Annotated in this window: 707 protein-coding genes, 9 tRNA genes, 1 other RNA gene, 10 pseudogenes, 5 CRISPR repeat arrays and 5 riboswitches (2 of these 737 only partly in view); of the genes and pseudogenes, 357 read left to right on the top strand and 370 right to left on the bottom strand. The window is 73.7% G+C overall.

What is annotated here, in order from left to right:
- Positions 1-515 carry the 5' portion of a TetR/AcrR family transcriptional regulator gene (locus LC193_RS09595; RefSeq protein WP_404819381.1) on the bottom strand. 157 nt of this gene lie to the left of the window's left edge, so the window shows 515 of its 672 coding nt (coding positions 1-515); it begins with the start codon at positions 513-515; its stop codon lies beyond the left edge, outside the window.
- A gap of 301 nt (positions 516-816) precedes the next feature.
- On the opposite strand from LC193_RS09595, the gene LC193_RS09590 reads away from it, so the two are divergent.
- The 4 genes from LC193_RS09590 (at position 817) to LC193_RS09575 (ending at position 8,105) form a co-directional block, all read left to right on the top strand.
- Positions 817-2,193, top strand: coding sequence for an MFS transporter (locus LC193_RS09590; RefSeq protein ID WP_404819525.1), 1,377 nt, complete (start codon positions 817-819; stop codon positions 2,191-2,193).
- 190 nt (positions 2,194-2,383) lie between these two features.
- Positions 2,384-5,257 carry an AfsR/SARP family transcriptional regulator gene (locus tag LC193_RS09585; RefSeq protein WP_226073316.1) on the top strand — a complete coding sequence of 958 codons (2,874 nt, stop codon included), beginning with the start codon at positions 2,384-2,386 and terminating at the stop codon, positions 5,255-5,257.
- A gap of 545 nt (positions 5,258-5,802) precedes the next feature.
- Positions 5,803-7,152 carry an outer membrane protein assembly factor BamB family protein gene (locus tag LC193_RS09580; protein WP_226073315.1) on the top strand — a complete coding sequence of 450 codons (1,350 nt, stop codon included), beginning with the start codon at positions 5,803-5,805 and terminating at the stop codon, positions 7,150-7,152.
- A gap of 140 nt (positions 7,153-7,292) precedes the next feature.
- Positions 7,293-8,105, top strand: coding sequence for an ArsR/SmtB family transcription factor (locus tag LC193_RS09575; RefSeq protein WP_226073314.1), 813 nt, complete (start codon positions 7,293-7,295; stop codon positions 8,103-8,105).
- A gap of 80 nt (positions 8,106-8,185) precedes the next feature.
- Here the strand turns inward: LC193_RS09575 and LC193_RS09570 are convergent, their stop codons facing one another.
- The 3 genes from LC193_RS09570 to LC193_RS09560 all read right to left on the bottom strand — a co-directional run bounded on the left by LC193_RS09570 (position 8,186) and on the right by LC193_RS09560 (position 11,577).
- The gene (locus tag LC193_RS09570) at positions 8,186-9,490 is read right to left on the bottom strand and encodes an amidase family protein (protein ID WP_226073313.1); all 1,305 of its coding nucleotides are present in this window, start codon (positions 9,488-9,490) and stop codon (positions 8,186-8,188) included.
- 174 nt (positions 9,491-9,664) lie between these two features.
- Positions 9,665-10,399 carry an aspartate/glutamate racemase family protein gene (locus tag LC193_RS09565; RefSeq protein WP_226073312.1) on the bottom strand — a complete coding sequence of 245 codons (735 nt, stop codon included), beginning with the start codon at positions 10,397-10,399 and terminating at the stop codon, positions 9,665-9,667.
- A 20-nt stretch (positions 10,400-10,419) separates the two neighbouring features.
- Positions 10,420-11,577, bottom strand: coding sequence for a DUF6282 family protein (locus LC193_RS09560; protein ID WP_226073311.1), 1,158 nt, complete (start codon positions 11,575-11,577; stop codon positions 10,420-10,422).
- 344 nt (positions 11,578-11,921) lie between these two features.
- Here LC193_RS09560 and LC193_RS09555 point away from each other — a divergent pair, with 344 nt between their 5' ends.
- The 3 genes from LC193_RS09555 to LC193_RS09545 are packed head-to-tail and all read left to right on the top strand — an operon-like array spanning position 11,922 to position 15,116.
- Entirely contained in the window at positions 11,922-13,334 is a 1,413-nt protein-coding gene (locus tag LC193_RS09555) for an ABC transporter substrate-binding protein (RefSeq protein WP_226073310.1), read from the top strand.
- Positions 13,324-14,223, top strand: coding sequence for a carbohydrate ABC transporter permease (locus LC193_RS09550; RefSeq protein WP_226073308.1), 900 nt, complete (start codon positions 13,324-13,326; stop codon positions 14,221-14,223). Before LC193_RS09555 ends, LC193_RS09550 begins: the two co-directional genes overlap by 11 nt.
- On the top strand, positions 14,220-15,116 hold the full coding sequence (locus LC193_RS09545; protein WP_226073306.1) for a carbohydrate ABC transporter permease: 897 nt from the start codon (positions 14,220-14,222) through the stop codon (positions 15,114-15,116). The genes LC193_RS09550 and LC193_RS09545 overlap by 4 nt, the downstream gene beginning before the upstream one ends.
- Before the next feature lie 39 nt (positions 15,117-15,155).
- Here the strand turns inward: LC193_RS09545 and LC193_RS09540 are convergent, their stop codons facing one another.
- Positions 15,156-15,836 carry a GntR family transcriptional regulator gene (locus LC193_RS09540; protein WP_226073304.1) on the bottom strand — a complete coding sequence of 227 codons (681 nt, stop codon included), beginning with the start codon at positions 15,834-15,836 and terminating at the stop codon, positions 15,156-15,158.
- A 170-nt stretch (positions 15,837-16,006) separates the two neighbouring features.
- On the bottom strand, positions 16,007-16,936 hold the full coding sequence (locus tag LC193_RS09535) for a LysR family transcriptional regulator (protein ID WP_226073302.1): 930 nt from the start codon (positions 16,934-16,936) through the stop codon (positions 16,007-16,009).
- A gap of 114 nt (positions 16,937-17,050) precedes the next feature.
- On the opposite strand from LC193_RS09535, the gene LC193_RS09530 reads away from it, so the two are divergent.
- Positions 17,051-17,578: a sugar O-acetyltransferase gene (locus LC193_RS09530; RefSeq protein WP_226078530.1), complete on the top strand. Its 528-nt coding sequence runs from the start codon at positions 17,051-17,053 to the stop codon at positions 17,576-17,578.
- Positions 17,579-17,689: 111 nt separating this feature from the next.
- On the opposite strand, the gene LC193_RS09525 is transcribed toward LC193_RS09530, so the two are convergent.
- The 8 genes from LC193_RS09525 to LC193_RS09490 form a co-directional block, all read right to left on the bottom strand.
- Positions 17,690-18,385, bottom strand: a complete 696-nt coding sequence (locus LC193_RS09525; protein ID WP_226073300.1) for an EthD domain-containing protein — start codon at positions 18,383-18,385, stop codon at positions 17,690-17,692.
- Between the two features lie 78 nt (positions 18,386-18,463).
- Positions 18,464-18,772: a muconolactone Delta-isomerase gene (locus tag LC193_RS09520; RefSeq protein ID WP_086160433.1), complete on the bottom strand. Its 309-nt coding sequence runs from the start codon at positions 18,770-18,772 to the stop codon at positions 18,464-18,466.
- 62 nt (positions 18,773-18,834) lie between these two features.
- Positions 18,835-20,283, bottom strand: a complete 1,449-nt coding sequence (locus LC193_RS09515) for an ankyrin repeat domain-containing protein (protein ID WP_226073299.1) — start codon at positions 20,281-20,283, stop codon at positions 18,835-18,837.
- Positions 20,284-20,607: 324 nt separating this feature from the next.
- On the bottom strand, positions 20,608-21,684 hold the full coding sequence (locus LC193_RS09510) for an aldo/keto reductase (RefSeq protein WP_086160435.1): 1,077 nt from the start codon (positions 21,682-21,684) through the stop codon (positions 20,608-20,610).
- 51 nt (positions 21,685-21,735) lie between these two features.
- Positions 21,736-22,215 carry a VOC family protein gene (locus LC193_RS09505; protein ID WP_226073298.1) on the bottom strand — a complete coding sequence of 160 codons (480 nt, stop codon included), beginning with the start codon at positions 22,213-22,215 and terminating at the stop codon, positions 21,736-21,738.
- A 128-nt stretch (positions 22,216-22,343) separates the two neighbouring features.
- Positions 22,344-23,873, bottom strand: a complete 1,530-nt coding sequence (locus LC193_RS09500) for an FAD-dependent monooxygenase (RefSeq protein WP_226073297.1) — start codon at positions 23,871-23,873, stop codon at positions 22,344-22,346.
- A gap of 5 nt (positions 23,874-23,878) precedes the next feature.
- The gene (locus LC193_RS09495; RefSeq protein ID WP_226073296.1) at positions 23,879-24,358 is read right to left on the bottom strand and encodes a nuclear transport factor 2 family protein; all 480 of its coding nucleotides are present in this window, start codon (positions 24,356-24,358) and stop codon (positions 23,879-23,881) included.
- Between the two features lie 204 nt (positions 24,359-24,562).
- A complete protein-coding gene (locus LC193_RS09490) occupies positions 24,563-26,011 on the bottom strand; it encodes an MFS transporter (protein ID WP_226073295.1) in 1,449 nt (482 codons plus the stop codon).
- 222 nt (positions 26,012-26,233) lie between these two features.
- Between LC193_RS09490 and LC193_RS09485 the strand changes: the two genes are divergently transcribed.
- Positions 26,234-27,130, top strand: coding sequence for a helix-turn-helix transcriptional regulator (locus LC193_RS09485; protein ID WP_226073293.1), 897 nt, complete (start codon positions 26,234-26,236; stop codon positions 27,128-27,130).
- A gap of 90 nt (positions 27,131-27,220) precedes the next feature.
- On the opposite strand, the gene LC193_RS09480 is transcribed toward LC193_RS09485, so the two are convergent.
- From LC193_RS09480 to LC193_RS09440, 9 genes are all read right to left on the bottom strand, one after another.
- The gene (locus LC193_RS09480; protein WP_226073292.1) at positions 27,221-28,132 is read right to left on the bottom strand and encodes an aldo/keto reductase; all 912 of its coding nucleotides are present in this window, start codon (positions 28,130-28,132) and stop codon (positions 27,221-27,223) included.
- 138 nt (positions 28,133-28,270) lie between these two features.
- Entirely contained in the window at positions 28,271-29,431 is a 1,161-nt protein-coding gene (locus LC193_RS09475; protein WP_226073291.1) for an IS701 family transposase, read from the bottom strand.
- A 94-nt stretch (positions 29,432-29,525) separates the two neighbouring features.
- Positions 29,526-29,855: an STAS domain-containing protein gene (locus LC193_RS09470; protein ID WP_226073290.1), complete on the bottom strand. Its 330-nt coding sequence runs from the start codon at positions 29,853-29,855 to the stop codon at positions 29,526-29,528.
- Between the two features lie 60 nt (positions 29,856-29,915).
- On the bottom strand, positions 29,916-32,039 hold the full coding sequence (locus tag LC193_RS09465) for a glycogen debranching protein (RefSeq protein WP_226073289.1): 2,124 nt from the start codon (positions 32,037-32,039) through the stop codon (positions 29,916-29,918).
- A complete protein-coding gene (locus tag LC193_RS09460; protein ID WP_226073288.1) occupies positions 32,036-33,892 on the bottom strand; it encodes an AGE family epimerase/isomerase in 1,857 nt (618 codons plus the stop codon). The genes LC193_RS09465 and LC193_RS09460 overlap by 4 nt, the downstream gene beginning before the upstream one ends.
- A 3-nt stretch (positions 33,893-33,895) precedes the next feature.
- Positions 33,896-34,534 carry a DJ-1/PfpI family protein gene (locus tag LC193_RS09455; RefSeq protein ID WP_226073287.1) on the bottom strand — a complete coding sequence of 213 codons (639 nt, stop codon included), beginning with the start codon at positions 34,532-34,534 and terminating at the stop codon, positions 33,896-33,898.
- 21 nt (positions 34,535-34,555) lie between these two features.
- Positions 34,556-35,041 (bottom strand): hypothetical protein, encoded by a 486-nt coding sequence (locus LC193_RS09450; RefSeq protein WP_226073286.1) that lies wholly within the window; start codon positions 35,039-35,041, stop codon positions 34,556-34,558.
- Between the two features lie 118 nt (positions 35,042-35,159).
- Positions 35,160-36,782, bottom strand: coding sequence for a thiamine pyrophosphate-binding protein (locus LC193_RS09445; protein WP_226073284.1), 1,623 nt, complete (start codon positions 36,780-36,782; stop codon positions 35,160-35,162).
- A gap of 95 nt (positions 36,783-36,877) precedes the next feature.
- Positions 36,878-37,705 carry a type 1 glutamine amidotransferase domain-containing protein gene (locus LC193_RS09440; RefSeq protein ID WP_086160448.1) on the bottom strand — a complete coding sequence of 276 codons (828 nt, stop codon included), beginning with the start codon at positions 37,703-37,705 and terminating at the stop codon, positions 36,878-36,880.
- A gap of 275 nt (positions 37,706-37,980) precedes the next feature.
- Between LC193_RS09440 and LC193_RS09435 the strand changes: the two genes are divergently transcribed.
- The 6 genes from LC193_RS09435 to LC193_RS09410 all read left to right on the top strand — a co-directional run bounded on the left by LC193_RS09435 (position 37,981) and on the right by LC193_RS09410 (position 45,401).
- On the top strand, positions 37,981-39,963 hold the full coding sequence (locus LC193_RS09435) for an alpha-1,4-glucan--maltose-1-phosphate maltosyltransferase (protein WP_226073282.1): 1,983 nt from the start codon (positions 37,981-37,983) through the stop codon (positions 39,961-39,963).
- Positions 39,960-41,759, top strand: coding sequence for a maltose alpha-D-glucosyltransferase (treS, locus tag LC193_RS09430; protein WP_226073280.1), 1,800 nt, complete (start codon positions 39,960-39,962; stop codon positions 41,757-41,759). The genes LC193_RS09435 and treS overlap by 4 nt, the downstream gene beginning before the upstream one ends.
- Positions 41,756-43,276, top strand: coding sequence for a maltokinase N-terminal cap-like domain-containing protein (locus LC193_RS09425; protein WP_226073278.1), 1,521 nt, complete (start codon positions 41,756-41,758; stop codon positions 43,274-43,276). Before treS ends, LC193_RS09425 begins: the two co-directional genes overlap by 4 nt.
- A 230-nt stretch (positions 43,277-43,506) precedes the next feature.
- A complete protein-coding gene (locus tag LC193_RS09420; RefSeq protein ID WP_226073276.1) occupies positions 43,507-43,959 on the top strand; it encodes a nuclear transport factor 2 family protein in 453 nt (150 codons plus the stop codon).
- A 1-nt stretch (position 43,960) separates the two neighbouring features.
- A complete protein-coding gene (locus tag LC193_RS09415; RefSeq protein WP_226073274.1) occupies positions 43,961-44,413 on the top strand; it encodes a nuclear transport factor 2 family protein in 453 nt (150 codons plus the stop codon).
- 1 nt (position 44,414) lies between these two features.
- Complete coding sequence (locus LC193_RS09410; RefSeq protein WP_226073272.1) at positions 44,415-45,401, top strand: NADP-dependent oxidoreductase; 987 nt, start codon at positions 44,415-44,417, stop codon at positions 45,399-45,401.
- 190 nt (positions 45,402-45,591) lie between these two features.
- Here LC193_RS09410 and LC193_RS09405 read toward each other — a convergent pair whose 3' ends face one another.
- Positions 45,592-46,767, bottom strand: coding sequence for a Dyp-type peroxidase (locus LC193_RS09405; RefSeq protein ID WP_226073270.1), 1,176 nt, complete (start codon positions 46,765-46,767; stop codon positions 45,592-45,594).
- A 103-nt stretch (positions 46,768-46,870) separates the two neighbouring features.
- On the opposite strand from LC193_RS09405, the gene LC193_RS09400 reads away from it, so the two are divergent.
- Positions 46,871-48,214: a right-handed parallel beta-helix repeat-containing protein gene (locus LC193_RS09400; RefSeq protein WP_226073268.1), complete on the top strand. Its 1,344-nt coding sequence runs from the start codon at positions 46,871-46,873 to the stop codon at positions 48,212-48,214.
- 7 nt (positions 48,215-48,221) lie between these two features.
- On the opposite strand, the gene LC193_RS09395 is transcribed toward LC193_RS09400, so the two are convergent.
- On the bottom strand, positions 48,222-49,070 hold the full coding sequence (locus tag LC193_RS09395) for a hypothetical protein (protein WP_226078529.1): 849 nt from the start codon (positions 49,068-49,070) through the stop codon (positions 48,222-48,224).
- Between the two features lie 141 nt (positions 49,071-49,211).
- Between LC193_RS09395 and LC193_RS09390 the strand changes: the two genes are divergently transcribed.
- Positions 49,212-51,725 carry an SdrD B-like domain-containing protein gene (locus LC193_RS09390; protein ID WP_226073265.1) on the top strand — a complete coding sequence of 838 codons (2,514 nt, stop codon included), beginning with the start codon at positions 49,212-49,214 and terminating at the stop codon, positions 51,723-51,725.
- A gap of 157 nt (positions 51,726-51,882) precedes the next feature.
- Here LC193_RS09390 and LC193_RS09385 read toward each other — a convergent pair.
- Positions 51,883-52,083 (bottom strand): annotated as a pseudogene (locus tag LC193_RS09385) (carboxylesterase family protein); the annotation flags it as partial.
- Between the two features lie 149 nt (positions 52,084-52,232).
- Positions 52,233-52,850, bottom strand: coding sequence for a TetR family transcriptional regulator (locus LC193_RS09380; protein WP_226073263.1), 618 nt, complete (start codon positions 52,848-52,850; stop codon positions 52,233-52,235).
- Between the two features lie 151 nt (positions 52,851-53,001).
- Between LC193_RS09380 and LC193_RS09375 the strand changes: the two genes are divergently transcribed.
- The gene (locus LC193_RS09375) at positions 53,002-53,862 is read left to right on the top strand and encodes an enoyl-CoA hydratase/isomerase family protein (RefSeq protein WP_226073261.1); all 861 of its coding nucleotides are present in this window, start codon (positions 53,002-53,004) and stop codon (positions 53,860-53,862) included.
- A gap of 213 nt (positions 53,863-54,075) precedes the next feature.
- Here the strand turns inward: LC193_RS09375 and LC193_RS09370 are convergent, their stop codons facing one another.
- On the bottom strand, positions 54,076-54,918 hold the full coding sequence (locus tag LC193_RS09370; RefSeq protein WP_226073259.1) for an NAD(P)H-binding protein: 843 nt from the start codon (positions 54,916-54,918) through the stop codon (positions 54,076-54,078).
- A gap of 128 nt (positions 54,919-55,046) precedes the next feature.
- On the opposite strand from LC193_RS09370, the gene LC193_RS09365 reads away from it, so the two are divergent.
- On the top strand, positions 55,047-55,406 hold the full coding sequence (locus LC193_RS09365) for an MmyB family transcriptional regulator (RefSeq protein WP_318842138.1): 360 nt from the start codon (positions 55,047-55,049) through the stop codon (positions 55,404-55,406).
- 557 nt (positions 55,407-55,963) lie between these two features.
- Here LC193_RS09365 and LC193_RS09360 read toward each other — a convergent pair.
- On the bottom strand, positions 55,964-56,698 hold the full coding sequence (locus LC193_RS09360; RefSeq protein WP_226078528.1) for an SDR family oxidoreductase: 735 nt from the start codon (positions 56,696-56,698) through the stop codon (positions 55,964-55,966).
- A gap of 114 nt (positions 56,699-56,812) precedes the next feature.
- Between LC193_RS09360 and LC193_RS09355 the strand changes: the two genes are divergently transcribed.
- Positions 56,813-57,469 carry a TetR/AcrR family transcriptional regulator gene (locus tag LC193_RS09355; RefSeq protein WP_226073255.1) on the top strand — a complete coding sequence of 219 codons (657 nt, stop codon included), beginning with the start codon at positions 56,813-56,815 and terminating at the stop codon, positions 57,467-57,469.
- A 151-nt stretch (positions 57,470-57,620) separates the two neighbouring features.
- Here the strand turns inward: LC193_RS09355 and LC193_RS09350 are convergent, their stop codons facing one another.
- Positions 57,621-60,473 carry an AfsR/SARP family transcriptional regulator gene (locus LC193_RS09350; RefSeq protein WP_226073253.1) on the bottom strand — a complete coding sequence of 951 codons (2,853 nt, stop codon included), beginning with the start codon at positions 60,471-60,473 and terminating at the stop codon, positions 57,621-57,623.
- Between the two features lie 259 nt (positions 60,474-60,732).
- Between LC193_RS09350 and LC193_RS09345 the strand changes: the two genes are divergently transcribed.
- Positions 60,733-61,470, top strand: a complete 738-nt coding sequence (locus LC193_RS09345; RefSeq protein ID WP_226073252.1) for an AfsR/SARP family transcriptional regulator — start codon at positions 60,733-60,735, stop codon at positions 61,468-61,470.
- Positions 61,471-61,514: 44 nt separating this feature from the next.
- Here LC193_RS09345 and LC193_RS09340 read toward each other — a convergent pair whose 3' ends face one another.
- The 7 genes from LC193_RS09340 to lanL form a co-directional block, all read right to left on the bottom strand.
- Positions 61,515-63,242 (bottom strand): ABC transporter ATP-binding protein, encoded by a 1,728-nt coding sequence (locus LC193_RS09340; protein ID WP_226073251.1) that lies wholly within the window; start codon positions 63,240-63,242, stop codon positions 61,515-61,517.
- Positions 63,239-65,002, bottom strand: a complete 1,764-nt coding sequence (locus LC193_RS09335) for an ABC transporter ATP-binding protein (protein WP_226073250.1) — start codon at positions 65,000-65,002, stop codon at positions 63,239-63,241. The genes LC193_RS09340 and LC193_RS09335 overlap by 4 nt, the downstream gene beginning before the upstream one ends.
- A 91-nt stretch (positions 65,003-65,093) precedes the next feature.
- Positions 65,094-65,219: a hypothetical protein gene (locus LC193_RS28955; RefSeq protein ID WP_264086262.1), complete on the bottom strand. Its 126-nt coding sequence runs from the start codon at positions 65,217-65,219 to the stop codon at positions 65,094-65,096.
- A gap of 53 nt (positions 65,220-65,272) precedes the next feature.
- Positions 65,273-65,428, bottom strand: a complete 156-nt coding sequence (locus LC193_RS09330) for a hypothetical protein (protein WP_226073249.1) — start codon at positions 65,426-65,428, stop codon at positions 65,273-65,275.
- A 55-nt stretch (positions 65,429-65,483) separates the two neighbouring features.
- Positions 65,484-65,624: a hypothetical protein gene (locus tag LC193_RS09325; protein ID WP_226073248.1), complete on the bottom strand. Its 141-nt coding sequence runs from the start codon at positions 65,622-65,624 to the stop codon at positions 65,484-65,486.
- Between the two features lie 60 nt (positions 65,625-65,684).
- Entirely contained in the window at positions 65,685-67,604 is a 1,920-nt protein-coding gene (locus LC193_RS09320) for an alpha/beta hydrolase family protein (RefSeq protein ID WP_226073247.1), read from the bottom strand.
- Positions 67,601-70,393 carry a class IV lanthionine synthetase LanL gene (gene lanL, locus LC193_RS09315; RefSeq protein WP_226073245.1) on the bottom strand — a complete coding sequence of 931 codons (2,793 nt, stop codon included), beginning with the start codon at positions 70,391-70,393 and terminating at the stop codon, positions 67,601-67,603. The genes LC193_RS09320 and lanL overlap by 4 nt, the downstream gene beginning before the upstream one ends.
- 459 nt (positions 70,394-70,852) lie before the next feature.
- Between lanL and LC193_RS09310 the strand changes: the two genes are divergently transcribed.
- On the top strand, positions 70,853-72,532 hold the full coding sequence (locus LC193_RS09310; RefSeq protein WP_226073243.1) for an AfsR/SARP family transcriptional regulator: 1,680 nt from the start codon (positions 70,853-70,855) through the stop codon (positions 72,530-72,532).
- Positions 72,533-72,576: 44 nt separating this feature from the next.
- On the opposite strand, the gene LC193_RS09305 is transcribed toward LC193_RS09310, so the two are convergent.
- The gene (locus LC193_RS09305) at positions 72,577-73,458 is read right to left on the bottom strand and encodes an SDR family NAD(P)-dependent oxidoreductase (protein ID WP_226073241.1); all 882 of its coding nucleotides are present in this window, start codon (positions 73,456-73,458) and stop codon (positions 72,577-72,579) included.
- 733 nt (positions 73,459-74,191) lie between these two features.
- Positions 74,192-74,264 (bottom strand) — tRNA-Arg (locus LC193_RS09300).
- Between the two features lie 309 nt (positions 74,265-74,573).
- On the opposite strand from LC193_RS09300, the gene LC193_RS09295 reads away from it, so the two are divergent.
- The 6 genes from LC193_RS09295 (at position 74,574) to LC193_RS09270 (ending at position 82,464) form a co-directional block, all read left to right on the top strand.
- Positions 74,574-76,142 carry a dynamin family protein gene (locus LC193_RS09295; protein ID WP_226078527.1) on the top strand — a complete coding sequence of 523 codons (1,569 nt, stop codon included), beginning with the start codon at positions 74,574-74,576 and terminating at the stop codon, positions 76,140-76,142.
- Positions 76,143-76,177: 35 nt separating this feature from the next.
- The gene (locus LC193_RS09290) at positions 76,178-77,836 is read left to right on the top strand and encodes a GTPase (RefSeq protein WP_226073239.1); all 1,659 of its coding nucleotides are present in this window, start codon (positions 76,178-76,180) and stop codon (positions 77,834-77,836) included.
- A 189-nt stretch (positions 77,837-78,025) separates the two neighbouring features.
- Positions 78,026-79,462, top strand: coding sequence for a Cys-Gln thioester bond-forming surface protein (locus tag LC193_RS09285; protein WP_226073237.1), 1,437 nt, complete (start codon positions 78,026-78,028; stop codon positions 79,460-79,462).
- 233 nt (positions 79,463-79,695) lie between these two features.
- Positions 79,696-81,360, top strand: coding sequence for an energy-dependent translational throttle protein EttA (ettA, locus tag LC193_RS09280; protein WP_226073236.1), 1,665 nt, complete (start codon positions 79,696-79,698; stop codon positions 81,358-81,360).
- Between the two features lie 4 nt (positions 81,361-81,364).
- The gene (locus LC193_RS09275; protein ID WP_226073235.1) at positions 81,365-81,793 is read left to right on the top strand and encodes an acyl-CoA thioesterase; all 429 of its coding nucleotides are present in this window, start codon (positions 81,365-81,367) and stop codon (positions 81,791-81,793) included.
- Entirely contained in the window at positions 81,790-82,464 is a 675-nt protein-coding gene (locus LC193_RS09270; RefSeq protein ID WP_226073233.1) for a hypothetical protein, read from the top strand. The genes LC193_RS09275 and LC193_RS09270 overlap by 4 nt, the downstream gene beginning before the upstream one ends.
- Before the next feature lie 75 nt (positions 82,465-82,539).
- Here the strand turns inward: LC193_RS09270 and LC193_RS09265 are convergent, their stop codons facing one another.
- Positions 82,540-83,931 carry a sialidase family protein gene (locus LC193_RS09265; RefSeq protein ID WP_226073231.1) on the bottom strand — a complete coding sequence of 464 codons (1,392 nt, stop codon included), beginning with the start codon at positions 83,929-83,931 and terminating at the stop codon, positions 82,540-82,542.
- A 195-nt stretch (positions 83,932-84,126) separates the two neighbouring features.
- Here LC193_RS09265 and LC193_RS09260 point away from each other — a divergent pair, with 195 nt between their 5' ends.
- The 3 genes from LC193_RS09260 (at position 84,127) to LC193_RS09250 (ending at position 85,485) form a co-directional block, all read left to right on the top strand.
- On the top strand, positions 84,127-84,510 hold the full coding sequence (locus LC193_RS09260; RefSeq protein WP_226073229.1) for a globin: 384 nt from the start codon (positions 84,127-84,129) through the stop codon (positions 84,508-84,510).
- A gap of 89 nt (positions 84,511-84,599) precedes the next feature.
- Entirely contained in the window at positions 84,600-85,088 is a 489-nt protein-coding gene (locus LC193_RS09255) for a GNAT family N-acetyltransferase (RefSeq protein ID WP_226073227.1), read from the top strand.
- Between the two features lie 64 nt (positions 85,089-85,152).
- Positions 85,153-85,485, top strand: coding sequence for a glyoxalase superfamily protein (locus LC193_RS09250; protein WP_226073224.1), 333 nt, complete (start codon positions 85,153-85,155; stop codon positions 85,483-85,485).
- 58 nt (positions 85,486-85,543) lie between these two features.
- Here LC193_RS09250 and LC193_RS09245 read toward each other — a convergent pair whose 3' ends face one another.
- Positions 85,544-86,194: a hypothetical protein gene (locus LC193_RS09245; protein ID WP_226073222.1), complete on the bottom strand. Its 651-nt coding sequence runs from the start codon at positions 86,192-86,194 to the stop codon at positions 85,544-85,546.
- Between the two features lie 106 nt (positions 86,195-86,300).
- Positions 86,301-86,882 carry a helix-turn-helix domain-containing protein gene (locus LC193_RS09240; RefSeq protein WP_226073220.1) on the bottom strand — a complete coding sequence of 194 codons (582 nt, stop codon included), beginning with the start codon at positions 86,880-86,882 and terminating at the stop codon, positions 86,301-86,303.
- Between the two features lie 71 nt (positions 86,883-86,953).
- On the opposite strand from LC193_RS09240, the gene LC193_RS09235 reads away from it, so the two are divergent.
- The gene (locus LC193_RS09235; RefSeq protein ID WP_226073219.1) at positions 86,954-88,114 is read left to right on the top strand and encodes a pyridoxal phosphate-dependent aminotransferase; all 1,161 of its coding nucleotides are present in this window, start codon (positions 86,954-86,956) and stop codon (positions 88,112-88,114) included.
- Between the two features lie 48 nt (positions 88,115-88,162).
- Here LC193_RS09235 and LC193_RS09230 read toward each other — a convergent pair whose 3' ends face one another.
- From LC193_RS09230 to LC193_RS09180, 11 genes are all read right to left on the bottom strand, one after another.
- A complete protein-coding gene (locus LC193_RS09230; protein ID WP_226073217.1) occupies positions 88,163-89,227 on the bottom strand; it encodes an ABC transporter permease in 1,065 nt (354 codons plus the stop codon).
- The gene (locus LC193_RS09225; RefSeq protein WP_226073215.1) at positions 89,224-89,958 is read right to left on the bottom strand and encodes an ABC transporter ATP-binding protein; all 735 of its coding nucleotides are present in this window, start codon (positions 89,956-89,958) and stop codon (positions 89,224-89,226) included. Before LC193_RS09225 ends, LC193_RS09230 begins: the two co-directional genes overlap by 4 nt.
- Positions 89,959-90,097: 139 nt before the next feature.
- Positions 90,098-91,357, bottom strand: coding sequence for an FHA domain-containing protein (locus LC193_RS09220; protein WP_226073213.1), 1,260 nt, complete (start codon positions 91,355-91,357; stop codon positions 90,098-90,100).
- 20 nt (positions 91,358-91,377) lie between these two features.
- Positions 91,378-92,742: a vWA domain-containing protein gene (locus LC193_RS09215; RefSeq protein ID WP_226073211.1), complete on the bottom strand. Its 1,365-nt coding sequence runs from the start codon at positions 92,740-92,742 to the stop codon at positions 91,378-91,380.
- A gap of 82 nt (positions 92,743-92,824) precedes the next feature.
- Positions 92,825-94,192, bottom strand: a complete 1,368-nt coding sequence (locus LC193_RS09210; protein ID WP_226078526.1) for a PP2C family serine/threonine-protein phosphatase — start codon at positions 94,190-94,192, stop codon at positions 92,825-92,827.
- 2 nt (positions 94,193-94,194) lie between these two features.
- On the bottom strand, positions 94,195-96,810 hold the full coding sequence (locus LC193_RS09205; protein ID WP_226073209.1) for a serine/threonine-protein kinase: 2,616 nt from the start codon (positions 96,808-96,810) through the stop codon (positions 94,195-94,197).
- Positions 96,807-98,075, bottom strand: coding sequence for a coiled-coil domain-containing protein (locus LC193_RS09200; protein ID WP_226073207.1), 1,269 nt, complete (start codon positions 98,073-98,075; stop codon positions 96,807-96,809). Before LC193_RS09200 ends, LC193_RS09205 begins: the two co-directional genes overlap by 4 nt.
- Before the next feature lie 97 nt (positions 98,076-98,172).
- Positions 98,173-99,267 (bottom strand): glutamate ABC transporter substrate-binding protein, encoded by a 1,095-nt coding sequence (locus tag LC193_RS09195; protein WP_226073206.1) that lies wholly within the window; start codon positions 99,265-99,267, stop codon positions 98,173-98,175.
- Between the two features lie 73 nt (positions 99,268-99,340).
- Entirely contained in the window at positions 99,341-100,732 is a 1,392-nt protein-coding gene (locus tag LC193_RS09190; RefSeq protein ID WP_226073204.1) for a hypothetical protein, read from the bottom strand.
- 255 nt (positions 100,733-100,987) lie between these two features.
- The gene (locus LC193_RS09185; RefSeq protein WP_226073202.1) at positions 100,988-101,614 is read right to left on the bottom strand and encodes a GNAT family N-acetyltransferase; all 627 of its coding nucleotides are present in this window, start codon (positions 101,612-101,614) and stop codon (positions 100,988-100,990) included.
- A gap of 58 nt (positions 101,615-101,672) precedes the next feature.
- Complete coding sequence (locus LC193_RS09180; protein WP_404819380.1) at positions 101,673-102,557, bottom strand: mechanosensitive ion channel family protein; 885 nt, start codon at positions 102,555-102,557, stop codon at positions 101,673-101,675.
- Positions 102,558-102,794: 237 nt separating this feature from the next.
- Between LC193_RS09180 and LC193_RS09175 the strand changes: the two genes are divergently transcribed.
- The 4 genes from LC193_RS09175 (at position 102,795) to LC193_RS09160 (ending at position 106,141) form a co-directional block, all read left to right on the top strand.
- A complete protein-coding gene (locus LC193_RS09175; protein ID WP_086160487.1) occupies positions 102,795-103,331 on the top strand; it encodes an HNH endonuclease in 537 nt (178 codons plus the stop codon).
- Between the two features lie 169 nt (positions 103,332-103,500).
- Complete coding sequence (locus LC193_RS09170; RefSeq protein WP_226073200.1) at positions 103,501-103,710, top strand: hypothetical protein; 210 nt, start codon at positions 103,501-103,503, stop codon at positions 103,708-103,710.
- Between the two features lie 113 nt (positions 103,711-103,823).
- Positions 103,824-105,872 (top strand): 4-alpha-glucanotransferase, encoded by a 2,049-nt coding sequence (gene malQ / locus LC193_RS09165; protein ID WP_226073198.1) that lies wholly within the window; start codon positions 103,824-103,826, stop codon positions 105,870-105,872.
- Positions 105,873-105,907: 35 nt separating this feature from the next.
- Positions 105,908-106,141, top strand: coding sequence for a hypothetical protein (locus LC193_RS09160; protein WP_404819379.1), 234 nt, complete (start codon positions 105,908-105,910; stop codon positions 106,139-106,141).
- A 66-nt stretch (positions 106,142-106,207) separates the two neighbouring features.
- On the opposite strand, the gene LC193_RS09155 is transcribed toward LC193_RS09160, so the two are convergent.
- Positions 106,208-106,666, bottom strand: coding sequence for a hypothetical protein (locus LC193_RS09155; RefSeq protein ID WP_226073196.1), 459 nt, complete (start codon positions 106,664-106,666; stop codon positions 106,208-106,210).
- The gene (locus LC193_RS09150) at positions 106,663-109,032 is read right to left on the bottom strand and encodes a molybdopterin oxidoreductase family protein (protein WP_226073194.1); all 2,370 of its coding nucleotides are present in this window, start codon (positions 109,030-109,032) and stop codon (positions 106,663-106,665) included. Before LC193_RS09150 ends, LC193_RS09155 begins: the two co-directional genes overlap by 4 nt.
- Positions 109,033-109,357: 325 nt before the next feature.
- On the opposite strand from LC193_RS09150, the gene LC193_RS09145 reads away from it, so the two are divergent.
- From LC193_RS09145 to LC193_RS09135, 3 genes are all read left to right on the top strand, one after another.
- Positions 109,358-110,182, top strand: a complete 825-nt coding sequence (locus LC193_RS09145; RefSeq protein WP_226073193.1) for an SAM-dependent methyltransferase — start codon at positions 109,358-109,360, stop codon at positions 110,180-110,182.
- 234 nt (positions 110,183-110,416) lie between these two features.
- On the top strand, positions 110,417-110,926 hold the full coding sequence (locus LC193_RS09140; RefSeq protein ID WP_226073191.1) for an NUDIX hydrolase: 510 nt from the start codon (positions 110,417-110,419) through the stop codon (positions 110,924-110,926).
- A 227-nt stretch (positions 110,927-111,153) separates the two neighbouring features.
- Positions 111,154-112,293 (top strand): hypothetical protein, encoded by a 1,140-nt coding sequence (locus LC193_RS09135; protein ID WP_226073189.1) that lies wholly within the window; start codon positions 111,154-111,156, stop codon positions 112,291-112,293.
- 40 nt (positions 112,294-112,333) lie between these two features.
- Here the strand turns inward: LC193_RS09135 and LC193_RS09130 are convergent, their stop codons facing one another.
- The 10 genes from LC193_RS09130 to LC193_RS09085 form a co-directional block, all read right to left on the bottom strand.
- Positions 112,334-113,242 (bottom strand): alpha/beta fold hydrolase, encoded by a 909-nt coding sequence (locus LC193_RS09130; RefSeq protein WP_226073187.1) that lies wholly within the window; start codon positions 113,240-113,242, stop codon positions 112,334-112,336.
- 202 nt (positions 113,243-113,444) lie between these two features.
- Positions 113,445-114,134: a haloacid dehalogenase type II gene (locus LC193_RS09125; protein ID WP_226073185.1), complete on the bottom strand. Its 690-nt coding sequence runs from the start codon at positions 114,132-114,134 to the stop codon at positions 113,445-113,447.
- 769 nt (positions 114,135-114,903) lie between these two features.
- Positions 114,904-115,041 (bottom strand): FxLD family lanthipeptide, encoded by a 138-nt coding sequence (locus LC193_RS09120; protein WP_226073183.1) that lies wholly within the window; start codon positions 115,039-115,041, stop codon positions 114,904-114,906.
- Positions 115,042-115,133: 92 nt separating this feature from the next.
- Entirely contained in the window at positions 115,134-116,339 is a 1,206-nt protein-coding gene (fxlM, locus tag LC193_RS09115; RefSeq protein WP_226073181.1) for a methyltransferase, FxLD system, read from the bottom strand.
- Positions 116,340-116,653: 314 nt separating this feature from the next.
- Entirely contained in the window at positions 116,654-116,881 is a 228-nt protein-coding gene (locus tag LC193_RS09110; protein WP_226073179.1) for a hypothetical protein, read from the bottom strand.
- Positions 116,878-117,048 carry a hypothetical protein gene (locus tag LC193_RS09105; protein ID WP_226073177.1) on the bottom strand — a complete coding sequence of 57 codons (171 nt, stop codon included), beginning with the start codon at positions 117,046-117,048 and terminating at the stop codon, positions 116,878-116,880. The genes LC193_RS09110 and LC193_RS09105 overlap by 4 nt, the downstream gene beginning before the upstream one ends.
- Positions 117,049-117,216: 168 nt before the next feature.
- On the bottom strand, positions 117,217-117,597 hold the full coding sequence (locus LC193_RS09100) for a hypothetical protein (RefSeq protein ID WP_226073175.1): 381 nt from the start codon (positions 117,595-117,597) through the stop codon (positions 117,217-117,219).
- A gap of 293 nt (positions 117,598-117,890) precedes the next feature.
- Positions 117,891-119,132, bottom strand: a complete 1,242-nt coding sequence (locus tag LC193_RS09095; protein ID WP_226073173.1) for a helix-turn-helix domain-containing protein — start codon at positions 119,130-119,132, stop codon at positions 117,891-117,893.
- A 194-nt stretch (positions 119,133-119,326) separates the two neighbouring features.
- On the bottom strand, positions 119,327-120,097 hold the full coding sequence (locus tag LC193_RS09090) for a transposase (RefSeq protein WP_226073171.1): 771 nt from the start codon (positions 120,095-120,097) through the stop codon (positions 119,327-119,329).
- 29 nt (positions 120,098-120,126) lie between these two features.
- Entirely contained in the window at positions 120,127-120,702 is a 576-nt protein-coding gene (locus tag LC193_RS09085; RefSeq protein ID WP_226073169.1) for a helix-turn-helix domain-containing protein, read from the bottom strand.
- A gap of 246 nt (positions 120,703-120,948) precedes the next feature.
- On the opposite strand from LC193_RS09085, the gene LC193_RS09080 reads away from it, so the two are divergent.
- Positions 120,949-121,482 (top strand): DUF6879 family protein, encoded by a 534-nt coding sequence (locus LC193_RS09080; RefSeq protein ID WP_226073168.1) that lies wholly within the window; start codon positions 120,949-120,951, stop codon positions 121,480-121,482.
- 172 nt (positions 121,483-121,654) lie between these two features.
- Here the strand turns inward: LC193_RS09080 and pepN (LC193_RS09075) are convergent, their stop codons facing one another.
- The 3 genes from pepN (LC193_RS09075) to LC193_RS09065 form a co-directional block, all read right to left on the bottom strand.
- A complete protein-coding gene (gene pepN, locus LC193_RS09075; RefSeq protein ID WP_226073167.1) occupies positions 121,655-124,219 on the bottom strand; it encodes an aminopeptidase N in 2,565 nt (854 codons plus the stop codon).
- Positions 124,220-124,327: 108 nt separating this feature from the next.
- Positions 124,328-127,645, bottom strand: a complete 3,318-nt coding sequence (locus LC193_RS09070) for a S8 family serine peptidase (RefSeq protein ID WP_226073166.1) — start codon at positions 127,643-127,645, stop codon at positions 124,328-124,330.
- Between the two features lie 122 nt (positions 127,646-127,767).
- The gene (locus LC193_RS09065; RefSeq protein ID WP_226073165.1) at positions 127,768-128,757 is read right to left on the bottom strand and encodes a hypothetical protein; all 990 of its coding nucleotides are present in this window, start codon (positions 128,755-128,757) and stop codon (positions 127,768-127,770) included.
- Positions 128,758-128,990: 233 nt separating this feature from the next.
- Here LC193_RS09065 and LC193_RS09060 point away from each other — a divergent pair, with 233 nt between their 5' ends.
- Entirely contained in the window at positions 128,991-129,611 is a 621-nt protein-coding gene (locus tag LC193_RS09060; protein ID WP_226073164.1) for a dihydrofolate reductase family protein, read from the top strand.
- A gap of 59 nt (positions 129,612-129,670) precedes the next feature.
- Here the strand turns inward: LC193_RS09060 and pepN (LC193_RS09055) are convergent, their stop codons facing one another.
- Positions 129,671-132,274 carry an aminopeptidase N gene (pepN, locus tag LC193_RS09055; protein ID WP_226073163.1) on the bottom strand — a complete coding sequence of 868 codons (2,604 nt, stop codon included), beginning with the start codon at positions 132,272-132,274 and terminating at the stop codon, positions 129,671-129,673.
- A gap of 201 nt (positions 132,275-132,475) precedes the next feature.
- On the opposite strand from pepN (LC193_RS09055), the gene LC193_RS09050 reads away from it, so the two are divergent.
- The 3 genes from LC193_RS09050 to LC193_RS09040 all read left to right on the top strand — a co-directional run bounded on the left by LC193_RS09050 (position 132,476) and on the right by LC193_RS09040 (position 134,720).
- Positions 132,476-133,105, top strand: coding sequence for a mycothiol-dependent nitroreductase Rv2466c family protein (locus tag LC193_RS09050; RefSeq protein WP_226073162.1), 630 nt, complete (start codon positions 132,476-132,478; stop codon positions 133,103-133,105).
- A gap of 311 nt (positions 133,106-133,416) precedes the next feature.
- Positions 133,417-134,364, top strand: coding sequence for a CU044_5270 family protein (locus tag LC193_RS09045; RefSeq protein WP_226073160.1), 948 nt, complete (start codon positions 133,417-133,419; stop codon positions 134,362-134,364).
- A gap of 89 nt (positions 134,365-134,453) precedes the next feature.
- Positions 134,454-134,720, top strand: a complete 267-nt coding sequence (locus LC193_RS09040; RefSeq protein WP_226073158.1) for a hypothetical protein — start codon at positions 134,454-134,456, stop codon at positions 134,718-134,720.
- Here LC193_RS09040 and LC193_RS09035 read toward each other — a convergent pair.
- Positions 134,677-135,594, bottom strand: a complete 918-nt coding sequence (locus tag LC193_RS09035) for a helix-turn-helix transcriptional regulator (protein WP_226073156.1) — start codon at positions 135,592-135,594, stop codon at positions 134,677-134,679. The two genes, LC193_RS09040 and LC193_RS09035, sit on opposite strands and share 44 nt — an antisense overlap.
- Positions 135,595-135,849: 255 nt before the next feature.
- Between LC193_RS09035 and LC193_RS09030 the strand changes: the two genes are divergently transcribed.
- Complete coding sequence (locus tag LC193_RS09030; RefSeq protein WP_226073154.1) at positions 135,850-136,311, top strand: YybH family protein; 462 nt, start codon at positions 135,850-135,852, stop codon at positions 136,309-136,311.
- Between the two features lie 158 nt (positions 136,312-136,469).
- Here LC193_RS09030 and LC193_RS09025 read toward each other — a convergent pair whose 3' ends face one another.
- Entirely contained in the window at positions 136,470-137,111 is a 642-nt protein-coding gene (locus LC193_RS09025; RefSeq protein WP_226073152.1) for a superoxide dismutase, read from the bottom strand.
- Between the two features lie 186 nt (positions 137,112-137,297).
- On the opposite strand from LC193_RS09025, the gene LC193_RS09020 reads away from it, so the two are divergent.
- The 3 genes from LC193_RS09020 (at position 137,298) to LC193_RS09010 (ending at position 139,312) form a co-directional block, all read left to right on the top strand.
- Entirely contained in the window at positions 137,298-137,885 is a 588-nt protein-coding gene (locus tag LC193_RS09020) for a biotin transporter BioY (protein WP_226073150.1), read from the top strand.
- A gap of 79 nt (positions 137,886-137,964) precedes the next feature.
- Entirely contained in the window at positions 137,965-138,441 is a 477-nt protein-coding gene (locus tag LC193_RS09015) for a ribose-5-phosphate isomerase (protein WP_086160514.1), read from the top strand.
- 10 nt (positions 138,442-138,451) lie between these two features.
- Positions 138,452-139,312, top strand: coding sequence for an Fpg/Nei family DNA glycosylase (locus tag LC193_RS09010; protein WP_226073148.1), 861 nt, complete (start codon positions 138,452-138,454; stop codon positions 139,310-139,312).
- 97 nt (positions 139,313-139,409) lie between these two features.
- Here the strand turns inward: LC193_RS09010 and LC193_RS09005 are convergent, their stop codons facing one another.
- On the bottom strand, positions 139,410-140,639 hold the full coding sequence (locus tag LC193_RS09005) for a GNAT family N-acetyltransferase (protein WP_226078525.1): 1,230 nt from the start codon (positions 140,637-140,639) through the stop codon (positions 139,410-139,412).
- Between the two features lie 127 nt (positions 140,640-140,766).
- On the opposite strand from LC193_RS09005, the gene LC193_RS09000 reads away from it, so the two are divergent.
- Entirely contained in the window at positions 140,767-141,921 is a 1,155-nt protein-coding gene (locus LC193_RS09000; RefSeq protein WP_226073146.1) for a PP2C family protein-serine/threonine phosphatase, read from the top strand.
- Positions 141,922-142,114: 193 nt separating this feature from the next.
- On the top strand, positions 142,115-142,894 hold the full coding sequence (locus LC193_RS08995; protein WP_226073144.1) for a M23 family metallopeptidase: 780 nt from the start codon (positions 142,115-142,117) through the stop codon (positions 142,892-142,894).
- 6 nt (positions 142,895-142,900) lie between these two features.
- On the opposite strand, the gene LC193_RS08990 is transcribed toward LC193_RS08995, so the two are convergent.
- Positions 142,901-144,037: an acyltransferase family protein gene (locus LC193_RS08990; RefSeq protein ID WP_404819378.1), complete on the bottom strand. Its 1,137-nt coding sequence runs from the start codon at positions 144,035-144,037 to the stop codon at positions 142,901-142,903.
- A 515-nt stretch (positions 144,038-144,552) separates the two neighbouring features.
- On the opposite strand from LC193_RS08990, the gene LC193_RS08985 reads away from it, so the two are divergent.
- On the top strand, positions 144,553-144,759 hold the full coding sequence (locus LC193_RS08985; RefSeq protein WP_086160519.1) for a hypothetical protein: 207 nt from the start codon (positions 144,553-144,555) through the stop codon (positions 144,757-144,759).
- Between the two features lie 55 nt (positions 144,760-144,814).
- Here LC193_RS08985 and LC193_RS08980 read toward each other — a convergent pair.
- Positions 144,815-144,885, bottom strand: a tRNA-Gly gene (locus tag LC193_RS08980).
- 149 nt (positions 144,886-145,034) lie between these two features.
- On the opposite strand from LC193_RS08980, the gene LC193_RS08975 reads away from it, so the two are divergent.
- The 5 genes from LC193_RS08975 to clpX all read left to right on the top strand — a co-directional run bounded on the left by LC193_RS08975 (position 145,035) and on the right by clpX (position 149,563).
- A tRNA-Pro gene (locus LC193_RS08975) sits at positions 145,035-145,111 on the top strand.
- Positions 145,112-145,210: 99 nt separating this feature from the next.
- Positions 145,211-146,611, top strand: coding sequence for a trigger factor (tig, locus tag LC193_RS08970; RefSeq protein ID WP_226073142.1), 1,401 nt, complete (start codon positions 145,211-145,213; stop codon positions 146,609-146,611).
- A gap of 135 nt (positions 146,612-146,746) precedes the next feature.
- Positions 146,747-147,361: an ATP-dependent Clp protease proteolytic subunit gene (locus LC193_RS08965; protein WP_404819377.1), complete on the top strand. Its 615-nt coding sequence runs from the start codon at positions 146,747-146,749 to the stop codon at positions 147,359-147,361.
- A gap of 62 nt (positions 147,362-147,423) precedes the next feature.
- Positions 147,424-148,074 carry an ATP-dependent Clp protease proteolytic subunit gene (locus LC193_RS08960; RefSeq protein WP_086160521.1) on the top strand — a complete coding sequence of 217 codons (651 nt, stop codon included), beginning with the start codon at positions 147,424-147,426 and terminating at the stop codon, positions 148,072-148,074.
- A gap of 190 nt (positions 148,075-148,264) precedes the next feature.
- Positions 148,265-149,563, top strand: a complete 1,299-nt coding sequence (gene clpX / locus LC193_RS08955) for an ATP-dependent Clp protease ATP-binding subunit ClpX (RefSeq protein WP_086160522.1) — start codon at positions 148,265-148,267, stop codon at positions 149,561-149,563.
- 27 nt (positions 149,564-149,590) lie between these two features.
- Here clpX and LC193_RS08950 read toward each other — a convergent pair whose 3' ends face one another.
- Positions 149,591-150,592, bottom strand: coding sequence for a hypothetical protein (locus LC193_RS08950; protein ID WP_226073141.1), 1,002 nt, complete (start codon positions 150,590-150,592; stop codon positions 149,591-149,593).
- Positions 150,593-150,832: 240 nt separating this feature from the next.
- Between LC193_RS08950 and LC193_RS08945 the strand changes: the two genes are divergently transcribed.
- The 11 genes from LC193_RS08945 (at position 150,833) to LC193_RS08895 (ending at position 166,422) form a co-directional block, all read left to right on the top strand.
- The gene (locus LC193_RS08945; RefSeq protein WP_086160524.1) at positions 150,833-153,460 is read left to right on the top strand and encodes a valine--tRNA ligase; all 2,628 of its coding nucleotides are present in this window, start codon (positions 150,833-150,835) and stop codon (positions 153,458-153,460) included.
- 29 nt (positions 153,461-153,489) lie between these two features.
- Complete coding sequence (folC, locus tag LC193_RS08940) at positions 153,490-155,022, top strand: bifunctional tetrahydrofolate synthase/dihydrofolate synthase (protein WP_226073140.1); 1,533 nt, start codon at positions 153,490-153,492, stop codon at positions 155,020-155,022.
- Entirely contained in the window at positions 155,022-155,351 is a 330-nt protein-coding gene (locus LC193_RS08935) for a DUF4233 domain-containing protein (protein ID WP_226073139.1), read from the top strand. The genes folC and LC193_RS08935 overlap by 1 nt, the downstream gene beginning before the upstream one ends.
- A gap of 149 nt (positions 155,352-155,500) precedes the next feature.
- Positions 155,501-155,914: a nucleoside-diphosphate kinase gene (ndk, locus tag LC193_RS08930; RefSeq protein ID WP_086160527.1), complete on the top strand. Its 414-nt coding sequence runs from the start codon at positions 155,501-155,503 to the stop codon at positions 155,912-155,914.
- 335 nt (positions 155,915-156,249) lie between these two features.
- Entirely contained in the window at positions 156,250-157,269 is a 1,020-nt protein-coding gene (locus tag LC193_RS08925) for a rod shape-determining protein (RefSeq protein WP_086160528.1), read from the top strand.
- A 126-nt stretch (positions 157,270-157,395) separates the two neighbouring features.
- Complete coding sequence (gene mreC / locus LC193_RS08920) at positions 157,396-158,496, top strand: rod shape-determining protein MreC (RefSeq protein WP_226073138.1); 1,101 nt, start codon at positions 157,396-157,398, stop codon at positions 158,494-158,496.
- 3 nt (positions 158,497-158,499) lie between these two features.
- Complete coding sequence (gene mreD / locus LC193_RS08915) at positions 158,500-159,213, top strand: rod shape-determining protein MreD (RefSeq protein ID WP_226073137.1); 714 nt, start codon at positions 158,500-158,502, stop codon at positions 159,211-159,213.
- Between the two features lie 40 nt (positions 159,214-159,253).
- Positions 159,254-161,635 carry a penicillin-binding protein 2 gene (gene mrdA, locus LC193_RS08910; protein ID WP_226073135.1) on the top strand — a complete coding sequence of 794 codons (2,382 nt, stop codon included), beginning with the start codon at positions 159,254-159,256 and terminating at the stop codon, positions 161,633-161,635.
- Positions 161,636-161,696: 61 nt separating this feature from the next.
- A complete protein-coding gene (locus LC193_RS08905; protein WP_226078524.1) occupies positions 161,697-162,890 on the top strand; it encodes an FtsW/RodA/SpoVE family cell cycle protein in 1,194 nt (397 codons plus the stop codon).
- Between the two features lie 72 nt (positions 162,891-162,962).
- The gene (locus LC193_RS08900; RefSeq protein WP_226073133.1) at positions 162,963-164,441 is read left to right on the top strand and encodes a CYTH and CHAD domain-containing protein; all 1,479 of its coding nucleotides are present in this window, start codon (positions 162,963-162,965) and stop codon (positions 164,439-164,441) included.
- 49 nt (positions 164,442-164,490) lie between these two features.
- On the top strand, positions 164,491-166,422 hold the full coding sequence (locus LC193_RS08895) for a TIGR03960 family B12-binding radical SAM protein (RefSeq protein WP_226073132.1): 1,932 nt from the start codon (positions 164,491-164,493) through the stop codon (positions 166,420-166,422).
- 232 nt (positions 166,423-166,654) lie between these two features.
- On the opposite strand, the gene LC193_RS08890 is transcribed toward LC193_RS08895, so the two are convergent.
- Positions 166,655-168,229, bottom strand: coding sequence for a recombinase family protein (locus LC193_RS08890; protein WP_226073131.1), 1,575 nt, complete (start codon positions 168,227-168,229; stop codon positions 166,655-166,657).
- A gap of 257 nt (positions 168,230-168,486) precedes the next feature.
- Between LC193_RS08890 and LC193_RS08885 the strand changes: the two genes are divergently transcribed.
- Together LC193_RS08885 and LC193_RS08880 are read left to right on the top strand one after the other, a co-directional pair.
- Entirely contained in the window at positions 168,487-168,702 is a 216-nt protein-coding gene (locus LC193_RS08885; RefSeq protein ID WP_226073130.1) for a hypothetical protein, read from the top strand.
- Entirely contained in the window at positions 168,689-169,198 is a 510-nt protein-coding gene (locus tag LC193_RS08880) for a DUF6879 family protein (RefSeq protein ID WP_226073129.1), read from the top strand. Before LC193_RS08885 ends, LC193_RS08880 begins: the two co-directional genes overlap by 14 nt.
- Positions 169,199-169,287: 89 nt before the next feature.
- On the opposite strand, the gene LC193_RS08875 is transcribed toward LC193_RS08880, so the two are convergent.
- Positions 169,288-171,261, bottom strand: coding sequence for a heavy metal translocating P-type ATPase (locus tag LC193_RS08875; RefSeq protein WP_226073128.1), 1,974 nt, complete (start codon positions 171,259-171,261; stop codon positions 169,288-169,290).
- Between the two features lie 97 nt (positions 171,262-171,358).
- Here LC193_RS08875 and LC193_RS08870 point away from each other — a divergent pair, with 97 nt between their 5' ends.
- A complete protein-coding gene (locus LC193_RS08870) occupies positions 171,359-171,760 on the top strand; it encodes an ArsR/SmtB family transcription factor (RefSeq protein ID WP_226073127.1) in 402 nt (133 codons plus the stop codon).
- 23 nt (positions 171,761-171,783) lie between these two features.
- On the opposite strand, the gene LC193_RS08865 is transcribed toward LC193_RS08870, so the two are convergent.
- Complete coding sequence (locus tag LC193_RS08865; protein WP_226073126.1) at positions 171,784-172,143, bottom strand: ArsR/SmtB family transcription factor; 360 nt, start codon at positions 172,141-172,143, stop codon at positions 171,784-171,786.
- A 103-nt stretch (positions 172,144-172,246) separates the two neighbouring features.
- On the opposite strand from LC193_RS08865, the gene LC193_RS08860 reads away from it, so the two are divergent.
- Positions 172,247-173,623 (top strand): MFS transporter, encoded by a 1,377-nt coding sequence (locus LC193_RS08860; protein WP_226073125.1) that lies wholly within the window; start codon positions 172,247-172,249, stop codon positions 173,621-173,623.
- Positions 173,624-173,742: 119 nt separating this feature from the next.
- Here LC193_RS08860 and LC193_RS08855 read toward each other — a convergent pair whose 3' ends face one another.
- Both LC193_RS08855 and LC193_RS08850 read right to left on the bottom strand, forming a co-directional pair.
- Positions 173,743-174,657, bottom strand: a complete 915-nt coding sequence (locus tag LC193_RS08855) for a hypothetical protein (RefSeq protein WP_226073123.1) — start codon at positions 174,655-174,657, stop codon at positions 173,743-173,745.
- Positions 174,654-176,567, bottom strand: a complete 1,914-nt coding sequence (locus LC193_RS08850; protein ID WP_226073121.1) for a hypothetical protein — start codon at positions 176,565-176,567, stop codon at positions 174,654-174,656. Before LC193_RS08850 ends, LC193_RS08855 begins: the two co-directional genes overlap by 4 nt.
- Positions 176,568-177,028: 461 nt before the next feature.
- Here LC193_RS08850 and LC193_RS08845 point away from each other — a divergent pair, with 461 nt between their 5' ends.
- The 10 genes from LC193_RS08845 to LC193_RS08800 all read left to right on the top strand — a co-directional run bounded on the left by LC193_RS08845 (position 177,029) and on the right by LC193_RS08800 (position 193,272).
- Positions 177,029-177,574, top strand: coding sequence for a GNAT family N-acetyltransferase (locus tag LC193_RS08845; protein WP_176582954.1), 546 nt, complete (start codon positions 177,029-177,031; stop codon positions 177,572-177,574).
- 104 nt (positions 177,575-177,678) lie between these two features.
- Positions 177,679-178,494 (top strand): TIGR03936 family radical SAM-associated protein, encoded by an 816-nt coding sequence (locus LC193_RS08840; protein WP_226073120.1) that lies wholly within the window; start codon positions 177,679-177,681, stop codon positions 178,492-178,494.
- 201 nt (positions 178,495-178,695) lie between these two features.
- Positions 178,696-182,829 carry an Rne/Rng family ribonuclease gene (locus LC193_RS08835; protein WP_226073119.1) on the top strand — a complete coding sequence of 1,378 codons (4,134 nt, stop codon included), beginning with the start codon at positions 178,696-178,698 and terminating at the stop codon, positions 182,827-182,829.
- A 227-nt stretch (positions 182,830-183,056) separates the two neighbouring features.
- Complete coding sequence (rplU, locus tag LC193_RS08830) at positions 183,057-183,380, top strand: 50S ribosomal protein L21 (RefSeq protein ID WP_086160542.1); 324 nt, start codon at positions 183,057-183,059, stop codon at positions 183,378-183,380.
- Positions 183,381-183,394: 14 nt separating this feature from the next.
- Positions 183,395-183,652 (top strand): 50S ribosomal protein L27, encoded by a 258-nt coding sequence (gene rpmA / locus LC193_RS08825; protein WP_086160543.1) that lies wholly within the window; start codon positions 183,395-183,397, stop codon positions 183,650-183,652.
- 203 nt (positions 183,653-183,855) lie between these two features.
- On the top strand, positions 183,856-185,298 hold the full coding sequence (gene obgE, locus LC193_RS08820) for a GTPase ObgE (RefSeq protein WP_086160544.1): 1,443 nt from the start codon (positions 183,856-183,858) through the stop codon (positions 185,296-185,298).
- Between the two features lie 396 nt (positions 185,299-185,694).
- A complete protein-coding gene (locus LC193_RS08815; protein ID WP_226078523.1) occupies positions 185,695-187,212 on the top strand; it encodes a bifunctional cytidylyltransferase/SDR family oxidoreductase in 1,518 nt (505 codons plus the stop codon).
- On the top strand, positions 187,209-189,287 hold the full coding sequence (locus tag LC193_RS08810) for a hypothetical protein (protein WP_226073118.1): 2,079 nt from the start codon (positions 187,209-187,211) through the stop codon (positions 189,285-189,287). The genes LC193_RS08815 and LC193_RS08810 overlap by 4 nt, the downstream gene beginning before the upstream one ends.
- A gap of 41 nt (positions 189,288-189,328) precedes the next feature.
- Positions 189,329-192,067 (top strand): CDP-glycerol glycerophosphotransferase family protein, encoded by a 2,739-nt coding sequence (locus tag LC193_RS08805; protein WP_226073117.1) that lies wholly within the window; start codon positions 189,329-189,331, stop codon positions 192,065-192,067.
- Positions 192,068-192,201: 134 nt separating this feature from the next.
- On the top strand, positions 192,202-193,272 hold the full coding sequence (locus LC193_RS08800; RefSeq protein ID WP_226073116.1) for an acyltransferase family protein: 1,071 nt from the start codon (positions 192,202-192,204) through the stop codon (positions 193,270-193,272).
- Between the two features lie 102 nt (positions 193,273-193,374).
- Here LC193_RS08800 and LC193_RS08795 read toward each other — a convergent pair whose 3' ends face one another.
- Positions 193,375-194,502, bottom strand: coding sequence for an acyltransferase family protein (locus LC193_RS08795; RefSeq protein WP_226073115.1), 1,128 nt, complete (start codon positions 194,500-194,502; stop codon positions 193,375-193,377).
- 78 nt (positions 194,503-194,580) lie between these two features.
- Between LC193_RS08795 and LC193_RS08790 the strand changes: the two genes are divergently transcribed.
- The 3 genes from LC193_RS08790 to LC193_RS08780 all read left to right on the top strand — a co-directional run bounded on the left by LC193_RS08790 (position 194,581) and on the right by LC193_RS08780 (position 197,475).
- Positions 194,581-195,228, top strand: a complete 648-nt coding sequence (locus tag LC193_RS08790; RefSeq protein ID WP_226073114.1) for an alpha/beta hydrolase family protein — start codon at positions 194,581-194,583, stop codon at positions 195,226-195,228.
- An 82-nt stretch (positions 195,229-195,310) separates the two neighbouring features.
- A complete protein-coding gene (locus LC193_RS08785; RefSeq protein WP_226073112.1) occupies positions 195,311-196,846 on the top strand; it encodes an MFS transporter in 1,536 nt (511 codons plus the stop codon).
- Positions 196,847-196,869: 23 nt separating this feature from the next.
- Positions 196,870-197,475 carry a TetR/AcrR family transcriptional regulator gene (locus LC193_RS08780; protein WP_226073110.1) on the top strand — a complete coding sequence of 202 codons (606 nt, stop codon included), beginning with the start codon at positions 196,870-196,872 and terminating at the stop codon, positions 197,473-197,475.
- 91 nt (positions 197,476-197,566) lie between these two features.
- Here LC193_RS08780 and LC193_RS08775 read toward each other — a convergent pair whose 3' ends face one another.
- Positions 197,567-199,624, bottom strand: a complete 2,058-nt coding sequence (locus LC193_RS08775; RefSeq protein ID WP_226073108.1) for a hypothetical protein — start codon at positions 199,622-199,624, stop codon at positions 197,567-197,569.
- A gap of 361 nt (positions 199,625-199,985) precedes the next feature.
- On the opposite strand from LC193_RS08775, the gene proB reads away from it, so the two are divergent.
- The 5 genes from proB (at position 199,986) to LC193_RS08750 (ending at position 205,093) form a co-directional block, all read left to right on the top strand.
- Positions 199,986-201,083 (top strand): glutamate 5-kinase, encoded by a 1,098-nt coding sequence (gene proB, locus LC193_RS08770; protein WP_226078522.1) that lies wholly within the window; start codon positions 199,986-199,988, stop codon positions 201,081-201,083.
- 192 nt (positions 201,084-201,275) lie between these two features.
- Positions 201,276-201,680 (top strand): hypothetical protein, encoded by a 405-nt coding sequence (locus LC193_RS08765; RefSeq protein WP_404819524.1) that lies wholly within the window; start codon positions 201,276-201,278, stop codon positions 201,678-201,680.
- 132 nt (positions 201,681-201,812) lie between these two features.
- Complete coding sequence (locus LC193_RS08760; RefSeq protein ID WP_086160552.1) at positions 201,813-203,099, top strand: glutamate-5-semialdehyde dehydrogenase; 1,287 nt, start codon at positions 201,813-201,815, stop codon at positions 203,097-203,099.
- A 49-nt stretch (positions 203,100-203,148) separates the two neighbouring features.
- Positions 203,149-203,787, top strand: coding sequence for an SCO2584 family spore wall biosynthesis protein (locus tag LC193_RS08755; protein WP_226073106.1), 639 nt, complete (start codon positions 203,149-203,151; stop codon positions 203,785-203,787).
- Between the two features lie 217 nt (positions 203,788-204,004).
- Positions 204,005-205,093, top strand: coding sequence for an SCO2583 family membrane protein (locus LC193_RS08750; RefSeq protein ID WP_226073104.1), 1,089 nt, complete (start codon positions 204,005-204,007; stop codon positions 205,091-205,093).
- On the opposite strand, the gene LC193_RS08745 is transcribed toward LC193_RS08750, so the two are convergent.
- Positions 205,059-206,207: a M48 family metallopeptidase gene (locus tag LC193_RS08745; RefSeq protein ID WP_226073102.1), complete on the bottom strand. Its 1,149-nt coding sequence runs from the start codon at positions 206,205-206,207 to the stop codon at positions 205,059-205,061. The two genes, LC193_RS08750 and LC193_RS08745, sit on opposite strands and share 35 nt — an antisense overlap.
- A 134-nt stretch (positions 206,208-206,341) precedes the next feature.
- On the opposite strand from LC193_RS08745, the gene LC193_RS08740 reads away from it, so the two are divergent.
- The 7 genes from LC193_RS08740 (at position 206,342) to LC193_RS08710 (ending at position 210,678) form a co-directional block, all read left to right on the top strand.
- Positions 206,342-206,500 (top strand): hypothetical protein, encoded by a 159-nt coding sequence (locus LC193_RS08740; RefSeq protein WP_226073100.1) that lies wholly within the window; start codon positions 206,342-206,344, stop codon positions 206,498-206,500.
- An 11-nt stretch (positions 206,501-206,511) separates the two neighbouring features.
- On the top strand, positions 206,512-207,135 hold the full coding sequence (nadD, locus tag LC193_RS08735; protein ID WP_226073098.1) for a nicotinate-nucleotide adenylyltransferase: 624 nt from the start codon (positions 206,512-206,514) through the stop codon (positions 207,133-207,135).
- A gap of 21 nt (positions 207,136-207,156) precedes the next feature.
- Positions 207,157-208,893, top strand: a complete 1,737-nt coding sequence (locus tag LC193_RS08730) for an LCP family protein (RefSeq protein ID WP_226073095.1) — start codon at positions 207,157-207,159, stop codon at positions 208,891-208,893.
- 75 nt (positions 208,894-208,968) lie between these two features.
- Entirely contained in the window at positions 208,969-209,400 is a 432-nt protein-coding gene (gene rsfS / locus LC193_RS08725) for a ribosome silencing factor (RefSeq protein ID WP_086162346.1), read from the top strand.
- Between the two features lie 23 nt (positions 209,401-209,423).
- A complete protein-coding gene (locus LC193_RS08720) occupies positions 209,424-210,041 on the top strand; it encodes a histidine phosphatase family protein (protein ID WP_264086261.1) in 618 nt (205 codons plus the stop codon).
- A gap of 235 nt (positions 210,042-210,276) precedes the next feature.
- Positions 210,277-210,510 (top strand): hypothetical protein, encoded by a 234-nt coding sequence (locus LC193_RS08715; RefSeq protein ID WP_226073093.1) that lies wholly within the window; start codon positions 210,277-210,279, stop codon positions 210,508-210,510.
- Between the two features lie 95 nt (positions 210,511-210,605).
- Positions 210,606-210,678, top strand: a tRNA-Ala gene (locus LC193_RS08710).
- 188 nt (positions 210,679-210,866) lie between these two features.
- Here LC193_RS08710 and LC193_RS08705 read toward each other — a convergent pair.
- The 4 genes from LC193_RS08705 to LC193_RS08690 all read right to left on the bottom strand — a co-directional run bounded on the left by LC193_RS08705 (position 210,867) and on the right by LC193_RS08690 (position 214,080).
- Positions 210,867-212,021 (bottom strand): site-specific integrase, encoded by a 1,155-nt coding sequence (locus LC193_RS08705; protein WP_226073091.1) that lies wholly within the window; start codon positions 212,019-212,021, stop codon positions 210,867-210,869.
- Positions 212,022-212,244: 223 nt separating this feature from the next.
- Positions 212,245-212,436, bottom strand: a complete 192-nt coding sequence (locus LC193_RS08700; protein WP_226073089.1) for a hypothetical protein — start codon at positions 212,434-212,436, stop codon at positions 212,245-212,247.
- Positions 212,437-212,710: 274 nt separating this feature from the next.
- Positions 212,711-213,745: a hypothetical protein gene (locus tag LC193_RS08695; RefSeq protein WP_226073087.1), complete on the bottom strand. Its 1,035-nt coding sequence runs from the start codon at positions 213,743-213,745 to the stop codon at positions 212,711-212,713.
- The gene (locus LC193_RS08690) at positions 213,745-214,080 is read right to left on the bottom strand and encodes a hypothetical protein (protein WP_226073085.1); all 336 of its coding nucleotides are present in this window, start codon (positions 214,078-214,080) and stop codon (positions 213,745-213,747) included. The genes LC193_RS08695 and LC193_RS08690 overlap by 1 nt, the downstream gene beginning before the upstream one ends.
- 233 nt (positions 214,081-214,313) lie before the next feature.
- Here LC193_RS08690 and LC193_RS08685 point away from each other — a divergent pair, with 233 nt between their 5' ends.
- The 3 genes from LC193_RS08685 to LC193_RS08675 all read left to right on the top strand — a co-directional run bounded on the left by LC193_RS08685 (position 214,314) and on the right by LC193_RS08675 (position 217,922).
- Positions 214,314-214,589, top strand: coding sequence for a restriction endonuclease subunit S domain-containing protein (locus tag LC193_RS08685; RefSeq protein ID WP_226073083.1), 276 nt, complete (start codon positions 214,314-214,316; stop codon positions 214,587-214,589).
- A gap of 1,171 nt (positions 214,590-215,760) precedes the next feature.
- Complete coding sequence (locus tag LC193_RS08680; RefSeq protein ID WP_226073081.1) at positions 215,761-216,276, top strand: DUF6573 family protein; 516 nt, start codon at positions 215,761-215,763, stop codon at positions 216,274-216,276.
- Between the two features lie 158 nt (positions 216,277-216,434).
- Positions 216,435-217,922 (top strand): ParB/RepB/Spo0J family partition protein, encoded by a 1,488-nt coding sequence (locus LC193_RS08675; protein WP_226073079.1) that lies wholly within the window; start codon positions 216,435-216,437, stop codon positions 217,920-217,922.
- 297 nt (positions 217,923-218,219) lie between these two features.
- Here the strand turns inward: LC193_RS08675 and LC193_RS08670 are convergent, their stop codons facing one another.
- On the bottom strand, positions 218,220-218,564 hold the full coding sequence (locus tag LC193_RS08670) for a hypothetical protein (protein WP_226073077.1): 345 nt from the start codon (positions 218,562-218,564) through the stop codon (positions 218,220-218,222).
- 312 nt (positions 218,565-218,876) lie between these two features.
- Here LC193_RS08670 and mobF point away from each other — a divergent pair, with 312 nt between their 5' ends.
- The 4 genes from mobF (at position 218,877) to LC193_RS08650 (ending at position 225,788) form a co-directional block, all read left to right on the top strand.
- Complete coding sequence (gene mobF, locus LC193_RS08665) at positions 218,877-223,088, top strand: MobF family relaxase (protein ID WP_226073074.1); 4,212 nt, start codon at positions 218,877-218,879, stop codon at positions 223,086-223,088.
- 112 nt (positions 223,089-223,200) lie between these two features.
- Positions 223,201-223,608, top strand: a complete 408-nt coding sequence (locus LC193_RS08660) for a hypothetical protein (RefSeq protein WP_226073071.1) — start codon at positions 223,201-223,203, stop codon at positions 223,606-223,608.
- Between the two features lie 107 nt (positions 223,609-223,715).
- Positions 223,716-225,311 carry a hypothetical protein gene (locus tag LC193_RS08655; RefSeq protein ID WP_226073070.1) on the top strand — a complete coding sequence of 532 codons (1,596 nt, stop codon included), beginning with the start codon at positions 223,716-223,718 and terminating at the stop codon, positions 225,309-225,311.
- Between the two features lie 183 nt (positions 225,312-225,494).
- Positions 225,495-225,788, top strand: coding sequence for a hypothetical protein (locus tag LC193_RS08650; RefSeq protein WP_226073068.1), 294 nt, complete (start codon positions 225,495-225,497; stop codon positions 225,786-225,788).
- A 1,576-nt stretch (positions 225,789-227,364) separates the two neighbouring features.
- Here the strand turns inward: LC193_RS08650 and LC193_RS08635 are convergent.
- Genes LC193_RS08635 through LC193_RS08625 form a run of 3 tightly spaced genes read right to left on the bottom strand, consistent with a single transcriptional unit; the run spans position 227,365 to position 229,645 of the window.
- Positions 227,365-227,817 carry a gamma-glutamylcyclotransferase family protein gene (locus tag LC193_RS08635; protein WP_226073066.1) on the bottom strand — a complete coding sequence of 151 codons (453 nt, stop codon included), beginning with the start codon at positions 227,815-227,817 and terminating at the stop codon, positions 227,365-227,367.
- Between the two features lie 9 nt (positions 227,818-227,826).
- Complete coding sequence (locus LC193_RS08630; protein ID WP_226073064.1) at positions 227,827-228,366, bottom strand: GNAT family N-acetyltransferase; 540 nt, start codon at positions 228,364-228,366, stop codon at positions 227,827-227,829.
- On the bottom strand, positions 228,341-229,645 hold the full coding sequence (locus tag LC193_RS08625) for a hypothetical protein (RefSeq protein ID WP_226073062.1): 1,305 nt from the start codon (positions 229,643-229,645) through the stop codon (positions 228,341-228,343). The genes LC193_RS08630 and LC193_RS08625 overlap by 26 nt, the downstream gene beginning before the upstream one ends.
- Before the next feature lie 217 nt (positions 229,646-229,862).
- Between LC193_RS08625 and LC193_RS08620 the strand changes: the two genes are divergently transcribed.
- The 7 genes from LC193_RS08620 to LC193_RS08590 all read left to right on the top strand — a co-directional run bounded on the left by LC193_RS08620 (position 229,863) and on the right by LC193_RS08590 (position 234,144).
- Positions 229,863-230,384, top strand: coding sequence for a hypothetical protein (locus tag LC193_RS08620; RefSeq protein WP_226073061.1), 522 nt, complete (start codon positions 229,863-229,865; stop codon positions 230,382-230,384).
- Entirely contained in the window at positions 230,381-230,620 is a 240-nt protein-coding gene (locus tag LC193_RS08615) for a hypothetical protein (RefSeq protein WP_226073059.1), read from the top strand. Before LC193_RS08620 ends, LC193_RS08615 begins: the two co-directional genes overlap by 4 nt.
- Positions 230,617-230,868, top strand: coding sequence for a hypothetical protein (locus tag LC193_RS08610; protein ID WP_226073058.1), 252 nt, complete (start codon positions 230,617-230,619; stop codon positions 230,866-230,868). The genes LC193_RS08615 and LC193_RS08610 overlap by 4 nt, the downstream gene beginning before the upstream one ends.
- A 10-nt stretch (positions 230,869-230,878) precedes the next feature.
- Positions 230,879-231,421 (top strand): NUDIX domain-containing protein, encoded by a 543-nt coding sequence (locus tag LC193_RS08605; RefSeq protein ID WP_226073057.1) that lies wholly within the window; start codon positions 230,879-230,881, stop codon positions 231,419-231,421.
- Between the two features lie 43 nt (positions 231,422-231,464).
- The gene (locus tag LC193_RS08600; protein WP_226073056.1) at positions 231,465-231,680 is read left to right on the top strand and encodes a hypothetical protein; all 216 of its coding nucleotides are present in this window, start codon (positions 231,465-231,467) and stop codon (positions 231,678-231,680) included.
- 449 nt (positions 231,681-232,129) lie between these two features.
- Positions 232,130-233,773, top strand: a complete 1,644-nt coding sequence (locus LC193_RS08595; RefSeq protein ID WP_226073055.1) for a hypothetical protein — start codon at positions 232,130-232,132, stop codon at positions 233,771-233,773.
- On the top strand, positions 233,770-234,144 hold the full coding sequence (locus LC193_RS08590) for a hypothetical protein (RefSeq protein WP_226073054.1): 375 nt from the start codon (positions 233,770-233,772) through the stop codon (positions 234,142-234,144). The genes LC193_RS08595 and LC193_RS08590 overlap by 4 nt, the downstream gene beginning before the upstream one ends.
- An 80-nt stretch (positions 234,145-234,224) precedes the next feature.
- Here LC193_RS08590 and LC193_RS08585 read toward each other — a convergent pair whose 3' ends face one another.
- Complete coding sequence (locus LC193_RS08585; RefSeq protein ID WP_226073053.1) at positions 234,225-234,719, bottom strand: hypothetical protein; 495 nt, start codon at positions 234,717-234,719, stop codon at positions 234,225-234,227.
- Positions 234,720-235,801: 1,082 nt separating this feature from the next.
- Here LC193_RS08585 and LC193_RS29075 point away from each other — a divergent pair.
- The gene (locus LC193_RS29075; RefSeq protein ID WP_318842136.1) at positions 235,802-238,816 is read left to right on the top strand and encodes a DNRLRE domain-containing protein; all 3,015 of its coding nucleotides are present in this window, start codon (positions 235,802-235,804) and stop codon (positions 238,814-238,816) included.
- A 41-nt stretch (positions 238,817-238,857) separates the two neighbouring features.
- A complete protein-coding gene (locus LC193_RS08565; RefSeq protein ID WP_226073051.1) occupies positions 238,858-239,340 on the top strand; it encodes a hypothetical protein in 483 nt (160 codons plus the stop codon).
- A 586-nt stretch (positions 239,341-239,926) separates the two neighbouring features.
- On the opposite strand, the gene alaS is transcribed toward LC193_RS08565, so the two are convergent.
- The 6 genes from alaS to LC193_RS08535 all read right to left on the bottom strand — a co-directional run bounded on the left by alaS (position 239,927) and on the right by LC193_RS08535 (position 246,674).
- On the bottom strand, positions 239,927-242,584 hold the full coding sequence (alaS, locus tag LC193_RS08560) for an alanine--tRNA ligase (RefSeq protein WP_226073049.1): 2,658 nt from the start codon (positions 242,582-242,584) through the stop codon (positions 239,927-239,929).
- Between the two features lie 392 nt (positions 242,585-242,976).
- Positions 242,977-243,723, bottom strand: coding sequence for an HAD family hydrolase (locus LC193_RS08555; RefSeq protein WP_226073048.1), 747 nt, complete (start codon positions 243,721-243,723; stop codon positions 242,977-242,979).
- Positions 243,720-244,265: an orotate phosphoribosyltransferase gene (locus LC193_RS08550; RefSeq protein ID WP_226073047.1), complete on the bottom strand. Its 546-nt coding sequence runs from the start codon at positions 244,263-244,265 to the stop codon at positions 243,720-243,722. The genes LC193_RS08555 and LC193_RS08550 overlap by 4 nt, the downstream gene beginning before the upstream one ends.
- Positions 244,262-244,885 (bottom strand): SLOG cluster 4 domain-containing protein, encoded by a 624-nt coding sequence (locus LC193_RS08545; protein ID WP_226073046.1) that lies wholly within the window; start codon positions 244,883-244,885, stop codon positions 244,262-244,264. Before LC193_RS08545 ends, LC193_RS08550 begins: the two co-directional genes overlap by 4 nt.
- On the bottom strand, positions 244,882-245,778 hold the full coding sequence (locus tag LC193_RS08540; protein ID WP_226073045.1) for a hypothetical protein: 897 nt from the start codon (positions 245,776-245,778) through the stop codon (positions 244,882-244,884). Before LC193_RS08540 ends, LC193_RS08545 begins: the two co-directional genes overlap by 4 nt.
- Positions 245,779-245,837: 59 nt before the next feature.
- A complete protein-coding gene (locus LC193_RS08535; protein ID WP_226073044.1) occupies positions 245,838-246,674 on the bottom strand; it encodes an aspartyl/asparaginyl beta-hydroxylase domain-containing protein in 837 nt (278 codons plus the stop codon).
- Positions 246,675-247,018: 344 nt separating this feature from the next.
- On the opposite strand from LC193_RS08535, the gene LC193_RS08530 reads away from it, so the two are divergent.
- A complete protein-coding gene (locus LC193_RS08530) occupies positions 247,019-248,593 on the top strand; it encodes a tetratricopeptide repeat protein (protein WP_226073043.1) in 1,575 nt (524 codons plus the stop codon).
- A gap of 12 nt (positions 248,594-248,605) precedes the next feature.
- On the top strand, positions 248,606-248,965 hold the full coding sequence (locus tag LC193_RS08525; RefSeq protein ID WP_226073041.1) for an ASCH domain-containing protein: 360 nt from the start codon (positions 248,606-248,608) through the stop codon (positions 248,963-248,965).
- Between the two features lie 244 nt (positions 248,966-249,209).
- On the opposite strand, the gene LC193_RS08520 is transcribed toward LC193_RS08525, so the two are convergent.
- The 9 genes from LC193_RS08520 to LC193_RS08480 are packed head-to-tail and all read right to left on the bottom strand — an operon-like array spanning position 249,210 to position 257,940.
- Positions 249,210-249,686 (bottom strand): hypothetical protein, encoded by a 477-nt coding sequence (locus tag LC193_RS08520; protein ID WP_226073039.1) that lies wholly within the window; start codon positions 249,684-249,686, stop codon positions 249,210-249,212.
- Positions 249,683-251,155 carry a type IV secretory system conjugative DNA transfer family protein gene (locus tag LC193_RS08515; RefSeq protein ID WP_226073037.1) on the bottom strand — a complete coding sequence of 491 codons (1,473 nt, stop codon included), beginning with the start codon at positions 251,153-251,155 and terminating at the stop codon, positions 249,683-249,685. Before LC193_RS08515 ends, LC193_RS08520 begins: the two co-directional genes overlap by 4 nt.
- Positions 251,152-251,409: a hypothetical protein gene (locus LC193_RS08510; RefSeq protein ID WP_226073035.1), complete on the bottom strand. Its 258-nt coding sequence runs from the start codon at positions 251,407-251,409 to the stop codon at positions 251,152-251,154. The genes LC193_RS08515 and LC193_RS08510 overlap by 4 nt, the downstream gene beginning before the upstream one ends.
- Positions 251,406-252,788, bottom strand: a complete 1,383-nt coding sequence (locus tag LC193_RS08505) for a type IV secretory system conjugative DNA transfer family protein (RefSeq protein WP_226073033.1) — start codon at positions 252,786-252,788, stop codon at positions 251,406-251,408. The genes LC193_RS08510 and LC193_RS08505 overlap by 4 nt, the downstream gene beginning before the upstream one ends.
- Positions 252,785-254,275 carry a hypothetical protein gene (locus LC193_RS08500; protein WP_226073031.1) on the bottom strand — a complete coding sequence of 497 codons (1,491 nt, stop codon included), beginning with the start codon at positions 254,273-254,275 and terminating at the stop codon, positions 252,785-252,787. Before LC193_RS08500 ends, LC193_RS08505 begins: the two co-directional genes overlap by 4 nt.
- Positions 254,272-255,708 carry a hypothetical protein gene (locus tag LC193_RS08495; RefSeq protein WP_226073029.1) on the bottom strand — a complete coding sequence of 479 codons (1,437 nt, stop codon included), beginning with the start codon at positions 255,706-255,708 and terminating at the stop codon, positions 254,272-254,274. Before LC193_RS08495 ends, LC193_RS08500 begins: the two co-directional genes overlap by 4 nt.
- Positions 255,705-256,517 (bottom strand): hypothetical protein, encoded by an 813-nt coding sequence (locus LC193_RS08490; protein ID WP_226073028.1) that lies wholly within the window; start codon positions 256,515-256,517, stop codon positions 255,705-255,707. The genes LC193_RS08495 and LC193_RS08490 overlap by 4 nt, the downstream gene beginning before the upstream one ends.
- 15 nt (positions 256,518-256,532) lie before the next feature.
- Complete coding sequence (locus LC193_RS08485) at positions 256,533-256,823, bottom strand: hypothetical protein (RefSeq protein WP_226073027.1); 291 nt, start codon at positions 256,821-256,823, stop codon at positions 256,533-256,535.
- Entirely contained in the window at positions 256,810-257,940 is a 1,131-nt protein-coding gene (locus LC193_RS08480; protein ID WP_226073026.1) for a MinD/ParA family ATP-binding protein, read from the bottom strand. Before LC193_RS08480 ends, LC193_RS08485 begins: the two co-directional genes overlap by 14 nt.
- 291 nt (positions 257,941-258,231) lie before the next feature.
- Between LC193_RS08480 and LC193_RS08475 the strand changes: the two genes are divergently transcribed.
- From LC193_RS08475 to LC193_RS08465, 3 genes are all read left to right on the top strand, one after another.
- A complete protein-coding gene (locus LC193_RS08475; RefSeq protein WP_226073025.1) occupies positions 258,232-259,236 on the top strand; it encodes a lytic transglycosylase domain-containing protein in 1,005 nt (334 codons plus the stop codon).
- Positions 259,237-259,330: 94 nt separating this feature from the next.
- The gene (locus tag LC193_RS08470; protein WP_226073024.1) at positions 259,331-260,095 is read left to right on the top strand and encodes a hypothetical protein; all 765 of its coding nucleotides are present in this window, start codon (positions 259,331-259,333) and stop codon (positions 260,093-260,095) included.
- A 58-nt stretch (positions 260,096-260,153) separates the two neighbouring features.
- Positions 260,154-260,369 (top strand): EthD domain-containing protein, encoded by a 216-nt coding sequence (locus LC193_RS08465; RefSeq protein ID WP_226073023.1) that lies wholly within the window; start codon positions 260,154-260,156, stop codon positions 260,367-260,369.
- Positions 260,370-260,441: 72 nt separating this feature from the next.
- Here LC193_RS08465 and LC193_RS08460 read toward each other — a convergent pair whose 3' ends face one another.
- The 4 genes from LC193_RS08460 to LC193_RS08445 form a co-directional block, all read right to left on the bottom strand.
- Positions 260,442-261,185 (bottom strand): SDR family NAD(P)-dependent oxidoreductase, encoded by a 744-nt coding sequence (locus LC193_RS08460; RefSeq protein ID WP_226073022.1) that lies wholly within the window; start codon positions 261,183-261,185, stop codon positions 260,442-260,444.
- A 32-nt stretch (positions 261,186-261,217) separates the two neighbouring features.
- Positions 261,218-262,363, bottom strand: coding sequence for an MAB_1171c family putative transporter (locus LC193_RS08455; protein ID WP_226073021.1), 1,146 nt, complete (start codon positions 262,361-262,363; stop codon positions 261,218-261,220).
- The gene (locus tag LC193_RS08450; protein WP_226073020.1) at positions 262,350-262,763 is read right to left on the bottom strand and encodes a regulator component; all 414 of its coding nucleotides are present in this window, start codon (positions 262,761-262,763) and stop codon (positions 262,350-262,352) included. The genes LC193_RS08455 and LC193_RS08450 overlap by 14 nt, the downstream gene beginning before the upstream one ends.
- 227 nt (positions 262,764-262,990) lie before the next feature.
- The gene (locus LC193_RS08445) at positions 262,991-263,485 is read right to left on the bottom strand and encodes a hypothetical protein (RefSeq protein WP_226073018.1); all 495 of its coding nucleotides are present in this window, start codon (positions 263,483-263,485) and stop codon (positions 262,991-262,993) included.
- 380 nt (positions 263,486-263,865) lie between these two features.
- On the opposite strand from LC193_RS08445, the gene LC193_RS08440 reads away from it, so the two are divergent.
- The gene (locus LC193_RS08440; protein WP_226073016.1) at positions 263,866-264,264 is read left to right on the top strand and encodes a hypothetical protein; all 399 of its coding nucleotides are present in this window, start codon (positions 263,866-263,868) and stop codon (positions 264,262-264,264) included.
- Between the two features lie 196 nt (positions 264,265-264,460).
- Here the strand turns inward: LC193_RS08440 and LC193_RS08435 are convergent, their stop codons facing one another.
- The 10 genes from LC193_RS08435 to cas6 all read right to left on the bottom strand — a co-directional run bounded on the left by LC193_RS08435 (position 264,461) and on the right by cas6 (position 276,432).
- Positions 264,461-264,715 (bottom strand): hypothetical protein, encoded by a 255-nt coding sequence (locus tag LC193_RS08435; protein WP_226073014.1) that lies wholly within the window; start codon positions 264,713-264,715, stop codon positions 264,461-264,463.
- On the bottom strand, positions 264,712-265,029 hold the full coding sequence (locus LC193_RS08430) for a hypothetical protein (RefSeq protein WP_226073012.1): 318 nt from the start codon (positions 265,027-265,029) through the stop codon (positions 264,712-264,714). Before LC193_RS08430 ends, LC193_RS08435 begins: the two co-directional genes overlap by 4 nt.
- 310 nt (positions 265,030-265,339) lie before the next feature.
- Positions 265,340-268,221: a CRISPR direct-repeat array (repeat unit 30 nt; unit sequence GTTGGGACCCCTCGGAGGGGCGATGAGGAC).
- Positions 268,222-268,330: 109 nt separating this feature from the next.
- On the bottom strand, positions 268,331-268,594 hold the full coding sequence (cas2, locus tag LC193_RS08425) for a CRISPR-associated endonuclease Cas2 (protein ID WP_226073011.1): 264 nt from the start codon (positions 268,592-268,594) through the stop codon (positions 268,331-268,333).
- A gap of 6 nt (positions 268,595-268,600) precedes the next feature.
- On the bottom strand, positions 268,601-269,581 hold the full coding sequence (gene cas1b, locus LC193_RS08420; RefSeq protein WP_226073010.1) for a type I-B CRISPR-associated endonuclease Cas1b: 981 nt from the start codon (positions 269,579-269,581) through the stop codon (positions 268,601-268,603).
- Between the two features lies 1 nt (position 269,582).
- Positions 269,583-270,080 (bottom strand): CRISPR-associated protein Cas4, encoded by a 498-nt coding sequence (locus LC193_RS08415; protein WP_226073009.1) that lies wholly within the window; start codon positions 270,078-270,080, stop codon positions 269,583-269,585.
- Positions 270,077-272,512, bottom strand: coding sequence for a CRISPR-associated helicase Cas3' (gene cas3, locus LC193_RS08410; protein WP_226073008.1), 2,436 nt, complete (start codon positions 272,510-272,512; stop codon positions 270,077-270,079). Before cas3 ends, LC193_RS08415 begins: the two co-directional genes overlap by 4 nt.
- A complete protein-coding gene (gene cas5, locus LC193_RS08405; protein ID WP_226073007.1) occupies positions 272,509-273,201 on the bottom strand; it encodes a CRISPR-associated protein Cas5 in 693 nt (230 codons plus the stop codon). The genes cas3 and cas5 overlap by 4 nt, the downstream gene beginning before the upstream one ends.
- Positions 273,198-274,223, bottom strand: coding sequence for a type I-B CRISPR-associated protein Cas7/Cst2/DevR (cas7i, locus tag LC193_RS08400; RefSeq protein ID WP_226073006.1), 1,026 nt, complete (start codon positions 274,221-274,223; stop codon positions 273,198-273,200). The genes cas5 and cas7i overlap by 4 nt, the downstream gene beginning before the upstream one ends.
- Positions 274,220-275,686 (bottom strand): hypothetical protein, encoded by a 1,467-nt coding sequence (locus LC193_RS08395; RefSeq protein ID WP_226073005.1) that lies wholly within the window; start codon positions 275,684-275,686, stop codon positions 274,220-274,222. The genes cas7i and LC193_RS08395 overlap by 4 nt, the downstream gene beginning before the upstream one ends.
- Positions 275,683-276,432, bottom strand: a complete 750-nt coding sequence (gene cas6 / locus LC193_RS08390; protein WP_226073003.1) for a CRISPR-associated endoribonuclease Cas6 — start codon at positions 276,430-276,432, stop codon at positions 275,683-275,685. Before cas6 ends, LC193_RS08395 begins: the two co-directional genes overlap by 4 nt.
- Before the next feature lie 1,643 nt (positions 276,433-278,075).
- Positions 278,076-279,246: direct repeats of the CRISPR family, unit length 30 nt; unit sequence GTTGGAACCCCTCGCAGGGGCGATGAGGAC.
- A 274-nt stretch (positions 279,247-279,520) separates the two neighbouring features.
- Between cas6 and LC193_RS08385 the strand changes: the two genes are divergently transcribed.
- Positions 279,521-279,590, top strand: a tRNA-Ala gene (locus LC193_RS08385).
- Between the two features lie 164 nt (positions 279,591-279,754).
- Here LC193_RS08385 and LC193_RS08380 read toward each other — a convergent pair.
- Positions 279,755-280,243 (bottom strand): annotated as a pseudogene (locus LC193_RS08380) (tyrosine-type recombinase/integrase); the annotation flags it as partial.
- 268 nt (positions 280,244-280,511) lie between these two features.
- On the opposite strand from LC193_RS08380, the gene LC193_RS08375 reads away from it, so the two are divergent.
- On the top strand, positions 280,512-281,771 hold the full coding sequence (locus LC193_RS08375) for a glycosyltransferase (RefSeq protein ID WP_226073001.1): 1,260 nt from the start codon (positions 280,512-280,514) through the stop codon (positions 281,769-281,771).
- A 195-nt stretch (positions 281,772-281,966) separates the two neighbouring features.
- On the top strand, positions 281,967-282,251 hold the full coding sequence (locus LC193_RS08370; protein WP_226072998.1) for a hypothetical protein: 285 nt from the start codon (positions 281,967-281,969) through the stop codon (positions 282,249-282,251).
- A 281-nt stretch (positions 282,252-282,532) separates the two neighbouring features.
- On the opposite strand, the gene LC193_RS08365 is transcribed toward LC193_RS08370, so the two are convergent.
- Positions 282,533-282,907 carry a MerR family transcriptional regulator gene (locus LC193_RS08365; protein ID WP_226072996.1) on the bottom strand — a complete coding sequence of 125 codons (375 nt, stop codon included), beginning with the start codon at positions 282,905-282,907 and terminating at the stop codon, positions 282,533-282,535.
- Between the two features lie 70 nt (positions 282,908-282,977).
- Between LC193_RS08365 and LC193_RS08360 the strand changes: the two genes are divergently transcribed.
- Positions 282,978-283,313: an EthD domain-containing protein gene (locus LC193_RS08360; RefSeq protein WP_226072994.1), complete on the top strand. Its 336-nt coding sequence runs from the start codon at positions 282,978-282,980 to the stop codon at positions 283,311-283,313.
- A 517-nt stretch (positions 283,314-283,830) separates the two neighbouring features.
- Here the strand turns inward: LC193_RS08360 and LC193_RS08355 are convergent.
- Positions 283,831-284,607 carry an SDR family NAD(P)-dependent oxidoreductase gene (locus LC193_RS08355; RefSeq protein WP_226072992.1) on the bottom strand — a complete coding sequence of 259 codons (777 nt, stop codon included), beginning with the start codon at positions 284,605-284,607 and terminating at the stop codon, positions 283,831-283,833.
- A gap of 146 nt (positions 284,608-284,753) precedes the next feature.
- On the opposite strand from LC193_RS08355, the gene LC193_RS08350 reads away from it, so the two are divergent.
- From LC193_RS08350 to LC193_RS08335, 4 genes and pseudogenes are all read left to right on the top strand, one after another.
- Complete coding sequence (locus LC193_RS08350; protein WP_226072991.1) at positions 284,754-285,383, top strand: TetR/AcrR family transcriptional regulator; 630 nt, start codon at positions 284,754-284,756, stop codon at positions 285,381-285,383.
- A 71-nt stretch (positions 285,384-285,454) separates the two neighbouring features.
- Positions 285,455-286,003, top strand: a complete 549-nt coding sequence (locus LC193_RS08345; protein ID WP_226072990.1) for a hypothetical protein — start codon at positions 285,455-285,457, stop codon at positions 286,001-286,003.
- Positions 285,945-286,835, top strand: a pseudogene (locus LC193_RS29070) (cellulose-binding domain-containing protein); the annotation flags it as partial. The gene LC193_RS08345 and the pseudogene LC193_RS29070, both read left to right, overlap by 59 nt.
- A gap of 240 nt (positions 286,836-287,075) precedes the next feature.
- Positions 287,076-288,932, top strand: a complete 1,857-nt coding sequence (locus LC193_RS08335; RefSeq protein WP_450264592.1) for a rhamnogalacturonan lyase — start codon at positions 287,076-287,078, stop codon at positions 288,930-288,932.
- Positions 288,933-289,022: 90 nt separating this feature from the next.
- On the opposite strand, the gene LC193_RS08330 is transcribed toward LC193_RS08335, so the two are convergent.
- Together LC193_RS08330 and LC193_RS08325 are read right to left on the bottom strand one after the other, a co-directional pair.
- On the bottom strand, positions 289,023-289,691 hold the full coding sequence (locus tag LC193_RS08330; protein ID WP_226072989.1) for a histidine phosphatase family protein: 669 nt from the start codon (positions 289,689-289,691) through the stop codon (positions 289,023-289,025).
- Positions 289,692-289,821: 130 nt separating this feature from the next.
- Positions 289,822-290,454 (bottom strand): FMN-dependent NADH-azoreductase, encoded by a 633-nt coding sequence (locus tag LC193_RS08325; protein ID WP_226072988.1) that lies wholly within the window; start codon positions 290,452-290,454, stop codon positions 289,822-289,824.
- Between the two features lie 134 nt (positions 290,455-290,588).
- On the opposite strand from LC193_RS08325, the gene LC193_RS08320 reads away from it, so the two are divergent.
- From LC193_RS08320 to LC193_RS08305, 4 genes are all read left to right on the top strand, one after another.
- Entirely contained in the window at positions 290,589-291,200 is a 612-nt protein-coding gene (locus tag LC193_RS08320; protein WP_226072987.1) for a TetR/AcrR family transcriptional regulator, read from the top strand.
- Positions 291,201-291,498: 298 nt separating this feature from the next.
- Positions 291,499-293,973 (top strand): LamG domain-containing protein, encoded by a 2,475-nt coding sequence (locus tag LC193_RS08315; RefSeq protein WP_226072986.1) that lies wholly within the window; start codon positions 291,499-291,501, stop codon positions 293,971-293,973.
- A gap of 211 nt (positions 293,974-294,184) precedes the next feature.
- Positions 294,185-295,285, top strand: a complete 1,101-nt coding sequence (locus tag LC193_RS08310) for a hypothetical protein (protein ID WP_226072985.1) — start codon at positions 294,185-294,187, stop codon at positions 295,283-295,285.
- Between the two features lie 194 nt (positions 295,286-295,479).
- Positions 295,480-298,050 carry an alpha-L-arabinofuranosidase C-terminal domain-containing protein gene (locus LC193_RS08305; RefSeq protein ID WP_226072983.1) on the top strand — a complete coding sequence of 857 codons (2,571 nt, stop codon included), beginning with the start codon at positions 295,480-295,482 and terminating at the stop codon, positions 298,048-298,050.
- 16 nt (positions 298,051-298,066) lie between these two features.
- Here LC193_RS08305 and LC193_RS08300 read toward each other — a convergent pair whose 3' ends face one another.
- Positions 298,067-299,110, bottom strand: coding sequence for a hypothetical protein (locus tag LC193_RS08300; protein ID WP_226072981.1), 1,044 nt, complete (start codon positions 299,108-299,110; stop codon positions 298,067-298,069).
- A gap of 286 nt (positions 299,111-299,396) precedes the next feature.
- Here LC193_RS08300 and LC193_RS08295 point away from each other — a divergent pair, with 286 nt between their 5' ends.
- The 5 genes from LC193_RS08295 to LC193_RS08275 all read left to right on the top strand — a co-directional run bounded on the left by LC193_RS08295 (position 299,397) and on the right by LC193_RS08275 (position 305,301).
- Positions 299,397-299,990, top strand: a complete 594-nt coding sequence (locus LC193_RS08295; RefSeq protein WP_226072979.1) for a 3'-5' exonuclease — start codon at positions 299,397-299,399, stop codon at positions 299,988-299,990.
- A gap of 431 nt (positions 299,991-300,421) precedes the next feature.
- Positions 300,422-302,647: an RNA polymerase recycling motor ATPase HelR gene (helR, locus tag LC193_RS08290; protein WP_404819522.1), complete on the top strand. Its 2,226-nt coding sequence runs from the start codon at positions 300,422-300,424 to the stop codon at positions 302,645-302,647.
- Between the two features lie 63 nt (positions 302,648-302,710).
- Positions 302,711-302,998: a hypothetical protein gene (locus LC193_RS08285; RefSeq protein WP_226072975.1), complete on the top strand. Its 288-nt coding sequence runs from the start codon at positions 302,711-302,713 to the stop codon at positions 302,996-302,998.
- A 38-nt stretch (positions 302,999-303,036) separates the two neighbouring features.
- Positions 303,037-304,398 carry a DUF6271 family protein gene (locus LC193_RS08280; RefSeq protein ID WP_226072973.1) on the top strand — a complete coding sequence of 454 codons (1,362 nt, stop codon included), beginning with the start codon at positions 303,037-303,039 and terminating at the stop codon, positions 304,396-304,398.
- Between the two features lie 147 nt (positions 304,399-304,545).
- On the top strand, positions 304,546-305,301 hold the full coding sequence (locus LC193_RS08275; protein WP_226072971.1) for an FkbM family methyltransferase: 756 nt from the start codon (positions 304,546-304,548) through the stop codon (positions 305,299-305,301).
- 79 nt (positions 305,302-305,380) lie between these two features.
- On the opposite strand, the gene LC193_RS08270 is transcribed toward LC193_RS08275, so the two are convergent.
- The 3 genes from LC193_RS08270 to LC193_RS08260 form a co-directional block, all read right to left on the bottom strand.
- Positions 305,381-306,574: an RtcB family protein gene (locus LC193_RS08270; RefSeq protein WP_226078517.1), complete on the bottom strand. Its 1,194-nt coding sequence runs from the start codon at positions 306,572-306,574 to the stop codon at positions 305,381-305,383.
- Between the two features lie 82 nt (positions 306,575-306,656).
- Positions 306,657-307,526 (bottom strand): ABC transporter permease subunit, encoded by an 870-nt coding sequence (locus LC193_RS08265; protein WP_226072969.1) that lies wholly within the window; start codon positions 307,524-307,526, stop codon positions 306,657-306,659.
- Positions 307,523-308,431: an ABC transporter ATP-binding protein gene (locus tag LC193_RS08260; protein WP_226072967.1), complete on the bottom strand. Its 909-nt coding sequence runs from the start codon at positions 308,429-308,431 to the stop codon at positions 307,523-307,525. Before LC193_RS08260 ends, LC193_RS08265 begins: the two co-directional genes overlap by 4 nt.
- 133 nt (positions 308,432-308,564) lie before the next feature.
- Here LC193_RS08260 and LC193_RS08255 point away from each other — a divergent pair, with 133 nt between their 5' ends.
- Together LC193_RS08255 and LC193_RS08250 are read left to right on the top strand one after the other, a co-directional pair.
- A complete protein-coding gene (locus LC193_RS08255; protein WP_226072966.1) occupies positions 308,565-309,830 on the top strand; it encodes a sensor histidine kinase in 1,266 nt (421 codons plus the stop codon).
- An 82-nt stretch (positions 309,831-309,912) separates the two neighbouring features.
- Positions 309,913-310,605, top strand: a complete 693-nt coding sequence (locus tag LC193_RS08250; protein ID WP_226072964.1) for a response regulator — start codon at positions 309,913-309,915, stop codon at positions 310,603-310,605.
- Between the two features lie 56 nt (positions 310,606-310,661).
- Here the strand turns inward: LC193_RS08250 and LC193_RS08245 are convergent, their stop codons facing one another.
- The 5 genes from LC193_RS08245 to LC193_RS08225 all read right to left on the bottom strand — a co-directional run bounded on the left by LC193_RS08245 (position 310,662) and on the right by LC193_RS08225 (position 335,239).
- Positions 310,662-311,102, bottom strand: coding sequence for a hypothetical protein (locus tag LC193_RS08245; RefSeq protein ID WP_226072961.1), 441 nt, complete (start codon positions 311,100-311,102; stop codon positions 310,662-310,664).
- A 105-nt stretch (positions 311,103-311,207) separates the two neighbouring features.
- Positions 311,208-314,408: a type I polyketide synthase gene (locus tag LC193_RS08240; RefSeq protein ID WP_450264591.1), complete on the bottom strand. Its 3,201-nt coding sequence runs from the start codon at positions 314,406-314,408 to the stop codon at positions 311,208-311,210.
- Positions 314,405-328,252 (bottom strand): type I polyketide synthase, encoded by a 13,848-nt coding sequence (locus LC193_RS08235; RefSeq protein WP_226072957.1) that lies wholly within the window; start codon positions 328,250-328,252, stop codon positions 314,405-314,407. The genes LC193_RS08240 and LC193_RS08235 overlap by 4 nt, the downstream gene beginning before the upstream one ends.
- 560 nt (positions 328,253-328,812) lie before the next feature.
- Positions 328,813-331,707 carry a helix-turn-helix transcriptional regulator gene (locus LC193_RS08230; RefSeq protein WP_226072954.1) on the bottom strand — a complete coding sequence of 965 codons (2,895 nt, stop codon included), beginning with the start codon at positions 331,705-331,707 and terminating at the stop codon, positions 328,813-328,815.
- 724 nt (positions 331,708-332,431) lie between these two features.
- Complete coding sequence (locus LC193_RS08225) at positions 332,432-335,239, bottom strand: helix-turn-helix transcriptional regulator (RefSeq protein ID WP_226072953.1); 2,808 nt, start codon at positions 335,237-335,239, stop codon at positions 332,432-332,434.
- Between the two features lie 558 nt (positions 335,240-335,797).
- Between LC193_RS08225 and LC193_RS08220 the strand changes: the two are divergent.
- The 6 genes and pseudogenes from LC193_RS08220 to LC193_RS08195 form a co-directional block, all read left to right on the top strand.
- Positions 335,798-340,699 (top strand): annotated as a pseudogene (locus tag LC193_RS08220) (SDR family NAD(P)-dependent oxidoreductase); the annotation flags it as partial.
- 38 nt (positions 340,700-340,737) lie between these two features.
- Positions 340,738-350,901: an SDR family NAD(P)-dependent oxidoreductase gene (locus LC193_RS08215; protein WP_450263920.1), complete on the top strand. Its 10,164-nt coding sequence runs from the start codon at positions 340,738-340,740 to the stop codon at positions 350,899-350,901.
- Between the two features lie 31 nt (positions 350,902-350,932).
- A complete protein-coding gene (locus LC193_RS08210) occupies positions 350,933-356,899 on the top strand; it encodes a type I polyketide synthase (RefSeq protein ID WP_450264590.1) in 5,967 nt (1,988 codons plus the stop codon).
- A 120-nt stretch (positions 356,900-357,019) separates the two neighbouring features.
- On the top strand, positions 357,020-357,955 hold the full coding sequence (locus LC193_RS08205) for a proline iminopeptidase-family hydrolase (protein ID WP_226072947.1): 936 nt from the start codon (positions 357,020-357,022) through the stop codon (positions 357,953-357,955).
- A gap of 7 nt (positions 357,956-357,962) precedes the next feature.
- Positions 357,963-368,084 carry a type I polyketide synthase gene (locus tag LC193_RS29065; RefSeq protein WP_226072945.1) on the top strand — a complete coding sequence of 3,374 codons (10,122 nt, stop codon included), beginning with the start codon at positions 357,963-357,965 and terminating at the stop codon, positions 368,082-368,084.
- A gap of 92 nt (positions 368,085-368,176) precedes the next feature.
- Positions 368,177-369,424, top strand: coding sequence for a cytochrome P450 (locus tag LC193_RS08195; RefSeq protein WP_226072943.1), 1,248 nt, complete (start codon positions 368,177-368,179; stop codon positions 369,422-369,424).
- A gap of 72 nt (positions 369,425-369,496) precedes the next feature.
- On the opposite strand, the gene LC193_RS08190 is transcribed toward LC193_RS08195, so the two are convergent.
- Positions 369,497-371,065 (bottom strand): MFS transporter, encoded by a 1,569-nt coding sequence (locus tag LC193_RS08190; RefSeq protein WP_226072942.1) that lies wholly within the window; start codon positions 371,063-371,065, stop codon positions 369,497-369,499.
- A gap of 101 nt (positions 371,066-371,166) precedes the next feature.
- Here LC193_RS08190 and LC193_RS08185 point away from each other — a divergent pair, with 101 nt between their 5' ends.
- Positions 371,167-371,763, top strand: a complete 597-nt coding sequence (locus tag LC193_RS08185) for a TetR/AcrR family transcriptional regulator (RefSeq protein WP_226072941.1) — start codon at positions 371,167-371,169, stop codon at positions 371,761-371,763.
- On the opposite strand, the gene LC193_RS08180 is transcribed toward LC193_RS08185, so the two are convergent.
- On the bottom strand, positions 371,746-373,260 hold the full coding sequence (locus LC193_RS08180; RefSeq protein WP_226072940.1) for an AMP-binding protein: 1,515 nt from the start codon (positions 373,258-373,260) through the stop codon (positions 371,746-371,748). The two genes, LC193_RS08185 and LC193_RS08180, sit on opposite strands and share 18 nt — an antisense overlap.
- Before the next feature lie 118 nt (positions 373,261-373,378).
- Here LC193_RS08180 and LC193_RS08175 point away from each other — a divergent pair, with 118 nt between their 5' ends.
- Positions 373,379-373,615, top strand: coding sequence for an acyl carrier protein (locus LC193_RS08175; RefSeq protein WP_086160617.1), 237 nt, complete (start codon positions 373,379-373,381; stop codon positions 373,613-373,615).
- A gap of 14 nt (positions 373,616-373,629) precedes the next feature.
- Here LC193_RS08175 and LC193_RS08170 read toward each other — a convergent pair whose 3' ends face one another.
- Positions 373,630-374,571, bottom strand: coding sequence for an ACP S-malonyltransferase (locus LC193_RS08170; RefSeq protein ID WP_226072939.1), 942 nt, complete (start codon positions 374,569-374,571; stop codon positions 373,630-373,632).
- Between the two features lie 357 nt (positions 374,572-374,928).
- Here LC193_RS08170 and LC193_RS08165 point away from each other — a divergent pair, with 357 nt between their 5' ends.
- The 5 genes from LC193_RS08165 to thiO all read left to right on the top strand — a co-directional run bounded on the left by LC193_RS08165 (position 374,929) and on the right by thiO (position 391,069).
- Positions 374,929-376,527 (top strand): AMP-binding protein, encoded by a 1,599-nt coding sequence (locus tag LC193_RS08165; protein WP_226072938.1) that lies wholly within the window; start codon positions 374,929-374,931, stop codon positions 376,525-376,527.
- Between the two features lie 99 nt (positions 376,528-376,626).
- The gene (locus tag LC193_RS08160) at positions 376,627-387,285 is read left to right on the top strand and encodes a type I polyketide synthase (protein ID WP_226072937.1); all 10,659 of its coding nucleotides are present in this window, start codon (positions 376,627-376,629) and stop codon (positions 387,283-387,285) included.
- The gene (locus LC193_RS08155) at positions 387,282-387,845 is read left to right on the top strand and encodes an FcoT family thioesterase (RefSeq protein WP_086160621.1); all 564 of its coding nucleotides are present in this window, start codon (positions 387,282-387,284) and stop codon (positions 387,843-387,845) included. The genes LC193_RS08160 and LC193_RS08155 overlap by 4 nt, the downstream gene beginning before the upstream one ends.
- Positions 387,846-387,875: 30 nt before the next feature.
- Entirely contained in the window at positions 387,876-389,960 is a 2,085-nt protein-coding gene (locus tag LC193_RS08150; protein WP_226072935.1) for a type I polyketide synthase, read from the top strand.
- Positions 389,957-391,069, top strand: coding sequence for a glycine oxidase ThiO (gene thiO, locus LC193_RS08145; RefSeq protein ID WP_226072933.1), 1,113 nt, complete (start codon positions 389,957-389,959; stop codon positions 391,067-391,069). Before LC193_RS08150 ends, thiO begins: the two co-directional genes overlap by 4 nt.
- Positions 391,070-391,425: 356 nt before the next feature.
- Here thiO and LC193_RS08140 read toward each other — a convergent pair whose 3' ends face one another.
- A complete protein-coding gene (locus LC193_RS08140) occupies positions 391,426-391,968 on the bottom strand; it encodes a winged helix-turn-helix transcriptional regulator (protein WP_226072931.1) in 543 nt (180 codons plus the stop codon).
- An 88-nt stretch (positions 391,969-392,056) separates the two neighbouring features.
- Here LC193_RS08140 and LC193_RS08135 point away from each other — a divergent pair, with 88 nt between their 5' ends.
- The 10 genes from LC193_RS08135 (at position 392,057) to LC193_RS08090 (ending at position 409,058) form a co-directional block, all read left to right on the top strand.
- Positions 392,057-392,827, top strand: coding sequence for a class I SAM-dependent methyltransferase (locus LC193_RS08135; protein ID WP_226072929.1), 771 nt, complete (start codon positions 392,057-392,059; stop codon positions 392,825-392,827).
- A gap of 152 nt (positions 392,828-392,979) precedes the next feature.
- Complete coding sequence (locus tag LC193_RS08130) at positions 392,980-393,282, top strand: response regulator transcription factor (protein ID WP_226072927.1); 303 nt, start codon at positions 392,980-392,982, stop codon at positions 393,280-393,282.
- A gap of 326 nt (positions 393,283-393,608) precedes the next feature.
- Positions 393,609-394,994, top strand: coding sequence for an NAD(P)/FAD-dependent oxidoreductase (locus tag LC193_RS08125; protein ID WP_226072925.1), 1,386 nt, complete (start codon positions 393,609-393,611; stop codon positions 394,992-394,994).
- Positions 394,995-395,140: 146 nt separating this feature from the next.
- Positions 395,141-396,685 carry an acyltransferase domain-containing protein gene (locus tag LC193_RS08120; protein ID WP_226072923.1) on the top strand — a complete coding sequence of 515 codons (1,545 nt, stop codon included), beginning with the start codon at positions 395,141-395,143 and terminating at the stop codon, positions 396,683-396,685.
- Between the two features lie 37 nt (positions 396,686-396,722).
- Complete coding sequence (locus tag LC193_RS08115) at positions 396,723-402,863, top strand: SDR family oxidoreductase (RefSeq protein WP_226072921.1); 6,141 nt, start codon at positions 396,723-396,725, stop codon at positions 402,861-402,863.
- The gene (locus LC193_RS08110) at positions 402,860-405,250 is read left to right on the top strand and encodes an SDR family NAD(P)-dependent oxidoreductase (RefSeq protein ID WP_226072919.1); all 2,391 of its coding nucleotides are present in this window, start codon (positions 402,860-402,862) and stop codon (positions 405,248-405,250) included. The genes LC193_RS08115 and LC193_RS08110 overlap by 4 nt, the downstream gene beginning before the upstream one ends.
- Positions 405,251-405,356: 106 nt before the next feature.
- The gene (locus LC193_RS08105; protein ID WP_226072918.1) at positions 405,357-405,797 is read left to right on the top strand and encodes an ester cyclase; all 441 of its coding nucleotides are present in this window, start codon (positions 405,357-405,359) and stop codon (positions 405,795-405,797) included.
- Positions 405,794-406,741, top strand: a complete 948-nt coding sequence (locus LC193_RS08100; protein ID WP_226072917.1) for an SDR family oxidoreductase — start codon at positions 405,794-405,796, stop codon at positions 406,739-406,741. Before LC193_RS08105 ends, LC193_RS08100 begins: the two co-directional genes overlap by 4 nt.
- Positions 406,738-408,171 (top strand): cytochrome P450, encoded by a 1,434-nt coding sequence (locus LC193_RS08095; RefSeq protein WP_226072916.1) that lies wholly within the window; start codon positions 406,738-406,740, stop codon positions 408,169-408,171. Before LC193_RS08100 ends, LC193_RS08095 begins: the two co-directional genes overlap by 4 nt.
- A gap of 38 nt (positions 408,172-408,209) precedes the next feature.
- Positions 408,210-409,058 carry a class I SAM-dependent methyltransferase gene (locus LC193_RS08090; RefSeq protein WP_226072915.1) on the top strand — a complete coding sequence of 283 codons (849 nt, stop codon included), beginning with the start codon at positions 408,210-408,212 and terminating at the stop codon, positions 409,056-409,058.
- Positions 409,059-409,068: 10 nt separating this feature from the next.
- Here LC193_RS08090 and LC193_RS08085 read toward each other — a convergent pair whose 3' ends face one another.
- The 10 genes from LC193_RS08085 to LC193_RS08030 form a co-directional block, all read right to left on the bottom strand.
- Positions 409,069-409,563 (bottom strand): hypothetical protein, encoded by a 495-nt coding sequence (locus tag LC193_RS08085; protein WP_226072914.1) that lies wholly within the window; start codon positions 409,561-409,563, stop codon positions 409,069-409,071.
- Between the two features lie 65 nt (positions 409,564-409,628).
- The gene (locus tag LC193_RS28935; protein WP_264086260.1) at positions 409,629-412,421 is read right to left on the bottom strand and encodes an AfsR/SARP family transcriptional regulator; all 2,793 of its coding nucleotides are present in this window, start codon (positions 412,419-412,421) and stop codon (positions 409,629-409,631) included.
- Between the two features lie 158 nt (positions 412,422-412,579).
- The gene (locus LC193_RS08065; protein ID WP_226072913.1) at positions 412,580-412,846 is read right to left on the bottom strand and encodes a hypothetical protein; all 267 of its coding nucleotides are present in this window, start codon (positions 412,844-412,846) and stop codon (positions 412,580-412,582) included.
- Between the two features lie 251 nt (positions 412,847-413,097).
- A complete protein-coding gene (locus LC193_RS08060) occupies positions 413,098-414,345 on the bottom strand; it encodes a serine hydrolase domain-containing protein (protein ID WP_226072912.1) in 1,248 nt (415 codons plus the stop codon).
- Positions 414,346-414,429: 84 nt separating this feature from the next.
- The gene (locus LC193_RS08055; RefSeq protein WP_226072911.1) at positions 414,430-416,301 is read right to left on the bottom strand and encodes a pentapeptide repeat-containing protein; all 1,872 of its coding nucleotides are present in this window, start codon (positions 416,299-416,301) and stop codon (positions 414,430-414,432) included.
- A 246-nt stretch (positions 416,302-416,547) separates the two neighbouring features.
- A CRISPR array of direct repeats spans positions 416,548-417,187; the repeat unit is 29 nt; unit sequence CTGCTCCCCGCCCACGCGGGGGTGACCCC.
- A gap of 80 nt (positions 417,188-417,267) precedes the next feature.
- Complete coding sequence (locus LC193_RS08050) at positions 417,268-417,492, bottom strand: hypothetical protein (RefSeq protein ID WP_226072909.1); 225 nt, start codon at positions 417,490-417,492, stop codon at positions 417,268-417,270.
- Positions 417,489-417,746: a hypothetical protein gene (locus LC193_RS08045; RefSeq protein WP_226072908.1), complete on the bottom strand. Its 258-nt coding sequence runs from the start codon at positions 417,744-417,746 to the stop codon at positions 417,489-417,491. The genes LC193_RS08050 and LC193_RS08045 overlap by 4 nt, the downstream gene beginning before the upstream one ends.
- 13 nt (positions 417,747-417,759) lie before the next feature.
- Complete coding sequence (locus LC193_RS08040; protein ID WP_226072907.1) at positions 417,760-418,089, bottom strand: hypothetical protein; 330 nt, start codon at positions 418,087-418,089, stop codon at positions 417,760-417,762.
- 339 nt (positions 418,090-418,428) lie between these two features.
- Positions 418,429-419,652, bottom strand: coding sequence for a helix-turn-helix domain-containing protein (locus LC193_RS08035; RefSeq protein ID WP_226072906.1), 1,224 nt, complete (start codon positions 419,650-419,652; stop codon positions 418,429-418,431).
- A 107-nt stretch (positions 419,653-419,759) separates the two neighbouring features.
- Positions 419,760-420,956 (bottom strand): helix-turn-helix domain-containing protein, encoded by a 1,197-nt coding sequence (locus tag LC193_RS08030; protein ID WP_226072905.1) that lies wholly within the window; start codon positions 420,954-420,956, stop codon positions 419,760-419,762.
- A gap of 216 nt (positions 420,957-421,172) precedes the next feature.
- Between LC193_RS08030 and LC193_RS08025 the strand changes: the two genes are divergently transcribed.
- Positions 421,173-421,847: a CatB-related O-acetyltransferase gene (locus LC193_RS08025; RefSeq protein WP_226072904.1), complete on the top strand. Its 675-nt coding sequence runs from the start codon at positions 421,173-421,175 to the stop codon at positions 421,845-421,847.
- A 41-nt stretch (positions 421,848-421,888) separates the two neighbouring features.
- Here LC193_RS08025 and LC193_RS08020 read toward each other — a convergent pair whose 3' ends face one another.
- The 4 genes from LC193_RS08020 to LC193_RS08005 all read right to left on the bottom strand — a co-directional run bounded on the left by LC193_RS08020 (position 421,889) and on the right by LC193_RS08005 (position 427,558).
- Entirely contained in the window at positions 421,889-422,245 is a 357-nt protein-coding gene (locus tag LC193_RS08020; RefSeq protein ID WP_226072903.1) for a hypothetical protein, read from the bottom strand.
- A gap of 150 nt (positions 422,246-422,395) precedes the next feature.
- Positions 422,396-425,959, bottom strand: coding sequence for an NACHT domain-containing protein (locus LC193_RS08015; protein ID WP_226072901.1), 3,564 nt, complete (start codon positions 425,957-425,959; stop codon positions 422,396-422,398).
- Between the two features lie 59 nt (positions 425,960-426,018).
- The gene (locus tag LC193_RS08010) at positions 426,019-426,882 is read right to left on the bottom strand and encodes a (2Fe-2S)-binding protein (RefSeq protein ID WP_226072899.1); all 864 of its coding nucleotides are present in this window, start codon (positions 426,880-426,882) and stop codon (positions 426,019-426,021) included.
- Between the two features lie 82 nt (positions 426,883-426,964).
- A complete protein-coding gene (locus tag LC193_RS08005) occupies positions 426,965-427,558 on the bottom strand; it encodes a TetR/AcrR family transcriptional regulator (protein ID WP_226072897.1) in 594 nt (197 codons plus the stop codon).
- A gap of 81 nt (positions 427,559-427,639) precedes the next feature.
- On the opposite strand from LC193_RS08005, the gene LC193_RS08000 reads away from it, so the two are divergent.
- Complete coding sequence (locus tag LC193_RS08000; protein WP_226072894.1) at positions 427,640-428,056, top strand: VOC family protein; 417 nt, start codon at positions 427,640-427,642, stop codon at positions 428,054-428,056.
- Here the strand turns inward: LC193_RS08000 and LC193_RS07995 are convergent.
- Together LC193_RS07995 and LC193_RS07990 are read right to left on the bottom strand one after the other, a co-directional pair.
- Entirely contained in the window at positions 428,004-428,873 is an 870-nt protein-coding gene (locus LC193_RS07995; RefSeq protein WP_226072892.1) for a DedA family protein, read from the bottom strand. The two genes, LC193_RS08000 and LC193_RS07995, sit on opposite strands and share 53 nt — an antisense overlap.
- A complete protein-coding gene (locus tag LC193_RS07990; RefSeq protein ID WP_404819372.1) occupies positions 428,870-429,616 on the bottom strand; it encodes a class I SAM-dependent methyltransferase in 747 nt (248 codons plus the stop codon). Before LC193_RS07990 ends, LC193_RS07995 begins: the two co-directional genes overlap by 4 nt.
- A gap of 130 nt (positions 429,617-429,746) precedes the next feature.
- On the opposite strand from LC193_RS07990, the gene LC193_RS07985 reads away from it, so the two are divergent.
- The 5 genes from LC193_RS07985 to LC193_RS07965 all read left to right on the top strand — a co-directional run bounded on the left by LC193_RS07985 (position 429,747) and on the right by LC193_RS07965 (position 436,124).
- The gene (locus LC193_RS07985) at positions 429,747-430,889 is read left to right on the top strand and encodes a sensor histidine kinase (RefSeq protein WP_226072888.1); all 1,143 of its coding nucleotides are present in this window, start codon (positions 429,747-429,749) and stop codon (positions 430,887-430,889) included.
- Positions 430,886-431,536: a response regulator gene (locus tag LC193_RS07980; protein WP_226072886.1), complete on the top strand. Its 651-nt coding sequence runs from the start codon at positions 430,886-430,888 to the stop codon at positions 431,534-431,536. Before LC193_RS07985 ends, LC193_RS07980 begins: the two co-directional genes overlap by 4 nt.
- A 333-nt stretch (positions 431,537-431,869) precedes the next feature.
- Positions 431,870-433,876 carry a rhamnogalacturonan lyase gene (locus tag LC193_RS07975; protein ID WP_318842134.1) on the top strand — a complete coding sequence of 669 codons (2,007 nt, stop codon included), beginning with the start codon at positions 431,870-431,872 and terminating at the stop codon, positions 433,874-433,876.
- 301 nt (positions 433,877-434,177) lie between these two features.
- Entirely contained in the window at positions 434,178-435,167 is a 990-nt protein-coding gene (locus tag LC193_RS07970; RefSeq protein WP_226072885.1) for a helix-turn-helix domain-containing protein, read from the top strand.
- Between the two features lie 153 nt (positions 435,168-435,320).
- On the top strand, positions 435,321-436,124 hold the full coding sequence (locus LC193_RS07965) for a hypothetical protein (RefSeq protein WP_226072883.1): 804 nt from the start codon (positions 435,321-435,323) through the stop codon (positions 436,122-436,124).
- Positions 436,125-436,171: 47 nt separating this feature from the next.
- Here LC193_RS07965 and LC193_RS07960 read toward each other — a convergent pair whose 3' ends face one another.
- Positions 436,172-436,585: a response regulator transcription factor gene (locus LC193_RS07960; RefSeq protein ID WP_226072880.1), complete on the bottom strand. Its 414-nt coding sequence runs from the start codon at positions 436,583-436,585 to the stop codon at positions 436,172-436,174.
- Between the two features lie 123 nt (positions 436,586-436,708).
- On the opposite strand from LC193_RS07960, the gene LC193_RS07955 reads away from it, so the two are divergent.
- The 4 genes from LC193_RS07955 (at position 436,709) to LC193_RS07940 (ending at position 439,247) form a co-directional block, all read left to right on the top strand.
- Positions 436,709-437,095: a YunG family protein gene (locus LC193_RS07955; RefSeq protein WP_226072878.1), complete on the top strand. Its 387-nt coding sequence runs from the start codon at positions 436,709-436,711 to the stop codon at positions 437,093-437,095.
- 177 nt (positions 437,096-437,272) lie between these two features.
- Positions 437,273-437,428: a hypothetical protein gene (locus tag LC193_RS07950; RefSeq protein ID WP_226072876.1), complete on the top strand. Its 156-nt coding sequence runs from the start codon at positions 437,273-437,275 to the stop codon at positions 437,426-437,428.
- A 112-nt stretch (positions 437,429-437,540) separates the two neighbouring features.
- Positions 437,541-438,608: a glucose 1-dehydrogenase gene (locus LC193_RS07945; protein WP_226072874.1), complete on the top strand. Its 1,068-nt coding sequence runs from the start codon at positions 437,541-437,543 to the stop codon at positions 438,606-438,608.
- A 105-nt stretch (positions 438,609-438,713) separates the two neighbouring features.
- Positions 438,714-439,247 (top strand): VOC family protein, encoded by a 534-nt coding sequence (locus LC193_RS07940; RefSeq protein WP_226072872.1) that lies wholly within the window; start codon positions 438,714-438,716, stop codon positions 439,245-439,247.
- A gap of 62 nt (positions 439,248-439,309) precedes the next feature.
- On the opposite strand, the gene LC193_RS07935 is transcribed toward LC193_RS07940, so the two are convergent.
- A complete protein-coding gene (locus LC193_RS07935; RefSeq protein ID WP_226072871.1) occupies positions 439,310-440,596 on the bottom strand; it encodes an extracellular catalytic domain type 1 short-chain-length polyhydroxyalkanoate depolymerase in 1,287 nt (428 codons plus the stop codon).
- A 39-nt stretch (positions 440,597-440,635) separates the two neighbouring features.
- Between LC193_RS07935 and LC193_RS07930 the strand changes: the two genes are divergently transcribed.
- Positions 440,636-441,718 carry a helix-turn-helix domain-containing protein gene (locus LC193_RS07930; protein ID WP_226072868.1) on the top strand — a complete coding sequence of 361 codons (1,083 nt, stop codon included), beginning with the start codon at positions 440,636-440,638 and terminating at the stop codon, positions 441,716-441,718.
- Here LC193_RS07930 and LC193_RS07925 read toward each other — a convergent pair.
- The gene (locus LC193_RS07925) at positions 441,708-442,640 is read right to left on the bottom strand and encodes an alpha/beta hydrolase (RefSeq protein WP_226072867.1); all 933 of its coding nucleotides are present in this window, start codon (positions 442,638-442,640) and stop codon (positions 441,708-441,710) included. The two genes, LC193_RS07930 and LC193_RS07925, sit on opposite strands and share 11 nt — an antisense overlap.
- A gap of 319 nt (positions 442,641-442,959) precedes the next feature.
- Between LC193_RS07925 and LC193_RS07920 the strand changes: the two genes are divergently transcribed.
- Positions 442,960-444,255 (top strand): SGNH/GDSL hydrolase family protein, encoded by a 1,296-nt coding sequence (locus tag LC193_RS07920; RefSeq protein WP_404819371.1) that lies wholly within the window; start codon positions 442,960-442,962, stop codon positions 444,253-444,255.
- Positions 444,256-444,398: 143 nt separating this feature from the next.
- Here LC193_RS07920 and LC193_RS07915 read toward each other — a convergent pair whose 3' ends face one another.
- From LC193_RS07915 to LC193_RS07905, 3 genes are all read right to left on the bottom strand, one after another.
- Entirely contained in the window at positions 444,399-446,276 is a 1,878-nt protein-coding gene (locus LC193_RS07915) for an acyltransferase (protein WP_226072866.1), read from the bottom strand.
- 47 nt (positions 446,277-446,323) lie between these two features.
- Positions 446,324-447,964, bottom strand: a complete 1,641-nt coding sequence (locus LC193_RS07910) for an ABC-F family ATP-binding cassette domain-containing protein (RefSeq protein WP_226072864.1) — start codon at positions 447,962-447,964, stop codon at positions 446,324-446,326.
- 161 nt (positions 447,965-448,125) lie between these two features.
- Positions 448,126-449,775 carry an ABC-F family ATP-binding cassette domain-containing protein gene (locus LC193_RS07905; protein ID WP_226072862.1) on the bottom strand — a complete coding sequence of 550 codons (1,650 nt, stop codon included), beginning with the start codon at positions 449,773-449,775 and terminating at the stop codon, positions 448,126-448,128.
- A gap of 676 nt (positions 449,776-450,451) precedes the next feature.
- Between LC193_RS07905 and LC193_RS07900 the strand changes: the two genes are divergently transcribed.
- The 8 genes from LC193_RS07900 to LC193_RS07865 all read left to right on the top strand — a co-directional run bounded on the left by LC193_RS07900 (position 450,452) and on the right by LC193_RS07865 (position 461,917).
- The gene (locus LC193_RS07900) at positions 450,452-451,357 is read left to right on the top strand and encodes a lysozyme (protein ID WP_226072860.1); all 906 of its coding nucleotides are present in this window, start codon (positions 450,452-450,454) and stop codon (positions 451,355-451,357) included.
- A gap of 157 nt (positions 451,358-451,514) precedes the next feature.
- Positions 451,515-452,183, top strand: a complete 669-nt coding sequence (locus LC193_RS07895; protein ID WP_226072858.1) for a peptidoglycan recognition protein family protein — start codon at positions 451,515-451,517, stop codon at positions 452,181-452,183.
- Positions 452,184-452,396: 213 nt separating this feature from the next.
- Positions 452,397-455,258, top strand: coding sequence for a leucine--tRNA ligase (gene leuS, locus LC193_RS07890; protein ID WP_226072856.1), 2,862 nt, complete (start codon positions 452,397-452,399; stop codon positions 455,256-455,258).
- A gap of 128 nt (positions 455,259-455,386) precedes the next feature.
- Positions 455,387-456,181, top strand: coding sequence for a hypothetical protein (locus LC193_RS07885; RefSeq protein WP_226072854.1), 795 nt, complete (start codon positions 455,387-455,389; stop codon positions 456,179-456,181).
- A gap of 134 nt (positions 456,182-456,315) precedes the next feature.
- Positions 456,316-457,161, top strand: coding sequence for a DegV family protein (locus LC193_RS07880; protein ID WP_226072852.1), 846 nt, complete (start codon positions 456,316-456,318; stop codon positions 457,159-457,161).
- An 859-nt stretch (positions 457,162-458,020) separates the two neighbouring features.
- Entirely contained in the window at positions 458,021-458,746 is a 726-nt protein-coding gene (locus LC193_RS07875; protein ID WP_226072850.1) for a ComEA family DNA-binding protein, read from the top strand.
- Positions 458,733-461,240, top strand: a complete 2,508-nt coding sequence (locus LC193_RS07870) for a ComEC/Rec2 family competence protein (protein WP_404819370.1) — start codon at positions 458,733-458,735, stop codon at positions 461,238-461,240. Before LC193_RS07875 ends, LC193_RS07870 begins: the two co-directional genes overlap by 14 nt.
- A 134-nt stretch (positions 461,241-461,374) precedes the next feature.
- Entirely contained in the window at positions 461,375-461,917 is a 543-nt protein-coding gene (locus LC193_RS07865) for a class I SAM-dependent DNA methyltransferase (protein WP_226072848.1), read from the top strand.
- A gap of 61 nt (positions 461,918-461,978) precedes the next feature.
- On the opposite strand, the gene LC193_RS07860 is transcribed toward LC193_RS07865, so the two are convergent.
- The 5 genes from LC193_RS07860 to LC193_RS07840 all read right to left on the bottom strand — a co-directional run bounded on the left by LC193_RS07860 (position 461,979) and on the right by LC193_RS07840 (position 472,476).
- Positions 461,979-462,719 carry a thioesterase II family protein gene (locus LC193_RS07860; protein ID WP_226072847.1) on the bottom strand — a complete coding sequence of 247 codons (741 nt, stop codon included), beginning with the start codon at positions 462,717-462,719 and terminating at the stop codon, positions 461,979-461,981.
- Positions 462,716-468,847 carry a condensation domain-containing protein gene (locus tag LC193_RS07855; RefSeq protein WP_226072846.1) on the bottom strand — a complete coding sequence of 2,044 codons (6,132 nt, stop codon included), beginning with the start codon at positions 468,845-468,847 and terminating at the stop codon, positions 462,716-462,718. The genes LC193_RS07860 and LC193_RS07855 overlap by 4 nt, the downstream gene beginning before the upstream one ends.
- On the bottom strand, positions 468,844-470,550 hold the full coding sequence (locus tag LC193_RS07850; protein WP_226072845.1) for a non-ribosomal peptide synthetase: 1,707 nt from the start codon (positions 470,548-470,550) through the stop codon (positions 468,844-468,846). The genes LC193_RS07855 and LC193_RS07850 overlap by 4 nt, the downstream gene beginning before the upstream one ends.
- A gap of 2 nt (positions 470,551-470,552) precedes the next feature.
- Entirely contained in the window at positions 470,553-471,167 is a 615-nt protein-coding gene (locus LC193_RS07845; protein ID WP_226072844.1) for a cysteine dioxygenase, read from the bottom strand.
- A 451-nt stretch (positions 471,168-471,618) separates the two neighbouring features.
- Entirely contained in the window at positions 471,619-472,476 is an 858-nt protein-coding gene (locus LC193_RS07840) for an SCO6745 family protein (RefSeq protein ID WP_404819369.1), read from the bottom strand.
- Positions 472,477-472,654: 178 nt separating this feature from the next.
- Between LC193_RS07840 and LC193_RS07835 the strand changes: the two genes are divergently transcribed.
- Positions 472,655-473,953 (top strand): FAD-dependent oxidoreductase, encoded by a 1,299-nt coding sequence (locus LC193_RS07835; protein WP_318842133.1) that lies wholly within the window; start codon positions 472,655-472,657, stop codon positions 473,951-473,953.
- Between the two features lie 56 nt (positions 473,954-474,009).
- Here the strand turns inward: LC193_RS07835 and LC193_RS07830 are convergent, their stop codons facing one another.
- The 5 genes from LC193_RS07830 to LC193_RS07810 all read right to left on the bottom strand — a co-directional run bounded on the left by LC193_RS07830 (position 474,010) and on the right by LC193_RS07810 (position 480,833).
- Entirely contained in the window at positions 474,010-474,792 is a 783-nt protein-coding gene (locus LC193_RS07830; protein ID WP_226072839.1) for an SDR family NAD(P)-dependent oxidoreductase, read from the bottom strand.
- Between the two features lie 89 nt (positions 474,793-474,881).
- Positions 474,882-476,483: an ABC-F family ATP-binding cassette domain-containing protein gene (locus tag LC193_RS07825; protein WP_226072837.1), complete on the bottom strand. Its 1,602-nt coding sequence runs from the start codon at positions 476,481-476,483 to the stop codon at positions 474,882-474,884.
- Positions 476,484-476,634: 151 nt separating this feature from the next.
- Positions 476,635-478,011 carry an MFS transporter gene (locus LC193_RS07820; RefSeq protein ID WP_226072836.1) on the bottom strand — a complete coding sequence of 459 codons (1,377 nt, stop codon included), beginning with the start codon at positions 478,009-478,011 and terminating at the stop codon, positions 476,635-476,637.
- A 90-nt stretch (positions 478,012-478,101) separates the two neighbouring features.
- Entirely contained in the window at positions 478,102-479,532 is a 1,431-nt protein-coding gene (locus tag LC193_RS07815; RefSeq protein ID WP_226072835.1) for an aldehyde dehydrogenase family protein, read from the bottom strand.
- 50 nt (positions 479,533-479,582) lie between these two features.
- Positions 479,583-480,833, bottom strand: a complete 1,251-nt coding sequence (locus LC193_RS07810; protein ID WP_226072834.1) for a cytochrome P450 — start codon at positions 480,831-480,833, stop codon at positions 479,583-479,585.
- A 593-nt stretch (positions 480,834-481,426) separates the two neighbouring features.
- On the opposite strand from LC193_RS07810, the gene LC193_RS07805 reads away from it, so the two are divergent.
- The 7 genes from LC193_RS07805 to mdlC are packed head-to-tail and all read left to right on the top strand — an operon-like array spanning position 481,427 to position 488,871.
- Complete coding sequence (locus LC193_RS07805; protein WP_226072833.1) at positions 481,427-482,773, top strand: aromatic ring-hydroxylating oxygenase subunit alpha; 1,347 nt, start codon at positions 481,427-481,429, stop codon at positions 482,771-482,773.
- Complete coding sequence (locus tag LC193_RS07800; protein ID WP_226072832.1) at positions 482,770-483,357, top strand: aromatic-ring-hydroxylating dioxygenase subunit beta; 588 nt, start codon at positions 482,770-482,772, stop codon at positions 483,355-483,357. The genes LC193_RS07805 and LC193_RS07800 overlap by 4 nt, the downstream gene beginning before the upstream one ends.
- Positions 483,332-483,586, top strand: a complete 255-nt coding sequence (locus tag LC193_RS07795) for a hypothetical protein (protein WP_226072831.1) — start codon at positions 483,332-483,334, stop codon at positions 483,584-483,586. The genes LC193_RS07800 and LC193_RS07795 overlap by 26 nt, the downstream gene beginning before the upstream one ends.
- Positions 483,583-484,449 carry an FAD binding domain-containing protein gene (locus tag LC193_RS07790; RefSeq protein ID WP_226072830.1) on the top strand — a complete coding sequence of 289 codons (867 nt, stop codon included), beginning with the start codon at positions 483,583-483,585 and terminating at the stop codon, positions 484,447-484,449. Before LC193_RS07795 ends, LC193_RS07790 begins: the two co-directional genes overlap by 4 nt.
- On the top strand, positions 484,446-484,910 hold the full coding sequence (locus LC193_RS07785) for a (2Fe-2S)-binding protein (RefSeq protein ID WP_226072828.1): 465 nt from the start codon (positions 484,446-484,448) through the stop codon (positions 484,908-484,910). Before LC193_RS07790 ends, LC193_RS07785 begins: the two co-directional genes overlap by 4 nt.
- Positions 484,907-487,291, top strand: coding sequence for a xanthine dehydrogenase family protein molybdopterin-binding subunit (locus LC193_RS07780; RefSeq protein ID WP_226072826.1), 2,385 nt, complete (start codon positions 484,907-484,909; stop codon positions 487,289-487,291). Before LC193_RS07785 ends, LC193_RS07780 begins: the two co-directional genes overlap by 4 nt.
- A complete protein-coding gene (gene mdlC, locus LC193_RS07775) occupies positions 487,288-488,871 on the top strand; it encodes a benzoylformate decarboxylase (RefSeq protein WP_226072824.1) in 1,584 nt (527 codons plus the stop codon). The genes LC193_RS07780 and mdlC overlap by 4 nt, the downstream gene beginning before the upstream one ends.
- A gap of 38 nt (positions 488,872-488,909) precedes the next feature.
- Here mdlC and LC193_RS07770 read toward each other — a convergent pair whose 3' ends face one another.
- Positions 488,910-489,698 (bottom strand): SDR family oxidoreductase, encoded by a 789-nt coding sequence (locus tag LC193_RS07770; protein WP_226072822.1) that lies wholly within the window; start codon positions 489,696-489,698, stop codon positions 488,910-488,912.
- Positions 489,699-489,744: 46 nt separating this feature from the next.
- Positions 489,745-490,659: a VOC family protein gene (locus tag LC193_RS07765; RefSeq protein WP_226072821.1), complete on the bottom strand. Its 915-nt coding sequence runs from the start codon at positions 490,657-490,659 to the stop codon at positions 489,745-489,747.
- Between the two features lie 245 nt (positions 490,660-490,904).
- Here LC193_RS07765 and LC193_RS07760 point away from each other — a divergent pair, with 245 nt between their 5' ends.
- The 3 genes from LC193_RS07760 (at position 490,905) to LC193_RS07750 (ending at position 492,385) form a co-directional block, all read left to right on the top strand.
- Positions 490,905-491,282: an MFS transporter gene (locus tag LC193_RS07760; RefSeq protein ID WP_226072820.1), complete on the top strand. Its 378-nt coding sequence runs from the start codon at positions 490,905-490,907 to the stop codon at positions 491,280-491,282.
- Between the two features lie 84 nt (positions 491,283-491,366).
- Positions 491,367-492,194 carry a helix-turn-helix domain-containing protein gene (locus LC193_RS07755; protein ID WP_226072819.1) on the top strand — a complete coding sequence of 276 codons (828 nt, stop codon included), beginning with the start codon at positions 491,367-491,369 and terminating at the stop codon, positions 492,192-492,194.
- A complete protein-coding gene (locus tag LC193_RS07750) occupies positions 492,191-492,385 on the top strand; it encodes a DUF397 domain-containing protein (protein WP_226072818.1) in 195 nt (64 codons plus the stop codon). The genes LC193_RS07755 and LC193_RS07750 overlap by 4 nt, the downstream gene beginning before the upstream one ends.
- On the opposite strand, the gene LC193_RS07745 is transcribed toward LC193_RS07750, so the two are convergent.
- On the bottom strand, positions 492,386-492,844 hold the full coding sequence (locus LC193_RS07745; protein WP_226072817.1) for a pyridoxamine 5'-phosphate oxidase family protein: 459 nt from the start codon (positions 492,842-492,844) through the stop codon (positions 492,386-492,388).
- Positions 492,845-493,133: 289 nt separating this feature from the next.
- Positions 493,134-494,345: direct repeats of the CRISPR family, unit length 37 nt; unit sequence GTGGCGGCCGTCCCCCGGGACGGCCGAGGATCGCAAC.
- Positions 494,346-494,581: 236 nt separating this feature from the next.
- On the bottom strand, positions 494,582-494,932 hold the full coding sequence (locus tag LC193_RS07740) for a hypothetical protein (RefSeq protein WP_226072816.1): 351 nt from the start codon (positions 494,930-494,932) through the stop codon (positions 494,582-494,584).
- Between the two features lie 94 nt (positions 494,933-495,026).
- On the opposite strand from LC193_RS07740, the gene LC193_RS07735 reads away from it, so the two are divergent.
- Positions 495,027-495,818, top strand: a complete 792-nt coding sequence (locus tag LC193_RS07735) for an arylamine N-acetyltransferase family protein (RefSeq protein WP_226072814.1) — start codon at positions 495,027-495,029, stop codon at positions 495,816-495,818.
- A 4-nt stretch (positions 495,819-495,822) separates the two neighbouring features.
- Here LC193_RS07735 and LC193_RS07730 read toward each other — a convergent pair whose 3' ends face one another.
- On the bottom strand, positions 495,823-496,065 hold the full coding sequence (locus tag LC193_RS07730; RefSeq protein ID WP_226072812.1) for a hypothetical protein: 243 nt from the start codon (positions 496,063-496,065) through the stop codon (positions 495,823-495,825).
- Between the two features lie 46 nt (positions 496,066-496,111).
- On the opposite strand from LC193_RS07730, the gene holA reads away from it, so the two are divergent.
- Positions 496,112-497,101 carry a DNA polymerase III subunit delta gene (gene holA / locus LC193_RS07725; protein ID WP_226072810.1) on the top strand — a complete coding sequence of 330 codons (990 nt, stop codon included), beginning with the start codon at positions 496,112-496,114 and terminating at the stop codon, positions 497,099-497,101.
- Between the two features lie 75 nt (positions 497,102-497,176).
- Here the strand turns inward: holA and LC193_RS07720 are convergent, their stop codons facing one another.
- On the bottom strand, positions 497,177-498,100 hold the full coding sequence (locus LC193_RS07720) for a hypothetical protein (protein WP_226072808.1): 924 nt from the start codon (positions 498,098-498,100) through the stop codon (positions 497,177-497,179).
- Positions 498,101-498,338: 238 nt separating this feature from the next.
- The gene (rpsT, locus tag LC193_RS07715; RefSeq protein ID WP_226072806.1) at positions 498,339-498,605 is read right to left on the bottom strand and encodes a 30S ribosomal protein S20; all 267 of its coding nucleotides are present in this window, start codon (positions 498,603-498,605) and stop codon (positions 498,339-498,341) included.
- A gap of 165 nt (positions 498,606-498,770) precedes the next feature.
- On the opposite strand from rpsT, the gene lepA reads away from it, so the two are divergent.
- Entirely contained in the window at positions 498,771-500,630 is a 1,860-nt protein-coding gene (gene lepA, locus LC193_RS07710) for a translation elongation factor 4 (protein WP_086160690.1), read from the top strand.
- A gap of 118 nt (positions 500,631-500,748) precedes the next feature.
- Entirely contained in the window at positions 500,749-502,656 is a 1,908-nt protein-coding gene (locus LC193_RS07705; protein WP_404819368.1) for an AMP-dependent synthetase/ligase, read from the top strand.
- A 22-nt stretch (positions 502,657-502,678) separates the two neighbouring features.
- Here LC193_RS07705 and hemW read toward each other — a convergent pair whose 3' ends face one another.
- From hemW to LC193_RS07690, 3 genes are all read right to left on the bottom strand, one after another.
- Positions 502,679-503,911 (bottom strand): radical SAM family heme chaperone HemW, encoded by a 1,233-nt coding sequence (gene hemW, locus LC193_RS07700; protein WP_226072804.1) that lies wholly within the window; start codon positions 503,909-503,911, stop codon positions 502,679-502,681.
- 74 nt (positions 503,912-503,985) lie between these two features.
- Positions 503,986-504,825 carry a DUF3097 domain-containing protein gene (locus LC193_RS07695; RefSeq protein WP_226072803.1) on the bottom strand — a complete coding sequence of 280 codons (840 nt, stop codon included), beginning with the start codon at positions 504,823-504,825 and terminating at the stop codon, positions 503,986-503,988.
- 69 nt (positions 504,826-504,894) lie between these two features.
- Complete coding sequence (locus LC193_RS07690; RefSeq protein WP_226072801.1) at positions 504,895-505,635, bottom strand: MBL fold metallo-hydrolase; 741 nt, start codon at positions 505,633-505,635, stop codon at positions 504,895-504,897.
- Between the two features lie 189 nt (positions 505,636-505,824).
- On the opposite strand from LC193_RS07690, the gene hrcA reads away from it, so the two are divergent.
- From hrcA to LC193_RS07660, 6 genes are all read left to right on the top strand, one after another.
- A complete protein-coding gene (gene hrcA, locus LC193_RS07685; protein ID WP_226072800.1) occupies positions 505,825-506,841 on the top strand; it encodes a heat-inducible transcriptional repressor HrcA in 1,017 nt (338 codons plus the stop codon).
- Positions 506,842-507,975, top strand: a complete 1,134-nt coding sequence (gene dnaJ, locus LC193_RS07680; protein WP_086160695.1) for a molecular chaperone DnaJ — start codon at positions 506,842-506,844, stop codon at positions 507,973-507,975.
- 70 nt (positions 507,976-508,045) lie between these two features.
- Entirely contained in the window at positions 508,046-508,792 is a 747-nt protein-coding gene (locus tag LC193_RS07675) for a 16S rRNA (uracil(1498)-N(3))-methyltransferase (protein WP_226072799.1), read from the top strand.
- A 236-nt stretch (positions 508,793-509,028) separates the two neighbouring features.
- Positions 509,029-510,324, top strand: coding sequence for a hypothetical protein (locus tag LC193_RS07670; RefSeq protein ID WP_226072798.1), 1,296 nt, complete (start codon positions 509,029-509,031; stop codon positions 510,322-510,324).
- On the top strand, positions 510,321-510,833 hold the full coding sequence (locus LC193_RS07665) for a hypothetical protein (protein ID WP_226072797.1): 513 nt from the start codon (positions 510,321-510,323) through the stop codon (positions 510,831-510,833). Before LC193_RS07670 ends, LC193_RS07665 begins: the two co-directional genes overlap by 4 nt.
- Positions 510,830-512,929, top strand: a complete 2,100-nt coding sequence (locus LC193_RS07660) for a hypothetical protein (protein WP_226072796.1) — start codon at positions 510,830-510,832, stop codon at positions 512,927-512,929. The genes LC193_RS07665 and LC193_RS07660 overlap by 4 nt, the downstream gene beginning before the upstream one ends.
- Before the next feature lie 88 nt (positions 512,930-513,017).
- Here LC193_RS07660 and LC193_RS07655 read toward each other — a convergent pair whose 3' ends face one another.
- The 8 genes from LC193_RS07655 to LC193_RS07620 all read right to left on the bottom strand — a co-directional run bounded on the left by LC193_RS07655 (position 513,018) and on the right by LC193_RS07620 (position 521,124).
- Positions 513,018-514,028, bottom strand: coding sequence for a MerR family transcriptional regulator (locus tag LC193_RS07655; protein ID WP_226072795.1), 1,011 nt, complete (start codon positions 514,026-514,028; stop codon positions 513,018-513,020).
- A 3-nt stretch (positions 514,029-514,031) separates the two neighbouring features.
- A complete protein-coding gene (locus tag LC193_RS07650; protein ID WP_226072794.1) occupies positions 514,032-514,697 on the bottom strand; it encodes a HEAT repeat domain-containing protein in 666 nt (221 codons plus the stop codon).
- Positions 514,698-514,773: 76 nt separating this feature from the next.
- Complete coding sequence (locus LC193_RS07645; RefSeq protein ID WP_226072792.1) at positions 514,774-516,135, bottom strand: protein kinase domain-containing protein; 1,362 nt, start codon at positions 516,133-516,135, stop codon at positions 514,774-514,776.
- Complete coding sequence (locus LC193_RS07640; protein ID WP_226072789.1) at positions 516,132-517,016, bottom strand: PP2C family serine/threonine-protein phosphatase; 885 nt, start codon at positions 517,014-517,016, stop codon at positions 516,132-516,134. The genes LC193_RS07645 and LC193_RS07640 overlap by 4 nt, the downstream gene beginning before the upstream one ends.
- The gene (locus LC193_RS07635; protein ID WP_226072787.1) at positions 517,013-517,687 is read right to left on the bottom strand and encodes a vWA domain-containing protein; all 675 of its coding nucleotides are present in this window, start codon (positions 517,685-517,687) and stop codon (positions 517,013-517,015) included. The genes LC193_RS07640 and LC193_RS07635 overlap by 4 nt, the downstream gene beginning before the upstream one ends.
- 47 nt (positions 517,688-517,734) lie before the next feature.
- Positions 517,735-519,333, bottom strand: a complete 1,599-nt coding sequence (locus LC193_RS07630) for a GTPase-associated protein 1-related protein (RefSeq protein ID WP_264086259.1) — start codon at positions 519,331-519,333, stop codon at positions 517,735-517,737.
- Positions 519,334-519,466: 133 nt separating this feature from the next.
- A complete protein-coding gene (locus tag LC193_RS07625; RefSeq protein WP_226072783.1) occupies positions 519,467-519,583 on the bottom strand; it encodes a methionine/alanine import family NSS transporter small subunit in 117 nt (38 codons plus the stop codon).
- A complete protein-coding gene (locus tag LC193_RS07620; protein WP_226072781.1) occupies positions 519,583-521,124 on the bottom strand; it encodes a sodium-dependent transporter in 1,542 nt (513 codons plus the stop codon). The genes LC193_RS07625 and LC193_RS07620 overlap by 1 nt, the downstream gene beginning before the upstream one ends.
- A 237-nt stretch (positions 521,125-521,361) precedes the next feature.
- On the opposite strand from LC193_RS07620, the gene LC193_RS07615 reads away from it, so the two are divergent.
- Together LC193_RS07615 and LC193_RS07610 are read left to right on the top strand one after the other, a co-directional pair.
- The gene (locus tag LC193_RS07615; protein WP_086160705.1) at positions 521,362-521,721 is read left to right on the top strand and encodes a histidine triad nucleotide-binding protein; all 360 of its coding nucleotides are present in this window, start codon (positions 521,362-521,364) and stop codon (positions 521,719-521,721) included.
- Between the two features lie 4 nt (positions 521,722-521,725).
- Positions 521,726-522,634, top strand: coding sequence for a ribonuclease Z (locus LC193_RS07610; protein ID WP_226072779.1), 909 nt, complete (start codon positions 521,726-521,728; stop codon positions 522,632-522,634).
- Positions 522,635-522,659: 25 nt separating this feature from the next.
- Here the strand turns inward: LC193_RS07610 and LC193_RS07605 are convergent, their stop codons facing one another.
- Both LC193_RS07605 and LC193_RS07600 read right to left on the bottom strand, forming a co-directional pair.
- Complete coding sequence (locus tag LC193_RS07605; protein ID WP_226072777.1) at positions 522,660-523,265, bottom strand: DinB family protein; 606 nt, start codon at positions 523,263-523,265, stop codon at positions 522,660-522,662.
- 40 nt (positions 523,266-523,305) lie between these two features.
- Entirely contained in the window at positions 523,306-524,643 is a 1,338-nt protein-coding gene (locus LC193_RS07600) for a family 4 glycosyl hydrolase (protein WP_226072775.1), read from the bottom strand.
- 233 nt (positions 524,644-524,876) lie between these two features.
- On the opposite strand from LC193_RS07600, the gene LC193_RS07595 reads away from it, so the two are divergent.
- The 9 genes from LC193_RS07595 (at position 524,877) to LC193_RS07555 (ending at position 532,787) form a co-directional block, all read left to right on the top strand.
- Positions 524,877-526,064 (top strand): PfkB family carbohydrate kinase, encoded by a 1,188-nt coding sequence (locus LC193_RS07595; RefSeq protein WP_226072773.1) that lies wholly within the window; start codon positions 524,877-524,879, stop codon positions 526,062-526,064.
- A 155-nt stretch (positions 526,065-526,219) separates the two neighbouring features.
- Entirely contained in the window at positions 526,220-527,236 is a 1,017-nt protein-coding gene (locus tag LC193_RS07590; RefSeq protein ID WP_086160710.1) for a PhoH family protein, read from the top strand.
- An 11-nt stretch (positions 527,237-527,247) separates the two neighbouring features.
- On the top strand, positions 527,248-527,745 hold the full coding sequence (gene ybeY / locus LC193_RS07585) for an rRNA maturation RNase YbeY (RefSeq protein WP_086160711.1): 498 nt from the start codon (positions 527,248-527,250) through the stop codon (positions 527,743-527,745).
- Positions 527,742-529,064, top strand: coding sequence for a hemolysin family protein (locus LC193_RS07580; protein WP_226072771.1), 1,323 nt, complete (start codon positions 527,742-527,744; stop codon positions 529,062-529,064). The genes ybeY and LC193_RS07580 overlap by 4 nt, the downstream gene beginning before the upstream one ends.
- Positions 529,065-529,170: 106 nt before the next feature.
- Positions 529,171-529,890 (top strand): hypothetical protein, encoded by a 720-nt coding sequence (locus LC193_RS07575; protein ID WP_226072769.1) that lies wholly within the window; start codon positions 529,171-529,173, stop codon positions 529,888-529,890.
- Between the two features lie 28 nt (positions 529,891-529,918).
- Positions 529,919-530,266 (top strand): cytidine deaminase, encoded by a 348-nt coding sequence (locus tag LC193_RS07570; RefSeq protein ID WP_226072767.1) that lies wholly within the window; start codon positions 529,919-529,921, stop codon positions 530,264-530,266.
- Positions 530,263-531,192 (top strand): GTPase Era, encoded by a 930-nt coding sequence (era, locus tag LC193_RS07565; RefSeq protein WP_226072765.1) that lies wholly within the window; start codon positions 530,263-530,265, stop codon positions 531,190-531,192. Before LC193_RS07570 ends, era begins: the two co-directional genes overlap by 4 nt.
- A gap of 105 nt (positions 531,193-531,297) precedes the next feature.
- Positions 531,298-532,053 carry an ABC transporter ATP-binding protein gene (locus LC193_RS07560; RefSeq protein WP_226072763.1) on the top strand — a complete coding sequence of 252 codons (756 nt, stop codon included), beginning with the start codon at positions 531,298-531,300 and terminating at the stop codon, positions 532,051-532,053.
- Positions 532,050-532,787 (top strand): ABC transporter permease, encoded by a 738-nt coding sequence (locus tag LC193_RS07555; protein WP_226072762.1) that lies wholly within the window; start codon positions 532,050-532,052, stop codon positions 532,785-532,787. The genes LC193_RS07560 and LC193_RS07555 overlap by 4 nt, the downstream gene beginning before the upstream one ends.
- Before the next feature lie 14 nt (positions 532,788-532,801).
- Here the strand turns inward: LC193_RS07555 and LC193_RS07550 are convergent, their stop codons facing one another.
- The 3 genes from LC193_RS07550 to LC193_RS07540 all read right to left on the bottom strand — a co-directional run bounded on the left by LC193_RS07550 (position 532,802) and on the right by LC193_RS07540 (position 536,678).
- Positions 532,802-533,446 carry a TerB family tellurite resistance protein gene (locus LC193_RS07550; RefSeq protein ID WP_226072761.1) on the bottom strand — a complete coding sequence of 215 codons (645 nt, stop codon included), beginning with the start codon at positions 533,444-533,446 and terminating at the stop codon, positions 532,802-532,804.
- A 106-nt stretch (positions 533,447-533,552) separates the two neighbouring features.
- Positions 533,553-535,286: a 2-isopropylmalate synthase gene (gene leuA, locus LC193_RS07545; protein WP_226072760.1), complete on the bottom strand. Its 1,734-nt coding sequence runs from the start codon at positions 535,284-535,286 to the stop codon at positions 533,553-533,555.
- 225 nt (positions 535,287-535,511) lie between these two features.
- On the bottom strand, positions 535,512-536,678 hold the full coding sequence (locus LC193_RS07540) for a PP2C family protein-serine/threonine phosphatase (protein WP_226072759.1): 1,167 nt from the start codon (positions 536,676-536,678) through the stop codon (positions 535,512-535,514).
- A gap of 77 nt (positions 536,679-536,755) precedes the next feature.
- Between LC193_RS07540 and recO the strand changes: the two genes are divergently transcribed.
- Together recO and LC193_RS07530 are read left to right on the top strand one after the other, a co-directional pair.
- A complete protein-coding gene (gene recO / locus LC193_RS07535; RefSeq protein WP_226072758.1) occupies positions 536,756-537,505 on the top strand; it encodes a DNA repair protein RecO in 750 nt (249 codons plus the stop codon).
- Between the two features lie 50 nt (positions 537,506-537,555).
- Positions 537,556-538,383 (top strand): isoprenyl transferase, encoded by an 828-nt coding sequence (locus tag LC193_RS07530; RefSeq protein ID WP_226072757.1) that lies wholly within the window; start codon positions 537,556-537,558, stop codon positions 538,381-538,383.
- A 49-nt stretch (positions 538,384-538,432) separates the two neighbouring features.
- Here LC193_RS07530 and LC193_RS07525 read toward each other — a convergent pair whose 3' ends face one another.
- From LC193_RS07525 to LC193_RS07490, 8 genes are all read right to left on the bottom strand, one after another.
- Positions 538,433-539,551 carry a hypothetical protein gene (locus tag LC193_RS07525; protein ID WP_226072755.1) on the bottom strand — a complete coding sequence of 373 codons (1,119 nt, stop codon included), beginning with the start codon at positions 539,549-539,551 and terminating at the stop codon, positions 538,433-538,435.
- A complete protein-coding gene (locus LC193_RS07520; protein ID WP_226072754.1) occupies positions 539,548-541,530 on the bottom strand; it encodes a hypothetical protein in 1,983 nt (660 codons plus the stop codon). The genes LC193_RS07525 and LC193_RS07520 overlap by 4 nt, the downstream gene beginning before the upstream one ends.
- Complete coding sequence (locus LC193_RS07515) at positions 541,527-542,318, bottom strand: toll/interleukin-1 receptor domain-containing protein (protein WP_226072753.1); 792 nt, start codon at positions 542,316-542,318, stop codon at positions 541,527-541,529. The genes LC193_RS07520 and LC193_RS07515 overlap by 4 nt, the downstream gene beginning before the upstream one ends.
- A gap of 90 nt (positions 542,319-542,408) precedes the next feature.
- Positions 542,409-543,659: a helix-turn-helix domain-containing protein gene (locus LC193_RS07510; protein ID WP_226072752.1), complete on the bottom strand. Its 1,251-nt coding sequence runs from the start codon at positions 543,657-543,659 to the stop codon at positions 542,409-542,411.
- 213 nt (positions 543,660-543,872) lie between these two features.
- Positions 543,873-544,280 (bottom strand): Fur family transcriptional regulator, encoded by a 408-nt coding sequence (locus LC193_RS07505; protein WP_086160723.1) that lies wholly within the window; start codon positions 544,278-544,280, stop codon positions 543,873-543,875.
- A gap of 68 nt (positions 544,281-544,348) precedes the next feature.
- A complete protein-coding gene (locus LC193_RS07500; RefSeq protein WP_226072751.1) occupies positions 544,349-545,224 on the bottom strand; it encodes a metal ABC transporter permease in 876 nt (291 codons plus the stop codon).
- A complete protein-coding gene (locus LC193_RS07495) occupies positions 545,224-545,982 on the bottom strand; it encodes a metal ABC transporter ATP-binding protein (protein WP_226072750.1) in 759 nt (252 codons plus the stop codon). Before LC193_RS07495 ends, LC193_RS07500 begins: the two co-directional genes overlap by 1 nt.
- 23 nt (positions 545,983-546,005) lie before the next feature.
- Positions 546,006-547,082 (bottom strand): metal ABC transporter substrate-binding protein, encoded by a 1,077-nt coding sequence (locus LC193_RS07490; RefSeq protein WP_226072749.1) that lies wholly within the window; start codon positions 547,080-547,082, stop codon positions 546,006-546,008.
- A gap of 173 nt (positions 547,083-547,255) precedes the next feature.
- Between LC193_RS07490 and LC193_RS07485 the strand changes: the two genes are divergently transcribed.
- Positions 547,256-548,638 carry a glycine--tRNA ligase gene (locus tag LC193_RS07485; protein WP_226072748.1) on the top strand — a complete coding sequence of 461 codons (1,383 nt, stop codon included), beginning with the start codon at positions 547,256-547,258 and terminating at the stop codon, positions 548,636-548,638.
- 84 nt (positions 548,639-548,722) lie between these two features.
- On the opposite strand, the gene LC193_RS07480 is transcribed toward LC193_RS07485, so the two are convergent.
- On the bottom strand, positions 548,723-549,307 hold the full coding sequence (locus tag LC193_RS07480) for a TetR/AcrR family transcriptional regulator (RefSeq protein WP_226072746.1): 585 nt from the start codon (positions 549,305-549,307) through the stop codon (positions 548,723-548,725).
- Positions 549,308-549,314: 7 nt separating this feature from the next.
- Positions 549,315-550,355 (bottom strand): aldo/keto reductase, encoded by a 1,041-nt coding sequence (locus LC193_RS07475; protein ID WP_226072744.1) that lies wholly within the window; start codon positions 550,353-550,355, stop codon positions 549,315-549,317.
- Positions 550,356-550,478: 123 nt separating this feature from the next.
- On the opposite strand from LC193_RS07475, the gene dusB reads away from it, so the two are divergent.
- A complete protein-coding gene (gene dusB / locus LC193_RS07470) occupies positions 550,479-551,624 on the top strand; it encodes a tRNA dihydrouridine synthase DusB (protein ID WP_226072742.1) in 1,146 nt (381 codons plus the stop codon).
- Positions 551,625-551,835: 211 nt separating this feature from the next.
- Here dusB and LC193_RS07465 read toward each other — a convergent pair whose 3' ends face one another.
- A complete protein-coding gene (locus LC193_RS07465; protein ID WP_226072740.1) occupies positions 551,836-553,752 on the bottom strand; it encodes an amylo-alpha-1,6-glucosidase in 1,917 nt (638 codons plus the stop codon).
- Positions 553,749-555,080, bottom strand: a complete 1,332-nt coding sequence (locus LC193_RS07460; protein WP_226072738.1) for an MGH1-like glycoside hydrolase domain-containing protein — start codon at positions 555,078-555,080, stop codon at positions 553,749-553,751. The genes LC193_RS07465 and LC193_RS07460 overlap by 4 nt, the downstream gene beginning before the upstream one ends.
- A 167-nt stretch (positions 555,081-555,247) precedes the next feature.
- Between LC193_RS07460 and LC193_RS07455 the strand changes: the two genes are divergently transcribed.
- The 4 genes from LC193_RS07455 (at position 555,248) to LC193_RS07440 (ending at position 560,546) form a co-directional block, all read left to right on the top strand.
- On the top strand, positions 555,248-556,453 hold the full coding sequence (locus tag LC193_RS07455; protein WP_226072736.1) for an ROK family transcriptional regulator: 1,206 nt from the start codon (positions 555,248-555,250) through the stop codon (positions 556,451-556,453).
- Positions 556,454-556,695: 242 nt separating this feature from the next.
- Complete coding sequence (ppdK, locus tag LC193_RS07450; RefSeq protein WP_226078510.1) at positions 556,696-559,392, top strand: pyruvate, phosphate dikinase; 2,697 nt, start codon at positions 556,696-556,698, stop codon at positions 559,390-559,392.
- 251 nt (positions 559,393-559,643) lie between these two features.
- Positions 559,644-560,027 carry a hypothetical protein gene (locus tag LC193_RS07445; protein ID WP_226072734.1) on the top strand — a complete coding sequence of 128 codons (384 nt, stop codon included), beginning with the start codon at positions 559,644-559,646 and terminating at the stop codon, positions 560,025-560,027.
- A 42-nt stretch (positions 560,028-560,069) separates the two neighbouring features.
- Positions 560,070-560,546 (top strand): hypothetical protein, encoded by a 477-nt coding sequence (locus LC193_RS07440; RefSeq protein WP_226072732.1) that lies wholly within the window; start codon positions 560,070-560,072, stop codon positions 560,544-560,546.
- 83 nt (positions 560,547-560,629) lie between these two features.
- On the opposite strand, the gene LC193_RS07435 is transcribed toward LC193_RS07440, so the two are convergent.
- Positions 560,630-561,853, bottom strand: coding sequence for a helix-turn-helix domain-containing protein (locus tag LC193_RS07435; RefSeq protein WP_226072730.1), 1,224 nt, complete (start codon positions 561,851-561,853; stop codon positions 560,630-560,632).
- Positions 561,854-561,925: 72 nt separating this feature from the next.
- On the bottom strand, positions 561,926-562,942 hold the full coding sequence (locus LC193_RS07430) for an NAD-dependent epimerase/dehydratase family protein (RefSeq protein ID WP_226072728.1): 1,017 nt from the start codon (positions 562,940-562,942) through the stop codon (positions 561,926-561,928).
- Between the two features lie 219 nt (positions 562,943-563,161).
- On the opposite strand from LC193_RS07430, the gene LC193_RS07425 reads away from it, so the two are divergent.
- On the top strand, positions 563,162-564,373 hold the full coding sequence (locus LC193_RS07425; protein WP_226072726.1) for a serine hydrolase domain-containing protein: 1,212 nt from the start codon (positions 563,162-563,164) through the stop codon (positions 564,371-564,373).
- A gap of 48 nt (positions 564,374-564,421) precedes the next feature.
- Here the strand turns inward: LC193_RS07425 and LC193_RS07420 are convergent, their stop codons facing one another.
- From LC193_RS07420 to LC193_RS07370, 11 genes are all read right to left on the bottom strand, one after another.
- Positions 564,422-565,972 (bottom strand): polyamine aminopropyltransferase, encoded by a 1,551-nt coding sequence (locus LC193_RS07420; protein WP_318842132.1) that lies wholly within the window; start codon positions 565,970-565,972, stop codon positions 564,422-564,424.
- Positions 565,969-566,409, bottom strand: coding sequence for a DUF350 domain-containing protein (locus LC193_RS07415; protein ID WP_226072724.1), 441 nt, complete (start codon positions 566,407-566,409; stop codon positions 565,969-565,971). Before LC193_RS07415 ends, LC193_RS07420 begins: the two co-directional genes overlap by 4 nt.
- A gap of 57 nt (positions 566,410-566,466) precedes the next feature.
- Positions 566,467-566,889: a DUF4247 domain-containing protein gene (locus LC193_RS07410; protein WP_226072722.1), complete on the bottom strand. Its 423-nt coding sequence runs from the start codon at positions 566,887-566,889 to the stop codon at positions 566,467-566,469.
- Positions 566,886-567,386 (bottom strand): DUF2617 family protein, encoded by a 501-nt coding sequence (locus tag LC193_RS07405; protein WP_226072720.1) that lies wholly within the window; start codon positions 567,384-567,386, stop codon positions 566,886-566,888. The genes LC193_RS07410 and LC193_RS07405 overlap by 4 nt, the downstream gene beginning before the upstream one ends.
- Positions 567,383-568,012 carry a DUF4178 domain-containing protein gene (locus LC193_RS07400; RefSeq protein ID WP_226072718.1) on the bottom strand — a complete coding sequence of 210 codons (630 nt, stop codon included), beginning with the start codon at positions 568,010-568,012 and terminating at the stop codon, positions 567,383-567,385. Before LC193_RS07400 ends, LC193_RS07405 begins: the two co-directional genes overlap by 4 nt.
- A gap of 249 nt (positions 568,013-568,261) precedes the next feature.
- A complete protein-coding gene (locus tag LC193_RS07395) occupies positions 568,262-569,185 on the bottom strand; it encodes an oxidoreductase (protein ID WP_226072716.1) in 924 nt (307 codons plus the stop codon).
- Between the two features lie 51 nt (positions 569,186-569,236).
- On the bottom strand, positions 569,237-571,525 hold the full coding sequence (locus LC193_RS07390; RefSeq protein WP_226072714.1) for a beta-xylosidase/alpha-l-arabinosidase: 2,289 nt from the start codon (positions 571,523-571,525) through the stop codon (positions 569,237-569,239).
- Positions 571,526-571,553: 28 nt separating this feature from the next.
- On the bottom strand, positions 571,554-572,453 hold the full coding sequence (locus LC193_RS07385) for a carbohydrate ABC transporter permease (protein WP_404819367.1): 900 nt from the start codon (positions 572,451-572,453) through the stop codon (positions 571,554-571,556).
- On the bottom strand, positions 572,450-573,355 hold the full coding sequence (locus LC193_RS07380) for a carbohydrate ABC transporter permease (protein ID WP_086160744.1): 906 nt from the start codon (positions 573,353-573,355) through the stop codon (positions 572,450-572,452). Before LC193_RS07380 ends, LC193_RS07385 begins: the two co-directional genes overlap by 4 nt.
- A gap of 6 nt (positions 573,356-573,361) precedes the next feature.
- The gene (locus LC193_RS07375; protein WP_226072713.1) at positions 573,362-574,675 is read right to left on the bottom strand and encodes an extracellular solute-binding protein; all 1,314 of its coding nucleotides are present in this window, start codon (positions 574,673-574,675) and stop codon (positions 573,362-573,364) included.
- 134 nt (positions 574,676-574,809) lie between these two features.
- Positions 574,810-575,829, bottom strand: a complete 1,020-nt coding sequence (locus tag LC193_RS07370; protein ID WP_226072712.1) for a LacI family DNA-binding transcriptional regulator — start codon at positions 575,827-575,829, stop codon at positions 574,810-574,812.
- Between the two features lie 132 nt (positions 575,830-575,961).
- Between LC193_RS07370 and LC193_RS07365 the strand changes: the two genes are divergently transcribed.
- Entirely contained in the window at positions 575,962-577,362 is a 1,401-nt protein-coding gene (locus LC193_RS07365; protein WP_226072711.1) for an endo-1,4-beta-xylanase, read from the top strand.
- A 93-nt stretch (positions 577,363-577,455) separates the two neighbouring features.
- Here LC193_RS07365 and LC193_RS07360 read toward each other — a convergent pair whose 3' ends face one another.
- On the bottom strand, positions 577,456-578,160 hold the full coding sequence (locus tag LC193_RS07360) for a TetR/AcrR family transcriptional regulator (RefSeq protein WP_226072710.1): 705 nt from the start codon (positions 578,158-578,160) through the stop codon (positions 577,456-577,458).
- A 262-nt stretch (positions 578,161-578,422) separates the two neighbouring features.
- Between LC193_RS07360 and LC193_RS07355 the strand changes: the two are divergent.
- Positions 578,423-578,880, top strand: a pseudogene (locus tag LC193_RS07355) (nitroreductase/quinone reductase family protein).
- A gap of 152 nt (positions 578,881-579,032) precedes the next feature.
- On the opposite strand, the gene LC193_RS07350 reads toward LC193_RS07355, so the two are convergent.
- Both LC193_RS07350 and LC193_RS07345 read right to left on the bottom strand, forming a co-directional pair.
- Positions 579,033-581,747, bottom strand: a complete 2,715-nt coding sequence (locus LC193_RS07350; RefSeq protein WP_226072709.1) for an RHS repeat-associated core domain-containing protein — start codon at positions 581,745-581,747, stop codon at positions 579,033-579,035.
- 137 nt (positions 581,748-581,884) lie between these two features.
- Positions 581,885-582,586: a GNAT family N-acetyltransferase gene (locus LC193_RS07345; RefSeq protein WP_226072708.1), complete on the bottom strand. Its 702-nt coding sequence runs from the start codon at positions 582,584-582,586 to the stop codon at positions 581,885-581,887.
- Between the two features lie 467 nt (positions 582,587-583,053).
- On the opposite strand from LC193_RS07345, the gene LC193_RS07340 reads away from it, so the two are divergent.
- Positions 583,054-583,788 carry a helix-turn-helix domain-containing protein gene (locus LC193_RS07340; protein WP_226072706.1) on the top strand — a complete coding sequence of 245 codons (735 nt, stop codon included), beginning with the start codon at positions 583,054-583,056 and terminating at the stop codon, positions 583,786-583,788.
- Here the strand turns inward: LC193_RS07340 and LC193_RS07335 are convergent.
- Positions 583,785-584,708: a MerR family transcriptional regulator gene (locus tag LC193_RS07335; protein WP_226072704.1), complete on the bottom strand. Its 924-nt coding sequence runs from the start codon at positions 584,706-584,708 to the stop codon at positions 583,785-583,787. The two genes, LC193_RS07340 and LC193_RS07335, sit on opposite strands and share 4 nt — an antisense overlap.
- A gap of 182 nt (positions 584,709-584,890) precedes the next feature.
- Positions 584,891-585,316 carry a MarR family winged helix-turn-helix transcriptional regulator gene (locus tag LC193_RS07330; protein ID WP_086160751.1) on the bottom strand — a complete coding sequence of 142 codons (426 nt, stop codon included), beginning with the start codon at positions 585,314-585,316 and terminating at the stop codon, positions 584,891-584,893.
- A gap of 160 nt (positions 585,317-585,476) precedes the next feature.
- On the opposite strand from LC193_RS07330, the gene eno reads away from it, so the two are divergent.
- Positions 585,477-586,784, top strand: coding sequence for a phosphopyruvate hydratase (gene eno, locus LC193_RS07325; RefSeq protein WP_226072702.1), 1,308 nt, complete (start codon positions 585,477-585,479; stop codon positions 586,782-586,784).
- Between the two features lie 86 nt (positions 586,785-586,870).
- Here the strand turns inward: eno and LC193_RS07320 are convergent, their stop codons facing one another.
- Complete coding sequence (locus tag LC193_RS07320; RefSeq protein ID WP_226072700.1) at positions 586,871-587,800, bottom strand: alpha/beta fold hydrolase; 930 nt, start codon at positions 587,798-587,800, stop codon at positions 586,871-586,873.
- Positions 587,801-587,942: 142 nt separating this feature from the next.
- Here LC193_RS07320 and LC193_RS07315 point away from each other — a divergent pair, with 142 nt between their 5' ends.
- Positions 587,943-588,701, top strand: a complete 759-nt coding sequence (locus LC193_RS07315; protein ID WP_226072698.1) for an HAD family hydrolase — start codon at positions 587,943-587,945, stop codon at positions 588,699-588,701.
- A complete protein-coding gene (locus LC193_RS07310) occupies positions 588,698-591,232 on the top strand; it encodes a glycoside hydrolase family 65 protein (protein ID WP_226072697.1) in 2,535 nt (844 codons plus the stop codon). Before LC193_RS07315 ends, LC193_RS07310 begins: the two co-directional genes overlap by 4 nt.
- A gap of 66 nt (positions 591,233-591,298) precedes the next feature.
- Here LC193_RS07310 and LC193_RS07305 read toward each other — a convergent pair whose 3' ends face one another.
- From LC193_RS07305 to LC193_RS07285, 5 genes are all read right to left on the bottom strand, one after another.
- Entirely contained in the window at positions 591,299-592,582 is a 1,284-nt protein-coding gene (locus LC193_RS07305; protein WP_226072694.1) for an oxidoreductase, read from the bottom strand.
- Positions 592,583-592,833: 251 nt separating this feature from the next.
- Positions 592,834-593,817, bottom strand: a complete 984-nt coding sequence (locus LC193_RS07300; RefSeq protein ID WP_226072692.1) for a universal stress protein — start codon at positions 593,815-593,817, stop codon at positions 592,834-592,836.
- Positions 593,818-593,957: 140 nt separating this feature from the next.
- A complete protein-coding gene (locus LC193_RS07295; protein WP_404819366.1) occupies positions 593,958-594,296 on the bottom strand; it encodes a nitrite reductase (NAD(P)H) small subunit in 339 nt (112 codons plus the stop codon).
- The gene (gene nirB / locus LC193_RS07290) at positions 594,293-596,926 is read right to left on the bottom strand and encodes a nitrite reductase large subunit NirB (RefSeq protein WP_226072690.1); all 2,634 of its coding nucleotides are present in this window, start codon (positions 596,924-596,926) and stop codon (positions 594,293-594,295) included. The genes LC193_RS07295 and nirB overlap by 4 nt, the downstream gene beginning before the upstream one ends.
- A gap of 4 nt (positions 596,927-596,930) precedes the next feature.
- Complete coding sequence (locus LC193_RS07285; protein WP_226072688.1) at positions 596,931-598,214, bottom strand: NAD(P)/FAD-dependent oxidoreductase; 1,284 nt, start codon at positions 598,212-598,214, stop codon at positions 596,931-596,933.
- 259 nt (positions 598,215-598,473) lie between these two features.
- Here LC193_RS07285 and LC193_RS07280 point away from each other — a divergent pair, with 259 nt between their 5' ends.
- The gene (locus LC193_RS07280) at positions 598,474-599,016 is read left to right on the top strand and encodes a GNAT family N-acetyltransferase (protein ID WP_404819365.1); all 543 of its coding nucleotides are present in this window, start codon (positions 598,474-598,476) and stop codon (positions 599,014-599,016) included.
- Positions 599,017-599,062: 46 nt separating this feature from the next.
- Here the strand turns inward: LC193_RS07280 and LC193_RS07275 are convergent, their stop codons facing one another.
- Complete coding sequence (locus tag LC193_RS07275) at positions 599,063-599,881, bottom strand: NmrA family NAD(P)-binding protein (protein WP_226072685.1); 819 nt, start codon at positions 599,879-599,881, stop codon at positions 599,063-599,065.
- Positions 599,882-600,006: 125 nt separating this feature from the next.
- Between LC193_RS07275 and LC193_RS07270 the strand changes: the two genes are divergently transcribed.
- On the top strand, positions 600,007-601,005 hold the full coding sequence (locus LC193_RS07270; RefSeq protein ID WP_226072684.1) for an AraC family transcriptional regulator: 999 nt from the start codon (positions 600,007-600,009) through the stop codon (positions 601,003-601,005).
- Here LC193_RS07270 and LC193_RS07265 read toward each other — a convergent pair.
- From LC193_RS07265 to LC193_RS07255, 3 genes are all read right to left on the bottom strand, one after another.
- Positions 600,917-602,449: a bifunctional phosphatase PAP2/diacylglycerol kinase family protein gene (locus LC193_RS07265; protein ID WP_226072683.1), complete on the bottom strand. Its 1,533-nt coding sequence runs from the start codon at positions 602,447-602,449 to the stop codon at positions 600,917-600,919. The genes LC193_RS07270 and LC193_RS07265 overlap by 89 nt on opposite strands.
- Before the next feature lie 158 nt (positions 602,450-602,607).
- Positions 602,608-602,976, bottom strand: a complete 369-nt coding sequence (locus LC193_RS07260; protein WP_226072682.1) for a cupin domain-containing protein — start codon at positions 602,974-602,976, stop codon at positions 602,608-602,610.
- 83 nt (positions 602,977-603,059) lie between these two features.
- Complete coding sequence (locus LC193_RS07255) at positions 603,060-605,207, bottom strand: molybdopterin oxidoreductase family protein (RefSeq protein ID WP_226072681.1); 2,148 nt, start codon at positions 605,205-605,207, stop codon at positions 603,060-603,062.
- Between the two features lie 161 nt (positions 605,208-605,368).
- Here LC193_RS07255 and LC193_RS07250 point away from each other — a divergent pair, with 161 nt between their 5' ends.
- Positions 605,369-606,112 (top strand): sirohydrochlorin chelatase, encoded by a 744-nt coding sequence (locus LC193_RS07250; protein ID WP_226072680.1) that lies wholly within the window; start codon positions 605,369-605,371, stop codon positions 606,110-606,112.
- A 364-nt stretch (positions 606,113-606,476) separates the two neighbouring features.
- On the opposite strand, the gene LC193_RS07245 is transcribed toward LC193_RS07250, so the two are convergent.
- A complete protein-coding gene (locus tag LC193_RS07245) occupies positions 606,477-607,103 on the bottom strand; it encodes a TetR/AcrR family transcriptional regulator (protein ID WP_226072679.1) in 627 nt (208 codons plus the stop codon).
- A gap of 97 nt (positions 607,104-607,200) precedes the next feature.
- Between LC193_RS07245 and LC193_RS07240 the strand changes: the two genes are divergently transcribed.
- The 4 genes from LC193_RS07240 to LC193_RS07225 all read left to right on the top strand — a co-directional run bounded on the left by LC193_RS07240 (position 607,201) and on the right by LC193_RS07225 (position 612,005).
- Positions 607,201-607,854: a CatB-related O-acetyltransferase gene (locus LC193_RS07240; RefSeq protein ID WP_226072678.1), complete on the top strand. Its 654-nt coding sequence runs from the start codon at positions 607,201-607,203 to the stop codon at positions 607,852-607,854.
- 58 nt (positions 607,855-607,912) lie between these two features.
- On the top strand, positions 607,913-609,109 hold the full coding sequence (locus LC193_RS07235; RefSeq protein WP_226072677.1) for a macrolide family glycosyltransferase: 1,197 nt from the start codon (positions 607,913-607,915) through the stop codon (positions 609,107-609,109).
- A 272-nt stretch (positions 609,110-609,381) separates the two neighbouring features.
- On the top strand, positions 609,382-610,656 hold the full coding sequence (locus tag LC193_RS07230) for a deoxyguanosinetriphosphate triphosphohydrolase (protein ID WP_226072675.1): 1,275 nt from the start codon (positions 609,382-609,384) through the stop codon (positions 610,654-610,656).
- Positions 610,657-610,751: 95 nt separating this feature from the next.
- Positions 610,752-612,005, top strand: coding sequence for an NAD(P)/FAD-dependent oxidoreductase (locus LC193_RS07225; RefSeq protein ID WP_226072673.1), 1,254 nt, complete (start codon positions 610,752-610,754; stop codon positions 612,003-612,005).
- 67 nt (positions 612,006-612,072) lie between these two features.
- On the opposite strand, the gene LC193_RS07220 is transcribed toward LC193_RS07225, so the two are convergent.
- Positions 612,073-612,366, bottom strand: a complete 294-nt coding sequence (locus LC193_RS07220) for a putative quinol monooxygenase (protein WP_226072671.1) — start codon at positions 612,364-612,366, stop codon at positions 612,073-612,075.
- An 89-nt stretch (positions 612,367-612,455) separates the two neighbouring features.
- On the opposite strand from LC193_RS07220, the gene LC193_RS07215 reads away from it, so the two are divergent.
- The 3 genes from LC193_RS07215 (at position 612,456) to LC193_RS07205 (ending at position 616,325) form a co-directional block, all read left to right on the top strand.
- Positions 612,456-613,073: a GNAT family N-acetyltransferase gene (locus LC193_RS07215; protein WP_226072669.1), complete on the top strand. Its 618-nt coding sequence runs from the start codon at positions 612,456-612,458 to the stop codon at positions 613,071-613,073.
- Between the two features lie 71 nt (positions 613,074-613,144).
- On the top strand, positions 613,145-615,109 hold the full coding sequence (gene dnaG, locus LC193_RS07210; RefSeq protein WP_226072667.1) for a DNA primase: 1,965 nt from the start codon (positions 613,145-613,147) through the stop codon (positions 615,107-615,109).
- Positions 615,075-616,325 (top strand): RNA polymerase sigma factor, encoded by a 1,251-nt coding sequence (locus LC193_RS07205; protein ID WP_404819364.1) that lies wholly within the window; start codon positions 615,075-615,077, stop codon positions 616,323-616,325. Before dnaG ends, LC193_RS07205 begins: the two co-directional genes overlap by 35 nt.
- Before the next feature lie 35 nt (positions 616,326-616,360).
- Here LC193_RS07205 and LC193_RS07200 read toward each other — a convergent pair whose 3' ends face one another.
- The 3 genes from LC193_RS07200 to LC193_RS07190 form a co-directional block, all read right to left on the bottom strand.
- On the bottom strand, positions 616,361-617,809 hold the full coding sequence (locus tag LC193_RS07200) for an FGGY family carbohydrate kinase (RefSeq protein WP_226072665.1): 1,449 nt from the start codon (positions 617,807-617,809) through the stop codon (positions 616,361-616,363).
- 180 nt (positions 617,810-617,989) lie between these two features.
- On the bottom strand, positions 617,990-619,204 hold the full coding sequence (locus LC193_RS07195; protein WP_226072663.1) for a cation:proton antiporter: 1,215 nt from the start codon (positions 619,202-619,204) through the stop codon (positions 617,990-617,992).
- Between the two features lie 91 nt (positions 619,205-619,295).
- Positions 619,296-619,775 (bottom strand): cation:proton antiporter regulatory subunit, encoded by a 480-nt coding sequence (locus LC193_RS07190; protein ID WP_226072651.1) that lies wholly within the window; start codon positions 619,773-619,775, stop codon positions 619,296-619,298.
- Between the two features lie 418 nt (positions 619,776-620,193).
- Between LC193_RS07190 and LC193_RS07185 the strand changes: the two genes are divergently transcribed.
- Positions 620,194-621,552, top strand: a complete 1,359-nt coding sequence (locus LC193_RS07185) for a sensor histidine kinase (protein ID WP_226072650.1) — start codon at positions 620,194-620,196, stop codon at positions 621,550-621,552.
- Positions 621,553-621,813: 261 nt separating this feature from the next.
- Complete coding sequence (locus LC193_RS07180) at positions 621,814-622,710, top strand: alpha/beta fold hydrolase (protein ID WP_226072649.1); 897 nt, start codon at positions 621,814-621,816, stop codon at positions 622,708-622,710.
- Between the two features lie 86 nt (positions 622,711-622,796).
- Here LC193_RS07180 and LC193_RS07175 read toward each other — a convergent pair whose 3' ends face one another.
- The 14 genes and pseudogenes from LC193_RS07175 to LC193_RS07110 all read right to left on the bottom strand — a co-directional run bounded on the left by LC193_RS07175 (position 622,797) and on the right by LC193_RS07110 (position 638,911).
- Positions 622,797-623,414 carry an imine reductase family protein gene (locus LC193_RS07175; protein ID WP_226072648.1) on the bottom strand — a complete coding sequence of 206 codons (618 nt, stop codon included), beginning with the start codon at positions 623,412-623,414 and terminating at the stop codon, positions 622,797-622,799.
- A gap of 565 nt (positions 623,415-623,979) precedes the next feature.
- Entirely contained in the window at positions 623,980-624,876 is an 897-nt protein-coding gene (locus LC193_RS07170; protein WP_226072647.1) for an HpcH/HpaI aldolase/citrate lyase family protein, read from the bottom strand.
- Positions 624,873-626,066: a CaiB/BaiF CoA transferase family protein gene (locus LC193_RS07165; RefSeq protein ID WP_226072646.1), complete on the bottom strand. Its 1,194-nt coding sequence runs from the start codon at positions 626,064-626,066 to the stop codon at positions 624,873-624,875. The genes LC193_RS07170 and LC193_RS07165 overlap by 4 nt, the downstream gene beginning before the upstream one ends.
- 182 nt (positions 626,067-626,248) lie before the next feature.
- Positions 626,249-627,139, bottom strand: a pseudogene (locus tag LC193_RS07160) (ribokinase); the annotation flags it as partial.
- The gene (locus LC193_RS07155) at positions 627,136-628,533 is read right to left on the bottom strand and encodes an ADP-ribosylglycohydrolase family protein (RefSeq protein ID WP_226072645.1); all 1,398 of its coding nucleotides are present in this window, start codon (positions 628,531-628,533) and stop codon (positions 627,136-627,138) included. The pseudogene LC193_RS07160 and the gene LC193_RS07155, both read right to left, overlap by 4 nt.
- Positions 628,533-629,705, bottom strand: a complete 1,173-nt coding sequence (locus LC193_RS07150; protein WP_226072644.1) for an ADP-ribosylglycohydrolase family protein — start codon at positions 629,703-629,705, stop codon at positions 628,533-628,535. The genes LC193_RS07155 and LC193_RS07150 overlap by 1 nt, the downstream gene beginning before the upstream one ends.
- Positions 629,702-631,015, bottom strand: a complete 1,314-nt coding sequence (locus LC193_RS07145; RefSeq protein ID WP_404819363.1) for an ADP-ribosylglycohydrolase family protein — start codon at positions 631,013-631,015, stop codon at positions 629,702-629,704. Before LC193_RS07145 ends, LC193_RS07150 begins: the two co-directional genes overlap by 4 nt.
- Entirely contained in the window at positions 631,012-632,115 is a 1,104-nt protein-coding gene (locus tag LC193_RS07140) for an ADP-ribosylglycohydrolase family protein (RefSeq protein WP_226072643.1), read from the bottom strand. The genes LC193_RS07145 and LC193_RS07140 overlap by 4 nt, the downstream gene beginning before the upstream one ends.
- Before the next feature lie 154 nt (positions 632,116-632,269).
- Positions 632,270-633,589, bottom strand: a complete 1,320-nt coding sequence (locus LC193_RS07135) for an ABC transporter substrate-binding protein (RefSeq protein ID WP_226072642.1) — start codon at positions 633,587-633,589, stop codon at positions 632,270-632,272.
- A complete protein-coding gene (locus LC193_RS07130) occupies positions 633,589-634,464 on the bottom strand; it encodes a carbohydrate ABC transporter permease (protein ID WP_226072641.1) in 876 nt (291 codons plus the stop codon). The genes LC193_RS07135 and LC193_RS07130 overlap by 1 nt, the downstream gene beginning before the upstream one ends.
- Positions 634,461-635,420: a carbohydrate ABC transporter permease gene (locus tag LC193_RS07125; RefSeq protein ID WP_226072640.1), complete on the bottom strand. Its 960-nt coding sequence runs from the start codon at positions 635,418-635,420 to the stop codon at positions 634,461-634,463. The genes LC193_RS07130 and LC193_RS07125 overlap by 4 nt, the downstream gene beginning before the upstream one ends.
- The gene (locus tag LC193_RS07120; protein ID WP_226072639.1) at positions 635,417-636,472 is read right to left on the bottom strand and encodes a LacI family DNA-binding transcriptional regulator; all 1,056 of its coding nucleotides are present in this window, start codon (positions 636,470-636,472) and stop codon (positions 635,417-635,419) included. The genes LC193_RS07125 and LC193_RS07120 overlap by 4 nt, the downstream gene beginning before the upstream one ends.
- A gap of 203 nt (positions 636,473-636,675) precedes the next feature.
- On the bottom strand, positions 636,676-637,314 hold the full coding sequence (locus LC193_RS07115; protein WP_226072637.1) for a hypothetical protein: 639 nt from the start codon (positions 637,312-637,314) through the stop codon (positions 636,676-636,678).
- Between the two features lie 181 nt (positions 637,315-637,495).
- A complete protein-coding gene (locus LC193_RS07110; RefSeq protein ID WP_226072635.1) occupies positions 637,496-638,911 on the bottom strand; it encodes an amidase in 1,416 nt (471 codons plus the stop codon).
- A 115-nt stretch (positions 638,912-639,026) separates the two neighbouring features.
- Here LC193_RS07110 and LC193_RS07105 point away from each other — a divergent pair, with 115 nt between their 5' ends.
- Positions 639,027-639,617, top strand: coding sequence for a TetR/AcrR family transcriptional regulator (locus LC193_RS07105; protein WP_226072633.1), 591 nt, complete (start codon positions 639,027-639,029; stop codon positions 639,615-639,617).
- Positions 639,618-639,668: 51 nt separating this feature from the next.
- Here the strand turns inward: LC193_RS07105 and LC193_RS07100 are convergent, their stop codons facing one another.
- The 8 genes from LC193_RS07100 to LC193_RS07065 all read right to left on the bottom strand — a co-directional run bounded on the left by LC193_RS07100 (position 639,669) and on the right by LC193_RS07065 (position 647,282).
- Positions 639,669-640,130, bottom strand: a complete 462-nt coding sequence (locus LC193_RS07100; RefSeq protein WP_226072631.1) for a PPC domain-containing DNA-binding protein — start codon at positions 640,128-640,130, stop codon at positions 639,669-639,671.
- A 6-nt stretch (positions 640,131-640,136) separates the two neighbouring features.
- The gene (locus LC193_RS07095) at positions 640,137-640,670 is read right to left on the bottom strand and encodes a ferritin-like domain-containing protein (protein WP_226072629.1); all 534 of its coding nucleotides are present in this window, start codon (positions 640,668-640,670) and stop codon (positions 640,137-640,139) included.
- A gap of 214 nt (positions 640,671-640,884) precedes the next feature.
- Positions 640,885-641,892, bottom strand: coding sequence for an ABC transporter ATP-binding protein (locus tag LC193_RS07090; RefSeq protein ID WP_226072627.1), 1,008 nt, complete (start codon positions 641,890-641,892; stop codon positions 640,885-640,887).
- Positions 641,885-642,886, bottom strand: a complete 1,002-nt coding sequence (locus tag LC193_RS07085; RefSeq protein WP_226072625.1) for an ABC transporter ATP-binding protein — start codon at positions 642,884-642,886, stop codon at positions 641,885-641,887. Before LC193_RS07085 ends, LC193_RS07090 begins: the two co-directional genes overlap by 8 nt.
- Complete coding sequence (locus tag LC193_RS07080) at positions 642,883-643,818, bottom strand: ABC transporter permease (RefSeq protein ID WP_226072624.1); 936 nt, start codon at positions 643,816-643,818, stop codon at positions 642,883-642,885. Before LC193_RS07080 ends, LC193_RS07085 begins: the two co-directional genes overlap by 4 nt.
- Entirely contained in the window at positions 643,815-644,741 is a 927-nt protein-coding gene (locus LC193_RS07075) for an ABC transporter permease (protein WP_226072623.1), read from the bottom strand. Before LC193_RS07075 ends, LC193_RS07080 begins: the two co-directional genes overlap by 4 nt.
- Positions 644,742-644,746: 5 nt before the next feature.
- Complete coding sequence (locus LC193_RS07070) at positions 644,747-646,315, bottom strand: ABC transporter substrate-binding protein (RefSeq protein ID WP_226072622.1); 1,569 nt, start codon at positions 646,313-646,315, stop codon at positions 644,747-644,749.
- A 34-nt stretch (positions 646,316-646,349) separates the two neighbouring features.
- A complete protein-coding gene (locus tag LC193_RS07065) occupies positions 646,350-647,282 on the bottom strand; it encodes a 5-dehydro-4-deoxyglucarate dehydratase (RefSeq protein ID WP_226072621.1) in 933 nt (310 codons plus the stop codon).
- 111 nt (positions 647,283-647,393) lie between these two features.
- Between LC193_RS07065 and LC193_RS07060 the strand changes: the two genes are divergently transcribed.
- A complete protein-coding gene (locus tag LC193_RS07060; protein WP_226072620.1) occupies positions 647,394-648,164 on the top strand; it encodes an IclR family transcriptional regulator in 771 nt (256 codons plus the stop codon).
- 35 nt (positions 648,165-648,199) lie between these two features.
- Here LC193_RS07060 and LC193_RS07055 read toward each other — a convergent pair whose 3' ends face one another.
- Positions 648,200-649,195, bottom strand: a complete 996-nt coding sequence (locus tag LC193_RS07055) for a helix-turn-helix domain-containing protein (protein WP_226072619.1) — start codon at positions 649,193-649,195, stop codon at positions 648,200-648,202.
- Positions 649,196-649,344: 149 nt separating this feature from the next.
- On the opposite strand from LC193_RS07055, the gene LC193_RS07050 reads away from it, so the two are divergent.
- A complete protein-coding gene (locus LC193_RS07050; RefSeq protein WP_226072618.1) occupies positions 649,345-653,100 on the top strand; it encodes a S8 family serine peptidase in 3,756 nt (1,251 codons plus the stop codon).
- 68 nt (positions 653,101-653,168) lie between these two features.
- Here LC193_RS07050 and griH read toward each other — a convergent pair whose 3' ends face one another.
- The 14 genes from griH to LC193_RS06980 all read right to left on the bottom strand — a co-directional run bounded on the left by griH (position 653,169) and on the right by LC193_RS06980 (position 668,529).
- Positions 653,169-654,275 carry a 3-amino-4-hydroxybenzoic acid synthase gene (gene griH / locus LC193_RS07045; RefSeq protein WP_226072617.1) on the bottom strand — a complete coding sequence of 369 codons (1,107 nt, stop codon included), beginning with the start codon at positions 654,273-654,275 and terminating at the stop codon, positions 653,169-653,171.
- 110 nt (positions 654,276-654,385) lie between these two features.
- Positions 654,386-655,216, bottom strand: coding sequence for a 2-amino-4,5-dihydroxy-6-oxo-7-(phosphonooxy)heptanoate synthase (griI, locus tag LC193_RS07040; protein ID WP_226072615.1), 831 nt, complete (start codon positions 655,214-655,216; stop codon positions 654,386-654,388).
- Positions 655,217-655,230: 14 nt separating this feature from the next.
- Entirely contained in the window at positions 655,231-656,514 is a 1,284-nt protein-coding gene (locus tag LC193_RS07035; RefSeq protein WP_226072613.1) for an aspartate kinase, read from the bottom strand.
- Between the two features lie 334 nt (positions 656,515-656,848).
- Positions 656,849-657,679 (bottom strand): creatininase family protein, encoded by an 831-nt coding sequence (locus tag LC193_RS07030; protein ID WP_226072612.1) that lies wholly within the window; start codon positions 657,677-657,679, stop codon positions 656,849-656,851.
- Positions 657,676-658,518: an ABC transporter ATP-binding protein gene (locus LC193_RS07025; RefSeq protein ID WP_226072611.1), complete on the bottom strand. Its 843-nt coding sequence runs from the start codon at positions 658,516-658,518 to the stop codon at positions 657,676-657,678. The genes LC193_RS07030 and LC193_RS07025 overlap by 4 nt, the downstream gene beginning before the upstream one ends.
- A gap of 1 nt (position 658,519) precedes the next feature.
- Positions 658,520-659,473 carry an ABC transporter permease gene (locus LC193_RS07020; protein WP_226072610.1) on the bottom strand — a complete coding sequence of 318 codons (954 nt, stop codon included), beginning with the start codon at positions 659,471-659,473 and terminating at the stop codon, positions 658,520-658,522.
- Positions 659,470-660,270 (bottom strand): ABC transporter permease, encoded by an 801-nt coding sequence (locus LC193_RS07015; protein ID WP_226072609.1) that lies wholly within the window; start codon positions 660,268-660,270, stop codon positions 659,470-659,472. Before LC193_RS07015 ends, LC193_RS07020 begins: the two co-directional genes overlap by 4 nt.
- 43 nt (positions 660,271-660,313) lie before the next feature.
- Positions 660,314-661,288, bottom strand: coding sequence for an ABC transporter substrate-binding protein (locus LC193_RS07010; RefSeq protein ID WP_226072608.1), 975 nt, complete (start codon positions 661,286-661,288; stop codon positions 660,314-660,316).
- Between the two features lie 135 nt (positions 661,289-661,423).
- Positions 661,424-662,344 (bottom strand): grixazone synthase, encoded by a 921-nt coding sequence (gene griF, locus LC193_RS07005; RefSeq protein WP_226072607.1) that lies wholly within the window; start codon positions 662,342-662,344, stop codon positions 661,424-661,426.
- A 60-nt stretch (positions 662,345-662,404) separates the two neighbouring features.
- Positions 662,405-662,812, bottom strand: a complete 408-nt coding sequence (locus LC193_RS07000) for a tyrosinase cofactor (RefSeq protein WP_226072606.1) — start codon at positions 662,810-662,812, stop codon at positions 662,405-662,407.
- A 502-nt stretch (positions 662,813-663,314) separates the two neighbouring features.
- Positions 663,315-663,524 (bottom strand): hypothetical protein, encoded by a 210-nt coding sequence (locus LC193_RS06995; RefSeq protein WP_226072604.1) that lies wholly within the window; start codon positions 663,522-663,524, stop codon positions 663,315-663,317.
- Positions 663,525-663,813: 289 nt separating this feature from the next.
- Complete coding sequence (locus tag LC193_RS06990; RefSeq protein WP_226072602.1) at positions 663,814-665,184, bottom strand: MFS transporter; 1,371 nt, start codon at positions 665,182-665,184, stop codon at positions 663,814-663,816.
- A 70-nt stretch (positions 665,185-665,254) separates the two neighbouring features.
- Complete coding sequence (locus tag LC193_RS06985; RefSeq protein WP_226072600.1) at positions 665,255-667,786, bottom strand: BTAD domain-containing putative transcriptional regulator; 2,532 nt, start codon at positions 667,784-667,786, stop codon at positions 665,255-665,257.
- A gap of 122 nt (positions 667,787-667,908) precedes the next feature.
- Positions 667,909-668,529, bottom strand: a complete 621-nt coding sequence (locus tag LC193_RS06980) for an NADPH-dependent F420 reductase (RefSeq protein ID WP_226072598.1) — start codon at positions 668,527-668,529, stop codon at positions 667,909-667,911.
- A gap of 227 nt (positions 668,530-668,756) precedes the next feature.
- On the opposite strand from LC193_RS06980, the gene LC193_RS06975 reads away from it, so the two are divergent.
- Positions 668,757-669,890 carry a helix-turn-helix domain-containing protein gene (locus LC193_RS06975; RefSeq protein WP_226072597.1) on the top strand — a complete coding sequence of 378 codons (1,134 nt, stop codon included), beginning with the start codon at positions 668,757-668,759 and terminating at the stop codon, positions 669,888-669,890.
- Positions 669,891-669,931: 41 nt separating this feature from the next.
- On the opposite strand, the gene LC193_RS06970 is transcribed toward LC193_RS06975, so the two are convergent.
- Positions 669,932-670,990 carry a LacI family DNA-binding transcriptional regulator gene (locus tag LC193_RS06970; protein WP_226072596.1) on the bottom strand — a complete coding sequence of 353 codons (1,059 nt, stop codon included), beginning with the start codon at positions 670,988-670,990 and terminating at the stop codon, positions 669,932-669,934.
- Positions 670,991-671,137: 147 nt separating this feature from the next.
- Here LC193_RS06970 and LC193_RS06965 point away from each other — a divergent pair, with 147 nt between their 5' ends.
- The 9 genes from LC193_RS06965 (at position 671,138) to tyrS (ending at position 679,609) form a co-directional block, all read left to right on the top strand.
- Entirely contained in the window at positions 671,138-672,358 is a 1,221-nt protein-coding gene (locus tag LC193_RS06965; RefSeq protein ID WP_226072595.1) for an amino acid ABC transporter substrate-binding protein, read from the top strand.
- A gap of 7 nt (positions 672,359-672,365) precedes the next feature.
- Positions 672,366-673,250: a branched-chain amino acid ABC transporter permease gene (locus LC193_RS06960; protein ID WP_226072594.1), complete on the top strand. Its 885-nt coding sequence runs from the start codon at positions 672,366-672,368 to the stop codon at positions 673,248-673,250.
- Positions 673,234-674,379, top strand: a complete 1,146-nt coding sequence (locus tag LC193_RS06955) for a branched-chain amino acid ABC transporter permease (RefSeq protein ID WP_226072593.1) — start codon at positions 673,234-673,236, stop codon at positions 674,377-674,379. The genes LC193_RS06960 and LC193_RS06955 overlap by 17 nt, the downstream gene beginning before the upstream one ends.
- Positions 674,376-675,119 (top strand): ABC transporter ATP-binding protein, encoded by a 744-nt coding sequence (locus tag LC193_RS06950; RefSeq protein WP_226072592.1) that lies wholly within the window; start codon positions 674,376-674,378, stop codon positions 675,117-675,119. Before LC193_RS06955 ends, LC193_RS06950 begins: the two co-directional genes overlap by 4 nt.
- Positions 675,109-675,894, top strand: a complete 786-nt coding sequence (locus tag LC193_RS06945) for an ABC transporter ATP-binding protein (RefSeq protein WP_226072591.1) — start codon at positions 675,109-675,111, stop codon at positions 675,892-675,894. Before LC193_RS06950 ends, LC193_RS06945 begins: the two co-directional genes overlap by 11 nt.
- Positions 675,895-676,123: 229 nt before the next feature.
- Positions 676,124-677,317: a helix-turn-helix domain-containing protein gene (locus LC193_RS06940; RefSeq protein WP_226072590.1), complete on the top strand. Its 1,194-nt coding sequence runs from the start codon at positions 676,124-676,126 to the stop codon at positions 677,315-677,317.
- Between the two features lie 390 nt (positions 677,318-677,707).
- A complete protein-coding gene (locus tag LC193_RS06935) occupies positions 677,708-677,935 on the top strand; it encodes a hypothetical protein (RefSeq protein ID WP_226072588.1) in 228 nt (75 codons plus the stop codon).
- A 100-nt stretch (positions 677,936-678,035) separates the two neighbouring features.
- On the top strand, positions 678,036-678,236 hold the full coding sequence (locus LC193_RS06930) for a hypothetical protein (RefSeq protein WP_226072586.1): 201 nt from the start codon (positions 678,036-678,038) through the stop codon (positions 678,234-678,236).
- A 104-nt stretch (positions 678,237-678,340) separates the two neighbouring features.
- A complete protein-coding gene (tyrS, locus tag LC193_RS06925; protein WP_226072584.1) occupies positions 678,341-679,609 on the top strand; it encodes a tyrosine--tRNA ligase in 1,269 nt (422 codons plus the stop codon).
- A gap of 128 nt (positions 679,610-679,737) precedes the next feature.
- Here the strand turns inward: tyrS and LC193_RS06920 are convergent, their stop codons facing one another.
- From LC193_RS06920 to LC193_RS06900, 5 genes are all read right to left on the bottom strand, one after another.
- Complete coding sequence (locus LC193_RS06920) at positions 679,738-680,295, bottom strand: NUDIX hydrolase (RefSeq protein ID WP_226072582.1); 558 nt, start codon at positions 680,293-680,295, stop codon at positions 679,738-679,740.
- Positions 680,296-680,548: 253 nt separating this feature from the next.
- Positions 680,549-681,430 (bottom strand): alpha/beta fold hydrolase, encoded by an 882-nt coding sequence (locus LC193_RS06915; protein WP_226072580.1) that lies wholly within the window; start codon positions 681,428-681,430, stop codon positions 680,549-680,551.
- Positions 681,431-681,564: 134 nt separating this feature from the next.
- Positions 681,565-682,143 (bottom strand): TetR/AcrR family transcriptional regulator, encoded by a 579-nt coding sequence (locus LC193_RS06910; protein ID WP_226072576.1) that lies wholly within the window; start codon positions 682,141-682,143, stop codon positions 681,565-681,567.
- Positions 682,144-682,489: 346 nt separating this feature from the next.
- Positions 682,490-682,566: transfer RNA gene (locus LC193_RS06905), tRNA-Ile, on the bottom strand.
- A gap of 200 nt (positions 682,567-682,766) precedes the next feature.
- Positions 682,767-682,839, bottom strand: a tRNA-Asn gene (locus tag LC193_RS06900).
- Between the two features lie 171 nt (positions 682,840-683,010).
- Here LC193_RS06900 and LC193_RS06895 point away from each other — a divergent pair.
- The 11 genes from LC193_RS06895 to LC193_RS06845 all read left to right on the top strand — a co-directional run bounded on the left by LC193_RS06895 (position 683,011) and on the right by LC193_RS06845 (position 694,038).
- On the top strand, positions 683,011-683,304 hold the full coding sequence (locus LC193_RS06895) for a hypothetical protein (RefSeq protein WP_226072574.1): 294 nt from the start codon (positions 683,011-683,013) through the stop codon (positions 683,302-683,304).
- Positions 683,305-683,429: 125 nt separating this feature from the next.
- A complete protein-coding gene (locus LC193_RS06890) occupies positions 683,430-684,200 on the top strand; it encodes an IclR family transcriptional regulator (protein ID WP_226072573.1) in 771 nt (256 codons plus the stop codon).
- A 70-nt stretch (positions 684,201-684,270) separates the two neighbouring features.
- On the top strand, positions 684,271-685,125 hold the full coding sequence (locus LC193_RS06885; RefSeq protein ID WP_226072571.1) for an SMP-30/gluconolactonase/LRE family protein: 855 nt from the start codon (positions 684,271-684,273) through the stop codon (positions 685,123-685,125).
- A gap of 129 nt (positions 685,126-685,254) precedes the next feature.
- Positions 685,255-686,271: an NADP-dependent oxidoreductase gene (locus LC193_RS06880; protein ID WP_404819361.1), complete on the top strand. Its 1,017-nt coding sequence runs from the start codon at positions 685,255-685,257 to the stop codon at positions 686,269-686,271.
- 191 nt (positions 686,272-686,462) lie between these two features.
- A complete protein-coding gene (locus tag LC193_RS06875) occupies positions 686,463-687,809 on the top strand; it encodes an extracellular solute-binding protein (protein WP_226072569.1) in 1,347 nt (448 codons plus the stop codon).
- On the top strand, positions 687,806-688,744 hold the full coding sequence (locus tag LC193_RS06870; RefSeq protein ID WP_226072567.1) for a carbohydrate ABC transporter permease: 939 nt from the start codon (positions 687,806-687,808) through the stop codon (positions 688,742-688,744). The genes LC193_RS06875 and LC193_RS06870 overlap by 4 nt, the downstream gene beginning before the upstream one ends.
- Complete coding sequence (locus LC193_RS06865) at positions 688,741-689,592, top strand: carbohydrate ABC transporter permease (RefSeq protein ID WP_226072565.1); 852 nt, start codon at positions 688,741-688,743, stop codon at positions 689,590-689,592. Before LC193_RS06870 ends, LC193_RS06865 begins: the two co-directional genes overlap by 4 nt.
- A 114-nt stretch (positions 689,593-689,706) precedes the next feature.
- Complete coding sequence (gene arfA / locus LC193_RS06860) at positions 689,707-691,233, top strand: arabinosylfuranosidase ArfA (RefSeq protein WP_226072564.1); 1,527 nt, start codon at positions 689,707-689,709, stop codon at positions 691,231-691,233.
- Positions 691,234-691,420: 187 nt separating this feature from the next.
- Positions 691,421-693,148 carry a PHP domain-containing protein gene (locus tag LC193_RS06855; RefSeq protein ID WP_226072563.1) on the top strand — a complete coding sequence of 576 codons (1,728 nt, stop codon included), beginning with the start codon at positions 691,421-691,423 and terminating at the stop codon, positions 693,146-693,148.
- Complete coding sequence (locus LC193_RS06850; protein WP_226072562.1) at positions 693,145-693,720, top strand: hypothetical protein; 576 nt, start codon at positions 693,145-693,147, stop codon at positions 693,718-693,720. Before LC193_RS06855 ends, LC193_RS06850 begins: the two co-directional genes overlap by 4 nt.
- Before the next feature lie 39 nt (positions 693,721-693,759).
- Entirely contained in the window at positions 693,760-694,038 is a 279-nt protein-coding gene (locus LC193_RS06845) for a hypothetical protein (protein ID WP_226072561.1), read from the top strand.
- 105 nt (positions 694,039-694,143) lie between these two features.
- Here LC193_RS06845 and LC193_RS06840 read toward each other — a convergent pair whose 3' ends face one another.
- From LC193_RS06840 to LC193_RS06805, 8 genes are all read right to left on the bottom strand, one after another.
- Positions 694,144-695,298: an aldose epimerase family protein gene (locus LC193_RS06840; protein WP_226072560.1), complete on the bottom strand. Its 1,155-nt coding sequence runs from the start codon at positions 695,296-695,298 to the stop codon at positions 694,144-694,146.
- A gap of 25 nt (positions 695,299-695,323) precedes the next feature.
- Positions 695,324-696,577 (bottom strand): multiple monosaccharide ABC transporter permease, encoded by a 1,254-nt coding sequence (mmsB, locus tag LC193_RS06835; RefSeq protein WP_404819360.1) that lies wholly within the window; start codon positions 696,575-696,577, stop codon positions 695,324-695,326.
- A complete protein-coding gene (locus tag LC193_RS06830; protein WP_226072558.1) occupies positions 696,552-698,162 on the bottom strand; it encodes an ATP-binding cassette domain-containing protein in 1,611 nt (536 codons plus the stop codon). The genes mmsB and LC193_RS06830 overlap by 26 nt, the downstream gene beginning before the upstream one ends.
- Positions 698,163-698,195: 33 nt before the next feature.
- Entirely contained in the window at positions 698,196-699,305 is a 1,110-nt protein-coding gene (chvE, locus tag LC193_RS06825) for a multiple monosaccharide ABC transporter substrate-binding protein (protein ID WP_226072556.1), read from the bottom strand.
- A 6-nt stretch (positions 699,306-699,311) separates the two neighbouring features.
- Entirely contained in the window at positions 699,312-700,322 is a 1,011-nt protein-coding gene (locus LC193_RS06820; protein ID WP_226072554.1) for a hypothetical protein, read from the bottom strand.
- 67 nt (positions 700,323-700,389) lie between these two features.
- Positions 700,390-701,409, bottom strand: a complete 1,020-nt coding sequence (locus LC193_RS06815) for a zinc-dependent alcohol dehydrogenase (RefSeq protein ID WP_226072552.1) — start codon at positions 701,407-701,409, stop codon at positions 700,390-700,392.
- Entirely contained in the window at positions 701,406-702,572 is a 1,167-nt protein-coding gene (locus tag LC193_RS06810; protein WP_226072550.1) for a mandelate racemase/muconate lactonizing enzyme family protein, read from the bottom strand. Before LC193_RS06810 ends, LC193_RS06815 begins: the two co-directional genes overlap by 4 nt.
- Positions 702,573-702,705: 133 nt before the next feature.
- Positions 702,706-703,593 (bottom strand): GDSL-type esterase/lipase family protein, encoded by an 888-nt coding sequence (locus LC193_RS06805; RefSeq protein ID WP_226072547.1) that lies wholly within the window; start codon positions 703,591-703,593, stop codon positions 702,706-702,708.
- 259 nt (positions 703,594-703,852) lie between these two features.
- Between LC193_RS06805 and LC193_RS06800 the strand changes: the two genes are divergently transcribed.
- Complete coding sequence (locus LC193_RS06800; protein WP_086160824.1) at positions 703,853-704,347, top strand: DUF3145 domain-containing protein; 495 nt, start codon at positions 703,853-703,855, stop codon at positions 704,345-704,347.
- A 79-nt stretch (positions 704,348-704,426) separates the two neighbouring features.
- Positions 704,427-705,299, top strand: a complete 873-nt coding sequence (locus LC193_RS06795; protein WP_226072545.1) for an NAD(P)-dependent oxidoreductase — start codon at positions 704,427-704,429, stop codon at positions 705,297-705,299.
- On the opposite strand, the gene LC193_RS06790 is transcribed toward LC193_RS06795, so the two are convergent.
- A complete protein-coding gene (locus LC193_RS06790) occupies positions 705,263-705,901 on the bottom strand; it encodes a TetR/AcrR family transcriptional regulator (RefSeq protein WP_226072543.1) in 639 nt (212 codons plus the stop codon). The genes LC193_RS06795 and LC193_RS06790 overlap by 37 nt on opposite strands.
- Positions 705,902-705,946: 45 nt before the next feature.
- Between LC193_RS06790 and LC193_RS06785 the strand changes: the two genes are divergently transcribed.
- The gene (locus LC193_RS06785; RefSeq protein ID WP_226072542.1) at positions 705,947-706,882 is read left to right on the top strand and encodes a beta-ketoacyl-ACP synthase III; all 936 of its coding nucleotides are present in this window, start codon (positions 705,947-705,949) and stop codon (positions 706,880-706,882) included.
- Between the two features lie 119 nt (positions 706,883-707,001).
- On the opposite strand, the gene fabF is transcribed toward LC193_RS06785, so the two are convergent.
- The 5 genes from fabF to LC193_RS06760 form a co-directional block, all read right to left on the bottom strand.
- Positions 707,002-708,264, bottom strand: a complete 1,263-nt coding sequence (gene fabF, locus LC193_RS06780; protein ID WP_226072541.1) for a beta-ketoacyl-ACP synthase II — start codon at positions 708,262-708,264, stop codon at positions 707,002-707,004.
- A 93-nt stretch (positions 708,265-708,357) separates the two neighbouring features.
- Positions 708,358-708,606 carry an acyl carrier protein gene (locus LC193_RS06775; RefSeq protein WP_086160829.1) on the bottom strand — a complete coding sequence of 83 codons (249 nt, stop codon included), beginning with the start codon at positions 708,604-708,606 and terminating at the stop codon, positions 708,358-708,360.
- Between the two features lie 60 nt (positions 708,607-708,666).
- Complete coding sequence (locus LC193_RS06770; protein ID WP_226072540.1) at positions 708,667-709,665, bottom strand: ketoacyl-ACP synthase III; 999 nt, start codon at positions 709,663-709,665, stop codon at positions 708,667-708,669.
- A complete protein-coding gene (locus LC193_RS06765; protein ID WP_226072539.1) occupies positions 709,662-710,624 on the bottom strand; it encodes an ACP S-malonyltransferase in 963 nt (320 codons plus the stop codon). The genes LC193_RS06770 and LC193_RS06765 overlap by 4 nt, the downstream gene beginning before the upstream one ends.
- Before the next feature lie 88 nt (positions 710,625-710,712).
- Positions 710,713-711,894 (bottom strand): PucR family transcriptional regulator, encoded by a 1,182-nt coding sequence (locus LC193_RS06760; protein WP_226072538.1) that lies wholly within the window; start codon positions 711,892-711,894, stop codon positions 710,713-710,715.
- Between the two features lie 73 nt (positions 711,895-711,967).
- On the opposite strand from LC193_RS06760, the gene LC193_RS06755 reads away from it, so the two are divergent.
- Positions 711,968-712,636, top strand: a complete 669-nt coding sequence (locus tag LC193_RS06755) for a pirin family protein (RefSeq protein ID WP_226072537.1) — start codon at positions 711,968-711,970, stop codon at positions 712,634-712,636.
- Between the two features lie 45 nt (positions 712,637-712,681).
- Here LC193_RS06755 and LC193_RS06750 read toward each other — a convergent pair whose 3' ends face one another.
- Positions 712,682-713,497: a serine hydrolase domain-containing protein gene (locus tag LC193_RS06750; protein ID WP_226072536.1), complete on the bottom strand. Its 816-nt coding sequence runs from the start codon at positions 713,495-713,497 to the stop codon at positions 712,682-712,684.
- A gap of 104 nt (positions 713,498-713,601) precedes the next feature.
- Between LC193_RS06750 and LC193_RS06745 the strand changes: the two genes are divergently transcribed.
- Positions 713,602-714,069, top strand: a complete 468-nt coding sequence (locus tag LC193_RS06745) for a MerR family transcriptional regulator (protein WP_226072535.1) — start codon at positions 713,602-713,604, stop codon at positions 714,067-714,069.
- A gap of 10 nt (positions 714,070-714,079) precedes the next feature.
- On the opposite strand, the gene LC193_RS06740 is transcribed toward LC193_RS06745, so the two are convergent.
- Together LC193_RS06740 and aceE are read right to left on the bottom strand one after the other, a co-directional pair.
- Positions 714,080-714,955 carry a DUF4429 domain-containing protein gene (locus LC193_RS06740; RefSeq protein ID WP_226072533.1) on the bottom strand — a complete coding sequence of 292 codons (876 nt, stop codon included), beginning with the start codon at positions 714,953-714,955 and terminating at the stop codon, positions 714,080-714,082.
- Between the two features lie 272 nt (positions 714,956-715,227).
- Positions 715,228-717,960 (bottom strand): pyruvate dehydrogenase (acetyl-transferring), homodimeric type, encoded by a 2,733-nt coding sequence (gene aceE / locus LC193_RS06735; protein ID WP_226072531.1) that lies wholly within the window; start codon positions 717,958-717,960, stop codon positions 715,228-715,230.
- Between the two features lie 556 nt (positions 717,961-718,516).
- Between aceE and LC193_RS06730 the strand changes: the two genes are divergently transcribed.
- The 4 genes from LC193_RS06730 (at position 718,517) to LC193_RS06715 (ending at position 721,870) form a co-directional block, all read left to right on the top strand.
- A complete protein-coding gene (locus LC193_RS06730; RefSeq protein ID WP_226072530.1) occupies positions 718,517-718,951 on the top strand; it encodes a DUF3052 domain-containing protein in 435 nt (144 codons plus the stop codon).
- A gap of 118 nt (positions 718,952-719,069) precedes the next feature.
- On the top strand, positions 719,070-719,528 hold the full coding sequence (locus LC193_RS06725; RefSeq protein ID WP_226072529.1) for a peroxiredoxin: 459 nt from the start codon (positions 719,070-719,072) through the stop codon (positions 719,526-719,528).
- A 332-nt stretch (positions 719,529-719,860) separates the two neighbouring features.
- Positions 719,861-721,012 carry a DUF475 domain-containing protein gene (locus tag LC193_RS06720; RefSeq protein WP_226072528.1) on the top strand — a complete coding sequence of 384 codons (1,152 nt, stop codon included), beginning with the start codon at positions 719,861-719,863 and terminating at the stop codon, positions 721,010-721,012.
- Between the two features lie 108 nt (positions 721,013-721,120).
- Positions 721,121-721,870 (top strand): Tellurium resistance, encoded by a 750-nt coding sequence (locus LC193_RS06715; RefSeq protein WP_226072527.1) that lies wholly within the window; start codon positions 721,121-721,123, stop codon positions 721,868-721,870.
- A gap of 21 nt (positions 721,871-721,891) precedes the next feature.
- On the opposite strand, the gene LC193_RS06710 is transcribed toward LC193_RS06715, so the two are convergent.
- Positions 721,892-722,557 carry a TerD family protein gene (locus tag LC193_RS06710; protein WP_226072526.1) on the bottom strand — a complete coding sequence of 222 codons (666 nt, stop codon included), beginning with the start codon at positions 722,555-722,557 and terminating at the stop codon, positions 721,892-721,894.
- 117 nt (positions 722,558-722,674) lie between these two features.
- Between LC193_RS06710 and LC193_RS06705 the strand changes: the two genes are divergently transcribed.
- From LC193_RS06705 to LC193_RS06690, 4 genes are all read left to right on the top strand, one after another.
- On the top strand, positions 722,675-723,841 hold the full coding sequence (locus LC193_RS06705) for an HpcH/HpaI aldolase/citrate lyase family protein (protein WP_226072525.1): 1,167 nt from the start codon (positions 722,675-722,677) through the stop codon (positions 723,839-723,841).
- The gene (locus LC193_RS06700) at positions 723,838-726,219 is read left to right on the top strand and encodes a phosphoribosyltransferase (RefSeq protein WP_226072523.1); all 2,382 of its coding nucleotides are present in this window, start codon (positions 723,838-723,840) and stop codon (positions 726,217-726,219) included. The genes LC193_RS06705 and LC193_RS06700 overlap by 4 nt, the downstream gene beginning before the upstream one ends.
- Positions 726,216-727,073, top strand: a complete 858-nt coding sequence (locus LC193_RS06695) for an HAD family hydrolase (RefSeq protein WP_226072521.1) — start codon at positions 726,216-726,218, stop codon at positions 727,071-727,073. Before LC193_RS06700 ends, LC193_RS06695 begins: the two co-directional genes overlap by 4 nt.
- Before the next feature lie 589 nt (positions 727,074-727,662).
- Entirely contained in the window at positions 727,663-728,409 is a 747-nt protein-coding gene (locus tag LC193_RS06690) for a methyltransferase domain-containing protein (RefSeq protein WP_226072520.1), read from the top strand.
- Positions 728,410-728,498: 89 nt separating this feature from the next.
- On the opposite strand, the gene LC193_RS06685 is transcribed toward LC193_RS06690, so the two are convergent.
- Together LC193_RS06685 and LC193_RS06680 are read right to left on the bottom strand one after the other, a co-directional pair.
- Positions 728,499-729,161, bottom strand: coding sequence for a DUF4383 domain-containing protein (locus LC193_RS06685; protein WP_226072519.1), 663 nt, complete (start codon positions 729,159-729,161; stop codon positions 728,499-728,501).
- A gap of 45 nt (positions 729,162-729,206) precedes the next feature.
- On the bottom strand, positions 729,207-729,419 hold the full coding sequence (locus tag LC193_RS06680) for a hypothetical protein (protein ID WP_226072518.1): 213 nt from the start codon (positions 729,417-729,419) through the stop codon (positions 729,207-729,209).
- Positions 729,420-729,502: 83 nt separating this feature from the next.
- Between LC193_RS06680 and LC193_RS06675 the strand changes: the two genes are divergently transcribed.
- The gene (locus LC193_RS06675) at positions 729,503-730,075 is read left to right on the top strand and encodes a TetR/AcrR family transcriptional regulator (RefSeq protein WP_226072517.1); all 573 of its coding nucleotides are present in this window, start codon (positions 729,503-729,505) and stop codon (positions 730,073-730,075) included.
- Here LC193_RS06675 and LC193_RS06670 read toward each other — a convergent pair.
- Positions 730,072-731,439: a hypothetical protein gene (locus LC193_RS06670; protein WP_404819521.1), complete on the bottom strand. Its 1,368-nt coding sequence runs from the start codon at positions 731,437-731,439 to the stop codon at positions 730,072-730,074. The two genes, LC193_RS06675 and LC193_RS06670, sit on opposite strands and share 4 nt — an antisense overlap.
- A 133-nt stretch (positions 731,440-731,572) precedes the next feature.
- Here LC193_RS06670 and LC193_RS06665 point away from each other — a divergent pair.
- Positions 731,573-731,644, top strand: a tRNA-Val gene (locus LC193_RS06665).
- 178 nt (positions 731,645-731,822) lie between these two features.
- Here LC193_RS06665 and LC193_RS06660 read toward each other — a convergent pair.
- From LC193_RS06660 to LC193_RS06650, 3 genes are all read right to left on the bottom strand, one after another.
- Positions 731,823-732,269 carry a hypothetical protein gene (locus LC193_RS06660; RefSeq protein WP_226072515.1) on the bottom strand — a complete coding sequence of 149 codons (447 nt, stop codon included), beginning with the start codon at positions 732,267-732,269 and terminating at the stop codon, positions 731,823-731,825.
- Positions 732,266-732,532, bottom strand: coding sequence for a hypothetical protein (locus tag LC193_RS06655; protein WP_226072514.1), 267 nt, complete (start codon positions 732,530-732,532; stop codon positions 732,266-732,268). The genes LC193_RS06660 and LC193_RS06655 overlap by 4 nt, the downstream gene beginning before the upstream one ends.
- 281 nt (positions 732,533-732,813) lie before the next feature.
- Entirely contained in the window at positions 732,814-733,350 is a 537-nt protein-coding gene (locus LC193_RS06650; protein ID WP_226072512.1) for a GNAT family N-acetyltransferase, read from the bottom strand.
- 177 nt (positions 733,351-733,527) lie between these two features.
- On the opposite strand from LC193_RS06650, the gene LC193_RS06645 reads away from it, so the two are divergent.
- From LC193_RS06645 to LC193_RS06620, 6 genes are all read left to right on the top strand, one after another.
- A tRNA-Met gene (locus tag LC193_RS06645) sits at positions 733,528-733,601 on the top strand.
- Between the two features lie 349 nt (positions 733,602-733,950).
- Entirely contained in the window at positions 733,951-734,751 is an 801-nt protein-coding gene (locus LC193_RS06640) for an SAM-dependent methyltransferase (protein ID WP_226072510.1), read from the top strand.
- 100 nt (positions 734,752-734,851) lie between these two features.
- Entirely contained in the window at positions 734,852-737,503 is a 2,652-nt protein-coding gene (gene lanKC, locus LC193_RS06635) for a class III lanthionine synthetase LanKC (RefSeq protein WP_226072508.1), read from the top strand.
- Between the two features lie 72 nt (positions 737,504-737,575).
- Positions 737,576-737,707 (top strand): SapB/AmfS family lanthipeptide, encoded by a 132-nt coding sequence (locus tag LC193_RS06630; protein ID WP_226072506.1) that lies wholly within the window; start codon positions 737,576-737,578, stop codon positions 737,705-737,707.
- Positions 737,708-737,797: 90 nt separating this feature from the next.
- Positions 737,798-739,567, top strand: a complete 1,770-nt coding sequence (locus LC193_RS06625) for an ABC transporter transmembrane domain-containing protein (RefSeq protein WP_226072504.1) — start codon at positions 737,798-737,800, stop codon at positions 739,565-739,567.
- Positions 739,560-741,485, top strand: coding sequence for an ATP-binding cassette domain-containing protein (locus LC193_RS06620; protein ID WP_226072502.1), 1,926 nt, complete (start codon positions 739,560-739,562; stop codon positions 741,483-741,485). Before LC193_RS06625 ends, LC193_RS06620 begins: the two co-directional genes overlap by 8 nt.
- On the opposite strand, the gene LC193_RS06615 is transcribed toward LC193_RS06620, so the two are convergent.
- Positions 741,372-741,974, bottom strand: a complete 603-nt coding sequence (locus tag LC193_RS06615) for a response regulator transcription factor (protein WP_226072500.1) — start codon at positions 741,972-741,974, stop codon at positions 741,372-741,374. The two genes, LC193_RS06620 and LC193_RS06615, sit on opposite strands and share 114 nt — an antisense overlap.
- A gap of 386 nt (positions 741,975-742,360) precedes the next feature.
- Positions 742,361-743,020, bottom strand: coding sequence for a DedA family protein (locus tag LC193_RS06610; RefSeq protein WP_226072497.1), 660 nt, complete (start codon positions 743,018-743,020; stop codon positions 742,361-742,363).
- A 200-nt stretch (positions 743,021-743,220) separates the two neighbouring features.
- On the opposite strand from LC193_RS06610, the gene LC193_RS06605 reads away from it, so the two are divergent.
- Complete coding sequence (locus tag LC193_RS06605) at positions 743,221-743,790, top strand: superoxide dismutase family protein (RefSeq protein ID WP_226072494.1); 570 nt, start codon at positions 743,221-743,223, stop codon at positions 743,788-743,790.
- Between the two features lie 132 nt (positions 743,791-743,922).
- On the opposite strand, the gene LC193_RS06600 is transcribed toward LC193_RS06605, so the two are convergent.
- Positions 743,923-744,612 carry an HAD-IA family hydrolase gene (locus LC193_RS06600; RefSeq protein WP_226072492.1) on the bottom strand — a complete coding sequence of 230 codons (690 nt, stop codon included), beginning with the start codon at positions 744,610-744,612 and terminating at the stop codon, positions 743,923-743,925.
- 526 nt (positions 744,613-745,138) lie between these two features.
- Between LC193_RS06600 and LC193_RS06595 the strand changes: the two genes are divergently transcribed.
- A complete protein-coding gene (locus LC193_RS06595; RefSeq protein WP_226072488.1) occupies positions 745,139-746,095 on the top strand; it encodes a peptidoglycan-binding domain-containing protein in 957 nt (318 codons plus the stop codon).
- 10 nt (positions 746,096-746,105) lie between these two features.
- On the opposite strand, the gene LC193_RS06590 is transcribed toward LC193_RS06595, so the two are convergent.
- The 7 genes from LC193_RS06590 to LC193_RS06560 form a co-directional block, all read right to left on the bottom strand.
- A complete protein-coding gene (locus LC193_RS06590; protein ID WP_404819359.1) occupies positions 746,106-747,098 on the bottom strand; it encodes an ECF transporter S component in 993 nt (330 codons plus the stop codon).
- Complete coding sequence (locus LC193_RS06585) at positions 747,095-748,777, bottom strand: ABC transporter ATP-binding protein (protein ID WP_226072483.1); 1,683 nt, start codon at positions 748,775-748,777, stop codon at positions 747,095-747,097. The genes LC193_RS06590 and LC193_RS06585 overlap by 4 nt, the downstream gene beginning before the upstream one ends.
- Positions 748,774-749,940 (bottom strand): CbiQ family ECF transporter T component, encoded by a 1,167-nt coding sequence (locus LC193_RS06580; protein WP_226072480.1) that lies wholly within the window; start codon positions 749,938-749,940, stop codon positions 748,774-748,776. The genes LC193_RS06585 and LC193_RS06580 overlap by 4 nt, the downstream gene beginning before the upstream one ends.
- Positions 749,941-749,957: 17 nt before the next feature.
- On the bottom strand, positions 749,958-750,710 hold the full coding sequence (locus tag LC193_RS06575) for an SCO2322 family protein (protein ID WP_226072478.1): 753 nt from the start codon (positions 750,708-750,710) through the stop codon (positions 749,958-749,960).
- Positions 750,707-752,152, bottom strand: coding sequence for a prenyltransferase/squalene oxidase repeat-containing protein (locus LC193_RS06570; RefSeq protein ID WP_226072476.1), 1,446 nt, complete (start codon positions 752,150-752,152; stop codon positions 750,707-750,709). The genes LC193_RS06575 and LC193_RS06570 overlap by 4 nt, the downstream gene beginning before the upstream one ends.
- A 126-nt stretch (positions 752,153-752,278) precedes the next feature.
- A riboswitch (cobalamin riboswitch) is annotated at positions 752,279-752,419 on the bottom strand.
- Positions 752,420-752,859: 440 nt separating this feature from the next.
- Positions 752,860-755,082 carry a trypsin-like serine protease gene (locus LC193_RS06565; RefSeq protein WP_226072474.1) on the bottom strand — a complete coding sequence of 741 codons (2,223 nt, stop codon included), beginning with the start codon at positions 755,080-755,082 and terminating at the stop codon, positions 752,860-752,862.
- 32 nt (positions 755,083-755,114) lie between these two features.
- A complete protein-coding gene (locus LC193_RS06560) occupies positions 755,115-755,630 on the bottom strand; it encodes a hypothetical protein (RefSeq protein ID WP_226072472.1) in 516 nt (171 codons plus the stop codon).
- A gap of 483 nt (positions 755,631-756,113) precedes the next feature.
- On the opposite strand from LC193_RS06560, the gene LC193_RS28930 reads away from it, so the two are divergent.
- Positions 756,114-759,473: an ALF repeat-containing protein gene (locus LC193_RS28930; protein WP_264086258.1), complete on the top strand. Its 3,360-nt coding sequence runs from the start codon at positions 756,114-756,116 to the stop codon at positions 759,471-759,473.
- Between the two features lie 72 nt (positions 759,474-759,545).
- Here LC193_RS28930 and LC193_RS06545 read toward each other — a convergent pair whose 3' ends face one another.
- Positions 759,546-759,980 carry a VOC family protein gene (locus tag LC193_RS06545; protein WP_226072470.1) on the bottom strand — a complete coding sequence of 145 codons (435 nt, stop codon included), beginning with the start codon at positions 759,978-759,980 and terminating at the stop codon, positions 759,546-759,548.
- 208 nt (positions 759,981-760,188) lie between these two features.
- Entirely contained in the window at positions 760,189-760,800 is a 612-nt protein-coding gene (locus tag LC193_RS06540; protein WP_226072467.1) for a TetR family transcriptional regulator, read from the bottom strand.
- A 147-nt stretch (positions 760,801-760,947) separates the two neighbouring features.
- Here LC193_RS06540 and LC193_RS06535 point away from each other — a divergent pair, with 147 nt between their 5' ends.
- From LC193_RS06535 to LC193_RS06525, 3 genes are all read left to right on the top strand, one after another.
- Positions 760,948-762,219, top strand: a complete 1,272-nt coding sequence (locus LC193_RS06535; RefSeq protein WP_226072464.1) for a glycosyltransferase family 4 protein — start codon at positions 760,948-760,950, stop codon at positions 762,217-762,219.
- A 105-nt stretch (positions 762,220-762,324) separates the two neighbouring features.
- Positions 762,325-763,050, top strand: coding sequence for a class I SAM-dependent methyltransferase (locus tag LC193_RS06530; RefSeq protein WP_086160868.1), 726 nt, complete (start codon positions 762,325-762,327; stop codon positions 763,048-763,050).
- Positions 763,047-764,126: a prenyltransferase/squalene oxidase repeat-containing protein gene (locus LC193_RS06525; RefSeq protein WP_226072461.1), complete on the top strand. Its 1,080-nt coding sequence runs from the start codon at positions 763,047-763,049 to the stop codon at positions 764,124-764,126. Before LC193_RS06530 ends, LC193_RS06525 begins: the two co-directional genes overlap by 4 nt.
- Before the next feature lie 88 nt (positions 764,127-764,214).
- Here the strand turns inward: LC193_RS06525 and LC193_RS06520 are convergent, their stop codons facing one another.
- From LC193_RS06520 to LC193_RS06510, 3 genes are all read right to left on the bottom strand, one after another.
- On the bottom strand, positions 764,215-765,063 hold the full coding sequence (locus LC193_RS06520; protein WP_226072458.1) for a DUF5336 domain-containing protein: 849 nt from the start codon (positions 765,061-765,063) through the stop codon (positions 764,215-764,217).
- Positions 765,064-765,213: 150 nt separating this feature from the next.
- Positions 765,214-765,822, bottom strand: a complete 609-nt coding sequence (locus LC193_RS06515; protein ID WP_226078503.1) for a class I SAM-dependent methyltransferase — start codon at positions 765,820-765,822, stop codon at positions 765,214-765,216.
- A gap of 133 nt (positions 765,823-765,955) precedes the next feature.
- Positions 765,956-767,119 (bottom strand): hypothetical protein, encoded by a 1,164-nt coding sequence (locus LC193_RS06510; RefSeq protein WP_226072455.1) that lies wholly within the window; start codon positions 767,117-767,119, stop codon positions 765,956-765,958.
- A 225-nt stretch (positions 767,120-767,344) separates the two neighbouring features.
- On the opposite strand from LC193_RS06510, the gene LC193_RS06505 reads away from it, so the two are divergent.
- From LC193_RS06505 to LC193_RS06495, 3 genes are read left to right on the top strand one after another with little or no spacing between them, the layout of a single operon-like run.
- The gene (locus LC193_RS06505) at positions 767,345-768,196 is read left to right on the top strand and encodes a Nif3-like dinuclear metal center hexameric protein (RefSeq protein ID WP_226072453.1); all 852 of its coding nucleotides are present in this window, start codon (positions 767,345-767,347) and stop codon (positions 768,194-768,196) included.
- On the top strand, positions 768,193-768,936 hold the full coding sequence (locus tag LC193_RS06500; protein WP_226078502.1) for a zinc ribbon domain-containing protein: 744 nt from the start codon (positions 768,193-768,195) through the stop codon (positions 768,934-768,936). The genes LC193_RS06505 and LC193_RS06500 overlap by 4 nt, the downstream gene beginning before the upstream one ends.
- A gap of 11 nt (positions 768,937-768,947) precedes the next feature.
- A complete protein-coding gene (locus LC193_RS06495; RefSeq protein ID WP_226072451.1) occupies positions 768,948-770,111 on the top strand; it encodes a bifunctional RNase H/acid phosphatase in 1,164 nt (387 codons plus the stop codon).
- On the opposite strand, the gene yaaA is transcribed toward LC193_RS06495, so the two are convergent.
- A complete protein-coding gene (gene yaaA, locus LC193_RS06490) occupies positions 770,098-770,877 on the bottom strand; it encodes a peroxide stress protein YaaA (RefSeq protein ID WP_226072448.1) in 780 nt (259 codons plus the stop codon). The two genes, LC193_RS06495 and yaaA, sit on opposite strands and share 14 nt — an antisense overlap.
- A gap of 75 nt (positions 770,878-770,952) precedes the next feature.
- Here yaaA and rnpB point away from each other — a divergent pair.
- Positions 770,953-771,352: RNase P RNA component class A (rnpB, locus tag LC193_RS06485), an RNA gene on the top strand.
- A 289-nt stretch (positions 771,353-771,641) separates the two neighbouring features.
- Here the strand turns inward: rnpB and LC193_RS06480 are convergent.
- Genes LC193_RS06480 through LC193_RS06470 form a run of 3 tightly spaced genes read right to left on the bottom strand, consistent with a single transcriptional unit; the run spans position 771,642 to position 773,502 of the window.
- Positions 771,642-772,364: a hypothetical protein gene (locus tag LC193_RS06480; RefSeq protein WP_226072446.1), complete on the bottom strand. Its 723-nt coding sequence runs from the start codon at positions 772,362-772,364 to the stop codon at positions 771,642-771,644.
- Positions 772,330-772,899, bottom strand: a complete 570-nt coding sequence (locus LC193_RS06475) for a SigE family RNA polymerase sigma factor (protein WP_226072443.1) — start codon at positions 772,897-772,899, stop codon at positions 772,330-772,332. Before LC193_RS06475 ends, LC193_RS06480 begins: the two co-directional genes overlap by 35 nt.
- A gap of 57 nt (positions 772,900-772,956) precedes the next feature.
- A complete protein-coding gene (locus tag LC193_RS06470; RefSeq protein WP_226072441.1) occupies positions 772,957-773,502 on the bottom strand; it encodes a hypothetical protein in 546 nt (181 codons plus the stop codon).
- A 372-nt stretch (positions 773,503-773,874) separates the two neighbouring features.
- On the opposite strand from LC193_RS06470, the gene LC193_RS06465 reads away from it, so the two are divergent.
- Complete coding sequence (locus tag LC193_RS06465) at positions 773,875-775,917, top strand: ATP-binding protein (protein ID WP_226072439.1); 2,043 nt, start codon at positions 773,875-773,877, stop codon at positions 775,915-775,917.
- 66 nt (positions 775,918-775,983) lie between these two features.
- On the opposite strand, the gene LC193_RS06460 is transcribed toward LC193_RS06465, so the two are convergent.
- Complete coding sequence (locus LC193_RS06460) at positions 775,984-776,520, bottom strand: NUDIX hydrolase (protein ID WP_226072437.1); 537 nt, start codon at positions 776,518-776,520, stop codon at positions 775,984-775,986.
- A gap of 189 nt (positions 776,521-776,709) precedes the next feature.
- Positions 776,710-776,895, top strand: a riboswitch (cobalamin riboswitch).
- Between the two features lie 57 nt (positions 776,896-776,952).
- On the opposite strand from LC193_RS06460, the gene LC193_RS06455 reads away from it, so the two are divergent.
- From LC193_RS06455 to LC193_RS06425, 7 genes and pseudogenes are all read left to right on the top strand, one after another.
- Positions 776,953-777,825 (top strand): hypothetical protein, encoded by an 873-nt coding sequence (locus LC193_RS06455; RefSeq protein ID WP_226072435.1) that lies wholly within the window; start codon positions 776,953-776,955, stop codon positions 777,823-777,825.
- Entirely contained in the window at positions 777,822-778,487 is a 666-nt protein-coding gene (locus LC193_RS06450; protein WP_226072433.1) for a precorrin-8X methylmutase, read from the top strand. The genes LC193_RS06455 and LC193_RS06450 overlap by 4 nt, the downstream gene beginning before the upstream one ends.
- On the top strand, positions 778,484-780,025 hold the full coding sequence (locus LC193_RS06445; protein WP_226072431.1) for a precorrin-2 C(20)-methyltransferase: 1,542 nt from the start codon (positions 778,484-778,486) through the stop codon (positions 780,023-780,025). Before LC193_RS06450 ends, LC193_RS06445 begins: the two co-directional genes overlap by 4 nt.
- Positions 780,022-780,798 (top strand): cobalt-precorrin-4/precorrin-4 C(11)-methyltransferase, encoded by a 777-nt coding sequence (locus LC193_RS06440; protein WP_226072429.1) that lies wholly within the window; start codon positions 780,022-780,024, stop codon positions 780,796-780,798. Before LC193_RS06445 ends, LC193_RS06440 begins: the two co-directional genes overlap by 4 nt.
- 121 nt (positions 780,799-780,919) lie before the next feature.
- Positions 780,920-781,485: pseudogene (locus tag LC193_RS29170) on the top strand (Tn3 family transposase).
- 140 nt (positions 781,486-781,625) lie between these two features.
- Positions 781,626-782,831, top strand: a complete 1,206-nt coding sequence (locus LC193_RS06430; protein WP_226072426.1) for an NAD(P)/FAD-dependent oxidoreductase — start codon at positions 781,626-781,628, stop codon at positions 782,829-782,831.
- Positions 782,828-783,760: an RNA polymerase sigma-70 factor gene (locus LC193_RS06425; RefSeq protein ID WP_226072424.1), complete on the top strand. Its 933-nt coding sequence runs from the start codon at positions 782,828-782,830 to the stop codon at positions 783,758-783,760. Before LC193_RS06430 ends, LC193_RS06425 begins: the two co-directional genes overlap by 4 nt.
- Before the next feature lie 253 nt (positions 783,761-784,013).
- On the opposite strand, the gene cbiE is transcribed toward LC193_RS06425, so the two are convergent.
- Positions 784,014-785,261 (bottom strand): precorrin-6y C5,15-methyltransferase (decarboxylating) subunit CbiE, encoded by a 1,248-nt coding sequence (gene cbiE, locus LC193_RS06420; protein WP_226072421.1) that lies wholly within the window; start codon positions 785,259-785,261, stop codon positions 784,014-784,016.
- 52 nt (positions 785,262-785,313) lie between these two features.
- Positions 785,314-785,460, top strand: a riboswitch (cobalamin riboswitch).
- 27 nt (positions 785,461-785,487) lie between these two features.
- On the opposite strand from cbiE, the gene LC193_RS06415 reads away from it, so the two are divergent.
- Genes LC193_RS06415 through LC193_RS06395 form a run of 4 tightly spaced genes read left to right on the top strand, consistent with a single transcriptional unit; the run spans position 785,488 to position 791,729 of the window.
- Positions 785,488-787,581, top strand: coding sequence for a VWA domain-containing protein (locus tag LC193_RS06415; protein ID WP_226072419.1), 2,094 nt, complete (start codon positions 785,488-785,490; stop codon positions 787,579-787,581).
- Complete coding sequence (cobO, locus tag LC193_RS06410; RefSeq protein WP_226072416.1) at positions 787,581-788,195, top strand: cob(I)yrinic acid a,c-diamide adenosyltransferase; 615 nt, start codon at positions 787,581-787,583, stop codon at positions 788,193-788,195. Before LC193_RS06415 ends, cobO begins: the two co-directional genes overlap by 1 nt.
- Positions 788,185-790,671, top strand: a complete 2,487-nt coding sequence (locus LC193_RS29060) for a cobyrinate a,c-diamide synthase (protein WP_318842131.1) — start codon at positions 788,185-788,187, stop codon at positions 790,669-790,671. The genes cobO and LC193_RS29060 overlap by 11 nt, the downstream gene beginning before the upstream one ends.
- Positions 790,668-791,729, top strand: a complete 1,062-nt coding sequence (locus LC193_RS06395; protein ID WP_226072413.1) for a cobalamin biosynthesis protein — start codon at positions 790,668-790,670, stop codon at positions 791,727-791,729. The genes LC193_RS29060 and LC193_RS06395 overlap by 4 nt, the downstream gene beginning before the upstream one ends.
- Here LC193_RS06395 and LC193_RS06390 read toward each other — a convergent pair.
- The 8 genes from LC193_RS06390 to LC193_RS06355 form a co-directional block, all read right to left on the bottom strand.
- A complete protein-coding gene (locus LC193_RS06390; protein WP_226072411.1) occupies positions 791,659-792,186 on the bottom strand; it encodes a bifunctional adenosylcobinamide kinase/adenosylcobinamide-phosphate guanylyltransferase in 528 nt (175 codons plus the stop codon). The two genes, LC193_RS06395 and LC193_RS06390, sit on opposite strands and share 71 nt — an antisense overlap.
- Positions 792,183-792,902: a cobalt-precorrin-6A reductase gene (locus LC193_RS06385; protein ID WP_226072408.1), complete on the bottom strand. Its 720-nt coding sequence runs from the start codon at positions 792,900-792,902 to the stop codon at positions 792,183-792,185. The genes LC193_RS06390 and LC193_RS06385 overlap by 4 nt, the downstream gene beginning before the upstream one ends.
- The gene (locus LC193_RS06380) at positions 792,899-794,380 is read right to left on the bottom strand and encodes a cobyric acid synthase (RefSeq protein WP_226072405.1); all 1,482 of its coding nucleotides are present in this window, start codon (positions 794,378-794,380) and stop codon (positions 792,899-792,901) included. Before LC193_RS06380 ends, LC193_RS06385 begins: the two co-directional genes overlap by 4 nt.
- Entirely contained in the window at positions 794,380-795,099 is a 720-nt protein-coding gene (cobF, locus tag LC193_RS06375; protein ID WP_226072403.1) for a precorrin-6A synthase (deacetylating), read from the bottom strand. The genes LC193_RS06380 and cobF overlap by 1 nt, the downstream gene beginning before the upstream one ends.
- Positions 795,096-798,704, bottom strand: coding sequence for a cobaltochelatase subunit CobN (gene cobN / locus LC193_RS06370; RefSeq protein WP_226072401.1), 3,609 nt, complete (start codon positions 798,702-798,704; stop codon positions 795,096-795,098). The genes cobF and cobN overlap by 4 nt, the downstream gene beginning before the upstream one ends.
- 49 nt (positions 798,705-798,753) lie before the next feature.
- Positions 798,754-798,846, bottom strand: a riboswitch (cobalamin riboswitch).
- A gap of 45 nt (positions 798,847-798,891) precedes the next feature.
- Complete coding sequence (locus LC193_RS06365) at positions 798,892-799,668, bottom strand: ABC transporter ATP-binding protein (protein WP_226072400.1); 777 nt, start codon at positions 799,666-799,668, stop codon at positions 798,892-798,894.
- Positions 799,665-800,708 carry a FecCD family ABC transporter permease gene (locus LC193_RS06360; RefSeq protein ID WP_404819358.1) on the bottom strand — a complete coding sequence of 348 codons (1,044 nt, stop codon included), beginning with the start codon at positions 800,706-800,708 and terminating at the stop codon, positions 799,665-799,667. The genes LC193_RS06365 and LC193_RS06360 overlap by 4 nt, the downstream gene beginning before the upstream one ends.
- Positions 800,705-801,745 (bottom strand): ABC transporter substrate-binding protein, encoded by a 1,041-nt coding sequence (locus LC193_RS06355; RefSeq protein ID WP_226072399.1) that lies wholly within the window; start codon positions 801,743-801,745, stop codon positions 800,705-800,707. The genes LC193_RS06360 and LC193_RS06355 overlap by 4 nt, the downstream gene beginning before the upstream one ends.
- Positions 801,746-801,828: 83 nt before the next feature.
- Positions 801,829-801,985: riboswitch (cobalamin riboswitch) on the bottom strand.
- Between the two features lie 242 nt (positions 801,986-802,227).
- Here LC193_RS06355 and LC193_RS06350 point away from each other — a divergent pair.
- On the top strand, positions 802,228-802,830 hold the full coding sequence (locus LC193_RS06350; protein ID WP_226072398.1) for a hypothetical protein: 603 nt from the start codon (positions 802,228-802,230) through the stop codon (positions 802,828-802,830).
- Here the strand turns inward: LC193_RS06350 and LC193_RS06345 are convergent.
- The gene (locus LC193_RS06345) at positions 802,827-803,618 is read right to left on the bottom strand and encodes a hypothetical protein (RefSeq protein ID WP_226072397.1); all 792 of its coding nucleotides are present in this window, start codon (positions 803,616-803,618) and stop codon (positions 802,827-802,829) included. The genes LC193_RS06350 and LC193_RS06345 overlap by 4 nt on opposite strands.
- A 156-nt stretch (positions 803,619-803,774) precedes the next feature.
- On the bottom strand, positions 803,775-804,449 hold the full coding sequence (locus tag LC193_RS06340; RefSeq protein ID WP_404819357.1) for a lytic polysaccharide monooxygenase auxiliary activity family 9 protein: 675 nt from the start codon (positions 804,447-804,449) through the stop codon (positions 803,775-803,777).
- Positions 804,450-804,720: 271 nt separating this feature from the next.
- Between LC193_RS06340 and LC193_RS06335 the strand changes: the two genes are divergently transcribed.
- Positions 804,721-804,945 carry a hypothetical protein gene (locus tag LC193_RS06335; RefSeq protein ID WP_226072396.1) on the top strand — a complete coding sequence of 75 codons (225 nt, stop codon included), beginning with the start codon at positions 804,721-804,723 and terminating at the stop codon, positions 804,943-804,945.
- 129 nt (positions 804,946-805,074) lie between these two features.
- Positions 805,075-806,835, top strand: a complete 1,761-nt coding sequence (argS, locus tag LC193_RS06330; RefSeq protein WP_404819520.1) for an arginine--tRNA ligase — start codon at positions 805,075-805,077, stop codon at positions 806,833-806,835.
- Positions 806,836-807,150: 315 nt separating this feature from the next.
- On the opposite strand, the gene LC193_RS06325 is transcribed toward argS, so the two are convergent.
- The 3 genes from LC193_RS06325 to LC193_RS06315 all read right to left on the bottom strand — a co-directional run bounded on the left by LC193_RS06325 (position 807,151) and on the right by LC193_RS06315 (position 809,171).
- Positions 807,151-807,540 (bottom strand): nuclear transport factor 2 family protein, encoded by a 390-nt coding sequence (locus LC193_RS06325; protein ID WP_226072393.1) that lies wholly within the window; start codon positions 807,538-807,540, stop codon positions 807,151-807,153.
- 132 nt (positions 807,541-807,672) lie between these two features.
- The gene (locus LC193_RS06320) at positions 807,673-808,164 is read right to left on the bottom strand and encodes a pyridoxamine 5'-phosphate oxidase family protein (RefSeq protein ID WP_226072391.1); all 492 of its coding nucleotides are present in this window, start codon (positions 808,162-808,164) and stop codon (positions 807,673-807,675) included.
- Positions 808,165-808,694: 530 nt separating this feature from the next.
- Positions 808,695-809,171, bottom strand: a complete 477-nt coding sequence (locus LC193_RS06315) for a flavin reductase family protein (protein WP_226078498.1) — start codon at positions 809,169-809,171, stop codon at positions 808,695-808,697.
- A gap of 284 nt (positions 809,172-809,455) precedes the next feature.
- Here LC193_RS06315 and LC193_RS06310 point away from each other — a divergent pair, with 284 nt between their 5' ends.
- The 3 genes from LC193_RS06310 (at position 809,456) to LC193_RS06300 (ending at position 814,346) form a co-directional block, all read left to right on the top strand.
- Positions 809,456-811,021 (top strand): aspartate aminotransferase family protein, encoded by a 1,566-nt coding sequence (locus LC193_RS06310; RefSeq protein WP_226072388.1) that lies wholly within the window; start codon positions 809,456-809,458, stop codon positions 811,019-811,021.
- A 271-nt stretch (positions 811,022-811,292) separates the two neighbouring features.
- Positions 811,293-813,488 (top strand): BTAD domain-containing putative transcriptional regulator, encoded by a 2,196-nt coding sequence (locus LC193_RS06305; protein ID WP_226072385.1) that lies wholly within the window; start codon positions 811,293-811,295, stop codon positions 813,486-813,488.
- Between the two features lie 180 nt (positions 813,489-813,668).
- Positions 813,669-814,346 (top strand): response regulator transcription factor, encoded by a 678-nt coding sequence (locus tag LC193_RS06300; protein WP_226072383.1) that lies wholly within the window; start codon positions 813,669-813,671, stop codon positions 814,344-814,346.
- A gap of 28 nt (positions 814,347-814,374) precedes the next feature.
- Here LC193_RS06300 and LC193_RS06295 read toward each other — a convergent pair whose 3' ends face one another.
- From LC193_RS06295 to LC193_RS06270, 6 genes and pseudogenes are all read right to left on the bottom strand, one after another.
- Entirely contained in the window at positions 814,375-821,037 is a 6,663-nt protein-coding gene (locus LC193_RS06295; protein ID WP_226072380.1) for a type I polyketide synthase, read from the bottom strand.
- Positions 821,038-821,094: 57 nt separating this feature from the next.
- Positions 821,095-826,638: pseudogene (locus LC193_RS06290) on the bottom strand (SDR family NAD(P)-dependent oxidoreductase); the annotation flags it as partial.
- 439 nt (positions 826,639-827,077) lie between these two features.
- Positions 827,078-828,949, bottom strand: a pseudogene (locus LC193_RS29160) (type I polyketide synthase); the annotation flags it as partial.
- A 309-nt stretch (positions 828,950-829,258) separates the two neighbouring features.
- Positions 829,259-831,817: pseudogene (locus LC193_RS29155) on the bottom strand (type I polyketide synthase); the annotation flags it as partial.
- A 93-nt stretch (positions 831,818-831,910) separates the two neighbouring features.
- Positions 831,911-833,857, bottom strand: coding sequence for a type I polyketide synthase (locus LC193_RS06275; protein WP_226072375.1), 1,947 nt, complete (start codon positions 833,855-833,857; stop codon positions 831,911-831,913).
- Positions 833,802-845,993 (bottom strand): type I polyketide synthase, encoded by a 12,192-nt coding sequence (locus LC193_RS06270; RefSeq protein ID WP_404819356.1) that lies wholly within the window; start codon positions 845,991-845,993, stop codon positions 833,802-833,804. Before LC193_RS06270 ends, LC193_RS06275 begins: the two co-directional genes overlap by 56 nt.
- A gap of 246 nt (positions 845,994-846,239) precedes the next feature.
- Here LC193_RS06270 and LC193_RS06265 point away from each other — a divergent pair, with 246 nt between their 5' ends.
- Positions 846,240-846,629 (top strand): YybH family protein, encoded by a 390-nt coding sequence (locus tag LC193_RS06265; protein WP_226072373.1) that lies wholly within the window; start codon positions 846,240-846,242, stop codon positions 846,627-846,629.
- 135 nt (positions 846,630-846,764) lie between these two features.
- On the opposite strand, the gene LC193_RS06260 is transcribed toward LC193_RS06265, so the two are convergent.
- On the bottom strand, positions 846,765-848,072 hold the full coding sequence (locus LC193_RS06260; RefSeq protein ID WP_226072369.1) for a flavin monoamine oxidase family protein: 1,308 nt from the start codon (positions 848,070-848,072) through the stop codon (positions 846,765-846,767).
- A 213-nt stretch (positions 848,073-848,285) separates the two neighbouring features.
- Between LC193_RS06260 and LC193_RS06255 the strand changes: the two genes are divergently transcribed.
- The 3 genes from LC193_RS06255 to LC193_RS06245 all read left to right on the top strand — a co-directional run bounded on the left by LC193_RS06255 (position 848,286) and on the right by LC193_RS06245 (position 851,188).
- Positions 848,286-849,674 carry an FAD-dependent oxidoreductase gene (locus LC193_RS06255; RefSeq protein WP_226072366.1) on the top strand — a complete coding sequence of 463 codons (1,389 nt, stop codon included), beginning with the start codon at positions 848,286-848,288 and terminating at the stop codon, positions 849,672-849,674.
- A gap of 181 nt (positions 849,675-849,855) precedes the next feature.
- A complete protein-coding gene (locus LC193_RS06250) occupies positions 849,856-850,299 on the top strand; it encodes a nitroreductase/quinone reductase family protein (RefSeq protein ID WP_226072363.1) in 444 nt (147 codons plus the stop codon).
- Positions 850,300-850,423: 124 nt separating this feature from the next.
- A complete protein-coding gene (locus LC193_RS06245; RefSeq protein WP_226072360.1) occupies positions 850,424-851,188 on the top strand; it encodes an SDR family oxidoreductase in 765 nt (254 codons plus the stop codon).
- A gap of 105 nt (positions 851,189-851,293) precedes the next feature.
- Here the strand turns inward: LC193_RS06245 and LC193_RS06240 are convergent, their stop codons facing one another.
- A complete protein-coding gene (locus LC193_RS06240; RefSeq protein ID WP_226072357.1) occupies positions 851,294-854,557 on the bottom strand; it encodes a BTAD domain-containing putative transcriptional regulator in 3,264 nt (1,087 codons plus the stop codon).
- A 128-nt stretch (positions 854,558-854,685) separates the two neighbouring features.
- Here LC193_RS06240 and LC193_RS06235 point away from each other — a divergent pair, with 128 nt between their 5' ends.
- From LC193_RS06235 to LC193_RS06210, 6 genes are all read left to right on the top strand, one after another.
- The gene (locus LC193_RS06235) at positions 854,686-855,441 is read left to right on the top strand and encodes an SDR family oxidoreductase (protein WP_226072355.1); all 756 of its coding nucleotides are present in this window, start codon (positions 854,686-854,688) and stop codon (positions 855,439-855,441) included.
- Between the two features lie 669 nt (positions 855,442-856,110).
- Positions 856,111-857,544 carry a flavin monoamine oxidase family protein gene (locus LC193_RS06230; protein ID WP_226072351.1) on the top strand — a complete coding sequence of 478 codons (1,434 nt, stop codon included), beginning with the start codon at positions 856,111-856,113 and terminating at the stop codon, positions 857,542-857,544.
- A gap of 223 nt (positions 857,545-857,767) precedes the next feature.
- Entirely contained in the window at positions 857,768-858,187 is a 420-nt protein-coding gene (locus tag LC193_RS06225; RefSeq protein WP_226072349.1) for a YybH family protein, read from the top strand.
- 177 nt (positions 858,188-858,364) lie between these two features.
- Positions 858,365-859,537: an acyl-CoA dehydrogenase family protein gene (locus LC193_RS06220; RefSeq protein ID WP_226072347.1), complete on the top strand. Its 1,173-nt coding sequence runs from the start codon at positions 858,365-858,367 to the stop codon at positions 859,535-859,537.
- Between the two features lie 272 nt (positions 859,538-859,809).
- Positions 859,810-862,008: a BTAD domain-containing putative transcriptional regulator gene (locus tag LC193_RS06215; protein ID WP_226072345.1), complete on the top strand. Its 2,199-nt coding sequence runs from the start codon at positions 859,810-859,812 to the stop codon at positions 862,006-862,008.
- A gap of 216 nt (positions 862,009-862,224) precedes the next feature.
- On the top strand, positions 862,225-863,172 hold the full coding sequence (locus tag LC193_RS06210; protein ID WP_226072344.1) for a phosphotransferase family protein: 948 nt from the start codon (positions 862,225-862,227) through the stop codon (positions 863,170-863,172).
- Positions 863,173-863,190: 18 nt separating this feature from the next.
- On the opposite strand, the gene LC193_RS06205 is transcribed toward LC193_RS06210, so the two are convergent.
- Entirely contained in the window at positions 863,191-864,897 is a 1,707-nt protein-coding gene (locus LC193_RS06205) for a SpoIIE family protein phosphatase (protein WP_226072343.1), read from the bottom strand.
- A 357-nt stretch (positions 864,898-865,254) separates the two neighbouring features.
- Here LC193_RS06205 and LC193_RS06200 point away from each other — a divergent pair, with 357 nt between their 5' ends.
- From LC193_RS06200 to LC193_RS06190, 3 genes are all read left to right on the top strand, one after another.
- The gene (locus tag LC193_RS06200) at positions 865,255-865,965 is read left to right on the top strand and encodes a ScbR family autoregulator-binding transcription factor (RefSeq protein ID WP_226072341.1); all 711 of its coding nucleotides are present in this window, start codon (positions 865,255-865,257) and stop codon (positions 865,963-865,965) included.
- A gap of 348 nt (positions 865,966-866,313) precedes the next feature.
- The gene (locus LC193_RS06195) at positions 866,314-867,084 is read left to right on the top strand and encodes a glucose 1-dehydrogenase (protein ID WP_226072339.1); all 771 of its coding nucleotides are present in this window, start codon (positions 866,314-866,316) and stop codon (positions 867,082-867,084) included.
- A 133-nt stretch (positions 867,085-867,217) separates the two neighbouring features.
- The gene (locus tag LC193_RS06190) at positions 867,218-867,859 is read left to right on the top strand and encodes a ScbR family autoregulator-binding transcription factor (RefSeq protein ID WP_226072337.1); all 642 of its coding nucleotides are present in this window, start codon (positions 867,218-867,220) and stop codon (positions 867,857-867,859) included.
- Positions 867,860-867,878: 19 nt separating this feature from the next.
- Here the strand turns inward: LC193_RS06190 and LC193_RS06185 are convergent, their stop codons facing one another.
- Entirely contained in the window at positions 867,879-868,853 is a 975-nt protein-coding gene (locus tag LC193_RS06185) for a YihY/virulence factor BrkB family protein (protein ID WP_226072335.1), read from the bottom strand.
- A 135-nt stretch (positions 868,854-868,988) separates the two neighbouring features.
- A complete protein-coding gene (locus LC193_RS06180; protein WP_226072333.1) occupies positions 868,989-869,534 on the bottom strand; it encodes an Asp23/Gls24 family envelope stress response protein in 546 nt (181 codons plus the stop codon).
- A 193-nt stretch (positions 869,535-869,727) separates the two neighbouring features.
- Between LC193_RS06180 and LC193_RS06175 the strand changes: the two genes are divergently transcribed.
- The 8 genes from LC193_RS06175 (at position 869,728) to LC193_RS06140 (ending at position 877,304) form a co-directional block, all read left to right on the top strand.
- Positions 869,728-870,306 carry an RNA polymerase sigma factor gene (locus LC193_RS06175; RefSeq protein WP_226072330.1) on the top strand — a complete coding sequence of 193 codons (579 nt, stop codon included), beginning with the start codon at positions 869,728-869,730 and terminating at the stop codon, positions 870,304-870,306.
- Positions 870,297-871,007 carry an Asp23/Gls24 family envelope stress response protein gene (locus tag LC193_RS06170; RefSeq protein ID WP_226072328.1) on the top strand — a complete coding sequence of 237 codons (711 nt, stop codon included), beginning with the start codon at positions 870,297-870,299 and terminating at the stop codon, positions 871,005-871,007. The genes LC193_RS06175 and LC193_RS06170 overlap by 10 nt, the downstream gene beginning before the upstream one ends.
- Entirely contained in the window at positions 871,004-871,357 is a 354-nt protein-coding gene (locus LC193_RS06165) for an Asp23/Gls24 family envelope stress response protein (protein WP_226072325.1), read from the top strand. Before LC193_RS06170 ends, LC193_RS06165 begins: the two co-directional genes overlap by 4 nt.
- 243 nt (positions 871,358-871,600) lie before the next feature.
- Positions 871,601-872,863: a nucleotide sugar dehydrogenase gene (locus LC193_RS06160; RefSeq protein WP_226072322.1), complete on the top strand. Its 1,263-nt coding sequence runs from the start codon at positions 871,601-871,603 to the stop codon at positions 872,861-872,863.
- The gene (locus LC193_RS06155) at positions 872,860-874,290 is read left to right on the top strand and encodes a glycosyltransferase family 2 protein (RefSeq protein ID WP_226072320.1); all 1,431 of its coding nucleotides are present in this window, start codon (positions 872,860-872,862) and stop codon (positions 874,288-874,290) included. Before LC193_RS06160 ends, LC193_RS06155 begins: the two co-directional genes overlap by 4 nt.
- Positions 874,291-874,808: 518 nt before the next feature.
- Positions 874,809-875,801 (top strand): polysaccharide deacetylase family protein, encoded by a 993-nt coding sequence (locus LC193_RS06150; protein ID WP_226072317.1) that lies wholly within the window; start codon positions 874,809-874,811, stop codon positions 875,799-875,801.
- 98 nt (positions 875,802-875,899) lie between these two features.
- Positions 875,900-876,169, top strand: coding sequence for a DUF1876 domain-containing protein (locus LC193_RS06145; protein ID WP_226072314.1), 270 nt, complete (start codon positions 875,900-875,902; stop codon positions 876,167-876,169).
- Between the two features lie 79 nt (positions 876,170-876,248).
- Positions 876,249-877,304 carry a zinc-binding dehydrogenase gene (locus LC193_RS06140; RefSeq protein WP_226078497.1) on the top strand — a complete coding sequence of 352 codons (1,056 nt, stop codon included), beginning with the start codon at positions 876,249-876,251 and terminating at the stop codon, positions 877,302-877,304.
- Between the two features lie 22 nt (positions 877,305-877,326).
- Here LC193_RS06140 and LC193_RS06135 read toward each other — a convergent pair whose 3' ends face one another.
- On the bottom strand, positions 877,327-878,217 hold the full coding sequence (locus LC193_RS06135; protein ID WP_226072311.1) for a PhzF family phenazine biosynthesis protein: 891 nt from the start codon (positions 878,215-878,217) through the stop codon (positions 877,327-877,329).
- 471 nt (positions 878,218-878,688) lie between these two features.
- Between LC193_RS06135 and LC193_RS06130 the strand changes: the two genes are divergently transcribed.
- Genes LC193_RS06130 through LC193_RS06120 form a run of 3 tightly spaced genes read left to right on the top strand, consistent with a single transcriptional unit; the run spans position 878,689 to position 881,941 of the window.
- Complete coding sequence (locus LC193_RS06130; protein WP_226072308.1) at positions 878,689-880,053, top strand: Bcr/CflA family multidrug efflux MFS transporter; 1,365 nt, start codon at positions 878,689-878,691, stop codon at positions 880,051-880,053.
- Positions 880,050-881,111 carry a small ribosomal subunit Rsm22 family protein gene (locus LC193_RS06125; RefSeq protein ID WP_226072306.1) on the top strand — a complete coding sequence of 354 codons (1,062 nt, stop codon included), beginning with the start codon at positions 880,050-880,052 and terminating at the stop codon, positions 881,109-881,111. Before LC193_RS06130 ends, LC193_RS06125 begins: the two co-directional genes overlap by 4 nt.
- A gap of 59 nt (positions 881,112-881,170) precedes the next feature.
- On the top strand, positions 881,171-881,941 hold the full coding sequence (locus LC193_RS06120; RefSeq protein WP_226072304.1) for a bifunctional DNA primase/polymerase: 771 nt from the start codon (positions 881,171-881,173) through the stop codon (positions 881,939-881,941).
- Positions 881,942-881,969: 28 nt separating this feature from the next.
- Here LC193_RS06120 and LC193_RS06115 read toward each other — a convergent pair whose 3' ends face one another.
- Entirely contained in the window at positions 881,970-882,971 is a 1,002-nt protein-coding gene (locus LC193_RS06115) for a hypothetical protein (RefSeq protein ID WP_226072302.1), read from the bottom strand.
- A 253-nt stretch (positions 882,972-883,224) separates the two neighbouring features.
- Here LC193_RS06115 and LC193_RS06110 point away from each other — a divergent pair, with 253 nt between their 5' ends.
- The gene (locus tag LC193_RS06110) at positions 883,225-883,980 is read left to right on the top strand and encodes a CDP-alcohol phosphatidyltransferase family protein (protein WP_226072300.1); all 756 of its coding nucleotides are present in this window, start codon (positions 883,225-883,227) and stop codon (positions 883,978-883,980) included.
- Here the strand turns inward: LC193_RS06110 and LC193_RS06105 are convergent.
- The gene (locus LC193_RS06105) at positions 883,896-884,366 is read right to left on the bottom strand and encodes an adenylyltransferase/cytidyltransferase family protein (protein WP_226072299.1); all 471 of its coding nucleotides are present in this window, start codon (positions 884,364-884,366) and stop codon (positions 883,896-883,898) included. The genes LC193_RS06110 and LC193_RS06105 overlap by 85 nt on opposite strands.
- A 155-nt stretch (positions 884,367-884,521) precedes the next feature.
- On the opposite strand from LC193_RS06105, the gene LC193_RS06100 reads away from it, so the two are divergent.
- The 4 genes from LC193_RS06100 to LC193_RS06085 all read left to right on the top strand — a co-directional run bounded on the left by LC193_RS06100 (position 884,522) and on the right by LC193_RS06085 (position 889,520).
- Positions 884,522-885,799: a glycosyltransferase family 4 protein gene (locus LC193_RS06100; protein ID WP_226072298.1), complete on the top strand. Its 1,278-nt coding sequence runs from the start codon at positions 884,522-884,524 to the stop codon at positions 885,797-885,799.
- A complete protein-coding gene (locus LC193_RS06095) occupies positions 885,796-887,568 on the top strand; it encodes a lipopolysaccharide biosynthesis protein (protein ID WP_226072297.1) in 1,773 nt (590 codons plus the stop codon). The genes LC193_RS06100 and LC193_RS06095 overlap by 4 nt, the downstream gene beginning before the upstream one ends.
- Positions 887,565-888,854 (top strand): MATE family efflux transporter, encoded by a 1,290-nt coding sequence (locus tag LC193_RS06090; RefSeq protein ID WP_226072296.1) that lies wholly within the window; start codon positions 887,565-887,567, stop codon positions 888,852-888,854. The genes LC193_RS06095 and LC193_RS06090 overlap by 4 nt, the downstream gene beginning before the upstream one ends.
- A gap of 93 nt (positions 888,855-888,947) precedes the next feature.
- Positions 888,948-889,520, top strand: coding sequence for a dihydrofolate reductase family protein (locus LC193_RS06085; RefSeq protein ID WP_226072295.1), 573 nt, complete (start codon positions 888,948-888,950; stop codon positions 889,518-889,520).
- A 69-nt stretch (positions 889,521-889,589) separates the two neighbouring features.
- Here the strand turns inward: LC193_RS06085 and LC193_RS06080 are convergent, their stop codons facing one another.
- Positions 889,590-891,032: a hypothetical protein gene (locus tag LC193_RS06080; protein WP_226072294.1), complete on the bottom strand. Its 1,443-nt coding sequence runs from the start codon at positions 891,030-891,032 to the stop codon at positions 889,590-889,592.
- A 144-nt stretch (positions 891,033-891,176) separates the two neighbouring features.
- On the opposite strand from LC193_RS06080, the gene LC193_RS06075 reads away from it, so the two are divergent.
- Positions 891,177-891,608 (top strand): GNAT family N-acetyltransferase, encoded by a 432-nt coding sequence (locus LC193_RS06075; RefSeq protein WP_226072292.1) that lies wholly within the window; start codon positions 891,177-891,179, stop codon positions 891,606-891,608.
- A gap of 43 nt (positions 891,609-891,651) precedes the next feature.
- Positions 891,652-891,804 (top strand): hypothetical protein, encoded by a 153-nt coding sequence (locus LC193_RS06070; RefSeq protein WP_226072290.1) that lies wholly within the window; start codon positions 891,652-891,654, stop codon positions 891,802-891,804.
- Positions 891,805-891,841: 37 nt separating this feature from the next.
- Here LC193_RS06070 and LC193_RS06065 read toward each other — a convergent pair whose 3' ends face one another.
- Positions 891,842-892,330, bottom strand: a complete 489-nt coding sequence (locus LC193_RS06065) for a hypothetical protein (protein WP_226072286.1) — start codon at positions 892,328-892,330, stop codon at positions 891,842-891,844.
- A 185-nt stretch (positions 892,331-892,515) separates the two neighbouring features.
- Between LC193_RS06065 and LC193_RS06060 the strand changes: the two genes are divergently transcribed.
- The 7 genes from LC193_RS06060 (at position 892,516) to LC193_RS06030 (ending at position 899,119) form a co-directional block, all read left to right on the top strand.
- Entirely contained in the window at positions 892,516-893,670 is a 1,155-nt protein-coding gene (locus LC193_RS06060; protein WP_226072283.1) for a glycosyltransferase, read from the top strand.
- 152 nt (positions 893,671-893,822) lie between these two features.
- Positions 893,823-895,136: an AAA family ATPase gene (locus tag LC193_RS06055; protein ID WP_226072280.1), complete on the top strand. Its 1,314-nt coding sequence runs from the start codon at positions 893,823-893,825 to the stop codon at positions 895,134-895,136.
- A gap of 55 nt (positions 895,137-895,191) precedes the next feature.
- Positions 895,192-895,755, top strand: a complete 564-nt coding sequence (locus LC193_RS06050) for an RloB family protein (RefSeq protein ID WP_226072277.1) — start codon at positions 895,192-895,194, stop codon at positions 895,753-895,755.
- Positions 895,756-895,867: 112 nt separating this feature from the next.
- Entirely contained in the window at positions 895,868-897,049 is a 1,182-nt protein-coding gene (locus LC193_RS06045; protein WP_226072274.1) for a helix-turn-helix domain-containing protein, read from the top strand.
- 365 nt (positions 897,050-897,414) lie between these two features.
- Positions 897,415-897,588, top strand: a complete 174-nt coding sequence (locus tag LC193_RS06040) for a hypothetical protein (RefSeq protein ID WP_226072272.1) — start codon at positions 897,415-897,417, stop codon at positions 897,586-897,588.
- Positions 897,585-897,812, top strand: coding sequence for a hypothetical protein (locus LC193_RS06035; RefSeq protein WP_086160946.1), 228 nt, complete (start codon positions 897,585-897,587; stop codon positions 897,810-897,812). Before LC193_RS06040 ends, LC193_RS06035 begins: the two co-directional genes overlap by 4 nt.
- A gap of 122 nt (positions 897,813-897,934) precedes the next feature.
- Positions 897,935-899,119 (top strand): helix-turn-helix domain-containing protein, encoded by a 1,185-nt coding sequence (locus LC193_RS06030; RefSeq protein ID WP_226072271.1) that lies wholly within the window; start codon positions 897,935-897,937, stop codon positions 899,117-899,119.
- Positions 899,120-899,835: 716 nt separating this feature from the next.
- On the opposite strand, the gene LC193_RS06025 is transcribed toward LC193_RS06030, so the two are convergent.
- The 5 genes from LC193_RS06025 to gmd form a co-directional block, all read right to left on the bottom strand.
- Positions 899,836-900,249: a hypothetical protein gene (locus tag LC193_RS06025; protein ID WP_226072269.1), complete on the bottom strand. Its 414-nt coding sequence runs from the start codon at positions 900,247-900,249 to the stop codon at positions 899,836-899,838.
- Positions 900,250-900,401: 152 nt separating this feature from the next.
- Positions 900,402-901,241 carry a glycosyltransferase family 2 protein gene (locus tag LC193_RS06020; RefSeq protein ID WP_226072268.1) on the bottom strand — a complete coding sequence of 280 codons (840 nt, stop codon included), beginning with the start codon at positions 901,239-901,241 and terminating at the stop codon, positions 900,402-900,404.
- Positions 901,238-901,762 (bottom strand): hypothetical protein, encoded by a 525-nt coding sequence (locus tag LC193_RS06015; protein ID WP_226072265.1) that lies wholly within the window; start codon positions 901,760-901,762, stop codon positions 901,238-901,240. Before LC193_RS06015 ends, LC193_RS06020 begins: the two co-directional genes overlap by 4 nt.
- Positions 901,762-904,521 (bottom strand): LamG-like jellyroll fold domain-containing protein, encoded by a 2,760-nt coding sequence (locus tag LC193_RS06010; protein WP_226072263.1) that lies wholly within the window; start codon positions 904,519-904,521, stop codon positions 901,762-901,764. The genes LC193_RS06015 and LC193_RS06010 overlap by 1 nt, the downstream gene beginning before the upstream one ends.
- An 88-nt stretch (positions 904,522-904,609) precedes the next feature.
- Positions 904,610-905,623 carry a GDP-mannose 4,6-dehydratase gene (gene gmd, locus LC193_RS06005; protein ID WP_226072260.1) on the bottom strand — a complete coding sequence of 338 codons (1,014 nt, stop codon included), beginning with the start codon at positions 905,621-905,623 and terminating at the stop codon, positions 904,610-904,612.
- A gap of 188 nt (positions 905,624-905,811) precedes the next feature.
- Here gmd and LC193_RS06000 point away from each other — a divergent pair, with 188 nt between their 5' ends.
- A complete protein-coding gene (locus LC193_RS06000; protein ID WP_226072257.1) occupies positions 905,812-906,798 on the top strand; it encodes a GDP-L-fucose synthase family protein in 987 nt (328 codons plus the stop codon).
- Here the strand turns inward: LC193_RS06000 and LC193_RS05995 are convergent.
- The 4 genes from LC193_RS05995 to LC193_RS05980 form a co-directional block, all read right to left on the bottom strand.
- Positions 906,792-908,297 carry a sugar transferase gene (locus LC193_RS05995; protein WP_226072255.1) on the bottom strand — a complete coding sequence of 502 codons (1,506 nt, stop codon included), beginning with the start codon at positions 908,295-908,297 and terminating at the stop codon, positions 906,792-906,794. The genes LC193_RS06000 and LC193_RS05995 overlap by 7 nt on opposite strands.
- A gap of 170 nt (positions 908,298-908,467) precedes the next feature.
- Positions 908,468-909,391, bottom strand: coding sequence for a heme ABC transporter ATP-binding protein (locus LC193_RS05990; protein ID WP_226072253.1), 924 nt, complete (start codon positions 909,389-909,391; stop codon positions 908,468-908,470).
- Positions 909,388-910,512 (bottom strand): FecCD family ABC transporter permease, encoded by a 1,125-nt coding sequence (locus LC193_RS05985; RefSeq protein WP_404819518.1) that lies wholly within the window; start codon positions 910,510-910,512, stop codon positions 909,388-909,390. Before LC193_RS05985 ends, LC193_RS05990 begins: the two co-directional genes overlap by 4 nt.
- Positions 910,513-910,523: 11 nt before the next feature.
- Positions 910,524-911,498 (bottom strand): heme/hemin ABC transporter substrate-binding protein, encoded by a 975-nt coding sequence (locus LC193_RS05980; RefSeq protein ID WP_226078496.1) that lies wholly within the window; start codon positions 911,496-911,498, stop codon positions 910,524-910,526.
- A gap of 141 nt (positions 911,499-911,639) precedes the next feature.
- On the opposite strand from LC193_RS05980, the gene LC193_RS05975 reads away from it, so the two are divergent.
- Together LC193_RS05975 and LC193_RS05970 are read left to right on the top strand one after the other, a co-directional pair.
- Positions 911,640-913,094 (top strand): HtaA domain-containing protein, encoded by a 1,455-nt coding sequence (locus LC193_RS05975; protein WP_226072248.1) that lies wholly within the window; start codon positions 911,640-911,642, stop codon positions 913,092-913,094.
- Entirely contained in the window at positions 913,091-914,725 is a 1,635-nt protein-coding gene (locus LC193_RS05970) for an HtaA domain-containing protein (RefSeq protein ID WP_226072245.1), read from the top strand. Before LC193_RS05975 ends, LC193_RS05970 begins: the two co-directional genes overlap by 4 nt.
- Before the next feature lie 81 nt (positions 914,726-914,806).
- Here LC193_RS05970 and LC193_RS05965 read toward each other — a convergent pair whose 3' ends face one another.
- Positions 914,807-915,706 (bottom strand): LysR family transcriptional regulator, encoded by a 900-nt coding sequence (locus LC193_RS05965; RefSeq protein ID WP_226072243.1) that lies wholly within the window; start codon positions 915,704-915,706, stop codon positions 914,807-914,809.
- An 83-nt stretch (positions 915,707-915,789) separates the two neighbouring features.
- Between LC193_RS05965 and LC193_RS05960 the strand changes: the two genes are divergently transcribed.
- Complete coding sequence (locus tag LC193_RS05960; protein WP_226072241.1) at positions 915,790-916,797, top strand: threonine ammonia-lyase; 1,008 nt, start codon at positions 915,790-915,792, stop codon at positions 916,795-916,797.
- 12 nt (positions 916,798-916,809) lie between these two features.
- On the opposite strand, the gene LC193_RS05955 is transcribed toward LC193_RS05960, so the two are convergent.
- Positions 916,810-917,943, bottom strand: coding sequence for a DUF5685 family protein (locus LC193_RS05955; protein WP_226072239.1), 1,134 nt, complete (start codon positions 917,941-917,943; stop codon positions 916,810-916,812).
- A gap of 922 nt (positions 917,944-918,865) precedes the next feature.
- Here LC193_RS05955 and LC193_RS05945 point away from each other — a divergent pair.
- Both LC193_RS05945 and LC193_RS05940 read left to right on the top strand, forming a co-directional pair.
- Positions 918,866-920,071: a helix-turn-helix domain-containing protein gene (locus LC193_RS05945; protein WP_226072238.1), complete on the top strand. Its 1,206-nt coding sequence runs from the start codon at positions 918,866-918,868 to the stop codon at positions 920,069-920,071.
- A gap of 379 nt (positions 920,072-920,450) precedes the next feature.
- Positions 920,451-920,984 (top strand): GNAT family N-acetyltransferase, encoded by a 534-nt coding sequence (locus LC193_RS05940; protein ID WP_226072237.1) that lies wholly within the window; start codon positions 920,451-920,453, stop codon positions 920,982-920,984.
- A gap of 7 nt (positions 920,985-920,991) precedes the next feature.
- Positions 920,992-921,264: a CRISPR direct-repeat array (repeat unit 29 nt; unit sequence GGGAACACCCCCGCGTGTGCGGGGACGAG).
- A gap of 305 nt (positions 921,265-921,569) precedes the next feature.
- On the opposite strand, the gene LC193_RS05935 is transcribed toward LC193_RS05940, so the two are convergent.
- The 3 genes in view from LC193_RS05935 to LC193_RS05925 are tightly spaced (at most 17 nt apart) and all read right to left on the bottom strand, a layout consistent with a single transcriptional unit that may run on beyond the window.
- Entirely contained in the window at positions 921,570-921,737 is a 168-nt protein-coding gene (locus LC193_RS05935; protein ID WP_226072235.1) for a hypothetical protein, read from the bottom strand.
- Between the two features lie 17 nt (positions 921,738-921,754).
- The gene (gene hemC / locus LC193_RS05930) at positions 921,755-922,723 is read right to left on the bottom strand and encodes a hydroxymethylbilane synthase (protein ID WP_226072232.1); all 969 of its coding nucleotides are present in this window, start codon (positions 922,721-922,723) and stop codon (positions 921,755-921,757) included.
- A protein-coding gene (locus LC193_RS05925; RefSeq protein ID WP_226072230.1) for an NUDIX domain-containing protein crosses the window boundary here: on the bottom strand, positions 922,720-922,746 show its 3' portion. Its footprint extends 417 nt past the window's final position; 27 of the gene's 444 nt are visible here — the last part of the coding sequence; its start codon lies off the right edge, out of view; its stop codon occupies positions 922,720-922,722. Before LC193_RS05925 ends, hemC begins: the two co-directional genes overlap by 4 nt.

Raw genomic sequence — 922,746 nt, 5'->3', positions numbered from 1 at the left:
AGGTGCCGTGCCATGTCGCCGCGTTCGAGGCGGACGGGGAGCGGCAGGTCGGGCAGGCAGCGGTTCAGCCCGTCGACGGTGCGCGTGAGGGACGGGCCGAACGCCTCGTCGATCATCATCTCCCGCAGCACGGGGTCCGCCATCAGCTGGGCGGCGAAGCGCGCGTACCAGGTGGGGCCGCCCTGTTCCGCCAGGTGCCGTGTCCCCGGCCGGACCAGGCAGGCCACCCAGTCCCGCACGAGCCGCGAGTCCCCGATCTCCGCGAGCATCCGCAGCCGCACCTCGTTCATGGGGTCGGCGTGCCTGCGGACGATGGCCCGCAGCAGGTCGTTCTTGGTGCCGAAGTGGTAGCCGACCGCGGCGTTGTTGCCCTGCCCCGCGGCCTCGCTGATCTGCCGGTTGGACACGGCGAAGACGCCGTGCTCGGCGAACAGCCGCTCGGCCGCGGCGAGGATCAGGTGTCGTGTGCTCTCGGACCTGTCGGCCCGTGCGGTTCGGTCTGCCATGGTCACCATCCCACCGGATGGCCGGCCGGAATCCCAGCGAGGGCCCTCGCGGGGCGCTCGCGGGTGCCTCCCGCCGGCGGTGTCGATGCGACGAGTCAAGAAGGCTTGCTAATGTAAGTCAAGCGACTGACTTAAAAATCTGACGGGCGTCGCCGTCCGTACGCATGTGACAACGAAAGCGGAGGTGGCCGTGCCCGAGGGCGCAGCGGTGCGGAACGAGGGCGGCCCGGGGCGGGGCGCCGGGGACACGGCGGCCCCGGGCGGCGGGCTGGTCGCGACACTCGCGTTCGGCGGCATCGTCGTCGCGCTCATGCAGACGATCGTGATCCCGCTCGTGCCGGACCTGCCCCGGCTCCTCGACGCCCCGCCGGCCGACACCTCGTGGGTGATCACCGCCACGCTCCTCGCGGGCGCCGTCGCCACACCGGTGATGGGGCGGCTCGGCGACATGTACGGCAAACGGCGCATGCTGCTGCTGAGCCTCGGCCTCCTGATCTGCGGCTCCGTCGTCGGCGCGCTCAGCGACAGCCTGGTGCCCATGCTCGCCGGGCGCACGCTCCAGGGTCTTGCCGCCGGCGTGATCCCGCTCGGCATCAGCATCATGCGCGACGAACTGCCCGCGCACCGGCTCGGCTCGGCCACCGCGCTGATGAGCGCCTCGCTCGGCATCGGCGGCGCGCTCGGCCTGCCCGCGGCGGCCTTCCTCGCCGAACGCGTCGACTGGCACGTCCTGTTCTGGGGCGCCGCGGGCGCCGGAGTCGTCGCCGCCGTGCTCGTGCTGCTCCTGGTGCCGCAGTCGCGGATGCGCAGCGGCGGGCGGTTCGACGTGCCGGGCGCCCTCGGCCTGTCCACGGCGCTGGTGTGCCTGCTGCTCGCGATCTCCAAGGGCGCCGACTGGGGCTGGACCAGCGCCACGACCCTCGGCCTGTTCGCGGCGGCGGCCGTCGTCCTGGTGCTGTGGGGCGCATGGGAGCGGCGCACGCCGCGGCCGTTGGTCGACCTGCGCACCCTCGCGCGCCGCCAGGTGCTGCTGACCAACCTGGCGTCCGCCGTGTTCGGCTTCGCGATGTTCGCCATGTCGCTGGTGATGCCGCAGATCCTCCAACTGCCCGAGGCCACCGGCTACGGCCTCGGTGCCTCGATGCTCACCGTCGGCCTCGTCATGGGCCCTTCCGGGCTGGTGATGATGGCCGTGGCGCCGGTCTCCGCGCACATCTCCCGCACCAAGGGCCCCAAGGCCACGCTGATGGCCGGAGCCCTCGTGGTCGCCGCGGGCTACGGCCTCGGCACCGTCCTGATGTCGGCGATCTGGCACCTGGTGCTGGTCTCGGCGGTGATCGGGGCCGGCATCGGCCTCGCCTACGGGGCGATGCCCGCCCTGATCATGGCCGCCGTGCCCGTCTCCGAGACGGCCGCGGCCAACAGCCTGAACACCCTGATGCGTTCCATCGGCACCTCGGTCTCCAGCGCCGTGGCCGGTGTGGTCCTCGCGCAGATGACGACGACGATCGGCGGAACGGCGTTCCCCGCGGAGAACGGTTTCCGCGTCGTCATGGCCATCGGCGCCTGCGCGGCGCTGGCCGCCCTCGCCCTCGCCGCCTTCCTGCCCGGCAGGACGGCCGCCGCGCCCCCGGCGCGCGACGACGCGGACAGAACGGCCCCCGCCGCCACGCCCGCCGCCGGCTGACCCGCCCGCCCGCGCACCGGCTCAGCGCCTGCCGGCCGGCCGCGCGGGTGGACGCCGGCCCGCGGGCCGAGTACGCGGCGGCGCAGGGCCGTTGAGCGCCCGGCGCCGTGCGCCCGGCCCCGCGCGGCGTCCGGCCTGGCCCCCGCCCATGTGAGTACGCTCGCAAAGGGCTTGAGGAGGGGGACACGTCATGACGCTGCCCAACGACGCGCCGAGGTTCACGATCCTCGGACCCGTGGGCGCCCGCGTGGGCGAGCGCCCGGTGCCGCTGCCGGGGCCGGGAGCCCGCTGCGTCCTGGGGGTGCTGCTCGCGGAGTCGGGGCGCGAGGTGCCCACCGAGAGCCTGATCGCGGCCTGCTGGGACGGCGACCCGCCGGCGTCGGCCCGCGGCGCCGTCCACGTGCGCGTCTCCCACCTGCGGCGCTGCCTGCCCGGCGTCATCGAGACCGGCGTGCGCGGCTACCGGGCGGTGCTGCGTGCCGAACAGGTCGACCTGCACCGGTTCCGCGCGCTGGCGAACGCCGCCACGTCCGCGGCCGGTCCTGAGGAGCGGGCGCGCGCGTGGGAGGCCGCGCTGGCGTGCTGGCACGGCGAGCCGCTGGCCGGACTCGGCTCCGGCTGGGTGGCCGACATGATCCGCGGGCCGCTGCTCGAAGAACGCTGGTCGGCCGCCGAGGCGCACGCCGGCGTGCTGGTGGATCTTGGCCGGTACGGGGACGCGGTCACCGGGCTGCGGGCGCTGCTGCGGGCCCAGCCGTTCCGCGAGGGTGCGCACACGTTGCTCATGCGGGCGCTGCACGCCGACGGCCGGCGCGCGGAGGCCCTGCGGGCGTTCCGCGAGGCCCGCGACGCCATGGTCGAGGAACTCGGCATCGAACCGGGCCCAGAACTGACCGGCCTGCACGCGCGCATCCTGCGCGAGGAGCCCGCCGGGCCCCGGCGGAACGGGCCGCCCGGCCCCGGCGCCCAAGGCCCGCGAGCGGCCCGGCCCGCCGCTCCCGTGCCGAGGCAGCTGCCGGGCGTCTCCGGAACGTTCATCGGCCGGGACGACCTCATCGCCGACCTCGACGCCGTCCACGCCGACTGCCGCGGGCCGGGGGCGGGCACGGGGCTCGCGCTGCTGTGCGGCCTGGCCGGGATCGGCAAGACCCGGCTCGCCCTGCACTGGGCGCAGCACAGGGCCGACGCGTTCCCCGACGGCCAGCTGTTCGTCAACCTCCACGGGGACGACCCGGCGCAACGGGCCGATCCGACGGCCGTGCTGCACGGGTTCCTGCGCGCGCTCGACGTGGACTCCGCGCGGCTGCCGTCCGATGTCGACGCGCTGGCCGGGCTGTTCCGCTCCGCGGTCGCGGGCCGCCGGGTCCTCGTGGTGCTGGACAACGCGCACGACGACGCGCAGGTGCGGCCGTTGCTGCCGGGCGCCGGCTGCATGGCCGTCGTCACCAGCCGCCACCGCCTGGCCGGGCTCGTCGCCCGCGAGGCGGGGCGGCGCATCGCGGTGCCCGCGCTGGCCGCGCGCGAGGCGCTGCGGCTGCTCGGCGACGTGCTCGGCGAGGAGCGGGTCGCCCGCGAGCCACGGGCGGCGGCCGAACTGACCGAGCTGTGTGCGGGCCTGCCGCTGGTGCTGCGCATGGTCGCCGACCGCATCGCCTCGGTGCCGGGCGCCGGCCTGCGGCACGTCGTGCGCGAACTGCGCGCCGAACGCCTCGACCCGGGCGGGTCCGACGCCGCCGACGGCCCCGGTGCCGGGCTGCGCGCCGTCTTCTCGTCCTCCTACCGGGCCCTGCCGCACGACGCGGCCCGCGCGTTCCGGCTCCTGGGCCTGCTGCCCGCGGTCCCGGTGACGGTGAGCGCGGTGGCGGCCCTCACCGGCACGGACCGGGCGCGGGCGCGGCGGGCGCTCGACCAGTCGCACGCCCGGCACCTGGTGGAGCAGCCGGGCTGGGCCGTGTACGAACTCCACGACCTGCTGCGGGTGTACGCCCGTGAGGAGGCGCTGCGGCAGGACAGCGAGGAGGACCGGCACCAGGCCGTGCTCCGCGTCGTGGACTGGTACACCACGAGCGCGTACGAGGCGATGGGCCTGGTCGTCGCGCGGGCCCGGCCGCTCGCGCCGCCGCGCTGGACGGACGCCGTGCCGCCCGCGTTCCCCGACCGCCAGGCCGCGCTGGCCTGGTGCGACGCGAACAGGCCCCTGCTCCTCGCCCTCCCTGGCCTGGCGCGTGAGCACGGCCTGTACCAGCACGCGTGGTACCTGCCGTGGGTGCTGTTCGGCTACTTCTCCGTGCGGCGGCTGTTCGACGCGTGGGTCGGCGCGGGCGAGACCGCGCTCGAAGCGGCCAGGGCCACCGGGGACGCCGGGGCGGAGGGCCGCGCGCTCAACATGCTCGGTCCCGCCTACGCCGAGACCGGGCGCACGGCGGAGGCGGAGGCGGCGCTGCGCGGGGCGGCGGAGCTGTTCCGGCGCGCGGGGGACCGTTACAGCGAGGCGGCGGCGACCTGCAACCTCGGGGAGCTGTGCGCGTGTGCCGGGGAGTACGCGGAAGCGCTCATCCACTTCGTCCGCGCCCGCGTGCTGTACCGCGCGGAGGAGATCGCCCACAAGGAGGCGGTGGCCCTGGCCGGCATGGGCCGGGCGCAGGTGGCGCTGGGGGACCGCGCCGCCGGCATCCGCCACATGCTGCTGGCCGTCGAGGGGCTGCCCCACTCGCCCCAGACACGGGCGGAGACGCTTGACCACCTCGCCGCCGCCCTCCTGGCGGAGGGGCGGAGGGACCGGGCCATCGGCGCGCTCGGGCAGGCCGCCGAGTTGTACGCGCACTGCGAGGACTGGGCGTTGGAGCGCGAGGCCAGGCAGCGGCTCGGTGAGCTGCACCGTGCGGCGGGGGACGACGAGGCCGCCCGGCGCTCGTTCGGCCGCGCTCTCGAACTGGCCGTCGCTCAGGACCGCCCGGAGGAGGAACGGGCCGACCTGGAGGCCGCGTTGACGGCCGTCCCCGCCGCGCCCGCGCGTTCGGGGCCGGGGGGAGCGGGGGCGGCGGGGCGGGCCGTAAGCGGTTGATAAGGCCGGGGTAAGCCGGCTCGCCTAACGTCGTCGTGCGTGCTCGTCGGCCGCGGGTCGCGGCTCCTGCGGAGGCGGACTCAGGGGGAACGCCGTGCGAACGGTACGGGAGGCCGTCACCGCCAGGGGCCTCGCGGTCGGCGGGCGCGCCCGGAGGGGGCGTGTGGATCGCGGCACCGGGGGCCGCCGCGACGGCCGGTGGTGCGGCGGCGCCGCGCTCCGGCCGCACGCCGACTCGAAGGACATCATCCGTGGGCATTCCGAATCCACCGCAGTGGCGACCGCAGGAGCCGCCCGGTCCGCCGAACGGTCCGCCGCCGTACTCGGCCCAGCCGCCGCGGCACCACCGGCCGCCGCAGTATCCGCCGCCCGGTCCGCCGCCGTTGCCCCAGCCGCAGCAACAGCCGCCGTACCCGAACCAGTTCCATGTCCCGCAGCACCCGCAGCACCCGCGGTATCCCGACCCGGCGCCGCGACCGCCCCAGGGCCCGCCCGGGTCGGGCCCCGGCGGGCCGGGCCCCGGGCGCCGGCGGAAGGGCAAGCGGGTGTGGCCGTGGCTGGCGCCCGTCGTGGTGCTGGCCGTCGGCGCCGCCGTCGCCGTTCCCCTGCTCGGCGGGTCGGACGACGACCCGGGCACCGAGGCGTTCGGCCCGCCGGGGGAGGGCGGGGCCGACGCGGACGGTGGCGGCAGCTGGCTGGCCACCGCGGAGCGGCCGACGACGGACAAGGTCATCACGGCCTGGACGGCCGGCGACACCGTGGTGCGGGTGGCGGAGAGCGGCGTCACCGCGTTCTCGCAGGCCGACGGGCAGGTCGTGTGGCAGGCCGCGCCGCCGGACGGGCAGGCGTTCTGCGGCGCGGGCAGCCGGGGCGTGGACGGTCGGGCCGCCCTGGCCGTCGGTCCCGGCTCGGTGGGCAACCGGATCGAGTGCGACACCGCCACGGTCCTCGACCTCGCCTCGGGCGAGCTGGGGTGGCGGCAGCCGATCTCCGCGCCGCGGCAGGGCGATCACGCGCGGAACGGCGCGGTCCTCGAAATCGTCGGCGACACGGTGGTCATCGCGCAGGACCAAGGCCTGGTCGGCCTGAACCTCGCGGACGGGCAGCGCCGTTGGCAGCGCGAGGTGTCCTTCGAGGGGGAACCGGGCTGCGGGGCCGAGGACATGCTGGCCACCGACACGCGGGTGGTGCTCGCGCAGACCTGCGGGCGGCTCCGGGACCAGGTCCAGTTCGCGGTCGTGGACCCGGCCACGGGGGAGACGGCGCGGGAGCGCACCTTCGCCGGGACCGATCCGGAGAGCGGCCTGCTGACCCCGGCGCTGCTGTCGGCCGATCCCCTGGTCGGGTACGTGCGCGGGAACCACGCGGCCATCGGCCTGGTGCTGGACGAGGAGATGGAGGTCGTCGCGGAGGTTGAGCTGGGGGACGGGAGCGCACGGGGCGGTGTGGCGCAGGGCGACGGCGGGTTCGGCCGGGCCCTGAGCGAGACCGAGCACGTGCCACCGCCGTTGCGGGTGATCGAGAACGCGCTCTACGCGGTCACGCTGCCGGAGGGCGGCGCGCCGAACCAGCTCGTCGCCTTCGACCTCGCCACCGGCGAGCGGCGGTGGGCCGCCGCCCTGCCGGACGCCCACGCGACCCAGCCGGTGACGGTCGAGGACGGCGCCGTGGTGGTCGCCACCGGCCCGCGCTCGGGCACCGGCGAACTGGGCATCGCGCGCTTCGACGCCGCGACCGGCGAGGTCCTCGGCACCACGGGGGCGCCGGTGGTCAACGACAGCGGGCAGGTGCCCGCGGCCACCACGTACCGCTACTTCTACCAGGACGGCCGCATGCTCGCCGTGCGCGGCGCTCCCGGCCCGAACGACCCGGACGCCTTCGGCTACGGCGGCTGACCGCCGCCCCGCGCGCCTCCGCCCCGCCGCCACGGAACGCTGTGGCGGCGGGGCGGGGGCGTTCGGCCCGTTTGACGTGCAGCCGTCTGGCTGCCTATCGTTTTAGGCAGCCAAACGGCTGCCTATGGGGAGGGTCGGAGATGGACGAGGTCTTCAAGGCGCTGGCCGACGCCGGCCGGCGCCGGCTGCTCGACAGCCTGAACGCACGCAACGGGCAGACCCTGCGCGAGCTGTGCTCCCAACTGGACATGGCGCGGCAGTCGGTCAGCAAGCACCTCGCCCTGCTTGAGGCCGCGGGCCTGGTCACCAGCGTCAGGCGCGGCCGGGAGAAGCTGCACTACCTCGACGCCGGGCCCGTCAACGCCATCGCCGACCGCTGGCTCAGCCGTTACGACCGCGCGCGGGCGCAGGCGCTCGCGGACCTGAAGCACGCACTGGAGGAGCCACCCATGACCGACCCCGCGTTCGTCTACACCACGTACATCAGGACCACGCCGGAACGGCTGTGGCAGGCGCTGACCGATCCGGCGTTCACCCGCCGCTACTGGGGCCTTGAGTTCGCCACCGACTGGCGCGCCGGGTCCCCCATGACCTGGACCGGCCAGGGCCTCGCCGCCCCGGACCCCGAGCAGGTGGTGCTCGAATCCGAGCCCCACCGGCGACTCGCCTACACGTGGCACGGCCTCACGCCCGAGTGGGCCGAGGCGGCGGGCGTGGACGCGGAGACCTACGCCGCGCTCGCCGCCGAGCCCAGGTCGAAGGTGGCCTTCGAGATCGAACCCCTCGGCGGGACGGTCCGGCTGACCGTCGTCCACGACGGCTTCGTGCCGGGCAGCACCCTGCGCGGCATGGTCAAGCACGGCTGGCCCGCCATCGTCTCCGGCCTCAAGACCCTGCTGGAGACCGGCGACACGCTCCCGGAACCGGCGCCCGCGGCCGGGGACGGCGCCTGACCGGCCCGGCGGGCACGGCCTCCGGCCCGTTCACCGGAACGGCCCGCGCCGGTTCGGACGCGCCCCTCGGGCGCGCCCCCTCACAGGCACACCCCGGAGCGCGCGGCCCGCAGCGCCAGGTCGAGCAGGTGGCGGTCGCTGCCGCGCGGGCCCACCAGGCACATGCCGACGGGCGCGGTGCGGCTGCGCACGGGCACGCTCACGGCGCAGCGGCCGGTGATGCCCGCGATGCAGGTGAGCTGGAACGTCCTGGCCCTGGCCTCCTCGATGACCGGCCCGCCCAGCGACGCCTCGGCGCGCGTGGGGGCGATCGAGGACGCCGCGGGCAGGATCAGCACGCGGTGGCCGAGCAGCGCGTCCAGCCGCTGCCGCGCCTCGGCGAGCACGTCCTCGGCCGCCGCGAGGTCGCGCGCCGAGTAGGTCGACGCCTTCTCGAAGCGGGACCTCACGTCCGGGTTGAGCGTGTCCCAGTGCCGCGAGATCCACCGGCCCCAGTAACGCCACGCCTCCACGCCCTGCTTGGTCTGGAACGCGGCGACCCAGGCCGGCAGCACCGAGGTGTCGAAGCCGATCTCGCGGACGGCGGGCAGCCGCGCGTCGCGCCAGCGCTCGGCCGCGCGCCGCACCGAGGACGCCACGTCGGGCGAGGCCACGTCGAGGAGTTCGTGGGACAGCACGGCACCGGACGGCGGCCTGCGGCGGGCCGCGGGCAGCAGAACGCTCCCCGCCTCGCGCAGCGTCCGCGCGTCCCGGGTCAGCCAGCCGACCGTGTCGAAGGACTCGGCCAGCGGCAGCAGCCCCCGGGCCGACACCGCGCCGTGGCTGGGGCGGATGCCGTAGAGCCCCTGGTAGGAGGCCGGAATGCGCACCGAGCCCCCGGTGTCGGTACCGAGCCCGATGGTGGCGAGCCCGAGCGAGACCGCGCTCGCGGGGCCCGAGGTCGAGCCGCCCGATATCCGTTCCGGCGCACGCGGGTTGGGCGGCGTCCCGTAGTGGCCGTTGGTGCCCGCGAGGCTGTAGGCGAACTCGTCGGTCCGCGCGATGCCGGCCACCGAGGCGCCCGCGGCCAGCAGCGCGGCGACCGCGGGGGCCGTCCCGCGCTCCGGGCGGCTGCCCGCCAGCCAGGCGGGGTTGCCCGCGCCCACCCGGTGGCCCTCGATGGCGAAGAGGTCCTTGACGGCCACGGTGTGGCCGCGCAGCGGCCCCCCGCGCCGCCCCGGCACCAGCGGCTCGCCGAACTCCCGCCAGACCGTCGGGTCGAACGCCGCGCCGGGGCCCGGCCGCCGGGGGCTCGCGGCGGCGCCGTGTGCCCCCGGGCCCACCAGCGCCGCGGCGCCGACGGCCGACCCGATGCCGAGGAATGCCCGCCTGTTCCACGTGTGCATGTGTGTGTCCCTGTTCGTGCCTGGTGTACGGCTGCGGACGCTAAACGCCGGACATGTCGAACGCCTGCCCCCGCTCGTTTCCCGCGTGTTAAGGCCCCGGCCCGGGCGGCGCGGTCCTGGCGCCGGGCGCGGGCGCGCGGGAGGGCACGCGCCCGAGCCCAGGGGCGCGCGGCGTCAGCCGGCGCCGCCCCACACCCGCCGTTTGTCCCGGAGGGCCGCGTACGATCCGCTCCTGCTGGTACGCAGGCCCAGGCGGACGACGGACTCCGCGAGCTGGACGGCGGCGGCCACGCCGTCGACGACGGGCAGGCCGAGTTCCGCCGCGACGCGGTCGCGCAGTTCCCTCAGGCCGGTCATCCCCGCGCAGCCGAGCACCAGGACCTCGGCGCCCGCGTCGCGGGCCCGCCGGGCCGCGTCGAGGAACGCGGCCGTGGTCGCGGGTCCTTCGTCCAGTTCGAGTACCCCGAGGCCGGTGGCGACCACGGCCGCGCAGTTCGCCGCGACCCCGGCCGTGCGCAGGCTGTCCTCGATCAGCGGCCGGGACCGCTCCAGGGTGGTGACCACCCCGTAGCGGCGGCCGAGCAGGCAGGCCAGGTGGGCGGCGGCCTCGGTGATGTCCACGACGGGGACGTCGAGGAGTTCGCGCACCCCCTCCCTGCCGTGCTCGCCGAACCCGGCCATGACCACGGCGTGGTACGGCTCGGGGGCCGCCGCGTCGTGCACGCGCAGGGTGTCGAGCACGGCAGCCGCCGAGAGGTAGCTGTCGAGCCAGCCCTCGGCGGATTCCGGCCCCCAGGCGGGCGTGAGCGGGACGATGACCGTGCCCGCGCTCGCCGCGGCGCGGGCCCCGGCGGCGATCTCACGCGTCATGGCGACGGTGGTGTTGCAGTTGGTGACGAGGATGCGCATGCGCTCGGTGCGGTCCCGCGCTACCACACCGGCCCGGCGGCGCGGCCGCTCGCGCCGTCCGCGGGGCGCGCTCCTGCCTCCGGGTACAGGGCGTGGCGCGAGCGTTCCGGCTCCTCCGCCGCGGCCTTCAACTCCGCGAGCAGGGCGGTGTCGTCCAGGACCGGCAGGCCGATGAGGCGGGCCGGGTTGTGCGCGGTCATCAGCCGCACCTCCTCGACGCCGAAGCCGTAGTCGAGCAGCAGCGCGATCCAGGTGCGCATGCCCTGGACGGCCGTCGGCAGGTTCCGCACCCCGTAGTCGGTGCCGAGGACGATGTGCTCGGGGCCCACCTGCCGCAGGTCGTCGATGTAGTGGGCGACCGGCCTGCGGGTGTGCGGTATCTCGGCGCCGCGGTCGATGTACTCCTTCTCCGGGTAGTAGTGGGTCAGCGGAACGCTGGTGCAGTAGATGTCCACCAGGCAGCCTTCGAGGAACACGCCCTTGGCGGCGAGCTGCTTCTGCTCCGCCACGCTCAGCTGCCCGCGCGCCGGGTGGGAGACCAGGACCTTGCCGATGCCGTACTGCTCGGCCAGCTCCACGATGCGGAACACCTCGTCGTGCGAGACGTGGCCGGTGTTCAGGTACACCTCGGGGTGCTCGGCGACCAGTTCGAGGATCTCGGCCAGTTCGTCGGGCACGGGGCCCTCGGTGGGGATGCGCACGGCGCGGGACAACTCCTCGCGGGCGAACTTGGGGAACGCCTCGTGCAGCGGCACCCGCTCGCCGTCGACGACGGTGGACTCCCGCGACGCCTGGAAGTGGGTGCAGTGGGAGCCGAAGCTGATCATCCGGCAGCCGCCCTCCATGTGCAGGGCGGTGCGGACGGCGCGCGGATTGAGGCCGCCGTGCGAGGAGTTCATCAGGTAGGCGCCGAACGACTGGATACCGGGCACGTGCCGGTTGACCAGCCACGCCGTGCCGGAGGCCCAGCCGAACACGTCGTAGTAGACGACGCCGCGCATGCCCGCGGCACGCGCCTCAAGAGCGATCTCGATGGGGTCCGCGTGGCCCGGGTTGGAGTTCAGCACAGGACCCGCGTGCACGTGGGTGTCGATGGCGCCGGCGAGCAGCCGGTCCGGCAGCGCCATCGAGCGGCGGTAGAAGTCCTCGGGTCCGAACGGGGAGTGAGACGCGCTCACGGAGCCTCCTGGAGGGATACCGAGCCGCCCGATCAGCAGCTCGCGTATACACACTCCGGCCGATCGCCCGACGCGGTCAAGGGTCGTGCCGCTCCCGGCTCCGGCGCCGAACGGTGAACTCTCCGAACGAGGAGGAGTAATGCCAGCTCAGAATGCGTGTGCTGGCCGCTTTCCGGGAGTGCGGGCCGGACCGGGCGAGGAAGTCGAAATCGGAAGTTAACTTCGACGGCTTGACTTGATTGGCTCCGCGTATACAAACTCCCGGGCTACCGGCGTTTCCCGGCCATCTCTCCATCACGTCCGCCCCCACTCCCCTTCCCGGCTGGTCACGAGGGAGAAGCACGTTGAGCGACACCGTACGCACCGATGCCCCAGGGCGTCGTCCACCCGTCCGGCGCGGGCGCCGGACGCCCGCGGGACCCTTTCCCTTCACGCGTTTTCCCACGTCCCCCCGGTTCTCCCGGCGCGCGTTCCTCGGCGGAGCGCTGGCCGCCGCCTCGACCCCCCTGCTCGCCGCGTGCGGCTCGACCGGAGCCGTCCCGGCAGGCAAGCGGGAGGTCACCGTCTGGGGCGGCTTCGAATCGACCAACGCCGAGCTGGTCGCGCACTTCAACGACACCCACCGGGACATCCACATCACCTGGGTCGACAACGGGTGGGGAGCGGGCGAGTTCTACCCCAAGCTCCAGACCACGCTGCACGCCGAGGCGGGGCCGCCCGACGTGTTCCTGATCGACCGCACGCTCATCCCCAACCTCGTGGTCCGCGGCTACCTCCTCGACCTCGCCCCCTTCGGCGCGGCCGGGGACGCGGCGCACTACGCGGAGCCGGCCTGGGAACGGTGCGGCGCGGGCGAGGAGGTCTACGGCATCCCCGTCGACTCCGGCCCCCTGGTCCTGTTCCACCGCGAGGACCTGTTCGCCGGGCACGGCATCGAGGTGCCCGCCACCTGGGACGACTACGCCGCCGCGGCCGAACGCGTCAAGGCGGCCGACCGCTCGGCGTTCATCGGCACGCTCGGCCCGTCGGAACTGCTGACCACCCTCGTGTCCCAGGCGGGCGGGCGCTTCTTCCGGTACGACATGAGCGAGCCCACCCGGCTCGGACTGTCCTTCGACACCCCGGAGGCCAGGCGCGTCATCGACTTCTGGGGCGGACTGGTGCGGGCCGGACTCGTGGACACCACCCCGTACTTCTCCACCGAGATGGACGTCAACCTCCGGCGCGGCGTGTACTGGGCCTGCCTCGCGCCGAGCTGGTACAGCTGGCAGATCGAGTCCAAGCTCGTCGACCAGGCGGGGCGCTGGCGCGTGCGCGGCGCCCCGCAGTGGGACCCGGGGCGGCCCGCGTCGGGCAACTGGGGCGGCTCCGCGTACGTCGCGACCCGCTTCGCCCGGGACCCCGAGGCCGCCGCCGTCGTCTGCCGGGAGATCTTCGGCGCGGACCAGACCGCGTGGGACATGGCCCTGTGGACGGCCCGCCTGTTCCCCGACCGGCTCGAACAGGCGCGCTCCGACGCGTTCGCCGGCCGGCCCGCCGACTTCTTCGGCGGGCAGCGGGTCAACGAGGTGTACATCGAGTCGAGCGAGCAGGTGCTCGCCTCCGACCACTCGCCGTTCGAGCGGTTCGTGACCGACACCTTCGACGTGGCGCTGCACGACGCGGTGGCCGGCCGGGTGCCCTGGCCCGACCTGCTGGCCGTGGTCGGGGAGCGGGTCGCCGCCTACGCCAGGGAGCAGGCGTTCGATGTCCAGTGACCGCGCGGTGCGCCCACCGTCGCCCCCGGCCGCCCGGCGGCCCGGGATCAGGCCCACGACGCTGACCGCCTGGCTGTTCGTGGCGCCGTTCCTGCTGCTCGTGGTGGTGCTCATCGCGGTGCCCACCGTCTCCGCGTTCCGGATGAGCCTGTACACCGACACCCTCGCGCAGGGCCCGAGGTTCACCGGCCTCGACAACTTCTGGCAGGTGCTGCGGGACGAGCAGTTCACCGGCGGGGTGCGGCGCATCCTGCTGCTCGGCGTCGTGCAGGTGCCGTTGATGCTGGGCGTCGCGCTGCTCGCGGCGCTGCTGCTCGACCACTTCTCCGGCCGGTACCCGACGCTGTTCCGGCTGTCGGTGTTCCTGCCGTACGCCGTGCCGGGCGTGGTCGCCGCCCTCATGTGGGGCTACCTCTACAGCCCCACCTTCGGGCCGCTCGGGACCGACCTGCTCACCGACCGGCTGGCGCTGCCGGCCATCGGCAACATCATCACCTGGAGCAACACCGGCTACAACATGATCATCATGTACGCCGCGTTGCAGGCCATCCCCAAGGAACTGCACGAGGCGGCGCGGCTCGACGGGGCGGGCCCGGTGCGCACCGCGCTGTGGATCAAGGTGCCGATGATCGCGCCCGCCCTCGTGCTGTCCGTGCTGCTCTCCATCATCGGCACGATGCAGCTGTTCACCGAGCCGCAGGTGCTCAGACCGCAGGCGCCCGAGGTGTTCGACGCCGCGTGGACCCCCAACATGTACGCGCAGAACCTGGCGTTCTCCTACTCGCAGTTCAGCTACTCCGCGGCGGTCGCGTTCCTCATCAGCACGATCGTGTTCGTCGCCTCCTACGTCCTGCTCGCGGTGAACCGCCGAAGGAGTGGCCTGAGATGAGCACCGTCCTCCCGCGGCGCCGCCGCCCCGGCCGCGTGGCGGCCAAGGCCGCCACCGGCCGCACCCTGAGCTACGCCGTGATGGCCCTGATGCTCGCCTACTACCTGCTGCCGATCTGGTGGCTGGTGGCCAACTCGACCAAGAGCAACCTGGACCTCTACGACTCCCCGGCGCTCTGGTTCGGCGGCGAGAACGCGTTCTTCGGGAATATCGCGGACGTTTTCACCGAGGACGGCGGCGCTTTCGGTTTCTGGCTGCTGAATACCGTGTTCTACACCGTCGCGAGCGGATTCGGATCGCTGATCGTCTCGACGGTGGCAGGATACGCGTTCGCCAAGTACGACTTCCCGGGAAAACGACTCGCGTTCGCCGCGCTGCTCGGCGTTCTCATGGTGCCCGCGACGGCGCTCGTCATTCCGCAATTCCTCGTGATGACCGAACTGCACCTGATCAACACGCCCTGGGCCGTGATCATCCCGGGGCTGCTCAACCCGTTCGGCGTGTACCTGATCCGCATCTACGCCCAGGACGCCGTCTCCGACGAGCTGCTTGAGGCCAGCCGGCTCGACGGGGCGGGCGAGATCCGGGCGTTCCGCTCCGTCGTCCTGCCGCTGCTGCGGCCCGCGATGGCCACCGTCCTGATCTTCTCGCTGGTCGGGGCCTGGAACAACTACTTCCTCCCGCTGCTGATGCTGTCCGACTCCCGGCTGTTCCCGATCACGGTGGGCCTCGGCGACTGGTACGCGCGCGCCGAGGCGACGGCCGGCGCCTCGACCCCGCTGTACAACCTGGTGATCACCGGCTCGCTGATCGCCATCGTGCCGCTGGTCGTCTCGTTCGTCGTGCTGCAACGGCACTGGACCGGCGGGCTCGCCATGGGCAGCCTCAAGTAGCCCGCGTGGCCCGGCCGGCGGCCGGGGGCGCGGTGCCCGTCACGGACGCGGCCCGGCCCCCGGCCGCTCCCGCGGCTGCGCCAGCATCGCCAGCACCATCCTGCGCGCCGACCTGACGTGCCGCAGCGCCAGCGCCGCGGCCAGCTCGTCGTCCCCGTCCTGCACCGCGTCGAGGATGTCGCGGTGCTCGTGCCAGACGCGCTCGGGCTCCGAGTTCTGCCGGAACAGCCAGTGCAACTGCCCCTGGAGGGGCATCCACACGTCGTGCAGCCGCCGGTTGTCCGCGATCCTGATCAGGTCCTCGTGGAAGTCGCTGTTGGTCCTGTCCACCTCGGCCAGATCGCCCCTGACCAGCGCGAGCCTGCCCGCCTCCGTCAACTGCCGCAGCCGGTCCAGGTCCTCGGCGCCGCGGCGCCGCGCGGCCAGCCGCGCGGCCAGCACCTCCATGGCCTCCCGCACGTCGAACAGGTCCTCCACGTCCCGCGGGTCGAACCGCCGCACCAGCACCCCGCGGCGCGGCTCGACGACCACGAGGCCCTCGCTCTCCAGCATCCGGATCGCCTCCCGGACCGGATTGCGCGAAACCCCCAACTCGGACGCCACCAGGTGTTCGTAGATCCGTTCGCCCGGCTTGATCACGCCCTCGTTGATACGCGAACGCAGTTCCTCCCGCACCTGTTCGCGCAGCGGTGACCTGCCACCTCGCTGTTCTTCCGGCACGGGACTCCCCACTTCCGATTCCGGGAAATCATACGTTCCTTTCCTGCGGCGGCGGGAACGGCAAGTCGCCACCGGAATGGGAACACCGGCGGCGCTCGGGGAACCCGATCAGGGTGCCGATGCGACCGGGCTCCGCATGCCGGGGCGTGTTCCGCGGATTCGGTCGCCCGTCAGCCGTTCACCCAGTCCGGTGCCCACGCGTCGTGCACGGCTCCCGGGCCGGCGGTGCGCAGATGGTCGCGCAGCGCGGTCAGCACGGGGTGCCGGTCTCCGCTGCGGAACAGCAGCAGGTGCGGGTAGACCGGGGTCGGGTCGTGCAACGGGATGCGCCGCAGGTCGTGGGCCCGTGGCCACAGGTACCGGTCCCCGCCGCCGACGAGGGTGGCCAGCGAGGCCGAGTCGGCCAGCGCGTCCATCAGGGCCTCGTCACCGAAGTTGGGGCCGAGCGCGTCGATACTCAGGCCGAAGGCCTGGGACAGTGCCTGGTAGAACGCGGCCCACTCCGTGCCCGGCCTGATCCCGGGGATCCACACGCGGTGGCCGGCCAGGTCGGTGGGTCTGACCCGGGGCGCCTTCGCCAAGGGGTGGCCGGGTCCGACCAGGAGTTCCAAGGGCGCGTCCAGGAGCCGTTCGGTGCTGATCCCGGCCGGGACCTGGTCTGCCGGCAGGGCGCGGAAGGACGCGTCGATGGTCCCTTCGAGCACCGCCTGAGCGGCCTGAACCGCGTTCTCCTGGCTCAGCGTGACCGCGTCCAGATCCGTCCCGGGGCGGGAGCGGTAGAACCGGTAGACGGCCTGGGCCGGGGAGATGCGCCGATTGAGGACGTCGACGCGCAGGGGACGGCTGCCGGGGCGCACGGCGCGCTTGGCCTGCTCGACGGCCGCCAGGACCTTCCTGGCGTGCGGCAGGAAGATCTGCCCGTCCAGGTTCAGCCGGGAGCCTCGGGAGGTCCGCACCAGCAGCACGACCCCGACATGCCTCTCCAGGGCCGCGATCCGCTTCGAGACCGCCTGCTGGCTGATCCCCAGCTCGTCGGCCGCGGCCTGGAACTGGCCCGTCTCGGCGACCGAAACGAACGTCCGCAGCGCTTCGACATCCACGTCACCATCGTACGGCCACAACCACCGGTGGTATCCGGTGCGGTGCGGGGTTGTTTGATCGAAGGTCCCGCGCGGTGGTGGGATCGGCGCATGTCCACCCGCACAGAGCAGGTCATGTATGTCGAGACGCCCGAGTTCGCGCGTCATGCCGAGCGGATCGCGGAGGTGACCGAGGCGACGTCCCGGCTGAACACGCTCCCGTTCAGCGACAGTGAAGGCCGCGCCGAACTACTTTCCGTTGTGTTCGGTGGCCCGCTGCCGGAATCGGTGACGATCTACCCGCCGTTCTACACCGAGTTCGGGCTGAACACGACGTTCGGGGACAACGTCTTCGTCAACCAGGGATGCACCTTCATGGACAGGGGAGGCATCCGCATCGGGACCGGCGTCATGATCGCCCCGAAGGTCAGCCTCATCACCGGAGGCCATCCACTGCCCCCGGCCGAGCGCCGCGAATACCTCTCCTTCGCCCCGATCGTCATCGAGGACGACGTCTGGATCGGGACGGCTGCCGTGGTCACCCAGGGGGTGACCATCGGTGCCGGTGCGGTGGTCGCCGCAGGTGCGGTGGTGACTCGTGACGTCCCTGCCGGGACCGTGGCCGCGGGAGTGCCCGCCCGGGTGATCAAGAACGTCGACTGAGTCCGGCCGGCGGTCGCGGTCCCGGCGCGCGGCGCCGCCGCCGGCGGCGCACGACGCGCGGGGTGTCCCACCGGGCGGCGGGGCACCTCGCGCGTCGGGGCGCGGGGGGCGTCAGCGGCTGCGGGGGCCGATCACCCAGTTCTGCCGGAACAGCAGCGCGTGCCGGTAGCGGGGGTTGATGAAGTTGTCGTAGTCGGCGAGCACCCGCGCGTGCTGCGCGCTCTCCTCCATCGCGTCCACCGCGCCCGGGTTGTCGAACCACAGGTGGTAGGCGGCGTCGAACGGCGGCTCGCTCACCTCGTACCAGGAGTCCTGCGTGTAGGACTGGTCGTAACGCCGGATACCGGGCAGCGCGGTGACCAGGGGGGCGTGCAGGTCGCGGCTGTAGCGGCGGAACTCCTCCACCGTCATGCCCTCGCGGCGCTTGGCCAGCACGACCAGCTTCACCCCGGGCTGGACCTGGTCGTCGGGCACCCCGGGAAGGACCGTCTCGGTCGCGGTGTCGAGCACCACGCTGCGCCAGAACGCCGCCCAGCGGGGCTCGTCGAGTCGCGCCCCCTCAAGGAACTCGGGCGATTGCAGCGAGGCGACCTGCTCCTCGCCGTTGGCCAGCCAGATCTCGGCCATGCCGCTCCACAGCGGCTCCGCCGTCTCCCCCCGGCGGGGCACGCGGGCGTCGACGGAGTAGCGGCGGATCTGCGGGATCTTGCTGGCGTAGCGCACGGCGTGCTCTTCGAGCCAGTACTGCTGGAACGCCTCCTCACTCATGCCCGGGCGCGGGAAGGCGAAGATGAGCTGGTGAATCATGGCATCTCCTCGGCGGGTGGCGGAGGCCGGCGCGGCGGACGCGGGCGGGTTCGCTTCCCGCGCCGGCTCTCCTGCTCTTCAAACGCGGTAGCGGGCCTTGACGTCCTCGGCGAACCCCAGGTAGTCGCGGAGCGGCCAGACCTCCTCGAACTCCAGGTACTCCCGCATCGGGAGGCGGCCGAGCGCGGTGCGGTCCAGCTCCTCGGCGTCGGGGGAGTCGATGATGGCGATGACCCGCTTCTGCGCGGCCACCTTCCAGATGCCGACGCAGAACCCCGAGTCCAGGGTCTCCTGGGCGTGCTCGGCCTCCTCGCGCTCGATCTCCCACAGCTCGTCGAGCGTGATGCGCCCTTCGTGCTTCCACTTCATCTGGACGTAGAACAACATGGCCGTGCTCCGTTTCTCTCCGTGTGCTGGGCACCGGCCGGCGTCCGCCGGCCGGTGAGGGGTCAGGCGCTCTGCCCGGCGATCTGCCGCACCAGCGCGTGCGCGTCGCCGAAGGTCTCCCTGGCGATGTCGAGCGCGGTCTTGTCGTCGTGGCCGCGCAGGTCGGTGCGGGCCCCCGCGCTCAACAGGACCCGGGCGCAGTCCTCGTAGCCGTGCCAGAGCGCGTCGTGCAGCGCGGTGTAGCCGTTCGTCGCGCCCTGGTAGTCGAGGTCGATGCCGGGCGCGTCGACCAGCAGCCGGGTGATGTCGGCGTGGCCGTTGTAGACGGCCTTGTGCAGCGGGGAGGCGCCGAACGTCGGCTCCGTCGCGTTGACGTCCGCCCCCGCGGCCACCAGGGCCTGGACGATCTGGGTGTGCCCGTCCCTGCTGGCGACGAGCAGCGGGGTGTGCCGGTCGTTGAAGCCGTTGACCACCGGGAAACGGGCCTCCAGATCGGCTCCCGAGGCGATCAGACTGCGCACCCTGGCGGTGTCGCCGCTGACCACGGCGGCCATCACGCGCTGCTCCGCGATCAGCCGCTCGTCCTCGCGCCTGCGCTCCTTGAGCAGTTCCTCGGCCCGCAGCAGCCGGTCCTTGCCGAGCACGTTGACGTTCAGCTCGTAGTCGAAGTGCTCCTGGAGCGAGAAGCCGTAGTGGGTGTGCAGGCCGAGCCCGGCGCCCTGGTCAAGCAGGTAGCCGACGATCTCCGGCCACTTGAACCACAGGGCGTCCATCAGCGGCGTGTGCCCCGTGGTGGGCGCCACGGCGTCGACGAACGCCCCCGCCTCCACGAGCACCCGCACGGTCTCCAGGTCGCCGCGCTGAACGGCCTTGTGCAGGGCGGTGGTTCCGGCCCGGCTGTCGGTGCCGTACACGTCGCCGCCCGCCGCGATCAGCAGGCGCAGCGTCTCGGCGTCCCCGCGGCCCGCGGCGGTCTGAAGGATCGTCAGACCCGTGGCGGGGTCGCGGTGGTCGGGGTGGCCGCCCTCCCGCAGCATCGCGGTCACCTCCCGCCGGTCGCCGGCCGACACGGCGGCCAGCAGGCGGGCGTCCACGTCGGAGCGGAACATGGCGACCTCGCCCGAGGCGTCGAAGAACGCCTTCCAGTGGTGGACGAGTTCGTCGTCACCGACGGTGAGGATCATCGAGAACTCGAATTCGACCTCGAAACCCGTGACCCGGTGGTGGATCTTCTGGTAGTTGATGACGAAAGCGCGATTGCCCTCGACCACCATGTCCCGCTGCTCGAACTCGGTGACCTCGCTGCGTTCGCTCCTGAGCCGGAACGCCTCGATGACGCCTTCCTTGCCCAGCCAGCGGCCGGTGTTGGGAACGGCCAGGTTGTGAGCGGTGCGCGGGAGATCGAAGACGATGTTGGGGGCGAGGGCGGCGAGCACTCCCTCGACGTTGCCCGAGGCGACATCGGCGAACAGCTTGCCGACGATCTCCCGGGTGCGTGCCGCGTCCACCATGCGTTACTCCTAGGAATGTGGGAAAGGGGGATCGGTGAAGAGTCAACTCCCCGCGCACCGCCAGGAAAAAGGAAAAGCCACCGGTCCGTTCCCACTCGGCGGACTGCACGAAGTGCGTTTCCTGCGGGTGCGGGAAAAGTGGGCGCGGGTCCGGGAAGATCCGGAAAAGGACCGGGCGAAGATCCGGGAAGGGGCCGGGAAAGGCCCGGGGAAGGCTTGGAACCGGGCGCGGAAGGGCGGGAAGCGGGGCGCGGAGGGCGGGATGCGGGCGGAACGGGCGCGGCCTTGGTCCGGCCGGGCGGCGGCCCGGCCGGGCCCGTCCCGTCAGTCGCGCGGCACCGGGTGGAAGGCGTCGTCTGCGACTCCGCGGCGCACCGTCGTGCGGCGGTCCTCGATGTCCTGCCAGCCGGGGCCGTACATGTCGTGCAGGGTGATCGGGTCCCGCAGCAGGTCGTGCGGGTAGCCGAGGGTGATCGACGAGACGGCGTCGAGCCGTTCCAGCTGGTCGGCCGCCAGCCGCACCTCGGCCGCGCCCAACGTCTCCTGGAGCTGGTACTCCTTGGTGGCCCCAAGCAGCGGGATCACGGTGCCGGGGCGGGACATGAGCCAGGCGAGAGCCACCTGGGCGGCGGTCCAGCCGCCCTCGGCCGCGATGGCGACCACCTCGCGGACCAGGGCGTCGCTGCCCTGCGAGCTGTGGTTCCTCGGCTGCACGGTCAGCCGCCCCGTACCGCCCTCCAGGTACTTTCCGGTGAGCCGTCCCTCCGCCAGCGCGCCCCAGCAGAACACGGGCAGGTCGAACTGCCGCGCCATGGGCAGCAGGTCGCGCTCGGGCCCGCGCTCCAGCAGGTTGTAGCGGATCTGCATGCCGACGAACGGGGACCAGTCGCGCAGCTCCGCCATGGTGTTGGCCTGGGCGACCTCCCACGCCGGCCAGTTCGAGACGCCGACGTAGCGGATCTTCCCGGCGCGCACCTGGTCGTCCAGGGCCCGCATCAGCTCGGGCACCGGGGTCAGGGTGTCGTGGGCGTGCACCCACAGCAGGTCCAGGTAGTCGGTGCGCAGCCGGCGCAGGCTCGCCTCGATCGAGGAGACCATGTTCTTGCGGTGGTTGCCCGCGGAGTTGACGTCCGCCAGGTCGGTCTGGAGGGTGAACTTGGTGGAGAGGACGAAACGGTCCCGGCGGGCGCCGAGCAGCTCCCCGAGCATCGTCTCCGAGGTGCCGCCCGTGTAGTGGTCGGCGGTGTCGATGAAGTTGCCGCCCGCGTCGGCGTAGGCGTCGAGGATGCGGGCGCTGGTCTCCCTGGGCGCCCCCCATCCCCAGTCCTCGCCGAAGGTGACGGTGCCGAGGGCGAGTTCGGAGACCCGGACCCCGGTCTTGCCGAGCACGGTGTAGCGCATGATTCTCCCGGTGTGAGTGGTGTCGGTGCGGTGCGGTGCGGTGGCGCCGGGTCAGCGGGCGACGATCGGGCTGTGCTGCTCGTACAGTTCGATCAGCTCGCCGGCCGGGCCCCGGACGAACGCCACCCGCACGTCCACCTCGGGGGAGCCGTTGAGGGTCAGCGACATCGGCTCGCCCGTCCAGTCGCCCAGGCCGTGCGGCAGGCCGCCGGCGCGCAGGCTGGAGCGGTACGCCTCGTCGACGTCCGGCACGATCAGGGCGATGTGGGCCAGCGGCCCGTCCTCGGAGGTGACGCCGGGCCGCCCGCCGGGGAACAGCTCGACGTAGGCGTGGCCTTCCAGCTCGACGTAGATGCCGCGGCCCCGGTAGACGACCTGGCCCTCCCTGGTGGCGCTCTCGGTGAACTCGTAGCGGCGGGTGAAGCCGAGGCCCTCCTGGTAGAAGCGCAGGGAGGCGTCGATGTCGGGGCACATGACGGCGACGTGCATCAGCGTGGTGGCGCCCGGCGGGCGGGTGAAGGTCAGGGCCATGGGGGACTCCCGTGGAGAGTGCGGGCACGCGGAACGTGGGCCGTGGCGGCCGTGGGCGCGCCCGGGACGAGACGGACGGTGGTGGCGGTGGCGCGGTGCCGGCGGCGGGGCGAGGGCCGCGCGGCGGCTCAGGTGCTCGCCGGCCAGGGCCGGTTCAGCCAGGCGCGCAGGGCGCCGGGCAGCGTGGCGGCCTCCGGCCCCGGCGCGGTCAGCGCGACGTGGCCGTCGGGCCGTACCAGCACGGCGTGCGGCAGGTCGTCGACCGTGGCCACCGCGAGCGGGGTCGGGCTCGTGGCGGCGGCCTCGTCGACGGCCAGAACGGTGTCGGCGCCGAGCCCGGGCGGCAGCAGCAGCGACCAGCCGATGCCCTCGGCCATGCCGGGGCGCGGCGGCATCCGCTCGCCGACGCGCGGGTGGGGCGTGCCCGGCTCGGCGCCCGGGTAGGCCGTGGCGATCTGCGCGAGCCGCCGGGCCAGCCAGGTCTGGAACTCGGGGATGCGGCTGGCCGCGGCGAGCACCTCGTTGCGCAGGTGGATGCTCTGCGGGTCGCTGAGCGTGGAGGCGTCGTGCAGCTGCGCGGTGAACCCGAGCACGCCCTGGGCGATGGCGCGCCGCTCGGCGTTGTACGTGTTCAGCAGCGCCGGGGACGCGGTGCCGTCGAGCACGGCACCGAGCTTCCAGGCGAGGTTGAACGCGTCCTGGATGCCGGTGTTCATGCCCTGCGCGCCGACCGGGCTGTGCACGTGGGCCGCGTCGCCGACGAGGAACACGTTGCCCTTCGAGAACGCGTCGGCGAGCCGGTGGGTGACCCGCCAGGTCGAGGCCATCTCCAGGCGCCTGACGCGCGCGCCCGCGGCGGTGGGCCCGCGCGTGTCCAGCATGTGCTGGATGTCCTCAAGGCTCGGCGTCCCGGCGTCGTCGTCGACCAGCGCGACGATCCGGTACAGGTCGCCCGGCAGGTGGGAGACGGCCAGCAGGCCGGCGGGGGAGAAGAAGAAGGTGATCTCGCCCTCGGGGCCCGACCACTCCATCTCGAACTCGATCAGCGCGAAGTTGTGCGGCCGGTCGTGGCCGACGAACGGGATGCCGGCGCGCTGCCGCACGGTGCTGTGGATGCCGTCGCAGCCCACCACGTAGCGGGCCTGCACCGACGTCACCTCGCCGGTCTCGTCGTCGACGATCAGGGCGTTCATCCCCGGGTACAGCTCGGTGAGGTCCAGCAGCGTGTGCCGGCGGTGCACGGTGCCGCCCAGCTCTTCGAGCCGGGCCTGGAGCACCTCCTCGGTCGTCTGCTGGGGGATGGCGAGCACGAACGGGTAGGGCGTGTCCAGCTCGTCGAACGGCGTGGAGACGACCTGGCGCTCCCCGTCCCGCGCGACGAAGGCGCGTCCCGCGCGCCCCCGCGCGACGAGCGGCTCGGCGGCGCCGATGGTCGCCAGCGACTCCAGGGTGCGGGCGTGCGCGGCGGCGGCCCTTGAGTGGACGGCGGGCGCGGCGGCCCGGTCGATCAGCAGGTGGTCCACGCCCATCGTGCGCAGCGCGGAGGCCAGGGCGAGGCCGGTCGGTCCCGCACCGACGATGAGCACGTCGGTGGAGCTCGGCAGCCTGCGGTCGGCGCGCCCCCCGGGCGCCTCGGCGGGAGACGGTGTCGTGGGCACGCGGCTCACCTCCCGTCGACGGCCGGGTCGGGGCGGCCCGTCAGGCCGAGGGGGTTGAAGAACTCGGTGAAGCGGCGGATGCGTCCGTAGGCGTCGAACTCGAATATGCCGATGTTCTCGTTCTGGTATTGCGTGCCGTCGGTGAGTTCACCGCGCGGGTACCAGTGGACGACGACGCGGTCCGGGTCCTGCGTCGGCATGATGTCGGTGCCGGGAAAGCTCAACCGCGCGTAGCCGTCGGCCTCTTCCCGGTAGAAGGCGTAGACGTCGGCCCGGCCGCTGAGCAATTGCGGTATGCGGCCGTCCGCATAGGGCGCGACGACGGTGCAGTCGTCCGCCCACAGTTCGATCCAGGATTCGATGTCCCGTTCCTGGAGGAGGCGGAAGTAGGAACGCAGCGAGACGACGTTCCGCTCCCGGCGCGCGGATGCGGACAGCGTGGTGCTCTCCGCGCCGAGGAATGGTAAGGACAATTCATCTGTCACCGTGGTGCTCCGTTCGCTGGAATGCCTCCATTGAACGGGCGGGTGGCGACGGCCATCAACGATTCCGAGTGAGCGCGCGCGCATTACCGACAGTTGACGCAGTAGGCCGCTGCCGGGGGCGGCAGCGGCCTGGGGGGAGTGGACGCGTGGAGGCGAACAGCACGGCGGCCCACCCCCGGGGGAAAGGGTGAGCCGCCGTGGTTCTCAGCGAGCCGCGACCTCCGCGGGGCCTGAGCCCCGGGCGCCCAGTGAGGGCTCGGTCGCGTCCGCCGAGGACTCCCCGTCCGGTGGGGTGGCCGGACGGCGCAGGAACAGTACGGTGATGAGCACGCCGGCGAGGCAGACCAGGCCGCCGGCGAGCATGCCCGCGTGCAGGCCGCCGAGGTGGGCGTCGACGGCGGAGCGGGTGGACTCCAGGGCCGCGGTGCGGCTGCTGGCGATGGCGGCGAGCGCCGCGGTGCCGATGGCGCCGACGAACTGCGGCATCTGCGCCAGGCCGCCGACCACGCCCTGCTCGTCGTCGCGCAGCCCCGAGGTCATCGCGTTGATGAAGGCGACCACGGCGAGCACGTGCCCGAAGCCCATCGCGCCCGAGGTGAGCAGCAGCAGGGGCAGGTTCGTCTCGTTGGGCAGGACCACCATCGCGGCGGTGCCCGCGGCCTGGATGCCGAGGCCGGCCACCAGCGTCCTGGGGCCGCCCCAGGCGCCGATCAGGCGGGAGACGATGAGGCCGGAGACCAGGGCGCCCAGGCCCTCGGCGAGGAAGCCGAGGCCGGTCTCAAGCGCGCTCCAGCCGAGGATCTCCTGCATGTAGAGGCTGAGCAGCACGGTGGTTCCGCCGCACATGCCGAAGGTGATCAGGCCGACGATCCAACCCCACTTGATCGAGGGCCGGTTGAGCAGCGACAGCGGCACGAGCGGCGACGGGTGCCGGCGCTCGACCAGCAGGAACGCGCCGAGCAGCAGCACCGCGAGCACCAGGGCGGCCATGGTCGGCCCGCTGCCCCAGCCGTTGTCGGCGCCGGTGCTCACCCAGTAGACCAGGGCGAAGAGACCACCGCTGACCAGCACGGCCCCCGGCACGTCCAAAGCCCGCCGCGTGCGCTCCCGGTCGGCCGACAGGACGGCCAGGCCGCTGATCAGCACGGCGGCGCCGACGATGGCCATGATGAGCATCGTCCACCGCCAGTTGAAGGCGCTGGTGATCACGCCGCCGCCGATGGTGCCCACGACGAAGCCGAGCGACAGGAGGGCGCCGTTGACCCCCAACGCCTTGGTCCGCTGAGGCCCTTCGGGGAAGACCGTGGTCAGCAGCGCGAGCGCCGTGGGACTGATCATCGCCCCGGCGATGCCCTGGCCCGCGCGGGCGGCGACCAGGGTGCCCGGGTTGGCGGCCAGGCCGGCGATCAGGGAGGTGATGACGAGCAGGAGCAGGCCGAGCAGGAACAGGTTGCGCCGCCCCATCCGGTCGGACAGCCGACCGAAGAGCAGCAGCAGGCTCGCGGTGGGAAGCAGGCACGCGGTGACAACCCACTGGAGGTCGCCGGTGCCGGCGAAGCCCAGGGCGCTGCCGATCTCCGGCAGGGCGACGGCGACGATCGAGAAGTCGAGGCCGACCACGAACGTCGCGCTGCACAGAGTGACCAGGATCATCCAGCCGCGGGCACCCAGGCTCGTGTCGTCGGCAACCGGTTCGCTCGCTGGAGGGGACGGGTTGTTTGTCACGGCGCTGCCTTTCGAGGGGTCCTTGCCAGTCGATAAGGAAGCCTGCGCCTGTTCTTCGTGCTTACCCAGCCCTCTCCTCAGCCTACGCAGTCGGTGCGTACCATTCCCAGGGGTAGGCTTTCTGACTGCCAGTCAGGGACAATTGTGGTCATGCATCCACAGCGATCCGAGTTGGGCGAGTTCCTCCGGTCACGGCGGTCCCGACTGCTGCCGGAGGACGTCGGGTTGACGGACTACGGTACGCGGCGCCGCGTACCGGGGTTGCGTCGCGAGGAGCTGTCGCAGCTGGCCGGGGTCAGCGTCGCCTATTACACACGGCTGGAGCAGGGGCAGAGCGTCAACGCGTCGGACGCCGTACTCGACGCGCTCGCCCGGGTGCTGCGCCTCGACGAGCACGAGCGCGACCACCTGATCAGCCTCGCCCGCCAGCCGGGCCGCGGCGGGGGCGCCCGCCGCCAGCGCCCCGAGCGGCTGCGGGACGGCGTGCGCCTGCTCGTGCGGACCGCCACCAGCCCGATGCTGGCCATCGGGCGCAGCACCGACGTCCTGGCGTGGAACCGCTCGGCCCACGCGCTGCTGGCCGGGCACCTGGACTACGCCGCGCCCGACCGGGCGGCCAGCCGCCCGAACCTGGCCCGGCTGGTCTTCCTCGACGCGCACAGCCGGGAGTTGTACGCCGACTGGAAGGCCAAGGCGCGGGACGCCGTGGCCGACCTGCGGGTCGTCGCCGGGCGTTACCCGGACGACCAGGCGCTGACCGCGCTCATCGGCGAACTGAGCGTCAAGAGCCAGGAGTTCGCGTCCCTGTGGAGCACGCACCCGATCCGCGGCTGCTCCCACTTCGTGCGCCACTTCAGGCACCCGGTCGTGGGCTCGCTCTCCCTGACCAACGAGGTGGTGCAGCTGCCGGACGACGACGGGCAGCGCCTCGCGCTGTTCGCGGCCGAGCCGGGCTCGCCCTCGGAGGCCGCGCTGCGGCTGCTGACCGACCTGAGCGCCGAGGACGTCGCGGTGCCCGCCCGGCAGAGCGGGACCGGCGCGCTGTAGGAGCCGTCGGCCCGCCCGCGGGCGGGCCGACGGCGCGCGCTCGGCGGTGCGGGCGCGCCCGGCCCTGGCCGTGCGGGCGGGCCGGGGCCGTTACGCCGGCGCGTCCAGCTCGCGCAGCCGCGCGTCGTCGAGCCTGACGTCCCACGCCCCCATGTTCTCGGCGAGGTGCTGCTCGGACGAGGTGCCGGGGATGGGCAGGACGGTGGGGGAGCGGTACAGAAGCCAGGCCAGCGCCACCTGGGCCGGGGTGGCCCCGACCTCCGCGGCGAGCCGGCCGAGCCGGCCGCCCGGGCGGGCGTGGTCGCCCAGCGCCATGGGGAAGAACGGCAGGAACGCGATGCCGTGCCGCTCGCAGTGGTCGACGACGTCGTCGTGGCGGCGGTCGGCGAAGTTGTACTGGTTCTGCACGGCCGCGATGGGCGCGACGGCCGACGCCTCCTCGATCTCCCGCACGGAGACCTCGGAGAGCCCGATGTGCGCGACCTTCCCCTCCTCCTGGAGCTGCCGCAGCGCGCCCACCTGGTCGGCCAGCGGCACCTGGGGGTCGATGCGGTGCAGCTGGAGCAGGCCGAGCGTCTCCACGCGGAGCCTGCGCAGGCTGAGTTCGGCCTGCTGGCGCAGGTACTCGGGTCGGCCGAGCGGCGTCCACTCGCCGGGGGACGGCCGCGCGACACCGCACTTGGTGGCGATCAGCAGCCGTTCCGGGTAGGGGTGCAGCGCCTCGGCGACGAGTTCCTCGTTGCCGCCCAGGCTGTAGGCGTCGGCCGTGTCGACGAGTTCGACGCCCAGTTCGACGGCGCGGCGCAGCACGTTCAGGGCGTGCGCGCGGTGCGCCGGGGGGCGCCACACGGGCGAGGGGTGGGGCAGGGGCACCGGACCGTCGGCCAGCCGCATCGCGCCGAAGCCGAGGCGGCGCACCGGGGTTCGCCCGCCGATGGCGAACGTCGGCCGGGGCGCCTGTGCGCTCCGCGGTTCTGGGACGGAGGTGCGGGGTGCTGTCATGGCGGTGGGACCGTCCCTCGGGTCGGGTCGGGGTGGCACGCGGCCGGGGAGGGGGTCCTCCCCGGCCGCACAGTATGAACGCCGGGGCCTGGTCCCAGCCCGTCCCTGTCAGTGGTAGGAATCCCGAGCCTGGGACGTTCAGGGCAGGGCAGGAGCGGGCATCCGCAGGGCAGGATGGGCACTCAGCAACTCTTGACCGAAGGCCCAGGCAACCGAGACCATCGTCATGTGGTGGTGCCAGCCCCGAAAGGAGCGCCCCTCGAAATCATGCAGGCCGTAGTCGGCCTTCAGCTGGTGCAGCGTGTCCCTGCCGCGGTTGGCCAGGCCGGCGAGCCCCATCACCTCGTCCAGTGGGCGCTGGGTGAGGTTGGTGATCCAGGTACCGCCACTGGGGCAGTGGCTCGATCCGCGTTGCAGTACTAAACGCACGACGGTGCGCGACTGGTGGCCGGTGCGGGTGGGTAGGTGCACCTGGGCGGAGACGAACGAGAACGCGTTGGCGCGCGTCCTGAGATCCGCACCGTGCGCGTCGGCCGCCATGCGCGGGCGCCGCTGGCCGGGGCGCGCGGAGTTCTCGGCGGACGTCCCCGCCTCGGCGAGCAGCGGGTCGGGGGCCAGCGCGCGCAGGGAGTCGTCCGTGCGCAGCACGAAGTCGACGCCCCGGTCGGCCAGCGCGGCTGCCAGGGCGACGGCCCCGCGGGGATCGGCGGTGTCGGCGACCAGCGGGGCGGGAGGCACCCCCCAGCGCGAGGTCTCGTCGACCATGGACAGGATCTCGGCCCACTCGGGCAGGCCCCTGTTCTCGTCCGGCAGGTTCGCCTTCTGCCTGGCGTCCTCGTCGTCCGCCCACTTGCCGCTCAGCAGCAGGCGCCAGTCCACCGGCACGTCGCTGCGGTCGTCGGACAGCGAAAGCGCCAGTCCTACTTGGCAGTTGACGCGTCGGCCCGCCTCGGGAACGAACTGCTGCACGACCCCGACGGAGTGGCATCCGCGCTTGGGGATCGTCGCCCGGCTCACCACCCAGGCCCGTGAGGCGGAGGACGCCGCGCGGCGGCGGGCCAGCTGCGCCCTGATGGGCACCCAGTCCCAGGGGCTCTGGTTGATGAACTGCTGAAGGGACTGGTTGACGGGCAGGCAGAGCAGGTGCTCCGCCATTTTCCTGACCGTCTTCCTGCCCTCAAGGAAAAGCAGTCCCCGCAGATACACCTCGGCCCAACGACGCTGATCCACACGTGGCATGGAATCGAAGATCTGCTGGCAGAAAGCACTGACCTTGGCGTCCATCTCGGTCCCATACATGACCGGACTTATCTGAGCGGTATTCAAGTTCCCCCCTGGTGGTAGAAGATCCTGATACATGGGTGGTCGGCCCCGAGAGCGCTGCTTTTCTTGGTCAGTCCCCTCTTGCGACATGATCTTCCACAAGGGTGAGCGCGCTTTCCATTCCCGCTTGCGACAGCATCCGGCGCACCGGCTCCCGTGTGCCCTTGACCAGGATGCGCCCGGGCTCGGGCAGCCGTTGCTGTGCGAAGGCCAGACAGCGGGCCCCGCCCGCGACGATGGAGTGCAGCTGGTCCGTTTCCAGCACGATGCTTCGCGCGCCCCTGGCGAGGGCCTGGTCGATCAGCGACCGCAGTACCGGGACATCGGATTCCCCGAGGTCGCCCGATAGGTGCACGGCGGCGGAGTCGCCGGTGAAACCCAGATATGCTTCAAAGGACATGCTTACTCTCCTGAGTGTGGAGTCTGCGGTGACGGCCTCATCGCCGGAAAGAAGCGCCGGTCAGATTCCGGGAGGGGCGGGGGAATCGTCCTGCGCTGCGGGCACCGCGGTCAGTACGAGCGTCGAATGCGCCATGAGCCGTAATAACGGCTCGCCGCCCTCCGGTCCGGTTCCGGACCAGCGCGGTTCGTGTCCCGGCTCGTGCGCGAGCGGCCCCTCCTCGTCACCTGTGTCGACGAAGAGGTGCCAGCGCGTCCCGCTCGGGGCGGGGGGCGGAGCGACCAGGCGCGGTCGTTCGTCCGCGTTGACGGCGACCAGGACGGTGTCGCGCTCGCCCTCGGGCGGCTCCTGGTGGAACAGTCCGACCACCAGCCGGGACGACGGTGACCAGTCGGGTTCGCCGGGGCGTTCGCCGTGCCAGCTGACCGGCGGGTACTCCCAGCCTTCCGGTCGCTCCTCGGAAGGCGCACGGCTGCGGCGGACCGCGGGATGCCGGCGTCGGAAGGCCCACAGGCACCGGACGAACTCCAGCCGCTGGACGTGCCGTTCGGCAAGGGTCCAGTCGACCCAGCTGGTCTCGTTGTCTTGGCCATACGCATTGTTGTTGCCCAGCTGGGTGCGTCCGAACTCGTCTCCCGCGGTCACCATCGGGACACCGGTGCTGACCGCGAGCAACGTGAGGGCCCCGTGCACCAGCCGCGCGCGGCGGCGCAGGACGTCGGGGCGTTCCGTGGGGCCCTCCCAGCCGCAGTTCCAGCTGTGGTTCACCGCGATGCCGTCCGTGCCGCCCTCGCCGTTGGCCTCGTTGTGCGGCCGGTCGTACGAGGCCCAGTCCGCCAACGTGAAACCGTCGTGGCTGGTCACGTAGTTGACGGAGGCGCCGGCCCCGCGCGCGCCGTAGAGGTCGGGCGATCCGGCCAGGCGCAGCGCCAGTTCGCGGGCGCCGGCGTCCTGGCCGGTGAGGAACCGCCTGACGGCGTCCCGGTAGCGGTCGTTCCACTCCGACCACCGCCCCCGGTGGGAGGCGGTCGCGGAGGGGAACGCGCCGACCAGGTCGAGGCCGGTCGCGTCGTTGGCCTCGGCGATCAGCCGCCGGTCGGCCAGCTCGGGGTCCTCGGCGATCTCGCGCAGCAGCGGCGGGTCGGCCAGCGGCGTCCCGTCGCCGCCCCGGGTGAGGATGCCCGCCATGTCGAAGCGGAAGCCGTCCACGTCGTACTCCCTGACCCAGTGGCGCAGGGCGTCCAGGATCAGGGCCCTGGCGGCGGGGTGGTTGGCGTTGACGGTGTTGCCCGTGGCCGTCAGGTTGCGCGGCCTGCCGTCGGGGCCGAGCAGGTAGTAGCCCTCCTCGTCCAGGCCGCGCAGGGAGAGGGTGGGCCCGCGGTGGTCCCCCTCCGCCGTGTGGTTGAAGACCACGTCGAGGATCACCTCGATGCCCGCGGCGTGCAACGCGTCGACGAGGTCCCGGAGTTCGCGGACGGCGCCCGCGCGCTCCGGGCGGGCGGCGTAGGCGCTCTTCGGGGCCGCCCACGCCACCGGGTCGTAGCCCCAGAAGTTGGCGAGCGGCCGGCCGGTGCCCGGCTCCCGGTAGGTGTTGTCGGTCTCGTCGAACTCGGCGATCGGCAGCAGCTCCACGCAGTTGACCCCGAGCCGCAGCAGGTGGCCGATCTTCTCGCGCAGGCCGGCGAACGTTCCCGGGTGCGCGGTGCCCGACGAGGGGTGGCGGGTGAAGCCGCGCACGTGCAGCTCGTAGACGACCAGGTCCTCGACCGGGAGCGCCGGACGCGGCGGGCGGCGGCGGCGCGGCCGTCCTGCGGTGACCACGCACCGCCAGCGCGGCCGGACGCCCCACTCCTCCCCGCCCGCCAGGGCCCTGGCGCGGGGGTCGAGCAGCAGGTCGCCCTCGGGGCCCACGAGCAGGTAGTCCGCGTCCCCGGGGGCGAGTCCAGGGACCGTGAGGTCCCAGCGTCCTCCCGGGCGGTCGGGGACGGGGAACGGCAGCTCCGCCAGCGGTTCGCCGTGTTCCGGGTCGAGCAGCAGCAGCGAGAGCCGTTCCGCGTGCGGGGCGTGGACGGCGAAGTGCACGCCCTCGGGGACCACCGTCGCCCCCAGCGGGCGGGCGGCGGCGCCGGGGGGCCGGGACGCCGGGGCGGCGTCCCGGCCGGGAAGTCCGGGGCTCGCGGTCATCCCCGTTCCCCCGGGGGAAGGGGGCGCAGCGTCGCCCGCACGCTGAGCCGGTGCTCGCTGCGGGGCAGCCGCACCGTCATGGCCTGCGCGTCGAAGTCGTCCCAGACCGCGCCGTCCACGCGGACCTCGGCCAACTCCACGCGCCCGCGCGGCAGGACGTCGGGCGCGACCCGGAGCAGGCCCCCGGGGTAGGAGGCGTCGGGTCCGGGCGCGAACCAGAGGGTGAGCGGCTGCCCGTGGATCAGCAGCCGGCCGTACACCTCGGCCAGGTAGCACAGTTCGGCCTTGTGGTACATCGCCATGGCGTGGCTGCCCTTGAGCCGCTCGTTGCCCATCAGGAACGGAATGCCCTGGGCGAGCACGGTGAAGTGGACCGCGCCCTCGTCGTGGTCGGGGAAGAAGGCGTTGTAGAAGGCGAACGCCTCCCTCGCGTGCCGCAGGTGGGAGCCTTCCGGCCCGGCGTCCCTGGCGGGGCCGGCCCCGGCGGTCTGCCCCGCCAGCACCAGGTACGCCAGGATCGCCTGCTCCTGCTGCCACCACGCCTTGCGGTCGTGCCACACGAAGTCGTGCCGCCCCTCGGGGCCCGGCATGCGCTGCACCAGGTCGTACCAGCCGCCGCGCTGCGGGTCCCGGCCGAGGTCCGGCATGGTGCGCGCGATCCGCTCGGCCAGCGCGGCGTACTCCGGCTTGGGGAGCACGGCGGCCATGCGCGTCAGGTTCCACGCGATCTTGAGGTTGTGGCCGACGACCGCGCGGTCCTGCTGCCAGCCCCACGCGCGGTCGGGGGTCCAGTCGCCGTGGAACCGCTCGTCGACGAACGGGCTGCCCCCGGGCGAGCGGTCGGGGAGCCGCGTCACGATCATGTCGAACGCGTGCTCCAGCATCCGCAGGTGGCTCTCCTCCCCGGTCGCCAGGTAGAGGTTGAAGAGGTAGGCGGGCGCGTGGTCCCCGATGGAGTTCCAGTTCTTCCTCGACCGGTTGATGCCGAGCGCCTGGTCGTGCGGGCTGAGGCTCACCGGGTGGATGTGCGAGTACCAGCCGCCGAGTCCGCGGTCCGCGAAGTACCGCTCGAACAGGCGGAGGGTGCCGCGGATGTCGGCCAGCAGCGCCGGGTCGCCCGTGACCCGGTAGGTCTGGGTGAGACCCACGAGCGCGTAGATCTGCTCGTAGGCGGGGATGGCCTGGTAGTCGTCACCGAACTCCGAGGCGAACAGCTTGCGTTCGCCGTCCGCCCGGCGTTCGAGGCCGTGGTACCAGTAGACGACGTCCTCGTCGGTGAACCGCATGTGGTCGTGGAGGTAGCGCGAGCCGCGGTCGGCGACGTCGAGGAAGTCCTCGTCCCCGGTCAGGAGGTAGGCGCTGGCCATGCCGTAGACCATCCGGGAGATGGTGTCGGTCTCCTGGACCTCGTCCGGCTTGCCCCCGCCCGCGCTCAGCACCGTGCGGTACCGGGCGAAGTCGACCGGGCCCCGGCCGAACTGCGCGGTGCGGTAGAACGCGGCCAGCTCCCTGAGCTGGTCCACCCACCAGCCCGAGGTCTCGTAGCGGCGCAGGTCGTCCGCGTCCCCGACGAAGACCAGGCGGTCCGCCTGGAAGCGCAGGCCGCCGCTGTCCGGGTACACGGGACCGTAGGAGAAGACCAGGACGCCGGGCCGCAGCAGCTCACGCAGCCGGCCGGTCTCGTCGCGGTACGGCTCCCCGAGGTTGCGCAGCCACTGGGCCGTGGTGGTGTCCGTGAGCCGCACCGTGCGCCGGCTCCCGCCGAACGTCCTGAGGACGAAGACGTCGCCGCGGGCGGATTCCACGTAGCCGCCGACCAGGTCGGAGAAGGTGAAGTCGATCTCAGCCGGCACGGGTCACCCCTCCGCGCGCACGCCGGGCGCCGCGGGCGGCGGGGCCAGGGTGTCGATCACGGTGCGGGCCAGCAGGTGGCAGTGGCCGACGGTCCGCCCGGTGATGAGGTCGCCGTCCACCACGATGTCCTGGTTCACGTAGAGGGCGCCCATGTTGCGGACGTCGCCGACGAGGTTGTTGTGGCAGGTCACCGCGCGGTTGCGGACCAGCTCGGGGGCGGCTGCCACCAGCATCAGGCCGTGGCAGGAGAACGCCTTCACCAGCTTGGGCAGCCGGAAGGCGCGCCGCATCAGGTCGAGGGCCGGCGCCGGCCGTTCGATGTCCTCGCTGTAGCGGAGCCGGTCGGCGACCATGCCCGAGGGGGTCACCAGCGCGGACAGGTGGTTGAGCTGGTCGTAGGTGAAGGTCTCAAGGTCGCCGTCGACCGTGACCTGGGCCCGGTACTCCTGCCCGGTGAACGTGAGGGACTGCTGCCCCCAGAGCCGGCTGAGCAGGACGACCTCCGCCCCTTCCTCGGCGAAGCGCTGCTGGTAGTAGGAGATCTCGTGCTCGACGAAGTCGCTCTCCATGAGGATGGCGACGCGGTGCCCCGCGAGGCGGGGTGGGGTGACGGTCGGTGCACCCGAGCCGATGGCGCTCATGGCCACTCCTGTGTGCGGTTCTCAGACGGACGGATGGGTGGTGGGCTTCCCGCCCGCCTCTGGCACGGCGTCGTCGGCGAGGCGGGGCGGGGGAACGGGGAGGACGGCGCAGGTCCTGATCACGGGCCCGCTCCCGGTCACGACGGTGGACAGCTCGACCCGGGCGGCGCGGGTCGCCGTGGGCGCCCCGCCGTCGCGCGGGGTGACGGTCCAGCCGATGTCGCAGGCGGCGTCGGCGTGCAGCGGGGAGGTGAGCCTGATCTCCGGCTCGCCGACGGCTCCGCAGCGCAACTCCCGGGTGCGCACGAACTCGTGCGCCCAGGCGCGGACCGCCTCAGGGCCGCGCAGGTCGCGGCAGGGGAGGTGCAGGACCAGGCCGCGGGGCGACAGCAGGCGCAGCAGCGCGTCGGGTTCGTTCCACGGCCCGAGCGCGGCCAGCGCCCGGTGGATCAGCTCCCGCACCGTCTCCCGGGTGAGGGCGCCGGGGCGGTGGGCGTCGGTGTTCACGGTGGCTCCTTCCGCGTTCGCCCCCACCCGGCGCGGGCGGCCTGGCGGTGCGGCGCCGGGTGGGGCGGGGACGGTGGGTGGGGGCGCGCCCGGGTGAGGGGCGGCCCGGGGGCCGGGGTCAGGCGATGACCAGGTCGACGAGGAACGGCCCGCGCGCGCCGAGCATCGCCGTCACCGCGTCGTCCACGTCCGCGACGTCGGTGACCCGCACCGCCGGCACGCCGAGCGAGGCGGCCAGGTCGTGGAAGCGGATGTCGGGGTGGGAGAGGTCGAACGCCGAGGGGTGCGCGTGCGGCGCGATCCCAAGGCCCCGCCAGTACTGCTCGATGTTGTCGTCGAGCAGCTGGTAGCGGCGGTTGTTGCAGATGACGAACGCGGCCCCGATGTCGTACCTGGCGGCGGTCCACAGGGCCTGGATCGTGTACATGCTGCCGCCGTCCCCGGTGAACGCCACCACGGGCAGCTCGGGATGGGCGATCTTGATGCCCAGGGCGCCGGGGATGCCGACGCCGAGGGAGCCGCCGCGCGTCTGGAAGAACCGCCCTGGCGTGGTCGGCGGCAGGTGCCGGTTGAGCGCGGGCGACGCGGTGAGCGCCTCGTCGAACACGACCAGGTCCGCGGGGGCCCGCGCGGCGAGGCGCTGCGCGAAGCGTTCGAGCACGGTGCCGGCCGGCTCGGTGCCCACCGGGGCGCGCACCGGCTCGGCGCCCCGGGGGTGGGCGCCGCCGGCCCCGTTGGGGCGCAGCCTTCTGACCTCGGCGGACAGGGCGGCGAGCGTCAGCCGCGGATCGGCCACGAGCCCGTGGTCCACGGGGAAGTTCTTGGCGATCTCGTAGGCGTCCAGGTCGATCTGGACGATGCCGGCCTCCGGGTGGAACGGGTCGGTCAGCGCGGGGAACACCTCGGGGAAGACGCTGGTGCCGACGACGAGGACGGCGTCCGCGTCGCGCACCACGCGCGCGCTGTTCTCGCCGAACATGTGCCCGACCTGGCCGCCGTACAGCGGGTGGGTGGTGTCCAGGTTGACCTCGGAGTCGTTGACGCCCCACACGGGGGCGTTCAACAGCTCGGCCAGCTCCGCCAGTTCGCGCTGGGCTCCGCTGACGGACACGCCGTCGCCCATCAGGATCAGCCGGCGCCGCCCGGCGAGCAGCGTCCGGGCGGCCCGCGCCACCTCGTCGGCGGTCGGCACCACGCGGGTGGACGGCAGCGGGGCGGGGACGGCCGGCTCGGCGGTGAGCTGGTCGAGGACGTCGGCGGGCAGCACCACCACGACGGGGCCGCGCGGCGGGGTCATGGCCATCTTGACCGCCCGGCGCAGCACCCGGAGCGTGGAGGCGGGGTCCACAACGCGCGTAGCGTACTTGGCGACCGGCTCGGCCATCGCGACGAGGTCGACCGCCATCTGGCCGTCCATCGCGTCGTAGCGGACGCCGGCCTCGCCGACGAGCACCACCAGGGGCGAGCCGCCCCGCTTGGCCTGGTAGAGCATCCCGATCCCGTTGCCGAGCCCCACGCCGCTGTGCAGCTGGACGAGCCCGGGGCGCTGGGTGGCGCGGGCGTAGCCGTCGGCCATGCCCACCGCCACTCCCTCGTGGAGGGTCAGCAGATAGGAGAGGTCGCTGCGTTCTGCCTCGTCGAGGAATCCCTGCTCGACGGTTCCGGGATTGCCGAACATGTGGGTGATGCCATCGGCGGCGAATTGTTCGTATATAGCGGACTTACCGGGGCGGGCATGCATGGGGTCTCCTGGTGGGGCGTGTCTTCAAAGGGGGCGGGGCAGGGCGGACTCTTCGAAGACACGCCCTGATTCACCCGGCGGGCGGTGGCGTGCGCCTACCAGCCGTACCTCCGGAGCCCTTCCTCCAGGACGCGCACGAGGAGTTCGGCGGACAGCGTGGCGTCGGGGGTGGAACGGGCGGTGATGAACGGGTAGTCCACGAGGGCCGACAACTCCCGGCCCACATTGCCGATGAAGGCGCCGTCGGGCCCGGTGGCGTCCCGGAGGATGTATTCCAGCGGGTACGGCGGCGGCCCCATGTTGAAGTCGACGCCGACGAAACCGGTCCCGTCTTTGTAGTCGTACTCCTTGGGGTGGCCGGTGACCCGCTTGCCCCACAGGATCGACTCGCGGGTCTCCAGGTTCCGGGCGAAGGCGAGCACCGCGACGCCGTAGCACTCGGCCAGGATCGGCTTGTCGGCCGCGGCGAAGGCGAGCACCACCTCGTGCAGGCGCTCGTTGTTGGCCAGGTCGACGATGGGGCCGCTGCCGCCGACGAGGACGAGCGCGTCGAAGCTCGCCACCAGGTCCTCCGTGGCGCTGGCCAGCCGCCGGTGGTACTCCTCCAGCTCCCGCAGGTGGTTCAGGGAGCTGTAGTAGGGGCGTTCCGGGATCAGGTCCGAGAGGCTGAGCGGGTTGTCCAGCCGGCTGGAGGAGTCGATGTCCGCCGCCCTGCGCGCCATGTCACGCGTGGTGACCGACCTGCCGAGCGGAGGGTCGATGTAGTCGGGGTCGAGGCTCGGGGGCAGGGCCACAGGGCGCCTGCCGTTCGGGGTCATATAGGTCAGCCGGTAGCCCTGGGCCTCAAGCACTTCGACGGGGCCGACCAGTTCCTCCCCCCAGTATCCGAATTCGGACAGCACAATAAGAACGCTGCGTGACATGGAGTCTCCGTCCATTTCTCCGGCCCCGCCACGGCGGCGGCGGCGCGGTGGCACGTGAGAAATTCAACCCAGGCCGCCCGGTGGGCACAAGCTTTCGACTCGCGCGGGCGACAACTCCTGTGACTTGACGATATGGCAGCTTTCACCCGAGCAAAGGGCAACGTACTTCAGTTAGTTGACGCAGCAGTCGGCAATGGTCGCCGCTCTTTCCCGTGTGGGCCCCAGCCTGCCGCATCCTGTGATCGGCGGGGCATCCCACTACCTGAGGATTGAGGATGGGAAAGAGATTGACAATCGAAGCACTTTCCCCCGTTAATGGCGGGGGTGAGTATCCGGCGAAGGGGGTTGTGGGAGAACATCTTCCGCTTTCCGCGGTCATCTGGCGCGAGGGGCACGAGGCTCTCGCGGCGCACGTCACCTTCACCGGTCCGCTCGGCCCTGGCACCGAACGCCGCGAGGTGACCGTACCGCTCGCCCTGACCGACCCGGGCGAGGACCGGTGGGAGGCCACCGTGGTCCCCGACCGGCCGGGCCTGTGGACGTTCCGCGTCACCGCCTGGAGCGCGCCCTGGGAGACCTGGCGGCACGGTCTTCGCGCGAAGCTCGACGACGGCCGGCCGGCGGACCGGCTCGCCAACGAACTGGAGTCCGGCGCGCGGCTGCTTGAGCGCATGGCCGAGGGCGCGGGGAGCCCGGAACGGGCCGGCATCCTGCTGCGCGCCGCCCGGGCCCTGCGGGAGACGGCGCTCCCGCTGGCCGACCGGGTCGCCCCCGCGCTGTCCCCCGAGGTCACGGAGCTGTCCCGGCTGCACCCCGTGCGCGACCTGGAGACCCGCGGCGACGCCTACCCCATCTGGGTCGACCGCCCGCGCGCCCTCACCGGCGCCTGGTACGAGTTCTTCCCCCGCTCCACCGGGGGCCGCGACGCGGCGGGCCGCCCGGTGCACGGCACCTTCGCCACGGCCGCGGCCGACCTGCCGCGCATCGCCGGCATGGGGTTCGACGTCGTCTACCTGCCGCCCGTCCACCCCATCGGCGAGATCCACCGCAAGGGCGCCAACAACGCGCTGACGGCGGGCCCCGACGACGTCGGCTCGCCCTGGGCGGTGGGCAGCGCCGACGGCGGCCACGACGCCGTCCACCCCGCGCTCGGCACCCTGGAGGACTTCGACGCCTTCGTCGACACCGCGCGCGGTCTCGGCCTTGAGGTCGCGCTCGACCTCGCCCTCCAGTGCGCCCCCGACCACCCCTGGGTCCACGAGCACCCGGAGTGGTTCACCCACAGGCCCGACGGGAGCATCGCGTACGCGGAGAACCCCCCGAAGCGCTACCAGGACATCTACCCGCTCGACTTCGACACCGACCCCGCGGGTCTTGGCGCCGAGGTGCTGCGGATCGTCCGCTTCTGGGCCGACCACGGGGTGCGCGTCTTCCGCGTCGACAACCCGCACACCAAGCCGGCCGCGTTCTGGCACTGGCTGCTGTGGCGGGTCAAGAGCACCCACCCGGACGTCCTGTTCCTCGCCGAGGCGTTCACGCGCCCCGCCGTCCTGAAGGGGCTCGCGCGGCTCGGCTTCACCCAGTCCTACACCTACTTCACCTGGCGCACCGGGCGCGACGAACTCGCCGCCTACGCCAAGGAACTCGCGGACTCGGCGGACTTCCTGCGGCCCAACCTCTTCGTCAACACCCCCGACATCCTCCACGCCGGGCTCCACCACGCGGGACCCGCGATGTTCGCCATCCGCGCCGCGCTGGCCGCGACCATGTCCCCCACGTGGGGTGTCTACTCCGGTTTCGAACTCTTCGAGAACGAGCCGCTGCGGCCCGGTTCCGAGGAGTACCTCGACTCCGAAAAGTACGAGCTGCGCCCCCGCGACCACGCGGCGGCGCTGGCCGCCGGGCGGTCGCTCGCCCCGTGGATCACGCGGCTGAACGAGATCCGCAGGGCACGGCCCGCGCTGCGCCAGCAGCGCCACCTCGTGGTGCACCCGTGCGACCACGACGAGGTGCTCGCCTACACCAAGACCGACCCCGCCACCGGTGAGCGCACCCTGTGCGTGATCACGCTCGACCCGGCCGCCCCCGTCGACGTCACCGTCGCCCTCAGCCCCGAGAGCACCGGCAGGGCCACCGGCGCGCCCTTCACCGCCCACGACGACATCACGGGCGAGGACGTGACGCTTTCGGCCGCGACCCGGCTGCGGATCGACCCGCGCACGGCGGTGGCCCGCGTCATCTCCTGGGGGGCGCGATGAGCACCCCGCGCCTCGTGCCGGGGAACGCGCCCGCCCCGCGCCGCGGTACGGGTCCGGCCAAGACCGCCGGGCCCGCCGCCGAGACCGGCTGGTACAAGCGCGCCGTGTTCTACGAGGTCCTGGTCCGGGCGTTCCACGACAGCGACGGCGACGGCTCGGGCGACCTCAAGGGGCTGCGGGACAAGCTCGACTACCTCAAGTGGCTCGGCGTCGACTGCCTGTGGCTGCCCCCGTTCTTCGACTCGCCGCTGCGGGACGGCGGTTACGACGTCCGCGACTACCGCGCCGTGCTCTCCGACTTCGGCACCATCGACGACTTCGTCGACCTCGTCGACGCCGCGCACGCCCGGGGCATACGCGTCATCACCGACATGGTGATGAACCACACCAGCGACAGCCACCGGTGGTTCCAGGAGTCGCGCCGCGACCCAGAAGGGCCCTACGGCGACTTCTACATGTGGGCCGACGACGACAAGGGCTACGCGGATGCCCGGATCATCTTCGTCGACACGGAGACCTCCAACTGGGCCTACGACCCGGTGCGCCGGCAGTACTACTTCCACCGCTTCTTCTCCCACCAGCCGGACCTCAACTACGAGAACCCGCGCGTCCACGACGCGATGCTCGACAACCTCCGCTTCTGGCTCGACCTGGGCATCGACGGCTTCCGCCTGGACGCCGTCCCCTACCTCTACGCCGCCGAGGGCACCAACTCCGAGAACCTGCCGGCCACCCACGCCTTCCTCAAGAAGGCCAGGCGGATGGTCGACGCGGAGTACGCGGGCCGGGTGCTGCTGGCCGAGGCCAACCAGTGGCCCGAGGACGCCGTCGCCTACTTCGGCGACCCGGAGACCGGCGGCGACGAGTGCCACATGGCGTTCCACTTCCCGCTGATGCCCCGCATCTTCATGGCGGTGCGCCGCGAGTCCCGGTTCCCCATCTCCGAGATCCTGGCCACCACGCCGAAGATCCCCTCCGGCGCCCAGTGGGGGATCTTCCTGCGCAACCACGACGAGCTGACCCTGGAGATGGTCACCGACGAGGAACGCGACTACATGTACGCGGAGTACGCCAAGGACCCGCGCATGCGCGCCAACGTCGGCATCCGGCGGCGGCTCGCCCCGCTGCTCGACAACGACAGGGGCCAGCTCGAACTCTTCACGGCGCTGCTGCTCTCGCTGCCGGGCTCGCCGATCCTGTACTACGGCGACGAGATCGGCATGGGCGACAACATCTGGCTCGGCGACCGCGACGCGGTCCGCACCCCGATGCAGTGGACACCCGACCGCAACGCCGGCTTCTCCACCGCCGACCCGGGCAAGCTCTACCTCGCGCCGGTCATGGACACCATCTACGGCTACCAGTCCACCAACGTCGAGGCGCAACTCGCCACCCCGACCTCGCTGCTGCACTGGACGCGGCGGATGCTGCACATCCGGGCGGAGCACCCGGCGTTCGGGCTCGGGGACTTCCGCGAACTGCACGTCTCCAACCCCGCGGTCCTCGCGTTCACGCGCCACCACATCCGCCCCGACGGCACCGACGACCTGGTGGTCTGCGTCAACAACCTCTCCCGCTTCCCCCAGCCCGTCGACCTGGAGCTGGCGCTCCACGGCGGCACGTCCCCCGTCGAACTGACCGGGCGCGTGCCGTTTCCCCCCGTCGGTGAAGGACCCTACGCGCTCACCCTGCCGGGACACGGCTTCTACTGGTTCTCCCTGGAGAGCCCCGAGGACGCCGAGCCGGCCCTCACCCCCCTCGTTCCCGGGACGCCGGAGGAGGACACCACTCCATGAGCCCACCACAGGACGGCGCCGACCGGGACGGGCGGCGGCCGGTGACCGAGGAAGCCCCCGGCGCCGCACCGCCCCCGCGCGAGGCCGCACCGCTGCCCGCGCGCCTGCCCCTGGTGCTCGCCGCGTGGCTGCCCAGGCAGCGCTGGTTCGCCGCCAAGGGGCGCGTCATCGACGAGGTCGCCGTCGAGCAGCAGATCCCCCTGGACGACCGGCTCGCGGAGGGCGGCTGCCTCGGCCTGCTGCTGACGCTGCGCGTCGAGTTCGCCGACGGCGGCCCGGCGGAGCTGTACCAGGTGCCGATCGGGCTGCGCTCCGCGCTGCCGCCCGCGCTCGAACCCGCCGTCATCGCCGCGCTCGACGGCCTGGTCTGCTACGACGCCCTGGCCGACCCCGAGATCACAGCCGCGGTGCTGCACGGCATCGCGACCGGGCGCACCCTGGGCGACCTCCGCCTGCGGGCCGAACCCGGGGCCGGCCGGCTGCCCGCCTCCGGCACCCGGGTCTCCCGGCCGCTCGGCGTGGAGCAGAGCAACAGCTCCGTGGTGCTGGACGAGCGCTACCTGCTCAAGTTCTTCCGGCGCCTCCAGCCCGGCGTCAACCAGGAGCTGGAACTCCCGCGCGCCCTGCTTGAGGTGGGCGGCGCGGGGCACGTGCCCGCGATCCTCGGCTCGGCCGAGGGCACGCTCGACGGCCGCCCGGTCACCTACGCGGTGGTCCAGCACTACGTGGCCAACGCCGCCGACGGCTGGTCCATGGCCCTCGGCAGCGTCCGCGACCTGCTCGCCGGCGGGCAGGTGCCCGACCAGGCGGGCGGGGACTTCGCCTCCGAGGCCCGCCGCCTCGGCCACACCGTCGCCGAGGTCCACGACGGCCTCGCCCGCGCCCGGGGCACCCGGGTCCTGGGGCGGGACGGGATCGTCGCCGTGGTCGCCGAGATGCGGGCCCGCCTTGAGCGGGCCAGAAGGCACATATCCGCGCTCGACCGCCACGCCGGCTCCCTCGACGTGCTGTTCACGGCCGTCGAGTCCGCGGTCGACGAGGTCACCATCCAACGCGTGCACGGGGACCTGCACTTGGGCCAGGTCCTGCGCACCCCGACCGACTGGCTCCTCGTCGACTTCGAGGGGGAACCCGCCGCCACCCAGGACGAGCGCCTGCGGATGCGCTCACCGCTGCGCGACGTCGCGGGAATGCTCCGCTCCTTCGACTACGCGGCCCACCACCAGTTCATCGAGCCCGGCCACCCGGCCGTGCCCGACCCCGCGGCGCTCCGGCTCGCCGACGAGTGGTCGAGGCGCAGCCAGGCCGCCTTCTGCGAGGGCTACGCGGAACGCTCAGGCACCGACCCCCGCGACCAGCCCCTGCTGCTGCGGGCCCTGCTCGCGGACAAGGCCGTCTACGAGGCCGTCTACGAGTCGCGTTGGCGCCCCCACTGGGCGTCCCTGCCGGTCGCGGCCGTCAGGCGCTACGCGCGCGAGATCGCCTCGGGCTCCCCCCGGGCGCACGATTTCTTCTAGCCCCAGCTACGCCGTTCCGGAACGCCGGTGACGCGCGCGCCGGGGACCTGGACGGGTGAGGCAATTCCGGGGGCGGCATTCCCGTCCGCCCCCGGAAGGCCCGCCCCGGCCGCCCACTCCGTTAACTGGCCCGAGTGCGCGCGCGTTTCCCCCGCACGCTGTCACCCGCCGACGGGCGGCTGTTGAATGAACACGCCAGCAAGAATGCCGAGAAAAAGGAGGTGTTTTTCGTGGAATCCACTGAGCGGCGCTCACCGGAGCAGGTGCGCGAGCGCAACATCGCGACACTGCGCCACTACTTCGACCTGTTGCAGCGGAAGAGGACGGAGAACTGGATCGACCTGTGGGCGGAGCGGTGCGTCGCCCGCACGCCCTACGCGCCCGGCGGCCTCCCCAGGCTGCTCACCGGCCGCGCGGACGTCCACGCGTTCTACCGGGACCAGGTCGCCGCGTACCGGCGGGTGACGTTCGGCGAGGTGACCATGCTGCCCATGGACGACCCGGGCCGCGTGGCCGCGCGCTGGTTCCCCAAAGGCGAACTGCTCTCCGGCGACGACTACGCGAACGAGCACTTCGCGGTCTTCGAGTTCGACGCGGCCGGCCGGATCACGGCGCTGACCGAGTACTTCGACCCGGCCGCGCTGACCGCGCTCGCCCCACCCACGAGCACTGGAGCTGTCTGACATGGCGACCCCCCACACGGCGGAGCTCCCGGCGGCCGCCCGGCAGGCGCGCAACATCGACTCACTCCGCCGCTACTTCCGGCTGCTCGAAGAGGGCGACATCGACAGCTGGGCCAGGCTGTGGGCCGCCGACGGCACCCAGCTGGTCCCCTACGCCACCGGCGCCCTGCCCAGGGAGGTCAACGGGCGGGACGACATCCGCACCCTTTACCGGAACATCGCGTCGGGCTTCGAGCGGCTGCGCTACCTGCTGCTCGAATTCGAGTTGCTGGCCGACCCCGACATGATGCTGGCCCGGTGGCGCCCGCGCTGCGAACTCGTCGGCGGCGGCATCTACACCAACGAAAGCGTCGGCCTTTTCCGCTTCAATTCCCACGGGGAGATCGTCCACTTCATCGAGTACTTCAACCCGGCGGGATTCGTCGAGAACTACGACAGTTTCTCGGAGGGCTGACATGCGCGCGATCGTGGCGGACGGCTACGGGGGTTCCGACGTGCTCGGCCTGCGGGAGGTGCCACTGCCGTCCTTCGGCCCCGACGACGTCCTGGTGCGGGTCGTGGCCGCCGGCACCAATCCGGCGGACTGGGAGTGCCGCAGCGGCCTGGCGGCCGACTGGTTCGACGACGGCCCTTACGTGTGGGGCTGGGACGTGTCGGGGGTCGTGGAGGCGGTCGGTGACCACGTGACCTCCCTCGCGCCGGGCGACGAGGTCTACGGGATGCCCCGGTTCCCCGAACTCGCCCAAGGCTACGCTGAGTTCGTCGCCGCCCCGGCCGACGAACTGGCGCCCAAGCCGCGCGGCCTGCCGCACCAGCTGAGCGCGGCGCTGCCGTTGAGCGGCCTGACCGCGTTGCAGACCCTGGACCGGGCCGGGGCCGCGGCCGGGCAGCGCGTCCTGGTCCACGGGGCCGCGGGCGGCGTCGGCCACCTCGTGGTGCAGCTCGCCAGGGCCCGCGGCTGCCACGTGATCGCGGTGGCGCGGCCCCTCGCGCACGCCGCCCTGCGCGATCTCGGGGCCCGCGAGGTCATGGACGCCGACCGCCTCCGCGCGGAGGGGCCGGGCCGGGAGGTCGACGTGGCGGTGGACTGCGTCGGGGACGACGCGCTGCTCGACGTCGTGCGGCCCGGGGGCGTGTTCGCCCGGGTGCCGGGCGCGGCGGCGGGCCCGGGCGCGCTCGCGCGGCCCGCCGCGGCGCGCGGGGTCCGCCTGGTGCACCACGTGGTGCACCCGGACGGCGCGGGCCTGGTCCGGCTGGCGGAGATGGTCGAGGCCGGAACGCTGATGCCGCGGGTCTCGCTGGTGCTGCCGCTCGCCCAGGCCGCCCTCGCCCACGACGTGATGGAACGGGGCCAGGGGCTGGCGAAGATCGTGCTGAGCGTCGCGCCGGAGCCCACGGGCGACCCCGGGGCCCCCTCGGGGCGCCTGGTCGGCTCCGCCTGAGGAACCGCGCCCCCGCCCCGGCCGCGCGGGGCCCCTCGCGGGGGGCCGGCAGCCCACCGGCCGCCCGCCCGCCGGCCGGCCCGCGGTGGGCGGTGGACGCACCGCCCACCGCCCACCGCCAGGCCGGTCGCGCCCTGCCGCGCCGTTCGCGAAGACCCGTCGGACGGGCCTCGCGCGCGGTGTCGGCGGGTCAGCCGAACAGGGTGGAGCCGAGCGGCCGTCGCGGGCCGTAGCCGGGGAGGATCAGGAACGTCGCGCTCGCGGTCGTGGTGGTGAAGGTCAGCAGCGCGTCGGAGGCGTCCATGCGCGCGAGCGTGGCCGTGAAGGTCCGCAGGTCGTTCTGGAAGCTGATGAAGAGCAGACCGGGGACGGGGGCGTCGATGCTGTAGGAGCGGCGGAGCATGTGGCCGACGCCGACCGCGGTGGGGTGCGCCCTGCGCACGTGGGCGTCCACGGGGACGAGGTAGCGCCCGTCGGGCGTCTTGGCGCCGAGCCCGGGGGCCGAGTCGGCGCTGCCGCCCGACAGGGGCACGCCGCTGTCCCGGCGCCGCCCGAAGACCGCCTCCTGCTCGGCGACGGACAGTCCGGCGAACCGCGCCAGGTCGATCTCCATGCGCCGCAGCACGGCCAGGGTGCCGCCGGCGACCTCGGGCGGGCCGGCCAGCCACAGGTCGCGTTCCTGCTCGGCGGTGGTGTGCGGGCCCACGATGCCGTCGATGAAACCGAGCAGGTTGCGCGGCGCCGAGCGGCCCTCCGCCACGGGCACCTCCGCACCGCGGCGGCCGAACTGCCGCCAGCGCTCCTGGACGCGGTCGCCCGCCCGGCCCAGCAGCGCGGCGGCGGCCAGGGGCAGCAGCAGCGGGTCGCCGGCGCAGATCTGGATCAGCAGATCACCGCCGCGTTCGCGCGGGGCGACGCACTCGCGGGAGAACGCCGGGAGGTCGGCCGCGCCCGGCAGTTCGGCACCGGCCGTCCGTACCAGCCGCGGGCCCACGCCGACGGTCACGGTCACATCGCCCGGGGGCAGGCCGAGCAGGCGCGGGTCGGAGCCGGCGGTGAGGGCCTGGACGGTCTCGCCGAGTTCGGCCAGCAGCGGTCCCGGCGCCACCTCGGCGCCGAGGTCGGCCACCAGGGCGAGCAGGTGGGGCTGGGCCGTCAGGGGAAGCGTCACGCCCGCCTGGTACCGGCCCGTCGCCGCGACCGGCGCGGGCCCGGCCGGTGCGGGCGTCACGGGAGGCGCGGGGTCGCCGGACCGGTCGGACCGTGCGGAGTCCCCCGAGCAGCCGGCGAGGAGACCGGTGGCCACCGTGGCACCCGTGACGTCGAGGAACGCGCGGCGTGACGGTAAGCGGTCGGCGCGGTGCATGCTGCGTACGATGCCACACCAGGGCCGAGCCCGCCGTCCAACCGGCATATCGCGACGGGGAGTTCGACGCAACGGCGGACTGACGCCGTGTCAGACTGCCCTCATGTCTCGATTGGCTCTTCGCGTGATGGCGGCTGCCCTGGGAGCGGCGGCGCTGGTGACCGGTTGCGGCGGCGGTGGCGGCGACGGATCGGACGACGAGGGGCGGCGCCCTGACGGCGCGGAGGTGACGATCCGGGTGCCCGCCGACGCGCCGACCATCTCGGACGCGGTGTCCCTGGCCCGGCCTGGCGACCTGGTCCTGGTGGCGCCCGGCGTGTACCACGAGTCGGTGCGGATCGACACCGAGCGCGTCACCCTGCGGGGCGAGTCCCGGGCGGGGGTGGTCATCGACGGGCAGGTGCGGCGGCCGAACGGCGTGGTCGTCACGGCGCCCGGGGTGGCCGTGGAGAACCTGACCGTGCGGAACAACACGCACAACGGGGTGCTGGTCACCGGTTCCGCGGCGGCGGTCGACGCACTGCCGGGGAGCGGCGGGTACGACACGGGCGACGAACCCGTCAGCCTCCTGGAGTCGTTCCTGGTGTCGCACGTGACCGCGACCCGCAACGGCCTGTACGGCATCTACGCGTTCTCCGCGCAGAACGGTGTCATCGAGCACTCCTACACCTCGGGCGGTGCGGACTCGGGCATCTACGTCGGCCAGTGCAGGCCGTGCCGGATCGTGGTGCGGGACAACGTCTCGGAACTCAACGCGGTCGGCTACGAGGGCACCAACGCCAGTGGCGACCTGTACGTGGTCGGCAACCGCCTCGTCGGCAACCGCGTCGGACTGACCACCAACTCCGACCACCAGGAGAAGCTGCTCCCGCAGCGCGACGCCGTCTTCGCGGGCAACCTGATCGCGGACAACCAGCAGCAGCGGACGCCCGAACAGGCCGACGGCGGCTGGGGCATCGGCATCGGCGTCGACGGCGGCAGCGACAACCGGTTCATCCGCAACCTGGTCGCCGGCCACGCCAACGCCGGGCTCGTGATCACCGCGACCGCCGACCTGACGGCGGACGGCAACCGGATCACGGAGAACACCTTCACCGGCAACGGCGTCGACGTCGGCTTGACGTTCCCCACCGCCACCCGGGGGCAGGGCAACTGCCTGGAGGGGAACGAGCTGCGGACGACCGTGCCCGCGGACCTCGCGACCACCGCGTCCTGCCCCGTCCCCGCCACATCCCCCACGCCGCACGGCAGTTGGCGCGGCCCGGCGGCGCCCGCGGGCATTCCGTTCACCGACGTGGCCGCGCCGGGCCCGCAGCCGGAACTCCCGGAGGCCGCGACGGCCGGCGTCACCGCCGTGCCGGGCGTTCCGGAGCTCCCGGCCGTCGAGGACATCGCGCTACCGCCGCCGTCGCTGCTCGCCGACGGCGCGCGGGTGCGGACCTCGTGAGCGGGGGCTACGGCGCCGGGGCGGCTTCCGGCAGCGGCGGGACGGGGGCGTACGCCTGGGTGTCGAAGTCGAAGAGCACCGGCTCGGGCGCGGAGGCGATACCGGCCTCGACCCGGTGCATGGTGCCGTCCGAGCCGATCCAGTAACGCACCGACCGCGACGTACCGGTGCCGGTGCCGCCGTCGGGTCCTTCGGTACCGGACTCGGCGCCTGCCTCCGCGTCGGCCTGGGCGCGCGGCCCGTTCATGATGTCGGTCCGGTGGCCGCGCACCTCCTCCCGCCCGACCCAGGCGGCGCCGTTCTGCGGCAGCAGCGCGGCGTTGTCCGGCCGGTCGCTGCCGAGGTCCAGCACGATGGCCAGCGCGCTGTCAAGCGTCATCCCGGATGTCACCAGTGGACGGCTGTGCCAACCGGACGCGGGCGGCGACGCCGGGGCGACCTCAGGGGGGTCCGCCATGGGATGGACGAGGACGGTGCTGCCCGTCCACCGGATCAGCCCGTCGCTGGACGCGTCGCGCCCTGACCCCCGCACCACCCCGTAACCGGTGTGGGTGCGGTAGTCGACCGACGCGGTGATGACCAGCCCGCCGCCGACGTTCGGCACCTCGATCGTCACCGCCCGGCCGCCGGCCTGGTAGTTCAGGAATCGCGTGACGGCCAGCCGGTCCACCTCGTCCGAGGTCAACGCCCGCGGGGCGGCGCGTTCTTCACCGTCGCGGAGCAGGATGAAGGCGCCGGTCGCGGCGGCGGCGACGCAGACGACGGCTGCCGCGGCCCACCGTAATCGCGCCCACCGGCGTCGCCGCCCGGTGTCGGTGCTCCGCGCCTCGGCGCCCCGCGCCCTGCCACTCCGCATGCTCCGCACGCGGCGCGAGCATAACAGTTCTCGCCCAGGCGCCCTCGAACTCCGCGATCGACAAAAAATGACGGTCCATCAACTGTAGTCTCACCTGCGGAAGTTGCTGGGCTCATGTCAGTCCAGGACGAAGGGAGCGCTATGCGATTAGGTGCACTGCTGCGGACGGGGCTGTCCGGCGTGCTCCTGGTGGGGGGCGGCGTGGGCACGACCCTGGCCGGCGCAGGACAGGCCGAGGCCGCGACCTCCGACGGCACCCTGACCGTCGAGGTACTGCGGGACTTCTTCGGCACCGGCGTGATCAACGCGACCATGGATGTGCCCCAGCGCGGGATGCGGGTCGATGTCACCGACCCGGAGGGCAACCGCGTCACCGGCGTCACGGACGTCACGGGAAGAGTCGTCGTACCGCCGTCGGACGAGCTGACCGGCGGCCGGTACCGGGTCGACGTCACGGTCCCGGAACCGTACCAGGACTACCTGCGGGCGGCGCCCGCCTCGACCGCGCCGAATCACTTCGACAGCTTCACCTCGTTCGTGGACGTCTCGGACGGCAAGGACGACTCGGTCACCACCGGCGTCTGGAACCCGGCCGACTACGCACTGCCCGAGTCCCGCTACTTCGTGCCGATCCAGAGCGGCGCGGGCGGAGCGGACACCCGGGCACTGGTGGCGTTCGGGACGGACGCCCGGGGCATCTGCCCCGATCAGGAGGCGTGCCCCGAGGTCCTCAACACCCAGGACCAGGTGGGCACGACCTACGGACTGGCCTACGACCGGTACCGAGACCAGCTGTTCCAGGCGGCGTTCGCCCGGCGGTACACCGAGTACGGGCCCGAGGGCGGCGGCGCGATCTACGTCCAGCCGGCCGACGGCGGTGATCCGGCGCTGTTCGCGACGGTGCCGGACGCCGCGGAGACCCCGCACGACACCGGCAACCTGATCAAGGACGCCGGGTTCACCGACGCGCCGGGCAAGGAGAGCATCGGCGGCCTGGCCCTGTCGGAGGACGGCTCGACCCTGTACGCCGTGAACCTCCTCACCCGCAGCCTGGTCAGCTTCGACGCGACCGGGCCCACGGCATCGGAGCCCGAGGACACCGTGCCGATCCCCGACCCCGGCTGCGCGTCGGCGGGGGACTGGCGCCCGTTCAGCGTGGCCGCCCACGACGGCAGCCTGTACGTCGGGGGCGTGTGCAGCGCCGAGAGCACGCAGGACCGCGCGGACCTGAGGGCCGTCGTCGCGACCTATGACGGCGAGGAGTTCACCACCGTGCTGTCCCAGCCGCTGGACTTCGAACGCGGCCAGGTGCACGCCAACAACTCCGGCCTTGAGCAGAACAACCACTGGAACCCGTGGAACACCGACCTGGCGGACTGGGACTCCTTCCAGGTGGGCGGCGCGATGATCAACCCGCAGCCCTCGCTGGCCAGCATGGCCTTCACCCGCGACGGCTCGCTGATCCTCGGCTTCCGCGACCGGTTCATGGACATCGTGAGCTGGGGCGGCCTCGACCCGAGGCCGGGCAACGACACCCCGCAGAACGGGATGTCGGGCGGCGACATCAACATGGCCTGCGCCCGGCCCGACGGCGGATACGACTGGGAAGGCACCGGCATCTGCCCCGACCACGCCACGGACCCGACCCTCGACGGGGCCCAGTCCGGCAGCGTGGTCGAGTACTTCCCCGGCGACTTCTTCCCGAACGGCGGCTCCGCGACCCAGCCGGGGCCGCACCAGGAGTCCGCCCTGGGGTCCGTCGCCTACATCCCGCAGCAGCAGTGGGTCGTCAGCACCCAGATGGACGCCGCCGGCCGGGTCATCACCAGTGGAACCGGCTACTACGACGTCGCCACGGGCCTCGGCCCCGGCAACGACCCGGTCGAGAACGCGTACGAGTTCGTCGGCCCGAACCAGAACGGGTTCGGCAAGGCCGGCGGCCTCGGCGACATCGCGTACGCCGCGGCGAACGCGCCGATCCAGATCGGCAACGTGGTCTGGTACGACGGCGACCGCAACGGCCTCCAGGACCCGGGGCACATCCTGCTGCCGGGCGCGACGATCAACCTCCTGGACGCCGATGGCGAACAGGTCGCCACGACCACGACCGATGCCGCCGGCGAGTACTACTTCGGCGGGGTCGGCGCGGAGTACGAGCTGACACCCGGCGCCGACTACACCGTGCAGTTCGACGTCTGCACGGCGGACACCAGCGAGGTACCGGGCCAACCGGCCGCCGCAGACCTGCGGTTCACCCTGCCGCGCGCCGGTGGCGACACGGTCCACGACTCCAACGTGACCCCGCCGACCTCAGGCCGGCTCTGCAACGGCTACGCCCCGGTCACCGCGCCGGCCACCCCGGGAGGCGTCGACCACACGATCGACGCCGGCGTGCACATCCCGGAGCCGGAGGCCCCGACACCGCCCCCGGCGGATCCGACGGACCCGGCGCCGAACCCACCGGCGCCCAACCCGCCCGCCGCCAACCCCCCGGCGCCCGACCCGCCGGCGCCGATCGACAGGGGACCGGGCGGCGGCCTGGCCCAGACCGGTACGTCCGGCCTCGGCACCGCCGTCGCCCTCACCGCGGTGCTGCTCGGCACGGGCACCGCGGCGGTCCTCATCGCCCGTCAGCGGCGCGTACGACTCCACTGACGCGGGGACCCCACCGACGGGCCGGTGCACCGCACCGGCCCGTCGGCACGACCGGCGCCAGCGGCTCAGGATCCGCCTCCGTCTCCCGAACCTGTACGAGCACGCTCTCGGCGCCGTCATCGGTAATCGGTAACTCGACCGCACGCATGAGAGATTCCCCGCTGCCGCTCTGCACGATCGCCCGGCGGAACAGCCCGGTGGCCTCCGGGGTGGCGAGAACGCCGCCGACGACGGTCGCTCCGGCCGACTGGCCGCAGAGGGTGACGTTGCGCGGGTCGCCGCCGAAGGCGGAGGCGTTCTCCCACACCCAGCGCAGCGCCGCGACGATGTCGAGCAGACCGCGGTTGGCGGCCGCCCCAGACGGCCGGCCCCGGGTACGCGCTGGTCTCACGGATGACGGCGAATCGTCACCGCGAAGCGTTCGACTTGCTCCCTCGGCAGTCACCGACGAACGCACGCGGCGTCCCCGGGCAGTCGGTCGGCCCCATCGTGATCAGCGGTCGGTACCTAGAGCGGAGCGCCCCTCCGAGGGCGCGCCGGGGTGGAGAAGGCGGCGAACGCGGCGTCCAGCAGGTCGCCGAGGTCTTCTCGGCCGCCGTTCGCGCTCCACTGTCCGAGGACGATCCACAGGCATTCGAGCGCTGCCGCGGCGCGCACGTTGGCGACGACCGGTGATTCGTCGGCCGGGGAGGCCGTCTCCCGCAGCCGGGCGACGATCTTGGGCCGCCATTCGGTCTGCTTTTCGCGGAGCCGTGCGCACAGGGCCGGGGTCTGGTCGACGAGGCTGAGAATCGTCACGAGGTGCTGGACATCGCGTACGAGGAAGGTCACGGCTGATTCCAGGGCGTTGCGCAGCCTGCTCCAGTCGTCCTCGTCGGCTCGGTCGGCGTCGAGCGCGTCGGCGATGACGTCACCGACGGGGTCGAAGACGAACAGGACCACGTCCTCCTTGGTGCCGAAGTAGCGCAGGAAGGTGCTCCGCGACACTCCGGCGGCCTCGGCGAGGTCGGAGAAGGTGACCTGGTCGAAGCCGGTGAGGCAGAACCGGTTGAACGCCACGCGGGCCAGCTCCGCCCGTACCGCGTGGCGGCCGATCTCACGGGTACCGACGGGTGCTGCACTCATGGAACCAAGTGTACTGCGCCGCACCTGTTTGCTTACATGCACCTCAGAACCTAACCTGATACTGAGTGTCAGTCGCGACGCTGGGAGTCGTGGCGCTCATCCAGTCGGCGCCGCAGTCACGCGCCGGCCTTCTGCGAAGTGGAGCCACCTCATGAGCTATGACGACCTGTCCGCCCTGACGATCGACGTCTCGGGCGGGGTCGCGACGGTGACGATCGATCACCCGCCGCTCAATCTGATGGACGCGGTCCTGCTGCCGTCCCTGCGGGCGTTCGTGGCGCGGGTGCGTGACGACGCCGACGTCCGCGTCATCGTCTTCGAGAGCGCCGACCCGGAGTTCTTCATCGCGCACGGTGACATGGCGTACCTCACCGACCCGGACGCGCTGCCCGCGGCCACCCGCGCCGCGATCGCGGCCGCACCGGACGCGGCCATTCCCGAGGGGCTGAACATCCTCCAGGCGCTGAGCGAGGAGGTCCGCTCGCTGCCGCAGGTCACCATCGGCAAGCTCGCGGGTTTCGCGCGTGGCGCGGGCAACGAGTTCTTCATGTACCTGGACATGCGATTCGCGGCGATCGGCACGTCAGGGCAGGGGCAGCCTGAGTCCTTGATGGGCATCCTCCCCGGAGGCGGCGGCACGGTGAACATGACGCGCCTGGCGGGCCGGGCCCGCGCGCTGGAGCTCATCCTCGGCGCCGAACTCGTGGGCGCGGAACTCGCGGAACGCTACGGCCTGATCAACCGTGCGCTGCCCGCCGGGGAACTCGACGCATTCGTCGGCACCCTGGCCCGACGGATCGCCGGCCTGCGGCCGGAGGTCGTCTCCATCACCAAGGCCGCGGTCGACGCGATCGCTCCTCCCATCCCTCACAGGGCATATGTCGTGGAGAACGAGGGCCTGTACGCGGCGTTCGGCGACGACGTCAAAGAACTCGCCCATAAGCTGCTCGCTGCCGGTATCCAGACCCGCGAGGGCGAACGGGACCACGAGCGCATCGCCAACAGCATCTGAACGCCTACTGGGGGGTGAACCCGTGGAGGCGTGGGGCCTGACGGCTCGTCGCCTGTGCGGCACCACCGGGGCATGCGGTATCCACAAGTGAGCGGGCTGACCGTCGAACGGCAGCAGCTCCGTCCTTCAACCCGGTGCGGCGTCGCATCATATGATGCAGCACTGTGCTCTTCACGGGATGTCCACCCGAGTGCGAGTTCTGCTGCTCAAGCACTATCGCGTCCACTCGTACGCGTGATCGGAGACGAATTCGGCAAAGGCGCGCGGCGGGCGGCCGGTCAGTTCGAGCACCGCAGTGCTGACCTGTTCTTCGCGTCCCTCTTTGATTCCACGCTCAACGGCTGCAAGGGCGTCAGCGAACTCCTTCGGCATCCCGGAAGCACGGTAGGCGGCAGCCTGTTCCTTCTCCGTTATGCGCTCCACTCGAACCTGTCGGCCGGTCTGCGCTGTGATGATGTGCGCCGCCCGCGGGTAACTCATAGCGTGCGGCCCGGTGATCAGGTAGTCGCTTCGAGCGTCCCTCTCCAGGTCGGCCAACAGCGCGGCCGCACTGGCCGCGACGTCCCGCGCATCGACCCAGCCCAACTCGCCGTCACCGGCTGCGGTGCGGATCTCACCGGATCGATGGATGCGCTCGGCCAGTGGGTGGGGGCGCAGGAAGTTCTGCATGAAGCCCGATGCGCGGAGTACGAGCCCTCCGGGCTGAGCCTGAACCCGAGCGGCCAACTCAACAGCGCTGCGCGCGTTCGGCAGCACTATGGCCGAGCCGAGCATCACGAGGCGTTGGATTCCGGCCCGCTGCGTTTCGCGCAGGAACGGCTCGACCAGCGGCAGCGGGTCCACGCTTTCCACTGGTGCGAGCAGGAATGCCCCATCCATTCCATCGAGCGCAGGTCCGAACGTCGTGGGGTCGTCCCAGTCGAAACGGATAGCGTCAGGATCGGCTGCGGCCGTCCTCCGACTGGCGACCCGGGCCCGCACGCCGACGTTGCGAAGCAATCGCACCAGCGTCCTGCCGGTCTTTCCGGTCCCTCCGGTCACGAGTATGCGGGGCATCAGTGCTCCTTCCTTTCGAGTGCGTCGATCAGCCCGGCGAGACCGCCGGCAGCGACGGCCGCCGACAGGGGGCTCCAGGTGTGCTGGACACTGCTTCTCCTCGTAGTCAACGGGCCGACCGGACCAGCATGCACATCAATTCGGGGGCGCGGGACGGACAGCCAAGCCCCGGACCGGCAGTGCGAGGCTCGACTGGCCCTGCCTGTGGCAGCATGGACGGAGTGAGCAGTTGGGAGCTCGCGGACTTTCTCCGCCACCGCCGCGAGGACCTGCGACCGGAAGATGTGCTGACCGAAGCGTCGCGTCCACCAGGCCACCGCGCCCCTGTGCGCCACATTCCTGGCGTACGAAAGAGCATGCATCACCCCACACTGGGTGAGCTGGCAATCGATCGGCACACCCTCGACCTGCCAGGATCAGGTTGCTCCCTGGTGATGTACACAGCGGAGGCCGGCAGTCCCAGCGCCGCTTCGCTGAAGAGCCTTTGACCGCCACCACCGCGCGGAGCCGCGGGGGGACGGTCGGCTGAGAGGTGTCCGGCGTATTCGGCGGCAGTGTTTCGGGGGCGATCCCCTCGACAGCGACCTGCCTGACCGTCGCCTCGGGCCGCGTCTGGTACGGCGTGACCATGTTCGGCCGCATGTGTGCCTGGTCCGCCGGAGTCCTGGGCTGTACGAATGGCTCAGTCGCGGACCTTGTCGAGGCGCTTCCAGGGCAGGCGTCACTCCCCATCCGCAGCAGCGGTCGGGTCCGATTCCAGGGCGGCTGGGAATTCCGGCGCAGGCGGGGGCGCGGTGACGAGGCAGGGCCCTTCGTCGTCGGCGTGGTGTTTCCACCAGCACACCGACGACCGAAGGGGCCCGTTGGTTCCGCCTCCTGCCACGCTCGACGCTCCGCACACGCTCGTCGAGTGTCCCCACCGACCGAGCCCGCGCCGATCAGCCGTACCACTCGCAGTAGCACAGGAAGCACGGCGAACGTGCAGGTCATCGCACGCCCGGACGGCGCACCTGACGCTGAATGGCGGCGGTGGGCCGAGGCGGTGTCAGACCTGGCCGATGCCTCCGTCGACCGGGAGGTCGATTCCGCTGACGAAGCTTGAGTCCGCGGACGCGAGGAAGAGCGCTGCGGTGGCGATCTCCTGTTCGGCACCGAGGCGGCCGAGAGGCACCAGTGAGGCGATCCGATCCCTGAATCCCGTCGGGAGGTTCGCGAACGCCGGGGTGTCGATCGCGGAGGGACTGAGGACGTTGACGCGGATTCCCCGCTCCTTCAGGTCGGTGGTCCAGGTCCGCGAGAACGACCGCAGAGCAGCCTTGCTCGCCGCGTAGATCGTGGTTCCCGGCTCACCTTTCTCCGCGGCGCCCGACCCGATGAGCACGATCGAGGCGCCATCGGACAGCAATGGCAGGAGTTTCTGCACAGTGAAGAACGTCCCGCGCACGTTCACACCGAACACGGCGTCGAACGACTCCTCGGTCACGTCGCCGATGGGCTCGTTCCATGTCCAGGCCCCGGCACTCGCTACGAGGACGTCGATCCGGCCCAGTTCGGCTGCTACGACATCGGCCAAGCGGACCACATCGGCGACCTCACCGACGTCACCGACCACACCGGTCACATCGTGGCCGATCGCGGCCACTGCGGCGTCCAACTGGTCCTGTCGTCGGCCGGTGATGACCACGTGCGCGCCCTCCGCGACGAACAACTCAGCGGTCGCGAGTGCCAGTCCCGAGGTCGCGCCGGTGATCACCGCGACCTTCCCGCTGAGCTTTGCCATGTCGGATCGCCTCCTCAAAATGAGCATGCTCTCAGTTTCGATGCTTGATGACGGTAGCAAAGATGAGACATGGCTCAAAGTTGAGGTGCGTCACACCTTTGCTACGGTGATCTCATGCCTCCCCGAGAGAACCCGCCGCCCGCGCGCAGGGATGCCCACCGCAACCGCCAGCGGCTTCTCGAGTGCGCCAGACGCGCGTTCGCTGAACGAGGCGCGACAGCCCCTCTCGACGGCATCGCCCGGGAGGCGGGCCTGGTGGTCGGCACCCTCTACCGGCACTTCCCCACGCGCCTGGACCTTCTCCACGCCGTGCTCGAACCGAAGTTGCGCCGTGTCATCGACGAGGTGGCGGCCTCGTTCGACTTGGAGGACCCGTGGGAGGCGTTTCGCGACCTGTTGGAGGTTCTCTGTTCGGCCCAGGCCGGAGACCGGGCATTCGCTGACTTCCTGGCGTGGAGGTTCCCCGGCGACGACCGCACCAAGGCTGCACACGACGAGATCTGTGCACACGCACAACAGGTTCTGCTGCGCGCACAGGGTGCGGGCGTCGTGCGCCCCGACGTCACCGGCGCCGACTTGCTCGTGGTGGTGTGGGCGAGTGGCCGTGTCTCCGGGACCGTGCAGTACGTCGCACCGTCGATGTGGCGCCGGCACTTGCACCTGGCGATGGATGGATTCCGGGCGTCGAACCGGCTCGACCTGCGGGAGCCTGCGTGGGACCTGGACGTTTTGAACCGGGCGATGAGTGCCCCGGAGGCACAGGGACACTGACTTCAGCCCTTGTGGGTGGTCTTCGGTGAAGTCCCTGGTGTGGATGAGGTGTCGTCCGTACTGTTCCGGGGAGCCGAACGCCGTCATCCGGCGGCGGGGATGAGAAGTCGCCGCGGGAGAGCCCCGGGCGTGGCCTTCCGACGCGTTTCGGCTAGGCCGGTCCCGGGTCCGGGATGCGCAGGTGCAGGTTTTCCCGGGCGTTCAGCTCGTCCACGAGACGCAGAGCGACGGCGCTTTCCGCCCGCGCGGCCCGTTCGTCCCCCGACACTCTGAGCGCGCTGGCCAGCAGGCTGTGCAACTCCGCCCGCGACAGCGGGTCGACCGGGTGCCTTTCCACGAGCGCGAGGCCGGTCCGCGCCCAGCGCGCCGCCTCCGCGTGGTCCCCGGCCGCGAGTTCGCACGCCGCCAGGCTGGCCAGCGTGGAGGAAAGCACCGCGGTCGGCTCCGGCGCCGCACTGCACACCTCGATCAGTACCCGCCGGGCGCTCACCAGGTCGCCCGCCAGGTAGTGCGCGTGCCCCATATTGGTCCCGATGGTGATTCTGGCCTCCACCAGATCGGCCGACTCCGCCGCGGCCAGGGCCCGCCTACCGGCGCGTATCGCCTCCTCCGGCCTCCTGGCCTGCCCCAGGCAGCCCACCAGGTTGGAGGCGGACGCGATCGCCTCGCGCACCTCGCCCATCCTGGTGAGCACGTCCCAGGACTCGGAGAGCAACGGCAGCCCGCCCTCCACGTCGCCGCTCTGGCCGAGTACCTTTCCGAGCTGACCGAGCGCGAAGCCGCGGGCGAACGCGTCGCCGTCCCGTTCGGCGGTGCGCAGCACCAGCGTGGCCAGCCGCCGCTGGTCGCGCAGGTTCATCCGCAACGCGAAGTAGCCGGTCAGGGCACGTGCGGCCGAGAGGCCGAAGGTGCTCAGCGGGCGGCCGGCCAGCTCGGTCCCATCCCGGTACTCCGGTGCCGCGCACTGCTCCGCGAGCGTCAGCGCCTGGGGCACCGCCGTGTCGGCCCAGGCCAGCGCCGACTCGGAGTCGGGGAAGTCGTCGCCGTCGGGGAACCGGGCGATGCCCTGACGCACCCGGGACCTGAGCCAGCCGGCCGAACTCAGCCGCGTGCCCGCCCGGTGAAGGGTGCCAAGGTACCAGCGGGCCAGCGCGCCGAGCCGCTCCCTGGCGTGCTCGGGCGGCAGGCGGTCAGCCTGCCACCTGGCCGCCGCACGCAGCAGATCGTGGAGTACGTAGACCCCGCTGCGCGGGCTGTCCGCGATCCGCGCGTCGGTCAGGCGTTCAAGTGAGTCCTCGGCCTCGGCGGGGGTGCAGCCGGCCAGCGCCGCGGCCGAGGCGGGCCGGTAGGTGTGCAGCGCCGGGACGCCGAGCAGCGGGAAGAGGGCCGCCGCCTGCCGGTCGGCCGGGTCCTCGCTCCCGGCGAGGCGGTCGATGCCGACCATCAGACCGGCCCGCAGGTCCAGGTCGGCGGTGCGCAACTGGTCCATGCGCCCGCGTTCGTCGCGCAGCAGCGCGATCCACTCGGCCACCTCCCAACCCGGCCTGGCCGCCATCCGGGCGGCGACGATCCGCAGCGCGAGCGGCAGGTCTCCGCACAGTCCTGCCAGTTCGGCCCATTGCGCCGGAGTGGCGCACACCGTGCGCGGTCCCGCGATGGTCCGCAGCAGCCTGACCGAGTCCGCGCGGTCGAGCAGCCCGAGGTGGAGGTGGCGTCCGCCGGCGAGGCCGGTCAGCGCCATCCTGCTGGTGACCAGCACGACGGCGGGCGCGTCGTCCGGCAGCAGCGGGCGCACCTGGGCGGCGTCCCTGGCATTGTCGAGGAGCACGAGGCAACGGCGCCCGCGCAGGCGCACGCGGAAGCGGGCGGCGGCCTCTTCCGCCTCCTGGGGAACTTCCCGCATCGGCACGCCCAGTTGCGAGAGCAGCAGCTGTGCGGCGACAGCGACGTCGAGCGGTGCGTCGTCCGGGTCGGCCCCACGCAGGTCCACGTGGAGCAACCCGTCGGGAAACCGCGCCGCCGACTTCCGCGCGGCCAGGACCGCCAGGGCCGACTTGCCCACCCCGCCGGGCCCGTCCAGCAGGCAGACCCCGGGCGCCGTCGCCGCCGGGTCCAGCCACTCACCCAGCAGTGCCAACTCCCCCGCACGGGCCACGAACGTGCCGACGGCCGCGGGGAACGCCGGGGCGATGGCCCCCGGGAGCGCCGGGGCGGCGGCCTTGGAACGCGGGCCCGCGGCCAGGTTCGGCGGTGCGCCGGGACCAGGGAGCAGCAGCGCCGGGTCCGCGCGAAGGATCGCCTGCTCAACCGCCCGCAGCTCGTGCCCCGGCTCGATGCCGAGATCCTCGACCAGTCGCCGGCGCAGCGATCGGTAGGCGTCCAGCGCCTCCGATGTGCGGCCGGAGCGGTGCAGGGCCAGCATGAGGTGGCGCGTCAGCCCTTCCCTGAGGTGGTGCGCCCGGGCCTCGGCGGCCAGCTCGTCCAGGATCTCCGCGTGCCGGCCGAGCCTCAGGTGAACGGCGAAGCGCTCCTCCTGGGCGTCGAGCCGCAGCGCAGCGAGACGGGGAGCCTCGGCGGCGGCGAACGGGCCGTCACCGAGCCCCGCCAGCGGCTCCCCGCGCCACAGCAGGCACGCGGCCTCGTAGGCGCGCAACGCCTCGTCGGGCCGTGTCTCGGCGAGGCCGCGCGCAAGGGCGAGTCGCGTCCGGAAGCGGCCGAGGTCGGTCTCCTCCGGGGCCGCGTCCAGCACGTAGCCGCCCGAGGGGACCCTCCGCAGGCGGCCGTCGGGCAGCAGCCTCCGCAGGCGCATCACGTACGTCCGCAACGTGGCACGCGAGGAAGGCGGTGTCGTGCCCCACAGCTGGTCGCACAGGCTCGCGGCGCTGCGCAGCTGCCCGGGCCGCACGGCGAACACGGCCAGCAGCGTGCGCAGCATCGGTGCCCCGACGACGACCGGCCGGTCCTCCCGGTGCAGTTCCACCGGGCCGAGCAATCGGATGTCCACGTCAACAGCCTCCGAGCACAGGAAGCCGGCGTGGCTGCGCCGGCCGCGCGTCACGATAACTCCGGCCCGGAAGTCGGCTCAAAGACTCGTTCGCCATCAACTGGCGCGGAGCGAGGGCGGAATGACCGGCCTCTCGGTCCGCACGGCGCGGACGACCCCTCGGGCGCGGTGGTCCACGCAGGCGCTACGCGGCTGCTACGCGCCGGGGCGCACAGTGTCCGACGAACGATCATCGCCGCGACGGGAGGGACCGGCACCCATGCGTTTTCAGATCCTCGGTCCGCTTCGGGTCCGATGCGGCCAGCGGTGGCAGCCGGTCAGCGCGGCCAAGCAGCGGCACCTGCTGGCCGTTCTGGTCGTCCGGCGCGACACCGCGCTCCCCGTCACCGAGCTCGTCGGGGAACTGTGGCCGAACCAGCCGCCCGAGACAGCGCCCGCCCTGATCCGCAACTACGTGATGCGGCTGCGCCGCCTCCTCGGTGACGAGGACGGGCCGGTGATCGAGCGCCAGTCGTGCGGCTACCGCCTGATCGCCCCACCGGGCGCCGCCGACACCGACGCGGATGCCTTCGGCGCGGCGCTGGAGCGCGCGGGGGAGAGACTGGAGCACGGCGAGCAGAACGCGGCGCGCGCACAGCTGCGCGGCGCGCTGGCGCTGTGGCGCGGAGAGGTGCTGGCCGACGTGCCCGCCACGGGGATGCTGGCGCCGGTCCGCGCCTCCTTGACGGAGGCCAGGGAGGTCGCCCGCGACCGGCTCATCGAGTCCGAGCTGGCCAGGGACGCGGCGGCCGTTGTGCCCGAGCTGCGCTCCCTGGTAGGCGACGGCTGCCTGCGCGAGCACCGCTGGGCGCAGCTCATGCGCGCCCTGTGGCTCACCGGCCGCCGGGCCGAGGCGTTGAGCTGCTATCGGCAGATCAGATCGGTGCTGCGCGAGCAGCACGGTATCGAGCCGGGCCCCGAGCTGTCCGATCTGCACGTGCGGCTCCTGCGCGCCTGACCGGGCCTCGGCGCACGTTCCGCCGCGGGGGGTGGCGCGCGCCGTCACCGCATCAGGTCGTCGAGGAGCGGCGAGACGCCGGCCAGGGCCCCGCGCGCCCCGACGACCGCCGTCCCCGATTCGAGCACCAGGACACGCTTGGCCCTGCGGGCGGAACTGGTGCGGTGGGCGATGACCACGAGGGTCGTCCCGGGGCGGGCCATGAACGCCTCCTCGGCCCGCGCCTCACGCACCGGATCGAGGTGACAGGTCGCCTCGTCGAGGACGACGGTCCCCGCGGGCGCGAGGTAGGCCCGGGCCAGCACGATGAGCTGACGCTCGCCCTCGGAGAGCGCACCTGGCTCGTCGATCACCGCGTCGGGGCCGCCGAGCCGTTCAACTGCGGCCCGCAGGGCGAACAGGTCGATCGCCTCGTTGAGCGGTCCGTCGTCGGGTTCGGTCGGGCACAGGTAGCCGAGGTTCTCGCGGACCGTTCCGGTGAAGACGTAGGACTCCTGCGGGACCAGCACGACGGCCTCGCGCAGTCGGCGCGGGTCGATGCCGGACAGCGGCCGGCCCCCGAGGCGCACCTCTCCCGCGTCCGGCGGCAGCAGCCCGCACAGCAGCGAGGAGAAGGTGGACTTGCCCGCACCGCTCGGGCCGACCACCGCCAGGTGGTCGCCGACCGGTATGCGGAGGTCGAGGTTGTCGAGAACGGGCGCCGAGTGCGGCCCGTAGGCGAACGTAACGCCGTGCAGCGTGAGTTCGGCCGGACCTGCGGGCGGGGCGGCCGAGGCCGTCGCCGGGGACGCGGGGAGCGCGGTCCGCTCGGCCAGCCGCCGCAGGACGACCCCGAGGTGGAGCCCGAGCCCCGCGAGGTTCTGCACGATGGTGCGCACCGCCGGTTCGAGCCCTGTGACCAGGTAGGTGGCCACCCCCACGACCTCCCCCGGCGTGAGGTGGCCCGAGCTGATCAGCCCGGGGGCCAGCAGCAGCGTCCCGACGAGCGGCAAACGGGCGCCGGTCACGATCACCCCGATGCGTCCCGCCTCCGCCCACGCGGTCGCCATCGAGGCGGCGGCCTGCGCCTCGACGGCCCGCCCGGTCTCCCCGGCGGCCCGGCGCGGGGCGCCGCACGCGGCCACGTCGCGCAGCCCGTCAAGCAGGCGTCCCGCGTTCTCGGCCAGTTCCTCCTCGGCCGTCAAGGACACCACGAGCCGGCGCCGCAGCACCCGGGAGACCAGCACGAGCAGCGCGCAGGACACGGCCAGTGAGGCCAGCGTCAGCGCGGCGATCACGGGGGCGATGGTGAACAGGCCCACGACCACGGCGGGGACGGAGAACGCGACCCCGCGGGCGCTCATCAGCAGCCCGGCCATCAGGCCGCGCACCGACTCCGTCTGCCGCGTGGTGCGGGCCACCGTGCCCGCGTCCGGCGTCGTGCCGTGGCGCACGGCACTGAGCAGCGCGGACTCGACCACGGTACCGACCAGCCGGTCGCGCACGGCCTCCACGATCCGGGCGAGCGGGCCCATCACCTGGCGGGTGCTCACGGCCGCCGCCAGCATCGCCACGCCGTACACCGCGAGCAGTACCAGCGCGGCGGTCACCTCCCCCGCGAGGAAGTCGTCCACCGCGCGCCCGATGATCCAGCCGGACAGCAGTGTCGGGGCGGCCTCGACGACCGACCACAGCGCCAGCGCGGCGATCGAACGGCGTTCGGCGCGCAGCGCGGGGCGGATCAGCGCCAGCCCGGCGCGCGTGCCCGCCCTGCGGGTCGTCCGTTCGCTCATGGCCGCGCCCCCGTGGTCTCCCGCGCCTGGCCCGCGGAGCCCACGGCCTCGCCGAACAGGGCCGCGTAGCCGGGCAGGGCGAGCAGTTCGCTGTGCGGCCCGACGGCGGCGACCGAGCCCTCGTGGAGCCACAGGACCAGGTCGGCGCGGGCGGCGGTGGAGACGCGGTGCGTCACCACGAGCCGGGTGGCCGGGTGGTTCCGCAGCGCGCGGGCGATGCGCCGTTCCGTGATGACGTCGACGCTCGACGTGGCGTCGTCGAGCACGAGCAGCCTGGCGTTCCGGCAGAACGCGCGGGCCAGGCCCAGGCGTTGGTACTCGCCTCCCGAGGCGCGCAGGTCGCCGAGCGGGGTGTCGAGCTGCCGGGGGAGCTTGCTGACGAACTCCCGCGCGCCGCTGTCCCGCAGGCCCCGGGCGAGTGCGGTGCCGTCCACGGGCTCGTCGCCGTAGCCGATGGCGTCGCGGACGGTGGCGCCGAGCAGCACGGGACGTTCGAAGGCGCAGGCGATCTCCCGGCGCAGCGCGGCCGGGTCGGCCGCCGCGAGGTCGACGCCGTCCAGGGTGACGGTCCCGGCGTCGGGGTGGAGCAGCCCGCCCGCGAGGGCGGCGAGGGTCGACTTGCCCGTGCCGGACTCGCCGACCACGGCCACCTCGCTGCCCGCTGGCAGTTCGGCGTCCACGCCGTCGAGGAGGGGCTTCCCGTCCGCCAGGACCCGGACGCCGGACAGCCGCAGGGCGCCGCCGCCCGGCGGGAACGCGCGGCTCCCCGAGGGGGCGGGGGGCGCGGCCAGCACCTCCCTGATCCGGTTGGCCGAGCCGCGGACCTGGCCGAGGCTCGCGATCACGCCGATCTGGGCGAAGACGCCGAACGCCTGGCCGAGGTAGCCGGTGACGGCGAGCAGGTCGCCGGGGGCGAGGCGACCGGAGGCCACCCCGTGTCCCGCGGTGGCCAGGACACCGATCTGGAGCACGGGCACGACCAGGGAGATGCGCCAGCCCGCGTCGCGCTGGGCCAGCCAGAAGCGTTCACCGTGCAGGCGCAGCCGGGGGAGGGGTTCGAGCACCCGCTCGGTCTCCCGGTCGGCGGTGCCGGCCGCCCTGATGGTGCGGATGCCGCGGACGGCTTCGAGGAAACGCCCGGCGAGTTCGCCGTGGGCGCGCTGGTAGCCCTCGGTGAGCGCGGTGGTCCGGTGGAAGAAGCCCTTCGCGACCAGCCAGACGACGGGCGCCCCGAGCAGGAAGATCAGGCCGGAGCCGGGGTCGATGAGGAACAGCGCCGCGATGGCGCCGACGGACACCAGGCCCGACATCAGCCCGCCGACGACGGTGGGCACCAGGTTCGCGGTCTGCGAGGTGCTCTGGAGCAGCCTGCTCAGCACGTCACCGGCGGGGAAACGGCGTTGCCCGCGCAGGTCGAGGCGGACCATGTGGCGCAGCAGGTCGTGCCGCAGCCAGGCGGCGCCCCGGGTCGAGGTCCTCACCTGCGCCAGCTCGGCGGCGACCTCGGCCAGCGCGGCGATCGCGAGCAGCAGGACCGTGAGGACCACGGGGGTGGTGGCCGAGGTCCGCCCGACGGCGGCGTTGACGGCGGCGGCCAGGGCGGCGGGCAGCAGCAGCGCGGTGGCGGCCGAGGCGGCGGCGGCGACCAGGTACAGGGCGGTCAGGGCACGGGTGCCGCGCAGGAGCCGGGCCAGCAGCCGGTCTCCTGACGGCGCGGCCCGCGTGGGCGGCGCGGGCTGCGCCGGGGAAGCGGTCGGCACGGGCACTACTCCTCGCGTCGGGGCGCCGGGTGCGGGCCGCCCCGCCCGGATGCGAGCCGGACGGGGCGGCGGCAGGAGGGCGGACTGCCGCCTACCAGTCGAAGGTGCGGGTGGGGCAGGTCAGGAGCGTTCCCAGCCCGCAACATCCCTGCACCTCGTCGAAGGCCGGGTTCTCGGTGGCCTCGAGTTCCTGAAGGTCGAGAATCAGCGTGGTCATTTCACCTCCTCGGAGGCACGCGCTTCGGCTTCCAAGCCGTGCGACCCGGAGGGTCAGTTCGAGTTGGTGCAGCCGTGGCAGGTCGACAGGATGGCAAAGCTCTGCCACTGGCAGCCGTTGATGATCGAGTTCCAGCAGCAGTTGTTCGCGGCCAGGGCCGCCTCCTCCGTGGCCTCCAGTTCCTGGAGCTCCTCGATGGCGAGGGACATGCGGTTCACCTCCTTCCCTACGTCGTCGTGGTGTGACGTGGCGCGCCGCGCCCCGTCAGCTTCCGAACGTGTTGCCGAAGCAGGTGAAGGCCGTGGGCACGGGCAGCCACGCTCCGCAGCACGAGCCGATGGGGCAGTCGGCCAGGCCGCTCTCGGTCTCCTCCAGCTCCTGGAGGGCCTCGATGGCGATCGTCATGTGGTTCACCTCCTCTCCTCCCACTGGTGCGGACTCCGGGCGCGAGCGTCGCCGGAGCGGTCAGGTGGTGGCCGGCCCCGTCCACACGCCTTCGGCGAGGAACAGGGCCGCCGTGTGGTGCAGCTCGGCCGAGCCGTCGAGCGGGCTGTGGCCGGCTCCCGGCACCTCCACGTGGTGGAAGTCGGTGCCGGGCCGGCGGCCGAGACGTCTGAGTTCCGCCACGAGCCGGCGGGACTGACCCGGCGGGATGGTCGGGTCGTCCGCGCCGTGGATCACGGCGAGCGGGGCGGTGATGCGCGAGAGGCGGGCCAGCGGGTCGCGCGGGCCGAGGTGATCGTCGACGACGGCGTGCCCGTCGAGCCGGTCGATGAGGGCGCGTACCGACGCGTCGGCCTCCGGGTGCAGGCGCCGGCCGCCGAGCATGGGGGCGACGGCGAGCGTTCTGGACCACAACTCCGGCTCGGTGGCCGCCGCCAGCAGGGCGAGGAACGCGCCGTAGCTCGCGCCGTACAGGGCCAGGCCCTCCGGCGTCCGGCGTTCGGCCCTGAGGTGCCGGGCGATGGCGAGCACGTCGTCGAGGTCGGGGCCGCCCCACGCGCCCACGACCGTCCGGTGGAACGCGTCGCCGTAACCCGTGCTGCCGCGCGGATTGGGCGCGATCACGGTCAGGCCCAGGTCGGCGAGGAACTGGAACAGCAGGGAGAACTTCAGCGCCCAGTGGTCGGCCGGCCCGCCGTGCAGGCAGAGCACCACCCCGCGGGCGGTGCGCCAGTCCTGGTGACCGCAGACGACGGCCTCGATGTCGCCGGCCGCTCCCGGCAGTCGCTCCAGGTGCCCGGGCGCGTAGGCGTCGTGGTCGCCCGCCTCGGTGCCGTCCGTGACGTGGGTCCAGCCCTCGGCTCCCGGTGCCGTGCCCGCCACGCGGGCGGGGCGCCCCGCGTCGGCCACGAACGCCAGGAGCCCGGGCGTTCCCGAGCCGGTCTCGGTCCACGTGGCGTGGGCGTACAGGGTGTCGCCCCGCTCCGGCAGGTCGAGAAGCGCGTCCCGCACGGTGTCGAGAACGGTCAGGCGGTCGCGCTGCCCGACGCGTTCATGGAGGGCGAGCAGGGTGCCGGAGGCGTCGAGGGCGAGCGGGGTCACCGAACCCGTCAGCGCGTCCGCGGCGGTCAGCCGCCGGGTGCCGCCGGGACCCGAGAGCCGCAGCGCGTGGGCGGAGCCGTCGGTGCCGACCAGCAGGGACTCGCCGGTGCGCGGGACGGTGTGCCAGACCATGTCGTGCTCGCTCGGGTCCCCGACGGGCAGTGGTTCGAGCCGGCCCTCGGGGACCGTGAGGACCGCGGGGGCCGTGGGCCCGGGACCGGCGGGGGAGGGGGCGTTGAGCGCGAAACGGGTCGCCCCCTCGTCCAGCCAGCCCCCGCCCCTGGGCAGCGTGAGCGGCGGCACGCCGCCGACCCGCCGCGCCCCGGCGGCGGACGGGTCCCACCACCAGGCGGACCAGGCGCCCGCGTCGTCGCGCCCCAGGAACAGCGCGCCCGGCCGCCCGCCGGGCGCGGGGGCGGTCACGACCGGCCTGAACGGCAGCCGCCCGGCGGCGGTCCGCGCACCGGCCGCGGTGACCAGTTCGAGTCCCGTCCTGGCGACGACGAGGACCGAGCCGTCGTCGAAGGGCAGCGCGTCGCTCGGCAGCGAGGCCGGGTCGTCCTCCGCGCGCGCCGGTCTGCTGAAGCCGGGGACAACGCGGCAGGTCGGCGCCGTTCCCGCCTCGTCCGCCAGGTCCCAGAACTCGCAGAACAGGACTCCGCGCCCGTCCGCCACCAGCGCGGCGGCGGCGCGTCCCGTGGTGGAGAACCGGAAGGAGAACCGGGAGCGCAGCGAGGTGAGCAGCGGCCACAGCCGGGGCATGGCGGCCCCGGGCGCGGCTCCGGGCACGGCGCCCGTGCCGGGCGCGCTCGTTGCCGCGGCGGCGGTCACGGCCGTCACCGGGACTCCCCCTCGGGCTCCAGGGTGAAGTCGTCCACCATCCACCAGCGTTCACCGCCGTGGCGGTGGCGGTGCAGGAAGCCGATCGCCCCCGCCATGCCCACCCCGTAGCTGTAGGTCAGGGCCGAGTTGGTCTCGTCCAGGACCACGAGACGGCCCTCGTGCAGGGCGCTCAGCCGGTACAGCGAGGCCGCGTGCTCGGCGGCCCAGTCCCGGTAGCGCCGTTCACCCGTGGCCGCCGCCATGTCGAGCAGGAACTCGCCGTTGCCCGCGACACCGTGGCAGTGCGAGGCGAGCAGGAGCCACCTCTCCCTGCGGGTGGCGACCGCGGCGCCGTGCGCGGCTTCGAGGAAACGGTCCTCCCCGGTGGCCCGCCACAGCCGGATCAGGAACGTCCCGATGCCGGGAGCCCCGCTGCACCACCAGCAGACACCGTCGAACTTCTCGGCGTCCTCCGGCTCGTGCTGGGCGGTGGGCCAGGCCAGCGACTCGCCCTGCCGCCTGGCCAGCGACAGCAGGAGGTCGCCGCTGGACGTCGCGATGTCGAGCAGGTCGGGCCGCCCGAGTTCGCGCGCGGCGACCACGAGGAACGCGCCGACGCCGGCCACCCCGTGGGCGAAGCCGTAGTGCGTGAGCCCGGAGACCTGGCCCATCGCGGCGGGCACAGGCCACGTGGTGCCGTCCTCGGAACGGGCCCCGAGCACCGCCTCCACGCACAGCTCGGCGCGAACGCGGAACTCCTCGTCCCCGGTGCGCCGCCACAGCCGCAGCTGCGCGAGCCCGTTGCCCGCCATGCCGTGGGTCATGTCCGGGTTGGTCCAGTTCACGGACAGGCGCTTGGCGCGGTCGACGCTGCGCCGCCCGATCTCCTCCTCGCCGAGTGCGGCGGCGGCCTCGTACATGGCCCAGTAGGTGCCCGCACGGCCGAAGTAGAGGCCGGGGAGCTGGCGGCGTTCGTCGTCGGCGTGCCGGTCGAGCCACGTCAGCGCGGTGCGCAGCGCCTCGGTCAGCTCGCCGCCGGCGAGGCGCTCCCCGCCCTCGGCGCCCTCGGCGCGGAGCGCGGCGCGCCGCAGGACCTCCAGGGTCCCGCCGCTGCCGGCCTGGACGGCGAGCGTGTCGAACTGGCGGCCCTCCATGGGCGGCGCCGGCCACAGGCTCCGGCGGGATTCCGGCGTCATGGCGGCGACGAGCTGCGCCGTTCCGTCGGCGAGCAGGCGGTCGCGGTCGGCCGCGGACAGGCGGTGCGGCGCGGCGGCGGGCACGGGGACCCGGGGCGTGTCGAGAAGGTCGAGGACCTGGACGAGACCGGTGCGCCGGGTGGGGTCCTCCCGCATCAGGCCGAGCACCGCCGGGGCGAGCGCCGCGAGCGACGGAACGTCCGCGGCGACCCCGGCCACCATGCGCTCGACCCGCTCGTCGTGGGGGCGCACCGGCGGCTTCCGGCCCGGTTCCGCCGCGAAGCCGTCGTTGGCGACGACCGGGTTGACCCCCGTGCACAGGTAGAACAGGGTCGCGCCGACGCTGTAGAGGTCCGCCTCGTGGGAAGGCGCGGGATAGCGGGTCGGGCCGCCGATCTCCTCGGGCGCCGTGTAGGACGGGGTCTGGATGCGGGTGGTCGTCTCACCCGGAATCGCGGCGAACTCGGTGTCGATCAGCACCAGTTCACCGCCAGGGGTGACCATGATGTTGTTGGGCGTGAAGTCGCGCAGGACGAGCCCCTTGTCGTGCGCCGCTCCGGCGAGCGCGACGACCCGCCGGGCCACGGGCAGCACCGCGTCGAGCGGGAGCGCCCGCGACGGCTCGTTCCTGATGCGTTCGGCCACCCAGTCGCGCAGCGGAACGCCCGGCACCTCCTCCTCCGCCATGAAGGAGTGCCCCTGGTACTCGAAGAGGTCGACCGGCTTGACCGCGATGCCGAGCGGTTCGAGCAGGCTCAGCGTGCGGTACTCGTTGCGCAGGTAGTCCCTGGCGTCCGTGCCGCAGGTCTCGGCGGCGACGAACGGCCTGGCCTCCTTGATGATCACCCGCCGGTCGCCGTCGTGCCGGTCGAGCGCGCGGTAGACGCCGCCGCGGTTGGAGTGGCGGATCGCCTCGAAGACCACGAACCGGTCGTTGAGCAGCACCTGACCCTTGCTCCGCTGCCGCCTCACCGGCCCGGGCTGCTCCACCCCCTCGGGCAGCCGGGGGGCGGAGGCCCACGGTGGCGGGGAGAACCAGGCGGTGCGCTCGTCCTTGCTCCACGAGCCGTCCGGTGCGACCAGCATCGGGACGTAGGCCCCGTCCACGTCGAGCACCTGCTGACCCGCGCTGAAGCCGCCGTACCGGTAGTGCACCAGGCTGTCGGGGAGGTACCGGCGATCGGAGAGGATGGCCGGCCCCTCAAGTCCCTCGGTCGCCCGGTGCAGGGCCTGGAGCAGGTCGGTGAACTGCTCGTCGGATGAGGGGTAGACGGTGATGAACTTGCCGCCGGCGCCCCGGTCCATCCGGATCGACAGCAGCATCCGCAGCCGGCTCAGGCTCTTGGCGAACTTGAAGGCGGCCTTGTGCTCCAGCAGCACGCGGGACGCGGCCCGGAGCACGGGCACCGCGGAGCGCGGCGTGGCCGAGACGTGGATCTTCCAGCCCTGCGCGCGGAACTCCGAGTCCGGCGGGGTGACGTAGCACCACATCTCCTCCGGCAGGTGCCGCCAGCCGCGCAGGGGGGCCACGGCGTCGCGGACCGCGAGGAAGTCGTCCACGTAATCGTGCTCGTCGCCGTGCCCGGCCGCTTCGTGATGGTGACTGGTCATGGAGCCTCCCGGCCGCGTCGGTCGGTGCTTGGTCGATGGCCGGGCGGAGGCCGCCCGGGCTGGCGAGTCGGTGCGGCGGGGCGTCCCGGCCCTGAACACCGATTCGCTCAGGGAGCCTAGAAACGCGGTGTTGGCGCCGTGTTGGCGACGTGTTGGGCGGCCGGCCTGGCAGGGCGGTCGCCGCAACACCGCCCGCGCCGCGCGGTGGCGTTTCACGGCGATACGGGCCGCGGTGTCCGGCTGGAGCGGTCCGGCGCGCGATCACCTCGTCACGCCAGGTGACGTGATTTGTTGGCGCGCGGCCGGGTCCGGGACGTTCGGTAAACGCGCACTCAACGCACCGGTCGGCGCGTCGGGGTAGTCAACCGGCCAGGGGGGTGGCAACAGCGGTCTACGCGGGTGGACACGGGTGGAGAGGTGGCGGTCGGAGTGAGTGCGAGCGGACGTTCCGGAGGCGCGGTGGCCTTCCGTGTCCTCGGTCCCGTCGAACTGCTCAGCAGCGAGGGCATGGAGCTGCCGCTCAGCGGCCGACTGCGGGACACCGCGGCCCTGCTGACGGTGCGGCCCAACACGTTCGTCGCCACCGAGACCCTGGCCGACGGCCTGTGGGGCGGCAGCCCGCCCCGCGGGGCCGCGACCACGGTCCGCACCTACATCCACGGCCTGCGGAAGACGTTCGACCGCTACGCCCCCGGGCAGGTCATCGAGACCCGCGCGGGCGGCTACCTCCTTCCCGTCACGCCGGAGGCGCTGGACGCGAGCCGGCTGCGCGACCTGCTCCGCCGAGGGCTGCGGGCTCGCGGAGACGGCCGGCTGCGGATGGCGGAGTCGCTGCTCGACGAGGCCGTCTCACTGTGGCGGGGACGGCCCTACACCGGCGTGGCCCCCGACGTTCTGCTGCACGAGACGACGGCCGAGCTGGAGTGCCACTACCGCGCGGCGGTCCTGGCGCGCGCCGCGATCCGGCTCGCCTCGGGCAGGGCCGCCGACGCCGTGACGGACCTGCGCGGTCTCGCGGTCTCGTTCCCCACCGACGAGCAGGTCGCCGAGGAGCTGATCCGTGCCCTGCGCAGCGACGGGCGTGATCCGGAGGCGGCCGAGGCGTACCGGACCTTCGCCGCGCGTCTGGCCGCCGAGCACGGCGCGGTGCCGGCGCGGGGCCTGCGGAGCGCGGCACTCGACGGCGCGCACTTCTCGGCGCCCACATCCTCGGCCGCGCCCCCACCGGTGACTCCGCTCATCGGGCGGGACGGGGCACTCCGGCGGGTGCTGGACAGCACGTCGGCGCGGGCGGAGGGGCGGGAGCACCGGGTGACGGTCATCTGCGGGCCCCCCGGTATCGGCAAGTCGGCGCTGGCCCTGCACGCCGCCCATCGCCGGGGCGCTTGGTCGGGAGCGAACGGCGGCACCGTCGCCTACGTCGACCTGCACCAGTGCACGTCACCCGGTGAGGCGTGGCAGCGGGTCGACGGGCTGGGGGAACGTCCCGACCTGCTCCTGCTCGACGGGGTGCGGGACCCGGAGGTCGGCCGTGCGGCCCTGGCCGCCGGGTCCGCCCGCACGGTCCTGGTCACGTCCAGGCGCCCGCTCGCCGCCCTGCGGGCCCACTCCCTGGTCAGATTGAGCGGCCTCGGCCGGTCGTCCGCGATCCGGTTCCTCCGGGACTGCGTGGGCGCCGAACGCGTCGACGCGGAACCGGAGGCGGCCGAGGCGATCGCCGTGGCCTGCGACGGTCATCCGCTGGCCCTGCACATCGCCGCCGTCAAACTCGCGCTGTGCCCCACCCGGCCGCTGTCCCGGCTGGCCGGTCGGCTCGCCGACCCCAGGCACCTGCTGAACGAACTCCAGGTGGACGGCCTCGCGATGCGCCCCTTGGCCGAGGCCGCCATCGCCAGGTGCACGAAAAGCCAGCGGCTGTGGCTGCGGCGCCTGGCCCGGCACGGCCGCCACCGGCTGACCGCGGCGGACGCGGCGGGCCTGGCCGCGGTCACGGTCGCGGAGGCGGAGGCGGCTCTCGACGGCCTGACGGAACACGGGCTGCTGTGCGCGGACCCCGGGGGCGGAGGCGGTTACCGCGTCTCGTCCCTGGTCCGCGCCGCCCTCACCGAACCGCGGCGCGGCCCGCAGCCCGCGAAGTGACACGCGTGCCTTGCCGTTCGTGGGACAGCCGCGCCGCCCGGTCGCTAGAGGGCGGCGAGTTGGCCGCCGTCGACCGGTATCGAGGTGCCGGTCTGGAAGGAGAAGGCGTCGGAGGCCAGGGCGAGCGCGGCGGCGGCGATCTCCTCGGGCTCGGCCATCCGCTTCATCGCGTCGACGCCCTGTTCGGCGAAGGCGGCCTTCGTGGCCCGCCATTCCTCGTCCGAGATGCCTGCGGGGCGGTGGGCGTCGAGCATCTCGGTGTCGGTCATGCCGGGGGAGATGGCGACGACCCGGATGCCGTGGGCGGCGTTCTCCAGGGCGGCGGCCTGGACGAGTCCGGTCACGCCGTTCTTGGCCGCCGTGTAGGAGGCGAGGCCGGTCCTGGTGGCGAACTGGTTGGAGGAGCCGGTGACGAGGATGACCCCGCCGCCCGCCTCCCTCATGAACGGGATCTGGTACTTCATGGCGAGGAACACGCCGCGGATGTTGGTGCTCGCGACCTCGTCCCACTCCGCGACCGACACCTCGTGCAGGTCGGTGAACGGCAGCTGTATCCCGGCGTTGTTGAGGGCGATGTCCGGGCCGCCGTAGGTGCGGACCGCCCGTGTCACGAATGACCGAACGTCCTCCGCGCGCCGCACGTCGGCCCTGAAGTAGGTGGCTTCGCCGCCGTTCTGGCGGATCTCACGCTCCACCGCGCGCCCGGCCCGCTCGCGGCGTCCGCAGAAGGCGACCTTGGCGCCCTCGCGGGCGAAGGCGACGGCGGCGGCCCTGCCGATGCCTGAGGTCGCCCCGGTGATGAGGACCGACTGGCCGCGGAACCGGTCCCCGCCGCGGTCCCGGCCGGCCGCGTGAGCGGTGCCGGTCGTGGCGGCGGCGCCGAAGGCGAGTCCCGCCGCCGCGCCCACCGCTGCGCGTCGACTCATCCGACCGTCGGTCTGCTCGCTTGGTCCCATCGCGATCTTCACCTCGTGTTCGGCTGGAAAGGTTCACCAGCAGGGTGCGCGTCGCCGCTGACCACCTGCTGGAAGCCCACCTGGAACGGCGACGGGCCCTCGGCCCGCACGGACCGGCCCGGTGTCAGCAGCGGCCTGGTTCGGTACCGGTGGGGGAACGGCGGGGGAACGGCACTCACCCTCAGCGGAGCCGACCGGTTGAAGAAGGACCCGCGCAGGCACGCACCGCCCGTTCCCCGTCGCGCGGAGGCCGGCATCAGCGCACGCCCGCCCGCCGGGCGGCGCACACCCGCACGCTGCACTCACACGTTCTCTGCATGCTGCGCGCCGCATGTTCGGCAGCACCCCGAAGGGCGGATCTCCCATGCCCACCACCACGCCGCCGACTGGCACGGCGCTCACCCGAGGCGGTGTGGATCGGTGCGCCGCGTGCTGGAGGCCGCGCACGGTGTCTTCGAAGAGCACATCCTCGGCCCCGAACGGCAGGAACCGCGGACAGCCCAGCTCACCACTCGGCTGCCCGGTCCGCCTCCAGCGCGAGATCTACGGCGCCTTCCGGCTCCGGGCCCGCTACGACAGCCGGGACCGGAGCCTTCACCTACAGGTGACGATCAGTGAAGCCCTGGCCGCCGATGTGGCGGACATCACCGCCGCAGCGCACCCCTCGGCCGCTCCCCGGGCCGTTGACCAGCCCTCTTCGGTGCGCCCCCGGCAGGACTCGAACCTGCGGCCAAGTGCTTAGAAGGCACCTGCTCTATCCACTGAGCTACGGGGGCCGGTCTTGGTCATGGCGTGGGACGGTGGCCCCTGAAGTGACCTCGCCGCGCACAGGATAGAGCTTCGAGGGGTTCGTCCCGGTTGCTTCACGGCGGCCCCCTCGTGTGGAGATCCGGTGAAGCAGCCCCGATAATCGCAGGCGAGTGCGACAAGCGCAGCGATTTTGGTGGCGTCCGCGTGCGGTGTTGCGCACTCGTTATGCCAGAGCCGCGGCCGGGGCGGGCCGCCGGCTGCCCGGTTTGGGGCGCGTTCGGCGGAATATGCTTTTGAAACCGCTCGAAATTAGGCATTCTGCGCATGTGGCGATCTTGGACGCACGGCCCGAGCTGCTCGACGCGCTGACCGTACTGCGGGAGCGCCTCGCGGCTGTGCGCTTCCCGCTCGATCTGCCGGGGGCGGAACGGGCCCGGCGTTCCGCCGCCGAACTGCTCGCCCAGCTCGACGGGTACCTGCTGCCCCGGCTGCGCCAGCCGGAGGCGCCGCTGCTCGCCGTGGTCGGCGGGTCGACCGGGGCGGGCAAGTCCACGCTCGTCAATTCGCTCGTCGGGCGCCGCGTCACCGAGGCCGGGGTGCTGCGCCCCACGACCAGGACGCCCGTGCTCGTGTGCCACCCCGACGACGAGCGCTGGTTCACCGGCCGCCGCGTGCTGCCGCAGCTCGGGCGGGTCTGCGGGCCCCGCCAGGAGAGCGACCGCCCGGACGCGCTCGCCGTCGTCACCACCCGCGCCCTGCCCGCGGGGCTCGCCCTGCTCGACGCCCCCGACATCGACTCCATCGTCGCGGGCAACCGCGACCTGGCCGCCGACCTGATCTGCGCCGCCGACATCTGGGTGCTGGTCACCACGGCGGCCCGTTACGCCGACGCCGTTCCCTGGCACCTGCTGCGCAGCGCCAAGGAGTACGACGTGACCCTCGCGACCGTGCTCGACCGGGTGCCGCACCAGATCGCCGCCGAGGTCTCCCGGCACTACGGCGCCCTGCTCGAACGCGCCGGGCTCGGCGAGGTGCCCCGGTTCACCGTTCCCGAACTCCCCGAGTCCGCGGCCAACTCGGGGCTGCTGCCCGCGACCGCCGTCGCCGGGCTGCGGGAATGGCTCGGCCGCCGCGCGCAGGACCCCCAGGCGCGCTCGCTCGCCGCGACGCGCACGGCGGCCGGAGCGCTGGCCGCGCTGCGCGCCCGGGTCGCCGACCTCGCCGGGGCCTGCGCGGCGCAGTACGCCACCGCCGTGCGGCTCGACCAGCGGCTCGCGGACGCCTACGCAGAGGCGGACCGCAGGGTGCGCGCGTGCCTCGCCGGCGGCGGCCTGCTGACCGGGCAGGCGGGCGCGCACTGGCTCGCGTTCCCCGAGGACGCCGGCGCGGACGAGCTGTCCGACGCGCTCGCCCAGGCGCTCGCCGGGCTGCTGGTCGAGGCCGTTTCCGCGGCCGACGAGCACACCGACGCGGCCTGGCAGCGCGAACCCGGCGCGCCCGAGGGCGGCGCGGACGGCCAGGACGCCGTGGCCGAACGCGTCGGCGTGCTGGTCAGGCGGCTGCGGCGCTGCCTCGACGAGCTGGCAGAGGAGGCGGCGCAGGCGGCCGGCGGAACGCGCGGCGAGCCGGGCGACGAGGGCGAGACCGCCGCGCTGCTCGCCGCCTCCCTGCTCGGCGGCAAGGCGGGCGGCGTCGCGCAGCAGGCGCTGGCCGGCATCCTCGGCTCCCGCAACGCCTCCCGGCTGCGCGACCGGGGCGCGGCCGAGCTGCGGCGCTGCGTCGAACGGGCGCTGACGGCGGAACGGCTGCGCCGCGGCGCCCCGCTGCACCGGCTGAACATCACCGCGGAGCCGCAGGTCGAGCTGGTGGCCGCGCTGTCGTCCGTGCGCGCGCACCAGGGCTGAGCGGCACCCGCACACCACCGTGGAGAGGACAGGACATGACGGAGACGCCGACCGGGGACGACGGCACCCTCCGGGTCAGGCTCGGCGCGCTGCGCGAGCTGGTGGGGCTCTCCCGCACCCGGCTCGACGGCGAGGTGCTGGCCGAGGCGGGATGCGTGCTCGACGAGGCCGCGGCCAGGGAGCGGCTGCCCACGGCGTACACGGCGGTGGCCATCGCGGGCGCCACGGGAAGCGGCAAGTCGACGCTGTTCAACGCGCTGGCCGGGGCGCAGCTGTCCGAGGCGGGCGTGCGCCGGCCGACCACGGCGACCGCCGTGTCCTGCACGTGGGACGCGGGCCGGGAGCAGGGCCCCGACGGGCTGCTCGAACGCCTCGGCATCCCCGCGCGGGCGCGCCGCAGGGCGCACGTCGTCGACACCACGCTGCGCGGCCTGATCCTGCTCGACCTGCCCGACCACGACTCGGTGGACACCGCGCACCGCGACCAGGTGGACCGGCTGCTGTCCCTGGTGGACGCCGTGATCTGGGTGGTGGACCCGGAGAAGTACGCGGACGCGGTGCTGCACGAACGCTACCTGCGCGCGTTCGCCGGGCACGCGGAGGTGTCGCTGATCGTGCTCAACCAGGCCGACCGGCTGCCGGGCGAGGCCGTCGAGGCCGTGCTCGACGACCTGCGGCGGCTGCTGGACGAACGCGGCCTCGCGCTCGGCGAGCACGGCGAGCCGGGCGCCGGGGTGCTCGCCGTCTCCGCGCTCACCGGGGACGGCGTCGCGGAGCTGCGCCGCCAGGTGGGCGAGCTGGTCGCCGCGCGGACGGCGGCCGGGCGCCGCCTCGCGGCCGACGTGGACGGCGTGGCCCGCCGCCTCGGGCCCGTGTACATCGCCGACGGCGCCGACGCGCCGGCCGGGCTGACCGCGCGGGCCAGGGAGGAGTTCGAGGACGGCCTGGCCGCGGCGGTCGGCGCGCCGGCCGGCGGGCAGGCCGCGGAACGCGCCTGGCTGCGCCGCGCCGACCGCGCCTGCGGCACGCCGTGGGCGCAGGTCGCGCGGCGGCTCGCCGCGCACCAGGCCGAGCGCCGCGGCGAGCCGCCCGCGCTGGCCGCCAAGCGGCTGCGCGCGGCCGGGCCGCCTGTGGTGGCCAGGGCCGCGGTGGACCAGGCGGTGCGGCAGGTGGCGGCCGACGCGGCCGACGGGCTGCCGCGGCCGTGGGCCAGGGCGGTGCGGGACGCGGCGCGGCGCGGCGGTGAGGGGCTGCCGCGGGCCCTGGAGACCGCGCTGGAACGCAATCCCGCCGCCCCGCCGCCCCGCCCCCGCTGGTGGTCGGTGGCGGGGGCGGGGCAGGCGGTGCTGCTCGCCGCGCAGTTCCTCGGCCTGTGCTGGCTGGTCACGGCGTTCGTCGGGCAGCCCGTCGTGGGCCGCTGGCTGCCGCTCGCGCTGCTGGTGGGCGGCTCGGTGGGCGGTCCGCTGCTCGCCTGGGGCTGCCGCGCCGCGGCCCGCGGCCCGGCGCGCGCGTGGGGCCAGCAGGAGGAGTGGCGGCTGCGGCGGCTGGCGGCCGACCGCGGCCACACCCAGGTCCTCGAACCGGTGGCCGCGGAACTCATGCGCTACCGCGAGGTCAGGGAACGCTACGTGATCGCCGCGTCGGCGGACGGCGGGCAGGACGGGGGAGCCGGAGTGTCGGTACCCATCAGATGAAATCCGGCCATAATCGGCGCAGTTCGGCGCCGCAAGGTAACGATTCGCCCTCGGAATGTGTAAGTCCACGCCCCGGTGGAGAAATTGACACCTTGCCTCTCTACGATCCCCCACGCACGGGGATGTTGTTGAGCGTGCGGTCGTGTTCACGACCGCTGCGCCCTGTGATTCCGTGGAGGGGACTTACACATGATTTCTGCGCGCAGGCGGGTCGCCCCCCGCCTTGCGGCCACCGCTGTCGCCACGGGTCTGTTCGCCGCCGGCGCGGCGGCGACCACCGGCACGGCCGTCGCGGAGGAGAACCCGCGCAGCGGTGGCGCCACCGCGACGCTCGACGGCCTTGAGGTCAGCGACCGGGTCGACGTCACGCACAACGGCGAGACGGACACCTACGGCGCCGGCCTGTTCCACCTGACCGGCGACGACGGCAGCCGGCTGATGACCTACTGCATCGACTTCGCCACCAGGGCCGAGAACGGCGCCAGGTACAAGGAGGCGGGCTGGGAGTCCTCCACCCTGCACGGCAACCCTGACGCCGGCAAGATCCACTGGATACTCCAGAACTCCTACCCGGTCGTCGAGGACCTCGGCGCGCTGGCCGGCCAGGCCGGCGCCGAGTCGCTCACGGCCGAGCAGGCGGCGGCCGGTACCCAGGCCGCGATCTGGGAGTTCTCCGACGGCGTGGACGCCGTTCCGCAGAACGAGAACGCCCGCGTCCTGGCCGAGTGGCTGCTGGAGAGCGCCTCCGACGTGGCCGAGCCGGGCGCCTCGCTCGAACTCAACCCGCCGCAGGTCTCCGGCCAGCCCGGTCAGATCATCGGCCCGGTGACCGTCAGCACGACCGCCGACGCCGTCACCGTCGCCCCGGACGACGCGGCGGCCCAGCAGGGCGTGACGATCGTGGACGCCAACGGCGCCGCGATCAACGGGCCCGTCACCGACGGCACCGAGCTGTACTTCTCCGTGCCCGAGGGCGCCGAGGACGGCGTGGCCGGCCTCACCGCCACCGCCACCTCCCAGGTGCCGGTCGGACGTGCCTTCACCGGCATCGACGTCCGCACCCAGACCATGATCCTGACCGGCTCGGACGAGGCGTCCGTCAGCGCCTCCGCCTCGGTCAACTGGGCCGCTCCCGGCCAGCCGTCCGTCGCGGTGAACGCGGTCGAGAAGTGCGTCGACGGCGGCGTCGAGGTCACCGCGACCAACACCGGCGACGTCCCGTTCACCTTCGAGCTCGAAGGCCAGCAGTACGAGGTGGCCCCGGGCGAGTCGACCCCGGTCGTCGTCCCGGTCGAGAACGGCCAGCAGTACGAGATCACGATCGCCAACCCGATCGAGGGCGAGGAGCCCTGGGTGTTCACCGGTGTCCTCGACTGCGAGACCGGTGAGGGCGAGGGCCAGACGCCGATCGACGAGGGCGGCGAGGGCAACGAGGAGAACGAGCCCGCCCCGGCCAGCACCGGTGGCGGCGACGCCGCGGACGACGGCCCTGACCTGGCCGAGACCGGCAGCAGCACCAACCCGGGCATGATCGCGGGCATCGCGATCGGCCTCCTGCTCATCGGCGGCGCGGCGATCTTCTTCATGCGCCGCAGGTCCGCGACCCCTTCCGGCGCGAAGGACTGAGCGACACCACCGTGCGCACCCCCGTGAGCGGGGCGTGACGCCGGACACCGGGGGCGGGCCCGCACGGGCCCGCCCCCTTCGTGTGCCGTCCCGCCGCGGGCCCGTTCCGCACCGGGACCGCCCCGCGGGCCCGCGGGCCCCGCGCGCACCGCCGGTTTCCGCCGCGGCCCGGGCATGCGGCAGGATGGAGGCACACCTGCCTGATGCCACACTGATCTGCCGGACGGTTTCTCTTGGCTGAGTACATCTACACCATGCGCAAGGCGCGGAAGGCGCACGGCGACAAGGTGATCCTCGACGACGTCACCCTGAGCTTCCTGCCCGGGGCGAAGATCGGTGTCGTCGGCCCGAACGGCGCCGGCAAGTCGACGGTGCTGAAGATCATGGCGGGCCTCGAACAGCCGTCGAACGGCGACGCCTTCCTGACGCCGGGCCACACCGTCGGCATCCTGCTCCAGGAGCCGCCGCTCGACGAGTCGAAGACGGTCCTGGAGAACGTGCAGCAGGGCGTGGCCGAGACCAAGGCCAAGCTCGACCGGTTCAACGAGATCGCCGAGCAGATGGCGACCGAGTACACCGACGCGCTGATGGAGGAGATGGGCGCGCTCCAGGAGCAGCTCGACCACGCCGGGGCGTGGGACCTGGACGCCCAGCTCGAACAGGCCATGGACGCCCTGGGCTGCCCGCCCGGCGACTGGCCCGTCACCAACCTGTCCGGCGGCGAGAAGCGCCGCGTCGCGCTGTGCAAGCTGCTGCTCGAACAGCCGGACCTGCTGCTGCTCGACGAGCCGACCAACCACCTCGACGCCGAGTCCGTGCAGTGGCTTGAGCAGCACCTGGCCAAGTACCCGGGCACCGTCGTGGCCATCACCCACGACCGGTACTTCCTGGACAACGTCGCCGAGTGGATCCTCGAACTCGACCGGGGCCGCGCCTACGTGTACGAGGGGAACTACTCCAAGTACCTGGAGACCAAGCGCACCCGCCTGAAGGTCGAGGGCCAGAAGGACGCCAAGCGCGCCAAGCGGCTCAAGGAGGAGTTGGAGTGGGTCCGCTCCAACGCCAAGGGGCGGCAGGCCAAGTCCCGGGCGCGCCTGGCGCGTTACGAGGAGATGGCGGCGGAGGCCGAGAAGACCAGGAAGCTGGACTTCGAGGAGATCCAGATCCCGCCGGGCCCGCGCCTGGGCAACGTCGTGGTCGAGGTCGACGCGCTGCGGAAGTCGTTCGGCGAGAAGGTGCTGGTCGACGGCCTGTCGTTCACGCTGCCTCGCAACGGCATCGTCGGCGTCATCGGCCCGAACGGGGCGGGCAAGACCACCCTGTTCAAGATGATCCTCGGCATGGAGGAGACCGACTCGGGCACCATCCGCGTCGGTGACACGGTGCAGGTCTCCTACGTGGACCAGTCCCGGGCCAACATCGACCCGAAGAAGACGCTGTGGGAGGTCGTCTCTGACGGGCTCGACCACATCCACGTCGGCCAGGTCGAGATGCCCTCGCGCGCTTACGTCAGCGCGTTCGGCTTCAAGGGCCCCGACCAGCAGAAGCCGGCCGGCGTGCTGTCCGGCGGCGAGCGGAACCGGCTGAACCTGGCCCTCACGCTCAAGCAGGGCGGCAACCTGCTGCTGCTCGACGAGCCGACGAACGACCTCGACGTCGAGACCCTGTCCTCGCTGGAGAACGCGCTGCTCGAATTCCCCGGCTGCGCCGTCGTCGTCTCCCACGACCGCTGGTTCCTCGACCGCGTCGCCACCCACATCCTGGCGTACGAGGGCGACTCCCAGTGGTTCTGGTTCGAGGGCAACTTCGAGTCCTACGAGAAGAACAAGATCGAGCGCCTCGGCCCCGAGGCGGCCAGGCCGCACCGCGCCTCCTACAAGAAGCTGACGCGGGGCTGAGGCCGTGCGGCACGTGTTCCAGTGCCATCTGCGCTGGTCGGACATGGACTCCTTCGGGCACGTGAACAACGTGGTCTATCTGCGCTACCTGGAGGAGGCGCGGATCGACTTCATGTTCCGGCTGGCGCGGCGGGCCGACTCCGGCGCGTTCACCGGCGGTTCGGTCGTCGCGCGGCACGAGATCGACTACCTGCGCCCGCTGGTGCACCGGCACGAGCCGCTGACGGTCGAGACGTGGATCACCAAGATCGGCGGCGCCTCGGCCACCGTGGCCTACGAGATCAAGGACGAGGAGACGGTGTACGCGCGCGCCGTGACCGTCGTGGTGCCGTTCGACCTGGAACAGGGCCGGCCGCGTCGGCTCACCGCGCAGGAACGCGAGTTCCTCGGCGAGTACCTGGACGACGAGGCGGGGAGTGCCTCCTACGCATGACGGGTGACCACAGGACCGCCCCGGCGGCGCTGGTGTTCCACGAGCGGGACGAGGCGGAGGACCTGGCCGCGTTCCTCGGCCGCCAGCTGCGCTGGGACAAGGCCGCGGCGGCGCGGCTGAAGGCGGACGGCGAGGTCGTCGCCGTGTTCACCCGGCCCGCGCGGTTCGGGGTGCTCGCGGTGCGGCCGTGCCGGCTGCGCGAGGCCGCGGGCCTTGACGTGACGGTCTCGGTGGGCGCCCTGCTCAACGCGTTCGACGGCGAGCGGGGCGCGTTCACCGTGCCCGAGCCGGTGACAGGACCCTCGTGGGCCGGGGTGCTGCCGCCGCGCGGCGGCTGGTCGCCGGTGGCCGAGCTGCCGGCGGACGAGGTGCGCGGGGCGGCGGTGGCCGTGGTCGCCGAGTTCCGCGCCAGGAACGAGGGGCTGCCGCCGCGGGACCGCACCCGCTCGGCGCTCGACGCGATCGCCGAGGAGGTGTGGTCGAGGCCGCTGCCCGGCACGCGGCTGCCCCTGCGCGCGGTGCACGCCGCGCACGCGCTCGGGCTCCTGCGCGCGCCGGGACCGGTCACCCTGCTCGAACGCGGCTCCTGGCTGCGGATGCGCACCCCGCTCGGGTCGACGGCGACGCGCGGCGGCGGCGCGCTGCCCGGCCTCGGGGTCACCCCGCTGTGACCCGCCTCCCGGGTCCTGACCCGGCCGCGCGGGGCGTTGCGCCGGGGACCGTTCAGCGGCCGGGCGCTTGCTTCGTCAGCGGAACGGCCGCCTGGCCGGGAACCAGCGCGGCGGCGTCGAGGGCGTGCGCCGGTTGACGACGGCGGCGGCCTCGACCGCGCGCGGCCCGCGGTCGCTCGCCACCCACGACAGCCCGCCCGCGGGGTCGGGCACCCGGCAGATCTCCAGGTGCGCGATGCCGCCGTCGAGCGAGGCCGCGGTGAACGCGGTGAACCGGATCGTGCCGTGCGGGCTGTCCCTGCCCGTCTCGTAGAGCAGCCCGATCTCGCCGGTCAGCAGCTCGGCCAGGTCCGAGTAGCCGGCCCGCGCGGAGTTGATCGTCTTGGCCGTCACCTGCCAGGACAGCCCCTCGTCGTAGGAGGTGCGGATCGTCATGGCGCGGCGGCGGCTGGCCACGTCGGGCACGGGCTTGGCGGGCGCGGACAGCAGCAGCCGGTTGCGCGGGTCGCCGTCGTCGGTGGCGCGCAGGCGCAGCAGCGAGGCGGAGACGGGCGGCGCGGCCAGGCCGGGCACGGGCGTGAACGCGGGCCGGTCGAACGTCTCGCCGCCGTCGCTGCTCCGCGCGGCCAGCCGGTACTGCCCGGGGCCGGGCGTCGAGGGGCGGGCGTTGACGTACAGGGCGCCGGACACCAGCTCGACGACGGTGAGTTCGCCCGGGTGGGGGTCGCCCGCGGTGTCCCAGACCGCGCCGAGCCGCCAGGTCAGCCCGCCGTCGTCGCTGTAGTAGAGCTGCGCGCCCGACCGGCCGTCCTCGGTGTCGTGGTCGCCCGGCACGATCAGCCGCCCGGCGTGCGGCCCGCGGCGCAACTGGACGCCGTGCCCGGGCCCCACGGACACCCAGGTCCAGTGGGCGGGCTTCAGCGGGCCGAGCACGCCGCCCGCGGTCCACGTCGCGCCGTCGTCCTCGCTGTACATGGAGTGCAGGCTCCGGCCGCCCCTGGACCGGCCGCCGTCGTCCTTGGGGGCCCAGCCGTTGTGGGCGAACACCAGGGAGATGCGGCCGGTGACCTCGTCCACCACGGGCACGGGGTTGCCGAAGCCGCCCGAGGTGCCCCGGCCGCGCAGGACGGTGAGGTCGCTCCAGGTGTGCCCGCCGTCGACGGAACGCTTCATCACCAGGTCGATGTCGCCGATGTCGCTGCAATCGGTGACGCGGCCCTCGGCGAACGCGAGCAGCGTGCCGCGGGGCGTGGTGACCAGGGCCGGTATCCGGAAGCAGGCGTAGCCCTCCTCGTGGTGCGCGAAGGGCGTGGACAGCGCGGGGTCCGGCGGGGCGGGGGGCTGCGCCGGGCCGGCGGCGCCGGCGGACGGCGCGGTGCACAGGAGGGCCCAGGCAGCGGTGCAGACGACGGCCGTCCAGGACGGTGCGGACGCCCGCCGGCGGGCGCCTTTCCTGCGGGACGGCATGTCCCGCACCGTACGACTCCCGGGCTACGGGAGCGAGACCTGGGACCGACCTTCCGGTGTCCTGCGGGTGACGCCCCCGCCCGGCGGGGGCGCGCACGGCGGCGAACGGCGGTGGCCGGGGCGTGCGCGGGCGTGGGATCGGGCGGGGTGCGCCCGCCCCGCGAGCGTTCGCGGGCCGTCTGCGACCATGGAGGGGTGACCGAGGAACTGTCGTTCTATGAGCAGGTCGGGGGCGAGGAGACCTTCCGCAGGCTCGTCCGCCGCTTCTACGAGGGCGTCGCGCAGGACCCCGTGCTGCGGCCGATGTACCCGGAGGAGGATCTGGGCCCGGCGGAGGAGCGGCTGGTCCTGTTCCTCATGCAGTACTGGGGCGGCCCGCGCACCTACAGCGACAACCGCGGCCACCCGCGGCTGCGGATGCGCCACGCGCCGTACCCGGTCGACCGGGCGGCGCACGACGCGTGGCTCGCCCACATGCGGGACGCCGTGGACGAGCTGGGGCTCGCGCCCGAGCACGAGCGGCAGTTGTGGGACTACCTGGTGTACGCCGCGGCCTCCATGGTGAACACGCCGGGCTGAGGCAGCGGGGCGGAACAGCGGAGCGAGGGGCCGGGGGGACGCGGGAAAAGTTCTGGCCGTTTTCTGTGGATGTGCGGCATCCTGTCCGCATGATGATCAGACAGGCCACCGCTGAGGACTGGCCCGCCATCTGGCCGTTCCTCCGCGCGATCGTCGCGGCGGGCGACACCTTCACCTACCCGGCGGACCTCGACGAGGACCGGGCGCGCGAGCTGTGGCTCCTGCCGGAACCCGGCCGCACGGTCGTCGCGGTGGACGACGCGGGCACGGTCCTGGGGTCGGCCAGGATGAACCCCAACCACATGGGCAACGCCGCGCACATCGCCAACGCCAGTTACATGGTCGACCCGGCGCACGCCGGCCGGGGCGTGGGACGCGCGCTGTGCGAGGAGTCGATCGCGTGGGCGCGCACGGCCGGCTACCGCGCGATGCAGTTCAACGCGGTGGTGGAGACGAACGTGCACGCCGTGCGGCTCTACCGCGCGCTCGGCTTCGAGGTGCTCGGCACCGTGCCCGAGGGCTTCAGGCACCCGGAACACGGCTACGTCGGGCTGCACATCATGCACCTGGCCCTGTGAGAACGCCCCGCCGCCTTGCCGCCGCCGCGGCGGGTCCGCCTGGCGCTCTGGGATGATGGCGCGCGTGGACGAGGACGTCATCCCGATTCTGCGGGTCGAGGACGCCGCGCGTGCGGTCGCCTGGTACCGCCGGCTCGGCTTCACGCCGCGGTGGGAGCACCGGTTCGAGCCCGGATTTCCCCTGTTCGTCGAGATCGCCAGGGGCCGAGTGCGGCTGTTCCTCTCGGAGCACGAGGGCGACGCCGTTCCCGGCACTCTGGTCTACCTGCGGGTGCGTGACGTGGACGCCATCGCGGAGGCGTTCGGGGTGCCGGTCGAGGACGCGCCGTGGGCGCGGGAGACCGAACTGCGCGATCCCGACGGGAACCGCCTGCGGGTGGGCACGCCCGCGGAGTGAACGGCCGCCCGGTGGGTGCGGTGCGGCCGGCCCGCACCGCACCCACCGGGCGCCTGCCTCAGCCGAACGACAGGTTGATGTCCGTCACGTACCAGGCGCCGTCGATCTCGGTGGACTCGACCTCAAGGCCGATCTGCCCGGCCTCGATACCGGTGGAGTTGGACACGACGATGTCCTGGAGCGTCTGGCCGTCCACGGTGATCTGCTCCCCGTCGAACGTCGCCGTCCCGCTCGCCGCCGCGTCCCCCGCGACCTCGACGACGGGCGGCGCGCCCGTGCCCTCGGGGCTGAACGCCTCGCGGAACGCGGCCACCCCCTCCCCGCTCCCCGCGCCGCCCTCGGCGCACAGCTCGGCGGTGTTGGCCGTGGGCGTGCCGTCGGCGCCCGGCGTTCCCATGACGAGGCAGGCGTCCACGGGCTCGTTCTCGATGATCGCGGCGATCCACGTCGCCACCGCCTCGTCGGCCGTGGCCCCGCCGCCGCCCTCGCCCTCGGGCGCGCCGCCCGCCTCGTCGGCGGGCGCGTCCGACTGCTCCGACCCGCCGGATTCCTCCGTCGCGTCGGACTGCTGCGACTCGCCGGTGTCCTGGGAGTCGTCCGCCGAGTCCCCGGAGTCGTCCGAGCAGGCCGTCATCGTGAGTGCCGCCGCCGCGGCGAGCACGCATATGCCGCCGGCCCGGCGCGCGACCGTCGATTTCGCAATTCTCATGTGGTTCCTCAGTGTTGCCGAACGTCGTGTGGTGCAGCCGGTACGGTACAGCCAGCGGCGGACAGTGACGGCACCCGCACGCCCCCGCCCGGAGGGCGCGGCCAGGTCAGCGGGCGGAGGCCCCGCCGGAGCCGCCGTGGTGCGGGTAGCGGACGAACAGCAGGGCGTCCACATCCTCGTCCGGGGCCCCGTACACGTGCGGGACGTCGGCGGCCCAGGCCGTCTCCTCGCCAGGACCCACGAGGGAGGGCGCGGCCGAGGTGCCCACGCGGGCGGTGCCGCCGAGGACGACGAGGCGTTCCGTGGTGCCGGGCAGGTGGGCCGACGACTCCGAGGCCGTGCCCGCGCGGAGGCGTATGCGGAACGCCTCCGTGGTCGCCCGCTCGTCCCGGTACCGTTCGAGCAGCACCGCGCGTACCGCGCCGCCGGAGATCTCGGCGTGTTCGACGGCGGGCGCGAGCACGGCGGTCAGGTGCGTGCGCAGCGCGGTGGTCAGGGCGTACAGGGTGTCGAGCGTGGGATTGCGCCGCCCGCCCTCCAGTTCGGAGAGCGTGGCCTTGCCGAGCCCCGCCCGCCGGGCGAGTTCGGACAGGGAGAGGCCCTGCTCCTCGCGGAGCTCCCGCAGGCGTCGGCCCACGTGGCGGGCCAGGTCCGTGGTTTCCCTCGGCAGCGCACGATCGTTGGCCATGCCTTGACTGTACGTCGCCCGCTGCCTAGCGTTCCGTTTACGGAACGTTCGGCACGAGGAACGGAGGCCCCATGGCCGTCTCGCGGTTGCGCCACATTCCCGGTATCGGCGTGGACGAGATGGGCGACGCGGCGGATGCCGCACAGGACCCCGACCTGCTGCGGCTGGAGAACCTGGACACGGATCTGAGGCCGCCGCGCGTCGCGTTGGAGGCCACGCGCCGCGCGGTGGACGAGGACGCGGCCAACAGCTACCTGCCCTTCCGCGGGCAGCGCGCGCTGCGCGAGGCCGCCGCCGCCCACGTCGGCGCGCTCACCGGCGTGTCGTACGACCCGGACACGGAGTGCGTGGGCGTCGCCGGCGGCCTCAACGGCGTGCTCAACGTCCTGCTCGCCCTCGTCGAGCCGGGCCGCGAGGTCGTGCTCGCCGACCCGGTCTACGCCGGACTGGTCAACCGCGTGCGGCTCGCCGGCGGCATACCGCGCCACGTGCCGTCCACCCGCACGCGGGACGGCTGGGAGACCGACCCGGACGCGCTCGCCGCCGCCGTCGGCCCGGACACCGCGGCCGTTCTCGTGATGTCGCCCGCGATGCCCACGGGAGCCGTCCTCGACCGCCGCCACTGGGACGCGCTGGCCGGGGCCGTGGCCGGACGGGACTGCTGGGTGGTCCACGACGCCGCGATGGAGCGCATACGCTTCGACGGCCGGCGCCCGGAACCGCCGGCCGCGCACCCGGGGCTCGCCGGGCGCACCATCACCGTGGGCTCGGCGAGCAAGGAACTGCGCATGATCGGCTGGCGGGTCGGCTGGGTCGTGGGCCCCGCGCGCGTCATGGGCGACGTCGGCCTGGTGGGGCTGACGAACGTGGTCTGCCAGGTCGGCATCGCCCAGGAGGCGGTGGCCGCCGCGCTGACGGCCCCGGACGCCGAGGCCGACGTCGCCGCGGCGACCGGCGTCTGGCAGCGGCGCGCCGCCCTCGTGCTGCGCGAACTGGCCGACTACCCCTGCGTCCGCCCGCACGGGGGGTGGTCCCTGCTCGTCGACACCGAAGCCATGGGCCTCACCCCCGAGGCCGCCTCGCGACGGCTGTTCGAGCGCGGCAGGGTCGCCGCGACGCCCATGACCGGCTGGGGGCCGAGCGGCGCGGGCCACCTGCGCCTGGTGTTCGCGAACGAGCCGGAGGCGCGTCTGGAGGGCCTGCGCGAGCGCTTCCTGGCGGCGTTCGGCTGAGGCGCGGGCCCGGACGCCGCGGCCGTCGGCCGGGCCAGCGGCCCGGCCCTACGCGCTGTCCCAGCGGAACAGGCGCGCCGCGATGGCGGTGACCACCGCGGTGAACAGCAGCAGCCCGCCCATCGTGGGCAGCGCCTCGCCCCAGCCGCCGCCGCGCGAGAGCACGTCGGAGATGGCCGAGTTGAGGTGCGCGAGGGGCAGGAAGTCGGCGACCGCGCCGAGCCAGCCCGGCATGTCGTCGGTCGGGAAGAACGAGCCGGAGAGGAACGCCATCGGCAGGATGACCACTTGCAGCGCGCCGTTCGCCGCCTCGTCGGTCTTGGCCCAGGCGCCGATGAGCAGCCCGATCGACATGAACGCGAGCGTGCCGCACGCGACCAGCGGCAGCACCAGCCACCATGAGCCGGTCAGTTCGAGTCCGTAGAACGGGATGGTGGCCACGGCCAGGAAGATCGCCACCTGCGCGAAGGCGAACGCCAGGCTGACGCCGATGCGCGCGCTGATCACCGTGCCCGCGCCGACGGGCGCGAGCCACAGCCGGCGCAGGATGCGCCTGCGGCGCCACTGGACGAGCGTGAACGCGGACATGAACGACGCGCCCATGGCGACGGCCCAGCCGAGGAGCCCGGGCGTGAGGTACTGGATCGGCTTGACCGACTCGTCCTCGACCTGGCCCAGGGCGAGTTCGAAGGCGGGCGGCTGCCCGGTGGCGTCGAGGTTGGCGCCCTGCACGACGGACTGCATCAGGCCCTGCACGGTGCCGGCGCGGGCCGGGTCGGCCGCCGAGAACCGCAGTTCGACGCGTCCTTCCGCCTCCCACACGACGGCGTCGACCTCGCCGTCGCGCACGCGTTCCAGCGCCTCGTCTCGGTCGGCGGCGCGTTCGACGGTCAGCGCGTCGGACAGCGTCGCGAACCGCTCGTCCGGCATCTCGTCCAGCACCTCCACGTCGCCCACCTGCACGATGGTCGACCGGGGCGCCGAGTCGTTCTGGAACAGCGCGCCGAACAGCGCCAGGAACATCAGCGGGAAGACCAGCATGAAGAACACGGCGGTGCGGTCCCGCACCAGTCCCACGGTCATCGCCCACGACAGGCTGCGGAACGCGTTCACTCGCGGTACTCCCGACCGGTCAGCTGGAGGAAGACGTCCTCCAGGGTGTCCACGCCGAGTTCGCGGATGAGGTCGGCCGGCGGCCCGACCCGCAGGATGCGGCCGGCGTCCATGATCGCGACCCGGTCGCACAGCAGCTCGGCCTCGTCCATGTAATGCGTCGTCAGCACCACGGTGCGGCCTGCCGAGTTGAGGCCGCGCAGCAGGTCCCACAGGTTGCGCCTGGCCTGCGGGTCGAGGCCGGTGGTCGGCTCGTCGAGGAAGACCAGCTCGGGATCGTGGACCAGCGCGCACGCGATCGAAAGACGCTGCGCCTGGCCGCCGGACAGCATGTCGTCGCGGACATCGCGCTTGTCGGTGAGCCCGACCGACTCCAGCATGGCGTCGGCCCGTTCGCGCGGCACGTCGTAGAGGGCGGCGAAGGTGCGGATCTGCTCCCTGGCGGTCAGCTTCTCGAAGAACGCCGACGCCTGGAGCTGCACGCCGATGCGGCGCAGCAGGTCCTTGCGGCGCGGCCAGGCGGGCTCGCCCAGGAGGCGAGCGCTGCCCTCGTCGGGTTCGCGCAGCCCCTCGACGAGTTCGAGCGTGGTGGTCTTGCCCGCGCCGTTCGGCCCGAGGATGCCGTAGAACTCGCCCCTGGCGACCTCGAACGACACCCCGTCGACGGCCTGCACGTCCCCGTAGCGCTTGCGCAGGCCCTCGACGGCTATCGCGGCCGTGTTGTCGATCACTTGGCCGATAGTAGTGTCCGGTTCCGAAACGTTCCGGACCGGGACCGGTCACGATCCGGACCCGATCGTTCCGCGGCTCGATCGTTCCGCGACCCAGACCGTTCCGCGGCCCGGCCGTTCGACGGACCCGGCCGCGGACTCAGCCGCGGTAGAGGGTCAGCGTGGTCCAGGCGCCGATGTGGATGCGGTCGCCCTCCTGGAGGGGGACGGGCACGAACGGCCGGATCGGGTCCTCGGCCCCGTTCACCGTGGTGCCGTTCGTCGAGTCCTGGTCCACCACGGCCCAGGCGCCGTCCTGCTGCTGCACCAGGATCGCGTGCTGGTGCGAGACGCCCGGGTCCTCCGGCGGGTGCGACAGGTCGATGTCGGGTGCCTCGCCGGTGGACTGGCGGCGGCGGCCGATCGTGACCTGCGGCCCGTTCAGCGGCAGCCGCTGCTCCGGCGCGTACGCGGGCAGCGTGAGCTGCGCCGCCTCGGGCCCGGAACGCCGCATCATGGCCGCGAAGTAGTCGGGGTCGGGGCCGATGCCCACCAGCCAGCCGGCCGGCTGCTGCCCGCCCGGCGCCCCCGGGTACGGGGGCGCGCCGGGGCCGGGCGCCGGCTGGGCGGGCGGCGGCAGCATCCAGTCGCCGCTCGCCGGCGGGCCCGCGGGCGGCTGCTGCCCGTAGTCGGGCTGCCGCTGCCCCGGAACGGGCTGCGGCGGCCCGGGCGGCGCCGGGGGAGTGGGCGGTATGTAGGTGGTCGGCGAGTTCGTCAGGAAGTTGTACCGGCAGTTCTCGCAGAACGGCGCCTGGGCCTCGCGCGGCGTCCGGCACGCGGGGCACACGTCGGCCTGCGGGATGGGCGCGGTGGCGGGACCGCCGGGGAAGCCGGGCGGGCTGCTGCTCTCCTGGCCTGGGAACGGCGGCCGGGCGCCGGGTCCTGTGTCCTGGCCTGGGTACGGGGGTGGTTGGTGGGTGCCGTGCCCGGTGTCCTGTCCCGGGTAGGGCGGGGGTGTGGGGGGTCCGTCCTGTCCCGGGTAGGGCGGCGGCTGCGGGGGTCCGCCCTGCGGCCCCTGCGACTGGCCGGGGAACGGCGGCGGCTGCTGCGGGCCGGGCCCGCGCCCGCTGTCCTGGCCTGGGAACGGCGGCCGGGCGCCGGGTCCTGTGTCCTGTCCCGGGTACGGGGGTGGTTGGTGGGTGCCGTGCCCGGTGTCCTGTCCCGGGTAGGGCGGGGGTGTGGGGGGTCCGTCCTGTCCCGGGTAGGGCGGCGGCTGCGGGGGTCCGCCCTGCGGCCCCCGGGACTGGCCGGGGAACGGCGGCGGGGGAGGGGGCGACGCGGCGGGATCGGGCATGCGGTGGCCGCACACCTCGCACCAGTCCTCGGCCCCCGACTGGTGGCCGTTCGGGCAAGTCGGCACGTTACTGCCTCCCCCTCACGTCACGTGTGTCTCTCGTCCCGGTCCGGCTTCTTCACCCGGACCGTCTTGGTCGACCGCGTCTCCAGGGTCATCTCGTCGGCCTCGGCGACTGTTGCTTTCAGTCGAACAGTACCTGCCACGGCGTCCTCCACGTCCACCACCTTCGCGAGCAGTTTCGCCGTCTCCTCGTTCCCGGAACCGTGCGCGAGCGCCACCGCGCGGCCGAGCCTGGCCGTCGCGCCCGTCTCGTCGCCGCGCCTGCGCAGTGCGAGACCGTCCTTGATCGCGCGGGCCAGTTCCGCCTGCCCCGTGTAGTGGGCGACCTGCGGGCTGACGGCGGTCGCGGCCTCGATGTCATCCGTCCACACGGCTCTGACCAGGCCGTTTCCCAGTACCTGCGCGGGCGTTCCGGCCGGGTCCTCCGGGTCGGGCACGATCAGCGCGACCCGCGCCGCGAGCATCTCGTGGCCCACGGCCGCCGCCGGCACCTCGACGCAGACGTGGTAGTCGCGGGACTCGTCGCCCCACGAACCGGTCGGGTAGTCCCCCGAACGCGGCGGGGAGTCCGAGCGCCGCGCAGTGAGATCTTCCACGGTTGGCGCGACCTGCTTGACGAACCGGACGGACGCTCCCTGCGGAGTCCACAGCCGCAGCCCCACATCGCCGATGCCCTTGCCCATCGCCGACTCCATCAGCATTGTGAAGTCGGCCGCCAGGCCCCCGGGTTCCGCGACGATGTCCGCGCTGCCGAGCAGCGCCGACGCGATCGAGGTGACCTCGGCCACGTCCCAGTCGGTGCCGACCCCCCGCGCGTCGCACGTGAACCGGCCCGCCTGGGCGTCGAGCGCCGCCCGCAGCTCCTCGGGGGTCTCGTGCTCGTTGCGCCCGTCCGTCAGCAGGATGCCGTGCCTGATCCCGGCCGGCGTGGTCGCCAGCAGCTCCCCCGCGAGCCGCAGCCACGTCCCGATCGCGGTGCCGCCCGACGCCCTCAGGCCGCGCAGCGCCTCGCGCGCCGCGGCCTTGGCGGCCTGCGACGCGACGGCGAGCCGCCCGCCGCCCGGGTACACCTCGGCGGCCCTGTGGGTGCCCGCGACCACCGCGAACGCCACGCCGTCCCGCAGGGCGTCGATCGCCGCCGCGGTGGCCTGCCGCGCGCCGCGCATCTTCTCCTGCGGGTACTCCATCGAACCGGAGCAGTCCACCATGATCACCACGGCCGCCTCCGGGCCGTCGGCGGGCTCGCCCCCCGGCACCGGCCGGCCGCCGCTGCCGGTCGCGGTGACCGTCACGATCGCGTGCACCTCGCGCGCGCCCGCCGGCAGGTAGGCGTTCTGGTACACGTCGACGCCGAACCGCGGCGTACGGGACTTGACGAAGTCGGCCATGGCCTCGGCTCCTCGGCTGTTCGGTTCTTCGGTGTCCCGGCCGCCCGCCCCGCCCGCCGCGCGCGGCGGGCGGGACCCCGCGTCACGCCGTCGCGGCCCGGTCGTGCTCGGCGGGGAACGGGATGACCGCGACGGTCACGTTGTCGTGCCCACCGGAGTCGAGGGCGTGGCGGACCAGGTGCTGCGCGCTCGGCAGGGGTGCGGAACGCGCCTTGCCGGGAACGACGCGGGCCATCTGCTCGGCGGTTTCCGCGTAGTTCCACAGGCCGTCGGTGCACACGATGACGACGCCGGGCCGGTCCGGCTCGAACGCGCGGGTGTGCGGGTCGACTTCGTGGGCGTCCGCGCCGAGCCAGGCGGTGATGGCGTGTGCCCGGTGGTCGGCCATCGCCTCGGCCTCGTCGAGCAGCCCGGCGGCCACCATCTGCGCCGCCCACGAGTCGTCCTGGGTCAGCCGCGCGGGCGCGGCGCCCTCGTCCTCGGGCACCCAGTAGGCGCGGCTGTCGCCGACCCAGCCGATGACGAGCGTGCCGCCGGTGGTGACGGCCCCGACGATGGTGCAGGCCGGGGCGTTGCGGCCGGGCTCTGGCGCGTTGCCGTCCGCCGCGAGCGCGTTCACCGCCTCGGCGGCGGCGAGCAGCGCCTCGCGCATGGCCTGCTTCCCGTCGGCGCCGCGCGGCAGCCGGTCGAGCAGGTACTCCTGGGCCGCCTCGGCCGCCGCCGCGGACGCCTCGTCCGGGCGGCTTGAGGAGGAGACGCCGTCGCAGACGACCGCGATGACGGCGGGCGAGCCGTCGGGCAGGGCGGTGGCCGACACGGTGAACGCGTCCTCGTTGCGGTGGTGCCGCAGCCCCAGGTCGCTGACGGCGGCCACGCCGCCGAGCGCGCGTTCGACGTGGTCGCGTTCCCCCGGCTGCGCCCGGCCGCACTCGACGCAGTAGCCCTCCGCGTCCACCCAGCCGGTGGCGCACACGGCGCACGGGACCGGCGGCGGCTCCTCCCGCGCCGGCCGGTGGGCGGCCTCGGCCCTGGGGTCGGCGCCCAGCGGCGCCCTCGGGTCGGCGGCGGCGCCGGCCGGCGGCGGGGGCACGGCCCTGGGGTCGGCGGCCACCGGGCCGGGCGCGCGGGACGCGGGCGGCGGGGGAGCCGAGGAGGGCGCGGGGGGCGCCGCGGGGGGCGGCCCCGGAGGTGCCGGGGGCGCGGGCGGCGGCGGTGGCGCCTGGCGCAGCGGCGGCGGCAGCGTGAAGTCGGCCTCGGCCTCGGCTTCGGCTTCGGCTTCGGCTTCGGCCGGCGGCTCGGGCGCGGCCGTGCCGCCGGGGGCGCCCGGCGCGGCGGGCCCCCGGGCGGAAGCCGCACGCAGGTCGGTGCCGCAGACCCCGCAGAAGCGGTCGTCGTCCTCCAGCGGCTCACCGCAGCCGGGGCAGGCGGAGAGTTGGTCGAGCTGCGGCATCGTCACACCCATGTCCTGGGGCGGAAGCGGTTGGCCGCTTCCACCAGTTCGGTTCTTTCAGTGCTGGTTTGCGCCAGCCGGGCGAGTCGCCGGTAGGAGCGTTCGAGACCAAGTCTGATACCGGTCTCCTCCAGGGGGACACCCAGGACTCGCCTGTCCGGGTCGATTCGCGGTCGTGACTGCCCCTGCGGTGTGGCGAGCACCCAGTCGAGCGCGGAACCCAGCACTTCACAGGACAGTTGTTCACCGAGCCATGGTTCCAGCCCCGCGGCACGCAAACCCGCGACCTGGTCGCCGGCCGCGAGCAGATCGGGCAGCAGGTCCTCGGACGGCTCCCGCCGCCGCAGCCGCGCCCGCACCGCGGCGACCCGCGCCGCGGTGCAGTGCGCCGAGGTCTCGGGGACGGATTCGAGCGCGGCCACCGCGGCCCGCCGGTCGCCCGCGGCGAGCCGGACCCGCGCGAGGCCGAACGCCGCGCTCACGTGGCTCGGATCGGCCTTCCACACCAGCTCGTAGTAGTCGGCCGCGTTGTCGAGCTGGCCGAGCGCCTCGGCGCACACCGCGAGCGCGAGCTTGGGCGCCACCTCGCCGGGGAACGCGTCGTACATCGCGTCGAACGCCAGCGCCGCCGTCTCCAGGTCGCGCGTGGCCAGCGCGACGAGCCCGCCGTACCAGACCACCCGCCAGTCGTTCGCCTGCCGCGCGGCCAGCGCCGCGAGCGTCTGCCGCACGGCCAGGTCCGCGTCCTCCCCGCCCAGTTCGAGCCAGGCGCGCAGCTCTCGCACGCGCAGCTCGACGGACTCGGCCGGCGCCGAGCGCAGGGCCGCCACCAGGTCGGCGGGAGTCGCCGCCACGAGGCCGGCGAGGAAACCGGCGTTCGGATCGCCCGGGTCGACGCGCGGCTGCGGCAGCGCCAGCACCACCTGCCGCGGGTCGGGCGGCGCGGTCGGCGGCGCCCCCGGCACCCCCGGGGTTTCCGGTGCCCCGGGCCCGGCCGCCGCCGTGCGCTGCCCGGGCACGGCCGCGCGCCCCGCGGCCCGCCGGCCCCGCGCGCGCACCCCGAGCCGCGAGACCGAACCGTCCGGGCGCGGCAGCAGCTCGGTCCCGACCACCCGCAGTTCCGGGCCGAACAGCGACGAGAGCGCGGGCCTCGCCTGCCCGGTCCGCAGCGCGACGACCTCCCGCAGCACCCCGGTCAGCTGTTCCGCCATCTCCTGCGCCGAGGCGAACCGCGCGCGCGGGTCCGGATCGGTGGCCCGCACCAGGAGCCGGTAGAACGACTCGTACTCGCGGAACACCTCGATGTGCTCCGGCTCCGGCAGGCTGTCCGCGAACACGGTGGTGTAGCCCTGGAAGTCGAACGTGAGCACCGCCAGGGTCCTGGCCACCGTGTACAGGTCGGACGCGACCGAGGGGCCGATCTCGGCGACCTCCGGCGCCTGGTAGCCCACCGTTCCGTAGATCGCCGACTCGTGGTCGTCCATGCGGCGCACGGCCCCCATGTCGATCAGCTTGAGCTGGTCGTCCTGCTGGATGGCGTTGTCCACCTTGAAGTCGCAGTACAGCAGGTTGCGGCTGTGCAGGTAGCCGAGCGCGTCCAGCGCCTCGATGCCGTAGGCGCACGCCTGCGCGACGGGCAGCGGGTCGCGCCTGCCCCCGGCCGTGCGGCGGGAGTTGGCGATCTCCTTGAGCGACTTGCCGCCCACGTACTCCATGACGATGTAGCCGTCCATGGAGCCGGTGCGCGGGTCGAGGTGCTCGACGAAGTTGTAGATGCGGACGATGCTGGCGTGCTCGATCTCGGCGAGGAAGCGCCGTTCCGAGATCGCCGCGGCCATCGCGTCCTCGTCCCCCGTGTCGAGCAGGCCCTTGAGCACCACCCAGCGGTCGGACACGGCCCGGTCTATCGCCAGGTAGATCCAGCCGAGGCCGCCGTGCGCCAGGCACCCGGCGATCTCGTACTGGCCTCCGACGAGATCGCCGGGCTGGAGCTTGGGCAGGAACGAGTACGGGTGCCCGCACTTGGTGCAGAACCCCTCGGTGCGCCCCGGCCGTTCGCCCCGGGCGCGGCCCACCGGCGCGCCGCATTCGCTGTTGCCGCAGAACCGCTTGCGCTCGGGCACCTCGGGGTCCTCAAGCACGGCGGACAGCGGGTCGGGCCTGGGCACCTGCGGCATCGTCACCAGCCCGGCCCCCAGCCTGGCCCGCCCTGAGGTCGCCGTGCTGGGCCGCGAACTGCGCACCGAGATCGAACGGCCGGCGAGCGCGGTCGAACCCGAGCGCGTGAGCCGGCCGGACAGGGACCTGTGCGAGTACCGGGACCGCGACGAGGACGCCGTGCCACCGCTCCCGCTCCCGCTCGAACGGGTCGCGCCGTCCGAGGCCGCGGCCGTGCCGCCCGTTCCCGTGCCGCCCGTTCCCGAACCGGACGAGTCGCCCCGGCCGGGCCGCGCGCTGCCCGTCACGCCCGTGGGAACGCCGCCGATCATGCCCCGGGCCGAGACCACGGGCGCAAGACCGCACGTGTCGCAGTACAGCCGGCCGCCGCCCACCTCCTCGTACCGGCCCTGGCAGCCCGGGCGCTGGCAGGCGCGCCCCTCGGGGCCCGGCCCGCTCACGCGATCCCCCGCGGGTCCGCCGGCTCCGCGTCGGGAACCAGCGCCTCTGCGGTGGCCCGCTGGTAGCGCAGTACGGCGCGTTCCGCCGCGCGCAGGTCGCAGGGCGCGGTCCACAGCAGCCGGCGGGCCGCGTCGTAGCGCTCCACGAGCAGCGGCTCCTCCGCCTTGCCCAGGCGCGCCGCCTTCGCCTTGTAGGCGTCGAGCCGCCCGCGCAGCTCCGCGCGGACCGCCAGCGGCTCGGTGACGGCCGTGAGCGAGGCGCGGGCCCGTTCCAGCTCCTCGTCCGCCCGCCGCTCCAGCGCGTCGAGCAGCGGCGAGAGCCGGTGCCACTGGGCGCGCCTGCGGAACTCGGCCGCCGCGGCGAGCTGCTGGTGCAGCAGGCCCGAGGGGCCGCTGACCGCCGGCACCTCCGAGGCCGCGATCTTCGCCAGGACCTCCGTGCGCGCGGTGCGGGCCTCCGCGAGCGTGCGGTCGGCGCGCGAGAGGACGTCGCGCAGCCGCATCAGCCGCTCCTCGGCGTCCTTCCTGACCCCGATCACCGCGTCCACCTCGCGCCTGATCTCGTCGATGGCGCGCGCGGCCCGGTCGTAGCGTTCGGTGTCGGGCCGCCCGCCCCCCGGGGCGCTCGCGCCGCCGTCCGGCACCCAGAACGCCAGCGGGTCCGCGATCACCTCGGCCCGCAGGTCGCGCAGTTCGCCCGTGACCCGGTGCAGGTCGTCGCCCGCCGGGTGGCCGCCGGGGCGCACGCCGGCGGAGTGCGCCAGCTCCCGCAGCCGGTGCAGCTCGGCCGCCAGCAGGTCTATCCGGGCGGGCAGCGCCGACCACACCGCGTCCGCCGCGACCACCAGGTCGAGCACCTGCGCGTACCCGGCGTTCATGCGCTCGACCAGCTCGTCCCAGCTCACCTGCTCGGCCAGCCGGTCGCCGCCCGCGATCGTCAGGTCCGCCCCGTCGAGCAGCACGCTCAGGCGCAGCAGCTCCTCCCGGCCCGGGTTGCGGCGCCGCCCGCGCAGCTCCCGCGCGGCGGTCAGCGCCTCGGTGCAGGTGTCGAACCAGGACCACAGCCGGGTCACCGTCTCCTCGGCGCGCTCCCACCGCTCCCGGGTGACGCCGGTCAGCTCGGCCCCTTCGAGCAGTCTGCGGCCCGCGTGGTCCTGGAGCGCGAACAGGGAGGACTCGATCGCCTCGTGCTCGGCGCCGCGCCGGGCGAGCGCGCGGTCCACCTCCTCGCGGCTCAGCACGTTCCCGCCGTAATCCGGGGCCATCGCTCTCCCCTCTGTGGGCCCTGGTGGGCCGGATGGGTTGGGTTTGACCTGTGGGGTTCCCGGCCCGAATCCTTCCCCGCTGGCGGCCCGGTCACGATCAGTCCAGGTACCTGGGCCGCGGCGGCGCGGGCGGCGGCGCGTCCTCGGGGTACAGGTAGCCCTGGAGCCAGCGGTCGGCCGACTGCGCCCAGCGGCTGTCGGCGCCGCCCTCGCGGTAGTCCTCAAGCACGGCGTTGACCCAGCGGACCAGGTCGACGTCGGCCAGGTTCATCGCCACGCCGTAGGACTCCTGGGTCAGCGGTTCGCCGACCAGACGCATCGACGGGTCCTGGGCGACGTGCCCGGCGGCCAGGGCGCTGTCGGTCATGAGCGCGTCGGCCTCGCCGAGCTGCACGAGCACCAGGCAGTCGAGGTGGTTGGGCGCCGGGACCAGCTCGGCGCCGAAGTCCTCGCGTTCGAGCAGGCCGGCGGCCGTGGAACCGGCCGCGGAGCACACCCGCGCCCCCGTCAGGGAGGCGTCGTAGCCGGTGACCGGCGAGTTGCGCGGCACGAGCAGCTGCTGCCCGGTGTCGAAGTAGGCCGTGGAGAACGCCACCTGCTCCCAGCGGTCGCACGTGATGGACATGGCGCGCACGACCATGTCGACCTGCCCGTCGCGGATCGCGTCCTCCCGCTGGTCGGTCGGGATCGCCAGGTACGTCACCGCGTCCGGCGCGTCCGTGCCCAGCAGGTCCTCGGCGATGGCCCGCACCAGGTCGAGGTCGAACCCGACGATATCGCCCGTCTCCGGCGACCTGTAGCCCCACAGGTAGCTGTTCTGGTCGATGCCGACGATCAGTTGGCCGCCCTCGCCGCGCTCGCGGATGCGCCGCACGGCGTCGCCCGCCACGCGTTCGGCGCGGTAGCTCTCGGCCGGGTCGCGCCCGCCCGCGCAGCGCTCGCGCTCCGCGACCGGGCCGATCGTGTCCGCGGTGCCGTCGGCGGCGGGCGTGCCCGCGCCGCCGCCGGGCGCACCGGCCGCCGCGGGCGCGTCCTGCGCGCGCCCGCCGGCGGGGGCGACCGCGGCGGCGGCGCCCGCCAGGGCGAGCAGCGCGCCGGCGAGCAGCAGCGCCGGCCCGCGCCGGGCGCGCCACGGCCGCCGGGCGCCCCCTGGCGCACCCGCGCGCCCGGCGGCGGCCGGTCCTGTCCGCATCCCTGGGCCCGCTCGTTCCTCCCGATCCGGCACCGCCCGCTCCCTCCGCGTCCTCACCGGGACTTCGACGTCCTCACCGGTACTCCGACAGCCGGCGGCCGACGCCGGCCAGCGCGCCGAGGCCGCCGAGCAGCGCGAGCGCGAGCGCGCCGGCCGGCAGGCCGCCGAGCGCGCCGTGCCCCTCGTCCGCCGCGCGCGTGAACTGCCGCTGCTCGTGCTCCACCGCCTCGTGGAGCGCCGCGTCGACCCGGTCGAAGCTCAGGGCCGTGGAGCCGCGCGGCCCGATCACCCCGGCGAGCGCCGCCTCGTAACGGCCCGCCACCTCGTGCTCCCTGGCCTCGGCGTGGCGCTCGGACCACTCGGCGACCGCGTCGGCCGCGGCCTCCACGGGCGCGCGGCCCGCCGCGTCGTCGGCCAGGTCGAGGGCGGCGGTGAGCGCGCTGTCCTCGCCCTCGGCCAGCCGGCTCATGTGCCGCTCGTAGCTGTCGTGGAACGTGCTGGCCGCGCCCCGCATCACCAGCGTCATGCTCTCGTCGCCCCGCGCCTGGAGGGCCGCGATCCAGGCGTCGTTGAGCACGCTGAGCGAACGGGCCGCGTCGCGATCGGCGTCCGCGAGCGCTCCCCGCGCGAGGGTGTGCGCCCCGGCCAGCCACCCGAACAGCACCGCCGCCGCGGCCGTGGCCGCGACGAGGCCCGGGCTGAACACCCGGTTCGTGCGCAGGAAGTGGCGGCGCTGCGCCCAGCCGAGCGCGGCGAGCGCGGCCACGCCGGCGGCCGTCGCGAGCCACGGCCAGTCCCTGGCCTCGGCCAGGTCGCGCCGGAAGCGCTCGGTCTCCTCGGCGTACAGGTCGCTCGCCGCCCGCAGCAGCGTCTCCTGCATCAACTGGTCGGCGTGGCGCAGGTAGGCGCCGCCGAGCGGCAGGCCCTGCCGGTCGTTGGCGCGGGCGGTCTCCACCAGGCCGGTGTACTCGGGAAGACCCTCGCTGAGCACGCGGACGTACTCGGTCGCGTCCGGCGACCCGTGGGCGGCGGCCGAGGCCACCAGGCGCGCCGCGTTGTCGATGCGGCGCTCGTACCGCTCGCGCACCGCCGGGTCCTCGTCCGCGCCGGCCAGGAACCCCACGGCCGCCGTGGTGTTGGCGTCGGCGAGCGAACGGTAGATCTCCGCGGCGTCCGCGCTCAGCGGCTGGCTGCGGTCCCGCACGGTGTCCGCCGCGCCGGCCCGCGCCCCGGCCTCGTAGAACGCCAGCACACCGAACAGCAGCAGCAGGCCCGCGACGACCGAACCGATGATGCGCAGCCGCCCCGGCTCGGTCCGCGCCGCCGCCCGCAGCCGCGCGGCGGCCTCGGCCCAGGCGGCGCGGCGCGGCGGCTCGGGTAGCGGCGGCGCCGGGGCCGCGAGCGGCACCGGTGCCCGCGCCGGCGGCTGCGGCGGGGCGGGCGGTGCGCTCGGCGGGTGAGTCACGTTCCGGGCCCTCCCCCTCACATGTCGGCACGGGCCACGGCCAGCAGTATGCCGCTGGTGTCCGGTCGCCACACAGCCTTTGCCTGGATCTTGTCGGTTTCGCGATGTACGCCGCGCCGCGGCTGCCGCCCGGGCGCGGCGCCGCGGTGGGGAACACGCGCCGGGCCGCCGCGCGGTTCCCCGCCGTGGCCGCCGCACGGCCCGCGCGCCCGGCTCACCGCGCCCGCGGCCCCCGCACCGCCGCCCGCGCCCGGCTCACAGCCGCTGCGCGAAGTGGATGACGGACCCGTCGCCGCGCTGCGGCAGCCGCGTCATGCCGACGCGCTCGTAGAAGCGGCGCGCGCCGTCGTTGAGCGGGCTCATCCCCAGGTGGACGCCGGGCACGCCGCGCTCGCGCAGGGCGTCGAACAGGGTGGCGAGCAGACGCCGGCCGAGACCCCGCCGCTGCCCCTCGGGCAGCAGGTCTATGTGCAGGTGCGCGGGATACTCGGCGGCGACCTCGGCGTCGAGCATGTCCTCCGCGTGGTGCAGCAGGTACCTGACCTGCTCCTCCGGGCCCTCAAGCGGCCCGCTCGGCTCGGGGAAGCGCTCGGCGAACCGCGGCAGCCACCGCTCGCGGAACGCGGCGAAGAACGCGGCGCTGTCCGCCGTCCCCACCACGTACCCGATGGCGCGCTGCCCGTTGTCCGCGACGAACACCAGACCGGGGTCGAACGCGGCGTACGGCTCGGCGAACAGCGCGGGCAGCACCGCGGGGTCCCGGTAGTGCGGGGTGGCGTCCTGGCCGTAGAGGCCCGTCCGCACGCAGATGTCCCGCAGCGCGTCGAGGTCCCCCGGCTCGTAGGGGCGGATGGTGAGAGGAGGCGGTGAGGTGGCGGTCATACGCCATATGGTGACGCACGCCACGGACAACGCGCCGGGCCGCGCCCGTCGTCCCGGCTCAGCCCTCGGCCTGACCCGGCACCGTGCCGCCCGTGCCGCCCGTGCTGCCTGAGCCCGCGACCCCCGCCTCGTCCAGCGCCCGCTTGACGCGCCAGCGCAGCTCCCTGGCCACCCGCTCCGCGGCCCCGGGCTGGGTGCGGGCGGCCACCTTCACGACCATCTCCTCCGCGGTGACCGACTCAAGGCCGAGCACCTCCACGCCCTCGCCCCACAGCAGTTCGTCCCAGGGCGCCGAGGCGGCCAGCTCCGCGCCCGTCTCCGCGATGACCTCCCGCACGCGATCGAGACCGGCGTCCGCGGGCACCGTCACCTCGACCTCGGCCGTCGCCCAGCCCTGGCTGAGGTTGCCGACCCGGGCGATCTCGCCGTTGCGCACGTACCAGGTCGCGCCGTTCTCGCCGCGCAGCGTCGTCACGCGCAGCCCGATCTCCAGCACCGTCCCCGTGGCCTCGCCGACGTCGATGGTGTCGCCCACGCCGTACTGGTCCTCAAGCAGCATGAACATCCCTGCCAGCACGTCCGCGACCACGCTGCGCGCCCCGAAGCCGATCGCCACGCCCGCGATGCCCGCGCTCGCCATCAGCGGGCCGAGCTGCACGCCCAGCTCGGAGAGCACCATCAGCGCCGCCGTGCCGAGCACCACGACCGAGGCCGTGCTGCGCAGCACCGAGCCGATGGTCTCCGAACGCTGCCTGCGCCGTTCCGGGGTCGCGAGCAGCCCGCCGAAGGAGCCGGCGCGCCGCCGGCCCTTGTCCTCGCGGTTCAGCCGCGTTATCAGCCGGGTGATGGCCCGGCGCACCGCGAAGCGGATGACGAGCGCGACGACGGCGATCAACGCGATCCGCAGCCCCGAGGCGACCCAGGCTTCCCAGTTCTGTCCCATGCGGCCGGCCTCCGCGCTGCCCTTCGAAACCCCGGCGGACGTGCTCCGCCGGCCGTCCCACGGTAGTCGGTGCCCCTGACACGCCCGCGGTCGCGCGTGACGCGGGAGGCCGCTGTGGCCAACGACACAATCAGCGCATTTCGCGATCGTGGTGGCGCCGACGGCCCCGCGCGGGACACACTGAGGGAGATCGTCCCGGCGCGAGCCACGCGCCGCCGACGGAAACGGAGGGCGTCCGTGCCACACGTCTTGGTCCTCAACGCGTCGTACGAGCCGCTTGGTGTCGTACCGGTCCGCCGCGCACTGATCCTCCTGCTCAACGACAAGGCCGTGTGCCTGGAGGACTCCGGCGCCCTGATGCGCAGCGCCACCCACGCCATCCCCGCGCCGAGCGTCGTGCGGCTCAAGCGCTTCGTCCGCGTCCCGTACCGCACCGCGGTCCCGCTCACCCGCAGGGCGCTGTTCGCGCGCGACGGCGGGCGCTGCGCGTACTGCGGCGGCGTCGCGACGAGCGTGGACCACGTCGTGCCGCGCAGCAGGGGCGGGCAGCACGCGTGGGAGAACGTCGTCGCCGCGTGCCGCAGCTGCAACCACATCAAGGCCGACCGGCACGTCGCCGAGCTGGGCTGGCGGCTGCGGCACCCGCCGGGACCGCCGTCCGGGCTGGCCTGGCGCATCATCGGCACCGGGCACCGCGACCCGCGCTGGATGCCCTACCTGCGCCCCTACGGAGCCGACGACGCGCTGGCGCGGATCGAGGGCAGACCCGCCTGACCGGGAGGCATGGATTCCGCAATTCCTGGTACTCGCGGGGACGCGGACGCGAGATCTTCCGTCGAGGAGGGCGTGAAGTGGGTCGCTTTCCCGTCGCGGGGACGGATGTCGTGGCGTTCACTGGGTAGAGCAGTACCGAGCCCACCGCCGTCAGTGAACGGAGTGACCCGTGGCCCCAGCAGCCCGGATCGACGACAAACTGGACATCTCCGCGCTCATCCCCGCGCCAGGTCCGACCACGGCCCGCGAGATGCCCCTGACCAGTGAGCCGCCGCTCGGCGACCTGACGCCCCTCACCGCGGAGCAGCCGCTGGCCGTGGAACCGCCCCTGACCGCCGAGCCCAACGGGCACGGGGGCGCGGAGTCCGTCGAGGCCTGAGGCGCGGCGGACGTTCCGGCAGCACGACGAGCAGGACCGGCACGACAGGCACGGAGAGCACGACAAGCACCAAGCCGAAGATCAAGAACACACGAAAGAGACGTCGGAGCCTGATGGACACGGAGAGGCTGTCGCGCCTCGCCGCGGCGCACGGCGTCGCGACCTCGTACGCACCGTCCCCCGGCCGCCGTGTCGACGTTCCCCGGGACACCGTCGTGGCCGTCCTTGCCGCGCTCGGAGTGGACGCGGAACGGCCCAGGCCGCGCCAGGAGCGGCTGCTGCCGCCGACCGTCGTGCGGCGCCCGGGCCAGGCGCCGCCCGAGGTCCCGGCGGGCACCGTCCTGCGCGTGGTCACCGAGGACGGCACCGACCGCGACTGGGCCGGCGGCCCGCCCCTGGCGCCAGGACACCACGCGCTGTACGCGCGCACGCCCGACGGCCGCGCGGAACGGGCCGCGCTGATCGTTCCCCCGCCGCGCCTGCCGGGGCCGCCCGGCCGCACGCTCGGCCTGCTCGTCCAGCTGTACTCGGTGCTCTCCGCCCGCTCCTGGGGCATGGGCGACCTGGTGGACCTGGCCGACCTCGCCAGCTGGGCCGGGCACACGCTGGGCGCCGGCTTCATCCAGCTGAACCCGCTGCACGCCGCCGTTCCCGGCGCCCCCGGCGCGCCCACCGACCCCTCGCCCTACCGGCCGGGCACGCGCCGCTTCGCGGACCCGGTGCACCTGCGGATCGAGGACATCCCCGAGTACGCCTACCTCGGCGCCGAGGCCAGGCGCGAGGCCGACGGCCTCGTCGCGCGGGCCGCCGCGCTGCGGCAGGCCGTGCTGCGCGAGGACCGGCCCATCGACCGGGACGCGGTCTGGGCCCTGAAGCTCAGGGCCCTGGAGATCGTCCGCCAGGTGCCGCTCGGCCCCGGGCGGCACGCCGCCTACTGCGCGTTCCTCGCGAGCCAGGGCCAGGCGCTCGAAGACCACGCGACGTGGTGCGCGCTGGCCGAGCTGCACGGCCCCGACTGGCGCGCGTGGCCGGCCGGGCTGCGCGACCCGCGCTCGCCCGCGACCGCGCGCGCCCGCGGCGACCACCTGGCGCGGATCGACTTCCACAGCTGGCTGGCCTGGCTCACCGACACCCAGCTGGCCCGCGCCCAGCGCGTCGCGCAGGCCGCCGGCATGCCGATCGGGCTCGTGCACGACCTGGCGCTCGGCGTCCACCCGCACGGCTCGGACGCCTGGGCGCAGCAGGACGTGCTGGCCACCGGCATGTCGGCGGGCGCGCCGCCGGACGCGTTCAACGAGCGCGGCCAGGACTGGGGGCTGCCGCCCTGGCGGCCCGACGCGCTCGCGGAACGCGGCTACGCGCCCTACCGCGACCTGCTCGACGGCCTGCTGCGGCACGCGGGCGCGCTGCGCGTGGACCACGTGATGGGCCAGTTCCGGCTGTGGTGGATTCCCGAGGGCGCGCCGCCCGACCGGGGCACGTACGTGTCCTACGACGCCGACGCCATGCTCGGCGTCCTCTCGCTCGCCGCGCACCGGGCCGGGGCGGTGCTGGTGGGCGAGGACCTGGGAACGGTGGAGCCCGGGGTGCGCGAGGACCTGGCCGAGCGCGGCGTGGTCGGCACGTCCGTGCTGTGGTTCGAACGGCACTGGGAGCGCCGCGGCAAGCCGCCGCTGCGGCCCGCCGAGTGGCGTGCCGGCTGCCTGGCCACCGCCACCACGCACGACCTGCCCTCGACCGCCGCCCGCTTCGACGGCGACCACGTGCGGCTGCGGCAGCGCCTCGGCCTGCTGACGGAGGAGCAGGCGGCCGACGCGCTGCGCGCCGCGCTCGGGGAGAGCGCCGAGTGGCTGGAGGAGCTGGCGCGGCTCGGGCTGCTGCCGCGCGCGGCCGGCGAGGAGCAGCGGATCACCGCGGCCTACCGCTACCTGGCCCGCACCCCGGCCCGCATGGTCGGCATCTGGCTGCCCGACACCGTCGGCGACCGGCGCCCGCAGAACCTGCCGGGCACGTGGCAGGAGTACCCGAACTGGCGGCTGCCCGTCGCGGACGGCGCCGGCCGGCCGGTCACCCTTGAGGAGCTGGCGGGGTCGGCGCGCGTGGCGCGGCTGGTGCGGGCCGTCCGGGAGGAGATCGCGCGGCACCCCACGGCGGGGGCGTGAGCGGGCGGCGCGGGGGCGTTCGTTACTGTGGGGGCGTGGTCAACGTGAAGAACTCCAAGCGCGGCGCGCGTGCCGCGACCGTCTCGGTCGGCGCGCTGCTGCTGACGCTGATGGCATCCCCGGCGGCCCAGGCGCTCACGCGCGACGACGGCGACGACCCGGGCACCGGGCTGAGCGTCGCGGAGACGATCGGCTACTTCGTGGTGACCCCGATCGTGCTGTTCGCGGTGATCACCGGTCTGGTCATCCTCTCCGACCGCAAGCGCTGAGCCCGGCCGCGGGAGCCGAGCCCGGCCGGGTCCCGGCCGGGCCGCCCGGCGTGCTCGCGGGCGGCCTCAGCCCGCGACGATCAGCTGCGGCGACTGCGTCGTGAGCATGGTCCGCGCCCAGCCGGCCTGGCGCAGCACGCGCGGCAGGCACGTGTCCGCGAGGCCGAGCAGCCGCTCGTCCCGCGTCGCCCGCGCGGCCTGCCCCAGCATCTCCCAGTACACCGCGTTGCCCGAGGCCGCGAGGTGGAGGGCGCGCAGGTCAAGCAGCAGCGGCGGCACGTCGTCGCTGTCCTCCGCGCCCCGCCCGGCCGCCTCCTGCCCGCCTCCCGGCCCGGTCGCGCCGCCGTAGCGCGGCGCCGCGTCCGCGATCAGCTCGCCGTGCCGGCGCGACCAGCGGGCGAGGTCGGTGGCCACGTGGTGCACCTCGTGTTCCGCGCGGTGCCGGTCGGCCACGGCGAGCAGGTGCGCGGCGAGCGCGGTCTCGCCCCGGTGGAGCGCGTTCAGCAGGCCGGCGACGCCCTTCATCGCGTGCCCCCTTCCGTTCCCTCGCCGCGCGCGACGAGCGTGACGCGCGCGGCGGCCGTCTTGTACAGCGGCTGTTTGGAGACCGGGTCCCAGTCCGTGACCGTCGTCTCGTTCGCCGCGCGCCCCGGCTCGCCCTCGGGCGGCCGGTGGCCCGCGGGGGTGTCCCAGTAGCCGTAGTGGAACGGCATGAACACCGTCCCCCGCCGCATGTCCCCGATCCGCAGCACGCCGCGCGCGCTGCCGCGCGGCGTGGTCACCTCGACCAGGTTGCCCGCGGCCAGGCCGAGCCCCGCGGCGTCCGCCGCGCACAGTTCGACCCACATGTCGGGCGCGGCGGCGTTCAGTTCGGGGACGCGGCCGGTCTTCGTGCGGGTGTGGAAGTGGTAGATGGTGCGGCCCGTGGTGAGCCGGAACGGAAAGTCCTCCGACGGCTCCTCGTGCGGCGGCAGGTACTCGGCGGCCTTCAGCACGGCCTTGCCGTCGGGGTTCAGCGTGCGGTAGGTGCTCGGATCGACGGATGCGCCGGTGATCAGGTCGCGGCCGTAGGTCTCGCACACCTCGGCGGCGGCCCACGGGACGCCGTCGGTGAGCAGGCGTTCCGTGCCCTCCGGCGCCTGGGCCGTGCACGGCCACTGGATGCCGCCCCGCGCGCGCAGCAGGTCGTAGCTCAGGCCCGTGTAGTCGCACGGCCGCCCGGCGCTGCACCGCTGCCACGCGGCGAACGCCGAGGGCGGGTCGTGCCACGAGACCAGCGGCCCCCCGGACCGGTCGCGGAAGTCCATGCGGCGCGCGTAGTCGAGGAGGATGTCCAGGTCGGAGCGCGCCTCGCCGGGCGGGGCGACGGCCTGTTCCGACAGGTGGACGGTGCGGTCGGCGTTGGTGAACGTGCCGGTCTTCTCGCCCCACGTCGCCGCGGGCAGCACCACATCGGCCAACTGCGCGGTCTCGGTCAGGAACAGGTCCTGCACGACCACGAACAGCCGTTCCTGCGACAGCACCGACCGGATGCGCGCCAGCTCGGGCAGCGAGACCGCGGGGTTGGTCCCGCTGATCCACAGCATGTGGAGGGAGCCCTGCTCGGCGTACCGGAAGATCTGGAGCGCGGGCGTCGGCGGCGCCCAGTGCGGGATGGTCTCCGGGTCGACGTTCCAGACCCGGGCGAGGTCCGCGACGTGGTCGGGGTTCTGCCAGTTCCTGAACCCGGGCAGGTCGCCGTTGGCGCCGCACTCGCGGGTGTTCTGCGCGGTGGGCTGCCCGTTCATCTGGAGGATGCCGGCGCCCGGGCGGCCCACCATGCCGAGCAGCAGGTTCAGGTTGTTGACCTGCACCGAGGCCGCCGTCGCCTGGTGCGACTGGTAGAAGCCCTGGAGCACGGTGCTCAGCAGGCGCCGGGCGCCGCCGAGCAGCCGGGCCGCCGCGACGATGTCCTCGGCCGGGACGTCGCAGATCTCCGCCGCCCACGCGGGCGTGCACTCCGAGACGGCGGCGCGCAGCTCGTCGAAACCGACCGTGTGCTCCGCGACCCGGCGCTCATCCACGTGACCGGCTCTGATCACTTCGTGCAGCAGCGCGTTCATCAGCGCCAGGTTGGTGCCGGGGCGCGGCGCGAGGTGCACGTCGGCGCGCCGGGCCACCGGCGTCGCGCGCGGGTCCACGCACAGCAGACGCGGCGGGTCGGGGCCGTCGAGCCGGTCGAGGACGCGCATCCACAGCACGGGCTGCGTCTCGGCCGCGTTGTGCCCGAACAGCGCGATCGTGTCCGCGTGGTCGACGTCGGCGTAGGAGCCCGGCTGGCCGTCGCAGCCGAACGTCTCCTTCAGCGCCTCGGCCGCCGTCGCCGTGCACAGCCGCGTGTTGCCGTCGATGTGGTTGGTGCCGAGACCGGCCCGCGCGATGACGGCGAGGGTGTACGTCTCCTCAAGGAACAGCTGGCCCGAGGTGTAGAAGCCGAGCGAGGAGGGGCCGTGCTCGGCGAGCAGGGCGCGGCTCCGTTCGGCCACCAGGCCCATGGCCGTGTCCCAGTCCGTCTCGACCAGCCGGCCGCCGCGCCTGACCAGCGGGCGGGTGAGCCGGTCCCGGGAGGCGTTCGCCTGCCACCCGAAGAGGTCCTTGGGGCCGAGGCGCCCCCGGTTCACCCGGTCGTGGGCCCGCCCGCGCACCCCGACGATGCGGCCCCCGCGCACCGCGATGTCCATCGCGTCGCCGTTGGAGTGCAGCAACGAGGCCGCCGGCACCCAGCGTTCCACCGCGTCCCCCGCGACCCCGGGCGCCAGGTGGGTGTCCACCCGCACCGGCCAGGGTTCGCCCCGCCCGTACGGGGTGCGCTCACCCCACGGGTCGACGATCCGTCGCTCACGCGCCGCCATTCCGCACCTCCGCCGCCGTCGGCACGGCCCCGCACCGGGGCCCGGGGCCGGTTACCCCGCCGCCCCGCCATCGAAAACCGCGCGGCGCCGCCGCGCCGCGCGGACGCGGGGCGCGCCGTTCGACCTCACCCGGACGGCCCACGCCGGCGCGGGAACGCGGGGGCGGCCCAAGCGGGAGAAGTGGGAGGAATGCCCGCGGCGGCCCGCCTGTGTGCTGACGCACAGGCCAACGCGCGTTAACCTGCCCGAGGTTGACCGTGACGAGCCGGGTCAGGCCCGGGCCCGGCCCGGTGGCCCCTGGCGAGTTCGAAACGAGAGGTGTCCGATGAGTGCGGTGAGCGGCGTGAGTCCAGAGGAGCCGGTGGACCTGCGGACGGACCAGCCGCATTCCGCCCGGATGTACGACTACCTGCTGGGCGGCAAGGACCACTACGCGGCGGACGGCGACGCGGCGGAAAAGGCGCTCGTGTCGTTCCCGCTGCTGCGGACCGCGGCCAGGGAGAACCGCAAGTTCCTCGGCCGCGCGGTCAGTCACCTCGTGCGCGAGGCGGGGATACGGCAGTTCCTCGACCTCGGCTCCGGGCTGCCCACGGCCGAGAACGTCCACCAGGTGGCGCAGCGCGAGGCCGAGGACGCGCGCGTCGTGTACGTCGACAACGACCCGATCGTCCTCGTGTACGGCGGCGCGCTGCTGGCCAGGGACGCGAACACGGCCGTGATCCAGGGCGACATCCGCGACCCGCGGTCCGTTCTCGACCACCCGGAGACGCGGCGGCTCATCGACTTCGACCAGCCGGTCGGCATCCTGGCCGTCGCCGTGCTGCACTTCGTCGGCGACGACGAGGACCCGGCGGGCATCGTCCGCACGCTGTGCGACGCGGTGCCCGCGGGCAGCCACGTCATCCTGTCCCACGCCACGGCCGACATCGCGCCCGAGGCCGCGCTCGGCGTGCAGACCGCCTACCGTTCGCAGGGCGTGCCGCTGACGCTGCGCGACAAGGGGCAGTTCACCGCGTTCTTCGACGGGCTCGACATCGTCGAACCGGGCATCCAGGTCGTCTCCGACTGGCGCGCCACCGTGCCCGAGGCCGAGCGCCCCGCCCACGCCGACGTCTCGTGGTACGGAGGCATCGGCCGCATCACCGGCTGACCGCGCCGCGCCGCCCCCGGCGGCCCCGTGGCTTGGTCCAGGAGAATGAACAGCAGAAGTCCAGGGAGGCTCCTGCCGCCGGCTCTGTTCGTGTGGCTGACCCGGGGCGGCGGCGCTCTGCCCCGGGGGCCGCGATGGGTTCTCAGCCGCCTCTGCCTCGGCCCTGTCGGCGGCGCGAGCCGGCGTGAGAACCCACTGGCGCCGCCGCGAGCAGCCCCTGGCATCGTGTGGCCCATGGGTGAACTGGTTGAGCGCGTCGACGAGCAGGACCAGGTGCTGGGAGTCGTTGACCGGGCCGAAGCGATCCGTGAGGGCTGGTTGCATCGCATCGCCACGATCGTGTGCCGCGACGAAGACGGACGGTTCCTGGTTCATCGCCGCCCGGACGATTCATCCCGCTTCCCCGGTCAGTACAACTGGATGCTTGGCGGCGCCGCTGATGTCGGCGAATCGTACGAGCAGACGGCAGCCCGGGAACTGTCCGAGGAACTGGGCGTTCGTGCTGCCCCGCGCTTCGTGCTCAAATTTTTGTGCGCGGGGGCGATCAGTCCCTACTGGCTCGGACTGCACGAGGTCGTCGTTACGGCATCCGTCCGGCCGAGTGTCCAGGAAGTCGCCTGGCACGACTGGCTCACAGGGCCGGAGCTTGAGTCCCTCGTCCGGCAGCAGGAGTTGGTCCCGGACGCCCGCGAGGCATTCGATCGGTACCGCGACCTGAGCCGGGCAGACCGCCCCCTGTGGTGAGCCCGTCATGAGCTGACCGCACTCGGATCGTTGGGTTCAGCACGTCGGTGTCCGTGAACGCACGGACGTTCCGCCGCGAGGAGCGGTCCGTCCGAATCCCTGGCGCCTTCCGATGTGGTGAACATCTGCTCTCCGCCATCGTGGACCAAGCCGGCCCCGTGACCGCGCGGCCCGTGACCCCTCCCGGCCCGCGGGAGTAGAACTGCGCATCTGCTCCGGAGGTGGTCATGACGCACAGGCGAACGTTCGTGGTCGGCGTACTCGTGGCGGCACTCGCCGCCGCGTCGGCCGGGTGTTCCGGGGACGGGGACGCCCCCTCGGGCAGCGGGTCCCCGTCCCCGTCCCCCGCCCCGCCCCCGTCGGCGGGCGGCTACGCGTACGTGAAGGTCGAGTTCGGGCAGAGCTGGACGGACACGCGGAGCCAACTGATCGTCATGGACGGCGGCGAGGAGATCGGCCGCAGCGATCCCCTCTTCCTCGCCGGCCGCCCGCTGTTCACCAGCGACGGCCGGCACGCGTTCGTCCTGCCCTCCCTCCTCGACGAGATCGTCGTGATCTCGGCCGACACCGGCGAGACCAGGTCCGTGCCGTGCGAGGGCTGCGAGGCGCGCCAGACGGAATGCCACTGCCAGGTCGTCGCGCCCATCGGCGGCAGCCGGATCGCGTGGCTCGACGGCGAGAACCGGCTCGTGGTCACCGACCTCGCCGACGCCGCGCCGACACCCCGGCCCACGGACGTCACGCTGCCGGAACAGGACGGCTTCCTGGACGAACGGGTCGTCCCGAACCTCATCGCGGGCACCGAGGGCGCGGCCCTGGCCGCCTACCCGCACGGCTCGCTGCCGGGCGACGACCTGATGCCCGCGTTCCTGGTGACCCCGGACGACGAGCCGCGCCGGCTCGACCCGCGACGGCCGGACGCCATCGAGGAGGCGGCCTTCAGCCCGGACGGCACCCGCGTGGCGCTGACGGGCAGCCAGGAGTACGCGTGCACCACGGTGACCGTCGTCGACGTCGCGTCGGGCCGGGGCGAGACGGCGCCGGTGCTCGCGGCGCCCGGCACCGAGTGCGAGGGCGTCGACGCGTACATCGACAGCATGTGGTGGGACCCGGACGGCAGCCTGCACGTGAGCTACGAGATCGACGAGGGGGACACGTGGTCGCAGGAGAGCACCGCGCCCGAGCAGTACCAGCGGCGGCTGCACGAGGGGCGCTGGGTCGACGCCGACGTGGGCCGGGCCACCGAGCAGCGGCAACTGAGCGCCGGCACGGCGACGATCCGCGGTGACGGGACGCTGCTCGTCGGGAGCGGCGGCCGACAGACGGAGATCGACACCGACGTCCGCTACCTCATCGCCGCCCCGTAGCCCCCTGGCCGAGCGGCGGGTGGGGCGTTGCGCCCCGGCGTCAGGAGCGGACCAGCAGGTCCCCGCAGAACGACCGGATCGCCCGGTGCACGACCGTGGGCTTCTCCCACGGCATGAAGTGGCCCGCTCCTGGCACCCAGAACGGGCCCACGACCTGCGGGAAGGCGATCGCGCACCGCTCGGCTATGTGCTCGCCCAGCGTGACCTGGTCGGGGCCGATGAGCACCAGCACCGGCTGCTCGACCGGCCGGTCGATGAGCTCAGGACCTGACATCTCCCGGGCGCCCATGACCACCTCGTAGTCGGCGAAGGAGGCCCGCAGCCGCTCGGCGTCGGCGTACGGCTCGGTCAGCAGCGCGAGGTCGGCCTCGCTGAACGCGTTCGGCGGGCACCACATCCGGTGCCCGAAGAACTCGGCTATGTAGCGGCGCCGCCGATCCGGGGTGTCGAGTTCGGCGACGAGCTCGTCGGCGTGCAGGCCCTGCCGCCGCTGGTAGTCGTAGACGTGCGGCTTCCGGGTCCCGGCGGGGATGCCCGCCGCGGCGAACGCCTCCGGCAGGTCGGGCATCGAGTCGTCGAGCACCACGAGACGGTCGACGCGCTCCGCGTAGCGGTTGGCCATGTCGATCGCCACCATCGCGCCGAGGTCGTGGCCCGCCACCACGGCGCGCTCCCAGCCGAGGGCGTCGAACAAGCCCATCAGGTCGGCGTTGAACGCCGCGAAGTCGTAGAACCCGTCCGGGGCGAAGTCCGAGTCGCCGTAGCCGCGCAAGTCGGGGGCGACCACGTCGAAACCGGCCGCGGCCAGCGGCTCGATGGTGTGCGACCAGATCAGGCTGGTGCAGGGGAAGCCGTGCAGGAGCAGCAGCGGCACCCCGTCGCGGCGCGGACGCCGGACCGCCAGCCGGTGTCCGGGACCGACGGTGACGAACTGGGGTGAAGAACGCATGCGCTCATGCTTGCACGGGCCACTGACACCCCGGCCGCCCCGGAGGAACCGCGCCCCCGTGACGCATCCCCCAGCCACCCCACGGCTGACGACCACGCCGCGACGGGCCGCCGAACGGAACGGCGGCGTCCGCGCCTCCGGCCGCACCACGCGGATCTGGCTGGGCCTGCGTGCGCTCACCGTGGGGCCACCGGCTCCAGCGCTAGAAACGGTCGAGTCGGTCGGCCAGATCGGCCAGGCCGTCGGCGTGCAGGTCGAACCTGTCCGAGGAGGCGGGCGGGTCGCCGACGGGGCGGGCGACGTAGGCGGTGCGCAGGCCGAGTTCCTGTGCTCCGCGCAGGTCCCAGGCGTGGGCGGCGACCATGAGGAGCCGCTCGGGCGGTCCTCCTGAGACGGTGACGGCCAGCTGGTAGACCGCCGGGTCCGGCTTGTACGTCCGGGCGTCTTCGGCGGACAGGGCCTGGTGCCAGCGCAGTCCTGCGTGGGCGTTGAGACCCAGCAGCGCCGTCCGGCTCGCGTTGGAGAGTCCGATCAGCGGAAACCGTTCGGCGAGTCGGGCGAGCCCGGCCACGGTGTCCGGCCAGGGCGGGACCCTGCGACCCGAGAGGGCGAGCGCCGCCACGGCGGCCGGGTCGTCGACTCCGACGGCACCGGCGACGAGCCGGGCGGCCTCCAGATCGAGGACGTCGCTGGCGAGGTAGGGCCGGGCGCCATCGAGGACCCGACGTTGCTCACGCTCGATGTGCTGCTGCCACTGCGACAGAAGCTGCTCGACCCTGGACTCGTCGAGCGATGGGTCGAGTCCGCGAATGCCGGCGCGGATACCGGCGGGCTCGTCGACGAGCGTGCCGAGCACGTCGAAGACGATGGCATCGATCTTTGACTCCGGCATGAAGTGACCTCCTGAACGAGACGGGTTCGCCGGTATGGCTGTCGGCCCAACACGGCAGCAGATCCGCAGGATTCCCCACGGCGCGGCCACCTCCGAGCAAGCCCCGGGAGCGAACGGCCGTCGGCGGTGGCGTGAACTGTCCTCCACGCCCGCTGGGCCAACCCCGCCGACGTCGTGCGGGCGCGGGGGAGTCCTGGCGGGGCGCGGCTGCCCCCGGGGGCTCGGGGCGCGCCTGGCGCGGGCGCGGCTGGTGGTCCCTGGTCCCCGACGGCGACCGTGCGGGCGTCGATCTCCACGGCGACGAGCACCCCCTTCACCGGTTCGCCTCCTCGTCCGGGGCGGTCCCGGGCCCGGGCTCTGGCGGGGGCGGTTCCGGGAGGGGGCCGATGCATACCTTGGCCGCGTAGATCAGGGCGTCGCAGCTCGGGCAGTGCTTCCCGTCCCACCGCGACACCAGCTCACCGCCATGGAGACATGCGGATGTGGACACAACAACGCTCCTACGGGACGAGAACGAAGTAGGCGACCCACAGGAAGGCCAGAACAACGCAGCCCACATCTGCTGTGGCCACACTCGCCACGACATCGCGTTCGCGGCGCCGCTCACGAGGTCAGGCCAGCCGATCCGCTGGTCGCCGCGGATGGCAGCACCCCGGATCAGCGCTGCATCGGCGTAGCGATACATATGCCCTTCCTGTGGCCGTACGGCGTCCGGCCGCGTCCATTGCGCGGCTGCGACCGGACACCGCGAACTACGCGGTCGGTACTGCTACGGGCAGCTCACGCACGCGGTGGCGCACGTGGAGTTGCAGCCGTCGCCCGTCAAGCGGATGAGCTGGTCCGCGGCGGGGCCGCCCTCGACGATGCTCACGTCGAGCTCCCAGTCCGCCGGTTCACCGGACGACATCAGGACACCCGCCGAATGAGCGGATGCCGCGAGGCTTTCCGTTGGCATCGAGGAGTGGTGCACGGTTCCGGAACCCACCGGCTCCGGAGCTTTCAGGCCCAGGTCGCCGTGACGATGCCGTGTCGACGCGGCACGGCGGCCTCGGGCAGGGGGGGCGGGGCGGGCCCCGGCAGGTAGCGGAGCGTCGCGGCTCCCCGTCGGCGGTGGTTCTGCGCCCAGCGGCGGAGGAGGTCCGTGTACTGGTCGGCCAGCGCTTCGGCCTGCGAACCGTGGGCGATGACACCGCTCTCGAACCCGCCGGTCCCGGCGTTCTCACGGCGGGTGCGGTAGGCGATGCTGTCCCGGCCCACCAGGGCGGGTACGCCCCTGAGGGCGGAGGCTTCCACCAGCCCGCTGTCCACGATGCCCGGGGCGGCGTGCAGCCGGGCCGGGCTGGACAGGTTCAGCGTGAGGAACAGGTCCAGTTCGTCCGGCAGGTCGTAGGCGGCACCGGACCAGCGTTCCAGCCGAGACCCGTTCAGGGCCGCGTCGAGTGCCTGGGGCGCCAAGGGCACCCGCGCGTCGTCGGTCCGCAACACGACGCCCTCCCGGAGCATCACCTTGCGCTCGTCGGCGGCGCCCTCGCCCTGCATGGGAACGAAGTTCGCCAGGCGGTACGAGTGGCTGATGAGGCGATCCCCGTCGCGGTCGAACGCGATGCTGCGGGTCGTGCCGTGCACCGTGAGCGGGACGACGATCCTGCCCTTCTCCGTAAGTCCGCTGATCCACGACGGCGGGATGTCCCACGCCGCAGCGGTCACGATGATCCGGTGATACGGAGCGCCCTCGAGAACACCATGCTCACCGTCAGCAAGGACGGTCTTCACCTGGGTGTACCCGACGTCATCGAGGCACCGGCGGGCCCGGGCGAGGACATCACGGTCGATGTCGACGGTGGTGACCTCGCCCGCGGTACCGACCAGTTCCTGAAGGTAAGCGGCGTTGACCCCACCGGAACCGATCTCCAGCACGTGCATCCCGGGTTCGATCTCGGCCTGTTCCAGCATGACGGCCTGGAGGTGCGCGGTGGACATGACGCTGACGTCCGATCCGTGCTCGTCCTTTTTGACCGGCACGATGCTGTGCAGGCTGTAGGCCACCTCCGGCGACGCGTCCGGTGCGAACCTGTGCCGCGGTACGGTGCTGAACGCCGCGGCTACGGGCTCGGTCCTGACCCCGTCCTCCGCGCGGAGCGCGCGGACCATGTCCGCGCGGAGTGCGTCCGGGCTGCGGACGGTGGAGTCGTCAATCGCGGTCATCCGATTACCTGTTCCTTTGGTGGAGAGGCTGACGGCAGTCGTGCTTGGCGTCACTGAAACGCTACCCAGGGCGACTGCCCCCGGGGGCGGATACGCGCCTTCAGGGGGGATCGCACTGGCAGTTCGGCTGAAAACTGGTCCGAGCGCTTATCGGCTGCGCTATCGGGCGGGTTGTGGGCGTGGAGAGAGGCCGTTGAGCCAGCTCACGCCCATTCGGCCGGTGCTGCTGCCACACTGGAAGAGGCTTCTCGACCCTGGCATCGTCGAGCGATGGATCGAGGGGCGAGGGTCCGCAGCGCGGGTGCGGCTGGTGGTCACCAGGGGCGGCCCCTTGGGATGCGGGGGTCGTGGCGGCGGGCGGCCCACAGGATGGTGGTGCGGTTCATGACGAACGTCTCGCCCGAGTGGAACTCCAGCCGTTTGCGCCCCGCGCCCAGCGCGGTCAAGTCGCGCACCACGAAGCTCTGGCCGCCGATCATGACCTGGTCCCCGACGGCGACCGTGCGGGCGTCGATCTCCATGGCGACGAGCACCCCCTTCACTGGTTCGCCTCCTCGTCCCGGGTGGGCCCGGGCTCGGGCGCGGGCGGTTCCGGGAGGGGGCCGATGCATACCTTGGCCGCGTAGATCAGGGCGTCGCAGCTCGGGCAGTGCTTCCCGTCCCACCGCGACACCAGCTCACCGCCATGAAGACATGCGGATGTGGACACAGCAACGCTCCTACGGGACGAGAACGAAGTAGGCGACCCACAGGAAGGCCAGAACGACGCAGTTCACCGCGATCAGCAGCTCACCGGCACGCCCACGGCACCACCGCACGGCCCGGGCAAGGCGGCGCGGACGGCGCCGGTGCCGCGCACGGCCGCTCGCCGCCGCGCTCATCGGGCCCCCCGCAACGCGTCGAGCGGAACGCCGGAGCCGGTCATACTCAGGGCGTTCGGAGGGATCGCCCACCAGACGACCGACCGGCGCGGGTCGAGCGCGTCAGCGGGCGCCACGAGGAGCGCGAGCCCGCGCCCGAGGACCTGCACGCCCAGCAGCCGGGCGTCCCACCCGGCCGTCGCCCCCGTCGGAACGAACCACGTCATCGTCCGCGCGAACCGGTCCGCGACCACCGGCCCGGAACGGTCACGCAGCACACCGACGACACGCGTCTCGACAAGCGACGGGGTGCGCACCGCATCCCGCCACTGACCGGAAGACAGGATTGCCGCGAGCCCGGAGGGCATCCACTCGGGGACCGTCCTGGGGGCTGTCACGGCTGCACCAGCATGCGGCTGAGGGTGGCCAGCAGGGCAGTGGCCTCGCTGTGTGTCAGGACCAGGTGGCCGACACCGATCAAGGTTCTGTCGTGTTCCACTTCGAGCGGCACCGCGATCCTGCCCGCCTCAGTACGGCGGACTGGGCCAGCCTGTCGAATGCGTAGTCCGGGGGCGGGGTTGGCGGTGCTACCGCCGGTGCCTCGTCTCTGAGTCGCCGTCATGTCACAGATGGTTGCGGCGAAAAGACAGTGCACCCCGGAATATTCTTCCGGGGTGCAGCAGTTTCCGGGTCAGGCGACGCTGAGTACCCCGACATGGTGGGCGAGATTGCGCAGGTCCGCGCGGTACTGGGGCCTGTCCCGTTTGAGCAGGTGCTGAATGGCGTCACGCACAAGAGGGAAGTATTGAATCTCCTCGGGTGACGCTTCGCGAATCTGTTTGAGCATGTAAATGGTGGCGAAGTCGTCGCCCGTCAGCCGGTTGGCGTGCATCACTTCCACGAGGTAGCGGGTCGTCCGCTCCAACGGAAGTACCCCGCCCGGTGCGGGTACCTCGACATTGTCGGCGAGGCGCAGCGCCTCGGCGGCGTCGCCCTCCTCGGCCGCCAGGTGCACGCTGTGCATCGCCACGTTCGTCGGCCCGAAAGCAGTGTGGAAGTCGTTCCGGTCCGTCCCGAGCCGAGCGGCGATCCGGTCGGCTTCCCGCAACAGGTCCCACGCCGCAGGCCCGTTGCCGCCCCGCACGGCTGCGATGACCCCGACGAGGTGCAGCGCGCCGAACGCGGACAGATGGTCCGGCGTCGCGTCATCACCAGGACGCACGTGCTCGATCGTGGAACGCGCGAGGTCCAACGACTCGTGCGTGTCGCCGCTCGATACGAGGATGCCGGCGACGTTCCAGGCGGCGGCGGCGATCAGCGCTGGGTCCTCCGTGTCGTCGGCGATCTGCATCGCCCGGTCGGCGGCGAGCAGCGACAACCTCCTTTCACCGACCCGACGTAGGTACACCTGGTGCAGGTGCAGCAGGGACACCAGTTCGCGGGCAGCCGCTGCCTCCTCGGACGGGCCCGTGGCGGTGCGGACGGTCAGGTACGCCTCGGCCAGCAGTCCGGGCAGGAGACCGCCGACCGGGCCGTACCGTTCCGTCTGCGTCTCGTAGATCTGCCAGGTCTCAGCCACCCGCGTGGCCAGTTCGGCCACGGTCAGCGGTTCGCCAGGCAGGCCCGAGCTGAGCTGGCTGGGCGGGGTGTTCAGCGCACGGCGGATACGCGGGACCGCCGGATGTTCCGGTCGGCCCGCCACGTTGAGGCTGACCGCCGGGCCGATCAGATCGGCCAGGTCGGAGACACCGAGGACACGGCCGATCTCCAGCAGCAAAGACAGCCGATCAACCGGAATCAGCCCCCGCTCCACTTTGCTGACCCAGTCCTCGGAACGGCCTACAAGTCCGCCGAGCGCCGCTTGGGACTTTCCCGACTTCATTCGGTAGTACTTGATGCGCTGCCCGATGGGCAGCTCTGGCACATCGATCATGGCTTTTCCCCTTCGGGGGCGTTGAGCACTGACTGCCAGAGTACGGTCCCAATCGGGGTGGACCGGAGATAGTGATCGCGCCACCCCTCCGCGCGAAGGACACTCCACGAACATGGAAGCGCGCCAGTCGGCGGCCTGCTAAGGTCTGTCCCGTAAATGATCTTCGACGTGTTGGTGGTCTGCTGGTTTCTGCGTCACCCAGCGAGGACGAGGTTGTACAGGCGGGCGATGCCGAGCATGGCGTGGTGGACGCCGTCACCTTTCAGTCGGCAGTCGCGAAGGATCTTCCAGCCCTTCATCCGCGCGAAGACGTGCTCTACACGAGCACGGACCTTCCGGTGGGAGGCGTTGTGTTCCTCCTTCCAGTCCGGGAGCTCGGTCTGGCCTGCTTCGCGGCGGTGCGGGATGACCAGGCCGGTACCCCGGTAGCCGCCGTCCGCGATGACCGTGGCTTTGCCGACGGCGTCCTTCGCGCCGGACAGCTCCCACGCCTTGCAGTCGTTGCGGTTGCCTGCGACCGGTCGGCCGACGGCGACGACGAGCCGGGTGTCGGCGTCGATGACGACCTGGTGGCTGGTGGAGTACCGGTAGTTCTTCGATTGCTCGGCGACGGTGTGGTCGCGGGTGGGAACGAGAGTGCCGTCCACGATCAGCACGGTGTCCTTGCGGAACCGCTTGCGCTGCTGGAGGGCGAGCGCGGGTCCGAGGTGGTCAATGATGCGGTCGGCCGCCGACTTGGACACCCCGAACAGCGGGGCCAGTTGGCGCAGGGTGAGGTTGGTCCGCCAGTAGGCGGCGACCAGGAGCACGCGGTCCTCCAGGGGCAGGCTCCAAGGCCGGCCCTTGCGCACCGGATCCGCACCTTCCCGCCGGAGCGCGGTGATCAGCCTGCCGAACTGGCGCGGGCTCAGCCCGGTGAACGGGGCTATCCAGGAGGGCTCCGACGCCGTGATCACACCAGACACGGCAAGATCATCTCACCCGCGCCCAGCAGTTACGGGACAGACCTTAGGTGAGCGCGCGTGCGAAGACCACCGATCTCGCTGTGCGAGCCGGCGTTGAACAACTCGCGCGCGGCGTTCAACTCCCGCATGGCGGCGTCGACCAGGTCGCCACCGGCCACGAGGTCATCGGCCAGCCGCAGAGCGTGTGCCCGACGCAGTATCCGGTCGGCGTCCCGCATGCCCACGCGGGCCCCGGCCCGGGTCTCGACGGCGGCCAGTGGCTCGTCCGGCGGCAGCAAGTCCCGCAGTACCGCGTCCACTCCGGTGGGTTGCGGGCCACGCACCCGCCGCCGAGCCGCCTTGCTCGCGGCCCGGGCCCGGCGCAGCCGTTCCTCCGGAACGCCCAGGGCCTCGGCCATGGCGGGCAGCCAGTACGGGCCGATCAGCCGCACCTCACGCTCCCAGCGGGAGATCTGGCCGATGTCGAGCCCGCCGTGCGATCGCGGCTGGTGACGTTCCGCCGCGGCTGCCAGTTCGCCCTGGGACATGCCGGCGTCCTCGCGCAGGCGCCGGATCAGGCTCCCCAGTCGCTCGACGTCCTCGTTGGTGCCTCCATCGGGTGACATGCTGAACTCCCTCCGCAGCATGACACTTGGGACGGTACCCCGTCGTGAGGAGGCCGGAACAGCACGACGGCCCAGCCGGTGGAGGCGGTGTCGTCCTGCTGTACGAGGCCCCCGGTCCTGTTCCCCGTCCCCGTGACTGGAGGCGGGGAACGGGGGTCGGGGGGTGAGCGGTCAGTCAGCCGCAGTCGCCCGCGTATGAAGGTGTCGTCGAGATCCCGCCCTCGTTGATCAAGAAGGCGATTTCCCATGACTGCATCCGACACCGGAAAACAACCGGCGCTCGGTGAGCTGTTCGACACCTTCCGCCGGGAAGCGTTCCGGTTGGAGACGCTCGACGACTACAGCGGCTCGGGGAGCACGGACGCCTACCGGGCTTTCCTGGCAGGTGAGAAGAAGCCCGACAGCTACAACTCCGACTGGCTCTCCGAAGTCAGCGGCCATGTCGGCGAGGGCAAGCGGATCTACCGGGTTCATGTTCTGTCCCGTCCGCTCACGCCCTATCTGCGGTTCGGACTCGGATGGGGCTACAGAACCAACGCGACCGCTGGGGAGGAATTCTTCATCCTGGATGTCACGGACAGCCCCAATCCGGTCGCGGGGATCGGGGACTTCTGGATGTTCGACGAAGCGTTCTCGGTGCCCATGGAGTACCGAGACGGAACGATGACCGGCTACGCAGTGCTCACCGGTGCACGGGCGCAAGAGTTCGTCGGGTACCGAGACGCGGCACTCGGGCACGCCGTTCCCTTCCAGGACTGGTGGGAACAGCACGCCGAGTGAATAAGGGAGAACCTGGGGCAGCGCTCGCCCGGCGCGACAGGCCATTCTCCACGAGTCTCCACGAGGCCGAAGAGGAGACGCCGTTCGTCATTACGCCCGCCGTGCCGCGCGACGCGCCCCGGTCCCGTTCCCCTGCCGGGAACGGGACCGGGGCGCCGCCGGGGGCGGGCGGTCAGTCGGTCGCCGCGTCGGCGGCCTGGGCGGTCAGCGCGCGTTCGATGCCCGCGCGGGACTCGGTGACCAGGCGGCGCAGGGCCGCCGAGGGCTCGGCGGTCGCCAGCCAGGCGTCGGTGACCTCAAGCGTCTGCCGGGAGACCTGGATCGCCGGGTAGAGGCCGACCGCGATCTGCTGCGCCATCTCGTGGCTGCGGCCCGCCCACACGTCCTTCAGAACGGCGAAGTACTTCTCCGTGTACGGCGCAAGCAGCTCGCGCTGGTCCGTCTGCACGAAGCCGGAGATCACGGCCTCCTGAAGGGCGTTGGGCAGCGTGTCGCTCTCCACCACCGACGCCCACGCCTCGGCCTTCGCCTCCGGCAGCGGGCGCGCCGCCCTGGCCGCCGCCGCGTGCCGCTCGCCCGCCGACGTGGCGTCGCGCGCCAGCTCGGCGTCGATCAGGGCCGTGTCGGCCCGGCCCGTGGCCGCGAGCCGCTGCACCAGCGCCCAGCGCAGGTCGGTGTCCACGGCGAGCCCCCCGATGCTCTCCGAGCCGTCGAGCAGCGCGGCCAGCAGGTCGAGCTGCTCCCCGGTGCGCGCGGTGGCGATGAACGCCCGCGCCCACGCCAGCTGGTGGTCGCTGCCGGGCGCGGCCTCGCGCAGCCGTTCGAGCGTCGCGTCCGACCAGGTCGCCAGGCCCGTCTCGCGCCACTCGGGCGCCGCGTACAGGTCGAGCGCGAGCTTCACCTGTCGGTGCAGCGTCTGCACCACGCCGATGTCCGTCTCCTTGCCGATGCCGGACAGGACCAGCGCGAGGTAGTCGCGGGCGGCCATCTCGCCGTCGCGCGTCATGTCCCACGCCGAGGCCCAGCACAGCGCGCGCGGCAGCGACTCGGTGAAGTCGCCCAGGTGGGCGGTGACCGCGGCCATCGAGTCGGGGTCGAGCCGCACCTTGGCGTACGACAGGTCGTCGTCGTTGAGCAGCAGCACGTCGGGCCGCGCCCGGCCGACGAGTTCGGGGACCTCGGTCAGCTCGCCGTCGACGTCGAGCTCGATCCGGTCGGTGCGCTCCAGCCGGCCCTCGCGCAGCGCGTACAGCCCGATGGCGATGCGGTGCGGGCGCAGCACGGGCTCGCCCGAGGCCCCGGCGGGCAGCGCGGGCGCCTCCTGGCGGACGGCGAACGCGGTGATGGTGCCGTCCGCGTCGACCGCCAGCTCGGGCCGCAGCACGTTGATGCCCGCGGTCTCAAGCCACGCGCGCGACCAGGACTTGAGGTCCCTGCCGCTGGTCTCCTCAAGAGCGGTGAGCAGGTCGGTGAGGCGGGTGTTGCCCCACGCGTGGCGCTTGAAGTACGCCTGCACGCCCCGGAAGAACGCGTCCTGCCCGACGTAGGCGACGAGCTGCTTGAGCACGCTCGCGCCCTTGGCGTAAGTGATGCCGTCGAAGTTGACCAGCACGTCGTCGAGGTCGCGGATCTCGGCCATGATGGGGTGCGTGGACGGCAGTTGGTCCTGCCGGTAGGCCCACGTCTTCATCTGGTTGGCGAACGAGGTCCACGCGTGCGGCCAGCGGCTGCCGGGGGCGTGCGCCTGGCAGGCGATGGAGGTGTAGGTGGCGAACGACTCGTTGAGCCACAGGTCGTTCCACCACTCCATGGTGACCAGGTCGCCGAACCACATGTGCGCCAGCTCGTGCAGCACGGTCTCGGCCCGCACCTCGTACGCCGCGTCGGTCACCTTGGACCGGAAGACGTACTGGTCGCGGATGGTGACGGCACCTGCGTTCTCCATGGCGCCCGCGTTGAACTCGGGCACGAACAGCTGGTCGTACTTGGCGAACGGGTACGGGTGGTCGAACTTCTCCTGGAACCAGTCGAAGCCCTGCCTGGTGACCTCGAACAGGGCGTCGGCGTCGAGGTGTTCGGCGAGCGAGGGGCGGCAGTAGAGGCCGAGCGGAACGGACCGGTCCGCGCCCTCCCAGCTGCTGTGCACCGAGTGGTAGGGCCCGGCGATCAGCGCGGTGATGTAGGTGGAGATGCGCGGCGTGGGCTCGAAGCGCCAGACGCCGTTCTCGGGTTCCGGGGTGGGGGAGTTGGAGACCACGGTCCAGCCCTCGGGGGCCGTGACGGTGAAGCGGAACGTGGCCTTCAGGTCCGGCTGCTCGAAGCAGGCGAACACCCGGCGGGCGTCGGGGACCTCGAACTGCGTGTAGAGGTAGACCTGTTCGTCCACGGGGTCGACGAAGCGGTGCAGGCCCTCGCCGGTGTTGGTGTACGCGCAGTCGGCGACCACGCGCAGCTCGTTGGCCCCCTCGGCCACGTCCGCCAGCGCGATCCTGGAGTCGGCGAACACCTCGGCCGGGTCGAGGGCCGCGCCGTTGAGCACCACCTCGCGGACCCGGGGCGCGATCAGGTCGACGAAGACCGGCTCCGCGGCCCGCGCCGTGAAGCGCACGGTGGTCTCGGACCTGAAGGTGCCGCCTTCGCGGGCGCCTGAGAGGTCGAGCGCGATGTCGTAGCTGTCCACACCGAGCAGCCGTGCCCGCTCCTGGGCCTCCTGCCGGGTCAGATTCGTGCCAGGCACTGATGGTCTCCTTCTTCTGCGTGTCGCCTGCGCCAGTCTTCCACGCCGGAACGCGAAGGGGCGGGCGAGCGGCCCGCCGGCCGCCCGCCCGCCCCTGGCGCGCTCCGGTTACGGAGTGACGTGGTGGATGACCAGCTGGCCGCTGCCGGTGAGCGTGCCGGCCTCGTTCAGCAGCCGGACCTCGCCGAACACCTCGCGCCCGTGCCCGGCCTCGGCCGCCGCGGCGGTCGCGGTGATCTGTGCGGGGACCGACGTGGTCTCGCCGGTGTCCAGCTCGATCACGCGGTCCTCGTCGACCGTGATCACGCCGAGCCCCTCGCTGAGGTAGGCGTCCCGGTACGCGTAGGTCGTGGTGCCCTGCGGCACCGAGTAGCCGTGCACCTCCACGGTGTACGTGCCGGGCTCCGGCGCGTCGAGCCGGATCGTCTCCTCGGAGCCCGAGCTGGTCGAGCTGTCCACCAGCTCGCCGTCCCGGTACACGAACAGGTCCAGGTCGGCCCCCGGGTCGGCGGGCGAGCCGATCGTCGCGGTGAACGAGGAGACGCCGTCGCCGAGCACGACCTCGTTCGTCAGGTACTCGCCGTGCCCGATCTCCGGGGTCGCGTCGAGCGCCGAGCCCAGCTCGCCCGACTCCGCGGTGCCCGTGAGCGGCGCGAAGTCGTTGGTGACGCCCCAGGCGACGTTGGCGGGGACGCCCGCGTCGACGTGTCCGAGTTCGAGGGTCTGCGGGTTGAACGTGGTGCCGAGCGCCGTCGCGGTGATCTCGTACGGGTTGTTCAGCAGCGGCGAGGTGCGCCGGGACTCGACCTCGATCTCCCACACGCCCGGCGTCGGGTCGGCGTAGGACCGCAGGTCGGGGCGGCACTCGTTGGCCGGGTTGTCGAAGTTCGGGTAGCACATGGTGGTGCTCGACTCGTCGGCCGGCGTGCCCCACGGGGTGATGGCGATCCACCGCGTCTGGCTGCCCTCGGCGAGGCCGTTCATCGCGACTTCGAGCGTCCTGGTGCCCTCGGGGACGGTGACGAAGTAGGACGTCGAGTCGTTGCGCTGCGCGGTGCCTGACGCGGTGACCGAGAAGTCGGGCGCCGAGAGCTCCTGCGGCACGATGACGGTGGCCAGGATCTGGTGGTCGACGCCGTGCGTGCGGCGGTCGTCGACTTCGAGGACCGCGCTGTGCGCGCCCAGCGAGCGCGGGCGGGCCTGGAGGGTGACGGTCACGGGCTCGTTCAGCGGCAGCGTCACCGTGGAGCGGCCGTCGATGCGGAACGTGCGCTCGTGGTTGTTGACCAGCCGCAACGAGTGCCGCACGGGGCGCTCGGGGCCCGTGGTGCGGGTGATCGTCACCTCGTAGGACTCCGACTCGCCGACGGCCGGGGCCGATTCGCGGTCGTAGACGCCGGTGCCGAAGCCGGGCTCGGCCAGGTACTCGGCCATGTCGTGGTCGACGGGCGCCCGCACGGCGTACTCGTGCGCGGTCGCGCCGCGCGTGATCAGGCGCCAGGCGCCCTCCACGTCGACGAGTCCAGCGCCCTGCTCGTGCGCCTGAACGCCGCTGATCGGGTCGGCCGAGCTGGTCAGCGCGGTGCGCAGGTCGGCGGCCGACAGGTCGATGCCGCGCTGGCCGGCCGCGGAGAGCAGCAGGGCGGCGGCGCCCGCCACCTGCGGCGAGGACATCGAGGTGCCCTGGAGCATGCCGTACCCGGGCGGCAGGGCGTAGCCGGCCTCGGCCACCGGGTTGCCCGGCTGCCAGGTCGGGATGGTGTTGATGGAGGCGCCCGGGCCGGTGACGGTCGGCTTGAAGCCGCCGTCGTCGCGCGGCCCCGCCGAGGAGAACGGCAGCATCGCGTAGCGGGTGCGCACGCCGGAGCCGTAGTTCGCGGCCCACGTCTCGCGGGAGATCGAGGCGCCGACGCTGACGACCTTCTCGGCGACGGAGGGGTCGCCGACGGTGTTCGTGCCCGGGCCGTCGTTGCCCGCGGAGATGAACAGCTGGACGTCGTAGGTGTCGATCAGCTCGGTGTACAGGTGGGCGCGCGCGTTGTTGCCGTCGTTCAGCGCGGGCAGCCCGCCGATGGACACGTTGACGAGGTCGACGTCGCGGTTGACGACGAGGTCGATCATGCCCTCGAACAGGGCGGTGTAGGTGCAGCCGCCGCCGAACACGCACGCGCGCGAGGACACGACCTGCGCGCCGGGCGCGGCGCCGTCCATCCTGCCGCCGAACAGCCCGTTCGCCGCGGTGATGCCCGCGACGTGCGTGCCGTGCCGTCCCGAGACGATGCCGATGTTGACGAAGTCCCTGGTCTGGCCGACCCAATCGCCGCCGTAGGGGTCCATCGGGACGTCCTCGCGGATCTCGACGACGAACGGTATCGCCTCGGCGATCTCCGTCTCCGGGTCGTCGGTGCCGAACGCGCCGATGTCGTGGCTCTCGCGGTAGGGCGTCATCGCGGCGTCGTCGGTGAAGTCGCCGTTGTTGTTCGTGTCCACCCGGACGGTGCCGGCCTCGGCGTCGTACAGCAGGGCCCAGGAGTCGGTGGTGTCGCCGTCCCGGTTCACGTCCCCGCCGATCTCGCCGATGGCGATGCGCTCGGAGAACACGTTGATCAGGTAGTCGCCCTCGGGCGCGGTCCACTCGCGGTCCTGGTACGTGAACGAGGGGCCGCTGACCTCGGTGAGCATCGGGCGCCAGCTGGCGTCGCCGTCGATGATCGGGTCGGTGGCGGTGACCGAGTCCACGATCTTGCGCTCGCCCGTGGTGGTCTCCTGGAGCGCGGGGTGGGCGAGGTCGACGCCGGTGTCGAGCACACCGATGGTGACGCCGCGCCCGTCGTACCTGCGGTGGTCGTCGACGAAGTCGACGGCGCCGGTCTCGTGGGAGGGCTGGTACGGGTTCTCGGCGCGGGTGTCCTCGTCGGGCGCGGGGTAGCGGCGCTCGGCCGAAGCCGTCTGGGCGGACGCGCCGGCCGCGGGCAGCGGGTCGGGCACCTGGATGACGTCGTTCAGGTCGACGGCGCGCACCGCGTCGAGGCCGGTGGCCTCGTCGATGGCCGCGTCGGCGCGGCCGGTGGGCACGGTCGCGCGCACGTAGCCGATGCTGTCCTCGGTGAAGCCGACGGATGCCCCGGGGACGGAGTCGAGGCGTTCGGCGACCGCGTCGGTCTCACCCGGCTCGGTGGCGAGCAGCAGGGTGACGAACGGCTCGTCCGCGGCCTTGGCCTCGGCGAGCAGCGCGGCGTCCCGCGTGCTGAACTTCTCGCCGATCGGCTTGTCGGCCGGCGGCTGCGGGGCCTGGTCGTCGGCCAGGGCGGGCGTGGCCCCGGCCAGGGAGAGGGCTGCGACGAGACCGGCGGCGAGCACGCTGTTGCGCACGCGCCGTCGACCGGGAGGCAGGGGGAGGGAACCGGATCTCAGTGACATGGACATCCTTGTGGGAAACCGGAAGGATGACCGGTCATCTTACGGAGATGATCACACTCTGAGGGGGGATGCCGAAAAGTTGTCGGATTCCCGTCACGAAGGTTTGGGCCCGCGCCCCTCCGATGGCCTCAGCGTGGCAGGACCACGACATACGTCGCGGGCGGCCGGTCCGCGGCGGCGCGCAGCGCGGCCCGGATCGCGTCGGCCTGCGCGCCCGGCGAACAGCGCAGCTCACGCGGTGTCGGGCGGACCAGGGTGATGCCGAGCCCCGCGAGCGTCTGCCGCCTGCGCAGGGCGGTGCCCGGCTCCGCCACGGCCTGCCCGCGCTGCCGCGGCGGCCCGCCCTCGATCCGCACGGCGACCGCGCGTTCGGGCCAGTAGGCGTCCACCGCGCACAGGAAGGGGCCGTCGGGCAGCCACAGTCCGACGTTCCAGCAGGGCGCGGGAAGGCCGCCGTGCCGCACCGCCGCGAGCAGCGACTCCTCGGCCAGCGCGCGGCTCTCCGACAGCAGCGTCTCGACCGCCGCGACCACCTGCGGCTGCCCGGCCGGCCTGATCCGGGACAGCTCCCGGAGCACCTCCTGCGGCTCGCAGTACCCGCCCCGCACGGCCTCGGTCAGCAGCCGCCGCACCGGCACATCGCCGGACAGCCGGCCCACCGCGTCGGCCAGCGCCCGTGCCACCGGCGCGAGGGGGAAGCCGCCGCGCCGCACCGGCTCCGGCATGTGGCGGGTGCGCACGATGCGGGCGATGCCCACGGAACGCAGCCGCCGCACCTGGGGCACCAGCACATCGACGCGGTCCAGGGCGTTGGCCGGCGGCACGGCGGTGAAACCGTGCCGTTCGAGGGCCGCGAGCCCGGTGATCACCGCCTCGCCGAACGGCCCGCCGGTGTAGCGCAGCACCGCGTGCAGCGTCTCGGCACCGGTGAGGGGGCCGTGGTGCAGCACGAAGACGCCGGGCAGCGGCATCTGCCACGGGCCGCCCGGCCGGCAGCGCCGGTGGGCCACCGCGGGCTGCACCCCGTGCCGGCGCAGCTCCGCCGTCGTCAGCACCGGGAGCGACGTGTCGGCGAGCCGGTGCAGGGGCTGCGGGCTGAGGGGCGTGTTGTCGGTCATGCTGCGGCGATTCCCCCGCCATGCCCGCTCCCCACCTCTGTTACAGAGCCGTCGGCAAATGGGGACAACTCCCCAATAGATGCACAGTAGTTCGCCCCTCGGGCAGCCGTGCGGAGCGCGTGGGCGCGCCCCCGGCGGACGGCCGGTCACCGCGCTGTCCCGGCACGCGCGATGAGTTCGGCACCCGACGAGGGTCACCCCTGTGGAACGACCAACAGGAAAGAGTGATCGAGATGAACGACGGTCCGGCGGCCGACGAGCGGCGGCAGCACGTGTTCGCCTTCCTGTTCTGCTCCCTGGACGGCTACCACGAGGGGCCGGGCGGGGAAGTGGACTGGGGGCTGCACGACGAGGAGTTCTTCGACTGGAACCTGCGGCAGACCCGGGAGGTGGGCGCCCTGCTGCTCGGTCGGCGCACCCACGAGCACTTCGCCGAGGTCTGGACGGCGCCCGCCACCGCGGAACGGCTGCCCGAGGTCACGGCCTTCATGAACGCCGTGCCCAAGACGGTGGTGACCGGCGGCGGCCAGGTCACCCCCTGGGAGGGCACCCGCGTCACCGACGGCGGCGATCTGCCCGGCGAGGTCGAACGGCTCCGGCGGGAGTCCGCCGGCGATGTCGCGGTCTTCGGCAGTTCCGGCCTCACCGCGACCCTGCTGGAGCAGGGCCTGGTGGACGAACTGCGGATCCTGCTGCACCCGGTGCTGCTGGGAGGCGGGCGGAGCCTGTTCGCCGGCCTGAGGGAGCGCGTCGACCTGACGGCCGGGGCGGTGACCGTGTTCAGGTCGGGCAACGTCCTCCTGCGGTACCGGCCGTCAGGTCCCGCCGCGCCCCCGCGGGAGCCGGTCGCGTGACCCGGCGCGCGTCCGCCTGACCTCGCCCCGCGGACGCGCGGGCCCGGACGCCCCCCTCGCTACCCGCGCGGCGCGTCCGCCGCCTGGGCGCGCAGGGCGCGCGCCAGGTCGTCGCGCTCCTCAAGGACCAGGCGGCGCAGGGCCGGTGCCGCGTCCGCGTGCTCGGCCAGCCACGCGTCCGTGGCCGCGAGGACCGACCGGTCGCCGTGCGCCGGGAACAGGCCGTGGATCAGGGCCATCGCGGTCTCGATCGTCCGCTCGCGCCACACGTCCCGCAGCATGGCGAAGTAGCGCGGCACGTACGGGTCGAGCAGGTCGGACCGACCCGGGCGGGCGAAGCCCGCGATGGTCGCCTCGGTGAGCGCGTTCGACAGCCGGTCGGACTCGGCCACGTCCCGCCAGGCGGCGGCCTTCACCTCGGCCGAGGGCCGCGCCGCGAGGCAGCGCACCTGGTGCCTGCGGCCCGACGCGGTGTCGTCGCGCGCGAGTTCGGCGTCGATCTCGGCCGCGCCCGCGTGCCCGCTCGCGGCGAGCGGTTCGAGGAACGCCCAGCGCAGCTCCTGGTCGACATCGAGGCCGTCGATGCGCGCGGTGCCCGCGAGCAGCCCGGTCAGCAGCTGCGCGTCCGCGTCCGAGCCGGCGCACGCCGCGAGGAACCGCGCCCACGCCACCTGGTGGTCACTGCCCGGCGTCGCCCGCCGCAGCTCCCCGACCGCCGTGTCCGCGAGCGCGGCGCGCGCCGCCTCGCGCCCTTCCGGCGCCGTGTACCGCAGCTGCGCCGTGCGCGCCCACGCGTGCACCATCTGCAATACCCCGACCTGCGACTCCTGCCCCGCGAACTCCCGCACCAGGCTCAGGAATTCGTGCGCCGGCAGCAGGGCGTCGCGGGTCAGGTTCCACAGCGCGGACCAGCACAGGGCGCGGGCCAGCGGATCGGTGATCGCCCCGAGGCCCGAACGCAGGCCGTCGAGCGACCGTTCGTCGAAACGCGTCTTGCAGTACGTCAGGTCGTCGTCGTTGACCAGGACGAACGCGGGTGCCGGCTGCCCGGTCAGCTCGGGCACCGGCGTGCTCGGCCCCGAGACGTCGACCTCGGCGCGCGCGTAGCGTTCGATCGGCCCGCCGGGCCCGGTCGGCCCGTACAGGCCGACGGCGACCCGGTGCGGGCGCAGCGTGGGGTGCTCGGGGGACGCCTCCTGGAGCACGGAGAGACCGGTGATCCGCCCCTCGGCGTCGTACGTGACCCGCGGCGTGAGCACGTTGACGCCCGTGGTCTCCAGCCAGGCCCGCGACCAGGCCGGCATGTCGCGGCCCGAGGTCTCCGAGAGCACGTCGAGGAGGCCGGTCAGCCGGGTGTTGCCGTAGGCGTGGCGCCTGAAGTAGCGGCGGGCGCCTTCGAGGAACGCCTCCCGGCCCGCGTAGGCGACCAGCTGCTTGAGGACGGAGGCGCCCTTGGCGTACGTGATGCCGTCGAAGTTGAGCTTGGCGTCCTGGAGGTCGCGGATGTCGGCCGTGACCGGGTGGGTCGAGGGCAGCTGGTCGGCGCGGTAGGCCCACGCCTTGCGGCGGTTGGCGAACGCGATCCAGCCCTCGTCGAAACGGGTCGCCTCCACGAGCGAGAACGCCCCCATGAAGTCGGCGAACGACTCCTTGAGCCACAGGTCGTCCCACCACTCCATCGTGACCAGGTCGCCGAACCACATGTGCGCCATCTCGTGCAGCAGCGTGTTGGCCCGGCCCTGGTGGGCCGCGCGCGTGGTCCGGCCGCGGAAGACGTACTCCTCGCGGAACGTCACCAGGCCCGGGTTCTCCATCGCGCCGATGTTGTACTCGGGCACGAACGCCTGGTCGTAGGTCCCGAACGGGTACGGGTAGTCGAAGTGCTCGTGGAAGAAGTCGAGGCCCTGCTTGGTGAGGGTGAAGATCTCCTCGTGGTCGAAGTGCCGGGCCAGGCCCTTGCGGCACAGCGCCCCGAGCGGGATGTCGAGGACCGAGCCGTCGGGCAGTTCGCGCCGGTAGTGGTCGGTCACGTAGTGGTACGGGCCGGCGACGACGGCCGTGATGTACGTGGAGATCGGCCGCGTGGTGGCGAACGTCCAGGTGGCGGCGGCCGGCCCGGAGCCCGCCACATCGGTCCTGCCGGTCTCCGCGCCGTTGCCGAGCACGACCCAGTCGGCGGGCGCGGTCACACGGAAGTCGAACGGCGCCTTGAGGTCCGGCTGTTCGAAGTTCGCGAACACGCGGCGGGCGTCGGCGGGCTCGTACTGCGTGTACAGGTACGTCTCGCCGTCCTCGGGGTCCACGAAGTGGTGCATCCCCTCGCCGGTGCGGCTGTAGGCGCAGGCGGCGTCCACCACCAGCTCGTTCTCCCGGGCGAGGCCGGCCAGGGCGATGCGGGAGCCGTCGAAGACCTGGTCCACGTTCAGCGGCCGGCCGTTCAGCGTCACCGAGTGCACGTGCGGCGCGAGCAGGTCGGCGAACGAGGCCGCGCCCTCCCGCGCGCAGGAGAAGCGGATGGTGGTGGTCGAGCGGAACGTGCGCGGTCCCGACTCCGGCGCGGGGCCCACCGCGGAGCGCAGGTCGAGTGCCACCTCGTACCCGTGGACGGTCAGCAGCCCGGCCCGTTCGCGGGCCTCGTCACGGGTCAGGTTCTCTCCGGGCACTGCGCCTCCCTGGTTCCGGACCGATATCCGGTTTACTCCCATTGCGTGCGCGAGCCAGCATGTCACGCGCCCGGGGCCCGGCGCACGGCGGAATGCCGTGGCGGAATGCGGGGAACGCCCGGCGCGTTGGGCCGGGAAGATCGTGTCGTACCGAGCACGCAGAGCACGCTGATCACACCGAACGCCTGACAGGAGAACGTCATGCCCGAGAAGACGCCCGCAGACTTCTGGTTCGACCCCCTGTGCCCCTGGGCGTGGATGACCTCCCGCTGGATGCTCGAAGTCGAGAAGGTGCGGCCCGTCGAGGTCCGCTGGCACGTGATGAGCCTGTCCGTGCTCAACGAACCGCGCGTCGACGAGCTGCCCGAGCGCTACCGCGAGCTGATGCGCACCGGCTGGGGGCCGGTGCGGGTGTGCATCGCCGCCGAGCAGGAGCACGGCAACGAGGTGCTCGGCCGGCTCTACACGGAGCTGGGCACGCGCATGCACCCGCAGGGCCGCGAGCACGACCGGGAGACGATCACCGAGGCGCTGGTGGCGGCCGGACTGCCGGCCGGTCTCGCCGACGCGGCGGACTCCGACCGGTACGACACGGAGCTGCGCGCCTCGCACAAGGCGGGCATCGACCTGGTCGGCCAGGACGTCGGCACGCCCGTGATCGCGGTGCCCGGCGCGGACGGCGGGCAGATCGCGTTCTTCGGCCCCGTGGTCACCCCGGCGCCCAAGGGCGAGGCGGCGGCCCGGCTGTGGGACGGCACGCTCCTGGTCGCGAGCACGCCCGGCTTCTACGAGATCAAGCGGACCCGCGACGTCGGCCCGCAGTTCGACTGACCCCTGCGGACGCCCCACCCGGCGGGCGCGACGACGACGGCCCCCGCGCGATCCTCACGCGCGGGGGCCGTGCCCTCGGACGCGCCAGGTGCGCCAGGTGCGGACGCGGTCGGCTGCGCCGCACAGCGCGTTGCGGGCGGGCAGCGGACGGCGGCTGCCCGTCACTCGGTTCTTGGCGCGTTCTCGTCGGTGCGGTGCAGCGGATCGGAAGTTACCGGCCCTGTTCGGCGGGGAGGGGCTTACGATCCGGCAGGCGGCGCGGGCGCTGGGGTGCGGCGCGGCCACGTGCTCGGTGCTTCGGAGGGGCGGACATGGGCGTGAGCGAGGACGGCAGGGCGTTGTCGGCGGGGGCTGACCCGGCGGACGGTCTCGTGGTGGATGAGGAGCGGGCGCGAGCCGACCCGGAGACGGTCGCGGCGTGCGAGGTTCCCGGGACGGCCGGCCGCCGGGGGCGGCGGGTGGGGGTGGTGCCCGCTGTGGCGGCCGGGATGGCCGCCACCGCCGGCGTCGCCGCTCTCGTTCTCCTCCCGGAAGCGGGCGGAGATGCCGGGAGGGCACACGCGGTCACGCCGCCGCCGCTGCGGTATGTCTCCGCCGCTGCGGACCGGTCGGCCTCGGAGGTGCTGGGCGAGATCGCCGACCGTGCCGCCGCCCTGCCCGAGCCGACGGGGAAGGCGGTCGGGACCAGGTACCGGGTCTGGTCGCTGTCGACCCAGGTCGCCTCGGGATCGGTGACATCGGAGGTCGTGGCCACGGATGTCCGCAACGAATGGCACCCCGATGGCTCCCTCACTCAGATCCAGGAGACACCGGAAGGTGCGGAGACTTTCACCGACGCACCGAGCGCCTACGCGCAGCCCGCCCCGGCCGGTGACGAGGCGTTCGCTGCCTGGTTGGAGGCCGCCCACGGCCGGCCCACCGGCGACATCATGGCGCTCCAGGCGGCGGCCCATGACCTGGTCACGCAGCAGGCCCTCGGTCCCGACCAGCGTGCCGCCTTCCTGCGGATGCTCGCCGGCACAGAGGGGCTGGAGTACGACGGCGAGGTGACCGACCGGGCCGGCCGCGACGGGCAGGCGTTCTCCGCCGTGTCCTCCAGCAGCGGCCTGCCCACGCGCTACACGTTCATCATCGACCCGGCCACCGGCGACGTACTCGGGCAGGAGGACACCCTGACGGAGAGCGCGGGCGAACTCGACGTTCCGATTCCCTCGGTCATCGGCTACGAGGTCTACCTTCCCCCGGTCCTGGAGTCCTGACCACGGACGAACACGCCCTGCGCGAAGCGCCGGAGAGCCCGCCGGACGCGCTGTGGCAGCCGGCCCGGAACCGGGCCACCATGGTCGGCATGAGGACGCGCCTTGTCGACCCCAGGGACACCACCTGGGAGCGGGACCACGCCGACTACCGGGTCTCCTTCTGGGATGTTCCCGCGGTCGCGTCGCACGAGTACGAGATCCTGGACGAGACCGACATCGGAGAACTTTTGGACTGGGCGCGGGAGTACGCGGCGGAACGCGGCTGGACCTGGACCGTCTACGCCGCTGCGACCGACCGCGGCGAACGGGGGCTCATCCGGCTCGCCGGCGTCCTCGGCGACCCGTTCGCCCAGTGACGTCCGCGACGCGGCCGGTCGGCCCGCGGGGTGGGCCCGTGCGTGCACGTGTCAGCACGCGGATCCTTTCCGCGTCCTGCTCCCGTTCGGGGGTGTAGAGGACGAGCCCAAGGCCGCGCGAGTCGTCGATGGAGCAGGACTCGTAGTGCAGGGCGATCCTTCCCACGGGAGTGTCGACGAGGTGCTTGACGCCGTTGCCGAGCGTGCCGACATCGTTCGAGTCCCACATCGCGGCGAAGTCGGGGCTGGCCTCGTGCAGTTCCTCGATCAGCGCTGCCGCCCGCGGCGCGTATCCCTGCCACCGCGCCAGTTCCAGGCGGAACGTCGCGACGGCGCGTCTCGCCTCGCGCGCCCAGTCCCCGAGCCGTGTGCGGGAGCCGGGGTCCGTGAACAGCAGCCGCAGGACGTTGCGTTCCTCCGGGGGAAGCGCCGGGTAGTCGGTGAGCAGCGCCCGCGCCGCATCGTTCCAGGCGATGACGTCCCAGCTCACCGTCTTGATGTAGGCGGGACTCGCGGGGAATCCCGCGACGAGCCGCTCAAGGCGCGCCTGCCGCTCCGGTTCGATCACCGCGGGGGACTCCCGCGGGCGCCCGTACGCGAGCAGGAAGAGGTGTTCGCGTTCCTCGGGGATGAGGTCGAGCGCTGCCGCGACGGCGTCGAGTACCTGCGGGGAGGGCCGGCCTCCTCGGCCCTGTTCGATCCGCGTGTACCACTCGACGCTGATTCCTGCGCGGGCGGCGACATCGGAGCGGCGCAGGCCCGGAGTCCGGCGGCTCCTGCCGGGGGCGCCGGACGCGAGGGGGGCCATGCGTTCGCGCCGGGAGCGCAGGAAGACGCCGAGCGGGTTGTCCAGTAGCTCGTGCAGAGGAGCCACCCCTCTCTACGATGCCGCCGGCCGCGGATGGAGCCGGCCACGCCGTGCCCAGAATATGCGCCCGTCGTGGGCGGGCCCCGGGACCGCTTCCGCCTTCCCGGAGCCCGCGTGCCAGGACCGTGGGGCGCGGGCCGCGTCGAGGCAGGTACTCGTCATGCCCGCATGGGCCGGGGCTGGTTCGGGGCGCCGCGTGGCGTGAGGCTGACGTCAGGCAGTCCGCCACCGTCCATGAGCAACGGGATGAGGAAGCACCGCATGAGCACCGAGAACGTCACCGCGCGCCCCGAGGACCAGGTCCGCCGGCGCATGCTGGAGTGGAAGAAGACCTTCGAGGCCAAGGACGTCGAGGGAATGATGGCGTTCTACGCGCCTGAGGGGTTCACCGGCTTCGATCTCATGCCACCGCTGGAGTTCCGCGGCGGTGAGTTGTGGCGCCAGAACTGGATCGGTTTCCTCGGCGCGTTCGAGGGCTCTCCCGGGCTGGAGTTCCGCGATCTCCAGGTCTTCGCCTCCGGAGATCTGTCCTTCGTCCGCACCTTCACGCGCATCTTCGGAACGATGGGCGGCAGCCCCGTCGACATGTGGGTGCGCCAGACGAACTGCTTCCGCCTCGTCGACGGGGAGTGGCTGATGATCCACGACCACGTGTCGGTACCGGCCGACTTGGCCACGGGGCGCGCGTTGACCGAGCTGGCTCCGGCCGGGGCGCCCAGCTGAACCCTGCCGCCCCCGCGCCCGGGCCGCCGGCGGCCGAAGGGGAGGAGCGGGCGCGACGACGGCGGCCCCCGCGCGATCCTCACGCGCGGGGGCCGTGCCCTCGCCGGCCGCCTGCCCGGTGAAGGGGAGTGAGAAGACGATCAGGCGGCCGGGGGTCCTCAGGGGGCGAGCAGGAGCGTGTGCGCGCGCTCCCTGGCGGCCGTGAACCGGGCCGCGACATCCTGCCAGTCGACCACGCGCCACATCGCCTCGACGAAGTCGACCTTCTGGTTGCGGTACTGGAGGTAGAAGGCGTGCTCCCAGGCGTCGAACACCAGGACGGGCACGGAGCCCTGGCCGACGTTCCCCTGGTGGTCGTAGACCTGCTCGACGATCAGGCGCCCGCTGACCGGCTCGTAGGCCAGCACGCCCCATCCCGAGCCCTGCGTGGTCGCGGCGGCCTTGGACAGCTGCGCCTTGAAGCGGGCGAACGAGCCGAACGACTCGGCGATCGCGTCCGCCAGCTCGCCCGTGCCGTCGCGTTCCAGGGGCTCGCCGCCGCCGTCACCGGTCATGTTGTGCCAGTAGATGGAGTGCAGGATGTGGCCCGAGAGGTGGAACGCGAGGTTCTTCTCCAGGCCGTTGATCGCCGCCCACTGGTCCTTCTCCCTGGCCTCCGCGAGCTGCTCAAGGGTGTCGTTGGCGCCCTTGACGTAGCCGGCGTGGTGCTTGTCGTGGTGCAGCTCGATGATCTCGCCGCTGATGACCGGCTCCAGCGCGGAGTAGTCGTAGGGGAGGTCGGGGAGGGTGTACGTGGCCATGCCGTTGCCCATCTCCACTAAGTGCTTGTCGACGCTTATTGCATATGACTTGCAAGAACACGCTACCAGCGTTCCGCCGGGCGCGCTGGGGTGTCGCGAAGGTCACGCCGAGCGCGTACGCCCGTTCGGCTAGGGTCGACAGGTTGACTCGTCCACAGGCCCGCCCGTCCCCGAAGGAGTTGCCCCATGAGCACCGCCGTCCTCGCCGACCTGCTGCCGGCCACCACCGCGCCCCGGGCCAGGGCCCGCGACGTGGCCCTCGTCGTCGGCGGTGCCGCGCTCACCGGCGCCGCGGCCCAACTGGCCGTGCCCGTACCGGGATCGCCGGTGCCCGTCACGGGGCAGACGTTCGCCGCGCTGCTCATCGGCGCCTCGTTCGGGCCCGGCCGCGCCTTCCTCTCCCTCCTCCTCTACGCGCTGGCCGGCATGGCCGGCGTGCCGTGGTTCTCCGAGGGCACCTCGGGCGTGGGCATGCCGTCGTTCGGCTACGTCATCGGCATGGGCGCCGCCGCCGTCGCCGTGGGCGCGCTGGCCCGCCGCGGCGGCGACCGCACCGGCCCGCGCACCGCGGGCACCATGGCCGTGGGCATGGCCGTCACCTACGCGATCGGCGTGCCCTACCTCGCACTGGCCACCGGCATGTCGGCGGCCGACGCGGTGGCCGCCGGCCTGGTGCCGTTCCTCATCGGCGACGTGCTCAAGGCGGGCCTGGCCATGGCCGCGCTGCCCGGCGCCTGGTACCTGCTCGGCGACCGGAACGGCGAACGGGACTGACCGCGGGGCCGCGGCGGGCGGGGCCGCGGAGCGGGGACCGGCTCCCGGGCGCCCGCCCGGCCGTGCCACACTCCTCCCCATGCGTGTCTACCTCGGCTCCGACCACGCCGGCTACGAACTCAAGACTCACCTCATCGAGTGGCTGACCGGCCACGGACACGACCCGGTCGACTGCGGGCCGCACCAGTTCGACGCCCAGGACGACTACCCGCCGTTCTGCCTGCGCGCCGCCGAGCGCACCGCCGCCGACCCCGAGGCGCTCGGCATCGTCATCGGCGGTTCCGGCAACGGCGAGGCCATCGCGGCCAACAAGGTCGCCGGAGTGCGCTGCGCCCTCGCCTGGAGCGAGGAGACCGCGCGCCTGGGCCGCGAGCACAACGACGCCAACGTGCTGAGCGTCGGCGCCCGCATGCACACCGCGGACGAGGCCGCCTCGTTCGTCGCCGTGTTCCTGGCCACCCCGTACTCCGGCGAGGAACGGCACAGCCGCCGCATCGGCATGCTCACCGCCTACGAGGCGGACGGCACCCTGCCGCCGCTGCCCGGCCAGGGCTGAGGGGCGGCCCGTGCCCGAGGGTCACACCGTCCACCGGCTCGCCGCCGCGTACGGCCGTACGTTCGGCGGCCGGCCGGTGCGGGCGCTGAGCCCGCAGGGGAAGTTCGCGGCCTCGGCGGCGCTGCTCGACGGGCAGCCGATGACCGCGTCCGAGGCGCACGGCAAGCACCTGTTCCTCGGCTTCGGCGCGGTCGGCTGGGTGCACATCCACCTCGGTCTGTACGGCAAGGTCGCCTTCGGCGACGGCCCGGCGCCCCCGCCCGTCGGCCAGGTCAGGCTGCGGCTGGCCGGTCCCGGCGGCCACGCGGACCTGCGCGGGCCCGCCACGTGCGCGCTCGTCGGGGACGCGGAGAAGGAGGCCGTGCGGGACCGCCTCGGCCCCGACCCGCTGCGCGAGGACGCCGACCCGGAACGCGCCTGGCGCCGCGTCAGCACCGCCCGCAGCCCCATCGCCGCGCTGCTGATGGACCAGAGCGTCGTGGCGGGTCCTGGCAACATCTACCGCGCCGAGGTGCTGTTCCGGCGCGGCATCGGCCCCTACCGGCCGGGCCGCGACCTCAGCCGCGCGGAGTGGGACGGGATCTGGGCCGACCTCGTCGCCCTCATGCGCGAGGGCGTGCGCACCGGCCGCATCGACACCGTGCGGCCCGAGCACACGCCCGAGGCGATGGGCCGCCCGCCGCGCCGGGACGACCACGGCGGCGAGGTGTACGTCTACCGCCGCGCGGGCGCGGACTGCCACGTGTGCGGCGGCGAGGTCCGCGCCGCGGAGCTGGCCGCCCGCAACCTGTTCTGGTGCCAGGGCTGCCAGCCCCACCCGCCGGCGCCCGCGCGGGCGCACGCCGCCCGGGCCGCGCGAGCCGCCGGCTGACGCGCCCCGGCTCACGCCGGGGGCGCCGCCGAGGGGTCCCGGCTGTCGGTGCCGGGCCGTAGCATCGGCCTCACGACACCGGGGGAGGCTCATCGTGTCAGAAGCCGTGGGGCATCCAGGGCGCGAGCGGACTGGTGAACGCGGTCGCGGCGCGCGCCAGCGCGCCGGGCCGCAGTTCCTCGACCCGGCCGGCGGTGGCGAGCGCGGCGAGCGACGTGCCGCCCAGGTAGGCCGCGCCGAGCGCGGCCACCGGGAGCGCCAGGTCGGCGGCGTCCGACGTCGGTTCGCACACCGCGCCCTTCGGGCCGCCGGACAGCCGCCAGCGGCCCTCGTTCCACGGGCAGGACGCGTCGGACACATCGAGCACCACATCCACATCCGTGGCATAGGTGCGCCCCGAGAGCGCCGCGCCCACGTCCATCGGGCGCAGATAGAGCCGGTCCTGCACGCGCGTCCGCGCGCGCCGCACGTCGGAGACCATGTGGAGGAACGCGTCGTCCACCGGGCGGTTGCCGAGCGACAGGGTGCTCATCAGGTCGATGCCCGACAGGTAGCGGAGCAGCGCCCCGTAGGCGGCCGGGTCCGCCGCCTCCAAGTCCCGCACGATCACCGTGCCCTTGGCGCCCGCGGCCTCCCACTCCGGTTTCAGCGCGTACCGCGCGTAGCCGGCCAGTTCACCGTCCCGCTCCGCCAGCACGTACCGCTGCTCGGAGGCACCGGCCCGGTCCTGCGGCGGGTCGAGCAGCGGCAGCCGCTCCCACCCCGGCTGCCGGGGGAACATGCCGGGCCGCGTCCTGGCCAGGCGCGCGTACAGCTCCTCGCAGCGCCCGGCCGCCGCGGCCGGCTCGGCCACGGACAGCGCGATGTCGTCCGCGCCCGCCGGCAGGTCGAGCCCGACCCGGTGGATCTCGATGTCGGCGGCGAGCGACTGCGTCGCGGCGCCGAACCCGAAGCGCCCGTAGATCGCCGGCTCGGACGCGGTCAGGATGGCCAGCGGCTCACCCGACTCCCGGTAGGTGTCCAGCGCCCGGCGCATCATCGAACGGAGCACCCCGCGGCGCCGGTGCGTGGCCGCGACGCTCACCGTGGTCACGCCGGCGGCGGGCAGCGCCGCGCCGCCCGGCACTGTTACTTCCATCGCCAGCGTGCCGAACGTGCCCACCGGCCGGTCGCCGTCCCACAGGCCGAACGACCGGTCGAAGTCGAGCAGATCGCGCCACAGCTGTTGCTCCTCCGGCGCGTCGTGCAGCCCGCCGAACGCCCACTCCAGCGCGTCCAACCAGGCCTTCCAATCGGGCTCAGTAAGGACCCGCAGCTCATTGCTTATATGGTCATGCTTATCAACGTGTCCGCCGCGAAGCGACACAATTACCCCTCCCGAGGTGGCCCGAAGCGGATACAGACCGTGGCAAGGGTTCGACGCGCCGCCGAACGGGTGGGTAGGGTCCGAGGTCATGGCGCGCGGCAGTGACAAGACCCCCGCCCGGGCCAGGCGGCGCCGGGCCCACAAGGCAGCGCACCGCCTGCGCACCGGCATGCGCCGTTCCGCGGTGGACTACTTCCGCGGCGACGGCTCGGACTGGATCGCGTTCGCGGCCCTCCTCCTCACCGTCCCCCTGCTGGCCGGCGCGACCGTGGTCTGGCCCGAGTGGTGCCCGCCCGAGGCACTCGTCCTGCCCCTGGTCGCCGGCGGCCTGCTGCTGCGCCCGGCCAGCCTCCTCGGTCTCTACGCCGTCACCGCGACCGCCCTCGTCCTGGAGACGGCCCTCATCGACGCCCGCCGCTCCGCGCCCGACCCGGTCACCCCGGGCAGCATCCTCGTCGTCGCGGGCGTCGCGCTGATCGGGCTGCTCATCGCGCAGTTCCGCAGCCGCGTCGGCGTCCCCTGGCGCCGCGGCGGCACCATGCTGTTCGACCTGCGCGAGCGCATCAGGGCGCAGAGCGCCCTGCCCTCCCTGCCGCGCGGCTGGCACCAGGAGATGTCGCTGCGCCCGGCCGGCGGCCAGTCGTTCTCCGGCGACTTCGTCGTCGCGGCCCGCACCGGACCGGAGGGCCGCACCCTCGAAGTCGTGCTGACCGACGTCTCGGGCAAGGGCATGGACGCGGCGTCCCGTTCACTGCTGCTCTCGGGCGCGTTCGGCGGGCTGCTCGGCTCCCTCCCGCCGCACTCCTTCCTGCCCGCGGCCAACGGCTACCTGCTGCGCCAGGACTGGGACGAGGGCTTCGCCACCTCCGTGCACCTGGTGCTCGACCTCGACACCGGCGACTTCGAGTTGCTGTCCGCGGGACACCTGCCCGGCGTCCAGCTCAACGCGGGCACGGGATGCTGGCACCAGATAGCGGGCGAGGGGCCGCTGCTCGGCGTCTACGACGGCGCCGAGTTCTTCCCGGCCAAGGGCACGCTGCGGCGCGGAGACGTGCTGATGCTGTTCACCGACGGCCTCGTCGAGCGTTCCGACCGCGATCTCTCCGAGGGCATCGACCGGCTCACCGGAGAGGCCGACCGCTACGTCACCACCGGGTTCAGGGGCGCCGCCTGGCACCTGATCGAGGCGGTCGCCAAGGACGTGAACGACGACCGGGCACTGCTGCTGATCAGCCGCGAGTGAGGCCACCCCGGGGTGATCACCCGGCGGGGCGGAATGCCGCGGGCCGCCAACCGGTACGCGGCAGGCCGCTGTGAGCTGCGCCGATGGCCCGGGCCGCCGCGCTCGTCGCGACGGGCGCGGTGTCGGCCGATCGGAGGCGCCGGGGGCCCGCGGGCGGATGCGTGCCGGCCCCGGGTGTTCTTGGGTCGGTGACATGAACCACACGCGAAACACCGCCCCCACGAGCCCCGCGACCACCGGCCGGGCGATGACGTGGTGTCAGTCCTCCGCACCGCGCCGCCTCACCCGCCGCGCCATCGGCTGCACCCTGCTCGGCACGCTGGTGATAACGGGCCCGTGGACGGTCCCCGCGGTCGGCCACGAGAGCGGGACGCCCGCGAGCACGGAGGAGGCCGCCGGTTTCTGGCCGTTCACCGCCGGCCCCCCGGCCCTGCCCGCGGCACTCGGCCTGCCGGCGATCCCCGGCGGCCCCGGGTCCGCAACCGGCCTCTACGACATCCCGTTCCTGCCGTTCGCGCCGTTCACCGAACACCGGGAGACCCGCCCGGCGTGGCCCGCGTACGCCGAGGAGACGTGGACGGCGCCGGTCAGCGGCCACCCGGTCTCCGCCTCCTACGGCACCCCGGGGGGCTGGGCGGCCGGATACCACACCGGCATCGACTGGGCGACGCCCGTGGGCACGCCGGTGAAATCGGTCGGCCCCGGCACGGTGGTGCTCGCGGAACGCTCGGGCGACTACGGCAACGCCGTGGTCATCGAGATGGCGGACGGCTACTACACGCTGTACGCGCACCTGTCGCGCATCGAGGTGCGCCGCGGCCAGGAGGTCGACGGCGGGAAGGTCATCGGCGATTCGGGCAACACCGGCCGCAGCACGGGGCCGCACCTGCACTTCGAGGTGCGGGCCGACCGCGCGTACGGCACGGACGTGGACCCGGTGGCCTACCTGGCCAGGCACGGCGTCGAGGTGTAGCCGGGGTCAGCCGCCCTTCGCGGCCGGGCGGTGGGGGCGCCGGGGCGGCTGCTCGGTGCCGCGGAACGCCCAGTCCATCCTCGGCTCCGCCAGCGGGCGGAAGAGCCTCCGCACCGGCGCCGTGCACAGCACCGTGACGACCGCTGCGCCGATGGCCGTCACCACCACCTGGCCGGCGGCCGTGTGCACCCAGTCCGCCGCGTACCAGTCCCACCAGCGCGACGCCTTGGCGACGAAGCCGTGCAGCAGGTAGCCGTAGAGCGTGCCCGCGCCGAGCGCGGTGAACCACACCCGGCGCGCGGGCACGAGCGAGAGGAAGCAGGCGGTCAGCAGCAGCCCGCAGCCGAAGAGCGCGAGCGTCATCACCGCGCCCACCCACCACTCGGCACCCAACTCCTGCGCGCTGTGGGTGCGGTAGAACCAGCTGTGCTCCATGCGCGGCACGGCCCACCAGGCGACGGCGAGCGCCGAGAGGAACGCGGGCGCGGCGAGCAGCCGGACGCGCCGGTCGCGCACCCACGTGAAGTGCTCCGCGCGCAGGTGCATGCCGATGACGAAGAACGGCAGGAACTGGAACACCCGCTGGAGGTTGAGGTCGTCACCGATGGAGGGGGTGACGGACGCCAGGGCCGCGATGGCGAGCGACAGCGGGACCGGCCACTTGACGAGCCGCCAGACGGGCGCGGTCAGCCGCCAGACGAAGAGGGCGACGAGGAACCACGTGACGTAGTAGGGCTGGAGCAGGCTGAACGGGGACCCGGGCTGGTCGGTCGCCCAGCGCTTGAAGAGGACATAGGCGACTTCGAACACCAGATAGGGCACGGCGACGCCGGTGATCAGCCGCTTGAGCTGGTCGGGCCGGCCGGCCCAGGTGCGCGAGAAGTAGCCGGCGATGAGGATGAACGCCGGCATGTGGAAGGTGTAGACGAGGAGGTAGAGCGAGGAGGCGGCGCGGGAGTCCTCCCGCAGCGGCGTCCAGGCGTGACCGATGGCGACCAGGAGGATCGCCAGGTACTTCGCGTTGTCGAAGAAGGGGTCGCGCGGCTTCACCCGTGCCGTGGCGTCCGTGACTGCCGGTGGGGGATCAGCCGCTTCGGCCCGAGCGGTGGGCGAAGAGGCTCGTTGATTACGGACGTGCAACATCGTCCGCACGATAGCGGGCCGGAAGCGTTCCGTAAATGACGTCCCCGAAATGCGGGGAACGGCGATGTGATCGCGGTGCGCGGAAGGTGTCGAGATCCGGAGTGCGGATTTCCACGTGCGTGTGCGACGGGAACGGGCGTCCGTTTCCTATGCCTTCGCCCCGGTCGAAAGGGGCGAATCGGCGCCCTGTCCGCGGCTGCCGCGTCCGGGTGGGCCCGCGCGCCGCCGCGCGACTTCCGCGCCGGGGAGGCGATTCCCGGCGGAGGCGGGGGCGCGGGCGGGGCCCCGGCGGAAGGCCCGGAATTACCGGCGGAAATGGCCCTCGGAGCTAACGGCACGGTAACGGGCTACCTCGGTACGCAGGATGGTGAGGGACCTCGGGGGTGGACCGGACGCTGCGTCATCGCCCTCCACGCGGCCTCCTGTTGATGGCACGATGGTGCCTGCGGGGGTGCGGCGGCCGTGGTCAAGCCCCTGACGGAGCAGAGGCGAACCTTCCGAAGGTGTGATCAGTTGTGGTTATCTCGTTCTCTCTGGCCCTGCTGTTCGGCGTGATCATGTTCTTCATGATCCGCGGCGGGGTGATCAAGTGGGGACCGGCCATCGTGGCGATCCTCTTCGGCTTCTCGCTCGCCTCCACCGGCGCCGCCGACCCCATAGAGGACTTCCTCAACGGGGTCACGGACGCCGTCGACAACGTCGACAACTCCATCAACGACTGACATGGCGTCGCACGAAGGCCCGGCGCCCCCGTGGAGGTGCCGGGCCTTCGACCGGAGCGGGCGACGGGAATCGAACCCGCGTAGCTGGTTTGGAAGACCAGGGCTCTACCATTGAGCTACGCCCGCGACGGTGTGCATCGTAGCAGTGCCCCCCTGTGCCCGCGGCGGCCGGGGCCCGGGACGGCCGGCGGGGCCGCCCCGGCCGCACTCCCTGCGGCCGGTGGAACCCCACCGCGTGCGGCCATGTACGCTACGTGTCGCGTCAGGAGCCTCCGCGGGGTGTGGCGCAGCTTGGCAGCGCGTCCGCTTTGGGAGCGGAAGGCCGTCGGTTCGAATCCGGCCACCCCGACCACGTACTATGAATAACCCGCGCGCCTGCCGTGTGTCCGCGTAAGGGGCTCCTTCAGGACTCGCGCCAGACCGTCCCAAGCCAGCCCCAAGGAGACCGACCGTGAAGAGCGCCGTGGAGACCCTGAACCCCACCCGGGTTCGGCTCACTGTCGAGGTGCCCTTCGAGGAGCTCAAGCCCAGCCTCGACGCGGCGTACCGGAAGATCAACCAGCAGGTGCAGGTGCCGGGCTTCCGGAAGGGCAAGATCCCGTCCCGCATCATCGACCAGCGTTTCGGCCGCGGCGCGGTGCTGGAGGAAGCGGTCAACGACGCGCTCCCGAAGTTCTACAGCGAGGCCGTCACCGAGGGTGACATCAGCCCGCTCGGCCAGCCCGAGGTCGACATCACGGAACTCAAGGACAACGAGCTGCTGACCTTCACGGCCGAGGTCGACATCCGTCCGGAGATCGAGGTCCCCGACTACTCCGGCATCGAGGTCACCGTCGACGCCGTCGAGGTCACCGACGAGGACGTGGATTCCGCCGTCGAGCGGTTGCGCGAGCGCTTCGCCTCCAGCTCCGTCGTGGAGCGTGCCGCGGCGGACGGCGACGAGGTCAAGATCGACCTGGAGGCCCGGGTCGACGGCGAGGTCCTTGAGGACGGCGTCGCCACCGGTGTGAGCTACACCATCGGTTCCGGCCGCATGCTCGACGGCCTGGACGAGGCCGTGACCGGCCTTGAGGCCGGCGCCACCGCCACGTTCACCAGCGAGCTGAAGGGCGGCTCCCACGCCGGCCGCGAGGCCGAGGTCACGGTGCGGGTCGAGTCCGTCTCCGCGCGCGAGCTGCCCGAGCTCGACGACGACTTCGCCCAGCTGGCCAGCGAGTTCGACACCCTGGCCGAGCTGCGCGACGACAGCCGCGGGCGCCTGGCCGAGGAGAAGAAGTACCAGCAGGCCACCGAGGCCCAGGAGAAGGTGCTCGACGCCCTGCTCGAACTGGTCGAGGTGCCGATCCCGCAGAAGCTCCTCGCCGACGAGGTCGAGACCCGCAAGCACAACCTGGAGCACCACCAGCTGGCCCAGCTCGGGATGGACCTGGACGCCTACCTCTCGCTCCAGGAGAAGACCCGCGAGGAGTTCGAGGACGAGCTGAAGGAGCAGGCCGAGAAGGGCATCCGCACCCAGTTCGTGCTCGACGAGATCGCCAAGCGGGAGCAGCTCGGCGTCAGCCAGGAGGAGCTGACCGAGCACCTGATGCGCCGGGCGCAGTCCTCGGGCATGGGCCCCGACCAGTTCGCCAAGGCCGTCGTCGAGGGCGGCCAGGTCCAGATGCTGGTCGGCGAGGTCCGCCGCGGCAAGGCGCTGGCCACCGTGGTCGAGTCGGTCACCGTGAAGGACAGCAACGGTGAGCCGGTGCACCTCGACGACGAGGAGGACGAGGCGGAGACCGCGACCGCGGCGGCCGACGAGTCCACCGGTGCCGGGGCCCAGGCCGAGGACACCGCGAAGGCCGACGACTGACCTGCGCTCACAGCGAACAGTTCCCTGGTCGGGATGGGTCGGTCGCAACAGCGCGTTAGGGTCCGTAAGGACAACGCAGATGTCGAGCGACGGCCGGGCGTACGCGTGGCCGTCCGAGAATGAGCAGGTGGATACGTGACGCTCTTGACGCCCTCCGCCATGGCGGAGCCGAAGAACGGCAGCCTCGGCGATCAGGTTTACAACCGGCTGCTCGACGAGCGGATCATCTTCCTGGGACAGCCGGTCGACGATGACATCGCCAACCGGATCACCGCGCAGCTGCTGCTCCTCGCGGCCGATCCGGACAAGGACATCTTCCTCTACATCAACAGCCCGGGCGGGTCCATCCAGGCCGGCATGGCGATCTACGACACCATGCAGTTCATCAAGAACGACGTGGTGACCATCGCCATGGGCCTGGCCGCCTCGATGGGCCAGTTCCTGCTGACGGCCGGCGCCCCCGGCAAGCGCTACGCGCTGCCGAACGCCGACATCCTGATCCACCAGCCGTCCGCGGGACTGGCCGGCTCCGCCTCGGACATCAAGATCCACGCGGAGCAGCTGCTGCGCACCAAGGCCAAGATGGCCAAGCTTTCCGCCGAGCACGCGGGCGTGAGCATCGAGCAGTGGGAGCGGGACGCCGACCGGGACCGCTGGTTCACCGTCGAGGAGGCCCGGGACTACGGCCTGATCGACCAGGTCATCACCGGCGCGGGGGACATCGCGGGCGGCGGTGGCACGGGCGCCTGAGCCCGCCCTGCCGAGCCCGAAGCCCCCGATCGAAAGCCAACGACCAAGGCGGTACACAACCGATGAACTCCTTCCCCGGCTCCGGCCTCTACGACAAGCTCCCGGCCGAGTCCCGTTACGTCATCCCGCGGTTCGTCGAGCGCACCTCGCAGGGCGTCCGCGAGTACGACCCGTACGCCAAGCTGTTCGAGGAGCGGGTGATCTTCCTCGGCGTGCAGATCGACGACGCCTCCGCCAACGACGTGATGGCGCAGCTGCTGTGCCTGGAGTCGATGGACCCGGACCGCGACATCCAGATCTACATCAACAGCCCCGGCGGTTCGTTCACGGCGCTCACCGCGATCTACGACACGATGGAGTTCGTGAAGCCGGACATCCAGACGGTCTGCATGGGCCAGGCGGCCTCCGCCGCGGCCGTGCTGCTCGCGGCCGGCACCCGCGGCAAGCGCATGGCGCTGCCGAACGCGCGGGTGCTGATCCACCAGCCGTACTCGGAGACCGGCCGCGGGCAGGTCTCCGACCTGGAGATCGCCGCGCGCGAGGTCCAGCGGATGCGCACGCAGCTGGAGGAGATGCTGGCCAAGCACTCCACCCAGCCGATCGAGCGGGTCCGCGACGACATCGAGCGCGACAAGATCCTCACCGCTGAGGAATCCGTGGAGTACGGCCTGATCGACCAGATCGTGACCACGCGCACATCGACGGCCGTCTGAGCCGTCACCGGCACCACTGACAGGACAACGCAAGAGGACGACCGGCCACCCCCTTTTGACGGGAAGGCCCCGCGGAGGGGGATTCCCGTCAAGGGGGGCCCATTCCGCCGCGGCGACACGGTACCGTCGTCTTCAGAAAGCATGAGTGCACCGTCTCCCCGGCGGTGCGCAGGCGAAGGGGAAGCACCTCGTGGCACGCATCGGTGACGGCGGCGATCTGCTCAAGTGCTCGTTCTGCGGCAAGAGCCAGAAACAGGTGAAGAAGCTCATCGCGGGTCCGGGGGTCTACATCTGCGACGAGTGCATCGATCTCTGCAACGAGATCATCGAGGAGGAGCTGGCCGAGTCGCCGGACTCCGACCTCAGTGAGCTCCCGAAGCCGCGGGAGATCTTCGATTTCCTGGAGAGCTACGTGGTCGGCCAGGAGGACGCCAAGAAGGCGCTCTCGGTCGCCGTGTACAACCACTACAAGCGGGTGCGCGCGAGCGAGGCCGACTCCGGGTCGCGGGACGAGGAGATCGAGCTCGCCAAGTCCAACATCCTGCTGCTCGGCCCGACCGGCTCGGGCAAGACGCTGCTCGCGCAGACGCTGGCGCGCATGCTCAACGTGCCGTTCGCCATCACGGACGCCACCGCGCTGACGGAGGCGGGCTACGTGGGCGAGGACGTCGAGAACATCCTGCTCAAGCTCATCCAGGCGGCCGACTACGACATCAAGAAGGCCGAGCAGGGCATCATCTACATCGACGAGATCGACAAGGTCGCCCGCAAGAGCGAGAACCCGTCGATCACCCGGGACGTCTCCGGGGAGGGCGTCCAGCAGGCCCTGCTGAAGATCCTTGAGGGCACCACGGCCGCGGTGCCGCCGCAGGGCGGGCGCAAGCACCCGCACCAGGAGTTCCTCCAGATCGACACCTCGAACGTGCTGTTCATCGTGGGCGGCGCCTTCGCGGGGCTCGACGACATCATCCGGGCCAGGTCGGGTGCCCGCGGCATCGGCTTCGGCGCCGACATCCGCTCCAAGCGCGACCGGCACTCGGCGCAGCTGCTCACGGACGCGCTGCCCGAGGACCTCGTCAAGTACGGCATGATCCCGGAGTTCATCGGCCGGCTGCCGGTGATCACCTCCGTGCACAACCTCGACCGGGAGGCGCTGCTGCGCATCCTCGTCGAGCCGCGCAACGCGCTGGTCAAGCAGTACCAGCGGCTGTTCGAGCTGGACGGCGTCGAGCTGGAATTCGACCTGCCGGCGCTTGAGGCGATCGCGGACCAGGCGATCCTGCGGGGCACGGGAGCGCGCGGACTGCGCGCGATCATGGAGGAAGTGCTCGAATCCGTGATGTACGAGGTGCCCTCGCGGCAGGACGTCGGCCAGGTGCTGGTCACCGAGGACGTCGTGCGGTCCAACGTGAACCCGACGCTCGTGCCCAGGTCCCGCCTGACCAAGCAGCGCGGCGGTGCCGTCCCGCCGCAGGAGAAGACCGCCTGACCCCTCGGCCGTGTCCTGCGGGCGGGGCTACTCGGCGCCGGCCTCGACCACGGAGTCCGCGCGGAACTGCTTGGTGATCTCCGCGGCCTCGTCGAGGGCGATGGGCTCGGGCGCGGCCAGCTCGGGCATCTCGTCCGCGTTGGGGTCGAAGTCGGCCGGCAGCTCGGGGGTGGGCGTGAGGACCACGAGGCCCATCGTGCTGTAGTCGGTCCACACGCACAGCGCGGCCTCGGCCTCGTAGCCCAGTTCGGCTTCGACCCCCAGGCCCCGGGCGGCCTGGCACTTGACGTACGCCTGGTCGTCGCTGAAGTCGCTCGGGCTGCCGATCAGCTCGCCCTCGGTGGTCTCGGAAGCCTGGTCGGCGGTCAGCGCGAACATCGCGTCGATTCCCGCCTCCGGGTCCTCGATCTCCCCCCACATGCCGCCCACGATGGCCGCCACGCCGCCGGGCGGCGGGGTCGCGCTCTCGGGGTCGAACGAGGTGTAGGCGCCGGTCTCGCTCTCCATGCCGGAGAGGCCGAGTTCGGCCTGCTCCTCCTCGGTGAGCATGGCCGAGCCCCGCTCGTCGGGCGCGCGCTGGAACTCGCCGCTGGTCTCCGGCAGGCTCAGCGTGTAGGACGTGCCGTCGTCGGTCGGGGCGCCCCCGCCGTCGTCGCCCAGCAGGAAGAACGCGCCACCGCCGATGACCGCGAGGCCCGCGACGACCGCGACGGCGATCAGCGCCGTCTTGTTCTTCGGCTTGCCGCCGGGCTGCGGGGGGCCGTAGGGCGGCTGGCCCGGGTAGCCCCCGGGCTGCTGACCCGGCTGCTGGGGGTAGCCGTACGCGCCGGCCGGCGGCTGCGGGGGCTGGCCCGGCTGCTGCGGGTAGCCGTATCCGCCGCCGGGCGGCGGCCCGCCGGGGACGCCGCCGGGGCCGTAGGGCCCGCCACCGGGGGGCGGGCCCTGGGGCGGCTGCGCTCCGTAGGGGCCCGGCTGCCCGGGCGGCGGCCCGGGCTGCTGTCCGTACGGTCCCGGGTGGTTGTCACTCATGGCGCGTTCCCCTCAGCAGCGGTCTGCTGCGAGCCGATACGTCTGTGGTAGCTGCGCACATCCTGTCTGACGAGATGCCTTTCTGTACATTCAAGGCCCCGGCTCCCGAAGCCCCACCGGCCGGCCGTTCCCGCTCAACGGCCCACCGGCACGCGCCCGTTCGCCGCACGCCCGCCGCCCCCTTGCCGCGGGGCGCCCACCGATTCGAGTTCGGCGCCCGGCTCCTCATAGACTTGACGCGTGACCGAGAACACCCAGCCGCCCGCCAGCGGGCCCCGCAGCGCCCCCGCCGATCTGCCGACGCAGTACACGCCGGCCGAGGTAGAGGAAAAGCTGTACGAACGCTGGGTCGAGCGCGGGTACTTCGCGGCGGACGCCGAGAGCGGCAAGGAGCCGTACACCATCGTCATCCCGCCGCCGAACGTCTACGGCAGCCTCCACATCGGCCACGCCTTCGAGCACACGCTGATCGACGCGCTCACGCGCCGCAAGCGCATGCAGGGCTTCGAGACCCTGTGGCAGCCCGGCATGGACCACGCGGGCATCGCCACGCAGAACGCGGTGGAGCGGCAGCTCGCCGCCGAGGGCAGCTCGCGGCACGACCTGGGCCGGGAGGCGTTCGTCGAGCGCGTCTGGCGCTGGAAGGCCGAGTCGGGCGGGCAGATCCAGGGCCAGATGCGGCGCCTGGGCGACGGCGTGGACTGGTCGCGGGACCGGTTCACGATGGACGAGGGGCTGTCCCGCGCGGTCCAGACCATCTTCAAGCGGCTGTACGACGACGAGCTGATCTACCGCGCCGAGCGCATCATCAACTGGTGCCCGCGCTGCCTGACCGCCATCTCCGACATCGAGGTGGCCTACCAGGAGGACGACGGCGAGCTGGTCTCCATCCGCTACGGCGAGGGCGAGGACTCGGTCGTCGTCGCGACCACGCGCGCAGAGACGATGCTCGGGGACACCGCCGTCGCCGTCCACCCGGACGACGAGCGGTACGCGCACCTCGTCGGCCGCATGATCGACCTGCCCCTGACCGACCGCTCGATCCCCGTGGTGGCCGACGCGCACGTCGACCCCGAGTTCGGGACCGGCGCGGTCAAGGTGACCCCGGCCCACGACCCCAACGACTTCGAGATCGGCCGCAGGCACGGCCTGCCGCAGCTGACGATCATGGACGAGCGGGGCGTCATCACCGCGCCTGGGCCGTTCCAGGACCTCGACCGGCTCGAAGCCAGGTCCGCGGTCGTCGCCGCGCTGCGCGCCGAGGGGCGCGTCGTCGCCGAGAAGCGCCCCTACCAGCACTCCGTCGGCCACTGCTCGCGCTGCCAGACCACCATCGAGCCGCGGCTCTCGATGCAGTGGTGGGTGAAGGTCGGCCCGCTGGCCAAGGCCGCGGGCGACGCCGTCCGCGACGGCCGGGTGGCCATTCACCCCAAGGAGATGTCCTCCCGGTACTTCGAATGGGTGGACAACCTGCACGACTGGTGCATCTCGCGGCAGTTGTGGTGGGGCCACCGCATCCCCGTGTGGTACGGCCCCGACGGCGAGGTGCGCTGCGTCGGCCCGGACGAGGAGCCGCCCTCGGGACCCGGCTGGCACCAGGACACCGACGTGCTCGACACGTGGTTCTCCTCCGGCCTGTGGCCGTTCTCCACGCTGGGCTGGCCCGAGCGCACCCCGAGCCTGGAGAAGTTCTATCCGAACTCGGTCCTCGTCACCGGCTACGACATCCTCTTCTTCTGGGTCGCCAGGATGATGATGTTCGGCATCTACGCGATGGACGGCGTCCCGCCGTTCCGCACGATCGCGCTGCACGGCATGGTCCGTGACCAGTTCGGCAAGAAGATGTCGCGATCGTTCGGCAACGTGATCAACCCGCTGGAGTGGATGGACGCCTACGGCTCGGACGCCGTCCGCTTCACGCTCGCCCGCGGCGCCAACCCCGGGGTGGACGTCCCCGTCGGCGAGGACTGGGTGCAGGCCTCGCGGAACTTCGCGAACAAGGTGTGGAACGCCACCCGGTTCGCCCTGCTCAACGGCGCCACCACACAAGGGCCGCTGCCCGCCCCCGAGGAGATGTCCGCGGCCGACCGGTGGATCCTCTCCCGGCTCGGCGCGACCGTCGCGGAGGTCGACGCCTACTACGACGACTACCAGTTCGCCAAGCTCAGCGACGCCCTGTTCCACTTCGCGTGGGACGAGGTGTTCGACTGGTACGTCGAGCTGAGCAAGACGACGTTCCTCGCCGGCGGCCGGCCCGCCGAGGTCTCGCGGCGCGTCCTCGGCGAGGTCCTCGACGTCACGCTGCGCCTGCTGCACCCGGTGACGCCGTTCGTCACCGAGGAGCTGTGGACGACCCTCACCGGCGGCGAGTCCGTGGTCATCGCCGACTGGCCGGCCGACTCCGGGTTCCGCGACCGGGCCGCCGAGCGCGAGATCGACGCGCTGCGGCAACTGGTCACGGAGGTCCGCAGGTTCCGCGCGGACCAGGGCCTCCAGCCCGGCCAGCGCGTGCCGGCCGTCCTCGACCTGGCGGGCACCCCGCTGGGCGCGCACGAGGACGCCATCCGCGCGCTGCTGCGGCTCCAGCCGGCCGGCCCCGACTTCAAGCCCACCGCGACCCTGCCCGTCGCGGGCGCCACGGTCGCGCTCGACCTGTCGGGCGCCATCGACGTGGCGGCCGAGCGCAAGCGGCTCGCGAAGGACCTGGCAGCCGCCGAGAAGGAGCTGGCGCAGACCACGGCCAAGCTCGGCAACGAGAGCTTCCTCGCCAAGGCGCCCGAGCCCGTGGTCGAGAAGATCCGCACCCGCCAGGAGACCGCGCGCGCCGACATCGAGCGCATCCGCACGCAGCTCTCCCGGCTGCCGTGAGGCGCCGGGCGCGTCCGTAGACTGGCCGTGTGAGTGACACACCAGCCCAGGACGCGCCCGAGCCCGGCGACCCCTTCGAGGACATCGTGGCCGCCGAGAGCGACCGCGACCCCGACCTGGCGGTCATCGAGGCCGGGAGCCGCACCCTGCGCACCCAGGCGGGACCGGCGCGCGACGCGGACCTGCCGACCCGCCCCGCCGACCCGGAGACCGACCGGGCGCTGCGCGAGGTGGAGGCGGAGCTGTCCACGCGCTGGCCCGAGACCAAGCTCGACCCGTCGGTGGTGCGCATCGGCGCCCTGATGGACGTGCTCGGCGAGCCGCAGCGCGCCTACCCGTCCATCCACATCACCGGCACGAACGGCAAGACCAGCACCGCGCGCATGATCGAGGCGCTGCTGACCGCGTTCGAGCTGCGCACCGGCCGCTACAGCAGCCCGCACGTCCAGTCGATCACCGAACGGATCAGCCTGGACGGCGCGCCGCTGCCGGCCGACCGGTTCGTCGCCGCCTACCGGGACATCGAGCCGTTCGTCGAGCTGGTCGACGCGCGGCAGGACTACCGGCTGTCGTTCTTCGAGGTGCTCACCGGCATGGCGTTCGCGACGTTCGCGGACGCGCCGGTCGATGTCGCGATCGTCGAGGTCGGCATGGGCGGCACGTGGGACGCCACGAACGTCGTCGACGGCCAGGTCGCCGTCGTCACCCCCATCAGCCTCGACCACACCGACCGGCTCGGGGACACCCCGGAGCAGATCGCCGGCGAGAAGTCGGGCATCGTCAAGGCGGACGCCCGCGTCGTGCTCGCCCAGCAGCCGGTGGACGCGGCGGCCGTGCTGCTGCGCCGGGCCGCCGAGGTCGACGCCACGGTGGCCAGGGAGGGCATCGAGTTCGGCGTGCTGTCGCGGGAGATGGCCGTCGGCGGACAGCTGCTCACGCTGCGCGGGCTCGGCGGCGAGTACCCGGACGTCTTCCTGCCGCTCTACGGCGAGCACATGGCGCACAACGCCGTCGTCGCGCTCGCGGCGGTCGAGGCGTTCTTCGGCGTCGGCGCGGGGCCGGGCGAGGGGGCCGGCACGCGCACGCTCGACCCCGACGTGGTGCGGACCGCGTTCGCCTCCGTGACCTCGCCGGGGCGGCTCGAAGTGGTGCGCCGCAGCCCCACGGTGCTGCTGGACGCCGCCCACAACCCGGCCGGCGCGCAGGCCACCGCCGCGGCGGTCACCGAGGCGTTCGGCTTCAGCCGCCTGATCGGCGTGATCGGCACGAGCGAGGGCAAGGACGCGCGCGGACTGCTCGAAGCGTTCGAGCCGCTGCTCACCGAGGTCGTCGTCACGCAGAACGCGAGCCACCGCGCGCTGGACGCCGACCGGCTCGCGGCCCTCGCGGTCGAGGTGTTCGGCGAGGACCGGGTCGTCGTCGAGCCGCGGCTCGACGAGGCGATCGACGCGGCCATCACGCTCGCCGAGGAGGAGCATGAGTACGCGGGGGCCGGGGTGCTCGTCACCGGCTCGGTGATCACCGCGGGGGAAGCCCGGCTGCTGCTCGGGGGGTCCCGCTGATGCGTACGCTCTGCGCCGGCACGCTCGTCGGCGAGTTCATCGTGATCGGGCTCGCCGCCCTCGTGGCCTCCCGGCTCTCCGAGGTGCCCGCGGGCACCCTGTGGGCCGTCAGCGGCACGGCCATGGTGCTGTGCCTGGTGCTGTGCGGCATGCTCGGCCGGCCGGGCGCCGTGCGGCTCGGCTGGGCGCTCCAGGCCGCGCTGATCGCCTCGGGGTTCGTGCTGCCCGCCATGTTCCTGCTCGGCGCCGCGTTCGCCGGCCTGTGGTGGGCCTCGGTCCACTACGGCCGCATCGTGGACCGGCTCAAGGCCGCGCGCGCCGCCGCCTGACGCGCGCCGCCGGCCGGGGGGCGGCGCGCCCGCGCCCCGGCCGGGGACCGCCGTCCCGTGAACGTCGGGCGCCAGGTAATCTCTTGCTGGCCCCGGCCGGCCGTCATCCCGGCCGCCGTTCGCCCGCCTTCTTCCAGGAGCCGCCCGACATGAGCCAGCGCACCCTTGTCCTCCTCAAGCCCGACGCGGTGGCCCGGGGCCTGATCGGCGAGATCGTCGGCCGCGTCGAGCGCAAGGCCGGCTGGCGCATCGTCGCGATGGAGCTGCGCACCCTGGACCGCGCCACGCTGGAGACGCACTACGCGGAGCACGTGGGCCGGCCGTTCTACGAGCCGCTGCTCGACTTCATGGCCTCGGGCCCCAGCGTGGCGCTCGTGGTCGAGGGCGAACGCGTCATCGAGGGCCTGCGGGCCCTGGCGGGGCCGACCGACCCGATCGCCGCCGCGCCGGGCTCGATTCGGGGCGACTTCGGCACCATCGTGCGGGAGAATCTCATTCACGCCTCGGACTCCGAGGAGTCGGCGGACCGCGAACTGAAGATCTTTTTCCCGGGCCTCGTCTGAGCACTCTTCGCCGCCCTCGGTGGCAGCACACCGCGCGACCTGCGATGTTCGCCTGAATGCAGTCTTCCATGGTGCTCGGTACAGTCGAACGGGGGAACCCGTCCCCCGAACACGCCGTCACCATGATGGAGGGTGGGACACGTTCCGCCGACAATGGCGAAACCGGCGCTCCGGCGCTCCGTGTTCGACCGGCCGTGGATACGATGGCTTCGCCGCCGCTTTCCCCGCACTGAAGGGGATCGCCCGACAGGCGCATCGTTCATCGCACTCCACGCCGACCTCCCTGCACAAATCGCTCCAGCTGGAAGGCCAGATGTATCCCTATGGCGAACAATATGTCGTTCATCGGACGTGACATGGCAGTCGACCTCGGGACGGCCAACACGCTGGTGTACGTCAGAGGTCGCGGGATTGTCCTCAACGAGCCGTCTGTCGTCGCCATCAACACCAACACGGGTGGCATTCTCGCGGTCGGCGCCGAGGCGAAGAAGATGATCGGCCGGACCCCGGGCAACATCGTCGCGGTCCGCCCCCTGAAGGACGGCGTCATCGCCGACTTCGAGATCACCGAGCGGATGCTCCGCTACTTCATTCTGAAAATCCACAAGCGCCGCTACCTGGCCAGGCCGCGGGTCGTGGTCTGCGTGCCGTCCGGCATCACCGGGGTGGAGCGCAGGGCCGTGATCGAGGCGTCGACGCAGGCCGGCGCCCGGCAGGTGCACATCATCGAGGAGCCCATGGCGGCGGCGATCGGCTCCGGCCTGCCGGTGCACGAGGCGACCGGCAACATGGTGGTGGACATCGGCGGCGGCACCACGGAGGTCGCGGTCATCTCGCTGGGCGGGATCGTGACCGCGCAGTCGATCCGCGTGGCCGGCGACGAGCTGGACAACGCGATCATCCAGCACATCAAGAAGGAGTACAGCCTGCTCCTCGGGGAGCGGACCGCCGAGAGCATCAAGATCACCATCGGTTCCGCGCACGACATGGAGCAGGACGAGCACACGGAGATCCGCGGACGCGACCTGGTCAGCGGCCTGCCGAAGACCGTGGTCATCTCCGCCGCCGAAGTGCGCAAGGCCATGGAGGAGCCGGTCAACGCCATCGTGGACGCCGTCAAGACCACGCTGGACAAGTGCCCGCCGGAACTGTCGGGTGACATCATGGACCGCGGCATCGTGCTCACCGGCGGCGGCGCCCTGCTGCGCGGCCTCGACGAGCGGTTGCGCAAGGAGACGGGCATGCCGATCCACATCGCCGAGGACCCGCTCGACTCGGTGGCCCTCGGCTCCGGCAAGTGCGTCGAGGAGTTCGAGGCACTCCAGCAGGTGCTGGACGCGCAGCCACGGCGGTGACCGCCCGGCGGGCCCGCCCCGCCATCGGTCCGCCGCGTGGCGGGGGGACACCAATCCGCGTGGCGGATCGTTGGCCCAGTGATCCGACGATTTCGATGAACGATCAGAAAGGCACGGCCGCGGCACGTGAGGGACACCCGAGAGAGCCGGCTGCTACTCGTTCTGCTGGTCTCCGTCGCCTTCGCCCTGATCACCCTCGACCTGCGCAGCGGTGACGACTCCCCGCTCGACGGCGCGAGAGAGGCCGCCGCCTCCGTGTTCGGGCCGGTCGAGGAGGGGGTCGCGGGAGCGGTCGACCCGGTGGCCAACGCCATCGCAGCCGTCCGGGAGTCGGGCGACCGCCACGACCGGATCAGCGAGCTGGAGCGGGAGAACGCCGAGCTGCGCCAGCAGTTGGGCAGCGAGGCGCACCGCGACTCGCGGATGGAGCAGCTCGACTCCCTGCTGCGCACGGCCGGGGCCGGGCAGTACGGCATCGTCGGCGCCCAGGTCATCGCGATCGGCGCCGCGCAGGGCTTCTCCTGGACGGTGACCATCGACGCGGGCAGCGAGGACGGCATCACCCGGGACATGACCGTGCTGAACGGGGACGGCCTCGTCGGCCGCGTCACGACCGTGGGCCCCGGCACCTCGACCGTGCTGCTGGCCAACGACCCCGGGTTCACCGTCGGCACCCGCCTTGAGGACAGCGAGGAACTCGGCCTGGCCACCGGGCGCGGCGACAACACGCTGGACGTCCAGCTGTTCAACCAGCAGGCCCGCGTCGAGACGGGCGACCGCATGGTCACCTTCGGCTCGCAGGAGGACCGGCCGTTCGTGCCGGGCGTCCCGGTCGGCGAGGTCGTCAACGTCGAGCGTTCGACCGGCGACCTGACGCGGACGGTGCAGGTCGAGCCCTACGTCGAGTTCACGCAGCTCGACCTGGTCGGCGTGGTCGTCGAGCCGCCGCGCGACAACCCGCGCGACACCGTGCTCCCGCCGCGCCCCCAGGAGGAGGAGGCGGACGGGACGCGGGAGCCCGGCGGCTCCGGCGCCGGGGAGACCGAGGAGCCCGGCGCACCCGAGAGCGGCCAGGACGCCGAGGGCGTCGCGGTGCCGGGCGCAGGGCAGGACCCCGGGGCCGCCCAGGGCGGAGCCGAGGGCACCGGCGGCACGGACGGCGTGTCGGGTGTCGCGGGAGTGCCCGACGGCAGGAACGAAGACGAAGAACCGGCGACCAGGAGCTGACCGATGCGAGTCTCCCGCGCGCTGCTCGCGCTCATCCTCGTGGTCGTGGCCCTCATGCTCCAGGTCAGCGTGCTCGCGCGGCTCGGGCTGCCGGGCGCCGTGCCCGACCTGCTGCTGCTCACCGTGCTCGGCCTCGCCCTGGTCTACGGCCACGTCGGCGGCTGCCTCACCGGCTTCGCCGCCGGCCTGCTCGCGGACCTCGCGCCGCCCGCCGACCACGCCGTCGGCCGCTACGCCCTGGTGCTCGCCGTGATCGGGTACGCGGCCGGGCTGACCAAGCCCGAGTCGGGCCAGCACCGTTCCGCCACCGTGCCGATGCTGGTCGTCGCCGCCAGCGCGGCAGCCTCGACCCTGCTGTACGCGGGCGTCGGCGCCCTCGTCGGCGACACCGCGGCCCGCGGCGTGGGGCTCACCCACCTGCTGCTCACCGCGACCGTCTACGACCTGCTGCTCGCGCCGTTCGCCGTGCCGCTGGTGATGGCCATGGCCCGCAGACTGGAGAACGATCCGCTGGCGGGCGACGGCGGCTCCGGCGCCTCGGGCGGCGGCGACACCGCCGTGCGGTGGCTCGGCGGTGGCGGCGGCGGGCCGCGCGCCCGCACGCCGCGCCGCACGCGGTTCGGCGGCGCCGCGCGGCTCGGGGGGCGGCGCCCCTCGCTGACCGGCAGGCCGGCACGCGGCCGTGCGGGGCGCATCAAGGGAGTGAAACGCCTGTGAGGGCGCGGCCAACGACGGTTCCCGCACACGGGGAGGTGCTGTGACCAACATCCCGGAGACCGGGCGGACATCGCGGATCACGATCCGGCTCGTCGTCATCCAGATACTGGTGTTCTCGCTGCTGCTCACGCTGGGCGGCCGGCTGTGGTACCTCCAGATCAGGCAGGGCGACGAGTTCGCCGCCGAGGCGGCGGGCAACCACGTGCAGCAGGTCGTGCAGTCGGCCGTGCGCGGCGCGATCCTGGACGCCCGGGGGGTGCCCATCGCGGACAACGAGACCCGGCTCGTGGTCTCCGTCGACCGCTCCCAGCTGAGCCGGCTCCCTGACGACGGCGAGGAGGTGCTCGCCCGCCTCGCCGAACTGCTGGAGATGTCGGTCGAGGACATCACCAACCAGGTGCGGCTGTGCGACGCGGAAACGCCGCAGCCCTGCTGGAACGGCTCGCCGTACCAGCCGATCCCGATCACCGACGAGGCGACCACGCAGCAGGCGCTCCAGATCCGCGAGCGCGCCGAGGACTTCCCCGGCGTGAGCGCCGAGCCGACCGCCGTCCGCCGCTACCCCGCGCCCGACGGCGCGAGGACCGCGCAGGTGCTCGGCTACCTCTCGCCGGTCACCGACGAGGAGGTGCAGGACACCGAGGACACCGACGCGCCGCTGCTGCGTTCCGACCAGATCGGCCGCTCCGGCCTCGAACGCTCCTACGACAGCTACCTGCGCGGCGACGCGGGCGTCACCCGCTACGAGGTCGACAAGTTCGGGCGCGTGCTCGGCGAGGCCGAGAACCAGCCGGCCGAGGCGGGCGCCAACGTGGTGACCACGATCGACACCCGCGTGCAGGCCGTCGTGGAGCGCGAGCTGGTCGCCGCGATGGAAGAGGCGCGCAACACCTACGACGACATCTCGGGCCGCAACTACGAGGCGGAGGCCGGCTCGGCCGTCGTGCTGGAGAACGACACCGGCCGCGTGGTCGCGATGGCCTCGGCGCCCGACTACGACCCGAACGTGTGGGTCGGCGGCATCTCAAGCGACGACTACGCCGCACTGACCGACGAGGACGCCGACGACCCGCTGCTCAACCGCGCCATCCAGGGCCAGGGCCCGCCGGGATCGACGTTCAAAGTCGTCACCACGGCAGCCGCCGTCAACGCCGGGCACCCCTTCGACGGCCGCTACAACTGCTCGTCCGACTACGACATCGGCGGGCAGACGTTCCGGAACTTCGAGTCCTCCTCCTACGGCCCCATCAGCCTGGGCCGCGCCATCGAGGTCTCCTGCAACACCGTCTTCTACCGCATCGCCCACGAGGAATGGCGCGCCGACGGCGGCATCGACCCGGTGGAGAACCCGGACGACTGGCTGTTCCGCACCGCCCACGAGTTCGGCCTCGGCGAGCGCACCGGCATCGACCTGCCGAACGAGGCGCCCGGCCGCATCCCCGACCGGCAGTGGAAGCAGGAGTACTGGGAGGCCAACGAGGAGAGCTGGTGCGAGCTGGCCGAGACCGACCGGCAGGACTACACCGCGCGCATCGCCAGGGAGAACTGCACCGAGGGCATGAAGATGCGCGCCGGTGACATGCTGAACTTCAGCATCGGCCAGGGCGACGTGCTCGTCACCCCCATCCAGCTCGCCACCGTCTACGCGGCCCTCGGCAACGGCGGCACGCTGTACACCCCGCAGGTGGGCCGCGCGGTCATCGCCGCCGACGGCGAGATCGTCGAGGAGTTCGAACCGCAGCCCGCGGGCGAGATCCCGGTGGGCGAGGGAACACTCGAAGACCTGCGCGAGGCCACGGCCGGCGTCGTCACCGGGGACGGCAGCGCGGCCTGGCGGTTCGGCGGCTGGCCGCAGAACGAGATCCCGCTGCGCGCCAAGACCGGCACCGCCGAGGCGTCGGGCGACCAGCAGACCACCTCCTGGCTCGCCACCTACACCGACGACTACACCGTGGTCATGACCATCGCCCAGGCCGGCACCGGCTCCGGCGCCTCAGGACCCGCCGTGCGCAACATCTGGGAGGCGATCTACGGCGTCTCCGGCGGTTCGGTCAACGAGGACGCCGCCCTCCTGCCCGAGCCGCACCGCGACCTGCCGCCGATCGACGAGACCGGCGCCATCGTTCCCCAGGAGGACGAGCGCGAGGCCGCCGGGCAGGCGGGCGACGCGGACGGCGGCCAGGAGGCCGCCGACGGCACGGCCCCCGGCGGGGACGCCGGGACCGGCGTGGCCGGCCCCGGCACGCCGGGCCAGGAGGCCGGACAGGCCGGCCTGCCGCCCGGCGGCCCGCAGGACACGGCCGGGTACGCGGGAGACACCGGGCCGGGACCGGCCGCCGGCGACGCCCCGCCGGGCGCGCCGCCAGGCCCCGGGGAGAACAGCCCACCGGCCCTGCCGCCCGACCGGCGGCAGAACGAGTGACGCGGACGCCGGCGGCACGCCCCGGCACGGCAGAGCACAGCACGGCGGGACGAACGGAAACCTGGTGAGTGTTCACACCCTGACCCTCGACGGGCAGGCCACGCGCAAGAGCACCTGGCGCCGCATCGCCGACCGCGACTCGCCGGCCAGGCGCGTCGACTGGATCCTGCTGCTCGCCGCGCTGGCGCTCTCCGTGTTCGGCGCGGTCCTGGTCTGGTCGGCCACGCGCAACCGCACCGAGATCAACGGCGGCGACTCCGAGTTCTTCCTCATCCGGCAGGGCGTCAACCTGGCCATCGGCCTCGTCCTCGCCGCCGGCGTGGTGTGGCTCGGGCACCAGCGGCTGCGCAGCGCGGTGCCGCTGTTCTTCGCCCTCTCGATCGGCGCGATGCTCCTGGTCTTCAGCCCGCTCGGCACGGAGATCAACGGGCAGCGCGCGTGGCTCTCGATCGGCGGATACACCCTCCAGCCCGGCGAGTTCGCCAAGATAGCCGTCATCCTCGGCATGGCCCTCATACTCGCGGCCCAGGTCGACGCCGGGGACCGCGAGCACCCGGGCCGCCGGGCCGTACTCCAGGCGCTCGCGCTCGCCGGCGTCCCGCTGGCCATCGTCGTCATCGACGACATGGGCATGGCCATGGTGCTCACCATGATCGTCCTGGGCATCCTGCTGGCCTCGGGCGCACCGCTGAAATGGTCGATCGGCCTCATCCTCGCCGGCGTCGCGGCCGCCGTCCTGGTCTGGGCGCTCGGAGTGCTCGACCAATACCAGATCGACAGGTTCGCCGCGTTCGCCGACCCCTCGCGCGACCCCTCCGGCGTCGGCTACAACACCAACCAGGCCAGGATCGCCATCGGCTCGGGCCAGCTCACCGGCACCGGCCTCTTCCAGGGCACCCAGACCACCGGCCAGTTCGTGCCGGAACAGCACACCGACTTCATCTTCACCGTGGCCGCCGAGGAACTCGGCTTCGTCGGAGCCGGCGGCATCATCGTGCTCATCGGCGTCATCCTGTGGCGCGCGCTGCGCATCGCGCGCGACGCCCCCGACCTCTACAGCACGATCATCGCGGCCGGGATCGTCGCGTGGTTCGCGTTCCAGTGCTTCGAGAACATCGGGATGGCGCTCGGCATCATGCCCGTCGCGGGCCTGCCGCTGCCGTTCGTCTCCTACGGCGGCACGGCGATGTTCGCGGTGTGGATCGCCATAGGACTGCTCCAGTCCGTGCGCATGAAACGTCCGCTCTCCGCCTGAAACACCCGTTTGCCCCGCCGACGTGCGGCGACCCGTGAAGGGAGACGACGCCACACCGCGGAAGGGGACCCCATGGCCGCACGGAACGGCACCACGAGCACCACCGAGGTCGAGCGCAAGTACGAGGGAACGGCGCCGCTGCCCGAACTGGCCGGCGCCGGACCCGTCCGCACCACCCGCGACCCCGGAACCGTCCGGCTCGACGCCGTCTACTACGACACCCCCGACCGGCGGCTCGCCCACGGCGGCGTCACCCTGCGCCGCCGCACCGGCGGCGCCGACGAGGGCTGGCACCTCAAACTGCCGCTGGGCACCGGCGCGCGCGAGGAGATCAGGGCACCGCTCACCGACCACATCCCCGACCCCCTGCGCGCGCTGGTCCGCTCGCGGGCCCGCCGCGAACCCCTCGGACCGATCGTCACCCTGCACACCGACCGCCGCCGCAGACTGCTCCTCGACGCCGAGGGCACCGCGCTCGCCGAGGTCTGCGTCGACACCGTCACCGCCGAGCGCGACGGAAACACCGCCGAGTGGACCGAGATCGAGGTCGAACTCGCCGACGGCGCCGACCCCGCCGTCCTCGACGCCGTCGAGGAACGCCTCGCCGCCGCGGGACTGCGCCCCTCGGCCGACGCCTCCAAACTCGCCAGGGCCCTGGCGGAGACCGCCGCCACCACGCAGCCCCCCGCCCCCGGCAGCGGAACGGCCGGCGCCGACGTGCTCGACTACGCCCGACGCCAGCTCGACATCCTGACCTCGCTCGACCCCGCCGTGCGCAGGGACAGGACCGACTCCGTGCACCGCATGCGGGTCGCCGCCCGCCGCCTGCGCAGCTGCCTGCGCTCCCACCGCAAGGTCCTCGACCGCGCCGCCACCCGGCCCGTCGAGGAGGAACTGCGCTGGCTCGGACGGGAACTCGGCACCGACCGCGACCGCGAAGTCCTGGCCGACCGCCTCGGCCTGCGCCTCGGCGAACTGCCGCCCGACCTGGTGAGCGGACCCGTCGCCCTGCGCCTGGCCCGCCGCGACGGCACGGAACGCCGGACCACCAGGGCCCGCGTCCTCGCCACCCTGGACAGCCCCCGCTACCTCGCCCTGCTCGACACGCTGCACCTGCTGCTGCACACCGCGCCGCCGCTGCGCGGCCCCGCCCACCGCCCCGCGGCCGACGTCATGCCCAAGACGATGCGCCGCGAACGCGACCGCCTGCTGCGACGGCTCGACCAGGCCGCCCGGACCGAACCGGGACCCGACCGCGACACCGCCCTGCACCGGGCCAGGAAGGCCGCCAAACGCGCCAGGTACGCGGCCGAGACCGCGCGCCCCGCGCTCGGCAAGAAGGCCCGCAAGCAGGGCAAGCGCTTCAAGCGCGTGCAGCAGCTCCTCGGCGACCACCACGACAGCGTCGTCACCAGGGAGGCGCTGCGCCGCATCGCGGCGGAGGCCGAGAACGCGGGCGAGCCGTCCTTCACCTACGGCGTCCTGTACGGGCGCGAGGCAGGGCTTGCCGCCGACGACGAACGGAGGCTCGCGCGCGTGCGGGTACGCTGAATGGTCAAGCACCGCACCCTGCTCGCCCTGTCCGAAGGACACGAATCCCATGCCTGTCGAGTCGGTCTTCCCGCGCCTGGAGGCCCTCCTGCCGCACGTCCAGAAGCCGATCCAGTACGTCGGCGGTGAACTCAACTCCACCGCCAAGGACTGGGACGCCTGCGACGTCCGCTGGGCGCTGATGTACCCGGACGCGTACGAGGTCGGGCTGCCCAACCAGGGCGTCATGATCCTCTACGAGGTGCTGAACGAGCAGGAGGGCGTCCTCGCCGAGCGCACCTACAGCGTGTGGCCCGACCTCGAAGCGCTGATGCGCGAGCACGGCGTCCCGCAGTTCACGGTCGACGCCCACCGGCCGGTGGGCGCGTTCGACCTGCTCGGCGTCTCGTTCGCCACCGAGCTCGGCTACACCAACCTCCTGACCGCCCTCGACCTGGCGGGCGTGCCGCTCGCCGCGCGGGACCGCACCGAGGACCACCCGGTGGTGGTCGCGGGCGGGCACGCGGCGTTCAACCCCGAGCCCGTCGCCGAGTTCATCGACTGCGCGGTCATCGGCGACGGCGAGCAGGCCGTGCTCGACATCACCCGCGTCGTGCGGGCCTGGAAGGCCGAGGGCCGCCCGGGCGGCCGGGAGGAGCTGCTGCTGCGCCTGGCGCGGAGCGGCGGCGTCTACGTGCCGGGCTTCTACGACGTCGAGTACCTGCCCGACGGCCGGATCGCCCGGGTCGTGCCCAACCGCCCGGGTGTGCCGTGGCGGGTCGCGAAGCACACGGTCATGGACCTCGACGAGTGGCCCTACCCGAAGCAGCCGCTGGTCCCGCTCGCCGAGAGCGTGCACGAGCGGATGTCGGTGGAGATCTTCCGCGGCTGCACCAGGGGCTGCCGGTTCTGCCAGGCCGGGATGATCACGCGTCCGGTGCGCGAACGTTCGATCACCGGCATCGGCGACATGGTCGAGAAGGGCCTGAAGGCGACGGGCTTCGAAGAGGTCGGCCTGCTCTCGCTGTCGTCGGCCGACCACAGTGAGATCGCCGATGTCGCCAAGGGGCTCGCGGACCGGTACGAAGAGGACAAGATCGGTCTCTCGCTGCCCTCGACGCGGGTGGACGCGTTCAACATCGACCTCGCCAACGAGCTGACGCGCAACGGGCGGCGCTCCGGCCTCACGTTCGCCCCCGAGGGCGGCAGCGAACGCATCCGCAAGGTCATCAACAAGATGGTGTCCGAGGAGGACCTGATCCGCACGGTCGCCACCGCCTACGGCAACGGCTGGCGGCAGGTGAAGCTGTACTTCATGTGCGGCCTGCCCACCGAGACCGACGAGGACGTGCTCCAGATCGCGGAGATGGCCACCCGGGTCATCGCGAAGGGCCGCGAGGTCTCGGGCTCCAACGACATCCGCTGCACCGTCTCCATCGGCGGCTTCGTGCCCAAGCCGCACACGCCGTTCCAGTGGGCCCCGCAGCTGTCGGCCCCCGAGACCGACGCCAGGCTGGCCAAGCTCCGCGACGCGATCCGCGCCGACAAGCGGTACGGCCGCTCCATCGGCTTCCGGTACCACGACGGCAAGCCGGGCGTCGTCGAAGGGCTGCTGTCGCGCGGCGACCGGCGCGTCGGCGCGGTGATCCGGGCGGTGTACGAGGCGGGCGGCAGGTTCGACGGGTGGCGGGAGTTCTTCTCCTACGACCAGTGGATGCGCTGCGCCGAGGAGACGCTGCCCCCGCAGGGCGTCGACGTCGCGTGGTACACCACGCGCGAACGCGAGTACGAGGAGGTCCTGCCCTGGGACCACCTGGACTCGGGGCTCGACAAGGACTGGCTGTGGGAGGACTGGCAGGACGCCCTCGACGAGGTCGAGGTCGAGGACTGCCGGTGGACTCCCTGCTTTGATTGCGGGGTGTGTCCTCAGTTTGATACGTGGCCACAACTGAGCGAGAGCGGTAAGAAGCTACTGCCGCTGACGGTCAAGAATTCCTCGTGACCAGCGGCGATACGGTCCGGCAGGTGGCTGAGACACTTGCTGGTCTGACCGAGGCGGAGCGTGCCGAGATGCTTCGCACGCTGGGTGCGAAGGGGCGTGAGAAAGCGCCCCGTAAGGTGCGGCGCACGCCGCTGCCCGCCCCCCGGCGAGCCGAGAGCATCGTCTCATCGATTGAGTGGGTGTGACCGATGAGAGGCGTTCGGACAGTGACAGTCCGGCGCCTCTCACTCGTTCAGAGTTCGGCGGCGAAGTCGTCGTTCTTGATGACGAGGCGCTCGCGCACATCGCGAGGGATCTTCAGCCGCAGGTGCACGGACGGAGCGCGCACTCCCTTGATCTTTCTCCTGGTCACCTCGCATGTGATGCCGACTCGGCGCAGGTCCTCCGCCATGGCTTCCATGCCGCCCTCTTCCCACACTTCGCGGAACGTCTTTCCGTTGTGGACGAGAGTCCACCGGTCCTGTGTGGTCTCGGGGTCGATGGCGTTCAGTTCGTCCGTGAGCCCGTCGAGCGCCTTTTCCGCCTGCTCCCGCGTGAACCGCGTCTTCGTGTGGCGGCCTCCCGGTTCGAGCTCGGTCATGTAGTAGGCGATGGCCTCTTCGAGGCGTTTCACCTCGGCGCGGGCTTCGGCTCCTCGTGCGTACTCCCGAACCTGTACGGGGAAGCCCCCGAGGACTCGAAGGACATCGCTCACCAGTACGTCGTAGACGCCCTGGGGGTCGGGGGCACCGAGCCCCCCGCTCTTGCAGTTACCGCACCGCAAGTACGCGTAGTCCCGTCCCTTGTGGCTCGTCTTCTGCACAGTCATGTTGGTTGAGCAGGCGACGCAGATCAGCACGCCGAGGAACTGTGTGGCTCCGCCTGTCTGCCGGGCAGGCTGGTTCTTGCTTCGGCGGTCGAGTGCCGCTTGAAGGGTCTCGAACTCATCCTCGGCGAAGATCGGGGCAGCGACCCGTATCGGCTTGCCGTCGTTGCCGAGGACGATCCTGCTCCGCCGTTTCCCGCCCTGCTTGTTCTCTTCGACCCTGTACCCCATGAGCGCCGGGTTTCGAAGGCGACGGAGCAGAGTTGACGGGGTGAGCCCGGCGGACATGAGTCCAGAGCGGACAATGCACATAACCATGCGACGGGCGGACACTCCTCGCAGAGCCATGCGGCGAGCCCAGTGCAGCGCTTTGTGCGCGTCGGGCTCGATGGCAAGGGCAGGCTTTCCGTTGATCCTCGTCGTGACGTAGCCGTACGCAGGCTTACCGACGAGCCATGCGTCCTGAGTCCGTGTGTAGTCCCACAGTGACGTCACACGGGTAGACGTGTTCGCTGCCTCGATCTCAGCGATGCCACCGATGAGCGTGACCATGATCCGGCCGACAGTCGTACCGAGGTCGATCGCGTCGTTCTTCGAGACCAGATTCTTCCCGTACCGCTCGCACCACTCGATCATGGTCGAGAGATCCGTCACGCGACGGATGAAGCGGTCGAGCTTCCAGAAAAGAAGAGCGTCGAACTCGGGGGCTCGGTTGTTGAGCCACTCGCCGAGAGACTTCCGCTTCCACGGCGGGACCTTCGTTGCCGACACGTTGAGATCCGAAGCGACACCGACGACGCGGTACCCCTTGTCTCTTGCCAGCAGGCGGAGGTCGAGCTCCTGTCGCACCGGCGACGTAGTGTCGTCCGTCAGTACAGACAGGCGGACGGAGAGCAGGGCTCGGGGAGCGTCTTCGGGGAGTAGGGCCTCCGCCCTCTTCAGCTCCTCAAGCAGGGCCAGGTCTGAGGCAGTCCACTCGGCCTCTACGTCGTACGTCTTCACGTCGCTGGACACTACGTGATGGATTTGGCTCCGTGTCTTTGTAATTCAATATGGATATCCAAATCCAGCCCCACCGGTAGGAAGCTGCTCCCGCTCACGGTCAAGAAGTAGCCGCGCGCGGTGCGCGGCCGGGGTGTCGAGCAACGGCTTTGGCCGTGCGGGCCACTTCCCCGTTCGGAAACGTGTATCCCTTGCTCCGGCTGTCCGGGAGGCGCGAGCATCGAGTGGGATGTGAGTGGTCGAGGTCAGGAGAAGCCGTGGGGACATCGCTGCGCAAGCTGTCGGGCGATCCGGAGTGCAAGAACGGAGCGTGCCCTGCTTTGTGGGGCACCGCCGATGGCAAGGACTACGTGGTGCAGGGCCATGTGGTCACCGATCCGGAAGTGCTGGCGCGGCTCGGCACGCCCGAGGGCGAGGCGGCCGTCATGGTTCCGGCCGCCGTGCTGAAGGGGGATTTCCGTGCTCGGCGCTGAGGAGTTCGGTCGCCTCTTCGAGACGTTCGAACGGGCCGCGTTCCGGTTGGAGACGCTGGCCGTGTACGACGTCGAGGAGGAACGGGAGGAGATCGCGCGGTTCCTCGCGGGGGAGGACATGGGGCCGGAATGGGATGACAATCCCTGGGTCCGCTCGATGACGAGCCGGGGCAAGACCGTCTCGCGTGTCCACGTGCTGCGCTCGCCACTGACCGACTATCTCCGGTATGAGCTGGCGGCGTATCCGGGCAACGAACGGGCAGGTGAATCCATCGGCATCGTCGATCTCGCCGAGCGGGAGGTGAGCGGACTCCCCGATCACGACTTCTGGCTTTTCGACGATCGCGACGTGTACCGCATGCACTACACTCCCGGCGGACGGTTCGTCGGGTGTGAACTGCTTCCTGCGGACCGGCTGTCGGAGTACCAGACATACCGGGAACGGGCGCTCGCCCACGCCGTTCCGTTCGCGGCCTACTGGGAGCGGCACCGCTGACGACGGACGCGATCGGAAAAGCCCTGCGACCTGCCCTGTCCCGCCCGGCGGCGGCGGGCGTGACGGCGGACCGGCGTTCGGGCGCGGGCTCATCCGTGCGCCTCGGCGTGGGCGCGTTGCCAGGCGCTGTCGGTGAGCAGGCGGAGGCCGTTGAGCGCGACGAGCAGGGTGGAGCCCTCGTGTCCCGCGACGCCGAGCGGCAGCGGCAGGTGGCCGACCAGGTCCCAGACGACCAGGCCGGTGATGAACGCGCCCGCGATGACGAGGTTCTGGACGACGAGGCGGCGGGCCCGGCGGGAGAGGGCCACGAGGGTGGGGACGGCGCCGAGTTCGTCGCGGACGACGACGGCGTCCGCGGTCTCAAGTGCGAGGTCGGAGCCGGTGCGGCCCATGGCGATGCCGGTGTGGGCGGACGCCAGCGCCGGGGCGTCGTTGACGCCGTCGCCGACGACGAGGGTTGCGGCGCCTGACCGTTCGAGCTCCTTGACGGCGTCCGCCTTGTCCCGCGGCAGCAGTCCGGCGCGGACGTCGGTGATGCCGACGTCGGCGGCGAGGCGGGCGGCGGCGCGCGGGTTGTCGCCGGTGAGCAGGACGGGGGTGGTGCCGGTCAGGGCGGCCAGCGCCGCGACGGTGGCCGGGGCGTCGGGCCTGAGCCGGTCGGCGAGGACGAGCGTTCCGGCCGGGGTGCCGTCCACCTCGACGAGGACCACGGTGCGGCCTTCTCGCTCCAGCCGTGCGGCCTCCGCGGCGGCCGGGTGCCCGGCGCGGCCGTGGAGGAGGCGGGCCGGGCTGCCGACCGCGACGGTGCGGCCGTCGACGCTGCCCCGCACGCCGGAGCCCGGGGTGGAGGCGAAGTCGCGGACCGGGGGGACGCGCAGGTCGCGGGTGCGGGCGGCGTCCACGACGGCGCGCGCGAGGGGGTGTTCGCTGGGGTGCTCGACCGCGGCGGCCAGGGTCAGCAGGGCCTCGGCGTTCAGGCCCGAGTCGGCCAGCGGGCGGATGTCGGTGACGTGCGGGGTGCCTTCGGTCAGGGTGCCGGTCTTGTCCAGGGCGACGGCGTCGACGTGGCCCAGGCGTTCCATGACCACGGCCGACTTGACGAGCACCCCGTGCCGTCCGGCGTTGGCGATGGCGGACAGCAGCGGGGGCATGGTGGCGAGCAGCACCGCGCACGGCGAGGCGACGATCATGAACGTCATGGCCCGCAGCAGTGTCGGCTGCGTGGCGGCGCCGAAGGCCAGCGGCACGAAGAACAGCGCCAGGGTGGCGGCCACCATCCCGATCGAGTAGCGCTGTTCCACCTTCTCGATGAACAGCTGCGTCGGGGCCTTGGTCGCCGACGCCTCCCGCACCATCCGCACGATCTGGGCGATGACCGTCTCCGACGGGTCCCGCCCGACGGCGACGCGCAGCACCCCGGTGCCGTTGAGGGTGCCGGCGAAGACGTCGTCCCCCGGGTGTTTGGCCACGGGCAGGGGTTCGCCCGTGATGGTCGCCTGGTCGACCTCGCTCGCGCCGTCCAGGACGCTGCCGTCGGCGCCGATCCGTTCTCCCGGCCGGACCAGGATGGTGTCGCCGACCCTGAGGCTGTCGGTGGTCACCGTCTCCTCGGTGCCGTCATCGCCGATGCGCACGGCCGTCGGCGGTGCCAGGTCGAGCAGGCCGCGCACCGAGTCGGCGGTGCGGGCGGTGGCGATGGCCTCAAGGGCGCCCGAGGTGGCGAAGATGACGATCAGGAGGGCGCCGTCGAGTACCTGCCCGATGGCCGCCGCTCCGAGGGCGGCGACGACCATGAGCAGGTCCACGTCGAGTGTTCTGTCCTTGAGGGCGCGCAGGCCCGCCCATCCCGGCTCCCAGCCGCCGGTGACGTAGACGGCGGCGAACAGCGGCCCCCACGTCCACGCCGGGGCGCCGAGCAGGTCGAGCGGCAGTGCGGCGAGGAACAGCGCCAGTGCGGTCAGTGCCCACCGCGCCTCCGGCACGTCGAGCACGCGCGTGCGCCGGAAGGTCGGGGCGGCGACGGGGGGTGGGGGCGGGGCGGTCTGGTCCAGGGTGAAGGCCATGGGTGAACGGACCTTTCGCGCGGCGGAGTTCCGACGCGACCATTATGCATGAATAGTTGAACGTCTATTCATGCTTTGGCGTCCGTAGGATGGCTCCATGGGGCATGGAGCGAGGTATCCCGACGACGGCGCGCGGCCGCGCGCCCGGCTGACCCCCGAGAACGCGCCCCAGGTCGCCACCACGCTTCAGGCGCTGTCCACGCCCTCACGCCTCCTGATCCTGGCCCGCCTGCGCGAAGGCCCCTGCGCGGCCACGGAGTTGGCGACCGCGGTGGGCATGGAGCAGTCGGCCTGCTCCCACCAGTTGCGGCTGCTGCGCAACCTGGGCCTGATCACCGGAACGCGCCAGGGCCGTTCGATCCTCTACGCGCTGCACGACGACCACGTCGCCGCCCTGCTCGACCAGGCGCTGTACCACGTCGAGCACCTGCGCCTGGGCGTCACCGACGCCAGGGGCCCGGCCGCCGCGCCACGGGAGGACCCGGCCGCCGCGCCCTGAACCGGCGGCGCCCGGCGGCCGGTTCAGGGGTGCCAGGGCTCGCCTGTGACCTGGTGGTCGGCGTGGCTGAGCGCCTCGGTGACCAGTCGGCGCAGGTGGCCGTCGCGCAGGGCGTACACCGCGCGCCGCCCCTCCCTGCGCGCGTGGACCAGTCCGGCCAGCCGCAGCTTGGCCAGGTGCTGGCTGACGGCGGGGCGGGGGGCTCCGCTCGCGGCGGTGAGCGCGGTGACGTCCGCCTCGCCCCGGGCGAGGAGCCACAGCAGGTGCAGTCTGGTCGGATCGGCCAGGAGCGCGAAGACCGAGGCGGCGGTGCGCAGCTGCTCCTGGTCGGGGGCGTGCAGGTGCGCCTCGCCCGCAACTGCGTGTGGTTTGCCTGCCGCCATGCCGTCATCGTAGCGCCCGGGGCAGTCGCACCATTCATGTATGCGCGTGCGCACATATTGGGTATGTTGAGGGGACCCGTACCGCCGGCCGAGGGGTGCGCCCGTGCTGTCCGTGCTGCGCCACCGCACCTACCGCCGCCTGTTCGCCGCCCAGGCCGTCGCCCTGCTCGGCACCGGGCTGGCGACGGTGGCGCTGAGCCTTCTGGCCTACGACCTCGCGGGCCCCGACGCCTCCGCCGTGCTGGGCACCGCGCTGGCCGTCAAAATGCTCGCCTACGTGGCCGTGCCCCCGGTCATCGGCGCGGTGGCCGCGCGCGTGCCGCGGCGTTCGCTGCTGGTGGCCATGGACGCCGTTCGGGCCGCCGTCGCCCTGGTCCTGCCGTTCGTCACCCAGGTCTGGCAGGTCTACGTCCTCATCCTGCTGCTCCAGGCGGCCTCGGCGGCCTTCACCCCGGCGTTCCAGGCCGTCATCCCCGCGCTGCTGCCCGAGGAACGCGACTACACCCGGGCCCTGTCGCTGTCCCGGCTGGCCTACGACCTGGAGGCCGTGCTCAGCCCGGCGCTGGCCGCCGTTCTGCTGTCGTTCGTCTCCTACACCTGGCTGTTCGCCGGGACCGCGGCGGGGTTCCTTGGCTCAGCGGCACTGGTGGCGGCCTGCGTGCTGCCCGGGCAACCGGCGCCGGACGGCGCGGACGGCAGGCGGCGCGGCGCGGACGGCAGGCGGCGCGGCGCCCCGTCCGGCGTTCGGCTGTTCCTCGCCACCCCGCGGCTGCGTGCGCTGCTCGGCCTCGACCTCGCCGTCGCGGCGGCGGGCGCGACGGTCGTCGTCAACACCGTCGTCCTGGTCCGCGACCACCTGGGACGCGGCGCCGGAGACGTCTCGCTGGCACTGGGTGCCTACGGGGTCGGGTCCATGGTCTCCGCGCTGCTGCTGCCCGGCCTGCTGGAACGCGTCCGCGACCGCTCGGTGATGCTGGCCGGGGCGTTCGCGCTGCCCGCCGTCCTCACCGCCCACGGCCTCGCGGACACGGCCGGAGCGGCGTGGCCCGCCCTCCTCACCGCGTGGGCCGCCCTCGGCGCGGGCTGCTCCGCCGTGCTCACGCCCGTGGGCCGGCTGGTCCGCCGCTCCACGGCCTCCGAGGACCTGCCGGCCGCGTTCGCCGCCCAGTTCTCCCTCTCGCACGGCTGCTGGCTGCTCACCTACCCGGCGGCCGGCTGGCTCGCCGCCTCGGCGGGAACGGACGTCGCGCACGGGGCACTGGCCGCCCTGGCCCTGGCGGGCGCGGGAGGCGCCGCGCTGATCTGGCCCGCCCGCGACCCGGTGCGGCTCGACCACCACCACGACGCCCTGCCGCCCGGCCACCCGCACCTGGCCGCGGCGCGTGCCACGGCCTCCGGCTTCCGGCACAGCCACGACTTCGTCATCGACCGCCTCCACCCGCGCTGGCCGGCCGGCGGGCGCGGGGCGGGGGGCGCGTGACCGGTCGGTGAGGCCGCTCGTCGGCGCGGCGCGGGCGTCAGCGGCGGGGCGAACCCGGCGGCGAGGGCAACGGCGCGGCAGCCATGTGCGCCGTCCGTCGCGCGCCGGTTCGCGAACGGTCACGGGCAGGACGCCGCCAGCACCTTGTCGGTGTAGTCACCCGGCGGCTGGGCCAGCCACATGCTGTTCGTCGCGTCCCAGGTCCAGTACTGCCCTCCGTTGAACCGTTTGATCGCCTCCCTCTGGAGCATCTGCTCCTTCGTCATCCCCTTGTCGTTGGGCCATTTCCCGTCGATGGTGTGGGCGTTCAGGTGCTGGCGCGCCGCCCCCTTGTGCTGGTTGAACAGGGCGATGCCCCTGTCGACATTCGCCTTCCAGTTCCACCGCTCGTCGCAGCTGGCCGCCGGGTTGCACAGCTGCATGATCCCGGTGTCACCGCCTGGGCCGAGTTTCGGGAACCCGTTGCCGCCGAACTGCTCCATCCCGCTCTCGTGGCAGGCGATGCGCGCGATGTCGGTGGCCGCTCCGCCGCACAGCGCGCGCACCGCCGCGCGGGAGGGGTTCGTTCCGATGATGGTCACCCGGGTCTCGGCTTCGACGCGCGTTCCGCCCACGGTCGCGGAGGCCCTGATCCGTGCCTCGCCGCCGCGGATCTCCGCCAGCCCCGGCTGCCACGAGCCCCCGACGACGGCGCGACCGTACTCCTGGTAGCCGCACAGGACCCCCGCGCTCGCGCAGGTGCCTCGTCGCTGCGGTTCGATGATCTCGATGAGCCAGTCGAACGCCGTCGTCGGCGTGGGGTCGGGCACGATCCCGGTGACGCGTGCCCGGCACACGACCGAGGGCATCCGGGGAGTGGCGTCGATCACGAACGGCGGGGCCCCGGCGCCCGGCTGCTCGATGACGAGGACCGGGGGGCCGCTGTTCGGGGCCGCGACGCCGGAGTTGGCCAGTGCTCCGGGAGCGAGCAGCCGCGGGCCGTTCGCCAGCGCTCCGCCCGTGAGCATGGCGGTCCCCAGGGCGGGCTCGGTCATGAGCCGTGGCCGTCGCCGGCGACCTGGGCGGCGGTGGCCCCGGCGCCGGACGTGGAGGAGACGGTGACGCCGCTGTCCGAGGACGAGACCGAGATCTTGCCGGGCAGCGCGACGGAGTTGGGGAAGACGTCTTTGTACAGCCTGGCCTTGACGGTGTCCTGGTCGCTGACGATCTTCTGGCCGAGGGCCTCACGGTCGTTGTCCAGGTTCCGCTGGCGCACCGCCTGGCTCTGGAGGGCGCCGGAGTAGGAGTCGAGGGCCTCGCCCTGGCCGAGGACGGCGTCGACGATGACGCCGTCGGTGCGCATGACGATCTTGTCGGCGCTCATGATGACGCCCGGCACCGTGATGACGTTGCCGGTCTCGTCCGTGTAGGTGGATGTCGTCTTCCGCCAGCGCAGGTAGCGGTCGTTCGGACCGACCTGCCGCTCCTCCACCATCGACGGCTGGACCAGGTTGTCCTTGTAGTCGTAGATCGCGGAGAGCTGGTCGAGGATGATCTTGCGCATCTCCTGCTGGCGCTCCGGTTTGACGTAGGCGGCGAGCAGGGAGTCGAGGCCCGACAGGGGGACCTCCCGGGTGGACTCGCTGTAGCCGTTCCAGAACCCGATGCGCACGTCGACCAGGTGCAGGATCGTGATGTGCTCCTGGTTCATCTGACGGAACGCGAAGTTCAAGGTGCGCGCGACGTTGATGTTCTGCAACTCCCTGGTGATCGCGGTCTCCTCACCGCTCACCGTTTTCACCTCCTCCGAGGTGTTCACCTGGACGTCGCGCTTGGCCGATGCCTTGGCCGCGTGTTTGCTGACCGCGTTGCTCATGTTCTTCGAGAATTGTTCGCGCTGCGCCGCCGTGGCGCCTTTCACGCCGCCGCTGACCTTGGCGCTGGCGAATCCCCAGGAACCCTCGGCCTCCGCCTCGACGTGCCATTCGAGGCTTTTCTGGTTGGCCTGCTTGTCCGAGTTCTCCTGCTGCACGGTCTGCTCGAAGTCGTCGGCGCTGGTTTCGGAGAACGAGTCGAGCACGCTGGACGCCGCTTTGCTCTCGGTCTCGGTTCTCCGGTAGGTCTTGACGCTGATGGTCGTCTTCTCGCCCGGCAGGAGGCTGAACGTCTTGATGGTGCGGCCGGCCCCGTACTGGCCGAGGAACGACGAGAACCGGTACGTCTCCACCAGTGCCATCTGCGGCTTTCCCGGGGGAAGTTCGCCGGAGCCGGAAGACGTCGGGAAGGGGTCGGGCAGGAAGTGGAACCCGTAGTCGCCCCAGAGGGTGCGGCGCATGCTCAGGCGCCGGCCTGAGCTGAGCATCTCGGCCACGTGCCCGGCGTCCAGATCGGTGATGTCCGGCTGCGTCCGCTGACTGCCCACCGCGGCGTGGGAGAGCACCGCGCCGCGCACCGCGGGGGGCAGGTGCGTGATCGCGGTGCCGGCCGGGGTGTCCGCCGCGGCCAGGGATTCCGCCGACCCGCGGTCGAGGGAGCCGTCGCTTCCGGGATCGTACGGCGCCTCTCCCGACACCACGGGCTGGAGATCGGGAGTCGCCCGGCCCACGCGCAGCGCCTTGGCCAGCACACTCGTGGTCGCCGTGTCGAGCGCGCCGGCGCTTTCTGCGACCGCGCTCTGCGTGGAGAAGAGCCCCGCGTAGGTCGCCGCGGGGTCCTTGATCCCGGGGAAGGTCTTGAGGTCTCCGGTCCGCAGCAGCCTGGCCACATCAGTGGGTGTGACCTGTGCCAGTGCCTGCGCGGGCGTGCGGGAGGGAGCCTTGAACGCCTCGGGCACGAACCAGTTCGCTGGGTCGTCCACATCCAGGGCGATGATGTTCCGCCCGCTGTACGAGGTGGGCTCGGGCACGTTGTAGCTGAGAACGGACGCCTTGCCGTTCGGGTCGAGTTTGGAGATCGGCTCCGCCATGAGCGATCCCTTTCAGGTGGGGGAATACGGTCGCGCGGAATAGCGCGTTGCCCTTGTTATCACCTCGGCGGACAAGGAACTGGGGAGGCCGTGGACGCCCGGACGGACGTCGGATTCCGCTGAATGGTCGCGTTTGCCGAAGGCGCCGCGACGAAACGCGCGCACGGTCGCTCGGGAAAGTGCCGCGGAAAAGCACACGCCGTCGGCCCTGCTGCGTGCGGTCGGCCGGCACGGGACGGGTGGGTGAAATTCACCCGGAGAACACCGGCCGGAAGGAGACGGCGGGCGGCCGGCCGGCGCACGGCCCGTCGAGCCGTCGCGTGTCCGCGAGAACGGAGGCGTGCGCGCGGGGGCGAGCACGGGCCCCGGGCCGGCGGGTGCGGAACGGGGGCGAGGGGCGGGGGCGCGTGACCGGCGGGGCCGGGGTTGCCGGGGCGGTGGGCGCGGCGCAGGATGGGGCGGTGCCCACGCTCGTCACTCCCACCACAGCCGTCCACGCCTCGTTCCTCGACGCGGTCGAGGAGTTCCGCGCCGAGGGCCGCGGGCTGCCGCGGGACAACTCCATGCTGGGCCGCGACATCTCCGTCTACGGATCGTCCTGGCGGGACCCGGCCGTCTTCGCGCGGTACGTCGAGGAGAGCGTCGCGGCGGCGCGCGACGACGTCATGCCGCCGCCGGGCTTCGTACGCAGCACCACCCTGTGGTATGTGGCGGGCGACACGTTCATCGGCCGGCTCTCCATCCGGCACCGGCTCACCCAGCGGCTGCTGGACTGGGGCGGCATCATCGGCTACGACGTGCGGCCCTCCGCGCGCCGCCGCGGGCACGCCACCGCCATGCTGCGGGAGTCGCTGCCCCTGGCGCGCGGCCTCGGGCACGACCCGGTCCTGGTGACGTGCGACCACGACAACGTCGCGTCACGCAAGGTGATCGAGGCGTGCGGCGGGGTCTTCGAGGACCGGCGCGGGGAGAAGCTGCGGTACTGGATAGCCACGGGCGGCACGTAACCTGGGAGCAAGCAACGGCCCGTTACCGGGCCCCTGGGTTTCGTACGAGGGACTGAAGAGCACTGGGCAAGCGACAGCCCGTAGGGCCACCGCCCGCTCCCGCGGTGCAGCGCGTCAGGATGCGGTACACCAAGCGGGGCCGTCTGCGGTTCACCAGCCACCGTGATTTCCAGCGCGCCTTCGAGCGCGCTCTGCGCCGGGCCGCGGTGCCCATGGCGTACTCCGCCGGGTTCACCCCCCATCCCAAGGTCTCCTACGCGAACGCCGCACCCACCGGCACCGCGAGCGAGGCGGAGTATCTGGAGATCGCCCTGGCCGACCGGCGTGACATCGCGGAGCTGAGCGCACGACTCGACGCCTCGCTGCCGGACGGCCTCGACATCGTCGACGTGGTGGAGGCCCGCACCGCCGAGTTCGCGGAGCGGTTGCAGGCGTCCCACTGGGAGCTGCGGCTCGACGGCGTCCCGGTGGCGGAGGCCGAGCGCGCCGTGGCGGCGTTCCTGGCCGCCGACAGCGTCGAGGTGCGGCGGCAGACCAAGAAGGGGCTGCGGGCCTTCGACGCCCGTGCCGCGGTGGTCTCGCTCACCGCGGAGCCCGCTCAGCTCACCGCGGAGCCCGCTGAAGGGAACTCCTCAGGTGGGTCCCATGGGCCAGGCCCCGGTCCTTGTGCGATACTGCGGCTGGTAGTGCGGCATCTCATCCCCGCCGTACGACCCGACGACGTCGTGTCCGGTCTCCGCGTTGCGGCCGACCTGGCGCCGCCGGTCCCCGCAGCGGTGACCAGGCTGGCGCAGGGGCCGCTCGATGAGGAGACAGGCATGGTGACCGACCCGTTCGCGCCCGACCGCGACGCTGCCGGGGCCGCCCTGACCAGGGCCGCCGGGCAGCAGGCCGCGGCGGCGCCGGGGGTCGCCGGATAGCGATGCCGTTGCTGCGCCGCAGATGAACGGCCCGGGGCCAGGGAGCCACTCGGGCCCGGCTGTTCCGGGCGACGCACCGACCAGCAGACTTTCGCCGTAGCCGGCCGCAGTGGCCCGGAACCGGCGAGCGATACGAACAGCTCTCGAGCGGCGCCCGCTCGGCGGTGAGGCGCCCGGGAGCGTGACGGGAGAACCGCCCGCATGCAAGAGGCCAACGAATCCGTGGGGCCCGACGGTGCCAAGCGCGCCGTGCGGACCACCACGAAGAACAACGCTTCGACGACCGACCACACCGACACGACACCGAGTGCCACGTTGCCGCCGCGCCGCCGGCGCGCCGCGACTCGCCCGGCGGGCCCGCCCGCCCCGGCGGCGGAGGAACCCGCGGCAGGCGTTCAGGAGATCGAGGCCGCGCCCAGGAAACGCCGTGGTGTGACGCGCGTCGCGTCCGAACCCGTTCCGGCGTCCGAGCCGGCGATCGAGCCCGCGGCCGTGCCCGAGCCCGCCGCCCAGGCGCAGGTCGCGGCCCCGGAGGCGGAGCCGGAGGCCGCCGCGCCCCGGCGGCGGCGCCGCGCGACCCGCGCGGCTGCCGCGCCGGCCCAGACGCCGGCCGCGCAGCCGCAGGCGGCCGACGAGCCGGCGGAGGAGGCGGCCCCGGCCCGGCGTCGGCGCCGTGCCGCGCCCGCGCCCGAGCCTGTGCAGGAGCCGGAGTCGGTTCCGGTGGCGCAGGTGGGTGCTGAGGGTGAGTCGGAGGTGGCGGCGCCGAGGCGTCGTCGTCGTGCGACGCGTGCGGCGGCCGAGCCCGTGGCGCAGCCCGAGGCGCAGGCCGTTCCTGAGCCGGTGAAGGAGCCGGAGCCGGAGTCGGTTGCGGCGCAGGTGGGTGTTGAGGGTGAGTCGGAGGTGGCGGCGCCGAGGCGTCGTCGTCGTGCGACGCGTGCGGCGGCCGAGCCCGTGGCGCAGCCCGAGGCGCAGGCCGTTCCTGAGCCGGTGAAAGAACCGGTGAAGGAGTCGGAGCCGGAGTCGGTTGCGGCGGCGCAGGTGGGTGCTGAGGGTGAGTCGGAGGTGGCGGCGCCGAGGCGTCGTCGTCGTGCGACGCGTGCGGCGGCCGAGCCCGAGGCGCAGGCCGCGCCGGAGCCGGTGAAGGAACCGGTGAAGGAGCCGGAGCGGGCGCGGGAGCGGAAGGAGCCGGCGTCGCCGCCCTCCGTTCCCGTGGCCCCGGTGTTCCGGGCGCCGGTGTTCCAGGCCCCCATGTTCCAGACACCCCAGCGGGCCGCCGAGGAGGCGGTGCGCAGCGCGGCACTCGGCGCCGAGGCCGACGAGGCCGATGACGTCGACGAGACGGACGAGCTCACGGAGCCGGAGGGCCTCGCGGCCTCGGGCGAGGCCGTGGCGGAGGACGAGCGCAACCTCGATGGGGCCGACGAGGCCGACGAGGCCGCGGACGAGGACGAGGCGCAGGCCGACCGGCCCGCCCGCAGGCGGCGCCGCGGTGGCCGCAGGCGCCGGCGCGGCGAGACCGCGGAGCGCGCGGCCGAGGCCGCGGCCGCCGTTTCGGCCGAGACCGGAGCGGACGCGGAAGAGGCCGGCCCCGAGGGCGCCGACGCGGGCGGAGAGGCCGACGCGGAGCCCGCAGGCGAGGCGGAGGACGCCGAGCCGGACGCGGACGCCGAGGACGAGGCGGAGAGCGGCGGCTCCTCGCGCCGCAGGCGGCGGCGCAGGCGGCGCAGCGGCGAGTCGGGCGAGGCGGCGGACGGCGACGATCCGGAGCGCACGGTCGTGAAGGTCCGCGAGCCGCGCCGCAAGCGCGACGATGCGGCCGGGTCCGACGGCGTGCAGTCCATCAAGGGCTCCACGCGTCTTGAGGCGAAGAAGCAGCGCCGGCGCGAGGGCCGTGAGCAGGGCCGCCGCCGCGCGCCGATCATCACCGAGGCGGAGTTCCTCGCGCGCCGGGAGTCCGTCGAGCGGGTCATGATCGTCCGGCAGAGCGGCGAGCGCACGCAGATCGCCGTTCTTGAGGACGACGTGCTCGTCGAGCACTTCGTGAACAAGGAGCAGTCGGCGTCCTACGTCGGCAACGTCTACCTCGGCAAGGTGCAGAACGTCCTGCCGTCGATGGAGGCGGCGTTCGTCGACATCGGCAAGGGCCGCAACGCCGTGCTGTACGCGGGCGAGGTCAACTTCGAGGCGCTCGGGCTCGGCAACGGGCCGCGCCGCATCGAGACCGCCCTGAAGTCGGGCCAGCCGGTGCTCGTCCAGGTCACCAAGGACCCCATCGGCCACAAGGGCGCGCGGCTGACCAGCCAGATCTCACTCCCGGGCCGCTACCTGGTGTACGTGCCCGAGGGCTCGATGACCGGGATCAGCCGGAAGCTGCCCGACACCGAGCGCGCGCGGCTGAAGCAGGTGCTCAAGAAGATCGTTCCCGAGGACGCGGGCGTCATCGTGCGGACGGCCGCCGAGGGCGCGAGCGAGGAGGAGCTGACGCGGGACGTCGAACGGCTCCAGGCGCAGTGGGAGGAGATCAAGAAGAAGTCCAAGAAGGGCAACGCGCCCGCGCTGCTGTACGGCGAGCCGGACATGACCGTCCGCGTGGTGCGCGACATCTTCAACGAGGACTTCTCGAAGGTCATCGTCAGCGGCGACGAGGCGTGGGAGACCATCCACGGGTACGTGGCGCACGTGGCGCCCGACCTCAAGGACCGGCTCCAGCGCTGGACGTCCGAGGTCGACGTGTTCGCGACGTACCGCATCGACGAGCAGCTGATGAAGGCCCTGGACCGCAAGGTGTGGCTGCCGAGCGGCGGTTCCCTGGTCATCGACAGGACCGAGGCCATGGTCGTCATCGACGTGAACACCGGCCGGTTCACGGGCCAGGGCGGCAACCTGGAGGAGACGGTCACCAGGAACAACCTGGAGGCGGCCGAGGAGATCGTCCGCCAGCTGCGGCTGCGCGACCTCGGCGGCATCATCGTGATCGACTTCATCGACATGGTGCTGGAGTCCAACCGCGACCTGGTGCTGCGGCGGCTGCTCGAATGCCTCGGCAGGGACCGGACGAAGCACCAGGTGGCGGAGGTCACCTCGCTCGGTCTCGTGCAGATGACGCGGAAGCGGGTCGGGCAGGGGCTGCTTGAGTCGTTCTCCGAGCCGTGTGTCCACTGCAACGGCCGGGGCGTCATCGTGCACGCCGACCACGTGCACGCGCCGGGCGGCGGGGGCGGCAAGAAGAGCCGCAAGCGCGGCCGGGCGGCGGCCGAGGAGCCGCAGCCGGTGGCCGAGGCCCCGCAGGCGGAGACCGGCGGCGAGGAGCGGCAGGCCGGGCCCGCGCCGGTGGACGGCGAGCCGGTGACGCCGATCGTGCCGCCGGAGACGGCGCGGGAGGACGAGCCGATCGAACGGGTCGAGCGCGTCGTGCCGCCCGGGGATGCCGAGCCCGCGGCTCCGGCCGAGCCCGCGGCCGAGCAGGCGCCCGCGCCGGTGGAGCCCGCGGCCGAGCAGGCGCAGGGGCCGCGCAGGCGGCGGCGCGTCACCCGCAAGGTGAGCGCGCCCGCCGGGCCGCCGAAGGCGGCGGCCGAGGCGGCCGTGACGGTGGTCGCTCCCGCGGCGGCCGAGCAGCCGGAGCCCGAGCCCGTTCGGCAGCCCGAGCCCGAGCCGGTGCCCGCCGCGGAGCAGGAGGAGCCCGCGCCGCCGCGGCGCCGCGGCAGCCGGAAGGCGTCCGCCCCGGCGGGCGCGCCGAAGGCGGCCGATGACGCCTCGGTGGTCGTCGTCGCGGCGAACGCGCCCGCGGAGCCCGTGGCGGAGCCGGAGCCGGCGTCCCCCGCGCCGGAGCAGGCCGTCGCGGCGCCGCCGCGGCGCCGGGTGGTCAGGCGGGCCTCCGCCCCGGCGGGCTCGCCCGAGGGGGCGACCGAGGCCGTGGTGACCGTCGTGACCGCGGACGCGGCCAAGAAGGCCACGGCGCGGAAGACGGCGAAGAAGGCCACGGCCAGGAAGGCCGCCGCGGCCGAGGCGGCCGAGGCACCGGTGGCGGCCGAGGCGCCCGCGGTCGAGGAGGCTCCGGTCGAGGCCACGGCGGCCGAGGAGGTCCCGGCCGAGGAGGCCCCGGCGAAGAAGACGGCCGCGCGGAAGACGGCCACGAAGAAGACGGCGGCCAAGAAGGCCACGGCCAAGAAGACGGCGGCGAAGAAGACCACCGCCAAGAAGGCCGCGACCAAGAAGGCCGCCACCAAGACGGCGGCCAAGAAGACGGCGAAGAAGACCACGGCGAAGAAGGCGGCCAAGACCGCCTCCGCCGCGGAGCAGCCGGCATCCTCGGTCCCGGCCCCGGCCGGCGAGTGACGCGTGTGGCCTGCCGCCCCGGCCGGGGCGGCAGGCCACACCTGATTTGACCTGCTTGTCGGCGCGTCCGTATTCTTGACCGTCGGCGTGTCATCTGGCCCGCCACCCTCTGAGCACTCACCTCCCGCGTGGCGCACGTTCGCTTTCGTTCGTGCCCGGGAGAGGCCGGGCGCTTCGCCGCCCGCTGCTGGCATCAGGGGTCCGTTTCGAGTGAAGGAGAGTTCCGCGTGTACGCGATCGTGCGCACCGGCGGCCGTCAGCAGAAGGTGTCTGTGGGCGACGTCATCGAGGTCGACCGGCTGGCGAGCAGCGGGGTGGGGGACACTGTCGAGCTCTCCACGCTGCTCGTCGTCGACGGTGAGACCGTCACCAGCGACCCCTGGGTCCTGGCCGGAGTCAAGGTCCAGGCCGAGGTCGTCGACCACCACAAGGGCGACAAGATCCGGATCCAGAAGTTCAAGAACAAGACCGGTTACCGCAGGCGGATGGGTCATCGCCAGCTGCTCACCCAGCTGAAGATCACCGGCATCCCCGCCCCGGCCTCGAAGTAAGGGACTGAGCACAGATGGCACACAAGAAGGGCGCGTCGTCCACCCGGAACGGCCGCGACTCCAACCCGCAGTACCTCGGCGTGAAGCGCTTCGGCGGTCAGCTCGTGAACGCCGGTGAGATCCTGGTCCGCCAGCGCGGCACCCACTTCCACCCCGGCAAGGGCGTGGGCCGCGGCGGCGACGACACGCTGTTCGCGCTCCAGGCCGGCACCGTGCAGTTCGGCAAGCACCGCGACCGCAAGGTCGTCAACATCGTGCCGGTCGCGCAGTAGCCGACACCCGGCCGCTGCCGACGTTCCACTGCCGAGGGCGGACCACCTTCCCACGCCGGGAAGCTGGTCCGCCCTCGTCCGCTTCACGCCCCGATCCCTCCCGTTCCCGTTCCGTTCGGGCCCACCGCCCGCGTCCGCCGTTCGATCCGACTCGCTCAGTCCGTTCCGTTGCGACTCGTCCGTCCCCTCCTGGAGGCACCGTCATGACCACCTTCGTCGACCGCGCCGAACTGCACGTCGTCGCGGGGAACGGCGGCCACGGCTGCGCCTCCGTGCACCGCGAGAAGTTCAAGCCGCTCGGCGGCCCGGACGGCGGCGACGGCGGGCGCGGGGGTGACGTGGTGCTCGTCGTCGACCGGGACGTGACCACGCTGCTCGACTACCACCACAGGCCGCACCGCAAGGCGACCAACGGCAAGCCGGGCGCGGGCGGCAACAGGACCGGCGCGCACGGCCAGGACCTGGTGCTGCCGGTGCCGGACGGCACCGTCGTGCTCGACCGGAACGGCGAGGTGCTCGCGGACCTGGTCGGCGAGGGCACGCGGTTCGTCGCGGGGCAGGGCGGCCGGGGCGGCCTCGGCAACGCGGCGCTCGCCTCGCCGCGGCGCAAGGCGCCCGGTTTCGCGCTGCTCGGGGAGCCGGGCGAGGAGCGGGACATCGTGCTGGAGCTGAAGACGGTCGCCGACGTGGCGCTCGTCGGCTACCCGTCGGCCGGCAAGTCATCGCTGATCTCGGTGCTCTCGGCGGCCAAGCCGAAGATCGCGGACTACCCGTTCACGACGCTGGTGCCCAACCTCGGCGTGGTGACCGCGGGCGACACGGTGTTCACGGTGGCCGACGTACCCGGGCTCATCCCGGGCGCGAGCGAGGGCAAGGGGCTCGGGCTGGAGTTCCTGCGGCACGTCGAGCGCTGCTCGGTCCTGGTGCACGTGCTCGACTGCGCGACGCTCGAATCGGACCGCGATCCGCTGAGCGACCTGGACGTGATCGAGGCTGAGCTGGCCATGTACGGCGGCCTGGACGACCGGCCGCGGCTCGTGGTGCTGAACAAGACCGACATCCCCGAGGGGCAGGACCTCGCGGACATCGTCCGCGCCGACCTCGTGGCGCGCGGGCTGCGGGTGTTCGACGTCTCCGCGGTGTCGCGCAAGGGCCTCACGGAGTTCTCCTACGCGCTCGGTGAGCTGGTCGCGCAGGCGCGCGCGGCGCGCCCGGTCGAGGAGCCCACGCGCGTGGTGATCCGGCCCAAGGCGGTCAACGACGCCGGGTTCACGGTGACGGTCGAGGCGGAGGGCCTGTACCGCGTGCGCGGCGAGAAGCCGGAGCGCTGGGTGCGGCAGACCGACTTCTCCAACGAGGAGGCCGTCGGCTACCTCGCCGACCGGCTGAACCGGCTCGGCGTCGAGGAGGAGCTGGCCAAGGCGGGGGCGCGCGAGGGCGACGGGGTCGCGATCGGCAGCGACGACGACGCGGTCGTGTTCGACTGGGAGCCCTCGGTCAGCGGCGGCGCGGAGATGCTCGGCAGGCGTGGCGAGGATCACCGGATGAACACGCTGCGGCCGGCCGCGGCCCGCCGCCGGGACCGGGAGGCGCGCCGGCAGGACGCGGCACAGCGCGCATTCGACGATTTCGACCCCTTCGACTGATTCGGCTGATTCGCGCGCTTCAACTGTTTCAGCCGGTTCCCGCGCGCGCGGAAATCGACCGCGTCCGCGTACGCCGGCGTTCCGGGAGGTAAAAGGGCAGGTCGTCGCCGTGCGCAATGCGTATGCGGTGAACCGGCGCACAGAACGGTCATGTCGCGCCGCGACCCGACCGGCGCGTGAATTCCCGGCCCGCGGCCACCGGGCCCGCCGGGAATGGGCCCGGTGCGGCCCGGAGCGCCGGCGGGCGCGGCCCGGTGGACGGCGGGCCCGGTGCCCCCTCGCGGAGGGCGGCACCGGGCCGCCGTTCATCCGGCTTAGGGGTCAAGCTTCGACTGGGGTTAACCTTCTCCTCGCGTAGGCGACACTTCTTGATACCCGGCAGGAGCTTCCTTGACCATCCATCCAGACGGCCCGTCCCCACACACCACCGCAGTCGTGCTCGCCGGTGGAACGGGCCAGCGCGTGGGGCTTTCCATACCCAAGCAATTGATCAAGGTTGCCGGCAAAGCCGTCATCGAGCACACGCTGGCCATCTTCGAGGAAGCCGAGGAGATCGACGACGTCCTCGTGATGATGGCCCCCGGGTACGCGCAGGACGTCGAGAAGATCGTGGCCAAGGGCGGCCTTTCGAAGGTCAGCCGGGTCGTCGAGGGTGGCGCGACCCGCAACGAGACCACGCGCCGGGCCATAGAGGTGCTCAGCGAGGGCCTGGCCCCGGGCGAGGACCGCAACGTGCTGTTCCACGACGCGGTCCGGCCGCTGCTGTCCCACCGGGTCATCGGCGACTGCGTCGCCGCGCTGGAGCGCTACCGCGCCGTCGACGTGGCGATACCCTCCGCCGACACCATCATCGTCACGCGGACCCACGGCGAGGACGGCGAGTTCATCACCGACGTGCCGGACCGCTCGCGCCTGCGCCGCGGGCAGACCCCGCAGGCGTTCCGCCTGTCCACCATCCGCCGGGCCTACGAGGTCGCCGCCGAGGACCCGAACTTCCAGGCCACCGACGACTGCTCCGTGGTGCTGAAGTACCTGCCCGACGTGCCGATCCACGTCGTTCCCGGCGACGAGTTCAACATGAAGGTCACGCAGCCGGTCGACGTCTTCATCGCGGACAAGCTGTTCCAGCTGGCCTCGTCCGCCGCCCCCGCGCAGTCGGACGAGGACGCCTACCGCGAGCAGCTGACCGGCAGGACCGTCGTCGTCTTCGGCGGCTCCTACGGCATCGGCAAGGACATCGCCGATCTCGCCGAACGCTTCGGCGCCGCCGTCTACGCGCTGGGCCGCTCCACCACCGGCACGCACGTCGAGAACTCCCAGGACATCGACGACGCCCTGGAACGCGCCTACGCCGAGACCGGGCGCGTCGACTTCGTGGTGAACACCGCGGGCGTGCTGCGCATCGGCAGGCTCGCCGAGACCGACGACGCCGCCATCGAGGAGGCGCTGAAGGTCAACTACCTGGCGCCGGTGCGCATCGCCCGCGCCGCCCACAAGTACCTCGCCGAGAGCGGCGGTCAGCTGCTGCTGTACACGTCGAGCAGCTACACCAGGGGCCGCGCCGAGTACAGCCTCTACTCCTCGACCAAGGCCGCCATGGTGAACCTCACCCAGGCGCTGGCCGACGAGTGGGCGGGCGACGGCGTCCGCGTGAACTGCGTCAACCCGGAGCGGACGGCGACGCCGATGCGCACCAAGGCGTTCGGCCAGGAGCCGGCCGGCACGCTGCTGTCCTCCGAGGCCGTCGCCCGCACCTCGCTCGACGTGCTGCTCTCGCCGCTGACCGGGCACGTCATCGACGTGCGCCAGCAGGACCCGACCGCAGACGCCAGCCGGGCCGGCTCGTTCGAGCGCGCCCTCGCCGCCGCCCTCGACGCGCAGACCGACGCGGAGGCCGGCGGGGGGGTGGCATGACGGGGGGACTGCTGCGCAGGCTGGTCGGGGTGGCCGCGGGCCGAGACCTGGCCGCCGCGCTCGCGCTGTTCGCCGGCTACGCGGGGATGCTCGTGACGGCGCTGCTGCCGGCCACCGGCGCGTTCGCCGTCGCCGCCGTGCTGTCCTACGCGGGCGACCACCTCCTGCACCGCAGGGGCAGCTACCTGCTGGTGCGCCTCGGCAAGGCCAGGGTCGGGCTGACCGTGCGCTTCCTGGTGCGGCAGCTGCTGCTCGTGCTGCTGCTGGCCCGCACCGACTGGGCGGGCGAGACGGTCTTCTACACGGCCGTCGTCGGCTTCCTCGTCTGCTACGCGCTCCAGGCGCCCCACACGGCGCTGATCATGACGCTGCGCCGCAAGCGGCGCCTGCCGGTCGCCACCCGCAACATCGACCTGAGCACCCTGCCGGTGCCGGACGGGCCGCCGCGCTGGCTCACGCACCGCTCGGTCGAGAAGGTCCTGCACACCGAGGTCCCGATGTCCGCCGGCCTGGTGCTCGCCGTCGCGGCCGACGACGCCGCGTTCGGCTACGCGGGAACGGCCGTGTCGGTCGCGCTGGTGCTCGGCTACCTGCTGGCGCTGCTGCCGTTCCTGCGCGCCAAGCGGCTGCCGCCGCCCAAGGAGCAGACGCTGGAGTGGTTCGACGGGTGGCTGCGCACCCACCGGCCGGACGTCGCGCTGTACTTCTCCGGCTCCAAGGACTCCGCCTACCAGGTCAACATGTGGCTCGACACGATGGCCGCGCTGGACGCCAGGCCGCTGGTCATTCTCAGGGAGCGGGCCATCCTGACCCGCCTGGCCACCACCACCGTGCCCGTGATGTGCGTGCCGAGCGCGGTGGACCTGATGAACATGGACCTGTCCTCGCTGCGGGTCGGCCTCTACCCGGCGAACGTCGGCAAGAACCTGCACCTGCTGCGCGTCCCGACCATGAAGCACGTCTTCATCGGGCACGGCGACAGCGACAAGATCGCCAGCATCAACCCCTACGCGAAGGCGTACGACGAGGTGTGGACCGCCGGCCGCGCGGGCCGCGACCGGTACGCGCTCGCGGACGTCGGCGTGCGGGACGAGGACATCGTGGAGGTCGGCCGCCCGCAGCTCGCCCCCATCAGGACCGGCACCGGCGTGCCCGCCGGGCGCATACCCACCGTGCTGTACGCGCCGACGTGGGAGGGCTGGACCGACGACCCGGGCAACACCTCGCTCATGCTGGCCGGCGAGAACATCGTGCGCCGCCTGCTCACGTCCGAGCGGCCCGTCCGCGTGCTCTACAAGCCGCACCCGTTCACCGGCTCGCGCAGCCCGGAGGCCGGCGCCGCGCACCGGCGCATCGTGGCCATGATGGAGGCCGCGGCGGCGGAACGCGCCGCGGACCCGCGCTGGGCGCGGGCCGCCGAGGAGACCGCGGCCGACCGGGAGCGCGCCCTTGAGCGCCTGCGCGCCCTCGCCGAGGCCGGCTCGTCCGGCGCGGTGCTCGCCGCCGCCTGGGACGACGCCTCCGTCTCCCGCGACGCGCTGACGCCGCCCGACCGCGCCCCGGCGGAGGAGCGCCGCCGCGCCGAGTGGAACGACGCCTACTGGCGCTCCAAGGGCTGGTGGGAGCACCGCGTCATCACCGGCCCTGAGCCGCTGCTCTTCGACTGCTTCAACGAGTCCGACGCGCTGGTCTCCGACATCTCCAGCGTCGTGTCCGACTTCATCGCCAGCGGCAAGCCGTACGCCGTCACCGACTCGGCCGGCCTCGGCGCCGAGGAGTTCAAGCGGCAGAACACCGCGGTGCGCGCCGCCGTCATCCTCGACAACGACGCGGCCGGGCTCGACCGGCTCGTCGCGGCGGCGCACGCGCCGGACACCGACCCGCTCGCCACGGCGCGCGCGGAGCTGAAGCACTACCTCCTCGGCCCCGACCGGCCGACCTCGCTCGAACGCTTCGACGCCGCGACGCGCGCGCTCGCGGCCCGCGCCGAGGCACGCAACGCCGCGCAGGGCGTTCCCGAGCAGGCCGCCGCGTCGCCCGCGCCCCCACGACCCGTTCCCGCACAGGAAGGCTGAGCCTCGTGCCTCCCAAAAAGCCAGTAAAGAAGCCCGAGGACATGCTGCCCGCGGACCTCAGGCGGTCCATGCACTGGCTGCCCGAGTCCTCGGCCGAGGAGCGCGAGGCGTTCTTCGATGCGGCCGGCGCCTTCCTCGCCGGCGCGGACCAGAAGAAGCTCGCCAAGCTGCCGCCGCTGATGCGCATCAAGTGGCACCTGGCGCGGGAGCGGCGGCTCGATGACCTGCTGACGGTCCTGGCGCACGAACGCGAGTACCGCGCCTCCTCGTTCGAGGTCTCCGGGCGGCTGCGCCCGCGCGCCGAGGTGCCCGGGCTCGACAGCGGCTCGCTGCCGCAGGAGGTCGTCAGGCTCAGGGCCGGCGAGCTGCCGGTCCGCGCCAAGGCGTCCGAGGCCGTGTGGCGCGAGGGGAAGCTCGTCGTGCGCGGCTACGCCTACGTGCACAACGTGCCGGCGGACGGCAAGGCGCTGCTGCCGCGGTTCGCGTGGCTGAGGCAGCAGGGCGCGCGGCGGCGCGTTCCGGTGCGCGTGCGGCAGCGCGAGGACCTGCGCGCCACGCGCGACTCGGGGCAGGCCCTGCACTCCTACGACCAGGCCGGCTTCGAGGTCGTCATCGACCCGAAGAAGCTGCGCACCGGCGGCCGTTGGCAGCCGGGCGTGTGGCAGCTGACGCTGGCCCTGCCCTCGCCAGGGGTCGTGCGCACCGGGTCGGTCGACCGCACGGACATCGGCAGCGCCGGGCACTCGCAGGCCAGGGAGCTGGCCGACGGCGTGCGGCTGGTCGCCGGTTTCCAGGACGAGCGGATGCAGCTGACCATCGAGACGCCGGCCGCCGAGGTCGCCGCCCACGAGGCGGCGGGCGACGCGGTGCGGCTCGCCCTGCACGTGCCGGGCGGCCCGTCGGGGCAGCGGCCGGTGCGGGTGCTGGTGGAGCACAAGGGCGGCGAGTTCAAGCGTTCCTACGACGTCGTGGAGACCCCGGGCGGCGGCTGCGCGGCGGACATTCCGCTGGCCGACCTCCGCGTGGCCGACTCGCCCACCGCGCCCACGCAGGACTTCGTCACCACGCTTGAGTTCCCCGGCGGCGCCACGCGGCGCGCCACCGTGCGGGCCGGGTTCCTGCCCGGCCAGTACCTCGTGCCCGACGGGCGCGAGATCGCCGTGACCACGGACGGGCCCGGCCTGCTGAAGCTGCACGACCGGGTGCGGCAGGCCGTCGTCGACGACCTCTCGTGGAACGACGCGGGTGAACTGGTGCTGCGCGGCAGCTGGACCGGCCCCGCGGAGGGCCGCGAACTGGTGCTGCGGCACGGCAAGTACTTCGAGGAGAAGTACCTGCCGTTCGAGGCCGCCGACGGGCGGTTCACCGTGCGGATCGCCCCCGACCGGATGGCGTCGCCCGACGGCGAGCAGTCGTTGCGCGAGGGCCGCTGGTACCTGTCGTTCCGGCCCGAGGGCGAGGCGGAGCGCAAGGACGACGTGCCGGTGAAGCTGCGCGGCGACCTGGTCGACGCGCTGCCGCTCACGCACGAGGGCGCGGCCCGCACCTACACCGTGGAACGCCGCTTCTTCGACCGCGTCTTCCTGGCCGCCGGCTCGCCGCTGCGCGAGGAGGACCGCGGCAAGTACCGGCAGCGGCGGCTGCGCGCCCAGTACGTGCGCGACCGGAGCAAGCCGTTGCGCAACGCGGTGTTCTACAACTGCTACCACGGGCGCCAGTACTCCGACTCGCCGCGCGCGATCCACGAGGAGCTGGTGCGGCGCGGCGTGGACGTGGAGCACATCTGGGGCACCAACGACCAGCAGGCCGTGGTGCCGCCCGGCATGCGCACGGTCGAGTGGAAGAGCGCCGAGTGGCACGAGGCGCTGGCCACCAGCCGCTACCTGGTGACCAACGTGATGATCTCGTCGTGGATCAAGCGGCGCGAGGACCAGCTGTTCATCCAGACCTGGCACGGCACGCCGCTCAAGAAGATGGGCGCCGACCTGCTGGGCACCTCCAAGGCCAACCCGGCCTACATCGCGACGCTGCCGGGACGCTTCGAGCAGTTCAACTACCTGGTCTCGCCGAACGCGTTCACGACGCCGATCATGCGCAGCGCGTTCGGCTTCCCGAACGAGATCCTGGAGACCGGGTATCCGCGCAACGACGTCTTCTACCGCGAGGACCGGGAGGAGATCGCGGAGCGGGTCCGCAAGACCCTGCGGCTGCCCGAGGGCAAGAAGGTGCTGCTGTACACGCCGACCTGGCGGGACGACCAGCGGTTCGGGGCCGGCAAGAAGTTCAAGCTCGACCTCCAGCTGGACCTTGAGGAGTTCGAGCGGAAGCTGGGCGACGACCACGTGCTGCTGTTCCGCAAGCACCCCAAGATGCTGAACAACATCACGGGCGCGCGGGACGGGTTCGTGCGGGACGTGGCGGCGTACGCGGAGATCTCCGACCTCTACCTGGTGTCGGACGTGCTGATCACCGACTACTCCTCGTCGATGTTCGACTTCGCCCACACCGGTCGCCCGATGGTGTTCTTCACGTACGACCTTGAGCACTACCGGGACACGTTGCGCGGCTTCTACTTCGACTTCACCGGCACGTCACCCGGGCCGCTGGTGAAGACGACGTCGGAACTCGTGGACGCGATCCGGAACGTCGACGTCGTGCACAAGGAACACGCGGACCGGTACGCGGCGTTCGTGGAGAAGTTCTGCGAGCCGGCGGACGGTCTGGCGACCGCTCAGGTCGTCGACCGGATGCTGGAGTGGGGCGAGCGCCACCAGGGCTGACGGGCCCGGCCGGGCGGTCGCGGAGGGCGTGCGGGCCCCCGCGCGACCGCCCGGTCCGCCGCCGCGGGGCGGGCGGCGACGTTTCGGGGCGCGGAAACGTGGGAACATCCGGCGCCTGCCGGACATCTCTGAGTATGAGTATTCGGCCGACCCGCTCGCGACCTCCCGGAACGCGGGCGCGCGACCCCTACTGGGACAACATCAGATGCGTATCCGGGACGCTCGTCCTGTTCGGGCACCTGACCGACACGCTGGGCGACCGGGTGGGGCTCCAGTGGTTCTTCCTGGCCACGTGGGCCCTGCGGGTCCCGGTGTTCGTCATCGTCGCGGGGTACTTCAGCACGGCCGACGCGATGAACGCCCGCGAGGCGCGGCGGTTGGTCGAGGCCGTGCTCGTGCCCTACCTCGCCATCGGGCTGCTGCACTCGGTCGAGCTGTGGCTCATGTACGGCGACTGGCACTTCTTCGCCGGCGAGCCGGCCTGGGGCATGTGGTTCCTGCTGTCGCTGCTGTTCTGGCGGGCGGCGCTGCCCGCGCTCGCCCAGCTGCGGCACCCGCTGACCCTCTCCGTCGCCGCCGCGCTGATCGCCGGCCACCTGGCCGAGTTCGGCTCCTACCTGTCGCTGTCGCGCACGGTGTGCTACCTGCCGTTCTTCCTGCTGGGCTGGAAGCTGCGGCAGGGGCTGCTCGCCGACGCGCTCGACGCCAGGTGGAGCCGCGACGCGGCGCTCGGGGTGCTCGCCCTCACCTTCACCGCGGCCTGGTGGGCCCGTGGCGAGGTGAGCCTGAGCTGGCTGCGCATGCGGACGGGCTACGACGGAACGTATCCGCTGGCCGCGCCGCTGGACTGGACGATAAGGGGCGGGGTGCTGCTGTCCGGGGTGGTGATCGCGCTCAGCTTCATCCGGCTCGTCCCGCGCCGCCGGCTGCCGCTGATCACGTACCTGGGCACGGGCGGCATGTACATCTACCTGCTGCACCCGCTGGTGATCCGCCCGTACCTGCGCTGGGTCGGCGTGGACTGGGTGAACACCCCGCTGGAGCAGGCCGCGACCCTCGCCATGGCCGTCGCGCTGGCCGCCGTTCTCGGCTCCGCGCCCGTGCGCGCGCTGGCCCGGCCCGTCGTCCAGCCGCGGCTCGACTGGCTGTTCGGCGCGCGCCCGGCCGACGACCGGGCGCGCGGTGAGGTCGCCGTCCCGAGGTAGGAACCGCCGCCCCGCGCGGTGTGAGGTGGCGCGCTCCCGCGCGGGAAGTCGTTCCGCGCGGGAGCGCGCGCCGCGCGCGTCCGTCGGCGGAACGGGGGCGCGTCAGCCGGCGGGCCGGTCCTGACGCGCGCCGCGGTCGGCGCCGAGGCGTTCCTCGGGCTCGGGGCGGCGGAAGAACCACGCCATTCTCGGCTCCATCAGCGGCCGGAACAGCCGCTGGACCACCGGCGTGCACAGCAGGGTCACGCCCACGGTGGCGACCGCGGTCGTGATCGGCAGGAACGTCGCCATCTCCCGCATCGGCTCGCTGTCGTACCAGCCCCACTCGACGGCGCCCGCGACGACGAAACCGTGCAGCAGGTAGCCGTAGAGGGTGCCCGCGCCCAGCGCCGTGAACCAGGTCGTGCGGCCGGGCACCAGCGCGAAGAAGCAGGCGGTGAGCGTCAGCGCGCACGCGAACAGCACGAGCGTCATCACGAAGCCGACCCACCAGGGCTGGCCCAGTTCCTGCGCGGTGTCGCGGTGGTAGAACCACTGGTACTCCATGCGCGGCACCGCCCAGTAGGCGACGAGGAGCGCGCCCGCGAAGACGGGCAGCGCCAGCAGTCGTACCGCGCGCCGGCGCACGAGGTCGAAGTGCTCGCGCTTCAGGCACAGGCCGAGCACGAAGAACGGCAGGAACTGGAGCACCCGCTGCATCTGGAGGTCCCCGCCCAGCGTGGGCGAGGCGGTGGCCGCGCCCGCGATGGCCAGCGCGAGCGGCAGGGGCCAGCGCACGGCCCGCCACACCGGCACGGTGAGCCGCCAGATGAACAGCGCGAGCAGGAACCACATGAGCCACCTGGGCTCGAACAGCGGCACGTAGGTGCTCGGGTCGTCGTCGAGCCACCGCATGAAGAACGTGTACGCGAGCTGGAACACCACGTACGGCACCACGACGCCCGTGATCAGGCGCGCGACGCGGCGCGGGCTGCCGTCGAAGCCGCGCGAGAAGTAGCCGGCGATGATGATGAACGCCGGCATGTGGAACGCGTAGACGGCCATGTAGAGCGCCGTCACCGTGCGCGAGTCGCCGCGCAGCGGCTCCCAGGCGTGCCCGGCCGCGACCAGCACGATCGCCAGGAACTTGGCGTTGTCGAAGAAGGCGTCGCGCCCCTTGCCCGCGCCCGGGCCGCCCGCCTGCCGGGGCACCCGCGCCGTGGGGGTCGCGTCCTGTCGTGAACCGCTCATCACTGGGCACCTTAACGGCAGGTGACGCCGGGGTGTCCGGTGGGGGAGCGGCGGGGGCGCGGGCCCAGACTTGGGCGCATGAGCCGGATTGTGGACACACCCGCGGGCCCGGCCCGCGTCACCTGGCACGTCGCCGCCGAGGCGCGCGCCGTTCTCGCCCTCGGCCACGGCGCGGGGGGCGGCATCGAGGCGCCCGACCTCCAGGCGCTCGCCGACGCCCTGCCCGCCCTGGGCACGACCGTGGCCCTCGTCGAACAGCCCTGGCGGGTCGCGGGCAAACGCGTCGCGCCCGCGCCGCGGACGCTGGACGCGGCCTGGACCGCGCTGTGGCCCGCCCTGGCGGAACGCGGGCTCCCCGTCGTCGCGGGCGGGCGGAGCGCGGGCGCGAGGGTCGCGTGCCGCACGGCGCGCGCGACCGGCGCGCACGCCGTACTCGCGTTGTCCTTTCCGCTGCATCCGCCGGGGCGGCCGGAGCGTTCCCGGCTCGACGAGCTGACCGGCGCGGGGGTGCCCGTGCTGGTGGTGCAGGGCGGGCGCGACCCGTTCGGCAGGCCGGCCGAGTTCCCGCCCGGCACCGAGCTGGTCGAGGTCCCCGAGGCCGACCACGGCTTCGCGGTGCCCAAGCGGGCCGGGTTCTCGCAGGCCGAGGCGCTCGCCGCCGCGGTCGCCGCGATCGCCGGGTGGCTGGACGCGCGCACGCCGGAGGCGGGGGGCGGCGCCGGCTGAGTCCCGCCGGGCGGCGACGATTTTTGAACGGCAGTACAAGTTGTACTATCGTTCAAATTGTCGTCGCGCCGGAGGAGGGCTCATGGAACGGGCGGGAACGGGACGCGCGGGAACGCGCGAATGGCTGGGCCTCGCACTGCTCGCGCTGCCCACCGTGCTGCTCGGCCTGGACGTCACGGTGCTGTACCTGGTGCTGCCGAGCATGGCCGAGGACCTCGACCCCACGGCGACGCAGACGCTGTGGATCATGGACGCCTACGGCTTCCTCATCGCCGGGCTGCTCATCACCATGGGCACCCTCGGCGACCGGATCGGCAGGCGCAGGCTGCTGATGGTCGGCGTCACCGCCTTCGCCGCCGTCTCCTGCCTGGCCGCCTACGCGCCGAACGCCGAACTGCTCGTCGTGGCACGGGCGTTGCTCGGCGTCGCCGGAGCCACGCTGATGCCGTCCACGCTGTCGCTGATCTCCACCATGTTCCGCGACGCGCGGCAGCGCGCGGTCGCGATCGGGGTGTGGGCCACGATGTTCGCCCTCGGCATGGCCGCGGGACCCGTGGTCGGCGGCGCGCTGGTCGACCGGTTCTGGTGGGGGGCGGCCTTCCTGCTCGCGATACCCGTCGCGGTCCTCGTGCTGGCCGGCGCGCGCACGCTGCTCCCGGAGTACACCGCGCCCCGCGAGGGCCGGCTCGACCCGGTCAGCGTCGTGCTGTCGCTCGCCGCCATCCTGCCCGTCGTCTACGCCGTCAAGGAGGGGGCCGCCCACGGCTTCGAGCCGCTGACCGCACTCCTCCTGGGCGCGGGGGCGGCGGCGGGCACCGCGTTCGTGCGCAGGCAGCGCCGGCTCGCCTCGCCGCTGCTCGACGTCACGCTGTTCACCGACCGCGCGTTCTCGGCGGCGCTGGCCGTCCTGCTCGTCGGGCTGGTCGGCGTCGGCGGCACGATGTACCTGGTCACCCAGTTCCTCCAACTCGTCGAGGGGCTCGACCCGGCGACGGCCGGGCTGTGGATGGGCCCGCCGGCGCTGGCGATGTTCGCCGCGGCCATCGGCGCCCCGCTGCTCGCGGCGCGCGTCCGCCCCGGCCTCGTCATGGCGGCGACCCTCGGCGTCTCGGTGGGCGGCTACGCGCTGCTCGCGAACGCGGGCCCCGGCGACACGGTCCCCGTGGTGGCCGGGTTCGCCCTCGTCTACCTCGGCCTCGGAGCCATCGCCGCCCTCGGCACGGACATGGTCGTCGGCGCCGCTCCCGAGACCAAGGCGGGCTCGGCCGCCGCCCTGTCGGAAACCGTGCAGGAACTGGGGCTCGCGGCCGGTGTCGCCCTGCTCGGCAGCCTCACCACCTCCGTCTACCGCTCCCACGCCCCCGCGCCGGCGCACGCGCCCCCCGAGGTCGCGGACCGCCTCACCGACAGCATCGGCGGCGCGCTGGCCGTGTCCGACCGGGTGCCGCAAGAGACGGTCGACGCCGCGCGCGAGGCGTTCACCACGGGACTGAACGCGGCCTCCCTGGCCGCCGGAATCGCGATCCTGCTCGTGACGGCGCTGTGCCTGCTGACCCTGCGCCACGTCAGGCCCCTGGGCCGGACCGCGGCCGAGCCCGCGGACGCCGCCAGGACATAGGGGCTCGATTAGACTGCGGGAGCATGGACGCGGGCGGCAGTGCCACCGACGGGCGCAGGGCCAGGGGGCAGCGGCGCCGCGCCGAGATCATCGCGGCCACGCTCGCCGTCGTCAGGCGCGAGGGCGCGGCCGGTGTCACGCACCGCGCGGTCGCCAGGGAAGCGGACATCCCCACCAGCCTGAGCACCTACTACTTCGCGACCCTGGACGACCTGCTCGTCGCCGCGCTCTCCAGCGTCGCCGACGCCTACACCGCCCGCATCCGGGCCATCGCGGACGAGCACGAGGACAAGCTCGGCGGACTCGCCGCGCTGATCGCCGACTCGGCCGGGCCCGACCGGGACCGCGCCCTCGCGGAACGCGAGCTGTGCACCCTCGCCGCCCGCAGGCCGGCCCTGCGGCCCGTCGCGCGGTACTGGCGCGAGAGCGTCGCGGAGCTGGCCGGGCACCTCACGGACGACCCCAGGGCCGTCGCCGCGTTCGTCGCCGCCGCCGACGGCCTGTGCACCGCCATCCTCATCGAGAACGCGCCCGCCGACCTCGACTACATCCGCGCCGTTCTTCAGCAGGCCCTCGGCGGCCGGCCGCACGACGAGGCGGCGCCCGGCGCCGCGGCGGCACCGGCCTGACCGCCCTGACCCGGGCCCGCCGCGGCGGCGAGGCGCCGGCGCACCCGCGCCCGCCGCGCGCGGCGGCCGGCCGCGCACGCGGCCGGGCGCGTCACGCCCGGCGCCGGCCGCCGACGCCACCGCCCTGCGGTCGCGGTATCGGCAGCTCCGCACCGCCGCCCGCGAGCCGGGCCTGCCGCGCCCTGCGGGCGTCGGCCGCCGCGCACAGGGCGTGGACCGCCCGCTGGAAACGGACCTGCGAGGGCGGCTCCGAGGGGCCGAGCAGGTACTCCTTGAGCCGGGTCCGCTCCCGCGCGAGCGTGTCGCGCGCCGGGTCGGCCAGGGACGCGAGCAGCTCGGGAACGCCGGCCGCGTCGGGGCCGAGGATCGTCGCGGCGCGCGTCGTCGGGTTGGCGGCCCTGAACGCGTCGTCGGTCAGGCCGCTGGTGTTGACCACCGCGTACGGCTTGGCGCTCGCCAGGTAGTCGGCCACGACGCTGGAGACGTCCGAGATCAGCAGGTCGGCCTGGTTGAAGCAGCTGTAGATGTCGGGCCGCGAGCCGGTCAGGATCAGATGCGCCCCGGGGGGCTGCGCGGCCCAGAACGCCGCCCGCCACGCCTCCGTCGCCGCCGCGACCGCCTCGGCGCGGCCAGGCGGCGGCGCCTGCTGCCGCATCATGCGCTCCGCCTCGTCGGCGCCCGGCCGGGACCAGCGCGCCGTCAACTCGTTCAGCTCGGCGGTCCTGCGCGCCAGTTCCGCCGCGAGCGCCGCGCGCGACGCGTCGTGCCCGGGCGCGGCGCCCGCCCCGGCGGGCGGCGCGCCGCCGGGGGCGCGGGGCGCCGCGTTGGCGCGCGCGATCAGCGCCCGGATGCGGGCGTCGGCCTCGCCCGCGCGCCGGTCGACCGAGCCGGTCATCGGGTGCGGCTTGTACAGCAGGCGCACGCGCGGGTCGGCGAGCAGGGCCCGCACGAGGTGCTCCCCGGCGAGCAGCACCGAGGTGTTGCCCGGCGCGTCGGTCCAGCCCTCCCACGTCGGCGCGTACAGCACGTTCCACGGCCCGCCCGGGTCGGGCGGGCCCGTGCGCGGCCGGATCGGCGCGAGCTGCGGCCTGCCGACCTCGACGACGTCCCGGTCGTCGACCCCGACGTCGGCCAGCGCGTAGCGCCGCCGCGCGGCGGGGCCCGCCACCCACACCTGGTCGTAGACCTTGGCGTAGGGATTGCAGCTCGACAGCTTGTCGCTCTCGCCGTGGTTGGTGAACGCGTGCTTGATCGTGGGGATGCGCAGGACCTGCGAGGTCTTGGGCGCGTTGGCCGGGTGCAGCAGCATCCGCAGCGAGGAGTGTTCGAGCAGCATCAGGTGCGCGACGCGCGGCAGGCACACGATCGGCAGGTCGGTGGCCGCGATCTGCTGCACCATGGGGCGTTCGCGCAGCACGACCAGCGGGTGCCCGTCGAGCGCGGCGAGCGTGGACAGCCACATGTTCGCCTGGTAGGCGGTGCCGCCGCCGCCGGAGAAGTAGATGCCCACGTCCGGGCGGTAGCTGTCGAGCCAGTCGCGGAACCAGGCCAGCACGCGCTGCTCGCCCGGCGGGCGCTTGCCCGGCAGCAGCCACGTCGAGAGGTAGGCAGCCGCGCTGGCGAACAGCGCGAGCGAGACGCCGACGCCGAGCAGCCCCCACAGGGCGTTGTCGGTCAGCACGGTGGCCAGCAGCCCGGCGGTGCCGGGCACCGAGAACAGCGGCATCCGCCGCCCCGGCCTGACCAGCGGCCGGGGCGGGGCGGGGCACAGGCCGAGCGGCCCGGTGTCGATGTTGCGGGTGACGATCGGCAGCGTGCGCGTCCTGCGCACCAGCACGCCGAGCGCGCGGCACGCGAAGTGCGCCGCGTAGCAGGCGAGCAGCGCCCCGACCAGGATCAGGCGGGGAACGGTGCCGATGCCGGACAGGTGCGCGAGGCCGATCACGGTCAGCAGGTCGCGCAGCAGTTGCCTGACCGCCTCGTCGCAGTGCAGCCGGGTCAGCACGGTCAGCACGCCGGGCCGCCAGTGCCGCAGGCTCAGGTCGAGCGCGAGCCCGCCGGCCGTCGCGACGCACAGCAGCGGGGCGTTGGGCAGCACGGCACCGATGAACTGGAGGATGGAGAGGCACAGCAGGGCGGCGACTGCCATCCATGACGCGCCACGGCGCTGGAACGGTCCTGCGGGCACAGGGGAACTCCGGAAAGGGTGGGGTACTTGTCGGTAAGTGTCACCCGGCATGCGGATATGTGCGTGTCCCCCGCCGAAGGTAGGCGCGGCGGGGCGACGCGGCAATCCGCCGCGGGGCGCGAAGGCCGGTAAAGGCGCCGTCCCGGGGCGCCGGAGGCGCGTGGCGGGGACGGTCGCCGGTTATATGAGTGGGCCGCGCGCGGTGCGGGTGGCATACATTACGGACGGCAATCCGGTACCGCCGGGAACGAACGAACGCAGGGGTAGCCCAGTGAGCGACGCGGACGCGGCCGTGCGGCCGGGTGAACCGGGGCGGCCGGAGGTGGCGCGGGCCCGCAGGGTCGTCGTCAAGATCGGTTCATCCTCGCTGACCACCGCGGCCGGTGGGCTCGACGCCGACCGGGTGGACGCACTGGTCGATGTGCTGGTGAAACAGGACGGGAGGCAGATCGTACTGGTTTCCTCCGGTGCGATCGCGGCAGGTCTCGCGCCGCTCGGCCTGACGCGCCGCCCCGCGGACCTCGCCAGGCAGCAGGCGGCGGCCAGCGTCGGGCAGGGCCTGCTGCTCGCGCGGTACACCTCGTCGTTCGCGCGCTACGGCCGCCGCGTGGGCCAGGTGCTGCTGACCTCGGACGACACCAGCCGGCGCGCGCACTACCGCAACGCGTACCGCACCCTCGACCAGCTGTTCGCGATGGGCGTGTTCCCCGTCGTCAACGAGAACGACACCGTTGCCACGGACGAGATCAGGTTCGGCGACAACGACCGGCTCGCCGCGCTCGTCGCCCACCTCGTGCGGGCGGACCTGCTCGTGCTGCTCTCGGACGTGGACGGCCTCTACGACGGCGACCCGTCCAGGCCCGGCACCCGCCGCATCGAGGAGGTAGCGGGTCCTGGGGACCTCGCGGGCGTGGAGCTCGGCCGGCCGGGGCGCGCGGGAGTCGGCACGGGCGGCATGGTCACCAAGGTGGAGGCCGCGTCGATCGCGACGGGCGCCGGCATCCCCGTGGTGCTCGCGGCGGCGAGCCAGGCGGGCGACGCCCTGTCGGGCGCGCGGACCGGCACGTTCTTCCGCCCGACGGGCCGCCGTTCCGCCGGCCGCCTGCTGTGGCTGGCGCACGCGTCGGCGCCGCGCGGCGCGGTGCTGCTCGACGCGGGCGCCGTGCGGGCGATCACCGAACGGGGCAGTTCGCTGCTGCCGGCCGGCATCACCGGCGTCGAGGGGGACTTCGCGGCCGGCGAGCCCATCGAACTGCGGGACGAGGCGGGCCGGGCGGTCGCGCGCGGTCTCGTCAACTTCGACGCCAAGGAGATCCCGCGGCTGATCGGACGTTCCACCCACGAACTGGCCCGCGAGCTCGGCCCGGCCTACGAAAGAGAAGTCGTACATCGCGATGACCTGGTGGTGATGCGGGCATAACCCCTGCGCGATGGCTCCTACCCGGGCGGGGGGCCGGTCCGGTGGCCGATTCGTGAAAGACCAGTCTTTCCACGGAAGGTTCCGGGAAAAGGCCGCGTCGGGTCACGCGAACTGGTCCACTTTTGCGTGGTGCCGCGACCGGACCGCACGGCACCGCACCGCACCGCACCACTTCAGCACCACGTCAGGAGGCTGCCGGTGAGACGACTGGCCAGCGTCGGGGAAACGCCGCGTCGGGGGGAGGCGGGGGCCGACGTGTCACGGCTGTGGCACATCACGCTCAGCGTCGCGGGTGAGGCGACGCCGCTGCCGGACGTCCGGCGCGGCCTCGAACGCCTCGCCGACGACCACCCGTTCCTGCTGACCAGCCGGTACGCGAGCGACCACGCCGAGATCAGGTACTGGGAGGAGGCGCGCGACCTGCACGACGCCGCGGCCCTCGCGCTCCGCCTGTGGGGGGAGCACCGGCGCACCGCGCAGCTGCCGCCGTGGGAGATCGTCGGGCTCGAAGTCATCGGCCGCGAGACCTACCGCCAGCGCGTCGCCGAGGGCTACGGGCCGCCGCCCGCGTCACCGGTCGGCGTGCACCCGTTCTGAACGCGCGGACCTTCGATGCCGTGCGACCTCGCGCGCGGGCGCACGCGCTCCCGCGGCGGGCGGGGGACCGTTCCCCGGCGTTCCCCGGGAAACGCGTCCCGGCGGCGCGCGCCCGGCGGCTACGCTTCACGTATGAGCGACTCAGCGGACTCGACCGGCACCTCACCCGTCCTCGTCACCGCACGCCGCGCCAGGGCGGCGGCGGCCGAACTGGCACCGCTGCCGCGCACGGCGCGGGACGCCGCGCTGCTCGCGGTCGCCGACGCGCTCACCGAGCGCGCGGCGGAGATCGTCGAGGCCAACGCGCGCGACATCGAACGCGCGCGGGCCGCGGGCACCGCGGACGCGATCGTCGACCGGCTGACGCTCACGCCGCGGCGGATCGCCGCCATCGCGGCCGACGTGCGGGACGTGGTGGCGCTGCCCGACCCGGTGGGCGAGGTCGTGCGCGGCTCGACGCTGCCCAACGGCCTGGAGCTGCGCCAGGTCCGCGTGCCGCTCGGCGTCGTCGGGATCATCTACGAGGCCAGGCCGAACGTGACCGTGGACGCCGCTGCGCTGTGCCTCAAGTCGGGGAACGCGGTGCTGCTGCGCGGCTCCTCCTCCGCCTACGCGTCCAACACGGCGCTGGTCGCCGTCCTGCGCGACGCGGTCGCGGGGGCCGGGCTGCCGGCGGACGCCGTTCAGCTGGTCCCGGGGGAGGGCCGGGAGTCGGCGCACGAGCTGATGCGCGCCCGCGGCCTGGTGGACGTGCTCATCCCGCGCGGGGGCGAGACCCTGATCCAGACCGTGGTGCGGGAGTCGACCGTGCCGGTGATCGAGACCGGCGTGGGCAACTGCCACGTGTACGTGGACGAGCTGGCCGACCTCGACATGGCCGTCGACATCCTGGTCAACTCCAAGGCGCAGCGCCCCAGCGTGTGCAACGCGGCCGAGACCGTGCTGGTGCACGCGGGCATCGCCGAACGGTTCCTGCCGCGCGCGCTCGCCGCGCTCACCGAGGCGGGCGTGCGGGTCCACGGCGACGAGGCGTGGCAGAAGGCCGGGCTCGACGCGGGCACCGAGGTGCTGCCCGCGACGGACGCGGACTGGGAGACGGAGTACCTCGGCTACGACATCGCCGCGGCCGTGGTGCCCACCCTGGACGCCGCGGTGGCCCACATCCGCCGCTGGACCTCGGGCCACACCGAGGCGATCGTCACGCGGGACACGGCGGCGGCCCGGCGGTTCGTCTCGCTGATGGACTCGGCGGCCGTCATGGTCAACGCCTCGACCCGTTTCACCGACGGCGGGCAGTTCGGCTTCGGTGCGGAGATCGGCATCTCCACGCAGAAGCTGCACGCCCGGGGCCCGATGGGCCTCCCCGAACTCACCTCGACCACCTACGTGGTCACCGGGGACGGCCACCTCAGGGAGTGAATTCCGGGCGGCCCTCCCGCTGCGCGCTCATTCCTTCTAGGCTGGACGCGTGCCGGACGACGTGGGGGGCCCGCCGTTTCGCGACGGCGACGGGCCCGACAGCGATGATCGCGGGGTAGCCGACGAGGTGTTCGCCGCCGTGGTCCTCGACGAGGACTTCGTCGAGGCCGCGGAGATCCACGAGCCGACCGCGGCCGAGCGGATCCTCTACGCGGCGATGGAGCGTGCCGAGGCCGAGGCGGCCTCCGAGCTGGGGTTCTACCGGGATCCCGATCTCGACCCCGGCACCTCGGACGGCCTGGCGGGGTTCGACGCGGACGGGGACCAGGACGACGAGGGGCGGTTCGACCGCTCCGACTACCTGCGCTACCTGCCGGACGAGGACGACGAGGACGGCCCGGCGCACGGGCCGCGTCCCGGGGCCGGCCGCGGCGAGCGCGGCGGACGGCCGGGCGGCGGCGAGGTGATACGCGGCCCTCGCGGGCGCGAGTCCCTGCCGCCGGCCTGGCGGCCCGCGCGGTGGCAGCGGCCCGTCGCGTGCATGCTCGCCATGGTGATGGGCATCAGCGTCATCGCCTTCGCCTTCATAGCCGTTCAGCGCGCCGGGCAGACGCCGGCCCGGGACGCGGAGCGGGAGGACGAGGAACAGACCGTCTTCGACGCCGAGATGCCCGACCACGGCCCCTGACCGCCCCGGGCGGACCGGCCCGGTTCCCGGGCCCGCGCGCGCCGTTCGCGCCGCGCGTCACCGGCCGCGCGCCCTCCACCCGCACCGCGCGCCGTGCGCCTTCCCGCACGGCTCACCGGTCGCGGCGCGCGCGGTACCACGCGCTCATGCGGCCGACGACGCGAATACGCGGCCACAAGGGCTTTTTCCACCTCGCGCGGCGACCTACGCTGGAGGGGTGGCCGGGCGTGCCGAGCCTCCGGAGGGGACTCCAGGAGGCGCCCCGGGAGCCGGGGACGAGGAGTACCAGTCGACCGTCTTCGACGAGTCGTTCGTCAAGGCTGCCCGCCTCCAGGAGTATTCCGCCCAGCAACGGCTGGAGGACCACACCACCGCGGTGCGCACGCGCGCGCCCGAGCCCGCGCCCGCCGGCGCGCGGGCGGTGCCGAGGCAGGGCATCGTCCTGGCCCTGATCATCCTGGCGGCCTTCGCCGCCGCCATCTACCTCGGCGCGAACAACCCGTACGGCGCTCCGCCCGCCCTGCGCGCCGACCGGCCGGCCGCGGTCACCGTCGCGCTCCTCCCCGAGGACGCCGTGCCGGCGGTCGATCCCGAGGGCCTGTACGCGGGCACCCCGGCCGAGGGCTACGGAGCGGGCGCCGGCGGCGTCGCCCTGCCCGACCCGCGGGCCACCGACCACTTCACGCGCGAGCAGGTGCTCACCGCCCTCACCCTGGCCAAGGAGTTCGTGGTCACCGGGGCGATGACCCCCGACGTGCTGACCGGCGCCACCACCGTGCCGGTGCGCGAGCTGCTCGGCACCGAGCAGCAACGGCAGTTCGACAGCGCGCTCAACGCCCAGGAGCCGCGCTCGGGCGCCGTCACGGACTGGCTCGTGCGGTTCGACGCGACCGAGGCCAGGCTGGTCGACCAGCAGGTGCGCGTCGACGGCGGGTTCACGTTCACGGAGATCGCCGATGACGTCCTCCAGGTCGACGGCCGCCACGTCTTCGTCTACGCGCTCCGTCCCGCGGGCGCGCCGGACGCGGACGTCTCGCTCTACACGGTGCAGCGCGAACTGCGGCTCCAGTTCGGCGAGAAGGAGCTGCGGGAGCGCACCGTCGTGCTGCGCCAGGCCGACACGCTGGCCGGGCCGATGGACTGCGCGGCCGACACCTCGTCGGCCCTGCGCCCGCTGTTCGCGGGCGAGCGGGCCGAGCCGCCCGCCACCGCGGGCACCGACCCGCACGACCTCGACGGCGAAGGCGCCGTGCTGTGCGGCACGTTCGCCGTCAGCGACCCGCCCGGCCCTCCTCCGGACCACTAGGGCCGCCGGCGTCCTCGCCGCTGCCGCTGCCTCCGCCCGCCGCCGTGTCGCGCGCGGAGCCGCCGCCCGCCGCGTCGCGCGCGGAACGGGCCGCGCCCGCCGCGAAGTCCCGCAGCCTGCCGCCCAGATGGCCGGCGCCGCCCGCCACGTCGTTCACGAGCTTGACCAACGGGTCCCTGCTCGTGCGCACCCGCTCCGTGAAGTGCGCCGCCGAGTCCCGCACCGAGCCGCTGACCGACGCGTCCCCGTCCTCCTCCCGCCGCGGGTAGTGGCCGTCCATGATCCGCTGGTAGTCCCGGCTCTGCGACCACGCGCGCAACTCGGCGGCCCGCACGACCGCGAAGGGGTGGCTGCGCGGCAGCACGTTGACGATCTTCAGCACCGAGTCCCGCAGATCGCCGCCCGCCTCGTACTCGTCGGCCTGTTCGAGGAAGGCGTCGACGTTCATCTCGTGCAGGTGGTCCCCGCCGGCGAGCTTCATCAGGCCGCGGATCGACACCTGCGGGTCCTGCCCGACGAGGAGCCCGGCGCGGTCGGCCGACAGCTCCGACTTGCGGAACCACTCGCGCAGCGACGTCACGATCGCCATGATCGCGAGGTTGCCGAGCGGGATCCACGCCACGCGGACGGCCATGTTCGTCAGGAACAGCAGCAGCGTCCGGTAGACCGCGTGCCCCGACAGGGCGTGCCCGACCTCGTGCCCGATGACCACGCGGGTCTCGTCCTCGTCGAGCAACTCGATCAGACCCGTGGTCAGCACGATGACCGGCTGGTCGAGGCCGACGCACATCGCGTTGGGCCGCGGGTCCTGGGTGACGTACATCGCCGGGACCTTCTCCAGGTCGAGCACCCAGCACGCGTCGAGCAGCATCTGGTGCAGGTGGGCGAACTGCCGTTCGCTCACCCGGACCGAGTCGGACAGGAAGAGCAGCCGCAGGCTGCGCTCGGGCAGCATGCCGCTGAGCGCCTTGAAGACCACGTCGAACCCGGTCAGCTTCCGCAGCGCGACCAGCGCGGAACGGTCGGCCGGGTGCTCGTAGGCGCGCGAGGACAGACCGGGGAACCGCGTTCTGCCCCGCCCGCCCCCGCCGCCGTCCTCGAAGCCGTCCGTCATGATGGAACCCCCTCGCTCCTCGCCCGGCTCTCCACCCCACCGCACGCGAGCAGCGGGGGCAAGAGGCCATGGCATAGTCCTCCGCATACGATGACACTGAGTCCCAGCAGCCCCGTTCCCGGATAGGTCCGCGTATGACGCAGCTCACCACCTCCCCCAGCGCCTCCGCCCTGCGCACCCTCGCGGAGGGGGGCCAGCACGACAGCCTCAACGCCTACGCCATCGGCGCGGGCGCACTCGCCGCGCTGCTCCTGCTCCTGTGGATCACGACGCGGCTCAACCGCGACCGCTAGGCGGGCCGGCCATGCAGGAGCCGATAGGGTCGGGCAAGCGGCGGCTCGGCGTGATGGGCGGGACGTTCGATCCCGTCCACCACGGTCACCTGGTCGCCGCGAGCGAGGTGGCGGCCCGTTTCCACCTCGACGAAGTGATCTTCGTGCCGACCGGCCGGCCGTGGCAGAAGGGCCACCGTGCCGTCTCCCCGCCCGAGGACCGGTACTTGATGACGGTCATCGCGACCGCCTCCAACCCGCAGTTCTCGGTGAGCAGGATCGACATCGACCGCGGCGGCAAGACGTACACCATCGACACGTTGCGCGATCTGCGGACCGAACACAGCGACGCCGACCTGTTCTTCATCACCGGCGCCGACGCCCTCGCACAGATCCTGGGATGGCGCGACGCCGGTGAACTCTTCTCACTCGCCCACTTCATCGGGGTCACCCGCCCCGGGCACGTCCTGGCCGATCCAGGACTTCCCGGCGGCGGGGTGTCCCTGGTCGAGGTCCCCGCGCTCGCCATCTCCTCGACGGACTGCCGCGAGCGGGTCGCCCGCGGCGACCCGGTCTGGTATCTGGTGCCGGACGGGGTGGTGCGTTACATCGACAAGCGGGCGCTGTACCGGGACCTCGCGGGACCGGATCGCTGAACGGACTGAAGGGCGGCAGTGGTGAACGACCGATACGACCCGTACGGTCAGCCCTACGGCTATGACGAGTACGGGCGTCCGCTCTACCCGGCCGCCGACCAACCACCGTCCGACCAGCAGGACTACGGCGCCGGAACGGGCCCGCAGCCCCCCGCGTGGGAGACCGGCCGGCCGGCCTGGGACGGCTACCAGGGCGGCTACGACGCCTACGCCGGATCCGGCGGCCACGGGGGGTACGGGTACGGCGACGCCTACGCGGGCCAGGGCGTTCCCGAGACCGGAGCCCAGCAGCCCGCCACCGGGACGTTCGACTACAGCACCGGGTACCAGCAGGCGGCTCCCGAGACCACCGCTCCCGGTCACGCGGCCGGATACGACCCCGGGTACGGCGCGGAGGCCGGCACCGCGGAGCAGCCGCCCGCCCCCGCCGCCCCCGGCGCCCCCGCCGAGATCTCCGGACCCGACCCGGCCGCGGCGGCCGTTCCGCAGCAGCGCAGGCCGCCGGACGACGACTACAGGACCGAGCAGTTCTCGTTCGTCGAGGAGCAGAACGACGACTCCGAGGACGTCATCGACTGGCTCAAGTTCAGCGAGAGCCGCACCGAGCGCCGCGAGGAGGCCAAACGCCGCGGACGCGGCCGGCTGCGCCTGCTGATCATCGCGCTGGTCGTCCTCGTGCTCGGCGGGACCGCGCTGCTGTGGGCCACCGGCCGGCTGCCCGGCCTCGGGGGCCCGGGCGAGGACGACGCCGCCGCGGCGCCCGAGGTGCGCGACGTGATCGTCGTCCACCTGCGGCAGACCGACTCGGACGAGACGGCGACGGCCCTGCTCGTCGCCAACGAGACCGACGGGACGGGCACCACGCTCCTGCTCCCCAACGAACTCGCCGTCACCCCCGACGGCGGCGCCACCACCCTCGGGCAGGCCGTCACGGAGGAGGCCGCGGGCTCGGTCCGCGACTCCCTCGGCACCCTGCTCGGCGCCGACATCAAGGGCACCTGGCGCCTCGACACGCCCTACCTGGAGATCCTCGTCGACCTGGTCGGCGGCATCACCGTCGACACCGACGCCGAGGTGGCGGGCGAGGAGGAGGGCGCGCCGCTGGTCGCCCTCGGCGAGGACGTGCCGCTGGACGGCAGGGCCGCCATCGCCTACGCCTCCCACCGGGGCGAGGACGAGGGGCAGGACGCGCAGCTGGCCCGTTTCGGCCAGGTGATGCACGCCGTCCTGATGAAGCTCCCCAGCGAGGAGGAGGCGGCCGTCCGGGTGGTGGAGAGCCTCACCCAGATCACCGACCCCTCGCTCACCGAGGACGACCTGGGCATCAGCCTCGCCCGGCTCGCCGGCTACGCCCAGGACGGCGCCCACACCACGGAACCGCTGCCCGTCGAGGCCGACGGCACGATCAGCGACGCGACCGCCGAGGGCCTGGTGACGGACGTGCTGGGCGGCACCGTGCGGAACACCGAGGCCGGCGCCGTGCCGCGCATCGGCATCCGGGACGCCACCGGCGGCGACGAGGCCCACCTGGAGACCGCCAGGATCGCGCTGGTCAACGGCGGCTTCACCGTCGCGGACAGCCGCCGGGTCGGCGAACCGGCCGGCGAGTCCGGCGTGACCTACGCCGACGAGGCCCACCTGGAGACCGCCAGGGAGGTGGCCGCGACCCTCGGGCTGCCCGAGGAGTCCGTCACCCAGGGTGAGGCCGCAGGAAATGCCGATGTGACGATCGTCCTGGGCGAGGATTATGAACCGTGACCGTCAGTGCGGCGTGAGACCCTGGAACAGACCGCCGGGACCGACGCCCGCGAGACCGAGGAGACAGCCGCACCCGTGACCGCAACGGACCGCGCCACCGAGCTGGTCGAGGCCGCCGCCCAGGCGGCGGCCGACAAGCTCGCGCACGACATCATCGCGTACGACGTCAGCGACGTGCTGGCCATCACCGACGCCTTCCTGCTCGCCTCCGCGCCGAACGACCGGCAGGTCAAGTCGATCGTCGACGGCATCGAGGAGCACCTGCTGAAGACGTTCGGCACCAAGCCCGTCCGCCGGGAGGGCGAGCGCGAGGGCCGCTGGGTGCTCCTCGACTACGTGGACATCGTGGTCCACGTGCAGCACGCCGAGGAGCGCGTCTTCTACGCCCTGGAGCGGCTGTGGAAGGACTGCCCGGCCATCGAGCTGCCCGAGGACGCCAAGGCCACCCGCGGCCGGGCCGCCGAGCACGCGCGCGAGACGGACACGCGGGGCGGTGAGGTCAGCTGACCGCCGAGGGCGCGCGGCGCATCGTGCTGTGGCGGCACGGGCAGACCGCGTGGAACGTGGAGCGTCGTTTCCAGGGCACCACCGACGTGGACCTGACGGAGACCGGCCGGGCGCAGGCCAAGCGTTCCGCCCGGCTGCTCGCCACCCTGGGGCCGCACGCCATCATCTCCTCCGACCTGCGGCGCACGCGTGACACCGCGGCCGAGCTGGCCGCCGTCACCGGCCTCGACGTCACGCACGACGAAGGGCTGCGCGAGACGTACGCCGGCGCGTGGCAGGGCCTGACGCACGACGAGATCATGGCCCGGTTCGGCGAGCAGTACGCGGCCTGGAAGCGCGGCGAGGCCGTCAGGCGGGGCGGCGGCGAACTGGAGACCGAGGTCGCCGACCGGGCCGCGCCCCTCGTCGAGCGGGCCGCCGAGAAGCTGCCACCGGGCGGCGTGCTCGTCGTCGTCAGCCACGGCGGCACCATCCGCACCACCATCGGCCGGCTGCTCGGCCTGCCGGCGTCGAGCTGGGAGGCCCTGGGCGGGCTGTCGAACTGCGCCTGGTCGGTCCTCGGCCAGGGCGTGCGCGGCTGGCGCCTGCTGGAGCACAACGCGGGCTCCCTGCCCGAGCCCGTCATCGGCGACGACGTCTGACCCACTCCGCGGGGGCCGGCCGCGCACGGGCGCCGCGGCCGGCCCGCCGCATCTGCCGGGTGTATCGATCCCGTCTCTCTTCGTGTGGAGAGAGGACCGCGAGGCTTATCGGGTAGTCGCTGACATGGCAGAATCGGCAGTGCGCCGGAGCGGGAGCCCGGCGCGAGTCGCCCGGCTCGACGGAGGGGTACGCCTCGTGTGCACAGCTCACAACCGAGGGTGGAGCTGACAGCGCGTGGGAGCACACAGCAGGAAGTGCGACTGGTGCGGCGCCGGCACCCCGATCGTCCGCGACCTCCAGCCGGTCAACGTCGCCTACCAGTACTGGTGCGTGGAGTGCGCTCGCGCGCTGATCATCAAGGGCGACCCCATCGAGATCTACCGCGAGCTGGAGGGCGAGCCGATCTACGGCCGTCTCCTCGACGAACACTGCGCCCTGAAACGCTTCTACTCCTTCGCCAGCGTCTGAGCGGGCCCCGCCGGACAAGCGATTTGGCAAAGGGCCCCGGTGCCCGTGTAGAGTAGGCATCGCCGCCGAGGGGGAAACCCGGAGGCGGACCACAAGGGGCTATAGCTCAGTTGGTAGAGCGCTTGCATGGCATGCAAGAGGTCAGGAGTTCAATTCTCCTTAGCTCCACAGGTCGCAGAGGCCCCCACCCGTGAGGGTGGGGGCCTCTGCGTGTCTGGCTGCGTGACTGACGTTGTCACCCCGGCTGCGGGTGCCCGAAACGCGGCCTTTGTCCGTCAACCTTTCGCGCCCGTTCCCCCGTCGAACTGCCTTCTACTTCCCGGGCCCGCTCATCTCCGCTGCTGGCCCGGGCTGGTTCAGCGTTGGAAGATGCGGTCCATGGTCAGTGCCCCGGTCTGGATGACGGGGCGGATCTGCTTGCGGTAGACCTTCTCGGTGGTCTCGGAGCTGGAGTGGCCCACGAGGCGGGCGATCTCCTCGACGGGGACGTCGTGGTCGGACAGCAGTGAGACGAAGCTGTGCCGCAGCTCCCTGGGGGTCCACTCGGCGGGGTCGATGCCGTCGGCCTTGGCGAGGGCGCGTCGGAAGGCGCGGCGGACGTTGGCGGCGTCCAGGACCGTGCCCGTGTCGGAGGCGAAGGCGAGGTTGTTGTCCTGCCACCGCTCGCTGGCGGCCTGTCTCTGCCGTTCTTGTGCACGGCGGTGCTGGCGCAGGGCGGAGCGGCAGCGGTCGGGCAGGGCCAGCGTGCGCCGGGATCGACGGGTCTTGGTGTCGCCGCTTCTGCGGACGGAGTGCCATACCGCGATGTGCGGGGGCACGGGCGGATCGGCGTGTGGGCGTCCTTCGAGGTCGACGTGGTCCCAGGTGAGCGGGCGCAGTTCCTCGGTCCGGGCTCCGGTGAGGAGCGAGACGGTGATGTAGGCGTGCATCGGGTCGTTCTCGACGGCCTTGAGAACGGCTGCGGCCTGGGCGAGCGTTATGGCTTTGGATGGCCTCCCCGGCTGCCCGGTGGGCACGGCGCACAGGGTGACGACGTTGCGGCTCAGCTTTCCTCGGACCACGGCGCGCTGCACCGATCGGTTCAGGCAGGAGTGGATGCTCTGGAGGGTGCGGGTGCTGAGCGTTCGCGCCTTGGATGCCAGCCATGTGTCGATGTCGTCGACGCCGAGTTCGCGCAGTCTGCGGTGGCCCAGACCGGGGATGACATGTGTGCGGCACAGGACGGTGTACAGCTTCACCGTCTCGGGGTCCTTCCCCGCGAGGCCGTACGCCAGCCAGTTGGTGACCGCATCCGCGACGGTGCAGTCGGTCGAGTCGAGTCCGAGGTCGGCCCCGTACTCGTTGAAGAGTTCCTTGAGTTTGTTCTTGGCCTCGGTTCTGGTCCTGGCGCTTCTGCGCCTGACGACGCGTTTGCCGGCGCTGTCGTATCCCAGGCTCACGGTGGCGATCCAGCGTCGGCGCCGGGCGTCCCAGTGCAGGCCGCCGTCTCCTCGGTCACGGCGCGCGCTCATCGTTCTCCTCCGGCTTCGCGTTCGAGGATTGCGGTGAACTCGTCGAGAACGGAGGCGGGAATGCGCCGGGATTGCCCCTGGTGGGCCCTCCGCGGGCGGCCGGTCCGCATCAGGTCGTGCACGACGGAGCGGCTGAGGTGGTGCAGTTGGACCGCTTGCGACACCCGGTGCGGGAACGGGGCATCGGGCGCGGTGCGTTCGACGGCCGGAGGCCGAGGCCCTGTCACCGGGGCTCCAGATCGAAGACGACCGTCGCACGGACGGTGCTGCCGGTCGGCGCGAGCTGGTGTGCGGCGCAGTGGACCAGGGTGGTCCCACGCGAGCCGTCGGCACAGCGCAGGCCGGTGGTGATGGCGACGGTGCGGAAACCGCCGCAGTTCGAGCACGGTGGCAGGGCAGAAGTGGACTCGGGCATGATGGGGGCTTCCTTCTCGAATCGACGTGGTTCGGGTGAGGAGGGCCCCGCCGGGCGGCGGATGCTTGGCGGTATCAGGGCCGCCCCGCGGGGCCGACCGGTGGCTTTCTTCCACCGGCTGCTGGTATTCGGTGCGTTCGCGCTGCCGCGAAACGCGCGGTCGCATTCACGATTGTTTGTGGACCGGCGCACCCTGGGCGGTAGCCTCGCTGCCGCCCGGGTCGGCGATTCACTAAGTCTGCCTATCGGGGCAGTAATGCCCCTCAACGCATGTTTATGAAGGCCGGGTGCTGCCGTGCGGTGCCGAGCCGATCCTGTCCCGTGCGCGCCGAGAATCCGACCGGGGCGACCATGGCGTTCCACCCGGTGACCGCGTCGACTGCGCGGAGTCCGCGTGGTCGGCACGCTCGGAGGAGCGGGGGCCGGCGTCGGCCAACCGTCCCAGTTCGGCCAGCAGACTCCTCGCGCTCGACCACGAGACGCCCACGCGATTGGCGACGAAGTTCGGGCTGAGGGTCGGCCGCCCCGGCGCCAGGGCCCCGACTTCCCGGAGCAACTCCCGCCGCGTCCTTCGGGCCCTCGGTCTCGCCCTGACCGGGGCAGGGCCCGGACTCGCGCCGGCGGTGCTGCTCGGCGTCCCGGTCGCGGCCGGTGCCGCTTCCGTTCGGGCTGCCGCGGGAGTCGGGCTGGCGTCGGGCCCCCGACCTGCCTTCATCGGTGCGGCGGTGTTCGGGGTGGCGCCGACGAATCCTGACGCCTTCGCGGAGTCGGCTCCGACCAAGCGTGGACTCCCGGGGCCCGCGGTCTCGCCGTCGGCGATTTCCACCCCGCGATCCATCAAGCCGGCCAGCAACGCCCATCCGCCGCCGCAGGCCACGGCGGCCACGACCATGGTGATGACGGTGTCGGCGTTCTCCCCGTAGTGGATGTGGGCCCCGACCTCGACCCCGTACCCGGCGGCCGTGGCCGCGGCGCCGCTGGCCATGATCCACGGCCGTCGCAGGATCGAGTTCAGCACCATGGTTGCCTCGCCCACGATGATGAAGGCTTGGACGGCGACGGGAACCGCCCACGTGGCTCCGGGCAGCGAGCCCGGGCGGTCAAGGTAGGTGTGCAGTGCCATGACGGTCACCCACCCCGTCCAGGCCGAGGTGATGAGCAGGGTGACGAGCACCAGTGGCAGAAGAACCGTGAACGTGCTGGTGGCGATGACGGCCATCTGGGTGCGCACGCGTTCCTGTACCGGCGGGATCGTCGCCGGGCAGTCGAATGCGGCGTTGCCTTCCGTTCCGTGGCCGCGTGGCGACATCACTGCCCCTCCTTGGGGCGGTTGCCCGACGGCCAGATGCGGAACCCGCAGCGGGAGCGCAGTGGACAGCCGTCGCAGACAGCGGCGGCATCCAGACGGTCCTCGTAGGTGACGCCGGCGCCGGCGTCCTCCACGAGCTCGAAGAGTTCCGTGTGCTCGGAGCAGGCTGCCTTCCCATAATCGCTGGTGGGCACGGTGCGCACGGCCTTCTTGCTGCGACGGGACATCGCTGCCGTCGTGGTCGCCGGGCGCGCGGTCGGTGCGGTGGCCGACTTCCCTCTGCTTGGCGGGTGTTCGTCGGGCTGTTGGTCGTCGGCGGCGCTAATCTCGCGCATGGCCTTTCTCCTCAGTGCTGGTGAGGTACGGGCCAGGCCCCTCGGCCGGCGGTTGCGACGCCGGCCAAGGGGCTGCTTGCTGTCATGAAGCAGTCGGCCCCTGATATGCAATCTCAGATTGCATATCGAGGATGCAAACAGAGTCTGCATTGGCTGAGCAAGCGTCGAGCCGGGAGTTCACACGTACGGGGGAGCGCAACACCGGAGGGCGCGCCCGCTGGCACCATGTCGGTGTGACCGATGAGCCGACCGCAGAGCAGCAGGCCGCGATGGACGAGCTGGATCAGCTCTCGGCCGACTACGACGAGGCACTGAACCGCCTTGAGGACGCGCGAGACCGGTTGGCTCAAGGGGTGATCCGGCACCTGCGCAGCCGCACCCTGCGCCCTGCGCAGGTCGACGCCCATGTGCCGTGGGACCGCAACTACGTGGCCAAGATCGCCCGCAAGGCCGGTGTTCCCCCACTGAGGGAGTCGACGGTGACCCGTCGCCGTGGCGAGACGAAGTAAGGGCGACGGTCGGCTGATCGCGGACTGCCACCGCGCGGCTGACGGGATCGTTCGATACCCGCGGTCACAGCCCTGCGGGCATCGCTACTCGTGGCCGGCGTGCGCAGCGAGGGCCTGAGCTGCGGCGAGGGCCGCCATTCGAGCTTCCGGACGACGTGTCGATGCCGTTGTTTGCGCTACCGCCCGGTCCTTCGGCCACCGCGTCGCCGCTGTCCCGTACCAGCCCCTGCACGGACCCGCCACCGGTGCCTTCGATCCCGGTATTCGTAGCGTCGCCGTCCTGCGCCCGGCACGCCGACCGCCGCATCGAGCAGCCCCTGGCCCTGTCGTCGATGCCTTCTACTCCACCGCAGGAGGACCGTGCCCCGGTCCCGATCACCCCGTCCGCCGCCTCGCGGTCGTCGGCGCCGACCAGCATGTCTCGTCGGTGCCACCTCTCGAAAAGAAGGCGCACAGGTCGGTACGTCCCGCCTCGTACGGCCGCGAGCCAGTGAATTCGTGGGAATGAGGCGACGCACCCCGGCCCCTTGCAGTGTTTTGGCAATCTCGTCGCGGATTCTGGTGCCGACCTGGTGATCGTGGGCCGGCCCGGCCGAACGGTCCAGCCGACATCGGGGCACGGGAATTTGCGGGTAGCTGGCAGAATGCAAACTGCCGGGAAAGCGTGCCGGAGGGGGAGTGATTGTGGCCGCTCCGCATGGTGAAAAGAGCGAACCGCCGAGACGTGCTGCGGCATCCGTCGGCGGCCTACGTGGCTGGTCCTCGCCCGGGTGCGGGGACGTCCGAATGACCGGTCAAGGCCGGCTACGGGGGAGGGGGGCTGGCGGGCTGGCCTGCGTCGGTGAGGAAACGGGCGCTGCGTGGGCTGAGCGCCGTCCCGCCGTCCGCGCTGGTGCGGCCCGTCATCGACGGTGGTGGCGGGCGGCGGTGGGCAGGCGTCAAAGAAGCAGCTGCTGCCGCTCCCCTCATTACCCTTCGCGGGAACGGCTGGGCGTCGCTTTTATTTCCATTCCCGGTGACGCAAGCCGAGTCGGCGCGTCTTCGGAATCGATAGGGTGAATGTGCCTTGATTTCCGCCAAGAATGTCGGCGGAATCGGTAGAATTCTCTTGTTGGAGCCGGTTGGCCCCGGATTCAGCCAGCATTGTGAACTCACCCCAGCAGGAGAAGTCGTGACTCATTCACCCTCGCCCGAGAACGGCGAATCTCAACAGGCGGCGGAGATCGGTGCCGACGCCATGCGTCGGATGCCCGAAAGGCCGGGTGGCTCGCGCGGCCCTGTCCGCCTGCACCCGATCTTCGGCATCAGCGCTCACTCGCGGGCCGAGGCCATCGAGGACGGAGTCCTCGTTCCCGTGGACGAGGGAATCGCTCGCGAGGCCGGGTTCGGTGTGCCTCTGGCTCTCACTGCCGCCGCCTACGAGGACTGCGTGGCCTGGAGCGACGAGGACAATGAGCGCAAGGGCATGTACCAGGACGAGGCCGGGCGCCTCTGGGACGTGCTGACCATGGTCCGTGTCGCCGTGCGTCGCGCAGGCGGCCGGGGACGCCGTTGCGTCGTCGAGGTCCACCGCGTACCGCGTTCCGGACTCGTACGGGCCGCACGGCACACCCGACTGGTGGCCCAGATCGGCCCCGGTGATGCCGGAGAGCTGGTGATGACCGTCATGCGTCCCTACGAGGACTGAACCCCCGCACCGGCCGGGCGGCAGTTGGCCCTGTCGCCCGGCCGCGTCGAACCGCACCCCAAGACGAGAAGTGAAGGGCAACTGTGATGAGTACTCCGACGAAGAACACCGCCCCTCGATCACCGAGGAAGACACCGCTCCGGGCAGTTCCCGGAGCGGTGACCGAGCCCGGGCCCGCCGGGAAGCAGACCGTTCGGCATGACGTCGGACGTCTGGACTACCTGGACCCGCACGACCTGACGGTCGACCCGTTCAACCACCGGAAGAAGCGGCAGGCCGGAGACCCGACCGAGCCCGACCCGAAGTTGGTGGCGAGCGTGAAGGCCGCCGGAGTGCAGGTACCCCTGCTGGTCCGGCCGCAGGCGGACGGCGTCACCATGGGGGTGATCTGGGGACAGCGGCGGCTGGGCGCGGCGTTGATCGCCGCTGCGGAGGCGAAGCGTAAGAAGCAGCCGTACGCGCTCGTGCCGTGCCTGGTACGCGAGGACCTGGCGGGAGCGGATGACGAGGCATTGGTCGCCAGCATGGTGGAGAACACGCACCGGATGTCGGCCAGCGAACGCGACGACGTGGACGCCTTGACGCAGCTCTCGCTCATGGAGTTGACCGACGCCAAGCGCACTCGGCACGCCGCCGCGCTCGGGTACCGGCCGGTCGAAATCCGGGCGGCCAACCGGGCGGCCAAGCTCGACGACTCAGCGTTGGCATCGGTGATCGCGGCGGAGTTCGATCTGGTCGAGGCCGCGGACTACGCGGACGTGAGCAGCGTTCCGGGCGCGTTGCCCTCGTTGTCCCGCGCCAAGGCGGCGGACCGCGAGGAGGGCAAGGGACGACGCGGCCACTGGGCGCACGCCTTGCAGCGACTGCGGCAGGAGAAGGAGACGGCGGCCAGGCGGGCGGAAGCCGTGGCCAGGTTGAAGGCATCCGGAGTCCAGCACGTCGCCCACCACCACTACTGGGGCCACGGAACCGCACGGCCGCTGGCCGACCTGCGCACCGCACTGGGCAATGCCCTGACGCCCGAGCGCCACGCCACCGACTGCCAGGGGCACGCCGCCGCGCTGGACCCGGAGACCTGTGAGCCGGTCTACGTGTGCGTCGAGTGGAAGAAGCACGGCCACCAGCTCGACGAGGACACCGTCGGAAAGGAGAAGGCCGAGCCCGCGTCGAGTCGGGTCGAGGCGGTGGCCGAGCGCAGGCGCGTCATCGCCTACAACCGGGCATGGAGAGCCGCCCGCGAGGTGAGGTCGGCGTTCATCACGGAGCTGTGTGCCCGCAAGACGGCCTCCGACGCGGCCTGGGCGCTGATCCTGTCCACGATCACCAGCGGCAGCGACTCCCACGCGCGGTACACCGGCAGGCGCAGCACGACTCTGACCGCGCGGTTCCTCGGCATCGCGGAGGCCGATGACGCCGAGCGGTTCGATCGGGTCGTTGCCCGGACGGGCAGGAGTCGCCGCTGGCGTCCGCTGCTCGCCCATGTCGCCGCCGTGATGGAGACGGAAGTCATGGGTGATCGTGCCTGGCGCAAACCGAACGGCCAGCTCCGCGCGTGGCTGGGTTTCCTCGCCGCCGAGGGCTACACCCTCAGCGAGATCGAACAGGAGATGCGCCGAACGTCGGAGACATCCGCGTCCCGACCGTAGAACGGCGGCAATGGAACGGCGGCCGTCCGTCAATGACGGACCTCCGAGGAGGCTGGCCCGGCCGCCGTTCCTTGTGAACCACACCCCGTCGGAAGGACAGGCGCGCGGAAGCCGCAGTCTATCCACCCAACGCCCACGCGGCGAAAAAGAACGTGGCGCGTTGCCACGGGCTGGTCCACGCGAAACGCGAACGACTCGCGAGGCTCAGGGAAGGACGAATCATCTCCGTTTCGTGCCGCAGCCGCGAGTGACAGTCGGCTGATCGCGGCGTGCCCTTACTGCACCGGAAAGGGCCGCTCACGACCGAGCGGCGGTTCCGGCGCCGATTCCGTTCGGTGCCGGTGCCGCCTGCTCGACTTGCGCAGTCCGCCGATGCCGCCGTTGATGGGCCCGCACATCCTTCGCGTCGAACGGCGTCATCTCGGCCAGCGCATCGACCGAACCGAACACTGTGACGCCGTGCGCGACCGCGCACGCGACAGCCGCCTCCGCCTGGCGCAGTCGCTCCAAGGCGGTGTCGATGTCGTTGAGCGCCGCGAGCTGTGCCTGCTGGCGTCGTCTGAATTCCTTGCGTTCGTTCTCCTGGCGTTCCCGCAGACGGCTTCTGCGCTCCTGCACGGCCGTGTCGTTTCGCGATGCCATGCGGACATCGTGCGCCGCCGGGTCCGACGGGCGGAGACAACGCGCCTGGCGCGGCCCGGCACGTCACCTGTTCGGTGACGTTGATCCAGCGGTCAGAGACAGAAACAGCGAAAACAAGAGAAGTGAGCAGCCAGTTCACATCAGCACCCATGTAATCGACAAACGACAAGTGATCAGCCATCGAAAGGTCATCGTTTCCAGGCGATCTTTCCAGGCGATCTTTTCAGGCACACCGTTTGCACTTCCGCGTCCTCCGTCGAACGCCACATATGATCGCGCCGTGATCAGTCACGCGGGTGCCGGTGGTCTTCGGTGATCACGTTGCATCCCATCAGCGCCGGTTCCGGTATCGACTACCTGCTGCGCACGGTCGTCGCCGGGGATGTGACGCTGGGTCGGCGCGAGGCGGCCGCCTACTGGGCGTCGGGTGGTGACACGCCGGGGCGGTGGCTCGGGCGTCAGGCGGCGGGGCTGGGGCTGCGCGGGCAGGTGGCGCAGGCGGATGCGGACGCGCTGTTCAAGGACGGCGTCGACCCGGTGTCGGGGCGTGCGCTGGGGCGGGTGTGGCCGCGGTACCCGACGGCCGAGGAGCACTGGGCCGCGCTGCTGGCCGCCGAGCCGGACGCCTCGGCCGCGCGCCGCGCGCAGCTGCGGGAGCGGGCCGAGAAGGTGGGCAACCGCACGGCCCGTTCGGGGTGGGAGATGGTGTGCTCGCCGGTCAAGAGCTTCGCCGTGCTGTGGGGCACGGCCGACGACGCGACGCGTGCGCGGCTTGAGGAGGTGGAGCGCGCGGCGTTCCGGGAGGTGTTCGGCCGGCTGGAGCGGGAGGCGTGCTGGACGCGCACCGGTCCTGGCGGGGTGGTGCAGCAGCGCGGGCAGGGGCTGATCGCGGCGGGTTTCGAGCACCGTTCCAGCCGGGCCGGGGACCCGGACTGGCACCGGCACGTAGCGATCTCCGCGAAGGTGCGGACCGCCGACGGCAGGTGGCTGGCCCTGGACGCCCGGCACCTGCACCGGCTGGTGGTCTCCCTCTCCGCGCAGTACACGGCCGAGATCGAACGCGGCATGCACGCGGCCTTCGGCGTACTCGCCGCACCCCGCGCGGACAGCATCCGGCCGGACAAACGCCCGGTGCGCGAGTTCCTCGGCGTCCCCGACACCGTGATCCGCGCCTTCTCCGCCCGCCGCGCCCAGACCGAACGGCACCTGACCGCGCTGCTCGACGAGTTCCGGGAAGTGCGGGGGCGTGAGCCGTCGCGCGCCGAGGAGTACGAACTGGCCCAGCGGGCGGCCCTGACCGCGCGCCCCGACAAGTACGCCCGCTCCGTCGATGGTGAGCGTCGGCAGTGGCGGGCCAAGGCGAAGAAGCTGGGCATCCGGCGGCCGGAGCGTTGGCTGGAACGCGCCCGGCGCACCTCGCGTGCCGCTGCCCGCGAACGCGGACGGCAGGGACCGCTCGCGGAGGTCGTCGACCGTGTCCTCGCCACGCTGGAGGGCGAACGCGAGTCTTGGACCCGCGCGAACGCGGAGGCGGAGACCTACAGGCAGTTGGTGGCCGTTGGCCGGCACCTCCAGCCGGGCTGGAACGGGCTGGTCGACCGCGTCGTGGAGCACGTTCTGCACCCGGACCGCTGCGAGCTGATCTCCCCGCCCGAGCCCGTCCCCGTACCCGGCGCGTACCTGCGCGAGGACGGCAGTCCGGTGTTCGTGCAGCACGGCGCGGCCCGCTACACCAGCCACACGCTCAAGGCGATGGAAGCCGACCTCGTCGAGGCCGCGCGGCGCCCGTGTCCGGTCGTTCGGCTCTCCCGTGACCGGATCGACATGGCACTCGCGGCGGGCGACGAACGGCGCGGGTTCGTGCCGTCCGCCGAACAGCGCCGGATCGTGGACGGCGTGTTCACCGGCGACCGCCGCGTGCGGGCCGTCGTCGGCCGGGCCGGCACCGGCAAGACGACCATCATGGCCCTGGCGCGGGAGGTCGCCGACGCGCACGGCATCCCGGTGCTCGGGCTGGCCGGCGGGCAGGTGCAGGCCGACACCCTTGCCGAGCGCGCCGGTATCCGCGCGGAGAACCTGGCGCGCTGGCGGTTCATGTCCGAAAGTTACGCGCCCGGCAGCCCGGAATGGACGCTGCCGTCCGGCGTGCTCGTCATCGTCGATGAGGCCGGGCAGGCCGACACAGGCACCCTGCACGCCGTCATGCGGCAGGTCGAGGCGGCCGGTGGACGCATGCTGCTCATCGGCGACCCGCGCCAGCTCGGCGCGTCCGGCGTTGGTGGCGCCCTCGATCTCATCTCCGGCGAGGCCGGCTGCCTGCGGCTGACCGAGGTGCGCCGGTTCCGCGATGCGGACGGCAGGCCCCGCCGCTGGGAGATCGACGCCGCCGAGGCCCTCTCCCGCGGCGACGGGGACGCCTCCTGGCGCGCCTACGGCGATCGGGGCCGCCTGCACGAAGGCCCGGAGGAGGCCCTGCTGCGCGAGGCGTTCGCGGCGTGGCGGTGGGACACGGCCGAGGGGCTCACGAGCATCCTGATCGCCCCCACCAACGCGCTCGCCGCCCGCCTCTCCCACACGGCCAGGACAGCCCTTGTCGCCGAGCGAGCCGTCGACGACCAAGTCACCGTCGAACTGTCCGACGGCAACCGGGCCGGGGTCGGCGACCAACTCGTCACCCGCGCCAACGACCGCCGCCTCACCTGCCGCAACCGGCCGCGCCAGTACGTGCGCAACGGCGACATCTGGACCGTCACCGCCGTCACCGGGGACGGGCAGCTCGAAGTCCGGCACGGCCGCACCGGCGGGAGGCTCACCCTGCCGCGTGCCTACTGCGCGGCCAGCACCGAACTCGGCTACGCCCTCACCCACACGCGCGCCCAAGGCGTCACCGTGCACACCGGGCACGCGCTCATCGTGCCGGGCATGGACCGCAACGGCGCCTACCCCGCCCTCACCCGCGGCTCGTTGGAGAACCACGCCTACCTCGTGTGCCGCGGCCCCGCCGATCCCGAGACCGGCGCACCCGCCACCGACATGACCGGGCGGCAGCTGTGGGCGTCCGTCGTCTCCCGCGACGGCACCGGGCGCTCGGCCACCGCACGCCAGCGGGCCGCGTTCGAGGAAGCCGAGTCGCTGCGCACCCACGAGCCGCGGCTGCGACAGGTCCTGCGCGACATCGCCGAAGCCGACACGGTGCGGGCCCTGGCCGACCTGCTCGGCCCGCCGGCCGCGCACCAGCTGTCGACGGCGCCGGCCTGGCCCGCCCTGCGCGACCAGATCCAACGTCTCGCCGACGCCGGAATCGACACCGACCGCCTGCTGCGGCGCACCTACGTCCAGGGGAGCTTCCGGACGCGCGACGGCGACGCCGTTTCGGACGCGGCGGCCATCCTCCACGCGCGCAACCGCCGCGCCCTCACCCCGGAAGAAGGCGGGACGCCGACCGCGTTCCGCCTGTCCGACGCCCGGCGCCCGGCCACCGCGACCACCTACGAGACCGTCCCGGCCACCGACACCGGCGACCTCCTGTCAGCCCTCGGTCTGCGCCTCCCCGCCGACGCCACCGGCGACGACCGGCACACCTACGCCCACGCCCTCGCACACCAGCTCACCGAACGCGCCACCGCCCTCGCCGAGCAGGCCCGCGACGACGCACAAACCGGTCACGGCTGGGCGGCTGCCTACGGTCCCGAGCCGGCCGACCTCGCCGATGCTGTCGCCTGGCGCGACCGCGTCGCCGCCGCGGCGGCCTACCGCGACATCGCCGACTACCGCGGCGCCGACCCCACGGGCCCGGCGCCGCTGCCGGAACACAGCAACCACCGCGCCCTGTGGCGAGCGGCCCAGGCGACCGACGAGCCACCGCCGCTGCGCGCCGCGCGGCTGGCGGCCGAGGCACCCACCTGGCTCGACTCGTTCGGCCCGCGCCCCGCGGCCGGTGACCCCAGGCGCGGGGTCTGGGACGAGGCGGTACACGCGACCGCCACCTACCGGGCCCTGTGGCAGTTCGGGGCGGAGGACAACCGGCTCGGCGGCATCCCCGACGAACCGGTCCAGGCAAGAGACCACGCCGTCGCACGCCGGGCCGTCGCCCGGTGGCGCCTCGCCTCCACGGCCCAGGAACCCGCGAAGACCGACCGCGTGACCGCGGCGCGGGCCGCGGCCGACCGCCTGTTCACTGCCGAGCGCGCCGCGGAACAGGCGGCTCGGGCAGCCCAGGACGCGGCCAACCGCGCCGCCGTCGCCGCCGCTTCGAGCAGGCCAGGTGCGGCCGGCGCACACGCCGATCTCGCGCGGCGGGCCGCGCGGGCGCGGCTTCGGGCCGAGGAGGCGGCAGCGGAACGCGACGCGGCTCGCCAGCGGGCCGAACGGCCGGCACCGGCCGCGGGCACCGCGGAACGCCGCGCACGGTCCGCGGTCGACGCCCGCCTCGACGACGCCTACGGCCTGCCGCGGAACGGAGAACCTCCGGCTCGCCCAGCCCGCCACCCCGGCGCGCGGCGCCCGGACACGCCCAGCATCTGACCGGAGAACGCGCGCCGCCGACGTGCGACTCATGTCCGGAGCACTCCGGGAACTCACGTAGAGTGAACAGAGGAGAGCGGATTGTCGCGGGTTTCGGTGAGAGGTGCAGGACGTGACCACCCTGATGTCGCTGGAGGATGTGTCCGCCGCGTTGGAAAGCGCGGACGCGGTCGAGGTCATGACCGCGTCCTGGGAGGCGTTCAATATGGGAGAGCGGATCGCCGACGCCGCGGCCTTCGAAGAGGGCTTCGACGAACTCCAGGCCGCCGTCGCCGCGCAAGTCTGCGTGCGGGGGCAGACATTGCTGCCGCTTCCTGCCGACGGCGCGCCCGTCCCTCTCCCCGGGCCGCCTACGGCGAGCGCGGATGCCTGCGCGGTGTTGCTCCGCACCGTGCACAGGAGCCTGTCCGCCCTGGCCCGGACTCCGGAAGTCCCGGATGAGGCCCGCGACTCCCTGGCGAGGGCCGCGTCGCTGGCCGAAGACGGTGCCGCCTGCCTGAGCGCGTTGCGGACCGCGTAGCCGTGACGGTCACGCTGGGTTCGGCGTTCGACGCCTCGGCGCACGCATTGCGAACGGCCGCACACTCGTTGCCCGACATCCCTCAGCCGGGACAGGTCCGCACGCTGTTGTTCGAGCTCCGGGAGTACTTCGACGCGCTCCGGGCCCACCCCGACAGGATCGCCGGAACGGCGGCGGGGAGCCTGGGGCCGGTCACGGTGATGGGCCGGGCGCTGGCCGACACCCGCGGGCACTTCTCGGCCGCGGCGCGTCACCTGGCCGAAGCCCAGCGGCAGTCGGTCGAGATCAGCGGTCCGGCCGGCGAACCGGGACGCCACCTGCACGCGGCCGGAGCACACCTCTCGGTATCCCGCGAGGTGCTCGACAGCCACCGGGGCCCCGACGGCGACCCGCTCACCCCCTACCTCTTCCTGCTCGCCACCGAACCGGCGCAGCTCTATGTCGTCTCCCGCGTCGTCGACTTGGCGTGGGAAACCGGACGCGTCGCCGGGCGGCTGGCCGAACGGACCGAGAATCCCGGCGTCGCCGCGGCCCTGTCCGCCGCCCAGCAGGAGCTGGACCGAGCCGTCGTCCTCGGCCGACGAGCCAGCAGCGGCATGCTGCCCGAGTTCGGGGAACTCCCCCTGAACCCGCCCCTCACGTCGCGAAGCGGGACCGCGCCGGACCTCCCCGGCGCGGTCGACCGGATCGCGGAGGACTGCGACCGGCTGGTGCGGGGCACCTTCCAGGCCGCTCGCGGCACGGGTCGGCCGATGAGCGGTACGGATCTGCGGGACATCGGGCGCAGTCTCGTCCTGTCGCATCTGCTCGCCGGACGAACGCTGCTGCACGTTGCCGCGAACCAGATCGGCCCTGACGGCGAGCACATGCGCCGCACCGCCGACGGTTTGCGTGAGGCGGCGCGGCACTGGCAGCGACTCGGCGCGTCGTTCACCTGCGTCGTCGACATCACCGACCCCCGCGACCACCCGACCCTGCCCCGGTGGGGCTACGCGGACGTGCGCGCCGGCCGGGTGAGCCCGATGCCCAGGACACAGCCCCACCCGGCCACCGCCATCGCCCACGCCATCAGCCTGCACATCGGCCATCTGCTGCACGGCGAGCAATGGCGTCCCGCCGCGCCCCGCCCACCACGGCCGGCGGCTGCCGTCGTCGCCGACTCCGGCGGACTCGGCCCGCTCCTGCGTGCCCTTCACCAACTGCCCAGTGTCGCGAGGCAGCTGGCCGAGGCCGGGCCCCACCTGCTCCGGCGCACCCAGCACAACCTCGTCACCGACTCCGCCGAGTACCGCGCACCGCAGCCGGAACGCCGTCTGCGCTGGTACTCCGTCTCCGCCCGCCAACTCGACGCCCTCAACGACGCCTACCACGCGATCGTCCCGGCCCAGGAGAAGGCGGCTGCCCTCCTCGCCGAAAGCGCCCGAACCGTCGGCGGCGACGTGCCTCGCGCCCGGCTCGACGCTGCCGCCCGCCGCCTGGTCCGGCCCGGACCACCCGACGCGAGCCCGCCCAAGGTCCCCGGCATCAACGCCCCCGCCGTGGCCAAGCCCGCCCGTTCCCGGGAGCCCCAGTACCGCCTGCCACACACCCGCCACGACATCGACGCACGCCTCCAGGCCGCCTACCAACCCCCCGGCCGGCCACCGATGCCGGCCCGGCCACAACGCCCCGGACCGCGCCCCGGACCCCCTCCGGCGATCTGAACCTTGCGGGAGGGCTGTGGGAAGATGCGGCCGTGATGTTGGCCAGAAGGGGCGATGCCGCGTAGGCCGCCCGGCGCTGTGCGCGCCGCTCGTCGTGCGAGCAGGAAGCGTGTCTCAAAGTTCGGTGCCGCCGTTGATGTCTCCACCGCTCGGCTCGAATCCCGCCAGTTGTGGCCGCCCTCCGTGCTGAGTGCGATCGAACGATACGAGGGTTTCCTGCGCCAGCCGGGAAGGCCGTTGTATCTGCCGTGGCCGGACTGCCCATGCTGTGATGTCGTCGACGCTCGCGACATTTTGCAGCTCGCGCTTGACCAGTTGCCGCCGCTGAGCAGGGCAGCCTTGCAGAAGCTCGTCAGCCGGCTCGATGCCGACCTCAGGCGGCGCAGTCTCCCCGATCCCGACGCCCTGCGGGACAACGAATGGCAGGCAGCGCACTGGTGGCGGCGACGTCTGCACGAGCCGTGGCCGGGCCGGTGATGGCACCTGACTGGGTTGCCCGCCCACCGCCGCAGACATGACCGCAGCGGCAGGGCAGTTCGTTCGACGGAGCGTGCGTATGGCGGGTCTCACGGCGTGGACTGCTGCTGGGGCGCGGCGCTGCGTGGGGCGGGTATGCCGAGGTCAACGACGGGCCGAACATCGGATCGTTGCGTTTGGTCGCTTTTGTGCGCTGATTAGCTACTTTCGCCGGGTTGAGGGGCTGTGAGGCCATTGATGTCGACTGCCCAGGCAGAGGCCTCCGCCTATGCTCAGCTCGTGCAGCCGCCTTGCGATAGAAGTGACCCGTTGATCATGGCATTCCCGGCCGAGCTCGCAGGCGATGCCGAGGCTGCCTTGTCGGTCATGCCTGCTTCTCACCTCCGGCCGGCAGCACCGTTCTCGGTTGTTGTAGAGGGCCAACAAGTCCTCATCCCCAGGCGTCTCTACAACGACGAGCCGCCAACTGACGCGGTGGCGCCGCTTTCGGCGCGTCAACGTCAGCTTCTGCACTGCCTGTACTCAAGGCACTCCGATGGGGTGGTCAGGCAGCGCCACTTGGAGAAGATCGTTGGTTCCACGGACCCATGGGTCGTCCCCTTTGTCGTGCAGCTGGTCGGCGAGTACGTCTTGGAGATCCTGGTCGTCATCTGCGATGAGCTCCGTCATCTCACAGCGTCCGGCACCTGCGGCCTCCGCGCTTACGGGCAGTTCATCGTGGACAACCCGGCCTACTTCGCACGCATTCAACGTCGGGTCGTGAGCTACTGGAGCTGCTACTACCGCGGCACCTACGCGAGTTTCCGGGGCTACCCGGGGCGCACTCTTCTTGACCTCCTACGGTCCGTTGCCTCCGGCAGCGCAGGGCATCCCTGGCCCAACCTCGCTCCAGCCGGCACCAGGAGGGGCGGCTACTGCTAGAAGCCGGCCGTCTGGACGACGGAGTTCTCGCCGTCAGGACTGAGCAGGCCGGAACCGCCTTCCGCCCACCGAGCGTCCAGACAGACCAGGCCGATCTCGTTGACCGATGGGTCGCATGCCGGACGGTGTCCCTATCGGCATGCACCAGCTGGGCAATCACCGGGTTCGGATTCTCGCCGGTCGAGGCCAACAGCATCGCGCACCGGAAGCGCACCGAGCCGGTGCTGCTCCGACGCGCGATCTGCTGCGGCTTTTGCCCTGCCTGGCCGGCCAGTTCACACGTGCAGGCTCAGCCACAGCACCCCCGCACTCGAATCGGGCGTCACCGCACATCCAACCGCCCCGACCACCCCGGCGGGCCGATGCGGTCAGAGTACTTGGAGCGCAGGAGCGCGAGTGAGTTCGAGGCCTTCACGCTTTGCGAACCGGCCTTCGGCCTCGGCCCGCTCACAGCGGGCGAGGAGGTCAGCTCGGAGTTCGTTGAGGCGAGCGAGCATCTCGGAGTTCACGTCGAGCATCGGGCAATGAGACGTGGCTGTCCCTGCGCCGCCCCGAACGACCCGGCTCGCAGGTTGTGAGGGGCGCTGTGTCTGCGGCGTCGCGTGCGTCGCTCCGGGGGGCCAGCGCCTTTTCGGGGGCGGGTTCGGTGGTGGGTTCAGTCGTTGCGCTGGAAGCGGCGGGTGTATGCGGTGGCGTGGTGTTGTTGGAATTCGGGGAGTGACCAGGTGCCGGGGAGGGTGGTGTCGGGGGATGTCCATGTGTAGGCGGCTGCGGTGAGGCCGTTGGTGAGGGTGATGGGGCGCAGGTCGTATGCCGGGTGTTCGAAGTCGTCGAGGGTTCGCCATTCGGGTGGGGTGAGGTTGGTGATGAGCAGGCCCGGGGCGGTGGTTGTGGGATCTGGTACGAGTCCGGGGTAGACGCGGTCGCGCAGGGGCGCGGCGCGCCAGCCGGGGGCGGTGGCTGGGGTTGTCGCCGGTATGCGGCCGAGGAGGCCGTGGAGGACGTCGGGGTGTTGGAGGGTGCCGTAGGCGAACAGGGTGGCCGGGGTGCCGGTGAGGCGGCCGTTGCGGGAGGGGGTGTGTATGGGGCCGGGGGTGGCGGGGTTCATGGTGTCGGCCTACTTGCTGAGGTACATGGCGTCGTAGAGCGGGGATGTCGGGTGGTGCCGGATGGGGCCCATGATCGTGTATCCCCATCGCTGGTAGGCGCTGTGGGCGGGCTCGTTGCCGGCGATGCAGGTGAGGGTGGTGTGGTGTTCGCGGCGGCTGTCGTTGATGGTGTGGTGCAGGAGTCGGCCGAGGCCGCGGTTGGTGTGGTCGGGCAGGACCATGAGTTCGCGGAGCCAGAAGATGTCCTGGTCGGCGGCCAGGAGTGCCGCGGGCCTGCGGTCGGCCAGGGAGGTCCACCAGGGGCGGTCGGTGGGGAGGGTGACGCCGTGGACGTACCCGACGAGGGTTCCGTCGTCCTGTCGGGCGGTGACGGCTTCGAACCCGGGCATGGCGCGGGCGTCGTGCAGGCGTTCGGCGTACGCGGTCGCGGAGAAGAACGGGTCTCCGCGGTAGGGCGGCACGCTGTAGACCCGGTTGTACACGTCGATCAGGTCATCGGCGACGGTTTCGGCCGAGACGCCGTCATACCGCTGGAGCCGCCAGCCCATCCGTACCGTCCTTCCGTACGTGCATGAAGTCAGTGATCTGCTCTAGCACATCGGGGACGCCTCGCACAGTGGCGTAGTGGGCCAGGCCGGTGCGGATGGCGATGAGTTGCCGCATGTTGCGGGTGGAGGTCATGCCCGCGCTGAAGAGGGTGAGGGCTCGGCGAGTGGCGTCCACGCTGTGGTCCACGTCGCGGGCGTGGAGTGCGGCGACGCCGAGCCGGCCCAGGCACATGCCCCGGTTGCGGTTGTGCGCGTCCAGTTGGTGTTCGGCGCTGGTGGCGAGGAGCCGCTGGGCGCGTGCGGGCTGGCCGAGATCGATACGGCACATGCCTTCCAGGCACAGCATCTCGGCTCGGTTGAGGAAACGTGTCCAGTCGGGGTCGTCGTCGCGGGTGCCTCGTTCCCAGTGCTTCCATGCGCGGCGCAGCGCGTCCTCGCAGGCGCGGGCGTCCCCTTCTCGTGCGTGCCCTTGTGCTTCGCGCACGGCCAGCAACGCGTGGACGCGCGGGGTGGCGTGCCAGGTGCGGGTCTGCTGCTGGCCCTGGCGGGCGAACCGCACGGCATCGCGGCCCCGGCCGAGATCGACGGCTTGACGGGCCATGACCGTCAGGGTGCGGATCGCGAGCGAGGTGTCCTCGATGAGCAGCGCGGTGTTCAGCCCTTCACTGAAGTAGGCGCGGGCCTCGGCCACTTCACCGGCGTCGTAGTTGAACCAGCCCAGGCTCACCGTCATGCTGCCGGCGATGCGGTGCAGCTCCCTGCCGGTGCGGGGGTCGTAGTCGCCCTGATCGATCATGTGCTGGAGCCACCGCAGGTGGCCGCGGGCGCTGTTGCGCAGTCGGTCGCCGCCGAACCGCTGGTCGATGGCGTCCAGGTCCTGTGCCGTGGCCCGCAGAATGTGCACCTCCTCGGCGCCCACCCGCATGGGCCCGGCGCCGGTGGGGATGCGCGACGGCCGGGCGATCCAGGACGGGGTGGGGACGTTCTCCTCGGGCGGCGTGTCGTGCGGGGGCGCGGCGGAACGGTAGACGAACCCGAGGTCGCCCAGGGAACGGCCGAAGAACCGCTGAAGGACCTCGCGCGCGTCGCGGCCCCGCGGCCACGGCGGGTCGGCCCCTTCCCACTTCCGGTACTGCCGCACGGTGACGGACCAGGTCCTCCTGATCACCCCGTCGACGTAGAGGCGGTCGGCGAACTCGCACAGGGCTTCCACGATCTCTTCCTGCGTACGGCCCTGGGCCTCACGCAGTTGCCTGAGCCGAACGTTGCTCGCGTTCATCCGGTACGTCCCTCCGTTCCGCCGCTTGCCTCAAAGTAAGGCGCCCGAGCGGTGCTCGACGGGCGATTCCCCGCACTCACCTGGTCGAGGAGCGCCCCGGCCGGTGGTTCCGGCTGAGGTTCCGGTCCGAGGTGCCCGTCGAAGTACCTGGTCACGGACGACCGGTCGGCATCACCGTAGGTGGCGCGTCCGTGACTGCCTGAGATGCGGAGACTCCATGGATTCCCTCGTGAGCGACGCCTACGCCCAGTGGCTCGGGGCGGCCTTGACCTCGCCGTTCGCCGTCTCATCGGCGCCGGTCCGCGTGCGGTGCGGAACGGTGTTCGACGCGGTGTCCTGCACGCGCGACCTCGCGGAGCGGGCGTTGCGTCTGCTGGAACTCCGTGAGGCGGTCCGCGGCCCCGCGGTGGTCTTCCCGCTCCTCGGCCGAGCCGCCGTACTGGTGCCCGCCGGGACCAAGGCTTCCTGGGAACGCCTGCTCGCCAACGCTGGCTGGCCCCCTCGCCACCTCCCGCCGGTGTGCCTCGGGGCGACCGACACGTTGCGCATGCCCGCCGTCGCGCGGGCACCGGCCCGTTCGGCCACGGGTGCGACGGTGCGGGCCGACACCTTCGTGGCCTGGCTGTGCGAGCCGCAGGTGCACGGGGCGCCGCCACCGCTGACCAGCGCCGTGGCCCTCGCCCGTTGCCTGACCGAGGCGCTGGCGACCCAGCACGCCCAGGAGAAGGAACCCCGGTGAACCGCGGCAAGCCGCTGGGGCTCGGACACGAGACGCACCCATTGATCGGACAGCTGGTCAGGGACACCAAGCACGGAACGTGCGGCATCCTGCAAGCCGTTACCGCGGAATGCCGCTACTCCAACGGCGGGGAGCACACGGTGCGCACCGCGTGGCTCAAGAGCCCGCCCGCCGCGACGGAGTGGGACACGCCGCTGGAGGCGATCCGGCCGGAGCCGGCGGAGGCTCCCGCGTGATCCCCACGACCCGCGGCCGGCACCTGCCCGCTGCGGACGGGACGTTCACCGGCGACGCCCTGGTCGCCGCGAACGGCATGGGGCCGGCCGAAGCGTCGCCCGACCCCACAGCTCCCGCTGCGCCGCCGGACACGGCCGCCACAAGGTTCCGCAGCCTCGCACATCCGTACCACCCGCTTCGGCCAGGCCAGGACGAAGCGGCCAACCAGGTGCGGCGGTCGTTCGACCGCCGACACATCGAGCACTGAAGGAGAACGCATGCAGACCGCACACTCCGCGGCTTCGCGTGTGACGAACGGCGGGTTCGCCCTGCTCCGGAATCCCGCGGGCGACATCCTCCTGATCGACCGCGCGGGCACGGTCGGCCCGCAGCGATGGCAGCTGCCCGGCGGCTGGCTGGCCGCGCGGACGCCTGCCCCCGTCGTCTGCCGACGCACGGTCGACGCGCAACTCGGCCTGACCATCACGCCGGAACGCGTGCTGGCCGTCCACCACCTCACCGACCGGACCGAAGGCGTCCTGCTCGCCCACGACTTCGACGGCGGAGTCGTGCAAGCGGACCAGTCCTTCGCTCTCGGCGCGGAAGTCGCCTCCTGCCGCTGGGTGCCGCGCGATGCGGTGCCGTACCTGGTGGACGCCCACCTGCTGTGGCGCGTGAGCAGCGCACTCGCCGTGCTCGACGGGAGCCGCGGCGGGGCGGCAGACCCTGCGGCTGCTCCCGGCGCGCCTTACCTGGTCGGCGCGGGTCCGATCGCCGTGTTGGCCGGCCGGGCCGCGGCGCCCGCCGCCGCAGCGGCGTAGGTCGGGCGGGTGCCGGATGCTCTGCCCCGACTGCTCAACTCCCATGGACCTGGCCCTGGACGGCGGCGCGGTCTGCCTGAACGGCTGCATGGCGTTCACCGGCGAGGAGGTCGCCGCCCTCGCGACGATCACCACGGCGTACGCGGCCCTGCACGAGGTGGCGTTGCTCCTGCGGCAGCACCCGGCGCTGCCCGAGCACGGACGGGTGATGGCCGCCGAACTGGCCGAGAGCACCCGGCGGGGAATGACCGGCCCGTGACGCGCGGCCAGGACGGGCGCACCGCCGGAGGAGCCGACTGGTCACCGGCCCTCCGCGCGCGCTTCTCACCCGCGGAGAACCACTCGATCGAACGAGCCGACCGTCCCGCGCGGGACCGGGCGGCGCGGTGGTGATCGCGGCCGTGACCGTCCTGCTGGCCATCGGTCTCGCGTTTCTCCGGCTCGCCCTCGGGCTGTGTGCCGCGGCCGGCCTCGTGCTCCTGGTCGCCGTGGCCGACCCGCGCCGAGAGCGCGGAACGGCCGTGCACACCGCCCGTTGCCCCCTTCGGCCCTCCCGTTGAAAAGGAAAGTCGCCATCCTGTACGTCCTCTTCCGGCTGCGCGGTGCCCCACATCGGCCCCGCTGCCACGCTCCCGCGGCACGCCTGTGCGCCCGGCCCGCCGGTCGCGGCCGTCGCGCCGCGGCCTCTCCGCGTGCGGAGGTGCCCCGGTGACGCCCGCTCACGCGCCGCGCCGCGTCGACACGGGCCTCGTCGCCGTCGAGATCGAGGCGCACACGGTCCAGGTCGGAGACCAGCTGATGATCGGCGGCCAGAACTTCGCCGTCACCGACATGGCCGCGTTTCCCGACGGCCGAGGCAAGCGGCTGACGTTCAGCTCGGGCGAGACCTTGGTGATGCGCCCGCACACCGTGCTGTGGGCCACGCGGACAGCGCGCCGTCGGCCCGATCCCGAACAGGCCATGAACACGAACCCGCCGCCGCGCGACCGGCCTCCCCGGCACGGGGCGTCCCGTTCGCCCGCCGCCCCATCCGCCCGACGCGCCAAGAGAACGGAGAAAACACCGGTGCCCACGTGCGACGACCTCGATTCGGCCTACGGTGCGCTGCCCGCGACGGCCGCACGCCTCTACCGTGCCCTGGGCCTGCACCCGAACCAGGAGTTCAGCGCCATGGCGGCCGTCGCCGCGGTGGCCGATACCCACGCCGCGGCGGCGGGCCTGGAAGCCCTGTCCGCCGTTGGCCTCATCACCGGCGCCGACGGCCGCCGACCGGCCGGTCCCCACGTCCGTTACCGGATGCCCCCAGAGGCGCACGCACACGCGACGGCGGCGGCCGAGGCGTACGGCACCGTCGAGGAGAACACGGCGGTGTCACACCGGATCTGCGAGTTCTACCTGCGCGGCGCCCAGCAGGCGGAACACCAGCTGGAGCCGTTCCGCGACTCGCTGTCCCGCGACCGATCCGGAGACGGGGAACCGCTGTGCGCCTCGCGTTCCGAGGCACTGGCGTGGCTCGACGCGGAGTACCCGACGATCGAAGCGCTGCTGCGGCACCCGTCCACACCGTCCGGGGCGTTGATCGCGTTGACGGACGCCCTGTGGCCGTACTGGGTGCTGCGGGGGGCGACGGAACGGGTCCGGCAGGCGCACGCCCGCGGCTTGGAGGCAGCCCGCGCGCTGGGGGACCGGCGGGCCATCGGGCGGATGCTGACCAGCGGCGGCCTGCTGGCGCGGGAGGTCGCTCCGCAGCAGTCGCACGACCTGCTGACCGAGGCGATCGAGCTGTACGAGGACGCCGGGGACGATGCGAGTGCCGCGCGCAGCCTGCACTACCTGGCCCACACGGAGCTGGCCCGCGGCGACCGGGACGGGGCCCGCCACCTGTGGCTGCGCGCGGTCGCGGAACTCCACCGCGTGGAGGAGCCGCGCACCGCCGCCCTGGCCCTGATCGAGATCGCCGCACTGGACGTCGCGGACCAGCGCGGTTCCAGCGCGGCGGCACTGGCGGCCTCGGCCGTCGGCATCCTGCGCCAGGTGCAGGACCCGCTCAACGCCGCCCGCGGCATGGTGGTGTGGGGCCGGGCCGAAGCGGCGCTGGAGCACACCGAACGCGCGCTGTCCCTGCTGAGGCCGGCCATCGCGGCACTGGGACAGCTCGGCGCCGACACGCACGCCATCGAGGCGCTGGCGGTCCTCGGCGGGGTCCACGAACAACGGTACGAGCACGGGCACGCGCTGGCCGCCTACCAGGAGGCACTGGGGTATCGGGCCGCCGCGCAGCTGGCGGAGGGCCTGGCCGGACGGCTGCGGGCCGATGTCGCCCGGCTGACGCCGCCGGGAGCGGCGACGTGACCCGGCAGCGCGCACGCTCCACCAACCGCTCGACCGCCGGCCGTTCCGCCGCCGCGCCTCCGCCGTCCTTCGACCCGGGCGGCATTCGGGAGACGCTCGCCCTGGCGCGGCGCCTGGCCGACGTGGAGCGTATCGACCTGCGGCTGCGTCACGTCCTCGGCGTTCTCGTGCGGCACGCCCGGCACCAGCGGGAGGCCCACGCGGAGCACAGTGCTGAACGGCACGGCTGGGACCGGCACCTCGACGTCGCGACCAGGATTCTGGCCCGCGAGCAGGGCGATCGGCTGCGGCGCATCCGGGCATTGGCCACCATCACGGAGCAGCTGCTCGACAAGCTCGTCACCTCGGACGACGGCCGGTCGCCCTGGTGAGGCGGACCCGGCCGGCGGCCGGGAGCGGGAGACGCGACCGCTGCTTGTCGGACCGCGCGGCGAACGGCGGCTGGCCCTGCTCAGGGGCGGGTGGCGATGATCGCTTCGGTGCGGATGGTCTCGTCGAAGCGTCCTTGCGGGTTGAAGTCGAGCAGGGCGGTGCGCAGGTCGCGCTCGAAAGCGGCTTTGGAGTCGCCGAGTTGGGCGGGGCTGGAGTAGGAGAGGCTGAAGACGTAGCCGATCACGTCGTCGGTCGTGCGGGTCAGGGCGCGGTCCCAGTGCGTGGTTTCGACGCGGGAGAACGGGGAGCGGGCCAGGACGTCCTGGTGGCGTTCGGTGGGGTGGGCGTAGGTGCCTGAGCCGGCCCGGCGTTCGGCGCCGAGGTAACGCGTGCGGACCTCGGCGACGACGTCGAGCCAGGGGGCGGGCTCGACATCGCCGGGGGCTCCGCCGGAGGCGAGGACGACCGCGCCTTCGGGGGCGATGATCCGGTCGAGATCACGCAGCACGTGGTGGCGGTCCATCCAGTGGAAGGCGGCGCCCATCACGGTCAGCAGCACGGTGCCGATGTCCATCCCGGGGAGGGTGGTGGAGTCGCCACTGGCTCCTGGCGCGGGTGGCGACGACGTCAACGGCAGCGGCGATGCGAGAGGTGCGGACGCCTCGTCGGCCGATTCGGTGATCAGGTGGAGCGCCTCCGGCTCCGCATACTGAGCGCCGCAGCCCAGCTCCGTAACCACCAGCCGCCAACGCCACCTGCGCTTCCCCGCCCACTGGCCTTGGACCAGCCTGATCACCAAAGCCACCGAACGCCTCGGGTTACTCCCAAACCCCCGCTGACCTGCACGAACGAGCCCGCTCAAACCCCGAGCGCAGTGAAACCCCGGCGCCGACCCGGCACGACAGCCGGGCCCCACCCCTGCCCGAACACCCAATACCACCCCAGACGCAGACCAGAAAGGCCCCGCCAACAAGCTGACGGGGCCACACGAAACATCGAGGCTAAACCCAACGCACGGTGACAGCCTGCCGCTCAGACTCCCGTTTCGGTCTCGTGGCAACGCTTCGGAGCTGGAGACGCGGGCACTTGCGGCCTTCGCAAATCAGCGCCGTGATCGAAAAGCACAGGACCCTATCGTGCCGGTTATCAATAGGACCTGACGGTACTCAGTGGGTGGCGCTACGGCGAGACCGCCCGGCGTGATCTTCCCCACGTTCCAACCTTGCAATCGCGCGGCTTTTGCCTGTTTTCTGTTCTGTTGCGGCCTCTTTGATGCTGATAGACAACAGAGCGACCCAGGCGGCGACGCGGTGGCGAGATGTCGCACACCGGAGATGAGTAGACAGAGAGGACCTCAAGGTGCTGCATCAGAACAGGTGGAGACGAAGAAGCAGGCGGTCAAGCATGGCGCTAGGGGCAGCGTTAGTTTTCGTGGTGCAAGCCGCCACCAGCGCTGCGGCCGTGCCACACTCCCCAGTAGGAAGAGGGCCAGCCGAGGTCAACAGTCCAGCAAGTACCCAACCGCCTTCTGATGCGGGAGAAGTCCCGGCAGCGCGTTTCGAGGCGCGCCGTACCGGGGAGCGAGTCGAGCTTGTCTCCGAGCGGTCGGAAACATCCCTCACTTTCGTCAATCCGGATGGCAGCTTCACTACCGAGATGACCGCAGGGCCAGAGCGGTTCATGCGCGAGGGTGAATGGCATACGGTGGACTTAACCCTCGTGGAGCGGGACGGACAAGTGGTTGCGAAGAGCCATCCACAGGCTCTTGAACTGAACAGCGGTGGCGGCGCAATTCCGCAATCCCTGACTGCAGCGGCCAGGTCAGAGGCTCGTGATCTTGTGACCCTCGGTATGGGTAGTGAACGGGTCACGCTGCGCTGGAAAGGTGGTCTCCCCGCGCCGGAGTTGCAAGGCTCCAGGGCGCGCTACAAGAATGCTGTGCCGGGGGCCGACGTGATTGTAGAGGCCACCCGCATGGGCTTCGAGCAGTTCGTCGAGATTCATCAGCCCCCGCGAACGGAGAGCTACTCGTATACGCTTCCACTTGAAGCAGAAGGCCTGCGCGCAGTGGAGCAGGCAGACGGGTCTGTCCTCTTCACCGACTCTACCGGGGAAGAACGGGCGGTGATGCCCGCGCCTGTCATGTGGGATGCGACAGTTGACCCAGTGTCCGGTGAACACACCCGGCGTGTCTCGGTAGACATGGAGGTCATCGATCACGGCGAGGGGATCGTAGACCTAGTCGTCACTCCGGATGCGGACTTCCTGACCGACCCCACAACGGAGTACCCGGTCACGGTCGACCCTTCCACATCGGTGCTGGCCAACACCTTCGACACCTATGTGCAGCAGGGGGAGTCGGTAGACTGGTCGACCGACACCGAGCTGGATATCGGAAATCCCGGAACCACCAACGCCGATGGTACGCCTCGCACTGCGCGCTCATTCATTCACTGGGACACAACTCCGATCCAGGATGCATTGATCCTAGAGGCCGAACTGGAGTTGTGGAATTTCCATTCAGGCAATACTGACTGTAGGCCCTACGGGTGGGGCGTATGGGCAACCGGACCTGCTTCGACGGCTTCCCGGTGGAGTAACCAGCCCGTATGGCACCAACAGTTCCACTCCTCCACTCAAACCGCAGGTAACCCCGGTTGTGGGGCGGATGGGTGGATATCGGCTAATGTCACCGAGCTGACACAAACATGGGCTTCGGCGAATGTCAACCTGGGCTACATGGGTCTGCGTGCCACCAGCGACGCCCCAGGAGCATGGAAGCGCGTCAACTCAGCGAACAGCGCAAGCAACCAGCCGAAACTGACCGTCACTTACAATCACCGGCCTGAGACAGGCGTTACTCAGGAGGCTGGCCCCCCGTTCCTGACGACTGACGGTGTGTGGCACGCTACAACCACGACTCCTGTGCTCAGGGCCACCTTCAATGATGCCAACGGCGACATGGTCAATGGCACCTTCGAGATTCGCGACGCCGACAACGGAGCGAAGATCGGGGACTACCTGGTCTCCGCATGGACGCCCTCCGGCGTACCCGCTCAGGTGACGGTCCCTAGAGGATGGCTGGAGAGTGGTAAACGTTACGAATTCCGTACTTCCCCCTACGACGGAACTCACTACAATACTGGCTGGTCGGCCTGGACCCCTTTCGCTATCGACGGTGAGTCCACGGTGAGTCTGACCCGTTTCACGGGAAGCGCACCTGGCGACTTGGCCTTACGGCTCTCTCGGGACTATTGGAAGGATAACTCGGCGGTCAGCGGTAATGCAGCCGAAGCAGTGGTCCTGGCCCCAACTGGAAACTTCCAGTTTGGAGCTGCGGCGATTCCGCTGGCTAAAGAGAAGACAGGGCCGCTGCTTTTTAGCGGCACCACGTCGCTTGCCGCTGGAGTGCGCACGGAAATCGAAAGAGTGCTTCCCGCCGGCAAGACAGTCTACCTGGTCGGCAGTGCCTTCAGCGCTACGGTCGAAGCTAGCTTACGCGAGTTGGGCTACGAGGTAGTGCGCTATGCTGGGGCTGATCCGCAGGAAACTTCACTGATCATCGCTCGCGACGGGATCGTCGAGCCCGATCACGTCGTAATCGCTTCTGTGAATGAGTGGGAAGACGCAGTCAGTGCAGCGAGTGCCGTAGCGGCCGCAGATGGGGCCATTCTCCTCAGTAGTGACTCCGCACTGTCCACGCCCGCGAGGGCTTGGCTGGACAATTTGCCTGCTGCGGTGTCTAAGACGACTGTTGGGGCTGCGGCTCGCGACGCCTACTCCAGTACTGCCGGATACGTGGTCGGCCGAGATCATGCTGAGACCAGCGCATTTGCGGCAGACAGATTCATCTCGCACCCTGAGCGCGTTGGCATTGTCCCCGACGGTGGCTACGCCAACGCACTAGGCGCGGGGGCCTATGCTGCGACCATGAGGATGCCACTGCTGCTCAATCCGCCAACGACTTTGGGGCAGAGCACCGTTTGGTTCGTCGAGGAGCACAGTTCAACCTTGGACGGCGTAGCCGTTTTCGGTGACTCAAGCGCGATCGTCGACGGCGTGGCCGAGGCGGCCCGGGACGCCGCAGTCGAAAAGTTCGTGAGTGGTGAGATCGTCCCGCCAGGTGAGGAATCTGTCAGTCTCGACGAGACCAGGCATCTGACAATCGAGCCGGACTGGGTGCGTGACACCGGCGGGTCGATCGAGAGTCTCGCCTACGACGGCTACATGAACGAGGCAGAGTTCAGCTTCTGCAAGTGGCCCAGCAGGTACCGAATTTGCTCGATTGCCAAAAGTGAAGCCGATCTGGCGGGAGATCTGGCCCTTCGAGAGGCGCAAGAGAATGGCTTCTGGCCTGGTAGCCGATCCAACGGAGGCAGAGTAGACGCCTACAGGCACTGTATTTGGAACGCCCTGATGGCATACGAGATGGGCTCCAAGACTGCCAAGGGCTTCGGCGACCGGCACGAGCTAGGGTCCAAGCCGGATCACATGAGTGAGGCAGAAGCTGAGCTGCATCACAGAATGGACTACCACAACAATGCATGGGGGCGATACTTCGGGCAGTACGGCAAGGATGTGGACATGACCCGCGCCCAAGCCGAGTCAGTCCTCCCTGGGTGGTGCCTGCAAAGTGTCAGCGACTTCACGCTGATTCGCTTGTGGTACTGACCCGGATTTTGTACCTTCCTGGTGGCTGTTAGCTTATAGGCGTGGGCAGTCTTGTGCTGCCCACGCCTTTTCTTTGGAAAGACGGTTCAGATCCCATGCATCGTTTCGCGGCGCCGGTGGCCATACTTATTCTCCTCTATCAGGCGCTGCTCATCGGTTTCTTCTGCTTCGTGCTGCTTCCCGGCCATATCCGGGCTTTCTCTTTCGAAGATCCCACTGTGGACGTAGATGCCAGTATTCTGCGAGTCCAAATTTTCGGGGCAATCTACACAACGGCCAGCATATGGATGTGTTGGCCTCTGGTCAGGTCTTTCCGCCCTGGGCGGCTCACGGCCAGGTCGATCGGCGTATGCATGCTGCTGGAAGGGCTGCTGCTGGCGGCTTCCCTCTTCCGTGGCAACAGCTTCGCCGCCGTCGGCACAGCGACAGCTTTGCTTCTCATCGCGCTGTGCTACCCCAATGCCAGGCGCCGAGGCGTCTCCCGCGAAGACGCGGCTCGCGGTGAGTGGTCTGTCTCGCGCTGACCGGGCTGCCGGCGTTGAGGGAACACCGTCAGGAGTCGTGGGCGCGGCGGCCACGGCGCCCACGGAAGCGTGAACGCCACCGTCTGCCGGACCTCGTCCGGTTTCGTGCCCGCACGCGCGATCTTGACGACGACCGGGTCGGTGGCCAGGCGGAAGACGGCGTTGGTCTGCCCGCGCATCAGCGTGGCGCCGCGCGCGTCAAGTCCCGCCTGAGCGCAGGCGCTTCGCAGGAGGTGAAGCGCCCGCGGAAGGGTGTGGCCGCCGTGGATGGGGTCAGTTATGCGGATAGCGTGGACGAACGCGGACGGTGCTGTCATCCGTCGGCGACCGGCAGGGCCAGGATGTCGGCGAGCTCGCGGGCCGGCCGGGCCGCACGCATGCGTTCGGGCACGGCCTGCGAGAACGCCTGGTCGGCCACCTGACAGGTTTCCGCCAGGTGCCGCTCGTGGATCAGGCAGAGCGCCTCTTCGAGCCGGAGCAGCGTGGGGTTGACGCCACCGGGACGGGCGCCGTTGAGCGTGTGCGCTTGGTGCGGGGCCAGCGGGTCCGCCCAGCGGGGGGCTGGGCGGCCCGCAGCGCCTTGCCGCTATCGGTCGCCGAGGAGCGCGGCGGCGTCGTCGGCCGCGGTGGCGAGAGCCTGGTCGAGGTTTTCGGGGCGGCGTCCGCCCGCGCTGGCGAGGGCTCCGGTGCCGCCGCCTCCACCGCCGACCGTCTTCGCGGCGCGGTTGACGACCTGCGCGGCCTGGACGCCGCGGCCGAGCAGGTCCGGTGAGACGGCCGCGACGAGCAGGGCCTTGCCGGAGTGCTCAAGGGCCAGGACCACGACCGCGGGGCCGGTGGGCAGGTGGGCCAGGGTGTCGGAGGCCAGCTGTCGCAGCTCGTCGGGCGTGATGCCGGTGACCTTCCGCGCGACGAGCTGACCGCCGTCGGCCGGATGGGCCGTGCCGGCGAGTCGCGCGGCTTGGGAGCGCAGTTCAGCGGCCCGCAGCTGTCCCAGCTCCGCCTGGGCGGCAGCGAGGGCGTCGAGCCGCTTGCGCAGGGCGCCGGGGGCGTCGGCGGGGCGGGTGCCGAGGAGACCGGTGAGTTCGTTCAGCAGCCGCCGTTCGGTGTCGAGGTGGGTCAGGGTGCTGTGGCCGGTAAGGGCTTCGACGCGGCGGAGGTTGGAGCCGATCGAAGACTCGGACAGCATGCGGAAGGCACCGACCTGGGAGCCGTGGGCCACGTGGGTGCCGCCGCAGAGCTCGCGGGAGAAGTCGCCGATGTCGACGATACGGACGGTGTCGCCGTACTTCTCTCCGAACAGCGCGATGGCGCCCGCGGCTTCGGCCTCGGCGCGGTCGGCGTGCCAGGCCCGCACTTCCGGGTCGTCCAGGACGTGACCGTTGACGGCCGCCTCGATCCGGGAGAGCTGGTCGGGGGTGAGGGCGGCGAAGTGCGCGAAGTCGAAACGGAGCCGGTCGGGCTCGACGAGGGAGCCCTGCTGACGGGCGTGATCGCCGAGGGCGGCCATGACGACGGCGTGCAGGATGTGGGTGGCCGAGTGCGAGCGCATCAGGCCGGCCCGGCGCTCGGCATCCACGGCGGCTTCGCCACTGGCCCCGGCGATCAGTTCCCCTTCGGTCACGCGCGCGGTGTGGACGCGGAAGCCTTCCAGGCCGTAGCGGGTGTCGGTGATCCGCAGGCGGGTGCCGTCGTTCATGGTCAGGGTGCCGGTGTCGCCGATCTGTCCGCCGGCCTCGGCGTAGAACGGCGACCGGTCGAGCACCAGCTCGACCTCGCTGCCCTCGCCGGCGCCGGTGACGACGGTGCCGCCGGAGATGAGGCCGGTGACGGTGGCCTCGGCGGTCAGGTGCTCGTAGCCGATGAACTCGGTCCTGGGCAGGCGGGCGGCCAGCTCGCGGTAGGTGCCCAGCTGACGCAGGGCCTCGGCGGTCTTGGCCTTGCCGCCGGCCTTCGCGCGCTTCTTCTGCTCGTCCAGCAGGGCGGCGAAGCGTTCCTCGTCAACGGTCAGCCCAACGTCGCGGGCGGCCTCGACGGTCAGTTCCAGGGGGAAGCCGTAGGTGTCGGCGAGTTCGAAGGCGGTCTCGCCGGGCAGGGCGGCCGAGCCACCGTGCCGGGTGCGGGTGATCGCGGCGTCCAGCAGCCGGGTGCCCTGGGCGAGGGTGCGGGTGAAGGACTCCTCTTCTGCGGTGACGACCTGCTCGATCAGCGTGGCCTGGGCGGTCAGCTCCGGCCAGACGTCCCCGAGGTTGCCGATCACCGAGGCGGTCGTGGAGGGCAGGACGGGCCCGTCGATGCCGAGCAGGCGGGCGTGGCGGATCGCCCGGCGCATCAGGCGCCGCAGGATGTAGCCGCGGCCGTCCTTCGCCGGAAGGACGCCGTCGGCGATCAGGAAGGCGATGGAACGGGCGTGCTCGGTGACGACCTGGAAGGACACCTTCTCCTCGCCCTCGTCCGGGCAGGCCCGTCCGGCGAGGTCCTGGACGGTGCGGAAGGTCGGCATCAGCAGGTCGGTGGTGCAGACGTTCCGCGCCTCCTGGAGGATCGCGGCGAGCCGGTCCAGGCCGAGGCCGGTGTCGACGCCCTTGCGGGCGAGCTCGCCCAGGACGGGGAAGCCGCCCTTCTTGTCGCCCTCGCCGCGCTGGAACTGCATGAAGACCAGGTTCCAGATTTCGACGTAGCGTTCGCCGTCGACGGCGGGTCCGCCCTCCTTGCCGAAGGCGGGACCACGGTCGTAGTTGACCTCCGAGCAGGGCCCGCAGGGTCCGGGAACGCCCATGGACCAGTAGTTGTCCTCCATCCCCAGGCGCTGAATCCGGGAGGCGGCGACGCCGATGCGGCGCCAGGTGCGCTCGGCCTCGTCGTCGTCCTCGAAGACGGTGATCCAGAGCTTGTCCTTCTCCAGCCCGTAGCCCTCGGTCAGCAGTTCCCAGGCGAGGGCGCAGGCGTCTTCCTTGAAATAGTCGCCGAAGGAGAAGTTGCCCATCATTTCGAAGAACGTCGCGTGCCGGTTGGTGCGGCCGACGTTGTCGATGTCGGAAGTGCGGGCGCACTTCTGGATGCTGGTGGCGCGAGGGAACGGCGGGGTCGTCTCGCCCAGGAAGTAGGGCTTGAACTGGTTCATCCCCGCGTTGGCCAGCAGCAGGGTCGGGTCGTCCGGGACCAGTGGGCTGGAGGGCACCAGCTGGTGGCCGCGGGAGGTGAAGAAGTCGGTGAAGGTGGTGCGGATCTGCGTCGAGCGCATGGCGGCATGGCCTCACGAGAAGAGTCGCGGAAGGTGGGGGGAGATCACACGCCGAGCCGGGCCGAGGACAAAGACCGAGTGGTGTTCTCAGGTCTCCAGCTCGGCGCAGATAGCTCGCGCCCCCATGGGCCGCACCTTGACTCCAGATCCGTTGCGCGCGTCGGTGGTGCAGCAGACCGCCAGAGCTGTTCTCCGGTCTGCTGCACCACCGACTGTAGCGGGTGAACCACAAGACCGCTCAGCGTTACCAGAAGTCATCACGCGAGCCGCCCGGGCGACGACGGCGACGTGCGGCCCGTTCGCTCCGAGAAGGACGACGAAGGCGGAGAGCTTGCCGACGGTGCCGGGCGGCCGTGAGCCCCCGGACCGCCCGTCCGGGGAGGGGCCGGATGTCAGGCAGGAGTGCCCCGGGGCCTTCTCATGTGCTGTTGCGGGGGAGCCCCCACCACCGACACTTCTGTGGCGGTTGCCTCCGCCTCTGGCCGGCCCGGCGAAGGCGGCGGAGAACCGCGCAGTGCCAGGAGGGCCGGGCCGACACGGGACGGGTCGTCCAGTACCACGGCGGCCCCCGCCGCCTTCAGCACGGCGGGTCCGGCATAGCCCCATCCGGCCCCGAGCGGAGTGATCCCGGCCGCGCGGGCGGCAGCGATGTCCCCGGTGGTGTCGCCGAGGAACACCGCCTCGAACGGGGCGATGCCCAGCGTGCCCAGAGCGAGAAGGAGACCGTCCGGGGACGGCTTCGGTTGGGCGTCCTCGCGGCAGACCGTCACATCCAGCAGCGCGAGGACATCCGGCGGCAGCAGCCAGGACAACCGGTCGCGCTTCTGCAAGGTGACCAGGCCCGTGGCGATCCCGGCGTCCTTGATCGCCATCAGCCCCTCCAGCACCCCGGGGAACAGGGTGGCGGCGGCGGTGGCCAGGGCCGCATCCCACCAGATCTCGCAGAGCTCGTCCGGCTCGGTGACGCCGAGGCCGGCCAGCACCTCGACCCTGGGGGTCGTCGCGGCGTCCGCCGGCAGGTCGGCGACGGTGACCCGGCGTCCCAAGGCGGCGGTCGCGACACCGGCGAGGGTGGCCAGCACCGCCTCCCGGCTGTCCAGCAGCACTCCGTCCATGTCGAACAGCACCGCCCCGGTCACGACGCCGCCCCCTTGCCGGTGGACAGGTCGGCCTCCGTCAGCAGTGGATGCAGACGGACGCTGTGCTCGTTCAGCAGCAGTCGCCCGCCGAGCGGCCGTTCCAGTACGCAGAGCGCGTCGGTGACCGGGGCTCCGGAGACACGCAGCATCCGGGCCATGGCCAGCAGCTGCCCGCCGGAGCGGACCACATCGTCGACAAGGACAACCCGCCGCCCCTCGACGCCGCTGCCCTCGATCTGCTGCTTGGAGCCGTAGCGCTTGGGCAGACGACGAAGGAACGCGGCCCGCAGTCCTGTCGCGGCCGACAGGGCGACGACCAGCGGAACGCCGCCCAGCTCGATCCCGGCCAGCACCTCGGCGTCCTCGGGGACGAGGAGGGCCATCGCGTCGGCGACATCGTGCAGCAGCTGCGGGTCGGCGGCCAGGCGGTACTCGTCGAAATACGAGTCCAGCACCTGCCCGTCGACCAGAGTGAACGCGTCGCTGACACAGGCCGCCTCGGCGATCCGGGCCGCCAGGGACGTCGCGGTGGTCACGGTCATGCGCCGACCTCCGTCTCGTCGGTCCCGGTGGTGAGGTCGTGCAGCTGGGCGGCGAACGCGGCCGCCGAACCGATCGGGGAGATGAAGCCGAGCGGCCGGGTGGGCGTCTCGAACAGCCACTTCTCCCGCCTGAGGAAGGACAGCAGGCCGAGCGCGGTGGGGCCGGTGATCCAGACGGGCACGGGGCGGATGGTGCCCGCGTAGTAGAGGGCGGCGGTCAGCTCGTGCAGGGTCCCGACCCCGCCGCCCATCGCCACCAGGAGATCGGCCGCGTCGAGGTAGTGGTTGAGGCGGGCGCCGAGGTCGGGCAGGTGGACCTCGTCGGTGACGTGCGGGTTGAAGTCGCCCCACTCGGCGTGCTTGGCCGCCAGGGTGACCGCGGTGACCGTGCCGCCCTTGGCCGCGGCCCCGCGGGCGGCGGCCTCCATCAGCCCGTTGTAGCCGCCGTGCAGCAGTGCGAACCCGGCTCCTGCGAGGGCCATGCCGACCTCTTCCGCGAGCCGTTCCTCGTCCGGGGAGGCGGGGACGACCCCGCCGAAGAACACCGCCGTCTTCCGCCGGTCTTGGGCCCGGACCCGGCCAACGGCCGAGGTGGTGGGGCGGCGGCCCGAGGGCTTCACACCAGCTCCAGGTAGGTGCGGTAGGCGGTGAGCGCATCCGCGAGACCGTCCAGGGCGTTGGGGCAGGCCCGCGTCGTCAGGGCGATCACCCGGTCCAGGGCGGCGTTGACGTCGGCGGCCGTAGGGACGGCCGGGGAGGTGATCGCCGCGTCCAGGTCGGCCAGGCAGGCCCGGCCGATCGGGGTGAGCGCGAGCTCTTCCCGTAGCTGATACCAGCCCCAGAACCGTGAGGCCGGCGCGAGCGCGGTCTTGATCAGGTCTTTCGTCGCGGTGTGCAGCATGTGCCACTCGGCGTAGGCGACAAACCGCTGTCCGCGCCGGATGCGCTTGTGCAGCAGCACCGCCAGCACCAGGTGCTCGATCAGCAGCTCGGTGCACGATCGCGGCCGGGCCGCGAGCTCGGCAACGCAGGTCTCGGCCCGTTCGATCTGCGAGGTGGTGATCTCGGCCGGCGGCCTGTCCAGCAGCACCTTCCCGCCGACCCTCCGCCGCAAGGCGGTCATCTCGGAGGCGGGGGCGAGGTAGAGGTCGACCTGCTGGAGCTTGCCCTCGTGCTGGACGAGGAAGACGAACCCGATGCCGCCGAGGTCCGCGACGATGGTGTCGCGCCAGCCGGGCAGCAGGGCCCCGCCCGCGACCGTCATGAGGTCGTTCAGGGCCAGGGCGAACGTGGGCAGGTCACGGTCGTGGATGCCGACGACGAAGTCGACGTCCGAGAGGCGGTCGGCGGTGCCGGAGGCGAGCGAGCCGCGGACGATCAGGTGGGTGACCGCCGTGGAGGCGGACAGCAGCCCGGCGATACGGGTCAGCAGCGGCAGCTGGGCGGGCCTGTTGGCCTCGGTGAGCTCGGCCAGTCGCAGTTCGGCCGGGGCCAGGGACAGGGCGGTGGGCATGAGCGGGTGTCCTTCCGGGCTGAGGATTGCGCGGACAGAGGCGAGGGGTGGGGGCGGGGTCACGTGGCGAGGGCCAGGAGCTTGGCCTTCGCGGCCGTCCAGCGCGTGCTGGCCTCGCTGTCGCCGAGCGCGGCGTGCAGGCTCGCGATCAGGTCGTAGGCGGTGCCCTCCGGGAGGGCGAAGGAGTAGAACAGCCGCAGCAGCAGCTGCTCGGCGGCGCCCACGTAGCCGAGGTCGGCCAGGCGCCGGGCGGCGGCGAGGCGTTCGGCCAAGTCCGTCTCCGAGGCGGTCGGCAGCCGGTTCGCGGCTGTCGGCTCCTTCGCCCTCCCGGCGATGCGCGTGTAGGCGTCGTCGGCGTAGACATCCGCGATCAGGTGGATCCGGTCCGGGCCGAGCAGGTTGCAGACCCCGTGCGCGTAGGTCGGGGTCAGCCGCCAGATCCACCCGCCGTCCATGTGGACCTGGGTGCCGCCTGTGACCAGGAACGCGGAGGAGTTGGTGTGCAGCGGGATGTGCAGCCGGTGGCGTTCGACCTGGTCGAGCTCGTCGTAGTCGCGGTGTTCCCAGAGGAACGCGTTCGCCTCCAGCCGGGCCAGCCGCACCCACATGTAGTTCAGGCCGAGTTCGGCCAGCAGGCCGGCGGTGGCGGGCATGTGCCTCAGCGCATCGGTGGGCCGGGCGGTGCAGTCTTCGATCCTCACGTCCGCGGCTTCTCCGGTGGCGTTCATCAGCGACGTGGTCCACCAGCCGCCGGACTGGAACTCGCCGTACTCGGCCTTCCAGGGCACGGAGGTGGTCAGGGCCTCGTGCCGCATGCGCTCGATCAACTGCCCGTCGAGGTTCTCCAGCTGAGCGATCTGCCCGGACAGGGCGTCGAACGGCTGTGCTTCTTCCATGGTGTCCCTCTCGATCTCTCACCCCGAGGCAGGCCCCGGGGCGAGTGCGGATGGGGTGGAAGGCGCGACGCGTCCGGCCGGATGCCCTCGACCCAACCCGAGGAAGGCCGTGGATGCCGGGTCCGTCGGTCGGACGCGGCGCCGGGATTCAGAGTGATCGATCGGCGTTGTCGCAGGTAGTGAGAGGTATCCGCCCCTCGTGGGCGGTGCGGCCGCCCGTGTGGGGAGAGCGCCCCGCCCTCCGGCGTGGGGTTTGATCGCCTACCCGGGCAGGCAAGCATCCTTCGGCAGCACGGGCGGGCGGCGCTGCCGGCGCCGAGCCGGTGGCAGGCGGGGAGGCAACCGTGAGCAATCAGGCGACCAAGCAGTCCACAGCGGTGCACCACCATTCCTGCGGGAGGGCTCTGCGTGAACGTGCTCTCGGCCAGGCGGGCTCGCCCGACCCTGTGCCGGTGGCGCTGGTCGTCGAGATCACCCGACAGATCGCGAAGCACTGCGGGCACCGGCTCCTCAAGTCCCGCCGCCTCGCGACGGGGTGGACCGTGGGCCAGGCCGTCGCCGCCGCCCACCAGCTCGTCGAGAAGGAAAACCTGACCAGGGTCGGACTGTCCGAACGCTCCTGGAAGGACTGGGAAGCAGGCCACCTGCCCAGTCCCGACTACCAGGACCTGCTGTGCCGCCTGTTCAGCACGAGCCCCGTCGGCCTCGGGTTCGCTCACGACTACTCACCCCCCGAGGCGGCGGGGAGCAGTCCGTTTTTGAGCGCGGGGCCGGGCGATGGAACACTTCCCGGAGGAGAAACGGCCCGCGCCGGCGCGGGCTCGCGGACCTTCACGGAGGTGGAGGAGACGAAACGTCGCGACGCGGTGAAGCTCGCCGGACTGGCCATGGCCTCCCCGGCCGCCGCAGCACAGGTTCTTCAGCGGGCCGCCGCCGAGGCCATGGAGTTCACCCGGCAGGCGGAGGCGACCTCGCTCGGCTCCGGCACTCTGGACCACCTCGACCTCGCGGTCACCGAGTTCAACCACGCGTACTCGCTCAAGCCGCCGGCGGCCGTCTTCGACGCGGTGATGGACTACCGGCGCAAGGTCGATGCCCTCCTCAAGGGGCGGTTCACCCACCGGCAGGAACGCGAACTGCTGACGTTCGCCGGGTGGATGTCCGAACTGCTGGCCTGGCTCGCCCACGACCTCGGCGACGCCCGCACCGGCCTCGCTTTCGCCAGTGACGCGTTCGTCCACGGCCAGCAGGCTGGACACGGCCAGCTGTGCGCGTGGGCGATGGACGCCGCCGCATCCATCAACCTGTATGAACAACGGCCCGACAGGGCCCGCCAGGCCGCCCTCAAGGGCCTGACCGAAGCACCCGCAGAACATCCGCTGACCGTGCGGCTGCATGCGCAGGCCGCCCGCGCCGCGGCGGCCGACGGCGACGCCGACGGCTTCACCACCGCCTTCCACGCGGCTGAGGACGCCTACCGGCTCCTGCCGCCCCGTTCGCCCCGTCGGTTCGGCATGGATGTGCTGCCGTTGGCCGACTACGCGCTCACCTCCTATCCGGCCACCTCGGCCATCTGGCTCGGCCAGGCCGAGGAGGCCCGTCGACATGCCGAACGGGCGCTGGCCGCCTACGAGTCGGCGCCCGCGGCGTCCCGGTCTCCGAGCCGGGAGGCCATCGCCCGCATCGACCTCGCCATCGCCCATGCCCAGCTCGGCGCCCCCGACGACGCCGTCGCCCTCGGCCACCGAGCCCTCGACTCCGCCCGCGTCGTCGGCTCCGTCCTGGGCCGGGCCGGTGACCTCATCTCGTTTCTGACCCGCCGCTATCCCCGCCGGGCAGCCGTCGAGGGCCTGCGCGAACGTCTCACCACCGCGGCCCTCGCCCGCCCGGCCCTGTCCGCCGCCTCGACCATGATGTGAAGGGAATCGACGATGACCGCCGAGCCGCCCGCCCAGCACGGACTCAACATCCGCAAGCCCTATTTCGACCTGATCGCGACCGGCTCCAAGACCATCGAGATCCGCGTCGGCTATCCCAAGATCCGAAACATGGCCGCCGGTGACAGCCTGCGGTTCACCTCCGGCGACCACACCCTGACCACCCGCATCACCGCCCTCAACGAGTACACGTCCTTCGAGGAGATGCTCGACGCCGAGGACAACACCGCCATCGGCGAACCCGGCATGACCCGCGACGAGCTGCTGGCCGTCTGCCGCGAGATCTACCCGCCGGAGAAAGAAGCCCTCGGCGTCTTCGCCATCCACCTCGACCTCACCCGCACCGGCGCCTGACGCGCTCCACCTCCTCAAGCCGCACGCCCCACCGACCGTCCGACCGCCGACCGTTCCACTGCCAACGGATCACTGCGCGGCTTACCTGTACACGACTCAAGTGGTGGCAGTCAGAGGGGAAAGTTCGGACTGTTCTCTCGGCTGGGAAGCTGCTGAGGGGTGGAATCGGCATGCATGCGGCGCATCGGCTCACTACGTGATGTCGTCCGGGGACGGCCGCGTAAGTGCCGTGTTCACTGGTGGGTTATCTGGGGCGTTGGTTTATGGCTCGGTTGGCGGTGGTGGTGGTGTAGCGCGGGGGGAGTTCGTTGTGGTGGCCTTGGCGGCAGGGTGAGTTGGTGCCGAGGGTGGTGGTTGTTCTGCGGTGGAAGTGTTCCAGGTCGTCGTGCCAGCGGCTGATGTAGGCGGGGGTGGTCGCGGAGTAGGCGTCGATGCGGGTGAAGGCGAGGGCGGCGAGTTCGTGTGCGATGTTCTCGTGCTGGTGCCAGCAGGCGGGGATGACGTGGTCGTCGGTCCAGCCGTAGGTCCAGTTCAGCCATTGGGCCACGTGGTCGAGCCATAGCCAGACGGCGTCCTCGATCGCCGGGGGAAGTGCGCACAGGTCCCAGGGGCGGGGTCGGGGGTGGTGGTCGGTCTGGGTGTTCAGTGGTTCGCTGTCGTCAGCTTGGAGCAGCGTGCGTACGGCGTTGGGGAGTGGGGGCCAGGGGTGGAGTCTGGTCATGGTGTGTCTCGTTGGGTGGGGTTGTGTTGTGTCTGCCAGGTGCGGTGGTGGTGTTGGAGGGTGGCGTGGCGGGTTTGGGTGGTGTGTGCGCGGGTGCGGTCGGCGAGGGCGCGGATTTCGTTGATCTCGTTGCGGATGTGGGGCCAGTGGGGGTGGTCGGTGAGGGCGGGGAGTTCGACGAGGACTGGGGGGAGGTTGCCGGCGAGTAGGAGGGCTTGGCCTGTGGTGGTGTCGAGGTGCTGGATTTCGTGGGTGCGCAGGACGGGTTGGCGTTCGTGGGTGTGGGAGCGGCTGGTGGCGGTGCGGTGGTGGCGGGGGGTGTGGTTGTGGGTGGTCGAGGTTTTGATGGTGTCGGTGGTTCCGCAGAGTTCTTGGAGGTCTTTGAGGAGTGCGGTGTCGTGGGAGCCGCCCAGGACGAGGGTGTTGTTGGTGATGGCGGCGAGTTCTTTGGCGGTGGCGTGTCCGAAGCGGGCTTCGGCGGAGGCCCAGCCTTGGACGAGGTAGATGACGCATAGGCCGCGTCCTCGGCCGTCGGCGACGCGTTGGCGCAGTGAGGGGAGGGGGGCGATGTTGGGGGCTTCGTCGAGTGCGATGACGAGTGGGGGGTCGAGGCGGCGGTGGGGTCGGGTGAGGGCGAGTTGTTCGGCGCGGTCCAGGACGTCTTCGGTGATGGCGGTGACCAGGGGGGAGAGGGTGGAGTGGGCGGAGTCTTTGCCGAGGAGGTAGAGGGTTCCGTTGTGGGTGAGGTGTTGTTCGATGTCGGTGGCGTGTTCGGGTGGGATGTCGACGGAGTCGATGACGGGTTGGTGGGCGAAGGCGGCGAGGGCGCCTGCGAGGGTGGAGCGGGTGTTGCCGATGGCGCGTTCGTCGCCGGTGGTGGCGTCCAGGAGGTTGTCGGCCCAGTGGGGTCCGGCGCCGGGGTGGTGGTGGAGGATGCGGCGTGGTGCGGGGTCTTCGGGGTGTTTGGACCAGCGCAGGACGTGGCGCCAGGTGGCGCCGTCGAGGGCGGCGGCGTGGATGAGGCAGGAGAGCCAGGTGCCGGCGAGGTGGCGGTAGTGGGCTGCGCCTTCGTCTTGGGGCCCGGTGGTGGTGGTGCGGGTGCCGGCGATGAAGGCGCGTCCGCGGAGTTCGGCGGTGAGGGTGTCTTGGGCGCCGTGGAGGGGGGACCAGCGCAGGGGTGGTTGGCCGGGGGTGAGTTGTTGGGGGTCGAGGGTGGCGGTGGGGCCTTGGTGGCGGCGTGCGCCGAGGGTGAGTTCGATGAGGTCGGGTTTGGTGGAGGTGGCCAGTGCGGGGCCGGGGGCGTCGCGTAGGAGGCGGGCGAGGAAGCGGAAGGTTTTGCCGGAGCCCATGGGGCCGATGACGCGCAGGGCTTGGTCGTAGGGGGAGTACAGGGGCATGCGTCCGCATGCGGGTCGGGTGGCGTGGCCGAGGAAGTAGCCGTACTCGGTGACGGGCCTGGGGTCGGTCATGGGGGTGTGTCTCCTTGCGGGGGGTGGGTGAGGCTGGGGCGGACCTGGTGGCCGGCGCGGCGTACGGCGGCTTCGGACAGGGTGCGCGCCAGGTCTTCGGGTGTGGCGAACCCGGCGTGCGGCGAGGCGGGCCGGGAGCCGACCTTCGGCCGCCGGGCGAAACGGCCCCGCAGGTATCCGGCAGCGCAAACCACCACCAGCGCCAGCAGCAGAACGGCGGTCGCGAGGCCGGATGCCGCGGGGAAGGCGCTCACATCGCCTCCGTGGTACGGGGTCTGCCGGTCATGGCCTGGTCGGTGTCGGTGATCGCCGTCTCCAGTCGGGTGCGCAGGTGCTGGACCATGCGGGCGGGTTCGTGGCCGATGCGGAGCACGTGCACGCCTTGTGCGAGTGCGGCGAGCTGCCGGTTGAGGGTGTCCGGGAGGCGGAACTGCCGCAGGACTTGCGCGGCGTCGTCCTCGCGGGACTGGCGGTAGACGTGCACGATGCCGGCTTCGCGGACCAGGGACATGGCGTCGGAGTCCTCGCGGATGTCGCTGAGGTGGTGGACGACGGTGACGAACGACAGCCCGATGCCCCGGCCGCGTTTGGCCAGCGAGCGCAGCACGCCGGCCACCTTCTCCAGACGCGCGGTGTGGTAGCCCTCTTCGAGGACGATCAGCCGCCGGCCGGGGTGTTGGGCCCAGACGGCGGACAGGAACGTGGCCACCAGCGCCATCACCAGGGAGAGGGCCGGGGAGTCCTCGGGCAGCGCGGAGGTGTCGAACACGATCAGACGCGCGTCGAGGTCCAGGTCGGTGCTGGTCTCCCGGTCGATGAGGCCGGAGAGGTCGCCGTTCACGAAGCGTTCGAGGTCCAGGGCCAGGTCCAGGCCCCACCCGATGACGTCGCGGCGGCTGACGACGCCTTCGGTCCGCAGGTGGGGGCGGGGGATCGCGTTGTCGGCCGGGTCGTAGAGCGCGGTGATGACGTCGTGCAAGGTGGCGACCCTGCCGTCGCCACGCGCCCGTTCGAGGGCGGTGCGGTGGGCGGTGCGCAGGGCGTAGCGCTGGCGCGGGCTGAGGTTTCGTTCGTGTGCGTGTTCGGCGACCATGAGCAGGAGGCGGTCCTGGCCGACGCGTCCGTCGCCGCCGCTTTCCGAGGTGGTGGAGATGCGAGGGTCGAGCAGGTTGATGGCGGTGCCGCCGGTGCGGGCGAAGCGGACGGGGGTGGCGCCGCATTCCGCGGCGGCGCGTTCGTATTCGCCTCGGCCCTGCTGGTTCTTGCGGTCCAGGACGACGACCTGTTTGCCGCAGGCGACCTGGCGGACGCAGTACTGGGTCTTCACGAGCGAGGACTTGCCGGAGGAGATGTCGCCCAGGACCAGGACGTTCGGGCTGGTGACGCGGCCCTGCTCGTAGAGGGCGTGCGGGTCGGTCGTCACGGGCTGCCCGGTCGCCAGGTCGACGCCCGTGATGGGACCGGCCAGCGCGGGATGGGTGGCGACGACGGCGGGGTTGAGAGCGGCGGCCTGCCTGGTCGAGGTGAAGATCGTCTCCTCCGCCAGTTCCGCACGCCCGAGCGCGTGGCGCAGGCGGCCACGCGGGCGGGGGCGTGAGGGGGCGAGGGGCTGGGTCGGTGGCGTGGTGGTCATGCTTTGATGCCTCGGGCGAGCGGCAGTGCGGTGAGCAGGGCGTGGTGGTGGCGGTGGGTGTGCCAGCGCAGGCGGGTGATCCCCGCGTCCTCGGCCGCGGCGGTCACGCGCACGCGTGAGGCGGTGAGGTCGGCGGGATCGGGCGCGGACAGGTGCAGGCGAACGGCGGGGTGGGTGCCGCCGACGACGGGTGTGAGCAGGTCTTCGAGCACACGCCGGGATGAGGACATGGACGCCTCGGCCACGCCGGTGGAGACCTGGCCGCGGCGGCGTTCGCCGTGCCGGTCGGCGGTGTCGTAGGTGAGGGCCAGCCGGGCCCGCTCCCTGGCGGGCACCTTGGGCACCAGGCGCCACTGCGTCTGGACGGTACGGATAGTGGCCGGATGGATGCCGGTCACCAGGTGCTCCATCCAACGGGCGGTGACCGGCTGGAGCGGCCACGCGTCGCGGGGCACCGAGGCCACGGCGTGGTACCACGGCCGGTGCGTCCCCTCGGTGCGCACCCAGTCACGCCCGGGAGTGCGCACCTGCGACCAGCCGTCCAGCACGGAACCCACGCCGTCGAGGTCGTCGATGTCCCGGTCCGGATCGTGCAGGTGCCGGATCAACGCACCCAGCCGCCGCGGCCCCAGCACGGCACGCAACGGATGCCCCGCACGCCCGACCCGGCCGACGACATCACCCAGGACGTGGAACGCTTCCGCGCACAGCGCTTCCTCCCCGGCCGTCGCGGGGAGTCGTTCGGCGAGGCGGGGCAGGGGGATGCGGACGGTGGCGAAGCTGCGGTACTCCTCGGTGTTGCCTGCCGCGTATCCGGCCAGCTCGCTCATGGAACGCCGCAACCGAGCCGGGACGCCGTCGGCCAGCAACCCGTCCATGTGACGACGGTAGGAGTCGGGGTGGACCGGCAGCACGCGCGTGCACACGTCCAACTGCTCGACGGGCAGCCCGGCGCCCGCCAGACCGCCGAGCAGCCGCTCGAACAGGTACCCGGCGGCGTTCACGGCCCGCGTGGGCAGCAACCCGTCGCCTCCACCGGCAATCTCGAACGTCGCCGTCAGATGGCCGTCGGTCCACGAGCGGTCCGCGTGGTCGCGGTGGTGGACCAGGGCCATCGGGGACGCGGGCGCGGCCTCGGGCGCGTAGCTCAGCGCGCGGATCTCACCGACCTCCGGCGGCGGGGCGGCCCCGGGGACGAAGTCGGGGCGGCGCCCCGCCTTGCGCACGAGACGCCACTCGGCCTCGTCCACCAACGCGGCGGCCCACGAGTCCCCTTCGGCGGTGGCGCGCCGCACGGCGAACCATCCGGCCGCCGCGCCCAGCAGGCCCGCGACCAGGGTGATGAGGGACTGGGTGGTCAGCAGCAGGAGCAGCCACACCACCAGGTAGACCGCGCCGACCGCCACCTGCACCGGGGACATGGCCCCGAACAGGGACCGTCTGCGGGTCTCGCCGCCCAGTACGTAGGTGCGCTGCGAGCCGTTCATCGTTCGTCTTCCGTCTGCTCGCGGGTGGGCGCGGGGTCGGTGTTCTGGGCGGGTGCCGTGGACCCGTTCGGGTCGGCCGGGTCCGCGCCGCGCGGCACGGCGGTGGTGGGGCCGACGTCCTGTTCGTCCGGGGCGAGGTGCGGGCGGGCGGCGACGGCGACCGCCCCGGCGCCGCCCGCGACCGCGGCGGCGGCTGCCTGTCGGCCCGGGGCGGCCGGGCCGCCCTCCGCCTCGCCGTCGTCGTCCTCCGGGCCGTCGCGGTGGTGCTGGGAGGTGCCGATCCGGCTGGCGCGGGACTCGAAGCGCTCCACCACGTTCTCGACCATCTCCCCGGCCGACGGGTGCACGAGTGCCCCGCGCACCGCGGGGTCCATCGCGCCACCCGCCGGCCCGGCCAGCGACATCAGCCACATCACCACGACGGGGAACGCGTCGATCATCAGCAGTCCGACGAGGAGGAACAGCAGCACGCTCAGCCCGTCGTCCTCGGGCCGGTCGCGCAGGACCGAGTCGAAGGCGGCCCAGATGCTGTGGAAGAAGAAGTAGATGAAGGCGGGCAGCAGCATCAGGCCGCCCAGCAGCGAGGCCAGCCGCCGCAACGCGGCCGACCACGGCGGATACACCCAGGCGACCAGCACCAGCGGGACCAGCAGGGCGGCCAGGTGCAGCCCCCACTGCGCGACGGCCAGCTCGATCAGTGTGACCAGCCCGAGGCACAGGATGCACAGGAACAGCAGCAACGCGAGCACCGTTCCGCCGAACACCCCCCAGTCCCCGGCCTGTTGGACGATCAGGTCCATCAGCCGCTCGACGGCGTTCCCCGCGTGCTCGGTGCCCTCGTCCGCGAAGGCGCGCGCGATGTGGCCCGCGGCCAGCTGGAGTTCGAGCAGGATCACGGGCCCGGCGGAGATGAGCGGGATCACGAAGACCAGGCGCCAACCGGACTGCCGCAGCAGGTCCGCGCCGGTCACCGAGGACCCCGAGGCGGCGAACCGCCCGGTGATCCACACCAGCAGCACGGCGAGCAGCAGCAGGGAGAGGCCGAAGCTCGTGGCGTACTGGGAGGTCCACCACTCCTGGTCGAACGCCGGCTGGGACACCTCCTCGCCAACGTTCTGGATGGAGGACAGGAGGCCGACCGTCGACTCGGCCATCCCCTTGACCCACTCCTCCACGAAGTTGTCCGGAACGACGTCCGCGAGCGCGCCCGTCACGGCGTCGACCTTGGAACGGTGGACGTCCCCGAGGTACCCGTAGACCGACGAGACGCCGGGGATGTCGTTGAGGGCGGAGCAGGCCGCTTTCCCCAGGAGCGCGCCTTCGCACTCGTCCTTCTCCGAGCCGGCCGCCGCGCCCGCGCAGGTCAGCGCGAGCAGAACGGCCAGCAGCGTCCCGATGGCCGCGCCCCGCGCGGCGCCGGCCGGGCGGCTCACCACGTGAGGTCCGGCGAGGCGGCGGGGCGCAACCGTTCGGTGGCGTCGGCGTAGAGTTCCCAGCCCGCGCCGAGGAGCGCCAGCCGTTCGGCGAGCGGCACCACGGGCTGGTCGGGGTCGGCCGGCGTGACCAGTTGGTCGAACGGGCCCCGGAGCAGCTCGGCGACGCGCCAGTCGGCGCCTTCCCACTTCAGCACCGCGCGCCCCATGAGCCACCGGGCGCGGGCCTCGGTTCCGCCCAGCGCGGGGTCGGGACCGGCCAGGCAGGGCATCCAGTGGTCGACGACCGCGCGGTCGGGGGACGAGGCGACGACGCGGTAGGCCCCCAGATCAGGGCGGCAGTCGGCTGCGGAGCCGTCGGCCAGCGCCGCGGCGGCGTCCGCGTCGAGCGTCGTCACCGAGGGCGGGTCGACCACGGCGTCGCGCGCGTACCGCCACCGCTCGAAGGACGTCATGCGGTACAAGTCGTCGATCGAGGCGAGGTAGGAGGCGCTCGCCTCGACCGCCCCCGTCGCGGTTCTCGCGAAGCCGCGCGGCAGACCCGACACGCGGCGGGTGGCGCCGCGAGCGGCGGCGGTGGCCTCCCCGCGCGGTGGGTCCGCCGACGGTGACGGCGAGGCCGAGGGCGCGTGGTCGGCCGGGGCCTGTTCGGGGGCGCGTTCACGGGTCAGCGCGAACGCGAGGACCGCGAGTGCCAGCGCGACGGCGCCGGTCACCAGCGCCACCGCCTTCCAGCGGCGGCCGGCCGGGCCGGGCGGGGCGCTGCCTCGCGCGCCCGGGGACGGTGGCGGGGGCATGGGTGGGTACATCAACGGATTCCTCGCTCAGGCGCTGACCAGGATGGTGTAGAGGACGGGGAGCGAGGCCATGCCGATGGTGGCCGCTCCGACGCGGACCAGCTCGCCGCGCGTCTCGTCGAGATCGCCGGCCATGCCCTGCCGCCTCGACTTCGCGGCGCGGGCGATGGCCTCGATGAGGAAGTAGGCGCAGACGAAGAAGCCGATCAGCCAGGCCAGCGCCAGGAACATGCCGAACTTCGACTCCAGCAGCGGCGCGAACGGCCCGAAGCTGGGACTGACCCCGGAGAACGGGTTGAACTGCTCAGCCAGGTACACGGACGGACTCGCCTTCCGGGAGCGCGGACAGAACGGATGCCATGGCCGCGCAGGCGTACAGCCACGCGGTGTGGGTCGCGGGCCTGATCCGCGAGTGGTCGACCGGCCCGCCGCCGGCCAGCGCCGGGTCGTAGGGGATCGGCATGGCGATGGCGCAGCGTTCGGCGAACGCGCCCAGCACGGCCTCGCGCAGTGCCGAGGCATCGCGGCCGGGGGCCGGGTCGGACACCAGGGCGACACCCCGGGCCTTGAGACCGCCCGCGCCGAGCACGTCCCGTTCCAGCGCGTCGGCCATCCACAGCGCGGCCGAGGCAGAGTCCTCGCGGGCCGTCGCGGTGATCGCGATCAGGTTGGCGGAACGGGCGGCGGCCAGCCAGTTCGAAGCGCGGATGTTGTTGCCCGAGTCGACCAGGACCAGCTGGTAGTAGCGGCGGAACAGCTCGTGCAGCCGCTCGAACGCGGGCGCGTCGATCTGCCCGGTGACCCGCGGCCGTTCATCGCTGGCCAGCACGTCGAAGTGGGCCGGTCCCTGCCCGCGGACGAAGGCTCCGAGATCGCCGAGCCGGGCCGCCGGGGTCTCGAACAGGTCCAGGTGGCCGAGCAGGTCGCGCGCGGTGCGGGGGTGTCCGGCGGGCAGGGCGCGTTCTCCGAGCGTGCCGCGCGTCTCGTTGTTGTCGACCGCCACCACGCCGCCGCCCCGGTGGACGCCGAGTGTCCGGCCAGCCATCAGCGTCGAAGTCGTCTTGCCGGAACCGCCCTTGGGGTTGGCGAAGACGATCGTGCGCGGCCCGGCGAACGACATCTGCACCGCGCGCAGCGCGCTGTTCCACGCCTGCTCGGCCGCGGACGGCGCGGGCGAGAGACGGCCCGCGGTGAGGCGGTGCACGCGCCCCCGCCAGCCCCACCGGGGCGCCGGCGACCGGGCGTGCCGCCGCAGCGAGGCCGCGAAGTCGGCGTGCCGGGCCGCGTGTTGAACGGGCCCGGCCCCGGCGGCCGGAGCCGCCTCGGCCGGTGAAGGCTTGCTTGGGGCGCTGTCGTGCGCCGGTGCGAGACGGCTGGCCGCCGAGGAGCGGAACGACGCCGCGGTCATCGGCTCCTCCCGCGCGGTGTCGGTCACGCTGGGCTCCTCACTGCCGGGCTTCGGGGCGTGCGTGCCGGAAAACGGTGCGATGACGTCGGGCACCGGAACGCGCTCCCGGCCATCGGTCGTCGGCGCGCGGCGCCCGCCCACCACCGCCCCGGCTGAGCAGGTCATAAACAACAATCGGTTCTCCTTCTCGTTCGCGCGCGTCATCACGGCATGTTCTTCACGTCCGTTTATGCTCGGGGACCATAACGGCAGCCCCGCGCGAAAGGTGCGCAAGCGCCGCGATGACGCCCCGAACGGGCGAAGCACAGAAGGAGCGACGTGAAGAAGCTCGGCTGCCTCGGCGTGGCGCTCGTCGTTCTCGCCGTACTGGCCCTGGTCATCTCGGGCCCGGGCGACGACCGGGCCACCGCGGACTCACGCCGGCTGGCCGCGCACGCCCCGGTCCCCGCCGCCTACCGCGACCTGATCAACACCGCCGCCGGGCACTGCGCCGCCATCGACGCCCCGCTGATGGCCGCGCAGATCCACGCCGAATCCGGCTGGGACCCGCACGCCGTCTCGCCCCAACGCGCGCGCGGCCTCGCCCAGTTCCTCCCGGAGACCTGGGGTCGCTGGGGGCGGGACACCGACGGCAACGGCCGCGCCTCCCCGTTCGACCCGGCGGACGCCATCGACGCGCAGGCCCGCTACCTGTGCCACCTCGCCGACGACCTGGCCGGCCTCCCCGGCAGCCTCGTCGACAACTTTCTGGCCGCCTACAACGCCGGCCCCGGCGCCGTCCGCGCCCACGCCGGAGTCCCGCCGTTCCGGGAGACCCAGGAGTACGTCCGCCGGGTGAACCAGCTCGTCCCCCGCTACCGAGCGGCCCTCAGCGCGGGCGACTGCGCGTTCACCCTCGCCCGGCCCAACCCCCGCACCTGCGCCGAGGCCATCGACGCGGCACGCCGGGAGGCGCGTTCCGGCAGCCTCGTCTGGCACCGCCGGTGCCTGGCGTTCGCTGCCCAGGCATACGGCTGGGGCGCCTCGGGCGAGGCCACCGCCGCCGTCGCGTGGGACCGGGCCGTCGCCACCGGCACCGCCCGCCCCCACGACACCGACCCACCCGCCGGCGCCCTGCTGTTCTACGACAACGGCGACCCCGCCGGGCACGTCGCGCTCCACCTCGGCGGCGGCCAGGCCGCCACCAACGACATCGCCGCCCCCGGCCGCATCGACATCGTTCCCCTGCACGACCTCACCGACGGCCGCTGGCACCTCACCTACCTCGGCTGGGCCCCACCCGATTTCCCCCACGCCACCGGCGGCACGAGCGATGTCGGCTGACGCCGCGCCCCGCCTGCACCATCCACACCCGTGAACGGCGGTAAGGTGCCACGGCACGAAAAAGACAGTCCCATCGGAAGGGGGCAACGCGCCCATGCCGGCCCCGCGCGCGGACCACCACCCGGCCACACAACGACGCACCCTCGCCGAGAAGCTCAAACGGCTGCGCGACATGAAAGCCCCGCCGGGCGAGCCGCCGCCGTCCTACGAGGTCACCGCCCGCCAGATCACCAAGGCCACCGGCGTCAGCATCTCCGGCCCGTACTTCTGGGAACTGGTCACCGGCCGCACCACCAACCCCAAACTGCACCACCTTCAGGCCCTGGCCCGCTTCTACCAGGTCCCCGTCGCCTACCTCGCCGAGGACACCGCCGACCACCACCGACTGGAGTCCGAACTCGAACTGCTCCAGACCCTCAGGCGCAACGGCGTCGACAGCGTCGAAGTCCAGGGAGCGAACGGGGCGGGCGCCGACCTCGCCACCGTTCAGAGCCTGCTCGGGCAGGTCCGGTTGCTGGACGACTTCGGTGACGAGGAGACGCGCGAGGCGGCCCTACGGCTCAAAGCGCTGGAGCCGGGCGACCGTACCCAGCTGCTCACGGCGCTCGAAGACGAACGCGTACGCCGGCTCGTTCTCACCGCCAACGGCCTCGACGACGAACGCCTCGCCACGGCCGCCCACCTCATCGCCCGCCCCGACCTGCTCGACGCCCTGGCCGAGGACGACGTCCAACGAGCCGCCCTGCGCCTGGCCGACCTCTCCGCCGCCAGCCGACAAGCCGTTCTCTCCCTCGTCGACCACCTGCGCCACCTCGAAAGCCGCGGAGCGGACGAGGCCGGTCCGCGCGGACCAGGCTGATCGCTGATCCGGTGTCGTCGACTGAGGCGCCACATCCATCCCTGAGACGGCGCGTCACGTGCGCAAGTACACCGTGTCCCACCCGGTTCCGGCCGCGAGCTACCCGCCGCGGGCCTACGACGGCCTGACGGAGATCTGCTTCGAGGACTGGGCGGACCACGATGCCTTCTTCGTCTCCGAGAACTACCGGACGCTGGTCAACCCCGACGAAGCACGCTTCATCGACATGGGCTCGGTGGCCGTGATGGTCACCGAGGAGAAGGCGGTCATCTGACGGACCGCGGACCCCGTCGACGCCCGCAGATCCGCACGAAAGAGCCTGGCCGGTGGCCGTGGTCCGTTCCTGTCACTCCTTCGGGGTGCGGGAGCGGGCCATGCGGGCGGCGAGGCGGCGGGGGGCGTGCTGCGCGGCGGCCGCGTAGAGCTTGAAGTGCCAGCCGGTGACGCTGCGCGGCCTCCCGCGGCGGAGGTCTTTCATGGCCTGGTCGACGACGCGGTCGACGGACAGCCAGATCCATGCGGGGACGGTGCTGGCCTTGGGGGCGTCGGTGTGAGTGAAGCCGGGGCAGACGGCGAGGACGCGAACGCCGCGAGGGGCGAGGTCCAGGCGGAGGGACTCGCTGAAGTGGATGAGCCAGTCCTTGGCGGCGCCGTAGGTGCCCGCGGGCACCAGGCCGGCGACGGACGCGATGTTGAGGATCGCGCCCTCGCCTCGGGCGGTCATGCCCGGGATGGCCGCATGGGTGAGCCGCAGGGGCGCGCGGACGAGGAGGTCGAGCATGCGCTCCTCGTCGGCGAGCGGGTTGCAGGGGTAGGGCTGCGGGAGGCTGTGGCCGGCGTTGTTGACCAGGACGTCGACGGCCGTCGAGGCGAGGTGTTTCTCGACGATCGCGCATCCGTCCGGAGTCGCGAGATCCGCGCTGATCGTGTCGACGCCGACGCGGTAGCGGTCATGGAGATCGGTGGCGGTCCGGTCGAGACGGGCCTGGTCGCGTGCGACGAGGACCAGGTCGTGGCCGTCGGCGGCGTAGCGGCGGGCGAAGCCCAGGCCGATTCCGGAGGTGCCCCCGGTGATCAGTGCGGTGGCCATACGAGATCTCCTCGGCAACGAAGGCAGCGGGTCTAGGGAACTTGTTCTCCGGTCGGGAGGCGAGGGGACATGGCGGGCCAGTGGCGGGCCATCGTCAGGAGCAACGTGCCGTCGCCGCGGTCGAGACCGGGGAACGGGCGAGGGGCGGCGGCACTTTCGCCGGAGAGTCTCGCGCGCCTCGCCTGTCCGACGGCGCCCGCCAGAGCGGCGGCCTGCGACGCGGCGGCCGGAACGCGCAGGGCCTTGGCGTGTCGCGCGGCGCGTTCATAGATGTGAGGGGCGTGGTGGGCTTGCAGGTGGAGCATCGCGTCGAAGGTCTCGATGACCTGCCGGTGCGCCTGCAACGCGAGGGGCGCGCGGGGGCGGAGGACCTCGCGGAGGCGGGAGGGTCGCGGGGGGAGCAGCGCGACCGTGGGGACAGCCGCGGACAGGTCCCGCCACAGCGGCCACAGGACCCACACGACGCGGGCGTCCCGAACGAGCCGGGCGGCCCTGGTGGCGGTGGGGACCAGCAGCGTGAACGCCCGCGTGACGCCGTGGAGGTTGATGAGTACCGCCAACCACGGCAACGCGCCCGGCATCCGGTCGGAGAGGTGGACGAGGTGGCCGGCCCAGTAGACGACGGCCAAGGCGCTGCCGAACGCGAACAGCCGCAGGGACCAGGCCAAGTCGCGGTCGCCGGTACGCGCGCTGTACCGGCCGCACAGAACGACCACGGCGATGTCGGCGATCACGTGCGCGCAGCAGACGACCACCCAGTAGACCGCGGACGGTTCCGCGGGCCCACCGGCGGGAACGGCAGGCCCGGGGTAATCGCCTCGGGCCAGGTCCAAGCCCACCAGCGTCACCACGGCGGCGGACGTCGCCGCGGCGATGGCCAGTCGTGCCCGCCGCGGATGAGTGGAATCGACGACGAACAGAACAGTCAGCCCCGCCGCGACAACACCGACGACATTGCGGGACAAGGCGACGGCCCGCTCGTTCCCGGTGACTTCGACGGCCCAGTCGACGACTTCCGGCTGGAAGAGTGTCGTGGCGATCGCCGCGGCCAGAATGGCCAGCCACAGACCGCGCTGGTCCCGCTGCTTGAGCGCGGGCCGGGCACGCAGGAGCAGTGCGAACCACATCAGCAGAACGCTCAACCGGCCGATGTGGACGGCCCATTCAGAAACGGTCATCGCCCCGCACCCCCAGCAACGCGCCCAGCCGGCCCAGCGCCCCGGCTGCCCGCGGCTTCTGGCCGCTGCGCATCAGGCTGGCGAGCATTTCGGCCTCCCGCTCCTCGGCAGTGGTGTAGCTGGTCCGCTGCATCAGGCGCTTGATCAGGTGCGGTTGCAGCCCGTCGAGCAGACCGCGCAACTCGCCGCCGACATCCCCGTTCTTCCCGCTGCCGGAATCACCCATTGGCGCACGGTGGTGGACCACCAGCATGTGGGCAATCTCGTGCAGAATGATGTGCTCCCGGTGGATGGGGGCAGTCCGTGCCTCGTAGAAGACGAAGTCCGCCTCGTCCGTCCCGACCCACAGACCGCACGCCCCCGCGTCCGCCGCCTGCTCAGGCAACTCCTTGAGAACCAACGGCCTACCTCGAAGGGTCTCGATCCAACGAGCGATGGACTCCAGGGAGTACGGACGGGGGACATTCAGGTCGTGGAGGATCTTCCGGCAGTGAGCCTGCAAGCGGACGTACTCGCTGGCTGTTGTCACCTGCTGCTCCGAACCTTCCCTTTGCAGACAACACCGATGGAAACCGCTCACGTCAGCCTTTCCCTTGCCTCATCCGGCACCGCTGTGCTGTGAAGCGTTCACGGCGTGTTCAACGGGCCCGGCTCTCCCGCGGTTCGCTGGATCTCGCCCGAACCAGTGAACCCATTCCCATCGACCGGGGTGTCCGACATCGCGTTCACCACCGCGAGGACGGCTTCGAGGTGCGCGTCGGAAAGGCCGTCGGCCCGGGCAGCCAGCGTGCGTACCTTGCTGTCCCCGAGGGCAACGGCGAACTCCATTTTGCGCCGCACCCTCTCCGAGACCTCGGGGTCCGTGAAGTAGTCGCGGGTGACGCCGAAGAACTCGGCCAGTGTATGCAGATGCTCCGCGGTCACGTTCTGCTTGCGCCCAGTCGTCAACTCCCACAGGTACGTGCTGGAGAAGGAGCGGCCGGTTACGTCTTCGATCTCTTGGGTCATCTCCTTGAAACTGGGGCGCCTCTTGTTTCGATAGTACGCAGAAATGATCGTCTCCAACCGCTGTGCCAACGGCGGAAGATCCGGGTCGCTGCGTAGACCGTCGCGGCTGACCACTTTCCCTCCTCCTCGATGCAAGATCTGGCGGAAGCCTCTTGTGGGGCGCGGACGAGTAGTCCGAATTCTCTTATACGCCTGTCCGCTGGCATCGGCAACGGCCGCTTCACTCGGCAACTTGTGCGAGACCGTCCGAGGCGCAGTCCGCCAGCGATTTTCCGACTGGCAACCGACACGCCGGAGGGCGCGGAAATCTCGACTCCCAGCGAACAGATTGACAGGCCCTCATCCGCTGAGTAGGTTTCGCGCCATATTCGGCCGATCCCCATAGCTCACGCAAGCAGGGCACCGGCAGAGTGATTATCGGAAATCATCCGTCTTCACATCAAGTCACTGATTCCCGAGACCCCGAACTGCCGACGCTCATGAAAGGGCCCGTCATGTGCGTGCACCAGCCCGCAAGCTCTCACCTCAAGTTGCCGCACGACGCCCGCCAGCCCATTCCTGCCATGGCGGAAGCGGGCGACGATGACGCGCGCGAGCCGCCTTTCAGCAACGCGATCGAACCGTCAAGAGTGAAAGAGGGAACCGACACCACGGTCATCCTCACAACGCGGGACGGTGTTCGAGTGACAATCTCGCTCACCAGCGAATACGACGTGATCGTGGTGGCCGCGCCCTCAAACGAAACTTCTTCGACCAGGTCAAAGAAGACAGACGCCGCCACCCTCGCCGCCGCTCGCTGGCTGATGCCCAACGTGCCAGCGGCGTTGATCGCCGAGACCCTCGGGCTGAGCCAAGGCCGAGACCACGCGGTCAACGGCGGCGATGCTGGGTGAAGACCGCCGCTGCCTCCCCGCGGTTCGGGTGCGAGCGGGGGCAGCTGGTGATACCCGCGGGGTCCTCACGGAACCGAGACCCGGATGAGGGCCCCTGGCGCAAAGGCGGGAGAGAACAGGATCGGGCCGGCGGTCAGCCTCCTCGCTCACGACCAGCGCTCCGGTTCGCACGTTCCGTCGCCCGAGACCCTCCGGGTCACGGGTGGCCGACGAGCCACACCACCTCGACCACCACCGCCCGGTTCCGCACCCGGTACAGGATCGTCACCCGCGCCCCCTCCAGCACCCACCGCCGCATCGCCTCCGGCCCGCGCCCCTCGTGCACAGCTCCCACCGACTCCGGCCGGTCGGCGAGCGTCTTCTCCGCACCGTGCACAGCGCGGCGTTGCTCCCGCGTAAGAGTCCCGATGCCGCGCTGCGCCTCCGCGCTGTAGGTGATCTTGTACCTCAACGGGCCGGCCCCTCACCCGCGGACGATCCGGGCGCGGGGCGCGCTTCGAAATCGTCGCCGTAATCCGCCCACACGGACTCGGCCGGCGCTGCCCCCGGACACGGGCCCTCGCCACTGGCGTCGACCGCCGCTCGAACGTCCGGGTGCGTGCGCGTCATCCATGCCATCCGGCCCGCCGCGACAACGTTCGCACGCTCCCGCCCGCTGCCGGCCTCCGCCAGGGCGGCACGCAGCCGCTCGACCTCCTCCGGCCACGGAGCCAGGGCCTCGACCAACTCCTCCTCGGTCTGCGGCCCCTCATCCGGCTCAATCACGTACGGACTCCGCGGAACCGGCCACCGAGCAGCGCTCACCGCAACCCCCTGATCACACAGTGACTCGACATGTGCAGCACGTTACGACACTGCGGGCCCCCTGGGGACAGGTAGGGGGTCGGGGCCTTGCTGCGAAGGAGCGCGGCAGCTGACTCGGCCATGACGGTGATCTCCTCTCATCGGTTCTCCTCGCAAGGCCCAGAGGCCCGGGTCCACCGGGTGATCGCGCGCATTCCGTCTCCTGCTGAAACGCCTCGCGGGGGTGATGAGGACGCGCCGACGCCGTGATCTGGCAGCACCCGGGCGAGTAGTTGGAACCCGTCGGAGGGGCGATGAGGACAGGTGCGGGCGGTGATGACCAGGGCCTCCAGGTGGAGCGTTCGGAACCCCTCGGACGGGCGATAAGGACCGCAGACCGGAGACATGGCGGACACAGCCGTCATGATGTTGGGACCCCTCGGAGGGGCGATGAGGACAGGCGAGTACGCCGCGCTCTGCCGACACCTCGGCACGTTGGGACCCCTCGAAGGGGCGATGAGGACGGGCGGGGTGTGGCAGACCCGGCACGCCCCCTACCGGTTGGGACCCCTCGGAGGGGCGATGAGGACGCGGGCGACAGCGTCACGCAGCGCGTCGCCGAACGGTTGGGACCCCTCGGAGGGGCGATGAGGACCCGGTACCCGGCCGACCGACCACGGCCCCGCCGGGTTGGGACCCCTCGGAGGGGCGATGAGGACGCGCGGGCTGGCCCCGCCAGCGCCGCGCTCGATCATGTTGGGACCCCTCGGAGGGGCGATGAGGACGGGCGGCGGACGCGTACCGCCGCGCGCAGAACGACGGGTTGGGACCCCTCGGAGGGGCGATGAGGACACGTGAGGCACCGACCGTAGACCACAGCGGCGACCCGTTGGGACCCCTCGGAGGGGCGATGAGGACGTCGCGGATCATGACGTGCTCGTGGCGGGGGACGCGTTGGGACCCCTCGGAGGGGCGATGAGGACCCTCTCCGCGCAGGCGCTGCACCGTCTCCGTGTCCGGTTGGGACCCCTCGGAGGGGCGATGAGGACCCCAAGTCCGAACCGCCCAACCCGGCTTGACCCAGGAGTTGGGACCCCTCGGAGGGGCGATGAGGACGCGGCACGTCCAGCGGGTCGACCTCCGGCTCCTCGCGTTGGGACCCCTCGGAGGGGCGATGAGGACGGGGCCGCATCGGCTACATCGGCATGATCCGCGCCACGTTGGGACCCCTCGGAGGGGCGATGAGGACACCAGCGGACCGGCGCGTGGGAAGTCGCCGGCGTGCCGTTGGGACCCCTCGGAGGGGCGATGAGGACCAGGCCGTGCTGGAGCAGACCGCCGACCTCGCCAAGTTGGGACCCCTCGGAGGGGCGATGAGGACCAGGACACGCCCAGGCACCGCTACACGATCACCTAGTTGGGACCCCTCGGAGGGGCGATGAGGACTGGTGGTGGGCTGCCCGTCGCCGTCCCGCTCGTCGCGTTGGGACCCCTCGGAGGGGCGATGAGGACCGGCCTGGACCCGGCGCACGCCGTGTCCCCCGAGATGTTGGGACCCCTCGGAGGGGCGATGAGGACTCGTCACGCTGGGGACCCTCGGGGCTGGTGTGACTTGTTGGGACCCCTCGGAGGGGCGATGAGGACGCCGCATCCGAGACGCACTCCACGCCGCCGGCGTCGCGTTGGGACCCCTCGGAGGGGCGATGAGGACAAGAAGGCCCCCAACGAGAAGGTCGAGCCCTACCGGTTGGGACCCCTCGGAGGGGCGATGAGGACCAGGTGCCGCAGCGGGCGCACTGGTAGTTGTGCTGGGCGTTGGGACCCCTCGGAGGGGCGATGAGGACATGACCGCCGCGCAGCAGCAGGCAACCGCGCCCATCCGTTGGGACCCCTCGGAGGGGCGATGAGGACCTCCCGCCCGACCTCACCCAGCCCACCATCCCGCCCGAGTTGGGACCCCTCGGAGGGGCGATGAGGACCCGGCAGATCCTTCGGCCTGGCCGGTCACACTCGCAGTTGGGACCCCTCGGAGGGGCGATGAGGACAGGTCGAACGAGGCGTTCATCGCCACGATCGGCACGTTGGGACCCCTCGGAGGGGCGATGAGGACCAGCTCGCCCGCGAGCCAGCCAGGCGTGCGACACGTGTTGGGACCCCTCGGAGGGGCGATGAGGACCTGCACGTCGCACCGGCGGTACACCGGGGTCGAGGGCGGTTGGGACCCCTCGGAGGGGCGATGAGGACCAGCAGCACCGGCAGCAGCGCCGTGCCGAGCGTTGTCCGTTGGGACCCCTCGGAGGGGCGATGAGGACCGGCCAGCCAGCGGCGCGGGTCCCGCCGCCGCCCTTGTTGGGACCCCTCGGAGGGGCGATGAGGACTCGGTCCACTCCGACGCCTTGGCGGCGGCGAGGTCGTGTTGGGACCCCTCGGAGGGGCGATGAGGACTCGATCGGGTTGTGCGATCGGATGGGTGGGGTGGTGGTTGGGACCCCTCGGAGGGGCGATGAGGACTGGTGTGGTGGGATCGGGGGGCGCCCGCGCCGGGTGTTGGGACCCCTCGGAGGGGCGATGAGGACTGATCGGCAGCTTCCTGGCGCCGTCGGGGCCGTCCTGTTGGGACCCCTCGGAGGGGCGATGAGGACTACTCCGGCGCGATCACCGCGGACCAGCTCACCGCGTTGGGACCCCTCGGAGGGGCGATGAGGACGCCCTCGAAGCAACCGGAGGTAGGAGGCCGACAGCGTTGGGACCCCTCGGAGGGGCGATGAGGACCGGTCCACGCCGCCGCAGACACGCTGCCGGACGCGACGTTGGGACCCCTCGGAGGGGCGATGAGGACCGGCCGACTCGTCGGCCATCCACTCCTGGACCCGCGGTTGGGACCCCTCGGAGGGGCGATGAGGACCGTTCGCCGAGGCCGCCCAGGCTCTGACGTTCGCGATGTTGGGACCCCTCGGAGGGGCGATGAGGACTGCCTCACCTGCGGCACCCCAATCGGCTGACCTTGCCGTTGGGACCCCTCGGAGGGGCGATGAGGACTCGAACCTCGCCAAGCTGGTCGCCCAGCTGGAGTCCATGTTGGGACCCCTCGGAGGGGCGATGAGGACTAGGAGCCCACCCCATGCGCGAACAGCCCACCAGCTAGTTGGGACCCCTCGGAGGGGCGATGAGGACCCCAGGGTAAAGCTGCACGTCAGCGTAGGCGTTGATGGCATCTGCGAGTCCGCATGTGCAGTGAACCGCCGGTCGTGTTGTGCGGCCCGGTGAGTTGCTGAAACCGGGGTCACAGAACGTCGGTGGGGGTGGGCTCGGTGGCGCCCCATTCATGGCGGATGGGGGTCGTGCCGGGCGGGAACGTGTAGACGAGCACGTTGTCGTAGGTGAGGTCCAAGACTTCCTCGACCGTAGCCTGGAAGCGGCGAAGCTGAGCTTCGGTGAGTTGGCCTTCGAAGACGCTGCGCTGGACGTGGTGGAGGTACTTCCGGCATGTCCGCAGGATCTTGGGGTTGCGCTTGGCCGCGGTGTCGTAGACGACGATGACGTACACGGGGGCTCACCACCAGATGCGGAAGGGCTTGTAACGCGTTCCTTCCAAGCAGTGACGGGTGAGGGCGAGCGCGTCGAGGTAGATCAATTCGTCATAGGCAACGGGCCGACCGAGCGATCGGTGGTTGACGCTGGTGGCCAGTTCGTCGCGGACGGTTTGGACGACGAGTTTGCGGCCTGCCTCGCTGAGCATCGCTTGATTGGTGCCGGTGTCGAAGTGATGTTTCTTCAGCTGCTTACGACTGGCCATACGCAGGAGTAGTCGTTCCGCGAACAGGGGCTTGAACATCTCGGCAAGGTCGAGGACGAGCGAGTGTCGTTGGCGTTCGAGGCTGCTGTGGAGGAAGGCGATTCCGCTGTGCAGGGGAGTCAGCCTGACTGCGGAGAGGACGCGTGCGTAGATGATGCCATTGACATAGCTGATGAAGGCGTTGCCGGCGTTGCGGGGTGGGCGGCGGCTACGACCGTGGAGTTGCAGCCAGTCGGGGAGCTTGGTGTCGATGACCTCCCAGGCGGAGCGGCGAAAGGTGCCCTCGGCACCCATCAGGTGGAGCGGGGTCTCGGCCTCCTTGATCGAAGCTTGCAGGGTGGTGTAGGGGGCGGTGAGTAATTGCCGGTCGACGACGCGGCGGACGTTGAACGCGCATGCGTCGACGAGTGAGCGGGCGATAGCCATGCTTGCGCTGGGCTGTTGGGCGAGATTGGCTTGAGCCAGGACTGTCTGCCCCGAAGTGCTTGTATCCGAGGTGACCAGCGATCCGGCGTAGTCGCCGTAGTAGCTGAGCAGGTGGACGCTGATTCGGTGACGGTTGAGCAGTGAGACGACCGCCGTGTTGATGTCGGTTTCGGCGCATGCGATGATGTCGCGAACGTCGGTGATAGGAATGTGAACCTTGGGGGCAGCTTCGCGCTCGATGACGAGGGACTCGTCCTTGCGGCGAATTCGGCATGGACTGGTCAGCCAGTAGGTGCGGGCGGCGGTGGGCATTTCATTCCGTCCAGCAGTAGTCGATGTAGCTGCATCCCCGGCAGCGATTGCGGGGGAGGCGGTCGGGAGACGTCAGGGCTGTGGCGACAGACAGCACCTCCTGGATGTCCTCCTCGGCTTGGGCGGTTGCCTCGGGTGTGTAGGGGAGGCGTACGGTGCGCCTTGTCGCCGGATAGTGGAGAATTGCTCCCTTCACGTCGTTGCCGAAGCGGGCCAATTGGTGACAGTAGTGGTAGGCCTGGGCGCGGTCGGCATCGGTAGGGCGAGAGGAGGATTTCACTTCGTGCACCCACTGGTGGCCGTCGACGAAGTCCAGCTTGGCGGCGCCGAGATCCACGGGGCTGTGGCGAGGGTAAGAGGAGTCATGGACAGCCTCGCCCAGTTGAACGGTGGCGTTGAGATGTTCGGGACGGATGCCGCGGAGGTAGAGCCACAGTTGGCGACGGCAGTGATGGAGGTACTTGATGTGCACGCCGCCGACGTCTTCGTCGGAGATCACAGGACTTCTCCGAGCTGGTAGTCCTGAGTGGGCAGTCCGCGGATGGCGAGTAGGCCCAAGTCAGGTTGGTAATCACCGTCGATGAGGCGGACCTTGAGGTCTTTGTCCCAGCGTGCCAGGCGGGTGGCCCAGTGGGGCATGGGGATCAGGAGGTCGTCGGCGAGTAGGCGGCCGGCTTGGCCGGTTGCCTGGGCGAGCGCCGTGGTGAAGTTGTCGCGGTCGCTGAGGAGAATGGCTTCGGTGCCGTCGAAGAGTTCGTCGAACGTCTCGCTGAGGCGCGACCGGTCGTCGAACGGATAGTCGAACCGCAGGAACCTGTCGCTGAACAGTTCACGGTGGGAGAGGACCTCGTTGTACCACTGGGCGCCCCAGTCGCTTCCGTAGATGTCGTTCAGCCAAGCGGTTGCGTCGACCTCGTCAAGCAGTGCGCCGTCGTGCGTGGTGAGGATGTCCCAGGCGGCTTCGACGGGCGCGCGCTCGTAGATGCCGTCGGCGAACTCGTCGGCGGAGCCACCGCGGCGGGTGGCCCATGCAGGCCGGTGGACAACGACATCGGCCGGGGGGCGAGCCGCGACCCGGTTGACACGGCCGAAGCGCTGTAGAAGGGCTTCCAGGGGGGCGGCCGCGGTGAAGAGGACATCGAAGTCCACGTCAAGGGAGACCTCGACGACTTGGGTGGCGACCAGAAGCCCGGGGCGACGTTCGGCGTCCGTGCGGTGTCGACTGGCGATCCGCCGCTCGATGGCCAGGCGGTCCCCGCGCCGGAAACGGGAGTGCAGGAGCGCGGCGGCCTGGAGGCCATGACGTTTCTGGACGGCGGGCGCCAGTTCCCTGAACAATGCGAGGGCGTGAGCCACGTTGTTGGCGACGACGAGGACCGACTCGTTGCGGTCCAGACGGTCGCGGATCTCGGCGAGGGCAGCCGGATCGGTCAGGTGGTGGCTGCGGGTGGTGAGCCGGTGCCTCGGGGGCCGCCCAACGTCGGGCGGGGCGATGTCATGGATCGGTTGTTTCAGGGTGTGCCGGAACAGCTTGGCGAGCTTGTTCGGCAGTGTGGCGGACAGGACAGCGACGCGACCACCGAGTTGCTCCCACATCGTGGCGCTGGCCAGGATGAAGCCGAGGCGACGGGGCTCGTACGCGTGCAGTTCGTCCATGATGAAGACGGAGTTCGCGGTGTCCAGCAGGACGCCGGAGTGGGACGGGCCGACCAGGGCGCCGCGGAGGAGCTGGTAAGGGGTACCGACCCGAATGGTTTCGCGGAAGAGGCGGGTGGCGGCGGCACGGGAAACGGCCTTGGCGGCGGCGTCGGGGAGGGAGGAGGTACCGTCCGCACATTCCTCGTCACCGTCTTGGGGAGCGATGGCGGCTGCCAGGTGGTACGCGGCGGCGCGTGAGTGGGTCACACCGACGGCTTGCGGGGTGTCGAGCAGTAGGCCGAGCCGGGAGGTCATGGCGTTGATGGAGGCCAGGTACGGCAGGGTGTAGAACACGCGTGGCACACCGCCGGCGTGGTGAATCAGGTCGGTGACCTGGCGGGCTGCCCACAACAAGGATGCCTCGGTCTTGCCGCTTCCGGTCGGAGCCCGCAGCAGAAGGTGTCCGGAGTGCGCGGCTGCCTGAAGTTGGTGGGGCCGGAGCGTGTGACCGACGTCGGCCATCTTCTTCTCCAGAAGGGCGGGGAAACGCGAGTCGAGCGGCTGGTCGCCGAGCAGCGTTCCATGCGCCGAGGAGAGGCGGTCGGCCATGGTGACCGCCCCCTGCAAAAGTACGGCGGCCAGGCCTTCCGAAGGGCTGACAGGTTCTTCCCACCGGTCGAGCAGGTCGCCCAGCAGTTCGTAGGCGGAACTCACAAGGGTCTCGGAGTCGCACTCCTCGATGTCGGCCGATTCGTGGCGGATCGGCAAGTCGTGTCCGGCGGCGACCCGGCGAAGCCACGCGATGACTGCCGGGATCACCTGGTGCGGGATGCGGTCGAAGCGCGTGCCGAACTCGATTCGGTCGCTGCTGCCGTACAACGTGCGCAGGTCGCTGCCTTGCTCACCTGTCAGGGCTCGATGATGGGTGGCCACTCCGGTTGCCACCCACAGCCGCATGGCGGGGTCGTCGAGGAGCCAGGGCAGGAAGCCGAGGGAGAGGACTTCGTGCCGCTCGCCCCAGGACCGTTTGCGCTTATACACCATGTCCTGGAATCCGCCCGGGATCTTGCCGGCATCGTGTGCCAATCCCGCAATGTCGACCGCGGCCCAGAACGACTCGCTGCCGAGGATGTCCTCAGCGGCTGGTAGCCGGCCGATGCGGTGACGCACCGCACGGGCCGCCTGGAGCGTGGCCCAGAGGTGTGAGGTGAGGGACTCCCCTTCGCTCTGGCCGTGCTCGGGACTCTTGGCGCGGAGCCCGGCCAGGAGGTGATCGAACGGTGTGGTGCTCACGGCATAGTGCTCGCTTCCTGTCGTTCCGGAACGGTTCGAGGGTGTGGCGAAGGCAGCCGGAGGAGCGCTTGGCCTTCGCTCGTCGACCAGCTTCCGCGCACGATGCTCTGGCCTCGGCCTGCCGGATCGAACCGGTACGAGCCCCATGCGGTTCTTGCTCTGTCCACAGACACGGCTGTGGGAAGTCGGAGACGTGTGGAGGCCGCTGCGTCGACCGCTGCTTCGGGTACCAGCGCGCTCCCGAGCGTGCCGGGCTCGTCGCTCACCGAGGCTTGCTCCAGGGAGAGCCCGATCAGATCCTGACTGCGCCCGAGTCTCAGTGGCCACCGTGGTCTGCGGAGCCGACGGCGCCACAGCTCCAGGTCGTCGAACAGCCACAGGCGCAGGGTGACGCCCGCCAGGAAATCCCGGTTGCGCGGCGTGGGTGAGGCCTTCTTACCCGAGGCGTCCAAGGGGTGGTAGGTCTCCAGGTCTGTGCCCCTGCCGCGCGCGTGGAACGTCATGGCGAACGACAGGCCCTGGTCGACATCACCCCAGCCGCCTGCTGCGGCGGCGAGCATGCCGCCCACTGTGGCCGGCGACGGGCATGGCAACGTGACCTGGACACCGGAGTACAGGGGGTTGCGGAAGGACACCACCGGGGCGGTGACGGTGACCTGGAGAGCCTGTCGTCCGGAAGGGCTGCTCATGAAACGGAGTCCTCGAACCAGCTGTCGAGACCCCCTGCCTCGATCCGCTCCGCCAGCCCCGACAGAACCGTCCGGGGGTGCTTGAGGATCAGCTGTTCGCCGTCGATCAGTTTCTTCAGCTCACGGGCGACCCGCTCGCGTTGGTTGTCGAGGAAGCCAGGAGCCCAGCCGATCATCACTGGCCCGTCCAACTCGTCCTGCCAGGCCTCGACCTCCGCGCTCAGGACGTCTGAGTCGAAGTATGGCTTGCCCTCCCGCGCCGTGAGGACGCGTGTGAACGGGTTGACGCCTCCCTTGAGCGGAGCGAGGAGGATGAGAGCCGGCGTGCGGTCACCGTAATGAAGTGCCTGCTTCGCGCCACCCCGCAACGAGGCCAGGGCGCGGAGCAGCACCGCAACCCGCCGTCGGCGCTCCGCCAGCGGCAGCCTGACCGCAGCCACCCCTCGAAAGGTGAGGTCTTCGGCTCCGTTGCTCCTGGCCTCCTCCGCTACGGCTGGACTCACGGCGACCCGCAGACCGCTGCCATCAGTCTCGAAGACGCCCACGCGGGGAAGGTCGAGCAGGAGATCACCGGCCAGGACACCGCTGTAGAGCTCGTGCTGATGAATGACCGGATGTTCGCCGGACGGGAAACCACGGCTCATGGTCCCGAAATCGGTCGTCGGCCGCTGCGGCACCACGGACACCAGCGTTCCGGTAGCAAGCACGGTGTCCCGCTGGTAGTTTTCCTTCTTCACCGCCACCATGTAGCCGAACAGGTCGTCGTCCAGATAGCGGTCGGGGCGTCCCGCGGTGTACGCTTGCTGATTTTTTCCGGCGCCGGAACGGGTCACTTCCGAGCGCGGCTCCAGCGGAGGAAGTGAATCCCGCAGCCACCGGCGGAACGCCTGCGCAGAGATGTACGGATAGGTGTCGCGGCCCACCCGCATACTCTTGACTTTGCCAATGTTGTCGACGCCCTCACCGTTGTTAGGGGCTCCGGCTACGACATCCTCGACGACCTTGCCGGCCAGAAAACTCACTGCTCGTCCTCCTCGTCACCACGACTGATCCACTGCCGGTCGTCCGACCGGAGCTCCGCCACTACGTCTTCAGTCTTCTCGCTATCCGCCACCCGCCAGCTGAGCCGGGCCAACTCCTCTAGAACTCCCACGAAAAGCAGCTCGCGATGGAACCACGCGGCGTTGTCCAGCGAAGGATCGAAGAGGAGCACGGTGACCCGGTCGCTCATCAGCGGCTCGCCACCGAATCCCTCGTGCTCGGTTCCGGCCCAGGCCACTGCGTGCCTCGTCAGCCAGCTCCGGAGCTGGCGAGAGTTCCTCAAATGAGCACGCAACTCCTTGAGCGGTCCTCGGCCTGTTTCCTGCGACAGCAGACTGCCGAGCTTGCGCGCGGTCGCACGAATCTCGGCAAGATCCTTCTCGTTCATGTGCATCACCTCGGTCACGAACGACATCAATAGTTTCGCCAGCTCGCGTGCTGCGTTATGGTCGGGATCTCTCTGCATCACGCAAACAGCGAGATGGCTCGCTCCCGTGCTCACGATTCGGTCCGGCGAGTGAAAGGCGTTTCGGGCGAGCGCGACGACACCCGACAGGCCCGGTGTGCTGTGTGCTCGGACCAGCATCCCGAACCCGCGTCTCAATTCAGGCAAGCGGCAGGTCTTTCGCAGCCACTCGGCCAGTGGCTGTTGGAGGCCGTAGGTATCGAGGGTCTGTCCCCGGTTATTGTTGTTGAAGACCAGCAATTCCACGCCGTCGCTGATTCGCTCGCCATAAAGCCGCAAGGCGTCGAGCGCGACCACTTCGCGCACCTCGGTCTGCTTCTTCGACTCATCACCTGTAGCTGCGAGCCTCTGATTCACCCGCGCCTGACGTCGCGCCGTCCGGCGAACGAAACCTTCATCCCAACTGTGCAGAGCAATCGACGAGCCGCCGGTGAGGCGGCTTCCGTAGGGCAGAGCATAGAAACAGCACAGACAGGGCCAGCACAGCGCCATTCCCTCATGGCCGCGCGGCGTGCTGTTACGGTAGGCCTCACTCTCGGCTAGAACGACATCCCGCTTACCGAAGAAGCCGACCGCTGCCCGTCCACACAGCACACAGTCAGTGGCCGGCCAGTGTTCAGGGTCGGGCATCCTCAGCCACGACCGCACAGCATCGCGGACATCCACGTCCGTCTTGGGGCGTCCCTCGGCCGTCTTGCCCTTCCGGCGCCCGGGATGGTTCATGGGCGAGTTGGGGAAGAAGGAGAGACTGGCTTTCTGCCAGAAGCCGTCGGACGCCTTGCTATCGCGTACAGAGGCCCGCGCCGCGTCTTCAATCACCTGGCTCATCGCGGCCTGGAAATCCGCAGACTCCAACTCCTCGGGCTGCTCCACGCCGACGAGGGAGGCCAGGGCGAAAGCGCCGATACGTTGCAGAGGGTGCGGCGTCAGGACCACGCGGCACTGAGCTTCGAGTTCGAAGTCTTGGGCCCCGCTCATGACTGAATCCACCCGAATCCCGCGGCGTTCGCCTGCCCGAGACCCCAACTCCACAGGGCTTGCAACGTCTCAGGCGGCCCTGTCAACTCAACTTCGACCGGTGCACCGGGCTTCGAGCCGTCCCCGACCCGGAAGGACCTTTTCGCCCCGATCCAGGTCACCGACTCCAACTCCACCTCGGGATCGAGCCCCAAAGTCTCGGCCTTGCGCACGAGGTTGCCATGGAAGTACTCGGCCCACTCGGGCTCCGACGGCAACAGCCATGCCTGCCTCGTCGTGCGCCGTCCGTCCGCATCTCGACCCGAACCCTTCATCACCACTGGAGTCGTCGTGCGCAACCGCACTCGCCCGGACGAACAACTCGGTGGCGGAACCACCTGCACCTTGGTCAGCCGGAAGGCCGCGCCACCCCAGTCGAGCAACTCACGAGCCGCCAGGCCTTCGCCCAGGGCCTGCGCAACCTCCGGCACCGGGCTGCCGAACTCCACTGCCCCGGCTCCGCCGATCGCGTACCTGCCGCGAACGCGTCGGACCTTCGGAAACAACGGCGCCCCGTGCCCGAAGGGAACCATGCCGTGCCGCCCCACTCCACGGGCATGGAGCGTTTCCCCGAGCGCGGGGGCGACCCGGCCCAGCACGTCATACACAAGACCACGTCCCGGCGCCAACACGCTGGCCCAGGGCAGCTCGGAGGCCGAGGTCGTCACCGACAGCCGCACTCTCATCCGTACCCCCACGATCAGCACACGGAGTCGCTGATCAGACTGTTGTCCTTCCGTGCGCGCCGAGTGTATGGGCCGCTACTGACAATCGCTCATCGGGCGTGTCGCAGCCTGCTGGCCTGATAAGGTTCGCCGCCTCGATCAGGCAGTGTTCCCGGCGCTTCCCGAGCCTTCGGAGATGCCTGACGAGGGCCTCGGCGCGTGCCCGTTCGGCAACGAACAGAGGGCTCGCGAGATTGGGCCCCGGTCCGGTATGTGCCAGTTGAGTATCGCTGTGCCCTGCGAGGGCGACGAGCCCGGAGCGACAGATGCCGGACACAGCGACGTGTGTTGGGCCCCTCTCAGGGGCGATGAGGCAGGTGACGCGAGCATGCGCTGCCAGCCCTCATGCCACGCTGGTGGCTCGTCTCGCGTCAGGGGCTCCACCGTTCACAGAACAATCGGACGGCGTAGTAAAGGGCTTGCATAGCCGAGCCCGCGATGCCGACGACTTCCCTGACCCTTGCCAGGGTGCTTCGCGGCGATCTGCGTCGTGGCGGCCGGCGTGACCGTTTCGGTGTCACGGGAACCGTGCCTCCCCTGCCTTCTTGGTGCAGGCGGAACCAAATCGGGGTTGCGGTTGGCGCGCGCCCTGCCGAAGCGCAGTCGTGAGGCTGTGGGGCCAGATGTGCGTCGCGGATTCGCCCGAACGCAGCGTATCGGTGAGCTTCGCTTGTCCCTGCTCTGTGCGCGGTAAAGAGCTCAAATGTGTAGGCATGTCCCCCCTGTGGGTTCCGCTGTCCGGTCCCGACGGCTGACTGGATGTCGGGTTGTTGGGATGTTTGGTGGCAAGCCGCGGAAGCGGGATCGCCGCTCGTTGGGATGACGGTACCAGTGGCTTCCATCCACTGGTTACGATGTTTCCGGCTGGGGCGCTCACTGAGTGAGGACGGCAAAGCGTGCGTCCCGTTCGTCGGCGGGTCGTTACATTGGCACATGCGGGCGGAGCGCGGAGTGATCCGGGCCTATGATCGAAGTCTCATCGCCCCTACAGGACGCGTGCGTGCAGGGGTAACAACTAACCTGTGGATGGCTGCACGCGGGTTTGTTGATCATGACCCTACGAGGGGACTCCCGCTCCGATCGGGTACGTGCATTGCCCCGGGGCAGTAGCCGGCCCCGGGGCGGTGGTCGTTCCTGCCTCGTCACGCGCTCTACCAGGGCATTCAGTGGGATATCTGCCCAGAGGGCTGGGCTCCGGCTTGAGGGTGGTGCGTCGCGCCAGCCGCGAAGCTGGAACGATCTTGGCGTCCGGTCCGCGATGCGCCCTGACTGCAACTGGACGCGACCCGCCGGCACGCCCCGTCGCACTCCGTGATCGCCTTCAGGTGTGTGTGGCCGAACCGTCGGTGGCCTCATCGTCGTTGCAACCGCAATGCTCTGGTTCTAGTGGCATCGTTCCGTCGTGCACTCCGACATGGCGTGCGCGAGTCAAGCCGGGTCTGAAGACTAGCGACCTACTTGCGGGACCATGCCGTGGCCCGCGTCGTTCAGGGCAGGCTCCGGTTGGCGACCAGATAACCGAGGGTTCATGCCTCTTCCGGTCGCTCTTCAGCCCGTGTTGCACCCCCCTTGCAGGGACGGTGAGGTTTCCTCAGCCTGTTCCAGGTCAACTACTTGGTGTAATGGTTGCGGCCCCTCGTAGGGGCGATGAGGACCGACTTGGACGGAGCCGGGTCGGTGGTGGCTCGTGCCGTTGGAACCCCTCGCAGGGGCGATGAGGACGACTCAGTCGGGCATCACCACCGGCGCCGGTCCAGCACGTTGGAACCCCTCGCAGGGGCGATGAGGACCGGCGGTCGCGGGCAGGGCAACGGGCGGCTGAGCTGGGTTGGAACCCCTCGCAGGGGCGATGAGGACAGGTGCGGCCCGAGCTGGCCGCCGCCGTGCTCGCGGTGTTGGAACCCCTCGCAGGGGCGATGAGGACACAACACGTACCTCGTCGAGAACGTCCAGCCGATCAAGTTGGAACCCCTCGCAGGGGCGATGAGGACGCCGCGTCGCCGGCCTCCACGTCCCGGGTGGCATCTCGTTGGAACCCCTCGCAGGGGCGATGAGGACCCGGCGGCGTCGCGGTACGCCGCCTGGTACAGCGGCAAGTTGGAACCCCTCGCAGGGGCGATGAGGACACGGCTACGGCGTCCCGCTCCCGCTGGTCATCTCCGGTTGGAACCCCTCGCAGGGGCGATGAGGACAGGGCCATCACGGGCGCGGCCAGCTCGGGGTCGTCCGGTTGGAACCCCTCGCAGGGGCGATGAGGACCGCTGATCGTGTGCCGGCAGTTCGGATGCATCAGCCCAGTTGGAACCCCTCGCAGGGGCGATGAGGACTCGGCCAGCTCGTCGAAGTGCTCGTCCCGGTACTGTCGTTGGAACCCCTCGCAGGGGCGATGAGGACGCTACTCCACCCGCGCGCTGCTCTGGGGGCCAGCCGTGTTGGAACCCCTCGCAGGGGCGATGAGGACCCGGACCGCCAAGCCCAAGCCCACGCCGACCGGCGCGTTGGAACCCCTCGCAGGGGCGATGAGGACGACCGAGACCGCGGGCCGGGGCCTGTGCCCCTACGGGTTGGAACCCCTCGCAGGGGCGATGAGGACGCGGCGCGTTGCTGTTGTCGTGCGCCCCCGGCGTACGCGTTGGAACCCCTCGCAGGGGCGATGAGGACGACCGTGACCTGTACCGCTACGCCCGGCTGATGAAGGGTTGGAACCCCTCGCAGGGGCGATGAGGACCCGGCGGAGCAGGCGCCGACGGGCCGACGCCTGAGCACGTTGGAACCCCTCGCAGGGGCGATGAGGACCCCAAGGTAAAGCCGCAGGTAGGGGTAGGTAGCGGTGCGGGAGCACGAAGGCGTTTTGCAGCGAGCCTTCGGTTGTGTCGACGGTCCTGGCGTGTCGCTGAAGTTGCGGGGGACTGCACTGCTCCGATGATGCCACCTTGCGGCTTGCCCGACGCTTTCGCGCTGGAGTCGGGAGGGGGCGCGCGGGGCCCGACCAGCCTAGGGAGAACGGTCATGGACCGTGAGGGGCGGTCGCGGACGTGGGTGGGCTGTTCGGGTGGGGCGTGCGGTCGGGGTGGCTGGTGTTGTAGGGGCGGGGTTGCATGGCATGCAAGAGGTCAGGAGTTCAATTCTCCTTAGCTCCACAGGTCGCAGTGGCCCCCACCCGTGAGGGCGGGGGCCACTGCGTGTCTGGCTGTGTGACCAACGCTGTCACTCCGGCTGCGGGTGCCCGAAACGGGGCCTTTGTTCGTCAATCTGCCCCTGCCAAACTGCTTTCCAGTTCCCCGCGCCCGCCCGCTCGGCTGGTTCAGCGTTGGAAGATGCGGTTCATGGTCAGTGCCCCGGTCTGGATGACGGGGCGGATCTGCTTGCGGTAGACCTTCTCGGTGGTCTCGGAGCTGGAGTGGCCCACGAGGCGGGCGATCTCCTCGACGGGGACGTCGTGGTCGGACAGCAGTGAGACGAAGCTGTGCCGCAGCTCCCTGGGGGTCCACTCGGCGGGGTCGATGCCGTCGGCCTTGGCGAGGGCGCGTCGGAAGGCGCGGCGGACGTTGGCGGCGTCCAGGACCGTGCCCGTGTCGGAGGCGAAGGCGAGGTTGTTGTCCTGCCACCGCTCGCCGGCGGCCTGTCTCTGCCGTTCCTGTACCCGGCGGTGCTGGCGCAGGGCGGAGCGGCAGCGGTCGGGCAGGGCCAGCGTGCGCCGGGATCGACGGGTCTTGGTGTCGCCGCTTCTGCGGACGGAGTGCCATACCGCGATGTGCGGGGGCACGGGCGGATCGGCGTGTGGGCGTCCTTTGCCTCGTCACGCGGGGGAGAGGTCGGAGTGCTGTCGAAGCTCAAGAACGATCCGAACCGCAGGCGCATCATCGTGGACACCCCCGGCTTCATGGGGATCGATCCGGGCGCGGCCTGGGGCGGTGATTCGCTCGGGGAGCGCCCGGCTGACCGTGAGGCACGAAGAGCGAGGTCAGCGTGCTCGGGGCTTGCTTGACTGCTTTTCACCGCCTCTACTAGCTTTCGGGAACAGGACGGTTCCGACGGGGCCGTTGGAAAGGTGATCCCACGTGAGCAGGGTCGTTTTCGCGCCCGAGACGTTCAACCTCGCCGAAACGACGCGCGCCATCGAGATCGCCCGGCACCTGCCGGAAGCCGATGTCCTCTTCACCGGCTACTCCCGGGTGTACGCCCCGCTCGTGGAGGAGGCGGGGTTCGCCTTCAGGATGCTGTCCCCCGAGCTGAGCGCGTCCGACGGACGGCAACTGATCAAGGTGGACCAGGGGCGCGCTCTGCGGCACCCGTTCACGGAATCGGTCATCCGGGCGCGCGTGCGCAGCGAGATGGCGGTCTTCGAGTCCTTCGGCGCCGACGCCGTGGTGATCGGCACCACCCTCAGCACGTTCATCTCCGCCAGGGCAAGCGGCCTGCCCCTGGTCCACGCCAAGCCGTTCGCCTACTCCCTGCCGCATCTGTCCCGGACGAGCAGTTTCCCCGTGCTGCCCGACGGCCGCGCCGCGGGGCGCGCCGCCAACAGGATCGCCGCCGGGCTCGTGCGGTCGGTCGCGCCGCGCCTGACCTTCAAGCCCCGTGCCTTCCGCACCGTCCCCGGCGAGTTCGGTGTCCGCCTGCCACGGCAGACCCTGGCCGCCCTGGACGCCGACGTGAACCTCATCACCGAGCTGCGCGCCCTCCACGGCGCCCGCGCGCCCGAGCTGCCCCCGAACTACGGGCTGGTGGGCCCGATCTACGCGCGGCTGCCGGGGGACGTCCCCGACCGGGTGAAGGACCTGGCGAACGGCCGGCGCCCCGTGGTGTACCTGGCCCTGGGCAGCTCGGGGAACCGGCGGTTGCTCCTCCGCCTCCTGGCGGCCCTCGCGGACTGCCCCGTCGAGGTGCTCGCCCCGGTGCGCCAGTACCTCGGGCCCGCCGACCTCGCGGCGGTCCCGGGCAACGTGCACGTCACCGACCTCCTTCCCGCGCACAGGCTCGCCCCGTTCATCGACCTCTCCGTCATTCACGGCGGTCAGGGCACGGTGCAGACCGCGTGTCTGTCGGGGAAGCCCTTCGTCGGCGTCCCCCTCCAGTTCGAGCAGCGTTACAACGTGGCGGCCTGCGTCCGCTACGGCAACGCGGTCCAGCTCTCGCCCCATCGGCTCACGCCCCGGAGCGTGCGCGAGGCCGTGCGCGCCTGCTTGCAGTCGGCCGGGCTGCGTGACCGCGCCGCCGAGCTGGCACGCGAGGCGGTGGGCGAGGACGGAGCCCTGGCGAGCGCGGACCACATCCGCGCGCTGATCGCCGGCGGTGCGGCATACCCCCCGCACGGATGAAACCGGCCCCGCAGGCGGGTGGCAACGCCCGGCTCCGGGCGCGCCCCTCCGCCCCGGCGCGGTAGGGCGGAGGTTCAGCGGGTGGTCCGGTGCTGGACGGCGAGGCTCACGCGCCGCCGGTCCGAAGGCGGCGCGCGGCTGTGGAACGTCTCGCCGCTCTCGACGCGGCCTTGTTCCTGGCGAACTCCCGCGCCGGTGAGACTGATCGGCGAGCGGGTCAGGGTGCTGCTGCACGCCTCTCACCTGGTGGTGCACAACGAGAACGTGGAGGCTGCTCGGCACGAGCGGCTGATCGCGAAGGGCGGCTGCCGCCTGGGTCTGGACCACTGCCTCGAAGCTCTGGTTCGCGAGCCGGGCGCTTTCCCCGGCGCGACCGCGCTGGAGCAGGCCCGTTCCTCGGGCGAGTGCACCCCGATCCATGACGCGTGTGGGCGGCGGCGGTCGAGGCCCACGGCGATACGGAGGGCATTCGGGCGCTGATCGAGGTGCTGCTGCTGGTTCTGCACATCGCGCATGAACACCTCGTCGGGGCCTGGCGACGGCTCTGCGGGCAGGGGCCCTGACCACGGACGCGGTCGCTCCGTAGGCCCGCGAGGCCGCCCAGGTCGAGAACGAACCGACGCTTTCCACCGCATCACCGCATCACCGCATCACCGCATCACCGCAGGCCGCCACGACCGCCATCGACACCGCCTGCTCGCTGCTCCGGTTCGTGTTGTCGACTGAGGCGCCTGGCCGCGCGTTGATCCGAACGTTGTCGGTCAGGGAGCGTCGTCCGCCGACCGTGCCAGGTAGGCGTGGTTGTCGTCGATGAGGTGGTCGAGCGCGGTTCTGGCGGTGAGGAGGTCGTCGATGGCCTCGGACAGCCGGGCCCGTTCGCGGCCCAGGATCTCCAGTGCCTGCCGTGCTCTGTCCTGGGTCGGTTCGGACATGCAGGGTGCCATTTCGGCGATGGTGGCGCTGGGCACGCCTGCTGCCAGGAACGCCTGTACGAGGCGCACGCGTTGGATGTGCTCCTCGTTGTAGTGGCGCTGTCCGCTGGGTGATCGGGAGCTGGCGAGGAGGCCCTGTGCCTCGTAGTAGCGCAGCGAGCGGGGGCTGGCACCGGTGCGGGCGGACAGTTCACCGATCCGCATGCCGAACTCCCCCGCGCTGACCGCTCGTGCACTTGCCCTTGACATGGGTGTCAACTTTTAGGTTAGCGCCATGCTGAAGCTCATCTTCATGATCAACCGTGTCGAGGGAATGCCGTACGAGGAGTTCGTCGAGCACCACCGGGAGCGGCACGCGCCGCTGTTCACGTCCATCCCTGAGGCGGCGCGTTACGTGCGCAAGTACAGGGTGTCCCACCCGGTCCCCGCCGCGAACTACCCGCCCCGGGCCTACGACGGCCTGACGGAGATCTGGTTCGAGGACTGGGCGGACCACGATGCCTTCTTCGCCTCCGAGAACTACCGGACGCTGGTCAATCCCGATGAAGCGCGTTTCATCGACATGGATTCGGTGGCCGTGATGGTCACCGAGGAGAAGGCGGTCATCTGACGGGCCGCGGACCCGTCGACGTCCGCGCTCGGGCCCCGGGCCCGCGGCGCATCAGCGGAAGGGAACCGTTCCGGACGGGGTTCGGCCGCTGTCGCGGCCCTTGCCGCGGATGCTGTGGAGCGTGCTGGTCGGATGGCTGGTGCGGCTGGTGGTGCGTGGTCCTGATCGCAAGGCGCGCAAGAGGTCAGGAATCCAGTTCTCGTTGGCTCCCCAGGCCCCCGTCCGGAAGAGGGCCGCCGGGGGTCCGACTGAGTGACTGACGCCCTCACCCCGGGACGCGGGCCCCTGGAACGTGGCGTGCAGCCGTCCGCCTCTTGCGGCCGTTCCCCCGTCGAACCGTCGTCCGCCTCCCCGCGCCCGCCGCTCGGCCGGTCCAGCTGTGAAAGATGCGGTCCATGGTCAGTGTCCCGGTTCTTCGTCGGCGCTCCACCAGCGGGACCTGGCGAGTGGCGGTCGTGGTGGAGTCGGCCTGGCGGCGCGGGCGAGTTCCAGCGAAGGGGCCCGCACAAGGCGCCGGTTACGCGTGGGCGTCGTCCTGGGGGCTCCACGCGGACGCGGGGACAGGGGTCAGCTCCACCGGGTGCGCCAGCTCGACGCGGTCGCGCGTGGTGTACATGTCCCAGTAGCGCTCGGCGAGTTGGTCCGGGTGCACGGTGGGGACGCCCGCGAAGTCGCCGTCCGGCGCCGGCGCGTCCTGGCTGGCGATCGCCTGCTCGGCGGCCTCGCTGTTGAGGACCAGCGCGGCAACGGTGAGGGTGCCGGCGTAGACGCCCGTGCCGGCCAGTTCCGCGTTCAGGGAGTACAGCCAGTTCCGCGCGGCGGCCATGACCGGGCCCGGGCCGCTCAGGTGGGGTACGGGCTGGGCGGCCGAGTAGCCGGTGGTCATGAGGAAGGCGCCGTCGCCGCGCTCGGTCATCTCCAGCAGCACGGCGCGGGCCACCTCCACCGGGGTGAGCAGCAGGAGCGGCACGAGGCGCTGAAGGGTGGCCGCGTCCAGCTGCGCGGCCGGGGTGAAGGCCGTGTCGCCATTGATCGGGGAATACTCGACGACGTCGATACGGCCGAAGTGGCCGCAGATGGCGTCGATCAGCTCGGGGACGCCCGCGGGGTCGGATAGGTCGGCGGGGAAGGCCGCAGCCTCGATGCCCTCATCGGCGAGCTGGGCGACCAGCGCGTCCAAACGGTCCTTGCGGCGGGCCACCAGCGCGACGCGGAAACCTTCCCGGCCGAACCGTCGGGCGACGGACGCGCCAAGCCCGATACCGGCACCGAAGACGGCGATCACCTTCGACATGGTGTGCTCCTCTTGCTCCGAAGTTATGCTGACCCGGTGGTCAACTTCTGGCTCGAAGGTACATGCAAGTTGATAGAGGGGTCAAGTTGCGAGTGGGGTGAGAATGCGACCATGGATGGCGAGTACACGACCAGGAGGAATGCCGGATGCGAGCCGACGCACGGCGCAACGCGGAGAAGCTGCGGGCAGCGGCGGCCGAACTGTTCAGCGAGCGCGGGTTGAACGCCCCGCTCAAGGAGATCGCCCGGCGGGCGGGCGTGAGCCACGGCACCCTGTACAACCTCTTCGGCAGCCGCGAGGCGCTGATCGACGAGGTGGTCGCCGACCTGGCCGCGCAGCGCCTCGGTGAGGTCGCCGAGCAGGCCCTGGCCGCCGAGGACGCCTGGGACGGGTTCGCCCACTACATCGAGAAGCTCGGCGAGCTCCAGGCCACCGACCCCGCGATCAATGACGTGATCAGCGGCCGTTACCCCGCCGCCGAACGCCTGATGGCCGTCTGCGCACGATGCCACCGTGACGCCGGGAGCATCATCGAACGGGCCCAGCGGGCCGGCGCCCTGCGCCCGGACTTCACCGGCGAGGACCTGCTGTTCATCCTCAGCGCCAACGCCCTGCTGGCCCGCGCCGCCAAGGACACCGCCCCCGACGTGTGGCGCCGCGGTGTCGCCTTCATGCTCGACGGCCTGCGCACCGAAGCCGCCCATCCGCTGCCCGCCGCCCCACTGACCCCGGAACAGCTCTACGCCATCATGGGCAACCTCACGGGCACGCCCTAACGGTGCGCTATCACGGCGATCCGAAGCGATCCGCTATGAATAACCGAAAAGCGTCGCGCGAGGATGTCGCGGTGGGTCGGATTCTGCTGCGGGCTTTTCCGGGCGTGGGCTTTCTCGACCCGGTCGCGTATGCGAGTGAACTGGGCGATTCGGTGCAAGCCCTCGTGTACTCCCGGCTCTTCTGGCCGAAGATCCTGCAAGTGGAGGGAGCTGTGTTCCTGGGGCTCTGGGGTGCCGACGAGCAGTACATCAGGGAACGTCTACGGACACCCGTGTCAGGTAGGGGCTGGGCGCCGATGTCGTGGACAGGTGCCGTTGACAGCTTCAACAGGTTCGAGGTCGCCCACATATTTCGACAGGAAAGGGGACCGGCGGAACTGGTCGGAGCTGCGAACCGCGAGCTGGGATTGATACTGGTTCAGACGTGGAGTGCCAGGCTCGCGGTGGCATGTCCGGAACGGAGGTTCCACGTGCGGTTCATGGAAGCCGACGAAACGATGGACTCCCGTATCGAAGTGACGCAGGAGAGTCCATCGCTCGTGGCGCCGCAGGGGTGGAGTGATGAGTTGCGTGCGATCGTTACGGGCGCCCGGGAGACCGATCCCGGTGGCGGCGGCTGAGGGTCGTGAAGGTCGGCTCGTTCCGCCCGCAAGACCCCTTCCGCGTCCGGGCGTGCGGCTCAGGGATGCGAACGGCGGGCGGCGGTGCGTTTCGTGCGGGCTCGTTGCAGGTTCCGGGTGCAGATGTCTTGTGGGGGGCCGGAACCGTCCCTACTCTTTGGGAGCGCTCCCACACCTTCCCCGCTCGTTTCCCGGCCTTTCTCGCACGGAGGTTGTGAAACGTTTCATTCGGGCGTCGGGTGGGTCTCTCGTCTCATCGGAAGGAGCCGTCATGTTTCTTCGAGGTTCGCGCCGAGCGCGCGGAACACCAACGTCTTCGCAGGTCGGGCCACCCAGCGGCGAAGCCGCCCCGTTACGCGCGTCCGCCGCCCGGCGATCGAACGCCCGGCGCGTTGCCGCATCGGCACGACCGTTCTCCCGGCTGTCCGGTGGCGGGCGCCGGGGCTCGCACCGCCGGGGGCGGGTCGCCGCGCTGGTGGCCGCGGCCCTCCCGCTGACGCTGATCACGGGACTCAACGGGACCGCGCACGCGGCGGCGTTCGCCTGCGAGGTGGGCTACGCGGTCAACGACTGGGGAACGGGCTTCACGGCCGAGGTCGCGATCCGGAACACCGGTGACGCGGCGGCGTCGAACTGGTCGCTGTCGTACCAGTACGCCGGTGACCAGCGCCTTCAGGAAGGCTGGAGCGGCCGTTGGTCGCAGTCCGGCCGGACCGTCACCGTCGCCAGCGAGTCGTGGAACGGCAGCCTGGCCCCGGGCGCCACGGTGACGGCCGGCGCCAACTTCACCTACACGGGTGTCAACACGGCGCCGACGAGCTTCACGGTGAACGGCGTCGCCTGCGGCGAGGACGAGCCGCCGGCCGACGAGGTCGCCATTGTCGCCTCGCCCTCGTCGCTGACCCTGGCGCGGGGCACCACGGGCACGTTCAACCTCCGGCTGAGCGCCAGGCCAGCGAGCGACGTCACCGTCACGGTGGCCCGCACGAGCGGCAACACAGGCCTCTCCGTCAGCGGCCCCTCGGCCCTGACGTTCACCCCGTCGAACTGGGGCACCGCGCGGCCCGTCACCATCGCCGCCGCGGCCACGGGCAGCGGCGCGGCCACGTTCACGGCCTCGGCGCCCGGCCTCGACCCGGTCAGCCTGACCGCCACGCAGCTCGACGACGACCAGAACCCGGACCCGCCGGGTGACGGCATGCAGATGGAGGATTTGAACCGGGGTCTGGTGTCGGTGCGTTCCGGCAGCGGGAACCTGGTCTCCTGGCGGTTGCTGGGTACCGAGACCTATGACACGGCGTTCAACGTGTACCGCGACGGGACGAGGGTGAACGGTTCGCCGGTCACCGACTCCACGAACTACTTGGACAGTGGGGCCCCTTCCGGCGCCTCGTACACCGTTCGCGCGGTGGTGGGCGGGGTGGAGCAGCCGGCGTCGGAGCCGTCGTTGCGTTTCACCGGGGGGAACTATCTGGATGTTCCGTTGCGGAGCCCTGGTTCTGGTTATACGCCGGTCGAGGCGAGCCCGGGGGATGTGGACGGTGACGGGCAGTACGAGCTGATCGTGAAGTGGGACCCGAACAACGCCAAGGACAACTCCCAGTCGGGCACCACGGGGAACGTCTATATCGATGCCTACCGGCTGGGCGGCGAGCGGCTGTGGCGTATCGACCTGGGCCGCAACATCCGGGCCGGGGCGCACTACACGCAGTTCCAGGTGTACGACTACGACGGTGACGGCCGGGCCGAGGTGGCCATGAAGACGGCCGACGGCACGCGCGACGGGCAGGGAGCGGTCATCGGCAACGCCGGTGCCGACCACCGCAACTCCAGTGGGTACATCCTCGCCGGTCCCGAGTACCTGACCATGTTCAACGGCCTGACCGGCGCCGCGATGGACACAGTGGACTACGACCCGCCGCGCGGCAACGTCGCCTCCTGGGGCGACAACTACGGCAACCGGGTGGACCGGTTCCTGGCCGGAACCGCGTATCTGGACGGCCAGCGGCCCTCGTTGATCATGGCCCGGGGCTACTACACCCGCGCGGTGATCGCGGCCTGGGACTTCCGCGACGGGGAGCTGACCAAGCGCTGGACGTTCGACTCCAACGCCTCGGGCAACTCCCGCGCCGCCGGGCAGGGCAACCACCAGCTGTCGATCGCGGACGTGGACGCGGACGGCCGCCAGGAGATCGTGTACGGCTCCGCGACCATCAACGACAACGGCACCCTCATGTACGCCACCGGCTTCGGCCACGGCGACGCCCTGCACGTGGGAGACTTCGTGCCCTCCCGCCCGGGACTTGAGGTGTTCACCATCCACGAGTCCGGCAACCAGCCCGGCTCCGACCTCCACGATGCCGCCACCGGCGCGGTCATCCACCGCACCCCCACCAGCGGAGACGAAGGGCCGGGCCGCGGGGTCGCCGGCGACATCCACGCCGGCAACCCCGGCGCGGAGTTCTGGGGCTCCGGGCCGAACATGAACCAGCTCCGCAACGCCTCCGGCGGCAACGTCGGCCGCAACCCCTCCTCGGCCAACTTCCTCGTCTGGTGGGACGCCGACCCCGTGCGCGAACTCCTCAACGGCACGCAGATCGACAAGTACGGCACCGGCGGCGACACCCGGCTGCTCACCGGCAGCGGTGTGGCCTCCAGCAACGGCACCAAGTCGACCCCTGTGCTCTCGGGCGATCTGTTCGGCGACTGGCGCGAGGAAGTCATCTGGCGCCACTCGGACAACAGCGCCCTGCGTATCTACGCCACGACCACGCCGACCACTACCAAGCTGCACACCCTGGCCCATGACGCGCAGTACCGGGTGGCGCTGGCCTGGCAGAACACCGCCTACAACCAGCCGCCCCACCCGAGCTACTTCCTCGGGGCCGGCATGACCCGCCCGCCGCAGCCCGACATCTACGTGCGCTGAGCTTCGGCGGACGCACTCGGGAGGTGAGGGGTCCGCGGACCGGCCGTCCGGTCCGCGGGCCCCAGGGCTCCGCGGCGCTCGTCCGGCCGTTCAGCCGTCGGCGTCCTCGACGGGCTCTCCCGCGGGGCCGCTCGTGTGCGGAACGCTGTCCTCGGGGCCGAGGGCCCGGCCTTCCCAGCGGACGACGCGCCAGCCCTCGCCCGGCGCGCCGGAGAGGATGACGACGCCGGTGTTGTCCAGTTCGTGGGCGGCGACGAACGCGGAGTCGATGTTCTCCGCCCTGGCCGCCGACCACATGCGTATCGCGGCCCCGTGGCTGACCATGGCCACGGTCCCGGCCCCGGTGCCCGCGGCCTCCTCGACCACGGAGTCGAAACGCCGCAGCGCCTCCACGCCGTTCTCCCCACCCGGCATCCGACGCGCGGTGTCACCCGCGGACCAGGCGAACGCCGTGGTCAGGTAGGCCTCGATCGCCTGCTCGTCCCCCCGCATCTCCAGCTCGCCGGCGGACAGCTCCCGGATGCCTTCCCGCACCCTGATCTCAAGCCCGGTGCGGGCGGCGAGCGGCGCCGCGGTGAGCTGGGTGCGGATCAGCGTCGAGGCGTAGAGAACGCCGATGTCCTCCGCCGCCAGCGCTTCCGGGAGGGCGGCTGCCTGCTCCTCCCCGAGAGCGGTCAGCGCGGGGCCGGGCTCGGCGGTGTCGAGCAGGTGCTTGACGTTGGAGGGGGTCTGGCCGTGTCGAATGAGCAGCAGTCGCATGGACGGGTCTGTCTCCAGGGGTGCGGGGCTGGGATTCCACTGTGTCATTCCGCGGCCTCGCCTTCCCGGCAGGTGCCCTGTGACGATCCGCACGCGACGCGAGGCGCCCCACGGGTCCCGGGCGCGTGGGTCAGCTTCCGGCGAGGACCCGGCCGGCCTCGCGGGCCGCGGCGAGTGCCTGGGAGTGCTGCTGCTCCGCGAGATCCCGCAGGCCCTCCATGCCGGGGGTGGTGGCGGCGAGGGTGAGTTCCCGCTTGATGACGGTGAGGTCGGCCTGCCAGATGTCGCCGAGAACGCGTTCCAGGTAGGGGGTGGAGTGGTCCCAGCCCTCGCGCGGCGTGCCGGGCCCGTAGCCGCCGCCGAGCGTGGTGACCAGCACGGTCGGGGTGCCCTTCAGCAGCGGGGTGGTGGGGCCGCTGCCCGCGATGACGAGGTCGACCCAGGTCTTGAAGTGCTGGGAGACGCCGTAGTTGTACAGCGGAACGGCCAGGACCGCGGCGTCGGCGTTCTGGAGTTCGTCGGCCAGGGTCGCGGCCAGGGCGAGGGCCTCGCGTTGGGCCGGGGTGCGGTCCGTCTCGGGCGTGAAGCCCGCGGTGGTGGCGACCGCCCAGGCGTCGGCGGGCAGGAAATCGGTGCCGAGGTGCCGGCGGGTGACCACGGCGTCGGGGTGCCGGGCGGTCCAGTCGGCCTCGGCTATGTCGGCGATCTCGGCGCTGGCGGAGGTGGCGGGCAGGATGCTGGCGTCCAGGCGGAACAGGTTCATGGGGAGATTCCTCGCAAGGTGAAGTGGTGCGTGCAGGGGGCACAGCGGGCCGGGGTGCCGGAGCCGCGGTCCCGCTCGTGTTCGGGTAAACGGACTTTACCCCGTTTCTGTTCCGGCGCGATAGGTTGGGCCGTGTGGACCCGTTTCCAGTGCCCTTCGGGAAGCCGCGCGGTGAACGTGCCGACGCGGTGCGCAACCGCGAGCGCCTGCTGGGAGTGGCCCGCGAGATGATCGCGGAGCACGGCGCCGAGAAGGTGACGATGGACGGCCTGGCCGAGCGCGCCGGTCTTGGCAAGGGCACGGTGTTCCGGCGCTTCGGCACCCGGGCCGGCATCTTCAGGGCGCTGCTGGACGCGGACGAGCGGCACTTCCAGGAGCGGGTCCTGTCCGGCCCGCCGCCGCTGGGGCCCGGTGCCGATCCGGTGGAACGCCTCGTCGCCTACGGCCGCGCCCGCATCGCGTTCCTCCTGGACCACCACGCCATCGCGCGGGCATCGATCGAACGCGGCGGGCCCGTCGCGGCCGGCGAGCCGTCGGTCTCCCAGCTCCACATCCGCATGCTGCTCGGCCGGGCCGAGGTGCGGATGCCCAGCCTCAACGGCCTCTCGATCCAGCTCACGGCCGCCCTGGAGGGCCCGTTGCTGCTGTACCTGTCCACGCCGGAGACGGACGCGCCCCCGGCGCAGGAGGTCGGGCGTTTTCTGGGCGACAGCTGGCAGGCCCTGATCGAACGCGTCGTCCGCTGACCGGGTCGGACCCGGCCGTTCGCAACCGTGTCGTCGCGGCGCCCGCGCCGGCGCGCGCCCGGCGCGGGGCGGCGGGAGACGTGTGGCCGTATATGGGGCCAGAGTAGCCAGTGGGGCACCTGGGTAACTCTCGGTGCGGGATTGCTGTGCACAGAGGTAAATCGAGTCCACTTTGTTCTGGTTTGGTATGTGGACGTGCGTGCGAGGCGACTTTACGATCTTCGGGAATCTGTGCGTTCCCTGCGGGGAATGTGATGCCTGGGGAGGGCGTGTGAAGGTGGGGGCCGGCAGGGGAGTCGTGTCCGCTGTGGTGGCGGCGCTGGCGCTCGGGCTGCTGAGCGGCGGGCAGTCCGCAGCCGCGGCGACAGCATCCGATGAGCAGGGCGGCACGAGGGAGTCTCGAACCGAGGCGCCGGGCGGACCGGAGGGGGGTGCCGCGTCCTCCGACCAGGTCAGGCCGCAGGCGCCGTCGGTCTCCTCCTGGCAGTACCCGGAATCCGACCCCGACGACCCGAACGATGCCTGGCACGACGGCGTCGGCAAGTACGGCGACTTCACCTTCGACTCGCCCGACGCCGATGTGGTCGCCTACTGGTACGGCATCAACAGCGACCCGACATCGTCGAACTCGGTCAGCACATCGGGTGGCGCGCCGCGGACCGTCCAGATGCTGCCGCGGAGGCCGGGTATCAACTTCGTGACCGTCCAGGCCGTCGACGCGGCGGGCAACGCGTCGCCCATCCGCACCTACGACTTCACGGTCCGAGCCGGAGAGCCGGAACACCTGGCGTTCGACCTCGACGATGAGGCCGGTGCCGCCGAGGTGACCGGCGAGGGCGCGCTCTGGCAGGCGCGGCTGACCGGCGACGCCGCACCGGGCGGTGAGGGATACCGGGGCGGCGGACTGCACTTCGCGGGGGAGAACGGATACGCGGCCACCGAGATACCCGTGCTGGACACGTCGAAGAGCTTCACGGTCTCCCTCTGGGCGCGCCTGCCCGATGAGGGGGTGGCCGCGTCGGCCACGGCGGTCTCCCAGAACGGTGCCGATGGGTTGGCCTACCGGCTCTACGCGCACCCGGAGCGGGGGTGGACGTTCGCCCAGACCCCGGGGGGCACCTCGGCGTCCGAGCGCGAGGCGAGCCAGGGACAGCCCGCGACCGCCGGGGCGTGGACCCACGTGGCGGGTGTGTTCAACGACGCCGATCAAGAGCTGGTGCTCTACGTCGACGGCGAGCGGGTGGGCGACGTGCCCTGGACGGGCGCTCACTCGCGGGCGCGCGGCGCTACCGCGCTGGGGGCGGCCCTGGGCGGTCCCGGGGGCGGCGGCGACTTCTTCTCCGGCGACCTCGACGAGGTGCGTTTCCACGACGACTGGTTGAACGACGAGCAGGTCGCCCAACTGCACGCGGGCACTGAGCCGGTGGCCGGTCTGCGGCCCGCCACCGCCGTCTGGAACTTCGAGGAGGCCGCGGACGCGTCCTCCGTCGCGGGTGAGGGCCAGCCCGCCGAGGCCCGGCTGCACGGCGGCGCGGAGACCGGGACCACCGGCGTGCGGGACGGTGCCCTGTCCTTCGACGGGGAGACCGGGCACGCCCTCACCGGCCGGCCGGTCGTGGACACGTCCCAGTCGTACACCGTCTCGCTGTGGGCCTGGCTGCCCGCGGACCAGGAGAACCGGCACATGACGGCCGTCATGCAGGGCGGCGCCTCGGGGCCCGGTTTCTCGCTCCACCACCGTCCGAACGGTGGCGGCTGGTCGTTCATGGGCGGCGCCGCGCCCGGATCCGACGGCGCCGATGTCGTAGTGACCCACAGTCCCTGCGAGGCGGGCGCCCAGGACTGTCCCGCGCTCGGTCGTGGAACGTGGGCCCATGTGGTCGGTATGCACGACATGGATGCCGAACGACTGGAGTTGTACGTCAACGGCCGGTTCGTCGGGTCGCAGCCCTACTCCGACCGGTGGGAGGCCACGGGGCCGGTCGTGTTCGGTGCGTCGGAGCATCCCGATGGCGTCCGCGATCATTTGGACGGTGCGATCGATGATGTCCGCTTCTACGACCGCGTGATAACGGCGGACGAGATACGGGGGCTGTACGAACGGCACCCGGTGAGCACCGGGCGCTGGCAGTTCGAGCAGGCCGAGGGCTCGCCGCCCGACTCGACGCCGGACAGCTCGGGAGCCGGGACACCGCTCACCCTGAACGGTGGTGCCGCCATCGGGCCGGGCTGGGTCGACCAGGGGGCCCTGGTGCTCGATGGTGTCGACGACCATGCCGAGACCACCACGGTGCCCATGGACACCTCCGCCGGTTTCTCCGTCGCGGGCTGGGCGCAGGCCGCAACCGTTCCCGAGGAAGCCGTGACCGTTTTCAGCGCGGCCGGGCAGCACGGCAGCGCCTTCGCCGTCCGGTTCGTGCCCGAGCCGGACGCCCCCGCCTGGGGCCAGTGGCAGATCACGATGGCGGACGCGGACTCCGCGTCGGCGAACGTCGTCATGGTGACCTCTCCCATGTACTACGACGCGCTGGAGTGGAACCACCTCGCCCTCGTCTACGACGGCTTCCGCCGCGAGCTGACCCTGTACGTGAACGGCCAGCGTGTCGACGGGAGTGGCAACGTGCTCTCCTTCCGCGCGGACCACTCGCTCCAGGTCGGGCGCAGCCGTTCGGACGGCCAGTGGGGCGAGTACTGGCCCGGTGCGATCGACGAACTGCGCACCTTCCAGGGCGCACTGAGCCCCGACCATGTGGCCCAGCTTGCCGCTCAGTGACCGCTGCCGGTCGCGGCACCTTCCGGTGAACGGGGCCACCGCGTAGCACCCCGCGTGGACCTCCGAGCGAGGGATGGAGCACCGTTCATGGGCGGCGCAGCGCGCCGCCGCGCAGCAGCTACCTGCCGGGCACGGCTGAGGCCGGGCCCGGCAGGGGCGTGGCGCTGGACGGCTTGGGGTCACTGTCAGTGGTGCCAGGCAGACTGAGCGCATGCGGACATTGTTCGAAGGTGAGTTGGACGTCTCGTACCACCAGTTCTACGTGGACAGCCGGCCCCAGCCCGAGCGCGGATTCACGGAAGGGATCGATTTCGGGGAGCGGCCCGGGCTCTGCGACGCCTCGCTGCCCGGGTTCCTCAAGTTGATCACTGGCCTGCGCTTCGGCGGGGTGGGGCTGCGGGTCGAGCGGCATGACGAGGCGCCTGCGTACGACGACGGGTGGGAGGACATCGTCGAGGTCTCCTTCCTGCCCGCGACCGACGACGTCGTGCTCATGGAGTGGGAAGGCCGGCGCGATCTCCCGCCGCTGGCGCTCGACGAGGTGAGCCACCGCGTCCGGTACTGCGGCACCGGCATGGACGCGGCGCACCGGCTCGACATGCGGCGGGACGGGCAGCCGCGGACGGACCGCTACCTGCTCCAGTTCTGGCCCGCGCCGCCCGCGCCCGACCGGGTCGTGAAGCAGACCAGTGCCGCCGCGGCCTACTGGAACGGGCTCACGTTCGCGCCGCGGCCGGTGCCGGAACGGTCGTGGAAGGAACGGGAGGCGGAGTGGCGCGAGGCCGAGCGGCGGCGACTGGAGCGTGAGAACCTGCTGTGGCGCGGCCTGCGGCCCAGCGAGCGGATGCGGCGGATGGCGGGCCGTGTGGCGCCGGAGCTGTCGCGCCTCGACCGGGGGCTGGTCGAGGCGATCGACGCCGCGGACGCCGCCACGCACCGCGCGCTCGCGCGCTGGGCGGCGCGGCGGGCCTACACCGTCGCCGGCCTCGCCGAAGTCGACTGGATAGCGCCCGCGTTGGCGGCCCTGGACTGTGGGGAGCCGCTGCCTGCGCCGTTCTACAGCAGGCACCGCGTGTGGGAGCGGGTGCTCGACGACGAGCGGATACCGAAGACCGCGGTGGTCGCGTTCGACGGAAGGACGCGCGAGGTCGTGCCGCAGCAGGCCGCGATACCCGCCCTGCGGGACGCTTCCGACCCGGACCCGCTGCGTGCCGTGGTGCACACGCTGTTCACGGCGGTGGCCGCGTACGGCTCCGACTATCCCGCTCTCTTCGCCGAGGTGCGGCGGGCGTTCCCGGCGCTGGCCGGGTGACGAAGGCCGGTTCGGACCCTCGCGCGCGGGGAGGCGTACGCGAGGGCTTGACGGTGCGGTGCCGCGTTACTACGGTCGTCCCGCATTTCAGACCGTGTTCGTGATTCCGAACGAAGCGTGTGCGCGTGGTTCAGCCGAGGTCATGACCCGCAGGAGGCGCCCTTCAGGGCCGCCCGACAACGTACGGAGCACCGATGCGTTCCAGACGTCACCCATCCCGCGCCCGCCGTGCGCGTCCGCTGCTGTTGTCGGCCCTGGCCCTCGCTGTTGCGGCGCCCCTCCTGCCCGGCGGGGCGGGCGGCGCGTCGGCCGCGCCCCGGCCCGACTACGCGATCCGGGTGGACACCGCCGGCACCGGGCCCGACATCTCCGAGTCGATGTACGGCCTGTTCCTCGAAGACATCAACTTCGCCGCCGACGGCGGTCTCTACGCGGAGCTGGTGCGCAACCGCTCCTTCGAGTTCGGCCCCGCCGACCACGCCTCCTACACGCCGATGACGGCCTGGTCCGAGGCCTCGCGCGGCGGCGCCACGGGCACCGCGGCCGTGGTGGACGACGGTGAGCGGCTGAACGAGACCAACCGCCAGTACCTCAGGCTGTCCCTCGCAGGCGACGGGGAGGGCGAAGGCGCCGGGTTCGGGGTGCGCAACGCCGGGTTCTTCACCGGCATGGAGATCACCGAGGGGGACGCCTACGACTTCTCGGTGTGGGCCCGCTCCGACCGGCCCGCCGGCACGGAACTGCGCGTCTCCCTGGGGACGGAGGACGGAACGCCGCTCGCGGCGGACGCGGCCGTGGCCGTGGCGGGCGACACCTGGACGAAGTACACCGGCACCCTCACCGCGACCGCGTCGGCGGCCGACGGGAGCCTGACGGTGACGGCCGGCGGCGCGGGGACCGTCCGCCTCGACATGGTCTCCCTCTTCCCGCAGGACACCTTCCTCGGCCGCGAGAACGGCCTGCGCCAGGACCTCGCGGAACGCATCGCCGCGCTTGAGCCGGGCTTCCTCCGCTTCCCCGGCGGCTGCCTGGTCAACACCGGGACGCACGAGGGCTACCAGGCGCCCGACTGGCCCCGGGAGCGTTCCTACCAGTGGAAGGAGACGGTCGGCCCGGTCGAGGAGCGGGCGGTCAACCACAACTTCTGGGGCTACAACCAGTCCTACGGGCTCGGCTACTACGAGTACTTCCAGTTCGCCGAGGACATCGGCGCGATGCCGCTGCCCGTCGTGCCCGCGCTCGTGACCGGCTGCGGCGAGAACCGGGCGACCGACGATCCCGCGCTGCTGGCCCGGCACGTCCAGGACACCCTCGACCTGATCGAGTTCGCCAACGGCCCGGCCACCTCCGAGTGGGGCGCGGTCCGCGCCCGGATGGGCCACCCGGAGCCGTTCGGCCTCACGCACCTGGCCGTCGGCAACGAGGAGAACCTGCCGGACGCGTTCATGGAGCGCTTCGCGGTGTTCCGCGAGGCCATCGAGGCCGCCCACCCCGGGATCACGGTGATCAGCAACTCGGGCCCCTCGGCGAGCGGTCCGACGTTCGACCGGGCCTGGGAGCTGAACCGGCAGGCCGGCGTGGACATGGTCGACGAGCACTACTACCAGTCGCCTGCCTGGTTCCTCGCCAACAACGAGCGCTACGACTCCTACGACCGCGAGGGCCCCGACGTCTTCCTCGGCGAATACGCCTCCCGCGACAACCGGTTCGCCAACGCGCTGGCCGAGGCGGCGTTCATGACCGGTCTTGAGCGCAACGCCGACGTCGTCCGCCTCGCCTCCTACGCCCCGCTGCTCGCCCACAGCCAGGGCACCCAGTGGCGTCCCGACCTCATCTGGTTCGACAACGACGCCTCCTGGGGCTCGGCGTCCTACGAGGTGCAGAAGCTGTTCGCGACGAACACCGGGGACGAGGTCGTGCCGAGCCGGGCCACCGCGTCACCCGGGCAGGAGCGGCCCATCACCGGCGCCGTCGGCCTGGGCACCTGGGCCACAAGCGCCGCCTACGACGACGTCGCCGTGACGGCCGCCGACGGCCGGACGCTGCTGGCGGACGACTTCTCGGCCGGAACGGGCCAGTGGTCGCCCACCACGGGCGCGGGGACGTGGGGCGTCGAGAACGGGGCGCTCGTGCAGTCCGACCTGGCCTCCACCGAGAACATGCTGGTCGCGGGCGACCCGGCCTGGAGCGACTACGACCTGGAGGTGACCGCGACCAAACGCGCCGGCAGCGAGGGCTTCCTCATCGGCTTCGGCGTCCGGGACACAGGCACCTACTACTGGTGGAACCTCGGCGGCTGGAACAACACCCGCTCCGCCGTCGAGCAGGCCACCGGCGGGTCGCGCGCCGAGGTCGTCGGGGACGGCACGACGATCGAGACCGGCCGGGCCTACGACATCCGCGTCGAGGTCCGCGGCCGTACCGCGACCCTGTTCCTCGACGGCCGGGAGTGGGGCAGCTTCACGGAGCCGGCGACCGAGCCGTTCCGGCAGGTCGTCACCCGCGACGAGGCCACCGGCGACCTGATCGTCAAGGTCGTCAACGCGCAGGAGGCCGAGGCGGTCACCGACATCGACCTCGGCCGCCGGGCGCGCGTCGGCAGGACCGCCCACGTGACCACCCTGCACGGCGACCCGGACGCCGTGAACACCGAGACCGAACGGCCCATCGCGCCGCGGGAGTCGGTGTTCCGGCACGCGGGGAACCGGTTCACCTACGCCTTCCCGCCCCACTCGGTGACCTTCCTCCGCCTCTCCACGCGCTGATCCGGGACGCCCGCGGTCAGGCGGCGGAGAGAGCGGCGGGGCGGCCGGCCGGCGTGCGTTCGCGCCAGGCGTCGAGCAGGCGGTCGGCCGACCCGCCGACCGGGCCCACCGCGTCGGACAGGACGGCGGGCTCGGGGAGCCGCGCGGCGCTCACCGCGTCCAGGGCCCCGGCCGGGTCGTCGACGAGCGCGGAGCAGACGGACAACAGGTAGTCGGGGACGGCGAGTCCGGGGTCCACGCAGCCGACGAGCGGCGTGCCGACGGCGGCGACCAGGGGGAAGACCGTGCCGGGTATGCCGATCGCCGCCTCGGCGCGCGCCGAGGCGATCACGGAGGGGACGGTGCTGATCTCGTACCGCTCCCACAGCGAACGGTCCTCGCGCGGGTGCAGCCCGACCAGGATGCGTTTGCCCGCCGCGGCCAGGCGTTCGGCCGACCGGAGCAGCGCCTCGGTGCCGGGCGCCGCGCCCCCGGTCGGGTCGGGGCGGGTGACGCTGGTCAGGACGAGGACCAGGTCGCGTTCCGGGCGGCGGGCCGGGAGGTCGTCGGTCTGCGGCGAGCCCACCACCCGCACCGGGCGCCTGGTGCCGAAGCAGTCGGCGAACGCCCGCCCCTCCGCCGCCGAGGACGCGGTGAACAGTCGTACGCGGCGCCGCAGTTCATGGGCGCGCGGGGCCTCGGTGGGACGGTGGTAAGCGAGCGCGGAGGCGTTGAGCGGCAGTCGGCGGAACAGCGCGGCGCAGTCCGCCGGCCAGTCGCCGGCGCCGGTGACCACGAGCAGGTCCGCGGCGGGCGCGTCGGCGGGGGTGGCGACCTGGACGGGGTCGCCGGGCGCGACGCCCGCGTAGTCGGGCACGAGCTGGGTGAGGTCCCAGCCGCGGCGCGCGGTCTCGTCGAGGATCGGGGCGACGTGGTAGGTGCCCCAGGGCTCGTTGGTGGCGATCAGTACACGGAGCGGCCTCGGCCGGCGCGCCCAGGCCGGGCCGGCGAGCCCGGCTCCGGCGGTTCCACCGAGGAGCCCGCCCAGCACGGAACGGCGCGACAGCTGCGTATCGATCATGAATGCCAAAATAGTGTTCGCATTCGACCGTTGTGTGAACGGGCAGTTCCCTTCGGAAGACAGCGCCACGGCCATTGCCGACAGGCGGAACGCGGCGCGAACGGGTGCGCGGGAATGCGCCATTGTGGCGCGTTCCCGTCGAGAAGTGTGCCGCGTGGGATAGTGCGGGGCGAATGAGGGAACAGTGGCGTGGGGCGGGCGGCGGCCGGATCGGCGGAACCCGCGCCGCCCCGGTGCCACGGGCCGACGGCATCGCGCGACCACCGCGGAGTGAGGAGAATGCGCTGTGCCGACCTACGTTGTCTGCGATCTTGAGTTCACCTCCTGGCCGGGGGCGCTCGAACAGGACTGGGCGGGTCCCGGGCAGCTCCGCGAGATCGTGCAGATCGGCGCCCTGCGTCTCGACGACGCCCACACCGTGGTCGAGGCGCACGAGGCACTGGTCAGGCCCGTGGCCAACCCGCGCCTGTCGGAGTACTTCACCGGTCTCACCGGAATCGGGCAGGAGGACGTGGACCGCCACGGCGTCCATCCGGCCGAGGCGCTCGGCGATTTCCTGGAGTTCTGCCGCGGGCAGGCGGTGCTCTCCTACGGCAACGACATGGTCGTCCTCGGGGAGAACGTCGGCTGGGCACGGGCGCGCGGCGACGAGGTCAAGAGCGGATTTCTCGACGCCGAATTCCTCAGTATCAGGCCCTGGCTGAACGCCCTCGCACCCGCGACGAAAAGGATCAACACCGGTCGTTTGTGGCACGTGCTCGGTCTGCCGCGACCGTTCGCGGGCGAGGAGCACTCGGCGCTTTTCGACTGCCATTCCCTCGCCGCGGCCATCAGGCACCTGTGCGGCCGAGGGGCGTCGTTGCCCCAGGGAATCCTGTGACGGCATCCCCGGGTCCGGCGCAGGGCGAGGTGCCCGGTTCCGTGCGGGTCGGGCCGCGCGTACCGGCCGCGGTCGTCGGCGCCGGGGGAGGCCGGGAGAACACGGCGGCGTAGAACGCCCGCGCGTCCTCCACCTCGGGAACGCCGAGGATCACCGCGTCGAGTGAGAGCGCATGGCGTGATTCCCGATTCCCGGGGTGGCGTGCGGCAGCCGCGCACGGGTGGCAGGGAGCCGGGTCGGCGGCGGTGCGGGGCCCGTCGTGCCCGACGGCGCGGGGGAGGCGGCGGAGCGGGCCGCGGGAAGAGGCGGGGGAACTCCTCGCCACTCTCAACCTATAGCGCACCGGGGGGCTTGCGGCAAGGCCCCCGGTGTGCCGCACAATCACTGGCCTGAGCCAGATCCTGGGGATATGAGGGGTTCGTCGCGTGCGTATGTTTTTGTCGTCCGATGGGGTGGGCGGGGACGGTCCCGGTCCTGAGGGCGCCGCCGTGGGGAGAGCGGCCACCGGTGTGTTCGACCTGCCGGGTCACCTGGCGCGGAAGGCGGACCCGGCGCTGATCGCCGAGGACGAACGGCACTTCGCGGCCATCGCGGAGAGCCTGGAGGAGGCGGTCGCCGAGGTGACCGCGCGGCTCGCCGCCGAGCGCAGGGCGCCGGGCGGCCTCGGCCGCGCGGCGATGGACCGGGACGCGGAGATCCACCGGCTGACCGGGCGCCTGCGCGCGCTGCGCCGCTTCGGTCTCGACCTGTGCCTGGGGCACATCGTGGGTGCCGACGGCGGCGAGCGCGTGTACATCGGCCGGCTCGGCCTCACCGACAGCGCGGGACGCCGGCTGCTGCTCGACTGGCGGGCCCCGGCGGCCGAGCCGTTCTTCGCGGCGACCCACGCCGACCCGATGGGCCTGGCGAGCCGCCGCAGGTACCGGTGGAGCGGCGGCCGGGTGAGCGACTACTGGGACGAGGTGTTCACCGCGGACGGGCTCGAAGGGCACGCCGCGCTCGACGACCAGTCGGCGTTCATCGCGAGCCTCGGCGGCAGCCGCTCGGACCGGATGCGGGACGTGCTCGCCACCATCCAGGCCGATCAGGACGCCGTCATCCGGGCGGGGTCGCGCGGCGCCCTCGTCGTCGACGGCGGTCCCGGCACGGGGAAGACGGTCGTGGCCCTGCACCGCGCGGCCTACCTGCTCCACTCCGATCCCCGGCTCGGCCACCGCGGCGGCGGGGTGCTGTTCGTCGGGCCCCACCAGCCCTACCTGGCCTACGTGTCCGACGTGCTGCCCAGCCTCGGCGAGGACGGGGTGCGGACCTGCACGCTGCGCGACCTCGTCGCCGAGGGCGCGGGGGCGGTGGTCGAGAGCGACCCGGAGGTGGCCGGGCTCAAGTCGTCCGCCGGCATGGTGCGGGCGATCGAGCGGGCCGTCAGGTTCTACGAGGAGCCGCCCGAGGACGAGGTGACGGTCGCGACCGACTGGGCCGACGTCCGGCTGGGTGCGGAGGACTGGGCCGAGGCGTTCGACGCGGTGGAGCCGGGGACCCCGCACAACGAGGGGCGCGAGCGCGTCCTGGACGAGCTGGTCGCGATCGTGTCCGACAGGCTCGGCGAGGACGTTCCGCCCGGCCTGCTGCGGCGGTCGCTGCTCGCGGACGAGGAGCTGACCGGGGCGCTCGGCCGCGCGTGGCCGCTGATCGAGGCGGCCGACCTCGTCGCGGACCTGTGGTCGGTCCCCGCCTACCTGCGGATGTGCGCTCCTTGGCTCGGCCCCGACGACGCCAGGAAGCTGCGGCGTGCGCCGACCGCGCCCTGGACGGTGTCCGACCTGCCGCTGCTGGACGCCGCGCGGCGGCGGCTCGGTGACCCGGAGGCGGAACGGCGCAGGCGCCGGCGCCACGCCTCGGCCGCCGCGGAACGCGCGCGCATGGCCGACGTCATCGACGGCCTGGTCGCGGCGGACGACGACGGAGAGGGCGCGGTCACGATGCTGCTCGGCCGCGACCTCCAGGACAGCCTGGTCGACGGGGCCGCGCTGCCGGGGGCGGAACGGGAGCCGCTGGCCGGGCCGTTCACGCACATCGTCGTGGACGAGGCGCAGGAACTCACCGACGCGGAGTGGCAGATGCTGCTGGCGCGCTGCCCGTCCCGCAGCTTCACCGTCGTCGGGGACCGGGCGCAGGCCAGGCGCGGGTTCGCGGAGTCGTGGCGGGACCGGTTGGAACGGGTCGGGTTCGGCCGGATCGAGGTGGCCACGCTGAGCGTCAACTACCGGACGCCTTCCGAGGTCATGGCGGAGGCCGAGCCCGTCATCAGGGCCGTGCTCCCGGACGCCAACGTGCCGGTGTCCGTGCGTGAGGGGGGCGTTCCCGTCCTGCGCGGCTCCGTCGCGGACCTGGACGCGGTGCTCGACGGCTGGCTCGACGAGCACCCGGACGGGATCGCCTGCGTCATCGGTGCTCCGGAGTTCCGGCCGAGGGACCGGGTGCGGTCGCTCACTCCCGCGCTGGCGAAGGGACTTGAGTTCGACCTGGTGGTCCTCGTCGACCCGGAGGCGTTCGGTGAGGGGGTCGAGGGCGCGGTCGACCGCTACGTCGCGATGACCAGGGCGACGCGGCAACTGGTCGTCCTCACGAGCCCGCGTCCCGCGGGCATCGTCCGGTGATCACCGGCACCGTTGCCGGCCGGCTGGGCCCTCACCCAATTCGGTAGTCGCGCGGTCACCCGGGTGAGTATCGTGGCCGCCTGCGTGATCACCGCGGTCCCGCCGCCGGGGCCGACCGTGCTGGTCTTCGCCGCCGTGACAACCCTCCTCGCGACGGCGGGCGGTGCTTTCGGTGCGGCCTCCGACGCCCAGGCCGTCGTGGCGAAGAAGGCGTTCGGGCGGCCGGTGCTCTCGGGAGCCCACGCCACGTACGGCATCGGAGGGGTGATGGCGGGGCGGTGGGCGCGCTCGCTGCCCGGGCCGGCTGCTGCCCGAGGCCCCCCGGTCCCGCGACCCACGTGCCGACCGTGACCGAAGCGGCCGGCCCCATCCGAGAACGAGAGACCACCATGAACGCGATCCCCCCTCACCACGTCGCAGAACCCGCCTTCGCCTCCTCGGTGTTCTTCATCCCCACGAACCGGGACTGCTCGCGCGCGGCGACCAGCTACCTCGCGGAACTCGACTTCGCCAGGGAACGGGCCGGCAGGTCGATCCCCCTGGTGGTGTCGGAGACCGACCGGGGGCCGTCCGTGCGCACCAACGCCGAGACCCTGGCGGAACTGGCCCGCGAGAACCCGGACCAGCGCATCCACCACCTCACGCTCGACCTCCAGCACGCCTATTTCGACGCACTGCTGCGCGACGAGCCCGACGTCGTCAAGGACATGTTCCGCTCCCCGCGGCGCAACTACGGGACGGCGATGAACAAGCTGTTCCTGATGACCGCCTCGTTCGGCGCCGACGCCCTGCACCGCCGCGACTCCGACACGCGGCTGCTGCGGGAGGAGGTCCCCGAGGCCGCGGGCGCCCTCCCGATCGAGGTGGAGCTGGCGTACCTCGGCCGACGCGTCGGCGACGTCGACGCGGCCAGGCCGGAGGGCCACGGCGCGGCCGTCGACGACGCGCCGGTCTGCGTCGTGGGCGGCAACTACTTCGGCGAATGGAACCTCGACGTCAAGGACTTCGCCGCGCGGTCGTACGGCATCGTCAACCGGCTCTACGAAATCCTCGGCTTCGATCCGGAGGACGTGCCCGCGCTGGTGGAGGAGGTGTTCCCCGCCGAGCAGGTGTACGACGGGCGGGACGAACGCACGCTGCGCCTGGCGCCCAACGAGGGCGCCGACCCCGACTGCGGCAACGTGGCGGTCACCAGAATCCACGAACTGCTGCCCAGCGTGCCGAGCGACAACAACCTGGCCGTCGACTACTTCGGGTTCGACCTGGCGATGGCGCTGGGCATCCCCGCCCTGCACCACACCAGGGCGGTGTTCCACGAGTACCACTCCGGGCGCTTCGTGCCCGAGCAGAAGCAGCTCTACTGGGAGGGCATCGCCCGGTTCGCCGACTACTTCAACAGCTACGGGCCGCTGTACGAGCCCGGCGCCGTCGGCCGCGCCGACGCCGCCGCGCCGCAGCTGATCCCGGCGGAACTGCGCGCGGCGATCGGCCGCGCGGTCGGCGCGCTGCCAGGCGCCGACCCCGCCGGCCGGGCGGCGCGGATCACGGCGCTCGCGAACGAGATCCTGATCCCGTTCGACGAACGGTACGCGCGCATCGGCAGGCACCTGGCGGAGAACGCCGAGCGGTACGTGCGCGAGGTCGACGAGGACTACGCGACGCACCGGCTGCTCCTCGACCGCTGGCCCGGGATCATCGAGCGGGCGAAAAGCCTGGACCTTTCCGAGATCGCGCCCGCACTGCGGGGGTGAGCCGCCGCACGGCGCCGCCTTCCGGTGGCGCCTTCCGGCGGCTCCGCAATTCACCGGCCGAGCCGCGGCCCGGCGCTTGAGTCCTGTCCGGTCGTTCTCCCGAAAGCGGGGAATGATATCGGACGACGTCTTTCGACTGGAGGGTCCGTGGACGGTTTGCTGCTCATCGAGTTGGCCGGTCAGCTGAACCTGTGGGTGCCCAACGAGGCCGAGGGTGAGGCGCATTGGCAGCACGAGGAAATCTTCAACCTGGGGTGCTACGACGACATCCGACTACCGGAAAACGCCCTGGTGTTCGACGTCGGAGCCAATGTCGGGCTTTTCTCGCTCTTCGTCCGCAGCAGGTACCCGAAGGCGGAAATCCACGCCTTCGAACCAATGCCCGAAGTGGCCAAGGCGTTGCGCAAGAACGCGGAGCTGCATGACCTGGCCGACTTCCACGTCACCCAGTGCGCCCTGGGCGCACACCGCGAGGAGGGCGTGGAGTTCACCTACTACCCGGCCATGCCCGGGAATTCGACCCGCTACCCGGAGGACAAGGAACTCCAGATCGCGGTCCTGTCCCGGGACTTCCCGCCGGACGAGGTCGCCCACGGCCACACGGGCCGCCCGGTGCGGGCGACGGTGGAACGGCTCTCCTCCTTCCTCGCGGAGGGCCGCACCGTGAACCTGCTCAAGGTGGACGTCGAAGGCGCCGAACTCGACGTCCTGCGCGGCATCGACGACGAGCACTGGGGCCTCGTCCAGCAGACGATCCTTGAGGTGCAGGACCTCGACAACCAGCTGAAGGACGTGGTCGGCCTGCTGGAGTCCCGCGGCATGACCACGCGGGTACAGCCCTCGCCGCTGCTCCCGCCGGAGATCCGCACCTACATGGTCAGCGGCACCCGCGCCGCCGGGTGAGCCGCGCGGTCCCGGCCGCGCCCGGCGCCGGGAGCCCGCCCGCCCCCGCGGCGGCTCCCGGCGGGGGCCCGGCCGGGCCTCAGCCCTTGACGCAGACGACCTGCTTCAGCCGGGCCACGACCTCGACGAGGTCCCGCTGCCGTTCGATGACCTGCTCGATCGGCTTGTACGCGCCGGGTATCTCGTCGACCACGCCGGCGTCCTTGCGGCACTCGACGCCCCGCGTCTGGGCGGCCAGGTCCTCCGTGGTGAACCGGCGCTTGGCGGCGTTCCGGCTCATGCGCCGCCCCGCGCCGTGGGAGGCGGACCGGAACGACGCCGCGTTGCCGAGGCCCCTGACGATGTAGGAGCCGGTGCCCATCGAGCCGGGGATGATGCCGTACTCGCCGTCCCCGGCCCGGATGGCGCCCTTGCGGGTGACGAGCAGGTCCACGCCGTCGTAGCGCTCCTCGGCCACGTAGTTGTGGTGGCACGAGATGACCTCGCCGAACCGGGGCCCGGCCGCCGCGAACTCCCGGCGCACGACGTCCTTCAGCAGCGCCATCATCACCGCCCTGTTGAACGCCGCGTACTCCTGGGCCCAGAACAAGTCGTGCCGGTAGGCCGCCATCTGCGGGGTCCCGGCGACGAACACCGCGAGGTCGCGGTCCACCAGGTCCTGGTTGTGCGGGAGCTTGCGCGCCTCGCCGATGTGGTGCTCCGCCAGCTCCTTCCCGATGTTGCGCGAACCGGAGTGCAGCATCAGCCACACGGCGCCCTCGGTGTCGGTGCACACCTCGACGAAGTGGTTGCCGCCGCCGAGCGTGCCCATCTGCTTCGTCGCGCGCTCGTGGCGGAACGAGACCGCCTCCGCGACGCCGTCGAAGCGGGCCCACAGGTCGTCGAGCCCGGCCCGGGGCAGGCCGTGCAGGCGCGCCGGGCCGACCGGCACGTCGTGCGCCGCCCGCCCGACCGGGATCGCCGCCTCGATCCGCGAGCGCAGCCCGGAGAGGTCGTCGGGCAGGTCGTCGGCCGTGAGGGACGTCCTGACGGCCGACATGCCGCACCCGATGTCCACGCCCACCGCGGCCGGGCACACCGCGCCCTCCATGGCGATGACGGAGCCGACGGTCGCGCCCTTGCCGTAGTGCACGTCCGGCATGACCGCCAGGCCGCGGACCCACGGCAGCGTGGTCACGTTGCGCAACTGCCGCATGGCGCCGTCCTCGACGCCCGCCGGATCGGCCCACATGCGGATCGGTATCCGGGCACCGGGCAGTTCGGTGTAACCCATCATGATCTCCCCCCGGAGGTGACGTTCTGTGACTCGATGGTCCCCGGGCGCCGACGGTGGGACAACAGGTTTTCCTCTCCCCTCAATGGTCGCGGCGGCGCACCGCGGCAACGGCCAGCACGCACGCGGCGCACGCCCATCCGGCGTAGACCGTCCAGGCGCCCGACACGGTCCACGGGAAGGGAGTCGCCTCCGGCGCGTAGGGGACGTCGGTGAGCCGGAGCCACGCCCGGTAGGGCAGGGCGTGCCCCGCGACCGCGGACCAGTGGCGGCCGTCGGTGAGGGCCAGCGGCAGCAGGAGGACGCACACCACCGTCGCGACCATGGCCGACGCGGTGCCGCGCAGGGCGGCGCCCAGCGCCAGTCCGGCCAGCGCGCACACCGGGGCGAGGAGCGCGGATGCCGCCACGACCTGGAGGGCTCCCGGATCGCCGAGCGAGACCCCCGCGCCCCGCCGGTCGAGGACGGCCTGGGTCACGGCGAAGGACACGCAGGCGGCGAGCGCGCCGGACACGGTCGCCGTCGCGGCGACCACCACCGCCTTCGCCGCCATCACCGAGTGCCGGGCGGGCACGGCCGTGAACGTCGTCCTGATGGTGCCCGAGCTGTACTCGCCGACGACCGCCAGGGCGCCGATGGCCCCGAGCGCGACAGCCATGAGCAGGGCGGCGTTCGCCGAGAACGCGATCTGGAGCGGTATGCCGTCGCGCACGAAGCCCGCCAGGTCGGCCGTGTCCCGTGCCGTCCAGTGGCTCCACCTGTCGTACGCCGTACCGGCGTTGAGGCCGATGACGAGCAGAGCCGTCGCCCCGTGCGCGATCCACACCGAGCGCAGCGACCTGAGCTTCAGCCACTCGGCGCCGACGAGGTCGCGGAACCGGGCGGGGGGCTCCGCGGCCTCGCGCGCCCGGGCGCCGCCCGCGGTCGTGCGCGCGTGCGTCGACGCGGTCATCGCGCGTCACCCCCCGGAAACTGCACGCTGCTCGCGGTGAGTTCCATGAAGACGTCCTCCAACGACGCCGATTCGGAGCGCAGTTCGTGCAGCGGGACGCCGTGCCGCCGGGCCAGCTCACCGATCCGGTCCGCGGCCATGCCGGTCACGGCCAGGGAGTCGCCCGCCGCCCGCACGCCCGCGCCCTCGGCGGTCAGCAGCCGGTCGAGGACCGGCGCGGCGGGCGTGCGCACGGTGACGCCCCGCCGGGTGCCGCGCGCCGAGAACTCCGCCACGGTCTCGTCCGCTATCAGCTCGCCGCGCCCGATCACGACCAGCCGGTCCGCCGTGTGCTCCATCTCGGACATCAGGTGGCTGGAGACGAACACGGTGCGGCCCTCGGCGGCCAGCCGCCGGAACAGGCCGCGCACCCACGCGACGCCTTCAGGGTCGAGCCCGTTGAGCGGCTCGTCGAACACCAGCACCGGCGGATCGCCGAGGAGGGCGGACGCGATGCCGAGCCGCTGCTTCATGCCGAGCGAGAACGCGCCGACGCGCCGCCCGGCGACATCCGCGAGCCCGACCTCGCCGAGCACCTCGGCCACGCGCCGCCGCGGCAGGCGGTTGGCGCGGGCCAGGACCGACAGGTGGGCCGCCGCGCCGCGCCCGCCGTGCACGTCATGCGCGTCCAGCAGCGCGCCGACGTGGCGCAGGCCGCGCGAACGGCTGCCGAACGGCTGCCCGTTCACGGTGACCGTACCGCTCGTCGGCTCGTGCAGGCCGAGGATCATCCGCAGCGTGGTGCTCTTGCCCGAGCCGTTCGGCCCGAGGAAGCCGGTCACAAGTCCGGGGCGCACGGTGAAGGTCAGGTCATGGACGGCCGTCGTGCGGCCGTACCGCTTGGTGAGGTGGCTGCTCTCGATCACGATGGCAACGATGCCGCCCGGCGCCCCCGGGCGTCGTCGGCCCGGTGTCGGCAATCGGCGGCGGCGGTGTCGACCCAGGTCGTACGACCGGAGGGCGATGGGGAGAGCGGGCACGCGCGCCTACGATCGCGGGGTGCACACCTCACCGCTGTCGCCGTCGGCCCGGCGCATACCCCCCGGCCTGTGGACGGCGCTGGCGTGGTTCGCGGCGGCCGTGTACCCCATCATCGAGTACGTCGTGCTGCCCCGGCAGTACGCCTACTCCCTCAGCTACCCGAGGGACGGCCTCGACCCGTTGGCCGCCCGGCTGCTGCTCGCCCTCGCGTTCGCGCTGGTGCTGGCGGGCTGCGTGGCGGCGCGCCGCAGGCCCGTGCCGGGCTGGGCCCTGGTGCTGCTCGGCACGGTCCTCACGACCGTCGCCTGGCGGCAGGACGAGATCCCGCCCCCGCAACTGCTCGGGGTGGACGTCGCCCTGTGCCAGCTCGCGGCCGTCAGGCCGCGCCGCGCCGCGGTCGGCGCCGTCGCCGTGACGCTCGGCGTGCTCGCCGCCTACCCCGCGCTGCGGTGGCTCGCGGACACCGAATCGGGCACCGCTTCCGAGCCGTTCATGGCGCTGACGGTCGTCACCGCCTGGCTGGTCGGCGACTCGCTGCGCCAGACCCGCGCCCACACCGCGGAACTGCACGCCAGGACCGTGGCCCAGGCAGCCACGGCGGAGCGGTTGCGCATCGCGCGGGAGATGCACGACACGGTCGCGCACAGCATCGGCATCATCGCCCTCCAGGCCGGTGCCGCGGCCCGGGTCATCGAGACGCAGCCGGAGCGGGCCCGCGAGGCGCTGTCCACGGTGGAACGCGTGGGGCGCGAGACGCTGGCCGGGCTGCGGCGGACGCTGGGGGCGCTGCGGGAGGCGGACCGGGAGCGGGAGGCGGGGCGGGAGGGCGGCCGGCCCTGGCAGGGGGACTCCCCGCGGCCGGGCGCGGGCCTCGCGGACCTGGAGCGGCTCGCCGCGAGCACCACGGCGGCGGGCGTCCCGGTGCGGGTCGAGTGGCGCGGCCGGCGCCGCCCGCTGCCCGCCGACGTCGACCTCGCGGCGTTCCGCATCGTGCAGGAAGCCGTCACCAACGTCGTCAGGCACGCGGGCGGGGCGCCCTGCCGGGTGCGGGTCGACCACGGCGACGACGTCCTGGCCATCGAGGTCGCGGACCGCGGGAGCGGCGCGCGCCCCGGGCGCGCAGACCCCTCCGGGTTCGGCCTGCTCGGCATGCGGGAACGGGCCGCCCTGCTGGGCGGCCACATGACCGCCGGGCCCCGCCCCGGCGGCGGATTCCTCGTGACCGCCCGGCTGCCCGTGCCGGCGGCGGACGGCGCGACGGAACGGCGGGAGGGGGCCGGTTGACGATCCGGCGCGCACCCGAGGGGGAGTCCGGCCCTCTCAGGCGGGGCGCGGCCCCCGGGTACCGGGGGCCTACGCTGTGCCCATGACCGCGACGCCTGCCCGGGACCCGGGAGCCCGATGTGCGCGAGTGCTGCTCGCCGACGACCAGCCCCTGGTGCGGGCCGCGTTGCGGATGGTCATCACCGACGCCGAGGACGTCGAGGTGGTCGGCGAGGCGTCGAGCGGTGCCGAGGCCGTCCGGCTGGCCGGTGAACTCGCCCCCGACGTGGTCGTGATGGACATCCGCATGCCGGGCATGGACGGCATCGAGGCCACCCGGCTCATCACCGCGGGGTCCACCCCGGCGCACGTCGTGGTGCTGACGACCTTCGACGACGACGATTACGTCCTCGGGGCGCTGCGGGCGGGCGCGTCGGGGTTCCTCGTCAAGGACATGGCGCTGGAGGACATCCTCGCCGCGGTCCGCACGGTCGCCGCGGGCGACGCCCTGATCGCGCCGAGCGTCACCCGCCGGCTGATCAAGGAGTTCGCCGCGCGCCCCGAGGGCACGCCGGCGCGGCGCGCCGAACTCGACCGCATCACCGACCGGGAGCGCGAAGTGCTCGTCCTGGTCGGCAAGGGCCTGTCCAACACCGAGATCGCGGAGCGGCTCCACATCAGCGTCGCCACCGCCAAGACCTACCTGACCCGCCTGCTCGCCAAGCTCGACGCGCGGGACCGGGTGCACCTGGTGATCCTCGCCTACGAGACGGGCCTGGTCGGCCCGTCCTCCTGACCGGCCGCGCCGCGCGCGCCTCGCCCGGGGCGCGGGGTGTTCGCGCGGTGCGGGGTTCAGGGACGGGGGGCGGCCAGGGCGCGGCGGACGGCGTCGGCCGTGTCGGCCGGGTCGGTGTTGAAAGCGATGGCCGCGTCGGGGGCGAGCCGGTGGACGGTGTTGACGACGCGTTCGAACAGCGGCAGGTTCTCCGGCACCACCCGGACTCCCGCGCCGATGACCACGCACGCGAAGTCGCCGTTCCCCAGGGCACGGCGCAACGTGGCCTCCGCGGTGGCGCCGAGGTCGAGGACGCACCGCTCGACGGTGAGGCCGAGAGCCGACAGCTCCGCGTCGATCTCCGAGCGGGCGCCCCGCACTCCGGCGGCGGTCAGCCCCGGCAGGGTCCGGAAGTCGACCAGGGCCGGGTCGACGCCCACGAGCAGGACGCGGGGCGCGGCGGCGGGCGTGGCGCCGGTTTCGTCGGCGGGGGAGGCGAGCGCGTCGTTCGGAACCATGGTGCGGAGCCTAGGAGTTCAAGTAGACCTGAGGTCAACGCCGCCGCACCGGCGCCGGGCAGCCCCCCTCGCGAGGGGAGCGGCCCGGCCCGGGGCGCGCGCGGGTCAGCCGACCGGAACGGGGGCGCCGAGGGTGCCGGTGGCGTTGTTCGTCCAGGAGTGGTCGGTCTCCGAGCGCGACCTGATGGTCAGGGCGCGGCCGGTGACCGGGTCATCGGGCCCGACGACGACCTGGAGGAGCGCGGCGCCCTGGGTGCCGAAGGTCACGGGCGCGTTCAGCACGAGTTCGCTGATCTCGTCGAGCCCGACCGTGTGCGCGGCGTGCAGGGCGAGTTCGACGAACGCGGTGCCCGGCAGGATGACGGTGCCGAGCACGGTGTGGTCGTTGAGCCACGCGTGGGTGGCCAGCGTCACGCGGCCGGTGAACAGGTAGCCGCCGTCGGGGAGTTCCGTCGCCGTGGCCAGCAGCGGGTGCGTGGCCGGTTCGAGGCCGAGCCCGGCGGGCGTGCCCGCGGGGGCCGGGGCGTCGAGCCAGTAGCGGCGGCGCTGGAACGCGTAGGTGGGCAGGTCGACGGCGCGGGTGCCGCGCCCGGCGCACAGCTTCTCCCAGTCGACCGCGACGCCGCACGCGTGTGCGCGCGCGACGCCGCGCACGAGCCCGGCCGGTTCGTCGTGGCCGCGCCGCAGCAGGGGAACGGCGTTGGCGTGCGGCAGCGCCTCGTGGGCGAGCGCGGTGAGCACGGCGTCGGGCCCGATCTCGACGTGCGTGGTGACGCCCAGCCCGTTCAGCGTGACCAGGCCGTCGTGGAACCGCGTGGTCTCGCGGGCGTGGCGGGTCCAGTAGGCCGGGGTGGTGATGTCCTCGCCGGCGGCCCGGCCGGTCAGGGTGGAGACGACGGGGATGGCGGGCGGCCGGTAGGTGAGGGTCGCGGCGACGGCGCGGAACTCCTCCAGCATGGGGTCCATGTGGGCGGAGTGGAACGCGTGGCTGACGGTGAGGCGGCGGGTGCGCCGGCCCCGCTCGGCGAACGCCGCGGCGATGGCGGTGACCTCGGCCTCGTCGCCCGAGAGGACGACGGCGCGTTGCCCGTTGACGGCGGCGAGGCCCGCCCGTTCCGTGAGGTGCGGCGCGACCTCCTCCTCGGCCGCCTCCACGGCGATCATCGCGCCGCCGGACGGCAGCGCCTGCATGAGGGCGCCGCGCGCGGCGACGAGGCGGGCCGCGTCGTCGAGGCCGAACACGCCGGCGGCGTGCGCGGCGGCGATCTCCCCGATGGAGTGGCCGATGACGTGCGTCGGGGTGACCCCGAAGTCGTCGGCGAGGAGCCGGGTCAGGGCGGTCTGGAGGGCGAAGAGCCCCGGCTGGGTCCAGCGGGTCTGGTTCAGCAGCGCCGGATCGGCGCCGAACACGACCTCCTTGAGCGGGAGTTCCGCCCCGAGGTGGGCGTCGAGGGCCGCGCACGCCTCGTCGAACGCGGCACGGAACGTCGGGTACGTGGCGTACAGCCCGCTGCCCATGCCCAGGTGCTGGGCGCCCTGGCCGGTGAACAGGAAGGCGACCGCCCCCGCGGCCCGCTGCGGGTGCAGCGTGACGCCCGAGGGCTGCTCGGCGATCGCGGCCAGGCCGGCGAGCAGTTCCTCGCGGGTGCCGCCGACCGCCGCCGCGTGGTGCTCGAACACGGTGCGGGTCGCCGCCAGCGAGTAGGCGATGTCGGCGGGGTGCAGGTCGGGGTGTTCCGTGACGTGGTCGAGCAGGCGCCGCGCCTGGTCGGCCAGGCCGTCCTCGGTCCTGGACGACAGCACCCACGGCAGGGGGCCGTGGTGCGCGGGCGCGTCGGCGGGAACCTCGCTGGGCCCGCCGGGCCCGTCGGGCTCGCCGGCCGGGAGGGCCGGGGCCTGCTCGATGATGACGTGCGCGTTGGTGCCGCTGATGCCGAAGGAGGAGACGGCGGCGCGGCGCGGGTGGTCGGTGTCGGGCCAGGGCTGGGGGCGGGTGAGGAGCTGGATGTTGCCCGCGCTCCAGTCGACGTGCGGGCTCGGCTCGTCCACGTGCAGGGTCTTGGGCAGCGCGCCGTGCCTGATGGCCTGGATCATCTTGATCATGCCGCCGATACCGGCGGCGGCCTGGGCGTGGCCGATGTTGGACTTCAAGGAGCCGAGCCACAGCGGCTGGTCGGCCGGGCGGCCCTGCCCGTAGGTGGCGAGCAGCGCCTGGGCCTCGATCGGGTCGCCGAGCGAGGTGCCGGTGCCGTGCCCCTCGACCGCGTCGACCTGGTCGGGCGTCAGGCCCGCCCCGGCCAGCGCGGCCTGGATGACGCGCTGCTGCGAGGGGCCGTTCGGCGCGCTGAGCCGGCTGCTCTTGCCGTCCTGGTTGACGGCCGAGCCGCGGATGACGGCCAGCACGGGGTGCCCGTTCGCGCGGGCGTCGGACAGGCGTTCCAGCACGATCATGCCCGCGCCCTCGGCCCAGATGGTGCCGTCGGCGCCGGCCGCGAACGACTTGCAGCGGCCGTCCGCGGCCAGCCCGCGCTGGCGGCTGAACTCAAGGAACATGCCCGGGGTCGCCATCACCGCCGCGCCGCCGGCGAGCGCCATGGTGGACTCGCCGGAACGCAGGGACTGGCAGGCCAGGTGCACGGCGACGAGCGAGGAGGAGCACGCGGTGTCCACGCTGACCGCCGGGCCCTCGAAGCCGAGCGTGTAGGAGATGCGCCCCGAGGCGACGCTCAGGGTGTTGCCGGTCAGCAGGTAGCCCTCGACGTCGTCGGGCCCCCGGTGCGTGAGCGAGGCGTACTCGTGCCCGGAGACGCCGCTGAACACCCCGGTGCGGCTGCCGCGCAGCTCCGCGGGGGAGAGCCCGGCGCTCTCCAGGCTCTCCCAGGCCGTCTCAAGCAGCAGGCGCTGCTGCGGGTCGAGCGCGAGCGCCTCGCGGGGGCTGATGCCGAAGAACTCCGGGTCGAAGCGGTCGGCGTCGTACAGGAACCCGCCCTCGCGGGCGTAGGTCCTGCCAGGGGCGTTCGGGTCGGGGTCGTACAGGGCCTCCACGTCCCAGCCGCGGTTGTCGGGGAACGCCCCCACCGCGTCGCGTTCCCGCGCCACCAGCTCCCACAGCCCGTCGGGCGTGGTCACGCCGCCGGGGAAGCGGCAGGCCATGCCGACGACGGCGATCGGTTCCGCGGCGCGCGACTCGGCCTCGGCCAGCCGCTGCCGGGTCCTTTGCAGGTCGGCGGTCACCCGCTTCAGGTAGTCGCGGAGCTTGTCCTCGTTCACGATGCGATGTCCCTCCTTGTGTCGTGGCCGAGTCAGGAGAGCCCGAGCTCGTTGTCGATGAAGTCGAAGATCTCGTCGTCCGTCGCGGCGTCGATCCGCATGCCGGGGCCCTGCGGGTCCGCCGCGTCCAGCTTGTGCAGGAACGCCTGGACGCGCGCGGCGAGCGCGGTGCGGACGTCGGGCACGACGGTCGGCAGGCTGGCCTCCAGCCGGTCGAGCTCGGCGACGAGGGCCGGCGGGAGCCCGGCGGCCGGCGCCTCCTCGGGGGCCAGTTCGACCCGCAGCATGGCCGCCAGCTGGGCGGGGGTCGGGTAGTCGAACAGGGTCGTGGGCGGCAGCCGCAGCCCGGTGGCCTGGTTGAGGTTGTTGCGGAACTCCACGCTCGTGAGCGAGTCGAGGCCGATGTCGAGGAACCCGCCCTCGGCGTCGATCGCGTCGGGCGAGCCGAGGCCGAGGATCGCGGCGACCTGGGCCCTGATCCACGAGAGGAGGATGTCGAGCTGCTCGGCCTCCCCGACCCCGGCGAGCCGCTGCCGGAGCGTGACCGCCTCGCCCGCGCCGTTGTGCGCGGCCCGGCGTGCGCGCGGGCGCACCAGTCCGTGCAGAACGGCGGGCACCGGGGCCTCGCCCTCGCCGAGCCGCGCGAGGTCGAGCCTGGCCGGTACCAGCAGCCCGCGAGAGGAGCCGAGGGCCAGGTCGAGCAGCCCGAGGCCCTGCGCCGTCGGCATCGCGGTGATGCCGCCCCGCCCGAGCCTGGCCCGGCCCACCGGGTCGAGCCCCGCGGTGAGCCCGCTGGTCTGCGCCCACAGGCCCCAGGCCAGCGACAGGGCGGGCAGGCCCTGCCCGCGCCGGTGCGCGGCGAGCGCGTCGAGGTAGCTGTTCGCCGCCGCGTAGTTGGCCTGCCCGGCGTTGCCGATCAGGCCGGCCACCGAGGAGAACAGCACGAACGCCGCCAGGTCGAGGTCCCGCGTCAGCCGGTGCAGGTGGTGGGCGGCGTCGGTCTTGGGCCGCAGCACCGCGGCCAGCCGCTCCGGCGTCAGCGAGGAGAGCGCCGCGTCGTCGAGCACGCCTGCCGTGTGGAACACGCCCGTCAGCGGGTGGTCGGCCGGCACGGCGGCCAGCAGCGCGGCCACCGCGTCGGCGTCCGCCGTGTCGCACGCGGAGACGGTCACCTCCGCGCCCAGCTCCCGCAGCCCGTCGGCCAGTTCGTCCGCGCCCTCCGCCTTGGGGCCGCGCCTGCTGACCAGCAGCAGGTGGCGCACGCCGTGCCGTTCGACGAGGTGGCGGGCCACGAGGCCGCCGAGGGTGCCGGTGCCGCCGGTGATGAGCACGGTGCCCTCGGGGTCGAGCCCCGCCCCCGCGGCCTCCTCGCCCTGCGGCGCGAGCAGCGCCGCGCGTGCCAGCCTCGGCGCGAGCAATGCGCCGTCCCGGATCGCCAGTTGCGGCTCACCCGTGGCGAGCGCGGCGGGGAGCGCGGCGAGCGACGCGGCCGACTCGTCGAGGTCGACGACCACGAAACGTCCTGGGTGCTCGGACTCGGCCGTGCGCAGCAGGCCCCAGGCCAGGCCGCCGGCCGGGTCGGGCACGGGGTCCCCCTCGCCGGTGGCCACCGCGCCCCGGGTCAGCACCACGAGCCGGGCGTCGGCCAGGGCGTCCTCGGACAAGAAGTCCTGGACGTTTCCGAGAAGTTCGGCGGCCGTCGTGTGCGCGTGCGCCACCGGGTCGCCGTCGCCGGGCGCGCCGGTGCCGGCCAGCACGACGCGGACCGGGCCCGAGCCGTTCGTCGGCGTGGCGCCGACGGCGGCGAGCGTGGGGTGGTCCGTCACCTCGACCCCGGCCGCGCGCAGCGCGCCGGTCAGGTCGGCCACGCCGACACCGGCCCACAGGCCGCCGCCGCCCTCGGCGGGCGCGGGCACGGCGACCCAGTTCATCTCGAACAGCGCGTCGCTCTGCCGGGCGCGGGCCGCGGCCAGCTGCTCGGGGGCGACCTCGCGCATGGCGAGCCCGTCGATGCTCAGCACCGGGGCGCCGGTGGAGTCGGCCACCGCGAGCGACAGCACGTCGCGTTCCGAACGCGTCATGCGCACCCGGAGCCGGGACGGGCCGACGGCGTGCAGCGCGGCGCCGCTCCAGGAGAACGGCAGCCGGACGCGGTCCGCCGCGTACCACAGCATCAGCGGGTGCAGCGCGGAGTCGAGCAGCGCCGGGTGGATGCCGTACTTCTCGGGGTCGGTGCCGTCCGGCAGCGCGATCTCGGCCCAGATGGTGTCACCGAGCCGCCAGCCGGCCTGGAACCCCTGGAACAGCGGCCCGTATTCGTAGCCGCGCTCGATGAACCCGCGGTAGAACTCCTTGACGTCCACCTGCTCCGCGCCCTCCGGCGGCCAGGACGTGAGGTCGAACGAGGGCGCGGGCGCGCCGTCGGTCAGGAAGCCGCTGGCGTGCCTGGTCCACTCGGCCGCCTCCTCGGCGCCCTCGGCCTCCGGCGAGGAGTACAGGGCGAACGGCCGCCGCGCCGACTCGTCGGCCGCGCCGACGGTGAGCCGCAGCTGCCTGGCCCCCTGTTCGGGGACGGCGAGGAACGCGTGGTGCGTCAACTCCTCGATCCGGTCGCACCCCACGTACCCGGCCGCGTGCAGGAGCAGGTCCACGAACGCGACGCCGGGCAGCACCGCCGTTCCGTGCACGATGTGGTCGTGCAGCCACGGCTGGGCGCGGAACGAGACCTCGCCGGTGAACACCGCGCCCTCGCCCGCCGGCAGCGTGATCGCCGCGGTGAGCAGCGGGTGCGGCGCGTTGTCCCGCTTGCCGGTGGTGGCCCTGGTGGTGTCGAGCCAGTAGCGGCGGCGCTGGAATGCGTAGGTGGGGAGGGTGGGGGTGGTTGTGGTGGTTCGGGGGGTGGGGGTGAGGGTGGTCCAGTTGATGGGGGTGCCGTGGGTGTGGGCGGTGGCGAGTGCGGTGTGGAGGGCGTGGGTGTCGGTGCGGTCGCGGTGGAGGGTGGGGGTGAGGGTGTGGTCCGTGGTGTCGTCCAGGGTTTCCCTGGTCATGGTGGTGAGGGTGCTGTCGGGTCCGAGTTCGATCCAGTGGCGGACGCCGTGGGTGTGGAGGGTGGTGATGCCGTCGTGGAAGCGGACGGCTTGGCGGACGTGGCGGACCCAGTAGTCGGGGGTGGTGATTTCTTCGCCGGCGATGCGGCCGGTGAGGTTGGAGACGATGGGGATGGTGGGGGCGTGGTAGGTGAGGGTTTCCGCGACGGCGCGGAAGTCCTCCAGCATCGCGTCCATGTGGGGGGAGTGGAACGCGTGGCTGACGGTGAGCCGGCGCGTCCTGCGGCCCCGCGCGGCGAACGTCTCGGCGATCGCGGTCACCTCGGCCTCGTCGCCCGAGACCACCAGGGCGAGCGGGCCGTTGATCGCGGCGATCGCGGCCCGTTCCGTCAGGTGCGGGACGACCTCGTCCTCCGCGGCCTCGATGGCGATCATGGCGCCGCCGGTGGGGAGGTTCTGCATGAGGGTGCCGCGGGCGGCGACGAGGCGGGCCGCGTCGTCGAGGGTGAGGACGCCGGCGAGGTGGGCGGCGGTGAGTTCGCCGATGGAGTGGCCGGTGAGGTAGTCGGGGGTGATGCCGAGGTGGGTGATGAGGTGGTGGAGGGCGGTTTCGGTGGCGAACAGGGCGGCCTGCGTGTACCGGGTCTGGTTGAGGAGGGTGGGGTCGTCGTCGAAGATGACGCTCTTGAGGGGGTGTTGGGTGTTCAGGTGGGTGTCGAGTGCGGCGCAGGCGGCGTCGAGTGCGTCGCGGTAGACGGGGTGGGTGGTGTGGAGACCGTGGCCCATGTGGGGGCGTTGGGCGCCTTGGCCGGTGTAGAGGAAGGCGGTGGCGCCGGGGTGGGGCTGGCCCTGGGTGAGGGCGGGGTGGGGTCGGCCCTGGGCGAGTGCGGTGAGGGCGTCGGTGAGCGCGTCGGTGTCGTGGGCGACGAGGGCGGCGCGGTGGGTGAAGTGGGTGCGGGTGGTGGCCAGGGCGTGGGCAATGTCGGCGGGCGCGAGTTCGGGGTGGGCGGCGAGGTGGTCGCGCAGGCGCGCGGCCTGGTCCCGCAACGCCTGCTCCGACTTCCCCGACAGCAGCCACGGCACGACCGTCGCCGGGGGCGCCGCCTCGGCGGCCGGCTCCGCGGCCACGGGGGCCGGGGCCGGGGCCTCTTCGAGGATGAGGTGGGCGTTGGTGCCGCTGATGCCGAAGGAGGAGACGGCGGCGCGGCGCGGGTGGCCGGTCTCGGGCCAGGGCCTGGCGTCGGTCAGGAGCTGGATGTTGCCGCCCTCCCAGTCGATGTGCGGACTGGGCGCGTCGACGTGGAGGGTCTTGGGCAGGGTGCCGTGCCGCATGGCCTGCACCATCTTGATCACGCCACCGATGCCGGCGGCGGCCTGCGCGTGGCCGATGTTGGACTTCAGCGAGCCGAGCCACAGCGGCTGGTCCGCCGGGCGGTCCTGCCCGTAGGTGGCGAGCAGGGCCTGGGCCTCGATCGGGTCGCCGAGCCTGGTGCCGGTGCCGTGCCCCTCGACCGCGTCCACCTCGTCGGGCGTGAGGCCCGCGCCCGCGAGCGCGGCGCGGATGACGCGCTGCTGCGAGGGGCCGTTGGGGGCGGTGAGGCCGTTGCTCGCACCGTCCTGGTTGATCGCGGAACCCCGGATCACGCCCAGGATCGTCCGCCCCTTGGCCTGCGCCTCGGACAGCCGTTCGAGCAGGACCATGCCGACGCCCTCGGCCCAGGCGACGCCGTCGGCCGCGTTGGCGAACGACTTGCAGCGGCCGTCGGGAGCCAGGCCGCGCTGGCGGCTGAACTCAAGGAACATGCCGGCGTTGGCCATGACCGTGGCGCCGCCCGCGAGTGCCATGTCGCACTCGCCCTGGCGGATCGCCTGGCAGGCCAGGTGCAGCGCGACGAGTGAGGAGGAGCAGGCCGTGTCCACGGTGACCGCCGGGCCTTCGAGCCCGAACGTGTAGGCCACGCGCCCGGAGGCCACGCTGGCCGTCGTGCCGGTCAGCAGGTAGCCCTCGACGCGGTCGCTGCCGTGGTGGGTCAGCGACACGTACTCCTGGGTGACGACGCCGGCGAACACGCCGGTGGAACTGCCGTGCAGCGCCGCCGGGTCGATGCCCGCGCTCTCGAACGTCTCCCACGTGGTCTCAAGCAGCAGGCGCTGCTGCGGGTCGAGCGCCAGTGCCTCGCGCGGGGTGATGCCGAAGAACTCCGGGTCGAAGCGGTCGGCGTCGTACAGGAACCCGCCCTCGCGGGCGTAGGTCTTGCCCTGGGCGTCGGGGTCCGGGTCGTACAGGCCCTCCACGTCCCAGCCCCGGTTCTCGGGGAACCCGCCCACGGCGTCCGTGCCCTCCGCGACCAGCCGCCACAGCTCCTCGGGCGTGTCCGCGCCGCCGGGGAACCGGCAGCCCATGCCCACGATCGCGATCGGCTCGGCCGCGTCGGTGGGCGCGGGCGCGGCCTTGGCCGCGGCCTTGGCCGGGGCGGCGGACCCCGCCTGCCCCGAGCCGACGAGTTCGGTCCTGATGTGACCGGCGAGCACGGCGGGCGTCGGGTAGTCGAACAGGAGGGTGGAGGGCAGCCGCATCCCGGACGCCTTGTTCAGCGTGTTCCGCAGCTCGACGGAGCTGAGCGAGTCGAAGCCCAGTTCCTTGAACGAGTGCGCGGGGTCGATCGCCGAGGGCGAGCCGTGCCCGAGCACGGTGGCCACGTGGCCGCGCAGGAAGTCCAGGATGATCCGGTGCTGTTCGGCCTCGGGGCGGCCGGCGAGCGCGTGCCGCAGCCCACCGGTGTCCTCGCCGCCCCGAGCGGCCTTCGCCGCGCCGCGCGGCGGCGTGCGCACCAGGCCGCGGAAGACCGGCGGCACCGGGCGCGCGGCGGCGCGGGCGCGCAGGCCCGCGAGGTCGAGCTTGGCCGGGACCAGCACGGCCGGGTCGAGGCCGAGCGCGGCGTCGAAGTGCGCGAGCCCCGCGTCTGCGGGCATCGGCAGCAGGCCGGTGCGGCCCATGCGGGCCCGGTCCTGCTCGTCGAGGGTGCCGCCCATGCCGCCGCCCTCCCACAGGCCCCAGGCCAGCGAGGTCGCGGCCTGGCCCGAGGCGCGGCGGTGCGCGGCGAGCGCGTCGAGGAACGCGTTGGCGGCGGCGTAGTTGGCCTGCCCGGGGGCGCCGAGCGTGCCGACGGCCGAGGAGAACAGCACGAAGGCGCTCAGGTCCGCGTCCGCCGTCAGCTCGTGCAGGTGCCAGGCGGCGTCCGCCTTGGGGCGCAGCACGTGGTCGAGCCGCGCGGTGTCGAGCGCGGTCACGACGCCGTCGTCGAGCGTGCCCGCGCAGTGCACGACCGCGCCGAGCGGGTGCTCGGGCGGCAGGGTCGCGAGCAGCGCGGCCAGCGCGTCCCGGTCGGCCGTGTCGCAGGCGGCGACGGTGGCCTCGGCGCCCAGCGCGGCCAGGTCCTCGGCGATGGTGCCCGCCGCGTCCTTGCCGCGCCTGCTGACCAGCAGCAGGTGGCGCACGCCGTGCCGCTCCACGAGGTGGCGGGCCAGGAGCGTGCCGAGCGCGCCGGTGCCGCCGGTGATGAGCACGGTGCGGTCCGGGTCGAACGGGCCTGCGGCGCCGTCCCGTTCGGCATCCGCGTTCTCGGGCGCGGTGGTGCGCGCCAGCCGCGGGGCGAGGAACGAGCCGTCGCGGACGGCCAGTTGCGGCTCGACGGCGGAGGCGGCGAGCGCGGCGGGCAGGGCCCGCAGCGAGGCGTCGGAGCCGTCGAGGTCGATGAGGGCGAACCGGTCGGGGTGTTCGGACTGGGCGGAGCGGATCAGGCCCCAGACCGCGGCGGCGGCCACGTCCCCGGGCGCCTCGCCCGGGCCGGCGGCCATCGCGCCGCTGGTGAGGACCACCAGGCGGGACTCCGCCTCCGCGGCGGCCAGCACCCGCTGGACCAGGCCGAGCACGCGGTGCGTGAGGTCGCGGGCGGCAGCCGCAGGCGCGGCGCCTTCGTCGGAGGCGAGCCAGGCGACGAGCACGTCGGCGCCCGCCGCCTCCTCCTCGGCCGCCACCGGGAGCACGGCGGGCTCCCGCCGCACCTCGACCGAGGCGCCGGACGCCGAGAGCGCGGCGGCGAGGCGTTCGTCCCGCGCGGAGTCGGCACCGGCGAGCACGGCCCACGTCTGCCCGGCGGCCTCGCGCGCGGCGTCCTCGGGGGCGGGCACGGCGGCCCAGTCGACCCCGTACAGTTCGCCCGCGTCAGCGGCCCGCGCGGCGGCGAGCTGGTCGGTGCCGACCGCCCGCATCGCGAGCGAGCCGATCGTCATCACGGGCGCGCCCGTGCGGTCGGCGATGAGCAGCGACACGGTGTCGGGCGCGGGCCAGGTCAGGCGCAGCCGCAGGAACGTGGCGCCCGTCGCGTGCAGGGACACCCCGCTCCAGGAGAACGGCACCCGGATCGAGTCGTCCGCCGCGTCCTCGGCCTTGACGAGCGCAGCCGGCTGGAGCGCGGAGTCGAGCAGGCCGGGGTGGATGCCGTACGCGCCGGGGTCCGCGCCCTCGGGGAACGCGACCTCGGCCCACGTCGTCGATCCGTCCTGCCAGGCCGCGCGGATGCCGCGGAACAGCGGCCCGTAGCCGAAGCCGGCGTCGGTGATGCGCCGGTAGAACTCCTCCGTGTCGATGGCCTCGGAGGCCACCGGCGGCCACACCTCGTCGGTGAGCACGCCGTCCGTCTCGGGGGCCTGCGTCTGCCCGGCGGCGAGCGCGCCCGTGGCGTGGAGGGTCCACTCGTTCTCCGCCGGGGCGTCCTCGGGCCGCGAGTACACCGCGACCGGCCGCCTGCCGCTCTCGTCCGCGCTCTCGACCAGGACGCGCAGTTGGAGCGCGCCGCGCTCGGGCACGGAGAGGAACACGTGGTGGGTCAGCTCGTCGATGTGGTCGCACTCCACGTGGCGCGCCGCGTGCAGCAGGAGGTCGACGAACGCGACGCCCGGCACGATCAGCGCCCCGAAGATGATGTGCTCCGCCGTCCAGGCCGGGTCGGCGGCCGAGACCCGCCCGGTGAACAAGTGGCCGCCGCCGTCCGGGAGTTCCGCCAGCGTGGTGAGCACGGGGTGGCCGGTGGGCGTCAGGCCGAGGCCGCCGGCGCCGACGCTGGGTTTCGGCGCGTCGAGCCAGTAGCGGCGGGACTGGAATGCGTAGGTGGGGAGGGTGGGGGTGGTTCGGGGGGTGGGGGTGAGGGTGGTCCAGTTGATGGGGGTGCCGTGGGTGTGGGCGGTGGCGAGTGCGGTGTGGAGGGCGTGGGTGTCGGTGCGGTCGCGGTGGAGGGTGGGGGTGAGGGTGTGGTCTGTGGTGTCGTCCAGGGTTTCCCTGGTCATGGTGGTGAGGGTGCTGTCGGGTCCGAGTTCGATCCAGTGGCGGACGCCGTGGGTGTGGAGGGTGGTGATGCCGTCGTGGAAGCGGACGGCTTGGCGGACGTGGCGGACCCAGTAGTCGGGGGTGGTGATTTCTTCGCCGGCGATGCGGCCGGTGAGGTTGGAGACGATGGGGATGGTGGGGGTGTGGTAGGTGAGGGTTTCCGCGACGGCGCGGAAGTCCTCCAGCATCGCGTCCATGTGGGGGGAGTGGAACGCGTGGCTGACGGTGAGCCGGCGGGTGCGCCGCCCCCGTTCCGCGAGCGTGGCGGCGATGGCGGTGACCGTCTCCTCGTCACCCGAGACGACCAGGGAGTCCGGGCCGTTCAGCGCGGCGATGGCGACCTTGTCGTGGTGGCCTTCGAGGAGCGGAAGCACTTCCTCCTCGGTGGCGCGCACCGAGACCATGGCGCCGCCGGTGGGGAGGTTCTGCATGAGGGTGCCGCGGGCGGCGACGAGGCGGGCCGCGTCGTCGAGGGTGAGGACGCCGGCGAGGTGGGCGGCGGTGAGTTCGCCGATGGAGTGGCCGGTGAGGTAGTCGGGGGTGATGCCGAGGTGGGTGATGAGGTGGTGGAGGGCGGTTTCTGTGGCGAAGAGGGCGGCCTGGGTGTACTGGGTCTGGTTGAGCAGGGTGGGGTCGTCGTTGAAGATGACGGTTTTGAGCGGGTGTTCGGTGTTCAGGTGGGTGTCGAGTGCGGCGCAGGCGGCGTCGAGTGCGTCGCGGTAGACGGGGTGGGTGGTGTGGAGTTGGTGGCCCATGTGGGGGCGTTGGGCGCCTTGGCCGGTGTAGAGGAAGGCGGTGGCGCCGGGGTGGGGCTGGCCCTGGATGAGGGCGGGGTGGGGCCGGCCCTGGGCGAGTGCGGTGAGGGCGTCGGTGAGCGCGTCGGTGTCGTGGGCGACGAGCGCGGCGCGGTGGGTGAAGTGGGTGCGGGTGGTGGCCAGGGCGTGCGCGATGTCGGCGGGCGCGAGTTCGGGGTGGGCGGCGAGGTGGTCGCGCAGGCGCGCGGCCTGGTCCCGCAACGCCTGCTCCGACTTCCCCGACAGCAGCCACGGGGGCAGCACGCCTTCCGACGCCTCGGGCTCCCCTGCGGGCTCGGCCTCGGGCGCGGGCTCCGGCTCGGGCGCGGCCTCAAGAATGAGGTGGGCGTTGGTGCCGCTGATGCCGAAGGAGGAGACGGCGGCGCGGCGCGGGTGGCCGGTCTCGGGCCAGGGCCTGGCGTCGGTCAGGAGCTGGATGCTGCCGCTCTCCCAGTCGACGCGCGGGCTCGGCTCCTCGACGTGGAGGGTCTTGGGCAGGGTGCCGTGCCGCATGGCCTGCACCATCTTGATCACGCCGCCGATGCCGGCGGCGGCCTGGGCGTGGCCGATGTTGGACTTCAGCGAGCCGAGCCACAGCGGCTGGTCCGCCGGGCGGTCCTGGCCGTAGGTGGCCAGCAGCGCCTGCGCCTCGATCGGGTCGCCCAGCGTCGTGCCGGTGCCGTGCCCCTCGACCGCGTCCACCTCGTCGGGCCTCAGACCCGCGCCCGCGAGCGCGGCCTGGATGACGCGCTGCTGCGAGGGGCCGTTCGGCGCGGTGAGGCCGTTGCTCGCACCGTCCTGGTTGATCGCGGAACCCCGGATCACCCCCAGGATCGTCCGCCCCTTGGCCTGCGCCTCGGAGAGCCGCTCAAGCAGGACCATGCCCGCGCCCTCGGCCCAGATGGTGCCGTCGGCGCCGGCCGCGAACGACTTGCAGCGGCCGTCGGCGGCAAGCCCCCGCTGCTGGCCGAACTCCACGAACATGCCCGGCGTCGCCATGACGGTGACACCGCCGGCGAGCGCGAGCGAGCACTCGCCCGCGCGCAGCGCCTGCGCGGCCTGGTGCAGCGCGACGAGCGAGGAGGAGCAGGCCGTGTCCACGGTGACCGCCGGGCCTTCGAGCCCGAACGTGTAGGCGAGGCGGCCCGAGGCGACGCTCACGATGCTGCCGGTGAGCAGGTAGCCCCCGAGCCCGTCGTCGCCCTCGTGCAGCCGGGGGCCGTACTCCTGCGACATGGCGCCCACGAACACGCCGGTGTCGCTGCCGCGCAGGTCGTCGGGCGCGATCCCGGCGCGTTCGAACGCCTCCCACGCGATCTGGAGCAGCACCCGCTGCTGCGGGTCCATGGCCGTGGCCTCGCGCGGGCTGATGCCGAAGAACTCGGCGTCGAACTCGGCGGCGTCGTCGAGGAATCCGCCGTGCCGCGTATAGGTCTTGCCGCGCACGCCCGGCTCCGGGTCGTACAGGCTCTCCAGGTCCCAGCCCCGGTCCTCGGGGAACGGCGAGATCGCGTCCGTGCCCTCCGCGACCAGCCGCCACAGCTCCTCGGGCGTGTCCGCGCCGCCGGGGAACCGGCAGCCCATGCCCACGATCGCGATCGGCTCGTCGGCGGCCACGGGGGCCGAGGCGCGGGCCGGGGCCGAGGCCGCCTCGCCCAGCGCCAGTTCGCACAGCCGCCGCGCCAGCCGGGCCGGGCTCGGGTGGTCGAAGACGAGGGTGTCGGGCAGCGTGAGACCGGTGGCCTCGTTCAGCGTCTGGCGGAGCTGGACCGCCATCGTCGAGTCCATGCCCAGCTCGCGGAACGCCCGTTCGACATCGACCGTGTCGGCGGACAGGTGGCCGAGGACGATCGCCGTGCGCAGCCGCACCAGTTCGAGCGCCTCGCGCTGGCGTTCCAAGGGCGGCAGCCCGGCGATCCGCTCCCGCCACGAGACGTCGGCGGCAGCCGCGGCCGGCGCCGCCTCACGCTGCCGCGCGGCGACGGGCGCGACGGCGGTGAACTCCTCGATGGCGTCGGGCCAGTGGCGTTCGCGCTGGAACGCGTAGGTCGGCAGCGCGACGCGGCGCGGCGTCCGGCCGGGGAAGACGGCGGGCCACTCCACGGGCACGCCGGAGACGTGCAGCTGGGCCAGCGAGGCGAGCAGCAGCGGCCACGGCGCCTCGTCGCGCCGCAGGGAGGAGGTGATCAGGGCGTCGGGCAGCGTCTCGCGCAGCCCGAGGGTGAGCACGGGGTGCGGGCTCGACTCCACGAACGTGCCGAAGCCGGCGTCGGCCATCGCCCTGAGCGTCGTTTCGAGCAGGACGGGCTCGCGGAGGTTGGTGTACCAGTAGTCGGCGTCGAGACCGGCCGTGTCGATGGCGGTGCCGGTGACCGTCGACCAGAAGGCGATGTCGCACGACCGCGGCGTCACCCCGGCGAGCTGGTCGAGCAACCGCTCGCGGATTCCCTCCACATGGGGCGAGTGGGAGGCGAAGTCCACGGCGGGCACGGCCTTGGCGCGCACGCCGTCCGCCTCGCAGTCCGCCAGCAGCCCGGCGATGGCCTCCGGGGTGCCGGACACGACCGTGGAGCCGGGGCCGTTGATCGCCGCGATGCTCAGGTCCTCGCCGAAGGGGGCGATCAGGTCCGCGACGCGGGCGGCGGGCAGCGGCACCGATGCCATGGCCCCGGTGCCGGCCAGGGTCATGATCGTGCGGCTGCGCAGGGCCACGATCCGCGCGGCGTCCGCGAGGTCGAGGGCGCCGGCGACGTGCGCCGCGGCCACCTCGCCCTGCGAGTGGCCGACGACCGCGTCCGGGCGCACGCCGAGCGACTCCCAGACGCGCGCGAGGGAGACCATCACCGCGAACAGCGTGGGCTGGACGACGTCGGCGCGGTCGAGGGAGGGAGCGCCGGGCGCGCCGGTGAGCACGTCGAGCAGGTCCCAGTCCAGATGCGGGGCGAGCGCGGCCCCGCACGCCTCGATGGAGGCGCGGAACACCGGTGAGGTGCGCAGCAGTTCGCGGGCCATGCCCTCCCACTGCGAGCCCTGCCCGGGGAAGACCAGGGCGACCTTGCCGCGGTCACCGGCGACGCCGGTGATCAGCCCGGGCGCCTCGGTGCCGGCCCGCAGCGCGGCCAGCTGCGCCTCGTGGTCGGGGCCGAGCGCGACGGCGCGGTGCGCGAAGTGGGTGCGCGTGGTGGCCAGGGACCAGCCGGTGTCGAACGGGTCGGTGTCCTCCGTCCGCCACGCGGCGAGCCGGGCGGCCTGGGCGCGCAGCGCGGCGGCCGTGCGGCCCGACACCGGCCAGGGGGCCAGCGGGAGTTCGGGCGCGGACGCCTCGGGCCCGTCCGCCGCGTCCGCGTCCGCGTCCCGGACGGGGCCCTCGCCGAGGACGACGTGGCAGTTGGTGCCGCCCACGCCGAACGAACTCACGCCGGCGAGCAGCGGACCCTCGGGCCAGGGCCCCGGCTCGGTGGCGACGCGCAGGTTCAGCGCCTCGGGGTCGATGCGCGGGTTGGGCGTGGCGTAGTTGAGGCTGGCCGGGATCTCCCGGTGCCGGATGCTCAGCGCCGTCTTGATCAGCCCGACGATGCCGGCCGCGCCCTCCAGGTGCCCGACGTTCGTCTTGGCCGAGCCGACGACGACGGGGGAGTCCGCGGGGCGCGCGCTGCCGTACGCCGCGCCCACGCCCGCCGCTTCGAGCGGGTCGCCGGTCGGCGTTCCCGTGCCGTGCAGCTCCACGTAGCCGACCCGCGCCGGGTCGACGCCCGCGTCCTCGCACGCCCGCCGCAGCACCGCGGCCTGCGCCTCGGCGCTCGGCACGGTGAGTCCTTCTGTGGCGCCGTCGTTGTTGACCGCGCTGCCGAGGATGACCCCGTACACCGTGTCGCCGTCGCGCACCGCGTGCGCGAGCGGCTTCAGCACGACGACGCCGCCGCCCTCGCCGCGCACGTAGCCGTTGGCCCGCTCGTCGAACGTGAAGCAGCGGCCGTCGGGCGAGAGGCCGCCGAACCGCCCGGCGACCTCGGCGCTCTCCGGCGCGAGGTTGAGCGCGACGCCGCCCGCGAGCGCGAGGGTCGTCTCGCCCTTGCGCAGGCTCTCCACGGCCAGGTGCACCGCGACCAGGGAGGAGGACTGCGCGGAGTCCACCGCGAGGCTCGGGCCGCGCAGGCCCAGCGCGTAGCTGACGCGGTTGGCGATGACGCCGCGGTTCAGGCCGGGCAGCGAGTGCTGCGTGATCGCGCCGCCGCGCCGGGCGAGCGCCGCGTAGTCGCCGGCGATGGCGCCCACGATGACGCCCGTCGCGCTGTCGCGCAGCGTCTCGGGAACGATGCCCGCGTCCTCAAGGGCCTCCCACGCCAGCTCGGCGAACAGCCGCTGCTGGGGGTCGATCGCCACGGCCTCGCGCGGCGATATCCCGAAGAACTCGGCGTCGAACTCCTCGACGCGGTCGAGGAATCCGCCGTATCGCAGCCCGGCCAGGTGCCGTTCAGGCGCGTCGGGCATGACCTCGTCCGCCCGCCAGCGCTCCGGTGGCACCTCCCCGATCGCGCTGCGTCCCGCACGCAGCAGCTCCCAGAAGGAGCCTGCGTCGGGCGCCTGCGGGAGGCGAACCGACAGGCCGGTGATTGCGATGGCATCAGTACCGTGAACAAGATCACTCGTCATGGTGCCGAGCGCCTCCCTCAGCGCGCGCTCCGAAAAACGCCGGGGGCGCCCGGCGTTCGTCCTGAGGGACGATCGTCGGTCGCGCCGCCCGTCCCTAGCTACCCGTAGAGCCCCCTAGGGGGGTCGCCCCGCCGGTGCGGCGCCGTGACCTGCGGCGGCGCGGGCCCGGCCGGACGGAGCGCGGCGCGCGGCCGGGGCCCCGCGGGCGGCGGGTCGCCGCACGCCGGCCGGCTTCCTGCGGGGCACTGCCGGGCACTGCCCGCTGAACGCTTCGTGACCGCACGGTAGTTGACCCGGCGCGCGCGGCGCGGACCGGAAACGGGCCGGGGGCCGGCCGCGAACGGGCACGCGCCGCGCCGCCGCGCGGTGCCCGGCACGCCGAAGCCGCCCGCGGACGGCTCCGGCGGGCGCCGGGCGGGACCGGGGCGGCGGGGGTGCGCGGGGCTGGGGGTGTGAGGGGGCGCGGCCTTGTGTTCAGCGGGAGTTGGGGCGAAATTCCCTCGGCGGGGCCGGGCCGGGCCGGGGTGTCCGCCGGGGCCGGGCCCCGGCGGACCGCGCCGTCAGACCGGCTCGTAGCTGACGGCCTGCGCCCCTTCGAGCAGCTGCTCGCGGTTCCTGATGCCCATCTTCCGGTAGACGCGCGTCAGGTGCTGCTCCACGGTGCTGACCGTGATGAACAGCCGGTCGGCGATCTCGCGGTTGGCGTAGCCCTGCGACGCGAGCATCGCGACGCGGCGCTCGGAGGCGCTGAGGCCGCCGAAGCCGTCGTGGGCCGTGCGGCGGGCGGCACGCGGCGCGGCGTGCCGCCGCGGGTCCGCGCTCTGCGCCGGGGGAGCGGGCGAGGGCAGCAGGGACTGGCACATGGCCTCCGCCTGGCAGCTCTTGGCGAGCCGCCACGCGCGCCGCGCGGTCGGCCGCGCCTTGGTCTTCTCGCCCAGCCGCTGGTAGGCGCGGCTCAGGTCCGCGAGCACGGCGGCGGCCTCGTACTGCGCGCCGCTGCTCTCCAGCAGGCGGAACGCGTCCCGCAGGATCGCCGGCTGCTTGGCCGTCGAGGTGACCCGGGCCAGGCCGTGCAGGGTCATCCCGCGCGCGCGGGTGAGCCCGGCGTCAGGCGTCGCGAGCTGCTGCTCCACCAGCCGGGCCGCCCGGTCCCGGTCGCCGAGCCGCAGCAGCGCCTCGGCCTCCCCGAGCCGCCAGGGCGCGAGGGCGGGGGTGTCGATGTTCCAGCGGCGCATCAGCGCGCCGCACCCGACGAAGTCGGAGAGCGCCAGGTAGGCGTTGCCGGTCGCGAGGTGGTGGTGCCCGCGCGCGTAGAGGTAGTGGAGCCCCGCGCGGGTGAGGAACAGGCCGGGCGGCGGCTCGGGGGCCAGGTACCCGGCCGCGGCCCTGTGGTCGCCCATCGCCGTGTGCGCCTCGACCAGTACGGCGAGGGCGAGGGCGCCCTGCGCGTTCCAGGCCGGTCCTGAGAACTGCTCGCGGGCCCGCTCCGCGCGCCGCACCGCGTCCGCGAGCCGGCCGCGCCGCAGCGCGATCAGGGCTCCGACGCAGGCGAGTTGGGCCCGCCAGGCGGGTGCGTCGCGGTCCGCGGCCTCGGTGGCGAGTGACGCGTACCACTCGGCTGCCGTCTCCAGGCGGTCCGCGTAGCACAGGGCGAGCAACGCCGTGGGCGCGGCGCGCAGACTGCCGCGGGAGCCGGTCGCGCTGCCCTTGAGCACCTGCTCGGCCAGGGCGACGGCGTACGCGTCGGCGCCCCGTTCGAGCACGAGGGCGAGGGCGTGCCGGGCCCGCAGCTCCGAGGTGGACGTGGCCGCCGCGGTGACGGGCGGCAGCGGGCGGGCGGGGCGGTGCAGCACCCCGGGGAACTCCGAGGCCATCAGCAGCCGCGTGCCCTGCAACGCCGACGCGAGCGTCTCGTCGGCCGGGGCGTCGCCCAGGTGGTCGATGACGTCGACGGCGTCGTCGAAACGCAGGTGGAACAGCAGGCCCTCGGCGGCGCGCAGCGCCTCGGCGCGCGGCAGGGCGCCCGTGACCGCAGGCTGCTTGAGGGCGAGGAAGTGGGGTGCGGAGTCGGCGGGTCTCAGCTGCCACTGGGCGGCGGCGTACTCCGCCTTCACCGCGAGGCGCTGCGCCTCGTCCGCGCAGCACTCGCGGGCCAGTTCGAGGCAGCGCACGCCGAGGGGCACGTCGCCGTCGGCCAGCGCCTGGCGGGCGCTGTCCCGCAGCACGGACGCCACCCAGTCCTCGCGCAGCGGACCGGCGTTCAGCAGGTGCGCGGCGACGGTGCGCGGCGGTGCGCCGCCGTCGTGCAGGAGGCGCGCGGCGCGGTGCCGCAGCGCGGTCAGCTCCTCGTGCGGCATGTCGCCGAGGATCGCCTGCCGCACGCCGGGGAGCCGGACGGCGGCGCCGTCCAGCATGCCGGCGCCGCCGTACGTCCTGAGGCAGCGTTCGACGAGTTCGGCGTCGATGCCGCTCAGCCGGCTGAGCAGTAGCGGGGTGGCCGCCTCGTCGAGCAGTGCGATGCAGCGCGCGAGGCGTACCGCGCGCGGGCCGAGCCGGTGCAGGTAGGCGAGCACGGCCTGATGGAAGACGTGGCCGGTCGGCAGTTCGCCCTCGGGGCACCGGGTGCCGGGCGCGGTCGGCCGGGGGGCCAGGCGCGAGGCGTGTTCCTCGATCAGCGCCTGGGCGAGCAGGGGGTTCCCGCCGCTGAGGGTGTGGATCTCGGTGACGAACGGGTCGCCCGGCGCGTCGGAGGGAAGGAACGACGCCTGCTGGTCGACGAGTCGGGCGATGTCCTCGCGGGTGAGCGGCCCGAGGTGGAGGCGCCGCACGCCGGTCAGGTACAGCAGGTCGCGCAGGAGGCGCGGGGGCCGTTCGTCGAGGGAGGCCCCGCAGGTGTACACCAGCGTCACGCTGTGCCTGCTCAGGCGCTGCGCGAGGTAGCCGAGGCAGGTGAGGGTCGCCGCGTCGGCGTGCTGGATGTCGTCCACCGTGATCAACAGGTGGCGTCCGGCGGCCAGTCGGGCGATGAGCCGGTACGTCTGCCGGGCCACCGCCAGGGGGTCGGCCGCGGCCTCGGGCGCCACGGGAGCGGCGGCCACGGCCTCGGGGGCGTGCCCGGGGGCGTCGTCCGGTTCCTCGAAGCCTCCGGCAGCCGAGGGGCCGCCCCGGCGTGCCGCCCGCGGTACCCCGTCGCCCGGTGCCCAGGCGCCGGGGAATCGCGCGTCGATCGCGTGCAGGAGTTGTGCGAGTGCGCCGAAGGGAACGTCACGCTCGTAGGGCGAGCCCACGATGCCGAGCACCGTGCTTCCGGCCTCGGCGGCCCGTTCCGCCACGGCGTTGAGCACGGTGGTCTTCCCCATCGCGGTCGAACCGCTGATCGCGGCGATGCCGCCGCTCCCCCGCGCGGACTGAGTCAGTACGTCGTCGATCTGTCCGAGTATTGCTGCTCGCTCCACCAACACTGCTGTGCTTACCCCTGTCGGTGTGGTCGTTGTGGGCCGACCCGATTTCCCATCGCGGCCGGTCCGGTCACCGGACTCGTCATTGCCGAAGTCCGCGGTAATTCCTGGTCGCTTTCCGGCGGCAGGCTATTCCGGGCCCCACAGGCGAACACCCCCTAGGGGCCCCTAGCCAGGTCTCGGCCAATGTCCCCCGTCGCGCTCGTCAAGTGCCGTGGTGCGCTCAGATGTTGCCCGGAAGTGGCCCTTCCGTTTCTTGTGGCATGTGCCGGAGGCATTTACCGAACCGGGCAGGACGCGGTCACATGAGGATGCGGAACGGGCTTCGCGCGGCCCGGTGTCCGTCTTCCCGGTAGCGTCCTGCCGAGTCCCTGGGAGCGGGTCACGGCCGAGTCCCTGGGAGCGGGGTCACGGCTCGATCGTCGCTCTGCGCGACCATCCGCCCGGGCATGGACCGCGCCGCACGGCATAAAGAATCCGGGCCCGCTGCGGCGAGCGGGCCCGGATCGGGAGAGTGTTCGATGCCGGACGTCCCGGCGCGTTCCGCACGGGCGGCGACGCTGCCGCGACCGTCATTCCAGGTCTGCGCGGAACACGTGGGAATGGGCGCTGCGCGGTGCCCGCTGATACGCGGTGCCGCGAGCCGGAGCCGGCGGGAAAACGCGGCGGGGGCGGCGGTGCCACCGGTGCGGGCGGCTGTTCACCGAAAAGCCCCCGCACGTCATCCGGCGGCCGACAGGATTTCAGGTCTCAGGTCCTCGCGTTTCTGTACGTTCAGCTTCCGGTACACGCGCGTCAGATGCTGTTCGACCGTGCTCACCGTGATGTACAGCTTCCGGCCGATCTCGCGGTTGCTGTGCCCGAACGCCGCCAGCGTGGCCACCTTGCGCTCGGCCTCGCTCAGGGACGGTTCGCCGCCGGCCCGTGCCGCCGCCGGCCCCCCGCGCGGCAGGACCCTGGGCACCGTCCGCGCCACCGGCCGGGCCTGCGCGGGCCGTTGGTGCCTGGCCACCGGTTCCCGCGACGCGGCCGTGCCGTCCGCCGCCTCGGGCTCGGGCCGCCCGTTCAGCAGGCCACCCTCGCCGCACGCCTTGGCGGCCTGCTCCGCACGGCGCGCCAGGAGCCGCGCCTGGCCCAGTTCGCCCTGGGCCCGGTACAGCTTGCTCATGTCGACGAGCGCCCGGTGCAGCTCCAGGTGGTCGCCGCCGCGCTCCAGCAGGTCGACGGCCTCGCCGAGCACGGCCATGCGCCGCTGCTGCGGCCCGGCCAGGGCGAGCAGCCGCAGCGTGATGCCGCGCAGCCGCTCGTCCTCGTGCGCGTCGAGCCGGCCGAGCTGCTCGGTCAGCAGCTCCCGGGCGCGCCGGTGCTGGCGCAGCGCGAGGTGCGCCTGGGCCAGGTCGCTGCGCCACGGCACCAGCGAGGGGAAGTCGAGCTCGCGCCGGCGCATGATGTCCGCGCACCGCTCGAAGTCCGCCTGCGCGGCGAACGGCCGCCCCATCGCGAGGTGGTGGTGCCCGCGGGCGTGCAGGTACCGCAGCCCGAAGACGGTGTCGAACATGGCGTCGGGGACCACGTGCCGCAGCAGCTCCTCCGCCTGCTCGTGCCGCCCCATCGCCGTGGCCGCCTCGATCGCCGTCGACAGCGGGCAGCCCACGAGCACGCCCCAGCTCTGCGTGTGCAGGAGTTCGAGCGCCTCGCGCGCCTTGGACTCGGCCGTGGCGAGGGCACCCCTGCGCAACGCCATGTCGGCGCCCACCGCGCTGAGCACGGCGCGCCACGTGACCGCGCCCTGCCGCACCGCCTCCTCCTGGAGCACGCGCCACCAGTGGAGCGCGCGCGACCGCTGCCCCGCGTGGTCGAGCAGCAGCAGGGCCGTGGCCCCGATCTCCGGGACCATGTCGATCAACTGGCCCTGGAGCACGTTCTCCGCGCCCCGGACCAGTTCGTCGCTCGGCTCGCCGGACCACAGCGTGTGGAGCCCGGCCAGACCGTACGCGCGCAGCCGGGCGGCCGACCGCTTGCGGCCCGCGGTCTGGTGCGTGACCTGGTCGGGGGGCGCTCCGTATATCCACTCGTAGGAGAGCCGCATCGCGGACAGCGCCCGGGACTCGCAGGTGCCGAGCGCCGCCGTCAGGGTCTCCATGTGCTCGGTGGCCGGCTTGGCGTTCCCCTGCCACAGCAGCTGCCTGACCACCGAGAGGCCGTCGAGCGCCGAGAGCCGCCCGTCGGTGAGCGCGTCGCGCAGGGACTGCGAGTACTTGGCCCCCGCCGAGGGGTTCACCCACCACGCGACCTGGGTCAGCGCCACCTGGAGGCGCAGCCGGTCGCTGTCGTCGTCGCACTGGCGCAGGGCCAGTTCGAGCGCGCTCGCCGCGAACTCCGGCTGGTCGCTCACCAGCGCCTGGCGCGCCGCGAGCCGCAGCGTCTGCTGCGCCCACGGGCCCAGCACGGTGCCGCCCCTGACGAGGTGGCGGGCGATGTCGATCTCCTCGGCGCCGAGTTCGTACAGCAGCTCGGCGACGTGGGCGTGCAGGTGCGCCATGCTGCGCGACAGCGCGGAGTGGACGGCCGAGGCCAACTCCCGGTGGCGCAGCCGCCCGGAGTCGAGCAGGCCGGCCCGGTCGAGGATGTCGAGCTGGCGTGCCGCCTCGTCCGCCGTCAGCGACAGCAGCCGCCCCACCAGCGCGGGGGTGGCGTGCTCCTCAAGGATCGCGAGCGCGCCCGCGACCTCGAACAGGTGCGGGTCGCCGCGTTGCAGGCAGTCCACGACCGCCTGTCTGTAGGCCGCCCCCGGCACCGGCGCGCCGCGCTCCCCGGCCGGCCGGCCGCCGGGGAAGCTGTCGGCCACGAGCCCGTCGAGCAGGAGCGGGTTCCCGCCCGTGAGGTCGTGGTAGGCCGGGGCCAGTTCGCCGGCCGCCGCCTCGTCCTGGACGCGCGGGGCGAGGGCGTCGGCGACGCGCGCGACGGACAGGGGGCCCAGGGTGATGTGGCGGTGCGGGGCGCGGGTGATCTCCGCGCGTAGCGGGGAGAGCAGGGGTTCTGGCTGCGCCCACCTGGTGAACACGAGCATGATGCGGGCCGAACGAATGCGGCGGCACAGGTAGAACAGAACGTGCAGCGACGCCTCGTCCGCGAAGTGCAGATCGTCGATGCAAATGACAAGGGGCTGGCGGCGCGAAAGCTCGTGGAAGACGAGCCACAGCGCGTGCATGACCTGGACTTCTGATGTGCGTGGAATCTGACGTGAGGTCTCGGAGAATTCGAGCGCCATCTCCTCGGTACCGAGAATTGCGTCGATTCTTTCCTTGATTTCATCCGGGATCTGTGCGCTGTGGAACAGTTGCCAGATGATTCCCATTTGAATGGGGGTTTCTGCCCGCGCCCCCGTGGCGCTCATTTCCAGTGCGTTAAACGTCGATAGCTTCTTGGTGAACTCGCCCAGCAGTGCGGTTTTGCCACTGGTTAAAGTTCCTTCGACGAGAACTACTTCCCCGTTTCCCCGTTGGCACTGAGCGAAGGAGTCAAGCATGAGCTCCATTGCCCGTTGGTCGCATACAGGCACAGAGTATTACCCCCAGTGGTCTCGGCCACGCACCGGAGTTGCCAGACGGCGATGTTCCCTTACTTATTTCGCCAATTCGTCTGGCGGCCAGGGTGGTCAAATAGCCATCTTCTTGACTTTTACAGATGCTACCAGGCTGGCGATGAGCTTGTGAAGGCTGCAAGTCTTCCGTGCGGGTAATGCCACTGGCATGGTGACCCGAGGATCTGCCGCCCATGTCGGGGATGGCGGCAGTCGTGCGGAATTGTGCTCACTCCCTCGGCGACTTCGGCGGGCCTTCCCGGCGGCCTCCCGCGGCACCGTCCAGGGACTTCGGCGGGCGCGGCGGGAACGGCGGCGCGGAGCCGGGCAGCGCCCCGCACATCAGTTCAAGGGGGCGGACGGGTGGCCCCACGTTAGGGGCGAGCAGGGGTTGGGGGGCTATGGGCGCCTACCTAGTGTTCGACTCAAGCGCGCGCCGCAGCGTCGGCGCCTTCTCTACCCGGAGTGGCTGTGGTGGGCAACCAGGAGAAGCTTCTCGACTACCTCAAGCGCGCGACCACGGATCTGCGTGCCGCCCGCAGGCGCGTCGCCGAGTTGGAGCAGCGCGACCGTGAGCCGATCGCGATCGTGGCGATGGCGTGCCGCTATCCGGGCGGGGTGACCTCGCCCGAGGGGCTGTGGCGGCTGGTGGACGAGGGGGTCGACGCGGTCTCGGAGTTCCCCGGCGACCGTGGCTGGGACGTGGAGTCGATCTACGACCCGGAGCCGGGCAAGCCCGGTAGGACCGCGTCCCGCGAGGGCGGTTTCCTGTACGACGCGGGCGACTTCGACGCCGGCCTCTTCGGGATCAGCCCGCGCGAGGCCGCCGAGAGCGACCCGCAGCAGCGGCTGCTGCTCGAAGTGTCCTGGGAGGCGCTTGAGCGGGCCGGGATCGACCCGTCCTCGCTCAAGGGCTCGCCGACGGGCGTGTTCGCCGGCGTCATGTACCACGACTACGTCAAGGGCAGCAGCGGCGGCAGCATCGTCTCGGGCCGCGTCGCCTACACGCTGGGCCTCGAAGGCCCCGCGGTGACCATGGACACGGCGTGCTCCTCCTCGCTCGTCGCGCTGCACACGGCGATGCGGGCGCTGCGTTCCGGGGACTGCTCGCTCGCGCTCGCGGGCGGCGTGACGGTGATGGCGACCCCCGACATGTTCGTGTACTTCAGCGAACAGCGCGGCCTCGCGCTCGACGGCCGCTGCAAGTCCTTCGGCGCGGCGGCCGACGGCGTCGGCTGCTCGGAGGGCGCCGGCGTCCTCGTGCTCGAACGCCTCTCCGACGCGCGGCGCAACGGGCACCCGGTGCTCGCGGTGGTGCGGGGCAGCGCGTTGAACCAGGACGGCGCGAGCAACGGCATGTCCTCCCCGAACGGCCCCTCGCAGCGCCGCGTGATCCGGCAGGCGCTGGCCGACGCGGGCCTGTCTCCGGCGGATGTGGACGCGGTGGAGGCGCACGGCACGGGCACGACGCTGGGCGACCCGATCGAGGCGCAGGCGCTGCTGGCCACCTACGGCCAGGACCGCGAGGAGCCGCTGTGGCTGGGCTCGGTGAAGTCCAACCTCGGCCACACGCAGGCGGCTTCCGGCGTGGCCGGGGTCATCAAGATGGTGGAGGCGATGCGGCACGGGCGGCTGCCGCGCACGCTGCATGTGGAGGAGCCGACGCCGCAGGTGGACTGGTCGGCGGGGAACGTGCGGCTGCTGAGCGAGGCGCGGGAGTGGCCGCGCGGGGACCGGCCGCGCCGCGCCGGCGTGTCCTCCTTCGGGATGAGCGGCACGAACGCGCACGTGATCGTCGAGGAGGCGCCGCGGGTCGAGGACGAGGCGGAGCCCGAGGAACGGCGCGAGCTGCCCGTCGCGCCGATCGTCGTCTCCGCCGCCGACCCCGAGGCCCTGGAGGAACAGGTGCTGCGGGTGGGCGCGTTGGTGGGGGTGCGTGGTGCGTTGGATGTGGGGTTCTCGGCGGTGGCGGGGCGTGCGGTGCTTGAGCATCGGGCGGTGCTGGTGGGTGGGGAGACGTATCGGGGGCTGGCGTCGTCCGGGGGCAAGGTGGGGTTCTTGTTCACGGGGCAGGGGAGTCAGCGGGTGGGGATGGGGCGGGAGTTGTATGAGGCGTTTCCGGTGTTCGCTGAGGCGTTTGATGAGGTGGTGGGGTTGTGTGAGGGGTTGGGGTGTGGGGTGCGGGGTGTGGTGTGGGGGGATGGGGAGCGGTTGGGGTGGACGGAGTTCACGCAGCCTGCGGTGTTCGCGGTGGAGGTGGCGTTGTTCCGGTTGGTGGAGTCGTGGGGGGTGCGGCCGGATTTGGTGGTGGGGCATTCGATCGGTGAGGTGGCGGCGGCTCATGTGGCGGGGGTGCTGGGGCTTGAGGATGCGGTGCGGTTGATTGTGGAGCGGGGGCGGTTGATGCAGGGGTTGCCTGCGGGTGGGGCGATGGTGGCGGTGGAGGCGTCGGAGGATGAGGTGGCGCCTTTCCTGGGGGATCGGGTGGGGTTGGGTGCGGTGAACGGCCCGTCCTCGGTGGTGGTGTCGGGGGATGAGGATGCGGTGGCGGAGGTGGTGGCCCGGTTCGAGGGGCGCAGGACGCGGCGGCTTGTGGTGTCGCACGCGTTCCATTCGCCGTTGATGGAGCCGATGCTGGCGGAGTTCCGGAAGGTCGCGGAGTCCGTGGCCTACCACGAGCCGCGCATCCGGATGGTGAAGGACGTGGGCTCGGCGGAGTACTGGGTGGGGCATGTGCGGGAGGCCGTGCGGTTCGCGGACGACGTGGCGGCGCTGCGGGATGCGGGGGTGACGCGCTACCTGGAGATCGGTCCTGACGCGGCGTTGACGTCGCTGGTCGGGCAGACCGCGCCCGACGCCCTCGCCACCGCCACCCTGCGCCGCGACCGCCCCGAGGTGGAGAGCGTGTTCGGCGGGGTGGCAAGGCTGTTCACCGACGGGGTGCCGGTCGACTGGTCCGCGGTGTTCGCGGGCCGCGGCGCGCGCCGCGTGGACCTGCCCACCTACCCGTTCCAGCACACCCGTTACTGGCTCACGGAACGGCCCGCCACCGCGGGCGCGGACGCCGTCGAGCACCCGCTGCTGGCCTCCATGGTCGAACTGCCCGAGGACGGCGCGGCCGTGTTCACCGGCCGGCTCTCGCCCGACGCCCAGCCCTGGCTCTCCGACCACGACGCCTTCGGCGCGGTCGTGGTCCCCGGGCAGGTGCTGCTCGAACTCGCCCTGTTCGCCGCCGAGTGCACGGGCCGCTCCCGCGTCGGCGAACTCGACGTGCACGAGCCGCTGGTCCTCGCCGGCGCCGAGGACGCCGTGACGCTGCGCGTCGTGGTCGACGGGTCGGGGGACCTCGGCATCCACGCGCGCCGGGAGGAAGGGGCCGCGTGGACGAGGCACGCCACGGGCCTCCTCGCCGCCGGGGAGGCCGCGGCGGCCGGGCCCGCGTGGCGCCGCGACGAGGAGCCGTACGCGGCGTTCCTCGACGCCGCGACGAAGGCCGCGGGCCTGCCCGCCGACGGAGGACCGGCCCTCGCCCACACGTGGCGCGGTGCCGAGGCGCGCGCGGACCGGGACGGACTCCCGGTGCTGACGGTCGAGTCGGCGGAGACGCGCCCGCTCTCTCCCGAGGAGGTCAGGGCCCGCACCGGCGGGCGCGAGTCGCTGTTCCACGTCGACTGGGTCGCCGCCCCCGCCGCCGCGGCCACCGCGCCGGGCGAGCACGTGGTGTGGATGTGCCCGCCACCGGCGGACGCGGGCCCCGAGGCGTCCAGGGCGCTGCTGCGCGAGGCGTTCTCCGTGATCCAGGCGTGGCCGGCCGACGAACGCGCCGCGACCGCGCGGCTGGTCGTCGTCACGCGCGGCGCGGCCGAGGGGCACGACCTCGGGCACGCGGCCGTGTGGGGCCTGGTGCGTGCCGCCGAGGCCGAGCACCCGGGCCGCTTCCAGCTGATCGACCTCGACCCCGCGGCCGATGCCGAGGTGCCCGACGGGGCGCTGCGCCTCGCGGAACCCGAACTCGCGGTGCGCGGCGGGGAGATCCGCGTGCCGCGCCTGGCCCGGGTGCCGGCCGACGCCGCGCCGGACGCCGCCCCGGTGTGGGACGGGGACGGCGCGGTCCTGATCACCGGCGGGCTGAGCGGACTCGGCGCCCTGACCGCCAGGCACCTGGCCTCGGCACACGGCGTGCGCCACCTGCTGCTGACCGGCCGCAGGGGCGCGCAGACGCCGGGCGCGGCCGAACTGGTCGCGGACCTCGCCGCGTCGGGCGCCGAGGCCGAGGTCGTGGCCTGCGACGTGGCCGACCGGGACGCCGTCGCCGCGCTGGTGGCCGGCCGTTCCCTGCGGGCCGTGGTGCACTCGGCCGGCGTCGTGGACGACGCGCTGCTCGCCGAGCTGACGCCGGAGCGGCTCGACGCGGTCCTGCGCCCCAAGGTCGACGCCGCCTGGCACCTGCACGAACTCACGCGCGAGCACGACCTGTCGGCGTTCGTCGTCTACTCGTCGGCCGCCGGCACGCTGCCCGGCGCGGGCCAGGCGAACTACGCCGCCGCCAACGCCTGGCTCGACGCGCTCGCCCGGCACCGCGCCGCCCGCGGGCTGCCGGGCCTCTCCCTCGGCTGGGGCCCCTGGACCAGCGTCGGCGGCATGGCCGACCGGATGGACGAGGGCGAACTGCTGCGCCTGCGCCGCACCGGCATGCCGCCGCTGTCGCCCGAGGAGGGCCTGGCCCTGCTGGACGCCGCGACCCTGCCGGGCCGCCCCGCGCTGACGCTCCCCGTCCGGTTCGACCTGGCGGTGATGCGCGAGCAGGCCGGGGCGGGGACGCTCCCCGCGCTGTTCGGCGGCCTGGTGCGCGGCGCGGCGCGGCGCGCGTCCTCCGGCCGGGCCGCGCTGGAGGGGCGGCTCGCCGGGCTGACCGACGCGGAACGCGAGGAGGCGCTGGTCGAACTCGTCCGCGGCCACGTCGCCCGGATTCTCGGCCACGGCGGGGTCGAGGCCGTGCCGCCGGGGCGCGCGGTCAACGAACTGGGCCTGACCTCGCTCGGCGCCGTCGAACTGCGCAACGTGCTCAACGCCGAGACCGGGCTGACGCTGCCCGCGACCCTCGTCTTCGACCACCCGACGGCCCTGGCCATCGCCCAGCTCCTGCACGCGGGACTGCGGCCGGAAGCGGCCGACCCGGCCGCCGCGCTGCTGGCCGAACTGGGCCGGATCGAGGAGGCGTTGGCCGCGCTCGCGCCGGCCGACGACGAGGCGCACGCCAGGGTCACGGCCCGGCTCGAAGCGGTGTCGCGGCGCGCCCGCGACGCCCGCGACGGGCGGGCGGACGAGGCGGCGGCCGACGGCCTGGTGGCGGCTTCCGACGACGAGTTGTTTGACGTTCTGGACAAGGAATTGGGACTGCCCTGACGGTTCCCGCCTGCTGATCGTGGACTTTCACGGATGGGTTGATGTCGATGTCGAAGGACTCGAACGACGACCGGCTTCGCGAGTATCTCCGCCGAGCCACCGCCGAGTTGCAGCAGACCCGGCGTCGCCTGCGCGAGGTGGAGGACCGGGCCCTTGAGCCGGTCGCGATCGTGGGGATGGCGTGCCGGTTCCCCGGCGGCGTCGCCTCGCCCGAGGACCTGTGGGACATGGTCGCGGGCGGGCTCGACGCGGTCGGTGAGTTCCCCGCCGACCGGGGCTGGAACCTGGACACCCTCTACGACCCGGACGGCGCCGGTGAGAACACCAGCTACGTCAAGGAGGGCAGCTTCCTCGACGGCGCGGGCGACTTCGACCCGGAGTTCTTCGGCATCAGCCCCAACGAGGCGATGGCGATGGACCCGCAGCAGCGGCTGCTGCTCGAAACCTCGTGGGAGGCGGTGGAACGGGCCGGCATCGACCCGTTGACGCTGAAGGGCAGTTCGACCGGCGTGTACGCCGGCCTCGTGTACCACGACTACCCGAACACCAGCGTGACGGGCGCGCTGGTCTCGGGCCGCGTCGCCTACACGCTCGGCCTCGAAGGCCCGGCGGTCACCGTCGACACCGCGTGCTCGTCCTCGCTGGTCGCCCTGGACCTGGCGATCAAGGCGCTGCGCTCGGGGGAGTGCGCCCTCGCCCTGGCCGGCGGGGTGACGGTGATGTCGACCCCGGTCACGTTCGTGGAGTTCAGCAAGCAGCGCGGGCTCTCCGCCGACGGGCGGTGCCGGGCGTTCGCCGCCGGGGCCGACGGCACGGGCTGGGGCGAGGGCGTCGGCATGCTCGCGCTCGAACGCCTCTCCGACGCGCGCAGGAACGGCCACCGGGTGCTCGCCGTCATCCGCGGCTCCGCCGTCAACCAGGACGGCGCCTCCAACGGCTTCACCGCGCCGAGCGGCCCCTCGCAGCGCCGGGTGATCCGGCAGGCGCTGGCCAACGCGGGCCTGTCGGCGGCTGACGTGGACGCGGTCGAGGCGCACGGCACGGCGACGACGCTCGGCGACCCGATCGAGGCGCAGGCGCTCATCGCCACCTACGGCCAGGAGCGCACGGCGGACCGGCCGCTGTGGCTGGGCTCGATCAAGTCGAACATCGGCCACACGCAGGCGGCGGCCGGCGTGGCCGGCGTGATCAAGATGGTGCAGGCGCTGCGCAACGGGCGGCTGCCGCGCACCCTGCACGTGGACGAGCCGACCCCGCAGGTGGACTGGTCGGCGGGCACGGTGCGGCTGCTGACCGAGGACCGCGACTGGCCGGCGGGCGAGGAACCGCGCCGCGCCGCCGTCTCGTCCTTCGGCGCGAGCGGCACGAACGCGCACGTCGTCATCGAGGAGGCGCCGGCCGAGGTGCCGGCCGAGGAATCCGCGGAAGGAGAGGCCGCGCCCCCGGCGCCCGCCGCCGTTCCCTGGGTGGTCTCGGGGCGCTCCGAGGCCGCGGTGCGGGAGTACGCGGGGCGGCTGCGCGGCGCGCTGGCCGGGGCGCGCCCCGCGGACGTGGGCTGGTCGCTGGCGACGCGCCGGGCCGCGTTCGAGCACAGGGCCGTGGTGGTGGGCACGGACGCCGAGGAGTTCGAGCAGGGCCTGGCCGCCCTCGCGCAGGGCCAGGGCGCGGTGGTGCCGGCCAGGCCGGGGGCGGGCGCGGTGCTCGTGTTCCCGGGCCAGGGCGCGCAGTGGGTCGGGATGGCCCAGGAACTGGCCGCCGCGTCACCGGTGTTCACGCAACGGCTGGCCGCCTGCGAGGCGGCGCTCGCGCCGTTCGTCGACTGGTCGCTCGGTGACGCGCTGGGCGACGAGGAGCTGCTGGCGCGCGTGGACGTGGTGCAGCCGGTGCTGTGGGCGGTGATGGTCTCGCTCGCCGGCCTGTGGCAGCACTACGGCGTGGAGCCGGTGGCGGTGGTGGGCCACTCGCAGGGCGAGATCGCCGCCGCGAGCGTGGCCGGGGCCCTGTCGCTCGACGACGCGGCCCGCGTGGTGGCGCTGCGCAGCAAGGCGCTGCTCGCGCTGTCGGGGCTCGGCGGCATGGTGTCGGTGGCCCTGCCGCGCGAGGAGGTCGAGGCCAGGCTGCCGCGCTGGGAGGGGCGGCTGGCGGTCGCGGTCGTCAACGGCGCGGCGGCGACCGTCGTCTCGGGCGAGGTCGCGGCGCTCGACGAGCTGATCGCCGCGTGCGAGGCGGAGGGCGTGCGGGCCCGGCGGATTCCGGTGGACTACGCCTCGCACGGCCCGCAGGTGGAGGCCATCGAGGACGAACTCCTCGACGTGCTGGCCCCGATCCGGCCGCGCGAGGCGCGCATCCCGTTCTGGTCCACCGTGACCGGCGGGCTGCTCGACACCACGGGGCTCGACGCCGGCTACTGGTACCGGAACCTGCGGCAGACCGTGGAGTTCGACCAGGTCATCCGCCGGCTGGCGGAGCGCGGCCCGGTGGTGTTCGTCGAGGCCAGTGCCCACCCGGTGCTGGTGCCCAGCATCGAGGGGCCGGCGGTCGGCACGCTGCGCCGCAACGACGGCGGGCACGCCCGTTTCCTCGGCGCGCTCGCCCAGGCCCACGCGCACGGCGTGGACATCGACTGGGAGCGGGTGTTCGAGGGCCTCGCGGCGGAGCCGGCCGAGCTGCCGACGTACCCGTTCCAGCACCGCAGGTTCTGGCTGACCGACACGGCGGCCAACGCCGACGCGGCCTCGATGGGCCTGGCCTCGGGGCGGCACCCGCTGCTCGGCGCCGTGGTCATGGTCGCGGGCTCTGACGAGGTGGTGCTCACCGGCAGGCTCTCCACCGCGGCCCTGCCGTGGCTGGCCGACCACGTCGTCGGCGGCTCCGTGCTGTTCCCCGGCACCGGGTTCGTGGAACTCGTGGTGCGCGCGGGCGACGAGGTGGGCTGCGGCCGGATCGAGGAGCTGACGATCGAGGCGCCGCTGGTCCTCGGGGAACGCGGCGGGGCGGCCGTCCAGGTCGTCGTCGCGGCGGCCGACGACGCGGGGCGCCGCGCGGTGACGGTGTACTCGCGCGACCAGGACGCGTTCGACCTGCCCTGGCAGCGGCACGCCACCGGCCTGCTCACGCCGGGCACGCCCGCGGGCGGCACGGAACTGGCCGCGTGGCCGCCGCCGGGCGCCGAGCCGATGGACACCGAAGTGGACGCGCTGTACGGGGCGTTGGCCGAGGCGGGCATCGCCTACGGCCCCGCGTTCCGCGGGCTGGGCGCGGCCTGGCGCGCGGGCGAGGAGATCTACGCCGAGGTCACGCTGCCCGACCTGGCGGACCCTGAGGCGTTCGGCCTGCACCCGGCGGTCCTGGACGCGGGCCTGCACGCCATCGCGCTGTCCGAGGCGGGCGCGGGCGACACGGCGATGCTGCCGTTCACGTGGTCGGGCGTCGAACTGCACGCCTCGGGCGCGGGCGCGGTGCGGGTGCGGGTCACGCCCCGCCAGGGCGGGGTGGCCTCCGTGGCCATCGCGGACGCGACCGGGCGGCCCGTCGCGACGATCGAGTCGCTGGTGCTGCGGCCCCTGACGGCCGTCGCGACCGCGCCGCGCGCCGAGTCGCTGTTCCGGATCGCCTGGACGCCGCTGCCCAACGGCGGCGGCGGGGCCGCGCCGGCCGGCGCCGAGGTGTTCCGCGTCCCCGAGGGGGGCGAGGTGCGGGCGGCGGTGAACGCGACGCTCGACGCGCTCCAGGCCGCGGGGTCCCGCCTGGTGGTGGTCACCAGGGGAGCGGTCTCCGTGCACGGCGAGGACATCACCGACCTGGCCGCCGCGGCCGTGTGGGGCCTGGTGCGCAGCGCGCAGACCGAGGACCCCGACCGGTTCTTCCTGGTCGACCTGACCGGTGCCCCCGGCGCGCAGGAGCAGGACGCCCTCGCGCGGGCGCTTGCGACCGGCGAACCCAGGGTCGCGGTGCGCGAGGGCGTCGCCCACGCGCCCCGGCTGGCCCGGGTGGCGGCGGACGCGACCGGCGAAACCGGTGAGGCGGCGGGCGCGGCCCCGGCGTTCGGTGACACGGTGCTGATCACCGGTGGCGCCGGCGTGCTCGGCGGCCTGGTGGCCAGGCACCTGGTCACCGAGTACGGCGTGCGCCGCCTGGTGCTGACCGGCCGCAGGGGCGCGGACACGCCGGGCGCGGCCGAACTGGTCGCAGAGCTGGCCGCGTTGGGCGCCGAGGCCGAGGTCGTCGCGTGCGACGTCGCGGACCGCGACGCGGTGGCGGACCTGCTCGCGGGCCGCGCCCTGACGGGCGTGATCCACGCGGCGGGCGTGCTGGACGACGGCGTGGTCTCCTCGCTGACGCCCGAGCGCGTGGACCGGGTCCTGCGCCCCAAGGCGGACGCCGCGCTGCACCTGCACGAGCTGACCCGGGACATGGACCTGGGCGCGTTCGTGCTGTTCTCCTCGGCGGCCGGCGTGGTCGGCTCGCCCGGGCAGGGCAACTACGCGGCGGCCAACGCGTTCCTCGACGCGCTCGCGGAGCACCGCCGCGCCCAGGGCCTGCCCGCCCAGTCGCTGGCCTGGGGCGTGTGGCAGACCAGCACCGGCATGGCGGGCAACCTGACCGGCACCGACCGCAACCGCATGGCGCGCGGCGGCATCCTCCCGCTGTCGCACGCCGAGGGCCTCGCGCTGTTCGACGCGGCGGCGCGCCTCGCCGAGCCCGCCACCCTCGTGCCCGTCAAGCTCGACCTCGCGGCCGTCCGCGCCGGCGGCTCGGTGCCCGAGCTGCTGCGCGGGCTGGTGCCCGCGGTCACGCGCGGCGCCGCCAGGTCGCGCGCCGACGCGCAGGGGCTGGGCGAACGGCTCGCCGGCCTGTCGCAGGAGCGGCGGCTCGACACCGTGCTGACCCTGGTCCGCGCCCAGGCCGCGGCGACCCTCGGCTACGCGGGCCCCGAGGCCGTCGACCCGGAGCGCGCGTTCCGCGACCTCGGCGTGGACTCGCTGGCCGCGATGGAACTGCGCAACGGGCTCGGCCAGGCCACGGGCCTGCGGCTGCCGGTGACGCTGGTGTTCGACTACCCGACGCCCGCCGTGCTCGCGCGCCACCTGCTCGACGAGGTGTCCGGCACCGTGCGCGGCGCCGCCGTCGCGGCGGCCGTCACGGCGGCGGGCGACGACCCGATCGCGATCGTCGGCATGGCGTGCCGCTACCCGGGCGGGGTCACCTCGCCCGAGGAGCTGTGGCGGCTGGTCGCGGACGGCGTGGACGCCGTCGGCGGCTTCCCCACCAACCGCGGCTGGGACCTGGAGCGCGTCTACGACCCCACGGGCGACCGGCCGCGCACCAGCTACGTCGACCGGGGCGCGTTCCTGTACGACGCGGCCGGGTTCGACCCCGGCTTCTTCGGGATCGCGCCGAACGAGGCGCTGGTGATGGACCCGCAGCAGCGGCTGCTGCTCGAAGCGTCCTGGGAGGCGCTGGAACGGGCCGGGATCGACCCGACGACGCTCAAGGGCTCCGCGACCGGCGTGTTCGCCGGGATGATGTACCACGACTACGCGCACAACAGCAGCACGGGCGCCATCGCCTCGGGCCGCGTCGCCTACACCCTCGGCCTCGAAGGCCCGGCGGTCACCGTGGACACCGCGTGCTCCTCCTCGCTGGTCGCCCTGCACCTGGCCGCCCAGGCGCTGCGCTCCGGCGAGTGCACGCTCGCGCTCGCGGGCGGCGTGACGGTGATGGCCGCGCCGGACAACTTCATCGAGTTCAGCGAGCAGCGCGGCCTGTCCCGCGACGGCCGCTGCCGCTCCTTCGCCGCATCGGCCGACGGCGCGGGCTGGGGCGAGGGCGTCGGCGTGCTGCTGGTGGAGCGGCTTTCCGACGCGCGGCGCAACGGGCACCAGGTGCTCGCCCTCGTGCGCGGCACCGCGACCAACCAGGACGGCGCGAGCAACGGCCTGACCGCCCCCAACGGCCCCTCGCAGCAGCGCGTGATCCGGCAGGCGCTGGCCAACGCCGGCCTGTCTCCGGCGGATGTGGACGCGGTCGAGGCGCACGGCACGGGCACCACGCTGGGCGACCCGATCGAGGCGCAGGCGCTCATCGCCACCTACGGCCAGGAGCGCACGGCGGAGCGGCCGTTGTGGCTCGGTTCGATCAAGTCGAACATCGGCCACACGCAGGCGGCGGCCGGCGTCGCGGGCGTCATCAAGATGGTGCAGGCCATGCGCGAGGACACGCTGCCTCCCACGCTGCACGTGGACGAGCCGACGCCGCAGGTGGACTGGTCGGCGGGCGAGGTGCGGCTGCTGACCGGGGCGCGGGAGTGGCCGCGCGGGGACCGGCCGCGCCGCGCGGGCGTGTCCTCCTTCGGCATCAGCGGCACGAACGCGCACGTCATCGTCGAGGAGGCGCCGCCGGCCGAGGAGGCGCCCGCCGAGGAGCGGCGGGAGCTGCCGGCCGTTCCGCTCGTGGCCTCGGCGCGCACGCGCACCGCGCTCGCGGCGCAACTGGAACGCCTCGCGGCCGTCGAGGGGGACGCGCTCGACGTGGCCTGGTCGGCCGCCACGGGCCGGGCCGCCCTCGAACACCGCGCGGTGCGCGTCGGGTCGGAGACCGTCACGGGCTCGGTCACCGAGGGCGCGCTGGCCTTCCTGTTCACCGGGCAGGGCAGCCAGCGGCTCGGGATGGGCCGCGAACTGTACGAGCAGTTCCCGGCGTTCGCGGCGGCGTTCGACGCGGTGGCCGACAGCCTCGACCGGCAGGGCGGCCTCGATGTGCGCGCGGCCATGTGGGACGACGCCGACGCGCTCGCCCGCACCGAGTACACGCAGCCCGCGATCTTCGCCCTTGAGGTCGCCCTGTTCCGGCTGCTCGAATCCTGGGGCGTCACACCGGACTTCCTGGCCGGCCACTCCATCGGGGAGGTGGCGGCGGCCCACGTGGCCGGCGTGTTCGACCTGGCGGACGCGGCGCGGCTGATCGCGGCGCGCGGCCGGCTGATGCAGGAACTGCCCGCCGGCGGCGCCATGGTGGCGATCGAGGCCACCGAGGACGAGGTGGCCCCGTTCCTCGGGGACCTGGTGGGGATCGCGGCGGTCAACACGCCCACCTCGCTCGTGGTCTCGGGGGCAGAGGAGGCCGTGGCGGCCGTCGCCGAGCGGTTCGCGGACCGCAGGACCAGCCGCCTCAAGGTGTCCCACGCGTTCCACTCGCCGCTGATGGACCCGATGCTCGACGCCTTCCGCGAGGTCGCGGAGAGCGTCACCTACCGGGAGCCGGTGCTGCGGCTGACCAAGGACGTCGGCTCGGCCGACTACTGGGTGCGGCACGTGCGCGAGGCCGTGCGCTTCGCGGACGAGGTCGAGCGGCTGCGCGGCGAGGGCGTCACGCGGTTCCTCGAAGTCGGCCCCGACGGCGTGCTCGCCGCCATGGTCAGGCAGACCTTCGACGGCGCCGTGGCGGCCACGCTGCGCCGCGACCAGCCCGAGACGCAGAGCCTGCTGACCGGCGTGGGCCTGCTGTTCACCGCGGGCGTCCGCGTCGACTGGGCGGCCGTGCTCGGCGGGCGCGGCGCCCGGCGCGTCGACCTGCCGACCTACCCGTTCGAGCGGCAGGCGTTCTGGCTGGCGACCGGGCGCGGGAGCGAGGCGTCCGACCACCCGCTGCTCGACGCCGCCGTCGCGGTCGCCGGCTCGGGCCAGGCCGTGCTGACCGGCCGCCTCTCGCTCGGCACGCAGCCCTGGCTGGCCGAGCACGCCGTCGCGGGAACGGTGCTGCTGCCCGGCGCCGCCTTCGTCGAACTCGCCGTGCGCGCGGGCGACGAGGTGGGCTGCGGCCGGATCGAGGAGCTGACGATCGAGGCGCCCCTGGTGCTGGACGAACGCGGCGCCACCGCCGTGCAGGTCGTGGTCGGCGCGGACGACGAGGCGGGCCGCAGGACCGTCGAGGTGTACGCGCGCGGCGAGGAGGAACCGCACCTGCCGTGGACCCGCCACGCCGCGGGCACCCTGGCCCCCGCCACCGGCGGGGACGCGGCCGACGAGGCGCAGTGGCCGCCCGCGGGCGCGCTGCCCGTGGAGATCGCGGGGCTCTACGAGGGCCTGGCCGAGGCGGGCATCTCCTACGGGCCCGCGTTCCAGGGCCTCAAGTCGGCCTGGCGGCGCGGCGACGAGGTGTTCGCCGAGGCGGTGCTGCCAGGCGCGGCCGACCGGTTCGGGCTGCACCCGGCCCTGCTGGACGCGGCCCTGCACACGATCCCGCTGCTGTTCGACGACGACCGCGTCGTCCTGCCGTTCTCGTGGTCGGGCGTGGAACTGCACGCCGCGGGCGCCACCGCGCTGCGGGTGCGGGTGGCGAGGACGGGCGAGGACCAGGTCACCCTGAGCGCCGTGGACGGCATGGGCAGCCGCGTGCTGTCCGTCGGCGCCCTGACGCTGCGCCCGATGGCGGCGCCCGCGCCCGCGCGCGCCGACGCCCTGTGGCGCGTGGCGTGGGAGCGGGTCGACGCGACCGGCCGCCCCGCGGACGACGTGCGGGTGTGGCGGGCCGGGGGCGGGGACGCGCGCGCCGCGCTGCACGCGGCGCTCGACGCGCTGCGGACGGAGACCGGCACCCTCGCGGTCCTCACCCGGGGCGCGGTCCGGGTCGCGGACGAGGACGTGACCGACCTGGCCGGCGCGGCCGTGTGGGGCCTGGTGCGCAGCGCGCAGTCGGAGGACCCGGGCCGCTTCGTCTTGATCGACGTGGCGGACGACTCCGGTGCCGGTACTGACGACGAGCGGGAGCACGCCGAGGCCGTCGCCCTGGCCCTGGCCACCGGGGAACCGCAGGTCGCCATCCGGAACGGGCAGGCGTACGCGCCGCGGCTGCGGCCGGCCGCGGGCACGGAGCCGGGCCCCGCCCCGGCGTTCGGCGACACGGTGCTGATCACGGGCGCCTCGGGCGCGCTCGGCGGCCTCGTCGCCCGCCACCTGGTGACCGCGCACGGCGTGCGGCGGCTGCTGCTTACCAGCCGCAGGGGCCCCAAGGCGCCGGGCACGGACGAACTCGTCGCCGCTCTCGTCGACCTGGGCGCCGAGGTCGAGGTGGCCGCGTGCGACGTCGCGGACCGCGACGCGCTGGCGGACCTGCTCGCGGGCCGCGCGCTCACCGGCGTCGTGCACGCGGCGGGCGTGCTCGACGACGGCGTGGTCTCCGCGCTGACGCCGGAACGCCTCGACGCCGTGCTCGCGCCGAAGGCGCTCGCGGCGCTGCACCTGCACGAGCTGACCAGGGAGATGGACCTGGGCGCGTTCGTGCTGTTCTCCTCGGCCGCCGGGGTGATCGGCACCCCGGGGCAGGGCAACTACGCGGCGGCCAACGCGTTCCTCGACGGCCTCGCGGCACACCGCCGCGCCCAGGGCCTGCCCGCCCAGTCGCTGGCCTGGGGCCTGTGGGCGACCGACGCGGGCATGGCGGGCGACCTGGCGGAGCGCGACCGGCAGCGCATCGACCGCACCGGGCTCGTCGGCCTCACCCCGGACGAGGGGCTTGAACTCATGGACGCGGCAGGCGCGCTGGCCGCGCCCGCGCTGGTGCCGATGCGCCTTGACACCAGGGCGCTCACGGCGGACGAGGTGCCGCCGCTGCTGCGCGGCCTGGTGCGCGGCGGCGGCCGGCGTGCCGCCGCGGCCGGCCGGGGCGGCGGGGCCGGCGCGCTGCGGCAGCGGCTCGCCGGGCTCACGCCGGGCGAGCGGGAGGACGAACTGCTGCACCTCGTGCGCTCCCACGCGGCGGCCGTGCTCGGCCACGCGGGACCCGAGGCGATCGAACCGGAACGGGCGTTCGGCGACCTCGGGTTCGACTCGCTCGGCGCGGTCGAGTTCCGCAACACGCTGAACGCCGCCACCGGCCTGCGGCTGCCGCCCACCCTGATCTTCGACCAGCCCAACGCCCGGGTGCTCGCCGGCCATCTCGCAGAGGAGCTGGCGCCGGGACTCGACGGCGGCGCGGACGCCGACGAGGAGACGGTCCGCCGCCTGCTCGGGTCGATCCCGCTCTCCCGGCTGCACGACGCGGGGCTCATGGACACCCTGCTCGAACTCGCGGGCGCCGCGCCCGCGTCGGCCCCGTCCGCGACCGGCCCCGAGGAGGGCTCGATCGACGAGATGGACACCGAAGCCCTGATCAGCATGGCGTTGCAGGACGCCGACCTCGACGACGCGACGCGGGAAGCCTGAGGACACGATGGCCGACACCGACCAGAAACTCGTGGCGGCGCTGCGCGCGTCGCTCAAGGAGACCGAGAACCTGCGCGCGCGCAACCGCGCTCTCCAGGCCGCCGCCCGCGAGCCCATCGCGATCGTGGCGATGAGCTGCCGGTTCCCCGGCGGCGTCACCTCGCCCGAGGAGCTGTGGCGGCTGGTCGACGAGGGCGTGGACGCCGTCTCCCGGTTCCCGGCCGACCGCGGCTGGGACGAGGCGGGCATCTACGACCCTGAGCCGGGGCGGCCCGGCAGGACGTACTCGCGCGAGGGCGCGTTCCTGTACGACGCGGCGGAGTTCGACCCGGAGTTCTTCGGGATCGCGCCGAACGAGGCGCTGATCATGGACCCGCAGCAGCGCCTGCTGCTCGAAGCCTCCTGGGAGGCGATCGAGCGGGCCGGGATCGACCCGGCGACGCTGCGCGGCAGTTCGACCGGCGTGTTCGCCGGGATGATGTACCACGACTACACGTACAACAGCAGCACCGGGGCCATCGCCTCGGGCCGCGTCGCCTACGCGCTCGGCCTCGAAGGCCCCGCGGTCACGGTGGACACGGCGTGCTCGTCCTCGCTGGTCGCACTCAACTGGGCGATCCAGGCGCTGCGTTCGGGCGAGTGCGACCTGGCGCTCGCGGGCGGCGTCACGGTGATGGCGACGCCGGAGACGTTCATCGAGTTCAGCCACCAGCGGGGCCTGGCGCCCGACGGCCGCTGCAAGTCGTACGCGGGCGCGGCCGACGGCACCGGCTGGGGCGAGGGCGTCGGCATGCTGCTGGTGGAGCGGCTTTCCGACGCGCGCCGCAACGGGCACCCGGTGCTCGCGGTGGTGCGCGGCCTCGCGACCAACCAGGACGGCGCGAGCAACGGCATGACGGCACCCAACGGGCCGTCCCAACGGCGCGTCATCAAGCGGGCGTTGGCCAACGCACGGCTGTCCGCCGACCAGGTCGACCTCGTCGAGGGGCACGGCACGGGCACGACGCTCGGTGACCCGATCGAGGCGCAGGCACTGCTGGCCACCTACGGCCAGGACCGCCCGGCGGACCGGCCGCTGTGGCTGGGCTCGATCAAGTCGAACATCGGCCACACGCAGGCGGCGGCCGGCGTCGCGGGCATCATCAAGGTCGTCCAGGCCATGCGCAACGGGCGGCTGCCCCGCACCCTGCACGTCGACGAGCCGACCCCGCAGGTGGACTGGTCGGCGGGGAACGTGCGGCTGCTGAGCGAGGCGCGGGAGTGGCCGCGCGGGGACCGGCCGCGCCGCGCGGCCGTGTCCTCCTTCGGCATCAGCGGCACCAACGCGCACGTCATCATCGAGGAGGCGCCGCCCGCCGAGGAGGAGGCCGCTCCCGCCGCGACCGCGACCGGCGGGCCCGTGCTGTGGACCCTCTCGGCCAGGAGCCCGCGGGCGCTGCGCGCGCAGGCCGAACGCCTGAGCGCCCACCTGCTCGACCACCCGGACCTCTCGCCCGTGGACGTGGGGCTCTCCCTGGCGACCGGCCGCGCCGCGCTCGAACACCGGGCCGGGATCGTCGCCGAGGACCGCGCCGGCCTCCTCGACGGCCTCGCCGCGCTCGCCTCGGACACCCGCTCGCCGTCCGTCGTCACCGGCAAGGTGCGCGAGGGCAAGGTGGGGTTCCTGTTCACGGGGCAGGGGAGTCAGCGGGTGGGGATGGGGCGGGAGTTGTATGAGGCGTTTCCGGTGTTCGCTTCGGTGTTCGATGAGGTGGTGGGGTTGTGTGAGGGGTTGGGGTGTGGGGTGCGGGGTGTGGTGTGGGGGGATGGGGAGCGGTTGGGGTGGACGGAGTTCACGCAGCCTGCGGTGTTCGCGGTGGAGGTGGCGTTGTTCCGGTTGGTGGAGTCGTGGGGGGTGCGGCCGGATTTCGTGGTGGGGCATTCGATCGGTGAGGTGGCGGCTGCGCATGTGGCGGGGGTGCTGGAGCTTCACGATGCGGTGCGGTTGATTGTGGAGCGGGGGCGGTTGATGCAGGGGTTGCCTGCGGGTGGGGCGATGGTGGCGGTGGAGGCGTCGGAGGATGAGGTGGCGCCTTTCCTGGGGGATCGGGTGGGGTTGGGTGCGGTGAACGGTCCTTCGTCGGTGGTGGTGTCGGGGGATGAGGGTGCGGTGGCGGAGGTGGTGTCGCGGTTCGGGGGGCGCAGGACGCGGCGGCTTGTGGTGTCGCACGCGTTCCATTCGCCGTTGATGGAGCCGATGCTGGCGGAGTTCCGGAAGGTCGCGGAGTCCGTGGCGTATGGCGAGCCGCGGATCCGGATGGTGAAGGACGTGGGCTCGGCGGAGTACTGGGTGGGGCATGTGCGGGAGGCGGTGCGGTTCGGGGACGATGTGGCGGCGCTGCGGGATGCGGGGGTGACGCGTTTCCTGGAGATCGGTCCTGACGCGGCGTTGACGTCGTTGGTCGGGCAGACCGCGCCCGACGCCCTCGCCACCGCCACCCTGCGCCGCGACCGCCCCGAGGCCGCGACCCTGCTGACGGCCCTCGCGCGGCTGCACGTCACCGGCGCCTCGCCCGACTGGGCGGCCCTCTTCGCGGGCCGAGGCGCGCGCCGCGTCGACCTGCCCACCTACCCGTTCCAGCGCAGCCGTTACTGGCTGACGGAACCCGTAGCGGGCACAGCGGGCAACGCGGCGGCCATGGGCCTCACCGCGTTCGACCACCCGCTGCTCGGCGCCGAGATCGCGGTGCCCGGCACCGGCGCGGTCGTCTACAGCGGGCGGCTGTCCACCGACACCCAGCCCTGGCTGGCCGACCACGCGATGTTCGGCGCCACCCTCGTGCCGGGCACGGCGTTCGTCGAACTGGCCGTGCGGGCCGGTGACCGCGTCGGCTGCCCCGTCGTCGAGGAACTGGCGCTGCGCGCGCCGCTCACCCTGCCGGACGGCGGCGGGGTGCGGCTGCGGCTCACCGTGGGGGAAGCGGCGCAGGACACGGGCCTGCGCCCCGTCACCGTGCACGCGCGCCCCGAGGACGCCGACGAGGACGCGCCCTGGACCCTGCACGCCGACGGCACGCTCGCACCCGAGCCCGCCGGGGACCCAGGGGCCGCGGCGGCGCCCGACCTCACGCGGTGGCCGCCGCCCGGCGCGGACCCCCTGCCCACCGAGGGCGCCTACGAACGCCTCGCGGACGCCGGCTACGCCTACGGACCCGCCTTCCAGGGCCTGAAGGCCGCCTGGCGCGCCGGCGGCGAGACGTTCGCGGAGGTCGCGCTGAACGACGCGGCCGACGCCGGCCGTTTCGTGCTGCACCCCGCCCTGTTCGACGCCGCCCTGCACGCCTCGCTGCTCGGCACGGGCGAGGACGACGCGGCGGCGCTGCCGTTCCTGTGGAAGGGCGTGCGGCTGCACGCGGCCGGGGCCACGGCCGCGCGCGTCGCGCTGCGCGCCCTGGGCGGCGGCGAGACGGAGATCCACCTCGCCGACGGCGAGGGCCGCCCCGTCGCCACGGTGCGGGCGCTGCTCGCCAGGGAGGTGCCGGCCGACGCGCTGGCGCCGCCGCGGCAGGCCGCCGACTCCCTGTTCCACGTCGCGTGGACCCCGGCGCCCGCCGCCGCGCCCGCCGCGCCCGCCGACTGGGCGGCGGTCGACGGCTCCGACGGCCTCGAAGGCCTCACGGGCCCCGTGCCCGCGACGGTCGCGCTCACGCTGCCCCCCGGCACGGGCGACACCGCCGCCGACGTGCGCGCGGTCACCGGGCTCGTGCTCCGGGCCCTCCAGACCTGGCTCGCGGACGAGCGCTTCGCGGACCGCAGGCTCCTCGTCGTCACCCGCGAGGACGACCTGGCGCACGCCGCCGCCTGGGGCCTGGTCCGCGCCGCCCGCGCGGAGGACCCGGAACGGTTCGCCCTGCTCGGCACCGACGCCTCGGCGCGGCAGGACCCCGCCGAGGCCATCGCCCGCGCCATCGCCTCGGGCGAGCCCGAACTGCGCGCTACGGACGACCAGTTGCTCGTCCCCCGGCTGGCGCGCCCGACCGCCGACGGCGAACGGGCCACCGCATGGGACCGGCCGGGCACCGTCCTGATCACCGGCGGCACCGGCGGCCTCGGCGCCCTGGTCGCCCGCCACCTGGCCACCGCGCACGGCGTCACCGACCTGCTGCTCACCAGCCGCGGCGGCCCGGACGCGCCCGGCGCGGCCGAACTGGTCGCGGACCTCGCCGCGTCGGGCGCCGAGGCCGAGGTCGTGGCCTGCGACGTGGCCGACCGGGAGGCCGTCGCCGCGCTCCTCGCGGGCCGCTCCCTCGCGGCCGTCGTGCACACCGCGGGCGTGCTCGCGGACGCGGTCATCGCCAACCTGACGCCGCACGGCGTCGAGACGGTCCTGCGCCCCAAGGTGGACGGCGCGCTGCACCTGCACGAGCTGACCCGGGGCATGGACCTGGGCGCGTTCGTGCTGTTCTCCTCGTCCGCCGGCGTGCTCGGCGCCCCGGGACAGGGCAACTACGCCGCCGCCAACACCTTCCTCGACGCGCTCGCCGCGCACCGCCGCGCCCAGGGCCTGCCCGCCCAGTCCCTCGCGTGGGGCCTGTGGGCGGACACCGGCGGCATGGCGGGCGGCCTCGGCGAGGCCGACCTGCGGCGGATGCGCAGGCAGGGCATGCCCGCGCTGTCCTCGGCGGAAGGGCTCGCGCTGCTGGACGCCGCAGCCGCGCGCCCCGAGCCGCTGCTCGTGCCGATCGGCCTCGACCTCGCCGCGCTGCGCGGCGGGGCGGGCGGCGAACCCCCGCTGCTGCTGCGCGGCCTGGTGCCCGCCGCGCGGCGCCGCGCCGCCGGCACCGACCCGCGGGCGCTGCTGCGCGAGCTGGCCGCGCTGCCCGAGGAGCGGCGCGAGGGGGCGTTGCGCGCCCTCGTGCTCGACCTGGCCGCCGCCGTGCTCGGCCACGCGGACGCGGACGCGGTCGACCCCGAGCGCGACTTCCTCGAATCCGGCTTCGACTCGCTCACCGCGATGGAGCTGCGCACCGCGCTCAACGCCGCCACCGGCCTGAAGCTGCCCGCGATGGCGGTGTTCGACAGCAAGAACCCGCGCGCACTCGCCCGGCTCCTCGCGGACGATCTTGCCCCCCGCCTGGCCGGCGAACAGGCCGCCGGGCCGCGGGAGTCGGCTGAACCCGACGAGGACGAGACGGTCACCGCGCTGTTCCGGCAGGCCGTCGCGGCGGGCCGGAGCAACGCGGCGCTGACGCTGATGGGCTCGGTCGCGGCGCTGCGGCCCCGGTTCTCCTCGCCCGCCGACCTGCGACGCCCCCCGCGCGCCGTGCGCCTGGCGGACGGCCCCGGCCGCCCCCGGCTGATCTGCCTGGCCACGCCCATGGCGGGCGGCGGCGTGCACCAGCACGCGCGGCTCGGCTCGGAGTTCCAGGACATCAGGCACGTGTCGGCGGTGCCGCTGCCCGGGTTCGCGCGCGGCGAGCCGCTGCCCGCCTCCCAGGAGGCGCTGACCGGCGCGCTGGCAGAAGCGGTGCTCGCGGCGGCCGGGGGCGAGCCGTTCGCGCTGCTCGGCTACTCATCCGGCGGCCTGATCGGGCACGTGCTCGCCCGCCACCTGGAGGAGGTCGTCGGGGCCCCGCCCGCCGGGCTGATCCTCGTGGACACCTTCCGCGTCGACGACACGGCGATGGACGTCGGGTTCGACCACCTCCTCGGCCAAGTGCTGGAGACCGAGTCGATGTTCGGCCCCTACGACGCGGCCCGCCTGTCCGCGATGCCGTACTACTTCGAGGTCCTCGCGGGTTTCGACCCGGTCCCGCTGGCCGCCCCAACCCTGTTCGTGCAGGCGTCCGCGCCGTTCGTCGAGCCGCCGGAGGGCACCGACCCGGCGCTGATGCGGGCCCGCCCCTGGGACCCGTCGCACACCCTGCGCACCGTGGAGGGCGACCACTTCTCGCTCGGCCAGGAGCACGCCCCGGTGACCGCCCGGGTCATCGACGAGTGGCTGGAGGCGCTCGACTGAGCCGCGACCGGCCGAACGGCACGGCTCCCCCCGAGATGTCACGCCGCGCGCGGGGGACGCGGCAGAAGCTGCCGAGCACGAGCTGCTGGGAAAGACCCGAACTTCTGAGGTGGTTGACAGATGGCGCCCACGCCCACGGCCAGAGGAACCGTTCCCTTCCGGGGCCACGAGACCTGGTACCGCGTCACCGGACAGCCGGGCCAGGGCCGCCCGGCCCTCGTCGTCCTGCACGGCGGCCCAGGCTCCACGCACGACTACCTCATCGGCCTGGCCGACTTCGCCGAACGCGGCTGGCCCGTCGTGCACTACGACCAGCTCGGCAACGGCGGCTCCACGCACCTGCCGGACGCCGATCCCGGCTTCTGGGTGCCCGAGTTGTTCCTCGACGAGCTCGACAACCTGCTGAACCGGCTCGGCATCGCGGACGACTACATCCTGTTCGGGCAGTCCTGGGGCGGCATGCTGGCCGCCCGGCACGCCTCGGACCGGCCCGCCGGGCTGCGCGGCCTGGTCATCGCCAACGCCCCCGCCTCCTACAAGCTGTGGCTGTCCGAGATGGACGTGCTGCGCGCCCAGCTGCCGCCCGGCGTGGACGATACGCTGCGCCGCCACGAGGCGGCGGGCACCACGGACAGCGAGGAATACCTCCAGGCGATGCTCGTCTTCTACGGCCGCCACGTGTGCCGCGTCGACCCCTGGCCGCGCGAACTCATGGCCTCCTACATGGAGACGTGGACCGACCCCACGGTCTACCGCACCATGAACGGGCCCAACGAGTTCCACGTCATCGGCAGCCTGCGGGACTGGTCGGTGATCGACTGCCTGCCGCGCATCGACGTGCCCACCCTCGTGCTCTCGGGCCGCCACGACGAGGCCACCCCGGTCACGGTGCGGCCGTTCGAAGAACTCATCCCCGGCGCCCGCTGGGAGATCCTGGAGAACTCCAGCCACTCCCCGCACCTGGAGGAGCCGGAGCGTTTCTACGAGGTGCTGGGCGCATTCCTTGACTCGGTCGGCGCGAACGGCGCGCGGACCACGACGGTGAGCGGAGGCTGAGACGACGGTGGATGCCAAGGTCGAGGAGATCGTCGAGGCGCTGCGCGGCTCGCTCGTGGAGAACGAGCGGCTGCGGCGGGAGGCCGCGGGCCTGCGGGCCGCGGCGAACGCCGCAACCGAACCCATCGCGATCATCGGCATGGCCTGTCGCTACCCCGGTGGCGTCGCCTCGCCCGAGGACCTGTGGGAGCTGGTCGCCGAGGGCCGCGACGCCATCGGCCCGTTCCCCGCCGATCGCGGCTGGGACATGGGCTCGCTGTACGACCCGGAGCCGGGCAAGCCGGGCAAGAGCTACGTCAGGCACGGCGGCTTCCTGCACGAAGCCGCCCTGTTCGACCCGGAGTTCTTCGGCATCAGCCCGCGCGAGGCGCTGACCATGGACCCCCAGCAGCGGCTCCTGCTCGAAATCACGTGGGAGGCGATGGAACGGGCCGGCATCGACCCGGGATCGCTGCGCGGCAGCCGCACCGGCGTGTTCGCCGGCGCGATGTACCACGACTACGGCATCACCAGCAGCGACGGCAGCCTGGTCTCCGGGCGCGTCGCCTACACGCTCGGCCTCGAAGGCCCGGCCGTCACCGTCGACACCGCCTGCTCGGCCTCGCTCGTGGCCATGCAGTGGGCGGCCCAGGCGCTGCGCACCGGCGAGTGCACGCTCGCCCTGGCGGGCGGCGTCAGCGTCATGGCCACGCCCGAGACGTTCATCGAGTTCAGCGAGCAGCGCGGCCTGTCGCCCGACGGCCGCTGCCGCTCGTTCGCCGCCACCGCCGACGGCACCGGCTGGGGCGAGGGGGCCGGCGTCCTGCTGCTGGAGAAGCTGTCGGACGCCCGCCGCAACGGCCACCGCGTGCTGGCCGTCGTGCGCGGCTCCGCCGTCAACCAGGACGGCGCCTCCAACGGCTTCAGCGCGCCCAACGGCCCCTCGCAGCGCCGCGTGATCCGGCAGGCGCTCGCCGCCGCCGGGCTCGGCACCGCCGACATCGACGCCGTCGAGGGGCACGGCACCGGCACCTCGCTCGGCGACCCGATCGAGGCGCAGGCGCTGCTGGCCACCTACGGCCAGGACCGGGCCGAGCCGCTGTGGCTCGGCTCGGTGAAGTCGAACATCGGCCACACCCAGGCCGCCGCGGGCGTCGCCGGGGTCATCAAGATGGTCGAGGCCATCAGGCGCGGCCGGCTGCCCGGCACCCTGCACGTCGACGAGGCCACGCCGCAGGTCGACTGGGAGGCGGGCAACGTCCGCCTCCTCACCGAGTCGAGGGCCTGGCCCGAGACCGGCCGCCCGCGCCGCGCCGCGGTCTCCTCGTTCGGCGTCAGCGGCACCAACGCGCACGTGATCATCGAGCAGGCCGAGGCGGGCGACGACGCGCAGGCCCCGGCCGGGCCGCGCCCGGCCGCGGGCGTGCCCGTGCCGCTGCCGCTGGCCGCCAGGACCGAGGCCGCGCTGCGCGCCCAGGCGGGCCAACTGGCCGACCAGCTGCGGGCCGCGCCCGCGCTCGACCCCGTCGACGTGGGCTTCTCGCTCGCCACGGGGCGCGCCGCGCTCGCCCGCCGTGCCGTCGTCGTCGGCCGCGACCGCGAGGAGGTCATCGGAGAGCTGACCGCGCTCGCGAACGACGCGCCGCTCGACCCGGCCGCGCGCGCGACGGGGCTGACCGCGTTCCTGTTCACCGGGCAGGGCAGCCAGCGCCTGGGCATGGGCCGCGACCTGCACGCGGCGTTCCCCGTGTTCGCGCGCGCCTTCGACGAGGTGTGCGCGGAACTCGACCCGGCCGTCCGCGAGGTCATGTGGGGCGAGGACAAGGCCGCGCTGGAGCGCACCGAGTTCACCCAGCCCGCGCTGTTCGCGGTCGAGGTCGCGCTGGCCCGGCTGCTCGAATCCTGGGGCGTGGAGCCCGACTTCGTGGCCGGCCACTCGATCGGGGAACTCGCCGCCGCGCACGTCGCCGGGGTGTTCACGCTCGCCGACGCCGCGCGCCTGGTCTCGGCGCGGGCCCGGCTGATGGGCGCGCTGCCGCCGGGCGGCGCGATGGTCGCGGTCGAGGCCACCGAGGAGGAGGCCGCCGCCGTGCTCGGGGAGCACGTCGGCATCGCCGCCGTCAACGGCCCGGCGTCCGTGGTCCTTTCCGGCACCGAGGACGCCGTCACCGCCGCCGTGGAACGGCTCGGCGCGCGCAGGACCAGCCGGCTCAAGGTGTCCCACGCGTTCCACTCGCCGCTCATGGAGCCGATGCTCGACGCGTTCCGCCGCGTCGCCGCGAGCGTCACCTACGCGCAGCCGCGCGTCCCCGTCGTCGCGGACGGCGACGTCGCCACCGCGGAGCACTGGGTGCGGCACGTGCGCGAGGCGGTGCGCTTCGCCGCCGCCGTGACCAGGCTTGAGGCCGAGGGCGTCACCCGGTACGTCGAGATCGGCCCCGACGGGGTGCTCACCGCCATGGCCAGGCAGTGCCTCACCACGTCGGCCGACACCGCCGTCCTCGTCCCCGCGCAGCGCCGCCGCGAGCCCGAGGCCGCCGCCGCCCTCGCCGCGCTCGGCCGCCTGCACGCCGCGGGCGCGCGCGTCGACTGGGCGGGCGTGTTCGCCGGCCGCGACGCGCGGCGGGTCGACCTGCCGACCTACCCGTTCCAACGCGCCCGCTACTGGCTCGACAAGAGCGGCAGGAGCGGCGACGTCACCGCCGCCGGACTCGACCGGCCCGACCACCCGCTGCTCGGTGCCATGGTGCGGCTGCCGGGCTCCGACGGCGCCGTGTTCACCGGGCGGCTGTCCACCGGCACCCACCCCTGGCTGCCCGACCACACCGTGCTCGGCTCCGTCCTGCTGCCCGGCACCGCCTACGTGGAACTGGCCGTGCGGGCCGGCGACCAGGTCGGCTGCCGCCGCGTCGAGGAACTGACGCTCGGCGCGCCCCTGGTCCTCCCCGGCGAGGCGGGCGTCCAGATCCAGGTCGCCGTCGACGCGCCCGACCCCTCGGGCCGCAGGCCGGTGCGCGTGTACTCGCGCGCCGACGACGCCCCGTTCGGCAACGAGTGGGTCCTGCACGCCGAGGGAACGCTCGCTCCCGAGGCCGCGCAGCCGCGCGAGGCCCCCGCCGCGTGGCCGCCGCGCGACGCGGAACCGCTCCCCGCGGACGGGCTCTACGCGCGGCTCGACTACGGGCCGACGTTCCACGGACTGCGCGCGGCCTGGCGGCGCGGCGACGAGCTGTTCGCGGAGATCGCCCTGCCCGAGGGCGTCGAGGCCGGGCGCTTCGGCCTGCACCCCGCGCTGCTCGACGCGGCGCTGCACGCGCTCGACCTGGTGCGCGAGGGCGCCACCGTCCTGCCGTTCTCCTGGTCGGACGTCACCCTGCACGCCGAGGGCGCCGGGGCGGCGCGCGTCCGCCTGCTCCTGCGCGACGAGCACACCGTCTCGCTCGACCTCACCGACGGGCTCGGCCGTCCCGTCGCGTCCGTGGGCGCGCTCACGCTGCGCCCGGTCACCGCGGACGGCCTCGCGCTGTCCTCGGCCCGCGTCGCCGACGCCCTCTTCCGCGTCGACTGGGTGCCGGCCGAAGGGCCCGCGCCGGGCGCGGCCGAGCCGCCCGCCGAGGCCGAGGTGACCGTCCACCGCGTCCCGCCGACGAGCGGCGACACCCCGGCCGCCGTGCGCGCCGCGACCGCGGGCGCGCTGGCGGCCGTGCGGGCCGCGCTCGACGGCGACACCACTCTCGTCGTGGTCACCGAGGGCGCGCTCGACGGCTCCGACCTCGGCCACGCGGCCGTCGCGGGCCTGGTGCGCGCCGCCGCGAGCGAGCACCCGGGGCGTTTCCTCCTCGTCGAGGCCGACGGGCCCGTCCAGCCGCGCGACCTGCTCGCGACCGGCGAGCCGGAACTGCGCGTCACCGGCGGCGAGATCCTGGCGCCGCGCCTGACCGCCGCGCCCGCGCCCGCGGAGGCCCCCGTGTGGGACACCGGGCGCACCGTCCTGATCACCGGCGGCACCGGCGCGCTCGGCGCGGCCGTCGCCCGCCACCTGGTGACCGCGCACGGCGTGCGGCACCTGCTGCTGACCAGCAGGCGCGGCGCGCGGGCGCCCGAAGCAGCCGCGCTCGTCGAAGAGTTGGCGGAGCTGGGCGCCGAGGCAGAGGTCGCCGCGTGCGACGCGGCCGACCGCGACGCGCTCGCCGCGCTGCTCGACGGCCGCTCCATCGGCGGCGTCGTGCACGCGGCCGGGGTGCTGGACGACGGCGTCGTCTCCGCGCTCACGCCCGAACGCCTCGACCGCGTGCTGCGCCCGAAGGCGGACGCGGCCTGGCACCTGCACGAGCTGACCCGGGAGACGGAGCCGACCGCGTTCGTGCTGTTCGCCTCGCTCGCCGGCGTCCTCGGCGCGCCGGGACAGGGCAACTACGCCGCCGCCAACGCGTTCCTCGACGCCCTCGCCCGCCACCGGCACGCGCTCGGCCTGCCCGCGCTCTCGCTCGCGTGGGGGCCGTGGGCCGGCGCCGGGATGGCGGACGGCCTCGACCAGGACGGGCTGCGCGCCCTGACCCCGGCCGAGGGCCTGGCGCTGCTCGACGCCGCCACGGGCGGCGGCGAACCCGCGCTCGTGCCCGCCCGGTTCGACCCGGCGGCCTTCGGCACGCCGCCGCCCCTGCTGCGCGGCCTGGCGCGCGGCCGGGCCCGCCGCGTCGTCGACGCCGCGGGCCCGGCGGCAGGCACCCTCGGGGAGCGGCTGGCCGCGCTGCCCGAGTCGGAACGCGCCGACGAGGTGCTCGGCCTCGTCCGCTCGCAGGCCGCGACCGTGCTGCGGCACGCGGGAAGCGACGCGATCGACCCGGAACGCGCCTTCCGCGACCTCGGGTTCGACTCGCTCACGGCGATCGAGCTGCGCAACCTGCTGGGCGGGGCCACCGGGCTGCGGCTGCCCGCGACCCTCGTGTTCGACTACCCGACCCCGGCGGAGCTGGCCCGCCACCTGCTGGCCGAGCTGTCCGGCGGCATCGACGCGGCCTCCGCCGCGCCCGCCGTGGCGCGGGCCGACGACGAGCCGATCGCGATCGTGGCGATGGCGTGCCGCTATCCGGGCGGGGTGACCTCGCCCGAGGGGCTGTGGCGGCTGGTGGACGAGGGGGTCGACGCGGTCTCGGAGTTCCCCGGCGACCGGGGTTGGGACGTGGAGTCGATCTACGACCCGGAGCCGGGCAAGCCCGGCAAGAGCTATGTGCGCGAGGGCGGTTTCCTGCACGACGCGGCCGAGTTCGACGCGGACTTCTTCGGCATCAGCCCGCGCGAGGCCCGCGACATGGACCCGCAGCAGCGGCTGCTGCTCGAAGTGTCCTGGGAGGCGCTTGAGCGGGCCGGGATCGACCCGTCCTCGCTCAAGGGCTCGCCCACGGGCGTGTTCGCCGGCGTCATGTACCACGACTACCCGGGCGGCAGCAGCGGCAGCATCGTCTCGGGCCGCGTCGCCTACACGCTGGGCCTCGAAGGCCCGGCCGTCACGGTGGACACGGCGTGCTCGTCCTCGCTCGTGGCCGTGCACTGGGCCGCCCGCGCGCTGCGGTCCGGCGAGTGCTCGCTCGCGCTCGTCGGCGGCGTGACCGTCATGGGCACCCCGCAGACGTTCATCGACTTCAGCGAGCAGCGCGGCCTGTCCCGCGACGGCCGCTGCAAGTCCTTCTCCTCCTCCACCGACGGCACCGGCTGGGGCGAGGGCGCGGGCGTGCTGCTGGTGGAGCGGCTGTCGGACGCGCGGCGCAACGGGCACCCGGTGCTCGCGGTGGTGCGGGGCAGCGCGTTGAACCAGGACGGCGCCTCCAACGGCCTGACCGCCCCCAACGGCCCCTCGCAGCAGCGCGTGATCCGGCAGGCGCTGGCCGACGCGGGCCTGTCTCCGGCGGATGTGGACGCGGTGGAGGCGCACGGCACGGGCACGACGCTGGGCGACCCGATCGAGGCGCAGGCGCTGCTGGCCACCTACGGCCAGGACCGCGAGGAGCCGCTGTGGCTCGGTTCGATCAAGTCGAACATGGGCCACACGCAGGCGGCGGCCGGCGTCGCGGGCGTGATCAAGATGGTGGAGGCGATGCGGCACGGGCGGCTGCCGCGCACGCTGCACGTGGAGGAGCCGACGCCGCAGGTGGACTGGTCGGCGGGGAACGTGCGGCTGCTGAGCGAGGCGCGGGAGTGGCCGCGCGGGGACCGGCCGCGCCGCGCCGGCGTGTCCTCCTTCGGCATCAGCGGCACGAACGCGCACGTCATCGTCGAGGAGGCACCGCCCGCCGAGGAGGCGCCGGAGCCGGCCGAGCGCCGCGAACTGCCGGTGGCGCCGGTCGTGGTGTCGGCCCGCAGCACCGCCGCACTCGACGAACTGACCGCGCGCCTCGCCCGGTTGGTGGGGGTGCGTGGTGCGTTGGATGTGGGGTTCTCGGCGGTGGCGGGGCGTGCGGTGCTTGAGCATCGGGCGGTGCTGGTGGGTGGGGAGACGTATCGGGGGCTGGCGTCGTCCGGGGGCAAGGTGGGGTTCTTGTTCACGGGGCAGGGGAGTCAGCGGGTGGGGATGGGGCGGGAGTTGTATGAGGCGTTTCCGGTGTTCGCTGAGGCGTTTGATGAGGTGGTGGGGTTGTGCGAGGGGTTGGGGTGCGGGGTGCGGGGTGTGGTGTGGGGGGATGGGGAGCGGTTGGGGTGGACGGAGTTCACGCAGCCCGCGGTGTTCGCGGTGGAGGTGGCGTTGTTCCGGTTGGTGGAGTCGTGGGGGGTGCGGCCGGACTTTGTGGTGGGGCATTCGATCGGTGAGGTGGCGGCGGCGCATGTGGCGGGGGTGTTGGGGCTTCACGATGCGGTGCGGTTGATTGTGGAGCGGGGGCGGTTGATGCAGGGGTTGCCTGCGGGTGGGGCGATGGTGGCGGTGGAGGCGTCGGAGGATGAGGTGGCGCCTCTTCTGGGGGATCGGGTGGGGTTGGGTGCGGTGAACGGTCCTTCGTCCGTGGTGGTGTCGGGGGATGAGGGTGCGGTGGCGGAGGTGGTGTCGCGGTTCGAGGGGCGCAGGACGCGGCGGCTTGTGGTCTCGCACGCGTTCCATTCGCCGTTGATGGAGCCGATGCTGGCGGAGTTCCGGAAGGTCGCGGAGTCCGTGACCTACCACGAGCCGCGCATTCGGATGGTGAAGGACGTGGGCTCGGCGGAGTACTGGGTGGGGCATGTGCGGGAGGCCGTGCGGTTCGCGGACGACGTGGCGGCGCTGCGCGACGCGGGCGTCACCCGCTACCTGGAGATCGGCCCCGACGGCGTCCTCGCGGCCATGACGGAACGGATGGTCGAGGGAACGGTCGCCGCCACCCTGCGCCGCGACCGCCCCGAGGTGGAGAGCGTGTTCGGCGGGGTGGCAAGGCTGTTCACCGACGGGGTGCCGGTCGACTGGTCCGCGGTGTTCGCGGGCCGCGGCGCGCGCCGCGTGGACCTGCCCACCTACCCCTTCCAGCGCACGCACTACTGGCGGGCGGCACCGGCGGGCACCGGCCGGGGCGATTCCTCCGACCACCCGCTGCTCGGCGCGGGCGTCGAACTGCCCGACACCGGCGGCGCCGTGTTCACCGGCCGGCTGTCCACCGACGCCCAGCCCTGGCTCGCCGACCACGACGTGCTCGGCACCCTGCTGCTGCCGGGCACCGGCCTCGTCGAACTCGCCCTCAGGGCCGCCGAACAGGTCGGCTGCGCGACGGTCGAGGAACTGACCCTCGAAGCCCCGCTGGTCCTGCCCGAGCGGGGCGGGGTCGCGGTCCGCGTCGTGGTCGGCGGACCCGACGGCTCCGGCGGGCGCACCCTGGGCGTCTACTCGTCGACCGACGACGAGACCTGGGTGAGGAACGCGACCGGCGCCATCCTCCCGGACGCCGCGCCCGCGCCCGAGGCGCCCGCCGTCTGGCCGCCCGAGGGCGCGACGCCGCTCCCCGTGGACGGCGCGTACGAACGGCTGCTGGCGCGCGGCTACGACTACGGCCCGGCGTTCCAGGGGCTGGGGGCCGCCTGGCGGGCCGCCGACGGCACCGTGTACGCGGAGGTCGCGCTGCCCGAGGACACCGACGCCACCGGATTCGGCGTGCACCCGGCGCTCCTCGACGCGGCGATGCACGCCGGGCTGCTCCAGGACGACGAGGGCGAGGTCCCGCACCTGCCGTTCGCGTGGAACGGCGTCACGCTGCACCGGCCCGGCGCCTCGGCGCTGCGCGTGCGGCTCTCCCCGCGCGACGCCGACGGCGGCGGGGACGTGCTGGTCACCGACGGGACCGGGGCGCCGGTGCTGTCCGTCGCCGGCCTGGTCGGGCGGCCGGTGTCCCCCGACCAGCTGCGGGCCGGCGGGCACCGCGAGTCGCTGTTCCGCCTCACGTGGACCGAGGTCGCGGAGCGGCCCGCGGCGGGCACGCCCGTCGTGGTGTACGAGGTGCCGCGCGCCGAGGGCGACACCCCGGCGGCCGTGCGCGCCGCCCTGAACGCCGTGCTCGACCGGGTGCGGGAGTGGCTGGCCGACGCGGGGGGCGAGGAACGGCTCGCGGTCGTCACCCGGGGCGCCGTGGCGGTCGGGGACGAGGCGGCCGATCCGCGGCAGGCACCGGTGTGGGGCCTGGTGCGGGCGGCGGCGGCCGAGAACCCGGGCCGCTTCGTCCTGCTCGACCTCGCCGAGGGCGACCCCGTCCCCCCGCTGGTCGACGAGCCTGAACTCGCCTTCCGCGACGGCCGGTTGTTCGTCCCGCGGCTGACCCGCGTGCCCGCCGCCGAGGTGCGGGAGCGCGCCGCGTGGGACCCGGAGGCCACGACGCTGATCACGGGCGGGACCAGCGGCCTCGGCGCCCTGGTCGCCCGGCACCTGGTGACGGCGCACGGCGTGCGGCGGCTGGTGCTCACCAGCCGCAGCGGCGAGAAGGCGGCGGGCGCGGCCGAGTTGCGCGCCGAGCTGGCCGCGCACGGCGCGCACGTCGCGATCGAGGCGTGCGACGTCGCGGATCGCGCGGCCCTGGCCGAGGTGCTGGCACGGCACACGGTGGGCGCGGTCGTGCACGCGGCCGGTGTCGTGGAGAACGGCCTGGCCCGCGACCTGACGCCCGAGCGCATCGACGCGGTGCTGCGGCCCAAGGTCGACGGCGCGTGGCACCTGCACGAGCTGACGGCCGACCTCGACCTGTCGGCGTTCGTGCTGTTCTCCTCGGTCGGCGGGCTCGTGCTCGCCGCCGGGCAGGGCAACTACGCGGCGGCGAACGTGTTCCTCGACGCGCTCGCGGAGCACCGCCGCCGGTCCGGCCTGCCCGCGACGTCCCTGGCGTTCGGGCTGTGGGCGGCCGACACCGGGCTCGGTGAGCTTGAGGCCGCCGACCTGGAGCGCATGCGCCGCATGGGCCTGCCCGCGCTGGCGCAGGAAGAAGGGCTCGCGCTCCTGGACGACGCGCTGCGCACCGGCGAGGCGGCGCTCGCCCCGTTCCGGCTGGACGCGGCGGCGCTGCGGGCCCGTGGCGCCGACCGCCTGCCCGCGCTGCTGCGCGGCCTGGTGCGCGCCCCGCGCCGCAGGCCGGGCGAGCAGGCCGGGGGCGGCGCGGACGACGGGGCGCGGCTGCGGCAGCGGCTCGCTGCGCTGCCCGACGACACAGAACGCGGCCGGCTGCTGCTCGAACTGGTGCAGACGCGGGTCGCGGCGGTCCTCGGGCACGACGGCACGGACGCCATCAGGCCCGACCGGGCGTTCAAGGACCTCGGCTTCGACTCGCTGACGGCCGTCGAGCTGCGCAACGGGCTGCGCGCGGCGACCGGCCTCAAGCTGCCGGCCACGCTGGTGTTCGACCACCCGACGCCCGCCGCGATCGCCGCCGAACTGGGCGAGCGACTGGCCGAGGAGCAGGCCGCCGCGGCCCCGGCCGGCCCTGCGGGCGCGCCGCTCGACGCGGAACTGACCCGGCTTGAGGCCCTGCTGGCGTCGGCGACGCCGGACCAGGACGCCTGGAACCGCGTCGCCGACCGGCTGCGCGCGCTGACGGCCGGCTGGATCGAGGCCCACCGGCCCGACGCGGGCGAGGAAGCCGACCTCGACGAGCTGTCGGCCGACGAGCTGTTCGACGTCCTCGACGACGAACTCGACACCCGCTCCGCCCGGTAGCCGCCCGGCGGCCCGGCCGCCCACCACGCCACGGCCCGTGGCGCACCGCCACGGGCCCGCATATCCCCACCCATCAAGAGAGGTGCCCCCGCGTGACCACCGAGACCACCGCGACCACCGCGACCCCCGAGCAGGCCGACCAGGCCCTGATGGCGCTGCTCACGCCGCCCTTCCCCGAGAACCCCTTCCCGCTCTACGAGACGCTGCGCTCGGTGAACCGGGTCCACCCGAGCGCGCAGCTCGGCCTGTGGGCGCTGTCCGGGTACGACGAGGTCACCGAGTTCCTGCGGCTGCCCGACGTCAAGAGCGGCGCGCGGGCCGCGGCGCTCAGGCGCCCCGACTGGGCCGACCACCTGTCGCTGCGCATGTACCTGAACACGATGGTCACGCTGAACCAGCCCGACCACGGCCGGATCAGGGGCATGGCCAGCCGCGTGTTCACGCCGAAGGCCATCAAGAAGATGCAGCCCGTGGTGGAGCGGCTGACGGACGGCCTCATCGACGGCCTGGTCGAACGGTCGGCCGGCGGCGAGCCGGTCGACCTCGTCGACCTGCTGGCGATGCCGTTCCCCGTGGCCGTCATCAGCGAGATGCTGGGCCTGCCGTTCGAGGACGGCAAGCGCCTGTGGCTGCTGGCCGACGACTGGTCGCGGGTCTTCTCCGGCATCTACCTGGACGAGGACCTGGTGCGTGCGGACGCCGCGGCCGAGGAGCTGACGGGCTACTTCGGCGAGCTGATCGCCAGGCGCCGCACCGACCCGCGCGACGACCTGCTGTCGAACATGGTGCAGGCGGCCGACGGCGGCCGGCTCGACGAGGACGAGCTGATCGCGCTCATCCTGTTCCTGTTCACCGCGGGCTTCGCGGCCACCACCAACCTGATCGCGACCGGTGTGCTCGCGCTCATGGACCACCAGGACGAGCTGGCCCGGTGGCGCGAGGACAAGAGCATCACGGACTCGGCCGTCGAGGAGCTGCTGCGCCACACGACGCACACCACCGCGGCGAGCCGCGTCACGCCGCGGCCGATCACCATAGCGGGCACGGAGATTCCCGAGGGCGTCCTGGTGCTGACGCTGCTGGCCGCGGCCAACCGCGACCCGGCCAGGTTCCCCGACCCCCACCGCCTCGACCTGACCCGCGACAACGGCCCGCACCTGAGCTTCAGCGCGGGCGCGCACTACTGCTTCGGCGGCAGCCTGGCCCGGATGGAGGGCGCCGACCTGTTCCCGAAGCTGATCGACACCTTCCCGAAGATCGAGCTGGCCGGCGCGCCGGAGCGCCGCGACATCATGGGGCTCACCGGCTACGCCACGCTGCCCCTGGCCCTGACCCGCTGAACCGGGGCGGGCACGAAAAAGAGTCCCTGCGCGACCGGCCGCGCAGGGACTCTTCCCGTGTGGGGGGACCCCTCACTCGGGCTTTGTGGCGGCCTTGACCCGCTCGGGTCCGGCCGCGTCGGGCGCCGGCGCCGCGTTGCCGACGCGCACGCCCCGCATGAACACCACCGCGCCCACGGCGCCCGCCAGCATGACCGCGCCGCCCACCACGGCGCTGATGTTCATGCCGTGGGTGAACGCCTCCTGCGCGTTGTGCAGCAGTGCCTCGGCGACGCCGCCCGGCAGGTGCTGGGCCACTTCCGTCGCGCCGCCGAGCGAGCCCTCGGCCGCTTCCACCGCGTCGGGCGGCAGGTCGGAGGTCGCGTCGGTGATGTCCCGGGTGTAGACGGCGGCGCCGATGCTGCCGAGGATCGCGACGCCGAGCGCCCCGCCGAGCTGGTTGCTGGTCTCGGGCAGCGCGGAGACGGCGCCCGCGCGTTCCGGCGGGGCCGCGGAGACGATCATGTCGGCGGTCAGCGGGATCGCCATGCCCACGCCGGCCGACAGCACGGTCGCGCCGACCACCACCGTCGCCAGCCCGGAATCGACGCGCAGCTGGGTCATGATGCCGAAGCCGACGGTCGCGATGACGAGTCCGGCACCGATGATGTAGCCGGGGCGCACCGTCTTGGCCAGCACGGCGGCGATCGAGGTCGTCACGCCCACGGCCACCGGCGCCGGCAGGGTCCACAGCGCGGCTTCGAGCGGGCTGAGTCCGTAGACCAGCTGGATCCACTGCGTGGAGAACAGCAGGAAGCCGACCATCGCGAACAGCGCCACCAGGTTGACGGCGATGGACGCGCTGAACCCGCGGTTGCGGAACAGTTCGAGGTCGATCAGCGGGTTGGGCGCCGTGCGCTGGCGGAGGAAGAACAGCACGCCGAGCACCACGCCCGCGGCCGTGATGGCGGCGTAGGACCAGGCGAAGCCGTCCTCGGCCAGCTCCTTGATGCCGAAGATGATCGGCAGCACGGCGGCCAGGGACAGGACGGCGCCGATGACGTCGAAGCGGCCGGGCTCGGGCGCGCGGTGCTCGGGCAGCAGGATCGGGCCGAGCACCAGCAGCAGCGCCATGACCGGGATGTTGATCAGGAAGACCGAGCCCCACCAGAACTCTTCGAGGAGGAGGCCGGAGACGATCGGGCCGAGCGCCGCGCCGCCGGAGAGGCCGGCCGTCCACACCGCGATGGCGGTCCTGCGCTGGCCCGGGTCGCGGAACATGGTGCGGATCAGCGACAGGGTGGAGGGCGCGAGCACGGCGCCCGCCATGCCGAGCACGGCGCGCGCCAGGATCAGCAGCTCCGCGTTGCTCGCGTAGGCGGCGGCCAGGGACGCGGCACCGAACGCGAACCCGCCGATCAGCAGCAGCTTGCGGCGCCCGATGTGGTCGCCGAGCGTGCCCATGGTGATGAGCAGGCCGGCCAGCATGAACGCGTAGATGTCCACGATCCACAGCTGCTGCGTGGCTGTGGGTTCGAGGGAGGCGCTGAGGAACGGCACCGCGAAGTACAGCACCGTCATGTCCATCGACAGCAGTAGGACGGGGAGGACAAGGACGGCGAGACCGACCCATTCCTTCCGGGTCGCTCGTTCGTGACTCATGGCCTCGACTATAGATCTGTATTAGAGATCTGTCTATGTCAAATTCTGTTCCAGACGTACGTCTGGCACAAACGTATGGTTCGGCGGTTAGACTCGCCGGTATGGGACACCGAGAGGACCTGCTGGCCGGGGCGCGACGCTGCCTGTACGAGAAGGGCTACGCCCGCACCACCGCGCGCGACATCGTCGAGGCGTCCGGCGCGAACCTGGCGTCGATCGGCTACCACTACGGCACCAAGGAAGCGCTGCTCAACGCGGCGATCATGGAGGCTGCCGAGGAGTGGGCCCAGGAGCTGAAGCGGGCCCTGGCGGACGTCGGCGACCTGCCGGCCGACCCGATCGCCCGGTTCGAGCGGACCTGGACCCGTGTCATCGAGCTGTTCGAACGGCACCGGCCGGTGTGGGCGGCCCAGTTCGACGCGATCACGCAGCTCGACCACGTGCCCGAGGTGCGCAAGTTCTTCTCCGAGGCCCAGCAGGCCGCCCAGGAGAACCTCGTGGCGCTGCTCCTGGGCGACGCCCGGCTGCCCGAGCAGACCGAGACGGCGGTCGGGCAGTTCTACCACGCGCTGCTCAGCGGCGTGATGATGCAGTGGATGGTCGACCCCGAGCACGCCCCGACGGGCGAGTCGCTCGCCGAGGCGCTGCGGACGGTCGGGGAGTACGTCGGCCGGGCCGGCTCAGGGCAGGGTGTCTGACAGCGCGGCGGCCTCGCGGGCCAGCCGGCCCCGGTCGACCTTGCGGTTGGAGTTCAGCGGGAACTCGGCCACGTGGCAGAACGTCTTGGGCAGCATCGCCTCGGGCAGGTGCGCGGACAGCTCGCGGCGCAGCACCGCGGGGGCCACGCGCTCGCCCGTGTAGTAGACGACGAGTTCGAGCCCGCCGCCCGGCGCCGGGCGCGTCACGGTGGCCGCGTTCTGCACCCCCGCGCACTGCCGCACGGTGTGGTCCACCTCGGCCAGCTCCACCCGGAAGCCCTGGATCTGCACCTGGGCGTCCAGCCGCCCGAGGTAGACGAGTTCGCCGTCGGGCAGGCGCCGCACCCGGTCGCCCGTGCGGTACCAGCGGCGCCCCTCCCGCTCCAGGAACCGGCCCGCGTTGTCCTCCTCGTCCAGGTAGCCGGGCGTCATCTGCGGCCCGGTGATGCACAGTTCGCCCTCGTCGGCGGCCTCGTCCGCCTCGTCGAGCAGGACGTGGTCGTGCCCCTCGTGCACCGCGCCGATCGGGACGACGCCGTTGACGGTCTTGGCGGGCGAGGTGCCGGGCGACCAGCGGTGCCCAGTGACGGTGATGGTCAGCTCGGTCGGCCCGTACAGGTTCTCGACGTGCGAACCCGGCGCCGCGGCCTGCCAGTCGGCGGCGTCCTCGGCCAGCAGCGCCTCGCCCGCGAAGAAGCTCCACCGCAGCGTGGGCATCGCGCCGGGCGCCAGGCCGCCCATGCGCCGGATGAACGCGATGCCGCTCGGCGTGGAGAACCACACCGTCATCCGCCGCTCCGCGAAGAACGCCGGCAGGTCGCGGTGCGCGGCGGCCGGGATGGCGTGCACCGGCGCCCCGTTGCCCCACGCGCAGAACAGCTCGAACATCGCGCAGTCGAAGTTGAGGCCGACGTTCTGCGAGAACACGTCGTCGGGGCCGAAGTCGTACCGCCGGTCGAGCAGGCCGAAGTAGTGCGCGTTCGCGCCGTGCGTCATCGGCACGCCCTTGGGGCGGCCCGTCGAGCCCGAGGTGAACAGGACGTACGCGATGTCCGACGGCAGCACGTCCGCGGGCGCGTCCAGCGGGCGCGCGGGCGCGGCCTCGTCCAGCACGGGCAGGGCGAGTTCCGTCTCGGCGAGCGCCGCCCGGCCCACCGGGTCGGCGACGACCGCGGACACCCGCGCGGCGGTCAGCATGCGGCGGGTGCGCTCGGCGGGGAAGCGCGGGTTGAGCGGCACGACCGTCGCGCCCGCGTACAGCGCGGCCAGGATGCCGACGTACGCGGTCACGCTCTTGTCGGCCAGGACCGCGACCGACCGCGGCCCCTCGGGCGCGAGGGCCCGCAGCGCGCCCGCGCGGCGCAGCGCGAGGTCGTGGGCCTCCTCGAACGTCAGGCTCTCGGCGTCCACGCGGATCGCCGTGCCGCCCGGCGCCCGCGCGAGGCCGCGCAGGAACCGCTCGTGCAGACCGTGTCCTGGGACGGGTGTCTCGGGCATTGACCTTCCTCCGGTAAAAGAAGAGGGGTGGATAGGGGTGCCGACCACAGGGGCCAGGGCCTAGGTTGGCCGCGACGCCGACCATTCGGTAAACGCCGGTAAAATCACGGGAGCCCGTATGTGGGACGAGTCGTTCGAGGCAGTGCTGCGCAAGCATCTTTCCCTGCTCGAACCCGAGGACGAGTTGACGGCCGAGTTGAGTCTCCGCGATTTCGGCCTGGATTCGATGGGCATGGTCGCGCTGCTTTCCTCGCTTGAGGAGACGTACGGGGTCCGTTTCGTCGACGACGCCCTGCACATCGACAATTTCGCCACGCCTTCCACGCTCTGGAAAACCCTGGAGGCCATGCGCTGACCCGGCAGGACGTGCTACGCGATCGTGCTGCGCCGGCGCGGTCGCAGAGCCGTTTCCGGCCGCACGGCCACCACGTCGAACGTGCTGGTCATGATCTCGACCCGGCCCCACAGGCCGTCCTGCCCCGTGACGTACACCCGTCGCGCGCCGAGGAACTTCAGCGTCTCCACGACCGAGGGCCACCGCACCGTGCGGGTCACCGCGTCGAGCAGCAGCGTGCGCACCCCGTCCGCCGTCCGCACCAGCGACCCGTCGTGGTCGGAGACGACCGGGGTGTGCGGGTCGGTGAACGGGACGCCGGCGACGACCTCGTCCGCGATCTCCTCGCGCAGCGCGCCGAACCTGGCCGAGTGCATCGGTGGCCGCATCACGTACAGCGGCAGGCCGCCGGCGGCCCGCAGCCGCGCCTGGAGGCGTTCAAGCGATTCCTCGCGCACCGACAGCATGTGGAAGTCGTGGTCCACGTGGCCCGCGACCTCGCTCCACTCGCCGCGCTCCGCCAGCTCGGCGCGGATCTCATCGAGCCGTTCCGCCGGGACGCGCGCGAACGACTGCGTGACGACGTCCCGGTGCTCGCGCGCGAAGTAGGCGTCCACGCGCCGGCCCCACTCGGCGGTCATCGTGACGGCGTCGGCGAACGGCAGCGCCCCGGCCCGCACGGCCGCCGCGGTGCCGCCGAAGCTCGCGCCCACGCACGCGACCGGCTCAAGGCCGTGCTCGGCCGTCGTCCACTCGGCCAGCGCCAGGCAGCTCACCAGGAACGCGATCCGCGCCGGCTCCGGGTACGCCCCCTGGTCGCCGCGGTCCTCGGCCTCGCGGTAGGCGTCCACGAGCGAGTAGCCGAGCGCCGCGTCCGCCTCGGCGACCAGGCGGCGCGCCACCGGGTGGACCGCGAAGAACCTGGCCGAGTCGGCGAAACGCGTCGGCCCGATCCCAGGAAAGACGATCGCCGACATGATTCTCCATTCCCTCGCGTCGTCGCGGCGTATCCGCCGCCGTGCCGGCCGCATTAATCGCTGCGGCCCTGTTGCGTTCCCGAGCGTATTTTTGGTGCAGTGTTCCATGGGGGGTGCGCTGCGCGACACCCCGTGCGGTACCGGGGCGTGCGCCGCGTTTCGAGGGAGCTTCGGCCGAAAGGCCGGGCAGACCCGATCCAATTGTTTCCGGCCAGTGTTGTGGGGCCCAGGTGCCGACATAACCCCTAACGCCCCCTAACCGGCCGGGCAGAACGCCGAAAGTTCTTGTGGCCGCCAAAACCCCCCTGTTAGAAACAGTCTGGCATTCGCTGTGAAGGCCGAATCGGAAGGTGGCGCATGAGCTCGAATGGAGCGCGTCCGGCCCGGGCGCACGCCTCGGTTGACAACCTGCGGACCTACCTGCTGGCAGCCGCCCGCAGGGCACCGGAGCGGCCCGCGGTGATCCAGGCGGCGGCGGGCGGCGGGACCGAGACGGTCACGTACGGCGAACTGGAACGGCGCGTGGACCGCATCGCCGGCCAACTCGACGCGCTGGGCCTCGACGTGGGCGACCGCGTCATCCTGGAGTCCGACACGAGCGCCGACTCCGTGGCCGCCCTCCTGGCCTGCGCCACGGTGGGGCTGCCGTTCATCCCGACCAGCCCCGAGATCCCCGACGAGCGGCTGCTGACCATCATCGGCAGCGCCGAGCCCGCGCTGCACCTCCAGACCGCGCACGGCAAGCGCACCGGCGTCCCCGAGCAGGTCGGCACGGCCAGGCTCGGCGCCGAAGGGCTCACGATCGAACGCGCGCCCGCGCCGCGCGTGCGCCGCCGCCGCGCGGTGACGCCCGTCGACACCGCGTACATCACCTTCACCTCGGGGACGACAGGCCGGCCCAAGGGCGTGGTCATGAGCCACCGGGGCGTCATCGCGTTCCTGCGCGGCGCCGAGGCCGAGGAACTCGCCACGGCCGACGACCGGGTCGCCAACACCTCGCCGCTCCAGTTCGACTTCTCCCTGTTCGACATCGGCTTCACGCTCAGCCACGGAGCCGCGCTGGTGCCCGTGCCGCGCGACCGGCTCGGCTGGCCCCGCCGCTTCCTCGCGTTCCTGCGCGAGGCGGGCGTCACGCAGGTCGACTGCGTGCCCTCGGTGTGGCGCCCGGTGCTGCGGCACGAGCCGGAACTGCTCGCCGAGTTGGGCGACGCCGGGCTCGTCCGCCGCATCGTGTTCACGGGCGAGCCGTGGCCGCTCGACGAACTCCGCGCGCTCCAGAACCTGCTGCCCAAGACCCGGTTCACCAACGGCTACGGCGCGACCGAGACGATGGCCGCCTCGATCACCGAGGTGCCCAACCCGCTGCCGGCCGACGTCACCCGCCTGTCCATCGGCCACGCGCACGCGGGCGCGGAGATGACGCTCATCGGGCCCGACGGCACCCCCGTCGAAGGCCCGGGCACCGTCGGCGAGATCTACCTGCGCACCCCCTCGCTCTTCTCGGGCTACTGGGGCGACCCGGAGACCACGAGCAAGGTCCTCGTGCCCGACCCGCTCGACCCCAGGTCGGGGCGGCTGGTGTTCAAGTCGGGCGACCTGGCCTCCATGGGCGAGGACGGCGAGCTGTACCTGCACGGCCGCGCCGACTCCCAGGTGCAGATCCGGGGCAACCGGGTCGAGCTGGGCGAAGTCGAGCGCCGCATCGGCCAGTTCGAGGGAGTCGCCGGAGCGGTCGCGATGGTGCTGCCGCGCGAGGACGGCGACCCGCTGCTGCACGCGTTCGTCACGCGCGCGCCTGAGGGCCCCGCGTTCGACACCAAGGAACTCATCGCGTTCTGCCGCGCCGCGCTGCCCGCCTACATGATCCCCCAGGGCCTGCACGTCGTGGACGCCTTCCCGCTGACCGTCAACGGGAAGGTCGACCGCGCGGCGCTGTCCGCGCTCGCGGCCTCCTGACGCCCCGGCGTCTCGACCGACCCGCCCGCCCACGCGGCGGCCCGCGCCACCTTGATCACGACTCCACGCCCTCACGCCTCTTCGTTGCGGAGTATGCACATGACCGAGCAGTCCAGGGCCGCCATGCTGGAACTGGTGCTGGCGCAGGCCGCCGAGGTGCTGCACGCCGCCCATCCCGACACCTACGCGGACGGGGCCACCGACGTGGCGGCCGACCGCCCGTTCCTCGCGGTCGGCCTGGACTCGCTCGGCCTCGTGCAGCTGCACCGGCGGCTGACCGCGGAACTGGGCGTCGACCTGCCCGTCACCATCGGCTTCGACCACCCGACGCCCGCGGCCCTGGCCGCCCACCTCGCGGACGTGCTCGGCGGCGCGGGAGCGGACGCGGCCGAGGAGTCCGCCGAGCAGCCCGCGCCGGCGCCGTCGCGCGACGAGCCGGTCGCGATCATCGGGATCGGCTGCCGCTTCCCCGGCGGGGTGACCTCGCCCGAGGACCTGTGGCGGCTGCTGGCCGACGGCACCCACGTCCTCGACGCGTTCCCCGGCGACCGCGGCTGGGACCTCGACGCCCTCTACGACCCTGACCCCTCCGTCACCGGCACCAGCTACGTGCGGCACGGCGGATTCCTCCCGGACGCGGGCGACTTCGACGCCGACTTCTTCCAGATCAGCCCCAAGGAAGCCCTGGCGATGGACCCGCAGCAGCGGCTGCTGCTCGAAACCAGCTGGGAGGCGATCGAACGCGCGGGCATCGACCCGGAGAGCCTGAAGGGCACCAGGTCGGGCGTGTTCATCGGCGTCGAGCCGCACGAGTACGGGCCGCGCACCCACCAGGCGCCCGACGGGCTCGACGGCTACGTGCTGGGCGGCAACCTGCCCAGCGTCGTGTCCGGCCGCGTCGCGTACACGCTCGGCCTCGAAGGGCCCACGCTCACCGTCGACACGGCCTGCTCGGGATCGCTCACCGCGCTCCACCTGGCGGTCCGCTCGCTGCAGCGCGGCGAGTGCGGCCTGGCCCTGGCCGGCGGCGTCACCGTCATATCGAGCCCCGGCACGTTCACGTCCTTCAGCCGCCAGCGCGGCCTGGCGCCCGACGGGCGGATCAAGGCGTTCGCGTCCGCCGCCGACGGCACGAGCTTCGCCGAGGGCGTCGGCGTGTTCGTGCTGGCCCGGTTGTCCGACGCGCTGCGCGACGGGCACCGGGTGCTCGCCGTCGTGCGCGGCTCCGCCATCAACCAGGACGGCGCCTCCAACGGCCTGACCGCGCCCAACGGCCTCGCGCAGCAGCGCGTCATCCGCCAGGCGCTCGCCGACGCGGGCCTCACGCCGGCCGACGTCGACGCCGTCGAGGCGCACGGCACGGGCACCACGCTCGGCGACCCCATCGAGGGCCAGGCGCTGCTCGCCGCCTACGGCCAGGGCCGTTCGCCCGAGCAGCCGCTGTGGCTCGGCTCGGTCAAGTCCAACATCGGCCACACCGGCGCCGCCGCCGGCGCGGCGGGCGTCATCAAGATGGTGATGGCCATGCGCAACGGCACGCTGCCGCGCACCCTCCACGTGGACGAGCCGACCGAGCACGTCGACTGGTCGAGCGGCACCGTCCGGCTGCTGACCGAGCCGGTGCCGTGGGAGGCGGGCAACGGGCCGCGCCGCGCCGGCATCTCCTCGTTCGGCGCCAGCGGCACCAACGCCCACGTCGTCATCGAGGAGCCGCCGGCCGCCGCGGAGCCGGCCGTGCCCGCCGACACCGCCGGGACCGACCTGCCCGCCAGGCCCGTGCCCGTGCTGCTCTCCGCGCGGGGCGAGGACGCGCTGCGCGGCCAGGCCGCGCGCCTCCTGCCCCTGGTCGACGCGCACGAACCGCTCGACCTCGCGCACGCCACCGCCACCACGCGCGCCGCGCTGCGCGACCGCGCCGCGATCGTCGCCGCCGACCGGGCCGAACTGCGCCTCGCCCTCGCCGCGCTCGCGGAGGGCGAGCCCGCGCCCGGGCTGATCACGGGCACGCGGCCGGCGGCGGGCCGCACCGCGTTCCTGTTCACCGGCCAGGGCAGCCAGCGCGTCGGCATGGGCCGCGAACTGGTCCGCGCCTTCCCGGTGTTCGCGCAGGCGCTCCAGGAGGCGGCCGACCACCTCGACCTGCACCTCGAAGAACCGCTCGGCGACGTGCTGTTCGCCGAGCCCGACAGCCCCCTGGCGGAGCTGCTGCACCGCACGCGGTACGCGCAGGCGGCGCTGTTCGCCGTCGAGACCGCCCTGTTCCGGTTGGTGGAGTCCTGGGGCGTGACGCCGGCCCTGGTCGCCGGGCACTCCATCGGGGAGATCGCCGCCGCGCACGCCGCCGGCGTGCTGAACCTCGCGGACGCGGCGCTGCTCGTGGGCGCGCGCGGCACGTTCATGGACGAACTGCCCGAGGGCGGCGCGATGGTCGCCGTGCAGGCGGCGGAGGACGAGGTCCTGCCCTACCTGACCGAGCGCGTCAACATCGCCGCCATCAACGGCCCGGCCGCCGTCGTCGTCTCGGGCGAGGCGGACGCCGTGGCGGCCGTCGCGGACCGGTTCGCCGCGCAGGGGCGCAAGACGCGCCGGCTGCGGGTCTCGCACGCGTTCCACTCGCCGCTGATGGACCCGATGCTGGAGGACTTCCGCGGCGTGGCCCAGGCCCTGACCTACGCGCCGCCGCGCATCCCCGTCATCTCCAACCTGACCGGCGAGCCCGTCACCGCCTTCGACGCCGACTACTGGGTGCGCCACGTGCGCGAGCCGGTCAGGTTCGCCGACGCCGTGCGCAGGCTGGGCGCCGAGGGCGTCACCACGTACCTCGAACTGGGCCCCGACGCCGTGCTGTCCGCGATGGGCCGCGACAGCCTCGCCGGGACCGGCGCGGACGAGGGAGCCGCGTTCGCCGCGCTCCTGCGCGCCGGGCACGGCGAGGAGCGCCAGGTCGTCACCGCGCTCGGCACCGCGCACGCCCACGGCACCGCCGTGGACTGGGACCGCTTCTTCGCCGGGCGCGGCGCCCGCCGCGTCGACCTGCCCACCTACGCGTTCCAGCGCAGGCGCTACTGGCTGGCCGACGCCTCGGGCAGCGCGGGAACGCTCGGCCACCCGCTGCTGGATGCGGCCGTCAGCCTCGCGGGCGCCGACGGCCTCGTGCTGACCGGCCGGCTGTCCACGCGCCTCCAGCCGTGGCTGGCCGACCACGTCATCGCGGGAACGGTCCTGGTGCCGGGCACCGCCCTGGTCGAACTGGCCGTCAGGGCGGGCGACGAGGCCGGCTGCGGCGTGGTGGAAGAACTCACGCTTGAGGCGCCCCTGGCGCTGACCGGGGACGCGGGCGCCGAGGTCCAGGCCGTCGTCGGCGCGCCCGACGCGGCGGGCCGCCGTTCCGTGGAGATCTGGGCGCGCGCCGCGCGCGGCGAGGACGGCTGGACCCGGCACGCCAGCGGCGTGCTGGCCGAGCGCGGCCAGGGCGCGGCGCCGGGCGCGGACGCGTTCGCGGAGTGGCCGCCGGCCGACGCGGAACCGCTCGACGTCGAGGGCCTGTACGCGCGGCAGGCCGCGCAGGGCTACGGCTACGGGCCCGCGTTCCAGGGCGTGCGCGCGGCGTGGCGGCGCGGCGACGAGGTGTTCGCCGAGGTCGCGCTCGACGACGCGGGCGCCGACCGGTTCGGGCTGCACCCCGCGCTGCTCGACGCCTCGCTGCACGCCGCCGAGAACCCGGAGGACGACGGCCGGGTGCGGCTGCCGTTCGCGTGGCTCGGCGTCGAACTGCACGCGGGCGGCGCCGCCGCCGTGCGGGCCCGCCTGACCCCGGCCGGGGAGGACGCGCTGTCCGTCGAACTGGCCGACGCCACCGGCGCTCCGGTGGCCACCATCCGCTCGATCGTGCAGCGGCCCGTGCCGGTCGACGGCCTCGGGGCGGCGGCGGGCGACGGCTCGCTGCTCGCCGTGGAGTGGACGCCAGTGCAGGCGCCGGGCGAACCGGACGCCGCCGCCGAGGAGTTCGCGCTGGCCTTCCTGCCCGACGCCTTCCCCGGCACGCCGGCGGAGGCGGCGCGCGCGGCGACGCTGCACGCGCTCGACCTGGTCAAGGACGCGGTGCGCGAGGACACCAGGCTCGCGCTCGTCACGCGCGGGGCGCGGCAGGACATGGCGCTCGCGCCCGCGTGGGCGCTGGTGCGCGCGGCGCAGGCCGAGCACCCCGGGCGCTTCGCCCTGATCGACATCCCGGCGGGCGGCGCCGAGGTGCGGGACCGCGCGCTGCGCGCGGCCCTGGCCACCGGCGAGCCGCAACTCGCCCTCGACGGCGACACGGTGCTCGTGCCGCGCCTGGCCAGGGCGGCCGAGCCCGAGCCGCCCGCTCCCGTGGAATTCGCGCCCGGCGGCACGGTCCTGATCACCGGCGGCACCGGCGGCCTCGGCGGCCTGGTGGCCCGCCACCTCGTCGCGCGGCACGGCGTCACGCGCCTGCTGCTCACCGGCAGGCGCGGCCCCGACAGCCCCGGCGCGGCGGAACTCGTCGCCGAACTCGCCGCGCTCGGCGCCGAGGCGACCGTCGCCGCCTGCGACGTCGCGGACCGCGACGCGCTCGCCGCCCTGCTGGCGGCGATCCCGGCCGCGCACCCGCTGACGGCCGTCGTCCACAGCGCGGGCGTCGTCGACGACGGCCTGGCGGCCTCGCTCACGCCCGAGCAGGTCGGCACCGTCTTCCACGGCAAGGCCGACGGCGCCTGGCACCTGCACGAGCTGACCCGCGACCTGCCGCTGGCCGCGTTCGTGCTGTTCTCCTCGGCGGCCGGCACCCTTGAGGCGGCAGGGCAGGGCAACTACGCGGCGGCCAACGCCTTCCTCGACGCGCTCGCCCGGCACCGCGCCGCCCAGGGCCTGCCCGCCACCTCGCTCGCGTGGAACCTGTGGGCGGGCGACGCGGGCATGGGCGCGCGCCTCGACGAGGTGACGCTGCGCCGCGCGGAACGCTCCGGCCTGCCCGCCCTGGGCGCCGAGGACAACCTGGCCCTGCTCGACCGGGCCCTGGCCGCCGGCGCGCCCGCGCTCGTGCCGCTGCGCCTGGACCCGGCCGCGCTGCGGGCCCGCGCCGACGGCGTTCCCGCGCTGCTGCGCGGCCTGGTCCGCGGGCCCGTCCGGCGCCAGGCCGCCGCGGGGCCGGCCGCGGCGGGCAGCGGCGGCGGCCTGGCCGACCGCCTCGCGGGCAAGCCGGAGGCCGAACGCGAGCGGATCGTCCTCGACCTGGTCCGCGCGCAGATCGCCGCCGTCCTCGGGCACGCGGGCGGCACCGCGATCGACCCGCGCCGCGCGTTCACCGAACTCGGCTTCGACTCGCTGGCCGCCGTCGAACTGCGCAACGCGCTCGGCGCGGCCACGGGACTGCGGCTCACCTCCACCCTGATCTTCGACCACCCGACCCCGCGCGCCCTGGCCGACCACGTGCTCGACAAGGTGCGCGGCGCCGCCGCGCCCGCCCCGGCGCGCCCGGCCGCCGCCGCGCGGGCCGCCGCGGACGAGCCGATCGCCATCGTGGCGATGGCCTGCCGCTACCCCGGCGGCGTCACCACCCCGCAGGACCTGTGGCGGCTGGTGGCCGAGGGCACCGACGCGATCGGCCCGTTCCCCGAGGACCGGGGCTGGCGCACCGAGGAGATCTACGACCCCGAGCCCGGCACGTTCGGCCGCACCTACACGCGCTCGGGCGGATTCCTGCACGACGCCGCCGAGTTCGACCCGACCTTCTTCGGCATCAGCCCGAAGGAGGCGCAGGCGATGGACCCGCAGCAGCGCCTGCTGCTCGAAGTCGCCTGGGAGGCGCTGGAACGCGGCGGCGTCGACCCGCTGTCCGTCAAGGGCAGCCGCACCGGCGTCTACGCCGGGCTCATGTACCACGACTGGGCGCAGCTGACCGCCTCGGTGTCCGAGGACCTGGCCGGGTTCGCGGCCGGCGGCAGCCTCGGCAGCGTGGCCTCGGGGCGCGTCGCCTACACGCTCGGCCTCGAAGGCCCGGCCGTCACCATCGACACCGCGTGCTCCTCCTCCCTGGTCGCGCTGCACTGGGCGGCCCAGGCGCTGCGGCAGGGCGAGTGCACCCTCGCCCTCGCGGGCGGCGTCACCGTGATGGCCACGCCCGAGACGTTCCTCGGCATGAGCCTGCAACGCGGCCTGGCCGCCGACGGCCGCTGCAAGGCGTACGGCGAGGGCGCGGACGGCACCGGCTGGGCCGAGGGCGCGGGCCTGCTGCTGCTCGAACGCCTCTCGGACGCGCGCCGCAACGGGCACCCCGTGCTCGCGGTGATCCGCGGCTCCGCCATCAACCAGGACGGCGCCTCCAACGGCCTGACCGCGCCCAACGGGCCCGCCCAGCAGCGCGTGATCCGGCAGGCGCTGGCCCTCGGCGGCCTCACGCCCGCCGACGTGGACGCGGTCGAGGGCCACGGCACGGGCACCACGCTCGGCGACCCGATCGAGGCCCAGGCACTGATGGCCACCTACGGGCAGGAGCGCGGCGACGGCGACCCGCTGTGGCTCGGGTCCATCAAGTCCAACCTCGGGCACACCCAGGCCGCCGCCGGCGTCGCGGGCGTGATCAAGATGGTGATGGCGATGCGCAACGGGGTGCTGCCCCGCACGCTGCACGCCGACACGCCCTCCCCGCACATCGACTGGACCGAGGGCGCCGTCGAACTGCTCACGGAGGCCAGGGAGTGGCCGCGCGGCGCGCGCCCGCGCCGGGCCGGCGTCTCCTCCTTCGGCGTCAGCGGCACCAACGCCCACGTGATCGTCGAGGAGGCGCCGCCGCCGGCCCCCGCCGAGCCGCGCGGCCGACGCCCCGAACTCCTGCCGCTGACCGTGTCGGCGGGCTCGGCCGAGGCGCTGCGCGCCCAGGCGGAACTGCTCGCCGCCCACCTGCGCGAGCACCCGGACGTGGACGAACTCGACGTCGCCGCCTCCCTGTTCCGCGACCGCGCCGCCCTCGAACACCGCGCCGTCGTCCTGGAGGCCGACCGGGACGGGCTGCTCGCGGGCCTCGACGCGCTGGCCCGCGGCGCCACGCACGCCTCCGTCGTGCGGGGCACGCCGCGCGGCGACGCGCGCGCGGTGTTCGTGTTCCCCGGGCAGGGCTCGCAGTGGCGCGGCATGGGCGTCGAACTCATCGAGCGCTCCCCGGCGTTCGCCACCCGGCTCGGCGAGTGCGCCAAGGCGCTCGAACCCTGGGTCGAGTGGGACCTCCTCGACGTGCTGCACGGCGCGCCGGGCAGCCCGGCGCTCGACGAGGTCGACGTCGTGCAGCCGGTGCTGTGGGCGGTGATGGTCTCGCTCGCCGAGGCGTGGCGCGCCGTCGGCGTCGAACCCGCGGCCGTCGTCGGCCACTCGCAGGGCGAGATCGCCGCCGCCTGCGTCGCCGGGGCGCTGTCCCTGGACGACGGCGCGCGCGTCGTCGCGCTGCGCAGCCGCGTCATCCGCCAGGGCCTCGCGGGCCGCGGCGGCATGATGTCGGTGGCTCTGTCGGCCGACCGCGCGGGAACGCACCTGGCGGACTGGGAGGGGCGGCTCCAGCTCGCCGTCATCAACGGCCCCGGGTCCGTCGTCGTGTGCGGCGACCCCGAGGCGCTGGACGAGCTGAAGGCCCGGCTCGACGCCGAGGGCGTCCAGGCCCGCCGCATCCCCGTGGACTACGCCTCGCACTCGGTGTTCGTCGAGGAGATCCGCGACCGGCTGCTCGAAGAACTCGCCGGCCTCTCCCCGCGCACCTCCACCGTCCCGTTCTACTCGACCGTCACCGCGGCGCCGCTTGACACCGCCGGGCTCGACGCCGAGTACTGGTACACCAACCTGCGGCAGACCGTCAGGTTCGAGGAGACCACGCGGGCGCTGCTCGCGGACGGCTTCGAGATCTTCGTCGAGGCCAGCCCGCACCCGGGGCTGCTCGTCGGGCTCGGCGAGACCGCCGAATCGGCGGGCGCCGCCGCCGCGTTCGTCGGCACCCTGCACCGCGACGCGGGCGACGCGCGGGACTTCCTCACCTCGCTGGCCGAGGCGTACACGCGCGGCGCGAGCGTCGACTGGGAGAGCCAGTTCGCCGCGACCGGCGCGCGCCGCGTGGACCTGCCCACCTACCCGTTCCAGCGCAAGCGGTACTGGCTGGACGCGCCGGAGCCCGCGGCGGACGCCGCCGGCGTCGGCCAGGTGGCCGCCGACCACCCGCTGCTCGGCGCGGCCGTGCCCGTCGCCGGGGCCGGCGGGGTGCTGCTCACCGGCCGCCTCTCGCTCGCCACCCACCCGTGGCTCGCGGACCACCGCGTCGGCGGCACCGCCCTGTTCCCCGGGTCGGGATTCGTGGAACTGGCCGTCAGGGCCGGCGACGAGGTCGGCCGCGGCCGGGTCGCGGACCTGACGATCGAGGCCCCGCTGGCCCTCCCCGAGCGCGGCGGCGTGGCGATCCAGGTGGTCGTCGACGCCGACCTGCGCGCCGTCTCCGTCCACTCGCGGCCCGAGGACGCGCCCGCGGGCGGCGGCTGGACGCGGCACGCCCACGGAACGCTCGCGGACGCGGGCCCCGAGCCGGCGCACGAGCCGGCGCCCTGGCCGCCGCCGGGCGCGCAGCCGGTGGACCTCACCGACTTCTACCGGCCGCCCGCCGACGCCGGTGGACTGGCCTACGGGCCGGCGTTCCAGGGGCTGCGCGCGGCCTGGCGTTCGGCGGACGAGGTGTTCGCGGAGATCGCGCTGCCCGAGGAGGCCGCCGCGCAGGCCGGGCGGTTCGGGCTGCACCCGGCGGCCCTCGACGCGGCCCTGCACGCCACCGCGCTGCTGGCCGAAGAACCCGGGCGGGTCACGCTGCCGTTCAACTGGACCCGCGTCGACCTGCACGCCTCGGGCGCCGCCGCGCTCAGGCTGCGGATGACCCGCATCGGCGACGACGAGGTCGCGCTGCGCCTCACCGACGCCGCCGGCCGGCCCGTCGCGTCCGTCGAGTCGCTGGTGCTGCGCCCCGCCGCGCCCGGCGGGTTCACCGGCGGCGCGGCCCACGACTCGCTGTTCGAGCTGCTGTGGACGCCGGCCGCGCCGGACGGGCCCGCCCGCGGGTCCGCGGTGCACCGCGCACCCGCGGGCACCACCGCGGCCGAGGTGCACGCGGCGACGGCCGCCGCGCTCGACGCGCTGACCGACTGGCTCGCCCGGGACGCGGGCGGGGAAGGGCCGCTGGCCGTCGTCACGCGGGGCGCGGTCTCCACCGCGGGCGAGGAGGTCACCGACCTGGCCGGCGCCGCCGTCTGGGGCCTGGTGCGCAGCGCGCAGTCGGAGCACCCGGGCCGCGTCGTCCTCGTCGACCTCGACCCGGCCGAGTCCGCCGAGGGGCCGGAGGCGGACGCGGCACTCGACCTCGCGCTCGCCACCGGCGAGCCGCAGCTCGCGGTCCGCTCCGGCACGCCGCTGCGCCCCCGCCTGGCCCCGGTGACCGGGGACGCGGGCGGCGCGCCCGCCACCGTGTTCGGCGACAGGCCGGGCACCGTCCTGGTCACCGGCGGCACCGGAACGCTCGGCGCGGCCGTCGCGCGCCACCTGGTCGCCGCCCACGGTGTCACCGACCTGCTGCTCACCAGCCGGCGCGGCCCCCGGGCGGCGGGCGCCGCGGAACTGGCCGCGGACCTCACCGCGGCCGGGGCCCGCGTCGAGGTGGTCGCGTGCGACGCGGCCGACCGCGACGCGCTGGCCGCCGCGCTGGCCGGCCGCACGCTGGCCGGGGTCGTGCACACCGCGGGCGTCCTCGACGACGGCGTCATCGAGTCCATGACGCCGGAGCGGCTTTCCGCCGTGCTGCGGCCCAAGGTCGACGCGGCGCTGCACCTGCACGAGCTGACGGCCGATCAGGACCTGGGCGCCTTCGTGCTGTTCTCGTCCGCCGCGGGCGTGACCGGCGGCGCCGGGCAGGCCAACTACGCCGCCGCCAACACCTTCCTCGACGGCCTGGCCGCGCACCGCCGCGCCCGCGGGCTGCCCGCGCAGTCCCTCGCCTGGGGCCTGTGGGCCGAGGCCAGCGGCATGACCGGGGCGCTCGGCACGGCCGACCTGTCCGCCATGGAACGCGGCGGGGTGCTGCCGATGGCCACGGACGAGGGCCTGGCGCTGCTCGACGCGGCCGGCGCGCTGGACCGGGCGTTCCTCGCCCCCGCGCGCATCGACCTGACCGGGCAGCGCCGCGCCGACGTGCCCTACGTGCTGCGCGACCTCGTGCGCGGCCCGGCCCGCCGCGCCGTCGACCCGGCGGCCACGGCACCCGAACCCGCCGAGGGCCTGCGCGAGCGGCTCGCGCGGCTCACCCCGGCCCGCCGCGAACAGGCGCTGCTCGCCGTCGTCCGCGCCCAGGCCGCCGCCACCCTCGGCTACGCCGACGTGGAGGAGGTCGACGCCGAACGGTCGTTCCGCGACATGGGCTTCGACTCCCTCGCCGCCGTCAAGTTCCGCAACGGCCTGGGCGAGACCATCGGGGAACGGCTGCCCGCCACGCTCGTCTTCGACCACCCGACCGCGATCGTCCTCACCCGGCACCTGCTCGGTGAACTGGCGCTCGACGAGCCGGAGCCAGGCCCCGAGCCGGGGCCCGCAGCGCCGCCGGCCGGCGGCGCCGGGGAGACCGGGGAGCCCGGGGAGGCAGCGGCCACCGAGGACCGCACCGAGGAGATCCGCTCCATGAGCCTGGCCGAACTTCTCCGCACCGCGCAACGATCAGGAGACCCGACATGACCCAGTTGCTCGACGCCACCGGCCGGCGCGTCCACCCCACCGACGCCGAGCTGCTGCACCGCGTGCTGACCCCGTACCGGGCCAAGCGGTGCGAGTACCTCACCGAGGCCGAGGTCACCCACGAGGGCGACCCGCACGAGGGCGGGCAGCTCGTCGCGTCCTGCTCGTTCGAGATCCCCGAGTCCTGCTACATCGACGACACCGGGCACTTCAACTCGGTCGAGTTCAACATCTGCTTCAACCAGATGGCCTACTACCTGATGGCCAAGTCCGTGAAGGAGTCGCTGATCGAGCCGTTCTCCCGGTGGACGCTCGAACAGTTCTGGGACCGCCAGCTCGCGGACGTGTTCATCACCGACTTCAGGAGCACGTTCCGCTCGGCCATGCGGGGCCGCCGCTTCAAGGGCGAGATCCGCGTCGTCGACATCGCCGAGTGGGACGGCAACGACCTGCGCGACCCCCTGGTGATGCTGCGCACCGAGGCCCGCTACTGGGACGAGCACGGCGGCGAGAGCCACGGCGAGATCGCCGCCGCCATCACCAACCCGCCCGCGAACTGACCCGGCCCGGCCTTCGCAAAGGACGCGACCATGAGCAGCAGCGAACGACCCGGGCTTCCCGACGGGGTCCGCGAGGTCGACATCGACCACCTCTACCACCGCCTCGCCGACCGCGGCCTCCAGTACGGGCCCGTCTTCCGCGGCCTGCGCGCGGTGTGGTCCCGCGACGACGAGGTCTGGGCGGACGCCGCGCTCGACCAGGGGTCGGGCGGCGACGGCGACTACCACCTGCACCCGGCGCTGTTCGACGCCGCGTTGCAGGCCGCGCTCGTGCCGGGGCTCGACCGCGAGAGCGGCACGTTCCTGCCGTTCGCGCTGCGCGGCGTGCGGCTGCACAAGGCCGGGGCCCGCGCCGTGCGCGTGCACACCGTGCCGGGCGAGGGCGGGGTGACCCTGGCGCTCACCGGCGAGGACGGCGAACCCGTGGCCACGGTCGGCGCCCTCGCCATGCGCCCGGTCACCGCCGACCAGCTCGACGCGGCGGTGCAGCGCACCCAGTTGCTGCGCATGGCCTGGAAGGCCGTCGTGCAGCCGCGTGCCGTGGCCGACCAGCACTGGGCGTTCCTCGGCACCGACCACATCGGCGTCACCGGCGCGCTGAAGGCCATCCGCCGCCCGCTGGACACCCACCCCTCGCTCGGCGCCCTCGACCTGGCCCTGCGCAACGGCGCCCCGGCGCCCGACGTCGTCCTCGTGTCCTGCACGGACGAGGAGGCGCCGGTGCGGTCCGCGGCGCAGCGCGCCCTCGTGCTCGTGCAGGAGTGGCTGGCCGACCGGCGCCTGGCCGGCACGCGCCTGGTCCTGGTCACCAGGGGAGCCGTCGCCGCCCGCGCCCAGGAGGACGTGCCCGACGCGCCGGGGGCCGCCGTCTGGGGGCTGCTGCGCGGCGCCCAGTCCGAGCACCCGGGCCGCTTCGTCCTGGTCGACGTCGACGACCCCGAGGACGGCAGCCACGCGCTGCTCGCCGCCGTCGCCTCGGGCGAGCCCCAACTGGCCGTCCGCCGGGGCGCGTTGTTCCGGCCCCGGCTCGTGCGCTGCCCGCCGCCGCGGCCCACCGCGCTCACCGGCACCGTCGTGGTCACCGGCGCCACGGGCGCGCTCGGCCGCCTGCTGGCCCGCCACCTGGTGACCCGCCACGGCGTCGGGCACCTCGTGCTGCTCAGCCGCCGCGGCCCCGACGCCCCGGGCGCGGCCGAGCTGACCGCGGAACTCACCGCGGCCGGCGCCCGCGTGGAGGTGCACGCCTGCGACGTCACCGACCGGGACGACCTCGAACGCGTCCTCGCCGGCGTCCCCGCCCCCTCCGCCGTCATCCACACCGCTGGCGTGGTGTCCGACGGCGCGATCGGCACGCTCACCCCGCGCGGCCTCGACCGCGTGCTGCGCCCCAAGGCCGACGCCGCGCTGCACCTGCACGACCTGATCAAGGACCCGGAGTGCGCGTTCGTGCTCTTCTCGTCCGTCGCTGGCCTGACCGGCAACGCCGGGCAGGCCAACTACGCGGCGGCCAACGGCGTCCTCGACGCGCTCGCCCACCACCGCAAAGCCCAGGGCCTGCGCGGCACGTCCCTCGCGTGGGGCCTGTGGGAGAGCGAGGGCGGCATGGGCTCCGACCTGTCCGCCACGGAACTGGCCCGCATCAAGCGGTCGGGCTTCGCGCCGCTCGGGCACGAGCAGGGCCTCGCCCTGTTCGACGCGGCGCTCGCCGCGGACGAGGCGGTCCTCGCGCCCGTCCGGCTGAACGAGGCCGCCCTCACCGGCGACATCCCGCCGGTGCTCGCCGAGCTGGCACCCGCCGGGACCGCCGCGCCCGCCTCGTCCGACGCCCTGCGCAGCCGCCTGGCCGGCCTGCCCGAGACCGAACGCGACGCGGCCGCACTCGACTTCGTCCGCGAGGCCGCAGCCGCCGTGCTCGGCTACGAGGGACCCGACGACGTCGCGCCCGACCGCGAGTTCTCCGCCGTGGGCCTGGACTCGATCGGCAACCTCGAACTCAGCCGCCGCCTGGCGTCCGCGACCGGCCTGCGGCTGCCCGCGACCCTCACCTTCGACCACCCGACCCCCGCGGTACTCGCCGCCCACCTGCGGCGACTTCTCCAGGAAGGCGAAGCATGAAAACCGTAGTCGTCGGCGGCGGTGTCATCGGCCTCGCCGTCGCCTGGCGGGCCCTGCGCCAGGGTCTGGCCGTCACCGTGATCGACCCGGCGCCGGCGAGCAAGGCGTCGCACGTCTCGGGGGGCATGCTGCCGCCCGCCAACGAGCAGCTTTTCGACCAGGACGACCTGCGCGCCCTGTGCCTGGCCTCGCGCGCCCTGTACCCGTCGTTCGTCGAGGAGCTTGAGGAGTTCGCGCCCGCGGGCTACCGGCGCGACGGCGTGCTCGACGCGGCGTTCGACGAGGACGCGCTGCTGTCCCTCGACCACATGGAGTCCTTCCTCGACGGGCTCGGCGTCCGCACGCAGCGCCTCACGCCCGCGGAGGTCGGGGAGCTCCAGCCCGCGTTCGTCCCCGCGCTCGGCGGCCTGCTGGCCCCCGACGACGGCGCGGTCGACCCGCGCGTGCTCAACGCGGCGCTGTGCACGGCCGTCGAGGCCCTGGGCGGAACGCTCGTGCGGCGCGCCGCCGTCCGCGTCGACGACCATACGGTCGTCCTCGACAACGGCGACACCGTCCCGTTCGACCGCCTCGTGCTCGCGGCCGGCTGCTGGACGCACGGGATCGAGGGCCTGCCGCCCGGCGCCGTCCCCGAGATCCGTCCGGTCAAGGGGCAGCTGCTGCGCCTGCACTCCGACCCGCCGCTGCTCAACGTGACCGCGCGCGCCCTGATCAAGGGCAGGTCCCTCTACCTCGTGCCCCGGCTGGACGGCGAACTCGTCGTCGGCGCCACCTACGAGGAGCGCGGCTACGACGAGACCGTGACCGCGGAGGGCACCCACAGCCTGCTCGGCCGCGCGGCCGAGATCATGCCCGGCGTCGGCGCGCTGCGGTTCGCCGAGGTCAGCGCGGGCCTGCGCCCCGGTTCGCCCGACGACCTGCCGCTCATCGGCCCCACCACCGTGCCCGACGTGTACCTGGCCTCCGGCCACTTCCGCATGGGCGTCCAGCTCGCCCCGGTCACCGCCGAGGCGATGGTGGCCCACCTCACCGACGCGGAACCGGACGCCGTCGCCGCGCCGTTCACGCCGCTGCGCCCGGCCGTCCTCGCGGCAGCCGCCGCGCGCTGACGGCGGGCCGCGCCCCGGGCACCGCCTTCGCGGCGGGCCCGGGGCCGGTCGCGGCCTTTGGCGGAACGGGCGGTTCCCGGTCCGTTTTCCGCCCGCGTGAACGGCCGCGTGCACCACCGCTTATGGCCGCGCGTGCGTGTCCGCGCGGTATCGGGCGGTGAAGTCGCCGATACGGAACGCGTTTTATTCCCGGTGCGTCGGGCCACTGGAGCCGTGCCGCCATCCGGCGGCCATGCGCCTGTTTCTTTCCGGTAAGTCACGGGAGCGGTGGCGCGTTCCCGGGCCGGGGAATCCGCTCGCCGCGGAATGCGGCATTCCGGGGCGCGGGCCCCCGGCGCCTCGCGGTCCGCGCCCGTTCAGGCCCGGCCGCCGCCCGCTTCGCGCGCGGACTCCCCGCCGGTGAACCGGGCTTCGATCATCGGGGCGAGCACGAGCGTGCCGGGGCCCGCGCGTCCGCCGGGGCCCGGCTCGTGGTTCGTGTTCTCCGAGGTCAGCGCCCCGCCGCAGTGCGCGCACGCGGACACGGCCGTCGTCCGTTCCCCGCAGTCGAGGTGGCGGATGAGCAGCGGCGGCCCGTCCTGCCCGCCGTACCAGCGGTCGCCCCAGGCCATGAGGGCCAGAAGGACCGCGCAGAGTTCCCTGCCTTTCTCGGTCGGCTGGTAGTCGTGCCTCGGCGGACTGTCCTGGTAGCGCACGCGCCGCAGTACGTCCTCGTCGACCAGCCGGTTCAGACGGGCGGCCAGGACTTTTCTGGAAATTCCGAGGTCCTGTGCCAGATCGTCGAACCGCGTACAGCCGAGCAGGACATCACGCATGATCAACGCGGTCCAGGCGTCGCCGAATACATCGGTCGCCCTGGCGATCGAGCAGGCCACGTCGGTGAGTTGTTTGCGGGCCATTCGTTCCTGTGCTCTCTACTTGTGCCAGACGCGCTGTGCTAGGTTTCCTCAGGGAACTCCTCATCCTATCGAGCTGAGGCGTAACGTGATGACAGAGAGATCACCGGTTGAACTGAACACCACGTCGGCCGCGGCCATCGACGGACGCCACATCAGGGCCGTCACGTTCCACGGTGTGCGGATGGAGTACGTGCGGGGTGTGCTCGGCCGCGACGCGACCCGGCCCCCCGGCCGCCGCGCGCTGGTGGTCGGAGGCATCAGGGGCGAGCTGGCCCGGGGGCTCGCGGGTGAGGGTCTTGACGTGACGGCCGTCGACCCCTCCGAGGTGGCCACGCGGGTCGCCCGCGAGCGCGCCGAGCGGGAGGGGGTCGCCGTGACCCACCTCACGGGACCGGCGGAACGCCTCGACCTGCCGGACGCCGCGTTCGACCTCGTCTACTGCGCGGACACCTTCGAGATCACCGACCGGCTCGACGACGTGCTCGCCGAGGCGGCGCGCGTGCTGGTGCCCGGCGGGGTCCTGATCTACGACACGGTCAACCGCACGCCGCTCTCGCGGCTCATCTACCTCGGCGCCTTCCAGGGCATCCCGCAGACGCGCATCGTGCCGCCCGGGCGCTACGCGGCGGCGCGGCTGCGCAGGCCGGCGGATCTTTCGGCCGCGATGGAGCGGCACGGCCTGCGCAGCGAGGACGTGTGCGGCTTCCGCCCCACGTCCGTGACCGGTCTGGTGAAGACCATCAGGGCCCGCAAGAGCGGCGCGATCACGACCGAGGAGATGGCCCCGCGGGTGGCCTTCCGGCTGGAGCCTGGCCACCGGCCGCTGGTCACCTACCTCGGCCGGGCCCGCAGGCGCTGACCGGGGCAGCACGACACGCGCCCGGCTCCGCGCGGCGCGACTCCCGGGAGTGCCGGTCGCGTGTTCGGCGCGGCGCACGTGACGCGATACCGGCCCCCCGGTGACCACTGCCGCCCACGACCGCAGACACGACCCAGGGGGTTGCACTTCCCATGTCCATGGCACTCCACAGCGAGGTCCTGACCGAGACCCCGCTCCCCACCTGGTCGAGCGAGCTGGAACGGGTCCAGCTCCTGACGACCCGGGAGGCCCAGACGCTCGCGCTCCTCGCGGCGGGCTGGTCGAACCGGCGCATAGCCGTCCGGCTCCAGGTGTCGGAACGGACCGTCAAGGCCCACGTCGCCTGCGTATTGCAGAAGTTACAAGTGGAATCCCGCCTTCAGGCGGGACTCGTCGCACTCAGCTACCGACACATGTACGAAAGTACAATGGCTGGTGATCGGGCAGCCAGCTAGGGTCGCGGTAATGAGCCTCCCGGGGGGAAGTACCACGCGTCTACGGGGACTGGTGGCCCATGCCGAATACATAACGCCGCACGACCTGATGTCCTGTCGCCGGCCGTCCCGTTGCCGGGCGTGCCGCGACACGGCGCAGTGGTGCGCCGTATTCCCTGCGTCAGGGCAGAGAACGCCATCGGATCATTTCCGGAAACCACCGCGCAGGAGCGGCGGAAAGCACGGGCACCGCGGCCCGTGCCCGCCCCTGCGGAGGCGCTGAGCGAGACGTCATTTCCCGACAGTCGAATGCCTGAAGACGGCCGACGCAGGAATCTGGGGTAACGATGTACGACGTCATTGTCGTGGGCGCGCGTATCAGCGGTGCGGCCACCGCGATGCTGCTGGCACGCGAAGGTCACCGGGTACTCCTCATCGACCGCGCGAAAATGCCGGGCGGCAAGGGCGCGGCGACCAATCTCGTCCATCCGCCCGGAATTCTGCGCCTGAAACGCTGGGGCCTGCTCGACGAACTCACGGAGTCCGGCGGTCCGCCGCCCATCCACTCCTACGGGCTCCAGACGGGCCCCGTGCGGCTGATGGCCCGGCTGCCCGCCGTCGAGGACGAGGTGGCCGAGGCCTACTCGCCCGAACGCCGCAGGCTCGACGAGGTCATGCAGCGGGCCGCCGTCAAGGCGGGAGCGGAACTGCGCGAGGAGACCGCGCTGCGCGAGCTGACGACCGACGGCACCGGCCGCGTCAGCGGCGTGCGGGTGCAGGGGCCCGACGGCTCCCAGTCCACCGAGCGCGCCCGGCTCGTCGTCGGGGCCGACGGCTCCAACTCCACCGTGGCCCGCCTGGTGGGCAGCGAGAAGTACGCGGCGCGGCCCGTGCTGAACAAGAGCCACTGGGCCTACTGGGCGGACGTGCCGCACGACGGCCGGGTGCGCACCTACCGGCACAACCGCAGGCACGCCTTCACCTGGCCCACCCACGACGGGCTCACCATCCTCGGACTCGCCCTGCCCGTGGCCGACTTCACCGCCGCGCCCGACGAGGAGCGCGACCGCACCGTCCTCGGCGCGTTCCGCGAGATCGACCCCGAGTTCGCGGCGCGGGTGCGCCCCGAAGGGCGCGTCGGCCGGTGGATGACCGGCGCCGTGCCCAACTTCCTGCGCCACCCCGCGGGCCCCGGCTGGGCCCTGGTCGGCGACGCGGGCTACACCAGGGACCCGATCACCGCCGCCGGCATCACGGACGCGCTGCGCGGCGCGGAACTGCTGGCGCGCGGCGTGGCCGAGGGGCTGGCCGGCGACGACCGCGCACTCGACCGCCGCGTCGCCGAGTACGGCAGCCGGCGCGACGCCCTCGTGCGCGGCCACTTCGAGTACACCTGCGACCACGCGCTGATCGCGGACTACGGCCCGGAGGAGCAGGAGTTCGTCCGCGCGATGGCCAAGAGCCCGGCGCACGGCTCGGGCATGGTGGGCATGTTCGCCACCATCGTCCCCCCGGCCGAGTTCTACTCGCCCGCCAACATCCACGCGCTCCTCGACCACGTCGACCGCGACACCGGCTGGAAGCTGCGCTTCGTCCGGTGGCTCGCGCGCGGCGCGCCCCGGCGCCTGCCGCCCGCGACCCGGCTCGCGGACCGCCTGATCGCCGCGAACCTCGGCAGCATGGGCGACTTCCTGCTCGGCGCCGCGGCGCCGGGCGCGGGACGCGCCGCCTGACCGGGCCCGCGCCCGGCCGGGGCACGTTCCGCCGACCGCGGGCGGCCACCCGCGGCGCCGCGCACCGCCGCGCGGCCAAGGACCACCGCCATGGCACGCCATGGGGCCGATCCCTCACACCCTTTTTCCGCACGGAGGTGCGCAGCATGGACACTTCACGATCCACCGGCGCGAGGAGCGCGGTTCTCTTCCCGGGGCAGGGCGGGTTCGACGGCGCGGCGCTGCGCCGGGCCGCCGCGCGGCACCCGCGCGTCGGCGCCGTCTTCTCGCGCCTCGACGGCGTGACCGAGGAACTGTTCTCGCGCCGGATCTCCGACCTGGTGCTCGGCGCCCGCGAGACCGAGCTGAAGGACCTGCTCGACAGCGACCCGTGGGCCTCCCAGATCGCCATCTACGGCGCCGGGCTCGCCGCGTTCGAGATCCTGCGGGAACGCGGCCTGCGCCCCGACGTCCTGGCAGGCCACAGCCTCGGCGAGATCACCGCGCTGGTCGCGGCGGGCGCCTTCTCGCCCGAGGACGGCGCGCGGATCGTCGCCTCCCGCGTCACCGTGATCCAGCGGCACGGCGGCGTGGCGGGCCGCATGGTCGCCCTGACCACCGGCGCCGGCCGCACCCGGCAGATCCTCGACCTGCTGGGCGACCCGGGCCTCGCCGTCGCCACCGAGAACCACGACGAGCAGACGGTCGTCAGCGGCCCGGCCGACGCGCTGGACAAGGTGGTGGCCATCGCCAGGCAACTGGGCGTGGGCGCCGCCGAGATCGACACGCCCTTCCCGTTCCACAACCCCGCCCTCTCGCCCGCCGTGCCCGAGTTCGCCGAGCGGGTGCGCGCCCTTGAGCAGCGCCCGCTGGCCCTGCCCGTGTACTCGCCCATCCTCCAGCGCCACTACGAGCCCGGCAGCTCCCTGGCCGACCTGCTCGCCGCGCACTTCACCATGCCGGTGCGGTTCGCCGCCGCCGTGCGGCGGCTGCGCGAGGACGGCGTGACCACGTTCGTCGAGGCCGGCGGGCGGCCCGCCCTGGCCAAGCTGGTGCGGCGGGTCCTCCCCGACGGCGACGTGCGCTCCCTGCCGACGCTCGCGCTCGACGGGCAGGGCGAACTCGCCCTCGACCGCACCCTCGACGTGCTGCGCGAGGCCGGTCTCGCGGCCGGCGGCACCGGCGGCTCGCTCGGCGACCTGCTGGCCCCCGCGGCGCCCGCCGAGGTCTTCACGGCCTACTGGGCCGAACGCGGTCCCGCGCTGCTCGCGCAGATCCGCGACGAGGTGGCGGCGTTCGCCGTCCGGCACGTGCCGCCCGTGGCGGCCCAGGCACCGGCGCCCGTGCCCGCGGCGCCCGTGCCCGCCGAGCCCGCCCCCGCTCCCGCGCCGGTCGCCGAGGAGCAGGGCCAGGCAGGGGCCGCCCCGCAGGACAGGGAGCTGCTGTTCGCCGAACTGCGGGCCCTGTACGCCGACACGCTCGAATACCCGGAAGAGGTCTTCGAGGTCGACGTCCAGCTTGAGGCCGAACTCGGCGTCGACTCCGTCAAGCAGGTCGAACTGCTCTCCCGCGTCTCCCAGCGGTACGGACTGCCGCCCCGCGACCCCGCGTTCCGGGTGTCCGTCTACGACACGATGGGCAAGATCACCGACTTCGTCTGGGAGCACCTGAACGGTCAGCGCACGCCGCAGCCCATACCCGCCGCGGGCTGACGCCCGCCCGCAGCCCCCCACTCACAGGAGCTGTCCCATGAGACCCGCCAAGGATCTGACCGGAAAGGTGGCCCTCGTCACCGGTGGCGCGAAGGGCATCGGCCGGGCGATCGTCCACACCCTCGCCGCGCGCGGAGCCCACGTCGTCCTCAACTACTTCCACTCGCACGACGAGGCCAAGCGGACCAGGGACGAACTCCTGGCCGCGGGCGCGGGCGTCGATCTCGCCCGCGCCTCCGTCACGCGGCAGGAGCAGGTCGACCGGATGTTCGCCGCTGTCGGGGAACGCCACGGGCGCCTCGACATCCTCGTCAACAACGCGGCCAACGGCGCGCTGCTGCCGCTCGACGAGGTGACGGACGAGGACATCGGCAAGGCCATCGACACCAACTACCGGGGCGGGCTGCGCTGCGCCCGCGCGGCGGCGCCCCTGATGGCGGCCGGCGGGGGAGGGGCCATCGTCACCGTCTCGGCCCTCGGCGGCTCCCAGCTGGTGATGGCCAACTACTCGGCCTGCGCCCCCGCCAAGGCCGCGGCCGAGGCGGCCACCCGCTACCTCGCGGTCGAGTACGCGCCGCTCGGCATCCGCGTCAACACGGCGTCGGCGGCGATGCTGACCAGCGAGGTCGCGGACAAGTTCCCGAGGGCGCGCGAGATGCGGGAGACCATCGAGCGCGCGACGCCACTCGGCCGCCTCGGCACGCCCGAGGAGTTCGCCGAGGTCGTCGCGTTCCTGGCCTCCGACGCGGCGAGCTGGATCACCGGCCAGGTCGTCCTGGCCGACGGCGGCCTCTCGCTGGGCGCCGCGCTGCTCTCGCCGCCGCCGCAGGCGCAGGACGCGACGGCCGCCTCGGACGTGCCCGCCACGGCGTCCGTTCCCGCGCCCGCGTCCGCGCCGGTGGTGGCGGCGCCCGCACCGGCTTCCGGCCCCGTTCCCGCGCCCGCCGTGGCGTCCGCGCCTGCTGTGGCGTCCGTTCCGGCGCCCGCACCCGCCGTGGCGTCCGTGCCCGTTCCGGCGCCCGGCCCGGTGGCGGACGCGGGCGGCGACGAGCCCGACGACGACGCGATCGCCGTGGTCGGCATGGGCCTGGCCGTCCCCGGCGCCAACAGCCCCGACGAGTTCTGGCAGTTGCGCCTCACCGGCAAGGAGCTGTTCGTCCGGGTGCCTGAGGACCGCTGGCGGCTGGAGAACTTCGTCTCCGCCGACACCTCGGCCGAGGACAAGTCCTACGCCGACAGCTGCGCGTTCATCACCGACTTCGAGCCCGTGCCAGGCTCCGTCAGCAGCATGCCGGACGACGTGGGCGACCACGAGCTGACCACCAGGTGGCTGCGCCACAGCCTCGTGCAGGCCCTGTCAGGGGTGCGCCGGGCCGAGGGCGACCGGTACTCGTTCGTCGTCGGCTACACCCCCGACGGCAGCCAGCACCTCGAAGAAGCGGGCGTCCTCGACAGCATCACCGGACTGGCCGGCGACATCATCGAGGGGCTGCCGCTGCCCCCCGAGGAGCGGGCGGCCCTGCGCCCCGAGGTGGACGACGCGCTCGGCCGCCGCTACTGGCGCGCCGCGCGGAACCGCTCCCGCTTCCTGCCGCACCGCGTCGGCGAACTCGCCATGGAAGGACTGCTGCCCGAGGGCACCGAGCTGCACATGGTGGACACGGCCTGCTCGTCCTCGCTCTACGCGGTGGACATCGCGGCCAAGGGGCTGCTGATGGGCAAGCAGGACATCGCCGTGTGCGGCGGGGCGTTCGCGCTCGCGCCGCGCGGCACCGTCCTGTTCTCCAAGCTCCAGGGCCTGTCCAAGCGCGGCCGGGTGCACGCGCTCGACGAGGACGCCGACGGCGTCATCTTCGCGGACGGCGCCGCCCTGGTCGTCCTCAAACGGCTCGGCCGGGCCCGCGCGGACGGCGACCGCGTCCTCGGCGTGCTGCGCGCGTTCGGCTCCTCGTCCGACGGCAAGGGCAAGGCGATCTACGCGCCCAGCTCGCGCGGCCAGGCCCTCGCCGTGCGCCGTGCGCTCGGCGTCGAGGGCGACGGCGAGGACGGGTCCGGGCGCGCGCCCGCGTTCGACCACCAGGACGTGCGGTGGGTCAACGCGCACGCGACCGGCACTCCGGCCGGCGACCTGGCCGAGTTCACCACGCTGCGCGAGTACTACGGCGCTGGCCGGACCACGGCCGTCACCTCCAACAAGTCCCTGATCGGGCACACCGGTTGGGCCGCCGGGGTCGTCTCGCTGATCGAGAACCTGCTGGGCATGCGCGAGGAGACGATCCCGGGGCAGTTCCGCCTCGGCACGCCGCGCGAGGACTTCAAGCTCTCCGAGACGACGCTGGAGATCACCCCCGAGCACCAGAAGTGGCCCGCCCTGCCCGACCGGCCGCGCCTGTCGTCCGTCTCCGGCTTCGGCTTCGGCGGCACCAACGCGCACCTCGTCGTCGCCGAGCACCGCGCGGCGCCGTCGCACGCCGCGTCGCACGCCACCTCGAACGCGCCGGCCGCGCCCGCCGCCCCGGCCGCGTCCCTGGTCCCCGACCCGGACAGCCGCATCGCCGTCGTCGGCTGGTCGGCGCACGTGCCGGGCCTTGAGTCCACCGAGGATGTGGCCCGCTGGCTCGACGGCGGCGCCCGCCCGGGCGACACGTTCGGGGACACCTACCCGGCGCCGCCGTTCAGCAAGGTCAGGCTGCCCCCGCGCACCATCCAGGCGCTCGACCGCTGCCAGTTGATGATCCTGGAGTGCGCGCACCGGATGCGGGAGGACATGCCGGAGTTCTGGGCGGCCAACGCCCCCGGCACCGGTGTCTTCGTCGGCCACATGGGGCCCACGCGCGCCGCCATGCAGTACGCCGACCGCAGCTACCTCGACGACATCGAGGAGGCGCTGGCCGGGGTCGGCTCCGCGGCCGTTCCGCAGATCATGGCCGAACTGCGCGAGCGCGTGCGGTCGGTGATCCCGGCCTCGACGGAGGACTCGTTCCCCGGCCAGATGCCCAACATCATCTCGGCCCGCGTGGCGAACTACTTCGACCTGCACGGCCCCAACATGACGATGGACTCCGGGTTCGCCTCGGCGCTCTCCGCCATCACGGCGGCCGGCCGCTACCTGCGCACCGGCGAGCTGGACTTCGCCCTCGCCGGCGGCATCAACGGCAACAGCCTGCCCGCCTACCGCGAGCTGATCGGCGACCTGCTGCCGCCCGAGGCCGACCGGCTCGCCGAGGGCGCCTTCCTGCTCGGCCTCACGACCGAGGCCAAGGCCCGCGCGGCGGGCCTGAAGATCCTCGCGTTCGTCGACGAGCCGCTGCGGGAGGGCGCCGCGCAGGACGCGGCCACGCTGCTGCCCTGCGGCGCGCCCTCGCCCGAGGACGCCCGCTACCTGGGCGCGGCGGGCGCCGTGGCGGCGCTCAGGGCGCTGCGCGCGCCCGCAGGCAGCGTCGTGCGCGTCGCGGTCGACGGCAGCCGCACGGCGGCGGGCGCGGGCATCACCCTGACCGTCGGGCCCGACGCCGTTCCCGCCGCCCCCGCCGCCCCGACGGCGACCGAGGCCGCCCCGAGCGCAGAACGGCCCCCGCTGTCCGCCGCGTTCACCGGCGCGGGGCAGACGGCGCCCGGGCGCCCGTTCGACGTGCGCAGGCACGTGGCCGAGCTGGCGGACACGCCCGCACGCCGGGTCCGCGAACCCGTCCCGTTCCTGCCGCCCGGCGTCGTCGTCCTCACCGACGCACCCGCCGCGCTCGCCGCCGTCACCCCCGAGGACGCGGCCGTCACCGTGCTGTCGACGGTGCCGCTGCCCGCGGCGCGCCCCGGCTGGCACCACCTGCCCGAGGTGACGCAGGCCGCCGTGCGCGAGGCCATCGGCGCCGGCGCGAGGACCCCGGTGCAGCTGCGGGTGCTGAGCGACGTGAGCCGTTCCGCGCCGCCGGAACGCGCCCTCACCGAGCGCCCGCGCGCCCTGATCGCGCTGCACGACGCCGCCTACCTGGCGCTCCAGCACCTGTACGACGACCTCGACACGCCCGGCGCCTCGTTCGTGACGCTGCTGCTCGGCGCCGCGCCCGGCGGCGTGCCGCACCCGGCCACCGGCCTGTTCTCCGGGCTGCTGAAGACCGCGGGTCTCGAACGGCCTGGCTGCCTGGTGTACGGGCTGTTCAGCTCGTCGGCCGACCCGGCCGCGGCCGTCGCGCGCGCCGAGGAGGAGAGCGCGGCGGAACGGGACTTCCCCGTCGTCCACGACATCGACGGCCGCCGCAGGACGCCCGTCCTGCGCACGGAGGAGATCGAGCCGGACACGGGCGCGCCCGCGCGGATCGGCCGCGACTCGGTCGTCGTGGTCGCCGGCGGCGCCCGCGGCATCACCGCCGAGATCGCCAAGGCGCTCGCCGAGCACTTCGGGCCGCGCCTGTACGTGCTGGGCAGCAACGCGCTCGACCGCTACCCGGACGAGGTGTTCGCGGGCACCGACGAGGAGTTCGTCGCGGGCCGCCGCCGCTTCATCGCCGCCGAGCTGGCCCGCCGCGACGGCCGCACGGTCGCCGGCATCAACCGCGACTTCGACCGCCTGCTCAACGCCCGCGCCGCGCGCCGCAACCTGGACGCGATGGCCGCGCACAGCGGCGCCGACCGGGTGACCTACCTGACCTGCGACCTGCGCGACGGCGCCGCGGTGGAGGCCGCGCTCGGCCGCGTCCTGGCCGAGCGGGGGCGCGTCGACCTGCTGATCAACGCGGCCGGGCTGCAACGTTCCGCGCTCATCAAGGACAAGGACTTCGCCGAGTTCACCGCCATCCGCGACCTCAAGCTCGACTCCTACCTCCACCTCAAGCGCGCACTGCGCGCCGCGCCGCCCCGCCTGTGGTGCAACTTCGGCTCCCTGCTCGGCTACTTCGGGCAGCTGGGCGAGGCCGACTACGCGGCGGCCAACGACTTCCTCGCCGCCGCGGCCGGCTGGGCGCAGGCCGGAGGGCACGGAGCGAGCGAGGAGTTCACCCTCGGCTGGACGCTGTGGGGCGACGTCGGCATGGGGGCCGACGAACTGACCAGGACCTACTACGAACGCGCCGGCTCCTACAGCGGCATGGGCGTGCCCGAGGGCGTGTGCCACTTCGTGCAGGAGCTGCACGCGGGCACCCGCCGCCCCTCCGTGGTGCACCTGGGCGACGCGGAACGCGCCACCGTCGAGCGCTTCTACCCCGGCTACCTCGGCGGCCGGCCGGCGGAAGGCCCCGGCTTCTTCCTGCGCCGCCAGGTGTCGTCCGACGCCACCTCGGCCGTCTTCGAATGCTCCTTCGACCTCGCCACCACGGACTCCTACCTCGCGCACCACACCGTGCGCGGCGAGGCCACCCTGCCGGGCACGTTCGTCACCGAACTCGCGGCGGAGGCCGCCAGGCACCTCGTGCCGGGCAAGCGCGTCATCGCCTTCGAGGACGTCACGTTCCAGCACTTCCTGCGCGTCTACCGGGACGGCCCGACGCGGCCCAAGCGCATCCACGCCGAACTGGTCGACCGGGCGGGCGAGGTGACGGCCGTTCAGGTGCGGATCACCGAGGACGTCGTGTCGCCCAAGGGTGTCGTCCTCGTCCGCGACCGGCCGCACTTCCTGGCCCGGGTGCTGCTCGACGACGCGTTCCCCGAGGCGCCGCGCTGGGACCCGTGGGAGTCCGGCGCCGAGACCCCCGTGCCCGACCCGTACCACCTGCCGGGCACGCCGGTCGAGTTGACCGGGCCGTTCCGCTCCACCGCCGAAACACGTCTGCACCCGCGCGGCAAACGGGCCCGCTACACGCCCCGCGTGCCGCTCGACGACCCGGCGTTCTCGCGGTTCACGGTGCCCGCCATCCTGATGGACGGCCTGGCGAGGACCGGCGTCCTCCACCTGGAGGAGGGCCCCGAGGGCCCCCGCATGCCGGTCGCGGCCCCGCTGTCGATCCGCAGGATCGACCTGTACGAGGACACCAGCGACCACGCGCTGGCCCGCGCGGGCGACCCCGTCGAGCTGTACGTGACGCCCCCGGGGTTCGACGCGGGCGACGGCGGCGGCAGCCGGTTCGCCGCCGTCCGGGCGGACGGGCGGCTGCTGCTCCAGATGAAGGACCTGCGGGCCACGCTCATCGGCCACGTCGACGCGGGCGCGGACGCCACGTCCGCCGCCGGGACCCGGGAGGCGGCATGACGACCGCCACGACGCCGGCCGCCGGGGGCACGGACGTCCAGCCCGTGAGCCGCATGGTGTGGCGGCTCACGGGACTGCCCCCGCTGCCCGACCCCGAGACGGACGCCGCGGACCGGCTCGCGGGCCTGCGGGTGCTGCTGGTCAACGGCGACCCGGGCACCGCCGCCGCGGTCGAACGCGAACTCAAGGGCCACGGCGCGCTGGTGCACCGCGGCGCGGGCGGCGCCCCCGCCGACGCCGTCGTCGACCTGGCGATGGACCCGGCACCGGCCGGCGGGCAGCCGGCCGGCGCCTGGGACGAAGCGCTCACCGAGACGGTGGCCGCGCTGCGCGGCGTCTACGAGGACTGGGCCGAGGAGAGCGACGCGCGCCGCCTGTTCTACCTCGCCGTCACCCACCTCGGCGGCGGCATGGGGCAGCACGCGCGGGACGAGCCGGCGCAGCCCCTCGGCGGCATCTGGGCCGGGCTCGCCAAGACGCTGCACCGCGAGTTCCCCAACTGCAACGCCCGCGTCGTCGACGTCGACGACGCGGCCCGCGCCGACCTGCCCGCCGTCATCGCCGCCGAACTGGGCAGGACGGGACCGATCGAGGTCGGCCGCCGCGGGGGCGCCCGCCTCACCCTCACGCCCGTCGAGGCGCCCGTCGGCCCGCCCGCCGTTCCGCTCGGCCCCGGCGACACGGTGCTGATCTCCGGCGGCGCCCGCGGCATCGGCTGGCGCCTGGCCCGCGAACTGGCCGGGCGGGACGGCGCACACGTCGTCGTCACCGGCCGGGAGCCGTTCCCCACCGGCGAGGAACCCTGGTGGGGACTCGACGAGGAGGGCTGGCGCGCGTTCGAGCGCGAGACCTGGCGGCTGCGCGACCCCGGCACCCCGCCGGCGCGCGTGCGCGCCGGACTCGCGCGCACCCGCAGGCAGTGGGAGGTGGCCACGCACCTCACCGCCGCGCGCCGCGAGGGCCTGGCGGTCGAGTACGCGCAGTGCGACATCACCGACCCCGCGCAGGTGCGCGACCTGGTGCGCAGGCACGGCGCGCGGCTCGCCGGAGTGATCCACAACGCGGGCGTCGACAGCGCCGCCCGGCTGCCGCGCACGACCGACGAGGAGATCAGGCGCACCGTCCGCACCAAGATCGACGGGTTCCTCAACCTGTTCGAGGAAGTGCGGCGGCTGCCCCTGCGGTTCTTCTGCTCCGTCGGCTCCCTCACCGGCCGGCTGGGCGGCATGGTCGGCCAACTCGGCTACGCCGCCGCCAACGAAGGGCTCGCCCGCCTCGGCACGTGGGCGGCCCGCCGCGCCGACTTCCCCGTGATGACCCTGGCCTGGCCGACGTGGGACCGGGTCGGCCTCATCGCCAACTTCTCCGCCGCGCTGCGCTACATGCCCGCGCTCGACGTCACCGAGGGACTGGCCAGGTGGCGGGCCGAACTCCTGGCCGGGTCGCGGGGCGAGGTCACGTTCGTCGGCCCGCTCGGCAAGGCGATCGACCCCGGCCAGGCCACCGGATACCCGGTGGTGCCCGCGCTGCCCGGCTACGCCGCCGCGTTCCCCCGCATCTTCCACCTCGGGGCCACGACGGCGTTCACCCCGCACGCCCGGCTCACCACCACCGTCACCTTCGAGCGCGAACGCGTCCCCGTGGCAGGGGACTTCCACGTCGACGGCGTGCCCGCGCTGCCGCTGAGCGTGCTGCTTGAGAGCGCGGCGCGCGGCGCCGAGTGGGTCGTCCCGCAGGACTTCCCCACGCTCCGCCTCAACCGCATCGAGGGCGTCGTCGTGCCGGCGGCCCTGCTGCGCTTCGACCGCTCCCCGCTGCGTCTTGTGCGCGAGGCCGAGGGCGCCCACGAGGGCGACGCGTGGGTGGTGCGCGTGCGGTTCAGGCGCGCGGGCGACGCGGCGGGCGGCGGCCGGGAGGCGAGCGTGCGCCTGGTGTTCGGCGACGGCGCGCCCGCGGTGCCCGCCGCGCTGCCCGACGTGCCGCGCACCACCACGTGGCGTTCCGGCAGCCCCTACCTGCGGTGGCGCTCCACCGTCGTGCCCCTGGGCGTCTGGACGCGCGACGCGTCGGGGCGCCACGTCGCCGAGGTCGCGCCGTGCGCCCCCGGCGACCTGTGGGTGACCCCGCACGAGGTGCCGACCGTGGTGCCCGTGGCCCCGCTGGAGAACCTGCTGCGCCTGTGGGCCGGGCAGGGCGGCCCGCTCTCGGTCACGAGCGACCCGCTCGTCATCGGGCAACTCGCCCTGCACGCCGACCAACGCGGGCCCTGCCGCATCGAGGGCGACGCGGCCGTCGGCGTGTGGCGGGTGACCTGCGCGCACACCGGCGAGCCGGTCATGACGGTCCACGGGCCGCCAGGACCGCTGGGCGGGCCCGCCCCCGGCTGACACCGACCCACCGACCCGCCCGCACGCCCGCCCGCCGGGCACCGCGGGCGACCGCCACCGAGGACCCGCAAGAGCCCCGAAGCACCCCGAAGGAAGGAAAGAGACCATGGCCACTCCCGAGCAGAACCGGGCCACGCTGGAGCGCTACTACGAGGAGTGCCTGAACAAGGGCAACCTCGACGTCATCTACGAGGGCGCGGTCGACGACCACATCAGCCACGGCACCGCGCCCAACGGCCGCTCCGGCGTCGAGCACCTGAAGGAGTGGGTGCGGCTCCAGCGCGCCGCCATGCCGGACCTGCACGTCACCGTCGAGGACTGGATCATCGAGGGCGACAAGGTCGTCAGCCGGTTCACCGCCCGAGGCACCCACACCGGCGAGCCCTACAACGGGCAGATCCCGGCCCGCGGTCGCAAGCTCGAACTCCCCGGCATCGTCATCGACGAGTTCAACGAGGAAGGCAAGATCTTCGAGAGCTGGTTCTCCATCGACGGCTTCGACCTCGCCACGCAGCTGGGCGCGTTCGACGCCCCGGACGCGCCGTGACGGGACCGCGGCAGCGCGGTGCCGGGCGGGACCGCACGCCCCGCCCGGCACCGTCGCCCGTTCTCATCACCGGCTGCTCCTCCGGCATCGGGCGGGCCTGCGCGCTGCGGCTGCACCGCGCCGGGCACACCGTGTACGCCACCGCGCGCGACCCCGGCTCGATCGCGGACCTCGCGGAACGGGGGCTGCGCACCCTGCGCCTCGACGTCACCGATGGTCCCGGCATGCGGGCCGCCGTTGAGGCCGTGGAGGCCGAGCACGGCGCCGTCGGCGTGCTCGTCAACAGCGCCGGCTACGCCCTCTCGGGACCCGTTGAGGAGGCGGAACCCGAGGCCGTGCGGCAGCAGTTCGAGACCAACGTCGTCGGCCCGCACCGGCTCAACCGGCTCGTGCTGCCCGCGATGCGCGCCCGCGGCCGGGGCACCATCGTCAACATCTCCTCCATCTTCGGCCGGTACGGCGTGCCGGGCGCCGGCTTCTACCAGGCGAGCAAGCACGCGCTCGAAGCGATGAGCGACGCGCTGCGCCTGGAAGTCGCCCCGTTCGGCGTCCGCGTGCTGCTCATCGAGCCCGGCCCGGTGCGCAGCACCGAGTTCGGCACCAAGTACGTCGACAACCTCACGTCCTCGGGCCCCGACTACGCCGAGTTCCGCCGGGAGCTGGCCGACTACTTCGACGCCATCTACACCGGCAGGCGCGCCACGCTCGCGGGGGCGTTCGCCCTGCACGCCGACGACGTGGCGCGCGCCGTGCAGAAGGCGATCGCCCCGTCCCGGCTCAACCTGCGCGCCCGGTACCCCGTCGGCTTCCTCGCGCGCAGCACGATCACCCTGCGCCGCCTGGCACCCGACTTCGTTTTCGACAACGTGTTCGCGCGCCGGCAGTTCCCGGTTCCCGCCGGGCCGCGGCGGCGCTCGCGGGCACAGCAAGGAGATCAGCGATGACCACCGTGCGGACCGGCCGCCGGGTGGCCCCGGGCCCCAAGGGCGCCCCGCTCCTCGGCAGCCTCGGCTCGTGGAAGCGGAACACGGCCGACTTCCTGCTCGGGCTCCAGCGCGACTACGGCGAGATCGTGCGCATGCGGCTCGGGCCGATGACCGTGTACCAGGTCACGGAACCCGACGCGGTGCGGCGCGTCCTGGTGCAGAACCACGGCAACTACGTGCGCGGGCCCCTGTACGAGCAGTTCGGCGTCGTCATGGGCAAGGGGCTGCTCACGACCGACGGCGAGTTCTGGCGCGCGCACCGCAGGACCGTGCAGCCGGTGTTCCTGCGCAACGCCGTCCCCGACATCATGCCCAACCTCGTCGAGGCGACCGGCCGCATGCTCGACGAGTGGGAGCGCAAGGCCGCCGCGAACGAGCCGGTCGACCTGATGACCGACATGCTCAAGCTCACCCTCGTCACCCTCAGCGGGTCGCTGTTCGCCCACGACATCGGCCCGTTCACCGAGGAGCTGAAGGACACCGTCGACGACGTCGTCACCGTCATGTTCCGCCGGGGCGTGCCCTCCGAGATGGTGCCCTCGTGGCTGCCGACCGAGCGGAAGCGCAAGATCGCGCAGATCCACCGCGTCTTCGACCGGCTCGTGGCCGAACTGCGCGAGGGCTACGCGAAGACCGGCGAGGGCCCGCTGATGGACCTCATGGAACGGGCCACCGACCCCGACACCGGCAAGCCGTGGACGCACCAGCAGATCAAGGACGAAATCCTCACGATCTACCTGGCCGGGCACGAGACGACGGCCGTCGCCCTGTGCTGGACCCTGCTGTCCATCGCCGAACACCCGCACGTGCAGGAGGAGTTGGACGCCGAGATCGCGGCCGTGCTCGGCGGCGGAACGCCCACGGCCGAGGCCGCCGAGTCCCTGACCTACACCAAGATGGTCATCGACGAAAGCCTCCGCATGCACCCGCCGATCTGGATCTTCCCCCGCGCGGCGGTGGACGCCGACGTGCTCGGCGGCTACGACGTCGAGGCCGGCGCGTCCGTGCTGCTCTCGCCGCTCGTCTCGCACCACAACCCCCGCTGGTGGGACAACCCGATGGCGTTCGACCCCCAGCGCTTCACCCCCGAGGCGGTGAAGGAACGGCCCCGCCTGGCGTACCTGCCGTTCGGCGCGGGACCGCGCCAGTGCGTCGGCAACCTCATGGCGCTGCTCGAACTGCGGGTCATCGTCTCCATGATCAACCAGCGGTTCCGGCTCAGCCGCATCCCCGGCGCCTCCCTCGGCTACGGCTCTCCCGTCATCTCGCTGCGCCCGCTGCACGACGTGCGCGTGACCCCGCACCCGCGCCCCCGGGCCGCGTCCGCCGTCTCCGACCGGGCGGCCGGTTCACCGCCCGCGGCCTGCCCGTTCGGCGGCGACGCGTAACGGCCGCACCCCACCACCCCACCGGAAGGAGCCCGGCGATGCAGCCGCGCGAACCCAGCCGCACCGCCCGCGCCACCGCCACGCTGCGCGCGGCGCACCAGGAACTCGACGGCGGGCGCGTGCTGCGCGACCCGCTGGCCGCCGCCATGCTGGGGCAGGACGGGGAAGAGGTCGGCCGCGACGGCGGGGCCGAGGACAGGTGGCGGGCGTTCCGCCTGTTCGTCGCGGCCCGCGCCCGGTTCGCCGAGGACTGCCTGGCGACCGCGGTGCACCGGCACGGCGTGCGGCAACTGGTCGTGCTGGGCGCGGGACTCGACACCTTCGCCTACCGCAACCCGCACGAGGCGGCGGGCCTGCGGGTGTTCGAGGTGGACCATCCCGCGACGCAGGAGTGGAAACGCCGCCGCCTGGCCGCCGCCGGGATCGCCCCGCCGCCCTCGCTGACGTTCGCGCCGGTCGACTTCGAGCGGACGGACCTGCCCGCCGGGCTGGCGGCGGCCGGCTTCGACCCGGGCCGTCCTGCGTTCTTCAGCTGGCTCGGCGTGGTCGCCTACCTCGACGCGGGAACGGTGCGGTCCGTCCTGGCCTGGATCGCTGCCCTGCCAGGTGGCGCCGAGGTCGTCTTCGACTACACCAAGCCGCCCGCGCTGATGACCCCGCGGCAGCGCGCCGCCCACGAGGCCCGCGCGGCGCTGGTCGCCGCGGCGGGCGAGCCGTTCGTGACCAGCCTCGACCCCGGGGCGCTGGCCGCCGACCTGCGCGCGCTCGGGTTCACGACGTGCGAGGACCTGGGCCCTGGCGAGGCCGTCGGACGCTACCTCGACGACGCCGCCACCGGCGCGAGCGCCGAGCACATGATGCGCGCCGGCCGCCTCGGGGCCGCCTGACCGCGGCGGCTCAGCCGCCGATCCGAGTGAACCGGGTGGGGTCCTCCCCTTCTGGCCCGGTCATGACGGCCTCCTGTCCGCCCTCGGCGACGTCGAAGAAGGCCACGGTGGTGGTGATCCCGCAGTCGAGCGCGAGGCGGAGCACGCCGGCGTCCGCGGGCTCCGCCGTGCCCTCGCACGCGAAACCCAGGTGGGGCGAGGTGGTGACCGCGCCGTTCGCCTCGATGGTCAGCACGAACTCCTCCTCCTGCTCCCCCTGCGGCTCGCCCGCGCCCTCCCCGGCCGGCACCTCGCGCCAGTCCCCAGCCAGTTCCGCGAACGGCCCCTCGGCCTCCGGAGCCGCCGGCGGCGACGGGTCCGTGCCGCCGTCCGCCGCGGAGGGGGACGCGGACGGCGGAGCGGACGCGTCGGGACCGTTCCCCTCGTCGGTCCCGTCGTCTCCGCCCGAGCAGGCGGTGAGCAGGACCAGGGCGAGTAAACCGCCCAGCGGATGCCGTGAGTTCATCGACGGGTGCCTTCCGGATCGGCCGAGGACGCGGGAGGCCAGCGGACCGCAGTGATCTTGCCATGTCAAGCGTCCGCGTCGGCCGCCGCGCCGCCCTCCGCCAGGTTCCGCCGCGTCTCGGCCGCCGCCTCGGCGCGGCCCTGGGCCACGTGGATGGCCAGAGCCTGCTCCCACGCCTCGCGCGCCGCCTCGGGGCGGCCCAGGTCCCGGTAGGTCTCCGCCAGCCGGTCCAGCGTCTCGGCCTCGTCCCTGGCCAGCCCGAGGCCGCGCACCAGGTCGAGGGACCGCAGGTAGTACGCGACGGCGTCCGGCAGCCGCCCGGTGCGGTGCGCGACGAGACCCAGGGTGTCGAGGATGGTCGCCCGCTCGGAGCCGTGGCCCTCCGGGTCCAGCACGCCGAGCGCCTGCTCGCACTGCTCGCGCGCCTCCTCGTAGCGCCCGAGGAGCGTGTACAGCCAGCCCACCGCGTTCCGCTGCATGGCCAGCCAGACGGCGTGCCCGACCTCGCGGTAGAGCCGCAGGGCCTGCCGGGCGTGCCCGAGCGCCGCGTCGAGGTCCCCCCGCTGGTCGAGCACCCAGGCCGTGGTGCGGTGCACGTGCGCCAGGCCCGCCGCGTCGCCCGCCTCCTCGGCCGCCGCCCTGGCCCGCGCCAGGTGCGCGAGCGCCTCCTCGTACCGGCCGGCGACGGCGGCCGTGTGCCCCAGCCGCCAGTCCACGACGATCCGCAGCACCGGCCGCACCGGGAACCGCTCCACGGCCGCCGCCGCCGAACGCCACGCCGCCAGGTACTCCGCCAGGTGGTGCCTGGCCCAGTGGAACGGCAGCAGCGACCAGGCCAGGGCCACGACGTGCTCGGGCAGCCCCAGGTCGAGCGCCGCCTCCTGCGCGGCGAGCAGGCAGTCGTGCTCCGTGCCGAACCACTCCATGGCCGCCTCGACCCCCGACAGCCGCAGCGGCTCGCAGCCCGGCAGGGGCGCCGGCGGCGCGAGCCGGTCCGCGAACGGCGAATCCGCGCCGTCGATCACGCGCCACGCGACGTGCGCCGTCTGCACGTAGAAGTCGATCAGGCGGCGCGGCGCCTCGGCGGCGCCCGGCGCCTCGCGGGCCGTCTCCGCCGCGTAGAGCCGCACCAGGTCGTGCACCCGGAACCGGCCTGGCCTGTGCTGCTGGAGCAGGTGCGCCGCCTCCAACTCCGCGACCACGCGCCGCACCGGCCCCGCCGCGCGCCCGGCCAGGGCCGCGAGCGCGGCCCTGGAGATGTCGGGTGCCGCGGGGGCCGACCCGAGCGCCGCGAGCAGGTCGCGCGCGGGCCCGCTCAACGGCCGCCAGGACGCCCGGAGCACGGTCCGCAGACTCGTCGACAGGTCACCGGTCTCCAACGCGTCGAGGCGTTCGTCCGCGGGACGCAGCTCCCCGGCGAGCAGCGCGAGCGGGAACTCCGGATGCGCGATGGCCCGGGCGGCGACGATGCCCAGCGCGAGGGGCAGCCCCGCGCAGTGCTCGACCAGCGCGTCCACGGCCCGCGCCTCGTCGTCCACGCGCCGCGCGCCGAGGTGCCGGGCCAGCAACTCCCGCGCCGCGTCCGGCGGCAGCATGCCGAGCGGCACCGGCCGCGCCCCGTGCGTGGCGACCAGCGCGTCCATGCGGTTCCTGCTGGTGATGACCGCGACGCAGCCCTGGCCGCCCGGCAGCAGCGGGCGCACCTGCTCCGCGTCCCTGGCGTTGTCCAGCAGGACCAGCAGCCGCTTGCCCGCGACGAGGCTGCGGTACAGGGCCGTTCGCGCGTCCGCGTCGCCCGGCATCCCGTCCGGATCGACGCCCAGCGCCTCAAGGAAACGCCGCAGCACCGCGTGCGGCTCGACCGGCTCCGCGGCCGGGTCGAAACCGCGCAGGTCCGCGTACAGCTGACCGTCGGGGAACCGCGCCAGGTTGTCGTGCGCCCAGCGCAGCGCGAGCCACGTCTTGCCCACACCGCCCGCGCCGCCGACCGTGTGGAGCACGACAGGACGGCCGTGCGCCGTACCCGTGCCCAGCTCGTCACGCTCCCGGTGCCGGCCCACGAACACCGGCGGTGGCGTGGGCAGTTGGCGCGGAACGGCCGCCGTCGCCGACGGCGCGCCGCCCTGGAGGCCGGGCGCGTCGGCGAGGACCCGCTGGTACAGGTCCCGCAGCCCCGGGCCCGGATCGGTGCCCAGCTCCTCCGCGAGTCCGCGCCGCACCCGCTCGTAGTGGGTCAGCGCGTCCGCCGCGCGCCCGCTCCGGTACAGGGCCAGCATCAACTGGCCCGCGAGCCGCTGGTCGAGCTCGCGCTCGGCCACCGCGCCCGCGAGCCGCGGCAGCAGCTCGGCGTGGCGCCCCGCGGCCAGCGCCGCGTCGTTGTGGTCGAGAAACGCGGCCCACCGTTCGTCGTCGAGCACCTGCCGGACGCCGTCGAGCCAGGGCGAGGCGAGGCCGGAGAGCGCCTCGCCCCGCCACAGCCCCAGCGCCTCGCGCCACAGCCCCAGCGCGGCCCCGGGGTCCGCGGTCGCCCTGGCCCGCTCCGCCAGCTCGCGGAACCGGTGCAGGTCGACCTCGGCGCCCCCCGGGGACAGCACGTACCCGCCGGAACGGCGCGTGATCCGGGGGCCGTGCCCCTCCAACGCGCCGCGCAGCCGCGACAGATAGGTGTACAGGGTCTCCCTGGCCCGCCGGGGCAGCTCGTCCCCCCACACCCGGTGCAGCAACTGGTCGGGCGACACCCACTGCTCCGCGTCGACGAGCAGCGCCGCGAGCACGCACCGCTGCCGCGCGTGCCCCAACGGCACGGGGCGCCCTTCGGCCCACACCTCGACCGCACCGAGTAACCGGAACTCCACCACGCTCGTCCCCCCTTGCCCGACGACCCCGGCTGACCTGGCGCGTCGAGGTTTCCGCAAGGTTAGCGAAGGACGCGGCGGGCATCGTCGTCGTCGCACGGGGGGAGGGCCCGGAGGACCGTGCGACGACTCCGGGCCCGCACCGGCTCACCTGCCGCCCGTCACCACCGGCCGCCGCCCGCGCGGTACCGACCGGCGCCCCACCGGTCCGGCGCGAAGGCCGCCGCGAGGCCCGCCGCCTTGGTGCCCCACTGGTCGTCCGAGCCGTCACCGGCCAACGGAACGCCCCACCCGCCGCCGGACCCCGGCCGCGGTATCCCGCGTCCGCCGGCCGCCGCCGCCGGCCACGCCCTGTCCCGGACGGCCTCGATCGCCGAAATCCCGTTCCCACACGCCGCGAACGCGGTCCCCTCAGGTTCTCCGCTCATGATCCAGAGCGTGGCACACGGCACTGACATTGGCCCGGGACCGGTAACCGGCCGCACGACGGGCAAAGGGCTGGACAGATTCCTCTCCGCTGGGTAGACAGTCACCCGAAGCTCCGGGCGGACGGGTTGATCTGGGTCGACAACGCGTCCCCCAGGAGCTTCACCCCTGTCGGCGCCCCGCGCCGACTGCCGTCCGCACCGGGCGAGTTGCATCGCGCGGTGCCCGGCACGCCCCTTCAGCGGCGCGCCCCTCACCGGCGCGTTCCGCAGACCGCGCGGTCGACCAGGGCGATCGTGGCCTCCTGCTGCCGCATGAAGCGCTCCTCGTCACCGAAGCGGGTGGTGAACACGGCCGCCGCGGCCGAGACTTCGCCGTCCTCGGTCACCGCCGTCTCCGAGACCGTGCCGAACGAGGTGCCCCCGTGGTGCCACACGCCGTCGGGGCAGCCCTCGGCCGGGCGCCAGGCGATGCCGAGCCCGTACCGCGCGTCCTCGCCGGGCTCCTGGCTCTCCGGCACCGTGGTGCGCATCTGCGCGAGCTGTTCCGGAGGCAGCAGCCGGCCGTCCATCAGCGCCCGCAGGAAGGTGTTCATGTCGTCGGTGGTGCTGATGATGCCGCCGTCCGCGCCGCCGTCGACGGACAGCGTGGTGTCGGTCAGTTCCCGCGTGCCGGGAAACTGGAGGTAGGCGGTGGCCGTGGGATGCGGCACGTAGGCCGAGGTGCCCATGGTCATGGTGCGGCGCAGCCCGAGCGGTTCGATGACGCGCTCGTGCACCTCACGTTCCCAGGTGTGGCCCGTCGCCCGTTCGATGATCATTCCGGCCAGGACGTAGTTGGTGTTGGAGTAGGCCCACCGGGTCTCGGACGCCGGGTCGTCCGCGTCGGGCAGCCAGCCGGGGGCGCGCGTCATGGCCAGCGCGACCTTCTCCTCCGGCGTACGGGCCGTGAAGCGTTGTGCACGGTAGTTCTCGGGCGTCAACTGGGCCGGGTCTCCGAAGAGGATGTCGGTGTAGTTCGCCAGCCCGCTGGTGTGCTGCAACAGGTTCCTGACGGTGATCCGGTCGCCGTCGTTGCCGTTTCCTGCGACCACCCCGGGCAGCCACCGGCCGACCGTGTCGTCCAGGTCGAGCGTTCCCTCGGCGACCAGTTGGAGGACCACCACGGCCACGAACGTCTTGGTGTCGCTGCCGATCCGGTAGTACGCGTCCCAGGGCACCGCGCCGTCCTCCGCCAGGTCCGCGACGCCCGCCCTGACCGCCGTGTCGCGCCCGTCGGCCGCGCGGGCGCGGGCCACCAGGCCGGTGGCCCCCGACTCGCGCACGGCGTCGGCGTGCCGCTGCAACGGGCCGCCGGGACCCCGCCCGGCGTCCGCGGCGCCCTGGGCACCCGCGTTCGTGCCCAGCAGCGTGCCGACCGTGATCGCGCCGACCCCGGCCAGGCCGAGCAGCGTCCGCGTTCCGGCCGAGCGGCCCCATCGTGCACCCGTCGTCGTTCTCATACCGCGAAACGCTAGGGACCGCGGGCCGCGCGGGACATCCGGGCGGCCCGAGGCTCCGGGGTGGGGACAACCCCAGGGCGCCGGTCAGCGTTTGACGCGGGCGCGGACCGCGAGAACGGCCAGGGCGAGCAGCAGCGGCGCGGAGAACCGGGCGGCCATCTCGGTGTAGGTGCCCGCCGTGGTGAGGTGCTGCCCCGAGGAGCGGAACACGCCGCTGTTGATCACGACCCGCAGCGCCTTCTCGAACCGCTCGGCGGTCAAGCGGTCGCCCGGCGGACCACCGGGGTTGACCGGCGGCGGGGTGTCCGTGACCAGCGCGAGTTCCTGGCCTGCCTCGACCTGCCGACCGGTGACGGACGGCTTCGGCTCGTCGGCCGGCAGCCCCCACAGCATCAGGGCCAGCACGGTGGCCGTCATGGCGGCACCGAGCCACGCGAGGGCGCGGGAGGCCCGCAGACCGTAGCCCGAGGTGGCCCAGTACAGGCGCAGCAGCAGGCGTTCGGGGAACGGGGTGCCGCGGTCCCGGCGGCGCATCTCCATCTCGCCGTAGTAGAAGTCGGCGGCCCCCGGCTCGTTCTTGCCGTCCTCCAGGGCCTTGCGCAACTGCCGGTACAGCCCGGCCACCACCACGGCGCGCAGGTCGGGCGCGGGCGACGCGTCCTGCCGGTCCGGATCGGGCCGCCAGCCGCGCGCTGCGGGGCCGCGATGTCCGGCGGCGCGGAAGTGGTGCTCCTCGACCAGGACTTTGCGGTGCGACCAGCGCGCGGGCAGCACGCCGCGACGGTGCCAGCCGACCGGCGGGCGGGCGAACGTGACCCGGCCGCTGAGGCTGAGCTGGTCCAGGTTCACCGCGCCCGCGAGACGGCACTCGGCCATGTCCACGTCCGTCAGGCTGAGATGGGAGGTGTCGACGCCGTTGAGCGACAGGACCCGCACTCCCGCGTCCGCGTCCCCGCGCGTCCGGTCCGCCACCTCGCCGCCCGAGTCGTCCGTGAACGGCTGCGGCTCGGCCGCCAGGCTGACCGGGTACTCCAGCACCGCGCCGGACAGGTCCACGCGGGCGTACCGCGCGCGCAGGGCCGCCGTCGAGGCGAACCGCGTCCGCCGCAACGCCAGCGCGCCCGCCGCCACCTCCACCGTCACCGGTGCGCCGAACACCGCCCCGCTCAGCTCCACCGTGCCCGCGCACGTCAGGGGCCCGAGCCGGGGCGCCGCCTCGAACCGCGCCCACCGGAACCCGGCGTCGCCCGCGAACTCCACCCGCTCGAACTGGGCGTCGCCCGCGAACTCCGCTCGGTGGAACCCTGCCTCACCACGGAACGCGGCACCGTAGAACCCGGCGTCGCTGCCGAAGACGGCCTGGTCGAACCTGGCCTCCCCCGAGAACGCCGCCCCGTGGAACCCGGCCTCACCCGTGAACGTCGCCCGCTCGAAACCGGCCGCACCGGCGAACGTCGTTCCGTGGAACCCGGCGTCTCCGGTGAACGTGGCCTGATCGAACCCGGCCCTGCCGACGAACGCCACCCGATCGAACCCGGCGGCACCGGAGAACGCCGCCCGCTCGAACTGGGCGTCGCCGCCGAAGGACGCCCCGTAGAACCGCGCCTCACCGCTGAACACGGCCCGCGCGAACTGAACGTCGCCCGCGAAGGACGCCTCCTGGAACTGCGCGGCGCCGAGGCGCGACCGACCGGTGGCGGGATCGCGCAGCGCGGCGAGGAGACGGTCGAGCAGGCGGGAATCGAACGAGGTGCCGCGATGGTCCACATCGGCGCCGGGCGCCAACCCGCCCAGATACGCCGCGCGTTCGGCCTCGTCCACGTGCACCAGGCACGCGGCGCGCCCGGCGATACGGACGCCTCGGCAGCCGACCCGGTCATCGGCGGTGGCGCCGTGGCCGCAGTGCGGCCACGGCACCAGCGGGCCGCCGGAAGCGGCGGAAGGCTCGTCGGTCATGCCCGGTGGACGACCGACACCGCCCGCCGGTTGCCCCCGCCCCCGCCCCACCGACCAGGACCGGCCACACCCCACCTCCCGGAAACCTAGGCCCGAGGGCGCTCCGTCGAAATGCTGGATGTGCGCTGATCGACGACGGAGGAAGCGCGGAGAGAGTCGGTGAGGGTACTTTGCTGCTTGGCGTCCGACTTCGAGGAAGTAAGTAAAAACGACCTGCCTCCGGCAGAAAACCGCAGCTCACGCTCTCTGCTCCCCGCCCACGCGGGGGTGACCCCATCCGGCCGAAAAGGCGCCCCAATTCGAGGCTCTGCTCCCCGCCCACGCGGGGGTGACCCCGCGGACGGCGTCTTTCGTGCGCAGTGCGGCCACTGCTCCCCGCCCACGCGGGGGTGACCCCACCTTCGGAACACGCCAGCGAACACCCCAGGACTGCTCCCCGCCCACGCGGGGGTGACCCCGGCATCAGCAGCCTGGGGAGTGAGCGGCACCGCTGCTCCCCGCCCACGCGGGGGTGACCCCCGACGCCACCACCAGCATGACGGGCACGCAGCACTGCTCCCCGCCCACGCGGGGGTGACCCCACCCCCACATGGCGCGAGTTCCTGCGGAACGGCTGCTCCCCGCCCACGCGGGGGTGACCCCCCGTCCGCGGCGCCGCTGGAGGTCGGCGGAGTCTGCTCCCCGCCCACGCGGGGGTGACCCCTTGTTGCGGGCGGCGATCGAGACCGCGCTGATCTGCTCCCCGCCCACGCGGGGGTGACCCCCCGACGATCGTCAACCGCTGGGACATCAACTGCTGCTCCCCGCCCACGCGGGGGTGACCCCTCGACCTGCGCGCACGTCGCGTCGCGCAGGGCCTGCTCCCCGCCCACGCGGGGATGGGTCATGAGTGATCGGGGGAAGGGGTGTTCGGTCGGGGCGTGCCGGAGGCGGAGGGTGTCTGTCCGGAGTTGTTGAACGGGCGGGTCAACGCAGTCTGTTGCGTAGGCGTGGGTCGGTGCGGCGGGCGGCCCAGAGGATGGTGGTGCGTTGCATGGTGAACGTCTCGCCGGTGGTGAAGAGGAGGCGTTTGCGGCCGGGGCCGGTGGCGATCATGTCCTGAACGGTGTGGCACTGCCCGCCGATCATGATCTGGTCTCCGACGGCCACCGTGGTCGCGTCGACCTCCACGGAGATCAGCACGCCCTTCATGAGTGGTCCTCGCATGCCGGGGCGCAGGCCATGAGCCGGTATCCGCGCACGGTGGCCAGCAGGCGGGCGGGACGGCGGCGCAGTCCGGCGCGGCACAGGACGCAGGCGCGGCCCTCGCGTTGCCGGGGTGAGAGATCGCGTTGCACGTCCACCCCGGCCAGCGGCTGCGGGCCGCTCCCGGGCGGGCATCGGTGGTGCTCGCCCTCCACATACATGTGCGGGCAGTGCGGGCAGGCGATCAACGAACCGACCACTGGCGGCAGTTGCTTACGCACGGGCGGCCCCCGTTCCGCCGGGCAGGACGTGGCGCAGGGCGTCGAGCAGGTCCGGCGGGTGCGTCAGGCAGGTCGCCGTCGGGCGCGAGAGCCACCGCAACGACGCACCACCCTCCCACGGCCCACCCACACAACCGACCGGCGGGACCGCGATCTCCCACCCCGCGCGCAACACATGCGTCCCCGGCGCCAGCCGCTCCCACCCCTCGGCCGCCCCGACCCGCACCAGCCAGGTCATCGACTCGGCCACCCGGTCCTCGATCACCGGCCCCGACCGCTCCCGCAACCGGGACAGCACCCGCAGCCCGACGAACGTCGGCAACCGCACCCCCTCCCACCACCGCCCACACACCACATCCGTCACACCCTCAACAGGCACCCACTCCGGCGACCCTCCAGCCATCACCGCGCCCCCTTCCCGGGCAGGCGCGACGGCCGGTTGCTGACACGCCGGTCCGGCGGCGGCCCGTACCAGTCCGGGCCCATGCCCGCTGCGGCATCCGCGATGATGGCGCGGCGATGCCGCTGGCCAGGGGTATGACGAGGGTTGCTCGGCACGATCGACTCCTGTGGCGACGTGAGCACTGAACGTCACCACCATGCCCTCGCGGGCGGGCCTCGACTTTCAATCAACGATGAAGGTCTCGGCCCTCCGTGGCGGCTATACGCCGACCCAACGCGCGTATCGGCGCAGCTCCTCCGACGGCTTGCCACGCCCGCTGAGAAGCGCCAGCACGGTTTCGTGAGTGGTCGGGTGGTACCGGGTCTGTACAGGTTCCGCCTGCCGAGCGCTCACCAGTGACCGCAGAGCTTTGTCCGGGCGTCGCACACGCTCGTAGCCCCGGGCCAGATCCATGTGGTGGTGTGCCACGCGGTGCCGGGCCCAGCCCTCGGGAAAGACCACCTTCTCGCCGTCCTCGATGGCCTCGCCCACCTTTCCGAGATCCAGGCGCACGGACACGCGGTGCAGCCTGACGTTGGTTGTGTCGAAGACCAGCCCGTAGGGGTCGAAGTCAGCCGGTAGGCGGGCGGCGAGAACCGCGGCCTCCCGTACGTGGTCCTCCGCCGTCTGGGCGGCACCGGGCACGCGGCGACGCGAATGCAGAACGGCGGCCTTGAGATGGAGGGACCCCAACATGGACATCGCGTGCGGATCGGCGGCGCCCGCCGCTGTATCCACCTCGCGTGTCATCGCGTCGATGCCCGCCAACCCGATGTCGAACGCACCGTGGTACAGGAAGAAGTTGGACCGGCAATGCGTGATGACACCCTTCAGGTACGGGTCGCCCGACCGCGCGGCAGCGAAATCCTGGCGCTCCAGCGCCATCAGGCCCACCTCGGGGTAGCCAAGCCGATGCGCGAAGATGTACGCCAGGCGGTAGCTGGACGCGAGCAACCGATAGGCGAGCTCCTGATCCCGGCCCGGAGGCAGCATGGAGACGGCATGCAGCAGCTCGTCGATCAGCGCGGGAATGTGCGGCCCGATCTCGGCGCCTCGGCCGTGCACACGCAGGGCATCGAGCCGGTCGATATCGGAACGGATCTCGCGCACCGGCCGTGGCGGGATGCCGGTGGCCGTGACGTGGAAAGGGTTGGCGACCGCCAGCCGTACCGGCTGCACCAACTCGTCCAACTGATCGCCGCGCAGATTGTCCACGTACGGCTGTCCGGTGATATCCGTGATGTGGACGCGAAGAGCGCGAGCGCACGCTGCCTGAACGGTGGGAGACACCGGCATGGCGCCCGTCTCGATCTTGGTAATCGTGCTGTAGGAGATGTGGGCTCGCTGGGCAAGGCCGTGCTGGGTCCATCCGCGCGCCTTGCGGAAGCCTTGGATGCGCTTTCCCATCCGGGCGTCATCGCGCTCGTCACCGCTTCGCGGCATGGTGAACTCCGTTTCCGTCCACTGTGGATAAGAGCAACGGTACTCCGTTGCTCAGCGCCCAGGCAGTAAACGGACGTCGCGGGCGGGGTATTGGAGACCCGTGGCGTTCATAACGGCAATCGGAACACGTGGGCAAGCCGGTGCATGTCGGAAGTCAGTGTGCGTCGCCGATCGATGATCAGTCCGAGCACGTCACGGGCGTACCGCTGATGCGGCAACCATTGCGGTGCCTCCCGCTCCAGCGTCAGCAGAGTGTCGAAAGCGTCAGCGTGGCGACGTGTGAGTACCTGGGCGTGTGCCACATCGAGAAGATGGCGGTTTCTGTTGCCGGTTGACGGTGACAGCCGCTTCGCGTCGATCATTTTTGCGATACTCAGGACGGCTGCCGGGCGTTCTTCGACCATTGCCTGTTCGGCCTGCTGCATCGCCACGGTGAGTCGGGAGAAACGGCGGATGAATCCCGCGCGTCTGACCGCTGCCGAGGTCGGAGTCCGTCCCATGGTGGCTGCCGCCGCTGTCGCCAGCCGCAGCGCCATGTCGGCCTCGTCCGGCCGGTTGTCCCGCGACGCCGTCGCCGCTACGCGCAGAAGCATCCAGCCCCACGCGCTCAACTCCCCGGCGGTCGCCTGGGACAGCCGCGGTTCCAAGTCGTCTGCCCACTGGATCGACAAGGCGGCGGCCTCTGCCAGCCGGCCTCGCCGGAGGAGGAGCCACACACGGTGGTTGGCCAGTGCGGCGACATGAACGGCAGTTGGCGCGTCCCGCTCCACCGCGGTGAAAGCCTGCTCGGCCAGACTGTAGTTCCGAGTCTGGACCATCAGCCGACCGGTGATCTGCATGATTTCGGCGCGCATGGAGCGGCCATGAGGGTGGACAGCGGCCAGGTCGTGCGCGTCGCGGAGCAAGGGAGGCAGAATGTGGCTCAGCATGTCGAGATTGCCATCGGCGTAGGCAGAAATGGCGTTGTCCAGCCCGACGCGTACGCCGTCGAGAGTGGGTGCCTCTGTCGCGTCACCGACGCCTTGGCCTGTGAGGGCGTCGCGCACGCGCGCCCATGTGTCGGCTTCCGCGCCCTGCGCCGGTTCGGCGTCTTCGGCCTCTCCGCTGATCAGCCTCGTCGTAGGGATGTGAAGCGCGGATGCGAGTCGGCGCGCGGTCTCCAGTCGGGTGTCGGTCCGCTCGCCCTGTTCCAGCTTTCTGATGAGGCTGACGGACACACCCGAGGCTTCGGCAAGACCGTGCTGCGTGAGGCCGCTGTGCTTCCGGGCGCGCTTCAGGCGCTCCCCAATGTCGTGATGAGACATGGTGGATGGCTCCAGTCGTATTCGACACCGAAACCGTACCCCGGCGAGATACGTGCGAACGTCGGACAATGCCCGCGCGCAAGGCGCGACTTCCGGGTGAAAGGGCGAAACACACCGGTCAGGGGTAGGGGAACGGGCCGCCTGGCGCGACGTCGCGTGACGCGTTCGGGGTAAATGGTTCGTGCGGGGCGGGGTGGGCGGGGGAGCATGGTGGGCATGTCCGTGCCCGATCCCGCCCAGTTGCACCCGTCGTCGCGTCCCGACCTGACGAACGTGGTCTTCCTCGCCAACCAGGTGACGTCCGAGTTCATCGAGGTGGGGGAGTTCACGTACTACGACGACGGCGGCTCCGGTGTGCCGTTCGAGGTGGGGAACGTTCTGTACAACTACGGTCCGCAGCGGTTGGTGATCGGGCGGTTCACGACGATCGCGACCGGTGCGACGTTCCTGATGCCGGCGGGGAACCATCCGATGGTGGGGCCGTCGACGTATCCGTTCACGATGTTCGGCGGCGCCTGGGCGGAACGCACGCTCGACACCTATCTGTCGATCGAGCAGCCGCCCGACACCCGCGTCGGCAACGACGTGTGGATCGGCCGGGGCGCGACGGTCATGCCGGGGGTCGCCGTGGGGGACGGCGCCGTCGTGGCCGCGCACGCGGTGGTGACGCGGGATGTCGAGCCGTACGCCGTCGTCGCCGGGAATCCGGCCCGGCACATCAGGACCCGGTTCACGCCCGACGAGGTGGGCCTGCTGCTGCGGGCGCGGTGGTGGGACTGGCCCGTCGAGTTGATCACCGAGCACGCCGCCACCCTCATGGGCGGGACACCGGCCGAGGTCGCCGCGATCGAGGCCGAACGCCGACGTGCGGACCGGCCCGGCCCCGAGTAAGCCCCGGCCCCGGCCCTGTGGGTGCCGGGGCCGGCCGGGCGTCAGCCGGAGACGACCCGGAAGCTCAGGCCCCGGAACGTGCCGGGGAACTGGTGCAGGTCTCTGTCGGGGGAGTGGTACGTGCCGCCCGTGCAGTCGGGCCCGGCGTGGACGTCGATCGGGCCGACCATGTTGGCGATCATGCGGGTGGAGAACGGCAGGTTGACGCACTCGGACCCGGGATCGACGTACCGCACGTACTCGCTGCCGAACGCCGCCTCCTCCCAGAACGCGACCTCGCCCTGCCCCAGGGGCGGTTCGTCGGCGGACGCGGGACCCGCGGCGGCGACGCCGGTCACCAGGACGGCCGCGGTCGCGGCCAGGGCGGCCGACCACTTCGTGGTCCGTTGCTTGTGCATGCTTGACACCTTCCACAGCGCGATGAGGAGCTGACACGGTGTTGCGTTGCCGGGGCAACGCTCCCCCCGGACGGGCTAGTTGTCAAGGGTTCAACTAAAGTCGCGGTCCGGGTGTGCACAGGCCGTTCCCCGAGGGAAACGGCGTCCGGATCAGGTCGTGGCGCCCGCGCGCCGGCCCGACCAGATGGATCCGAGCACGACCGGGACGCCCAGGACGGAGCCGCCCACGGCCAGAATCCAGCACACCGCGGACCCGCCCGCGAGCGCCGCGTAGGCGCTGCCCGCCAGCATGGTCGTGGCGACCAGGACGTACCAGGCCACCAGCCCCGGCGTGGTCGGGGGAGTCGCGACGTAGGACTTCCCGCTGGGGACCATGAGTTGCTCGGTCTTCCCGTCGGCGCCGGAGAACAAGGCGATGACGAAGCCCACGGTGAACAGGACCGCGGCCGTGACGTACGCCAGGAAGGCCGCGAGGCCCGGCGTGCCGGGCGCCGCCGCCGAGGCCGCGACGGCGTAGCCGAGGACGAGACCGGTCAGCGCGTTGCCCATGATCCACAGGCGGCGCGTGCGGCGCGTGGCGTGGGCCAGCAGCCGGGCCCCGCAGATCAGCAGGCCGAGGGCGAGCACGACGATGCCCGCCAGGTCGGTCCAGCTCAGCGGGTCGGGGTCGGGCGGCGCGGTGACCGCGAGCGCGGCGGCGGCCGACAGGCCGGCCGAGAGCGCGCACACGACGCGCAGCACGGCCGCCGTCCCGCCGGAGAACGCCTCCGGGGAGTCGAACTTCACCAGCATCAGGCCCGCGAACGCGACCGCTACCGCCCAGCCCGGGAAGTCGCCCGTGTCCGCGAGGCCGGTCAGGAGCGGCGGAACGGTGGCCGCCGCGAAGGCCGCGCCGGCGAGTGCCAGCAGCGCCCGGTGGAGTGGCCCGCCCCCGGTCCTGACGGGCAGCGTCCGCTCCTGGGGCACGAGCGCCGGAGAGGGCGCGGCGTTCCGTGGCGGCTCACGCTCCTCGCGCGCGCCCTGCCGACGCAACTCGCTCTCCCAGTGCGCCCAGTCGGTGCTGGCCGCCCCGGCCGGGATGTCGGGCAGCGAGGACAGGGCAGGGGGCCGCCACCGTTCGGCGGCGAAGTGCCGCAACGCCGCCTCCGTCTGCCAGGGCAGCACCGGACGCAGCCCCAGGCTGCACACCACGTACCACGGCCCGTCGCTCCTGGCCACCCGGCGCCCGCGCGGCGCGCCCGGGTGCAGCCGGACGTGCACGCCGTACAGGCGCGTGTCCACGCCGCGCGCCCTGGTCCGGCGAACGGCGACCTCCTCGACGTATTTCCACGCGTACCGCTCCCGGCGCAACCGGCCGGTCCGGCACTCGATGTGGTCGGGGGTGATCCGCAACGTGTCCCTGCGGCGCGGCATGACGTAGGCCGTGAAGGCGAAGAGGCCGCCGAAGGAGAAGAGGAAGAACGCCGGCGCCCAGATCACGGGCAGCGCCTCGGTGCCGTCGCGGGCCGCGATCTGGAGCGTCCACAGGCCCGCCGCGGGCATCAGCACCAGCAAGGGGCCGAGCACGAGCCTGCGTTGCCTGATCGCGATCTCGACGCCGCCGCCCCACAGCAGGGTGACGGCGTCGGGCGGCAGCACGGGCGCCCGCCCTGCGGCGCGGCGGCCGAGGACGGGCGCGGGACCGGTCGAGGTGCCCGCGGCGAGCCGCCGTTGGAGGCGGATGTTGCGGAACTGGTAGGTGCCGCCGGTCTCGCGCAGCACGCCTTGGGCGCGCGCGTCCTTCATGAACCGCATCAGCGACCAGGGCACGCGGCCGGTCAGCGCGAGGCTGCCCCTGGCCAGCAGCCAGCGGCTCCACGGGCTGACGCCGACGAGCATCGTGACGGCCCCGAGCCACCCCGCGGCCCCGAGCGCGATGCCCTGCCCGGCGTCCTCCCGCCACACGGGGCCGCCGAGGGCGAGCCCGACCACGGGGCCGGTGACGCACAGCGTGAACAGCACGGCCATGTGCTCGCCGCGCATCAGCCGGCCCGGGGTGACCGCCTCCTCCTCGGTGGTGGACGGCGCGGCGAACAGGAGGGTGAGCGCCGCGGCGGCCACGAGACCGGCCGCCTGGGCGAAGAACCGCTCCCGCAGCCCGGACTCCTCCGCCACGAGCCCGGCGCTGGCCAGGTACAGGCCCACCACGGCGGCCACCAGCAGCACGCTGACGGCCGCCCGGCCCGGCGTGGTGGCCTGCGCCGCGGAACGCAGCGCCGCCCACATCCGCAGCGGGCTCGCCTGTCTGCGCGGCCGGCCGAACCGGTAGTCCATGTACCAGATGCGAACGAGCAGTTGCAGCGCGAGGCCGAGCGTCACGCCGTTGAGCAGGGCGGTCCAGATCGAAAGGGGGATCGTGACGTCGTCGAACCACGCGACCTCGCCGCGCTCGGCGAGGTACAGGTCGGCCAGCCGGGCCGCGGTCTCCGACACCGCGAGGCCGAGCAGCACGAGGGCGGGAAGGGCCAGGACGCGCGGCAGGAACGACTGGTGCAGGCGCCACCAGGCCAGCTCCGTGGTGCCCTGCCGTTCCGCGTGGCCCGCCAGGTGGCCCAGCCAGCGCCGCGCCCGCGCCGGAGACCAGCGGCGCGGCGGCTCCTTGCGGTCGCCGGAGACCAGCAGTTCGCCGCTGAAGACCGCGGGCACGAACGCGTCGAGCAGGTGGTCCTCCACCGCCTGCCGGGTGGGGAAGGCGGCCGGGTCGGCGAGCCGGGCGGGCTCCGACCACGGCCTGGCGTGGACCGTGCGCGCCAGCCACAGCATGAGCGGCGTGGACAGCGCGGTGGCCGCCGGCCCGTCCGGCCGGCTCAGCATCTCGGTGAACAGCGGCTCCCAGCGGCCCAGCGTCTCGGGTGCCGCGCTGCGCCGCAGGTAGTCGACGGCGTGCCGCGGCGCGACCTGCTGGGCCTCGATCGCGGCGGCGGACCGCAGTACGTGGTGCCGCGCGAGCGCGTCGAACTCCTCCGTGCGCGAGGTGATGATCAGCGGATGCCCCTCGTACAGCGCCCGGTTGAGCGCCCGCACGGCCGCCGCCTGGCGTTCGCGCGGCATCTCGTCGAGCCCGTCGAGCACCGGCAGCAGCCGCGCGGAGGGACCGGCCTGCCACAGCGCCCGCGCCGGGTGGCGGCCGTCCACGCGGGGCAGCCCCGGGTAGTCCTCGGTCACCCGCCGCACGAGCCACGCGCCGAACTCCTCGCGGTCCGGGTCCCAGTCGGACAGCGACAGCAGGACGGGCACGGGCAGCGCGGCGTCGGCGCCCGTCAGCCGGCGTTTGAGCAGGTCGAGGATCAGCATGATCGCGAGCGCCGTCTTGCCAGAGCCCGCGCCGCCCAGGATCGCCAGCCTGCGCTGCGGGAGGGCGAGGAACGACGTGAGCAGGGCCCCGGGTTCCTCGGCCGTTCCGTCGACGACGCCGCCGACGTTCTCCGGGTGGTCGACGCGGCGTTCGCGCGCCCGCCACTCCACCGCGAGCAGCGGCCGGTCGCCGCCCACGTCCCAGACCTTGGCCTCCTCGCGCCACTGCCGGAACACGGCCTCGGCCAGCGCGTGCGCGGCCCGTTCCGCGGCTGTCGGCGACGGCGGCAGGTGGAAGTGCATGTCGCCGTAGATGTCGCGGAACTGGACGACGACACCGGCGTTGCCGCTGAACAGGTTGACGGTTTCCCCGTCCCGCATGTCCTGATCCCCCCTCAAGACCTGCCTGCCGCCGCACATCCTAGTGCCGCGCCGGCCGGTCAGCCCCTGCCGCGCCTCCGGTCGAGCAGAACGCAGTCCCCGCACACGGGCCCCGCCCGGTCCGGCGCGGCGCGGTAGATGAGGCAGCAACTGCGGCGCCGGAACGCGCCGTTCGGCGCCGTCCCGACCGCGCCCCGCAGCGCGGGCCCGGTGAGCAGGCGCGTCAGGGCCGCGCGGGCGGTGGCCGCGGGGCCAGGACCCGCGCCAGCGGCGAACGCGGCGGTGGCGCCGTGCAGCGCGGAGGCCACGTTGCCGCGCAGCACCGCGGGCGGGACGGAGAGCGACGCGAACGCGGCGTCGAGACCCGCGACGGGCCCGTCGGCCAGGTAGGTGCCGAGGAACGCGGCGGGCGAGGCGTCGGCGTGCGCGGTGCCGGGCCCTCCGCCGCCCGTGCCCTCGGCGCCCGCGCCTGTGTCCTCGGCGGCGACGGACAGCGGAACGGGCCGGCCGAGCACCGGCTGCCACCACAGGGCGTCGAGCGAGCCCGCGAGGGCCCGCCGGCGCAGGACGGCGAGGGCGAGCGCGGGGGAGAGGAGCCGGGCGGCGAGCCCCAGGTGGGCGACGGACGCCGCGACGCGGGACTCGACCCGTTCCGGCGGAACGCCGTGCGTGCGGGCGAGCCCGGCGCGGACGGCGGCGACGTGTTCGAGCAGTGCGTCGGAGCCCGGCGCGAGGCGGGACATCGGCTGCCACGGCGGCCGGGGCGCGGCGCCCGCCGCGTGCTGCCGGACCGAGAAGAACGGGCCGAGCGCGTTCAGGGCCTCCGTGAACGGGGCCCGCGCGAACGAGACTTCCGCCGACGGGACTTCCGCCGACGGTGCCTGCGCGAACGGTGCCGCGTCCTGCGCGGGGTCGCTGCTCACCCGTCCATGATGCGCGCCCGCCGCCGGGCGCGGCGGCGGGCGGCCGGAAGCCGTCGGTGGCCCGTTCCCGAAGCCCCGCCGGTCACCGGGCGCGCAGCCCGGCGAGCAGCCGGTCGAGCGCGGCCCTGGTGTCGGCGAGGTCGGCGGGGGACGAGGTCGAGGCCAGCCACAGGGCCGCCTCGTTCATGCCGCCGGACAGCAGCCGCGCGAGCGGGGCGACGGGCTGCCGCGGAATGGTGCCGAGCTCGACCAACTCTTGGAGGACGTCGGTGAGATGGCGGGCGGACGCGGCCTCGTCCATCGCGCGCCAGTCGTTCCAGCCGAGCACGGCGGGCCCGTCCACGAGCATGATGCGGCGCACCTCGGGCGCGGTGCTCGCGGTGAGGAACTCCTGGCAGCCGGCGGTCAGCCGGTCCCACGGGTCCTCGTGCGCGCCCGCGGCGTCCGCCACCCGGCGGCCCACGTCCCGCTGCACCTCCTCAAGGACCGCGCGGAAGAGGTCGGCCTTGCCGCCGAAGTGGTGGTAGAGCGCGCCCTTGGTGACCCCGGCCGCGGCGACGACGTCCGTCAGGCCCACGGCGGCGTACCCCCGGTCCGCGAACAGGCGCGCGGCCTCGTGCAGCAGGGCCCGCCGGGTCCGCGCGCGTTGCTGCTCCCTGACCCCTCGGCCGGTCATGACGCCCTCCACCAGTTGACATACCGACGGTATGTGAGATGGTTCTTCACATACCGATGGTATGTGAAAGGTGGTGCCCGCATGCGGGTGAGCGGCTTCTATCCGGTGATCTGCACGGACCGGCTGGCCGAGTGCCATGCCTTCTACACGGGGTGCTTCGGGTTCCGCACCACGTTCGAGGCCGACTGGTACGTGAGTCTGCGCCACCCCGGCGAGCAGGGGTACGAGCTGGCGCTGCTCGACCCGGCCCACCCGACGCTCCCCGAGGGCCACCGCGCCCCGGCCGCCGGGCTGCTGCTCAACTTCGAGGTGGACGACGTGGACGCGGAGTGGGAACGCCTGGTGGTCCGCGCCGGGCTGCGGCCCGTTCTCCCGCTGCGCAGCGAGGACTTCGGGCAGCGCCACTTCATCGTCGCCGATCCGGCGGGCGTCCTGGTGGACGTCATCACGCCCATTCCGCCGAGCGCGGAGTTCGCCGGGCAGTACACCGGCGCCTGAACCGCGGCCCGGTGCCCGGTCGGCCCCGGCGCCGACCGGGCACCGGTGCCGGGAGGCCGGTCGGGCCGTGGCGGGCGCCCTCGGGGCGCGAGATGCGCAGCGACGGCGCGTGCGGCGCCGCGTCCCCCGGCTCCTGGGAGGGCGGCTGGTCCTGCGGCCCGTCGCCCCCGGGCGGCCCGCCCGGCGTCGGCGCGCCGCCGCGGCCCGGCGGCCCGCCGCGCCGCCGCCGGCGCAGCCGCACCCAGACGAACGCGATCCCCGCGCCCGCCGCGAGCACCGCGGCCAGCAGCGGGCCGCCGAACACCAGAACGCGTTCGAGCGCGGGAGCCGCCGCGTACCCCGCGCCCGCCTCGGCCCCCGCCCACAGCACCGCGGCCACGGCGCTGTACGGGGCGATGCGGCGGTAGGGCAGCCGGGCCGCACCCGCCACGTGCGGGGTGACGGTGCGCACCACGGGCACGAAGCGCGACACGAAGACGGCCTGCCCGCCGCGCCGTTCCATCAGGTGCTCCGCCCGCTGCCAGGCCGCGTCAGGCACCCGGCGGGCCAGGCGCCCGGCACGCAGCCGCTCGCCCAGCACCCGGCCCGTGCGGTGCCCGAGGCAGTCCCCCGCCACCACGGCGCACGCGGCGACCGCGATGACGAGAAGCAGGTTGAGGTCCCCGGCGCGGGAGAGCGCGCCGGCCGTCAGCAGCAGGGTCAGGGTGGGCACGAACGCGCCGACCAGCAGGATCGACTCGGTCAGCACCACCACCGCGAGCAGCACGTAGGCCACAGCGGGGGGCACCTGCCCGAGCGCGTCCAGCGGGTCGGTCACCGCACCGCCCCCACCACTTCGGGCACGGCGTCCGCCCTCTCGTCCCTGCCGGTCGCGGGCAGCCCGGGCGCGCGCAGGTGCCAGACCCGCGCCGGCGGCAGGTTCTGCCACGCCGTCCAGCGGCCGGTGGCGTACGCACGCCGGTACCCGGCCAGGATCTCCTCCACGGCGCGGTGGCGGCGCGCGGCGGCGCGCGAGGCCAGCAGGCTGCGCGCCGGGCGGGTGCCGTGGTAGGCGAAGTAGCTGAGGGTGCCGTCCGGACGCAGCAGTTCCAGGTACCGGTCCATGATCGTACGGACCGTCTCGGGTTCGAAGTTGGCGAACGGGAGTCCTGAGACGATCACGTCGTAGCGGTAGTCGGGCCGCAGGCGTTCGACCCGTGTCTCGTACACGTGCACCTGCCCCGCCCGCTCCGCCAGGCGCGGATCGCTGTGCAGCAGGTGCCGCAGCCGCCCGGCGAACCTCGGGTTCGCCTCGACCACGTCCAGCCGGCTGCCCGCCGGCAGCTGCGGTATGAGCGCCCGCGTGACGGCGCCGGTCCCGGCACCGGCCTCCAGTACCCGCAACGGCTGCCCCGCCCGGGCGCGCACCGGCTCCGTCAGCAGGCGGGCCAGCACCCTTCCGCTCGGCGCCACGGCGCCCGTGGCGCGCATGTCGCGGGCCGCTTCGAGCAGGAACGTCAGGCCGTCGGCCCGGCCGCGCTGCGGGTGGGAACAGTCGTGCGGGGAAGTCCAGTCCATCACACCTCGACGCTAGAAAGCGTTGCGCGCCGGCGTATCCGCCCTTGTGCGGCGGCTGCCACCGACGAAAGTAGGGGGTCGGCCGGTACGAACGACCCGGGTTCCGCGCCGCCCGCCCGCTTAGGCTGTGCCCGTGCGCCGGAGAGATAACCAGACATGGGTCACCCGAGGCCGCTACGGCCTCGTGATCCTGGTGACACTCGTCGCGGCGCAGAACGGCGCGGTCCACGCGGGCGGTTCGGCTCTCTCCACCCCCGTCGGCGTGGCCGTCCTGTGCGGCGCGGCCCTGCTCGCGCGGCGCGCGCACTGGCTGACGGCGCCCGCCCTGGCCACCGCGGCGACCGTTCTGTGGGGCTGGACGATGCTGCCGTTGCTGCTCGTCGCGCTGTTCGACCTCGCGGCGCACCGGCGCACCGGCGCCGCCGTGGCCTGCGCCGCCGCCGCGCTCGCGGGCAACGCCCTGGTCGAGCCCGACGTCGGTCTCTGGCTGCCGCAGCAGTACGGCTCGCCGCTGTTCCTCCTGCTCGCGGTCATGGCCGGCCTGTGGATGGGCAACAGGCGCCGCCTCGTCACGGCGCTCAGCGAGCAGGTGGAACACCTGCGCGTGGAACGCGAGTTGCGCGAACGCGCCGCCCGCGCCGCGGAACGTTCCGCCATCGCCGCCGAGATGCACGACGTCCTGGCCCACCGCCTCAGCCTGATCGCGCTGCACACCGGCGTCCTGAGCACCAGGGAGAAGACGCTGCCCGCCCCGGTCGCCGAGCGCCTCGCGCTGCTCCGCGCGGCCTCCACCGAGGCGCTCGCCGACCTGCGCGACGTCCTCGGCGCGCTGCGCTGCGGCTCCGAGGCCCACCCCGCCGCTCCCGAGCCCGTCCTGCGCGACGTGCGCGAGCTGGCGGAACAGGCCCGCGCGGCCGGCCAGTGCGTCGCGCTCACCGTCGAGGGCCGGCCGGACGGCGCGCCTGCCGCGCACCGGCTGGCCGTGTTCCGCCTGGTGCAGGAGGCGCTGACCAACGCCCGCAAGCACGCCGCGGGCGCCCCGGTGGCCGTGCGCGTCGACTACGGGCCGCCCGCGACGTTCGTCGAGGTCACCAACGCCCCCGGGGACCCCGCCCCGCCGCCGGTGCCCTCCGGGTACGGCATGGTGGGGCTGCGCGAACGCGTCACCGCCCTCGGCGGGCACCTGTCCGCCGGCCCCGGCGGCGCGGGCGCCTGGCGCCTGGTGGCGCGCATCCCGCACCCCACGCCCAGCGAGCAGAACGGCTCCCGCACATGATCCGCGCCATGATCGTCGACGACGACGCCCTCGTCCGCCTCGGCCTCGCCGACCTGCTCGAAAGCGACGAGGGCATCGAGGTCGTGGCCCAGGCGGTCGACGGGCTCCAGGCCGTCGAGCTGGCCGCGGCGCACCGCGTCGACGTCGCCCTCGTGGACGTCCGCATGCCGCGCATGGACGGCATCACCGCGACCACGTACCTGCGCGGCCTGACGCACCCGCCGAAGGTCATCACCCTCACCACGTTCGACCTCGACGAGTACGTCTACAACGCGCTCGCCGCGGGCGCCGACGGCTTCCTGCTGAAGGACACCGACCCGGCCGAGATCCTGCGCGCCGTGCACCTGGTCGCCGCGGGTTCCGCCATGCTGCACCCCACCGCGGCCCGCCGCGTCATCGACCGCTACCACCACGCCAACCAGCCGCGGGCCGCCATCGCCAGGGCCTGCCTCGACCAGCTCACCCCGCGGGAGCGCGACGTTCTCACGCTGCTCGCGCGCGGCGACACCAACGCGGACATCGCCGCCGGCCTCGGCATGCGGGAGAGCACCGTGAAGGCCCACGTCAGCCGCATCCTCTCCGCGCTCGACGTGACCAACCGGGTGCAGGCGGCCCTGCTGGCCAGGGACGCGGGACTGACGGCCTGAGGCCCGCGCGACCGGCCGGCGGCTGACGCGGCGTCAGGCTCCGGGTGCGCGCACGACCCTTGACGGCGCCGAGCCGCCATTGCCACACTCCCGAGCGGACGAAAGCGCTTGCTCCCCGGTTGTCCTGGCGGTTCACCGCCGTGCGGTCCGGGAGTGAAACGTTTCAGTCCGCTGCTGTCCCCGTCCCGTCGTCAAGCCGCCACCCGCCCGGCGAACTCGCGTCGCCGCACGAGCCGTTGCCCACCGTCTCCCGTCGGCCCCCACCAGCGCGCGCCGACGGCACACCCTTCAGTACACCCCCCCTCACTCGCCGGACAAGCAAAGGAGCACCGGATGAGCAGGAGAGCCACCACCGCAGGAACCCCGCGCGGCCGGGCCGCGCGCGCCGGGTCGGCCCGGCACCGGACGCTGCTCGCGGGCCTGGCCGTCTGCGCCGCCGCCGCGGTGGCGCTGCCTGGCCCGGCCTCGGCCGCCGCGCCCGGCGCGGCCGAGGCCCAGGGCGGCCACGGCCGCGGGCCCGTGCGCGCCATGGAAGACCTCGACCGCGCCCCGGTCGCCGTGCTCACGGACGACGGGGTCTTCGTGTCCTGGCGCATGCTGGGCCTGGACAAGGACAACATCGCCTTCCACGTCTACCGCGACGGCGAACGCGTCAACCGCGCCCCGCTGCGCGACACCACCAGCCTCACCGACCGCCACGGCGACGCCGACTCGGTCTACCGGATCAGGACGGTCGGCGGCGGCCAGCCCCCGCAGTGGACCGACGAGTTCGGCGTCTGGGAGCAGCAGTACCGCGACATCCCCGTCAACCGCCCGGCCGGTGGCACGACCCCGACCGGGCAGGAGTACACCTACCACCTGAACGACGCGAGCGTCGGCGACCTCGACGGCGACGGCACCTACGAGATCGTGCAGAAGTGGGAGCCGAGCAACGCGCAGGACAACTCCCGTTCCGGATACACGGGCAACGTCATCCTCGACGCCTACACGCTGGACGGCCGGCAGTTGTGGCGCATCGACCTCGGGCCCAACATCCGGGCCGGGGCCCACTACAGCCAGCCCATGGTCTACGACCTGAACAGCGACGGCCGTGCCGAGGTCGTGCTGAAGACCGCTGACGGGACGGTGGACGGCGAGGGCACCGTGATCGGTGACCCGGACGCCGACCACCGCAACGCGAGCGGCTACGTGCTCGAAGGCCCCGAGTTCCTGACCGTGTTCGACGGCAGGACGGGCGCGGCGATCGATACGGTCGACTATGTGCCGGGGCGCGGTGACATCTGCTCGTGGGGCGACTGCTACGGCAACCGCGGTGACCGTTTCCTGGCCGGGGTCGCGTACCTGGACGGGGAGCAGCCCTCCGTGGTCTTCTCGCGCGGCTACTACACCCGCAGCGTGCTCGCCGCGTTCGACTTCGACGGCGAATCCCTCGTCCCGCGCTGGACGTTCGACAGCGACGAGTGGGGCGATGAGTACGAGGGGCAGGGCGCCCACAGCCTCTCGGTCGCGGACGTGGACGGCGACCGGCGGGACGAGATCGTGTTCGGCTCGATGACGGTGGACGACGACGGAACGCCGCTGTACAACACCGGCCTCGGGCACGGGGACGCGCTGCACGTGTCCGACTTCGACCCGAGCCGGCCGGGGCTTGAGGTGTTCGCCTCGCACGAGAGCATGTCGGCCTCGGGCAACCTGGGCGGAACGTTCCGCGACGCGGCCACGGGCGAGGTCCTGTACGGCATGCCGGCCACGCGGGACACCGGGCGCGGCGCGGCGGGCGACATCGACCCCAGGCACCCGGGCGCCGAGGGGTGGGCCGTCACGGCCACCGGCGCGTGGAACTCCCGCGAGGGCGAACTGCGCGCGGCCGACGGCACGTTGATCGGGACGGACATCCCGTCGGCGAACCACATGATCTGGTGGGACGGCGACCCGCTGCGCGAGATCCTCGACCACACCTTCGACGAGGCGGCCGACCCGGCGGGGGCGCCGTTCGTGGCGAAGTGGGACTGGGAGAACGGCGTGCAGGAGGAGGTGTTCCACCCGGAGGGCGTGTACAGCAACAACTGGACCAAGGGCAACCCGGTGCTCCAGGCCGACCTGTACGGCGACTGGCGCGAGGAGGTGCTGTACCGGACGCAGGACGAGTCGGCGCTGAGGCTGTTCACGACGACCGAGGAGACCGACCTGCGGCTGCGGACCCTGATGCACGACCCGCAGTACCGGCTGGCCGTCGCCTGGCAGAACGTCGCCTACAACCAGCCGCCGCACCCGTCGTTCCACATCGGCGCCGACATGGCGGAGCCGCCGCGGCCCGCGATCCGCTACGTGACCGACTGATTCCCGTCACGTAGCAGGCGGTCCATACCGGTCCATGCCGGTGGGCGCAGGACGGCGCCGGTCGATGCGGCCGGCGCCGTCGCCGTCCCCCGCGCGGCGACGGCGCCCGCCCGTCCGGCGTGTGCGTCCTCGTCCCTTCCATGAGTCCCGTACGGATTCGGTGAGTTCGCTGGGGGCGAGGAGTTCCGCGGGTATCGCGCGCTGCTCGACGCCGCGAACGAACAGCCCGATGATGGTGGGGCACCGCGCCCGCGACGAGCTGTTCGACCGTCGTCGCATGCCTTGACACGGAGGAGGCGCCATGGCTGTACGCGTCCACCTGGGCGGCGCGGACCTGCGGCGGGTCACGGTCGCGCGCTGCGCGGAACCGCTGTGCGAGATCGAACGCAGCCTGCGGACGCTGCGGTCGCCCGCCGGCGACCCGGCGACCGCCCGGTGGGGGCGGTGGGCGGCCAGGCGGCTGCCGAGGGCGGCGCACCCGCTGCTCGCGCTCGTTCCCGGCGGCGGACCCTGCCCCGACTTCCTGACTCCTCTCACCACGAGTCCAGAACTGGGCACGGCACTCGATGCCGTGACGAGCACCCCGCGCTCCCGCCTGTCGCGCGAGCTGGGGCCGTTCGCCGCCCGGCGCGGCACCGCCGCGGCCTGGGCGGACGACCTGCGGCGCGGGAGGACGCCGGCGCTGCGCCGCCTCGAACAGGCGATCCGCGGCTACCACGGCGCCGTCATCGAGCCGCTCGGGCAGCACCTGACGGCCGCGTTCGACTCGGCCGCGGCCGGCCTGGTGCGCACGCTGGCCCGCGACGGCCTCGACGCCCTGCTGGCGGAGCTGCACCCCACCATCCGCTGGGAGCCGCCGGTGCTCCACGTGGCACACGAGTACATGGACGGGGACGTCCGCCTGCACGGCCAGGGGCTCCACCTGGTCCCGTCCTTCTTCGCCCGCTCCAACGCGGTGATGGACGAGGCGGGTTCGCCCTACGTCGTGGTCTTCCCCATGCGTGAGCGCGCTCCCTGGCCGGGCCGCGACGACCCGCAGGACCGCGCGCTGGCCGCCCTGCTCGGTGAGACGAGGGCCGGGCTCCTGTACGCCATCGGCCAGGCCCAGGGCATCTCGACCGCGTCGCTGGCCCGGCGGGCCGGGATCGCGGACTCCACCACGAGCCACCACGTCACCGCCCTGCGCGGCGCGCGGCTCGTGGCCACCCGGCGGTCGGGTGCCGGGGTGCTGCACACCCTCACGCCCCTGGGCGAGGACGTGCTCCGCTCCAATCCCCGGCGCACGCGCTGACGCGGCCGCGGGCCGTGCTGTGACGCGCCGGTCCGTTCCGCGCCGGGCCGTGACGCGCCGTTCCGCGCCGGGCGTGGCACGGGGCGCGAACGCCCGGGGCCGCGCCCGCGTCCGGTGGTGTCAGGGGGGCGCCGTAGACTCCGCGTGCGCCGGGTGACCGGAGTGCTCCGGACCGCACGCAGGGAGGTCGTCACCGTGTCCACCGCCGTGGGCCGTTCCGGAAGGTCGAAGCTGACCCGGGTCGAGCTGTCCGGGCTCCCGCGCAAGCCGCACGGCTGCCCGGCCGAGGTGCAGCGGAGCTGGGCGCGGTTCCGCGCCACGCACGAGTCCGTGGCCAGGCTGTTCGACGCGCTGAACGAGTCACGGGCGGCCAAGGACGATCCGCGCGGGGCGATATCGGAGCTTCACCTGGACCAGGCGCGGGCCGCGATCGTGTTCACCGCGGCCGGCATCGACGCGTGCCTGCGCACGCTGCTGCGGGACGCCCTGGGCACGCTGCTGAGCCAGGACGGGCCCGCGCACGGCGCGTTCACCCGGCACTTCTTCACGCACCGCCTGGGGGGCGAGCTGACCAGGCCGACGAAGAAGGCCGTCGTCGCGCTCGACCCGCGGGCGGCGCTGATCGACCTGTACGTCGAGGACCTGACCGGGGCGAGCGTGCAGGGCTGGAAGCACCTGGCGCGCTGCCGCGACGCCTTGGGGATCGACGGGCCCGCCCTGACGGACGACGTGCTGCGCACGCACCAGGACTTCTTCAACGCCAGGCACCAGGTCGTGCACGAACTCGACCTCGTCGACCCCTCGGGGCGCGGCTCCCGCAGCCGCCGCCCGCGCGACCTGACGGCCGTGGGGCAGCAGTGCGACCGCGCGTTGCACGTGGTGTACGACTTCATCGCGCCCACCGCGAAGGCGGTCAAGGCGGTGCTGCGCTCCGCCGGGCGCGAACGGCGCGCATGACCAGCACGTGCTCGCCGCCCCGCGCCGCGCGGCGGACGGCGCGCCCGTCAGCGCGCCGGGCCGTGCGGCCCGACCAGGCCGGACCTGTGCGCGAGCACGGCGAGCGCGGTGCGGTCCCGCGCGTGCAGCTTCGCCAGGACGCGGCGCACGTAGGTGCGGGCGGTCGCCGGGCGGGCGGTCGCCGGGCTGATGTGCGGGACGGCGGCGATCTCCTCGTTGGTGTCCCCGTGCCCGACCCGGACCAGGACGGCCGGCTCCCGTTCGCCTGGTCCACGGCGTACTGCTCGCGCTCGGGCACCAGGTGCTCCGGGGCAGCGCCTTCGGCGACGACCCGCCGTCGCCGGGCGGGAACCTGAGCGGTCTCGACCCGCGGCCGAGACGGTGGTCATCCGCTTCTTCGCCGTCGTCAGCGGTGTCTTCACCGGGGTGCCGGTCGGCGCGCTCGCCGGTCTCGCGGCCACGGGCATCACCCGGCTCACCGGCCGCTCCCGACCGCCGAAGCCCGGGGTTGTGATCGGCCCGCGGCCCGCGTGCGCCCGTCGACCCGGCCGCGATTGTCAGTGGGCCCTGCGAGGATGCCCGGCATGCAGACACCCTTGCTTCTCGCCGACGTCGAGCGCGCGGTCCGCGCCAGTTGGGGCGCGGACACCTGCACGCCCGAGTACCGGGCGCGCTGGACTCCGGACAACCCGGCCCGCGACCAGTGCGGCGTCACCGCCATGGTGCTCAACGACCTGCTGGGCGGCGACCTCCTGCGCGGCGAGGTCCGGGTCGCCGGGCAGCGCACGGACTTCCACTGGTGGAACAGGCTGGGGATGGGCGTCGAGATCGATCTCACGAGGGAGCAGTTCGCGCCCGACGAGATCGTGACCGAGGGCGTCGTCATACCCAGGCCGCCCACCATCGTCAGGCTCCGCGAGGAGTACGAGCTGCTGCGCGACCGCGTGCTCCAGCGGCTGGCCGCCGCCTGACGGCCTGCGCCCGGACCCGTCCGCCGCCTCGTTCGCCCGCCCGCCTCTCCCGGCGGGCGGCGGTGCCCCGCCCGTGCTACCAAGACACAAGGGACGTTTCGGGCGTCCGGGTGCGAGGCAGGGGAGCCGGCTGATGGAACGAGGCACGCGTCGGGCACGCGTTCCTGCGGCGGGTGGGTGACCGCCAGGCCCCCGGGTCACCCCGAGCGCCCCGAGGACATCGCGGCGCCCCGCCCCGCGCCCCGCCGCGCCGACGGCCCGCTGGTCACGGCCGCCGCGGCGCTGGCCGCCGCTGTCGCCCTGACGGCGGCCGGGCGCCGGCGCGGCGCGTGAGGGCGCGCGCCCCCCGAGGGCCGGGCCTGCGGCCCCGACCGGCGCGGGCCGCGTCGCAGGGAGGAGCCGGGGAACCCGAGGACGTCACGGAGCCGATGAGAGGAGGACGGACATGCGCGCGGTGACCGTGCGGCCCGGCCGGCAGGACGCGGTCGAGGTGTGCGAAGTGCCCGAACCCGCGCCCGGTGCTGAGGAGTTGCTGGTCGAGGGCATCGCGGCCGGTGTGTGCGGCACGGACCTCGACATCGTGGCGGGCGACTACGGCTGGGCGCCGCCGGGGCGCGACCGGCTCGTGCTCGGGCACGAGTCGCTCGGCCGGGTGCGGCGCGCGCCGCACGGCAGCGGGTTCGCGCCTGGCGACCTGGTCGCGGGCGTCGTCCGCCACCCCGACCCGGAGCCGTGCGGGGCGTGCGCGCACGGGCAGCCGGACATGTGCCGCAACGGCCGCTACACCGAGCGCGGCATCAAGGAACGCGACGGGTTCGCCGCCGAGCTGTGGTGCGTCGAGCCGTCGTGCGCCGTTCGGCTCGACCCGTGCCTGGCGCGCGGCGGGGTGCTCCTGGAGCCGGGCAGCGTGGTGGCCAAGGCGTGGGAGCAGGTGGAACGCGTCGGCGCGCGGGCCTGGTTCGAGCCGCGCCGGGTGCTGGTGACGGGCGCGGGGCCGATCGGAGTGCTCGCGGCCCTGTTCTCGGTGCGGCGCGGGCTCGCCACGCACGTCCTCGACCGGGTGACCGACGGGCCGAAGCCCGCGCTGGTCCGCGACCTGGGCGCGGAGTACCACACCGGCGAGATCGCCGACGTGCTCGCGGCCGTCCGCCCCGATGTCGTCATCGAGGCGACGGGCGCGGGGCCGCTGGTGCTCGGCGTCCTGACCGGCACGGACGCGTACGGGATCGTGTGCCTGACCGGTGTCTCGCCCGCGGGCCGCGACCTGACGGTGGACGCGGGGGCCGTGGGGCGGGACCTGGTCCTGGGGAACCGGGCCGTGGTGGGCTCGGTCAACGCCAACGTCCGGCACTTCCGGCAGGCCGCCGACGCGCTCGCCGCCGCCGACCAGGAGTGGCTGGAGCGCGTCATCACGCGCCGCGTCCCGCTGGACCGCGCGGCGGACGCCTACGCCGCCGCCCGTTCGGGTGCGGACGTCAAGGTCGTCATCGACCTCGACCCGTCCGCCGCGTGAGCCCCAGGGCGCGGGCCGGTACCCTGGGTATCGAACGAGCGTGCGATTTCGATGGGTTGGCCAGCACACCGACAACGCCGCACGACCGCCCTTGGGAGGACCACGATGCCCGAACCGACGAACCCCGCGCCGGCCGGCCGCACCACCGTCGAGCCCTGGGTCGTCACCGACGACACCGGGGCCTTCCTCGACTTCGTCGCCCGGGCGTTCGGCGGCGAGGAGCTGAGCCGGGTGCGGACCGAGGACGGCTCGATCGGCCACGGCGAGATCCGGATCGGTGACACCGTCGTATCGGCCTTCGACCGGCGTCCCGACTGGCCCGCCACGCCGAGCCTGCTGACCGTGTACGTCGGCGACGCGGAGGAGGCGTTCGCCCGCGCGGTGGTGGCGGGCGGCCGAGTCGTCACGCCCCTGGCCGACGACGCCTTCGGGCGGCGCGGCGGGCGCGTCAAGGACCCCCTCGGCAACATCTGGTGGGTCACCAGCCACGTCGAGGACCTCACCGAGGAGCAGATGGGGCAGCGCCTGCGGGAGCCCGCGTACGCCGAGTCGATGCGCATGGCCCGGGAGACGCTCGACGCCGAGCTGAGCGGCCGGCGCGACGGCCGTGGCCCAAGGCCCGCCGGGGACGGCGGCTGACCGGCCCCCCGCACGGGCGGCCGCACGGGCGGGCGTGCGGCACCCGCCCGTGCGGCCCGGGGTCAGCCGGTGGCGCAGGCCGAGCCGTTGAGCGCGAACGCCGTGGGCGGCGCGGTGCCCCCGGTGTGCGTCGCCTGGAAGCCGATGGCGACGCTCGCGCCCGGCGCGATCGTGGCGTTGTGCGCCGCCGCCGTGGCCGTCACCGTCCCGCTCGCGGGTGCGTAGGCGGCGTTCCAGCCCGAGGTGATCGTCTGCCCCGCCGGCAGCGTGAAGCGCAGCGACCAGCCGCTGACCGGCGCGGTCCCGGTGTTGGTGACCGTGAGGGACGTGGTGAGGCCGGTGTTCCACGCGTTCGTGGTGGCCGTGACGCGGCACGCGGCCGGGTCGCCGCCGCCGGGCGGCGGGTCCGGTTCGGTCAGGCCGAAGAACGCGATCGCCCGCTCCGCCATCCCGCCGGCCGGCAGCGAGTGGCCCACGCCCTGGAGGCTGTTGGCCTCCACGGGCGCCTGGGTGCCGGTCCCGCCGTAACGGGTGCGCGTCCAGTTGGACTGCGGGTGGTCGGTGAACGCCGGGGTCTGGCTGACACCCAGCACGTTCGTCCACTGCTTGATCTGCTCACCGAAGTTCGGGTAGCGCAGCGTGCTGTCCTCGGTGCCGTGCCACACCTGCATGCGCGGCCTCGGTCCGCTGTGCCCCGGGTGCGCGGCGCGCACCAGGTCGCCCCACGCCTGCGGGGTGCGGCTGATCTGGCCGTTGGCGCAGGCGCTGTTCCAGCCGGACCCGTCGGTGGTGGCGAAGCAGCCGAACGGGACGCCCATGAACGCGGACCCGGCTCGGAACACGTCCGGATAGGTGCCCAGGAGCACGTTCGTCATCATCGCGCCCGACGAGGCGCCGGTGACGAAAACCCGTTCCGGGTCGCCGCCTCGGGTGCGCAGCACGTGGTCGACCATGGACATGATGCCGACCGGGTCGCTGCCGCCGCCGCGCCGCAGCGCCTGCGGAGACGACACGTCGAAGCACTGGCCGCTGCGCGTGGCCGACGGGTAGACGACGACGAAGCCGTACCGGTCGGCGAGCGAGGCGAATTCGGTGTTCGCGTGGAACGCGGGCCCCGAGCCGGTGCAGTAGTGCACGGCGACGACCACGGCCGGCTTGGCCGGCACGCTGTCGGGCACGTAGAGGTGCATCCGCAGATTGCTCGGATTGCTGCCGAAATTCGTGACTTCCGTCAATTGTGCCGCCGCCGCGGGCGGCGCGGTCATCAACAGGGCGGCCAGCAGCGGCAGTACGCCACCGGCCACGGCGGCGAACAGCGCACGCGCGCGTTTCACGCCTCTCACGGACATGTTCTTGTCCTTTCGGCTCACTTTTCTAGACTTGCGCTCGTGAAGGGATTGCTGCTGCGCCTTTCCTCCCTCGACGCCGACGCGGCGGCGGCGGTGCGCGTGATCGCGCACTTCCAGGCGCTGCTCGGGGCCGACCGGCTCGACCCCGCCGCGCTGGTGCGGTCGGCGGCCGGTCTCGCGGAGTGCCCGGCCGGGCTCGAACTGCCCGACGGGCGCACGTTCCGCTCGGACCCTGACGGCGCCGCCCCGGCGGGACCGGCCGAACGGGTCTCCGGCCGGGCCGCGTTGCGGCCCGCCGGGTGCGTCTGGCTCGAAAGGACCGGCGGTCCCGGCCCGTTCGACGACCTGGTCATCGAGTGGCTGGCCATCGCCGCGCACACCGTCGGGCGGCCCCTGCGCGTGGCCGACCCGGCTCTGGTCGAGGTGGCGCTGTCCGCGCGCGAGGCCGTCGCGGACCGGGCGCGGGCGCTGCGGCTGCTCGGGCTCGCGCCGCAGGAGCCGCTGCGCGTCGTGGCGGTGGCCGCGCCCGCGGACCCGGACGTGGCCGCGCTCGCGCTGCTGGGCCGCGGCGCGCTGCCGGGGCCGGTGCGCGTGGCGCGGGTCGGCGCGCACGGCGTGGCGCTGGTGCAGCGCCCCGGGGGCGGCTCGCCGGCCGCCGCGCTGCGCGAGGCGCTGCGCGGCCGGACCAGGGCGGGGGTCGGCGGCGCGGCGGATGCGGCGCGCGCGGCCGTGTCCTTCGAACAGGCCGTCGTCGCGCTCCGGTTCACGGCCGCGGGGCCGCCGGGCGACGCGGTCGCGTGCCACGACGAACTGGGCCCGGCCGCGCTGCTGGCCGAACTGCCCGCGGCCCGGCTCGCCGCGCTGCCCGAGGTGGCGCGCCTGGCGGAGGTCGCGGCGGGCGGCGGGGCCCAGCACCTCGCCGCGCTGTCCGCGTTCTGCCGCACCGGGTCGCTGCGCCGGGCCGCGGCCGAACTGCACCTGCACCACAGCTCGGTGGCCGCGCGCCTGGCGCGGGTCGAGGAGGCCGCCGGCTGGCGGCTGCGCGATCCCGGGGACCGGTTCCGCGCCCAACTGGCCCTGCACGCCTGGCGGCTCGCGGCGGGCGGCGCCGTCAGCACGTGAGGGCCCGGCGCAGCACGGCCAGCTCCTCGGCGGCCATCCGGCGCGCGACGGCCGCGTGCCGCACCAGCGACGCGCCGTGGAACGTGCCGGGGAACAGGTGCAGTTCCGCGGCCACGCCCGCGGTGAGCAGCGCCCGCGCGTAGTCGATGCCCTCGTCCCGCAGCGGGTCGAACGCCATCACGGTGATGTGCGCCGGCGGCAGGCCGGCGAGCGCGGCAGCGTCCGCGCGGGCCGGGGCGGCGGTGGCGGGCACGCCGGGCGAGCCCGGCACCCCGTCGCCCAGGTACGCGGCCCAGCTCAGCCGCGCGTTGCGCCGGTTCCACACGGGCGTGTCGGTGAACGCGCGGGCGCTCGGCGTGGCGAGCCGGTCGTCGAGCGCCGGGCTGTCGAGGTACTGGAACGCGATGCGCGGGCCGCCCCGGTCCCGCGCGAGCAGCGCGACGGCCGTCGCGAGGCAGGCGCCCGCGCTGTCCCCGGCCACCGCGACGCGGGCGGGGTCGCAGCCGAGGCCCGAGGCGTGCTCGGCGGCCCAGCGCAGCGCGGCATAGCAGTCGTCGAGGCCGGCGGGGAACGGGTGCTCGGGCGCGAGCCGGTAGTCGGGCGAGACGATCACGGCCGGCAGCGCGCGGCACAGCCGCAGGTTCGTCTCGTGGTCGACGTCAGGGCCGCCGAGCACGAAGCCGCCGCCGTGCACGCGGAACACCAACGGCAGTGGTCCGTCGGCCCGTTCCGGCCGGTAGAGGCGCAGCGCGACGCCGGGCTCGCGGACGTCCTTCACCACCGTGCCCGAGGTGTCGGCAGCGGCGGCCCGCGCGGACAGTTCGGCCTTCTGCGCGGCGCGCGCCGCCGCGAGGTCGGAGATGTCGACCTCCGGCATCATCGCGAGGGCGGCGGCGAGTTCGGGGTCCAGGGGGTAGGGCATGGGCACACCGTGGCAGCCCGGGACCGCGGGCGGCAGCAGACGGGTGTCGGGGCCCTGGGCGCGGGGGCCCGACGGGCGGCGCGTTCACGGTAATTCCGCGGGCGGTCGCGGGCGCGCGTGCGAATCACCGGGACGCCGGGCTCGGAAATCTTTCGGCGCGCCGCGCACTTGACCCGCCCAAAAGGCTTCCCTAATGTCATGGCCATTCCACGAGGCCGCAGTGGTGCTTCCCTCTCTTTTCCGTGCCGGGCCGGTGCGACCGGCGGCGACGTGCCGGGATGCCCGCTGCCCCGACGGTGCCACGAAAGGGCGCGTTGCCGTGAAAAGAAAGCCGTGGTTCTTTCAACTGGGCGTCGCGGGATTTCTCGCATTCGCCCTTCTCGCCGCCTCTTCCGCCGTCGGCGCGTCGGGCACGGGAAATCCGGGCGCCGGCGTGCGGCACTGGGTGAACACCTGGACCGCGATGCCGCAATTGACCGAGCCGGGGAATATGCCGCCCGCGCCGTTCACCCGGGACGGGCTCGTCCTCGCGGACGCGACGCTGCGGCAGACCGTGCGCGTGACGGTCGGCGGCGACGACCTCAGGCTGCGCTTCTCCAACGCCTTCGGCGGCGCGCCGCTGCCCCTGACCGCCGTGTCGGTGGCCCTGCCGCGCGACGGCCGGGCCGGGACCGCCGCGGTCGAACCCGGTTCCGTGCGCCCGGTCACCTTCCACGGCGCGCCCTCGACCGTGGTGCCCGTCGGCGCCCAGGTGGTCTCCGATCCACTGCCGTTCACCGTGCGGTCCGGCGCCAACCTGACGGTGACGACCTACCTGGCCGAGGGGCAGGCGTCCAACGACATCACCTCGCACCCGGGCTCGCGGACCACGTCCCACCTGCTGGCCGGCGAGCACGTCGCGGCCGGCGACCTGCCGGGCGCCACCCCCACCGACCACTGGTACTTCCTGAGCGGTGTCGAGGTGCGCGCCTCGCGCGCCACCGCGGCGGCCGTCGTCGTCGGCGACTCGCTCACCGACGGCAGGGGCTCGACGACCAACGGCAACGACCGCTGGCCCGACCAGTTGTTCGACCGCCTGAACGCCAGGCCGGGCACGGCCCGCACGGCGATCCTCAACCAGGCGGCCGGCGGCAACCGGGTGCTGAACGACGGGCTCGGACCCAACCTGCTCGCGCGCCTCGACCGCGACGTGCTGGCGCAGAGCGGCGTTGAATGGCTCATCGTCTTTCACGGCGTCAACGACATCGGCACGGCGGCGGCGACCCCCGAGGCGCAGGCGGCGGTCAAGGCCCAGCTGCTCGCCGCCTACGACCAGGTCGTCACCCGCGCCCACGCGGCGGGCATCCGCGTGTACGGGGCGACGCTGCCCCCGTTCGGCGGGAACGACATGTACGACGACGCGGCCGGGCTGCGCGAGGCCACGCGGCAGGCGGTGAACACGTGGGTGCGCGAGAGCGGCACGTTCGACGCGGTGGTCGACTTCGACCGGGCCGTGCGCGACCCGGCGGAGCCGGGCCGGCTGCTGCCCGCCGCCGACACCGGCGACCACCTGCACCTCACGCCGTACGGCTACGGGCTGCTCGCCGATGCCGTCCCGGCCCGGCTGCTGCGCTGACCACGGCCGGGGAACCGGGGCGAACGCCCGGGCGCGCGCCGTCGGTCCGCGCGCCCGGGCGGCCGTCCGATGCCGCTCAGCCGGAACGGCCGCCCCTCCCGGACGGCCGTTCCCGCCGGGGCCGTTCCCGCTGACGGGCGTCCCTACAGCGCCGCGAGGTCGACCGCGGGTTCCGGGCGGTGCACGCCGCGCGGCCGGTAGCCGAGCGATTCCGCGAGGCCCGCGAGGTCGGCCAGGTACCAGAGCGTGGCCAGCCACATCTCGGTGCCCTGGAGGCCCGGGCGGTGCTCGGCGTGGGACGGGCCGCTCAGCGGCGGCACGCGGAACGGGAAGCCCTGGCCGTCGGTCCAGGTGGCGATGAGGCCGTCGATCTGGCCCAGCGCCCACTCCTCGGCCTCCGTCGCGCGGTGGGAGGTCTGCCGCCCGGTCAGCCACAGCGGGTGCGCCACGTCGAGCACGTTGCAGGCCGTGCTGCGGCCCGGCCCGAAGTGCCGCGCGTCGGCCGCGTGCCGGAGCACGGTGTCGATCGCGCGCTCCGGATGCGGGACCGGCAGCCCGAACTGCGCGAACGAGCCGCGGGTGGCGCGGTAGTAGCCGTTGACCGGCTGGAGCAGCCCGTCGGCGGGCCTGGGCCGGGACCACATGCCGGTGTCGGGGTGGCAGTGGGTGAGGAGGCGGCCGAAGAACGCGTCCACGCCCGCCCGTTCGCCCGCCGCCGGCTCCCGGCCGCGGCGCAGGTTCCACATCAGCGCGGTGCCGATCGTGTCGACCCCGGCCCCCGCCCCCCAGCCCGACCGCTGCCACGGCAGGCCGTCGACGAACGCGATCAGCTCCTCGGGCAGCATGCGCGCCACCGCGGCCACGGGGTACTCGAAACGGGACCCGAGCAGGTCGAGGGCGTAGCCGAGGCTGAGCACGTGGTAGTGGGCGGCGCCGTCCTCGAACCCGGTCGGCGCGGGACCGTGCCCGCCGTCCGCGTCGAGCGGCGGGGTGAGCCCGGTGCGGGGGTCCTGGTTCTGCCGCAGCCGCCTGACGTGGTCGGCCACGGGCAGCTGCACGGGCGCCCGCCCGGCGAGCAGGTACGTGATCTCGACCGCGTCGGCATGGGCGCGCAAGGTCGCGGGCGCGCCGGGCGCGTCCACGTATCGGCCGGTGGCCGTGCCGTCGGGCGCGGTCGCCGCCGGCTCCCAGCAGCGTGCCACGACGGCGTCCGCCTGGGCCGCGGCCCGTTCGGCGAACGCGGCCAGCCGGTCGGCGAGGGCGGCGCGTGCCGAACGGGCCGCGCTCTTGGGCGTGCGCCGGTCGCGTATGAAACGTGCCGGGTTCCCTGCGACGACGGCCCACTCGGGCACGTCCCGGGTGACCACGGCGCCCGCGCCGACGACGGCGTGCGAGCCGATCGTGACGCCGTCCACCACGACGGCGTTCGAGCCGATCCACACGTCGTCCCCGATGGTGATGCCCCGTTCCGTGACCGGCTGGCGGAAGACCGGCCGGTCGGGCGCCATGGAGTGGTTGAAGCCGAGGATCGAGGCGTGGGCGCCGATCCGCACGCCGCTGCCCAGGGTGACGGTGCCCCTGACCACGGTGAACGGGTTGACGGTGCAGTCGTTCCCCGCGTTCAGCGTGCCGGTCACGTAGGCGTGCGCGGCGATGTAGGAGTCGGCGCCGATCCGCAGGACGGTCGGGCTGATCATGGCGAGCGGGGAGAGGAAGGTGCGCGGGCCGATCTCGGCGCCGCACTGCTCGGTCAGCGCCCGCTGGCGTTCGCGCTGGGCCGCTCGCTGCTCCTCGTCGGCGCGCTGCCAGAACAGCCAGCCGTTGTAGTCGAGGGCCTTCGGGTCGTCGGTCGGGACGCCGTTGTCGGAGCCGCCGGGGCCGCTCTCGGTGCTGTCGTGGGCGAGGTCGCCCGTGGTGTCACCGGAGTCGCCCCCGGGGACATGGTCGGGGGAGTCGTCGGGGAGGCTGTCGGGGATCTTGTCGGCGGTGCCGCCGCTTCGGCCGTCGGAGTGCACGTCCATCGTCCCGTCCCATGTGTCGCTCGTCGTGCGCGGTGCTTCCCGGGACCCTATCCGGGCCGCCCGGCGCGTGCGCCGGGCGCGCACAGCGCCAACTGCGCTCCTTGCCAGCGGGCGCGCAGTCTGCGGTCGTGCCCCGTGACCACGACGGCGCCGGGGCCGGGGCCCAGGGCCTCGGTCAACTCGTCGGCCAGCGCGGGCGACAGGTGGTTGGTCGGCTCGTCGAGGAGCAGCAGCTGCGGCGGGCGCGCCACGAGCAGGGCCAGGGCCAGTCGGCGGCGCTGGCCGACGGAGAGTTCCCCGACGGCCCGGTCCATGGCGCTCTCGTCGAGCAGCCCGAGCGTCCGCAGGGGAACGGCGGCGGCGCGCTCGGGGCCGAGCGCCAGCTCGTAGGTGGCGCGGGCGGTCCGCTCCGGCCGGCCGAACGCGGTGTCCTGGGCGAGCAGGCCGACCGTGAGGCCGCGCCGCCGCCTGACCTCGCCCGACGCGGCGAGGTGCCCGGCGAGGACCGCGAGGAGCGTCGACTTGCCGGCCCCGTTCCGGCCGGTCACCAGCAGGCGTTCCGTGGACCGCACGTCCAGCCGGTCGACGGCGAGCCGGCCCGGGACGCGGACGTGCCGCAGCGCCACGAGCGTGCCGTCCCCGGCCTCGGCCGTGAGCGCGTCCGTCCGCAGGCGCAACGGCTCGGGAGGCTCGGGCACCTGCGCGCGTTCCAACTCGGCGAGCCGGCGCGCGGCGTTGCGCACTCGGCGCGCGATCTGGTTCTGCACCCGGCCACCGCTGTGGTCGTACCCCATGCGCTCGCTGTCGCGGGGCGCACGCCCGGGCGCGACCCGGGGCGCGGTCACCGAGACCGCGCGCCGGAGTGCGGTGATCCGCTCCTGCTCGTCGGCGTACTGCCGCCGCCACCGCTCGCGGTCCGCGAGCTGCCGCACCCGGTAGTCGCTGTAGGTGCCGCCGTACCGGGTGGGGCCGCCTGGCGCCGGGTCGAGGTCGACGATGTCCGTGCAGACGGCGTCGAGGAACGCGCGGTCGTGGCTCGCCGCCACCAGCACGCCGGGGAACGCGCGCAACTGCCCTTCCAGGAAGGCCGCGGCATCGTCGTCGAGGTGGTTGGTCGGCTCGTCGAGCAGCAACGCGTCCGGCCGCCGGGTGAGCAGCGCGGCCAGCGCGAGCCGGGCGCGCTGCCCGCCGGACAGGCTCGCGAGCGTCCGGGCGTGCGGCACGCCGCCGAGTCCGAGCCCGGCGAGCACGACGCCGGCCCGCCGGTCGGCGTCCCAGACCTCGTGCCGCTCGGCGCGCTCAAGACGCTCGCCGTAGGCGGCGAGCGCGGCGGCGTGCTCCGGCGAGTCCTGCGGCGCGGCGGCCAGTTCTCCGGCGAGCCGGTCGAGCGCGGCGAGGTCGGCACGCGCCTCGCGCAGCGCGTCGTCCAGCACGTCGGCGATCGTCGCGGAACCGTCGAACGGCATCTCCTGACGCAGATAGCCGAGGCGCGCGGGCCGTTCGACGGTGCCCGCGTCGGGCTGGTCCGCGCCGGCGAGCAGCCGCAGCAGGGTCGACTTGCCGGCCCCGTTCTCGCCGATCAGCCCGATGCGGTGGCCGGGCGCGGCGGTGAGGCTCACGCCGTCGAGCACGCGGCGGGCTCCGAGGAGGCGGACGAGGTCGTGGGCGGTCAGAGCGGTCGGGTGCACGGGTACCACCAGGGGGTTCGGCCGCCGGCCACGGCGGCGGGGCAGGGGGCGAGGAGACGAGGAGACGAGGAGACGAGCAGCGCGGGGTCGACGCGGTCGACGGGTCGTGCGGGCGCGGTCCCCGGGCCGGCCGGCCCCGGGAGGGACCGGCCGGCCGCGGGTCAGGCGCCGCCGGGCCCGCCCGGGCCGACGGGCTCGTCGACGAGCACGCCCCCGGCCAGCCGCAGCCTCCGGTCGACGCCGATCGCGGTGAGGAAGTGCTCGTCGTGGCTGACCACCACGAACGCGCCCCGGTAGGCGACCAGCGCGCTCTCCAGCTGGGCGACGCTCACCAGGTCGAGGTTGTTGGTGGGTTCGTCGAGCAGCAGCAGCTGCGGGGCCGGCTCGGCGCACAGCACGCAGGCCAGCGTGGCCCGCAGCCGCTCGCCGCCCGACAGGACGCCGACCGGCAGGTGCCTGCGGTCGCCGCGGAAGAGGAAACGGGCCAGGAGCCGCGTGCGCCGGTCCTCCGAGGCCCCGGGCGCGAACGCGGCCAGGTTCTCCGCGACGGTGCGGTCCTGGTCGAGCAGGTCGAGCCGCTGGGACAGGTACGCGATCCGGCCGTCGAAGCGCCGCGCCTCGCCGGCCGCGGGGTCGAGGTCGCCGCTGATCAGCCGCAGCAGGGTCGACTTGCCCGCGCCGTTCGGGCCGGTCAGGGCGATGCGCTCGGGCCCGCGGATCGCCAGGCCCGCGCCTCGCTCCCCGAACAGGGCGTGCCCGCCGCGCGCCACGCGCAGCCCCTCGCCGGTGAACAGCACGCGTCCCGCGGGCACGGCCGTGTCCGGCAGTTCGACGACGATCCTGTCGTCCTCGCGCAGCGCGCGGCTCGCCTCGTCCAGCCGCGCCCTCGCCTCCTCGACGCGCGCGGCATGCGTCTCGCGCGCCTTGCCCGCTGACTCCTGGGCGCTCCGCTTGAGCCCGCCGGCCACGATGCGCGGCAGCCCCGCGCTGCCGAGGGTGCGGGCGGCGTTGCCCGCGCGGCGCTCCGCGCGCTCGCGGGCCTGCTGCATCTCGCGCTTCTCGCGCCTGACGTCCTGCCGGGCGCTGCGCATGGCGCGCTCCGCGACCTCGCGCGCCGCCCTGACGTTCTCCTGGTAGGCGGTGAAGTTGCCGCCGTGCAGGCGGACTTCGCCGGGGTGCAGCTCCGCGACGCGGTCCATCCGGTCGAGCAGCGCCCGGTCGTGGGCCACCAGCAGGAGGCAGCCGTGCCAGTCGTCGAGCGCCGCGTACAGCCGCAGGCGCGCGTCGAGGTCGAGGTTGTTGGTCGGCTCGTCGAGCAGCAGCACGTCCGGCCGCCTCAGCAGCTGGGCGGCGAGGCCGAGGGACACGATCTGCCCGCCGCTGAGCGTGCCGAGGGGGCGGTCGAGGGCGAGGCCGCCGAGCCCGAGCCGGTCGAGCTGGGCGCGGGTGCGTTCCTCCACGTCCCAGTCGTCGCCGACGGCGGCGAAGTGCTCCTCGCTCGCGTCCCCCGACTCGATGGCGTCCAGGGCCCGGATCACCGGGGCGATGCCGAGCACCTCGGCCACCGTCGTGCCCGTCGCGAGCGGCAGGTGCTGGGGCAGGTACCCGAGGACGCCGCCGACGGACACGCTGCCCCGGGTGGGCCTGAGCTCGCCGGCGATGAGTTTGAGCAGGGTGCTCTTGCCCGCGCCGTTCGGCGCGACGAGCCCGGTGCGCCCGGCGGGGACGGTGAAGGACAGGTCGCGGAAGACGGGGGTGTCGTCGGGCCAGGAGAAGGACAGCCGCGAGCAGACGATGAACGCGTCGGACATGGAAGGAAGACCTCGGGGACGAGGCGGGTGAGCGAAGGCCGCCCGCCGACCGGAGCAGGGAAGGGCGAAACGAGGAGGACGGCATGCCGAACGGGCCACGGCGGCGCCTCGCGCCTCCCCATGGCCGGTCAGCCCCGGGTATCACCCGGAGATGTCGTCGTCACCCGCCACGTCTGGTCTCCTCGGTCAACGGCTCCCGGCCTTCCGGCCGACTGCGCCCTCCATGCTAAGGGGGCCGCCCCCGCGTTCGCACGTGAAATAGGACGGGGAGCGGACCGGCCGGCCGGGGTGCCCGCGTTCGGGTGAGGCCGTGGCGCGGGCGCAGGAAGCCGCGCTTTCCGGGCGCCGGGGGCGCGCCGTTTCCGTCACGCGCCTGCCCATGCTTGCCCGCGCCCGGCGCGCGGTGGACCGGGTGCGAGGCCGACGGGCCCCGAGTGGCTGCCCGCACCCCGCGTGCCGCTGCCCGGCTGTCCTCCCACGGGGGGCCTTCAGAGGTGAAAATTCATCTTTTCCGCGTGTCATCGCCGCAGGCGCATCTGTTTTTCACAGGGTTAGACCATAGAGGGCTCCCGGAAGCCCTTCCCGATGGCGGGGTCTACGTGCGTCACTAATGACGTGACCGCGTCAAAACGCTGCTGATCCGTCCCCCCAGTCCACGACGTACCAGGAGTCAGTGATGCTTTCCCCGAGATCCCCCCACCCGGCGCTCCGCAGGCGAGCGGCCCTCGTGACCGGCGTGTTCACGGCCGTCATCGCCCTGCTGCTGACCACCCCGTCGGCCGCGGGCGCGGCCCCCTCGGACGAGAACCCCGCCGGCGCGGGCAACCGGCCCGCGATCGGCTCGATCGAGCCGGGGCAGGCGTTCATGGGTGCGGGAACGCTCATCCACGAGGGCGAGGACCCGACCGCCGACGCGCCGGTCCCGCTCGACACCACCGGCGTCCAGGGCATCGACGTCTCGCACTGGCAGGGCTCGATCAACTGGACCTCCGTGCGCAACGCCGGTATCCAGTTCGCCTGGATGAAGGCCACCGAGGGCACGAACTTCAAGGACTCGCGGTTCAACACCAACTACCCGGCGGCCCACGCCGCCGGCGTCATCCGCGGGGCCTACCACTTCGCCCGCCCCGATGTGTCGAGCGGCGCGGTCCAGGCGAACTACTTCGCGTCGAACGGCGGAGCCTGGTCCCGTGACAACCTGACGCTGCCCGGCGTGCTCGACATCGAGCACAACCCCTACGGCGCGCAGTGCTACGGCCTGTCCACCACCCAGATGCGGAACTGGATCAACGACTTCCACGCCACCTACAAGTCCCGCACCACCCGGGACATCGTCATCTACACCACGGCGAGCTGGTGGAACACCTGCACGGGCAACTGGACCGGCATGTCCGCGAAGGCCCCGCTGTGGGTCGCCCACTGGACCACGGGCAGCCCGACCATCCCCGCCGGGTTCCCGACCTGGACCGCCTGGCAGTACACGGCCACCGGCCGGGTCAGCGGCATCTCGGGCGATGTGGACCGCAACAAGTTCAACGGCTCGCGGGACCGCCTGCTCGCCCTCGCCAACAACACGCCCTGACCCCGCGCCACCCCCCGTCGCCCCGGCGACGCCCCCGCCCGGCCGGCCCGGGCGGGGAGCGGCGGGGCCGGGCAGCACCACGCCCCGAGAAACCCCCACGCTCGCGGCGGAGCCGGCCCACGGCGGCCGGCTCCGCCCCGTTCTCGAAGGAGCACCCGTGGTCCGCGACCTCTCGATCCGGCCGGTCAGGCGCCGCACCCTGCTCGCCGCCGTCACCGGCACCGCCGCCGCGGCGGCCGCCGTCGCCGTCCCGGGCCACGCCCGCGCGGCGCAGCCCGTCGAACCCGACATCGACGGGACGGCCCAGTGGAACGCGCGCCCCCCGGACGGCGCCATCTCCGTGCTGCGCCACCGGCCGAGCATGATCATCGTGCACCACACGGTCAGCGACAACGCGCGGGACTTCTCCCGCGAGCGGGCCCACGCGCACGCGCACTGGGTGCAGGACCTGCACATGGACGACAACGGCTGGGTCGACACCGGCTACCACTTCCTCGTCAGCCGCGGCGGCTGGATCACCGAGGGGCGGCACCGGAGCCTGGAGACCCTGCTCGGCGGCACCGGATTCGTGCTGGGGTCGCACACCTCGGGACAGAACAACCTGGGCATCGGCATCGCCAACGAGGGCGCCTACCACGACGGCGCCACGCCCCCGGACGCGCAGTGGGAGGTGCTGGTGGGGCTGTGCGCGTTCGTGTGCGCCCAGTACGGCATCCCCTCGGCCGAGATCTACGGCCACAAGGACTTCGGCTCCACGCTGTGCCCCGGCGTCCTCCACGACATGCTGCCCCGCCTGCGCGACGAAGTGGCCGGGGCGCTCGCCTGACCTGGCCTTCGGCCGCCGGTCCCCGCGCGCGGTCACGCGGGGGCCCGGCCCGGCCGTGGTATGGGCGGGTGCGCTACCCTGTGGCCATGCGTGCTGTACGCCTTCTGCTTACGCGGCCGCGCTGACCACGAGCGACGTCGGCGCGGCCACCCCTCCTGTGCGAGGGGTTTTTTCATTGCGGGGCAGATGACGATCGATGGAGCTTCGAGGACGATGAGCGAGACACACAGGTACGACGCCGCCCTGGCCGCGGACATCGAGGCACGCTGGCAGGACTACTGGGAGCGCGAGGGCACGTACGAGACCCCCAACCCGGCCGGGGACCTGGCGGACGACTCGGGGCGCGCCCAGCGGCCCACGAAGTTCATCATGGACATGTTCCCCTACCCCTCGGGCGCCGGGCTGCACGTGGGCCACCCGCTTGGCTACATCGCCACCGACGTCTACGCCCGCCACCAGCGGATGACCGGGCACAACGTGCTGCACACCCTGGGCTTCGACGCCTTCGGGCTGCCCGCGGAGCAGTACGCCGTGCAGACCGGGACCCACCCGCGGGTGTCGACCGAGGCGAACATCCGCACCTACCGCACCCAGCTGCGCCGCCTGGGGCTCGGCTACGACCAGCGGCGTTCGTTCGCCACCATCGATCCGGACTACTACCGCTGGACCCAGTGGATCTTCCTCCAGATCTTCGACTCCTGGTACGACCCGGAGGCCGGGCGCGCCCGGCCGATCGCCGAACTCGTGCGGCAGTTCGCGGACGGCTCGCGGCCGACCCCGGACGGGCGGCCCTGGGCCGAGCTGACCGCGGCCGAGCGCGCCGACGTGCTCAGCGGCCACCGGCTGGCCTACGCCTCGGACGCGCCGGTGAACTGGTGCCCCGGCCTCGGCACCGTGCTGGCCAACGAGGAGGTGACGGCGGACGGCCGTTCGGAACGCGGCAACTTCCCCGTGTTCAAGGCGAAGCTGCGCCAGTGGAACATGCGCATCACCGCCTACGCCGACCGCCTCATCAACGACCTGGACACGGTCGACTGGCCCGAGGCCATCAAGTTGCAGCAGCGCAACTGGATCGGCCGCTCCGTGGGCGCCAGGCTGGACTTCCCCCTGGCCGGGGCGGACGGTGAGCGGATCACCGTCTTCACCACGCGCCAGGACACCCTGTTCGGCGCCACCTACATGGTGCTGGCCCCCGAACACCCGCTGATCGACGGCGTCGTCCCCGCCGCCTGGCCCGAGGGCACGCGGCAGGCGTGGACCGGCGGGCACGCCACGCCGGCCGACGCCGTCGCCGCCTACCGCAAGCAGGCCGCGGCCAAGTCCGACGTCGAACGCCAGGCCGAGACGCGGGAGAAGACCGGCGTCTTCACCGGCGCGTGGGCCGTCAACCCGGCCACCGGGGAGCAGATCCCCGTGTTCATCGCCGACTACGTGCTGCTCGGCTACGGCACCGGCGCGATCATGGCCGTTCCGGCGCACGACAGCAGGGACTTCGCGTTCGCGCGCGCCTTCGACCTGCCGATGCGCTGCGTCGTCGAACCGGCCGACGGGCGCGGCACCGACCCCGCCACGTGGGAGGAGTCGTTCGACGCGAAGGACGCCCGAATCATCAACTCCACGGCGCTCGCGGGCTCGTCCGCCGAGGGCCTGTCGCTCGACGGCCTGGACGTGGCCGCGGCGAAGGAGCGGATCAACGCCTGGCTGGCCGAACGGGGCCTCGGCGAGGGCACGGTGAACTTCCGCCTGCGCGACTGGCTGTTCAGCCGCCAGCGCTACTGGGGCGAGCCGTTCCCGATCGTCTACGACGAGGACGGCGTCGCGCACGCGCTGCCGGAGTCGATGCTGCCGCTCGAACTGCCCGAGGTCGACGACTACGCGCCGCGCACGTTCGACCCGGAGGACGCCGACACCAGCCCGGAGACGCCGCTGTCGCGCAACGAGGACTGGGTGAACGTCACCCTCGACCTGGGCGACGGGCCGAAGAAGTACCGGCGCGAGACCAACACCATGCCCAACTGGGCCGGTTCCTGCTGGTACCAGCTGCGCTACCTCGACCCCTCGAACGACGAGAAGCTGGTCGACCCGGACATCGAGCGCTACTGGATGGGCCCGCGCGAGGGCGCGCCCACCGGCGGCGTCGACCTGTACATCGGCGGCGCGGAGCACGCCGTTCTGCACCTGCTGTACGCGCGGTTCTGGCAGAAGGTGCTGTTCGACCTGGGGCACGTGTCCTCGGCCGAGCCGTACCACAAGCTGTTCAACCAGGGCATGATCCAGGCGTACGTGTACCGCGACAGCCGCGGTTTCCCCGTGCCCGCCGCCGAGGTCGAGGAGCGCGACGGCGCGTGGTACCACGCCGGCGAGCCCGTGTCCCGCGAGCTCGGCAAGATCGGCAAGTCGCTGAAGAACGTGGTGTCCCCGGACGAGATCTTCGCCGCGTACGGGGCGGACACCCTGCGCCTCTACGAAATGGCGATGGGCCCGCTCGACGTGTCGAGGCCGTGGGAGACGCGCGCGGTGGTCGGCCAGTTCCGGCTGCTGCAACGGCTGTGGCGCAACGTGCTCGACGAGGCCACGGGCGAGGTGTCCGTGGTCGACGAGGAGCCGGACGAGGCGACGCTGCGGGCCATGCACAGGGCGATCGACGGCGTCGACAAGGACCTGGCCCAGCTGCGCTTCAACACCGCCATCGCCAAGATCACCGAGCTGAACAACCACGTCACCAAGGCGGACCGCGTGCCGCGCGCGGCGGCGGAGACGCTGGTGCTGCTGATCGCGCCGCTGGCGCCGCACATCGCCGAGGAGCTGTGGCACCGGCTGGGGCACGAGGGCAGCGTGACGGCCGCGCCCTTCCCCGTCGCGGACCCGGCCCACCTGGTCGACGAGACGGTCACGTGCGTGGTGCAGATCCGGGGCAAGGTGCGGGCCAGGCTTGAGGTGTCCCCCGAGGTGTCCGAGAGCGAACTGGAGACGCTGGCGATGAACGCCCCGGCCGTCGTCGACGCGCTGGGCGGCGCGGGCGTCCGCAAGGTGATCGTGCGCGCTCCGAAGCTGGTGAACATCGTTCCCGCGTGATCACGCGCGTTCCAGCATGAACACACCGCCGCGGGCCGCGGCTCCCGCCGCGCCCGGCCCGCGGTCCGGTGGCGGATTCCGGTCCGGTGGCGGCCCGAACGGCGCGCGGCGTCCTACCCTGGGGACTTATGGAGATAGCTTTCGTCCTGCTGGGGCTGTCGCTCCTGGTGTTCGCGGTGTTCGCGCTCGCGGTGGTACGCGGCGTGCGCGCCGCCAGACGCGGCATCGAGCGCGCCGGGCGTGAGGTGCGCCGCACGATCGGCGATGCCACGCTGGCCGCGCGTTCCGCGCAGCCGGGCCCGGTGGGCGAGCTGGCGCGCACCCGCAGGGAGCTGCGGGCCTGCATCGAGGGCACGCGCAACACCCTGCGGCTCGGCTCGGCGGACGACCCGGCGCTGGGCGAGGCGCTGGCCCTCTTCCGCCAACTCGAAGAGCATCACCGGCACCTGGACGGCGAGATGGGCGCGCTGATGTCGGGCGAACCGTCCCGGGCGCGCGTATCCGCCGGCCTGCCGGAGCTGAGGAAGCGGGCCGAGGACATCAAGCGTTCCGCGGAGGCGCTGCGTTTCGCCGCGCAGGACCGGGCCAGGCGGCACGACGCGGAGGCGTTCGACACGCTGCGCCAGCACATCGACATGGAGGCGAGCGCGCTGCGGCACTGGGCGCCCGTGGAGGGCTCCGGCGGCGCGAACGACGGCGCCCGCGCGGTGCCGGAGCCGCCCGGGGCCCGTGGGGCGCAGGGTGTCCGGGAGGCGCCAGGTGCCGCGGAGGCGCCGGCGGCGCCGGGCCCGCGTGAGCCGGGAGCGGCGGCAGGGGAACTGGGCGGAGCCGGGGCCGAGGGCCCCGGCGGAATGCCGTGGGGCACCGGACGCGAAGCGGAACCGGAGCCAGGGCCCCGGCGCCGGGACGCCGGTGGGGTGTAGGTCCCGTCCGGGCCCGGCGCCGTCCGGAGGCGTCCGACATCCCGCGGGCCCGCCGGCGGACGCGGGCCGTTCACGGGCACCGGCCGTCACCTGCGGCCGGGGCCATGGCAGCACGCTCCGCTAGTCTCCGTGCCATGTCCCGTTCCCTCGCCATTGTCACGGATTCCACGGCCTACCTGCCGCCGCCGGCCGTCGCCCGCCACGTGCTCACCGTCGTTCCCCTGACGGTCGTGCTCGGCGGGGCCGCGTACGAGGACGGCACCGAGGAGGCCGCGCGGCGACTGGAACAGGCGTTGCAGCAGCGGCAGCCGGTCACGACCTCGCGGCCCGCGCCCGAGGCGTTCGCCGCCGCGTACCGCGCGGCGGCCGACGCGGGCGCGGCAGGGGTCGTCTCCCTCCACCTGTCCTCGGAGATCTCGGGAACGTACGACGCCGCGGTCGTGGCCGCGCGCCGCGCGCCGGTCCCGGTCAGCGTGGTGGACAGCGGGATGGTCGCGATGGCCCTGGGCTTCAGCGTGCTGGCGGCGGCGGAGACCGCGGCGGCCGGCGGCACGGCGGACGACGCGGTCGCGGCGGCGGTCAAGCGCGCGGAGGCCACCCGCGCGTATTTCTATGTCGACACGCTCGAACACCTGCGGCGCGGTGGCCGCATCGGCGCGGCGCAGGCGCTGTTCGGCTCGGCGCTCGCGGTGAAGCCGCTGCTGCGGCTCTCCGAGGGCCGGGTCGAGCCGCTCGAACGCGTCAGGACGGCGTCGCGGGCCATCGCCAGGCTCGAAGAACTCGCCGTCGCGCACGCGGGCTCGGGCCCCGTCGACGTGGCCGTGCACCACCTGGCGGCGGGGGAACGCGCGGCGCAGCTCGCCCAGCGCCTGCGCGACCGGCTGCCCGGGCTCGTCGACCTGCACGTGAGCGAGGTGGGCGCCGTGCTCGGCGCGCACACGGGACCCGGACTCCTCGGCGCGGTCGTCGCCCCGCACTGAACGCGGCGGCGGGCGCGGCGGGTCCGGTCCGCGTGGCGTCGCGGGTGCGCGTGGCGGGGCGCAGGCCGGGGCGGGCGGGTGGCGCGGCGTCGGCCGAATCGGCCGGGAGGCCGTGTGCCGCACCGCCTGTCTGTTCGCCCGGCTGCCTGTCCACATGGCCGTCCTGTCGGCCTGTCGTCTGTTCGTCTGGCTGTCCTGGCTGTCCTGGCCGTCTGTTCGTCTGTTCGTCTGCGGCCGGGCGTGTGCGGCGTGGCCGACCCGCGTGGCCCGGTGCCACTGCCGGTGCGGCGATGGCCGGTGGGCCGGTGGACCGGTGGGCCCAACGCCCGGCGGCCGCGCGAACGTTCGCGGCCGGAGCCGGGGCCCGCCCGCAGGGGCAGTGGCCCGGCGCGGCCGACGGTCGCCTCACTCGCACGAGTGACGGACTTATCCACAACGCCCCGGTCATCCACAGATTTCCCCGCGGGCCGCCGACCTCCACGCCGCGTGACTACTCTCCGTAGTCATGGAGACGCGAGCACACCGCCGTGCCAAAGCCGGTCCAGGCCCCGGCCGCCGGGGCGGCACCGGGCCCGGCCGCCGGGCCCCGCACAGCCGACTGGTCCGCACCCGGGCCGCACGCACCGATGCGGCACGCAGCCGCGCCGCGGCGCTGTTCCCGGACGGGACCGCCGGGCCGCTGCCCCGGGCAGACCCATCGCCGCAGGCAGACCCACCGACCCGGGCGCAACCACCGGTCCCGGCCGATCCGCCGGTACCGGCCGCGCGAGAGCCGGCACCGGCGGCGGGTGACGCGGCCGAGGCGGCCGAGGCGGCCGAGGCGGCCGAGGCGGCTTACGGCGGCCGGGAGCCGCCGGGCGTGCCGCTGCCCTGGCGGCGGCGGGCACGGCTGGCACTGGGGGAGCGGCTGCCGTCCTGGTGCCGGCTCCGCTGCGGACTTGAGCCACGCGCCGTCGCCGCACTGTGCGTGGTGCTGCTCGTCGCCACCGGCTTCGCCGTCCACCACTGGTGGTCGGGCCGACCCCGGCAGGTGGCCGCCGTCGAGCAGGCCGCCGCCGGGACGACGGCGCGCCCGGCCGAGCCCGCGGCCTCCTCGGCGGCGCCGCCCGGCGCCGCCGAGGGCGACCCCGCGGCGCCGCCGGACCCACCGGCTGCCTCGTCCCCTGGCGTCGTCGTCGACGTGGCGGGCGAGGTACGGGAGCCAGGGGTGTACACGCTGCCCGCCGGGGCGCGCGTGTCCGACGCGATCGAGGCCGCCGGCGGCGCCCCGGGCGACGCGGCCGACGGCATCAACCGCGCCCGGGTCCTCGTCGACGGTGAACAAGTGCTGGTCGGGGGCGAGCCGCAGGCGGCCCCGCCCCCGACCGGCGCGCCCGGCGCGAGCACCCCCGGGGCCCCGATCAGCCTGAACACCGCCACGGCGGAGCAGTTGCAGGACCTGCCGGGTGTCGGCCCCGTCCTGGCCGGGCGGATCGTGGCCTACCGGACGGAGCGGGGCGCGTTCACCTCCGTCGAGCAACTGGGCGAGGTCACCGGCATCGGGGAACGGCGGCTGGCGGAGTTGAGGGACCGTGTCACCCCCTGACCGCGCGCCCGCGCCCGCCGCCCCGTCGGCCGGCCCGGCCCGGCGGCGCACGGCCGGCACCGGCGCGCGGGCGGTGCCGCCTTCCGCCCGCCCGTGGCCCGCCGACCTGCGCCTCGTGCTGCCCGCCGCCGCGGCCTGGGCGGCGGCGGCCGTGGCGCTGACCGCGCCGGGGCGGTCCGTCGTCCTGGGCACCGTCTGCTGCCTGACGGCCGCAGGCGGCGCCCTGTGGTGGGCGGCGGCGCACGGCCGGTCCCGTCCGCTGGCCGTGGCGGTGGCCGCGGCCCTGCTCTGCGGGGCGGCCGGGGGCACGGTGGCCGGGTTGCACGGGGCCGCCGCGCGGGCCGGGCCCCTGCCCGGCCTCACGGGGGAACGGGTGCGGGTCGAGGTCCGGGTCACCGGCGACCCGACGCGCCCCCGGGAGCGGCCGGGCACCGCGGGACAGGCGCGGCGCCCGGTGCTCCTGCCGGCCGAGGTCACGCGGCTGCGCTCGGCTGACGGCGGCGAACGGGCGCTCACCGACCGCGTTCTGCTGGTCGTCCACGCCGAACGGCCGGACGCCTGGCTGTCGTTGCTGCCGTCGGCCCGACTCGACGTCGCCGCCCGCGTCGTGCCGCCGATGCCCGGCCGGACGTGGGAGCTGGCGGCCGTGCTCCGCGTGCGCGAGTCGGGGCCGCCGCGGGTGACACAGGAGCCGGACGCGCGGCACCGGTTCGCGGGGCGGCTGCGCGCCGGGCTCAGGGAGGCGGCCTCCGGCCTGCCCGGCGACGCCGCCACGCTGCTGCCCGCGCTGGTCATCGGGGACGACTCGCGCGTCCCCGCCGACCTGCACGAGGCCGTTGAGGCCAGCGGGCTCACCCACCTGGTGGCCGTCAGCGGCAGCCAGGTGGCGATCGTGCTCGGGGTGCTGCTGGGCAGGCAGGGCACCGCGTCCCTGGCGGAACGGCGCGGCCTCGCCGCACGGCTGGGCATACCCCTGCGGCCGACGGCCGTACTGGGCGGCGTGCTGGTGGCGGCGTTCGTCCTCGTGTGCCGACCCGATCCCAGCGTGCTGCGGGCCGCCGCCTGCGCGGGCATCGCGCTCCTGGCCCTCGCCACCGGCAGGCGCCGCACGCTGCTGCCCGCGCTCGCGGCCGGGGTACTCCTGCTGGTGCTGTACCGGCCAGAACTGGCCAGGTCGTTCGGGTTCCTGCTCTCGGTGCTCGCGACCGGCGCGCTGCTGATCCTCGCACAGCCCTGGGCGGACGCGCTGCGTCGCCGCCGCGTGCCCGCGTGGCTCGCGGAGGCCCTGGCCGCGGCCCTGGCCGCGCACATCGTGTGCGCGCCGGTGGTCACGGTGTTCGCCGCGAGCACCAGCCTGGTGGCCGTGCCCTGCAACCTGCTCGCCGGGCCCGCCGTCGCCCCGGTGATCGTGCTGGGCTGGGCCGCGATGGCCCTGGCGCCCCTGGCACCGGGACCCGCCGAGGCGCTCGTGGGCCTCGCCGGGTGGCCGGTGCGCTGGATCGCGGCCGTCGCCAGGACCGGGGCGGCCCTGCCGGGAGCCGAGTCGAGCTGGCCGGGCGGCTGGTGGGGCGCGGCGCTGCTGGCCGGGGCGACGCTCGTCTGCGTGCCGGTCGTACGGCGGATTCCGGGTCGGCCGTGGGTCGCGGCGGCGTGCGCGCTGCTGATCCTGCTGGCCGTGCTCAGGCCGCCGCCCCTGACCCGGCTCCTGACCGGCTGGCCGCCGCCGGGCTGGCGGGTCGTGGCCTGCGACGTCGGTCAGGGGGACGCGCTCGTGCTCGCGGCCGGGCCCGGTCGGGCCGTGGTGATCGACGCCGGCCCGGAGCCTGGGGCTGTCGACCGGTGTCTGCACGGGCTCGGTGTGCGGCACGTTCCGCTGCTGGTGCTCACGCATTTTCACGCCGACCATGTCGGCGGGTTGCCGGGTGTGCTGCGCGGTCGTGCGGTGGACGCGGTGCGGACCTCGGGGGTGCGGGAGCCCGTGGAGCAGGCCGCTTTCGTCACACGGGTGACGGACGAGGCCGGGATTCCGGTGCGGGTCGCGGTCCCCGGCGAGCGGTACCGGGTGGGGGAGGGGCTGAGCTGGGAGGTGCTGTGGCCTCCTGAGGACGCGCGGACCGGCGGGCTCGGGGCCAACGACAGCAGCGTGACGTTGCTGGTGCGCGTCGGCGGCCTCACCGTCTTCCTGCCCGGTGACCTGGAGCCTTTGGCGCAGCAGCGCCTCCTGGCCCGCCACCCCGGCCTGCCGCGGGTGGACGTGCTGAAGGTGGCGCACCACGGTTCGGCGGCCCAGCATCCGCCGCTGCTGGCGCGGTTGCGTCCCAGGATCGCGCTGATCAGCTGCGGCGAGGACAACCGCTACGGGCATCCGGCCCCGCGCACCCTCGCCGCCCTCAGCTCCGTCGGCGCGGCCGTCCTGCGCACCGACACCCACGGCCCCCTGGCCGTGACCGAGACCCCCGGCGGCCCCCGCGGCCACGCCCGGCGGGGCGCGTGAGGAGGCGGCGGCCGAGGCCGAGAAGGGAGGGCCCACCGGGGCGGGCCGTACGGACGGGATGGGACGCCGGGCGTGGGCGGCGGGGCCGGGAAGGGGGTCTGTGATCGGCGCGGCGGGTGTGTCACGGTGATCGCATGACGTGGAACGGTGACGATTACCAGGCCCGGTTCGACCGCATCGCTGCCGAGGGGGAGGACGTCCATGGGGAGGCCGCGCTGGTCCGCTCCTTCGCGCCCGCCACCGTGCTCGACGCCGGCTGCGGCACCGGGCGCGTGGCGATTGAGCTGGCCCGCCACGGGATCGCCGTGGCGGGCGTGGACGCCGACGCGTCGATGCTGGCCACGGCCAGGCGCCTGGCCCCTGACCTCCGCTGGTACCAGCGGGACCTGGTCGGCCTCGCCCTGGGGGAGTCGTTCGACGTCGTGGTGATGGCGGGCAACGTGCCCCTGTTCACCCCGCCCGGCACGGAACCGGCCCTGGTGGGCGGGGCGGCGGCGCACGTGCGAGCCGCCGGGCGCCTCGTCGCGGGCTTCTCCCTCGATCGCGGCTACACGCTGGACGACTACGACGAGCACTGCCGGGCGGCGGGCCTCACCCTCGAAGCGCGGTACGCGACCTGGTCGCGGGAGCCCTACGAGGGCGGGGCGTACGCCGTTTCCGTGCACCGCAAGCCCTGACCGCCGACCCCCGGCCCCCGTTTCTGGGATGCCCGGCCGCGCGGGAGGCGCGGCCGGGCGGTCAGGGCAGCGCGCGGCGCAGCGCGTCGGCCAGCTCGGCGGGCCGGTCGCGCAGCAGGTTGTGCCCCGCGTCATCGATGAGGGCGTTCGTGCGACCGCCGGTCGTCAGCGCCGACCACGCCGCGATGTCCTCCTCGGAGACGGTCAGGTCCTCCGTGCCGCGGACGGTGAGGATCGGGGACGCCAGGGGTGTCCACGCCGCCGTACCGGTGAGGTATTCGTGCGTGGCCCGGTAGTCCGCGCGCAACGCGGGGGCCACCATTTCCAACACGTCGGGGGCGTCGAGCAGTTCGGCGGGCAGGTAGCCGTCGGTGACCACCTGCGCGAAGAACTCCTCGTCCGGGCGGTCCCAGCATCCGGCGGCCGTGCGGACGGCCGTTCCCGGTGCCTGCTGCGCCGAGGCCGCGAGCAGGACGGCGGTCTCCGGCGCCAGGGCGCGGGCCGTCTCGTAGGCCAGCACCGCTCCTGACGAGTGGCCGCAGAGGATGATCGGGTCCCCGTTCGCGTGGGCGCGGATGGCGTGGGCCAGCCGCTCGGCCACGGCCGGCAGGTCGGCGATCGGGGGATCGTCGAGCAGTGCCTCCCTGCCGGGCAGGCGGACCGCCACCGGATGCGGGTCGGGCGCCAGGGCCCGGCCCAGGGCGAGCACCGCGCTCACCCCCGCGCCGGCATGCGGGAAGAGGTACGCCACCCGCCCCGGACGCCGGGCGGGCACGAGGTCCACCAGCCAGTTCCCGCTCACCGCTGCTCCTCTCGCTGTGCCGTGCCCAGGTGGTCGGCGAGGGCGCGCAGCCAGTCCTCCGCGGTGTCGAGCAGGCGTTCCGCCTGGTCCGCCTCCCCCGCGTGCGCCAGTCGCAGCGTCAGCTCGCCGCCCCGCGTGAAGGCGCTGAACTCCCAGTGGAACGGCCTGGGGTTGTCCGGGCCGCGGTCCCCCGGGTAGGGCAGCGGGACTGCCGCGAAGTCGTCGTCGCCCGCCCCCGCGCCACCCGCGAACAGGGTGCCGAGGTTGCCCAGGTAGTTCACACTCACCCACGCGCGCCCCGGGCCGGCGAACCCGGCACCGCGCGAACGGGCCGCGCGGGCGCTGTCGAGCACCGCGCGCGGCGGAAAGTCTGGTCCGGTCTCGATGCGCACGGGAACCAGCGCCGTGAACCAGCCCACCGTCCGCGACAGGTCCGCGTCGCCGTCCGCTTCCTCCTCGCGGCCGTGCGTCTCCATCACGACCTGGACCTCGCGGCGGCCGAGGGCGGCACCGGCCGCACCGGCCGCCGCGGCCAGCACGGCGTCGGCGGGGTGCGCGCCCAGGTCCCGCAGTCCGCCGAGCAGGGCGGCGGTGCGTTCGGCGTCGAACGTGCGCTCGGCGACCCGGGTGCCGCTCTCGTAGGTCGTCGGCGGCGGGCCCGGGTCCGCCACCGCGTCCCCCTCGGCGGGGGCGGCGCCGTGCCCCGGCGCCGAACGCGCCCACTCGTCGTACGGGGTGGGCACAGGCGGCAGTGTGACGGGCTCCCCCGCCGCGAGCTGGGAGCCGGCCGCGCGCAGGTCGTCGAGCAGTACGCCCCACGACAGCACGTCCACGACGAGGTGGTGCGCTGTGAGGACCAGGTGGCGCCCGCCCGACCCGTCGTCGATGAGCGTGGCGCGCAGCAGGGGCCCGGCGGCGATGTCGAGACCGCGCCGCGCCCGGTCGATCGCGGCCGGGAGGTCCCCGTCGGCGGCCGACACCTCCTCGATCGCGACGGTCTCCGCCGTCGGGTCGCCGACCTGCTTCCAGTCCGCGCCCTGGCCGCGGAAGCGGTGGCGCAGCACACCGTGGTGGTCGGCGACCGCCCGGACGGCGGCCAGCAGCCCGTCCGAGGACAGGGAACGCGGCACCCGCACCGCCACCGACTGGTTCCAGTGGCCGGCGTCGGGCAGGGCCAGCGCGAAGAACCAGCGCTGCGCCGGGGCCAGCGGGATCGACCTGCGCCGGGCGAAACTCCTGCGCACCGTGGCCGAGCCGGCGGCCGAGGTGGTGACCCGGGCAAGCGACCGGACGGTGGGGTGGGTGAACAGGTGCCGCCGGGTGACCCGCAGTCCTTTCTCGGCCGCCTTCGTGGCGATCCGCACCGCCTGCACCGAGTCGCCGCCCAGGGCGTAGTAGTCGTCGTCGGGGCCGACCCGTTCGACGCCGAGGACTTCGCGCCAGACCCCGGCCAGCGCCGCCTCGACCTCCGTCATGGCCTCCGCCGCCCCGGTGTCCGCGCCTTCCGCCGCCCGGGGCGCGGCGGCTGCGGGCTCCGGCAGCCGCCGCGCGGCCTTGCCGTCGGGTGTCCTCGGCGTGTGCCGCAGGCACAGCAGCCGTTCGGGCAGCAGGTGGGCGGGGGCCTCACGGCGCAGCAGCTCCATCAGTTCGCCCTCGGCCACGGTCCCGTCCGTCTCCACCATCGCCGTTCGGCCGTCTCCGGGGACCGTGGCCGTGCGGACGGCTGGGTGGCGGCGCAGCACGTCCTCGACCCGTGCCGGGTCGCGGTGGTAGCCGTTCGGGGAATGGATCTCCGCGACCCGGCCGAGGACGACCAGCCGTCCGTCCTGGAGGAGGACGCCCGCGTCGCCCGTCCGCCGCACGCGGGTGTTGCGCACGAGCGGGTGTGGGATCGAGGGAGCCCCGGGTGCCGCGCCGAGCGGCGTCGACGCCTCGCGGGCGTCGACGCAGATCTCCCCTGGCACGCCCGCGGGGCAGGCGCGGCCCCACGCGTCCAGCACGCACAGCGCCGAGTCCGCGGGCGGCCTGCCGACGGGGACGAGCCCGGGGAACGGCTGCGCGTAACGGTCGATCCGGCCGGTCGGCACCTCTTCCCTGGACACCGCGGGCCCCCACTCGGCGCCGCCGTACGCGTGTACGAGCCGGACGTCCGGGGCGTGGGCGCGCCAGCGCCGCACGAGTTCCTGACCGAGTGTCTCGCCGCTGACGACCAGCATCCGCACGGCCGGGGCGCCGCCGTCCGCGTCCAGGCGCGCGACGAGGTCGGCCAGTTCTGTGGGTGTGACGGCGGCCGAGGCGGCCGGCCGACCGCCGGCCAGCCCGGCCAGCCGCGCGGTGGGGGAGAGGGGCACGGCGGTGTTGCCCGCCGCGAGGGTGGTGAGCAGGTCGAACGCGAGCCGGTCGGTCGCGCCCCGCGCGATCAGCACCTCGCCCCGTTCGTCGTCGCGCACCGCGCGCGCGAGCGCCCGGTGTGCGAGCACCATCGGGCGCCGGACCCCGGTGGTGCCGCTGGTGCGCACGACCAGGGCGGGCGCCTCGGGGCCGACGGGACGTTCCGCCGGGGGCACCGACGCGTCCGCGACGCGCACCACCGGCGTGCCGGGGACGTCCGCCGCCTCCGTCATGTCGACCAGGGCGGACGCCCCGACCTCGGCCAGTTCGGAGGCCGGTTCGGCGTCCGGGGCGGCGTCCGGGGCGGCACGGCCCGCGTCGTCCGCCGCGGTGGCGGGGGCGCAGACCAGGCCGGCGCGCAGCACGCCGAGACACGCGGCGGCCAGCTCGGCGGCGCTCTCGGCCCGCACGGCCACGACCGAGCCGGGGGCGAGGTCGGCGCGCGCGACGAGCGCGCCCGCCACCAGGTCCGCGAGCCGGTCGAGATCGCCGTAGCTCGTGGTCCGCGTGCCGTCGAGGACCGCCGGGGCCTCGGGAGCCGTCTTGCTCCAGCGCCGCACGCGGTCGGTGACCGGCTCCCCCGGGTGCGCGGCGGCGCGCCCGCTGCCGCGCGGCGCCAGCGCGGAGAGGGCGCCGAGGCGCGCGTCCGGCGTGGCGAGCAGGGTGTCGACCAGGATCTCGAACCGGGCCGCCAGTCGGCGCACCGTCGCCCTGCTGAACAGGTCCGCGTCGTACTCCCAGACCACGGAGATCGAGTTCTCCCCCTCGAAGACCGCGCCGGCCAGGTCGTAGACGGCTCCCGTGCGGCGCAGCGCGACCGTTTCCATGGTCAGCGGGCCCAGGTCGACGCGCTCCCCGTCCCGGTCGGCGGACAGCAGCGCGCCCACCGCGCTCAGCGCGGGGTCGTGTGCGGTGTTCTGCCCGAAGCCGACCTCGACCAGCGGGGTCCTGCCGCGGTCGCGGGGCACGCCGAGCGGCCCCAGCAGGTGCTCGAAGGTGACGGCGCCGTGTTCGAGCCCCGCGTGCAGCGCCTCGGTCACCGACCCGAGCAGGGCCGGGAACGTCCGGTCGGGCGACAGCCGGACCCGGTGCACCACGGGGTTGGCGAAATAGCCGAGCACGTCGGCGAATTCGGGCCGTTCGCGGTTGACGGTGTTCACCCCGACCGCGCTGTCCTCGCGTCCGGTGCAGGCGTGCAGCAGCACGTGGAACACCGCGAGCAGCACGGCGAACGGGCTCGTCCCCGCGGCGCGCGCGTACGCGCGGACGTCGGCGACCCGCGTCGGGGACAGGTCCCTGCGCAGGGTCGAGCCGCGCTGCCCGCGCACCACAGGACGGGGCCGGTCGGTGGGGAGCCCGGCGGGCGGCGGCGGGGGCGTCAGCCGTTCCGTCCAGTACGCGGTGTCCGCGGCGCCCAGGGGCGTGCGGGCCCGCGCGAGCGCCCACGTCGCGAAGTCGGAGTAGCCGTGTGCCGGGGCGGGCAGGTAGGCCTCGGTCCCGTCGCGTTCCGCCGCGTACAGCGTCGCCAGTTCCCGCAGCAGGGTGAGCGTGGACCAGTGGTCGGTGATCAGGTGGTGCTGGGACACCACGAGCACCGGGTCCTCGGAGGGCGCGGTCCACAGGCGAACGCGCAGCGGTGGCCGCGCGGCCAGGTCGAAGGGCTCGAACGCCGAGCGGATCAGCTCCTCGCGCCGCGTGCCGCCCCGCGCCCCGGACATCGGCACGACCGCGAAGTCCACCTGGGCCCCGGCGGCCACGTGCTGGACCGGGGTGCCCTCGCGCAGGGGGAAGGTGGTGCGCAGCACCGGATGCCGGTGGGCCAGGGCGGTCCACGCCCGCCGCAGCGCCTCCGCGTCGCAGCCGCCCGGCAGGCGGGCGGCGAACGCCAGGACGTAGGCGGAGCCGCCCAGGTCGAGGTGTTCGGCGTGCCACAGGGACATCTGGTTGGGCGCGAGCGGGAACTCGCCCTCGACCGGCCCGCGCGGGACCGGCGCGGTGCCGTCGGCCGGCAGGTCGAGCCGTTCGGCCAGTTCGTCGGCGAGTTCCGTCAGCGCGCGGGTGCCGAGCAGGGCGGGCAGGGGCAGCCGCACGCCCAGTTCCCCGTGCACGGCCATCCGCAGCCGCACCGCGGCCAGCGAGTCCACGCCCGCCGCGCGCAGCGGGGCGTCGGGGCGCACGGCCGCGAGCGCCGTTCCGGTCACCTCGGCCACCCGCAGCCGCAGGTGGTCGCCGACCTCGGCGGACCGCAGGTGCGCGGGGAGCGCCGCGAGGCGTTCGCGCGCCCCGGGGGCGCCCCCGTCCGGCTCGTCGGCGAGCAGGGCGGCGAGTTCCGCGCGGCGGACCTTGCCCAACGGGGTGCGCGGCACCTCGGCCACCGCGCGCACCCGTCGCGGCACCGCGTGGGACGGCAGGCGCCGCGCGCAGTGCGCGAGCAGGTCGGCCGGCTCCGCCCGCGCGCCCTCGCGCGGGCGCACGGCCGCCACGAGCAGCGTGCCGCGCCCGGGCAGGGGAACGCCGGCCACGCCCGCGTCGGCCACCAGCGGGTGGTCCGCGAGCACGCGTTCGACCTCGACCGGGTTGACCTTGTGCCCGCCGGTGTCGATCAGCACGCGGGACCGTCCGACGACGGTCAGCCTGCCGTGCCCGTCGAGCCTGCCCAGGTCGCCGGTGCGGTGGTGGTCGCGCCCGAGGTCGTCGACCACGGCCGGGCCCGACACCACGATCTCGCCCGTCGCGCCCGGCGGCAGGGGTTCGCCGTCCGCGCCGACCACGCGGACCCGCGTGCCGGGCAGCGGTGTGCCGACGGTGCCGGGGGAGGGCGGGTCGCCGACGTCCCAGCAGACGCTGCCCGCCTCCGTGCTCCCGTAGGTCTGGCGCACGGGAAGCCCGAACCGGGTCTCGAAGCGCCGTGCCACGGCCGGGTCGAGGAAGTTGCTGCCGGAGAGGCACAGGCGCACCGCGCCCAGTTCCGCGCGGGTGTCGGGCGGCAGGTCGGCCAGGGCGTCGAACAGTTGGGGCACGGCGATCAGCAGCGTCACGCGGTGCCGGGCGAGCGCCCCCACCACGGCGTCCACCGAGGACACGCCCGAGCCGCGCTCGGGCAGCACCAGGGTGGCGCCCGAGCGCACCGCCGCCAGCAGGCAGCAGAACTGCCCGAGCGCGTGGAACAGCGGCACCGGGCAGAGCAGGACGTCCTCCGGGGTGATGCGCGCCTTCGCGGTGATGTTGCCCGCCTCCGCGACCTGGTGGGCCTGGGTGCGGACGACGCGCTTGGGCTCGCCCGTGCTGCCGGAGGACAGGGCGGTCACCCACGGGCCGTCCGTCCCCGCCCGTTCGTCCCGCGGGCCGGCGGGGAGCGGGCCGTCCACGGTCAGGACGGGAACGTCGGTGAGCGCGCCCACCGGGTGGCCCGCCGTGGTGACCACCGCGGCCGGGCGGCCGGCGGACAGGCGCCGCCGCAGCAGCTCCTCCGGCTGGTCGGGGTCGATGGCCTCCACCGTGCAGCCCGCCGCCGCCGTGGCGAAGTAGGCGACCGCGAACTCGGGCCGGTTGTCCAGAACGAGCAGCACGTGCCCGCCGGGCGGCACGCCCGCGCCGGCCAGCGCCCCGGCGAACCGGGGCACGGCCGCCATCAGTTCGCCGTAGGTCAGCGACCGGTCGCCCTGGACGATGGCCGTCGCCCCCGGGCGGGCCGCCGCCGTGGTCGTGACCATGTCGAGCACGGGACTCGGGCTCATCGTGTGTCCTCCGCCAGTCGCTTGGCCAGCTCAGCAGGGGTGGGGTGCACGAACACGTCGCGCGCGGCGATCCGCAGGCCCAGCCGCAGCCCGACCTCGGTGACGGCGGTCACCGCCCGCGCCGAGTCACCGCCGTGCAGGAAGAAGTCGGAGTCGACGCCGAGGCCGGTGACGCCCAGGACGCGTTCCCACACCTCCACGAGCGCCTGCGGGGTCGGTGCCGGGGCGGCGGGAGCGGACCGCAGGCGCAGCAGCGCCCGGCGGTCGACCTTGCCCGCGGGTGTCGTGGGCAGCCGGTCGACGGTGTGCGTCTCGGCGGGCACCAGGTGGTCGGGCAGCAGCCCGGCCAGGTGGGCGCGCAGGCGCGCGGCGTCGGCGTCCGCGTGCCCCGGGTGCCACTCCACGAAGCACACCAGCCGGTCCGCCCGGCCCGCGCCGTCCGTCGGGGCGACCACGGCGGCCCGGCGGACCGCGGGGTGGGTGGCCGCGGCGCTCTCCACCTCGCCCGGTTCGACGCGCTTGCCGAACAGCTGCACCTGGTCGTCGAGGCGGCGCAGGAACTCCAGGTCGCCCGAGGGCAGTTCGCGGACCAGGTCGCCGGTGCGGAAGCAGCGTTCGCCGTCCACCCGGACGAACTTGCGCGCGGTGCGCGCCTCGTCCCCGAGGTAGCCGATCCCGACCGTCGGGCCGCCCAGGTACAGCTCGCCCGGGGTGCCAGGGACGACCGGCCTTCCCTCGCGGTCCCTGACACTGGCCCTGATGTGCGGCAGCGGCGTTCCGATCGGCGGCAGGATGCCGCGGTCGGGCCACGCGGACACGTCGCAGAACACCGCGCCCGCGACGGTCTCGGTCGGCCCGTACTCGTTGAGGACGCGACTGGGGAACCCGGGCGGCGGGTAGGCGGCCAGGCGTTCGCCCCCGGTGCGGATGAGCCGCAGCTCGCCCAGGTCCGCGGCGTCGAGGCGGAATATCGCCTCAAGCAGCAGCGGGGGGACGTAGGTCTGGGTGATGCGGTGGGCGCGCAGCCAGTCCACGAGCGCGCGGGGCGAGGAGCGGTCGGAGTCCGACGCGATGTGCACGGACGCGCCCGCGCCCAGGAACGGCCACAGCTCGTCGATGGTGACGTCGAAGCCGGGCGACCCGATCTGCGCCCCGCGCTCGCGCGGCGAGGCGCCGACGAGCCGGGCGTACGCGGCGACGTAGGTGTCCATCGCGGAACGGCTGATGAGGGTGCCCACCGGCGGGCCCGTCGAGCCCGAGGTGAACAGGCAGTACGCGGGGTCGTGCGGCCCGGCGCCCGGATCGCGCGGGGCGGGCCCACGACCGGCCAGCAGCGCCCCGGGCCGGACGGCGGGAACGCCGCCGGCGCGCGCCAGTTCCTCGTCCTCGGTGACCAGCAGCGCCGGCGCGGCGCGGCCGAGCAGCAGGCGTAAGCGCTCCGGCGGCTGGGCCAGGTCGAGCGGCGTGAAGCAGGCCCCGGCGAGCAGGACGGCGAGTTCGAGCACGAACAGGTCCGCGGCGCGGGGCAGTACCAGCCCGACCCGGTCCCCGGGGCGCACGCCGCGCGCGGCCAGGGCGCCCGCGGCCGTCCGGGCGCGGGAGTCGAGCTCCGCGTAGGTCAGCCGGGTGCCCAGGTGGTCGGTCAGCGCGACCGCGTCAGGAGCCCGGCGCACCTGGTGCGCCACGGCGTCCAGCAGGTCCATCGCTACTCCTCCCCGCGGACGCCCGAGGTCCGCGCGGGCATCCGGCGTCCGACCTCCCACTCGTCGAACCACAGCCGGGTCTCGGTCGCGTGGAAGGCGCCGCCCGGCGCGGCCTCGTACTGCCGGTAGCGCTGGATCGCGCTCAGGTAGACGTGGACGGTGGCCGCCCACTGCTTCTCCTCGTTCACCATCAGGTGCAGCTGCTTGGCGTCCTCGGGCAGGATCGGTGTGATCCGCCCCGGCGCGATGGTGAACCTGCTGGCCTCGGCCAGTTCGACGTGCTCCCCCACGTGGCCGGTGACGAGGTACTTGATCTCCTTCGTCTCACCGGTGAGCGCGCTGACCGCGCCGATCGTGTCGTCGTGGTCGTGTATCGGGCTCCCCTGGCCGGGGCCCCAGAACACCAGGACGATCTGGTAGGCGTCCCGCGGGGAGTTCAGCAGCAGCCGCGTGTAGTTCCCGCTGGGGTGGTACTCCTCGGCGAAGTGCTGGTTCTCCGCCGACGTGGTGAACTCGGTGAGCGCGGCGGAGAGCCGCCCGATGATCTCCTGCTGGGTCAGCTCATCAGCCTGGCTCCTGGTCCGCGAGACCGTATCGATGAGCGCGGTGACGTCCATGGGTCACTCCCTGATGAGGGGGTCGTATGGCGAGGTGGGGGAACGCGCGTGCTGTACGGGGGCCGCGCCGCGCGTCGAGTGCGGCGGCCGGCAGGGGCGGACCGCCCCGCGGGTGCGCGCCGTCCGCGAGCGCCCGGCCGGGAGCGGCCCGGCGGCGGGTCCGCCGCACGGGCCGGACGCTCTCGCGGCGGTCTTCGGCGGATGCGCGGCGAAGAAGAGATGGGGAATCGAGTACGTCTGCCGCGCCGGGCACGCCGGACATCCGGATGGCGGTCCGGAGCCGGCGACCTGACGAGGCGGGTTGGGAGGCGGGTTGGGAGGCGGGATGGGGAACGAGCGGAAGGTGCACGAGCGGGCGCCTGGCGGGCGGCGCGCCGGTACCTCCTTTCACGCGGGCACCGGGGGCCGGCGGGCGCCACCGGTGCGTGGGGTCCGTGCGGTGGGTACGGGGTCAGCCGTTGCTCGGCAGTTCTCCCGAGGCGTCCACGGCGTCGCGCAGCGGCGCGCACAGCTCGATCAGCCGCTCCGCCCGCTCGGCCCCCAACGCGCGGTAGGGGGCGGCGGCGGCGACGTCGGTCGTCTCCTCGATGCGGGAGCGCAGCAGCGTGCCCGCTTCGGTCAGCCGGCCGGACGCGTCCAGGACACCCGCTTCCGTGAGTGCCGCCACCTCCGCGTCCCAGTCCTGTTCCGACCAGTCGCGGTGCGCGCGCACCTGCGCGGCGCCCATGAGGCTCCTGCCCGTCGCGACGTCGGTGATCAGCGCCGCGACGGCGCCGAGACCGTGCCCGACGAGCGCGGCGACATGGCCGTCGCCGCGGTGCTCGCGCAGCAGCGTGATGGCGTGCCACAGCACCATGTGCGGCTCCTGGGGCCACGGCAGCTCGGCGTGCGCGGCGTACAGGGGCCTGCCCTCGGGGGAGCACGCCTCGGCGGCGGCCCTGGCGAGCCCGGCGGCCTCGGCGACCTCGGGACTCTTCACCACCTCGTCACCGAGCACGCGGCGCAGCGCGCGGTCCACGGCGGTCAGCCGGGCCTCGATCACGCGCTCGGGTGAGGCCAGGTCCCACGCCCTGGGGAGGTGACGGGCGATGAGAGCGGGGTTGAAGTTGTAGAACGTGGCTGCCACCGCGGCGGCCGATGCGCGGCCGAGTGCGGCGGCGCGGCCGGCGAAGTACCCCATGTGCCCGGACTCGAGTCCTGCGGAAGTGAATTCCTGATCGACCTCGGGGGCGAAATAGCAGAGCAGGTGAACGGGGTTTCCCACCTGCTGAAAACGCGAAGCAATCTGGGGGATCGAATCGCTGATCATATTTCGATGCTAGGGCGGGATTCGGGAGGGTGTCAACGGCGCCTGCAAGAAAAATTGATGGGCTTGAAGGGCGTCCCGACGGGGAAGCGTGCAGTGTGGTGGGCCAATTCGTGGCAGCAGTGAGCCACCTTGATCAAGTCATCGGTAGAGCCGTTCGACAGCGCGGCTCCATGTTCCCATGGTGCCCTTGACGCGTGATTTCCAGCGTCGTCGATCAACGCGACCAGGGCGCCTGACCTGCGTGTATGCGGAGAGGCTGACGGTGCGAATGGTGATCGGCGAAGCGAAGGCAATAGGCGATTCATGCGATGTCGTCATCGTGGGGGCGCGGTGTGCGGGGGCGCCACTTGGAATGCTGCTCGCCCAGCGCGGATATACGGTGGAAATAGTTGACCGAAACCCTGTGGGAACCGACACGGAATCCACTCATTGGATTAGGTGGCCGGGGGTCAGGCAGCTTCAGTCATGGGGGCTCGTCCCGGCGTTGGAAAAAGGGGGATGCCCTCCCATCGTCAGCGCCTCGCTCGATTTCGAGGGGCGCGTGGTGGCCGGCGGGCCGCGGGCCGGGGGGATGGCGGCCACGACCTACGCGCCCCGCAGGATCGAACTGGACGCCATGCTGGCGGCCGAGGCCCGCGACGCGGGCGCGCGGCTGAGGGAGCGCTTCGCGGTCACCGGCCTCGTCGTCGGGGACGGCCGCGTCGCGGGGGTGCGGGGCAGCGGCCCCGACGGCCCCGCGCAGTTGCGGGCCCGCGTCGTGGTCGGGGCCGACGGCCGCAACTCGACGGTCGCCCGCCTGGTGAAGTCCCCGGTCGTGGAGGACAGGGGCGTCCTCGCGCGCAGCCTCTACGGATACTGGTCGGGCGTGGGGGAGCGGGGCGTGCGCGTGGTGTTCCGCGGCAGGCGCGGCATCTCCCTGTGGCCCACGCACCACGGCCTCACCGTGGTGTCGCTGGTGTTCCCGCCCGAGGAGGCACCGGGGTCCGGCCGCGCGGCGCAGGCGGAGTTCTACACCTCCGCGCTGCGTGAGGTGCCCGAGGTCGAACGGGCCCTGGCCGGCGGGACACTGACCTCGCGCCCCAGGGCCGCGGCGGTGCGCAACGCACGCAGGCAGGCGCACGGCCCCGGGTGGGTCCTGGCCGGGGACGCCGGACACCACAAGGACCCCGTCTCGGCGCAGGGCATCTCCGACGCCTTCGCCGACGCCGTCGTGCTCGCCGACGCGCTCGACGCGGGTCTTTCGGGCTCCGCGGGACTCGACGAGGCGCTGGCCGGCTACGCCGCGACCCGGGACGCGCAGCGGCTCGAAGCCTTCGCCTACACCTGCGAGCAGGCGGAACTGCGGCCGTTCGGCGCCGACTTCCTCGACGACCTGGACCGCGTCACCACCGACGAACAGGCCGTCCAGGCGTTCGTGAACACCTTCGTCGGCTGCGACGCGGAGGCGGACGCGGGCTGGCTCGGCGAGTCGCACTAGGAACACCGTCTCCTCCACCTCCTTCCGGGCCTCGCTTCCGCCGTGCGCGACACGGGTCAGTGGGCGATGCCCGGAGGGAGGCCGAGGAACAGACCGCCGCTGACCTCGATGCACTGCCCGGTGACCCACCTCGCCTCGTCCGAGGCGAGGAAGGCCACGACATCGGCGACATCGGGGGGCGTGCCGATCCTGCCGAGCGCGGTCATGTCGATGATGACCTGCCTCGTCTCCGGCTCCTCCCGCCGCTCGGCGGCGGTCAGGTCGGTGTCCACCGCGCCGGGGGCCACGGTGTTGACCGTGATGCCGCGCTCGCCCAGCAGGTGGGCGAGCGTCCGGTTCATCGCCACCACCGCGGCCTTGGCCATCGTGTAGGCCACGTCCGACACCGCGACCCGGATCGCCGCGGAGGAGACGGACACCACCCTGCCGCCGTCGGCGAGCAGCGGCAGGGCGCGCTGCACCAGGAAGAAGGGCGCCCTGGCGTTCACCGCGAAGAGCCGGTCGAAGATCTCCGGCGTGGTGGCCTCGAAGAACGTCGTGCTGAACCCCGCGTTGTTGACCAGCACATCGAGCCGGTCCCTGCCGCTCTCGGCGAACCGGGAGCCGGCCTCGGCCAGCAGCGTGTCCACCCCGGCGACCGTCGAGAGGTCGGCGCCGACGGCGAACGCCTCACCACCGCGTTCGCGTAAGTGCGCCACGGTCTCGGCCGCGGCCCGCTCGTCGTGCCCGTAGTGGACGGCCACGTGCGCGCCGCTCGCGGCCAGCCGTTCCGCGATCCCGCGGCCGATCCCGCGCGAGGAACCGGTGACCAGTGCTGTGCGGCCTTTCAGGTCGGGCATGGTGCTCCCTGGGGTGCGGGCCGGTCCGGGTGGGACCGGCGGGGGCCGGGGTGTACCGCTGGTGGCGGCCTGCGCCCACGGTGGTGGGATCAGGCCAGCGACACGAGGTCGGCGTACTCGTCGTTCCAGAGGTCCTCGTCGCCGTCGGGGAGGATGAGGACCCGGTCGGGGCGCAGGGCCTCGACCGCCCCGCGGTCGTGCGTGACCATGACGATCGCGCCCGGGTAGTCGGACACGGCGCCGAGGACCTCGTCGCGCGAGAGCGGGTCCAGGTTGTTCGTGGGCTCGTCGAGCAGCAGCACGTTCGCGCCGGAGTGGACCAGGCAGGCCAGCGCGAGGCGGGTCTTCTCGCCGCCGGAGAGCACGCCGGTGGGCTTGTCGACATCGTCGCCGCGGAAGAGGAACGCGCCCAGCACCTGCCTGACCTCTCCGTGGGTCAGCTCGGGGGCCGCGGACGACAGCGCCTCGAACACCGTGCTGGTGGGCGCGAGGGTCTCGTGCTCCTGGGCGAAGTACCCCAGGCGCAGCCCGTGCCCGCGCACGACGTGCCCCCGGTCCGGCGTCAGTTCGCCGGCCAGGACCCGCAGCAGCGTGGTCTTGCCCGCGCCGTTGAGCCCCAGCACGACGACCCGGCTGCCCCGGTCGACGGCGAGGTCGATCCCGTCGAAGACGTGGTGCTCGCCGTACGCCTTGGCCAGCCCGGCCGCGGCCAGCGGAACGCGCCCGCACGGGGCCGGGACGGGCAGCCGCACGCGTGCCACGCGTTCGGCCCTGCGCACCGGCTCCAGCTCCCGCAGCATGGTGTCGGCGCGGCGGGCCATGTTCCGCGCGGCCACCGCGGTGGCGACGTGCGAGCGCATCTTCTCCGCCTGCGCGCGCAGCGCCGCCGCCTTGCGCTCGGCGTTGGCCCGCTCCCGCGCCCGCCGCCGCTCGGCCGCTTCGCGGTCGGTCCGGTAACGGCGCCAGCCGGTGTTGTACACGTCGAGCACGAGCCGTTCCGCGTCGACGTGGAAGACCCGGTTCGCCACGGCGGCCACAAGGTCCGTGTCGTGGCTGATCATCATCAGGCCGCCGGGGAAGCCCTTCAGGAAGTCGCGCAGCCAGGCGACGGAGTCGGCGTCGAGGTGGTTGGTCGGCTCGTCGAGCAGCAGCGTGTCCTGCTCGGCGAACAGGAGCCGGGCCAGCTCGACCCGTCTGCGCTGCCCGCCGGACAGCTCGCCGAGCCGCTGCGTGAGCACCCGGTCGGGCAGCCCGACGCCCGCGGTGACCTGGGCGGCGACGGCTTCGGCCGCGTAGCCTCCCAGGGCGTCGAACTCGTCCTGGGCCCTGGCATACGCGCGCATGGCCCGGTCCCGCTCGGCGTCGGACCCGGCCTCCGACATGGCGAGCTCCGCGGCGCGCAGCTCGGCGGTGACCCGGTCGAGGCCGCGCGCGGCCAGGACCCGGCCGCTGACCGTCTGGTCCTGGTCGGCTCCGCGCGGGTCCTGGGCGAGGTAACCGACCGGTCCCGTCGCCTGGATGGACCCGCCGACGGGCCGCAGCTCACCCGCCAGCGTGCGCATGAGCGTGGTCTTGCCCGCCCCGTTGCGCCCGACGAGGGCGACCCGGTCACCGGGGGTCACATGGAAACTGACGTCCGACAGCAGCAGACGCGCGCCGACACGAACATCGATATTGCGTACGGTAATCAAAGGGGACTCTCCGTGAGCTCCTCATGGCAGACCTGTCCTCTGGAAGGGAGCCAGGTCGCTAGGAGACGCGGGGAGTCGACATGTGCGTCATGGTAACGACCTGCGAACAGAACGTGCAAGACGAAGGTGCGCGGGCGTACGGAGCGGCGGTTCAGCCCGCGACGGCGCGCTCCGCCGGGGGCGCCGTGCGCGAGGCGCACACCGCCGCGGCGGCGCAGACGGCAGCCGCCGCCAGGCCGAGCACCGCCATGCCGGCGCCGAAGTCCAGGCCGCCGCCCTCGGTGGCGCCGACGATCACCCCGGCCGCGCTGGTGCCGAGCCCGGCCGCGGTCACGTCGCTGATCTGGAGTGCCGACGAATTCCTTCCTGTCTCGTCCTCGGCGGACTGGTCGAGCACGAGCACGCCCGTGGTGGGGACGCACACCCCCATGCCGAGACCGCCCACGATCCACAGCAGGTACACCGGCCACCCGGGCGCGCCCGGCAGGCTCAGGGCCGCCATTCCGGCGAAGCAGACCACCAGGGCCAGCAGCCCCCACCGCAGCAGCGACTGCCGGGAGACCGCGGTGATCCTGCCCTGCGCCTGGGCCCCCGCCCACCAGCCGAGCGCGCCCGCGAGCAGCGGCAGGCCCGAGGCGACGGTCCCGAAGCCGTGCAGGGTGACGAGGGTCAGCGGCACGATGGACTCCATGGCGTAGAACGGCCCCGCCAGCAGGCCGCGCACCGCCACCACGGAGGGAACGCCCCGACGCAGCCGCGTCGCCCCCCGGGGCAGCAGCTCGCGCAGCCCCGCGCCCAGGGCCAGCAGCCCGGCCCCAAGCGCGAGGACGGCGAGCACCGTCCGCCCGGCGACGACCGCGTTGCCCCCGGCCTGGAGCATGACGACCCCCACCCCGGCGAGCAGGGCGAACAGCGGCCGGCGCGACCCGTTCTCCGCCGAACGCCCCGGCGCGGGCGCCGTGCGCAGGGCCGGGAGCAGCGTCAGGCCGCCGGCCACCGCCACCGGCACCAGGCCGAGGAACACCCAGCGCCACCCGACGTGCGCGGTGATCGTGCCCGAGATCATCGGCCCGACCAGGGCGGGGAGCACGTAGGCCGTGGAGATGATGGCCAGCGCCTTGGGGCGCAGGTCGGGCGGGTAGACCATCGCCACCAGCTGGAACACCGCGATGGACGCGAGACCCACGCCGAACCCCTGCGCGCCCCGGCCCAGGACGAACACCGCCATGTGCCCGGCGGTCCCCGCCATCAGCAGCCCCGCGGTGAACACGGCGATGCCGGTGAGCAGCGGGGTGCGCGGCCCGACCCGGTCGCACCACTGGCCCGCCACGCCCAGGCCCACCAGGTTCATGACCAGGAAGGCGCTGTAGGGCCAGCCGAAGAAGGCGAGCCCGTCCAGGTCGCGCACCGCCGAGGGCATCGCCGTCGCGACCGCGATGCCCTCGAACGCGAAGATGCTGATCGCGACGGCCACGCCGACGCTGGTGAGCCGCCACTGCGGCGAGAACACGCTGGGGGAACGCTGCATGACCCTTAATCCGAAGCCTCAAGGCCCGCACGGGCGCACCGAGCCCCGGTGCCCTGCCGACCGCCGTCGTCGTCCTTGCGTGGCTGGACACTACAGGCGGTGGGTCACCTGCTTGACCCTCGTGTACGCCTCGAAGCCGTACCGCGAGAGGTCCTTGCCGTTGCCGGACTGGCGGAAGCCGCCGTGCGGCAGCTCCGAGGGGAACTGGAGGTGCGTGTTCACCCAGACGGTGCCGTAGTCCAGTTCGGCCGAGAGCCGCATCGCCTTGCGGTGGTCAGTGGTCCAGACCGCCGAAGCCAGGCCGTACGCCGAGGAGTTGGCCCGCCGCAGAGCCTCCGCCTCGTCGGCGCACCGCTCGACGGTGATCACGGGTCCGAAGACCTCCGTGCGGGTGATCTCGTCGTCCTCGCGCACGCCGGCGATGACGGTGGGGGCGTAGAACCAGCCGCGGTCGCCCACCCGGTGGCCGCCCGTCACCGCCCGGGCGTGCGGCGGCAGCCCGTCGAGGCAGGACTGCACGCGCGCCAGGTGCTCGGCGTTGTTCAGCGGCCCGTAGGCGGCGCCGGGGTCCGACGGCGGCCCTGGCCGCCGGGCCGACGCCTCCCGCACCAGCGCCTCCAGCAGCCGGTCGTGCAGCGCGTCGGTCACCAGGACCCGGCTGGCGGCCGTGCAGTCCTGTCCCGCGTTGGTGAACGCGCCGGTGACGATCGTCCGCACGGCCTCGTCGAGGTCGGCGTCGTCGCAGACCAGGACCGGGGTCTTGCCGCCCAGTTCCAGGTGGGTGCGTTTGAGCGTGGCGGCGGCGCGGGTGGCCACGTCCACGCCGGCCGCGACCGAACCGGTCAGCGAGACCGCGGCGGGCACCGGGTGCTCGACCATGAGCCGCCCCGTGTCCGGGCCGCCGCACACGACGTTGAGCACGCCGGGCGGCAGGATGCTCGTGGCGATGTCGGCCAGCAGCAGCGCCGACGACGGGGTGGTCTCGGCGGGCTTGAGCACGACGGTGTTCCCCGCGGCGATCGCCGGCGCCGACTTGAGCACCGCCATCAGCATGGGGAAGTTCCACGGCGCGAGCTGCGCGCAGACTCCGACCGGTTCGCGCCGGGTGTAGGAGGTGTGGCCGGGCGCGTACTCGCCGCCCGCCACGCCGTCGAGCAGCCGCGCGGCACCGGCGAAGAAGCGCAGCTCGTCGACGATTACGCCGATCTCGCCGCCGGCGTGCCGGCTTCCGGTGTCGCCGAGTTCGGCCTCGGCGAACTCGGCGGCCCGCCCGGCGGCGGCGTCCGCGAGGTCGAGCAGGGCCGACTGGCGCTCGGCGGGCGTGGTCCGCGACCACTCGCCGAAGGCCGAGGCCGCCGCGCGCATGGCGCGGTCGACGTCCTCGGCGCCGGTACAGGGCGCGCGCAGGTGGGCTTCGCCGGTACACGGGTCGAGCAGGTCCCTGTACTCGGTGCCCGCCGCGGCTTCCGCGCGCTTGCCGTCGATGACGTTGCGCAGGGTGGGCGGGGCTGGTGCTGTCACGGGGCTCTCCTGAGGGTTCGGCCGGTGGGGTGGTCGGGCGCGGGCGGCGTTCAGTCGCCGCCGGTGACCTGGAGGGAGGTGAAGCCGTGGAAGCCCAGGTTGTTGTTCCAGTTGGCCTCCTGCCGCGGCACCCGCAGCTCCGGCCACCTGCGGTAGAGGCTGCTCAGCGCGATCCTGGTCGTCTGGCGCACCAGCGGGTCGCCGAAGCACAGGTGCCTGCCGATGCCGAACGTCAGGTGCCGGTTGGGCAGCGGCCGGTCGAGGACCAGTTCGTCCGGCCGGTCGAAGACCTCGGGGTCGCGGTTGGCCGAGGCCACGTACAGCAGCAGGGGCTGCCCCTTGGCCAGCGGCATGACGGTCCCGTCCGATGCGGTGTACTCGAACGCCTCGGCCGCGATCCGCCCGACGAACGACACCGGTGTGCACAGGCGCAGGAGTTCCTCGACCGCGGGACCCACGGTCTCGGGGTGCAGCAGCAGGTTCCGCTCGCTCACGGGGTGGTCGGCGAGGGCGTGCACGCAGTTGCCGATGAGGTAGCGGATCGACGCGACGCCCGCGAACAGCAGCAGCGCCGCCTGCGCGACGACGTCGCGCTCGGAGAACCGGTGCCCGCGCACCCGGGCCTCCCGGAGCTGGTGCAGCAGCCCGCCCTCGGCGCGCGAGAGGCGCGCGTTCTCCTCGGAAGCGAGGAAGTCCGCGAGCTGCCGGGTGCTCTCCCTGGTCCGGCGCAGGTGGTCCACCGTGACGGAGGTCGAGCCGAAGAGGTGGGCGATGTCGTCGGTCCAGCGGTTGAGGTCGGCGTGCCGCTCCACCGGGACACCGAGCACGTCGGCGATCACCATGGCGGGTAACGGGAACGCGAACTCCCCGATGAGGTCGAACCCCTTGGGATCCACCCGGTCGAGCAGTCCGTCGACGAGGCCCTGGATACGCGGTTCGAGGTACTCGTCCGTGAACGGCACGTAGCTCCGGTTGGCCTGCCTGCGGTTGCGGGTGTGCTCGGCGCCGTCGTGGAACGCCAGCCAGCGGCTGTACACGTCGAGCATGTCCGCGAACTCCTCGCGCTGTTCGGGCGGGAGGAAGCGCAGGGGGACCGCGGAGCGGGCGTTGGACAGCCGCTCGTCCTTCATCAGCCCGGCGCAGTCCGCGTAGCGGAACATCAGCCAGGTGCCGCCGAAGATCGACTCGGACAGGTGGGCCGGGCGGTGTTCGCGCATCTGTGCGTAGAACGGAAACGGGTCCTCGATGTACTGGAACCGATTATGAGAGAAGTCGTCGACGGATACGAAGTCAAGCGACATGGAGGTGACTCCCGAGAAGTGGGGTGGGACATCCGGTCCTGTCGGAGCAAGAATCCGTGGCTCGCTCGTCCTCACCGTAGGGCAGGTCTCGGTGGCATCTCAAGGTCGCGATGGCCGGTGCTTCTTTTTATGGGCCCGAGGCAGGTCCTGCATGCCGATGCGGGGATTCTCCGGTCGATCCAGGTGAACCCGGTGAATTCCCCGCCCCGGGCGGTGCGGTGCACCGGGCCGCGGGCGCCCGCCCCGGGGGCCGGGGCGTCGCGGAGGCGGGCGCGGGGGCCCGTCGCAGCGGGTGGTCACGCACTTGCGCGCCGAAGTCACTGCCTTTAGCATGAAGTTGTTACCGGCCTCCGGGGCCGTCCCATGCCAGGGGCAAGGCGATCCGGACTGGTCGGCCGACGAGCGGCACCCTGTGGTCTGGCGGGACCCGGCGCCCTCGTCCCGCGATGGATCTTCGACGCGATTGCCCGGCGGGGGCCGCGCGTATACCTGCTTTTCACAGTGCGTTCACGCTTCGCAATTTCCACGACAGGCGGCTGCTGAATGCACAGCATTTATGCCCAGTCATGGGATTTTTCTCGGAGGAGGGGTTCGTGTCCTTCGGAGTCGATGGTTCCGCGCGCGCGGTCGGTCGTCGTGCGTTTATTGACGACGATGTGCTCGGCGACGAGTTCGACCGCGTCTTCCATCCTTCCTGGCAGCTTCTCGGATTTGCCGACGAGGTGCGAGAACCCGGCGATTACATCGTGCGCACCCTCGGCAGGGACGAAGTCGTCGTCATGCGGGGTGAGGACGGAGTCGTGCGTGCGCTGCACAATTCCTGCACCCATCGCGGCACCCGCCTGTGCCGCGCGAGCCTGGGCAACGCCGCGCACCTGCGGTGCAGTTACCACGGATGGACGTTCGCCAACGACGGCCGGCTGGTCGGCGTGCCCGCGCTCAGGTCGGCCTACCCGGCGGACTTCGACCCCGGCGGGCACGGCCTGCCCACCGCGCGCGTCGAGGACCGGCGCGGGTTCCTCTTCGCCACGTGGGACGCCGAGGCCCCGGGACTCGATGAGTACCTGGGGGAGATCGGCTGGTACCTCGACGCCTTCCTCGACTGCGGGGCCGGGCAGTGGGAGGTGTGGGGGCCGCCGCAGCGGGTGCGCACCAGGGGCAACTGGAAGATACCCACGGACAACTTCGCGGGCGACGGCTACCACATGCGCACCACCCACCAGATCGCGCTCCAGCAGGGCATCTACGGTGACACGCTGGCCGACGGCACCCGGGGGCGCTCGGGAACCGACCTCGTCGCGGTCAACATCGCCACCCCGGGCGGCCACAGCGTGCGGGCCGGGTACGTCGTCGAGAGCGGGCGTTCGATCGAGGACCGGGACCTGGCCGCCCCCGAGTTCCCCGGCTACCCGCCCGAGCGCTGGGCCGAACTGGCCGCCGCGCAGACCCCGGAGCAGGTGCGGTTCACCTCCCACTGCGAGGTCGCGCACGGGGTGCTGTTCCCCAACACCGTGTTCCTCAGCGTCGCGCACGACCGCGCGGTGGGCGAGGACACCGATCCGCTGACGCGCTTCCTCGTGGTCCGCGCCCACGTGCCGATCAGCGCGCGCGAGACCGAGTGCCTGTACTGGACGCTCGTGCCCACCGCGATGGACCCCGAGTGGCGGCAGCGCTCCTACCGCTTCCAGGCCAGGACCCAGTCGGCCGGAGGAATCCTGTTCGAGATGGACGACTTCGAGAACTTCGCCCGGATCGACGCGGCCCTGGCCCGCTCGGCGCCGGACCGGGGAGCGCCCGTCGACCTCAGCCTCGGCGCCGACCGGGGCGTTCCGGCCAAGGACTTCCCCGGCCCGGCGCGGGCCGAGGTGGGCACCCTGAGCGAGCACAACCAGCGCGCCTTCTACCGGCGCTGGGCCGAGCTGATGGGGGAACTGCCGTGACCGGCGCGCCGGACGGGCGTTCCCCGGCACACGCCGCCACCCGCCCCGAGGACCTGGCCGACGGCCCGTTCCCCGAGCGGGGCGAGCGACGTGCCGCCCTCGACCAGGAGATCGCCGCCGTGCTCGCGGACGAGGGCGCCGCGCTGGACGAGGGGGAGCACCAGCTGTGGCTCGACATGCTCGACCCGGCGTTCCGCTACGAGATCCCCGTGCCGCTGCTGCGGGAGGACCCCGCGCTGCCCCGGCACAGCGCGTCCGCCGTGCTGTTCGAGGCCACCAAGCGGGTCTTCGAGCTGAAGCTCGGCCGGGCCGGACTGCTCCAGGCGTGGTCGGACCGGCCCGCCACCACGACGCGGCACTTCCTCGGCGCGGTCCGGGTGTTCGACGCGCCCGCGCCCGGGGTGGTGCGGGCCGACGCCAACCTGCTGGTCACCAGCAACCGCGGAGCCGAGCACGCCGTGCTCGTCAGCACCGCGCGCCACGACCTGCTCCGCGAGCACCGCGGGCGCTGGGTGCTGCTGCGCAGGCGTGTCCTGCTCGATGTGGAGGTCGCCACCCATGAACAACTGTCCGTCATCTTCTGAGTCCGGGCAGCCCGCGGACACCCCGCTGTGCCGGGTGTCGTGCGAGTCGGCGTCGGTCGCCGTCCTGCTGCACCGCACGGGCAACGGCCGGCGGCTGCTTCTGGTGTCCGAGCGCACCGGGCTCAGCACGCTGCTCGACGCGACGGTCCTGGACGCGCTGTGCTCCCTGACCCCCGAGGCGGCCACCGCCCTGGTGCGCGCGGCGGTGCAGGAGAGGACGACCACGTGACCGCCGTCGCGTTCGAGCACACCGCGCCCGGGACCGTCGAAGGCGTGCTCCGCGCGCTCGACGCCCCCGGGCGGACGGTCGCGCCGCTCGCGGGCGGCCAGAGCCTGGTCCCGCTGCTGACCCGCCGCGAGGTGCGCCCCGACGTGGTCGTGGACCTGAACGCGGTCTCCGGCCTCGCCGGGATCGGCATCGGACCCGTCCGGGTCAGGATCGGCGCGATGACCAGGCTGCGCGATCTGGAACGGCACGCGGAACTGGCCGCCGTCCTGCCGGTGCTGTCCTCGGCCGCCGCCCGCGTGGCCCACCCGCACATCCGCGCGCGTGCCACGCTCGGCGGCTCCCTCTGCCACGCGGCGCCCGGCGCCGAACTGCCCGCGGTCGCCGCCGCGCTGGGCGCCGACATCGTGCTGCGCTCGGCGCGCCGCGTGCGGTCCGTCCCCGCGGCGCGGTTCCTCACCGGCGCGCACACCACCGTGCGCGCGCCGGACGAGGTGGTGACCGGGCTCGTCTTTCCCCGCGGCGGCGAACTCGCCTACACCTTCCACGAGTTCGCGACGCGCGGCGACTCCGGCTATCCCGTCGCCTGCCTGTGCCTCGGGCTGCGGACAGCCGACGGCGCCATCCGGGCCGCGCGCGTCGTGGCGGCCGGCTGCGGCCCTGTTCCGCTGCGCCTGCCCGGGGTCGAGGCCCGGCTCACGGGCCGCCCCGTCGCGGGACCGCACCCCGGCCTGGTCGCCTCGGTCGTCGCGGAGGCGGCCGGCGGCCCCCGACCGGCGGACGAGGACCGGGAGCACCGCGCGGAGGTCGTCGGCGTCCTGCTCGCCCGCGCCCTGGCGGACCGCGCCGGAACGGAGGAGCGATGAACGTCCGGACGATCACGATCCGGGTCAACGGCGTCGCGCGGACCGGCGCCACCGAGCACCGCACCACCCTCGCCGAGCACCTGCGCACCGAACTGCGCCTGACCGGCACGCACATCGGCTGCGGGACCGGCGACTGCGGCGCCTGCGTGGTGCTGCTCGACGGCGAGCCGGTGTGCTCCTGCCTGCTGCTCGCGGTGCAGGCCGACGGACGCGAGGTCACCACCGTCGAGGGCCTGGCGAAACAGGGCGAACTCGCGCCCGAGCAGCGCGCGCTCGTCGAGGAGCACGGGCTCCAGTGCGGGTTCTGCGTCCCCGGCCTGCTCGTGCGGATGGCCCACGCCGCCGCCCGGGGCCGGGGCGAGGCGGACGTGCTAGCCGGGCACCTGTGCCGGTGCACCGGCTACGAGGGTATCCGCGCCGCGGTGCGCAGGGTCACGGGGGACCGGGGGGCCGACCGGTGACCGGGGGGAACCGCCACATCGGCAGGCCCGTTCCCCCGCCCCACCACGACCGGCTCGTGCGCGGGAACGGCCGCTACCTCGCGGACCTGCGCGCCGACGCGGTGCTGCACGCGGCGTTCGTGCGCAGCCCGCTCGCGCACGCGCACGTCGTCCGCTTCGACGCCACGGCCGCCAGGAACGACCCCCGCTGCGCCCTCGTGCTCGGGCCCCGCGAGCTGGCCGAGCGCACCGCGCCGATCCCCGCGGTCTGGCTCCTGCCGGGCCAGCCGGAGGACACCATCCCCGTCGCCGTCGGCACCGCCCGTTACGCCGGGCAGCCGCTGGGCGTCGTCGTCGCGGACTCGCCGGGCGCGGCCGAGGACCTGGCAGAGGCCGTGCGGCTCGAACTCGACCCGCTGCCCCCGGTGCCGACGCTCGCCGCCGCGCTGGCCGAGGGCGCCCCGCCGGTCGTGCCCGGCACGCCGGGCAACGAGGCCGGCCGCGTCCGCCACGGCTCGCCCCCGGCGGACATCGCCGCGGCACTCGCCCGCGCGGCCCTGGTCGTCGAACGCGAGTTCACGCTGCCGCGGGTGAACCACGCGCCGCTCGAACCGCGCGGCGTGCTGGCCGAGTTCGACGCCGGAACCGGCCTGCTCACCGTGCGCGCCAGCAGCCAGGGCCCGCACGCGATGCGGCAGGACCTGTGCGCGGTGCTCGGCCTGCGCGCCGACCGCGTCCGCGTCATCGCGCCCGACGTGGGCGGTTCGTTCGGCAGCAAGGTCCTGCTCTACCCGGACGAGGCGATGGTGTGCGCCGCCGCCGTCGCCCTGGGGGCCGCGGTGCGCTGGGTCGAGACCCGCGCGGAGAACTTCACCGGCGCCTACCAGGGCCGCGGCCAGCGGACCACGGCGCGCCTCGCGGTCGGCGAGGACGGCCGCTTCCTCGCGTTCGACGCGCACATCCTGGCCGACCTGGGCGCGTACGCCACCCAGGCGGGCAGCGGCCCCTACCAGGTCGCCGCCCTGACCCTCCAGGGCCCCTACCACGTGGAGGCCGCCGCGGCCACCGTCACCGGCGTGTACACCACCCGCGTCCCCACCGGCGCCTACCGCGGCTACGGCATGCAGGAGGCGACGTTCGTCAGGGAACGCCTCATCGACGAGGCAGCCCGCGAACTCGCCCTCCCACCGGTCGAGTTGCGCGAACGCAACCTCATCCGCCCGCACGAGCTGCCCCACACCACGCACACCGGACTCACCTACGACAGCGGCGACTACGGCGCCGCGCTGCGCCGCGCGGTCGCCCTGTCCCGGCGTGAGGCCGCGCCCGACCCGCCGTGGGTGCGCCGGGGCACCGCCGCCGTGGCGGCCGTGGAGATCAGCGCGTTCGCGCCCTCCGCGCTCCTTGAGGCGCTCGACATCGCCTGGAGCGGCTGGGAAGGGGTGCGGCTGCGCGTCAACCACGACGGGACGAGCACCGTGTACGCCGGGGTGACGGCGGTCGGGCAGGGCATCGAGACCAGCCTGGCGCAGATCGCGGCGGACGGGCTCGGCATCCCCCTGGACTGGGTGCGGGTCGAACTCGGCGACACCGACACCGCCCCGCACTCCGACCTGTCCTCCCAGGCCAGCCGGGCCGTGACGCTCGCGGGCGGCGCGCTCGTCCTCGCCGCCCGGCGGCTCGCGGACCGCATGAGGGCGCTGGCCGCCGGCTTCCTCGGCACGGAACCCGAGCACGTGACCCAGCGGGTCGCGCCCGACGCCGTTCCGACATCCCCCGACGCCGCCTTCCACGGCCCCGACGGCGCGTGGATCACGTGGCGCGAGGTCGCCCACCGCGGCTACCGGGGCTGGGGGAGAAGGGACAGGACCGACCCGGTCCGGCTGGAGGAAGCGGTGGACTTCGACCCGCCGAGCCTCACGTTCGCGCACGGCGCGCACGCCGCCGAGGTCGCGGTCGACCTCGGGACCGGCCGCGTCACCGTGGCGGGCTACTGGGCCGTGCACGACAGCGGCGTGCTGGTCAACCCGCTGATCGCGCACGGCCAGACCGTCGGGGGCATCGCCCAGGGCCTCGGGCAGGCGCTCACCGAGGAGTCCGCGGCCGACGCCGAGGGCCGGCCCCTGACCCGGTCGTTCCGCGAATACACGCTCCCCGCCGCCCAGGACGTGCCCGACGACCTCGTCGTCGAGCACACGAGCACGCCGAGCGACGCGATCCCCGGCGGCTTCAAGGGGCTCGGCGAGGGCGGCACCATCCTGCCGCCCGCGGCGGTCGCGTGCGCCGTCGCCGCCGCGGTGCCCGAGATCGCGCACACCCTGACCACGCTCCCGCTCACCCCCGCGCGCGTCCGCGCGGCCCTCAGGGCGGCGGGCATCACTGCGGAAGGCGGAACCCGATGACCCGGCGGAACGAGGCGACGACGGTACGCGAAGCCGTGTTCGACCTGCTGCGCGCGGAGGGCATGACCACGGTCTTCGGCAACCCCGGATCGCTCGAACTCCCCATGCTGCGCGACTTCCCCGACGACTTCCGCTACGTCCTCGGCCTCCAGGAGTCGGTCGTGGTGGGGATGGCCGACGGGTACGCGCAGGCCACGCACCGCCCCGTGCTCGTCAACCTGCACGCCGCCGCCGGCGTTGGCCACGCGATGGGCGCGCTGTTCACCGCGCGCCGCAACCGCACGCCCCTGGTGGTCGTCGCGGGACAGCAGGCGCGCTCCCTGCTCGAAGGCCACCCGTACCTGCTGTCCGAGGACGCCACGACGCTCCCGCGCCCCTACGTCAAACTCAGCCGCGAACCCGCCCGCGCCGAGGACGTGCCGGCGGCCATCGCCAGGGCCAGGCACCTCGCGACCGCGCCGCCCGCCGGGCCCGTGCTCGTCTCCGTGCCCAGCGACGACTGGGACCGGCCCGCGGAACCCGTCCTGCTCCGGCGCGCGAGCACCACCTACGCGGCGGACCCGGGACTGCTCGCCCGCGCCGGCCAGGCGCTGGCGTCCGCCGCCTCGCCCGTGCTGATCGCGGGGGCGGGGGTCGACCGCGAGGGGGCCGTGCCCGATCTCGTGGCACTGGCCGAGGCGCACCACGCGCCGGTCTGGGCCGAACCGATGTCCCACCGCTGCGCCTTCCCCGAACGGCACCCGCTGTTCGCCGGCTTCCTGCCGCCGGTGCGCGAGGAGATCGTGCGCACCCTCGCGGGACACGACGTGGTGCTGTCGGTGGGCGCGCCGGTGTTCACCTACCACGTGCCCGGCGCGGGACCGCACCTGCCACCGGGCGCCGACCTCTACCTCCTCACCGACGACCCCGAGCAGGCCGCCTGGTGCCCGGGCGGAACGGCCGTCATCACCGGCCTGGCGCCCGCGCTGCGCTCCCTGGGCGCCCACCCGCCCCTGCGCCCGCGCACCCCGCCGCCCGCCCGCCCCCGCCCCGCGCCGCCCGCGCCCGCCACGAGCGCGATCACCCAGGCGCACCTCGTGCACGCCCTCGCCGAGGAACGCCCCCCGGGGTGCGTCCTGGTGGAAGAGGCGCCGGGGACCCGCCCGTTGATGTGCGAGCACCTGCCCAACCTCGGGCCCGAGACCTTCTACACCACCGCGAGCGGCGCGCTGGGCCACGGGCTCCCCGCGGCCGTCGGCATCGCGCTCGGCAGGCCGGGCACACGCGTGGTCGCCGTCGTGGGCGACGGCTCCGCCATGTACGCCGTCCAGGCCCTGTGGTCGGCCGCACAGCTGCGCCTCCCGCTCACCGTCATCGTGGTGAACAACCGCCGCTACGCCACCGTCGAGGGCTTCGCCGAACGCTTCGGCATGGCCAAGCCCGTGGGCACGGCGCTCGACGGCCTCGACTTCGCCGCGCTCGGCGCGGCCCAGGGCTGCGCGGGCGGCAGGGTCGAGGACCCCGCCGCCCTGGTCCCGGCGCTGCGCACCGCGCTCACGGCCGCGGGGCCTTACGTGCTCGACGTCGTGGTGGACAGGTGAGCCCCGCCCCACCGGACGGCGGCCTGCCGGACGGCGCCCTACCGGACGGCGAGTCCGCCGTCGGGCCGCAGCACCTCGCCGGTCATGCCCGCGGCCATCGGGGACGCGAGGAACCGGTACAGCGGGGCGATGTCCTCAGGACTCAGCAGCGCACCCAGGGGGTTGAACTCCCGCACCGTCGCCGCGATGGCGTCGGCGTCCGCGAAGACATCCCGGCCGTCCGTGGTGCGCAGCCCGGTCACGACGCCGCCGGGAGCCACGGCGTTGACCCGGACCGCGGGCGCGAGGTCGGCGGCCAGGTGGCGCACCACTCCGAGCGCGGCGTGCTTGGCGGCCGTGTACGCGACGCCCGCGCCGTTGCCGCGCACGACGAAGGACGCGTCGGAGAGCGTGAAGACCATCGACCCGCCGCTGCCGGCGAGCGGCCCGGCGGCGGCCCGCGCCCCGAGCAGGTAGCCGACGACGTCCACGTCGAGGACGTGCCGCGCCACCTCGGCCAGCTCGGCCCCGGAGAGGTCGCGCACCCCGGAACCGCCGTCGTGCACACCGGCGTTGCCGACGAACAGGTCAAGACCGCCGAACCGCGACAGCGCCACGTCGACCACTTCCTGATGGGCGTCCGGGTCGCGGACGTCGCCGGACACCCACCGCACGCGGTCGGTGCCGCCGCTGTCCCCGGCGTCCTCCGGAACGTCGCGGTCGAGCACCGCGACCCGGTAGCCGTGCGCCGCCAGGTCGGCGACCACGGCCCGCCCGATCCCGGAGGAGCCGCCCGTCACCACGGCGACCGGTTCCCGTTCTCCCCGCCCGCCACCGCCGACCGTCATCCCACTGCCTCCTCGGCTCGTCCGTCTCCGACCGCTTCCCGCCAGGTCACACCGGCGGCGGCTGCCACAGACCCGCGTCCGGGCAGCCGCGCAGCGTGGCCGACACGGCGTCGTCGCGCGCCGCCGCCACGCCCCAGGTGTCGCTCGTCTGCGCGTTCCCCGGGTAGACGCGCGGCACCCACTCGTGGTCGGGATCGATCCGCAGCATTCCCGTGGTGTATTCGGCGACGAAACGCGAGCTCGGCTCCTGGAAGTACGTGAACGTATTCGCCCCGACCCCGTGCCGGCCAGGACCCCAGAGCGGCGCGAACCCTTTCTGCATCAGGGTGCCGGTCGCCCGCATGAATTCGTCGATCCCCCGCAATTCGAATGCGACGTGATTCAGCGAGGCGTGCGGTGCGCGCGTGAACGCGAGCATGTGGTGGGCCGTTCCGGCGCGGAGGAACACCATGATGTCCTCCACCCAGTCGGTCACCTGCAAGTCGAAAATGGACCGGTAGAACGCCAGCGCGGTCGGCAGGTCCGCCGTATTGAGCACCACATGACTGATGCCGATCGGCCGGCTCTCGCCCGGTTCGACGGGCCGGAACGCCCGGGGACGCGCCCCCGAGGACACCTCGACGGTGCGCCCCTCGCAGTCGAGGAACCGCACCCGGTAGCCACCATCGGCATCGTCGCAGGTGGCGGGCTCGCTGACGAGACGTCCCAGCGGATGCGCGGCCACCCGTTCCGCGATCTCGTCCACGTCGGCGTCGGTGGCCGCCGCCAGGGACAGCAGGTCGACCCGGGGTTCCGAGACAGACCGCAGGCGCAGCACGTGGCCGTCTTGGCACCCCGCTCCCAGAAATACGCGGTCCGCATCCGTACCGACAAGATCTAATTGCCAGTGCTTTTCGAAGAATTCGCGCGCGGCGCCGATATCGGGCACGCCGAGTGCCACGCTCCGGACATGAGTGATCACAAGGACTCCGTCCCTCGCCTGATTTCCGGCGGTTTCCGTACGAGGCTACCACCGCCGCATTGCGCGGAAACCTCCCGCCCGGCCATTGTCCATTCCGGCGGCAGCCTGGCCGATTCCGATGGAAAGGACGCGGGAACGCGTCCCGTTCCCGGTCGTCCCGGCCCGGACGATGCAGCGGCAACGGAAACCACTCGACGGTCCTCGGGCACCTGACCTCTGCCGGGTTCGTCGGCCGCGTCCGGCCGGTGGAGCCACCGCCCGCCGAACCGGCCAAGGGCTACTTCACCGAGGGCCTGCGCTGGGTGGTGCGCGACCCCATCGCGCGGGCGATGTTCGCGGCGTCCGGCACGGTCCAGTTCTTCAACTTCATGTTCCACACGCTGTTCGTCCTCTACGCCACCGAGGAACTGGGCATCGGCCCCGGCATGCTCGGCATGGTGCTCGGCCTCGGCGCCATGGCCGGAGGCTTCCTCGGCACAGCCATCGGCCTGCACCCGACCCTGTGGATCGCCACGGTGGGTGCGATCTTCAGCGTTCTGTGGATGCTCCCCTCCCCGATCCCGCGCCTGCGCGACCTGCCCGAACTCCCCGCCGCCGGACCCGCCGTGACCAAGGCCGCCTGAGTCGAACCCGGCCCGGCTGTCACAGCCAGCGAGTAGAGTGACGCTCACGGTCACCGGCTCGTCCGGGTATCGAAGGGGAGACGCATGACATTTCAGCCCGGGAGGTTGACCCCCAGCCGGTCCGCACGACACCTGTACGGAGCCGACCTCCGCCGCCACCGCAGGAACGCGGACCTGTCCCTCGCGCAGTTGGCCGGAGAAGTCCCGTGCAGCAAGAGCCAGCTCGCCAGGATCGAGACCGCCGAAATCATGGCTCCGAAGGGGCTGTCCCAGGACTTCGACCGCCTGTTCAGCACGGACGGCCACTTCACCCGCCTCTACGACCTGGTGCGGCGTGAAGCACATCCGGACGAGTATCGTCGATTCATGGCCTTTGAAGCCGAGGCCCAATACATCTGCGAGTTCGCAGGTCACACGGTGCCGGGGCTGCTCCAGACCGAGGCTTACGCACGGGAGTTGCTGCGCTGCGACCCCGAGCTGTCCTCGGAGCAGGTCGAAGAGCGTGTGCAGGCGCGCATGAGCCGTCAGGAGCGCCTGCGGTCCGAACAGCCGCCTCACTTCTGGGCCATCTTCGACGAAGCGGTGATTAGGCGGCCGATCGGGGGGTGGCGAGTCATGCGGGAACAGTTGGCTGCGCTGCTTCCGTTGGTGGAGAGTGCCCGAAGCAAGATCCAGGTTCTGCCTTTCGAGCACGGGGCACATGCGTTCCTCGGGGGTTCTTTGACTCTGCTGAAGCTGCGTCGCGGGGCCGAAGTGGCCTACGAAGAGGGAATCGCGGCCAGCCGTCTCTATGAGGACGCGGAGGAGGTGGGCAAGCGGCAGCGCATCTACGATGCTCTGCGTGCGTATGCCTTGTCACCCAGGGACACGGCGACGCTGATCAAGCAGGTGATGGAGGAGTGTGCGACATGAGTTCTCCCGGCCTGGACCTGGCCGTGTGGCGGCGGTCCAGCCACAGCAATACGAACGGCGGCAACTGCCTTGAGGTGGCCGATGGCGTGCCGGGCGTGGTACCGGTGCGAGACAGCAAGGCACCCGTGCGGGTGATAGCGATATCCGCGAGTGCGTGGCGGGCGTTCGTGGCAGGGGTTGGCGGGCTGTAGTCAGACCAACCAGGTGCCGTCAGTCATCAGATAGCGGCCCTGCTGTTCGTTCACCTCGCGCCAGGCGCGGATGGTGCGGGGGCGGAATCGGAGGAACGACCAACTCTCCCGCCCCCGTGGGTCCCAGCCCAGCTTGGCGACGAACTGCTCACCCTCGGCCGCGTCGAGGCCGTCACTCGGCAGGATGTCCGCGTCCGCCTCGATGAGCACCACGTCCCTGGTGTGCCCGAGGGCGAGCGTCGCACGGCCGGTGCGGCGGGCGTTGACGGTCGTCGGGTTGCCCGTCCGGGTGGCGGCCAGCAGGTAGGAGTCGTGCCAGACGAACGACAGCGGAACCAGGCACGCTTCACCGTCCGGCCCGGCCGTGGAAACCCACAGGTCGACATCCTCCGCGAGCCGCGCCAGTGCATCCTGCTTGCGCTGCGCACCGTCACGTGGGGCGGGCTGTGTCTCTGCCATGGCGATCACGCTAGCCGGGGGCGGGTCGACCGGCCATCGGTCATTGGCCGTAGGGCTATGTGCCGAAGTCGAGTGCCTTCGGGCGCACACAAGGTAGCTTCTCGGTGTGGGAATCCGTGTCGCTGCGTCGACCCGAGTCCGGTCCTCGGGCACGGCACAGGTTCGGAACCCCAAGTGCACACACGACACCCGGATCGCACCGAAGGAGAATGTCCAAGTTGCCCGTCCGTGCGCCGCGCCAACCCCGGTCGGCACAACGGCCGAACGGCAAAACCCCAGATCAAACACCGTGGCGGCCGTCCCCCGGGACGGCCGAGGATCGCAACCCGAAGTCCTCGCGCCGTGGATCCGCCTCGTCGAGGGTGGCGGCCGTCCCCCGGGACGGCCGAGGATCGCAACGAGTGGGGCGCCGCGGAGTCAGGCTGCGGCGTTCCGTGTGGCGGCCGTCCCCCGGGACGGCCGAGGATCGCAACGGCAGGGTGACGTACTTCTACTCCAGCCCGACGCTGGTGGCGGCCGTCCCCCGGGACGGCCGAGGATCGCAACCACCAGGTCGAAGGCGAGGTGCGGCGACGGGGCCCAGTGGCGGCCGTCCCCCGGGACGGCCGAGGATCGCAACCACAGCGCGCTCCACAGGGACGTCAGCCCCTCTACATGTGGCGGCCGTCCCCCGGGACGGCCGAGGATCGCAACTGCGCGCTGATCCGCGCGCGCGTGGGCTCGGTCACGGGTGGCGGCCGTCCCCCGGGACGGCCGAGGATCGCAACGGGCTCGTCCCCGACGACGGCCGCCAGCGCGGCCAGGTGGCGGCCGTCCCCCGGGACGGCCGAGGATCGCAACTCCGAGCGGACGTAGTAGATCCGGCGGGCGGTCCGGTGGCGGCCGTCCCCCGGGACGGCCGAGGATCGCAACCGCGGTGGCCGATCCGGAGAGCTGGTGGTCGGTCCTGCTGGTGGCGGCCGTCCCCCGGGACGGCCGAGGATCGCAACCGCAGCCTCTGGTCGTCCAGCACGGGCGTGAACGGGTGGCGGCCGTCCCCCGGGACGGCCGAGGATCGCAACTCCTACCGGCCCTCCGACCTGGTCGTGGATGCCGAGCTGTGGCGGCCGTCCCCCGGGACGGCCGAGGATCGCAACCACATCACCGTATCGGGGGCGTGCGAACACCGGGCGGTGGCGGCCGTCCCCCGGGACGGCCGAGGATCGCAACGCGGCACGCGCGGTGCCGGGGTGCCCGTCCTGCCAGAGTGGCGGCCGTCCCCCGGGACGGCCGAGGATCGCAACCGTCACCTTGCTGTCCCGCACCGGCACCACGCCCGGGTCGCGGCCGTCCTTCGGGACGGCCGAGGATCGCAACGGCGACACCGCCGTCTACCTCACACCCGCGGAACTGGGTGGCGGCCGTCCTCCGGGACGGCCGAGGATCGCAACGACGCCGACCGCGAGATCTACGAGGCGTTGAACGGTGGCGGCTGTCCTTCAGGGCAGCCGAGGATCGCAACCGGGCGTCGGCGGCCAGGGTTGCGCGGGGCAAGGGGGGCGGCCGTCCCCCGGGACGGAGGATCGCAACACCATGGCCACGGGCACACCGGTGGTCAGCAGCAGGCCTGTGGCGGCCGTCCCCCGAGACGGCTGAAGATCGCAAGGGCGAGCCTTGTGCCGAGACGTTTCGACAACTTGGTGGGTGACGGCTGTCCGTTGGGGTGGCCCGGAGGGCCCGGTCCGGGGGGTTGGGGGGTCAGTCGCCTTGGGACCAGCTGGCGGTGGGGAAGGTCAGGTAGACGCCGAAGTCGCTGAGGCCGGTCGCGGCGGCGACGCTTTCGTGGAGCAGGTCCGCGCGTTGGGTGCGGTTCGCGTCGCGGCTCGGAAACCACTTGGACCGCACCTCGATCACAAGATCGAGGCCGCTCCGGTCGAACGGGCCGAGCGGCCGGAAGCGGATCTCCACGTCGCCGGGCCGCAGGTCTCCGTCCCAGGGCTCCTCCGGGCACTCGACGGCCTCGGACACCAGCGCGGGTAGGACATCTCCGAGGCGGTGCAGCGTCTGTTCGGGTACGTGCGGCGCGTAGGTGACCTCGACAAGCGGCATCCTGTCACTCTAGACCGCGAACGTCGCGCGCATGCCCGTCTCCCCGCGCGGCGCTGGGCAGTTGGGCGCCGTGGCGGCGTGTCAGGATGGCGGGGTGGATCAGGAACAGATCGGCGCCTATCTGGCGCGCATCGGCGTCGCGCGGCCCGCGGTCGCGGACGCGCAGGCGTTGCGGGAGCTACAGATCGGGCACCTGTGCGCGGTGCCCTTCGAGAACCTGGCCGTTCACCTGGGCGAGGAGATCGGCCTGGGCGACGACGCCCTGTACGAACGGCTCGTGGTCCAGCGGCGCGGTGGCTTCTGCTATCAGCTCAACGGGGGGTTCGCGTCGCTGCTGCGCGGGCTCGGGTTCACGGTGACGCCGCTCGCCTGCCGGACGTTCGAGGATGGGCGGTGGGGACTGCCGTTCGACCATCTCGCGCTGCGCGTCACCGGCGGCGCCCTGACGGAGCCCTGGCTCGCGGACGTCGGCTTCGGCGATCACGCGCTCCACCCGCTGCGCCTCGCGGACCGGGGCGACCAGCGCGACCCGGCGGGAACGTTCCGGGTGCAGGAGGGCGCGGACGGTGACCTGGAGCTGCTGCGCGACGGCAAGCCGCAGCTGCTCATCGAGCAACGGCCCCGCGTGCTCGATGATTTCGAGGGCGCGTGCTGGTACCACAGGACGTCGCCGCGCTCGCACTTCACGCGTTCCCTGGTGTGCTCCCGGCTCACGGAACGCGGCCGGGTCACGCTCAGCGGCCGGACGCTGAAGGTCACCACCGACGGGCACCGTGAGGCGACGGAACTGCCCGACGAGGCGGCGGTTCTGGCCGCCTACCGCGAGCACTTCGGGTTCGAGCCGGTCACCGAGCCGCGCGTGGCGCGCGCCGGCTCGGGCCGCTGACGCGTCAGTCCCGCTCGACCCAGCCGTCGCGCTCCTCGGCCAGTGCCGTCAGCGCGGCGAGCGCCGCCGGGTCCGGGTCGTCGAGGACGACGAGCCACTGCGCGTCCTCCGCGTCGTCCTCGCCGGCGAGCGCGTCGCGCACCGGCCGCGGCTCCTCCGGCAGGCCGAGCCGGTCGGCCGCCTCGGCGGCCAGTTCTTCGGCGGCGTCGCGGTCGGGCAGCACCAGGACATGTCGCTCGCGGGTCACCCGGTCATTGTCCCCGGTGTCCGAGCCGCGTGCGATCCTGGGGCGCATGGCTGCCACAACCGCCGCGCCCGACGTCTCCGCCCCAGGTCCGCTCGTTCTGGCCGTGGGGCAGGAGGAGCTGCTGCTCGACCGGGCCGTGCAGGAGGTGACGGCCGCCGCGCGGGCCGCCGACCCGGACACCGACGTGCGCGATCTGCCGCCCGGCACGTTGCAGCCGGGGACGCTGGCCGAGCTGACCAGCCCGTCGCTGTTCGCCGAGCGCAAGGTGGTCGTCGTCCGGGCCGCGCAGGACCTGGGCGCCGACGTGATCAAGGAGATCAAGGGCTACCTGGCGGCGCCCGTGGAGGAGATCACCCTTGTCCTGGTGCACGCGGGGGGTGCCAGGGGCAAAGGGCTGCTCGATGCCGCGCGCAAGGCCAAGGCGACCGAGTACGCCTGTCCGAAGATGACGAAGCCGGCCGAGCGGCTGACGTTCGTGCGCGCCGAGTTCCACGCCGCGGGGCGCCGGGCCACGCCGGGGGCGTGCCAGGCGCTGGTCGACGCGATCGGCAGCGACCTGCGCGAGCTGGCGTCGGCCTGCGCGCAGTTGGCCGCCGACGTGCCGGAGGCCATCGACGAGGCGGTGGTGGCCCGTTACTACACGGGCCGCGCGGAGGCGTCGAGCTTCACCGTCGCCGACCGCGCGGTGGAAGGGCGCGTCGCGGAGGCGCTTGAGGCGTTGCGGTGGGCGCTCGGCACCGGCGTCGCGCCGGTGCTCGTGACCAGTGCGCTGGCGCAGGCCGTGCGCGCCATCGGCAAGCTGGCCTCCGCGCCCGGCGGGATGCGGCCGGGCGACCTGGCCAGGGAGCTGGGGATGCCGCCGTGGAAGGTAGACCGGGTCAGGCAGCAGATGCGCGGCTGGTCGGCGGACGGTGTCGCCGTGGCGCTGCGTGCCGTCGCCGACGCGGATGCCGCGGTGAAGGGCGGTGGCGACGACCCCGCGTACGCGCTGGAGAAGGCGGTCGTCGTGATCGCGCGCGCCGCCCGTTCCCGCTGAGGCCGAGCCTTCTCCCTGAGGACGCACGTTTTCCCCGGCGCCGCCCGTTCCCGCTGAACGCCGCACGGGCGCGGCTCAGGCGGGCGTGCTGTCCCGGTCGCGCTCGGGCTCCTCGGTCGCGCCGTCCCGCTCCTCGCGGCGGTCGCCCTCCGGGCCGCCGCCGTCCCCGTCCTCACCACTGCCGCCGCTTCCGCCGCTGCCGCCGTCCCGCAGGGCGGCCAGGGTCTCCTCGGTCGAGGTCCGCAGCGTGTCGAGGAGCCGGTCCCGTTCGGCGAGACCGTCCGGGTCGTCGCCCAGGTAGGCGCTCCAGGACAGGCTGTACTCGAACCACCCGTCCCGCACGGTGAGCATCGCCCAGGACAGGTCCCCGCTCCCGGTGTCCTCGCCGAAGACGACGAACGCCTCGTCGCCGAGGCCGCTCAGCGGCTCGGTCCTGTAGTCCAGGTAGCCCTCCACCTCGTTGTACTGCCCCCACGCCTCGGCCCGTGCCACGAACTCGGGACCGGGATCGGTGGACTTGTGCCAGCTCAGCTCGTACGTCACGTAGGCGGTGAGGTAGAGGTCGGGGTCCGCGTCGCGCGGCTCGAAGGTCAGCTCGCAGGAACTGACGTCGAGCGCGTCGTGCCGCGCGGACCGCGACAGCGGTTCGTCGTCGGGGCGCGCGCGGTAGTCGTTCTCGAACGCGGACACGTCCGCCGTCGCGCACAGGTCAGAGGCGAAGGGGTAGCCCGCCAGGTCGGCGCCGTTCCCCGCGCCGAACGTCCCGGTGGCCAGCAGCGCGCCGGCCCACACGGCCGAGGTCAGCGCCGCGGCGCCGATGCCGATGAGCCAGCCGGGCGGCCCGCCGCGCGGCGCCCGCCCGCCGGCCGGCGCCGGGACCACGGGCCCGAAGCCGCCCGGGGCATGCGGCCCGCCGTACGCCGGGGGGTGCGTTCCGTGGAAGTGCGGCGTGCCGGATGGCTGCTGGTAGGGGTTCGACGACCCCCCCGGTATCGACATGCCCGTAACCTACCGCGTCCGGTGGACTGCTCCCCGCCACCGGGCGGGGAAACGCACGGGCCCCCGGCCGCCGCGCGGAGGCGGCGGCCGGGGGCCCGGAGTGTGCGCGGGGCGCCGCGCCCGTCGTGGCGAACGTTGGGATCGGCGCGGTGCCCGTGCGGTGACCTGCGGGCGCGGAGCGACGCGGAGAGAGGGGCCGCGGCTCCGGCCGGTGGGCTGGGTCAGCCCTGGAGCGCGATCAGCCCTGGAGCCCGTTGACGCGGGCGGCGAGCGCGGACTTCTTGTTGGCCGCGTTGTTCTTGTGGAGCACGCCCTTGCTCACGGCCTTGTCGAGCTTGCGGGCCGCGTCCCTGCGGGCGGCCTCGGCCTTCTCGTAGTCACCGGCGGCAGCGGCCTCGCGGGCACGCCGGACGGCGGTCTTGACCTCGGACTTGATGGCCTGGTTGCGCAGCCGGGCCTTCTCGTTGGTCCTGATCCGCTTGATCTGGGACTTGATGTTCGCCACGAATGAGCCTTCTCAGTACGGTTGAGACGATGGGTGTCCGGACGGGACACAGTGGGCCAGCCTACCAGCGGCCAACGTCCTGCTCCCAATCAGGGAGCGGGCCCGCTCGCATGGGACCATGGGAACGACCAAGCGACCCACCGCCATGACCCGACAGGACCACGCGTGCCCGCGATCACTTCGAACGCGCCGGAGCCGAGCCGCACCGACCCGGCTCTCATCCGCAACTTCTGCATCATCGCGCACATCGACCACGGCAAGTCGACGCTCGCCGACCGGATGCTTCAGCTGACGGGCGTGGTCGAGCAGCGCCAGATGCGCGCCCAGTATCTCGACCGCATGGACATCGAGCGCGAGCGGGGCATCACCATCAAGTCCCAGGCGGTCCGGATGCCGTGGGCCGCGGACGGGACCCCGCACGTGCTGAACATGATCGACACCCCGGGGCACGTCGACTTCACCTACGAGGTGTCGCGCTCCCTCGCCGCGTGCGAGGGCTGCATCCTCCTCGTCGACGCGGCCCAGGGCATCGAGGCCCAGACCCTCGCCAACCTCTACCTGGCGATGGAGAACGACCTCACGATCATCCCCGTGCTGAACAAGATCGACCTGCCCGCCGCGCAGCCCGACAAGTTCGCCGCGGAACTGGCCCACCTCATCGGGTGCGACCCGGGCGACGTGCTGCGGGTCTCGGCCAAGACCGGCGAGGGCGTCGGCGAGCTGCTCGACGAGGTGATCCGCCAGGTGCCCGCGCCCGTGGGCGATGCGGACGGGCCGGCGCGCGCCATGATCTTCGACTCGGTGTACGACGCCTACCGCGGCGTCGTGACGTACGTGAAGGTCGTCGACGGGGCGCTCGGGCGGCGCGAGCGCATCCAGATGATGTCCACGGGCGCCACGCACGAGCTGCTGGAGATCGGCGTCAACTCCCCGGAGATGACGCCGTCCGACGGGCTCGCGGTCGGCGAGGTCGGCTACCTGATCACGGGTGTGAAGGACGTCAGGCAGTCGAAGGTCGGCGACACCGTCACGTTCCAGCGGAACGGCGCGACCCAGGCGCTCGGCGGGTACAAGGACCCGCGCCCCATGGTGTTCTCCGGCCTGTACCCGATCGACGGCTCGGACTACCCGGCGCTGCGCGACGCGCTGGAGAAGCTCCAGCTCAACGACGCCGCGCTGGTCTACGAGCCGGAGACCTCGGCGGCGCTCGGCTTCGGGTTCCGCGTCGGCTTCCTCGGGCTGCTGCACCTGGAGGTCGTCCGCGAGCGGCTTGAGCGCGAGTTCGGGCTGGACCTGATCGCGACCGCGCCCAACGTCGTCTACCAGGTGACGATGGAGGACGGCTCGGAGTTCACCGTGACCAACCCGAGCGAGTTCCCCGTCGGCAAGATCGCCGAGGTCCGCGAGCCCGTGGTGCGGGCGACGCTGATCGCGCCGAGCGAGTTCATCGGCGCGATCATGGAGCTGTGCCAGACCCGCAGGGGCTCGATGCAGGGCATGGACTACCTCTCGGAGGAGCGGGTCGAGCTGCGCTACACGCTGCCGCTGGCGGAGATCGTCTTCGACTTCTTCGACGCGCTGAAGTCCAAGACCCGCGGTTACGCGTCGCTCGACTACGAGCCGACGGGCGAGCAGGCCGCGGCCCTGGTCAAGGTCGACATCCTGCTGCACGGCGACAAGGTGGACGCGTTCTCCGCGATCGTGCACAAGGACAAGGCGTACGCGTACGGCGTGAAGATGGCGGGGAAGCTGCGCGAGCTGATCCCGCGGCAGCAGTTCGAGGTGCCGATCCAGGCGGCCATCGGCTCCCGGGTGATCGCCAGGGAGACGGTGCGCGCCATCCGCAAGGACGTGCTCTCCAAGTGCTACGGCGGCGACATCTCCCGGAAGCGCAAGCTGCTGGAGAAGCAGAAGGAGGGGAAGAAGCGCATGAAGATGGTGGGGCGGGTCGAGGTGCCGCAGGAGGCGTTCATCGCCGCGCTCTCGTCCGACTCCGACGGCGGCGACGCGAAGAACAAGAAATAGGACCCTTACGTGGGGAGGCCGGGGCCTTTAGTCTGATCGCCACCCGGCGGTTACTCGCGAGTCACCCCGGTGACCTGTGACCCGTACCCCCGTTGCAGCGCGGCACCCGGAGGAAGTCGTGACCGAGAACGTGACTGAGAACGTGACCGAGAAGCGGCCCTCACCCCGCTCGATCGCCGAACGTCCGCCGTCCGTGGCCCACCTGCTCCTCGCGCGGGTGGCGGCCACGCCGGACACCGAGGCGTTCCGCTATCCGGTGCCGTCCGCCGGGGACGGCCCGGACGACTGGCGCAGCTACACGTGGGCCCAGTCGGCGCAGCGCGTGTTCGCGATCGCCGCGGGCCTCATGGACCTGGGGGTGCGGGCGGAGGAGCGGGTCGCCATCGCCTCGGCGACGCGCGTCGACTGGATACTCTCCGACCTCGGCATCATCTGCGCGGGCGCGGCCACCACCACCGTGTACCCGCAGACGAACGCCGAGGAGACGGCCTACATCCTCGCCGACTCCGGCAGCCGGGTGCTGATCGCCGAGGACGCCGCGCAACTGGCCAAGGTGCGGGAACGGCGCGCCGAGCTGCCGGAACTCGCGCACGTGGTGGTGATCGAGCCGGGCGACGCGGTACCGGCCGAGGGCGACCCGGAGGGCTGGGTGCTCTCGCTGGCCGACCTGGCCGAGCGCGGGGCCGCCTACCTGGAGAAGCACCCGGACTGCGTCAAGGACACCGTGGCCGGGCTGCGGCCCGACCAGCTCGCCACCCTCATCTACACCTCGGGCACCACCGGCCGGCCCAAGGGCGTCCGGCTGAGCCAGGACACGTGGTCGTACATGGGCCTGGCGATAGAGGCGATCCAGCTGGAACGGCCGGACGGCGTGCAGTACCTGTGGCTGCCGCTCGCGCACGTCTTCGGCAAGGTGCTGATCGCCGCGCACGTCCAGATCGGGCACGTCATGGCCGTCGACGGACGGATCGACAAGATCATCGAAAACCTGCCGGTGGTCAGGCCGACCCTGATGTGCGGTGTGCCGCGGATCTACGAGCGCGTGTTCAACGGCGTCGCCGCCAAGGCCAAGGCGGGCGGCGCGCTGAAGTTCAAGATCTTCAACTGGGCGGCAGGCGTCGCCCGCGAGTACGCCCGCGTCTCGCAGGAGAACTTCAGGCGCACGGGCCGTGCCTCCGTCCCGGCCGGGCTCGCCGCCCGCCACCGCGTCGCGGACCGGCTCGTGTACGCCAAGCTGCGCGCGGCCTTCGGCGGCAGGATCGAGTCGTGCGTGTCCGGCTCGGCCGCGCTCACGCCCGAGATCGGCTACTTCTTCTGCGGCGCCGGTATCCGGGTGCTTGAGGGCTACGGCCTGACGGAGTCGGCCGCGGCCAGCTTCGTCAACCGCCACGACACCAACCGCACCGGGACGGTCGGCACCGTCCTGCCGGGCGGCGAGGTGCGGATCGCGGACGACGGCGAGATCCTGCTGCGCGGCCCCGGCATCATGCAGGGCTACCACGGGCTGCCGGAGAAGACCGCCGAGGTGCTCGACGCGGACGGCTGGTTCCGCACCGGCGACATCGGCGAGCTGTCGGACGACGGCTTCCTGCGGATCACCGACCGGAAGAAGGACCTGTTCAAGACCTCGGGCGGCAAGTACGTGGCGCCCACCGAGATCGAGGGCCGGCTCAAGGCGCTGTGCCCCTACGTCTCGTCCGTGGTCGTGATCGGCGCGGGCCGCAAGTACTGCTCCGCGCTCATCGCGCTCGACGAGGCCGCGATCCTCGGCTGGGCCAAGGAGAACGGGATCGGCGGCGGCTACGCGGAGGTGGTGGCCGACGCACGCACCCGGGAGCTGGTCGACGGCTACGTGAGCGAGCTGAACGCGGGGCTCCAGCGCTGGCAGACGGTCAAGAAGTTCCAGGTGCTGCCGCGGGAGCTGGACATCGAGCACGGCGACCTCACGCCGAGCCTCAAGATCAAGCGCCCCGTGGTGGAGCGCCAGTTCGACGGCCTGGTCGAGAAGATGTACGAGGGCGCGTAACGGCCCGGCCGCCGCGCCGCCGTCAGTCCACGAGGTCGCGGGTCAGGGCGTCGGCGAGCAGGCGCCCGCGCAGGGTCAGGGCGGCGCGGCCGGCGTCGAACGCCTCCCGCGTCAGCAGTCCGTCCGCCAGCGCCCGGCGGGCCGCGGCGAGCCCGGCGGGCCGCAGCAGGGACAGCGGGCAGCCGTCGGCCAGGCGCAGCTCCAGCAGCACGCGCTCGACGCGGCGGTCCTCCTCGGACAAAATCTCGCGGCCGGCCCCGGGGGAGCGGCCCTCGGCCAGCGCCTGCGCGTAGCGGCCGGGGTGCTTGGCGTTCCACCAGCGGACGCCGCCGATGTGGCTGTGCGCGCCCGGACCCGCGCCCCACCAGTCCGCGCCCGTCCAGTACAGCTCGTTGTGGCGGCAGCGGGCGTCCGGGGAAAGGGCCCAGTTGGACACCTCGTACCAGCCGAAACCGGCCGCCGTCAGCGCCTCGTCCGCCATGAGGTAGCGGTCGGCGTGCACGTCGTCGTCAGGGGCGGCCAGCTCGCCGCGGCGGACCCGGCCGGCCAGCCGCGTTCCGTCCTCGACGATCAGCGAGTACGCCGACACGTGGTCGGGGCCCGCGCCGATCGCGGCGTCGAGCGAGGCCCGCCAGTCGGCGTCGGTCTCGCCCGGGGTGCCGTAGATCAGGTCGAGGCTGACGTGCCGGAAACCGGCGGCGCGCGCCTCGGCGACGCACGCCTCGGGGCGCCCGGGCGTGTGCGTGCGCTCCAGCACGGCGAGCACGTGCGGGCGCGCGCTCTGCATGCCGAACGAGACGCGGGTGAAGCCCGCCTCGCGCAGCGCGGCGAGCGACTCGGGGCCGACCGAGTCGGGGTTCGCCTCGGTGGTGACCTCGGCGTCGGCGGCGAGACCGAACTCCGCGCGCACCGCGTCGAGCATGCGCGCCAGATCGGCGGGCGGCAGCAGCGTGGGGGTGCCGCCGCCGAAGAACACCGTGCTCACCCGGCGCGGGTCGTCCCCGAGCACCTTGCGGGCCAGCCGGATCTCCTGCTCGACGACCTCGGCGTAGGTGTCGCGGGACGCCAGCACGCCGCCCGAGCCGCGCAGCTCGGCCGCCGTGTAGGTGTTGAAGTCGCAGTAGCCGCAACGGCTCGCGCAGTAGGGGACGTGCAGGTAGAACGCGAGCGGGCGGTCGGCGGCGCCGGCCGGCGCGGCGAAGGGCAGCGCGCCGTCCGCGGGGACCGGCTCGCCGTCCAGGGGAGCGGATGGCATGCCCCCATTGTCCCTCGCCCCCGGCCGTACCCGGCGCCCGTCGGGTACGGCCGGGCCAGCGCGGGCCGTCGCGGTCAGGCCCCGGGGCCGCCGGGGCCGCCCACCGTCACGTGGTCGATCAGGTGCTCGACCGGGCCGAGCAGGCCGGGGTCGAGGTCGCGGAAGCCGCGCACGCGGCCCAGGATGCGCTGCCACGCGGCGCCGGTGTGCTCGGGCCAGCCGAGCGCCCGGCACACGCCGGTCTTCCAGTCCTGGCCGCGCGGCACCTCGGGCCAGGCGGGGATGCCGACGGACGAGGGCTTCACGGCCGCCCAGATGTCGATGAACGGGTGGCCGACGACCAGCACGTTCGGGTCCTCGATGCTGGCCGCGATCCTCGACTCCTTGGACCCGGGCACCAGGTGGTCGACCAGCACCCCGAGCCTGGCCTCGGGCGAGGGGCCGAAGGCCCGCACGACGGCCGGCAGGTCGTCGATGCCCGCGAGGTACTCCACGACGACGCCCTCGACGCGCAGGTCGTCGCCCCAGACCTTCTCGACCAGCTCCGCGTCGTGGCGCCCCTCGACGTAGATGCGCCCGGCCCGCGCGACCCGCGCGCGGGCGCCCGGGACGGCGAGCGACCCGGACGCGGTGCGCGCCGGTCCGGCCGCGCGCGCCGCCCGGGGGCGCGGCCTGACCAGGGTGACGACCTCGCCCTCGTGGAGGAAGCCGGCCGGGAGCAGCGGGAAGTCCCGGTGGCTGCCGAAGCGGTCCTCCAGCGTCACGGCCGTCTTGTCGCAGCGGATCACCGCGCCGCAGAAGCCGGTGGACACCTCCTCGACCACGAGGCCGGGGTCGGCCGGCAGCTCGGGAACGGGCGCGCGCCGCCGCCACGGCGGCGTCAGGTCGTCGGGGCCGTACTGTCTGCTGCGCATGCGCCCATTCGATCACGCGCCCGCGCCCGGCCGCCGGGGACCGGCGGGCCGGCGCGGGCGCCGACGGGCTCACCCGGGCGCCGCGAACCTGCGGGCCAGCGCCGCCCGCTGGGCGCGCACGAACGCCGCGTCGACGACCGCCCCGTGCCCCGGCACGTACAGCGCGTCGGGACCGCCGAGCGCGAGCAGCCGGTCGAGCGCGGCGGGCCACAGGGCCGGGTGCGCGTCCTCGCCCGCCTGCGGCTCACCGGACTCCTCGACCAGGTCGCCGCAGAACACCACGGGCACCGGGCCGCGGACCACCACGACGACGTCGTGCCCCGAGTGCGCGGGCCCGAGGTCGGCGAGCAGCACCTCGCGCCCGCCGCCGAGGTCGAGCGCCAGCTCGCCGCGCACCTCGCGCCAGGGCCGATCCAGGGCCGCCGCGTCCGCCCTGGCCCGTTCACCCGGCACGCCGTACTCCTCGGCGGAAGCCGCCACATCCGCCCGCCCGGCCGGGTCCGCGAGCAGCGCGCCGAGCCCGGCCGCGCCGTACGCCTCGGCCGCGGGCAGGGCCCCGAGCCCGAGCACGTGGTCGAAGTGCGGGTGGGTGACGACGACCCGGGTGACGGGCGCCCCGAGCAGCGCCGCCGCCTCCCGGGCCAGGGCGGCGCCGTCCGCGGCCGAGGGTCCCGTGTCCACCATGAGCACGCCGTCCGCACCGGCGACGGCGCCCACCGTCTCGTCCCACCCGGGCAGCCGGCGGCGCAGGACGCCGGGGGCCGGCCGTTCCCACGCGTGCTCCGTCTCGTGCTCCTCCGCGTATGCCATGGCGTGACGTTAACCACTCGGACGACCGGGCAGGTCCTGCGGTGTTCGCGGCCGCGGCGGGCAGGAACTGCCCGCCGCGCATTCCCTGGCCGTGCGACCCGGCCGTACACTGGACCAGGGCCTGGCACTCCTCGCGCGTGAGTGCCAGGGCGGCGAACCGCTCACGGACGGCAGGACGGGAGGTGCGACATGCTGAGCGAACGCAGGCTCGAAGTGTTGCGCGCGATCGTTCAGGACTACGTGGGCACCGAGGAGCCGGTGGGCTCCAAGGCGCTGACCGAGCGGCACAACCTGCATGTCTCGCCCGCGACGGTGCGCAACGACATGGCGGCGCTTGAGGAAGAGGGCTACATCGCCCAGCCGCACACCAGCGCGGGCCGGGTGCCCACCGACAAGGGCTACCGGCTGTTCGTCGACAAGCTCGCCGGCGTCAAGCCGCTGTCGCCCGCCGAGCGCCGCGCCATCCAGAACTTCCTGGCCGGGGCCGTCGACCTCGACGACGTCGTCGGCCGCACGGTCCGGCTGCTCGCCCAGCTGACCCGGCAGGTCGCCGTGGTGCAGTACCCCTCGCTCAGCCGTTCCACGGTGCGGCACGTGGAGCTGCTCTCGCTCGCCCCGGCCCGGGTGATGCTGGTGCTGATCACCGACACCGGGCGCGTGGAGCAGCGCGTCATCGACTGCCCGGCGCCGTTCGGCGAGACCTCGCTGGCCGACCTGCGGGCGAGGCTCAACAGCCGGATCGTCGGCGAGCGTTTCCCCGATGTGCCGCAGCTGGTCGCGGACCTGCCCGACTCCTTCGACCAGGAGGAGCGCGGCACGGTCACGACGGTGCTGTCCTCGCTGCTCGAAACCCTGGCCGAGGAGACCGAGGAACGGCTGATGATCGGCGGCACGGCCAACCTGACGCGCTTCGGCCAGGACTTCCCGCTCACCATCCGCCCGGTGCTCGAAGCACTGGAGGAGCAGGTGGTGCTGCTGAGGCTGCTCGGCGAGGCGAAGGACTCGGGCATGACCGTGCGCATCGGTCACGAGAACGCCCATGAGGGGCTGACGTCCACGTCGGTGGTGTCGGTCGGCTACGGTTCAGGAGACGAGGCGGTCGCCAAGCTCGGCGTGGTCGGACCGACCCGCATGGACTACCCCGGAACGATGGGAGCGGTGCGCGCAGTGGCACGTTACGTCGGACAGATCCTCGCGGAGAACTAAGTGGCGGCCGACTACTACGCGATCCTCGGTGTGCAGCGGGACGCCTCGCAGGAGGAGATCAAGAAGGCCTTCCGCCGGCTGGCCCGCGAGCTGCACCCGGACGTGAACCCGGACCCGAAGACCCAGGAGCGGTTCAAGGAGATCAACACCGCCTACGAGGTGCTCTCCGACCCGCAGAAGAAGCAGATGTACGACCTGGGCGGCGACCCCATGGGCGGCGCGTCGGCAGGCGCGGGCGCCGGATTCGGCGCCGGCTTCGGGAACTTCTCGGACATCATGGACGCCTTCTTCGGCACCGCCGCGCAGCGCGGGCCGAAGTCGCGCACCCGGCGCGGCCAGGACGCCATGATCCGTCTGGAGATCGACCTCAACGAGGCGGCGTTCGGCACGACCAAGGAGATCCAGGTCGACACCGCCACCGTCTGCACCACGTGCAGCGGCGAGGGCGCGGCCCCCGGCACCTCGGCGCAGACCTGCGACATGTGCCGCGGGCGCGGCGAGGTGTCCCAGGTCACCCGCTCGTTCCTCGGCCAGGTCATGACGTCGCGGCCCTGCCCGCAGTGCCAGGGCTTCGGCACCGTCGTGCCCACCCCGTGCCCCGAGTGCGCGGGCGACGGCCGGGTGCGCAGCCGCCGCACGCTGACCGTGAAGATCCCCGCGGGCGTGGACAACGGCACCCGCATCCAGCTCGCGGGCGAGGGCGAGGTCGGCCCGGGCGGCGGCCCGGCGGGCGACCTGTACGTCGAGATCAGGGAGAAGCCGCATCCGGTGTTCCAGCGCCGGGGCGACGACCTGCACTGCACCGTCACCATCCCCATGACCGCCGCGGCCCTCGGCACCAAGGTGCCGCTTGAGACGCTGGACGGCATGGAGGAGGTCGACATCAGGCCGGGCACGCAGTCCGGGCAGTCGATCCCGCTGCACGCGCGCGGCGTGTCCCACCTGCGCAGCGCGGGCCGGGGCGACCTCGTCGTGCACGTCGAGGTGCAGACCCCGGGCAAGCTCGACCCGGAGCAGGAGGAGCTGCTGCGCCGGCTCGCGAAGCTGCGCGGCGAGGAACGGCCGCTCGGGCAGTTCCAGCCCGGTCAGCAGGGGCTGTTCTCGCGCCTGAAGGACGCGTTCAACGGCCGCTGACCCGGGTCGGCCGCGCACCACCCGGCGGCCGGGCACACGCACGACCACGTAACGGCAGGAGTCGAACGGCATGGCGACGGCGCCGGTGTTCGTGTACGAGGGGCTCGCGGAGCACGGCGGGGGCGCGTTGACCCTCGACGGGCCCGAGGGGCGCCACGCGGTGTCGGTGCGCAGGCTGCGCGTGGGCGAGGCCGTGGTGCTCACCGACGGGCAGGGCACGGGCGCCTCGGGGACGGTGGCCGAGGTCGCGGGCCGGGACGCGCTGACGGTCGAGCTCGACGGGATCTGGCGGGACGAGCCGCCCCGCCCCGCGCTCACCGTCGTGCAGGCGCTCGCCAAGGGCGACCGGGGCGAACTCGCCGTCGCCGCGATGACCGAGACCGGCGTCGACGCGATCGTCCCGTGGAGCGCGAGCCGCTGCGTCACGCAGTGGCAGGGCGAGCGCGGCGCGAAGTCCCTGGCGAAGTGGCGGTCCACCGCGCGGGAGGCGGGCAAGCAGGCGCGCCGCGTCCGGTTCCCGCGCGTGCCCGAGCCGATGACGACCCGGGAGGTGGCGGCCGGTCTCGTGGCGGGCGCCGCGTTCGCCGCCGTGCTGCACGAGTCGGCCACCGAGCCGCTGGCGGCCGTGCCCCTGCCGGAGGACGGCGGGGTCGTGCTGATCGTCGGCCCCGAGGGGGGCGTCGCGCCCGAGGAGCTGGCGGCGTTCACCGCGGCCGGGGCGCGCGTCTGCCGGCTGGGCCCCACGGTGCTGCGCACGTCGACGGCGGGCACCGCCGCCGCCGCGCTCGTGCTCGGCCGCACCGGCCGCTGGAGCTGAACGCGGGATTCGCCCCGGACGGGGATGTCGGCGTTCCGCGCGTCCTGGAACGGACCGGCCGCGACGGGGACATTGACCGGATGACGACCGCAAGTTGACCGGAAATGACTCGCGACCGACCGCAACCGGCCCATCGCACACCGGCGTCCTCCTGTCCGGGACCGGTAACGGAACGGGTGGGGTAGGGTCCTGCGTACTTCGGCCCAGGGGGGAACGCGACAGTGCAGAACTCGCCGTTGACGGACACGACGGAGCTGGCCAGGGAACTGAGGTCCCTGGCCGACGAGGAACTGCTCGCGCTCAGGCGCGCCGAACTGCGCGGCCTCGCCGACGACCTCGAACAGAACCGCAACCTCGCCGAGTGGGCCGACATCGACCTGCTGCGCGCGTTCGCGCGCCAGGAGAGCACGGCACCCGCCGCCCCGCCCCCGACCGGGCGCGGCGCGCTCGGTACGCTGCGCCACGTGCTGAGCCCGGCGTTCCTGCGCGGTCTGCGGGGCCGCCCGCCCGGTCGGCTGCTGCGCGACGCGGTGGCCGCGGTGCGGCGCCGCCGGGTCCGCGACGACCTGCTCGAAGCGGTGCTCGGCGTCCTGGTGTTCGTACCGCTGCTGGTTACCTGGTTCGGCCTGCGCGAAGCGGGCCGCGCGTATGAGGAACTGAGCCGGGAGGACCCGGAGCAGGCGACGCGCCCCTTCCTCCAGCTGTGGCAGACCGGGTTCGGCGGAAGGGTGTCCACGCTCGGCCAGTTCGACAACGTCGCGCTGACGGCGGTCGTGCTCATCTCCCTGCTCGTGCTGCTCGCCCTGTGGCACGCCCGCGCCAAGAGCCGCGGCGAGCGGGAGTGGGAGGAGCAACAGGCGGCCCGCGAACGGCTGCTCGGCCGCCTCACCTCCGTACTCACCCGCACCCAGCTGGCCCTGGCCGGGCGGCGCCTGAGCGCGCCCGGGCAGTTCACCGGAGAACTGGCCAAGGCGGCCGGCCGGCTCGGCAACCTGGTGCGCAAGGCGACCGACGGGCAGCGCACCCTGGCCACCGCGACCACCGCCGCGCACGACGCCACCACGGAGCTGCGCGTCGCCGCCCAGCGCATCGCGGACGCGGCGGCGCCGCTCGGCGCGGCCACCGTGCGCCTCGAAGCGGCCGTGCAGGCCGGGCAGGCGGAGACCGCGCGCGTGAGCGCGGCCAGCGCGGCCGAGGTGCGCGACGTGGGCGAGCGCATCACGCGCATGGGGCAGCAGATCGAGTCAGCTCTCGCGGAACTGACCACCGTGCAGCGGGAGTTGACGGCCAGCACGCAGGCCGCGACCCGGGCGTCCGAGGAGGCGGCCGAGGCGGTCAGGCACAGCGCCTCGCGCACCGACGACGCGGTGAGCGGGATGCGCGACGCGGCGGAACGCTGGGACGTGGCCGCCGCGCACTGGCAGGACGCCGCGGCCCGCGTCGACTCGGGCGTGCGGGAACTGACCGGGCGCGCGCCCGGGTTCGGCGCCGTGCCGGGGCCCCGGCCCAGCGCCCAGGGAGCGGGCCGGTGACCGCCGCCCGCCTGCGGCGCCCCGGGCGTCCGCGGCGCCGCATGGGGCTGACGGCGCTGGCGGGCTGGCTGTTCGCCGACCTGCTGCTCGTGCTCGCGCTGGTGTCCATGAGCGGGCAGGCCGATCCGCTCGCCGCAGGGGAGCCCGACCCGGAGGTGCCCGAGCCCACCGAGCCGGCCGACCCGCCGGCGGAGCCGCCCGAGCCCGAGGGCCCGCGGGGCGTGGAACGCGACCCGGTGCAGTTCGAGGTGCGGGGCACCGATCCCGCCTGGCTCGTCGAGCAGATCGCCGCCGCCACCGACGCGTGGGAGGGGCGCGAGGCGGCGTTCGTCCTGACGTTCGGCGGCAGCCAGGGCGGTACCGGGTACGCCGGGCGCGTCAACTCGTTGCTCAACGAGGCCCGTCCGGACATGTTCTCGCCCGACATCACCCGGGAGGACTTCCACGACCTCGGGGAACCGGCGAACAGCGCCCGGCTGTGGGTCTACTTCTACACCGCGCCGAGATGACCGCCACCGTGGACGCAGCCACCGCCGGGCCCTGGCGCCCGGGTCGCAGAGCAGGGGCGCGGAGCGCGCCGCTGCCCTGGCTGCCGCTGTTCCCCGCCGTCCCCGAGTACGGCACGCTGTGCCGCCACCTCGCCGACGGCGGGTTCCGGCACGTCGTCGAGGCGCTGCTGCCGCCGCGCGCCGCCGAGGCCGCCTACCGTCCCGCGGCGTCGGCCGAGCCGGACGGCGCGGAGCCGGGGTTCCGCGTTCTCGACGGCCTGTGGCTGCCGCCGGAGCGCGGCCACGACCTGCGCCGCGCCGACGCGGCCGAATGCCTCAGGGCCGCGGCCCGCTGGGAGGCGTCGGGCGACGCGCGGGCCGGGGCGGCCCGGCACGTGCTCGACCGGCTGGCGCGGGCCGCCGACGAGGACCCGATGGCCCTGCGGCGCCTCACCCTGTACCAACTGTCCTGCCTGCTCACCGACGAGGGGCCGCCCACCGGTGCGGCGGCCCTCGCGCTCGGCGTCGACCGCGCCGAGGCCGACCTGCTGGCCGACGCGGTCGCCGCCGGCTTCCCGCCGCCGGGAGCGGCCCGCGAGGCGGCCGAGGAACTGGCCGACGCCCACCGCGCGCACCACCTGCGCCGGGCGCGGCGGTTGATCGGCACGATACCGGCCGCCTCGGCCGACCCCGGGCTCGCGCGCCTGCGGTCGGGCATCGACACCGCGTTCCGCGACGTCGCACGGGAACTCGCCGATGCCGCGCGGCACACCGCCGCCGGCCGGCACCGGGCCGCCGCGACCGCGTGCCTGCGCGCCGCGCGGACGGTCGCGGACGACGAGGCGGCCCGCGCCGCGCTGCTCGCCGCCGCCGTCGCCTCGGGGGACAGCGGCACCACCGCCCCCGTGGCCGCGGTGGTCGAGGCGCAGGGGGGCGTCAGGCTGTCCTGGTCGGCGCCCGGCCGCGCCGCCCGTTTCCTGGTGCTGCGCTGGGCCGAGGCCGACGGCCCGGAAACGGCCGTCGAGGTGCCCGTCCCCGCGCCGGCCGAGGGCGCGATCCCGGCGCCGCGCGCCGGCACGCACGTCGTGCGCGATCCCGAGCCGCCCACGGGGCGCGTGCTGCGGTACGCCGTCGTGCCCTGGGACGGGCGGCGCGTCGCGGGCATCGCCCGCGCCACCGCCGCGCTGCGGGTCACCCCCGAGGTGACCGGTGCCCGGGCCGTCGCGGTGCCGGACGGCCTGCGGCTGCGGTGGCGCCCGCACCCGGCCGCGACGGCCGTGCGCGCCGTGCGGCTCGACGCGCCGGGCGGCGGCACCGGCCCGCGCGTCGACTGCGGGCCCGACGGGCTGACCGACCGGCCGCTGCCCGCCGGCAGCCACACCTACCTCGTGACCAGCGCCTACCCCGGGGAGGACGGCGAGCCGGTGTGGTCGGCCGGGCAACGGGTCACCGGCACCGCGGAGGACTGGCCCGCGCCCGTGCCGGGGGACGTCGCGCTCACCACGACAAAGGACGGCCGGGTGTCGCTCGGCTGCCGGCTGCCCGCGCGCGGCGAGGCGCGCCTCGCGGTGTGGCGGGGCCGGGCCCCCGAGCCCGGCGAGGACGTCTCGCAGGCGCTGCCCGGCCTGTCCTTCCTCCACGGGGAGGGGAACGGCCGGGCCGCCACCGTCCTGCCGCCGCGCCGCGCCGCGCTGCGCGTGACGGCGGTCAGCGTGCTGGGGGAGCGGGCCGTGGCCGGCCCCTCCGCGCTGATCGAGACGCTGGGCGAGGTGGCGGACCTGACGGCCCGCAGGCGCGGGCCCGACCTCGCGGAGGTCGCGTTCGCGTGGCCTGAGCCCGCCGTGCTCGTGCTGCTGAGGTGGGAGAGCGGCGGGCGGCGCGAGGAACGCCGCGTGCCGCGCAGCCTGCACGGCGCGGGTCCGCTGCTGATACCCGTCGACCGCGCCGAGTGGAGCGTGACGGCCGTGCCGGTGGCCAGGCCGGACGCGACGTTCGCCACCAGCGCGCCCACCGGCGCCCGGCTGCCCGCCCTGCCGCTGCCGCGGCTCGCCCTGCACTACGCGCGCCGCGCGGTGGACAGGACGGCCGCCCTGGCCGCGCGCCGCTCGCGCGACTGACCGCGCGCCCGCCGAGGGCCGCCGCGCCGCCGGCGGACCGGTGGGGGCGCGAACCCGCCGTGCCGTGCGGGGCGTTGCCCAGGGGCCGCTACCGCGCCGCGCGCCGCCGGAGCACGGAGGTGGCGGTGAGCGCGACGGCACGGTCCTCGTCGCGCGTGAGCGCGGCGAGGGCGGAAGCCGCGCCGTCCCCGGGGACGCACGCGAGCGCCTGCGCCAGCCGCCCGCGTGCGGGCGACCCAGGGGCGGCGTGGGCGAGGCGCTCGACGAGCCCTGCGGCGATCCGGTCCGCCGACGCGGCATCACCCGCCAGCGTGCTGAGCGCGTCGGCCGCGTCGACGTCGTTCCTCCCGTCGACGACCATGCCGATGAGCATCGGAACCGCGTCGGCCACCCCCCGCCCCCCGAGCGCCAGGGCCGCGTGCCGCCGGACCGGGGCGTCGGGGTGCGCGAGCGCGTCCTTCAGCAGCGCGGTCGCCTCCTCGCCGGGGATCTCGGCGACGGACAGGACCGCGCGTTCGCGCACTTCGGCCGCCGGGGCGCCAAGCCCCTCCGCCAGCAGCGCGAGCCCGTCCGCCCCCGACCGCGCCAGGGCCCAGCGCAGGGCACCGGCGACGTTCGGGTCCGGCTCGTGCAGCACGGCCTCGACCAGCGCCTCGACCGGCAAGGACCCGGACCCGTCCCGCGCCGAGGCCAGGGCCGCGCGCTGCCGTTCCCCGGCGCTCCTGGACGCCAGGGCCCGGAGCAGCGCGACGATCCGCAGGGCCTCCTCCCACCCGGCGGGTTCCGCGGCCTCGATCCGGCGGAGCCGGGTGAGCAGCTCGGTCTCCGCCGCGATGCGCTCGCGCGTCCCGCGGATGAGGCTGTCGACGAGTTCGGCGGGCGCGAAGCCGGGGTCGTCGAGCGCGCGCCCGATGTCGCGCAGCGACAGCCCCAGCGACCGCAGGCTCTCGATGTGGAAGATGCGCCGGACGTCCTCGTCCGCGTACTCCCGGTAGCCCGAGCCGCTGCGGCCCGCGGGACGCAGCAGGCCGAGCGACTCGTAGTGCCTGAGCATGCGGGCGCTCACCCCGGAACGCCGCGCCACCTCACCGATCAGCACGGTTCACTGTCCCCCGGCAGGGGCCCCGTCGAGGGCCACGACGCGCTTCGCCTCCTCGATCGCGGACCGGAACCCGGCGTCCGGGTCGCGCCACAGCCGCTGCGTGGCGATGGCGTGCGCGCGCACGTCCGCGTCGGGATGCTGCGTCGCGGTGCCGAGGGCGGGCAGCATCGCCTCCCCGAGCCCGATCAGCGCCCGGCTCAGACTCAGCCGCGTCTCGTGCCCGCCGCGCCCCAGCTGCGCCGCCAGCCGCGCCGCCAGCGCGCGCTCCTCGCCCTCGGGCACGAGCACGACCGCCGCCCGCCAGGCGGCGCGGGCCACCTCGTCCTCGGCGTCGGCGAGCAGCGCCGGCGTGATCGCCGGCCACGCCCGCCGGTCCCCGATCTTGGACAGGGTGTGCAACGCCTGGCTCCGCGCCTGCGCGCGCTCCGAGCGGACCTCCCCGAGCAGCACGGGGACCGTGTCCGACGCCGCGTGGCGGGTGAGGGCCCACGTCAGCATGTCGCGGACGAAGAACTCGGGCTCCACCGCGCAGCGCTCGACGAGCGTGCCGACGAACGCCGGGTCGGGGGCCGAGCCGACCGCGAGCGCGGCCCGCAACCGGACCGACGGGTCGCCGTTCTCCAGCTCAAGGAGCGCACGCGGCGCGTTCTTTCTCGACGGGGTCATCGTGACCACCTCCTCGCCCCCAGGGAAGACCTTGCCACGATGTCAAGGTCAAGCGGCCCGCCCGCGCGGGCGCGGGTCAGCTCTCCCGGACGACGCCCTCGACGCCGTCGCCGAGTTCGAGGAACACGCCGGGGCGCAGCGCGGCCGTGCGGCCGGGCGGCACCTCCAGTTCCTGGCCGTCGGCCCGCCGCAGCCGCCACAGCCCCGCCGAGCGGTTGGTCAGCCCCAGCCGGCCGGGCGCCGTCGGGTGCGCCGTCACCTCGCCGACCACGGCGGTGAAGTCGTGCCGCTCCGGGTCCTCGGCCATGTGGTGCGCGTACAGCTCCGCGCCCCGGTTCAGCCGCACGTCGCGGCGCGTGCGGCGGCTGCCCTTGCCCGCGGCCAGTTCGAGCCGCAGCGGCAGCCCCACGGGGCGGCGGCACTTCCAGCATTCGGGCGCGCCGCCGCCGGGCTCGGCCATGTTCTGCTTGCCGCAGTTCCCGCACGGCACGATCGCGTCCCGCACGGCGCTGAGCGCGTCCCGCCACTCCGACTCGCGCACGCGCCGCGACGGCGCGTTCAGACCCTCGGTGAACGTCCGCACGAACAGGTCGCGCAGCACCGGCGGCAGCACGCCCCACGTCGCGATGACGGTGTCCTGCTCGCCCGGCACGGGGCGGTTCGCCGTGCGGTGCGGGTCGTACACGAACAGCGGCTCGGTGCCGTACAGCTTCCGCTGCGCCTTCTCGTCCATGCAGTGGATGCGCAGCTCAAGCGCGCCGTCGAACGGGTGGTGGTTCATCAGCAGGTAGAACAGCAGCACCGCGAGCGAGTGCAGGTCGCTCTGGATGCCGGGCACCGCGCCCGGGTCGCGCCGCACCAGTTCGGGCGCCATGAAGTTCATCGTGCCCGCGATGCCGGCCGACTCGCCCTCGACCACCGCGTTGTCGTTGTCGCACACCAGGACGTCGCCGTTGACCGGGTCGAAGAACACGTTGCCCCAGCTGATGTCGCGGTACGCGATGCCCTGCGCGTGCAGGCTGAGGTACGCCTCGACCGTGTTCAGCGCCGTGGTGATCAGCGAACGCGGGGTCGCGGCGGACACCGCGGGGTCCCGGCGCAGCAGCGCCGGCAGGTCGTGGAACCGGGACGGGCGCAGGTCCATCACGTAGCCGAAGCTCGCCAGGGACTGCTGCGCGACGATGGCACGCGGCCACAGGAAGCGGTCGTCGCCCCAGGAGCGGTCCACCAGCGTCTCCAGGATGCGCCACCGCTGGGCGTCGGCGAGCTGCGGGAAGTACCACTTGAGCGCCTGCGGCCCGGCCGGGCCCTCCACCTCGTAGACCTCCCCCTGCCCGCCCGAGCCGATGAGGCCGCGCACGGTGACCTCCTCGCCGCGCTCCGTCGTCAGCCGGGTGCCCGCCTCCAGCATCCCGTTGGTCGTCCTCGTGCCGCTCATGCCCCGTTCCCCTCGTCACTGCGGTCGTGTTCGTGCCCCGTCGCCCGGCCGGGCACGGGGATGGCCCCCACCAGGGTGGTGTCGTCGCCCGAGTGCGCCGCCGCGTGGCCGAGCCAGTCGGCCAGCTGGTCCTGCACCCGGTCGGTGCCCTCCGCCGCGGCGCGGTCGCGCACGCCGCGCGCGAAGGACAGGAACCCGTCGCGGTCCGCGAAGCTTTTCGACAGCCCGTCCGTGGACAGCAGCACGGCGGGCGGCGGCCCGCCGCCGGTCAGAGGCTGCCAGTGCACGCGCACGCGCGGCCACGCCTCCGGCTGGCACAGCGACTCGGTCTCGTCGCCGAGGTCCTGGCCCGCGTACAGCGGAGCGTGCGGCGGGCCGTCCTCCCACACCAGCGTGACGTCGCCGTCCCCGAGCTGCCAGCAGACCAGCAGCTCAGGGGTGAGGACCGCGCCGAGCACGGTGCTGCCGTAGACGTCGAACGCGGGCGGCTGCCCGCCGCGCCCGTGGGCCGGCGAGCTGGCCTCGTGCCGGGCGACGCGCTGCCGCCAGCCGTGGACCAGGCGGCGCGGCAGGTCGCGCGCCAGTTCGCGCAGCACCGGCAGGCCAGCGGGCGCGCCGGCGGCCTGCTGTCCCCGGCCCCCGGCCGCGTCGCCGTGGGCGCGGGCGAGGAAGTGGCGGGCGCAGACGGCGAACTCCTCGGTGGCCCACCGCGACCCGAGGTCGCTGCGGAAGTGGCGCGCGGCCCCGTGGCCGTCGGCGACGGCGAGCACCACCGCGCCGCCCGGCCCGTGGAACGCCGCGTGGCTGTCCTGGCCGTGCGCCTTGCCGTGGCCCGTCACGCCCTGCGCGAGCAGCCGGAAGCCTCCGGGTCCCGCGGTCACCAGACGTCGTCGTCGCCACCGGCCGGGCCGGTGGTGACGGTGGGCGCGCGGTCCAGGGGCTTGGCCAGCTGGTGGTCGCCGCCGACGGTGGGCGTGGAGGCGGTGGCGACGGCGACCGTGGAGGCCCACCTGATGGCGGCGACGAGCTGCTTGGGGTTGTTCACGCGCAGCGGCTCCTGCTCCGGATTGGCCAGGAACTCCTTGAGCATCGCCCGGTCCGAGTCCTCGCCGATGCCGATGGCGACGCGGACGGCGCGTTTGCCCCACGGGGTGGCGTCCACCGCGCGCAGGCCCGAGCGCCAGTCGTCGGTGGGCAGCCCGTCGGAGACCAGCGCGAGCACCGGGCGCAGGGCGCGGCCCGGCATGGGCGGCGTCTTCAGCACCTCGGAGACCATGCGCAGCGCGGCACCGAGGTCGGTCGTGCTGTGCGTGTGGACGTCGTCCCAGGTGAAGTCGTGCACGGGGGTGGGCTCGGCCAGGTGCCACGCGGCGCCGGCGCTGAACGTGAGGGCGCGCACGAGGAGTTCGGCGCCGGGGTTGTCGTCCGCGGCCTTCCGCATCTCGGGGATGGCCTCGCGGATGGCGTAGTTCAGCTGCGTGATCTTGCCGTTGATCCCCATCGAGCCCGAGCAGTCGAGCAGCCAGATGAAGTGGAGGGGACGGCTGGCCATGGGGCCACCGGGAATGTCGCTCACGGGATACCTCTCCGAAAAGGCGGTCAGATCCGGTCGGTTGGCGGAACGTGCGGCGCGGGGTCGGGCGGAGGCGGCGCGTGCCGCGCGCTCCCCGGGTCCGCGGCCTCCCCGGGCCAGGGGGGCAGGGTGGCGCCGGTCTCCCACCGGCGCAGCCGCCGGCGGGCCCACTCCCGCGCCTCCCTGGACAGCAGGGAGTCGCCGCGGGTCAGCTCGCCGCGCAGGTGCCGTTCCGCCTCCGCGGCGAGCGCGCGGCCCGGCTCCAGCTCGCGGCCCAGGGCGAACAGCCGGGCCGCGGCGCGGGAGGCGGAGGTGAACGGCAGCTCGTGCTCGTACCGCAGCAGCTCCACGGCGAGTTCGCAGCGGGCGGTGGTGACGGGCCCGCCGCGGGTGAGCCAGTTGAGCAGGCGGAGGTGGACGCGGGCGCCGACGAGCAGGTCGGGCGGGCAGGTCCTGGCGAGTTCGAGCGCGCCGGGCAGGTCGGGGTCGGCCCTGCCCCACACCAGCTCGTACAGCACCGCGAGGCTGGTCGCGTCGAACTCGTCGTCGGCCAGCCGGGCGCGCAGCATGCGGAACAGGCCGACGCCGTGCAGCCGGTGCGGGCCGCCGCGCAGGATGGGCGCGGCGCGCCTGAGCCGTTCCAGCGCGTCGGGCGGGGGCGGTTGCTGGGGCGGTGGCGGTGGGTCGGCCGGGGGCTGCTGGGGTGACGGCGGTGGCTCGGGCGAGGGCGGCTGAGGCGGCGGCTCGTCCCGGGGCGGTTCGGCCGGGGTCGGCCGGGGTGACGGCGGCGGCGCGGGTGCGGGCGGCGGTGGCGGCGCCGCTCCCGGGGCGCCGGGCAGCCCGGCCAGCCAGTCCGTGACCGCCCTGGCCGTGCGCGGGTCCACGTGCGGGTCCACGGCGCGCGGCCCGCCGGCGCCGTCGTGCACGCGGTAGCGGTGCCGCAGCGCCGCGAAGCCCTCGCGGCCCGGGCCCGCGTCCGGATGGACGCCGACGATCTGCTGCGGCGCGTCGAACGGGCGGTCGGTGCCGGTGGTGAACGTCAGCGCCCTGGCCTGCGCCGGGTCGCCGGTGCGGCGGCCGAGGAACCACGAGGCCAGCGCGACCCATCGGGCCACGGCGGCCTGGGTCTCCTCGACGACGAGGAGTTGCCGGCCGGCGGGGGAGGCGAACAGCGCCGAGACGTCGCAGAGGAACGGCACCACCCGCTCGTGCTGCGCGCCGGCGAAGGCCGCCAGCTCCTCGGGGGTGAGGTCGGTGCCGGGCTCGGCCGGCTCCCACCCGGGGCGGTCCCACGACGGGGAGCCCCACAGGTCGGCCGGCAGCAGGTCGCCCAGGTCGCGGGCCGGGCCGTGCGGCAGGTACAGGACGTCGACGGTGCCGTCCGCGCGCGTCCTGCACAGCACCCCGCCGCCGCCCGGCAGTCCCGCGTGGGCCAGGCTGCCGCCATCCGCCGCCGCCGGCGCGGCGGCGGCGACCAGCGGCGGGAGGCCGTCGGGCGGCGGGCCGTCCGGCGGAAGGGCGCCGGCCGCACCGCCGGGCCCGGCCGCGGCCGCGGTGACGCGGCCGGTGACCGGGTCGCGGCCCAGGGTGAAGCGCAGTCTGCGGATGGCGCCGCCGCCGTGCATCTGCCGTTCCCCCTCCGGAAGCCGCCCCGCCGGTCACGTCCTGTCATGGACCGGTCGGATGCCCGAGAGGACGGCCGGTGTCCCGCGATTGGTTGGAGGATATCCGGCCAATCGCGGGACCGGTCCCGAACGCTCAGATCTCCGGGCTCTGTTCGTCGGGGTGGCGGCGCAGCCTCACGACCGCGGCGATCAGGCCGCCCCACACGACGGCCATGGTGACGATCATCATGACGATGGCTGAGGCGGACATCAGCGGCTCCCCTGCGTGGTGCGGTCCTGCGGCGGTCGCGGTTCGTCCGGCGCGACGGGAGTGCGCCGCCACCGCACCAGGGAGAGGACGACGCCCACGGCGAGCGCGCCCGCGGCGACGCCCCAGCCCGCCCACAGCAGGAACGAGGTGTCGTACCCGCCGTAGTTCTCCTCGAACTCGCCGGTGAGGCTGTCGATCATCATCCAGATGAGCACGACCGGCGTGATGAAGCCCAGGCAGATCCGCCACCAGACGCCGAGGCCGATGGCGGAGGTGGCGTCGGCGTTCTCCTGGAGCGCGGGCAGCCGGCGCAGCACCCAGCTGACGGTGATGACCGTCGCGAGCCCGGCCAGGACGATGCCGTACTGGTTGATGAAGTGGTCGGCGACATCGAGGAAGTGCAGCCCGCTGTCGCTGGAGAAGAGGATCGTGGAGACCACCGCGATGGCGCCCCCGACGACCAGCACGGCCGGGACGCGGCGCAGCCCTGTCCTGTCCTCGACGGCGGCGATGACCACCTGCACGATGCTGATGAGGGACGTGAGCCCGGCGAGCACGAGCGAGCCGAAGAACAGCACGCCGAAGAGCGCGCCCATCGGCATCTCGGAGATGATCTGCGGGAACGCGACGAAGGCGAGGCCGACGCCGCTGCTGGTCACGTCGCCCACGCCCACGCCCGCCTCGGCGGCCATGAACCCGAGCGTCGCGAACACGGCGACACCCGCCAGGATCTCGAAGGAGCTGTTGGCGAACCCGGCGACCAGCGCGGAGCCCGTGAGGTCGGACTTGCGGTGCAGGTACGAGGCGTACGTGATCATGATGCCGAAGCCGACCGACAGCGAGAAGAAGATCTGCCCGTAGGCCGCGACCCACACGCCGCCGTCGCCGAGCGCGCCCCAGTCCGGGGAGAACAGCGCGTCGAGGCCGAGGTCCGCGCCGTCGAGGGTCAGCGCCCGCACCACGAGCACCAGGAAGAACGCCACGAGCAGTGGGATGAAGATCTGGTTGGCCCGCTCGATGCCGCGCCTGATACCGAGGATCAGGATGGCCAGGACGACCAGCCACACGGCGATCAGCGGCCAGGCGACCCCGGGCACGAACGTCGAGATCTCGCCCGGGCTGTCGGAGACCTTCAGGAACTCGCCCATCAGGAAGCCCTCGGGGTCCTCGCCCCAGGACTGGTCGAACGAGAAGCCGACGTAACGCACCGCCCAGGCGAGGATCGCGGCGTAGTAGGTGGCGACCACGAAGCAGATCGCGACCTGCCACCAGCCGATGGCCTCGGCCGGGCGCGCCAGCAGGCGGGTGGCGCCCGGCGGCGACGACCGGTACTTGCGGCCGAGCGTGTATTCGAGAATGAGCAGGGGGATGCCTGCGGTGAGCAGGGCGAGCAGGTAGGGCAGCATGAAGGCGCCGCCGCCGTTCTCGTAGGTCACGGCGGGGAAGCGCCAGATGTTGCCGAGGCCGATGGCGGAGCCGATGGCGGCCATCAGGAAGCCGGCTCTGGTGCCCCATTGCTCCCGGCTGGGTTCCTGGGTCATGTCGAGCGTCCTTGAGTGTCCGGTGCGTCCGTATAACAACCCGCCGCACGCTACCAGCCGGTACCGACAGGCGCCCCGCCGTTCCACGACCGCTGTCCGGCGGGGTTCGGCGGCGTCCGGCGGTATTCGGCGCGTACGGGCCGCCCGCCGCCCGCGCCCGCCGCGCGGCCCTGTCGGGACCTGGCGGTAGCATCCGTGCGTACGCGTTCGACGACGCCGCGAGGAGAGTGCCAGGCGATGGCGGGAGAGCCCGAGGCGGACTGCCTGTTCTGCAAGATCGTCACGGGCGAGGTGCCCGCCACGGTGGTCAGGGAGACGGAGACCACGGTCGCGTTCCAGGACATCAACCCCCAGGCGCCCTGCCACGTGCTGGTGATCCCCAGGGCCCACTACCCGGACGCCGCCGCGCTGGCCGCCGCGGAGCCGGCGATCGCGGCCGACGTGCTGCGCGAGGCCGGGCAGGTCGCGGCCGAACGGGGCGTGGACGGCACCGGCTACCGCGTGGTGTTCAACACCGGCACGGGCGCCGGCCAGACCGTCTTCCACGCGCACGCCCACGTGCTGGGCGGCCGTGGCCTGCAATGGCCCCCCGGCTGACCCGGTGTCCGCTCGCGAACTGGTCGTGCTCGGTACCGCGAGCCAGGTGCCGACCCGGCACCGCAACCACAACGGCTACGCGCTGCGCTGGGGCACCGAGACCGTCCTCTTCGACCCGGGCGAGGGCACCCAGCGCCAGATGACGCTCGCCGGGGTCACCGCCACCGCCCTGACCCGGATCTGCGTGACGCACTTCCACGGCGACCACTCCCTGGGCCTGGCCGGTGTGCTCCAGCGCGTCAGCCTCGACCAGGTGCCGCACCCGGTGGCCGTCCACTACCCGGGCAGCGGGCAGGAGTTCTTCGACCGGCTGCGGTACGCCACCGCGTACCACGACAGGGCGCGGGTCGAGCCCTGCCCCGTCTCCGGTCCCGGTGTCCTCGCGCACTCCGCCGAGTTCACCCTCACCGCGCACGAACTCTCGCACCCCATCGACTCGTTCGGCTACCGGCTGACCGAGCCCGACGACCGCCGCATGCTGCCCGAACGCCTCGCCGCGCACGGCATCCGGGGTCCTGACGTCGGGCGGCTGCGGCGCGAGGGGCGGCTGCGCGGCGTGGACCTCGCGGACGTGAGCGTGCCGCGGCCGGGCCAGTCGTTCGCGTTCATCATGGACACCCGGATGTGCGACGGCGTCCACGCGCTGGCCGAGGGCTGCGACATGGTCGTCATCGAGTCCACCTTCCTCGACCGGGACGCCGCGCTCGCCGACGACTACGGGCACCTCACGGCAGGCCAGGCGGGGCGCGCCGCCGCCGAGTGCGGGGTGCGGCACCTGGTGCTCACCCACTTCTCGCAGCGCTACGGCGACCCGGCCGAGTTCGCCCGCGAGGCCAGGGCCGCCGGGTTCACGGGCGAACTGACGGTCGCGGAGGACCTGATGCGCGTCCCCGTGCCGCCGCGCCGCGCCTGACCCCCGCCCGGGCCCCCGGCCGGCCTCAGGCGCCGACGCGGCCGTCGATCCGTTCGCGCAGCAGGTCGGCGTGGCCGTTGTGCCGCGCGTACTCCTCGATCATGTGCACGATGACCTCGCGGAGTTCGATCGGCTCACTGTCGAGCGTTCCGGTGACGCCCAGGTCGGGCGCCTCGGCCACGAACCGCTCCGCGAACGCGATCTCCTCGCGCCACACGGTGAACGCCTCCTCGACCACCGCCGGGTCCGCGACCGCGCCGGTGAAGTCCGCGTCCCTGTCCGCCGCGGTGCGGAACCGCCGCTCGGTGTCCTCGCCGGCCATCACCCGGCGGAACCAGCTGAGTTCGACGTCCGCCATGTGCCGCACCAGGCCGAGCAGCGACAGCGTGGACGGCTCGACCGAACGCCGGGCCAGCGCCTCGGCGTCCAGGCCCTCGCACTTCATCGCCAGCGTCAGCCGCTGGGCCGACAGGTAGCCGACGAGCGTGTCGCGCTCGCCCCTGTGGGTCTCCTGGGGGCGCGGATCGTCGTCGGGGTGGACGAACAGGTTCTGCCACCCGAACCGCCGCACGATGCGCGGCGGTTCGGGTGCGTCGGGCGAGTCGGGTGCGCCGGGATCGTTGGATGGCATGGCCAGAGCATCGCGCCCGGCGCCCGGCGCGCGCCAGGGATTATCCGCCCGCCCCCGGCCCGCCGTGCTCGTCGAGGATGCGCGCGGCGACGGCGGGGGAGTCCACCAGCGGGTGCAGCGCCAGGGCCCGCAGCGCGGCCCGGCGCGAGCCCGTGGCGCCCGCCTCGACCGTGGCCCGTTCCACCGCCTTGAGCTGGAGCATCAGCCCGAGTTCCGCGGGTCCTGGGGACAGGCAGGGCACAGGGCGCGCGCCCTGGGCGGTCACCTCGCACACCGTCTCGATGACGGCGTCGTCCGGCAGCGCGGGAACGGTCCCCCCGTTGCGGACGTTCAGCACCAGCCGGGAGCGCCGGTCGCTCGCGATGGCGGCCATCAGGTCGAGCGCGACCCGCTCGTAGCCCCCGCCGCTCAGATCGCGGCTGTCGCGCTGCCACCCGCCGGACGCCGCCCGCCCCTCCGCGCCGTACGTTTCCTCCCGTTCCAGCCGCGTGCGCTCCCACAACTCCGGCGCGCGGCCCGGATCGCGCGCCGCCTCCGCGAAGAACGCCTCCTGCTGCGCCGCGAGGAACTCGCCCCTGGTCAGGTCCGCCGCCCCGGCCGCGGCCCGCGTCTCCCTGCCGAAGTAGTAGTAGTGCAGGTACTCGTTGGGCAGCGCGCCAAGCGCCCGCAGCCACTCGCCGCCGAACAGCCGCCCCTCCTCGAACGTCGCGAGCGCCGCGTCGTCCGCGAGCAGTCCGGGCAGCAGGTCGCTGCCCTGGTGGGTCAGGGTGCGCAGCCAGCCGAGGTGGTTGAGGCCGAGGTAGTCGAAGCCCACCCGCTCCGGGTCGGCCCCCGCCGCGCGCGCCGCGCGGCGCACCAGGCCGACCGGCGAGTCGCAGATGCCGATGACCCGGTGCCCGAGCCGCGTGGCCATCGCCTCGGTGACCAGTCCTGCCGGGTTGGTGAAGTTGATCAGCCAGGCGTCCGGGGCCAGTTCGCGCACCCGGTCGGCGATGCCGAGCGCGACCGGCACCGTGCGCATCCCGTACAGCACGCCGCCCGCGCCCGTGGTCTCCTGGCCGAGCACGCCGTGCCGCAACGGCACCCGTTCGTCCCGCACCCGGCCCGCTGTGCCGCCCACCCGCACGGCGCAGAACACGAAGTCCGCGCCCCGCACCGCTTCGTCGAGCGAGGCGGCCACCCGCACCTCGGGCGCCCCCGGCACCCCGTCGGCCTGCCCTGCCAGCACCGAGGCGATGACGCCGGCCCGCACCCGGTCCGTGTCGTACAGCGTGACCCGCGTGCACGGATCGGGGGCCGACCGCGCCTCGTCCGTGAGCAGGGCCCGGTGGACCAGGGGAACTCGGAAGCCGCCACCGCCGATGATCGTGAGCCTCATGGTCCGGAACGTACCGTAGAGGCAACGGAGCACGCCGCCCGCCGGACCCCCCGGGCACCGCGGCGCGGGCCGGCGGGGACGGGCAGCGGCCCGCGGGGGGCTCGGGGCCGGCGGGAGCAAGCCGGCGAAGGCGGCACGGCGACGGTCGGCGCCGCCACGGCGGAGCACGGCGGCACAGCGCACGGCGGAACACTTCGGAACACGGTGGGAGACGGCGGGTGACTTCGGGAAATATGGCGGGAGCGACGGCCGGGAGACCGGCGCAGCAGGAGAAGCAGACGCGGCAGGCCGGGAGGGCGGCGCGGCGGCCAGGGCCCGACGAGGCGCGGCAGGCGACGGCGGAGGGCCGCGACCCGCTCGCCGGGGTCCGCGCCCCGGGGGACCCGCCCGTGGACGTGTACCTGACCGGGACCGTGTTCCTCGACATCATCTTCACCGGGCTGGATTCCGCACCGGTGCGCGGCACCGAGTCGTGGGCGCGCGGCATGGGTTCCAGCCCCGGCGGCGTGGCCAACATGGCCACCGCCCTGGCCCGCCTCGGGCTGCGCACCAGCCTGGCCGCCGCGTTCGGCGACGACATGTACGGCGAGTACTGCTGGGAGACGCTGGAACGCGGCGAGGGCATCGACCTGTCGCTGTCACGCACGGTGCCCGGCTGGCACTCGCCCGTCACGGTGTCCATGGCGTACGAGGGCGAACGCACGATGGTCTCCCACGGCCACGAGGCGCCCGCGCCCGAGGTGCTGCCGGGACCGCCGCGCGCCAGGTCCTGCGTCGCCTCGCTCAGTCCAGGACGCCCCCAGGCGTGGGTCGCCGAGGCGGCGCGGGCCGGCAGCCTCGTGTTCGCCGACACCGGCTGGGACGAGACCGGGGCCTGGGACCTGGCCGCGCTGCCCGACCTGGCGCACTGCGAGGCGTTCCTGCCCAACGCGGCCGAGGCCATGCGCTACACCCGCACCGGCTGCCCGCGGGCCGCCGCGCGGGCGCTCACGGGAACGGTGCCGCTCGCCGTCGTCACCATGGGCGCCGAGGGCGCCTACGCGGCCGACGGGCGCACCGGGGAGACCGCCGAGGTGCCCGCCATCCTGGTGGAGGCGCTCGACACCACGGGCGCGGGCGACGTGTTCATGGCCGGGTTCGTGACCGGCACGCTCGCGGGCTGGCCCCTGGCCGACCGGCTCGCGCTCGCCGGGCTGACCGCCGCGCTGTCCGTGCAGGAGTTCGGCGGCTCGCTGTCCGCGCCCGGCTGGGGCGAGGTCGCCGCGTGGTGGCAGCGCGTGCGCGAGGTGACCCCGGCCGACGGGCCGCTGGGGGCCGCGCTCGACCGGTACGCGTTCCTGTCCGGGCTGCTGCCGGGCGCCACCCGGCCGTGGCCCCTGCGCCGCGCGGTTCCCACGCTCGGCTTCCGCACCCGCCCCTGAGCCGTGCCGCCCGCCGCCCGCCCGGGGCGGCCGGGCGGCGGGCGGCGGCGATCGCGGTCGGTAATGCCCTACGGCTTCCTCCGCCTCCCGTCGTACCCTGGGATCCCAGGCACTCCAGCGCAGAGAGGGATGAGCTGGTCCGCAGCGGACCGCCCATGACACAGACACCCACACACCAGTCAGCGGCCCCCGCCTCCGAGGAGACCGCCCGGTTCACCGTTCCGGCCAAGCATCCGATGGTGACGGTGCTGGGTTCGGGAGACTCACTGCTCAGGGTGATCGAGCGAGCCTTTCCGGGGACCGACATCCACGTCCGGGGCAACGAGATCAGCGCGACGGGCGACGAGGCGGACGTCCGCCTCGTGCAGCGGCTGTTCGACGAGATGATGCTGGTCCTGCGGACCGGCCAGCCCCTGACGGAGGACGCCGTCGAACGGTCGATCGCGATGCTGCGCGGCACGGACGGCTCGGGCGGCGACGCCAGCCCGGCCCAGGTGCTGACGCAGAACATCCTGTCCAACCGCGGTCGCACCATCCGCCCCAAGACGCTCAACCAGAAGCGTTACGTGGACGCGATCGACCACCACACGATCGTCTTCGGTATCGGCCCGGCCGGTACGGGCAAGACCTACCTGGCCATGGCCAAGGCCGTGCAGGCCCTCCAGTCCAAGCAGGTCAACCGGATCATCCTCACCCGTCCCGCGGTCGAGGCCGGGGAGCGCCTCGGGTTCCTGCCCGGCACGCTCTACGAGAAGATCGACCCCTACCTGCGCCCCCTGTACGACGCGCTGCACGACATGCTCGACCCCGACTCCATCCCGAGGCTGCTGAGCGCGGGCACGATCGAGGTCGCCCCGCTGGCGTACATGCGCGGCCGGACGCTCAACGACGCGTTCATCATCCTCGACGAGGCGCAGAACACGAACCCCGAGCAGATGAAGATGTTCCTCACGCGCCTCGGGTTCGAGTCCAAGATCGTGATCACCGGCGACGTGACGCAGGTCGACCTGCCCGGCGGCACCAAGAGCGGGCTGCGGCAGGTGCAGGAGATCCTCGACGGCGTCGACGACGTCCACTTCTCCCGGCTCACCAGCCAGGACGTGGTCAGGCACAAGCTCGTCGGCCGCATCGTGGACGCCTACGACCGCTTCGACGACCGGAACGGAAAGTAGCCGCCCCGCACATGGCGATCGAGGTCAACAACGAATCCGGCGTGGAGATCGACGAGCGGTCCCTTCTGGACATCGCCCGTTACGCCCTCGGCCGGATGCGGATTCACCCGCTGTCCGAACTGTCGGTGATCGCGGTCGACGAGGCGGCGATGGAGCAGCTCCATCTCCAGTGGATGGAGCTGCCCGGGCCGACCGACGTCATGTCGTTCCCCATGGACGAACTGCGCCCGCCCACGCGCGCCGACGAGGAGCCGGTCCAGGGCCTCCTCGGCGACATCGTGCTGTGCCCCGGCGTGGCCAGGCGGCAGGGCGAGCAGGCGCCCACCCGGCACTCCATGGACACCGAACTCCAACTGCTCACCGTGCACGGCGTGCTGCACCTGCTCGGCTACGACCACGAGGAACCGGTGGAGAAGGCCGAGATGTTCGGGCTCCAGAAGGCCATCGTCGACGGCTGGCGCGCCGAGCGCGGCCTGACCGGGCCCTCGCCGGCCCCCACGACGACATGACCGCCACCCTGCTCATCGCCGTGGCCGGCCTGCTGGCCATGGCCTGGCTCACCTCGTGCGCCGAGGCCGGGCTCGCGGTGATCACCGGGTACCGGGCCGACGAGGCCGTCAGGTCGGGGCGGCGCGGGGCGGCCAGGCTCGCCACCGTGGCCGCCGACCCCGTCCGCTACCTCAACCTGGCGCTGCTGCTGCGCGTGGCCGCCGAGATGGGCGCGGCGGTGCTGGTCGCGTACGCGTGCTTGCAGGAGTTCGACGAGGTCTGGCAGGCCCTCGCGGTGGCGTTCGGCGCCATGGTGCTGGTCTCGTTCGTCGCGGCCGGGGTGTCCCCGCGGACCATCGGCCGCCAGCACCCGAGGGCCACCACCACCGCGGCGGCCTACGTGCTGGTGCCGCTGGCCCGCGTGCTCGGGCCGCTGCCCCAGGGCCTGATCATCCTCGGCAACGCGCTGACCCCGGGCAAGGGCTTCCGCAAGGGGCCGTTCGCCTCGGAGGCGGAGCTGCGGGCGATGGTCGACCTGGCCGAGCGCGAGTCGCTCATCGAGGACGAGGAACGCCGCATGGTGCACTCCGTCTTCGAACTGGGCGACACGCTCGTGCGCGAGGTGATGGTGCCGCGCACCGACCTGGTGTCCATCGACCGGCACAAGACGCTGCGGCAGGCGCTCAGCCTCGCGCTGCGCTCCGGCTTCTCGCGCATCCCGGTGACCGGCGAGAGCGACGACGACATCGTCGGCATCGTGTACCTCAAGGACCTGACCCGCTCGGTGCACGTCGACCGCACGGCGGAGGACGATCCGGTGGAGTCGCTGATGCGGCGCCCCACGTTCGTCCCCGACACCAAGAACGCCGGTGAACTGCTGCGGGAGATGCAGCGGGACCACATCCACGTGTCGGTCGTCATCGACGAGTACGGCGGCACGGCCGGCCTGGTGACCATCGAGGACATCCTGGAGGAGATCGTCGGGGAGATCACCGACGAGTACGACCGCGAACTGCCGCCCGTCGAGGAGCTGGGCGGCGGCGCCTACCGGGTCACCGCGCGCCTCGACCTGGGGGCGCTCGGCGAGCTGTACGGGCTGCGCCTGGACGACGAGGACGTGGAGACCGTCGGCGGCCTGCTCGCCAAGGCCCTGGGCCGCGTGCCCATCGCCGGCGCCCACGCGGTGGTCGACATCTCCGAGGAGCAGGGCCGCGGCCCGCTCGCCGAAGGCGTCGCGGGGCTGCGCCTGACCGCCGAGTCGCCGGCGGGCCGGCGCAACCGCATCGACCGCATCCGGGTCGAGCCGGTCGCCGCCGCGACCGCGGAGGCCGCGGACTGAACCCGGGCCCGGGGCCGGAGCGCGCGCCGCGCCCCGGCCCCCGGCCGCTCACTCCAATGGGCCCGCGACAGTGGCCGTACGGGCGTTCGGCTGGCGCCATGGAGGCATGTACGCGCACCTACGCACGGCCGTCGTCGCCGGGACGGCCGCCCTGAGTCTCGTCCTCGCGCCGGGCCGGCCCGCCGCGGCCGACGCCCTCGGCGAGAGCCAGCTGCGCGAAGCGCTGCTCGACGCCGTCGACTTCCCCGCGGGCTGGGCGGGCGACAGCGAACGGTCGGCGGCCGAGCGCGGCTTCGGCGTGCCGCGCCCCGCGGAGCCGGCCTGCGGCGAGCTGTTCGACAGCACCGCGGACCCCGCGGCCAGGGCCGGCTTCGCGCGCAGCCGCGGCGGCCCGTTCCTCACCACCGTCGCCGCGGCCCACGAGGGACCGGCCGCCGCGGGCCGCGCCCTGGCCGCCGTACGGCACGCGGTGGACGGCGCGTGCGCCACGTTCCGCGCCCAGGAACGCGCGGGCGAGAGCCTCGTCACCGTCTCCTACGAGGCGGCCGTGCTCGACGCGGGGCGCTTGGGCGACGAGAGCGTCGCGGTGCGCTACCAGCGGCGCCCGGCCGGCCAGGGCCAGGCGGCCACGCCGGTCGTCGCGGACCTGGTCGTCGCCCGCGTCGGCGCGCACACCGTGCGCGTGGCCCAGGCCGGGTACGAGGGCGACCGCGACGACGGCGCGATGGAGGCCATCGCGGAGCGCGCGGTGGCCAAGCTGCGCGACGTCGCGGAGGGCCGCACCCCGGCCCCGCCGCCGGACCAGCCGGGCACCACGGAACTGTGAGGTCCTGGCAGCGCATAAGCTCGGAGGCATGACTGACGCCGTCGATCCCGAGGACCGCAAGATCATCACGCTGGCGCGAAGTGCCCGCGCCCGCAACGGCGTCCCCGAGGGGGCCGCGGTGCGGGACGAGACGGGCCGCACCTACGTGGCCGCCACCGTCGCCCTCCCCTCGCTGCGGCTGAGCGCCCTGCGCACCGCCGTCGCGATGGCCGTGGCCAGCGGCGCCACGTCGCTCGAAGCCGCCGCCGTGGTCACCGAGGCCGACGCCCTGCCAGAGGACGACCTCGCCGCGGTGCGCGACCTGGGCGGCCCGGCCGTTCCCGTGCTGCTGGCCGGCCCCGACGGACGCCCGCGCGCCACGGCGACCGCCTCATGAGCACCCCGCAGCCGGAGCACCGCTCCGGATTCGCCTGCTTCGTCGGCCGCCCCAACGCGGGCAAGTCGACGCTGACCAACGCCCTCGTCGGCACCAAGGTCGCCATCACCTCCAACCGGCCGCAGACCACCCGCCACACCGTGCGCGGCATCGTGCACCGGCCCGACGCGCAGCTCGTCCTGGTGGACACCCCCGGGCTGCACAAGCCGCGGACCCTGCTGGGGCAGCGGCTGAACGACGTGGTGCGCACCACGTGGGCCGAGGTCGACGCGATCGGGTTCTGCCTGCCGGCGAACGAGAAGATCGGCCCGGGCGACCGCTTCATCGCCAAGGAGCTGGCCCAGATCCGCAAGACCCCCAAGGTCGCGATCGTCACCAAGACCGACCTCACGCCGGGGGACGCCCTCGCGGAGCAGCTCATCGCCGTCGACCAGCTGGGCAGGGAGAGCGGCATCGAGTGGGCGGAGATCGTCCCCGTCTCCGCCGTCTCGGGCCGCCAGGTCGACCTGCTCGCCGACCTGCTGGTGCCCCTGCTGCCCGAGGGGCCGCCGCTCTACCCGGAGGGCGACCTCACCGACGAGCCGGAGCAGGTCATGATCGCCGAGCTGATCAGGGAGGCCGCGCTCGAAGGAGTCCGCGACGAACTGCCGCACTCCATCGCGGTCGTGGTGGAGGAGATGCTGCCCCGCGAGGACCGGCCGGCCGACCGCCCGCTGCTCGACATCCACGCGTACCTGTACATCGAGCGCTCAAGCCAGAAGGGCATCGTCATCGGCCCCAAGGGGCAGCGGCTGAAGGACGTCGGCACCAAGTCGAGGCGGCAGATCGAGGCCCTGCTCGGCACGCCCGTGTTCCTCGACCTGCACGTCAAGGTCGCCAAGGACTGGCAGCGCGACCCCAAGCAGTTGCGCCGCCTCGGTTTCTGACGGCCCCGGCCGCCGGGCGCGTTCCCGCCGGGCCGGGGCGGCGGCCCGTGACCCGGTTGCCGCGGCCCGCGCGCGGCCGGGCGCGGTGCCGGGTGCAATGGCCCCATGAGCGCCACCGACCGCGAGCCCGCCGTCGAGGCCCGCGCGCTCGGTGTGGTGCGGGGCGGGCGGCCGGCGCTGCGCGACCTCGCATTCGCCGTGGCGCGCGGCACCGTGACCGGGCTGCTCGGCCCGTCCGGCTGCGGCAAGTCCACGCTGATGCGGGCGGTCGTCGGCGCGCAGGCGCGCGTGCGGGGCACGTTGCGCGTGCTGGGGGCGCCGGCGGGCAGCGCCGCGCTGCGGCACCGCATCGGCTACCTCACCCAGGCCCCCTCGGTCTACGGCGACCTCACCGTCCGCCAGAACCTCGACTACTGGGCCGCCGTCCTCGGCGTCCGGCGCGCCGAACGGCCGGGACACATCGACGCCGTCCTCGCGGACGTGGACCTCGCCCCGCGGGCGGGCACCCTGGCGGGCCGCCTCTCCGGCGGGCAGCGGGCCCGCGTCTCGCTCGCCGTGGCGCTGCTCGGCGAGCCCGAGCTGCTGGTGCTCGACGAGCCGACGGTGGGCCTCGACCCGGTCCTGCGGCGCGACCTGTGGGCGCTGTTCCACCGGCTCGCGGCCGAACGCGGCGCCACGTTGCTGATCTCCTCGCACGTCATGGACGAGGCCGACCGCTGCGACCGGCTGCTGCTGATGCGCGAGGGCCGCCTCCTCGCCGAGGGAACGCCCCGCGACCTCCGCGCCCGCACCGGCCGCGACTCCGTCGAGGGCGCGTTCCTGCACCTCGTGGAGGCCGACAAGCGGGCGCGGCGGCCGTGAGCGCCGGGCGGACGCTGGCCACCGCGCGCCGCGTGCTGCGGCAACTCGTCCACGACCGGCGCACGGTGGCGCTGCTGCTGCTCGTCCCGCTGTTCCTGCTGACGCTGCTGCGGTACGTCTTCGACGACGACCCGCGGCTGTTCGACCGCGTCGGCGCCTCGCTGCTCGGCATCTTCCCGCTCATCACGCTGTTCCTCGTGACCTCGGTCGCCACCCTGCGCGAACGCGGCTCGGGCACGCTGGAGCGGCTGATGGCGATGCCCCTGGGCAAGGGCGACCTGATCGCCGGCTACGCGCTCGCGTTCGGCGCGTTCGCCCTGCTCCAGGCCGCGCTCGCCACGGCCGTCGCGGTGGGGCCGCTCGGCCTCGACATCGCGGGGTCGCCGTGGCTGCTGCTGGTCATGGCCGAGCTCACCGCGCTGCTCGGCATCGCGATCGGGCTGTTCGTGTCCGCGTTCGCGTCCTCGGAGTTCCAGGCCGTGCAGTTCATGCCCGCGGTGATCATTCCGCAGATCCTGCTGTGCGGGCTGTTCGCCCCGCGCGCGAGCATGCAGCCGGTGCTGGAGAACCTGTCCGACATCCTGCCGATGTCCTACTCGGTGGACGCGATGACCGGCGTGCTGAACGGCACGGGAGTGCCCGACCACTTCACGCGCGACGTCCTGGTCGTCCTCGGCTTCGCGCTCGGCTTCCTCGCGCTCGGCGCGGTCACGCTGCGCCGCCGCACCCCGTGATACGGCCCGCCCGCTCAGGCCGAGAGCGCCGCCGTCGCCAGCAGCCGTTCGGTGTCGGCGGGCCCGATCCGCAGGGCCTCGCCCACGACCGACAGCATCGCCAGCTCCGAGGTCCGGTAGGGCCCGTCCGTCAGCGCGATGCGCGCCCCGTGCAGCAGCAGGCTCTCCCGGCCCGGGCCCGCGAGGTGCGGGGCCAGCGCGGACAGGGCCTGGCGCACCTCGTGCTCGACCTGCTCGGGCCCGCGCGCGCCGAGCGCGGCCCGCAGCGTCAGCAGGCGTTCCTCCGTGCAGTCGGCGAACCCCGCGGCCCGCACCGCCTCCACCGCGCCGCGCCGAACGGGCACGGCCGCGTCCGGGTTGCCCGCCGTCGCGAGCATCGCCAGCGCGACCGTGTGCACCGCGTCCCGCAGCAGCGCCGTCAGCCGCGTGGTCGTCGGCTGCCGCAGCACGGCCAGCGGGAACCGGCCGCGGCAGGCCACGCACTCCACCACGGGCTCCGCCGCGCCCCGCGGCAGCACCGGGAGCCCCAGCAGCATCAGCCGGCGCCGCCCGCTCAACCGCTGGTAGCAGCGGTCCCCGCCGCACGAGGCGCAGAAGAAGTCCCCGTCGTCCTCCACACGCCACGCCGTGCGGACGCCCGCCACTCGGGAGTGCACCACGCCGTACCTCCGTTACCCGCTGGCAACTTTGCCGTGGGCGTGATGTTAACCACACACCGCCGTCCGCGTCAGTAGGGCGGACGTCCCGACCTGGCGGGCCGAGGCGTCACCGCGCCGCGCGGTTGACGGCGGAGACGACCGCCTTGAGCGAGGCGCGCACGAGGTTCGCGTCGATGCCGACGCCCCACAGCACCCGTTCCCCGATCGCGCACTCGATGTACGCGGCGGCCTGCGAGCCGGCGCCCTCGCTCATCGTGTGCTCGACGTAGTCGAGCAGCCGTACCTCCTCGGTGAGCACCCCGGCCCCGGCCAGGGCGTCGAAGAACGCGGCGAGCGGCCCGTTGCCCGTGCCGGTGAGCACGGTGTCCTCGCCGTCCACCACGGCGTCCACGGTCAGCGCGTCCTCGCCCTCGCTCGTCGTGGAGGACTGCGCCCCGCGCAGCGCGACCCGGCCCCAGCCGCTGCCGGGGGCCGGCAGGTACTCGTCCGAGAACACCTCCCAGATCTGCGCCGGTGTGACCTCGCCGCCCTCGGCGTCCGTCTTCTCCTGGATGATGCGGGAGAACTCCACCTGCATCCGGCGCGGCAGGTCGAGGCTGTGGTCGTTCTTCAGCACGTAGGCCACGCCGCCCTTGCCGGACTGCGAGTTGACGCGGATCACCGCCTCGTAGGAGCGGCCGACGTCCTTGGGGTCGATGGGCAGGTAGGGCACGTCCCACACGCCGTCGCCGCCCTCGGCGCCCATCGCCTCGAAGCCCTTCTTGATCGCGTCCTGGTGGGAGCCGGAGAACGCGGTGTACACGAGGTCGCCCACGTACGGGTGGCGCGGGTGCACCCGCATCTGGTTGCAGTACTCCCAGGTGCGGCGGATCTCGTCGATCCGGGAGAAGTCGATCATCGGGTCCACGCCCTGCGAGAACAGGTTCATGCCCAGCGTCACCAGGTCCACGTTCCCGGTGCGCTCGCCCTGCCCGAACAGGCAGCCCTCCACCCGGTCCGCCCCCGCCATCACCGCGAGCTCCGCGGCGGCCACCGCGGTGCCGCGGTCGTTGTGCGGGTGCGCCGACAGGCACACGAACGCCCGGCGCGACAGGTTGCGCGACATCCATTCGAAGCGGTCGGCGTGCGTGGACGGGGTGGACCGCTCGACGGTGGCCGGCAGGTTGAGGATGATCTCGCGGCCCTCCTCCGGCTGCCAGACGTCCATCACGGACTCGCAGACCTCCAGGGCGAAGTCCAGCTCGGTGTCCGTGAAGATCTCCGGGCTGTACTGGTAGCCGAACACCGTCCGGTCGTCCAGCAGCTTCTCTGCGTACTCCAGCACCATCCGCGTGCCGTCGACCGCGATCTGCCGCACCTCCTGGCGCCCGCCCCGGAAGACGACGCGGCGGAACGTCGGCGCCGTCGCGTTGTACAGGTGCACCGTGGCGCGCCTGGCCCCGACCAGCGACTCCACGGTCCGGGCGATCAGCTCCTCGCGGGCCTGCGTCAGCACCGAGATGGTGACGTCGTCGGGGATCGCGTCCTCCTCGATGATGGAGCGCACGAAGTCGAAGTCGGTCTGCCCCGACGAGGGGAACCCGACCTCGATCTCCTTGTAGCCCATCCGCACCAGCAGGTCGAACATGGTGCGCTTGCGCACCGGCGACATCGGGTCGATCAGCGCCTGGTTCCCGTCCCGCAGGTCCGTGGACAGCCAGCGGGGCGCGGCGGTGATCCGGTTGCCCGGCCAGGTGCGGTCGGGGATGTCGACCGCCTCGTACGGGCGGTACTTGTGGATCGGCATGCCGGAGGACCGCTGGGTCACGGTGGCGGCGGTCAACGGGGTCGGCTTGTGCATGACGCGTCTCTCCAAGGGGACGTCGGATCGGGAGCGTTCCGCGGGGAACGCGACGGCCGACGGCAACGCCGAAACTCCGCGGGGAGGGAGTCGGCCGTAGGTGACTACAGACCCTCGCCGCGGCGGCTAAGGAGAAGCATCCCGAAACGCATCGCGCGCCCAGCATAACGCTCCCGGCCCCGCACGCCCCGGTCGTATCACCATCCGAGATGCGCGCGATCCCCCTCACCCCGTGGGTTCCGGCGGGCCGGCGGGCAGCCGCCTGACCGCCAGGACCGCCGTGTCGTCGCCCAGCCGGCCGCGCGTGTGCGCCAGCACCGCGGCCTCGACCAGCCGGACCACCGACCGCGGCGCGCGGTCGTCGCCCGCCCGGGCGAGGTGGTCGGCCAGCGGCAGGAACGCGCCCTCGCGGTCCCGCGCCTCCGTCACCCCGTCCGTCACCAGCAGCAGCGTCTCGTCCCGGCCGAACGGCACCCGGACCACCGGCGGCAGCGCCCCGGTCAGCCCGGCGAGGCCGAGCGGCGCGCCGTCGCCCTCGGGCAGCGCCCGCGGCCCCGAGCGGCCGAGCACCACCGGACCGCCGTGCCCGAAGTTGACCAACTCGATCCACTCCGCGTCCGCGGCGGCGGGAAAGCCCACGAGCACGGCCGTCGCGAACCGCTCGTCGCCCTGCCCGAGCGCGGCCGAGTAGGCGTTGTGCCGCCGCATCCGGCTCTCCAGGCGCCCGGCCACCACGGCCAAGTCGCCCTCGTGGTACGCGGCCTCACGGAACGCGCTCAGCACCGCCGCCGCCGCGTCCACCGCGCTCGTGCCCTTCCCCTGCACATCGCCGAGCAGCACCCGCGCGCCGTGCGGCGACGGCTGCACGTCGAAGAAGTCGCCCCCGACCCGGCCCTCGACGTCCGCGGTCAGGTAGACGCTCGCGGACTCGAGACCGCCCGCGCCGGGCGGGATCGGGCGCAGCACCGCGAGCCGGATCGCGTCGGCCGCGTTCAGCACGCGCTGGACGTGCCCGCGCGCCCGCCCGCGCAGCCAGGAGGCGAACACCGCGAGCGCCGCGCTCGCCACCACGAGCAGGAAGTCCGCCGGGCCCTTCTGGTAGCTGTAGTCCCAGGACTGGTCGAGCGCCGCGTACACGATCACGACCAGCACGCCGAACAGGGCCGTCGCCGCCACCCCGCACAGCGCCGCCGCGATGCCTGGGACCAGCACGATCCAGTTGATCACCCGGAAGTCGCCCGTGCTGTTCCAGTCGCCGACCGCGATGGCGGCCAGCAGAACGGCGGGCAGCAGCCACGAGACGTTCAGGCGGCCAAGGCGCAGCGCCGGCTCGCCGGGGAGCAGGAACCTGCGGAGCCACGCGGTGCGGCGGGGCGTCACGGTCGGTTCCACCCTCCCACCATCGGTGAGCGCGGGCCCGCGCGCCCGCCAGGAGTGGGCCGATCGGGCCATGGGACAGAATGGGCTCCATGAGCCTGTTCCGCGACGACGGCATCGTGCTGCGCACCCAGAAGCTGGGCGAAGCGGACCGGATCATCACACTGCTCACGCGCGGTCACGGCCGCGTGCGCGCGGTCGCGCGCGGCGTGCGGCGCACGAAATCGCGCTTCGGCGCGCGCCTGGAGCCGTTCTCGCACGTCGACGTGCAGTTCTTCGCGCGTGGGAGCGCGCTTATCGGCCGCGGGCTGCCGCTGTGCACCCAGACCGAGACCATCGCGCCGTACGGACGGCACATCGTCGACGACTACGGCCGGTACACGGCGGGCACCGCCATGCTGGAGACGGCGGAGCGGTTCACCGACCACGAGGGGGAGCCGAACGTCCAGCAGTACCTCCTGCTCGTGGGCGGCCTGCGCACCCTGGCCGCGGGGGAGCACGCGCCGGGGCTCGTCATGGACGCGTTCCTGCTGCGTTCGCTGGCCGTCGGCGGGTACGCGCCCAGCTTCGACGACTGCGCCAAGTGCGGCCTCCCCGGGCCGAATCGCTTCTTCTCCGTGGCGGCGGGCGGCTCGGTGTGCACCGACTGCCGCGTGCCGGGCAGCGTGGTGCCATCGGGCGAGGCGCTGCGCCTGCTGGGGGCCTTGCTGACGGGGGACTGGGCGACCGCGGACCGCGCCGAGGCCCGGCACGTGCGCGAGGGCAGCGGGCTGGTCTCGGCCTACCTGCACTGGCATCTGGAGCGGGGGCTGCGCTCCCTGAGGTTCGTCGAGAAGGGCTGACCGGGATACCCTCGGTCACAGGACCGCAACCACTCTTACGGAGTTCCCCTATGACCCGCCGCGCAATGCTGGCGCCCGCTCGGCGTCGCGAGTACCGGGTTCCCGACCCGCACCCGTCCGGTGCGCGTCCTCCCAAGCTGCCCGGCGAGCTGGTGCCCCAGCACGTCGCGATCGTCATGGACGGCAACGGGCGGTGGGCCAAGCAGCGCGGACTGCCGAGGACCGAGGGCCACAAGCTCGGCGAGCAGGTCGTGCTCGACGTGGTCAAGGGCTGCCTCGAACTCGGCGTGAGCAACCTGTCGTTGTACGCCTTCTCCACGGAGAACTGGAAGCGCTCACCGGACGAGGTCCGCTTCCTGATGGGCTTCAACCGCGACGTGATCGACCGGCGCACCGACGAGCTCGACGCGCTCGGCGTGCGCATCCGGTGGGCCGGGCGCGAGCCCAGGCTGTGGAAGTCGGTGGTCCGCAAGCTCCAGGCGGCCGAGGAGCGCACCCGGGACAACGACGCGATGACCCTGTACATGTGCGTCAACTACGGCGGGCGCGCCGAGATCGCGGACGCCGCCGCGCGCCTCGCCGAGGACGTCGCCGCCGGCCGGATATCGCCCGACAAGGTCAACGAGCGGACCCTGTCCCGGTACCTGTACTTCCCGGACATGCCCGACGTCGACCTCTTCCTGCGGCCGTCGGGGGAGCAGCGCACCTCGAACTACCTGATCTGGCAGAGCGCCTACGCGGAGATGGTCTACCAGGACGTCCTGTGGCCCGACTTCGACCGGCGCAACCTGTGGGACGCGTGCGTCGAGTACGCCTCGCGCGACCGCCGCTTCGGCGGGGCCATCCCGAACGAGGCCCCCCGCCCCCCGGCCTCCTGACCCCCGCACCGCCACGCGGCCGGGCCGCCACACCGGCCCGGCCGCGCCATCACACACCAGCGGGCGCGGGTCCGCCGGCCGGTCCTGAGGGGTCCGGGCCCTCCGGCGTCCGCGGAGGCGGCGGAGCGAATGCGGCGCGGATCTCGTCGGCCGCCCTGGGCCGACCGGCGTGCCTCATGACCGTGACCAAACGGTCGATGAACAGGGTGCGCTCCGCGTCTTCCGGCCCGATGCCCGCCTGGTCGAGCAATGCCGCGACGGCTGCGGCAAGCCCTTGCTCGGATGGGGTCAGCCCCTCGGACATCCTGCCCTCCTCGTCATCCGCAGAGATCGCTTCCTGTGGCACCATCGTGAGAAAGCGCTGGAACTCCTCGGGGACCTCGCTGTTGTTGGCAGCGGCCGACAACAGGGCGAGCAGACCGATCAGGTCGACCGTTCCCCGCACTTCCTCGGAGTGGTTCGCCAGCCACCACACGACGGCACTCCCCGGGTCCTTGAGGACGTCGTCGCCGAGGTAGGCGCGCCGTTTGCGCTCGTGCCCGCGTTCCCGCTCCCAGATCTCCTCGTCCTTGCGTACCTGCGCCAGCCGGTCGAGGCGACCGAGGTCCGCCTCGTTGAGCGTCACGAAAATGTTGTAGGCCATGGCCTCCACCTGCCGGGTGGGATCGGGTTCCGCCGAGGCGAGCGCTCCGGCGAGGTGGTGCTGGAGCAGTTCGTGCCGAGCGGGGTGCTCGCTCGCGGAAAGACGGCGGGCGCGTGTCACCACGGCGTCGGCGGCGAGTCCGCCGGGGTCGGCCACGGTCGGCCCAGGAGGCTGCTCGCCCGGCTGCCAGCGCACGGTCGCCGAGAAGAGGAAGTCGTAGTCGATGAGGCGGCTCGGCAGGGGCACATTCTCGACTCTCCTCTCATAGGGGGTGGGCGGTGGCGCGGTCCGGTGAGGCGCCCCCTCCGGCCCCGGCCCGGTGGATGGGCCGGGAACCGCGCCGACCCGGCCGGCGTCCCCGTTCGCCACCGAGCCGCCGCCCGCGGCCAGTACGGTCGCCATCAGTGCTGCGGCGAGGATGCCCCACGACCAGGTCGGCCAGTTCTGGCTCAAACCGGCGATGAGGAACAGCAGGCCGGAGATCACCGAGACGAAGGCCAGCAGAGTCCGAATGTTGCTGCTCATCCCACTGCTCCTGCGGTTTCCTGTGCGATGTCGATCATTTCCTGAAGCCGGCCGATGATCGCCAGGCGCTGCCGGAACTCCTCTGGTGACCGGTACGCCCAGGTCTTGGCCGTGTCGTAGATCTCGGCGAGCCGACGCGCGTCCCGGTCCGCCGCGGTCACGAGGACGTTGAGCACCCGGTCGCTCTCGTGGTGTCCTGAGCAGCCGTCCAGCCACTGTTCTTCGTGGCGCGCCCACTGGGCACGCGGCAGCCGGGCGAAGGCCACGCGCCAACCGGCGGCCAGCTGCGCGGCGAGTCCGAAGCGCGGCCGAATGGCGGCGCCGAGCCACCGGTCGGGATCGGCGAGATGCAGGAACAGGACGGCGTCCAGGTCTTTGCCGTTCGCCTCGGGGCTTTGCACGAGCCGGTCCAGGAGCCAGCGCCAGAGGCGGTCGTCGGTGCGCACCGCGTCCCGCAACGCGTCACGCGCGGCCGTCGTGCCCACGCGGAACTCACTTCGCGCCAAGTGTCGCAACCGCACGAGTGCCTGCTTGGGATGACTGCGCAGGACGACTTCGGCGCAGATCTGGGTCAGCACCGTGCGCCAGCGGCCGGGAAGATGCTGTTGGCGGGACCATTCGTAGATCCGACGTAGGAACCAGGCGCTGGAGGTCTCACTCTGCACCCCCCTGGCCAGGGCATTGGCCGCGTCGGCCATCAATGCCGTTTTCTCCCCGTCCTGAGTCCACTTTGTGGCGGTATGGACGAGATCGCCGAGCCGGCCGGTGCGAATGCACCCCTCGGCGAAGCGGGCGACCAGGTGCTGCCGTTCCTCCTGGTCCGCGTCCACCTTGCGGATGGTGCGTTCCACCCATGTGCGGTATCGCCCGCGCAGGTCAGGGCGGTGGGTCCAGAAGTGGAAGCGCACCGCTTCATCGAAGGCCAGCGCGTCGAAACGAACCCGCCCGTCCCCGTCGAGGCGCGCGGAGATCTCTTTCAGCTCCTCCGCGAGATCGGTGTGTTCGAGCGGCGGTGCCTGCTCGGACGGTTGCTCCATCACCTGGCGCAGGATGCGCGTGGCGGCGAAGACGACATCCCCCGACGCGCCGTGCAGCATCGCGGAGGCGAACAGCAAGGCGCGTGCATTGCCGGTCCGGTGCTCAATGATCTTTTCGAGGGTTTCCGCTTGCCATGGTGTCGAGGCACGGAGGCCCTCTACGCACCATGTGGCGAAGTGCGTCGATCTTCCGCTGTCTCTCGCCGCCTCGATGAGTGCGGCGAGATGCGCGAGCGCGCTCATGGAACGGGTCGCCAGTGCGTTCCTGGGCAGGTGGCGCGCCAGTTCAGGGACCGACCCTCGCAGGCCCGCACGCCCGAGGTGGCGTTGCAGCACCCGGTACTCGTCGGGCCTGCCAAGTCGAACGGCGAGCGGAGGCGCCCCCGAGGGCAGTGCGGTCGCATCGGGCTGCGGGAGCACGACGACGAGCCGGGACCCGAGTGACTCGACGGCGGAGCAGTAGGCGGGCAGCCCGGTGAGGGCGGCGGAAAGCGTCGTCCTGCCGACGCCCGTCAGGTCGAGAAGCACGCTGTCGCCCTTCTCCACCTCGTTGGGATCGAGCGATTGCTCACCCGCTTCCTGCCCCGCTGTGGTCACCTCTGTCAGACGGCCGCCGGGGGGCCGCAGCGCGCGGAGCAGCATGAGTGCGGCCGTCCGCCGACCGGTGCCGTTGTCGCCGACGAGAGTGAGCGCGGGGTGCCGTTCCAGCAGTTCCTGAGCCCGTCCGTACCCGGGTGGTGCGACGAACCGGGCGGTCAGCCAGCGCAGGTACTCCGCCGCCACGGTCGCCGCCGGGCGCCGGTCGGTACTCGGGCCGAGCAGGCCCTCCTTCGACAGGTGGAAAGACACCGAGTAGTAGGCGGCGGCATTGAACTGATCACCGCCGCCGGTGTGCATCGGGCCGCTCGGGTGCTGGATGAACGTGGTGGGGTCGGGAATCACTGAGTGCCGCTCTCCCGGTCACGCCGTCGGCGAGGTGCCGGGCCCCTGTGGTCGCCGCCGAAGAAGGTGTCCCCGCCGCCGGAGAAGTCCTGGCCGCCGTTGAGCTGGACACCGTGCTGGCCCGTGTGAACGGGCCCCGTCGGCCTGTTGAGGACATTCCCGCTGTTGCTCAGCGTCACCTGCTCGGCCTGCATGTCGTGGAACTGACCGCTTGTGCCGTGCACGTCTCCCGCGGTGTTCGAGACCTCGGCCGCCGGCGACCGGTCGTCGGCCCGGCGCGGGGCCCCTTGGCCCGCCTGCCCGGTGGCATCCGCGAGACCGGGCACGTGCGCGGCCACCTCATCGGTGATCCGGCCGAGGTCGATGGCGGCACTCCGGTGATCGAACCGCAGGTACTGGACATCGATCAGGGGCGCGAGTGCCTCCGGCAACTCGTCGCGCTTGAGCCGGCCGCGTTCCCCGACGAGGATCGGGATCACCGGGACACCGCAGGTCAGGGCCTCCTTCAGCTCCCTGTGAATCCAGTCGTCCGCGCGAAGCAGGGCGGGGCCACCGTCCTGGTGGGCGAAGGTCGCCCACTCGGTCCCGATGACGGCGAGCAGGACATCGCTTCGGCGTACGGCACTGAGCAGCTTCCTGGGGAAGAGCTCACCGCCCCGGATGGACGTGCTGTCGAAGAAGACGCGCTCCTTCCCGAGGAGCCGCGCCAGGTGGGAGTGGATGAAGGCCGCGGCTGTCTCCTCGTCTCCCGTGCGGTAGTTGACGAAGACGGCGTAGGAATCGGGCATGGCTGAGCCACCTCTCGGATCGGTGCGAACGAGCGGACGAGCGAACGGCACGAGCCGAAGGCGCGGGTCGTGCCGGTCCGGCTTCGAGGCTCAGGCGGCCGTGCTCAGGGAGGCCGCCAGGCGGGGAGACAGATCCCGGACGGCAGGGTGCCGGTGGAAGCGGGTCAGCACACGGTTGAGGCGTTGGAGATCAGTGGCGACCGTCGCGGAGTTCACCACGTCCGCCGACGCCAGAAGGTCGCCGGTCAGGGCGCAGGCCCGGTCGATCTCGCCCGCGACCGCGTACGACAGGCAACGCCGGGCCCCGTAGCGGGCGTGGGAACGCATGGCGTCCTTCGGCAGGCCCGCCAGCTCCGCGTCGAACGCCTCCGCGGCTTCCCTGGGGCGCCCCAGATCCAGCAGGCACCAGGCTGTGACCATGGCAGCCGGGTCCTTCACATGCCGGCTGCCCAGGGTCTCGTCGCCGCGGTCCGCTGCCTGGTCCAGGAGCACGCGTCCCCGGTCAAGGCTTCGTCGGCACGCGTCGTGGTCTCCGGCCAGGGCGTGCCCCTGAGCTTCCTGAAGGGCCGCGAGTCCGTGCACACGCGGCCCTGCCGGTGCCGCCGCTGCCGCCCGCGACAGCGCGACCGTCTCCGCCGCGTCTCCGCGGTACATGGCGATCAGGGCCCGGCGGACGTCCGCGTAGACGGCCAGTTCGCGGTCGCCGCTGGCGGTGGCGAGGGCGACGGCCTGATTCGTCCAACGCAGAGCGGCGCGCTCGTCCCCGGCCTCCTGGGCCATCCAGCCGGTGAACTCGGAGTAACGCGAGCCCAGGAAGAGCAGCGGTGCACGCAGAGGAGACTTCGCCCGCCCGGCCAAGTCGCGAAGCGTTCGGGTCTGGGCCGCGAGCGCAGGGAGAACCGCTTGTGGCCCGGCGACCTGCCCCAGCCTGCGGAAATGATCGAAGAGCGAACGGAAGATATCGAGTGCGATGCCCTCCTCGGCGGGGGCGGGGTCCGCCGGGCCGACCAGTCCGAGCCCGAGAACCGAGGCGGCACCCACGGACATGGCCTCTCGGCGGCCGATCCCGCGCCCGCGCCCCGTCGCCCCGTCGGCGGCCGTCTTGGCGGGCACGAGAGCGGTCAGCGCGCCATCGGCCCGCAGGGCGGAATCGCAGAGACGGGCGAACTGCGGAGTCGGCTGCTGTCGCCCGTTCTCGACCTTGCTCAAATGGCTTTTGCTGTAGTGCACCTTCCTGGCCAGCTGGGACAGCGTCAGACGGGCACCGACCCGCAGCTTCCGGAGAGCCACGCCGAATTGAGGTGGAATGTCAGGATGTTCACGCACATCGCTGGAAGTCACGAGTGTCAGCGTGTCGGAGCTGTCCCGTCCGGGACAAGGCGCCAACGAGGTTTCCCGTTTCCTCATCGCACTGCGACATTCAGTGGCGAAACGGGCGCGGTGATGGCGGGAAAAGTTCGAACTCAGGTATGCGGAAGGGCAGGGTCTCCGGTGGCACCGGCGTGCTCGACACGGGAGCCTGCCCCGCGGCCAGGAAACGGCGGGTGTGCCGGCTCAGGTGGCGCAGTCGCCGCAGGTGCCGAAGATCTCCACCGTGTGGTCCACGTCACGGAAGCCGTGCTCGCGGGCGATCGTTTCGGCCCACTTCTCCACCGCGGGGCCTTCCACCTCCACGGCCTTGCCGCACGAGCGGCACACCAGGTGGTGGTGGTGGTCGTCGGTGCTGCAACGGCGGTAGACGGCCTCGCCGTCGCTGGTCCGCAGCACGTCGACCTCGCCCGCGTCGGCGAGCGACTGGAGGGTCCGGTAGACGGTCGTCAGGCCGACCGAGTCGCCGCGGTGCTTGAGCATGTCGTGCAGTTCCTGCGCGCTGCGGAACTCGTCGACTTCGGCCAGTGCCGCCGCCACCGCCGCGCGCTGGCGCGTCGACCGGCCGCGAACCGGCGGTTCTGCCGTCCCCACGTCTGGCCTCCCTGTTTCCGGGGTTTCCGAGCTCCATGCCCCGGCCAGGGTAGCCGCTTTCCCGGCGGTCACGAGTGGGCGGCGGGTTCCGGAGCCGCCGCGGGGGTCGTCCGGCCCTCGGCGCGTCGGGCGCGGTGCCGGGCCAGTGGCAGGGCGAGCAGGGAGATCAGCAGGAACAGGCCCAGGGCGATGAGCACGATCGTCGCGCCGGGCGGCACGTCCACGTAGTACGAGGTGACCGTCCCGGAGACGGAGACCAGCACGCCGATGACGACGGACAGCGCGAGGGTCATCGCGAACCCGCGCGTCGCCTGCTGCGCGGCCACCACCGGGATCACCATCAGGGCGCTCACCAGCAGCAGCCCGACGACGCGCATCGCGACGGTGACGGTGGCCGCGGCGGTGACGGCGAGCAGCAGGTTCAGCGAGCGGACCGGCAGGCCGGTGACGCGGGCGAACTCCTCGTCCTGGCAGACGGCGAACAGGCGGCGGCGCAGACCGAGGCAGATCAGCAGGACGAACGCCGAGAGGAACGCGATCGCCGTGATGTCGTCGGGCGAGACGGTGGTGACCGACCCCCAGAGGTACGAGGTCAGGTTCGCCGTCGAGCCGCCGGGCGCCAGATTGATGATCATGACGCCGCCGGCCATCCCGCCGTAGAACAGCATGGCGAGCGCGACATCCCCGCGTGCGCGCCCTGAGGAGCGCAGCAGTTCCATGGCGACCGCGCCCAGCGCGGAGACCGCGACGGCCATCCACACGGGGCTGGTGTTCAGCAGGAATCCGAGCGCGACGCCGGTCAGCGCCACGTGGCCGATGCCGTCGCCCATCAGGGCCTGCCTGCGCTGCACCAGGTAGATGCCCACGGCCGGGGCGGCGACGCCGATCAGCAGCGCGGCCAGCAGGGCGCGCTGCATGAAGGGGTAGTCGAGGAGTTCCAGCATCACAGGATTCCGGTCTGGAGCGTGGGCCGCGCGGACGGCTCGGGGTCGGTGGGCGGGTGGCAGGCCGTCTGCGTCTCGGGCAGCCGCCCTGGGTGCTCCACGGTGCGCTGCACGCGGCCGTCGGCGAGCACCACGGCGCGGTCGATCAGCGGCTGGAGCGGGCCGAGCTCGTGCAGCACGAGCAGCACGGTGACGCCGCGCTCCAGCTGGGCCCGCAGCGTTCGTGCGAGCACCTGCTGGCTGTCCAGGTCGACGCCGGCCAGCGGCTCGTCCATGATCAGGACGTCCGGCTCGCCGGCCAGCGCGCGGGCGATCAGCACCCGCTGGTGCTGCCCGCCGGAGAGGGCGTCCACCGAGTCCGAGGCCCGGTCGGCCAGCCCGACCAGGCCGATCGCCCGGTCGACGGCGGCCCGGTCGGCCCGGCCGAGGGGGCGCAGGCGGCGCCGGCCCAGGCGCCCCGCGGTCACGACCTCGCGGATCGTCGCCGGCACGCCGCCGGCCGCCGTGGAGCGCTGCGGCACGTACCCGACGCGGGCCCAGTCGCGGAACCGGCGGACCGGGGAGCCGAACAGGGCGGCCTCACCGCCCGTGACCGGGACCTGGCCCACCGCCGCGCGGACGGCGGTCGACTTGCCGGAGCCGTTGGCACCGAGCAGGGCGACCGCCTCGCCCGTGCGCACGGTCAGGTCGATACCGCGCAGCACCGGGCGCCCGCCCAGCTCGGCGGTCACCTTGGCCAGCGATATGACGGTCTCCATGCGGTCACCGCTTCCGTGGTCGGTCAGGACGCGCCCAGCGCCTCGCGCAGGGCATCGAGGTTCGCGCGCATCACTTCGAGGTAGTCAGCGCCCGGGGACTCCTCCGTAATTCCCTCGACGGGGTCGAGAACGGCCGTCTCAAGGCCGAGGTCGTTCGCGAGGGTACGCGCCGTCTCGTCGCTGATGAGGGTCTCGAAGAACACGGTGCTGACGTTGTCGGCCTCGGCGATGTCCTGCAACTCGCGCATCCTGGCGCCGCTCGGCTCCGACTCCGGGTCGAGACCGGTGATCGACTCCTCGTGCAGGCCGTAGCGGTCGGCCAGGTACCCGAACGCGGCGTGCGTGGTGATGAACGTGTCGGTCTCCGTCGTGGCCAGCCCCTCGGCGAACTCCTCGTCCAGTGCGGCCAGCTCGGCGGTCAGGTCCGCGGTGTTGCGCTCGTAGTCCGCGGCGTGGTCGGGGTCGGCCTCGGCCAGCGCGGCGCCCACGCCCTCGGCGACCTCGGCGTACCTCACGGGATCGAGCCAGATGTGCGGGTCGAGGCCGCCGTGGTCGTGGTCGTGACCGTGCTCCTCTTCGCTGTGCTCGTGGTCGTGCTCGTGGCCGTGGCCCTCGTCGCCGTGGTCGTGGCCGTGGTCCTCTTCGCCGTGCTCGTGCTCGTCGTGGGCGTGCTCCTCCTCGCCCCCGCCGCTCTCCGCCAGGGTGGTGAGCGACGTGGCCTCGACGACGTGCTCGGCCCCCGACTGCTCGACGGCCTCGTCCACGGCGGGCTGGAGTCCGGCCAGGTAGACGACGAGGTCGGCCTCGCTCAGCCGCGCGGTCTGCTGCGCGCCGATGTCCAGGTCGTGCGGGTCCGTGCCCGGCTCGGTCAGCGTGCTGACCTCGACGTGCTCCCCGCCGATCCGCTCGGCCAGGAACTCCATCGGGTAGAACGACGCCACCACGTCGAGCCCGTCGCCCCCGCCCGCGTCGCCCGCCCCGTCGTCCGAGCCGCAACCGGTGACGGCGAACAGGCCCAGCGCGGTGACGCCCGCGGCCAGAGCGGTGGCGGATATTCGAGAGCGGGAACCTGATCGGCTTCTTGCGGTCATGACAGCCATTTTCATATCAAATGGAAACGATTGTCAAATGTGTCAACCGTGGCGTGATCGGCGCCTCCTACCGGGGGATAGCGAGGGGTGGCCGGGCTTGCCCTCGTCGATTTGCTGCGGCCCCCTCGTGCGCCGGTAACCTGAGGCAATCCCATGTCGTCCTTCGTCCTGAAGAGAGCACCGTGGCCGCCGACAAGATCGACACCATCGTCAGCCTCAGCAAGCGCCGTGGCTTCGTCTACCCCAGCAGTGAGATCTACGGGGGGCAGCGCGCCGCCTGGGACTACGGACCGCTGGGTGTCGAACTGAAGGAGAACATCAAGCGCCAGTGGTGGCGAGCCATGGTCACCTCGCGCGACGACGTGGTCGGGCTCGACTCGTCGGTCATCCTGGCCACCGAGGTCTGGGAGGCGTCGGGGCACGTCGCCACGTTCACGGACCCCCTGACCGAGTGCACCTCGTGCCACAAGCGGTTCCGCGCGGACCACCTGGAGGAGGCGTACGAGGCGAAGCACGGCCACCCCCCGGCCGGCGGCCTGGCCGAGATCAACTGCCCGAACTGCGGGAACAAGGGTTCCTTCACCGAGCCGAAGCAGTTCTCCGGACTGCTGGCCACGCACCTGGGGCCGACCCAGGACACCGGTTCGGTCGCCTACCTGCGTCCCGAGACGGCTCAGGGCATTTTCACCAATTTCGCCGCCGTGCAGCAGACCTCGCGCCGCAAGCCGCCCTTCGGTATCGCGCAGATGGGCAAGTCCTTCCGTAACGAGATCACTCCGGGCAACTTCATCTTCCGCACCCGCGAGTTCGAGCAGATGGAGATGGAGTTCTTCGTCAAGCCGGGCGAGGACGAGCAGTGGCACGGCTACTGGATGGAGCAGCGCTGGAACTGGTACCGCGACCTCGGCCTGTCCGAGGAGAACGTCCGCTGGTTCGAGCACCCGAAGGAGAAGCTCTCCCACTACTCGAAGCGCACCGTCGACATCGAGTACCGCTTCAACTTCGCGGGCTCGGAGTGGGGCGAGCTGGAGGGCATCGCCAACCGCACGGACTACGACCTCGGCGCCCACTCGAAGGGCTCGGGCCAGGACCTGAGCTACTTCGACCAGGAGGCCGGCGAGCGCTGGATCCCCTACGTCATCGAGCCGGCGGCCGGCGTGGGCCGCACCATGCTGGCCTTCATGCTGGACGCCTACCGTGAGGACGAGGCGCCCAACGCGAAGGGCAAGATGGAGCGGCGCGTCGTGCTGGGGCTCGACCCCCGGCTCGCCCCGGTGAAGGTCGGCGTGCTGCCGCTCTCGCGCAACCCGCAGCTCTCGCCGAAGGCCAGGGACCTGGCGACCGCACTGCGCCGCAACTGGAACATCGAGTTCGACGACGCGGGCGCCATCGGCCGCCGTTACCGCCGGCAGGACGAGATCGGCACGCCCTTCTGCGTGACGGTCGACTTCGACACGCTGGAGGACAACGCGGTGACCGTGCGCGAGCGCGACTCGATGAAGCAGGAGCGGGTCTCCCTCGACCAGATCGAGTCCTACCTGGCCGCCCGCCTCGTCGGCTGCTGACCTCGCGTCCTTCCGGCCCCGCCTCCGGCGGGGCCGGAAGACAGGCGCCGCGGGCAGGACGGCAGGGCCGCCCGGAGCCGGTGGTCAGCCGGTCAGACCGCGCAGGACCAGATCGCGCACCGCGGCGAACTCCGCCTCGGCTTCCTCATGCGCCCACTCGGTGGCGTACGCCGGGTCGTGGAACCGCGCCGTGGCCTGGAACACGGCGCGGGCCGCGGTGGGGGATGCGGTGGGGGAGCCGCTGAAGGCACCCTCGCCCCGGCCGTCCTCGATGATCCGGGCCAGCTGCTGCTCCAGCTCGGTGATGTGCTCGTGCACGATGCCGCTGTGCTCTCCGGCGAGCACCGAGTACGTGGCGAACAACTCGGGGTCGTCGCCCGCCTTGCGCCGCTTGGCGGCGAACAGGCCCGTCAGCCAGGCGGCCAGCCGGTCCACCGCCGGGCCCGGACCGGCGGCCAGCGCCTCCAGTTCCGAGGTGGTCCGGTCCAGCCAGCGCTTGGTGACTGCCTCTCGCAGCGCCGACTTGGTCCTGAAGTGCCGGTATACCGTGCCGTGGCTGACGCCCAGGACCCGGGCCACGTCCACGACGGTGGCCTTGGCCGGACCGTAACGGCGCAACACCTCCTCGGTGGCTTCGAGGATGCGCTCGGCAGTCAGCACGTCACTCACGGGGCTCCTATATCTCGCTGTCCAAGTGCGCCATTTGGCGTGCCGGGTAGCGCTCCCCGGCCGCCGAGCCGGCCGGCACGGCGCGTTCGATCGCCGCCAGGTCGTCGGCGTCGAGCGTAACGTCAAGCGCGCCGAGCGACTCCGCCAGCCGCTCCCTCGTGCGCGCCCCGATCAGCGGCACGATGTCCTGCCCCTGGGCCAGCACCCACGCGATGGCCGTCTGGGCCACCGTCGCCCCCTTGGCGTCGGCCACCGTGCGCAGAGCGTCCACCAGGCGCAGGTTGTGCTGGAGATTCTCCCCGGCGAAGCGGGGGCTCACGCTGCGGAAGTCGTCGGCGCCGAGCACCCGGCCGTCCGTCCAGTGGCCGCTGATCAGCCCGCGCGAGAGCACGCCGTAGGCGGTGACACCGATGCCCAGCTCCCGCACCGTGGGCAGGATCTCGGCCTCGATGCCCCGGGAGATCAGCGAGTACTCGATCTGGAGATCCGCGATGGGCGCGGTGGCCGCGGCCCTGCGGACGGTCCGCGCGCCGACCTCGGAGAGGCCGATGTACCGCACATGGCCCGCTTCGACCAGCTCCGCGATGGCACCCACCGTCTCCTCGACGGGCACGTCGGGGTCGAGCCGCGCGATCCGGTAGACGTCGATGTGGTCGAGGCCGAGACGCTGGAGCGAGTAGGCCACGAAGTTCTTCACGGCCGCGGGGCGGCCGTCATACCCGGTGAACGCCCCCTCGACCGTGCGGAGAGCGCCGAACTTCACGCTGGTCATGGCCCGCTCGCGGGCGGCCGGGGGAGCGGTGCGCAGGGCTTCGCCGATCAGCGTCTCGTTGTGCCCCATGCCGTAGAAGTCGCCCGTGTCCAGCAGCGTCACACCGGCGTCGAGCGCGGCGTGGATCGTCGCGATGGACTCGGTGCGGTCGGCCGCGCCGTACAGCGCGGACATGCCCATGCAGCCCAGGCCGAGAGCCGAGACGGCCGGGCCCGAGGAGCCGAGAGAGGTGGACGGGACGACCGGAGTGGCGGGGGAGTGCTGTGCATTTCGCATGTCGTCAGACTGCCACGCGTGCTGACAGAAATCAATATCTGTCAGCTTCATGGTTGTCACTCGTCCGAGTGTGATGCCAGGCCGGCCGCCCACCGACCGTCCCGGAGGGGGGAGAATGGAGGCATGACCCAGCCCGTACCACCGCTCCAGATCGGCCCGCACACCGTGGACCCGCCCGTGGTGCTCGCCCCCATGGCGGGCATCACCAACGCGCCGTTCCGCACGCTGTGCCGGGAGTTCAGCGGCGGACGGGGGCTGTTCGTCAGCGAGATGATCACCAGCAGGGCCCTGGTCGAGCGCAACGAGAAGACGATGCGGCTGGTCCACTTCGACGCCTCGGAGAAGCCGCGTTCGATCCAGCTGTACGGCGTCGACCCGGAGACCGTCGGGCGAGCCGTCCGCATGATCGCCGAGGAGGACCTGGCCGACCACGTCGACCTCAACTTCGGGTGCCCCGTGCCGAAGGTGACCCGGCGCGGCGGCGGCTCGGCGCTGCCCTACAAGCGTCCGCTGCTGCGCGCCATCCTCAGGGCCGCGGTCGACGGCGCGGGCGGGCTGCCGGTGACGATGAAGATGCGCAAGGGCATCGACGAGGACCACCTGACGTACCTGGACGCCGGGCGCATCGCCGTCGACGAGGGGGTCACGGCCATCGCCCTGCACGGCCGTACCGCGGCGCAGCACTACGGCGGCGAGGCCGACTGGAGCGCCATCGCACGGCTGAAGGAGGCCGTGCCCGACATACCCGTGCTGGGCAACGGCGACATCTGGTCGGCCGACGACGCGGTGCGGATGATGCGCGAGACCGGCTGCGACGGCGTCGTGGTCGGCCGTGGCTGCCTCGGCAGGCCCTGGCTGTTCGGGGACCTGGTGGCCGCGTTCGACGGCCGCGGGCCCGCCGGGTACGCGCGGCCCTCGCTGCGTGAGGTCGCCGACGTGATGGTGCGGCACGCGCGGCTGCTCGGCGACTGGCTGGAGGACGAGTCGCGCGGCGTGATCGACTTCCGCAAGCACGTCGCCTGGTACACCAAGGGCTTCTCGATAGGTTCCGAGTCCCGCCGGCGCCTGGCCGTGGCGGCGTCGCTCGACGAGCTGGCCTCGCTGCTCGGTGAGCTGGACCTCGACCAGCCCTGGCCGGTCGGCGCGGACGGCCCGCGCGGGCGCACGTCGGGCCGCAACCGCGTGGTGCTGCCCGATGGCTGGCTGGCCGACCCGTGGGACACCACCGCGCTCGGTTGCGAGGCCGAGCAGGACACGTCGGGCGGCTGATAGCCCCTCCGCCCGGCGCGCCGGGCGGACCCGTGGCGCGAGGGCACCGGATGTCGTCGTCCGCCGCGGGCGGCCGAGCCGGGGCGGCCCCGTGGGCGCCGGCGGCGGGCGGGCTCGGCGGCCGGCCCGGCCCCGGCCCCATGCCGGTGGGGAGGGGACGGGGGCCGCCGCCGCGGGGCTCACGGGCCGGGCGCCACCGCGCCCGGTGGGTTCAGGGCTGTCGGCTGACCGCCGTGAGCAGGGCGAACGGGGACGCCGCCGACCACGCCTGCGGCCAGTGCGCGTCCGGGTGCGGTACCGGCTCCGGGTGTTCGTCGCGTGCGTAGCCCGCGATCACCTCGGGCATGCGGGACTCCGACCGCGCGGCCAGGTCGAGCAGGCCGCGGACCAGCCGGGCCGCCTCCTCGTGCAGCCCGTAGCGGGCCAGCCCGAGCGCGGCGATCGCGCTGTCGTGCGGCCAGACGCTGCCGCGGTGGTAGGAGAGCGGGTGGTACGCCTCCTGTCCGGCGGCCAGGGTCCGCACGCCCCACCCGGAGAAGAACTCGGGACCGAGCAGGCGGCGCCCGACGATCTCGGCGTGCCGCTGGTCGAGGATGCCCGTCCACAGCAGGTGGCCCGCGTCCGAGCCCAGCGCGTCCGCCCTGCGGCCCGTGGCGTCCAGGGCCAGCGCCGGGAAGTCCTGCTCGGGGAGCCAGAAGTCGGCGAGGAATCGCCGCTGGAGCGCGGTGGCGGCATCGTCGAGGCGCCCGGCGTAGGCGGTGTCGCCCCAGACGGTGCGCGCCAGGCCCGCCGTACGGCGCAGCGCGTCGTACGCGTACCCCTGGGCCGCCGCGCCGCGGATCACGCCGCGGACCGGTGTGCCGTCGGCGTGGCAGATCGCGCCCGTGGAGTCCTTCCAGCTCTGATTGGCCAGGCCCCCCTGGTCGGCCTGGTAGAGCAGGTAGCCGTGGTCGGCGAGGCCGCCGTACTGGAACATCCACTCCACCGCGGCCCGCGCGTGCCGTTCGAGACGGTGGGCCAGCTTGTCGTCCCCGGTCGCCTCCGCGTGGGCGCCGAGCAGCATCAGGAACAGCGGAGTGCTGTCCACCGAGCCGAAGTACCGGCCGTAGGGGACCTGTTGGAAGTACGCCAGTTCGCCGTGGCGCACCTCGTGCACGATCTTGCCCGGCTGGGCCAGCCGGTCCGCGTCCTCGCCCGTGGCCTGTGCGGCGGCCAGGGCCAGGAGGGTCGCGGCGGCCGGCCCCGGCCGTTCCGGCAGGGTGAAGAGCGACGTGACCGCCGCGTGCCGGCCGAGCAGGGTGAGGTACCACGGCGCGCCCGCGGCCGGTACCCGCAGCGCCTCGCCGTCGGGCCCGGTCGCGGCCACGCGCAGCCCGGCGAGGTCGGCCAGGCCACGGGCGCAGGCATCCGCGAGCAGGGGCCAGCCGGCGGGGACGTCGAGCGCCTCGGCCGCGGCCGGCGGGAACACGTCCTCGGCCTCGGCGGCCGGTTCCGGAACGCCGTGCGGATGGGCCTCGACCCGCAGCAGCAGCTCGGCCGAGCCGTGCGGCGGCAACTGGAGCCGCCAGCACAGCCGCCGGGCACCGCTGCCGGTCTCCTCCACCGCGTCGGGCTCCGGCCGGGCCGACACCACGGTGCGGGAGTGCCACGCGCTGCGGCGGTAGCCGAACTCGACGCCGTCGGGGCGGACGGTTCGGGTGCGGACCGCGTGCGGTTTCTCGTACCAGCGGTGATCGCCGCGCAACTCGAACTGGTCGGCGAAGTCCGCGTCGGCGGTCAGGGCGATCAGCGCGGTGCCCGGCGTGCCGCTGTTGCTGGTGACGCGGATGCGTTCGGTGAGGGCGCCGCCCGCGATCCGCTGCTCGCGGAAGACGGTGAGCGCGGGCGCTTCCACGCGGCTCGCGGGCGGGGTCAGGACGGCGGTGGCCTCGGCGCCTTTGGATGTGGCGGGCGCCAGCACGGTGGGCGTCGAGCCGTCGACCGTGAGCTGCCAGCGGCTGAGGTGTCGCGCGTCGCGCGCGAAGAGGCCGTGCGGGAGCCGGCCGCGCTCGCCGGTGATGTCCCCTGAGGGACCGACGGCGGCGAAGGTGCCGTCGTGGACGAGCAGGCACTGGCTGGTGAGAATCACCGAGCTTCCTCCGCGAGCAGGTCGAGGGCGAGGGCCGCGGTCCAGCTGAAATCCCGGGTGCCGCGCGCCTCGCCCGTGAACGGGTCGACGTACTCGGCGAAACCGGAGGCCACCGCGGCCTTGAGGGCGGTGGTGCGAATGGCGTCGGCCCCGTCGAGCGCGCCGTGCCGGCGCAGGCCGCGTTCGAGGAGCCAGTTGACGTTGAACCAGGCGGGGCCGCGCCAGTACCGCGCGGGGTCGAAGGCGTGGCCGGTCAGGTCGTAGCTCGGCACGAGGCGCGTGGCGCCGCCGAGCCCGAAGTGCGCGCCGCGCAGCGTGCGCACCAGGGTGGCGGCGATGTCTTCGGGCAGTCCGGGAACGATCAGGGGCAGCAGCCCGGCGGCGCTGCGCTCCCTGACCTGGGTGCCGGCGATCACGTCCTGGCACAGGAAGAGCCCCTCCTCGGGGCTCCACAGCCGCTTCAGCAGCGCGGTGGTCAGCTCCTCCGCGCGTACCTGGTGGTCGGACGGGTCGGCACCGATGGCGGCGGCGATGTCGCCGAGCGCGTGCTCCGAGGCGATCAGCAGCGCGTTGACCCCCGGGTCCTCCACCGCGAACGGGTGCCCCGCGTCGTCCGCGTAGCCGTGCTCCCGGTACCGCTCGGCCAGCCGCACGTAGCGGCCGTAGTCGAGGTCGGTGGGCCGGTCGGCCGGGCAGCCGTGGTCGAGGTCGGCGCGTTGGAACGAGCCGGCGGCGGCGGGCTCGATGCGGGCCAGTGGCGGGTCCCAGCAGGGACTGTTGTCCATGCCCGACTCCCACGGGTGCACGATGGAGGCCAGGCCGCGTCCGCCCAGGTCCCTGCGCTCGGTGAGGTACCGCTGCCAGGCGAGGAGCCGCGGGTAGAGGCGGTGTAGGAAGCCGGCCCGCCCGGACGCCTCGGGGTCGGCCGTGTGCACCAGCCAGGCGGCCGGCGCGTGGATCGGCGGCTGCACGATGCCCGAGGTCTCGATGTGTCCCGGCGCCCCGGACTTGTCGCCCGCGGTGGACGAGCGCCAGAAGTCGGGGCTGGGGAAGTAGGCGGTGAGCGGGACCTCCGGGTTGAACACGATGTGCGGGATGCGGCCGTCGGCCCACTGCGCGGCGAGCAGCGTCTCCAGCTCGCGCTGCGCGCGGGCGGGGGAGAGGTGGCGCAGGCCGATCGCGACGAACCCGGAGTCCCAGCTCCACTGATGCGGGTAGAGCGTCCTTGAGGGGACCGTGGACGAGCCCGTCCAGTTGCCCGACAGAACGCGGCGCGCGCCGTTGTATACGAGGGAGGGGAGACTGGCGGGCTGGTCAGCGCGTTCCACGTGGGCTCCGAAGAGGTTGGTTCCGCCGCCGGCATGCGGCTGCACCGTTTGTTTTGTCGAAGGTACCGCAGAGTTACGTCTACTTAACACGCAAAAGTACCGCTGTAATATCTACTTCACAAGCTGAAGGGCGCAGGAAAACGGATTCGACGGCCCGGAAGGCAGCCATGAACCAGGCGAGCGCGGGACACCTGTTGCGGCTGATACGCAGCGGGCAGGCCACGACGCGAGGGGAACTCCAGCGGGTCACCGGACTGTCCAGGTCGACGGTGGGCCACCGCCTCGACCAGTTGTTCCGGGCGGGTTGGCTCCGGGAGACGGCCGGCGATCCGGTGGACGCGCCGACCGGCGGACGCCCTTCCCTGCGGCTGGAGTTCGACGCCTCGCACGCGGTGGTGCTGTGCGCGGACCTGGAAACGCGCCACGCCCGCGTCGCCGTCCTCGACCTGGGCGGCACGACCCTCGCCGAGCACTCCGGCGCGTTGCTGATCAACCAGGGGCCCGACGAGGTGCTCGACCGGCTGGCGCAGTGGTTCGCGCTGCTGCTGGAGAAGACGGGCCTGGGGGCCGACGCCGTCTGCGGGATCGGGCTGTCGGTGCCGGGACCCGTGGACCGCGCCTCGGGCCGGGTGCTCCAGCCGCCGCTGATGCCGGGGTGGGACCGCTACCCGGTGCCGGAGCGCATGCGGCAGGCGTTCGCCGCCCATGTGAGCGAAAGCGGCGCGGACCGGATGCCGGTCCTCGTCGAGAACGACGCCAACCTCATGGCCTACGCCGAGCAGCGCCGCGGCTTCCCCGACTGCGCGGCGTTCCTGCTGATCAAGGTGTCCACGGGGATAGGGGCCGGGGTCGTGGTCGACGGGGAGATGTACCGGGGGATCGACGGCGCCGCGGGGGACATAGGGCATATAAGGCTCAGCGATCACCCGTACGCCCTGTGCCGCTGCGGCTCCTACGGCTGCCTGGCCGCCGTGGCCAGCGGCCGGGCGCTGGCCGAGCAGCTGACGGCGGCCGGGGTGCCGACCGCGTCGGGTTCCGGCGTCAGGGACCAGCTCGCGATCGGCCAGCCGGACGCGGTGCGCCTGGCGCGTGAGGCCGGGCGGCTGGTGGGCGGTGTGCTGGCCACGGTGGTCACGCTGCTCAATCCGGGCGTGCTGATGATCGCGGGGGACCTGACCGGGCCGCCGTTCCTGACCGGCGTGCGCGAACTGCTCTACCAGCGGGCCATGCCGCGCACCACGGCCTACCTCCAGGTGGTCACATCCCGGCTGGGGGACCGCGCGGGGCTCGCGGGCGCCGCGGCCATGGTCGTGGAGTCGCTGTACGCGCCGGAGCACGCGGATCGCAGGCTCGCGGACACGGCCGCGTCCTGACGCGGCGCGCTTCACGCCGCGGTCGCGCGGGCCGTGCGCTCCGGCGCATGGCGCCCGCCGGGCGCGCACTCAACGTACGCAGGGCCCGACTTGGGGCGTCGTGCTGCTTATGCCCGCGTGATGCCCGCCACGAATGATGACGCGAATGCTCAGATGAGCGTCTGGCGGGGTAATCTCCCGCTGTCAGGGCAGCCGTTCACGAGGAGTCGAGTCCCGTGCCGGATACGCATGTTCCATCCCTCATCACCTCCCCGCCCCGCGCCCCCGCCGTCCAGGACCCGCCGGCGAAGTTCGTGTACGACTTCACCGAGGGGCACCGCGGGCTCAGCGGCCTGCTGGGCGGCAAGGGCGCCAATCTCGCCGAGATGACCAGGCTCGGCCTGCCCGTCCCTCCGGGCTTCACGATCACCACCGCGGCCTGCCGGGAGTACCTGCGCACCGGCACGCCCCCGCCCGCCCTGCGCGACGAGGTGAGTGCGCACCTCGACGCGCTGGAACGGCGGACCGGCAGGCGCCTGGGCCGGGGCGCCGACCCGCTGCTGGTCTCGGTGCGCTCGGGCGCCGAGCGTTCCATGCCGGGCATGATGGACACCGTCCTCAACATCGGCCTCTCCGACACCTCGGTGCGCTCCCTCGCCGCGCAGACCGGGGACGAGCGGTTCGCGTGGGACTCCTACCGCAGACTGGTCCAGATGTTCGGGGAAACGGTGCTCGGCATCGAGGGCGACGCGTTCGCCGACCGCCTCGCCGACGCCGTCGCGCTGGCCGGCGCGGCCGACGAGACCGGCCTGGCGGCGGACCAACTGGAACGGCTCACCCGCGCGTTCCAGGACCTCGTGCGCGAACGCACCGGCCGGCCCTTCCCGCAGGACCCGCGCGAACAGCTCGACCTCGCCGTCCGGGCGGTGTTCGACTCCTGGAACGGCCCGCGGGCGCGGCTCTACCGCCGCCAGGAACGCATCCCGCACCACCTGGGCACCGCCGTCAGCGTGTGCGCGATGGTCTTCGGCAACCTCGGCCAGGACTCGGGCACCGGCGTGGCGTTCACCCGCGACCCGGCCACGGGCCGGCAGGGCGTCTACGGCGACTACCTGCGCAACGCCCAGGGCGAGGACGTGGTGGCGGGCATCCGCAACACCGTGCCGCTGGCCGCGCTCGAACGCCTCGACCCCGCCTCGTACGCCGAACTCCTGCGGCTGATGGAGGTGTTGGAGAACCACTACCTGGACCTGTGCGACATCGAGTTCACCATCGAGCGCGGTCGCCTGTGGATGCTCCAGACCCGCGTCGGCAAACGCACCGCGGCGGCGGCGTTCCGCATCGCGGTGCAACTCGTCGACCAGGGGCTGATCGACGAGGCCGAGGCGTTGCGCCGGGTGTCGGGCGGGCAGTTGGCGCACCTGATGTTCCCCAGGTTCGACTCCGGCGCGGCGCCCGCGCCGCTGGCCCGGGGCGTGGCGGCCTCGCCGGGCGCGGCGGTGGGCGCCGCCGTGTTCGACCCGGCGCGCGCGGTCGCACGCGCCGCGCGCGGGGAGCGCGTCATCCTCGTGCGGCGCGAGACCACCCCGGACGACCTCGACGGCATGATCGCCGCCGACGGCATCCTCACCGCGCGCGGCGGCAAGACCTCGCACGCCGCCGTCGTCGCCCGGGGCATGGGCAGGACCTGCGTGTGCGGCGCCGAGGAACTGCGCGTTGACCACGCGGCCCGCACCGCGACCACCGCCGACGGAACGGTCGTCCGCGAGGGCGACGTGCTCTCCGTCGACGGGACGACGGGCCGCGTCTACCGGGGCGAGGTGCCGGTCGTTCCCTCGGCGGTCGTCGAGTACTTCGAGGGCACGGCCCCGCCGGACGCCGACGACCTCGTGGCCGCCGTGCACCGCGTGATGGGCTGGGCCGACGCCGCCCGCCGCCTGGGCGTGCGGGCCAACGCCGACACCGCCGCGGACGCCGCGCGCGCCCGGCGCTTCGGCGCCCGCGGCATCGGCCTGTGCCGCACCGAGCACATGTTCCTCGGCGAACGGCGCGCGTTGGTGGAACGCCTGATCCTCGCCGAGGACGACCAGGGCGCGCAGTGCGCGCTCGCGGCGCTGCTGCCGCTGCAACGCGCCGATTTCCGCGAGCTGTTCAGCGCCATGGACGGCCTGCCCGTGACCGTGCGGCTGCTCGACCCGCCGCTGCACGAGTTCCTGCCCGACCTCACAGATCTCTCGGTGCGCGTCGCGCTCGAACACCGGGACGAGGACGTCCGGCTGCTGGCCGCCGTGCGGCGCCTGCACGAGCAGAACCCGATGCTCGGCCTGCGCGGCGTGCGGCTCGGGCTGGTGGTGCCCGGGCTGTTCGCGATGCAGGTGCGGGCCGTCGCCGAGGCGGCGGCGGAGTGCCGCGCGGCGGGCGGCGACCCGCGGCCGGAGATCATGATTCCGCTGGTGGGCACCGTGCAGGAACTCGAAATCGTCAGGGAGGAGGCCGAGGAGGTCATCGCCGCGGCGGCCGAGGCGCACGGGACGCGGCTGGACATCCCGCTCGGCACGATGATCGAACTGCCGCGCGCCGCGCTGACCGCCGGGCAGATCGCGGAGCACGCCGACTTCTTCTCCTTCGGCACCAACGATCTCACCCAGACCGTCTGGGGCTTCTCCCGCGACGACGTCGAGGCGAGCTTCTTCGCCGCCTACCTGGAGAGAGGAATCTTCGGGGTCTCGCCCTTCGAGACCATCGACACCGACGGAGTCGGCTCGCTGGTCAGGGCCGCCGCGCTCGCCGGGCGCGCGGCCCGGCCGGGGCTGAAACTCGGCGTGTGCGGCGAACATGGCGGGGACCCGGACTCCGTACGTTTCTTCCACGAGGTGGGTCTGGACTACGTGTCCTGCTCACCGTTCCGCATCCCCGTCGCCCGGCTCGAAGCCGGCCGGGCGGCAACGGCGGCACCCTAGGGGTCCGCCCTCGGCGGGGCGTCCGGCACGCGCCGGACCTTCCCCGCCGAGGGCGGACCCCGCCGCCGGGGCGGCACGCGGGCCCCTCCCTCAGGGCCCGCCGCCCCACCGTGGGGATGCACCGGGGGCGGCGCCTGTGCGGAGGCGCCGCCCCCCGACTCCCGGCCCGCGGGGCCGGGCCCGCGCGACCGGTGCCCGGGCTTTCTGGTACACATCGCTGAGCGGACCGGGCATGCACGAAGGGGGGCGCGATGCCGAAGCGCACGGGAAGCGGCGGCGGGTGCCTCGCGGCGCTGGGCGTGCTGCTGTGCTGGGGGCTGGGCTTCGCCCTCGTGCCGGGCGGGTTGACCGTGGCCGGTATCGGCGTCCACGACTACTACGCGCACGACCGGCCGATCCGGTGCGGCGACGAGGACATGCCCAACGACGACCGGTACTACTGCCTGAACGGCGGCGGCAGCTTCGACAACATGGTGGAGAACCGGCGCGAGGAGCTGAGGCGGGCGCCCTACCTCATCGGGTTCGGCGCTGCCGGCGCGGTCGCCGGGGCGGTGGCGTTCGCCGCCGGGACCCGGGCCTACCGGCGGCGCTTCCCCGACGGCCGTGCCTTCCGTTCCTCCGACGCGTACCCGTGAGTGCGGCGGACAACTGCACGACACTTACCTGTGAGGAGCGGCATGCGTGTGGGGATCACCGGGCATCGAGGGTTGTCCGACGGCGTGGCGGTTCTGGTCCGTTCGGCTCTGGGCGCCGAACTCGCGCGGTACGACGCCGGAACGCTGGTGGGTGTCTCGTGCGTCGCCGATGGCCCCGACGCGTGGTTCGCGCGTGCCGTGCTCGAACGCGGGGGCCGGATCGAGGTGGTCGTTCCGGCGGACGCCTATCGCGCCGGGTTGCCGGAGTGGCACCTGGGCGAGTACGACGCGCTGCTGTCGGCCGCCGTCCGTGTGCACCCCACGGGGTTGGCCGTCTCCGACGCGGAGGCGCACATGGCCGGGAGTCAGGTCCTGGTGGGCCTGGTCGACCGGCTGCTCGCCGTGTGGGACGGGCAGCCGGCGCGGGGGTACGGGGGCACCGCCGACGTGGTGGAGCACGCCCGGCGCACGGGCGTTCCGGTGGACGTGCTGTGGCCCGAGGGGGCCAGCCGGGACTGACGGCGGGGTCAGGCACCGGGTTCACCGTCTCGGGCGGGCCAGTCGGGGGTCGACGCGGCAGGGGCACGCTCCGTGGCCCCGGCCTACTGGGTGTCGAGTGCCGCGGCGACGAGGCGTTGTTCCTTGGTGAGCGGGCGCCGCCGGGCCCTTCGGGCCTCGCGCGCCACATCCGCCGCGAGGTGCTGGTGCCGCAGCCACTCCGGCGTCTCCCGGTGCAGCGCCGCGAGGACGCCGAACGCCTCGTCCGACTGACCGAGGCGGGCGTGCGCCTGGGCCACGTCCAGCAGGTGCCGCCGCCCGGAGCGAACGCCGCGTCGCGCGGCCACCGGCATGCGTTCCGCCAAGGCCAGCGCGCGGCGCGGGTGTTCGGCCACCATGTGGTTCTCGATCGCCTGGTAGGCCACCGTCCGCCAGTCGAACGACCCCCACGAGCCGTCGTCCCGCGCGGTCGCCCCGCCGAGCGCGGTACCGGCCGTGCGGGCCAGCCGCAGCATGTCCCGCGCCTCCTGCGGCCGGTTGTTCCGCGCGGCGGCGCTGCTCGCGTGCATCAGCAGCTTTCCCCACGCCCCCAGGTCGTCGCGCGTCGCGCGCGAGATGCGCGGCTCCGTCTCGTCCGCCGTGCGCACGCTGACGCGTTCGGCCTCGTCGAACCGGCCCTGGCGCAGCAGCAACCACCCCTGCTGGTAGACCGCCGCCGCCACGCCACCTCGGTCGCGGACCCCGGCGCAGTCGCGCACCGCGTCCGCCAGCGCGATGTGCGCCAGGTCGTAGGCGCGGACCTGCACCAGGTAGCGGCCGGCCATCTGAAGCACCCGCCCGCGCAGCCGCAGCGCCCGTTCATGGAGCGGCCCGTGGTCGTAGTGGCGCACGGCGATGTGTGCCGACCGGATCAGCGGCGGCAGCAGTTCGGCCACCGTGGCGTAGGTGTCGGCGTAGTAGGCGCGGGCGATTGTGCCGGCGGTGCGGTCGATCGCGGCGAGGTCGGGTGCCGTCTCGACGGCGTCCGCACCGAGCGGTCCTCCCGCCGTCACGGCCGGGGCGATCGCCTGCCGCAGCGGCATCAGCGACAGGTCGCGGCCCTCGTCCCGCGCCGGCGCGGGAGGTCCCGCGTCGAACAGGCGCGAGGTGCGCACGCCGAGCGCGCGGGCGAGGGCATGCAACGTCTCGATGCGCGCCGACCCGCCGTTCTCCACTTTCTTCACCACCCCGGGGGACAAGCCGGCTCGCTCGGCCAGCGCCTCCCTGGTCAGCCCGCGCGCGTGGCGCAGCGATCGCAGGTGGTCTCCGGGTGAGATCGCGTCGGACATGACGGGTCCCCGTCCTGTGCTGCGTGCTCGTCAGTCGCCAGCATAGGCCGGGCACGTGCCGGGCGGCGCCCGTCAGTTGTCGAACGCGGCCAGGATCGCCGCCTCCTTGCCGGGGGCGATGCCGTGCTCGGCCGCGCGCGGGTGAGCCACCGCTGTGCCGCCGCTGTGGAGCCACGCCCACGTGGCGGCGACCGTTTCCCCGATCGGACGGCAGCGCAGTCCGGCGTCCCGCGCGCGCGTGCCGTCCACCGCCCACACCCCGGCGGCGGTGCGCCACAGCGGCAGTTCCGTCCACTGGCGCACGCCGTGCTCGATCAGCACCTCGTCCGGCACCCAGCGCAGACGGCCGAGCCCGCCGGTGACGTCCAGGCAGGCGGTCAGCAGGTCGCCCATCGTTTCCCGGCCGGGCGCGACCACGTTGTAGGTCCCGCCGGTCCGGTCCGCCGCCCGGTCGAGCGCGAAGCTCGCCGCGTCGCTGACGTCGACCGGCTGAACGGTGCGGTCCGCCCGGCCCGGCGCCAGCACGGTGCCGCCGCGCCGGGTGCGGCGCAGCCACCACGGCAGTCGGCCGACGTACTCGCCCGGCCCCAGGATCACGCCCGGGCGCAGCAACACGGTCCGCGCCGCGCCGAACGTCTCGCGGACCGCGCGTTCCGAACCGGCCTTCTGCATGCCGTAGTGGGCCGCAGGTGACGCATCGCTTCCATATTGCTCGTCGGCGTCGGCCGGGGCGTCGAGCAGGGGAGACGATTCCGTGAGCGGTTCACGCGGCCAGCCCGCGTACGCGTTGACTGTCGAGACGTACACGTAGCGCCGTGCCACCGGTTCCAGCGCGCGCGCCGCCGTCAGGACGTGGCGCGGGGCGAAGTCGGCCGAACTGGTGTCGATCACGGCGTCCCATGTTCCGCTGTCGGCCAGTCGTGCCAGGTCTCGCGGCGAGGTGCGGTCCCCGTGCACGGCCTCGGCGCCCGCCGGGAGCGTTCCCGACCGGCCCCTGCTGAAGGTCCACACCGACCACCCCCGCTTGACGGCCTGCTCCGCCACCGCGCGACCGAGGAACCAGCTGCCGCCCATCACCAGAATCCGCATGCCGCGATCCTTCCCGCCCCGGCCGTGTGCCGGAACGCGCCCGGCGCCCGCCGGAACGCGTGAACGCCGTGTGGCCGGAACGGGGGGTGCCGGCGCGCGTTCCTGGCGTGTCGTGTGGCTGTGCCGGGTCGGCGCCCGGCGGCGGGCGCGCCGGGGCCTAGCGTTGCTCGCGCACAGGGATGTCCGACACGTCAGGAGTCCGGAACATTGAGCATCAGCATGAGTCCCCCCACCACCCGGCGGACGGTCGCGGCGGCCGTCGCGCTGCTGGCCGCGCTCACCGCGGGCACCCAGTCGGCCGTCGCCGCGCCGGCCGGGGCGCCCGCTCCCGACGAGGCCGGGCTGCGCGGCGCCCTTGAGGAGTCCGTCGAACTGGGCGCGCCGGGCGCGATGGCGCGGTTCGAGGGGCCCGGCGGCGTGGTCGAGGAGACGGTCGGGGAACGGGCGCTCGGCTCGGGGCAGCCGATGGACACCCGCGCGCAGTTCCGCGTCGGCAGCGTGACCAAGACGTTCTCGGCCGTCGTCCTGCTCCAGCTGGTCGGGGAGGGCGCGGCCGGGCTCGACGACGCGGTGAACGACCACCTGCCCGGGCTGCTGCCCGACGACCGGATCACGCTCCGGCACGTCCTGTCCCACCGCAGCGGCCTGTACGACTACAGCAACGACATGTTCGCGCGGACCGTGCCGGGCTTCGAGGCGGTGCGCCACGAGGTGTTCACGCTGCGGGAGCTTGTCGACCTGTCGACCGCGCAGCCGCTGACCGTGGAGCCGGGCTCCGCCTACGCCTACTCGAACGCCAACTTCGTCGTCGCCGGCCTGCTCATCGAGCACCTGACGGGCCAGTCGCTCGCCGACGCCTACCAGGAGCGCGTCATCGGTCCGCTCGGCCTGCACGGCACCGCCTACGTGCACCCGGCGGCCACCTTCCCCGGCGCCCACATCAGCGGGCACCTGACGCCGGACGAGGCCGGGTCGCCGCTGGTGGACTCCACCGAGCAGACGGCCTCGTGGGCGCAGTCGGCCGGGGCGATGATCTCCACGCCCGAGGACCTGAACCGGTTCCTCGAAGCGCTGCTCGGCGGCGAGCTGCTGGGCGCGGGCGAGCTGTCCGAGATGCTGTCCTTCGCGCCCACCGACGGCACGGGCACCCGGCACTACGGTCTCGGGCTGCGGCGGTACGACCTGTCCTGCGACCTGTCGGTGTTCGGGCACACCGGCACCGTGCAGGGCTACTACACCTACGCGTTCGCCACCGAGGACGGCGCGCGCAGCCTGGCGGCGACGGCCAACACGTCGAACAACGGGACCGTCAACACCGCGCTCGGCGAGACCCTGGAGGCGGCGTTCTGCGGTGCGCGGCCGCCCGCCGAGGGGGCGCGGTTCGCGCCCGCGGCCGAGCCCGATCTGCCGGCGGGCGCCCAGGGCCGCTGAACGGCGCCGTGCGCCGGCCCGCGCGCCGGCGCACGGCCGCAGGACGGATCAGCCGAACCGCCATTCGCGCTGGGCGTATTCGAGCACGGCGGGGTCCATCAGCGTGCTGGCGCGCACGTCGCGCTCCCTGCGGTCGAGCGGGAAGACGGTCGCCGCCCGCAGCACCGCGTCGTCCAGGAAACGCAGCGGCGGCACGTCGTCCGCCAGCCGCAGGGGCGGCGCCTGCGCGCCGGGACCGGCCAGCAGGAAGCCCCAGTTGCCGAAGCTCGGCACGTCCACCTGGTACGGCGTGGTCGCGAAGCCGGCCTCGCGCAGCGTCGCGTCGATGGACCAGTAGGTGCGCGGCGCGAAGAACGGCGAGCCGCCCTGCACGACCAGCCGGCCGTCCGGCGCGAGCACGCGCGTGAGCATCGTGTAGAACTCGACGGAGTACAGCTTCGCGGTGGCGGTGTCCTCCGGATCGGGGAAGTCGACGAGCACGGAGTCGAAGCCGCCGGGCGCGTTGCGCAGCCAGGTGAACGCGTCCGCGTTGACCACATCGACGCGCGGGTCGGCCAGCGCGTCGTCGTTCAGCTCGCGCAGCCGGTCCCAGTCGGCGGCGAGGTCGGTCACCGCCCGGTCGAGCTCGACGAGCGTGACCCGTTCCACCTCCTCGTACCGCAGCACCTCGCGCAGCGCCAGCCCGTCGCCGCCGCCGAGGATCAGCACCGAGGAGCGCGGCGGCAGGTCCGCGAGCCCGGGGTGCACCAGGGCCTCGTGGTAGCGGTACTCGTCCACGGACGAGAACTGGAGGTCGCCGTTCAGGAACAGCCGCAGGTCGGCGGTGTCCATGAACCCGAACGACTCGGTGACGACGATCTCCTGGTACGGGGTGCGTTCCGCGTGCACGATCGGGTCCCGGTACAGCCGCTGCCTGGCCGTCATCTCGATGTCGCCCGCGTACACGTACGCGCCCGCGAGCACCGTCAGCACCAGCGCCATCCCGGTCAGCAGCCCGCCGCGCACGATCCTGCGCGTCTGCCCCCTGAAGATCCACAGCACGGCCGCCACGCCCGCGACCGCGTTGACCGCGCCCACCACGAGCACGCCCTTGAGCTGCCCGAACGTCGGCAGCAGCAGGAGCGGGAAGCACAGCCCGCCGACCAGCGCGCCCAGGTAGTCGACGGCGAACATGTCGGCGACCGCGCCGCCCGCCTCCTGCCGCCTGATGCGCTGGAGCAGCGTCATCAGCAGCGGGATCTCCGCGCCGATGAGCAGCCCCACGACGAACGCGACCACCACCATCGCCGGCGTGTAGATCCCCACCCACGCGAACAGCACGTAGAGCAGCAGCACCGACAGCCCGCCGATCAGGGCCAGCAGCCCCTCCACGAGCGCGAACGCGCCGACCGCCCGCCGCTGGAGTGGCTTGGCGGCCAGCGAGCCGACGCCCATGGCGAAGACCATGACCGACAGGACGAGCGAGGTCTGGAAGACCGTGTTCCCGATGAGGTAGCCGCCGAGCGCGACGAGCGCCAGTTCGTAGACGAGGCCGCAGGCGGCGCACAGGAACACGGTGAGCAGCAGCAGGAACCGCGCCAGCCGGGGCCGCGCCGTCACGAGAGTGCCGCGCCGACCATCAGGGCCGTGCCGACGTAGACCGCGCCCTGCACCCAGGCGGCCGGGTGCGGCCGGTTGTCCTGGTCCTCAAGCACCATGGCGCCCATGGGCCCCGGCGTGATCGCGCCGACCACGGCGAACGCCAGGGTCATCACCACGACGCCGGCCAGCCCGTACAGGCCGGTGCTCAGCAGTCCGTAGCCGAGCCCTTCCTCGGACTCGCTGGCGCGGATCGCCTCGGCGATCACCCAGCCGACGCCGAGCATCTCGCCGCCGAGCACGACCGCGGCGCCCTTGTTCCTGTCCTTCCACACGATCTTGGCGAGGTGACCCGGGGTCACCAGGTCGAGCGCGTAGAAGGCCACGGCCATGACGGCGAACCCGACGACGCCGTAGAGCACGGCCTCGCCGGCCGACTGGAATATGTCTCCGACCATTGCTGTGTGTCCGTCCCTGTTCTGTGTACGGGGCCCGCTCGCCGGGCCGGCGCTGCGTTACTTGCCCGAGCCGGGGCCGCCGCCCCTGAAGTCGCCGCCACCGCGGCTCGGGGAGGCCGGCCACACGTGGCCGACGTGGCTGCTGTAGTGGGAACGGGCCTCGTCGTAGCCGTCGATCTCGATGTCGCTGCCGCCGGCCCCGCGCGGTGCCACCACCACGACGTCGTCGTCGTAGCGGAGGAAGACCATGCCGCCGCTGTCGACGCGGTCCTCGGCCCGGCGTTCGCCGATGATCTCGTGCGCGACCGCCACCGGCGTGTCCCGGGCGTCCCGGTACCGGTCGGGGATGCCGGTCGACTCGTAGGTGGCGGCGATCCAGGCGCGGGGCGCGTCGTCGTCATCGTCGCCCCCGCCACCGCAGCCGGTGATCAGCAGGGCGCCGGTGACCGCGGCGGCGGAGAGGGTCCTGGGGCGTATCACGGTGCCTCCAGTCGGGTGCGGGTTTCCACGATCTGGCCGGCCTGGGGATACGTGTGCCAGGTCTGCCAGGTGATGATGCGGGCCGCGCGGTGCGCGGCGAGGGCGGTGACGGCGTCGGGCGAGCCCGGGAACACGCCGCACAGCGCGCCCTCGCGCCCCGCGGTGCGCTCGCGCACCGCCGCCACCCGCGCGGTGAACTCCTCGGCCTCGCACGTCAGGACGCGCGCCTCGAAGCGGTAGCGCCAGCCCTCGACCGTGCGGGTCACGGTGCCCGGCGGGCCGCCGCCAGGCTCCCCGGGCAGGCAGGCCAGCGTTTCGCCGACCGGCCCGGCGAACACCTGGTGGGAGGCGCCGAGCAGCCGCAGCTCGACGGGGAGGCCGCCGAGGTCGAGCCGGGTGACGGCCAGCGCCTCACGGGCGGGCAGCCCGAGCGCGAACGAGAGGTGGTCGGCGCGCGTGTCCAGGTAAGGGGCCGTCAACCGGACGCCGGCGCTCACGCGCCGCCGCCGGGGTAGACCACGAGCGTGCCGGCGGGGACGCGCTCACCGAGTGACACCTCCCACGCGCCGCGCCCCTGGTCGCCGAGGAAGCGCTCGAAGGCGAGGGAACGCCCGCCCGGGCCCTCGAAGTCGGCGTACTCCATGCGGCCGGCCGGGCCGAGCCCGGTCGTGCCCTCGGAGCGGTAGTCGGCGGTGCCGTGCTCGGTCCTGTGGTAAGTGGTGCCCTCGACGGTCAACGAGGTGGCGGCTGGGCGCAGTTCACTGCCGCGTTGTTCCGTCCACAGGACCACTTCGAGGTCGGGGTCCTCCTCGACGGACAGCCAGCGGCGGCCGTCGGCGGTGCCGTCCATGCTGTCGAGGTAGTGCTCCGACCAGGTGAAGCCGCCCTGACGCAGCCGCAGCGAGCCGCGCACGAAGAAGCGTTCGCCCAGGTACTCGACCAGGTCGCCGGCCTTGAGCTGCCGCGGGTCGCCCGCCGTGTCCTGCCCGGGATCGAACGGGTCGCGCGGCGCCCGGCGTTCCGCGTCGGCCCGCGCCGCTTCCCGCGTGCGCCGCGCGCGCAGCAGGACGGCGACCGCGACCCCGAGCGCCACCAGTCCCGCGATGGCCAAAAAAAGGCCCATCGGCCCACCCCCGTTGTGTTCCGCAACCGTTCCCGGAATGCGGCCGAGTATGACACGAGCATGTCCCCGGCAGCCGTCCGGGGGCCTTGCCGCAGGCGGGGCGAGGCCCCCGCGCGGCGCCGGGGCGGGCGCCCGTCCGCCCCGCGGGCGGACGGCCCGGCCGGCGCCCTCGGCGCAGGCCGAAAACCTACGGTCGGCGCGGGTGGAACCGCCGCTGTCCTCGTGACGCGTGCGGCGCGCGTGACTGATTCACACGCCCCAGCGCACGCCCGTCAGCTCCTCCGAGGCGTCCCACAACCGGGCCGCCGCCACGTCGTTCCGCGTCCAGGGCGCGCGCCAGGCGTCGCAGGGGCCGCCGCCGCCGCGCGGGACGCGCGGGCCGAGCAGCCCGGGGCCGGTGAACGAGTCGGGCGCCACGCCGGGCGCGGTGGCGGCGTACAGCGACGGGGTCGCCCCGGCCTCGGGCGGCGTGGCGAACAACCGGGTGCCCAGGCGCGCCAGCCGTTCCTGGAGGCGGCTGCCGACCAGGCGCGCGCCGCGGGTGTGCAGCGCGGAGCGCGCGAACCCGGGGTGCACGGCCGCGGCGACGACGTGCCGGCCGCGCAGCCGGCGGGCCAGCTCGTGGGTGAACAGCAGGTTCGCCGTCTTGGAGCGCCCGTAGGCCACCCAGCGGCCGTACTTGCGCTGGGAGTTGAGGTCGCGCAGATCGACGTTCGCCAGCAGGTGCATGACGCTGGACACGGTGACGACGCGGGCCTGCGGGCTGGCGAGCAGCCGGTCGATGAGCAGCCCGGTGAGGGCGAAGTGGCCCAAATGGTTGACGCCGAACTGCATCTCGAAGCCGTCGGCCGTCCTCGCGTAGGGCACGGCCATCAGTCCGGCGTTGTTGATGAGCAGGTCGAGGCGCCGTTCGCCCCACTCGACGGCGAAGGCCCGCACCGACGCCAGGTCGGCGAGGTCGAGGAGCCGCATCTCGGCGCGGGCCTCCGGTACTTCGTCAAACAGTCGTTCGAGTGCGGCCTGTCCCCGGTCCTGGCTCCGGCAGGCGAGTGCGACGCGCGCGCCGCGCCGGGCCAGCTCGCGGGCGGTCACGTAGCCGAGACCGCTGTTGGCGCCGGTCACCACCGCGGTGCGGCCCTTGAGGTCGGGAATGTCGCGTACGGTCCAGCCCATCCCCCCAGGGTAGGGCCGCACCGCGATGGGTGATGAGAAGAATACGTAACGTTACGGCAGGTGCCGGACCGTCGCCGGGCAGTCGAGCGTGCGGTCGGTGCCCACGGCGCGTTCAGGCCCGGTCAGGGTCAGCGCCACCGTGTGCCCGAGGTCGCCGCTCGACGCGCCGAGGCGCAGTTCGAGGGCGCCGGGCTCGACGATGCGGCGGCCAGGCGCCAGGGTGTAGGCGCTCAGGTCCGCGTGGAAACGGAACGCGACCTCGGCGGAACGGCCGGGTTCGAGGTCGACGCGCGCGTAGCCGATCAGGCGGTTCACCGGCCGCGCCACGCGCGCCACCGGGTCGTGCAGGTACAGCTGCACCACCTCGGTGCCGGCCCGGTCGCCGGTGTTGGTCACGCGCAGGCGCACGGTGGTGGCCCCGTCGGTGTCCAGGGTGCTCGCGTCGGCCGCCGCGCCGTCCCACGCGAACGAGGTGTACGACAGGCCGTGGCCGAACGGGTGCAGCGGCGTCGGGTCGACGCTGCTCGCCTCGCCGGCCCGGCCGAGCGGCGGCGCGAGGTAGGGCGCCGGCTGGCCGCCGGCGTGGCGGGGCACGCCGACCGGCAGCCGGCCCGAGGGGTTGATGCGGCCCGACAGCACGCCGGCGACCGCGCCGCCGCCCTCCTCGCCGGGGAAGAACGCCTGGACGCAGCCGGCCAGCCGGTCGGCCCAGCGGCCGAGCGCGTAGGGCCGGCCGGTCAGCAGCACGAGCACCACGGGCAGGCCGGTGTCGAGCAGCTCGTCGAGCAGCGCGCCCTGGCCGTCGGGCAGGTCGAGGTCGAGCGCGTCGCAGCCCTCGCCCGAGGTGCCGCGGCCGAACAGGCCCGACCTGTCGCCCGCCACCATGACGACCACGTCCGCGCCCTCGGTGTCCGCCGCGTTCTCGGCCAGTGTGACCTCGGCCCCGGGCAGTTCGGCGCGCAGTGCGGCGAAGGCGCTGGCCAGCTCGATGCCGACGGGCAGGTCCGCGTGCCGCACCCCGACGTGCCGGGGGAAGGTGTAGCAGCCGAGCAGCGGCGCGACGTCGTCGGCGAGCGGCCCGGCGACGGCGATCCTGCCGGTTCCGGCGAGCGGCAGGGTGCCGTCGCGGTTGGCGAGCAGCACCACGGACTCCTCGGCCAGCTGCCTGGCGACCTCCCGCATCGCGGGCGGGTCCAGGTCGACGGTGGCGCCGTCGGCCAGCGCGGCCGGCTCGGGCGACCAGTCCGGGTCGAGCAGGCCGAGTTCGGCCTTCTGGGCCAGGACGCGCAGCACGGCGCGGTCGACGAGCTCTTCGGCGACCTCGCCCGACTGCACGGCCTTCAGCAGCGGCCGGCCGTAGCAGCGCTGCGCGGGCAGTTCGACGTCGATGCCCGCGGCGAGCGCGAGGCCCGCGGCCTCGCCGGGGGAGCCGGCCACCTGGTGGGTGAGTTCGAGGAACGACACGGCGAAGTAGTCGGAGACGACCGTGCCGGTGAAGCCCCATTCCTCGCGCAGCAGGGTGGTCAGCAGCCACGCGTCGGCGCTCGCCGGCACCCCGTCGAGGTCGTGGTAGGCGCTCATCACCGAACGCGCGCCGCCCTCGCGCAACGCCATCTCGAACGGGAGCAGCGCGACGTCGGCCAGCTCGCGCGGGCCGATGGACACCGGGGCGTGGTTGCGGGCACCGCGCGAGGCGGCGTGCCCTGCGAAGTGCTTGAGGGTGGCGACGATGCCGGCCGCCTCAAGGCCGCGCACGTAGCCGGTGCCGATGGTGCCGACGAGGTAGGGGTCCTCGCCGATCGTCTCCTCGGTGCGCCCCCAGCGCGGGTCGCGCAGCACGTCGAGCACGGGGGCCAGCCCCTGGTGGATGCCGGCGGAGCGCATCGAGTCGCCGATCAGCCGGGCGGCCCGTTCCACCAGACCGGGGTCGAAGGTGGCGCCCCAGGCCAGCGGAGTCGGGATGACGGCGGCCTGCCAGGCGGCGAACCCGGTGAGGCACTCCTCGTGGACCTGGGCCGGGATGGAGAAGCGGTTGGCGCCCGCGATCCGGCGCTGCTCGTCGGCCAGGGACCTGGCCCGCTCGGTCGGATCGACCGGCGCGGTGCCGAAGGGCCGGGTCAGCTGGCCGAGCCCGTCGGCGAGCAGGGTCTCCAGGTCGGGGGCGGTCGAGTTGATCTGGGACTGCATGGGGGCGACGTCCGCGTCGTCGTCCTCGCCGGCGTCCGAGCCCGGCCAGATGCCGACCAGCTGGGCGAGCTTTTCCTCAAGAGTCATCCGGGACAGCAGTTCCGCGGCGCGGGTCTCGGCCGGGAGTGTCGTGTCCTGCCAGGGGTTGTGCATGGGGCTCCTTGTCCGGGTGGCAGCGGTGCTACCGGCCGCCGACGCCCATCAAACCGTTGATCAGCTGACGGCGGGCGAAGAGGTAGGCGGTGAAGATCGGCACGATCGACAGCACCACGGCCGCGAGCAGCGCGGGGATGTCGACGCGGAACTCTCCGACGAAGTCGTAGAGGCCGAGGGTGAGCACCCGCGTCTCCGGTGACTGGGTGAGGATCAGGGGGAAGAGGAAGCCGTTCCACGCGCCCAGGGCGGAGAACACCCCGACCGTGGAGATGCCGGCCCGCGAGACCGGCACCACGAGCTGGAGCAGGATGCGGGTCTGGCTCGCGCCGTCGAGAGCCATCGACTCGTACAGTTCCTCGTCGATGTCACGCATCGTGCCGACCAGGATGAGCACGCTCACCGGCAGGGAGAACGCGGCGGTCGGCAGGATGATCGCCAGCAGCGTGTCGTACAGCTGGAGTTCGGTGATGATCAGGTAGACGGGGATGATCACCGCCTGGGACGGGATCGCCAGGCCGAGCAGGAAGAGCTGGAAGATCCGGCGCGACATGCGCGACCTGGTCCGCACGATGCTGTAGCTGACGGTCACCGCGAGCGTGATGGCGATGGCCGCGCAGGCCGCGGTCACGATCAGCGTGTTCAGCAGGTAGCGCGGGAAGTCCCCTTCGAGCACCGTGCGGTAGGCGTCGAACGTCGGCTCGCTCGGCAGCGACAGGGGCCCGTTGTCCAGGTAGGACTGCCGCGTCTGGAGGGTCGAGGCGACCAGGATGTACAGCGGGACGATGACGATGACCAGCCACACGGCGGCCCCGAGCCCGCCCGCGTAGTTGGCGCGGGGCAGGCGGAACGGCTTCCTGGCCGGCCGGGTGCCGCGCGGCGCGTGGCTCGCCGCGGTGCCGGCCCGCTTGTCGATGGTCCGGTTCACAAGCCCTCCCGGGTGCTGCGCATCCTGGTGAACCCGGTCAGCCGCACCAGCAGCAGGGACGCGGCGGTGGCGACCACGACGAGGGCGGTGGCGACGGCGCTCGCGTAGCCGAGGTCGAACGCCTTGAACCCGGTGTCGTACATCAGGTAGGGAACGATCGCGGTGGCGTCCCCCGGCCCGCCGCGGGTCAGGATGAGCACGGTGTCGAAGTAGGTGAGCGCTCCGACCACCATCAGCACGGTGGAGGTGACGATGGTGTTGCGCAGTTGGGGCAGCGTGATGTGGAAGAACTGCCGCACGGTGCCGGCTCCGTCGATGGAGGCGGCGTCGTAGAACGAACGCGGGATCTGCCGCGCGCCGCCCTGGTAGATCAGCATGTGGAACGGCACGAACTGCCAGCCGGTGACGAACAGGATCGCCGCGAAGGCCCCGCGTTCCGAACCGAGCAGGTCGGCGCTCTCCAGGCCGAGGAAGTCGGCGATGTCGGGCGCGAGGCCGAAGTTCGGGTCGAAGATGGTGCGCCACAGCAGGGCGAGCGCCACGGACGAGGCCAGCAGCGGCACGAAGAAGATGGCGGACAGCACCGCGCGGTTGCGCTGCCGGCCGGCCGCCCAGACGCCGAGCAGCAGCACGATCGGGGTCTGCGTCAGCCAGGTGAGGGCGGTCAGGAGCAGGCTCAGCCACACGGCGTTGCGCATGCCGTCGTCCTGCCACAGCCGCGACCAGTTGTCGAGGCCGCTCCAGACCGGGTCGCTCAGGCCGTTCCAGTCGGTGAAGGACAGGTAACCGACGATGGCCATCGGGGCGCCGGCGAAGAAGAGGAAGAAGAGGGCGCCCGGGATCGCCCAGGCAATGCCTGGGCGACCGGTGCGCGGCGCGCTCGGGTGTTTCTCGCGGTTCACGTCGACCTACAGGGCCTGTGCGGTCTCGACGAATTCCTGGGGGCTGAGCTGCCCGCTGAACAGCTGCTCGATGGCGTCGATGAGCGGCGCGGCCTGGGCCGCCGGCAGCGCCTGGTCCCAGGAGAGCGTGAAGGAGGACGCGTTGCTGATCAGGTCCCACTGGAAGGCGGCGTACTCCGGGTTGGGACTGGAGGCGATCAGGTCCTCCGCGTTGGTCGTGGCCGGGATGTCGCCGTTGTCGATGAGGGCCTGGGCGTACTCCTCGGTCCCGTTCATCTTCAGGAACTCGATGGCCGCGTCGAGCCGTTCGCCCTCGACGTTGGAGTTGACCGACCAGTAGTTGGTGGGGTTGCCGACGACGGCCGAGGGGTCGCCGGAGCCGCCCTCGATGGTCGGGAACGCGGCCCACGCGAGGTCGTTCTCGGCGAACTCGGGCTGGTTGGTCAGCTGGTTGCCGTACTCCCAGCTGCCCATCAGGTGCATGGCGGCCTCGCCTTGGGCGAAGAAGGTGGAGGCGCCGTCCGTGGTGTAGCCGACCGAGCGGAAGTCGTTGCCGAACGCGCCGGCGTCGACGAGTTCGACCGTGGTCTCAAGCGCTTCGAGGACGGCGGGCTCGCCCCACGCGCTGGAGTCGCCGTTGCGGATGCGGTCGAAGATCGCGGAGCTGCCCTGGCGGTCCAGGAGGTACTCGATCCACATCAGTTCGGTCCACGGGTCCGCGCCGGCCAGGACGGACGGGGTGATGTCCCGCTCCTGGAAGGTCTCGACCAGGGCGAAGAGGTCGTCCAGGGTCTCGGGCGGCTGGACGCCGGCCTCGTCGAAGAGGGTCTGGTTGTAGAAGAGGATGACGGGCTGGACGCCCCGCATCGGGATGCCGTAGTAACGGCCGTCCACCGCGCCGGCGTCCAGGATCGTCGGGAGGAAGGCGTCCCGGAACTCCTCGTCGTCGGCGAGGACATCGGTGAGGTCGACCAGCATGTCCTCGGCGACGAAGTCGCTGATGCTGCCGCCGCCCCAGTTGAAGAAGATGTCCGGGGCGTTGGAGCTGCCCATCGCGGTCCGCATCCGGTCCTGGTAGTTCTCGCCCGGCACCTGCGTGAGGTTGATGTCGATGTCCGAGGACTCGTTGAACCGTTCGACGAGATCTTCCTGGATCACGGTCGCGCCGTCCTGGTAGACCCACACCTCCAGGGCGTCGCCGCCCGCGCCGCCGGGGCCGTCGCTGCCGCAGGCAGCGAGCACGGGCGCGGCCAGCGCGAGTGCTGCCGCGCCCGCGAGGGTTCTGGTCCGCCGGGTTCGCCAGGAGTCAAGGCTTCGCATCGCACACCTTCCGGAAACTAACCGAAAATTATCGGGCAGGTGCCGAAGGAAGTTACGGCGCCGTGGCGGCCACGTCAACGGGGCGGACGGCAACAAGTCGGTTAACGCGCCACACGCGGCGGGCCCGTTCCGGCTCAGGCGGCGGCCGGCGGTGGCGCGGTGGACGCCCTGACCACCAGCTCAGTGGCCAACTCAAGGCGGGGCGAGTCGATTTCCTCGCCGCGCGCTTGGCGCAATACCGTCCGGGCGGCGACCTTGCCCATTTCGGCCAGCGGCTGGCGCACCGTCGTGAGCGGTGGGGCGGACCAGCGCATTTCCGGAAGGTCGTCGAATCCGACGACACTGACGTCCTGCGGCACCCGCAGCCCGCGCTGCCGCAGCGCCTCGATCGCCCCCATGGCCATCTGGTCGCTCGCGGCGAAGATCGCGGTCGGCGGCTGCGCCAGGTCCATCAGCCGGCCGCAGCCCGTGAAGCCGCCCTCGTGGTAGAAGTCGCCCGGCACGGTCAGCTCCTCCTCGGGCGCGAGACCGGCCGATTCCAGCGCCGCCCGGTACCCGTCGAGCCTGGCCCGGCTGCACAGCAGGCGCGGCGGGCCCGCGATGAACCCGATGCGCCGGTGGCCGAGCTGGAGCAGGTGCTCGGTGGCGGCCAGGCCGCCCGCCCAGTTGGTCGCGCCGATCGTCGGCGCGGTGAGCGCGGGGGCGCCGGCCGGGTCCACGACGACGATCGGCACGCCGAGCCGGTGCAACTCCTTGTGCAGTACGGGTTCGAGCGCCGAGGTCACCAGGATCACCCCGTCGGAGGCGCGGGCCCGCAGGTTCGTCATCCACTGCCTGGCCGCGCCGGCGCGGTCGTGGATGGCCGAAACCACCGTGCCCACGCCCGAGGCGTGGGCGACCTCCTCGACGCCCCGGATGATCTCCACGGCCCAGGGGCTGTCGAGGTCGTTGAAGACGAGGTCGAGCAGCGCCGCCCGGTCGCCGGGCGCGTGGGTGCGGCGGCGGTAGCCGTACTGCCGCAGCAGTTCCTCGACCTTCGCGCGGGTCTCGGGCGCGACGTCGGAGCGCCCGTTGACCACGCGGGAGACCGTGGGCACCGAGACCCCCGCCTCCCGTGCGATGGCCGTGATCGTGACCTTGCGTTCCCCTGTCATGGGCACCTCTTCTGTCAGTTCAGGACACCGGAAGTTTTTCGACATTATTCCGGAAGTCTTGACGGGGCCCGGGTCGGCCCATAGAAACGGACCGTCAGCCTGCGGGGGCATGACAAGGAAAGGGGTACGTCCATGCTATCCCTGGTGCGCCAGGCCGCCGTCGTCTTCGCTGCCGGGGCTCTGCTCTCCGGTGTGGTGACGCACGGCAGCGCGCTGGCACAGGAGCCATCGGCCCAGGCGGGCACGCTGCGTGAAGCGGCGGAGGCCGAGGGGGTCTTCATCGGCTCGGCCATCGCCGACCACCGGTTGAGCGACTCGCGGTACAACGCGATCGCGAGCACCGAGTTCAACAGCGTCACCGCCGAGAACGTCATGAAGTGGGAGTCGATCCAGCCCTCCCGCGGCTCGTTCAACTTCGCCGGCGGGGACCGGCTGGTCGACTTCGCGGAGCAGAACGACCAGCAGGTCTGGGGCCACACCCTCGTGTGGCACAGCCAGCTGCCGGACTGGGTGGAGTACGGCGGGTTCGACGCCGCCGAGCTGACCGAGATCACGGACGAGCACATCACCACGGTGATGGACCACTACGAGGGCGACATCGCCTACTGGGACGTGGTCAACGAGGCGTTCAACGAGGACGGGACGTTCCGCCAGTCGGTGTTCCAGCAGACGATCGGCGAGGAGTACATCGCCAACGCCTTCCGCACCGCGGAGCAGGCCGACCCCGGTGCCAAGCTGTGCATCAACGACTACAACATCGAGGGTGTCAACGCCAAGAGCAACGGCATGTACAACCTCGTGCGGGGGCTGCTGGCCGACGGCGTGCCGATCGACTGCGTCGGCTTCCAGTCGCACCTGATCCTCGACATGATCCCCGGCGACATCCAGACCAACCTCCAGCGCTTCGCCGACCTCGGCGTCGAGGTGATCGTCACCGAGCTCGACATCCGCATCCCGATGCCCGCGGACAACGCGGAACTCCAGCGCCAGGGCGACCAGTTCGAAAGCGTGGTCAGCAGCTGCCTCGCCGTCGACGGCTGCGCGGGCGTCACCGTGTGGGGCTTCGGTGACGCCGACTCGTGGGTGCCCGACGTCTTCGAGGGGGAGGGCGCCGCCTGCCTCTACGACGAGAACTACCAGCCGAAACCCGCCTACGACGGGGTCCTCACCGGCCTGGGCGGCGAGCCCGGCGGCGGGCCCGGCCCGGGACCCGGGCCCGGAGAGGGCTGCGTCGCCAACTACCAGGTCACCAGCCGCTGGAACGCCGGTTCCGTCGTGCAGGTCGGCATCACCGTGGACCGGGCGGTCAGCGGCTGGACGGTCACCTTCAGCCTGCCGGCCGGCGAGTCCGTCACCAGCCACTGGAACACCCAGCTGAGCCAGAACGGCACCACCGTGACGGCGCGCAACGCCCCCTACAACGGCAACGTGCCGGCGGGCGGCACGCTGAACTTCGGCTTCCAGACCAACAGCGGAGCCGTCTACAGCGCGCCCGGGGTGACTCTCAACGGAGCCGCCTGCCGCGCGGCATGACCGGCGCCTGACCCACTCGCCCCTTCGCCGCCACCCCTCCGCCACCGCCCGTCCGGCCGCGGCCCTCGCGCCGCCGCCGGACGGGCGGTGCGGTCACGGCAGCCCCACGCCCGCGGCCATCCGGCGCGCCGCGTGGGCGAACAGGTCCGCGCGTGACTCCTCCAGCACGCCCGTGTACTGGCCGAACACCTCGAACGCGACCAGCCCGGTCAGCTGGGCCCAGCCGGCCAGGACGGCCGCCATCGCGGACCCGGGCAGCCCGGGGGCGTGCTCCTCGGCCAGCGCCTCCGCCTCGGCGAGCGCGGCCCGCGGCGGCGGGCCGCCCGGCACGGGGCCAAGGCGTCCGGCCCGGTGCGCCTCGACCGCCACCGCGAGCAGCGCGCGCGGCACGCGCGTGCCCGGGCCGCTCGTGTCCTGCGGCGCCGCGTAACCGGGCACGGGGGTGCCGTGTATCAGCGCGAACTCGTGCGGGTTGGCCAGCCCCCACGCGCGCACCGACAGGCACACGGCCGTCCAGCGCTCGGCCGGCGAAAGCTCCTCCGACTCCGCCCCGGTCAGGGCCTCCTCCGCGGCATCGCCCAGGGCGTCGTAGGCGTCGATGATGAGCGCCGTCAGCAGCTCGTCCCGGCTGGGGAAATACCGGTAGAGGGCGGAAGAGGCCATGCCCAGGCTCCGGGAGACCGCGCGCAGCGACAGCTGGGCGGCGCCCTCGGCCGCTATGCGGTCCCTCGCCTCGGACTTGATCGCCGCGGTCACCTCGCGCCTGGCCCGTTCCCTGGCTCCCCGGATCGCAGTCATGTCCGCCAGTGTGCCACCGTCCGGATCGCCGTTCAACAACGAGAGCACTGCTCTTGTTTTTGAGTGGCGCCTCGTGCATGCTGAGGGGGAACGCGGATCGGTGCTCGTGAACGAGAGCACCGCTCGCGGTCCCGGTGGGTTCCGTACGCCGTCACCCGGTGTCGCTCCCGTCCCGGCCGTCCGTCCTGTCGCCTTCCCCTGTCCTTCACCGGTCCTCTGCCGTGCTTCGCCCGGCCCAGCCCTGCCCTGCCAAGGAGTCCCGATGCACACCTCCCCCTACGTCAAGCGGCCCGGGCGGATCACCCGCCGCGTGGTCAACCCCCTGATCGCCTTCCTCACCCGCCGCGGACTGAGCGTCTGGGGCTCCCGGATGCTCGCCGTGCGTGGCCGCACGACGGGGAGTGGCGCACCACGCCGGTCAACCTGCTGACCGTGGACGGCCGGCACTACCTCGTGGCCCCGCGCGGGCACGTGCAGTGGACGCGCAACATGCGGGCAGCGGGCGGTGGCCGGCTGCTCCTGGGCAGGACCTCGCAGGACTTCGTCGCCGAGGAGGTGCCGGACGAGGAGAAGCCGGCGCTGCTGCGCGCCTACCTCAAGCGCTGGAAGGCCGAAGTGGGCGTCTTCTTCCGGGGGGTGGGCCCGGATTCCCCGGAGGAGGACCTGCGCCGCATAGCCCCCGACCACCCGGTGTTCCGCATCACCCTCGCCGCCGCCTGACCGCCGGGCCGCCCGGACGCCCGTGGGGTGCCCGCCGGGCCGGGCCGCAGGCGCGCTCCACGGGCTGGGCGGGCGTGAACGCCGGGCCGCGGGCTCCGCGTCCCGGCCGTGCCGGGCCGTCCCGCGGTTCGTCCCGATGCGGGCCCGGCGCGTCAGCGGCGGTTGACGGCCAGGTCCAGGGCGCGCGCGAGTCGCGCGGGCCCCGGCAGGGGCGGCGCCTGTCCGGTACCGGGCAGCAGGCCGTCCGGGGCGCTGTCGCGCAGCGGGTGGGGGACGTAGGCGCAGGCGCCGGGTCCCACCCGGCACGGGTCGGGCGAGAGGTAACGGCCGGTCCTGGCGTCGTAGTAGCGGTGCACGTGGTAGTGCAGGCCGGTCTCGACGTCGAACAGCTGTCCGGGGAAGCCGAGTCGGCAGTCCGCCGCACCGGCCGGCGTTCCGGAGGCGGGGGCGCCCCAGAAGGAGGCCCGGCGCTGCCAGGCGACGGACCCGTCCGTGCCGATGAGTTCGGTGGGGGTGCCCACGGAGTCCGTCACGATCGCGTGCCAGCGGGCGGCGCCGCCCGGTACCCGCGTGGTCTGGGCGAGCGGCCGGTGGCCGTCCGCCGCCCAGTGCCAGGCGACGGCCGTGCCGTCCGGGGCCACCTCCTCGGCCGGCCGCAGGCCCTCCCAGGCCAGCGTTGTCTCACTCACCACCGAGCCGTAGTCGTCGAGCAGTTGTTTGGCGACGCGGCGACCAAGGGGGTCGTACACGTAATGCCAGTGCTGTCCGTCCGAGGTGACCACGTCCGTCAGGCGGTCGAGGGCGTCCCAACTGAAGCCGAGCCGTCCCGACTTCACCACGCGCCCCTGCCCGTCGCACTGGTAGCCGGGCGCCGCGCCGGCGAATCCGCCCTCCGCCTCCCAGCGGTACTCCTCGGTGCCGCCCGGGCCCCGGACGGACACCACACGGCCCGCGGGGTCCACGGCGATGTCGAGGACGCCCGCGACGGAGTCCTCCACGCGCACCGGTGTGCCGTCCTCGCGGCGGTGCAGGACCCGGCGCTGCCCGGAGGGCAGGACGATGACCGCGGGGCGGCCCGCCGCGTCGGGTTCGAAGCGGAGCACCGGCCCGCCGGGCAGGTACCGCGCGACCTCGCGTCCCTCCGCGTCGCGGATGGAGGCGAGGTGCCCGTCTCCCGCGCGCAGCGCGGCCGGGCGGCCCGCCTGGTCGTACGCCCACCCGGTGACCGCGCCGGAGGGGGTGAGCCGCCCCGTCCGCCTGCCGTGCGCGTCCCGGGTGAACCGCACGGTCCGGCCGTCGCGGGTCTCGCTCAGGACCGCGCCCGTGGCGTCGTACTCCCAGCTCACGCGCGTCTCGGCGTTCTCGGCGGCGACGAGCCGCCCGGCCTTGTCGTAGTGGTAGCGCGCGACATCGCTCTCGGTGCGCTGCTCCGTCAGGCGTCCGCACGCGTCGAAGCGGTTGGAGACGCGCTGGCCCGCGCCGTTCGTCCAGCCGACGCACTGGCCGGCCGCGTCGTACCGGTACCTGACGGAGCGCCCGGAGGAGTCGGAGGCCGAGGTCAGGCGTCCGGCGGGGTCGTACTCCCAGGTCCAGCGGTTGCCCTCGTCGTCGGACAGCTCCGTCAGGCGGCCCTCGGAGTCGTGGACGCGGTGTGTGCCGTCGCCGTGCCCCGCCGCCTCCTCGCCCTCCGCCGCCTCGCGTCCGGCCGCGTGCCCGGCGCCGCCGGGGGCGCCGTCCGCCGGCCCCGCGGGGTGCGGTGGCCAGGACTCGGGCGCCTGCGGGTCGGCCGGTTCCGCCGGAAACGGGTCGGCCGAGCCGTCGGGCAGGATGACGGCGGTGAGGCCGCCGTGCGCGTTCCTCTCCCAGCGGGTGGTCCGGCCCAGCGGATCGGTCTCGGCGACGAGCAGGCCGTGCGGCCCCCATGCGCGGCGTGTGGTGTGCCCGAGCGGGTCGGTCTCGGCGACGAGCCGCCCCTCGCCGTCGAACGCGAACACGGTCGTGTGGCCGAGCGAGTCGGTCAGCGTGGTCCTGCGCGGTTCGTCCTCGTACGTGAGCACGGCGGGCGCCGCGTCCTCGGTCCCGGCCCGCGTGACCCGGCCGGCCTCGTCGTAGGCGTACTGGAACCACGGTCCCGTGCCGGGCGCGCGCCCGGTGAGGCGCCGGCGCGCGTCCCACCGGAGCCGTTCGACGGGTCCCGTGCCGCTGTCCACGGAGGTCAGGTTGCCCGCCGGGTCGTAGTGGAAGCGGCGCAGCAGCGGGCCGTCCGGGGCGCTCAGCAGCCGCAGTTCCGCGACGCGGCCCTCGCGCACCGTGATCCCCACGCGGTGCCCGCCGCTCGCGACCTCGGCCGGCAGGCCGCCGTCGTACGTCACGCGCAGGACGTTGCCCCGGCGGTCCGCCAGCTCGACCAGGGGCAGTTCCGCGCCCGGGGTGCCGGGCACGGGGTGGAAGCGCAGTGTGTGCCCCGACTCGGGCCGCCGCACGGTCATCGCCCCGCCCGCGTTGCCGTCCCAGGCCAGCGGCCAGCGCGGGCCCGTGGCCGGCAGCACGGTCCCGCCCGGCGTGGGCACCGGGTAGTCGAGCACCCGTCCGTCCTCGGCGATCAGCCGTACGCCGTCGCGGCGCAGGATCAGGCACTGGTCGAGCGTGGACCCCCACACGCGGCCGAAGCGCCGTCCCGACCTGGTGCCGGGCCGCAGGTGCCGGACGAGCCGCAGCGGCGGCGTTCCGGGTATGTGCACGTCGGTGGCCGACAACAGCACGCCGCCCGTGGCCGGATCGAGGCCGCGCGCTACGGCCGGGCCGCCCGGCGCGGGCGGCGCGTGCCGACGTGGTGCCTCTCGGTGCTCGGCGGCCGGGCCGGCCATGCGCCCCCCATGTCTGGTTGTCGTCCGTTGCCGGCCACTGACGGTAGTTGGGGAGCGGATGCCGTTCAACTGCGGGTGCCGTTCGACCGGTGCGGAGCGCGGCGCGGCCGGGGGCCGGGCCGCCCGGCGCCGAGTGATCAGGACCAGGCGGGCCCGAGAGCGAGACGGGCGGTCACGGCGTCCTCGTGCCGGGTCACGGTCGTGCACAGGGCGGACAGGAGGCGTTGCGAGGCGGCGTTCTCCGGGGTCGTTCTGGCCACCATGTGGGCGGCGCCCCCGGCCCGGGCCAGACCGGCCAGCTGCCGGAACACCGCGCTGCCCACACCCTCGCCCCGCACCTGCCGCCGCAGCCACAGCCCCGCCTCGACCGTCAGCGGCTGCTCCGGCACGGGAGCCAGCCGGGCGGCGCCCACGACACGGGGGCCGCCCGCCGTGCCGGCGAGCAGCACGGCATAGGTGGACTCGACCGGGCATGCCGACAGGGAACGGGTCCGGTGGAACCGCAGGAACGCCGCGCGCCGCTCCCGTGTCCAGCCGGCAGGGCCCGCGACGGCGGGCATCACCTCGCGGGGGTCCGCGTCCTCGACGGCGGCATCGAGCAGCCGGGACAGCAGGTGTTCGTCGAGGGGCCGCAGGTCCACGTCGGCACGGAAGCGGCGCGTCACGAGGAGGGCGTCGCCTGTCGTCGTGAGGGCGAAGCCGGCGGCGCGCAGCAGCCGTTCCACCTCGGCCATGTGCTCCGCGCCGGCCCGGGCGGGCAGGACGGCCACGTCGCCCGTCCGCGGGGCGAGGCGTACGGCGGCGCTGGGATGCCCGCTGCGGTCGAGGCAGTCGCGCACCTGTCCTGCCAGGCGTCGCGCCCGGTCCCGCGGGGCGCGGTCCGGCCGCGGCCCTCCGCCTTCGGTTCCGCCGCTCGGGCCCACCCGCTCAGCCTAGCCACCTCGGGCCCGGACGGGTACACCATGTGTCATGGACGCGATGACGTCAGGATCGCAGAGTGGTCTCGGCGGGGTCGGGGACCCGCTGGGTGGGCACATACCAGGTATGCGCGACGTGACCCTTCCCCGGTGGGGCGGCGTGCGGTGAACGGGGAGCCGCTGCCGCCGCTGGAACGGCTCGGGCCGTACCAGCTCATGGGCATCCACTGCGCCCTGTGCGGCAGCTACCTCGGTGCCCGGGCGCGCGAGTTGGGCACGGTGCGGCACCCGAGATTCGGCTACCCGTACCGGCTGTGGGCGTGTGCGCCGCGCTGCCCGACGAGCGGGTTGAGCCCGGTCCGGCCATCCTGGGGGTTGGGTCGGAGGTGATGCCGGTGGCCGGCGAGACGCGGAACCATCGCAGTGATATCGGGCGACGCGTCGCGTCGCGCCGTGAACAGCTGGGTCTCAGCCGGCAGGACGTGGCGGACCGGGCCGGGGTGGCGCCCCAGTACCTGCGCTACCTGGAGGAGCGGCCCGCCTCGCCGAGCCAGGCGTCGCTGACGCGGGTGGCCAGGGCGCTGGAGACGACCGTCGGCGAGCTGACCGGGTCAGAGCCGGCGCCCGCGGGCGGGCACGCGGCGCCGCGCGGCCGGCTGGTCGAGCTGGACACGGACGAGTGCTACCGGCTGGTGGCCGAGCACACCATCGGCCGGATCGCCGTCGACACCGGGAGCGGCCCGGCGATCGTGCCGGTGACGTACTGCCTGCGGGACAGCGCCATCGTGTTCCCGGTGAGCGCGGACGAGCCGGACGGGGTCCTGGTGCGGGAGGCGCGCGAGACCGCGTTCGAGGTCGACCATCTCGACGAGCCGCGGGGCGTCGGCTGGAGCGTTCTGGTGGTCGGCACGACACGGCGCGTCACGGATCCGGCCGAGGTCGCCGAACTGAACCGGTTGGCGGCCGGGTGGCCCGACGGCGAGGGCCGGGTCGGCCCGGCGGACTCGGGGCGCGCGCCCGGGCCGGGAACGGCACGGGAGAGCGAACAGCGACCGGATCCCGGTCAGGAGTGGGTGCGGCTGCGACCGGAGCGGGTCACCGGCCGGCGCGTCCACCTCGACTAGAACGTGTCCCGGATGGCGGGTGAGTCCTGGGCGGACAGTTCCTCCGCCAGTTCCATGCAGCGCAGGCGGGCCGGGGAGAAGTCGTAGGGCATCGTGCCGGTGGCTTCGCACACGCTCATGGCGTCGGCCTTCCGCCTGCCGGAGCCGAGGTCGGCCTCGCCCTCGCCGTCATCGGCGGTGGCAGGGTGCGCGGTGTCCCAGGCGTCGAAGAGGGCATCGTCGGCCTCACCCAGGCCGGATTCCTCGATGACGGCGTGCAGGGCGCTTTCGAAGGCGTGCCGCTCGGCGGCCACGTGAGCCACCCGTGGATCATCGACGGCGACACCGTCATCGAGTGCCTCCTCGGCGTCGTCGACGCGGTCGGACTCCTTTCGCAGAGCGGGGTGCGTGGCCAGGGCGAGAAAGCGGGTGGCCTGGACGGCCGCGCCGAGCGGGCCGAAGATCCGCTCAGTGACCAGCAGGCTGTCCAGGTCCGCCTGACGCAGGGAGCCCTCGGGCAGCTTCTTGAGGCGTTCGGTGACGATGTCGGAGAGCAGGCCCATCCGGCTGCCTTCGGCGCGCATCCGCCGCACGGCGGTCCGTTGCCGCCGCACTTCCGCCTCCTGCTCGGCGAGGGTTTCCTCCAGCCGCTCCAGGATGCCCGCGATGCCTTCTCCGCTGTCCGGGCCGGCGGAAGCCGCGCCGGTGGCGAAGGCGTCGCGGATGTCGTTCAGGGCGATCCCGGCGTCGGCCATCCTGCGGATCCACAGCAAGCGGATCATGTCCTCGTACCCGTAGCGGCGGCGGCCGTCGCCGCCCCGCTCGGGCTCGGGGAGCAGGCCGATCTCGTGGTAGTGGCGAATCGCCCGTGGCGTGCTGCCGACGAAGGCCGCCGCGTCACCGATCGTGACCCGACGGGGCGGCGTGAAGGACGGAGGCATGAGCAGGGACCTTTCCTGAAGGCATCGGGAGGCGAGTCCACCGGACCACATGCCGCCGCGGCATGTGCAACCCCTGCGCGCCGCGCCCATGAAAGGGAACGCGCCCGTCCTCCGCCGTGACCGCGGGACGCTGCTCCCGCGGCACCCGCACGACGGCGGTTCCGGCCGCGCCGGGCCATGCGTCAGTCGCGGGTGGCGAGCCGTTCCAGCAGGGCGGCGCTTCGCGCCAGCAGCGCGCGTTCCTCGTCCGTGAGTTCGGCCTCGATGGCCTGCGCGAGCCAGCCGGCCCTGCGGCTGCGCTCCGTTTCCAGAGCGGCCCGGCCCGCGTCCGACAGCTCGACCAGCGACTTGCGGCCGTCCGTGGGGTGGGCGCGGCGCGTGATCAGGTCCTGTTCCATGAGCAGCCCCACCACCCGGGCCATCGACTGGGGGCGCACGCGCTGATCGGCGGCGAGGTCGCTGGTGGTCATGGCGCCGTTGCGGTCGAGTGCGCCGAGCACGGCGACCTGGCCGAGCGGGATGCGGTCCTCGTGTTTGACGCGTCGGGTGAGCTTGCCCATCGCGGTGCGCAGTTCAGCGGCGATGGCGGCGGCTTCCGGGGTGGGCATAGGGCACTTTACCCCGGTGCCCGGCGCGGCCGTGCGGCGGAACTCCACAGCAATTCTGAACAGCTGAACTGTGCAGTGTTGCTGTAGGGTTTGCGTGTCGGGCCCAGCGCCAGCGCGGTCGCAGCCGGGGCACGGCACACGACGACGGAGGGGAACAACCATGTCCGCAACGGCAGTCGGAACCATCGACGCCACCATCGACACCGTCACCGCCCGCCGGATCATCGACAGCCGGGGCAACCCCACGGTCGAGGTCGACGTGGTCCTCACGGACGGCTCCCTGGGGCGGGCGGCCGTCCCCTCCGGCGCCTCCACCGGCGCCCGGGAGGCCGTGGAGCTGCGCGACGGGGACGCCGCGCGCTGGCACGGCAAGGGCGTCGACGGCGCGGTGGCCCACGTCAACGGGGAGATCGCGGCGTCCGTACGCGGCCGGGACGCGGCGGACCAGGCGGGTCTCGACGCGGCGCTGATCGCCCTCGACGGCACCGCCGCGAAGTCAAGGCTCGGCGCCAACGCGGTCCTCGGCGTCTCCCTCGCCGCCGCCAAGGCCGCCGCGGCGGCCCACCGCAGCCCCCTCTACCGCTACCTCGGCGGCGCCGACGCCCATCTCCTGCCGCTGCCGATGATGAACATCGTCAACGGCGGTGCCCACGCCGACAATCCGCTGGACTTCCAGGAGTTCATGATCGCGCCCGTGGGGGCGGCCACGTTCGCCGAAGCCGTCCGCATGGGCAGCGAGGTCTTCCACACGCTGCGCCGCGACCTGCGGGCCGCAGGGCACTCCACGGGCGTCGGCGACGAGGGCGGCTTCGCGCCCGCGCTGCGCACCGCCGAGGAGGCGCTGGACTTCGTGCTGGCCGCCATCGAGCGCACCGGCTACCGCCCCGGGCCTGACATCGCCCTGCTCATGGACCCCGCGTCGTCGGAGTTCTTCCGTGACGGCGTCTACGACTACGCGGGCGAGGGAGTGCGCCGCACCCCTGCCGAGCACGCCGACTACCTGGCCGGGCTCGTCGACGCCTACCCGGTCGTCTCCATCGAGGACCCGATGGCGGAGAACGACCTGGACGGGTGGCGCGAGCTGACCGCCCGCGTCGGCGACCGCTGCCAGCTCACGGGCGACGACGTGTTCTGCACCGACGAGGCGCTGCTGCGCGAGGGCATCCGCACCGGCGTCGGCAACTCGGTCCTGGTCAAGGTCAACCAGGTCGGGACCCTGACCGAGGCGCTCGCCGCGGTGGCCGCGGCCCATGAGGCGGGCTGGACGGCTGTCATGTCCCACCGCTCGGGCGAGACGGAGGACACCACCATCGCGGACCTCGCGGTGGCGACCGGCTGCGGTCAGATCAAGACCGGCTCGCTCTCCCGCTCCGACCGCACGGCGAAGTACAACCAGCTGATCCGGATCGAGGAGGAGCTGGGGGACTCGGCGCGCTTCGCGGGCCGTTCCGCGCTGCGCCGGGCGTGACCGGCGGGTCGGGGCGGGTTCGGGGGCGCCCCGGCCCGCCCCGACCGGCCGTTCGCGCGCCGGGAGGACGGGTCTCCCCGGGCCGTTCACCCCGCGTGCGGCCCGCTGCCGTCCCCGGCCGGCCGCGCAGGCGCGCCGGGGCCCGGGTGCTCCGCGGTGTGCTCCAGTATCGCGGTGGCCAGCGGGGCGACCACCTGGGGCGGCAGGGCGTGCCCCATGCCCGGGATCTCCCGCACGCGGGCCCCGCGGATCACCTGCCCCATGTGCTGCGGGTGGGGCGGCGGCCACACCGGATCGGCCGGTGCCGAGAGCACCAGGGTGGGCACGGCGGTGCTCGCGAGCCGCTCGGTGCGCAGCATGCCGGAGCTGTCGGCGCGGGCGTGCGCGTCGTTCGGCTGGTGGTGACCGGTGTGCGCGATGATCCGGCGCTCCATGGCCCGTATCTCCTCCGCGGCGAAGGGGATGGCGTCGCCGCCGATGGTCTGCCAGTGCTCGACGCGCCGTTCGAGTTCGGCCTCGACGCCCAGGTCCTCGACGGGCCTGCTCCACATCTCCAGGATGTGCGGGGCGGGTCCTGGCAGTTCGTGCGGCGGGGTGCGGGTGCCGTCCGGGTGGGTGTAGGGGGTGTCGCTGAGCGCGCCGGTGCCCAGCAGGGTCGCGCTCAGCAGCCGGTCCGGGTGGTCGGCGATGAGCAGTTGGGCCAGCATGCCGCCCAGGGAAAGCCCCACGACGTGCGCCCGGGCGACGCCGAGGGCGTCGAGGACGGTGACCGCGTCCTCGGCGAGCGCGGTGAGCGGGTACGGGTGGGTGTCGAAGGCGTGGGTCGAACGGCCGGTGTCGCGGTGGTCGTAGCGGATCACGCGGTGCCGGGTGGCGAGGCGGTCCACCAGTGCGTCGGGCCAGGCGAGGCCGGACGCCTGCGCGCCCATGATCAGCAGCACGGGGGAGGCGTCGGCCGGGCCGTGCTCCTGGGCCCACAGGCGGATTCCGGGGGCCGCGTCGACGACGTGTTCCACGGCGGGTTCCTTTCGGTCGGACGGCGCGGTCGGGAGATCCGGCCGAGGAAGAAGACGATACGTTGCGTCTCGTTGATCGGCAAGGCGGGGCCGGTCCGCGCCGCGGATTGCGGGCCGGGCCCGTCCGGGGTCCCATGGAGTGATGACGACCGTCCCGGAACTGCGGACCTGCCGCGCGGTGGTGTTCGACACCGACGGGGTCATCACCGACTCGGCCCGGGTGCACGCCGCCGCCTGGGAGGAGGCGTTCGGCACCGTGCCGGGGCTCGGCCCGCCGTTCACGCGCGAGGACTACCGGCGGTACGTCGACGGCAAGTCGCGACTCGACGGCGCGGCGGCGTTCCTCGACGCCCGGGGCGCGGGACTCCCGGCCGGCGGCCCGGAGGACGGCCCCGGCACGGGGAGCGTGCACGCTGTCGCGGCGCGCAAGGAGCAGGCGTTCGTCCGCCTGCTGGGCGAACGCGGCGCCGAGGTCTTCCCCGGCACCGTCCGGCTGCTCGCGGCCCTCACCCGCGCGCGGGTGCGCTGCGCCGCCGTGTCGGCCTCGCGGCACGCCCGCGACCTGCTGCGCAACGCCGGCGTCCTGCCCTCGCTGCGCGCGGTCGTGGACGGCAACGACGCGGCCCGGCTCGGCCTGCCGGGGAAGCCGGACCCGGCGCTGTTCCTCGAAGCGGCGCGGCGGCTCGGCGTGCCGGCCGCTGCCGCCGCGGTCGTGGAGGACGCGCCGGCCGGGGTCGAGGCGGGCAGGCGGGGCGGGTTCGCCCTGGTGGTCGGGGTGGACCGGTCCGCGCACGGCGAGGGAGCGGCCGACCTGCGGCGCGGCGGCGCCGACCTCGTGGTCCTGGATCCGGGGGACCTGCTCGACGGGGACCCGCCCGGCGGAGGGGGCGAGACCCGGTGACGGAACCGGCCTCCCGGGAGACCACGGAGTGGACCTGGGCGTACGAGGGATACGACCCGCGCGCCGAGCGGTTGCGCGAGGCGCTGTGCACGCTGGGCAACGGCTACTTCGCGACCCGCGGCGCCGCGCCCGAGTCGGTCGCGGGCCCGGCGCACTACCCCGGCACCTACGCGGCCGGCCTCTACAACCGGCTGACGACGACGCTGGACGGCCGGGAGCTGGAGCACGAGGACGTGGTGAACCTGCCGAACTGGCTGGCGTTCCGCTTCCGGCCGCACCCGGACGAGGGGCCGGACGGCGAGTGGTTCACCCCTGACCCCGTGCACGACCCCGGCGCCGAGCCCGGCCCCGGCCGCGAACCCGGCGGGCACGGGCACGGCCGCGCGCGCCTGCTGCGCTACCGGCAGGTGCTCGACCTGCGGCACGGCACCCTCGGCAGATCGGTCAGGTACCGCGACCGGCACGGGCGGCACCTGGGCGTCGAGCAGTGCCGTCTGGTCCACATGGCGGACCCGCACCTGGCGGCGCTGCGCACGACGTTCACCGCCGAGGACTGGTCGGGCACCATCGAGGTCGAGTCGGCGATCGACGGCATGGCGGCGGCCAACACGGGCGTCGAGCGGTACCGCGACCTCGCCTCGCACCACCTGACGGACATGGGGACGGGCAGCGAGGACCCGGACCTGGTGTGGCTGCGCTGCCGCACGCGCGCCTCCGACATCCGCGTGGTCATGGCGGCCAGGACGCGCGCGGACGCGGAGCCCGACCGGCTGACGCCGCCGACGCGGCTGACGGACTACCGCGCCGAGCAGCGGCTGCGGCTGCCGATCCGCCCCGGCCGCCCGGTGACGGTGGAGAAGACGATCGCGCTGCACACCTCGCGCGACACCGCGATCAGCAGCCCGCTCGGGGCGGCCGTCGACCGGCTGCGGCGGGCCCCGGACTTCGACGGGCTGCTCGGCACGCACGGCGCGGCGTGGGAACGGCTGTGGCGCCGGGCCGACCTCGACGTGCCGGGCGAGTCGGGCCACATCCTGCGCCTGCACCTCTTCCACCTGCTCCAGACCCTGTCGCCCGGGCACACCGCGCGGCTCGACGCGGGGGTGCCGGCGCGCGGCCTGCACGGCGAGGCGTACCGGGGGCACGTGTTCTGGGACGAGCTGTTCGTGCTGCCCTACCTGAACCTGCACTTCCCCGAACTGTCCCGCGCGCTCATGACCTACCGGTACCGGCGGCTGCCCGCCGCGCTCAGGGCGGCGCGGGCGGCGGGCCGGGAGGGCGCGATGTTCCCCTGGCAGAGCGGCAGCGACGGCCGGGAGGAGACGCCCGAGACGCACTTGAACCCGCGTTCCGGCCGCTGGCTGCCGGACAACTCGCGGCTCCAGCACCACGTCGGCTCGGCCGTGGCCTACAACGTGTGGCGGTACGGGCAGGCGACGGGCGACACCGGGTTCACGCACGCCGAGGGCGCGGAACTGCTGCTCCAGATCGCGCGGTTCTGGGCCTCGCGCGCCGAGTTCGACCCCGCGTACGAGCGGTACCGCATCAGGGGCGTGGTCGGGCCCGACGAGTACCACGAGGCGTACCCGGACGCGTCCGAGCCCGGGCTCGACGACAACGCCTACACGAACGTGACGGCCGCCTGGGTGCTGGCGCGCGCCCTCGACCTGGCCCGCGCCCTGCCCGCCGCGCGGCGCCGCGAGCTGGCGGAACGCATCGGGCTGCGCCCGGAGGAGCCGGAGCTGTGGGAGGACGTCTCGCGGCGGCTGAGGGTGCCGTTCCACGAGGGCGTGGTCAGCCAGTTCGACGGCTACGGGGAACTGCGCGAGCTGGACTGGGAGGGCTACCGGGCGCGGTACGGCGACATCAGGCGTCTCGACCGCGTGCTGGAGGCCGAGGGGGACACGGTCAACCGCTACCGGGCGTCCAAGCAGGCGGACGTGCTGATGCTCGGCTACCTGTTCTCGCCCGGCGAGCTGGCCGAGGTGTTCGCGCGGCTCGGCTACGCCATGGACGACGCGCTGTGGCGGCGCACGGTCGACTACTACCTGGCGCGCACCAGCCACGGCTCGACGCTCAGCGGCGTCGTGCACGCGTGGGTGCTGTCCCGGGTGCGGCACGGCGAGGCGTGGAGGCACCTGAAGGAGGCGCTGGCGAGCGACGTGGCCGACCTCCAGGGCGGGACGACCGCCGAGGGCATCCATCTGGGCGCGATGGCGGGCACGCTCGACCTGGTGCAACGGGGCCTCGCCGGGCTCCAGACGCGCGAGGGCGCGCTGTGGCTCGACCCGGCGCCGGTGCCCGAGCTGTCGGAGTTCGGGTTCACGGTGCGGCACCGAGGCACCGCGGTGCGGGTGCGGATGAAGCCGGGCCAGCTGTGCGTCGGCGTGCCGCGCTCGGAGGAGGGCCCGGTGCGCGTCGTCCTGGCCGACGACACCGTGGACATCGCGCCGGGGGAGGAGCGGCTGCTCGCGCTGCCGAGGGAGCCGGGCCGCCCGGCTCCGGGAACGGCGCCGCCCGGCGGGCTCTGACGCGGTCGCGGCCCGGCGGCCGTTGCGGCGCCTGCGCGTCACCCGGCCGTTCCCGCGCTTCGCGCGTCACCCGGCCGTTCCGCGCTCGCCCGAGCCGGTGCCTCCGGCCGGCCCGGCCGCGCGGTGCTCCGGCAGCCAGGCGCGGTAGCGGCGCAGGGCCCGTGCCCTGCGGACCCGCTCGCCCAGGAGCGCGAGCAGCGCGGGCGTGCGGGTGACCCCGGTCCTGCCCGCGGCGAGTCTGGTGAACTGCCGCCGGGCGAGCGCTTCCCCGGCCGCCGCGGCCAGGGACTTGTCGCGGATCCGCACGCGCGGGAGCGGGGCCGCGCCCTCGCGGCCGGCGAGCCACTGCCGCGGCAGCCCCGGGGCCATCGCGAACGCGGTGGCCGCGCCCGCCACCGCGACGCCGCTGCCGACGACCCGTTCCGCGACGGTGCGGCGCCGGATCCCGCCGGTGACCATGAGAGGCATCGGCGCGGCGGAGGCGACGCGCTCGGCGAACTCCAGGAAGTACGCCTCCCTGGCGAGCGTGCGGCCGTCGGCCGGGGCTCCCGAGGTGGCGAGGCTCTCGATGCTGCCGCCGGACAGCTCGACGAGGTCGACGGCGCGGGTGCCGAGCATCCCGACCACCTCGCGGGCGTCGTCGACATCGAACCCGCCGCGCTGGAAGTCGGCCGAGTTGAGCTTGACCGCGACCGCGAAACCCGGCGACACCGCCGCCCGCACCGCGTCGACCACGGCCAGCAGGAACCGCGCCCGGTTCTCCAGGGAGCCGCCCCAGCGGTCGGTGCGGCGGTTGCTCAGCGGCGAGAGGAACTGGGAGACCAGGTAGCCGTGGGCGGCGTGGATCTCCACACCGTCGAAGCCCGCCGCCTCCGCCCGCGCCGCCGTCGTGGCGAACCGGGCGACGGTCTCGGAGATCCGTGCCTCGCTCATCGGCGCGGGGGGCCGGAACACGCGGGAGAACGCCCCCGCGTCGATCGGGACGCCGGAGGCCGACCAGGTGGGCGTGCCCAGGTCCTTCTGGACCACGCGGCCCGGGTGGTTGATCTGCATCCACGCCCGGCCGCCGCCCGAGGTGGCCGCCGCCGCCCAGTGCCGGAACGGTTCGAGCGGCGTCGCCGCTTCGAGCACGACGTCCGCGGGCTGGGCGAGCGCGCGGGAGTCGACCATGACGTGCCCGGTGATCAGCAGGCCCGCGCCGCCCCGCGCCCAGCGCCGGTACAGGGCGACGAGCCGGTCCCCAGGGAGCTGACCCGCGACCGCCAGGTTCTCCTCCATGGCGGCCTTGGCGATGCGGTTCGGCAGGACGGAACCGCTGCCGAGCACCAGGGGGTCGGACAGAGCTGCCATGCGGTGCTTCCCCTCCCATTTTGCTTCGAGGCTCGAAGTAGTTGCACCGTAACAGCTTCGAGTCTCGAAGCGAATGGAGGCCTGTCCTCGTGGCAGATGAGGCGGGACCGGAACGCGCGCGGGCGCGCTCTCACGCGCCGCCCGGCGCGGCCCCGGGCGTGCGGCGGGAGCGCGAGCAGGCGGTTCGCGGCGGGGGAACGGCGGCCCGGCCGGAGCAGGGACGACGGGCCGGGACGAGGGGAGCGGGACGGCTACGCGGTTTCGCGGTCGGTGCCGTTCCCGGACCCGTGGTCGATGTCGTAGGGCACGACGGCCACCGGCGCCCACGCGTGGTGCAGCACCGCGTGCACCACGGGACCGATCCGGGTGCCGAGCAGGCGGTGGTGCGGGCGGCGGCCGACGACGACGAGCCCGGCGTGCGGCAGGGCCGCGGACAGCAGCACCTCGGCCGCGTTGCCGAAGCGCAGGTGCTCGGTCACCGGCACCTCGGGATGGCGCCGCCGCCAGGGCGCGAGCACGCCGGAGAGCACGTCGGCCTCGGCGCCCTCCAGGTCCTTCGCGGCGCCCGCGTTCGCCTCCAGGCTGTCCGGCACGTCGGCGCCGAACAGCGAGGGCGTGCCCCACGCGCGAACGGCGCGCACCGCGGCGCCGCGCGCCGCGGCGGTGGTGAACGCGAAGTCGAGCAGCGGCAGCGCGGCGGGGCCCGCGTCCTTGATCGCGACGACGATCTCCCCGGCGTCCCCGGCGTCCCCGGCGTCCCCGCCGCTCTCCGGGCCTCGCGTCCCGTCCGCCGGAGGCTCGCCGTCGGGCCCGGACCGGCCGTCCCGGTCCCGCCCCGAGCGGACCAGGACCACGGGGCACGTGGCGTGCGCGATGACCGGCAGGCCGACCGAGCCGAGCAGGAAGCCGAGCACGGGCCCGTGCCCGCGCGAGCCGAGCACCAGCATCTCCGCGCGCCCCGACTCCTCGGCAAGACCCGTCGTGGCCACCTCGGGCAGGAGCCCGGCGCTCAGCGGCACGTCCGGGTGCGCCTCCGCGATGGTGGCGCGGGTCCGGTCGAGCAGCCCCCGGGCCACCTCCTCGTCCGGATCGGGCGGCACGAGGAGCGGTTCGTTGATCCAGGCGTGCACCAGGCGCAGCGGCAGCCCGCGCCGCTCCGCCTCCCGGGCCGCCCAGTGGGCGGCCGCCAGGCTCTGCGGCGAGCCGTCCACGCCGACGGTGAGGGGACGGGCCATGGCGTTCCTCCGCTTCGTCCGGCGCGCCGGTGCGCGCGCCGGTCCCACCACTGTCGCGCCTTCGCGCGGCCCCGGCGAGGCGGAGGGGCCCACCGGGGTCGGGTCCGCGCGGCGCGCGCCGCCCTGACCCGGCCGCCCGGCTACGCGCGGCGCGTCGCGAACACCGGCACCGACCGGTCCGGCGCCGGGTCGTCGAGGCAGGTGCCCGTCACCAGGTCGAACCGCTGCTTCAGCAGCGGGGAAGCGACGAACGGGCTGCCGCCGTTGCCCGTCGAGCCGACCAGGCCGCGCGAGAGGACGTAGGCGCCGGTGAACGGGTCGCGGTTGCCGATCGCGTACGTCCGCCCGTGCCGGTCGAGGAACACCGCGGCCTGCTCGCCGTCCGGCAGCAGCACGGCGACCCCGCGCCCCGGCGTGAGGTCGGCCGGCCCGCAGACCGCCACCCACCGCCCGTCCGCCACTTCCAGCTCCACGTTCACGGCGCGTTGCTCCCTTCGAGGGTGCGAACCGGGAGGACCGGCCCGGCGAGGATGGTCAGATCCGGCTTCACCTGGTCGCGTTCAGGCACGAAGCGGACACTCGGGTCGGGCGCGTCGGGCGCGTTGACGAAGGACACGAACCGGCGCAGCTTCTCCGGGTCCTTCAGCGTCTCGGCCCACTCGTCGCGGTAGTGCGCGACGTGCGCGGCCATCAGCGCCTCAAGCTCGTCGCAGATGCCGAGGGAGTCGTGCACGACCACGTCCTTGACGTGTGCGAGACCGCCCTCGATCCGCTCCAGCCAGACCGAGGTGCGCTCCAGGCGGTCGGCCGTGCGGATGTAGAACATCAGGAACCGGTCGATCAGCCGCACCAGCTCCGCGTCGGACAGGTCCTGCGCGAGCAGGTCGGCGTGCCGCGGGGTGGCGCCGCCGTTGCCGCCCACGTACAGGTTCCAGCCGTTCGCGGTCGCGATCACGCCGAAGTCCTTGCCCATGGCCTCGGCGCACTCGCGCGCGCAGCCGGACACGGCCGACTTCAGCTTGTGCGGCGACCTCAGCCCGCGGTAGCGCAGCTCCAGGTCGATCGCCATCCGCACGCTGTCCTGCACGCCGTAGCGGCACCACGTCGAACCCACGCACGACTTCACGGTGCGCAGCGCCTTGCCGTAGGCGTGGCCCGACTCGAAACCGGCGTCGACCAGGCGGGCCCAGATCATCGGCAGCTGGTCGACGCGCGCGCCGAACAGGTCGATGCGCTGCCCGCCGGTGATCTTGGTGTAGAGCCCGAAGTCGCGGGCGACCTCGCCGATCACGATCAGCTTCTCCGGCGTGATCTCGCCGCCGGGCACGCGGGGCACGACCGAGTAGGAGCCGTTGCGCTGGAGGTTGGCGAGGAAGTGGTCGTTGGTGTCCTGGAGCGCGGCCTGCTCACCGTCGAGGACGTACCCGTCGGCGCCGATCGCGGGGGCGAGCGAGGCGATGATGGAGGCGACGGTCGGCTTGCACGTCTCGCAGCCGTCGCCGCCGCGCGCCTCGGGCCGCCCGTGGTCGTCGAGCAGCTGCCGGTAGCTGGTGACGCGCAGCGCGAGGACGATCTCGTACAGCTCCTGCCGGGTGTGCGAGAAGCAGCCGCACAGCCCGGTGTCCACCTCGACGCCGCCCGCCGCCAGTTCGTCGGCCACCAGCTGACCCAGGACCTTCAGGCAGCTCCCGCAGCCGGTGCCCGCCTTCGTGCAGCGCTTGACCTCGGGCACGGTGGCGCAGCCCTGGTCGGTGACGGCCGACCTGATGGCGCCCTTGGTGACGTTGTGGCAGTTGCAGACGACCGCCTCGTCGGGCAGCGCGGCCGGGCCGATGGCGGTGGGCGGTGCCAGGCCGGCGGGCAGCACGAGCTGCTCGGGCGCGGCCGGCGGCACGCTGCCGGTCAGCGGGCGCAGCAGGCCGTAGGCGTCGGCGTCCCCCACCAGGACGCCGCCGAGCAGCCTGCCGTCCTGCGCGACCACCAGCTTCTTGTACACGCCGGAGCGCGAGTCCGAGTAGACGACGTCGAGACAGCCCGCGGCACGGCCGTGCGCGTCACCGAACGACGCCACGTCCACGCCGAGCAGCTTGAGCTTGGTCGAGGTGTCGGCGCCGAGGAACGGCGCGCCCGCCGTCTCGCCGCGCCGCGCGCACGCGATGGCGTCCGCCGCGGTGGTGGCCATCTCGTAGCCGGGCGCCACCAGGCCGTACACCATGCCGTCCGCCGCGCGGGCGCACTCGCCGATCGCGTAGACGGCCGGGTCCGAGGTGCGGCAGCGTTCGTCGACGACGACGCCGCCGCGTTCGCCCGTCTCAAGACCGGCGTCGCGCGCGAGCTGGTCCCGGGGCCGCACTCCCGCCGAGAAGACCACGAGGTCGGTGGGGACCGTGGAGCCGTCGGAGAGGACCATGCCGGTGACCGCGCCGCCGGCGTCGGTGGTGATCTCCCGCCCGCCGACGCCGGTGTGCACGGTGAGGCCCAGGTCCTCGACCGTGCGGCGCAGCGCGGCGCCGCCGCCCTCGTCGACCTGGAGCGCCATCAGCCGCTCGTTGAACTCCACGACGTGCGTGTCGAGTCCGAGCCCGCGCAGCGCGCCGGCCGCTTCGAGGCCGAGGAGCCCGCCGCCGACGACGACGCCGGTGCGCGCGGTGCGCGCGTAGTCCTCGATGGCCAGCACGTCCTCGATGGTCCGGTACACGAAGCAGCCGGCGGCGTCCTTGCCGGGGACCGGCGGGACGAACGGGTAGGAGCCGGTGGCCAGGACCAGCGTGTCGTAGCGGAACGTCAGCCCGGAGCGCGCCGTGACCACGCGTGCGGCGCGGTCGATGGACACGGCCGGGTCGCCCACGCGCAGCTCGATGCCGTGCCGCTCGGTGAACCCCTCCGGCAGCATGGACAGTTCCTCGGGCTTGGTCCCGGAGAAGTAGGAGGTCAGGTGGACCCTGTCGTAGGCGGGCCTGGGCTCCTCGCACAGCACCACGACGCGGGCGTGCTCGGTGACCCCGCGCTCGGCGAGTTCTTCGAGGAAGCGCTGGCCGACCATGCCGTGGCCGATCAGCACGATCGTCCCCGTGCCGGTGGACGCTCCGGTGGGCTCTCCGGTGGTCATGGCGTCAGTACCCTCCGTCGTGGGTGAGCAGGTGGAGCAGCGGCGTGGCGGGCAGGGCCTCGTCGCCCTCCCAGGCGCGGGCGAGCGTGCCGACGCTGCCCAGGTCGCCGACCAGGATTCCGCCGCGCAGCCGGTCGCCCCGGACGACGATCTTGCGGTAGGCGCCGCGCGTGGCGTCGGCCAGCTGGACGACGTCGTCGCCCGGGTGCGGGGTGGTCTGCCCGAACGCGGCGACGTCCAGCGGTCCGGCCCCCGCGGGCCGAGGGGCGCCTGGCAGGGCGTGCGCCGGGAGCGCGTACTGGGGGAGCGTCAGCCGGATCAGCGCGCGGGTACCGGCGTAGCCGGCGCCCTCCTCGCCCGACAGCACCCGGGCCAGCGCGTCGGCCTGGTCCTGGGCGGCTCCGGCGAGGCCGTAGAGCACGCCGTCGTGCTCCGCGCAGTCCCCGAGGGCGTGCACGTCCGGGTCCTGGGGGGTGCGCAGCGCGTCGTCGACGACGACACCGCCGCGCGCCCCCAGCGCCAGGCCCGCCTCCCGCGCCAGCCCGGTGCGCGGGCGCACGCCGCAGGCGAGCACCACGACGTCCGCGTCGAGCCGGTACCCGTCGGCCAGGTCGACCCCCGTGACCCGGCCGCCCCGGCCTGAGGTCCGCACCCCGCGCACGCGGCACTCGGTGTGCACCTCGACGCCGAGTTCGACCAGGTGGGCCCGCAGCAGGGCCGCGGCCCCGGCGTCGAGCTGCCGTTCCATCAGGTGCTCGCCCTGCTGGGCGAGCACGACCCGCGCGCCCCGCGCGGCCAGGGCGCGCGCGGCCGATACGCCGAGCAGCCCGCCGCCGATCACCACCGCGGGGGTGCCCTCGCGCACCGCGCGGCCCAGCGCCAGGCAGTCCTCCAGGGTGCGGAACGCGTGCACGCCCGCCGCCGCCCCGCCGGGGCCGAACAGGCCGTGCAGCGGCGGGAGCACCGGGTTCGAGCCGGTGGCGAGCACGAGCGTGTCGTACCGTTCCTCGGTGCCGTCCTCGCACACGACCCGGTGCGCGGACCGGTCGATCCGCGCCACCCGCGCCCCGGCCCGCCAGGCCACGCCTGGCGCGGGCCGCGGCAGCGCGATCACCTCGGGCGCGTACCGGCCGGCCAGGACCTCGGCGAGCAGCACGCGGTTGTACGGCGCGTGCGGTTCCTCGCCCAGCACCGTCACGGCGGCCTCCGGCACGCCGCCGAGCTGCTGCGCGAGCCGCGCGGCGGCCATGCCGCCGCCCACGACCACCACACGCCTCGTCGTCCTCATGCCCCGAGCGTGCGGCGAGGCTGTTACCCGTCGGCATCACGACCGTTTCCCGCAGGCAACGCTGCCCTCAGCGCGCCGCCGGGCGTGCTGTGAGCCCGCGCGGCCGTGACCGTGCGGGCCCGTACGGACCTCCCCGCGCTTCTGTGCGCCCCCGTCCGGCGGGCCGCGCCACTCGCGCGCGCCCGGCCGCCCCCGCACGATTCCGTTCGCCCCCGTCCCCGCCCCACCGGGCACCACCGGGCCCGCCCGGCACGCGAGGATGGCCGGCATGACCGAGGTACGCACCGCCCACACCGCCGACCTGGACGCCGCGACGCTCGCCGCGGCGCGCGGCCTCCTCGACGAGGCGTTCGCAGGGGACTTCGCCGACCACGACTGGGACCACGGCCTCGGGGGCGTGCACGCCCTGGTGTGGTCGCGGGGCGAACTGGTCGGCCACGCCTCGGTCGTCCAGCGCCGCCTGCTGTACGGGGGGCGCGCCCTGCGCGCCGGCTACGTGGAGGGCGTCGGGGTCAGACCCGGCCACCGGGGCCGCGGGCACGGCCGGTCGCTCATGGCCGCGGTGGAACGCGTGATCCGCGGCGCCTACGAGCTGGGCGCCCTGTCCACCTCCGAGGAGGCCCGCGGCCTGTACGCCGCCCGCGGCTGGCTGCCCTGGCTGGGGCCGACGTTCGCGCTGACCCCCATGGGCATAGCCCGCACGGAGGAGGACGACGGCGGCGTGTACGTGCTCCCGGTGGGGGCGGCCCTCGACCGCACCGCCGAGCTGGTCTGCGACTGGCGCGACGGCGACGTGTGGTGACGTGCGGTCAGGCAGGGGGCACCGGGTGCGCCGCCCCCGCGGGAGGTCAGCCGGCCCAGGCCCCGGCCGCCGCCGCCCGCCGCGCGAAGTCGGAGAAGTCGCGCGGCGGGCGGCCGAGCACGGCGGCGACGTCCCCCGACACGGCCGCGTTGCGGCCGTCGAGCACGTCGGTGAACAGCCCGGCCAGCAGCCGCGCGATCTCGGGCGGCTGCCCCTGCGCGGTCAGGTCGTCCGCGTACTGGTCCCGGCCGACGGCGCGGAAGGCGACCGTCCGGCCCGCGGCCTCGCCGATCTCGGCCGCCGCCTCCTCCAGGGTCAGGGCGCGGCCCGTGGTCAGCTCGTAGGTGCGGCCCGCGTGCCCGGCGCCGGTCAGCGCGGCCACGGCCACGTCCGCGATGTCCTCGGCGTCGATGAACGGCTCGACCACGCCGGGGGCCGCCGGCAGCGTGAACTCCCCGGCGCGCACCGGGTCGAGCAGGAAGTCCTCGCTGAAGTTCTGGCAGAACCAGCTGCCGCGCAGGATCGTCCACTCCGTTCCGCTCTCCCGCACCGCGGCCTCGGCCTCCGCCGCGCTGTCCATGCCCCGACCGGACAGCAGCACGAGCCGCCGCACCCCGCGTGCGGCGGCCAGCCCCGCGAACGCCCGCAGCGTTCCGGCCGCCTCCGGCGCGCTGATGTCGGGCCAGTAGCTCAGGTAGGCGGCCTCCACGCCGGCCAGGGCCGGTTCCCAGGTCGCGCGCTCGTGCCAGTCGAAGGGCGGTGTGCCGCCGCGCGAGGCCACCCGCGCGCCGGGCAGGCGGGTGGCGACGCGGCGGCCGGTCTTGCCGGTGCCGCCGGTGATCAGGATGGTTCCGGTGTGCGTCATGGCCCCCACGATGTCCCGGGCCGGCCGGTGCGGGACATCGTTGTGCGGCTCACCCGCATGCGCGACAGGCTACGGCGCCGCGGGCGGCCCCGGCCCCGCGGGGCGCCGCGGCTACGCTCTGCGGCATGGACGCGCTGACCAGTCTCCTCGACGGGCCGAGGGCGCGCGGGGCGTTCCTGCTGCGGGCGGTCCTCGCCCCGCCGTGGGCCGTGCGGGTGAGGGACGAGGCGCCGCTGACGCTGCTCGCGCCGACGCGCGGCACCGCGTGGATCGACGCCGGGGAGCGGGGGCCGGTGCGCCTGGCGGTCGGCGACGTCGCCGTGGTGCGCGGCCCCGAGCCCTACGTCGTGGCGGACGACCCGGCCACCGAGCCGGGGGCGGACGTCCTGCCAGGCGGGTGCAGCGTCGCGCCGGACGGAACGGACCTGTGCGACGCGCTCGACGCCGGCGTCCGCACCTGGGGCCTCGGCGCGGGGGAGGGCAGGACCGACGCCACGTCGCTGCTCATCGGTTCCTACCAGCTGCCCCGCGAGGTCGGCTCCCGGCTGCTGCGGGCCCTGCCGCGCGTGCTCGTGCTGCGGGACGGCGAACTCGACGCGCCGCTGCTGCCGTTGCTCGGCGCCGAGGTCGGGCGTGACCTGCCGGGTCAGGACCTCGTGCTCGACCGGCTGCTCGACTTGCTGCTGGTCTCGGTGCTGCGCGCCTGGTTCGCCCGGTCCGGGGCGGCCAAGGGCTGGTACCGGGCGCACGGCGACCCCGTGGTCGGCCCGGTGCTGCGGCTGCTCCACGAGCACCCCGCGCACCCGTGGACCGTGCCCGCGCTCGCCGCGCGCGCCGGGGTGTCGCGGGCCGCGCTGGCCCGGCGCTTCGCCGCGCTGGTCGGCGAGCCCCCGATGGCCTACCTGACCGCCCGCAGGCTCGACCTGGCCGCCGAGCTGCTGGGCGAGCCGGACCTCACGGTGGACGCGGTGGCGCGCCGGGTCGGCTACGGCAGCGGGTTCGCGCTGAGCACGGCGTTCAAGCGGGAACGGGGCGTCAGCCCCGCCGCGTACCGCGCGGAGCGGGCGGGCGGGCGGCGCAGGGAAGCGGCTCGCTCCCCGGGCGCGCAGGCCGGTAGACGGTGAGACTGCCCGGGCGCTTCTCCAGCAGCAGCGCCTCCGGCGCCGGGTGCGCCTCGCCGTCGACGGCCAGGCTGCCGCCGGGGCCGAGCTTCGACAGGTGCAGGTAGCGCAGCCGCGAGGCCGCGTACACGCGGGAGCGCGGCAGCGTCCCGGTGAGCGCGGCGAGCACGATCCGGGTGCGCGCCAGCGGCTTGTCGGCGAACACCATGCGCACGTCGAGCAGCCCGTCGTCCAGGTGGGTGCGGTGCGCGGGCGCGAACCCCTCGGGCGAGTACAGGCCGTTGCCCGCGAACAGCAGCCACAGGCGGTGCGGCTGCCCGTTCAGCTCGATCTCCACGGGCCGGCCGGTCCGCAGCACCCTGGCCAGCGAAACGGCCGCCGCGGGCCACTTCCCGATGCGGTTCTCCAGCGATTCGCGCATGCGGACCAGGTCGGGGTACAGGCCGATGCTGAAGGTGTTCATGAAGGGCCGCGTGGGGCCCTCCGCGCCGTCCACCGGGCGGACACGGGCGAGATCGACGCTGATCGCGTTCCCCTCCGCGACCGCCTCGCCCGTGTCGGCGAACGTGCGGATGCCCGTGTCGAGCGCGAAGTGGTTGAGCGTGCCGCCGGGGAAGACCGCCAGCGGCAGGCCGTGCGCGGCGGCCCGCGCGGCTGCCGCGTTGACGCTGCCGTCGCCGCCGCACACGCCGAGCGCGCCGCCGAGCCCGGCCGCGCGCTCGGCGGCCTCGTCGAGCAGCGCGTCCAGGTCGTCCTCGCCCGAGCGCTGCACGATCTCCGCCTTCGGCAGCACCGCGCGCAGCCGCTCCGCGTCGGTGTCGGCCGCGCCCGGGCCCGCGCCCTCGTTGATCACCACGACCAGGCCCTCGCCCTCGGGCAGCGCGGGCGCCTCGGCGCCGTGGTGCACGAGCCTGGCCGGTGACGGGCGCCTGGGCCACCAGCGCACGGTGGCCAGCGCCGCGCCCGCGCCGATGAGGCACCCGGCGACGACATCCGACGGGTAGTGCACGCCCACGTAGACGCGCGAGCCGGCGACGGCCGCGGCCACGGGGGCGACGGCGGCGCCCAGCGCGCCCGACTCCAGGGCGACGCCGGTGGCGAACGCCGCCGCGGACGCCGAGTGCCCCGAGGGGAACGACGGGGTCAGCGGCTGCCGCGCGAGCCTGCGGGCCAGGGGGACCGAGTCGATCAGGGGCCGCCGGCGCCGCGTGGCGTACTTGATGATCGTGTTCGTCGTGACGGAGGCCAGGGCGAGCGCGGCCACGCCCCGGAACGCCGCCCGCCGCGCCGGCCGGCCGCCGGCGGCCAGGACGGCGGCCGTGCCGAGCCACAGCCGCCCGTGGTTCGCCGCGTGGCTCAGGCGCGGCAGCACGGACTGGACGGCGGGCGGGTGGGCCGCTGCGACCCGCTCGAAGATGTGCCGGTCCAGACGGCCGAACCGTCCCATGACCTCCGCCCCCTTCGCCCAACCGCGCGCGGCCGGTCCGCGCGCGCCCCTGCCGCCTACCCCGGAAGGACGGCGGGACTCCCGGGCGTTCGCCCCGGCGCGCGGCAGCGTGTCCCCGAGAACGCGCGCCCGCGCCGCGGAAGCGCGCGGGCGCGGCACTACGCCGCGCCGGGCGTGCGGCGCGTGTCGTGCACGACGACGGGCTCCTGGTGGGCGGTGACGGAGGTCAGCACCACCACCGCGTCCTCGACCGCGGTGACGCCGTGCCGCGCCTGCGGGACGGCCATCACCTCGCTCGCGCCCAGGTCCGTGTCGCCCGCCGCGCTGCTCAGCCGCACCCGCCCGCGCAGCACGAGCAGGCTGGCCGCGGGGGGCGCGTTGTGCTCCTCAAGCTCGGCGCCGGCCACCAGGGCGATCACGCTCTGCCGCAACGGGCCGTCGTGCAGGAAGAGATGCGCGCTGCGGCCGTGGTCGGCCTCGCGCGCCAGGGAGAGATGCCGGTCCGCGAGCTGGGTGAGGTCAGTCATGCCACCCATGCTGCCGCGCCACGGGCCGCCCGCAACCCGGACGGGCGAGGGCCCGCGCCGCAGGCACGGCCGCCGCGGCCGGTTCAGCGCGGGCCGGCCCCGTCCGGCGCGGCTTCCCCGGCCAGTTCGACCCGCACCGCGCACACCTTGAACTCCGGCATGCGCGACGTCGGATCGAGCGCCGGATTGGTCACCGTGTTGACGCGGCCCTCGCCCGGCCAGTGGAACGGCATGAACACCGTGTCCGGCCTGATGTCCCGGCTGATGCGGGCGGGCGCGACCGCCCGGCCGCGCCGCGAGACGACCGCGAGCCGGTCGCCCTCCGCCGCCCCGATGCGCTCCGCGAGCCGCGGGTGCACCTGCACGAACGGTCCCGGCGCCGCCGCGTTCAGCTCGTCGACCCCGCGGGTCTGCGCGCCCGACTGGTACTGCGCGAGCACCCGGCCCGTGGTCAGCAGCACCGGGTACTCGGCGCTGGGCTCCTCCGCGGCCGGCCGGTGCGCGACCGGCGCGAACCTGGCCCGCCCGTCGGGCGTGGCGAACCGGTCGAGGAACAGCCGCGGCGTGCCCGGGTGCGGCGCGGCGGCCTCGCCGGCCGGCGGCTCGGGGCAGGGCCAGAACACCCCGTCCTCCCGCGCGATCCGCCGGTAGGTGATGCCCGAGTAGTCGGCCCTGCCGCCCGCCGAGGCGCGCCGCAGCTCCTCGAACACCTCCTCGGGGTCCACGGGGAAGCCCTTCTCCCAACCGAGCCGCGCGGCCAGCGCGTTCAGCACCGCCAGGTCGCTGCGGCAGCCGGGCGGCGGCTCCACCGCCTTGCGGCGCAGCAGGACGCGGCCCTCCAGATTCGTCAGGGTGCCGGTCTCCTCGGCCCACTGCGTCACCGGCAGGACGACGTCCGCGAGCCCGGCCGACTCCGAGAGCACCACGTCGCACACGGCGAGGAAGTCAAGCGCCCGCATGCGCTCCTCGACGTGCGCGGCGCGCGGCGCCGACACCACCGGGTTGGAGGCCATCAGCAGCAGCGCCCGCACCCCGTCGGGCGTGTCGCGGCCCAGCGCGTCGAGCAGTTCGTAGGCGCTGCGCCCAGGGCCAGGCAGCACGCCGGGGTCGACGCCCCACACGCGGGCGACGTGCTCCCGGTCGGCCGCGTCGGCCAGCATGCGGTAGCCGGGCAGCTGGTCGGCCTTCTGGCCGTGCTCCCTGCCGCCCTGCCCGTTGCCCTGCCCGGTCAGGCAGCCGTAGCCGGACAGCGGGCGCCCCGCGCGGCCGGTGGCGAGGCACAGGTTGATCCACGCGCCGACCGTGTCCGTGCCCTTGGACTGCTGCTCGGGCCCGCGCGCGGTCAGCACCATCGCGGCCTCGGGCGCGCAGAACATCCGCACCGCCGCCCGCAGCTCGGGCACCGGCACGCCCGTGACGCGTTCGACCAGCTCGGGCCAGTGCGCCATGGCGGCGGCCCGCGCCTCCTCCCAGCCCGTGGTGCGGGCGGCGATGTACTCCTCGTCGGTGCGGCCCTCGGCGACCACCAGGTGCAGCAGGCCGAGCGCGAGCGCCAGGTCGGTGCCGGGGCGCGGCGCGAGGTGCAGGTCGGCCTGCTCGGCGGTCCTGGTGCGGCGCGGGTCGACGACGATGAGGGTGCCGCCGTTCTCCCGCAGCTCCGTGAAGTAGCGCAGCGCGGGCGGCATCGTCTCGGCGGGGTTGGAGCCGACCAGGATCACGCAGCCGGTGCGCGGGATGTCGGCGAGCGGGAACGGCAGGCCGCGGTCGAGCCCGAACGCGCGGGTGCCGGCCGCCGCGGCCGACGACATGCAGAACCTGCCGTTGTAGTCGATCTGCGAGCTGCCGAGCACCAGCCGGGTGAACTTGCCCAGCGTGTACGCCTTCTCGTTGGTCAGCCCGCCACCGCCGAACACGCCGACCGCGTCGGGCCCGTACCGCTCCCTGACCCCCCTCAGCCCGGCCGCCACCCGGTCGAGCGCCTCGTCCCAGCCCGCGGGCTCCAGTTCGCCCGAGCGCTCGCGGCGCACCAGCGGCCCGGTCAGCCGCGTGCCCGCGGCCAGCACGTGGGGAGCGGTGCGGCCCTTGCCGCACAGGGCGCCGCGGTTCACCTCGAACGCGGTCCGCTCCACCACGTCGAGGCCGCCGGGCGCGCCCGGCGCTGGGCGCAGGGCCATCCCGCACTGCAACGCGCAGTAGGGGCAGTGGGTGTCCGTCGCGGCAGTGCTGCTCATGCGGGCATGGTGCGTCGCGCGTGTTACGGACCGGGACCGGCCGCGTTACCCGGGCGCGGCGGCGGGCTCAGCCGGCCGCCCGGCGGCCGGTGAGGAGAGCGTGCCGCCGCCCGTGACAGCGGCGCAACACGTCCGCAACGCGGACGGCGCAGGCTGGCCGCATGAGAACAGCCCGCCCGCAGCCCGCCCTGGTCGCCGTCGCACACGGTTCGCCCGACCCCGGGGCGGAGCGGGCCGTCCAGGCCCTGCTGCGACTGGTGCGCGCGCTGCGGCCCGGCACGCGCGTGGAGGTGGGGCACCTGGAGACCGACCGGCCGCTGCTCGCCGACACGCTCGCCGGGCTGCGGGGCGAGGCGGTGCTCGTGCCGCTGCTGTTCGGCCGCGGGTACCACGTCAAGCGCGACATCCCGCGCGTCCTCGCGGGCGCCGGGCACCTGAACGTCGCCACCGCGGGGTCGCTGGGGCCGCACCCGCTGCTCGCCGAGGCCCTGCACAGCCGGCTGGCCGAGGCGGGCCACCGGCGCGGCGGCGCCGTGGTCCTGGCCGCGGCCGGCTCCCGCGACCCGGAGTCGGCGGCCGGCACCGAGTACACCGCCGCGATGCTCTCCGCGCGCCTGGGCGGGGCCCCGGTGCTGCCCGCCTACGCGTCGGCCGCATCCCCGACGGTGCCCGAGGCCGTCGCGGCCCTGCGGGAGGCGGGGCACCGCGAGATCGCCGTCGCCTCGTGCTTCGTCGCGCCCGGCCTGTTCGCCACGCGCTGCGCCGAGGCGGCGCCCGGCGTCGTCGCCGCGCCGCTCGGCGCGCACCCGGCGCTCGCCCGCCTGCTGCTGCACCGCTACGACCAGGCCAGGGCGGCGCTCACCCGCCCGCGCCCGGCGCGTACCGTGCTCGCCGCCACCGGCTGAGCGGCGGCGCGCCCCCGAGGGGGCCCTGTTCTCGTACAGCTACGGCCAAGGGGTTGCGGCGCTGCGTGATGCCCGGGGCCGGACCTCGGGCGAGGGTCAGTGGTGGGCGCATGGCGGTAGAAGCCGTTCCGCCTCGGGGTCGGCTCATCGGACTTCCGTTCGCTGACGGGCCACCAGTGTGGTGTCGCACCGGTGTGGACCCGGTCGCCCGGCACGTCGCCGAGCGCGCCCCGGCCGCCCGCCGCCGTAGGTGGGCCCTCAGCAGTTGTACGTGCTCCCTGATGTCCGAACCAGGGGTGCCGGACCGTGATCCGGGTCCTGTCGCGCTCTTGATCGCGCTTGCGTTCGCTCCCTGTCTCCTCGATCACACGCTCTCTTCCCGACGGGCGGAGAAGGCACCCGCGGCAGCCGCCAGGACTGCCGCCTCGGCGGCCCGTTTCGGGAGTTGCGGGTCCGGATCGGCACGCAGGAGCACCAGCTGGTGGTAGAGCGGCGCCGTGGCGGCGATCAGCAGGCTCCGCGCGTCCGTGTGCTGTGCGGGGAGTTCACCGCGCTCGATGGCGCGCTCGACGAGGATCTCGCACTGGGCGTACCGGTCCGTCCACAGTCGCGTCTGGGCCCGCGCGGCCTGTTCGGAGTGGAACGAGGCGGCCATCAGGGCGACGGCGAACGACGGCTGTACGACCAGGGACTCCTGGATCTCCTGGTTGAGGGCCGTCAGATCGGCGTGCAGAGAACCGGTGTTCGGCGGCTGCCAGTCGATTTCGCCGGCGGCGTCGATGACGTCGGCGAGCAGGCCGCCGACATCGCGCCACCGCCGGTAGACCGTGGCGCGGTGCACTCCGGCGCGCGTCGCGACACCCTCCATCGTGAGTCCTTCGTGACCGCCTTCAGCGAGTTCGGCGCGCACCGCATCGAGAACCTGGGCGCGGATGCGGGCGGTGCGACCGCCCGGACGGCGGTCCGATGTCGTGTCCAGTGGGTCTGTCATCGGCACCCAGTATCCGGTTGATCAAGGCGGCAGGGGCGTGACACCATCTTAATGCGACGGTTGTCGCTCTAGGCCACTGAGAGGAACCGCCTCCACGATGCAGCCCGTTCCCGCCGACCCCACCGTGCTCCACCCGATGCCCGAGCACCCGCGCGTGCTCCTGCTCAAGCCGCTGGTGAAGTCGCCGCTGATCGAGGTCGGCGACTTCACCTACTACGACGATCCGGACGACCCGACCGCGTTCGAGACGCGCAACGTCCTGTACCACTACGGCCCCGAGCGGCTTGTCATCGGCAAGTACTGCGCGCTGGGGACGGGCACCCGGTTCATCATGAACGGCGCCAACCACCGCATGGACGGTCCTTCCACCTTCCCGTTCCCCACCATGGGGGGCTCCTGGGCGGAGCATTTCGACCTGATCACCGACCTGCCCGGCCGGGGCGACACAGTCGTCGGCAACGACGTGTGGTTCGGCCACGGCGCCACGGTCATGCCCGGTGTACGCATCGGCCACGGCGCGATCATCGCCGCCGGCGCCGTGGTCACCGGCGACGTCCCCGACTACGGCATCGTCGGCGGCAACCCCGCCCGGCTCATCCGCACCCGCTACGACGCTGCGGACGTCGACCGGCTTCTCGCCGTGGCGTGGTGGGACTGGCCCGTGCAGCACCTCACCAGGCATGTACGGACGATCATGTCGGGGACCGTCGCCTCCCTGGAGGAGGCCGCCGCGCAGATCGACCAGCCCTGACATCGCGTCCTCGCCACACCGCCCGGACCCGTCCCGCGCCGGAAACGAGTGATCGCCCATGTCCTGTCCCCGCGCCCATGTCGCGATGGTCGGCGTCCCCATCGTCAGCCATGTCCTGCCCAGCCTCGCGCTCATCCGTGAGCTGGTGGACCGCGGGCACCGGGTCACCTACGCCAACGATCCGTTCGTGTCCGACCGGATCGAAGCGGCCGGCGCGGAGCTGGTGCCCTGCACCTCCACGTTGCCCGTCGAGGACAACGCCTGGCCTGCCGATCCCATCGCGGCGGCGAGCCTCTTCCTCGACGACGCCGTCCAGGCGCTCCCGCAACTGCGCGCTGCCTACGACCATGATCCGGCCGACCTGTACCTCTACGACATCGGCGCCTATGCCGCGCGCGCCCTCGCCGAAGCCCAGGGCCGTCCCCTCGTACAGCTGTCCCCGACACTCGTCGGCTGGGACGGCTACCAGGAGGAAGTCGCGGCGCATCTGCGGAAGCTGCCCGGCGCCGACGCGTACCGGGACAGGTTCGCACGGTGGCTCGCCGACTGCGGTGCGACCACCACGGACGTGGACACGTTCTCCGGCCCACCCGCCCGAGCCCTCGCCCTGATCCCGCGAGCGATGCAGCCGCACGCCGACCGAGTCGACACCGACACGGTGACCTTCGTCGGCCCCTGCTTCGACACCCGGGCGGATACGGACGGCTGGAACCGCCCGGCGACCGCGGACAACGTTCTGCTGATCTCGCTCGGCTCGGCGTACACGCTTCAGCCCGCGTTCTACCGCCAGTGCATCGCGGCCTTCGGCGACCTGCCCGGCTGGCACGTCGTGCTCCAGATCGGCAAGCACACCGACCCCGAAGAACTCGGCACCCTCCCGCCCAACGTCGAAGTGCACTCCTGGGTCCCGCAGCGGGCGATCCTGGAACAGGCCGACGCCTTCGTCACCCACGCCGGCATGGGCGGCTGCGGCGAAGGGCTCCTCGCCGGCGTTCCCATGATCGCCGTACCGCAAGGAGCCGAGCAGTTCATGAACGCCGACCGGCTCGTGGAACTCGGCGTCGCCCGCCGTGTGGACACCGCTGACGCCACCGCCGAGACCCTTCGCGCGGCGCTGCACGACCTGGTCACGGATCCGGCACGCGTCGACCGGTCCGAGCAGCTGCGGGCCGCCGCCCGGGCCGAGGGCGGCACCCCGCGCGCCGCCGACCTCATCGAGAACACGCTGGCCACCGCCGAGGGCCCCGCGTTCTGAAGCACTGCCGTTTCCCTTCCCCGGCTGGCGCCGTCCTCATCCGAGGAGGTGTACCTGGCGCGGCGGGCATGTCGGCCCGGTTGGCGAACAGGTGCCGCACCCGGCGCGCCGTCGCCTCGGACTCGCTGTGCTCGCCCGTCACCGCGACCCGCTTGATGCCCATGTCGGTAGCCAGCCCGAAGAGAACCAGCGGCCTGTACGGGAACAGGGCCGAGGGGCGCCTGCGCTGCCCGGCGCGCCGCCGGGGCGGGCGGCGGGCTACCGTTCCTGACATGCACGCCGTTCGAGAGCCCGCCGCCGTGTACGACGCGCACGCGGCCGAACGCTGGGACCCGGAGCCCGACAAGCGCCCGGGCCGCACCGCGTTCCAGCGCGACCGCGCGCGGGTCCAGCACTCCGCGGCGCTGCGCCGCCTGGCGGGCAAGACCCAGGTCGTCGCGCCCGAGGTGCCCGCCGCCGAGGCGGCCCCCCGCACGCGCCTGACCCACTCCCTCGAATGCGCGCAGGTCGGCCGCGACCTCGGGGCGGCGTTCGGCTGCGACCCCGACGTCGTCGAGGCCGCGTGCCTCGCGCACGACCTCGGCCACCCGCCGTTCGGCCACAACGGCGAACGCGTCCTCGCCCTGGTGGCGGCCCCCTGCGGCGGGTTCGAGGCGAACGCGCAGTCGCTGCGGCTGCTGACCCGCCTTGAGCCCAAGCGCTTCGCGGGCACCGACGGCAGGCCCGTCGGCCTCAACCTGACGCGCGCCACCCTCGACGCGGCCACCAAGTACCCGTGGCCGCGCGGCGCGCACCCCGCGGACCCCGCGTCGCCGAAGTTCGGCGCGTACGCCGACGACCTGCCGGTGTTCTCGTGGCTGCGCGAGCGCGCGCCCGAGGGCGGCCGGTGCTTCGAGGCCCAGGTCATGGACTGGGCCGACGACGTCGCCTACTCCGTGCACGACCTGGAGGACGGCCTGCACGCCGGCCACCTCGCGCCCGCGGCGCTGCGCTCCGGACCCGAGCGCGAGGAGGTCTGCGCGGTCGCGGCCCGCCGCTACGCCCCGCCGGGTACCGAGCAGGACGCGCTCGCCGCCGCCCTGGACCGGCTGACCTCGCAGGCGTGGTGGCCGCACGCCTACGACGGCGGCGCGCTCGCGCAGGCGCGCCTGAAGAACGCCACCAGCCAGCTCATCGGCCGCTTCTGCCTCGCCGTGGAACGCGCCACGCGCGAGCGCCACGGCCCCGGCCCGCTGGGCCGGTACGCGGCCGACGTCGTCGTTCCCGAGGCCACGCGCCTTGAGTGCGACGTGCTCAAGGCCGTGGCCGAGGTGCACGTGATGCGGCGGCCCGAGCAGCAGCGGCTGCGCGAGGCGCAGCGCGCGCTGCTCACCGAGCTGGCCGAGGCGCTGATCGCCCGCGCGCCCGAAGGGCTCGACGCGCAGTACCTCGCCCTCTTCGAGGCCGCGGGCAGCGACGCGGAACGGCTGCGCGTGATCGTCGACCAGCTCGCCGCCCTGACCGACGCGAGCGCCAGGGCCCTGCACGCGCGCCTGGCCACCGGCTGAACGGCCCCCCGCTCCCGACCCGCCCGCCCTCTTCCGGCCACGCCCGCGGTCGGGCAGGCTCCTTGGCGACGGCGAACCTGACCGGGAGGCACCGCGTGCACGGTACACACCGAACCTTCGTCATCATCGGCGCGGGACTGGCCGGGGCCAAGGCGGCCCAGACCCTGCGCGAGGAGGGCTTCGACGGCCGGGTCATCCTCATCGGTGACGAGCACGAGCACCCCTACGAACGCCCCCCGCTCTCCAAGGACTACCTCACCGGCCTGGCCGGGCGCGGCAGCCTGCTGGTGCACGAGCCCTCCTGGTACGCCACCAACCGCATCGAACTGCACCTCGGCCAGCTCGCCGTGGCCGTCGACAGGACCGCGCGCGAGGTGCGCCTGGGCGACGGCACCCGGCTGCCGTACGACGCGCTGCTGCTGGCCACCGGCGCGGAGCCGCGCCGCCTCGGTATCCCGGGCACCGACCTCGCCGGGGTGCACCACCTGCGGCGCCTGGCGCACGCCGACCACCTGCGGGGCGTGCTCACCAGCCGGGCCGGGGCGGGGGCGCCGCTGGTGGTCGCGGGCGCCGGCTGGATCGGCCTCGAAGTCGCGGCGGCGGCCCGCGCGCTGGGGACCGACGTGCTCGTCGTCGAACAGGACCCGACCCCGCTGCACGGCGTGCTCGGGCCCGAGCTCGGCGCCGTGCTCGCCGCGCTGCACCGCGAGCGGGGCGTGGCGTTCCGCTTCGGCACCCGGCCGGCCGCCGTCACGGGGCGCGACGGCATGGTGGCCGGGGTGCGCACCGAGGACGGGTGCGAGCTGCCCGCCCGCGCCGTGCTCGCCGCGACCGGCGTGACGCCGCGCTCCGCGCTCGCCGCGCACGCCGGCCTCGCGCTGGCGCGCGGCGGCGGCATAGCCGTCGACGCCGCCCTGCGCACCAGCGACCCGCGGATCTACGCGGCAGGGGATGTCGCGGCGGTCGCCGCCCCCGGCGGCGCGCGGCGCAGGGTCGGGCACTGGGCGAACGCCCTGCACTCGGGCCCCGCGGCGGCCCGCGCGATGCTGGGGCTCGACGTGGCGCACGACCGGGTGCCGTACTTCTTCTCCGACCAGTACGGGACCCGGCTCGAATACTCGGGCTGGGCGCCGCCCGGCTCCTACGACCGCGTGGTCTTCCGCGGCGACGCGGGCGCGCACACGTTCCTCGCCTTCTGCCTGCGCGAGAACCGGGTGCTCGCGGCGTTCGGCATGAACGTCCCCGGCGCGACCGAAGCCGTCGCGCACCTGATCCGCGAGGGCCGGCCCGTCGACCCCGAGGCGCTGGCCGACCCGGCCGCGCCGCTCGGCTCGCTCACCGCGGCGTGACGGCGGCACGGCCGGGGCGTTCCGGCGGGACCCCTCGGCCGTCCGTCAGCCGTCCGTCAGCCGTCCGTCAGCCGAAGGGCGGCCCGGTGCGCGCGACCTCGTGCTTGAGCACCTGGTCGCCCACGATCCCGACGGACACGGAGGGGCGCGGGGCCACCGCCCGGAAGGCGTCGAGGGCCGCCTGCGACTCCCAGTGCTCGAAGAGGTTCACGCGCCCGGGATCGACCGGGTCGGGTGAGAGGGACAGGTCGCGGCAGCCCGGGTGCCTGCGGCCCGCCTCCACGACGGTGCGGTTTTCCTCGATGAAACGGTCCCTGTCCTCGGCGGCCACATGCACCGCACCGGCGACGATCACCGACATGCCGTTCTTCCCTTCTCTCGCGCCTGCCGGGGACGCGGCCCCCGGCAGGGACCGGCCGGACGGCCGCGCCCCGCGGATGGGGACTTCCGGTGTCCGCGCGACTCATCGCCCGGCCCGCGGCGCCGCGCGACCACGCCGGGCCCCGGCCGGGCGTGCGCGCCGGTGACCTGGCGTTCGAGCCGGCCGGGACGGCGTCTAGGGTGGCGGCCATGGCGTTCGACACCGGGGCGACCGGCACCGACGAGCAGGCCGGGGCGGGCGGCGTCCGCACCGCCGTGGTCGACCTGGCCGAGATCTTCGCGCTGCGGCACCGCGTGCTGCGGCCCGGACTCGACCGCGCGACGGCGGAGTTCCCCGAGGACGGCGGGGCCGACACCCGCCACCTCGCGGCGTACGGCCCCCACGCGCCGGGCGTGCTGGCCTGCATCACGCTGTTCCCCGACCCGCTGCCCGGCACCGCGGTCGCGGCGTACCGGTTCCGCGGCATGGCCTCGGCGCCCGAGGTCAGGGGCCTGGGGTACGGCGCGGCGGTGCTCGCCGCGGCTGCCGCGGAGGCGTCCGCGCTCGGCGCCGGCCTCCTGTGGTGCAACGGCCGCGTCGGGGCCCGCGGCTTCTACGAGCGGCAGGGCTTCACGGTCGCCGGCGAGGAGTTCGAGATCGAGGGCGTCGGCCCGCACCTGGTGTTCACGCGCCCGACCGGGGCGTGAACGGCCTCCTCACGCCGGCGGTGGCCGTGCTCGGCCGCCGGGCTGTCACCGGCGCGCCGTAGACTTCTGGCGTGGCGGGCAGGATCAACGACGACGACGTGAAGGCGGTGCGGGACGCGGTCCCGATCGACGCCGTCGTGTCCGAGTACCTTCAGCTGCGTCCGGCCGGCGGGGGCAACCTGAAGGGGCTGTGCCCGTTCCACGACGAGAAGTCGCCTTCGTTCCACGTCAGCCCGAGCAAAGGCCTCTACCACTGCTTCGGCTGCCAGGAGGGCGGGGACACGCTCGCCTTCGTGATGAAGATGGAGCACCTGTCGTTCTCCGAGGCCGTGGAGCGGCTCGCCGCCCAGGCGGGGATCACCCTGCGGTACGAGCAGGGCGGCTACAGCCCCGGGCGGCAGCAGGGCGAGCGCACGCGGCTGATCGAGGCCCACCGGGTGGCCGCGCAGTTCTACGCCGAGCAGCTGGCCTCGCCCGAGGCGGAGATCGGCCGCGTCTTCCTCGCCGAGCGCGGCTTCGACCAGGCCGCGGCCGAGCACTTCGGCGTCGGGTACGCGCCGGCCGGGTGGGACCACCTGGTGCGCTTCCTGCGCGGGCGCGGGTTCACCGACCGCGAGCTGCTGACCTCGGGCATCGCACAGGACGGGCGGCGCGGCCCGATCGACCGGTTCAGGGGGCGCCTGATCTGGCCGATCCGCGACATCACCGGCGAGGTCGTCGGGTTCGGCGCGCGCAAGCTCCGCGACGACGACAACGGCCCCAAGTACCTGAACACGCCGGAGACGCCGCTCTACCGCAAGTCGCAGGTGCTCTACGGCATCGACCTGGCCAAGCGGGACATCGCCAAGAGCAACAGGGCCGTGGTCGTCGAGGGCTACACCGATGTCATGGCCTGCCACCTGGCCGGGGTCACCACCGCCATCGCGACCTGCGGCACCGCGTTCGGCGGCGAGCACGTCAAGATCCTGCGGCGGCTGCTGATGGACAGCACGAGCGCGCACAGCGCGGGCGAGGTCGTGTTCACCTTCGACGGGGACGCGGCCGGGCAGAAGGCGGCGCTGCGGGCGTTCGAGGACGACCAGAAGTTCGCCGCGCAGACCTGGATCGCCGTGTCGCCCGGCGGGATGGACCCGTGCGAACTCCGGCTCGCCAAAGGCGACGACGCCGTGCGGGAGCTGGTCGAGACCCGTTCACCGCTGTTCCAGTTCGCGATCGAGTCGGTCGTCGGGCAGCACAATCCGGACACGGCCGAGGGGCGTTCCGCCGCGCTCGAACACACGGCGCAGATCGTGGCGCAGATCAAGGACCCGGCCATCCGGCACGAGTACGCGGTACGGCTGGCCGGGCTGCTCGGCATCATGGACGAACGGTTCGTGGTGCGCCGCATCAGCCAGCTCGCCCAGTGGGGCAGGGAGCGGCAGCGCGCCGCCGCCGCGGGCGGCGAGCGGGCCGCCGGCCGGCCCGGCGGCCCCGGGGCGCCGGCCGCGCCGCCGCGGGAGCGGGAGGCGTGGCCGGGGGGCGGAGCGGTGCGGCAGGGCCCCCCGCTGAACCTGCGCAGCCCGGCACTGCTTGAGGAGCGCGAGCTGCTGAAGCTGGCCCTCCAGTTCCCCGAGCTGGTCTCACCGGCCTTCGACGCGTTCGGCGAGGACGAGTTCACCGCGCCGCCCTACGTGGTGGTGCGCCGCGCCATCGCGGACGCCGGCGGCACCGAGTCCGCCGACGGCGCGTTCCTCGACCGGGTGCGCGAGGCGGCACCGGACGACTCGGTGCGCGTCCTGGTCAACGAGCTGGCCGTCGAGCCGCTGACCATGCCGCGCCGCAGGCAGCAGGAGGCGGACGTGTACGCGGGGCGGCGCCTGGTGCAGGTGCGGCTGGCCGCCGTGCAGCGCCGCCTGGCCGATCTGGAGTCCGCCGCCCGCCGCGCCGAGGCGCAGAGCGGCAACGCGCGCGCCGCCGAAGTCCGCCAGGAGCTGTGGGCGTTGCAGCAGTACCGCACCGCGCTTGAGGAGCGCGGCGTGGCCGCCCTCTACTCCTGACTCCCGGCCGCGCCCCGGCCCCGCGCGGCCGGACGACCTCGCGCGCGCCCGCCCCGGGCGCGGTCGCCGCCGCAAAAAGTCGCCGCACGCATCTCGTGGCCGGAGTGCGCCGTACCTCACACTGGGGGCGGTGCCGCTTCCCGTCCTGCCAACCTCCTCCTTCCCCCCGCCTGCCGCGCGACCCGCGTTCCGCGACGTCCGCGAGACCTCTGGAGGCCGCTTCGTGCAGACCCCGACCCTCGGTGACCGCAGTACGGTTCAGGCAGCAGCGCGGCCACGGGTGGCCCCGCGGCCCGAGGCCGGCGGGGCGACCGGCGACCTCTTCCGGCAGTACCTGCGCGAGATCGGCCGGATTCCCCTGCTGAGCGCGTCCGACGAGGTCGAGCTGGCCCGCCGCGTCGAGGCGGGCCTGTTCGCCGAGGAGCGGCTGCTGACCGCGACCGGCCTCGACGAGCGGACGGCCCTCGACCTGGACCGGCTCGTGGTGCGCGGGCGGCTGGCGAAACGTCACCTCATCGAGGCGAACCTGCGCCTGGTGGTCTCCATCGCCAAGCGCTACATCGGGCGCGGCCTGACCATGCTCGACCTGGTGCAGGAGGGCAACCTCGGGCTGATCCGCGCGGTGGAGAAGTTCGACTACACCCGCGGCTTCAAGTTCTCCACGTACGCGACCTGGTGGATCAGACAGGCGATGTCGCGCGCGATAGCCGACCAGGCCCGCACCATCCGGGTCCCGGTCCACGTCGTCGAGCTGATCAACCGGGTGATCCGGGTGCAGCGCCGCGTGCTCCAGGAGCGCGGGCACGAGCCGACGTCCGAGGAGGTCGCCGTCCTCCTCGGGCTGACGCCCGCGCGTGTCAGCGAGATCCTCCAGCTCGCGCAGGACCCGGTGTCCCTCCAGGCCCCGATCGGCGACGAGGACGACGTGAACCTCGGGGACCTCATCGAGGACGCCGACGTGCTCTCCCCGGCGGAGTCGGCCGCGTTCATGCTGCTGCGCGAACAGCTCGAAGCGGTGCTCTCCACCCTCGGCGACCGCGAACGCCGCGTCGTCGAGCTGCGCTACGGCCTGCTCGACGGTCGGCCGCGCACGCTGGAGGAGATCGGCCGGATGTTCGGCGTCACGCGCGAGCGCATCCGGCAGATCGAGCACAAGACGCTCGGCAAACTGCGCGACCACGCGTACGCCGGGCAGCTGCGCGGCTACCTCGACTGAGCCGGGCCGCCGGGCCGGGCCGCCGCGCCGGGCCGTCAGCCGAACGCGCCCGGGTGGATCTCGTCCCGCACGGCCGCGAACTGCCGGCGCACGGCCGTGCCGACCGCGTCCCTGCCGTCCTGCCCGTCCTTCCCGTCCTTGTGGCCGGGGCTCAGCGTCTCGCCGGCCGCGGATGGCCACGGCGGCGGGGCGTCGGGGGTGAGCACGCCGTCGGAGACGCCCTGGGCCCAGGCGGCCTGCCGGGCCGCGCCGATGGCGATGTAGTCGGCCGGTGCCGGGATGACGGCCTCGGCGCCGAACAGCGCCGGGGCCAGGGCCTTCACCGCGGGCAGCGCGGCGGCGGCGCCGAGCAGGAAGACCCGGTCGATGCGCACGCCCCGCCCCCGCAGCACGTCCGCGGCGTCGGCGATGCCGCACAGCATGCCCTCGAACGCCGCCCGCGCCAGGTGCTCCGGCTTCATGCTCTCGCGCCTGATGCCGGCCAGGGTGCCCGCGCTGTGCGGGAGTTCGGGGGTGCGCTCCCCGGCGAGGTAGGGCAGCAGGACCAGGCCGTGCGCGCCGGGGGTCGAGCGCAGCGCCAGCTCCGACAGGCCCGCCAGGTCGGTGCCGAGCAGTTCGGCGGTGCCGCGCAGCACCCGGGTGGCGTTCAGGGTGCGGACCACGGGGAGGTGGCGGCCGGTGGCGTCGGCGTATCCGGTGATCGTGCCGCTCGGATCGGTGAGCGCCTCGTCGTGCACCGCGCACACCGAGGCGGACGCGCCGAGCGAGACCACCGCGTCGCCGGGACCGACGCCGAGCCCGAAGGCGGCGGCCATCGTGTCGCCCGTGCCGGCCGAGATCAGCAGCCCCTCGGGAGTGCGGCCGGCGGGCTCGGCGGGACCGAGGACGTCGGGCAGGGCGACGGGGTGTCCGATGGCGAGTTCCGCGAGTTCGTGCCGCCACGCCTCGGACGGCGAGGACCAGTAGCCGGTGCTCGACGCGCCGCCGCGGTCGGTGGTCCAGCGCTGCGGGCGGCCGAGGAGCTGCCACACCAGCCAGTCCTGGGCCTGGAGCACGGCCGTGGTCCGCTGCGCCGCCTCCGGCTCCTCGCGCGCGAGCCGCCGCAACTGCGTGACGGGCTGGCCGGGTTGCGGCACGGAGCCGACCGCCTCCGCCCACGCGGCCCGCCCGCCGAGCGCGTCGACGAGCCCGAGGGCCGCGGCCTGCGTGCGTTCGTCCCCGCCGGTGAGGGCCGGCCGGACCGGGGTGCCCTCGGCGCTCAGGGCGACGACGCCGTGCTGCTGGGCCGCGACGCCGATGGCGGAGACGTCTTCGAGAACGCCGCCGTCCGCCGCCTCACCGAGCGAGAGCAGCCACGCCTCGGGCGTCGACTCGCCCTCGGGGTGCTCCGCGTGGCCGTGCCTGACGACATCGCCGGTGTCCGCGTCGCAGACGACGATGCGGGTGTATGCGGACGAGCTGTCAAGACCGGCGACCAATCCCATGGGAACAGATGATGCCTCATACACGCGTTCCGGTGGATCGCGGTCCGGCATTGTGACCGTTTGGGCTCAGGAACGGGACGGTTGTTGCCCGTTCGTCGCCCTTTCCCGCTCGTTGTCGCGCGTTGCCGCCCGTTGTTGCTTGTTCCCGCTCGTTCGCACCCGTCATGCCGGTCGCGGGCGTCAGGCGCCGGACTCCGCCGGGCGCACCTCGCCGACCACGTCGGACGACCGCGGGCCGGAAGCGCGCCGTTCGAGCAGGCGGCGGGCGACCGGTTCGGTCCACCGGGTCGCGAACGGCCCGAGGATCACGAGGATCAGCACGTAGGCGGTGGCGATCGGCGCGATCCTGGGCTCGGTCGCCGAGGCGAGGCCGGCGATGACGATGGAGAACTCGCCGCGGGCCACCAGCGCGCCCCCGGCGCGCAACCTGCCCTTCGGGCCGATCCCCGCGCGCTTGGCCGCGTACCAGCCGGTCACGATCTTCGTGCCCGCGGTGACGAGCGCGAGGGCGAGCGCCGGCACGAGCACCGGCGGGATCGCGCTCGGATCGGTCGACAGCCCGAAGAAGACGAAGAAGACGGCGGCGAACAGGTCGCGCAGCGGCGTGAGGAGGCGCCGGCTGGTGTGCGCCACCTCGCCGGACAGCGCGATGCCCACGAGGAACGCGCCCACCGCCGCGGAGACCTGGAGCTGCTGCGCGACACCGGCGACCAGCAGGGTCAGGCCGAGCACGACGAGCAGCAGCATCTCCGGGTTGTCGGAGGAGACGGCCCTGCTGATGAGGCGGCCGTGCCGCAGCGCGAGGAACAGCGCCGCGCCCGCCGTGGCGAGCGCGATGGCCAGCGTGACGCTGCCGCTCGCGAGGCCGACCCCGGCCAGCACGGTGGAGAGCACCGGCAGGTAGACGGCCATCGCCAGGTCCTCGATGACGAGGATGCCGAGCACGACGGGCGTCTCGCGGTTGCCCAGCCGGTTGAGGTCGGTGAGCACCTTCGCGATGACGCCCGAGGACGATATGTAGGTGACGCCCGCGAGGGCGAGCGCGCCCACGGGACCCCAGCCGAGCAGCAGTCCCGCCACGGCGCCTGGCGTCGCGTTCAGCACGAGGTCGACCACGCCGGACGGGTACTGGGTGCGCAGGCTGTCGACCAGCTCCGTCGGGCTGTACTCAAGGCCGAGCATGAGCAGCAGCAGGATGACGCCGATCTCCGCGCCGACCTCGATGAAGCCCTCGGTGGTGGACAGCGGCAGCAGGCCGCCGTGCCCGAACGCCAGGCCCGCCAGCAGGTAGAGCGGGATCGGCGACAGACCCAGCCGGCCGGCCAGCCGCCCCACGAGGCCGAGGCCGAGCACGACGGCCCCGAGTTCGATCAGCATGGTCGTGGTGTCGTGCACGGTCACCGCACCTTTCCGTTGGGCCTGCGGGGCGCGCCGCCCGGCCGCCGGGGCGCGCCGCGCCGTGCGGGACGTGGCGCCCGGCGGCGCCTCACGAGCCCGCGATGATGTCGGCCAGGTCGTCGACGCCCTCCCGGGTGCCGACGACCAGCAGCGTGTCGCCTGCTTCGAGCCGGTGGTCGGGCCCGGGGGAGGGGTGGGCGCCGGTCCTGCGCAGGACCGCGACGATCGAGGCCCCGGTGCGGGTGCGGGCCCTCGTGTCGCCCATCGGGCGGCCCCGGTAGGGGGAGCCGAGCCCGACGGTGATGCGTTCGGTCACCAGGTCCAGGTCGAACTCGGTGCCCGGCAGCCGGTGCTCCGCGCGGTCCGGCGCGATGATCGCGGCCAGGCGCGCGGCCTCCTCGGCGTCCAGCGGCACGGTGCCCTGGCAGGCGTCGGGGTCCTCGGGGGAGTAGAAGGCGAGGAACCGCCTGCCGTCCTCGTGGGCCACGACGGAGATGTGCCGCCCGTCGCGCGTGGTCATGTCGTACTGCGTGCCGACGCCCGGCAGCGGAGTGCGTCGCGTCGCCATGAATGTCCTCCCCGGCCCCGCCGCTCGTGGCGGGAGCGATAACACGCCAGCCCCCGGCGTCTGTTGCCTGTCGTGTCGCGAGGTCACAGTAGCAGCGCGGGCCCGGCCGGGGCACGGGCCAGGCACGGCCGAGGGCCTCGCGGCGCACGGGCCCCACCCGCCGCCACCTGCGGCGACCGGCCGCGTCCAGCCCGGCCGCGAGGGCGGCGGGCGGAGCCGCGGGCGGCGTTCGGACCACCGGGCCGCCCGCGGAACGCCGTCGGCGCGTGTCCGCCCCGGCCCGGGCGGGCGGCGGGGCGCGTTCCCCCATGTTCCCGCGCGTTCCACCGTGTTCCCCCCATGCGGAATAGGGGCGGTGGTCCGCCTGCCGTTACTGTCGGGACGACGTGGGGCGGACGCGAGGACGGAACGAGTGGCGATGACGACATGGCTGACACGGGCGGTCGGTGACCGCTTCGGGCCGGTCCGCCTGCTGCCCCTCTTCGTCGGGATCGGCTACCTGCTGTTCGTGCAGCGCTCCGACCCGACCACGGGCGACTGGCTGGTGACCGTGCTCGCCGGGCTGGTGTTCGCGCCCGGCGCCGTCTGGCCGCTGGCCGTCACCGTCGCCGAGGCCGCGCTCGTGGTCGGCGCGCAGCACTTCGCGGACGCCACCCCGGTCGCCGTGAAGGTGCTCGCCAGCGTCGCCCTGCTCGAACTCGCCGTCCGCCGCCCGCTGCACACGGCCGCGATCGGCACGGCGGCCGTGGCCTGCGCGTACGTCGCCGTCATGGGCAAGCACCAGACGGCCGACAGCGTGTGGGCCGTCGGGTACCGCGTGCTGTGCGTCACCGCGGCCCCGCTCCTGCTCGGCGCCTACCTGCGCGCCGCCGCGCGCGCCCTGGACGAGGCGAGGGCCCGCGCGGCGGAGGCCGAACGGCGGCGCGCCCTGGCCGAGAGCAGCGCCCGCCTCGCGGAACGCACGGAACTCGCCCGCGAGCTGCACGACCTCGTGGCGCACCACGTGGCCTCGATGGCGTTGCGCGTCGGTGTCGCGCGCACCGTGCTGCCCGGCCTCGACCCCAAGGTGAGCGCCGTCCTCGACGACGTGCACGGCTCCGCCACGACGGCCCTGGCCGACCTGCGCCGCATGGTCGCCGTGCTGCGCGACCCCGCCGCGGTGCACGAGGCCGCAGGCGTGCTCCTGGCCGAGTCGGACGAACTCCCCACCGCGGTCGCCACCGTGGCCGGCCGCAGCACGCGGGCGGGCCTGCCCGTGGACTGCCACGTCGACCCGGAAGCGGTCAGGCTCGACTCGATGCGCGGGCTCGTCGTGCTGCGCGTCGTGCAGGAGGGCCTGACCAACGCGGTCAAGCACGCCGGGGCCGGCGCCAGGGCCCGGGTCGCGGTGGCCATCGCGGACGGCGAGGTGACGGTGGAGGTGACCGACGACGGGGGCGCGCCCGAGCCGGGGCCCGCCGGTGGGCAGGGGGCGCGGGCCAGGCAGCCGCAGCCCGTGGGAGCCGTGGCCGCGGGCGCGCCGGAACCCGGATTCGGCCTGGTCGGGCTGCGGGAACGGCTCGGCCTGGTCGGCGGCGTCCTGACCGCGGGACCGCACGAGGGCGGCTGGCGGCTGTCGGCCGCCTTCCCCGCCGCATCCCCGTCCGCCGGCTCGGCGGAACGGAGCGCCGCGCCCGGCGCCACCGACCCGGCCGACGGCGGTTCCGCCGCCCCCGGCCCCTGCGGGCGGCGGCTGCGCGCCGGGGCCCGGCCGCCGGGACCGGCCCACGCGTCCTGACGGCGGTCTCGCGGCTGAACGGGACACGGCTGGTTGCGGTTGCGGTTGCGGTTGCGGTCGCGGTGCGGGCGGTCGCGGTGCGGGCGGTCGCGGCTGAACGCGGTCACGGCTGAACGCGGTCGCGGTGCGGGCGGCCGGTGCGGGCCCGTCGCGCTGCCGGTCGACCCTCGAACATCACCTCTGGTAATTTTCCCGACACTGTGCGTAAGATGATTACGGAGCGTGACTGTGGGGGTCGTGCCCGTACCTCGGAGGTGCCGCATGTGGCTGCCACGCCGCCCGGTCCTGACGCTGCTCGCTGCCGCCATGGCCTGTGCCGTACCCGGGGGCGCGGGACACGCCGCCGCAGGCCCGCCGTCCTCGGCGGGCCGGGGCGGCGGGCCGTTCCCCGGGGCGCCGCCCGCCGGGGGCGGCGGTCGGGAGCGGCCCACGATCGTGCTGCTGCACGGGGCGTTCACGGACGCGTCGATCTGGCAGGACGTCACCGCCGTGCTCCAGCGCCGGGGCCACCAGGTCCTCGCCACGACGAACCCGCTGCGGGGCCTCGACTCCGACTCCGCCTACGTCGACAGCGTGCTCGACCACGTCGCGGGTCCCGCGATCCTGGTGGCGCACTCCTACGGCGGCGCGGTCAGCACCAACGTGACCGTGCGTCCCGGGCTGCGGGCGCTGGTCTACGTGGCCGCGTCCGCGCCGGCGAAGGGGGAGCTGTTCGGCGTTCCCGGGGCCGGGCCGGGCGCAGGCGCCGAGGGGGACTATGTGCGGGTGCCCTACACCGAGCCGGACGGCAGCACGGGCACCGAGATCTACGTCAGGCGCGAGGTGTTCGCGGACACGGTGACCGGGCCCGACGTGCCGGCCTGGCGGTCCGCCGCGATGGCCGTCTCCCAGCGGCCCATCGACTCCGACGCGGTTGAGGCCGAGTCGAAGCGGGAGGCGTGGCGCTCGCTGCCCTCGTGGTTCCTGATCCCGGGGCGGGACCGCGTGCTCAGCCCGGAGTCGCAGCGGTTCATGGCGGAGCGGGCCGGAGGTGTGATCAGGGAGGTCGACGCGGCGCACGCCGTGATGCTGACCCACCCCCGCACGGTGGCCGACCTCATCGAGGAGGCCGCTCTGGCCACCGCCCGCGCTCCTGCCGAGGGGACGGTGGGCCGGTGAGCGGTGCGCGGACCGGGAAGCGGCCAGGCCCCGCGGTCCGCCCGCCCGGCCCGCCCCGCCACCCGGCCCCTTGGGTGCGCGGTGCGTCAGGCGTCCGGTGCCGCCTTCCTGAAGACCTCGAACAGCGCGAGGTAGTTGTCCTCGCCGTGCCCCGCGGCGATCGCCCGCTCGGCCAGCTCCGTCATGAACCGCGGCGCGGCGGCGTCGACGCCCTGCTCCAGGCAGGTGCGGGTGATGTGGTCGAGCGCCGTCCGGTTCATCTCCATGGTTCCCACGTCGCCGGAGTAGTGGCCGGGACCGAGGTTCACGGCCTGCTCCGCGAAGGCCGCGTCGATCACCGTGGGCATGAACCAGGTGCGGACCAGGTCGACGAACTCGGTCGCCGGCACCTCGGCCGAGCGCGCCAGCGCGGTGGCGTGCAGCAAGCCGTTGACGGTCGCGTACATCAGGTCGAGCAGGGCCGCGTTGTACAGCACGGCGAGTCCGGGGTCGGGGCCGAGATAACGGGGGTCCCCCAGCGTCGCGAGCGCGTCCCTGTGCTCGTCGAAGACGGCGCGCGGGCCGCTGTAGAGGAAGACGGCGTCGGGCTGCCCGACGAGCGGCGGCGGGACCATGATGGCGCCGTCGAGATACGCCGCTCCCCGCTCGGCCGCCCAGTGCGCCGCTGCGCGGGCCTCCTCGGGGGTGCCGGAGTTCAGGTTCACCAGCGCCCGGCCGGACAGGGCGTCGGCCGCGGTGGGCGGGAGCGCGGCGCGGGAGCGGGCCCGGTCGGCGCGCGTGCCGCGTACCCCGGGGGCGCGCCGCTGAGGACGGGACGCGCGGGCGGCGCCCGGCCCCGCCGGTCCGCCGCCCGGTCCGGCCCGGTCCCGCCGGGTGCGGCCCGGTGGCGGGGTGGCGGGTGGTGCGGCCTGGTGTCGGTGGTGGCGGTGCCCGGTACCGGTGCGGCCCGGTGCCGGGTGGTGCGGTCCCGTGCCGGGGTGCCGGAGCCTGTTCCGTTGGTGTCGGGCGGTGCGGCCTGGTGTCGGTGGTGTCGGGCGGTGCGGCTCGGTGTCGGTGGTGCGGTCCGGTCGTGGTGCCGGGGGTGGCGGTGCCCGGTACCGGTGCGGCCCGGTGGCGGGGTGCCGGGCGGTGCGGCCGGTGCCTGTGCTGATGCCGCCGGCCCGGTGTTGGCGGTGCCTGCCGTGTCGGTGCTGACACCACCGGCCCGGTGCCGGTACGGACGCCGTCGACCGGGGGGCGGTCGTGCCGGTGGTGGGGTGGCGTGGGGCCTCACCCGGCGCCGGGCGTTCCGCCTGCTGCCCGGCGCGGCGGGCGTTCGGCGAGCGCGAGGGTCCTGCGCGCCCCCGCGACGACGGCCGCGTCCACGAAACGGCCGTCCGGCAGGGCCAGGGCCCCCGCGTCGGTCGGCGCCGCCCCGACCACGTCCCTGGCCGCCGCGACCTCCTCGGCCGTCGGCCGGTACGCGTCCTCGATCACCGGGAGTTGGCGCGGGTGGATCGCGGCCCTGCCCAGGAAGCCGAGGGCCCGGCCCGCGGCGCAGGAACGGGCCAGGCCCGCGGTGTCCCGCACGTCGGGGAACACCGACTGGGCCGGCGGCGCGAGACCGGCGGCGCGGGCCGCGACGACGGCCCGGCTGCGGGGCCAGGCCAGCCCCGCCTCGGTGGTCACGCCCAGGTCGGCGCGCAGGTCGGCCTCGCCGAGCGCGATGCCGGCGAGTGCCGGGTGCGCGGTGGCGACGGCGAAGGCGCGCTCGACGCCGAGCGCGCTCTCCAACAGGGCGTACAGCGGGGGGACCCGGTCCCCGGTCCAGCCGGTGACGCGGGCGATGTCCCCCGGGCCCGTCACCTTGGGCAGGCGCAGGGCGCCCAGGCCGGGCAGCGGGGCGAGTCGGCGCACCTCGGTCTCGGCGAGCGGCCCGTCCAGCGCGTCCACGCGGACGTGCACCGGTACCGGAAGCGGCTGGGCGAGCAGGTCGGCGGTGGCGTCCAGCGCGTAGCGCTTGCGTTCCGGCGCCACGGCGTCCTCCAGGTCGACCACGACGACGTCGGCGCCCGAGGCCAGGGCCTTGGCGACGACCGCGGGCCGGTCGCCCGGCGCGTACAGCCAGGTCAGGTGGCCGGCGGCGCCGTGCGGCGTGTCTCCCCGGACGCCGCCCGGCGGGCTCACGCGGCTCCCTCCGCCCGCAGTTCGGCGATCTCCTGGTCGGTCAGACCCAGCCCCGACAGCACGGCGTCGGTGTCGGAGCCGTGCGGGCGGCCGGCCCACCGCACGGCGCCCGGCGTCTCGGACAGGCGGAAGAGGACGTTCTGCATGCGCACCCGGCCCAGTTCCTCGTCCGGTACCTCGGTGATGGAGCCGAGGGCCCGGTACTGCTCGTCGGCCAGCACGTCGCGGATGTCGTAGACGGGGGCGATCGCGGCCTCGGCCCGCTCGAAGGCGGCGACGACCTCGGCCCGGTCGTGCCGGGCGATCCAGTCCCCGACGGCCTCGTCGAGTTCCGCGGCGTGCCGGGCCCGGCCGGCGCCCGTGGCGAACCACTCCTCCTCGATCACCTCGGGCCGGCCGACCAGGCGCATGACGCGTTCCGCGATCGACTGGGCCGAGGTGGACACGGCGACCCACGAGCCGTCGGCGGTCCGGTAGGTGTTGCGGGGGGCGTTGTTGGCGGACCGGTTGCCGGTGCGCTGCTGCACGTAGCCGAGCTGGTCGTACCAGATCGGGTGCGGGCCGAGCACGGTCAGCATGGGCTCGATGATGGCCATGTCCACGACCTGTCCGCGCCCCGTGCCGTCGCGGCCGGCCAGCGCGGTCATCACGGCGTAGGCCGTGGACAGCGCGGCGATCGAGTCGGCGAGGCCGAACGGGGGGAGGGTCGGCGGTCCCTCCGGTTCACCGGTGATGGCGGCGAACCCGCTCATCGCCTCGGCGAGGGTGCCGAAGCCGGGGCGCCGCGCGTAGGGCCCCACCTGGCCGAAGCCGGTGACGCGGGCGAGGACGAGGCGCGGGTTGGCCGCGGACAGCTCGGGCCAGCCGAGGCCCCACCTCTCCAGCGTCCCGGGGCGGAAGTTCTCGATGACGACGTCGGATTCGGCGGCCAGCCGCAGCAGCACGTCCCGGCCGCCCGGGGTCGACAGGTCGAGGGTGATGTTCCGCTTGTTGCGTCCGAGGAGTTTCCACCACAGCCCGACGCCGTTCTTGCTCGGACCGTGGCCGCGGGACGGGTCGGGTCTGCGCGGGTGCTCCACCTTGATCACCTCGGCGCCGAAGTCGCCGAGCATGGTGGCGGCGAGCGGTCCGGCGAACAGGGTGGCGAGGTCGAGGACTTTCAGTCCCGCGAGGGGTGCTCGGGTGCTCATCGTGCGTCCTTGCGGTGCTCGTTCCGCTGGTGCTTGTCCGGTTCCCGCGGGGGCAGGCCGGTTTCGTCCCGGCCGCGCGGGGCCCGCCGCCGCTCGCGGGGGCGGCCGGGCGCGCCCGGGCCCCCGGTTCCCTCCGCGCCGTCGGGCGCGCCCCCGGCGCCGGGGGCGCGCCCCGCGTGCTCGGCGTCGATCTCCGCGCGCCCCGGCATCGACGAGGAGGCGCCGGGGCGCCGCACCGCGAGCGCGGCGGCGGCCGCGGCCCAGCCCATGGCCTCCGGCATCGGCCGCCCCTCGGCGTGCGCGACGGCCAGCGCGCCGACGAACGTGTCCCCGGCCGCCGTGGTGTCCACGGCCCGCGCGGGCACGGCGGGCACGAGCACGGGTTCCGCGCCGCGCGCCGCGTACAGGCTGCCCGCCGCGCCGAGCGTGATGACGACCTCGGGCACGTCCGCGAGGAACGCCTCGGCGGCCAGGTGCGGGTCGTCCGCTCCGGTGAGCGCGGCGGCCTCGTGCTCGTTGGGCACGAGCAGGTCGGTCAGCGCGAGGAGTTCGGCGGGCAGCGGTTGCGCGGGCGCGGGAGTCAGCACGGTCCGCACGCCGTGCGCGCGGGCCGCCCGCGCCCCGGCGAGCACGCCCTCCATGGGCAGTTCGAGCTGGAGCAGCAGCGCGCCCGCGGCGGCGATCAGCTCCTCGTCGCCGGGCGCGAGGCCGGTCACGGTGGCGTTCGCGCCCGGCACGACGACGATCGAGTTCCCCCCGTCGTCGTCGACGACGATGTGCGCGGTGCCGCTCGGCCCGGCCACCTCGCGCAGCGCGTCCACGGCCACGCCCGCCTCGGCGAGTGCCGCGCGCAGCCGCGGGCCGAAGTCGTCCCGGCCGACCGCGCCGATCATGGTGACGGCGCCTCCGGCGCGGGCGGCGGCGACGGCCTGGTTGGTGCCCTTGCCGCCGGGCACGGTCCTGAACTCGCGCCCGAACACGGTCTCGCCGCGGCGCGGCGCGGTCGGCACGTAGGCGACGAGGTCCATGTTGGTGGAGCCGAGCACGGTGATGGCCGGGGGACGGCTGGTCATGCGGATGCCTCCAGGGTGAGCGCGGCCAGTGCGTCGAAGCCGATGCCGTCGAAGCCGGCGACCGTCGTCGCCAGCCGGTTCTTCAGGGGCGCGGTCCACCGGCCCGGGATCGCCCCGGGCGAGCCGGCGAGCAGACCGGCCAGCGAGCCGGCCGTCGCCCCGTTGGAGTCGGTGTCCCAGCCACCGGAGACCGCGCGGCAGACCGAGGCCGAGAAGTCGCCGTCCGCGTGCGTCAGCGCGGCGGCGAGCACGGCGGCGTTCGGCAGCACGTGCACCCAGTGGTGGTCGCCGTACTCCCGGTGCACCCGGTCCACGACCGCGTCGAAGTCCCCGGCGGCGGGCCGGTCGCGCGCCGCCTCGATGCCGAACCGGACCGCGCGCGCGTACCGGGATCCTGGCGGCACGACGGCGAGGCCGGCGCGCAGGCAGGCGTGCACGTCGGGCGCGCCGCCGGCCGCCGCGGCCACGGCGGCGGCGACGAACATCGCGCCGTACACGCCGTTCCCCGTGTGCGTCAGCACCGCGTCCCGGTGGGCGAGCGCGGCGGCGGCGCCGGGGTCGCCCGGGTGGGTCCAGCCGAAGACGTCGGCGCGGATCTGGGCCCCGATCCACTCCCGGAACGGGTTGCGGTGGGTGGCCGTCCCCGGCGGTTCGATCCCGGCGAGCAGGTTGCGGTAGGCGACGCGTTCCGCGGTGAACGTCCGGCCCGCGGGCAGTTCGTCCAGCCACAGCCTGGCCACGTCCGCGGTGGTGAAGGCGCGCCCGTGCCGCTTGAGCAGCAGCAGGCCGAGCAGCGGGTAGTTGAGGTCGTCGTCCTCGGGCGCCCCGTCGATGGTCTCGGCCAGCGAGGTCGCGCGCGAACGGCGGTTCCACGGGTGGGCGGCGGCGACCTCGGGCGGCAGCCCGGCCTCGGTGAACCACGTGCGCAGCGGCCAGTTCCCCACGGCGGCGCCGAGCGCCCTGATGCCGCTCAAGGTGACCTTCTCCACCGGTTTGCCCAGCACGCACCCGGCGGCCCGGCCGAGCCAGCCCGCGTGCAGCCGCTCGGCGGACGCCGGGCGCGGCGCGGCGGGCGGCGCGGGCCACCGCGGGCAGGCGGCGCGGATCGCGGCCAGGTCGGTCGGCTCCGCGGCGGCCAGCGGCGAGGGCAGCGCGGCCAACTCGTCGAGCAGCCGGCCGGCGAGCGCGCGCAGCGCCGGGTCGGGGCGCTCGGGCGCGGGCGAGGCGCCGGCGCGCTCCGGCGCGGCCCGGCCGCCCGCGGCCAGCCAGCGCGCGCGCACGGCGCCCGCGTCGCGCCCGTCCTGCTCGGCCTGGCGCAGCTCGTGGCCGACCAGGTCCTCGGGCTGCACCCAGGTCAGACGCACCCGGTCCGCGGCCTCCCGGCGGGCGCCCATCAGGCGCCCGCGATCGCGCCGAACAGCGCCTCGTGCGCCCGGCGCCGCTCGACGTCCCGCGCGAACACCTCGCGCGCCACGCCCGCGAGCGAGGCCGCGGGACCGTGCAGGTCCAGCCGGCTGGCGCGGGCGACCTCCTCGCTCCACTCCGCGGGCACGGCCCGTTCCCCGCCGAGGGCGCCGGCGATCGCGCCGCTCATCGTGGCGATCGAGTCGCAGTCGCGCCCGTAGTTGACCGCGCCGAGCACGGTGTGCCGGTAGTCGCCGCGCCCGACGAGCAGCATGCCGAGCGCGACGGGCAGCTCCTCGATCGCGTGCAGCCGCGAGGGGCGGCGCGCGCCCAGCGAGGGGCTGCGGTAGTCGGGCCCCACGGTGTCGAACGGCGCGACCGCCCGGCGCAGCGGGGCGAGCGCCTCCTCGAAGTCGTCGTGGCGTGCCGCGACCGAGCACACCGCCTCGATCGCCGCGCGCGTGCCGTCCTTGGCGAGGGCGAGCGCCTCCTCGACGACCGACGAGGGCGTCGCGCCGGGGGCGAACGCGGCGGCCACCGCCGCCGCGAACACCCCGGCCGCCTCCCGCCCGTAGCTCGACTGGTGGGCGCCCGCGACGTCGATGGCCTCGGCGTAGGCCGCGCGCGGGTTGCCGGCGTTCACGGCGCCGACGGGCGCCATGTACATCGCCGCGCCGCAGTTGACGATGTTGCCGTTGCCGGCCTCGCGCGGGTCGACGTGCCCGTAGTGGATGCGGGCGACGATCCACTTCTCGGCGAGGAACACGCGGTGCAGCGGCAGCGCCTCCGCGCCGAGTTCGGGAATCCAGCGGGGCGTGGAGATCAGGTCGGGCACCAGGTGGTCGGCCACGGCGTAGGCGTCGAGGTGGTCGCGCACCCGCTCGTAGACCCGCACCAGCGCGTGCGTCATCAGGGTGTCGTCGGTGACGTGCCCGTCGCCCTTGTGGTACGGCGCGATCGGCCGCGCGGTGCGCCAGTTCTCGCCGTGGAACGGCCCCACGATGCCGCGCACCCGGCCGCCGTGCCGCTCGACGATGGCCTCGGGCGTCCAGCCCTCGACCGGCCCGCCGAGCGCGTCACCGACGGCCGCCCCCACCAGGGCTCCGGTGACGCGGTCTTCGAGTGACAGGGCGGGGGCCGCCTTGCGCGGTGTCGTCGTCATGCCAGGAGTCCTTCCGAGGAGACCGTGAGGGGGGTGCGGGTGAGCCGCTCGGCGAGGTCGACGAGGTCGGTGCCGGCCAGGCGCGGCAGCGCGCAGCCGGCGAGGGTGCGGCAGGCGTCGCGCCAGGTGCCCGGCAGGGCGTCGGCGCCGCCGACGACCCCCGTCAGGGCGCCGGCCAGGGCGGGCGCCGAGTCGGCGACGCGGGACAGGCACGCGGCGGTCGGCACCGCCTCGGTCACGGCGCCCGCCGCCGCGGTGGCGACGGCGAGCGCGACGGGCACCGTCTCGGCGGCGGCGATGCCGTAGCTGTAGACGTGGTCGACGATCTCGTGTTCGAGCACCGGCACCAGCGCGAACGCGTTGCCTGGCAGCCCGGGCCGCGCGGCGACGGCGGCGCGGCCGAGGCCGACGGCGTGCAGCGCGTTGCGGCGGATCTCGCTGCCCTCGGGCAGTTGCCGCAGCGCGGCGTCGACGCACTCGTCCACCGGCGCGCCGCCGAGCCCGGCGGCGACGGCCGCCGCCATGGCGCGGGCGCCGTGCACGCCGTCGCCGTCCTGCGTGTAACGGGCGTCGAACTCGGCCAGTTCCGCCGCCGCCCCCGGGTCGCCCGGGTGGACGACGGCGAGCACGGCCGCGCGCACGCAGGCCGCGTCGTCGAAGTAGTGCGGGTTGTCGTGGCCGGTGGCGGGGGGCCGCAGGCCGGCCGCCAGGTTTCCGAGGCCCGCGCGCACGGAGATCCGCGCGCGCAGCGGGATCTCGGCCGACTCGATCTCGTCGGCGCGGTCCGCGGCGGCGGCGACCTCGTCGGCGAGCGCGGTCCAGGCGAGGGCGAGCGCGGAGCGCACCCGCTGGTCCGCGGGCAGGTCGCTGCCGCCCGTGGCGGCGGCGGAGAGCACGGCGCGCGCGGTGAACGCCGCCCATTCCGCGTCGTCCGAGGGGCCCAGGCGCAGCGGCTCCGGCGGCTGGTTGAGCGCTATCGGAACGGGCAGCGTCGTGGTGGCGTTCTGCTCGGCGAACGTGTCGAGTTCGCGGGTCAGCCGCCGCGTCCAGTCCGGCAGCCGGGCCGCGCGGTGCCGCCCCGAGGGCCAGCCCGCCGCGTCCCCCGCGGCGATGCCGAGCAGGAGTCCTTCGACGCGCCGGGGCCCGTGCGCGGCGGCCGGGCCGCCGAGGGCGGTCCCGGCGGCGGCGGGCGCCGCCGCCTCCCGCGGCTCCCGGTGCGGTGGCACGCGCGGGGCGCGCGCCGCGTCCGGCGCGCCGGGTGCGCCGGAAGGAGCGGGCGGGCCGGCCGGCCGGCCGCGGGACGCCCTCACGCGGCGGCCCCCTCGTGCCCGTCGGGCGGCGGCGCGAGCCGGTCGGCGACGTCGAGGACGTGCATCCCGGCCATCGACGGCAGGCAACTGCCCCGCACCGGCCCGATCGCCGCCGCCCACTCGGGCGGAACGGCCCGTTCGCCGCGCAGCGCGCCGGACAGGGCACCGGCGACGGCCGCGGTGGTGTCCGCGTCGCGCCCCATGTTCACGGCCATGGCCACCGCGTCGGCGAACTCGCCCCGCGCCGCGACGAACGCGCCGAACGCCAGCCCCACCGCCTCGGGCGCCAGGTCCGTCCAGGGATAGCCGCCGATGACGGTGGCCGAGCGGACGGTCCGCTCCACGGACAGCTGCGTCGCGCCCGGGTCGCGCCGCGCCCTGCGGGCCGCGGACACCGCGCGGTGCAGCGACCGCGCGGTCCAGGAGTCCTCGGGGACCACGGACAGCGCGGCCTGCACCACGGCGTCCGGGTCGTGGCCCACCATCGCCGCCGCGACCCCGGCGGCCACGGCCCGGCCGCCGTAGATGCCCTCGCCGTCGTGCGAGACCGTGCCGTCGATGGCGACCAGCCTGGCGGCCTCGCCCGGCCGGCCCGCGGCGAACACCCCGAACGGGGCCGCGCGCATGGCGAGTCCGTCGCTCCAGGCGTGCCGGTGCTGGGCGGAGATCGGCGCGGCGAGGCCGCGCCGCAGGTTCTCCAGCGTGCCGCGCTCGCTGAACCCGGCGCCCCGGAACGGCCCCTCGTCGCGGTCGGCGATCCACTCGTGCCACGCCGCCTCCACGTGCCCGACGGTCAGGGCCGAGCCGTGCTCGGCGAGCAGCAGTCCGGAGAAGATCGCGTACTCGGTGTCGTCGGTCCCGGCCGGGTCCTCGGACACGAAGCCCTCGATGCGGCCCCAGCGCTCGCGGATCTGGGAGGGCTTCATGTTCTCCGCCGGGGCGCCCATCGCGTCGCCGACCGCGAGGCCGAGCAGCGCGCCCCTGGCCCGGTCGCGCAGCCCCGCCGGGTCGCGCGGGGGCCGGCGCGGCACCGTGGGGAGCCCGCGTGGTCGTCGGTGGGTGCCGTCCGCTTCGTCGCGGGGGGCGGGTCCTGCGCTCATGGTGTCCGTGTGCTCTTCTCTGCCGTCGTGTGCCGTGGTCTGCCGTCGTCTGCCGTGGTCCGAGGCGGTCGCCGTCGTCGCGCCACCGGCCCCGCCGCCGCGCCGTTCCCGCCGCCCGGCCGCGCCGCCGCGCGCGCCGGGGGCGGCCGGGCCCTCAGCGCTGGTAGCGGTCGAGGACCCGGTTCCCGTCGTCGGTGAGGCGTTCGCGCAGCTCGTCGAGGCTCAACGCGCCGCGGTAGTACTCCTGGAACGCCGGTGTGGCGATCTTGTCCTTCCACTCGGGGTAGCCGCGGACGCCGAGCACCGGCGAGGGGCGCAGGTGGGCGGTCAGCTCGACCCCGGTGCGCCAGCCGTGTTCCGCCGTGTCCAACGAGGGGTCGGCCAGGGCCGTCTCGCCCGTCGGCAGCATCCAGTCGCCGAGCGCGAGTTCGACGGCGTTCTCCGGGCGGGTGAGGAAGGCGACGAACTCCGCCGCGGCCCGCCGGTCCTCGGCGTCCTCCGCGACCGAGAGGGTCTGCGGCGCGACGCCCTGCGCCGCGCCCCCGCCCCCCTCGCCCGCGGGCATGGGCAGCACGCTCCACTCGAACCCGTCGGGGGCCTGCTGCGCCACCTGCTGCCGGAAGGAGAAGTTCAGCGGCAGCATCGCGTACCGGTCGGCGAAGAACCCGGGCAGCGTGTCGGACCCCGACATGCCAAGACTGCTGTCGGGGGCCGTCCCGTCCTCGTTGACCTGCCGGTGGACGAGTTCGGCCACGGTGGAGTCGGCCGCGTCGTAGCGGATGACGTTCTCGCCGTCCTCGCGGTGGAAGATCCGGCCGCCGGTGGAGAGCGAGAGGTTGACCGACTGGCTGACCGGCTCCTTCATCGACCAGGCCACGCCGTAGGTGTCGGTGTCCCCGTCGCCGTCGGTGTCGCGGGTCAGCCGCGCGGCCACCTCCTCGAACTCCCCCCACGTCCACGGCCGGTCCGCGGTCGGCGTGCGCACGCCCGCCTCCGCGAGCAGGCGCGTGTTGGCGATCAGCACGCGCGGCTCCTGGAGGAACGGCACCCCGTAGACGCCGCCCTCGTAGGTCGTGGTGTCCCAGGACCGCCGCGGGATGTCCGCGAGCAGTTCCTCCGGCAGCAGGCCGGTGAGGTCCGCGAGGTAGCCGCCGTTCGCGAAGTCGGTCAGGTCGGAGGCGTCGTTGTGGATGATGTCGGGTGCCTCGCCGCCCATGAACGAGGTCAGCAGCTGGTCGTGGACGTTGTCCCAGCTGCCCTGCACGTAGCGGACCCGCACGTCGGGGTTGGCCGCGTTCCACGCGTCGACGAGCGACTTGTGGGCGGCCACGGACTCCGACTGCCAGGCCAGGCTGAGGAAGTCGAGCGTGACCGTGCCGTCCGCCGCGTCCTCCTCCCCGCCGCAGCCGGCGAGGAGGACGAGCGAGAGGGCGGCGGCCACGCCGGCGCGCGCGACGCGGCGCGGGGCGCGCATCAGCCCTTCACCGCCCCGGCGAGCATGCCGTTCACCAGGCGCCGCTGGAGCAGCGCGAAGAACAGCAGGCTGGGCAGGGTGGCGAGGAACGAGGCGGCGGCCAGCGGGCCGAGGTCCGCGACGCCCTCCGCGCCGACGAAGTGGGTGAGGATCACGGACATCGTCTGCCTCTCGGGGGACTTGAGCAGGACCAGGGCGAAGAAGAACTCGTTCCACGCGGTGACGAAGGAGAACATCAGCGTCGCCACCAGGCCCGGCGCGAGCAGCGGGAGCACCACGCCGGTGAGGGTGCGCAGCCGGCCCGCCCCGTCCACGGCGGCGGCCTCCTCCAGGGTCGGCGGCACCGCTCTGACGTAGCCCTGGAGCATCCACAGCGAGAACGGCAGGTTCCACACCACGTAGACAAGGACAAGACCCGGCAGGGAGTTGATCAGCTGGAGGTTCCGCAGGATCAGGAACAGCGGGATGATGATCAGTACCAGGGGGAACATCTGGCTGATCAGGATCCACGCCGTCCCGGCCCGGCTGACCGGCGACCGGTGGCGGACCATCACGTACGCGGCCGGCACGGCTACCGCCACCGAGATCAGCGCCGCGCTGCCCGCGACGAGCAGGCTGTTGAGCGCCGAGCGCGCCAGCGGGTGCGCCTCGAAGGCCAGCCGGTAGTTCTCCAGGCTCGGTTCGCGCGGGATCCAGGTCGGGACGATCGAGGCGAGTTCCTGCGGTGACTTGAACGACGTGGAGAGCAGCCACACGAGGGGGAAGGCGAGGAAGACCAGGTAGCAGGCCAGCGCCACGTACTGGCCCGCGCGGCCCGCCGCGCGGCGCGCACGCCGGGCGCGCGGCGCCTTCGCGGGCGTGGGGGCGGCGCTCACCGTTCTTCCTCCTTGAGGCGGTTGCGCAGGAACACGGTGAGCAGCACGGCGACCACCGCGATCATCGCCAGTCCCATGGCCGCGGCGTAGCCGAACTGCCCGTACTTGAACGCCTCCTCGTACGCGAACAGCATCGGCAGCCGGGTCTCGCTGCCGGGCCCGCCCTGGGTGAGCACGTAGACAAGGCCGAAGGAGTTGAAGTTCCATATGAAGTTGAGCGCGGTGATCGCGAGGACCACGGGCCGCAGCGCGGGCCAGGTCACCGTCGTGAAGCGGCGCCACACGCCGGCGCCGTCCACCTCGGCGGCCTCGCGCAGCTCGTGCGGCACGTTCTGGAGCCCGGCGAGCAGGACCACCGTGGTCTGCGGCATCCCCGCCCAGACGCCGACGAGGACGACGGCGGGGAGCGCGAGGGACAGGTTCGTCAGCCAGTCGACGTTCTCGCCGATGAGCCCGAGCTGCGACAGCGTCCGGTTCAGGATGCCGGCGTCCTGGTGGTAGACCAGGCGCCACATGATGCCCACGACCACCTCGGGCATCGCCCAGGGCACGAGCGCCAGCGTCCTGGCCAGCCAGCGGAAGCGCAGGTTCTGGTTCAGCAGCAGGGCGAGGCCGAGGGCCAGCGCGAACTGCAACGCGGTCACCGAGCAGGCCCACACCAGGCCCACGCGGAAGGACTCCCAGAACAGCGAGTCGTGCCGCAGGTCGGTGAAGTTCAGCAGGCCGATGAAGTCGGCGGACTCGGTGCGGCCCGCCTGCTCGTCGGTGAACGCCAGCGCCACGCCGTACAGCAGCGGGCCCACGCTGAGCACGAGGATCGGCAGCAGGGCCGGCAGCAGCAGGAACCAGGCCCCGTGGTCGAGCCCGAGCGCCTGTCTGCGCCGGGCGGGTGTCCTGGGCGGCGGTGTGCCGCGGTCGCCCGGGACGGCTTCGGCCCGGGGAGCGGTGAGACTCATGGGGTCCTCGTGAGGGGCGGCGGGTCGGGGAAGCCGGTCGCGGGCGCGGTCGAGGCGCGGACGACGAGCCGGGGGAACGCGGTGGTGGTGCGCGGCGCGAACGCGGCTTCCGCGTCGGGGGCTTCGAGGCGGTCGAGCAGCAGTTCCGCCGCGCGCCTGCCGCGTGCGGACGAGCCGAGGTCGACGCTGGTCAGCGGCGGCCAGCCGGCCTGCGCGAGGGTGCTGTCGTCCATGCCGGCGACCGCGATGTCCTCGGGGACGCGCACGCCCCGCGCGAGCAGGGCGTGCGCGGCGCCGAGCGCGAGCTGGTCGTTGGCGCAGAAGATCGCGTCGGGGCGCGCGGGAAGCAGGCGGCGCGCCGCGGCGGCGCCCGACTCGATGCCGAAGTCGGTGTGCACCACGAGCGTCTCGTCGTACGGCAGGCCGTGCGCGGCGAGCGCGGTCCGGTAGCCGTGTCCGCGGTTGCGTCCTGGCACGGTGTCGGACGGGCCGTTGACGAACGCGATCCGCCGCCGGCCCGTCCCGTGCAGGTGGGCCACCACGAGGGCGGACCCGGCGACGGAGTCGGCGCGGACGCTGTCGACCGGGACGCCGTCCGGCAGCGACCCGATGACGACCACCGGTCCTGCCGCGGCGGTCAGGGCGGCCACGTGCTCGTCCGTGATGCGGATCGGGCACAGGATGAGCCCGTCGCTCGTCCGGTCGCCGAGGCTGTGCAGCACGGCGAGTTCGTCCTCGGCGACGGCGTCCGTCGAGTGCAGCAGCAGCCGGTAGCCGGCCGCCTTGGTGACGGCCTGGATGGCGCGGACCATCGCGACGTACACCGGGTTGCCGATGTCGGGCATGGCGAACGTGAGCTGCCTGGTCCTGCCGTCCTTCAGGGAACGCGCCACCGCGTTGGGCACGTAGCCGAGTTCGTCGGCGGCGCGACGGACGCGCTCCTCGGTGTCGCGGCGCGCGCCCTGCCCGTTGAGGACACGGGACACCGACGCGATGGAGACGCCCGCGCGCGCCGCGATCGACACGATGGTCGGCTGGCCGCCGTTCGGCATCCACTTGTCCTTTTCCTGGAGGAACTTCCGATTCCTGTAAACGTTTTCAGACGCTGGAATCGTTTACAGATGGTGGAGGCAGCCGTCCGGCGCCGTCAAGAGGTGTGCACGAGGTGATCCGCGCGCGGGAGCGCGGGGGAACGCCGAGGGGGCGGGGGCGGTGCGCGCACGCACCGCCCCCGCCCCCTCGGCCGGGTCCGGGGTCAGAGGTCCAGGGGCGGCTCGGAGGACGGGCCGTTGTACACGTTCTCCTGCAACTCGCTGAGCTCGTCCTCGTCGAAACCGCCGCCGTAGGCGTTGCGGAAGGTCTGGGTGGTGCCCGAGGACCAGGTGACCTCCATCGTGGGCCCGTCCACCGTGTAGGTGGCCGTCATGTCGGTCCACTCCTGGGAACCGTAGACGGTGCACTCCTCCAGCGTGATCGTGCCGTTCCCGATGGTGCCGTCGCAGACGTCGCCCTCCATGCCGAAGTCCTCGTAGAACTTGACGGTGCCGTCGCCGTTCAGGACTTCGAGGTTGGCGTCGTCGCGCGTGGTGCCGGTGAACCAGTCGCCCTCGATGTCGTCCGCGCTGCCACCGAGGCCACCGGTGTCGCCCCCGGCGCCGCCGCTGGTGTCGCCCGGCGGCTCGTCGGCGGGGGGCTCGGTCTCGCCGGTGTCCCCGCCCGTGCCGCCCTCGGGAGCGTCGTCCTCCCCGCCGGTCGCCCCGTCGTCGAGCTGTTCCAGGCTCTCCTCCAGGTCCGGCGCCTCGAACGGGGAGGGCCCTTCGCCGCTGCACCCGCTGATGGCCAGGGCCGTCGCCGCCGCGGCGGCCGGCAGAGCGAGTCGTATGGAGCGGTGCATGAGTCTTCCCCTCGTACATGTGTCTGCTTCCGGCAGGTTATCCCCTCTGCGGAGGCGTGCTCCGGTGTGTGACGGAACGCGGACACTGGACGCCGTACCGAGACCTTCCGCGCCCCCGGCGCGGGCCCCGGGCGCGCGGCGCCGACCCCCGCGCCGTGCCGGTCGCGGGGGCCGGCGCCGGTCACCGGCGGCGGGGCTCCACCGGGGTGCGGACGGGCGTGCGCCGTTCGATCGCCTCGGCCGCGTCCAGGCACAGGTCCTCGCGGTAGGCGCGCCCGACGACCTGCACGCCGATGGGCAGGCCGCCGGCGAAGCCCGCGGGCACGGCCACCGCGGGCACGCCGACCAGGCTGGTCGCCGAGCACAGCCGCATCGCGGTGCCGACGAGGTCGTGCCCCTCCGGGTCGCGCGACTCGGTGCCGGGCGCGAACGGCGGTTCGGTGAACACCGGCGCGAGCAGCAGCGGGTACCGGTCGAGGAACTCCGCCCAGGACCGCCGGAGGCCGTGCAGCACCCCGGTCAGCCGCAGGTACTCAGGTATGCCGACCGGCGGCGCCTTGGCCATGGACATCTCGATGTAGCGGTGCCCGTCCGCCCCGAGCAGGGTGCGCACCGCGGGCCAGGACGGCGCGAACTCCGTCATCAGCAGGCTGCCGTAGGTCTCGGTCGCCTCCGCCAGGCGCGGCACGTCCGGCACCTCCGCCACCGCGTACCCGGCCGAGGCCAGCGCGTCGGCGGCCGTCGCCACCGCGGCCCGCACGGCCGGGTGCGTGCCCAGCCCGCCGGGGTCGGCCACGACGGCGACGCCGATCGGCGCGGCGACGGGCTCCCCGCGGAAGGGCACGGGAACGGCCCTCGGGTCGCGCGGGTCGGTGCCGGAAAGGGCCAGGCAGGCGGCGCGCAGATCCCCGACGCGCCGGGCCAGCGGGCCGTCGACGACGAACAGCTGCGCGCCCAGCGGCGGGTCGTCGGGCCCGACGCGGTGGTCGGCGGGGAACCGGCCGTAGGTCGGCTTCAGCCCGGCGACGCCGCAGAACGACGCGGGGACGCGGACCGAGCCGCCCGCGTCGTTGCCGAGGCCGAGGGCCGCCATGCCGGTGGCGACGGCCGCGCCGTCACCGCCGCTGCTGCCTCCCGGCGTGACCTCGGGATTCCAGGGGTTGGCGGTCTCCCCGAACAACTCGCTGCGCGGGTGCACCCCGGCGAGGGTGAGCGTGGGCATGTTGGTGTGCCCGATGGGCACGGCACCCGCCGCGCGCAGCCTGGCCACCGGCGGGGCGTCCGCGCGCGCCACCAGGCCGCGCAGCCGCTCGGCTCCGTGCGTGGTGGGCACGCCGCCGATGTCGATGCTCTCCTTGACGGTGAACGGCACCCCGGCCAGCGCCCCCGGCTCCTCGCCCGCGGCCCGCCGCCGGTCCACGTCCGCCGCGTCCGCGCGGGCCCGGTCGGCGAGCAGCTGGGTGATCGCGTTGACCGCCGGGTTCACCGCGTCGATCCGGGCCAGGTGGCTGTCGACCAGCTCGGCGGCGGAGACCTCGCCGGAACGCACCAGCGCCGCCTGCTCGGTGGCCGGCCGTTCCCACAGTGCTTCTGTCATGATTCCGAAACCTCGTTCCGATGCAAGTGCATCGCATCCTAGGGGGCGACCGATACACTCGCATCGGAAAAACCGGCCCCGCGGGGGAGCGGCCGGAGTGCGGAGCGGAGGAACGGTGCCACGCCAGGTCGACCACGAGGAGAGACGCCGGCGGATCGCGGACGCGGTCTGCGCCCTGGCCGACGAACGCGGCCTCGAAGGCGTCACGTTGCGCGATGTCGCCGCGCGCGCCGGGGTCTCGATGGGGGCCGTGCAGCGCTGCTTCAGGACCAAGGAGGAGATGCTGCGCTTCGCGATCGACCACGTCGGGCAGCGGGTCGTCGCCCGCATCCGCGCCCGCGACGACCGCGACGCGGCGGCCGGCCTCGCCGGGGCGGCGTTCGACGTCGCGCTGCTCGCCGAGGCGCACCGCGCGGAGGCCCGCGTCTGGCTCGCCTTCCTCGCCCAGGCCGCGGTCAGCCCGCCGCTCGCGGCGGTGCTCCGCGCGTCCTACGCCGGGCTGCACGCCATGTTCGCCCGCCTGATCACCGCCGCGGGCTCCGTGGCCGAGCCCGGGCGCGAGGCGCGCGTCCTGCTCGCCCTCACCGACGGCCTCACCGCGCACGTCCTGGTCGGCCACCTCACGCCCGAGGAGGCGCGCGCCGCGCTCGACGCGCACCTCGCGCGCCTGACCGGGGCGAGGGACGCCGCCCCGCGCGGCGGCTGACGCGTTCCGGGGCCCGCGCGCCAGGCGTGGCGGCCCGGCCGCCGCGCCCGCTCAGCGGGAGGTGGGACCCGAGGACTCGTCGAGCGCGATCAGCGCGAGCCCGGTGCCCCGGTCCACGCGCTTGCGCAGGTGGGACGGCGTCTCGGTGACGACGATCTCCATCGTCGGGAACACGACCGCGCGCATCAGGTGGCCGCCGATCGCGGAGGAGTCGCGGCGCCCGAGCACCAGGTGCGCGTGTACCACGGGGCGGCCCTCGTGGACGGCGATGTCCCCGATCAGCGACAGCACTTCGAGCTGCTCCTCGAAGCGGGTGCCGCGGTAGTCCGAGAGACCGGGGTCGAAGTAGCCGAGCGTCGCCTCGCGGCAACCGCCGACGCCCGTCAGCGCGGCGCCCGTCAGGCCGTGCTCCGCGGCGAACCCCGTCAGGTCCGCGAACGCCTCGTCACCCCGGTCGAGCACGACCACGAACGTCCGCAGCCCGCCGTGCTCGTACACCAGCCGGCTCCGCACCGGCGGTCAGATCCCGAGGAGGTCGACGAGGTCGTCGGCATGCTCTTCCTCCTCCTCCAGGATCGACTCCATCAGCCGCCGCGTCGTGGGGTCGTGGTCCCCGAGCCAGCGGATGATCTCCTGGTAGGTGGAGATGACGATGCGCTCGGCGTACAGGTTGTTGCGCAGCATCTCCTTCAGGTCGCCGTCGTCCGGCGTGGTGTAGTCGGTGTGCGCCCGCTCGTGCAGCGTCGTCGGGTCGAAGTCGGGGTCGCCGCCGAGTTGGGAGACGCGTTCCGCTGCGCGCAGCGCGTGGTCCATCTCCTCCTTCGCGTGCTCGGTGAACTCCGCCGACACCTGCGCCCGGTCGATGCCGGTCGCCGCGATGGCGTGCCGCGTGTACCGCAGCCAGCACACGACCTCGGTGGCGATCACGTCGTTGAGGATGGCGATCACGCGGTCCTTGTCCACTCCGTAGGTGTCCGTCACCGGCCCGGCCTCCATCCGCCGCCGCGCCTCGTCACGGATCCTGCTCACGTCGACGACGAAGTCGTCCGTCATGCTGCTCAGCCCTTCGTGCCGGTGGTCGGGGCGCCGGGCGACGGATCGCCGCGCCCCCGGTGGTTCACGGACGGTAAGCAGCGGGCCGTCGCGCGCGGTGACCGGCGCGCCGGGCGCCCCCGGCGGCGCCCCGGATGGGGGAACGGCACCGGGGGCGCGCTCGGCGCCAACTCCGGGGCGTGCGGCGGCTTCGCACGCCCCGCGCCCGCGCGGGTCAGCGGCGCGCCGCGGGGGCCAGCGGGAAGTGGCAGGCCGCGAGGTGCCCGTCGCCCGCCGGCGCGGGTTCCGTGGTCGCGCACACCTCCGCCGCCTGCCAGCAGCGGGTCCTGAAACGGCAGCCCGAGGGCGGGTCGACCGGTGAGGGGACCTCCCCGGTCAGCACGATCCGTTCGCGGCGCTCCGCCTGCCGCACGGCGGCCAGGGAGGGCGCGGCCGACAGCAGCGACGCGGTGTAGGGGTGCCGCGGCGTGCCGAAGACCTCGTCGGCGCCGCCGGATTCGACGACCTTCCCCAGGTACATCACGGCGACCTCGTCCGCCACGTGCCTGACCACCGACAGGTCGTGCGAGATGAACACGTACGCGACTCCGAGCCGGTCCTGGAGGTCGGTGAGCAGGTTGAGCACCTGCGCCTGCACCGACAGGTCGAGCGCGGACACCGGCTCGTCGCACACGATCAGCTCGGGCTCCAGGGCCAGCGCCCTGGCGATGCCGATGCGCTGGCGCTGCCCGCCGGAGAACTCCTGCGGGTACTTGTCCGCGTCGCCGGCGCGCAGGCCGACCATGTCGAGCAGCGCCGCGACCCGCTCGCGGCGCCGCGCGCGCGGCACGAGGTCGCGGTGCGTCAGCCAGGGCTCGGCGATCAGATCGGCCGCCGTCAGCCGGGGGTTCAGCGAGGCGAACGGGTCCTGGAAGACCATCTGCACCCGCCGCCGCCACGCGAGCAGCCGCCTGCCGCGCAGGGCGAACGGGTCGACGCCGTCGAACCTGACGGTGCCCGCGTCGGGGCGCTCCAGCATCAGCAGCACGCGGGCCAGGGTCGACTTGCCGCACCCGGACTCGCCGACGAGCCCCAGGGTCCGCCCGCGCCGCACCGCGAGGTCCACGCCCGCGAGCGCGTGCAGCCTGGTGCCGCCCGACGCGGCGCGCGGCACCCGGAACGCCTTTTCGAGACCGCGCGCTTCGAGCAGCGGCGCGCCGGGCGCCGCGTCCGGCTCAGGCATCGGCCAGCTCCTTCCAGTAGTGGCACGCCGAGGTGCGCCCCTGGCCCGTCACCGCGGTCGGCGGCGGCTCGGTGGCGCACCGCTCGCGGGCCAGTGGGCAGCGGGTGCGGTACGCGCAGCCGGAGGGCACCGCGGTGGGCGGCGGCGGCGCGCCCTCGATCGAGTGCAGCCGCGTGCCGCGCGGTCGCCCGGCCGGCACGGAGTCGAGCAGGCCGCGGGTGTAGGGGTGCAGCGGCGCGTTGAACACCTCGGCCGTCGGCCCCGATTCCACGACGGCGCCCGCGTACATCACGGCGACCCGGTCGGCCTCCTCGGCCACCACGGCCAGGTCGTGGGTGATGAGGACCAGGGCCATCCGCCGCTCGCGGCGCAGTTCCGCGAGGAGTTCCATGATCTGCGCCTGCACCGTCACGTCGAGCGCGGTGGTGGGCTCGTCGGCCAGCAGCACCGCGGGCCGCAGCGCCACGGCCATCGCGATCAGCAGCCGCTGCCGCAGCCCGCCGGAGAACTGGTGCGGGTACGCCTTGGCGCGGGCGCGCGGCTCGGGCACGCCGACCCGTTCCATCAGCTCGACCGCCTTCTCGGCGGCGGCTCTGCGGGAAAGCCGCTGGTGGATGCGGAACGGCTCGGCCAGCTGGGTGCCCACCGGGTACACCGGGTTCAGCGCGGTCAGCGCGTCCTGGAAGACGACGCCGAGTCCGGGCCCGGCGAGGCGGCGGCGTTCGCGGGCGCCGAGCCGCAGCAGGTCCCGGCCGTTGAGCAGCACCTCGCCCGCCACCACGTCGGCGACCGGGTCGAGCAGTCCCGCGACGGCCTGCGCCGTCATGCTCTTGCCGCAGCCCGATTCGCCGAGCAGTGCCAGCGTCTCGCCGGAGCGCGCGGTGAATCCCGCGCCCCGCACGACGGGAACGGTGCCCGCCGGGGTACGGATCTCCACGGAAAGCCCCCTGACCTCCAGGGCGATGTCGCCTTCCGCGCTCGTCTCGGCTGTCATGCCGGCTCCTTTCCTGCCGCGGCCCGCCGGCCGCGGCGGCTGCGCCCGGGCGCGGTGAGCCGCCAGCGCTGGGCGGGGTCGCCGGCGATCCTGGCCCACGAGGCCAGAACGGTCGCCGACACGGTGGTCAGAATGATCGCCAGGCCGGGGAACACCGCGATCCACCAGGCGGTCTGGAGCTCCTGCCGGCCCTGGGCGACCATGAGGCCCCAGGACATGTCGGGCGGCTGGATGCCGATGCCGAGGAAGCTGAGCGAGGACTCCGTCAGCATCACGAAGCAGAAGTCCACCGCGGCCACCGTCAGCAGCGTGGGGGCGACGACCGGCGCGACGTGCCGCCGGATCACCGCCCAGTCGCCGGTGCCGAACGTGCGGGCCGCGTCGACGAACAGCCTGCCGCGCAGCTCGGCCGACTCCGCCCGCGCGGTGCGCAGGTACACCGGGATGCGGGCCAGCGCGAGGACCGCGACGAGGTTGGCCACGCTGGGCTCGAACACGTAGAGCACGACCACGGCGAGCAGCAGCGAGGGGAAGCTGAGGATCACATCGGCGACGCGCATGGAGACGTTCTCGCGCCAGCCGCGGTGGTACCCGGCCCACATGCCCCACAGCGAGCCGATCAGCAGCGAGATCAGCACCGCGGGCACGGCGACCGCCAGGGTGGTGCCGGCCGCGACGATCAGCCGGGCCAGGACGCTGCGCCCCAGCGAGTCGCTGCCGAGCACGAACTCCCAGCCCTCGTCGGTGCTCAGGGGGCGCAGGTTGATCGCGCGCAGGTTCTGCTCCCTGGCGAGGTCGCCGAGGAGCAGCGGCCCGAGCAGGGCGCACAGGCCCACCAGCAGCAGGACGGCCGCGGCGGCCGAGGCCATGCGGTCCCGCAGCAGCAGGTGGAGCAGCCGGGTTCGGCGCGGGGCCTCGTTCACGGTGGTCATACCGTCGCCCCCTGCCTGACCCGCGCGTCCATGAGCGCGTAGCAGATGTCGATGAGGATGTTGAGCACGAAGATCGTCAGCGCGGTCAGCAGCACCGCCGCCTGGAGCACCGCGAAGTCGCGCTGGAGGATCGAATCGATCATGAGTTTTCCGATGCCGGGCCAGCCGAAGATGGTCTCGACCACCACGGCCCCGTTGACCAGGCCGACCGCCAGGTCGCCCGCCACGGTGAGCGCGGGCGCGCCCGCGTTGCGCAGCGCGTGCCGGAACACCACGCGCGTCTCGCCCGCGCCCTTGCTGCGCGCCACCTTGACGTAGGGCGCGGAGAGCGCGGACACCATCGCGCCGCGCACCACCTGCACCAGCACGCCGAACGGCCGGATCAGCAGCGTCGCGATGGGCAGCACCCACACCCCGGCGCCCGTGGTGCCCGAGGTCGGCAGCCAGTCGAGCTGCACGGCGAAGACGAGCACGCCCATGATGGCGAACCAGAAGTCGGGCGTGCTCGCGGCGGTGGCGGACAGGAAGCTCGCCACCCGGTCCACCCACGAGTTCGGCCGGTATGCGGCGAGGCTGCCCACGAGCACGGCGCCGACGATCGCGAACAGCATGGTGAACCCGGCCAGTTGCAGCGTCGCGGGGAACGCCCGCAGCACGGCCTCCGCGGCCGGCTGCGCGGTGCGCAGGGACTCGCCGAAGTCGAAGCTCGCGATCTGCGCCAGGTAGTCGCCGAACTGCGCGAGCAGCGGGTCGTTGAACCCGTGCGACTCCGAGAACGCCTCGCGCATCTCGGGGGTCGCGCTGAGCGGGAGGTAGAGGTTGGCCGGGTCGCCGGTGAGGCGTGCGAGGAAGAAGACGCCGAGCACGACGAACAGCAGCGGGACGGCGCTGGACAGGACGCGGTTCCTGAGGAAGACGAGCACGCCCCTCACCCCGCCGGGCGCATCGCGGCGAGATGCATTTCGTCGTTGGTCGCCGAGTCGGGCTCGTAGGCCACGTGCGGCGACAGGGAGATGATGCCGGTCATGTGCGCGAGGACGGCGTCGCGCACGACCTCACGGTCCTGGTGGGCCAGCGCCTCGGCGAACGCGGCCTGCCGCTCCGCGTCCGAGGACAGCTCGGCCTCCTGGATCAGCCGGTCGAGCTCCGGCGTCCCCCAGGAGCTCTGCGCGCCCTCGCTGCCGTAGATCTGGCCCAGGGAGAAGGCGGCGTCCCCCGCCTGGTTGCCGTGCTGCGCCTGGAGCAGCGTGGGACCGGTGTCCGCGGGGAACGGCCGGAGCAGGTACTCCATCCATGCGTTCACGTCCAGCATCCGGATCTCCACCCGCAGGCCCGCGTCGAGCAGCGCGTTCTGTACGACTTCCAGGGTCTCCGCCGCCTTCGGGTAGATGCCGTTGCGGCCGATGAGGGTGATGGTGGTGTCCACGGGCACGCCGTCGGCGCGTGCCTCGTCGATCAGTTCCCTGGCCCGGTCCATGTCGTGGGGCCAGGCCGCGATGTCCGGGTTGTAGCCGGTGACGCCGTCGGGGACGATCTGCCCCGCGGGTTCGCCGAGTCCGGCGAACACCGAGGCGACCAGGCCCTCGCGGTCGATGGCGTAGTTGATGGCCTGCCGGACGCGGATGTCGTCAAGCGGCGGCTTCGCGGCGTCCATCCGCAGGTACGAGGTCTCGTTGTTGGGGAACTCGACGGCGTGCTCGCCCGCCCCGTCCGCGGGCGCGAGGCCGACGGCCACGTCGGCCTCGCCGCTGGTGACCATGGCGGCGCGGATGCTGCCCTCGGCGCGCCAGGAGTAGAGCGCGGCGGCGTACGCGGGCTGTTCGCCCCAGTAGTCGTCGAAGCGGTCGAGCCGCAGGTTGATGCCCTGGTTCCAGGTGTCGATGCGGTAGGGGCCGGTGCCCACGGGCTCGCGCACCTTGCCCGAGGTGTCGGTGTGGGTCGGCACGATCTCCACGAACGACAGGCGCAGCGGCAGGATCGGGTCGGGCTCGGCGGTGGTGACGTCGAGGGTCGTGCCGTCGACGGCCGTCGCGGAGATCTCGCTGTCGCCGAACACGTAGCCGGCCACGTTGCAGTCGATGCCGGAGTTGACGGTCCGGTCGATGGAGAACGCGGCGGCCTCGGCCGTGAACGGCGTGCCGTCGTGGAACTCGACGCCATCGCGCAGGGTGAACCGCCAGGTCGTGGCGTCCCGCCGGTCCCACGCGGTGGCGAGCTTGGGGGCCAGCTCGCCGGTCGCGGGAACGCGTTCTGTCAGCGGCTCGGTGATGTTGGACCGGGTCACGCGGCCGGTGGCGGTCAGGGAGGCGTCGCACGGTTCGAGGGTGGGCGGCTCCTCGGGCAGGACGATGCGCACCGTGTCGGCGCCTGCGGCGGTCGCGCCCGAGTTGGCGACCGTGCAGCCGGCGGCGAGCAGCATCGTGCCCGCGCCGAGCAGGGCGCCCGCCCGCCGGCCCGGTGGTCCGGCGAGGGCGGGTGGGCGGAGAGGGGACTTCATCGTTCCTCCTTCGCGGTGGGCTCGGAACGGGGCCTCACGCGTCCGTCGGGGCGGCGTCCAGGGCCGCGTGGCCGCGTTCGATGAGCCGGGCCAGGAGCTCGCGGTGCTCGGGCGTGAGGTCCGCGAGCGGGGGCCGCACCGGTCCCGCCGGCCGGCCCCGCACCGCGAGACCGGCCTTGACCAGGGCCACCGCGTAGCCGTTCGTGGTGAGCCGCAGTTCGGTGAGCGGCACGTAGAACTCCCGCAGCAGCGTGGCCTGCACCGCTTCGTCGTCGCGCTCGAAGGCGTCGAAGAACGCGCGGGCGATGCGGGGCGCGAAGGCCAGCGTCGCCGAGGAGTAGGCGCGCGCGCCGACCGCGGCGTAGGCGCGGGCGAACGTCTCGGCCGTCGGCATGCCGTTGAGCAGCGGCAGCGCGCCGCCGGTCGCGGTGTGGACGCGTTGCAGCAGCTCCAGGTCGCCGTGGCCGTCCTTGAACGCCACGACCTGTTCGATGCCGGCCAGTTCGGCCACGGCCTCGGGGGTGAAGACGGCCGTGGAGCGCTGGTAGGGGATCAGGGGCAGGCCGGTGGCCGCCGCGATCCGCCGGTAGTGCGCGACCAGGCCGGCGGGCGGGCCGACCTGGAGGTAGGGCGGCAGGACGAGGACACCGGCCGCGCCGCACCGCTCCGCGGTCACGGCGAACTCGGCCGCGGTCCTGGTGCCGCCGCCGACGCCGGCGTAGACGGGCACGCGCCCGCCGGCGACCGACACGGCGGTCCGCACGACCTCGCCGTACTCGGTGTGCGTGAGCGAGGCGAACTCGCCGGTGCCGCAGGCCGCGAAGAGGGCGGACGGGCGCGCGTCCACCATGTCGGCCAGGTGCTGCTCGAAGCCCGGGAGGTCCAGGTCGCCGTCCGCGCGGAACGGTGTGACGGGGAAGGCGAGCAGCCCCTGGAGAGCGCTGGGCCGCTGGAGATGTGCCGGCACCGGAGTACCCCTTGTCTGCAAGTTGTCTCCGTATGGAGACATCGTCTAACTTGGTAGACGGGAGTAAAGTGCTGCCCGGGCGCGGGCGTCAAGAGATCAGAGGAGAAAACCGTGACGGGATCCGACGGGCCGCAGGACGCCGGGCGGGTACGCAGCGTGAAGTCCGCGGACCGGACCATCGCCGTGCTCGAATACCTCAGCGCGGCCGAGTCGCCGCGCACGCTGCGGGACGTCACCGGCGACCTCGCCATCCCCAGGGCGAGCGCCTACGCGCTGCTCATGACCCTGGTCCGCACCGGCTGGGTCGAGCAGGACCAGGCGGGGTCCGGGTTCCACCTCGGCATCAGGGCGCTGCGCGCCGGGGCGGCCTACGTCGAGCACGACGACGTCGTGCGGCGCGCACAGCCCGTGATGAACGACCTGTCGGCCAAGCTGGGGGAGACGATCCACCTCGCCAGGCTCGACGGGCACGAGATCGTCTACCTCGCGACCTGCCCGTCCCGGCACTCGCTCGCCGTCGTCTCCAAGCCGGGCCGCCGGCTGCCCTGCTGGTCCACGGGGCTCGGCAAGGCGATCATGGCGCACAGGCCCTGGTCCGAGGTCGACGCCCTGCTCCCCGGCACCCTCACCGCCCGCACCCCGCACTCGATCACCGGCAGGCCGCGCCTGCGGGAGGAGCTGGAGGCCGTCGCCCGGCGCGGCCACGCCGTGGACGAGCAGGAATCCACCCTCGGCCTGCGCTGCTTCGCCGTGCCGCTGAGGTTCGGCGGCGCGGTCAACGAGGCGCTGAGCTGCTCGGTGCCCCTCGTCCGCCTCGACGCGGAGCGCGAGGAGGTGATCCTCGACGCCCTGCGGCACGCCCGCGACCGCATCACCGGCTGATCACCCGCGTTCCACGAACGCCGGGCGGCAGTCCCTCAGATCAGGCCCTTGCGGCCCGCGAGCCAGGCCAGCTGCATGCGGCTCGCGGCGCCGGTCAGCCGCATCAGCTGCTGCACCCGGCGCTGCACCGTGCGCGTGCTCAACTGGAGCTGGCTCGCGATCGCCTTGTCCGCGAGGCCGGCCACGAGCAGGGAGAGCAGGCGCCTGTCCTCGGGGCCGAGCGGGGTGCCGGCCGCCGGGTCGGGCACCGTGACCGCGCCCGCCGTGCCGACGCCGAGCGGCACCCCGTCCGCCCAGTAGCGCTCGAACAGGGCGAGCAGCGCGTGCAGCAGGCTGCTCTCGCGCACCAGCGCGGCCGTCGGCTCGCGCGGGCTGCCGTGCGGCCCGCCGGGCACCAGCGGGCACAGGGCGAGCCTGCGGTCCACGATCGCCATGCGCAACGGCAGGTGGGGGACCGACCTGGCCTCCTCGCCCGCCCGCATCCCGGCCACCACGTTGTCCACCGCGCCCGCGTCCTCGAAGAACGCCCGCTCGTACAGCACCCGGTAGCGCACCCCGCGGGCCAGCGCGTCGAACTCGGCGGTGTTCGTGCCCGAGGGCATCGCCACGTACTGGGCCTTGCAGAACCACAACGCCTCGTGCCGCGCGCTCCGTTGGATCTGGCGCAGCCGCTGCCGCATCGCGGCGGTCCCCGTGACCACCTCGATCAGCCGCGCCGCGTCGTGCCGCCGCGTGCCGCGGTAGGTCTCCAGCAGGTCGGCCACCGCCGCCCGCGCCTCCTCAAGCGCCTCGGCCCGCTGCCGCAGCTGCGGCAGCAGCGCCACGTCCGGCGGGCTCGCGGCCCACGCGACGGGCCCGCGCCCCGACCGGTTGGCCATGCCGCGGCGCTCCAGCGAGGCGAGCACCCGCTCGGTGCACTCCGCCGTGAGCCCGGTCCGCGCCGCGACCTCGTGCGGCGTGGCCGCCTCGACCGCCACCAACTCCCGGTAGACCGCCTCCTCGTCCGTCGTCAGCCCTGCCGCCTGAAGCATCGTGCCTCCCGTTCGCGTCGGCCCCCGAGTCGATCACTGAAGCCGTGGATGTCGCAATGGCGACATGTCGCCACTGCGCCACGGGAAAGGCGTGACTTCCCCGACCGGGCGGCCGGATTCTTGCCTTCCGAGCGAAAGGTTGGGACCACGTGAGGCACAAGAGACGTACCGCTCGCCTGCTGGCGGCGGTCTCCACGGGAGCGCTGCTGGCGACCGGCGGCGTACTGCCCGCCGCCGCCCAGCCGCCGGCGGGGCCGCCGCCGGCCGGGCAGCAGGCCGCGGCCGGCGGGCGCGACCCCGTCGACGTCCCGCTGATCACCGGCGACACCGTCACGCTGGCCGACGCGGGCGGCGGCAGGCAGGCGGCGACCATCACCCCGGGCCCCGGGCGCGGCCACATCCACTTCGAGCAGCTCGAACGGGACGGGCGGCTGACCGTGCTGCCCTCGGACGCCCGGCCGCTGGTGCTCGACGGCACCGTCGACGCGGGCCTGTTCGACGTCACCGGCCTCATCGAGCAGGGCCACGGCGCGGCCGACGGGCTGCCGCTGCTGGTCACCCGCCCCGAGGGCATGGCGGCGGCCGGCTTCGACGCGCTGACCGCCCTGCACGAGGACGGCGCGCCCTCCCACCGCCTGCACAGCATCGACGCCACGTCGCTGCACATCCCCACCGAGCGACTGGGGGAGTTCTGGGACGCGTTCGGCCCGCCCCCGGCAGCCGCGGGGGAACGCCGCGCGGCGCCCGCGCCCTCGCTGCGCCTCGACGGCCGGGTGCGCGCCACGCTCGACCGCAGCACCGGGCAGATCGGCACGCCTGAGGCGTGGGAGGCCGGCTGGGACGGCGAGGGCGTGACCGTCGCCGTCCTCGACACCGGCGCCGACCCCGCGCACCCGGACCTGGCCGGCCGCATCACCGGCAGCCGCGACTTCTCCGGCGGCGCGGGAACGGGCGACGCGTTCGGCCACGGCACGCACGTCGCGGCCACCGTCGGCGGCTCCGGCGCGGCGGGCGGCACCGGCAGGCGCGGCGTCGCGCCGGGCGCCGGCCTGCTCATCGGCAAGGTGCTCGGCGACGACGGCTACGGCAGCGAGTCCGCCGTGATCGCGGGCATGGAGTGGGCCGCCGCCCAGGGCGCCGACATCGTCAACATGAGCCTGGGCTCGTCCGCCGCGAGCGACGGCACCGACCCGCTCAGCCGCGCCGTGGACGAACTCACCGCGGCCACCGACACGTTGTTCGTCGTCTCCGCGGGCAACGACGGCGAGCGCGGCGCCTCGACCGTGAGCGCCCCAGGCGCCGCGACGGCGGCGCTCACGGTGGGCGCGGTCGACCGCGACGACACGCTCGCGCCGTTCTCCAGCCGCGGCCCGCGCGCCGGCGACGGCGCGGTCAAGCCCGACCTCACCGCGCCCGGCGTCGGGATCGTCGCGGCGCGCGCCGCCGGTACGGCGATGGGGCAGCCCGTCGACGAGCACCACACCTCCGCCTCGGGCACGTCCATGGCGGCCCCGCACGTCGCGGGCGCCGCCGCGCTGCTCGCCCAGCGGCATCCCGACTGGAGCGCGGGCCGGATGAAGGACGCCCTGGTCAGCACCGCGCGCCTCGTGCCCGGCACCGCCGTGACCGAGCAGGGCGGCGGGCGGGTGGACGTGGCCGCCGCCGTGTCCGGCGACCTCACCGCGACCGGCACCCTCGCGCTCGGCCCGTTCACCGCGGGCGAGGCGGGCGAGCAGGAGGCCACCGTCCGCTTCACCAACACCTCGGACACCCCCGTCACCCTCGACCTCGCCACCGGCCTGGCCACCGGCGGCGGGCGTGCCCTCGCCCCGGGCGCGCTGGTGACCGGCGCCGAGACGGTGCGCGTCCCCGCGGGCGGCACCGCCGAGGTGGCGCTGACCGCCGTTGCGCGGCACGCCGAACGCGGGGACTACTACGGCCACCTGACCGCGACCGCGCCCGACGGCACGGTCGTGCGCACCACGCTGTCCCTGGTGGTCGACGGGCCGCTGCACACCCTCACTCCGGTCGTCACCGGCCCCGACGGCCGGCGGATCGCCGGAGCCTGGCCGTTCATCTGGGGACCCGAAGGCGTCGTCCGGCCCGACACCGGCGGGGCCGCGCCCTCCGCGCGGGTCGAGGAGGGCACCTACCTCGTCAGCCATACCGCCAACGCCGTGGACGCCGACGGCCGTTACGAGTCCTACCTCGGCGTGCTCCCCGAGGTGGCCGTCACCGGGGACACCGAGGTGCGGCTCGACCTCTCGCGGGCCGTTCCCGTCGAGGTCAGGACGCCGCGGCCGGCGGAGCAGCGCGGCTGGACGAACTACCAGTACCACCGGCACCACGACGGCCACGACCTCACCCACTCCTTCACCCACCCCGTGGGCCAGGCGCGGCTGCTGGTGACGCCGACCGAGCCGGTGCGGGAGGGCGCCTTCGAGTTCGCGTCCCGCTGGCAGCTGGTCGCGCCGGTCCTCACCGCGGCCGTGCCGGGCACCCGCCTCGACCTGGACCCGTTCTACCTGTCGGCCGCCCCGCTGTTCGGGCGCGGCACCGACCGGCTCGCCGTCGCCGACGCGGGCACGGGTCCAGAGCCGGACTTCCGCGACGTGCGCGGCAGGCTCGCGGTCGTCCGCGGCGAGCCGGGCGGCGCCTACGCGCCGCTCGCGGAACGGGCCGCAGAGGCGGGCGCGGCGGGGCTGATGATCGTCGCGGACGAGGGCAGGACCGCCTGGACCCGCTGGCGCCCCAACGGCAACGTGCACGCGCTGCCCGTGGTGCGGGTCGGCCACGCGCAGGGCACCGCGCTGCTGGAACGCGCCGCCGCGCGCCGCACGGTGGTCACGTTCGCGGGCACGGCCAAGAGCCCCTACCTGTACGACGTGATGCAGGTTGCCGCCGGGCACGTGCCGCGCCGCGTCGTGCACACCGTCACCCCGTGGAACTCCGCGCGGGTCGAGGTCACCTACGCCGCCGCGGGCAGCGCCGAGTGGGGTTCGGCGCAGCGCGTCGCCTGGCGTCCGCACCAGGGCATCGCCATGCCGGACTCACCGCGCGAGGTTCCCACAGGCACGACCCGCACCGAGCACATCAGCGCGGGCGACACCGTGTGGCAGCACCACGTGCACCACGCGCTCGGCTCGTTCTACGACCAGCCCGTCACGGGCTTCGCGCCCCGGGGCGAGCAACGCTCCTACGCCGCGCACCACGTCGGCACGGAACGCTGGACCGGCGCGGTGGTCAGGCCCGCGCACCCGCGCGGCTCCGCCCCCTCGGCGCGGGCCGGGAACGCGATGCTGCTGCGCATCCCCGAGTTCACCGACTCCGACGGGCACGCCGCACGGGCCAGGCCCGGCGACCGGGTCACCGCGGCCCTGTACCGCGACGGCACGGAGGTGGGCCGCGCCGCGTCCGCCCACACCACGTTCGACGTGCCGGCGGGCGAAGGCGACTACCGGCTCGATCTGACCACGGAACGCGGCGGCGCCGCCTGGGCGTTCGGCACCAGGACCGAGACCTCGTGGAACTTCCGCTCGGGACCCGCGGCACAGGAGGTCCCGCTGCCGCTGCTGCACCTCGACTACGCCATGGGCGCGGACGCGCGCAACGCCGTGCGCGCCGCCCGCACCCACCACGTGGGCATCGCCGTCCGGCACCAGGACGGCCTGGCCGCGCCGCGCGGCGTCACGGTCGAGGTCGCCGCGTCCTGGGACGGCGGCACGTCGTTCACCGACGCCGTCCGGGTGCGGGCGCGCGGCGGCAACGCGTTCGACGCGCTGCTCCAGCGCCCCCGCGACGTGCGGGGCGACGCTGCCGTGACGCTGCGCGTCACCGCGCGCGACGCGGACGGCAACCGGGTCGAGCAGACGGTCCGCGACGCCTACCTGCACCGGGGGAGCTGACCCGGCGGCGGGCGCGGACACAGCGGGCGCCACCGGGCGGCGCACGGCCGCCCGGTGGCGCGCACGCGTCACTTCTCCAGGCAGAACTCGTCGATCGGGTAGCCCACGTGCCGGTCCGCGCGCGGCAGGTACCCGAGCACCGTGTCCCCCGGCTTGAGCTCGGTCGAGTTGAGCACGACCCCGCCGGGCCCGAGCACGCGGACGTGCCAGTCGTCCTGGAGGATCAGGTTCACCCGGCGTCCGTCGGGCGCCTCCGCGTCGATCGAGATCAGCGGGCGGGACTCGATCTTCACCCGGCCGACCGTCACCAGGCGGGTGTTGCCCTTGACGTCCACGGCCGTGACCTTGCTGCCGGTCTTCAGCTCGCTCAGGTAGTTGGTGCGCTCGCCGGTGCCCAGCGTGTAGGAGTGCACCGCGCCCGCGTTGACCCGGAACGGGCGGGTCGGCATGTACGGCAGCGGGTGGGTCTCGCTGACGCACAGGATCATGCCCTTGGAGTGCGAGCCGACCAGGATGCCCTCGTCCTCGCGGAAGTAGGTGCAGGTGTCCACGCAGGCCCGCTCGCCCATGCCGACGTGCGCGGTCTCGACGACGCGCAGTTCGACCAGGTCGAGGTTGGGCACCTCGGCCTCTGCCGCCCGCTTCAGGGCGGCGGTGTCGCCGACCGCGGCCGGTGCCATCATCACGCCGTCCGCGCCGTGTTCGAGCACGCCGAAGATGATCTCGGCCTCCTCCACGTCCCCCGCCACGGTGATCAGGGAGCCCTCGGCGCGGGCCGCCGCGGCGATCACGATCTCCAGCGGGATCTTGGTGGGGTCGCGGAACAGCAGCAGGCTCCACTTCTCCGTGCGCGCCGACTCGCAGGCGTCTTCGAGGGTGGGCGCGTCGATGATCTCCACGAACCGGCCGAACTCGACACCGGGGTGCCGCGTGGCCAGCTCGGCCGGGGTCACGCCGTGCGTGCGCGGGTCGACGACGACGATCGCGGCGTCCCCGAAGTCCTCGGGCAGCGGCTTGCCCTGCGGGAACAGCACCTTGGTCACGGTGGGCGGCAGGTCCGCGAAGAGCGCGGGGTCGTCGGCGACCACGGCGTCGACGCGGTGGTGCAGCGCCTCCTGCACGATGGCGTCGCGCGCGTCGCCGAGGGAACGGATGTCGAGCCAGCTGAGCTTCACGGGAGAACTCCTCGGGTCGTTGCTTCTGGCACGGGCGGGCCGAACGGGCGGAACGGACCGGCCGGTTCTTGGGTGGCGGCGGGCGGGTCGGCGGGGCGGCCGTGCGGCGCTCACACCGGGACGGCCTGCCCGGGGCGCCCGGCCCGCACCGCGCGGCCCAGGTGCGGGACCTTCCGGTGGATGAGGCCGGAGAGCTTGTCGGCCATGGCGCCGGGATCGGGGGACTGGAAGACGTTGCGCCCCATCGCGACCCCGGCCGCGCCGCCGCGCAGGGCGTCCGACACGTAGGCCAGGGTCCTCGACTCGTCGTGGTCGCGCGGGCCGCCGACGACCACGACCGGGATGGGGGCCGCCGACGTGATGGCGGCCATGTCGGTCACCGAGCCCGCGTACGGCGTCTTGACCAGGTCGGCGCCGAGGTCGGCGGCCAGTTGCACGGCGTGCGCGACGAGCGCGGGCGACCGCGGGTCCTCGATCGCGGGGCCGCGCGGGTAGACCATCGCGAGCAGCGGCACGTTCCACCGGTCGCACGCCTCCGAGACGGCGGCGAAATCCGCGATCTGCCGCCGCTCCTCGCGCGAGCCGAGGTTCACGTGCACGCTGACGGCGTCCGCGCCCGCCCGCAGGCTCTCCTCGACGCTCGCGACCAGGTACTTGGCGTCCGGGTCGGGCGCGTGCACGGTGCTCGCGCTCAGGTGCACGATCAGCGAGGTGCTGGCGAACCATTCGGAGTCCACGTGCCGCAGCGCGCCCTTGTGCAGGACGACGGCGTCCACGTGGTGCGCGGCGAGCTGGCCGACCAGCGCGTCGAGCCGCACCGCCGGGGTCAGCGGGCCGTCGGTGACGGAGTGGTCGAGCGGCACGATGAACAGCCGCTCCGGGTCGTGGTGGTGCAGCCGCCGCAGCCGCAGCCGGCGGGCGAAAGAGGTGTTGTCCGTCATGAGGAGTCCAGGGGTCAGGGCTGGTGGGACAGGTGGCGGTGTGCGGCCTCCGTGCCGGCGTCGAGGCCGAACTCGGAGTGCAGCACCCGTACCGCGCGGCCCGATTCGCCGCTCGGCACCGTGACCGAGACCCGCAGCTGCGACGCCGCGAGCAGGCGGGCGCCGACGCCGTCGGAGCCCAGGGAGTTGAGCATGCGCGAGACGTACTCCGGCCTGCTGAGCAGGCCCTTGCCGACGATGGACACCTTGGCCAGGTGCTCGTCGACCTCCACGCCGCCGGCCGGCCCCGCGAGCGGGGCGAGGCACTCGCGCACCGCGCGGGTGTGCGCCCGGCCGACGGTGAGACCCACCGCCACGTCGCCGTCAGGTGTGCTGGTGACGGTGGCCATGTCGGCCGGGATGGCCGCGTCCGCGAGGCTTCCGAACACCGCGCGGGCCGGGTCCTCCGGGCCGGCGGCGCTGCGGAACGTCACCCGTGTCACGTCCGCTTCGTGTACGACCGCCACGACGGCGGCTCTGGCTTCCAGCATGTCCTGCCCGTCTCTGTGATGGATGCGCGTGCCCGCGTGCGCGGCCGTCGAGCCGCCGACGAGGATGTCGATGCCGTAGAGGGCGGCGAGTTCGACGGCGCGCGCGTGCATCACGCGCGCCCCGGCGAACGCCATCTCGGCCATGACGTCGATGTCGACCTCCGGCAGCAGCCGGGCGTTCGGCACGACGCGCGGGTCGGCGGTGAGCACGCCCGGGACGTCCGTGTAGATCTCGCAGCTCCGGGAGCCGAGTTCGGCGGCGAGCGCCACCGCGGTGGTGTCGGAGCCGCCCCGGCCCAGGGTGATGGTGTCGCCCGAGGCCGTGATGCCCTGGAAACCGGCGACCACGACGACCTCGCCCTTGCCGAGCAGCCTCGTGGCGCGTTCGGTGTCGATCGCCACGATCGTGCCGAGCCCGTGCGGTCCGTTGACGAGGATGCCGCTCTGCGCGCCGGTCAGGGCCGTGGCCGGCTGCCCGATGTGCTGGAGCGCCATCGCGAGCAGCGCGGCCGACGCGGTCTCGCCGGTCGCCAGCAGCTGGTCGAGTTCACGGCCGCGCGGAGCGGGGTTGATGCCCCGCGCGAGACCGATCAGCTCGTCGGTGGTGTCGCCGCGGGCGGACACCACCGTGACCACCGGCCGGCCGCCGCGCGCCGCGCCCGCGACGCGCCGTGCGACGGCTTCGAGCTGGTGGCCTGTGGCCAGCGAACTGCCGCCGTACTTCTGCACCACCACCTCGCCCGCGCCCCGGGCTCCCAGCGTCCTCATGCCGCCTCCGCTCCCCGCACCGGCTGTCCGCACTGCCTCCCTGAGCGTGACGGAGGCCGGTATCGGCACCGTTCTCGCCGCGCACCGCGGTCGCATTGGCCGCGCATCGCCGGGCGTTCCGCGGCATCGGGGAGGCGTCCCTGGGGCGTCCAAGGGGCGTCCGCGAGGCGACCTGGCCCGGCGGGGGCGCGAAAGGCGCGGGAAGGTGCGGGGAGACGCGGGAAGGTGCGGGAAGGCGCGGGAGGGGCGCGCGGTGCCGGCCGCGCGCATGGCGCGGGCCCAGGACGGCCGGCGTCCTGGGCCCGGGGGCGGGGAGGGCAGGGGGCGCGCGGGCTCAGCGGCCCGCGCGTCCCAGGCGCGCCGCCACGGCGCGCGCGGCGCGTTCGGCGGCGTCCTCGGTGGCCGCCGCGCCCTCGGCGGCATCGCCCGCGGCCGGATCGCCGACATGGCCGTCCGGGGCGATACGGCGGGCGTGCCGGTGGCCGCGCCGCCACGCGGCCACCTCGTCGGGACCGAGCACCACGGGCGGCAGCCCGGTGTGCCCCGGGCGCACGAGCCCTGGCCGGTCGGCCAGCATCATCGACGTCTCGGCCCGGCCGGCGTGCAGGTCGGGGAACGCGACGGCGGGCGGCGGCGGCGCGGGCAGCACGGTCACCGCCGGGTCGGCGGGGTCGAGCGGCAGCCGCGCCACCAGGTCGGGCTCGGCCACGAAGGTCGCGTCGATCCCGTGCCGCGCCCGGCCGATCAGGACACCGGCGTGCACCGTGCGGTTGTGCAGCGCGTCGCCGTGCCCCGAGAAGCAGAACACGTGCCGGAACCCGTCGCCCGCGAGCCCGGAGAACACGTCCGCCATCAGCTCCGTCATCACCGCGGGCCGCACGCTCCACGAGGCGGGGAAGCCGGCCGACACGACGTTGACGCCCCAGTAGTAGGGCGGCACGATCAGCGCGGGCACGCCCAGGTCCGCCAGGTGCCGCCGCACCGCGCGCAGCCAGGCGCTCGGCAGGTAGACGTCGGTGCCCGTCGGCAGGTGCGGGCCGTGCTGCTCGATCACGCCGAACGCCCACAGCAGTACCGCCCCCTCGCGGGCGGCCCGCGCCACCTCCGGCCAGGTCAGCTCCGCGAGCGTGCCGCGCAGGATGTCGTCACCGGCGCCGCTGTTCACGTCCGCGCGCCCGGCGCGTCGTGGTACGTCTTGGCCTGCCTGACCAGGCCGAACACCTCGGCCCGCAGTTCGGCGAACCGCGGCAGGGCGCGCGTGGCCAACTGCTCGCGCTCCTCGGGCAGATCGATCTCGATCACGCGCAGGACGACGGTCGGCGCCGCGGACAGCACCAGCACCCGCTCCCCGAGGTAGACGGCCTCGTCGATGTCGTGCGTCACGAACAGCACCGTCATGCCGCGCTCCCGCCACAGGGCGCGGGTCAGGTCCTCAAGGTCGGCGCGGGTCTGCGCGTCGACGGCGGCGAACGGCTCGTCCATCAGCAGCACGTCGGGCTCGTACGCGAGCGCGCGGGCGATGGCGACCCGCTGCTGCATGCCGCCGGAGAGCTGCCAGGGGTGGGCCGCCGACGCGTCCGCGAGCCCGACGGCCGCGAGCGAACGCGCCACCAGGCGCTCCCGCTCGGCCCTCGGCAGCTTCTTGTGGCGCAGCGGGAGTTCGACGTTGCGCGCGACCGTCAGCCACGGCAGGAGGCTGCGCGCGTACTCCTGGAAGACGACGGCCATGCCGGGCGGCGGCGCCTGCACGGGCTCGCCGCCGATGCGGACGGTCCCCGAGGTCGGCGCCAGCAGCCCGGCGACGCACCGCAGCAGCGTGGTCTTCCCCGCCCCCGAGGGCCCGACGACGCAGGCCAGCCGGCCCGCCTCGACGGTGAACGTCAGGTCGCGGACGGCCTCGACCGTCCGCCGCCGGTCCCGGTAGGTCTTGGCCAGGCCCACCACGTCGAGGCGGCCGGGCGCCACGGCATCGGCGGCCCGCGCCCCGGGTGTACGCGTGGTCATGTCACTCCTCGTCCCTCGCCGAAGCGGTGCCGGCGTCCCCGGCCCGCGTGTCCCCGCCCGCCCGCTCCCGCGGCCGTGCCGCCCGCCGCGCGCCCCCCGCGCCGCGGGCGAGGCCGCGCTGCCCGTGGTACCAGCCGAGGGCGCGCGCCTCGAACAGCCCGAACAGCAGCGAGAGGCCGAAGCCGACCAGACCCAGCAGGAAGATGCCGCTCCACATCTCGGGGATGGCGAAGCCGCGCTGGAACTGGACGATGGCGAAGCCGAGTCCGCTCGAACTGGCGAACATCTCGCCGATCACCATGAGGATGATCGCGAGGGAGAGCGCCTGCCGCATGCCGGTGACGATCGCGGGCGCGGCGGCGGGCAGCACCAGGCGCCGCAGCCGCGCCGCCCCGGTCACCCCGTAGCAGCGCGCGGTGTCGGACAGCACCTCGTCGAGCGACCTGACGCCCTGGATCGTGTTGAGCAGCACCGGCCAGACCGCGCCGGTGACGATGACCGCGACCTTCATCCCGTTGCCGATGCCGGCCACCAGCATGAGGACGGGGATCAGCACCGGCGGCGGAACGGCCCGGCAGAAGGCGAGCAGCGGCTCGGCCAGCGCCCGCAGCCTCGGTCGCAGCCCAAGCAGCAGGCCCAGGCCCACGCCGAGGAGCACCGCGCCGGCCCAGCCGGCCGCGAGCCTGGCCAGGCTCGGCGCCACGTCCCGCGCGAGCCGCCCGCCGGTCAGCCAGGTGTCGGTGAACGCGGCGGCGATGTCGCCGAGCGGCGGGTAGTAGAAACTGCCGCCGCGCGCGGTGAGCGCCCACCACAGCGCGAGCAGCGCGGCAGGGAGGCCGAGGGCGTACGCCAGGCGCACCGCGCCCGATGCCGCCGCCCGCAGCGCCGTGCGCGCCCCGCCCCGCACGCGGGAGCGCCCGCGCTCCCGCGTGCGCACGGGCGCGTTCCGGCTCATGCCGCCGCCTCCGTCCGCTCCGAGGTGTGCCAGAACAGCACCCGCCGCTCCAGCGCCCGCGCCCCCGCGTTGACGCACACGCCGAGCAGGCCCGTCACGATCACCAGCGCGTACATGCGCTCCACCGCGTTCGCCGCCTGGGCCAGCGCGATCTCGCGGCCGAGCCCGGGGGAGCCGATGACCAGCTGCGCGGTCACCGCCAGGATCAGGGCCACGGACGCGGCCAGGCGCAGCCCGGTCATCAGGTACGGCAGCAGCGTCGGCCACAGCAGGTGGCGCAGCCTGGTCAGGGTCGGGAGCCGGAAGACGGCCGCCGTGTCGCGCGCCACGGGGTCCACGTCCCGCACGCCCGCGAGCACTTGGAGCAGGACGGGCCACACCGCCGCGTAGACCACGAGCAGCAGCGTGGCGCGCGGGCCCGTGCCGTGCAGCAGGACCGCGAGCGGCACCAGCGCGACCGAGGGGATCGGCCGCAGGAACTCGATGGTGGACGCGGTCGCCCGGCGCAGCGGCTCCGCCCGGCCGATCACGAGGCCGAGCAGCACCCCGGCCGCCGTGGCGAGGGCCAGGCCCGCGCCCCAGCCCGTCAGGGTGTCGCGCAGCGCCCGCCAGAACGCCGCGTCACCCGCCTCGCCGGCGAGCGCGCCGGCCATCGCGCTCAACGGCGGCAGGTACTCGGCCGGCACGAGGCCGGCTCTCGGCAGCACCTCGACCAGCGCGGCGGCCAGCAGCAGGCCCGCGGGGCCGAGCAGTGACTCGGGCACCGCGCGCGTGCGGCGGTGCTGGTACCAGGCCATGGCAGCCCTTCGGGTCGGTGCGGCGGCCCACGCGCGAGGGCGCCTACGGCGCGATGAGCCCGTCCAGCGGGCCCAGGTCCTCGATCAGCCCGGCCTCGGCCGTCAGCCGGGCCACGTCCTCGATCTCGGCCGGCTCGGTGGCCGGGTCCCAGCCGGGCAGGGTCACCTCGGCGCTCACGCCGTCCGCCAGGTCGAGGTAGCTGTCCAGCACGGCCCGCGCCTCGTCCGGGTGCTCCTCGGCGTACCGCAGGGACCGTTCGAGCGCCGTGGTGAACCGTTCCAGCACATCGGGGTGCTCCCGGGCGAAGGACTCGGAGGTGAACCAGCCCGCGATCGGCAGGCCCTCGCCCATGGCGGCGTAGCTGACCGGGACCGCGTGGGCGCCGTCCGCCTCGGCGATCGTGGTGAACGGCTCGCTGAGCATGGCCGCGTCCACGTCGCCGGCGGCGAGGGCGGCGGGCATGTTCGGGATGGGCAGTTCGACCAGGGAGACGTCGTCGGCCGACAGGCCGTGGCGTTCGAGGCCGGTGCGGACGGCGACCTCGTTGATCCCCAGCAGCGTGTTGACGGCCACCGTCCGGCCGCGCAGGTCCGCGACGTCGGTGATGCCCTCGTCGGCCGCCATCAGCTGCCCGGAGCCGTCGTCGAGCGCGTCGGCCGAGGCCCGGGCGCCGACCGACACCATGCGCACCGGAACGCCCTGGCTCCTGGCGACGAGCAGGCTGACGATGTTGGAGTAGCCGATCTGGAGGCTGCCGCTGGTCACCGCGGGCACGATCGCGGCGCCGCCCTGCGACTCGGTCATGGTGAGGTCGAGGCCCTGCTCGGCGAAGAACCCCTGCTCGACGCCGAGCCGCACGGGGGCCACGTCGATGATGGGGATCACCCCGAGGTCGAGGTCGTCGGGCCCTGAACCGTCCCCGCCCCCGCCGGGCCCGCAGGCGGCGGTGACGCTCAGCAGGAAGGCCGTGACGGCCGCCTGGGCGGCGACCGCGCGGGCGCGGCGGGCGAACGGCATGGGGCGGCTCCAGGGACTCCGGTCGGCGGCGGCGAACGGCGGGGCGGGGGGCGGCGGGCGGCCGGGGTCCCGGCCGCCCGCCGGGCGGGGGCCGGACGGCCCGGGGGGAGCCGTCGCGGCCCGCCGCGGCGGTGGTCAGCTGTCGTAGCGGTACCACCGGGTGTGGTCGATCAGGTCGGCGGGCGTCAGCGTGTGCCAGGGCCCGAGCGGGGTGTGCAGGTCGGGCACGTCCGGGGTGTCGTGCAGCGGCAGGTAGTGGGGCACGTCGGGGTGCCGCTGCTGCCACAGCGCCCAGCAGCGGTCGATCATGCAGTGGTTGAGGAAGAACACCGGGTCGTTGGGCGAGCCGATGTACATCATGTGGCCGCCCACCCACAGGTGCCCGGCCCCGTGCAGCTTGCCGAACTTCGTCTCCCAGGGGAACTTGGTGTACCCCTCCAGGTGGTTGCGGAAGCTCTCGTAGGGCGGCTCGCCGCCCGAGGTGTGGTTCCACGGCGGGCAGTCGTAGACCGGCAGCGCGAGCGTGTCCTCAAGCTCCTGCGGGCTCGGCAGCGAGTCCGTCAGGGTGGCCATGTCGCGCACCAGGAAGTCGCGGTCGTCGTGCGTGTAGTTGCCGTTGAGCGCGGGGTTCTCCTCGCCGACCGGGACCACGCTGATGTTGAGCACCCAGCCGTTGTCCCGGGCGAACGGCCCCGTCATCACCCGCCGGTCGCCCGGACGCCCGTTGCCGCCCATGAACTCCTCGTCCCATAGCGGGGAGTCCTCGCCGTGGTCGACCGTCCAGTCCCAGTAGGGGAGGGTGACGCGCGGGTCGACGCGCTGGAGCTCCCGCTCGAAGCGCATCAGGTACTGCCGGTGCCAGGGCAGGAAGCCGGGGTTGATGTGGCCGAGCCGCTTCCCCGTCTCCTTGTCGAGGTAGTCGCGCGAGTTGATGCGTATGTGCAGGTCGACGAATCTGTCGTAGATGCCGCGCCGCTTGATCTCGCGTACCGCGTGCACGAAGCGGCGCTTCTCCTCGCGGGTCATGTCCAGGTGGTTCTTGCGGATGTGCACCATGGGGGGTCCCCTCGGTTCCTGTGGCGGCTGGGTCCGTGCGGCTGGTGAGCGGTGGTGGCGTCAGACGACCGTCACGTGCGTGCCGTGCGAGCCGTGCGCGGCCGGCAGGAGGGCCGCTCCGCGCAGCTCCTCCACGGCCCGGCGGGCGGCGTGCAGCGGGGAGGGCGCCATCTCGTAGTGGCACATGGAGCTGAGGTACGCGTCGTCGCCGAACTTCATCAGGTGCAGCGGCCGGTCGTCGATGAGCACGCCGCCGCCCGCGGCCTCGGGCAGCACCCGAATGGTGCGGCCCTGGTACGTCTCGACGTACTCCCCGGCGTCCCCGGCGCCCGCGCCGCCCTCGCCGCCGTGCGCGGCGTGCGCGTCCGCCCCGCCGCCAGAACCTGTCACCAGCGGGGTGGCCGCCGCGGCGGCCACCAGCGCCGTGCCGGCGACGCCGGCCACCATCTCTCGCCTGTTCAAACGCATGCCGGACAACCCTTCTGACGTGGTGGACGCCCGGGCGCGGCAGCGCCCGGGCGGAGCGGGACGCGGCGGCCGGGTCAGGCCGGCGGCCACGAGGCCCTGTTTTCTCGCAGGAACTGCGTGCAGTTGTCGTCGTGCGCGCCGCGGGGGCCGGGGTCGGGGGAGCCGCCACGGCGGCCCGGGAACGGCGGCCCGGGGCGGGCGGCGCGGTCGGCCGGCAGCCGCGCGGGGCGCGGCGGCGACGGGCCTTCGAGCAGTGCCACGACGCCGTTCCCGGCCCGGACGCGGCGCTTGCGCCCATCGTCGGGCCGTCGGCTATCGCCGCCGTATCGCGGCCGTTTCGGCGCACGCGGCGGTGGACGCGCCGGATCCCCCGGCGCGGGTCGCGACCGGGGGATCCGGGTGTCGGCGGGTCGGTGGGTCGGGGAGCGCCGGGGCACCCCGCGCACCCGCTGCGGAGGCGCGCGGCGGGGCCCGCCCGCCCCGCGCCTCCGCGGCGGGCCGTTCAGCGGTTGACGGCGGGGGTGCCGCTCGCCACCACGCACGCGTCCATGCCGGGGCCGCCGCAGACGACGCCGTTGTTCACGGCGAGCATGAGCGTGTCGTCGCCGTCGTCGCCGTTGACCCGGCCGCTCGGGGCCACGGTGCCGCGGACGTCGGCGCCCGGGCCGACGAACAGGGCGGTGCGCCCGGGGCGGGCGGCGGGGTGGGGCATCGCGATTCTTCGCACGGACGGTTCGGGCTGATACCGGATGTCCGGACAGGCGGGGCGAGGAAACGCGGACGCCTCAGGGCGCGCGGGCGTGCGGGCGTGCGGAAGCGCGCCGGGGCGGGCCTGCCCGGCGCGCGCGGCGCGGACCGTCGGGCGGCTCGCGCGGCGGTGCGCCGGCCGCCCCGCGACGTGGCGTGCGGGGCGGCCGGCGCACCGCGGCCTCCGGCGCCGCCCGGCGCCCCCGACGGCCGGCCGCCGGGGGCGCGGGACCGCGCCGGAGACCGCGGGTGTGCTACCCGCCGGCCCGGGCGCCGCGCCGGGTCAGGGTCAGCGCGAGCGCGGCGGCGATCAGCGGGAAGCCCGCGACGATGCCCAGCGTGGTGTACAGGGAGGCCGACTTCGCCAGGGCGCCCGCGGTGGCGCTGCCCACGCCGCCGCCGACGAAGAACGCGAGGTTGAGCAGGCCCGTCGCCCCGCCGCGCAGGGCGGGTTCGACGTGCGCGCCCATCAGCCCCGTGGACACCACCTGCGTGGCGGCGAAGGCCGCGAAGCCGAGCGAGGCGCCGACGACGGGCAGGACGGCGTTCTCGGAACCGAGCGAGACGGCCAGGGTCACGGCCATCACCAGGGCGATGGCGGCGATCAGCACCGGGCCGCCGCTCGTCACGGGCAGCCGCCCGGCGAGCCGGGAGAGCACCGCGCCCACCACGGCGCCCGGCAGCAGCCACAGGCCGACGGCGAGCACGCTCAGCCCGTGGTCGTCGACGAGGATCTGCGGCACGGTGTACATCGCGGCGAACAGCCCCGCGTACACACCGATGCCGGTGCCCGCCGCGCGCAGGAACAGGCTGTCGGTGACCAGCCACCGGGGGACGAACGACGCGGGCACCGCGCGCACCCGCACGACCAGCGCGGCGATCGAGGCCGGCAGGACGACGGCGAGCCCCACGACGAGCGCGGTCGACAGGTCGAGCGCGGACGCCTGGATGAGCAGCAGGAACGAGGAGGCCGCGACCGTGAGCAGGACGGCGCCCGGCAGGTCGAGCGGCCGGCCCGAGGCCGCGCGCGCCGCGGCGGGCCGCAGGCACAGCGGGACGGCGAGCAGGGAGAGCGCCGGCAGGATCAGGGCGACCCGCCAGGTCACCCACTCGGTGAACACGCCGCCTGCCAGGGTCGCGCTCGCGGAGAAGACCGCCATGGTGGCGCCGAACCCGGCGAGCACTTTCGGCCGGTCTGCGGGGGCGACGGACGCGGAGAGCGTGACGGCGACCGAGGTCATCGCGCCGGACCCGGCGGCCAGGACGAAACGGCCGGCCACCAGCACCGGGAGGTTCGGCGCGAGCAGGCACACCGCCGCGCCCACCGCCAGGACCAGCGAGCCGAGCAGGAGCGAGGTGCGCAGGCCGCGGGAGTCGGCGAGGCGCCCGAACAGGGCGGTGCCGACCCCGAGCGCGAGGGCGTGCGCGGTCAGCACCCACGCGACGGCCGACGGGGTGGCGTCCAGGGCGCTGGCCACGTCGGGCAGGGCGACGCCGGCGGCGGTGACGCCGAAGACGGCGGGGCCGAACAGCGCGCCGTAGCGCAGCCCGGCCGACCGGGGGCTGATCGGCCGCGCGCCGGGCGGGGCGGCGGCGGTGGGGGGCAGGGTCTCACGTGTGGACACGGGTAGTCCTTCCGCCACCGGTTGGTCCTCCGGTGGCTCGTCGACGGGGGGCAGGGGTGCGGCGTCGTGGTCAGCCGTCGCGGCGGATGGCGTGGCCCAGGCGGAACATGTCGTGCGGGTCGTAGGCGGCCTTGAGGGCCGCGAGCCGGGCGCGGGTGGCCTCGGGGAAGCATTCGCGCGCGGCGTCGGCCGTGTCGGGGCCCGCGAGGAAGTTGAGGTACCTCAGGCCGGTGCCCCAGGGCGCCATCCCGCGCAGGACCAGGTCGGGGGAGCCGGGCAGGGAGAGCGTGGAGAGGACGAACGCGCCGTCGCGGCTGCCCACGGCGTTGGGCACCGCGGCCGGGCGGGACAGGGCGCCGCCGAGGTGGCGCAGCTCCACGACCAGGTCGTCCCCCTCGGATTCCGGCCCCGCGAGCGCCAGCAGGCCCGCCACCGCGCTCTCGTCCAACTCCCGCAGGACGATGTTGCGTTCGTGGTACGGCAGCGGCTCGGTCGGGTCGCGGTGTATGTCGGCGACGGCCGTGTAGGGCATGGGCCCGACGGCGTCGAGCAGCGCGGGCCCCACGGCGCGCAGCGGGCGCAGCAGCTCCTCCCCCTCCGCGTCCGAGCCGGTGTACGCGACGCGCAGGTGCGCCACGAGGCGGTCGCGCAGGAACGCGGGTATGGCGGGCAGGTCGGGCAGTCGCAGCAGCGCCACCGACGACGTCATGGCCTCGGGCACGCCGGCCGTCCAGCGGCGCCAGGTGCGCAGCAGCGGCCCCGACAGGTCGCCGGGGAAGTAGATGCCGCCGCCGTAGAGCCGGGCGACGGGCATGAGCCCGAACTCCATGGCGGTGACGACGCCGAGGCTCCCCTTGCCGCCGCGCAGTCCCCAGAACAGGTCGCCGTGCTGCTCAGCGGTGACGTCCCTGAGCGCTCCGTCGGCGGTGACCAGGCGTATGCGGACGACGTGGTCGGCCGCGTAGCCGTACTGGCGGCCCAGGGGGCCGAGGCCGCCGCCCAGCGTGTACCCGACGACGCCCACCAGGTGCGACGAGCCGTTGAGCGGCGCGAGCCCGTGCTTGGCCGCGGCGGCGATGACCTGGTGCCAGCGCGCACCGGCCTCCACCCGCGCGGTGCGGTTACGCGCGTCGACACGCACCGCGTTCATGCGCCGCGTGCTGATCAGCACACCGCCGTCGGCCGGGGCGGCGATGCCGTGCCCGGTCGCCTGCACTCCGACGGGCAGGTCGAGCGCCGCCGCGAACCGCACGGCCGCCTGCACGTCGGCCTCCGTCACGGCCTGCACCACCACGTCGGGCCTGTGCCGGGCGATGAGGTTGAAGCCGGACAGCTCGGCCTCGTACTCGGCGTCGCCCGGGGTGAAGACCTCGCCGCGCACCTGAGTGATGAGCCGGTCGAGCGTCTCGCGCGACGCGGCGGGTGCCTGGGGCTGCTCCGCCATCGTTCGTTCCTTCCTGCCGGGGCCGGACGAGCCCCTTGTCACACGCGTCCGGCGCTGGTCAGGAGTCTGCTGCGGGCGGGCGCCAGGACCCACCCCCCGTAATCGAGGTAGGTGGCCCGCCCCCTCCCCCTCAACCGAGGGGGAGAGGCGGACCGGGCGCCAGGGAGCGGGTACGAGCGCGTGGAGCCCCGAGGCGGCGAACGGCGACGGTCTTCGGCCGCCGGCGCCGTCGGCGAGCCGCGTGTACGCCTCGCGCAGGACCGCGATCTCCGCTTCGAGCGACGCGATCCGGTCCTGGGCGGCCGGGGCGCCGGCGCCGTGCGGCTGCCGCGCGGGCCCGGCCTCAGGCCGCTGCCCGGCGCCGTGCCCCGGCACGGCGCCCACCGGCCGGGACGACAGGTCGCAGTCCACCTCGCCGCCGAGTATGCGCTGTTCTATGGTGCGCAGCCGCTCGCCCGGCTCGATGCCCAGCTCGTCGGAGAAACGCCGGCGGGTCTGCCGGTACAGCGACAGGGCCTCGGCGGTGCGGCCGGAGCGGAACAGGGCGATCATCAGCTGCGCCGCCAGCGTCTCGCGGAACGGGTTCTCCGCCACGTGGTGGGTGAGGTCCCCCAGGATCCGCCGGTGCCTGCCGAGTTGCAGTTCCAGTTCGAAGCGGTCCTCAAGGGCGGCGTAGCGGTCCTCGTGGAACTTCAGCGCCACCGTTTCCAGTAACGCACTGTCGAGCCCGGCGCCGATCGGGCCGCGCCACAGACCCAGCGCGTGCTGGAAGGCGCGCACCGTCTCCTCACTCGGGCCGGCGTCGGCCGCCGCGCGCGCCCGGGCGACCAGGGACAGGAACACATGCAGGTCCACCTCGCTTTCCGCGACCTTGATCTCATAGCCGGACTTGTGCGTTTCTATGGTGGCGGCGACGCCACCTCCGGTGAATTGCCTCCGCAACGAGGACACGCAGATCCGCAGCTGGCTGCGCGCGGTCGCGGGCGGCGCATCGTCCCAGATCGCACGCAGCAGGCGGTCCGCCTCGATGATGCGGTTGGCGTCGATCAGCAGCATCGTCAGCAGTATTCGCTGCCGGTCGCCGCTCAATTTTATCTGTCCGCCCGTGCCGTGCGCGATGAGCGGACCGAGAATCCGGAAGGAGAACTGCTGAACCATGAAGTCCCCTCGGGTCGAGCATGAATGAGGTCTGCTTTTACCGGGGGGCGCAACACCAGTGGCGGGCCCCCGTTTCCCGTTCCCTGCTTCCCGCTTCTATTCTCTTGCCGCTGCGGGCATTCTCACCAGCCGGGAAGGAAGCGGAACGCCCAGCCCCCGTTGATCAGCAGGCGTTCTCGCAATTGCTGGCCCACGCGGGCCATTTCCTCCAGACCGCGGGCGTTGTCGAGCCCTCCGGCGTCGAGTGCGCGCAAGCCGGAACGGTCGACGAGCTCGATGACGGAGACCTTGGCCTGGTCGTCGTCCGAGGCCACGAACACGTCGACCGGCTGCCGGTCGACCACGCCGCTGAAGAGGGCGCAGGCGTCCGTGGTGGCGAACGCCTTGACCCAGCGGGCCGCGGGCGCCGTGTCGGCCAGCCGGCGCACGCCGCCGGCCACGGCGTCGGGTCCTGTCGGCACGCTCACGTCCACCAGCGTCCTGTCGGCCAGCGCGGGGCCCCGGCTCTCGACCAGGCCGAGCCCTTCGTGCCAGCCCAGCGCCAGCACGATCAACCGCGGGCGCAGCGCGGCCGAAACGGGCACGGCCCTGACCGTGCCGGGCGCGCCGGGTACCGCCCGTTCCGCGGCCTGCCTGGCCCGTTCCTCCGAACGGTCCGCGAGGAGTACCGTCGCGCCTGCCAGGGCCGCCCGCCTGGCTATCGCTCCGCCCATGCCGCCCGCCCCTATGATTCCGATTCGCATGGCCTGGCTGACTCCTACAGCTCTAGAAAGGTAGCGTTCCCCCTCGGGCGCCTCTACCGGACCCGAGGGCCGTGTGACCGAAAAAGCCCGTACGCCGCGCTTCGCAGGGGCAACCCTTGCCCGCCGAGGCGCCCTCGGCCATCCCGCATCCGGCAGGGAGCGGAAGTGCGGCATGCCCCCTCAACTGGGGGGTTGGCGAATAGGCCCGGCGCTGTCACGATCTATGAGTGACCAGTTCCACGGCCTTCCGAGACGAGAGCGGTACGGCCCGCCTGCTCTCCCGCGTGGCAAAGGCACCCGATGCCCTCACCCTGTTCGCCGAGACGTCCGATCACTTGCGAAAGCTTCTCCCGTACGACGCCTCGGTGTGGCGTGCGGTCGATCCTTTGACCGGATTGATGGCGGCGCCCATCCGCGCGGAGAACCTCGACGAGGGCGGCTGCGCGGTCTACTGGGAATGCGAGCTGTTCACGGAAAACGTCAACCTCTACCGCGACCTGGCCCAGGCACCGCTGCCCGTCGCCGGATTACGGCAGACGACCGGCGATCTTCCGGCCCGCAGCACGCTTTACCAGGATTTTATGAAACCTCGTGGATTCGGGGACGAGTTGCGGGCGGTGCTGCGCATCGGCGGCCGGCCGCACGGCCACATCAGCCTGTTCAGGAACCGGGGCCGCCCCGCCTTCGGGGCGGACGAGACCCGGCTGATCGCCGGGCTGCTCTCCCCGCTCGCCAGGGCCCTGCGGTCGTTCGCCGAGCCCCCCGTCGCCCATCCGCTGCCGGACGCGCCCGGCGGCCCGGGGCTGATGCTGTTCGACGCCTCGGGGGCGCTGCTCTCGGTCAACGACGAGGCGCGCGCGTATCTGGAAGACCTGCCGCCCGGCCCCACCATGCCGTCGGCCCTGGGCATCCAGGTGCCGGCGTGGGTTCACTCCACGGCGCTGAAGGCCCGTGCCATCTCGCAGGAACGCGACCACGGCCAGGCCCGGGTGCGGGTGAGGACCCGGGCGGGCCGCTGGCTGGTCTGCCACGCCTCGTGCCTGCGCGAGGCCAACGGCGTGCCGGGACCGTCGGCCGTGGTCGTCGAGCCGGCGCGGACCTCGGAGATCGTCCCTCTGATCGTCGACGCGTTCGAACTGACGGAGCGGGAGATCGAGGTGACCCAGTGCATCGCGCGCGGGCTGCCCACCGGCAGGATCGCCCAGGAGCTGCACCTGTCGCCGCACACCGTGCGCGACCACGTCAAGGCCGTCTTCGAGAAGGTGCAGGTCAGCAGCCGGGGCGAACTGGTCGGCAAGCTGTTCACCGAGTACTACTCCCCGCCCGCCGAGGCCAACATGGTGCGCGCCCGCGTGTCCTGACCGGTCCTGCGCCCGCGGGCGCAGGACCCGTTCCCGGCCGGTCACTCGGGGGCAGGCCCGGTGGAGTCGCGCACCACGAGCCGGTGCCCCGTGGTCCTGCGGCGCGGCCGGGCCGGAGCGGGCCCGAGCACCAGCCGCAGCGCCGCCGCCCCCATGTCGGCCATCGGCAGCGCGACGGTGGTCAGCGCGGGCGCGAGGTCCTGGGCCACCTGCACGTCGTCGAACCCGGCCACCGACATCCGGCCCGGCACGTCGATGCCCCGCTCCCGCAGCACCGAGAGCACCCCGGTCGCCATGGTGTCGTTCAGCGCGAGGACGGCGGTCGTGCCCGGGTGGTCGCGCAGGATGCGCTCCGCGCTGTCCCGGCCGCCCTCCCGGGTGAAGTCGGCGGACACCACGGGCACCGCGGCGGCGCCTAAACCGGCGAGCGCCAGCGCGTGCCTGACGCCGGCGAGCCGGTCCTGGACCGTGGTCAGGTGCTCGGGGCCCGCCGCGATGGCGATCCGCCGGTGCCCGAGCGCCAGCAGGTGCCCGGCGACCGCCTCCCCGCCCCCGCGGTTGTCCGGCAGCACCGCGTCGCAGCGCAGGTGGTGGCGGCCGATGACGGCCACCCGGCCGCCCGAGTCCTGGAAGTCGAGCAACTCGCGGTGCGCGCCCGCCTCGTCGGTCCGGTCCACGTAGCCGGAACCCGCCATGACGATCGCGCCCACCCGGTGCGCGCGCAGCAGCCGGATCTGCGCGAGCTCGGCGTGCGGCGCGCGTTCCGTGTGGCAGATCTGCACCGACCAGCCGTTCTCGCCCGCGACCCGCAGCGCGCCGCTGGCGATCTCGGAGAAGTACGGATCGCCGATCTCGTAGACGATCAGGCCCGCCACCCGGGTCACCCCGCCGGCCAGCGTCGTGGCGTGCGGGTTGGCCACGTAGCCCATGCCGGCGGCCACGGACCGCACGTGTGCGGCCAGCTCGGGCGAGACGCCCTCCCGGCCGCGCAGCGCGCGCGACGCGGTGGCCAGGGACACCCCCGCCCGCTGCGCCACATCGACCAGTCGCGGCGGGCGCGCGGGCCCGGCCGGCCCCTCCCGGTGCGTGTCATCCGACATCCGAAAAATCGCTCCTGTCATGACTATTGCCACGCCCAAGGGCCCCAAGTACGGTACCGCAAGCGCTTACGAAAGCGCTTACTCAACGGGGGCACCAGCCGGCCTGCCAATGAGGTCCCAATGCAATGAAGCAGGGAGTACCACCTCATGTCCCAGTGGAAAAGACGCGCGACCGCGCTCGCGGCCACGCTGTCCGCATCTGCTCTCCTCCTCACCGCCTGCTCCGGCGGCTCCGGCGGCGGAGGCCCGGACGATCCCATCGTCATCGGCGTCTCCCTGCCCCTGACCGGCGACTTCTCCGAGCCCGGCAAGGGCGTGCAGCGCGGCTACGAGGCATGGGTCTCCGCCGTCAACGAGAACGGCGGACTGCTCGGCCGCGAGGTCGAACTCCGCGTCCTGGACGACCAGTCGAGCGCCGACCGCGTGGTCCAGGACTACGAGGCGCTGATCGCCCACTACGAGGTCGACCTGGTCTTCGGCCCGTTCTCCACCCGCCTCGTGGTGCCGAGCGCCCGCGTGGCCGAGGAGTACGGCATGCTCTTCGTCGAGCCCGCGGGCGCCGCGGAGGCGGTCTTCGAGCAGGGCTTCGAAAACCTCTTCTACGCCGCACCCGCCATCGCCCAGGACCACTACGCCCACCTCGCCGACCACATCCTCTCGCTGCCCGAGGGCCAGCGCCCCAGGACCGTCGCGGTCGCCTCGATGGACGACCCGTTCGCCCAGGGCACCGCCCACGGCCTGCGGGACCGGCTCGCGGAAGCGGGCCTTGAGATCGTCGTCGACGAGACCTACCCGCCGAACACCACCGACTTCGCCGGCATCGCCGCCAAGATCGACGACTCCGGGGCCGACATGGTGATCGGCGGCACCCAGTACCAGGACGCCGTCAACCTCATCGTCGCCCTCCAGCAGCTCAACTACCAGCCGCAGATCGCCGCGTTCTCCACCGCGCCGACCAACCCCGAGTTCCCCGTCGCCATCGGCGACCGCACCGAGGGCATCATCGCCCCCACCGGCTACACGCCCGACGCGGACTGGCCCTCGAACGTGGCGTTCGTCGAGCACTACACGGAGATGTTCGGCGGCCCGCCCGCCGAGGACGAGGCCAACGCCTACACCACGGGGCAGGTCGTGGCCGCCGCCGTCGAGGCGGTGGGCTGCGCGGAGCAGGGCGAGTGCCAGCAGCGGCTCGTCGACTGGCTCAGGGACAACGAGGTCGACACGGTCGTCGGCCCCCTCTCCTGGGACGACAAGGGGCGCCCGCAGAGCGCCCACCTGATCCAGCAGTACGTCGACGGTGAGGTCAGCATCGTGCTGCCCGAGGACACCGCCGAAGCCCCCTTCGTCCACCCCAAGCCGGAGTGGTGAGCGCCTCGTGTCCGGTTCCCTCCTCTTCCAGAGCCTCGTGCTCGGCGTCCTGCTCGGCGGGCTCTACGCCCTCCTCGCCGCGGGGCTGACCCTCTACTTCGGCGTGATGCGCGTCGTGATGATCGCGCACTCCGCGTTCCTGATCCTCGCCGCCTACCTGGCGTGGTACTTCAACAAGGAGACGGGCCTCGACCCGCTGCTCTCGCTGGTCGTCACCGTCCCGCTGTTCTTCGCCGCGGGCGTCGTCATGCAGCGGCTGCTCATCACGCGGCTGCGCCCGGCGACGCTGACCATGATGTCCGTGCTGCTGACGTTCGCCATCGCCCTGTTCATCGAGGGCATGCTCGGCTTCGTCTTCACCGGCACCCAGCGCCGCATCAACCTCTCCTACTCGGGCTCCGACATCGAGTTCTTCGGCGCCCAGATCGCGGTCGTCAAGCTGGTGGCCTTCGGGCTCGCCGCCGTGTCCCTCGCCCTGCTGTACGTGCTGCTCAAGAAGAGCCGCTTCGGCCAGGCGCTGCGCGCCACCATCCAGCACCCGCAGGCGGCCCAGCTGGTCGGGGTCCGCACCGACCGGGTCGCGGGACTCGGCTTCGGCATCGGCCTGGCCACCGCGGCCGTCGGCGGCACGGCGCTGTCGCTCGACGCCACCATCTACCCGTCCCTGCACTGGCACTGGGTCGGCCCGCTCATGGCGATCATCGTCGTCGGCGGACTCGGTTCCATACCGGGAACGGCCATCGCCGCGATGGTCCTGGGCATCGGGCAGAGCCTGCTCCAGGTCGAACTCGGCACCACCTGGGCGCAGACCCTGTTCTACATCGCGCTGTTCGTCACGCTGATGGTGCGCCCGCAGGGATTCTTCGGAGGTCGACTTGCCCAGCGCTTCTGACACCCGCCGCGCCCCGGCACCGGCCCAGGACGCCGCCGCCGGCCCCCCGCGGGGACCGCTCAGCACCGGCAACGTGGTCCGCGGCGCCGCGTTCCTCGTCGCCGCCGCGCTCATCCTGCTCTTCCCCGCGCTCGCCCCCAACCCGTTCATCCTCTTCTCCGGCGTCATCGTCGCCTCCTACGCCTGCACCGCCACGGCGTGGAACTTCATGGGCGGCTTCACCGGCTACATCTCCCTCGGACACGCCGCGTTCTTCGGGCTCGGCGCCTACGCCACAGGGCTGCTGACGGGCGATTTGGACTGGCCGCCGTTCGTGGCCTGGTTCGTCGCCGGGCTGATCGTCGTGGTCCTGTGCGTGCCCGTGGGCATCGCCGCGCTGCGCGTGCGCGGCGCGTCGTTCGTCATCGTCTCGATCGCGTTCGTCCTGATCCTGCTGCTGGTCGCCCAGGCGTGGGCGGACCTCACCGGCGGCTCGAACGGCCTCGTCGTGCCGCGTCCCTTCCCCGACCTGTCGCGGCCCGAGCACCACCGCGCCTTCTACTTCCTGTTCGTCGCCCTGCTCGCGGTGATGCTGCTCGTGTGGTGGGCGATCGACAGGTCCCGGTTCGGCGCCGGGCTGAAGGCGATCCGCGAGGACGAGGACAAGGCCCAGGCCCTCGGCGTCCCCACCCGCGACTACAAGCTGGTCGCGTACCTGGTCTCCGCGTTCTTCACCGCGCTCGCGGGCGGCATGTACGCGCTGTGGTTCGGCGACCTCGACCCGATCTTCCAGTTCTCCATCCTGCTCGGCTCCTACATGGTGCTGATGGCGCTGCTCGGCGGCGTGCGGCACCTGTTCGGACCGCTGCTCGGCGCCGTGATCGTCGGCAGCGCGCTTGAGTTCTTCAAGCTGGAGTTCGGCGATACCCAGCTGCACCTCGTCGCCGCCGCCGTCCTGCTCGGCATCGTGGTGCTGTTCATGCCGGACGGCATCATCCCCGCCGCCCGCGACCTCGCCCGGCGCTTCGGCCCGCAGGGCACATCGATCCGCGAGATGACCGCGGCGGAACTGCTCGAACGCAACCGGGCCGCCGCCGCGCGCACGCAGGCCGACGCCGACGCGCCGCAGTCGAAGGAGGACAGGCCATGACCACGGCCCCGCACGGCCTCTCAACCGTGGAGCTGACCAAGTCCTTCGGCGGCGTCCGCGCCGTCGACCGGGCCAGCGTGTCGTTCCAGCACGGCAAGATCAACGCGCTGATCGGCCCCAACGGCTCGGGCAAGACCACGTTCTTCAACTGCGTCACCGGCATGATCAAGCCCGACTCGGGCACCGTCACCTACCGGGAACGCGACATCACCGGCCGGCCCCCGCACCGGATCGCCCGCGCCGGGATCGGGCGCAGCTTCCAGCTGTGCCGCGTCTTCCCGCGCATGACCGTGCTGGACAACGTCCTGGTCGGGGTGCGCCGCAACCGGCTGCGCGACCTGATCGCCGGGGCGAGGCAGCCCGATGAGGTCGAGAAGGCCAGGGAACTGCTGGTGCGCGTCGGCATCGACCACCTGGAGAACGCCGAGGCCGGCAACCTCTCCTACGGGCAGCAGAAGCTCCTCGAACTCGCCGGCGTGCTGATGGGCGACCCGGAGACCATCATGCTGGACGAGCCCGCGGGCGGCGTGAACCCCGCGCTCATCGGCCGCATCGGCACCCTGATCCGCGAACTCAACGCCGAGGGACGGACGTTCCTCGTCGTCGAACACAACATGGACATGGTCATGAGCCTGTCCGACCACGTCGTCGTCTTCGACCGGGGCCGCCCCATCGCCGAGGGGCCGCCGTCGGTCGTGCGGGCCGACCCGCGAGTCCTGGAGGCATACCTTGGCATCTGAGGCATCCGCCCCGACCCCCGGCGGCGCGCCCGCGCCGCTGCTCGTCCTCGACGACGTCCAGGCCGGTTACGGCCGGGCGGCCATGGTGCTGCGCGGCCTGACCATCGAGGTGCCCCCCGGCACCGTCGTGTGCCTCGTCGGCCCCAACGGCGCGGGCAAGTCCACCGTCCTCAAGGTCGCGAGCGGCCTGCTGAAGCCGCGTTCCGGCCGGATCGTCGTCGACGGGCAGGACGTCACGGGCCAGGGCCCGCAGCAGATGCTGGCCTCGGGACTCGCGCACGTCCTCCAGGGGCACAGCGTCTTCAAGGAGATGACCGTCGCGGAGAACGTGCTCCTCGGCGCCTACACCCTGCGGGACAAGGCCGTGATCGCCGAACGGGTCGCGTTCGTGCAGGAGCTGTTCCCGATCGTGGGCGAACGCTGGAAGCAACTGGCCGGTCTGCTGTCGGGCGGGCAGCAGAAGCAGGTCGAGTTCGCCCGTTCCCTCATGGTCGACCCCAAGGTCGTGCTCCTCGACGAGCCGTCGATGGGCCTCGACCCCAAGAGCACCGCCACGGTGTTCGAACAGGTGGTGCGCATGCGGGACGCGGGCACGGCGGTCCTGCTCGTCGAGCAGAACGCGCGCCGCGCCCTGGAGACGGCCGATCTCGGCTGCGTGCTCGACCTGGGCCGGGTCCACATCTCGGGACCCGCGCCCGAACTCCTGGCCGACCCGCAGCTGTCCGAGCTGTACCTGGGCGGCCGGCCGTCGGAACCCTCGACGACCGGCCCCTGACCACCGGCCCGGGGACGGCGCCCCCGAGGGCGCCGTCCCCAGGCCGGTCCCGGTGTCAACGACCCGCCGCATCCGCCCCCTTGGGACGGACGGCCGAGGCCGAGGCGCGGGCCCGGCCCCTCGCGCGCCGCGCGGCACCCCCGCCCGGTGCGGCGGGTCCTGAACGCAGTTCCCCCGGGCCGCGCCGTGGGTACCGTTCCGAGTATCCACGTCGACACCCGGAGTCAGCATGCCGCAGGCCACTGACGCCGTGGGGGCACGCATCAAGGAGATTCGTGCCCTGCGCGGTTTCTCGCTGCGCGAGCTGTCGGCTCGCGCCCACGTCTCGCCGTCCATGCTGTCGCGCATCGAAAGCGGCGCCAGGACCCCGAGCGAACAGGTCATCGCCGCCGCCGCCCGCGCCCTGTCGGTCTCCGTCACCGTCCTGCACGGCCAGCCCTACATCGAGCAGTTGCGTCAGGACCAGTTGGACCGGCTGATCGCGCCCCTGGCCAACGCGCTGGACGACTGGGGCATCCCCCCGGAGGACGGCGACCCGCCGCCCCGCTCCGCGGCCGACCTGAAGCAGGCGATCACCCGCGTGCGGGAGCTGCGCGCCGGCTCCGACTACGCGACGCTGGCCGAGGAGGCGCCCGCGCTGCTCGCGGAGATCTCCCACGCGGTGTGGCTGGCATCCGCCCCGGGCCGCGCACGCGAGGTGGCGCACTGGGCCCAGGCCGAGGCCGCCCTCGGGGCCTTCTCCGTCGCGTACAAGTTCGGCTACATGGACCTGGCCCGTCTCGCGCTGTCGCGCATGGCCATGGCGGCGGCACAGTCCGGCGACCCCCGCCAGGTCGCGGCCGAGCGGCTGAAGCGGGCACAGCTGAGCGCCGAGGGTCCGGCGCTCGAACGGGGTCTGCGCCTGGTGCGTCAGGGGCTGCGGGATCTGGAGGACGACGGAAGTGTGCCGACCCGCGCGATGCGGGGCGGCCTGCTGCTGAAGGGAGGGCAGTTGTCCGCCCTCCTCTCCGGCGCGGACGAGTCAGGGGAATGGTTCGCGGAAGCCCGGGGGATCGCCGCCGAAATAGGGGAAACGTCGCACTACGCGCTGGCGTTCGGCCCCACCAACGTCGCCCAGCACGAGGTGGCGGCGGCCGGCGACCACGACCGGCACGGAGCAGCGGTCGAACTGGCCGGCCGGATGCGCCTGCCGGACGGCTACTCACCGGCACGCGCGGGGCAGTTCTGGATCGACTACGCACGTTCCCTCGCCCTGACCGCGAGGCATGAGGCCGCGCTCGAATCCCTGGAACGGGCCCGGCGGGTGAGTCCGCAGCAGACGAGGTACCACGCGACCACGCGCGCCACCGTCGGCACACTGCTGCGCGCCCGCTCCCGCCCCTCCGACCGGCTGCGGCAATTCGCGCAGTGGAGCGGCGTATAGCAATCGCCACGGAGCGTCAACGACTTCACACCCAGCGGCAACGCCATGGCGTTGACTGCGGGGCAACGCCGAGGGGGATTGAGCCGGGCAGCCTGTGACGGTCGGCGAACAGACCGTGACAGGAGATGAACATGTCGAGAGCCGTCCCCGAGACCCAGCCCGTGCGGACGCCCCCCGGGGCCCCGGCGACTGTGCCGTCCGGGCGGTGGGGCCGGTGACCCGGTGCCTCCATCTCGGAGAGCTTGAGCTCAGGCGGGACGGGAAGCACTGCCCGTCCTGCGGTGTGCTGATCTATCCGGCGGAGGTCTGCCGGGGAGCCTTCCCTGAACCGCTCGCGGAGCCCGAGCCCAGGCCCGGTCCCGGGCCCGCGCAGGCTGGGGAGGACCGCAGGTGAAGGGCGTGATCGTCGCCGTCGAGATCGACGCCGCCTCGGTGCACGTCGGGGACCAGGTCATGATCGGCAGCCAGGCGTTCGTCGTGCGGAACATGACCGCGCTGGGCTCGGGCCGCAAGCGGCTGGTGTTCGCCACCGGGGAGACGTTCGTCATGGAACGCACGACGGTGCTGTGGGCCGCGCGCCGCCACGACCCCCGCATCCCGCGCGGGCGCTTCGGCTGACGCCCGGTAACGTCGAGTACGGCCGCCGTGACGGGCAGGGTCCGCCCGGTCCCGAGCGGCGGCCCGCGACACACGACGGAACGGGATGGGTGGGTCAGGAATGGCTGACGCGGACGAGTGCGCCGGGCCGCACCGGCAGTGCCAGGCGTGCACCGGCTCGCAGATCGAGGTGCGGGAGACGCTGTACGTCTCGGGCGACGGCCGGGGCCAGGGCGTCGCCGCACCCCACCGGTGCTGGCACTGCAAGGGGCGCGGCTTCACCTGCGGCGCGTCACCACGCTGCCACTCCGGGCACGACTAGTCCCGCGCCCAGCCCCTCGTTGACCAGCGCAAACACGCCCGTTCCCGGAGCGCACTAGAGTAGTGGGCACTCACTGTTCACGCGACCCGAGGAGACACAGGACCGTGACGGCCATCGTCGACGAGTTCACGTGGCGCGGGCTGATCGCCCACACCACTGACGAGGACGCATTGCGCAAGGCTCTCGCGGACGGCCCCGTCACGTTCTATTGCGGCTTCGACCCCACCGCGGCCAGCCTGCACGTCGGCCACCTGGTGCAGCTGCTCACCGTCCGCCGGCTCCAGCAGGCCGGGCACAAGCCGCTGGCGCTCGTGGGCGGCGCGACCGGCCACATCGGCGACCCGAGGCCGACCGCCGAACGCACCCTGAACGACCCGGAGACCATCGCCGGGTGGGTGACCCGGCTGCGCGCGCAGATCGAGCCGTACCTGTCGTTCGAGGGCGAGAACGCGGCGGTCATGGTCAACAACATGGACTGGACGTCGGGCCTGTCCGTGATCGAGTTCCTCCGGGACGTCGGCAAGCACTTCCGGGTGAACAAGATGCTCACCAAGGACTCCGTCGCCCAGCGGCTGGCGTCCGACCAGGGCATCAGCTACACGGAGTTCAGCTACCAGCTGCTTCAGGCCATGGACTTCCTCCAGCTGTACCGGCGCTACGGCTGCACGCTCCAGACCGGCGGCAGCGACCAGTGGGGCAACCTCACGGCCGGCCTCGACCTGATCCACCGCCTTGAGCCGCAGGCCGAGACGCACGCGCTCGCGACGCCGCTGATGACGAAGGCGGACGGCACCAAGTTCGGCAAGTCGGAGACGGGCACGCTGTGGCTCGACCCGGAGATGACCACGCCGTACGCGTTCTACCAGTTCTGGCTGAACACGGACGACCGGGACATCTCCCGGTACATGCGCATCCTCTCGTTCAGGTCCCGCGAGGAGCTTGAGGAGCTTGAGGCGGCGACGGCGGAACGGCCGCAGGCCCGCACCGCGCAGCGCGCGCTGGCCGAGGAGCTGACCACGCTGGTGCACGGCGCCGACCAGTGCGCCGCCGTGATCGCCGCGTCGAAGGCGCTGTTCGGGCAGGGCGAGCTGGCCGCGCTCGACGAGGCGACGCTGGCCGCCGCGGTCTCCGAGCTGCCGCACGCCAAGGTGAGCGAACTCGGCCTGGTCACCGACCTGTTCGCGCAGGTCGGCCTGGTGGCGAGCAAGTCGGCCGCCCGCCGCACCGTGAAGGAGGGCGGCGCCTACGTGAACAACGTGAAGGTGGCCGCCGAGGACGCGGTGGCCACGGCCGGTGACCTGCTGCACGGCCGCTGGCTGGTGCTGCGCAAGGGCAAGAGGAACCTGGCGGCCGTCGAGGTCACCGGAGCCTGAGCCGGCCCCGCGCCGGAGCGCTCCGCGCGCGGCCCGAACGAGACGGCCCCCGCCCCGCCCCCGACGGCACCGAGTCGCCGCAGGGCGGGGCGAGGCCGTGCGGAACGAGCCTTCGCGCAGCCGAACGTTCACGACCGGCGGGGGCGCGGGCGGCGTGGCCAGCGGTGCATGACGTGCAGCAGCATGAGGGCGGCGGCCGTGTTCGCCGCGCGCACCTGCCCCGCGGCCACCAGCTCGGGAACGTCCTTGAGCGGCACCCACTCCCGCCGTGAGGATTCGAAGTCGTCTTCGGGGTGCCCCACGTACTCGGCGCCCTCGCTCCAGTAGACGTGGTGCCGCGCGTCGCTGAGTCCGTTCGAGGGCTCCACGGTGAGCAGGTGCCGCAGCGCGCCCGCGGGCCGCCAGCCCGTCTCCTCCAGCATCTCCCGCGCCGCCGCCGCTTCTGGTGATTCGCCGTCCTCGACGACCCCGGCCGCGATCTCCCACCCCCAGGAGTCGGTGATGAACCGGTGCCGCCACAGCAGCAGCACCTCACCGCGTGCGTTGACGGCCGTGGCCAGCGCGACCGGACGCAGCCGGACGAGGTAGTGGTCCAGGTGGCGGCCGTCGGGGAGTTCGACATCGGCGAGGTTCACCCGCAGCCACGGGTTGGAGTACACCGTCCGTTCGCCGAGGTTCTTCCACATCGCGCGCCCCTTCGTCCGTTCCGCCTGCCACCGGATGACCGCGCCGTACCGGTGACGGCCCCTGCCAACGGCTGCGAGAGGCTGATGCCCCAGTACCTCAGGCCCCTGTCGCGGATCTTAGGGAATCCCCGAGGCCGTTTTCGCTCCCCACTCCGTTCGCCGCTGCACCAGGGGGCCGCAGCCGCCGGCCTTCCGAGGACCGGGCCGACTCGGCCCGTCCGCGTCGGACGGCCGGCAGCGCGACCTGGTCCGTCTACGCGCTCCCGGCCAGGAACGGCAGGAGGACGTCGGCCATCTCGTCGGGTACTTCTTCGGCGAGGTCGTGTCCGGCGTCGAAGACGTGCCCGGTGACGTCGTGGGCCATGAGCCGCATCTGGGACTCGTTGCGGTCGCCGATGAAGGCCGAACCACCGAGCGCCAGCACCGGGATGTCCAGCTTCTTCCGTGCGGCCTGCCGGTTCTGTTCGGCGTCGACGAGCATCGCCCGGTATATCGAGAGCATCGCGCGGATGCCGCCGGGCATGGAGTAGCAGCGCACGTATTCGTCGATCGCGTCGGGGGTGGCGGTGTCGGGGCGGCTGCGCTCGAACTTGATCATGTAGGTGATCAGCTCGCGTTCGTGCCCGGCGATGAGCATCTCGGGTACGTCCGGCTGGAAGTAGAAGCCCAGATGCCACAGGTGCAGGCCGCTCGTGACGTTCTCTGGGGTGAGCGCGGTGTGGTCCTCGAAGCCGAAGCCGGGGAACAGGGCCTCGGCGAACACGAGAGCGCTGACGTGGTCGCGGTGGCGGGCGGCGAGCTGGTAACCGATCACCGCTCCCCAGTCCTCGCCGACCACGGCGTACGTCTCGTGTCCGAGGTGGGCCATCAGCTCGGCGATGTCGTCGCTCATCGTCGCGGAGTCGTAGCCGTCCGCGGGGCGGGCGGAGTCGCCGAGGCCGCGGAGGTCCGGTACGACGACGGTGTAATGGGGCGTCAGCCTCGGGACAAGGTGGCGCCAGTGGTAGCCGGTCTTGGGTACGCCGTGCAGCAGCACCACGGCAGGGCCGGACCCGGCCGTCCGGTAGTGCAGACTCGTTCCGTTGACGGCGGCACGGCCGGTGCGCAGGGGTGTCGCGGTGTGGTCGTCCATCATGACGTGGGCGCTTCCTGTCCTGGGTGGGTCGGTGCTGGGGGGACGCTGCCGCCGTGGCGGTGGCGGCCCCATTTTCTTGATCGGTCGTTACGGATTCGGGGTACGGGAAACCCCCGGCCGAGGCCGCGGACCCCTCAGTCGAGAGCGGTCAGCGCGACGTCCACGAGGAGTTCGAGTGCGGAGGCGTCCGGCGTGATCTTCGAGGAGACCAGCAGCCCGTTGAGGAAGGTGACCAGGAACGCGGCGACCGTGTGCGGGGCGTGCCGCGTCGCGGTCTCGCCCCGCTCCATCGCGGCCCGCAGCACCTCGGTCAACGCCTCCCGGGTCGCGTCCTGCATGTCGCGCACGGTGCGGCGGGTCGCCGCGTCCTGGGGCAGCCGCTCGCAGACGGCGTTGACGGCCAGGCAGCCCTGGCCGCCGCGGTCGACGGCGATGCGGATCCGCTCCGTCAGGAGCGCACGGATCGCCGTGCGGACGTCCGCCCCCTCCTCCAGGCTGCGCAGGGCGGCCGCGGCGAGGGTGGTGCGGTAGTGCTCCAGCGCGGCCCTGTACAGGCCGTCCTTGTCGCCGAACGCCGCATACAAGGACCCCTGTCCGATCCCCAGGTGCTGGGTCAGGTCGCGTACCGAGGTCGCCTCGTAGCCGCGCGTCCAGAACAGCTCCATCGCGCGGCTCACCGCCGCCTCGGTGTCGAACTCCCGGGTCCTTGCCATGGCTCCACCGTAACTTATCTGGATCGGTCGATCAAGAAAGCGGGAACGGTGGCCCGGCGGTGCGCCGAGCCGCTGGTCGGCCTCGTCGACGGCAGCGACAGCCGGGGCACTCGGTGGGTGCGGGCCCCGCGAGCCGGGACGGTGACGCGGACGCTGGAGCGGTCCAGGTCGTAACGCCCCGGCTGTCCGGCGGGTGCCGCAGCGGGAGGGCGGTGTGCGCGTCGAGTGGGGTTCGACGCGGGGCCCCTCCGGCGGCTCGGGCCGGCGGAGGGTCGACGAATGACCTTGCCCGGCGGGCCGGAAGCCTCACTGGGCAAGTGCGGGGCGCTCCGCCACCGGAAGCCGGTGGTGGGGCGGGTGGGACTCGAACCCACGGCCGACGGATTATGAGTCCGTTGCTCTAACCGGCTGAGCTACCGCCCCGTAACGGCGTGCCGCGTACATCTGTGCGCGCCGTCTGCCGCAGCATAGCTGCTCATACGATCTGCCGCCCGGGCCGGGGGGCGTCGTACGCAGGCAAGGACTGCGGGCATGGGGTGATCGGTTCCCGGCGGGGGGCCAGTGATGCACGGAGACGTACAAAGGGCCCCGGACGGGGCCCTTCGAGTGATGCGAAGCATGTGCTCCCCCGACTGGACTCGAACCAGTAACCTGCCGGTTAACAGCCGGCTGCTCTGCCAATTGAGCTACAGGGGACTGCGCCGCTCGGGCCCGCACCCCCGGATGAGGGGGCGGTTCCTTGCCGCGGCCCATACATTAGCGCACATGAGGGGGTGCTTCGAAATCGGTATCCGGGGCATCCCGGTTACCTGGGCCCCGGTGCGCCGGGAGAAGATCGGTGAACGGGAGACGGAGAGGGAGCATCCCATGCGCAAGCTCATCTTCATCGCCGGGATGGCGGTGGGATACGTGCTCGGTGCGAAGGCCGGGCGCGAGCGGTACGACCAGTTGCGCGAGGCGGCGGAGAGGGTGCGGAGCAACCCGGCCGTGCGCAACGCCGTCGACTCCGCCGCGCTCTCCGGCCGTGAGGCCGCGGCGCGGGCGGCCGGGGTGGTCGCGGACCGGGCCGGGGACCGGCTGCCGGACGCGGTGGCGCAGCGGCTGCGCGCGGTCGGCGGGCAGGACGGCGCGCGCGAGGGCGGCCGGGACGCCGCCGCGTAGCGGGCCGGCCGCGGGACGGAACGGCCCCTGCCCATTGCCCGGGGGGAGGGCCGCTGGTTAGCGTATGTTCGGCATTCCGGCGGTTGGCCGGGATGCCGAACGGTTGAGTGGTGGAGGCATCGGGCATGGGGCGTCGCGTGCCGGCGGTGAGCCGGGCGTTGGACATATTGGAGCTGTTTCTCGATGGGGACGGCACGCTGTCCGCCCCCGAGATCACCCGCCGGCTCCAGCTGCCGCGCACCACCGTGCACGAGCTGGTGACCACGCTGGCCGCGCGTTCCTACCTGGTGCCGGTGCCTGAGCAGCCCGGCAGGTACCGGCTGGGCGTGCGGACCTACCAGCTCGGCAGCAGGTACGCGGAGCAGCTCGACCTGGCCGCCGAGGGGCAGCAGGTGGCGCGGGCGGTGGCCGAGACCTGCGGGGAGACCGTGCACGTGGCGGTCCTCGAAGAGGCCGACGTCATCTACATCGCGAAGGTCGACAGCACCCACGCGGTGCGCATGGTGTCCGCGGCCGGCCGCCGGCTGCCCGCGCACTGCACGGCCGTCGGCAAGATGCTGCTGGCCTCGCTGCCGCCGCGGGAGTTGGCGGAACGGCTGCCCGCCGGGGGCGAACTGCCCGGCATGACACCGAACTCGATCACCTCGCCCGAGGCGCTGCGCGCGGCTCTCGACGAGGTCAGGGAGCGCGGGTTCGCCTCGGAGCAGCGGGAGTCCAACCCGGACGTCAGCTGCGTGGCCGGGCCGGTCAGGGACCGGGCCGGCCGCGTCGTCGCGGCCCTGAGCATCTCGGTGCCGATGATCCGCTGGAGCGCCGACCGGCAGGAGGAGCTGGCCGCGCTCGCGGTGCGGGGCGCCGCGCAGCTCTCCGAGCGCCTGGGCCACCACGCGGGCTGACGGGTCCCGCGGCGGGCCCGGCGGGCACACCACGCGCACCACACGCATCACGAGGAGCATGGGGAGATCGGTGGCACACGGGCTTGAGATCGCGATACGCGCACGCGCCGAGCTGGGGGAGGGCCCGACCTGGGACCCGGCGGGCAACGAGCTGATCTGGGTGGACATCCTGGGGTCCCGGGTGCACCGCTTCGACCCGGCGACCGGTCGGCGCACGGTGGCGATCACGGAGCAGCACGTCGGGGCGGCGAAGCCGCGCGCCGGCGGCGGTCTGGTGGTCAACCTGCGGGACGGCGTCGGCCTCTACGACGCCTCGGGCGCGTTCCGCTGGCTGCGGCACGAGCCGGTGCCGGGGCGCCGGGGCAACGACGCGGCGGTGGCGCCCGACGGGTCGCTGTGGGCGGGCACCATGCGGTACGACGAACGGCCGGGCGGCGGCACGCTTGAGCGGCTGACCGGCGACGGCGGGGCGTCCACGGTGCTGCCGGACGTGACCGTGAGCAACGGCCTGGGCTGGAGCCCGGACGGTTCCGTCCTGTACTACATCGACACCCCGACGCGGCGGGTCGACGCGTTCACGGTGACGCCGGACGGCGGCGTGCGGGACCGCAGGACGGTGGTGGACACCGCGGACCTGCCCGGCTTCCCCGACGGCATGGCGGTGGACGCGGACGGCTGCCTGTGGGTGGCGTTCTGGGAGGGGGGCGCGGTGCGCCGCTTCACGCCCGCGGGCGCGCTGGACCGGGGCGTCGCGCTGCCGGTGTCGCGCCCCACGGCCTGCGCGTTCGGCGGGCCGGGGCTGACCGACCTGTACGTCACGACGGCGGCCGTCGGCACGGAGCCGGGGGCCGAGCCGCTGGCCGGCTCGGTGTTCGTGCTGCCGGGGGCGGGCGCGGGACTGGCGCAGCCGGCGTTCGCGGGGTAGGCGGGGGGAGCGCGGGCCGGGGCTCGCGAACGGCGCCGCGCGTACGGAACGGCGGGCGTGCGGGACGCCCGCGCGTGGGCATGATGGGGAAGGCATGCCCGTGTGATCCCCGTGTCCCTGGAGGTTCCTGTGACTGTGCCCGCTGCCGGCCGCGAGTGGCATCTGGTGTCGAGGCCCCGCGGGTGGCCCGTGCCGGACGACTTCGCGCTGCGCGAGGTACCCGTGCGCCGCCCGGCGGACGGCGAGGTGCTGATCCGCAATCTGCACCTGTCGGTCGATCCGTACATGCGGGGCCGCATGAACGACGTGAAGTCCTACGTCGCGCCGTTCGCGCTCGACGAGCCGATGGACGGCGCCGCGGTGGGCGAGGTGGTGGAGTCGGCCGCGGCCGGGTTCTCGCCCGGCGACCACGTGCTGCACTCGTTCGGCTGGCGCGAGTACGCGACCGCGGAAGCCGCGCGGGTGACGCCCGTGTCGGCCGAACTCGCCCCGCTCACCGCCTACTTGGGTGTGCTCGGCATGCCCGGGCTGACCGCCTACGCGGGGCTGGTCGAGGTCGCGGAGCTGCGCGAGGGCGACGTGGTGTTCGTCTCGGGCGCGGCGGGCGCGGTGGGCGGCCAGGCGGGGCAGATCGCCCGGCTGATGGGCGCGTCCCGGGTGATCGGCAGCGCGGGCTCCGACGAGAAGGTCAGGCTGCTGACGGAGGAGTACGGCTTCGACGCGGCGTTCAACTACCGGGCCGGGCCCGTGGGCGAGCAGCTGGCCGCCGCGGCGCCCGACGGGATCGACGTCTACTTCGACAACGTCGGCGGCGACCACCTGGAGGCCGCGCTCGACGCGTTCAACGTGCACGGCCGCGCGGTGATCTGCGGCATGATCGCGCAGTACAACGCGACCGAGCCGCCGGCGGCGCCGCGCAACCTGATGCTGACCGTGGGCAAGCGGCTGCGCCTCCAGGGCATGCTCGTGCGCGACCACCAGGAGCTCCAGCCCCGGTTCGTCGAGGAGGTCTCGGCCTGGATCAGGTCGGGCGAGCTGACGTACCGCGAGACCGTGGCCGAGGGCATCGAGAACACGGTGGACGCCTTCCTCGGCATGCTGCGCGGCCTCAACACCGGGAAGATGATCGTGAGTCTGACCGGCTGACGGGCCCCGGCGGCGGCCGGTTCCGTCCCGTCCCGTCCGTTTCCCGCACCCCTCCCGACGTGGCGATCGGGCAGCACTCCCCGGAACTTCCGGGGAGTGTTGTCATAACCGTTGACCTTCGACGGCTTCGACTCCTACGGTCCGTTCGGATATCCGGTCAGCATTCGATATACCGAACGAAGGATGACGGGGTGACTCACGTGTCCCTGCGCTCCCTGCCGCCCCCCGAGCCGAGCCGTCGCGGGCTGCTGCGCGGCGCGGCCGGCCTCGGCGCCGCGGCGGCCCTGGGCTCGACGGCCGCCTGCGGGTCGGCCGCCTCCCTGGCCGACGGCGGGAACCGGATCCAGTTCTGGAACCTGTTCAGCGGCGGCGACGGCGCCCACATGCGGGCCCTGCTCGACCGGTTCAGGACCGAGTTCCCCGCGATCCAGGTGGAGGACACCACGCTGGCGTGGGGCGACCGCTACTACACCAAGCTGGCGATGGCGGGCGCGGGCGGGCGCGCGCCCGACGTCGGGGTGCTGCACCTGGGCCGCCTCGCGGGCTTCGCGCCCGGCCGGCTGCTCGACCCGATCGACACCGGCCTGCTGGCGGCGGAGGGCGTGCGCCGCGGGGACTTCAACCCCGCGCTGTGGGACCGGGCCACGATCGGCGGCGAACTGTACGGCCTGCCGCTGGACATCCACCCCTCGACCCTGTTCTACAACCGCGCCGCCTGCGAGCCCGCCGGTCTGCTCGGCCCCGACGGGCGGCTGGCCCGGATCGAGGGCACCGGGCAGTTCCTCGACGCGCTCGACGCCGTGCGCGAGGTCATCGGCCGCTCCCCGCTGGGCTGGAACGCGCTGATGCCGGGGGAGTGCTGGTGGACGTTCGTCGGCCTCTACGCGCAGACCGGCGGCACGATCCTCACCGAGGACGGCACCGGTATCGCCCTCGACGACGACCGGGCGGAGGAGGTCCTGGCGTTCATGGCGCGGCTGGTGGCCGACGAGTACGCGATACCGGGACAGGACCTCGTCGGCTACTTCGTCAACGGCGGCGGCTTCGTCCTCTTCGGCAACTGGCTCGTCGTCGACTTCGCGAACGCGGGGATCGACTTCGGCGCGCAGCCCTACCCGACCCTCTTCGGTACGCCCGCGACGCAGGCCGAGGCGCACATCCTCGTCCTGCCGCACCAGGAGGGCCGCGGCGGTGGGGCGAACGAGGCCGCGCACCGCCTGATCGCCTGGCTGGTCCGCAACAGCCTGGCCTGGGCCGAGGCCAGCCACGTGCCCGCCTACCTGCCGGTACTCGACGACCCGGCCTACCTCGCGATGGAGCCGCAGTCGGAGTACCGGGGCGCGATGGACATCGCCGCGTTCGACCCGCCCGCGTGGTTCTGCGGCACCTCGTCGCGCGTGCAGAACGAGGTCGGCGTGCACCTCTCGGCCGCCGCGATGGGCTCGCTCACCCCGGGGGAGGGCGTCCGCGCGATCCGCTCCACGCTGCGCGACCTGCTGGACACCCGCGACCCGTTCGGCGAAGGGACCGCCTCGTGACCGCCCTGGCCCCGCCCCCCGCCCGGTCCGCGGCGCCCGCCCCCGCGCCCGAACGCGGCGCCCGCGCGCGGCTCGGCCGGCTGTTCCAGCACGGCGGCTGGTTCGTCGCGCCGTTCCTCGTCTTCTACGGCCTCTTCCTGCTGTGGCCGCTGGTCTCGGGCCTGTGGTACAGCCTCAACGAGACGAACCTGGCCGGCATCAACACCGAGTTCATCGGCCTCGGCAACTACCGCGAGGCGCTGGGCGACGACCAGCTGTGGGACTCGCTGGGCAACACGCTGAAGTTCACGGCGATGATCACTCCGCTGATCGTCGTGGTCGCGTTCTTCCTGGCGCTGCTCGCCCACAGCATCAAGCGCGGCAAGTGGTTCTGGCGGCTGGCCTTCTTCGCGCCGTTCCTGCTGCCGTCCGCCGTGCTGGCCGACCTGTGGCGGTGGCTGTACGAGCCGGACTTCGGCCTCATCAACAACGCCATCGACCGGCGCGTGCCCTGGCTCCTCGAAGGCGACTGGGCGATGTTCTCCATGGTGCTGGCCACGCTGTGGTGGACCGTCGGGTTCAGCTTCCTGCTCTACCTGGCCGCGCTCCAGTCCATCCCAGGACACCTCTACGAGGCCGCCGCGCTGGACGGCGCGGGACCGTGGCGGCGGATGCGGCACATCACCGTGCCGATGGTCCGCAACATCACCGGGCTGATCGTGGTGCTCCAGATCCTGGCCTCGCTCCAGGTGTTCGACCAGATCTTCCTCATCAACGAGGGCGGCCCGAACAACGAGACGCGCCCGGTCGTGCAGTACATCATCCAGCAGGGCTTCACCGGCTACCGCATCGGCTACGCCTCCGCCCTCTCCTACATCGTCTTCGTCCTCATCGTCGCCGTCACGCTGGCGCGGCTGTGGCTGGTGCGCAACCGTTCGGAGGGGAACGCCGTATGAGCGAGCGGAGCTTCGCCGTGAAGGCGCGGCGCAACGCGGGCCAGATCGTGCTCACCGCGATCGGGGCGCTGCTCGCGGCGCTGTGGCTGGTGCCGTTCGGCTGGGCGCTGTCGACCTCGTTCAAGCCCGAGGGCGACACGCAGCTGCTGCCGCTGAAGTGGATCCAGTCCAACATGAACCTGGACGCCTACCGCAGCGTGCTCGGCACCGGCGACATCCCCAAGTGGCTGGTGAACTCGGTGATCGTCTCCACCGGCGTCACCGCGCTCACCCTGGCCGTCTCGGCGCTCGCCGCCTACGGCTTCGCCAGGACCGACTTCCGGTACCGCAAGGCGCTGTTCGGTCTCACGCTGGCCGGGATCATGGTGCCGGGCACGGTGATCACCGCGCCCCTGTTCGCCAACGTGCGCACGATGGGGCTCGTCGACACCTACTGGGGCGTGATCCTGCCTCAGGTGTCGGCGCCGGCCATGGTGTTCATCCTCTACAAGTTCTTCCAGGGCGTGCCGAGGGAGCTTGAGGAGGCGGCCCGCATCGACGGCGCCGGCCGGTGGCGCGTCTTCCTCGGCATCGTGCTGCCGCTGTCCCGCCCGGTGCTCGCGGCCGTCGGCATCTTCACGTTCATCGGGTCGTGGAACAACTTCATGTGGCCCTACCTGGTCACCACCGACCCCGACCTGGCCACGCTGCCGGTCGGCCTGGCCACCGTGCAGTCCTCGTTCGGCATCCGCTGGGCCCAGTTGATGGCGGGCGCGCTGCTGGCCGCGCTGCCGCTGCTCATCGTGTTCGTGTTCTTCCAGCGGCAGATCGTGCGGGGCGTGGCGCACACCGGTATCGCCGGGCAGTAGGTGGGGGAGGAGTGGGGAGCGGCGGGCCGTTGACTGCGCGCCGCTCCCGCTCTAAGTTTTTGATCGTTCGAAGTAGCGATCGATGAACGAAATATCGAACGATCAGGGACCCGCATGAGCGACGCACCGCACACCGCCCGTTTCACCCTCGACCCCGCCTTCACCGTCTCGGCCGTCGACCCGCGCCTGTTCGGCTCCTTCGTGGAGCACCTGGGCCGGTGCGTCTACACGGGCATCTACGAGCCCGGCCACCCCACCGCGGACGAGGCGGGACTGCGCGGCGACGTGCTCGACCTGATCCGCGAACTCGGCGTCACGGCCCTGCGCTACCCCGGCGGCAACTTCGTCTCCGGCTACAAGTGGGAGGACGGCGTCGGCCCCAAGGACGAGCGCCCCCGGCGGCTGGACCTGGCCTGGCGCTCCACCGAGAGCAACCGGTTCGGGCTGAGCGAGTTCGTCGACTTCGTCCGCAAGGTCGGCGGCGAGCCGATGCTCGCGATCAACCTGGGCACCCGCGGCGTCGCCGAGGCCATCGAGCTCCAGGAGTACGCCAACCACCCGGGCGGCACCGAACTGTCCGAACGCCGCATCGCGCACGGCGACAAGGACCCGTTCGGGATCAAGCTGTGGTGCCTGGGCAACGAGATGGACGGCCCCTGGCAGACCGGGCACAAGACGGCCGAGGAGTACGGCCGCCTGGCCGCCGAGACCGCCCGCGCCATGCGGCAGATCGACCCGGACGTCGAACTGGTCGCGTGCGGCAGTTCCAGCCAGTCCATGGCCACGTTCGCGGCCTGGGAGGCGACCGTTCTCGAACACTCCTATGAGCTGGTCGACCACATATCGCTGCACGCGTACTACTACGAGCAGAACGGCGACCGGGACTCCTTCCTCGCCTCGGCCGTGGACACCGAGTCGTTCATCGAGAACGTCGTCGCGACCGCCGACCACGTCGGCGCGCGCCTGAAGTCGAAGAAGAAGATCAACCTCTCCTTCGACGAATGGAACGTGTGGTACCAGGACGGCAGCGCGCCGACCCTGTCGGGCGAGGCGCGCGGTGACGACTGGGCGGAGGCGCCGCGGCTCCTTGAGGACAACTACAGCGTCACCGACGCCGTCGTCTTCGGCACCCTGCTGATCGCGCTGCTGCGGCACGCCGACCGGGTCAAGGTCGCGTGCCTGGCCCAGCTCGTCAACGTGATCGCGCCGATCGCCACGGAGCCGGGCGGCACGGCGTGGCGGCAGACGACGTTCTACCCGTTCGCGCAGGCGTCGGCGCACGGCCGCGGCACCGTGCTCGACGTGCGCGTGGCCGGGCCGCGCCACCACACCGAGCGGTTCGGCGAGGTCGACCTGCTGCACGCGACCGCCGTGCGCGACGAGGAGACGGGCGCCGTCACCGTCTTCGCCGTCAACCGCGACAGGACCAGGAGCCTGCCGCTCGAAGTGGTCCTGCACGGACTCGGGTTGACCGAGGTCGCCGAGCACAGCGTGCTCTCCGACGCCGACCCCGACGCCCGCAACACCGCCGCCGAGCCCGAGCGGGTGACCCCGCACGCCGCCGAGGGCACCGCGCTGGCCGACGGCGTGCTCACGGCCACGCTCGAACCGCTGTCCTGGAACGTCATCAGGCTCGCCTGACCCGGCCCGCCCACCGGCCGCCGAGGACCGGGACCGCCGCCGCCCGTGGCACGAACCGGGCGCCGGCGGTCCCGCAGTTCCGCCGCCCGGCGGCCCGGCGCCGTGTCCGCTCCATCCCGTGTTCACCTTTTCCTCCCAGAGTGCTCGCGGCAGGATGTCGGCCGAAGAACCACCTGGGAGCGTCAGCATGGGCCACCACCACGGACCCCACGGGCATCACCACCACCACGATCACGACCACGGGGCCGAGTCACGTCCGCTGCCCGCGGCCATGGACCCGGCGGTGCCCGACAGCGAGCTGAGCCCCGACCAGCTGTCCCGGCGCGGCATGCTGCGCCGCGCGGGCCTGCTCGGCGCGGGCGCCGCCTCGGCGAGCGTGCTCGGCACCGCGGCGGCGGCAGCCGCGACGCCGGCCGGCCGCGGCGGAAACGGCAATGGCAACGGGCGGGGCAACGGGCGCGGCCGGCGGCTGCACTGGCTCGCGGGCGACCACCACATCCACACCCAGTACAGCTCCGACGCCATGTACCGGGTCGTCGACCAGGTCGGCAACGGCGCCAGGTACGGCCTGGACTGGATGGTCATCACCGACCACGGCAGCGTCAACCACTCCCGCATCGGCGTCGAGCGCGTCAACCCCGACATCAGGCGCGCGCGCGAGGAGTACCGGGACACCCTGGTCTTCCAGGGCCTTGAGTGGAACATCCCGGCGGCCGAGCACGCCACCGTCTTCGTGCACCCGGGGCGCAACGAGGTCTCCGTGCTCAAGCAGTTCGAGACGGACTACGACGGCAGTGTGCGCGGCGCCACCGACAGCACCCCGCGCAACGAGGCCCTGGCCATCGCCGGGCTCGACTTCCTCGCCGAGCAGGTGCGCCGCCGCCGCGTCGACGACGCCCTGATGCTGGCCAACCACCCCTCGCGCAAGGGCATCGACTCCCCGCACGAGATCCGCGGCTGGCGCGACGCGCAGCCGCGGATCGCCGTCGGCTTCGAGGGCGCGCCCGGCCACCAGGCGGCCGGCATCCCCGACCCGCACGGCCCCGGCACCGGGCGCGGCTACTACACCTCGTCGCCCGACGCGAACTCCTTCCCCGGCTACCCGGCCGAGAGCTACCGCACCTGGGGCGGCTTCGACTGGATGACCGCGACCGTCGGCGGCCTGTGGGACAGCCTGCTCTCCGAGGGCAAGCCGTGGTGGATCACCGCCAACTCCGACTCGCACAGCAACTACGGCGACACCGCCGCCCGCCCCGAGGGCACCGACTTCAACGCCAACGGCTACCACGACGACCCCGTGTACGCCGGTGCGGGACTCAACCTGTCGGCGGGCGACTTCTGGCCCGGCCAGTACAGCCGCACGCACGTCGGCGCCCACGACTTCTCCTACGGCGCGGTCATGGACGGCATCCGCGAGGGCCGGATCTGGGTCGACCACGGCGGGCTCATCTCGGGTCTCGACGCCCAGCTGCGCGGCGGCAACCGGTCCGCGACGCTCGGCGGCACCCTCCACGTCAGGCGCGGCACCCAGGTGGAGCTGGTCCTGGAGATCGCCCTGGCCAACGGCCCCAACTGGGCCCAGTTCGTGCCCACCCTGGCCCGCGTCGACGTCATCAGGGGCGCGGTCACCGGCCACGCCTCCGACCGCGACACCCTGCGCGCGCCGGAGACGAAGGTCGTCAAGTCCTTCGAGGTCAACGAGTCCACCGGCACGGTCACGCTCACCTACCGGCTCGGCCGCGTGGACCGGCCCGGCTACGTGCGCGTCCGGGGCACCGACGGCAATCGCAGCCAGCCCGGCCTGCACGGCGCCGACGTGGACCCGGCGGGCCCCGCGCTCGACGTGCTCGGCGACGCGGACCCGTGGCTCGACCTGTGGTTCTACTCCAACCCGATCTGGGTGCTCCCCGAGTGATCGTCCTCGGTCTCGACGGCGGCGCGCGGTCCCCGCGCGACGCCGACCACCTGCTGCACCGGCTGGCGGAACGGCTCCCGCTGCCGGCCGGTGCCCAGGGCTGCACGCACCCGGTGCGCGGCGCGGCGCCCGGCGTCGCGCTGTCCCTGACGCTGCCAGAGGCCGCGGCCGGCCCGGTCTTCGACCGGCTGCGCGAGGGCGCGGCGGGCGCGGACCTCGCGGTGGTGTGGCCGGGCCGCGGCGAGGCCGGGCCGACCGAGGGCCGTGCCGCCGCGGCGGCCGGCGCCGAGGCGGCGGCGGAGGGCACCGGCCGCGCGGTGCTCTTCGACGGCTGGGAGGCGCTGACCGGCGAGCTGACGCTCGGCGAGGTGTTCGCGCGCAGCGCGATCACCCGCGCCGAGGCGCTCGGCGGCGCCGAGCCGCCGGAGTCGGCCGTGCTGGACACCCGGGGGCACGTGCGGCCGGAACGGCACGCGGGGGCGCTGCTGCTGCGCCTGATGCCCGCGCGCGGCGGCCGGTACGTGCCGTTCGAGATCCCGGACCCGCACCCCTGCTGCGGCGGGGACCACTGAAAGCCCGTGGCGGACGGCGGCAGGCAGTGGCTTCGGGGGATGGCGAAGACCCACGTGAGCCTCATGCTTGAGGAGTCCGCGGCCGAGATGGCGCGGCAGGCCGCCCGGGCCCGGCGGGTGCCGGTGGACGAGTACGTCGAGCGGCTGATCAGGGCCGACGAGGAGGTGCGCGGGACCTTCCTGGCCGGTGCCCAGAAGGTGCTCGACTCCTTCGGCGACCTGATCGACGGGATCGATGGGATCGGGGAGGACACCCGGGGCCGCCCGTCGGCGCCGGGTCCACTCGGCACGGTGTCACCGCCCCCGCCACCGAGCTGAAGCGCCCCGAGGCCACCGCGGCCTCGGTCGCCGCCGTCCTGCGCGGCCGGGGCGGCTGACCCGCCGGTGGTGCCCCGCGGCCTCGCGGGGCACCACCGGGCGGCGTCAGTGGGCCGAGAACGCGTGCACGGTCGTGGAGCGGTAGGTCTCGCCGGGCCGCAGGACCGTGCTGGGGAAGTGCGGCTGGTTGGGGGAGTCGGGGAAGGCTTGCGTCTCCAGGCACAGGCCGTCGCCCTGCCGGTAGGCCCGCCCCGAGGTGCCGACCAGGGTCCCGTCGAGGAAGTTGCCGCTGTAGAACTGCACACCCGGCTCGGTCGTCGACACCGTCATCCGCCGACCCGACGCGGGGTCGTGCAGGGACGCGACGCGTTCCGGACCGGCCGTGGTGCCCTTGTCGAGCACGAGGTTGTGGTCGTAGCCCTGCGCGCGCAGCAGCTGCGGGTGGCCCGCGCGCAGGTCGTCGCCGACCGCCTTCTCCTTCCTGAAGTCGAACGGGGTGCCGTCCACCGGCGCCAGCTCGCCGGTGGGGATGAGGGTGTCCCCGACGGGCGTGTAGCGGCCGGCGGCCACCGAGAGCCTGTGGTCCTGGATGTCGCCGCTGCCCTCGCCCGCGAGGTTGAAGTAGATGTGGCTGGTGAGGTTGACGACCGTGGGCGCGTCGGTGGTGGCCAGGTAGTCGATGCGGAACTCGCCCTCGTCCGTGAGGGAGTAGTCCACGCGGACCTCCAGCGTTCCCGGGTAGCCCGCGTGCCCGGCCGGGCTGGTGTGCCGCAGGGTGAGGGCGGCGGGGCCCGCGGGCGCGACCCGCCACACCTGGCGGTCGAACCCGTCGCCGCCGCCGTGCAGGCTGTTCCCGCCGTCGTTGAGCGGCAGCCGGTGCTCGCGGCCCTCCAGCGTGAAGCGCCCGCCGGCCACGCGGTTGCCGTACCGCCCGATCAGCGCGCCGAAGTACGGCGCGTCGGCGTAGGGGGCGAGGCGGTCGAAGCCGAGCGACACGTTCGCCCGGCGCCCTGCGCGGTCGGGCACGTCGAGGGACTGCACGATCCCGCCCAGGCTGAGCACGGCCACGCGAAGCCCGCCGCGCTCCAGCGTCCAGCGTTCGACCGGGGTCCCGTCGGGCAGCCGGCCGAACTCCTCGCGCAGGGGGGCGCCGCCCGCCGCCGGGCCGTCCGGCGCGGTGGCGGGCGGGGCGGCGGGCACCCCCGCGGTCGGCAGCCGGCGGGCGACCGATTCGGGCGTGGCGCGTGGGGTGGTGGACATGGGGTGGTGCTCCTCGTGACAGCGATCAGGCCCGGGTGTTCAGGCCCCGGCGTTTGTTCCAGACGTCGAAGGCGACGGCGACGAGCAGCACCAGGCCCTTGATGACCTGCTGCCAGTCCTCACCGATCTTCAAGAGTTGCATGCCGTTGTCGAGGACGCCGAGGACGAGCCCGCCGATGACGGCCCCGAGCACGGTGCCGACGCCGCCGCTCATGGAGGCACCGCCGATGAACGCCGCGGCGATGGCCTCAAGTTCGAAGAGGTTGCCGGCGCCCGTGGTCGCGGTGCCGGTGCGGGCGGTGAACACGCAGCCCGCCAGCGCGGCCAGCACGCCCATGTTGATGAACACGGCCATCGTGACCCGGCGGTTCTTCACGCCGGACAGCTCGGCCGCGGCCCGGTTGCCGCCCAGCGCGTAGACGTGGCGGCCCAGCACGGAGTTGCGCATGACGAAGCCGAGCAGCACCAGCAGGCCGCCGAGGATCAGCAGGACCACGGGCGCGCCCCGGTAGCTGGCCAGCGTCAGCGAGAACGCCATGACGGCCGCGACGATGGCGGCGCACTTGAGCAGGAAGAGGTTGAGCGGCAGGACGTTCAGGTCGTACTCGCGCTGCTGGCCGCGGCGGCGCCACTCCTGGATCAGCACGGTGGCGCACACGGCGACGCCGAGCAGGACGGTGAGGTTGTGGTAGTTGGTGTCGGGCCCGAACTCGGGCAGGAAGCCCTGGTTGATGTCCTGGAAGCCCTGGGGGAGTCCCGACCAGGTGCGGCCTTCGAGCAGGATGCGGGTGGCGCCCCGGAAGAGCAGCATGCCCGCCAGCGTGACGATGAACGACGGCAGCCCGACGTAGGCGATCCAGAAGCCCTGCCAGGCGCCGATGGCGGCGCCGATGAGCAGCGCGAAGAAGAGGGCGAGCTGCCAGGGCACGTCGTGTTCGAGCATCATCACGGCGGCGGCGGCCCCGGCGAAGCCGGCCACGGAGCCGACGGACAGGTCGATGTGGCCGTTGATGATGACGATCATCATCCCGACCGCGAGGATCAGGATGTAGCCGTTCTGGTTGATGATGTTGCTGACGTTCCGGGGCAGGAGCACGTCGCCGCCGGTCCAGACCTGGAAGACGGCGAGCAGCGCGACCAGCGCGATGAGCATCCCGTACTGGCGCATGTTGCCGCGCAGCGCGGTGACCACCACGCGGGCCAGGCCGCCCCCGCGCGCCCCGGCGTCCCTGCCGGTCGTTTCCTGCGGCATCTCACCCCTCCTCGTCGCGTCGTGCATCCGTGGCGGCGTCCGTGGACGACCCGTTCTCCGTGCGTGTCATCAGCCGCATCAGCGACTCCTGCGTGGCCTCCGCGCGGCTCTGCACCCCGGTCAGGCGGCCGGCGGCCATGGTGGCGATCCGGTCGCACACGCCCAGGAGTTCCGACAGCTCGGAGGAGATGAGGACGATGGCCCTGCCCTCGGCGGTCAGGCGGTCGATGACGGTGTAGATCTCGGACTTCGCGCCCACGTCGATCCCGCGGGTCGGCTCGTCGAGGATGAGGACGTCGGGCTCGGTGTTGATCCAGTTGCTGAGGACGACCTTCTGCTGGTTGCCGCCGGACAGCCGCCCCACCTGCTCGAACACCGTGGGTGCCTTGATGTTCATCGACGCGCGGAACCGTTCGGCGACCCGCGTCTCCGTGTGCCGGTCGATCACGCCGCGCCTGGCCAGCCGCGGCAGCCCGGCCAGCGAGACGTTGCGGGCGATGGTGTCGATGAGGTTCAGCCCGTACGTCTTGCGGTCCTCCGTGACGTACGCGATGCCGGCGGCGATGGCGTCGGGCACGGTCCTGGTGGACACCTCGCGGTCGTGGACGCGGACAGTGCCGCGTTCGTAACGCCCCCAGGAGCGGCCGAACACGCTCATGGCCAACTCGGTGCGGCCCGCGCCCATCAGCCCCGCGATGCCCAGGATCTCCCCGTGCCGCACCTCGAACGACACGGAGTCGACCACGCGCCGCTGCTGGTCCAGGGGGTGCCGCACCGTCCAGTCCCGCACCGCCATCGCGACCTGCCCGGCCCGCTCCCCGGTGTAGGGGGTGCGCCTGGGGTAGAACTGGGTCAGCTCCCGGCCGACCATGCCGCGGATGATGCGGTCCTCGGGGATGTCGGGCGGCGCGCCGGGCGCCGGGCGCACCGGCAGGGTCTCCACCGTCCGCCCGTCCCGCAGGATGGTCACCGAGTCGGCGATCCGCCGCACCTCGTTCAGCTTGTGCGAGATCAGGATGCAGGCGATGCCCTGGCCGCGCAGTCCGTCGACGAGGTCGAGCAGTTTGCGGCTGTCCTCGTCGTTGAGCGCCGCGGTCGGCTCGTCGAGGATCAGCAGTTTGACGCGCTTGGCGAGCGCCTTCGCGATCTCCACGAGCTGCTGCTTGCCCACGCCGAGACCGGCGACGGCCGTCCCCGGGTGCTCGTCCGCCAGGCCGACGCGCCGCATCAGCTCCTCGGTGCGGCGCATCGTGTCGGACCAGGAGATGATGCCGGCCCGGCCGGCGCGTTCGTTGCCGAGGAAGACGTTCTCCGCCACCGACAGGTGGGGGACGAGGGCCAGTTCCTGGTGGATGATGACGATGCCGCGCTCCTCGCTGGCGCGGATGTCCTTGAACGCGCAGGGCCTGCCCTCGAAGAGGATCTCCCCCTCGTAGCTGCCGTGCGGATGCACCCCGCTGAGGATCTTCATCAGCGTGGACTTGCCCGCGCCGTTCTCGCCGCAGACGGCGTGCACCTCGCCAGGCCGCACCGACATGCTGACCCCGTCGAGGGCCCGCACACCGGGGAAGGACTTGCCGATGCCGCGCATCTCCAGCACGTGCTGTTCCATCGTGCGCACTCCTTACCCGTCAGCCGTCGGTGCTCAGCCCAGCTGCTCCTCGGTGTAGTAGCCCTCGTCGATGAGCAGTTGGTAGTTGCTCGCGTCGATGCTGACCGGTTCGAGCAGGTAGGCGGGCACGACCTTGACCCCGTTGTCGTAGCTCTCGGTGTCGTTGACCTCGCACTCCTCGCCGCTCAGCAGCGCGTCGCTCATCGCCACGGCCTGCTCGGCCAGTCGCCTGATGTCCTTGTAGACCGTCTGCGTCTGCTCGCCCGCGACGATCGACTGGACCGAGGCCAGTTCGGCGTCCTGCCCGGTCACCACGGGCAGCGGCTGCGCCTCGGTGCCGTAGCCGACGCTCTCCACGGCGGCCAGCACGCCCAGCGAGATCCCGTCGTAGGGCGAGAGGACCGCGTCGACCCGCTCGGTGCGGTAATCGGTCGTCAGCAGGTCGTCCATGCGGTCCTGCGCCTCGGCGCCGCTCCACTTCTCCGTGGTGATCTCGTTCAGCTCGGTCTGGCCGCTGCGCACGGTCAGCTGCCCGTCGTCGATGAACGGCTGGAGCACGCTCATCGCGCCCCCGAAGAAGTACCGGGTGTTGTTGTCGTCGGCCGAGCCGGCGAACAACTCGATGTTGAACGAGTCGGAGCCGCCCTCGGTCAGGCCGAGCGCGTCCACGATGTACTGCCCCTGGAGCCGGCCGACCTGCTCGTTGTCGAAGGTGGCGTAGCAGTCGACGTGGCCGTGGTCGAGCAGCAGCCGGTCGTAGGAGACGACGGGGATCTCCGCGTCCTCGGCCTGCTGGAGGGCGTTGCCGAGCGAGGAGCCGTCGATCGCGGCGATCACCAGCAGGTCGACGCCCTGGGCGATCATGTTCTCGATCTGGCTGATCTGGTTCTCGATCTGGTCCTCGCCGTACTGGAGGTCGGTCTCGTACCCCGCCTCCTCGAACAGCCGGACGACGTTCTCGCCGTCGGCTATCCAGCGTTCCGAGGAACGCGTCGGCATCGAGATCCCGATGGTGCCCCCCTCCTCGTCCTCGTCCCGTCCGTCGTACAGGCCGCCCCGGCTGTCCCGGCCGCAGGCGGCCAGGGACAGCGCGAGGGCGGCGGCCAGCGCTGTCACGCGGACGGCGGCCGATGCACGGGGCATGAGCGATCACGACCTTTCGGCTGGTGGAACCTCTTCTGTGGTGCCGGTGGTGCGTGTGGTGCCGGTGAAACGGGTGAGCGGTCCCGGCAGGCGCGAACCCAGCGGCGACATGCCGCCGTCCGCGCCGAGCCGGGCCAGCAGGTCGAGGGCCAGCCGCCCGCGGCGCACGCGTTCGCGCGCGCTGCTCAGCGTGACGTCCCGCAGGTGCGCCCCGAACGGGTAGATGCCGGGCGCCTTGCTGAGGCCGAACTTCAGGTAGATCGGCGCGCCCCTGCGGATCAGCTCCGCCGCGTCGTACATGCGCACGTAGCCGCCGAGGTCGTCGGGCGCCTCCAGGTAGAAGTCCAGCGGCACCCGCGTGACGCGCCGGATCTCCGTGAGGTGTTCGAGCGTGAGGTCCGACGGGATGTTGACGGAGTCGGCGCCGAGCCCTTCGTGCACGGCGACGGACGCCGGGTTGACCGGCCCGATGAGGGCGGAGACCTTGAACGTGGTGTCCGCGGGCAGCGTGCCCTGCTCGCGCAGGCGGTGCAGCACCCACAGCACGCCCTCGTCGGCGACGAGCAGGCAGCGCACGCCGAGCGCGGTCGCCCGCAGGGCGTCCTCGACGCAGCCGGCCACCGCGCCGTGGCCGCGGGCCCGCAGGCCGCCGCCGCCCGAGGCGGTGCGGGTCGAGGCGCCGATGTCCCACGAGCCGCGCGGCCCGGTGAACAGGCACAGTTCGACGCCGGCCGCGGCGCACGCGTCGACCATCTCGGTGATCTCCGCGTCGGTGAGCATCCACACGCCGCTGCCCTGGCTGATGCGGTGGACGGGCACGTCGAGCCTGGCGGCCTCGGCGAGCACGGTGTGCAGTGCCTCGGGGCCCTCGACCGAGGGTATTTCGGTGCGCCACCCGCCCCCGTCGGGGAACGAGTGCGGCGATGCGTCGGCGGGGTCGGCCACGGGCGTCGCGTAGCCGAGCGAGGCCAGGGCGGCCTGGCCCGGCAGGCGGGGGGCGGGGGCGGACTCAGACACGGTGCTCCAGTGTTCGCGGTGGTTCGGTATCTCGTGCGTGGTTCGGTCTCATCGGCAGCATGCGCCCCTATGGCTTCAGCAGTACCTTGCCCACTTCCGGGTCGCCACTACCGACGAGTTCGACAGCAACCCCGAAGGATTCGAGCGGGAGTTGATGAGTGATCAACGCGGCGGGCCGCAGCAGGCCGGCGGCGAAGGCGCGGGTGGCGTGGGCCCAGGCGGCGGGCGGCGCGCCGAAGACGCCGGCCACGGTGAGCTGGCTCACCGCCAGGTGCACCGGGTCGATGCCGTGCGCGCCGGGGGCGGGCAGGCCGGTCAGCACCACCCGGCCGCCCCTGCGGGCGAGGAGGCAGGCGTCGCGCGCGGTGCCCGGCGCTCCCGCGGTCTCCACCACCAGGTCGAACCGGCCGTGCAGCCCGGCCGCCTCCTCGGGAGTGACGGCGCGGTGCGCGCCGAACGCCCGCGCCTGCTCGCCCGGCCGCTTCCTCGGGTCGACGGCCGTCAGCTCGGCGGGCGAGGCGGCGGCGAGCAGTTGCACCGCGAGCAGCCCGAGCGTGCCCGCGCCCACCACGGCCACCCGCTCCGCCGCCCTGGGGGCGGCGCGCAGCACGGCGGCGGCGACGACGGCCGCGGGTTCGAGCAGCGCGGCGGCGGTCAGGTCGGCGTCGTCGGGCAGCAGGTGCAGCAGCCGCGCGGGCAGCACGAGGTGGTCGGCGAACGCGCCCGGCCGGGTGAACCCGGTCTCCTCGTAGCCCGCGGTGCACAGGCTGGTCTCGCCGGTCCGGCAGCGGTCGCAGGTGCCGCAGGCCCGGAAGCCCTCGCCGGTGGTCTTGCGGCCCACGAGCGCCGGGTCGGTGCCAGGACCGACCGCGGCCACGGTGCCCGACCACTCGTGCCCTGGCACCACGGGGTAGCGCACGTAGCCCTCGGCCCTGGTGCCCTCGTACACCTCGCGGTCGCTCGCGCAGACGCCGGCCGCGTGCACCGCGACCCGCACCTCGCCAGGACCCGGCTCGGGCGGCGCGGCGGCGGCCACCAGCCGGTGCCGCCCCGGCGCCTCGACGAGGACGCTGCGCGCCTCGGTCACTGGCCGCCCTTCCCGTCCCGCTTCTCCCAGCCCTCGGCCCACAGGTCGAAGTGCGCCTGCTGCTGCGGGAACTCGGCCGCCGCGTCCACGTCCAGCCGCACGCCGAGGCCCGGTTCCTCGGAGAGCGTGAAGTAGCCGTCGACGACCTCGGGCGCGTTTTTGACGACCTTCTTGATCTCCGCGTCGGCGAAGTCGTTGAAGTGTTCGAGGATCTTGAAGTTGGGCGTGCAGCCCGCGAGCTGGAGGCTGGCGGCGGTCAGCACGGAGCCGCCCACGTTGTGCGGGGCGACCAGCACGTAGTGCGTCTCCGCGGTCGCGGCGAGCTTGCGCATCTCGCCGATGCCGCCCGTGTGGCCGAGGTCGGGCTGGATGATGTCGACGGCCTGCGACTCGAACAGCTCGCGGAACTCGATGCGGTCGTGGATGCGTTCGCCGGTCGCGATGGGGAGCGTCGTCTTCTCCGCCACCTTGGCCAGGGCCTTCAGGTTCTCCGGCGGCACCGGCTCCTCAAGCCACGCGGGCTGGAACGGCTCCAGTTCCCTGGCCAGCCGGATCGCCGTCGCGGGCGAGAACCGGCCGTGCATCTCAAGCAGCAGCTCGCGCTCGGGCCCGATCGCGTCCCTGACCGCCTCGACCAGGGAGAGGGAGCGCACGGTCTCGGCGTGGTCGAGTTCGAAACTGCCCGTGCCGAACGGGTCGAGCTTGAGCGCCTGGTAGCCGCGCTCGACCACGGCCCGCGCGGCCTCGTGGAACGCCTCGGGGGTGCGCTCGACGGTGTACCAGCCGTTCGCGTACGCCTTGACCCGGTTGTCCGAGGCGTTCGCGCGACCGCCGAGCAGCTGCCACACCGGGACGCCGAGCGCCTGGCCCTTGATGTCCCAGCAGGCCATCTCGACGCAGGCGATGCCCGACATGACGATCTCGCCGGCCCGCCCGTAGTCGCCGTACTTCATGCGGCGGACCAGGTCCTCGACGGCGAACGGGTCGGAGCCCGCCACGTGGTTGGCCTCCGCCTCCCGCAGGTAGCCGATCAGCGCGTCGGTGTGCCCGAGCATGCGGGTCTCGCCGACACCGGTCAGGCCCTCATCGGTGTGCACCTGAACGTAGGTGAGGTTCCGCCAGGGCGTTCCGACGACATGCGTACTGATTCCGGTGATGCGCACGGGAGCCAACCCTCCGCCTGTTCGATATTTCGTCAACCGTTCGAAATGCTGACGAGAACGTAATGAGCGGGCGCGCGACCTGTCAATGGTTACGCCCTGCCCGGCAACTTGGGAACCCCGCGGCCCCCGGCGCTCACCCCTCCGCCGTGACCTGCTCGTAGGCCAGCGCCGCGAGCACCGACTGCCCCTCCCGGCTCGGGTGGAACCAGTCCCAGTCGCTCAGGTGGCCCGCGGTGAAGTCGTAGTCGAAGACCGCGCCACCGTCGTACCGGCACAGCGCGTCCGCCGCGCACACCTCGGCCAGCACCTCGTTGTACTCCCGCACCCGGGCCCGCACCGACGCGCGCCGCTCCTGGGCGGCGGCCGACGTGTCCTGCGCGTCCGCCAGGATCGAGGGGCAGATGTCGGCCATCCGCCACACCGAGCGCGCGAGCAGCGACTCCGACCCCTGCGACCACAGCCGCATCAGGTCGGGCACGCTGGCGACGTACACCTGGGTGTCCGGCGACTGGGTGCGGACGATGTCCACCGTCTCGGTGACGTGCGCGCGGAAATCCGCGACCGGTGTCATCGCCGCCGCGTCCGGCGCGCACGCGTCGTTCCCGCCGATCAGCACGGTCAGCAGCCCGGGCTCGTGGGCCGCGGCCCGCCGCGCCTGCTCCGGCAGGTCGGCGGCCCGCGCGCCGGACTCGGCCAGGTTCCACGTGCGTTCGGCCAGGGACGGGTCGTTCCCGATCAACTGCCGCGCCAGGCTGGTCACCCCCGTGTCGGTCCCCGTCGCCCAGGACGCCTCGGGGCAGTCCGCGAGCGGGGCGCAGGCGTCGAAGGCGCGGGTGATGGAGTCGCCGATGGCGGCCACCGACTCGGGCCCGGTGTCCCACTCCGTGCCGGCCGGCGTGCTCCGCTCGCCCGCCTCCCGGTCCCGGCCGCCCGGGTCGTCGTCCGTTCCCTGCCCGGTGCAGGCCGTGAGCACGAGGGCGGCGAGCGCGGACAGGGCGATGGGCCGGCGGCGAGGCGGCATGGGGGCTCCCGGTGTGTCGAGTGCGGTCCTTGGCGTCCACGGTGTCGCACGGGAGCGATAGTTTGGGACCCGGTGAATGGCGGCGACAAGGGTGCCCGACGTGCGCCCCTCTCCAGAGTAGGAGATGACCGCACGTCACACGCTGTCCAATTTGCCGAGAATTGGCGTGAATGCTGTTTACTGTTCGTGCGCGACGTCGGGTCGTCGGGGGCGCCTTGAGGATCGCGGTGGGCGCAGGCTGGCAAGAGTGGAGGTCCCGATGACGACACGTGGCGTTCTGTATGTGCACTCGGCCCCGCGCGCCCTGTGCCCGCACATCGAGTGGGCCGTCACCGGGGTGCTCGGCGCCCGCGTCGGCCTGGACTGGACCAGACAGCCCGCCGCCCCCGGCACCTGGCGGGCCGAGCTGTCCTGGCAGGGCGAGCCGGCCGCCGCCTCCAAGCTCGCCTCCGCGCTGCGCGGCTGGCACCTGCTGCGCTTCGAGGTCACCGCCGAGCCGACGGCGGCCACCGAGGGCGAGCGCTACAGCTGCACCCCCGAGTTGGGCATCTACCACGCCGTGACCGGCCTGCACGGGGACATCATGATCCCTGAGGACCGGCTGCGCGCCGCCGCCGCCAGGGCCGCGGCAGGCGAGTGCGACCTCCAGGCGGAGATCGCCCGGCTGCTCGGCAAGCCGTGGGACGACGAGCTGGAGCCGTTCAGGTACGCGGGCGAGGGCGCTCCCGTCCGATGGCTGCACCAGGTCGTCTGATACACACAGGTCGTCTGATACACAGGGGCACAGGACGGCGAGGGCCGCAGGACGACACGGAACGACGGGGGACCCCGCGATGACTTCGGCAGCAGTGCTCGGAACCGGCATCATGGGCGCCGCGATGGCGCGCAACCTCTGCCGCGCCGGAATCGAGGTCCGCGTGTGGAACCGTACCCGGGCCAAGGCGGAGCCGCTTGAGGCGGCGGGCGCCCGCGTCGCCGACGACCCGGCCGACGCCGTGCGCGGCGCCGACCTCGTGCTCACCGTGCTCCACGACTCCGCGGCCACCCTCTCCGCCATGAGCGCCGCCGGGCCCGGCCTCGCGGCCGGCACCGTCTGGCTCCAGTGCACCACCGCGGGCATCGAGGGGCTGCCCCCGCTGGCCGGGTTCGCGCGGGAGCACGGCCTGCTGTTCGTCGACGCCCCCGTGCTCGGCACCCGCGCCCCCGCGGAGGCGGGGCAGCTGACGGTGCTCGCCGCGGGCCCAGAGGCGGCCAGGGGACCGGCCGCCCCGGCGCTGGACGCCGTGGGCGCGCGCACCGTGTGGGTCGGGGAGGAACCGGGCGCGGCCACCCGCCTGAAGCTGGTCTGCAACAGCTGGGTCCTGGCCCTCACCCACGGCACCGCCGAGGCCCTGGCCCTCGCGGCCGGGCTCGGCGTCGACCCGCAGGACTTCCTCGACACGATCGAGGGCGGCCCGCTGGACAACGGCTACCTGCGGGCCAAGTCGGCGGCCATCCGGTCGGGTGAACTCGACCCCAGCTTCTCGGTCGACACCGCGGTCAAGGACGCCCGCCTCATCGTCGCGGCGGGCGAGGCGGCGGGCGTCCGCCTCGACGTCGCGGAGGCCGGCGCTGAGCGGCTGCGGCGCACCTCGGAACTCGGCCGGGGCGGCCAGGACATGGCCGCCTCCTACTGGGCGAGCTTCCCGCCGCCCGCGGCCGGCTGAGGCATCGGGGAGAGCAGCCGCTCCACGGCGGCGCCCGCGTGGCGGGCCGCGGCCGGGTCGCCGTGCAACTGGATCGCGTGGTTCAGGCTCATCATCACCCCGTACAGCTCGAAGACCAGTTGCGCCGGGTCCGTGCCCGGCGGCAGGTCGCCGGCCCGCACCGCCGTCCGCACCTCGGCGCAGACCCGGCCCCGCCACGCCCGGAACTGCCGCCGCAGCAGCACGCGCACCGGCCCGCCCCTGCCGTCCTGCTCGAACGTGGCGCTGACGAACGGGCACCCGCCGGGGAACACCCCGCGCGTCAGGTACGAGATCCACGCCGCGCACAGCGCCCGCAGCCGCGGCAGCCCGGGCGGCGCGCCCGCGGCCGGCCGCCACACCTCGGCGTTGAAGACCACGGCGGCCCGTTCGAGCGCGGCCAGTTGCAGCGCCTGCTTGGTGCCGAAGTGGCCGAGCACGCCCGACTTGCTGAGGCCGAGATCCGCCGCGAGGCGGCCGATCGTGAGCCCTTCGAGGCCGTCGACCGAGGCCAGGGCCAGACCGCGCTCGATGATGCGCTCGCGGGTGCGGGCCGCCTCGGCCGCGGAGTGGCGGGGACTCATGCCCCCAACTATAGAGTGCGACCGTTCGGTAGTTATATTGCCTCCATGACGCGCATCTCCGCACTCGGCCACCACCAGCCCGAGCATGTGATGACCAACGAGGACCTGACCCGGCTGGTGGACACCAGCGACGAGTGGATCGTCAGGCGCACCGGCATCGCCACGCGCCGCATCGCGCGAGAGGAGTCGGTCGCGGACCTGGCCACCGCCGCGGCGGGCAAGGCACTGGCCGGGGCGGGGCTCGACCCGGACGCCATCGGCCAGGTGATCGTGGCCACGTGCAGCGCGATCGACCGGGTGCCCTCCATCGCCGCGCAGGTCGCCGGCCGCCTCGGCATACCGGCGGCCGTCGCCTTCGACCTGAACAACGGCTGCGCCGGCTTCACCACGGCCCTGGCCACCGCCGACCACGCCGTGCGGGCCGGCGCCGCCCGGCACGCGCTGGTCATCGGCGCGGAGAAGATGTCGGACGTCACGGACTGGACCGACCGCAGCAGTTGCGTGCTGCTCGGCGACGGCGCGGGCGCGGCCGTGGTCAGCGCGGACGGCGACGAGAACGGCATCGGGCCGGTCGTGTGGGGCTCCGACCCGTCCAGGCGGGACACCGTGCGCATGCGGGACGCCTGGCAGCCGCGGTTCGCGCAGGACGGGCAGAGCGTGTTCCGCTGGGCCACCACGGAACTGGCCCCGTACGCCCGCGAGGCGTGCCGGCGGGCCGGGATCGGCACCGGCGACCTCGCCGGGATCGTCACCCACCAGGCGAACCTGCGCATCATCGAGGCCCTCGTCCGCCAGCTCGACGCGCCGCGGGCCGTCGTCGCGCAGGACGTGGTGGAGTCGGGGAACACCTCGGCGGCGTCCGTGCCGCTCGCCCTCGCCAAGCTCGTCGAACGCCGCGCCGTGCCCGCGGGCGCCCCCGTGCTCCTCTTCGCGTTCGGCGGCGGCCTCTCCTGGGCGGGGCAGGTCGTGCGCTGCCCGTGAGACGCGGGCGGGCCGCCCCCGCCGGTGGACGCGCGCGGGGCCCGGCACCGAGAACGACGGTGCCGGGCCCCGCGCTTCGCGTCCCGCGGCCGGCCGGGCCGCCCGCGGGACGCGACGGGTCAGACGGTGCGCATCGCGAGCACCACGTTGTGCCCGCCGAAGCCGAACGAGTTGTTGATCGCGGCGATCGTGCCGGACGGCAGCTGCCGCGGCTCGCCGAGCACCACGTCGGCGTCCACCTCGGGGTCGAGTTCCGTCACGTTGATCGTGGCCGGCGCCATCCGGTGGTGCAGCGCGAGCACCGTGGCCACCGTCTCCACGCCGCCCGCGCCGCCGAGCAGGTGGCCGGTCATCGACTTGGTGGCGGAGACCGCCACGTGGTCGAGGTCCTCGCCCAGCACGTGGCGCAGCGCCTTGATCTCCGCGATGTCGCCGAGCGGGGTCGACGTGGCGTGCGCGTTCAGGTGCGCGAGCTGCTCGGGCTTGAGGTCGGTGTCGTCCAGCAGGTTCTGCGTGGCGGCGGCGATGCCGCGGCCGGTCGGCTCCGGCTGGGCGATGTGGTGCGCGTCGCTCGACAGTCCCTGGCCGAGCAGCTCGCAGTACACCCGGGCCCCGCGCCGCGCGGCGTGCTCGGCGGACTCCAGGATGACCACGCCGGCGCCCTCGCCGAGCACGAAGCCGTTGCGGCCGGTGTCGTAGGGGCGGGAGGCGCGCTGCGGGTCCTCGTTGTCCTTGGACATCGCCATCATGTTCGCGAAGGCCGCGATCGGCAGCGGGTGGATGCAGCCCTCCGTGCCGCCCGCGACGACCACGTCGGCCCGGCCCGTGCGGATCATCTCGCCCGCGTAGCCCACGGCCTCGGCGCCCGAGGCGCAGGCGCTGACGGGCGTGTGCACGCCGGCCCGCGCGCCGAACTCCAGGCTGACGTTCGCCGAGGGGCTGTTCGGCATCAGCATCGGCACCGTGTGCGGGGAGACGCGGCGCGCGCCGCGCTCCTTGAGCACGTCGTACTGCTGGAGCAGCGTCGTGACCCCGCCGATGCCGGAGGCGATGACCGCCCCGACCCGGTCGGGGTCGGCCGCGTCGTCCTCGCCGGCCCGCGCCGTGAACCCGGCGTCGGCCCACGCCTCGCGCGCCGCGAGCAGCGCGAACTGGGCGGTCCTGTCCAGCCGGCGGGCCTGCGGCCGGGGCAGCACATCGGCCGGGTCGACGGCGGCGGTGGCGGCGAAGCGCACCGGCAGGTCCGCCGCCCACTCCTCGGTCAGGTTCCGCACGCCTGAGCGGCCCGCGAGCAGGCCCTCCCAGGTGGACGCGCTGTCGCCACCCAGCGGTGTGGTTGCGCCGACACCGGTGACTACCACCGTTCGATTGGTCGCGTTCACAGAATCATTACTCCGCTAGTTCTGGGGATGGTGGTGCAGCGCCACCCCCGGGGGTGGCGACGCGCGCTGTGCTCGTACGGACCGTGAGCCGTGTCAGCTCTGGTGCGACTCGATGTAGCCGACGGCGTCGCCGACGGTCTTCAGGCCCTTGACGTCGTCGTCCGGGATCTTCACACCGAAGCGCTCCTCGGCGGCCACGACGACCTCGACCATGGACAGCGAGTCGACGTCGAGGTCGTCCGTGAACGACTTCTCCTCGGTCACCTCGTCGGTGGGGATGCCGGCGATCTCGTTCACGATCTCGGCGAGACCGGCGACGATCTCTTCCCGGGTGGCAGCCATTGCGGCGCTCCTTCTCATGCTGCGGTGGGGTACCGCGTCGGGGTGGTGATGGGATCTTGCTTAGGGGAGCGTAACGACCGTCGCGGCGTAGACGAGACCCGCCCCGAAGCCGATGACGAGCGCGGTGTCCCCGCTCTTGGCCTGCCCGGTCGCCAGCATCCGCTCCATGGCGAGCGGGATGGAGGCGGCCGAGGTGTTGCCGGTGGTCTCCACGTCGCGGGCGACCGCGACGCTCTCCGGCAGCTTGAGCGTCTTCACCATCGAGTCGATGATCCGCATGTTGGCCTGGTGCGGAATGAAGACATCCAGATGATCGGGGCTGACCCCGGCCGCGTCCAGGGCCTCCTGGGCGACCTTGGCCATTTCGAACACCGCCCAGCGGAAGACGGTCTGGCCCTCCTGCCGCAGGGCGGGGAAGGGGTCGCCCGGCCGGTACCGGTCCCAGGGCACCGTCTGGCCGATGACGTCCGCCTTGTCGCCCTCCGAGCCCCACACGGTCGGGCCGATCGCCGGCCGGTCCGAGGGGCCGAGGACCACGGCGCCCGCGCCGTCGCCGAACAGGAACGCCGTGGAGCGGTCCTTCAGGTCGGTGAGGTCGGAGAGCCGTTCGACGCCGATGACCAGCACGTGGCGCGCGGTGCCCGCCACGATCAGGCCGTTGCCGATGGTCAGGCCGTAGCCGAAGCCGGCGCAGGCCGCCGAGATGTCGAACGCGGCCGGCCGGTTCGTGCCCAGCCGGTGGGCGATCTCGGTCGCGATCGAAGGCGTCTGCGAGAAGTGCGACACGGTCGAGACGATCACCGCGTCGACCTGCTCGGCCGCGATCCCCGCGTCCGCGAGCGCCTTGCCCGCCGCGGCCACCGACATCTCGGCCACGGTCTCGTCCTCGCCCGCCCAGTGCCGGGTCGCGATGCCCGACCTGGACCTGATCCACTCGTCCGAGGAGTCGATGTGCTTGAGGATCTCCTCGTTGGGCACGACCCGCGCGGGCCGGTAGCCGCCGACGCCGAGGATGCGGGCGAACGGGGTGCCCCGGGCCGGGGTGAGTGCGGCGCTCATGAATCTCGCTCCTGTTCGGCGGCAGGCGCGGCCTGCTCGGCGATCAGCTCGCGGGCCGCCGCCAGGGTCTCGGGACCCTTGATCGCGGCCCGGGCCACCCCGGGCAGGTTCCGTTTGGCCAGGGCGGTCAGCGTGCCGCCCGGGCACAACTCGACGAACGCGGTGACCCCGAGCCGGGAGAACGTCTCCATGCACAGGTCCCACCGGACCGGACGCGAGATCTGGGACACCAGGCGGCGCACCACCTCGGACCCGTCCGCCACCACGTCGCCGTCGGCGTTGGACACATATCGTATGCCCGGGTCGGCGGGCTTGATGTCCGCGACCGCCGCCTCCATGTCGGCCACCGCGGACGCCATGAACCGCGTGTGGAACGCGCCCGCCACCTTCAGCGCCACGACGCGGGACCGCTCCGGCTTGTCGGCGGCCAGGGCCGCCAGCCGGTCGAGCGCGCCCGCGGCGACGATCTGCCCGCCGCCGTTGTTGTTCGCCGCCGTCAGGTCCAGCTCCGCGAGCCGGGCCGCGACCGCATCCGGGTCGCCGCCGAGCACCGCGGACATGCCGGTCTCCGCCGCGGCGGCCGCGGTCGCCATGGCCCGCGAACGGCGGCCCACCAGCGTCATCGCCTCGTCCTCGCCGAACACCCCCGCCACGGCCGCGGCGGCGAGCTCCCCGACGCTGTGCCCGGCCACCGCGCCGATCGCCTCGTGCGGGGCGGGCAGCGCCTCGTCGCCGAACAGGGCCGACGCCGAGATCAGCGCGCCGGCGACCAGGAGCGGCTGGGCGACCGCGGTGTCCCGGATCTCCTCGGCGTCCGCCTCGGTGCCGAGCCGGACCAGGTCACACCCCACGAGGTCGGACCAGGCCCCCAACCGGTCGGCGACGCCGGGCAGTTCGAGCCAGGGATTCAGGAAGCCAGGGGCCTGGGAGCCCTGGCCGGGAGCGACGAGTACGAGCACGCTCTCACTCTCTCCCGCCCGCGCCGCCCGGCGCCGGTGGCGGCGAGAACGAAGAACCGTCGTGAGCGTTGTGGAAGGTGAACAAAGCCTATGAGCGCAGTTCCTCATCGGCCAGACGCCCGAGCATGAGCGCGATGCGCAGGGTGAAGGCCGATCGGACGTCCGAGGGCGGCCATCCGGTGACGTCGGTCACACGTCTGAGACGGTAGCGAACCGTGTTGGGGTGCACAAAAAGCATGCGCGCCGCTCCCTCAAGACTGCTGGCCTGCTCCAGGTAGACGCTGAGGGTTTCCAGGAGCGCGGACCCCGCCTCCTGGAGCGGTCTGTAGATCTCCTCCACCAGCAGCGTGCGCGCCGCCGGGTCGCCCGCCATCGCGCGCTCGGGCAGCAGGTCGTCCGCGTGCACCGGGCGCGGCGCGTCCGGCCAGGCGGCGCAGGCGCGCAGCCCGGCCGCCGCCGCCCGCGCCGACCCGGTGGCCGCGAGCAGGTCGCCGACCAGCGGCCCCGCCACCACGGGACCCGAGGCGAACGGGCCGATCAGCGCCTTCGCGGCCTGCACCGGGTCGTCGCTGCCGCCGGCGATGACGACCAGGCGCTTGCCGAGCACGCCGGTCAGCACCTGGAGCTTGGCGTACCGGGCGGCTCGCCTGATGGCCTCGACGGTCAGCTCGCTGTCGCCGTTCGGCGCGCTGCCGAGCAGGACCGTCACGTGCTCGGGCGTCCGCCAGCCCAGGGCCGCGGCGCGCGAGACGTCGCTCTCGTCCGCCTCGCCCGAGACGACGGCGTTGACGACCAGGGACTCAAGGCGCGCGTCCCACGCGCCGCGCGCCTCGGCGGCCTGCGCGTACACCTGGGCCGTGGCGAACGCGATCTCGCGCGCGTACACCAGCAGCGCGTTGCGCAGCGCGGCCTCCCCGCCGGGCACGGCGAGCTCGTCCACGGCGGACTCCACGACCTCGATGGTCGTGCGCACCATCTCCACGGTCTGCCGCAGCGTGATCGCCCGGGTCAGCTCGCGCGGCGCGGTGCCGAAGACATCGGTGCTGATGGCCTGCGGCGCGTCCGGGTGCCGGAACCACTCGGTGAACGCGGCGATGCCGGCCTGGGCGACCAGGCCGATCCACGAGCGGTTCTCCGGGGGCATGGCGCGGTACCAGGACAGCTGGTCGTCCATGCGCGCGATCGCCGCGGCGGCCAGCTTCCCCGAGGACTGCTCCAGCTTGCGCACGGTGGCGGCGTGCGCCTGTTTCTCATCATCGGCATCCGACACGAGGACCAGCCTGCCTCATGCGGCGCCCCTCCATGCCCGGCGGGGGTCGGTGCGGGCCGGATACGGTGGCTCCATGCTCGAAGTACGCCGGGCCGAGGGGCGCTACCGCGGCGGTGACCCGGCCGCCGGCATCGACACCAGGCACGCGTTCTCCTTCGGCGAGCACTACGATCCGGACAACGTGCGCTTCGGCGCGCTGACGGCCTGCAACGAGGAACGGCTCGCGCCGGGCGCGGGGTTCGCGCCGCACGCCCACCGGGACGTGGAGATCGTCAGCTGGGTGGTCGAGGGCGAGCTCGGCCACGAGGACGCCGAGGGGCGGGTCACCGTGCTCCGCCCCGGGGACGTGCAGCGGCTGACCGCGGGGGCCGGCACGCGGCACGCCGAACGGAACGCGGGCGCGGGCCCGTTGCGCTTCGTCCAGATGTGGCTGGTTCCCGACCGGCCGGGCGGCGCGCCGGAGTACGACGTCGTCCGCGGCATCGCCGACGGCGCTCCCTACCGGCTGCCGCGCACCGACGCGGTGCTGCGGGTGCGGCGCCTCGCGGCCGGTGCGAGCGGCGCGGTGCCCGCGGCGCCGCGCGCCTACGCGCACGTCGTGCGCGGCTCGGTGCGGCCGGCCGGCGGGGAGCCCCTGGCGGCGGGCGACGCCGCGCGCCTGACGGCGGCGGGCCGGGTGCCGTTCGTGGCGGGGGAGCAGGGCGCGGAACTGCTGATCTGGGAACTGGGCGCGGGCCGGTAGCGCCCGCGCGGCGCCGGGCGCGGCGTTTCGGGCGCGCGCTCCGGCTCAGGCGCTGGGCAGCTCGGCGAGCACCGCGTCCGTGAACACCGGCCAAGCCTCCGCGGCCCACGAGCCGAAGGCCCGGTCGGTCAGCGCGACGCAGGCGGCGGACACGGCCGGGTCGACCCACAGGAACGTGCCCGACTGGCCGAAGTGCCCGAAGGTGCCGGGCGAGGACGAAGCGCCCGTCCAGTGCGGGGACTTGTGGGCCCGCAGCGAGAAGCCGAGACCCCAGTCGTTCGGCTTCTGGTGCCCGAAGCCCGGCAGCACGCCGTTGAGCCCGGGGAAGACCACGGAGGTGGCCTCGGCGAGCGTCCCGGGGTCGAGCAGGCGGGGCGCGAGCAGTTCGGCGGCGAACCTGGTCAGGTCGTCGAGCGTCGACACGCCGTCCTTGGCGGGGGAGCCGGGCAGCGAGGTGCCCGTCATGCCGAGCGGTTCGAGGACGGCCTGCCGCAGGTACTCGGCGAACGGCATGCCGGTCGCCTTCGCGACGTGCTCGCCGAGCACCTCGAACCCGGCGTTGGAGTACAGCCGGCGCGTCCCCGGGGCGGCCATCTCCCTGTGCTCGTCGAACGCCAGGCCCGAGGCGTGCGCCAGCAGGTGCCGCACGGTCGACCCGGCAGGCCCCGCCGGCTCGTCCAGCTCCGTCGCGCCCTCCTCGACGGCGATCAGCACCGCGTACGCGGCCAGCGGCTTGGTGACGGAGGCCAGGTCGAACGGGCGGTCGCCCGGGCCGCGTGCGAACGTGCGGCCGTCGGCGGTGACCACGGCCGCGGCTGCGGTGGTCACGGGCCAGCTGTCGATCAACTCCAGGCTGCGCATGGCTTCGAGCGTAGCGCGCGGGCGCCGTGCCCCGGCCGCCGGGCGGGCCCCGTAACCCGGGCACCGCTTGCCTGGAGTGCGCTCCAGCTGTCTAGCGTGCGGGTATGACGCCGACACAGCACGTATCGCCCGCGCGTGCGGAGCGCGCCGACGACTGCGCCCCGACCGGCCGCCCGCGTCCGGGCGAGGCCGGCCGGGACCACTACACGATCAGCGAGGTGGCCGTGCTCAGCGGGCTGAGCGCGCACACCCTGCGCTGGTACGAGCGGATCGGCCTCATGCCGCACGTCGACCGCTCGCACACGGGCCAGCGGCGTTACCGCGACGCCGACCTCGACTGGCTCGCGCTGGTCAACAAGCTGCGGCTGACCGGCATGCCCGTGGCGGACATGGTCAGGTTCGCCGATCTGGTGCGGGAGGGGGACCACACGTTCGCCGAGCGCCGCGCGCTGCTCGCCGAGACCAGGCGGCAGGTGCGGCTGCGCATCGCGGAGCTCCAGGACACCCTGACCGTGCTCGACCACAAGATCGACGCCTACGGCGAGGCAGCCGCGCGGACCGCGGTGTCCTGAGCCGCCGCTCTCACAGCTCCGCGAGCAGTTCGGTCTTCTTGGCGGTGAACTCGGCGTCGGTGAGCAGGCCGGCCGCGTGCAGCTCGCCGAGGTGGCGGATGCGGTTGGCGATGTCCCCCGGGTCGGCCCTGCGGTGCCCGTTGTCCACGGGGGCGTCGTGGGTCGGCCCGGCGGTGTGGATCGCTTCGAGCACGGCGGCGGCCAGCGGCAGCGACTCGTGGACCAGGCCGTAGCCGAGGCCGAAGACCACGGACGCGGGGTCCTGGTCGGCCGGGTCGGTCCGCGGCTCGGGCCGGCCGTCGGCGGCGCGCCGGTGCAGCCGTAGGTGGCCGCCGGATATCTCGGGTGAGCGCCATTCGAGCCCGGCCAGCTCGCTCACGGGGAAGGACTGGTCGCCGGCCTTCCACTTGGCCGAGGACGCGCCGGTCCAGAACCAGCGGAAGGCCACCACCTTGCCGTCGAAGGACACCTTCGCGTCGTACGCCTTGAACTGGAGCGGCGCGGGGGGCGCCGCCACGAGGTACCGGTCGGCGTCCTCTCCGGCGTCGGGGACGAGCGCGGCGCGCAGCTCGGTGGCGTAGTAGTCGGCGAGTGTCTCCCGTTCGGCCGGCAGCACCAGCCGGTACGGGTCGGCCGCCTGCCGCAACTGGCCCGCCGCGGCGTCGAGCAGCGGGTCGGCGCCGGGGCGGGGCACGGCGTGCAGCACCACGGTGCCCTTGCGGGGCCCCGGGGCCAGGTCGACGGTACTCAGCGCCTCGTAGGGGATGCGGCGCTCTCCCAAGACCTGGAACAGTTTGGGTGTGCGTATGCCCCGTTCGAAGCGGATGAGCACGCAGTCGGTGTCGAACTCCCATGTGGAGTGGATTCCGGCCAGCACATCACCCATGCGGGTCATCGTATGCGCCTGCGCTGACGATGCGGCTTCCCTCGAACGGGTGTGTTCCTGTCATGGCGGGGTGTGCGGGGCCGCGCGTGCGGCCCTGAGGGGTCGCACGGCGCGTGGCGCGGCGCTCACGAACCGCGCGCACGCGGGCGCCGGGGGCGGGCGCCGGACGGCCCGCGCCCCGGCCGGCGGCGGCCCGGAACGCCGGACGGGGGCGGACCGCCGGGCCTGCCGGCGATCCGCCCCCGCTGGAGATCCGCGGTGCGGGTGGCGCGTTACGCGTCGCCGCCCGCGGGGCCCGGGTCGGCCGCCGCCACGTCGAGCAGCTGGTAGCGGTCGATGGCCTGCTTGAGGACCGAGCGGTCGATCTTCCCTTCCTTGGCCAGCTCGGTGAGCACGCCGAGGACGATCGACTGGGCGTCGATGTGGAAGAAGCGGCGCGCGGCGCCCCTGGTGTCGGCGAAGCCGAAGCCGTCGCCGCCGAGCGACTGGTAGGTGCCCGGTACCCAGCGGGCGATCTGGTCGGGAACCGACCGCATCCAGTCGGACACGGCCACGACCGGTCCCTCGGCGCCCTGGAGCTTGCGCGTCACGTAGGGCACGCGCTGCTCCTCCTCGGGGTGCAGCAGGTTGTGCTCCTCGGCCGCGACGGCGTCACGGCGCAGCTCGTTCCACGAGGTCGCCGACCACACGTCCGCCGTGACCTGCCACTCCTCCGCGAGGATGCGCTGGGCCTCCACGGCCCACGGCACGGCCACGCCGGAGGCCAGGATCTGCGCCCTGGTCCCGGTGCCCGTGCCCTCGCGGTAGCGGTACAGGCCCTTGAGGATGCCCTCGACGTCGACGTTCTCCGGCTCGGCCGGCTGGTTGATCGGCTCGTTGTAGACGGTGAGGTAGTAGAAGACGTCCTCGGCGTTCTCGCCGTACATGCGCCGCAGGCCGTCCCGCACGATGTGCGCGATCTCGTACCCGAAGGCCGGGTCGTAGGCGACGCAGGCCGGGTTGGTCGAGGCGAGCAGCTGCGAGTGCCCGTCGGCGTGCTGGGTGCCCTCGCCGGTGAGCGTCGTGCGGCCCGCGGTGGCGCCGAGCACGAAGCCGCGCGCGAGCTGGTCGCCCATCTGCCAGAACTGGTCACCGGTGCGCTGGAACCCGAACATCGAGTAGAAGACGTAGATCGGGATGAGGTGTTCGCCGTGCGTCGCGTACGCCGAACCCGCGGCGATCAGCGACGCGGTGCAACCGGCCTCCGTGATGCCGTCGTGCAGCATCTGCCCGGTCGGCGACTCCTTGTACGACAGGAGCAGGTCCCGGTCCACCGACTCGTAGGTCTGCCCCAGCGGGTTGTAGATCTTCGCCGAGGGGAACAGCGAGTCCATGCCGAACGTGCGGTACTCGTCCGGCGCGATCGGCACGAAGCGCTTGCCGATCTCCTTGTCCCGCATCAGGTCCTTGAGCAGCCGCACGAACGCCATCGTCGTGGCGACCTGCTGCTGGCCCGAGCCCTTCCGCACGGCGGCGTACGCCTTGTCCCCCGGCTGGGGGAGCGGCTTGGCGCGGTTGACGCGGGTGGGCACGTAGCCGCCGAGTTCACGGCGGCGGTCGTGCATGTACTGGATCTCCTCGGAGTCGCGCCCCGGGTGGTAGTAGGGCGGCAGGCCCGACTCCAGCTCGCTGTCCGGGATCGGCAGGTGCAGCCGGTCGCGGAAGCCCTTGAGGTCGGCGACGGTGAGCTTCTTCATCTGGTGGGTCGCGTTGCGGCCCTCGAAGCTCGGCCCGAGCATCCAGCCCTTGATCGTCTGCGCGAGGATCACCGTCGGCTGGCCCTGGTGCTCCTTGGCCGCCTTGTACGCCGCGTAGACCTTGCGGTGGTCGTGCCCGCCGCGGCCCAGGTGCAGGATCTGGTCGTCGGACAGGCCCTCGACCATCGCCCGCAGCCGCTGGTCGCCACCGAAGAAGTGGTCGCGGATGTAGGCGCCGGTCTCGGTCGCGTAGGTCTGGAACTGCCCGTCCGGTGTGGAGTTCAGCTTGTTGACCAGGACGCCGTCGCGGTCCTGCGCGAGCAGCGGGTCCCAGGAGCGGTCCCAGATCAGCTTGATCACGTTCCAGCCGGCGCCGCGGAACACGGACTCCAGCTCCTGGATGATCTTGCCGTTGCCGCGCACCGGGCCGTCGAGGCGCTGGAGGTTGCAGTTGACGATGAACGTGAGGTTGTCCAGACCCTCGCGGGCCGCGAGCGTGAGCTGGCCGAGCGACTCGGGCTCGTCCATCTCGCCGTCCCCGAGGAACGCCCACACGTGCGAGTTCGAGGTGTCGGCGATGCCGCGGGCCTGCATGTAGCGGTTCATCCGCGCCTGGTAGATGGCGCTGATCGGGCCGAGGCCCATGGAGACGGTCGGGAATTCCCAGAAGTCCGGCATCATCCGCGGGTGCGGGTAGCTGGACAGACCGTAGGGGGCCTTCGACCGCTCCTGCCTGAACCCGTCCAGGTGCCGCTCGGACAGCCGGTCGAGGAGGAAGGCGCGGGCGTAGATGCCGGGCGAGGCGTGGCCCTGGAAGTAGACCTGGTCGCCGCCGTCACCGCCGTCCTTGCCGCGGAAGAAGTGGTTGAAGCCGACGTCGTACAGCGACGCCGACGAGCCGAAGGTGGCGATGTGTCCACCCACCCCGACACCGGGGCGCTGGGCGCGGGAGACCGTCACGGCCGCGTTCCAGCGGGTCGCGTTCAGGATCTTGCGCTCGATCTCCTCGTCGCCGGGGAAGAACGGCTCGTCCTTGGTCGCGATCGTGTTGACGTAGTCCGTGCTGCGCATCTCGGGCACGGCCACCCGCTTCTCACGGGCGCGCTCGATCAGGCGGAGCATGAGATAGCGGGCCCGTTCCCGGCCTCGCTCGTCGACGGCGGCGTCGAGCGAGTCGAGCCATTCCTGAGTCTCCTCAGGGTCGAAATCCGGGACCTGGCTGGGAAGGCCGCCAATGATGATCGGGTTGCGATCTGATCCGGAAGCCACGCTGTTCCTTCACTGTGAGTTGTCTGCTCTGCTGGTGTCGCGCCGCCTCCATCGTGGACCGCCGACGGCGAAACGTCATCTCTACTGGGCGGTAACCCTCACTTCATGATCGTCACCGATCCTTGGCGGAGTGCTCGGGCACCGTGCTCACCCGGCCCGCCGGGCCGGCCCCGTCATCCCTCTCCTCCGTCGGCTCCCTCTCTCCCTCGACCCCGCTCCCCGACCGTTCCCCGACCGTTCTCCGACCGCCGGCCGGACCGTTCCCCGGCCCGCCCCGACGGCCTCCGCCGGCGCCCCGCGCCGACCGGAACCGCGGCCCCGGCCGAGGTCACCGGGCCGGCGGCCCAGCGTACGCCCACGTGCCGGGCGCCCGACGAACACCCGTTCGCGACACTATGGCCCAGATCACGCGGCCGACGGGGGCCAAGACGTCAACGTTTGGGCAGGCTCGGCGGTCGGGTACTTGCGCGATCCGCCCGGCGCGTGTGGACTACGCCCAAGCCGCGCGCACGCGCGTGCCCCATCCGTACTTTCCGACACAGGACAGGAGCTATCCGTGAGCGCGACCGCGGACCACGCGGAGGAGCGGACCAACCCCGCCGCTCGGCTGGGTTTCCAGCCCGGGCAGGTGGTCCAGGAGCTCGGCTACGACGACGACGCCGAGCAGGAACTCCGCGAGGGAATCGAGGCCATCACGGGCCAGGAACTCGTCGATGAGACGTACGACGATGTGGCCGACGCCGTGGTGCTGTGGTTCCGCGAGGAAGACGGCGATCTGACCGACGCGCTGGTGGATGCCACCACGTTGATCGACCCCGGGGCACCTGTCTGGCTGCTGACGCCGAAGACGGGCCGGGACGGCTACGTCGAGCCGAGCGACATCGGCGAGGCCGCCCAGACCGCGGGCCTGGCCCAGACCAGCACCGTCAACGCGGGCCGCGACTGGTCGGGCAGCCGCCTGGTCACCCCGAAGGCCGCAGGAAAGAAGTAGGAGCACGGCCCGCACGCACGGCGCGCACAACGGTCCCCGGGGGCACGCAAGCCACCGGGGACCGCGGCGTAGGGTGGGCGGGTCGCTTGACCTCTCCCAGGGAAACGGATACTCGCCCATGGCGATCGAGCCCGGCGCCAAGGCGCCCGACTTCCAGCTCAGGAACCAGCACGGCCAGACGGTGTCCCTCGCGGACCACCGCGGCGAGAAGAACGTCGTGCTGCTGTTCTACCCCTTCGCGTTCACCGGCGTGTGCACCGGCGAGCTGTGCGCGCTGCGCGACGAGCTGCCCACCTTCGTCAACGACGACGTGCAGCTGCTCGCGGTCTCGTGCGACAGCCCGTTCACGCTGCGTGTCTTCGCCGAACAGGAGGGCCTCGACTACCCGTTGCTCTCCGACTTCTGGCCGCACGGCGAGACGGCCCGCGCCTACGGCGTCTTCGACGAGGAGAAGGGCTGCGCGGTGCGCGGCACGTTCGTCATCGACAAGGAGGGCGTGGTCAGGTGGAGCGTGGTCAACGGACTGCCCGACGCCCGCGACCTCAACGAGTACGTCACGGCCCTGAACGGGCTGTGAGGTTCCGGCCGGCCCCGGGCGCGTTCAGCCGGGGCCGGCGGCAGGGAACCGACCCGTGTTCCGTGGGCGCCGCGCGCATGGCGCGGCCCTTCGGGCGCCGAGCCGCACCGGGGGGCACAGGGAGGGGGCCCGTGCGACACACGGTCCACCTCGGGGGCGGCAGCGCCCCGGCAACGGCGCCCCGGCCTGGCCCACGGCGCCCACCACCGCATCGTCCATCAGGCCGACGGCAGGGGACCGGCCCGCCGTGTGGGCCCGCTCCGGCCTCCGGGGTTACCGTCTGACATGTCGGCCCGCACATCCGCGGCCCCGCGCGGAAGACTGGACTTCTCGTGATTCTCCGAACCTTCGGCTGGTCCTTCGGCGTCACCGCCGCGGGCCTCGCCGCCGCCGCCATCTTCTGGGGCTGGGAGGCGTTCGCCATCGTGGCGATCCTCTCGATCCTCGAAATCTCGCTCTCCTTCGACAACGCCGTGGTCAACGCGGGCGTGCTGAAGCGGATGAACGAGTTCTGGCAACGCATCTTCCTCACCATCGGCATTCTCATCGCCGTGTTCGGCATGCGGCTCGTCTTCCCCGTGCTGATCGTCTCCGTCACCGCCCAGCTCGGGCCCATCGAGGCCGTCGAACTGGCCCTTGACGACCCCGACCGCTACGAGGAGCTCGTCACCGACGCGCACCCGTCGATCGCCGCGTTCGGCGGGATGTTCCTGCTGATGATCTTCCTCAACTTCATCTTCCAGAAGCGCGAGCACACCTGGATCGGCTGGCTGGAACGCCCGCTCGCCAAGCTGGGCCGCATCGACGGCTTCTCCGTCGGCGTCGCGCTCGCCGCCCTGCTGCTGACCGCGACCACCGTGGCCACCAGCGCCTACCAGCACGGCGGGCTGCACACCGACAAGTCCGACACCGTCCTGCTCTCCGGTGTCGCGGGCGTCCTGACCTACCTCCTGGTCGGCGGACTCTCCGGGTTCTTCGAGAACCGGCTTGAGGAGGGCGAGGAGAAGGCCGCGCAGGAGCAGGAGGCCGCGAAACGCGCCGGGAGCGACCCGTCGGCGGTCGGCCTGGCCGGCCGGGCGGCGTTCTTCCTCTTCCTCTACCTCGAAGTGCTGGACGCCTCGTTCTCCTTCGACGGCGTCATCGGCGCGTTCGCCATCACCAACCACATCTTCTGGATGGCGCTCGGCCTCGGCATCGGCGCCATGTACGTGCGGTCGATCACCATCTACCTGGTGCGGCAGGGCACCCTGGACAACTACCGCTACCTGGAGCACGGTGCCCACTACGCCATCGGCGCCCTCGCCGTGCTCCTGCTGATCAGCATCCGCTGGCACCTGCACGAGGTGATCACCGGCCTGTTCGGCGTCACGCTCATCGCGCTGTCGTTCTGGTCCTCCGTCCGCGCCAACCGCATCGACGCGGCGAACGCCGCCGGCGGCGGTGGCGGGGGCAAGGAACGGCCGGGAGCGCGTTCCGGGGTGTGAGCCCGGGCGGAACGCGGAAGCCTTACTCAGCGGGACGGTGAACGCCGTCCCGCTGTCCGCCAGTTGACCGGGACCGTGACGGGCCGGGATCGAGAGGGGTGCGGGACCATGGCGTCCCTGTGGTCGTACTTTCGGAGGGGCCGCGCGGGCCAGCAGGGGTTCGACGCCTCGGGCGGCATGTCGAACTACGCCGTGGAGCTGACCAGGCGTTCCCCGGCCGCGCCCCTGACCGGGCAGGGCACGGACACCGGGACGCTGCGCGTCGACCTGTCCTGGCACATGCGGGTCAACACCGACTTCGACCGCTCCCACGGCCGGGCCCGCCTCCTGCGGCACCCGTTGGAGATCTTCAAGCCGGCCGAGATCCGCGGCCATTCGCAGGGCGTGGCCAGCATCGACTTCGACCTGGCCTGCCTCTACGAGCTGAAGGACGGCAGCCGGGGCGTCGTGCAGTCCCTGGGCGGCCTGCTCGGCGAGTTCAACGGCCCGCCGTACCTCAAGCTCAGCGGCGACGACCGGTTCGGCACGGGGTCGGGCGAGACCCTGTACGTGAACCTGGACAACGCCGAGGAGTTCAAGCGGCTCCTCATCTTCGTGTACATCTACGACGGCGCCCCGATGTTCGACCGGGCGGACGTGGACGTCACGCTCGTCACCGCCGACGGGCGGAAGGTCGAGATCCACCTCACCGACCCGCCGCCCCAGGCCAGGGCCTGCGCGGTGGCGCTGATCGAGCACCACAAGGGCCAACTGGTCGCGCGCCGCGAGGTCAAGTACGTCTACGGGTTCCAGTCCGAGATCGACCGGCTCTACGGCTGGGGCATGAGCTGGGGCCGGGGCGTCAAGGGCCGCGCCTGACGCCTGACGCGCGGGCGCGGCTCAGCCGCCGTCCGCACCGTTCCGCGGCAGGAACTGCGGGCCCTGCGGCGGCAGCGTGAACGCGGGATCGGGCTGCGGGTAGCCGTACGCGTGCGGCGCGCGCGGGTCGGGCCGCGGCGCGGGAGCGGCGCGGACGCCGAACGCGGCGGCCAGCGCGACCAGCCCGCCGGCGTAGCCGTCGCCCAGCGCGCGGAACGCCCAGCCGCCCGCCGTCCGCAGCACCTCACCGCACACCAGCGCCCGGTCCCCGGCCCGCGGGGCCAGCGGCAGCGCGACGAGCGGCGCGCCGCCGGCCGCGTCGTGCAGCAGCAGCCTCGGCGGGCTCGCGAGCGCGCCGAACCCGCCGTCCGCCGAGGCGGCCAGGACCAGCCGCGCCACCCCGGGCTCAAGACGCGCGAGCTCGGCCTCCACGGCGTCCCGCAGCCCTTCGCCGTCCTGCCGTTTCGGCAGCCGCCTGACCCGGCCGGACGGGTGCCGCGGCTGGTTGTAGAACACCAAGTCGCCCTCGGAACGCACCAGTCCACCGGACCCGAGCAGCAGCACGGAAAGATCGAGATCGGGAAGAAACCGCCCCGTCGCCCGAGCCGTGGGTTTCCACCGCAGCACGGCGCGTAACGCGGTGACGGGGAGATGAATTGTTGATCCCTTCGCGGGTCCGTGCGTCATATCCGAAATCCTGCCTGCCGCCATACTTCCGAAACAATGCCGCGATTACGATGGCGGCGGGAGCCGGACGCCGCCAGCCGGGCGGCGCGAAGGCGTTGAGCAAATCCGGGGAGATCGATGCGGCACTTCGGGCACCTGTCGCCCGCGCGGCGACATGCTTTGTTCCACCGGGAGCCCGCCGAGTTCGGCCCGGGTTCCCCCGTGGGCACGCTGGGAGCGGCGCTCGGCGCGACCCTCTACAGCCCGGCGACCCGGCCCCGGCTGGCCGCCGACGTCGGCAAGCAGGCCGCCGCGGGTGTGGTGTCCATGGTCCTGTGCCTTGAGGACTCCATCAGCGACGCCGACGTGCCGGGCGCGGAGGACAACCTCGTCCGCCAGTTCGACGAGCTGCACGGCAACGGCGCGGGGGACGGCGAACCGCCGCTGCTGTTCATCAGGGTCAGGGCACCGGAGCAGATCACGCGCCTGACCGCGAGGCTCGGTGACTCGGGGCGGCTGCTCACCGGGTTCGTGCTCCCGAAGTTCACCGCGGCCACCGGGCCCGCGTTCCTCGACGCGGTCACCGGCGCGGAAGTCGTCTCCGGCCGGCGGCTGCTGGTCATGCCCGTGCTCGAATCGCCCGAGCTGCTGCACCTGGAGACGCGGGGCGCGGGCCTCACCGCGGTGGCCCGCGTGCTGGAGAAGCACCGGGACCGCATACCCGCCGTCCGGCTCGGCGTCACCGACTTCTGCTCCGCCTACGCGCTGCGCCGCAGCCCGGACATGACCGCCTACGACGTGCAGCTCGTCGCCTCCGTCATCGCGGACGTGGTCAACGTGCTCGGCCGCGCCGACGGGTCGGGCCACGTCGTCACCGGGCCGGTCTGGGAGTACTTCCGCAGCCAGACGCGCCTGTTCAAACCCCAGTTGCGCAACAGCCCGTTCAGCGGCCGGGCCGAGGACCTGCGCACCCGCCTGATCAAGCACGACATGGACGCGCTGCTGCGCGAGATCGTGCTCGACCACGCCAACGGCCTGCTCGGCAAGACCTGCATCCACCCCTCGCACGTGGCCCCCGTGCACGCGCTCTCCGTCGTCAGCCACGAGGAGTTCTCTGACGCCGCCGACATCCTGCGCAGCGGCCCGGCCGGCGGCGGGGTCCTGCGCTCCGCCTACACCAACAAGATGAACGAGGTGAAACCGCACCTCGCCTGGGCCCGCAGGACCATGCTGCGGGCCGAGGTGTTCGGCGTGGCCCGCGACGGCGTCGACTTCGTCGACCTGCTCACGGCGGGCCTCGCGTGAGCGCCGCGACCTGGCCGGGCACGTGGGTCACCGACCGGCTCGGCGTACGGCTGCACGGCGAGGGCGCGCGCGGCATGCTCGGGCTCGCCCTGCGGCGCAACCCCAAGCGGGCGCACCTGCTGGTCTCCAACGTGCTCGGCAAGCACGTGCCGGGGCCGCCCCGCACGGTGTACGGCACCGGCGTCGCGCTCGGCCGCCGCGTCCTCGACCTGCTCGGCGAGGCGGCGGGCCGCGCCGTCGTGCTCGGCTACGCGGAAACCGCCACCGGCCTCGGCCACTGCGTGGCCGACGGCCTCGGCGGCGTTCCCTACCTGCACTCCACGCGCAGGCCGGTGCCAGGCGTCGCGCCGGCCGGCGGGTTCGAGGAGGAGCACAGCCACCACACCTCGCACCTCCTGCTGCCCGCCGACCCCGCGCTGCTGGCGGGCGAGGGGCCGCTGGTCCTGGTCGACGACGAACTGTCCACCGGCCGCACCGTCCGCAACACCATCGCCGCCCTGCACCGCCGGCACCCCAGGCAGCGCTACGTCGTGGCCGCCCTGGTCGACCTGCGGACCGAGGCGGACCGAGCGGAGCTGGCGAAGTTCGCCGCCGACCTCGGGGCCAGGGTGGAGACCACCAGCCTGGCCACCGCCCGCATCGACCTGCCCGACGACGTCCTGCGCCGCGGCGCGGAACTGGTCGCGGCCCACCGCGAGACGCCGCCCGCCGGGCGGCACGCCGCGCGTCCGGCGCGCGTGGCCCTCGACTGGCCCGCCGGGCTGCCCGACGGCGGCAGGCACGGCTGGACCCCGGCCGACCGCGACCGTTTCGAGGCGGCCCTGCCCGGCCTCGGAGCGGGCCTGGCCGCCGCGCTGCCGACCGGGGCGCGGCGCGTCCTGGTGCTCGGCACCGAGGAGCTGGCCTACACGCCGCTGCGGCTGGCCGGGGCCGTCGAGGCGGCGCTACCGGACGCCGAGGTGCTGTTCTCCACCACCACGCGCTCCCCGGTCCTCGCGCTCGACGACCCCGGCTACGCGATACGCAGCCGCCTGCTCTTCGCCGCGCACGACCGCCCCGCCGACGGCCCCGCCCCGCGTTTCGTCTACAACGTGGCCGGCCGGGACTGGGACGCCGTCGTCGTGGTCACCGACGCGGCCGGCGACACCCTCGAACTCCACGCCCCCGACGGCCTGCTGGCCCGGCTCGGCGCCCACACCCCGCACCTGCTGCTCACCGTGGTGCCCTCGCTGCCGCACCCGCTGCGCGGCCCCGCGTTCTCCAGCTACGCGCCCGACGAGGTCGGCTGGCTCCTCCAGGACCTGTCCGACGTCACCCTGGAGGCCCCGGCGGAGGAACGCGAGGAGGCCATCCAGTCCGGCGGCGCCCACTACGCCGAGTCGCTGCCCGTGGAATACCAGCCGAGCCCGGAGTACCAGCGGCTGTTCCACCAGGCGCTCGACGCCTCGGCCGCCCGCGTGGCCCGCGCCGTCGGGACCGTCACCGAGGCCGTGCTCGCGGAACGGGCCGGGCCCGGCCGTCCGCCCGTGCTGGTCTCCCTGGCCAGGGCCGGCACCCCCGTGGGCGTGCTCATGCGCCGCTGGGCCGCGCACGCGCACGGCCTCGACCTGCCGCACTACGCCATCTCCATCGTCCGCGGCCAGGGCATCGACACCACCGCCCTGCGCTGGCTCGCGGCCCACCACGACCCGGCCGACGTCGTCTTCGTCGACGGCTGGACCGGCAAGGGCGCCATCACCCGCGAACTGGCCGCGGCGCTGGCCCCGTTCCCCGGCTTCGACCCGTCCCTCGCGGTCCTCGCGGACCCGGGCGGCTGCGTCACCACCTACGGCACGCGCGAGGACTTCCTCATCCCGTCCGCCTGCCTCAACTCCACGGTGTCCGGCCTGATCTCCCGCACGGTGCTGCGGGACGACCTCGTCGGCCCGCACGACTTCCACGGCGCCAAGCACTACCGCGAACTGGCCGGCTCCGACCTCTCTGGCCACTTCCTCGACACGATCACCGCGCACTTCACCGACCCGGGCGTGGTCGCCGGGGTGGCCGCCGACACGGCCGCGCTGCTCGCCGCCGACCGCGCCCCGACCTGGGCCGGCTGGCGCGCGGTGGAGCGCATCAGCGAGGAGTGGGGCATCGGCGACGTCAACCTCGTCAAACCCGGCGTCGGGGAGACCACGCGGGTGCTGCTGCGGCGCGTGCCCTGGCGCGTCCTGGCCCGCCGCGGCGCCGGAGCCGACCTCGACCACGTCCGCCTGCTCGCCGAGCAGCGCGGCGTGCCCGTGGAGGAGACCGACGACCTGCCCTACAGTTGCGTCGGGCTCATCCACCCGCGCTACACCAGGGGCGCGACCGGCGCCGACGGAAAGGCCGCACCGTGATTCCCGCGAGCACCGAGGCGACGCCGGACGTGACACCCGGTGCGCCGACCGTTGTCGCCAGCGACCTGGACCGCACGCTGATCTACTCGGCCGCCGCGCTCGCGCTCGGGATGCCGGACGCGCGGGCGCCGCGCCTGACCTGCGTGGAGGTCTACCAGGCGCGACCGCAGTCGTTCGTCACCGAGACCGCGGGGCACCTCATCGCGGAACTCGCCGCCAGGACCGACGCGTTCTTCGTGCCGACCACCACGCGCACCCGCGAGCAGTACCTGCGCGTCAACCTGCCGGGGCCCGCGCCGCGTTACGCGATCTGCGCCAATGGCGGCCACCTGCTGGTCGACGGCCGCACGGACGAGGACTGGCACGCCGCGGTGCTCGGCCGCCTCGCGGCGGACTGCGCACCGCTCGCGGAGGTCCGCGACCACCTGCGCCGCACGGCCGATCCCGCGTGGCTGCTGAGGGAACGCGACGCGGAGGGCCTGTTCGCCTACCTCGTGGTGGACCGGGCGCTGCTGCCCGACACGTGGGCCAAGGAGCTGGCCGACTGGGCCGGGCCGCGTGGCTGGACCGTGTCCCTCCAGGGCCGCAAGCTGTACGCCGTGCCGCGCCCGCTCACCAAGAGCGCCGCCGTCGCGGAGATCGTCCGCCGCACCGGGGCGGGCAGCGTGCTCGCGGCCGGCGACTCGCTGCTCGACACCGACCTGCTGCTCGCGGCCGACCACGGCTGGCGGCCCGGGCACGGCGAGCTGGCGGCCGAGGGCTGGGGCGCCCCGCACGTCACGGCCCTGGAGGGCGAGGGCGTCGGCTGCGGCGAGGAGATCGTGCGGGCGTTCCTCGCCCGGCTGCCCGGCTGACCCGCTGACGCCGGGCGGACGCCCCCGGTGCGGGCAGGCGGCCCCGGCGACGGCGCCACGGGCTGTTACCCTGAAGGCCGCGGCGCCGACCAGGTCCGCCGCGGAGCCCGAGTGAGGTGAGTTGATGACTGCCGTGGAGACCACCGCTGTGCGCGGTGCCCGGATCATCCTCACGTCCCGGGCCTCGTCCTGACCGGTACCCGGCGTCCTCCCAGCGGGAGCTGCCGCCCTGCCGTGCCGTCCGGAGGGGCCCCTTCCCCAGGGTCTCCACGTTGTCTCATCGACTTGCTTCCCCGCCTTTCCTCGTGCTCTCTCCCAGGCGTGTCCTGACTCCGGCCGCCCGCGGCCGGGGCGGGGAACGCGCCCTTTCCCCCGCCCGCTTCCGCGCCGACGGGCCGCTTGCCGGCCCGGCGCGGCCCGCACGGCGCGCGGGCGGATGCCCGCCCCGGCACCGATGACGGTGCGCCGCCTCCGCGCCGACGTGCGGCTGAGCGGACGAGCGGAAACGGCCGAAAAGAACGTCGCACGCATGGGGCGTGCCCTCGACCGGTCCGGCCGTCGCCGGGCCCGACAGACAAGAGAAACCACCATGGACCTTCCTCGCATCTTCACCATCCGCGAGAGCAGTCACCGCATCCACAACCCGCTGACCCCCGACAAGCTCGCGGCCCTGGGCCAGGCGCTCCGCCTGCCCGCCGGGACCCGGGTGCTCGACCTGGCCAGTGGCTCGGGCGAGATGCTCTGCACCTGGGCACGTGACCTCGGCTTCACGGGCACGGGCGTGGACCTCAGCACGGTGTTCACCGAGCAGGCCAGGGCCCGCGCCGTCGAGCTCGGCGTCGCCGACCGGGTGGACTTCGTCCACGGCGACGCCTCCGGTCATGTCGCGGACGAGCCGGTCGGCCTCGCCGCGTGCGTCGGCGCCACCTGGATCGGCAACGGCGTCGCCGGGACGGCCGCGCTGCTCAGCCGCAGCCTCAGCCCCGGAGGACTGATGCTGATCGGCGAACCCTACTGGCGCCGGACTCCGCCGAGCCAGGAGGTCGCGGAAGCCTGCCACGCCACCAGCCTGGCCGACTTCCTGCCGCTGCCCGAGCTGATCGAGCAGTTCGGCGAGCTGGGGTACGACGTGGTGGAGATGATGCTGGCGGATCAGGACAGCTGGGACCGGTACTGCGCGGCCCAGTGGCTCAACCTCCGCCGCTGGCTCGACCTGAACCCGGACGACGAACTGGCGCCCGAGGTACGGGCCGAACTCACCACCGAGCCCGCACGCTACGCGCGCTTCACGCGTGAGTATCTGGGCTGGGGAGTCTTCGCCCTGATGCAGCGCTGATCATCGGGTCCGTGCGGGGCCGGACGATCAGCTCGTCGGGTCCGTGCGGGGCTGGACGGCACGCTGTCCGGCCCCGCACGGGCGGCAACCTACCCGTGCCGGTCCGGTGCGCCCCGATGCACCGCCCCCGAGGCCGAACGCGCCGTCTCCTCGCGCTGCCGTTCGTCCAGGACGCGGCGCCCGTGCTCGGCGTGCTCCTGCCGCTCGGGCGCGTCCTCGCCCGCCTCCGGGTGCCGGACGCGCCAGTAGGGGTTGTCGTGCGGAAGCCGGCCGCTGACCCGCCCGTACATGCCGAACGACATCAGCAGCAGCCCGGCGGCGAAACTGAAGATCACGTTGGGCATGCGGAAGTTGAGGACGTTGGCGCCCGTTTCGAGCAGGGCCAGGTTGACGAAGCCGCTGAGGACGAACGCGGCGCCGATCAGCATGTTCAGCGTGGAGGCGAGGTTGCCCCCGCGGACCATGCCGAAGAACAGCACCAGGCCCACCACGATCGACAGCCAGCTCAGCGCCCCGTTGGTGTTCAGGCTCCAGATGGTGTCGTCGCCCGTGGAGAACATGTCCAGGTTCTGCGTGATCCCCAGGGCGCCGAAGACGACCAGCCCGAGGCCCACCAGCCCGGCCCCGATCCGGTAGACGCGGCTGAGGCGGCGGTCCACCGGCAGGTGCTCATCGAGACGGGCCCGCCGCAACAGCCCCAACGGGCCCGTGCTCGGCAGCCGTGGTGAACCACTTGTCGTGAACGTACCCATGGGAACCTCCTCGAAGGTTCCCCGCGTACCCGCGCAAACCGGGACCTAACGCGCTGCCCCCGCCTGGTGGTGCTGGTCGGCGCCGACGGGCACGGCCGCGCCGTCGGGTCGGCCTATGCCCTGCCGCTTGCCGGTCCAGGCGGTGGCGGCGGCGGTGGCGGGGCCCGGAGTACGGCTGTGCCGTATGGCGGTGCCGGCCGCGATGCCGTGGCCGAACGCACGGGTACCTTCGATCAGCTGTCGCACGATCGCGTGCATGGTGCCCCTCCGAAGTACACTGGTCTGTGAAGTGTGAGTCCACGGTAACTATACAGATCTGTGAAGTCAAGAGGTGATGCGGCATGACCGACGCCGACCAGCTCACGCCGGGTGCCCGGCGGATTCTCGATGTCGCGTCCGAGTTGTTCTACCAGCGGGGCATCCACGCGGTCGGGGTCGACACCATCGCCGCCGAGTCGGGCGTCACCAAGCGCACCCTGTACAACCGCTTCGGTTCCAAGGACGCCCTCGTCGTCGCCTACCTCCAGACCCGCGACCGCCGCTGGCGCGACCTGGTCACCGCCCGCCTCGACGCCACCCCGGACGACCCGGTGCGCCGCGTGCTCGTGCCGTTCGACGTGCTGCCCGAGTGGGTGTCGGAGTCCGAGCGCGGATGCAGCGCCGTCAACGCCTTCGCCGAGCTGCCCGAGCCCGACCACGCCGGGCGCCGGGTGGTCGTGGCGGAGAAGCAGTGGCTGCACGAGCTGTTCCTGCGCCTGCTCACCGAGGCCGGGGCCAGGAGCGCGGCCACCCTGGCCACCCAGCTGCTCAGCCTCCACGAGGGCGCGATCGTCGCCACCTCCATCGCGGGCGCGCACGACGCGGCAGCCGCCGTGCACATCGCCGCGACGGCGCTGGTGGAGGCCGCGCTCTAGCGACCGGCCCTGATCTCCTCGACCACCGCGGCCACCGCGCTGCGGACCGCGTCCATCTCGGTCAGGAACTCCCAGTAGTCGGGGTGGCGCCCCCCGCTCTCCAGCCGGGCGACGGCGCGGTCGAGGCGTTCCACCGCCGCGTCCAGCGGTCGCGCGTGCCGCGGCTCGGGCACGGAACGCCCCGCCATCGCCAGCCGCTGCGCGTCCCGCAGCACGAACCGGGTCCTGTCGATCTCCTTGCGCGGGTCGAACGACACCTCGTTCAGCCGGCGCAGCCGCTCCCCGGCCGCCGACACCGCCTCGTCGGTGCGGCCGAGCAGCGCGTGCACCGTCGTGAGCCGCGTCGTCGCGTCCTCGAAACGCTGCTCGTCGCGGGCCCGCCGCGCCTCGTCGAGGATCTGCTCCGCCTGCCGCACCGACTGCGCGGCCTGCTCGGGCACCCGCTGGAGGTCCTGCCAGCACGCCATGCTGAACCGGCGGCGCAACTCGCTCAGCACCGGCTCCACCTTCCCGGCGCGCGTCACGATCGCCTCCGCACGGGTGCGCAGACTGGACAGCCGCCGGTCGATCTCCGCCGCCCGCTGCGGCAGCCGCGCCGCGTCCGCCGCGACCGCCTCGGCCCGCCGCCGCACGTCCTCGGCGCGGCGGATCGTCGGCTGGACGCCGTGCTGCCCCGCCCCTTCGTTCAGCCGCCGCAACTCGGGGCCGAGCGCGGCGAGCGACGCGGCGAGGTCCCCGGCGCCGAAGCCGGCGGCGCGCGCCGCGTCCAGCGCCTCGGTGGCCGCGCGCAGCGCCTGCCTGGCCCGTTCGACCGCGGGCGCGACCTGCGCCAGCTGCGACTCGGCCCGCTCAAGCAGCGGCCCGATGGACTGCCCGAACGCTTCGAGGTCCCGCCGGGTGCGGTCCAGCTCGTCGCGCGCGCCGCGCAGCTCCTGCCGCGCCCGGGTGGCCGCGCCGGCGTCCAGCCCCTCGCCGTCCAGGTCGTGGGCGTCCATGGTGGTGATGTACGCGTGGCTGACGCGGTCGATCCGCTCGCCGAACGCGGCGAACTCCGCCGCCGCCCGCGCCGCCTCCCGGGTGTCGTCGGCCGCGGTGATCGTCTCCACGGTGATCCGCAGGTCGCGCTGCGCGGTGTCCAGCGCGTAGAACGCCGCCGCCGCGGCGTCCTTCGCCTCCTGCGCCTCGGCCCGCAGGTCCTCCACCCGGCCCCGGCCCCAGCGCCGCGTGCCGCCGCCGGTGAACGAGCCGGGCAGCGTGGCCGCGACGGCCGCCAGGGACAGCGGCGGCAGCAGGAGGAGAGCGGCCAACTGTTTCGCGGTGCGCGTCGCTGTCACGTGTTCCACTCCCCGCAGGTGGATCGCCATGCCGGTGTTCCGGTACCCCGTGCCCGTACCGTTCCGTCCCACGCCCATTCTCCCATCAGCCCCGCGAAGCGGGGGGATGACCGGCGTTGCCGCCCCGGCCCGGGCGGCCGTGTAGGCTGTGGGACCGATTCCCGGGTGCATAGCTCAGCGGTAGAGCGCCGCCCTTACAAGGCGGATGTCGGCGGTTCGAACCCGTCTGCACCCACCGGCCCTTTCGTTCCACCGTTCGGCCAACCAAGCCACCGGTGCCCCCATGAAGTCCACCTCGTCCCCGTTCGCCCCGCGCCCCGAACGCGGGCGGCCGTCCGAGACGCCTTTCCGCGGGACGGGCGGCGACGAAGGTGATCACGACGCGCGGCGGCCGAACCGGGGGGCGCGGGGCATCAGACCTTCTCGACGCGCACGGAGCGGCCCGCGAGGAGCCGGCTCATGTCGTCGGTGTCGGAGGTGAAGACGGTCGCCTGAGCCCCTTGCGCGGCTTCCCGTCCGGCCACAGCCGCCAGGACGGCGTCGATGGCGTACTTGTGCCCGTGCAGGCCGGCTGCCCTGAGCATCTCGCGCGCCGTGGCGATCACTTGGTCGTCGGTGTGCACGACACGGACGCGGGACAACGTCCAGTGCCAGGGCGCCTGCCGCGATGTTCCCCGGGGGTCCCACGCTGCCACAGTAGTGAGCGCCGAAGTGATGACCGGAATGTTGAGTCGCGAAGCCGTCTTGATCAGGGCGGTCACCTCCCGGCCACCCCGAACCGCCTCGGAAAGGGCCTTCGAGTCGAACACGAAGACACGCTTGCGCGCGTGGTCCTGCCTTCCTCTGGCGGTGCGGCTCACGCGGCCCCGCCTGGCCGCGAGCGCTGCTCGTCGTGCCAGTCGTCGATGGCGGCGATGCGGGCGTGCGCTTCTCGTTCCTCGTCCGCCGTCACGGCCCCGTGCTCCTCCTCCAGCCGTTCGGCCAACTCGCGCAGCCGGTCCATGGCGTCCCGGTGCGCGGCGGCGGCGGCGATGTAGGCGGAGACCCCACGCGGGTGAACGCGTTCCTTGATCGATTCCACCAGCTCTTCCGGAACGGAGACGGTGATCTTGCGGGTAGCCATACTTCGAGTATGGCATCTCCGGCGGGCCGGGTCCTGCCCGAGCAGACCGTGTCCGCGCTGACCAAGGAGGAAGCGTTGGCGCGACTTCAGCGGTACAGGTCAGAAGGCACCTGAGCACCGGCGGGCAGCGTCCGCTTCCCTGAGTCCCCAACCGCCGACGTCCGCCTTGTAAGGGCGGCGCTCAGCGGTGGGCCGCTGTTTCGGCGCCGAGACCGGCCGGGTTTGTCCGGACGGCGCGCGTGGTTCTGCGGGCGGTGGGCCGGGCTCGCGCGGTCGGTGCGTCAGGTGCCGTTGACGATCGCGTGGACGACGGAGTCGCGCCAGGCGCCCCGGACGTGGACGTGGTGGCGGATGCGGCCCTCTTCGACAAGTCCGGCCCGGTCGAGCACGGTTCGGGAGGCCGAGTTCTCTGGTGCTCTCGCGGCCCAGAGGCGGTGCAGGCCCAGGTCCTCGAAGCCGAGGGCCACGAGGGCGCGGACGAGTTCGGTGCCGTAGCCCGCGCCCCAGACGTCGGGGCGCAGGGCGAAGCCGATGGTCGCCGCCCGCTGCCCGTGCGGGTCCATCGCCAGCCGGGCGTACCCGACGAGGCGTGCGCCGGCGCGTTCGCACACGGCCAGGGCGTACTCCTCACGTGGGGTGGCGAACGCGGAGACCATCGAGCGGGCCACGATGTGGGCGACCTGGTCGCGGCTTCGCGGTTCGAAGGACAGGTGTTCCGTCGCGGTGGCGTCGCCGTAGATCGCGTGGACGTCGTCCACGTCGTCAACGGTCAACTCCCGCAGCAGGAGGCGTTCGCTGGTACGGCTCACCGGGCGCATGTCCGGTGACCCTACCGGCCCGGGGCGGCGGGGAGTCGCGCTTCGCGGGCTCGGCCGGCGGTCTCGCGAGCGCGGCGCGCGGCGGGCTCCGGTCGCCCCCGGCGCGGGGGGTGCGCCGGGGCCGGGGGGTGGTGTGGTCGGAGGGGGGCCGGGGATGGCGTAGAGTGGTGCACACGACGCGGGGTGGAGCAGCTCGGTAGCTCGCTGGGCTCATAACCCAGAGGTCGCAGGTTCAAATCCTGTCCCCGCTACGACAGAAGGCCCCGGATCTTCCCTGGTCCGGGGCCTTCGTGCTGGGGTGAATGGGGCCCTTCGGCCCACGTGGGGCGAGGGGTCCGCGCGCTAGACTGGCGGGACTTCCAGGAGGCCGCGACGGCGCGGCCCGCGGGCTCGGGCGATCGAGGTGCCGGGAGAGGAGTTGATCTCCCATGGGTTCTGCCCGACTGCCCTTCGGCGGGGCCGCCCCGGGGCCACCGGCCGGCGGGAGCGCCGCCGGTTCCGGCCGGGGCGCGGCGTGCGCCGAGATCGACGACCGACCGCAAATCGCACTATTCTTCGAGCCGTTGATCCGGCGTTCAACCAGCATGGAGGGGCGTGCCCGTGAACGGTGACTCGCCGGTCGTTCCCCGGACCGACCGACCGCATTCGGCCCGGATGTACGACTACCTGCTGGGCGGCAGGGACTACTACGCGGCGGACAGCCAAGCCGCGGAGAACGCGCTGGCCGCCGCGCCGACGCTGCGCATCGCGGCGCAGGAGAACCGCAAGTTCATCGCGCGCGCCGTGCGCCACCTCGTACTGGACGTCGGCATCCGGCAGTTCATCGACCTCGGCCCCGGCCTGCCCACCACGGAGAACGTGCACCAGGTCGCCCAGGAGGCCGACCCCGAGGCGCGCGTCGTCTACGTCGACAACGACCCGATCGTGCTGGCGTTCGGCGGCGCCATGCTGGAGCAGAACGAGCGGACCACCGTGGTGCACGGCGACATCCGCGACCCCCTCGCGGTCCTCCACCACCCCAGGACCAGGGAGCAGATCGACCCGGACGAGCCGGTCGGCGTGCTGGCGGTCGCGGTGCTGCACTTCATAAGGGACGAGGACGACCCGGCCGGCATCGTGCGCGCCCTCGCCGATGTCCTCGCGCCCGGCAGCCACTTCGTGCTCTCGCACGGCACGGCCGACATCTCCCCGCAGGCCGCGATGGGAGTGCAGGCCGCCTACCGTTCGCACGGCGTGCCGTTGACGCTGCGGAGCAAGGAGCGGTTCGGCGAGTTCTTCACCGGCCTTGAGCTGATCGAGCCCGGGATACAGATCGTCTCCGAGTGGCGCGCCACCGAGCCGGAGGCGGAGCGGCCCTCCTGCGAGGACGTGTCCTGGTACGGCGGTGTCGGCCGCCTGTGAGGGAAACGTGTGCGTTCTTCACGTCCCCGACGTGACACCGGTGACTGTCTGACCGGCCTTCCGCCGTGGAAACCTCATTGTCACTTCCCGAGGGAGGGCAATGGACAAGCGGTACGAGGTTTTCTGCCTGGTGGACCGGCATTTCTACGAGGCGCCGGAACGCGCCGCCTCGCGCGACGCCGCGGGCAGCGGGCAGGAAGGTCTGTACGAAACGGCGCGGCGCCCGGTGCCGCAGGGCTGGCTCTCCGAGCGTTTCGGCGACTGGCTGCATCTCCAGCCGCGGGACGGCATCACGCCGCCGCAGGGCTGGAAGATCCACGTGTCCGCCTGCCTCGACAACGCCGACAAGACCGCGGCGAAAGTCTGGGACTATTGCGTGCCGCGCCGCATCCCGTTCAAATTCGTGCCCTCGGCGCATCTGCTGTTCCTGCGCAACTCCAAATACGCGGGCCGCCATTCGAGCGGCAAGTTCGTCACGATCTACCCGGCGGACGAGGCCGCGCTGCGCACCGTCCTGACGGATCTCGGGGACCAACTGGCGGGCGAGCCGGGCCCGTACATCCTCACCGACCTGCGCTGGGAACGCGGCCCGCTGTACGTCAGGTACGGCGGCTTCGTTCCCCGCTACTGCGACGACGGCACGGGCGCGGTGGTCCCCGCCATCGAGAACGCCGAGGGCCGTCTCGTCCCCGACCGCAGGGGGCCCGCGTTCGGCGTCCCCGCCTGGGTGACGCTGCCCCCGTTCCTCGCCCCGCACCTCGCCGCCCGCAACGAGGTCACCGTCGCGGAACTGCCCTACCGCATCGACAGCGCCCTGCACTTCTCCAACGGCGGCGGCGTCTACCGGGGCACCGACACCCGCACCGGCGACGCGGTGGTGCTCAAGGAGGCGCGCCCGCACGCCGGGCTCGCCGCGGACGGCGCGGACGCCGTCACCCGGCTTGAGCGGGAGAAGGCCGCGCTCGACCGGCTGGCCGGGCTGGCCGTGGCGCCCGGGGTGCGGGACTGGCTGACCGTCGGCGAGCACCGGTTCCTGGTGATGGACCACGTGCCGGGCCGCACCCTCAACGCGTTCTTCGCCGAACGCCACCCGCTGCTCGCCACGGACCCGGCGCCGGACGCGGTCGCCTCCTACACCCGGTGGGCGCTGGCGGTGCACCGCAACGTCGAGCGGGCCGTCGCCGCCCTGCACGGCCGCGGCCTGGTCTTCAACGACCTGCACATGTACAACATCATGGTCGCCCCCGACGAGACCTCCGTGACGCTGCTCGACTTCGAGGCCGCGGCCCCGGCCGAGGACGGCGCGCGGCAGGTCGTCGCGCACCCGGGGTTCATCGCCCCGGCCGACCGCACCGGGTTCGCCGTCGACCGCTACGCGCTCGCGTGCCTGCGGCTCGCGCTGTTCCTGCCGATGACCACGCTGTTCGCCGTCGACCGGGACAAGGCGGCGCACCTGGCGCGGGTGGCGCGCCGCGAGTTCCCCGACGTGCCGGCCGCGTTCTTCGACGAGGCCGTCGCCGAGATCGAGGGCCGCGAGGACCGGAACGCGCGCAAGCGCCCGGCCGCCCCGCCCGAGCCGGGCGACTGGCCGGCGGCCCGCGCCTCGATGGCCCGCGCCATCCTGGCCTCGGCCACCCCGGAACGCGAGGACCGGCTCTACCCGGGCGACATCGCGCAGTTCGGGCCCGGCGGCGGGCTCGGCCTGGCGCACGGCGCGGCCGGGGTGCTGTACGCGCTGGCCGAGACCGGCGCGCCGCGGCATCCCGAGGGCGAACGCTGGCTGCTGCGCCGCGCGGCCGATCCGCCGCGCAACACCCCGCTCGGGCTCTACGACGGGCTGTTCGGCGTCGTGCACGTCCTGCACCGCCTCGGGCACACCGAGGCCGCGCTCGGCCTCGCGACGCGCGCGCTCGGCGAGGGCTGGGAGCGGCTGCCCGCCCACCTGCACGGCGGCCTCGCCGGGATCGGGCTCGTCCTGGACGACCTGGCCGCCGACACCGGGAACCCCGCGCTCGCCGTGCACGCCGGCCGCGCCGCGGAACTCGCCGCGCGGCACGTCGCCGGGCCCGCCGAGCCGCGCGGCCACCGCAGGGCCGGTCTGCTGCACGGGGCCACCGGGGTGGCGCTGCTGTTCCTGCGCCGGTACGAACGGACCGGCGAGGTCCGGCTGCTCGCGACGGCCGCCGCCGCGCTGCGGCGCGACCTCGCGCACTGCCGGGCGGACCGTTCCGGGGCGCTCCTGGTCGACGAGGGCGACCGGCTCATGCCCTACCTCGGCGAGGGCAGTGTCGGCATCGCGGCGGTGCTGGACGACTACCTGGCCGCGGCCTCATCGGCGGGACTGCCCGCTGAGGAGGACCTGGCCCGGGCCGCGGCGGACATCCTGCCCGCCGCGCGGCTGCGGTACTACGCGCAGCCCGGCCTGTTCCGCGGCCGGGCCGGCATGATCTGGCACCTGGCGCGCACGGCCGCGAGGCCCGCGCCGCCCGGTCGGCGCCCCGGGCCCGAGCCGGAGGCCGCCCTCGCCGCGCAGATCGACGCGCTCGGCTGGTACGCGATGGCCTACGACGGCGAACTCGCCTTCCCGGGAGAGCAGATGATGCGCCTGTCGATGGACCTCGGCACCGGGACCGCCGGCTGCCTGCTGGCCCTCGGCACCGCGCTGCACCGGCCGGGGGACCCGGCCGGCCTGCCGCGCCTGCCGTTCCTGCCGCACCCGCGGCACCCCAAGGCACGGCCTCCGTCCGCCTGACGGAGGCCGTGGGCGCCCCGCTCGGGGCCGCCCGTGCACGACCCGTTCACCTTCTCGAAGAGAGGAACCGCCATGTCCCTTCTTGACCTTCAGAGCATGGAGCCCGAGGTTGCCACCGGCGGCGGCGGCGAGGGCGACCTCAGCAGCCTCAGCCTGCTGATCTGCGACACCCACAGCTCCAACAGCGTCATCCTCTGTCTCTGAGTCCGAGGCCCGGGGCATCCCGGCGGACACCGCGGCCCCGCGCAGCAGCGCGGGGCCGCGCCCGTTCCCGCGAAGGAGCAGCGAAGCGCCATGCCGACGCACCTTCTGGACCCGACCCTGCGCGCCACGGCCCGGCAGGGCGCCGGCCGCATGGCCGTGCTGTTCGCGCTGTCCCTCGCCGCCGCGGGCGTGGCGCTCGCGCTGCCCACCGCGCTCGGCCGCGCCCTCGACGCGCTGCTGGCCGAGGGGGACGCCGCCGGCGGCCCGGCCCTGCTGACCGCGGGCCTGGTCATCGCGCAGGTCCTCGTCGGCGTGCTCACCACCGTGCTCACCGCCGGCGCCGACGCGCACGGCGCCGCCTGGCTGCGCGGCCGGCTGCTGCGGCACCTGCTGGCGGCGGGCCCGGGGGCCGCGGCCCGTTTTCCCGAGGGCGACCTGGTCGCCCGGGCCACGGGGAACGCCGTCCACGCGGGCGCCGCGCCCGCCGCCCTGGCCGCGGCCTTCGCCGCCGCCGCGACCCCGCTGGGCGCGATCGTCGCCCTGGCCGTGACCGACGCGCGGCTCGCGCTGGTCTTCCTCGCGGGACTGCCGCTGCTCGCCCTGCTGCTGCGGGCGTTCGCGCGGTCGGCGGGCGACGCGTTCGCCGGCTACCAGCGCGCCCAGGCTGACATCGCGGGCCGCCTGGTGGACGCGCTGCGCGGGGCCAGGACGATCGCCGCCGCGGGCACCGAGGAGGCGGAACGGCGCCGCGTGCTCGACCCGCTGCCCCGGCTCGGCGAGCACGGCCTGCGGATGTGGCGGGTCAACGCCCGCGCCACGGGCCGGGCCGCCGCGCTCACGCCGCTGCTCCAGCTGGCCGTGGTCGCCACCGGCGGGCTGCTGCTCGCCGTCGGCGACCTGACCGTCGGCGGCCTGCTCGCGGCGGCCAGGTACGCCGCGCTCGCCGGCGGCGTCGGACTGTTCGTCGGCCACCTCAACCGCCTGGTGCGCGCCCGCGCCGCCGCCGTGCGCGTCGGCGAGGTGCTGGCCGTGCCGCCGCAGCGCCACGGCGGCGCGGCGCTGCCGCCCGGCGGCCCTGGGCGGGTCGAGTTCCGGGGCGTGAGCGCGCGGCGCGGCGGGCGGGAGGTGCTGCGCGGGCTCGACCTGGTGGTGCCGGGCGGCAGCACCGTCGCCCTCGTCGGCCGCTCGGGGGCCGGCAAGTCGCTGCTCGCCGCGCTCGCCGGCGGCCTGGCCGAGCCCGACGCAGGACGGGTGCTCATCGACGGCGTGCCCGTCACCGACCTGGCGCCCGACGCGCTGCGCGCGGAAGTCGGCTACGCGTTCGAACGCCCCGCGCTGCTCGGCGGCACGCTGGCCCCGACCGTCGCCGCCACCATCGGCCTCGGGCCCGGCCCCGCGCCGCCGCCGGAACGCGTCGCGGCGGCGGCGCGGGCGGCCCGCGCCGACGGCTTCATCCGCACCCTCCCCGCGGGGTACGCGACCCGCTGCGACGGCGTTCCCCTGTCCGGCGGCGAACTGCAACGGCTCGGCCTGGCACGGGCGTTCGCCCGCGGCGGTCGGCTGCTGATCCTCGACGACGCCACATCGAGCCTCGACACGGTCACAGAACTGCACGTGGCCCGCGCCCTCGCCGCGCACACCGCGGCCCGCACCCGCCTGGTCGTGGCCCACAGGGCAGGCTCCGCCGCCCGCGCCGACCTCGTGGCCTGGCTCGACGAGGGCCGCGTCCGCGCGCTGGCGCCGCACGGCGAGCTGTGGGCCCGCGCCGACTACCGGGCGCTGTGGGCGGCCGACGAGCCCGCGCGCGGCGAGGCCGCCGGGACGAGCGAGGCGAGGGCGGGAGGTGCGGCCGGTGCGTGACCACGCGGTGTTCCGGTACCTGCGGCGCAACCGCCGCCCCCTGGCCGTCCTCGCCGCGTGGGGCCTGCTGCCGGCCGCGCAGACGTTCCTCCTCGGCTACGGCCTGGCGCGCGCCCTGGACGACGGGTTCCTCGCCGGGCGCACCGGCGTCGGCCTGGCCTGGCTGGCGGCGGCCGGCGGCGGCGTGCTGGCCGGCGCGTTCGGCACCGCGCGCGTGCACCGCGCCGTGGGGGCGCTCGCCGAGCCGCTGCGCGACGGCCTGGTGCGCGAGGTCGTCGCGCGCGGGCTGCACCGCGCCGTGCGCGCCGGGCGGCCGGAGAGCGGCACCGCGGACGTGTCCCGGCTGACGCACCAGGTCGAGATCGCCAGGGACAGCTTCGCCGGACTCGTACTCGTGCTCCAGATGTTCGTGTGCACGCTCGCGGGCTCGCTGGCCGGGCTCGCCTCGCTCGCGCCCGTGCTGCTGCCCGTCGTGCTCGGCCCGCTGCTGCTCGCGCTCGCCCTGTTCGCCTGGTCGCTGCGCCCGCTGGCCAGGCGGCAGCGCGCGGTGCTGGTCGCGGACGAGGCGCTGGCCGACGCGTTCGGCGAGACGGCCGGGGGGCTGCGGGACATCACGGCCGCGGGCGTGCGGGGCCGGGCCGAGGCGGCCGTCGGCGCGCGCGTCGACGCGGAGCTGGCCGCCGCGCTCGCGCTCGGCCGCTGGGGGGCCGTGCGCGTGGTCGCCCTGGGTATCGGCGGTCAACTGCCGGTCCTGCTGCTGCTGTTCCTCGGCCCCTGGTTGCTGCGCAACGGCGTGACGCCGGGGGGCCTGCTCGGCGCGCTCACGTTCGTCACGCAGGCCCTGCTGCCCGCGTTGCAGGCGCTGCTCGGCGGTGTCGGCAGCGCCGGCACCCGGCTCGCCGTGGTGATCGCCCGGCTGCGCACCGACCCGCTGCCGCCGCAGGGCCCGCCCGCCGAGTCGGCGCGGGAACGGGCCGGGGCGGCGGTGGAGCCGTCCGGGTCGGTGGTGGAGCCGTCCGGGTCTGCGCCGGCGGAACGGGCCGGACCGGCGCCCGCGCGGGAGGCGCGCGCGCCGGGGGTGGGCGCGGCGCGCCGGCGGCCGGCCGTGGAGCTGCGCGGTGTGACGTTCGCCTACGGCGGCCGGGCCGACCCCGTGCTCGACGGCCTCGACCTGGCCGTGCCACCCGGCGGGCACCTGGCCGTCGTCGGGCCGAGCGGCGCGGGGAAGTCGACGCTCGCCGCGCTGGCCGCCGGCCTGCTCGCGCCGCGCGCCGGCCGGGTCGCGCTGTGCGGGCGGCCGGTGGCCGGACGCACGGCAGCGGAACTGGCCGCGCTGCGCGTCCTGATCCCGCAGGAGGCGTACGTGTTCCGCGGCAGCGTCGCCGACAACCTCTCCTACCTGCGCGCCGCGCCCCCGCCGGCCGCCGCGCTGACCGCGGCGGCCGAGGCGGTGGGCGCGGGCGACCTGCTCGACCGGCTCGGCGGCCCGGCCGGGCAGGTCGACCCGGCCGCGCTGTCCGCGGGGGAGCGGCAACTGCTCGCGCTGACCAGGGCCTTCCTCTCCCCGGCGCCCGTGGCGCTGCTCGACGAGGCCACGTGCCACCTCGATCCGGCCGCGGAGGCGGGGGCGGAGCGGGCCTTCGCCGCCCGTCCCGGCGGCACGCTCGTCGTGATCGCGCACCGGATCAGCTCGGCCCGCCGCGCGGACCGCGTGCTGGTGCTCGACGGCGCCGAGGCGCACAGCGGGACCCCGCGCGAACTGCTCGATCGATCCGCCCTCTTCCGCGACCTGGCCGCGGGCTGGTCAGACCCAGCCCGCGCTCCTGGCGATGCGGATGGCGTCGACGCGGTTGCGGGCCCCGGTCTTGCGGATGACGGCGGCCAGGTAGTTGCGCACCGTGCCCTCCGCGAGCCATAACTCGCCGGCGATCTCCGGCACCGGCGCGCCGTCCGCGGCGAGGGCGAGGACCCGCAGCTCGCGGGGGGTCAGGGGCATGCGGGACGCGCTGAGGAAGTCGTAGGCGAGCGCGTCGTCGACGTAACGGCCCCCTTTGGCCACCGCGCGTATGGCGTCGAGCAGGCGCTGCGGCGGGGCCTCCTTGCTGACGTAGCCGAGGGCGCGCGCCTCGAACGCCCGGGTCAGCAGCCCGGGTCTGCCCGCCGGTGCCAGGACGACCAGGCCGTGCTCGTCCTCGGCACCCGTCTGCCGAACCGTTTCGTCCGCGTACCGGGCGAACCCGGGGCAGGTCACGTCCGCGAGCCGTACCGTGCCCGGTGGCGGCGGCTCCGCCCTGGTCAGTGCCTCCCAGGAAAGGGAGGAAATCTCGATGTCCACCTCCGCGCCCAGCAGCGAGGTCAAACCGCAGCGCAGCAGGGTGTCATCGTGCACGAACAGTAACCGGATCACGGATGGTGCCTCCTCGGGCAAAGACTCGGACTCGCCCCCCGACCCCTTAGTTTCCTCATATCCGTGTCCCCAGGCCCCCGGAAAGTGAACCCGCGTCCGCGCGTGCGGGAAGCACGCGGGGCGCACAGGGGCGCACAGCGGAATTCATTCTTGCCGCATTTCGGGCAGTTTTCAGTTCCGCCCGCGAAAACACAACAGGGGTGGTAACGGAGGATTTTCCGCGTAGTTTTCGCGGGTACCGGAGAGTCGCGTTCCGGGGCCGGAGTCGGCCACTTCCGGGAATTACGGAAACGCATCGCGAACGCGTGTGCGTGCGGACGGATGGATGTGCGAACGAGGGGTGCGCGTCGTTCGGGAGGCGTGTGTCGTTCGGGAGACGTGGGCCGTCAGGGGGCCTGCGGCACCGCGGCCGGGGTCTCGGCCGCGGGGGAGGGGCGCAGCAGCCTGGCGGCCACGAAACCGGCCCCGATGAGCGCGATCAGGGACAGGCCGGTGCTGAGCCAGCTGACGCCGAGCAGGTGTCCGCCCAGGTAGCCGACGCCGACGCTGTACCCGGTCCACACCACGGCGGCGAGCGCCGACCAGGGCAGGTACTCGCGGGTGCGGCGGCGCGCCACTCCGGCGCCCAGGCTGACCACGGCGCGCCCTGCGGGCGCGAACCTCGCCAGCACGACGAGGGGGCCGCCGCCCCGGCCGCGCAGCGCCGTCGCGAGGCGCTGCTGCGCCGCGTCCAGCCGCCGCGAACGGGCGATGGCGCTGTCGAACCTGCGCCCGCCGCGCAGCGCGAGGCGGTGGGCGAGCAGGTCGCCGACGACGGACGCCGTCGTGGCGCACAGCACCAGCAGGAGCAGGTGGGGCAGGGCCTGGTCGGGGCCGGGGGTCGGCAGGCCCGCGACGTCCGCGGCGGTGCCCGCGGCGGCGGTGGCCGCGGTGACGACGAGCACACCGCTGGGCAGGAACGGCACGAAGACGTCGAGCAGGATCGAGGCCGCGACGATCACGTAGATCCACGGGGCGTACAGCAGTATCCCCAAGGTCTCCTGCACGGTGGTCCCCGATTCCCCGTCCGAAATGCCTGATGCGAGTGCGTGTTCGATATGACGCGCTCTTGCACGGCGATGGTTCCGCCGTACAGCGTACGCCCGGGTCCTCCGCGCGGTGCACGCGGGTGCGTGTGGGCGGGCTTCCCGAAGTCTGCACTGTGCAGGGTGAACCCAGGGAAAGGCAATCACCACGAAGGAGAACGATGAAGATTCTGGCGACGGGCGCGGTTGCCATGACGGCGGTGCTCGCGACGGCGGGCAGCTCGGTGGCCGCCGGGCAGGACGACGTCCTGCTGTACGACGCCGGGCGGTTCGCGCCGCTGGGGGCGGGCGCCGGCGCGGTGCCCAAGGCGGTGACCTACAACGAGGAACTGGTGCCCGCCGGGTCCGAGATCCACGTGGCGCAGGGCATCAGGGGCAACTCCATGCTCATCGACATCGCCACGCTCGGCCTCGACCCCGGCCACACCTACGGCACCCACGTGCACACCGAGCCCTGCGGCGCCGACCCGGCCGACGCGGGCGGCCACTACCAGAACGAGCAGGGCGTCGTGGACGAGGACAGCGAGGTGTGGCTGGACTTCACGGTCGACGAGCGCGGCGTGGGGCAGGCCGAGGTCCACAAGAACTGGCTGTTCCGCGCGGGCGAGGCGGGTTCGCTCGTGCTGCACGAACGGGGCACGTCCGAGGGGCACGACGAGCACCCGCCCGGTGACGCCGGGGCTCGCGTGGCGTGCTTCTCCATCCCGTTCGCGGGAGTGCCCGCGGCCTGAGCGGGCGCGTCCCGGGCGGCGCGCCGCGCGCCGCCGCCGGAGCGGTCCGCCGGCCGGGAGAGGGCCCGGCCGGCGCACCGCTCCGGCGCGTTCAGGAGCCCACAGGGTGCCGGCCGTGCGGATTCCGGCGGTTCAGGGCCTGACGGTGAGGCGGATCAGGCCGTCGGACGGGGGGAAGCCCTCGGGGCGCGGGCGCGGCGCGGCCTCGACCCGCACGTTCTCCAACGTGGCCGCGTAGGCGGTCGGCGCGAGCGACGCGGCCCGGAGGCCGACGCCGATCACGCGCATCCCGGCGGCGCGCGCCGCCTCGATGCCGGCCGCCGAGTCCTCGAAGACGAGGCAGTCGGCCGGGGCGATGCCGAGTTCGGCCGCGCCCTTCAGGAAACCCTCCGGGTCCGGCTTGCTCGCGCTGACCGACTCGGCCGTGATCCGGACCTCGGGCATCCGCAGCCCCGCGGCCGACATCCGGGCCCGCGCCAGCCCGGAGTCCGCCGAGGTGACCAGCGCGTGGGGCGCGTGCTCGATCGCGTCGAGGAACGCGCCGGCGCCGGGGATCGGGACGACGCCCTCGGTGTCGGCGGTCTCCCGGGCCAGCAGCCAGGCCGCGTCGGCCTCGTGCTCCTCGACCGGCCGCTCGGGCAGCAGGTCCGCCATCGTGGCGCGCGCCTGCCGGCCGTGCATGATCGCGAAGACCCGGACCGGGTCGACGTCCCGCATCTCGGCCCAGGTCCGCCAGACGCGTTCCACGGCCGCGTCCGAGTTGACCAGGGTGCCGTCCATGTCGAGGAGGAGTGCGCGGGCCGTCAGCGTGAGGGGCGACATCGTGGCGGGCTCCAGATCGGGAGGGAAGGCCGGGGCCGGGGCGGGCGGTGGCGCGGTGTGCGGGTGTCGGTGCGGGACAGGAGGAAGCCAGTGGCCCCGCCCGTCACGGTCGGGGAGGCGGGCGGAACCACTTTGTTTTACTACGGTACAAAACGAGGGGCCCGTCGCGCCACCCCCTCCCTCGTCCGGTGGGCAACCGTCGCCGGAAGTTCGGCCGCCATTCACGCTCCCTGGCCCGGCGGCCCCCGCGTCGCCCGGCGCGCGCCGCCCGGCCCGCCGAGGTGGCCCCGCGCTCGGGCCCGGCCGGCTCCGCGCCGCGGCCCCGCACCGGCTTTCCGCAGGTCACGGGGCGTGCCGCCGACCGGAACCGCGACCGCGGCACGGGGCCGTTCCGCCCGCCCGCGCCGCACGCCTGATGGCCCAGGGAACGATGCGCGCGCGAGCCCGGAACCGCCCCCGTGCGACCCCCGCCATCCCCCGTACGGGTGGTGCATAATCGCTGCCAATCGATCGGGAGGGGGGCAGTGTGACGATCGACCGGTCCGAGTGCCTGATCTGCGGCCGACCGGTGCTGCCCACCGGCGAACCCGACTGCGAATGCTGGACCCACTCGCTCTCCCGGCCCGTCGAACCCCCGCTGCACGGCCCCGATCCCGCCGACGTCGCCCTCTTCCCCGTGGACGCCTCCGCGCCCGGCCGGCGGCAGGTCCCGACCGGCGCGCCGCGCGCCGCCCGCGCCCCCGGGAGCCGGCCCGCGCCTTCCGTGCCGCAGCGTCCCACCGGCACCCACCGCAAGCCGCGCGGGCGCACCCGCATCGCCACGGCGGCCGGTGGCGCGGTGGCCGCCGTGGTCGGCTGCACGGCGCTCGCCGCCTCGATCCTCAGCGGCCAGGGGCGGCAGGAGCAGGCCCACGAACCGGACGGCGCCGGCCCGAGCCTGGCCCAGCCCGACGGCGGGGACGCCCGCCCCGACCCGCCGCCGCCACCGGCGCCCGACCGCGAGGGCGCCGACGCCGCGCCGGGCCCGGGGCCCGCCGACCCCGAGCGTTCGGAGCCGGAGGGCGGGGAGGGGACGGCGGATTCCGAGCGGACCGAGTCCGCGCCCCCGGACGAGGAGCCGTCCGAGCCGCCGTCCGCCGACAGGCCGGAGCCCGACCCGGTCGATCCCGAGCCCACGCCCGACGCGCCGCCGGCCCCCGGCCCCGAGACCCCGGCCACCCCTGAGCCGCCCGCGCCCTCGGAGCCGCCTGCGGGCGCCGGGCCCGTGCTCGGCGCAGGCGACGAGGGCCCGGAGGTGGCCGAACTCCAGCGGCGCCTCCTCCAGTTGAACTGGCTCTACCACGGGGAGGCGCACGGCCGCTACGACGAGCAGACGGCCGCGGCCGTGGCCCGTTTCCAGGTCGCCTACGGGGTGCGGGGCGATCCGGAAGGGCTGTACGGCCCCCAGACCCGGCGTGCGCTGGAGCAGCACACGCGGCTGTGAGCGACCGCGTTCACGCCGGGTGCGCCGGCGCCTCGCCGGGCCCCTGCGCGCCCTCGTGCCTCGACGCACCCTCATGCCCCGACGCCTCGTCACCCGCCGTGGGCTCGCCGGGCCCCGGCGCCTCGGAAGGCCCCGGCGCCTCGAAGCGCGCCGGTACCTCGAAGGCCGCCCGCCGCGTCGCACGGCGCAGCGCCCGCAGCACGCTGCCGCCGCACAGCAGGATCAGCACGACGGTCAGCAGCGCGCGCGGCACGTCCCAGCCGAGCGAGGTGGTGGCCACGTAGGCGGCGTAGCGGGCCAGGTTGTCCGGCAGCGGGTCGCCGGGCACGAAGGAGATGCCGCTGCTCATGCCCGCAAGGTAGGGCCAGCCCTGGAGGTTCATCACGAGTCCGTAGGCGAGCGACGCCAGCGCGCCGTAGCCGGCGAGCAGGGCGAGTTCGGCCCGCCCGCGCAGCCGGTGCGCGCCGGGAAGCAGCCCGGCGCCCATGGTCAGCCAGCCCATCGACAGCATCTGGAACGGCAGCCACGGGCCGACGCCCCCGGTCAGGAGCGCGGAGGCGAACATCGACACCCCGCCGAGCACGAACCCGAACCCGGGCCCCAGCACCCGGCCGGAGAGCACCATCAGGAAGAACATCGGCTGGAGCCCCGCCGTGCCCGCGCCCAGCGGGCGCAGCGCGGCCCCCGCGGCGGCCAGCACGCCGAGCATCGCGACGGCCTTGGCGTCCAGGCCGGTGTCCGCGATCGTGGCGACCACGACGGCGAGCAGCAGCGGCAGCAGCAGCGCGAACAGCCAGGGCGCGTCCGCCGAGTGCGCGAGCCCCGAGGCGGAGTCCGCGAGCAGCGGCCAGCCGAACGCCACGACCCCGGCCGCCGAGACCAGGACGAGCGCCGCGGCGGAACGCGGACCGAGGCGCACGGGGGCGGCGCGCCGCTCCCGCGCCGGGGCGCCGGGGCGTTCCCGTGTTGCGGAAGCACGCCGGGGCGCGCGCTGTTCCCTCACGCGCCACCGTCCGTCGGCCGGTCGAGCCCCGCCCGCACCTGGGCGACGGTCAGCCACGGCGCCGGCGCCAGCACCTTGGCCACCTGCGGGGCGAACGCGGGCGAGGCCGTCACGACCTCGGCCGTCGGCCCGTCCGCGACGACCTCGCCGTCCGCCAGCACCACGGTGCGCGCGGCGAGTTCCGCGGCGAGTTCCACGTCGTGCGTGGCGAGCAGGACGCAGTGCCCCTCGTCCGCCAGTTCCCGCAGGCAGGTCACCAGCCTGGCCTTGGCCGCGTAGTCGAGGCCGCGCGTCGGCTCGTCGAGCAGCAGCAGGGGCGGGGCCGCGGCCAGCACGACGGCGAGCGCTAGCGCCAGCCGCTGCCCCTCGGACAGGTCGCGCGGGTGCGCCGCATCCCGCACGCCGGGCAGCAGCCGCGTCAGCAGGGCGCGGCACGTGCCGGGCTGCGCCCCCGCGTCCGCGTCGGCGGCGGCGCACTCCGCCGCGACGGACTCCGTGAACAGCAGGTCCCGCGGGTCCTGCGGGACCAGACCCACGTGCCGCAGCAGGCGCCCCGGCGGCGTCCGGTGCGGGACCACAGGCGACGGCTCCAACTGCCCGTCCCGTCCGGTGCGCCCGGCCAGTTCGACGGACCCGGCGGCCGGCGCGTGCATGCCGACCAGGGTCCGCAGCAGCGTGGACTTGCCCGCGCCGTTGCGGCCCATGAGCGCCACGGTCTCGCCGCGGCCCAGCGTGAGCCCGACACCGCGCAGCACCTCCGCGCGCCCCCGGCGCACCCCGAGACGGCGCGCGGTCAGCAGCGGCCCGCGCGCCCCGGAGCGTTCCTCCGAGGCGGCGGAGGCGGGGGAGTCCGGGACGGGCGCCGTGGCCAGGCGCTCGCGCAGCCCGGCGGCCCGGCGCCGCGCGTCCCGCACGGACAGCGGCAGCGGGTCCCAGCCGGCCAGCCGCCCCAGGGCGACCACCGGGGGGTGCACGGGGGAACGCGCCATGACGGCGGCCGGTTCGCCGGGCACGGCGGCCTGGCCGGGACCCGGCAGCAGCACGATGCGGTCGGCGTACTGCACGACGCGCTCCAGCCGGTGCTCGGCCATCAGCACCGTGGTGCCCAGGTCGTGCACGAGGCGCTGGAGCACCGCGAGCACCTCCTCGGCGGCGGCCGGGTCGAGCGCCGAGGTCGGCTCGTCGAGCACCAGGACGCGCGGGTGCGCGGTGAGGACGGAGCCGATCGCGACGCGCTGCTGCTGCCCGCCGGAGAGCGTGGCGATCGGCCGGTCGCGCAGCCCGGCGAGCCCGAGCAGGTCCAGCGTCTCCTCCACCCGGCGCCGCATCGTGTCCCGGGGCAGGCCGAGGGATTCCATGCCGTAGGCGAGTTCGTCCTCGACCGTGTCGGTGACGAAGTGGGCCAGCGGGTCCTGGCCGACCGTGCCCACCACGTCGGCCAGGTCGCGCGGCCTGTGCTCGCGCGTGTCGCGGCCCGCGACGGTCACCCGGCCGCGCAGCGTGCCCCCGGTGAAGTGCGGCACGAGCCCCGACACCGCGTTCAGCAGGGTCGACTTGCCGACCCCGGAAGGGCCGACGACCAGGCACAACTCGCCCTCGGGCACGGTCAGGTCGAGCGGTCCCAGCGCCGGTTCCTCCTCCTCGCCGTACCGGACGGAGACCTCGTCGAAACGGATCATGCCGAATCCTCCTCGGCGCGCGGCGCGGCGGGACGCGCGGTGTCGGAACGCGCGCCGCCCGGGCGCGGGGCGACGACGGCGGGCAGCAGCCCGATCAGCACGGCCGCCGCCGCGCCGAGGGGGAACGCGGGCGCGGCCAGCGGAACGGCCGGCGGGTCGAGCGCCGCGGGAGCGGACGCCGCCGCGACGGCCAGCAGGACGGCCGTCGCGGCCCCTGAACCGGCCACGAGCCACGCCCGCACGCCGAACCGGTCCGGCCGGTACCTGGTGCGCGCGCTGCGCCGCCCGCCGAGCAGCAGTCCGCCGAGGGCGGCGGCCACGCCGCAGGCGAGCAGCGGCAGCCCGAACGCCGCCCCCTCGGCGGCCAGCAGCCCGTAGCTGCCCGCGCACACCCCGAGCAGCCCGCCGAGCGTCAGGGCCGCGGTGACGCGCCGCACGGCGCGCGGCACATCGGCCGTGCGCCCGTAGCCCCGCGCGTCCATGGCCGCGGCGAGCGCCACGGAACGTTCGAGCGCCCCTTCGAGCACCGGCCGCGCGACGCTCAGCAGGGCGGCGGGGCCCCGGTCGCGCCGGCCGCGCAGCCGCCGCGCGGCGCGCAGCCGCAGCAGGTCGGTGACCAGTTGCGGCGCGAACGTCATGGCCACCACGACCGCGACCCCCACCTCGTAGAGGGCGGCGGGCAGCGACTTCAGCAGGCGGGCCGGGTTCGCCAGGGCGTTCGCCGCGCCCAGGCAGATCAGGAGCGTCGCCAGCCGCAGCCCGTCGCGGAACGCGAACATCACCGCCTCCGCCGTCACCCGGCCGCCGAGCCGCACCCCTTCGAGCCAGCCGGGCAGCGGCACCTCGGGCAGTGTGAACAGCACGCGCGTGCCCCCGATCGGGGAGCCGAGCAGCACCGCGAACAGCACGCGGAGCGCCACCACGAACGCGCCGAGCAGCAGGAAGAAACCGAAGGCGCGCGCCCACGGCGCGTCCGTGCGGCGCGCGGCCACCACGTAGCCGGCGACGGCCACGATCAGCGCGAGCAGCAGCGGGTTGGTGGTGCGCGAGGCCGCCGCGGCCAGGCCCAGCGCCCACAGCCACCACGCGCCCGCGTGCAGGGCGTTGCCGCGCGTCGCGTACGGCGCGGCCAGGCGCGGCCGCGGGCCGGGTGCCGTCCTCACCGTTCGCACCCGGCCGGTCAGGACTCGCGGCGGCGGGCCCGGACCACGGCGGCCGTGGCCAGCGCGGCGACGGCGCCGGCGCCCACCAGTACGGCGAGGGCCGAGCCGCCGGCCCCTCCGCCGTCCGTGTCGCCGCCGGTGGCGTCCGCGTCGCCGGACTCCGCCGCCGTGCCGCCCGCCTCGTCGCCGACCTCGTCGGCGCAGCCGCGGGCCGGGTAGCCGGCGATGGCGCACAGCAGGGCGCCCGCGTCGTAGCGCAGCGGTTCCGCGACCTCGGCCAGGACCTCGGCGGCCGTGGCGCCCTCGGGCAGCGGGGCGCACTCGGTGCGCGCGGCGGGCGGGGGCGCGCCGTCGGGCGCGTCCCGCGCGGTGCCGAAGTCGATGACCAGCGCGACCCGTTCACCCCCGGCGTCCGCGCCCCCGTCGGCCGCCGTGTCCGCGCCCCCGTCGGCCGCCGTTCCGCACAGGCCGGCGAAGTCACCGGCCGCGCGCGGCGCGGAGGTGTCCGCGCTGCCGCCGCTCTCGGCGAACCGGAAGCCGAGCACGTCGCCGTCGCCCGGGCGCAGCGTGCCGGGGCCCTGCGTCGCGTAGGACCACTGCTCCCCGGCCGCGTCCCAGGTCCAGAACGACCAGTACCGGTACCGGCCGTCATCCGCCGCCGCGCCCGGGGCGAGGCCCGCGCCGGCCAGCAGCAGACCGCACAGCACGGCCGCCCGGCCCGCGGCGCGGGGCACGGCCCGCCCGCGCCGCCGCGCGGCGCCCGGCCTCATGCCCGGCCGGCCTTCGCGCGGCCCCGCAGCAGGACGGCGGTCACCCCGATGGCCACCCCGACGGCGAGCCCGGTGCCGAGGACGAGCGCCACCGGCACGCCGCCGCCGTCGTCCTCGCCCGCCTCCGTGCCGCTGCCGCCCGGGGCCTGGTGCGGGTCGGGGCCGAGTTCGTTCAGCCGGGCGACCAGGTCGGTGCCGCCGAAGTCCTCGGGCGACCTGCCGACGGCGTGCGCCGCCATGATCAGGGTGCCGACCGCGGTCGGGCTGCCGGCGAGGTCGGGCCACTGGCCGTGGTGCTCGCCGAGCCAGTTCAGCGCGCCGGTCGCGGCCTCGCCGTGCCCGGCCGCGGCCAGCGCGAGCACCGCGCGCGCGGTGGCCAGGTAGTCGGGCTGCTCCTCGCCGCCCGCCGGGGTCGAACGCAGGTGCCGTCCGCCCTCGTCGAGCGCCGCGACCAGGTAGGCGGCGCCCGCCGCCGCGGACGCCTCGTACCCCTCGGGGGCGACGGAGCCGCCGGGCGACTCGCCGTCCGCGGGCGTGCCGTCCCCCTCCGCGGCCTCCTCTCCGGTGCCCTCGGTGCCCTCGGTCTCCGTGCCGTCGGTCTCGGCGGTGTCGTCGGGCGCGTCCGTTTCCCCGGTCGCGTCCCGCGCGGTTCCGCCGTCGCAGTCCAGGGGGCGCACGGGGGTCTCCGGCACCTCCTGGCTCACCAGCAGGCCGGCGCCGTGGGCCGCGAGCACCGCGTCGACCGTCGCCAGGTCGCTCGCGTACAGGTCGCCGCTCTCGGGGTCGGGCTGCCACGCGTACGCGCCGCGCTGGTCGTCCAACGGCGCGTCGCAGCCCAGCTGGAACGCGGCGAGCGCGTCGTACGGCGAGTTCCCCTCGCGCCGCACCTCGCCCGGCTCGCGCCCGGCCGCGGCGAAGGCGCCGACGACCAGGGCGGTCGAGTTGGCGTCCGAGGGGCCGCCCGGGTTGTAACTCCAGCCGCCGTCCTCGTTCTGCACGCCTGCCAGCCAGTCGAGCGCCGCGTGGGCCTCGTCCTCGTGCCCGTCGAGCGCCGTCAGCGCCTGCGCCGCGAGCGCGGTCGCGTTGGTGTCGGCGGCGGTCACGTCCTCGCAGGGCCGCCCCGGGTCCGCGCGGTAGGACTGGAACGCGCCGTCGGCGCACTGCTGCCCGGTCAGCCAGGCGACGGCGCCGGCCGCCGGGGTGTAGCCGGCGGTGTCCTGCGCGAGCAGGGCGACGGACTGCCGCCACACCCCGTCGTACTGCGGGTCGCCGTCGCCGAACAGGTCCTCCGGCGGCGCGGCCGCGGGGGACTCGGCGTGCGCGAGCGGCCCGGGGACGCCCAGGGCGAGCGCCGCGCCGGCCAGCACGGCCGCGCCGCGGCGCAGCGGGCGCGAGAGGACCCGGCGCCGCGGGGTGCGGCGCGAGTGGTGTGGCAGGGACACGCTGTTGCCTTTCGGTGCGACGGCGCCCCGCCGCGCGTGCCCCGCCACGGCGCGGCACGCGCGGCGGGGCACCGGGCCGAACGCCGTACTCCTCGACGGTGCCGGCCCCCGCGCGCGGGGGCCGAAGGCCAGTGCGCCGCGCACGTGGTGCTCCGGCTCGCGGGGCCGGGACGCGGCCCTCGCTCACGGTTGCGGGTCAGCGCCGGATTCGCACCGGCTTCTCCCGTTCGCGGCTGACTGAAAAAGACATACTAGTGCCCCCTCGATGCGCCCCCTCCGGTCGCGGCCCGCTTCCGCACTGCCTGGCGCCCCGCGGCCTCCAGGACCCCACGGCGTGCGGGGCCACGTTCGTGCGCGGCGTGACCGAGCGCCTCAGCGAGGAGCGGGCGGCCGGCGACCGGGCCGGTGCCCCCGCCCGAGCGCGCCGTCGGCGGCCGGCTCGGCGGCGTGGTGCCCGGCTCGGCCGGACGGCGGGCGCGGAAGCGGTGCTTCGCGGCGGAACTGCGGTCGCGGCACCGGGAGGTCGGCGGAGGCCCGGACGTCGGAATCCACCAGGGCCCGGGCGCTCTCCGCGATCGGCGCCGGCCACGAGGCCGCGGGAGTTCGGCACCGGGGCGCTGATGGCCGACCACGCCGCCCGCGGCCTCCTCACCCGCCGACCGGCGCCGCCCGACCGCCCCGGCCCGGCGCGGTCGGGCGGCCGTGGGTCATTGCATGGCCCAGCCGAACCGCACGCCCACGGCGGGCAGCCCGCCCTGGCCGGGCTGATGCGTCGTCACGGGCGAGGGCTCGGGCCCGCCGCGGGCGTTGGCCCAGGGCACCGCGTGCATGGCGCCGAAGGGCGCGGGGCCGTAGGGCATGCCGACGTACAGGTGCCGGCCGGTGGCGTGGATGTTCTTGCCCACCTGCTGCCCCGCGCCCGGGCCGCCGGGCAGCCCGGCGAGGCCGGGCTCGACCCAGACGTCGGTGTCGCCGATCACCCCGAGGGGGGCGAACGTCTGGATCGCGCCCGCGTCAACGACCCCGCCGATGTCCTCGCCCGCGGTGCCGACCGCGACCACGAGGTCCGACGCGCCGGTCACCTCCGACGGCCTGAGGTTCGCCGCGGCGAGTGCCGCGCCGAAGCGGTCGCCGTTCTCCTGAGCACCGGTCACGCCGTCCGCGCCCTGCCAGATGGCGCTGTGCTCGGTGATGGCGCCGCCCGCGGTCACCCGGAAGTTGTAGACCCCTCCGGCGTCCGCGCGGTTCGTACCGCCCACCGTGGTGTCCTCGCCCGGCACGCCCACGAAGAAGAACGAGTCGGTCGCCGCGGCCGAGCCGGCCGGCCGGTAGGGGGCCGCCGCGAGGGCGTCGGCGAACCGGTCGCCGGCCTCCGCGGCCCCTCCGACCCAGTCCAGGCCCTGGTTGACGACCCCGATCTCCGCGGGAACGCCGGCCGCGTTCAGCGCGTGGGTCAGCACGTGCACGCCGCCCGCGTCGGCGTGGGCGCCGGCGCCCTCGCCCGGCACGCCGATCGCGAGGTGCTGCGGGCTGGCGGCGAGGGTGGCACCGAAGTCGTCGCCGTTCTCCGGGTCCCCGCCCAACCCGGCCGAGGACTGGTTGATCGCCAGGTTGACCGCGCCCCGCAGGTAGAAGACCGAGCCGGCGTCGACGTCGGTGCCGCCCGAGAACTCGATGTCCTCGCCCGGCACGCCGATCAGCAGATAGGGCTCGCCCGCGGTGGTGTGCCCCGCGGCCAGCGCGGCGCCCATCCGGTCCCCCGTCTCGGACACGGTCGCGGCCATGCCGCCCGTGCCCGCTCCCTGCTCGTGGTTGAGCGCGGGCTGCCCCGTCGCCAGGCCCCCGGGGGCGCCGTAGAGGACGCTGACCATGCCGGCGTCCACGGCGCTGCCGAGGTTCTCGTACGGAACGCCGACGACGAGGTCGGTGCAGCCGTCCTCGTTGTGGTCGAAGGCGGCGAGCGTCTGGCCGAACCTGTCGTTCGCCTCCGCGCCGCCCGGCACGGACTCCAGGTCCTGGGTGAGCTCGGCGGTGCCCCTGCCGCCGCCGTGGACGACGCGCACGACGCCGGCGTTGGCGTGGGCGCCCACCGTGGCCTCGGGATCGGCGATCGCGACGTCCTCGACGCCGTCGCAGTTGAAGTCGGTGATCCGGGTCGTGTTCACCGTGCTGCCGACCCACGCGCGCAGGTCGTCGACGCGGGTGTCGATCGCGGTGTTCTCGGTGCCCTCGGGCGCGTCCACGCCGTAGCAGCCGACCTGGTGGGAGCGGCTGTGCAGGGCGACGAGCTCGGCGCCGGCGCCGGTCGGGCGGAGCGCGGGGCCGCCGGTGTCGCCCATGCACACGGCCGCTTCCCCGTTCCCCGAGATGCCCACGTCCGCGCCGGACACCGAGTCGACGGTGAACGTGCCGACGTGGAGCTTCTCCGGGGACCACTCCTCCGCGGTGCGCCCGTAGCCGGCGACCCGCAGTTCCTCCCCCACGGCGGGCGGCGTGGCACTGATGGCCACGGGGGCGATGTTCGTGACCGGCCTGGCCAGCCGGGCGAGCACCACGTCGCGGTCGGTGCGGGGCACGAGTTCGACGACCGTGCGCACCTCGCCGGTCTGGGTGAGCAGGTCGGTGCGGCCGATGGTGGCGACGGTGGTCAGCGCCGGGCTGCCGGCCGGCACGGCCAGGCTCGTCGCCGGGTCATCGGCGAAGCAACTGGCCGCGGTGAGCAGCCATTCGGGGTGGACGAGCGTGCCCGAGCAGCCGCGCAGTCCGTCGCCGATGTCGATGCGGGCGGTGTGGGTGTAGGAGGTGCCTGAGGTGTCGGGGGTGCCGACGACGGCCTGCGCGGGCGCCGCGGTCACCGCGAGCGGGGCAGCGACACACGCTGCGGTCAGCAGGGCCAGTCGTGCTCGTAACGATCTTGCGGGCCGCTTCATGACGAGTCCTCGGGGAGAAGGGATGGGGGGCCTCAGCGGGAGGTGACCAGCTCGACGAGCAGGTGCTCGCGTCCCTCCGGGTCGGCGCTCTCCCCGACGGGTGTCCAGCTGTTCTCGGCGACGTCGAAGGACTTCTCCTCGCCGTCGACGGTCATGTTCGCGGTGGTGCTGTAGTCGTTGCCCCTGATCGCGTACACCGACGGCAGTTCCAGGCTCAGGTAGCCGTCGGTTCCGGTGGCCTCGAAGCAGACCCGGTCCCTGCTGCGGGCCCAGACCTCCAGCAGCCCGTCCTGGCCGCACTCGGCGAGCGTGATGTGCCCGTTGCCGCGCTTGAGCAGGATGTCGTGCTCGGCCAGGATCTCGTCGGCCCGCGGGTACGCGAAGTCCTCCACCGCGTACGCCGGGCTGCCCTCGGCGACCGCGGCGGCGTCGGTGGCCGCGCCGGCCGCCGACGCGCCCGCGGAACCGGGGGCACCGACCGCGCTGACGGCCAGCACCGCGAGGACGGCCGCGGCGGCGGTGGCCAGCGGGCGGGGTATCAACCTCATGGGTGTCTCACTCCCTGGTGTCGGCGAGATGGTGATCTCTTGCGAACGTGCGCGGGTGCGCGCCCGAGAAGAGAGGCGAGGGCGGGCAGGCATGACGTCCGGCGCCCCGCACGAGCTGCCGACTCCCCCCGTCGCGGCCCGGCCGCCTTCCTCCGGCAATCGGACCGATGGGTATTGCTACCACCCGGCTCCGCGGCGCAGAAGGCCGCGCGCCGCGTGACGGAGGTCACACGCCTTCGCAAACGCGCGCCGACCTCGCGCGCCGCTCGACGGCCGCGACAACTGCGTGCACACACCATGGACGCCTCGTGAAGAAGGCCGTACGCTGACTCACTCGCGCATGGCAAGGACCTGTCGTTCACGGCGCCGCCACCTCCCGTTCAGCGCGGCCGTCATCCGCACCGCCCCGTGCCTCCCCCTCGCTCACCTGCGAAAACGCCGGTACCGGCCGCATCCCTGGCCGTTGTGAAGGAGTACTTTTCGATGCAGACGATGTTCTGGAGCCGGCGCCGTCTCCTCGGAGCCCTGGCTGCCGCGACCGCCGCCACCGCGTTACCCGTCGCCCTGCCGCGGACCGCCCGCGCCGCGGACGAGGCCGCGCCCGACCCGTTCGCCTTCGCGGACACCGAACGGGGAAGGGCGGTGAAGGCGTGGCTGACGGGGGGCAAAGCCACGAAGGTGGCGGCCGCGCACGCACTCAGCGGTACGGACGCCGACATTGCCCGCTTCCTCACCGACCAACTGCCCGCAGTGACCGCCGAGGACAACCGGGTCGCCATCGTCAGCCGCCTGCCCCTCGCCGGAAGTGGGCTGCGCCGGGAGGCGACCGCCGCGCTGAACGGCGGCGACGCGGCCATCGCGGCGTTCCTCGACGGGGGCTATGAGCCGGCCGTCACCGAGGACAAGCGCGTGGCCACCGCCACGGTGATGCACAACGGCGGCGCGGCGCTCCAGCGGGCGGGCGCGGCGGCCCTCGAACTCGGCACGGACGAGGCCTTCGAGGCGTTCCTGCTCGACGAGCAGCACACCGCCCGCGTGGAGGACATGCGGGTCGAGGCGGTCGGCCTGCTGGTCAACGCGGGCCCGCAGGTGCGCCTCTACGCCGAGCGCGCCCTGGACGGCACCGCCGAGGACCTGGAGTGGTTCCTTGAGACCGGCCAGCACATCGCGCGGGCACGCGACCAGGAGTCCTCCACGATCGAGGAACTCGTCGCCGTGGTCGAACGCGAGGGCAGGCGCGCCGAGTCGGAGACCGACTTCGCCGTCGAGGCGTCCGCCCGCGCCCAGGCCGCCGCCGAGAAGGCCAAGGAGGCCGCGCAGCGCGCCGCGGCCGAGGCCGAAGCGGCCCGGAACGACGTGATCAGGGCGGGCGCCGCCGCCCGCAAGGCGGCCGACGCCGCCAGGGGCGCGGCCGACGCGGCGCGCAACGCCATCAGCGCCTCGCGCGCCGCTGTGACCGCCTCCCGGCGCGCGGCCAGCGCCGCCGCCGCGGCCTCCCAGGCCGCCGCACGGGCCGGAAGCGCCGCCTCGCGCGCCTACGTCTCCGCGATCGCGGCCTCCAAGGACGCCTCCCGCGCGGGCGCCGCCAGGGATGCCGCGGTCGCCGCCCGCAACGCCGCCTCCCGCGCCAGGACCGCGGCACAGGCCGCCGATCAGGCCGCCCGCGCATCCTCCGCCGCCGCGGGAGCGGGCTCGGCCGCCGCCTCCGCGGCCCGCAACGCCGCCGCTGCCGCCGGCGCCAGCGCCGACGCGGCCGAGGCCGCCGGTGTGGCGCGGAGCGAGGCGGCCGAGGCCCGCCGGCAGGCGTCCATCGCCAACAGTGCCGCGAACCGCGCCACCAACGCGGCCTCCCGCGCCCAGACGCTGGCCAACCGCGCGGCGACCGCCGCCCGCGCCGCCCGCGACGCCGCCAACTCCGCGGCCGAGCACGCCGAGAACGCGGCGGACGCCGCGGAGGAGGCGGCCGAGCACGCGGGCGAGGCCGTCGACTACGCCAACAGGTCCACCGCCCACGCCAACGCGGCCACCGACGCCGCCAACACCGCGACCGAGGCCGTTCAGGAGGCCATCGCGGTGGCGGAGGACGCCAGGGACGCGGAGCTCGCGAGCCTGGAGGAAGACCGGCTCCAGGGCCTGGCCGACGCCGCCCTGCTGCGCCAGGAGGAGGAGGACAGGCGCCGCGCGACCGAGGGCAGGCGCACGCAGGAGGAGCAGATCTCCCAGGAGGTCAAGGACCTGATCGACCGGGCCGAGCAGGCCCTGGCCGACGACAACCCGTCGCTCGCGGCCACGCTCGGGCGGCAGGCAGCCGTCGGCCTCCTCGACTCCACGGGCGGCTGGACGCAGCAGGCCGCGCAGTTCGCCCTCGCCGGCACGGACGCCGACGTCCACGGCTGGCTTGAGGTCGACCGGGTCGCCGCACAGCACCAGGACGACCGGGAGACCGCCCTCTACCTCGCCGAGGTGTCCACACCGGCCGTCGCGGCGGCCGCGCGACTGGTCCTGGAGAGCGACGACATCCAGGCCACGCACGACTTCCTCACCGGCGGGGCGACCGAGGCCGCCGCGGACGACCTGCGCGTCACCCTCTTCCGCGTCCTCACCGACGACCCGGGCAGCGCCGTGCGGGCCGCGGCCGAGGCCGCGCTCGCGGACGGCAGCCCCCGGGCGCTCCAGCACTTCTTCGACGTCACCTACCCCGAGGCGCTCGTGGAGGACGACGGCGTCCTCACCGCGAGCCTGATCAGCGGCGGCGGCCCCTACACCCGGGCCTACGCCGAGGCCGCCATGGCCGGCACCCCGTGGATGCGCCGGAACTTCGTCGCCAAGGTGAGGTACGCGACCGCGCGGCTCGACCACGACTTCGCCACCCACCGCGAGGCCATCGCCGGAGCGATCGCCGCCGCGGCGAAGATCGCCGAGAAGGCCCAGGAGGACGCGGCGCGCGCCCAGGAGGCCGCGGCGCAGGCGCGTGAGGCGGCGGAGGAGGCCGCGGAGTGGGCGTCGAGGGCCAGGGCCTCGGCGGAACGGGCCGCCGGCCACGCCGCCGAGGCGCGCGAGCACGCCGACGCCGCGGACCGGTCAGCCGCCGCCGCCCGGGAGTCCGCCCAGCGGGCCGCCGCGGCGGCGCGCACCGCGCAGCGCGCGGCCCGCCGGGCGAACTTCTCGGCGAACAGCGCGATGGCCTCCGCCCGCACCGCCCTCCGCCACGCCTACAACGCCCAGGCATCGGCGAACAGCGCCCGCCAGTCCGCCCTCGACGCGGGTCAGGCCGCGCGGGAGGCGGCGACCGCCGCCAGCCAGGCCCGCCGCATCGCCGCGCGCATGCGCCACGCCGAGATGGCGGCGGCGGCACAGCGAGCGGAGGAGGAGGCGAGGCGCCAGCGCGAGAACGGCACCGACCCCTCCGACCACCCCGACCACGACGACATCGACGACAACGACAACGACAACGGCTGGAAGGACCCCGCCTGGTGGGCCGAGACCACCAGCCTCATCAGCAACACCTTCGGCATCATCTCCCTCGGCGCCACCCTCGGGGCCCTGCTCACCTCCCCCACCGGCGTCGGCGCCCCGATCCTCGGGATGACGGCGATCATCACGGGCGGGATCTCGGCCCTGGCCGGCGCAGCCAGCGCCGTCTTCGTCGGCATGGACCAGGGCTTTACCAGCTTCGAGTTCGCGAAGGCCGCCGGCTGGGCCATGATCGGTATCGTCACCTGGGGCCAGGGCAGTGCCCTCACCGCGCTCGGCCGCAACTGGCGCGGCATCAGCAGGGTCGCCTCGACCGTCACCCAGTCCCTCCTCGGCAGCGTCCCCATCGTCGGCGGCCTCCTCGGCTGAGACCCGCCCGCCCGGGCGCGGCATCGCCTCCGGCGGCGACGTCACCGCCCCGGCGCCGTCCTCAACGCGCGGTCAGGCCCGCACACGAGCCTCGCCTCCCGAGTTGGACCAGGAACGGGTGGACAGCACCAGCAGATAGCCGTCGGGGTCCTGGACGGTCACGCCCCAGGTGTCCCAATACGGGTTGTGCGCCGGCACGCGCTTTCCGCCGTGCCGCTCCAACCGCTCCACCAGGGCGTCGGGCACGGGTCCGTCGAGGTAGACGACCAGCAGGTCCTCGACGGTCGGCCGCGGTTCCACGGGGGCGGCGGGGTCGTGCACGAGTTCCAGGTGCCAGCCGGCACCGGGCCACCCGACCATCAGAAGTGAGGCGCTGCCCGGAGTCCCGTCCGACGCGTGCCGGTACACGATGTCGAGGCCGAGGCCGGAGACCCAGAATTCCTCCGCCGCTCGGAGGTCGCGTGAGGGCCGCGCCACGCGGATGTGTGCTGCGGCGTCAGCCGGCATGAGGCCACCTCCTGGAGGAGAACGGAACGGGCGCGCACCGCGGCCGTGTCCGCGGGATCTGTGATCACGAGCCTAGGGATCACGAGGCCGCCCGCCATCGGGCGCTGGTCCTACTCCCGCATACCGAGTACTCAACGCCCGTACCGGCACCGAGGCCGATGCAGGTACCGCGTACCGGAGCACCCGGCCGCTTCCTCCGGTACCCGCGTCAGCGCGGCGGGGGCGGCGGCCCGCCCACCAGCCGGCACGCCGTTTCCACATCCGTGCGGGCCTCGGCCAGCGTGATGGTGCCGGAGAGCCACTGCAACAGGGTGGCGTGCCAGGTGTGCCGGATGACGCGGATCGCGCTGAGGTGGGCGGCCACCTCGGACTCCGGCAGCCCCGAGGCGTCGAGCAGCAGTTCCGTCGTCAGCCGGGAGACCGCGCCCACCTCCGTCTTCGCCGACGCGTCGGCGAACTGGAGCGCCCGCATCATCGCCTCGGCCAGGCGCGGCTCGCGCCGGTGCGAACGGAACGCGCGCTCCAGCGCGTGCGCCAACCGCCGCGCGGGCTCCCGTTCCGGCAGCGGCCGTTCGCGCAACGTGTCGCGCAACCGCCCGAGCTGGTCCTGGAGGACCGCGAGCAGCAGGTGGATCTTGGAGGGGAAGTAGCGGTACAGGGTGCCGAGCGCGACCTGGGCGGTCTCGGCGACCTCCCGCATCTGCACGGCCTCGAAGCCGCCCTCGGCCGCGAGCGCGGTGGCCGCGTCCAGGATCCGCCGCCTGCGCGCCCGCTGCCGCTCGGTCCTCGCGGGGGCGGCGGACACGGGGCGCGGAGGCATGCGGGCCGCCTTAGGAGCCTGACGCTGAAACGGGTTGCAGTTTACTCACGGCGATGCCGTGGTGATAATCACCTGACTCGGGGCATTCCCGTCGCGCGGGCCCGCGTTATCGTCATACTCGCGAGTAACAGCAGGGAGGGGGCGCGCGTGCCAGCCGACGCCGGGGAGGAACGCCCGTTGCGGATCGCGCTGCTGAGCTATCGCGGGGACCCGTTCTGCGGCGGCCAGGGCGTGTACGTCCGCCACCTCTCGCGCGAACTCGCCCGCCTCGGCCACCACGTCGAGGTCATCGGCGCCCAGCCCTACCCCGTCCTCGACGAGGGCGTCCGGCTCACCGAGCTGCCCAGCCTCGACCTCTACCGCGAGCCCGACCCGTTCCGCACGCCCGCCCGCGGCGAGTTCAGGGACTGGATCGACGTGCTGGAGTTCGCCACGATGCGCACCGGCGGCTTCCCCGAACCCCTCACGTTCTCCCTGCGTGCCCGGCGCGAACTCGCCGAGCGCCGCGCCTCGTTCGACCTCGTGCACGACAACCAGACACTCGGCTGGGGCCTGCTCGGCATCCCCGGGCTCGGCCTGCCGCTGGTCACCACCGTCCACCACCCCGTCACCGTGGACCGGCGCCTCGAACTCGCCGCCGCGCCGACCCGCGCCCGCCGGCTGTCCCTGCGCCGCTGGTACGGCTTCACCCGCATGCAGAAACGCGTCGCCCGCCGCCTGCCTACCGTGCTCACCGTCTCGGGCGCCTCGCGCCGCGAGATCATCGACGACTTCGCGGTCCCGCCCGGCCGCGTGCACGTCGTGCCCATCGGCGCCGACACCCGCGTCTTCCACCCCGATCCCGCCGTGCCCCGCGTGCCCGGCCGCATCGTGACCACGTCGAGCGCCGACGTTCCGCTCAAGGGGCTCGTCCACCTCGTCGAGGCGCTGGCCAAGCTGCGCACGGAACACCCGGGCGCCCACCTCGTCGTCGTCGGCACCAGGCCGGCCCGCGGTCCCGTCGCCGACGCGCTGGAACGCTTCGGCCTCGGCCACGCCGTCGAGTTCGTCAAGGGCATCAGCGACGCCGAACTCGCCGACCTCGTGCGCGGCGCCCAGATCGCCTGCGTCCCCTCCCTCTACGAGGGCTTCTGCCTGCCCGCCGCCGAGGCCATGGCCGCGGGCACCGCCCTGGTCGCCACCACGGGCGGCGCCATCCCCGAGGTCGCGGGCCCCGACGGCGAGACCTGCCTGGCCGTACCGCCCGCCGACGCGGGCGCGCTCGCCGCCGCCCTCGGCCGCCTCCTGGCCGACGACGCGCTGCGCGAACGCGTCGCCGCCGCGGGGCGCGAGCGCGTGCTCGGCCGTTTCACCTGGGAACACGCCGCCCGCGCCACCGCCGGCCACTACCGGGCCGCCCTCGCGGGCCCACGGCGCTGAACGCCTCCCGGCCGGACGACCACCGCCCCCACCGCCCCCACGAACGACCGCCCCCACCGCAGCCGGACGCCCGCCGCCGGCCGACCGCACCAAGGAGCTGACCGCGTGCTCACCGTGGACTTCACCCGCTTCCCCCTGGCACCGGGGGACCGCGTTCTCGATCTGGGCTGCGGCGCGGGACGGCACGCGTTCGAGTGCTACCGGCGCGGCGCCCACGTCGTCGCGCTGGACCGCAGCCGCGAGGACGTCCGCACCACCGCCGGCTGGTTGGCCGCCATGCGCGAGGCCGGCGAGGCCCCCGCGGCGGCCACCGCGGCGGCCGTCGAGGGCGACGCCCTCGCGCTGCCCTTCCCCGACCACACCTTCGACGCCCTCATCGTCTCCGAGATCATGGAGCACGTGCCCGACGACAAGGGCCTGCTCGCCGAGGCCGTCCGCGTGCTGCGCCCCGGCGGGCGCATCGCCGTCACCGTGCCCAGGTACGGTCCCGAACGCGTCTGCTGGGCGCTCTCCGACGCCTACCACGAGGTCGAGGGCGGCCACATCCGCATCTACCGCGCCCACCAGCTGCTCGCGCGGCTGCGCGAGGCCGGCCTGCGCCCCTACGGAACCCACCACGCGCACGCCCTGCACGCCCCCTACTGGTGGCTCAAGTGCGCCGTCGGCGTCGACAACGACACCGCCTGGCCGGTGCGCGCCTACCACAAACTGCTCGTCTGGGACCTGATGAAGCGGCCCGTGGTCACCCGCGCCGCCGAACGCGCCCTCGACCCGCTGCTCGGCAAGAGCTTCGTCGCCTACGCCACCAAGCCCCACCCGGCCGCCGCGTGACGGGCGCGGAACGCACCGCGCGCCTGGCCCTGCCCGGCGTCCTCACCGCCGCCGAGGCCGCCGCCACCGCCGCGGGCATCGCCGCCGTCCAGCGCCCCGACGGCGCCATACCGTGGTTCCGCGGCCACCACCTCGACCCGTGGGACCACGTCGAGGCCGCCATGGCCCTGGACACCGCGGGCGAGCACGAACGCGCCGCCGCCGCCTACGACTGGCTCGCCCGCAACCAGCGGCCCGACGGCTCCTGGTACGCCGCCTACGCCGACGGCGACGCCGCCCGCCCCACCGACCTGGCCAGGGAGAGCAACTTCTGCGCCTACCCGGCCGTCGGCGTGCTCCACCACTACCTCTCCACCGGGGACGAGCACTTCAGGCGGCGGATGTGGCCCGTCGTGCACGCCGCGACCGAGTTCGTCCTCGCCCTCCAGCAGGACGGCGGGCAACTCGGCTGGCGCCGCGACCCCGACGGCGCCGCCGTGCCCGACGCGCTCCTGACCGGCTCGGCGTCCGGCCACCACGCCCTGCGCTGCGCCCTGGCGCTCGCCGGCCTCGAAGGCGCCCACCGGCCCGACTGGGAACTGGCCGCAGGACGGCTCGGGCACGCCGTGCGCGCCCACCCGGAGCGTTTCCTCGACAAGTCCCGCTACTCGATGGACTGGTACTACCCCGTGCTGGCCGGAGCCGTGCGCGGCCCCGCCGCGGCCGAACGCCTCGACCGGCACTGGGACGACTTCGTCGTGCCGGGGCTCGGCGTGCGCTGCGTCTCCGACCACCCCTGGGTCACCGGCGGCGAGACGGCGGAACTCGCCCTCGCGCTGTGGGCCGCGGGCCGGGAGGGCCGCGCCGTCGAGGTGCTGCGCTCGATGAGCCACCTGCGCGCCGCCGACGGGCTGTACTGGACCGGGTACGTCTACGCCGACGACGCCGTGTGGCCGCAGGAGCGCACCGCGTGGACCGCGGGCGCCGTGCTGCTCGCCGCGGCGGCCCTCACCGGCGACGCGGCGACCCGCGCCGTGTTCGGCGGCGAGGGCCTGCCGCGCGGCCTCGCCCCCGACTGCTGCCGCGCCGCGCCCTGACCGGCGGGCGGCCCCGCACAACGGCGGTGGCCCCGCCGGGCAGGAGATCCGCCCGGCGGGGCCACCGCCGTCGTACGCGCCGCGCGGGTCAGCCGCGCTGGATGCCCGAGGTGTCCTGGAGCACGCCGCGCCGCCCGTCCTGGGTCTGCGCCACCAGGGCCTGGCCCCGCTGCTCGACCGCCAGGTACCAGGTGCCGGGGGCGAGTTCCGCCACCGGGGTCTGCGAGCCGTCCTCGGCGTACAGCGGGCGCGTGGCCGGGACCGCGAACCAGAACGGCTGGAAGTTCGGGTCGGCCGCGCCGGCGGGCGAGGCCGTCGGCATGGCCTGCGTCGGCTGGTGCGCCACGTTCGGCTGGCCGGGCTGACCCGGCTGGCCCGGCTGACCGGGGCCGGGCTGGCCCGGCTGGCCGCCGAACGGCTGCGGCCCGCCGGCGGGACCCGGGTAGCCGTAGCCGGGCTGACCGCCGCCGTACGGCGGCTGCGCCGCGGCCGGGGGCTTGGGGCCGCCGGTCAGCGGCAGCTTCAGCGCCGGGACCAGCGGCGTGGCGACCGCCGCGGCGGCCAGCAGCAGCGTGGCGAAGAAACCGAGGATCAGACCGATGCCCGAGTCCACTCCGTCCGGGCCGCCGATGAGCGTCCAGAACCCGGCCCAGACCGAGGAGACCGACAGCGCGATGCCCCACTGGTTCAGCTTGAGCCCGAGGAACTCGCGGTCCGGGTTCGGCAGGAAGCGCGAGGCCGCGATCAGCCCGCCCCCGATGATGCCGGCCAGGAACATCGACGGGAGCGCGGGGAAGAAGTCCGCGTCCCATGCGTTCCAGGACTGGTCGCCGTACTCAGTGTCGACCGTGCGCAAATCGAGGAAAGAGAAGATGAAGAGCAGGACCGCTGCTCCGATCACTGCTGCGTCGCCTCGGGAGAGCGATCGGTTGTTCACGTCAGATCCTTCGTCGTACTGGTCGTCATGGTCTGGTCAGATACCGGAGGCCCCATCGTACGGATGAAGCGTGACCCGGCCCCGGCGGGTGGAGACACTGTTTCGCACGCGACACGCTTGTGATGTCGCCGTGACCTGCCGCGCGGCCGGTCACGCCCCCGTGGCGCCGGTCCGTCTCAGCACGCGCAGCGAACGGCACGCGGAGACCTCGGCGAACCCGCCGGTCGCCAGCGCCCGCCGCCATATGCGGTACGGCGCCTGCCCGCCCGCGGCCGGGTCGGGGAACACGTCATGGATCGCCAGCAGCCCGCCCGCGGCCAGCTGCGGCACCCAGCTCTCGTAGTCGGCGTTCGCGTGCTCGTCGGTGTGCCCGCCGTCGATGAACACCAGCCCGAACCGCCCGCCGCCGCCCCCGCCGAGCGCGGACGCCGCCTGCGGCGACCGGCCGACGACGGCGACCACGTACTCCTCCAGCCCGGCCTTCGCGAGCGTCCGCCTGAAGTGCGGCAGTGTGTCCATGCGCCCCGGGAGGTCCGGGTCCGCCAGGACCTCGTCGTGGTACTCCTGGCCCGGCTGCTGCTCCTCGCTGCCCCTGTGGTGGTCGACCGTGACCACCACCGTGCCCGCCGCGCGGGCGGCGTCGGCGAGCAGCAGCGTCGAACGGCCGCAGTAGGTGCCGATTTCGAGCAGCGGCAGGCCCGTCGTCGCGGCGGCCTCGACGGCCGCCGCGTGCAGCGCGCGGCCCTCGTCCGCCGGCATGAAGCCTCTCGCGGCCTCGAATGCGGCGAATACGGCGAAGATCTCCTCGCCCACACGTCCCCCTGTGGTCACCCGGGTCACTCCATGCTGCACCATACGTTCGAGTGCGGCGTGGCCGGGGGAGCGGCGCGGGTCACCCGCCCCGCGCCATCGGCGCCTGCTGGAGCGGCACCGGCTTGGCCACCGCGACCGGCGCGGCGGGGCCCTGCGCCCCCGCGCCCCCGGCCGTTCCGCCCGTCGCGCCCGGCGCGGGCTCCCGCGCCGCCGGGGGCCCCGGCTCCGGCTCGGAGACAGGTTCCGGTTCAGGCTCCGGGTCGGGAACGTCCAGCCTGGCCAGTCCGCACGGCGTGTGCGCCGCCGCGAACGGCAGCAGCAGCCGCCCGTCCGCCCCCCACAGGCCCGCCCCGGCCAGCCACCCCTCCGGCGCCGCGAGGTGCGTCAGCTCCCGCTCCTGCGGACGCCACACCGCGACCCAGTCCGCCACGTTCGTCGTCATCCGCAGCGCCACCGCGCACCGCTCGGGCAGGAGCATCTGCCCCGGCTGCATCGCGAACGGCGTCACGCGCACCCCCTCGGGGCGCAGCGCCTCGGGGAACCGCACCGGCCGGTGGCTCCCGAGCACGCCCCACCCGAGGCGTTCCGTGCCCGGGGCGTCGGAGGACACCAGCAGCAGGCCGCTGTCCGGATCGGCGAGCAGCAGCCGGTCGTTGCTGTCCTCGGCGATCCGCAGCAGCTCGTTCGGCTCGCCGCCGTGCTCCACGTCCACCGTCACGGCGCGCGTGCACCCCGTGTCGTCGGTCCGGTCGAGCGCGAGCAGGCGACCCTCCCGGTCCAGCCACGCCCCGCCCGCGCAGTGCCCGGCGAGCACCGTCACCAGCTCGGGCCCGAACGCCCCGCCGCACACCAGCCACAGCGCCGTCGCGTCCTCGCGCGGCGCGAGCGCGTACACGCGCTCGCCGCCCGGCGCCGGGGGCAGCAGCGTGAGCCGTTCCGACTCCACGGCGCCCAGCGGCAGTTCACCCGTGTCGGGCGTGGACGGATAGAGCAGGGTGAAGTGGTAGCGGCCGTCCGCGCGACGGGCGACCAGGACCCGGCCGTCGGCCAGCGGCTGGATGGGCGTGTCCGCCTCCTCGGGCCGGGCCGAGGGCAGCCGCACCGAGTACGGCTCCGGGCCGTCCAGCGTCCACCGTTCCGGGCACCACCCGCCGTCGCCGTAGCCGGCGATCAGCCGGGCCGCGTAGGCCCCTCCGGCCGCGATGGTCAACGGCACGGGCAGCGAAGCGGGTCGGACCGTCATGAGTCGCTCACCTCCAGCGAGGACGCTCGTTCGACCTGTGCGCCGGGCGGCCCGCGCCGCCCGGCCTCCTGCTCGGGCGGTGACCGCCGCCGCGGGCGCCGGGGCAACCAGGGCCGCCCCGCGGCCCGTTCGCCCCGGCCCGCGCCGCCCGCGGCCCCCGGCCGCGCGCGACCGGCTGCCGTCCGGGCAGCAACCGGTGCGCCCGGGGCCAGGTAGCCTGGGCCCGTGCCCGAACTCTCCGACGTGATCACCGCGCTCGACAGCCTATGGCCCCGCGAGCGGGCCGAGGCGTGGGACGCGGTCGGACCCGTCTGCGGGGACCCCTCGGCCCCCGTCGACCGGGTACTCTTCGCCGTCGACCCGGTGCAGTCCGTGGCCGACGAGGCGGTCGCCCTCGGCGCCGGCCTGCTGGTCACCCACCACCCCCTCTACCTGCGCGGCACCACGTCCGTGGCGGCCGACACGTTCAAGGGCCGGGTCGTGCACACCCTCATCCGCGAGGGGATCGCGCTGTACGTCGCGCACACCAACGCCGACCGCGCCGACCCGGGCGTCTCCGACGCGCTGGCCGCCGCCCTCGGCCTGCGCGTCACCGGGCCGCTCGTGCCCGATCCCGCCGACCCGGCCGGGCGCCGCGGCCTCGGCCGCCTCTGCGAGCTGGAGCGGCCGGTCGCGCTGCGGGAGTTCGCCGCGCTCGCCGCCGAGCGCCTGCCCGCGACCGCGCAGGGCGTGCGGGTGGCGGGCGACCCCGACCGGCCGGTGCGCACCGTGGCCGTGTGCGGCGGCTCGGGCGACAGTCTGTTCGCCGAGGTACGCGCCGCGGGCGTCGATGCCTACCTGACCGCCGACCTGCGGCACCATCCCGTGTCCGAGGCCAGGGAGCACGCACCGCTCGCCCTGCTCGACGCCGCCCACTGGGCGACCGAATCACCCTGGTGCGCCCAGGCGGCGGCACAGCTCGACGCCGTCTCGGCACGTGCGGGATGGCACCTGCGCACCCACGTGTCCCGCCTGGTCACCGACCCCTGGACCACCCACCACACCGCCCCGCGCGCGAGCGAAGGAGCCCCCAACTGAACGCCGCCCCCGCCGATCAGATCCGCCTGCTCGACGTCCAGGCCCTCGACCTCAGGCTGACCCAGCTCGCGCACCGGCGCGAGACGCTGCCCGAGCACGCCGAGATCCGCGCCGTGGAAGCCGAGCTGGCGCAGCAGCGCGACCTGCTCGTCGCCGCGCGGACCGAGGAGAGCGACACCGCACGCGAGCAGACCAAGGCAGAACAGGACGTCGACCAGGTCAGGCAGCGCGCCGCCCGGGACCGGCAGCGCCTCGACTCGGGGAAGATCACCAGCCCCAAGGACCTGGAGAGCCTCCAGAGCGAGATCACCTCGCTCGCCAGGCGGCAGGACGACCTGGAGACCATCGTCCTCGACATCATGGAACGCCACGAGGCGGCCCAGGCCCGCACCAAGGAACTGACCGGCGCCGTCGAGGAGATGGAGGCCAAGCGCGTGGAGGTGGCGGCCCGCCGCGACGCCGCGCTCCAGGAGATCGACACCGAGGCGGAAGCGGTCCGCGCCGAACGCGCCGAGGTGGTGGCCGCCGTTCCCGACGCGCTGCTGAAGCTCTACGACAAGCTGCGCGAGCAGCAGGGCGGCGTCGGCGCGGCCCGGCTCTACCAGCGCCGTTGCGAGGGCTGCCGCCTCGAACTCAACATCACCGAGCTGAACGAGGTCCGCGACGCGGCGCCCGACGCCGTCGTGCGCTGCGAGAACTGCCGCCGCATCCTGGTCCGCACCCCGCAGTCCGGACTGTGACGGGGCGGGGCATGGCGGAGTTCATCGTCGAGGCCGACGGCGGTTCGCGCGGCAACCCGGGCCCGGCCGGCTACGGCGCCGTCGTGCGCGACGCCGCGACCGGCCGGGTGCTCGCCGAGACGGCCGAGTCCATCGGCACCGCGACGAACAACGTGGCCGAGTACCGGGGGCTCATCGCCGGCCTGCGGGCCGCGCACGAGCTGGACCCCGAGGCCGCCGTGCGCGTCCGCATGGACTCCAAGCTCGTGGTCGAGCAGATGTCGGGGCGCTGGAAGATCAAGCACCCCGACATGCGGCCCCTCGCCATGGCGGCCAAGGACGTCTTCCCGCCCGGCGCCGTGCGCTACGAGTGGATTCCGCGCGAGCGGAACAAGCACGCCGACCGCCTCGCCAACGAGGCCATGGACGCCGCCAGGCGCGGCGAGCCCTGGCGGCCCGCCGCGCCGCCAGCGGAGCCCGCCGCCCCGCCCGCGGGGCGGGCGGAGCCGGAACCGGAGCCGGCCGCGCCGCCGCCCGCGACCGGCTGGGGCGCGGGCACCGGCACCGCGACCACGTTCCTGCTGCTGCGGCACGGCGAGACCGCCCTCACCGCCCACAAGCGCTTCTCCGGTTCGGGCGGCGACGACCCCGCGCTCACCCCGGCCGGGCGCGCGCAGGCCGAGGCCGCCGCAGAGGCGATCGCCGCCGCGGGCGGCGTGCGCGCGGTCGTCAGCTCACCGCTGGCCCGCTGCCGCGAGACGGCCGTGATCGCGGCGGCCCGCCTCGGCCTCGACGTCCGCGTCGAACCCGGCCTGACGGAAACGGACTTCGGCGCCTGGGAGGGGCTGACGTTCGCCGAGATCGCGGAACGCCACCCGGCCGACATGGCCGCCTGGCTGGCCTCGTCCGACGCCAGGCCCACCGGCGGTGGCGAGAGCTTCGACGAGGTGGCCCGCCGCGTGGCCGTCGCCCGCGACAAGACCATCGCCCGCAACGCGGGGAGCACCGTCCTGGTCGTCACCCACGTCACGCCGGTCAAGACGCTGCTGCGGCTTGCCCTCGGCGCGCCGTCGGCGTCCATGTTCCGCATGGAGCTGAGCCCCGCGTCGCTGTCCGAGATCGCCTACTGGCCCGACGGCAACGCCAGTGTGCGCCGGTTCAACGACACCGGGCACCTGCCGCTCACACCTCGCTGACCAGCACGTCGAGCCGCCCCGGCGCGTTCTCCTCGACGCGCCACCCCAGCTCGCGCAACGCGTCGGTCAGCCGCTCGGGCGTGCGCGGCAGCGGGCCGGCCTCAAGGAGGCCGCGCAGCAGCCTGCCCTTGGTCGCCTTGTTGAAGTGGCTGACCACGGACCGCTTCTCGACGCCGCCGACCGTCCTGACCTGGAGCACCCGCACGGCGACCGTGCGCCGGCCCAGGTCACCGGCCGGCCGCCACATGCCCGCGTAGGCCGAGGAGCGCAGGTCGAGCACGGGCCCGCGCCCCGCCTCGGCGGGCAGCACCTCGGCCAGCGGGCCGCGCCAGAACGCGGCGGGAGTGCCCGTTCCCGGCAGCCGCACGCCCGCGGGGCAGCGGTAGCCGGGGATGCGGTCGGTGATCCGCAGCGCCCCCCACAGGCCGGAGAACACCAGCACCGACTCCCGCGCCCTGCGCCGGGCGGCCGCGCTCAGCGAACCGAGCCCGAGCGCGTCGTAGAGCACACCGGTGTAGATCTCGCCCGCGGGCGCGGCCGGCGCGGAGCGCAGCGCCGCGTTGCGCGTGACCTCACCACGCAACCTCTCGCCCAGCCCGAGGACTTCCCGCGCCTTCTCCGGATCACCGGAACACAGAGCGGTCAGCTCCTCGATCATTCGTTCCCGCGCGGCGGTCAGCCCCGGCAGTGACAGCGCGCCCAGGTCCACCGGTGCCCCGGCGCTTCCCTCGGCCTTCCCCTCGGACGGCGGCAGCAGTACCCACACGCAGGTCAGCGTACGGCAGCCGGGCCGCCCGCCCCTCCCGCCCCCGGCCGGGCGTAGAATGCGGGACACGGCGGACGAGCCGGCCGGGCGGTCGCGTCGGGGTCCTCGCGACCCCGCCGAGGAACGTCCGGGCTCCACAGGGCAGGGTGGTAGGTAACGCCTACCTGGGGTGACCCACGGGAAAGTGCCACAGAAAACAGACCGCCGGGGGCCGCTGGCCACCCGGTAAGGGTGAAACGGTGGTGTAAGAGACCACCAGCGCCCAGGGTGACCTGGGCGGCTCGGTAAACCCCACCCGGAGCAAGGTCAAGATGGGGCCGCGAGGCCCCGCGCGGACGACTGAGGGCTGCCCGCCCGAGTCCGCGGGTGGACCGCATGAGACCGGTGGTGACACCGGCCCCAGATGGATGGCCGCCTCCCCCTGGGCCGCGAGGCCCCGGGGAGACAGAACCCGGCGTACAGGCCGACTCGTCCGCCGCCCCGCCCGCTGACCAGCGGCGGAGCGTCCTCTTCCATGATCGAAAACCTTTCCGGGGAGTCTCTGGGGGAATCTGGCCGGTGTCCGCTCCCGGGCGCCTCCCCCGGCCGCCGGAATCTCCTCGTCACGCGAAGCCGCCGTCCGGGCGCCGCGATGCCGCGTGTGCCCGCCTCCGGCAGGAAGTGGACGTACGTCCGGAGCGTGAACAGGCGCGGGAGCGGGGGGCTCGGCGCTGGTTGTCACGTTTGCTGTTCGCGCGGTGCGGAGGAGGAGGGCGGGCGGTCGCTCAGAGCGTGCCGCTCACGTGCAGCTCGTCGAACACCACGCCGTTCGCGTCGTAGGCGACGACCCGGAATCCCCCGGTGAACCCGGGCAGGTGGCCGGCGTCGAGGCAGTAGACGCCCCAGCCCGGGTCCCCGGCCGGCGTGATGAGGGTGGCCGGGTGGCCGGTGTCCTGGCCCTCGGGTCTGATCTCGATCCGCGACGGTGTGCCGTCCAGCCGCCAGGCGCCCGTGATCAGCTCGATCTCGCCGTCCCGGCCGTGGATGCCGCCGCTGAGGCTGTTGGGGCGGATGTTGTCGCCGGAGTACCGCTTGGCGGCCTCGACGCTCTCGTCGAAGGACGCGGGCGAAGAGACCACGTAGTTCTGCTCACCCTCGGGCAGCAGGCCCATCACGAAGTCGTCGTTGATCTCCACGCGCTCGTAGGGCCGCACCTCCACCGGCCCGCCGCCGCCGTCCGCACCGCGCGGGGACGGCGCCTCGCGTGTGGCCGCGGGCGGCGCGGTGCCGCCCGACTCCGGCCCGGTCCGCGGCCACGCGAGACCGGCCGCCAGCACCGCCGCGAGGACGCCCGCCGTCCCCGCGCCCGTCACCACCGCGCGCCGCCGGGCCCGCAGCGCACGGCCCCGCCGGATCATCTCGTCCACCGGCGCGGGCCCGGCCTCCACCGACTCCGCCGCCCGGCGCAGCTCCTCAACGAACCTCGGGCCGTTCCTGCGCTCCGGCACGGATCGCCACCTCCTGTCCTTCCTCCGGCACGCGCAGGTCCCGGACCGCCGGGTCGGCGCGCAGCTTCTCCAGGCCGCGCGCCGCCCGGCTGCGCACCGTTCCCACCCGGGTACCGAGCAGCGCGGCGACTTCGGTCTCGGTGCGGTCCTCGACGTAACGCAGCACGACGGCGGCGCGCTGCCGCGGCGGAAGCCGTTGCAGCGCGCCCGTCAACACGTCCCTGGCGAGGACGTGGTCGGCCCGGTCCCGGACACTCCGCTCCGGGAACCGGGTCGTCAGCCACTCGGGCACCCGCAGCCGGCGGATCCGCTCGCGGTGGGCGTTGATCATGATCCGCCACACGTAGGCGTCCGGATCGGCCGCCCGCGTCACACGGTCCCACCCCGCGTACGCCTTGGCCAGCGCCAGCTGGGCCAGGTCCTCCGCGTCGTGGTGATGGCCGGTCAGCAGGTACGCGGTGCGCAGCAGCCGGGCCCAGCGGCTGAGCACGAACGACCTGAAGTCGGCGTCACGGGCTTCGGGTGCACAAGTCATCTGATGCGTCGGCGGCCTTCGGCGTCGTGGGGGCGTCCGGGGCGTCGGGTGCGGGGGTCAGGAGCCGAGGGAGACCTCCAACTCACTGAACACCTCGCCGTCCTCGTCGGACGCGGTGATCGTGTACGAGTCGACACCGTCGACCTCCCACGCGGCAGGGTCGAAGTAGAAGGTGCCCCACCCGTTCTCGTCCTCCAGGGCCACCGGCTGAGCCCCGTAGCCCCAGTCCTGGCCCTCCGGGGTGACCGTGATGTGCGGCACGCCCTCGTCCAGCCGCCAGACGCCCTCGACCAGGATGATTTCGCCGTCCTGGCCGTGGATGCCGGCACCGATGCTGTTGGGGCGGATGTTGCTGCCGGGGTACTGCTTGGCGGCCTCGATGCTCTCGTCGAAGGACGAGGGCGAGGAGACCACGTAGTTCTGCTCGCCCTCGGGCAGCAGGCCCATCACGAAGTCGTCGTTGATCTCCACGCGCTCGTAGGGGGCCACCTCGACGAGATCCATCCCGCCGGCCTGGGCTCCCTGCGGGAGGAGCACCACCATCGCGGCGGTGGCGGCGGCGCCGGTGAACAGGGCGCGCTTGAAGATCGACTGTCCGGTCATGAACCCTCCAAGGGTCTGGTTTCGCTCGGTCATGACTCAGACGCCGTCCGTGGGCCGGATCTATCCACCCCTCGCGGAACACGAACGCCAACTCCCGTGCGAAGACCGGCTGTCGCGGGTGCGCGGGACGCCGTCGCAGGCAGGGCGCCGGTCACGCCGCGCCGGGCCCGGCGCCCGGCTCGTCGTGGGGAGCCGTCGGCCGGTATTGCCAAGAACCTTCCAGCAGGTGTGGAGCAACGACCTCACCCGACGGCGCGACCACAGCAGCACAGTCCGTGGACGCACGTTCGTCTCATTCGACTTGATAGTTAGCGGCCCACTCCGCGCCGTGCCCACCGATAAGGTGGCGGCGTCGGAGCGAGGAGGAAAACCATGGCGCTGACTACGTCACTGGCCGGCCGGGTCCGGAACACGAGCCTGCCGAAAAGCCATGCCCTCCTGCCGCTGCTTGAGGCCGTCGTCAACGGCATCCAGGCGATCGACGCCCGGTTCGGCAACGACGTCGGGCGTGGTCGCCTGAGCGTCAGGATTCAGCGCAGCCCGCAGGAGGAACTCGACCTCGGCCCCGTTGGCCCTGGACGTGTGGCGCTCAAACCCATCGTCGGCTTCAGCGTCGAGGACAACGGGGTGGGCTTCACCCCGGAGAACATGATTTCGTTTGAGACGCTGGACAGCGACCACAAGGCTGACATCGGCTGCCGTGGCGTGGGACGCCTGCTCTGGCTCAAGGCGTTCGAAAGGGTCTCGATCCGCAGCGCCTATGAAGACGAAGTCGGGGGCCTCCACGGACGACAGTTCCGGTTCTCCGTCGAGGGGGAGGTCGAGCCGGACGGGGAAGCGGACAGCCTGGGTGCTGTCGGCACGATCGTGAGTCTTGACGGATTCAAGAAGTCCTTCCAGCAGAGCGCGGCGAAGTCTGTCGACGCCATCGCTCGTGAGATGTTCGAGCACTGCATCTGGTACTTCCTTCGCCCAGGTGGGGCGCCTGACATCACGGTCACCGACGACGACGAGACCGTCTCGCTCAACCACCTCATGGACGACTTCGTCTTCTCCGAGATGCCGACGACTTCGATCGACGTCAGGGGAGAGAAGTTCGACATGGTGAACCTCTGCCTCAAGTCCTCGACGCGCAATCTCGCGCCACGGCTGTACTGGTGCGCCGCGAACCGCGTGGTCATGGAGGAGAACCTCACGAGCAAGGTGCCAGGGCTCTACGGGCGGCTCAAGGACGAGACGTCGTCTCCCTTCACGTATGTCTGCTACCTGTCCTCGACCTACCTGGACAACCACGTCCGCGCCGACCGCACGGCCTTCGACATCGCCGAGCGGGTGCCGGGCGCGGCTCTGATCGAAGACCTGTCGCTGGACGACATCCGTGTGGGCGTGCTGAAGGAAGTCGAGAGGATCCTCGCCAGCCCGCTCAGCGCGGCGCGGGAGGAGGGCAAGGCGCGGGTCCACGCATTCGTGAGCAACAGGGCGCCGAGGTACCGGCCCGTTCTGTCGCGGCTTGAGTCGCTCGGCGTGACCGTGGATCCGTCCATCAAGGATCACGACCTTGAGTTGTTGCTGCACAGCAGCCTCCAGAAGCTCGAAGCCGCCGCGATCGCCGAGGGCCAGGCCGTCTTCGCCGAGGAAGGCTCTGCTCAGCCGGAGGACTATGCCGAACGGCTCGCCCGGTACCTGGACACGGTGACCGACATCAACCAGTCCGACCTGGCCGCGTACGTCTCGCGCCGGAGGGCGATCCTCGATGTGCTCACCAGGCTGATCAGGTCCGATGACCAGGGCAAGTACAGCAAGGAGGACGCGATCCACTCGCTGCTCATCCCGATGCGGACCGACTCGAACGAAATCGGCACGGACGCGTCGAACCTGTGGATCATCGACGAGCGGCTTGCGTTCCACGATTACCTCGCCTCCGACAAGACGCTCAAGAGCATGCCGATTACCGGATCCGATTCGACAAGGGAGCCCGATGTGCTCGCGACTCGGCTTGTCGGCTCCCCGGTGCTGGCCGCGGAGGGCGAAACGCTGCCGCTGCCGTCCATCGTCGTGATCGAGATCAAACGACCGATGCGTAATGACGCCTCGGAGGACAAGGATCCGATCCAGCAGTGCTTGGAGTATGTGAAGCGTGTGCGCGCCGGTGGCGTGAAAACCGCATCGGGGCGGCAGATCCCCGAGACGCATGAGGCACCCGCTTTCTGCTACGTCATCGCCGATCTCACGCCGACGATGGTGGACAGATGCAAATATGCGAGCCTGCGTCCCACCCATGACGGAATGGGTTACTTCGGCTTCAACGAGCCGTACAAGGCGTACATCGAAGTGGTCAACTTCGACCGTCTCGTCAACGCCGCTACCGAGCGGAACCGGGCGTTCTTTGACAAGTTGGGGCTCCCATCCAGTTGAGGCACGATGCGCACCGGCGCGCGGTTGTGTGCCTGCCGCGCCGGGCGGGTCCGGCGGGTCCGGTGGCTAGCCGGTGGTCCTTCCGCGCCTCCACGCCAGCAGTCGGCGGTACGCCTCCAGCCCGTCGGGCACCCAGTCCCACTCGGTGAGCCGCCGGTCCAGTTCCTCCTGCGTGAGGAACGCGTGCCACGCGACCTCGGACGCCTGCGGGTCGACCGGCACGCCGCAGTGGATCTCGTAGACCGCCGACCACCAGCTGTGCTCCGGGGTCCGGTAGAGGAACGTGAACAAGTGGGTCGGAGCGGCCAGGCCCGATACGCCGAGCTCCTCCTCCGCCTCGCGCAGCGCCGCCTCGTCGTACGACTCGCCCGCACCCACCACCCCGCCGACGAACATGTCGTACAGCGAGGGGAAGGTCAGCTTCCACTCGGTGCGGCGGTGCACGAAGATCTCGCCCGCGGTGTTCCGCGCCAGGACGAACGCGCAGCGGTGCCGCAGTCCGCGGGCGTACACCTCGCCGCGCCGCGCCTGTCCCACCACGCGGTCGTGCTCGTCCACGATGTCCAGCAGTTCGTCCGCGGGGAGCGGTGTCCCATGTGCCATGCGGCCACCCAATCAGCATGCCGGGCGGGGCAGTGCGGTTCGGGTGAGGAATGCACCGGAACGAGGTGGGTTCCCGCCGAGCCATGCGGCATCTCACGGGCCCGGAACAGCTGCTGGCCCGCGTGGTGCGGGCCGTCGCAGGACTCCTCGCGGCAGACGGGCCCCTTCGGTGGGGCCGTGCGGGGCGCGTCGTAGGCTGGTCGGGCCAGTCACGCTCCCTCGTGGAGTCAGGGAATCCGGTGCGAGGCCGGAACTGACGCGCAGCGGTGTGGGGGACGGGCGCGGCGACATGCCACTGGAACGGCACCGTTCCGGGAAGGCGCCGCGCACCGGACGATCCCGAGTCCGAAGACCTGCTGGCCCTGGTGGCGACCGCCGCCAGGTCGAATGCGGGCTCCGCGCATGGGCCCCCGACCTCGAAGGACCGCGCCAGTGCTGACCCCCTCCGTCGTGCGGGACTCCGTCGCGCGGGACCGGCCCGACCGGTGCCCTGGCGCCCTGCGGCCGTGGCCGGCCGACGACGGGCTGCTGGTCCGCCTCCGGCTGGTCGGGGGGCGGCTGACCGCCCGCGGCCTGCGGGCGCTGCTCGCGCTCAGCGAACGCTGGGGCGACGGCCGCGTGCACCTCACCTCGCGCGCCAACCTCCAGGTGCGCGGCCTGCCCTCGGACGGCGGCGCGCTCGCCCCCGAGGTGCTGGCGGCGATCGAGGCCACCGGGCTGCTGCCCTCGCGCTCGCACGAACTGGTCCGCAACATCATGGTGTCGCCGCAGACCGGCCTGGCCGGCGGGCGGGCCGACCTGCGGGGTGTGGCCGCGGGGCTCGACGCGGCGCTGCTCGCCCGTGAACGGCTCGCCCACCTGCCCGGCCGGTTCCTGTTCGTGCTCGACGACGGCCGCGGCGACCTGCTCGACCGCCCCTGCGACCTGGGCCTGGTGGCGTTGAACGGCACGACGGCGCAACTGCGCGTCGGCGACGGCTGGGGCCGGACGCTGCCGCTCGGCGAGGCCGCCGCCGCGCTCGCCGACCTCGCCCTGGCCTTCCTGCGCCTGCGCGGCGAAGGGCCGGCGGCGCCGTGGCACGTACGCGAGCTGCCGAAGCCGCCGGTCCCGCCGGCCGAGCCCGACCCGGCCCTGCCGCGCGCGGGCGCGGCGCTCCCGTACGGCGACGTTCCCGGCGGGCGGCACGTCGGGATACCCGGCGGCACCCTCACGCGCGAGCTGGTGGAGGAACTGACCGCCGCCGGCGCCGATCTCGTCGTCACGCCCTGGCACGGTGTCCTGGTCCCCGCGGGAGCCGCCGCGTGAACGCCCCGGAACGCCCGCGCCGCCACTACGACTATGTCGACCACGGCCCCGACATCTACCTCGACTCCTTCGCGACCATCCGGCGCGAGGCGCGGTTCGACGGACTCCCCGCCGACGCGGAACGGCTCGCCGTCCGCATGATCCACGGCAGCGGCCAGGTCGACCTGGTGGACGACCTCGTCGTCCACCCCCGGCTCGTCACGGCCGCGCGGCAGGCGCTCGAAGCGGGCGCGCCGATCCTGTGCGACGCCACGATGGTCGCCTCGGGAGTCACCGCGAGCAGGCTGCCCGCGGGCAACCACGTGCTCTGCCACCTGCACGACCCCCGGGTGCGCCCGCTCGCCCGCGCGTGGTCGACGACGCGCAGCGCGGCGGCGGTGTCGCTGTGGGAGCCGCGCCTCGAAGGGGCCGTCGTGGCGATCGGGAACGCGCCCACCGCCCTCTTCCACCTGCTGGAGATGCTGATCGACGGCGCACCGCGGCCGGCCGCGATCCTCGGCTGCCCGGTCGGTTTCATCGGCGCGGCCGAGTCCAAGGAGGCGCTGGCCCGCCTCGCCGCCGACCACGGCATCGACATCCCGTACGTCACCGTGCGCGGGCGCAGGGGCGGTTCCGCCATGACGTCGTCGGCCCTGAACGCGCTGGCCCAGGAGGAAGAGTGAACGACGCGACGGCAGGCCGTTTCCACGGCGTCGGCGTCGGCCCCGGCGACCCCGAGCTGATCACGCTCAAGGCCGCGCGCCTCATCGCCGCGGCCGACGTCGTCGCCTACCACTCCGGCGTCGGCAAGCGGTCCAACGCGCGCCGCATCGCCGCCGGCCTGATCCCCGCGACGGCCGTCGAGGAGGAGCTGGTCTACCCCGTGACCGTGGGGACCACCGACCATCCCGGCGGCTACGAGGGCGCGCTCGCCGACTTCTACGAGGAGTCCGCCGCGCGGCTCGCGGCGCACCTCGACGCGGGCCGCGACGTCGTCCTGCTGGCCGAGGGCGACCCGTTGTTCTACGGCTCCTACATGTACATGCACGACCGGCTGGCGGAACGCTACGCCGCCGAGATCGTGCCCGGCGTCCCGGCCTACGCCGCCGCCGCCGTCGCCACCGCGACCCCGCTGGTCCGGCAGACGGACGTGCTCACCGTGCTGCCCGGCACGCTGCCCGAGGCCGAACTCGCCCGGCGCCTGGCCGACACCGACGGCGCCGTCATCATGAAGCTCGGCCGCACCTTCCCCGCCGTGCGGCGCGCCCTGGCCACCGCGGGCCGCCTCGACCACGCGCTGTACGTCGAACGCGCCTCGATGCCGGAGGAACGCTGGCTGCCGGTCGACGAGGTCGATCCCGCGACCGTTCCCTACTTCTCGCTCATCGTCGTCACCGGCGACAGCCGCAACGGCCGCCGCTCGCGCACGGCCTCCCCGGCCCCCGCGCCCGGGAGCGGCGCCGCACCGAGCGGGCCGTCCGCCGGGCCCGCCGAACTCCTCGTGGTCGGCCTCGGCCCCGGCCCGGGGGAGTGGCTGACCCCGGAGGCGAACGCGGCCCTCGCCTCGGTCGACCACGTCGTCGGCTACCGCGCCTACGTGGACCGGGTGCCCCAGCGTCCCGGCCTTGCGCGGCACGCCTCGGGGAACACCGTGGAGGTGGAACGCGCCAGGTTCGCCCTCGGCCTGGCCCGCGACGGCGAGCGGGTCGCCGTGGTCTCCGGCGGCGACGCCGGGGTGTTCGGCATGGCAGCGGCCGTCTTCGAGGCGGCGGAGGACCCCGCCTACGCCGACGTGCCCATCCGCGTCCTGCCCGGCGTCAGCGCCGTGCAGGCGGTCGCCGCGCGGGCCGGGGCGCCCATCGGCGCCGACTTCGCCGTCGTCTCCCTCTCCGACCGGCTCAAGCCGTGGCAGGTCGTCGAACGGCGCCTGCGCGCCGTCGCCGAGGCCGACCTGGTGCTCGCCGTGTACAACCCCGCCTCCCGCTCCCGCACCACCCAGGTCGCCGAGGCCCGGCGCGTGCTGCTCGAACACCGCGGGCCCGGCACGGTGGTCGTCGTCGGCCGTGACATCGGCCGTCCCGGGGAGACCCTCACGGTGACGACTTTGGGCGAACTCCGGCCCGAGACCATCGACATGAAGTGCCTCCTGCTCGTCGGCGCCTCGGCCACCCGCCTCACCCCGTCCGGCCGGGTCTGGACGCCGAGGTGGGTCGCGTCGTGACCGTCCACTTCGTCGGCGCGGGTCCCGGCGCGGCCGACCTGCTCACGGTCCGCGCGACCCGGCTGCTGGCCGCCGCCGACCTCGTGCTCTACCCGGGGACCTACCTCGATCCCGGCGTGCTCGAACACTGCGGCCCCGCAGCCGAGTTGGTCGACACCCAGCACCTCGACCTCGACCGGATCACGCACCTCCTGGTCCGCGGGGTCGCCGGGGGCGGGAACGTCGTGCGCCTCACATCGGGCGACCCCTCCCTCTACTCGGCCCTCGCCGAGCAGACCCGCAGGCTGACGGCCGCAGGGGTGGCCTGGGACGTCACGCCCGGCGTTCCCGCCTACGCCGCCGCGGCGGCGCTCGTGGGCCGGGAGCTGACCGTTCCGCTCGTCGCGCAGTCGGTGGTCCTCACCCGCACCAGGGCGCGTTCGACGCCCATGCCGGAGAGCGAGTCGCTCGAACGGTTCGCCGCGACCAGGGCCACGCTCGTGCTGCACCTGGCGATCCGGCGCGTGCGCGAGCTGATGGCCGAGATCGAGCCCGAGTACGGTGCCGACTGCCCCGCCGTGGTGGTGCACCGGGCCAGCCAGCCGGGCGAACTGGTCCTGCGCGGCACCGTCGCGACCATCGCCGACGCCGTGGAACGGGCCGGGCTGCGCCAGGCGGCCGTCGTGCTCGTCGGGCGCGCGCTGGCGAACGACGGGGGCGAGTCGTTCCTCTACGCCCCTTCCAGGGACCGGTCGGAAACGCGCGGACCCGGCGCGGCCGGTGGCGGAGGTTGAGGAACAGCGGAACGAAAACAGGACCTGAGCCCGTCGCGCTCCTGAGAGCGCTTTGACCTGGGCTTGGTGGGGGCGGAGCCTTCGGCAGTCGTGTTGATCACTGACTGTCCGGAAACCCGGGGTGCCAGTCGGGTTTCTGACGGGTGAGCAGGCCGCGAAGCTCGCCAGGATCGAACGGCACTGGGAGGACATCCCTCGGACCATCGGCTCCATCCACACCGGAGCCGTGCGGGCGTACGACGTGATCCGGATGCTGTTCCGCGACGGCCGCCCCACCCCGCTCGGCGACGCCACCGCCCACTACGGGCGGATCGTCGAAACCCCGCACATCCTGCGCCTGGCCGACGAGCCCTGCTACCGCAGGCAGATCAAGAGCCGGGCGAACCTCCAGGAGGGCCGCCACTGCCTCGCCCGGAAGATCTTCCACGGTCGCTCAGGGCAGCTCCACAGCGCTACCAGGACGGCATGGAGGACCCAATCGGCGCCCTGGGCCCGGTCCTCCATGCCCCCGTGCTGTTCCACACCAGGTACATGGCCGCCGCCGTGCACCGGCTGCGCGCGGACGGCTTCGACGTCCGCGACGAGGACGTCGCCCGCCTCTCCCCGAGCGTCGTCTGCTCGACCGGGAACTTCCTGCTGACCCTCGCCCCGGGGGGACTGGCAGTCGTCACGCCCGCCGGGGCATGACGGCTTCGCGGACCTCTTCGCCCACCTTCCGGTGGGCCCCGATTCGGTCTGTGTCCTGTATCACATCCAGCCCATGTCACGTTCAGGCCGCCTGCTCCCATCTGGTGGGCGTCAGCAAGCGAGCCGAGGAGGACGGAACGATGAGCGCACAGCAGGAGACCGGCACGGCGACCGCGCACCGCGTGGTGATCCTGGGGGCGGGATACGCGGGCATGGCCGCGGCCATCCAGCTCGCGGCCCGGGTGAAGCGGCGCGAGGACGTGCAGGTGACCCTGGTGAACGCGCAGGAGCGGTTCACCGAGCGTATGCGCCTGCACATGACGGCGACCGGGCAGCAGCTCGCCGAGCTGAGCATCCCCCAGCTGCTGGAGGGTACGGGCGCGCAGTTCGTGCGCGGCTGGGTGACGGCGGTGGACGCGGACGCGAAGACCGTGCGGATCGACGACGACCGGGTGCTGCCCTACGACACGCTGGTGTACGGGCTGGGCGGCGTCGCCGACACCTCGGCGGTGCCGGGGGCCGAGGACCACGCGTACACCCTGAGCAGCGCCCAGGACGCCGAGCTGGTGGCCGACCGGCTGGCGCGGCTCGGCAGCGGCACGGTGGTGGTCGCGGGCAGCGGGCTGACCGGCATCGAGTCGGCCGCGGAGATCGCCGAGAGGCACCCGGAGTTGAACGTGGTGCTGCTGGGCAGACAGGAGCCCGGTGTGGGCATGGCCCCGAAGGCCAAGGCGTATCTGCGCGCCGCGCTCGACCGGCTGGGCGTCCAGGTACGCGCCGGCGTCGAGGTGGTGAAGGTGCTGCCCGACGCGGTGGAACTGGCGGGCGGGGAGAGCATCGCGGCCGACGCGGTCCTGTGGACGAGCGGCACGCGGGTGTCGCCGCTGGCGGCCGCCGCCGGGCTGGCTGTCGACGGGCACGGACGCATCGTCACCGACGCCGCGCTGCGGTCGGTGTCCCACCCCGAGGTGTACGCGATCGGCGACGCGGCCGCGATCCGCCAGGGCTACGGCGTCATGCACGGCACCTGCCAGGGCGGCATGCCGACCGGGGTGCACGCCGCGCTGTCGATCGACCGGGTGCTCAGGGGCAGGCGGCCCAAGGCGTTCCGCTTCGGCTACTACCACACGCCGGTGAGCCTGGGACGCGGTGACGCCATGGTGCAGTTCACACGGCCCGATGACAGCCCGCGCCGGGTCTGCCTGACCGGCCGCATGGCCGTCCGGTACAAGGAGACGGTGACCGCCTCGCCCTGGCCGACCTACGGCCGTATGAAGAAGATGCCCGCCTCGGGCGCGTTCTGGCCCCGCGGGGGCCGTTTCACCCGCATCCGGAGGGCCAAGTGACCGACCTGCCCGCCCACCCCGACCTCGACCCCGACCAGGAAGTCTTCCACGAGCACCGGCGGCTGCTGTTCTCCGTGGCCTACCGCATCCTCGGCAGCGCGGCCGATGCCGAGGACGCGGTCCAGGACGTCTGGATCAAGTGGTCTGCCGCGGACCGCTCGCAGGTGGCCGACCCCAAGGCGTACCTGACCCGGATCGTCTCGAACCTGGCGCTGGAACGGCTGCGCTCCACCCGGCACAAGCGGGAGACGTACGTGGGGCCGTGGCTGCCGGAGCCCATCCTCACCGGAGGGGATGCCTCCGAGGTCGTCACGGACGCCGAGTCGGTGTCGATGGCCATGCTGGTGGTGCTGGAGACGCTCAGCCCGCTGGAGCGCGCGGTGTTCGTGCTGAAGGAGGTCTTCGACTTCACCTACGCCGAGATCGCCGAGGCGGTGGAGCGTTCCGAGGCCGCGGTGCGGCAGGCCGCGCACCGGGCCCGCGAGCACGTACGGGCCCGGCGGCCGCGCTTCGCCGCCGACCGGTCGCGGCAGCGCGAGGCCACCGAGCGGTTCTTCGCCGCCGCGACCGGCGGTGACGTCAACGCCCTGATGGAACTGCTCTCCCCGGACGTCACCCTGTGGACCGACGGCGGCGGCAAGGTCCGACAGGCTCTGCGCCCGGTCGCGGGCGCGGCCACGGTGGCCGCCTGGTTCGCGGCCATCGGCACCGTCACCTACCAGGGCGTCGAGCCTGCCGACATGCGCGCCGCACTCGTCGAGATCAACGGTGGGCCGGGCATCGTGTTCAGCGGGCCGGGACGCGTGATCGCCACCGTCACCTTCGACTTCGACGCCGACGGTCGTATCACCGCCATCCACAACGTGGCCAACCCGGACAAACTCCAGGCCGTCGCCGACGGCACCGCTCACGACCTCGGAACGCGGTGAGCGTCGTCACCGCATGCCGCCACCGGGCGCGAGCAGGCTGGTGAGTTCGGCGATTGCCTCGGGAGGCGGCTGAAGCAGCGGCGGATGTTCTCCGGCCCGGCCAAGTCGAAGTTCTCGATATTCGGCCCGAGGATTTCCTCGGCCCGGGCGGCCGTCTCGTAGAGCATCCGTCAGCCGCCCACAAGGGCCGACGAACCCCCAGCACCGGTTTTCGTTCCGATGTTCCTCAACCCCCGTGGCCGCCCCGGCGGGCTCAGTGGCGGCGCGTCCACGCCCACTGGGTGACGGTCCGCGCCGGGGTCCAGCCCGTGAACGCGCCCAGCGGCGCGGCGCTCTCCGCCGTCAGGCGGGACAACTCGCCGCCGTGCGCCAGGTAGGCGTCGGCGAGCGCCCGTTCGGTCTCCAGCGTCACGCCGTGCACCACCAGGCGCCCGCCGGGGCGCAGCGCGGCCAGGCACGCGTCCAGCACGCCCGCCCGGCTCGCCCCGCCCCCCACGAAGATCGCGTCCGGCGCGGGCAGGCCCGCGAGCGCCTCGGGCGCCGTGCCCTCGACCACGGCGAGCGCGGGAACGCCCAGCCGCCGCGCGTTGCGCCGGACGCGCGCCGCCCGCTCTGGCCTGGCCTCGACCGCGCTCGCCCGGCAGGCCGGGTGGGTCCGCAGCCACTCGATGCCGACGGAACCGGCCCCCGCGCCCACGTCCCACAGGTGCGCGCCCGGCGCGGGCGCGAGCCGCGCGAGCGCCGCCGCGCGCAGGTCGCGCCGGGTGAGCTGGCCGTCGTGCTCGTACGCGTCGTCCGGCAGCCCGGTGGCCCAGCTGACGCCGGGACCGCGCAGGTCGAGGGCGAGCACGTGCAGCGCGGGTACCTCGGGCGGCGGGGCGGCGAGCCAGTCGGCGGCCGTCGCCGCCCTGCGCGACTCCGTGTCCGCGCCGAGGTCGCCGAGGAGCGTCATCGTGCTCGCGCCGTACCCGGCGCCGGCCAGGAGGCCCGCGACCGCGGCGGGGCCGTTCCGGTCGGGGGAGAGGACCAGGAGGCGGTGGCCGGGGGCGAGCGCGCGCAGCAGCAGGTGCGGGTCGCGGCCGACCAGCGTCAGCACGTCCGCGCTCTCGGCCGGCCAGCCCATGCGGGCCCGTGCCAGGGCCACGGAGGAGACCGCCGGCTCGATCGAGACCGCGTCCGCGCCGAGCAGGTCGACGAGCGTCGAGCCGACGCCCGACACCAGCGGGTCGCCCGAGGCCAGGGCGACGACGGGCCCGGCCCCGAGCGCGTCGAGCAGGGCGGGAAGCCCCTCGCGCAGCGGCGTGGGCCACGTCTCGCGCCGCTGCCCGGGAACGGGCGGCACCAGGCCCAGGTGCCTGCGACCGCCCAGGAGGACGCGGGCGTCCCGCACGGCGGCCCGCAGCCGCGGCGGCAGCCCGTTCCAGCCGTCCGCGCCGATGCCGACGACCGTGATGCGCGGCCGGTCCTCCGGGTCCGCGGGCACTCCCCTGGCGTCCGTCATGGGGCGAGAGGCTATCGTGAACGCCGAAAGGCACGAGGTGCCCCAGTGGTCCAGCCGTCGGAAACGGCGGGGCAGGCCGGTGGGGAGAATCTGGGAAGCCGGTGAGATTCCGGCACAGGCCCGCTGCGGTGAACCAGGCCCGCTCACGTCGAGCAGGGACCCGGCAAGTCCGAAGACCGGCCTCGCGCCGACCACTTGAGGATGGCGAAGCGAGCGGGAGCCTCACATGCCGACGCAGTACCCCTTTTCCGCGGTTCTCGGCTGCGACGCCGGGCACCCCGGCGGACTCGACGACATGGGTCTGGCGCTGATCCTCACCACCGTCTCCCCGGACATCGGCGGCGTGCTCATCCGGGGCGAGAAGGGCACCGCCAAGTCGACCGCGGTGCGCGCGCTCGCGGCCGTGCTGCCGCCCATCGACGTCGTGGCGGGGGACCGCTTCTCCAGCGACCCGCACGACCCGGGCGCCGCCTCGCCCGACGGCCCGTTCCCCGCGGACGCCGCCACCGAGACGCGGCCCGTGCGGCTCGTCGAACTGCCGGTGGGCGCCACCGAGGACCGCGTCCTCGGCTCGCTCCACCTGGAGCGCGCGCTGGCCCAGGGCAAGGTCGAGTTCGAGCCCGGCCTGCTCGCCCGCGCCCACCGGGGCATCCTGTACGCGGACGAGGTCAACCTGCTGCACGACCACCTCGTCGACCTGCTGCTCGACGCCGCCGCGATGGGCCGCGCCACGGTCGAACGGGACGGCGTCTCCGTCGAGCACGCCGCCCGGTTCGTGCTCATCGGCACGATGAACCCGGAGGAGGGCGAGCTGCGACCGCAGTTGCTCGACCGGTTCGGGCTGACCGTCGAGGTGGCGGCGCCCAGGGAGCCGCGGCTGCGCGCCGAGGTGGTCAGGCGGCGGATCGCCCACGACACCGACCCCGGCGCGTTCGCCGCGCGCTACCGGGCGGCCGACGCCGCGCTCACGGAACGGATCGAGGCGGCGCGCGCGCACGTCGGGAACGTGCGCCTTGGCGACGCGGCGCTGCTGAAGATAGCCGAGGTGTGCGCCGCCTTCGACGTGGACGGGCTGCGCGCCGACATCGTCACCGCCAGGACCGCCGTCGCCCACGCCGCGTGGGAGGGCAGGGACGAGGTGACCCGCGCCGACATCCGCAGGGCCGCGGTCCTCGCGCTGCCGCACCGGCGGCGGCGCAAGCCGTTCGACGCCCCGGGGCTCGACGAGGACCTGCTGGACGAACTGCTCGGCGACGCCGACCCGCCGCCACCGCCACCGGGCGGCCCCGCGCCTGGCGACGACCCCGAGCCCCCGGGGCCGGGGGACGGCCGGGACGCGCCCGGCGAGCCCGCCCCGGCGGACCGGGGCGACGGCGCGGGCGAGGGCGACGGGCCGGGCGGGGGCGCCGCGCACCACGACGCGGAAGGGAACGCGCCGGGCGCCCCCGCGGCCACGCCGCCGCAAGGCCAGGACGAGAGCGGGTCGACGACCGTGCGGGCCGCGACGCCCTACCGGCCCCGGCTGCTGACCGTGCGCGGCCTCGGCGACGGCGCCGCCGGGCGGCGCAGCCGGGCGCGCGCCGAGACCGGCACCCGGGTCGGCGCGCGCCGCGCCGACGGAACGCCGGGATCCCTGCACCTCGTCGAGACGCTGCGCGCCGCCGCCGGCGCCCAGCCCGCGCGCGGGCCGGCCGGCGGGCGGCCCAGGCTGCGCGCCGAGGACCTGCGCCACGCCGTGCGCGAGGGCCGCGAGGCCAACCTGGTGCTGTTCTGCGTCGACGCGTCCGGCTCCATGGCCGCGCGCAAGCGCATGACCCAGGTCAAGACCGCGATCCTCTCGCTCCTCCTCGACGCCTACCGGCGCCGGGACAAGGTCGGCCTCGTGACGTTCCGCGGCCCGCGGGCCGACCTCGTCCTGCCGCCGACCCACTCGGTGGAGATCGCCGCCCTCCGCCTCGACGAACTGCCGGCCGGGGGCCGCACGCCGCTGGCCGAGGGCCTGCTCGAATCCGACCGGGTCCTGCGGCGGGAACGGCTGCGCGATCCGCGCCTGCGCCCCCTGCTCGTCGTCGTCACCGACGGCCGGGCCACGGGCGGCCCCGACGCGCTCGCCCGGTCGCGCCTGGCGGCGGAGCACGTCGCCGCCTCCGGCGTCACCTCCGTGGTCGTCGACAGCGAGACCGGCCCGCTGCGGCTCGGCCTCGCCGCCGACCTCGCGCGCCGGCTCGGCGCCGAGCACCTGCCCGTCGCCGAGGTCGGCGCGGACGTGCTCGCCGGGACCGTCCGCGACCGCACCGGCGGCCTGAGGGGGGCGGCCTGATGCCCGAGGGCAGGCCGGTGAACGTCCCCGACGACGGACTGACCACGCGGCAGCGGCGCCAACGCCCCCTCGTCGTCGTGCACACGGGCGACGGCAAGGGCAAGTCGACCGCCGCGTTCGGCCTGGCGCTGCGCGGCTGGAACCAGGGCTGGCGCATCGGAGTGTTCCAGTTCGTCAAGTCCGCGAAGTGGCGCGTCGGTGAGCAGACCGTGCTCGAACGGCTCGGCCGGCTGCACGAGGAGACGGGCGAGGGCGGGCCCGTCGAGTGGCACAAGATGGGCTCCGGCTGGTCCTGGGCCCGCAAGCGGGGCGACGCCGAGGACCACGCCGCTGCCGCCGCCGAGGGCTGGGCGGAGATCAAGCGCCGCCTGGCCGAGGAGACCCACGACCTGCTCGTGCTCGACGAGTTCACCTACCCGATGGCCTGGGGCTGGGTCGACGCGGAGGACGTCGTGCGCACCCTGGCCGCGCGGCCGGGGCACCAGCACGTCGTCATCACCGGGCGCGGGGCCGACCCGCGGCTGGTCGCCGCCGCCGACCTGGTCACCGACATGACCAAGGTCAGGCATCCCATGGACGCGGGGCAGAAGGGGCAGCGGGGCATTGAGTGGTGAGCCCGGGGCCCGGCGGCTGCCGCGCCTGATGGTCTCGGCCCCCGCCTCCGGGCAGGGCAAGACCACCGTCGCCACCGGCCTGATGGCCGCCCTGCGCGCGGCCGGGCACGAGGTCAGCGGCCACAAGGTGGGCCCCGACTACATCGACCCCGGCTACCACGCGCTGGCCACCGGCCGGCCGGGCCGCAACCTCGACCCGCACCTCGTCGGAGCGGAACGGGTCGTTCCGCTTCTGCTGCACGGCGCGGCGGGCGCCCATGTCGCCGTGGTCGAGGGGGTGATGGGGCTGCACGACGGCCGGCTCGGCACGGACGGCTTCGCGTCCTCCGCCCACGTCGCGGCGCTGACCCGCACCCCGGTGGTGCTCGTCGTCGACATCGCGGGGCAGTCCCGTTCCGCCGCCGCCGTGGCGCTCGGCATGGCCGCCTACGACCCCGGCGTCGACGTGGCCGGCGTCGTGCTGAACCGGGCGGTCTCGGCCCGCAACACCGCCGAGATCCAGCGCGCGCTCGAACGCGCCGGGCTGCCCGTCCTCGGCGTCGTGCCGCGCGAGGACGGGCTGTTCACGCCCTCGCGCCACCTGGGGCTCGTCCCCGCGGCCGAACGCGCGGCCCCCGAGGAGCTGGTCGCGCGCCTCGGCGAGCGGATGGCCCGCCACCTCGACCTCGACGGGCTGCTCGCGGTCGCCCGCGCGGCACCCGGGCTCGGCGCGACGCCCTGGGACCCGGGCCGCGAGGTCGCCGCGCCCGGGGGAGGGCGGCCCGTGGTCGCCGTGGCGGGCGGGCGCGCCTTCACGTTCCGGTACGCCGAGACCGAGGAGCTGCTGACGGCGGCCGGCTGCGCGGTCGTCCCGTTCGACCCGCTCACCGACACCGCGCTGCCCCCGCACACCCGGGGCATCTACCTCGGCGGCGGCTTCCCCGAGGTCTACGCGGCCGACCTCGCCGCCAACCGCGCCCTCCTGCACGACCTGCGCGCCGCCGTGCGCGGCGGCGTCCCCACGGTCGCGGAGTGCGCGGGGCTGCTCTACCTCGCCGCGTCCCTCGACGGCGCCCCCATGGCCGGGGTGCTGCCGACGGAAACGGCCATGACCGACCGCCTCACCCTGCGCTACCCCGTCGCGACGGCCGCCGCGGACAGCCTGCTCACCCGCGCGGGGGAGCAGGTCACCGGGCACGAGTTCCACCGCACGCGGGCCGTGCCCGCGGCCGGCTCCGCTGCGGCCTGGCGGGTCGACGGCGAGGCCACGGGGTTCGCGTCGGCCACGTGCCACGCCTCGTACCTGCACGTCCACTGGGCCGGCCACCCGCGGCTCGCGCAGCGGTTCGCCGACGCCGTCCACGCCGCCTCGCCGCACGCCACGGCCGCCGCGCCGCCCGAGCCGACAGCCGGGAGCACTTCCGCGCGGCCACGCGGCGACGAGCGGGTGCCCGACCCGCTGCGCCACCACGGGGACAGGGAAACGGCCCCCGGGCTGCTCGACTTCGCCGTCAACGTGTACGAGGGCGCGCGGCCCGCGTGGCTGGACCGGGCGCTGCGGCGCAGCCTCGACCGGGTCGCGGAGTACCCGGACCCGGCGCCGGCCAGGGCCGCCATCGCCCGGCACCACGGGCGCGAGGAGCGCGACGTGCTCCCCACGGCGGGCGCCGCCGAGGCGTTCACCCTCGTGGCGCGCCTGCGCGAGTGGCGGCTGCCCGTGGTCGTCCACCCGCAGTTCACCGAGCCGCACGCCGCGCTCGAACAGGCGGGCCACCGCGTCACCGGCGTGCTGTGCCGTCCCGGCGACGGGTTCGCGCTCGACCCGGCGGACGTGCCGGAGGAGGCGGACCTCGTCGTCATCGGCAACCCGACCAATCCGACGGGCGCGCTCCACCCGGCCGGGCTGCTGCGCGGCCTGCGGCGCGCGGGGCGCCTCGTCGTGGTCGACGAGGCGTTCATGGACGCCGTTCCCGGCGAGCCGCAGTCGCTGGTCCGCGAGCGCCTGACCGGGGTCGCGGTGATCCGCAGCCTCACCAAGCACTGGTCCATTCCCGGCGTGCGCGCCGGGTACGTGGTCGCGGACCCCGGGGTGATCCGCGAACTGGCCGCTCTTCAGCCGCCCTGGTCGGTCTCCACGACCGCCGTCGACGCGATGGTCGCCGCCTGCTCGGACGCGGCGGCGGCCGACGCCCGCGACCGGGCCCTGGCCCTCGCCCGGTGGCGCGACCTGCTCGCGGACGGCCTGCGCGACCGGGGCTTCGACGTGGTGGCCTCGTCGGCGCCGTTCGTCCTCGCCCGGCTCGGGGAGGGCACGCGCCCGCTGCTGCGGGAGCGCGGCATCGCCGTGCGCAGGGCCGACACCTTCCCTGGACTCGGCGGGGACTGGGTCCGCGTCGCCGCCCGGCCGCCCGAGCGCACCCGGCGGCTCCTGGCCGCCATCGACTCCCTGAACGGCCGGGCGGGCCAGGACCGTTCACCGCGGGAGCCGCACGCGTGACCCCCGACCCGACCGCCGCGCCGCAGTCCGCCACCGAACGGCTCGCCGCCCGCGCCGCCGGGCTGCTGCTCGGCTTCGCCGCCGACCGGCTGCTGGGCGACCCGCGCCGCCGCCACCCGGTGGCGGGCTTCGGCGCGGCGGCCTCGGCCCTGGAACGGCGCATGTGGGCCGACAGCCGCGCGCGCGGCGCCGCGTACGCCGCCGTGCTCGTCGGGGGAGCGGCACTGGCCGGGCGCGCCGCGGCCCGCGGCAGCGGACGCGGCCCGCTCGCCCACGCGGCGGTCACCGCCGCCGCGACCTGGGTGGTGCTCGGCGGCCGGTCGCTGGAACGGGAGGCGCTCGCCGTGCACGCCCACCTGGTGCGCGGCGACCTGCCCGCCGCGCGGCAGCGGCTCACGCACCTGGTCGGGCGCGACACCACGGGGCTCGACGAGGGCGGCATCGCAAGGGCCGTGGTCGAGTCGGTCGCCGAGAACACCTCGGACGCCGTCGTCGCCCCCCTGGTGTGGGGCGCGTTCGCCGGTGTCCCCGGGCTGCTCGGCCACCGCGCCGCCAACACCCTCGACGCGATGGTGGGGCACAGGAACCCCAGGTACGAGCGGTTCGGCTGGGCCTCGGCCCGGCTCGACGACGCGCTCAACCTGCCGGGTTCGCGGCTCAGCGGCCTGCTCGCGGCGGCTGCGGCCGGGGCGCCCGCCCGCACGCGCCGGGCGCTGGCGACCTGGCGCGCGGACGCCGCCGCCCATCCGAGCCCGAACGCGGGCGTCGTCGAGGCGGCCTTCGCCGGGGCGCTCGGCGTCCGGCTCGGCGGGACCAACCGCTACGGAACGCGCACCGAGCACCGGGCGGTCCTCGGCACCGGGCGCGAGGCGCGGGCGGCGGACATCCCAAGGGCCGTGGCGCTCGCGCGGCGGGTCGACGCGGGCGCGGCCCTGCTGGCGGCCGGCGCCGCCCTGGCCGGGGCGCGGGCCGGGGCCAGGGCGCGGGTCACAGCACGAGCACGCGCCCCGCGATCACCAGGTGGACCTCGTCGCACGCGTCGGCGACGCGCTGGTTGACGGTCCCGAGCAGGTCGCGGAACAGCCGGCCCGAGCGGTGCGAGGGAACGACGCCGAGCCCGACCTCGTTCGTCACCAGCACGATGTCGGTGGCGGCGCGCACCGCCTCGGCCACCTCGTCGACCAGCGCGTGCACGGCCTCGGCGGCGCGTTCGCCCGGCGCGTCCCACAGGCCGCGCCCGTCGATGACGCCGGTGAGCCAGGTGCCGAGGCAGTCGACGAGCACGGGGCCGGGCGCCGCGCGGAGCACGCCCGCGACGTCCCGGGTCTCGTGCGTGCGCCAGCCGGGCGGGCGCCGCGCGCGGTGCGCGGCGACGCGGGCGGCCCAGTCGGGGTCGCGGTCCTCCTCTGCCGTGGGCCCGGGGGCCACGTAGGCCACGTCCGCGCGGCCCGCGAGCAGCGCCTCGGCGTGCCGGGACTTCCCCGACCTGACGCCGCCGGTCACCAGCACCCTCACGGCAGCCCCCGCACCCACGCGACCGCCGCGTCCACGTCGTGGACCGCGGGCACGCCCGGCGGGCCCTGCGGGCGGCGCACGACGACCACCGGAACGCCGAGCCGCGCGGCGGCGGCCATCTTCGGCCACGTGTACGTGCCGCCCGAGTCCTTCGTGACGAGCACGTCCGCTCCGTGCCGGCCCATCAGGTCGAGTTCCCCCTCCAGGCGGTAGGGCCCCCGGCTGGTGACCAGCCGCCACGGCGCGGGCAGCGGCACCTCCGGGCGGTCCACCACGCGGGCGAGCGCGGACCGCTCCGCGAGCGCGGGCACGAAGCGGGCCAGCTCCTGGCGGCCCACCGTCAGGAACGGGCGCGCGCCGAGCGCCGCGGCCAGACCGGCCGCCTGCTCGTGCGTGTCGACATACCGCCATTGCGGCGCGGGCTCCCACGCGGGCCGCTCAAGCCGCAGCAGGGGCAGGTCGGTGCAGGCCGCCGCCGCGTTGGCGGTCATGCCCACGGCGAACGGGTGGGTGGCGTCCACCACCGCGTCGTACGCGGCGAGCGCGGCCCGCAGCCCCGCCACCCCGCCGAAGCCGCCGATCCGCACCTTTCCGACGGGCAGCCGCGGCCGTGCCACCCGGCCGGCCAGGGAGGTCGTGACGTCGACGCCCTCATCGACGAGGCGGGCCGCGAGCGCGCGGGCCTCCGCCGTGCCGCCGAGCAGCAGCAGCCTCACCCGGCACCTCCGGGCGCCAGGACCGGCAGCCCAGCGGGCGCGCCCCGCCGGGCCAGCGACAGCAGCGCGCCGACGTCGAGATGCTCCTCGACCAAGTCCGCGATCAGCTCGATCCTGCGCTCGCGCGCCGCGCCGAAACCCACCCCGGACGGCGCGCGGCCCAGCGTTTCGGCCAGGAACGCCGCACGCAGCTCGTCGCCCTCAAGCGCGCCGTGCCACAGCGTGCCGAACACGTTGCCCGCCCGCACCCCGCCGAGGAACTCCTCGCCGCCGCCCCCGCGCGTGACCCGGCCGTGGTGGATCTCGTAGCCGGAGGCGGGCGCGCCGAGCGCCGTCCCGGCCGGCAGCCGCAGCGTCTTGGCCGCCGCGAACTCGGTGCGCGCGTCGAGCAGTCCGAGCCCCGCCACGTCGGCGCCCGCCGGCCCCTCGACGCCGTGCGGGTCGGTGACGCGCCGCCCGAGCATCTGGAACCCGCCGCAGATGCCGAGCAGCGGCTTGCCCCTGCGGGCGTGCTCGACGACGGCGCGGTCGAGCCCGCGGGCCCGCAGCCAGGCCAGGTCGGCCAGGGTGGCGCGGGTGCCGGGCAGCACCAGCAGGTCGGCGTCCGCGAGGTCGCGCGGCCGCGAGGCGAACACGACGTCGAGGCCGGGTTCGAGGCCGAGCGCGTCCACGTCCGTGAAGTTGCTGATCCTGGGCAGCCGCACCACCACGACGCGCCGCGCGCCCTCATCGGCGGAACGCCTGCCGCTCAGGTCCAGGGCGTCCTCCGAGTCCAGCCACAGGCCGGGGGCCCACGGCAGGACGCCGAACACCCGCCGCCCGGTGAGGCGTTCCAGCGCGTCGAGCCCCGGCCCGAGCAGGCCGCGGTCGCCCCTGAACCTGTTCACCACGAACCCCGCCACCAGCGCCTGGTCGGCCGCCCCGAGCAGCCCCACCGTCCCGTACAGGGCGGCGAACACCCCGCCCCTGTCGATGTCCCCGACGACGACGGCCGGCAGCGCGGCGTGCCGGGCGAGCCCCATGTTCACGTAGTCGCTCGCCCGCAGGTTGATCTCGGCAGGCGAGCCCGCGCCCTCGGCGACCACGACCTCGTGCCGCCCGGCCAGGTCGTCGAACGCGCGGTGCGCCGCCTCGGCGAGGTGCCGGCGCCCCGTCGCGAAGTCCGCGGCGGCGACCTCACCCGCCGGGTGCCCCATCAGCACGACGTGGCTGCGCCGGTCACCGCCCGGCTTGAGCAGCACCGGGTTCATCGCGGGCTCGGGCGCCACGCGCGCCGCGAGCGCCTGCACCCACTGGGCGCGGCCGATCTCGGCGGGCCGCCCGTCGGGGCCGTGGCAGACCATCGAGTTGTTGGACATGTTCTGCGCCTTGAACGGGGCCACCGCGACGCCCCGGCGCGCGAACGCCCGGCACAGGCCGGTCGTCACCACGCTCTTGCCCGCGTCCGAGGTGGCGCCGGCGACCAGGAGCCCGGCCATCAGCGCTCCCGGCGCAGCAGGCAGATGTCCATGACCCAGCCCGCCGCGGCCCTGGCCCGCTCCCGTGCCGCGCCGAGCCCCGGCAGCACGTCTCCGACGCGGCCGTGCGCCAGTTCCTCGCCCGCGGCGCCGAGGTTGGCGCCCCACCAGATCGTCCAGTCCGCGAGGCCGGACAGGTCTGGCTCGCCGCCGAGGAGGACGACGATGGTGTCCTGGCCGGCCGCGACCGCCTCGGGCAGCCGCCTGGCCGTGGTGATGTGCACGGGCCTGCCGACCTCGTGCAGCACGATCCGGTGCCTGGCGGCGAGCAGTTGGGGCGCGCTGATACCGGGCAGCACGTCCCAGTCGGCGCCCAGGCGGCCGGCGACCCGCCGCACGACGCGGATCGTGGAGTCGTACAGCGACGGGTCGCCCCACACCAGGAACGCCGCGGTGCCGCCGCGGCGCGCCAGCACCCGCTCGTACGCGGCGGCCCGTTCCTCGTGCCAGGCGGCGACCGCGGCCGGGTAGTCGGCCGGGTCGTCGCGGTCGCGCGGCGGGTCGGGCACGACGGCGAGTTCGACCCCGTGCCGTTCGCAGATCGCGCGCCTGACATCGAGCAGCGGGTCGTGCTCGGCCTTCCGGGCGGCCAGCACGTAGTCGGCGCCGCGCAGCGCCTCGGCGGCCTCGGGCGTCACGTGCTGCGGGCCCATGCCGACGCCGAGGACCCTGATCCTCACTGCTCGTCCTCCAGGTCGCCCTCGACCTCCAGGTAGACCTCCCGCAACGCGGCCAGCAGCTCGGGGTCCGGGTGCGCCCACAGGCCGCGCTCGGCCGCCTCGTGCAGCCGTTCGACGATGCCGCGCAGCGCCCAGGGGTTGGACGTGCGCAGGAACCGCTGGGTCGTCTCGTCGAGCACGTACTCCCTGGCCAGCGACTCGTACATGCCGTCGTGCACGACGCCCGCGGTGGCGTCGAACCCGTACAGGTAGTCGACCGTGGCCGCCAGTTCGAAGGCGCCCTTGTAGCCGTGCCGCCGCATGGCAGCGATCCAGCGCGGGTTGACCACGCGGGCGCGGAACACCCGGGAGGTCTCCTCGGCCAGCGTGCGGGTGCGCACCGCGTCCGGCGAAGTCGAGTCGCCGACGTACGCCTTGGGGTCGCTGCCGGTCAGGGCGCGGACGGTCGCGATCATGCCGCCGTGGTACTGGAAGTAGTCGTCGGAGTCCGCGATGTCGTGCTCGCGGCTGTCGACGTTCTTGGCGGCGACCTTGATGCGCCGGTAGTTGGCCCGCATGTCGTCGGCGGCGGGGACGCCGTCGAGGCCGCGCCCGTAGGCGAAGCCGCCCCACGCCGTGTAGACCTCGGCCAGGTCGTTGTCGTCGCGCCACGACCCCGACTCGATCGCCTGGAGGATGCCCGCCCCGTAGGCGCCGGGCCGGGAGCCGAACACCCGGGTGGTCGCGCGGCGTTCGTCGCCGTGCTCGGCGAGGTCGGCGCGGGTGTGGGCCCGCACGAAGTTCTGCTCGTCCGGCTCGTCCAGCGCCGCGACCAGGCGGACGGCGTCGTCGAGCAGCGCGACGACGTGCGGGAACGCGTCGCGGAAGAACCCCGAGATGCGCACGGTCACGTCGATGCGGGGCCGGCCCAGCTCGTCCGGGGGGACGACGGCGAGCCTGCTGACCCGGCGCGACTCGGCGTCCCACTCGGGGCGCACGCCGAGCAGCGCGAGCACTTCGGCGATGTCGTCCCCCGAGGTGCGCATCGCGGAGGTGCCCCACACGGACAGGCCCACGGACTCCGGGTAGCGGCCGGTCTCCTCCAGGTAGCGCGCGACCAGCGAGTCCGCCATGGCCTGCCCTGCCTGCCACGCGAGCCGCGAGGGAACGGCGCGCGGGTCGACGGTGTAGAAGTTCCGGCCGGTCGGCAGCACGTTGACCAGGCCGCGCAGCGGGGAGCCCGAGGGCCCGGCGGGCACGAACCCGCCGTCCAGCGCGTGCCGGACGGCGGCCAGTTCGTCGGTCGTGCGGGCCAGCCTCGGCACGACCTCGGCCGCCGCGAACTCCAGCACCCGCCGCACCTCGGGCGCGTCGTGCAGCCCGGCCGCGGCCGAGGGCTCCCAGCCGGCCGCCTCCATGGCCTCGACCAGCTCGCGGGCCCGTGCCTCGAACGCGTCGACCTCCGCCGTGCCGGCCGACGCCGCGTCCTTCAGGCCGAGCGCGGCCCGCAAGCCGGGAACGGCGCCGTCCGCGCCGCCCCACACCTGGGTGGCGCGCAGGATCGCGAGCACCAGGTTGACGCGGGCCTCGCCGGTAGGGGCCTCGCCCAGCACGTGAAGACCGTCCCGGATCTGGGCGTCCTTCACCTCGCACAGCCAGCCGTCGACGTGCAGCAGGAAGTCGTCGAACTCCTCGTCCCCCGGGCGCTCCTCAAGCCCCAGGTCGCGGTGCAGCTGGGCGGCCTGCATCAGCGTCCAGATCTCGCCCCTGACGGCCGGCAGCTTCGCCGGGTCCATCGCCGCGATGTTGGCGTGCTCGTCGAGCAGCTGCTCAAGCCGGGCGATGTCGCCGTAGCTCTCCGCCCGGGCCATCGGCGGCACGAGGTGGTCGACGATCGTGGCGTGCGCGCGGCGCTTGGCCTGCGCGCCCTCGCCCGGGTCGTTGACCAGGAACGGGTAGACCAGCGGCAGGCTGCCGAGCGCCGCGTCCGTCGCGCAGGCCGCGGAGAGCGCCGCGTTCTTGCCCGGCAGCCATTCGAGGGAGCCGTGCTTGCCCAGGTGGACGATGGCGTGGGCGCCGAAGCCGTGCTCGATCCAGCGGTAGGCGCCGAGGTAGTGGTGGCTGGGCGGCAGGTCAGGGTCGTGGTAGATCGCGATCGGGTTCTCGCCGAAGCCGCGCGGCGGCTGGATCAGCAGCACGACGTTGCCGGCGGACAGGGTGGCGAGCACCAGCTCACCTGCGTCGTTGACGAACAGGCTGCCGGGCGCGGGGCCCCACTTCTCCGCCATCGCGTCGCGCAGCTCCGCCGGCAGGTCGGCGGTCCACGCCGCGTACTGCTCCGCGCCGATCCGGACGTGCGCGTCGGTCAGCTGCGCGGACGTCAGCCACTCCTCGTCCTGGCCGCCCGCCGCGATGAGGGCGTGGATGAGCGCGTCGCCCGCCTCGGTGTCGCCGTGCCCGGCGTCCAGGACGCGCACGACGGCGTTGTCCTCGCCGAGGTCGTAGCCGTCCTCCCGCAGCCGGCGCAGCAGCCGGACCGCCGACACCGGGGTGTCGAGGCCGACGGCGTTGCCGATGCGCGCGTGCTTGGTCGGGTACGCCGAGAGCACGATGGCGAGCCGCTTGTCCCGGTTGGGCACCGACCGCAGGCGGGCGTGGTTGACGGCGATGCGCGCGACCCGGGCGCAGCGCTCGGGGTCGGCCACGTAGTGCGGCAGCCCGTCGGCGTCGAACTCCTTGAACGAGAACGGCGCGGTGATGATCCGGCCGTCGAACTCCGGGATCGCGATCTGGCTGGCCGAGTCAAGCGGCGTCACCCCGTCGTCCGACGCCTCCCACTCGGCGCGGCTCGACGTCAGGCACAGCCCCTGGAGCACGGGGATGTCGAGCGCCGCCATCCGCCGCACGTCCCACGCCTCGTCGTCCCCGCCCGCGCTCACGCCCGCGGGCACGGTGCCGCCGGCCGCGAGGACCGTGACGATCAGCGCGTCGAGGGTGCCGAGCGCGGCGTACAGCTCCTCGGGCGCCGAACGCAAGCTCCCCGCGAACACGGGCACCCCGACGGCCAGGCCGGTCGCGTCGATCGCGTCGGCGAGCGCGTGCGCGAACGCCGTGTTGCCGCTGGCCTCGTGGGCGCGGTAGTACAGCACCCCGACCCGGGGCAGAGCGCCTTCGGGCGCCTGCGGCCTGGCGGCCAGCCCCCACTCGGGGATCGCCGCCGGCGGCTCGAAGCCCTCGCCGGTCAGCAGCACCGTGTCGGAGAGGAACGCGTGCAGTTCCGCCAGGTTGGCCGGGCCGCCCTCCGCCAGGTACCTGTGGGCCTCGGCCGCGACGCCCGTCGGCACCGTCGAGCGCTCCATCAGCTCGGCGTTCGGCTGCTGCTCCCCGCCCAGGACGACCAGCGGCGTGCCCCGGCCGCGGACGGCCCCGAGCCCGTGCCACAGGTCGTCGGGCGAGCCGAGGAGGCGGACGAGGACGAGGTCCGCGCCGTCGACGGTCGCGGTCAGTTCGGCGTCGCCGGCGCGCGCCGGGTTGGCCCACCGCCAGGCCGCGCCACTGGCCCGGGCGGAGAGGAGATCGGTGTCGGACGTGGACAGCAGCGCTATGCGCTTGGCGGGCTCGGCCATCGCCAAGTTCCTCCTCCGGGGTTCTCGCCCCGTGTGACGGTCGGACGGGCCCGCGGCCAGTGTCTGGCTGAGCCGTCGGCCGGCGACGGCGTCACAGTGGCGGAACCGCCCCGGAATCACACCGGGTTCCTGTCACCGCGGGCGCCGGTCAGCCTACGCGACTTCCCCGCCCACCGGACCGGCGCCGTCACGCGGGCGGGAGGGTGCCGAGGAACCGGATGTGGGGACGGCCGCCGGGCCCGGACGCGGTGACGTCGGCCCGCACCCGGTACACGTGGGCGATGAGGTCCTCGGTGAGCACCTCCCCCGGGGTGCCGCGGGCCACCACGCGGCCCTGCCCGAGCACCAGGAGGTCGTCGCAGTACATCGCGGCGAGGTTCAGGTCGTGCAGGGCGACGACCGTGGTGAGGGGCAGCGCGGCGACGAGGGCGAGCAGGTCGAGCTGGTGCTGGATGTCGAGGTGGTTGGTCGGCTCGTCGAGCAGCAGTTCCCGCGGCTCCTGCGCCAGGGCGCGCGCGATCTGCGCGCGCTGGCGTTCGCCCCCGGAGAGCGTGTGCCAGGCGCGTTCCGCGTGCCCGGTCAGCCCGGCCTGCGCGAGCGCGGTGCGCACGGCCCGTTCGTCGGCGGCCGAGGCCGGGGCCCAGGGCCGCCGGTGCGGAACGCGGCCGAGGCGCACCACGTCGGCGACCGTCAGCTCGACCTGGGTGTCGGCCTGCTGCTCGACGACGGCCACGCGCCGGGCGACCGCCCTGCGGGGCAGCTCGCCGATCGGGCGCCCGTCGAGCGTGACGACCCCGCAGGCGGGGGAGAGGATGCCGGCGAGCAGGCGCAGCAGGGTCGACTTGCCCGACCCGTTCGGCCCCAGCACGCCCGTGGTCCGCCCGGGGCGGGGCGCCAGGTCGACCCCGTCCAGGATCAGCCGCCCGCCGGCGGAGCGGGACACCCGCTCGGCGCGCAGCGTCATGACGCCCTCCGCACGCCGCGGCGGGTGCGGTACAGGACGAGGACGAACGCCGGCACGCCGACCAGCGAGGTCACCACCCCCACCGGCACCTCCTGCGGATCGAGGACGGTGCGCGCCAGCGTGTCCGCCCACACCAGGAACACCGCGCCCGCCAGGGCGCAGGCCGGCAGCAGCCGCCCGTGCCCCGGCCCCGTCAGCGCCCTGGCGGCGTGCGGCAGCACCAGGCCGACGAAGCCGATGGCCCCCGCGGTGCTGACGAGCGCGCCGGTCAGCAGCGCCGTGGCGCACAGCAGCACCAGCCGCGTGCGGGCCACCGACACCCCGAGCGAGGCCGCCGCGTCCTGCCCGAACGCGAACGCGTCCAGCGCCCCGCCGTACCCCAGGCACACCACGAGGACCGCGAGCAGCACCGCGAGGCACAGCCACACGTCCGCCCAGGCCGCGCCGCCGAGCGAGCCGAGCAGCCAGAACAGCACGCCGCGCGTGGTCTCCGCGTCCGCGCTCGTCATCACCACGAAGGAGGTGAGCGCGGAGAACAGCTGCATCGCCGCGACACCGGCGAGCACCACCCGGTCCTGCGTGCCGCCCAGGGTGTGGCTGAGCAGCAGCACCAGCGCGAACGAGCAGACCGCGCCGAGGAACGCGCCCCCCGACACCGACAGCGCGCCGCCCCCGGCCCCGAGGACGACCACCAGCACGGCACCGGTCGAGGCACCCGAGGACACGCCGAGCACGAAGGGGTCCGCGAGCGGATTGCGCAGCAGCGACTGCATCACCGCCCCGCACACCGCGAGCCCCGCGCCGCACACGGCCGCGAGCAGGACCCGGGGCAGCCGCAGGTTCCACACGATCTCGTCCCTGAGCCTGCCGAGGTCCGAGGTGCCGAGGCCCAGGCGGGCCGCGATGGCGGACCAGACGTCCCCGACGCCGATGCTCGCCGGGCCGATGGTGACGGCCAGGGCGACCGAGCCGCACAGCGCGGCCAGCCCCGCCGCCCACAGCGCACCGCCGCGCGTGTGCGCGCGTATCCGGTCGTTCACTCCGCGAGCCCGTGGTCGCGCAGCGCGGCCGCCACCTGCTCCAGGCCCTCGACGGTGCGGATGGAGGGGTTCATGGCCTGGCCGCTGAGCAGCACGTAGCGCTGCTCGCGCACGGCCGTCATCGTGCGGGTGACCGGGTGCGACTCAAGGAACGCGATCTTCTCGGCCGCGCTCTCGGTGGTCTGCGACCTGCGGGTGAGGTCACCGATCACCAGCACGTCGGGGTCCCGGTCCGCGACCGTCTCCCAGTTGATCTGGGGCCACTCCTGGCGGCTGTCGTCGAAGACGTTCTCCGCGCCGAGCGCGTCGGTGATGACGCCGGGCGCGCCGCAGCACCCCGCCATGTACGGGGACTCGGAGTTGGCGAACCAGTACAGGAGCGTCGCCCCGGACGCGTCGATGCCCGAGGCGGCCCGCTCCGCGCGCGCCCGCAGGCTCGCGACCAGTTCGTCGCCGCGCTCCTCGACGCCGAAGATCCTGGCGAGGTCGAGGACTTCGCCGTAGACCGTCTCCATGGTGAACGCCTCGGTGCGCGTCCCGTCGCCCTCGCCGCTGTTGTCCTTGCCGACGCAGTCGGAGGGGGAGAGGTAGGTGGGCACCCCCAGCTCCTCGAACCGCTCGCGCTCGGCCACGCCTCCCGTGCCCAGCGTGGAGGCGAAGGACGCGGCGACGAAGTCGGGCTCGGCGTCCAGGACCCGTTCGAAGGACGGGGCGTTGTCGGCGAGCCGGGGCACCGGGGCGTTGGCCTCTTCGAGCTCCGGCGGCAGCGGGTCGGTCCAGGTGGCCGTGCCTGCCATCCGGTCCGCGAGCCCGAGGGACAGCAGGATCTCGGTGGTGCCCTGGTTCAGCGAGACCGCCCGCCGCGGCGGTGCGGTGACCTCCACCGTCCGCCCGCAGTTGTCGAGCGTCAGCGGGTAGCCGTTCTCTCCGGGCACCGCGGACGGCGGTGGCGGGGAGTCGTCGGCGCCGCAGGCGGTCAGGAGCAGGGCTCCGGTGAGGGCCAGGACGGAGAAACGGCGGACGTGCGCGACCGGCATGGGCGTTCCCGGGTGTCGAGGGCTCGTACGCGGAGCCCTGTCGGACGGTGTCCCCCCGCAGCACGGCATCGTGCGCGGAGGCCGCCAGCAGGTCTTCGGACTCGGGATCACCCGGACGAGGCGCCTTCCCGGACCACGCCGTGGTCCAGTGGCTGCTGCCCCGCCCGTCCCCCTCACCGCTGCGCGTCAGTTCCGGGTTCGCACCGGATTCCCTGACCCACGCACGTGGGTTCGACTGGCCCGGGCAAGCTACCACAGCGCCCCGCCGCACCCGACGGCCCCGGCGGCCCGGGGCCGCACCGGCACGTCGTCGCCTCCGCGCCGAGTGGCACGGTGGCGATCAGTCCGTCCTGCGTGCGCCCTCGCGCGCCGGGGGCGTGCCGAGCCGGACCAGGCGGCGGCCCGCTGACCGTCGAACAGGTGCGCGGCGCCCCGGCCTTGGCCGGAAAACGCCGCGTCGTCCCGGTCATGTACGGGGAGACATGACCTCGCCACACACGGCGACGGACCGAGGGGGATACGTGACGTTCGGCGCGAAGAACCTTAAAACGGCGATCGAACGGCTCGAAAAACAGATCAGCACGCTCACGCAGGCGGTCGGCGCCCTCGGCGCCACGATGGGGCAGGCCGGGCACCACCCCGTCACCGTCGGCACGGCACCGGACCAGGAGGACCACGGCGGCCTGCTCGACCGGGCCGCAGGCATCTCCTACGCCACGATCGTCTGCCACCGCGACACCTGGTCGTTCCTCGTCGAGCAGGCTGCCCGCACCGAGCACTTCCGGCTTCCCGCGGGCATCAAGGAGGACGAGCACGGCCTCATCGAGGCCGATGTCTCGGCCCGAACCCTCCTCGCGGCCATCGACGCGCTCCGGCAGGCCGCGCACGACGCGCGCGCCTCCGACATCACCAGGGCGCTCGCCCGTCGCGTGCACCACCGGATCGGCGACGCCCTCAAGGAGCTGGAACCGCCGGCGGGCGGGCAGTCGGCCGTCGCCCGTATCGTCATCGACGACCGCCCGCCCCGCGCCGCGCTTCATCCCGCAGGGGGCGCCCCGGCGCATCCGGGTCCCGCGGGCCCCTAGGAGCAGACGCCCGCCACCCGCGTGGCCGGGCCGGTGGACTGGGCCCGGCCGTCCTCGGCCGTCCAGTGGACCTCCTGGCCGTCGGCCGAGATGTCGATGGCGCTGATGCTCGTGCTCCCGAACGAGTGGGAGTAGGAACTGGTCACCGTCGGGTCCGCGCACCCGTCGCGGCCCTCGAAGACCAGGGACGACATGCCCCTGGCCACGTTCAGGTCCGTCGCGGACGTGCGCGGGGCCATGAGGAAGCTGACGCCGTGGTCGTTCAGGTCGGACGCGTCCTCGCGGCTGACGTTGGGGAACTGGCTGGTGTGCCCGCTGTGGTGGACGACCTGGACGATCGGGTTCACACCGGAGCTGAACCAGGTCGCGATCCCCTGGTTGCCCGTCATGGGATAGGTCGGCACGGTCCGCCAGCTCCACTCGGTGATGGCCACCCAGCGGTCCCTGCCGTTGACCTCGGTGATGACGTAGACGGACGGCGCGGTGACGTCCACGGGCGCGTCGGGCAGGGCGGCGGCCCGCGCGGAGACCGGCTCGCCGGTGGTCGTGGGAACGCGCGTCATGCAGGCCAGGTCGGCCAGGACGGCGTCGATCTCCGCCCGGCCGTGGCCGCTTTCCCTGAGGTCGTCCATCAGGCCGAGAACGCGGCCCATCCCGCTCTCCGTGCCCGCGTCGACAGCGGGCGTGCAGGGGGCGGTCTCCGGAACGGCCCGGGCGGGCGCGGCCAGCGAGAGCGACGCCGCGGCGGCGACGACGGCGGTGAGGCATGCGGATCTCGTGCGACGCACTGGACATGTCCTCCGTCGGGACGCGCGGCGGGTGCGGATTTCGTGACCAAGGCGTGTACACGGTAGTTGACGTGTGTGGGCCGCGCCAGAGCCGGCCCGGCGCGCGTCACCGCCGCCCGCGCCCCGGGCGGGGGCAGGCGGCGGTGACGCGGTGGCTCAGAAGGTCACGTCGCTGCAGAAGAAGTAGATCTGGTCCGCGTGCGACGCCTTCCATATCGTGTAGACGACGTGGTGCCCGCTGCGCCCCGGCGCGCTGACGTCCACGGTGTAGTGGTTGGCGGGCGCGTACCTGCCGGTGCTCGCGACCCGTTCGAGGTCGCCCCAGTCCAGCGCGTCGGTCTGGGCGTTGTAGCCCTGCCGCGTCACGTAGACGTGGAGGTAGTCCGCGCCGTGGTACGCCTGGTCGAGCACGTCCACGGTGAAGTCGGTGCCGATCCTGGACGTCTTCCACGCGCCGGGCGTGTCCATGGAGTTGTACCGGCCGTCCCCGGTGCGGCCCGCGCTGCACAGCTGGTTGTCGGGGATGAACGCCTGGAAGTTGCCGCCGGTGCCCTCGCGGTACAGGCCGTTCCAGTTCCACATGGCGTTGGTGTCGTGCTGCCACGCCTGCCAGCACATGGGGTCCTGCTGCGCCATGGCGGGGTTCTGGAAGTCGTTGCCCCAGCGCTGCCAGCAGCCGTAGTTGCGCGAGACGGGGTCGGCGGTCGAGCCGTGGGCGGAGGCGGCCGGGGTCGACCAGGGCGTCATCATGAGCAGGGCGGAGGCCAGAACGGCCAGGACGGCGCGGAACGTCCATCCGCGCGCGTCGGTGCGTTGGCGCACAAAAGGCAACACTGCGACTCCTCGTCCGGAAGACGGTGGGGGGTGTCCGGTTGGGAGCGCTCCCGATGTCAGGGCTGTCCCCCCGCGGTGGTCGAGTGAAACGACTCAATCCGGCCATGCTCGGCGCCCGGCCGAACGGGGCGCTCACCCGGTCGGCCCGCGGTCCCCGCGCGCTCGGGCCGGCGTTCGCGCTGGCCCACCGCCCGCCGCGCGCGGACCCCCGATGGCGAAAACCGGAATTTCCCCGCACAGTGGTGCAGAACCATGGAAAGGGGATGTCGTGATCGTCAAGAAGCTTCACGAGGCCGGAGTCCGCAGCGAGCACGCCTACTGCGCGGCCTTCGCCAGCATCGGTCTCACGGTGGTCAGCTGGGTCACCTCGCTCAAGGCGGAGCCGGGCGCCGATGTCGCGCGCGCCGACCGGTGGGGCCTGTTCGTCGGCGAGTGGGCGCCGACGTTCTTCGGCCTCGGTGTCGCCCTGGCGATGTACGAGAAGCACGGCTGACCCGCCCCGGGGCCGCCCGGACGGGCGCTCGCGCACCGGCCGACGCCACCTCGCCGCGCCCGGGGGGCCGCCGTCCTGTCATGCTTGGCAGCGGCAGGTTCCCGTACACAGGAGTGGTTCGCGAAGATGGTGGAGCAGGTCCGGTCCCTGGCCGGTGAGGTGGAAGCGGCTGTCCGAGCGGCGATGGCGGAGGTGCTGCCTCCGGAGTTCGCGTCCGAGGACCCGCTCGTGCGACGCTCCGACCGGGCGGACTACCAGGCGAACGCTGCCCTGTCGCTGGCCAAGCGCGTCGGCACCAATCCGCGCGAGCTCGCGGGCCGGCTGCGGGACCTCGTGGCCGGGGCCGACGCGCTGGCGTCCGTCGAGGTCTCGGGGCCCGGCTTCCTCAACATCACGCTGGCCGACGCCGCCCTCCTCGACCGCCTCGCGGCGCGGGCGGCGGCCCCCGGCCTCGGGGTGCCGCGCAGCCAGGCCGCCCAGACGGCCGTCATCGACTACTCGGGCCCGAACGTGGCCAAGGAGATGCACGTCGGCCACCTGCGGTCGACCCTGATCGGCGACGCCCTGGCCCGCGTGCTCGGCTTCCTGGGCGCGCGCGTGGTGCGGCAGAACCACGTGGGCGACTGGGGCACCCAGTTCGGCATGCTCATCCAGTACCTGTTCGAGCACCCGGACGCGGCGTGGCGCGACAAGGAGATCGGCGCGGACGGGACGGGCGGCGCGGTGTCCGCGCTCGACGCGCTGTACCGCACCGCGCGGCAGGAGTTCGACCGGGACGCGGAGTTCAAGCAGCGCGCCCAGCGCCGGGTCGTCGCGCTCCAGAGCGGGGACGAGGAGACGGTGGCCGCCTGGCGGGAGATCGTCGGCGAGTCCGAGGCCGCCTTCCAGCAGATCTACGAACGGCTCGGGGTGCTGCTCACGCGCGACGACGTGCTGGGGGAGTCGTTCTACAACCCCTGGCTCCAGGGCGTCGTGGACGAGCTGCGGGACAAGGGCCTGCTGGAGGACAGCGAGGGCGCCAAGGTCGTCTTCCTCGACGACCAGCCCGTCCCGATGCTGGTCCAGAAGTCCGACGGCGGCTTCGGATACGCGGCCACCGACCTGGCCACCATCCGCCACAGCATCCGGGAGCTGGGCGGGAACCGGCTGATCTACGTGGTGGACGCCCGCCAGGCCCAGCACTTCGCGATGATCTTCGAAACGGCGCGCAGGGCCGGGTGGCTGACCGAGGGCATCGAGGCGGTGCACGCCGCGAACGGCACCATCAACGGCCCGGACGGGCGGCCGTTCAAGACGCGCTCCGGCGGCACGGTGCGGCTCGCGGACCTGCTGGACGACGCGCTGCGGCGCGCCCGCGAGGTCGTCGCGGAGAAGGACCCGGCGCTCTCGCCGGATGAGTTGGACGAGATCGCGCGCGTCGCGAGCATCGGCGCGGTCAAGTACGCCGAGCTGTCCACCTCGCGGGCCAAGGACTACTCCTTCGACGTCGACCGCATGGTCAGCTTCAACGGGCAGACCGGCGTCTACCTCCAGTACACGCACACCCGCATCGCCTCGATCCTGCGCAAGGCGGCGGAACAGGGCGCGGGCGAGGGCGCGTTCGACCCGGCGGTCGCGCTCGAACCGGCCGAGCACGCGCTGGCCCTTGAGCTGGACGAGTTCGGTGCCGCGCTCGAAGGGGTCGCGGCGACGCTTGAGCCGCACCAGCTCGCGGCCTACCTCTACGGTCTGGCGAAGGCGTTCACCGCCTTCTACGAGTCCTGCCCCGTGCTGCGCGAGGACGTGCCGGCCGAGGTGCGCGCCAACCGGCTGGCGCTGTGCGCGCTGACGCGGGCGACCCTGGCGCAGGGCCTGCTGCTGCTCGGCATCGAGGCCCCGCAGCGCATGTGATCCCGGGCCCGGCGCGGGCGGGCGCGGCCCCCCGCCCGCGCCCGCCCGTTTCCGGGTCGTTCCCCGTGGTGTCGCAGGACTCCTCCGCGGCCCTGCGCTCACCGAGGACGTTAGGCAAGCGAGGGCCGCCGTACCACCGTTCACGGTGCTCAGAATCGGCGGCGAAGTGTGCACGGTGCGCAGTGCGCCGACCCGCGGGCGGGGCGCGCGGCCGGAACGCGGCGGCGCCCGGCGCCGCCGTGTCGGGCGGCGCCGGGCGCGAGCGGCGGGGCCGGAGGGGAAGCCGAACGGGACGGGCCCCGGCCGGGGGGCGGGTCAGCCGTTGGCCTGGGCCTGGAAGACCGCGTTGCTGAAGTAGGAGCGGACCTCCTTGATCATCCCGTCCTCGGCCAGTTCGTAGATGTTGATGCCCGCCCAGTTCACCGGCTTGCCGTCGCCGGTGACGGCGGCGGCCCGCCAGGACACGGCGACGGAGTCGGCCACGTAGTACGCCTCGACCGGGGTGAGGCCGAGGAACGGCTTGAACGCGGGCAGCGCGTCGGCTATGAACTTGCGGATCGCCTCGCGGCCGACGACCGGCGGGTCACCGACCGGGTCGTGGAAGATGCCGTCCTCGGTCCACGTGTCGGCCCAGGCGTCGGGGTCGGCGTCGATCGACGCGCGGAACCAGGCGTCGACGTAACGGGGCATGGCGGGGAAGGTCATCGGTATCCCTTTCGTGGCGCCGCCGGGAGGTCCGGCGGCGAGGCGGCCCGGACAGAACCGGACCATCGGTTTCTTCCGGGGAGCGGCACCGGCCCCGGGGGGCGGCCGGTGCCGCGGTCGGTGGGCGGAGCGTCAGGCGGTTTCCGTCTCCGCGGTCCAGATGCGGCTGTGCAGGTCACGGCCGCGCAGCACCTGCACGCGCCACGGCTCGATGCGCAGCACCTCGAACTTGGGGTCCGTGGGACCGCCGCTCCAGTACGCGCGCGGGTTGTAGCCGACGCCGGGCGGGCTGCCCTTGGTGTAGAGGTCCCAGGCGTAGCGCTTGGTCTCCATGTCCTCGACCCACGTGGTGACGCTGTCGACGAACACGCAGTTCTGCCGCTGGTTCCAGTACGAGTAGGTCGTGTGCGGGTTGTTGGCCAGGTGGGCGGCCTTCACCGGCGTCTTGAACACGGCGAGCCAGCCGAGCGGGCGGTCGTCGACGACCTCCCAGATCGGCAGCAGGACGCGCGCGCGGGGGCGGCCCTTCTTGTCGACCGTGATCATCGTCGCGTAGACGATGTCCTTGATGTAGTCGAAGAACGAGTCCTCCAGGTCGGAGAACTTCTCGACTTTCTGCGCCATGGGTGTCTCTCCGGTCAGGTCGGGCAGGTCAGCTGGGCCGGCGCCCTGTGCCGCGCACGCCGTGCGCGGCCTCCGGCCGGGCTCCCGCGGGCCGGGGCGGGCCGTGCCTCCGGCACCTCACCCACCCGGGCGCGGCGCGGCGGAACGGGGGCGCGGCGCCGAGTGCGTACCGGACGGTCCGTTCGCGCAGCGTTCCGGCCGTCGGCGCGCCGGGCGCCGGGGCGCCGCCAGCGGGCCGCGGCGACGGTGGTCCGGACACGGAAACGTCTCCTCGCGGGCGTGGGCGCGGTGGGCGGCCAGGGGAACGGCGCCGGTCCGGCCTGCGGCCGACGGCGGTACCACCTGATCGTCCGCCATCCTGGGGCGTGGCGGAAGAGGGCACTTCGATGTGACCAAGTCACCGTGTGAGAACCGGGGCTGACGGCACGTCAGTGCCACCCGCGGTCGTCGCGCACGCGCGCGGCCGGGAAACGGACCGGTGGGACGGTACTGGCCGGCCCGGGGGCCGCGCGCGGGTCTTGGCACCCGGATCACGCGGACTTCGGCAGCCGCGGGGACGTCACCTGCCGGAACGCCCCGTCGAAGAACAGCAGCCCTCGCCCGCCCTCGGCGCTCTCCGCGCTGAGCACCGTGCCGATGAAGATCGTGTGGTCGCCGAACACGTAGGCCTCGGTCAGTTCACATTCCAGCCAGGCCAGCGACCCGGACAGCACCGGGGCCTGGGTCCTGGGCCCGGGGCGCCACGCGACGCCATCGAACTGGGCCCGGCCCAGCGTCCGGTTCTTGTCGGCGAAATGCCGGGCGAGCTTCTCCTGCTCACCGCCGAGAATCGACACGGCGAACGCGCCCGCCGACGTGATCGCGCCGTGCATAACCGCGCTGTGGGCCACGCTGCACAGGACGGACGGGGGTGCCAGGGAGACGGAGGTAAAAGCGTTGGCCGTCATGGCGTGAATGTGGTCTCCGCCGACGGTGACTACCGTCACACCGGTTGCGAACCGGGACATCGCGGCCCGAAGCGTCGACGGCTCAACGGTATACGACTCACTCTGTGCGGCTGTCGTGGAATTCATTGCACCTTCTCCGGTGGGCGGCACATCGCAATCACTCGGCCAGAATCACAAGATACTCAGCCCGCGTGTCCCCGCCCCCACCGTGCGGTAATCAGGCGCTCACCCACCGGCACCGGCGGCGAGTGACCTGCCCGTTACTGGCCCTTGGCACACCTCAAGGCCGCCGCCATTATCGTTGCCCAAGGTCCTGTTCCGCCGCCGAGAAAGGCATCAATTACATGTCGCCTGAACGCGAACTGGCCGAACCGCATCTGCGGCAAGTGCTCGCCATGGCGGGGCTCGATGTCGAGTACACGCGTGCCGAGGGCAACCTAATGTACTGGACGGACGGGAACGGCGCGGAGGTTCCGGTACTGGACTTCGCCGGCGGCTACGGTTCCCTCATGCTGGGCCACAATCCTCCGGAGATCATCGCCTACGCCAAGGAGCTGCTGGAACGCCAGGTGCCCGTGCACGCCCAATTCTCCCGCCATCCGTGGGCGAACGAGGTGGCCACCGCCCTGAATCGCGTCATCCACCGCGAACTGGGCGGCGACGAGCCCTACTACGCGATCTTCGCGAACACCGGCGCGGAGGCGATCGAGGCGGCTGTCAAGCACGCGGAAATGGACAGGGGGCTGAAGGCCGCCGCCGCGCTCGACGCGGTCGCGCGGCACGTGGAGGAGGCCCGCGCCGCCGTCGCGGCCGGCACGGCCGCGCTCGACGCCGCGGCGGACGGGGCCGCGACCGGCGGCTTCGACGCGCTCGCCGACCGTGTCGCGCGGGAGAACGCGGAACGGCTCGCCCGCCCCCCGCTGTTCCTCGCGCTTGAGGGCGGTTTCCACGGCAAGCTCCTCGGCAGCGTCCAGCTGACCCACAACGAGTCCTACCGCCTGCCGTTCCCCGAACTGGCCGCGCGGACCCGTTTCGTGCCGCTCGGTGAACCCGCCGTGCTCGAAAAGATCGTGGCGGAGGAGTCGGGACGGCTGCTCGACGTCGAGATCGCGGACGGGCGGGTGCGGCTGACCGAGCGCGCGTTCCCGGTTTTCTGCGCCTTCGTCCTCGAACCCGTCCAGGGAGAGGGCGGTATCCGGGCCGTCACGCCGGAATTCGCCGCAGAGATCCAGCGCGTGGCCCGCGCAGCCGACTTCCCGGTGATCGTGGACGAGATCCAGACCGGCATGGGCCGCAGCGGAGCGTTCTTCGCGAGTTCACATATCGGCCTGCGCGGGGACTACTACGCGTTGGCCAAGAGCCTTGGCGGCGGCATCGCGAAGACATCGGTGATGCTGGTGCGGCAGGAGCGCTACCGGCCGGAATTCGAAGTCGTGCACAGTTCGACGTTCGCGAAGGACGGCCTGTCGTCGCGCATCGCCCTCAAGGTCCTCGAACTCCTGGAGGCCGACAACGGGCGCGCCTACCGCACGGCCGCGGAAGTCGGGGCGCGCCTGCGCGCGGTTCTCGAATCGGTCGCGGCGGAATTCCCCGGCGTCGTCAGGGAGGTGCGGGGCCGCGGGCTCATGCTGGGATTCGAGTTCTTCGACCAGTCGGACGCGGAATCCGGAACGCTCCGTGAACTGTCACGCCAGGGATTCCTGGGTTACGGCCTCGCGGGATACCTGCTGCGGCGCCACCGCATCAGGACGTTCCCCACGGCGAGCGCGGTGAATACGCTCAGGTTCGAGCCGTCGATATTGCTGGGCGACGCCGAGATCGACCGGCTCGGCACGGCGCTGCGGGATGTGTGCGCGGTCGTCCGCGACCAGGACGAGCAGCGGTTCACCGGCGCGAACGACCACGACTGACACCCGGGCCGGAGGGCGACCGGTGCGGTATCAGGCCATGACCATGGGGCCTCGTTGACAAACCATCTTGACGGTTTGTAATTTTGAGTGGGGGAAGGCCTGTGCGCTGTGCATATTCAGGCGGCGCTCACGAAGCAGGAGACGACCGTCACGCCTAGCACCGGAGGTAGCTATGCATTTTCGCGTCCTGGGGCCTTTAGAGGTCGTTTCCGACGGTGAGCCGGTCGCGCTCGGTGGCACGAAACAGCGAGCGACACTCGGCTCCTTGTTGATGCGCATGAATCAAGTGGTGTCCACCAGCCAGCTGATGCAGGCGCTGTGGAGCGACGAGGAACGCCCCGTCACCGCCCGCAAAATACTCCAGAACGCCGTGTGCGGCCTGCGTGTGGTGCTCGCCGCCACTCCCGACGCGGCCGAGGAGCCGGTGTCCCTGCTGACCCGCGCCCCCGGCTACATGCTCAAGGTCACCCCGGACCGCGTCGACCTGCACCTCTTCCGCCAGAAGGTCATGGCGGGCCGGGCCGCGCTCGCCGCCGGATCCCATCGGCATGCCGCCGACTCGCTACGCTCCGCACTCGCGCTGTGGCGCGGAGCGGTCCTCGCGGACCTGGTGGAGACCGGCGTGCTGTGGCCCGAGCTCGCGGCCATGGAGAGCACGCGACTCGACGTCCTGGAGGACTACTTCGAGGCGGAACTGGCCTGCGGCCGGCACTCCGCGATCCTCGGGCAGTTGGAGACGATGGTCGAGACCGAACCCCTGCGGGAACGGTTCTGCGGCCAGTTGATGCTGGCGCTCTACCGCTGCGGACGGCAGGCCGACGCCCTCGGCGTCTACGCCCGCGCCCGCGGCGCCCTGGTCGAACTCGGCCTCGAACCGGGCCGGGACCTGCAACTGCTCCAGCGCTCCATCCTCAACCACGACGCCACGCTCCACCTGTCGGGCGTGACCGCGCCCGCCGCCCCGCGCGACGCCGCGCGGCTCCTGCCCGAGTCCGCGCGCCGCCCGCCGGCCACCGCGGGCGCGGGCCCGCACCGCGCGGAACCGGCCGAGCGGCCGGCGGGAGCGCCCGCCGAGGAGCACCGAATACCGGCCCGCACCGCGGCCGAGGCCGAACGCCGCGACGTCAGCGCGGTCCTCCTGCGCACCCAGCTGGGACCTGGCTCCGACGTCTTCTCCGCCGAGGACCTCGACGAACTCATCGAGGCCATGTCCGCCGTGTTCAGGGAGCAGATCGAACGGTTCGGCGGAACCGTCGCCGCCTCCATCGGGTCCCACTGCCTCGGCCTGTTCGGCGTCGACCGGGACGGCGCGGGCGCCGCCACCGCGGCGGTGCGCGCGGCCCTCGCCATCCGCGAGGCCCTCACCCCGCCGGCCGGCCTGGCCGACGGCCGCGCCGCCGCCCGGCACGCGCCGACGCTCCACGCGGCCGTCGTCACCGGCAAGGCCCTGCTGCGCCGCGCGCCCGGCGACCGCGCCGCGACCCCGTCCGTCAACGGCGCCCTCCTCGACAAGGGCCGCCGCCTGCTGTCCGACGTGCCCGCCGGCGCCATCCACGTCTGCGACCGCACCCACCGGGCCACCACGGGCTCGGTGTCCTACCAGCGCACGGAAGGAGCGGTCGCCGACTGGCGGGTCAGCGGCCTCCAGCCCGTGCCCAGGGCCGCCGCCCCGGGCGGCCAGCAGCCGCCGCGCCTGGTCAACCACGAACTCCAACTGCTCGGCTCGCTTCTGGAACGCACCACGCACCAGCGCACCGCCCACCTGGTCACCGTGCTCGGCGACTCGCAGATCGGCACCACCAGGTTCCTCCAGGAGTTCCAGCACCTCGTCACCAGGGAACAGGCGAACGCCCCGGGGGACCGGCGCCGCGACGTGCGCCTCCTGCCCGTCGAGGACGTCTCCCGCACCCAGGCCACCGTGCTCGCGCACTACTGCGCGATCCAGCCGGGCGACGCGCCGCACACCGCGCGCGACAAGCTCACCGCCGCGCTCGACGCCCTCGCCACCTCCCCGGCCGAGGCCGCCTGGCTGACCTCCCGCCTGGGCCCCCTGCTCGTGCCCGCGTGGGACGTGCCCGCGGACCAGACCGCCGACGCCTGGCGGCGCTTCCTCCACCTGGCCGCGCTCGAACGGCCCCTCGTCCTCACCGTCACCGGCCTGCACACCGCCGACGACGCCCTGCTCGACCTCGTCGAGAACCTCACCGAATCCTCGTCCGGCATCCCCCTGCTCGTGGTCGCGGGAGCCGGGCCGCACCTCCTGCGGCGGCGGCCCGAGTGGGCCGGCGGCAGGAGCCACACCACCATCACCCTCGACCCGCTGTGGGGCACGGCCGCCGACCGGCTGCTGGAGACGTTCCTCCTGACCGGGCCGGTCGGCGCCCGCCGCGCCGCCGACCGCGACGCCCTCGTCCTGCGTGCGCTCACCGCCGAGCGCGAAGAGGAACCCGAAGCCTGTTCCGCGTGACCCCCGCACCCCCACCGCCACCCGGCTCCCGCCGCCCCCCACCCCCGCGTACCCCGCCCCCGCCGTTCGCCGTGCGCGCCCGGCCGCGTTCCCGCGCCGCCCCGAGCCCCGGCGAACAACCGACCGCGCGACCCGTTCCGTGACATTTGATAGGGTGCTCGCGCTGGACTGGGGGTACAGATGCGCGTACTTGTGGTAGGGGGCGGCGCGGAGTCCGTTGCCCCTCTGATCCGCAGACTCCGGGCCCACGGCTACGACACCGTCCACGTCGACACCGGCGCACGCGCCCTCGCCGCGTACCGCGGCACGGACCTGGTGCTGCTCGACCTCCAACTGCCCGACATCGGCGGCCTCGAAGTCTGCCGCGGCATCAGGTCGAGCGACGACGTCCCCGTCATCGCCTTCGCCGCCCCCGACGCCGAACACACCCGCGTCCTCGCGCTGCGCGCCGGCGCCGACGACTGCATGGACAAGCCGTACCGCCTTCCCGAACTCATGGCCAGGATCGACGCCGTCATGCGCCGCTCCAGGCCCTGCCCGAAGGACGAGTTCCCCACCGTGTCGTACGGCCCGTTACGCATCGACGTCATCAGCCGTGAAGTCCGCCTGCACGGCCGGCCCATCGCCCTGACCCGCAAGGAATTCGACCTCCTCTACCGCCTCGCCCTGCACCGCGGCGAAGTCGTCTCACGCCAGCGCCTCATGGCCGAGATCTGGGGCGACCCCCTGAACCACCCGGCCGGGCGGCAGGCGACCCGCACCATCGACACCCACGTGAGCAAGCTCCGCGGCAAGCTCGGCGTCAACAGCTGGATCGAGACCGTCCGCGGCGTCGGCTTCCGCCTCGGCCACGACTGACCCGCCACCCGGCCGCTCCCCCACCCCGTCACGCGGCGGGCACCCGCGCGGGACCGGCACCACCCCCGGCACCGGCATCCCCTGGCACCGGCGGGAAGAACCCGGCTTCGACGAAGAACCGCACGTAGCGCTCGAACAGTTCACCCGTCAGCTCGGGGCAGTCCACGCCCGTGCCCGCGAGCGCGTCCTCCGTCCCGCCCGTGTCCAGCCGCGGATAGAACGCCGCGCCGTTCGACGCCATCATCTCGAACGCCTCAAGCAGCGGCAGCAACTCGTTGTCCGGCGCCGAACGCACCCGCTCCCGCCACGCGTCCCACCCCAGCTCCTCCAGCACGTACCCCGCCGCCCGCAACCGCGCCACGAACTCCCCGAACCCCATGCGGCTCCGGTTGTGCAAGTGGAACGTGCCGCCCTCGGCCCCCGCACGCCGCGACAGCGCGACCACCGCCGCGCTCACATAGTCGACCGGCGTCAACGGCACATCACCCGCGAGACCCACAGGCGCCGCCCCCGCCTGAAGCATCCCCTTCAGACTCAGCCACACGAAGTCCCGCGTCTGGCACGCCCCGTTGCGCACATCCCCCGACACCACGTCCACCCGGTACACCGACACCGGCAACCCCCGGTCCCTGGCCAGCCCGATGACCTGCTCGGCCACCCACTTCGTCGCCAGGTACCCGCTCGGCAACTCCTCGGCGGGACCCGTCGGATCATCCGCGCGCAGCGGCCTGCCCTGCCGCTCACCACCCGCGAACACCCCGACCGTCGACACGTAGTGCACCGGCACCGTGCGGTGCCTGGCCGCAAGCCGCAGCACCTCCTCGGTGCCGCCCACGTTCGGCCCGCGCAGCGCCGCGTAAGGACGCAGCCAGTGCACCGAAGCGCCCGCGTGGTAGACGACGTCGACCGTGCGCGCCAGGGCGTCGAACGCCTCCTCCGACAACCCCAGCCGCGGCGCGCCCAGGTCCCCGACCACGACCCGCAACCGGCTCGCGTCCACCTCGCCCCACACCCGGTAGGACTCCAGGTTCGCCCGCAGCCGCGCAAGCCCCTCCGCCTCGTCCCCGGCCCGCACCAGGCAGTGCACCGTGCCCCGGAACGCGCGCAGCAGATCCCGCACCAGGAACGCCCCGAGGAAGCCCGTCGCCCCCGTCAGCAGCACCTCCCGCGCGTCGTCCACCCGGCGCACCACCTCGGCCGCCGGCCGCACATCCTCCGCAAGCCGCACCTCGGCCGCGAAGTCCACGCCCCCGTGGGCCCGTTCCCCGCCCCCGCCGCCGGCCCGCACCGCGTCGAGCACGAACGCGGCCAGCGCCGCCGGCGTCGGATGGTCGAAGATCACCGTCGCGGGCAGCGTCAACCCGACGTCGGAACCCAGCCGGTTGCGCAACTCGACCGACGTCAGCGAATCGAACCCCAGCTGAGCGAACGGCTCCTCGGCACCGAGCCCCGACGGGTCCGCGTGCCCCAGCACCGCACCCATCGCCTCCCGCACCACACCGAGCACCGCGTCGAGCCGTTCCCCCTCGTCCAGCGCGTCGAGCCGCTGCGCGAGCCCGGCCGCCGACACCCCCGGCGTGTTCCGCGCGACCCGGCGCACCGCGCCGCCCGCCAGCCCCCGCAGCACCACGGGCGCCTGCGCCGGCCGCTCCCGCAGCGCCGCCACGTCGAGCGGCGTCAGCACCGGAGCCGCGAACGGCGACTCCAGCGCCCGGTCGAGCAGCGCCGGGCCGCTGCCCGCCTGCACGGGCCGGAACCCGGCCCTGGCGATCCGCGCCAGATCCGCGTCCGACAACTCGCCCGTGATCCCGGAGGATTGTTCCCACAGCCCCCAGGCCGCCGACGTCGCCGGCAGCCCGAGCCGCGCCCGGTACGCGGCCAGGCCGTCGAGGAACGCGTTCGCCGCCGCGTAGTTGGCCTGCCCCGCGCCGCCGATCACCCCCGCGATGGACGAGAACAGGACGAACGCGCTCACCTCGCCGTCCCTGGTCAGCTCGTGCAGGTGCCACGCCGCGTCCACCTTCGGCCGCAGCACCGCCGCGAGCCGCTCGGGAGTGAGGGCCGCGACCAGCCCGTCGTCGATGAGGCCCGCCGCGTGCAGCACCCCGCGCAGCGGACGGTCCGCGGGAACGTCCGCCAGCACGGCCGCCAGCGCCTCCCGGTCCGCGGCGTCCACCGCGGCGACCGTCACCCCCGCGCCAAGACCGCGCAATTCCGCGACCAACTCCCGCGCCCCCGGCGCGTCCTCGCCTCGCCGGCTCAGCAGCAGCAGGTGCCGCACCCCGTGCCGCTCCACCAGGTGCCGGGCGAACAGCCCGCCGAGACTGCCGGTACCACCCGTGATCAGCACCGTCCCGTCCGGGCGCCACCGCCCCCCGCCCGGCCCCGCCGCACCGCGCGCCGCGGCACGCCGCACGCGCGGCACGGACACCCCGCCACCGCGCACCGCGCTCTGCGGCTCCGCCGTGGCCAGCACCGCCGACAGCACCTCCGGGTGCAGATCCGCCTCGCTCTCCAGATCGACGAGCACCAGCCGGCCCGGCGACTCGGACTGGGCCGAGCGCAGCAGGCCCCACACGGCCGCGGCCGCGACATCCGTCACGCCCGCCGCGCCCGCCTCGGCGCCGGGGGCCGACGCGTCGACCCCGCGCCGCGTCGCCACCACCAGCGGCACGCCGGCCAGCCGGTCCTCCGCCAGCCACTCCCGCACCAGCGCCAACGCCGCACGCGTGGCGTCGTGCACCGCTGGCACCACGCCCCCGGAGTCCGCCTCCGCGCCCGCGTCGAGCGAGAACGCGACCGTCGAGAGCACAGCGTCAGGCCCCGCGCCCGCGGCCACGGCCGCCGCCACGGCGGCGACATCGGGGAACCGCGTCCCGGAGAACTTTGAGGCGGCCTCCCCGGTCGCGCCGAGCACGCCCCAGCGCAGCTCCTCACCGGCGCCGAGCGGCGCGACCGGCTCCCACCGCACGTGGAACAGCGCCTCGTCCGTCCGGGACACCGCCGCCGCGATCTGCTCCTGACCGACCGGCCGGAACCCGATGTCCACGATCTCGGCGACCGCCTCCCCCGACTGATCCGCCAGCCGGGCCGCCAACGAGCCGGAGTCGGTCACGGTCAGCCGCACCCGAACGGACGTGGCGCCCGTCGCGAACAGCCGGAACCCGCGCCACTCCGCCGCCACCGGAGCCCGCCCGTCGAGCGCCGCCCCGGCCGGCCCGCCGGCCAGCGCGGCCGCGTGCAGCGCGCCGTCGAGCAACGCCGGATGCAGCCCGAACTCCGCCGCCTCGCCGCGCATCTCCTCCGGCAGCTCCACCTCCGCGAACAGGTCCTTGCCCCGCCGCCAGGTCGCCTTCAACGTGCGCAGCCGCGGACCGTACGACAGCCCGGACGCCGTGAACCGCTCGTACGCCTCGTTCACGTCGATGCTCTCCGCGCCGTCGGACGACCACGGCGCCGACTCCTGGACCGGACGGCCGGCCAGGCCGCTCAGGAGTCCTTGTGCGTGGGTGGTCCATTGGTGGTGGGTGAGGTGGGTGGTGTCGGGGCGGGTGTGGAGGGTGAAGGGTCGGTGTCCTGTGGGGTTGGGTGGGTGGATGGTGAGTTGGAGGTGGAGTGGGGTGTTGTCGGTGGGGAGGGTGATGGGGGTGTGGGTGGTGAGGTGTTCGAGGGTGTGGGTGCCGAGTTGGTCGCCTGCGTGGAGGGTGAGGTCGATGAGTGCGGCGGTGGGGAGGACGGGGGTGTGGTGGAGGGTGTGGTCGGCGAGCCAGGGGTGGCTGCGCAACGACACCCGCCCGGTGAAGACGAACGCGTCCTGCCCCGCGGTGTTCATGGCGGCGGCCAGGAACGGGTGCTCGGTGCCGCTCAGCCCCATGCTCGTCGCGTCCGTCTGCGGACGCGGTTCGAGCCAGTAGCGTTGGCGTTGGAAGGGGTAGGTGGGGAGGGGGGTGTGGGGGTGGGGGGTGGTGTGGTGGTTGGTGGGGGTGCCGTGGGTGTGGGTGGTGGCGAGGGTGGTGTGGAGGGTGTGGTTTTCGGGTTGGTTGGTGCGGAGGGTGGGGGTGGTGGGGATGTGGGGGGTGGTGTGGGTGGCGAGGGTGGTGGGGCCTATTTCGATGAGGTGGGTGATGCCTTGGTTCTTCAGGTATTGGATGCCGTGGTGGAAGCGGACGGGTTGGCGGATGTGCTGGGTCCAGTAGTCGGGTGAGGTGAGTTGTTCTTCGGTGGCGAGGGTGCCGGTGACGTTGGAGACCACCGGGATCGTCGGCGGGTGGTAGGTGACCTCGGCGGCGATGGTGCGGAATTCGTCGAGGACGTGGTCCATGTGGGGGGAGTGGAAGGCGTGGCTGACGGTGAGCGGCGTGGCGCGCAGGCCCTGCTCCCGCCAGCGGGCGACGAGGGCTTCGACGACGTCGCTGTCGCCTGAGACGACGACGCTTTCGGGGCCGTTGATGGCGGCGATGGCGATGGTGGCGGGGTCGTGGTCGGCCAGGGTGGCGCGTACTTGCTCTTCGGTGGCTTGGACGGCGGCCATGGCGCCGCCGGTGGGGGCGGCTTGCATGAGGCGTCCTCGGTGTGCGACGAGGTGGAGTGCGTCGGTGAGGGTGAGGACGCCGGCGATGTGGGCTGCGGTGAGTTCGCCGAGGGAGTGGCCGATGAGGTAGTCGGGTCGTATGTCGTGGTGTTCGAGTAGTCGGTGGAGGGCGAGGTGGGTGGCGAAGAGGGCGGGTTGGGTGATGTGGGTGTGGTTGAGGAGTTGGGCGTGGGGGGTGTGGGGTGGGGCGTGGAGGATGTCGCGGAGTGGGTGGGGGAGGTGGGGTTGGAGGTGGTCGGTGAGTTGGTCGATGGTGTGGGCGTAGGTGGGGTGGGTGTGGTAGAGCTGTTGGCCCATTTGGGGGTGTTGGGAGCCTTGGCCGGTGAGGGTGTAGGCGGTTTTGGGGTGGGGGTGGGTGGTGCCGGTGGTGAGGTTGGGGTGGGGGGTGCCTTGGGTGAGGTGGTGGAGTGCGGTGCGGAGCAGGTCGGGGGTGGTGGCGTGGATGGCTGCGCGGTGGGTGAAGTGGGTGCGGGTGGTGGCGAGGGTGTGGGCGATGGCCCGGTCGTTGAGGTCGGGGTGGGCATCGAGGTGATCGGCCAACTGCCGCGCTTGGGCGCGCAAGGCTTCCTCGGTCCTCCCGGACAGCAGCCACACCACCGTGTCGTCACCAGAGCCAGAGCCAGAGCCAGAGCCGGAATCGGCGCCGCTCTGTTCCTCGGGCGTGGAGGCCGTTTCCGGTCCCTCGGCACCGTCCGCGCCCTCGGGGGCCTCGGAGGGTTCCTCGGGGGCCTGCTCCACGATCACATGCGCGTTCGTCCCACTCACCCCGAACGCCGACACCCCCGCCCGCCTCGGCCGCCCCGTCTCCGGCCAGGTCCGCGCCTCGGTGAGGAGTTCGACCGCGCCGGCGTCCCAGTTGACGTGGTCGGTCGGCTTGTCGACGTGCAGCGTCTTCGGCAGCACACCGTGCCGCATCGCCTCGATCATCTTGATCACGCCACCGACACCCGCCGCCGCCACGGTGTGCCCGATGTTGGACTTCAACGACCCCAGGTGCAGCGGCTGCCGCGCGGGGCGGTTGGCGCCGTAGGTGTTCAGCAACGCCTGGGCCTCGATCGGGTCACCGAGCCGCGTGCCCGTGCCGTGCGCCTCGATCACGTCGATGTCGGCCGCCGTCAACTGCGCGCTGGCCAGGGCCTGGCGGATCACGCGTTCCTGCGAGGGGCCGTTGGGCGCGGTCAGGCCGTTGCTCGCGCCATCCTGGTTGATCGCGGACCCGCGGATCAGGGCGTGCACGCGGTGGCCGTTGCGCCGGGCGTCGGAAAGCCGTTCGAGCACGAGCAGGCCGACACCCTCCGACCAGCCGGTGCCGTCGGCGGACGCGGAGAACGACTTGCACCGCCCGTCCGCCGCCAGCCCGCGCTGCCGCGAGAAGTCGACGAACCCGTTCGGCGACCCCGAGACCGTGACACCCCCGGCCAGCGCCAGCGCCGACTCCCCCGACCGCAGCGACTGCATCGCCATATGCACCGCCACCAGGGACGACGAGCACGCCGTGTCCAGCGACACCGCCGGCCCCTCGAACCCGAACGTGAACGCCACCCGGCCCGAGGCGACACTGCTGAGCTTGCTCGTCATGAGGTAGCCCTCAAGCTCCTCGGGCCCCTCGCGATTCAGATAGCTCTGCTCCACGATCCCGGCGAACACCCCCGTCCGGCTGCCCTTCAACGACTCCGGCACGATCCCCGCGTGCTCGAACGCCTCCCACGCCGTCTCAAGCAGCACCCGCTGCTGCGGGTCCATGCCGAGCGCCTCGCGCGGCGAGATCCCGAAGAACGCGGCGTCGAACGTCGTGGCGTCCTCGATGAACCCGCCCTCCCTGGTGTACGAACGCCCAGGAACGCCCGGCTCGGGATCGTAGAGCCCGTCCACGTCCCAGCCGCGGTCGTCCGGCCACTCGGTGATGGCGTCCTCTTCGTTCAGCACCAGCTGCCACAGATCGTCGGCCGACGCGACACCGCCCGGATAACGGCAGGCCATGCCGACGACCGCGATGGGCTCCTCCCGGCCGCCTTCGAGTTCCTCCACGCGCTGACGCGACTTGTGCAACTCGGCGGTGACCCACTTGAGGTAGTCGACGAGCTTCTCTTCGTTGGACATGCGTACTCGATCTCCCTCGGTACGGACGGGCAGTGTGGCCGCTCCGCTGCGGCCGGATCAGTTCGCTGAACGGCCGAGCTGCGTGTCGATGAAGTCGAAGATCTCCGAGGCCGAGGCCGACCCCAGCGTCTCCGCGACCTTGGCCTCCTCCTCGGCCGCGTCGCCGCCGGCCCCGTTGAGCCGCGACAGCAGCACCTGGAGCCGGGCGGCCACCGCGTCGCGCGTCCGCTCGTCGTCGGCGGCCACTCCCGACAGCGCCGACTCCAACGCGTCCAGCTCGGCCAGCACACCGCGCTCGCTCGACCCCCCGGTCAGCGACATCAGGAACTCGGTGAGCGCCGCGGGCGTCGGGTGGTCGAAGACCACGGTCGCGGGCAGCTGGCCGTCGATCGCGCCGCTCAGCCGGTTCCGCAACTCGACGGCGGTCATCGAGTCGAAGCCCAGCTCCATGAAGCTGCGCTCGGCCGTCACCAGATCCGTGTTCGTGTGCCCGAGGACCGTCGCCACCTCCGACGAAACGATCCGCAGCAACGCCGGGCGCCGTTCCTCATCCGGGAGGGCCGCCAGCCGGGTGGCCGGCGTGTCGCTCTCGCCCGCGCCGGACCGCGCGGCCGGCCGGAACCTGCCACCGACCAGCCCGGTCAACACGTGCGGCACGCGGCCGTGCGCCCGCATCGCCGCCGCGTCCACCGGCAGCGCCACCAGCTGCGGATGCCCTTGCGCGAGCGCCGCGTCGAGCAGCGCCGCGCCCTGCTCGGGTGCCACGGCCCTGAAGCCCTCCCTCCGGTACCTGAGCAGGTCGTTCTCCCCGAGCCCGGCGTTGAGCCCCACGCCGCCCAGGTCCCACAGGCCCCACGCGACGGCCGTGGCCGGCAGGCCGTGCGCCGCGCGGTGCGCGGCCAGGGCGTCGAGGAACGCGTTCGCCGCCGCGTAGTTGGCCTGCCCGGGGCCGCCGATCACGCCGACGCTTGAGGAGAACAGGACGAACGCCGCCAGCTCCCGGTCCCTGGTCAGCTCGTGCAGGTGCCACGCCGCGTCCGCCTTCGGCCGCAGCACCGCGGCCACCTGCTCGCGCGACAGCGACGACACCAGCCCGTTGTCCAGCACACCAGCGGCGTGCACGACCCCGGTCAGCGGCTGATCGGCCGGGATCGCGTCGAGAACAGCCGCCAGCTCCTCCCGGCGCGACACGTCACACGCGACAACGGCGACCTCCGCGCCCAACCCGCGCAGTTCCTCGACCAGTTCACCGGCGCCGGGCGCCTCAGGGCCGCGACGGCCGAGCAGCAGCAGGTGCCGCACACCGTGCGTGGTCACGAGATGCCGGCTCACCAGGGCCCCCAGGGCGCCCGTTCCCCCGGTCACCAGGACCGTGCCCTCCGCCAGCGGAACGGCAGCCGGCTCCGCGCGTCCGGCCGGCTCCTCCGGCGACCGCCTCAGCCGTGGCACGTGCACCTCCCTGTTCCGGATCGCGGCCTGCGGCTCGCCCGAGGCCACGACGGCGGCGATCACGTCGAGCGGAGGCGTCGGCGCGTCGTGGTCGATCAGGACGACCCGGCCGGGCACCTCGGCCTGCACCGAACGCAGCAGACCCCACACGGCGGCGCCGCCCAGCGCGGGCACGTCCTCGCCGGCCGAGGCCGCGACGGCGCCGCGCGTCGTCACCACCAGGCGCGTCTCGGCGAGCCGTTCGTCCGCGAGCCACGCGCGCACCCGTTCAAGCACCTGTCCCGCGCTGTCGTGCGCGGCCCGCACCGGGTTCTCCGCCGGTCCTTCACCGGCCCCGGCGGGACCGGCCGCCATCAGAACGGCGCCGACGGACGCGCCGGAACCGACGAAGTCGGCCAGCTCGGGCACCCCGTCGAACCGCGGTCCCGCCCCGTCCGGGCCCTCCCCGAGCAGCGCCAGGTCCAGCGGCTGCGCGCCGCCCTCCGGCAGCGGCAACGGGTCCCACTCCAGGCGCAGCAGCGGCGGCCGGGACGTGCCGGCCACCGGCACGACCTCCTCCTCGCGCACGCCGCGGAACTCGACCCGCTCGGCCGTGAGCACCGGCTCCCCGGCGCCGTCGACCAGGCGCAGCCGCACCGCGTCCGCGCCCTCATCCGCGATCCACTGGGCCGACACCGCGGTGGCCCCGGTGGCGTGCAGCCGCACGCCGTGCCACTGCGCGGCGAACGGCGACGAACCCTCGGGCAGCGCGGCCTGCCGGGCCGCGTCCGCGACCACGGCGTCGAGCAGCGCGGGGTGCACCCCGTAGCGCGTGACCTCGGGGGCCAAGTCCTCGGGCACCTCGTAGGCGCCACCCGCCGCGTCCTCGTTCGCGAACGGCGCGGTGCCGCCGCCCGACGGCCCGAGGAGTCCTTGTGCGTGGGTGGTCCATTGGTGGTGGGTGAGGTGGGTGGTGTCGGGGCGGGTGTGGAGGGTGAAGGGTCGGTGTCCTGTGGGGTTGGGTGGGTGGATGGTGAGTTGGAGGTGGAGTGGGGTGTTGTCGGTGGGGAGGGTGATGGGGGTGTGGGTGGTGAGGTGTTCGAGGGTGTGGGTGCCGAGTTGGTCGCCTGCGTGGAGGGTGAGGTCGATGAGTGCGGCGGTGGGGAGGACGGGGGTGTGGTGGAGGGTGTGGTCGGCGAGCCAGGGGTGGCTGCGCAACGACACCCGCCCGGTGAACACCGTGCGGTCCCCGTCCGCCAGCCGGATCGGGGCACCGAGCAACGGGTGCCTGTCGCCACCGGAGCCCGTGCCCACGCCTCCGGTCACTGCCGGTTCGAGCCAGAACCGCTGCCGCTGGAACGGATACGTGGGGAGGGGGGTGTGGGGGTGGGGGGTGGTGTGGTGGTTGGTGGGGGTGCCGTGGGTGTGGGTGGTGGCGAGGGTGGTGTGGAGGGTGTGGTTTTCGGGTTGGTTGGTGCGGAGGGTGGGGGTGGTGGGGATGTGGGGGGTGGTGTGGGTGGCGAGGGTGGTGGGGCCTATTTCGATGAGGTGGGTGACGCCTTGGTTTTTGAGGGTTTGGATGCCGTGGTGGAAGCGGACGGGTTGGCGGATGTGCTGGGTCCAGTAGTCGGGTGAGGTGAGTTGTTCTTCGGTGGCGAGGGTGCCGGTGACGTTGGAGACCACCGGGATCGTCGGCGGGTGGTAGGTGACCTCGGCGGCGATGGTGCGGAACTCGTCCAGCACGTCGTCCATATGGGGGGAGTGGAAGGCGTGGCTGACGGTGAGCGGCGTGGCGCGCAGGCCCTGCTCCCGCCAGCGCGCGACCAGCGCTTCGACGACGTCGCTGTCACCCGACACCACGACGCTTTCGGGGCCGTTGATGGCGGCGATGGCGATGGTGGCGGGGTCGTGGTCGGCCAGGGCGGCGCGTACTTGCTCTTCGGTGGCTTGGACGGCGGCCATGGCGCCGCCGGTTCGGGCGGCTTGCATGAGGCGTCCTCGGTGTGCGACGAGGTGGAGTGCGTCGGTGAGGGTGAGGACGCCGGCGATGTGGGCTGCGGTGAGTTCGCCGAGGGAGTGGCCGATGAGGTAGTCAGGGCGTATGTCGTGGTGTTCGAGTAGTCGGTGGAGGGCGAGGTGGGTGGCGAAGAGGGCGGGTTGGGTGATGTGGGTGTGGTTGAGGAGTTGGGCGTGAGGGGTGTGGGGTGGGGCGTGGAGGATGTCGCGGAGTGGGTGGGGGAGGTGGGGTTGGAGGTGGTCGGTGAGTTGGTCGATGGTGTGGGCGTAGGTGGGGTGGGTGTGGTAGAGCTGTTGGCCCATTTGGGGGTGTTGGGAGCCTTGGCCGGTGAGGGTGTAGGCGGTTTTGGGGTGGGGGTGGGTGGTGCCGGTGGTGAGGTTGGGGTGGGGGGTGCCTTGGGTGAGGTGGTGGAGTGCGGTGCGTAGGAGGTCGGGGGTGGTGGCGTGGATGGCTGCGCGGTGGGTGAAGTGGGTGCGGGTGGTGGCGAGGGTGTGGGCGATGGCCCGGTCGTTGAGGTCGGGGTGGGCATCGAGGTGGTCGGCCAGTTGCCTGGCTTGGGCGCGCAAGGCTTCCTCGGTCTTCCCGGACAGCAGCCACACCACCGTGTCATCGGCGACGCCGCCGTCCTCCGGGGCGTTGTCGTCGGTGTTGGTGCTGGTCTGGGCGGGGGGTTGTTCGATGATGAGGTGGGCGTTGGTGCCGCTGATGCCGAAGGAGGAGATGGCGGCGCGTTTGGGGTGGCCGGTGTCGGGCCAGGGGCGGGTGTCGGTGAGGAGTTCGACGGTGCCGGCGTCCCAGTTGACGTGGTCGGTCGGCTTGTCGACGTGCAGCGTCTTCGGCAGAACGCCGTGCCGCATGGCCTGGATCATTTTGATGACGCCGCCGACGCCGGCCGCGGCTTGGGAGTGGCCGATGTTGGACTTCAACGACCCCAAGTGAAGGGGCTGCTGTTCGGGGCGGTTGGCGCCGTAGGTGTTGAGGACGGCCTGGGCCTCGATGGGGTCGCCGAGTTTGGTGCCGGTGCCGTGGGCTTCGAGGACGTCGATGTCGGCCGGGGTGAGTCGGGCGTTGGCGAGCGCTTGGCGGATGACGCGTTCCTGGGAGGGGCCGTTGGGTGCGGTGAGGCCGTTGCTCGCGCCGTCCTGGTTGATGGCGGAGCCGCGCAGAACGGCGAGGACGGGGTGGCCGTTGCGCCGGGCGTCGGAAAGCCGTTCGAGGACGACGAGTCCCACGCCTTCTGACCAGCCGGTGCCGTCGGCGGACGCGGAGAACGACTTGCACCGGCCGTCGGGTGACAGGCCCCGTTGCCGCGAGAACTCGATGAAGGCCGTAGGCGTGGACAGCACCGTGGCGCCGCCGGCGAGGGCGAGGCCGCATTCGCCGGAGCGGAGGGCTTGGGCGGCCATGTGCATGGCCACGAGTGAGGAGGAGCAGGCCGTGTCGACGGTCACGGCCGGGCCTTCGAGGCCCAGCGTGTACGCGATGCGCCCCGAGGCGACGCTGCCCGCGTTGCCCGCGGCGACATATCCCTCAAGCGCTTCGGGAACGTGGTGGGCCGCGCTTCCGTAGTCGTGGTACATGAGGCCGGTGAAGACGCCGGTGTCGGTGCCGTGGAGTGTGGTGGGGTCGATGCCGGCGTTTTCGAGGGTTTCCCAGGCGGTTTCGAGGAGGAGGCGTTGTTGGGGGTCGGTTGCGGTGGCTTCGCGGGGTGACATGCCGAAGAAGTCGGGGTCGAAGAGGTCGGCGTCGTGGAGGAAGCCGCCGTGGCGGGTGTAGCTGGTGCCGGGTTGGGTGGGGTCGGGGTTGTAGAGGGTGTCGAGGTCCCAGCCGCGGTTGGTGGGGAACTCGCTGACGGCGTCGATGCCGTTGGCGACGAGGTTCCACAGGTCTTCCGGGTTCCGGACCCCGCCGGGGTAGCGGCAGGCCATGCCCACGATCGCGATCGGCTCCTCCGCGGCGTCTCCCGTGCCCTGCGCCACGACCACGACCTCGTCCTCGTCACCGAACATCTCGTCCAGTAGGTGGGTGGCGAGGGTGGTGGGGGTGGGGTGGTCGAAGATGAGGGTGGGGGGGAGGGGGATGCCGGTGGTGGTGGTGAGGTGGTTGCGGAGTTCGATGGCGGTGAGGGAGTCGAATCCGAGTTCTTGGAAGGGGCGGTTGGGTTGGATGGTGGTGGGGTTGGGGTGGCCGAGGATGGTGGCGGCGTGGGTTTGGATGAGGGTGGTGAGGTGGGTGTGGCGTTGGTTGGGGGGGAGGTGGGTGAGTTGTTGGGTGAGGGTTTGGGTGGGTTGGGGTGTGGTGTGGGTGGGTTGGGGGGTGGTGGTTTTGGGTGCGAGGTTGCGGAGGGTGGGGGGTGTGGGGTGGTGGGGGGGTGAGGTGGGTGGTGTTGAGGGTGGTGGCGGCTTGGAGGGGGTGGGGGGTGGTGTGGGCGGTGTCGAAGAGGGTGAGGGCGTGGGGGGTGGTGAGGGGGGTGATGCCGGTGCGGTTGAGGCGTTGGTGGTCGGTGGTGTGGAGGGTTTGGGTGATGGTGCTGGTTTCTTGCCAGAGGCCCCAGGCGAGTGAGGTGGTGGGTTGGTTGTTGGCGTGGCGGTGGTGGGCGAGGGCGTCGAGGAAGGTGTTGGCGGCGGCGTAGTTGGCTTGGCCGGCGTTGCCGATGAGGCCGGAGAGGGAGGAGTAGAGGGTGAAGGTGTGGATGGGGTGGTTTTGGGTTTGGTGGTGGAGGTTCCAGGCGGCGTTGATTTTGGGTTGGAGGACGGTGGTGAGGCGTTGGGGGGTGAGGGTGGTGAGTGGGGTGTCGTCGGTGGTTCCGGCGATGTGGATGATGTTGGTGAGGGGGTGTTGGGGTGGGATGGTGTTGAGGGCTTGGGTGAGTTGGTGGGGGTTGGTGGTGTCGGTGGCGAGGAGGGTGATGGTGGTGTTGGTGGTGTTTTGGAGGTTGGTGAGTTGTTGGGCGGTGGGTGCGTTGGGGCCGGTTCGGCTGAGGAGGAGGAGGTGGGGTGTGTGGTGGTGGGTGGCGAGGTGGGTGGCGAGGAGGGTGCCGAGGGTTCCGGTGGCGCCGGTGATGAGGGTGGTGCCGTGGGCGTAGGGGCTGTCGGTGGTGTCGGTGTCGGTGGCTTCGGTGGTGGGGGTGAGGCGTGGGGTGAGGAGTTGGTTGTTGCGGTGGGCGAGTTGGGGTTCGTCGGTGGTGTGGGCGAGGGCGAGGGTGTGGGTGAGGGTGTGGGGGGTGGTGGTGTCGGTGTCGAGGAGGGTGATGCGGTGGGGGTTTTCGGTTTGGGCGGTGCGGAGGAGTCCCCAGGTGGGTGCGTGGGGGAGGTCGGTGATGTCTTCGGTGGGGTGGGTGGCGATGGCGTGGTGGGTGAGGGCGATGAGGTGGGTGTGGGCGAGGTGTTCGTTGGTGAGGAAGTCCTGGATCAGCGCGAGGGTGCGGATGAGCACCTCATGCGCCGCAGCGGGGACATCGATCTTTCCGCCGTCGGTGGTGTCGCCGATGAGCGGGAGGATGAGGACGCGGGGTGGGTTGGTGGCGGCGCTGGCGAGGTCGGGGTGTGAGGGGAGGTCGGGGAGGAGGTCGGGGTCACCGAGTACGGCCCAGCCGTCCGTTCCGCTTCCCTTTTCGTCCGTGCCGTCGGATGTGTTCGTTGCCTCTGCCTGTGGGGTGACGGGTTGCCATTGGAGGTGGTAGAGGCCGTGGGGGGTGGTGGGGGTGAGGGGGCGGAGTTGGAGGTTGGTGAGGTGGGCGAGGGTGGTGCCGGTGGGGGTGGTGAGGGTGAGGGTGGCGGTGTCGGGGGTGGGTTGGGTGAGGTGGAGGTGGAGTTGGGTGGTGGGGGTGGTGGTGGGGGTGAGGTGGAGGTTGGTGAGGGTGAAGGGGATGCGGGGTGGGGTGTTGGGGTTGGTGGTTTCTGGGAGGAGGGGGTGGAGTGCGGCGTCGAGGAGTGCGGGGTGGAGGTGGAAGCCGGTGGTGGGGGTGTTGTCGGGGAGTTGGAGGGTGGCGTGGAGGTCGCCTTGGGGGGTTTGCCAGAGGTGGGTGAGGGCTTGGAAGGTGGGGCCGTAGTGGTAGCCGTGGTGGGTGAGGCGTTGGTAGAGGTTGTCGAGGGGGATGGGTTGGGTGTTGGGGGGTGGCCAGGTGGTGTGGGTGGTGGGGGGTGGTGTGGGGTTGGGGGGTGTGGGGGTGAGGGTGCCTTGGGCGTGGAGGGTCCAGGTGGCGGGGTGGGTGTGGGGGTCGGTGGTGGTGTGGATGCGGAGGTTGCGGTGTCCGTCGGGGTTGGGTGCGGTGAGGGCGAGTTGGATGCGGGTGGTGGTGTGGGGGGTGAGGGTGATGGGGGTGGTGAGGGTGAGTTCGGCGAGGTGGGGGGTGTTGGTTTGGGTGCCGGCGGTGATGGCCATTTCGGCGATGGCCATGCCGGGGAGGAGGGTGGTGTCGCCGATGGTGTGGTGGGTGAGCCAGGGGTGGGTGGTGAGGGAGAGGCGGCCGGTGAAGAGGTATTCGTCGTTGCCGGCGACCTCGACTCCGACGCCGAGGAAGGGGTGCTGGGTGGCGGCGAGTCCGAACGCTGCCGCGTTTCCCGCACCGGCCGACTCCTCCAACCAGAACCGCTGCCGCTGGAAGGGGTAGGTGGGGAGGGGGGTGTGGGGGTGGGGGGTGGTGTGGTGGTTGGTGGGGGTGCCGTGGGTGTGGGTGGTGGCGAGGGTGGTGTGGAGGGTGTGGTTTTCGGGTTGGTTGGTGCGGAGGGTGGGGGTGGTGGGGATGTGGGGGGTGGTGTGGGTGGCGAGGGTGGTGGGGCCTATTTCGATGAGGTGGGTGACGCCTTGGTTTTTGAGGGTTTGGATGCCGTGGTGGAAGCGGACGGGTTGGCGGATGTGCTGGGTCCAGTAGTCGGGTGAGGTGAGTTGTTCTTCGGTGGCGAGGGTGCCGGTGACGTTGGAGACCACCGGGATCGTCGGCGGGTGGTAGGTCACCTCGGCGGCGATGGTGCGGAACTCGTCCAGCACGTCGTCCATGTGGGGGGAGTGGAAGGCGTGGCTGACGGTGAGCGGCGTGGCCCTCAGGCCCTCCTCCCGCCAGCGCGCGACCAGCGCTTCGACCACGTCGCTGTCACCCGACACCACCACGCTCTCGGGACCGTTGACGGCGGCGATGGCGATGGTGGCGGGGTCAAGGTCGGCCAGGGCGGCGCGCACCTGCTCCTCCGTCGCTCGCACGGCCGCCATCGCGCCGCCCGGACGGGCGGCCTGCATCAGTCTCCCCCTGTGTGCGACGAGGTGGAGTGCGTCGGTGAGGGTGAGGACGCCGGCGATGTGGGCTGCGGTGAGTTCGCCGAGGGAGTGGCCGATGAGGTAGTCGGGTCGTATGTCGTGGTGCTCTAACAACCGGTGGAGGGCGAGGTGGGTGGCGAAGAGGGCGGGTTGGGTGATGTGGGTGTGGTTGAGGAGTTGGGCGTGGGGGGTGTGGGGTGGGGCGTGGAGGATGTCGCGGAGTGGGTGGGGGAGGTGGGGTTGGAGGTGGTCGGTGAGTTGGTCGATGGTGTGGGCGTAGGTGGGGTGGGTGTGGTAGAGCTGTTGGCCCATTTGGGGGTGTTGGGAGCCTTGGCCGGTGAGGGTGTAGGCGGTTTTGGGGTGGGGGTGGGTGGTGCCGGTGGTGAGGTTGGGGTGGGGGGTGCCTTGGGTGAGGTGGTGGAGTGCGGTGCGGAGCAGGTCGGGGGTGGTGGCGTGGATGGCTGCGCGGTGGGTGAAGTGGGTGCGGGTGGTGGCGAGGGTGTGGGCGATGGCCCGGTCGTTGAGGTCGGGGTGGGCATCGAGGTGATCGGCCAACTGCCGCGCTTGGGCGCGCAAGGCTTCCTCGGTCCTCCCGGACAGCAGCCACACCACCGTGTCGTCACCAGAGCCAGAGCCAGAGCCAGAGCCGGAATCGGCGCCGCTCTGTTCCTCGGGCGCGGAGGCCGTTTCCGGTCCCTCGGCACCGTCCGCGCCCTCGGGGGCTTCGGAGGGTTCCTCGGGGGCCTGCTCCACGATCACGTGCGCGTTCGTCCCACCGAAGCCGAAGGAGGAGACCGCGGCGCGTTTGGGGTGGCCGGTGTCGGGCCAGGTCCGTGCCTCGGTGAGGAGTTCGACCGCGCCGGCGTCCCAGTTGACGTGGTCGGTCGGCTTGTCGACGTGCAGCGTCTTCGGTAGAACGCCGTGCCGCATCGCCTCGATCATCTTGATCATGCCGCCGACGCCGGCCGCGGCCTGGGAGTGGCCGATGTTGGACTTCAACGACCCCAGTTGAAGAGGTCGTTCCTCGGGGCGGTTGGCGCCGTAGGTGTTGAGAACGGCCTGGGCCTCGATCGGGTCGCCCAGTCGCGTGCCGGTGCCGTGCGCCTCCAGCACGTCGATGTCGGCGGGGACGAGCTGGGCGTTGGCCAGGGCCTGGCGGATGACGCGTTCCTGGGAGGGGCCGTTGGGCGCGGTCAGGCCGTTGCTCGCGCCATCCTGGTTGATCGCGGACCCGCGGATCAGGGCGTGCACGCGGTGGCCGTTGCGCCGGGCGTCGGAGAGCCGTTCCAGGAGAAGCAGGCCGACACCCTCCGACCAGCCGGTGCCGTCGGCGGACGCGGAGAACGACTTGCACCGCCCGTCCGCCGCCAGCCCGCGCTGCCGTGAGAACTCGATGAAGGCGGTGGGGGTCGCCATGACGGTGGCGCCGCCGGCGAGGGCGAGGCCGCATTCGCCGGAGCGGAGGGCCTGGGCGGCCATGTGCATGGCCACGAGCGAGGACGAGCAGGCCGTGTCGACGGCGACGGCCGGCCCCTCGAAGCCGTACGTGTAGGCGAGCCGCCCCGCCGCGATGCTGCCCGCGCTGCCGCTGAAGAGGTAGCCCTCGTTGCCCTCTCCCGGGATGCCGGGGCGCGAGCCGTAGTCGTGGTACATGAGGCCGGTGAAGACGCCGGTGTCGCTGCCCTGCAAGGAGTCGGGAGTGATGCCGGCGTCCTCCAGCGCCTCCCAGGCGGTTTCGAGGAGAAGGCGCTGCTGCGGGTCGATCGCCGTGGCTTCCCGCCGGGACATGCCGAAGAACTCGGGGTCGAAGAGGTCGGCGTCGTGGAGGAAGCCGCCGTGCCGGGTGTAGCTCGTTCCCGTCCGGCTCGGGTCGGGGTCGTAGAGGGTGTCGAGGTCCCAGCCGCGGTTGGTGGGGAACTCGCTGACGGCGTCGACACCCTCGGCGACGAGGTTCCACAGGTCTTCCGGGTTCCGCACCCCGCCGGGATAGCGGCAGGCCATTCCCACGATCGCGATCGGTTCCTGCGCGCGGTCCTCCATTTCGCGCAGGCGGCCACGAACCTCGCGGGCATCCGCGATGGCCCGCTTGAGGTATTCCCGGAGTTCTCGCTCATCGGCCACGTGTGCTCAGCTCCCCGAATGCATGGGTCGGATGGTGAAGGGCTCGGTGAAAGATCAGTTGAGGTCGTCGACGAACGCGAACAGCTCTTCGTCGCTGGCGTCGTCGAGGTCGCTGTCCGCCGGGGTGTCGCTGCTGCCGGCTCCGTCGACCAGGTCGAGCAGCTGTCGCAGGCGGTCGGTGATCCGGGCCTGTGCGTCCTCGTCGGCGAGCGCGGAACGGATGTCGGCCTCGATCCTGTCCAGCTCCGCGAGGACCTGGGGCGCGGCGGAATCGTCGATCTCGACGAGTTCGAGTAGGTGGGTGGCGAGGGTGGTGGGGGTGGGGTGGTCGAAGATGAGGGTGGGGGGGAGGGGGATGCCGGTGGTGGTGGTGAGGTGGTTGCGGAGTTCGATGGCGGTGAGGGAGTCGAATCCGAGTTCTTGGAAGGGGCGGTTGGGTTGGATGGTGGTGGGGTTGGGGTGGCCGAGGATGGTGGCGGCGTGGGTTTGGATGAGGGTGGTGAGGTGGGTGTGGCGTTGGTTGGGGGGGAGGTGGGTGAGTTGTTGGGTGAGGGTTTGGGTGGGTTGGGGTGTGGTGTGGGTGGGTTGGGGGGTGGTGGTTTTGGGTGCGAGGTTGCGGAGGGTGGGGGGTGTGGGGTGGTGGGGGGTGAGGTGGGTGGTGTTGAGGGTGGTGGCGGCTTGGAGGGGGTGGGGGGTGGTGTGGGCGGTGTCGAAGAGGGTGAGGGCGTGGGGGGTGGTGAGGGGGGTGATGCCGGTGCGGTTGAGGCGTTGGTGGTCGGTGGTGTGGAGGGTTTGGGTGATGGTGCTGGTTTCTTGCCAGAGGCCCCAGGCGAGTGAGGTGGTGGGTTGGTTGTTGGCGTGGCGGTGGTGGGCGAGGGCGTCGAGGAAGGTGTTGGCGGCGGCGTAGTTGGCTTGGCCGGCGTTGCCGATGAGGCCGGAGAGGGAGGAGTAGAGGGTGAAGGTGTGGATGGGGTGGTTTTGGGTTTGGTGGTGGAGGTTCCAGGCGGCGTTGATTTTGGGTTGGAGGACGGTGGTGAGGCGTTGGGGGGTGAGGGTGGTGAGTGGGGTGTCGTCGGTGGTTCCGGCGATGTGGATGATGTTGGTGAGGGGGTGTTGGGGTGGGATGGTGTTGAGGGCTTGGGTGAGTTGGTGGGGGTTGGTGGTGTCGGTGGCGAGGAGGGTGATGGTGGTGTTGGTGGTGTTTTGGAGGTTGGTGAGTTGTTGGGCGGTGGGTGCGTTGGGGCCGGTTCGGCTGAGGAGGAGGAGGTGGGGTGTGTGGTGGTGGGTGGCGAGGTGGGTGGCGAGGAGGGTGCCGAGGGTTCCGGTGGCGCCGGTGATGAGGGTGGTGCCGTGGGCGTAGGGGCTGTCGGTGGTGTCGGTGTCGGTGGCTTCGGTGGTGGGGGTGAGGCGTGGGGTGAGGAGTTGGTTGTTGCGGTGGGCGAGTTGGGGTTCGTCGGTGGTGTGGGCGAGGGCGAGGGTGTGGGTGAGGGTGTGGGGGGTGGTGGTGTCGGTGTCGAGGAGGGTGATGCGGTGGGGGTTTTCGGTTTGGGCGGTGCGGAGGAGTCCCCAGGTGGGTGCGTGGGGGAGGTCGGTGATGTCTTCGGTGGGGTGGGTGGCGATGGCGTGGTGGGTGAGGGCGATGAGGTGGGTCTGGGCGAGGTGTTCGTTGGTGAGGAAGTCCTGGATCAGCGCGAGGGTGCGGATGAGCACCTCATGCGCCGCAGCGGGCACGTCCACGTCCACGTCCCTGACCGCGTCCGCGCTGCCGTTCGCCCCTGCCGCCGCTTCCGTTTCCGCCGTGGTGTCCTCGTTCCGGCCGGCGTCCGCGTCCGCGTCGGTGCCCGTCCCTGTCCCGGCCATGAGCGGGAGGATGAGGACGCGGGGTGGGTTGGTGGCGGCGCTGGCGAGGTCGGGGTGTGAGGGGAGGTCGGGGAGGAGGTCGGAGTCACCGAGTACGGCCCAGCCGTCGGTGTCGGTCTTGGTTTCCTCGGGGACCGGCACGGGTTGCCATTGGAGGTGGTAGAGGCCGTGGGGGGTGGTGGGGGTGAGGGGGCGGAGTTGGAGGTTGGTGAGGTGGGCGAGGGTGGTGCCGGTGGGGGTGGTGAGGGTGAGGGTGGCGGTGTCGGGGGTGGGTTGGGTGAGGTGGAGGTGGAGTTGGGTGGTGGGGGTGGTGGTGGGGGTGAGGTGGAGGTTGGTGAGGGTGAAGGGGATGCGGGGGTGGGGTGTTGGGGTTGGTGGTTTCTGGGAGGAGGGGGTGGAGTGCGGCGTCGAGGAGTGCGGGGTGGAGGTGGAAGCCGGTGGTGGGGGTGTTGTCGGGGAGTTGGAGGGTGGCGTGGAGGTCGCCTTGGGGGGTTTGCCAGAGGTGGGTGAGGGCTTGGAAGGTGGGGCCGTAGTGGTAGCCGTGGTGGGTGAGGCGTTGGTAGAGGTTGTCGAGGGGGATGGGTTGGGTGTTGGGGGGTGGCCAGGTGGTGTGGGTGGTGGGGGGTGGTGTGGGGTTGGGGGGTGTGGGGGTGAGGGTGCCTTGGGCGTGGAGGGTCCAGGTGGCGGGGTGGGTGTGGGGGTCGGTGGTGGTGTGGATGCGGAGGTTGCGGTGTCCGTCGGGGTTGGGTGCGGTGAGGGCGAGTTGGATGCGGGTGGTGGTGTGGGGGGTGAGGGTGATGGGGGTGGTGAGGGTGAGTTCGGCGAGGTGGGGGGTGTTGGTTTGGGTGCCGGCGGTGATGGCCATTTCGGCGATGGCCATGCCGGGGAGGAGGGTGGTGTCGCCGATGGTGTGGTGGGTGAGCCAGGGGTGGGTGGTGAGGGAGAGGCGGCCGGTGAAGAGGTATTCGTCGTTGCCGGCGACCTCGACTCCGACGCCGAGGAAGGGGTGCTGGGTGGCGGCGAGTCCGAACGCTGCCGCGTTCCCCGCACCGGCCGACTCCTCCAACCAGAACCGCTGCCGCTGGAACGGATACGTGGGCAGCGGCACGCGCGAGGCACCCGGGAACACCCGGGACCAGTCGGGAGTCAGGCCGTGCATGCGCAACGTGGCGAGCGCACCGGCGAACGTCTCGGCCTCCGGTCGCCCGCGCCGGAGCAGCGGCACCGCCACCTGGCTCTCCTCGTTGAGCTCCTCGCGGGCCAGGGCCGACAGCACGCCGTCGGGGCCGACCTCGACGAAGGTGCTGACGCCCTCGTTCTTCAGCAGCCGGATGCCGTGGTGGAAGCGGACGGGTTGGCGGATGTGCTGGGTCCAGTAGTCGGGTGAGGTGAGCTGTTCCGCGGTGGCGAGGGTGCCGGTGACGTTGGAGACCACCGGGATCGTCGGCGGGTGGTAGGTCACCTCGGCGGCGATGGTGCGGAACTCGTCCAGCACGTCGTCCATGTGGGGGGAGTGGAACGCGTGGCTGACGGTCAGCGGCGTGGCCCTCAGGCCCTCCTCCCGCCAGCGCGCGACCAGCGCTTCGACCACGTCGCTGTCACCCGACACCACCACGCTCTCGGGACCGTTGACGGCGGCGATGGCGATGGTGGCGGGGTCAAGGTCGGCCAGGGCGGCGCGCACCTGCTCCTCCGTCGCTCGCACGGCCGCCATCGCGCCGCCCGGACGGGCGGCCTGCATCAGCCGTCCCCGGTGCGCGACGAGGTGGGCGGCGTCCGGCAGGGAGAGCACGCCCGCGAGATGGGCGGCGGTCAGCTCCCCGATGGAGTGGCCGACGAGGTAGTCGGGACGCAGGCCGTAGTGCTCAAGCAGCCGGTACAGCGCGACCTCGGTGGCGAACAGCGCCGCCTGCGTGAAGGCCGTCTGGTTGATCAGCGCCGCCGTTCCGGTGCTCTCCTTGGCGAACAGCACGTCCTTGAGCGGGTGCATCAGCTCCGCGTGGAAATGCCGGCCCACTTCGTCGAGCGCACGGGCGTACACGGGGAACGCCATGTACAACTCCCGGCCCATGCCGAGCCGTTGACTGCCCTGTCCGGTGAACATGAACGCTGTCGTCCCGGCGTCGTCGGCCGTGCCGCGCAGCACATCGGCGCCCTGCGTGCCCTGGGCCAGCACCTTGAGCTTGCCGAGCAACGTCTCCCGGTCGGCGCCGACGACCGCCGTTCCGTAGGTGAGGACGGCGCGGCCGGTGACGAGGGACAGGCCGATGTCCTCGGCGGTGATGTCGGGGTGACTGGTGGCGTAGGCGTGCAGCTGGTCGGCCTGGGCGCGCAGGGCCTCCGTGCTGCGTGCCGTGAGCAGCCAGGTCGTGGGGGGCGCGGGCAGGAGGTCCGCCGTGCGGGCGCGGTCCTCGGTCCTGTCATCGGTGTCGGTGTCGGTGTCGGTGTTGGTGCTGGTCTGGGCGGGGGGTTGTTCGATGATGAGGTGGGCGTTGGTGCCGCTGATGCCGAAGGAGGAGATGGCGGCGCGTTTGGGGTGGCCGGTGTCGGGCCAGGGGCGGGTGTCGGTGAGGAGTTCGACGGTGCCGGCGTCCCAGTTGACGTGGTCGGTCGGCTTGTCGACATGAAGCGTCTTCGGCAGGACGCCGTGCCGCATGGCCTCGATCATCTTGATGACGCCGCCGACACCCGCCGCCGCTTGCGCGTGGCCGATGTTGGACTTCAGTGATCCGAGGTGGAGGGGGCGGCCTTCGGGGCGGTCGGCGCCGTAGGTGTTGAGGACGGCCTGGGCCTCGATGGGGTCGCCGAGTCTGGTGCCGGTGCCGTGGGCTTCGAGGACGTCGATGTCGGCCGGCGTCAACTGCGCGTTGGCCAGGGCCTGGCGGATGACGCGTTCCTGGGAGGGGCCGTTGGGCGCGGTGAGGCCGTTGCTCGCGCCGTCCTGGTTGATGGCGGAGCCCCGGAGGATGGCGAGGACGGGGTGGCCGTTGCGCCGGGCGTCCGAAAGCCGTTCCAGGAGCAGCAGGCCGACGCCTTCTGACCAGCCGGTGCCGTCGGCGGACGCGGAGAACGACTTGCACCGGCCGTCGGGTGACAGGCCCCGTTGCCGCGAGAACTCCACGAACGTGCTCGGGCCGGCCATCACGGTCGCGCCGCCGGCGAGGGCGAGGCCGCATTCGCCGGAGCGAAGGGCCTGGGCGGCCATGTGCATGGCCACGAGCGAGGAGGAGCAGGCCGTGTCGACGGTCACGGCCGGGCCTTCGAGGCCGTAGGTGTAGGCCAGGCGGCCGGACATGACACTGGAGAGGTTGCCCGCGAGCAGGAACCCTTCGAACTCCTCGGGCGCTGCCGCGAGCCGGGCCGCGTAGTCGTCGTACATCGCTCCCGTGAAGACGCCGGTGTCGGTGCCGTGGAGTGTGGTGGGGTCGATGCCGGCGTTTTCGAGGGTTTCCCAGGCGGTTTCGAGGAGGAGGCGTTGTTGGGGGTCGGTTGCGGTGGCTTCGCGGGGTGACATGCCGAAGAAGTCGGGGTCGAAGAGGTCGGCGTCGTGGAGGAAGCCGCCGTGGCGGGTGTAGCTGGTGCCGGGTTGGGTGGGGTCGGGGTTGTAGAGAGTGTCGAGGTCCCAGCCGCGGTTGGTGGGGAACTCGCTGACGGCGTCGATGCCGTTGGCGACGAGGTTCCACAGGTCTTCCGGGCTCCGCACCCCGCCGGGGTAGCGGCAGGCCATGCCCACGATCGCGATCGGCTCCTCCGCGGTCGCCGTCGTCGCGCGCGGCGCCGCCGCCCGGCTGCCGGCCGGCTCGGCCCCGATGGCCGTACCGGCCCGCTCCAGCAGGTGGTCGGCCAGGGCGACGGGCGTGGGGTGGTTGAAGATCGCCGCCGAGGCCAGCCGAAGCCCGGTGGTGCTGCCGAGCCGGTTGCGCAGTTCCACACCGGCCATCGAGTCGAAGCCGATGTCCTTGAACGTGCGGTGCGGAGCCACGGTGTCGGGCCCGGCGTGGCCGATGACGGCGGCGACGGTCTGCCGGACGAGTTGCACGGCCGCGGTCCTGCGCTTGTCCTCCGGCAGCGCCGCGAGTTGCCGTACCCACGCCGAACCCGCGGCGTCGGCCCCGGTGCCCGAGCCGGACCGCGCGTCGGTGGCGGTGGCGCGCCGCGTGCGGGGGCGCACAAGGCCGCGGAGGAGGTGCGCGGGGGGCGCGGCGGAGGCGTTCAGGCCCGGCAGGTCGAGCGCCACCGGCACGGGCAGCGGCAGTCCTCCGGCCAGTGCCGCGTCGAAGAGCCGCAGGCCCGCCTCGGGGTCGAGCGGCAGGATGCCGGACTGCCGCCACCGGGTGAGCTGGCTCCCGTCGAGGGTGCCGCCCATGCCGTGCGCGCCGCCCCACAGGCCCCAGGCCAGCGAGGTCGCGGGCAGCCCGGCCGCGCGGCGCGCGTGGGCGAGCGCGTCCAGGTAGGTGTTGGCCGCGGCGTAGTTGCCCTGTCCCGCCGTGCCGGTGAGCCCGGAGACGGACGAGAACAGGACGAACGCCTTCAGGTCGAGGTGGCGCGTCGCGGCGTGCAGGTGCCAGGCGGCGTCGACCTTGGGGCGCAGGACGCGATCGACGTGTTCCGCCGTCAGGGAGGTCACGGTCGCGTCGTCGAGAACGCCCGCCGTGTGCACGATCGCGGTCAACGGGTGCTCGTCCGGGATCGTCTCCAGCAGGGAGCCGACCGCCGCGCGATCGGAGACGTCGGCGGCGACGATCGACACCGAGGCGCCGAGCGCGGTGAGTTCGGTGGCGAGTTCGGCCGCGCCCGGCGCGTCCTGGCCGCGCCGACTGGTCAGCAGCAGTCGGCGGGCGCCGTGCGCGGTCACCAGGTGGCGGGCGAGAAGGGCGCCGAGGCCCCCGGTGCCGCCGGTGACCAGGACGGTGCCGTCCGGTGCGAACGCCTGCGGTTCCCGCTGCTCGGCGCCCGCCGCCCTGACCAGGCGGGGGGCGTGCAGGCGCCCGTCGCGCACGGCGAGTTGGGGTTCGCCGGTGGCGAGGGCGGCGGCGAGCAGCGTCCGCGTGTCCCGCGCGGTGTCCGCCTCCGTGTCCGGAACGATCTCGGCGCCCGGAACGACCTCCGCGCCCGGAACGGCGTCAGGACCGGCGTCCGTGTCGATGACGACGACGCGGCCGGGGTGCTCGGACTGCACCGAGCGCACCAGGCCCCACACCGGCGCCACGGCCAGGTCGGCGACATCCTCGTCCGGCCGCGCGGCGATGGCCCGTTCGGTGACCAGCAGCAGCCTCGCGTCGTCGAGCGCCTCGTCCGCGAGGAACGCCTGGATGAGCCGCAGCGTCCGGCGCACGGTGGCGTGCGCGGCCTCGGCCGGGGAGTCGGCTGGCGGTGCGACGACGCGCGCGGCGATCGTTCCCGCGTCCGCCGCGCCGCTCGGCCACACGGGGCCGCCGGTGACGTCGGCGTCGTCCGCGACCCACACCGGCTCGGCGCCCGCGCCGTGCCGGGGCGCCGGAACCTCAGGCCACTCCACGGTGTACAGGGCGTCCTGCCCTTCGGCGCGGGTGGCCGCGGCGAGCTGCCGCTTGTCGACGGGCCGCAGGGTGAGGGACGCGACCGAGGCGACGAGTCCTCCGGCGCTGTCGGTGAGGGTCAGGGACACCGCGCCGTCGCCCACGGGCGTGATCGCCGCGCGCACCTCGCTCGCCCCGGTGGCGGCGGGGGCCGCGCCCGACCACGAGAAGGGCAGCGGGATGCGGTCCGGGTCGCCCTCGTCGGCCGCGCCGAGGACGACGGCGTGCAGAACGGCGTCGGACAGCGCGGGGTGCAGGGCGAACCGGGCAGCCTCACCGCGCGGTTCCTCGGGCAGCCGCACTTCGGCGAACGTCTCCGCGCCCCGCCGCCACAGGCCGGTCAGACCCTGGAACGCGGGCCCGTACTGGTAGCCGAGTCCGGCCAGCCGCGGGTAGACGCCGTCGAGGGGCACGGGCGTCGCCCCGGGCGGCGGCCACTCGGCGGCCGGGGTGCCCTCCGCCTCGGCGGTAGTGGCGCGCGTGCCCAGGACGCCGTCGGCGTGCAGCGTCCATGGGCGGGGCTCGTCGCCGGTGTCGGGGCGCGCGTGGATGGTGAACGCGCGGTCGCCGGACGCGTCGGGCGCGTCGAGGGCGACCTGGAGGCGCACCGGCCGCGTGTCGTGCAGGGCCAGCGGCGTCTGGAGCGTGAGTTCCGTGACCTCCGTGGCCCCGACGTGATCGCCCGCCGCGACGGCGAGTTCGAGGAACGCGGTCGCCGGCAGCAGCACGGTGCCGTCGATGACGTGGTCGGCGAGCCAGGGGTGGCTGGTGAGGGAGATGCTGCTGGTGAAGAGCACGTCGTCCCGGTCGGCCGGTTCGACCGCGGTGGTCAGCAGCGGGTGGCCGACCGCGTCGATGCCCAGGCCGTGCGCGTTCGCGCCGCTCCTGCGCGCCAGCCAGTAGTGCTGTCGCTGGAACGGGTAGGTCGGCAGGTCGACGGGCGAGGCGCCGGGGAAGAAGGTCCGCGCGTCCAGGGGCGCGCCGTGCGCGTGCGCCCGGGCGAGGCCCGTGGCCAAGGTTTCGGGCTCGGCGTGCCCGGCGCGCAGCAGGGGAACGGCCGTGTGCCGGGCGCCCCGCGGGGGGGCGGTGGACGCGGCCGGGTCGCCGCCGTCGCGGTCGGCCAGGTCGGCGAGCACGGTCTGCGCGAGGGGCGCGAGGACCGCGTCGGGCCCGACCTCGACGAAGACGGTGGCCCCCTGCCGGGCGAGGAGCGCGGTGGCGTCCGCGAAGCGGACCGTGGCGCGGATCTGGCCGGCCCAGTAGTCGGGCGAGGTCAGCTGCTCCGTGGTCGCGAGTTCACCGGTGACGGTGGACACGATCGGCACGGCGGAGGGGTGGTAGGTCAGGTCGGCGGCCACGGCCCTGAACTCGTCGAGGACGTCGTCCATGTGCGGGGAGTGGAAGGCGTGGCTCACGCGCAACCGCCGCGTGCGGCGGCCACGTTCCTGCCACGCGGCGGCGATCTCCTCGGCCACGGACGCGGTGCCCGACAGCACGACGGAACGCGGTCCGTTGACGGCGGCGATGCTGACCTCGTTCTCGAACCCGGCGAGCGCGGGCGCCAGTTCGGCCTCGTCGGCCTCGATGGCGATCATGGCCCCGCCGGGCCGGGCGGCCTGCATCAGCCGGCCGCGCGCCGCGACCAGGCGCGCGGCGTCCTGGAGCGACAGAACGCCGCCGGCGTGCGCCGCCGCCACCTCCCCGATGGAGTGGCCGGCCAGCAGGTCGGGCCGCATGCCGTGGTGGTCGAGCAGCCGGAACAGCGCGACCTCGATGGCGAAGAGCGCGGGCTGCGCGTTGGCCGTGCGGTGCAGGAGTTCGGCCTCGGGACCGTCCTCGGCCGCGAGCAGGTCGCGCAACGGCCGGTCGAGCAGGCCGGTGAACGCGTCGGAGACGGCGTCGAGCGCCTCCGCGAAGACGGGGTGCGCGGCGCGCAGGGCGTTGCCCATGCCGGGGCGCTGCGCCCCCTGGCCGGTGAAGAGGAACGCCGTGCCGCCCTTGCCGACGGCGCTGCCGCGGATCACGGCGGGGGAGTCGGCCGCGTCGGCGAGCGCGTCGAGGCCCGCGAGGTAGTCGTCGAGGTCGCTGCCGAGCACGACGGCGCGTTCCTCGAACGCGGCCCGGCTCGCGGCGAGCGACCAGCCGATGTCCGCGGGCGTCGCGGTGGCCGCCGGGGTCGCGGCCAGCCGTTCGCGCAGCTGCCTCGCCCGCGCGCGCAGGGCGGCGTCGTCGCGGGCGCTCAGCAGCCAGGGCCCGGGAACGCCGGGCGCGGGTGCCGTGCCGCTCGCGGTCGCGGTCGCGGGTGAACGGCCGAGGTCGCCCGCGGTGTGCGCCGGGTCGGCCGCGGGGGCCTGCTCGATGAGGACGTGGGCGTTGGTGCCGCTGATGCCGAACGAGGACACCGCCGCGCGCCTTGGCCGGCCCGTGTCGGGCCACGCGCGGGGCTCGGTGAGCAGTTCGACGGTGCCGGCCGACCAGTCGACGTGCGGCGTCGGGTCGTCGGCGTGCAGAGTCTTGGGCATCACGCCGTGGCGGAGGGAGGCGACCATCTTGATGACGCCGCCGACGCCGGCCGCGGCCTGTGCGTGGCCGATGTTGGACTTCAGCGAGCCGAGGCGCACCGGCTCCCGGCCGTCGCGCGCGCTGCCGTACGTCGCCAGGATGGCCTGGGCCTCGATGGGGTCGCCGAGCTTGGTGCCGGTGCCGTGGGCCTCGACGATGTCGATGTCGCCCGCGGTCAGCCCGGCGTCGGCCAGGGCCTGCTGGATCAGCCGTTGCTGCGAACGCCCGTTGGGCGCGGTGAGGCCGTTGCTCGCACCGTCCTGGTTGATGGCGGAGCCGCGGAGGACGGCGAGCACGGGGTGGCCGTTGCGCTGCGCGTCGGAGAGGCGTTCGAGCAGGAGCAGGCCGACGCCCTCGGACCAGCCGGTGCCGTCGGCGGACGCGGAGAACGACTTGCAGCGGCCGTCGGGGGCCAGGCCGCGCTGCCGCGAGAACTCCAGGAACATGCCGGGCGAGGCCATGACGGTGGCGCCGCCGGCCAGGGCGAGGTTGGTCTCGCCCGACCGCAGCGAGCGCATGGCGAGGTGCATCGCGACGAGGGAGGAGGAGCAGGCCGTGTCGGTCGTCACCGCGGGCCCGATCAGGCCGAGTTGGTAGGCGATGCGCCCGGACATGACACTGGCGGTGCTGCCGGTCAGGACGTTGCCCTGCACGTTCTCGGGCGCCTCGTCGAGGCGGGGACCGTACTCAAGCGCGGTCGCGCCGACGAACACGCCCGTGCGGCTGCCCCGCAGCGACTGCGGGTCCATGCCGCCCCGCTCGACGGCCTCCCACGCGGTTTCGAGCAGCAGGCGCTGCTGCGGGTCCATCGCCAGTGCTTCGCGCGGGGAGATGCCGAAGAACGCGGCGTCGAAACGGCCCGCGTCGTGCAGGAACCCGCCGTGGCGCGTGCTGCTCTTGCCCGCCCGGTCCGGATCCGGGTCGTACAGGTCGCTGTCCCAGCCGCGGTCGGTCGGGAAGGGGGAGATGGCGTCGCGGCCCTCCGCGACGAGCCGCCACAGGTCCTCGGGCGAGGACACGTCCCCGGGGTAGCGGCAGGCCATGCCGACGATGGCGATGGGCTCGCCGCTGTCGGCAGGCGTTGTCGCGGCGAACGCCTCCTCGCCCGCGCCCTCGGCGTCGCCGGCGAGCAGGGAGCCGATGAACTCGGTCAGCGCGCGCGGCGTCGGGTGGTCGAACAGCAGCCCGGTGGGCAGGTCGAGCCCGGTGGCCGCGGCCAGTTCGGTGCGCAGCTCGGTCGTCATCAGCGAGCTGAAACCCAGGTCCTGGAACGTGGCGTCCGGGTCGACGCGCTCGCCCTGCTGGTAGTTGAGGACGACGCCGATGTGCGCGTCGACCAGGCGCGTGGCGGCCTGCCGGCGTTCGGCGTCCGACCGGCCGCCGGCCACCGGCAGCTCCCGCGTGCCGGGAACGGCCGTCGGCGCGGGGGCCGGCAGCTCGGGGCGGCGGTCGTCGGCGCGGCGACGCACCCCGTCCAGCCAGTAGCGTTGGCGTTGGAAGGGGTAGGTGGGGAGGGGGGTGTGGGGGTGGGGGGTGGTGTGGTGGTTGGTGGGGGTGCCGTGGGTGTGGGTGGTGGCGAGGGTGGTGTGGAGGGTGTGGTTTTCGGGTTGGTTGGTGCGGAGGGTGGGGGTGGTGGGGATGTGGGGGGTGGTGTGGGTGGCGAGGGTGGTGGGGCCTATTTCGATGAGGTGGGTGACGCCTTGGTTCTTCAGGTATTGGATGCCGTGGTGGAAGCGGACGGGTTGGCGGATGTGCTGGGTCCAGTAGTCGGGTGAGGTGAGTTGTTCTGTGGTGGCGAGGGTGCCGGTGACGTTGGAGATGACGGGGATGGTCGGCGGGTGGTAGGTGACCTCGGCGGCGATGGTGCGGAATTCGTCGAGGACGTGGTCCATGTGGGGGGAGTGGAAGGCGTGGCTGACGGTGAGCGGCGTGGCGCGCAGGCCCTGCTCCCGCCAGCGCGCGACCAGCGCTTCGACGACGTCGCTGTCACCCGACACCACGACGCTTTCGGGGCCGTTGATGGCGGCGATGGCGATGGTGGCGGGGTCGTGGTCGGCCAGGGCGGCGCGTACTTGCTCTTCGGTGGCTTGGACGGCGGCCATGGCGCCGCCGGTTCGGGCGGCTTGCATGAGGCGTCCTCGGTGTGCGACGAGGTGGAGTGCGTCGGTGAGGGTGAGGACGCCGGCGATGTGGGCTGCGGTGAGTTCGCCGAGGGAGTGGCCGATGAGGTAGTCAGGGCGTATGTCGTGGTGTTCGAGTAGTCGGTGGAGGGCGAGGTGGGTGGCGAAGAGGGCGGGTTGGGTGATGTGGGTGTGGTTGAGGAGTTGGGCGTGGGGGGTGTGGGGTGGGGCGTGGAGGATGTCGCGGAGTGGGTGGGGGAGGTGGGGTTGGAGGTGGTCGGTGAGTTGGTCGATGGTGTGGGCGTAGGTGGGGTGGGTGTGGTAGAGCTGTTGGCCCATTTGGGGGTGTTGGGAGCCTTGGCCGGTGAGGGTGTAGGCGGTTTTGGGGTGGGGGTGGGTGGTGCCGGTGGTGAGGTTGGGGTGGGGGGTGCCTTGGGTGAGGTGGTGGAGTGCGGTGCGGAGCAGGTCGGGGGTGGTGGCGTGGATGGCTGCGCGGTGGGTGAAGTGGGTGCGGGTGGTGGCGAGGGTGTGGGCGATGGCCCGGTCGTTGAGGTCGGGGTGGGCATCGAGGTGGTCGGCCAGTTGCCTGGCTTGGGCGCGCAAGGCTTCCTCGGTCTTCCCGGACAGCAGCCACACCACCGTGTCATCGCCAGAACCGGCACCAGAGCCGGAATCGGCGCCGTCGGCGTTCTTCCGCTTGCGCTTCGCCGCGCCCTTCTTCGCCTTGCCCGCCGGCACGTCCGCCGGCGCGGGCGGCTCGGTCACGACGACGTGGCAGTTGGTGCCGCCCATGCCGAACGAGCTGATGCCCGCCGTCAGCGGGCGGTCCGGCTGCGGCCACGCCGTCAACTCCCGCTGCACCGCGAGCCCGAGTTCCGCCAGGGGGATGCGCGGGTTCGGCGTCTCGTAGTTGAGGCTCGCGGGCAACTCCCTGTGGTGGATGCCGAGCACCGTCTTCAGCAGCCCCGCGATGCCGGCCGCGCCGCCCAGGTGCCCGATGTTCGTCTTCACCGAGCCGACCCGCAGCGCCGTTGCCCGGCCCGCCCGGCCGCCGGCCGCCGCGCCGAGGGCCGCCGCCTCCACGGGGTCGCCCACCGGGGTGCCCGTGCCGTGCAGTTCCACGTACTGGAGGCTGTCCGCGCTCACCCCGGCCCGTTCCCAGGCCAGCCGCAGCACCTCCTCCTGCGCCGTCGCGCTCGGAACGGTCAGGCCGTCGGTCGTCCCGTCGTTGTTGACGGCGCTGCCGCGGATGACGGCGTAGACGTGGTTGCCGTCGGCGACGGCCTGGCTCAGCGGCTTCAGCACCACGACGCCGCTGCCCTCGCCGGGCACGAAGCCGTTGGCGCGCTCGTCGAAGGTGTATGTCACGCCGTCGGGTGAGACCGCGCCGAACCGTTCCTCCGTCACGGCGTTCTCCGCGGCGAGGTTGAGCGTCACGCCCGCGGCCAGCGCGGTGGTCGCCTCGCCGTTGCGGATGCTCTCGCACGCCAGGTGCACGGCCACCAGGGACGAGGACTGCGCCGCGTCCACCGTCATGCTCGGCCCGTGCAGGCCGAGGTGGTACGAGACGCGGTTGGCGATGACGCCGCGGTTGACTCCGGCCATGGTGTGCTGGGTGATGGCCTCATCGCCGTACTGGTGGACCAGGCCCGCGTAGTCGTCGCGCAGCGTCCCCACGAACACCGCGGTACGGGTGCCGTGCAGGGCGGCGGGCACGATACCGGCGTTCTCCAGTGCCTCCCAGGCCAGTTCGAGGACGATGCGCTGCTGGGGGTCCATCGCCGCGGCCTCGCGCGGCGAGATCCGGAAGAATCCCGCGTCGAAATCGGCGACCGATTTCAGGAAGCCGCCGCGTCGGACGGCCGAGCCCGCGGCGGTGTCCCAACGGTCCTCCGGCGCATCGGTGATCGCACTGGTGCCACTGCGCAACAGCTCCCAGAAAGCCGCTGGATTCTCGGCTCCTGGCAGTCGGCAGGACAGCCCCACAATGGCGACCGGCTCGCGTTCACTCGTCCGCACGCTCGACTCCCTATTCATGGCTGTCGCCTCTTTTCTTCGACTGGAAGGCATGGCGAGGTGACCTGTGGACAGACGACGTTACAGCCCGCCATTCCACCGCATGCCAATCACCGGTAAGGCCGGGGTAACCATGCCGTCGGGCGCGCGCGGAGTTTTTCATTACCTCGCGGTGTGTGGCCCGTGTCCTCGATTGGCTAACGTTCCAGCGAGTCGTAGTTCAACGCCACGCAATCGAGTGGGAGTGATCCTGGCATGGTAAGCGATGTGAATGACACGGTGCGGCTGAGCGGGGATGTGGAGGAGCATGTCCGGCTTTACGCGGAGGCATTCAACTCCGGGGACGCCGACCGGGTGAACGCCATGTACACCGAAGAGGCGGTCGCGGTGTGGGAGCCGGGCAAGCCGCTCTCCGGCCGGGAACGCGAGGAATCCGTCGTGGAGTTCCTGGCCCGTGGGCCGCGGATGAACGCGGAGATCCGGCACTCGTACGTGACGGGTGACACCGCGCTGCTGGTCGTCGACTGGACGATCGACGGGCCGGGCGAGGACGGCACGGACGAGCACCACGAGGGCGTGGGGCTCGACGTGCTGCGGCGCGGCGCGGACGGCAACTGGCGGTACGCCATCGACGAGCCGTTCAGCCAGGCCGGCTGACCCCGGCGGCACGCACAAGGCGCCCGGGCGGTGACGCCCGGGCGCCGCTGCCGTGCGGTCGGCCCGCTGACCTGGGGGCGTGGACGCCCGGGGCGCGGGCAGGGCACCGGGCGGCACCCGGCCCGCGCCCGAGGCTCAGGCGGCGAGCGCCGCGGCCTGCTCCGCGGCGCGGTGCCCCGTCTCGATCGCGCCGTCGATGAAGCCGTGCCAGCCGCTGGCGATGCCGTCGTTGGCGAACGTGATCCGGCCGTGCGGCTGCTGGATGCGCGGCAGGTGCCGGCTGAGCTGCCCGGTCCTGCGCAGCGCCCAGCCGCCCAGCGCGTACGGGTCGCGTCCCCAGTCGTAAGCGCGGTAGCTGACGAGTTCGGCCTGCGGGAGCAGCCGGGCCAGCACGTCCCTGACCTGCTCGGGGCGCGAGGTGTCCAGCTGCTTGTTCTGGCTGTAGCCGGTCAGCAGCTGCTCGTTGTCGCTCAGCACCGTGTGCGTGAACAGCGGGGTCAGCAGCCCGCCCTCGACGTCGCGCACGTGGACCGGGCCGAAGTCGCCGCGCACCCGCAGCCAGACCCGGCTGCTGCTGTCGACGCTGATGCCCTGCCGGGCCGCCTCCGCGTGGATCTCCGGCAGGCCGGGCGCGAAGTCGATGGTGCGCCACACGTTCGTCGGGACGGCGACGACGGCGACCGGCGCGGAGAACTCGCGGCCCGTCGCCGTGGTGACGCGCACGGTGCGGCCGTCGTCGGCGATGGCGGTGACCGGGGTGTTGAGGTGCACGCGCGCCTGGGCGTCGTTGAGTATCTCCTGGAGCAGCGCGCTCATGCCGGAACGCGGCGCCTGCCCCTCGATCGTGATCCACCCCTCCAGGTGCCCGCCGGCCATGGCCCACCAGTGGGCGAGGGCCGTGTACCCGCCGACGCGGCTGCTGCCGCCGGAGAAGCCGCCGACCAGCGTGCTGATCCAGGCGTCGTCGCGGGGCGCGAGGTTCAGCCGGTCGATGTGGTCGCGCAGCGAGAGCCGGTCCTGCTCGGTGACCAGGTCCGCGCGGAGCATCGGGTGCTCGGGGTGCGGGAACAGCTCGCCGCTGTCCTCGAAGATCGTGGTCAGCAGCTTGCCGAGACGGCCGAGTGCCTCGTCGGCGCTGAACGGCTTGAGCCCGTCGTCGGTGGGGAAGACGGCCCATTCCGGTGTGGCCAGCACGCCTTCGACCAGCGGGATGCCGTAGCGCTCCAGTTCCTGGACGGCGAGGGACTGGTGGGGCGAGAGCCAGCCGCCGCCGTATTCGATCATGGTGCCGTCGAAATCGTCGGTCCAGGTGCGTCCGCCTATCCGGTGGCGGGCCTCAAGAATGACCGGGCGCAGGCCCCTGGCCCTCAGTTCGCGTGCCGCCGTCACCCCGGCGAACCCCGCTCCGATGACAATCGCGTCGTAGTCTCGGTAATCGCCCATGCTGCCCCTCGGATGAGTCTCGGATTTGTGGCACCTTTATACCGGCCGCGTCCCCGGTGCCAGTCATGCCTCGGTAACCGGTCGAGGATTACCGGCCGGTTGGCGAAACGCGGAAAGCCCAGTGGGTGCGCCCCGTTACTGCGCAGTGGTTTGCCGTGGGACATGCTCCGCTAGTTTCGGTGCACCGCGTGAGTCTTCAGAGGGGCGACGATTATGTCCGGAGTCAGGAGAGACCGAGCAATTGTGATCGGCGGGAGCATCGCGGGCCTGTTCGCGGCCCGTGTGCTCTCGGATCACTTCGCCGAAGTGGTTGTCGTGGACCGTGACGAGATCAGCGGGGTGACCGAGCCGCGCCGCGGTGTTCCGCAGGGCCGGCAGGTGCACGGTTTACAGGCCCGGGGGCAGATAATTCTGGAGGAGTTGTTCCCGGGGATCACGAAGCAGATCGTCGCGGACGGCGGCGTCATCGGCGACATGTGCGCGGACATCCGCTGGTTCCTGCACGGCAAGCGCATGCGCCCGGCCAGGACGGGGCTCGCCGCCCTGACCGTCAGCCGTCCGTTCCTCGAACGCTACCTGCGCGAGCGGGTGGCGGCCATCCCCCAGGTGCGCTTCGTCGAGCGCTGCAACGTGCTCAGCCTGGAGACCACCGCGGACCGCGCCCGGGTCACGGGCGTGCGCATGCTGCGCGAGGAGGCCGCGGGCACCGAGGAGGTGCTCGACGCCGACCTCGTCGTCGACGCCGCGGGCCGCGGCTCCCGCGTGCCCGCCTGGCTCACCGAACTCGGCTACCCCAAGGTCGAGGAGGAGCGCAAGAAGATCGGCCTCGGGTACACGACGCGGCAGTACCGCATCGTCGACAGCCCGTACGCGGAGAACGAGGTCTCCATCGGCATCGTGTCCTCGGCCGCGGAGCCGCGCGGCGCCATCGCGGCGCGCATCGAGGACGACCGGGTCACGATCACGGCCTACGGCCTGCTCGGCGACCACCCGCCCACCGACCCGGAGGGCTTCGACGCCTTCCTCGGCTCCCTGCGCGTGCCCGACGCCCACCGGGCGCTCGCCGGCCTCGAACCCGTCACCGAGCCGGTGGGCTACCGGTTTCCGGCCAACCAGCGGCGGCGCTACGAGCGGATGGGCCGCTTCCCGGCCGGCCTGCTGGTGACGGGTGACGGCGTGTGCAGCTTCAACCCCACCTACGCGCAGGGCATGACCGTCGCGGCCGTGTCCGCGCTCGTCATCCGGCGCCACGTGGCGGGGGGTGGAACGCCGGACCCGCTCGCCTACCTGCGGGACCTCGCGCGCGAGGCGGTCGACGGGCCCTGGGAGCTGATGGCGGGCGGCGACCTCGCGTTCCCCGGCGTGGAGGGGGAACGCACCTTCCACGTGCGGCTCGTGCTCGCCTACATGCGGAGGTTGCAGGAGGCGACGACCGTGGACGAGCGCGTCGCGGACGCGTTCATGCGGGTGTTCGGCCTCGTGGACCCGCCCGGCACGCTGATGCGCCCCGGGCTCGCCGCGCGGGTGCTGACCGCTCCGCTGCGCCGCAGGCTGCGCCCGGCGCGCGGGTCAGGACGGGAGGCCGCGCGCCAGCCGGCGTGAGGAACCGCGCCCGGCGGGACGGCGTGGGCCGGGGCCGCCGGGCGCCCCGGCCTCGACCACAACTACAAGTCTCGGTTAAGAAAGTCCCGCCGGGTCTCTCCGGGAAAAGGATGCCGTCCCGGCGGGCCGCATACTCGGTGTCTGGCCGCATGGCCACCGGACTTCGAGAAGGAGAACAAGCATGGCGTCCTGGGAAGAAGGCGTGATCGACAGCCCCGACTGGTCGGTTACGGAACACGTGCGCCGCTACCTCGCGACCGATGGCAGGGACGGCTACATGGAAGGCGGGATGACCAACCTGGTCCTCACCGTCAAGGGCCGGAAGTCGGGCAAGCTGTACCGTACGGGGCTGTTCTACGGGGACTACAACGGCACGTACATTCTGGTGGCTTCCGGCTCGGGCATCACGGAAACGCACCCGAACTGGTTCCGCAATCTCGTGGCCAATCCCGAGGCGCATGTGCAGGTGCGCGGCGACAAGTTCGTGGTCCGCGCGCGCGTCACCGAGGGCGAGGAGCGCGAGCGGCTGTGGAATTTCATGGCGGAGCGCGCGCCCGTTTACCGCACGCACTACGAGCCGAGGACGAGGCGCACCATTCCCGTCGTGGTGCTCGAACGCGTCTGAGCGATTACTTGCCGGTGGTCGCCGGGTTGATCGGTCTCTATAGCGTTCTTGTCGGCAAACGGTCCGCCGGCCGGGTCCTGGCATCCGGCCCGGCGGTCCGGTCGGTCCGTTTCCAGGAGGATTCGTGGGCAGGTACGCAGACAAGAAGGCCGTTGTCACCGGTGGTACGCACGGGATGGGGCTGGCCGTCGTCGAGGCGCTGCTGAAGGAGGGCGCCGAGGTGGTGCTCACCGGCCGCAACGAGAAGAACATCGACGAGGCGCGGAAGCGGCTCGACGGCAAGGCGGCGCACGTCGTGCGCTCGGACGCGGCCAGCCTGTCCGACGTCGACGCGCTGGGCGGCGTGGTCGAGGAGAAGCTCGGGCGCTTCGACTTCCTGTTCGTCAACGTGGGGATCGCCGAGCTGGTGCCGTTCGACAAGGTCACGGAGGACCACTACGACCGGACCTTCAACATCAACACCAAGGGCGCGTTCTTCACGGTGCAGCGCCTCGCGCCGTTCATCAACGAGGGCGGCGCGGTCCTCTTCACGACGTCCATAGCCGACGTCATGGGCTACCCGGGCATCACCGTCTACGGCGGCGCCAAGGCCGCCGTGCGGTCCTTCGCCAAGGGCTTCGCCGCCGAACTCCTGCCGCGGGGCGTGCGCGTGAACGCCCTGAGCCCCGGGCCGATCAAGACCCCCTCGATGGGCTACCCCGGCTTCACCGAGGAGGAGAAGGCGACGCACGAGAAGGAGATGGACGCGATCAGCCCCATGAAGCGGCACGGCAGCATGGACGAGATCGTGTCGGCCGCGCTGTTCCTCGCGTTCGACGCCACGTACACGACGGGCATCGAACTCAACGTGGACGGCGGTCTCGCCCAGGGCATCATCGCCGGCGGCTGAACCGCCGCGGTAGCGCTGCCCCCGGCCCGCCCGCGGGCCCCCGCCCCCGTCCGCGCCCACCGCGACGGGCCCAGGGCGGGGGCCCGCCGCCGTGCGCGCGGCCGTTCAGACCGCGGCCGTCCTCGGCTCGGGGGCGGCGTAGCCGGCCGCGCCGCGCGCGGACTCGGCGCGGAACGCCGCGTCGCCGAGCGCCTGGCGGACCGCCGCGGTGATCCGGTCGACGTCGCCGCTCTCGGCCGCGGGCAGGCTCGCGCCCACCGAGGCGCGGCCCGCCGCCGCGGCGCCGAGCAGGCGCGCGGCGGCCACGTGCCGGCCGGCCAGGGCCCGCGCGCCGGCGAGCCCCTCCCTGGCGAGGGCGACGGCACGCGGGTCGCCGGTCCTGCGGGCCGCGGTCAGGCCCTCCTCGTGCAGGCGGGCGGCGGCGTCCGCGTCGCCCCGCAGCTCGGCGACGAAGCCGAGCTCCGCGAGGATCAGCGCGGCGCCGAAGTCGCCGTCGAGCCGCCGGTTCCATTCGAGCCACTTGCGGAGATACGTCTCGGCGCGGTCGAGTCGCCCCTGCCGCCGCGCGGTGAGCGCGAGGCCGACCTCGGCGAACTCCTCGGCGGAGGTGTCGCCCTGCTCCAGGGCGAGCCGCCGGCCGCGCTCGTGCAGCCGCTCGGCCCCCGCGAGGTCGCCCGCGAGGAGCGCGACACGGCCCAGCTCCGAGAGCCGGACCGACGCCTCGGCCCACAGGCCGAACTCCTCGGAGACCGCCAGGGCCTGCTCGTGCCAGCGCGCGGCGCCGGTGTAGTCGCCGCCGATCTCCGCGAGCCGGCCGAGCGCCGCCATGGCCTGGAGCCGGCCCCAGGAGTCCCCGACCTCGCGGAACAGCGCCAGGCTCTCCGCGGCGTCGCCGCGCGCCGCCGCCAGCTCCCCGGCCACGGAACGCTGGACGGCCCGGGTGCTCAGCACCGCGGCCAGGCCCCAGCTGTCGCCCGCGGCGCGGAAGCCGTCGTGGGCCTCGGCCACGACCTCGCCGCCGCTGGCCATGTTGCCCGACTTCGTCATCACGTAGCCGAGGAACCAGCCGGCCATCGCCCGCTCACGCGCCTCGGGCACCAGCCCGGGCGCCCGCAGCCGGGCGGCCGTCGCGGGCAGGGCGGCGGAGTGGTCGCCGGCCAGGGCGCGCACGCCGGCCCGCCACGCCTCGGCGCGCGCGCGGAGCGCGCGGACGGTGCCGTCCCGCTCGGCCCGCGGCTCGGGCCCGCTCGCGGCCAGGGCCAGGGACAGCGAACGCTGGGCCTCGTTGAGCCGCCCGCGCAGCACCCAGTACCAGACCCGGGCGAGCGCGAGCCGCAGGGCCAGGGCGGCGTCCCCGTCGGCGACGGCGGCGTCGAGCGCGGCGCGCACGTTGCTGGTCTCGGCGTCCATGCGGCGCAGCCACTCCCGCTGGCGGGGGCCGCGCAGGTGCGCGTCGGCCTCTTCCGACAGGCTCAGGTAGTAGGCGGCGTGCTTGCGCCTGGCCCGGTCCAGCTCGCCCGCCGCGCGCAGCTGCTCCGCGCAGTAGACGGCCACGGATTCCAGCAGCCGGTAACGGGGCCCGTCCGCGCCGTGCACGACGGTGACCAGGGAGCGGTCCACGAGCCTGGCCAGGAGGTCGAGCACCTCGGCCGGCTTCACGCCGTCGCCGGCGCACGTCGCCTCGGTGGCGGCCAGGGTGCAGCCGTCGGAGTGGACCGCGAGGCGGCGCAGCACGACCCGTTCCGCGGCGGTGAGCAGTTCCCAGCTCCAGTCGATGACGGCCCGCAGCGTGCGCTGCCGCTCCGGAGCGTCCCGGCGCCCGCCGGTGAGCAGGCCGAGCCGGTCGCCGAGCCGTTCCGCCAGCTGCTCGACACCCAGCACGCGGACGCGGCGCGCGGCCAGTTCGAGGGCGAGCGGTATGCCGTCGAGGCGCCGGCAGATGGCGGCCACCGCCTCCGCGTTCTCCGCGGTCAGCGCGAAACCGGGGGAGGCCGCGGCGGCGCGGGCGACGAACAGCCGTACCGCGCCCGACCGTTCGATGGTCTCCGGGTCCGCGGCGTCCTCGGGCAGTTCGAGCGGCGGCACGCGCCACAGCAGTTCGCCGGTGACGTCGAGCGGGTCCTGGCTCGTGGCCAGTATGTGCAGCCCGGAGGCCGCGCCGAGCAGGGTGTCGGCGAGGGTGGCGGCGGGGCCGATGACGTGCTCGCAGTTGTCGAGGACGAGCAGCAGCCGCTTGCCGCGCAGCGCGTCGGCGAGCCGTTCGGTGAGGCCGTTGGTCCGGCCGTCGGGCAGCGGGCCCGCGGTCGTGTCGTCGCGGACGCCCAGGGTCCCCGCGACGACCGCGGCCAGGTCGTCGGCGGTGCACGCGAGGTCGGGGCGCGGGGAGTGGCCCTGGCCGGCCAGCTCCACCAGCCAGCAGCCGTCGGGGAAGGCGTCCGCGAGCTGCGTGGCCGACTCCACGGCGAGCCGGGTCTTGCCGACGCCGCCCGGGCCGGTGAGGGTGACCAGGCGGCTGGCGTGCAGGTGGTCGCGGATCTCCGACACGGCGCCCGAGCGCCCGATGAGGTCGGTGACCGGGGAGGGCAGGTTGGTCTGGGGCGGCGCGGAACGGCCGCCGGTCGTGGCATGCAGAGCGGGGCTCTGCACGAGTATCTCCTGGTGCAGGGCGGTCACGTCGGGCCCGGGGTCGATGCCCAGTTCCTCGCGCAGCCGGGACCGCAGGTCGTGGAAGCTGTCGAGGGCCTCGCTCGCGCGGCCCGCCCGGTACAGCGCCCGCATGTGCGCGGCGCGGAGCCGTTCCCGCAGCGGGTGGCGGGCGGTCAGCTCGCCGAGTTCGGCCGCGAGCGGGCCGTGTTCGCCGAGTTCGAGCCGCGCCTCGGCGTGCTCCTCCAGGGCGACGAGGCGCTGCTCCTCCAGGCGGGCGATGGCGGCCCTGGGGAACTCCTCGTCGGCGAAGTCCGCGAACGCGGGGCCGCGCCACAGATCGAGGGCCTGCGCGAGCAGGGCCGCGCGCTGCCCGGGGTCCGCGGCCTTGCGGGCGCGCAGGGTCAGGGCGGTGAAGCGGCCGGCGTCGACGGCGTCGGCCGGTGCCTGTAACAGGTAGCCGGGCGCGCGGTACGTGATCAGGTCGCGGCCTCCGGCCCCGGCGAGGGTGCGGCGCAGCCGCGACACCCTGGTCTGCACGGCGCCCATCGGGTTGGCCGGCAGGTCCTCGCCCCACAAGTCGTCGATCAGCCGGTCCACGGGGACGACGCGGCCGGGATCCACGAGCAGGTCGGCCAGCAGCGCCCGGACCTTGGCCTCCCGTACCGCAAGCAGCTCCCCGTCCGCGCCCCACACGGCCAAGGGCCCCAGAACCCCAAATCGCATGGGGACACCGTAACTCTTCGCCTGTACAGGGGCATTGGCGCAGGCGACCGCAAGCGGAGTGACAGCGGACCGCAAGCGCCCCGGCGCACAGTCTGACGGTAACCACCTCTGGGAACCGGAAGGCAGCAATGAGCAAGCTCGCAGGCAAGAAGGCCGTCGTCACCGGCGGCACCCACGGCATGGGTCTCGGCATCGTCCAGGCCCTGGTTGCCGGCGGCGCCGAGGTCGTGTTCACCGGCCGCAACGAGAAGAAGATCGAGGAGGCCAGGTCGGCGGTCGACTCGAAGCTGGCGCACGTCGTCCGCTCGGACGCCGCGAGCATGGCCGACATCGACGCGCTCGGCACGCTGGTCGAGGAGAAGCTCGGCCGCGTCGACTACCTCTTCGTCAACCACGGCCTCGCGGAGATCGCGCCGGTCCAGGAGATGACCGAGGAGATGTGGGACCGGGCGTTCGCCATCAACACCAAGGGCGCCTTCTTCACGGTCAAGCGCCTCGACCCGCTGCTGAACGACGAGGGCGCCATCGTCTTCACCACCGTGTCCAACGACACGATCTTCCCCGGCCTGACCGCCTACTCGGGCTCCAAGGAGGCCGTGACGGCGATAGCCCAGGTGCTCGCGGCCGAGTACCTGCCGCGCCGCATCCGCGTCAACACCCTGGCCCCCGGCTACATCGACACCCCCTCCATGGGTGTCCCCGGCATGTCGGCCGAGGAGCGCGAGGCGTTCATGAAGCAGGGTGACGAGACGACCCCGTTCAAGCGCCACGGCACCATCGAGGAGATCGCCACCGCGGCCCTCTTCCTCGCGGTCGACGCCACGTACACCACGGGCGTCGAGCTGGCCGTCGACGGCGGTTTCGCGCAGGGTCTCGGGAGCTGAAAGCAGGCCCAAGGGCACCTACTTCCACAGCTTTTCATCAGGGCGAGGCATCGGCACCGCGGAAAGCGGCGCCGATACCTCGCCCTTGCCTTTTTCAGGTCCATTCCGGCCCCGAACGCGCAAGAGAGATTTCGCAATTACTGAACCGTGGGCGTCTGGATATCGCGGTATGTATAGTCGTGGCCAGAGCATGGCGCAGTGACCGGCGCCGCGCTCACGCACGAGTACAGTCTCGACCTTCCACGGGGGCAGTCATGTTGCATGATCACGCGCGGTTCGGTGATCTTCCGGAACCGGTGATCCGGCCGATTCTGTATCTGTAAGGGGGGCCAGCTCCCGACGCCAGAGCGCGGGAGTCCGGCTTTCGGCACGGCGGTAACCGACGTGTGCCGCCCCCCACTTCTTCCCGGCTTCCTCCGCGTGCGCCCGAATCGTTCGCGCCACGCGTAGAGGTCATCCGTGCCGGGAGAACGGCGACGCCTGTCCGGGTCCCATCGCCCGCTGCCTGTTTCCCGCCTTCCAGGACGACGTCCTCGCAACCCCGTTGTCGGCGCATCGCCCGATGCTGCCGTCCGTCGTCCCGAGGCGCGCGCCGTCCAGCCGTCATGGCCGCGTGCCGCCGAGAAGTCAATCAGGCATTTTCAGCCACTGTCGCATTGGAGTTTTCTGATGAGTCTTCGTCGATCCGCCGACAGAACGACGGCTCCGCGCGCCGTCGGACGCCGTTCCCTGCTCAAGGCCGCGGGTGCCTCCGCCGCCGCCGCGTCGTTCGGCGCCACGCTGCTGCCGAGCCGCGCCTCGGCCGCGGACGAGGAGGTCCTGTCCGACGTCATCATCATCGGTGCCGGCTACGCGGGCGGCACCGTGGCGCGGGAGCTGAGCGCCCGCGGCATGCAGCCGGTGGTCCTTGAGGCGCGCAACCGCCTCGGCGGGCGGATATGGACCGACACCTTCCTCGGCCAGCAGATAGACCTGGGCGGCGGCTGGGTGAGCCCGGACCAGCACCTCGTGATGGCCGAGTACCAGCGCTACGGGATGTCGTACGTGGCCGAGGCCGCGGCGGACGTGCACGTCATGCCGGGTGAGAGCGGCTTCCAGTCGCTGGCCCCCGAGGAGGCCGTCGGACGCCTCGACCCGCTGGTCGAGCAGTTCATGGAGGGCTCGCAGCAGTACTTCGAGCGCCCGCACGACCCGCTGTACCGCAGCGACCTGATCGCGGAGGTCGACCAGCTGTCCTTCGCCGACCGCATCGCCCAGCTCGACCTGTCGCCGCTGGACAACACGTGGCTGAGCGGGTACACGAGCGTCTACGTCGGGGCCGACAACAACCGCGGCGCCATGACGACCCTCGCCCAGTGGTGGGCCCTGGGCGGTTTCACCTCCGCTGGTTGGCACGCGCAAATGAGTCAGAAGCCCACGACCGGCGGCATGGTGTCGCTGCTGAACTCGATGCTGGACGACTCCTCGGCCACCGTCGTGTACAACAGCCCGGCGACGCGGGTCGTCGAATCCGGCGGACTGGTCCGGGTCACCGCCGGGCGCCGCATCTACTCCGCGCCCGCGGTCGTCGTGGCCACGCCGGTGAACATGTGGAGCTCCATCGACTTCAGGCCAGGACTGCCGCCGGTGCACGCCGCGGCGGCCACGAACAAGCTCGGTGTCGCCCACGCGACGAAGCTGTGGATCCAGATCAGCACCCCGAGCGCCACCTACGGGCAGGGCACGGTCAACTCGCCGATCCAGATGCTGCTCCCCGAGCGCATCCTGCCCGACGGCACGCGCCTGATGATCGCCTTCGGCGGGCCCTCGCTCGACCTGACCAGCAAGGACGCCGTGCAGAGCGCCGTGCGCGACTACATACCCGGCGCCACGGTCCTCGAATACCGGGCGCAGGACTGGGGCGCCGACCCGTGGGCGCGCGGCGGTTGGGGCATGCGCAGGCCGGGCGACCTGCTCCAGCAGCTGCCCGCCATCCAGCAGCCGCACGGAAGAATCGTTTTCGCGGGCGGCGACATCGCTAGTGGCTGGAACGGTGCCTTCATCGAGGGGGCCATCGAGTCCGGCTTCACGGCCGCCCAGCAGGTGGCCGCGCTGGTGCCGTGACGGTGCCGTGACGGTGCCGGCGGCCGGGGCGAAGTGACTCGCGGGCCGTGGGATGCGGGGCGGCAACGCCCGGTCTTCCACGGCCCACTCGGCGGTCATCGCCGGAAACCGGCCAGGGAGGTCGCGTCGATGAGCTGAGGGTGACCGGGGGGTGGACCCGCCCGAATACCTTCGAACCACGTTCCCGGCGCGGGAACCTCTAGGAAGGTGGAGTACTTTCGCCATGACCACCGACACGACCACCGAGACCGATCTCTACAATCTCGACCTCACGGACGACCCCGAGGTCCAGAACGCGGTGTTCCTCCGGGCGTTCAACTCGGGCGACGGCGCCGCATTCGACCGGCTCTACCGTGACGACGCGATTTCCAACCTCTCAGGGAAGCCGCTCACGGGGAACGAGCGGACCGAGGCCATCAAGCAATTCCTGGCCACCGGTCCCAGTCTCGACTCCAGCATCAAGTACGCCTACACCGCGGGTGACACGATTCTCGTCGTCGTCGATTTCAACCTCGAAATCACGAACGACGCGGGCGAGCGTCAGAAGATCCACGGCACCTGCACGGACGTGCTCAGGCGGGTCGAGAACGGCAAGTGGATGATGGCCATCGACCGTCCGGTGGCCGACAAGCTCCCCGTGTAATCACCGGCCGCACGGCGATCGGCTCCGCGCGTACACCTGCCAAGCGCCGCTGTGAGCCGGGGCCGTATCGCCCCCGTGCGCGCCGGACGCCCGTGGGACGGCACCCGGCCGGGCCCGCCCCGCGCCGCCGCGCCGCCCATCGCGAGGAGAAACCGTCGACTGTGAGGAAGGATCACCATGGCTGAGCGCGAGGTCGAGTCCGTCATCGAGGCCATCCGGGACGCCGTTCCGCGGCTGCGCGCGAACGGGCAGGAGGCCGAGGACAAGCGGTGGCTCCCTGAGGAGAACATCGCCCTGCTGGAGAAGGCCGGCGTCTTCCGCGCCGCCACGCCGCGCCGCTTCGGCGGCCTCGACCTGTCGTTGCCGGAACAGGCCGATGTGCTGCGGGAGATCAGCCGCGGCTGCGGCTCCACCGGCTGGGTCTCCATGGTCTGGATGTCCTCGGCCGGTCTCGCCACGCTCTTCCCCGACGCCGCCCAGGACGAGGTGTTCGCGGGCACGTCGGTGCGCATCTCCGGCGGTTTCACGCCGAGCGGCACCCTCACCCGCACCGAGGGCGGCTACCTGCTGAACGGCACCTGGCGGTTCAACACCGGCTGCCGCGGCGCCGACTGGAACATCGCCGCCGCCATACTCCAGGAGGCGGACGGGTCGCACTCCGAGGCGGTCGCCATCCTGCCGATGGACCAGTTCTCCATCGCCGACGACTGGAACACCTCGGCCGCCGCCGCGACCGGCAGCTCAAGCACCACGGCCAAGGACGTCTTCGTCCCCGAGCACCGGGTCATCAGCTACGAGTCGGCCATCCTCAACAACACGCCGGGCCGTACCGCGCCCGTCACGCCCGGCCGCGGCTACCGCCTCTTCAGCTACATCATGGCCGTGTGCGCGGGCACCTACGTGGGCCTGGCCGAGGGCGCGCTCGAACTGTTCCGCGAGCGGGTGCCGGGCCGCGGCATCACCTACACGTCCTACGAGGACCAGAGCAGCCACCCGCTGACGCAGATCCAGGTCGCCACCGCGCACAACAAGATCGCCGCCGCCCGCGCGCTGCTCGACGACCAGACCGCGATGCTCCAGCGCCACGCCGACGCCGGCGGGGAGCCGAGCGAGGAGGAGAAGGCGCACGTGCGCGGCAAGACCTCCTTCGCGATCGACCTGTGCCGTGAGGCCGTCGACATCCTGTACTCGGCCGGTGGCGCCAGCGTCATCCAGCGCAACGTCCCGCTCCAGCGCTTCTTCCGGGACGCGCGCGGCCTCGCCCTGCACGGCCTGCTGCTCGCCAGCACGAACCTGGAGGTCCAGGGGCGGGTGCTGCTCGGGCACGACCCCGAGACGCCGTTCCTCTGACGGCCGTCCAGTCCCGCCGGGGAACGGCCGCGGGGGTCCGCCCGGGGCCCGCGCGGCCGTTCCCCGGCGCGGCCGGGTCCGCGCCCCGAACTCTTTCGCCCGCGCGATAAATCACCCGCTGAAATCGCCGGCGAGCCCTCGCGCCGACCGCGCATACATTGAGTGCATACGTGTTTGACAGGGGTGAGAATCCGTTTGGTAGGCTCGCGTTGGTCACCATCGCGGCGCCTTCCGGTAACAGCATTCAGCTCGCACGCGGACGGGGGGAATTCATGCGTTTCAGGATGCTGGGCCCGCTGGAGGTGACAATAAGTCACCGGCCGGTGGACCTCGGCGGCTTCAAACAGCGAGCGGCCCTCGGGTATCTATTGTTACACCTGAACCAGGTCGTTCCGACCAGCAGACTGCTGGGCGCCATGTGGAGCGGGCGCGACACTCCGACCACGGCGCGCAAAATACTCCAGAACGCGATCTGGTCGCTCCGGCGGACGCTCTCGCCGCCCGAAGGCACCGATGCGGCGGTGCCGCTGCTCACCCAGGCCCCCGGGTACGTGATCAAGGCGGACCCCGCGCACGTCGATTTATACACTTTTCACGACCAGGTGAAAAAGGGGCAGGACCATTTGTCGGCCGGTGCGCCGGCCGCCGCGGCCGGGCTCCTGCGGGACGCCCTCGCGCTGTGGCGCGGGCCCGTCCTGGCCGACCTCGCGGAGGCCGGCGTCAACTGGCCGGAACTCACCACCCTCCAGAACGCGCGGCTCGACGCCATGGAGGACTACTTCGAGGCCGAACTCCAGTGCGGACGCCACGCCGCGATACTCGGCGACCTTGAGGCGATGGTCGAGGCTCACCCGTTGCGCGAGCGAACATGCGGCAAGCTCATGCGCGCGCTGTACCGCTGCGGCCGCCAGGCCGAGGCCCTGCGCGTCTACGACCGCGCCAGGTCGGCGCTCGTCGAGGACCTGGGACTCGAACCGAGCCACGAGCTGCGCGACTTGCAGCGGGCCATCCTCACCCACGCGCCCGGCCTGCTGGCCGATCCGCCCGCCGTGCGCGGGCCCGCCGCCCGTTCGGCCGCGCCGGTCGCCGCGGCCGGCCCGGCCGCGCCCGCGCGGGCGGAGGAGCCGCAGGCGCGGCCGGCCCGCGCGGCCAGGCGCCGCCGCGTCAGCGTGCTGCTGGTGTGCAGCCAGCTCGGCCCGGCGTTCGACGACGCCGCCGCCGAGGTCGTCGACGAGGTCATCGAGGACACGACCGCGCTCGTGCGGGAGCAGCTGGAACGCCTCGGCGGCACGGTGGCCGCCCAGATGGGCGCCGTCATCCTCGGACTCTTCGGCGGCCACGGCGAGGGGGAGGACCCGCACGAGAGCGCGGAGCGGGCCGTGCGCTGCGCCATGGCCCTGCGCGACTGCCTCACCGGCGGGCCGGCGCCGCTGGCCCGCGATCTCGCGGTCCGCAGCGCGGTCGTCACGGGCGAGGCCGTGGTGCGCCCGCCCGCGGAAGAGGGCGGGACCTACTCGGTGAACGGCGCGCTGGTGGACGACTGCCAGTTCCTGCTGCCCCAGGTGCCCGTGGGCGGCATTCTCACGTGCGACCGCACCCGCGAGGCGACCCGGCACACCATCGCGTACCGGGAGATCCGGGGCACCCCCGTCCGCTGGCTGGTGGACGGCGTCCCGGCCGGCGACGGCGGCGCGCCGCCGGTGCCCGAGGCGGCGTTGCGGCGCGAACTCGGGCTGCTGCACGGCCTGTTCCTGCGCACGGTCCACCGGTCGCTGCCGCACCTGGTGACCGTGCTCAGCGGCGTCGACGCGGACCGGACGCGGCTGCTGACGCAGTTCCGGCGGACGGTCGCGGAGGGCGACGAGCCGGGCGGGGCACCGGGCGGCGACGCCGTGCGCTGCCTGCCGTTCGTCCGCGTCGAGCCGGGGGACGACGAACACGCGCTGAGACGCGCGGTCCTGCGCGCGTACTGCGAGCCGTCCGGCGCGGAGCCGGCCGGGGCCGCGCGGCGCCGGTTCGAGGAGTCGCTGGAACGGCTGGTCGGCTCGGCCGCCGAGCGCGACTGGCTGCGGGCGGCCCTGCGTTCCCTGCTGAACGAGGCGAACGAGGCGAACGGGGCGAACGAGATGAATGGGGCGCCGTCGCCCGACCGTGCGCAGGAGGTGGGCACGGCCTGGCGGCGCTTCCTCGAACTGGCCGCCGCCCACCGCCCGCTCGTCGTCGCCGTGGACGGTCTCCACCAGGCCGGGGGATCGCTGCTCGCCGCGGTCGAGAACCTGGCCGAGTCCTTCGCCGAGCTGCCGCTGTTCGTGATCGTGGGCGCCCGCCCCGACCTGCTGGTCCGGCGGCCGGACTGGGCGGGCGGCAAGCAGCACGCCACCACGATCACCCTGTCGGCCCCCTCGGGTCCGCCAGGCGCCGCGATGACCCGGCTGCTCGGCTCCCTCGACCGGGCCACGCCCCCGCGCTGAGCGGACCCGCGCGTCGTCCGGACGGCGCCCGAGCGGGCGCTGGTGCACGCGCGATCCGGCGTGCGTGCCCGGCGCGCGTGGCGGACGGGCGCGCGTGGCGGACGGGGGCGCGGAGAGATGCGCGGCGGCACGGAGGAGAGTCACACAGGACACCTCAGAGGGGAACTTCAGAAAAACGGAGTGCGCCCCGGGCGGTCGGGCACGGAGACTGCGCCCATGGTCACCTACCGCCAAGAGCACACCGCCGCATGGACCGCGTACTTCACCGACCGGGGTCACCCCGGCGCCCGGCCGCTCGCGGCCGGCGTCGAGGGCGCCGTCTACTGGCTGGACGAGGGGCTGGTGGCCAAGGTGTGGAGCGGGAGGCCGCCGGCCGGCCTGGACCTGACCCGCCAGGTCTACGCGGACATCGCGCGCCACCCGCTGCCCTTCGGGACGCCGGAGATCTTTGGGGTCGAGGAGCACGAGGGCGTTCTCGTGACCTATGAACGCGAGCTGACCGGGGCGCCGTTCCGCGACGAGGCGGGCGGCGCAGCCGCGGAGCGCCGCATCCCGTCCCGCGAGACCGACGCCCTGCTGACGGTGCTGCGCTCCCTCGCCACCGTCCCGGGCACCGAGGCGATGCGGCGCCTGAGCGTGCAGGGCGACGACCGCCCGCTGTGGCGGGGCCACACGCGCTTCCCCGCCGCCCTCGCCGCCCTCGTCGAACGGGCCACCGACCGCCACGGCGCGCTGCTCGCCGCCCACGTCCCGGGCCTGACCGGCCGGGTGTCGCGGACCGTCGAGGCGCTGCACGCGCTCGGGGACACGCCCGTCACGGTCGTCCACGGGGACCTCGTACCGCCCAACATCCATGTGGACGGCGAGGGGCGCCCCGCCGCCGTGCTCGACTTCGGATTCTTCACCACCGCGGGCGACCCCGCGTTCGAGGCGGCGGTCACCGCGGCCGTGTGGGACATGTACGGGCCGCACGCCGCCGAGCACACCGCCGTGCTCACCGGCCTGTTCGCGGCCGAACTCGGCCACGACCCCGAGGTCCTGGCGCTCTACCAGGCGGCCTACGCCATGACCACGTACGACCTGTTCGCCACGGACGGAAGCGACGGGCACTTCCGCTGGTGTGCCGCGCTCCTCAACCGCGGCGCGGCCGGGCCGGGAGCCTGAACGCCGCTCCCGCCGCCCTCAGTCATCGGACGGCACGCGCAGCGCGAGGAGGGCGACGTCGTCCGTGCCGCCGGGCGGCAGGCGGGTCAGCAGCAGGTCGCAGAACGCGTCGAGCGGTTCGCCGGCGAGGGCGCCCGCGTGGCGGCGCAGGCGGCCGAGGCCGGTGTCCAGGTCCGTGCCCGGGGTCTCGACCATGCCGTCGGTGTAGAGGAGGAGGGTGGCGCCCGGCGGCAGCGGCGCGGACGCGCTCGGCCGGCTGCCGAGGCCGGTGCCGAGCCCGCTGCCGAGGATCAGGCCCTGCCCGTCCTCCAGGTAGCGCGCGTTGCCGTCGGGCGTCGTCAGCAGGGGCGGTGGGTGGCCGGCGCTGGTCCAGCACAGCTGCCAGGGGCCGTCGCCCCGGCCCTCGACGCGGGCGAGCACGAGCGTGGCCATGGAGACGGTCGTGATGGCGGGCATGGCCTCGTCCAGGCGGTCCACGATGGCCCCCGGCGGCTCGGTGCGGTCCCACGCCAAAGAGCGCACCATGCCGTGCAGTTGGGCCATGCCCGCCGCCGCGGTCAGGTCGTGTCCGACCACGTCGCCGATGACCAGCGCCGTGACCCCGTCGCGCAGGACGAACGCGTCGTACCAGTCGCCGCCGACCTGGGAGCCGGCCGGCGCGGGCTCGTAGCGCGCGGCCAGGCGCAGCCGGCCGGGGCGGGGCAGCGGGGCGAGCAGGTTGCGCTGCATGGCCTCCGAGACGTCGCGCTGGCGACCGAACCGGCGGGTGTTGTCGAGGGTCACGCCGGCCTGGCGGCCGATGTCGGCCGCGACCTTCACGTCCTCGGTGCTGTACGGGCGCGCGGGGTCGGTGCGCGCGAGGGTGAGGGCGCCGGTGAGCTGCCCGCCCGAGCCCAGGGGCACCACGACGACGGAGGTGGCGCCCACGGCCTTGAGGAAGCCGGCCTGCACGGCGGCCAGCGGCGAGTCGGGCGGCGCCGCGATCTCCTCGGGGCCCTGCACGATGGCCTCACCGCCGTGCAGGGCGCGGGCCAGCGCCGAACGGGACCGCGAGGTCACGGGGGGCAGCGGCCCGTGCCACTCCTCCTGACCCGCTTCCCTGCCCTCGGGCCCGGTGACCGCGACCCGGTGCACCTCGCCCCCGGTGCGGAAGTCGACGGCGGTCCAGTCGGCCAGCCGGGGGATCAGCAGGCGGCCGAGCCGGGACAGGCTCTCCTCGGTGTCGAGCGTCTGGGTGAGCACCGCGGTCACCTCGGCCACCAGGGTGAGCCGGTCGGTGAGGTCTTCGAGCGCGCTGGTCCGCGCGGTCCTGGCCCGGTCCGCGCTGCGGCTGGCCGTGATGTCGGTGAACAGCACGGCGGTGCCGAGGAACGCGCCCGCACGGGTCACCGGCGTGGTCGACCAGGCGACGGGAACGAGGCGCCCCGCGCTGTCGAAGAAGCCGTCCTCCGCGCCGCGGGCCGCCGCCCGCCGGGCGAGCGCGCGGCGCAGCGCGCACGGCCCGTCCGCGTCGGCGTCCTCATCGGCGTGCCGGTGCAGCAGGGAGTGCAGGTCCTGCCCGGCCATCGTGCTCGCGGCGCGGCCGAGCAGCCGTTCGACGGCCGCGTTCACCGCCGCGATCCGCCCGTCGGCGTCCACCACGGCCAGGGGAGTGCCCAGTTGAACGAAGAGCGCGTGCCAGAACTCCGCGTCCGCCGCGAGCGGCTGGTTGCTTTCCTCGGCCACGTGGTCCTCCGTTCGGCCTCCGCGCCGGCCGGAGGTCGGGTTCCCGTTCCCCGATCGTGCCACGCCTGCTCCGGCGGTCGCGCCCGACGGCGCGCGCGTCCCGCTGCGGCGGCCGGGCCTTCGTCCGGACGGGGTGGCGCGCGGGTTCGTGACGCGCCCGCGCCCACGGCGGGCGGCGAGCGGCAGCCGAGCGGACCGGGGCGAAACGTGCGCCCGGTGCGCGCCGGCCCCCAGCTGCTCGCCGGGCGCCCCGCGCGCACGACTCCACTTCTCGGATAGGGCATTTACAAACCGCATGAACGGTTTAATCTTGTAGCGTCCGAGACCGGCACTGGGTTGTAGGGGAGATGACCGGCGGTGCAGGAGAGATCCGAACGTACGCGCAATAGGTTATTGGCGGCAGCGGCCGAGGTGATCGACAAGTACGGCTATGCCGATGCCACGATGAGTGATATCAGTCGTTATGCCCAGGTTACGAAGGGTGCGCTGTACTTCCATTTCGCTTCGAAAACGGAACTCGCCCAGCAGGTCCAGCAGCGCAGTTGCGACCTGCTGAACGTGACGATTGAAGAGTTGCGCGGCGCCAATGCGTCAGCGCTTCAGACCCTCATCGATCTCACGCATTCGCTCGCCTGCTGGATGTCGGCCGAGCCGACCGTCAGGGCGAGTCTGCGCATCGGCCGTGAACGCGCCGGGCGGGAGCAGCAGGTCATCGACTACCACCTCGCCTGCGTGTCGGCCGCCTGGCGGCTGCTCCGCCAGGCGCGGGCCGAGCGGGTCCTGCACGAAGGCGTCGCGCAGGAGGACGCCGAGACGCTGGTGGCCGCGCTGATCGCGGGCACCGAGGCGACGGCGTGGCGGGGGGTGCCCTATCGGGAGGTGGCCGCCCAGGCCACGTCCATGTGGACGCTGCTGCTGTCCGTGCTGGTCAGGGCGGAGGCGCAGGAGCAACTGCGGACCGCTCCGCCCGCGTGCGCCGGGGAGGGCGGGCCGCCGCCCGACGTGTGCTGCGCCCCCGGGCGCGCGCCGGGCGACGGAAGCGCGGCCGGGCGGGGGCCGGCCGGCTGACGCGTGGCCGCGCGCGGCGCCACCCGCGGGGCCGGGCGGCGCCGCGCGTGACCGCGCGCTCCGGCGCACCGCGCGGCCGACCCGTTCCCCGTGGCCTCGACGTTTCCCCGTGGCGTATGCCGGGGGCACGGCGCACGGGTTGACTTACCCCGCCATCACGTACCAAGAATGGCCATGGCGGGTACGGGCGAGAGCTGGTGGATTTCCCTTTTCCGCCGTGTCGTCCTTCGGGCGTTCCTTCGGGTGTGGTGTTGTTTTGCGCCTGTTTTCCCGCGGCTGGGGAAAAGATGGCCGACGTGGCCTTCTTGAAAAGGAAGGGGTCACCGACCGCGCGGTACGCTTCGCGGCATGGAGAGAGACGGGAGCTTTCTTGCCGGCAAGGTGGTTTTCATTACCGGGGCGAGCAGTGGAATAGGCGCCGCCGCGGCCAGGGTCTTCGCCCGTCAGGGGGCGAAGGTGATGCTCGCCGCGCGCCGGGAGGAGCGACTCGCCGCGCTGACCGCCGAGTTGCGCGCCCAGGGCGCGGAAGCGGCCTACACGGTGTGCGACGTGCTGCTTCCGGGGGACGTCGCGCGCGCGGTGGCGCGGGTCACCGAGCGGTACGGGCGGCTGGACGCGTGCTTCAACAACGCGGGAGTGGGCGGGGACCGTACGCCGCTGCACCTGATGGGCGACGACGTTTACGACACCATCATGGACACCAACGTGCGCGGCGTGTGGAACTGCCTGCGGTACGAGATCGGCGCGATGCTGGAGCACGGCGGCGGCGCGATCGTGAACAACAGCAGCGTGGCCGGGCTCGTGGCCATCCCGACGGCCGCGCCCTACATCGCGTCGAAACACGCGGTGATCGGCCTGACCCGGGCGGCGGCGGACGAGTACGCGCGGCAGGGGATACGGGTCAACGCCATCGCGCCCGGCACCACGCGCAGCGAGATCATCGACGACTGGTTCGCGCGCCATCCGGAACTGAGGCGGCTCGCACACGCGTCGACGCCGCAGGGCAGGACCGCGGAGCCCGAGGAGGTCGCCGAGGCCGCCGCGTGGCTGTGCAGCGACCGGGCGTCGTTCGTCACGGGGGCGGTGGTCCCGGTGGACGGCGGGTTCGTCAACCACTGAGCCGCGGGCCCGCCCACGGCCGCCCCGAGCCGGCCCCGCCCGGCCCGGCGAGCGAGACCGCGCCGAAACCGGCCGGCACTACACTGCGGCGGGTGCCGGCAGGCGGGGCGATCGGCGGACGGGGGCGGACACGGTGGCGCGGCAGGCCCGGGCGATCAGGACACGCAGAACGATTTTGGAGGCGGCGGCCGCCGTCTTCGACGAGTGCGGTTACGAGGCGTCCACGATCGCCCAGATCCTCGACCGGGCCGATGTCACGCGCGGCGCGCTGTACTTCCACTTCGGCTCCAAGGAGGACCTGGCGCGCAGCGTGCTCGCCGAGGCCGTCACCACCGAGGGGCTGGGCGAGCAGGAGTTCACGATGCAGGAGTTCGTGGACGCCGGGCTGCTGCTGGCCCACCGCCTGCCGCGCGAGCCGCTGCTGAGCGCGGCGCTGCGGCTGTCCATCGACCAGCGGGCCCGCGCGGCGTTCGGCACCCGCTGGCCGGACTGGATCGACCTGGGGGCGCGCCTGCTCACCAGGGCCAAGGAGCGCGGGGAGGTCTTCCCGCACGTCTCCTCGGTGGAGACCGCCCGGCTGTTCGTCGGCTCCTGGACCGGCATCGGGGTCGTCTCCGCGTCGGTCGCCCCCTCGCCCGCGCTCGTCACCGAGGTCGCGCACCTGCTGCGCATGATGATCCCCAGCATCGCGGTGCCGGGCGTGGCCGTCCGGCTCGACCTGTCGCCGCAGCGCCCGGCCAGGCTCCTCGCGGCGCGGGCCGCGCGCCCGGACTGAGCCTGGCACCGCCCGCCCGTCAGCCGCGGTCGCCGCGGCCGTGGGCGACGGGCTCGCGCCCATCGGGCCGCCGGGCGGGCGGTGCCACCGGGCCGCCCGGCGGCGGCGCGCCCGGCGGCGGCGCCGTCCGGCCGGCCGCGTGCCGCGGCGCGTCCCGAGGCAGTTTGGCCAGTTCGGCGTTGAACTGCACCCCGGCCAGGAGGGAGAGGTTGGACACCCACAGCCAGACGAGGAACACGATGATGCCCGCGAGCGAGCCGTACAGCCGGCTGTAGGTCGGCACGCTTGAGGCGTACAGGGCGAAACCCACCGAGGCCACCAGCCACAGCAGCACGGCGAGCGCGCCGCCCGGCGCCGCGCGCCGCACCGAGCCCGCACCGCCGGGACCTGAGCGGAACAGCATGAGCACCAGGCTCGTCACGAGGACGAGCAGCAGCGGCCACTTGAGCACGTTCCAGGCCGTCGTGCCCGCCTCGCCTATGCCGAGCAGCCAGGCCAGGGAGCGGACCGCGCCGCCGGTCAGGACCAGTACCGTCGCGCTGCACACCAGCAGCCCGAGCAGCAGCAGCGCCGCCAGCATGGTGCGGGGCACGGTACGCAGCGGCGGCCTGCGGTCCACGACGTCGTGCATGCCGTGCGACACCCGGCGGAACACGCTCAGGTAGTTGTACGCCGACAGCCAGGCGCTGGCAGAACCGACCGCGATGACGAGCCAGGCGGCCGGCCGCTGGCCGACGGGCTCTTCGAGCGCCGCCCTGACGTCCTCGCCCGAACCCGCGGGCAGCAGCGAGGTCACCTCGCCGATCAGGTCCTTCGCCGCCACCGGATCGGCCAGCCCGGTCACCGACATCGCGACCAGCAGCGTGGGGAACACCGCGAGCACCGAGTAGTACGTCAGGGCGGCGGCCCAGTGGTCGATGTCGTCGCGCCACAGCGACACGGGCGTGCGGCGCAGCGCGACGACCCACCGGGCGCGCGGCCTTCGGTCACGCATCAACTCACCTCGTCGTCAAGCCGAGTACCGCGACCGCCCAGACCGCGACGGACACGGCGATGACCCCGAGAGCGGGGGAGGGACGCTGCGTCCAGTGCGCCCGGCCGCCGTGGCGCGCGCGTGGGTCCCGGTACCTCACTGAACGCGCGGCTCGTGAGCGGTTGCCTCCTCGTCGGGGAGACGGACATCGACGACGGAGATGTTGACCTCGATGACTTCGAGCCCGGTCATGCGCTCGACGGCCCCGATGACATTCTCCCTGATGTCGCGGGCGACTTCGTCGATGGGGACCCCGTATTCCAGCATCACGTCCAGGTCGACGGCCGTCTGCCGCCGGCCGACCTCGACCGACACGCCGCGGCTCGCGCCGGCGTGCCCGCCGCCCGGCACCCGGTCGCGGACCGCGCCGAGCGTACGGGACAGCGTGCCGCCGAGCGCGAACACGCCGGGCACCTCGCGCGCCGCGAGTCCGGCGATCTTCTCCACCACGCCGGCGGCGATGGAGGTCCGGCCGCGCGTCGCGGCCGGCTCCCGCGTGCCCGCGCTGCCCTCGCTGACCGTGGTGCCGGCGTCCGGCCTCCGGCCGGCGGTGCGCTCCGGCGCCGCCGGTTCCCCGGCGGACGTGGCGGATGTGGCGGACGTGGCGGGGACGGTGGGAGCGGGAGCGGTCCTCGTTGCCATGGCGTACCTTCCGGTTGCGGTCCGATGTCGCTCTGACACCCTGTTGGACACCGGCCGCCGTGGATCGTCACGCGCGATTCCGTATTTTCTCGCGTCTTTCCGCGGGGTGTCCCGGGCCTTCCGGGTGCCCGGGATCTGTGGTGTTCTATCGGGCTCGAACGGGATCTTCCCGCGGCCGGAAGGAGTTCAGCGGGTGGCCGAGGTGGCTGGAGCCGCGGTGGGCGGCGCCGGCGGTGTGGACGACGCCCTGCTCGCGGCACGGGCCGGGGAGGGGGACGAGGATGCCTTCGAGGCGCTGGTCAGGCGGCACGGGCCCGAACTGCTGCGGCTGGCCAGTCACCTGCTCGGCGGCGGAACGGACGCGGAGGACGCGGTCCAAGAGGCGTTCGTCAGCGCCTGGCGCCGACTGCCCGAGTTCCGCGGCGACGCGACGTTCAGGACCTGGATGTACCGGATCGTCACCAATCGCTGCCTGAACCAGCTGCGGGCCCGGCGGCCCACCGCGCCGCTCGATGCCGTGGCGGAGCCGGCCGCGCCGGAGCACCTGGTCTCGCCCGCGCGGACGGCCGAGTCGACGGCGGCGGTCCGCGCGCTGCACGCGGCCCTGGGCGGCCTGTCACCGGAACAGCGGGCCTGCTGGGTGCTGCGCGAGTTCCACGGGTTGTCGTACGAGGACATCGCGCACACGGTGGGCATCAGCCACCAAGCCGTGCGCGGCCGGATCTTCCGGGCCAGGCGCTACCTGACGGAGGCGATGGAAGCATGGCGCTGAACGAGCCGCTCGATCCGGACGAACTGCCCTGCGGCCGGTCCCTGATGGAGGTCTGGGAGGACTGGGACGAGGGCCGGGCGGAACAGGACCCGCACTACGCGCGGTGCCCGCACTGCACGGCCGCCCTGGCGGAGATGCGCGCCCTCGGCGCGTTCGTCGAGCAGAGCAGAGCCGCCCCGCCCGGCCCGCGGGGGGCGCCCGACGCCCGTGCGGTCACCGCGCGCGTCATGGACATCGTGCGGCTCGAACTGCGGCCGGGACGCACCCTGCCGCTCGGCGAGCCCGACGAGGACGCGTGGATCGTGGAGGCCGCAGCGGCCAAGACGTTCCGCGCCGCCGCTGAGTCGCTGCCCGGCGTGCGCGCGGGCAGCTGCCGCGTCACGCCGGGGGACCCGCGGGCCGCCGGGCGCGGCGCCCCTGTCCTGGTGCGCCTCGAAGTGGCGGCAGGACCCGACTGGACCGTGCCGCGCCTGGCCGAAGCGGTGCGCGAACGCGTCGCGCGCGCCGCCCGCGAGGCCATCGGCCTGGCCGTGTCGGCCATCGACATCGTGGTCGTCGACATCCTGGAGCCCGAGGACGGCGTGTGGCCCGCCATGGCGCGGGAACCGGAGGAATCCGGGGGACCCGCCGAACCCGGGGGCCCCGGAGAACCCGGGGAAGCGCGGGGCGCGGCGGGCGCGGACGAGGGAGGCAGCCGGTGAGCGGTCGTTCTGCGGATCTCGACGCGCGGGTGCGCGCTGCCGCCGCCTCGGCGGCCGTCGCCGTGCCAGGAGTGGCGTTCCTGCGGCCCGGGTTCGGCGACCTGCTGCGCGGCCGGGCCGGGCGCGGCCCGCGCGGGGCGGGCGCGATCCGGGTCAGGCGCGATGCGGCGCCGGGCGCTTGGGACATCAGGATCGAGCTGGCCACGCGCCGGGGGCACCGCGCGCTCGACGTGACCAGGTCCGTGCGGGCGGCGGTGCTGCGCGCCGTCGCCGAGGAGACGGGCGCGGCGGGCGGACCCGCGGGCCCGCCCGGCGTCCGGGTGACGGTGACCGTCACCGGCATCGCCTGACCCGCGGGACCGGTCCGCGCGTGCCGGCCCCGCGGGCCCGCCCGGCGCGCGGGAGGCGCGCGAGCTCGGGAACGCGCCCGGCGCGCCCGGCGCGGGCGGCTCGCGCGGCGGCGGGAAGACGCTGGACCGGCGGAATCGCCGGGCTTATCGACCGGAAATATCGCCATGTGATCGTTTGTGGCGGTACGTTCCGCAGACGGAACCAAACCGGAGTTCCTCCTTCCGTCGGCAGATGGGCAAGTCATGCGATGGTCTTCCGGGCCCGTGGCGGTTGTCGGCCTCGGCTACGTCGGCCTTCCCACCGCGCTCGCGCTGCTGTCCGCGGGGCGATCGGTCATCGGCCTCGACACCGACCCCGCCCGGCTCGCGGCCGTGCGGGCGGGAACGGCCGACCTCCTGCCCGAGGACCGGGCCAGACTGCGCGCGCACGCGGACTCCCCCGCGTTCACCCTCACCGCGGATCCGGCCGCACTCGCGGGCGTCGGCTCGGTCGTCATCTGCGTGCCGACCCCCGTGGACGGCCACCGGGTGCCCGCCCCCGGCGCGTTGCGCGCCGCCTGCGCCGCCGCCGTCCGGCACGCGTCCCCCGGGCAGATTCTCGTGCTCGCGTCGACCAGCTGGGTCGGAACCACCCGTGAACTGCTGATCGAACCGCTCGCCGCCCGGGGGCTCGCCGTCGCCCAGGACGTCTTCGTCGCCTGCGCCCCCGAACGCATCGACCCGGGCAACGCCGACCACCCGCAGCACGCCACGCCCCGCGTCGTCGGCGGCGCGACCCCCGAGTGCGGTCGCCGCGCCGCCGCGCTCCTCGAACCCGTCGCCGACCGCGTCCACGTCGTCGGCTCCCCGGAGGCGGCCGAGCTGACCAAGCTCCTGGAGAACACCTTCAGGGCCGTCAACATCGCGCTGGTCAACGAGTTCGCCGCCATCGCGGGACACCTGGACCTCGACATCACGGAGGTCGTCGACGCGGCGGCGACGAAACCGTACGGCTTCCTGCCGTTCCGGCCCGGTCCGGTAGCGGGCGGCCACTGCATCCCCTGCGACCCCCACTACCTGCTGTGGCAGCTGCGCGCCGCCCGCGTGCCCGCCCCGCTCGTCGACACGGCCATGGCCGCGCTCGCCGCCCGCCCGCACCAGGTGGCGCGCCGCGCGCGCGACGTGCTGGCCGCGCACGGCGTCCCCGTGCCCGGCGCGCGCGTGCTCATCGCCGGGGTCGCCTACAAGCCGGGCGTCGCCGACCACCGCGAATCGCCCGCGCTGCACCTCATCGAGGACCTGGCCGCGGCCGGCGCCGACATCGCCTACACCGACCCGCTGATCCCCGCCCTGCGGGTGAACGGCCGGACGCTGCGCCACCGCGAGGACCCGGCCGCGGAGCACTGGGACCTCGTCGTCGTCCACACCGCCCACCCGGGGCACGACCTCACCTGGCTCGAAGGGCGCGGGCCCGTTCTCGACGCCACCTACCGGCTCGACAGCGTCAAGGAGCGGTACCTGGTATGACTCCGGCCCCCCGCGCCCACCGCCTCGACCGCGCCCCCGGGGCCCTGCCGGCCGACGACGGCGTGCGGCACGCGCTGCGCCGCCTGCTCACCCTCCTCGCCCTGCTTCCGCTGCTCGTCCTGCTCGCCGCGCAGGCGCCCCGCCTGCCCGGCGGACCGCTCGTCCTCGGCTACGGGTTCCTCGTGCTCGCCGTGACCACCGCGATGCTGTTCATCGCCTACGGCCACTACGACGACCCCGCGACGCGGACCCTGCGCCGCCGCCCGCGCCGGGCCGCCGAGCGGTTCCCGCCGCTGCCGCCCCGCCCCCGCGTCACCTTCCTGCTCGCCGTCCGGGACGAGCGCGACCACATCGAGGCGTGCGTGCGGTCCATGGCGGCGGGCGACTGCCCCCGGCTCGACATCGTCGTCGTCGACGACGCCTCCACCGACGGAACGCCCGAGGTGCTGCGCGCCCTTTCCGCCGAACTCCCCATCCGCGTCCTGTACCTGGACCGCAACGTCGGCAAGAAGCGCGCCCTGGTGCGGGCCGCCGCCTGCGCGGAGGGCGACGTGCTCGCGTTCACCGACTCCGACTGCCTGCTCGCGCCCGACGCGCTGGGCCGCTGCGTCGACGCCCTCGTCCGGCACCCCGAACTCGGCGCCGTCAGCGGCCACGCCCGCGCGCTGAACGCCGACGCGTCCCTGCTCGCCCGCGTCCAGGACGTCTGGTACGAGGGGCAGTTCCGCGTCGCCAAGGGCGCCGAGTCGGTCTTCGGCTCCGTGACCTGCGTGTCGGGCCCGCTCGCGGTGTTCCGCCGCGACGCCGTGTGGAACTACCTGCCCGCCTGGGCCGAGGACCGCTTCCTCGGCCGCGACTTCCGCTTCGCCACCGACCGGCAGCTCACCGCCTACGTCCTCGGCCAGTTCCGCGTCGGCCGGCGCCTGAAGGAGCGGCACGCCGACTCGCCGTTCGTCCGCGGCACCGACCACCCGGAACGGCGCTGGCGGACCGGCTACGTGCGCTCCGCCGAGGTGCGCACCACCGTCCCGGCCCGCGTGCGGCCGTTCCTGCGCCAGCAGATCCGCTGGAAGAAGAGCTTCATCCGCAACGTCTTCTTCACCGGCACCTTCATGTGGCGCCGCGGCCCCGGCGCCGCCGCCCTCTACTACGGGCACGTGCTGTGGGTGCTCGCCGCGCCCGCCATGGCCGTCCGGCACCTGGTGTGGGCCCCGGCCGCCGGGCTGTGGGCGCTCACCGTCCTGTACCTGGCGGGCGTCGCGCTCAAGGGAGTCGTGTGGGGCCTGGCCTTCCGCCTGGACCACCCGGGAACGCGCTGGCGCTACCGCCCGCTGATGAGCCTGCTGTCGGCGACCGTCCTGGCCTGGCTGCTGCCGTGGTCCCTGCTCACCATCCGCCGTGCCACCTGGTCGAGGAGTGCCGCGTGAACGTCCCGGCCGCCCTGCGTTCCGCCGCCGCGGCACTCGCCGTCGCCGCGCTCTACGCCTTCGTCCTGTGCCGCGGCCGGCTGCCGCAGTGGCCCCTGCCGTGAGCACCACGCGCCTGCTGCGCGCCGGCCTCGGCCTGGCCGCCGCCGCCGTGCTGGCCGCGCCGTTCGCGGCGGCCTGGCACCTGCACGAACCCGGCGACCCCGTCGCCGCCCAGGACGACGCGCCCGAGCCCGCGGCCGACCCGGCCCGCACCGCCGCCTGGCGCGCCGCCGGCGCCGGGCTGCCGGAACGGGCCGCGCCCGTGGTCCTCGCCTACCACGACATCGGTCCCGGCGACAGCCCCTACACCGTGCGTCCTGAACGCCTCGACGCCCACCTCACCGCCCTCACCGCCGCCGGCTACCGCACGCTCACCGCCGACGAGTTCACCGCGTGGGCCGAGGGCGGACCGCTGCCGCCGCGCGGGGTGCTGCTCACGTTCGACGACGGAACGCGCGGCCTGTGGCGGCCTGTGGGTGCACGCCGACCCCGTCCTGCGGCGCCACGGCGCGCACGGGTCGGCGTTCCTCATCACCGGCCGGGTCGGCAGGCACCGGCCCTACTACCTGTCCTGGGAGGAGATCGCGCGCATGCGCGCGTCCGGCCGCTGGGACTTCCAGAGCCACAGCCACGACCTGCACGACCGGGAGCCGGGCGGCGCGCCGGCCACGGGGGTGCGCGAGGACATCGACCGCTCCCTCGCGGCGTTCGCGGAGCACCGCCTGCCCAGGCCCGAGCTGTTCTCCTACCCGTACTCCGACGAGCGCGGCTTCCCCGATGAGCTGATCCGGGACACGTTCGCCGCGGCCCTCACCAACCAGGCGGAACGGCCGCTGCCGCCGAGCCGCAGGTCGGCCGCGGGCGGCCGGTTCGAGCGGCTCGAAGTCCTCGCCACCACCACCGCGGACGCGCTCGTCCGCGAGGTGGCGCGGCGCACGCCCGTGCCGCCCGGCGGCGACCTGCTGGCCGATCCGGGCCGCTGGCTCGCCGCCGACCGCAGGCCGCCGGGGCCGGGCGAACTCCCCGGCGGCGGCCCGCACCGGCCCGCGACCGGCCGCCACCAGTACGCGTCGTACGCGCCGCACGCGAGCGCCGACTGGGACGACTACACCGTGCGCGCCGAGGTCTCGGGCCTGACCGCGGGCGGCGCGACGTTCGGGCTCACCGCCCGCGTCGGCGGCGCCTCGCCCGTCGAGATCCGGGTCTCCCACCACCGCGTCCGCATCGTCGAGAACGGCACGACGCGCGCGGAGCGCGCCCTGCCGCGCCGCACGTCCCACCGGCTCGACGTCACCGTGCGCGGCGGCCGGACCACCGTCGTCGCCGACGGGCGGGTGCGGCTGACCAGCACCGCGCGCGCCGAGCCCGGCACCGGCGGCGTCGCGGTGTCCGCCTCGCGCGCCGGGCCCGACGTGCCCTGGCCCGTGCTCGACGTCCTGCGCGTGGCGCCCGCCGCGCGGGGGGCGTGACCGACCCGGGCCCGGGGGACATGGAACGCGCGATCCGAGGAACCCAGGAATGTCACGAGGTCCGACCGACGACGGGAACGAGCAGCAGGGAGCGCCAGATGCCGAGCGAGACATGGCACGTGCGGGTGTCCATCGACACCGAGAACCGGATGACGCGGGCGGAAGCCAGGCTTGAGGGCAAACCGGACACCGTCCTGGTCGCCGAGGGCACGGCGAGGGCCAACCCCGAGGACCCGCACATCCCCGCGATCGGCCGCGAACTCGCGGTGGCCCGCGCCCTGTCGGAGCTCTCGCACCAGCTGGTGCACCTGACGGTGCAGGACATCGAGTCGAGCACCCGCAGGCCCGTCCGGCACCTGAAGACCTGAATCCCCCGCCCGCCCCGCCCGGCCGGGGATCCGCCCCCGCCGGGCGGGGCGGGGGAACGGCAAGCAGCATGGAGCGATGATGAACGACCTGATGACCGCCGCCGTCCTGGTCAGGCACGGGGGCCCCGACGCACTCGAACTGAGGACCGACTGGCCCGTGCCGGCCGTCGGCCCCGGCCGGGTGCTCGTGCGGGTGACCGCGGCGGCGCTGAACAACACGGACGTGTGGACCAGGGAGGGCGCCTACGGGCTGCCGGGCCGCCCCGAGGCGGAGGCCGGCTGGCGCGGGCCGCTGGACTTCCCGCGCATCCAGGGCGGGGACATCGCGGGGGTCGTCGCCGCGGTCGCCGAGGACGTCTCCGAGGAGTGGACGGGCCGCCGGGTCCTGGTCGACCCCGCCTTCTACGCGGACGAGCACGAGGACGCGCCACCCGTCGGGCTGCTGGGCAGCGAGGCGGACGGCGGATTCGCCGCGTACGTGGCCGTGGAGGCCGCCAGGCTGCACGACATGACCTCGTCGCCGCTGTCCGACGAGGAACTCGCCGCCCTGCCCGTCGCCTACGGAACGGCGATGGGCATGCTCGAACGCGCCCGGCTCGCGGGCGGCGAGACGGTGCTGGTGACCGGGGCGTCCGGCGGCGTCGGACTCGCCCTCGTGCAGCTGGCCGCCGCGCGCGGGGCGCGGGTGCTTGCCCTCACCAGCGGCTCCAAGGCGGCGGAGCTGCGCGACGCGGGCGCCGAGGCCACCCTCGACCGGGACACCGACCCGGAGGAGCTGGTTCGCCAGGTGGGGGCGCTGGCCCCCGAAGGACTCGACGCCGTCGCGGACGTGGCGGGCGGGCCGTGGCCGGAACGGCTGCTGCCCACGCTGCGCGAAGGCGCCCGCTGGGTGATCGCGGGCGCCGTCGCGGGCCCCGTCGTGCGGTTCGACCTGCGCCGCCTGTACCTGCACAACCTCAGCCTCATCGGCTCGTCGATGCACACCCGCGCCCACTTCGCGGCCCTGGCGGAGCTGGCCGCGACCGGCGGCATCAGGCCGCGCGTCGCGGCGCGCTTCCCCCTGGGCGAACTCCACGCCGCGCAGGAGGAGTTCCGGCGCGGCGCGCACGTGGGCAAGATCGTCGTCGTGCCGTGAGGGCCGCCGGCCGAGTCCCCCGTCAGGCGGCCGGCCCCTCGTCCCGGTCCTGATCTCGACCCCCGGACGGGATGGCCACGGCCGTGCCGCGCACGCGCACACCCGGGGCGTCCGCGGAGAGCGTGACCGTCAGCAGGGCCGGGCGGCCGAGGTCGTGGCCCTGGTGCAGGGTGAGCACGTCGGGGGGCGCGGCCAGGCCGAGGGAGCGCAGGTAGCCGCCGTAGGCCGCCGCCGCGGCGCCGGTCGCCGGGTCCTCGGCCACGCCGCCCACGGGGAAGGCGTTGCGCACATGGTGCACGGCGGGCGACTCGCGCCACGCCAGGTGCACCGTCGTCAGGTCGAGGCGCCGCATCAGCGCGGCCAGGCGCTCGGCGTCGTAGTCGAGGCGGGCCAGGCGCTCCCGCGTCCCGGCGCCGAGCACCAGGTGCCGCGCCCCGGCGAACGCGATGCGGGGCGGCAGCTCCGGGTCGAGGTCGCCGGCCGCCCAGTCGAGGGCCGCGAGCGCCTCGGCCAGGTCGGCCGGGTCCACCGGCTCCTGATACGGCGGCACGCTGGTGAGCGTCGCGCTCGGCGCGCCGTCCGTCGCGGACACGGCCACGGGGACCGCGCCGGCCCGGGTGCGGAAGGTCAGCTCGCCGGGCGCGCCGCGTTCCGCCAGGGCCACGGCAGCCGCGACGGTGGCGTGCCCGCAGAACGGGACCTCGGCGAGCGGGCTGAAGTAGCGGACCGCGAACGCGCCCTCGCCGCCCTCGGGCGCGCGGGTCAGGAAGGCCGTCTCCGAGTAGCCCACCTCGGCCGCGATCCGCAGCATCTCCGCCTCGTCGAGGCCCGCCGCGTCCAGCACCACGCCGGCCGGATTGCCGCCCGCCGGGTCGCCGGTGAACGCCGCGTACCGCAGGATGTCGTGTGTCATGCCGGGGCCAACCGGCAGGCTGCGTCCGCGTATTCCGCGTCCTGGCGAACGGCGCGCCGCCGCCTCGCCCGCGCCTGAGCACGGCGTGTGCGTCGCGCGTGTGGTTGGTCACGTCCGTACCCGCGCCGAGGGGCACGCGGAGCGCGCCGGGGGCGTGCGCCCGGCGCGTCCGCGGGCCTGGGCCGACGGGTTCCCGGTCCGCCCCCGCACGCGGGCCCGAGGGCCACCCGGTCGTGCGGCATCCCCGGTGACCAGCGCTTCCACGCCGCGCGGCGCAGCGGGCCACCGGGCGCCGCGCGACCGGTCGGCGCCCGTGGCGGCCGGTGGTGCGCCCGCGCGGGGCGCGCCGGCCGGCACGTCCGCAGGCCCGCGCGCACGGCGCACAGCACGGCGCGGACGGAGCAAACCAACTGGGGTCGCACATCAATTCGTGGGATGATCGGATCGTTCCCGCGCTTCACGGAGAGGTTCATGAACCAGCCCGGCCAGCCCACGGCCGCCCCCGGCTCCACCCCCCTGACCGACCCGATACCCAGCTCACCACCGACCCCTCCGCCCACCCGGGGACGACCCGAGGCCACGGCGGCACACCCACCGGCCCGCGGCGACATGAGTCGCAAGCAGCGGGCCGGACTGCTGCTCACCCTCATCCTCGGCGGCCTCACCGCCGTGCCGCCGCTGTCCATGGACATGTACCTGCCGGCCCTGCCGGACATCGGGGACGCCCTCGGCACCGGCGCCGCCACCGTGCAGCTGACCCTGACGGCCTGCCTCCTCGGCCTCGGCCTCGGCCAGCTCGTCGTCGGCCCGATGAGCGACCAGCTCGGCCGCCGGCTGCCGTTGATGATCGGCATGCTCGCCTACGTCGCGGCCTCCCTGGCCTGCGCCCTCGCGCCCAACGTGGAGACCCTGACCGTCTTCAGGCTCCTCCAGGGCCTCGCGGGCGCCGCCGGGGTCGTCATCGCCAGGGCCGTGGTCCGCGACCTGTTCGACGGCATCGCCATGGCCCGCTTCTTCTCCACCCTCATGCTCATCTCCGGCGTGGCCCCGATCATGGCACCCGTCTTCGGCGGCCAGCTGATGCGGTTCACCGACTGGCGCGGCATCTTCGTGGTGCTCGCGGTCGCCGGGCTCCTCCTCGTCCTCGTCGTCCACCGCTGGCTGCCCGAGACCCTGCCGGCCGAGCGGCGCAACGGCGGCGGCGTGCCCACCGCGCTGCGCGCGATGGGCGGCCTGTTCACCGACCGCGTCTTCACCGGCCACCTGCTGGTCGGCAGCCTGGTGTTCGCCTCGCTCTTCGCCTACATCGCGGCCTCCCCGTTCGTCATCCAGGAGATCTACGGCGCCTCGCCGCAGACGTTCAGCCTCCTGTTCATGCTCAACTCCATCTCGCTGGTCGCCATGGGCCAGGTCAACGGCAAGATCCTCGTCGGCCGCGTCCCCACCCACCGGATCATGGCCGCCGGCCTGCTGGTGATCACCCTGGCCGCCGCGGCGCTCGTGGTGATGACCAGCGGCGTGTTCGGCGACCCGGGCCTCGTCGCCATCTCGATCGGCCTGTTCGTCCTGATGGGCGCGATGCCGCTGGTCCTGCCCAACGCCAACGCCGAGGGCCTGGACCGGGCCGGGCACGTCGCCGGGTCCGCGTCGGCGCTGCTGGGCGCGTCCGCGTTCTTCGTCGGCGCGGTCGCCTCGCCGCTGGTCGGCGTCGCGGGCGAGGACACGGCGGTGCCCATGGCCGTGGTGCAGCTCACGTTCGCGCTGCTGGCCGTGCTCTGCTTCGTCACCCTCTGCCGCCCGCGCCGCCGCGCCCGCGGCCCTATCCTGACCCGGTGACCAGCACTTCCGAGCGCCTGCGCACCGCGCTTGACCAGCTGCTCGACGGCCTGCCGCCCCGCCGGGCGGCGGAGGCCGTCGAGCGGCTGATGAGCGGGTACCGCGAGGGCGGCCCCGCGCCCGTCCTCGCCGACCGGGCCACCGCGCTCGCCTACGCCGCCTACCGCATGCCGGCCACCTACGAGGCCGTGCGCGCCGCGCTCGCCGCCTTCGCGGAACGGGCCGCGGGCTGGGCGCCCGCGACCCACCTCGACCTCGGCGGCGGCACCGGCGCCGCGGCCTGGGCCGCCGACGCCGTCTGGGCCGGCGGGCCGGGCCCGCGCACGGTCGTCCTCGACCGGGCGGGGCCCGCGCTCGACCTCGGCCGCGAACTCGCCGCGGGCCGCCTCGACGGCGTCGAGTGGCGCAGAGCCGGCCTCGGCGGCACCGGGGCCGACCTGCCCGCGGCCGACCTCGTCACCGCCTCGTACCTGCTCGGCGAGCTGCCACCGGCGGACCGGGACGCCCTGGTGGACGCCGCCGCTGCGGCCGGCGCCGCCGTCGTCCTCGTCGAGCCCGGCACCCCCGACGGCCACCGGCGCGTGCGCGCGGCCCGCGACCGGCTGCTCGCCGCCGGGCTCCGCGTCCTCGCGCCCTGCCCGCACGGCAACACCTGCCCCCTCGCCGGAGGCGAGGACTGGTGCCACTTCGCGGCACGGGTCAGCCGTTCGGCACTCCACCGACGGGTGAAAGGCGGCGTGCTGCCGTACGAGGACGAGAAGTTCGCCTACGTCGCCGCCGCGCACGAGCGCGTCGCGGGGGCGCCGGCGCCCGGCCGCGTCGTGCGCAGGCCCCTGCTGCGCAAGGGCCAGGTGCTGCTCGACGTGTGTGCGGCGGACGGCGGGATCGGCCGGACCACGGTGTCGAAACGGCACCGCGAGGACTACCGGGCGGCCCGCTCCGCCGAGTGGGGCGCCGCGTGGCCGCCCGTTTCCACCGTTTCTCCCGATTACCCATCCGGGACCGGTACAGGGCAGGATGTGCCCGATACGCGCGACACGCACGTTACAGCGGAATAAACGAACGGCCGCAGACGCTCCACGGCTCGTCGGCCAAGAAGTGACGCGGCAGGAGGCTCATGGAACGCGAGAGCAGATTCCCCCGCTGGCTGCGGCGCGGTGCGCGCGGCGCAGCCGCAGGCGCCGCCGCGGCCCTGGCCCGCGAGGAGCTGCTGCTCGCCGCCGCGCGCGCGGGCCTGCCGCTCGCGCCGGCGGCGCACCCGCAGGGCTACGGCTGTTCGTGCGAGCGCATCGGCTGTCCCACCCCGGGCCGCCACCCGGTGTCGCTCGCCTGGCAGACCCAGGCCACGACCGACCCCGAGCAGATCCTGCGCTGGCTGCGGGCCGACCCCGAGGCCAACTTCATCACCGCGACCGGCCGCGCCCACGACGTGCTCGACCTGCCCGCCGACGCGGGCCATGCGGCGCTGGAACGGCTCGCGTCCGCCGGCACCGAGGTCGGCCCGGTCGCCGTCGCCGACCCCGACCGGATGCTGTTCTTCACCGCCACCCGCGGCACGCCGGACGACGAGGACGAATGGTGGCCCTGCGCGCTCGACTGCCACCCGGAGACCGTGGACGAGCACCCCGGGCTGCGCTGGCACTGCCGCGGCAGCTACGTGCTGGTGCCGCCCTCGCGGGTGCCCTCGGGCACCGAGGGCGGCGTGCGCTGGCTGCGGGGCCCCGAGCATCCGCTGCCCGAGCCGCTCGCGCTGCTCGACGCCCTCACCGAGGCGTGCGGCAACCTGGCCGCCGCCGCGGACCAGGAGGCGCCGCGCGGCAGCGGCCAGGCCGCGGGCAGCTCGTTCCGCCCGTGGCGCGCCCAGGCGGGCCCGCTCCAGGGCGCCTGAGCAGGCCCGCGCCGGGCCAGGGCGCCGGCTACTCGCCGGTGGCGCCGATCACACCCGTCGAGCGGTGGATCAGCTCGATCTGCCCGCCGTCGACCTCGGGGATCAGCGCGGCGTGCATCGAGACCCGCTCCAGCGTCACCGCGCGTTCCGCCTCGCCCTGCATCAGGACCTCGATCAGCGGGTCGACCACGGGGGTCTCGCCCTCGGCCATCGTCTGCTTCTCGTGGTGCAGCGAGGTGAACAGCATCAGCGCCCCGCCGTCCTCGGTCCTGATCGCGACCGGGGCGTACTCCTCGCTCTGCGCGGCCTGGTCCTGGAACTCGGTGACGAACGCCGGGTCGCTGTTGGCCGCCTCGCGCTCCGCCAGCTCGTCCGAGGTGTAGGGGCCGCCCGCGAACGGCGCCTCGCCGCCCTGGAGATAGTCGACGAACGCGGTCCCCAGCTCGCCCGGCTCCATCACCAGCCCTGAGCCCGGGTCGTCGGCCGGCAGCTCCGAGGGGTCGACCACCGGCAGGTCCTCCAGGTAGCCGTCCTCGTCGCGCGCCAGCTCGGGCGTGCCATCGGGCAGCACCGTCAGGTAGGAGACCCGCCAGTCCTGGTCGACGGCGCCGCGCATGAACACCAGCAGCCAGCGGTTGTCGGGCGTCTGGCTGGGCTGCACGTCCGCGACGAAGAACTTCGGCCAGCCGGCCTGCTGCGGGATGTGGAACTGCGGGTCGGACAGTTCCAGCGGCGTGAAGTCGTCCTGGCCGCCGGGGTTCATCGCGCGCTGGGCGGTGAGCTGGGCGTTGCGAATGGCGCCGATCGGGCCGGCCTCCGCCGTGTCGTTCAGCTCCGGGTCGAACTCGCCGATGGCCTCGTTGCTGATCTCCAGGTAGCGGTCGAGGGCGCGCTGGGCCTCCTCCTCCGAAGCCGCAGGCACCACGGCGGTCTCGCCGTGCACCGTCATGCAGCCCGACAGGGACGCCACCAGCGCCAGGGCCATGGCCGGCCCCGCCGCGGCCGTCGTCAGTCGTGCTCGCACCCGCATCGTTGGGCCCTCCCCGTGGTCCGTCCCCGTGGCGCCGCGGGGTGCCCGCCCGGGGCCCGCGGTGTTCTCCTGCGTCGTCCGGTGCCGCGCGCGTGGCCGCGCGCCGTTCCGTGCCGCCGCCTTTCGGTCCTGCTGACCGGCTGCGGCCCCCGCATCGTATCCATGGCCGGTCGGGCCCCCGAGGGGTGGGCATGGGTGGCGAACGGCGGCGGCCACCGCGCCGCGGGCCGCGCCGCGTGGCATGATGCCCCGCATGGCGGGGACCGGGGGGACCGAGACGTACGGCGCGGCACTCGCCCGGCTGCGGGCGGCGCAGAAGAGCGCCAAGGGCGTGTCCCTCTACTCCCGTTGGGTCAACCGCCCGGCCGGCCGGCTGCTCGCCGCCGCCGCCCACAGGGCCGGCCTGCGCCCCAACCACGTGACCGGCCTGAGCGCCCTGTGCAGCTTCGCCGCCGTCGCCGCCGTCGCGCTCGCGCGCCCCTCGTGGCCGCTGGCCCTCGCCGTGTGGGCCGGCCTCTTCCTCGGCTTCGCGCTCGACGCGGCCGACGGCCAACTGGCGCGCCTGCGCGGCGAGTCCAGCCCGGCGGGGGAGTGGCTGGACCACGCGGTCGACTGCGCCAAGATCACCGCTCTGCACGCGGCGGTGCTCGTCTCATTCCACCGCTTCTTCGACCTGCCGGGCGAGGGCTGGCTGCTGGTGCCGCTGCTGTTCCAGCTCGCCGCCGTCCTGATCTTCTTCGGCGGGCTGCTCACCGACAAGCTCAAGCGCGCGCACCAGACGTCCGCCCCGGCGCCCGCGCCGCCGCCCTCGCGACTGCGCGCCCTCGCGCTGCTGCCCGCCGACTACGGGGTGCTGTGCGCGCTGTTCCTGCTGCTCGGCGCGCCGGGCGCGTTCCGCATCGGGTACGCGGTGCTGTGCGCGGTCTACGTGGTGTTCTGCGCGGCGTTCTCGGTGAAGTGGTTCCGCGAGCTGTCCGCGCTCAACGCGTCGAGCACGCCCCTGAGCTGAGTGCTCGACGTGTGCACCGTGTAGGGGAAGTACACGATGTCCACGCCGACTTGCGCGAAGTCGCGCTCCAGCCGGTCGCCCTTGGGCGTGCCCCGCCAGTCGTCGCCCTTGAACAGCACGTCGAACCGCACCTGCTGCCACGTCTCGACCTTGTCGGGCACGGTCTCGACGAACGCCGCGTCCACGTACCTGATGCTGCGCACGATCTCAAGCCGCTCCACCAGCGGGATCACCGGCGCCCTGCCCTTGGCCAGCCGCGCCATCTCGTCCGACACGACGCCGGCCACCAGGTAGTCGCAGTGGCCGCGCGCGTGCCGCAGGACGTTCAGGTGCCCCACGTGGAAGAGGTCCCACACCCCGGGTGCATAGCCAACTCTGTGCGGCATCCGTCCGAACCCCCCACCGGCTCCGATGACTTCACGTAGTCTTCACGTCGGCCCGTCACGGAGACCATAGCGTCACACCGCGCGCTTTTCTGCGGATAGGCTGATACCGACCCCCGACGCAGGGGAGGCTCTGCCGGGGGGAAAGGGGTTCGACAGTGGGCGAACGGCTGCTGCTCGTTTCCACCAACTACGCACCCGAGCAGGCCGGAATCGGCCCGTACGCCACCCAGATCGCGGAACACCTCGCCGCGGCCCGCGGCGCCGAGGTGCACGTGCTCGCCGGGATGCCGCACTACCCGGCCTGGCGCCTCGATCCGGCCTACCGCGGCGCGCTGCGGGTCACGGAGGAGCGCGGGGGCGTGCGCGTCCACCGCCGCAGGCACACCGTTCCGCCGCGGCAGACCGCGCTCAGGCGCGCTGTGTACGAGGCGTCGATCCTCGCCGGCGGCCTGCTCGCGCCCCCGCGCACCGGCCGGCCCGACGCCGTGCTCGCCCAAGTGCCCAGCCTCGCCGGCGGGCTGCTCGCCGCCCGCGTCGCGCGCCGGCACGGCGTCCCCTATGTCCCCGTGGTGCAGGACCTGATGGGCGCGGCAGCCGCGCAGAGCGGCATCGCGGGCGGCGGCCGGGCGGCCGGCGCCGCCGCCGCGGCCGAGCGCCGCATGCTGCGCGGCGCGACCCTGGTCGGCGTCATCCACGACACCTTCCGCCCGCGCCTGGCGGCCCTGGGCGTGCCGGAGGACCGCGTCCGCCTCGTGCCCAACTGGTCGCACGTGCCCGGCCCTTCGGCCCCGCGCGCCCGGACGCGCCGGCGCCTGGGCTGGCCCGAGGACCGCACCGTCCTGCTGCACTCGGGCAACATGGGCCTCAAGCAGGGGCTCGACGTCCTGATCGACACCGCGCGCCACGACCCGGGACTGCACGTGGTGCTCATGGGCGAGGGCAGCCAGCGGGCCCGGCTGGCCCGGCTGGCGTCCGGCGTGCCGAACGCCGAACTCCTGCCGCCCGCCGCCGCGGACGACTTCCCCGACGTGCTCGCCGCCGCCGACGTGCTCGTCGTCACCCAGCGGGCCGCCGTGCTCGACATGAGCGTGCCGTCCAAGCTGACCTCCTACTTCCGCGCCGCCCGGCCCGTCCTGGCCGCCGTCGCCGAGGGCGGCGGCACCGCGGCCGAGGTCCGCGCCTCCGGCGCGGGCCGCGTCGTCCCGCCCGAGGACCCGGCCGCGCTGGCCGCCGCGGCCCGCGCGTTCGCCGCCGACCCGGCGGCGGCCGACGCGGCCGGCGCGCGCGGCGCCGCGTACGCCGAGGCGCACCTGTCGCGCGCCGCCGGGCTGCGGCGCGTCACCGCACTGCTCGACGAGGCGCTGGCCCTCGGCGGCCGGCGCGCCACCGCGCGGCCGGGGCAGCCGGCCGGTGAGGGGGAGAGGCCCGCATGAGCGCACCGCGCGAGGACACCCGGGCCGCCGCGGGCCCGGGCGGCACCCATCCCTACGACGAACCCGACCAGCTGCGCGACCAGTTCAGGCAACTGCTGCGCTACCGGCTGCTCATCGTGTGCGGCATCCTCCTCGGCCTGGCCGGCGGCGGCTGGCTCGGCCTCGCGGCCAACGAGACCTACATCGCCACCGCCGAGGTCACCGTCAGGACGCCCACGGCCGACCCGTTCGCCGGCACGCCCGTCGACCGGGTCGCGATGGGCTCAGAACGCCGCACCGCCGTCAGCGACCTCGTCGCCCGGCGGGCCGCCGAGGAGCTGGGCCTGGCGCCCGAGGCCGCGCCAGGGCTCGGCCGCGGCCTTGCCGTCACCAACCCGCCCAACACCGAGGTGCTGCGCTTCGCCTACTCGGCCGGCGACCCCTACCTCGCCGCCGAGCGCGCCAACGCGTTCGTCACCGCCTACCTGGGCAACCGGCGGGCCGACGCCGAGGAGACCATCGCGCACAACGTGGCCTCCCTCGAAGCGCAGCGCGAGCCGCTGCTGGAACGCCGTGCGGAACTCGAGGGCGACATCGACGGGCTGGCCGGCGGCAGCGGCTACGACACGGCCGTCGCCGACCTCAGCACGGTCACGGGGCAGATCTCCGAGATCAACGCCCAGATCTCCAGCCTGCGCGCGCTCGACACCAGCGGTGGCCGGGTCATCACCGAGGCCGGCGTGCCCGGCAGCCCCTCGGGCCCAGGACTGCCGCTGCTGCTCGGCCTCGGCTACATCGTCGGCATCGGACTCGGGCTGCTCGCCGCGTGGGTCCGCCTGGTGTTCGACCCCACCGTGCGCTCCCCTGGCGACGTCACGCGCGCGCTGCGCGCCCCGGTGCTCGGTGTCCTGCCGCGCACCGGCCGCGACCACCCCGACCAGCTGCTCGCCGAGGGGCGGCTCGCGGAGGAGTACCGGTCGGTCGCGTTCCGCCTCGCCTATGACGAGTCGTTCGCGCAGCGCCGCAGGCTGCTGGTGGTCGCGCCGCGCGGCACCATAGAGGCCCCGCTGGCCACGTCGGTCAACCTCAGCGCCGCGTTCGCCGAGATGGGCATGGACCCGCTGCTCGTCGAGGCCGACCTGCGCACCCCGACCCTCACCGAGCAGCTGCGGCACGCCGACGGGGTCCGCCCCGGCTGGGCCGGCGGGCCCGGCGGCGCGGACGGCGGCTGGCCCGGCCGGGTCCGGGTGCCCATCGACGCGGGCGAGTCCGGCATCTTCGACCTGGTCCCCGGCCGCCGCGTGCGCAACGTGCCGCGCGCGCTGACCTCCCACGCCGCCACGCGGCTGATCGGGCACGCCGACACCAAGGGCGCCGTCGTCGTCGTCCTGGCCCCGGCCGTCCTGTCCTACGCCGACGCCATCGCCCTGGTCGACCGCGTGGACGGCGTCGTGGTCGTCTGCGACCCCTCCCAGGTGCGGCGCGACGACCTCGCCCGCGTCCGCGAACTCGTCGTCGGAGCGGGCGGGTTGCTGCTCGGCGCCGTGCTGCACTCCTGGGGCGGCGGCCAGGAGCCGGCCCGCGGCGAGACGGCCCCCGCCGAGGAGGCAGGCCCGCAGGACGGGTACCACGCCGGCCGGCAGGCGGCCGGCACGGCGGTACAGCGCCAGCGCGACGGGGACCGGCGCTCGCGCGGCGTTCCGCCCGAGTACCGCGACGTCGGCTCGGAAACCCTCGGCCTGCGCGTTCTCGACCCCAGCGACCTGGAAGACGGTTCCTCCCGGCAGTGAGCAGATTCACCTCGGCCGCCACGGCCTCCATAGCGGATCAGGGCGTGGCGGCGTTCACCAACATCGCCGTCGTGGTGTGCGTGGCCCGCTTGGCCACCGTCGACGCCTTCGCGGCGTTCGCCATCGTCTACACCGTGTTCACCGTGCTGCTCGGCCTCGGCAGCGCCTACGTCGGGCAGGCCCTGACCCTGCGCCGCGGCGGCGACGCCGAACTGCACCGGCACTGCCGCGACTCCGCGGCCTTCACCCTCGCGGCCTCGGCCGCGATCGGCGCGCTGCTCGCCGCCGCGACGGTCGCGCTGCCGGGCCGGACGGCCGCGGGACTCGCGGCGCTCGGCGCGGTGCTCCCGGTCGTGCTCACCCAGGACGTGCTGCGATACGCGTTCGCCGCGCTGCGCCGCCCGCACCTGGCGCTGCTGTCCGACCTGCTGCGCTGCGCCGTCGTGCTGCCCCTGCTGCTGGCGCAGCCGCAGGGCTCGGGCGCCGGGCGGATGGTGCTGGTGTGGGGCGTGGGCGCGCTGCCCGCGCTCGCGCTGTCCGCGCTGCTGCTGGCGCGCCTGACGCGCGGCAGCCGCGGGTTCAGGCCGGCCGCGCTGCTGGAACGGCGGCACCTCGGGCGGCGGTTCGCGATCGAGTTCGGGGTCGGGAACGCCGGGACGCAGGCCGCCGTCATCGGCCTCGGCCTGTTCGGCAGCGCCGTGGCCGTCGGCGCGCTGCGGGGGGCGACCACCCTGTTCGGGCCGTTGAACGTCCTGTTCAACGCCGCCACCGGCTTCGGCCCGCCGCTGCTGCGCCGCTGGCCGGGCGCGCACGCGCAGGCCCGCGCCGCCGTGGGCGCGGGCGGCGCGCTCGCGGCGCTCGCGGTGGCGCTCACCGCCGCACTCGCGCTGCTGCCGGACGGCGCGGGGCGCGCGCTGCTCGGCGACACGTGGCACGTGGCGGTCGACCTGCTGCCCGCGACCGGCACCCAGTACGCGGCGATGGCGCTCGGCACCTGCGGCCTGCTGATGCTGCGGGTGCTGGTGCCGCGCGCCACGCTGCCCATCCAGCTCGTCTTCTCGGCGTTCGCCGTGTGCTGCCTGATCGCCGGCTACGCCGTCGGCGGGGTCACGGGCGCCGCGTGGGGCCTCGCGGCCGGCTCGGCGGCGAAGGCCGCGGCGGTGTGGCTGCGGGTCGCGCTCGAACTGCGCACCGTCGTCGGGCGCCCGGGGCACGAGCGCGCGCGGGCCGCCGAGGACGCGGACGCCGCGACCGATGAGTCTCCGCGCGACTCCCGGTCTCAGTAACGAGCCGGTGCACGGCACGGCCGCGGGGCCGCGGCGGGCACCGGCACCGGCCGCACCGGCGGCCCACCCCCACCGGACACCAGGAGGACGGGCATGCGCACCCTCATCAGCACCGCTTTCGTCTCGCTCGACGGCGTCGTGGAGGCCCCGGGCGGCGAGCCCGGCTACCGGAACTCCGGCTGGACCTTCAAGGACATCGAGTTCGTTCCCGAGGCGTACGAGATCAAGGACCGCGAGCAGCGCGAGTCCGCCGCGCTGCTGCTCGGCCGGGTCAGCTACGAGGCGTTCAGCCCGGTCTGGCCCGGCATGGAGGACTTCGCCGGCTACAAGGCGATGCCGAAGTACGTCGTCTCCACCACGCTCACCGAGGACGCCCTGGTCACCGACTGGGGCGACACCGCGATCCTGCGCTCGCTCGACGAGGTCGCCGCGCTGAAGGAGACCGAGGGCGGCCCGGTCATCGTCCACGGGAGCGCGACCCTCAACCGCGCCCTCTCGGACGCCGGCCTGATCGACCGCTACCACCTGCTGGTGTTCCCGCTGCTGCTCGGCGCGGGCAAGCGGCTGTTCAGCGACACGGACAAGGACGCCCAGAAGTTGGAGCTGACCGAGCACCGGGCGTTCTCCAATGGACTGCAACTGAACGTCTTCGACGTCGTCCGCTGAGCCCGCCGGGCTCGCTGATTTTCTCCGGACGCCGTCGGATACCGCCGGGCGCGCGGCTCGCGCCGCCGCTCAGCGCAGCCGGGCGCGCGGATCGTCGCGCAGCGTCGTCACCAGCAGCACGCACAGGACGGCGATGCCGATGCGGCCCGACGCCTGGAGCAGCGAGCCGCGCAGCAGGATGAAGCTGTACCCGGCGAGCACCGGCACCACCACGGCCAGCACGTTCCCCGGCGAGGGGTCGTCCACCGTCCGCGTCACGTACCGCCGGTCGGTGCGGGCCGCGAAGTAGCCCACCGCCAGGAAGCCGACCGTCATGCCGAGCCCGCCGAAGTCCAGCCACAGCTCGGCCCACAGCGGGGACGACAGGTTGGCGCTGTTGGTGCCCATCCAGCCGCCCACCAGGAACCCGGTGTCCTGCGGCTTGTCCTCCCACATGCTGCGCGGCACCCAGAACAGCGCGGCGCCCGCCACCTGCTCCCCGTAGCTGTGCCCGTTGCCGTCACCGGCGAACGTGATCGTGTTCGCCAGCATGTTCACCTGGTCGTAGTCCTTGACGACCAGGGGTTCGAGCAGCGCGTCGGTCTCCACCGGCTGCCGCCCGTCCTCGTCGTACCGGAAGCGGTCGGTGAACGGGAAGATCAGCAACGCGATCACCACGCCGAGCGCCAGCGCGGCCCGGTACATCACCGGGCTGCGCGGGAACACCGTGAACAGCAGCGCGAACAGCACCGTCAGGAACCAGTACCGCGGGTTGGAAATCGGGTTGTTGACGATCGTGTTGACGACGATCAGCCCGGCCCACGGAAGCAGCACGGCCGGGCTGCGCCGCGCCGCGCGCGAGGTCACCAGCCAGCGCGTGAGGAACAGCAGCGCCAGCATCGCGGGCACCGTGCCGAAGCCGCGCAGCAGCGCGTTGCCCGCCTCGCCGCCGGCGTCCCCCGCCCCGCCGCCGGTCGCCTCGTTCAACGTGCTGCTGATCTCCTGGCGGCTCGTGAAGAACACCTCGGGGCCGCCGAGCCGCACGATCAGCAGCGCGCTCGCCACGTACGCGAGCGCCACCAGCAGGTACAGCCGCCCGCGGTGCACACGGGCCGCGGGCCGGCGCACGCGCCGCGTCGGCGGCCGGTGCCGCGCCAGCAGCGCGCCCACGTCGAAGGCGACCATCCCGCACAGCACGAGCACCGTCGCCATCTCGGTGTCGCCGCGCGGCCCGAGCACGGGCGTCGGGTCGCGGCCGAGCACGCTCTGCGCGAGCGGCGCGATGCCCATCGCCAGGTAGCCGAACAGCCAGAACGCGCCCTGGATCAGCCGCCGCCTGCCCGAGAGCACCATCGCGGACAGCCGGACCCCGGCGTAGCAGGCGACCACGAGCTGGAGCCAGAACGTCGTGTCGCGCAGGCCCACGCCCGGCTGCGCCGCCACCACGAGCGGCAGCGCCCCCACGAGGCCGCCGATGAGCGGCACCGACAACGGCCGGGACAGCACGGCCCTGCCGGGCACCTCAACCGTCACCCGCCCAGTCTAGGCCGCCACCGCCAAGGCCGCGCCGGATCACGGGACTTGCCGCGCCGTCGGCCCAGGACCCGCCCCACGGGCGGTACGGCCGCCCGGCCCCGGCCGTTCCGGGACAGGGGCCCGTTGGCTAACGTGTCAGGCATGAACGCGACGCACGACCCTTACACGCTGGTTCCCGGAGTGCCCTCCGTCGAGGACTTCCGCCGCCTGCGCACCGACGCCGGGCTCTCGGACCGGGCACCGGAAGCGGTCGCGCTCGCCCTGCCCCGCACCTGGTACGGCGTGGTGCTCGAACACCGGGGGCAGCCCGTCGGCATGGGCCGGATCATCGGCGACGGCGGCACCGCGTTCCAGCTCGTCGACATCTGCGTGCACCCCGACCACCAGGGCCGCGGCCTCGGCCGGCGCATCGTGGCGGCCCTCACGGCCGAACTGGACCGCCGCGCCCCGGCGAGCGCGTACGTGTCACTGATCGCGGACGGCCCGGCGCGGCTGCTCTACGAGAAGTTCGGGTTCCTCGACACCGCGACGCACGACTCGATCGGCATGTACCGCCCGTCCACCCCGCGATGACCCCGCGCCCCGGCCCGGCCGGCGGACGGGGAGGATGGGCGGCATGAGTGAGCCCACCGGCAGGTACTCCACCACCATGCCGCGCGGCGGGCCCGCCGGGCCGCCCGCCCACGTCGCCGCCGCCGCGGCCCGGCAGATCGAGCGCGACCGGCTCGGGCGGGCCCGCGGCGACGCGAAGGAACGGACGGGCATCTGACCGGTGCGGAATTGGCGCGGAACCGCGCCGCGCGGCGTCAGCGGGCCGAGGCCGCGTCCCTGGCGCCGGCCCCGCGTCCCGGGGCCAGCGCCCGCAGCAGGGCCGCCGGGCGGCCGGTGCCGACCAGGTAGCGCTTGCCGCTGCCCAACTCGATCTCCACGGCGTCCCCGCCGCGCAGCACCAGGCCGAGCGCGCCGTCCCGCGTGGGCCGCAGCCCCAGGCCGTTCAGGTCGCGGACCGAGACCCGCCGCTGCCGGGAGCCGACGATGTCGGACCGGCTGATCGTCTTGCGCCACACGGGGAACAGGGACAGCCGCACCGTTCGCGCGTCGACCCGCACCCGGCTGTGGAAGGCCAGCATCAGGGCGGGCAGCACGCCCAGGCAGCACACGATCGCGATCCGGCTCGGCACATCGGGCGTGTGCGGCCACAGCAGCGGCACCCCGGCCACGCAGGCCACGAGGAAAACGGACTGAACGATGTCGAGAGTGCGCGGCAGCCGTCTGCGCTCGTCGAACAGGGACATGGGCCGGGAACCTCCTCACTCCGGCCGCGCCGCCGGGCCGTTCCGTCCAGGTTAGGCAACCAGGCGTTCCGCGGCCCCTGAACGACTCCAGCGCCACCGGCGTCCCGCACGGAACGGCCGTCGTCGGCGCGCCGTGACACAATCACGGCCCGGGGAAACGGGGCGGGCCGAGGGGGGCTGGTCGGGTGAGAATCCTGCACGTGGTGACGCTGCACACGCCCACGCACGCGTTCGGCGGACCCACGCGGGTCGCGCTCAGCCAGGTCCGCGCCCTGCGGGAGCGCGGGGAGCGGGCCGTTCTGACCGCGCTCGGCGACGAGTTCGGCCCCGGGCCGCTGCCGCGCGAGGTGGAGGGCGTGCCGGTCCGGCTCTTCCGCGCCCGGCACGTGCTGCCCCGGTTCGAGGTCAGCGGCATCACCTCGCCCGCGCTGCTGTCCCGCGCCACGCGCTGGGCGGCCTCGGCCGACATCGTTCACGTGCACCTGATGCGCGACCTGATCACCCTGCCGTTCGCGCTGGCCGCCCTCCGCGCCGGGACGCCGCTGGTGCTCCAGACGCACGGCATGGTCGACCCCACCGACAAGCCCGTGGCCCGGCTCGTCGACGCGCTCGGGGCGCGGCGCGTGCTGCGCCGGGCCGACGCGGTGCTGTACCTCACCGAGCGGGAGCGGCGCGAGACGGCCGCCGTGGTCGCGCCCGCGCCGATCGGACGGCAGTACCGGCTCGTCAACGGCGTGCCGGGGCAGGCGGCACCGCGCCGCACCGCCGGTCCGCCCACCGTGCTGTACCTGGCCAGGGTGCAGGCCGGGAAGCGGCCCGAGGACTTCGTGTCCGCGATGCCGACCGTGCTCGCCCGGCACCCCGACGCCAGGTTCGTGCTGGCGGGGCCCGACACCGGGGCCCTGGCCGCGACCCTCGCGCACGCCGAGCGGCTCGGCGTGCGGCACGCCCTCGACGCCGTCGGCCCCGTCGACGGGCGCGAACGGGTGATGGCGCGCCTGCGTGCCGCCGACGTGTTCGTGCTGCCGTCGGAGCAGGACGCGTTCTCGGTCTCCGTCCTGGAGGCGATGTCCGTGGGCACGCCCGTCGTCGTCCGCGCCACCACGGGCCTGGCCGCCGACGTCGAACGCGCGGGCGCCGGCCGGGTGGTCACGGACGCGGAACGGATCGGGCCCGCCGTCCTCGACCTGCTGGAGCCCGCCGCGAACGAGCGGGCCTCGGCCGCGGCGTTCGGCCTGGTCAGGGAGCGTTTCACGATCGACCGCGTGCTCGACTCGCTCCAGGAGGTCTACACCGACGTCCTCACCCGCGCCGGGCGCGCACGCGGCCCCGCGCGCTGACCCGGCCCGGGCGCGGAGCGACACCCGCGGGCACGCGGCGACTCTGCTCCCCGCGCCGTTCCAAGCGCACCTACAATGCGTTTTCAGGGGGCAACAGGTCGAAGACCGTCCCACAGGAGGCTGAAGGAGCGGTCGAAGCGCCGGGAGAGGTCATGCTGCTCAGTTTCGCCGTACGCAACCACCGGTCGATCCGCGACCGTGCCGAGCTGACCCTGACCACGACGCGCCTGCGCACCGCGAGGCCGCCTGAGGACGACTGGAAGCCCTATGTCACCCGGGTGGCGGCGATCTACGGTGCGAACGCGTCAGGGAAATCGACCCTCATCCACGCCCTCGAATTCATGCGCGCCGCCGTGCGGAACTCCGCGACGGCGTGGGGGCACCGGGAGGACTTCCCGCACTACCCCTTCCTGCTTGAGGACTCCTTCGCCGGTCGGGCCTCGGAGTACGAGGCCGACTTCGTCCACGGCGGGGTCCGGTACAGCTACGGGTTCGAGTCCGACGCCTCGGGAGTGCGCGCGGAATGGCTGTTCTCCTACCCGGAGGGCCGCCGCAGGAAGCTGTTCGAGCGGGAGGCCCGGGAGCCGGAGAGCATCACCTTCGGACGCACGCTGGGCGGCGAGAACAGCACCATGCGCAAGCTTGTGCGCCCCAACGCCCTGTACCTCTCGGTCGCCGCGAACAGCAACCATCCGACGCTGACGCCGCTGTGGCGGCACCTCGTGCGGAACGTCGAGTTCGTGCTCCTCGACGAGGCGGACAAGTCGGCCCGCGTGGAGCGCGTCAAGCAGTGGCTCACGAACGAGGCCGCCCTCGCCACCGCCGTGTCCATCCTCAGCTTCGCGGACCTCGGGATCGAGGGAGTGGCCATCGAGGAAAAGGAGCTGGACCAGGACTTCGAGAAACGGTTCGTGAGCGCGATGGAGGCCCTGTCCGGCGAGCCGCGGCCCCCCGAGTACTGGGCGCGGGTCATGGAAGCGCAGAAGAAGGTGCTCACGTTCGCCCACACGAGCGGCGCCGAGGGCGCGACGAAACGCCTGGACATCGACCGCGAAAGCAGCGGCACCGTGTCGTGGTTGGCGCTCGCGATGCCGGCCGTGCGCGCGATGCGCGCGGGCGGCGTCTTCGTGGTGGACGAGATCGACGCCAGCCTCCACCCGCGTCTCACCGCCGCTCTGATCCAGCTGTTCAAGGACGAGCAGGTGAACGTCGCGGGCGCGCAGCTCATCTTCACCTCCCACGACACGACACTGCTCGGCGGGCTGGTGGGGGACGTTCTCGCCCACGAGGAGACCTGGTTCGTGGAGAAGAACGCGTCGGGTGTCTCCGAGGTGTACTCCCTGGCCGAATTCCCGGTGCGCGCGGACCACAACGTGGAACGGCGGTACCTGGGCGGACGATACGGCGCCGTGCCCGTGCTCTCCTACGAGAGGCTGCGCGACGCGCTCACCCATCGGGCTTCATAGGCGAATCAGGCGGAGGTGCGTTATTCCCCGGGGCAGGAGGGGGGCGGCCGATCTGGTGCGCAAGCGCGGAACGCGCGGCGAGCGCAGGAAGATCCTGGTCGTGACCGAGGGAACGAGAACGGAACCGCAGTATTTCGACGGGCTGTGCGCGCATGTGCGGGCCACGGCCACGCAGGTCGTCTCGGTGCGGACGGTCGGGGTGGGCAGGGACCCCGTCCGGGGCGTCAGGGAGGCCGAGCAGCGAAGGGCGGAGGAGCAGCGCAAGGGAGACCCGTTCGACGAGGTCTGGTGCGTGGTGGATGTCGACGAGCACCGCAACCTCGAACAGGCGCTGGCCCTGGCGGGGAAACGAGGCGTCGCGACCGCCGTCAGCAACCCGTGCTTCGAGATCTGGGTCCTGTGGCACTACGCGGACTGCGTGGCGGCGTGCACGCAGGAGGAGTTGCGGAGAAGGCTGAAGCGCCACGGGTTCAGCGACAAGAACGTTCCGAGGAACTTCCCGTACGCGGCCTACCCGGACGCCTTGAGGAGAGCGGAAAGCCCTCCGAGGTGCGAGGGAAACCAGGACCCCAACCTGTCGTCCGGCGTCCACCGCGTGGTACGGGCCATCTGCCCGTAGCCCGTCCCCGGCCCCGACACCCCCGACGGATGCGGGCGGGAGAGAACGCTGTTCCCCCACCCCGTTCCACCGGTACCGTTCTGTTGTCGAGCCGGAACGGAGCGGTACTGCCATGCCCAGCAGCGAAATCGGAGAACGCCTGGTCCGAGCCCGGAAGCGCCGAGGGCTGACCCAACGTGAGCTCGCCCGGATCTCAGGGGTTTCCTACTCCCTGATCCAGCAACTTGAGCAAGGCGTGCGCCAGGACACCCGCTTGGAGACGGCCCGGAAGCTGGCCTTGGCCCTGAGAATTCCGACCACCGGACTCATTGTCGAGTACGTCGAGGCGTCGGCGGACGGCGGCACGCACCGGCAGTGGGCGCCGGTCCGCCGGGCCGCGGCCGGGCTCTACGACGACGACATCGCGGAACCGCCGACGGTCGCGGGGGTGCGGGCCGCACTCGACGCGACAGTCCCGTTGTTCGCCGCAGGGGAGTTCGGGCGGCTCGGTGCCGCTTTGCCGGCACTGATCCGTGATGCAGACGCCCTTGCGGGCCTGGACCCTGAGGGGCGTCCCCTGCGAGTCCGGGTGCTGCAACTGGTCGGCTGGCTCATGACGCAGACACGGCAGTTCGACACCGCCGAGGACGTGCTGGCTCAGGCTCTCGCTGATGCGCCTGACCGGCTTCAGGCCGCAGCGGCCGTCAACACCCAGGGCTGGTTGCTGCTGCGGCGGGGCCGACTGGCCGAGGCCGACGCGCTCGCGGTGCGGTGGGCCGATGATCTTGAACCAGTCCGGATGTCCCGGGCGACCATAGGAGAGCTGAGTGCGTGGGGCTCGATGCTCCTGCGGGCGTCTGCGGCGGGCGCGCGGGATGCGCGGGACGCGGAGGCCGACGACGCGCTGCGGTTGGCCGAGTCCGTCGCGGTCGCCATGGGGCGTGAGCATGCGCCCAGAGAGGATCGCCTACGCACCTTCGGCCCGACAACGGTGGCTCTGAAGCAGGCAGAGAACGCGATGGTGCGGGACCAGCCCGAGGAAGTGCTCCGGCTGGCCGAAAGGGTGCCGAAGGGGGGCGTTCGCCCGACGACGAACAACCTGAACCGCCACCGCCTCGACATCGCGGACGCACACGTGCGGTTGCGCCGCCACCCTCAGGCGGTCACCACCATGCTCGACATCCTGCGCGACGCCCCGGAGTGGCTTCCGAACCAGCAGTACGCGAAGGACATCGTGGGCCGGATCGTGGAGCGCCGCCGAACGCTGACCCCGCAGATGCGGACCCTGGCGGACGCCCTCGACCTGCCCATGTAACGCTCTTTGTGACTTCCGGAAGCACGCCTTCCGAACGCCCATCGACGGGTTCTCCGCACCGGGCGTAGCTTCATCGGCACCACGGACGGTCAGTAACCGACCAGTCACAGGAGCCGATCATGTCTCACACTCCGCGCCGTACTCACGGTCAGCGGGCGCGCCGCGCGATCATCGCCGCCGCGGCGGCCGGTGACGGGCCCGACTGGTACGGGCCGCCACCGGGCGAGCGCCGACGACCGCCGTGCGCGTGCCGTGGCCGGACTGATGGCTGCCCGGGTGGCTGATGTCGCCGACCGGCACGTGCCTGACCCATGCGGCGGGCCCTGCTCGCCGCTCCTGTTCTTCACCCTCAGGAGGAATACGTCGTGTCTGTGTGCCAACACCCCGGCCGGGAGCTGGTCCGCCGTGAGGACGGTGCCCACTGCCCGAGTTGTGACGTGTTGATCTACCCCGCGAGCGCGTGCGTCACGGCGCCGCCGCCCGCTGTGAAGGTCGTGCCCGAGCCCGGGCCCGCCCCGGCCGCGGAGACCGACCAGTGAGAGGGGTGCTCGTCTCCGTGGAGATCGACGCGGCCACGGTCCGGGCCGGGGACCAGGTCGTGATCGGCGGGCAGCCCTTCACCGTGCGGGACATGACCGCGTTGGGTTCCGGGCGCAAGCGGCTGGAGTTCGAAACGGGCGAGACGTTGGTCATGAACCGGCGGACCGTGCTGTGGGCCGCACGCCGCCACGACCCCCGCATCCCCCGGGGGCGGCCGGCCTGACGGCGCCGCCGCTCGCAGCCGCCGCGGCTGCGAGCGGCGGGTACGTCGTGACCGAGCGCTGTCCCGCGGCCCCGTTCCACCGGTACCGTTCTGCTGTCGAGTCGGAACGGAGCGGTACTGCCATGTCCGAGACTCTCGGCGACAGGCTGCGCAAGGCGCGCAAGCGCGTCGGCCTGTCACCACGCGACCTGGCCCGCGAGTCGGGCGTCTCCTACTCCCTCATCACGAAGATCGAACAGGGCGAGCGCCAGGACACCCGTTGGGAGACTCTGCACCGTCTCGCCCGCGTCCTCGGCACCACGACCAGCGCCCTGATCACCGGCGGCAGCGCCGACCGCGTGGGCATCCCGGCCGCCGAGCCGTCCGGCGCGTGGCACGAGGTCGGGCGGGCGCTCGCTGATACGGGGTCGGACGTCGCGGAGGCGCCCACGGTGCGCGGCGTGCGCGCGGCGGTGGACGCGGTGACGCGTGAGTACCGGGGCGGCAACTTCAGCGGAGTCGCCACGCTGCTGCCGCAACTCATCCGGGACGCGCACGCGTTGGCGGACCTCGCGCCCGAGGGCGCTGCCCTGCGCATGCGGGCCCTGACCATGGCAGGTCGCCTGCTCACCCAGACGCGTCAGTACGACCTGGCCGACCAGGCCCTCACCCGGGCCTTGCGGCAGGCGCCCGACGCACGCACCGCCGCCGCGGCGGTCGACCTCCGGTGCTGGCTGCTGCTGCGGCGCGGACACGTGGACGAGGTGCGCGAACTCGCCGTGCAGTGGGCCGACGATCTGGAGCCGCGCATGTCCCGCGCGACGCCCACCGACTTGGCCATGTGGGGGTGGCTGCTGCTCCGCGCCGCCGCTGCCGCGGGCAGGGACAACCGGCCGGAGGAGGCGGCGGAGGCGCTGAGGCTGGCCCACGCCGCCGCCGTGGCGGTGGGGCGTCCGCACCAGTTGCTCGACCTGGGCTTCATCCACACCTGGTCGGTCGGGGCAGTCCGCATGCAGCGGGCGGAGTACGCGATGGTGCGCGACCGGCCGGACGAAGTGCTGCGGCTTTCGGCGGGAGTCGGTGTCGAGCAGATGAGTGCCACGAACGGCTCGCGCAATCGCCACCTGCTGGATGTCGCTCACGCGCAGGTGCGTACGCGACGGTACGCGAAGGCCGTTGAGACCCTGTCCGCCGTTCACCGCGATGCGCCGCAGTGGCTGCCGCATCAGCGGTACGCGCAGGACATCGTGCGACTGCTCACGGAGCGCCGCCGCACACTGACGCCGGACATGCGCCGACTCGCGGAGGCCGTCCGACTGCCGCTGTGACTCCCCGGGTCGGTCGCGGAGGCCGACCGGGGGCCCGTTTCGGGGCCGATATCGGCGTTGCCGGGTCAGTGCGGGGCGCTCACCGTGGGCTGGGCCCGAAGCTCCGCGAGACGCCGTTGAAACAGGGGCCCGGCGACATGTGCCGCACGCGCCTTGCTCGGGGCGGACTGCTCGATGATGTGGTGCGCGGCAGCTTTGAGCGCCGCAGACCATGCGAGCACGTGCTGTTGCGCGCTCCGCCCGCACTCCTCCGGTTCACCGGGCAGGCAGAGCGGAAGCCGAGGGCCCACCTTGTTCGCCGCGTGCCGAACGTATCGGGCGATGTCCAACCACTCGTCCTCCGTCCGCTGTACTGCCTCCGCATCGCCTTCGGCCTGCCACCTGTCGAAGTCGTCCCCGTGAGCGTGCATGGGCGCGCTCCTCGGGCTTTCTGGGAGTTGAGCGGGTGTGCCGACGATATCGGCTGCCGTGCTGCTGCCCGCTTCGCTCGGTGGCGGTGCCGCACGGACGGGACGCACGGCGCGCACGGCCCGCACAGGGGAAGAGGAGGTGTGCACGACTGCGCGCCGTCTCCGTGCAGGGCCTCGACGTCGGCCAGGATTCCACTCGTTCGAGCGCCCGGCCAGATCTGGGAGACGGGTGCCCCCCGTGCGTTGCCCATCGGCCAGGAAGCGTCCGCGTACGCACGGCCGGACGTCACCGTCGGTGCGCCGGGGCTACGACCCGTCCACCTTGGTGAGGGTCAGGGACGGGGGTGCGTCCGGGTCGGCGATGAACTCCACCTGCCCGTCGCCCGTCGGGTAGAGCTGGACGCCGCCGATCCGGTCGACGCCGCCGGCGTCGACCGTCAGGTAGACGACGTCGCTGCCCGCCCGGTCGTCGAGGAACTCCCACCGGCCGCTGAAGTCGACGGGGTCGGTGCCCCCGACGCCTATGTACTCGTCCGGCGATACGCCGGTGACGGTGAACGTTCCGTCGGACCCGAGCGCGACCTCGGCGCCGGTGTCGGAGTTGCGGTACACGCCGGGCAGGTCGTCGGCGTCGACCGACCGCACGCACCCGGCGGTGAGTGCCGCCGAGGCGGCCAGGACGGTGAAGATCCACCGTCCGCCTTTCGTGTTACGTATCACGGCCCCAGCGTAAAGGCGCCCTCGGCCACCCGGCGGCTCGGGTGCACCGGGCAGAAAAGCACCGGCGGCCCGGTCGGCGGACCCGTCGGCCCGAACGCCGGAGCGGGCGCCGCACCGCACGACGACACCCGTGCGCTGCGGCGCCTCGGCCCTCAGTCCGCGTGCGGCGGGGCGCCGGCCTCTCGGGCCTTCAGGGCGATCTGCCAGCGGTAGAAGCTCATGGCCAGCGCGTAGTCGAGACCGGCCCGCCCGTCGAGGAAGCCGCGCCGGTAGACGTAGGCGTAGGCGAACGACAGCAGCGGCTTGAACGGCGCGCGGTGGAAGAGCTGCCCCTGCCGGGTCTTCGCGACGCGGATCTCCTCGCGGACGTCCGGGTGCTGCTCCAGCCACGCCTCCCAGTCCGAGTAGCGGTTGTGGCGTTCGAACCACGTGCGCACCGGGTCGAGGTCCTTGTGCTCGATGGTCGCGCGCAGCCGGTGCACCGGGTCGGCCAACGGCTGGTAGTGGCCTTCCTGTTCCCCCATGCCGGGCGCGTCCAGGTCGTCCGGCTCGGGGAACCTGGCGCGGGTGCGGTCGAGCAGGGCGCGTTTGACGATGGTGTGGCCGTACCGCAGCCGCCGCCCGCCGAACCAGTAGCCCAGCGGGATGTCGAACGCGGCCGGCCGCACCGCGCGCCCGTCGAGGAAGATGCGGCGCAGTTCCGCCAGCAGGGCCGGGCTCGGCGTCTCGTCGCCGTCGAGGAACAGCAGCCAGGGGATGTCGGTGCGCACGTTCTCCAGGCACCACTGCTTCTTCTTCGGGTAGCGGCCGTCCCACCGGTAGGGCACCACCTGCGCGCCCTCGGCCTCGGCGAGGGCGCGCGTGTCGTCGGTGCTGTCGGAGTCGACGACGACGACGGCCGCGAAGTGGTCGGCGACCGAACGCACCGTGCCGGCGATGTTGGCGGCCTCGTTCTTCGTGGGGATGGCCACCACGATGGGCAGGACGGTCACTCTTCTCCTCGCGCTTCGGTGAGCAGGTCGGCGTGTTCCGGGCACAGGTGCTCGATGGCCTCGCGCGCGCCCGGCAGCTCGTCGCCGCGCAGGGCCGCCACGGCGGCCTCGCGGTCGTTGCGGTCCAGGTAGCCGATGCGCTCGCAGGTCTCCGTGCCGAGTTCGAGGATCGCGGCCGGGTCGACGCCCTCGGGCACCCGTTCGCTCAGGTACTCCCGCTGCTCCTCGGTGAACTCCTCGCCGGGCGACGGCGGTTCCTCCGGCGGCACCGTCTCGTCCGGGGGCCCGCCCGGCGGGCTGTCGGCGTGGCCCTCCGGCTGCCCCTGCGGCCCGTCGGCCCCGCCGGCCGGGCCGTCGGACGCCTCGGGCGTGGGCGCGGGAGAGGAGAGGGCCGGGGACGGGGGCTCCTCCGGCGCCGCGCCCGAGGCGCCGCCGTCCCCGCCGCCGCACGCGGCGACGGCGAGGACGGCGGCCAGCGCGGCGGCCAGGCGCGCGGCGCGGCGCGCGCGGGCGCCGCGCATCAGGGCGCCCCGAAGGTGAGCAGCAGCTGCGGGCGGTAGGCGCTCTGGCCGGTCTCGCGCGCCCACAGCCACAGGCTGTCGGTGCCCTCGCCGGTCAGCGCGAGGTCGAACGTGCCGCCCAGCGCGTCGCGGACCGGACCGGTGGCCAGCGGCACGGTGTGGACGCTGCCGAGCGCATCGGGCGAGCGGAGCGTGCCGAGGACGGTGGTGCGGTCGGCCGCGGGGCGGTTGGCGTACGTGGTGGTGGCCTCGGACCACGTCCCGGTCAGGGGCACGACGGCGAAGTCGTCGGTCGAGCCTGCCGCCGCGTCCCCGGTGACCCGCACCCGCAGGGCCGCCGCCTTCAGCACCTGCCCCGGGGGAGCCGGGGGCAGGTCGAACGCCAGGTAGCTCTCGTAGGCGGCGCTGCCCCGCACGGCGAGCTGCTGGTGGCCGCCGTGCACGGTGTTCACCGCGGCGCCGTTGACGTAGGTGTCGGCGGTGGGCGTCAGGTGGGTGACGGTGTCGACGGGCACGAACGCCGCCTCGTGGTGGGCCCGCACGCGCGCGGCGGACAACTGCCCCGGGTAGACGGCCGTTTCGTCGAGCTGACCGGCGAACCAGTCGCTCGTCGGCCGGCCGGGCCAGCCCGCGAGGCTGTCGCCCCCGGTGCGCCAGTAGCCGGTGACGTCCCTGGCCGACGTGGTCAGGGGGCTGCTGGCGACCTGCTCGCCGTCCACGTACAGCCGCATGCCGTCGGCGCCCACGGAGGCGACGGCGTGGTGCCACTCGCCGTCGTTCCACGCGCCTGGGCTGGTGATCGTGCGGTAGTTGCGGTTGTAGACGCCGAACGCGAGCCTGCCGTCGTCGAGCATGTAGAGGTTGTGGTCGCGGACCGAGCTCGGTTCGAGGATGCGGTTGCCCATGCCGATCAGCTTTCCGCCGCGCGTCGTGGTGGTCCTGAACCACGTCTCCAGCGTGTACCGGGTCAGGCCCGAGTAGGAGCGGTCGCTGTAGGTGTAGCTGTCGGTGCCGTCGTACCCGATGCCGCGCGCGCCCGTGCCCGGCACGGCCGGCGGCGTCACGCCGCGCTCGGGGCCGCCGCGGTGCACGCCCGCGCCGTTGTTGCCCGAGGCGTCGGAGGCGAAGTTGTTGGCCGGCTCGTCGTAGGGCCAGTACAGCAGCGGGTCGTCGGCGAGCACTTCGTCCGTGTAGGCGCGGCCGTCGGCGACGGCCGTCACGGTGACCGGCGCGGACAGGGCGCTGGTGTTGCCCGCGCCGTCGGTGGCGGTGACGCGGTAGCTGTGGGTCGCGCCGGCCTCGGCCAGCGGGTCGAACCAGCTCAGCTGGGGGCGCCGCCACGGCACGGACTCGCCCTCGACGGTGTGCACGGGCGCGGTGCCCCCGTCGCGGTAGACGCGGTAGGTCAGCAGGTGGTCGTCGAGGTCGAGGCTGGAGCGCCAGGTCACCTCGATCCGGCCGTCGCCGTGGCTGACGGCGTGCGTCTCGGGAACGGACGGGTCGCCGGTGTCAGGCGCGGTGGCGAAGCGGGTCAGGCCCCACTGCGCGGCGCCGTTGACGGTGGTGAAGCCGCCGCCCACCCACATGAAGTCGCGGGTGTCGCGCGGGTGTCCGGTGGCCGCGGTCATGACGCGCGGGCCGAGCTGCTCGCCGAGGCCGTCGTTGGTGTTGGGGAACCAGCCGAGCAGCTTGGGGTCGTGCACCGACTGGGCGAACAGGTGGTAGCGCTCCTGGTTGGGGAACTCGCCCATGCTGGAGCAGTCGTGCGCGTGGTGCCCGCTGTACAGCACTTCCTGGTGAACGGCGACGGCCTGGGTCGCGCCGAGGCACGTGTCGCGCCACCGCTGGTCGAACGTGCCCCAGTCGAGCGCGATGCGCCCGTCGAAGCCGCCGGTGCCCTCGTTGGCGGTATAGAAGCCGTGCTCGTCGGTGGCCAGGGCCTGCACGGTGGAGCTGTCCTCGATGAAGTCCCCGCCGTACACGTGGGTGTTGGCGCCGGTCTCGGCGTCGACGACGGCGAGGGCGTGGGACGAGGCGCCGTTCATGGTGAAGAAGTTGCCGCCGAGGACGACGTCCTGGCCGTCGGGCGAGAGCGCGATGGCCTTGCCGATCTCGTCGGCGTCCGCGCGCCAGGACTGCACGGCGCCCGCGGTGTCGACGGCGCCGAACCGCGCTCTCGGCTGGCCGCTGAGCTGGGTGAAGTCCCCGCCCAGGTACACCCGGTCGTCGGTGGCGGCGATGGCGCGCACGATGCCGTTGGCCGCGGTCGGGAACGGCTTGCGGGCGCAGGTCGGCAGGTCGAACGCGGCCAGGCTGCTGGCCCCCACGCCGTTCACGGAGCCGAACGTGCCGCCCGCGTACAGCGTTTCGCCGTCCGGTGAGACGGCGAGCGCCCGGATCGTCGCGGTGCCCGAGCCGACGGTGAACGACAGGTCGCAGTCGACCGGTTCGCCCGTGGCCGCGTCCAGGGCCACGAAGTTGGCCGCGGGCGTCTCGCGCGTGCCGGGCGCGGCGCCCGGCGGGCGGACCGCGGAGAAGGTCCCGCCCGCGTACACCACGCCGTCCGCCTCGGCCAGGGCGTGCACGATGCCGTTGGTCTGCCAGGTCGGCAGGTCCTCGGCGGTCATCGTCACCGGCGGGGTCAGGGCCGCCGCGGGCGGCGCCGCCACCGCCGTGCCGGCCAGCAGGCCGGCGGTCAGGGCCAGCGCGGCCCCGGCGCCCGTCGCCCGGGTCCGTGTCGTCGCTCTCGTCGTTCTCATCGCCTCACCGTTCCCCATGTATCGGCGCACTTAAGGACTGCCGAGCCGGGTGTGCGGTTGTGCACCCCCAGCGCTCAACCCCCTTTGTTCACCTGTCGATTCGCACCCGTGCGCCGCTCAGTTCCTCGTCGAGCGCGTCGATGTCGGCCCGCACCATCAGCTCGGCCAGCTCGCGCCACCGCACCTCGGGGCGCCAGCCGAGCAGGTCGCGCGCCTTGGAGGCGTCGCCGATGAGGGCGTCCACCTCGCTCGGCCGTTCGTACTTGGGGTCGAACCGCACGTGCTCCGCCCAGTCAAGACCGCCGGCGGCGAACGCCGCGTGCAGGAAGTCCCGTACCGTGGCCGGGACTCCGGTGGCCACGACGTAGTCGTCGGGCTCGTCCCGTTGCAGCATGCGCCACATGGCCTCGACGTACTCGGGCGCGTAGCCCCAGTCGCGCACCGCGTCGAGGTTGCCCAGGTACAGGCGGTCCTGGAGGCCGGCCCTGATCCGGGCGACGGCCCGGGTGATCTTGCGCGTCACGAACGTCTCGCCGCGGCGCGGCGACTCGTGGTTGAACAGGATGCCGTTCACCGCGAACATCCCGTACGCCTCGCGGTAGTTGACCGTGGACCAGTAGCTGTAGACCTTGGCGCAGCCGTACGGGCTGCGCGGGTGGAACGGGGTGGCCTCGTTCTGCGGCGGCGGCGTCGCGCCGAACATCTCCGACGACGACGCCTGGTAGATCCGGGTGTCGATGCCGCTGGCGCGGATCGCCTCAAGCAGCCGCAGGGTGCCGAGCCCGGTGATGTCGCCGGTGTACATCGGCGCGTCGAACGAGACCCGTACGTGCGACTGCGCGCCGAGGTTGTAGACCTCGTCGGGGCGTACGTCGCGCAGCAGGTTGACGAGCGCGACGCCGTCGGAGAGGTCCGCGTGGTGCAGGACCAGGGTGCGGCCGGGCTGCTGCGGGTCCTGGTACAGGTGGTCGATGCGTTCGGTGTTGAAGGAGGACGAGCGGCGCACCAGGCCGTGCACCGTGTACTCCTTGGCGATCAGCAACTCGGCCAGGTACGAGCCGTCCTGTCCTGTGACGCCGGTGATCAGCGCGGTCTTGCCCATGGGCGGGTCCCCCTCGGTCGGTCGGCGCGGCGGCACGTGCGCGGCCGGCCCACGGGGCGCGGCCGGTGCCGGGTGGTGTGGAACGTGCGCGTGGTGCGGAACGTGCGCGTGGTGCGGGGCGGCCGGGCGGGCCCGGCGGGGCGCGTTCTGCCCTCGGCCGCGCGCCGGTGCTGGCAGAATGCGGGAGCATGACAACGCTGCTTGAGCCCGGTGCCCGGGTGTTCGTCGCCGGGCACCGCGGGCTCGCCGGGTCCGCCATCGCCCGCGCGCTGGCCGACGAGGGCCACGAGGTGCTGACGCGGACCCGGGCGGACCTCGATCTGCGGGACGCCGCGGCCACGGAGGCGTTCCTGCGCGACGCCCGCCCGGACGCCGTGGTGCTGGCCGCGGCCACGGTCGGCGGCATCATGGCCAACCACCGCTTCCCGGTGGCGTTCCTTGAGGACAACCTCCGCATCCAGCTGTCCGTCATCGCGGGCGCGCACGCCGCGGACGTCGACCGGCTGCTGTTCCTCGGCTCGTCCTGCATCTACCCCAAGCACGCGCCGCAGCCCATCAGCGAGGAGGCGCTGCTGACGGGCCCGCTCGAACCGACGAACGAGGCGTACGCGCTGGCCAAGATCGCCGGGGTCGCCCAGGTGCGGGCGTACCGGCGGCAGTTCGGGCGCCGCTGGATCACGGCGATGCCGACGAACCTGTACGGGCCCGGCGACACCTTCGACCCCGAGACCTCCCACGTGCTGCCCGCGCTGATCCGCCGCTTCCACGACGCGAAGGAGGCCGGGAGCCCCGAGGTGACGCTGTGGGGCACCGGCACGCCGCGCCGCGAGTTCCTGCACAGCGCGGACCTCGCGGCGGCCTGCGTGCTGCTGCTCGGCGCCTACGACGACGACATGCCGGTCAACGTCGGGTGCGGCGAGGACCTGACGATCGCCGCGCTCGCGGAGGCGGTCGCGGGCGCGGTCGGGTTCACCGGCCGCACCGCGTGGGACACGGCGAAGCCCGACGGCACACCGCGCAAACTGCTCGACGTGACCCGGCTGAACGCGCTCGGCTTCGTCCCCCGGGTGCCGCTGGCGCGCGGCATCCGCGAGACCTACGAGTGGTGGCTGCACGCGCGCCCTCCGGCCCGGACCGGCATGTCCGGGTTCATGTCCGAGTCCATGGCTCAGTAGGCGCCGCGTCCGTCGAGCACGGCCCGCAGGGTGCGGGCCAGCACGTCGAGGTCGCCGGTGACCGACCAGTTGTCCGCGTAGAACAGGTCGAGGGCCAGGCCCTCGTCCCACGACAGGTCCGAGCGCCCGCCGATCTGCCACAGGCCGGTGAGCCCGGGCTTGACGCCCAGGCGGCGCAGTTCGACGGCGCCGTACCTGGCGACCTCGTCGGGTAACGGCGGGCGCGGGCCGACCAGCGACATCTGGCCGCGCACGACGTTGAACAGCTGCGGCAGCTCGTCGAGCGAGGTGCGGCGCAGCACGCGCCCGAGCCGCGTGACGCGCGGGTCGCCGCGGATCTTGAACAGTGGCCCCGCGACGTGCTCGTTGGCCGACTCAAGGGCGGGGCGGCGCAGTTCGGCGTCGGGGACCATGGTGCGGAACTTCCAGAGGGTGAACGGCACGCCGCGGTGGCCGATCCTCGTCTGCCGGTACAGCACGGGGCCGGGCGAGTCGAGGCGCACGGACACGGCGAGCAGCGCGAGGAGCGGGGCGAGGACGAGCAGGGCGAGCGCGGAGCCGACGCGGTCGATGACGGATTTGACGGCGGGCTGCGCGCCGTGGCGCAGCGGCGGCGCGATGTGCAGGAGGTTGAGGCCGGCGGCGGTGGTGACGGACAGGCGGCGCAGCGCGACGTCGGTGAGTCCCGGGGAGACGGCGAACGCGAGCCCCGCGTCGTGCACGGCCCAGGTCAGGCGCCGCAGCCGGGCCCCGGTGAGCAGGGTGCCGGGGACGACGAGCACGAGGTCGGCGTCCTTGCGGCGCGCGGCGGCGAGCACGGTGGACCCGTCGAGGCCGTCGGGTATCGGGTCAGGCACGGCGGGGGACAGGTCGGGACCGCTGGTCAGGCGGCCCAACTGGGGTATGCCGCAGACGGGTTCGCCGGGGCCCGCGAGGACGGCACCGATGACGACGTACGCGTGGTCGGTGCGGGCGGCGAGCTGCGCGGTCACGATGTCCACCGGCGCGGCCTCGCCGACGACGAGCACGCGCCGCAGCGAACGCGCCTGGTGGCGCCTGCCGGTGAGGTGGCGGTGGATGCGGGCGGAGACGGCCGCCGTGACGAACAGGCCGGGCAGCAGCGCGAGCAGCGCCGAGGCGACGGGGGAGTCCTCGCCGGTGACGGCGCGCAGGCAGGCCAGCGCGCCCAGCAGGATCAGCCAGTCGTGGAGGGTCGCGAGGAGCCCGCGGTTCTCGCCGAGGGCGCGGACCAGGTAGCGCCGGTGCCCGGCGCGGACCGCCAGCCAGCACAGGGCGGCCACGGTCGCCGCGGCCAGGGGCCTGGGCTCGGCCAGCGCGGAGTGGACGACCAGCACGGGGACGAACACACCCAGGAGGTCGCCGCCGACGGCGACGGGCGGGTACCAGGAGGCGGTGTCGCGGCGGGGGCGGGGGCGGCGGCCCGCGACGGGTGGTCTTCGGGCGGTTCCGTAGGGCGACGAACCTTGTGAATGACGCACGGACCCCCCAAGGCGGATGCGGCAACACGGCGGAGACGGTGTGAAGGTACAACGCGACAAAGAAGGCGCGCCCCCTTTCCCCGTGAGTGCGCGCCACGCCGCTGGAAAAGGCTAGGGCATCCAACGACCGTTTGACTGGCGTTCGTTGTAACTTTCCGGATCGGTCTGTTTCAGTGGCTTGTTTTTTTGGGCCGCAGGGGAACGACCAGGCGGGCGCCGGTCTTCGGGTGCGGGAACACCTCGACGGGGTGCTCGTAGACGCGGCTCAGCAGGCCGGGCACGAAGACCTCGTCCGGCGGCCCGTCGGCGGCGATGCGCCCCTCGTGCAGCACGGCGGCGCGGTCGGCGTGCGCGGCGGCCAGGCCCAGGTCGTGCAGCACGACCACCACGGCCCGCCCGGCCGCGGCGCGCTCCCGGCCCAGACGCAGCACCAGTTCCTGGTGGCGCAGGTCGAGGGCCGCGGTCGGCTCGTCGAGCAGCAGCAGCCCGGTGCGCTGCGCGAGCACGCGGGCCAGCGCGACGCGGGCGCGTTCGCCTCCCGAGAGGCCGGAGAAGGGCCGTTCGGCGAACGCGGTGGTCTCGGTGGCCGCCATCGCCTCGGCCACGGCCGCGTCGTCCTCGTCCTCCGCGTCGGTCCCGTGCCAGGGCGCGCGGCCCATGCGCACCACGTCGGCCACGGTGAAGGGGAAGGAGAGCGCGGTCGACTGCGGAAGCACGGCCCGGCGCAGGGCGAGGTCGGCCGCGTTCCAGGCGTGCGCCGGGCGCCCGGCGATCGTGAGGTCCCCCGCGTCGGGCGTGAGGTCGGCCGCGAGCGCGGCCAGCAGCGTGGACTTGCCCGCGCCGTTCGGGCCGACGAGGGCGAGCAGTTCACCGGCGCGGACCGTCAGGTCCACGCCGTCCAGAACGGTGCGCCCGCCCAGCCGGACGACCAGCCCGCCGGCCGCCGCGACCGTCTCGCCCGCCGCCCAGGGCTCCGGCACGGCCCGGCCGCGCCGGCCCGGCAGCGCGGGGCCGCGCCGCAGGCCGGGCAGCAGGCGGCGCGCGGCCCCTGGGCCCGCGCCGTGCGGCGCCGCGTTCGTGTTCCGTGGCGTCATGCCCAGCCTCCCTGCCGGCGACGGGTCCTGCGCAGCAGCCAGAAGAAGAACGGGCTGCCGATGAGCGCGGTCAGCACGCCGAGCGGCAGTTCCGCGGGCTCGGCCGCCGTGCGGGCGGCCAGGTCGGCCGCGAGCAGCACCAGCGCGCCGCCGAGCGCGCTGGCCGGCACGAGGAAGCGGTGCCCGGGACCGTGGGCCATCCGCAGCAGGTGCGGCACGAGCAGCCCGACGAACGTGATCACCCCGGCCACCGCCACCGCGGCGGCCGTCAGCAGCGCGACGACGAGGATCAGCACCAGGCGCAGGCGTTCGACATCGACGCCCAGGTGGCGGGCGGGCCGTTCGCCCAGCGCCAGCAGGTCGAGCCTGCGCGCGTAGAGGGGCGCGGCCAGCAGCCCGGCCGCCGCGCACGGCAGGACGGCGAGCACCTTGCCCCACGTGGCCTGCGAAAGGGAACCGAGCTGCCAGAACGTGATCTGCGTGACCTGCGCGTTGTCGGCGAAGAAGATGAACAGGCCGATCAGCGCGCCCGCGAAGGCGTTGACCGCGATACCCGTGAGGATCAGCGTCACCACCTCGGTGCGCCCGCCCGCGCGGGAGAGCGCGTAGACCAGGAGCACGGTCAGCAGCCCCGCGACGAACGCGAACGCGGTGACCGTCCAGGTGCCGAGGAACGTCACGCCGAACGCGATGGCGCCGACCGCGCCGACCGCCGCGCCCGAGGAGATGCCGATGACCCCCGGCTCGGCCAGCGGGTTCCCGAACACGCCCTGCATCAGCGCTCCGGCGCAGCCGAGCGAGGCCCCCACGAGCAGGGCGAGCACGATGCGCGGCAGCCGGACGTTCCACAGCACGCTCTCCGCGACCCGGTCGAGCTCCCGGCCGCCGCCGAACGGCAGCCGGTGCGCGACGGAGGCGAGCACGTCGCCCGGCGGGACGCGGTACGCGCCGGTGGCCGCCGACACCAGGGCGAGCACGACGAGCGCGGCGCACAGCGCCGCGGTGAGCCACACGGCTCGGCCACCGCGCTTCGCCCCGGGGCGCGTTTCGGGGCTCGGCGGCGTCTCGCCCGCCGGCGTGCGCGCCGGCTTCCCGGGGTCGTGCGGGGCCGCGGGACGCAGGCCCGTCCCGCTCACGCGGCGCCGCCGGCGTGGATCTGCTCCGCGAGGGACGCGATGACCTGGTCGGTGCGCGGCCCGTAGTTGAGCAGCACCCCGTCGTCGATGCTGGCGACGCGCCGGTCCATGCCGGCCGGCGTCTGCGCGATGCCGGGGATCTCCAGCAGGCCGTCGACGCCGCCCACCGATTCGAGCCCCTTGCTCATCACGAGGATCACGTCGGGCGCGGCGGCGGCGAGCGCTTCGCTGGTGATCGGCGTGAAGTCCCGTTCGAGACCCGACTCGGCGCCCGCGTCGACGCCTCCGGCCGCCTCGATCAGCGAGCCCGCGCCCGACTCGGCGCCGCCGAGCAGGTACACGGAGGCGGAACCGCGCAGGTAGAGGAACGCGACCCGGGGCCGCTCGCCGCCCGCTGGCACCTCGCCGCGGGCCGCGTCGATCCGGTCCATGGTGCGTTCGGTCAGCTCCGCGCCCGCCTCCGGCACGCCGAGCGCCGCCGCGACCGCCTCGACGCGCGGGCCGATGTCGTCGAGCCCGAGGGCGGGGTCGAGGACAAGCAGCGGCACCCCGGCCGCCCTGATGTGGTCGATCGCCTCGTCGGGGCCCGTGGTCGACTCGGCGAGCACGAGGTCGGGGTGCTGGGACAGCACGCCCTCGGCCGAGACGTCGTGGCCGCGCGTCACCACCGGCAGGTCCTCGGCCTGTTCGAACGTCGTGGAGACGTCGCGGGCCACCACCCGGTCGCCCAGGCCCAGGCTCCACACGGTCTCGGCCAGCGAGCCCGACAGCGGGACGACGCGGTCCGCCGACGTCACCGTCACCTCCGCGCCGTCCGCCGAGGTGACGGTCGCGGGCAGGACCGGCTCGGGCGCGGGCCCCGGCAGCGGTTCGACCCGGTCGGCGGCGGGAGCGGCCTCGGGACCTGAGGGGCCCGCGCCGGCGGAGCCGCCGCAACCGGTGGCGAACAGCAGGGCGAGGAGCGGCAGCAGGACGAGTGCCGCGCGGGAACGAGTGCGTCTGGGCCCGTGATCCACTGATTCGTCCGCCTTTCGGGGTTACGGACTGGCCGAACGGGACTTAGGTTAGCCTAACCTCACTTGCTCGTTCCGGTCGGCCGGGAGGAACCTTCGTTGCTGCCCACAACCCCGTGGCGCGCCGTGCGCGCCCTGCTCGCGGTGCTCTCCCTCGCCCTGCCGCTGGCCCTGCTGCCCGCGCCGGCGGCGCAGGCCGCCGAACTGACCGTCGCCGGCGGCCGGTTGGACTGGGGCATCAAGGCGTCCTTCCAGACGTACGTGACCGGACCCATCGCCAACGGCTCGTACGGGCTGACCGGCGGAGCAGCCACGGTCGGCGAGAACCAGTTCAGGTTCCACTCGGCCCAGGGCGCCTACGACCCGGACACCGGCGCGTTCGAGGCGCGTTACGGCGGCGGCGTGCACTTCACCGGTCACCCCGAGGACGACGGCGGCCACGAACTCGACCTGTCCATCAGCAACCCGACCGTGCGCGTCTCGGGCCAGTCCGGCACCTTGTACGCGGACATGCGCGGCAAGGAGCGCGGCACCGGGCGCGTCACCGACGCCGCCCAGGTGCCGCTGGCCGCGCTCGACCTGACCGGCGTCGACCTGCGCGGCGGCACCGGCATCTCCGTCAGCACCATCCCCGCGACCCTGACGGCCGAGGGCGCCACCGCCTTCGCGGGGTACTACCGGGCGGGCGACCCGCTCGACCCCGTGACGCTGACCGCCGACGCGCAGGCGCCGGAGCCGGAAACCGAGCCGGAGCCCGAGCCCTCCGAGGCGGAGGCGGAGCCCGAGCCCTCCGAGGCGGAGGCGGAACCGGGCGCGGTGGCCGACGGGGCCGTGGACTGGGGCGTGCGCCGCACGTTCCGCGAGTACGTCACCGGCGCCATCGCCGAGGGCTCCTGGCAGCTCTCCGACGGGGCGCAGGACGGCGGCGCCCTGTTCCGCTTCCCCGTGGCCTCGGGCACCGCGGACCCCGAACGCGGTACGGCCGAGGCCGAGTTCGCCGGAACCGTCAGCTTCACCGGCAACGGCCTCGACCTGACCATCGGCGGCTTGGCCGTCACCGTCGCGGACGGCACCGGCACGCTCACCGCCGATGTCTCCGGCGGTGCCGAGCCGGCCGAGGACCGTCCGCTCGTCACCTTCGAGGCCCCCGACCTCACGCCCAGGGACGGCCTGATCCTGCTGAGCGAGGCACCCGCGGAACTCACCGCGGAGGGCGCCGAGGCGTTCGGCGGGCTGTACCCGGCGGGCGCCGCCATGGACCCGATCACCCTCGCCCTCGCCGTGGAGGAGGGCGCGGAACCGCCGCCGCTGCCCGACCTCGGCAGCGAGCCCGCCGCCGACGACAGCCCGCAGTCCGCGGGCGCGTCCCCCGACCCCACACCCGCGCCCGACGCGGCCGGTCCGGCCGACGACGGCGGAACGCCGACCGCCGCGTTCACCGCGGCCGGGGCAGGCGTGCTGCTCGCCCTGGCCACGGGCGCCTTCCTCCTGCTGCGCCGCAGCCGCCGCAGCGGGAACGCCACCGCCAACTCCGAGGAGACCGACCAGACATGACCCGTACCAGACCCCGCGACACCCGGCCGCCCCGCGCCGCGCGGCGCGGCGGCATCCTGCTGGCCGCGGCCACCGCGACCGTGCTGAGCGTCACCGCGTTCGCCGCCCCCGCGCAGGCCGAGGACGGCGCGCCGGCCCCGTCGATCCCGATCGTCGACGGCACGCTCGACTGGGGCGTGAAGGACTCCTTCCGCCGCTACATCACCGGGCCCATCGCCGGCGGGAGCGCCACGACCGGCGACGGCGCGGAGACCACCGAGAACGGCTACCGCTTCACCGGCGGCGCCGGCACCTACGACCTGGCGACCCACGGGCTGGACACGGCCTTCGGCGGCAGCGTCCACTTCGAGGGCCACCACGGCGAACTCGACCTGAAGCTCTCGGACTTCCGCGTCGTCACCGAGGGCACGAGCGGCGCGATCGTCGCCGACGTCACGGTGGCGGGCGCCACCACGGAGGACGTGGAGTTCGCCACGCTCGACCTGTCGGGCGTGACGCCGGACCGCGGCGAGGGCGGGACGATGGTCTTCGCCGACGTCCCCGCGACCCTGACCGCGGGCGGCGCCGAGGCGTTCGAGTACCACGGCAGCCCGATGTACCCGGAGGGCACCGGCCTCGACCCGGCCACCCTGACCGTCACCCCCGGGGCGCCCGAGGAGCCGGGCGGCCCCGAGAACCCGGAGAACCCCGAGAACCCCGGCGGTCCCGAGAACCCCGGCGGTCCCGAGAACCCGGGCGGCCCCGAGGAGCCGGAGAACCCGGGCGGTCCGGAAGACCCGGGCGGTCCCGAGAACCCGGACGGCCCCGAGAACCCGGGCGACCAGGGCGGGAACGACCAGGGCGGGAACGACCAGGACGGCGACGACGAGGACGACGCGCCCGGCACCATCCACGACGGACGCCTCGACTGGGGCGTGAAGGAGTCGTTCCGCTCCTACGTGACCGGGCCCATCGCGGGCGGCGCGGCCGAACTCACCGGCGGGGCCACCGAGATCGCGAACGGCTACCGCTTCCCGAACGCCCAGGGCAGCCACGAGGGCGACGCCGGCGCCCTGGACGCCGGCTTCGACGGCGCCGTGCGCTTCACGGGCCACGACGGCACGCTCGACCTGTCGTTCTCCGAACTCGGCATCGAGGTCGACGCCGACGGCGCGGAACTGGTCGCCGACGTCAGCTCCAAGGACCGGCAGACCGGCGAGGTCAGCACCTACGACGACATCGCCGTCGCGGACCTCGACCTGCCCGCCGACGCCCTGGACCCGGCCGGCGACGTCATCACCCTCGACGCCGTCCCGGCCACCCTCACGGCCGAGGGCGCCGAGGCGTTCGCCGGGTTCTACCACGAGGGTGACGCCCTCGACCCGGTCAGCGCGGCGCTCGCCCTCACCGAGGACGCCGACATCTCGGGCGGCGACGGCAACGGCAACGGCGACGGCAACGGCAACGGTGACGGGAACGGCAACGGCGGCGCGGGCGGCGGGGCCCTGACCCCGACCGGCGCCACCGGCGGCGCCCTGGCCTCCACGGGCAGCGGCGTGGACACCCCGCTGCTGGTCGGCGGCGCCGCGGCCCTCACCGCGGCCGGCGGAGCGGCGCTCCTGACCGCCCGCCTCCGCCGCACCCAGGGCTGACGCCCGGGCCCGGCAGAACACCGCCGCGCCTGCCCCGGGGGGCAGGCGCGGCGCGCTGCCGAGCGCCGCGGGGGCGACCGTTCAGTAGCCGGCCGGACCGGCCGCCGCCGCGGTCAGCGCCGCCGTGAACGCCTGCACCGGCTGAGCGGCGGGCGGCCTGCCGTACACCGCGAGCGACACCCGCCTGCGGTCGTCGGGCAGGCGGTCGGCGCGCACCCGCGGATGGCGGTGGGCGCGCAGCGCGAGGCCGGGCAGCACGCCGACCCCGAGCCCGGCGGCGACCAGCGACTGCACGGCCACGTAGTCGTCCGTCTCGAAGGTGACGCGCGGCGCGAAGCCGGCCCGTTCGCAGATGGAGGCCAGGTGCGTGCGGCAGCGTTCGCACCCGGCGATCCAGTTCTCCCGCGCGTAGGTGGCCAGTTCTGCGCGTGGCCCGTCCCACGAGCCGTCCGCCGGAGTCACCACGTACATCGGCTCCTGGAGCAGCGGCGTCGTGGTCGTGTTCCGCCGGTCGCCCGGCACCGGGTCGGCGTGGTCGAATATCAGCGCCGCGTCCACGTCACCGTTGCGCAGCGCGGTCAGCGCCTCGGGCGGCTCCGCCTCGGTCAGCGCCAGCTCGACGCCCGGGTGGTCCGCCGCCAGCCGCGCCGCCGCCGTCGGCACCAGCGTCGCCAGCGCCGAGGGGAACGCCGCGAGCCGCACCCGCCCGGTGGCCAGGCCCGCGTGCGCGGCCAGCTCCGCGCGCGCCGACTCCACCTGCCCCAGGATCTCCTCGGCGCGCGCCACCAGCAGCCGCCCGGCGTCCGTCAGCACGATGCCGCGGCCCACGCGCCGCACCAGTACCACGCCGACCTCGGCCTCCAGCTTCGCGAGGTGGTGGCTCACCGAGGGCTGCGCGTAGTGCAGCGCCTCGGCCGCCGCGGTGACCGAGCCCGCGCGGGCCACCGCGACCAGGACCCGCAGCCGTGTGAAGTCGAGCATGCCCCCGAAGGATAGACGGTTTCGATGGGTACAGAGAAAACCGGCATTGGATCTATCGGTGGCGCGCGTGGCACGGTGCCTGCATGTCTGGTTTGTCTGGCACCTCAGGTCCGCTCCGTCCGCCGACCATCACCGACGCCCTGCGCGCGCGCCGCCTGCTGGCCGACCACCTGCCGCCCACGCCCATGTGGTCCTACCCGGCGCTGAACGCGACGACCGGCGCCACCGTTCTGCTCAAGCACGAGAACGTCCAGCCCACCGGCGCGTTCAAAGTGCGCGGCGGCCTGACCCTGCTGGCCGGGATGAACGCCGCCGAACGCGCCCGCGGCGTGGTCGGCTACTCCACCGGCAACCACGCCCAGTCCCTGGCCTACGCCGCGGCCCGCTTCGGCGCGCCCTGCGCCATCGTCATGCCCGAGCACCCCAACCCGGCGAAGGCGCACGCCGTGCGGGCGCTGGGGGCCGAGCTGATCGAGGCGGGGGCCGACCTGGGCGAGGCGGCCGTGCACGCCGAGCGCGTCGCGGCGGAACGCGGCATGCGGCTGGTCAGCGCCGCCGACGAGCCCGACCTGATCGCCGGGGTCGCGACCGCCTACCTGGAGGTGTTCGACCGCGAACCGGCGCTCGACGCCGTCATCGTTCCCGTCGGCGGCGGCAGCGGGGCAGCCGCGGCCTGCCTGGCCGCCGCGGCGCTCGCGCCGGACTGCCGGATCGTCGCCGTGCAGTCCGCGGCCTCGCCCGCCGCCCACGACTCGTGGCGTTCCGGCGGCGCGCTGCTCAACCGGCCCAGCCGCACCCGCGTCGAGGGCCTGGCCACCGGCAGCGGGTTCGCGCTCACCCAGCGGCTTATGCGCGACCACCTCGCGGACTTCCTGCTCGTCGACGACGACGCGATCGGCGAGGCGCAGTGGACGCTGATGCGCGACGCCCACACCCTCGCGGAGGGCGCGGGCGCCGCCGCGCTCGCGGCGCTGCTGGTGCACCGGAAGCGTTTCGCAGGGCAGCGGGTCGCCGTGATGTGCACCGGCGGGAACGCAAGCGAACGGGAGATCCGCGCGTTCAGCGCGGCGGCCACCGCGACGGCCGCCTGAGCCGGGCGGGCCTCAGCAGTCGCAGCAACTGCACCCGTCGCCGCCGTCGCCGTCGCTGTTGCCGCAGTTGCAGCAATTGCAGCAGTCGGCACACGTGCCGCAGCACTCGCACCAGTGGCACCAGCCGTGCCGCTCCTTACCGGTCCACGGGTCGTGGTACGGGTCGGCGCAGCACACCTGGCAGGTGCAGAACAGCCCCGTCCACACGGCGCAGCCGGCCAGCAGCCCCCGCGTGCGGCCGGGCGGCTGGGGCGGCGCCGGGGGCGGGCCGCCCGGCGGCGCGTGGGCGCAGGTGGTGCCGAAGGCGCGGTCGACCGCCCGGCGCAGCTCGTGGTCGAGGAGCAGGTGCAGCAGCCGGTCGTCGGTGAACTCGGCCTCCGCCAGGGCGAGCCGGACGCCGAGCACGGCGTCGTCGCACAGGCGGCGGACCTCGGGCAGCGGGGTCCCGGTGGCGGTGATCGGGTTCCACGCGCCGGTCCGCGCGTCGCTTTCCAGATCCTCGACGGCGTCGAGGAGATGGGCGACGCGGCCGAACAGGCGCCCGGCCTCGGACAGGGCCGCCGCGTTCCCCGGCCGTCCGGCCAGGCGCGCGGTGTGGCCGAACGCGGCGGCCGTCGCCGCCTCGGTCGGCGCGGTGACGAGGAGCACGGGCGTGCCGGGGCCGGCCGCGGCCTCGACGGCGGGCTGGCGTTCCACGGCATCGGTGAGAACGGCGGTGTCGAACCCGACCCGCGCACCGCCCCGGCCGCCCGCGGCGTCCCAGCCGGAGGCGACGCGCCGCGCGGCGGTCGCGAGCCCGCGCCTGGCCAGGATGCCGTCGCCGTCCGCGACGTGGTCGCGGATCTTCGCCGACGCCAGAACGAGGGACACGGCCGCGGCCAGGGCGGCGCCCTCGCCGCGCGCGACGCTCGCGGTGCGCATGCCGCGCAGCGGGCAGGGGCCCGCGGTGCGGCGGGCCACGTTCTCGCTCGGCGCCTGGGCGTCGTGCAGGACGGATATCAGCAGCCCGTCGTAGTTGGTCGCGACCCTGGCCGCCTGTCCGTGCGTGCCGCGCAGGGCCAGGCACAGGCCGCACAGGTGCGCCATCCAGTCGGCGGCGAGCCCGCCGGGCAGGCGGTGGCGGCAAGGTCTGATGATTCCGAACACAGTGCGAAAGCCCCCCGTGAACTGAACTGCTGGTCACATGCGGCGCCCATCATGACACCATGCCCATGCGTATGGGAGGCGAGGCCACCGAACCCCCGCCCGACACCCCCGAGCCAACCCCCGCGGATGCGGGGACGAGTCCTCCGCCGACCCCGTCGGCGAACACCAGCATCGGAACACCCCCGCGTGTGCGGGGACGAGGGCCCCGCGAACGACGCGGGGCAGGGCGGCCGGGGAACACCCCCGCATGTGCGGGGACGAGGGGGCGCCCCCCGCCTGCACCAGCAGCCGCATGGGAACACCCCCGCGTGTGCGGGGACGAGGGACCCCTGGCCGGCCGCGCAGGTCGAGGCGATGGAACACCCCCGCGTGTGCGGGGACGAGGCTTTTTGACCTGCGGCTTTAGGGCGCCTGGGGTGCGTTTTCATTCGGTTGCATCTTGCGTGCCTCTCAGGTAGAGCTGCCTGCAAGTGCTGAGGCTTGGTCGGTGGTTGCCTGTGTTGCCTTGGTGCGCATGCAGCGTAGCGGGCAGGGGGAGGCGGTGCGGCGGGTTGCGGTCTCGTTCGGCGCCTGGGCATTCGTGGAGGACGGATATCAGCAGCCCGTCGGAGTTGGCCGCGCGTTTGGCCGCTTGCCCGTGTGCGCCGCGCAAGGCCGGGCACAGGCCGCGCAGGTGTGCCATGCAGTCGGCGGCGAGCCCGCCGGGCAGGCGGTAATGGCAGGGGCTGCTTATTCCGAACACAGTGCGAAAGCCCCCGTGAACTGAACTTCCGATCCGATGCGGCGCCCCTCATGACACCACCCCTGCGCGGAGAACGCGCGCGTCACACCCGCCCCCGCCAGGGCTGGGCGCTGTCCTGAGTGTGCGGCCAGGAGTACCGTTCCAAGTACCGAGAGCTACTACGGCACACGCGAGGTCAGCATGCCCGACTACACCCCTACGGCTTCGGAGAGGCGAGGAATCGGCGCGCGCATCCGGCAATTTCGCGCGATCCGCGGCTTCTCGCTCACCGAACTCGGGCGACGCGCCCACGTTTCGGCATCCCAGCTGTGCCGCATCGAGGGCGGTACTCGCTCCGCCAGCCCAGCGGTGGAGGCCGGTATCGCCCGGGCGCTCGGCGTCACGGTCGCCGTGTTGCACGGACAGCCGTACATCCACATGTTGCAGGCCGAACGCCTCGACGCGTTGCTCACCCCGATCAGCAGCGCTCTGCATTCCTGGGACATCCCGCCGGACGAGGCGCCGCCACGCCGACTCGACGACCTCACGAACGACGTCCGCCGAATCGTCCAGCTGCGCATCAGCACCGAGTTCGCGAAGATCGCCGAGTCGCTGCCCGCGCTCATCGTGGAGGCGTCCGCCGTCGCGCTGACGGTTCCGGCCGGAGAGCCGCGCGAACGCGCTTACCGTCTCGCCGCCGAACTGGCCCGCACGGCAGCCATCATGGCGTACAGACTCGGCTACATGGACCTCGCGAGACTCGCCCTGTCCCGCATGGCCGCGGTGGCGCCGCACTCGGGCGACCCCGCCCAAGTGGCGATCGAGCGACTGGAACGGTCCGCGATGACCCACGCGCAGTCAGGGCGGCCAGACCGGGGGATGGCACTGATGCGCGTGGCCTTGCGTGATCTCGACGACGACGGTACCGAGGTGACACGCGCGGTGCGTGGCAGTCTGTACGTGCGAGCGGCGTCTCTGGCGTTCCAGCAACGGGACGAAAGCAGCGCGCACGACTGGCTCGGGCAGGCGCGTGAGTTGGCCGAACAGACCGGCGACGTGTACCACCACGCGCTGACGTTCGGCCCGTTCGGCGTCGCGCTGGCGCTGATGGGTGCGGAGAACGACCGGGACGACCACGCCGCAGCGCTGTCACGCGCGTCGGAGATGCGGCTGCCTCCGCACTGCCCACCCACGCTCGCCGCGCACTTCATGATCCGCAAAGCACGCGCGGAGGCGTGGACAGCCCACCACGAGGAAGCGTTGCGGTCCCTGCTGTCCGCCCGCGAGACGGCCCCGCAGCTGACGCGGTACCACCCGCACACCCATGAGACCGTCGGGACGCTGCTGCGTGCCCGCCGGGCACCGGCCGAGCAGCTGCGGGAGTACGCCCGGTGGAGCGGTGTGTGACACAGCGACTGCACACCGGTGGCCGGTCCCGGCGTTCTGGCAATGCCGGTATGTCAAGCCCGTAGTCGGTCGTGGCGGGAACCTTGTTGCTGGCAGCGAATGGACAGCCCCAGGGCGCGATCACCTTGAGAACCGCTTCTGTTGCACTGCCCGCCCGGGTGCGTGCCCTTGTGTCGCGATATCCGGGTGGCAGGGGGCGAGACCGAGCGGCAGGCGGTACCGCTCGTTGGGATCGGTGGCAGAACCCCGCGTCCGGAAAGTCGTGCCACTACATCGGCGTCCGCGTCCCGACCTGGTGTAGCCGGAGTCGGGCACGCAGTCCTCAGGAAGCACGCCCTGCTCCTGCGGAAACTTTCACTAACCTCGGGCCGGTGACCCCATGAGTCTGGAACTGCTGGCGCAGAGTGAATTGGTTGCGCTCGGTCCGCTCCGCCGCGACCTCCTCACCCTTTACTTGCGCTGGGACAACGACCCTGGCGTCATGCGCGGCTACGGTCGCACCACAGAGGTATGCCTCGACGAACGCTCCGCTGGCCTGGAGGCGCAACTCGCCGGCGACCACCTCCACCGCACCATCTACGACGTGCGCGGCGGGCGGCCAGCACCCATCGGCACCGTCACCCTCGCCATCGACCACGACATGCACACTGCCGAACTGTCCATCGCTCTCGGCCCCGAAGGACGCGGCCAGGGTTTGGCCGCCCCCGCCGTGCGCCTCGCAGCCCGGCACGGCTTCGACACCGCCAACCTGCGCAGTATCTGGCTCACTGTCCTTGCATCCAACACTCACGCCATCCGTGCCTATGAACGCGCTGGCTTCCGCCACGTCGGCCGCCGCCGGGAGGCCGGGTACTGGGACGGCCTGCCGTGCGACGAGCTTCTTATGGACGCGTTGCCCCCGGACATTCTCTGACCGGCACGGAAACACCCCCGCGTGCACGGGGACGAGAGTACATGACCGAACGTGGCGCCCGGGTCCAGGGGAACACCCCCGCGTGCGCGGGGACGAGGCAGGCAAGGGGGACCTATGCGATCGCTGCGGGGGAACACCCCCGCGTGTGCGGGGACGAGCCTTCTCCCGCAGCCGGGCACCCGCCCGACGCGGGAACACCCCCGCGTGTGCGGGGACGAGTTCGAGCACTTGATCTTGGGGAGCTCCCAGCCGGGAACACCCCCGCGTGTGCGGGGACGAGGCTTCCTGACCTGCGGCTTTAGGGAGCGTGGGGTGCGTTTTCATTCGATAGCATCTCGCGTCCCTTTCAGGTATGGCCGCTAGGAAGTGCTGATGCGCGGCCGGTGGTTGCCTGTGTTGCTTCGATGGTAGGTGAGGGGGTCGAGGCGGTGGCGCGGCCTTGCTGAAGGGGCGGGTATCTGGACCGCCGCTTCCCGCGTTGGCATACGGAAGTGAGGTTGCGGCCGTACTCGCTACCGAACGTCGCTGGTTCGGGTCGCGGCTGCCTGGTTGGTGGCTTGCGGCCTGCGTCGTTGTGCTGCGGTGCTACGCCGCGGGCGTGGTTCCCGGCGGTGGCTCGTGCACGAACCCGCACACGGGCTCGCCGCCCCGGCGCGTGCGTGCGCGGTTGAGGTGGGCCACGACTTCGGCGTGGCGCGGGTCGGGCCACTCGGTAGGTTCGGGCCACTCCTCGCCGCCCTCGTTCTCGTTCATCGGCGTCCCTCTCCTGGTCAGTGAGGGATACCGGAAATGATGTCGCGGGCGCCCTGGCGCAGCAGTTCGGCGCAGACGCGGGAACCGAGCACCGCCGGGTCGTTCAGCGACTCGCCCCAGCAGTGGGCGTGAACGAACTGGGAGCCGTCGCGGGAGAACACCATGCCCCGCAGGCTCAGTTGGCCGTCGGGTTCGGTGACGCAGTATTCGGCGATCGGGCTGTTGCAGTGCTCGCGCAGGCCGTGGAGCATGACGCGTTCCGCAGTGACTTCCCGCATCGTGCGTTCGTGGTTGAGGCGGGCGAGCAGGCCGGCCACGGGGCCGTCATCCCGGCGGCACTGGAGGCCGAGCACGCCCGCGCCGACGGCGGGCAGCATCTCCGCCTCGGTGAACACCTGTCGAGCCCGGTCGGTCAGTCCGACGCGTTCCAGACCCGCCAGGGCCAGGACCATGGCGTCGAGCTTGGGCCCTGGCTTGTCGCCGTCCAGCTTCTCCACGCGCGTGCCGACCAGGCCGCGCAGGCGCACCACGTTCAGGTCGGGACGGACACGGTTGATCTGCGCCTTGCGCCGCACGGCGGAAGTGCCCACGGTCGCGCCTGCGGGCAGGTCGTCGAGCGTGCGCACGCCCGACTCCCGTGGGACGAGCAGCACATTGCGCACCCCCTCGCGCGGCAGGTAGGCGGCGAAGACGATGCCGTCCGGTAGGGGGACATCGCCCGGCACGTCCTTGACGCAGTGCACGGCCATGTCGACCTCGCCGCGCTGAAGCATCTGGTCGATGCGCTTGGTGAACAGCCCTTTCCCGCCGAGCTTGGCCAGGTCGCCCTGCCACATGTCGGCCTCGGTCGTGACCGGCACCGACTCAACCACCAGGTCGGGGGCTTGCTTCCTCAGCAGGGCGGTCACCTGCTCGACTTGCGCGAGCGCCATGGGGGAGCTGCGGGTGCCGATACGCAACGGCCGGTCGGCCGGGAAGTCGGTCACGAATGTGTCCTCTCGGGGAAGGG

The sequence above is a fragment of the Streptomyces marincola genome (genome assembly GCF_020410765.1).
GTDB lineage: Bacteria > Actinomycetota > Actinomycetes > Streptomycetales > Streptomycetaceae > Streptomyces > Streptomyces marincola.
This window is presented reverse-complemented; position numbering and strand designations above follow the sequence as displayed.

Excerpts from the sequence above, each read along its gene's own strand:
- LC193_RS09590 (WP_404819525.1), top strand. The coding sequence starts at position 817 with ATGCAGACGATCGTGATCCCGCTCGTGCCGGACCTGCCCCGGCTCCTC.
- LC193_RS09585 (WP_226073316.1), top strand. The coding sequence starts at position 2,384 with ATGACGCTGCCCAACGACGCGCCGAGGTTCACGATCCTCGGACCCGTG.
- LC193_RS09575 (WP_226073314.1), top strand. The coding sequence starts at position 7,293 with ATGGACGAGGTCTTCAAGGCGCTGGCCGACGCCGGCCGGCGCCGGCTG.
- LC193_RS09570 (WP_226073313.1), bottom strand. The coding sequence starts at position 9,490 with ATGCACACGTGGAACAGGCGGGCATTCCTCGGCATCGGGTCGGCCGTC.
- LC193_RS09565 (WP_226073312.1), bottom strand. The coding sequence starts at position 10,399 with ATGCGCATCCTCGTCACCAACTGCAACACCACCGTCGCCATGACGCGT.
- LC193_RS09550 (WP_226073308.1), top strand. The coding sequence starts at position 13,324 with ATGTCCAGTGACCGCGCGGTGCGCCCACCGTCGCCCCCGGCCGCCCGG.
- LC193_RS09545 (WP_226073306.1), top strand. The coding sequence starts at position 14,220 with ATGAGCACCGTCCTCCCGCGGCGCCGCCGCCCCGGCCGCGTGGCGGCC.
- LC193_RS09530 (WP_226078530.1), top strand. The coding sequence starts at position 17,051 with ATGTATGTCGAGACGCCCGAGTTCGCGCGTCATGCCGAGCGGATCGCG.
- LC193_RS09525 (WP_226073300.1), bottom strand. The coding sequence starts at position 18,385 with ATGATTCACCAGCTCATCTTCGCCTTCCCGCGCCCGGGCATGAGTGAG.
- LC193_RS09520 (WP_086160433.1), bottom strand. The coding sequence starts at position 18,772 with ATGTTGTTCTACGTCCAGATGAAGTGGAAGCACGAAGGGCGCATCACG.
- LC193_RS09515 (WP_226073299.1), bottom strand. The coding sequence starts at position 20,283 with ATGGTGGACGCGGCACGCACCCGGGAGATCGTCGGCAAGCTGTTCGCC.
- LC193_RS09510 (WP_086160435.1), bottom strand. The coding sequence starts at position 21,684 with ATGCGCTACACCGTGCTCGGCAAGACCGGGGTCCGGGTCTCCGAACTC.
- LC193_RS09505 (WP_226073298.1), bottom strand. The coding sequence starts at position 22,215 with ATGGCCCTGACCTTCACCCGCCCGCCGGGCGCCACCACGCTGATGCAC.
- LC193_RS09490 (WP_226073295.1), bottom strand. The coding sequence starts at position 26,011 with ATGATCCTGGTCACTCTGTGCAGCGCGACGTTCGTGGTCGGCCTCGAC.
- LC193_RS09485 (WP_226073293.1), top strand. The coding sequence starts at position 26,234 with ATGCATCCACAGCGATCCGAGTTGGGCGAGTTCCTCCGGTCACGGCGG.
- LC193_RS09480 (WP_226073292.1), bottom strand. The coding sequence starts at position 28,132 with ATGACAGCACCCCGCACCTCCGTCCCAGAACCGCGGAGCGCACAGGCG.
- LC193_RS09475 (WP_226073291.1), bottom strand. The coding sequence starts at position 29,431 with ATGTATGGGACCGAGATGGACGCCAAGGTCAGTGCTTTCTGCCAGCAG.
- LC193_RS09470 (WP_226073290.1), bottom strand. The coding sequence starts at position 29,855 with ATGTCCTTTGAAGCATATCTGGGTTTCACCGGCGACTCCGCCGCCGTG.
- LC193_RS09465 (WP_226073289.1), bottom strand. The coding sequence starts at position 32,039 with ATGACCGCGAGCCCCGGACTTCCCGGCCGGGACGCCGCCCCGGCGTCC.
- LC193_RS09455 (WP_226073287.1), bottom strand. The coding sequence starts at position 34,534 with ATGAGCGCCATCGGCTCGGGTGCACCGACCGTCACCCCACCCCGCCTC.
- LC193_RS09445 (WP_226073284.1), bottom strand. The coding sequence starts at position 36,782 with ATGCATGCCCGCCCCGGTAAGTCCGCTATATACGAACAATTCGCCGCC.
- LC193_RS09440 (WP_086160448.1), bottom strand. The coding sequence starts at position 37,705 with ATGTCACGCAGCGTTCTTATTGTGCTGTCCGAATTCGGATACTGGGGG.
- LC193_RS09435 (WP_226073282.1), top strand. The coding sequence starts at position 37,981 with ATGGGAAAGAGATTGACAATCGAAGCACTTTCCCCCGTTAATGGCGGG.
- treS (WP_226073280.1), top strand. The coding sequence starts at position 39,960 with ATGAGCACCCCGCGCCTCGTGCCGGGGAACGCGCCCGCCCCGCGCCGC.
- LC193_RS09425 (WP_226073278.1), top strand. The coding sequence starts at position 41,756 with ATGAGCCCACCACAGGACGGCGCCGACCGGGACGGGCGGCGGCCGGTG.
- LC193_RS09415 (WP_226073274.1), top strand. The coding sequence starts at position 43,961 with ATGGCGACCCCCCACACGGCGGAGCTCCCGGCGGCCGCCCGGCAGGCG.
- LC193_RS09410 (WP_226073272.1), top strand. The coding sequence starts at position 44,415 with ATGCGCGCGATCGTGGCGGACGGCTACGGGGGTTCCGACGTGCTCGGC.
- LC193_RS09405 (WP_226073270.1), bottom strand. The coding sequence starts at position 46,767 with ATGCACCGCGCCGACCGCTTACCGTCACGCCGCGCGTTCCTCGACGTC.
- LC193_RS09400 (WP_226073268.1), top strand. The coding sequence starts at position 46,871 with ATGTCTCGATTGGCTCTTCGCGTGATGGCGGCTGCCCTGGGAGCGGCG.
- LC193_RS09395 (WP_226078529.1), bottom strand. The coding sequence starts at position 49,070 with ATGCGGAGTGGCAGGGCGCGGGGCGCCGAGGCGCGGAGCACCGACACC.
- LC193_RS09390 (WP_226073265.1), top strand. The coding sequence starts at position 49,212 with ATGCGATTAGGTGCACTGCTGCGGACGGGGCTGTCCGGCGTGCTCCTG.
- LC193_RS09380 (WP_226073263.1), bottom strand. The coding sequence starts at position 52,850 with ATGAGTGCAGCACCCGTCGGTACCCGTGAGATCGGCCGCCACGCGGTA.
- LC193_RS09375 (WP_226073261.1), top strand. The coding sequence starts at position 53,002 with ATGAGCTATGACGACCTGTCCGCCCTGACGATCGACGTCTCGGGCGGG.
- LC193_RS09370 (WP_226073259.1), bottom strand. The coding sequence starts at position 54,918 with ATGCCCCGCATACTCGTGACCGGAGGGACCGGAAAGACCGGCAGGACG.
- LC193_RS09365 (WP_318842138.1), top strand. The coding sequence starts at position 55,047 with ATGCACATCAATTCGGGGGCGCGGGACGGACAGCCAAGCCCCGGACCG.
- LC193_RS09360 (WP_226078528.1), bottom strand. The coding sequence starts at position 56,698 with ATGGCAAAGCTCAGCGGGAAGGTCGCGGTGATCACCGGCGCGACCTCG.
- LC193_RS09355 (WP_226073255.1), top strand. The coding sequence starts at position 56,813 with ATGCCTCCCCGAGAGAACCCGCCGCCCGCGCGCAGGGATGCCCACCGC.
- LC193_RS09345 (WP_226073252.1), top strand. The coding sequence starts at position 60,733 with ATGCGTTTTCAGATCCTCGGTCCGCTTCGGGTCCGATGCGGCCAGCGG.
- LC193_RS09340 (WP_226073251.1), bottom strand. The coding sequence starts at position 63,242 with ATGAGCGAACGGACGACCCGCAGGGCGGGCACGCGCGCCGGGCTGGCG.
- LC193_RS28955 (WP_264086262.1), bottom strand. The coding sequence starts at position 65,219 with ATGACCACGCTGATTCTCGACCTTCAGGAACTCGAGGCCACCGAGAAC.
- LC193_RS09330 (WP_226073249.1), bottom strand. The coding sequence starts at position 65,428 with ATGTCCCTCGCCATCGAGGAGCTCCAGGAACTGGAGGCCACGGAGGAG.
- LC193_RS09325 (WP_226073248.1), bottom strand. The coding sequence starts at position 65,624 with ATGACGATCGCCATCGAGGCCCTCCAGGAGCTGGAGGAGACCGAGAGC.
- lanL (WP_226073245.1), bottom strand. The coding sequence starts at position 70,393 with ATGACCAGTCACCATCACGAAGCGGCCGGGCACGGCGACGAGCACGAT.
- LC193_RS09305 (WP_226073241.1), bottom strand. The coding sequence starts at position 73,458 with ATGAGTCGACGCGCAGCGGTGGGCGCGGCGGCGGGACTCGCCTTCGGC.
- LC193_RS09290 (WP_226073239.1), top strand. The coding sequence starts at position 76,178 with ATGACGGAGACGCCGACCGGGGACGACGGCACCCTCCGGGTCAGGCTC.
- LC193_RS09285 (WP_226073237.1), top strand. The coding sequence starts at position 78,026 with ATGATTTCTGCGCGCAGGCGGGTCGCCCCCCGCCTTGCGGCCACCGCT.
- LC193_RS09270 (WP_226073233.1), top strand. The coding sequence starts at position 81,790 with ATGACGGGTGACCACAGGACCGCCCCGGCGGCGCTGGTGTTCCACGAG.
- LC193_RS09265 (WP_226073231.1), bottom strand. The coding sequence starts at position 83,931 with ATGCCGTCCCGCAGGAAAGGCGCCCGCCGGCGGGCGTCCGCACCGTCC.
- LC193_RS09255 (WP_226073227.1), top strand. The coding sequence starts at position 84,600 with ATGATGATCAGACAGGCCACCGCTGAGGACTGGCCCGCCATCTGGCCG.
- LC193_RS09245 (WP_226073222.1), bottom strand. The coding sequence starts at position 86,194 with ATGAGAATTGCGAAATCGACGGTCGCGCGCCGGGCCGGCGGCATATGC.
- LC193_RS09240 (WP_226073220.1), bottom strand. The coding sequence starts at position 86,882 with ATGGCCAACGATCGTGCGCTGCCGAGGGAAACCACGGACCTGGCCCGC.
- LC193_RS09235 (WP_226073219.1), top strand. The coding sequence starts at position 86,954 with ATGGCCGTCTCGCGGTTGCGCCACATTCCCGGTATCGGCGTGGACGAG.
- LC193_RS09215 (WP_226073211.1), bottom strand. The coding sequence starts at position 92,742 with ATGGCCGACTTCGTCAAGTCCCGTACGCCGCGGTTCGGCGTCGACGTG.
- LC193_RS09210 (WP_226078526.1), bottom strand. The coding sequence starts at position 94,192 with ATGCCGCAGCTCGACCAACTCTCCGCCTGCCCCGGCTGCGGTGAGCCG.
- LC193_RS09200 (WP_226073207.1), bottom strand. The coding sequence starts at position 98,075 with ATGGCCCCGGATTACGGCGGGAACGTGCTGAGCCGCGAGGAGGTGGAC.
- LC193_RS09195 (WP_226073206.1), bottom strand. The coding sequence starts at position 99,267 with ATGCGGACAGGACCGGCCGCCGCCGGGCGCGCGGGTGCGCCAGGGGGC.
- LC193_RS09185 (WP_226073202.1), bottom strand. The coding sequence starts at position 101,614 with ATGACCGCCACCTCACCGCCTCCTCTCACCATCCGCCCCTACGAGCCG.
- LC193_RS09180 (WP_404819380.1), bottom strand. The coding sequence starts at position 102,557 with ATGGGACAGAACTGGGAAGCCTGGGTCGCCTCGGGGCTGCGGATCGCG.
- malQ (WP_226073198.1), top strand. The coding sequence starts at position 103,824 with ATGGACACGGAGAGGCTGTCGCGCCTCGCCGCGGCGCACGGCGTCGCG.
- LC193_RS09155 (WP_226073196.1), bottom strand. The coding sequence starts at position 106,666 with ATGAAGGGCGTCGCCGGCCTGCTGAACGCGCTCCACCGGGGCGAGACC.
- LC193_RS09150 (WP_226073194.1), bottom strand. The coding sequence starts at position 109,032 with ATGGCGGCGCGTGAGCGACGGATCGTCGACCCGTGGGGTGAGCGCACC.
- LC193_RS09145 (WP_226073193.1), top strand. The coding sequence starts at position 109,358 with ATGAGTGCGGTGAGCGGCGTGAGTCCAGAGGAGCCGGTGGACCTGCGG.
- LC193_RS09140 (WP_226073191.1), top strand. The coding sequence starts at position 110,417 with ATGGGTGAACTGGTTGAGCGCGTCGACGAGCAGGACCAGGTGCTGGGA.
- LC193_RS09135 (WP_226073189.1), top strand. The coding sequence starts at position 111,154 with ATGACGCACAGGCGAACGTTCGTGGTCGGCGTACTCGTGGCGGCACTC.
- LC193_RS09130 (WP_226073187.1), bottom strand. The coding sequence starts at position 113,242 with ATGCGTTCTTCACCCCAGTTCGTCACCGTCGGTCCCGGACACCGGCTG.
- LC193_RS09125 (WP_226073185.1), bottom strand. The coding sequence starts at position 114,134 with ATGCCGGAGTCAAAGATCGATGCCATCGTCTTCGACGTGCTCGGCACG.
- LC193_RS09120 (WP_226073183.1), bottom strand. The coding sequence starts at position 115,041 with ATGTCGTCCGGTGAACCGGCGGACTGGGAGCTCGACGTGAGCATCGTC.
- fxlM (WP_226073181.1), bottom strand. The coding sequence starts at position 116,339 with ATGACCGCGATTGACGACTCCACCGTCCGCAGCCCGGACGCACTCCGC.
- LC193_RS09095 (WP_226073173.1), bottom strand. The coding sequence starts at position 119,132 with ATGATCGATGTGCCAGAGCTGCCCATCGGGCAGCGCATCAAGTACTAC.
- LC193_RS09085 (WP_226073169.1), bottom strand. The coding sequence starts at position 120,702 with ATGTCACCCGATGGAGGCACCAACGAGGACGTCGAGCGACTGGGGAGC.
- LC193_RS09080 (WP_226073168.1), top strand. The coding sequence starts at position 120,949 with ATGACTGCATCCGACACCGGAAAACAACCGGCGCTCGGTGAGCTGTTC.
- LC193_RS09070 (WP_226073166.1), bottom strand. The coding sequence starts at position 127,645 with ATGTCCATGTCACTGAGATCCGGTTCCCTCCCCCTGCCTCCCGGTCGA.
- LC193_RS09065 (WP_226073165.1), bottom strand. The coding sequence starts at position 128,757 with ATGACCGACAACACGCCCCTCAGCCCGCAGCCCCTGCACCGGCTCGCC.
- LC193_RS09060 (WP_226073164.1), top strand. The coding sequence starts at position 128,991 with ATGAACGACGGTCCGGCGGCCGACGAGCGGCGGCAGCACGTGTTCGCC.
- LC193_RS09050 (WP_226073162.1), top strand. The coding sequence starts at position 132,476 with ATGCCCGAGAAGACGCCCGCAGACTTCTGGTTCGACCCCCTGTGCCCC.
- LC193_RS09045 (WP_226073160.1), top strand. The coding sequence starts at position 133,417 with ATGGGCGTGAGCGAGGACGGCAGGGCGTTGTCGGCGGGGGCTGACCCG.
- LC193_RS09040 (WP_226073158.1), top strand. The coding sequence starts at position 134,454 with ATGAGGACGCGCCTTGTCGACCCCAGGGACACCACCTGGGAGCGGGAC.
- LC193_RS09030 (WP_226073154.1), top strand. The coding sequence starts at position 135,850 with ATGAGCACCGAGAACGTCACCGCGCGCCCCGAGGACCAGGTCCGCCGG.
- LC193_RS09025 (WP_226073152.1), bottom strand. The coding sequence starts at position 137,111 with ATGGCCACGTACACCCTCCCCGACCTCCCCTACGACTACTCCGCGCTG.
- LC193_RS09020 (WP_226073150.1), top strand. The coding sequence starts at position 137,298 with ATGAGCACCGCCGTCCTCGCCGACCTGCTGCCGGCCACCACCGCGCCC.
- LC193_RS09015 (WP_086160514.1), top strand. The coding sequence starts at position 137,965 with ATGCGTGTCTACCTCGGCTCCGACCACGCCGGCTACGAACTCAAGACT.
- LC193_RS09000 (WP_226073146.1), top strand. The coding sequence starts at position 140,767 with ATGGCGCGCGGCAGTGACAAGACCCCCGCCCGGGCCAGGCGGCGCCGG.
- LC193_RS08995 (WP_226073144.1), top strand. The coding sequence starts at position 142,115 with ATGAACCACACGCGAAACACCGCCCCCACGAGCCCCGCGACCACCGGC.
- LC193_RS08990 (WP_404819378.1), bottom strand. The coding sequence starts at position 144,037 with ATGTTGCACGTCCGTAATCAACGAGCCTCTTCGCCCACCGCTCGGGCC.
- LC193_RS08960 (WP_086160521.1), top strand. The coding sequence starts at position 147,424 with ATGAACTCCTTCCCCGGCTCCGGCCTCTACGACAAGCTCCCGGCCGAG.
- LC193_RS08950 (WP_226073141.1), bottom strand. The coding sequence starts at position 150,592 with ATGAGTGACAACCACCCGGGACCGTACGGACAGCAGCCCGGGCCGCCG.
- LC193_RS08935 (WP_226073139.1), top strand. The coding sequence starts at position 155,022 with ATGCGTACGCTCTGCGCCGGCACGCTCGTCGGCGAGTTCATCGTGATC.
- ndk (WP_086160527.1), top strand. The coding sequence starts at position 155,501 with ATGAGCCAGCGCACCCTTGTCCTCCTCAAGCCCGACGCGGTGGCCCGG.
- LC193_RS08925 (WP_086160528.1), top strand. The coding sequence starts at position 156,250 with ATGTCGTTCATCGGACGTGACATGGCAGTCGACCTCGGGACGGCCAAC.
- mreD (WP_226073137.1), top strand. The coding sequence starts at position 158,500 with ATGCGAGTCTCCCGCGCGCTGCTCGCGCTCATCCTCGTGGTCGTGGCC.
- LC193_RS08900 (WP_226073133.1), top strand. The coding sequence starts at position 162,963 with ATGGCCGCACGGAACGGCACCACGAGCACCACCGAGGTCGAGCGCAAG.
- LC193_RS08895 (WP_226073132.1), top strand. The coding sequence starts at position 164,491 with ATGCCTGTCGAGTCGGTCTTCCCGCGCCTGGAGGCCCTCCTGCCGCAC.
- LC193_RS08875 (WP_226073128.1), bottom strand. The coding sequence starts at position 171,261 with ATGGCCTTCACCCTGGACCAGACCGCCCCGCCCCCACCCCCCGTCGCC.
- LC193_RS08870 (WP_226073127.1), top strand. The coding sequence starts at position 171,359 with ATGGGGCATGGAGCGAGGTATCCCGACGACGGCGCGCGGCCGCGCGCC.
- LC193_RS08865 (WP_226073126.1), bottom strand. The coding sequence starts at position 172,143 with ATGGCGGCAGGCAAACCACACGCAGTTGCGGGCGAGGCGCACCTGCAC.
- LC193_RS08855 (WP_226073123.1), bottom strand. The coding sequence starts at position 174,657 with ATGACCGAGCCCGCCCTGGGGACCGCCATGCTCACGGGCGGAGCGCTG.
- LC193_RS08850 (WP_226073121.1), bottom strand. The coding sequence starts at position 176,567 with ATGGCGGAGCCGATCTCCAAACTCGACCCGAACGGCAAGGCGTCCGTT.
- LC193_RS08835 (WP_226073119.1), top strand. The coding sequence starts at position 178,696 with ATGCAAGAGGCCAACGAATCCGTGGGGCCCGACGGTGCCAAGCGCGCC.
- rpmA (WP_086160543.1), top strand. The coding sequence starts at position 183,395 with ATGGCACACAAGAAGGGCGCGTCGTCCACCCGGAACGGCCGCGACTCC.
- obgE (WP_086160544.1), top strand. The coding sequence starts at position 183,856 with ATGACCACCTTCGTCGACCGCGCCGAACTGCACGTCGTCGCGGGGAAC.
- LC193_RS08810 (WP_226073118.1), top strand. The coding sequence starts at position 187,209 with ATGACGGGGGGACTGCTGCGCAGGCTGGTCGGGGTGGCCGCGGGCCGA.
- LC193_RS08805 (WP_226073117.1), top strand. The coding sequence starts at position 189,329 with ATGCTGCCCGCGGACCTCAGGCGGTCCATGCACTGGCTGCCCGAGTCC.
- LC193_RS08800 (WP_226073116.1), top strand. The coding sequence starts at position 192,202 with ATGAGTATTCGGCCGACCCGCTCGCGACCTCCCGGAACGCGGGCGCGC.
- LC193_RS08795 (WP_226073115.1), bottom strand. The coding sequence starts at position 194,502 with ATGAGCGGTTCACGACAGGACGCGACCCCCACGGCGCGGGTGCCCCGG.
- LC193_RS08790 (WP_226073114.1), top strand. The coding sequence starts at position 194,581 with ATGAGCCGGATTGTGGACACACCCGCGGGCCCGGCCCGCGTCACCTGG.
- LC193_RS08785 (WP_226073112.1), top strand. The coding sequence starts at position 195,311 with ATGGAACGGGCGGGAACGGGACGCGCGGGAACGCGCGAATGGCTGGGC.
- LC193_RS08780 (WP_226073110.1), top strand. The coding sequence starts at position 196,870 with ATGGACGCGGGCGGCAGTGCCACCGACGGGCGCAGGGCCAGGGGGCAG.
- LC193_RS08775 (WP_226073108.1), bottom strand. The coding sequence starts at position 199,624 with ATGGCAGTCGCCGCCCTGCTGTGCCTCTCCATCCTCCAGTTCATCGGT.
- LC193_RS08760 (WP_086160552.1), top strand. The coding sequence starts at position 201,813 with ATGAGCGACTCAGCGGACTCGACCGGCACCTCACCCGTCCTCGTCACC.
- LC193_RS08745 (WP_226073102.1), bottom strand. The coding sequence starts at position 206,207 with ATGACGGACGGCTTCGAGGACGGCGGCGGGGGCGGGCGGGGCAGAACG.
- LC193_RS08740 (WP_226073100.1), top strand. The coding sequence starts at position 206,342 with ATGACGCAGCTCACCACCTCCCCCAGCGCCTCCGCCCTGCGCACCCTC.
- nadD (WP_226073098.1), top strand. The coding sequence starts at position 206,512 with ATGCAGGAGCCGATAGGGTCGGGCAAGCGGCGGCTCGGCGTGATGGGC.
- LC193_RS08705 (WP_226073091.1), bottom strand. The coding sequence starts at position 212,021 with ATGAGCGCGCGCCGTGACCGAGGAGACGGCGGCCTGCACTGGGACGCC.
- LC193_RS08700 (WP_226073089.1), bottom strand. The coding sequence starts at position 212,436 with ATGCCCGAGTCCACTTCTGCCCTGCCACCGTGCTCGAACTGCGGCGGT.
- LC193_RS08695 (WP_226073087.1), bottom strand. The coding sequence starts at position 213,745 with ATGTCGCCACGCGGCCACGGAACGGAAGGCAACGCCGCATTCGACTGC.
- LC193_RS08690 (WP_226073085.1), bottom strand. The coding sequence starts at position 214,080 with ATGCGCGAGATTAGCGCCGCCGACGACCAACAGCCCGACGAACACCCG.
- LC193_RS08670 (WP_226073077.1), bottom strand. The coding sequence starts at position 218,564 with ATGGCATCGCGAAACGACACGGCCGTGCAGGAGCGCAGAAGCCGTCTG.
- LC193_RS08635 (WP_226073066.1), bottom strand. The coding sequence starts at position 227,817 with ATGAACCCCGCCACCCCCGGCCCCATACACACCCCCTCCCGCAACGGC.
- LC193_RS08630 (WP_226073064.1), bottom strand. The coding sequence starts at position 228,366 with ATGGGCTGGCGGCTCCAGCGGTATGACGGCGTCTCGGCCGAAACCGTC.
- LC193_RS08625 (WP_226073062.1), bottom strand. The coding sequence starts at position 229,645 with ATGAACGCGAGCAACGTTCGGCTCAGGCAACTGCGTGAGGCCCAGGGC.
- LC193_RS08620 (WP_226073061.1), top strand. The coding sequence starts at position 229,863 with ATGGATTCCCTCGTGAGCGACGCCTACGCCCAGTGGCTCGGGGCGGCC.
- LC193_RS08605 (WP_226073057.1), top strand. The coding sequence starts at position 230,879 with ATGCAGACCGCACACTCCGCGGCTTCGCGTGTGACGAACGGCGGGTTC.
- LC193_RS08600 (WP_226073056.1), top strand. The coding sequence starts at position 231,465 with ATGGACCTGGCCCTGGACGGCGGCGCGGTCTGCCTGAACGGCTGCATG.
- LC193_RS08585 (WP_226073053.1), bottom strand. The coding sequence starts at position 234,719 with ATGGACATCGGCACCGTGCTGCTGACCGTGATGGGCGCCGCCTTCCAC.
- LC193_RS29075 (WP_318842136.1), top strand. The coding sequence starts at position 235,802 with ATGACCGCAGGGCCAGAGCGGTTCATGCGCGAGGGTGAATGGCATACG.
- alaS (WP_226073049.1), bottom strand. The coding sequence starts at position 242,584 with ATGCGCTCGACGCAGATCCGCACCACCTTCACCGACTTCTTCACCTCC.
- LC193_RS08550 (WP_226073047.1), bottom strand. The coding sequence starts at position 244,265 with ATGACCGTGACCACCGCGACGTCCCTGGCGGCCCGGATCGCCGAGGCG.
- LC193_RS08540 (WP_226073045.1), bottom strand. The coding sequence starts at position 245,778 with ATGCCCACCGCCCTGTCCCTGGCCCCGGCCGAACTGCGACTGGCCGAG.
- LC193_RS08535 (WP_226073044.1), bottom strand. The coding sequence starts at position 246,674 with ATGGAAGAAGCACAGCCGTTCGACGCCCTGTCCGGGCAGATCGCTCAG.
- LC193_RS08525 (WP_226073041.1), top strand. The coding sequence starts at position 248,606 with ATGACCGCCGAGCCGCCCGCCCAGCACGGACTCAACATCCGCAAGCCC.
- LC193_RS08520 (WP_226073039.1), bottom strand. The coding sequence starts at position 249,686 with ATGACCAGACTCCACCCCTGGCCCCCACTCCCCAACGCCGTACGCACG.
- LC193_RS08515 (WP_226073037.1), bottom strand. The coding sequence starts at position 251,155 with ATGACCGACCCCAGGCCCGTCACCGAGTACGGCTACTTCCTCGGCCAC.
- LC193_RS08505 (WP_226073033.1), bottom strand. The coding sequence starts at position 252,788 with ATGACCACCACGCCACCGACCCAGCCCCTCGCCCCCTCACGCCCCCGC.
- LC193_RS08500 (WP_226073031.1), bottom strand. The coding sequence starts at position 254,275 with ATGAACGGCTCGCAGCGCACCTACGTACTGGGCGGCGAGACCCGCAGA.
- LC193_RS08490 (WP_226073028.1), bottom strand. The coding sequence starts at position 256,517 with ATGTACCCACCCATGCCCCCGCCACCGTCCCCGGGCGCGCGAGGCAGC.
- LC193_RS08470 (WP_226073024.1), top strand. The coding sequence starts at position 259,331 with ATGCCGGCCCCGCGCGCGGACCACCACCCGGCCACACAACGACGCACC.
- LC193_RS08460 (WP_226073022.1), bottom strand. The coding sequence starts at position 261,185 with ATGGCCACCGCACTGATCACCGGGGGCACCTCCGGAATCGGCCTGGGC.
- LC193_RS08455 (WP_226073021.1), bottom strand. The coding sequence starts at position 262,363 with ATGACCGTTTCTGAATGGGCCGTCCACATCGGCCGGTTGAGCGTTCTG.
- LC193_RS08440 (WP_226073016.1), top strand. The coding sequence starts at position 263,866 with ATGTGCGTGCACCAGCCCGCAAGCTCTCACCTCAAGTTGCCGCACGAC.
- cas1b (WP_226073010.1), bottom strand. The coding sequence starts at position 269,581 with ATGCCCACCGCCGCCCGCACCTACTGGCTGACCAGTCCATGCCGAATT.
- cas5 (WP_226073007.1), bottom strand. The coding sequence starts at position 273,201 with ATGAGCAGCCCTTCCGGACGACAGGCTCTCCAGGTCACCGTCACCGCC.
- LC193_RS08395 (WP_226073005.1), bottom strand. The coding sequence starts at position 275,686 with ATGAGCGGGGCCCAAGACTTCGAACTCGAAGCTCAGTGCCGCGTGGTC.
- LC193_RS08365 (WP_226072996.1), bottom strand. The coding sequence starts at position 282,907 with ATGCGGATCGGTGAACTGTCCGCCCGCACCGGTGCCAGCCCCCGCTCG.
- LC193_RS08360 (WP_226072994.1), top strand. The coding sequence starts at position 282,978 with ATGCTGAAGCTCATCTTCATGATCAACCGTGTCGAGGGAATGCCGTAC.
- LC193_RS08355 (WP_226072992.1), bottom strand. The coding sequence starts at position 284,607 with ATGTCGAAGGTGATCGCCGTCTTCGGTGCCGGTATCGGGCTTGGCGCG.
- LC193_RS08350 (WP_226072991.1), top strand. The coding sequence starts at position 284,754 with ATGCGAGCCGACGCACGGCGCAACGCGGAGAAGCTGCGGGCAGCGGCG.
- LC193_RS08330 (WP_226072989.1), bottom strand. The coding sequence starts at position 289,691 with ATGCGACTGCTGCTCATTCGACACGGCCAGACCCCCTCCAACGTCAAG.
- LC193_RS08325 (WP_226072988.1), bottom strand. The coding sequence starts at position 290,454 with ATGAACCTGTTCCGCCTGGACGCCAGCATCCTGCCCGCCACCTCCGCC.
- LC193_RS08310 (WP_226072985.1), top strand. The coding sequence starts at position 294,185 with ATGCGGACATTGTTCGAAGGTGAGTTGGACGTCTCGTACCACCAGTTC.
- LC193_RS08305 (WP_226072983.1), top strand. The coding sequence starts at position 295,480 with ATGCGTTCCAGACGTCACCCATCCCGCGCCCGCCGTGCGCGTCCGCTG.
- LC193_RS08300 (WP_226072981.1), bottom strand. The coding sequence starts at position 299,110 with ATGATCGATACGCAGCTGTCGCGCCGTTCCGTGCTGGGCGGGCTCCTC.
- helR (WP_404819522.1), top strand. The coding sequence starts at position 300,422 with ATGTTTTTGTCGTCCGATGGGGTGGGCGGGGACGGTCCCGGTCCTGAG.
- LC193_RS08280 (WP_226072973.1), top strand. The coding sequence starts at position 303,037 with ATGAACGCGATCCCCCCTCACCACGTCGCAGAACCCGCCTTCGCCTCC.
- LC193_RS08270 (WP_226078517.1), bottom strand. The coding sequence starts at position 306,574 with ATGGGTTACACCGAACTGCCCGGTGCCCGGATACCGATCCGCATGTGG.
- LC193_RS08265 (WP_226072969.1), bottom strand. The coding sequence starts at position 307,526 with ATGACCGCGTCGACGCACGCGCGCACGACCGCGGGCGGCGCCCGGGCG.
- LC193_RS08250 (WP_226072964.1), top strand. The coding sequence starts at position 309,913 with ATGACCGCGACGCCTGCCCGGGACCCGGGAGCCCGATGTGCGCGAGTG.
- LC193_RS08245 (WP_226072961.1), bottom strand. The coding sequence starts at position 311,102 with ATGGTTCCGAACGACGCGCTCGCCTCCCCCGCCGACGAAACCGGCGCC.
- LC193_RS08235 (WP_226072957.1), bottom strand. The coding sequence starts at position 328,252 with ATGACGAGTGATCTTGTTCACGGTACTGATGCCATCGCAATCACCGGC.
- LC193_RS08225 (WP_226072953.1), bottom strand. The coding sequence starts at position 335,239 with ATGCTTGACTCCTTCGCTCAGTGCCAACGGGGAAACGGGGAAGTAGTT.
- LC193_RS08205 (WP_226072947.1), top strand. The coding sequence starts at position 357,020 with ATGGCGCCCACGCCCACGGCCAGAGGAACCGTTCCCTTCCGGGGCCAC.
- LC193_RS08190 (WP_226072942.1), bottom strand. The coding sequence starts at position 371,065 with ATGAGTCACGAACGAGCGACCCGGAAGGAATGGGTCGGTCTCGCCGTC.
- LC193_RS08185 (WP_226072941.1), top strand. The coding sequence starts at position 371,167 with ATGGGACACCGAGAGGACCTGCTGGCCGGGGCGCGACGCTGCCTGTAC.
- LC193_RS08180 (WP_226072940.1), bottom strand. The coding sequence starts at position 373,260 with ATGCCCGAGACACCCGTCCCAGGACACGGTCTGCACGAGCGGTTCCTG.
- LC193_RS08175 (WP_086160617.1), top strand. The coding sequence starts at position 373,379 with ATGTGGGACGAGTCGTTCGAGGCAGTGCTGCGCAAGCATCTTTCCCTG.
- LC193_RS08170 (WP_226072939.1), bottom strand. The coding sequence starts at position 374,571 with ATGTCGGCGATCGTCTTTCCTGGGATCGGGCCGACGCGTTTCGCCGAC.
- LC193_RS08165 (WP_226072938.1), top strand. The coding sequence starts at position 374,929 with ATGAGCTCGAATGGAGCGCGTCCGGCCCGGGCGCACGCCTCGGTTGAC.
- LC193_RS08160 (WP_226072937.1), top strand. The coding sequence starts at position 376,627 with ATGACCGAGCAGTCCAGGGCCGCCATGCTGGAACTGGTGCTGGCGCAG.
- LC193_RS08155 (WP_086160621.1), top strand. The coding sequence starts at position 387,282 with ATGACCCAGTTGCTCGACGCCACCGGCCGGCGCGTCCACCCCACCGAC.
- LC193_RS08150 (WP_226072935.1), top strand. The coding sequence starts at position 387,876 with ATGAGCAGCAGCGAACGACCCGGGCTTCCCGACGGGGTCCGCGAGGTC.
- thiO (WP_226072933.1), top strand. The coding sequence starts at position 389,957 with ATGAAAACCGTAGTCGTCGGCGGCGGTGTCATCGGCCTCGCCGTCGCC.
- LC193_RS08140 (WP_226072931.1), bottom strand. The coding sequence starts at position 391,968 with ATGGCCCGCAAACAACTCACCGACGTGGCCTGCTCGATCGCCAGGGCG.
- LC193_RS08135 (WP_226072929.1), top strand. The coding sequence starts at position 392,057 with ATGACAGAGAGATCACCGGTTGAACTGAACACCACGTCGGCCGCGGCC.
- LC193_RS08130 (WP_226072927.1), top strand. The coding sequence starts at position 392,980 with ATGTCCATGGCACTCCACAGCGAGGTCCTGACCGAGACCCCGCTCCCC.
- LC193_RS08125 (WP_226072925.1), top strand. The coding sequence starts at position 393,609 with ATGTACGACGTCATTGTCGTGGGCGCGCGTATCAGCGGTGCGGCCACC.
- LC193_RS08120 (WP_226072923.1), top strand. The coding sequence starts at position 395,141 with ATGGACACTTCACGATCCACCGGCGCGAGGAGCGCGGTTCTCTTCCCG.
- LC193_RS08115 (WP_226072921.1), top strand. The coding sequence starts at position 396,723 with ATGAGACCCGCCAAGGATCTGACCGGAAAGGTGGCCCTCGTCACCGGT.
- LC193_RS08110 (WP_226072919.1), top strand. The coding sequence starts at position 402,860 with ATGACGACCGCCACGACGCCGGCCGCCGGGGGCACGGACGTCCAGCCC.
- LC193_RS08105 (WP_226072918.1), top strand. The coding sequence starts at position 405,357 with ATGGCCACTCCCGAGCAGAACCGGGCCACGCTGGAGCGCTACTACGAG.
- LC193_RS08095 (WP_226072916.1), top strand. The coding sequence starts at position 406,738 with ATGACCACCGTGCGGACCGGCCGCCGGGTGGCCCCGGGCCCCAAGGGC.
- LC193_RS08090 (WP_226072915.1), top strand. The coding sequence starts at position 408,210 with ATGCAGCCGCGCGAACCCAGCCGCACCGCCCGCGCCACCGCCACGCTG.
- LC193_RS08085 (WP_226072914.1), bottom strand. The coding sequence starts at position 409,563 with ATGAACTCACGGCATCCGCTGGGCGGTTTACTCGCCCTGGTCCTGCTC.
- LC193_RS08065 (WP_226072913.1), bottom strand. The coding sequence starts at position 412,846 with ATGAGCGGAGAACCTGAGGGGACCGCGTTCGCGGCGTGTGGGAACGGG.
- LC193_RS08060 (WP_226072912.1), bottom strand. The coding sequence starts at position 414,345 with ATGAGAACGACGACGGGTGCACGATGGGGCCGCTCGGCCGGAACGCGG.
- LC193_RS08055 (WP_226072911.1), bottom strand. The coding sequence starts at position 416,301 with ATGACCGACGAGCCTTCCGCCGCTTCCGGCGGCCCGCTGGTGCCGTGG.
- LC193_RS08050 (WP_226072909.1), bottom strand. The coding sequence starts at position 417,492 with ATGAAGGGCGTGCTGATCTCCGTGGAGGTCGACGCGACCACGGTGGCC.
- LC193_RS08035 (WP_226072906.1), bottom strand. The coding sequence starts at position 419,652 with ATGCCGCGAAGCGGTGACGAGCGCGATGACGCCCGGATGGGAAAGCGC.
- LC193_RS08030 (WP_226072905.1), bottom strand. The coding sequence starts at position 420,956 with ATGTCTCATCACGACATTGGGGAGCGCCTGAAGCGCGCCCGGAAGCAC.
- LC193_RS08025 (WP_226072904.1), top strand. The coding sequence starts at position 421,173 with ATGTCCGTGCCCGATCCCGCCCAGTTGCACCCGTCGTCGCGTCCCGAC.
- LC193_RS08020 (WP_226072903.1), bottom strand. The coding sequence starts at position 422,245 with ATGCACAAGCAACGGACCACGAAGTGGTCGGCCGCCCTGGCCGCGACC.
- LC193_RS08015 (WP_226072901.1), bottom strand. The coding sequence starts at position 425,959 with ATGCGGGACGGGGAAACCGTCAACCTGTTCAGCGGCAACGCCGGTGTC.
- LC193_RS08005 (WP_226072897.1), bottom strand. The coding sequence starts at position 427,558 with ATGACCGGCCGAGGGGTCAGGGAGCAGCAACGCGCGCGGACCCGGCGG.
- LC193_RS08000 (WP_226072894.1), top strand. The coding sequence starts at position 427,640 with ATGCGGGTGAGCGGCTTCTATCCGGTGATCTGCACGGACCGGCTGGCC.
- LC193_RS07980 (WP_226072886.1), top strand. The coding sequence starts at position 430,886 with ATGATCCGCGCCATGATCGTCGACGACGACGCCCTCGTCCGCCTCGGC.
- LC193_RS07975 (WP_318842134.1), top strand. The coding sequence starts at position 431,870 with ATGAGCAGGAGAGCCACCACCGCAGGAACCCCGCGCGGCCGGGCCGCG.
- LC193_RS07970 (WP_226072885.1), top strand. The coding sequence starts at position 434,178 with ATGGCTGTACGCGTCCACCTGGGCGGCGCGGACCTGCGGCGGGTCACG.
- LC193_RS07955 (WP_226072878.1), top strand. The coding sequence starts at position 436,709 with ATGCAGACACCCTTGCTTCTCGCCGACGTCGAGCGCGCGGTCCGCGCC.
- LC193_RS07945 (WP_226072874.1), top strand. The coding sequence starts at position 437,541 with ATGCGCGCGGTGACCGTGCGGCCCGGCCGGCAGGACGCGGTCGAGGTG.
- LC193_RS07940 (WP_226072872.1), top strand. The coding sequence starts at position 438,714 with ATGCCCGAACCGACGAACCCCGCGCCGGCCGGCCGCACCACCGTCGAG.
- LC193_RS07935 (WP_226072871.1), bottom strand. The coding sequence starts at position 440,596 with ATGTCCGTGAGAGGCGTGAAACGCGCGCGTGCGCTGTTCGCCGCCGTG.
- LC193_RS07925 (WP_226072867.1), bottom strand. The coding sequence starts at position 442,640 with ATGCCCTACCCCCTGGACCCCGAACTCGCCGCCGCCCTCGCGATGATG.
- LC193_RS07915 (WP_226072866.1), bottom strand. The coding sequence starts at position 446,276 with ATGGACGTGCACTCCGACGGCCGAAGCGGCGGCACCGCCGACAAGATC.
- LC193_RS07905 (WP_226072862.1), bottom strand. The coding sequence starts at position 449,775 with ATGTCCGACGCGTTCATCGTCTGCTCGCGGCTGTCCTTCTCCTGGCCC.
- LC193_RS07900 (WP_226072860.1), top strand. The coding sequence starts at position 450,452 with ATGCTTTCCCCGAGATCCCCCCACCCGGCGCTCCGCAGGCGAGCGGCC.
- leuS (WP_226072856.1), top strand. The coding sequence starts at position 452,397 with ATGAGCGAGACACACAGGTACGACGCCGCCCTGGCCGCGGACATCGAG.
- LC193_RS07885 (WP_226072854.1), top strand. The coding sequence starts at position 455,387 with ATGGAGATAGCTTTCGTCCTGCTGGGGCTGTCGCTCCTGGTGTTCGCG.
- LC193_RS07880 (WP_226072852.1), top strand. The coding sequence starts at position 456,316 with ATGTCCCGTTCCCTCGCCATTGTCACGGATTCCACGGCCTACCTGCCG.
- LC193_RS07865 (WP_226072848.1), top strand. The coding sequence starts at position 461,375 with ATGACGTGGAACGGTGACGATTACCAGGCCCGGTTCGACCGCATCGCT.
- LC193_RS07855 (WP_226072846.1), bottom strand. The coding sequence starts at position 468,847 with ATGAGCCCGAGTCCCGTGCTCGACATGGTCACGACCACGGCGGCGGCC.
- LC193_RS07850 (WP_226072845.1), bottom strand. The coding sequence starts at position 470,550 with ATGGACCTGCTGGACGCCGTGGCGCACCAGGTGCGCCGGGCTCCTGAC.
- LC193_RS07845 (WP_226072844.1), bottom strand. The coding sequence starts at position 471,167 with ATGGACGTCACCGCGCTCATCGATACGGTCTCGCGGACCAGGAGCCAG.
- LC193_RS07840 (WP_404819369.1), bottom strand. The coding sequence starts at position 472,476 with ATGATCAGCGATTCGATCCCCCAGATTGCTTCGCGTTTTCAGCAGGTG.
- LC193_RS07835 (WP_318842133.1), top strand. The coding sequence starts at position 472,655 with ATGGTGCCCTTGACGCGTGATTTCCAGCGTCGTCGATCAACGCGACCA.
- LC193_RS07830 (WP_226072839.1), bottom strand. The coding sequence starts at position 474,792 with ATGCCCGACCTGAAAGGCCGCACAGCACTGGTCACCGGTTCCTCGCGC.
- LC193_RS07820 (WP_226072836.1), bottom strand. The coding sequence starts at position 478,011 with ATGCAGCGTTCCCCCAGCGTGTTCTCGCCGCAGTGGCGGCTCACCAGC.
- LC193_RS07810 (WP_226072834.1), bottom strand. The coding sequence starts at position 480,833 with ATGTCGCTTGACTTCGTATCCGTCGACGACTTCTCTCATAATCGGTTC.
- LC193_RS07795 (WP_226072831.1), top strand. The coding sequence starts at position 483,332 with ATGAACAACTGTCCGTCATCTTCTGAGTCCGGGCAGCCCGCGGACACC.
- LC193_RS07785 (WP_226072828.1), top strand. The coding sequence starts at position 484,446 with ATGAACGTCCGGACGATCACGATCCGGGTCAACGGCGTCGCGCGGACC.
- mdlC (WP_226072824.1), top strand. The coding sequence starts at position 487,288 with ATGACCCGGCGGAACGAGGCGACGACGGTACGCGAAGCCGTGTTCGAC.
- LC193_RS07770 (WP_226072822.1), bottom strand. The coding sequence starts at position 489,698 with ATGACGGTCGGCGGTGGCGGGCGGGGAGAACGGGAACCGGTCGCCGTG.
- LC193_RS07755 (WP_226072819.1), top strand. The coding sequence starts at position 491,367 with ATGACATTTCAGCCCGGGAGGTTGACCCCCAGCCGGTCCGCACGACAC.
- LC193_RS07750 (WP_226072818.1), top strand. The coding sequence starts at position 492,191 with ATGAGTTCTCCCGGCCTGGACCTGGCCGTGTGGCGGCGGTCCAGCCAC.
- LC193_RS07745 (WP_226072817.1), bottom strand. The coding sequence starts at position 492,844 with ATGGCAGAGACACAGCCCGCCCCACGTGACGGTGCGCAGCGCAAGCAG.
- LC193_RS07740 (WP_226072816.1), bottom strand. The coding sequence starts at position 494,932 with ATGCCGCTTGTCGAGGTCACCTACGCGCCGCACGTACCCGAACAGACG.
- holA (WP_226072810.1), top strand. The coding sequence starts at position 496,112 with ATGGCTGCCACAACCGCCGCGCCCGACGTCTCCGCCCCAGGTCCGCTC.
- LC193_RS07720 (WP_226072808.1), bottom strand. The coding sequence starts at position 498,100 with ATGTCGATACCGGGGGGGTCGTCGAACCCCTACCAGCAGCCATCCGGC.
- hemW (WP_226072804.1), bottom strand. The coding sequence starts at position 503,911 with ATGCCATCCGCTCCCCTGGACGGCGAGCCGGTCCCCGCGGACGGCGCG.
- LC193_RS07695 (WP_226072803.1), bottom strand. The coding sequence starts at position 504,825 with ATGCGCAGCAGACAGTACGGCCCCGACGACCTGACGCCGCCGTGGCGG.
- LC193_RS07690 (WP_226072801.1), bottom strand. The coding sequence starts at position 505,635 with ATGGCATACGCGGAGGAGCACGAGACGGAGCACGCGTGGGAACGGCCG.
- hrcA (WP_226072800.1), top strand. The coding sequence starts at position 505,825 with ATGCTGAGCGAACGCAGGCTCGAAGTGTTGCGCGCGATCGTTCAGGAC.
- LC193_RS07675 (WP_226072799.1), top strand. The coding sequence starts at position 508,046 with ATGGCGACGGCGCCGGTGTTCGTGTACGAGGGGCTCGCGGAGCACGGC.
- LC193_RS07660 (WP_226072796.1), top strand. The coding sequence starts at position 510,830 with ATGACCGCCACCGTGGACGCAGCCACCGCCGGGCCCTGGCGCCCGGGT.
- LC193_RS07650 (WP_226072794.1), bottom strand. The coding sequence starts at position 514,697 with ATGACCCCGTCGAGAAAGAACGCGCCGCGTGCGCTCCTTGAGCTGGAG.
- LC193_RS07645 (WP_226072792.1), bottom strand. The coding sequence starts at position 516,135 with ATGAGCGGCACGAGGACGACCAACGGGATGCTGGAGGCGGGCACCCGG.
- LC193_RS07635 (WP_226072787.1), bottom strand. The coding sequence starts at position 517,687 with ATGGCCAGCCGTCCCCTCCACTTCATCTGGCTGCTCGACTGCTCGGGC.
- LC193_RS07630 (WP_264086259.1), bottom strand. The coding sequence starts at position 519,333 with ATGCACGGCGGCGGCGCCATCCGCAGACTGCGCTTCACCCTGGGCCGC.
- LC193_RS07625 (WP_226072783.1), bottom strand. The coding sequence starts at position 519,583 with ATGTCCGCCTCAGCCATCGTCATGATGATCGTCACCATGGCCGTCGTG.
- LC193_RS07620 (WP_226072781.1), bottom strand. The coding sequence starts at position 521,124 with ATGACCCAGGAACCCAGCCGGGAGCAATGGGGCACCAGAGCCGGCTTC.
- LC193_RS07615 (WP_086160705.1), top strand. The coding sequence starts at position 521,362 with ATGGCGGGAGAGCCCGAGGCGGACTGCCTGTTCTGCAAGATCGTCACG.
- LC193_RS07605 (WP_226072777.1), bottom strand. The coding sequence starts at position 523,265 with ATGCCATCCAACGATCCCGGCGCACCCGACTCGCCCGACGCACCCGAA.
- LC193_RS07600 (WP_226072775.1), bottom strand. The coding sequence starts at position 524,643 with ATGAGGCTCACGATCATCGGCGGTGGCGGCTTCCGAGTTCCCCTGGTC.
- LC193_RS07595 (WP_226072773.1), top strand. The coding sequence starts at position 524,877 with ATGGCGGGAGCGACGGCCGGGAGACCGGCGCAGCAGGAGAAGCAGACG.
- LC193_RS07590 (WP_086160710.1), top strand. The coding sequence starts at position 526,220 with ATGACACAGACACCCACACACCAGTCAGCGGCCCCCGCCTCCGAGGAG.
- ybeY (WP_086160711.1), top strand. The coding sequence starts at position 527,248 with ATGGCGATCGAGGTCAACAACGAATCCGGCGTGGAGATCGACGAGCGG.
- LC193_RS07580 (WP_226072771.1), top strand. The coding sequence starts at position 527,742 with ATGACCGCCACCCTGCTCATCGCCGTGGCCGGCCTGCTGGCCATGGCC.
- LC193_RS07575 (WP_226072769.1), top strand. The coding sequence starts at position 529,171 with ATGTACGCGCACCTACGCACGGCCGTCGTCGCCGGGACGGCCGCCCTG.
- LC193_RS07570 (WP_226072767.1), top strand. The coding sequence starts at position 529,919 with ATGACTGACGCCGTCGATCCCGAGGACCGCAAGATCATCACGCTGGCG.
- era (WP_226072765.1), top strand. The coding sequence starts at position 530,263 with ATGAGCACCCCGCAGCCGGAGCACCGCTCCGGATTCGCCTGCTTCGTC.
- LC193_RS07560 (WP_226072763.1), top strand. The coding sequence starts at position 531,298 with ATGAGCGCCACCGACCGCGAGCCCGCCGTCGAGGCCCGCGCGCTCGGT.
- leuA (WP_226072760.1), bottom strand. The coding sequence starts at position 535,286 with ATGCACAAGCCGACCCCGTTGACCGCCGCCACCGTGACCCAGCGGTCC.
- recO (WP_226072758.1), top strand. The coding sequence starts at position 536,756 with ATGAGCCTGTTCCGCGACGACGGCATCGTGCTGCGCACCCAGAAGCTG.
- LC193_RS07530 (WP_226072757.1), top strand. The coding sequence starts at position 537,556 with ATGACCCGCCGCGCAATGCTGGCGCCCGCTCGGCGTCGCGAGTACCGG.
- LC193_RS07525 (WP_226072755.1), bottom strand. The coding sequence starts at position 539,551 with ATGAGCAGCAACATTCGGACTCTGCTGGCCTTCGTCTCGGTGATCTCC.
- LC193_RS07515 (WP_226072753.1), bottom strand. The coding sequence starts at position 542,318 with ATGCCCGATTCCTACGCCGTCTTCGTCAACTACCGCACGGGAGACGAG.
- LC193_RS07500 (WP_226072751.1), bottom strand. The coding sequence starts at position 545,224 with ATGCTGGAACTCCTCGACTACCCCTTCATGCAGCGCGCCCTGCTGGCC.
- LC193_RS07495 (WP_226072750.1), bottom strand. The coding sequence starts at position 545,982 with ATGGAGACCGTCATATCGCTGGCCAAGGTGACCGCCGAGCTGGGCGGG.
- LC193_RS07490 (WP_226072749.1), bottom strand. The coding sequence starts at position 547,082 with ATGGCTGTCATGACCGCAAGAAGCCGATCAGGTTCCCGCTCTCGAATA.
- LC193_RS07475 (WP_226072744.1), bottom strand. The coding sequence starts at position 550,355 with ATGCGAAATGCACAGCACTCCCCCGCCACTCCGGTCGTCCCGTCCACC.
- dusB (WP_226072742.1), top strand. The coding sequence starts at position 550,479 with ATGACCCAGCCCGTACCACCGCTCCAGATCGGCCCGCACACCGTGGAC.
- LC193_RS07455 (WP_226072736.1), top strand. The coding sequence starts at position 555,248 with ATGAACCAGGCGAGCGCGGGACACCTGTTGCGGCTGATACGCAGCGGG.
- LC193_RS07445 (WP_226072734.1), top strand. The coding sequence starts at position 559,644 with ATGCCGAAGCGCACGGGAAGCGGCGGCGGGTGCCTCGCGGCGCTGGGC.
- LC193_RS07440 (WP_226072732.1), top strand. The coding sequence starts at position 560,070 with ATGCGTGTGGGGATCACCGGGCATCGAGGGTTGTCCGACGGCGTGGCG.
- LC193_RS07435 (WP_226072730.1), bottom strand. The coding sequence starts at position 561,853 with ATGTCCGACGCGATCTCACCCGGAGACCACCTGCGATCGCTGCGCCAC.
- LC193_RS07430 (WP_226072728.1), bottom strand. The coding sequence starts at position 562,942 with ATGCGGATTCTGGTGATGGGCGGCAGCTGGTTCCTCGGTCGCGCGGTG.
- LC193_RS07425 (WP_226072726.1), top strand. The coding sequence starts at position 563,162 with ATGAGTCCCCCCACCACCCGGCGGACGGTCGCGGCGGCCGTCGCGCTG.
- LC193_RS07415 (WP_226072724.1), bottom strand. The coding sequence starts at position 566,409 with ATGGTCGGAGACATATTCCAGTCGGCCGGCGAGGCCGTGCTCTACGGC.
- LC193_RS07400 (WP_226072718.1), bottom strand. The coding sequence starts at position 568,012 with ATGGGCCTTTTTTTGGCCATCGCGGGACTGGTGGCGCTCGGGGTCGCG.
- LC193_RS07395 (WP_226072716.1), bottom strand. The coding sequence starts at position 569,185 with ATGGGCTGGACCGTACGCGACATTCCCGACCTCAAGGGCCGCACCGCG.
- LC193_RS07390 (WP_226072714.1), bottom strand. The coding sequence starts at position 571,525 with ATGCACAACCCCTGGCAGGACACGACACTCCCGGCCGAGACCCGCGCC.
- LC193_RS07375 (WP_226072713.1), bottom strand. The coding sequence starts at position 574,675 with ATGCGAAGCCTTGACTCCTGGCGAACCCGGCGGACCAGAACCCTCGCG.
- LC193_RS07370 (WP_226072712.1), bottom strand. The coding sequence starts at position 575,829 with ATGACAGGGGAACGCAAGGTCACGATCACGGCCATCGCACGGGAGGCG.
- LC193_RS07365 (WP_226072711.1), top strand. The coding sequence starts at position 575,962 with ATGCTATCCCTGGTGCGCCAGGCCGCCGTCGTCTTCGCTGCCGGGGCT.
- LC193_RS07360 (WP_226072710.1), bottom strand. The coding sequence starts at position 578,160 with ATGACTGCGATCCGGGGAGCCAGGGAACGGGCCAGGCGCGAGGTGACC.
- LC193_RS07350 (WP_226072709.1), bottom strand. The coding sequence starts at position 581,747 with ATGGCCGGCCCGGCCGCCGAGCACCGAGAGGCACCACGTCGGCACGCG.
- LC193_RS07340 (WP_226072706.1), top strand. The coding sequence starts at position 583,054 with ATGCCGGTGGCCGGCGAGACGCGGAACCATCGCAGTGATATCGGGCGA.
- LC193_RS07335 (WP_226072704.1), bottom strand. The coding sequence starts at position 584,708 with ATGCCTCCGTCCTTCACGCCGCCCCGTCGGGTCACGATCGGTGACGCG.
- LC193_RS07330 (WP_086160751.1), bottom strand. The coding sequence starts at position 585,316 with ATGCCCACCCCGGAAGCCGCCGCCATCGCCGCTGAACTGCGCACCGCG.
- eno (WP_226072702.1), top strand. The coding sequence starts at position 585,477 with ATGTCCGCAACGGCAGTCGGAACCATCGACGCCACCATCGACACCGTC.
- LC193_RS07315 (WP_226072698.1), top strand. The coding sequence starts at position 587,943 with ATGACGACCGTCCCGGAACTGCGGACCTGCCGCGCGGTGGTGTTCGAC.
- LC193_RS07305 (WP_226072694.1), bottom strand. The coding sequence starts at position 592,582 with ATGGCAGCTCTGTCCGACCCCCTGGTGCTCGGCAGCGGTTCCGTCCTG.
- LC193_RS07300 (WP_226072692.1), bottom strand. The coding sequence starts at position 593,817 with ATGGCCCGTCCCCTCACCGTCGGCGTGGACGGCTCGCCGCAGAGCCTG.
- nirB (WP_226072690.1), bottom strand. The coding sequence starts at position 596,926 with ATGACCACCGGAGAGCCCACCGGAGCGTCCACCGGCACGGGGACGATC.
- LC193_RS07285 (WP_226072688.1), bottom strand. The coding sequence starts at position 598,214 with ATGAGGACGACGAGGCGTGTGGTGGTCGTGGGCGGCGGCATGGCCGCC.
- LC193_RS07280 (WP_404819365.1), top strand. The coding sequence starts at position 598,474 with ATGGCCGGCATGACCGAGGTACGCACCGCCCACACCGCCGACCTGGAC.
- LC193_RS07275 (WP_226072685.1), bottom strand. The coding sequence starts at position 599,881 with ATGACGCACACCGGAACCATCCTGATCACCGGCGGCACCGGCAAGACC.
- LC193_RS07270 (WP_226072684.1), top strand. The coding sequence starts at position 600,007 with ATGGACGCGCTGACCAGTCTCCTCGACGGGCCGAGGGCGCGCGGGGCG.
- LC193_RS07265 (WP_226072683.1), bottom strand. The coding sequence starts at position 602,449 with ATGGGACGGTTCGGCCGTCTGGACCGGCACATCTTCGAGCGGGTCGCA.
- LC193_RS07260 (WP_226072682.1), bottom strand. The coding sequence starts at position 602,976 with ATGACTGACCTCACCCAGCTCGCGGACCGGCATCTCTCCCTGGCGCGC.
- LC193_RS07255 (WP_226072681.1), bottom strand. The coding sequence starts at position 605,207 with ATGAGCAGCACTGCCGCGACGGACACCCACTGCCCCTACTGCGCGTTG.
- LC193_RS07250 (WP_226072680.1), top strand. The coding sequence starts at position 605,369 with ATGAGAACAGCCCGCCCGCAGCCCGCCCTGGTCGCCGTCGCACACGGT.
- LC193_RS07245 (WP_226072679.1), bottom strand. The coding sequence starts at position 607,103 with ATGACAGACCCACTGGACACGACATCGGACCGCCGTCCGGGCGGTCGC.
- LC193_RS07240 (WP_226072678.1), top strand. The coding sequence starts at position 607,201 with ATGCAGCCCGTTCCCGCCGACCCCACCGTGCTCCACCCGATGCCCGAG.
- LC193_RS07235 (WP_226072677.1), top strand. The coding sequence starts at position 607,913 with ATGTCCTGTCCCCGCGCCCATGTCGCGATGGTCGGCGTCCCCATCGTC.
- LC193_RS07230 (WP_226072675.1), top strand. The coding sequence starts at position 609,382 with ATGCACGCCGTTCGAGAGCCCGCCGCCGTGTACGACGCGCACGCGGCC.
- LC193_RS07220 (WP_226072671.1), bottom strand. The coding sequence starts at position 612,366 with ATGTCGGTGATCGTCGCCGGTGCGGTGCATGTGGCCGCCGAGGACAGG.
- LC193_RS07200 (WP_226072665.1), bottom strand. The coding sequence starts at position 617,809 with ATGGGATTGGTCGCCGGTCTTGACAGCTCGTCCGCATACACCCGCATC.
- LC193_RS07190 (WP_226072651.1), bottom strand. The coding sequence starts at position 619,775 with ATGGCGACGCGACGCACTCCGCTGCCGGGCGTCGGCACGCAGTACGAC.
- LC193_RS07185 (WP_226072650.1), top strand. The coding sequence starts at position 620,194 with ATGACGACATGGCTGACACGGGCGGTCGGTGACCGCTTCGGGCCGGTC.
- LC193_RS07180 (WP_226072649.1), top strand. The coding sequence starts at position 621,814 with ATGTGGCTGCCACGCCGCCCGGTCCTGACGCTGCTCGCTGCCGCCATG.
- LC193_RS07165 (WP_226072646.1), bottom strand. The coding sequence starts at position 626,066 with ATGAGCACCCGAGCACCCCTCGCGGGACTGAAAGTCCTCGACCTCGCC.
- LC193_RS07155 (WP_226072645.1), bottom strand. The coding sequence starts at position 628,533 with ATGGGCGCCCGCCGGGAGGCCGCGGACCGGGTGCGTCTGACCTGGGTG.
- LC193_RS07150 (WP_226072644.1), bottom strand. The coding sequence starts at position 629,705 with ATGACGACGACACCGCGCAAGGCGGCCCCCGCCCTGTCACTCGAAGAC.
- LC193_RS07140 (WP_226072643.1), bottom strand. The coding sequence starts at position 632,115 with ATGAGCGCAGGACCCGCCCCCCGCGACGAAGCGGACGGCACCCACCGA.
- LC193_RS07135 (WP_226072642.1), bottom strand. The coding sequence starts at position 633,589 with ATGCGCGCCCCGCGCCGCGTCGCGCGCGCCGGCGTGGCCGCCGCCCTC.
- LC193_RS07125 (WP_226072640.1), bottom strand. The coding sequence starts at position 635,420 with ATGAGTCTCACCGCTCCCCGGGCCGAAGCCGTCCCGGGCGACCGCGGC.
- LC193_RS07120 (WP_226072639.1), bottom strand. The coding sequence starts at position 636,472 with ATGCCGAACGGCGGCCAGCCGACCATCGTGTCGATCGCGGCGCGCGCG.
- LC193_RS07115 (WP_226072637.1), bottom strand. The coding sequence starts at position 637,314 with ATGCACCGCTCCATACGACTCGCTCTGCCGGCCGCCGCGGCGGCGACG.
- LC193_RS07110 (WP_226072635.1), bottom strand. The coding sequence starts at position 638,911 with ATGACAGAAGCACTGTGGGAACGGCCGGCCACCGAGCAGGCGGCGCTG.
- LC193_RS07095 (WP_226072629.1), bottom strand. The coding sequence starts at position 640,670 with ATGACGGACGACTTCGTCGTCGACGTGAGCAGGATCCGTGACGAGGCG.
- LC193_RS07090 (WP_226072627.1), bottom strand. The coding sequence starts at position 641,892 with ATGCCTGAGCCGGACGCGGCGCCCGGCGCGCCGCTGCTCGAAGCGCGC.
- LC193_RS07085 (WP_226072625.1), bottom strand. The coding sequence starts at position 642,886 with ATGACAGCCGAGACGAGCGCGGAAGGCGACATCGCCCTGGAGGTCAGG.
- LC193_RS07080 (WP_226072624.1), bottom strand. The coding sequence starts at position 643,818 with ATGACCACCGTGAACGAGGCCCCGCGCCGAACCCGGCTGCTCCACCTG.
- LC193_RS07070 (WP_226072622.1), bottom strand. The coding sequence starts at position 646,315 with ATGAAGTCCCCTCTCCGCCCACCCGCCCTCGCCGGACCACCGGGCCGG.
- LC193_RS07055 (WP_226072619.1), bottom strand. The coding sequence starts at position 649,195 with ATGCTTCAGGCGGCAGGGCTGACGACGGACGAGGAGGCGGTCTACCGG.
- griI (WP_226072615.1), bottom strand. The coding sequence starts at position 655,216 with ATGACGGACAACACCTCTTTCGCCCGCCGGCTGCGGCTGCGGCGGCTG.
- LC193_RS07035 (WP_226072613.1), bottom strand. The coding sequence starts at position 656,514 with ATGAGGACGCTGGGAGCCCGGGGCGCGGGCGAGGTGGTGGTGCAGAAG.
- LC193_RS07025 (WP_226072611.1), bottom strand. The coding sequence starts at position 658,518 with ATGACCACGCGTACACCCGGGGCGCGGGCCGCCGATGCCGTGGCGCCC.
- LC193_RS07020 (WP_226072610.1), bottom strand. The coding sequence starts at position 659,473 with ATGAGCCGGAACGCGCCCGTGCGCACGCGGGAGCGCGGGCGCTCCCGC.
- LC193_RS07015 (WP_226072609.1), bottom strand. The coding sequence starts at position 660,270 with ATGGCCTGGTACCAGCACCGCCGCACGCGCGCGGTGCCCGAGTCACTG.
- LC193_RS07010 (WP_226072608.1), bottom strand. The coding sequence starts at position 661,288 with ATGCCGTTCGCCCGCCGCGCCCGCGCGGTCGCCGCCCAGGCGGCCGTC.
- griF (WP_226072607.1), bottom strand. The coding sequence starts at position 662,344 with ATGGTGCACATCCGCAAGAACCACCTGGACATGACCCGCGAGGAGAAG.
- LC193_RS07000 (WP_226072606.1), bottom strand. The coding sequence starts at position 662,812 with ATGCGTTTGAACAGGCGAGAGATGGTGGCCGGCGTCGCCGGCACGGCG.
- LC193_RS06995 (WP_226072604.1), bottom strand. The coding sequence starts at position 663,524 with ATGCCCCACCCCGCCGCCCGCCCCGGGCGCACCGCCCTGTTCGTCGGC.
- LC193_RS06985 (WP_226072600.1), bottom strand. The coding sequence starts at position 667,786 with ATGGTTCAGCAGTTCTCCTTCCGGATTCTCGGTCCGCTCATCGCGCAC.
- LC193_RS06980 (WP_226072598.1), bottom strand. The coding sequence starts at position 668,529 with ATGCGAATCGGAATCATAGGGGCGGGCGGCATGGGCGGAGCGATAGCC.
- LC193_RS06970 (WP_226072596.1), bottom strand. The coding sequence starts at position 670,990 with ATGTCGGATGACACGCACCGGGAGGGGCCGGCCGGGCCCGCGCGCCCG.
- LC193_RS06965 (WP_226072595.1), top strand. The coding sequence starts at position 671,138 with ATGTCCCAGTGGAAAAGACGCGCGACCGCGCTCGCGGCCACGCTGTCC.
- LC193_RS06950 (WP_226072592.1), top strand. The coding sequence starts at position 674,376 with ATGACCACGGCCCCGCACGGCCTCTCAACCGTGGAGCTGACCAAGTCC.
- LC193_RS06940 (WP_226072590.1), top strand. The coding sequence starts at position 676,124 with ATGCCGCAGGCCACTGACGCCGTGGGGGCACGCATCAAGGAGATTCGT.
- LC193_RS06930 (WP_226072586.1), top strand. The coding sequence starts at position 678,036 with ATGGCTGACGCGGACGAGTGCGCCGGGCCGCACCGGCAGTGCCAGGCG.
- LC193_RS06920 (WP_226072582.1), bottom strand. The coding sequence starts at position 680,295 with ATGTGGAAGAACCTCGGCGAACGGACGGTGTACTCCAACCCGTGGCTG.
- LC193_RS06915 (WP_226072580.1), bottom strand. The coding sequence starts at position 681,430 with ATGATGGACGACCACACCGCGACACCCCTGCGCACCGGCCGTGCCGCC.
- LC193_RS06910 (WP_226072576.1), bottom strand. The coding sequence starts at position 682,143 with ATGGCAAGGACCCGGGAGTTCGACACCGAGGCGGCGGTGAGCCGCGCG.
- LC193_RS06895 (WP_226072574.1), top strand. The coding sequence starts at position 683,011 with ATGCGCAAGCTCATCTTCATCGCCGGGATGGCGGTGGGATACGTGCTC.
- LC193_RS06890 (WP_226072573.1), top strand. The coding sequence starts at position 683,430 with ATGGGGCGTCGCGTGCCGGCGGTGAGCCGGGCGTTGGACATATTGGAG.
- LC193_RS06865 (WP_226072565.1), top strand. The coding sequence starts at position 688,741 with ATGAGCGAGCGGAGCTTCGCCGTGAAGGCGCGGCGCAACGCGGGCCAG.
- arfA (WP_226072564.1), top strand. The coding sequence starts at position 689,707 with ATGAGCGACGCACCGCACACCGCCCGTTTCACCCTCGACCCCGCCTTC.
- LC193_RS06855 (WP_226072563.1), top strand. The coding sequence starts at position 691,421 with ATGGGCCACCACCACGGACCCCACGGGCATCACCACCACCACGATCAC.
- LC193_RS06845 (WP_226072561.1), top strand. The coding sequence starts at position 693,760 with ATGGCGAAGACCCACGTGAGCCTCATGCTTGAGGAGTCCGCGGCCGAG.
- LC193_RS06840 (WP_226072560.1), bottom strand. The coding sequence starts at position 695,298 with ATGTCCACCACCCCACGCGCCACGCCCGAATCGGTCGCCCGCCGGCTG.
- mmsB (WP_404819360.1), bottom strand. The coding sequence starts at position 696,577 with ATGCACGACGCGACGAGGAGGGGTGAGATGCCGCAGGAAACGACCGGC.
- LC193_RS06830 (WP_226072558.1), bottom strand. The coding sequence starts at position 698,162 with ATGGAACAGCACGTGCTGGAGATGCGCGGCATCGGCAAGTCCTTCCCC.
- chvE (WP_226072556.1), bottom strand. The coding sequence starts at position 699,305 with ATGCCCCGTGCATCGGCCGCCGTCCGCGTGACAGCGCTGGCCGCCGCC.
- LC193_RS06805 (WP_226072547.1), bottom strand. The coding sequence starts at position 703,593 with ATGCCGCCTCGCCGCCGGCCCATCGCCCTGTCCGCGCTCGCCGCCCTC.
- LC193_RS06800 (WP_086160824.1), top strand. The coding sequence starts at position 703,853 with ATGACGACACGTGGCGTTCTGTATGTGCACTCGGCCCCGCGCGCCCTG.
- LC193_RS06795 (WP_226072545.1), top strand. The coding sequence starts at position 704,427 with ATGACTTCGGCAGCAGTGCTCGGAACCGGCATCATGGGCGCCGCGATG.
- LC193_RS06790 (WP_226072543.1), bottom strand. The coding sequence starts at position 705,901 with ATGAGTCCCCGCCACTCCGCGGCCGAGGCGGCCCGCACCCGCGAGCGC.
- LC193_RS06785 (WP_226072542.1), top strand. The coding sequence starts at position 705,947 with ATGACGCGCATCTCCGCACTCGGCCACCACCAGCCCGAGCATGTGATG.
- LC193_RS06775 (WP_086160829.1), bottom strand. The coding sequence starts at position 708,606 with ATGGCTGCCACCCGGGAAGAGATCGTCGCCGGTCTCGCCGAGATCGTG.
- LC193_RS06770 (WP_226072540.1), bottom strand. The coding sequence starts at position 709,665 with ATGAGCGCCGCACTCACCCCGGCCCGGGGCACCCCGTTCGCCCGCATC.
- LC193_RS06755 (WP_226072537.1), top strand. The coding sequence starts at position 711,968 with ATGCTCGAAGTACGCCGGGCCGAGGGGCGCTACCGCGGCGGTGACCCG.
- LC193_RS06750 (WP_226072536.1), bottom strand. The coding sequence starts at position 713,497 with ATGCGCAGCCTGGAGTTGATCGACAGCTGGCCCGTGACCACCGCAGCC.
- LC193_RS06745 (WP_226072535.1), top strand. The coding sequence starts at position 713,602 with ATGACGCCGACACAGCACGTATCGCCCGCGCGTGCGGAGCGCGCCGAC.
- LC193_RS06740 (WP_226072533.1), bottom strand. The coding sequence starts at position 714,955 with ATGGGTGATGTGCTGGCCGGAATCCACTCCACATGGGAGTTCGACACC.
- LC193_RS06725 (WP_226072529.1), top strand. The coding sequence starts at position 719,070 with ATGGCGATCGAGCCCGGCGCCAAGGCGCCCGACTTCCAGCTCAGGAAC.
- LC193_RS06715 (WP_226072527.1), top strand. The coding sequence starts at position 721,121 with ATGGCGTCCCTGTGGTCGTACTTTCGGAGGGGCCGCGCGGGCCAGCAG.
- LC193_RS06710 (WP_226072526.1), bottom strand. The coding sequence starts at position 722,557 with ATGACGCACGGACCCGCGAAGGGATCAACAATTCATCTCCCCGTCACC.
- LC193_RS06705 (WP_226072525.1), top strand. The coding sequence starts at position 722,675 with ATGCGGCACTTCGGGCACCTGTCGCCCGCGCGGCGACATGCTTTGTTC.
- LC193_RS06690 (WP_226072520.1), top strand. The coding sequence starts at position 727,663 with ATGGACCTTCCTCGCATCTTCACCATCCGCGAGAGCAGTCACCGCATC.
- LC193_RS06685 (WP_226072519.1), bottom strand. The coding sequence starts at position 729,161 with ATGGGTACGTTCACGACAAGTGGTTCACCACGGCTGCCGAGCACGGGC.
- LC193_RS06680 (WP_226072518.1), bottom strand. The coding sequence starts at position 729,419 with ATGCACGCGATCGTGCGACAGCTGATCGAAGGTACCCGTGCGTTCGGC.
- LC193_RS06675 (WP_226072517.1), top strand. The coding sequence starts at position 729,503 with ATGACCGACGCCGACCAGCTCACGCCGGGTGCCCGGCGGATTCTCGAT.
- LC193_RS06670 (WP_404819521.1), bottom strand. The coding sequence starts at position 731,439 with ATGGCGATCCACCTGCGGGGAGTGGAACACGTGACAGCGACGCGCACC.
- LC193_RS06655 (WP_226072514.1), bottom strand. The coding sequence starts at position 732,532 with ATGGCTACCCGCAAGATCACCGTCTCCGTTCCGGAAGAGCTGGTGGAA.
- LC193_RS06650 (WP_226072512.1), bottom strand. The coding sequence starts at position 733,350 with ATGCGCCCGGTGAGCCGTACCAGCGAACGCCTCCTGCTGCGGGAGTTG.
- lanKC (WP_226072508.1), top strand. The coding sequence starts at position 734,852 with ATGGACAAGCGGTACGAGGTTTTCTGCCTGGTGGACCGGCATTTCTAC.
- LC193_RS06630 (WP_226072506.1), top strand. The coding sequence starts at position 737,576 with ATGTCCCTTCTTGACCTTCAGAGCATGGAGCCCGAGGTTGCCACCGGC.
- LC193_RS06625 (WP_226072504.1), top strand. The coding sequence starts at position 737,798 with ATGCCGACGCACCTTCTGGACCCGACCCTGCGCGCCACGGCCCGGCAG.
- LC193_RS06605 (WP_226072494.1), top strand. The coding sequence starts at position 743,221 with ATGAAGATTCTGGCGACGGGCGCGGTTGCCATGACGGCGGTGCTCGCG.
- LC193_RS06600 (WP_226072492.1), bottom strand. The coding sequence starts at position 744,612 with ATGTCGCCCCTCACGCTGACGGCCCGCGCACTCCTCCTCGACATGGAC.
- LC193_RS06585 (WP_226072483.1), bottom strand. The coding sequence starts at position 748,777 with ATGATCCGTTTCGACGAGGTCTCCGTCCGGTACGGCGAGGAGGAGGAA.
- LC193_RS06575 (WP_226072478.1), bottom strand. The coding sequence starts at position 750,710 with ATGAGGCCGGGCGCCGCGCGGCGGCGCGGGCGGGCCGTGCCCCGCGCC.
- LC193_RS06565 (WP_226072474.1), bottom strand. The coding sequence starts at position 755,082 with ATGAAGCGGCCCGCAAGATCGTTACGAGCACGACTGGCCCTGCTGACC.
- LC193_RS06560 (WP_226072472.1), bottom strand. The coding sequence starts at position 755,630 with ATGAGGTTGATACCCCGCCCGCTGGCCACCGCCGCCGCGGCCGTCCTC.
- LC193_RS28930 (WP_264086258.1), top strand. The coding sequence starts at position 756,114 with ATGCAGACGATGTTCTGGAGCCGGCGCCGTCTCCTCGGAGCCCTGGCT.
- LC193_RS06545 (WP_226072470.1), bottom strand. The coding sequence starts at position 759,980 with ATGCCGGCTGACGCCGCAGCACACATCCGCGTGGCGCGGCCCTCACGC.
- LC193_RS06540 (WP_226072467.1), bottom strand. The coding sequence starts at position 760,800 with ATGCCTCCGCGCCCCGTGTCCGCCGCCCCCGCGAGGACCGAGCGGCAG.
- LC193_RS06515 (WP_226078503.1), bottom strand. The coding sequence starts at position 765,822 with ATGCCGGCGGACGAGGGCCGCGCGCTGCACGCGGCGGCCGTCGAGGCC.
- LC193_RS06510 (WP_226072455.1), bottom strand. The coding sequence starts at position 767,119 with ATGACGGTCCGACCCGCTTCGCTGCCCGTGCCGTTGACCATCGCGGCC.
- LC193_RS06495 (WP_226072451.1), top strand. The coding sequence starts at position 768,948 with ATGGCGGAGTTCATCGTCGAGGCCGACGGCGGTTCGCGCGGCAACCCG.
- LC193_RS06475 (WP_226072443.1), bottom strand. The coding sequence starts at position 772,899 with ATGACTTGTGCACCCGAAGCCCGTGACGCCGACTTCAGGTCGTTCGTG.
- LC193_RS06470 (WP_226072441.1), bottom strand. The coding sequence starts at position 773,502 with ATGACCGGACAGTCGATCTTCAAGCGCGCCCTGTTCACCGGCGCCGCC.
- LC193_RS06465 (WP_226072439.1), top strand. The coding sequence starts at position 773,875 with ATGGCGCTGACTACGTCACTGGCCGGCCGGGTCCGGAACACGAGCCTG.
- LC193_RS06460 (WP_226072437.1), bottom strand. The coding sequence starts at position 776,520 with ATGGCACATGGGACACCGCTCCCCGCGGACGAACTGCTGGACATCGTG.
- LC193_RS06430 (WP_226072426.1), top strand. The coding sequence starts at position 781,626 with ATGAGCGCACAGCAGGAGACCGGCACGGCGACCGCGCACCGCGTGGTG.
- cbiE (WP_226072421.1), bottom strand. The coding sequence starts at position 785,261 with ATGACGGACGCCAGGGGAGTGCCCGCGGACCCGGAGGACCGGCCGCGC.
- LC193_RS06415 (WP_226072419.1), top strand. The coding sequence starts at position 785,488 with ATGCCGACGCAGTACCCCTTTTCCGCGGTTCTCGGCTGCGACGCCGGG.
- cobO (WP_226072416.1), top strand. The coding sequence starts at position 787,581 with ATGCCCGAGGGCAGGCCGGTGAACGTCCCCGACGACGGACTGACCACG.
- LC193_RS06380 (WP_226072405.1), bottom strand. The coding sequence starts at position 794,380 with ATGGCCGGGCTCCTGGTCGCCGGCGCCACCTCGGACGCGGGCAAGAGC.
- cobN (WP_226072401.1), bottom strand. The coding sequence starts at position 798,704 with ATGGCCGAGCCCGCCAAGCGCATAGCGCTGCTGTCCACGTCCGACACC.
- LC193_RS06365 (WP_226072400.1), bottom strand. The coding sequence starts at position 799,668 with ATGACGCTGCGCGCCGAGCGGGTGTCCCGCTCCGCCGGCGGGCGGCTG.
- LC193_RS06355 (WP_226072399.1), bottom strand. The coding sequence starts at position 801,745 with ATGCCGGTCGCGCACGTCCGCCGTTTCTCCGTCCTGGCCCTCACCGGA.
- LC193_RS06350 (WP_226072398.1), top strand. The coding sequence starts at position 802,228 with ATGACCTCGCCACACACGGCGACGGACCGAGGGGGATACGTGACGTTC.
- LC193_RS06325 (WP_226072393.1), bottom strand. The coding sequence starts at position 807,540 with ATGACCTTCCCCGCCATGCCCCGTTACGTCGACGCCTGGTTCCGCGCG.
- LC193_RS06320 (WP_226072391.1), bottom strand. The coding sequence starts at position 808,164 with ATGGCGCAGAAAGTCGAGAAGTTCTCCGACCTGGAGGACTCGTTCTTC.
- LC193_RS06315 (WP_226078498.1), bottom strand. The coding sequence starts at position 809,171 with ATGTCCCGGTTCGCAACCGGTGTGACGGTAGTCACCGTCGGCGGAGAC.
- LC193_RS06310 (WP_226072388.1), top strand. The coding sequence starts at position 809,456 with ATGTCGCCTGAACGCGAACTGGCCGAACCGCATCTGCGGCAAGTGCTC.
- LC193_RS06305 (WP_226072385.1), top strand. The coding sequence starts at position 811,293 with ATGCGCATGAATCAAGTGGTGTCCACCAGCCAGCTGATGCAGGCGCTG.
- LC193_RS06300 (WP_226072383.1), top strand. The coding sequence starts at position 813,669 with ATGCGCGTACTTGTGGTAGGGGGCGGCGCGGAGTCCGTTGCCCCTCTG.
- LC193_RS06295 (WP_226072380.1), bottom strand. The coding sequence starts at position 821,037 with ATGTCCAACGAAGAGAAGCTCGTCGACTACCTCAAGTGGGTCACCGCC.
- LC193_RS06270 (WP_404819356.1), bottom strand. The coding sequence starts at position 845,993 with ATGAATAGGGAGTCGAGCGTGCGGACGAGTGAACGCGAGCCGGTCGCC.
- LC193_RS06260 (WP_226072369.1), bottom strand. The coding sequence starts at position 848,072 with ATGGGCGATTACCGAGACTACGACGCGATTGTCATCGGAGCGGGGTTC.
- LC193_RS06255 (WP_226072366.1), top strand. The coding sequence starts at position 848,286 with ATGTCCGGAGTCAGGAGAGACCGAGCAATTGTGATCGGCGGGAGCATC.
- LC193_RS06250 (WP_226072363.1), top strand. The coding sequence starts at position 849,856 with ATGGCGTCCTGGGAAGAAGGCGTGATCGACAGCCCCGACTGGTCGGTT.
- LC193_RS06240 (WP_226072357.1), bottom strand. The coding sequence starts at position 854,557 with ATGCGATTTGGGGTTCTGGGGCCCTTGGCCGTGTGGGGCGCGGACGGG.
- LC193_RS06235 (WP_226072355.1), top strand. The coding sequence starts at position 854,686 with ATGAGCAAGCTCGCAGGCAAGAAGGCCGTCGTCACCGGCGGCACCCAC.
- LC193_RS06230 (WP_226072351.1), top strand. The coding sequence starts at position 856,111 with ATGAGTCTTCGTCGATCCGCCGACAGAACGACGGCTCCGCGCGCCGTC.
- LC193_RS06225 (WP_226072349.1), top strand. The coding sequence starts at position 857,768 with ATGACCACCGACACGACCACCGAGACCGATCTCTACAATCTCGACCTC.
- LC193_RS06220 (WP_226072347.1), top strand. The coding sequence starts at position 858,365 with ATGGCTGAGCGCGAGGTCGAGTCCGTCATCGAGGCCATCCGGGACGCC.
- LC193_RS06215 (WP_226072345.1), top strand. The coding sequence starts at position 859,810 with ATGCGTTTCAGGATGCTGGGCCCGCTGGAGGTGACAATAAGTCACCGG.
- LC193_RS06210 (WP_226072344.1), top strand. The coding sequence starts at position 862,225 with ATGGTCACCTACCGCCAAGAGCACACCGCCGCATGGACCGCGTACTTC.
- LC193_RS06195 (WP_226072339.1), top strand. The coding sequence starts at position 866,314 with ATGGAGAGAGACGGGAGCTTTCTTGCCGGCAAGGTGGTTTTCATTACC.
- LC193_RS06185 (WP_226072335.1), bottom strand. The coding sequence starts at position 868,853 with ATGCGTGACCGAAGGCCGCGCGCCCGGTGGGTCGTCGCGCTGCGCCGC.
- LC193_RS06180 (WP_226072333.1), bottom strand. The coding sequence starts at position 869,534 with ATGGCAACGAGGACCGCTCCCGCTCCCACCGTCCCCGCCACGTCCGCC.
- LC193_RS06170 (WP_226072328.1), top strand. The coding sequence starts at position 870,297 with ATGGCGCTGAACGAGCCGCTCGATCCGGACGAACTGCCCTGCGGCCGG.
- LC193_RS06160 (WP_226072322.1), top strand. The coding sequence starts at position 871,601 with ATGCGATGGTCTTCCGGGCCCGTGGCGGTTGTCGGCCTCGGCTACGTC.
- LC193_RS06155 (WP_226072320.1), top strand. The coding sequence starts at position 872,860 with ATGACTCCGGCCCCCCGCGCCCACCGCCTCGACCGCGCCCCCGGGGCC.
- LC193_RS06145 (WP_226072314.1), top strand. The coding sequence starts at position 875,900 with ATGCCGAGCGAGACATGGCACGTGCGGGTGTCCATCGACACCGAGAAC.
- LC193_RS06140 (WP_226078497.1), top strand. The coding sequence starts at position 876,249 with ATGAACGACCTGATGACCGCCGCCGTCCTGGTCAGGCACGGGGGCCCC.
- LC193_RS06135 (WP_226072311.1), bottom strand. The coding sequence starts at position 878,217 with ATGACACACGACATCCTGCGGTACGCGGCGTTCACCGGCGACCCGGCG.
- LC193_RS06130 (WP_226072308.1), top strand. The coding sequence starts at position 878,689 with ATGAACCAGCCCGGCCAGCCCACGGCCGCCCCCGGCTCCACCCCCCTG.
- LC193_RS06120 (WP_226072304.1), top strand. The coding sequence starts at position 881,171 with ATGGAACGCGAGAGCAGATTCCCCCGCTGGCTGCGGCGCGGTGCGCGC.
- LC193_RS06115 (WP_226072302.1), bottom strand. The coding sequence starts at position 882,971 with ATGCGGGTGCGAGCACGACTGACGACGGCCGCGGCGGGGCCGGCCATG.
- LC193_RS06110 (WP_226072300.1), top strand. The coding sequence starts at position 883,225 with ATGGCGGGGACCGGGGGGACCGAGACGTACGGCGCGGCACTCGCCCGG.
- LC193_RS06105 (WP_226072299.1), bottom strand. The coding sequence starts at position 884,366 with ATGCCGCACAGAGTTGGCTATGCACCCGGGGTGTGGGACCTCTTCCAC.
- LC193_RS06095 (WP_226072297.1), top strand. The coding sequence starts at position 885,796 with ATGAGCGCACCGCGCGAGGACACCCGGGCCGCCGCGGGCCCGGGCGGC.
- LC193_RS06085 (WP_226072295.1), top strand. The coding sequence starts at position 888,948 with ATGCGCACCCTCATCAGCACCGCTTTCGTCTCGCTCGACGGCGTCGTG.
- LC193_RS06075 (WP_226072292.1), top strand. The coding sequence starts at position 891,177 with ATGAACGCGACGCACGACCCTTACACGCTGGTTCCCGGAGTGCCCTCC.
- LC193_RS06070 (WP_226072290.1), top strand. The coding sequence starts at position 891,652 with ATGAGTGAGCCCACCGGCAGGTACTCCACCACCATGCCGCGCGGCGGG.
- LC193_RS06065 (WP_226072286.1), bottom strand. The coding sequence starts at position 892,330 with ATGTCCCTGTTCGACGAGCGCAGACGGCTGCCGCGCACTCTCGACATC.
- LC193_RS06055 (WP_226072280.1), top strand. The coding sequence starts at position 893,823 with ATGCTGCTCAGTTTCGCCGTACGCAACCACCGGTCGATCCGCGACCGT.
- LC193_RS06045 (WP_226072274.1), top strand. The coding sequence starts at position 895,868 with ATGCCCAGCAGCGAAATCGGAGAACGCCTGGTCCGAGCCCGGAAGCGC.
- LC193_RS06030 (WP_226072271.1), top strand. The coding sequence starts at position 897,935 with ATGTCCGAGACTCTCGGCGACAGGCTGCGCAAGGCGCGCAAGCGCGTC.
- LC193_RS06015 (WP_226072265.1), bottom strand. The coding sequence starts at position 901,762 with ATGCGCGGCGCCCGCGCGCGCCGCGCCGCGCGCCTGGCCGCCGCGCTG.
- LC193_RS06010 (WP_226072263.1), bottom strand. The coding sequence starts at position 904,521 with ATGAGAACGACGAGAGCGACGACACGGACCCGGGCGACGGGCGCCGGG.
- gmd (WP_226072260.1), bottom strand. The coding sequence starts at position 905,623 with ATGGGCAAGACCGCGCTGATCACCGGCGTCACAGGACAGGACGGCTCG.
- LC193_RS06000 (WP_226072257.1), top strand. The coding sequence starts at position 905,812 with ATGACAACGCTGCTTGAGCCCGGTGCCCGGGTGTTCGTCGCCGGGCAC.
- LC193_RS05990 (WP_226072253.1), bottom strand. The coding sequence starts at position 909,391 with ATGACGCCACGGAACACGAACGCGGCGCCGCACGGCGCGGGCCCAGGG.
- LC193_RS05970 (WP_226072245.1), top strand. The coding sequence starts at position 913,091 with ATGACCCGTACCAGACCCCGCGACACCCGGCCGCCCCGCGCCGCGCGG.
- LC193_RS05965 (WP_226072243.1), bottom strand. The coding sequence starts at position 915,706 with ATGCTCGACTTCACACGGCTGCGGGTCCTGGTCGCGGTGGCCCGCGCG.
- LC193_RS05960 (WP_226072241.1), top strand. The coding sequence starts at position 915,790 with ATGTCTGGTTTGTCTGGCACCTCAGGTCCGCTCCGTCCGCCGACCATC.
- LC193_RS05945 (WP_226072238.1), top strand. The coding sequence starts at position 918,866 with ATGCCCGACTACACCCCTACGGCTTCGGAGAGGCGAGGAATCGGCGCG.
- LC193_RS05940 (WP_226072237.1), top strand. The coding sequence starts at position 920,451 with ATGAGTCTGGAACTGCTGGCGCAGAGTGAATTGGTTGCGCTCGGTCCG.
- LC193_RS05935 (WP_226072235.1), bottom strand. The coding sequence starts at position 921,737 with ATGAACGAGAACGAGGGCGGCGAGGAGTGGCCCGAACCTACCGAGTGG.